We start from the raw sequence: 922,746 nt of genomic DNA on the forward strand, positions 1-922,746 counted from the left end.
GACTACGAATCTTTCGTCGCTGGCTCAGATCGAGCACTTTTGCGATCGGTGTTTTCAGCCTATTTTTCCCGGCCAGATTTAGAGGCGACATCTCTGGACATCACGAGGCCGTCTCCTGATTCTTAAGAATCGTAGAGCTCTCGAGTATCGATCCTCCGGAAGACGAGGGGACGGGAAGAAGAGGTTGGGATGAGGGTCTCTGGCGCCTGAACTGAAGAGCGCTCCGTCAGCTTGGACGGGGGCTTCTGAATTATCGCGCAGTACGAGTGGCGGCGATGAAGCGGCTGATGTATTCGCCGGCGGTGTTGCCGTCGGAGAAGGGGAGAATGGTGCTCGGTTCTGGTTCCGTGAAGAACGAGAAGGAGAGCCGCTCGCCAGATCGATACATCACGCGGTGACGCAGGCCGCCGACGCGATTGGGGTCCTTGGGTCCACCAGTCCAGTAGCGCAGCATGCCGCCGGCGATGAGGACGATGTCTCCGGCAGGATTCACGAGCTCAGCCCAAGAGCCTGCCTGGTCGATCTGAAGCCCGGGCTCTGCGCCGCCAACGAAGACGGTGACGAGCGAGAAATCCCGATGGGCGGGGAAAAGAATGTCGTCTGGCGGAGCGAGTGCGGCCGGGTAGTGCGTGGCTCGTAGACCATGCGAGCCTTTCAGCATGGCGGTGTAGAGTCCGCGACCTTGCGGTCCCAAGCCGTTTTCCATCCAGAAGAATACGTCGGCCATGACGAGAGATAGCTCGTGCGTCATGGCCTGCATCTTGCGGACGAGTTTCTCCGAGTGGAGACAGGTTTTCCGATCGGATTCGCGATCGAGGTGGACGTCCCAGAATTGCCGGCCGTAGTCGGCGCGGTTGCCGGCGACGCCCTCGATGCCGGTGGGCGTGAAGCCGGAACGCTCTCTGCCGCGATAGGCTCGCGGGTTGATCGCTCCGATATCGTGAAAGACACGGTAGGCCTCGTCGCGAATGGCGGAGACCTTTTCCGGGTCGATGACGTCGGGAATCCGCAAGAAGCCGGTTCTACGGAATTCCTGCCAAACCATGGGCTGTGCAAGACGTGCCAAGTCCATTAGCAACCTCCGCAGCAGGCATCTTGAGGGAAATAGCCGGCTTGTCAATCTTAGATGAATTTTGCCAAATCCAAGGTTTCGTTGAAGTTGATTTTGGCCAAGAAATCCGGAGCGTGGCTGACCATAATCAATGTACCCTGATAATTTTCAACAGCTTCCGCGATGACAGGCAGGTGGCGGAAATTGATGTGGTTGGTTGGCTCATCGAGGATGAGGAGGCCTGGCTCTTGCAGGACGAATCGAGCAAAACACAAGAGACCTTTCTGACCTTCGGAAAGAGAACCGACTTTATTTTTAAGCAAATCGGAAGTGAGCAAAAACTCGGCGGCAACAGCGCGCAGTTTTTCATTGTCAGGCATTTCCATGACTGACTCGAGCGATTGATAGGCGGTTTGGTCAAAATCGAGACCGGAAAAATCTTGGCGATAGTAGCCGACCTTTACACCCTCACCAATTTTGATGCCCTCGTCCGTTCCTTCTGCGATCGCGCGAAGCAAGGTGGTCTTACCGATACCGTTTGGTCCGCTAATCAAGAGGCGGCGCTTTTTGCGTAAAGAAAGATCGACTTCAACACGTTCCGCATGACCTTTGCGGATGATTTGGATCGACTTAAAAGTGATAACCGGCTCATTGTATTCTTGAGCGGGGATTTTGAAATCGCGGATGGTGCAGTCATCGCGTTTTACATCGACCATGTTTTCTTCTGCATCTTCAACCTGATCGCGAAGCTTACTGGCGAGCTTACGCATCTTACCTCCCTTGTTGGCAAAGAAGTTGATCTTGTCTTTACGATCTTGGATCTCTTTCAACATGCGGGCGTTCTGCATGCGGTCTCGTTCTACGCGAGCGGCAATTTCCTCGACCACGTTAAAATAGTTGCCGACATATTGCTCGACTTTGTGGGTGTAGACATCGAGGTGGAGCACGCCTTCCGTAAAGGCATTCAAGAAATCGGCATCGTGAGAAATAACCAAAACCGTTTTTGGATACATCATCAAGAAACCAGTGAGGTGCTCGATACCTTCTTTGTCGAGGTTGTTGGTTGGCTCGTCGAGTAAAAGAATATCCGGTTCCTGGATCAAAGCATAAGCGAGCAAAAGACGGGCCTGCTGGCCGCCGGAGAAGTCGCGGATTTTTTTATCGAGAGGCGTCTCAAGGTTTACGGTTTCCAAAACGTCCTTGATGAGTTTATCGAGGTTGTAAGGACGTTCTTCAAAGGCTTGTGCAAAATAGTCTTGCACGGTTTTCTCCATGTGCTCGCGAGCCATGACTTGTAAGCCGATGGCGACTTTGGCGCCCTTCTGAATATGGACTTCGCCTTCTTGTGGTTTATAAACTCCGGTGAGCAATTTAAAGATCGAGCTCTTACCGGCGCCGTTTTGACCCATCAGGGTGATTTTGGCGTTTTCGCGGACGGAAAAGTTGACCTCGTCCAAGATTGGATGGTCTTCATCGTAGGCAAAGCTTACGTTTCCGAAGCGGAGGATGACGTTTCCGTGGTCCATAGGCTAAAAAGGGCTCTAATATAACAGATTCCGGTCATTTTGACAAGTATTTGGCTGGTCTTGCATGGTTTGCCATCGGTTGGTATTATCACGACCGCTGAATACACCTATTCCGAGGTAGCTCAGCGGTAGAGCAGTGGACTGTTAATCCATTGGTCGTGGGTTCGAATCCCACCCTCGGAGCCATACAAAATCCCGCCATATGGCGGGATTTTGATTTCCATCTCGGGTCTAGTATTGACTTTATTATAAAAAAGAGTATCGTTGGCCAATTATGTACAACGATTTCAAGAAGAAGCGCTTTGGCGGCAGCGACCGCGGAGGCTATAAGGGCGGTCGCGGTGGCGATCGTGGAGGAGACCGTGGCGGCGATTGGAAGCCGATGTTTCCTGCTACCTGTGCCACTTGTGGCACGAATTGCGAAGTTCCGTTTAAACCAAATGGACGCAAGCCGGTTTTGTGCAGCAACTGCTTTAAGAAGGAAGGTCCTTCCGACCGACCAAGTTTTGGCGGAGACCGTGAGCGCCCGATGCGTTCCGAACGTCCGACCTACTCGGCTCCTGGTGAAGGCAATATCGCTGCTCAGCTCAAGGATATCAATGACAAGCTCGACGCGATTATCGATGCTTTGAACGACGAGTAAGATTTCAAAACTCCCGCCGATCGGCGGGAGTTTTGTTTTATCGCTTTCTCGTAAAAATAACCGTTGGTGCTGCATCGGCTTCTCTGGTTTTTGGATTGAAGTCGTGTAGGGCGTTCATGAGGACGGCGTATTTGTATCGATCTTTTGGACGGGCTGGATCGTTGACGATGAATTCTCCGGTGAGATCGTCATAGCCGGTGATGACGAAGACGTGATAGGAATCGCCGAGATCTTTTTCTTGGTAGAGCTTGTACATGTTTACATGCGCGATGACTGGGCGAGAGGCGGCAAGTTCACGCTTGATATCCTCGAGCAGCGGATTGCGTTTTACAGTTCCTGTGAATCCGGATTTTTTAGCGATGAGCTGGACGGTTTGGGCGGCGTCCGTATCGTGGTTTTTGTTGAAGGCCTCGTCTTCCCAAGCAAACATGTCTAGCATGTTTGCTTTCATCTTATCTTTATCGACGATGAGCTCGCCGCGATAGAAGGCGTCGATCATGGAGATCGTGGCTTCTTCGCAAGCTTCGTCCCAAGGAGCGACCCATTGGTCATCGGGGACTTGTGAGATATAGGGGACAGCTAGTTCAGCGCTTGGCTTGAGGATTTCTGGCGCTTGAGTCAGAAGTCCAAATACAACAAATCCGGAGACGGTTGCACCGGCAATGATGAGATTGGTGACCGTGGGGCGGGTGTGTTTCATCCCATTTACTTTATCCTATTATCCCGATTAGCTCGATAGGGGCGGGAGATGTTTTGCGATGAGGGAGAACCAGTCGGCGTAGCCGTTGTCGCTCGGATGGAATGAGTCGGCGGCGTAATATTTGGATGGATCTTTGGCAAATGGGTCGATGGCTGGTTCGCGGTAGAGATCGACATACGTCACATTCTTTTCTGCCGCAGTCTCTTGAAAGAGATCACGTACTTGTTTTGTACGGACCGTAAACATCCAGCGAGTTCCAAGCGGCAAGAGACGTGCGGTGCCGACATTTCCCGTCGAGACGATCACGATATTTTTGGAATGTTTTTTGGCTTCGTCAATAACAAGCGCGATGTCTTTTGTTAGTTCGTCAAGATTTGTGAATCGGACGGTGTCGTTGCCGCCGATATGGATCATGATGAGATCGTATTGATCCCCGCGCAAATCGTTGCGGATGAGCAGGTCTTTGGTTTTTGATCCGTTGATACCGCGGTTTTCTATTGACGCGGATGGATAGAATGAGCCGAGAAGTCCGGCGAGAGAGGCTGAGCTCGATGAAGCGCCGGTGCCGACGGCAGTGCTATCGCCGATAACAAGAATTTTTGGCGAGGAAGCGTTCCGTGAAAATGGAACCGCATTGTCGGCAAGTTTGAGGCCGATAGCGATCAAGCGGCGCGTCTCATAGATGTCCCAAGCAATAAAACCGGTTATCGCGATGATTACGGCAAAGAGGATGTACATATTAGTCGACGCTTTGAATTTCCACATAAGAGATTTGTCCGTCAGGATTTTTGTATTCAACGGTTTCTCCGGCTTGGTGGCCGATCAGAGCCGCTCCAAGCGGGGATTGATGAGAGATATTGCCTCGCAGCGGATTTGCTTCTTGCGGTCCGAGGATCCTGTACTCGCGGATTTTACCATTCATCTTGATCGTGACCGTTGATCCCATACGGATTTTTCCATTATCCGAACCTGTCGGAATCAGGATGGCTTGCTTGATGCGCTCTTTTAGTCCAAAAATCCTGCCATCGATACGCGAGAGACGGTGTTTGGCATCTTGGTATTCTGCATTTTCCGAAAAATCTCCCAGCGTGAGTGCGTGGCTCAGATCGACAACGATTCTTGGACGTTCAACTTTCTCAAGCGTATTTAACGTCCGTTTGAGACGCTCTAAGCTCTCAGGCGTGAGCTCGCGGCTTAGGCTTTCTGCGTCGCGAATGCGGTTGATTTGCGAGCGTCGCTGAGGAATTTGCATGGACAGAGTGTACATCGCCGGTTTTGCCCTTGCTACATCTGTCATATGTTGTTAATCTCGTATTTCTAATTCACTAATCGTAAACGTCTATGATGAATTTCGACGACACGATGAATCCGCCGGCCGAGCCGATGGAGGAAGAGAAGAAGCCGGAGGAAGGAATGTCCGAGGAAGCCGAGTCCACCGAGGCTCCTTCCGAGGAAGCTCCGCAAGCCTAGTTGAAAAGAGACCAGCCGCTATGGCTGGTCTCTTTTTTACGTCATGAGTTCTCTCGTAGCGTTGTAATCCATCTTTATGATGTTGGATTTTGAGGCAGCTATTTCTAGCGAACGTGAGAAATCCGTGGCTGTATCGGGAAAGAGGCGGAGTTTTACCATGGCGACAATGGCTTCATGGGTTGCCGGAGGGTTGTTTTCTAGGGCTTCATCGATCGCGACAATGGTTTCTGAAAGGGGACGGAACCACTGGAAAGAAGGTTCTTCAACAACAAGGCGGAATAAGGCGGCCGGACCAACAATAGGACCATGCGTTGATTCGTAGCTTTGTTTTGCCTGATCGATAAGAGTTTTATGGAGTGAGAGGAGTGCGGATCGCAAGAGGTCGGTCATAATTTCTCAGATAATGCCACAGCCCAGTGATGATTGACAGAGGCCATTATTCCTGTATGATCTCCGTCACTGCATTTGCAGTGAAAGGAGGCTACGTTGAAACAGTTAGCGAGATATTTGGATCCGCTCATCCAAGATGCATTCCACGAGCTGGACAAGCTCGAGGATACGGGAAGCCGAGAATCGGCTCTGACGGTCATTCTCCGGGTCCTGATCCACGGTGAACCCGAGGTGGTTCGCTCGCACATTCCAACCATCAGCCAGCCGTGGCCGCGCTACCTGCTGTGGAGTGAGCTTTGCGCTGCTCATGGCGAGGAGAGCGACATGAACAGTCTAAAGGCTGTCGTGCCGGATAAGGAGTTTCCTGATCAGCGCGAGATCGCGTCGCACATCGACGAGCTCCGCTTCAAGATCGGGACGGGGTGGCGATCGGAGCCCGATCGACCCGTGCTCACGAGCTCGCATCGCGTGAAGATGCTGGCGCGTTCCAGCAGGCGGGTCGTGGGGTTTCAGCGGCTGTCTGCTCCACCGTTTCTCTTGTTCGACGAGATGTGTCTGCGGATCACGTACGGAGATGCTGCCGCCGTGGCCAAGGCGCGCGGACTCGCGACGGATGCCGAGATGCGCGACATGATCGTCGCCTCGGTGGCCAAGGCGCATGCGCACAACGGCTCTCCGGTGCGGGCGCGTAAGACGCTCGGCCATGTTGCCATGCCGGAGAACCGGATCTCCGTGATGACGCTCATCGCCTGTGTCGAGTGCGAGCTGGGCATGCAGCAGCCCATCGCCGTCCAACACTGATCTGCAACCCGGTTCCGACAATCTGTCGGGACCGGGTCTTGCGTTTTATGCGTGATCGCGTACATTCAGGCGGCGTTCATTGTAGGAGAAGAAGATGACGGAAGAGATGGTGTATACGTGTAAGTTTGGAGGTTCATCGCTTGCGGATGGCCCGCGTGTGGCCAAGGCGGCCGAGATCATCAAGAGCGATCCGCGGAGGCGATATGTGGTTGTGTCAGCGCCGGGTCGTAAGACGTCGAGCGACCGCAAGGTCACGGACTTGCTCTACGCCGTTCACGAGAACAAGCGTCTCGGTCTCGATTCCCGCGAAGCGCTTGATGCGGCATTGCGGCCGCTCGAGTGGATTGCGCGGGATCTCAATCAGTGGGAAGGCTTCCACAAGCTCGTGAAAGATTTGCGGGACGTCGTGCATACGACTGGCGTGTCGGTGGATTTCATCGCGAGCCGCGGCGAGTACTTGATGGCGCGTTTGCTCGCGATGTATCTCGACTGGCCGTTCATCGACGCTAAGGACATTGTGCGGTTCACGTCGCAGGGACAGTTCTCGCCAGAGTTCACGCAGCGTATCGCTGCGGAGGAGCTCGCCAAGTATCCGCGTGCCGTGATCCCCGGATTCTACGGAGCCATTCCTGAGGGCGACATCAAGACGTTCAGCCGCGGAGGATCGGATCTCACGGGAGCGATCATTGCGCGTGCGACAAGCTCAGTTCTCTACGAGAATTGGACGGATGTCGACGGGATGATGAGCGCCGATCCGCGCATCGTTCCGGATGCCCGGCCGATCGACAAGGTGACGTATCGCGAGCTGCGTGAACTCTCCTACATGGGGGCGAGCGTGTTCCATGAGGAGGCGGTGATCCCCGCCAAGATCGCGGGGACGACGATTCACATCCGTAACTCGCTCAATCCGGAGTCTGCAGGAACGCGCGTGATGCACGAGTCGCATCGGGGATATCATCCGGTGGTCGTCGGCATTGCTGGTCTCAAGGGCTTTAGCACGATTCATGTGCGGAAGACGCTCATGAATGAAGAGATCGGGTTTGCGCGCAAGCTTCTTACCGTCCTTGCGGATGAGGGGATCAGTATCGAGCATATGCCCGGCGGTATCGATGCGCTTTCTGTGATCGTGCCGACGACGAGCGTGTTGAACCGCGAGGAGCTGATCATCGCGGAGATCAAGGATGTGTGCCGCACGGATGAGGTGGAGATCGAGCATGGTCTCGCACTCATCGCGACGGTCGGTCACGGCATGTGGCGTACGCCTGGCGTTGCCGCGCGGCTCACGGGAGCGCTTGCCAAACAGTCCATCAACATCAAGATGATCAATCAGGGCTCGAGCGAGCTCAACATCATCGTCGGCGTTGCTGCAGCAGACTATGAATTGGCGATCCGTGCCATTCATCAAGAGTTCTTTCCCTGAAACAGATTCGCCCCGGTCCAAAGACGTTGGACCGGGGCGTTGTCGTTAGGGCTGGTTGGCGAGGATTTGACCGTGGTGGATAAGATCCATCGCCTTGGTGAGGCAGAAACGGTACTGGCCGCGTGTGCGCTCGAACTCTTTGGAGCCAGTTGCTGCGCGTGCGAGCAGGATGACATCCGAGCAAGTGGCTTGCTCCGGTGCTTCACCGACACGCTTAGCTTCTGCGAGTGCGAGTTCCTGAAGAGCGGCGTAGCGCTGGGGGATTTTGGTCGGTTCGTAGGCGCCCATGAGGCTGTGACCGAGCAAGATGCCGGGTACGTTCTTGAAGTAGCGTGCGTACTCGAGACGCTCGTTCATGTGACGACAGAAGATTCCGCCGACGCGATGAAACGCGAGACCAAACGGCTTGGAGAAGCTGAAGACCACGGCTTCCACGTTGGAGTGGCGGTTGAGCTCGAGCCGCGTTGGCGTCTTGGTGCAGCCGAGGTAGGCGAGGTCGAGGATCACGGCGGTCGTCGGGAAGGCGGCGCGCATGTTCTCGAGCCACGTCTCGAGGTCGCTCCAGTGCTCGCCGTCGATCGCAGAAGGATAGGAGACGATGAAGACGTCCTTTTCTCCGGGCGACTGATGGATCGGAGCTTCCTTGCGGCGCTCATGCTCGACCAGTCCTCGGCGTCCGGCATCGGCGAGCTGCCGATAGCCTTCGTAATCGCCCTTGAAGACGTGAACGCTGTCGTAGCCGCGCATGATGATGTCGAGGGCTTCCGTACCGCCTGCTGTCGGGTAGGCAAAAGGGAAGGCGCGCTTGCGCACGCCGACTCCGCTCCACTCGCGCCAGCGCTCCAAGAACGGAATGTGCATCTCGATCTGCGAGCGCTCGTATGCCTTCATGAACTTGGCGTGCGGTCGTGACTTCCAGAGCTCGTCCTGAATAGCCATGACCTCGTCCCAGTAGAGGGTGTACACGGTACGAGTGACACGCGTGAGATTGAACGGCTGCTTGATCTTCACGGAAACCTCCGCTCAAATGAGCTTGCGCAGGTTACGAGATATAATGATATATGTCAATAATTGTGCTAATATAAGAGCATTATGGAACATCCTTTGGTTAAGGAGTTGTTGAAACATCGGAATAAAGAGAAGGCCGCTTTTTTCCCGCGGTTTTTTCGGACAGGAAAAGGCGAGTACGGTGAAGGTGATGTTTTTATCGGCGTGACGATTCCACATTTGCGATCCATTGCGAAGAATTACAGAACGATTTCTTTGAAAGAAGTTGAGGGTTTGTTGAAAGACAAGCGACATGAAGTACGCTGGTGTGCGCTTTATATTTTGGTGGAGCAGTTCAAGAAAGGAGATGAAGCAACCAAGAAAAAGATTTACGAGTTTTTTCTTGATCATTTGAAATGGGTGAATAATTGGGATTTGGTTGATTCATCGGCATATCATATTGTTGGAGAATATTTGATGGATAAAGATCGGAAGATTTTGCGTAAGATGGCAAAGTCGAAGCATCTTTGGACGGAACGTGTGGCGATGGTGTCGACCTTTGCTTTTATCAGAAAAGGGCAGTTGCAAGATACGTTTGAGATAGCCGAGATGTTTTTACCGCATAAGCATGATTTGATGCATAAGGCGGCGGGCTGGATGCTGCGAGAAGCTGGCAAGAGAAATGAAGTGGCTTTGATGCGTTTTCTTGATGAGAACGCTCCGGTCATGCCGAGGACAATGCTCCGGTATGCCATCGAGAAATTTGATGAAAAAGAGAGGAAGCGCTACCTTCTGATGAAACAACTATGAAAGCTTTGATTACAGCCGAGGAAGTGAAGACGCGTATTGAGGGGATGATCGCTCCGGCGATTGTGGATGTTCGGGATGCTGAGGAGTTGGAAGGTGGCTTTATCGAGGGTTCTATTCATATTCCGATGGAGCAGCTGGAAGCCAAGATTACGGAAGTTTTGCCAAACAAACAGCGAGAAGTCATTTTGTACTGTGCTCGTGGCCGACGTAGTGCTATCGCAATGGAGAAGCTCGATGCCATGGGATATACCAACGTGAAGAGCATGGTTGGTGGTTACGAGGAGTACAAGAACACGCTCTAGGCAAAAGTGAAGAGATCCGTTTAGATAGCGTCAGTCCTTTTTGGAGGTCACATGACGAATGTTCTTTCGGCACCCAGGTACAGGTGTTGGTATCGCTTTGAGACCGACGGCGAGCAGGTTACGGTCATTGCTGATGCGCAGAACATTCGTGCGTGGCAGCAGAGGCTCAATACCGAGCACGGTCACTTGATGCTGGAGGATTTCGAGGAGAACTTTGGCCTTCGGCCGTTCCTCGACGAGATGGATTGTTGGGGTTTTGGCGGGTGCTGTCGTTATGCCGGCGAGAGTCCCGATGGGACTGTCCGGCTCGTGATGCCCTTGCCCTCTCTGGATTTTGACGGCAAGAGCGACCGCGTTCCCGGGTATGAGGCCGCTTGCTCACTGGAGATCCTGCTTGATTATTTGAGCTATACGGAGTCAGACCCACCCAAATGGAAACAGGGTTTGACGGCTCAGGTCACCACCGTGAAGCGTGATTTCTACGGCGGGATTGTGTCTGCGAAGATTTCTCCGGACATGGCGCTCTGGTTCTCTAATGCTTTCGCGCATGCGGAGGGTGGAGACGCGATCACATTGGCTATGCGGAAAGCTGCGGCACGACTATGGGGTTCCGGGTTGGAGTCTCGTAACGATCTGTTCAATCGGACGAAGTTCTGTCTCTTGCGCGGAACGCCGTACTTTGACTCCGGGTTTGGAGGAACGCTCGGACTCGACGGAACGGCGCGTCCGGAACAGGACGGCTCCTACGAACTCTCGCCGCACAACACAGATGGCGCGCTCAGCCAGCTTACGATCCTCACGGGGCTCGCCAAGCTCGACCAGCTCTTTCATGAGTACATCCGCTGAATGAACTACGCCCCGGTTTCTGTGATGGAGACCGGGGCTCGTCTTTTTGATATGATGTTGACATGCGCAATCCGTTCCTTCCGCGGTTGGCGATACTCGCGTTTGATCATCGCGCGTTTTTCAAAAAGAATCTCACCAAGCAAGATGACGTGATCCGCGATTACAAGCGCGTGATTTATGATGGTTTGCTGCGTGCGATTGAACTTGGCGTACCGCGTGAGGACGCGGCGATGCTTGTTGATGAGGATTATGGAATGGAACTCCATGTTGATGCGCAGATGCGAGGTGTGACGAGAATTCTTACGACGGAACAAAGCGGACAAGAGGAATTTCTGTTTCAGTACGGGGATGAGTTTGGTGATCATATCGATAAACTGCGTCCCGCTTATGCTAAGGCGCTTGTCCGTTATCGCGCGGATGGCGATGGGGAGTTGAATCAGCGCCAGCTTTCTCGGCTGCGCATGTTAAGCGATTGGTGTCTCATGAATCGCGTTGGTTTTTTGGTGGAGCCGCTTGTAACGCCCACGGAAGATGAGCTCGCGCGTTATGGACAAGATCGATTTGATCGCACCGTGCGTCCGAGGCTGACGGTTGAGATGATTCGGCAATTTCATGTGGCGGGAGTGGAGCCGGCGATATGGAAAATCGAGGGAATGGAGTTAGCGGAGGATTATGATTTAGTCGCGAAGACGGCACGTTCTGATGGACGGGCGCATGTCGGGGTTGTTGTGCTTGGACGCGCCGAAGAAGTCGATCACGTGGAACGATGGCTGATCGCTGGTAAAAATGTCGATGGCGTTTGCGGCTTTGCGATCGGACGTACGATTTTTTGGGAGGCGTTGCAAGCGCTGTATGAAGGAAAGATTACACGAGAAGAAGCCGTCGAGCAGATCGCTAAGCTCTACGCGCATTTTTATCAAGTATTTTTTGGCTAGATCGAAAGCTCGAGGCCGACAGGGCAGTGATCTGATCCGAGGGTGTCGGCGGCGATCCAGGCTTTTTTGACGTTCTTTTTTAATTCATCACTGACAAAAAAGTAGTCGATTCTCCAGCCGACATTGCGGGCACGGCTATTGGTTTTCTGGTCCCACCAAGAATAGTGTCCGCCTTCTTTTTCAAACAGGCGGAAGGTGTCGATGTAGCCGGTTTTGATGAGTTTCTCGACCCAATCGCGTTCAATTTGCATGAAGCCGCTTGTGTTAACGTTTTCTTTTGGTCGAGCGAGGTCGATTTCCGTATGTGCCGTGTTTACATCGCCAGTAACGATGACGGGTTTCTTTTGCGATAGGATTCGATTAATGGGAGAAAGCGCTTGTAGAATTCGAGCTTGAATTCCAAGCGCTCGGGACGGGCGCCGCCATTGGGGAAGTAGACATTGAAGAGATGGAATTTCTCAAATTCCAAATGAACGATGCGGCCCTCGCCGTCCAAGAATGGATCGCCAAAAGTGGTCTCGGCAAAAATTGGCGAGACTTTCGTATAGATCGCGGTGCCGCTGTAGCCTTTTTTGATGGCGCTGTTCCAGTAGGACTCGTATCCATCAGGATGTACGAGTTTTGGAGAGAGTTGGCCGACCTCGGCTTTTGTCTCCTGGAGACAGACGATGTCGTATTTGGATTTGTGAAACCAGTCGAGAAAGCCTTTGCGTTCTGCGGCGCGGATTCCGTTGACGTTCCAAGAGACGAGGGAGAGGCGTTTGGGCATGTAGGCAGAATAGCAGATGGAAAATTTCTGAGGAATCGCGTATCCTCTTTACGATTATGACTATTGCTTTCGCATTGTTGTCGATTGTGTTCGGGCTAGGGTTGCTTACCTTTGCCTCTGATTGGCTGGTTGAGGGAGCGTCTTCACTCGCCAAGCGTTTGAGAATCTCTGATCTGGCGATTGGTTTGACGATTGTGGCGTTTGGAACATCGGCACCGGAGCTTGTCGTGAGTGTCGTCTCGGCGATACAGGGCAATGTTGATATTTCCGTTGCTAACGTGATTGGATCGAATATCTTTAATATACTGGCTATCTTAGGCGTTGCTGCAATTATTTATCCACTGCGCGTTACCAAATCGACTATTTGGCGTGAAATTCCTTTTGCGCTGCTAGCTGTCCTTGTCCTTGGGTTCATGGTAAACGCGTTTCGGTTAGATGGTGGTTCGGATCATTTAATTTCTCGATCGGACGCGGCAATTCTTTTGGGTTTCTTTGTTATTTTTTTAACGTATGTGTATGGCATGGCGAGACATGCGCCAAAGGATGAGGCGGATGGGTTACCTTCTGCCGAGCATATGCCGATCTGGAAGACAGTCATATGGATTATCGGTGGTCTCGCTGGACTCGTGATTGGAGGGAAGTTTACCGTTGATGGAGCCGTTACTGTCGCGACATGGTTTGGGGTAAGTCAGACCCTGATAGGTCTTACGATTATCGCAGCGGGTACTTCTTTGCCGGAACTGGCGACATCGGTGCAGGCAGCGCGCAAGAAAAAGGATGATATCGCCGTTGGAAATATCGTTGGTTCAAATATTTTTAATATTTTTCTTATTTTGGGGGTCGGAGGATTGGTTCGACCTTTGCCAATTAACCAAGGTTTACTTTTTGATGGCGCGATCGCGAGCGCCGCTACATTCTTGCTATTTGCCAGCATGTTTATTGGAAGAAAACACAAGATTGATCGATGGCAAGGTGTCGGTTATTTGCTGCTGTATGTTGCGTATGTTGGTTATCTGATCGTGAGAGGGTGACGTGTCGTGCTAGAATACGCGCGTGTTGGATCCCAAGGCCTCTTCTTTTGTACGTGAACGATTGCAGGGCGTATCGCTTATCGATACGCCTATGGATAAGCGTTGCCGTATTGTCGTTGTCGTTCCAGTTCATCGAGAACCCGTGCATCGCGTCGTGAATTTGCTCATGTCGATCGCGAGGCAGAGAGGCTTGAGCGAGGGGATGGTTGAGGTGCTGTGTGTTGTGAATAATGGTCCGGATGATGGAACGAAAATTTGGAAGGCGGCACAGCTAGCAAACCAACTTGTACTGGATCTTCCGCTTTGGCGGAATCGTGATGGGTTTGGTGCGCATATGCGATTTCCTGCCGAGGTATTGGATGCATGCCGCGAGATCAAGGAATCGATAAGCGTTTTTGCGATCGATGTTCCGTTACTGGCCAGTGGGACGGTTGGTGAGGCGTGTAATCGAGGACTTGCCGAAGCTGCGGTGCGATTTGATCGGGTAGGAAGGAATGGGGTTGTAGTATTTCTAGGAGCGGATTGTATTGTTGATGATCCGGACTATCTCTTTAAAGCGTTAAATCTTTTTGAATCGCATCCAAAACTCGTTGCCGTGTCTGCAGGAGTGCGGATGGTTTTTGATCCGGATACTCGTGATGAAGAGAAGCGTGCGGAAATTGCTCACGATATTGAGAATGTTTTGCGACGCAAGCGTATGGTGTTTTTGGAGCGCTTCCGACAAGGAGAGGATATTGGTTTGATGGCGGATGATGCGTTTATCAATATCATCGCACGATCGGCTGATGCGGCAGCGTGGAATGGTTTCCCGGATTGGAATCGAAATGAGGATTCTATGTTTGGTTATGCGGCAAAGCGTTATGCGGCGGAGAAAGGAAAAGAAGTAAAAAATGTGAAGGATCGATTGTCGATCGTTGCAGCACTGCGTGATTCTGATCGGACGGCGGCATCTTTAAAATCAAAATTGGAAGAAGAGAAAAATAGGACATCGGTTACGGTGGAAGCGTATGAGGCACTTGAGCGATTGGTCGGAGCTTCAAAGGAAGGACGGGAATTGATCGATTATTTGGAAGAGCCAGCCCATATCCTTTGGGAGAATTATCCGGAGAAGTAGCTATTTACCTTGTTCGTTTTTTGTTCTAATCTAACAAGGTATGGCTGATTTGTTTGATTTTGCAGCAGAAAAGCGCCGTTCCGGCATTCAGCCGATGGCGGATCGGATGCGTCCGAGAACGATTGAGGAGCTTGCCGGGCAAGTGCATATTGTCGGACCTGATAAGCCTTTGCGTCGGTTGATTGATGCTGACGAGGTTCCTTCAATGATTTTTTGGGGCCCGCCAGGAAGTGGCAAGACGACATTAGCTAAATTAATCGCCAGCAAGACGAAATCTGTTTTTATTGAGCTTTCTGCCGTGATGAGCGGTGTGAATGATATTCGGCAAGCGATGCGGGAGGCCGAGGCGAATTGGAAGTATCGTAATCAGAAAACGATTTTGTTTATTGATGAAATCCATCGTTTTAATAAAGCGCAGCAGGATTCGCTTTTGCCGTATGTTGAAAATCGAACGGTGACGCTGATCGGAGCGACGACGGAAAATCCGAGCTTTGAGGTGATCTCCGCCTTGCTCTCGCGTACGCGTGTTTTTGTTTTGAATAAATTGGAAGCTTCTGACATTGAAACGATTTTGAAGGCAGCTCTTGTTGATGAGCGTGGGTTAGGAAATAAGGTTGATGTTGCGGAAGGTGTTGTAGAGGCTTTATCCGGAATGGCTGATGGAGATGCGCGACATGCTCTGAATGCTCTTGAGCTTGCGGCGAAATCGTCCAAGGCGGAAAAAGGAAAGAAGTCTGTCGTTACGCTTGTTACGATAGAGGATGCGTTACAGCGGAGTCATTTGCTTTACGATAAGAATGGGGAAGAGCATTACAACATCATCTCGGCACTGCATAAGTCGATGCGCGGCTCGGATCCCGGGGCGGCTTTGTATTGGTTGGGTCGAATGTTGGAGGCGGGGGAAGATCCGCTCTACGTTGCTCGTAGATTGGTTCGATTTGCATCGGAGGATATCGGGATGGCTGATCCGCAGGCACTGGTGCAGGCGATAACGGCGTATCAGGCGAGCCATGCGATCGGCATGCCGGAGTGCAATGTGATTTTGGCGCAATGCGTTGTTTATTTATCGGAGGCTCCAAAGTCGAATGCGCTTTACACGGCTTATCACGAAGTTGCTGATGATATTCGGAATCTGCCAAATGAGCCGGTGCCGCTTCATATACGGAATGCGCCGACAAAATTGATGAAAAACTTGGGCTATGGAAAGGGTTATAAGTATAATCCTGATTTTGACGGTCCTGTGGATCAGTCGTATTTGCCGGAACGCTTGCAGGATCGACAGTATTGGAAGAGAAAGCCACAAGGTTGATATACTTTGTCGGTGTCGGCCAAGTATCGATATCGACCTACGGAGAAGCGCGACCCGTCCCCGGGACGGCGTCTTTGGGTGATCGGAGGGATTTTGATGCTTGCTCTCGGAAGTGTCGTTGTTAGGCTGTTTCAGCTACAGATTTTGGAATACTCGGCTTATAAGCTTTTGGCGTCGGATCAACATGAGGTTCAAGCGCAGCTTGTTCCAAAGCGCGGGACGATTTACCTGCGTGATCGATTTGATGGGAGCCTTCATCCCGTCGCCAAGGATCGCGAGACTTGGCAGGTGTATTCTGTCAGACGCGAAATCAAGGATGCGACGTCTACGGCTGTCGCCTTGGCCCCGATGTTGGAACTTCCGGCTGAGCAGATTTTGTTTCAGATGCTCTACGCCACGAGCTCTTTTCAAGTTTTGTCGAAAGACGTACCGATGGAGCATGCGGAGACGATTCGAGGGAATCGTTATCCGGGCATTGGTATAAGCAAGGGCCCGACGCGTTTTTATCCTGAGCAGGGGTTGGGAGGGCAAGTTTTTGGCTTCGTTGGTATGGATGATGATAATCATCGCGTGGGTCGATACGGTTTGGAAGGTTCATTTAATGACGAATTAGCAGGTACTTATGGGACTTTGTTGATTGAAAAGGATGCGGCCGGACGGCGTATGTCGATTGGAACAACGGAATTACAGCATGCACGAGATGGTTCTGATCTTGTTTTGACTCTGGATCGAGCGATGCAATATGAGGCCTGTCGTAAGGCCGCGGGGGCTGTTGCGGAGTTTCAAGCTGATTCCGCCTCGATTGTGGTTATGGATCCAGAGACGGGCGCTGTTTGGGCGATGTGCTCTGCTCCAGATTTTGATCCGGCTAATTACGGGAAGATCGATTCTATTTCTGTTCTCAATAATTCGGCGACTTTTGATCAAATTGAGCCGGGATCGATTTTTAAGCCATTGACCATGGCGGCAGGTATCGAGGAGGGGAAGATTGGACCGAACACAACATACGTTGATCCGGGTGAAGAGAAGATCGATGACTTTACGGTCCGTAATTCCGACAAGTTGGCGCATGGTGTCCAGACGATTAGCCGTTTCTTGTGAAGGAAGTTGTGCATCCTGATGGCCAACGCGTCGTTACCGAGCCCCGTGTCGTGCGAGAGGTGATTAGTAAGCGTACTTCACGTTTGGTTTCCGGAATGATGGTGACGGTGGTTGAGTCGGGACATGGAAAATTGGCGGCTGTGCCGGGGTATTACGTTGCCGGAAAAACGGGAACAGCTCAGGTCCCAAATCCTAATGGCCCGGGTTATTTGCCGGATGCGACGATCGGCTCTTTTGTTGGATACGCGCCATCGGATCATCCGCGATTTGTTATGCTGGTTACCGTTGTGAAACCAAGAACGGTTTCATTTGCAGAATCATCAGCGGCACCGGTTTTTGGTGATATGGCTAAGTTTATTTTATCGACATTACAGGTTCCGCCTGAACGACCGATTACGGCAAAACCCCAGGCGCCACTTCCGTCGGTTACGGCGAGTAGTAGTACTACCGCAACATCTACTGTCCGCTAATCTTGCGCATTATTTGCTCAAGTGGTCTTATGGAATTCTATGGCGATACAACAAATGTTTGAACGATATCTCGGGAAGGCGGCTAAGGCCGTGATCCGTCGAGAGCGGTTGTTTGTTGTTGCTGTGACGGGGTCGATTGGGAAATCGACGGCGAAGCAGGCTATTGCTGCCGTGCTCCGATCTGATCTTCCTGAGCAGAGAGTCCGTGTTACCTCCAAGAATTATAATAACGAATTGGGTTTGCCGCTGACGGTTTTTGGTAAGCCCGCACCTGGGAGAAATCCATTTGCTTGGGCTTCTTTATTGGCCACAGCATTTGCGTCACGCATCGGTTTTTGGCGATCGGGTTTGCGCATGCTTGTTTTGGAGATGGGAGCGGATAAACCTGGCGACATCACGTATCTCACCTCGATCGCTCAACCGGATGTGGCAGTTGTGACAGCTATTGCTTCAGAGGATTCAGGCGCGACGCCGGTGCACGCAGAGAATTATCCTAGTGTAGATGCGCTTATTGAGGAAAAGTCTCAACTCGTACGTAACTTACGAACAGGGGGTATTGCCGTTTTGAACGCTGATGACGCTCGCGTGTTTGGGATGCGTCATCTCACCCATGAACATGTGCTTACTTTTGGTGAGGCTGATGGATCGGATGTGCGGCTTGCAAAGACGTCTGTACGTATGGAAGAGACTTCAGAAGGCCGCAAACCGATAGGCTTGGAGATCTCGCTCGAGTGCTATCAACGAACATATGAATTGTTCATTCCTGGAGTTTATGGTCGGTCAATTGCCTATGCCGTTGCTGCCGGTGTAGCCGTGGGTCAGGCGATGGATATTCCTGAGGAGCAGGTTACGGCTATGGCTTTGGCCTTTACTCCTATGCCAGGCAGAACAAGGATTATTGAAGGTATTAAGCGGACGACGCTATTTGATGATTCTTATAACGCATCGCCTTCATCGACGTTGTCTTCTTTGAGAGATTTGGCTGCTTTGCAGTTAACGCCAGGGCAGCGGAAAGCTGCTTGTCTTGGAGAGATGCGGGAACTAGGGGATACGGCTCAGGCAATGCATCGCATGGTTGGTGCGGAAGCAGCACGTTTAGGGCTTGATCTTTTGGTTGTTTGTGGTATCTTTGCGCACGCAATGGCTGAAGGAGCCTTGGCAAATGGCATGAAACCAGAGGCGGTAAAAGTTATAGAAGATACGCCGGAAGCCGGCCTCTATCTTCAAGACTGGATCAAGCCTGGAGATGTCATCTTGGCAAAAGCTTCTGAAGGGACGCAAAAAACCAAAGGCGTTCGCATGGAGCGGGTTATCAAGGAATTGATGGCTGATCCGATGCGCGCTGAACAGCTATTGGTTCGCCAGGGCGCTGTCTGGCAAAGAAAATAGTTATAAGGCCCGTTCGTCTAAGGGCTAGGACACTACCCTCTCACGGTAGGAATGGGGGTTCGAATCCCCCACGGGTCACCAAGAAAAAATTTCGCCACAAGCGAAATTTTTTTGTTGTCTAAAACAAAACGCACCCAGTCGAGGAGACTAGGTGCGTCAGGATGTCAGCGTATGAGCTGTTCCACGATGAGCTTATTGAGTTCATCGTTATTGGAAGCGTGATAGATGTCGATGCGGGGACTACGAAGGCAAAGAGTGACCAGGCCAGAGCGTAGAATGCGGAAGTTCGTCATCGATTCCGGGATGGCGGCGATGAGACGCCTACCGCCCGCATTCCGGAATGATTCAAGCTGTTTGCCAAAGGCGCCGTGGGGGCTGCCCTCGAAGCTCGGGACATGAAGGAAGTCGAGGACCCACATAAGATCGGAGCCCTGCAGGATACCGGCCGTGGCGGCGCCAGCAGCTGCCACAAGCTTGTCCTCGAGTCTTCCTTTGAAGACGGTTATGACGGACTTGCCGTCTGCACGGAGTTTGGTTTGCTGGGTGCCTCGAGGATTAGGAGCGGCTGATGTGATCGCCTTGAAGTTCTGTGCCGAAGCAGATCGGCGTGGAGAACGGGGGTTCTCAGGTTCGCTCATCGGAGAAGCACTCCTTCCTTGCGTAGATTTTCCACGTAAGGCTGAACCTCTGCTTCCGAGCCGAGAATGTGCAGCTTCACACCGTTGCCGAAGCAAATGCCTCGAGCGAATAGGATGACGGCTGCTTGTCCGCTGGACTCGGTGTTGGTCGTGCTCTCGACGCGTAACAGAATCACATGCGGAGCGATGCGGTCGCGGATGATTCCAAGCAAATCGCTGCCGGGGTTACGGATTCCTTGCCCGTCGAAGCTGGTCACTTGCAAGGCATCGACGACCCAGATCGAGGGGCGAGATTCTTCCGGCATATCGATCGGCACTTCTCGACGGACGTCTTGAATGACTTGATCGGTGACCTTTATGGAAACATGTCCGGAAAACGTGGTGATGAGCAGGCGCTCGATCCGGTGGAGGCGGGTTGTTGCCCCGCTTTTTTTTGTTGTCGATATTGGGACAGGGGCTGGAGCACGGCTGCGTACGGTCACGTTTACCTCCTTGTGAATGAGCAGCTAGAACCTAACATAAAATGGGATTTTGTCAATATATTATGCCAAGTTTTTGAGCGGTTTATAACTCATTCGGTGAATGGGGGATGCGCCAAGTTTCTTTAAGGCAACTTGATGCTGTTTTGTTCCGTAGCCTTTATGATCACGGAAGCCGTATCCGGGATGTTTTTGGTCGAGGCGCTCCATTTCCAGGTCTCGTTCAACCTTGGCAATGATCGAGGCGGCTGCGATGGATTTTACGAGTCGATCGCCACCAATAACGCGTTGGCAAGGAATAGAAAGTCCGGGAATCGTGAAGCCGTCGGAAAGGACGGCTTGGGGGTGAATGGAGAGCGACTCTAGAGCGCGGCGCATCGCCAAAAAAGCGGCTTGGCGGATATTGAGTTCGTCGATTTCTTGATGGGAAGCTGTGCCGACTGCCCAGGCCGTCGCTTTATTTTTGATGTCGATGATCACACGCTCGCGCTGTTCGAGGCTGAGGCGTTTTGAGTCTCGGATGAGGCCGATGCGGGAATCGAGTGGAAGAATGACGGCAGCGGCGTAGACAGGGCCGGCCCAACAGCCACAGCCGGCTTCATCGACGCCAGCGAGAATTTGAAACCCCTTCGCCATGAATTGGCGCTCGAGTTTGAATGTAGGAACGGGAGCGGCGGCCATGGGCGGATTCTACTTGATTGACCGTCTGTATCAAATTGTTCAACATGGAGGTATGAGAATTCTTGGTGTCGATTACGGAGAGGCTCGTGTGGGCGTTGCGCTTGGCGATAGCGAGACGCGCGTGGCGAGTCCTTGGAGAATTATCGCCAATGAGAGCGATGAGGATGTTGTGGCGAGATTGGTCGATTTAGCTCGTGTTGAACAAGCGGAGCTTTTTGTTGTCGGAATTCCAAGACCGCTTGGAGATCGAGAGCGGGAGACGGATCAGGCTAAACGTATCCGTGAGTTTATCGACGTTCTTGCACAGTCGGGTATTAAGACGGTTGAGTCAGATGAGACGCTGACTTCAAAGATCGCGGCTGATCAGGTGAAAGAGCTGGGCGCAAAGGGGAAGCGCGATGATTTGGCGGCGGCTGCTATTTTGCAGCATTACTTGGATGGCTTACCTGCGTGATCGCGTTTTTGTTTTGAAGAGTGAACCGTATCGAGAGCAAGATACGCGTGTTGTTATGTATGGGCGGGAACATGGAAAGTTGGTGGCGGTTGCGAGGGGAATGCGAAAAATGGGCGCGAAGCATTTGGGGCATCTTGAACCATTGTCGCAAGCGGATGTTATGGTCGCGATCGGACAATCTTTTGATAAGTTGGCTGTAGCAAGAGCCGTAACGCCGCGCCCCGGAATGCGCGATGATTTGGGCGCGATGGCTGTCCTTGGTCCATTAATGCATCTCGTCGAGAGTTTGACGCGTCCGGGTGTAGCGGATGTATCGATCTATGAATTGTTGGAGGAGGCTGCGGACTTATGGGTATCGACAGAACGTTTGCCGAGTCCTGAACGAGGTCGGCTTATTTTGGCGGCGGCTTCATTACGTTTATTGGATGCATTGGGTGAGGCGCCAGATTTTGAGGCGATCGATCACGAGGATATGCCGGAAGGTGTGATGACGCTTTTGCGATTTATGCGGATTCGTCCTTTAAGAGATCTCTTGGCGATTACGGCACCATCGACGATTTTTGTGGCAACGAGTGCCGTGGTTGAAACAGCGGTTGAAAGAACACCGCTCGCCACAAAGCTGCATGGAGCGGCTACTATCTACGCTTTGCTTGCGTGAGTGGCGTCGGACTGGTTCAATCGACCTGGCCCTTTTCCACATATTGAGGTGTGCATGCTAAGAGCTAGTGTCCGTGAACGTCCGTCCCAGAGCTTTCGTCCGATTCCTGAGCGCGCGCCCAAGACGGTGCTGCGGGTGATCGACGGAGGATATGATGGCCTGCCGATCTGGCAGGAACTGCTGGGGATGCTGATCTTCCTTCTTCTGCATCGCAAGAAGAAGCTGGAGATGGTTCCGGTGCCTGAGAAGGCGGAGGAGCCGACGTTCTATGACGACGTCCCGAATACCGGGGTGCGGGAGATCCCTGCCTACCGTTCGGACGGAGTCGTTACGGATGACCGTCTCGACGAGATTCTCCGTGATGCGGAGCCGGTGCCGCGAGTCCGATTCCAGGTGTCGGGTGAAAAGTCCAAGTCCTCGGCTCGGAAGAAGTCCGCGCCGGAGGCCGAGACGGATCCGTTCCCCAGCAAGGTTTCTGCGTATGCGCTCGGACAGTTTGCGCGTGCCTATCTGAAGGGACGCGGAGGACTCGGTCAGTTCATCGATCGGCGCATCAAGGAGCGCCTCGGTGAGCGTGTGGTTGATGCACTCGACTACGATGAACGCTTGAAGCTGCGCAAGCTCGAGCGGCAGTCGATGCAGAGAGAGCTGCTCACGGTCTCGCGAAAGGACGGTCGAATCCTGCGTGACAAACAGGAACGGCTCGAGAGCGGTGTCGAGGTGCTTCACATCGCCCACGGACCGTACAAGTCGTACTTTCTGAGGTTCGATCCCAAGACGGGTGTCGTACTCAGCTTTCATAGCTCGCAGGGTTTCAATCGCCACAAGGCGTATCGACGCTCCCGCAAGAAGGCGTATCGGGAAGGCGGACGCCGCTTCAGCTGACTGCTACCCCCGTTATCTATCGACAGATAACGGGGGTTTCGCTATTGTGGCCGCTATCTATGAAGGCATTTATCAAGGATTTTTCCGGTCTCGTCGGACAAGAAGCGACGATCTCAGGCTGGGCTTACAATGTCCGTTCCAGCGGTTCTATTGCGTTTCTCCAGATTCGAGATGGATCGGGCTTTACGCAGGCTGTTATCGCAAAGAACGGCATTGATGAAGCGAGCTGGAATGCGGCCGTGGAAGCGACGATCGAGTCGTCGGTTATCGTGACGGGTAATGTTTCAAAACACCCAAAGCAGGAGGGTGTGTATGAGTTGCAGGCGACGAAGGTTGAGCTCGTTCAAAAGGCCGAGGAGTTTCCGATTGGAAAGAAAGAGCATGGTCCGGACTTTTTGCTTGACCAGCGCCATCTTTGGCTGCGTACGCCGACGCAGTGGGCGATTCAGCGCGTTCGCAATGAAATCATTAACGCAACGTACGGTTGGATGCACGACAACGGATACACAAAAATCGACTCACCGATTTTTACGCCCAGCGCTTGTGAAGGAACGACGGATCTCTTTGAAGTAGATTATTTTGGAGAACGCAAAGCGTATCTCTCGCAATCGGGGCAATTGTACTTGGAAGCGGCGATTGCGTCTGTCGGACGATGTTTTGATTTTGGTCCGGTGTTTCGTGCTGAAAAGTCCAAGACGCGCCGTCACCTTACCGAGTTTTGGATGATGGATGCAGAAGCGGCTTTTGTCGATCATGAAGGTAACTTGAAGATACAAGAGGCTTTGGTTTGCCATATTGTCGAAAGCGTTTTGAAAAACTGCCAACCCGAACTCAAGATCCTAGAACGCGACCAGGAACCATTGAAAAAAGTTCAGGCGCCGTTTATCCGCATGACACATGCAGAAGCAATCAAGTGGCTGCGCGAGCATGGATCGGATATCGGAGAGATGGATGATCTTGGAGCTGATGATGAGACGTTGATTACCAAGGCGCATGACAAGCCGATTTTCGTCGAGAAATATCCGACGGCGGTGAAAGCATTTTATATGAAGCGTGATCCGGCAGATCCTTCACGCGTATTGAACGCCGATTTGTTGGCGCCAGAGGGATACGGCGAGGTCATCGGAGGATCACAGCGTGAGGATAATTATGAAGCGTTGCTTGAACGCATTCGTGAACACAAACTTCCGGAAAAAGATTTTCAGTGGTATCTCGATCTTCGGAAATATGGAAGCGTGCCGCATTCCGGATTCGGTTACGGTCTCGAACGTCTGACGACGTGGATCTGTGGAATTCACCATGTACGAGAAACGATTCCGTTCCCAAGGTTGATGAATCGATTGGAACCGTAATTGGAAAGGCCCTCGGTCTCAGATGAGATCGAGGGCCTTTCAGTATCAGTGGATGGTCGGCTTGGCGTCGACCTCGAGCGTCAGCTTCTTGGACGGCATACGGTAGAGCTTGGCGAGATCGGTCAGGATCTCGTAGCGTTTTCCCGACTTCATCGCGAGGATGCGCGCGACGAACTGCTTGCGCCGATGGCCGTTCAGGTGGCCCCAGAAGGCACCCATGATGATCTCGCGCTTGGGGTGCTGGTCGATCTTGAAGCGCTTCATCAGCTCCTCGCGCTTGGCGACGAAAGCCTCGGGGCCGTCGTGGTACGCGCGCAGAAGCTCGAGGCGAGCGAGATCGCGATCCTCGACCGGAATGTGGTCGAGGTTGTTGGGCAAGCCGGGGTTGACCCACTTCTTGCCGCGACGCTCGATCGGTCCCGGCTCGCGGAGCCGGGGGCTCGGACCCTCCTTCTTGGGCGCCCTGCTCGACGTTGACTTGCTCTTGGATGAGCGTGTTCGAGGAGCCTTGGGCTTGTTGCGGTCGAGCCAGTCGAAGGCGCCGGCGCCGGCGAGCGCGTACTTGGCGATGCGGTCGAATGCATTGCGAAGGCCCGGCCGCAGGGCCTTGCGGATGGAACCGAGGTCCATGACGCTGTTCTGAACACGCTTGCGGTGAGTGACCTTTTTCTTTTGGGGCACCTTGAGAAACTCCTTGTGACGAGATGACCAATGGAAAGAGCGAACGTGTCAACCTAGCAAAAAACCAAAATATTGTCAACCCTGCTAGAATAGGTGCGTATGTCACGCCGACGGAGACATCGGGATGAAGACCATGGCCGGACGCCTCAGGCGACGCATTGGGTTTGGGCCGGGATTTTAGGTGTCTTGGCTGGCGGTATTTATTATTCCGTACAAGGCGGTGGGCCGATCTCTTTCGGTTCGAACGTCGGTGCGGCGACATCAACCGTTCAGGCATCCATCACAGAGACGATCGCCACGTCTACCATCGAGTTGGGAATCGCCGCGCCAAAAGGGGATCGTGATCAAGTGTATTCGCTCTCTTTTCCGGGCAAGACGGTGGAGCAGCAGAGTGTAGAGAAAGGGTGGAGGCTTGATACTTGGAAGCGACATGCCGAGCTCTATATTATTCCTGCGTCGCCTGATGGTAGTGCGCCGATTTTAACGGATGGTGGAGAGTGGAATATTCCGTTACGCAGTGGAAATGGCGAGGCCTACGGAGATGCTCGCTTGGCCGGTGCAGCGGATGAGACGCATGTTTTTGTGCTTGCATCGGCGGATGTGAGAAAGCTTTTGCTTGTATCGAGATCAGGTGAGATCCGATCGATTTATGATATGCCGGAATATGCTAACGCGTTACCAAGCGCGGATAATCACGCTTGGTTTGCGACGTTTGTACCTGGAGAAGGAATCGAGTCGCAGCCGACCGGACCGTCGCGATTGATTCGTGTTTCAGTTTCAGGAATTCAGGAAACGATGGCGGAAGAGTCGCGTCTCATTGCAAGCGTGATGCCAGGGCCTGAGGGAGCATTGGCTTATCGAACCGATGATGGAGATGTTGTTGCGGCTGCGGTTGGCAAACGATGGAGTGGAAGCGGGGTTCCGTTGCTTTGGTTGGATGAGAATCGACTTTTACTTGGCCAAGGACGTACGGTCTTTTTTGCTGGATATGAGGACATTGACTCTCGATCAGCTTCAGCAGCTTCCGGCTGCGCCTTCAGCGGCCCGTATGTTATAATTTAGCGGAATATGGCAACACCCTCGCAAAAACTCCCAACCGGATGGATTAAGGTTTGGATTAGCCTTGGATTGGTCGTAACTCTCGTTGGGTTATTTCTTCCGGCTGGCATGAAAAATCACGCTCGGGCTGAGGTTCAGCGCTATCAGGAGTGCGCGGCAGGTCGTCGTGATGATTGTAAGGCTAGCTTGGTTTGGGTTATTTATGAGCAGGCCTTGAAGCAAGAAGGCGGCTCAGGTTTGCTTTTAGAAAGTATTCAAGCCGAGGCAAGTCTCTATCAGTAGGTTGGTTTTTGCGTCATTTTAGCTTTTCTGGTGAGATATTGACCTATGCAAAGGACGATGATTCTGGACACGGTTTCCAAGGTTGGCGAGGAGGTCTGGCTCAAAGGCTGGGTACACACCCGACGCGACATGGGAAAGCTGGCGTTTATCGATATGCGCGACCGTAGCGGTCTTGCGCAGGTTGTTTTTGTGCCAGCTGAGCTCGATGACGCTTCAAAAGAACTGATGAAGCAGCTGCGACCGGAGTTTTGTATTGCGGTGCGCGGTATCGTGAACAAGCGCGGTGCAAAGCAGGTGAATGAAACCCTTCCAACAGGATCGGTTGAAGTGCTTGCAAAAGAGCTCGTCATTTTGAATGAAGCCAAAACGCCGCCATTTGAACTTGAAGACACGTCTAATATCAACGAGGAACTGCGATTGAAATATCGCTATCTTGATCTTCGCAGTCCGCGCATGCGTAATAATTTGATTTTGCGCGACAATGTCATTCGATTCTTCCGTGAGTTTCTTCACAAGGAAGGATTCTTGGAAATTGAAACGCCGATTTTGACCAAGGGTACGCCGGAGGGTTCGCGTGAATATCTTGTTCCATCACGTCTGCACGGCGGAGAGTTTTATGTGCTTCCGCAGTCGCCACAGCAGTTCAAACAATTATCAATGGTGGGTGGACTTGAGCGTTATTTCCAGATCGCGCGCTGCTTCCGCGATGAAGACCAGCGCGGAGATCGTCAGCCGGAGTTTACGCAACTCGATCTTGAGATGTCGTTTGTGAATCAGGAGGACGTACTCGCTTTGAATGAGCGCATGTTTATCGAGATGGTAAAGGCGGTTGCGCCGGAGAAACATATTACGCAGACGCCATTCCCGCGTATTACGTATGCCGAGTCGATGGAGAAGTACGGAAACGACAAGCCGGATCTTCGTAAAGACAAGAATGATCCGAATGAATTAGCATTCTGCTGGGTTGTTGATTTCCCGATGTTTGAAAAGTCTGATGATGGTATTCAGGCGGCGCATCATCCGTTCTGTATGCCAAATCCGGAAGATTTGCATCTTTTGGAATCCGATCCGCTTAAAGTCCGTGCTGCATCGTATGACTTGGTGTTGAATGGCTATGAGTTGTCGAGCGGGTCGATCCGTATCCATCAGCGCGAGCTTCAGAATAAGATTTTTGAAATGCTCGGTTTGCCGAAAGAATTGATCCAGGCTCGATTTGGTCACATGTTGGAAGCCTTTGAGTATGGAGCTCCGCCGCATGGAGGAATGGCTCCGGGCATTGATCGTGTTGTGATGATTTTGGCAAATGAGCCGAATATTCGAGAAGTGATTGCTTATCCAAAAACAGGTGACGCACGAGACCTGATGATGGGCGCGCCGAGTGAAATCGAAGAGAAACGTTTGGATGAAGCGCATATCAAAATCAAGAAGTAATCATGGCTTACGAAGTCCGCATCGAGAAATTTGAAGGTCCATTGGACCTGCTCTTGCAGCTTGTCGAGAAGCAGGAGATGGAGATTACGAATATTTCTCTTGTTGCGGTTACGGAGCCATTTGTTCAACACATTCGCGAGCATCAAGGAAAAATTGCGCCAGAAGATCTGGCGGATTTTTTGGTTGTTGCGGCAAAGCTCGTTTATTTGAAATCAAAAGCGTTGCTTCCTGATCTTTCGGAGGATTTGGACGAGGGTCCTGATTTGGAAACACAGCTACGCATGTATAAAGCGTTTGCAGAAGCAGCCAAGCAGATTGGAGAAATTTGGAATCAAGGACGTGAGGCTTATGCGAGGACACAGCGTGTCGTAAAGCAGACGGAGCCGATTTTCTCGCCACCACAAGGCGTGACGCCAGCTTTGCTTAAAGAATTGTATGAACGAGCGGCAAAGCGCTTGGAGCCGATTTTGAATCTTCCAAAGGCGGCTATCGAGCGCGCGATTACGATTGAGGAAAAGATCGAGCATTTACGCGCGCGCGTTTCATCGATGATGCAGGTTTCGTTCCACCGATTTTTAGCCGACTCGCACGATAAGAGCGAGATGGTTGTGGGTTTTTTGGCCTTGCTAGAACTTATCAAACAGCGCATTGTACGTATCGAACAAGGTGCTTTGTTTGAGGATATTCGACTACACAGAATCGAGACGCCAAATGTATGAACGACCTTTCTGCTATTATCGAAGCTTTGCTTTTTGCCTCGGCCCAGCCGATGAACGCCAAACGTTTGGCGGATATTACGAAATCAGGAAAGGAAGATGTGAAGCGCGCTTTTGGTGATCTCGCTGGAAGACTTGAGACAAGCGGATCCGGAATCATGCTCGTGGTTCATGGAGAAGAAGCCGAGTTGGTGACGCGTCCAGAGATGTCGGAAGTTGTACGAGGTGTTTTGAAAGCAGAGACACAGGGTGAGCTCTCTCGTCCTTCCATGGAGGCTTTGGCGATTCTTGCGTATCGCGGACCGATGACACGTCCGGAGTTGGAGCAGATACGCGGCGTTCAATCGGCCTTGATTTTACGTAATTTGATGTTGCGCGGCTTGGTGGAGATGAAAGAAGAAATGAAGATCGGGCAGCCGATGTATGCGGTTACGCTCGACTTTTATAAGCATCTCGGCATGGGTAAGGCGGATGAGCTGCCGGATTATGAGGCACTACGCGGTCACTCGGCCGTGACACAAGCCTTGGAAGAATTGGAGCCGGCTGAACCTAAGGATGTAAGCGACCAAACGGTTTAGTCTATGAATGCGGAAGCGATGATCATTTTGGTTGGCAGCCTGGCTCTACAGGCTGCGCGTCAGGCGCCGACAGGCGGCCTGAATGGTCTTCCGGTTGCAAAATATGTTGCGGTGACGAGCGAAGCACCTACCAAGAAGAATCAAGCGACACTTGGTATCGATGTTGATGCCCGGGCGGCTGTTGTGATGGATGTGGCGAGCGGACAGGTTCTGTACGAGAAAGATTCGCATGTTGCTGTGCCGATTGCGAGTTTATCGAAAATTATTACGGCGATGGTGTTTTTGGATGGTAAACCAAATTTGGATGATCGTGTGACGTTTACCGCTCAAGATGATGCGAGCGCAGGTAAAACCGTTTTTCCAACTGGTGAGAGTTTTACCAAGCGGGAAGTGCTCCAGTCGCTTTTAATCGGGTCCGTGAATGAATCGGCGAATGTTTTGGCGAGAAATAGCGGAGGACAGGAGGAATTTGTTGCCGCGATGAATCGTAAGGCAAGGGCGATTGGCATGGAGCATGCGGTGTTTTTTGATCCATCAGGACTCGATGCACGCAATAAAGCGAGCGCGAAAGATGTGGCTTTGGCGCTACGAGCTGCTTTGAGCTATCCGGATTTGAGACAGACAACAGAACAGTCGAGCGTGAACTTGGTAGGACGGGCTACGAATCGAAAGTACTTGATCAAGACAACCAATTTGCTTTTGGCTTCGGACTTGAATCGTAAACCGTATCATATCGTCGCCGCAAAGACGGGAACGTTACCTGAGGCTGGATTCTGTATGGCTCAAGCAACGCGCGATGCGGTGGGCCATGAGGTGATCGCTGTCGTTTTGGGAGGCGGAACGCACTTTACGCGTTTTCAGGATGTAAAGGCGCTTTCGTATTGGAGCTTCCAGAATTTTGAATGGAATGGCAGGCAAGCCCGGTTGAATCGAGAGAATTAACATGAAGCGTCTTGGTGTTGATTCGCGCGGAGTCGATACGGGTCTTGGAGCTGGGATTGCGCATGCGACTCGAGAATTGATTGAAGAATTAGAGAAGCGTGCTAGCGAATACGGAATCGCTCTGTTTGTTTATCGCGAGAGAATGGGTGGGCGAGATTTGGCAAAGAAGATGAAGGAGGATGGAGTCGATCATGTATTGGTTCCGAGCGGCGCGGTATCGCCTTTTGTAAGTGGTGCGATTTTTCCTTGGGTGCATGATCTTGCGATCTTTGACCATCCGGAATGGTTTCCGCAATCTTTCTTCAAACGATTCGTGACGACGAGACTTTTTTTGTATGGACTGAAAAGAGCCAGACATATTTTTTCAGTTAGCGAGGATACGAAAAAAGCCATAATCAATAAGACTGGGATCGAGGTAATGAATATCACTGTTACTTATCAGGGTATTAAACAAGGTGAATTTTTAGGCAAAGAGATGTATCAACGAGAACCGTATGCGTTGATTTTGGGAACCGTAGAACCAAGGAAGAATATTTCTTTTGTGACTGACTTATGGGACGAGGTGAGATCGGTTATTCCTGAGGCGCGTTTGGTTGTTGCAGGGAGAAGGGGTTGGGGAAATGTCCGATTAGGGAAGGCGGAGGTTGTCGATGTATTTGACGACGCAAGACGAGACGAACTTTTAAAAAACGCTTCGATGTTACTTTTACCTTCATTTCATGAGGGTTTTGGTCGTACAGCTTTGGAGGCGATGGCGCTGGGTATTCCGGTGATCGCGAGCAGGCGGGGCGCGATACCGGAAGTTGTGGGAGATGCTGGGGTATTGCTCGAACCAAGTGACAAGGCGAGCTGGATAGAGGCGATTGTCGAAGGGTTTCAGGGTCGGATTGATGGAGAGAGAGGGAAGATGCAGGCTGAGCGGTTTTCTTGGGAAAAGACGGCCAGGATCATGCTTGCCAAAATCGTTGAGTGTTGGTAGTCTTTTCGAGCTTTTACATGAGGCGGGGTAGCTCAGTTGGTTAGAGCGTGGGACTCATAAGCCCGAGGTCGGCGGTTCAACTCCGCCCCCCGCTACCATACAAAAATCGCGCTATTAAGCGCGATTTTTGCTTTTAAGGCGATTTATGCTAGAATTCTCGAGAATCAGTTATGTTCATCACGACCCACGCGGTCTTGGGGGCTTTGATCGCCCAACAGGTTCCAGAAAATGCATTTGCTGCTTTTGTACTAGGCATGGCATCGCATTTTATTAGCGATATCATCCCGCATGGGGATACGAACCTTTATAAGGATTACGTCTCTGGACGAAGGGTAAAATCATCCATTGCTTACGTGACGATTGATGGAATTCTTACAACATTGTTCGTTTTGTTTATTTTTAATCTTGGTTTGGGCGATGCAAAGCTCGCTATTACAATGGGAATTATTGGTGGAGTCTTGCCAGATCTTTTAGTAGGGGTTTACGAGGTTTTCCGTGTACCTGGCTTTAAGTGGTTTCATCGATTGCATTTCTTTTTTCACAACATGGTTAGCGAGCAGCATGACATGACATTTGCCTCCGGATTCGCGATGCAAGTCCTCTTCCTGGCGGGACTTCTTTCCCTCATTGTGTAACGAAAAAACAGCCCGTAAAGGCTGTTTTTCCTTGGTGCCGCGGGAGAGAATCGAACTCTCATGACCTTGCGATCGCGGGATTTTGAGTCCCGTGCGTCTACCAATTCCGCCACCGCGGCTGACGCGGCGGATAATGTATCCGATGCTTGACAGACGCGCAAGTTGGACGTATAGTCCGGCCACAGAGATTTGTCGCGGGGTAGAGCAGCCCGGCAGCTCGCATGGCTCATAACCATGAGGTCGTGGGTTCAAATCCCACCCCCGCAACCAAGTGCATCCCGCCCCAAAAGGGCGGGATTTGCTATACTGGTCATTGTGAATTTGTTCCTTGAGGTTGCCTTGCTGCTTTCATTGACGACGGTTGTTTCGCTTGTGCTCCATAAGCTTAAACAACCGCTGATTTTAGCGTACCTATTTAGCGGTATTCTTGCCGGACCACAGGTTTTTGGATTGATTCATTCAGAGGAAACGCTTTCGTTTTTATCCAAACTTGGAATCACGGCACTTTTGTTTATCGTTGGCCTAAGCTTATCGCCAAAAGTTGTGCGTGAGGTTGGAGGCGTTTCCTTTTTAGCGGGAAGCGGTCAGGTTATTTTGACAGCCGCTTTTGGTTTTGTGATTGCGTTTTTATTTGGATATAGCTGGATCAATGCGCTGTATATCAGTTTGGCGCTGACGTTTAGTAGCACGATTGTCGCTTTAAAATTTCTTCAGGATCGTCGGGAGTTGGGGACGATTTATGGAAAAATCTCTATCGGAATTTTGTTGGTTCAAGATGTTACAGCGACGTGTGCTCTCGTTGTTGTTACGGCGCTTAGTGCTGGTGCATCGGATTGGCAATCGTTTGCCATTGTCTTTTTGAAAGCGATATTACTTGGCCTCGGGGTAACGGCTGTTTCAAAATTAATCTTGCCGTCTCTCACGAAAGTTTTTGCGTCTTCGCAAGAGTTTTTGCTTCTTTTCTCAATCGCTTGGGGAACGGGCGTGGCAGCCCTTTTTCAATACACGGGATTCTCGATTGAAATCGGCGCGCTGGCTGCAGGCGTTGCCTTGTCAACCAGTGCCTATCATTTTGAGATTTCATCGAAAATGAAAGTATTGCGCGACTTTTTGGTAGCCATCTTTTTTATCGTACTTGGATCGGAGCTTCATTTTGGATCAATAGAGGCGTTGATTCTTCCTGCCATTATCCTTTCTCTTTTTGTCTTGATCGGCAAGCCGATTATTCTGATGAGTTTGATGGGAACGATCGGGTATGGTCGCAATGTCTCGTTTCGAACCGGTTTAACCATGGCGCAGATTAGTGAATTTTCGCTTGTGCTTATGGCTTTGGCGTATTCGCTCGGGCATGTTGGTGATGAGGTTGTTTTGCTCGTAACGATCATCGCCATGGCGACATTTGCTTTTTCAAGCTACATGTTGGCCGCTTCAGATTGGTTAACGGACAAGCTTTGGAATCGATTGGCATTTTTTGAGCGCCGTAAGCCCATCTTAGATAAGAAAAAGCTGGAACGTGTTGATGCGCTTTTGTTTGGATGTCATCGATTAGGGCATGATTTTTTACCGTTGTTAAAAGCTTCCTATAAAAAATATTTGGTTGTTGATTTTGATCCGGCGACGATTGAAGAATTAAAACGTCGTAAGATTCCCGCTGTCTACGGAGATGCTGATGACAATGAGTTTCTTGATGAGATCGATCTGTCCAAAGTGAAGCTCCTTATCTCGACACTGCCTGATGTTGAAACGAATCTCTTTTTGTTAAATAAGGTCAGAAAGCATCAAGAAGAGATGATTACCATCATGATGGCTCATTCTGCTGAGGAAGCGATTTTGCTTTACAACAATTCAGCGGATTATGTCATTCTGCCTCATTTCCTGGGCGGTAGTTATGCGACGTTGCTCTTGGATAAATATGGTTTAGATCCTGCTCAATTTGCCGAGGAGCGTGAGAAGCATCTCAAGCATTTGAAGGCCAGAATAGGGATGATGGATGGACGCTTGCCAGCTAGGATAACCGGAGCGTAAGATAAGCCCGTTCTTATGGCTCGGATTATTTCTATCGTCAACCAAAAAGGAGGGGTTGGAAAGACGACGACGGCCATCAATTTGGGCGCTTATCTTGCTGACCAAGGAAAGTTTGTTTTGATTGTGGACCTCGATCCGCAGGCTAATGCAACTTCCGGAATCGGTATCGACCATCGCGGTCTGGAGAAGGGCGTGTACGAGGCGATTCTTGGACAAGTGAAAATTCGCGATATCGTCCAGCCGACGGCGCATGTTGGATTGCACGTTGCGCCTGCGACGACGGCTTTGGCTGGTTTGAACGTTGAGCTCGTCGGAATGGAGAACCGCGAGTTCATGCTTCGCCATGCCATGCTCGAGATCCGCAACGATTACGATTTTATTTTAATCGACTGTCCGCCGACGCTTGGTCTTATTACATTGAACGGTATCGTTGCCGGCGATGAAATCCTGATTCCGGTGCAAGCAGAGTATTATGCGCTTGAAGGTTTGGGACAGCTGCTTGAGACCGTGCAGCTTGTGAAGCAGAATATTCGTCCGGATATCGACGTCCTTGGCGCAGTCATCACCATGTACGACCCGCGCACCAAATTGTCGGACGATGTTTTGCACGAGTTGTACAAATATTTTCCAAACAATATTTTCCGTTCTGTTATTCCTCGTAATGTCCGCTTGGCTGAAGCTCCGAGCTTTGGCCGTACCATTGTTCATTTTGATGCCGCTTCCAAGGGAGCGAAGGCCTATGAACGTCTCGCGCAAGAGATTATCGAGCGCGAGGCGATTGGGCTCGAAATTCCAACCGTATGATCATGCCACAACGTCAAACCGGTTTGGGTCGGGGATTAGGCGCGCTTATTCCGCCTAAACCAGCTCCTGTCCAACCGATGGCTAATCCTGAGCCGAGAATGTCGGAATCCGAGGAATTGCCAGGACAGAGAATTTTGGAAGCTCCGATCGACAAGATTTCTCGTAACCCGCATCAGCCGCGTTTAACGTTTGATCACGCGGATCTTGAAGATCTCATCTCCAGTATCCGCGAACATGGTGTTTTGCAACCCTTGATCGTTACGCCTGTTGCTGATGGAACGTATCAGCTGATTGCGGGTGAGCGCCGTTTGCGCGCATCGACGATTGCCGGATTAAAAACGGTTCCGGTTGTCGTACGTGATGCAACGGAATTGCAGAAGCTTGAATTGGCAATTATCGAGAACGTACAACGCTCTGATTTGAATCCGATTGAAGAGGCCAAAGCTTATCAGCGTTTAATCGACGAGTTTGGGATGACGCAGGACGATGTTGGCCGCAAGATGGGTAAGAGCCGTCCGCAAGTTGGAAATATTATCCGCTTGCTCCAGCTCCCGCAGGAGATTCAGCAGGCTTTGGTCGAGAAAAAGATTTCTTCTTCCAATGGCCGTACGCTTTTGTCTTTGCCGACGGATGCCGAGCGCATGGAGCTTTTCCATGCCATGATTGCGGGTAATTTCACGGTACGACAAACAGAGGAACGTGTTGGAGTGCGACGTTTGCCGCGTACACTTGATCCGAATATCTCTGCCGCTGAGGATCGCTTGCGTACAAAACTACACGCCAAGGTCTCAATCAAGAGAAATGCAAAGGGCGTCGGAGAAATCCGCGTGCATTTTGGATCTGATGAAGAGCTTGGCTCGTTGCTGGAGCGGTTGTAAACGCTTCTATCTTCCACCCGGCAGCATGCCCTTGATCCAGGACGAAATCCTGGATTTTGCGTATTGCTTCACTTTTTGTTTGGCTTGGCGCGTTTTTACGAAGTTTGCCCAATCGGGATTTGGGCCTTTGCGGGACTTGTCGACGATAATATCGACCATGTCTCCGTTTTGGATGTACAGGTGTTTCCGATATCCGTGTGAATGGCGTACGCGAAATCGACGCAGGTACTGTCCTCCGGAAGGTCGATGACGTCTCCTTTGGGTGTGAAGACAAAGATGCGGTCGCGGAAAACGTCGATCTTTAATTCTTCCAGAGACTGGAGATAGAGTTTTTTGTCTTCCATTTCTTTTTGGATATCAGCGAGCTCGCGAACCCATTCCGGTGCGCGCGATTTATTGCCGGTCAATTCAATTTTTCCGTGCTCGTCATAAGCCCAGTGTGCAGCAATACCGAATTCGTTCATGGCATGCATTTCTTTTGTGCGGATTTGGAATTCGACAATTTCACCGTCTTCGCAAAAAACCGTCGTATGCAGCGAGCGGTATCCGTTTGGTTTTGGCTGAGCAATATAATCCTTGATACGGCCTTTGAGCGGCGTCCATTTGCTATGGATAATACCGAGGGCGGCGTAACAGTCGGCGACGTTATCGACAATGATGCGGAGCGCGATCAGGTCGTAAATACGCGCGATATTGCGTTCATTTTTCAGGAGTTTGCGGTATAGCGAATAGAGATGTTTGGCGCGTCCTTGTACCAAAACATTCTGCATTCCAGCTTCTGACAGAAGCGCATCTGTATTGACGATCAATTTGTCGACGTATTCTTGCTTGCCTTCCCGACCGGAACGAGAAATTTCTTTCACCCATTCGTATTCTTTTGGATAGACATACTTGAAAGCGGCGTCTTCAAGACGTCCCTTCATTTCACCCATACCAAGCCGGTTGGCAATGGGAGCAAAGATTTCGAGTGATTCGAGGGCGATGCGGAATTGTTTTTTTGGCGGAATGCTCTCGAGCGTCTCCAAATTGTGCAGGCGGTCGGCAAATTTGATGAAGACAACACGTACATCAGCAGCCATGGTCAAGAACATTTTGCGCAGGTTCTCGATGTATCGCTCAATGCCGCGATATTTGATCTTACCAAGCTTCGTAATACCGCCGACCATGTCAGCGACATCCTCGCCAAATTCTTTCTGAATATCCTCGAGTGTCTTTTGCGTGTCTTCTGGAACATCATGAAGCAGGCCCGCAATGATAATCGGGGCGGGTAAACGCATCTCGGCGAGGTTGAGAGCGGCCGCAAGCGGGTGGATGATGTACGGCTCGCCGGAAGCGCGCTTTTGACCCTCGTGGGCTGCTTTGGCAAATTCGTATGCTCGGACGATATCCTCGCGGCGGGCTTTTGGATCATAAGCAGCCACGAGATCGCAGAGCGCCTCGACGGTTTGGGACTTGTTGGCTGATCCAGACATAGATTTACCCACATTGTAGCAAGTTTTTGAGACCGTCAATGCGTTGCTCCCTGCGAGCGAAACGGGTAACATGTGGTCGATATGAGCGACGCAACCGCCACCATCGTGGAAACGCCTGCCAAGACAGGGGAATTACGCGTCGAATCGCTCCATAACTCGGCAGAAGCGGCGATTGAATCGGGCGATGTTTCTGGTGTTTACCGCATTGCCCAGAACCAGGTTGATGAGACGGTGACGAGAGAGCTCGGTATTTCTAAGATCGATGATGCGCAAACAGCCGCGGTTGCGGGACCAGAAATTATCGCCCTTAAGCAAGCTGATGCCGAGCTTGGAAATCGTACACAGGCCGCATTGGGAAATTTGAAGACCGTTATCGGATCGTTCAACACGCCGACGACACTACCTTCGCGCGAGGCTCCAAAAGCCCCTGAGGTAACTCCAGCTGAAGCAGAAGAAGCTCGTTTGGCTGCGGTTGCCGAAAAAGCCATGCAAGAGGGTCCGCTCACGACAGAAGAAATGGCGGCCGATTTGGAAAAACATGAGGCAGAAGAGTCTCGTAAGGAGATGGCAAAAATTACTCCGGAGGAAGCCGCTACCGCAATACCACTCATTATTAAACGGGAAGATCCGGTTATTACTGTTGAGGAATTAAAACCTGAAGAACAGAAAGAAGTGCAGGAAGTAGCAGCATTGGCGGAACTTGATGAAGATATTGAGCGCGGTGTTCAAACGTTTGAGAAAGAGTTGGCGAAAATTGATGCGGAGCTTGTTGCTGAGAAAAAAGCCTTTGAAGATTTTAATGCATCGCATGGCATGGCTCACACAAAGCTTGAACAAGCTTATTTGGATGCACTCGCAAATAGAATTGCCGCGTTGGAATTTGAAAAGAAATCTCACGAAACAGGCGATGTTTCTTTAGAGGCAAAAGCAAAGGCGGCTGAACTTAAACAGCTGGCAGACAAGGCGGAGTCAAGTTATCAAGAGATGTATAATGCTTTTCTTCATCAGCCTGAAACCGCATCCAAAGAATCAAAGCTCGAGAAAATCGGATTACATCTGGATGAAGAGGATGAGAATTATGAGGCTCAGCAATATGAGCAATACCATCCAGGAAATACCTTTGGCCAAATAAAATCCAGTGGCTCAGCGCGCATGACGAGCGGTAACGGCACATTTGAAGGTGTTTCAGCGTCTCAGACGCAGAAGCCCAAAGGTCGATTTGGCAAGTTTATCGACGGACTTAAGTCCTGGAAGTACTTCACCAGCAAATCATCCTAAAAGAAAACACTCGCTATTCAGCGGGTGTTTTCTTTTTGCGCGGCGCACGTTTGGTTTTGGATTTGGCTGGGCCTTTAGCTGCACGCTCGGCGATGAGCTCGATGGCTTTCTCAAGCGTGACATCTTCCGGCTTCATGTCTTTTGGAATCGTGGCATTCACTTTTCCGTGTTTGACGTAGTTGCCGTATTTACCGCTGTGGAGCGTGATCGGTTTATTATCTTCCGGATGTTTACCGATTTCCTTGCCAACACCGCCGCCACGAGTGCCTTTAGGCTGAGCGAGCATTTCAAGGGCTCTTTCAAGCGTAATCGTTAAAACGTCGTCCGGCTCCTTAATCGATCTAAAGTCGCCGTCATGGACGATATAGGGCCCGAAACGGCCTAAGCCGGCGCGGATCTCTTTGCCAGTATCTTCCTTAACTCCGAGAAGTCGAGGAAGAGCGAGGATGGAGAGGGCTTTGTTGAAATCGAGCGTTTCGAGAGGGATCGTCTTTGGGATGCTGGCGCGTTTAGGTTTCTTTTTAGAATCCTCGACTTCTTCACCGAGCTGGAGATATGGGCCGTAAGAACCGGTGCGCAAGAAGATTGGCAAGCCAGACTCCGGGTCCATGCCAAGCGAGGTTGGTCCTTGCTGAGCGCTCTTCAAGACTGTGTCGACAGCTTCTTTTGTGGCTTCACCCGGAAACATATCGGGTGGGAGGGATGCTTTGATCGGCGCGCCCGTGTTAGGAAGTGTCGACTCGACGTATGGACCAAACTTACCAACCTTAACGGAGTAGCCTTCCAATTCCGGAATGATAATCTTCTTTGCTTCTTCCGGATTAATGTTCTCGAGCTCATCGTTAATGCGATTGCGTAAGCCTTTATCGCCGAGATAGAAGTTGCGGAGATAGGGAAGCCACTCTTCTTTTCCTTCTGCGATTTTGTCGAGTGATTTTTCCATCGTTGAGGTGAAGGTTACGTCGACGAGATCGGAAAGATGCTTCTCGAGCAATTGGGTTACGGCAAAAGCCGTGAAGCTCGGGATAAGGGCGCTGCCTTGTTTGGCGACATAGCCACGATCAAGCAGCGTCGAGATCGTTGCAGCGTAGGTACTTGGGCGGCCGATGCCTTCTTTTTCCATGAACTGAATGAGCGAAGCTTCCGTAAAGCGTGCCGGCGGCTTGGTTTCGTGGGCGAGCGGCTTGGTTTCAACGCAGCTTGGTTGATCGCCGGTTTTTAACTCAGGAAGTGCTTTTTCACGTTCTTCCAAAGCTTGCTCGACATCGTCGGCGCCTTCTACGTAGGCGCGCAAAAATCCAGGGAACAGGATTTTCATTCCTGAGGCACTAAATTCATTTTTGTCAGCAACGATGCGAGCGGAAATCTGCAGTTGCTCAGCATCTTTCATCTGCGATGCCATCGTACGCATCCAAATCAATTCGTAGACATCATGTTCGCTGCCGGAGAGACCGGTTTCGTGAGGTGCGGTAAAGGTCAAGCTCGGACGAATGGCCTCGTGAGCTTCTTGCGCGCCGGCTGCGGCCGCGTGATGTTTTGCCTCGCCAATAAACTCGGCGCCGAAACGCGAGGTGATGCCGCTCTTAATGCCTTTGACCGCTTCTGCCGACAAATTGACCGAGTCGGTACGCATGTAGGTGATGAAACCTTTTTCGTAGAGCGATTGCGCGACGCGCATCGTGTCGCGCGAAGACAGACCGATTTTACGGTTGGATTCTTGCTGGAGCGTAGAAGTTGTGAATGGAGCCGGTGCTTTGCGCTTGGTTTCTTTTTGTGTGACATCCGTTACGTTCCAATCGGCTTTGCGCGTGGAATCGGCGATGGCTTTGGAAGTTGCTTCGTCGAGCAATAAAATATCCTTGGCATCAGCTCTGAGTGTGCCGGTGTTTTCATCAAAGTCTTTTCCGTTGGCGACACGTTTTCCATCGACAAGAACGAGCTTGGCCTCAAACTTTGTTTTATCTTTCTCAAGTTCTGCGAGGACATCCCAGTAGGAGCCTTTGCGGAAAGCCATTCGCAGCCGTTCACGGTCGACAATTGCTTTGAGCGATGAAGATTGAACGCGGCCGGCGGATAGTCCAAAGGCGATTTTCTTCCAGAGAACAGGGGACACCGTGTAACCGACGAGACGGTCGAGAATACGGCGCGCTTCTTGCGCATGAACAAGATTTTCGTCGATGTCGCGCGGGTGTGCGAGAGCAGCATCGATAGCGGTCTTGGTGATTTCATGGAAGACCATGCGCTTCACCGGAACCTTGGGCTTCAAAAGCTGCAAGAGGTGCCAGGAGATGCTTTCTCCTTCTCTGTCCTCGTCAGTCGCCAGATAGATGTCATCGGCGTTTTTAAGCAGCCGCTTGATTTCTGCAACGGTTTTGGCTTTCTTTGGGCTGATGACGTAAAGCGGTGCAAAGTCGTTTTCAACATCGACGCCAAGCTTACCGAAATCGGTTTTTTTGTATTGTTCCGGAACTTCGTCTTGCGAAGACGGAAGGTCACGAACATGACCCATGGAGGCGATCACCTCGTAGTCCTTGCCCAAGAACTTGCGGATGGTTTTGGCTTTGGTCGGGGACTCAACGATTACTAAATGCATAGGGCAGGTTTCAGTGGTCAGGTTTCAGTTTTTAGTAGGGAGGAGATTAGTCCATTCATGATCTTGGAAATCTCGTTGATATCTTGTAGTAGAGCACTTACTTCCAGCGAATACAAATCCTTTATGATTAAGATTTGTGTTTCTATTTCTGCGAGTGAGCCGTGCGCTGTTCTTACAAAGTGCAGGAAATCCTTTCTTGTACCACGCTTTGAACCTTCCGCTATGTTAGAAGGAACTGATATAGCTGATCGTCTCAGTTGATTTTTTAAGCCGAATTCTTCTTTACTCGGTATTTTTTCAAGCAGTAAGTAGATGCTTTTTGTGAGCAGCATGCTTTTCTGCCAAACAATTAAGTCCTTGAAACTTTTGATTGTTTTGTTGCCAGTTGGTCGATTCGCTACTGAAACCTGACCACTGACACCTGAAAACTGTGTAGACATATATATAAGACAAAGGTCATTTATGCAAACGTGAGGACGTTCGAGACCAGAATTGTCCGCCAAGTTGAGCCACATATCCCTTCATCTCGAGTAGCGAGAGATGGGCGCTGGTTGTCGCCGAATCGAGGTTGGCTTGGGTTGCGAGATCATCGATATGGATATGACCGTTTACCAGGGCGAGAATATGACTTTCTTGGGCGGTCAGAGGCATGGAAGCTCGTACTTGCGAGACGAGTTCCGGCCGATCGAGTTTTAAGGAATCAAGAATATCTTGGGCATTTGTGCAGGCTTTGGCGCCGAGCGATAAGAGCCGATTGCAGCCCATAGAAACATCCGACCAAATTGATCCGGGGACAGCCAGGACTTCACGATTATATTCAAGCGCGAGCTTTGCCGTGATAAGAGAACCGCTGCTTTCATTAGCTTCGATCACTAGCGTTGCCGGAGTCCAGCCGGCGATGAGGCGATTTCTGCGCGGGAAGGCGTGCTTGAAGGAGGGCGATCCGGGTGGATTTTCCGAGATGATCGCTCCGCCGTTTTCTAAAATTCTATGCGCGAGCTTGAGATGTTCCCGTGGGTATATCGTGGGCTCGTCGATTCCGGTGCCGAGGATTGCGATCGTGTAGCCGCCTGCTTCAAGAGCTGTCGTGTGTGCTTCTCCGTCGATACCAAGCGCAAGTCCGGAAACGATTCCAATGCCGGCGCTTACAAGTCCGCGCACGATTTCTTGCGTTGCACGGCGACCGTAGGAAGTGCAACGACGTGTGCCGACAATCGAGACGCACGGAATATCTTGTAATATTCCACGCAAGTACAATCCGTTTGGCGGATTGCTTATTTGACGGAGCAACGGCGGATAACGCGCGTCGCTAATCGAGAGCATTTCAATGTTATTTGGAAGCACTCTCTACTCCGTTGTATCAAAATTAAAATTATGTCAAGGGGATATCCTTAAAACAAAACGCCCGCTGGTGGCGGGTGTTTTGTATTGGTTTGGCAACAATTGCAGACTTGGTACTCCTCTATCAGGATATTGTTTTCTGCTCACTGCGTCAAATTCCTTACGGAGCCGATGCGGGGAATCGAACCCCGAACCACAGAGTACCAAGTCTGCAGTTGCCCCAGGCCATCGGCTCGCCTTACACTCCGTTCCACGCATTCATCGTCTTTGTCAAGCCTTGGGAGATCCAATCGTTCATGGCTTGATTAAGTTTTTTTGTTTGCGCTTTCAGTAACTTCTTTTCTGCGGCAGAAAATTTACCTAAAACGTAATCTTCTTTTGCCATGTGACGATCTGGTTTACTAACGCCAATACGGAGACGTGCGATATCGCGTGAACCGAGGCTTTGCTGAATCGACAAAATACCGTTATGACCAGCAGGTCCGGAACCGGTTGAGAATTTGAATGATCCAACATCAAAATCCATTTCATCTTGAACGACGAGAATATCGGCGTTGTCCATTTTGAAATAGGATTTGAACATTTGTACCGAGTTGCCGGAAAGATTCATGAAGGTCAGCGGACGAGCGAATAGAATCTTTTTACCGTCGATATTGGCTTCTGCGACCTCGGCATGAAAGGCTGCTTTTTTGGAGAATGGCGTTGCGCCCACGCTTTCTGCGAACGCTGTAATAGCGTCCCAGCCAATGTTATGGCGGGTTCCGTCGTATTCCTTGCCAGGGTTCCCGAGACCGACGATGAGTTTCATGTGGGTAATGATATGCTATTCTGTCATAGATATGCAAAAGAATCATGATGCGGATCGATATTGGCTCGTGACTTTTGGTTACTGTTTCTCAGCTGCATTCATTTTTAATCTTGTTTTAGCTGTTATCTTTTCTCAATCGGGTTCATTTGATTTTGGAGGTGACTTATTATTAATTTTTGTTGGCATCCCTTTATTTATTGCAATTGCTACTGTGATGATTGATGAGGCGAGATCAAAGGTCCGACCTGCGAACGTGTCTAAAAAAAGACATTGGGTCAAAATACTTATTTTCATTCTCCTCTCACAGGTCATTTCGTATGTGCCCTACACACTTCTTCGCAATACTTTAGAATGGTACTCATACGATAGCCGGTCTCCTGAGGGGAACGCGAAGCGCTTGAACGCACAAGAGAATCGTAACCCTTATATACAAGGTGGATCTGTGTACATCAAATAACAAAATTCCCGCCAAAGCGGGAATTTTGTGCTTAGTAGCGGCGACCACCGTGCTTCTGACGGCGCATGGTCTGGTTGACGAGCTTTTTTCTTTGTGGCGGACTTTTCCGACGACGGCTTCCATACCTGGACCGTTTACGTTGCGTTTCTTTTCCGTCTTGGCCATCGGCAAGTGGCGGACTTTGACGCGGATCGGGGTACCGGTGAAGGAGAATTTATCGCGTAAGCGCTTTTGGAAGAACTTGAGCCAGTTATTGTGCAAGTTGTCCTTGTCACCGTGTACCGTGACCAGGAAGGTCGGCGGTGCGTGGCCAGTTTGGGCGACGTCGTAAATACGAGGGGATTTTGGACCGTAGCTGGCAAGCGGCTTCATCTTTTGAATACACCACTTGAGTACGCGGTTTACGGCGTTATAGTCGATGTGACGCATGCGTTCCTCTTGAACCTTTACAGCCATCTCGATGAGTTTTCCGGCGCGCAAATCTTCCTTAGCACTCACAAAGACCATCGGAGCCCAGGAAAGGAATGGGAAAAGCTGACGAATCAGCATTTCATATTCATTGGTAGAACCCGTGTCTTTGTTCTGAACTAAATCCCATTTGTTAGCGACCAGAATCAAACCTTTGCTCGATTCCTCCAACATGCCAGCCAAGTGGCGATCCTAAGCAGAAGGATCGACGGTTGCATCAAAGACGAGCAAGGCAACATCGGCGGCTTCAACAGCTTGGCGATTACGTTCGATCGCTGCTTCTTCAATTCCTTTTTCTACGCGCGAACGCTTGCGCATACCAGCGGTATCAACAATCACGACTTCCTGTCCGTTGTATTTCAAATGCGTGTCCTGAGGTTCACGCGTGGTGTGGGGGATCGGGGATACGATGGAGCGCTCCTCGCCAACGATGGCGTTTACGAGAGAGGACTTTCCGACGTTCGGGCGGCCGACAAGCGTGATGCGGAGCGGGCGGGCTTCCGGAATAACCTGCGGCGGCTTACCGATGCGGTTGAGTTCGATAAACAATTCGTCGAGCAAATCTCCAGAGCCGAGAGAAGTAGCTGCGCTGACGATGTGTGGGACGCCAAATCCGAGGGCTTGCCACTCTTTAGCCATGCCGTCGTTGAATTCACGAAGCGTATCGACCTTGTTGGCCACGAGCCAGACATTCTTGTGAAGCTTGCGTACGTGGCGAGCGAGATCGAGATCCTGCGGCATGATTCCGGTACGAGCATCGACCACAAAGAGAACGACGTCTGCTTCTTTGATGGCTTTCTCGGCTTGTTTGCGGATACCTTCGCCGATCACATCTTTCTCCGTATCCATTCCACCGGTGTCGACCATTTCAAAAGAAGCTCCGTTCCAAATAACGGGAGCGTAGTTGCGGTCGCGGGTTGTGTGCGGACTGGCGCTGACGATGGCACGGCCGGACTCAGTCAAGCGATTCCACAACGTGGATTTACCGACATTCGTACGTCCTACCAAGGCTACACGCGGCAAGTCACGGCCGAGTTTGTGTCGCATACGGATTGGCTACCAGCGCATAGGAGCTCTCGCCGAGAAGGACGAGGAAATCCGTATCTTCATTAATGATGACTTCCTGGGTGGAAGCGGCCGTGTAGACGGCGCGTCGCTTGATTCCGTCGGAACCGACCGTGGTCGTAACCGAGGAAAGCGATACATCAGCAGCGAGCTGGCGGCGCAATTTGGCTAGTTCATCGGATTTTTTGCCATCTGTCAAGTCTACCAGGAGGGTCCGGGTGTAGTTGCGTCGGTTGGCATTGCCCATGTTTTGGGCAGAAAAGCCCTCTAAGTTGAGGTTATTGCTGATTTGGAAGGCTAAACCAGTGTGTAGAGTACCGTTTTTCACCTCGACTTTGGAGAGCGCTGGGGCGTCTTTAGCGCGCTCTTCATCGCTAGCAAAGGGGTCTTTGACGAGGGATTTGATGCGGGTCCAGTCATTACCGCGAGGGAAGAGGAGGACGTTGCCGTTCAGGTTGGCAGCGACGAGTTCACCATCTTCCGCATCGGTAAGAACATGAAAGGTCATGTTCTCGGTAGAGAAGTCCTGGAGTAGCGGAGCTAATTTAATAGCGTCCCAAGGAGAGAGGTCGGATTGGAGATGGCTCGTGATCGCTTGGTAGAGCTTGGCGAGTTTGCCTGGATCGCCGAGTGTATTGAGTGACAAAAGCTTTTGACGAACGGCGATCATCACTAATTGCTGACGGCGAGCGCGAGCAAAGTCGCCGCCCTCGCCGTTGGAGCCGTGACGTGATCGAACGTAAATAAGCGCCGTCTTACCGTCCATGACTTGCGGACCCTTTCTAAACGAAACGGTTTGCCACTTTTCATCCGTTGTCGGGTACTCGCTATCCGTGAAGGAACGCTCTACATCGATATTGATACCGCCGATGGCGTCGATAAAGGCTGCGAAGCCGCGGAAATCGATACGGACAACGTGATCGATGTTAACACCGAGGAAATCAGAAAATTTGCGAGCGGTACGGATAGCGCCTTCACCTGGATGATCTTGTTCTTCCCAAGCGTGAACGGCGTTGATCTTTTCAAATGTTCCGTTGCCACGCGGATAAGCCATGTCGCGAGGGATAGAGACAATGCCGACTTCTTTACTGTCGAGATCGACGGTGGCGAGCATGATGCTGTCTGTCAAAAGCGAACCATCATGACCGGCGCCGCCGATGCCGAGCACGAGAACGCGCATGAGATTTGGCTCGTTGTCTGCTTGTCCGGTGATGGTGCCGACTTCTGCAGGGGAATCACCAAAGACGAGCTGACGGACATCGCTAATCACCGGAAGGTTGCCGAATTCCGTGAAGACCGACGTGCCGCGCTCAGCTGAGCGATAGGAAGCAGCGGCGCCAGCAAAAGAAATAAGCGCAACAAATAGCGTAAAAACGCCGGCCAGCGCAAGCGTTTTGCGGCGGGCAACGGCGTCATGATCGACGTTCAAAAAATTCACGGACGACATGTCGTGTAGAAAGCAAAATCGTTTTTGAGATTAACACAATTTATGACAGAGAGCAAAGAGCATGGAGCATCCAGCCTCTGGGGGTAAATACACTTCACCCGGGCATGTTCTGTGCTTAATGTTCTATGTTATACTGTTAGCGATTTATGTCTTTGCGTTCATTGGCCGCTTGGAAAAAGCCTCTTGTTGTTAGTTTGCTGTTTTTTCTGATCGGTACAAATCTCTTAACGATGTTTGCGCCCACCGCGCATGCGCAAGACGGGGGTCGAGCCGCAGATGCCGCTGCTGCATTAATCGGTTCTGAAGCAAGACCAAGTGACAGTGCAGCGATTCGGATGGCGAGCGAGGCTGCTGCTTCTTCATCGGCTGTAAGTACGAGCGATGCTTGTACCGGCAGCGGTGTATTTGGTCCATTTTTAGGGTTTATCTGTAGCGGCATGACACTGGTTCTTGGGCTTATTGTTGAACTACTTGGCAAGCTTGTTACATTGATTTTGTCCATTCTTCTCGCCTTCGCAAAATACAATGCATTCGCGAGCGCGGCTCCGGTACAAGTTGGTTGGCCGATCGTGAGAGACATCTGCAACATGTTTTTCATCATCGTCCTTTTGGTTTCCGCTTTTGCGACGATCATCGATCAAGCACAGAGTGATTTGCATTACACCAAGGTATTACCAAGGCTTCTGGCGATGGCTGTGTTGATCAACTTTTCAAAAACGCTCATCCAGCTGCTGATTGATTTTTCGCAGGTCGTGATGCTCACGTTTGTAAATGCGTTTGCCGCTTCGGCGAGCGGTAACTTTGTTAATGCTCTCGGATTGACGACGATCATGCAGCTCGACACATCAGTTCCAGCAGGCACGGCAAACATGGCAAATATCATCATCTCGTACATGCTGGCGATTTTCATGCTTGGCATCATGATCTCGGTTGTCAGTCTTCTGACGAGATTCCTTATTTTCCGTATTGTCGGCCTTTGGATCGCACTTATTTTTTCACCTCTTGCTTTCTTTGTTACGGCGGTTCCAGGACGTTTGGCAAAGGGTCTCGGCAGTATTGCGAGCGATTATTGGGGTCGATTGGGCAGCTTGTTGAGCGGAGGACCGATTATTGCTTTCTTTTTGTGGCTTACGCTCGCCATTGTTCAGCAGGCGAACTCTGGAGCAGCAGGACAAGGACTTTCTCAGGTTTTGGACTTTGAAGTTGAGGGACCCGTGCAAGTTTTTTTGACTTCTATCGGTAATGCGCAGTCGATCGCGTCGTTCGTTGTCGGTATCACCTTGTTGATGATGGGCTTGGATCAGGCCGTGAAAACATCCGGACAAATCAGCAGTACGTTGGGCGCTTTTGCTAGTAAGGCGAAGAGCGCAGGTACGTCGCTGGGTCGATTGGGTGCGTTGGCGCCGTTTTTGGCGGCTGGGTATGGAGCTCGTGCAGGAGCGCGAGCTGTTGATCAACGCTTTGATGTCACGAGACGTGCTTCAGCGCTTGGTCTTAAGACCGTTGGACGTGTTCCAGGTGTCGGGTCCGCTGTACGTCCGACGTTGGCGCGCGGTCTTACGATGCGAAGAGAAGAAGCTGCTGCTCAGGCTGCTCAGGAAGCCAAATTGGTTGGAAATGTTGCCAAGTTTGGTACTGATCAAGAACAGAAGATGGTCGGAAAGACTTACAGTATGAGCGGAAGCGCGTTCCGTACTCTTGGAGCTAGATCCGGCTCGATGAAAGTCGCCGAGATTTTGGCCACCGACAAGATTCGCGATCGCGAGATCAAGAAAAATGAAGAGAGCTATGTTGACCGCTTGAAGGCCTCCGGTATGTCGGAAGCTGAGGCGAAGAATGGCAGCAAGGTTTTGGCTGAGAAGGATGCTTATCGCGAACAGATGGGCTTTATTCAAAATCAGATCGAGTTGGCACGCGGACTTGGCGACTTGGACAAGGTCGAAGATCTTGAGAAGGCGATTCGTATCAATCCATACATGGCTTCCGATAAAGACCGCCAGTCGCAGATTGATAAGCTCGCTACCGATCCAGAGAAGTACAAGGATATTAATAAACAGGATGCGATGAGTGGAGATCTCTTAACTGGATTCATGCAGAAGCATGGATGGGAAACCAATGCAGCAGGGGAGCTCGCCATCAAAGACACGGCTGCTTATGACCGTTTGAAGGAATCTGTTCAGAAGTCTGGCAATAAGTCGCTTCTTGAAGGCTTGGAGGCACATGAGACGTTTGTTGTTAATTCACCAGGGCTTAAAACATCAGAAGCCACACAGTTACAGCATCGCAAGAATTCAGCAGATGGCATGATTCAATCATTCAGTGTAGCCAGAGAAAATGGAGAGTGGCAGAAGGATTCGTCTGGTAATTTGAAAGCTGGAACACGTGTTCAAACAAAAAACTATACAAAGTCCCTTGCAGATCTTGAATCAGCAACAGCAGCCCGTAAAAGCTCAGGTGATACTGTGCCTCGTGATGTTATACCGCAAAACAATATTGCAAATGCAAAGCTTGCCGATTCATTTATCTCAAACAATGGCACGCTGACGGACTATCTAGCTAAAGCAAAGAGTAGCGATGTCGATACTCTGCCTATTCAGACTATCCAGTATCAAGTTTTCAATGGAGCGGAATCTGGTATCGCTGCGCTGAATACCGGTGACTCAATCAAGGCAAATGAGACATTGAAACCCGTTAGTAGAATTCTCGCGCAGATTGATCAACAAGGTATTTCAGACACGATGCAATCGGATATTATCGAGTCGTTCTCGACTGGCCTTAGGGACGTTTCAGGAAAGATCAATACTTCATTTGTAAGAAATATCGATAAACTGACACCACAGATTCGAGATTCCTTGGTGAAAACATTAGAAACCGCTAAGAAACGTGCGGACGACATACTTCAGAATGTCGCTAAAGATAAGATGACGGAAGCACAGAAGGAAGTTGTTGCATTTTCAGATGCTGTTTCTAAGGAAATTGATATCAATCGCAAGAACATCAACTCACGCATTCTCAATGCCTATCGCCCAGGTCGCGATCGAGCTAGCGGAAATACATAATCATCTATGACTCATGATGAATGGCTGGAAGGCTTTAATGCCGCGCCGGATGCCGTTCAGGAGTACCTGCTCGGTCCCTCTTCTGGAACAGCTGAAGACGCAGCTCAGACGCGATTGGCTTACGATAATGATGCCTGGGACCGCTTGATGGATGCGGTTTGGGATCTGCTGTTCAAGAAAAGTTCACGCGGCGAGTTTGAAGCAAAATTAAAGATCGTTGCAGGGGATAGAAAACCGGAAGAAGTCGAGCGCGTGGTTTTGCGCTGGGTTGTATTACCTTTAGCGGATTTGGTTACTTGGGATGTCGAGGCGCGTTTACTCGAACTCGGGGTTCCGATTGGAGAAATTCAGGGTGCCGTGCGCGTTTCTTTGCGTCCGGTATCGTATGGCGCGGCTGTGCGACGTATTGCATCGACAGCAAAGATTAGCTTGTTGAATGAGGAGATCGTTAGAAAGATTCGTGACGTCATGGTCTCGGTTATTAAAGGCGTGAGATCAAAGGAACAAGCGCTTGAGATTTTGCAAAGGCAGCAGTCGGAGGGAGGTTTGGGATTCGCTCCTCAACAAGCACAAGCGTTTATTGCAGAAATGGAAACGTTTTTGGCGACAACGCAGGTCATGTCAGAGCAGGAATATGCCGAGTGGTATCGAAACTTTCAGCAGCAGTCGAATGCAGAGGAGGCGGAGGCTGCGAGCGCAAAACAGAAATCATCAGGCGACGAATTGAGTGGTGCAGGTATGCCAAAACCAGCCGTAAGCACGGATCCTGTTTTGGAAGCGGCTATCGATAGTGGGATGGCGCAGATCGGTGATTTGAAGTTGGATGAATATACAGCCAAACGCTTGAGGAATGTTGTGTCTACGCGTCTACGCGACGTGAGAAATGCCATGCAAACAAGAGCCATGCTGGAACGCGAGACGCATGTTGGCGGCGTGGGTCTGGCTCCGGACGTTGCGGCGCGGGTTGCTGCTATTATCGAGTCTACGTATCAGACCCAGCATTCTGCAATCGATGAAGAGCAGAGAAAGAGGATCGAGAGCATGCAGGATGAACAGCGTAAGAAGATTGATGAACGAAAACAGCGTGAGAGCGAGGAGCATGCGGCTTGGTACAAGCAGAAAGTTGCTGGTGCGAAGGGAGATATAGCCGTTGAGCAGTTGCGGGCAGCGATGCAGGGGCAGGTTTTAGTGGATAGTGGTCAGGTTTCAGTGCAAGCGAAGCCTTCCATGATTGATATCGTGCCTCCGATGCGTCTTTCTGGACTTGGTGATGAATTAAAGTCGATGGATATTGAAACATTCCGTAGACAAGCCAAGACGCCAGAGCAGGCGGCTGAGAAGATTTATCAGAAGCTGGAAACCCTAAAGCGCGAGAACTTTGAACGCTGGACGGATGGCGTTGCCGCTTGGAGATCATCGCCATTACAGCAACAGTATCTGCGTTTAGTAACTGAAAGTTTCTCAACGGCTAAGCCGGTTGCACAACTCGTAGAGGAGAAGCGTAAAATTGATCCAAATCTACCAACAGCAGAGGAATTGGGAGCGATTATTGCGCTGAATGCCAGGATTCAATTTTAGTTGTCATCCCCGTGAAAACGGGGATCCAGCTGAGTGAGATTGAATAAATGCTCGGATTTGTTAAGGCTGGATTCCTGCCTTCGCAGGAATGACAAGCATTGTGCTATAATTACATCAAATGCCAGAGAAATTCGTTGTACCTCAATTTATCGATAACGAAGATAAAATTCTCGGCCCGATTACGGTCAGACAATTTTTGCTGTCTCTAGGTGGTACATTTGCGATATTTATCGAGTATCGTATTTTTACTTTGCCATTTTTCATCATCTTGGCGATTTTGACTGCAGCTTTTGTCGGCGTGTTTGGATTCTTGAAGATTAATGGCCAACCATTCCATTTGTTTTTCGTGAATGTCCTGCAAACCATGTCTCGGCCTAGGCTTCGGGTATGGCATAAAGCGTTGAATGATGCCGAGTTGAAAGTTTTGGCGATTATGGCGCCTAAGGTGGAAGCGATCACGGCCTCCGTTACCAAGAGTCGTCCGGAATCGACACGTTTAAGGGATTTGGCTCTCACCGTAAATACGGGCGGGGTGTACAATCCTGATGAAGATCAGTCCTGATATGCAAAGCGCAAAACTAGCCGGACCTAAACCCGGAGTACCATCACAACGTTTCCTCGATGTCGCAGAGATCCGCGACAATATTGTCATTATGCGCGATGGAACATTACGTTCCATTTTGCTTGTTTCCAGCATCAACTTTTCGTTGAAGTCTGTTGATGAACAAAATGCCATCGTGCAAGCCTATATGCAGTTTTTGAATGGATTGGATTATCCGATTCAGGTCGTCATCCAGTCGCGTCGAATGAATATCGATAATTACATGCGCCAGTTGGATGAGAGCGAGAAAGTATTAACCAGCGATCTTTTAAAGCGCCAAATTCATGACTATAAAGATTTCGTTGTTCAGCTCGTAAAGCTTGGTGATATCATGCAGAAGCGATTTTACGTGGTTGTTCCGTTGAACCCGGCTACGGACAAGGGGACGGTGCAGAAGGGATTTGCCCAGCGTTTAGCAGAAATTTTTTCGCCAACCATTGTTGGAAAACTTACAGAGGAACGTTTTCAAAAATTGCAGTTCGATCTCAGCTTGCGTGTGAATCAAATTATCGGCAGATTGGCGAGTATGTCGCTTAATGCCGTGCAGCTTGATACGCAGAGTTTAATCGAGATGCTGTATACCGTTTATAATCCGGAATTGTTTGAAACGCAGCGCATGAGCGATATCAGTAAACTCCAACTCGAATAATATGGCCTTTACACCGGAACAAAAACCAGGCTTTGACCCTTCGCAGATCACGAAGGGCGGTGTTGGCTTGCAAAAAGGCCCAAATAAGGAAGAACGCGCCAAGGCCACAGAAGAACAAAAAATCGCTCTTGAGGAAGAGCGTATTTATCGTAAGGGTGTTGCATCGATCAAAGATTTGATTGCGCCAGCATCAATGGTCGTTGAACCGTCATTTGTGCGTCTGGGCGATGTTTATTGCCGTACGCTGTTCGTCGTCACGTATCCGCGTTATGTGACGGTTGGATGGGCCTCGCCGATTATTAACTTGTCGGCACAGTTGGATATCGCGATGTTCTTTTATCCGATTAAAGCGGATATCGTTTTGAAGCAGCTCAAGCGTAAAGTCGGTGTCCTTGAAGCGCAGATTTCTTCTGATGCCGAGTCCGGAAAGCCTCGCGATCCGATCAATGAGACGGCTTTGCGCGATATCGAGCAGCTGCGTGATGATTTGACGCAGGGTATTGAGCACTTTTTCCAATTTGCGTTTTATTGCACGTTCTATTCAAAAGATAAGGATGAGCTGGAGCGTGTAACATCAAGTGTAGAAAGCACATTTGCTGCGATGTTGATTTATACGCGTCGATCGTATTTCCAGGCTGAACAAGGCTTCAACTCGACATTGCCGGTTGGAAACGATGAGTTACAGATCACCTTTAACATGAGCACCTCGCCGATTGCGTCGTCTTTTCCGTTTACATCGGCGGAGCTTACGAGCGATAACGGTATTTTGTATGGCGTGAATCGCCATAATAACTCGCTCATCATTTTTGACCGTTTCTCGCTTCAGAACGCGAATGCGATTGTCTTTGCTACTTCTGGTGCCGGTAAATCGTATGCGGTTAAGCTCGAGATCATCCGATCGTTGATGCTTGGCGTGGATGTTATCGTTATCGATCCAGAATCGGAATATAAGCATTTGTCCGATGCCGTCGGAGGAACGTATATCAACATTTCTTTGGCCTCGCGCTCCAAGATCAATCCATTTGATTTGCCGAGACCGACAGGAGAAGCGTTTGCTGTCGAGGATATTATCCGAAGTGCTGTTATTACGATCAAAGGCTTGCTGCGCTTGATGTTGGGCAAGGTTACGACGACAGAAGACTCGATCTTGGACCGAGCATTGCTTGAAACGTACGCCAAGAAGGACATCATGCCGGGCGCTGATCTCTCATCGGTCGAGCCGCCAATTTTGCAGGACTTCCAGAGTATTCTTGAAGGCATGGAGGGGACGGCCGAGTTGATTGTCAAACTTAAAAAGTTTACGGAGGGCACATTCTCCGGTCTTTTGAACTCGCCGACCACCGTGCAGATGAATAATCAGCTCGTGGTTTTCTCGGTGCGTGATCTTGAAGATGAATTGCGATCCATGTCGATCTATACGATTATCAACTACATTTGGAATGTGGTGCGATCGGAACGTAAGAAGCGCATTTTGATTATTGATGAGGCTTGGTGGCTGATGCAGTCGGAAGATTCTGCCAAGTTTATCTTTGCTCTCGTGAAACGCTGCCGTAAGTACTTCTTGGGAATCACGACAATTACACAGGATGTGAATGACTTTTTGACTTCACCTTACGGACAGGCGATTGTAACCAACAGCTCGATGCAGCTTTTGTTAAAGCAATCGCCGGCTGCCATCGACCTTGTTGCCAGAACATTCTTGCTGACGCAGTCGGAAAAATATCTTTTGCTTGAGTCTGGCGTTGGTGAGGGTATTTTCTTTGCCGGAGCCAAGCATGCCGCTATTCAGATCGTTGCTTCTTACACGGAGGACCAGATCGTTACAACGAATCCGCAGCAACTGCTCAAGATCGAGGCCGCCAAGAAGGAGTTTGAAGAATCACAAAACCCTGGAGTCTAGAATTTAATCTATGAGAAATCGCATTCTACTTATCTTGCTCGTCATCGCCGCTCTTGCCGGCGTTATTGCCGTTGTCTGGTTCATCTTGCGACCGGTTCTTCCGGGAGGTTTAGCACCTCAGCCGCCTGGATCGACACAGAATCAAGCTGAGAAGCCGTTTAATCCGACGCCTGCCTTGCCGCAGCCAACGACGTCGACAGGAACGGTTGATGCAACGTCAGCCGCTGAGCGGGAGCGTCAGGCGCAGGAAGCCTTGAAGCGCACGTCGCTTGATATGGCAGCTCGCTTGAATACCTATTCAAATGCTGATGGATTTGATGCGTTGCGCGTGCTCCAGGCTAGCGTTGATCCGGCGATGGCATTAAAGCTGGAAGCGACGCGTATTGGCTTGCGTCGTGATCATCCAAGCTTTGGAAATTCCTGGGGCCAAACAGTTCAAGCTCTCTCGGCCGAGATCAACAGCCCGCCGCCAATTTTGACCGCAACCCAAGCTTCCGTGACTGTTCAGGCGCAAACGACGGTTGAGGATGCTGGGAAAGCAAATGTTGTTACGCAGAATGGTATCGATCTGACGTTTAAACGCAATGGCAATGCCTGGGTTGTCATCGACATGGGTATCCGCGCTGGCGAATAAGATACTCGATAGCTTATTTCCGCCCGTCTGTATCGGTTGTGGTACAGGCGGGTTTTGGTGTTGTGATGATTGTCTCGAATCGATCGATTTTGCCGTAGTGGCGCCTCACGTTGAAGGAATTGATCGATTAAAGATTATCGGATCTTATGCGCATCCGGTCCTTAGAAAATTGATGACGAATTATAAATATCGATCCGCAAGATGCTTTGAACCGACGCTACGCGAACTTGTCAGACGCTGGAGAGATCAGACAGCTTTCAGAATCGAAGGGGATTGGACGATTGTTCCAACACCAACGGATGAGAAGCACATTTTGGAGCGCGGGTTTGACCATACGGAACATCTGGCGATGATCGTGCGTGATGAGCTCATACCACAAGCGAAGGTCATGAAACTCATGAGGCGCAATCGCAAGACTGAAGCGAATGCAAATTTACATGATATAGAACTGCGTAAGGGAAATCTTCTGAATTCGATTGAGTGTATCGAGCAGGTGAGTCGGAATATCCTACTAATCGATGACATTGTTACAAGCGGAGCGACAATGGGGGAATGTGCCAAGGCTTTGCGTAACGCTGGGGCAGAAAAGATCGAGGGATTTGCTTTTGCTTTGGGTGGTTGAAATAAAAATCCGCATATTGAGCGGATTTTTATTTCAGAGCTACGCTGTCCTCTCTACGAATTCCTTAAACGCTACCAAATATTTCATGGATTGTTTTTTAAATGCTCCTGGCATCAAGAAGCCAATAATTTTCATAAATCCCTGAAATTGGAACTCCTGTTCCGTGATATACTTTGTTTTTGTCTCGGAAATGGGTATAAAAATATTTTTTACAATATTGAATACCCCCTTTGCCTCATACGTACCCGTAATTCTTTTGGAAGATTTCTCACGGTCACTGTTTCAATCATCTCCATCTCACCTCTGTCCGTCTTGAACTTTAGACGTGATTTTGCACCTACCTGGCCAGGCTCACCGCTTATTGGCTCAAACTGATAAGCCCCTCCATCCACTCTTTAAGTTGTCTTGGTTATCAAATAACTCAATCACCTTGCTCATTGGCCGGTCGATAACGATTTCTGAAGAGTATTTCATAAAATGATAGTCTAGGATTCTGTTGAAAACAACAGCCTGCGAATAGGGTATTAATGGGGAGGGCCAACCGTTTATTTTTTTGAGAAGAACCCTACAGTATTGCCTTCTGTATCAGAAAAGAAACCGAAGAAACCAAAGCCTTCTACCGGCACTTTTGCCATAAGCACCTTGCCGCCTGCGGCTTCAACACGGTCGAGCTCACTACAGTCTTCCGAATAGAAATAGACCATGGTTCCAGTGCCCCCTGGTTTGCTTTGATTGTTTTTTACCAATGCTCCGGCTGCACCCTCGCCATCATCAGTCCATGGGAAGGCATACATCGTCATCCCCATTTCTTCTGGCACAGGCATCTTATGAAGCTCTTTACCGATTACTGTCTCATAAAATTTTTTAGCTCGATCCATGTTATCGACAGAGATCTCAAACCATGTCACGACGTTCTTGTTTGTCATAGTATGTATATTATAGTTAATTACTTTTCAGTTTTATACCGTTTCTTCATCTCAGCGTAAGAGCGCTTTATAACAGCCCTAAGTACTTTGAGATCTATATCCTCAATGCTTTTTATCGCAAGACATGATTTGCCAGAGAATTTGTACTTGCCGAGATTTTCCATGTCTTTTTTGCCATTCTCCCAGCCAATCATATTGTATAAAGTAAAGCCGGCCGATGAGCTTGTGAAGCCCGTGATGAGATGGGTATGTTCACCGCCTTTGCTATCTAGGTAGTGATATTTTCCAAAGCCAAATATCTTGTTCCACATTACACAGGGCGAGCCTGTGACTTTTGTGTATAGGTCAATCAATGCAAGTGCTTCACGATGCTTTTTTTCTTTTCCCTTGAGGTTTTCTTTCAAAAACGTTTCAGGACTAATGGCTGTTGGTTGCGTTTTGTTGGTGTATGTTTTCATACGTTGAAATTAAAATGATTAACCGCAACTTCTTTGCCTCCTATTGCACGGTAAAAGGCGACCGCGCCCTCGTCTTCAGACTCAGCCTCGACAAAAATCGTCTCCACACCGCGTCCTCGTGCTTCTTGCTTCAATGCTTCCATAAGCTGTGCGCCTAGTCCTCGCTTTTGAAACTCAGGATGTACAGCAATGTCGTAGATATACATCTCCTTTGTCCCGTGAATCGGTGTCATTGCAAAAGCGACTAATCCACCGACAATACGCGCCTCTACGACCGCTCCCATGATCACACAAGCACTGTTTTGGAGCATTGAGGATAGATACGAGTCTGACGTGCTGTATTCAGACTCAAATGCAAGCGTAAAAACAGCAACAAGCTCTTTTAGCTCATCGAGATTTTCTAATTTTTTTATTGTTGAGTGATTATCCATACAGACTATTCTAAACTTTAACTTATTGTTTTCGAGTGTCCATGTACTTTTTAGCGACTTTGACGGCGATGCTTCCACCCGGAACAAACATGCCAACCGCATCGGCGCCGACATCAAAGAGGAAGTTCTGATCCAGAATTTTACCCATGTATTCTTTGAAGACACGGCTACCTGTACGGATTTCTCCGGTTAAGCCATCGACTTCCAAGATGGCTTCTTTTTGTTTGGATGCCCAGGCGTATTTGAAGGCGTAGACAGGGCGATAGTAGAGATCGACGCGGGCGACTTCTACTTCTTCCGCCAGAATCTTGTCGGCGTGGATGCCTTTGATCATTTTGGAGAGCGAGTCACGCATGATAGCCGAAACTCGCGCTTGAGGCGGAACAAGAATAGCGCCTTCCTCGACTTCATCTTTTAACTGACCCGTGACTTCGAACGGTGTCATCGAGATATATTTTTGAAGTTCTGCAGATGGTTTGGCCGTAATTCCATCGACAATAAGATCTTCATGCTCTTCTTGCAGACAATGCTCGGTGACGGGAACATGGATATGACCATTTTGAACATCGTATTCCACATCGTGAACCGTGACGCTTTTCACTTCTTTGCCGCTTGTCTGGATTTGGTAATTGGCGGAACGGAGATATTCGTAACGGGCATTGGTTACGACATGCCAAAAAGGCTCATAGCGATGTTCGCTATAAACGAGAGTGAAGTCTTCATCCTTTGGCTTACTTAAAAGACTCGTGACTTTGCTGAACGCATCAAAAGCCGTCACCTTTTTCTGCCAAGCGCGTTCTTTGGCGATCTCCGGAGTAATCTGGTCTCTGAGAAGGAGAATTCTTTGGGTAGCGATATTGATTTCCATAGACGTAGTGGAGAGTATCACGGAAAGCGGTTATTTCCGCAAAAGCGACCCTTGTGGGTCGCTTTTGTATGGCGGAGAGGGTGAGATTCGAACTCACGGTACCTTTTGGGTACGGCAGATTTCAAGTCTGCTGCTTTAGACCACTCAGCCACCTCTCCATTGGTCTAGCGGGGATAAAATACGTCATCAGAGGCCTTTTGTCGAATGTTATTCAGCTCTTATCAGAACGAGCTGCTTGCTCGACTCGGCGTCAATCGACATCTCTCCTTGATAATATCCGTACTCATGAAGCTTAAACACCAGTCTATCCTTGGAAGCACTGTCGATAACTCCCCAATATCTGAACTTTTCCGGCCGTCTACTGTTCAGTGCTGTTGCAAATGAAATCGTGTATGTGCCGTTAGGAAGCGGGCTGAGACCGACGGTCCCGGTGGTGTAGAACTGTTCATCGAGACCACGGTATAAAACCATACTCATTTGATGATCGGATGCTTCCACATTCTTGAGATCAAAGGTTAGCTGAGTACCAGCAAAATTTGTCTTCCATTTACCCTCCATTATTTCGCGGATAGCGGGTAATCCGCGAACCGCGCGCTCGGAAGATTGTTGCATGAAAAATTGACTCAAGAAAATCCGTCCAACGATAATTACTGGTATGAGGAATGCACAAACAAGATATATTGATATGGTCTTGACTCGGTTTTGACCCTTGGCGAGAAAAATGATCGGCGTCAGCAAGATCATGAGTATGATAAACGGCCCCCCATAAAGCAGCGCCAGAATAAACCATGGGACGGAGGCCGAGCCCCCATAGCCCAAAGCGCTTATCGCCAGGAATCCAATGTAAAGGTTTCCAAGAAAAAATGCGATAACTAGACAGATAATAGCCACGATAAGTCCCGTTTTGGTCGAGTGCGGTGTTTCATTCATACTGCAATGTTCGATAGGATGTTAACATAATGCCGTACTTATGTCGATTTTACGGCCTTGAACAGAAGTTATTTTTGATCTAAGCTAGCTCCGCTTCAGCATGGAGAGGTACCCAAGAGGCTGAAGGGGGGAGATTGCTAATCTCCTAGGGTCGAAAGGCCGCGAGGGTTCGAATCCCTCCCTCTCCGCCATAAAACCGCGTCTCAAACAGACGCGGTTTTATGAAAATATGCTCATTGGACTAATATTCACTTATGGACTCTCCTGTATTCATTCAATTGTTTCGACGTCTCTTGCCTGGAATGTTTATCTGCGCAGTGCTTTTTTCAAATATTACTATTGTGCAGGCTGCGCCTGTGACCGTTGCAGGCTTTGAATTAAATGGATTGCTTGGCTCTGAAGCAACTTTCAATGCGACAACCAATGACGTTGATCTTGAGACGGTCACTCTTTCCAGAGGGGCTGGGATTTCACCTTCAGCCTTAGGCAATGCCTTTTCAGCCAGCTCTTTTGTTGTCGGGGGGCTAAAGGCGAATGCAATTTCTAGTAATGAATTTTTTCAGGTGACGATACAGCCTCGCAACGGCATGAGTTTTTCACTACAGGCCATCAATTTTAATCTTCGGAGAAGCGGTACTGGTCCAAACGCATATCAGTGGCAATACAGTCTGGACGGTTTTGCTACAACTGGTACCGATGTTGGTGCTGAGGGCTCATATACCGGGACAGGCACGAATGGTGCTGCCATGACTCCAATAGACCTGTCATCCGTTACCGCATTGCAAAACATACCATCTGGATCTCCCGTCACGTTTCGACTTTACGCCTGGGGGGCCACGGGCGCACCAGGCACGATTGCTTTTGGGAGACTTGCGGGTAATGATCTAGAATTCATTGGCGAATCTGGACCTGGGAATATCGTGGCTTTTGAAGAGGCCGGACAGCCTGGAGATCAAGCGAGCCATGGGGCAACGACTCTGAACGCCTCCATTGCATCGGCCACCCTCACGAGAGGATCTGGTTTGAACCCATCTGGGCTGCTTAACGCATTTTCATCAAATGGCTATTTTGTCGCAGGCACAAAAACGAATGCGATACAAGAAAATGATTTCATCCAGATACATATTCCCGTTAAAGACGGTTTCCGCATGTCCCTTTCCGAGATGAATTATGTCATTCGAAGAAGCGCTCAGGGCCCCATGACGTTTCAGTGGCAATATAGCCTTGATGAGTTTTCCACTTCTGGAACTGATTTAGGATCTGAAATCACTTATAGCGGTACGGATGATTTAGGAGTCACTCAAACCGCCATTCCTCTAAGCGGATTGCTACCACTTCAAGGAGCAAGGATACTCACGTTGAGACTGTATGCTTGGGGTGCTACATCTTCTAACGGTACGTTTGCTCTTGGTAGAGAAAGTGGACCGGATTTTGAGCTATCTGGCACGGTTTCACCCAACATCATTTTAGGATTTGATGCGAACACCTTGTCCGGCAATGAGTCGCTTTTTCCAGCAACATTCTTGAATACACAGCTGCTATCCACTCAGGTGAGTAGAGGAGTCGGAATTGATCCGACTCTGGCAAGTAACTCGTATGCTTCTGTGAACTTCCTAACGGGTGCTACGAGCACAAATGCCGTAACAAATGATGAATACTATCAGTTTCATGTACAGTCGCAAACAGGCTATTACATTACCCTTACCAATCTTTTTCAAACTAATCTGCGTACGTTTTCCGGTCCGACCACCTATCAATGGCAGTATAGTTTAAACGAATTTGCCACGCCCGGGATTATTCTTGGAACACCCCAGGTTTATACGGGAACAGATGCGAACGGAAGAACCGCGACAACTACCGCTCCAGCAGATGTTCCCACGCTCCAAAACGTCACGAGCGTTTCATTGCGTATGTATGCGTGGGGTGCATCCGCCACCACAGGCACGTTTTCTTACGGAAGACTTACAGGTAATGATTTATCTCTCTCGGGCGAGGTGACTATCTTTAGAAATTTTGTCACCTATTCTGCTGGAGATGGCGGCGTGATATCCGGATCATCTACTCAATATATCGATTACAATTCTTCGACCATCGCTGTTACGGCAACGCCGTTTACCTTAAATCAATTCTCGCATTGGAGCGACGGGAGAACAGATAACCCAAGACAGGATTATAACGTCACCACAACGCAAACATACACCGCCTATTTCAAGGCTCGGCAGGCCACTTCAACAGGAGGCGGCGGCTCTTTTATACCGCCTAAAGGCATTGGCAGAGGGAAGCGTGATGTAACCGTTGAAATAGATAAGACCCAAACGATCGGCGAGGTTGATGAACAAGGTATTAATTTTCTTGCAAAAATACGTAGTACAGGCCTTTTCACCTTAGATGACGCTCCGTTAGCAGAACATGCTATTCAGCTGGTCAGTGTTGACTTGAATGTGCCTCGAGTCGTTCTCCGTTTCAATTCCATGGCTAATACTCAATCGTTTGCTCTCGGTGATTCGCGTACCATTGATTTGAATAGTGATGGTATTGCAGACATCTCGGCGACGTTTGCCCATGTCTATATCAATAGAATTGAAATCACATTAAAGAAGTTACATCAAAAGACTTTATTATCGGAAAGGGTTTCTCCGGGTTTTCGTTTTACTCGTGAGCTCAAAACTGGCTCGTTAGGTGATGATGTGAAGGCATTGCAGCTGTTCCTTAACTCCAACGGCTTTCTTGTGGCTGCAAGCGGTCCTGGTTCAAAAGGAAAGGAAACGACACGATTTGGAGCTGGAACCCGCGAGGCTCTCAGACGCTATCAAAAAACTCATGGGATACGGGCTACCGGTATCCTCGGACCGCTTTCACGTGCCCATATTCAGGCGAACTCGAGGTAGGGGCTTGACGATTTTTACCAAACGGCTATAGTACGCATCGTTCAGTTGTTATTCTTTTATTTCGAGACTAGATATGAGCAAAACTCCAAAATATAATCTTTCCAAACTTGCGGCCAAGATCAAGGGTCTTCGCGCCAAGCATGAATTGACTCGTGACGAGCTTTCCAAGAAAGCCAAGGTCAACTACAACACGATCATCAAGCTTGAGAGCGGCGCCAACAAGAACCCGACAATCAAGACCTTGATCGGAATCGCCATGGTGTTCAAGACTTCGGTCGAGGATATCATCGCCTAAGCCGTACAAAACCCCGCCTGATGGCGGGGTTTTGATTAGGGCGATATAATCGACTATATGCTTAAACAAGGAACCAAGGCACCGGAATTTACTCTGCCGGATCAGGAAGGAAAGATGCATTCGTTGAAAGACCAGAAAGGGAAGTGGACACTGATTTATTTCTATCCAAAGGACGATACACCAGGATGTACGGTTGAAGCGTGTACGATCCGCGATAACTACGGATCATTCAAGAAAATGGGGATCACGGTTTGGGGCATTAGCATTGATCCGGTCAAGAAACACGCCAAGTTTGTCGAGAAATACGATTTGCCATTCACGCTGCTTTCCGATGAAAAGAAGGAGGTTGTGGAGGCTTACAAGATCTGGGGCAAGAAAAAGTTCATGGGGCGCGAGTATATGGGTACAAATCGCGTGAGCTTTTTGATCGATGACAAAGGCAAGATCGCTAAAGTGTATGAAGAAGTGAAGCCAGCCAAGCACGCCGAGGAAGTGCTGGCAGATGCGAAGGAAATGAAATAGGAATAAAAAAAGCCACCCTCGACGGGTGGCTTTTTTATGGTGCGGCCGAAACGATTCGAACGTTTGACCTCTTCCTTCGCAGGGAAGCGCTCTATCCAGCTGAGCTACGGCCGCCAACAACCATTAAATCTTTAATAGCCGCCCGATTATATCAGAAAGATGCTCTCCTTGCAAGTCCAGATCCTCTTGAAGGTACTGGCGCAAATGGCTGCGTAGTTCCACGGGGTCTTGGTCGATCAGCTCCAAGCGCATGCGCTGGGCCAAGGTTGCTTTTGGCTCAATATAGAGGACTTTGGCCATTGGAGGCTGATACACGATGCCAAAGTTGCCGATATCCTGAAACAGGTGAAGTTTACCGTCTACAACGATGCCATTGTCGCCGATTTGAACGAGGATATGGCGAGGCTCTTGGCTGCCGACCAACAATATAATGATGGCGGAGAGAAAGATGATAAAAGCGAACAAGAAATTAGCCGTCCAAACAGCATAAGCGATTAGCAAAACCGACAGAACGGCTAGCCCGAAATACCAGGTTTTTCCGCGCTCATGCTTATCAAAAGCCGGCATTTCCCAGACAAAGCGGTCTTGGGATGAAATCATGGCGTCCTCGACTTCCGAGGGAAAAGATCGCATATATCGGCCATTGTAGCATAGAACATCAGGCATAGAACATTTATCGCACATGCTCTATGCTCTATGCCATATGCTGCGCTGGGAGGAACCCGTCTCATTCGTTAAAGGAGCGACAGCCCCGGTGCGTAAAGCCTGGGAGAGCTTAGGTATCCGGACGATCGGGGATCTCTTGCTGACACTTCCACGCCGATACGATGACTTCTCCCAAATCGCTAAGATTGCTAATGCGCAGAATGGCGATTTCGTGACGCTCGAGGGAACCGTTGTTAAATGCATCAAGCTCAATACCTTTCGTAAGCGTTTTGCCGTTTTCAGACTGATGTTTGAGGACGAGACCGGAAAGTTGAATGCGAACTTTTTTAATCAGCCTTGGGTTTTGGAAGAATTCAAACCAGGTCGAAAAATCTTTTTGTCTGGAAAGATTCAAATTAAAGCACCTTACGGAAAAACACTCGTAAGCAAGATTTGGGAACCAGCAGAAGCCCGAACATTAGCTGCAGGAAAGGTCGCGCCGGTTTATGGTTTGGCTGGAACATTGATACAGAAAACGTATCGACGTTTGATGCAGTATGTTTTAGAGAATGTCGAGTGGCCGGAAGACGCTGTTGATAAGGCTGAACTTGATCGATTAAAACTTTTGTCACTGCAAGAGGCTGTTCGAGCTGTCCATGAACCAAATTCTAGTGAGCATGCCGAGCAGGGACGGCGCCGATTGGCTTTTGATGAAGTTCTTGGCTATCAACTTGCGCTTGGCGCTGAAAGAAAGCGCGCGACAAAAGCAGGTGCGCCCGCGATTACCTTTGATCAAATTTTTGCCAAGAAATTTGTGGAGGGTTTGCCGTATCCATTGACCGGAGACCAGAAGAAATCGGTGTGGGCGGCTTTGCAGGATATGGAGCGCGATCAGCCGATGCGTCGGCTCATCCAAGGCGATGTTGGTTCAGGAAAAACGGTTGTCGCGGCTTTTTGGCTGCGCATGTGCATCGACAGGGACATTCAGCTGTCTTGCTCGCACCAACAGATATTTTGGCGAGACAGCACGCGCTTACATTCCAGCGCCTGTTTGCAACGCATAATATTCCATTTGCGTTGGTGACGAGAACGGAAAAGAGACTCTATCAAGGCAGAAATGAGGAACCGATGAAGGTAGGGCAGATTGAATCGCTGGCGGAGCAGGGGAATATCGTGATGGTCGGCACACATGCCTTGCTTGAGAATGGGCGTTTGCCTAAGGATTTGGCTCTGGCGATTGTGGATGAACAGCATCGATTTGGCGTAGGGCAGCGTGAAGCGTTATTACTCGGTTCGCGAGATGACGGGCATGTTCCGCATCTCTTATCGATGACAGCGACGCCGATTCCTCGGACATTGGCGCTGACTCTGTACGGGGATTTGGATATTTCACTCATCGTCGAAAAGCCAGCCGGACGTTTGCCGATTACGACGAAAGTTTGTCATGGAGAGCAACGCGAGAAGGCGTATCAGGCGATTCGTGATGCGATCGGACGTAAAGAGAAAGCGTATATTGTTTGTCCGCTGATTGATCCTTCGGATGCGCTTGGAGTTACATCGGTGACGGAGGCGTTGAAGAACTTATCGAAGGGACCGCTTGAAGGGATCAAGCTTGGTTTGCTGCATGGTCGATTGAAACCAAAAGAAAAAGAAGAAACGATGGAGGCGTTTAAAAATGGCGATGTCGATGTTTTGATCGCGACAAGCGTGATTGAAGTCGGCGTGGACGTTCCGCAGGCGACAGTGATCGCTATTGAAGGCGCTGAGCGATTTGGATTGGCACAGCTTCATCAATTACGCGGACGTGTCGGAAGATCAAGCCTGCCGAGCTCCTGTTACTTGCTGACGGATACCGAAGGGCCTGGATTGGAGCGCTTGATGACGATGGAACGCGTACAGGATGGCTTCCGATTAGCAGAAGAGGATTTGAAGCTGCGTGGAAGCGGACAATTGCTCGGAACGCAGCAGAGCGGCCATGAGGCGCTTACCATCGCCAGAATTACGGATGGTGAAATTATTTCCCAAGCGAGAGATGAAGCTCGGAAAATTCTTGATACGGATCCAGATTTATCAAAACATCCGCTTTGGAAACGTGCCGTCGAGGGGATGCGGGACTCGGCTCACTTGGAATAGAGCGCAATCGCATCTTTCAGATGCTTGCATTCAGCCGGAGTAATGAAACGTGTGAAGCCGAGGCGTTTTGCTTCTTTGAGGCGCATATCCATGCGGGCTACAGGTCGGATTTCACCGGTTAAACCCACTTCTCCCCAAACAGCGAGATCGTCCGGAAGAGGTTTATCGAGTTTGGCCGAAGCAGCGGCCAGACAAATAGCGAGGTCAACCGCGGTTTCTTTTGCCTCGATACCGCCAACAGCATTAGCAAAGACATCTTGATCGCCAAAACCTACGCCTGCACGACGGCCCATGACGGCGAGGAGCAAACTAAGTCGATTGAGATCGATACCGGAGGCGCGGCGAAGGGGAGTGCCGTAGCCGGCTGGGGTTACGAGAGCCTGTAATTCGACGAGAATCGGGCGCTGGCCTTCGAGAAGGCACGTGACGACGGTTCCTGGGGCTTGTTTTGGGCGGTCAGCGAGGAGGGCGGCGCTTGGATCCTCGACAACGGAGAGGCCGGACTCGTTCATCGTTAGGAGGGCGGAGGCGTCCGTGGTGCCAAAGCGGTGTTTGGTGACACGCATCAAGCGAAACGCGTGGCTGCGGTCGCCTTCCATCATGATGACGGTGTCGACGAGGTGCTCGAGTAGACGCGGTCCGGCGAGATCGCCTTCTTTGTTTACTTGTCCAACGAGAATGACTGGCACTCCGGATTTTTTAGCCGTTTCTGCAATCCAACCTGCGCTCGCGCGGACTTGGGACATGTTTCCTGGTTCACCTGGAACTTCTGGAGCACGCATCGACTGAATAGAGTCGACGATGGTGAGGCCGGGCTTTGTTTCAGAGATGGTTGAAGCGACAACGTCGGCAGAGGTCTCATCAAGAAAGAGCAGAGACGAGGGAAGTGTTTTAGAAAGACGTTTGAGACGTAATGAAACTTGCGAAGGGGATTCCTCACCTGTGACGTATAAAACCGTTTTTCCTTGCGCAGCAACGGAGAGTGCAAGCTGGGCGAGGAGTGTTGATTTACCGATGCCAGGCTCACCACCAAGAAGCGTGACTGATCCGGAGACAAGTCCGCCGGAGAGGAGCTCGTCCCAAACGGATAAGCCGGTTTTATTACGGGGGATTTCTCCTGCGGCGGCGAGGTCGACAAAGGAGGATGTTTTACCTGGCTTTGATGAAGCGTGTTGCGTGACGCGTGACGCGTGAACCTCCTCTTCTGCGACTGTTCCCCATTTTCCGCATTCTGAACAGCGCCCGGCCCATTTCTGGTACTGGGCGCCGCAATTTGTGCAAGTGAACAATGTCTGTGGAGGTTTCATGTCAGGTTACAGGACAGGCAGATCGTGGCACGGTCGGCGTGCTCACGCCATAGCCTACGGCTGTGTCTGCCACCCCGCGCGCAAACGACATGCGTGTGTCGTGGTTGGGCGGGAGAGATCGGCCTCGACGGGCGGAGTTTTCTTCCCAGAATGTCGTAGCCGCTTCATCGTATTGCTCATTTGTTGCATTGCAACCTACTCGACGAACAACAGATTGCAGCGCTCCACCTCCGGAGTTATGGGCGAAATAGAGCAACGTCACGTAACGGTGCGCATCGGTGAGGCCGGGACAAAGACGATTAATGAGTGAGGCGCCTTGGCGCAACTGGCCGACGGAGGCCGCGGCCGTGTTGATTTCCGGGTTGACCAAACGATTGCAATCTTCTGCACGACCGTGACTGCGCAGAGCGCATGTGTCCGGACGGACTTGAAACAATCCTGTGTAACCCCAGCGATTAGTGACACATTCTCGGAAACCAGACTCCTTGTAAGCGACGGCTTTTAAGATACGCCAGTCCAAGCCGGCGCAACCGGCATACCTCTGGAAGAGGGAGTCATAGGTAGAGTCACTTCTGGAACGGCGAGGGGCATCGCACGAGGAGGATGGTGTACCTGCCGGTGCTTCACCAAATTCTTCCACTCCACCGGCTTCTTCCAACGTTACTCCCGCAACATATCCAAGTTCTAGCGTCTTTAGCTGGGTTGTTGCGGGACTGATCGTGTTTAAAATCGCAAACGCAGCCAAAGTGATAATCATGCCCATGATCGCATCGGTGATAATGCGTTTTCCGTTTTGAATACTGCCTACGCCAGCCGAGCCTACGAGATAAAGAAAGCCTCCGTATACGACCATCACGATCGCGACCACGAGGATAATGCCGGTGAGATAACGATAGACAGCGTTGATGTAGCCGGCGAGAAACGCGACACGCACGACGCCGCCTTCACGCGTCGGGGCCTCGGGAGTAAAGCCGGGGATTGGGGTGCCAAGTTGGGGGGTGATAGGGACAAACTCCGGTTCAGGCGTCTCTTCTGCCGAGGAATCGGATGAGGAGGAGGGGAGTCCAACACCGCAGGTTCTTCCCGAAATTCTGTCGCCAACACATCTGATTCCTACATTACAGTCTGCATCGCTAGTACAGGCACCTCCCATTGGTTGGCGACACGTACCAGAGACACATGTCGTGTCGCCGGCACAAGGGCGTGATTCGTTACACGATAAGCGTGTGTCGATTGTTGATGGATCAAACGGACCGCCTGATGCTCCGGTGGTGACGACGCATACGTTACGGCTAAAACCTTCCGGAGTTGCGCACGATTCCGAGGCGTTACATTCCGTTGCGGAACCAAAAATATCTGCGGGCGGAGTGCATGTCTTAAAGCAAAAACGAGAACCTACAGCTCCGATACAAATTTGTCCGGAGGGGCATGCATCCGCGGCGCCGCACGGGCCTACTTGAGCCGCAGCGGGCATTACGGATGTAAAAAGTCCTACGACGCAAATAAAGAGTGTGAGAACGACGCGCATATTTGTATTTTACATTAAAAAACCCGATGGACCAATTGATACTAAGGGTTTCCCATTGGACGCCATGCCCAAATACAGATTTTTGGATTAGCACGATTGCGTGACGACGATACAAGATTCGACAGGTATGATCTGGCGCTGCTGTATGCCTGCATTCCACTCAATGTAACCTCCAGGCCTGCATTTTCAGAGGCTCTCCGGCCTCCACCGGAAGAAATATCCCCGCGTCCACCTGAACCCATCTCCATCATCTCATACCCAAGTCCTGCGCCGCCCGTGTACATGAAAACGTGTCCAGCATTTTCACCGATATACGAAATAACATCTCCAAAACGCAGACGCGAAATAACACCATCGATATGACCTTCTGTAATTGTTCCGCCTAAGTCATCACGCTCCAGTCGAAAAACGTAGAGTGACTCGTCTGAGGGACCTTGAGGTCTACAATTTCCCCCAACATTTGTAGGCCGATTTCCCATAACACGAGTGCGTCCTTCAGATCCGGCAAAACACATGTACAGATCACGTACAGTCGTCGCACAGTCTCCGCAAAGGAGTCCAGCCGTGTTTGCCCTTGAGGTCACCAGTCGATCGTATTCAGCCCTCCAGGCGCTTAAACACTGAGTGTCGTTAGATGCAACGAGTTGATTACAGGGGCTCGTCAATCGAACGTTTCCCTCAAAGCCTTCAAGGAGCCCGCGTAGGTAATTCGCCTGACCGTGATTACCACGACAGCTTGCGTCTCCACCTCTTATATAAATCGCACCTCCCTCATCTGCGCCAACCGTTTTCCAGACTCGTACAATTTCTTTTAGTTTCTCTACCTTTTGAGGGTAAGACAGCGACATGCCGTTGCGTGACCCACAGACTGCCAACATTCGCGCTCGCCAAGTCCCGGCTTCACCGCCGGCGGGAAGGTCTGAAGCAGATCTATAAGCTTCCTCATCTCCTAGCGAGCCTAAACTTTCCTGAAGTCTAAAATCGAGCTCCACACGTTTTACAAATGCTAATTCCAATACCTTTAGATTTGTTGTATCCGGATTAATAATGTTCAAGATTCCGAAAGAAGCTAAAATGAGGAGCATCCCCACGATCGCATCCGTAATAATTTTTTTCCCTCTTTTGATTTCTCCGATTCCTGCGGAACCGCCAAGATAGAGGAAGCCTCCGTAGACGCACATAACGATCGCGATGACGAGCGCGATGGTCGCAAGATATCGATACGCGGCATTAATGTACTCTGCTAAAAATGCGACTCGAACTAGACCACCCTCTTGTGACGCTGGGGTTAAGCTGCCACCAGGAATCGGCACCCCGAGTTGTGGGGTGATCGGCACAAAGGGTACCTCTGTTACAGCCTCTTCCGTAGATTCCGATGAGGAGCTTGGAGGAGCTGAGAGTTCACAGACATCTTGTCCGATTCCGGTTGGGCGTCCGCACGATTCTCCAGCAGGGCACGCATCGATTGCGCCGCTGGCGGCTGCTGGATTGCAGGTTCTATAGCAGAGACGGGAGCCTTCCGGACCTACGCAAACTTGGCCGGGCGCACAGGTATTTGTACCACTACACGGACCGACTTGCGCGTGTACGCCCAACGGCAAAACGATCGCTGTGATGCAGATCGCGATGCGAAGGAACCGCATAGGTTTAAAAAATACGCGCCTTTAGGATCGCCCACTGGAATTCTCCTGCTTTGACGTAGCCGGTCAGGCTTTCATCGCCAATAAAAAATGTTGGGGCTCCGGTCATTCCGTGGTCTTTGGCGAGCTGGATATCGTTTTGAATATCGATGATGTGGCGGCCGGACTGAACGCACGTGTTAAAGGAGGAGACGTCGAGGCGCAGTTCCGTGGCCTTTGCCTGCAGAGATGGGAGATCGATCGTGCTCATCTTGAGGAGCGCGTCATGCATGTCCCAGAATCTGCCTTGGTCGTTTGCGCAACGTCCGGCGGAGGCGGCGAGGATGGCGTCGGGTCTGTCGCTTGCGACGGGCATATCGCGCCAAACGTGGCGGATACCCGTGGGATAGGCTGCAAGAATTGCGACGAGCTCCGGTTCCGACGCTCGGCAGTAGGCGCAGGTATAGTCGGCAAATTCTACAATGACGATTGCGTCTGTCGACGTGGAGCCGCGAGCGGGATCGGTAGAACGGATCGGGGGGAGTTGCGGCGCACCGAGTTGCGAGTCGGGAGTGTAAGCGGGACGCGTACCTGCTTGGAACGTCGAGACAGCACGGAAGATCAGGCTCCACGCCAACAACAAGCTCAACACGCCAAAGATGCCGAGAAATAGCCAAAGGAGACGGTTCCGATCGTCCATAGATTACAAGTCAAAGCGAATCAGCCGTCCGCTGATTTGATCGGTGAAGATTGCGGAGCGGCCATCTGGCGTAACGCTCATGTTTTGCACGGCGGCACCGCCTTGTGGCTGACCAAGGTTGATCTTTTCTCCCGTAGCCAAATTGATTTTCCAAATTTCGTCTGGGTTGTTCTGAAATATTTCTCGCTGGAGTCCGGCACCCTGTCCCAATCGAGTTGGTACGCCACAAATAAGCGTTTGCTCGCCCTGCCACGTGCACTTGTCTGCCCACGTGTTGATCTGGAGGTTTATGCGGTTAGCATTAATAGAATCGCCGGCGGCGCCGCTGACCCAAAGTGTTGGAAGGTAGTTATTTGCGCTGGTATGCACGGAGTACAAGAGGTTTTGACCGGAAGGAGCCCAGTTGGGAATAAATCCGCGGCCTTCTACGACCAAGCCTTTGAAGTTTTCTTGATTTTGACCAAGCAAAATAATCTGCTGACGATCAAGACCGAGCGGTTCCCCTGTAAAGGAATAGGCGACAATTTGATTATTTGGCGACCAGCTGGAATGGACTTTGTTTTGATTCTCCCCAAGGCTTTCAATTGGACGAGCATTGGTTCCATCAGGATTTGAGACAACGAGAAAGCGATTATCCTCATTGTTGCCTACGCTTTTGGCGACGATACGGTCATCGTCTGGAGAAAATTGAAAATCTTCCCAGTGTTTTGGAAGCGTCACCTGACGATCGTTGGAGAAATCATAGAGAATGTTGGAACCGTCCGGATAGTTGATGATCGCTTTGTCCGAAGAGTTGCCCCAGGCGACGGTATCGACATTGAAAAATGTTTGATTGCTCATGGGAACAGACTCGCCGCTTGTTGAGATGCGATAAAAACGTCCGTCTTCCGGATTGTAGCCACGGATTTGGCCGTTTTGTGAAACCGAGACAGAGCGTGTCGGGGTCGAGCGGAGGACTTGGGTGCGGGGAGCGGTGGGGATTCCTGTTGGAATAGAAGGCACGAATGGCGTGCCTGGTTGAACCGGCAAACCACCGGGACCGGTCGGAGTCGTCGTAGCAACTTGGGGACCGCCCGTACCTGCCGAAGGCAAGGTACCGCCAGGCTGAATGGTACCCGTAGGCGGTGTCACGACCGCTCCTGGTGGACGGAAGAATACCCAATAAATACCGAAGGCGATTCCAATAACAACCAGAAAAAAGCCTACGATCAAAAGGACACGTTGCAAGCGTTCGTTCATAGAACGATTATAGCACGAATGGGCTTTGGATCAGAACAAATCGATCAGTTCAGATAAGCCAAAGGATACACTCGAAACAGCCCCTGTAACCGAGGCAATAAATATAATCACTCCCATGATCGCCGAAAGAACGGCTAAGCAGACCAGAATATCGAAACAAAGGATAACGCCGCACTCATAGGGATATCCGGCGCGTGGCGTAAACGGTAGGTCTCTTTTAAAAACCGTGAGTATGAGTCGGATATTCAAGTGCGCGACCGTGAGCAAAATACCAACAACATCCGCCGCACCGTGAACGGTGTCGAATGCGTCAACGAGGTTAGAAAACGTCTTTTTTGCCGTTTGAATTTTTTGCTTCTGACTCTCTGCTTGGTCAGCAGCGATTTGGCCGTTTTTCTGATTCTGCTGTTGTTGACCCTGCCGTTGGATGGCCTGAGCCGTGGCTTGCTGCAAAGCTGCGGCACGGGCTATTTCCTGTTGAGAGGGGCCCACGGGCGGACGAGGCCGCTCGGCTGGTGTCGAGATTGTTGCAGACTCACTTGAAGGCCTGTTTTCGATACCGGAATCAAAGCGCTCTGTCTGACGCGGCTCAGTCGACAAACTCTGATTGATCTCCGACATTCGTGAACGACCTTCTTCTTCACGAGCGCCGTAGATGTCAGCTGGCTCGTCTTCTTCATCATCAGCACCGGCGGCGTAGGTCTGGGTTTGGGCTTGCGGCGTGTCGAGTGGTCCGGAAAAGGGCGCAAGTCCTCCTTCTGTGGCAAGCGCTTCTTCAGACGAGTCGCTGAGCGTGCTGTCTTCATAAGCCTGTTGACCAGCGCCGCGATCATAGGCTTGATCGGCGTTGAAATCAGCTGCACGACGAGCTTGGCCGCCAAGCGTCGACAAGCTTCCGCCAAGCGGGCGGAGCGGTTTTGGCGAGCGAATGGCCGGATTTGCCGCGGATGCGGTTGGACGAGTCGGGATTCCGGGAGCGTAGGCTCTCGGTCGAGCAACTCTTGGGGGAGTAGGGAGCGCGGCTGAAGCGGCAGCGGCACCGCCTTGTTGCATTCGCGGAGCAACAGATGGCAGCCTCGGCAATAAACGCTGAACCGCAAGAACTTTTGCTTCTGGAATTTCACCGCTCTTATCAGGGACAAGTTCTTCGACGGCTTTTACAATCAATGCTGCCTTATTGTTTTCGTTAATGGCCGTGACTTGAATGTCGGTTTGCTGATCGAGCAAGGATCGGCGCTCGCTTTGCGCCTGAACCATCTGCTGCTCGTAGACTACGGCCTGACCGCCATCGCCACCTGCCAACGATTGACGAGATCGCTGCTGTAAATCGTTAATGCGATTGGAGACGTCGGAAATCTGATTAGATAATTCCTGGATTTGGTTTTGACGATTCGCCGCAGAATTTGCGTAAGTCGCCAATACATTTTGTGCAGCCGCGATGGCAGCGTTTGCTCCGGTATTTGTCGCCGGAATTGTTGCGGCGACGGCAGCTACAGCGGCGACGGCTCCCTGCGCGACTGCGCCCGATGCAGCACGGGACTGTTGAAGCGCCTCGCGCGTTGCACGAATTGAGGTCTGCGATGAGGAGGGGATGGTCGCTGTCGTTTCAATCGTGGCCTCGACATCCAGCGGAGCGGTAACCGCCGGAATCGCAACATCAACATCGGTTAGGGCGATGGATTGGCCACTCGATGATAGGTACTCGATTTGCGAAGGCTGTATGGACGAAAGCGTCGTTTCCAGCTGACGCAACACTTTTCCATCCGTATCGACGGACAAAGAAACCGTACGCTGACCAGGCGGATCCTGAATCGTAATACGACCCTGCTCAAACGCGCGCTGAATTTGAGCGGTTTTATCTTGATCGATTTCTCCGCCTTGATCCTGAATGATGCGCGGCTCTTTTGAAGCGGATCTTGATCTTGCGCGAGAGGTAGATGGGGTCGCGAGAGGATTTCTTGAAAGATTCTGCGTGCTGCGCAGCATCTCCCCGGATTTCATCCAGCGAGGACCCTCGGCGTCGCTAACGAGAACTTCATCGCTCTGTGCATCGTAGCCGATGACTTGAGCGGATTTTCCATCGAGAGCAACACTTTTACCAAAGTAGCCGCTTACGGCTTTGGAAAGATTCTTTTTGGTTTTGCGACCGGAAGCCAAATCACTTTCACGCTGGGCATCGAGAAGCGTTTTATATTGCTCGTAGGGGATTTGGATGTTTTCAACGGTATCGCCGGATCGACGGACAGCACGGACGGTATTTCGCAAGCTGTCGTAGCCGATAATGGTGACGTTGCGCGTGGCTTTTGGACCAACGGTTAAAAACGTCCCAAAAGAGACGTCCTTACCGGGTTGGTCTGCCTCTGATGAATCATCGCTTTGCGGCGTTTCATCGATTGGCTCCTCATCCGGAAGCGGCTGTACTTCTGCAGCATCCGCCATGTGCGGATTCTATCACGGGCGGGGGACATTGACATTTCGGGTTTCTCATGACAGTTTCCTTTGGCACATTTGGAGGCGATATGAAGACGCTCATACTTGTCCGACACTGTCAGAGCGACTGGAACGCAATCAAGCGTCTAAGCGGCCAGGACGACACGGCGCGACTAAACGAGGAGGGGAAAGGTCAGGCTATCAAGCTCGGGATGCAGTTGCTTGCAGCCACGTCGGAGTTCTCACACATTGTGTGTTCGGATCTCGAGCGTGCGCAGCAGACAGCGCATTTTCTCCGTGAAGCACTCAATGTACCGATCCTGACCGAACCCCGCTTCCGCGAGGTCCATCTCGGCAGTCTTGACGGCAAGACTCGCGAAGAGATTCTGTCGACAGATCGAGGCAGAGAGTTGCTCGACTCGCTACATAGGGCGTATGACTTCCGCGAATTCGGCGGCGAGTGTAGCGACACGGTGCTGGATCGGCACCTGAAAGCTGTCGAGGAGGCGCTAAAAAGCTGTCCGGATGGCTGCACAATGGTTGTGGTCGGACATGGCAGCTCGCTGCGGACACTGCTCCGACACTATCACCCCGATCGCGATCTACACGCACAAGGCGGTTACGACTCCGTTCTCATCTGAATAAGCCCGGTCCGATATATTTCGGACCGGGCTTGCTCGTTACGATACTTTTATTGTGTTCTTGGTTACCTTCAACGTTCCTTTTTTCTTGTTTGGATGCTCGATCAGCATTTCCGACAAAAGCGACATCACTTCACGCTCGACGATGCGCCGTGCGGCTCGAGCTCCTTCATCAGTCGAGAATTCGCGCTTCATGAGCCAGTCGAGGACGTCGTTGCCAGCGGAAAGCGCGACATCCTGAGCCTCTTTCACACGGCTCAAAATAATATCCAGTTCGCGTCGGACAATATTGCGCAAGGTTTCCGACTCAAGCGGTTTGAAGACAACGATGCGATCGAGACGATTCAAAAGCTCGGGGCGGAATCGCTCTTTGAGCTGGGTGCGGACGAGGGATTCAAATCCGTCGGTAGAATCGCCAAAGCCGAGGGAAGAACGATTTAAATACTCTGCGCCGACATTGGAAGTGAGCACGATGTAGGCATGGCGGAAGGGGATATGGCGGCCTGTTCCGTCCGTGATTTTTCCATCTTCAAGCGCCTGCAAGAGCAGATGCTGGACATCAGGATGAGCTTTTTCGAATTCATCGAACAAGAGAACCGCGTGCGGATGTTTGCGGATCGTATCGGCGAGGCGGTTGCCTTCACGGAAGCCAACATAACCAGCCGGAGAACCGAGTAACTTGGAAACAGAGTGACCTTCTGCAAATTCCGACATGTCGAGCTTCACTAAGGGCGTCTTCACGGCCAAACAACTCATGCGCGAGCGCTTTTGCGAGTTCGGTCTTACCGGTTCCGGAAGGACCGACGAACAAGAAGCTGGCACGCGGACGTTTTGGATCACTCAAACCGAGACGGGATTTGCGTACCGTTTCAGCCACTTCTTTTACAACATGATTCTGGCCAAAGATTTTTTTGGCGAGATTACCTTCCATTCCGCGCAGCTGCTCGCGCTCGGCCTTGATGACTGATTCGTATGGAACGCGGGCAAGACGAGCAACGATACGCGCTACGTGCTCAACGGTTACAGTCGGACGATCTTGTTTGCGCGTTTCTGCCATCGATTTTTCAATACGGCGCTTTTCTGCAAGCAAGCGCTCTTCATTCTCAAGCGCTTGGGAAGCATCCGGCAGAGAACCGTCGACAACGGCTGCTTCTTTGGATTCGCGAAGGACATCGAGGGCGATTTCCAATGCGCGAAGACGCTCAACGGATTCACGCGAGCGGCGGCGGGCATTTACGTAAGCGGCGGCTTCATCAAGAACATCGATAGCCTTGTCCGGGAAAAATCGATCTGTGAGATAACGCTCTGATAAACGGATGGCAGCTTCAAGGGCATCCGGCGCATAACGGACGCCATGATGCTCTTCATAACGTGTTTTCAGGCCTTGGAGCATCTTCCCTGCGAGTTCTGCTGTCGGTTCCGGGACATCGACGGGCTGGAAGCGGCGCTCAAGTGCCGCGTCTGGTTCCAAGTGCTTTTTGAATTCATTCCAGGTTGTTGCACCGATACAGCGGATCTCCCCACGAGCCAATGCAGGCTTTAGGATATTGGCCGCATCGAGAGAACCTGACGTTGATCCGGCACCAACTAGATTGTGGATTTCATCGATAAAAAGAATCGCTGTCGGATCAAGGCGCACTTCCTCAACAAGCTGCTTTAAGCGGGCTTCAAATTCACCACGATACATCGTACCGGCAACCATGAGAGCAAGGTCGATGGCGTAGACACGCTTACCCTGCAGAACATCCGGAACATCACCAGCTGCCAGGCGCTGTGCCAAGCCTTCGACAATCGCGGTCTTACCGACACCCGGCTCGCCGAGTAATATCGGATTATTTTTGGTGCGGCGGCAGAGAATTTCAATCACGCGGTCAGTTTCTGCATCGCGGCCGATCACAGGATCGAGATTTGCGACTGTGTCCGGAGCCGTGAGTTCCCGTGCAAAGATTTCAACCGCACGCGGACGTTTGTCGCGTGCGACGCGTCCATGCTGCGGTTGATTTGGAGCAGCATTCGGTGCCGAGTGAGCCGGAGGCGCCACCTCTGGATTCTCCCCAGAAGGGGGGAGACTCCCAACTTCTTCACGAGCAAGGAGGTCGGGGAAGCGCGAGGTGTTGCGCAAAATATGCACGAGCTGCTCTTTAGCCAAATCCAAATTCATGCCATGCGATTCTAAAAACGTATGGACATCCGGAAGTGAGCTTTCGAGAAGCGACAAGAGAAGATGCTCGGTACCGACATAGCGATGCTCGTGGACATGTGCCATCAGAACACATTTCTCCAGAATGCGGCGGACCGCAGGGGAAAGATCAGGAGCAATCGGACTACCTGGCTCATGCGGCTTTGGAAAGCCACGGAAGGCGGACTCGGCCTTCTTGGCGTCGACATTTGATTTATTCAAAAGTTCGGCAGCAATGGAACCATGCTGCTGGAGCAAGCCGACTAAAAGATCACCCGGGTCGACGGCGTCGCGACCGCTGCCGATCGCAAACGCGAGCGCGTGCTGTAATGCCTCGCGCAGATGTCCCGTAAAACGGGAGAGAAATTCATTGCCGAGCATAGGTTTAGCGGGCGTCCGCCATTAAACGCAGGCGGTTGATGCGGTCTTCAACAGGAGGATGGGTCGAAAATAGGGAAGCGAAGCGCTGGCGGGAACCGTAGGGATTTGCGATCCAGAGATGCGCTGTCGCATGGGAAGCGCGCTGCATTGGCTGGCTGTGAGCGGCAATTTTCTCGAGAGCGCGTGCGAGGCCTTCGGGATAGCGGGTGAGTAGGGCGCCGGAAGCGTCTGCCAAATATTCGCGCGAACGGCTGACGGCGAGTTTGATGATTTCTCCGATAATCGGCGACAAAATAAGAAAGGCGATACCAACGATAGCGAGAATTCCGCCTCCGCTATCGCGATTGCCGCGTCGACCAAGAAAACCAAAACGGAAGAATGAGTCGCCAAGAATCGTGAGCGCGCCAACGAGCACAGCAACAAGCATCATGAAACGCATGTCATAATTTTTTACATGCGAGAGTTCATGCGCTAACACGCCTTCCAGTTCTTCATTCTCGAGTAACGCGACAATACCTGTCGTCACGGCAACCGAGGCACGAGCCGGATCACGACCCGTGGCAAAGGCATTCGGCGATGGGTCATCGACGATGTAGAGCGCTGGCATTGGAACGCCGGCGGTGATTGAGAGGTTCTCCACCATGTTCCAGAGATACGTGTTTTGGTCGCGCGATTCAATGCGCTTGGCACCGGTCGATGCGAGAACGATTTTATCTCCCCAAAACCACGAGATCGCGGTCATGCCGAGGGAAACGATCAGCGCAAAACCTAGTCCGAAATATCCGGAGCCATTGAGATAGCCAAAAATGTAGCCTGCCGCCGCCAGGATTCCGATAAATACTGCGACGAGAAGGAAGCTTTTACGGCGATTGGAAGCGATGTGGGAGTACATTGAATGATTGTCATTGCGAGGAGTCCGACGACGAAGCAATCTTGATCGATCGGGCTCAGGCTCAAGATCGCTTCGTCACTGCTGTTCCTCGCAATGACAGAAGGGTTAAAACTTCACCTCAGGAACATTGCGCTCCGCTTCATTACCAATTTCGAAAAACTCACGCTTGATAAAGCCAAGCATGCCGGCGATCATGTTGGTTGGGAAAACCTGAAGTTTGGTGTTGAAGTCGCGGACATTGCCGTTGTAGAAGCGGCGGGAAGCCTGAACTTTGTTTTCCGTGTCGGAAAGTTCGTCCTGCAATTTCAAGAAGTTGGTGTTGGCTTTCAAGTCCGGATAAGCCTCGGAGAGAGCAAAGATCGACTTAAGCGTGCTTGAGAGGGCGTTTTCTGCAACAGCTTTGTCATGCGGACCCTGGGCTGACATGGCTGAATTGCGTGCTTGAATGACTTTTTCAAGCGTTCCGGATTCGTGCGTGGCGTAGCCCTTTACCGTAGCGACGAGGTTCGGAATCAAGTCGTAGCGGCGCTTCAACTGGACATCGATATCCGACCACGCTTCATCAACCTGGTTCTTGAGCGTAATAAGACCGTTATAAGTCGCGATGAGCCAGGCAGCAACAACGGCGATAATGACCAAGAGTATCAACAGATACATAGAAAAATGTCGATTGTTAAGCGGAATTATTTGCCCTTTTGGGCCTAGGTAAAGCATATCAGATGCTGAGGTTCGGTCAATTTCCTTGGTTTGACCGTTCTCGACGCTCGTCGCATGCTGTAGCTCATCTATGAATGCGACGATTTTCAAAGCCTATGATATTCGCGGCCTCTCACCAGGAGAATTGGGTCCGGCAGAGGCTGGACGCATTGGGGCGGCTTTAGCACGCATCCATCGACCTAAGACCGTCGTGGTTGGACATGACATGCGCATAACCTCGCCGGAACTTGAAGAAACGCTCATACAAGGACTGAATGCGCAGGGCGTGAATGTCGTACGTATCGGACTTTGTACAACGCCGATGTTTAATTTTGCGGTCGCAGAATCCAACGGCGAATATGATATGGGTGTCATGGTTACTGCATCACACAATCCGGCGAAATATAATGGATTAAAAATCACAAAAGGCGATAACACGGCGATTGGGCAGGGGAGCGGCATGGAGGAATTGCGCGATCTCGCTTGTGGAGGTGAGCCGATTCCACAATCGAACATGCGCGGGACTGTCGAGAATGATGACGATCTGCTTGAGCGATACATCGAGGCGATCTGGTCGCGAAGCAAACTCGAGGGTGATTTATCGAGCTGGAAAATTGCGATCGATGCGGGGAATGGGATGGAGGGGTTGGTGCTGCCAAAGCTATCGAAGAAACTTGGCGCCGATGTTCATGAACTGTATTGGAAGCTTGATGGAAATTTTCCCAATCATGAAGCAAATCCGGTGAAGATCGAGACTCTCGCTGACTTACAGGATGAAGTGAAGTCCAAAGGTTGCGTGTTAGGAGCGGCGTTTGATGGTGATGGCGATCGTGTTGGTTTTGTTGATGAGAAAGGCGAGGCGATTCCTGGAGATATTCTGACCGCGCTTTTTGCGAAAGCCATTCTCTCTGAACAAAAGGGCGCAAAGGTTTTATATGACTTGCGATCGTCTAAGAGCGTCAAAGAAGTGATCGAAGAAGCGGGGGGAACGGCGGAAATGTGCAAAGTCGGTCACGCGGGCATCAAACGACAGATGCGTGAGACGGGTGCGGTGTTTGCAGGCGAACTCTCGATGCATTTTTACTTTGCGGAGTTTGCAAATTGTGAAGCTTCCGACTATGCGATGTTACTTCTCATCCGCCTGATGCTGCGCGAGGGAAAGCCGTTGTCGGAAATCTGGAAACCGCTCGTGCGTTATGCGCATTCGGGCGAAATTAATTTCACGGTGAGCGACAGCAAAGCCGCGCTCGAAAAAGTCGCCTCACACTACACGCCTCACGCTACAAGTGTTTCCCATCTCGACGGCGTGCGCATCGACATGGGGGATTGGTGGTTTTCGTTGAGGGCGTCAAATACGGAGCCGTTGATTCGGTTGAATCTTGAGGCGAACACAAAAGAGATAATGGATAATAAACTTATTGAACTACGAACATGCTTGGCATCTTTGATTCAGGCGTAGGAGGCCTAACGGTTGTAAAAGAGTTACTGCGCAGGCATCCGTCTGCGGGGTTTGTGTATCTTGGCGATACGGCGCGTACTCCATACGGAAACAAGTCTGCGGAGATGATTCAACGGTATGCCATTGAGGATGCGCGGTTTTTGGTAGGAAAAGGGGCGACGACGATTCTTGTCGCCTGTAACTCGGTGAGCGCGGTTGCGATGAATGAGCTTAAAAGCGAGTTTCCGAGTATCAAGTTCTTTGAGGTGATCACACCGGCGGTTTTGTCTGCTTCCGGGAAAAAGATCGGTGTGATTGGCACACGAGCAACAATTGGATCGGGAGTTTATGAACGCCGCTTAAAGGAACGCGATTCTAACATCGAGGTTATTTCACAAGCGTGTCCGTTGTTTGTGCCGCTTGTAGAAGAGAATTGGATCAATAAACCGGAGTCAAAACGTATTGCTCGAACGTATCTGGAGCCGATCCGACGGGAGCAAGTCGACTCGCTGATTCTTGGTTGTACGCATTATCCTTTGCTCGCCGAGGTGATCCGTGCGTCGTTGCAGAAACGCGTAAAGATCATTGACTCACCGGCGGCATTAGTCGACGTGGTTGAGAAGGAAGCGGGGAGCGAGATCGTCAATGGAGCACAGGAATATTATTTTACGGATCCGTCAAAATCTACGGACGCGATTGCTACACGGTGGCTCGGAAAAACCGTGAAGGGATTAAGCGCGAATCTTTTATAGAAAAAGAAAAGCGCCCCGACGAAGTCTTGAAGACTTGTCGGGGCGCGAAGAGTAGCGATTCTTCGGATACGGTCATGCGGTTGGCGCTTCATGCGAGGGACTTCACGCACGTGGATCTCGCCTTTTTTCCGACGGGGGATTGCCGAATTTCGGATGATCCTTTCATCAGACCTTACTAGCATGGCTCGTGATCGCATCACTCGAGCAACCGGGGGAGGGTCGCGAGCGTCGCTGATCTTGGTCCATGCGTTCAGCCCTGAATCCAGAACGGTCCTTGATCCGGCATGGGGGTCCCCTCGAGGGGTTATGAGCCCAATCTCGACTTTATTCCCCATTTAACCGGCCAACACAGGAGGTGATCCTGATTTGGCTTTTCCCGTCTGCTGCACAAACGTATCCGAAGAACCAATATCGAGTTTACACAAAGCGTGAAAACCGTCAAGATATGACCCATGCTTCAAGTCCTCATCTTCTTGCTGGTTTTATCGGTACTCGTCCTTGTCCACGAGGCCGGACATTACATCGCCGCTCGCATTTTTGGGGTAAAAGCCGAGGAATTTGGTTATGGATTCCCTCCGCGCGCCATCGGTTTTGTCAAAACCGATAAAGGATGGAAGAAGGTAGCCGGCCGCGATCGATCTAGTTATAAAAACACGGTTTGGTCCCTTAACTGGCTGCCTTTGGGAGGTTTTGTGCGCTTGAAAGGCGAGGCTGGCGAGGGGACAGGAGACGCTGATTCATTTTTGACAAAGAAGGGCTGGCAGAAATTTATCATTCTGGCGGCTGGTGTTTGTATGAACTGGGTTTTAGCCATGTTCATTTTTACCATCGGCTTTGCTGTTGGCGTACCGGCCGAGGTTGATGCATTGCCACCTTCCGCGATTGTCAGCAATCAACATATTGAAATTGTCGAAGTTGTCTCCAAGAGTGCAGCTCAGAATGCCGGGCTTCAACAGGGCGACCAGATCGTCACGATTAATGGACAGGTTCCGAATAACGCAGAAGCTTCACGCGCGATACTGGCCGATCAAACGGAAAAAGGGTTTTGAATTAACATTGGAAATCAAACGCGATGGGACAATGCAGACGATTCAAGCCAAGCCTGAGTTTTTGGACGCGCTAGGAAAACCGGGTCTAGGAGTCGCGATTGCGAATATCGGGACGGTGCGTTTCCCATTACATCTTGCTGTTGTGCAAGGCGTGACTGTAACGGCGCAGTATACGTGGCTCATTATTAATGGATTCTTTAGCTTGATCGGATCTCTCTTTGGCGATCGCAAGCTTGCTGGTGAAGTTTCAGGTCCGATTGGCATTGCTGTATTAACAGGACATGTTGCGAGCCAGGGTTTTTGGGCACTGATGCAGTTTGCTGCATTGTTGTCGCTCAACTTAGCCGTCATTAACTTTTTGCCGATTCCAGCGCTGGATGGTGGACGTGCGCTTTTCGTCGTGGTGGAATCGTTACGACGGAAACGCAATAACCCGCGCTTTGAAGCAGCGATTCATCAGGCCGGATTTGTGGCGTTGATCATTCTTATCCTACTCGTCACCGCACAAGACATTGGTCGATACGGCGGCACGATCTGGAATGGCCTGAAGGGTATCATCGGTCTCTAATCTCAATCATATGGATCTCGAACCAACACTCCGTGCGATCGGCAATCAGGCGCGTGAAGCGATCGAATCGGCAAAGACACTTGAGCAGCTCGAGGAAATCGAGGTGCGTTTTCTTGGACGCAAAGGCGAGCTTGCCGGTCTCATGAAAGAGATGGCGAGCGTATCGGCCGAGGATCGTCCAAAGATCGGCGCTTTTGCTAATGAAGTGAAGATGGATATTGAAAAAGCGATGAATGAGAAACGCGCATCGCTTGGCAGCGCCGCTATCAATCAGAAACTTTCCAGCGAGCAGGAAGATGTGACGGAGCCTGGCACAAGACCGCCGGAAGGACATTTGCATATTGTCACACAAGCGATCCGTGAATTTACGGAAATTTTTGAACGCGCTGGTTTTCAGCGCGTGCGTCCGCCAGAAGTTGATTGGGATTGGTTTGCGTTTGAATCACTCAACATGCCAAAGGAGCACCCGGCACGCGATGATTGGGAGACATTTTTCATGAATGCGCCGATGAGCGACAAGAAACATGAAGGACGCATGCTACTCACGCCGCATACGACTAATGGAACGGCGCATCTCTTAAAAGACCAGACGCCGCCGATCCGAGCCGTCAGCATCGGTAAGACGTATCGCCGACAAATCGACCTGACACATTTACCGATGTTTCATCAGTTTGATGGCGTGTATGTCGACAAGGGAGTGAACCTGACGCATTTGCTCGGTATTATCGAGTACTTTGTTAAAGAGTTTTTTGGACCAGATCGTAAGGTGCGTATTCGTCCTTATCATTTCCGTTTTACGGAACCGTCATTTGAAATCGATATCTCGACAGACTCGCGCATGGGTAAAAATGGCTGGCTTGAACTTGGCGGCGCGGGAATGCTGCATCCAAACGTGATTAAAGCCGCCGGACTTGATCCGGAAGAGTATTCGGGCTTAGCTTTTGGTTGGGGAGTGGAGCGCACCTATATGATGAAAGAAGGCCTACAGCTGGATGATATTCGTACCTTGTATAAGAACGATTTGCGCTTTTTGCAGCAATTCTAATTCAGGTTAACGAAATTCTATGGATCTTCTTGAAAAGCAGCTTGCAGAAAAACAGACGACAACGGTACCGGTGCAGGCCGTGAAAAATGAAACGGCTGCTCTTGAACATGAGGTCGCGATGTTGAAGCAGCGTTTTAAGTGGGTCGCTGTCTTGTGGTGGATCTTGTTTATCATGATTGTGCTTGGAGCTTTTGCTCTCGTCTCGTGGAACATGTGGGACACTTGGAAACTGCGTGAAGAGTCGATGACGTATGGAGCGCGTGTCGAGAGACGCATCGACGAGACGGCCGTGAACTCGCAGCGTAATTTGCAGGATCGATCACTTACCGTTGAACAGCGCCTCGACAATTTGATGCGCGATTTCTCGGACTTGAAAGCGGAGATGAAGGCCCTTGAAATCAACTTTGAACGAGCGGAGCAGATCTGTACGAATGCTTGTAACGCAGCGCAGAAATAATCAATACATAAATCCAACGCAGCGCATCACTTCTTATGAACATCCTCGCATCGTACGACTGGCTGAAAGAATATGTCGATCTGGAAAAGATCGATCCGCAGTCTTTTGCGAGCCGTGTTTCATTGTCAGGACCCGGAGTCGAGCGACTCTATCCGCAAGGACAAGATCTCGATGGAATCGTGGTCGGACATGTGTTGGAAGTGAAGCCGCATCCCAATGCGGATAAGCTTCGTATCGCGAACGTTGATCTTGGCGCAAAGAAAGCGACGATTGTTTGTGGAGGATCGAATCTGGAAGTTGGACAGTGGGTTGCGGTGGCGAAGGTTGGATCCAAGGTGCGCTGGCATGGCGAGGGCGATCCGATTGAATTGAAGCCGATCGAGATCCGAGGCGAGAAGAGTGAAGGAATGATTTGTGCCGCAAATGAAATCGGTTTGTATGACGCGTTTCCGCATCAGGAGCGCGAGATTGTCGACCTTGGAAAGTCTTTACCGGAACTAAAAGTGAAAGCCGGTACCCCTCTGGCGGATGCGCTCGGACTTTCCGGCGACACGGTTTTGGATATTGAAATTACGACGAATCGTCCGGACGCAGCTGGAATGGTCGGTTTGGCGCGCGAGGCTGCATCGATTTTGAAACGTAAGCTTTTGTGGAAGGCGGCAAAGATGCCGAAAGGGAAAACGATTTCATCGATCAAAGTGGCTGAAAAGAAATTGTGTCCGCGCTATATCGGCGTGCGTATTGATGGAGTGAATGTCGGAGCTTCACCTTGGTGGTTGAAGCGACGTTTGCTTTCAGCAGGATTACGTCCGATTAATGCCGTCGTCGATATCACAAATTTTGTGATGCTTGAGCTTGGACAACCGATGCATGCGTTTGATGCGGCCAAACTTTCCGCTGATACGATTGTTGTCCGATCGGCAAAGAAAGGGGAAAAGATGCAGGCACTTGATGGCAAGACCTATAATCTTGAGGATGGAATGCTTGTGATTGCGGATGCGGATAAGCCGCAAGCTGTTGCAGGTGTGATGGGATCGGAGACATCGGCTGTCACGAGCGGGACAACGTCGATTGTTTTGGAAGCGGCAACCTTTGATTCTGTTTCCGTGCGACGTACAGCGCGCAAACTCAATCTCTACTCGGATGCGCAGCTTCGTTTTGAGAAAGGTTTGTCGATGATGGCGCCGCCTGAGGCGATGGCACGTGCTGTTGAACTTGTGCTCGAACTTTGTGGCGGAAAGGTTATAGGCATGAATGATATTCAAGCGCATGCTTACAAAACACCGAGCTACTCGATTACGTTTGCCAAGATCGATGAGTTGATCGGCATCCCGATGAAGAAGACGGATTGTATCGATACGTTGAAGAGACTTGGATTTACGGTGAAGGCGGATGCGAAGAAGCTGACAGCAACCTCACCGTGGTGGCGCGACCATGATATTGAGAGCGGACGTGATCTCGTGGAGGAAATCGCTCGTGTTTATGGATATGCGAATCTTCCTGCGGTATTTCCGCCTGGAATTGTTCCGGAAGCACCTGTCCGGACATTGAGCTTGGAGGATCGAACAAAGGAGCTCGCGAAACAAGCGGGCTACACGGAAACCTTTACCTACTCGTTTACATCTCGGGAGACGCAGGAAATGGCCGGATATAATTCCATCAAAATGCTCGCGATTGCGAATCCGCTTTCGGCAGACTTTGAATTGATGCGCACCTCGCTCCTTCCGTCTCTCTTGCAGGTAGCGATGCAGAACCAAGAGCGTTTCCGAAATCAAAAATTGTTTGAGATTGCGAATGTCTACTATCCAAAAGGCAGCGGCTGGAAAACACTCCCCGATGAACAACCCGAGTTAGGCGCCCTCGTTTTGGGCGATGAGAATGCGTGGCGCGAGGCAAAAGGCTTGGCTGAACATGTGTTGAGCGGACTTGGAATTTCAGGCGTTACGTGGAAGCGTTTGGCGAGCGACTCGTTCTGGCATCCGGGAAGAACCGTTCAGGCCATGGCTGGGAACGAGCTTGTAGCAACCGTTGGCGAATTACATCCGTCTTTGGCAGAGAAATATAAGTTTGAAGGACGCGTGGCTTTGGTTGATTTACCGCTACGCCATGTCTTTCATCGTGCAACGGATGCGAAGCGTTATCAGCCGATTCCGGTTTATCCTGTTTCCAAACGTGACTTGGCGATTATCGTTGACCAGAATATTGAAGTTCAGGATGTGATCGCTACTCTTTCCAAGATTGATCGATTAGTTCGCCAAGTCACTTGGTTTGATACGTATAAGGGGAAGGGCGTGGCAACCGGAAAGAAGTCGCTCGCATTTCATATCGAGATCGGTGCGGATGATCGAACACTCGAGACGGCCGATGTCGATGCGGTGATGGAGCAGGTGATTGACGAAACGAAAAACCGCTTTGCCGCAGAAATCCGTTCATAATCATTTATCCTATGAATACGCCTCCAACAAATACCGCTGTCCCGCATAAAAATGGTGTCAAGAATTTTTCTCTTACTCCCGTGCAAGGTTGCGTTTTACTGATCGTCTTGGTTGTGGGGTTTGGTGGGATTATTTATTGGATCTCCAACATGTATCCGCGATCGTTTACAGGTACGGTGAAAACATCCATCGGAACCTTGGCGCCCTATGGCTGCCATTCAGAAGGATCCCAACTCGTTGTCCCGTTGCGGCCGGATCCGCAGCCTGATGGATTTAACGAGGAAAATCGCGCACTGCTCTTTAAGCACAACATCACAGAACGCTCGACGAATTCCGCGATACCCGCCAAAGTTGCCACCGTATCTTGGCGAGATCAGGATAAAAATGTGAGCCAAATCTCTTGTTCCAAGCTGGAAGATGTATTTACTGTTTTCCGCAAGCGCCGCGGCGGTCAACGTTTAACCCGCCAAGATTACTGGAGCGGTACGGTTCAAGCGACCTGTGAAGTCCCGGGAGTTGGATCCGTGGAAGTCGATCTCGATGTCGAGAACTGCGGTCGATAAGAGCCGTTCATGCTATACTTGGAACATATGTTCCTCGAAACCTCATCCGATTTGTTCCTGCTTGTTGGATCGATTTGTCTTTTGCTCGTTACCGGCTTTGTCTGCTGGCTTTTGTATGAGGCCGCGAGACTCTTACATCAGACCAACGAGCTCGTAGAAGAAACGCGCGAGAAAATCAACGCCGTCGAGCTGCTCGTAAAGACGGTGGGGGAGAAAATCATGAACTTGTCGCAGTACGCGGGAATCCTGGCAGAAGGCGGCAAGAAAATGATGGGTTACTTTGAACACAGGGGCGATGGCAATGAAAAACCGGCAAAACGCAAAAGAGGAAAAGAGCCGACATTGGATGAGATAGAGGAAGAGGAGTAGGAAGGTTGACGGAATGATTGACCCGCCCTCGCCGGCGGGTTAATTTTTGTCCCATCACGATCGTACGCAGGCTTTAAGCCGACAGTGTCGATCTCCATTATGTCCGATCAAGCTCCGACAATCGCCAAATCGCCGTTCGTGCATCTGCACGTACATTCGATGTACTCGCTGTATGACGCGATCGGAAGTCCGGATGATATTGTCGAGAGAGCAAAAGAACTTGGTTATGACGCGATCGCTTTGACCGATCATGCCGCTTTATATGGCGCCATCGAATTTTATGAAGCGGCGCACAAAGCGGGCATCAAACCGATTATCGGAATCGATGCGTATCTTGCGACGAACAAGCACACCGATAAACGTGCAGGTATCGACAACAGGACTTCACGCTTAGTTTTGCTGGTTGAAAATAATGAGGGTTATCAGAATCTTCTTAAACTTGTTTCTATTTCTTTTCTAGACGGTTTTTATTATAAGCCACGTTTAGATAAAGATTTGCTTCGAGAACATCGAGCTGGATTGATTGCGCTATCAGGCGGGCTGAAGGGCGATATTCCGCAGGCGCTACAAGCGCATGATATGGAGCGGGCAGAGAAGCTCGTAGCCGAGTATAAAGATATTTTTGGACCAGATCATTTTTTTCTGGAAGCTGTATGGCATCCGGAATCGCCGACACAGAACGATGTTAATGAATTGATGTTTGAGCTAGCCAAGAAAACGGATACAAAAATTGTTGCGGCCAAGAATGTTCATTATTTACACGAAGAGGATCGTGAAGCTCAGGACGTGCTGGTTTGTATTCATGATGGAAAAACCGTGGATGATCAGGCGCGTGCGTCGATGACGGGTATCGATCTTTCTCTGACAGCTATCGAACCGATGGTTGAGGCCTTTAAGGATCATCCTGAGGCGATTGAGAATACGCGCATCATCGCTGATCGCTGCGAGGTGAAGTTTGAATTGGGAACAAATCATCTTCCGCGCTTTGATTTGCCGGAAGGGGAGACGGAGATGGGGTATTTGCGAACGCTATGTGAGCGCGGACTTCTTGATCGATACTCTGAACCTGAGAAGCAGAAAGAGGCAAAAGAACGGCTTGATTTTGAATTGGCGACGATTGAGCGCATGGGATTTGCCGCTTACTTTTTAATCGTGTCCGATTATATTAATTGGGCCAAGGATCATGGCGTGATCGTGGGACCGGGTCGCGGATCGGCGGCCGGATCGATCGTGGCTTACTCGCTCAAAATCACCAACCTTGATCCGCTGCGCTACGGTTTGCTTTTTGAGCGTTTTCTCAATCCTGACCGTATCTCGATGCCGGATATCGATACGGACTTTGATGATGTGAAACGTAAGGACGTGATCCAGTACGTCATGGATAAGTACGGGCACAATCGTGTTGCGGGAATTATTACATTTGGAACGATGGCGGCGCGTGCTGCGGTACGCGATGTGGGCCGTGCTTTGGGCATGAGTTACGCGGATGTTGATCGTATTTCAAAAGTGATTCCGCCGCCGGTGCAGGGGAGACATATTCCGCTTGAAAAATCGAAAGAAGAATCGCCGGAGCTCAAGGCGATGTATTACAGCGACCCGCGTGTCAAACGCTTGGTTGATTTGGCGATTCGATTGGAAGGGACAACGCGCCACGCGTCGCAGCATGCATGTGGAATCGTGATTTCACCAAAAGCGCTGGTTGAGTTTGCGCCGCTGCAAAAAGCCCAAGGCGGCGATGTGGAACAAGTTGTCCAATATTCACTGCTTTTGTAGAAGTAATGGGCTTGCTCAAGATGGACTTCTTGGGATTGTCCAACTTGAGCGTTATTCGCGACTGCTTGGAAATCGCTAAAGCCGTTCACGGAGCTGAGGTCGACATGGAGACATTGCCGCTGGATGACGCAAAGACGTTTGAATTGTTGGGTAAGGGTATTACGACCGGTGTATTCCAGCTTGAATCGGATGGAATGAAGAAGTATATCCGCGAGCTTAGGCCGACGGTTATCGAAGACATTATCGCTATGGTGGCGCTGTATCGACCTGGTCCGATGCAGTTTATCGAGTCGTTTATTGACCGTAAGCATGGGCGCGAGAAAATTACCTATATCCATCCGCTGACGGAGAATGCGCTCAAAACAACGTACGGTCTTCCGATTTATCAGGAGCAAGTGATGCAAGTCGCAAAAGACATGGCCGGCTTTACAGGCGGCCAAGCTGACACGTTGCGTAAAGCCATGGGTAAAAAAATCGCCAAGCTCATGGCAGAAATGCGCACCAAGTTTATTGATGGATCATTGGCAAATGGCGTTCCCCAAGAAAAAGCCGAGGCTATTTTTACGCAGTTTGAAGAATTTGCTGCGTACGGCTTCAACAAGTCGCATGCCGCTTGTTACGCATTGATCGCGTATCAGACGGCGTATTTGAAAGCGCATTTTCCGGATGCCTTCATGGCAGCACTGATGAACTCAGATATTTCCAACCTTGACCGCATCACGATTGAAGTTGAGGAGTGCCGTGATATCGGACTGGAAGTCACACCGCCAGATATTAATGAATCATTCCGCGGATTTGCTGTCGTGAAGGGGACAAACAAGATTCGCTTTGGACTATTGGCTATCAAAGGCATCGGAGAAGATGTGGTTGAAACGATTTATCAGGAGAGAAAAGCGAAGGGACCTTATAAGAATCTGGAGGACTTTGTTACACGCGTAACGGGAAAGCATATTAATCGACGTTCGCTTGAATCATTGATCAAATCTGGCGCGCTGGATCGCTTTGGAGATCGCAATCAGCTTTACTTTAATATCGAGGCGATTCTTGAATATCAGAAGCGCGTGACACAGGAAGCAAACTCCGGACAGTTTAATTTGTTTGCTTTGTCGAGCGTGAATCTTTCGCAGCCAGCTTTGACGTTAAAACCTGCACCGCCTGCAGCGACACGCGACATTCTGATTTGGGAAAAAGAATTGCTCGGACTGTATATTTCCGCGCATCCCTTTAAAGATTTCTCGCATCAGCTCGCGGGCCTGGTTACCGAGATCAAAGACCTGCCGCTCAAAACAAAGGAAAAGAGCGTCAGAACAGCGGGCTTTATCACGCAGGCGAAAAAAATCCTAACCAAAAATGGCGAGCCGATGGTGTTTACCAAGCTTCAGGATATGGGTGGTGAAATTGAAGCGGTTATTTTTCCGCGCGTGTACAAAGAAAAGCCGGAGCTCTGGGAATCGGATAAAGCCGTGGTCCTTTCTGGACGCGTACAGCTGAAGGACGGGGAGCCGAAGTTTTTGGTTGAGTCCGGATATGAGATTACGCAGGATAATATCGAGCAGGTGCGTCAGCAGTTTATGGGGAGCGGAGCTGTACACCAGCAGGTTGAAGAGTCTGTTCAGACGGAAGCACCTGCTAAAAAATCCGCTGATGCCGTGACCATTCACCTGCGCGCCCATCTCCCCGAAACGATCCTCTACAAACTTCGAGCGGTTCTCGACGCGCATCCGGGACGTTTCCGTGTTTACTTTGCTGTCGACAATGCCGGCGGACAACAAAAGATTCTCTCATCGTATAAAATTACATTTGATGAACTGATCGCCAAAGAGCTAGAGATGATTCTCGGACCGGATACGGTGAAAGTCGAAGCCTAACTGTCATTGCGAGGAGTTCGACGACGAAGCAAACCTGATCGAGGGTTCAGGATTGCTTCGCTGCTGCTCGCAATGACATATGGTATAATCTGAAACATGGTCAAAAAGGCCAAAAATAAAAACGTCCCTTTGTATCAGCACGACTCGCCGGACTTCTGGGCGTTTACGACGATTTTGGTTTTCCCTGTCGCCATGCTGGGCGCTTTATCGTTTGGCTTTTCATCGACGTCGGCGTTTTTCTAGGCATCTATGCTTCTCTTGGAGCGCTGGTGGCCAATGCGATCGTTGAAAAGCGCTTATGGATGTTTCATCACAAGTGGCGAGACCGATTAGAAGCACCGGATTTCTCTTTCCGTTTGGCAATCGTCACTGGTGCCATTCTGCTCATCGTTCAAACATCGCTCTTGGTTTTTATTTTCACTGAACCATCCTTTGATCGATCCATGCTGAGACTCGTTTTTGACAGGCAGTGCGCGGATGCAAAATACGGTTTTGATGAATTCTGTGCAGGGCTGGAACGAGCCTTGACCAACGCGCCGTAAGGCGCGTTTTGGTGCTATAATCCGATCATTATGCGCATTAGTTTTCTTGGTGCCGCGCGCGAAGTCACCGGCTCGCTGTACCTGATCGAAACCAAGACAACAAACATCCTGGTTGATTGCGGGATGCATCAGGGCTGCAATACATGCGATGTTAAAAATCTTGTTGATTTTCCATTTGACGTAAAAACCGTTCAAGCCGTTCTTTTGACGCATGCGCACCTTGATCATTGCGGAAGAATTCCCAAGTTGATTAAAGCGGGCTTCAAAGGAAAAATTTATGCAACGGCGCCTACTATGAAACTGGCGACGCTTGTTCTAGAAGATGCTCAGCACATCATGGAGGAGGATCATAAGCGCGAGGGGACTCCGATTCTCTATTCTCGCGAAGATGTTGCAATGGCCGTAGAGCAGTTTGAGATTGTCGATTATAGCCGGGAGGTGACCGTTGGCGATTTGGTTTGCTGACCTCGCGATGCCGGACATATTTTTGGATCGGCATTTTGGGAAGTGCGTCAGGTCAATGGACCGAGCGCAGCCTTTTCTGGTGATTTGGGAAATAGAGGCTCCCGAATTCTCCGACCTACCGCGCAGCTCTCGGCGGTTGATGCGCTCATTATTGAGTCGACGTACGGAAATCGTATTCATGAAGATGAGAGTACGCGCGAGTCCAAGCTACGCGAGATTCTTGATCGCGTTATCAAAACAAAAGGCGTGCTTGTGATTCCGGCATTTGCGATTGATCGGACGCAGCAGATTTTGTTTGAGATGAATCACTTGATCGAGAAGGGAATTGTGCCGCAGGTCGATATCTATCTGGATAGTCCGATGGCGATCAAGGCGACAGAGGTCATGAAGGAATATCCCCAGTACTATAATAATGAAGCGCGCGAATTAGCTGCTTCTGGAGACGACTTGTTTGATTTTCCCGGTTTGCAGCTCACCAAGACACGCGATGAATCCAAACTTATCAATGAAGCGCCGCGTCCAAAAGTGATTATCGCCGGATCAGGCATGATGAATGGCGGACGCATCCAGCATCACTTGGTGCGCTATTTGGCCGATAAAAATGCGACCGTGCTCATCGTCGGCTATCAGGCGGATGGGACGCTTGGACGCGAGCTGCATGATGGCAAGAAGGTTGTGCGCGTCTTGCAGGAAACGGTAAATGTGAAAGCGACCGTTACGAGTATCGGCGCTTATAGTGCCCACGCCGACCAATCCAAACTCGTGAAATGGGTGGAGGAAGCAGAAGCTTTGCCAAAGCAGATTTATTGCACGCATGGCGAGGAAGGGGCCGCCGTAGCGCTTGCAACGCGTTTTAAGCAGCATCTGAATATCGAAGCGATTGCACCGCATGTCGGTGATACGATCGAGGTATGAATGTCTGGCTCCCCATCGCCATCGTTGGACATCTTTTGAACGCTTGCGCGTTTCTTGTCGACAAGGCGCTGCTTTCAACAGCGTTTAAACGCAGCGGTACGTATGCCGCTTTGATCGGAGGGCTTTCTTGTTTGGTTTTTTTGGCGGCACCGTGGACGAATCTTCCATCGCTGCAAGCTTGGCCGGCTATTGCGTGTTTTGGCGGATTGTTTGTGCTTGCTGTTTGGACATTTTTTGAAGGATTGCGCCGTGCCGAGGCAACACGCGTCGTTCCAATCATCGGATCGCTTATTCCGATCTTTACACTTATTGATACAAGCCTGTTTTTGGGGGAGAGACTTTCGACAAATGGCTACATCGGTTTTGGCTTGCTGGTTGTTGCAACGGGCATTCTTGCGAGCGGACGCGGGAAGGATCGGTTATCGTTGGCAACGGTTGGCATTTGCGTGCTTTCAGCGTTTCTTTTTGCCGCTTCAAGCGCTTTTGGAAAATACGGATTCCAGACAACACCGTTTCTTGATGTTTTTGTTTGGTCGCGCGTGTCTGCCGGATTGGTGGCGCTCGGTATCGCTTTGTTTGCGCCTGGCGTACGCGGAGAGTTATCAAAATTGATTTTTGTGAAGAGTCGAGGCGCGGCCGTAGAGGAGAGCTTTGCGCTTGGGCTCATGTTCTTTGGACAAGCTTGCGGAGCCTTTGGCTTTCTTCTTGTTCAATTTGCGATCTCGCAGGGGAGCGCGGCTATCGTAAATGCCCTGCAGGCTGTCCAGTATGCGGCACTGGTTTTGGTCGCATGGTTTGGCGGTAAGAAGATCGCAGATTTGCTGCATGAGCGGCATAGCACATCGATCTACCTCACAAAAGGCAGCGCGATCGTTCTGGTCGCGATTGGCCTTTATCTCGTAACCTATGGCATCTAAAAAATCTCCCCTGGGTTTTGATTTGAATGCCGTCAAGAAATGGGCAAAGGGATTGCTTTTTGTCTCAAGCGCCATCATCGCTATTATTTTAGGTTTTTTCCTGATCGGTTGGCCAAAGGAATATCAAAAGGAATATGGCATCACCTGGAGCTCGCCCTACGCCTATGGTCTGGGGCTTAATCCGAATGATGGTTTGCGTCAGGTTTTGGATGATGTAGGCGTGAGACGTTTCCGTATTCCGGCTTATTGGACCGACATCGAACGCGAACAGGGGAAATACGATTTTACGATTTTACGCGAGCAACTCGACGCAATTGCGAGCCGCAATGGAAGCGTGATACTTGCCGTAGGTTCACGTCTTCCGCGTTGGCCGGAGTGCTGGGTTCCGGAATGGGTGACACAGGTCGATCTTGCAACGAGACGCTCCGTGCAGCTCGCTTATCTCCAGAAAACATATGCGATGTTTAAGGATCATCCCGCTGTTAAAGCTTGGCAAGTTGAGAATGAAGCGATGTTCACGTTCTATGTTGAGTGTCCGGGACTCACGAAGGAGCTTGTGGTTGAAGAGTTGCGTTATGTAAAAGGCGAGGAGGCCAAGCGCTCAAATCCTCGACCCGTCTACACAACGGATTCTGGCGAGCTTTCGCTTTGGATCGATTGGGCGGGTGAGGTCGATGGTCTTGGGGTAAGCCTGTATCGCACCGTAACGAATCCGTGGCTTGGAGTGATCCGATATTGGTTTATTCCGCCATGGGCTTATGTGCGTAAAGCTTGGCTAGCCCACTTTTTTGTCGGACCGATTTTTGTCAGTGAATTCCAGATGGAACCGTGGTCGGATTTTCCGCTGGAGAACACGAGCTTGGAAGACCAGTATCGAACGCTCTCGATTGATCAGATGCGCAAAAACTTTCTGTATGCCAAACGGCTTGATATGCCGGCCGTCGATTTTTGGGGAGCGGAGTGGTGGCTGTGGATGCGGGATAAGAAGGGGAATGCCGAGTTTTGGAATGAAGCAAAAGCATTTTTTCAGGCGTCGCGATAATGATCGCTAAACGAGTTATCCACAAGCGTCGTGCTATCATTAAAATACGAATAATTATTTCCTTTCATCGTTTCTATGATGAGTGCTTCTAAGGGCTGTACAGTACACATGGCCGCGTTCTGGCTTATGTGGATCGGTGCTGTTAACTGGGGCTTGGTCGGCGTAGGCGGCTTTCTCGGAAAGAACTGGAACGTCGTTGGTCTCTTGCTTGGCCGCTGGCCGCAGGTTGAATGGATCGTTTACATCCTTGTCGGTGTATCCGCTCTCGCGATGCTCATGAAGGACAGCTGTGCCATGTGTAAGACGGCTAAATAAGCCGCCCTCACGTCAAACACAAAACCCTCCATAGCGGAGGGTTTTGTGTTTACTTTTTCTTTTCCCTTCTTTGCACTTTCACCGACAAGTCCTGGCTTTTGAGAATGTATTGATGGAACTATTGACGAGATCGAGTAGATACGTCGTGATGTGCGCGGAGGATGCCATGGCGCGTGCAATCGTTCATTCACTCTTGTACGTCCTTTTCTTGGGCTGCGGGCATGCCGATGGTTTGCGTGTCGAGTGGAATGAGGTGCCGTCGACGAGTGCGTCACGCGCTTCATCAGAGCCGCTGGTCGAGGAAGAGTCGCTTGAGACGGAGGAGGATGTGTACGCGCTCATGATCGGGCCGCTGCGCGATCCGGTCATCGACGTAACCTTCTACGATCCATCCGACGGCCGCTTCACACTCACATCGTTCGAGTGCATGTGGCAGGGGAGACGCTGCGTCGGCCATATGCCGTATGAAGCGCGCCGCAGCCACTACTTTACGGTCGATACCGTCCGGCACTTGTGTCCGGATGTGAGGCTCTACCGTAATGGCCTCGAGATCGATTTGGAGCGCTATCGGCTCCGATCCTGCGCCTTTCTCATGGAGGCTGACCCGGATTGACAGGGTAGCCGGTCTGTGATATCAAAGAGCTCGCCAAGCCGGAGCTGTTCCGGTCAGGGTGTGCCAAAGGCTAGAAGTTTGCCGAGTAGCGCACGCTCCCCAAGCCGTGAACCAGAGACCCGAACCAGAGGTAGACATGCGCATGTGCAGCCTCGCTCGCGATCCCTTCACGTAGACTCGCTCCTGACGATCACGTGCCAACCCCGATCGCTGTAACCCCCGACACATAAAACTGGTGTCGGGGGTTTTCTTATTTTTAGGCAAAGACCGTCGGTTGACAGAAAAAAATAATATCGTACTCTCTCATTGCTCATTCATAGGAGGAGCGCATGCGAGAATATCTCAAGAAGTTGAGTCTGGTTTTTTCAGGTGTTTTCATGGCGACCGCACTTGCCATGTGCGCACCCGGTGGAATGGAGATGATGGGTGACGCCATGGTCGACGCCGGGCACATGCTGAGCGACGCAGCGGATGACGCGACGAGCGACGCAGCCGCCCAGGAGTCCTGTGCAACGAACTGCTCGACGGGAGGCGTTCTGCGAGTCATGACCGCTGATACCGATCCTGCGCAGCTAGTAACTGCTACCGTCATACATGATGGAACCGGCTCGTCCGAGTCGTTCGAGGTCGTAGCCGGTCCGTTGGTCCTGACGGATTTGGGCTTTGCCAGGGACGGCGTTCCGCATCTGGAGTTTCGTGTCTCTTCACTTCCTGATTGCCCATTCGGGCCGAGCGTGACGGACGCCCCTCCGTTTACAGTAATCGCACTGGATGACCAGAGCGCTACTTCTGTAAACACTCGCTACAACCATGAGATCCACGGAGGCCGGTATTACATACCGGAGGGTTCGCGCCTGTGCGCATACCTCGCCGGTGATACTACGTGGTATGTACGCTACGCTGGTTTCAGACCCTACAACTGACAACAACGACCCTCATGTCAAACATGAGGGTCGAACTTATATTTAAGATTAGTGAGGTTGACAGAAGGTCAAAATGGGGCTAAACTTCGCCCACTTATGTCCGCTATCCGCAATATCGCGATTATCGCCCACGTCGACCACGGCAAAACCACCTTGGCCGATGCGCTTTTGAAACAGAGCGAAACCTTCCAGGGTAAAGGCCTTGAAGGTGACACCATTCTCGACATGAACCCGCTTGAACGTGAGCGCGGTATCACGATTTTGGCTAAAAACGTGGCTGTCGCGTATGGCGGCAGCAAAATCAACATTGTCGACACTCCAGGTCACGCTGACTTTGGCGGAGAAGTTGAACGTGTTATGAGCTTGGTCGATGGAGCGCTTTTGCTCGTCGATGCCAAGGAAGGTCCGATGCCTCAGACGCGCTTTGTTCTTAAAAAGGCGATTCAGGCCGGACACCGCATCATTGTCGTTATCAATAAGATCGATAAACCGGATGCACGCCCAGACTGGGTTGTTGATCAGGTCTTTGATTTGTTCGTCACGCTTGGTGCAACGGATGCCCAGACGGATTTCCCGATCGTTTATGCCTCGGCTAAACAGGGTAAGGCTGGTTTGACGCCGAATCTCGAGGAGATGACGGATATCAAGCCTTTGTTTGAGACAATTATTAAAGAAATCCCGGTTCCGAAGAATGACCAGACCGGTCCGCTTCAGGTTTCTGTCGCGAACGTGTCTTACGACAACTATAAGGGTAAGACAGGTCTTGGACGTGTTGTGCGCGGCATTTTCCGCCCAGGCAACGTGATCTGGATCAACCGTGATGGCGTAAAGGCTCCTGCTAAGATTACGACCGTGTACTCGTTTATCGGTCTTGGAAAGATCGAGGTTCCGGAAGCTGTTGCCGGTGACATCGTTGCTTTTGCCGGTATTGAAAACTTGAACATTGGTGAAACGATCGCTGACGTGAACCAGCCAGAAGCTTTGCCGGTTATCAAGATCGAGGAACCGACGGTTAAGATGACATTCGCTGTTAACACCTCGCCGTTTGCCGGTCAGGAAGGCCAGTTCACCACCTCGCGTAACATTAAGGAGCGTTTGGATCGTGAATTGCAGAATGACGTTGCTTTGCGCGTTGATCCAGGATCTGGCGATGGCTCGTTCGTTGTCAGCGGTCGCGGTGAATTGCATTTGTCGATTTTGATCGAGCGCATGCGCCGTGAAGGATTTGAGCTTCAGGTTTCCCGTCCGCAGGTTATTTTCAAGGAAGAGAATGGCCAGAAGACGGAACCGTTTGAAGAAGTGACGCTCGAGTGTCCGGAAGGCGTGAGCGGATCGGTTATTGAAAAGATGGGACGCCGCAAGGGCGACATGAAGGACATGCGCGTCGAGAACGGTACGGCGTATCTCCAGTTTGAGATTCCGACTCGTGGTTTGATCGGCTACCGCACAGAATTCATGATGGACACGCGCGGTCAGGGTATTTTGAACACCTTGTTCCTCGGTTACCGCCCATTCGTCGGTTCAATCGACGGAACACCGCATGGCTCGCTTATCTCATTTGAAACGGGCGAGTCCAACAGCTACGGCCTCATGGCTGCCCAGGAACGCGGACAGATGTTTATCGGTCCTGGCGTCAAAGTCTACGAAGGTATGGTTGTCGGACAGAATGCCAAGGCGGAAGACTTGATGGTGAACATTTGTAAGGAAAAGAAACTTTCCAACATGCGCTCCAAGGGAGATGGTGTTGCCGAAGGTTTGACCACACCGCGCTCGATGTCTTTGGAAGAAGGTCTCGAGTATCTCGGTGAAGATGAGCTTCTCGAAGTCACGCCAGTCAGTCTGCGCATCCGTAAAACATTCTTGAAAGAATTTGAGCGCAAGCGCGCTGATCAGGCCAAGAACGCCTAATAAGGAACGAAGAAGCCCCACCGGAGTGATCCGGTGGGGCTTTTCTGTAGCGCCGAACTAGTCGGCGACGAGGATGTAGAGGATACCCTTCTCTTGGTCGATGAACTCGGGGAAGTTGCCACCCAGCCAGAGATCGAGGAGGGGCTGGCACTTTGCCGACTCTTCCGGAAGGCCCTCTTCGAGCATGGCGATCGGGTAAATCAGCGTATAGACGAGGCTGGACGTTCGGTCAACTTCGAGTATGCCGACCGACGAAGGCTTCTGGGGTGTTCGTAGCGGTTTTTCCTTCCTCGCCTTCAGAACATTCATCGCAGCCCGCCGGATTGATTGATGGAGCGAACGTTGGAACTGCAGTTCCAACTCTACCCGAATTCTTTCTTCGAAATCTTCGTGGATTGTTCCGTTGAAGACTTTGTCCATCGCTTCCTGTGCGCAGTTGACTGCGCAGTCGAACAGATGGCCCTTTACCGTGCTACGGAGCACCTTGTTGAGCTTGGCCGCGTAGCCTTCGTCGATGAAGACTTCTGCCCAGTCATACACAGCGTCCAAGACGGCGTCGCACTTCTTCCCGTGCTCCTCGTACTCAGCGTCTGTAGCCTCCACACCCGACTCCTTCTTGAGTCTAAGAGCTCGTGGGAGATAGTGCGGAGATGTGTACCCACGCTTCTCATAGTCGTCGTACCGATTCCGCTCATGATGACGCAGAACAACAACTTCTTTGATCTCGCACCAGAAGATGGCGCTCTTGGCTCGTGACTCGAGGTCTGGCATCGCCTTTTGAAGCTCCAGACACTTGCCTTTGAAAGGCCGGAGGATTTTCAGAATGGCGGCACCTTTGCCGGGGAAGTACTTATTCCAGTAAGCGACCTTCCAAACTTGGTGTTTCAAGGTCCGACTCCTTTTGACCGCATAGCGGGCCGCTTTTTAGCGACCCTGTTTCTTACAGGAAAAATGAGGTTCTGTCAATCCTCCCTGAACCCTATTTCCGGCTTGGGGGAGTCATCGGTTTCCAGTAACCGACGAAGGGCATCAAACACCATTTTGAATTGCTCATCATACTGCTTTTCCAGCACCTCGAGCTTGCGGCGAAGATGGTCGTTTTCGGAGATCATTTCTCGGAGTTTGGTGAAGGTTCGGATGATTTGGATGTTTACCATGACGGCACGCTCACTCTTTAATACGCTCGAGAGCATGGCGACGCCTTGTTCCGTGAAGACGAGAGGTAATTTACGTAGTCCCATCCGCTCCCGATTGGAAGTCACAAATTGTGACTTCCAATTTTTTAGCTCAACTTCGCTCAAGTTAAACATAAAGTCTTCCGGAAAGCGTTCAAGATTGCGTTTGACTGCCTGGTTCAAGACTTTGGTCTCAACCCCATATAGCTCCGCCAAATCTCTATCAAGCATGACCTTTTTGCCTCTTATCAAGAAAATTCTACCTTCTATTCGTTCAAATGGGACGATCGTTGTATCCATGCATATACTCCGTTCGCTTTTTTAAATCTTTTGTCAATCATAAGGCTCGAAACTTGACGAATTAGCGAAAAAACGGCGAAATAGGCGGATAGCCCATAGAGGAGCTATAGGAGGCGAGAATGCCGGAATTTCTCTTGGTTGCGATCGCCGCAACCCTGTTTTGCCTCATCAGGTATCAGAGCATCCGTCTCTGCTTCAACTACCTCAGACGTTCCTTCTTCCGAACAGAGCGGCCAAAACCCCGCTACAACCCCTACCGGGACAATCCGGAGGTCGAACGGGATCGCTACCGCGCAGAGGCGGAGCGACTGGCGCTCGAGCTGCAGCAAGCGCATGACGAGCTTCATGGGACACGTATGGAGCGCGACCTGGCCATCCAGGATCGTGATCTGCGGGCTCTCATGGCTCGTTTCCGGCTCGGTAGCGCTTTTGCGCTCGGTGCGCTCACTTGCTTCACCAGCGTGAACGTGGTGCCGCAGATCGCGAGCGACATGCTGGCGGAACGGCCGCCGCATGTGCGCCCGACTCGATCCGCACACACCGAGCACTCAGCACGGCGCGACGATCTCATGATCGGCCTGCTGACGATGTCGCAGCGCTACTATCCCTATGCGGCTTGCGTGCCGGAAACCTGCTGCCATCGGAGCCGTCTCAGGCTGGTGGATTTTGCAGGGATCACGCTCCGGCTTGAGCCAGCGCCGCTTCCCATCCAGTTCTTCTGGTTGCAGCCGCGTGAGGTCAACGAGGTGACCAGCACGAGCGGGGGAGAGGCCCCTCCCTCGAGGCCGCAAACTCCCCAGCCGACGTGGATCGAGCGCTACGCGCTCCCCCATGGCCGCGAGTATGCCAACTACGGTCCTTCCGGCATCACCATGATCGCACTCGACTGAAACGTAGAACCCCCGACACCAGCCTGGTGTCGGGGGTTCATGATTTCAGATGAACTCATAGCTACTTTGTCTTAGGAAGGATTGGCGGAGGGAGCTCAGTGATACGCTCCTCGCCCTCGTCCACTTTGATGCCCGCTTGCGCGAGATCTTCATCGGTGATGCGAGTCATGCTTCCGGTCGGGCGCTCGCCAAGCATGAACTGCTGCGTCGTGACCGAGTCCGCAGACTTGTCCGTAGAAGGTACGATCTTCTTGGGGAGAACGTACGCGACCATCATGCGCTGCGTGAGCTCGGAGTAACGCTCGCGCTGCTCGATAACGAGTACTTGATGCTCCGGAACCTCGAAGCATTCCACTCCCGGACGCACGCCCTGGTATCCTCTCCACTCAGCCGAACGCGCGAGTATGAACGTGTCGATGATAGCGAGGTAGGGGATGCGCTTGCGAATTTCGCGCAGCACGTCGAGGGTTTGATCCAGCGTCTCGTGCTTACCAGTCCCCATGACAATCGTCATACCCTGAACCGGTTCCAATTTGCGCAGACGGATCAGGATGGCGTTAGCCTGGGGAGCCTGGTGAAACGGGATCTCGAGGATGTTGTCCGTCTTCACCCGCGCATTGCGCAGAAGCGCAAGGAACGCCTGGCGAGCATTGAATGGTCGTTCGTGGTCGGAACGAAGCAGAACCAACATTGATACCTCCGTGCTGTGGATTAACACGCAAGATGTTTTTTTTCAAGGGTTTGACCCAGTTTCCGCTTTGACTTTCCTGTGGTATTCTCATCGACGTTTTCTATGCGCCACGAAGTTGTCCTCGATATCGAAACACGCAATACGTTTCAAGACGTTGGCGCCTACAACCCTTCTTTACTGCAAGTTTCGCTTGTTGGTTGTTATTTCTACGAAACCGACACGTATGAGGCCTTTCTTGAGGAGGATTTACCCAAGCTTTGGCCGCGACTTGAGCGAGCCGACCGCATCATCGGATACAATCTGATCGGCTTTGATTATCCCTGCTTGCAAACGTATTACTCGGGGGACATGATGCGTCTGCCTACGGTCGATCTTTTGGTGGAGATCGAGAAAAAACTCGGATTTCGCATCAAACTCGATGATGTGGCCCAAGCCACGCTGGGCGTCGGTAAAAGCGGACATGGACTCATGGCCGTCGAGTACTGGAAAAAAGGGGAGATCGAGAAGCTTAAGGAATATTGCTTGCAGGATGTACGCGTCACCAAGGATGTGTACGAATATGCCCTGCAAAATGGTCATGTGCGCTTCAATAATCGTCAGGGGCAAGTACAGCAAGTCCCAACGGAGATAGAGCCGCCAGAACCAAGTGCAAGACAGGCCATCAATCTCTCCTTTGGACTCTAAAGATATCCACAGAACGATCAGTTTCTTAGGAAATTCCGAGGTGAGCCGGCTACTAGATCTTGTGGTATAATCCTATTTGGACCACAAGATGTAGTGGTCGGGCCATCTCTCAGCCTCCCAACACACGCGAACGGCCGATCGTTATCATGATCGGACGGTGTGGGGGCCAAGCGGGTAGCCCATCGACAAATTCACTCGTGACCAATCCGGCCTTCCCGCCTGTTCCGGATCGGTGGTTTTCATTCTCTTTCTTTTATGACCACACCGATCACTACCGCCACTGGCGAGGCCTTTGTGCCGCGCCGCCGCCGTCTACCGGATGAGCGCAAAGCGATTACGCATAAATTCCAAATCGGTCCTTGCGAAGGCTATATTACGGTTGGCTTGTATGAAGATGGACAGCCGGGAGAAATTTTTATCACCTTATCAAAAGACGGCGCGCAGAATGGCGGCCTCGTCGACTCTTTTGCAACCGCGATCTCGCTCGGCCTCCAGTACGGAGTTCCGCTGAAGGTTTTGGTAAACAAGTTCTCGCATGCCCGTTATGAGCCATCGGGCCCGACGCAGAACCCGAATATCCCGAATGCCAAATCGGTGGTCGATTATATTTTTCGCTGGCTCGCCCTTAAGTTTTTGACACCGGAAGAGCGTCAGTCTGTTGGCTTGTATCAGGAACCAGGACAGACGGCGCAAGTACAACCGATGTATAACGCCATGCCGGGAATGATGAACAATCAGTCCTTCCTCTCGCGCATTGACCAACAGGGCTAATCTGGATCTCCTTTTATGAGTTCCCAGCTCTTTGGCGCAAGCCCCATCCTCACGTATCGACCGTTTTATCGACCGTTTGAATACCCGGTATTCTTTGAGTTTTTCCAGAAGCAAAACCAAGCGCACTGGCTACCGATTGAAGTGCCGATGGAATCGGATATTTCCGATTTCCGTTTCAAGCTGACACCAGAAGAAAAAAATCTTGTCATCCAGATTTTGCGCTTCTTTACGCAGGGCGATATCGAGGTCAACAATAATTACAACTCAAAATTGATTCCGAGCTTTCCAAAACCGGAAATCAAAATGATGCTGTCCGCGTTCGCAGCGATGGAGAGCGTTCATGTATGGGCCTATTCCTATCTGAATGATTCCCTCGGACTTCCCGAAAAGGAATACAGCGCTTTCCTCGAGTTTGAAGCGATGCGTAACAAATATCAGTACATTCAAACATTTAATGTACGGGATGTATCGGAACTCGCAGTAAATTTGGCCGTGTTTGGAGCCTTCATGGAAGGCGTGAGCTTGTTTTCAAGCTTTGCGATTTTGATGAATTTCCCACGGCTCGGAAAATTGAAAGGCGTCGGACAAATTGTCACCTGGAGCATTCGCGATGAAACGCTTCATAGCCAGGAAGTCTGCGATCCATTCCGCAAGCTCGTGAATGAAAACAAACATATTTGGACACAGGAATTGAAAAGTACGCTCTACAAAGCATGCGACGACATGGTGAAACTGGAAGATCATTTCATCGACACCTGCTTCTCCATGGGAGCAGTAGCCGGACTCAAGCCAGAGGATGTGAAGCAGTACATTCGTTACACGGCCGACAAGAAACTCAATGATCTTGGACTCGATAAGGTGTACAATGTGACGAATCCGCTCGCTTGGCTCGATGTCATGACCAATGCCAAGGAACACACCAACTTCTTTGAGAATCGAGCGACGGAATATGCCAAGGGTGCGGTCGTAGCAGATTGGTAGAGGATGTCATGAACACGCATCATCATCACGTATCATTACTGAAAACCGAAAACTAAAAACTACCCTCGAACCTTATGGCAACTTACGCCAGCGTCATCGACGCGCTTTCACAGAATGACCTCGCCGCTGCCCGCGATCTTTTGATGGCGGATATTGATAAAGACACTGCCGGCAAAGGCAGCTGGGATAGCCCGCATTACACGACGGATAAAACCATTCAGCAGGGGATCCGCGTTACTCGCGAGCATGAGCATCTCATGACCTACTTTGGTCTTGAAAACTTGCGCGACCGCTATTTCTTGCGCAATGGAGAGGGAAATATCGTTGAGAATTTGCAGATGTTTTACTCGCGCGTAGCGACCGGTCTTGCGCGTGGCGATGCAGGACTCGCTCAACGATTGTACGACTACATGTCGAAGGCTTGGTATGTACCGGCAACGCCGACGATGATGAATATCGGAACCAAGAAAGGTTTGCCGATTTCCTGCTTCCTCAACACGGTCCCGGATACGTTGGAAGGGATTTTTGATATCTATCGCGAGAACGCGTTCCTCGCCAAATACGGCGGTGGTATTGGAACGGACTGGTCGCAGCTGCGCGGACAGAATGCCCAGCTCCAGGCTTCCGGTCTCAAGTCTTCCGGCGTTATTCCGTTCTTGAAGATCATGGACTCGGAGACGCTCGCCATTTCACGCAACTCGCATCGACGCGGAGCTGCGGCGGCTTATCTGCGTATCGATCACCCGGATATCGAGGACTTTTTGGAAATTCGTAAGCCGACCGGAGGCGACATCGACCGTAAATGCCTTAACCTCAATAACGGCATCGTGATTACGGATGAATTCATGAAGGCCGTTGAGGAGAATCGTGATTATGATTTGGTTGATCCACACTACAAAGTTGTAACCAAAAAACTGAATGCGCTCGATATTTGGCGCAAAATTTTGATGATGCGCGCAGAGACAGGGGAGCCGTATCTCTTGTTTATCGATACGGTTAACAAAGCTGTTCCCCAGCATCACAAGGATTTGGGTCTTTGGGTGCGCCAAAGCAACCTGTGTACCGAGATTGTTTTGCCGACCAACTCAGAACGTACGGCCGTGTGCTGCTTGGGCAACCTCAATATCGAAAAGTACGATGAGTGGAAAGATCAGATCGCCCAGATCACGCAGGACTGTGTTACGGGGCTCGATAATAACCTTGAAGCGTTTATCGATCTTGCGGATCCGGTTGAGTTCAAGAAATCCATTAACTCCGTGAAACATGAACGTTCGATCGGTTTGGGCGCCATGGGTTATCACGGTTACTTGATGAGCAAGATGGTGCCGTTTGAAAGCTTGCTTGCGCGCCAGATGAACAAAGAGATTTTTGAGAATATCCAGAAGCATGCGCATGCCGCGTCCGAAAAACTCGGGAAAGACCGCGGATTACCTCTTGATGGAGGTGTGCGACGCAATACGTATGTTACGAGCGTGCAGCCGACAGCGTCGACGAGTTTTATCTGTAATGAAGCGACGCCGTCGATCGAACCGATCTCTGGTAACGCATTCTTGCAAAAAACACTCTCTGGAAGCTTTTTGTACAAGAACAAGTACTTGGAGCGCTTGCTTGAGACAAAAGGCAAGAACACGATCGAGGTTTGGAAGAAGGTTATCGCTGACAAGGGAAGCGTCATGAACTTGGACTGTCTCGATGAAGAAGAGAAGAAAGTCTTCCGCACGCCTTACGAGATGAACATGCGTGAACTCGTGCAGCAAGCCGCGGATCGCCAACCGTATATCGACCAGGCGCAGTCGCTCAACCTGTTCTTCCCGACACCGATTTCTGGCAAGTATTTGCACGAGGTGCACTTGCTCGCTTGGAAGCTGGGCGTGAAGTCTCTGTACTATGTTCGTTCTGCTGCTCCGATTCAGGCAGAATCGATCGATGTACAATCCGTGAAGCGCGATGTTGCGACAGAGGAGTGCGCCGTTTGCCAATAAGATAAATAAAAAAAGCTCCGATGCATCGGAGCTTTTTTTATTTATTGAACCTCGAATTCTACTTGAGCGATATTGGTCTTCTCCCCCTGAGCCTCGCCTTGGGCGTAGAGAGTGTATTTGCCAGGAGCGAGGTCCGTCAGGATTACTCCGCTTAAATATTCAGGAGCTACCTGATCAAGCGATTGATTATTCAAGCTATAGCGGAAGACGTACTCTCGCTGTTCAAACGTATTCCAAAATACCATGTATTGAACCTTGCCCGTATTTGGATCAATGAGGCGATTTGGAGCCGTAGGAATCGTCAGAGAGACGATCTCAAAAGGATATTCGATCGTAGCGCTTTCCTCGCCCTTGGAGTCAATATATTTTGCTTCAATCGTATGCTTTCCGAGAGGCAAGGAAACCATGACGTAGTAGTTGGGCAATGGCTCGCTTGAGCCAGGCATCATGATTCCGGAAGTTCCCGTGTCCTTGAACTCGCCCTGCTTGTCGATGCGATAGAAAAATTTCTTCACGAGCTCTGTGGGAGTAAAAGTGATCGTGGAAGATTTATTGCTGGTCGTTACAGAAATCTTGAGGGGAGCGTCGATCATCCCGCCCAGGATTCCTTCCATCAGCTTCAGCTCGCTCTTAACCCACTCTAATCCTTCCTCAGCTGTTTTTTTATCGACGTAGTACTTTGAGAAGCCTTCTGTTTTTTGACTCTCCTGGAGCGCTTGTAGCGCCTCACGCTCTTTGCGTCGATCATCATTCGTTTGAAGACCGGCTTCGCTGAACGCGTATTGTTTTGCGAGATAAAAATAGGCCGGAGCAAATTCTGGACGCGATTTGGTAAGAGCCGTGAGTAATGTGATGCGATCAGCACGATCTTCTTTTGCTATGATATATGCGAGAGAGGCTGCCGGATTATCCGGGTATGAATCCCGCAGTTCGCCCATGAGTACGCGGGCGGATGATGGGCCCTCCAGATTCTTCAGGATTAATGCGTAGGAGAAAAATGGATCAACGTAAGAAAGACCGGATTTAAAATAAGCTTCGTAAGATTTTTTTGCTTCTACTAAGTTTCCGTTCAGTTCATGGATGCGGGCATTGTGATAGTGGTCGTTGGATGTTTTGGGCGAGGCAATGAGTCCGGCGCTTCCGCTGTCGATCTGCTCAATCTTGCTGAGCACTGTATCGATTTTGGATTCGATACGGTCCAGTTTTCCAAAGAGACGCTCTTGCCAATCGCCAATACTGGGCACCGCAGACGCAGCTAAACCGCGCTCAGGAGTGAGTGCAAAAATTGGCAACATGATCAGCCAAAAAACACTGGCAAGAACACTGATCGCAAAGACCATGCCAGATCTTGTTTGTAGGATCTCATCGAGATTTCCATGGCGCGCTTGCTTTCGGACAACAAAGATCCATAAGCCAGCGGCGCAGAGTGCACAGAGAATGAAAAAGTAGGGGACTAGGTTGAGATATGGCTTTACGAAATCGGAGAAAAATCCGACAGCCGTTGCAAACAATCCAGCTGGTCCAGCGGCTGCGTATAGCGATTTCTTGATGACTATTTTATCCATATTGATATACATCCTACATGTGTAAGCAGAATAGAAAAAACCCCAAGGTTGTCCTTGGGGTTTCCCTCTACTCTTCCATGTCGTCGACCATGGTCGGAGACTCTTCTTCTTTCAGCTTTTCGGCGAGGAGTTCAAGCTCTTTGAGAGCGTCAACTTCTTCTTCCTCTTTTTTCTCGTCATCCGCGTCTTCGCCGTCAGCGGCGGCTACATCGAGAGCATCGCCTTTCACTTTAATATCCTCATCGTCTTCGTCCTCGTCTTCATCGTCCTTTTTCTTGTCATCGCCTGCAATGTGCATACCTAAAGCCGCGAGGTTTTCTGATTCCTCTTCATCCATGCCTGGCATGCCCTGCATATCGCGGTCCCAGCTGGATGGACCCGTGGAAAGATTCATACTCATAAGGTTTTAGCTTGTTTGCGTGAAGATAGCCGAGTTGATCGAGGTTTGCAAGAGGCGGACTGTGGGTTATGCTCTTACCCTATGGGAATCGACCCTACGCTGGTAGTTTTAGCTGTTATTGTCCTTGTCGGGTTTGGGCTTTTGGCCTGGCTCCTTTTACGGCAGGGGAAGGGACAAGCCGGGATTGACCCGCAGCTTTTGATCGTTCTTCAGCAACGTTTGGAGAACCTGGACCGTGATATGCGCGGCTCTTTAACGGAGAGCATGAAGCATCAGCAACAATCGAGCTATCAAATGACGAGTACGGTACGCGATGTCGCCGAGCGCTTGGTCAAAATCGAGGAAACAAACAAACAAGTGCTGAATTTTTCAGGTCAGCTTGAAAATTTACAGCGCATTCTTACCAATCCAAAACAGCGCGGTATTTTGGGCGAATATTATTTGGAAACGATTTTGAAAACCATTTTTGCGCCGGATCAGTACCAGATGCAGTACGCGTTTAAAGATGGGGAGATCGTCGACGCGGCGATTTTTATTCAGGACAAGATTGTTCCGGTTGATTCCAAATTCTCACTTGAAAATTATAATCGATTGGCGGCGGCGGAAGATCCGATCGATCGTGCTGCATACGAGAAGGCTTTCGTGAACGATTTGAAGATGCGTATCAAGGAAACGGGCAAATATATCCGTCCAGAGGAAGGGACGATGGACTTTGCTTTCATGTTTATTCCGCATGAAGCCATCTACTACGATTTGCTGATCAATAAAATTGGTGAAGTGGGGGAGGATACAGAGAGCTTGATCCAGCGTGCGGCTACGAAATATCATGTTATTATCGTTTCGCCGACCAGTTTTACGGCGTATCTGCAAACGGTGTTACAAGGTTTACGAGCCATGAAGATTGAAGAGCAGGCAAAAGAGATTCGCCAGCGTGTTGATGAGCTTGGGAAGCATTTGGCTGCGTATCAGGAAAAACATGACGCCGTTGGACGCGCCCTCGGTACAGCGGTGAACCAGTACAATCTTTCCGGTAAAGAGTTTTCGAAGCTCGATAAGGACGTTTTGCGTATCACGGGGGAGAGTGCTGGAGCAAATCCGCTCATGATCGATAAGCCGGAGGAAATGTAACCCATGAATACTTGGATTCGACGCTTTGGATACGGTTTACTTGCTCTGGTCCTGGGAGCGACACTTTTTATCGCTTCTGTTGTTACCTTTGTACAAGTGAGTCGGATCGGGGAAATTGATCGAGATCAGATGAAGGCTCCCTACGCCATCGTGCTCGGAGCGAGCGTTAAACAGGATGGGACACCGTCGGATGCGCTCTATGACCGCATCGTGACCGCTGTAGAGCTCTATAACGATAAGCAGGTCGAGAAGCTGCTCATGACAGGGGATGACGGAAAATTCCACACCAATGAAGTCGAGGTGATGAAAAAGGCGGCGATGGAGCTCGGAGTGCCGCAAGCAGCGATCGATGTTGATGGGGAGGGCTATCGTACGTATGAAAGCTGTAAGCGCGCGAAACAAGTTTTACATATCAATGAAGCTATCATCGTCACCCAGCGCTTTCATTTAGGGAGAGCGATGTATCTCTGTGATCGATTTGGTATTACTACGCAGGGCAGATCTGCGGATCGACAGTCATATCAGCGCATTCTGTTTTTTTGGGCGCGTGATCTGACGGCGAGTTTCAAGGCTTGGTGGGATATCAATGTTCAGGAGCCAAAGCCGCCAGTAGATGCGAGTGAACGCGATTAACAAGAACGCCCCGCCGGACAGAATGTCAGCGGGGCGTTTAGTTTCGTCAGGCTCATCGGACAGGCTTGAGCGAGTAGTAGACCTCGTAAAAGCGGTCGCAGATCAGCTTGGCGCGGTTGCGTACACGGATGAGAGTGCGTTTGATCTTGTGACGCAGCATGTCAGCACCGTGCCCAGGAGAACAGACGGGATAGGAGATCGAACAGCTCGAGCAGCGGAGCCGTGAGGATCGTGAGCCACATTTCCGTGGCAGGACCAAAAGTAGTGACCTCGTCTTCCATGTAGCACCTCAAAATCGAAGCTAACACTCTGTAGGCCGATTTTCAAGCTTAAGGCTGTGATGGGTAGCCGGAACGTTTCCAGAGCTCGAGATCGCGGAACGGCTCATCAAAGGTCCAGCCGAGGCGGGATAATCTGACACCGAGAATGCGGCCGTAGAAACAATCGACGTATTCCGAGCAGGTGACAATCAAAATTTTTCTATTTGGATTGAGGAGGGCGATTGAAGATGAGACGGCCGAGGTCGGCATGTATTTGATCGGGATATTGATCGCGCCTGGAAGATGGAATTTGTTAAACAATTCTGGATCACGCGTATCGACAATGGTTGCCCCTTGGTCAAATCGGCGCTTGGTCTCGGGGAAACTTACGTAATTAAAATTGGTGAAACGATCTGACCAGCGATCATCGCCATGCCAGGGGAGACCGGAATCGATCCAGCCTGGGTCGCCATTTGGGATACCTTGGATCGGCTCACCTTGAAGACCGCCTTTGATAGCAAAGGCACGTGGAAAGCCGTTCGCTCGTAGCAAAGTCGTGATTTCTTCTCCGCGCTTGGAAGTCCAGCAGAGCACAAGAATATCGCGGTCTTTTGGAAGGAGGTTGGGGAGATCGTGCAGGAGATCGCCGTAACGAATGTCCGTTGTTGTAGCAGCGACATAGCCGATTTCATGCTCTTCAGGCTCACGAACATCCAACACAAAAATACGATCTGACCAGCGAGGTTCAGCCACCACCTGTTTCAAAATCGCCGTAGGAACAAGTTTCGTGGAGGATGAGACGCGCGTAGAAATAAGATCGTGCGTGCCGACATCCACCGTTGGGGGAGGAATATTTATGAGCGGCTGCGTGAAGGTTGCGTTATTAATGCGGTCTTGGGCTTTCTTGGTATCAGCATCAAGTGCCGCGGCGATTTCTTTTTGCATCACATCATATTGCGACCAAGCGATGTAGCCGATACCGCAAACAAGTACGATGAATCCGAGGGTGAAGATGGAGAACGTGATACGTCGATCGCGCGGAGAAGCTGAGTCAACTTTGCGCTTGATCCAAGAGCCCATGATCGCGAATCCAGCTGATGCAAAACCGACCATCGTTGCAAACCAAGCAAGAGCAGGACCGAGAATATCTCCGGCAGGAATGGCAAAAGCCGGAAAAGGCAGGATCAGAGCCAAGAGGACAAGTGCGGGGATCGGGGATACCATGGTCTGCATGATACAGAACATCGGTTCCCTACCGCCAGGGAATAGGGCTGGCGGTAAAGCCTCTGGTCTCGATTTGCTGATAAAAAATGGCATACCTGTTCCAACGGCTTGGGTTCTTAGCCATGACGATATCGCTCACCTGAAATTGAAGCCGGGGAGATATGCTGTTCGTAGCTCGGCAGAGGCGGAAGATGGGTGCGAGACGAGCTTTGCCGGGCAATTTGAAAGTCGTATCCGTGTTGAAGCCAGAGATGTGCCCAAAGCCGTCGAGGAGCTCGTTAAGCACGCGGCTATGGTGATTGGAGCTGATCGATTCTCGATCATCGTTCAGGATTGGGTTGAGTCGAAGGTTTCTGGTGTAGCGTTCTCACAGCATCCAACAAAAGATATGCCAGGAGTAATGGTCATCGATGCTGTTACCGGGTCGAATGAAAAACTGATGTCTGGCGAGATAAATGCCGTTCGAGCTTATGCTTGGGAGGATGTTCAGCTTGTTCCGGATTCGTATCCATTACCAGAAAATGTTTTAACAGAGCTAAAAACATCTATTTTACAAATTGCGACACTTATCAACTCACCTGCTGACATTGAGTGGGCTTGGGATGGTCAAAAACTCTGGATTCTTCAGGCGAGACCCATCACAAGACTTCCTGCGGCAGATTCTCTCGATCATGAAGAGGCGCGAGTCATGCGACTCTTTGCTTACCGACCTGAACTTGTTCTTGATCGAAATGATTTTGCCGAGTCCGCTCCCCGGCCGGATGAAAAAACATTTCAAATGATTCGTGGCTTGTATCGCGAGCAAGGTGCGTTTCATCGTGCTGCTATCGAACTTGGTCTCGATTATAACGTCGAATATGCAGCTGAGTATTTTCAATTAGTGTTTGGTTGGCTGTATTCGGATGCTTCAAGACAACCTGTTCGGACTCCGCGTGGATTTTTTTCTGGCATCAAATCCGTATTTCGACTGTCTTCCGAGTTAGAACGCTTTGCTCGTGAGTATTATTCCACGTTGAATGATTCGGATCCGGAAAAGTCGTATGCCAAGGCCTCAATACTCGCTCAGTTTGCGCAGAAGCAATCATCGCGACCAATTCCGGCTGATATTTGGGCTTTGCGCTCAGCATCGAAACGCACTGCGTGGAAAGAACCAAAGACCGTAGGCGAGCTGTATGCCGTCTTACGTGAAGATACGAAATTTGCATCGTACACGCAGTCGTCAGGAGAAATGATCGAACTGCCAATCGTGATCACGAAGAGGGATGCGTTGGATCTCCGCTCCGCAGTTACCGTTTCTGACGGACTCAGAGGCCAGGGTGTATCGGAAGGCTTGGTTGAAGGTATCAGTATACCCCTCAAATCGTCCCAGAGGCTTATAGAGGCTCGCATTCTTATCGTATCAGCGCTTACACCAGAATGGTTTCCTTTTTTGGATAAAAACGTATTAGGGATCGTTTCTGAGACGGGCAGCTCCATGAGCCACGGAGCCATCCAGTGTCGAGAGAGGGGGATACCAGCGATTTTTGGCGTTCAAGGAGCTATGAAGCGTTTAAGCGATGGAACGAAAATCCGGATCGATGGAAAACGAGGAATGATAAAAATTTTGTCGTCGAATGAGTAGAGGAGTCTGTGTAGCAATTACGTGCAATATTTCGTTATTACGAGTGTCGGGAAATCGGATCGGAAAAATTATTTTGGACGCAGGGGAGGAGAGTGGATAAAAGCTCAATGTTTACCGAAGCTCTAAACCTATGCGTCGTACAATATATCTTATACGTCGCATGGGAGGATTCAATCAGCGTTCTAGCCAAATCGATTCTTAAGCTGATTTATTGTTCCTTCAGATAAACACGTCCTGGAACTCGTACATCTACGTAATCCAACGGCTTTAGTCCTGGCGGCTTTGTTTTAATAAATCCTAGGTATGTCTTTACCTGTAAATCTAACGGCGCGGTTATATCCATTAATACGTCGTAACCCTCATGGCTTAGGACCTTAAATAAGGTGCTAGAGGCTGTTGGAGGTTCAACTTCTCGGTATTGGAGCTTATAGGACTTCAGGTCTTCAGCCAGCTTAATCCATTCCTTGGCGCGTCTGGCGTCCGTTAAAATCGTTCCTTTGGCGATGTCGTAATCCAAATCGGTTTTAATGATTGGCGGATCGTCATTTGTCGCCAGTTGTTGGCCAAGCAGACGAGCTTGCGCATTCTTGCGCTCATCAATGGTTAACTCTTCTGTAGCGACACCTTGGATATCGACCCAGAAATATTGCTTGTGCGAATGGTAGATCACCTTCTTGGACCTCTCCTCTATCGAGAGTCGTAAAACGTTGTTATATGACTTATCCACAATCACATTCGCCACAAATAAACGATCCTTAAGTTCTTGTGACAAAGCTTTTTCATCGACAAACCAGGCATGTCTGGCTGGCCAAGGCCGCCACTCTCCCCTGTTATCGAGGCTTTGGAAGACTTCTCTTGTCACTTCTACCGGATCAATGGTCTTCACTCCCCTCACCTCGATCTCGTTGATCGTAAATGCGTCGCTCATGAAGAGGACATACGGCCAGCCGATACACGCAACAGATCCCAACATCAAAAAAACCGCATTGCGCTTGGAGAAACGCTGTTGGCGCAGGGCGCGGTTAATGTCAGACATAATTAATTATTTCATCGCCAACCGGATCATTTGGTCGAGAAGCTTGGGGAATGATAAGCCGAAGGTTTTAGCCGCCAATGGAAGCAGTGAGGTTTCCGTCATGCCTGGAAGCGTGTTGGTTTCAAGAACCTCAATCCCTTTTGAACCCCAGATCATGTCCGTACGCGAGTAACCCCGACATCCAAGTGCTTTATGAGCCTTTAAAGCCAGCTGCTGGGCTTTTTTGGTGACAGCCAAAGGAATTGGCGCGGGGCAGATTTCATCGCTCATTCCAGGCGTATATTTGGCCTCAAAGTCGAAGAAGGCTTTTTTGGGGATGATCTCGATGACAGGGAGCGCTTCATCGCCAAGAACACCTACCGTGAGCTCGCGTCCTTCACGAAACGCCTCGATCAAACAGGAACCTTCTTTTTTGATTCTTGCTTCAATAAGTTTCTTCCATTTAGCTTTGGCTGGATTAACGGTTACACCGACACTCGAACCATCAGCATTAGGCTTGATCACGATGTGCTTACCGAGCTTTTTCTGGATAAGCGAAATATCCGCACGCTCAACCATGAGCGATGGCGGAGTTGGGATCCCGTTTTCACGATAAATCATCTTGCTACGATCCTTATCCATGGCGAGTGCGGAAGCCATGACACCGGAGCCGGTACAAGGAATCTCCAACCACTCAAGCAAACCTTGAATAGCCCCGTCTTCACCACCGCGTCCGTGGAGCGCGTTGAAGGCTACGTCGATTTTTCCGGCTCTTGCATCTTTGATGAGACGCATTAGTTGGCTCTTGGGATCGTAGGTGGTTACACGGTAGCGTTTGCGGTCCAAATTCTTAACGATTTGCTGGCCGGATTTCAAAGAAATCTCCCGCTCATTGGAGATTCCACCGAGCAAAACTGCTACACGGATCATGACCCTATTTTACCACGATTCTGGGGATTTCCGGATTCAATCTCGCGACAATCTCGTAGTTAATCGTACCGGCCAAATCAGCCATTTCTTCTGCACTTATCGATTGCTTTCCTTGTGATCCGATCAAGACAGCTTCTGACTCAGGCCCGATAATCTTTAAGCCCGTTACATCGACCATCGCCATATTCATACAGACACGTCCCATGACTTTGCAGCGTTTACCGCAGATCAAAACCTGGCCCTGACGCGACATACCGACGCGGTCGAATCCGTCTGCGTAACCGATGGGTAATACGGCGACCTGACCATCTCGCGGCATCTTCTCGGTTAATCCGTAGCTGATCGGCGTTCCTTTTTTTACGGACTTCACTTGCGCGACAATTGATTTCCAGGATAGTGCCGGCCGTAATTCGAACCCACGACGCGTGACGCGTGACGCGTGACGCGTGGTCTCCGCTGGCCAGAGGCCGTACATAGCGATACCGACACGCAAAAGATTGAAATGTGTGTCTGAGTACAAAATGGATGCGGCGCTAGAAGCTGTGTGTTTGAATTTTGGATCAATTTTGTGTTCTTTTAAAATAGCTAATGCTTTTTGAAATACATCAAGTTGGTGATCGGCGTAGGCTCGGGATTTGGTATCTTCGATGTTGGCGAAGTGTAGGAATGTTCCCTCGATTTCAATATTGGGATACTTCCCTATCAATCGGATCAGTGACGAAAGATCTTCAAGGCGCACGCCATCGCGTGTCAGACCCGTTTCAATCGGTAAATGAATCTTGGCTGCTCCCCTCCCCTTTCCCAGCGCTCTGATTGTTTCCGCGTTATAAGCAACGACAGAGATGTTATTTTTTACTGCATCGATCAAGCGGTGATTGGGTGTGTAGCCGAGCACGAGAATCGGTTTACGAATTCCAGAATGCCGGAGTGTGAGGGCTTCATCGATATGATCGACAGCGAACCAGTGCACCCCGCTTTTCGACAGGATACGAGAGCTTTCAACCAAGCCGTGGCCGTAAGCATTCGACTTTACGACCGCCATCACTTTGGCTTTTCCAGCAAGGTTCAAAAAGGCCTGCGCATTGTGGCGCAGGGCCGATTCTGAGACTTCAATCCAAGTCTTAGGATTCATGCTTAACCGATTTTATCGAATCCAGTGAATGGCACCAATACCTCCGGAATCGTGATGGAGCCATCCTCGTTTTGATGGTTTTCAAGTACGGCGATGAGTGCGCGAGCTAATGAAATCGCGGTTCCGTTCAAGGTGTGAGCGTAGTCGAGCGTACCGTCTTTGCGGCGTAATCGAACGTTGAGACGGCGAGCTTGGTAGTCCGTACAGTTGGAAGTCGATGTAACTTCACCGTAACCACCCTTCCCCTCTCCGCGGCCCCACATCCAGGCTTCAAGGTCGAACTTTCGATAAGCAGGGCCTCCGAGGTCGCCCGTGCAAATATCGACGACTTGATATGGAATGCCGAGCTTTTGGAATAGACGCTCCTCCAGACGCCGTAATTCCGCGTGCACGGCTTCCGATTGCTCTGGAGCACAGAAGACGAATAACTCGACTTTGGAGAACTGGTGGACGCGGTAGAGGCCGTAGGACTCGCGGCCGTAGGCACCAGCCTCGGTGCGGTAGCAATGTGAGATCCCGGCGAATTTAATTGGGAGCGAAGCTTCATCCAGAATTTCGTCCTTATGATAGCCGCCGAGCGTAATCTCGGCTGTGCCAATCAACGAAAGGTCCGAGTTTTCAATCGAGTATATCTGCGCTTCCGGGCCGCGCGGATTAAAGCCAACGCCGACAAGTACATCGTCCTTGGCGAGATCCGGCGTGCTCATCGGCATGTATCCTTCCGCAGCCATTTCTCGAATGGCCCAAGTGATCATCGCCTGCTCAAGGATCGCAAGCTTGCCCTTTAAAAAATAAAATTTTGCACCAGTGGTTTTGGCAGCACGTTCAAAGTCGATCAAGTCATGCATTTCAGCAAGCTCGACATGGGAACGCGGTTTCTCGAGTTTGCGGATTTCACCGACGGTATCGATCACTTTGTTGTCATCATCCGTTTTACCGATAGGAGCGTCCGGATGCGTGATGTTTGGCAGCTTCAACGCCTCTTCTCGCCAAGCCTTCTCCACCATTTCCAAATCGGATTCTTTCGCAGAAACATCTTCTTTGAGTTTTTTTCCGCGCTCGATCAAAGCAGGACGCGTATCCGGCGTTGCCGATTTCATCGCATCAGCCACTTCATTACGCTCTTTGCGCATCGCCTCGACCTCGCGCAATAAAACAAGACGGCCGGCGTCGAGCTCAAGCAGAGCATCGAGGTCTACGGAAACGCCGCGATTGGCAATATTTTGACGGACCGCGTCGATATTCTCGCGGACAAAGCGTATGTCGAGCATATTATTCTTCGTTATCAATCTTTACTTTGGGTTTCTGCAGCTCAGCTCCAATCTTCAGACTTGGTGCTGAAACTTGCGTCACAGGTCTGAGTGTTGGGAATAAAATCACTTCTTTGAGCGATGGAGCTCCGGTCAAAATCGCGACGAGACGATCGATACCCATGCCCATACCAGAAGTTGGCGGCATGCCGTGTTCAAGAGCCGTCAAAAACTCTTCATCCTTAGGCTGAGCTTCCTCGCTCCCCTCCTCAGAAAGTTTTTGCTGCTCGTCGAAGCGTGAGCGCTGGTCAATTGGATCATTCAGCTCGTAATAGTAAGCGTTGATGATTTCTGCGCCGTCGACGACGAGCTGAGCTGTTGCGCTCTTATCCGGATCTTCCGGACTACGGCCTGCAAGCGGCTTCATCGCTACCGGATACTCCAATACCCAAACCGGACCAGCGAGTTTGGCACGTGCGGTTTTCTTGTAGAGTTCGTCCAAGTGCTCACCCATGCCGACCAAGCCCTTGAAATCGACTTTGACTTTGGCCGCCTTCACTGCGGCCTTGAGAGCCGGAATATCTTTAATCTCATCGATATCAATGGATGTGGCTTGTTTGATCGCTTCACGGAAGGTGACGCGTGGCCATGGGCCGGTGAAATCGAGATCTCCGCTTTCACGCTTGATGATCGTCGATCCGAAGGCTCCTTTGAGCATGGCCGCTACCATCGACTCGATAAAGGTGATGAAAGGTTCTTTGCCAGCATAAGCCCAGTAGAGCTCGATCTGCGTGAATTCTGGATTGTGGCTATGGTCGATGCCTTCATTACGGAAGCAGCGCGCGATTTCATACACCTTCTCCATTCCGCCGATGACGAGCCGCTTCAAGAAAAGTTCCGGAGCGATACGGAGATAAAGATCGATGCCGAGCGCATTATGATGCGTGGTGAATGGTCGAGCTGCGGCGCCGCCTGCCAACGCTTGGAGAACAGGCGTCTCGACTTCAAGAAAACCGCTCTCGTCGAGGAAGGAGCGCATGGATGAAACGAGGCGCGAGCGGATGACAAAACGCTGACGTACATCCGGATTAGAGATGAGGTCGAGTTCACGCTGGCGGAAACGGATCTCTACATCGGACAAGCCATGCCATTTCTCAGGCAATGGAAGAAGCGCTTTAGACAAGATGCGCCAGTCTGCAATCAGCAACGACTTTTCACCTCGCTTGGTTAGAAAGGCTGCGCCGTGAGCTTCTACAAAATCTCCCGGGTCGATGCTGTCACGAAAAAGATTGAAAGCCTCGTTTAACGAGTCTTCTTTAAAGACAAGCTGGAGCTGGCCGCTTTCATCGCGGATATCCGCAAACATCATGCCGCCGTGAACACGGATCGTCATGATGCGTCCGGCGAGAACGACTGGTTCTGCGGATTTTACGAATGTCTCAAAATCCGAGAGCAGCTCCCCTACTTCATGGGTGCGCTCTGCGGTCTTTGGATATGGATCCATCCCCGCTTGGCGGAGGGCCTCCAGCTTTGTGAGACGTACATCTCGTTCCTCTGGCATACGGCCAAGAGTTTAACCGATGTGCTTGACCTCGTACACCGTCGTTCCGGCCGGGGTCTCAACTTCCACCTGATCGCCGACCTTGGAACCAAGCAGCGAGCGGCCGATCGGCGACTCGTTAGAGATCTTACCTGTGAGCGGATCTGCCTCGTTGGAACCGACAATCGTAAAGTTTTTTTCTTTGCCGTTCACTGAAACAGTCACGGTTGATCCGACGCGAACATTACTCGCATTCGCTTCCTGCTCGACGACGATAGCGTTCTTGAGCAAGTCCTCGATTTCCAAAATGCGTCCCTCGACAAAACCGAGAGCATCTTTTGCCTCGTGGTATTCTGCGTTTTCTGAAAGATCACCAAGGGATTTGGCAGCTTCAATGCGGTTGGCGAGCTCGCGGCGCTTAACCGTTTTGAGGTCTTTCAACTCGGCATTGAGCTTGGTCAGAAACTCGGGTGAGACGTATTGGGCAGACATAGTCTTTCGTTATTCTAAGATGTGGGAGAATGAAAAGCGGGTCCGCCGCAGCGGACACGCCAATTTATTTGAGCGTACCTGAGGACACTTCTAGCTGTCAATCTCCTTAGAAGGCTCCTCCCCGACTACGTCTAAGGTCCCACCAAGCCTGGAGAATCTTCTTAGCGACCGGGACAGAGACTGCAGAACCTTCACCACCTTCCTCCAGCAGCACCGTTACGACAATCTCCGGATTTTCCGATGGCGCGTAAGAGGTAAACCAGGCATGGAAGTTCTTTTCCGAGTGCCACTGGGCCGTACCCGTTTTTCCGGAAACAGGAACCGGCATGTCTGCTAAAGCGCGACCGGAGCCATAGGTCACATTCTCGCGCATGCCTTGCTGGACAACAGTAACAATATCCGCGTCAGCCAAACGATCTCCGGTTAGCGTCGAGGTCGGAGCGGCGTTTGGGAACTCGAGGCGAGGCGTGACTTTAAATCCGCCATTCGCTATCGCTGATGTATAGGCAGCCACTTGAACCGGCGTAACAAGCAAATCACCTTGTCCGATCGATAGGTTGTAGGTATCTCCTACGAACCAACGTTCGCCTTTGGTTTCTTCTTTCCATTTCTGACTTGGAACAAAACCACTTCCCTCCCCAGGCAAGTCGATACCGGTTTTGGAGCCGAGGCCGAAGCGTCGATACCAATCCGTTAAACGATCGACGCCGAGACCGACGAGCGACTCATATCCCCCGCCGACCGTGTAGAAAAACGTGTTGACCGACCAGGCGATGGCGCCACGAACATTCACAGAGCCATGACCGCCCGCTTTCCAGTCAGGAAAAAACCAAGGCCCAACACGGATACCACCAGAAGAAAAGATCGTTGTCGCCGGAGTAATGACACGCTCTGCGAGCGCAGCTGCCGCGACGACAATTTTTACGGTCGATCCAGATGGATAGGTACCTGCCCATGCGCGCGGAAAAAGCGGCTGATCCGGATTCTCAATCAATGCCTTATAGGCCGTTGATGATACTCCTCCAGAAAAATGGTTGTCGTCATATGATGGCCATGAGACGAGAGCAAGGATGGAACCATCGCGAGGATCCATTGCTACCACAGCGCCTTTTGTTACTTTAGCGCTTGTCAGGGCATCACGAAGCGCCCGCTCTGAAGCACGCTGAAGATCGAGATCGAGTGAGAGACGGACATCCGTGCCATCGACAGGAGGATGTTCACCGACAAGCGCCTTGATGCGGCCGCGGGCATCGACCTCGCTGGTTCGGGATCCCTTTTGTCCACGCAAAAGACTTTCATAAGAACGCTCCAGTCCGGTTTTTCCGATTTCATCGGCTCGCACATAACCGTTGCCACGATTGGCTGCGAGCTCATCTTGTGAGAGCTTTCCGACATAGCCAAGGACATGAGAGAGACTTTGGATTTCTCCGGAAAATGGATAACGGCGGCGGGCGGCGACTTGCAGATCAAAACCGGGAAGCTCAGGGAGAGCGATCGCAAAAGCCATTGCCTGTTCATAGGAAACGTTTTCTGAGATGGCGTATGTTTCATCACGCGCGGTAGAGGTTGCGGCTGCGAGCGATTGCAGATCAACAATCGAAAGACCAAGAATACGCGCTGCACGACCGAGGGCGGAATCCATTTCTTCTTGCGCACGCGGGAGCTCCAACGGTGTCAGCGTCACTTGGAAACGCGGAATATTATCGGCGAGAATACGGCCTTGGCGATCGCGGATGATGCCGCGGCGAGGTAAGATCGACTGTTCACGCAATCGGTTAGCTTCTGCTTTGCTGCGATATTCTGCGCCTTGAACAACCTGCATCCAGCTAGCGCGGAAACCGAGTCCGGCCAGGACCAGGATCGGAATACAAGCGGCAACAAAGAAACGGCGACGATGAAACACCCGGCCAACAAAAAGAGACTGACCGCGCACGGTCGTTGTTGATTCTTCAAACAGCACCTCATGCTGAAAATCTCTTCCACGCATATTAAAATGTTGTCTCCCGCTGGCCGAGCGTCACGAATCGCCTCGTGAAGGAGGCGATGAGCAAGAAACCCATGCCTACGCTTATAGCATCCCAGACAAGAATCCACCATGGCTCAATCGGTAAATGCCATGGATAGCGCGATGGATCGAGCCAACTACCAACAGCAGACAGCATGAATGATCCCAGCCATTCCAACAGACGGCCTAGTAAGACAAGGGCAACCGATGCGTAAACCGAGCGATTCGTTAGAAAGCGATGCGAAGCGGCATCAAGGATCAAGAGAACCATGGATAAGCGTAGCGTTGCTACATCGAGATGAGCCCAGCCATAGGCGTCGAGGACGGAAGCTCCGGCGATCAGGGCAGCAAATGCTCGGCCACGCGCGCTCGAAACAAGAAGGAGCACCGCTAAAGGCAATAACGGATGAAAAGCAAATTCAGGCGGCAAGAATGGCAAAACAGCAACTTCCCAGAGACCGGCCAAAAGGCCGACAATGATCACGATCGACCAGCGCCAGATCATAGGCGTGGGCGCAGCGCTGTTGGGCGCAACACGGAAACAAAGACGACGCGGTCGAGGGAAATGATCGGCTCGATCGTTGCGTTCATAAACGGATCCGTTGGTTTACCTTCAACGGTATTCACGACGCCGATCGGAAGATTACCCGGAACCTTATCTTCCGTTCCTGCTGTGACAATCAGCTGATCGGCGACGAGTGACTCGGATGACGGGATGTAGGTCAATACTCCAGCTCCATTTCCCCGCCCCTCAATAATACCGGCCAACTGTCCATCGGTTTGTAGCGATGCTGCTACGCGGCTTCTTGGATCTGTGACGAGCTCGACGGTTGCGACGCGGTCCAGAATCTGGCTGATCTTGCCGATGAAGACGCCCTGATCCGTAATAACGGCTTGGCCGATTTCCAATGAATCATCCCCGCCGCGATCGATCGTTAATAGCGCGCGCTTTCCGCTGACATCACGGCCAATAACACGGGCGCCGACACTGTCGTAGCCGGATCGATCAAGAAAGCGGGCTTGTGCGCGCAATGTTTGGTTTTCTTCTTCCAATGCTTTCAGGCGCACATAATCGACAGCGAGCGTTGAAACACGGGCTTCCAATTCTTTGATACGGGAGTCGACATTGTCTGTTGCAGAGCTCGACCAGCCGCTCACAAGGCGGATCACGGGCAAACTTCCAAAGCGCGAGAGCTCGCCGATGGGACGGAATAAACCGGCCAACGCTAAAACCGCCACCACCACGACGGCGGCAAGAAGCCAGAGCCATCGCAAAGAACTGTTCATGTCATTAAATCGACTTTACGAGATCGGTGGCCGGGATGGCAACTTCTGCAAGCAGCGCACGGTTATCGATTAGGTGCGCCGTCCCGCGCACAACGCAATGCAGACAGTCATCGGCGACACGCACAGGCAAACCGGTACCGCGCGATAGAGCCTGATCCAATCCTCGGAGCAATGCTCCCCCGCCCGTGATCACAATGCCTCGCTGCTGAATGTCAGCGACGAGTTCCGGAGGCGTAATTTCCAAAATTGCTTTCGTTTGATCGATGATCGACTTAATGGAACGGCCAAGCGCTTCACGAATCTGGGCATCGTTGACCGAGATTTCGCGCGGAAGACCGGAGAGAAGATCGCGTCCGCGCATGGTTGCTTCCAAAGGTTCTGGCAGCTCGACAGCGGAACCGATGGCGACTTTGATTTGTTCTGCAACGCGCTCGCCTAGAAGAATGTTAAAAACGTCGCGAGCGTATTGGATAATATTTTTGTTCAATTCATCTCCAGCGATAGGAATGCTCTTGGAAGTGACAACGCCATTCAAAGAGATGACAGCGATTTCCGTGGAGCCGGCACCGAGGTTGATGATCATGTTGCCAAACGGCTCCCCGATCGCGAGACCGGCGCCAATGGCGGCAGCGATCGGTTCTTCAACGACAAGCACCTCACGTGCTCCGGCGGCGGTTGCCGCATCGCCGACAGCTTTGCGTTCTACTTCCGTTACATCGAGCGGTACGCAGATTACGACCGAAGGACGAGGAATCGCAAAAGCCTTGTCTTCGTGAACTTTTTCAAAAAAGTAACGCAGCATTTTTTCCGTGACTTCAAAGTCGGCGATGATACCGCGCTGAAGCGGACGCGTAACCTGAATATGCGCCGGTGTCTTTCCAACCATCGAGAGTGCATCCTCCCCGACCGCCATCACCTGATTGGTGCGGCGGTTAATAGCTACAACAGACGGTTCATTAATGACGACCCCGCGGCCTTTTACGAAAACGCGGGTATTTGCCGTGCCCAAGTCAATTCCCAACTGCTTGGTCAGCCGGCCAAAGATCGAAGGCCACTTCATAGTGGGCCTATCCTACCGTCCGGCTACCGAGTTTGCCACGCCCGTCAAGAGCTCAACCGCGCCTACTTTCCTGAATCGTTAAAAAGACGTATTCCAGAGTGCCTACGGCCGCCAATAAAAGCAGAAAATTCCACCAGGCGAGATAACCTAGCGATGACAGGATCAAGGCGGCTACGGCAACACCTGCGAGCAGCAACCCATGACGAAACGCGATTCGAACTTCGCGATAAGCCGTTTGCTTTCTCCCCCGGACATGGACTCGAAAAATGATTCCGCCAAAGCTTATGAGTCCCACGAGCGAGGCGTATAAGGCGATATAAAAGGCTGTGAGGCCCATGAGCCCTGCTTCATCAGGATTCACATTCACGATGACATAGACAAGCAAGGCGCAGGCCACAAGGGCCACGGCTGCCATGAGTCCAAGAAAAGACCGATATCCCATGGCAATAGGATACGTCAGCCGTGCATGATTCTCAATGTGTGTACGATTTTCCCTCCCAGTTGGCGATTAATTTCATTGCGCAGACGGACATCCCACATGCGAAGCTCTTGAACAGCTGCCGGTACATGCGATAAGAGGCGCAACTCCCCTCCGGCAAAAGAGACGGCGTCGACATGCGAAGCTTTTTCCTCGTCCCAAAGTCTTGCGAGACATTCTTTGGAGATCTCCAAAACGCGCGTCGCCTCAACTTGGCGCGAGATTCCGGCTTTTTGCACGGCTCCGGGGAGAATACGGCGGATGGGTTGGAATGCCATATCAAAGCTTCTTGAACTCGCAGATATTACGGAAGTCGCAATATTTACAGGTGAACGGTTCTGGCGTTGCAACAAAGTCGGAAGTAACGATGGCTTCCATGCGTTCCTGCAATTTACCGAGAAAGGCTTCGCGTTTCTCTTCCTTCAGAACATCGACGTCAGTTTCTACCCAATCGATAACGTAAATATACTTCATCGAGGAAACCTTGAGACCGCGTTCTTCAAGAGCAACCTGATAGAGGTGCAGCTGCTCTTTGTCTTCTGCGGATAATTCCTCTTTTGCTTTTCCTGTTTTGTAGTCGACGATGCAAACTGTGTCACCAGGGCCTTTATCGATGCGGTCAATTTTTCCTTTGAGCGAATGGAGGCCGAGAATGAGCGTGAACGGCTCTTCTACACCAACGGTATCCGGCGCTTTAACCGCGCAATGCTGCCAGAAGTTTTTAACGGCTTTTTTGCCATTCTCTTTATACTCGTCATGACGTTCACGTGACTCGTACCATTCATCGATCCAGTCTTCTTCAAACATCGCCATCGCCTCGGCGAGCGTGACACGAAAACCGCCTTCCGTTGTTTCAAAAGGTCCGGTCGTTTCACCAAAAAGTGAGCCCTGCGCGGCTTTTCCGCGCAGCTCATGTAATTGCATGATGTGCTGATAGGTATTGTGGACGCTTTGACCGAAGCTTTTTTGATACGTGCCAAATTTTGGAATGCGATAAATATGCTCGAGCTTGTACGAGTACGGGCACTTACGAAATGTCGCAAGCTGGGTGAAACTGAATTTCTTTTTGAGTTCGTAGTGAACTAAGTCGGCACGCGGGTCTTCTTCTGGTTCGTGAAGTTCGAGACGGCGGGCGTCGGCGGTGAGATCGCCAGCGATCACCGGAATCTCAAGCGAGGATTCATTGAGGAACGCGGACGGTTTTTTGGCGCGCGCTCCCCCGTAATGCGAGGCGCCGCTCAAGTAGAGAGCGTTTTTGGCGCGAGTCATCGCCACGTAAAAAAGACGGCGCTCTTCTTCCAGATGAACATCGCCTTCTGGCAAACGTTCCTTTACCAACCCATCTGGTAGCGGGATAGCGTCGGTACGGGCTCGTGTCGGGAAGCGTTGATCGACGAGAGATGCAATAAAGACGTATTTGAATTCCAAACCTTTGGACGCGTGAATCGTCATGACTTTTACGAGCTCAGGGCCGGCGTCGGGATCAAAGTCGAGACCGCCTTCTTCTCCGGAATCGATTTCTTGACGCAACTCCTCAAGAAAGCCGCGAAGCGATGGGCCGTGCGTTGAACGTTCGTAACGCTTGATGCGTTCGGCAAAACCATTCAAGTGCTGGATATATTCGCGTTTCTCGCGCTCAGGCAAACGCATGACCATGGCGAGGTAGCCGCTTTTATCGAGCGCAAGCTGGAGTACGCGCAGAGGCGTTTCACGTTTTGCTGTTTCCGCGAGGCCCTCTATATGTGAAACAAGTTTTTCTACAATGCGGGTACCGTCTTCCGAAATGTGCGCGTCTCGAACCTGTTTTAACGAAGCCCAAAGCGTCAGACCTTTACGGTTGGAGTATTGCAGCAGCTCGGCAATATCTTTTGCCGCCATCGGGTAACAGCCCAGATTGAGTGCGCGCCATACAGCTGGAGATTCATGATAGGCGTCGAGAAGAGACAAAATTGCCATGACGTCGAGTACGGCGGGCTTTCCGTATAAACCTCGAAGCGCCATGAATTGGAATGGAATGGCAGCCCGGTCGAATGTATGGATGAACGGCTCGGCGCCGTCATTGGATCGGACGAGAACGCAAAAATCGTTCCAGGTGGCTTCTGGATCTTTTTCTTTGAGCCTCTTGATCTCAGCGGCGACAGCCTCTGTTTCATCTTCGACCGTTTTCTTCCAGATCACCTCGACGGAACCGCCTTCACCGCGCATGGCTTTCAGTTCTTTGGAGAGCCCCGTACCAGCGAGTCGGACTTCCAAACGATTGGGATCGTTCTTTTTGATGAAGCGATAGGCGACATCAAGAATCTCTTTGTGTGAGCGATAATTCTCTACGAGCGCGACTGTTTTTGCTTCTGGGAAGTCGTCACGGAATTGGAGAATGTTGGCAAGCGATGCGCCGCGGAATTTATAGATCGCCTGATCATCATCGCCGACGACCGTCATGTTGCGTTCTTTGCCGCAGAGCAATTTCAACATTTCATACTGCGCCCAGTTGGTGTCCTGAAACTCATCGACCATGATGTAACGGAATTGCTTGCGATACTTTTCCAGAACGGCGGGGCGTTCGCGAAAGAGTCGAAGCGTCTCCATGATGAGATCATTCATGTCGAGACTCCCCTCCTCGCGCAGGATTTTGCGGTAGGCAAAATAAATATCAGCGAGCTCCTGCAAACGCTTGCGCTCGCCTGTGACGAATTCTGCGTCGCCGTCGAGCGTAACATCCTGGGCGAACTTGAGATACATTTCCGGAGTAACGTCCTCGTCTTTTGCACGTGAGAAATGCTGGAGCAAAGCGCGCAGAAACTTCACCGGATTTCCAAGTGGTCGATAGTGATCGAGCGGCAGCTCCATCATTCGGCGTTTGAGAAGCAGCCAAGCGTCTGTTGATGTGAGTAATCGAAACTTATTTGGTAAGCCGATTTCAAGTGCGTGTGCTTCTAGAATGCGCTGGCAAAAACCGTGAAAGGTCGAGATCCAAAAATCGTAGGTTCCGGTTTCCAGAAGTTTAAGGACACGATCTTCCATCTCCGTAGCCGACTTCTCGGTGAACGTGAGCGCGAGAATGTTCTCCGAGGAAATTCCCTCTTGCGAAAGAAGATGCGCGTAGCGGACAATCATCAAAGGTCCGTCCTTATGCATGACGGCCGAGGCTTGGGCTTCGTTCAGGCCTTCGAAGAGCGGGTCGGGGTTCATGATTACGCATCATAGTCACGCATCATGAAAAATGAAACCCCGCTCCAAAGTTTTGGAACGGGGTTCAGGCGGCTCCATGGGGACCGGATTCATCGGGGTCCTTGGACTTTTTCTGGAAGTTGCCGTGGATGACGCGGCCTTTTTTGGCTTGTCGTCGACGGATGCGAGTGAACGTTGGGCCTGGGCGTCACGCTGCTGGTTCTTGAGTTGACGCTCAAACTCGTTGCTCGTCAGATCGAGCAGCCGTTTGAACAGATACGCGACGACGATGCCGAGCGATACGGCGGTGCAGAACGCACCGAGGACAAACGCAACGAACACTTCCAAACCAAAATACATCTCAACCTCCGGCCAACCTTTTATACGCTTTTTCGAATTTTGTCCATCAGCTCGATATAGAACGCGACGTTGTTGATCGTCGCGAGGCGTTGGCCGAGCATTTCATCGACGGTGAAGAGATGGCGAAGATAGCCCATCGAGTAGCGGGCTAACTCCCCTGTTTTGCCGATTGGCTCGTGGCTGTTCTTCCATTTTTCGTTCGTAATTTGGACGGCTTCGTAGAAATCCGGCTTGGACAAGTCATCATGAACGAATCTGTAGAGTTGGCCGTGACGGGCGTTGCGTGTAGGCAAAACACAATCAAACATGTCGATGCCGCGTTTTACGTACTCGACGATTTCGTGCGGTTTTGCACCGCCCATGAAGTAGCGCGGTTTGTCTTTGGGGAGAATGTCGTCGAGCGCTTCCAAAACTTTGCAGGCTTCTTCGAACGGTTCGCCGACCGAGAGGCCGCCGATGGCGTAGCCGTCGAATCCGATTTCTACGAGCTCGCGAGCGCTTCGCATTCGCAGCTCAATATCCGTACCGCCTTGAACGATTCCAAAAAGCTTGGCACCCGGGTTTACGCTCCCCTCTCTCGTGCGTTCAAATTCTTCTTTCGATCGTTTGGCCCATTTCGTCGTCAGCTCCAATGACGCGAGAAGCGTGTCGCGTGTAGCGGGTAACGCCGTGCAGACATCAAGAACCATCACGATGTCCGAGCCGATCGTGCGCTGGATTTGCATGCAGAGCTCAGGCGTCAGCATGAGCTTGGCGCCGTCGATGTGGGATTGGAACTCGACACCGTTTTCCGAGAGCTTGCGAAGCCCGGAAAGCGAGAATACTTGGAAACCGCCCGAGTCGGTGAGAATCGCGCCCTTCCAGTCCATCAACTTATGAAGTCCGCCAAATTCTTTCATGACTTCCATGCCGGGGCGGAGCCACAAGTGGTAGGCGTTCGAAAGGATGATCGGCGAACCGATTTGTTCGATATCGAAAGACGACAGGGTTTTGACCGCGCCTTTGGTTGCGATCGGCATAAAAAAAGGCGTCTCGAGGGTGCCGTGAGGCGTCTCGAGAGAACCGCGTCGACCTTGGGGTGACGATGAAGCGAGCTTAAACATCCTTTTCAAAATCTTCCGGGCTCTTTTCCGGTTTGACCAAAATCAACTTTTTACCCCAATTGGATCGGCGGATAAAGAATGCGATGGCGAGAGAAATACAAAAGAGCACGGCAAATAGCCCCCATGTACGCGGCGAGGAAAGCGATTCGCCCAAAACAACAAAACTTACCGTCGCCGGTATGGAGCCAATGATGCTGGCAGCCATAAACTGTCGGAATGGCATGCGGGTAAGGCCAGCCGCGTATCCGATAAAATCGAATGGTAGCATGAGCAGACGCAAACCCAACACAGTCACAAAGCCCTGCTCGGACAGCAAATCGTCGTATTCTTTGACCCATCCACGCTCACTCTCGCTCACAAAGTGGCGCCCCAAATATCGGCTTAACCAGAAACTTACTGCCGCAGCGAGATTGAGCCCAAGTACCGCGAGCAACGCGCCCATCCATGGTCCAAAAAGGACTCCGGAAATCACAGAAACACCTGCGGAGGGAAATGGAATAATACTTGAAGAAGCTGCGAATGCCAGAAGCACAAGCGGCCCCCAAAACCCGGCAGCGCGCACGTTCATCTCGATAATTCCAGGGACAGTACGCAGTGGGATTTGATTCAGGTACAAGACGAGATAGATCGCGGCCACGATGGCGACGTATACGACAAGAATACCGATCTTGAGCCAATGCGCACGATCAAATGATTTCATAGGCCTATTGTAGCTGTTCCTTCTTCTCTTTCATAAAGGCCGACCATTCCTCGAGCAGATTCAAAAAGATTTTGAATGGCGCCTCGATAATGAAGTCAAAGAAGAAAATGAATACATTGAACCGCGAAAGGGTTTCTGAAAGCAAGCGTCCGACGCGTAAAACCGGAAGCGAGAAAAAATCAGCGATGATCGTGCCGATGTTATCCGGTCGCTCGACGGCGACGAACTCGCGGGAAGAGTTGCGTAGACGGAACGCAAAGAAGCTGACGACGCAAAGGAAAAATAGGAAGATAAGTGCACTCACCCAGGTAAAATGCAATACCATTAAGAACGTATACACCAAACCAAAGCTCACGAGAAAAGTAAAAAGATAAGCCAAGCTAAACATGAGCGCGCCAAACCAACCCCGTTTACGCGCAATACGGATTTCACGTCCTTTTGGCCCCTCTGAGGAAAGCAGTTCGTCGACACCACGCTTGATGCGCAGGATATTTTCCTTTGCCGGCGGACGGATCATCAGTCCTACAAAAAACATCAAAACCGGAGCAAAAAAGACATTGATCGCTAGAGGGATTTGGTGAACGGTCCCGTAAATAACTCGTTCAGAAGGTACTTCCATGATCAATGCAAATAGCATTTTTGTCGCAAAAAGATAGATCATGGCACGAATGGTGCCGCGACGAAGTTTTGACTTTGAATCTTTGATACGGCGGTCAGCAATACGCTCGACTGCCATATGCAGCTTCACAGGATCCGCAAGCAGCGCTGCGGCCTTCGGCGGGTCTTCATGTAATGCAGAGCGAAGAATATTTAAAGAAATGGACCATGGCTTTACCGCCGACAAAAATTTGTTGGAAAAACGATGCGTCAAAACACTGCGCACGCGTTTTTCTGTCTCAACGATGGTAAGCGCCATCTCTGTTGGCGAGTCTGCCCATTCTTCCGGCTTCATCCATTGCGGTTCAAAAGCACGAACGAGCTTGAAACCAACCATTTCATCATCTGCCTTTTCCAAAAGGCGATGACAGGCAACGTACACTTGAAGACGACGCTCGGTATCGTCCAGTAAATTATCGCGGACCGTGATGCGCTCACAGAGCTGCTCAAACAAAAAGTTTACAAAGGTCTTGGACTCGGAGTGATCATCTAGCAATTCTTCCAGTTCGGCAGAAATAATACCAAGCAACCATTCAGCATAAGCTTCGGAGCCTGCGTTTACACGACGGCACGCCAAATATTTACGGACGACACTACCGGCCTTGTCCCCCATCTCTTCATGAATTGCTCCGTTGGGGAGATAGCGGGCCGCAATCAATTCACGGATCAAATTACCGCCAATAATATTCGGGTCGGTTTCGAGCGAGAGCTGGCGTTTGAGGATGCGAAAAATCGCAGCCTTACGCAGTAGGTGATCATCTTTATAGTCGACCGCGTTGCGGATGCGCTCGTATAGAACAGAAAAACGGCTGACGGCCGCGTGCACGTTTACGCGAGAAGACTCCGGAACTTCCGGAGGTGTTGTCGGTTGTACGGCTTTTGCCAGAACCGAGGTTTTGGCCAACGCGTATTCAGCCATATGAAGCGTTGGTCAACATACCTTAAAATAGGCTTTTTGTCGAGACTCGGGGTCCAAAAAACCGCCTTTTGAGCGGTTTTTTGATGGTGGACGCTGTAGGATTCGAACCTACGACCCTCTCGGTGTAAGCGAGATGCTCTGAACCAGCTGAGCTAAGCGTCCCGTCTCGTTTCAGAACACGTGGTGCGGCGAGAGAGACTTGAACTCTCATAACCTTGCGGTTGCTACCACCTCAAGGTAGTGCGTCTGCCAATTTCGCCATCGCCGCCCCAAGTATTCTCAATGCTTGCGCGGGCAAGGTTATCAAAGGTTTCCCGATCCTGCAAGCATCCCCCTCCCCCTACGGCTCGTGATGATTTTAAGGGCTTTTGGTTTGATGGAAAGATCGAGGACTTCTCCTTCGATCGGAAGGCCATCGACCAAGCAAGAACCGGCTACAGAGCGTTTTAACTCGGCCTTGGTAAAGCAGAGATGGGTCTGCACAGCTTCGGATTCGTTTTTCCATGTAAAACGCCGTTTTTCTACATGAGGAATGATGAAGGCGTCGAGCTTTCCATCATGGGCGTCGCAAGCGTCACCGAGATTACGGATACATAGCGAACCATTTGGCGGAGGCTCGATTTTGAATTGATTGTCCACATGGAGCGAGATGCCGGGACCGTCGACGATGAGTTCGGATAAAAAAGCGCGGCCGCTCACCATCCCGAGATCGATGGTTTCATTGAAGCGGGCAGCGAGCGTGTCGATTGATGCAAGACCTTTTGGAAGACCGAGACTCTTGGAAACAGGGCCGCTTCCAAGTAGTGGAATAAAGCCGATCATTGGCGTCGAGTCACCGAGAGCGCTGATCGCCGTAAATAACGTTTTGTCATCGCCGACCACGACGAGGGTTTGGGCACCGGATCGAATCAAGTCGGCGACGATGTCGCGAGCATGGCGGAAGAGAGCAAATTTACCGACGCGTCCGTTTAATCCTCTGCGCGAAATCTCTGCTTCGAGCTGTGAAATCTCCCGGTCGTGCTTCCGGTCATTCAGCCGTTCATCGTAGAGATACGCGTAGCCGGATAACATGGGTCGTTTTCAGGTTTCAGTTTTTGCCGTTCTTTGACTTGTCCGACGGAAACTTTTCCATTCACTTTTGCGCCTGCTTCAACGGTAAGCGCTTCCGAAGTCAGGTCACCGGCGAGTTTGGCGGTCGACTTGAGGTCGACACGGCGCTCGACGATCACATTGCCTTGGATGTTTCCAGCGATAACAGCGTCCCCTGCTTTTACTTCTGCGTGAATAATCGCCTCAGGTCCGACGGTTAGTCGGCCTTTGGTAGCGAGAGAACCTTTTACTTCACCCTCGATTTGCACATCGCCGTCGCTGGCAAAATCGCCTTCGACTTTTACGCCTTTAGCGATAATGGTCGCAGTTGGGCGCGCGGCCGAGAGAGGTGGTTCCGGTTTTGGGTCTGCCGAGAGAATCGGCTTCAGATCCGGAACTTGAGGAGAAGAAAAGAGAGCCATAACTACATCTCATCAGGCACGCGGATCCCGAGCAAGCCCAGGCCAAGACTTAGTGTCTCACGCGCAACGGTTGCGAGGCGGATTCTTCCTTCACGCAACTCTCCTTCTGACTCAAGCACGGGGACATCGCGATAGAACGCGTTAATCGCTTGGGAAGCATCAAGACACCATTGCGCGATGATCGCCGGGCGCAATTCTGCAGCGGCTTGCTTGGTTTTTGATGGGAAGGCTGAGAGAACAAGCGCCAATGCTTTTTCTGATGCGTGGTCGAAGCTGGATGCGAGCTCGCCGTCGAATGGATTTTGCGGACCTGCTTTACGGAGAATCGAGGCGAGGCGGGCGGCGGCGTACAAACAATATGGGCCGGTGTCGCCGTCGAATGACAGCGCTTGCTCAAGATCGAATGTAAAAATTTTGTCCGAGTCCTGCTTAAGCATGCCAAACTTAATACCAGCCATGGCGATACACCAGGACACATGCGTGACTTTTCCCTCCGTCCAATCCTCGTGGCGCTTTAACACTTCTCCGCGAGCGTAATCGATAACGGAATCGCGGAAGTCTTGGAAGGCGACAATATTACCTTCACGAGAAGACATGGCGCCGCTCTTGAGCGTCACAAATTCGTAACCGATAAATTCATGCGGCACGGTAATACCCATGCGCTTCAAGGTTTCAAAGAGCTGCTTGAAATAGAATTGCTGGCGATTGTCGACAAGAATCAGCGAGCGCTCGGCTTTTGGATATTCTGCATGCTTCTTTTCTGCGAGCGCGAGGTCTTTGGTTCCGTAGAGAGAGGTTCCGTCAGATTTGCGGACGAGAAATACACCAAGCTTCACATCTTCCAAATCAACGATCATGGCGCCTTGCGATTCCTTAGCGATCCCCTTTTCCAACAACGTATCAACCATCTGCTGTCCGCGATCAGTTACTTCTGATTCCAGATATTGGCGCGTAACGTCGACGCCGAGATCGTCAAAAATTTCTGCCATCTCATCAAGAGACCAGCGGCGCGTTTCAAGCCACAACGATTCCCAGACAGGATCATGCGCTTCAAGTTTCTGTTGAACCGATGAAATTTCGTCTTTGTATTCCGGATGTTCGTCAAGCTGGCGGGTGGCCTCGGCGTAGAGTTGGCCGAGATATTTTCCGGTGCGTTGATCCATCGGCAAATCATCGACGGTCATGACGCCATTGCGGGACTTCACCATCCACCACAAACATTTGGCGACATGGGCGCCGACATCGCCGTGATAGGAAGCGGTCACGACTTCCCAGCCAGCTTTTTTCAGGAGCAAGTTTTCACTGACACCGAGCACAAGATTGCGCAGATGACCGACATGAATTTCCTTGTGTGTGTTTGGCTGGGCGTATTCCAAAACAAGCTGGCGATTGGCGCCGTCGGTTGAGTTGCCGTATTGGTCGCGGCTTACTTCAATATCGCGGATGACGCGGTGGACAGCAAAGCCTGTCGAAAGAAGGAAATTTACGTATGGACCGGCAGCAGCGACCGATTCAATATCCGTGTTTTTGATGTCGAATTTGGAGGCCAGGTCTTTGGCGATTTCTGCCGGACTTTTCCCCATCGATTTGGCGAGCTTAAAACAGCCAAAGGCGAGATCACCGAGTTTGGAATCAGGCGGAACGACAAGATCGCCCGGCTCGATGGTCGAGTCGGTTAACGCAGAGAGACGTTTTGCGATTTCTACCGTCCAGTAATTCCAAGCTGTCGTCATACGAGCTTTACGAAATGGCGTTTACCCTTCTGTACGATCGAGCCTTTGCCGATCATGGCTGCCGGATCTTTTACAACGACGTCATCGACCTTCACACCGCCTTGCTCAACTTGGCGTCGTGCGTCGGATTTGGAGGTGCAGAGTTTGGATTCGATAAGCGCATCAACGAGAGAAATTTCTTTTGAGACTTTTAGCTCGGCAATTTCTTCCGGCTTCTCCCCTTTTTGGTGGACGGTGGCGAAAGCGACGGCGGCACGCTCAGAAGCTTCTTCACCCGCGAGCCAGATGACGATCGAACGGGCGAGGTCTTTTTTGAAGGCCATCGGATTAGCCCCTTCTTTGATCGCTGTTTTGATGTCGTGAATTTCTGCGGCGGAGAGATCGGTACAGAGCTCAAAACCAGGGACAATCATTTCATCCGGCCAGCTCATGAGTTTGCCGTACATATCTTCTGGTGAATCCGTCATGGCAATCATGTTGCCTTCCGTTTTACCCATCTTTTTTCCTGATGGATCAGCCAGCAGCTTGTTGGTGATGACGAATTTTTCCTTGTTTTTTACTTCACGCAAAAGCGTACGGCCGGCGAGCATGTTGAAGGTCTGATCGTTACCGCCGATTTCCCCATCGACTTCCATCGCGACCGAGTCATAACCCTGCATCAACGGATACAAAAATTCATGAAGATGCACCGGCTTCCCCTCTTTGATGCGATTCTCAAACATGTCGCGCTCGACCATCTGCTGAACCGTGAAATGCGAGGCGAGCTCGACGACATCGGCAAAATTCATTTTGCCGAGCCAGTCATTGTTAAATTTGATCTCGACAGGGTTCGGGCCAGCAAAATCAAGAACGCGCGCCGCTTGCGATTTGTAGAGCTTGGCGTTTTCAATCACCTGCTCGCGCGTTAGCTGTTTGCGCGTAGCTGTCTTGTCCGTCGGATCGCCGATCATGGCGGTGAAATCGCCGATCAGCAAAATAACCTTGTGACCAAGCTCTTGTAGCTCCGAGAGCTTGCGCATCGTGATGAGATGGCCGAGGTGCAGCGTCGGGCCGGTTGGATCGATGCCGTAATACACGGTCAAGACCTCTCCCTTCATCAAACGCTCGCGTACGGCGTCCTTGTTGGGATAGACATTCTCGACGGCGTGGTTGAGCAACCAGTCGATTTTTTTTTGCTCCGTCGAGACCTTGGACATAATGTCCGTAGATTAGCGAAAATGAACGAAAAATACAATTACTCGCCGTGGAGATTCAGATCGGGCAGCGGAGCATTGTCGCGGACATAACGGTCGAACCATTCACGAGTCGCTCGGTTACGCTCCTCCGCATGTTCATAGATTGAATGGTCTCCGCCCTCAAATGACATAAGTCGATGAGGAACCTTCTCTTCGTACAATAGACGTGAAAGGTCTAATGAATCAAGATATGATACACGCCAATCTGCCGTTCCATGCATCATGAGGAGTGGGGTTTTCTTGTGGAATTTCTCCGGCCACTCAACCGCGGAACGCATCTTGAGATCCTGCTTGGTCAAACCGTAGCGTTTGAAGTGCTCGGCCATTTCCGGTCGGAGCTTAATTTGTCGCATCGAGTCTGCGGCACCGGCAACTGTAACGGCGCCCTTGATCCATTTTACGAGAGCCAAGCAACGATACGTCATCATCCCTCCACGACTCGCCCCATACATTCCGATACGATCGGTGTCCGCATGTGGCGTTTTTTCTAAAATGAATTTCAGATTCAAAACATCTGCTATGGTTTTTTGACCGCCAAGATCTTCTTTGCCTTCGCTACCTGCATTTCCGGAGTATTGGGAAGCAATCACGATGTAACCCCAATCTGCCATTCGCCCTAGCCAACGAAAAGCGGGCCCGATTTTGATTGAGCCAAAATCGCCAGAGCCGCCGCGGTTCCAAATAATACATGGCATCTTTCCCTTTAGACGGCGTGGCTCAGCCATGAAGCCTTTCACTTTATAGCCGTTAGACCAATATATAATACTGAAAAGACGCACCCGTTTGGCAACATCGATAATCAACCGCATGTGAGCCGGGTCATTAAATTTTGACAACCCTTTCTTCAACTCCGCATCCAGTTTGATCTCAACTTTCTCCAGCAAGGTACCGGCTTTAGGCATATCGATTAGATCCGCGACTTAATGGCTTTAACCTTCTCCTTTGCTTCCTCAAGTTTGTCCGACATCGTACGAACGACTTGCTGCGGAGCCTTACTCGAGAACTCCGCATTTGAAAGTTTAGCCTCCGTCGACTTGATGTACGTATTTAGTTGCTCCAGTTCTTTCTCGAGCTTCACGCGCTCCGCTTCCAAGTCGACGCCGTCTGCTTTGTTGAAACCGATGGTTGAAGTGCCGGATGTCGCCACAACCCAGTTATCAGGCATTGCGTTCATGACATCAATAGAAGATGTGTTGGTGAGACGCTTAATCCATTCCAAGTTATCGCCGATAAGTCCTTGCGCATCTTCATCAGCGACAAAGCCGAAGGCGATTTTTTTGGTCGCATCAACTCCTTGTTCAGCACGCAAACGGCGGATGTCGGTGACAAACAAACGGAGCTTTTCAAATTCTGCTGCGCGTCCCATTGAGTCATTAACGTACTCGGGCCATTCTGCGACCATCAAGTGACCTTCTGCGCCCATGAGCTTCCAAATATGCTCGGTCACGAAAGGCATGAACGGATGCCACATGCGGAGCATGGCGTTCAAGAGAGACTTCAAAATATCGGCCTTGCCTCCCTCGACTTTGGCGACTTCTAGATACCAGTCAGCCAAATCGTTCCAGGTGAAGTCGCGAAGCTCCTCCCCTGCCGAGGAAAACTGGAAGGCTTCGAGCTTGGAAGTAACGGAGGCGTTCACGTCGGCAAGACGGGAAAGGATCCAATCATCGGCCAATGTTCTTGTGCCGGGGGTTTTCTGCTTTTCATCCTCAAGCTGAAGCAGAATAAAGCGCGAGATATTCCAAAGCTTGTTCACGAGGTTGCGGCCAGCCTCGACTTTATCCATGTAGAAACGCGAGTCGTTTCCGGGTGTTGTGCCGCTCAAGATACTCATGCGCAGAGCATCTGTTCCATATTTTTGGATCACCTCGATTGGATCGATGCCGTTGCCTGAGGATTTGGAGAACTTGGCGCCGTGCTCATCGCGCACAATGCCGTGGATATAGACTTCCTTGAACGGGATTTCTCCGAGGGCGTACTCGCTCATCAGAATCATGCGCATCATCCAGAGATACAAAATCTCGTATCCCATTTGCATGAAGCTCGTAGGATGGAAGGTTTTGAGGTCTTCTGTTTTGTCTGGCCAGCCGAGAGTCGAGAATGTCCAAGAACCCGAGGAGAACCAGGTGTCGAGCGTATCCGGATCTTGTTCCCAACCTTCTCCTTCTGGCGTTTCTGTACCGACAAACATCTCCTCCCCGCGATACCAGACAGGAATGCGATGACCCCACCATAATTGGCGAGAAAGACACCAGTCGCGGAGATTATCGATACGGTCGAGATAGAGCTTGGCAAAGCGATCCGGGGAGATGCGGATGTGATTATCGAGGACGGCCGAGCGCATCAAATCGCGCAGGGTTTTGCCATGTGATGGGATCGGCTTATTCATGTCCAACCACCACTGCGTCATCGGGATTGCCTCGATAATATCGCCGTAACGGTCGGATGTGCCGATGCTTTGCACGATATCTTCTTCCTTTTCCAGCAAATCATTCTCCTTAAGCCAGGCCACGAACTTTTCACGAGCTTGCTCTGCGCTTAGTCCGACATAGTCCGCGCCTGCTTCTTGCGTCATCTTTCCGTCAGCGCCGATAACGGGGATCAAATTGATTGGCTCGCCTTTGGCTTTCTGCTTCTCAAACATCGCAAAGTCGATGGCGCTGTGGGCAGGCGTTACACCAAGAGCACCGGTTCCGAATTCCGGATCAACGCTTTCATCGGCGATGATTTTGATTTCGAGTGGCTTGGCGGCACCAACATCGACAGTAAATGTTTGGCCGATGAGTTTCTTGTAGCGCTTGTCGGACGGGTGGACGGCGACGGCTGTGTCGCCGAGCTTGGTTTCCGGGCGCGTGCTCGCGATGGTGATTGGAAAATCCTTGCTGTACTTGAAGGTGTAGAGCTTGGCAGGACGTTCGATGTGCTCGATTTCATCATCCGAAGCCGTTGATTGGCCTTTGACGGACCAGTTGACCACGCGATAGCCACGATAAATCAAACCGTCTTTGTACATGCGAACGAAAAGTTCACGTACAGCTCGGTTTCGATCTTCATCAAAGGTGTACGCCAAACGCGACCAGTCGGCCGAGGTTCCCATTTTTCTGATTTGCTTGATGATTGTGGCTTTGGACTCTTCTGCGAACTCGCGAATCTTCTCAACAAGTTTTTCGCGGCCGAGTTCACGACGCGGATCTTTCATGCCGTCAGCCATGAGCATTTTCTCGACTTTGGCTTGTGTTGCGATGGCCGCATGGTCGGTTCCAGGGACGAGAAGGGTCTTTTTGCCGCGCATGCGCTGGAAACGAATCGTCGTATCCATGATGGACTGCTCAAGGGAATGTCCAAGATGAAGAACGCCCGTCACATTTGGCGGCGGCATCATGATGCAGAAGGGCTCCCCTTTTTGATTGCGGTCAGGCAATTGATCGGGGTTAAAAGCGCCGGAGGCTTCCCAGGCGGCGTAGATCGCATCTTCCACGGCTGAGGCGTCGTAGGCCTTTGGCAGTTCGCGCAAATCGGACATAGATAATGCGCCCAGATTAACCGAGAATCAGCGAATGGTCGAGAGCCTGATTTTGTCAGAAAACATTGACATTTTTGTCTTGTCAGCACCTTGACACAATCGTAAAACGGTCATATATTAGATCATTAATTCAATCGACATGGCATTACTCCCTGAACAACAGGCGGTCGAGCTCATCGGCCGCAGCAAGAACATCCTCCTGACGACGCGTGAACACGCTTCGATGGATGCGATTTCCTCGGCCATTGCGATTGGTCTGGTCTTGAAGAAGCTCAATAAAACGTTTGATGTGGCGATTCCGGGCTTTGAAGCCAAGGATCTCCCCTCTTTTTTGCCTAAGGGCGTTGAGATCCGCTCGACGGTGGGTGCGATGCGCTCGTTTCATCTTTCTGTCGATGTGGCCAAGACACCACTCTCGGAACTAATGTATGACGTGAAGGATGGAAAGCTCAATATCACGATTGTTCCAAAGCAAGGCGAATGGTCAGAAGCTGATGTGAAATTGCGCGCCGGCTCTGATCGTTATGATCTTGTGATTGCGGTTGATGCACCGGATATGGCCTCGCTTGGAAATTTGTTCCGCGATAAGGCCGACTTTTTGTATCGCACGACGGTTATCAATATCGATTGCTCTGCAACAAATGAATCCTGGGGTCAGGTGAATTTGGTTGATTTGAATGCGGTTGCGACAAGTGAAGTCGTGTATGGATTTTTGTCGCGCTGGAATAAGCAGCATATTGATGCTGATGTTGCGACGGCGGTTTTGGCCGGCATGATCGCCCGTACACGCAGCTTTCGCTCGTCGAATGTGACTCCAAAGACCTTGAAGCTTTCTTCCGAGTTGGTCGCGATTGGTGCGCGCCGCGGCGATATCGTTCAGGGATTGTGGCGTAATCAGTCGATTCCGACCTTGAAGCTTTGGGGCCGTATTCTTTCTCGTCTCGAACAGGATCGCGAGAGCGGTTTGGTTTCAGCGATTATCTCTGACAGCGACTTTATCGAGTCTGGTGCTCGTAAGGAGGCGCTGGAGGGCGTGGTTGATGAATTGATCGCGTATGCGCCGGAAGCCAAGGTTGTGGTGTTGATCGAGCAGGCGCGTGATGGATTGCTCGTACATGTGCATGCGCAGTCGCCTTTGAATGCCCTCGAGTTAGTGCGTCCGTTTGGCGGAAATGGATCGCGTGACCGTGCGCATTTCAAGTATGAAGGGGCTAAAGATGTGCATGAGGCAAAGGCTGAGATTATTGGGAAGCTAGGATTGACATTGAAGGCGAAAAATGGCTAAGTGCTGGTAGGGGTTGGGACTCACTGCAACATGCCGTAAGGCTTATAGGTTGTTGTTCTTTCCCCGCACATTTTGGAAACTTGGTCGAAGACCGGACTCCTACTCTATAGTCGTAAGACTAAGCATCGAGTGTCCGGTCTTTTCTTTTGGCCTTTTGGCTAACTCTTGACAAAATATTATTTTTGTGATAACGTCACCCGTCCGTTTTTGTCGCAAGACTAGGCACGGATCGGTGCTGACACGTAGTCAGTAGCTCCTTTGAAAGGCTCCGCAATGACCGACTACATCGTGGTCCACGCTCCCAAGGGTATCTCGTTCCTGGTCGTCACGGATGCGGAGACGGGAAAGCCCGTCATCACGCGCCTCAAGAACGATCCTGCTGCTCCGGCCAAGAGCAAGGAGAAGCAGGCGTTCCTCGAGGGCATCGTGGAGGGCGATCGCGTCTTCCTCGAGCTCGGCGGAACAGCCGACCGGCTCGCACTTGCGGCCTACGCCCACGGCGCCGAGGTGCATCGCTACCCGAACTTCCTCCTCGACAAGGAGAAGACGACGGCGATCCTCGACGAGTACGGACTCGTCTGCAAGGACGAGAAGGCGACCTCGACGGAGACGTCGGAGGTGCTCACGTCGCGCAAGCGGCGTGCGCTCGCGCTCTTCGCGCTCGCCGGCCAGAGCACCGACAGCTTCTACGAGCTCTCGGACAAGGATCTCTCGCTGATGCGTCTCGCGATCGCGTGGCGCTCGTACGAGCGGTCCTACAAGGGCACGCAGCGCGCGTACCTCGGCATCCTCGGCGCGTACCGCGATCAGGCCTTCGTCGAGCTCGCGCTCAAGCGCCAGATGAAGGCCGATGCGAGCTCCGATGCGGTGCACAACCGCGTGCTCGAGCTCATGCTCGAGGACATGCTCGGCGGCCAGGTCAACGAGACCGAGCGCAAGGACTTCTTCTCGATGATCGGGAAGGAGTTCGAGGGCGGACAGTTGCCCAAGCGCGCGACCGAGGAGACCATCGCGGTCATCGTGAACGCGCTCCTCGAGAGCGACAGCTTCCGCTCGACCGTCTTCGATCGCCTCAAGGGGCAGAAGAAGGCCATCGAGAAGCTGCTCACGGGCAGCAAGAAGAAGGGCGATCCCCAGCCCGCTAACGAGATCTACAGCAAGGTCTTCGAGCCCATCCAGGGCTGCGGACCGCTCATCGCCGCGCGCCTCATCACGGCGATCGGCGACATCCGGCGCTTCCCGAGCTTCCCCAAGCTCAAGTCGTTCGCCGGGTACCACCACTTCGAGGACGGCTCGCGCGCTCGCCGCAAGGCGGGCACTGTCTCCAACTGGAGCCCGACGCTCAAGCAGGGCGTCTACCTCTTCTGCGACATCACGGTGAAGCAGAAGTCGGACAGCCCCTGGCGGCGCAAGCTCGACCAGCGGAAGGCGTACGAGCTCTACAAGCTCATGCGCGACCGCCAGCTCGAGGCGATGGGGCTCGACATCGACGTCGAGATCCTGCCGGCGAGCTACCAGGACCGCGTCATCAAGAGCGTGCTCGACGTGACGGTCGCGGACTTCATCGCGCTCTCCGCGCATCTCGAGCAGGTGCAGAAGAACGCCGGCGTCGCCTGGAAGGGTGACGAGGCGGATGACGGCGCGGAAGACGAGGAGGAGGTCGACGAGACCGACGCCAAGCCCAAGCGCGATCCGCGGCTCGGCAAGCTCGTGAAGGGCTTGAAGGGTCAGGCTCATCAGAAGGGGCTGCGCTGGCTCGGCCAGCAGTTCCTCAAGCACGTCTACCGGACGTGGCACGCGGCGGTCACGGTCAAGGCGCCGGAGGAGGCTCCCGCCCTTGCAGAGGCTGCGGAGTGATTGTTCCTTGAGGTGACTATGGGCGATTTGTCGAAAGACTACTCGAATCGTGTCACCTCTCTGTCCCGACTGTAATCGAAAGATGATGGTCGGGACTCCTATCGTTCAGCTCTCGAAAGAGGGAGGAAGAATAGGGGTAAAACAAACCTTCCCCGCAATTTGTGGCGTGACTCTCGAGTGAATGTCGAAAGACTGGTCTCCGCCTGTCACCCCTTCCCCACTGACTTACTGGTGGGGCTCCTATTCTTGGCCATGCTACACGCAACACGCGACACGCCTCATATAGAGCGTGAGGCGAGAAGCGGGAAGCGTGAGTAGGGATGGGAGGACTGCAGCTGAACTGTCGAAAGACTGGTAGTCGACTGTCCTCCCGCTATTTTCTCTGGTGAGGTGACTGACCGCCTGTTGTCAAAAGACTATCGCATCGGTGTCACCTCCCCTTTCTTGGTTCTGAAACGGTCGGAAATAGGAAAGGGGTTGGGACTTAAACGCATATGTCAAAAGACTCAATGACGTTTGTTCCATCCCCGCAATTTGTGGCGTGATTATTCGGCGAATGTTGAGAGACTGCTCCCACGTTGTCACGCCGCATTCAACTAAAAGAGGTGACTCTTGTCTTGCTGTCGAAAGACTAGTCGTCGAATGTCACCTCTTTGCCCCACTGACTTACTGGTGGGGCTCCTATTTCTCCAATCGAATAAGTCGATTTGAGGAATGGGAGGACTAAGTGAACTGTGTCGAAAGACTATGTAATGAATGTCCTCCCGCTCTTTTTCTCTGAGGTGACTACAAGACCCTTGTCGAAAGACTTGTCAGAGGGTGTCACCTCCCCTTTTCTGCTCGCGAGGAATCGTTAACAGAGAAGGGGTTGGGACTTCACATGAGCTGTCGCGAGACTCAATGGAGGTTGTCCCTTCCCCGCAATTTGTGGCGCTACTAGAGCTCACCTGTTGAAAAACTTGAAGTACGCTGTAGCGCCGCATTCAACTAAAAGAGGTGACTCTCGGTTGGCTGTCGAAAGACTATGCGCGTACTGTCACCTCTTTGCCCCACTGACTTACTGGTGGGGCTCCTATTTCTCCAATCGAACAAATCGATTTGAGGAATGGGAGGACTACCACAGTTCTGTCGAAAGACTACAACTGGACTGTCCTCCCGCTCTTTTTCTCTGGTGAGGTGACTCGTACGAGGGTGTCGAAAGACTAACGAACGTATGTCACCTCCCCTTTCTTGATTCTGAACCGGTCGGAAATAGGAAAGGGGTTGGAAACTCTACTCGCCTTGTCGAGAGACTGTTCGTTCCTTGTTTCCCTCCCCGCAATTTGTGGCGTGACTATATGACGAATGTCGATGACTAACAGGGTTCTGTCACGCCGCATTCAACTAAAAAGAGGTGACTAAACGGCTGCTGTCGAAAGACTACGAAAACATTGTCACCTCACTTATTCTGACATTCAGGGTGAAACCTGGTGTCGGAATCCCATTTTTCCAATCAAATAAGTTGATTTGAGGAATGGGAGGACTATACGTCTTGTGTCGAAAGACTACAGGCCGAGTGTCCTCCCGCTCTTTTTCTCTTGAGGCGACTATTGCACGCGTGTCGAAAGACTCCGTGAGCTATGTCACCTCCCCTTTTTTGCTCGCGATGAATCGTGATCAGGAAAGGGGTTAGGACTACAATCGAAATGTCGCAAGACTTTGGCGGTGTTGTCTTATCCCCGCAATTTGTGGCGTGACTATACGTGAATTGTCGAAAGACTAATCTGTTGCTGTCACACCGCATTCAGCTTTCGAGCTCAGCTAGAACCGAGGTGACTACAGTTCACATGTCGAAAGACTAGGCGTTGCATGCCACCTCTCTGCCCCACTGACTTACTGGTGGGGCTCCTATTTCTCAAATCAAATAAGTTGATTTGAGGAATGGGAGGACTATCGGTCGGCTGTCGAAAGACTTGGGTGCCCATGTCCTCCCGCTCTTTTTCTCTGAGGTGACTATTGCACGCGTGTCGAAAGACTCCGTGAGCTATGTCACCTCCCCTTTCTTGGTTCTGAAACGGTCGGAAATAGGAAAGGGGTTGGGACTCGCCACGAGTTGTCGAAAGACTCTTCTGACACTGTTCCATCCCCGTAATTTGTGGCGTGACTTATGAAGCTGTGTCGAAAGACTTCACCAGGAATGTCACGCCGCATTCAACTAAAAGAGGTGGCTTACGGCCAGTTGTCGAAAGACTTAGATTCACGTGCCACCTCTTTGCCCCACTGACTTACTGGTGGGGCTCCTATTCTTGGCCATGCTACACGCAACACGCGACACGCCTCATATGGAGCGTGAGGTGAGAAGCGGGAAGCGTGAGTAGGAATGGGAGGACTGCAGCTGAACTGTCGAAAGACTGGTAGTCGACTGTCCTCCCGCTATTTTCTCTGATGAGGTGACTTACCCGAGACTGTCGAAAGACTAACTGTTGGTTGTCACCTCTCCTTTCTATCTCATGAAGCGTGTCGCGAGATGCGTGAGGCGTGAGCTGGAAAGGGGTTTGGGACTGCTCGCAGGTTGTCGAAAGACTTGAGTGTCGATGTTCCTTCCCCGCAATTTATGGCGTGACTGTACGAACGCTGTCGTAAGACTCGCACACAACTGTTACGCCACATTCAACTAAAAAGAGGTGACTATCCAACTCGTGTCGAAAGACTTTATGGAGCATGTCACCTCACTTCCTCCCCACCACTCGTCCGAGCTTTGCTCTGCCGGGTGGTGTTTTCTTTTGTCTTTGTCGAGACGCCTCGTACAACAGCAACGCCGCGGCGACAGACACGTTAAAACTCTGAATAAATCCCACCATCGGAATTTTGAGATTGATCGTCGCTTTTTTAGCGAGCGCTTCACTTACGCCATCTTTTTCATTTCCGATCACGATAGCAACTGGTTTTTTGAGATCAACGGAAGCCGGGTCAACCGATTTGTCCGATAAACGCGTGACGGCAATCGCGAACTTTTTTCTTTTCAAATAGGCCGCGAGTTTGGCGACAGAATCCCATTTGGTAATTTTTAACCACTTTGCCGCAGAAGCAGCGGACTTGGATTTTAAATCGCGGTTTCTTGGCGGCTTGTTGATCGTGTAAAGCAAATGCACTTCTCCGACGCCGAAGGCATCACATGAACGCAAAATCGCGCCGACATTATGCGGATCATCGACGTTTTCCAAAACCACCGCCAATGTTGATTGGCGATGGGACATAACCTGTTCAATTTTTTTCTTACGTTCCGGCGTCATGCTTCAAAGGTAAATCCCTTGCGGCGGAATTTCTCCTTATCGTTGTCGAGCTCGAACAAAATCTTTAATGCCTCACTCTTCATCTCCTGCATGTGTTCTTTCACGGCACGATAGGTCTCGCTTGATTCCTTAGGGTCGAGCGGAGAGTCGAGCTCGATGCCAAGATCCTTGGTAATCGCATTGATCTCCGACCATTGCATGAGCGTATCTTGCTCCTGCGCTTTTAATTGTTCTACCGACTGCTCATCAACGCTCTTTGGGCGTTCCGGCGTCGGTGAAAATCCCATGCGTTCCATCGTAGGCATAATTAGTTGGACTGAAGTTGATTGTGTATCCAATCGATGCGGGACTGACCTTGTCCCGGAGCTTTTTCTGCCAAGTCCTTCATGCGCTTCACCTCGATTTTGAGGTGCTCGATGCGGGCCGTAACATCATGCGCCTTTTGGCTAATCGCAGAGAGCGTGCTCGCGCGATGTGTGATCGGCGACGAGGAAAGCTGTCTTGCGATTTTGTTGGACTTGGCTTGCATAACCGCGTGCATGGTAACGTAGAGGTATGTCCATGTCCATTGATGTCAATAGCTCCTATGTTGCAGCTGTGCACGATAGCGTCGGCAGCAAGATGTTCCGGCACTTGTATGCCGTTGACGAGCATGGTAGCCGGACGGATATCCTGCAAAATGGCCGATTATCCTGCGCGTATTTTGTTGCGTTTATTTTGTATCATTTCCAACTCATCAAAACTCCACATGCAACAGTTTCATCGACCGTAAAAGACCTGGAAGAGCATCACTGGACGGTTGTTGATTCGCCAGAAGTCGGCGATGTGTTGGTTTGGGAACCGTCGACCGCGCATGTGGAAGATTCACTGCATGAACATATCGGTTTTTACATGGGCGATGAGCGCGCGATCAGCAATAGCTCAGCAACCGGAGAGATTGTCGAGCATGATTGGACTTTTGGTGCTGATAACGAAGGCAATCCGAACCGGAAGATTATAAAGATTTTGCGGAGACCGTAGCCCTGTTTTTTTGTCATTGCGAGGAGTCCGACGACGAAGCAATCTTGAGCGCATGAATTGCTACTTTGTTTACATCATGACGAATTCAGGGCATACGACGCTGTATGTCGGCGTTACAAATAACTTGGAAAGAAGGGTGTCCGAGCATCGGGAAGGAAAAGCAGGCTCATTTACTACTAAGTACAAAATTTCCAAATTAGTCTGGTATATAGAAACGAGCGACGTGACCTCCGCAATACAAGAAGAAAAACGTATTAAGGGCGGCTCACGACAAAAGAAAATTCAACTCATAGAATCGCTTAATCCTAAATGGGAGGAGCTGCTTCCGACCTAGGCGCGGGATCAGGATTGCTTCGTCGCCTCTGCTCCTCGCAATGACAGTATGCGGGCTACAAAGATTTTGCGGAGACCGATTGTTTAAGCTCCTTCCATAGAGCTGTTTCTCCCATTTGTTGCCAGGAAAGGCGGAGTAGGAATGGTGCTTTTGCTTGCCGCATCAATAGACGACGATCCTCGGCCAAGGTATCCGAGGATTTTACGTTATCCGTAAGATCAGCAATTTTGATTGCCCAAGCATCTTTATCGTCCGCATCGATCAGGCCTGCCATCATCTTGATCCAGCGTCTGTCCCCTCCCTCGATCATGTCATCATGCGTGCAAAGCCGGACGAGCTCGATGATGCGTTCAGAAAAACCAAACCCACGCAGGTCGTCGAGCGACGTCGCTCCATCCTCGACAATGTCATGCAACATTCCAGCGATGACGACTTCTTCTGAAAATCCAAACCGCGCGAGCGCATCGCTCACGCGGGTGGAATGGATATAGGCGGGCTCATCGGAACCTTTGCGGGTTCCGGGGATTCGTTCCGCGACCAGAAGTCTGGCTTGTTCAAGCGTACCGGGCATTTACTGTTTTGGAGCAACTTCCGTGGCTGCTGGGTCGGCGACGCCTCTCATGTACATGATCGGCGTGTTGTTGGTCTGGAAAGCGGCGTCGGCGACAAGCGGGACAACCGTGTAGTACTTCTCTGGCTCGGTTTGATTTGGCGTACCGCGATCGATCGTGCCTTCTGCGAGCAAAGCTGGCAAGAAGTAGGTCTTCATCGTGTTGTTTTCCCAAGAGTCGTGGCGCATCCAACCGAGTTTTACCGCGGAGATAGTGGCGCGCACTTCTTTCACGCCGCTGCCGTCGTACCAGCCATAAATTGGATTGTTACCGCCAGCCATCAAGCGCTTCATCGCTTCTTCCGAGGAAATGAGCGGATAAGCCGAGGAGTCTTCATTGGACGGAAGCATAACGTTGCCGCCGACAATGCTGTTATTGGAAATATCGATCTGAATGCTGGCTTTGCGCGAGGCCCAACCGCCGGCATCAACTGTGCTCATATTGTCGCGGACGTCCGGATAGTAGACGGTGACTTGGATCGGGTAACCGCAAGGGCTCGGCCAAATCATCATTTTGGAATCGACGATTTTGTCGGCTTCCGGAGCGACCGGGTTCGCTGCTGCCTCGCGAGCTTCGGCCATCAACGGACATGGAGCTGACTCGCCGCGCAACAACGGCATGATCATGGGTGTTTCTTCAATAATTCCTTTGCCGACGAGATCGCTAAAGCCGTGGTCGCGCAAAAAATTATCGGCGGCGGTTTTTACGGCAGCCGCATCGAGCTTAGGATTGTTGTTTGCTTCTGGCTGGGTCTTGGAGTAGTCGACGTTCTTCCACCAGTTCAAGTTGCGGCCTGGCAAATCGACATTCCAGATGAAGCCGGCAGCATCACGCCAAGAGACGTTTGCACCCTGAATTTCCGTTGCGCCTCCGGAGACCTGTGACGGAACACCGGCGGCATCGGAGATTGAACGGGCAACCGATGTGCTCACAGCCGGCTGACGAACGCGATAGACCGTGCCATCGGCGCTCCAAGTTGGAAGTTCACCCTTGATGTCGTAAACGACTTTTGCTTCTTCAGGGAGCGTTGGTGCGCGGACAGCTACGGCTGGCTCGCTCATCGCAACACCGGCCATCATTGGAACAGGTGCGATGCTTGAGAGCGCGGCGTCAGCTGGTCTGAAGCTACGGGCTGCTTCTGTACCGAGGCTGCCGTAGCCCAGAACCGGAGGGAGCATTCCAAAGCCCTGGACGGCGGCTGGGCGGTCGGAAGACGTGTCAGATGGGGTTGGGGCTGGCGTCTGATTACAACCGGCACCTAAAAGAACTGAGGCGAGTAATATCGCCGAGAGTGGCATGCGTTTATTCATAGTATTTGTGATAACGCGACGTTTACGGAGTTATGACAGGCGCGGTCGACATGCGGACAAGGCGATCCTGGCGAAGGACCGGCAGAGCATTGCGAAGCTTCTTTACATAATCGATCGTTTCCGGCTGCAAGCGGGCACGTCGAAGAATTTCATGCGGCTTCAATACGCCATTGATTTGGTCTTCCCAAATCTGGATCGCTCTTCTGACGCGGCCATATCCGCCATTGTAGCCAGCGGCAATATATTCAAATGTTTTGAAATTCGTGTTCGCGGCACGTACATCCGCGGGAAATTGCGAGAGAATAATATCCATGTAGATTGCGGCGGCTTTCATGGCGTTCTCGTGATCACGCATCCCATCTTCAAAATTTTGTTTGAGGCCGTACCCTTGTTTGGCGAGCGAGTTGTACGTGGAAGGGATGAACTGAAACAAACCGAGCGCACCCGCAGATGAACGGGAATAGTTGTATGCAACGCCCGGATTCAAGCCGATGGTTGCATAAACACGCTCGACGGCCGCTGCTGGATCACGGCGCAAAGCAGAAGAGTCGGTATGCTCAATGACGGCGATCGAAGTTAATAGCTCCGTATCGATCACATCGGCAACCAGCTTATCTGGCTGGGCACGCGACTTAATGCCTCGCGTACGCAAATCGGTGAGTGCGTTGGCAATCAAATCGTCTACAACTTTCTTTCCGCGTGCGATAATCTCCGGCTGATGCAGCGTCGTTGAGTAGGGCGTGTAAACGACTTGCTCGGTTTCATACGCAATCACTTTTTTTCCTTCTTTGATCTCGTAGTGGATCGGATAACGGACCGCAACAACGAGATGCGTCGGATCCTCGCTCTGATAATCGGAATTGATCCAATTGGACCGCTTTATTGAGATATTGGAAGGGCTTGGGGAAGTAAGTACCAGCTCTTTCCCTTTTTTCACTCCCCGAACGAGATCGGTGTTGCCCGTTTCCTTGTCCCAAACGGCAAGCGTCACTTCACGCGGAGCATCTTGTCCGATGACTGGCCCGCGAATACGCCCTTGCAGACCTTGCGCAGCAATTTCATCGCGAAGCATGGCTTGGCCCTTATCAATAGCTGCGATGAGCGGCGGGAGCACCGGTTCTGGAGCTATGACAATCGGATCCGGAGTTACGAGCGTCGACGAAACAGAAGAAGCGCCCAGCATTTGAAGCAAAGCTTCTCGTGTAGGCGCTGCTTTTCCGCTCGTAGGGTTGTAAAAAGAACCGTCTTTCATTTGCAGAATTAGGACGTCTTGAGCAGAAGCTACGGACGCCAATCCGGCAAAAACGGAGACGCTGATAAACAGCAAGGATATCCAAGGTCGCATGAGGAACAGGATAGCATGCGAGCATCAAATGTGTCATTCCTGCGGGGGCAGGAATCCAGCACCAACTAATCCGAACTTTTGTCGATTTACTCAGCTGGATCCCCGTCTTCACGGGGATGACAGATAACTACGTAATGATTCTCGGACGGCGGGATCGGAAGGGCTGTGGATTGTTTTGCGGAGGACGTTGCTGCGGGCGTGATTGGATCTGCGGAGTAGCGCCAAAACTGGATGGATTTTTCGCAGAAAATCCGCGCGTCTTGCGCTCTTCGTACGAGATGATGCGCAGGGCTTTGGAAAGCAAGCGATCGAGGTTGCGATAGCCGTTGGCGTCGAAGACCTGATGCGCGCGCACCCACTTCCCTTCCCAGATACCGCCTTCACCCGTGAGTTTTTCTTTGGCCGTCAGCGGAGCTTCAAACAAGAAAAATAACACCGAGCGGTCGATGACGACGCCGTTGCGGCGGAAGCTGAATTTACTTTGACCTACTGGCGAGATGACGCGCAGGCCATCGAGACCGGTTTCTTCTTTTACTTCACGGATGGCGGTTTGGGTGAGATTTTCTCCGGCTTCGCGTCGACCTTTGGGAAAGGTCCAGCGCTGATACGGATCTTTGATAAAGAAAATCTCCACGTGCCCAGCGCGTTTGCGATAGATAATGCCGCCAGCCGCGAGTGCGGCGTGGTAGTGGCGATTACCGCCCTGTTGACGTTGGGACCCCTGGCGCCGATCCGGTCGCGGACCCATTGAGGATGCCGACGGCGCGGTCGAGTTGGGGGTCGAGGAGTTTTTCATAATCTTCGGGGGTGCGGTCGATGGAGATGTCCGGCTCAAGTCCTGTCTTGTTGATCGTGCGTTCTTGCGGGGTGAGCCACTCGGCGATGGTGATCTTGATGGCGGAACCGTCTTTCAAGTTGGTGTAGTCCTGTACCGAGCCTTTGCCGAAGGTTTTCTTGCCGACGATGGTTGCCGCTTTGTAGTCCTGCAATGCGCCGGACACGATTTCTGAGGCGGAAGCTGAACCCTCGTTCACGAGGACGACGGTCGGGATGCCGGCGAGACGGTTGCGGCCCGTGCCTGGCAATTGCTCGACGATTTGTCCTTGCCGACGTTCCTTTACGACGATCTGATTACCGACCCACTCGCCTGCCATGTAAGCCGCTGTGTCGAGGAAGCCGCCTGGGTTGTTGCGCAAGTCGAGGATGATGCCCTTCACGTCCTTGGCGAGCATGTCATCGATGGCTTTGTTCAGACCGTCGACGGTGTCGGTGTTGAAATTTGTGATTTCCAGATGCGCGATGCCCGGCTGACCCTCGACCCACTTGAGACGAACACTCTTCACTTGGATTTCATCGCGAGTGATCGTGAGATCAAATGGCTCGGTTTTGTTCTTGTCATTGGTGCGAACAATCGTGAGCACGACCTTGGTGCCTTTATCGCCACGGATTTTGCTGACGGCTTGCTCTACCGAGAAGCCGTTTGTTTCCGTACCATCGATTTTTGCGATGAAGTCTCCTGCCTTGATACCAGCGCGTTCTGCCGGCGTATCAGGCAATGGCGCGACGACCGTAATGATGCCCTCGCGCAAACCGATCTCGGCACCGATGCCGGAGAATTTTCCGGAAAGCGCTTGCTGGAATGCTTCTGCGCCCTTTGGTTCAAAAAAGGTTGTGTACGGATCGCCGACGGAATCGGCCAAGCCTTTCATGGCACCGTAGAACATTTGTTTGTCCTGAACATCTGGCGATAAATAATACTTATCTTTCAACAATTGCCACGCTTCCCAAAACAAGCGGAACTCGACATCTTGAGCCTCGATATTTGGCGGCGGGTTTTGGCCCTGGCCAAGAACAAAGCCGCTCGTCGTGCTGGAGGAGCTTCCACTGACTTGCGAGCTCGGTGATTCTGCGCGCGTCCAGCCGCGGCCGACCAATATGCCGATTACGAGACCAACCATTAAAAAGACGAGAACGGCGCGCTGGCTTTTCTCGTTATTTTGCGGGCGATACACCGTTTCATTGTCCATATTATTCATTAATACGCGTAATATCGGCGCCTAATTCACGGAGACGTCCATCCAGATCCTCGTAGCCGCGATACACCATCTCGGCATCGTGGATGATGGTCTCGCCTTGTGCGGCAAGTCCGGCGAGCACCATGGTTGCTCCGGCGCGCAAATCGAGAGAACGAATTTCTGTTCCTCGGAGCGGTGTCGGACCGGTGACGATCGCGCGATGCGGATCGGCGATGATGGCGTTGGCACCCATCTTGGTCAGCTCATTGATATAGCCCATGCGCGACTCAAACATCGGATCATGCAAAAGCGTTGTGCCGTGGCATTGCGTTGCAAGAAGACCAAAGATGGCTTGAAGATCTGTCGGGAAGCCGGGATAGATCATTGTTTGAAGTTTGAACGAGTCCATGCGGCCGATTCCTTGTACTCGGAACGTATCGCCGTCGATATCGTGACGGACGCCGACGCGAGTGAGCGCGTTGCGGATGGCATCGAGGTGCTCAGGAACAACTGGCGACATTTCAATGTCGCCCTTGGTGAGAGCGGCAGCAACGGCAAAGGTTCCAATCTCGAGCATGTCAGGAACGACGGGCCAGGCTGTTGTTGGTGCTTTCAGCGATTTTACACCGTCAATTTCAATGTCATGCGAACCGATGCCTTTGATTTTGGCGCCGCATTTTACGAGGAAACGGCAAAGATCCTGAACATGCGGCTCGGAAGCGGCGAGACGGATCGATGTGTGGCCCTCTGCCATGACCGCAGCCATGATCAGGTTTTCCGTGGCTGTAACCGAGAATTCCGGAAGCGCGATGTACGCGCCGCGCAATTCCTTGGCCTGCATGTAGAGCATGCCGTCGGCGTCGTCTGTCTCGATCTTGGCTCCAAGCGATGAGAGCGCAAACAAGTGCGTGTCGATCGGGCGATTGCCGATGGAGCAGCCGCCTGGTTCATTGACGGTGATCTTCTTGAAACGCGCGAGCATCGGACCGAGCAAGAGAATCGAGAAGCGCATGCGCTTCATTTTTTTCTTGTCGAGCTTGGCGGGATCGATGTTGGTCGTGTCGATCGTGAGCTCATGCTCCCCTGTCCAATCGACCTTAGCGCCCATGTCGCGGATGATTTCTAGCAATTGCAAAAGATCCGTGAGTTTTGGCACGTTCTTGAATCGAACTTTTCCCTTGAGAAGCAAGGAAGCGGCGGCCAAAGGCCCGATGGCGTTTTTGGCGCCCAAGATATGGATACGGCCCGTCAAACGACGGCCGCCCTGGATGTGCATCTTCATAGTGGCTGTGGAAGCCTGATGAGGCTGGCCTCCGAGTCCGAGCGAGTGTATCCTGTACGTTGATACATGCCAAGATCGGTATATGAGCCTCCTTTCCACAGGCGTATTGCGCCCGTGATTTTTGCGTTGATTTTCCTGATCAGCGCGCCGATTTTGATTTTTTATACTTCCGGCTATCGATTTAATCCAAACAAAGTCACTATCGAGAGAAATGGAACATTGATTGTAGACTCGGTGCCTCGGGGAGCAACGGTTTTTTTGAATGATCAGGATATTCGGGACGCGACGGCGGCAACGCTCCAGAACTTGGCGCCGGGGCCGTACAAAATCCGCGTGACGAGAAATGCGTATCTACCATGGGAGAAGACGCTTGATGTGCGTGCCGAACAAGTCACTTTTGCCAATAGCATCCATCTCTGGTTCTCGGCGCCAGCGACATTAATGCGCCAAGGCTTCTATAGCCGCATCACCGCTAGCGCTGATGGCGATACGATTGCCGCACTAGATGCGAGCTCGACCGAAATGCTCTTTCTTACAACAGACAATCGATTGATCTCGCGCGTACGTGCGCCTGAATCGGATTTGATTGCGCAAGCGCCGATTCGCTGGAGCTTGAATGGAACATCGCTTTTGATGGGTGGAACAAATGTAGGCGAGGAAGCTTGGTGGACAGCGCCGGATGCTCTTTCACGAGAAAGCGGCGTCCTGCCTCCAGGACAATTCTTCTGGAACGCCAATGAACTCACAGGCTATGACGGAGAACGACAATACACACTCAATCCCCGCTTGCGAACTCTCACGAGCGAACGCTTGCCCGCTTCACAGCTTGGCGCTTTGGATGGATTGACGCTGGAGGTGAATACATCGACCGGATTTTTGAATTTGCGCTCGCGATCGATCTTGCATCAATTATTCCAGCTTCCGCGCGGTGATTGGCAGTTTGCGGATCAACAAGGTGCGTATACGCTTTTGAAAGATGGGAATCGCTGGTTGGCGGTGCGTATCCGTGTCGATGGAAATCGCGCAGAAGAAGTAACGGGCGATTGGCCGCGCTGGCTCCCCTCCTCGGAAATTCCGACGGCGCTGTTTTTGAATCAGAATGAGATTTGGACTTGGGAACTTGGGAGCGCGCCCGTGCTGATTGCGCGTCAAAGCGAACCGTTTGTACAGGTCGCTTGGCATCCGGATGGACAGACGATTTTTGTCGCAGGCAAGAATGAGTTGTATGCGCTTGAACTTGATGATCGCGGCGGACGACAAAAGACTTCACTTGCCAGCTTCGACATGATTTACGACATGACGTATGCGGATGGGTCGATCTTTCTCAATGCGGAGATGGGTGGCGTGAGAGGGATGTATCGCAGAATTGTTGATTAACCACCTCACCCTTCATCCCTCTCCTTCGTAAGGAGAGGGAGATATGGATTAGATTTTTGGAGGACGCGGCTTTGCGATGCGGGCGAGGAAACGATAAAACCCGTTGCTCGATTGTTTATCGTAGCGGGTCGCGCAGCCTTTGCAGGCTTGCATGATTTCCGGTTTACGAAACTTTTCGCAGCAAACGGGTTTTACGGTTTGGATTCTTAACAAGACAAGCAAGTTAAAGAACCAGCGATGCGGGCGATCTTTGAAATCGGTGGGGAGATCGTTGTACATCGCGATATGGTACCACCTCACCTCTCCCTCGGTCCTACGCTCCACCTCACCCTCGGTCCGGGTAACACCTCACCCTCAATCCCTCTCCTTCGTAAGGAGAGGGAGGTTATGATTAACGGACTACGCTGCCTACGTTGATGAATGGCGTGGCGCCAGAACCCATGACGGATGGGAGTTTGCCGTCCCACTTTTCCAAAGCGCGAAGCTCGAGAATTTGCGGAGATGACTGAAGGGCGGCGGACTCGATGCGGAGAGCCTCGGCTTTACCGCGAGCTTCTGCGATCTGCTGCTCGGCCTCAAACTTGATCTGCTCAAGCTTGTTCTTGGCGGCGAGGGCGGATTGTTCTGCGGTTACTTTTAATTCAATGGCGGCGTCAAAGGAGGCGGAGAATTGGAAGTCGACGATGTTGAAGTCATCGATGAGAATGCCGCGCGGCTGAAGCTTCTCAACGAGATGGGCACGGATGGCGTCGCGGACTTCCTCGCGGCGCGTGATCAATTCTTCTGCGGTGTATTTGGCCGTTGTCGACTTAACGGATTCCTGGAGGGCTGGGTCGATCAAGCGAATATTATAGTTGATGCCGATCTCCTGATAGATGTTGGCGACGCGGGCCGGGTCGATGTGGTAGTTCAAGGCGACCTTGCTCTCGACGGTTTGCAAGTCCTTGGAAGCGGCGGTGGCGATGACCTCTTCTTTCTGGATTTTGACGTCCATGATCTCGATGCGGTCAGCAAACGGAATGCGGATATAAAGGCCTTCGTTAAGCACTTTTCCGGTCACAGCACCCCAGCGGAGCTGGATACCACGCTCACCGGCGCCGACGGTGCCGAAGGGCCAGACGAGGATGAATAGAATAGCGGCCAGGATGATCGCGACGATCAGGCCGATGGAGAGGTTTTTCATATGGAGGGGAGGTTAAACCAAGCCGAGGGGGAGGGCAAGCGAGCTATTCGCCGCTCCAATCCTTACAAAGCATCTCCGCCTGCTCAAGAACGGTCTTGGTTGCGAGCTCCTGCTTGTCAGGCGGATACTGATATTTCCTCAAAAGTTTCTTCACCATTACGCGCAACTTCGCCTGTACATTTGCCTTTAGCGTCCAATCGATAGATGTATTTTTACGGAGCATTTCTACTAGTTCTTGTGCGATCTTTTTGAGCGTATCATCGCCTAGCTCATTTGCCGCGCTCTCATTTTCATAAAGCGCATCATAAAATGCGATCTCTTCCGGTGAGAGCTTTAGGTCTACCTCTCTCGCCTGTTCTGCTTTAATCTTTTTGGCGAGTTCGACAAGTTCAGTAATGACTTGCGCTGCTTCGATTGTTTGATTTTGGTATTTACTAATTGTGTCCTCAAGCATCTTGGAGAATGTGCGCGACTTGACCAGGAACTTCTTCTGCATTGAACGAACCTCGTCGTTTAATAATTTCTTTAAGAGCTCTAATCCCAAATTCTTGTATTTCAAGTTCTTGACCTCCTCCAAAAATTCATCAGAGAGGACCGAGATATTTGGCGTTTTTAAGCCAGCGGCTTCAAAAACATTAACTACCTGATCGGAGACCACAGCGTTTGAGACGATTTGCCGAATAGCATGGTCGTAATCTTCTTCTGACGGTCCCCCGCCTCCACCTGCTTGCTCGAACTTCGCCAGAATCACGCGGACTTTTTGGAAAAATCCAACATCATCACGAATATCTATAGACTCTTTGCTGGGCACGGCTAATGAGAATGCAAACGATAAATCTGTTACCGCTTTCAGGTAACGATCTTTCCCCTGCTCTAAACCCAAGATGTAATCCATCGCACCGGACAAGATGCGCATCTTCCCCGTGGATTTATCCTCAAAATACGAGGAGTAGTCGAAACCGTGATACATCGCTTTCACGATCTCGTATTTTTCCATCATCACAGCAACAGCATCCTCCTGTTGGACCGTCGGATTCTCACGATCGGTTTCAGCGTATTGAGATAAGGCTTCTTTGAGAGCAGGTGCGATTCCAAGATAATCCACTACTAAGCCTCCTTGCTTGTCCTTGTAAACACGGTTTACGCGCGCAATAGCCTGCATAAGGCCATGACCCTTCATTGGTTTATCAAGATACATTGTATGCATCGAAGGCGCGTCAAAGCCGGTCAGCCACATATCGCGAACAATGACGAACTTTAGTTCGTCTTTTGGATCCTTCATTCGTTTGGCGAGGCTCTCGCGTTGTTTTTTGGTGTATAGATGCTTTCGCCAACTTTCCGGGTCGCTTGGCGAGGTCGTCATCACTATCTTTATAGAACCCCTGTCAAGATCATCGCTATGCCAATTCGGTCGGAGTTTAATGATTTCCTCGTAAAGCTCAACCGCAATACGACGACTCATCGCAACGAACATCCCCTTACCATCAATCGCTCCTAGACGAGCTTCAAAATGTTCAACAACATCTTTCGCAATAAGACTGAGACGCTTCTCTGAGCCTACCATTGCCTCTAAACGCGCCCACTTGCTCTTTAATTCCTCTTTTCTTGAAGTCTCCTCGCCTTCTGTTATCTCTTCAAACTCAGGATCGATCTTAGGTTTCTCGGCTTCTGAGAGTTGGATCTGAGCTAAACGCGCCTCGTAGTAGATAGGCACCGTCGCATGATCCTGAACCGCTCGGTTAATATCGTAAATATCGACGTACTCGCCAAAGACCGCGCGAGTGTTGGCATCGCGGAGTTCAACAGGTGTGCCAGTAAAACCAATGAATGATGCATTTGGCAATGCATCGCGCATGTGGCGAGCGAAACCATCGATAAAGTCGTATTGACTGCGATGCGCTTCATCAGCGATAACGACAATGTTCCGACGATCAGATAGTGGTCCGGCTCCAAAGGGATTCTCAAAGTTGAATTTCTGAATTGTTGTAAATATCACGCCACCCGCAGCAACGCTTAACAGTCGCTGAAGATCAGATCGGTCTTGCGCCTGGACTGGTGACTGACGTAGCAGCTCGGAGCAATGCGAGAAAACGCCGAACAGTTGATCGTCGAGATCGTTTCTATCCGTGAGAATAACGAGGGTTGGGTTATCCAATACCTGAATAATTTTGCCCGCATAGAATGTCATAGTCAGACTCTTGCCTGATCCCTGCGTATGCCAAACCACACCGCAACGGCGATCCCCTGTTTCTGACGTTGCGGCCAATGTGCGTTGAACAGATTTGTTTACTGCATGGTATTGATGATAGCCCGCAAGTTTTTTGATCGTGTTCTCCCCGTCCGTCTCAAATACCGTAAAGTTGGTGATAATATCCAGCAACCGTTCCTTGGCGAACATTCCTTTCAAGAGCACTTCCATCTCTGGAATTGAAGTAGGCGCTACATCGTCACCATCGATTGTTCGCCACTTCATGAAACGTTCAAAATCAGCCGTAAGCGAACCGACTCTTGTATCGATGCCGTCACTTATGATGCAGAGGCCGTTATAGGTAAAGAATGATGGAATTTCAGCCTTGTATGTTTGGAGCTGATTGAACGCATGGCGGACTGTCGCGTTTTGGTCTGCTGGATTTTTGAGTTCAAAAACTGCTAACGGGATACCGTTCACAAAGACAACGACGTCTGGTCGTCGGTTGTGATTATTTTCAATTACGGTGAACTGATTTACCGCTAACCAATCATTGTTGGTCAGATCTTCTAAGTCGAAGAGCTTGACCTTATCACCGGCAACCGAACCGTCGTCACGGCGATACTCAACATCAACGCCTTCAACCAACATTTTATGTAAAGCGTGGTTGGTCGTTAAAAGACTTGGGCTTGAATAGGCTACGTTGATGACTTTCTTGATCGCTTCCTCTCGAGCGTCTTGAGGGACACGGGAATTGATTTTAGCGACCACCGAGCGGAGTCGTCCGATCAATAGCACATCCTTATGCGAAAGACGTTCAGGCGCTTCGCCATCGGGAGCGATACTTGGACCGAAAACGACACTATAACCAAGCTCCTCGAGCCATTCGAGTGTTGCAATTTCGAGGTCTGATTCGGTGAATTTGGAGGGCATGTTTATGGATTGAGTATAATGCCGATCATCGCTTCGATCGAAGTTCGTAATTCTTGAGGCGAGAAATTAGACTGCTGCATAGACTTGTTTTCGGGATGATGAATCTTGTTCCGAATAAATATCTGGAGTGGAACATCCTTCTCTCCTAAAGCCTGTCCGCCCCTTTCTTGGTTCCACTTTTTGGTATTTGTTTGTTGTTTCGTATTCAAATAAGCAATCATGTCTGACTCTAGGTATTTTTGCTGCATTTCTTGTATATGTCCATAGAGCTCGTCATGAAATTCAACTGTAGCCAAATTGAAAGCTAGATAGTTTATTTCATTTGATGAGAAATATGGCAGTGTCGCAGTTGATATTGGCACGAGCTGCGGCGTCCCGCTGTTTTTACGGAGGATTTGTACGACTACACTTTTATTGGTCATCAACTGCTTAACAAGTAACGGTGAGTGAGTTGCTAGAACAACTTGTGCGACTTTTGAGAACGCTAATAATATCTCGATAAACTTTTCCTGTAGTGAAGGGTGCAGGTGTAATTCAGGTTCATCGATTAGACAGATTAATTGTTTCCCGCTCTGTTGCGAGAGGTAAAAAGCGATAAGAAATGAGAAGATCATCTCATATCCAGATCCCAACATACTAAGCGGTACCTGCTGATTATTTGGTTTTTTCACCGCAAGGAACCCTTTGCTAAATGGACGCCAATTATCAATTAAGTTCAAGCTGAGCTCATCTCCGCTTATTTCTTTGAATTTAGTGATTGCTTGTTTCAAGAATGCATTCTCTGCCGCGTCCCTAGTTGCGTCCAGGTGCTCGTGAACATTTGGGACGGAGTTCTCGTCACCAATGTGTTGAAAATCAAAATCCTCCATCAAACGATCAAATCTCGTCGGATTATAAGCTCCTAATCTCGTTTGAGAGGTACGACCCTTGTCCAAAATAAGCACATCATTTTCATCAAAGCGCCGGCCCTTAAAAGGGTTATTGACGCTCACCCTTAGATCAGGGCTTCCATCCTTCGGCTTGGCTGGATCAACTTTAATATATTGCTGATCGCTGACTACAATTGATGATAGGTATGCCTTAGTGGCCTTGGAGCGTACGTTCGCCTTAAATAAAAATCCATTTGCATTAAACTCGCCTTTTGGCATCGTGCCTGTGACTGAAAATTGCTCCCTTGATAGGAGCTTGATCTCAGCTTCTTTGGTAGGGTCATTAAAATCCTGAACGTCAAAGCTATCTGCTTTATAAGAAACTATCGGAAGCGCAATAGCTTCTAGTAAAGCCGATTTGCCACACCCATTCTCCCCGACGAAGACAGTTAATCCGCTACCATCATTCTGACCATCGGGTGCGTTCAGCTCAATCTGAAAATCGGTTTGAGCTGAAAATAATCGAAAATTTTTTATTTTTACAGTCTTGATGAACATAATGCGATATTTACGGCTCTAGAGCTTCGGGTCAGCCCTGCTTGCTCAGCTTATTCACAATCTTTTGGTTGAGCGCTACTTTCTTTTTCGTCTGCTTATCACTCAATACTCTCTTTCTCTGGATATCAAAATAGAAGTCTCGTTCCCATTGATTGATCCATGATTTATTATACGCGAATTCAATCGTTTCTTTGTTAAACGATTTATCAATATCCTTTTTTACCTTGGCAATAGATCTAAAAATCTTGTCTGATTTATCGATAAACTTCTTTACACAGCAATTACCTACTCGAGCTACGCTACTCGTCTTAATATTTCTTATGAGGCAGATCTCGATGATCGGAAAATGGCCGCACATGCAGGTTTCCGGTTCATCAGCACGAACAACATTATCAAGGTCCCACTCCTGTTGAGCTTCAGCCCACTTCTGTGACTGACTCAATTTTAGCAACTCGGTGATAAGTCTATATTCAGACATATCAAATCAAATCGCCCTTATTCTCCCGCTCATTAAACGCGGTAAAAGAGAATCGCGGATGGCCGACACCGTAGACATCTCCTGCTCATTACAAGATATCGCTTGTCTGATACCTGAACACACTCCACTGAACTTCTCCAAGACATGAGCATTCGGAACAATGACCTCAACGCCATACGCCTGGTCTCGGTTCAATCCCGGAACAACTGAATCCCCGTTCACAAAAGATTGCTGTTTCAAAAGATAGTAGCAGTAAACAAGTGGAAATCTTGATTCCACATAATACGTAGTGTCAATTGGGTAAAAGTCTCCGTCCACCCAGAAAACACTACCTACATTCCCCTTTCTGCCAAGAACTATGCCGGGTCCATCAACAAGCTTCATGTTATGCGTGCCCACATAGCCGCTGGATCCGTAAACTTTTATTACTCCCTCTGAGCGATCTTCGGCCTTAAGTGCCTTTCCATAATGTAATTTTAATACATTGCCAAGACTCTCGATTTTCCACCCTTCTGGCACCTCCCCTATCTCCGTCTCCACCATCTTCCCTCCACTCGATTTATAAGACCTCCCCTCCTCATCCGGAAACTCAAAATCTACAAACCAACGCTTGAACAACGTACTTGCCATCTTTTCAAGGTTGGTGTTGATCTGTCGGTTGAGTTCGATTTTGTCGTCGAGAGAGGAGAGAATGGAGGCAATGCGGTGCTGTTCTGACGCTGTTGGCAAGGGAAGTAGAATCGTTTTGACTTTTTCTCGCGACAATTCCGTCTGGCCCGTGCTTCCCTCAGCGAACGATTCGATCAGGGGCTGTATATTGCGGAGAAAATATCCGACAAAGACTGGATCAATCTCGCGATGATCCGGTCTTACAATTGTTAAGTGAGAATCAGCTGTTGTTTTTTGAAGTAGCTGTTTCACCTGACCAACTCTTCCCAGAGTGCCCTGACCAGTCGAATTGATAAGCACGTCGAATGGCTCCAGGTACTTATTCGATGGAATTTTTTGGGCTACTGGATCGGTGAGGCGCGCTTCTTCAAATCCCACTCTCCCATCTCTCACGCATTTTTGATTTAAGACGACGACGTCACTTTTTTCCGTATAACTCGGAGTCACACCCCTCGAAATAAAGCTTGTTACTTTCTCCAAATTCACAACCTCCCATTCTTCCGGAATGAGTCCGATCTCGGTTTCTTTAAAGTTTTGGGTATCCAAAATTTTCATAGGATGCTTAGAATCCAATTCGTTGGAAAACGGAGAATACTCTGTAAGCAAGGTATGCGAAAAGTATCTTTACCATATGCCATAAATATGGGAACGGATTTCCTGTCTTTAAAGTGATAAAAGTGTTTGGAAGTGTCCACCAAAGATTTATCAGCTTCTGGCTCCTTATTTGGCCTTTGTCATCGAACAATACCTCGTTGACATCCTTGAAAGTCAAAGTAAAATCGTGCTTGGGCAACGTGAATATGGAGCCGGCTTGTGCGGGCTTACGAGCCCGAACAAGGTCGTAAACGTGACTGCCAGTTAGACAGACACTAAATTTAATTATCAAATGCTTTCCTTCTTTTGGCTCGAAGAGTATGGGCAAAGACAGCTTCTTTTCGTTATCTGCAGCGGTAAAAATTTCCGCGCCCATCCCTTCAGCTAAAGTTCTCGTTCTTTTTTTGTTGCCCCAAATTACATAAAAGATCTCTGTGATCGAGTTTTGCTCGTTACTTTGATTTTTCACGTAGCCGTCAAATGCAATGTCGTAAAAATCTAGACCGTTTCTAGTTTTTACGCTACCAGCGGAGCCACGGAAATCGAACTTAAATTTTGAACGCTTTTTTATTTGCTCTTTCAACGTAAATAGTAAAGAAATGAATCCTGCGATTGATCCTGAATCCAAAAGGATTCGTCCCCAACCATATCCTGCCAGGATATCTAATGTGCTAGACACCATAGAGTTTGATGCGCTAATTCAAATCTTTTGCCTGTGCAAATAACTCCAACTTCAACACTCTCCATTCTTCCGGAATAAGTCCGATATCAGTTTCTTTGAATTTTGTTTTCTGGGTTTTCATGTAATCTTGCGAGTACTTTCACGTCTTGACCTGTGGATATTTTCTTGTTATATTCTATTTGTAGTGAGTAATCACTGCGATTCACGCGGTCCCGCTCTCAAGGCGGGATTTTCGCTTTTTGGAGGATCGCTGCGTTTATATAACTTACCAATATCGATGAATGCGTCCGCTATGCGGAATAATTCACGGGACACGGTACCACGAGCACCTACGACGTAGATCTTTCTTCCCCTGAGCTTGAGACGTTCCAGCGGTGCGTAAAAATCCGAATCGCCCGAGAAAATCATAAATCCGGAAGCTCGATCAGCGTCGTCCATGAGGTCCATCGTCATCTCAACGTCAAAATTGCATTTGGGTTCTTCGATGAGTGTGCCGGCGGATTGAACGGACTCCACAACACTTTTCATGAGTGTGGTCGTTCCAAGGTCTAATTGGTTCAATGTCATCTTTTTAAAAAAGATCCCCAAGTCTACCGTTTTGCGAATGAACTTAACGGGCTTTGTACGTAGAATGGCACCAGCTTCCATGACATCACTGTTAAATGCTTCTGATTGTGATAGCGATCGTTCATTCGTTCCGTAGTACGCCTTTACTTCTCGAACATTTTGCAACGCTCTTAGCTGTTCCACGAGACGAACGACACGGACCTTCCACCCGAGCCTCTTTTGCCAACCAATAATATTAGCCACGTCTAAATAAGCCATTATGGCTGTTTCTTTTTCAAGCATTGAGCGCCAGTCAGAGCTCCCACATATCGGCCTGGGGTCAGGACAAAGCCGTTCTTCTCCACCTCAGAGATCTTGGCCGCCTTGGAGAAACCTTTAACATCAGTATAGGTGCAATCTTTCTTTCTCCAGCAATGATATGCTTCGGAAATCTTCTCGATGTCTTCAGCCGTAAGCTCGCGGTTCTTACGACTGACCATGGTCCCCATTTTACGAGCGTCGATAAACAGAATTTCATCGTGACGATCACGAAACTTGTGATTATGGCGGTCACGCGAGACGAACCAGAGACAAACAGGGATCTGTGTCGTGTAAAAAAGCTGTGTCGGCATCGCAACAATACAATCGACCAGACCGTTCTTAATTAAATTCTTTCGAATTTCCCCTTCTCCGGAGGAATTAGACGAGAGCGAACCGTTAGCCAACACAAAACCAGCGATGCCTGCAGGCGAAAGATGATGAACCATGTGCTGGATCCAGCCATAGTTCGCATTTCCAGCAGGAGGAACGCCGTATTTCCATCGGACATCATCTTTCAAACGCTCCCCTCCCCAATCGCTAATGTTGAACGGTGGATTTGCGAGAATGTAATCAGCCTTCAAATCTTTATGAAGATCGTTGTGAAATGTGTCGGCGTGATGGGGGCCCAGATTTCCGTCGATTCCACGGATAGCAAGGTTCATCTTACAAAGTCGCCAGGTTGTTGGGTTTGATTCTTGCCCATAAACCGAAATGTCATGCTTGTTACCGCCATGAGCTTCGACGAATTTCTCACTCTGAACAAACATGCCACCACTACCACAGCAGGGATCGTAAATGCGTCCCTTGTAAGGCTCTAGCATCTGAACGAGAAGCTTCACTACGCATTGCGGAGTGAAAAATTCCCCACCTCCTTTGCCCTCGGCGGAAGCAAAGCGACCCAAAAAATATTCATAGACCCGTCCCAGAATATCTTTGCTGCGACTCTCCTTGTCTCCAAGACCAATCCCGCTAACCAGATCGATCAATTCTCCCAATCTCACCTTGTCGAGATCAGGACGCGCATAGTTCTTGGCTAGCACTCCTTTTAAGCTCGTATTGTCTTTCTCAATCGCAATCATCGCATCATCAACCAATTTTCCAATCTCGGCTTTCTTTGCATTGTCTTTAAGGAATTGCCATCGTGCATCAGAAGGCACCCAAAAGACATCTTCAGCGAGATAGGCGTCCTTATCCTCTTCTTGACCTTCGTAATAATCCTTGTCTTTAAGGATACCTTGATACACCTCGTCAAAGGAGTCGGAAATATATTTTAAAAAAATTAAACCGAGTACAACGTGCTTGTACTCGGAAGGATCCATGTTGTTGCGCATCTTATCGGCAGCAGCCCAAAGCTTTTCTTCAAAGCCGATATTTGCTCCGGAATTCTTTATGCTTTTTTTAGCCATAATCATAGACATTATCCCTTCCCCGCCTCCACTTTACAAGCTACCCTTCCCCTCATGCCCTCCCTCCTCCATTTAGGTTCCAAACGCGGCTTCCGCGATCACGACTGGCTCCAAACCGCCCACTCTTTTAGCTTCGGTAACTACTGGGACCCCAGCAAAATGGGCTTCGGCCTTTTGCGTGTCTTGAATGACGATACGATTCAAGGCGGCGTCGAGTACGAGGTTGGGAATGATAAACCGCAGCGATTAGGTTTTGGACTGCATCCGCATCGCGATATGGAGATTGTGACCATTCCCCTGTCGGGCCGAATCGAGCATAAGGATAACTTTGGCCATCACGGCATTATCGGTCCTGGCGATGTACAGGTCATGAGTGCGGGAACGGGAATTACGCACTCGGAATTTAATGCGTCGGAGACGGAGCCGGTATCTTTGATTCAGCTTTGGGTTGAGACGGATGCGCTCGATCATGAGCCGCGTTACGAGGATCGAACGTTTCCTAAGGCCGAGCGTAACGCGTGGCAGCTGCTCGTCTCCCCTGACGGACGCGAGGGGTCGCTTTGGATTCATCAGCAAGCCTTTTTCAATCTTGGCGAATTTGATGCGGATCAATCAACGAAATACGTACTGCGTGATGCCAAGCACGGCGTTTATGTTTTTGTGATCGAGGGCGAAGTTGAAGTCGATGGCAATACGCTTGGTAAACGCGATGCGATCGGGATTTGGGGCGAGAAGGAAATCGAACTCAAAATCAAACAGGACTCGAAAGTCCTGTTGATTGAGGTGCCGATGAGCTAGTTTATTTGACCGGGCCAAACATGTAGACGTTCAACGACTTTAATCCGGTAAGTACGAGCGACTCTTCATCCGCTCCAACGGCCATTCCATCGGACAAATCCGCGGCAAAAGCCGACTCCACCTCCCCTGGCAAACCTTCACAGAACATCAGCGTGGAAACAACTTGCGGGGCCGAGAGCTTACCATCGCTGATCGTGTAGCCGCCGCTCATGTTGTTACAAATTTTGGCTGCAAGATCGCCATCTTTACCAAGTCGGAGCGTAAAATTTAATGCTGAAAGATCCTGCTGCTTTTCTCCTTGTGCAGGCTTTTTGAATAGCATCATCTTCCATGTCCCTTGTCCGACCGTGGATGTCGTTGGTTGCGTGGGTTTGACTTGCGTACCGTCACCATATCCTGGAATCGGTGCGTTATTGGAAGGAAAGGAACAACCAGCTCCCAAGAGAGAAACAACCGCCAACAATCCGAGAGCGCGCTTATACATAGGGAAGAGAACGGATTAAACGATTAGTACATCTTGCCGTCCTCCGTGCCGGAAGCGCCGTCGCGCTCAAAAACGAAGACCGCTGCCCCTTGCATCACGAGATTCTCGCCTTGTTTTGAAATGGTGTAGTTGGTCGTGAAACCGGATGTAAAGGCACTCTCAACTTCTCCAGGCAAACCTTCGCAGAACATCTTGGTTTGCATGACGGCGCCAAACTTCACCAAATTATCCTCGACGGTGTACGGTCCATTCATCGTGTTACAAATCTTTCCATTCATCTTTTCACCATCAAATTTGGCCGTGAGCCCCAATGCAGAGACGTCTCGCGCCTGTCCGCCGACCATCTGAATCGATTTCATCTTCCAAGAACCGGTCATAAACTGACCCATCGACATCTTGCCTTCAGGAGCAGCCGGCTTTTCAGCGTTCGGCATTGGCGATGGGGTTGAAGCGGCACAGCCGGCGCCCATGAGCGCGACCATCGAGACGGCGATGAGAAGTTTTTTCATATGTGGAGGATTATAGCACTTGGCGAATTTTCTCACCGATCTGCTTTAGCGATTCTTGATCTTCCGATTTTCCATGCCAGAGCTGATAACCATCGTCAGCAAAACGCGGGATGACGTGGAAATGAAGATGGAAGACTTTTTGCCCGGCTGCCTCGCCATTGTTTTGGTGGAGGTTGATGCCATCGGCGCCTGTCGCCTCTTTCACGGCTTTGGCGACTTTTTGCACGGCCTTGATGACGTGAGCGAGAATCTCCGGATCCGTATCGAGCAAATTCTCTGACCAAACTTTTGGCACAACAAGCGTGTGGCCGAGATGCACCGGGGTAATGTCGAGAAAGGCAAAAGCGTAGTCGTCTTCATAAACTTTCTCGCAAGGAATTTCTCCGGCAATGATTTTTGAAAAAATAGTTTCCATAATGTTATCGCATAAATACTGAAGTCTCGTCGATTTCTATTCCGTCATCGGTGATGGTGATTATCTCCTCACTAATCACAACCTCCCTCTCCTTACGAAGGAGAGGGACCGAGGGTGAGGTGGTGACCAAGGCTATCGTCGCCCCCATCAATGCCATCGCTAGCGCTCCAAAAAGCATCAGTCCGGATGCCGATGTTCCAAACATAAACCAAGCGTAAGCGAGCAGCAACGCAAAAATCGGGATTAGCAAGATGATGCGTGTTCGGCTCTTCTCTTCAATCAATGGACTGATAATGGCGATGACGAGCGTCACGAGGACGAGAATATGCAGATTGAAATACGGGAGAATCGATGATGGCAGCAAAATCTCCGAGAGCAGCAAAAGCATGGTCACGAGCACGAGTGCGGTCGCGATTTGGCGGAATGCAAAGCGGAGCCAGGCGATTACCATAGTCTTGAGAGAATCGCGCTTGCTTCACGACGCAGCGTCACCATCAATTGTGGAATCGATAGGGCCGGACGGCGATAGGTGATGGTGGCAGCGCGAATATCAAAAGCGCCGCTACGCGATACAACACCCGGCAAAGCAAGCGAGAACTTTAAATCGTCCGGTGCTCTTGGGAGCGTAAAATCGGCTGAGACGCGCCACCAATCGCTTCCGAGATCCGTTGGCTTCTCATATGGCGTGAGGACGGCTGTGATGCCTTCTGCGACAGGATTTGTATCAGCGGTGAGACGGCGCGGGCGAGGGAGAAAGGCGGCGCTTTGGTCGAAGGCGAAGAAGCCATCGCCGATGACGCGCACATTCCCCTTCCCTGCCGACAATGTCTTCCAGCCGGATTGTTCCGATGCACTGCGGCTTAGCACGAATGGCGTATGTGTTTTGTCGATTTTCAACGATGCGTTGCCGAGCGATACGGTTTGCATTCCTTCATTGTGAAATGTGTCGACAACGGTATGAATCGAGTTGGTGTATACAGCGAGCGGCGTCGAAGTTGCACGGTAGCCGACGGTATCGCCAACGTAGAGACGCGGACCAATGACCCAGCGTTTGCTGCGCGTGGAGATTGAGCGGATAAAGAAGTCGTCGTCGGCGACAAAGGAGAGTTTGTAGACGCCGGGAGCGAGATCGCTGACGCGGATGGTTTTTTCTACCGGCTCGCTCATGCGTGTGTCGATGACGCCGCTCACGGAAACGGATTCTGTGTAGAGAATGTCATCGCCGTGGGTTAGGCGGAAGGCGGCGGTGTTTTTTGGATCACGGGAACGGTTTACGTCTTGGATCAGGAATTTGTATTCGATAACGCCGTCGGCAGGGACAACGTGAAAATCGTGGCCGCCGCGTAGGGAGATGTCGAAGCTTTTCCAAGTACCAGCGGAATCGCTTAAGATCGGCTCGCTTGTTGTTGCTTGCCAGACGAGGAGTTTTTCAAAATTGTTGGCGAGGAGTTCGCTGTCAGCTAGACCGTCTCGAACGAAACCTCGCTTATCGCCAAGAGCGACCGGATGCCAGCCGCGGGATAGCGCCTCGCTCCACAATGGTTTTACTTCAAAGGCGAAACTGGCTTCATCGCGGAGAATGCCGAGCTCGGCGAGCGGTTGGCGGGTGGTGCGGATATCAAAAGAGATACCGACCGTGTCATAAGCTCCTGGTACGCGAGCGCTGCCGTAAACCGGCTCTTGAAGGATGCGCTGACCGATCCAGCCTTCTGGCTGTTGTCCTGGCGAGGTTACGCGTTCTCCGGGTTGAAAGGGATTAAACCAAGGGCTCCGGCCGTCAAAGGCAAAATTGAATTTGGCGATACCGTCGAGAGGAAAGCGCTGCGACAAAATCCAGCCCGCGAATAAAAGCGCCGGGATCCAAATAAGGATGATCGCGATCAACCTCGACCAAATTGGAAGCTTCATGGTTTTACGGGTTGAAGACGGTAGAGTTTTTCGCGGCCAAATGAAGCGAGCTCAACTGGCTCTAGACCAACTTTGCGCCACAAATCTGCTTGCGCTTGGGCCATGGGACGCACATATAATCCAAGCCCCGTCCCCTGCGCTACGGCTGCGGAAAGAAGAGAGGCTTCATCGATTGGCGGCAGAGGCGAGACGGCGCGATAAACGGGAAAGAAAATCTTGTCTGAACGTTCGGAAAGAATGACGTCGCCCGGCTTAAACCATTGGCTCATGGCTTGGCGAATCTCGGTGTATCGGACCAGCTCTTTGCGGCCCGCGATCAAACCTTCTTCATCGGCAGCGTAGGCGCGCCAAATTCCCGTAAACGCGAGGAGAACGGCGATAGCGATAACAACAGGACGGCCGTACTTGGAGATCGATGCGAGTCGATAGATCCACGCGAGAGAAAGCGCGCTGATAAATCCGATCGGCATGAGGTAGCGAATATAGGAATTGCCGATGGTTGCATTGCCGTTGATATTATCGAGATAGCGGCCGTTTCCGTAATACAAGACGAGGAAAGAGAATGTCCAAAGCGCGGCGAGGAAATACTTGCCTCGCGTGCCTGAAACAAATTTCTTGAGTCTTGCCTGCCAACTTGGCTGGGAATCGTCTTTCACGATACCGATGGTTACGAGCGCAAACATGATGAGCAACGGCACCATCCACGGGAATAGTGTCATTCCGAGGAAGGAGTAGGCATTGGCCGCGATCGACTTAGGATGAATGCCGAATGGGAACAATTCTGGAGAGTAGATATTTTGTGGAATTGGGGCCGTGGTTGTGATGAGGCTATTCCCCTTCATCCAATAGCCCGCCTTCCAGAAACCGCCGTATGCGACTTGGGCTTCCCAGGCCAAGGGAGCCAACGCGAGAAAAAGACCAAGAACTATCCACAGAGACTGTTTTAGCGATGGGCGCCAATTCCAACCAAGGACGATAAACCAAGGAATGATCCAAACAGACTCGACGGGACGGATCGCGAGCATCAAACCAGATAAAAGACCAAAGAGTATAAATTTGATTCGATCTGGCCATGCATCGGACTTGGCCGGAACGACGAGATCGCGGAACATCCAGGCGCTCCAGATAGCCAATGCAATGATCGCAGCGTTTGGAAACAGCGAACGATTTCCATACAACAAGAATGCAGGCGAAGTTACGGCGATGATAGTGCCGATGAATGCTGGTGCTTTTCCGATGGGACGCATTAAGCGATACATCGGATAGATGCACGAGAGGATAATAAGCATCGCACCGATCGGAGCTGATGAAGTACCGAGAATTCTAATGAACCATGAAATGATCCATGGCCAGCCGAGGAAGCCGACGGGAACGATCGCCGCCTCATGCGAGATCCAGCTACGCGGATGTAGCCATGGGATCGAGGTCGCGAGATTCTCATCGATAATCGCCTTCCCCTGTTCTGCCCATTGTTTGGCTGCGACAAAGACGCCGGTTTCATCCGGAGAAAGGAAGACGTTTAGCCCAGAAAATGGCAGATATGACAGCAATAAACCCGTGACCGCAAAAAGGGCAGCGAGGCCTAGCCATTCGCGTTTTTCCAACCGTTCCATACATGCTAACCTTACCTCATGAGACGCTTTTCTTCCACGCTGGCAGTAAGCCTCGGCTTACTGGCCATGCTCGGCCAGCCCCTGGCCCTGTTTGCGCAGTCTGATGATGCTTATCAAATTCCGGCAGAAGATGCCGCCAATGGCTTTGATCCAAATGCTATTTTGGATGATCGCGATATCTTTGATCTCGGCACAATGGATCTCACGGCTCTTAGAAGCTTCCTTAATCAACGCGGTGCTTTAGGCCGCATGAAGATCGCCGATATTGATGGTGTAGAAAAAGAACCGGCCGAGATTATTTGGCGCGTCGCAACGAGCTACAAAGTTAACCCTAAGTATCTCCTCGCTCTTCTTCAAAAGGAACAGAGCCTTGTTGAAGATACGAGCCCGACGCAGCGTCAGCTTGATTGGGCCATGGGCTTTGGTGTTTGCGATAGCTGTTCCAAGGAAGATCCTCGCATTCAGGCTTATAAAGGTTTCGCCAACCAAATCGAGTACGCAGCCAAGCAGCATCGCGAACGCTATCTCTTCCAGCTGCTTGGCAAAGGCACGACAATTTCCGGATACGCGCCGGGAAAGCTTGCCGTTGTTGATGGGCAGAATATCAAGCCGGTAAATAATGCGACGGCGATGCTTTATACGTATACACCGCATATTCATGGCAACTTGAACTTGTGGCGTATTTGGCGCCGCTGGTTCTCCCTTTCTTTTCCAGATGGAACCGTTGCCCAAGGAAAGAGCTCCAAAGAAATTTACTTGATCCGCTTTAGCCAGAAGCGTTTGTTCAAGAGCAAGCTTGCGGCAGCGAGCATTATCGATCCGTCAAAGATTGTGCAGGTTGAGGATAGCCAGCTCACGGCTTATCCGGATGGAACCCCGATCAGTTTTCCTAATTACTCGATCGTCGAGACGGAAGATGGAAAGCGTTATCTGATCGATGGAAATGCCAAGCGTTTAATTGTTACCAAGGAAGCGTTCCGCCGACTGGGCTTTATTGAGGACGATGTGATCGAGGCAAAGGCAACGGAACTTGCAAGCTATGAGGATGGCAGGGATCTGACGGTTGCTTCCCAATTTCCGACAGGACAGCTGGCAACGGGACCGGATAAAAAATTGTGGTACGTGGAAGATGGCATCAAGCGCGAGATTCAGCATCCAGCTCTCATCAATTTGTATTTCAAGGGACGCAAGTCAAAGAGTCTAACAGAGAAACAGCTTGATACTTTCCGCACCATTGAACCGTATCTTTTGCGCGATGGTGAACTTGTGAGCGGAGATAAGGGAACGACGGTTTATGTCGTTGAGAATTCTCTTTTGCGTCCGATCCAGTCGGGAACGGTGTTTGAAGAGCTTGGCTGGCAGTGGCGCAATGTCATCAAGGTTCCGCAGGCTGTTATCGAATTGCATCAGGTTGGCGCTGTTGTGGAATTACGTTCTGCGCCAAAGCTGATTGAGGAACATGATCTAGCAACCGAACTATGATTGTCCTTGCCGCCATTGTCCCCCATTCCCCTTTGCTCGCGCCGACCATCGGCAAGGAGCATCGCGAGAAGTTGAGCGACACGCTCAATGCTTTTGAAGAGCTTTCGCAATCATTGTATTTGGCAAAACCTGACACGATCGTGATCCTCTCGCCGCATGCGCCAATGTATCCGGATGCGTTCAGCGGCAACATCGCGCCAACCTTCAAGGGCTCGCTAAAAGAATTTGGCGATCATGGCACCGAGCTTCCAATTAAGGCGGATTTTCTTTTGCTCGACCATATCCATCGCCATATGCGCGATCATGGGATGCCGTTCACTATGACAAGTGCTGAAGAACTCGATTACGCAACAACCATTCCTCTCCTCTTTCTCAATAAGAACCTGCCGAATGTAAAACTGATTCCGATCGGAATGTCGGGCTTGGATATTCAGAAGCACTATGCTTTTGGCGAGGAGCTCAAGAACGTTTTGCATGCCGAGTCGCGCCGAGTCGCAATTATTGCATCGGCTGATCTTTCCCATACCGCCAGCAACAGCTCGCCTGAAGGGCTTACGGAAGAAGGTATGCAGTTTGATAAGACGATGCGCGAGAAGTCGCTTAGTCTTGATGCCGCAGGAATGCTCTCGATGGATGCGGGCATGCTTGAGAAAGCCAAACAAAGCGGCCACAAGCCGATTGTCACGCTCATGGGCTGTTTGAAAGATATGAACTGCAAGGCCAAGGAACTTTCCTACGAGGCTCCTTTTGGCGTCGGAATGATGACGGTTCGCTACGATCTCGCTTAAGAATATGTATTGCAGGGTGGTGCCGCTCACCAGAACGCCGCCTGGTGTTGAGGTATTTGATTATCGAGTACCGCCGACCCTGAAACTTGAGGTCGGTGATTTAGTTTTGGTTCCCTTCCGTAGGAGCAAGATGCCAGCGATCGTTTTAGCCAAGATGCAAAGCTCACCCTTTGCGAGCAAGGCGCAGGATGTGATTGGCTCCTACGCCGACATTCGATTCCCCTTGTCGATTGTCGAGCTCTTGTCGCATGTCGCAACTACGACGTTTACGAGCAAACCAGCCGTGTTGAAAGCGTGGCTTCGAAGTTTGCCAAAGCGTATTCCCGATGTCATTCCAGCGAATGCTGGAATCCAGCGTAAGAAATCCAAACCAAGCGTAACGGCCAGCTGGTCCATCGATCACGAGTCCAAACTTATCGAGCGGGCTCGAGAGCTTTTAGCCGACGGGAAACAGGCTCTCGTACTCACACCTTGGAAAGCCCGTTTGACGATGTTCGTCGAAGAGATAGGCCAAGGCTCGATCTATTCCTCCGACTTGAATGATGGTGATGCTTTCCGAGCTTGGAGCCGGTTTTATTCAGGAGAGTCCCGACTTGTGGTCGCGACGAGGCTTGGGGGCTGGTTGTCCCCGCTCGCTGATGTCGTTTTGCTGGATGAGCCGGAGAATGATGATTATAAGCAGGATGAACTCGCTCCACGCTACGATGCGCGCAAGTTAGCCATTTGGAGTGCTGAGCATGCATCTACGGTGGTTGAAGCGTATGGCCTGACCCCTCCACTCCATTCCGATGAGGATGCGCCAGCCATCGAAGTTGATCTTGAGGTCGTGATTCGTCACCCACAGGGGCGCGGTGCTATCCCGATGATTCAAGGAGAGGCTTTGAACACGTTACGTGAACATGAAGGCGCGCGGATTATTATCCATCCAATCAAAGGAGATGTCGCTCGATTAACGTGCCGCGACTGCGGACATCAAGTCATCTGCCCAAAATGTGATTTTGTTTTGGCGGCTGATGGCATGCATGCGCGTTGTCGACGTTGCGGTTACAAGGGAGATCTACCTCTAGAATGTCCGTCATGTCATGGACCAGATCTGGGAAAATCATTGCCAGGTATCGAGCGGTTGAAATCCGCGTGGAAAAAACATGAGAGCGATATAGAGGTCGAGTGGCGAGGCGTATCCAATGCGGATTTTGAAATGCCGATTCCGGAGCATGCCTGCGTACTTGTGACTGATGCGTCTCTGATAAGCGGGGGCTCGGAAGATGTCCGACGACTTGAGAAGCTCGCCGTAACATTCCGACGATTAGCGCATGATGTCGCGCTCTCGAAAGGCAAGCTTCTTATACAGACGGAAGAACACATGGCTGATTTTTGGACGCGTGTTCTATCGACAGAAGGCTTCAAGGGATTCCGCGAGCAGGAGCGGGCAGCAAGACACATGTTTGGATATCCGCCAGCGAAACGGCTTATCAAGGTGATTGTCGAATTTGAGGATGAGAAGCCTCTTGCTCCCATTAAAGCCTTGGCCGAAGTACGCGGACCCTACCCTATTCCGTATCGGGTCAAAACCAAGAAAAACAGGTATATTTGGCATATCCTGCCTAAAACCAATACGGTTAGCCGGGAATTGCTGGATGCGCTCTCAAGCCTATCCAAACAGGCGCTGATAGATCTTGACCCAATCGCCTTTTTGCGCTAATATCAGCCTTCGATATGGAAACCTTTCCAATTGTGAAAGACCCAACCCCAAGCCTGCGCCAACGTTCGCAGGAGATTGAGGTATCCGAAATTCAAACCCCGGAATTCCAGGCTTATCTCGATAAGCTCACCGCCACGATGCTGGTTGAGGATGGCGTTGGAATCGCCTCGCCGCAGGTGGGACGGAATATCCGTGCCATCGTCGTAAACATGCCAAAGGGCCCGGAGTGTTTCATGAATCCGGAGATTACAAAGAAGTCCGAGGCGACGGTTGATAGCGATGAAGGCTGTCTCTCGGTTCCGGAAAAATACGGCGTTGTTCAGCGCCACAAAAAAATCACCTTGCGCGCCTTGAATCGCCATGGCCGTCGTATTGAATTTGAAGCAAAAGCTTTTCCGGCCATTATTTTCCAGCACGAGATCGACCATTTGGATGGCGTCTTGTTTATCGACAAGGCCAAGAACATTGTGAAGGCTTCAAACGGCAAACATATTTAACATGATCTCCATCGTCTTTTTTGGAACGTCCGAGTTTGCGGTGCCATCGCTCAAGGCTCTTTTGGGCGATCGCGAAGGCACGTTTGGTGCAGGGACTCCATTTAAAATCGTTTCCGTAGTCACGCAGCCGGATCGACCTGTTGGACGACATGCAAAATTAGAAAAGCCTCCAGTGAAAATCGCGGCTGAGCATTTTGGTATTCCTGTTCTCCAATTTGAACAAGTGAAATCTGATGAAGCGTTTGAAAAACTGAAGGCCTTAAAAGCGGATGTAGCAGTGGTTGCAAGCTTTGGTCAGATCATTCCGCAACGAGTACTAGATTTGTACAAATATGGAATGGTGAATGTCCACTCTTCCCTACTCCCAAAATATCGAGGCGCATCCCCCATCCAGGCAGCGATCGCCAAAGGCGACGAACAGACCGGAGTCTCTATTATGCTTATTGATGCCAAAATGGATCATGGGCCGGTTTTGGATAAATGGTCGACGAAGATTGAGCCAACAGACACGACAGCGACACTAACCACTCGATTGGCCGAGCTCGGTGCCGATTTACTCGTCCGTACACTTCCGGACTATATCGACGGTAAAATCGAGCCTGTTGAACAGGATCATTCTCAAGCAACGATGGTTAAGCTCTTGAAACGCGAGGATGGACGATTAGATCCGGTCACAAAGAGCTCTGCAGAACTTGAGCGACTCGTGCGCGCCAATGATCCTTGGCCTGGAACGTTTATCGAGATCGAGGGTGAACGCTTGAAGATTTTAAGCTGCGAGATCGATGGAGCAACGGATTTGGCTCCTGGCTCGCGTTATCGCGTTATTGATTTACCGGCTATCGCCTGTGCCGATGGCGTTGGCCTTGTTTTGACAACGGTTCAACCAGAAGGAAAACCGCCCCTTGAGGGAGCGGCTTTCTTGCGTGGAGCTCGGAACTGGTCTTAATCCTCGATTGTTTCTGCTTCCAAAAGGAAGGCGTTGGCTCCGGTGCCGCTTACAGATTTAACCAAACCAACATCTTTTACATACCAAGCTGTGCTGTTTGATGTGGTGTTGAATGGGCGGCCGGCGATCGTCGATTCAACCTGAATGGTTTGCTCGACTTTAAGGGCTGTGAACGTGCCTGCCGGGACTGTGACGCTTTCTTCAGCGGTTACCTTGTTTGTGATTTTGGTCGAGCTAATGCGGCCATTCATCATGCTGCCGATCGGACCCGTATCGGTGGTTGTTATCTTTACCTTGCTCGTGTTCACCCATTCTTTGCCGACGCGCATGTCTGCCGGAAGAATTTCACCGCTCATCTCAAGAACTTCGTAGCTGACATCGAATCCAAGGAAAGCACTCGCAAAGTCAAAATAACCCTTACCTTTGACCACGCCGCCAACACATTCAAGCTCGTTAGTGATTTTTGCGTTGCGGCCGCGTACTGTCATATCGTATTCCAACTTGATTCCGTTGGCATCATGCTCGATAACGCTGATCTTGAACGGAACTTCTGTTCCACCATTAACGCTTCTGTAGGCAATCGAGGAGCCCGCATCCAAGGGATAATAGGCGTTCAAACAGCGGCCAGCGACCGGACGCGACGGTGTCGGTGTTGGCGATGTACCTGTTGGCGATGACGGAGCAGCTCCACAACCAGCGCCTAAAAGAGCGATCATGGACGTGGCAGCAAAGAGGCGTTGGAGTTGTTTCATATGGCAAAATTCTATCAAGCACCCAGCAGGAGAACAAGCAAGCCAAGCGGATGGTTTAAATAGGGAGTAAAGACGTGAACAACGGCCAAGGTCAGAATAACAGGTGCCAGGAAAGGTCGTTTTTTGATTATCGACGCAAGCAGCCAGAGCATGACCAGCGGACCAAGAATACCGAACTTGATCCAAAGATCGATCCAGCCCCATTCAAAGGCGTACGTCGTGTAGCGTCCGCCGGTTTGAGCGACAACACGCGGATCAGCACTCTGGTATGTCACCGTCGCGCCAAAGCCATGACCCAGAATTGGCGATTCTAGCGCTTTATCGATCAGAATCGGTAGCAACTCCCAGCGGCTGGTTGCTGCGCTCTCCCCCGCCTCTACACGGGCTGTAAACCAATCAATGGGATTGCCTGCTGTCGATGACGGAAATGGAAACCAAGCGATACCAATAAGCGCGAGCACCGAAAGGATTCCGGCTACGAGCATCCCTTTTATCCAATGCCATGTCTTGCGTCGCAAAACGTAGGCGATACAAGAAAAAAAACCAAGGCCGAGAGCGATCCAGAAACTGCGAGAAAATGAAATGAGAATCACAAGCACACAAAGTGCGAGTGCCGACCATTGCTCCCTGCTTACGCGACGTCGTGCCGCATCCGAAGCAAGCCAAACGGCAGCAAGCAAGGGGTAGATTTGTGACTGGATAAAGACGCGCGCAATTCCACCCTCGCCCAACAATGTGATCTCCCCTACTCCGGTACGGCGAATCCAACGATGAACGGATTCCAAAAATGATGGGTCGAATGCATGTGAGAACAGATAGAATAACGCTATCGATTTTACGATCAGCCACGCCACACCAACCTTTGCGACGAGCCTCAGCGTCGACCAAAATTCTTGCGATTCATGCTTTGCTAGATCGATGATCGGCAAGATGAGCAGCAAAACACCCCAGGCATTTGCATCGGCAAAAACAAATGGTTGATTCATCGCAAAACCGAGCCAGACGGCGTAAGCAACCAAGGCTGATAGTGCGAGAATCGTATTAGGAATTTGGAAATGACTTTTTCTAATGCGAGCAACAAACCAGCCGAGCATGAAGGTCGCGAATAAAATGATGCGTAGCGAGATGCCGCCGTCATTAGCCATGTCTGCACCGTAGACGAGAAGACGACCTTTGGAACCGATGAGGAACTCGAGCGCGAGAATCCCAAAAGCCAACGTAGGCTTTTTGTAAGCCAGCATCAGCATCGCGATACCAGCGGCGAAGGCGAGGCGGAATTTAAATCAGGATTCCAGGCAGCAGGAATCGAGAGAGCCTCGACGAGAAGGACGAGGCCAGCCAGCTTTAAAATGCCATTCCCGCGGAGGCGAGAATCCAGCTGATGGAGATTATGCTTCTTTCGAATAATCGCTTCCGCGTCTTTGTATTTTTTAACAAGCTTGGGCATCCAACCAATCTTCTCCCATGGGAGCTTGTAGGCGAATGCAGGCAGCCATTGGCTCATGCCGGTTTTGCGCGGCTTAAGCGAGAACAGGACTTCATCGATCCAGAAACCAACACTCCCCTTTTCCACCATCGTCAAAAACAAATCCCAGTCCTGGAATTTCTTAAGTGATTCATCAAAGCCCGGAAATGCGTTGCGACGGATGAGGGCGCTTGTATGGATGTAATTCTGTTTTTTGAGTGCCTCGATATTGAAGGGCTGGCCGGTAAAAATCGTACGGCCGAATTTAAATGACGGATAGACAAAATCTACTTCCGTATGTTTTTCCATTGTCTCGACCATTCTTTGTAGCGCATGCGATTTGAGAATAGCATCAGCATCGAGAAAGATGACGAAGTCGCCTTTGGATCGCGCAAAGCCGGCATTACGGGCGGCGGGAGCGCCGAGGTTTTTATTGAACGTTATTAACTGGACTCCAGCGTTCTCTGGAATGACGGGGGCTACGTCTGAACCGTCGTCGACAATGATGACTTCAAAATCTTGTTCCGTCTGTGTTTGGAGGGATGCAAAACAGGCTGTGAGTTCGTCACCGTGATTGTAGACCGGGATGATGACGGAAATTTTTGGCATATTACTCATCGAGCCCCTCCAGGATCTGACGGAAACGCTGGGCGCGGTCTTCCCAACGGAAGTCGCGTTCTGCGCGGAGTTTTCCGGCGTCTCCGAATTGTCGGCCGATGTCAGGTCGATCGTACAACGCTTTCACAGCTTCTGCGATCTCGCGCGGATTGTGCGGATCAACAAGCAAACCGGTGACGCCGTCGACAACCGCCTCTGGCGTTCCCCCGCTCTTTCCGGCGATGACAGGTAATCCGGCGAGCGCTGCTTCCAAGAATACGATACCAAAACCTTCTACATCGGCCGGTTCTTCACGAACAGGAAGGATGAAGACATCGGCGGCGGCGTACCAGAGATTGCGCTCGAGATCGGTAGCGGCGGTGAGGAGGCGGACACGATCGCGGAAACGCCAAGACAAGGTTTCAATACGGCCGCGATCCGGACCATCGCCGATAATGACGAGACTGATTTCTTTTGGCAGAAAACCCATGGTCTCAACCAAACGATCCAAGCCTTTGCGTTGGACATGGCGCGAGACAGCAAGAAGAACAAACGCATTTTCCGGAAGTCCGATGACACGACGTGCGTCACTACGCGTCGGAAGCGTGAATGGCTCGGCGCCTGGCGTAACAACCTTGGGATAGATGGTCGGCTCAAAGGCATTAATTTCTGCGGCGATGGCACGCGAGTTGGCGATGACATTGGTTGCACCGCGCAGAATCTGGCGAGCAAGCCACGTTTTGCGACTATTACTTTGCGCGAGGCGGAGATCAAGACCGTGAACGATGATCGAGTACGGAAGACCGCCTAGTTTATTGGCGATCCAGGCAGCCGTACCAACCGGCAAAAGATGACTGATGAGCAATTGCGAGTATCCGGCTTTTCCGAGGCGGCGCATGAAGCCGATCATCGGACGCCAGGAGAATGGTCCGCGGGCCAACAATCGCACATGCTCAACGTGACCCGGACCTTCTGATGGGTGGCCTTGATTTACAAAGACGTCGATCAGGCCTTCCGAGCCCGCGACGAGATTCCCGAGATACCGCGCAACTCCACCGCGCTCTGGCGGATAATCGAGCGTTACGAGCGCAACCTTGATACTAGGGTTTGTCATGGAATTCTTCATCCTCCGTCGGCGGAGGCGAGATGCGGCGTCGGAGCCAGATGTAAGCCGTCTGTACATCATTCACGAGCAGCAGACGGAATAAGAATAAAGAGACGAGCGAGATCGCGCCGGCGAATAGGATCGCGAATATTGGCGTCATCACCGGCGTTAAGAAATAGACGGCGAGCCAAGTAAGTCCTGCGGCGCCTAGACCTTGTGCGAGCAGCTTGGATAACCAAGGCGAGTCGATGTCTGAGCGGGCAAACCACCAGCCGAGCGCAAAGAGTATCACAAAACTCACAACTCCGGCCCAGGCAGCACCAGCGGGCCCCATCGACGGAATAAGCAAAGCGTTGGCGACAACGTTCACGATCATCGTCACTCCCATCGCGAATGTTTTTTGCGCGGCGCGATGTGTTGCATTCAAAAGCGAGCCGATCGGGAAATCGAGGAAAATAGGAATCAACACCCAAGGCAAAACCATGAGCGGCGCGATGGAGCCTTCAAATTGTTTTCCGTAGAGTATCGGAACAATAATGTAAGCAAGAGACGACAAGAGCGCCGATAACGGAACAGCCGCGATCATCATCAAGCGAAGCGAGCCCTTGAGCAGGCTTGGCAAGGCGGCGCGATCATTTTGCGCCGCGTTACTCATGCCCGGATAGAGGGCTGCGACGAATGCCAGCGGGAGAAACTGGAGCGCGTATGTTAATTTGTACGCAACGGCATACTCCCCTACATCGACAGAACCATGCAGGCGCTGAAGCATGATGGAATCGACGTAAGAATAAATTTTTACGAAAATTCCGGCGAGACCAAAAGGAATTGCTGCCTGCAAAAGTTTTTGAAGCGGAGCAGAACCAGATTGCGGATAGAGTCCGAGCTTGAGTGCGCGTGAAATACTCCAACCGACATGCCAGGTACTGCCGACCATGAGTGAGAACACTAGGCCGAGAACGCCGTAGCCAAGATACGCGGCGCTAATACCAATGATCGCCGTCAGAATTTGGCCGACGAACATCCCCGCGGCTTCATAACGAAGCTCGCGCTTGCCGCGAATAGCTCCGTACCAAATCAGGTGGACGGAATCAGCGCTCATGACGTAACAAGCCATCGCCACAGCGAGGAATGTTGTTCCGGTGATGCCGGTGAAAAAAGCGTAGGCAAGCGTTGCGACGACGGTGACCGGGATCAACAATAATTTAAGTCGCAGCGCTTGGCCTAAGACATGGCGTCCGCGCGATTCGTCAGCAGCCATTTCTCGGATGACAACGGGGGTCAAACCGAGGTCTTGGAAGACAACGAAGATCGAGGTGATGGAAACGGCAAAGAAATAGACGCCCGTGATCTCCACGCCGACGAGGCGAGCGATAATCGTGAAGGCGATGAAGGAGACGGCTTTTTGAGCCGTATTGGCGATCACGAGCCAAGCCGCATTTTCAGCGATTTTTTTGGCGTGGGACATGGCGATATCCTACACAATTCTTGACAATTTAGCCAAATTCTGGTATTTTAATGCGTCGCTCTTTTCTGGGGCGATAAACCCAGGGCTAATGGCCCGTCCCGACGAAAGTCGAGATTAACCGTCATGAGGTGACAAGTGTTCGACGAATATACGGCTCGCACCAAGGCTCTTCGTATCCCCGTCGTGGCGAGCTATGCCTACGAGCTCGTCAATCAGATCATTCCGCTCAAGGGTCTCCCCCTCTCGGTACACACCGAGTCGGTAGGAGGCAGCGGCGATCGGACCGACTCGGCGCGCTATCAGGTGAATCGCGCGCATCTCAACTTCCATGACATCCGCGTCGTGGCAGAAGTGCGCTCGTGGGAACCGAAGACATGGGAAGGCAACAAGCGCCGTAAGACGCTTCAGGGACTCAAGATCGAGTTCAAGAAGCCCGGCAACGAAGCAGACGGGCTTCTCGCCAGACTTCAGGCAAAGTTTCCGCTCACGGTCATCATCAAGAGCGAGACTTCGCCCGGAGCAAGACAAGTGATTGAGCTCGATCTTCAATGGATGGTGGCAAACAGCCCTGAGCTTATCATCGCTTCCTAACCAGGGCGTGATGCCCGGTTCGACGCAAGTCGGACTTTTCCCCCACGTGAGGTGGTTCATGAGTACGTTGAAGATTCGGATTCCCAAGGACATCCGAGAGGCGCATCGCATCCTGGTCAAGAAGGTTTCCGACGTGCCGAGCGATCTTCCGCTCGACATCGAGGTCACACCGACCAACATCAGGATCGGCGATTTTGCGGGTGCTCCGTACACCCTCGAGCGGATCAAGTACGGATGGCCTGGCTTCCGTCTCGAAACGCACATCCGCAAGTACGAGGATGGCAAGCGCTCGATCGATGACATCACGGTGAAACGATCCAAGGATCGACCCAAGAGCTACAGCAACGCCGATCTCTCTGATCTGCCAAGCTGGGACTCCTGACCTACTGACTCCCCCGCCATTCCATTCTGGAGTGGCGGGGTTTGTCGTTTCTAGAAGGCTTGACGATAAGCAAGATAGCTGCTATTTTTTTAACCCGTTCTTTTTTCCAACAAAGGAGATGTCTTTGATGATCGAGCTGACCAATGGATCGCGTGCCAAGATCTCCCCTGCAACGAACATCGATCTCGAACAGGTCCTCGCCGTCATCAGAATTTTCCTGAACCTCGGGAATACCGCGATGCTCGAGCTGGGAAGTTCATGTGAGAGCGATGGGTGCGAACCTATTCTCGGACACCATCAAACCATCGCAATTTGGTACCGATTTCACGAGCTGCGCATTGACCTCCGCGTCCGTTCCTGGGAAAGGCCCATCGACTCTGAAGGCGCCTGCAAGAGACTCGACTTCATGAGAGTCACCTATGGTCCGGAAACGAGACCACAGGTGTACCGCGACCAGAAGCCTGCCGCGCTGGAACTCCTCAGCAAACAGCTCTTCCTCAAGTCCTCCCGTTCGCCCTCCTGACACGGAAGGATCAGGCCCTTGCACGCGCCACGCGTCATGGGCCTTTTACATACCCCGCTTTCTGGTACGAGAGATATGCGAGAAACATAAAACATGTAGCAAAAAAAACAAAACCCCTCCAATCGGAGGGGTTTTGTTTTGCGTTGATCGATAATTAACGCTTTGACCACTGCGGGCTGCGGCGAGCTTTCTTGAGACCTGGCTTCTTACGTTCCTTGGCACGCGGGTCGCGCATAAGGAAGCCGAGTTTCTTCAAAGTCTTGCGGTAGGTCGGGTTGAGCTCGATGAGAGCGCGGGAGATACCGAGACGGACCGCGTCGGCCTGGCCGAGCTGACCGCCGCCCTGAGCCTGAACGCTGACGTCGACCGAGCCTTCAAGACCAGCGGTCTTAATTGGCGAGTTGACCATGTCGCGGGACTCGTAGGTTGTGAAATACGATTCCATCGGCTTGCCGTTGACCGTGATCGTGCCTTTGCCGTTCTTGATCAAGTAGACCTTGGCGATCGCCGTCTTGCGGCGTCCGAGGGCGTAAATGTAGGAACCGCCGACCAAGACTGGGTTCTCCGCAACTTCCGTTGCAGCTTCCTTTTTCTTGGCAGGAGCTTTCTTGGCAGCCGTCTTTTTTGCCGGCTTCTTGATTTCCGTGGTTTCCATAATCAACTATTAGGCAATAATAAGGCGCTTCAAACGCTCGTTCTGGGTGCGGTTCTTTGGGAGCATGTACTTGACGGCGTGTACCAAAATTTCTCCTGGGTTCTCCTTCATCAAACGGCTCATCGGGGTGGCCTTCACACCGCTTGGGCGGTTAGAGGAGCGGAAGTGGACTTTCTGTTCCATCTTCTTACCCGTGAGGACGATCTTGTCGGCGTTCAAGACTTTAACGATCGCTCCGGCATCGATGTGCGGAACATACGTTGGCTTGTCTTTGCCGATGAGGATCTTGGCGATATGCGTTGCCAAACGGCCGACAACCTTGCCGGTTGCGTCGATGGTGACGGTTTCGCGCTTGATGTTCTTGATCGTGGACATAATTATTTTACAAGCTGGATCTGGGCGATTTCAGCACCATCTCCCTTGCGCGTACCAAGCTTCACGATGCGCGTGTAGCCGCCCGGACGGGTGGCGTAGCGCGGACCGAGTTCCTCGAGCACCTTGTTCACAGCCGACTCGCTCATAAGAACGGCGTTCAGCTGGCGGCGGGCGACGAGGCTCTTGGCCTTGCCTTTGGTAATCAAACGCTCGACAAACGGGCGGACGGCCTTGGCCTTGGCCAAAGTCGTGTTGACGTTCTCGTAGAGAACAATCGAAGTCGCCAAACCGCGCAGGAGGGCCCGGCGGGCACTCGCGTTGCGATCCAATGTCTTTCCTACGCGGTTATGTTTCATAAGATTGAGATTTAAGCGGTTTCTTCTGAGTAGGTCAAGTCCTTCAAGACGGAGATGTTATCCATCAAAATAACGATGGACTGATTGACGGCGTCGAGCGGGTCGAGGGTGCCGTCGGTTTCAACGCGCAAAACAAGCTTGTCAAAGTCGATTTTCTCTCCGACGCGGGCCATCTCGACCTTGTAGGAGACGTTCAAAACCGGGCTGTAGAGGGCGTCGATGGCAATCGTGCCCAACTCGGTCTTTTCCTTGTTGCGCTCTTCTGTGGAGCGGTAACCGCGGCCAGGGGCAACGGTGACTTCCATCTCAAGCGTCGCGGACGGGTCCGTGAGGGTCGCGATGTGAAGATCGGTGTTCACAACTTCAACCTGCGCGTCTTTGACAAAATCCTTGGCCGTGACGATTTTCTCGCCTTTGACGGACAAAGAGATCTTGATCGGCTCTTCCGAGAAGAGCTTTACGCGCAAAGCCTTGAGAGCAAGGATGATTTCCAAGACGTCTTCTTTGACATGCGGGATGGTCGAGAACTCGTGCTCGGCACCCTTGATGCGGACGGCTGTGACAGCGGCGCCCGGAAGGGAGGAGAGGAGAACGCGGCGCATGGCGTTGCCAAGCGTGGTGCCATAACCCTGTGCGCAAGGCTCAACGGTAAGGACGCCCTCATTAGGACGCTCACCGCGGTTAAACTTGATTTTGTTTGGGAGGAGGATCGATTCCATATGATGGCGCTATGGATTAAAAAGGACAGTTGGTTAGCGAGAGTAGAACTCGACGATCATCTTAGCGTCGAATGGCTGCTGCAACTCAACGCCGGTCGGGCGGCCAGTGACCTTGGCGGAGAGCGTCTTTGAGTCGATAGCCAACCAGGAAAGATTTTCCTTCTTTGCCAATACTTCCTCAGCACCCTTCAAGTTCCCCTTGGCCTTCTTGTTGTCGCGGATCGCGATCACGTCTCCCGAGCGGACACGGTAGGACGGGATGTTGAGCTTCTTGCCGTTCACGATGAAGTGGGCGTGCGAAACAGCCTGGCGAGCGGCCGGGCGTGTCTTTGCAAAACCAGCGCGGTACACGACGTTGTCGAGACGCGCTTCAAGTTCCTGCACAAGCATTTCTCCCGTGTTGCCCTTCTTCTTGGACACTTCGTCAAAGAGGTTGGCAAACTGGCGTTCATTCAAACCGTAGAGACGCTTGGCCTTTTGCTTCTCGCGGAGCTGCTTGCCGTAGTCGGTCAAGCGGGTACGGCTTTCTGGGCCGTGGGCGCCCGGAGCAAATGGGCGACGCGTAAGCGCACGGGCATGCTTGGCAGCATCCGTGAGCGGCACGCCTTCGCGGCGTGACATTTTGGCGGTGACTTGGAGTTTCTTCATAGCGTTGGGGACAATTCAGCCTAGTGGAAATTGGTGGCGATTAGACACGGCGCGGACGCGGCGGGCGGCATCCGTTGTGCGGAATCGGGGTAACGTCCTTGATCATGGCGATCGTGAGGCCGTTGGCGTTGAAAGCGCGGAGAGCACCTTCGCGACCCTGACCAACTCCGCTGATGAAGACGTTCACTTCTTTCAAGCCTGTGTCCGCTGCCTTCTCGCAAGCATCTTTCACGATGAGCGAAGCGGCGTACGGGGTGGCTTTCTTCGGGCCCTTGAAACCGTTCACACCGGCGCTCGACCAGGAGAGAACGTTGCCGTTCAAATCGGTCAAAGTGACGATCGTGTTGTTGTAGGTGGCCTGAATATGAGCATTACCGACCGGCACTTGCGTGCGGGCCTTCTTGTTTTTCTTTGGCTTGGCCTTGGCTGCCGGCTTAGCGGCTTCCTCGGTTCCAGCCTGCTGTTTCTTTTCTTCAGACATAGAGGAGATTACGTCTTTTCAAGCTTACGCTTACCCGAGCCCATCGTCTTACGAACGTTGCCGCGGATGGTGCGGGAGTTGGTCTTGGTGCGCTGACCGCGGACCGGCAAGGACTTAATGTGGCGGAGACCGCGATAGGCGCCGATTTCCTTCAAGCGCTTGATGTTGGTCAACACTTCACGGCGGAGGTCACCCTCGACCTTGTATTCTTTTTCAACCGCGTCACGAAGCTTGTTGGTGTCGGCTTCTGAAAGATCCTTTACGCGGATCGAAGCATCAACGCCCGTCTTCTTGACGATCGAGAGGGCGGTCGTACGGCCGATGCCGTAAATATATTGAAGCGCGATGTCGACGCGCTTGTTTGCAGGGAGGGTTACACCGGCGATACGTGCCATAAGATGGATAGAAAATTAACCTTGGCGCTGTTTATGCTTTGGGGTCGACGTGCAGATCACGACAACACGGCCCTTCCGGCGAAGGACTTGGCAGTTTCGGCACATGGCCTTGACGGAGGATCGTACTTTCATAGCAAGCGTTCGCAAAAAACCGTTACGTTTAGTGGGCTACAACCTATAGGTAATCCGACCCTTTGTCAAATCGTACGGGCTCACCTCGACCTGGACATCGTCGCCCGGGGTCAGACGAATGCGGTTCATGCGCATTTTTCCCCCAAGATAGCACAAAATTACCTGTCCATTTTCCAATTTTACCTTGAATGTGGCTGATGGCAGGTTCTCCTCAATCGTCCCCTTCATGACGAGAAATTCCTTGCTGGGAGACGTGTTTTTACCGGCCATAGGTTGTAGAAATCATGGCCGCATCATAACAAAGCCAAAAAATATGGTCAATTAAGCGGCCTTGGGAAGGGGCTTGGCTGACTTGGGGATGACGCGAATCTTTTCCGGTTTTTCCGGGTCGTAAGGGTGAGCGCGCTCAAAGTCGAGCGGGAAGACGGATTTGAGCTCTCGGCCATTGAAATTGAGGAGGAAGTCTTTGATATACCAAGGTTTGTCGATTTTGAGCGCTTTGCGGTAAGTCTCGGCGGTTTGCCTGATCAGGCGCTCGGCTTGGACTTGGGCTGCCTCGATCTCCCCTGCTGACCAGCCTTCATCGATAAGTTTGTCCCAGATGTCTTGGCCGGATCGGCCTGGGACATATTCCATCATGAGAAAGTCAGCATTGCCGGCATGCATCATCCCGAGCGGCTTGGGAGCCGGGAGTCCGAGCTGATGAGCTTTTTCCAGAATGTGCAACTCATGATCCGGGTGAGGCATTTTGCCTGGTTGATTAAGCTTGAGGACGAATGAGTAGCCGTCTTGGTCGGTCATTTTCCAGACGATTTCATTTACGCCCTCGCTACCTGTGTCCGTTTTGCTGGTGTGCTTAAGCTTTTTGCCGTTAGCAAGCGCAAACTCGTAGGCTTTGTCGATGAATTCCGGCGGAAGATCGTCCTTGGCACCCGGTAAAAGGCGGAGCGTGTAATTTTCACGTTCGATACGGGTCTTGTTCTCGACAGGTTGGGCAAATGGATTTACCTGCTCAAAGGACATACCTAAGCAGAATAGCAAATCGCCCCCGAAGGGGCGATTGTTTTACATTCCTGTCACTGTTGCTTTGATGCGGCGAACTCCGGCTGATACAGCTTCCTCTTTTTGAATCTTGAAGCTTCCAAGTTGCGCCGTGTGCTCGACATGAGGACCGCCGCAGATTTCTTTGGAGAAAAAGCCTTTTTCATCGTTACCGACAAAGTAGACATTGATCTTGCCGCCAAGCTGGGCGTACTTATCGTCAAACAAACCGATCGCTCCCCTGCTCTTGGCTTCATCGGTCGTGAGCTGCTCGCAGTGAATCGGGAGATCGCGCTTGATGGCGTCGTTCACAAGCTCTTCAGTTTTGGCGATTTCTTCCGGCGTCATCTTTTGACCGTGGCTGAAGTCGAATCGCAAACGTTCGGCGGTGATATTCGATCCCTTCTGCTCAACATGGTCGCCGAGGACGGTGCGCAGGGCTTGGTGAAGCAAGTGCGTTGCGGTGTGCAAGCGCGTTGTTTCTACAGAATGATCGGCGAGACCGCCTTTGAAGGTTCCAGCGGATGCCGAGCGCGAGAGTTCTTGGTGTTTCTTGAATTCCGCAGCAAATACGGAGCGATCAACAGACTCGCCTTTCTCACGCAAAATCTCTTCCGTGAGCTCGAGCGGGAAACCGTAAGAAGAGAAGAGCAAGAATGCGCCCTCGCCGGTGATCGGGCCTTTGGACAACATCTTCTCGAGTTCCTTCATTCCTTTCTCAAGAGTTTTTCCAAATTTCTCTTCTTCTTTCTTCAATTCATCGACGACCTTGTCCAAGTTCTGAGTTAGCTCGACGTAATGACCGCCGTACTCGCCGACATAAACTTGCGCGATGAGATGCGTGAACGACTCGAGGATTCCCAAGCGGCGGCCTTCGCGGATCGCGCGGCGGAGCAAACGGCGGACGATATAGCCTTGGCCGACGTTGGATGGAGAAACACCGCGCGGATCGCCAATGATAAATGTCGCGGCACGAAGGTGATCCGCGATAATGCGGAAGGCGCGCTCGTGATCTTTGTAGGATTTGCCGGACAGTGAAGCGATCTTATCGAGGGCTGGCGTAAAAGCGTCGGTTTCGAATACGGTCTCGACGTTTTGCATGACCGCGACGATACGCTCCAAACCCATGCCTGTATCGACGTTTTTCTGGGCGAGAGGCGCGAATGTGCCGTCGGCTTGCTTATCGAACTGCATGAAGACGTTGTTCCAGATTTCGACGAAGCGGCCGCAATCGCAGTTTTGATGACACTCTTCTCCAAAAGCCTTGTCATGGGCTTTTCCGGTGTCGTAGAAAATTTCCGTGTCCGGACCACAAGGACCCGTAAGTCCGGCGGGGCCCCACCAGTTCTTTTTCTTTGGGTAAGCGCGGATGCGATCGCCGAGCTCGGCTGTAATGCCGACGGTTTCGTAGAGCGCCTGCCAGATGCAGATCGACTCTTCATCGCGCGGAGCATCGGCATCGCCCTCGAATACCGTGACGTAAATCTTTTTTGGATCGATCGCGAGCCAATCTTTGCTGGTCAGGAACTCGAATGACCAAGTGATGGCTTCTTGTTTGAAATAATCGCCGAGCGACCAGTTACCGAGCATCTCAAAAAACGTGAGGTGGCGGTTGTCGCCGACTTCCTCGATATCATCGGTGCGGACGCACTTTTGCGAGTCAGCAAGACGCTTGCCACCTGGATGCGGCTGGCCCTGAAGATATGGGACAAGCGGATGCATGCCGGCGGTCGTAAAAAGAACCGTCGGGTCGTTTTCAGGTACGACAGAGGCGGAAGGGATGATGGTGTGGCCCTTCTCGCGGAAAAAATCCAGAAATTTCTGGCGGATTTCATTGGTCGTCATAGCGGATAGACTGCCTTTAAGCGGCGTTCTTGGCAAACTGGCGGGTCAGCATTTGGGCTTGGTTCACGAATACCTTGAGGAGCGAGACATCGATTTCCTGGATTTTTTCGGCACCATCCTCAAGATGCAGAAGAAGGAAGGCCTTGGTGTCGTCTGCATGATCAGCCGGGACCACAAGCAGCTCTTTTCCATCCTCTGATCGGATAAACGCGTGACTGGAACGATTTTCATGCAGATCGCGCAGATCTTTGTTTGGAATCTTGAAAACAAGATCTCGGCCGGTGTGATGAACGTACTCCCCTTCCGTTCGCATTTTAGAGACAGAGAGGACGCGCAGCATCGCGGATAAGGCTCCGGCGGATGCGCAGGCATTCATCGCAATTGCGGTATAGAGCTCTTTAGGAACTTTTGAGGACGGGTCGATTGTCAGCGATGTGTCATTGGCTACTTTTTTCAGCAATTCAATTTTACGATTGACCGATCCGATATACGCATAAGACTCGATGAGCTCTTGTTTGGCGCGTGCGTAACCCGTTTCTACGACTTCACGCTCTTTCTCGCGGCGCTCCATAATGCGTTCATAGGCGGCGAAGGTGGCGAGTCCGGCGATTCCGAAGGCAAAAATCGATAATTCCTCCAGACGCTCTTCTGGCAGTCCAAATCGATCTTTGCTGTGGATTGAGGGCGATAAGACGGCAAGGACGAAAAATAGGAGGTAAACAAGCGAAACCCACTCCAATTTAGGGACTTTCATCATGCGCCCGAGTCTAGCCTGTTGTCCGCAAGAAAGCCACCTCCGAGACACACTTCTCCGTGATAGAAGACGGCCGATTGGCCCGGAGCCATGGCCCAGACGGGCTTTTGGAACGTCATCGTGCCACTCGCATCACCCGTCATATTTATCGTCGCAGGAATCGCTTCTGAGTGATAACGGACAACAACGTTGATGTGACCGTCTGACGGGAGCTTGTTTAGTAGATGAATATTTTCTACCTGAGCCGAATGGGAATAGAGAAGCTCATGCTCGCGATCCGGGACAATAATAATACGATTCAGATCTCGATCTTTTGCCGCAACATACCAAGCCTTTCCGTCTTTTGAGACATGAATACCGTGTCTTTGGCCGATGGTGTAGCCGTCGAGGCCATCATGTTTGCCGATGATCTCTCCTTCCGGATTAACGATGTCGCCGGGCTTTGGCGGATTCCGCAAACGCAAGAATTGATGGAAGTCGAGCTTGCCGACGAAACAGATGCCTTGGGAATCGGGTTTGTGCGCGACAGGGAGATCACGTTCCGCGGCCATACGTCGAACTTCATCTTTATGGAATTCGCCAATTGGAAAATAGCTTTTGGACAATGATTCTTTGGAGATACGGTGCAGAAAATAGCTTTGGTCTTTTGCCGGATCGACGGCGACCAAGAGCTGATGATCATCGCCCTCATGGCGAACGCGTGCGTAGTGGCCGGTTGCGATACCGTCGAAGCCGAGTTTCATTGCAGCCTCGAAGAACAAACCGAATTTAATTTCTTCATTACAAAGCACATCCGGATTCGGTGTTACGCCTTGGCGATACTCGGCGAACATACGATCGAGTACGCGCTTGCGATACTCCTCTTCAAAATCGAAAGTAAGCAGCGGAATACCGAGACGTGCGGCAACACGCAGCGCATCGCGGCGCTCGCCGCGCCATTCACACTCCCCCGTCCACAAATCTTTGGAGTCAGACCAGTTCTTGATAAAACCACCGGTAACATCGTGGCCTTGCTCGACAAGGAACGAGGCGGCCACGCTCGAATCAACCCCGCCAGACATACCGACGAGGATTTTCAACTTCTCTTTTTTTACGAATGGATTATTTGGCATTTTGGCGGACGCGCTTGATGCGTACGGCCTCAAGTCCCTGTTTTACCTGGCCGTCTTCTTCCTGTACGGCGAGCTGGCCGCAAGCCGCATCGATATCTTCACCGAATGTCACGCGATGCGTTGCGGAGATGCCGCGCTCTTCCAACCAGTCGACAAAGGCAATGCGATTCTCGCGATCCGTCGGATCAAAAGCTTCGGTTGGATGGTATTTGATGACGTTTACATGCGAAAGACGATGATCATTTGCCAAGAGACGCGCGAGCGCGTTGGCATCGGACTTGTGATCATTAATGCCCTTGAGAAGCAGGTACTCGAACATGACTTTGCGGTTGGTCTTTGCCATGTAGACATGAACTGCGTCCATCAACTTGGCGAGCGGATAGGCTTTGTTTACCGGCATGAATTTGTCGCGCACTTCATCGGTACCTGCATGGATGGAAATCGCAAGGTTTACCTGGAGAGGTTCGTCAGCGAGTTTAAGAATTCCCGGAACAATACCGCATGTCGAGATACTCATGTGACGTGCGCCGAGATTGAGGCCGTCTTTATCGTTCAACTGCTTTAAAGCGGCGATGACGTTGTCGTAATTATGAAAAGGCTCTCCCATGCCCATCATCACAAGATTGGTGACGTATTCTCCTTTTGGTTTTAGCCAGCGAGAGAAGTAGATCACTTGCTCGACGATTTCCGGAATCGAGAGATTACGCTTCAAGCCCATCGTGCCCGTCGCACAAAAAGCGCAGGCCATGGCGCAGCCGACTTGGGAGGATGCGCAGACCGTGTTGCGGCCATCTTCATGACGCATCAATACCGCCTCGATCTTTTGGCCGTCGGCACATTCAAATAATGTTTTAACCGTGTCGCCTTTTGGGGAGACAATCGTTTTCACCTCTTTCAAGACATTCCACGGGATAGCTTCCTGACAGGCCTCACGCAATGGCTTGGAGTAGGTTGTGACACTTTCCCAGTCGTTTCCAAGTTCAACAAAAAATGCACGCTTGGCCTGAGCCAAGCGATACGCGGGCTCGCCACGTTCCGCGAGCAGAGCTTTTAGGGCTTTGATATCCATATTCTTATGGCGCGAGCTCGAGCAATTTTGAGCGCGTCGCCGGACCAACCACTCCATACCCCGAATTTCCGGCTTTGGCAATACCTTGATCCACCTGGAACTTCTGAATGGCCGCTCGGGTTACGGGGCCAAAATAGCCGCTTAATGGCTTGATATTAAGCGCTTCTTGTACCCAACGGACGTCTTCTCCTGTCATGCCTAGCACAAGGCTGCGAGCCGGTACCGGGTATTGGCTAGCCTTTTTGAAATGCTCTTCATCGGACCAAGCCCATTCCGCCAAGCGCTTCGCCGAGTCCATCGCAGCCTGCGTCGACTTGGAACCGAGTACAACGACAATCACGTCCCTTTTTTCTACTTTGGATTTTCCATCCGCAGCCAGTGGAGACATCTGAGCAGCGTAGTTGTACATCGACTCGGGCAGATACCCGGTTTTTCCGCCCACAAGATAGACATCCGGATCAGCGAGCAGCGGTGCATTCGTATTTTTAATCGTATGTGTATTCGTGCTTCCGGCAAGCGTGAACGTGTATGTTCCACTTTGTGATGCACTGACGACTTTTTTCTGCTTGAATGCATCGCGAGCGATCAGGGCCATGTCACGAGCTGTCGTCATGTTTTTTGGATTCATGCCGGACGGATCAAAAAACTTGGACGATACGGCCCCGATCGCTTTTGCCTTGGCATTCATCTTGGCAACGAAACTCGATACGCCCGGTCCGGCAAAACGCGCGATCGCGGTTGCGGCGTTGTTAGCACTCGAACCGATGGCGGATTGCCAGAGGTCGGCCAAGATGACGCGCGAACCGGCGGAAACGCGCAGACGCCCGCCGCCGACCTCGTCAGCCGAAGACATTTTTACTGCCGTGCCCCAATTCCAATTTTTATCGAGCATGACGAGCGCCATCATGAGCTTGGTCAAGCTTGCTGCCGTATGCGGTGCGTCAGGCTTGAAGCTATACAAAATCTTTCCATCCGGACGCATCACAACGGCAGAAGCGAACTCGTTGGGAACCGGGACATACTCGGATGCATAGGCAATAGATCCTGCTCCTTGGAGCAGGATTACCATAGCGCAAGCAAGCGCAAAAATATGTCGTTTCATTCTTTATTTTTCAATGATAATTCTTGTTCCTACTGGCGCCCAGTCATACATCTCCTTGGCAGCGCCTATGCCCATACGCACGCAGCCGTGGCTTGCTGGCTTTCCGAGATGACTTGCTCCCTCTTTTTTTCCGCCCGGCCACTCAGGCAGCTCGTGTAAGCCGTGGCCGCGCGTTGTGAAAGCCATCCAAAATGGCATCCAAAGTTTTGCGCTTTTTGACCAGGCGCGCGGGTACTTGTTCAGAACCTTAAATTCTCCTACCGGCGTCGGCGTGCTTGCAAGACCGCTCGAAACTTTAAATGCCTTGACCGCAACACCACCAACGCGCTTCTCCATCGTCTGTGTTTTAAGTTTAATAAAAATGGATTTTTCCAAACGGATCGGCTCAGAACTTGTTGGCGAGTAGGCCATCAAAATTTCGAGGCCATCTTCAAAACTGTCGCCATCCGTATCTTTATTATGAATATCGGTTCCAAACTTTCTCTCGTGTATATCCAAAAGACCATCACTATCCGTATCGAGCGTATCTGGCGTAGAAGTAGCCGCGTGCGTCGGTAGCGCAACAACAAGTAGCGTCGCGCTAAGCAAGAGCCAGAACCACGAGCGCCAAGACCAGGCGGTAGATGACGAAGCCGTCGTAACGGTGTTTGGCAACATAAGAGACAAGGAAACGAATGGCGAATAGGCCAAAGCCGAGCGCCGAGATAAAACCGACGACAAGCGCGATCACTTGATCCGCGGCGATCCCCTGCTTGGTCACACTGATGAGACCGTGAAGTCCGGCAGCAGCTGTGACCGGAATCGAAAGGAAGAATGAGAAGCGCGCGGCAGCCTGACGCGTCAAACCTGCAAGCAGCCCGGCGGTAATCGTGATACCCGAACGGCTGGTACCTGGGAACAAAGCGAGTGGCTGAGCAAAGCCGACAGCCAATGCCTGCGTCCATGATACCGATTCATACGCATCTAGGCGACTTTTCTTGCCCTCGCTCCATCGATCAGCACCAAACAAGATGAGACCAAAAAATACAAGATCAAAAGCGACAATCCAACCTTGGCGGACATTTGCCTCGATCCAATCGTTCGCAAAGAATGCGATGATGAGGGCTGGAAGCGTTGCGACGACGACTTTCAACATGAATCCCCAAGCTTTTTTTCGAAACAAGCCGACAATATCTTCACGGAAGAACCAAAGCAGAGCGACAAGCGTACCGAGATGCAAAACCGTATCAAACGCGAGACCCTGGTCTGGCCAGCGCAGTAATACCGGAACGAGAATCAAGTGACCGCTGGATGAAATCGGAAAAAACTCCGCCAAGCCTTGTACCGCTCCGAGCACGAAGCCGCGGACCACATCGAACAGCGTATTCATATCTACGTATCAAACATGATGCGCTCGCCCGGAGCAACGGAACGACTTGGCGACGAAGAAGGCTGCGGCGAAGGAGCGCTTGGTGCAGCTGAACCATTTTCTGGTTTTCCGCTACCAGAGCGTCGGCGTCGGCGTTTCTTTTTTTCACCTTCTGATGAAGAAGCGGCTACAGGAGCTAGCGCCGAAGTTGGACGCGGAGGAATGGTCCCAGCGCGTTTTTCCAGCGATTGTTTATGCATGTCTACAGCACCGCCTTTGGCTTTTAAGATTTCCGTCAGCAAATCTTCCTCTTCTGGTACTTGTGAAGCAGGGACGACTTGAATCTTGGAAGCTTGTGCCGGCTCTTGAACCAAGCGAGGACGATTTGGTGCGACATTGCGCGGCGCAAAACCAGATTCGCCGACTTCTGCCTCCCCTACTCCTTCAAGCGGGACTGGAGCGCGCTTGGCCGACTTGAAACCGCTCGACTTGTTCTTGCGTTCTTCTGCGATAATCGGACGGCACTCGGCGCAATAAACAGGACGTGATGTATCGAGCTGAATGGCGAGCTCGAATTTTTTGCCGCATCGATCACAGGTGTGAGCAAAGGCTGGGCGCTTCTTTTGCTGCTGAGGAATGCTTGCCTGAATAGCCGCCAAACGCTCGGGACGGATCGTCAGATATTCCGAAGCATCGCCCTGATGCTCGAGATCGGACATGGTTTCTTTCACGGTTTCTTTGGCTGCCTGCTCCTCTTCCGTCATGATCGCTGGATACTGGATGGTTGGCGCGGTTCCAAGCGGACCTTCCTGAGTGACAGGCGTTGAAGTTGTCGCTACAAGAGTTGCTGGTGAAAGAGTACCGCCGCCAGCAGGCGTCGTTTCCATGCCGGCCCATTTCAATACTTTTTCTTCAATCACCGGACGAGGCTCGGCGTAACGCTCGCGGCTTACCGCGACGACTTTAGCCTGGCTGTCCGTACGCGCCGCGATCGGCGGGAGTGTGTTGGCGGAGAAGGGCGGCGTCGCAACACCATCGACCATGAGCTTGAGGTAGATTTGGAATTTTGTGATGTTGACCAAATCTTCCGGCGTAAAGGTCGGAGCAAATTCCGTTTCCATGGCGAGCGCATCAGCTGCACCGACGCGCATCGCGATAATTGTTCCGACGTTACCGAAAATAGCAGCAGCAACTTCTTCCTCCAATTGCTCAATATATTGATGCGCGACGATCAAATTCAAACGGAACTTGCGCGCCTCAGACAGAATCGCGGCAAATGACTCGTTAGCGAAGTTTTGGAATTCGTCGACGTAGAAGTAGAAATCTTTACGCTCCTTCTCCGGCATGTTCTGACGCTCTTGGGCTGCAAGCTGAATCTTGGTGACGATCATTCCACCAAGCAAACGCATGTTATCTTCACCAATACGGCCCTTGGAGAGGTTGACGATAAGAATTTTTTCATCGTCCATGATGCGGCGCAGATTGATGGTCGACTTTACCTGCGCGACGATGTTACGAATGACAGAGGACGATAAAAATTGTCCAACTTTGTTTTGAACTGGCGCGATGGCTTCTGTCGCGTATTTCTCCGACCAAGAAGCAAATTCTGCAATCCAAAATGTTTTGACGATCGGATCGCGGATTTTGGCGACGACGCGTGCACGATAGTCCTTATCGACCAAGAGACGGTTGATGCCGAGCAAGGTAGCTCCCGGATAATCAAGAAGCGCGAGTACGCAGTTCATCAAAATGTACTCCATGCGAGCACTCCAAACGTCCGGCCAAATCTTTTTGAAAACGCCCATCAAACCGGAAGCGATCAATGGCTTCTGGTCATCGTTATCTGTTTCAAGAATGTTGAAACCGACAGGAAAATCCGTGTCAGCCGGGTTGAAGTAGATGAGATCGTTAATGCGGTTTGGCGGAATGAAGTCGAGGAGTTTCTCGGCCGTGTCTCCGTGAGGATCGATCAAACAGCAGCCATGACCCTTGATAATATCGGACAAGATAAGACTTTCGATGAGCGTCGTCTTACCCATACCGGTTTTACCGATGATGTACATGTGGCGACGACGGTCATCGGTCTTGATTCCAAAACGGCGCTTGGCATTTCTAAAATTCGTTTCCGCGAAGAACGTAATATGCTCAAGGTGATCCTGACAATTTGCTGATGCCATAGATTAGCCAAATGGGATATTGGCTGGGGCCTCGGACTTTTTGGCCTCGATGCGGCGCAAGCCAGGAGCTTTGACCTGGATCAAAATCGGGAAATGCCAAAGCGTCGCCAATTCTTCCGAAGACATGAAAAACTTTGGCAAGCCAGACCAGCCGCTGCGGCTGCGGTATGCACGAACCATTTTGCTCTTGCGTTCATTGTTGCGGCGGTCCTTGAACCACCAAAGCGTACCGTTCACGCCGACTTTGGAAGACGGTTTCAACGCCTGCATATTGAAGGTATTCACCTGCTTGATCGAACCGATGAACGGTTGAACAGCTTTGGATTTTTTCATGACCTCTTTCTTGGCGACATACAAGAAACGAATCTTGCAGTTGAATCCGATCTTGGACGCTTTGCGCTCAACTGCTTCAAGCACCAGACGCTCGCCTGGCGAGAGCTTGAGAATTTCCGGCGTACCGTCTTTCTTTTCTTCTTTACCTCCCCCTCCACCTAATGCTGAACCTAAAATCAAATTAGCGATCTCAAAAAACACATTTAACGGAACGCTCACTATTTGCTCCGCAAATGAAGGCTTGGGCGTTTCTTTAATACCCTTGATCTTCTTTACGAGAGATTCGGCGCGTTTACGGAAATCGCGCTGATCGGTTGGCTGGAGAATAATTTGATACCAAGCTTGCTCGCCAGGACCAAGACGGGAGAATGTTTCCAAAAATGCGGCCATCGGGCCTTTGAATTCACCCGAAACCTTATCCTCAAACTCCGTGTAGGTTTTGAGCGGGTACGGGTCTGGCATGACATTGGTCATTTCCGTACACCAGACATCCCACTCGTCATTAGGATATTCCGCCGGGACTTGGCGCGCGTAATCCTCGACTTCATCGATCTCTGCATCCGGATACTGTGCGTACACCGCCGCCTCAACAAGATCACGAAGGCCTTTTAGGCAAAAGATATAGTAACTAACCTGGCCGTCGATAGAGGCAATCTCAATCGACATGACGGCTTGCGACGCGCCCTGAAGCCAAGTCTCGGTCCAAGAAGGCGGACTGTGGGCCCCGGCGAGCAAAGCAAAAAGGTTTTCAACAGCCTTTACGGTTTGTTCACTCGCCTTTGGAACGCTGATGCGGAGAAGGATCCACTCGCGCTTGGCCGCTGCTTTGTTTTGTACGTATTCCAGCCATCCGTTCTTGATCATGAACCAGAGCACCGGAATCAGTATAAGCCAGCCTCCGCTCAGAAACAGATAAATCATGGCAGAAAATGGATCATTTCCGGCCACGTTTAAGAACGCGTCGACATTAAAATTGAGGAACGGCAAGTAGCCGATGTATTCCTCGAACATAAGACCATTATAGCACAACAAAAAATCCCCCGCATCCGGGGGATTTTTCTTATTTTTTGAAGCGTTGTCCGAGCTTATCAATGGTGATAAGCAGCGGGGATGCAATCAACATGGAGGCGAAGGTACCGACCGTGATACCCACGATCAATGGAAGCGTGAATTCATCCAACGTATCCCCACCGTAGAGGAAGATCGCGACCAAGGTGAGCAAGGTGGCCATCGAGTTAGTAATGGAACGGACGAATGTCTGACGAATGGACATTTCCACGATTTCCTTGAATGTTCCTTTGGCTTTTTGGAGGTTTTCACGGATGCGGTCCATGACAACGATGGTGTCCGTAATCGAGTAACCAATAATGGTCAGGATGGCGGCAACGAACGGCGTACCGATCTCGATACCGTACTGGTGACCCAAGAAGGCGTAGAGTCCGAGCGGAATCAAGACAACGAAACCGGAAGCCAAGATTGTGACGACACCGTACTTCCAAGATTCAACAGGGGCTGAGACTCCGCGGAAAGCGTAGGCAATGTAGATCAGAATCGCCAAAAGGGAGATTCCGAGACCGTTCAATGCTTTGGAGCGGATTTCATAACCGATCGAAGGACCAATGGCGTCGTAGCGGAGCTCGGTGACTTCACCGAAGCGTTCGCGGAGGCTGGTCAAAATCGCCTGATGCTTTTCTTCCGAGACGGTTTTCAAACGGAACTGGATATCTTTTTCACCAGCCGGCTGAATCACGATGGAACCGAGATCATCGGCGACATTGCGCAAAGCGGCGTCAGCATCGGCGATGGAAGGGCGCGTTTCAAAGCGAACAGCCATCAAGGTACCTCCGGTGAATTCAATCCCCTGCTTCAAGCCCCAGGCAAAAAGCATGACAAGCGATGCGAGTGCGAGGGCGCCGGCGATCGCGTACCAGGCTGGGCGAAGATTTACGAGCGTTGTTTTCATAAGATTATTTCTTTCCAGAAGCAAGGAATAGCCACGGCCATTTTGCGAGCGGCGTCTTGGCCAAGGCACGCAATACCGTACGCGTGGTAACCGTAGCCGTGAACAAAGAGATGACGGTACCGAGCGCGAGCGTGAGAGCGAAACCCTTGATCAATGACGAGGAGAACCAGAACAAGACGGCACAGGAGATCAGAATCGAGACGTGACCGTCGCGAATCGAGGTCCAGGCGCGCTTGAAGGCTTCTTCCAAGGCCGGCTCAAGCGCGAGTCCTGACTTCAATTCTTCCTTGAGACGCTCAAACACGAGCACGTTTGAGTCGATCGCCATACCGATCGAGAGAATGAAGCCGGCGATACCGGAAAGCGTGAGCGTAATCGGTACAAGCTTGAAGGTGGCGGCGTTCAAGGCGGCGTAGATCACAAGCACGACAACGGCAGCCATACCCGGCAAGCGGTAGATCAGGATAGCGAAGATCGCGATCAAGAGGAATGCCACGAGTCCGGCGTTAATCGACTTGGTTAGCGAGTCTGCACCGAGCGTCGGGCCGACGGATTGCTGGGCGACGAGCGTAATCGGCACTGGAAGCGCACCTGCCTGCAAACGGCGGGCAAGAAGCTTGGCTTCCTCGAGCGTGAAGTTACCTGTAATCACGGCGCGACCGCCGAGAATCTCCTGGTTCACAACCGGGGCCGAGAGCACGTTTCCGTCGAGGAAAATCGCGACCTGCTGGCCAACGTTTTTCTTCGTAAGTTCAGCAAACAACTTGCTACCCTCGTCATCAAATTGGAGCGAGACCTGGATGGAGCCGAGCTGTTGGTCAAAATCGACCTTCGCTGACTGCAGCTGCTTGCCGGTCAAAGCGGTGGCTTTCCACTCATCAACAGGAACGAAGTCGGTTGGAACGGAGCGGTTGATTTCAATCAAACGCAAGCGAGGTTCCTTGCTGATGCGCTCACCGAGTTTCCAGACGAGGTGATAACCGAATTCTGTTTCAATGACTTCGGAAATGGTTCCGGAAGCCTGGGCAAAGACTGGCGTCTCGAATTTTTCTACCATGTCGCCCGTTCCGAACCAGCCAAGGTCACCCTTTGTTGACGTGGCGTTTGGTTCATCGGAGTTGGCAGCGACGAGGCTGTCGAAGTTTTCAATCGTGGCCTGCTTTTTAATGTCTTCGATTTTTGCTTTAGCTTCTTCTTTGGTACGCGTTGAGAGACCGCCCTGAGCACCCTGATATCCGATCAGCATGTGGTGCGCGTTCACTTCTTTCGGACCGTCCTTCAATTCTTCCATCTTTACAACGAGATAGACATTGTCGGTTTCAACGACATTCGGGAACACGGCGCCTGGCGCGAGACCGCCGACGGTGTCGAGAAGATCCTGCAAATCCTTGCTACCAGCGATGGTCGCTGCAGACAAAGCACCCGTGTCTCCCCCGTCAATTTTACGAGCGGCGTTTTCTGTTTTGTTCTTGGCGAGTTCCGCAAAATCCGTTTCCGGCTTTCTTGCTTCATCCAAAATAGCCTTGGCACGGGCAAGAGCATCCGTATTGCGCTTATCCATCTCATCCTGCTCTTCTTTGGTGAGTGGACGCGGTTTTTCCGTGTTCTTTTCCTTGAACTCAAGGATCGGCGTTTCACCGATAAGTTTGATAGCCTGGTTGACGTCGCGGATACCGGCGAGCTCCACGTTTACGCGCCATGCATCACCAGCTTGCGTAACCTGGATAACCGGCTCGGAAACGCCAAGCGAGTTGACGCGGCGCTCGATCACATCGCGGACGCCATCCATGGCTTCACGCTGTTCTGACGGCGCAACCTTGGAAACATCAGCCTCATATTCAAGCGAGGTTCCGCCCTGAAGATCAAGGCCGAGGACGAATGGCTTGTTGATCGTCGGAATATTGAGACCCGTGAGTTCGTTGACTTGGCCAACGACCCAGTTAGCAGGACCCGGGTAGGAAAGAGACCCTGCGGCAAGCAGAAGCAAGGCGAGCCAACCGAGGCGCGACATGACTGTTTTGCGGGAGGGCGTGGTTTGTCGGTTCATTCGAGACATATCGGATCAGGGGAAAAATGCGGGGCAAGTGTAGAAGAATCGGGATCAAGGAGCAATGATTGTCAATTCCCGAGCTGCGGCTCCATCTTGGGAGGCGTGCGGCGCATGACAAGATATTGCTGGGCAACGGTGAGCAAGCTCATTACGAGCCAGTACAAGGTGAGACCACCAGGGAGTGAGAAACCGATGACAGCCGTCATGATCGGCATCATGTAAGTCATTTGTTTGTTCATGATGGCGGTCATGCTTTCATCCTGAGCGCCTTCTGTCTTGGCGACTTCCGGCGGAGGCGTTGCGACCGTGGCTGCCGGCGGCTTCAAAATCATCTTGGTCTGCCAGAACTGGACGAGGGCAGCAGCGATCGCCAAGACGTAGTTTGGTTTGGTGAGATCAAATAATCCGAGGAACATCGTTTGGATAGTCTGCGGATTTGGGACAAATGGGTAGAGCTGGTTCAAGCCCTGCGATGCAAGACCAACAGACAAGGCGTGATAGAGCGCGATAAAAACTGGAAGCTGGACCAAAAGCGGCAAACAGGAAGCGGCCGGATTCACTTTCTCGCGCTGATAAAGCGCCATGAGCTCCGAGGCCTGCTTTTCTTTATCGTCCTTCAAACGAGAACGAATCTCCTCGATCTTAGGCTGCAATTCCTGCATCGCGCGCTGCTGCTTGATCTGCAGATGCGTCAACGGATAGAGCACGATCTTGATGATGATCGTTAATACGATAATGGCGATACCAACATCCTGTCCCGGAATCGTGACATACAACCACACCAACAAATTGAGAATCGGCTGGAAGAAGATGGTGTTAAAGAGAGCTTGGATCGCTTGGAACATAGATTATTTTATTCTTTTGAATCGCTTCCCTGCTCGGCTGCAACGACCGGCGTCTGCTCGGAATAGCCTTCCATCTCTTTGGCTTCTGCCGGCTCGCCATCAAGCGGCTTGTCGGCTTCTGATTCCGACTTAGCATCGGCTTCTGCGGCAGATTCTGGCTTGTCGTCCTCGACTGGAGCGCCGAACTCCCCTTTTTCCGAATCGGCGACCGGTTTACCGCCCTGCTCGACGACCGTGATCTTCCAACCTGTCAGTTTAGCGGCGAGGCGAACGTTCTGACCGCCTTTACCGATCGCGAGCGAGAGCTGATCCGCCGGAACCGAGACAACAGCGAGGTGTTCATCTTCACGAAGCTCGACATCGATGACTTTGGCCGGCGAAAGAGCCGCTTTGATGTATTCGATCGGCTGTTCATTCCAGAGCACGACATCGACTTTTTCACCGCCGAGTTCACGGATAACCGACTGAATACGCGTACCGCGCTGACCGATACAAGAACCGATCGGGTCTACGGCGTCGTCATTGGAAGCGACGGCGACTTTGGCGCGGCTGCCAGCTTCACGGGAAATCGCTTTGATGTCGACCGTGCCGTTACCGATTTCCGGAATTTCTTGTGCGAACAATGCCGCAACAAGCTGCGGGCTCGTACGCGAGAGACGAATCTCTGGACCACGCGTCGTCATCTCGACGGAACGGAGCAAAGCCTTGATGCGCGTTCCCGGGAAGTAGCGTTCCGATTCAACCTGATCTTCCGGAAGCATGATGCCCGTTGCGCGGCCAAGGTCGATCAAAACGAGACGGCCTTCACGGCGTTGAACCGTGACATTCATAAGCTCGCCTTCGCGACCCTTGAAGTCGGAGAAGATGACGCCGCGTTCTGCCTCGCGGATCTTTTGCAAGATAACCTGCTTAGCGGTCTGGGCGGCCATACGGCCGAATGCGGCAGGAACGCCAAGCTCCACGCGGATCTCCTCGCCGACTTGGGCGTCAGGCTTGAGGTCGCGAGCGTCGCTCATCATGATCATCGTCTTTGGATTGAACTTGAATTCATCCGGAAGAACTTCTGTCGCGGCCGGATCAGGGCGTGGGGTCGACTTATCAAAAGGCTTGTCCTTTTTAGGCGCCGTCGCCGCTTCAAGACGCGTAAAGTAGTCCTCGTCGAGAACCATGTCTTCCACAACGGTCTTTACGTCGAATACGCGAATACCGCCGGTCATACCGTCGTACTTTTCCGGGTCAAACTCGACACGGAGGTTCTGGTTCTTGTTGCCGAAGTCCTTGCGATAAGCGGCGGCAAGGGCGTTTTCTACGGTTTCGAGCACTGATTCGAACGAAATATTCTTTTCGTCCGCAATCTGTTTCATCGCGGCGGAGATTGGGCTAGCCATATGTCTTAGTCACGCATCATGGTCATTGTAAATAATGACCAGTTAGGCGTGAACGTTAGGAAATAATTATGTTTATGATGCGTGTTTATGTATAAAACAAGCCCGATCATCCAGATCGAGCAATGGCAAGAGGATAGCAGAATGAACAGAGGTTGACAAGATTGGGTTTTTGGCTTAGGTTGGAGCACTGTCCTTCCCAAGGGCAAGCCGATCCGGCGGTAACCGGATGTACCTTTAAAGGAGAGAGAAGATCAAGATGAAGCCCGCACTCCCGACCCAGATCCCCCTCTGCGGCCGCCGTCCCCCCGTCATCGGAGCGCTCATCAACGCGATGCAGCTGCATCAGCGCCCCTTCGTCCTCATGATGCAGGAGGAGGATCGGCACGAGCTCGTCGGAACCATCAAGATGATGGCCGAGCGACTCGGACTCGTCCCCTTCCTCATCGCGGCGGATGACACCGCCACGCAGGAGCTGTACCTGCTCGACAAGGAGAGACATCTGCTCGTGATCGTGGAGACGCCCCAGTCGCGTATCCCGATCGGGATGCAGCAGTTCATCCTCGAGCGGTACGAGCCGCCGGCGCGGAACGAGCACAAGATCGCCAAGCGCATGCGCGATGGCGCATCGCAGCGAGAGATCCAGGACAGCATCCCCAAGGCGCATCCGCCGGCAGGACTGCTCGTCGTCACCGACACCGATCCGGGCGAGCTGCTCGTGCAGAATCTCTGGACGAAGCCGTTCACCGAGCTCAAGCAGTACACGGTGCTCTGGGACAAGATGCCGCAGCGTCCCGACGCCTACACCGGCATCTTCCGTGCCGGCCTCACGCTCGCGGCTCGCGAAGCCAAGATCACGCTCGACGGCCGCGTCGACGAGGAAGCGGTGGCGCGGTACGCCCGGGTGCAGAAGATCCTCGCGAGCCACGCCCGCAAGGCCAGGGAGCGCGGAATGAGCCTCCAGGCACATCAGAACGCCGCCGAGGTCCTCGACGCGGCGCGAGACTGCGTTCTCTACATCAGCCACAAGGCGGATCGGCGGATCGACACCAACGTGATCGAGGCGCTGGTCTTCAAGGGGGTCACGGAGTCCGCCATCAAGACGACCTTCGGGCTCGCGGAGCGCCACAGCGCGCGCAAGTCGCGGCCGAGCTTCGGTCCCGACGCGCCGTTCATCGGCAAGTCCATCGCCGTCGGCGAGTAGCAGCTCCCCTCTCTCTCTTTCCCTTACTCTTCCACCCGCCCCATACCGAAACTCGGTGTGGGGCGTTGTGTTTTTAACAACTTTTTATCTAAACTTTATCATTTATTTGACTTTAAATATAGAATTTGATAATTAAATATGTTGCCTGTGTTTAGGCAACATGTGTACAAGCGTGAGGCGCACCTTGGAAAATACGATACTCATACTCACACATGAGAAAGATGATTGCGCTAAGCTGGTCATTCAGCAACTTGAACGCATGAGCGCAGACTTCGTGCGCTTCAACACGGAGCGTTTTCACACCGAAGTCAAACTATCCCTGAGGCTCGACAAGGACGGACGCAGCGAAGGCAGTTTCCTCTTCCCTGATCGACGCGTACGCATGCCTCATGTAGGCGTCGTCTGGAACAGGCGCGTCCATCTACCTGAACTCCCGAAGCTATTTCCAGATGAGCCCGAGCTCCAGGAATGGATGCTCGAGGAAACCAAGTGGGCCTTCAGCATCGCGATCACGATGTTGAAATGTCCTGTGGTAAATCCCTGGGAAGACAACGAGCGTCTCAAGTTCAACAAGATGCTCCAGATGCGGAGAGCCGCCGAACTTGGATTCGAGATCCCCGCAAGTATCCTCACCGACGAGCCCGAGGCCATCCGGCAATTCTGGGACGAAGGCGGGGGCGAAATCATCATGAAAAAGATTCGTAAGGGCCTGATTCACATGAAGAGCGGGAGGCGCGTCCTCTTTCACACGAGTCGCATTCCTCCTGAGGTGCAGACGAACGCCGCTCTGGAACGCCTGCGATTCACACCGAATCTCATGCAGACGCACATTCCCAAAAAGTGATGCATTCTGTCAGTGGTCGTCGGTGACCAGGTCTTCACGGTCGCGATCCATTCACAAGACGTACCTGAAGGTAAGATCGACTACCGTACAGCCGGCCTGCTGGGCAAGGCGCGTGAAATGAAACACGAGATCATTGATCTCGGTCGCGAGGCCAACGAGCGCCCCTCACTTTATTTCCTTGAATCCAAGATGCTGGTATGCGGGTAGCTGCGAAATAACGTGGTTGAGTCCCTGCCAAACAAATAAATTTTTGTCCATTTCTTCAAAAATACGCAAAGCATTTTCCATCAAACCAAAATCTCTTGCGAGATTAATGCAGACAGCCGCTTCATTAGTTACATATGGACCGTTGGTCGGTTTCTGCGCTTCAACAATTCTCTCTATTTCAATATCGACCTCAAATATCTGATCAAAATTATTAAAATTAATTACACCAGCCTCCTGTAAATAGTCTCGAAGCACTTCAAAGCAAGCGAGGCCGCTCTCTGCAATCTGATATTGGCCACCGATTGAACCCAAGACTTTTATCAATAACTCTTTCTTTTCGATACCGATTCTTCCGTCTTTGGCGGCACCTGATAGGAAATTTAAAAACGCCCAACCTGCAAGTGCTTTTCGATCAGCGAATACCTCTATAGCCAATGAGTTAATTCTTGCAAACGATGGCTCGATATTAAAAAAATTAATTCTTTCTTTCATCGCGATATCAATGAGCACGGCCTGTTCCCCTATTCGGGATATAGAAGCGTCGAGCATCTCCTCATCATTGTTAAGCTTATCCCCCTCCAAGCAGAGGACGAATCCCCGCTCTGAGCTTTTCAAGCTGTTTTTGAATGCTATCCCTAAGTCTAAAATTTGCCGATCATCTGGGTTACGCGTGTGCTTAGTTCCAGCTAAGACGATTTCACGCCCTCCCTTTTCAAGTACAGACAATGAAAAATCAGACTTTGCTTCGCTGATTGCTTCGTAAATATTGCGTATGTATGGGGCGAGCTCCTTATGCTAAGCATACAATCCTTCGATTTGCCTTTATTTTAGCTTACTTTTTAAGCTCTGGCTACACCCAAATATCTGTCACCGACTATTGACATTTTATTAAAAATGTGGTTAGCTCCGGTTACCTGTGATACGATTTGTGCAGGCCCAGAGGGAATGGTTCCCGATGGAAACCTGTGCACCTTATCTCAAGTGGAGGTTCGTCATGGAGAAGCTGCGTTTCTTCCTTGCGGCCGCCTTCATGGCGGCTCTCACCGGGTGTCCCACGCCCAACCCCATGCCCGACAGCGACACGGGTACGCTGCCCACTGGAGACTCCGGGCCGGACGTCGACAGCGGAACGGATCCCGTCGATGCCTACGTTCCCCCCGGGGAAGACGGCGGCGTCGACTCGGGTACGATCCCGAACGTCTGCGAAGACGTCGACTACGTCGGCATCGAGTGCAACCTGCCGTTCGGCATGGAGTACAACCGCGACGGGTTCATCTGCGCCGACGCGATCAACAACGACCTCTGGGTCTGCGACACGTGCTCCTCGCCTGAGCGTGAGCTCACGCATGAGGAAGGCGGAATCCTGTACTCGTTCCTCCGGTTCGCTCGCGCAAACACCGGCATGTACATGCCGGCAGGAACGGCCATGGAGTTCACCTGCGGGCCGGAAGGCCGCTGCTGGCTGAACTGGCTCAACCCGGACTCCAGCTACTCGCACTGCCGCGTCAGTTTCCAGTCCGCCTCCGGCGGCATGGGATGCGACATGGCAACAACCGAATGCTGGATGCCTGGGTCTGCAACCCCGGTCGTCAGCACCGCCGCCTACGTCGGAGAGTGAGCTCACGCTCCTCCCCGCCCCTACCTGAAAGCCCCCGAGTCTTGCCTGACTCGGGGGCTATTCAGTTTCTGAGATTTGACTGCCTACGGAGCTGTACTTGTTGACACTACATTAGCTCGAAGCTGTAGCGAGCCCGGATAGACAATCCAAGGTCTACTTGTTCGGCTTGTAGAAGGTACGGGAACGGTTGGAATCGAATCCAATATATCACCCTTACACTCACTAACAGGTAGAACCAAGTTAGCTACGACGTTACTAAGTGATGAACTTGTATTGCTTCTGATGTTAGGATCTCCACCAAGAGTAGATCCCGCCCAGCAGCCACCATTTGGATGACGGACTGTTGAGGCGGTCGGGCCTACGGTGACGTCATCTGGCTGACCTCCTGTGAGACCGGCGCGGCATTCGCCAGTACACCAGCCGAAGTTGTCTTGAATCATGACACGTGGGCTAAAGCGGCAGGTGCGGATTTCTTCATCGAAACATCCGCCGACTGGAGCCAAGCCTTCGAGACAGATATCGCCAGGAGCACATTCTGAGGTAGAGCCTGGAGTGGTACAGGTGCGGTTGGTATCGCGGGAACAGCGAGGCGAGTTGGAACAGGCAGGCAAGCCAGAGCCATCGCGAGTCGTTTGCTGCGCGCCACATGTGTACAAGTGGGCGTAGTCAAAGTAGTCGGACTGACAGGCTTCCGTGCTGTTACCGAACATCGTACGGATGTTACAGGTGTCGCGTACACCGCCGACCGTACAGTCAGTATCCTGAGAACAGGAGAGGTTGGCATTCTGTGCACAGGTTCCGATCGCCACACAGGTACCAGCACCGGCAGGACAGTCAGCGTTGGTCTGACAGGTTAATCCTGGGGTCAAAGAACATTCGCGCTGGACTCCGCAGAATGGCTTGCGGTTCTTCATGCGTGTGTCGTCGACGCGCTGGGTTGAACCATCGCCCCAATCGATCACAACTTGGCGGAGCGGCATCTGGTTATGAGCAGACCAAGCGTAGAAGCGCATGGTCGACTTGTGCGAACCGCCGCCTACGTTGATGACGCCGTCGGTTTGACCGTTGAAGGCAAAGGCATCGACGCGTGAAACAGGACACTGACCCGGAACTGCGCAGTTACGCGTGTCCGGAGCGGCCAAACGAGGCGGACGAGGCGTGTAGTACGACATGTAGCGGAAGGTTGCTGCGCCGACACCAGATCCCGTGAAGCCGAGGAATGTCGGCGTGTACATACCGAGCGTGTGGTCGGTTGGTAACGGATGCGGACCGCTCGGATCAAGTGAACCATCCAAGCTGCGATCCGTGATGCGATAAGCGATCAAACCGCAGAATTCATCAGCCGGGTTAGGACAAATATCGATACGCGGCTGATAACCGCCGGAGTGCGTACAGATATTGTTGTCTGTATCCGGGTTGTCCGAACGATTTGGTCCGGTGTCGCTGCTGCCAGGGACGCGACAGACCGCGATCGGAGTAAAGTCTGGAGAAGGACCGGAGACTGGAATACAGGAGTTGCGGGCGGCCACTTCTTCACCGGCAGGAAGGTTCACTTCACAAGAACCATAGGTTCCGGCGCGCGGCATTTCTACACGGCCATCCGGGCTCGCGCGGTAGAAACAGACCTGCGTATCACGCAAACCTCCGACACAGCGACCGAGCCAGCCTGGATCCGGAGCCGCACACACCGTGGAGGCTGGGACCTCGGTGAAGTTACAGTCGCTATCCGCGCCACAGGTGTTGCGAGTTTCATCTGCTGTGAGTCCTGTTGTTGCAAACGCACTACACTTTTTGTCTGGCAAACACGTTCTTCCTTCAACACGAACCGGACAATCAAAGCTAGCGGCTTCCGGTGCGGCACAAGTTGTCGCTACGTTCGGCCCAATATTTGTCTGACATCCGAAAGCAAAGTGCGGAGCACGCCCTGCCAACTCGGTTGAAATCGGTGCTGGTAATGGGCTTGCCGTTCTGTTCCAGAATCCTGGAGAAACTTCCGTCCAGCCCACCGGGGCGCAGGCGTTAAGTAACGATGCGATTGTGCCATCTTCCTTGGTGAATGAAGGAGCCTTACAGACATCGACGCTCTCTGCACAGGAAAGCAAACGGCTGATTCCACCGCGACAGACTTTCTGCGCGATATTTTCATCTTCCGTAAGCGGCAAGGCACAGGCGCCATCGACAGAACAGGATGGCGATGCCGTCGATCCAGTAGCTTCTGGCGTACAGCGTGTTCCTTTGAACGGACCGTCGGTACAGGCACGATCAACCTTGGAGACTGGGAGGAACTGGAAGCGATAGACGCGATAGATACGCGCGAACAAGTTGGAGAGATATGCCCACTTGTCACCCGGGACCGTGTTTGGACGATAGTAGGTCTGTGATGGCGGGGCCAAGAATGTTGGCGGATTGAGCGGCGAGAATCCGGTAATTTCCGATCCGCTCTGGAACAGCGGCTCGATGCCGGCCGGGCCCGTGTTGATTGCGCTCGAGAATGGCGAGGCGCTATCAGAATACTGGAGACCGGTTCCTGGCTCGCGGAAATCGCCACGGCGCCAGACGCGATCCGTGAAGGCGGCGTCTTGGTTGGAATTCTTACTGCGAACTTCCGCCAATTCCTTACATACGCTCGCGGTTCCGACTTCCATGTTCATGTAGATGTAACGCTGATCGCCGCCAGTGTCGCCGCCACAAGCTGAGACCCAGAAACCAACGAAGCGCCACGGACCAGCCACATTGTCTTGGGTCAAATCAGATCCGGTAGCTGTCGTATTCTCTGAACGAGATTCGAAGACGGCACGTACAGCAAAGTATGGCTTGCTGTTTTCACAAACGCTCTGGATCGGATCGCGGCGGATATCGAGCAAACCGCGGACGATGATGTCGGTTGGCGTACCGTCTTGGCCAGCGCGCTGGAGACCAACGAATTTCTTTTGGTTGGTCGAGCGATAGTCGAGCTCCCAATACTTGATGTAACACTTAGCGTTTGGATCCGGATTTCCAACGCACGAGACCTGGAACGGACGACCGCCGCGCGAGGAGTAAATACCTTCCTGTCCGCGCGTAAGATACGGGTTGTAGTTCTCGTAGAATTTATCGCGCCATTCCGTGTCTTTTGGACGGTTTGATCCGGCATCATCGTAATTCACGCTGCCCAAGTTATCGACCCAGGCGGCCTGATATCCACATGCGATGCGGCCGTGAGGGCCCTTGATCGGATCGATCTTGAAGTACGAGATCGTGTTGTCGCTCAATCCTGATTCAAAGAACTGCGTGCGGCGTGCGCGGAATGCCGGATCGCTGCTCATATACTCACTCGTATCCTCTTCTGAGCCATCTACACTTCCGTCAACGTTGCCCGGTTTCGGTGCACCAAGCAACTGAAGCTGTTGAGCGAGGTTATCGTCATTGGTGCGCAGGAAGTATTCACCGTATCCAGCGCCGGCGTCGACAAGGCGGATGCCGTAAGAATCGTTTTCATTGGCGCCTCCGGAAATTTCATCAAAGGACCCATCATCGTCTTGGTCATCGTCAGCCAATTCACAATCGGTGGTTGCCGTGTAATACGACTCCGGCTTTGCTCCAAAGATAGAAGCAAAGTAGTTTTGATCTTCACCAAGAATACCGCTGTTGTCGGCCGAGACCCAGTCGTCACGATAATCAATTTTTGTCATCCAACCAGCAAAGAAGCGCAGGCGGCCACGACGATCTCCGCCAAAGATACTACCCGGACCGTGATCCCAATCATCATCACCCGCGTAATGCATATTTGCCGGTTTCACCTCTGCGTTTCCGTCACCAGGTCCGTTCTGCGGACTATTGAATTGCGAGAACGAGGTCCAGATGAAGCGGGCCTTGGTCGGCTTCTTCACCGGAGAAACACAGTAGTACTGACCGGAGTTTTGCGGCGGCAAGTAACCAGAAGTTGGTTGATAGTGGAACGAGTCTTTATCGCCAAAGAGAATTGGGGTTGGATTCCATGTCAAACATGGCTTGTTCGCCTGATCTTCACCGATAATGCGCGTTTCATCGCGCTCCAAACACTGGCCAAATACACCGCGGATGATTTCAAGCTTGTTGAATGCGACACAGCGACCGCCTCCTTCTGGCGCGCCACAAGTCTGCGCAGCATTGGAACCTTCCACGCCCTGCACAAGCTCTTGGGTTTCAGTTCCACCTGAGCTTGCAGCTGGAGCTGTGCGGCCGCCTTGCGTTTGAATCTGGAAGATGGTTGCCGGCAAGCAAGCTTGACCATCGCGAGGACCGCCCTGACAGATTCCTGGCGGAACATCTTGGGACAATGAACTGAAAAATTTGCTGAAGGCAGTTGAACCGTACTGAGCACGCTTATAGTTACAGACGCAGTCTTCTCCGAATTCACAAGTGTTGGCGCTGTTGAAACCTCCAAGCTTGCTGACTGGTTTTGGCGGATTCGTCGTGAGATCCCATTCTGTCACGTAGCTTTGACCAAATGGAGAATCTGCTTCCGGATTCACACGACACTCGGCCGGAGGGAAGGAGTTGGTCAGAGTCGGATCGACGCGCGGATCATCGAGAGAGAAACGCGTTGAGACATTCTGGAAATTAGTGTTGTCACCGCCTGATTTTACCGGGAGATAGCAGTTAACGACGGACTTGTTAGCAATTCCAGAGGCGAACAATTCCGTAGAGAGGTAATAACCAATGATACCTGTTCCAACATGCTGACAGAGATTCAGATCAGGATTTGCAAGCTGAACAGGCGTTCCCGTTAATGGACGGGCGTCATTAGGTCCGAAGGTAGCACGAACTCTGTACAAGCTTCCGAAACGATCAAGCGGAATTTGAACCGCTGCTGCAAGACGGTAATCAAGTGCAAAACGGTACTTGTTGTCATCGACATTGTTTGCACCTTCCGAACCTACGCGAGCTGTTACAAGCTCAGGAATCTGGAATGTGTCCGGAACAGCGTAACCGGAGTAGTCTTTTTCACCCAAACCAACTGGACGCTCCGTATAACTTGCGATGTCGAAGAATTTACCGCGCTGCATGACGACTTCGTCCTCGGAATCGCGATCGACGTAGTTAGCGCAGAAAATTTCACCTGGGCGGTTGGTGGATTTATCGCACAATGCCACATTGGTACAGATTTCCTTGTAGCGGCTTGTGGCAGGATCAAATACCGATTCACTTGAACGACAGCCGAGCCACTGAGCACAGTCACGGTCAACCTTCACTTTGAGTAACACGTTAGCATCGTTTTCCTCTGCGAGAACGGCTTCACAAGCCGGATCCGTCGGGTTGCGGAAACAGTCAACAGGAACCGTCGGTCGGAAGTCGTTGTTCTCGTACTTGTTATAGGAGGCAGCGACATTGTATTTGAGAATCGGATCCGTCATGTCGCGCATAAGCACACAGCCTTGGCCAACATCGACATTGCCCTGACAGGTCGTCTTATCGAGACGATCGTCGTTTACAAAGAAGTATGGTTTGCCCGTTCGATGAAGCGGGTCGCTTGTGTCGTTGATATCGCGGAATTCCGTACATTCCGAGGCAGAACCAGGACAGAGACCTGTCCAACCAGCCCAGATCGGATCGCCGCGCTTAGGCAACGGGAAATTACGGCCGCCTTCCAAGGCTTCCGGATAACATGGCTTGGCAGGACTTGAACCTTGTCGGAACCAGCCATCGTATTCCGCTTCCGGCAAGGTATCGAGCAGTGCGCCGTCTGCGGCGGTGAAGTCATCACCGGACAAGCGGACGCCTTGGCGGAATTCACAAACTTTGCGCTGCGGATCGCGGAAGTAGTCGTTGGCGCCGCCGTACTTATATTCTTCACAGAATTCCTCGGATGGCTTACAGAGCGCATCGCCGTACTTGGTGATGTCATCCTTATAATAGACGGTCTGATACGACTCGATGCTGGAGCGATCAACGGAATAGACCGGCTTTCCGAAAGCGCGACAAGAGGCGTTCTCGCGCTGACAGACCTTAGACTGGTCGTACACGACGTAAATCATGCGGTCGCCAGCTCGCGTTGTCGTTGCGGAGCCGTATGCCGTACTTGTGACATTGAAGATCGGGACTGGCGTTGCATCGCGCTGGCTGAAGCTTTCCGCATACGGGTTTTCCGAGTTACGCGTGTCGACGAAGGCGCGGCATCCAATACCCTCTGCGCGACACAAACGCGTGAAGCGGAAGGCGTTCACTTCACGATTGAAGCGATCGGTGTAAGCACGGCAGCCGAGCATCGCCTGCGGTTCTGCGGCACCCGTGAATGAGCGGTCACAGGAGATTGGCGTGTTCCAAGAATTCTGGATGACAAAGGCCGTGTCGCGAATGCGCTCGATGCGGACTTCATCGATAAAGGCGGCGCGGATTCCGGAGCCGGTGAGTGTCGTGATCAATGTCGAGGAAGATGCGAGGGAAGCTCCCGAGAACAAGCCGACCGTGTAACGCTGCCAATCCGTTGCTAGACGAACTTGTCCGACCTGGTTGGCGGTTGCGCCAGGCGTTGCAGAATCACGAATACCGAAGGTCAAGGACAAATCATTGCGGCCCGCAGCCTTGGCCCAGAAGCTGACGCGATAGAGACCGTCGGATTCAGATGCAAAGTTGACGTTGGTTGCAGGCTCGCTCTCGTTCAAACGTAAGCTCTGGTCGCCGACGAGCAAGGATTCTGGCGATGCCGTACCTGCGCTAAATGCACCGCGGCCTGAACGGAAGTTTTCACTCACGAGGACCTGGGTGTTCCCGGCAGCAGAACCGGCGTAAGCACGACAAGAAGCTGCGGTAGCCGGACAAGATCGGCTCTCGCCCAAGTTAGCGTTATAGAGACACTCGCCTGTTACGGTGCTGTAATCACCACCCGTCTTGGAACAGTCGTCGCGGCTTGTGGAGCGAGAGATGCGTAATGTAACACAATCTTCCGTCGAGAGAATCGTCTGCGAGTAATATCGGTAGTAAACATTTCCATCGCGATCGTAGAATTGGCGACAGTCTGGGTCGATACCGGTACGCCATAGACCTTCATTACAGGAAGAAGGCTCCTTGAAAGCGCCGTCTGGGCCACGCTTGGTCAAGACTTCTGGTCCCGGAGGCGTAACTCCCGATTGAGCGATGAGCGAGAATGTGCGCAATTGATAACCAGCTGTTTCCGAACCTTCCCATGTAAAGAATGTCTTACTAAGGGTAGCGCTCGGCAAGCGACAAGCGCGCAAATAGCTCCAATGTGAAGCCTGCTCCCCTCCTTCTGCGGCAGCCGCGACATTGGTGAACGCCTCACAACCAACCTGTTCTTGCGTACACTGGCGAGCTGTCGATGGAATAAAGTAGCTTGATGTAGCATCAGCAGGATCGCTAAAGCGGACATCCGGATCATTTACGAGGTCAAATGCAGCTGGCTGCTTGCGGAACTCGGCATAACCAACACATTCCTGAGGACAGACATCATTAGATGTGAGGATAGCTGGAACTTCCGGACCGCCGGCCTTGTCTGTGTAACCCTGACAACTTGCATCGACTTGGCGGCAGACCTTTGCAAACGCGTTACAAGCGGCTGGGTCAGACGCAGCACCAGTACAATTCAAATCGTCCGGAGCGATCTTCATGTGCAAGACCGGCAAGTCACGAGCGGTACCAGCTAGATAGTTGGTAGCAAATTGACCTTCTTCAAGCTGAATCGCGTCAACGAGAGCATTGTTACCCTCGACTTCAACCACCGCGTAACGCGTTGAAGATACGGCCAAGAAGGAACATTCAAAACGGCTCCAGTTATTGTCGAGTACACGACCGGCCGTCGAAAGTTGAGGCTGCTGCTCTGCAAGACTACAACCTGAGCTCTTGTAGGCAGTCGAGAGCTCGGCCACTGGAGATTCGACCGGGGCGGCGCCAGGCGCGCTCCGCATCTGACGGACCATGATCGTTGCGAGCGGCGCAGCGCCGTTAGCACGCACCCAAGCAGAAACCGTATACAAACGGAGCGGAATCACATCGACATCCTGACGGAGACGGTTAGCAGCATCCGTGGCTACGGTGCCATCGAGTGATGGGCTTCCGGTTCCGACCGTCGGAGCGGAGTAAGCTCCGGCAGCCAGCTTGCGCCAGTTGTCGAGTGCGACCGGATCGCCGCTCACGGTTTCAAATGACGGATTCTTAATAACATTCAATGCCGACTGTCCGACCTCGACACTTAAGAGACGCGTACAGCCTTCATCGGTAGCAGCACAAGGCTCAAGCGTTTTGTCGAAGTAGATCTTCTCCCCCACCGTCTGCCAGGCGCCGGTCGTGTCGCGAGTCGTCGCGTAGCCCAAACATCCGACATTTTCTGCACGGCAGACAGAGTAATCGATCGTGTTACGCAGATAAGAAACCGTTTGTCCGGCGCGATTGGAGAATGTGCGGCAGCTCGCGAAATCCTCCTGACATTCATTGGCGTTAAAACGATAGACCGTCTTATCAGCGACACAGTAGCCATATCCGCCAACACACTCGCCAGCATCGTTGCGGCGGAGACATGTCTGAATATCGCGGCACTCTTCACGTCGCTGTCCCAAACGGTTGGAGATAAGCGTGTCACCGTAACCAGTGAGCTGACATTGCTGCTGGAAGGAAGTCACGACCCAGTTTGGATCAACAAGCTTACACCATGGGTGCTCGGCATCGCGCTTGCCGTCCACATTACAGTTGGAAAAACCTTCAACAACTTCACGCAATGTCACACAGCCACCAGCACCCGCACAACGATCGATATTCTCAACAGAGTTGGCAGCGAATTCTAGACCTACAGGCAAAATACGCATCGCTCGGAGCTTCTGGAGGTTTCCAGCACAGTAGGCTTGGCGATAACAGTTTCGATCTTGGTTGTTGCGGACATCGCTGGTTGGAATGAGCTTCCAGTCGGCCTGGAGGAGCTTGTGCTCGTCGCTCATGGCGGCCTTGATCGTCAAACTTCCGCCAGCGGTCTTGCCTTGGATGAGCTGAGCGAGACGTTCATCAGCCGTACAGTTCCACAAGCCGCGATTATCAGGACATGCGATGAGCTCGGCAGAAATCTCGACATCGCTGACACGCAAGAGGCTGACATTTTTCAAATCGACGTTGGCTTTGCGTGCATCGGTCTTGCTGCGGACACTGATAGCATCCGGACTAATGCCAACTTGCGTTGCTCCGGAGAAATCAAAGGCGCCGATAATACCGCGCTCCATGACGCGAGACAGCAATTTATTGGCAAGCGTATTAATGAACATCGATGCCGTGTAAGACGCGAGCTGGGAAAAACCCTGCTCGAATGCCGTGGTCATCGTTGCTAAAAACGCATCAGACTCGCTCTTTGATGGCTTCTCGACGATTTCTTCCGTCGTCTGCTCTTTTACGAGATTTGCCGGAGTCTTGATCGAGCCATCGACTTTACCCGTAACCGCCTTGAATCCATCGCCCTCTTCACGCTCTGATGTTGCTTTTTTGATTTCATCGGCGACATTAAAAGTCGAGCGCCCAAGAATCGTGGCGCTTACACCGAGTTCACTCGCATTGGTATTAAAGCTTGCGCTGACAAAATCCGTAATTTCCGCATTCGATAAGGTGGTGTACAAGTTTTCGTAGTTGGAAACGATTTCTTGAAAATCACAACGCGGGCGCGGGCGATTATTACAGTCCTGGCCTTCCGGACAAAGCTGGTCAAGTCCCGGGATAGAGTTCGAGATTGAAATTTGCAAGTTGAGCAATTGACCTGGGTTAGGCGGACGACATAGATCGAAACCCGCATCCTGAAAAAATTCTTCTGACAAGGAGCCAATAAATTCTCCAGCCGCATCCTGACCAACATCCTCCAAATACGCACCAAAGCCTTTTTCAAAGGCAAGAGCCCCTTGACCGGTACCACCGCTCGCCAGATAGTTGGCAGCGTCATAGGCGATCTGTCCGGCAAAGGTGCGGGCGGCGTTGAAAAATGCCGTAACAGCGGCTTGTGAAAGCGCTTGGAAAATTTCATCAAGAACATCATTCGTCTTATCCGGAATGCTTTCCGTAACAACCACCGACAGCTGCGCATGCACCCTGTGCGTAACCAGCGGGCTTCCGACAACCACAACCGCGGCGAAAAAGCCGAGGATCGCGATGAGAATGCGCTGCGAGAAAGGTCGATGGTTCATACCGTAGTGTTAAGGAGAGGTTGTGGTGCTTTGATTTGCGCTTGCATTATTAATGGATGCTTCACGGATTTTCAGAACTCGGGCGTAGGTCGTTGTATACACGGCTCTCACCTCGTCGTCCGAGAGCGACTGCAAGTTTTCTGGCGAGACCAAACTGTACCGGGTCAGGACTTCACGAATTTGTACCGGCGACATTAGCGAAGGGTCCTTGGCTTCTGCGATAAACTGCTGCGCATTTTTAATTTCCGTTGGCAGATTTGGATCGGCATTAAATTGTGTCACATCGATCAAGTCGCTGAAGGTCGATGAAGCGGCGCCAGCTGGCTGCTGGTTGTCGAGCTGGATACAGGTTGTTCCGGCCGGACAATTTGGATCGCTCGACTGCGCGATTTCAATCGCGTCGGGAATTCCGTCCGAATCCGTGTCGCCAAGATACGGGGAGGTACGGTAGACGTACAGCTCGCTGTAGTCGCTCAAGCCGTCGCGGTCTGTGTCTTTGGTTTTGGAAGCTTCAAGTTCATTCGCCTTTTCCGATTGGCGAGCGAGAAGTTCTTGGGCCGGCTTGAGGACGTTATTTGAAATACGGAAAGGTGAAGTAATGTGCGCACGCAAGTAGACGGTTGAAAGAATCACGACAGCCATTCCGCAAATTCCTAAAATTGATACGGAAAAACGGGTGTCCGTCGGCAATGAACGCCACCAATCTTTGACACGCTGCATGGGCGCCAAAGGCATGGGGGTATCATAGCACATGACAAAACCGGAAACGAGGCTTACACTTGTGTAAAATATGGCTCTCGAAGAATATCGATTGATGAATACCGAATCCCCTGCCGCCGAATGGTTCCGAAGTGAAAACGAGGGACAGCTGTCGGTGGATGTATTCCGCGAGGGAAATACGCTTGTTGTGCGCTCGACCCTTGCTGGCGCCAAGCCCGAAGACCTTGATATCGCCGTGAATGGCGACTTGCTAACGATACGCGGAAGCCGCGAGGATAAGCGTGAAATCAATGAAGATGACTGGTTTCATCAGGAATGTCATTGGGGAACCTTTAGCCGCAGCCTTATTTTGCCGGTCGATGTTGTGGCTGATCAGGCTGATGCGACCCTTCGCGATGGTATTCTCGAGGTACGTATCCCGATAAGAGGCAGTCAGCGGCATATTCCGGTCAATTAACCATAGAGCCTAACGTAAAATATATGGGTTTTCTTCCGATGCCGGCCAAAGTAACACAGTTAGACGAACTATTCGTTTCCGTCGAAGTTGAAGGACAATCGGTACGCATCCCCCGCTCTGCCATTGCCGGAAATGCCGTAATGGGTGATACATTACAGATTGTAGCCATCGCGCCAGGCAAACAGCAGGACACGGATCAGGAAGTCGCCCGCGGCATGTTGAATCGTTTACTTGGAGAGGGAGCAACAAATGCATGAACCTCATTGAAGCAAAACAACGCGGAAGACAGATCGCTTCCGCCTCTTTGATCGGAATAGCACTTGCCGGCGGTCTTGTTGCCTCGATTTTAGCCGGGCTTGGGGCCGCGGCTTATGGATACGAGGTTGTTTTCCGCGACAAGTTTTTTCCAGGCGTACGAGTCGCCGGACTTACGCTAGATGGAATGACGCGCGCGCAAGCCGAGGCCGCCATTCAACGCCGTATTAACGATGCATTGGAGCCGGGTTTTATTTTCCGCTTGGAAGACAAACAAATCACGCTGCCGCGAAGCAATGTGCCTTTGGAAGATCCGGATCTCTCACATGATTTGATCTCTTATGATCCGGCTCCAGCTGTGGATCAAGCTTTCTTGATGGGCCGATCGTCATCGAATGCCCTTTGGAATGCTATTGATCGAATCCGAATGTATCTTCAACCGACGGAAATCGAGGTAAAAACGATGGTTAACCGCGATTTAGCAGAGCGTCTTTTGTTGGGTGAGGTTGATCAGGCTATGCCGCTTATGCGGAATGCCGAGCTCCATGTATCGATTTCTACATCGACGGAAAGTGGTTTTGTGACCGATATTAAAGCGGAGCAAATTGGTAAGTCGGCGGATATTGTTTCTGCTGTCGCGACGCTTGAGGCTCAAGCAAAGCAGATTGCTTTCCAGCCGATTCCGATCCGAATCATGAATGTCCTGCCTACGCTGACAACTGCGGATATTCGTCCTGTACTTTCCGGAATTCCCAGCTGGCTTTCCAAGGCACCGTTTACGATTACCAATGAGCTAAAGAGGCAAGCCGTAACGAGTTCAACGATCGCCGAATGGATTACCGCCAGCACGACACCAGCCGGCGTCGTTCTCGCGTTGGATCCCGAGCGCATCGAGAAGTCGATGGCAACGTTTACCAAGGATTTTTTGAAAGAGGCGCAGGATGGAAAATTGACGCTTGAAAGCGATGGAAAGATCAAGGAATTCATCGCTCCGGTTGAGGGTATGCGCGTTGATGGGTCGCTTACTGCGGAAGGCGTTCTTGCTGCTTGGGCCGCTGGATCATCGACGGCACCGATTGTTTTTGCCCGCGTCTCGCCAAAAATTGAAGGAGCAGATGCAGAACGGCTCGGAATCAAAGAATTGCTTGGCGTCGGACGGTCGTACTTTGATGGCTCTCCCTACAATCGACGTAGAAATATTGCCCTTGGTTCAAAAAAAATGAACGGGGTTTTGCTCGCGCCGGGTGAAATCTTTAGTCAGCTTGGGACTCTAGGTGAAATAGATGGAGCACATGGTTGGTTTCAAGAACTCGTTATCAAGGGCAATGAGACGACTCCCGAGTACGGAGGAGGGTTATGCCAAGTGGGCTCAACCAGCTTCCGTATGGCGCTTGCTTCCGGCTTAGAGATCGTTGAACGCCGCAATCACAGCTATCGCGTACGCTACTACGAGCCTGCTGGAACAGATGCCACAATTTACTCTCCGGCTCCTGATTTCCGCTTTAAGAACAATACGAATCATCACATCTTGATTACATCCGAGATTAAAGGCGATATGCTCGCGTTTTACGCTTGGGGCACGAGTGATGGCCGTAAAGCGGAGCAGACAAAGCCAAAAATCTACAACATTGTTGCACCTCCGCCGATGAAGCTTGTCCCGACAACAGAGCTTCCGGTTGGTAAGCGCCGCTGCACGGAATCAGCCCATGCCGGAGCCACTGCTAGCTTTGATTACACCGTCACTTTTCCGAATGGCGAGGTGAAGAAGGAGACATTTACAAGCTACTATCGACCATGGGGCGCCGTGTGCTTAGTGGGCGCAACAGCTGAGGATGTTGCCGCGTCCCAGAACCCTGCGGCACCGGTTGTCGACGAAACGGGCATTAATAATCCAAACTAAGGTCAAAATAGCTCGTTTCTAGCGCTTGACGGATTCTTTTAGATATGGTATACATAAGTTAGCACTTTGAGCCGCCATGGCAGTTCCCAGAGGCGGGCTCATTTTTTGTCTCTCTACAGCGCTTTTGTGCCGGATAGAGTTGTCAGACCTTTGACACTTATCCACAGGCCTGCTAGTTTCAGACAAAAACTCACAAATCAACCAACGTTGGAGCAATCCGCGTCCACGACAAGCATGGGATTTTTCAGCAGGGTGCCGCAGGTCTTCGGACTCGCTCTCCCCTATTGAAAAGTTTCTTGGATGCGGATTGCTCGAGCGCTGGTCGAAAGAAGCCCACTGACTATAAATCAGTGGGCTTTTCGTTTTATTTAATCGTTATACTGTTAAAGGAACTTGGTGAAGAGAGCCCCGAGAAAGGCACCCATACCAATCGTGAACAGTGTCCAGACACCGAAACCAATCTTCTTTCCAAAAATCCGGACATCTTCTTTCTCGACCTCGCGTACAATCACCTTTAGTGCATTCCGGGCTTCAACGTCAGTCGTCAGAATAGATCGGATTTGTTCCCATAGCACTTCTTTTACGGAAGTCTGTGTCTTGGCTGCTTGGCAGAATAACTCAGCAAATTTGTCGGGTCGATCGATTGCGTCATGGACGGTTTTCAAGTGCAGCTGATCTGTGACGCTAAAAGCGATGTTCTCGTCCTCACGACCAGAAGCGGCGGCGTCCGGTGCTCCATTTTTATCTTTTGCCATAGGTCGAGATAAAATTACTGGTTACGCAAAAGGTTTTGATTTGGTGATACGGATATCTGGTCGCCATTCTCTTCGATATATAACTTCTTACTATCCTTGGTCTTCAACATGATCGCCATCGCAAAACGTAACAAGCTAGCCTCATCTTGGAACCCCCAAGCGGCGGCGGCTTCCTTCAAGGCCGCCAAATATCCATTGTTCAATCCCAAAAATTGACCTTCAAAATCAGAGCCTGATACATCCTCTTTGCTGTTGAACTGACGAATGGGCATAGATTTTTTTATTATATCTTTACGATAAACTCATGTTGTCTCGTAGTCAATTAGATCAAGCTTAGTGACCCGAGAGAAACCGTTCTGCATCCAACGCTGCCATACATCCGGAACCTGCTGCCGTAATGGCTTGGCGATAGTGGGAGTCTTGGACATCGCCGCAAGCAAACAGGCCCGCGATATTAGTCTTGGACGAGCCTGGGATGGTTTTTACGTAACCTTTCTCATCCAGATCGACTAAGCCTTTTACAAGCGCGATATTTGGCTCGTGACCGATGGCGGCGAATACGCCGTCGATTTTCATTTCACGGATTTCTCCGGAAACCGTGTCGCGGAGTTTTACGCCTGTGACTTGACCGACATCGACACCGAGAATCTCGGCGACTTCCGTGTTGAGCACGAGTTCAATCTTGGGATTTGCTTTTACACGCTCCTGCATGATTTTGGAGGCGCGGAATTCATCCCGGCGATGTGTGAGATAAACCTTGTCTGCGAAGCGCGTCAGGAACGACGCCTCTTCCATAGCGCTGTCTCCCCCGCCGACCACGATCACGTTTTTTCCTTTGAAGAAGAAGCCGTCGCAGGTGGCGCAGGCGGACACGCCTTTTCCGTACAACCGCTTTTCATTGTCGAGTCCGAGGCGTCGGGCTGTGGCGCCGGTCGACAAAATAACCGTTTTGGCTTGATAGGTTTCTCCTTTGGAAACGACTTCGAAGCCGCCTTCGATTTGCTTGAGTGAATCGACCATGTTGGAAATAATTTCTGTGCCAAAGCGCTTGGCCTGCTTGCGCATGACGTCCATAAGCTCGGGGCCTTGGATGCCGTGCTCAAAGCCGGGGAAGTTTTCAACTTCCGTCGTGGTCATGAGCTGACCGCCTGGTTCGTGGCCTTCAAATACGAGCGGCTGCAAATCGGCGCGGGCGGCGTAGACCGCGGCCGTCCAACCGGCAGGACCGGAACCGATAATTATTACATTTCTCATAAGTCATTTGTCATTGCGAGGAACGAATGTAACGAAGCAATCTCGAGCGATGAGCGATCAAGATTGCTTCGTCGTCGGACTCCTCGCAATGACATTAGTTGATGTAAGGCTGGAATTTCTCGAGGAAGGCCTCCTTTGGCATCGCGCCGACGAGACGCTCGACTTCTTTTCCGTCCTTAAAAATAATTACGGTCGGAATCGAGAGGACGCGATACTCCGTCGACAAGTGCGAGTTCTCATCGACATTGAGTTTGCCGATTTTGAATTTGGACTCATCGATTTCTTGCGAGAGTTCGTCAATAATTGGACCGGTGATGCGGCAAGGCGGACACCAGACAGCCCAGAAGTCGACGGCAACGGGAGCCGAGGAGGAAAGGACTTCTGCCTGGAAATTTGCTTCAGTGAAAACGTGGGCCATAGGCTCAGATCATAAGTCCAAATCCCGTGGTCTGCAATGCCTAAAAACACCCCGCAATTGCGGGGTGTTTTGTTAACGGAATGACTCGACTTTGCGCGCCTTGGACTCTTCCGTGTAGGCCTCGATTCGATCGCCGACGAGGAGTTTGAGCTTGCCTTGGAACGAGAGGCCACACTCAGTACCTGCGCCGACTTCCTTCACGGCGGACTTACCGCTCTGAAGCGATTCAATCGTACCTTCTCCGATAATTTCATTGTTGCGGAACACGCGGAGCTTGGCAGCCGTAATGAGTTTGCCTTCTTTGACACGCAAACCAACAACCATGCGAGCGGTTTCCGTAAGGAAAATCGCGGCGACCTCGGCGGAACCGAGTTCTGTCACAATCTTTTCTTGCGGCAAAAGCTTGTTCAAGCGCTCGACAATGTCATCGAACAAATCGTAAACAACTTTGTAGATCAAGACATCAACTTCTTTCTCGCGAGCCTTGTGGACGAGAGCTGGCGGAAGCATGACGTTGAAACCGTAGACGACGGACGGCTTGGAGTTTGCAGCGCGCATAATGTCGCCTTCCGTGATGTTTCCGAGACCTTTCTGAATCACATCGACGCCAACGAGTTCATGCTTCACTTTTTCCGTCATGCCGAGCAAGGCTTCAAGCGAGCCGAGCACGTCCGTCTTGAGAACGACGTTGAGCATGGTCTTTTTCTGACCTTCCTCGCCTTCAACTGGCTGCGCCTTGGTAGCCGTGAGGGATTCCACGTTCTGACGTGAAACGTTCTTGGTTTTCTTTACCTCGAGGTCACTCGCGTTTTCCGGAACTTCGAGAATATCTCCGACAGCTGGAGCTGTCTTGAATCCGAGAATTTTCACCGGCATTCCAGGCGTCGCTTCATCCATGATCTTACCGGTCCAATCGCGCATCATGCGGACGCGGCCATAAGCAATGCCGGCGATACCGAGCGCGTCGTTACGATGAAGCGTGCCGTTCTGGATGATGGCGGTGGCGACTGGGCCTTCTCCTTTGTCGACACGGGATTCAATAATCGTTCCGGCGGCGCGTGTGTCCGGGTTGGACATGATGCGCTCCTTCTCAACCTCTGCGACGAGCAAAATCAAATCGAGAAGATCGTCGATACCGGTTCCGACTTTGGCCGAGATTTTGGCCATCGGTGTTTTTCCGCCCCATTCCTCGACAGTAACGCCGCATTCTGCCAATTGACCAAGCACGCGGTTTGGGTCGGCGTCGGGTTTATCAATCTTGTTCAAGGCGACAACGAATGGAAGCTTGGCGGCCGTGATGATGTTGATGGCTTCTTTAGTCTGAGGCTGTACGCCGTCGTCGGCAGCAACAACAAGAATAGCGATGTCGGCAACTTTAGCGCCACGCGAACGCATAACGGTAAACGCTTCGTGACCTGGCGTGTCGATGAAGGTCAACGGCTTACCCTTGTTCTCAACCATGTACGCACCGATGTGCTGGGTGATTCCACCAGACTCCCCTTCCATGACGTGGGTTTTGCGAATCGCGTCGAGCGTGCGTGTTTTACCGTGGTCAACGTGACCCATGACAACGACAACAGGCGGACGTTCTTTCAAATCGCCTTTTTCTTGTCCGCCCAAAATTTCCTTCAAGCGATCCTGACTTTCAACAGACGCCTGCATCTCGGCCTCGATCTTGGATTCCGGAAGCGGCTTGTAACCAAGTTCCTCGGCGATGATGGAGGCGGTGGTGTAGTCGATGCGCTCGTTTTGGGAAGCGAGAATACCGGCTTTCATGAGCTGCTGAATAACGCGCGTGACAGGCAAGTTGAGTTTGCCGGCAAAATCGCGGACAGCCACAACGGCCGGAAGCGTGACTTCACGGTTTTCAGGAGTCGATCCATCGGCGGTGACAACGGCCTGTTGTTTGACCAGCGTGTCGCGCAAACGCTCGCGGCGGGAGTTCTCCAGCCACTTCTTGTAGATCTGATCGGCGGTGCGATCATCGATCTTGATGGCACGGGCACCGACGTCAAAACCCAGCTCCGGCATTTTTGCGAGGAGCTGCTGCGGGGTGACGCGTAAGCGGCGCGCCAGTTCAGTAACGTTCATGCGTGCGAGTTTAGGCTTTACTAAGCGGAAAGTCAAGCGTATAAACGTGTCATGGACGGATTACTTCTGATCGATAAACCAGCTGGATGGACCTCGCATGACGTCGTGGCTAAGCTACGCGGGATTTTGAAGATGCGGGCGATTGGCCACGCTGGAACGCTTGATCCCTTTGCGACAGGGCTTTTGGTGCTCGGTCTCGGAAAAGGCACAAAACGGCTGACTGCGCTGGTTGGCGTCGATAAGGAGTATTTTGCAACGATTCGATTGGGCGCGACGAGCGATACGTTTGATAAAGAAGGAGTTCTCACGCCTCACGCGACACGCGACACGCCTCATCCGACGAACGAGGAAGTCGAGAAAGCGCTCGAGAAATTTCGAGGCGGATACGATCAGCTCGCTCCCCTGCACTCAGCCAAAAAGATTGGTGGAAAAAAATTGTATGACTTGGCGCGAGCGGGAAAAGCTACGGAAGAAATGCGACCGATGAAGCATGTGAGCATAAAGCATCTGAGCATCGAGCAGTATGCGTGGCCGGATTTGTCGATCAAAGTGAATTGCGGAAGCGGGACGTATATCCGATCGCTTGCAGATGATATTGGACGCGAGCTAGGTGTTGGCGGGTATTGCGTCGAACTACGAAGAACAAAAGTTGGAGATTTTGACGTGAAGAATGCGGTTACGATGGAGGGCTTGAACCAGGACATTGCGGCAAAACACGTCCTCTGATACGTTGGTCATACTGACAATTTTCTGCGCCGGAAGCGATAGATGTCGTGAAGTCGGTCAAATCATCACTTTTTAGCTAGCTTTGGAACAATTAAAGACGATGTAGGACTGGCCACCATCCGCGCCGGCGTTTATCCCTATTTATGGAAAGCGCTTTGATCGGACTCCTGTTTGCCGCGATCGGCATCGGGATTGGAACAGCCATCGGATATTACTTGAGAGATCGGAAATCGAAGGCGAATTTGGATGAAGCATCGCGTAAAGCAGAAACGATTCTGCGCGAAGCGGAAGCCAAGCAGGCAGAAGCAATCGCCAAGACAAAAGAGAAAGCGATCAAAATTTTGGAAGAAGCGCGCTTGGAAGAAAAGCGAGCTTTTGACGAACTCATGAAACAACAGACAGCTTTTGCGGAACGTGAAACGATGTTCGGCCAGAAGATGCTTGATGTTGATAAAATGAGGCAGGATGTTGAAGCTGCACAAAAGAAACTGGAAGAGGCTCACACTCATACCGAGACCCTCAAGGCCGATGTCATGAAAAAACTTGAGGAAGTAGCATCTCTCACACAACAGCAAGCCTTGGAGCGCCTGCTTGTCATGGCCGAGGAAGACAACAAGGAAATCTTGCTCGGACGCATTCGCAAGCTTGATGAGATGACGGCGGAGGAAATCGACAATAAGGTGAAGAATATTTTGGCGGTAGCGATACAGAAGCAAGCTTCGTCACATGTCGTCGAAACAACGACCACGCATGTTCAGCTGCCTTCCGAAGAAATGAAAGGCCGCATCATTGGTCGCGAAGGACGCAATATCAAGGCCCTCGAGCTTTTAACGGGTTGCGAACTGATTATCGATGATACGCCTGGCGCCGTAACGGTTTCCGGTTTCTCCCCTATTCGCCGTCAGGTTGCCCGCCGTGCGCTTGAGAAATTGATCACGGATGGACGTATTCATCCGGGCCGTATCGAGGAGTTTGTGGATGAAGCCAAGCGCGATCTTCAGATTGATATCCGTAAAGCAGGTGAAGACGCATTGTTTGAACTTGGCTTGCCGACGGCGACGTTGGATCCTAAGCTCGTGCAGATTCTTGGCCGATTGAAATTCCGAACGAGTTACGGCCAGAACGCATTGCTCCACTCGATGGAAGTTGCCCGACTATCTGCGATGCTTGCAGAAGAATTGAATGCAGATGTCCATGTCTGCAAGCTTGGCGGTTTACTTCACGATATCGGCAAGGCAGTTGATCACGATATGCAAGGCTCGCATCCGGAAATTGGCTATCAGATCATGCAAAAGTACGGCTTTCCGGAAGAGATTGCGTATCAGTCGATCGGACATCATGAAGATAAGCCAAAGACGCTTGAAGCGATTATCGTCAAAGCGGCAGACGCTATTTCTGGCGCGCGACCTGGCGCTCGTAAAGACTCGCTTGAATTCTATGTGAAGCGTTTGCAGGATCTTGAGAATGTCGCCATGAGCTTTGAGGGCGTCGACAAGGTGTATGCGATTCAGGCCGGACGTGAGATTCGCGTATTCGTGAATCCAAAAGTGATCGATGATTATACAGCGACAAAGTTGGCGCGCAATATCGCTAACAAGATTGAAAGTGAACTGAAGTTTCCGGGTGAGGTGAGGGTGACGTTGATCCGAGAGACGAGAGTGGTTGAGCACGCGAAATAACAAAGAGACCGCCGAAAGGCGGTCTTTGTTCTGCCCGTTGACGAACAGAGCAACATCTGGAATACTCGTCCAGCTTTACGTTCTTTTTTGCTTTAACACGACACACACAAGGAGCGACCAATGCCCCTGTTCCGTGCGCTAATCATCACGATCTCCTCCATTCTCCCCCTGACCCTGCTCGGCTGCGGCAACACACCGCCCCGAAGCTGCGCACCTGGAGAAACCCAGGAATGCTACTGCTCCGGCGGTGGGACCGGCGTCCAGACGTGCAGCTCGAGTGGGAGCGGTTGGGGCGCCTGCGTCGGCTGCTCATCCGTCGGATCGCCGGATGCGGGTAGCGGCACCATGTGTCGACCCAGCGGCGTATCTGTACTCGTCTGCGGCTGCTGGGGCTACGCTGTTGATGGACAGATCGTGTCTGCCGGCGGCTGTTGCTCTGGCTATGCCCGTCAAACGCTTTGCCCCGGAAGTCCACCTTGCCCGGCAGGCGGGTATCCTTGGGCGAACGTCTGTACACCCTAGCTTGCTGAAGCACTGCTAAAACGCGCTCCCTCTCTGGAGCGCGTTTTAATTTTTATAGGCTTTTACCATCAAAATGATCGAGCTTCATTCCGTGGGTATCCACGCCGTCTAGACAGCGTACGTTTACGGCGACGCTCTCATTCCCCTTTCCGTCGGAACCGCGGCCGAAGGAGCGTACTCCGCAGGTTTTACAGAAAAAATGATGGATCAGCTTTTTGTTGAATTGGTAATCGGTCAGATTGGCTTCACCGCTGGTCAATTTGAACTGATCGGCTGGAACAAAGGTCAGAACCCAGCCTGTTTTTGAGCAAATCGAGCAATTGCATGTCATGGAGCTGTCGAGATCGGCATCGACCTCATAACGCACGGCTCCGCAATGACATCCTCCTGTATAGTGTTGCATGGCCATAGATATTTTTTGGCTAAAAATAGGGTTTTATTGTTAATCGGTCCTTGTGAGCCTACGCGGATTCTTGACCTTCCACAAGTCATCTGTTGCGCAACTTAGCGAAAAAATGTAATGTAGTGCCATCAATCATTAATCATTCCTACCTATGAACAAGGCAGAACTCATCAACTACCTCTCGGAAAAGGTCGGTGTCACCAAAAAACAGGCTGAAGACATGGTCGAAGCGTTCGTCGATGTCGTCACATCAACCCTCAAGAGTGGTGGAGAAGTGAATATCGCCGGCTTTGGCGCTTTCATGGCCAAGACGCGCGCCGCCCGCATGGGGGTTAACCCGCAGAAGCCGACCGAGAAGATCCAGATCGGCGCTGTCACGGTTCCGAAGTTCAAGGCTGGCAAGGGCCTCAAGGATGCTCTCAAGCACGCTGGCATGGCTGCGAACGCCGCTCCTGCCGCTGCCCCGTCCGCTCCGGCCTCGATGTAAAACCGCCCGAGGGGGGCCGGCTTTTGGTTTTTCGTCGGCCGCCGCCCCGCGCCCCCGCCTTCCGCCTTCCCCAGCCCGCGCGGCCCCCCCCCCCCCGCGGGGGGTTTTTCTCCCCCCCCCGCTTTGTAAAAGAGGCGGGGGCCGCCCCCCCCCACAAAACGCCCGGCCCCGACCGGCGGGCCGGGGGGGGGGGGGCCCGCCCCCCCGCCCGCACCCCCCCCCCCCCCCCGCCGGGCCACCGCCCCCGCGGGGGCCTTTGCCGTTGGGGCCCCCGCCGGCCCCCTGGCCCCCGCCCCCCTTCGGGGGGGGGCGCGAAGAGTCTCCCCCCCCCCCGAAACCCGGTCCCCCCCGCCCCCGGCCCCCGGCGCGGGCGCGGCCCCCACGCCGCCCCCCCGCCCGGGCCGGTTTGTTCACCCGGGCCCGGCGGGGCGGGGGGACCGGAACGAAAGCCCCCCGGGGTCGTCCGTTCTTCCCCCCTTTTTTTCGCCCCTTCTTCCCCCCCCCCCCCCCCCGCCGGACCCCCCGGGGGGGCCCGCGGGGGGGCCCGTGAAGCGTTTTCTGTGTTTCCCCCGCGGCCCCGCGCCCCGCGGGGGTTCGGGGGGCCCCGGGGCGCTTACACAAGGCACAACCCCCCCCCCAAAAAAAACGGGGGCCCCCCCCCCCCCCCCCTCCCCCCCCCCCCCCCCCCCCCCCCCCCCCCCCCCCCCCCCCCCCCCCCCCCCCCCCCCCCCCCCCCCCCCCCCCCCCCCCCCCCCCCCCCCCCCCCCCCCCCCCCCCCCCCCCCCCCCCCCCTCCCCCCCCCCCCCCCCCCCCCCCCCCCCCCCCCCCCCCCCCCCCCCCCCCCCCCCCCCCCCCCCCCCCCCCCCCCCCCCCCCCCCCCCCTTTTTCCCTCCCCCCCCCCCCCCCCCCCCCCCCCCCCCCCCCCCCCCCCCCCCCCCCCCTTCCCCCCCCCCCCCCCCCCCGGCCCCCCCCCCCCCCCCCCCCCCCCCCCCCCCCCCCCCCCCCCCCCCCCCTTTTTTCCCCCCCCCCCCCCCTTTTTTTTCCTTTTCCCCCCCCCCCCCCCCCCCCCCCCCCCCCCTCCCCTTCCCCCCCCCCCCCCTCCCCCCCCCCCCCCCCTTCCCCTTTTCCCCTTCCCCCCCCCCCCCCCCCCCCCCCCCCCCCCCCCCCCCCCCCCCCCCCCCCCCCTTCCCTTTTTCCCCCCCCCCCCCCCCCCTTCCCCTTTTCCTTTTTTTCATCGGTCCTAACAAAAAGCCTCCCGATCGGGAGGCTGGGGGGGGGGGGGGGGGGGGGGGGGGGGGGGGGGGTTTTCTCATCATTCCTTTTACCGACTCGACTAAGTCCTCAATCTTCACGAGCTTGGCTTCAGAATCGCTGCGGCCTTTCCACTCTACAGAGTCTTCCTTGAGCGTCTTCTCAGAAACAACGAGGCGGAGCGGGAGACCGATGAGGTCGGCGTCGGCGAATTTCTCGCCCGGGGAGATGCCTTCGCGATCATCCCACAAAACTTCTACGCCTTCCGCCCACAACCCATCGTACATTTCTTTGGCGATGGAATTGATGCGCGTCTGCACGGCTTCATCTTTTGATTTCAATGCAACAAGATGAACGTGGAACGGCGCGACGGAAACGGGCCAAGTCATGCCTTTCTCGTCGTGATGCGTTTCTACGATAGAGCCGACCAAGCGCGTGGTACCGATTCCGTAGCAGCCCATGAGGACGCGCTTTTTCTCGCCGTTCTCATCCATGAAATCAAATTTGAAGGCGTCCGTATACTTGGTGCCGAGGTCAAAGATATTGCCGACTTCCACACCTTTCATCTGCGCAAGCGTTCCGTTGCACTTGGGACATTTTTCTCCGACTTTGAGCGTTGCCACCTCTTCATTTTGGCCAAACTCGCAGTTCTCACAGGCGATCAGCATGTCTTCACCGGCATCGGTTAACGCTTGGAACTCATGCGACATGTTCTCGGTAAAAATACCGCCGCTTGCCTGAACGACTTTTACCTTTAATCCGCAACGCGCATATGCCTTCACCTATGCCTGCAACGCCTTTTCATAAAACTCCGACAAGCTCTCTTGCGTCGTATGAAAGCTGTACATGTCCTTCATGCGGAATTCTCGACCGCGCAAGACACCGCTCTTGGCGCGTAGTTCATCGCGAAACTTGGTATTGATCTGATAGACCGCAAATGGAAGATCCTTATAGGAACCAACAGATTTTTGAATCAGCGGGGTGACAACCTCTTCATGCGTGCAGCCGAGCGCATACTCCTTTCCTGTCTGCGAGTTGAGTTTGAATAGAATATCGACACCCTCCCATCGATTCGTGGTTTCCCAATATTCCTTGGGTTGAAGCGAGGGCATGAAAATTTCTTGGGCGCCGAGCATGTCCATTTCTTCCCGAACAATTTGCTCGACCTTGCGTAACGTACGCAAACCGAGCGGTAACCAAGTGTAGACGCCGGCCATTTCTTGGTCGACGAAACCGGCTTGCGTCAGCAAGCGGGCGTTGGCGGAGTCGGTGTCATGCGGGACGTTTTTGGACGTGCGCGTGAAGAGGCGTGATTGGCGCATATGATTGGCAGAATGTAGCGAAAAAGGAACGATACGACAAGGGCAACAGACAAAGCAAAAACGACCGTGAGGTCGTTTTTTCTGTGGTGCAGCGGCTGGGAATCGAACCCAGAACCTTGGGCTTAAGAGGCCCCTGCTCTACCGATTGAGCTACCGCTGCGTACGGTAAAATGTGCCGAGATAATACCAGTTCTTTCTGGTTTGTCAAAGGGATTGAGCTAAGCTACGCTCCTTCCGCTCGCGCCCCTAGCTCAGCTGGATAGAGCGCTTCCCTCCGAAGGAAGAGGTCAGACGTTCGAATCGTCTGGGGCGCACCATATAAAAACTCCCCTAAGCGGGGAGTTTTTATATGAGCCGATTAAGACTTGGCGGCCTTGAATGCGGCTTGTGCCGCTTCTACGGCTTTCTTGTAAGTCTCGAGCGCTGACTTGAGTGCGGCTTGTCGCGTGTCTTGCGCGGACTTCATCGAGGCCTTGTGCGCCTCCTGAGCGGCGTTCACGGACTTGTAGAAGGTTTCGCGGGACGCCTTGACTGCGGCGCGGAATTTCTCGTTAGCAGCCTTGCGTTCATCAGCCGTTCCGTTGCAGCGAGTTTTCCATTCTGCATAAGCGGCGTCGACGGCTGACTTACGCGTGGCAACGGCGGTATCGACGGCGGTGCGGCGCGTCTTCAGCGAGGCGTCGTGCGCCGAGCGGAAAGCGGCGTTTGCGGCATCGACGGCGGCCTTACGTGCCACGATGGCGGCATCGACGGCGGCGCGATAAGCGGCAGCGGCGGCTTTCACTGCTTCACTGGCATTGCGCTCGATCATTTTGGAATCCTGTTTGGCGCGATTCTCGAGGCGCTTGGCTTCTGCATCATTGCGGTTGGAAAGAAGTTTTCCATTCCATTCGTCGCGATTCTTAGCGATGCGCGAGTCTTGATCGGCACGAAGTTTGGAAAGACGGTCACCTTCCTTTACTTGGCGTTCCGCATATTCCGCCTCCCACTTGATGGTGCGATCCGAACATACCGTTTCTGTCTTTACCATGATCGGCTCAGCCGTCATCGGGTCTTGAGCAAAAGCAGCGACCGGAGCAACAAGCGCCGAAGTCATGGACAAAGCCACGGCTAAAGAAAGGGATTTTTTCATAGGTAATTTCATTATACCAGTTCCATTTCAACTGTGGGCTCCCCTTCTCCGACAGAGATCGCGAGGCCTTCTGACTTCAAATCACGCATGACTTCTTCTTGTTTTTCTTGCACCGCCTCAACCATGTCTGCATCTGCCGTCACCGTGAGTCGGACGCGGTCGGAAGGCTGCATGCCTTTTTCTTTACGCGCATTCATGACCATGCGGACAAATTCACGACGTAAACCTTTGCGTTTCAATTCCGGCGTGATGACGGTATCGAGCGTAATCGTCCAAGCCTCTTCCTGCCCCGGAGCATGCTCGATGCGGACGGCTTCAACATTCAACTCTTCTGCGAGCAATGTGGCGAGATCACTCTGACGATTTAAGCGTGCAACTTCTTCAATATCGCTCAAGCGAACAATGGCGGCAGCGAGCGCTTGGCGAACTGGAAGTTTAGCGATGGAACGCTGCTCATGCGCTTTGGACGCGGCTTCACGCAGCCATTGCATGTCGGCGAGGAGACGTTCGTCGATGAGGCGCGGGTCGGCCTTGGGCCATTTGTCGAGGTGGACAGAGGCTTTTGGTCCGCCCATATCGAGATAGATTTTCTCGGCGAGGAATGGCGTGAAGGGAGCCATGAGACGCGTGAAATCGAGCATGACTTCAAGCAAGGTCTTCAAGGCATCAATTCGTTCATAAGCATTTTCCGATTTGATGCGGTCGCGTGAACGACGCAGCCACCAGGTGGAAAGGTCTTCTACGAATGAACGGAGCGGACGCGAGGCGCGTGCGATTTCGTAGTCGTCCATTTCTTTGGTGACTTCCTCGATGAGCTTGTGCAGGCGCGAGAACATCCAGCGATCGAGCACATGGGCGCTGCGCGGTTTATCGAGGCGGATCGTCTCCCCTTCTCCGTAGGTCGCGTAAAACGTTTTGACGTTCCAGAATAAGTTCAAGAAACCACGCACGATATTTTGTAGATCGCGGTCGGAGAAATTGAGCGGCTCGCCTTCCACCACGGCAGAAGAAAGCAAGTAGTAACGCATCGCGTCCGCACCGTAGGTCTGGAAGAGCTCCCATGGATCGGTGTAATTCTTTTGGCTCTTGGACATCTTGCGGCCGTCTTCCGCGAGAATAAGTCCGGTGCAAGTAACATTGGTAAATGCCGGCTTGTTGAAGAGCGCGGTTGAGAGCACGTGCAGGTTGTAAAACCAGCCGCGGGTTTGGTCGAGAGCTTCACCAATGAAGTCGGCCGGAAAGTTGGCATCGAACCATTTTTTATTCTCGAATGGATAATGCGGTGCGGCGTATGGCATCGATCCAGACTCGAACCAGCAGTCGAAGACGTCCGGAATGCGGCGCATTTCCTCGCCCTTGGCATTTTTGAATGTGACTTCGTCGATGTTTGGACGATGCATGGCCATCACGTCCTTTTCATCAAACTTATGACCTGTCGCTTTCTCGAGATCAGCAATGGAACCAAAGACTTGGACATCCGTTCCGTCTGCATTGGTCCAGACCGGAATTGGAGCGCCCCAGAAACGGCTGCGGGAAATACACCAGTCAGGTGCCGTTTCCAAACCTTTTCCAAAGCGGCCTTCCTTTAAGTGCGATGGATGCCAGTTGATCTTGGCAGCTGTTTTGAGAAGCTTTGGACGCATTTTTTTAATATCGACGTACCAAGCTGGCTGAGCCTTGTAGATCAGGCGCGTGTTGTTGCGCGCAAAGATCGCGACCGAGTGCTTTACGGTTTCCTTGCGATACATGAGGCCGCGCGACTCGAGATCAGCGATGAGCGTGTCGTTGGAAGCGAGATAGAACTTTCCTTCGACTAACGCAATGCCTGGGCGGTGATGACCGACGTGGTCGAGCGTGACGAGAACCGGAAGACCGTGCTCGCCGGCTGCGCGGAAGTCATCTTCACCAAAAGCCGGAGCCGTGTGAACGATACCGGTTCCGTCGTTCATCGTAACGTAGTCCATGCCGACGATTTCAAATGAAATACGGCCCTCGCGCTCCACGAGCGTATCCCAAACTTCTTTCTTGAGCGGATAGAGCGGTTCGTAATGCAGACCTACGAGCGCGGAACCCTGCATCTTTTGCACGATTTCAAAGTCGTCCTGCTCTTCTCCGAGCGGATAGAATTGTTGCAAGACTTGCGACTGGAGTTTTTCCGCAAAATAATATGTTTCACCCGATGAATTTACCCGTGCCTTCACATACATCTCTTCCGGGTGCACGGCGAGTGCGACGTTTGCCGGAAGCGTCCACGGTGTTGTTGTCCAGGCAAGGAAATAGGTTTTTTCTTCACCAACAGCTTTGAACTTCACCGTAACAGAAGGATCTTCCATGTCGACATAGGAATTTTCCATGGCGACTTCCGAGTTGGAGAGCGGCGTGCCGTTGACTGGCGAGTAAAAAGAAACACGCAAATCTTTATAGACGAGTTTCTTTTTCCAGAGCTCAGAAAAAACCCACCAGACCGACTCGATGTAGTCGCGGTCCATGGTTTTGTAGGCGCCGTCAAAATCGACCCAGCGGCCGAGACGTTCTACATAGCGCTTCCACTCATCCGAATAACGCATGACAGCATCAGCACAAGCACGGTTGAACTTGTCCATGCCGTACGCCTCGATGTCCGGCTTGCCTTGGAGCTTTAGTTCTTTTTGGATCAGGGCTTCCATCGGAAGGCCGTGACAGTCCCAACCCCAGACACGTGGGACGCGATAGCCTTTCATTGTCCAATAGCGCGGAACAGCGTCCTTGATGGCGGATTGGAGGAGGTGGCCCGGGTGCGGAAGACCGGTCGCAAATGGCGGACCATCGTAAAAGACATAGCCCTTGCCAGCCGGTCGTTCCTCGATCGAACGCTCAAAAATGCCTTGCTTTTTCCATAAAGCGGCCATTTCTTCCTCGATCTTGGGGAAGAGCGGTGCACGGTCCTCCCCTGTCTTGGCTGGTTCTGTCATAATAGGAGAAGAATGCGTCGGAATTGGTCCGAGGTCAAGCCATTTTTATGCCAACCAAACCCATGATTTATCTCGGAGCCGACCATGCGGGCTTCAAATTAAAGGAATCGCTCAAGGAAGCGTTAACCAAGGCCAAGCTTCCGGTCTGCGATTTGTCGCCCCGCCTCGTGAAAGAAGATGACTATCCCCTCGCTGCTATAAAAGTGACGTTGGCGGTTTTGCATGAAGTAGGCAGTTTGGGACTGCTCGTATGCGGAACGGGTCACGGTATGGATATTGCCGCCAATCGTTACAAAGGCGCGCGAGCGATCGTTGCGAGGACGGAACAAGACGCCAAACTGTCACGCGAACATAATCATGCAAATATTTTAGTATTAGGTGGATGGGTGACAAAGCCGGCTCTCGCGAAAAAGATTGTCATGAAGTTTTTGAAAACAAAGCCGAGTAAAGTCGAGCGGCATGTGCGGCGCGTGAATCAACTCGATACATGAACACGGAAATCATTCCGGCCATTCTCGTCCAAGATGAACAGACGTTCATCGAGCGGCTGCGTATGGTCGAGGGTTTGGTGACGAGCGTGCAGATCGATTGTATGGACGGACATTTTGTTGCAAATCGATCTTGGTATGAAGCGGGATCGATCGATACGACGCTGGGCATCGAATTACATTTGATGGTGAGCGATCCACGTCTCACGATTCAGGCTTGGCGACGCGTCCCGCAGCTTGAACGGGCGATTTGGCACATTGAAATTCCGATGGATCACACGGCCGCGATCGAAGACTGCCGTGAATTGGGCATCGAGTGCGGCTTAGCGATCTCTCCAGAGACGCCGGTTGAAAAACTCCTCCCCTATCTTGAGAGAATCGATGAGGTACTCGTGTTAGGCGTGACCCCTGGATGGAGCGGACAAAAACTTATCGCGTCGACGATTGAAAAGATTTCTGCGGTAAAGCATATCAACCCTGCGATCTTTGTCGGTTTTGACGGCGGGGTTACACTCGACAATTTGAAATCAATCGCCGAGGCAGGCGCCGACCGCATCAACCTTGCTTCCGCCCTCTTTAAAACCCCTGACCCGCGCGAGACCTTGCGTGCTATACTTTCCAGCATATGAAGAGAATTTCCCTGATCTTAGCATCTGCTGCCATGGCGCTGGTTCCACTCATGTCACATGCCGCAGCTCTCTCCCCTGGCGATCTGATTAAAGGATCGACGAGCTCGGTTTATTATTATGGCGTCGATAACAAGCGCTACGTTTTCCCGACAGAGAAAACATTCAAGACTTGGTATGCCGGATTTGATTCCGTTAAAACCATTTCGGATGCGGAACTTGGGGCGCTCATGATTGGCGGAAATGTGACGTATCGACCAGGATTGCGTTTGGTAAAAATTACGACTGATCCAAAAGTGTATGCCGTTGGAGCGAATGGCTCACTGCGCTGGGTGATGACCGAGGGTGTTGCCCGCGACTTGTACGGTACGGATTGGAGCACGAAGGTCGATGATATTCCGGATTCTTTTTTCATTAACTACCGGGTTGGCGCACCGATTGCATCCGCAACAGATTTTTCTCCAAATCAAGAAATGACAACGGCGAGCTCGATCGCTGTTGATCGCGGACTGACGACACCGACTCCTACGCCGACCCCGACTCCGACTCCGACCACCACGACTCCGATTCCGCCGGTCTATAGCGGCAGCATCGAACTCTCAAGCAATAATGCCGCCGTTAATACATCGATTAATGTTTTGGCGATTGCCAACCGTTCATCAGAGATCTCGGCCATTACCCTCTTCTTTGATGGAGTCTTTTATAAGCGCTGCGAATACAGCCCATGCAGCAGCGACGTGCAGATGAATGGGACTAAAGAAACCGCTGATACTGTTGCCAGGTTTGAATGGATTATGGGTCAGCGCGCCTATGCAACGAGCACGGTCAGCTTACAGAGCGGCGGCGTTCCAGGCATTTCGATCAACGTTACGCGACCTGAAGTACGCATGAATGGTCTACGTGAAGTCGTTGTTGACTCTGATGACCGCTTTATCGCCAGAACGATTGATATTTTTGTTGATGGAAACAGTGTTCGAGGATGTACCGACCAGCAACAGTGCCGCTACACAGGTGAAGAGCTCTCGCCGATTGGAACCGTACATTCTGTTTATGCGATTCTGCGTGACACGAATGGCACAGCGCAGCAGACGGAAACCAAACATATTACCGTCGTTGAGAATGAGCGGCCGCTTGTATCCGTCGAGCCTGGTAAGAATACTATTTTCCGCGGTGAAACGGTTGACGTAACCGTCCGCGCCACGGATGACAATGGTATTGCTTGGTCGGAAATTTGGATCGATGATACTTTGGTAAAACATTGCATGACTAGCATCTGTACAGCTGATATCGGACCGTGGAGCACCGCCAGACAGGTGCGCGCTATCGGTAAAGCGCAGGATAACTCCGGTTTCATCGGACAGGGCACCTCGACAACCGTCTTTGTGCAGTAATGGTTTGTGTGCCATTCTAGTATTGCTTAATTCTTTTCCCTCTATCCACACTTTATGAAGCATTTGCTTCGCCGCGGTTTGGCTACAGCCGGCACGCTCGCCATGATGGCCGCTCCGCTCGCTTCCCAGGCCCAATCTGTTACTAGCGCTTTTTCTGCTGGTGACTTGATCAAGGGCTCCGGTTCCACCGTTTACTACTTTGCCCCGACTGGAAAGCGCTTTGTTTTCCCGAACGACAAAACCTACTTCACCTGGTACACCAATTTTAACGGTGTGAAGCGCATTAGCGACGGCGCCCTCGCTTCCATCCCGCTGGGAGGAAACGTGACCTATCGCCCAGGAGTAAAGATGGTTAAGATCACGACCGATCCTAAAGTCTACGCTGTCGACCAGAACGGCGTGCTCCGCTGGGTCAAGACGGAACAGATCGCTGAATCGTTATTTGGTCTTGCTTGGAAGAGCCGCATCGACGACGTACCGGATGCATTTTTCACCAACTACCGCGTTGGTAACCCGATTGAACTTTCCGCCGAGTACAAGCCAGCTGACGTGATGACGCTCACTGCGACCATCGCTCAAGACAAGCAGATGGATGAAACCCTTGCCACGATTACCATTGGTAACGTCGACAACGGCTTTGTTCCAAAGACCGTCACGATCAAGCGCGGAACGACTGTCACTTGGACGAACCGCGACAACAATGTCCACAATGTAACCGGCTCCGGCTGGTCCTCTGGCGACATTGCTGCCAACGGCGAGTACAAGCGCAAGTTCGACACGAATGGTTCGTTCGAATACCGCGACACCATCAACCCGGCCAACACAGCCACCATCAACGTCGTGAACTAGTCAAGCGTTACAGCCGACAAACCCCGCCAATCCGGCGGGGTTTGTTTTTTCTCCGAAACGGCGTAGAATAGCGCCATATGTTGAAGAAAACCCTAGGACTCATTGCCCTCTTGCTGCTTGTCATTGTCGGTGAAGTTTTCTGGCTTAGCCAAAGCGACATCCAAGGCAAGTGGATGTCTCGAATGCAAAACGAGATCACAAGACCAACGGACTCGATGTTTGACGATGACACATCTGCATTAGACATGTTTGGTGACGATGGGTACGGAGATGAGATTGATTCAGAGTCATTGGTAACTGCGGGAACGGTTGCAACACTCGGAAATGCCAACGGTAGTGTTACCGTTACTCGTGAAGGCGAGATTCTTGCACTTTCCCCATTCATGCCACTTCTCGTCAATGACGAAATTCAGACCGGAGCTGATGGAAGAGCAGAGATCGGTTGGTCAGGGTATGGTCGCACGTTGATCGCCCCAAATACAAAGCTGACGATTACGGTAGCTCAGCAGGGTGAAACAGAAGAAGGGATCATGGCAAGCTAAAGCTTGAGAGCGGACGCATCTGGACGCGTCTTGAGAAACTTCTTTCTGCGGGATCCAGTTTTGAGGTGAAGGCTTCAAATGTTGTCGCTACGGTGCGCGGCACAAGCTTTGGTGTCGGTCTTGATCAGCCAGGCAAGGTCGAGGTGAAGGTCGCGGAGTCGAACGTGCAGATCGCACGTACGGTAGATGCGGATTCTGACGAGATCGTCGGCTTCCCTATCACGATGGGTGCTATGCAGCGCATGGAGATGGCTGAGAAGGAGACCTCCCTTCCAAAGCCAACGAGTATGACGGCAGGCGAAATGGAGAAGGACGTGTTCTTGATGGAAGGTAATATCAAGGTTCCTGAGGAATATCTTGATATGGAATGGATGGCCTTTGTTGAGCTTATTCTGAGCCAAATTCCAGCTGATCAGATGCCGGCAGACTTTGATCGCGAAGCCTTCATGGAATACATGCGCCAAGTCCAGGCACAGATTCCGGATGAGGTAAAAGAGCAGTACATGCAGGAATATAATTCAGGAATGTACTCGAACTAAAAACAACATAAAAACACCCCGTCAACGGGGTGTTTTTATGTTATGATGGTTTTATGATGCGGTCTAAATCGCAGCCAATGATGACGATCTCGGATCTCGAGAAAAAGGCGTATGCCATTCGCCAAGACATCATTACGGCGCTCGTCGCTGCCAAGAGCGGGCACTCGGCTGGACCGCTTGGGATGGCGGATATTTTTACCGCACTCTATTTCCGCGTATTGAATGTCACGCCGGAAACACGCAATGACGAGGATCGCGATCGCGTTGTCCTTTCCAATGCGCATATTTGCCCTGTGCTTTATGCAACGTTGGCACAGCGAGGATTTGCCAAGCGCGATGTTTTTTTAAAAACGCTGCGCAAGATGGGAAGCCCGTTCCAAGGACACTCCAATAACCATTTTGACATGGGTATTGAGACATGCGGCGGTCCGCTCGGCCAAGGACTGTCTCAGGCTGTCGGCATGGCTTTGGCGGCGCGTATGGATGATGCTAAATGGCGAACCTACTGCCTGATGAGCGATGGCGAGCTGGATGAAGGCCAAAGTTGGGAGGCTGTCATGTTGGCTGGAAAGGAACGTTTGAGGAATCTGACCGCGATCGTTGATCGCAATAACATCCAAATTGATGGCTACACGGAAAACATCATGCCACTTGAGCCTTTGGCTGATAAATGGCGATCCTTCAACTGGCACGTGATAGAAATCGACGGACACAATATTGGGCAGTTCCTGGATGCGGTCGGTGAAGCAAAGGCGGTTTATGAAAAGCCAACCGTGATCATCGCCCACACGATACCGGGTAAAGGCGTGAGCTTCATGGAAAATCGTTTTGAATGGCATGGGAAACCGCCAAACCAAGAAGAAGCCAAGGAAGCCATGATCGAACTAAGAACGCTGCAAGGACAGATAACAAGCGAACACCAATAACATTTTATGCCTCCATCCCCTATGCGCCCAGCGCGCCCATTCATCTACATCGTCGTAGCGTCAGTTGTTTTAACACTTTTGACCGTTGGTTTGATCTGGAAAGCTACAGAACAGGTTTTGCGTCTTAAGAACTCTAGTTTTGCCGAGCAGTCGCAGGGCACGGCGGGTGGCTTTGGCGGAGGCATGGCTGTTGGCTCGATTGCCCCCATGGCCATGGACGATGGTTATTTGGTGCAGCGAGAAGAGGCTGGCAAGGCCGCTGACATTGCCTACTATCCGTCACCGTCACCAATCATGCCGCCGACGACTCCAGGCGCCGGACCAGATGACCGCGATCGCGTTGGACAAAAGATTATCCGCAATGGATCGCTCACCTTGCGCGTTGATGATGCTTCCAAGCGTCTTGAAGAAGCGCGTTTGATCGCGGAGCAGAATGGCGGATTTGTCGCGAGTGCAAATTTGAATGATCGCGCCGGTGTAAAGACCGCGTATGCAACCTTGCGTATTCCGACGGATAAATTCCGTATCGTCGCCGACTCGTTAAAAATGCTCGCCTCGACGGTTTTTGATGAATCGGAAAATGGCCAAGATGTGACGGACCAGTATGTCGATTTGGAGGCGCGTCTCAAGGCAGCAAAAGCTGAGGAAGCGCAGTACATGGAAATCTTGAAAGATGCACGCACGATTGAAGACACGCTCAATGTGACATCGCGTCTCGGTGAAGTACGTAGCCGTATCGAGCAGATGGAAGGCCAGATGCGCGGCCTTGAGGATAGAACGAGCTACGCAACGTTGAGCGTCACCATGACGGAAGAAGCTCGCGTAGAAGCTCCTACACGCGTCTGGAAGCCAGGCGAGACGCTTAAAGAGGCTATGCGCGCCTTGGTCGAGAGTCTCCAGGGATTAGCCGATGCCTTGATCGCCTTTGCGGTATTCTTTGTCGGTCTTGTACTACCGATTCTCATTGTTCTTGGTTTGATTGCCTGGTTTGTACGCTGGATGCTGCGCCGTGTGATGGGTAAGAAATAATGACTATGCCAGCCGTTCCTCTTCATCCAAAACTGTTCCGCAAGGACGTCGAGCAAATCCCGACGCGTAATGGTTATGGGGACGGCTTGGTCGAGATCGGCAAGAAAGATAAACGCGTCGTCGTCCTGACGGGTGACTTGGCGGAGTCGACGCGTGCGCATCTTTTTCAGAAAGCGTATCCGGATCGATTTGTAGAATGCGGGGTTGCCGAACAAAACATGATGGGTGTTGCGGCCGGCATGGCGCTGGCTGGAAAAATTCCATTTGTGAGCTCGTACGCCGTATTTGTCCCGGGAAGAAATTGGGATCAGCTGCGCGTGTCGGTTTGTTATACCGGCGCGAATGTAAAAGTGGCCGGCGCGCATGCCGGGATTTCTGTTGGTCCCGACGGTGCAACCCATCAAGCGCTAGAGGATATCGCCATTACACGCGTACTCCCCAATCTCACCGTGGTCGTTCCTTGTGATTATCTCGAGACAAAGAAAGCAACGATTGCGCTCGCTAAAATGGTTGGTCCAGCGTATTTCCGATTTGCGAGAGAAAAAACACCAGTGATGACGATCGAGAAAACGCCATTCAAAATCGGTAAAGCAAATGTAATGCGCGAGGGAAAAGATGCGACGATCGCCGCTTGCGGACCGCTTGTCTATGAAGCGCTGGTAGCTGCCGAGCTACTCGCGAAAGATGGGATCGATGTTGAAGTCCTGAACTGTCATACGCTCAAACCTTTTGATGAAACGACTTTGGTGAAGAGCGTTAAGAAAACGGGCTGTTGTGTCACGGTTGAAGAGCATCAAGTCACCGGAGGTTTGGCCGGCGCTGTTGCCGAAACACTAGGCCGAAAGCAACCGGCGCCGATTGAAAATATCGGCATGCAGAATTCTTTTGGTGAATCCGGGGAAACCGAGGAGCTGCTCGCGAAATATGGAATGAAAGCGAGCGATATCGCTAAAGCCGTGAAGCGCGCGTACAAGCGTAAGCAAGGTTAATTTTTTGGTAATATTTAAACACAATTTGCTTGACAAAAGCCCCAAAAAGTGCTATAGTTAATCTGAGTGCTACAGCTTGTTTGTCTCAAGAAACGTCGCTAAGAACAGGGTTATTAGCAAAATTCTTGAGATGAGCCCTAGCTCACTCGTGCAGGTCAATACTTATTAAGATTCAGGACGGATTTGCCTCCGGCGGCCGTCGTTTTTAGACCCCTATACGGGTCTTATCATCGTCTATGGAACAGTTAGAAATTGTACATGCCCGTAACGGGCAACCGACCGGCCAGATCCTCCCGCGCAATGAAGCGATTGCCGCGGAAGCTTGGTGCCGTTCAACCAACATCTTTATTTTGAACTCGCGCGGCGAGATCCTTTGTCATAAGCGCTCCATGCAAAAAGAACGCATGCCTGGCGCTTGGTACACCCATCTCGGCGGCCACGTTGGTGTTGGCGAGACTTGTGACGAGAATGCCTTAAAGGAAGTGATGGAAGAGGCTGGCATCGAGATCACGGCAGACCAGCTCGTAAAGTGGCGCACGACCCGCGCCGATGGTCCCCGCTTGTGGATGCATGACTATGTCGCGCTTATTGATAAGCCGATTGAAGCGTTTACGCCTCAGCCGGGTGAAGTCGATGAATTCCGCTGGGTGAGCTTTGATGAAATCATGGCGAACCAAGAACTCTATCCAGATATCTGGTATCCGGGTTATCACGGTTTTAAGGCCGAGTATGAATGTATCCGTTCCGCCCTTGTCGCCGCCCATCACCTTGGAGCGATCGAAGTGCCGGAGGAACTTCATGGCTGGGCTCCGGGGCTACTCCTGCTCCCCGCCTAAGATCGACTAGATTGCGCACCGCAAATCCTTCGGATCAAAAACTGAAGGTTTTTGTTTTTTACCAGCGAGTATAGATGCAATTTTCTTACCGCCGTAAAGCGATGGAAGGATTCCGATTCCGTTACAACCAAGGTTGTACATCAAGACCGGGTTACAAGGCTCGGCGCCGATAATACGCAGACCTGTTTTGGTGTAGCCCATGAGCCCATGCCAGTAAAAATCAAATTCTTTTCCGACTTCCGGAGCGTTTTGATAGGTTCTACGAATAAACGTTTGGAGACTTTTTGCGATCTTAGGCGGAAAAGCCGCGTTTCTGTTATACGTTTTATTTTCCGGCAGCATTTCCTCGGGTCCGCCGAGACATACCAGGTTATGCTGTACGCGCTTCTCGGCCTCATGCGGACGCCGAGTCAAATAAAAATAGATATCTCCCTGCTCTGATTTTTTGGTGTCTTTTGGAAAATAGCTGATTGCCGTCGGCGGACGATCGACCGGTTCAAGACAGGCGCTCATGTAGCCGATCGTTCCTTGAATCTCGGCATGGAAACGGCTATCAATCTCTTGCCCATAGCGGTTGATGAGCGTGATCTGCTCAAAACCATTGGTACAAAGGACGATATGCTTAGCATCAATATGATGTCCATTTGAATGGAGGGAGGCGCCTTTTTCTTCCAGCTCTACAACACCGACCGGGCTGCGTTCAAAAAGCTGGAAACGATCCGGATAATTCTTCAGCAAGAATCCGGCGAGCTCCTCTGTGAATGTCGCCGAGTTGAGACAGCCTTTTTGCGCAGCAGCCGCCGCCTTGTATTGCGCATCGTCTGTCTCGAGCAGTGAGAGAATTTCCTTGTGCGAAACCACGCTAAAAAATTTGGAATAAGGCTTCAACTCTTCTGCCCAGGCTTCTGCGGCTTCATGCGAGACAAGATGGATATCTGTTTTCATTCCTGCCTTGGAAAGCCAGAGGGTATCCTCAAGAAAAGAGGCGAACTGCGCTCCTGTAGAACAGCCGAGATAGCCGGTGCATGCGTAAAGCGTTGACGACATACTTGTTTCACGGATCACCTCTTCCAAGTCTGTCCAAGCCGTATTGATAGCGTCTTGCGCATGCGCAGCGAGATCAAGGCCGTATTCTGCAACGATTTCTTTTACCGGCTTCTCAAAATATGTCACGACTTGGCCGGCATTGTGACCAGTTGCGCCATGAGCAACAAGATTCGCCTCGAGCAAGATCACGGATTTTTTTGTGTTCTTGAGCGTATAGTAGGCGGTCGATAATCCGGCGATTCCACCGCCGATGATCGCGATGTCGGCTTCTTTGTTGCCGTCTAGGCGATCTTCCGGGCGCGTGCGCTTGAGCTGCGCAATCCATGGCGAGTTATTCATGAGAGATAGTTTGACGCGTGCGCTTTCCCCTGCCAAGACGCTCCAAAAAAAACGACATCGCCCCCTCCCAAAGCTTTGGGAGGGGGGCGCAGTGTTATCCGGTTCTTTTCTTGCTCGGCCTAATGGGAGGATTTTGCAGGACGGCTTTGAGGCCGCGGAACGATTTGGTGACTTGCGAAAGCGACCAATCCAGCTGGTGTGCAACAGCCCGCGGATCGGTCATGACCAATGCGTAGAGCATCTCTGACTCGTTGATAACGCGATCGACGAGGAGTGGCAGCAATTTCTGGGGAACGAGGAGCACGATCTCCTCCCCTTCATATGCGAGCTTGGCTCCAAAGTCGCGATCATCCGGAAAACGCTCCGGAGTCGCGACCACGCGGTATCCGCGAGGCATGCGTTTATCTCCGGGTAAAATGGACCTGTTTTGGAGCTTGCCTTATTTTGAGGATTTTGGCAACGGTCCGACAGGCCGCATCGTTTTAGCCTCAGCATCGATCAAATAGCCGCAACCGATTTCTGTAATCGGCGGCTCTTCCTGCCCAAAAACACGGCTCCAGGAGCGTAGCCATCGACTTAGGACGGGCAGGTGGCTAATGAAGATAATGCCATTGGGCTCGGTGGGCGGAAGAAGGTCGGATAGATCGCCGTCCATGCCGATCCGTTCATCGGTAGTCATCGGGATATTCAGCAAGCCTGACAGGATTACAGCCGTTTCCTGGGTACGGGTGCTGGGCGAGCAGCGGAGCTCTGACCAAGGCCCAAGACCTTGTAAAACCGCTCCTAATTCATTAACCGCCTCGGCCCCGTCAGGGGTCAGGGATCCATTGCCGAGATGGTATCCGGCGTGGCGAATAAGGGCGAACATAAGGCTTAGAGGGCTTGCCAGACGGCGAGGGCTTTGGTAAAGTTTTCCGCGCCTAGATATCGTCATCGTTCACCTAACGCTTGGCGACGTCAAGAATCAGACCACGTGGGTGCGTGGTGTAGCCCGGTTAACACGTCTCCCTGTCACGGAGAAGATCGAGGGTTCGAATCCCTTCGCACCCGCCATATACAAAGCCTCCCGAAAGGGAGGCTTTTGTTTTCCATAAATGACAAACCCCGCCAGAAGTTTCTGGCGGGGTGGTCAGCAGGTCAGTCGAGTCGGCGACTGTTCAGGATGTGGGAGAAGCGGATCGTGCGACGATCGGGGTTGTCGCGGGGATGTCCGCGGAAGGTCAGCGCCGGGACGAGGACGAGCAAGTTCTCGTGCGGTGGGTCGCCTGGCGTCAGATGGGCCTCGACGACGTAGCCGCGGACGCATTCGGAATCGAGCTTGAACTCGAATGGCTTTTGCCGATGGTTCAGCCATTGATCGAGGAACTCGATCTCAAGGGTTTTGGGCAGCGATGAAGCGAGCACTCAGGAACCTCCTTGTGGGCTGCGATTAAATCACAGCCTGACGAGCGCGTCAATGGATCAAAGAGGCTTCATCCGAGCGAAGTCGGGCTCGAGGATCGTGATGTACCCGAACCGGACACGAAGCTCCTCGAACTTTTCCGCAAGGAAGTTGGCGTCGTGCCTGTTGGCAGGACGACGCGTGAGGTCGTACATCCCCTCGTAGAACGAGAGGATCTCGCTCAGAAAGACGCGCTCGGTTTTTTCACGACCGAGCATTCTCCAGACATGCAGCGAAGCACGGGAGAACAAGTCCAACTGAAAGCCGGTGGTCTCGGACCCCTCTTCCGAGAGATACAAGTTCACAAAGCTGTTGAGCGGACGCATCGCGGTTCCCTGATGTTTCGGGACCACGATCAGACGGTCCTGCCGCTTCCGCCAGAACACGGCCATCGTCTTGTCGCCTTCCGCAAAGAGGATGACTTCATCCGTCTCCTGTTTCACGAGCGGCTCGCCTTCAATGGTCAGAAAATGTTCCCACACTCGTTCTCCATCCATTACCCACACTCCTTTCAAAGGTACGGAAGACATAGATTAACCGACGCTCTGCGATCCGACAAGGTGACAATGTGCTACGCTTATCCCTATCTATGCATTGGGCAAAAATACGATTCTTCCTGCGCTATATTCTTGTCATTATAGGCATAACGGTAGCGATTTTTCTTATTTGGCAGGCAACCAAACAAGTTCCGACGGAAGGCAACTGGCAAACTCCCCTATCCCGCTTGTCGACGGCGGAGTTTCATGGCGATCTGGTTACGGTAAAAAATGTGCGGAACTTTCAATACAAAGGCAGCGAGGAAGAGGCGGATCTTGTTCCGGGGTATTACGATAAAACCTATGATCTCTCCAAGGTTTCCAAGGTCTGGTATGTGAGCGAGCCGTTTAAAGAGATCAGTGTTGCTGCGCATACCTTTCTTTCTTTTGAGTTCTCCAATGGCGATTATTTGAGCATCTCGATCGAGGCGCGAAAGGTTAAGGGTCAAAAATATCGCCTCTCGCTTGGGCTGCTGCGAACATATCCATTGATGTATATCGCGGCTGATGAACGAGATGCATTACTTGTGCGCGCCAATATCCGCAAAGATGATTTGTATGTTTATCCGGTACGGACAACGCCGGAAAAAGGACGATTGCTCTTGGCTGATATTTTGCAGGAAATGAATCGTTTGGCGGAAAAGCCGCAGTGGTACAACACGGTTACGGATAATTGCACCTCGCGCATTGCTTGGCATGTGAATCGCGTGACGCCGAACCGGATTCCAAATACGGCTTGGGAAGCTTATGTCACGGGTTATGCGGATGCCTTTGCGCTGAAGCACGGACTACTTGATACGGATCTACCACTTGATGAGGCACGCAAAAAATACCGTGTTACAGAACGATCGCAAGAAATTGGCGATCTACCAGATTATTCAAAACGGATTCGGGAATGGGATTAGATTTTACGCAGCTCGACCAAATTCACTGATCCGGATTCTCCGAGCGGCTCCCCTGCTACGATCACAACTTCATCGCCGGAGGCAGCGAGCTTATTTGTTTTGAGAATTTCCAGGCTCTCTTCAATCAGTTTTGGAACAGAATCTGCTTTTGCGACAACATAACCACGAACACCCCAGGAAACATTCAGCTGACGAACAACACGATCCGAGGTAGTCATGACGTAAATCGGTTGATCCGGACGCTCGCGAGAAACAAGGCGCGCAGAATCTCCTGTGAGCGAGGCGACGACAATCGCTTTTGCATTGCTTGCACGGCCAAGAATCGAGGCGATATTGGTCATCGCGACTTCTGATTCCTCGGTACGGCGCATTTCCGGCGTGATGTCGTCATACTTACTTTTCTCGGTTTCCATGATCGTTGCTGTCATGGTTTTTACCGCCTCAAGCGGATGGGCGCCGCTAGCGGTTTCTCCAGAAAGCATGGTTGCGTCGGCGTGGTCGATGACCGCGTTGGCGATATCGGAAATTTCTGCGCGCGTGGCTCGCGGATTCTTGATCATCGAATCGAGCATTTGTGTTGCGACGATGACGGGCTTGCCGGCTAATCGACATTTGGCAATCAGCTCTTTTTGAATGACAGGAACTTTTTCAGCCGGCATCTCAATACCAAGATCGCCGCGCGCAACCATGATACCGTCGACCTCTGCGATAATCGCATCCATGTTGGCGACGGCTTCTGGCTTCTCAATTTTGGCAATGACTTTAATTCCCGGATCTCCGATGAGCTTGCGCAACTCCTGAACATCTTCTGGTTTACGAACAAATGAAAGCGCGATCCAGTCGACGCCCTGCAAGACGCCAAAGGCGATGTCCTCTTCATCCTTGGTTGTGATGGCCGAGATTTGCGTATCGGTTTCCGGAAGGTTCAGGCCCTTGTGGGATTTGAGCGTGCCACCTGTAATTACTTCGCAGTTTACATCCTCCCCTTTTACGGATTTTACAACGACCTCAAGCAGACCGTCGTCGAGCAGTAGACGCTGACCTTTTTTTACGTCTTCGTGGAGGTTTGGGTATGTGACAGGAATCTTCTTTGGAATTTCGCCGTCTCCGGAAGTAAAGATAATCGGTTTTCCGGCGACGAGCTCGACACCAGCCTCTGGCAGTTCACCTACGCGAATTTTTGGCCCTTGGAGATCCTGAAGGATACAGAGTGGTTCACCTGTTTTCTCCGAGGCTTCACGGATGCGCTTGATGAGCTCCGCGTGCTGCTCATGCGTACCATGTGAAAAATTGAGACGGCAAACATTCATTCCCGCTTCAACCAGCTTCACGAGTGAGTCGACGGTGTCGGAAGCGGGACCGATCGTGCAAACAATTTTTGTATGTTTATTAACCATATTATTCAATACTTGCCCGATCGCCGAGCGTGAGCTGGATATTCAGGGTTTCTTCACCGCGCTCGACGACAAGCGTTACGACATCTCCTGGATTAAACTTGGCCATACGTCCTGCAAGCGGATGATCGACATCGAGTTTTTCTCCTGCAAAAGAAGTGATTAGATCACCTGGCTTTAAGCCGGCCTTTTCTGCAGGAGAGTCGACGAGCACAGCTGGCTCGCTGCGTGTTCCCTCGGCAATACGCGCACCCTCGACTTCCATATCATAACGAATGCCAATCCATGGACGGACAATACGGCCAAATTGGCGAACGGAATCAACGGCACGGCGGACAGCATTTGCCGGCAGGGCAAAACCAAGAGACTGCGCTTCGCCAACCGCTGTATTGATACCGATGACGCGGCCTTGGAGGTCGATCAATGGACCTCCGGAATTTCCGAGGTTAATCGGGGCATCGGTTTGAATAGCTTCTTCCAAAATTTCTGCCGTTGCTTCATCGTCACCCGCCCAGAGACGACGGTTCACTCCGGAAACAATTCCCATCGTTACAGAGTTCTGGAATTCTGCGAGCGTGTTGCCGATGGCGATGACGGATTGGCCAGGCCGGACCGTATCGCTATCGCCGAGCTCAAGCGCTGGAAAATTTGTACCTTCAACCTTCAGAACAGCAAGATCAAGTACAGAGTCGATTGCCAGAACTTCTGCGGGATATGTTCTTCCGTCGTTTGTGACGATTTCATACTCAACATCTTTTCCATCGAGTACATGACGATTGGTAACGATGAGGCCGTCCGTTGAAATAAAGAATCCCGATCCTCCGGCGATCTGCTCGCGGCCTCGCGCATTGATCCAGCGATCACCAAACGGATCTTCGCCTTCTTCCTTGGACAAGATATCGATGGAAACGACGGAGGGCATGACGCGATCCACGAGATCAGCAACCGGCTCCGAAGAAACAGATGGGATGCTAGATAGCGGGATCGGAATTCCCTCGCCACGCTCTCCGAGCTGCGTGATAACAAAATAGCCACCAGCCGCACCAGAGACAAAGCTAGTACAGATGGTAGCAACCAATAAAAGACCGGATAGCAAGCGAGGCTGCATATCCGGTATTATACCTGAATATTCTGTTTATTTCTTGCTACCGGATTTGCGCGACTTTCCTTTGCTTGCACGAAGTCGATCCAGCTCAGCCTGAAAGGTGTCTACGTCCTCAAAACTGCGATAAACCGAGGCAAAACGGATATAAGCGACTTTGTCGAAGGTTTTGAGATTATCCATCACCACCTCTCCGATGGACTGGCTGCGGATTTCCGTCGAGTCGATACGCTGGAGATCGCGCTCGATCGCGTGGACGAGTCCACGGAAGTCGGAGGCGGTGTGCGGACGCTTTTCCAAGGCGCGTCTTAGGCCGCGTTCCATCTTGTCGCGATCGTAGACTTCGCGCGAGCCGTCGCGTTTGACGATCGTGATATTCAATAATTCGATTTCTTCCAGCGTGGAGAATCGATATTCACAATGATCGCATTGGCGGCGACGGCGAATGGAAGTTCCGTCTTGCGAAAGACGCGTGTCTAAGACACGCGTTTCCGGATCGTTGCAGACAGGGCAATGCATAGCCCCATCCTACATCATCTTCTTGCGGATGAAAGCCGGGATTTCCAATTCATCATCCTCGCTGGCTGCTTTTTTAGGCGCCGGAGCTGACTGAGGCGCTTGTACCGGACGCGGATTCATCGGCGCGTAAACCGGTTGGCTTACATGCGGCTGCTGGGCAGCAGGAGCTGGGGCCGGAGCCATCTGGCGTGGCGCTGGTGCTGGTGCCGGGGCCGGAGCTTCTTCTGCGATTTCCGGCTGTCGCTGCGCCTCTGCTTCATTTGGCTGATTACCAAATGAGTTCAGCATGTTGGAGAAGAATCCTCCGCCCTGCTGATTTGCGGCTGGGCGCGGATTCTGGATCGGCATGCGGTTCAATGGCTCCGCTGGAGGCGCTTCATTAACGTAAGAGCGCGGCTGTTGCTGCGACATCGGCGCTGGGTTCGGTTTGGCCGGAGCGGGCGCTTGAGCTGGGGCCGGCGTTGGAGCAGGAGCGAAATTTACTTTGGCTGGTTTGGCAGAAACGGAATTCTTTTCAAAGCCAGTGGCGATGACCGTAATCTTGATTTCATCCTTCATGCTCTCATCAAGAATCGTGCCCCAGATCATGGCGACATTTGGATCTGCGGCCTGGCTGATAATCTTGGCCGCCTCCGTAACATCCTGCATTGCGAGGTTGGAACCGCCGGTGACAATGAAGAGCACGGCTTTGGCGCCGTCCATCGAGACTTCAAGAAGCGGCGATGCGACAGCAGCTTTGGCGGCGTCGATCGCGCGGTTATCGCCATGTCCGCGACCAATACCCATGAGAGCGGAGCCGCGACCAGCCATGACAGTGCGCACGTCGGCAAAGTCGACGTTAATCAAACCTGGAACGGTGATCGCCTCGGAAATACCCTGAACACCTTGACGAAGAACGTCGTCGACGGTTTCAAAGGCTTCAACCAAAGAAGTCTTCCGGTCGATGATCTGCAAAATGCGATCGTTCGGAATCGTAATGATGGCATCGACTTGTCCGACGAGTTTTTCAAAACCTTGCTCCGCAATTGCGCGGCGCTGAGCACCTTCAAAAGCAAATGGCTTGGTAACAACAGCAACCGTGAGCGCGCCTACTTCTTTTGCGATCGCGGCAACAACAGGGCCTGCGCCTGTTCCGGTTCCGCCTCCAAGTCCGCAAGTTACAAAAACCATGTCCGTGCCTTTGAGAAGCTCGCGAATTTCATCCGCGCTCTCCTCTGCGGCACGCTGCCCGACTTCGGGGTTCATGCCTGCCCCCAAACCGCGCGTGACCGTTTTACCAAGATGTACTTTTAACGTTGCTTGTGATTTGTGGAGTGCTTGAACATCCGTATTCATGGCGACAAACTCGACGCCGCGAATTTTGGAAGCGATCATGCGATCGACAGAAGAACCACCAGAGCCACCGACTCCGATGACTTTGATCTTCGCAAATGTTTCGATATCAGGTTTGACTTCAGCCATATATTTGAGTACATCGATGGTTCAATTTCCTCTACGTTGACACAAAAAATGTTCTTTACCCGATGACAATACGCTCTATGCATCATGAGGGCAAACCATTGTGTCAAGACTCCATAATCACGCAACATAATCATCAGCCGCAAAAGACTGGGCATTATGATGCGTGACTATGCTGCGTGACCATAGCCTCCCTACGGGATGAACGATTTGAAAATCTTCTTGAGAGGATTGGTTGCTTTCTTCAGCCATTGATCTCCCGCTTGCAAGCCACCCATGCGTCCGGAGCCTGCCGGGTCTCGCTCGTCTTCAAATCCGTATAAAAGCAAACCGATCGCTGTTGAAAAAGCCGGGTCATGCAACACCTCGCCGAGCGGCGATGAGATCTGTGGAGCCGGCGACAATGAAGCCGGTAGGCGCAGTGTCGTACGGGCCATCTCAACCATACCGCGGAGCTTGGAGCCGCCGCCGGTCAGAATCGCGCCAGCTGGAAGCAAACCTGAGCGCTCAATTTTACGAAGTTCTGCTTCTACTTTTTCAAATAATTCTTCTACACGAGCCTGTGCAATTTCCGACATGAAGCGCGGGCTTACCAATTCTGCTTCTGCAGCGCCGATCTCGCGGAGATCGACCATGTCATATTGATTTACCCCTTCTGGAATAGCGCTTACAAAAGAACGCTTAGCTGCTTCCGCGACATCAAGCGATGTACGCAAACCAATAGCAATATCGTTTGTAATATGATCTGCGCCGATTGGGATAACGGAAGCGTGGAGTAGTTCACCGTCCTCAAAAACAGCTACCGATGTCGTGGATGCACCGATGTTTACGAGAACAACACCTAGCTCGCGCTGACGCGAGGTCACGACAGCATCAGCGGCGGCGAGCGGCGAAAAAACAAGGCCGCTTACATCGACATTGGTGCGCATGACGGCTTGCGTCAGGTTTTTGACATGGCTTGATAGCCCCTGGATCAAACAGACTTCTGCTTCCAGACGCACGCCTTGCATGCCGACCGGGTTGCGGACCCCTGGCTGATCATCGACCGTAAAGCGTTGAGGGATACGATGAAGTATTTCAAAATTAGCCGGGTTCGCATTGGCTGATGCCATGTCGAGCACGCGTGCCTGGTCCTCTTCACGAATCTCAGAATCTGGTCGTGAAACACCAACAACGCCTTTAACTGTCTTCGCATGAACATGAACTCCCCCGATTCCGATATAGGCATCGTTGATCGGAACGCCGATTTGGCGCTCGACGCGATCGAGACAGGCGGAAACGGCGGCGGTTGCATCGTCCAAAGATTTGATAGCGCCTTTGGAGATACCGGCGGATGGAACTTCTACCGCACCAATCAAATTGATCGTCTCGCGCTTATCCTGACCAACAACAACTTGGCCAACCGCCAAACGAATGGCGGAGCTTCCTAGGTCGATGCCGGCGAGAATGCGGTCCTTCATAAGCGCATGGCGATATCAGCGAGTTTTGGACCAAGAATCAACAAACCAAGGACCAGGGCAAACATGGCGGCCAAGAGCACGCTTCCGGCCATCAAATCTTTGATGTCACCGGCATATTCATGCAACCGAGGTTTTGCGAGATCAACAAGACGCTCCAAGCTACTGTTGAGCAATTCTAGCACCAGGACGAACATCGTCACAAGCAAAAGAATTGCTCGTTCCCAAAGGTCAAGCGGAAGAACGAATAAGACCACCATAACCACAAAAGCAGCTACGACCTGGAGTCGAAAACTGCGCTCGCTACGGAAAGCGAGGGCGAGGCCACGGAAGGCATGGCCAAAACTACGGGCCAAAGACTTTAAGGCGCTCATACGGATATGATTGCGTCCACGACGCGCTCTTGCAAGCCAAACATTTTTTCCTCTTCTTTGGCTGTTGCATGGTCAAATCCTGACAAATGCAAAACTCCGTGAGCGATTAAACGCAGCAGCTCTTCACGAAGCGTCATTCCGCGGCGAGCGGCTTCGCGTTTTGCATACGGAACACACACGACGATGTCGCCGAGGTAGTGCTCCGTTTTCAGGTGTCGGTTTTCAGTAGGGGCAGGGGCTGGGGAAAACGAAAGAACATCCGTCGGCTTATTCATGTGACGGAATGTTTTGTTTAATTTTTGCATCGCCAATTCCGTGACGAACGACAAGCTTGCCACTTTTTTGGAACGCGTACGCAAAACACGCGCGAGTTCTTTTTCTAATTTGCGCATGTCTGCCGGTTTCAACATAGCCGGTAAACGATTGGCGAGTTCGATAACGATCATGGCGTCTGGGTCGTCGAAGTTGCCGACGAGGTTGTTGAAATAAAGTCACCTGGTCCTTGAAGTGCCGCGTTTACGATTTCCGGACTTAAAACCGGAGCACCGCTTAAGCGCAAGGAGTTCAGCATCATTTCAAAACTCGTTCGGAAGTTGATGAAAGGTTTGGTGCCGTTATCGTAGACGATCTTGAAGACTTTTCCGTCCCAGGCAAAGAACGCATCGAGACGATCTGCGCCAAGCAAACCTTCCAAACCTCCCTTTGTCGTAATCGCGCGCGGACCCGTGGATGGAACACCCGGATTGGCCGCCAAATACCATTCAAGCAGCGATTGACCCTGAGCATTGTCGACAAGCTCGATGCGATACGTTTCACCTTGACCGGAGCGAACCGTTGCCCTGGATCCGTCCGTTGCATCGAGACTTGAGGTCCAACCCTTTGGTACAAAGATCGACCAGCCAGCTGGAGAAACGAATGGCGTCACGAGGCCGGAGTCGACCAAACGGACAGGGGCGGTGGCACCTGGGTTATAGAGATGAAACACTTCGTTACCATCGAGGAAGCCGTCGCGGTCGGTGTCTGGAACGCGTGAGTCGGTGCCGAAGACCGTTTCTTCAATATCAGACAAACCATCCGAGTCGGAATCGAGGCCGCCAGGCGGCAAGCTTGGCACAACCGGGGCAGGGATCGTGGAGGCAACATCGACATTTGCTTCGTTTGATGGCGATGACTCTCCGCCTGCGCCGATCGCGATCACACGATAGGAATAGGATCGACCAGCTTGAACGCTTACGTCGAGGAAGCTCGTGCTATTAGAAGGAAGGTTGGTGACCGGAACATAGGTAGCAGCTGTTTCTCGGCGCTCTAATCGATAGCCCGTCTCATCGCCAGCTGTATCAATCCATGCCAAGGCCACGGCGGTTGTGCCGCTAGCGATCGACGCTGTGAGGTTAGAGGCGGCGTTAGGAGGCGTACGAACGACCACCGGAGGTGTAACAACTGGCTGTGTGGGCGGCTTGAACAACAGGTCGCGGTTGAACCAGACAAAGCCGCCTACAACCAAGAGCAAAAGGATGATGATGAGTACAACAAAAGGCCAGATCGGGCGCTTTGGCAGCGGACCAGGCATCGGGGCTTTGGCAGGCGGTGGAACAACCGGTTTTGGTAGGGCCGACTTTTCCATCTCGGCTTGCGTCTTTCCCTCCATCTTCAAAGCCATGCCATAGTATTTTTCTGGCATCACGACAATCTCCGGTCCTGCATTAGCAGGACCGGATGTTGGCGGCTGTTGAGCGGGAGCGCCTGGAGGCGGAGGGGGCAACATAGTTTAGAGTGTGCAGTCAGGCTTGGAGCATTTACCTTCTCCACGAGGATTGTAGCCGTTCTTGATTTCTGCTCCGTCATCGTAGGTATCGCGGTCGGTGTCGCGGTTTAGAGGATTCGTGCCATACTTCATGACCTCATCGCCATCACTCGCTCCGTCTACATCTGAATCTGGTTTTGCCGGATCGAGACCAAGCTCGGTTTCACGACGATCGGATAATCCGTCTCCATCCGCATCAGCTTCTGCCTGCATCGTGGTTGTGGGAACTTCATCGACTGGCGGCGGATCATTGGTAACACTGGTCGGAAGAGGGATACTGACGCCGTCTGGAGGAGTTGTGACTGGAGGAAGGATCGGCGTTGGTTCAGGTGTTGGTGTTACGGCTGGCGCAGATGCAGGTGCGGAAGGAACCGGCGTAGGTGTTGTTGGCTGTGGCGTCGGCGTTGTCGTTGTTGATGGTCGTGTTGGCGGCGTGATCACGGGCGGAGTTACCGGCGTACGAATCACGAACCACCAAAAGGCGAATCCCGCACCAGCGACAACAAGCAGAACAACGACGATGATTGCAAAAATTCTTCCGTAAGAAACATGGTGGACGATCTCTGGCGCAAGCGGTGCTGACGGACGTGCGCCCATACCAGAACTACCCGGCTTCTCCATGTTGGAGAAAATATCCTCTGGCTCTGCTACGCCCGGCTTGGGCGCAGGTACTGGAGCAGGAGCGGAAGGCACAATTGGCGGTGCTAAAGGCGGAGCCGTGGGCGGTGTTGGCGGGGGCGGCGGAACAGAAGAGCTAGCCCGAGCCGGAGGAGGCGTCAGCGGTTCAAATGGAAGATTTGCAGGAGGGTTCATAGGGCAGGTGTCAGTGATCGGTGGTCAGGGATCAGGGAATACATGTCTCGCGAGCGCAGCGGCCTGGACCAAGCGGATTATACCCTGATTGTACCTCGCTACCGTCTTTAAAGGTGTCATTGTCACTGTCGGCACGGAGCGGGTCGGTTTTATAGGTTTCAACTTCTTGGCGATCCGTGAGTCCGTCTCCATCCGTATCAGCATTGTTTGGATCCGTACCGACATTTCTTTCCTGTTCTATCGTGAGGCCATCGCCGTCGGCGTCGGGACTTGGAGTTGCTGCCGCTGGCGCCTCGGGCTGAGACGGTGTTGTTGGCGAGGAGGTCACGGATCTCGTTGATGAGACCGTAGAGAGACGGCGATTCGTTTCTTCAATTCTCTTTTCCACCGCCCCTGCATCCGCCTGCGTTGGATTTGATTTAAGAACGTTTACTTCTTCCGCGTCATTATACCCGTCGCCATCCGTATCCCCTTCTGCCGGGTTAGATCCAAGCTGCGCTTCTTGATCATCGCTCAAGCCGTCACCGTCGGTATCTTTTGGCATTGCTGCTATGCGCTCAAGCTCCTGTTCTGCCAACCGCGAACGCTCTGCATTCATTTGACCATTTCCAACCGGTACGAGGACCGCAGGACCAGAAGGCGTGTTGATCGTCGTGATCGGCTGCAGATCCGCGGTAGCTCGGATGCGAAGAAGCACGACAAGAATAATAAGACCGACAACGGCTATGCCGCTGAGGATCGAACCGATAATAATGAGTTGTTTTCGTTCCATACATTAGGATCCTGGGCTTTGAACCGGGCCAGGCAATGGTACGCCTTCCCCTGGGAAGGTGTCTCCGTATTGATGAGAACCATTACACAGCAGCAAGCCTCTGCCAGCGCCAGGGATCGTGATAGCTCCGCTACCGGCCTCCTGTGAGAACACGTGCCAATATTTACCCTTGCGGTCCAGCGGCTCATCCGAACATCCGGCATCGGTCGGAACACTTGTCGGAGGCTTCACAACGAAAAGGCGATCTTCCGTTACGATGCGCACCGTCGTCGAGACACTCTCAAAATATTGGTAGGAAGGAATGCTGGGCGTGATGGTCGGGGACCAATCGACCAAATAATATCCGTAGCGGCCGGTTAGCGCCCAAGTTCCACGTTTGTACTTAATGGTTTGAGGAGAGACATCAAAGCTGCCGCAGCCTACTGATCCATCACTGTGGAAACAGGCGAGGAAGCCATGTGGGTTTGCGCCATCAATATCCGGATTTCCTGGGCCGCCATAGTAGATGTCGCGCGTTGGTGCCATCGCCGTAGGCAATGTCACATGCGCATCGGTGAATCCGCCTGGCGGCAATTCACCGTTCCATGTCTGGATGACGAGCGTCTCATCGCGGCCAACGCGGGGGGCGAGATAGATTTTGCCCTCCGTGTCATTGATACCGCGCGACAAGAAGTTATTATATCCGAATGTCTGCGACTCAAATGGCCAGTAACCGCCGTTACGAGCCTCATCTGGAGCTGTCAAACCTGAGGGCCAAATCTGACCTCTACACTCTGGGCGACCTGATGCATTACCCGTACACGGATTATCCTGATAGTAGTCGACGACGATGCGGTACTGAGAACAGGCTGCGACACGGTTGATGTTGTTGAATCTGAATGTTCCGTCTGAGCCTGTATAGGTCTCACCGATGCGAACGCCTCGGCTGTAGAGCGTTACGCGAGCGTTTGGAACTGGCTGGTTGGAGTAGATGGCGTCGAAAACTTGGGCCGTAATTTCGCCGTCACCCTCTTCCTCGCTGCATCGAGCACAACCGTTGAATCCACAACCCGTATTACAACTTACTTGATCACCTCGCGGATCATGAGGTGTTGCGCACAAGGTGCCTGGAGCACAAGTGCTCGCGTTAGGCATACAAGCCGCTTCTGCGCCGATCGCAGGGAGCGCAGCGCGCGTCAAGCTTCCCGGAACCGATTCCGTATCCGTTGTGATGCTGAATCGACACAAACCGATATCAGAGATAGAGGTGGCATTACGGTTTACGCAGACAATTTCACCCGTTCGCGTGTCTCGAATATACGGATAGTGCGCGCAAGAGACCTCTCTCGCATAGTCGTAGCCGAGCTCGCGACAAGAAGGCGTCGGATCATTTGTCGTTGCCGGGTCTCCATCAAAGTCTGTGCGATCACACTGTTCAGGACCTTCTTTTACGGCGTTACCGCAGAATCCACCGGAACTAGCAACTTGGCGGCACGTTGCGGAACAAGAGAGACAGGTCGATCCGTAGTCGGCATCACATGAGAGCGTGCCGTTTCTTGGGCCATTATCACATTCTTCTGTTCCAACGTTTACAAAGTTGTCGCCGCAGATATTGCGCTTACACAAGCTCGTGCAAGAATCGGTGTTGTTGCGGTTACCATCATCACACTCCTCTGCCGGATCGACGCGGCCATCGCCACAGGAACCGATTGGCTGACATGCTGACCAGTCATTGAATGAACAGGCATCGGCTAGAGTGGTATCACTCTTACAGGAACGGACGCGCTGTGTTGGGTATTGAATACAGGACCCTTCATCGCGTGTCGGAACGGTGAGGAGACAGTCAGCGTTGGTCGTACAGCTGTCGTCGAGCAAGCTATTTCCATTCATGTCGTTGGAACAAAGTCCAAGTGTTCCGGTACAGGCAAGCAACGCTCCAGCACCAGAGCCGCCACAAGTGAAGCCGGCGCCACAGTCGGCGTTGGTGTCACATGGCGAGAAGCGATTTGGTCCGTCGATACAGAGGGCTTTATTGGAAGCCTGTGTGTTTCCATCACACTGTTCATTTGGAGCGGTGATCGAGCCATCGCCACAGTAGGGAGCTGGTCCGCGGCAGTCGATGCTGCACGTTGAAGCCGGCGAACAGGTTCCAGGGGCACAGTACTGGCCGTTGGAAGCACCTTGATCGCAGGATTCGCCTGGCGAGAGACGACCATCACCGCAGTAGGCATCAAAGCCGGTACAGGTGCGGTTGCAGCGGCCGTAGGTTCCGTTCAAAGCTCCATCGTCACAGGTTTCTGGGACAGCGAGCGCCGTACAAACGATACTGGAAGATGCGGCATCGCGAGGATCGCGACACTCCTCTGCTGAACCCGGCGTGTTACAAGCTTGGCCATAGCGGAAGCCGGCGCCACCCAAACACTGGTTGCGGTCGAGACGGCCGTTTCCACAGAGCGCGTTGGCGACACAGATACTTGAAGGCGAGTCGACGAAAGACGTACAGCGATCACAGACTTGGAGCTTGGTTCCGCTTGGAACAGCGGCTGTGGAACAAGCGGCCGGGCGCGTATCGCCTACTTCACAAATTTCACCAGGACCGATGACGCCGTTACCACAGATGGAATCGTTGCCGAATGAGCTGCCGTCACACAATCCGCCATATCTCCAGCTACCGCCTGTTGCGACACAGCTACCCGTTGAAAGCGGAGGGCCGCCAGGACCTGGGACCGTACAGTCGGAATCGACATTACAAACGGAATCGATGTTGGTACAGCGGCGGATTTCCGAAAGAAGGCGCGGTCGATAGCGGTCAGCAGACGGACCCTCCAATTCCGTGGAAAGCTCATAGCGCTGACCAGCGTTCAATGCGCGGTATTGATAGATGCGGGATACCGAGTGCTGGTTCAGATCTCCATACAAGGAGCACCGCCCGTTGCACAAATACCACAAGTTAAGAAACGGTTGACCGGATCTGCCGGAGGCGTTGTACCAAGCTCGGCGGTGAAGGCGCCCTGCCAGCTCGGCCAACGGCTGTTGCTCATGGTCTGCAAGAAGGAACCGGTCTGAAGATCAGGATATTTGCTTGTGCGTTCTTTGACGGACTCAAGCGAGTCGCTCATGCGCTGGAAGTCGGCGATGCGCTTGATGTCGCGCTGCATCTTGGTCTTGAAGCTGGCACAGCGGAGATTACGGTTCTGATTGAGACATTCCCAATCTGCCGTACAGGCAACAGAACGACCATCGGCACCGCGGAATGACTCACCGGCTACACGAGCGCCATCGGCCAAAGCGTAAACACAGGCGTTCTGCGAATCTTCTTGCAGGTTTACGTTCAGGACAAAATTCTTGACCATCTGATCAAAAATATCGATCGTTTCTGGCTGTGCGTCCGGATTGCGGGAGATAACGTAAATATTTGGATAAATATCGCCGGAAGCGAGACCTGTCGTGTTTACAGCGCCGATGTAGACCGTGTTGCCATCTTGAACCGCTTCGTAACCATCGACCGTGATCGCTTTTGGCGAACCGGAGAAACCCTTGGAGGCGTACCAAGCAGATGGCGACTGGTGAAGTGGGTTGGCAACGATACGGATACCGATACCATCGCCGCGGAGAGATGGTTCATTGAAGGTAAAGAGATATTGGCGAAGAATTCCGAGACCAGCGTCAACCGGAGACGGAGCCACACCCGCGACATCCATCGCTGGAAGATCATCCGCTGTACCGGCAGCGTTTTTGTCGCGGCAGTAGAGCGTCGAGAAGTTGTAGTAGACACCGCTTGCGGCAAATGTTGGTTCGTAGAGAGCAAGCGAATCGGAATCAAGACTGTCCGAGAATGGTGCGACGGTGCGTGCTGGCCACGGATTTTCACACAAAAGCACGGTCGCGAGTTCACTGCCGCGAATAATACGATTCGTTGACGACGGAACCGTGATTTCATCGTGCGTGATACGGATGCCTGTTGAGACATACGCCGTACCGTTTTTGTTACGGGCGGCACCGGTTGCGCGGACAGGATCAGCACCCGGGGTTACACCGAGAATCGTGTCATCGGATGTGTTCCAGAGATCCCAAGTCCAGTCATATTCTGCGACCGTTGAGAGCGGGACGTTGCGTCCATCCTGCAAAGAAACCGGAACAGCCGTGTATGGATGCTCTTCCGCTGGAGCGACGTACAAGTTTGGATGCTCCGTGCTTAGATCGCGGACATCGATAGAGGAAACGGTACAGATGTTTGCGCCTGTGCGGAAATTCCACTGGATCGGGCCGTTGGATACGACGCCACGGAAGGTGCGGACACCATCCCTAACGGCCGGATTATCGAGCAAGTCATTGTCGCCGCGGAAGGTGATGCGGTATTCCGTATTTGGCTTGAGTGCACGCTCAAGCGAGAACGTTACGATAGAACCCGTGCTCGTATTACTGGAATCGATGTTGAGGCGGCCGCGCACTTCTCCGACACAGAAGACATCGGCGTTGGCTGGCTGAGCGTTGAACATCGAGATGAAATTCACCCAAGCCTTCTGCCACCATGGCAGGCCGGTTGTATCGATCTGCATGACGGTCGTGGTTGTGCCTGCGGGACAGACCGCTGCTGCGCCAACGATACGTTCAGCCACGACAAAGTTGGCGCGTACCGAACCTTCGTCGAGACGTGTGTTGAAATTAGCGGTGATGAGCGCGTTGCGGCAGATACCCGTGCCGGTCGGAAGGGCTGGCGGATATTGCGAAACAACGGTGGGACGAGGGGCGCAGCAGCCGTGATCGTCGAGGCCGGTTCCGGCAGGACAAGATGATTCTTGTGTGAATCCACACTGCAAGCCGTACGTTGCATTGCCCGTCTTGTCATCGTAGACAGCGCGGACGGTGGAGAGCATGCGGCCATCGGTATCCGGTTCACGATCACCAACAATTTCTGCGAGCTGGAGCGCGTCCGGCAAACCATCGCCAGAAGCGACTTCACAAGAGTTGATTTCACCCGGACCCGTGACGCCGTCGCCGCAGAATGAAGGGGTTCCGTAGTCTGGAGACGAGCCTTCCGCGAGACAGGTTGCGCTACAGCCGTCACCCTGGTTGCGATTGCCGTCGTCACAATCCTCCCCTGCTCCGATAGAGCCGTTGCCACAGCAGTTACCAGCACCAGAACCCGAGCATGCTGACGTACCAGTTCTCAAACACGTTGTCGTGTCGCAGCCAGCCGGGAATACGCCGCCGACGCGGTCACAAGTTTCGCCTGGCTCAACCGTACCGTTACCACAAAGTGCGAGCACAGCTGAAGAACCCTCGTGGAGACAGATCGAGCTGCAGCCGTCGCCGTTTGCGGTGTTGCCGTCGTCACAAGCTTCACCATCGCCAATGGAATTGTTTCCACAGGTTGAGCCGCCTTCGCTTGAACCAAGAAGCTGACAGTCGCTGAAACAACCAGGCGTGGTTGAGGATGCCGCGCCAGGATCACATTGTTCACCGCGATCAAGAAGACCGTTGCCACAGCTTCCACCGACAAGAGGACGCCACAAACAGCTTGAGTTACAGCTTGCGGATGGCGAACCATCATCACACTCTTCTCCGCCTCGTGAACCCGGAGGCAGTAAACGACAGGCGTCGCCGTGAATCGTGCGGCAGCCTACAGCGCCAGCGCCCGAAGTCGCACATGCGCCGCTACCGGCTGCGTTGCGGCAGTAGTTGGCATCCGTTGTTTCAACAACGCGGTTTCCACAAGAAGCGACGCGGCCATCGAGACCAGCGGCTCCGCGCGGTGTGCAGCGATTTGAACAACCCGGACCAATCGCAGGATTTGTATCAACAAGACCATCGGCGACGGTAGAGCCATCGCCACCGTTTACGAATTTGGACACGGTTGGCGTCTGTTCAATCGACCAAGCAAAGGTGCGATCAACGATCAGGGGCTCGCCTTCTGCGTTACACGAGTTGGCGCCGGAACGAGGCGTGGCCGTGAATGACTGACGTTCACCAACGGTTGTCTCGATCTTTTCTCCTGGAACCATCACGACAGCCTCGACGGTACAGCGGGCATTGTCGCCATCCTTCACACGGAAAATCCATGAGAAGCCTTCCGGGTCATTCAAGCCGGTGAGCGGGAGACCGGAGCGAGAGCGGAAGGAACCCATGCCGCCCAAAACCGTCATCTTGTAGAATCGTCCGCGCTGCAAAAGCGTTTCCGGAACGCCACCCGCACCCGGACGTGTCGGCTCAATCACGAGATAACGAAGAGATGTATCGCCTGCCGGAGCGCCTGGGAGAGCAGTTAGACGGATCGGTGAAGCGCTCAAATCGACGGTATCTTCAAAGGTGCGACAATTTTCATTGGTACACAATCGCAAAATAACATTATCGGTGTCGACGCTAGCCGCATCCATCGGAACGTTGAAGCGAGCCCAAATTGCTGCGTTCAAACAAGCTTCATCACAATTTGGTCCGTATGACTCGATCTTTGGAGGAACGAGACGGATAAAGAGATCGCCGCGACCATTGACCGAGCGGCCGCCGGAGACCGTGGATGCGTTTACGCGGACCGGATCAGCGCCGGTTTCTGCGTTGGAAGTGACAACCTGATTTTCTGAGACACGGCCGGCGACGGAGTTATTCGTAACAGATGCGCGGCCATCGCTCGTGGTCCAAGACCAGTTGTAGACATCGCCACGCAAGACGATACAGGCATCATCTGCGGCTCGAGGGACGGCGTTGTAGTCTTGATCGATACCGACATCGTCCATGGTATGAGGTGATGGAACGACGTTGATCGAACCGACTTCACACAATGTTCCGGCCGTACGCGTTGTAAATGTGAAACAGTAAGCATTGCCGGAGCCACAATCATCCGCGTTCTCTCGCATCGGAACGTTGGTTGATGACTGGATGCCGGTCGTCAAAATAACTTGGTACGTCGCGACGCCATCCCAAAGAGCGGCGGAGCGGAAACGAATGAAGCCTTGGCCGTCGCTTTCACCGATTTGCGGATAACCGGCGGCTGGTGAAACAGGTACGGTCGTCGTACATGGCGTTGCACCACCAGCGGTACATTGACGAATGACGAGGCTGGCTGTCGCACCGGAAATCGTGACGGTTGAAGCATTGAGCGGCGTGTTGAAACGAATGTAGATATCCGAGTTCACACATGCATTGTCACCACCGGTGCGGCCGGACCATGGGGACGGAGATGGCGGTCTTAAATCACTACACTCTTCAATGACTCGCGGGTTAACCGGGAGAATACCGCTTGAAAGACGCCATGCGAACATCGCTGATGGCGAGGAGGCTGGACAAACACCGCTGCTATCCGAACAGGCACCGCTGCGGCAGCAAACCGATCCGGCGACGGAACAGATGGAAGCATCTTCATTACAGTTACGAACGGCAAAATTTACCGAGTTTGATGATTGGCCGGAGACACTCAAATTCACTTGTCCTGTGATCGCGGCTGTTGGTACGCGCGTGTCGACACGCGATGAGGTCCAATCCCCTGCGGTTACAACGGATGGGACGCGCGTAGCGCCAGAGCCCGCGAATGTGACGGTTCCATCACCTCCAAAACGCTCACCGATCAAAGCGACTTCCGTATCAACCGGGCCAGCGACCGGAACAATGGCACAAATACCTGGGCGAGGTGTTGCGGTGTTTACGACAAAAGGCAATGTATTGCTGCGAACCGTGTCCTGACGCTCAACCTCGACCTGATAGGTTCCAGGCGACATGGCTTCATCGCCAAGACCGGCACGGATGGTGCGTGGAACTTTGACCGTGATCGTCGTATCAGACCAGAACGCGACGGAACAGGCGGCAGGAAAATCCGTGTCAGCGATCGCGACATCGGATGCGCCACGACGCAAGTACACGCGACCAACGCGTGAACCGAAGTTGCGGCCTTGAATCGTTACGTACTCGCTAACAGGACCGTTATCTGGCGAGAGACTGACGATTTCCGGACCAGCCGTGACCGTGCGCTCATTAATACGATACGCAACGCTGTTGGAAAGGATTCCGCCAGAACGAGCTGTTACGGCGTAGCTTGCCGGAGAAATAACCGGAGCATTGAGGGCGATACGATCATCAGCCCATGACAAGAAGGAAGAAATTTCTCGGTCGTTGAAGAAAACGCGATCCGATGAAGCACCGAGACCTGTACCAACGAGATCGGTGCGCTCCCCCGCCAAACCATTATTAGGATCAGCGGCACACAAACCTGGGCGAGCAACATCGTTTACATCAAATGGATCGAGGCGCGGACCGCGATCATCGTTGGAAATATCATTTAAACCAGCTGCGTTGATGAGTTGGATTGGGCCGTCAACAGCACCATCTGGAACGGCGACAACAACCTGCGTACGGGACCAGGTCGGGATACCGGCGGCGACACAGGCGGCAGGAGCGGTTGCGACTTGGCCGTCGGCAAAGATGATCTGGCCGGTTGAGCTACCAAAGTTAGAACCGGAAATCGTTACCAAGGTGCCTGGACGTCCATCTGGAGGCGTGATGCGGGAAATGATCGGCTGCTCTACACAAACACCACCGGAGCAGACGCCGCTCGCACATTAGGAACCACTAGTACACGCGCCACCGGAACAGGCACCACAGCTTGCACCTCCGCAGTCGATATCGGTTTCATCTTCATCGCGTGCGCCGTTAAAACAATGGAGAGGGCGAACCATGACGGAAACCGTTGCACTGTCTCCCGTGTTGGAGTCGATATCATGCGCGGTGGCGCGGAGCGACATTGGACCTGGAGCAATTCCAGCCGTATCCCAGGCGACGTCGGCCGTCATATCGCGCACCGTTGAAGAGCCCGGAGCCGCACCGATGCCGATGGAATCGCTACCAACAAATGCTTCAATAAATGAAACGCCTGCGTCATCAGAAGCTTGGAGCGAAACGATTACGAGGTCGTCTGCCGGAACACTCTGTCCATTAAATGGCGAGGTGATTGCTGCTGTTGGGTCTGCCGTATCGACGAGGTTGCCGGTTGTAAAGCGTCCTTCACAAACAGGAGAAAAACCTCCACAAGAGATCGTTTGACCAGTTGATGAGCGGAGACCGGAAGCGATCTGTGTAATGAATTCCGTATCGCCATCAAAACAATTGCGCGTTTCATTTGGAGCGGGACATGCGGCACTAGGAACAAATGTCGCGATTTGACCTGTTACGGTAAGCGTTCCGGCAACAGGTGCCGAGTCGGAAGCGCGCAAAACACGAATGTTAGCGTTTGCTGTTGTGCTGTCGATGTTACGGGAAAGGATGAAGCGAACTTCAATATTGCGGATCGGTACCGAGCCTCCCGGAGAAATCGAAACAACCTGGAATGCCGAGGAACCGCCGCCGCCTGGCAAGACACCGCCGCCACCAGGTCCACCGCCGCCTCCTCCCCCACCACCACCGCCCGTTGCACTCAAAAGTGAATTGATAACGAAGCTTGCAATTGCCCAAGATGACAAAATCAGAACAACGCCGATGATGGCGTTACGAATCATGAGTTTGGCGCGCTCGACTTGCTCTGCATTACCGCCGCTCGTCATCCACAAAAAGCCTGCATACAAGATGAGGCAGAGCATGATGATCGCCAGCAAGCCAAGTGTCACGTTGATGATGCGTGCTGCGATGACACGCGGATCTGTTGCACTCAAACCAATGGTACCGCCGACCTCAGCCAAACCGGCGTCGACTTGGGCATGGACGACGGTTGGAACAAACGCCATCGACCCAGTCATGAGTGACAGGGTCGTCAGGAAGGCGAGGGCCAAGGAGCGGAGCTTGATCATGGTGTTGGGGTGAGGTCGGAACAGACGCCGCTTTGCGAGACGCCGTCACAGCAATTTGGTTCGCTTGAGTCGGCGGTGCAGCGGTCGGAAGCGGCTGGATTGAAGCAGTTCTGGTAAACGTTCTGGACGCCGGAGTGAACGATTGGCTGATAGGTCGGCTGAACGGCACCGGGAGCAGTGGAGGAAGCTGGCGAGTAGAGACGGTGGTCAATCGTGAGACGGCCTTTGGTGGCGATGTCGCCGACCCCTGCTAGCGCACCCGTTTCAGTCAGAGGATCTTGCGAAAGCGACCACCACCAGGTGTCGGCCATGCTTGAAGGTTCGTTGGTTTGAATCTCGACCGTGTCCGAGTTGACCGTGGATGATTGAAGGACGGAATCAAAGTCAGCTGTTGGATTGCGATCGAGCGGAAGATTGCTTGAATCGATGAGATCACCGGCAATTGGGTCTGTGGATTCAATACGGGGGGCGGAAAGATTTGGCGCGCCACGTGTACCAAAGGACCAGCCGTAGTTGTCGTTACCCGGGGTTGAGTCGGCGTCGGAGCCTTGGGCGTCGCCGTCGCCATTACCATCGAGCGCGTTTCCAACCATGTCGGTGATACCGTCGTAACCGGAGCCTGAGAGGAAGGCTTGCGGGGGCGTGTCGGACAATGTTGGCGCTCTCGCGATCACGGCGATCGAGGCGTCCGTTGGCAAACAATAAACCGTACTGCCGCAGGAGTTGGTTCCACAAGCGAGATCGGTTGTAAATTCTACGGTGCGGTAGCCATTGCTAATCCGGAATTCACCGGAAGGGCGCACCTCTGGACCGGATGCAGGAGTCGCGTTGACCTCGATATTGGTAAAGCCTGCGGTACCGTTCCATACACCGGCAGCGGCGGTTGGATCGACAGGTTCATTGAAATTGATTTGAACGACGATGTTTGGCGCAAATGTACCGCCATCGGAAGGAATAACAGCCGTGATACGCGGCGGAGTGTTATCGACAACGGTTGAGACCTGGAATTGCCAACGATAGCCGCCGGAGAAGGCACCGCCAAAAGCCTGCGTACCGTCAGCAAGAACGATGCCGGAGCTTCCGCCGAGCAACTCGACGGTGTAGTCGGTGTTGCTGGTTGGGTTGCCCAGCAACTCAACAGGACGAATGACAAACGTTTTGCGGTCTGGGGTAAAACGGACGCTTGCCTGAGCCGAGGTCAGAGCCGTGCTGCGATCACTCGTGGGATAGATCTTGATCGCGTCGTCGTTTAGGCCGTTGATTGTGCCGGAAGTCGCCTCGGTCCAGTCCTTGATGAAGGAGTCGACGCGAATCGGTTCCTTAAAAGTGACAACGATCGGCGTGTTACGCGGAACGCCGGTTGCATCGCGCTGTGGAAGATGTGTCTCGATGATGCCGCTACCAAGAGAACCAGCAGAACCCGGAAAGCCAAAGCCACCGCCGCCAAACGGACCGGTACCTGTACCGCCGAAACCGGTAACACCAGCGAGCTGAGCAAGAATAAAGTTTACGATTGCGAAGGAGGACGCAATAATGATCAACCCGATGATCGCATTACGGATGTAAGATTTTGCTTGTTCAATTTTTGCCGAATCGCCGCCAGACGTCATCCAAAGGTAACCTGCGTAGAGCAAGAGACCGAGGAGAATGATGCCGACAAAGCCGAGCGCGACATTAATGATGCGGCCGATGATGGTAAAAAGATCTGCTCCCCCACCGATACCGGCCTGGGTTCCGATGACTTCAAGATTCTCTTGCGAGGTTTGTGCAAAAACCGGAAGAACGAATGACAAGCCAAGCAGGGCGACAAACGTAAAAACCGCCATCGACAAAAGCGGTCGCACGGCAGTTAACCGTTGTTTCAAAGTCCTTACACGGGATCCGTTCTCAAGCATGGGAAAAGAATCGATCCAACATCATCATCTTACCCTGATAATTGACGCTGGACAATGGCACGCACTTCATTGCCGTCGGCACGACCTGCAACAGCCTTCATGGCAGCGCCCATTGCCTTGCCCATATCGGTTGCACCAGATGATTTCACTGCCTCGCTGACGATTTTCTCCAACTCTTCCGCCGGCAATGACGGAGGTAGGTACTGGGCGATGAGATCAATCTCTTTCTGCTGACGTTCAAGCAAGTCTTGGCGGCCGGCAGCCTGAAAATCCGTGAGCGCGTCTTGATATTGCTTGATCATCGTTTTTAAAACAGCGTGCGTATCCTCATCCTTGAGATCGCGACCTAATTCAATCTGCTTGTTTTTTAGCGCCGATCGCACAAGCCGCATAACCGAGAGGGCGAGCTCATCCTTGGATTTCATCGCGGTCTTGAAGTCCGTTTCCACGCGTTCGAGAACAGTCATAGATGTGGCCTATCATAGCAGAAAAACAAAACACTCCGCCATAGGCGGAGTGTTTTGAATTTTAGCGGCGGCCGTACTTGCGCTTAGGCTCTTCCTTCAACTGTCCGGTCTTGGAGAGATATTCGTATTTCTCGCCCATTGTGACGCGGCGGAGAGCGCTATCGCGACGCTGGTTCTTGTTCTTGCCACCGTCGTGAAAACGGCGCTTTTTGCTTTCGATTTGCTTGCCACTAGACTGGAACCGGCGCTGGAAGCGTCGGAGCAAGGCGTCGAACGTTTCATTCTTTTTTCGTTTAACTTCTACCATGAGGGTCGCTCCTTTCTATTGTAGGATTTGCGAAATCTACATGGTTGCAGCCGGAGTGTCAACCCCGCTGGTCCCGTTGGCCAACTTCTTCTTGATTTCATGCACCACCTTCTTCACGTCGACGATTTCCTGGCTTCCGGCGTCCATATCGCGGATTTGAACGGTACCGTCGAGCACTTCCTTTTGACCGATCACGATCGCCCATTTGGCCCCGCGCTTGTTGGCGATTTCCATCTGAGCCTTGATGTTAGCTTTGGAAAAGGCTTCGCCGACCGGGATTCCGGCTTCACGGAACTCCTCGTACAACGCGAGCGACTTCTTGCGGCCCATTTCACCGAGCTGAGCCAAGAAGACGTCGACATGCGGCAAGCGATGCTCGGCTGGCGGCGGGTTCTTTTCCTTTAAGCGCGAGACGATACGGTCGAGACCGAGACTCATGCCAGCTGCCGGTGTTGCCGCGCGGCCGCCAAGCGATTCCACGAGACCATCATAACGACCGCCTCCGCCAAGAGCCGTCTGGGCGAGTTCTTGATCATCGGAGTTGGCGTACCATTCAAAAACGGTTTTGGTGTAGTAGTCGAGACCGCGCACGAGATACGGATCGAGCTGATATGGAACACCGACTTCATCGAGGAATTCCAGTACGCGCATAAAGTGCGCTTTGGATTCTTCATCGAGCCAATCAACAATCTGCGGAGCTTCTGCCTTCAATTCCAAAATAGCCGGGTCTTTGGAGTCGAGAAGGCGCAGCGGGTTCTTGAGCAAGCGCTTTTTGTCATCTTCTGAAAGCTTGGCTTTTTTGGAACGGAAGTACGCAACGAGCGCGTTCTTGTAGTTCGTACGCGATTCCGGAGTGCCGAGCGAGTTGATGCGAACCGTGGTCTCAATTCCAAGACCCTTCAAAAAATTCCAACCAAGGATAATGAGTTGAGCATCGATTACCGGATCGGCATCGCCAATCACTTCATAGCCAGCCTGGTAGAACTGACGGAAACGACCGGACTGCGGTCGATCGTGACGGAACATCGGGCCCTTGTACCAAAGACGAACTGGCTGAGGCAGATTCAACATTCCATGCTGAATATAGGAGCGCACGACAGAGGCCGTGCCTTCTGGGCGCAACGACAAGCTCTCTCCCCCAGCGGTTTCCCACGAGTAGAGTTCTTTCTCAACAATATCCGTCGCACGGCCGACGCCTCGTACAAAAAGCGAAGTGTCTTCTACGATCGGCGTATCAATGCGTTCGTAGCCATAGCCTTGAGCCAATTTCTCGGCCATTTCCGATACCTGCTTCCAGTAGCCTTGGTCGATAGGCAGCAAGTCGCGCATGCCGCGCACCACCTGAAGTGGCTGGGCGGATTTTTTGGACGGTGCTGGCGCGGATTCCGAAGCTGCTGGTTTGGCAGCGGGTTTTTTGGCAGGCATTTTTTTGGTTGGCATAATTGGTGGTTTAAATTCCGTAGTCGTGAGAGTCAAAGTGTTTCCAGCGATCGATCGGATAGCCGCGGACCCAAACACGACCAACAATGTATTTTTCGTCCACCGGACCAAAGAAACGTGAATCGAGACTGCTCGAGCGATTATCGCCAAGCAAATAAAATTCTTTTGGTTTTAAGGTGACGGTCTGTGAGGCGGCGGTAAAGTCTTGGTCGAGGTAAGCCGTCTCGTCGAGAACGATGCCGTTTGGATGCGCATCGTTGTAAATCTTTACTTTGCCGTCAGCGACTTCTACCGTCTCGCCCGGCAAGCCGATAACGCGCTTGATAAAGAACTGCTTTGGATCATTCGGATAATGGAAGACGACGATGTCGCCGCGGGTTGGCGTGCGGAAGCGATAGGACAATTCATCGATGATGAGATACTCATGATCAAAGAAATTAGGCTCCATGCTTGCGCCTTGGACGTAAAAAGGCTGGATCAAGAACCAGCGGACCGGAATGATGATGGCGAGGGAGATCGCGAGAACCTGGACCATTTCCAAGACCAACGCAATAGCGCCAGAACCGCCTACTTTGGCGGTGTTTAAGGCGTCCTCTTTTGCTTTGCCAGTAAAGAATCGCATAACAAAGAGAATATCTTGAATTTTGCCGTTTGTCGAGGGTTTACTTTAAGCCATTTTTTGGCTGATAGACCGACGAAACATGAATCGATTCAGGCTTACGGCGGCAATAACGGTTAAGCCCGCGATGATCGACTCAACCGAGCCAAGCAAGGCTAAAACCCAGCCATTATGAACAATCTCAGGGAAGCCAACAAAAACCGTGGCGGCGGCTATAGGAGCCATGAAGGCGCCAAGAAACAGTCCGAGGCGGGCGGGGTTGCTAAAATCCTGAACCAAAGCCAGCTTCCAAAGACCACGCTTTTCCAGCGGAAGCTTATTTTCCATCTGCTGTTTGCGATAAGCCTGATGATACATACCGATCGATTGGATTGCGGTTGTCAGTGAAAGCGCGACGGCGGAGAAACCAAACACGGCACCCGCAAGAGCGATTCTTCCTTGTTCGATCAGTGTATCGACGGACAAAACACCCCAAGTCGCAAGGCAAAATACCGGAACAAGTACCCAGCCACGCTTGGCGAGCTCTTTCCATGAGAAACCGGAACCGTGCAATGCAAAGAGCTCTGCCGTTTCTGCAAGAATATCATCTGCGGATGCGGCGAATAACTTTCCGATACCGGAAGCGTAATGCTCGAGTCCGTGCGCAATCGGGCCGACGATTAATAATGCTTTAATAATGCTTTGCGCTACTTCTGTGCGTGTGTGCGCGTTGTCGAATACGACACGGTTCACGATATAGTCGATCGCGAACGGATAGAGATCCTCATTCAGTTCGCGCATAAATGCACGTTCGTCGGCACCGACTCCCCCATTGTGCAAATCGACCAGAACGATTTTCTTGAATTCGAAACGGCGCTCCATGATCAGCAACGCATCAGCATTTAAATTCACACCCTGCTTTTCCGCGTTTACGAGATCAGGCTCGCTAAAAACAGGAAGCTTTCCTTCTCTCAAAAGATTGGGTAGCCATGGAATAATCGTATTATGCTGGGAGTTGCGCGAAATGTTGTCGACGGCCTTGAGAACGGCTTCTGGCGTACGATCAACGGTACGGATTGCAATACCGAAGCCGCGCAAGAGCAGCTCAGCAAACATTGCGCGACGCTCGGGCTTGCGCGATAAAACAAAACGTAGCTCAAGGGGCAATTCATCTGCAAGCTCAAGCTCCTCAGGATGCGTAACAGTGAGAATGTGATAGCGATCGATATGGCGTTTTTCTTTTATACCAAAAAGCCGAGCAACAAGATTCATAGATGCCGAATCTTTACACGGTTTTGGTATATTTCAAAATCGCTTCCCATTGTGCCGGGGTTACGGACATGACGGACAAGCGCGGCTGCTCGACGAGAGGCATGATGGAGAGGCCAGCGGTATTTCGAATTTCATCGAGCGTGAGGGTGCGGCCGACAGGCTTGATCGCCTTCAAGCGCACGGATACCCACTTCCCTTCTTCATCGGTCGGGTCTTGCTTGGCTGTGGCGGCGACCTCTGCAATACCGACAATTTCCTTGTCGTCTTCCGTGTGATACACCAAGACCGGATCGCCGACGGCCATCTCGTTCAAAAATTTCCGAGCCTGAAAATTGCGGACACCGGTCCAATCAGCCTCGCCGTCTTGCACGAGCTGATCCCAGGAATATTCCGATGGATCGGATTTTACGAGCCAATATGCCATACAAATTCACTGTAAACCGGAATATCTATACTGTAAAATAAGATTATGAACCGATTTGAATGGACCTCGCTTGGATTGCAGCTTCTCACGCTCTGCCTAGCCTCATATTTTGCCTTAGTACAGAACCAAATCAATAATCGCCAAGCAGCGATCGCCGACTATGTATCCGTCTCCATCACGCCCGATCAGGGCGGGGTGCGCTTTCTGAATACGGGAGCGACAAACGTCTACCTCGACCGTATCACCGTAGATGGAGAAGCCACTGTTTACAGCCAGCCGAGACAGATTGCCGCCAAAGCCGGAGAGGCTTCCACCTATTTCTCGCCAATCAACTTTGAAACAGCAAACAAAAAAGAATTCACGATCGTCCTTGAGCTGACCGATGAATTTGGAACGCGTTGGGTTTCTCGCCACGCCGGCTCTGCGGCGGATGAAGATCCCAAAACCGGACTATTTAACGTTTGGACGTATCGGACTTCGCGCGCACCTTAAGCCATTTGGCGACGAGCTTCTCCGCTTCGTCTTCATCCTTTACCCAGTGGATGCGCTGATCGCGTTTGAACCACGTTAATTGGCGTTTGGCGTATTGCCAGGTCGCACGCTTAGTTTTTTCTATCGCCTGCTCCAATGTCGATTCCCCTCTTATATAGGCCCCTAGTTCGCGATAGCCGATCGAGGTCATTGCCGGAGCATCCCAACCGATGCCGGATCCATTCAGACGGCGGATTTCATCAATCCAACCCGCCTCGACATAGGCTTCAACAGCAAGGTTGATGCGTTCTTTTAATTCCTCCCGCTCCCGTTTCAGACCAATCATCAGCGGGTCGATCACGGGCTTGGCGGCGCCCTTTTGCTCCGTAAACGGTTTGCCGGTGAAGGTTGTGACTTCTAGCGCACGAAGCACGCGGCGGGGATTCTTCATGTCAACGAGTTTTTCTGCCGCAGGATCAAGACGCAATAATAATTTTACAAGCTCCGCAAGCGTCTTTTTTTCCATCGCTTTTCGGAACGAGTCCTGCGGAGGCACGGCGGGGATTTGATAGTTGTCGACCAATGCTTGAATATACAAACCCGTGCCGCCGACGACAAACGGGAGCTTTCCGCGTTCTCGGATACCCCGGATCGCCGTCATGGCTTTTTCTTGCCACTCAGCAACTGTGAGCAGCTCCGAAGGAGGAAGGTAATCCATCAAGTAGTGCGGGATATCACCAAATAAATACATGCTTCTTCCGCCTTTAGAGGTGCGCTTTCCGCCGATCGGTTTACCGGTTCCGATATCAAATTCCCGATAGACTTGCCGGGCATCAGCATTGATAATTTCTCCCCCGAATTTTTTAGCTAGATGTATTCCGAGCAGCGTTTTTCCGCTAGAAGTAGGACCAATAATACATAAAACGCGCGGAAGAGCGCGTTTCGTACCTACGCTCGTTTTTCTCGAGCGGGTCTTGGTCTTGGCCTTTTGTCTGATAGCGGCCATTACTAAAAAGCTTAGCGGAGATCGACCTAAACAGCAAGTTCGCACTCCAATACCCATGATTTTCCTTCTGTGACCTTGGCGTTGATGAGCGAGCCGATCGGCGTGGATTCCGTGGCGCGTAAACGAGCCAATTTCATTTCACGCGTACAGCCGTAAGCAAAGCCGTGGTCGAGACGATCAACCAGGATCTCGACCGTGCCGCCGACCATCGCCTGGTTTTTGGCGAGCGAGGTCTGCTCCATTAATGTTTGAAGGTCGTCCCAACGGTCGCGTTTTTCTTCTTTGGAGATATCGTCGGCAAACAATTTTACGCCGAGCGTTCCGGAACGCGGAGAGTACTGCGCATTGTAGGAGATATCGTAATCGACATCTTTATAGAGCGAGATCGTTTCTTCAAATTGCTCACGCGTCTCTCCCGGAAAACCAACAATGATATCCGAGCCAAGCGCGATTTGCGGTCGGCGTTCTTTAATCTTGCGAATGACCTCAAGATATTGTTCGCGTGTATATTTACGATTCATGCGACGCAATACTTCATTTGATCCGGCTTGTACCGGCAAATGAAGATAATTCACCTGTTTTGGCAGACCGAGTGCATCGATGACTTCATCCGTCATCGAGTTTGGATGGGCAGCCGTCCAGTGGAGGCGGCGAAGTCCTTCGATTTGATTGATTTCCCAGAGCAAGGCGGCGAAATGGTCTTTGTAGGGATTTGCTTTTGAAAATGTTTCCGTGTCCCCTGCTTTGTAAGAGTTCACGGTTTGGCCAAGAAGCGTAATTTCAATCACGCCATGAGCAACAAGCTCGCGACACTCGTCGAGAATATCTTTGGCTGGACGATTACGCTCGAGACCGCGCGCATATGGAACAACGCAGTAGGTGCAGAACTTGTTGCAGCCTGTTTGAATCGTTACATAGGCCTGCACCGATGGAGCGCGGAGCGGATGGATTTTGAGATAATCATCCTCGAGCGAGTCGGAGTTCACGAGATCGGGACGCAGCTCTGAAATCCAGCGTGGAAGATGGATCATTTCCGGCGTCGGGAAATACAGGTCCGTCGCTGGGAGCTGCTTCTTGAATGAGGACGCTTTATCGCGTCCCGGCATACAACCCGTGACCGCCACAATCATTTCGGGCTTGGTCTTTTTGTATTCCAGATACTTTTCCTGCGCACCAAACACACGATTTTCTGCAGATTGGCGGACGGAACACGTGTTAATGATAATGAGGTCCGCAATTGACTCATTTTCCGTAGACGAAAAGCCGAGCGAATCGAGGAGTCCCGCGATGCGCTCGGAATCGTTCTTGTTCATTTGGCACCCGTAGGTGGTGATGGAATAGGTCGGCACGGTGCGACGCTACCACAGCTTTACTTTCCTTTGAAGTCTCTGATCGCCTTTACGACCTTGGAGTCTTCTTTCAGATCTTGGATGAAGAGAATTTGCTCGCGATTGATCTCCAGCTTGTCTTCCGGTCCATGCGCTTCTTTTCCAAGCTTGATCAGTGTCATGTCACCAGAGCCGAGCATGGTCACATCGGGAATCAACCCGTCTTTAGCTTGGAAGTAGTAGACATCCGTTAGACGTACATATTTTGACCAAGGATTAGCCGCTTTTCCAAAGTAAACCTGACCGTCACTTAGGAATACGGCCTGAAACGCATTCGGTTTAATAAGGGCGTTCAGACAAAAAATGTAGCCAATATAACCAATGATTCCGAGCAGCAAAATAAAACCAGCAACGATCAATTGACGTTTGGTGGTTGAAGTAATTTTTAGAGTAAGGGTACCTGGGTCAACAATTCTTGGCATATGAGGATTCTAGCATGAATTACGGTGCAGGCTCAGGGGCTGGCTCTGGTGCTGGCTCCGGAGCAGGCTCCGGTTCAGGAGTCGGCTCTGGTTCCGGAGTTGGAGCAGATTCCGGGGCGGGCTCCGTGCTTGTCGGCGACGCAGGGACTTCTGGCGGCGGCTCGATACCGGTGTCTGTAGCTATGTCCGGAATGATCGGCCCACCAAGGATGATTTCGACGGTTGAAGTCGTCCCGTCGGAAATCGTCACAATGCCCTCTTCGGCTCCAAAAGCGGTCCAGTTAAATAAGACAGCCTCTGCTTGCTCCGGACGCATAGCGATATCAAACCCTTCCACGGTCACATTTTCCACACCGTAGTCGATCGACTTGAGGCCAATCGGGGTAATGCTTACGATTGGCTGCTTGTCATACGTATTTTCAAATCGTACGCGGAGCTGTGTTGCACCGCTCAGCATTTTGGCTTGGCCAACCGTATCCGATCCAAAGTTCACCCGCTCTTTGACAACAACCACGCCGCTAAAGGTCGATGTCGAAACAAAAACGTCCGTGGACTCGATCGGCGAATCCGTCACCGTAATCGAGCCGGTTGTTGTGGCGCCGATTCTGTTTTGCAGATCCGTAATGAGACCCTGCTGCTCTTTCACCGAGTTGATCAACGCATAGGTAAGTGCGTTGGGATCAAAAGTGAATACTTCGGTTTTTTCTACATCATCTTTATTAAGCTTCATTCGTGTAGAAGAAACCATATATGGCGCGATACCCTGAACATCCTGCGCGATAACGCCGATGTAACTCGTACCAGTCGCTATGCCTCCGAGACCGTTGTAACGGAAATGTACTGGGTTGATCTTTGTAATGACATTCAATCCATCAACAAACGAAGAGACGTCTTCTTTCAAACGCTGGTCTGAGAACGTCTGCCAGGTACCTCCTCCAATCTTTGAGGCATCTCCATTCACACTGAGTAGATTATCTGGCGCCAATGTTCCAATACCGACTTGACCTGACTCATCAATAGTAAATACGGATGCGGATCCTGGGCGATTGGGATACACCGAGAATGTACCGTTGATATTGGCACTTCTACCCACATGCAAGCCACCTTTGACCTCAAGCTCTCCTCCGATAGAAGCGTCCTCACGCGTCGCAAGCGTATCTGTCTCCAGGCCGCCAATTTCTGCTTGCTGAAATACGGAGCCGCCTAAGTCAAACACCTCTAATATCCGATCACTGGAGTTGGGAACAAAGATATATCGACCCTGTACAGCAGCGTATTGCGGGGAGCCACCCGTCCTGTTTGAACCTAAATAGATAGGACTTGCGCGATTTGTAATATCGATAAAATCAACCGTATCATTACCAGAAGCAGTCACATAAGCCATATCTCCTTGCACATTTACCGAGATTGGATCCCTATTCGTATTTTCCGTGCCTGACAACACTGGAGAAGCTGGGTTTGAAATATCAATTATCTCCAAGGTTCGATCTCGATTAGAAACAACGTATGCATAACGCCCCTGAACCTGAACATCCGTAGGTAAGCGATTCGTTGCAATAGTACCAACAATCGATGGTGCGCTCGGTAATCGAATGTCGACAATCTGCAGTTCTCCGGTTGAGCAAACCACGTATGCATATCGATCCTTTACCGTCATGCGCGCAGGATCGGCACAAATACCGAGACTCGTAACAGGTGTGGCTTGCGAAGGATCAGCAACATCGATTACTTCAAAGCGTCCACTATCACCCGCCGTGTATGCATAGCGACCTTGAACAGCAAGCGCCCTTGGACCAGCCGAAATCCCTTCTGCATCCGAGACACTAATATTTACCGGGTCCGTAATGTCATAAATATAGAGTAGAGCTGTGTCGTTTGCAATAACATAAACATAGTGGCCAAGAACAACGACGTCTACCGGTACCTTATCCACCGACACAGAACCTAGCACGGCCATATTTGCAGGTTCCGTCACATCGACAATATTCAATTCGAAAGAGTTGCGATTTATTACCGCTGCGTAACGACCCTGGATATCGACCGCGTATGTTCCTGCCGACAGCCCAATACTACTTATCGCAGGTTGATCAAAGCGCGCCGCTACTTGAAACTGGCTTACTGGTGTCGCTGTTCCAATGCCAACGTTTTGCGCTTCCGTCACTCGCATTACCTCAGTATTGTTTGTACCAAATACGATGGGAGTCGATATATCCGTGTTCAGCATCAATCCTGAAGGAGCATTGCTGCGAATAAAACTCCCTGTCGCAAGCGGGATATTGCCCAATGTACCCCCAACAGAAGCTCCGTATTGATAAAAGCCTAAAGTATTTCCTGCATTATCCGATGTCCCAATTCTTGCCGTACCACCAGCATTATTACTCTTCGCAACGATCGCTGCTTCGGATAACGAGTTCTCAACGGTCAACGCCCATTGTGGATTTGTCGAATCACCAAAACCAACGAATCCATTTGCATTATTTATCACCATGCGAGAAGCAGCGCCCGGACCAACAATTCCACCAGGACCATTCAAGATCTGGAATTGACGATCGCCATTTTGCGTCATGCTCCACGTCGAGGTTCCGAGGTTGATGGTATTGATCCAGGCGTTATTCCAACGTGAAGTGGAAGCGCCGAGGTCAAAGGCGAGGCCGGTTTGCGGGAGAATTGTTTGAAACGTGGAGGTATTTTGAACGTAGATAGGGAGTGTCGTTGTGTTTCCGCGAGCGGTAACGGTCTGGAAGGTGTCAGCGGAATTGGTACCAGTTGCAACAACAGCCCAACCCGTAAGCGTATTGGTACCCGTCTCCTTGATGTACATGCGGCCATTCGTTGAATCGATCGCAAGATCACCGATAGAACCGGTTGTGTTTCCGTTAGGCACGGCATCGACACGGAATAACTGGAAGTCACCCCCAGCATTAGCGACGGTCATGATTGCTTGTGTATTTGTTGCGCCGTTATTAAACCGCGCGGCGAGATTTGTGCCGCCGCTCAAGCCTGCAAGAGCAATGTCAAGACCAATGTTTAAACCCGTTGAATTTAGACCGCCGTCATCGGGATTAATAATGAGCTGAGTCGTATCCCCTGTTTGGTTACCAGAATTAGTCGCGCTCGCGATTCTTTGACCAAAACGAGCTGTTCCAGAACCCGTTAGTGCGTTGTTTACACGGAATTCGCGATTTGATTGGACAATGTTAGCGCTCGTGATCGAAAAATCCGCCTGCGTCGTTCCGCCATTGGCGCCAAGGTGCAGCTGCCTTCCGGTTAATGCATTGATGTACGTATCTCCGCTAGCCGTACGAATTGTAAAGACATCAGAGCTGTTGCCTTGTTGCGCATAAATCGTGTCCCCTGCGCCCGTTACTCTGAGCGCGTGACTTGAGGCGCTTGCACCTACATTCATCGTATAGTTACCGCCGCCGGTCGTCTCACCTGCAACCGTCACAATACCTGTTGTACCCACCGTGATGCGATTCGTGCCGTTTGTTTCAAGCGCTAAACTCTGCGTATCATTTGTTCCGAGCACCGCGGTTGCGCCAAACGAATTACCATTTTGCTGGAAGAAGTTGCTCGTCGAAGGGATCGTACCCGTCGCTATAGAAACCCATCCGGTATTTGTTCCAGCACCCGTCTCCTTGAGATAGAGCCGGCCATTCGTCGAGTCAACCGTCAGATCGCCCTGCGAACCCGCAATCAGACCCTCGGGCGTGGTTGAAGCATTGAAGATCTGGAAATTGCCGACAGGATTCTCTACCGTCAAAATACCGACCGCTTGGTTGGAAGTGCTCAATAAATGCAGCTTGGTCGCTGGGGTCGATGTACCAAAGCCGACATTGCCTTGGACAATGAGACCATTTGCCGGGGCGTTCACTGTTGAATACCCTGTTCCTCCGACCGCAAGCGAGCCATTTACACTCAGTCTATTTGAGGTATATGGAACCGTTCCGATTGCGACTCCGCCCGTGGAGCTGACCGCAATAAATGAAGCTCCATTATACATCAGATCAAAACGGTTAGGAGCTGTTCCGTCGCTCGCCAATTTCCATTCATTTGTATCAGATGTCCCGACTGCTAAATAAGCATTGTTTGTAGCACGAACCGTTATTCCGTCTCCATTACCAACATTTACATACAGCTTAGAAGTCGGGTTAACCGTGCCAATACCAACGTTTCCACTTGTTGCCGAGATCGAGAAGCGTTCATTTCCGGTTCCTGATCCACCGTCAAAAATCGAGAAACGTTGACCGGCGGATTGCGCTAACGACCAGGTCGATGTTCCAACATTCACGATGCCCGCAAATAATTGCGCCCAGCGTGTTGTCGTTGAACCAAGCGAGTAGGTATTGTGAGCTTCCGGGATAATGTCGCGGAAGGTTGAGGTGTTTTGTATGTAGATCGGGAGCGTGGTCGTATTTCCGCGAGCGGTGACCGTTTGAAGGGTGTCGGCGGTATTTGTACCCGTAGCCACACCGACCCATCCCGTGTTGGTGTTTGTTCCCGTTTCCTTAATGTACATGCGACCATTCGCCGAGTCGAAGGCGATATCGCCTAGCGAACCGGTAACCGCGCCTTCAGGGGAGGCTTGCGTAACAAATTGCTGTATATCACCCCCATTATTCTGATAGGTCGTGATCGCTGTTGTGGAAGCAGCGCCTGTACCGATATGCAATCGTGCGGTAGCGGTTGTTACGCCGACACCAAAGTTGCCCGTGTTATTAAAGACACCGACTTGTGAACCACCGAGGTTGAGACGCATGTGCGTGCCGCTCGCCATGACGATACCCGTGCCGGAGCGGTTGGCGATATTGAAGTAGTCAGCGCCAAAGGAGTTGCCTAAGTACTGGATCATGCCCGAATTTGTACCAGTCGGATTTGTAGCATCGGCTGAGAGATACATTCGCGCACCGTCGGAGTCGGTGTGGAAGCTATAGCCGTCACTCGTGCCGCCGGCAACGATGCGGAAGTGAGAAGGCGAGAGGCCGCCAGATACAGGGACGCTTAGCTCAACCGGGCCTGAATCAACGACAATAACTCGTCCGGCTCCAGCGCCGGTGTCATCATAAGCAGAATCGAGGGAGTTGCCCGTACTGCTCGCACTCGACAGCGCGAACCATCCTGTATTACCACCGTCTGTTGTCTTTACGTAGAGCTGTGATGCGCCGTCCGGACCATCGGTTCGCATGTATAAGCTACCGGAGTCGGCCGTATAGACACCTTCCGGACTACCCGTATTTACGAACATGTTAACGGATCCGCCGGTCTGTGAAAGTTGAAGCAGTGATACATCCCCAGAAGCTGCCGCGTTGAAATTAAAACCGTATGTCACGGCACTTTGGTTGGCGAAAAAATTGATTGAAGAACTGTTATGACTGATATCCATCGAGTCATAGTTCATCTCAATATTTGCCGTCTGCCCTCCAAGCACATCAAATAACGAATACGCCGCTACCGGATATACACCACCGGTGTTCGTAAAATACATCGATGCGTATGAGGAGTTATCAAAACGATCGACACCTTCACCTAGTTTTAAAAAGTCGATTCGATTTGGACCGGCATTTAATTTACCGACCGAGAAACCAGTCGATGTCGCATTACCGTCAATCCCGTCCCCTCCGATGACAAATGCCGGATTGTATCCGAGGAATGATTGTGACCTCGAGGGGGCAAAAATGGATACTGGTTGCCCCTCAAGAGCTGTGATCGTACGACCCGCGTCGTAAGCGCCCTGCAAGGATCGGTGCCTCCAACATAGCTCGCAAAGGTGGAAGATGTAACGATCGCATCCCAATCACTATTATCACCATCACAGGTTGTTTAACAAACAATTGATTTGTAGCTCCAACTGCATCCGTCTGAAAGTAAATTGACCCACTTTCAGCTACGATTACGCTCTCCGGGGACCCGACGCCAACGTACTGAATGATGGATGCTACATCGGTATCGTTCGACAAACGCAATAACGCCTGCTGATTTGCGTTTGCAGAATTGGAAATATTCATCGCTGCAAGTGAACTGATTTCCGTATTGTTCAGTGCAAAATTGGATTTCGTGCTACCGCCATTGCCTAACAAAGAAAAACCAAAGCTGTTTAGATCATGGTTGTAGTAAGCAAATGTTCCTGATGCCCCGGCTGGATTCAATACATCATCCGTCATGCCAAATGATGAAATATCATTTGCGAAATTTGATCGGCCAAATACGATTCCTCGGCTCGTGTTCAAATCGGTAGTGATGGCGAGACCTGGCACGCTTGAGAACGCGCCGGGTGTAGGCACCGAGATATAGACCGGGGTTGAAGTCGATGATGTCAAAATTGCATTGCCGCCGTCATAAGCAGTTTGAAGAGATACTGCCGTCGTTGTTGACGTTAGCGAGGAAACATCCGCAAGTGCAACCCATCCCGTCGTACCACCCCCATTAAAGACCTTTACATAAACCTGCGTTGACGAGCTGCCGCTTGAATCCGTGCGGTAGTACATAGAACCGAGCGTTGCAGAAACGACTCCTTCCGGATCACCCGTTCCTACGTATTGATTCATTGCAGCCACGTTGTTGGCTAAACGTAATACGCTCACTTCCGGGGCCGTCGAGTTATTGTAAATGAGCACGGCTCCATCCGTCCCAAATCCTGTCAGCGCAATCTGACCATCGCCGATAATATCAACGTCCGTAGCCTCCAAGAAAGCCGTGCCAGACTTGGATTGAAGGCAATACGCGCTCCGGAATTTAATAAACCGAGCTCAAATCATTTGTTTCTTTTGTATGCGAAAGATAGCCCGTGTAGGTGGTAGACCAGTTTGTTAAATCATTACCAAAAACAGCGACCGTGCCGCTCGAGAACCCAAAATCAAATGTTCCCACCGAGAAACCACCGGCTGTGTCGGTAGGACTCTGTATCTGGATAGCGGGATAGTAGTCGAGGCCGCCGCTAACAACTCCGCTGACATTAAGCTGAACCGGACCGCTGTCGAGTGAGATAGCACGTCCACTGCCGGCGCCAGATGCGCCGTCGTACGCTAAGTCGAGCGTTGGAAATGCCACAGACGTGCCCGTAGCTACTCCAACCCATCCGGTATTTGTATTTGTTCCTGACTCTTTGATGTAGAGTCGGCCGCTTGTGGAATCGACAGCTAAGTCGCCACGAGATCCAGTAATAGAACCATTTGGGTCCGCCTGAATAGTAAACAGCTGATAGTCGCCTGCCGTATTTCCGATCGTCATGATCGGCGTTGTGCTTGCGCTAGAGGCCAACAAATCGAGCTTTGTTGCCGGTGTCGATGTTCCAATACCAACAAACCCATTTGGCATGATGATTCTGGCTGCGTTGTCATCGACACGGATAAACGTATTGGAATTCCAGCCGATATAATCTCCAATAGAAACCGTATTTGCTACTGGATCAAGCAAAAAGATCTCTTCACCGCTATTGCCGCCCATCAAAACACTTCCTCCTAGCACATGCAGACGCGCAAGCGGTACCGTCGTTTGATCAGAAGTACCAATTCCAACATCTCCATTTGGATTGACACGGATCGAGTCATTTAAATTAGCGGTGTTTCTCAATGAGAATCCGGCATTTGATGCTTGTTCCAAGGCCCAGGTACTTGAACCGACATAGGTCGTAACCGCGTACAGCTCTTTCCATCGCGTTGTTGTTGTGCCGAGCGAGTACAGGTTGTGCGTTTCCGGAACAATGTCTCTGAACGTCGAGGTGTTTTGTACGTAGATCGGAAGCGTGGTCGTATTTCCGCGTGCGGTGACGGTTTGTAACGTATCGACTTCCGTCCCGGATCCTGTTCCCGTGGCAAACGGAGCCCAGCCCGTAACCGTGGCTGTGCCAGTTTCTTTAATGTAGAAACGCCCCCCGACAAGATCAACAGCAAGATCCCCTATCGATCCAGAGACAAATCCTTCTGGTGACCCCGTTGCGTTGAACATCTGAATGTCCCCATTCGTATTTTGCAAGGTGAAAATCGGAACGATGGTTGACGCGCCGGAATTTACTTGCAATCTCGATGTCGCCGTTGTGACGCCGATCCCCAAACTACCCTCCATCACGTTCAAGGAGTTTGATCCAGCCGAATACAGATTGTAATTGTTTACTCCAACACCTGCCTGATTTGCCAAAAAAAGACCGTAGTTATTCGTAATCGTTGCACCAGCGCCATTATTAAAGGTCTCGCCATAAAGCGCATAGGCACTCGTTACATTTCCCGCTCCAAACGAATAGGACTGTCCAAACACGCCAATCGAACTTCCGATCGTTCCTGTTCCACCAATGGCGGAAATACCGATTGAGCCATACGACGTTTGCAATAACCCGGTGCCAATATGTGAAACCTGGCCTCTGACACCTGAAATTTCGCTTGTAAAATTTGTCGCGCCAGCTGTTTCTACAGAAGATTCGTAGGCGCTTACAGATGCGGGTGTACTAGCTTCACCAGAATTCAGCCTCAAAAACGATGCGACACCGCGCGTATAATCGGCGAGAGGGCTTGTAAACTCTTCCTCTACATTCAGCACCACCGAGCCCGGTGTGCTCGCGAACACAGATCCTCCGTCAATAATTCCGGAGTTTCCTACGGTCATATGACCGAGAATCTGGAAATTGTCAGAGACCGTCGAGGTTCCTGCGCCGGTGATATTAAGGACACCGGTTGAGGTACCGCCCGCAAACTGAATCGTGTTCGTAGTTGAATTGCCGCGGTTCGTGACGGTTTGTAACGTGTCGACTTCTGTGGTTGATACATTAGAAATTGCGAGATCTAAATCATCCAATACATCCTGAATATTGGTCGCGTTAGAGAAGGTGAATTCATCAAAGACACCGATCAACCAGGCACCGGAGTTCGTGGAGGTTGTGCCTGTGGCATTGATGGCAATCGTGTTGATGTAGAGGGTGTTGGAGAGATTTAGGGAGACACCGGTCGCCGAATCAAAGTTGATATACGTCGCACCGACATTGGTCGCAAACAGATTGGTGCTCGTCGTATTGGTACCCGTCGCATTCACCCAGGTGATGTCTGTAAAGTTGGCTGCACCGAGAACGTTAAGATTTGTTGTTGTCACTGTTCCAAACTCGCCATTCCAGCGATTGGCGGCGCTTCCAAGGGAGTAGGCAAGGTCGAGAGCTGGAACAAGGTCGGTGTTGAAACGGCCATTCACCGAGATAAGATCGGCGGAAGAACTGCCCAAGGTCGTATTCCCCTGCACATCAAAATTGCCAGCGATCGTGGAAGTAACGGTTGAAGAGCTCATCGTGAAGTAGGCTCCGAGGAAGCCTCCGGTCAGGATGTTGAAATTCAGGTTCTGATCGAGAGCAAGAAGCGTGTTGGCAGCGGCCGTCGAGGAAGCGGAGAAGGTGTCGACCGCTTCTGCATTCAAAGCGTATGGAAAGGCCGAGAGCTGAACGCGGGGGTTGGCTTCTGCATCCGCGCCGATACGGACACCGAGGAAGAGCGTCTGGTTCCAATCGATGTAAGACGGGAAGACAGCACAGGCGGAACCGAGCTGAACAGCAAAGTAGCCATCAGCATCCGGGGTGATTTGGGGACAAGCACCGCCATCGTAGACACCCTTCCAGAGAAGCGGACCGGAGGAAGATGCGGTGTCGGTGTATGCACCCAACGTCTGGGACGAGTAGATGCTGAATTGAATGTCCGTCGGAACCGTAATAGGAGCAAGGGTCGATGAACGGAGGCGAGATTGGTAGTTAATTTCCCGAGGAACGGAAGCAAGCGCGGAATTTACTTGAAAGAAACCTAAGATAGCGAAAAAAACTACCGTGAATACGGCTATCAAAGAGCGGAAGGTGCTTTTCTTACCCGAAAGGGGCATTTTTGCTTTTGTATTCGGGATTTTTTGTCCCTATTACAGTAATTATTATAGCACATTCCTAAACTCTTTATAAACGAACACTCCCGCAGAGTAGCGGGAGTGTTCATAGCTATTTTTTTGGCTTAGAATACGAGTTTCCACTTCCCCTGCTCCATCATGAACGTGTAATTTGCGATTCCGCTTGAAGTGAAGACCTCAATGTTGATAACTTGTGGAAATATTTCGCCCGAAATTACGGACTGATACTTGTCGATTCGCTTGATACTTCCGATGTAAACCGGTCCAGAAGAAAGATCGACCGGGGTGAAGTTCGTCTTATACGAGTTCACGTACTGATCCTGAGAATAGCCTGCCTTGATTTTATCTGCGGTAACTTGCTTATAGAGATTGCGCTTGTCCCCTTTTGCTTCAAGCTCGGCTACCTCGACGAGCGACTGCATAAGTCCCGGATCAAAGATGAGATCAATCTTGCCCGGGCCCTGGACCTCTTTGTTGATAACGCGCTTTACTGCCGGATGTGAGATGCGGATTCCGGCCTCCGAGGATACCGATGGGAAGGCAAACATACCGCTCTCCCCTGTCACGATACTCGTATCTCCCGAGATCAGCGTTGCGCCTTGGACAGGCATGCCGTTTGCGTCGACTAATGCACCGCTTACATCTTTTACCATCATTTTTTGACCTGGAGCGATATAATTCATCGTTTTCTCAAGAATCGATGTACCCCAGTTCAGCGTGAGACCGACAATGAGCGACAAGACAACCATTACGACAGAGAAATACATTGCATGACGCAAATATTTCTTCTTTTTCTTGAGATCAGCGTTTTCGTCGGCGATTTTTCCAAGTCGGATGTTATTTGCAGCCAAAATCAGAATGATGACCAGAAAGAACAGGAAGGACAGACCAAAAACCGGAGGCATAACCTGCGTTAAACGGTCGACCATGCTGCGCTCAACGTAAAGCAGCGCATCATCCTGGGCCCCGTTATCGTCCTCAACAACGACTTTATGTAAGCCGGCCGGAACATTTGGCGGCACCTCGATCTGCCAGGTTCCGTTTGGCGCGATCTCGGCTGTGCCGGTCGCGATGATTGTTTGGTCGGCCATAGTTTTAGTAAATAATGATACGAATATTTCCAACTCCGCCGCTTCCAAACAAGTTCAATGTACCGCCAACCGGAGCAATATTCTCGATCTTAGGACCATTTCCTGTACCCGTGGGCTGAGTCGATACTGTTGGCGGACGCGTTGGGTTGACAGGTGTATTCACCTGCACAGGAACGACGCCGTTACGCGAAGGGCGGGTGGTCGTGCGCGATGGAGCCGGTGTCGGAGCTGGCGCTGGACAAATCAACTCCGTTGGAATCGGCGTACCTTCCTCGCTCAAAATACGCGTTGAAAAGACCGGCGTCATCAAGACTTCTTTACCGTAAACTTCTTGTCCGTTGGACTCCGTGATTGGACGGAAATAGTAGAGTTTTCCAGCTTCAAGGCCATCGATTACGACCGCATGATAGGTATCATTGTGATTGTATTCTGGCGTAGAATTATCGTAACCGTAATTTGGACGAAGCGTCATATCAACCGATGTTTGCTCGCCGTAAACAACGCGCCCTGTGCCGGGACGGTTAGACAGCCAAGAGACGAGTACAGAATCCCCGTCAATCTGGTCAACGCGTACCGTGGTAGCGTTGATTTCAATAACATAAGAGGTTCCGCCGCCGCCAGTCGTAGGACAGCTTGTGACCGTAGTTGAGCTAGCGGTTCCAACGCAAGATGAGCCGTTCCAGGTCGTATTTACGCCGCAGAATGTTGCACCGGAAGGACAGACGCCTGTACCGTTCGCTACCAACCCGTAGACAACACGCGGCATCAAATTGTTACTCGTATCACGTGAGTAAATAATAACCGGAATCGCTTCACCGTCTGCAAATGTTAGCGGACCAATGTTGAAATCGTATTGATTCGTCGAGGTTGAAACGTAGAACGGCGTGAAGTTCGTAGAGGTCGCAAAGGAGATGATTGTTCCTGAGAGCGTGACTGACCCTGCGCCACCGCCAGCCGAGTAGTAGATACCGTTAATGAAGATCACGGTATTGTTAATATCAACGCCCACACCGTCATCACGCAGACCGAACTGTATATTCGTGGATGTTGCTGCAATTTGATCGTTGTCAGGCAATTTGTTGATAACGTACGGCGGATCCGTATCTGAGGTATCAAAGAACCAGTTGTCGTCGGCCATTGTGTTAGCAACTAAGTCCTGACAAGCGTAAGCGCGCACCCAAACGCGTTCATTTTGTGCAAAATCGGTAGCCGGGTTGATGACGTACTGAAAACCGTAAGAGATCGGGTTGATCGTCACGAATGCACTCGGCAAAGCGTACGTTGTCGTAGCCTGAGACTCGGACCAGACATCAAAAGCACAGGTCGTTGTAGCAACACCGACACCGGACGGACCTGCTGGGTAGGTTTTACGATCTTCTACGTTAATCGTAATATTCGTCGCGATTGAATTTCCAGCGCTACTTGCAGCCGGTGTTTCACTCACGACTTGCGGTGCAACCGTGTCTGGCTCCGTGGTAAAGTCAAAGCACTTGGTTAGCATCGAGTTAGGACCATTTGGTTCACCGAGCTGGTTCTGAGACGCCGACGCCAAGTCCTGATAGTTAGCAATACAAAGCTGATAGGCTTGGTTATAGAGCCAGTTTCGCGTATCCCCTACAATTCCTAGCGGGCTTGGCGGGTCGATGGTGGTGTTACAGACATTCGTACCCCAGACACCGGAACAGGAATAAGCATCAAAACTTGTTGGAACAAAGTGCGTTGGAGTAAGTGTGAGCGTGCCAGGAGGTGTTGCCGTATTTACACCAGTTCCAACGCCGCCAGCATTGTTAGCTGTAGAGGTTGAAAAACCTTCACCGTCGCGAGTATCGAATAAGCGGAATAAGTAGTTCGCATCGATAACGACACCCGTGGTGCCCGAGGCGATGTTATTTGTTTCCGCGAATGGGCGGATCGTATCGGCCCAAAAGTGGACTTGAAAATCTTCTGCGCTGTCGAGCAAATCGACGCCGGCATTGGAAATATTTGATTCCGTTGTAGCCCCAATGACGCCGATGTTTATATCCAAAGTTGCCGGACTCGAGGTTGCGCGCGCTAACGAATTTGGACGGCTTACCGTCCAGTCGACATTTCCAAAAGTCCCTGTACCGGAAGAAACGGATACCGGAATGTTAGCACCCGTAGAGAAAACGCGACCAACGCCTGGAGAAACCGTCGAACTCACGTTCTGACCGCTCCACGTGTTAAAAAATGAGCCCGTTGTTAGGTTGGAGGCCGTCGTGGTTGTTGACGGATAATCGATCCAAATATTGGCAGCCGTTGCTCCTGGACCCGTTGATCGGATTTGGATCACTGACGTAAACGTCTGACCGACATAGTAGTAGTTCAGGTCAGAACCATTTCCCGTGTTTCCATCACCCGTATTATCAGAACCTGTTTGCTGGTTGGTTAGGAGCTGGAACCAGTCGGCTCCGGTTGGAGCGGCGGCTTGCGCCATGCCGGACATGCCAATCGCTAGCACAAGGCCGAGCGTGGCAAAACCTGCAAACCGTCGGAAGAGATGTTTCATAAGAAAATTATTGTTCACCGTTCAAGTCAAGATTTTTCAGCATAATACTCAAATCTACGGAGTTGATTACAATGTCCTGGTTAAGATTTGATCTATAGGCGTTACCCGTAACATCATCCAGGTCGAGCTCCGGCAAGATCAGGGACAAATCAACAGAATTCACAACATCGTCTCCAAGTGTAGATGTTGACGTCCCCAGATCATTGATATCACCACCAAGTAATCTCAAGTCACCGTAATAACCAGGGGTATTTGTGGCATTTGTGAAGTTCAGCACCGTTGTCGTACCCGTGTTCAACGTTACATCCTGTAAAATCTTGCGAAGGTGTTGATGTGTCTTGATACCTACATCATAAACACCTGCGGGTGCCGCGAATGAGACTGATGTCGTGTATGTACCGTCGACGGAAGTTGTCGCCAAATACGCCATGCTCTCGACAATGACGTTATCCGCATCTCCCGGGGTATGGAGACTCAGATAAAAGATGGCGTCATCATTCGTTGATGTTGCGCCTACACGAAGCTCAGGGACGGCCCATTGAATCGAAAGATTGATACCCGTCGCAGAAAAAAACCAAATGGTTCCGTGATCAAAAACAAAGTTTGTCGAGGTCGACTGACCAACGCCCGGGTGACCGATTTCCGCTTTGATGTCGTAGTTTGTTGAGCCGCCTGTATACTCCACAGGGCCTCCGCGTTCTTGATTTACATCAAAGTTGGTTGACGAAGCTGCAAAAACAAGGGCAGGAACTACAATCATGCCACTGGCAACGATGGCCAAGAAACCGTACAAAAATGAACGTCGCGAGGACATGTGACTACGCGTGCAGTATACTACATAAAGAATCTATGAACCAACCCCTGTCTGCTGAGGAAAAGCAAAAAATCCTCGATGCTTATAAACGTTTTCAGGGCGAGCTCCGGGATATCACCCATAACCATCGGGCAACGGTGGGTGAAATTCTGTCGACGATCGACAAAAAACAGATTGAGGCACTAGAACAACAAATAAAAAACGCCTGAATCAGGCGTTTTTCATCTCGATTTCTATCTCGAGCAGCCGGTTGTACTTTTCAACTCGCTCTGAACGGGAAAGCGAACCTGTTTTGATGTACTCGGAGCCGCATGCTACGGCAAGATCGGCAATAGTCGTATCCGATGTTTCACCCGAGCGATGTGAAATCGAGGTCTTGTAGCCGTTTTGATGTGCAAGATTAATTGCGGCGACCGTTTCTGATAGCGAGCCGATTTGATTGAGCTTGATAAGGATCGCGTTGGCGGCCTTTGACTCAATTCCTCGGCGCAGACGATCGATATTAGTGACAAAGAAGTCATCTCCGACAATGACTGACTTCTTTTTGAGTTCCGCCGTTGCCAGTTTCCATGCGGACCAGTCGTCTTCTGCAAAAGGATCTTCGATGGATTCGATCGGATAATCGTGCTGGAGCTTCTTATAGCGTGCGAGGAGCTCGTTTACCGAGTAATCACGACCTTCTGTACGGAATCGATAGAGCTTGGCTTTGGCGTCGTAGAATTCTGAAGCGGCGATGTCTGTAGCGATGGCGATATCGCGGCCGGGTTTGTAGCCAGCCATCTTGATCGCCTTTACCAATACATCAAATGCGTTTTCAATCGTTTTGAGCTTGGGAGCAAAGCCTCCTTCATCGCCAACGGTTGTTGCAAAACCTTCTGCTTTGAGAATTTTAGCGAGGACGTGGAACGTTTCGACGCCGGCACGTAAGCGATCAGCTTGTTTCTTTTGTTTTGGCACGAGCATGCACTCCTGAACATCGATCGACCAATCCGCATGCGCTCCCCCGTTCAGGACATTCATTGTCATGATCGGTAAACGGACCTCTCGATGGAAATTGAATGTCTTGCGCAAACTCTTCCAGAGCGGGAGTCGGCGGTGAACGGCGACGGCCTGAGCGCAGGCAAGCGAGACCGCGAGAATTGCGTTGGCGCCGAGCTTGGATTTGTTCTTTGTGCCGTCGAGATCGAGCATGATTTGGTCGATCTCCTGTTGTTTGGATGCGTCGAGACAATGCAAAACCTTGGCGATCTTTTTATTGACGTTGTCGACTGCCTTCAATACACCTTTGCCGCCATAGCGTTTGCCGCCATCGCGCAATTCCAAAGCCTCATGGGAACCGGTTGAGGCTCCTGATGGGACTTTCGCTTCAGACGAAGCCCCTGACTGCAGTGTCACACGACAAGCGACCGTAGGATTGCCGCGTGAATCAAGCACTTCTCTTGCAAAGACCGTTTTTATTTTTGTTCCTCCGAACATATTGAATGGCAGTGGTTAGTGGTTGGGTGTCAGTATCAGAAAGCAACTAAAACCTGACCACTGAAACCTGAAAACTATTTATCGGATTTCGTAGGTGACTGTTACGTTGGCGTTAACATCGAGTTCGCCAGGCTGAATCTCCGGAGCAACTGGGGCGGCTTGAGCTACAGCGTCGAGACGGCTGTAGTACATCGGGGGCACTGGCGTACCTGGAGTTGATTCACTAAAGCCGACAACGCGTACAAGATTTACACCAAGCGCTTGGGCAAGTTCGCGCGCTTTCTTTTCTGCGTCGGCAATCGCTTCTTTACGGGCGGCTTGTTGGATCACGGACGGCTCATCGATGGTAAAGGTGATGCCGTTTAACTGGTTGGAACCGAGCTCCCCTGCCTTGGCGACAACGGCGCCGACTTGCGAAAGATTACGAACTTTAACAGTGAGATTCTGGCTTACACTGTAGCCGATAATATTCTGTCGGCCATCGGTATACTCGTAGCGCGGGCTGATCGAGTAGTTGCTTGTTTGCAGATCCGCTTCTGCGATGCCGAGACCCTTCAACGCAGCAATAATGGCGTTTACCTTCTTGGAATTATCTTCCTGCGTCATAGGAATATCGCGGCCTTCCGAAAGCAAACCAAGGTTCACTTGCGCCAAGGTAGGCTGGGCCGAGATTTTACCTTCTCCGGAAATAGTAATTGTGTCGCGTCCTGCCGGCTCAAAGCCGACTTCGCGTGCCTCGAGGACTGTTTTCCAGGCCTGAACGCCAAGGAATACGACGAGGATGATCGCGACTCCGGTCCACGCGCCGGACAGCATGCTCTTATCTTTTAATTCAGATGGCATATTTTTTGGAGGCATAAAATTATTTTGCTCCAAGTATACCACTGATTCGACCCTTTATCGATTTATCGACGCTGAAGCACAACAATGCCAGGAAGCTTTCCTTTGAGACTTAGAAACTCGAGCATAGCTCCCCCACCAGTCGAGATGAAGTCAAACCACTTGGCGGTTTTGGTTTCTGCGAGAATTGGCAGCGTATCTCCGCCACCGGAAACACCAAAGGCAGAACCCTTTGCACGCGTCGCGATCATGCGCGCCAAAAAGCGCGAGCCATTTCCACAAGGCTTGCACTCGGTCCAGCCAACGGGACCATTCCAGAGAATGGTTTTAGACGCGCCGATGATTTTTGACCAAGCGGCGAGCGTCGATGGTCCAATGTCGACGACAATGTCCTTTTTACCGATTGCATCGACAGAAACGCGCTTAAGTTTTGGATTTGCGATGAGCTTATCTGCGACCATGACATCCGACGGGAGGACGAGGCCGGTTTTTTTGAGCAGTTTTGCGGCTTCTTTGATCGAGGCTTTCTCCAAATAGGATTTACCGACTTGGAGTTTTTTGGCTGCGAGGAATGGCGTCGCCATCGCTCCCCCAACGAGGACCTGGTCACAGCGCTCAAGCAGCTCCTTCATAACAGGAATCTTGCTCGATAGCTTTTTTCCACCGATCACAGCAATGAATGGCGATGATGGCTTTTCCAAAAGCCGACCAAGATGCACAACCTCCTGAGCGAGACTTGGGCCTGCATAGGACGGAAGCATTTTTGCGAGACCGACAACCGAGGCATGCGCGCGATGGCAGGAAGCGAATGCATCGTTCACAAAGAAATATCCGAGTGATGCCCATGCTTTTACCAGCGGCACGGCATTTTTCTCTTCTCCTTTTTCAAAGCGGACATTTTCAAGGAGATGGATAGAGCCTGGCTTGGCTTTTCCAAGACGATCCGCAAGACGTTTGCGTTCCTCGGGTTTGGAAACAGACTCTGGATGAAAAGCGATGTCGAGTCCGTAGCGCTTCATGCGTTTGGCGAGCGGGCGCGTTGAGTGAAGCTTGTCTTTACGTTTTGGGCGTCCAAAATGCGTAAGCAAAATCACGATAGCGCCGCGCTTTACAAGCTGCTTGATGAATGGAACTGAGCGCTCAAGCTTGAGCGAGCCCTCGAGACCGCGGGCTGCGGCTTCCGGAACATTCCAATCGACGCGTACCAAGATCGGTACGCCTTTTATTTTGTGTTTTGGGGTAGAGTCCGGAGATTTAGCTTCATTTATTTTTTATGTAACGATCGGCCAACCTGCAATGCCATCTCTGCCAAGCGATGGGAGTATGCCCACTCGTTATCGTACCAAGCGATGACTTTTACCAGATCGCCATCGACGACTTTTGTGAGGCCGAGGTCGGCAATCGCCGAGGCTGGGTTGCCGATGAAGTCGGATGAGACGAGCGGCTCTTCCGTAACTTCCAAAATTCCTTTCCAGCGGGCATTCTTGGATGCTTTTTTGAGCGCGTCATTTACCTGCTCAACCGTCACCTTCTTTTTAAGGACAAAGGTGAAGTCGGAAAGCGAGACAACTTGAACAGGAACGCGGATCGAGAGGCCGTCAAAGAGTCCTTTTAATTCCGGGATAACTTCTGTTGTCGCGATAGCAGCGCCCGTAGTCGTCGGGACGATATTCTCGGCAGCTGCACGGGCGCGGCGTAGATCTTTGTGCGGACCGTCTTGGAGATTTTGGTCGGCGGTGTAAGCGTGGATCGTTGTCATCATCGCTTTTTTGACTCCAAAGATTTCGTGCATGACAGCAGCAACAGGTGTTGTGCAATTGGTGGTACAGCTCGCATTATTAATGACCTGCGCGCCTTTGCCCGCTTCTTTTTCATTCACGCCGATCACGAATGTTGGCACGTCTCCCCCCTTGGCTGGCGCGCTGATGATCACGCGCTTGGCTCCAGCCTCAATATGTTTGGAGGCACCTGCCAAATCCGTAAAGTGTCCCGTACATTCAAGAACGATATCGACATTGAGTTTGGCCCAGGGCAAAACGGCTGGATCTTTTTCTGCGTAGACCGCGATGGTTTGCCCGCCAACCTTGAGCGACTTGGCATCAGCCGAGACTGTGCGATCCCAAGCGCGATACGCCGTGTCATGCTTTAAAAGGTGCGCGAGCGTTTTGGTGTCCGTGAGATCATTGATCGCCACGACTTCAAATCCAGGCTTGTCGAAACCGGCCTTGAAGACATTGCGGCCGATGCGGCCGAACCCGTTGATAGCGATGCGTGGCATAGAATGAATACAGTATAACAAAATCCCGCCGAACTTGCGTTGGCGGGATTTTCTTTTGGCGTTTTCTTAGCACGCATTCGTCGCGTGAGCGGCCATCTGCATGCGCTGGAAGCGCGTGACCACAATCTTTTCTCCGATCGTTCCGGACAAAGCCGTGATCATCTGCTCGATTGTTTTCTCATCATCCTTGATGAAGGACTGTTTGGTGAGACACACCTCGGTGTACCACTTAGCCAGCTTACCCTCGATGATTTTGAGCTTGATGTCTTCCGGCTTTTTGTCGTCGGCCATCTCGGCGAGAAATTCCTGCTTCTTTTTCTCGGCGATGTCAGCCGGGATTGTTTCCGGACTTACGAATGTTGGATCCATCGCTGCGACCTGGAGCGCGAGATCGTCGGCGAGAGCAATGAAGGATTCATTGCGTGCGACGAAGTCTGTTTCACAGGAGAGCTCGACGATAGCCGCCAGCTTTTTGTTGTGATGGACGTAGGCCGCGAGGATACCCTCGGAAGCCGTGCGCTCCGCCGACTTTTTTGCGGCCTTGATCGCACCCTTCTTTTTGAGAACCTCGATCGCCTTATCCATGTCGCCGCCAGCTTCTTCCAAAGCCTGTTTGCAGTCCACCATGCCGGCGGAGGTGCGGTTGCGAAGTTCGAGGACCATCTTGGCGTCGATTGCCATATATTTTTGAATGTAATGATTTTTTATGGTGCTGGGTTCCCGCCTTCGCGGGAATGACATTCGATCAAATGCTATTTGACGGGTTCGGCGAAGGCCTTGTTCATCGTCTGACCATTCGGGACAAGCGAACCTCCGAGGCGGGCGCGGTTGGATTCCCAGTCTTTCTTGCCGTCATTGATCGCCTGAGCCATCAAGTCGCCAGTCATGGCGATAGCTTTCACGGCGTCGTCGTTAGCCGGAATCGGAAAATCGATATCGGACGGATCGACGTTGGAGTCACAAACGGCGATGACTTTCACGCCGCGCTTGGTAGCTTCATCGAGAGCGGTCTTGTCCTTCTTAACGTCGAAGATGAAAAGCGCATCCGGGATGCGGGTCATGTCCTGAATACCACCGATCTTCTTTTCCAAAATCTTGATGAGTTCTGCGATCTTGAGCTGTTCAAACTTGGTGTATTTTCCGAGTTCACCCTTCTCCTGCTTGCGCTTCAAATCCTTGTACTTGCGGATCTGGGCAGCGATGGAGGAAAAGTTGGTAAGCGTACCACCGAGCCAGCGCTCGTTTACGTATGGCATACCACAAGCTTTGGCAGCTGCCTCAACGAGAGGGGCGGCCTGCTTTTTGGTACCAACGAAGAGCACGACACCGCCGCGACCAGCGGTCTTGCGAGCAAAACCAAAGGCTTCTTCCATCGCCTTTTGGGTCTCTTCAAGGTTAATGATGTGGATGCCTTGGCGGGAGCCAAAAATGAACTTTTTCATCTTTGGGTGCCATTTGGATGTCTGGTGGCCAAAGTGCATGCCGGCTTGCAGCATGTCAGCCAATTGCGGGATCTTTCCCATATCTTAGCTCCTTTTTTACGCGCGTCCTGGGACTCCGGATCCGCCGAGGCGGACAAGGGGCTGGAGTCTCCAATAGGTTGGACGAACGGTGTGATTTAGTGCCAAAAGAATAGCGGAACCCCTTGATTTTGGCAAGAGTTTGGGCTATTCATATGTAACGCTCTTTTTCCCAGGAGGTTTTCGTGAGTGAACGATATCGGACACAGAGGATCAAACGCTGGGGCTCCAAATCGGAACGGGTACAGAACCCCTACTGGTTGAACCCAAATCAGATCGAGCCTATCGACCTGGAGCATCTCTCCCGCCTGAACGAATCCGAGGATGTATCCAGGATGCGAAAGGCTGTCGAAGAGTTTGCTGCAGCCGATGGGGACATGCTCCTCGTCCGTGACTCGGCGAATCAGGTTCATAGCGAGCACAGCCGCATCGTCGGATTCCTCACGTTCGCGATCGTCCCTGTCCTCGATGGACGGAAGCTTATCGTGACCGGGGTTCGAATCGAACCGGAGTGCCGCGTCGACGAGGTTCACACTGTTCTCCAAGCAGAGCTTGCTGACATTGCGAAGCGTAACGACATCCGACACTTTGACCAGGTACCCAGGCCGACGAGCGAGCGGCGCGTCCGCAACTCCGGCTACAGCGCGGTCAAGATCGTCGAACGCTTTGACGATCTGGTCCCCGATGATCCCAAGATCGACGATACTGCAGATGGTACGCCGACGAGAAGAATGGGGATTCCCGGGCGTAAACACTGACTACAAGACCCCTGTACCAACACTCGGTACAGGGGTCGCTGCATTTTTTATAAAAAAGAAACGCGCCCCACCAGAATTGGTGGGGCGCGCGAGTTCATGAGGGCGTGATGCGGAGGACGATGATGGAGCCGAAAGCCGTCGGACGACTTTCCTGGCTCACATGACCATCCGCCGGTGCCGTGCTGCGCTCTACACCATCTTCCCACAGCCGATAGCCGGAGGAGTAGGCGGGGCAGCCGGTAGACGTGCACGCCGGACCCGACGCGTACGTCGGGTAGGCGTAGAAGGGACCGCTGCCAATGGTCGTTCGTCCAGGATCGGGAACGGTGATCTCGCACTCGGTCGTGCGAGCATCGATGCGGCGAAGGACGTCGCAGGCGGAAGCGAAGACCGTGAGGCCTTCTGGATCCCGGTTGTCCGGCATGCGGAAGACTCCGCCGCCGGTGACCGTCCAGTAGAACTGAATCCTCCATCCAGTCACCTCGGGCGAGCCCTCGGTGTTCTGGAAGCGGATACAGAATCCGCTCGTGGAGTCTTCGCAGCGGCGCGGAGGGCCGCCATCGATGGGGACGGGACCGGAGTCTCGTCCGGCGTCGGGAGGTGTTGCCGCATCCGTACCGGCGTCCGTGCCTGCATCGACTCCCCCGTCGGGGTCGATCCAGGCGTCGGGCAGAGGACCTGCGTCGCCGTCGGGAACCCAGGCATCGACTCCGCCATCGAGCGGCATGCTGCCATCGGGCAAGTCGGCGTCCGCGACGAGAGGCACGCACAGCGAGCCCCCCGGCTCGTACATCGTGCCTACGGGACATCCGAGGGCACTGCGATCGAGCATGCAACCCGGCAGAGCCAGGAGCGTCACACAGAACAGGAGCGATTTTTGAGTCATTCGCCCTCCTTTTTGGGGCTAGAGGTTAAAGAGCTATCCAGAATCTGAACATCGAAATATAGCATAAAATAGGGGTTTTGTCAATGGAATAAGAAGAGCCCTCCAATAGGCATTGGAGGGCTCAACAGAGCGATTATTCAGAACGCGTTTTATGGGGTGCGGAACTCCACAGCCATGATCATGCCATGAGGCGTGGGGCGGCGCGCGAGACTAACTGGGCCAGCACCAGGCATCGACGGGACGGATATTCCATCGATCCAGAACCAATAGCCTGTGAAGAAACCTGCGCACATCGTGCTGTCGCAGCGCGGGGTGGTTGCGAACGGGTAGAGGTAGATCACGCGCTCGGACGAGAGCGGAATCTCCGTGTACAGACAGTCGACCGTGTTGGGATCGATACGGCGGAGGCCGCCGACGCAGCTGTCGTACGTCCAGCCAGAATCGACAGTGACTCCCCCTTCCGTCCAGTAACGGATCGAGATAATGGCGGTCGTCGGCGAGACAGGCTCGGGGTCTGTGAAACGAATACAGAGTCCGAGCTCGTCGTCGCAGGGATCGGGCGGGACTGGAGCGTCTCCGTCGAACGAAGCGTCTGACGCCGCGTCATACGAACCATCGTACGAGCCATCTCGGTCGATGGCGGCATCGAGGAGCGAGCCGTCGGGTCGGACGCGTCCGGAATCAAACGAGCTATCGACCACATCGGTATCGGCAGACAGGCTGCTGTCGACGAGGATGTTGGCGTCGAGGTCGTAGCGACTCGCGTCGAAGGATGCATCGAGGGAGGCCGTCTCCGGCCGCGGATCGAAGTCGAGGATCAGGCCGCAGCCCGATACCGCAAACAATGAGAGTACGGAAATCAGGCGTGTCATCGCCAGCTCCTTTCAAGGTGCGTCAATCGACACTAGTATTTAAATGTGTTTTTGTCAATCGATTATGCCTGAAAACCACCACCGGCAGTTTCTGATTTTTTTGGGATAATAATCTTTGGCTGGAGCTTCATCTCCTGACGGATTTCCTCGCGCATTTTTCTGACGCTCTTGTTGGCTGGCTCGTCCTCGCGCGTCGCGCTACTCGCTACACGCTCCATCTTGTTTGCACGACCTGCGGCTCCGCGCATTCTGTCGAGCACGCTCATGTCCTCGCTTCCCGCTTCAGTCGTCTCGCCACCTTCTGCTTCTGCACGCTGCTCGACCGCAATACGTTTCAGTCGATTTTTAATGGCACCAGCGGTGAGACCGGGGTTGGCTTTCAGCTGCGCATCACGGCTAGCCGTTAACACCATCTCTCGCGCCGTCTTGGCCGTTCTTGCGAGTTTCACATCCTGCAACGCCTCCACAAGATTCTTCAGATCACTATGACGCCAGCCGGCACGATGCTCCCCCGTCAATACTTTGGCGATTTCTTTATGATCTTTTGCGCCGAGACCACGTCGGGATAGCGCTGACTTCATTTTTTCCTTATCGATTTTTCCAAGCGAGCGCTCAATGCGCTTGGCCGATTGACCGTGGAAAATCATTTTCCCGATACCGGAACCGATATCGACATTGGAGGCGCGTTGGGGCATAAAAATATATTACCTCGAATGTAGGCTCATAAAAAGCGAAGCGCCCGCCCAGAAGAATTCCGGGCGGGCGCGATCTCAGGCGGCGGGCTTCACTGCTTTCTCGCTAAGCGTCCTCATCATGCGGGTACCGCACTTTTCGCGCTGATTAAAGTACCACTCCGCCGATGGCTCGTTAGTGAAACGGCCGATCGGCTCAAGCCACTCGCTTGTACGAATGTTGACAAACATCGTTGTGGAGACGCGCCAAGGCGCAACGCCCGAAAGCTTTTCCGCCTCGATTTTGGCGCGCGCTTCTTCACCGATCACGACTTCATGGAATCCACGAAGCGTGCGGCCAGCGGTGAGATGCTCGAGTACACGGCCGCTCTGCAAGAGCAGACAGCCGTCGTCTGGAAGACGTACGGCGAACTTACGCCAGCCGCGCGTCCAAGCCCAGAGACCAGGGTAATTGGAACGGCCGTGCATGGTGATACACGAAAGGTCGTTGTGGAAACCGGCGGCGACTGTGCCCGGAGCACCATGCTTGGAGAGATCGAAGCCGGTCGGAGCTAGCTTACGTGTGCCCAGATGAAGCTTGCTTGTGAACAGATCCGGCGATTCGCCGAAGCCGATTGCGAGAAGCTCCATCACACTGTCGACGGTCGATCCCATCGCAAGACCCCAGGCATCACTAAGGGTCGTCCAACCGTCGATTTCCATCGGCGTAAAACGCGGCAGGAAGTCGAGGTCAGGGAACTCGCTTTCAGCAGGGCGATCACCCACGGGGTCCATGTAGCGCTCTTTGGGATCTTTTTCCGGGGGCTCAAGCGGCTTTGCATCGTCGGGAATGAGGTGCAAGACCTCGGTACGACGACGCGGCAGCTCCGTGAACGGAGGCCGCCAGCCGGTCTCGTAGATCTGCTTGCCGTTTGCGAGCGGCGGCTGGACGTATTGCTCCTTCACCTTCGGCGGAAGCCGGTAGAAGTCCTGCATCATGTTGCGGTATCGGACCGGTAGTCCGCGGTCGACACGGGGGTCGCGGAGGATGAGCACACCGAGCTCTTCCATCGCGGCCGCCACCTGCCTCGCTGCAACTTCGTCGTCGCCGGTCTTGAGGTACTGGGTCAGATCCACGATGGGAATCTCGATGTCCACGCTGTTCTCCTTTGAAAGTGCCGACTAAACGATATGGCGCGGGAAAAGCGTGGTCTAGCATTTTGGTCAAGGGTTTAACAAAACACGCCCGAGCGGGCGTGTGTTTATTCTTCCTCTTCCTCATTCCCCTTCTTACCGGATTTTACGGCCGCGATGAGCGGCTCGAGATCGCCATCAAGAATCTGCTCGATATTGTGCCAGGACTTTTTGATGCGGTGATCGGTAATGCGATCTTGCGGCGTGTTGTAGGTACGGATTTTTTCTGAGCGGTCGCCAGAACCGATTTGATTACGGCGGTCAGCCTCGAGTGAAGCGCGCTTTTTTTCTTCTTGTGCTTCCCAGATACGTGCGCGGAGAACGGTCATGGCGCGTTCACGATTTTGCAGCTGCGAACGTTCATCCTGACAAGACACGACAACGCCGGTTGGAATGTGCGTGATGCGCACGGCAGATTTGGTCGTGTTAACCGATTGACCGCCTTTACCTCCGGCACAGAAGGTGTCGATGCGGAGATCTTTTGTATCAATAACGACTTCCGTTTCTTCAATCTCTGGAAGCACGGCGACGGTCGCGGTTGAGGTGTGGATGCGGCCGGCTTTTTCCGTGACTGGAACGCGTTGGACGCGATGGACGCCGGATTCAAATTTAAGCGAGCCGTAAGCACCGGTTCCATCGATTGCCATCACCGCTTCTTTGTAGCCGCCGCTTTCATTGGTCGACTCGGAAACAAGCGAGGTCTTCCAGCCGCGACGTTCTGCGTAGCGCAAATACATGCGGAGCAAATCGCCCGCGAACAACGAGGCCTCGTCGCCGCCGGCACCAGCGCGGATTTCAATGATGACGTCGCTTGCATCATGCGGGTCTGGCGGAACCATCATTAATTCAAAACGCTCGAGCGAGGCGGCGAGCTCAGGCTCTAAACGGATAAGCTCGGAGGCTCCCATTTCTTTCATCTCCGCATCGTCCGAGGCTGCAGCTTCTTTTGCATCGCGGACAGCCTGGTCGAGATCGAGCAACTCCTTGGCGACCTCAGCTTTATCGCGCGCATGCGTGAAGGCGATGGAGGCGACCTTCAGTTTTTTTGGATCACCAAGAACTTCCGGTGTCGCGAGTGCGGCTTCGGCTTTAATAAGCTCTTCCATGGCCTGTTTGGCCTGTGTCAGAAGTTGTGACATATGAAAAACCGGCTCAGCGTTCCGGCGTCATGATAACACCGATAACGAAAAAGCCGGTTTAACTACCTAAGCCTTGCTCGCCTTTTTGGCAGCCTTGGTAGCGGCACGCTTGGCCGTCTTGATCTTCTTGGAACCGACGCCTGCGCGGTCTTCCTTGGCCTTGGCGAGGCGGGCGAACTTGTCGATACGGCCTGCGGTGTCGACGAGGTTCTGCTTGCCCGTGTAGAACGGGTGGCAAGCGGAACAAAGTTCTACGCTGATCTCAGGAACGGTAGAACCGACCGTGACAACATTGCCACAGACACACGAGATTTTTGCATCAGCGGTGTACGCTGGGTGGATTTCAGCCTTCATAGGATTGAGCCGTAGGTTAGCAGAAACCTTGGTAAATGGCAAGAGTTTGACTCTGCAGCACTTTTTGGCTTAGATAAGCTGGTTCTTTTATCAGGAGGCTCAATGACCAAAGAAGTGGAAGAGTCGACGTTCATCGAGTTCAGCCGGACGCTGACCGACGCAAAGGCAGGGTTCACGATCGCCGTCTTCATCAAGCTGGGCGAGGATGGCGTGACCATCGGGCACGACTTTGGGACAAGCGACGGGATGACCAATGCTACAGCTCAGGGGCAGATCAGTATCAAGAGTCTCAAGAATCTCCTCGAATTGTGCCGCGATACGAATACTGACGGAGTCGGTGTCGAGACCATGATGCGTGCGTACAACCAGGACACGCGCAGTATGGAGAGCGAGGTGGAGAGCCTCCAGATCTCGTTCGAAGAGCCGTTGAACTTCCGGCCGTTCCTCCTTCAATTTCTACCGATCATCATCAAGGCGGCAGAACTGCTCGACAAGAGCGTTCTTCCCCAGGCGACAAATCCATCGATCGCCAAGTGCTGACTGAAAACGCCCCGCCGATTCTCGTGCGGGGCGTTTCTGTTAGATGACGAGGCGCTTAATCACGAACCAATAGACACGCATCAAGGGATTGCCGATGTAGTCGAGTACGGGATTGCGGACGGCTTCTTCTTGGAATCGGATATCTGCGACAGCGAGCCGGAGTAATTCACGATCGCCAATGGAACGCGTCGCGCGAATTACCTTGCGACGAGCCCTGATCCAGCGCCAGAATTTTGGATCAAACCATTCTCGAATTTGTTTCCATTTCATGTCAGACCAACCGTTTTTGATCGAGAACGCCGTGAGCGCGAGGTCCATAACGAATGCCATTGGAGCGATCAGAAGAAGGGTCCAGAATCGATAATAGGAAAGAACGATCGCCCAGCGATTACGCTCCATCCAGTAGTAATTGATTTTGGCTTTTGCGAATTGATAGTGATGCCAGACAATAGAACGCGGCTCAAGCATGATTTTGTAGCCGCGTGATCGAAGACGCAGAGAAATATCCGTGTCCTCGTGATAGGAAAAGAATTTTTCGTCGAAGAGCGGCTCGCCGCTTAATGCGGAGATACGGACGAGCATGGCGGCACCGGAAGCGTAACCGATTTCTTCACGTGTCACGCGGCACGCTTCACGCGTCATACGGTAATCATTCGAATATCCGAACCCAAGAAAATGGTAGGCGTTTCCTGATGAGTTAATTCGATCACGATCTTGTCCGAGCAGCATGAGCGATTGCACGATGCCGATTTTTTCATCCGACTGTATGCGTTCTACGGCTGTTTTCAAGAACTCGGGATCGACATCGGTATCTTCATTCAAAAGGTAGATGAATTCACAGCCAAGTTCACGAGCTTTCTCGAGGCCGAGATTATTGTTGCCGGAGAAACCGATTTCTTGATCTCGAAAAATATAGGAAATGCGCGGGAGACTTGTTCCGGATTTTGGAAGCCATGTTTGATCAAACCAAGGTTTGATCGGTTCGCGGCTGCCTTTGGACTCGACACAAATAAGCTCTACGGATTCACGCGGATAATCGAGCTTCTCGAGCGAAGACAAGCATCGATCAATGTCCTCGCGGCCATTGCTCGTTGGAAATGTCAGATAGATAATGCCGACTTTTGGGAGACTCATACGAGCATGCGGCTATGCGGAAGACCGAGCTTTTCCAGCTCTTTGCGTCGCTTCCACATGCGAGGAAATGATTTGGCGAGAGAGAATACGGCGCTCACCCAAACGATTGGCGAGGTAATAAATACAAGGAGTGTTCGAGCCAACTCTTGCGTGAGCGATTTCCAAAAATCTGAAAAACCAAGAGAAAGCGCTGCGTGCAGGGTGTAGAGATGATGCTGGTTGATGTAGGCGTGACGACGCAGTAGCGCTGGGCGTTTTCTCTCTGCGATAAAGCGCGCGACAAAACCACTTCCCTCTTCTTTGATTCCGCGTTTGTGCCAGGCGATGGCGAGCGGCTCAAACCAAGCCATGAAACCGGCGCGCTTTAATCTGATCGCGAGATCGACGTCTTCCTTATACATGAACCAGACCGGATCAAAGAGACCGCCGGCTTTCTCGATCGCGGAACGGCGATATATACCGACAGCACCGGAGACACCAAAGACTTCCCCGGATTCTGGATTGGTTTGGCGGTCAACGACGCGCGCAAGACAACGATACTCGAGACCGGTTGTGTCGATCGTTACTCCGTCCATACGATAGACAAGTCCCGTGACGCTTGCGATGCGCTCGTCTGACTCGATGCGCCGCATCGCATGCTCGAGGTATTGCGCATCAAGCTTGGCATCATCGTTTAACAGCATCACAAATGGCGCGTCATGCTGGCGGTAAAGCGCTGCGTGTCCTCCGGCAAACCCGATATTTTCTTCTACGGCATTATCCCGATACCAAACCTCAAAATCACGAAATGTCTGTGCCTCGAGCGAGGCTTTGAGCGCATCAATCGTGTCTTTGCTGTGATACAAAATCACCTGTACGGCAAGTCTCGCCATATCAATACATCACCATGTCAGCGACTTGCGCCGCAATAAGAACAGCGGGACGAGCGGCGCGAATGACCCACACGCGCCAGCCAGGATGCCACTTCTCAAAGTACGAAAGCATCGAACGCATGAAATGCGTTTGCTTCCAAAAGAGATGACGCTGCTTGAAACTCTCCCCGACCAAGTCATGCGCGACAATCGATGGCACGTACATGACTTTCATATTGTGGAAATGCGCACGCTTGCAATAGTCGACTTCTTCAAACCAAATATAGTAACGCTCATCGAGTGTGCCGAGCTTGTCGAGAGCGGTGCGGTTGATCGCGAAGTAGGAACCGCGAACGGTGTCAACGGATTGTTCGTGGTCGGGATTTAGATCGAGAGCGTGGTACTTGTCGAGTAAGCGCGGGAACAGTTTACCGAGCTTGAACATGACAACGAGCTGGTCGCCGATGGTCGGGAAACGTCGGAAATGATGAATTGGTTTTCCGTGTTTGTTGAGAAGTTTGCCGGACACGACGGCGACATCAGGATGTGAATCGAGGTACGCGACCGTTTTGGCGAGCGCATCGGCCTCGACGAGCATGTCGGGATTAAGAAGCAGAATGTGTCGCGAGTTGGAAGCTTCTATTCCTTGGTTGCATGCCTTGGAGAAACCATGATTTTCCGTGTTGGCGATGACGGTGACGTCCGGATAGGAAGCGCGAAGGGCATCGACCGTGCCGTCCTTGGAGTGATTATCGACCACGATGATCTCAATATTGACTCCGACTGCTTTTGCGCAGTGAATCGATATTTTTGAGCAAGACATCGCGCACGTTCCAAGAAACGATGATGACCGCAAGATCTTTTTGGCTTATTTGGGCCATAAATCGTCAATAACCGTAGCATGCTTGGACAAGCCGTCAATCTTGATGAAAAATGCGGACATATGCACTTGCTTGTGACGGGAGGCGCTGGATTTATCGGCTCGAACTTTGTTCGATATTGGTTAGCGAATCATCCGGAAGACAAGGTCACTAATTTGGATGCGCTTACCTATGCAGGTAATCCGCGGAATCTTGATGGGATCGATGGGACCCGCCATACCTTTATTCATGGCGATATACGCGATGTCGCGACCGTTGAGCGAGCGATGGATGGCGTTGAGATGGTGGTGCATTTTGCCGCCGAGTCGCATGTTGACCGATCGATTGATGGTGCGCGCATCTTTTTGGAAACAAATGTACTGGGAACGCATACGCTTCTCGAAGAAGTTCGGCGACGCGGCGAACAGATCAAGCGTTTCCATCATATTTCTACCGATGAAGTTTTTGGGACATTGAATATCAACTCGACGGAAAAGTTTCACGAAGACACGCCTTACGATCCGCGTTCTCCGTATAGCGCATCGAAGGCAGCGAGCGATCATATTGTGCGGTCGTATTTCCATACGCATGGATTGCCCGTGACGATCTCGAACTGTTCGAACAATTACGGCCCGTATCATTTTCCAGAAAAACTGATTCCGCTCATGATCGTGAATGCGATGCGTGATATTCCCCTCCCCGTTTATGGCGATGGCATGAACATTCGCGACTGGATTCATGTTGAAGATCACTGTGCTGGAATCGAGGCGGTGTTATCGAATGGAAAAGTTGGTGAGACGTATTGTCTTGGTGGAAATGCGGAACGACACAATATTGATGTGGTGAAACAGATTCTTGAGCTGACGGGGAAACCGGAGTCGTTGATCAAATATGTGGAGGATCGAAAGGGACATGATCGACGGTATGCGATTGATTCAAGTAAAGCGAAGAAGGAATTGGGGTGGGTGCCGAAGAAGACGTTCGAACAAGGTTTGAAAGAGACGGTTGAGTGGTACAAGAATAATGAGAATTGGTGGAGGCCGTTGGTGAAATAAAATTCAGAACGCCCGCACGGAGTTATCCATGCGGGCGTTGTAGTTGTGGTCAGGGGACTGATCTCGCGGAAGGCGACGAAGCCACCGTCGAAATCACTCATGCCAGCGTAAAACAATGTACGTCTGACCACGATATTTCTGTAGTAGGCCACAAACGTATCTTCTCTGGCGGCTCTGCCATGCAGCTCGAGTGTTGGGTGCATGCGGTGGATTGAAACCCAAACACCCAAAGGCTGCTTTTGCAACAGCCACATGATGAAGGCCGCCGTATTACCCTGGAAGCCGAAGGTACGGAAGTACTCTTGGATCTCATCTTGGTCCACATAGCAACCCGGTGACCAAGTCATTGCCTCGTATCGCTTCCCGGGCTCGTCCCTCATGAAATCACACTGTCTCGTAAGGTCCTCAGGACTGGTGAGCTTGAGCTCTCGCTCAGCGAGCTTTGCCATGTCCTTGGCCGTGACATTCGTCGGAATCTGCACAAAATCCATCACGACTCTCCTTTTCTTCCCTAAATTAGGGACTTGATAAAATAGCTTATTTTTATCGCTTTGTCAACCGTTGACACCTGCTCGAAATGTCGGTGCTTTTGGTGTAAGACAAAGGCTGAAATCGTATGAAAATCCTTGTTTTTGGATCAAAAGGCTTTATCGGCGGGCGCATGCTCGAGACATGGCCGGAAGCCGTAGGGACGGATGCGCGTATCGATGATAAGGCGGCTGTTTTGAAAGCCATCGACGAGCATAAGCCGGATGCCGTCGTGAATGCCGCTGGTCGCACGGGACGGCCGAATGTGGATTGGTGCGAGACGCATCAGGTCGAGACGATGCATGACAACGTGATCGGTGCGTTGATTTTGGCGGAGGCGTGTCAGGAACGCGGAATCTACATGCTGCATCTTTCAAGCGGCTGTGTGTTTTATGGCGACTCCCCTGATCCACGCGGCTGGAAGGAAGATGATCATGCCAATCCGAGCGCGACGTATTCTCGCGCCAAGTACGCAGCCGAGCTTCCGCTCATGACGTATCCAAATGTTTCGATTGTGCGTTTGCGCATGCCGATCGATGAGCGTCCGGGTGAGCGCAATCTCATCGACAAGCTCGCGAAGTACAAACAAGTGATCGACGTGACAAATAGCGTGACCGTTATCAAAGATTTGGTCGATGTTTGCTATCAGCTCATTCAGCGCAAAGCGACGGGTATTTTCCACGCCGTGAATCCGGGCATCATGCGTCATCGTGATTTGATGAGCTTGTACCGAGAACTTGTCGACCCAAATCACCAGACCGAGTGGATTACGGAACAAGATTTGGTTGCGAAAGGATTGGCTACAAAGAAACGTTCCAACAACATCATGCAGAGCGATCGCTTGAAGGCGCTCGGGATTGAGATGCGTCCGATTGATATCGCTTTGCGCGATACGATGATGAAGTATGCGGCTACGAAACGCGCGAGTGAGAGACCGGCTGTGCCGAGTTTTCTCGCAAGTCCTCAACAGAATATGGATCGGAACAATGCACCATCAACAACGAAGCGGATGAAGGGCGTTATTCTTGCAGGCGGAAAAGGTACGCGACTCGCGCCGCTTACAAATATTACGAACAAGCATCTGCTCCCCGTTGCTGATAAGCAGATGGTGCTCTATCCCCTTCAGACGCTGCTTGATGCCGGGATTCGCGAGATCCTGATTGTAACCGGACCTGACCATGCAGGACATTTCATGAACTTGCTCGGAAGCGGTTCCAAACTTGGATGCCGACTTACGTATCGTGTTCAAGATGAGGCTGGAGGCATTCCACATGCACTCGCCTTGGCTGAAGACTTTGTCGGTGATGACCATGTGACCGTCATCCTTGGCGACAATATCTTTGAAGATAATTTCTCGGCTCCGATCAGCTCATTCCAGAGCGGCGCGGTTACTTTCTACAAAGCTGTACCTGATGCACACCGTTTTGGCGTGGTTGAAATCGATGCATACGGACATGTGATCTCGATCGAAGAAAAACCACAAAATCCTAAAACGAACTTCGCGCAGGCTGGCCTCTACATCTATGACAGCGGCGTCTTTGACATCATCCGCCATCTCCGACCATCGGGACGCGGCGAGCTTGAAATTGTCGATGTGAACAATGCGTATTTACAGAAGCGACAGCTCGTCGCTAAGCCGGTCCGTGGATTCTGGACGGATGCGGGAACGTTTGAGAGTCTCCAGCGCGCCAACGAGTATTTCTCAAAAAAGTAGTCTTGTCATTCCAGCGAAGGCTGGAATCCAGTCCAGCTCATCAGAACATTTATTCGATCTAGCTCAGCTGGATTCCCGTTTTCACGGGAATGACATAAGAGCTGATATACTCTCCCCATGTCCAAACGTATTGTCATTATCGGAGGCGGTTTTGCTGGATTACGTGCCGCGGGCTTGCTCGCTAAACGCGGTAACGATTTCAAGGTCATCTTGATTGACATGCGCCACGAGTTTACATTCTCGCCTTGGCTTATCGACGCATTAGCGGGTGAAAAATCAGCCAAAGAATACACGATCGACCTTGAAACGATTTCAAAACGCGATGGCTTTACCTTTATTCAGGGTGTTGCGAACCGTATCGATCGAGAGGCAAAAACGGTCGATGTCCAGGATGAGAAAGAGATGCGCAGCATCGGTTATGATTGCCTGATTAATTGCCCTGGCGCAAAGACGGCCTACTATAATATTCCAGGCGCTAAAGAGCATTCATTGCCGCTTAAAACGACTGATGATGTCAGTGTCATTCATCAGCGCATCGAGGATTTGGTTGCCAAAGGAACGGCTCTCAATATCGCTGTTGTAGGAGCGGGTCCAAGCGGCGTTGAAAGCCTGTTTGCGTTGCGATCCTTTGTGGATCAAGCCTGTGCAAAAGCCGGAAAGCCAGAAATAGCCAAGGCTTCCGCCTTTAGTCTCGTGCAGGGAGCTCCGCAAATCTTGCCCGGATTCCCAAATACGATTGTCGATGGATCGATGCGCGAGCTGGGCGCCAAGGGTTTTCGCGTGTATCTCGGTGAACCCGTGTCGGAAGTAACCAGTGAAGTTGTCAAAACGAGCAAGGGCTCCGTTATTCCAGCGAATCTTGTCTTGTGGTGTGCCGGCATTGAAGCGAATCTCGTTCCTGTTGAGCCGACCGTGATCGCGGATCGGGCTGGGTATGCCATCGATAGAAACTTAGCGATTGAACCAATGGTCTTTTCCGGCGGTGATGCCGCGAATTACAAGGAAACGAATGTCGTTATCCCCAAGAATGCACAGACCGCTATGCCGATGGGTCTGTGTTTGGCAGAAAATGCCGCTCGAGCTTGCCAGGATTTGCCACCCATCAACTTTACGTATGCCAATCGAGGTAACTTGATTCGTTTGGGTGAAACAGGTTTCTTGGATTTTCGCTTATTTTGCGTAAAAACATCACTTGCACCACGCATTCGTAATTGGTTTTATAAGATACGCTTCACACAAATGGATAGCTAAACTATCCACAGGGAAAAATTTATAGAATTTTTATGCTCGGCATGCTATTTTATCTGCATGAAATCGATCTTCTTAAGGTTGCTCTTGGTATTAGGTTCCCTCGTTTCTTGGCTAGCATTTCCACTACTCGCTTGGGCCATGTCAGCGACGAATGTCCAGCCGGCAAACCTTGTAAAAAGCAACCGTACGACGGTGACACTCACCTTCACGATTGCTGCATCTCTTCCGGCTGACGGAAAGGTAAAGACCATCTTCCCAGCAGGCTTTTCCGTTGCTTCGGCATCAAATGGAACATGCTCAACGATGAACGGCGGATTCTTCACATCTGTTTCCGGTCAAACCGTTACCATTACACGTGATGGGAGCGGAACATTGGAACCGGTAGGTGCGCAGACCTGCACAATCAGCAATATCTCCAATCCTTCATCAACGGGGAGTGCTGGGCTATACACCATCCAAATCACAAACTCCTCCGATACCGTGCTCGACCAGGATACCGCTGTCACCGCAGACACGATCGTTGCGACTGGAACAATCTCCGTTACAAACGTTATTCCGGAAAATCAAGTCGCGAATACCGTTAGCCGCTACACAGCAAACTTCACCACCGTTAACAATCTGAGCGCCGATGGGCGGATTAAACTCACATTTCCCCCTGGTTTTGATGTTTCCGGTGCTCATAGCCCTCACTGTTCCACAATGGATGGTGCTTTTTCAGTTTCAACATCCGGGCAAGACGTCTTGATTTCTCGTAGTGCGACGGGGACCTCGCAGCCTGGAGCCGCTGAATCGTGCTTTGTTCGCGGTATTAAAGCGCCAGCAGACCCCACAACGAACGCTGGCGCGTACGCCATCGAGACGCAAGACGGTTTAGGTAATCCGACCGACTCTACATCCACCATTCTTGGCGATTCCTTTTTTGCTTCAACAACGCTTACAACCACCAATGTTGCCCCTGCCTCACTTATCGCCGGCGCCGTTACCCTCAATACCATCACATTTACAACGGTAACAACGACGCCGATTGGCGCCAAAATTCGTATCACCTACCCGAGCGGCTTCACTCTTCAGTCCACATCAACAGCCGACTGTACAACGATCGCCGGAACGGAAACCACGAGCATTACTGGCAATATCATCACGATACAGACAAATATCACAGCCGGTGAAGCCGCTGGCGCCGAAAGCTGTACGCTCACTGGCGTCATGAATCCCACGGTAAGCGGTTCAACCGGCGTTTACTCAATCGAAGTACTCGATGAATCAACGGATAATAATGTTGTTGCAAGCAATCTTGCGGTAACAGCGGACACGATCACGCCGGGCACGCTTACCGCGACGGACATCGCACCGGAAAATCTTGTCACGAGCTCAACGCAGTTACATACGGTTCTTTTTACGACCGTAAACCCGATCCCAGCAGACGGAAAAATCATCATCTCGTATAACGCCGGATTCTCCACTACCTCATCCAATAGCGCTACTTGTTCCGGCCTCGATGGATCGATTACGACGACAACGAGCACAAACCAAATTATTCTTACACGATCCGGCGGAACAACGTCGACTGCTGGCGGCTCTGTGGAATGTCTGATTCGCGATGTCAGAAATCGACAAACGGCCGGCGCGAGCGGTTTTTACAATGTAACAACGACGAATGCAGCGATGACAGCGATTGATTGGGCGCCCGTAGCCGCCGATACCTATATCGCTCCGGTAGCGCTTACCGCTGGCAATGTTCAGCCTGTCAGCCTTGTACAAAGCGTGATCAATGACCACGATATCGAGTTCACTTCAAGCGTAAACATCCCGCAGGAAGCCGTGATCCGTATTACGTATGGCGCTGGTTTTAACCTTACAGGAGCCGCGAGCAGCTCCTGCGCCGGAATTGATGGCGACTTGAGTATGAGTACAAGCGGCCAAACACTTATTCTCACACGAAACGCCTCTGGAACAACTATTGGTGCGTCCGCGAGAACTTGCCGCGTGCTTGGTATTAGGAATCCGACTACAGCAGGTTCAACCGGCACTTATACCATCACCGTCTTTGATAAAAGCGGTGTCGTGATGGGTACGGTTGCGGCTACCGCAGATACCATCACTGTTCCAGGCACGCTCACCGCTCCCGATGTCAGTCCGGCGAGCCTTGTTTCGGCAACATTGATCCTGACACACTTCTTGTTGGTGCAACGGGGACAGCCAGCCTAACCTTGAGTGCAACGAACCGTATTCCGCAAGATGGAAAATTTGATATATCATTCCCTGCCGGCTACTACATCGGCGCCGTTGCAACGAGCACGATCTCTTGTAGCGGCTTAACTGGCACACTCACCTATTCTGTCTCGGGACAGACCATAACAGCGCTACGCGTTGGCGGCACCACATCGACGGAGAGCCCTTCCATCTCCTGCTTGATCCCAGATGTCCGAAACCCATTAATCAGCGGTTCTGCTGGAACTTACTCATTGCGCACCAAGTCTTTTGGCGATATCACCATCGACGAGAACACCGCCATCTCCGCGGACAGCTTCTCTTCTTCCGGGACACTTACTTCCACGAACGTTCAGCCGACAAGCCTTGCTGTTAACGCAACAACTAACAACACGATTAGCTTTACTCAAGCGCTTGGTATTCCAGCGAGCGGCACCATTCAAGTCACCTATCCTGCAAGCTTTGTATTGTCCTCCGTTTCAGGCGCCTCATGCTCAAGCTTGGACGGCACTATTACAGCCAGTGTAAGCAGCACAACTGTTATTCTCACCCGTTCCGGAGGCACAGCTGAACCTGCCGGACCCCAAACCTGTACGATCACGGGCGTGAAAAATCCATCAGGCGCAGGGTCTGCTGGTACTTACGGAATTGCTACCTATACATCTGACGACCTGCTGATCGAGCAAGATGCGTCCGTGTCAGCAGATACCTTTACTAGCGGCTCGACGAGCGGCGGTGGAGGCGGAGGCGGAGGTTATAGCGGCCCGATTACCACCACCTTCCAGACATCAGGCGATACGACTGCTATTCGCGCTCAAATCGAGGCGCGCCTCAAAACACTACCAGTTGCCGTACATACACTGATCAAGCTGCCAGACGACAAGAACCCTAAGACGCAAGAAGACAGCGCCGTCTACTACGTGGGCGCTGATGGACTTCGTCACGCCTTCTCAAATAGCAAAACGTATTTTTCTTGGTACTGCGACTTTGGGGGCGTGCAGGTCGTCAACGCCTCGACCATGGCCTCTATCGGACTGGGCAAGAATGTCCCCTATCGACCTGGCATGCGCTTGGTAAAATTTACGACTGACTCCAAGGTCTACATCGTAACCAAGGGAGGTATTCTCCGAGCGATTCCAAGCGAAGCCTTTGCTAAACAACTCCTTGGAGACACGTGGAACAAGCAGATCGATGATATCTCCGATGCCTTCTACACGGATTACATTTTTGGAGCAGAAGCGGTCACGGTGAGTGAATTTACGCCTTCTGCGCTAGCAAAAACCGTTACCTATCCAAGCGATAGTTTGCGTATCATCGGAAATACGGAGAGCGGGGTTCTTACGAGCTTACCGGTCTGCTCGACCAACTCCCCCGCCGCTTCCCAGCCGAGTACCTCAGCATTCAAGCGTCCGACCACCATTCCATCCGGCTTCACCTTCACGACAAATCTCTCAACCGCTTCACCCTCATCAACAGAGATCCGCTATCTCCAATACGTTCTTATCGCTCTGGGTAGCACGATCTATCCCGAGCAGCGGTCAACCGGGAACTTTGGTCCAGCTACGGAAGCTGCCCTCAAAAACTTCCAGCGAGCAAATGGGATTGAAGCTAGTGGTCAAACAGATGCGGCGACACGCAACAAACTCAATGCATTAATCAAATAACAAAAACTCCCGCCTAGGCGGGAGTTTTTGTTTGCAGGAGACGATCGACGGCTTTGCAGGCTTGATCAAATCGCTGCTGCCAGTTGCCAGAAATTTTTACGAATGGGCGGCCTCGGCGGATCAATTCCATTTCCAGCCACTTATGATGCGCTTCGCGCTTTTCTTGCTCGGGCATCGCGCGTTGATGATCATCGACCCAAGGCGTGTCGGGCGATAAGAGGATGTAGAGATCATATTTGCGGCGCTCGGCTTCTGTCGCAATCCAGTCAGGGCATTTACCGAAGAAGAAATCGGACCAGTAAACCGTTGTAATGAGATCGGTGTCGCAGAATAGGAGACGGTTGGCTCGGCGGGCCATCGCGTCTTCCGTAACGATTTGCCCGCGGGCAATGGTTGCGATGTCTTCTTCACGAACTTCACCTGGTTTATATCCGCGATTTGCTACATATTCATCGAGGAGACGGCGGGCGTATTCATCGACAAAAGGCGTTTCGTATTTCTCTGCCAAGAGTTTGGCCATGGTTGATTTTCCGACCGATTCCGGACCAACGAGACAGACACGTTTTACAAAGTAAGGCCGAACAACGGAAGGAATATATTTCCAGTTCTCCATCGGATCGGTGCGTACGGCGGTTCCGGAAACAGGTACCAGGTCGCGCAAGCGGTTTACCGGGATATATTGGATTCCCATTTTTTCTGCCATCTTCCAGCCGTAGTCCTCGGAACCAAAGAGGGCGTCGAATTCTTCATCGGGGCAATGGCGCTTGATGCTGCCGTTCCAAATCGACCAAAAGTTTGGGTCCTCGGAAGGATCTTGCGGAATATCGATGTAGTGGTGGACGACATTGGCCGCGGGAAACATTTCTTTCACCCATTGGAAGCGCACCTCGCCCGGGATCGGCTCTGTCGGGAGCGAGCAGACGAGGATCGTAAGACGCTGGCACGATTGCTGTGCAAAACGAAGGAGATGGATGTGGCCGTCATGCAACGGCATGAATTTTCCAAAGACGAGGCCGGAGCCAAGCTTTTTTCCCGGGATCATTTTTTCCATATTAGGTGGTAGGATAGGCGACTTCAGGAGCTTTGGCGTGACGATCGAGGGCGCGTTTCCAGGCGATAAGGCCCGAGACAGCCAAAACGAGGAAAACAACGTATTCAAGGGCGATAAACTTCACATCTTTCACGTAATAGAGCCCGATGCCGATGATGTCGACGAGGATCCAGAGATACCAGCATTCAAGTTTTTTCTGAGCCATCAATATGGTAGCTGCAAAGCTCATGACGGTTGTGAAGGAATCGAGGTATGGGTAATCCGCTGGGACTGTGAAAAGCGAAGGGAGGAGCGTATGGATCTGAGCCATCAATGAGCCGAGGACCAAGGTTCCAATCGCGATAGCCGCAACATAGATTACGTTCTCGCGAGTTGAAGCTCGTAGCACCTTTAAGCCCTTGCCCGTCTCCCCTGCTTTTACCTGCGTCCACGCCCACCAGCCGTAGAATCCAGTAACGAAGAAGTACGCTTGTTCCACCATGTCTGAGTAGAGCTGGATTTGATAGAACAAGATGAAAAAGAGAATTACGGCGACGATGCCGACTGGCCAGCTGAGCACCTTGCGCTTGGCTGTCAGATAGACCGACCAAATATTGAGGATGGTTCCGAAGAACTCCAGATAGCTCATCGGGTAGCCCATGAAGGTGAAGAGCGTGGTGTCGATCGAGAAAAGATTTATCATATGTGTATAAATTACACTAAGTATATTTCCATGTCAAACACTCTCCCTTGGGTTGACTCCCCGACCGCTTTTCCGTATCATCTTGGCACCGTTCCGAGATCGTCTAACGGTAGGACTAATGCCTCTGGAGCATTGTATCTTGGTTCGAATCCAAGTCTCGGAGCCATCAAAAACCCCGCCTAATGGCGGGGTTTTTGATTGTAGGTTTTTAGTTGCTAGGAAGTGTGTTGGTCGGAATGGCGGAACCTTCTACTGGCATGATCTTTTTCATCATCGCTTCAGCGGAAGGAGATTCTTGGGAGCCAAGTACTTTGTCGAGCTTGCCGTCGATGCGGCGCATGAGCTCTTTGAGCTCGGCGACGTCAGCGCGGGTGGCGTTCTGTCTGGACAAGGCTTCTGCCTGAGCGCTTTGCTGCGCTTCCACGGACTGGAACGCTACGGCACCCGTCACAACAAGGGCAAGCGAGGTGATGAGCGCAGCGGCCCACATGTGGGTAGAGCCGCGGGAAGCGATGAATGCGTGATGGTCGCCGAGGCTCGAGACCGGACCAACGTATTTTACGCGGCAGGTCGGACCAGAGCAGCCTTCATGACTGCAGGTAGAGCCGGGTCCACAAGGAGCCGGAGAGGCGGCGGCCTTCATAGAGCGGCGGCGGGGCTTGGTAACAGGAGCGTCGGACATACACGCGAAAGGACTTTGATTTTGATGATTTAGTTATGGCTGTATTATACCATTCCAAACTTCCCCATGCAAAAACCCGCCTTATGGGCGGGTTCAAGCATGGTGCGCGCACGTAGATTCGAACTACGGACCTTCACAATGTCAATGTGACGCTCTAACCAACTGAGCTATGCGCGCAAAACAACGTGCCGAGATATTAGCGAACGGCTGCAATATCGTCAACGGAAAAGACAAACCCCGGTCCAATGCACTCGGGCCGGGGTGTCAGGAGCCTCTAGGCGAGGCTGGTGATGAAGGTGTAGAGGTAGGACTCGAGGTCCTTCTTGTGGACGGGCTTCTCGTCGACGAAGGCCTGTTTGGCCTCGATCTCAGCCTTGCGAGCATCGTCGAGCGCTCCGGTGAGGACGAGGCGCCAGATGAGCTTGGTTCCGAGCCTCTCGTCGAGCCTGTCGATGAGCACGGCGCCGGTCATGAGGGGCATGTCGTAGTCGGTGAGCAATCCCCACTCGGCCTCTGGCTCGATAGCCAAGATGAGCTCGACGCTCTTGATGGCTTCCGGACCACTGTGCACGACGATCGTCTCGATGCTGCGGCCGCACTCGAGGAAATATCTACCGACGATGCGCATGTAGCTCCTGGTTACGAGCGCGTCATCATCCACGATCAGAAAGTACGCTTTTCCCATTTCTAGAACCTCCAGGTTTGCGGGACGTGTTTGTTTACCACTTCTTGAAGCTTTTGTCAATCGGACGATGCAACGCAAAAACCGCCCGGAGGCGGCTTCTTACTGCGGCTTAGGCAATAGAAGAGTGATTGGAGGATACTGGTCTCTGTAATTGAATCTACTTATTCATGACACCTTCGAGGATGTCACGAATAGTTTAGAATCGACCTTCGGTTGTTGAAGTCAGCACATGGCTGAACTTAAAACTCCCTAGAAAGGAGGTGATCCATCCACAGCTTCCGCTACGGATGCCTTGTTACGACTTCGTCCCTATCGCTGACTCTACCTTCGTCCCCTCATCGGGGCCTTCGGGCATATCCAACTCTCTTGACTTGACGGGCGGTGAGTACAAGACCCGAGAACGTATTCAACGCCCCGTGGCTGATAGGCGTTTACTAGCAAATCCGGCTTCATGGGGGCGAATTGCAGCCCCCAATCCGAACTGGGGCCAGGTTTGGTGGGATTAGCTCCGCCTTGCGGCTTGGCAACCCATTGTCCTGGCCATTGTAGCACGTGTGTAGCCCTAGGTGTAAGAGCCATGCTGATTTGACGTCATCCCCACCTTCCTCCCCGTTATCCGAGGCAGTCTCTCGTGAAAAAGCAACACGAAATGGGGGTTGCGCTCGTTACCCGACTTAACGGTACATCTCACGACACGAGCTGACGGCAACCATGCAGCACCTGTACAGCACCCTCGAAGGCGGCCGATGTTTCCACCAGCTTGCAGCTGTATGTCAAACCTAGGTGAGGTTCCTCGCTTACCATCGAATTAAACCACATGCTCCTCTGCTTGTGCGGGTCCCCGTCTATTCCTTTGAGTTTTAGTCTTGCGACCGTACTCCCCAGGCGGGATGCTTAATGCGTTAGCTATTTTAACCGACTCCGGGAGGGTCGATACTCCCGAAATCTAGCATCCATCGTTTAGGGCGTGGACTACAGGGGTATCTAATCCCTTTCGCTCCCCACGCTTTCGTCCCTGAGTGTCAGCAATGTTCCAGTACGCTGCCTTCGCATTTGGTGTTCTTACAGATATTAACGCATTTTACTACTACACCTGTAATTCCGCGTACCTCTCCCATGCTCGAGCTGATCCGTATCGTTGGCGGTGTTAGAGTTGAGCCCCAACATTTAACCAACGACGTGAAAAGCCACCTGCGGACCCTTTACGCCCAATAAATCCGGATAATGCTTGAGGTCTCTGTATTACCGCTGCTGCTGGCACAGAGTTAGCAACCTCTTATTCTTCAGGTACCGTCATGATTCGTCCCTGACAAAAGCAGTTTACGGACCGAAGCCCTTATTCCTGCACGCGGCGTCGCTCGGTCAGGCTTTCGCCCATTGCCGAATATTCCAGACTGCAGCCACCCGTAGGTGTCTGGGCAGTGTCTCAGTCCCAGTGAGGGGGGTCGTGCTCTCACACCCCCTACCCGTCATAGCCTTGGTGAGCCATTACCTCACCAACTAGCTGATAGGCCATAGGCTCCTCTCGTAGCGTCTTGCGACTTTACTCTTGCGAGACCATCGTGGAATTAGCGTCCCTTTCGGAACGTTATGCCCGACTACGAGGCAGATACCAATGTGTTACGCACCCGTTTGCCACTAACCATTCAAAGTATTGCTACCGTAAATGATTCGTTCGACTTGCATGCCTTAGGCACGCCGCCAGCATTCATCCTGAGCCAGGATCAAACTCTCAGTTAAAACCCACAACGTCCCTGGCGGAACGTTGGGATCAAAGGATAGACCAGATCTTTCCAATCACTCTTCTATTGTCAAAGCGTCGCAGGAGAGTCCACAGGTTATCCGCGGAGTTCTCAAGATGTGCGGGAAGTTTAGAGAAATGCGCCGTAGCTGTCAAGGGTTTGAAATCTCTTTATTTTTCCGCTTGGCTTAGGGCCAAAGTTAGATCACGCCATTGGTCTGGGGAAAGGTCCTCTGCGCGAATCTTGGCGGAAATGCCTAATTCCTCTAGCTGATTGCCCTTGATTCCCAGGTTGGAAGCCAAGAGTTTGCGAGGATGGGCAAAGCCTTTCTTGGCCAGAGCCATGATGTACTCAGGGTCGATGCCCCAAATCGCCACGCGCTCCTCAATGGACATAGGACTTACTCTTAGGACGGCTGACTCGACTTTAGGTGGCGGAAAAAATGCTCCTTGCGCAACACGTCTTACAAGACGCGTTTCATGCGATGCATACGCGACCATCAGCGAGAGCAGCGACTGTTTTTTATTCCGTGCAACAATTCTCTCCGCGACTTCACGCTGGATTAATACTACTAAATTATTAGGCGGATTTTTTGCGTAGAGTGCTTTGCGGATCGCGAGTGATGTTATCGAGTACGGAAGGTTGGAAACAAATTTCCACTCCCCTTCTCCGACTACAGCATCCCAATCGAGTTTTTCGGCATCGCCTTGCGTGATGTTCAAGTGTGCCGGGCATTTGTTTTCAAGATAGCCGATGAAGCGGCGGTCGCGTTCAATCGCCCTTACCTCTGCACCGACCTCAATTAAGGCACCTGTCAGTACACCGAGTCCTGGGCCGATCTCAAGCACCTGATCTCCTGGCTCGATTTCTGCCTCCTCGACGATCGAGGCGAGCGTGGTTTTATCGATCAAAAAATGCTGGCCGAGACCTTTATTGGCCCCGCCGCCGAATTGGGCTAGAACAGCCTTGATTTCCGTAGGATTCATTCTAAAATCGGGAGAGTGCCTCTAAGGCTCGGGCATTGCTCATGGTCCATTGGCGGGCATCGGATAAAGCACTCTTCAATCCCGCCTGATAAAATACACGGATTCCGGAATTTAAATCCGTTAAATAGCATTCCGTGGGAGCTGGTCTGAACCAATCCGTCATATACTCAGCCGTCTCATTGTTGTATTCGTCGTACTGGGCTGGGCTGACAGAAAGCTTGTAACGATTTCTGGTGGCTTCGTTGAATGCATCGAGTTGTGTTTTTGCCTGTTCGTATTTTTTGGCCGAAGCTCTCAGGAACAGAATTAGCTGCGTATTCATGCGACCGCAATCGATTTTCTCATCCGCCGACTGACTTTTCAACCAGGCGAGATAGGCGGGCATCGCGTCCGACGAGAGCGTAGCTGGGTAGAAGTAGTCAGCCTGGACAAGCTCGGTAGCTGAGCGATTCGCATTCCAATTGACGACCACGGATTCATAGTTGAGCAACAACATGGCTGAAAACGCATACAGACAGCCGAGGGCAAGGAATTTTAAAACCGATTCAAATGAAGCTTTGGCCGCAATCCAAGCACCAAAAACAAGCAAGCCAACTGCCGCAAGAATCAATCCTGTGAATGCCCAGAAACGGAGAACGCTCATGCCGTAGGCGTCGATGTAGAGCGTGAAGCGCTTCATCGCAGAAGCGATTACGATCAAGGATTGGAGGATGAGTCCAAGGGAGAGCAGACGGACCGCGAGAGATTTAAATCGGGTGAGATGGCCAATTCCGCAAATAATCGCAAAGACAAATACTGAGACGGTGAAGAGCTGGAAGAATCCTTCGCGTGCATAACTTGCATACGTGATTCCGTACGACTCAATTATTTCTTTTCCTCCAAAGAAATAGACAAACTGGAAGGCGATGAATCCAAGAAAAAGCAGGTTCAAAGCCGAGAGAAAAGACGTGCTTGCAATCGAATAGCCTTCCGGTTTTTGCTCCAACCATCGAGGTTCTCGTTTATGCTCGATGCGAGTGATGTTACTCCAGAGAAATCTAAGTAGATAGTAACCGATGATGATATCGGCCATGACTTGAACGTAAAGTTTTGCCGGATTCTGAATATCGATGATTTCACGCAATACTTTGCCCAGTAACGCGTCAGCCGAGATAAACAGGGCCAGGAAGATCAGCAGGAACGGGACAGCGATTGCCGCCCCGATCAACACTTGGCGCCCCTGCGTAGAGAAAGACAGCTTGGAGGCAGGACCTGCTCCTTCAATCGGAACGAGCGTCTCCATAAATAAACGACTCGGCCAAAACGATGGCAGCGTTTTTAGAGATGTCTTGGGCGCAAATAGCCAATAGGAAAAGAGAGCCAGGCTTACAACCGTAAGCAGCTGGCCAAGCGACTGAACAACGTCATTTGAGTAGAGCAGGTCCGAGATCAGCCCGAGCACCAACGGACCGAGAAAGGCGTAGGCCCAGAGATTCTGCGACTCTGCATGCACTTGCCTGACGATAATAAGCAGGAGCGTGATCAATGTGATAAAAAGCGCAAAAGGCCATCCAAACGGATACTCATAGACGAGCGCATGAAAGACGCCCGTTAATACGATCGCAGAGGCAATCACGAGATAAGCGAACCGCATTTCTCTGTTCATATATTCCATCAATATCCCACTGTCGCTACATTGGCAACATTTTATTCCTCCTCATTCAATTCCGCACGCAAATCTCTCCCCTCTGCCTGCGCGCGAAGATAGCCTTCCACAAAGCGGTCGAGATCACCGCCAAGCACGGCATCGGTATCAGCCGTTTCAACGCCTGTGCGATGGTCTTTCACCATATGATACGGGTGAATGACATAGGAACGGATCTGGCTCCCCCACTCAGCGCTTTGATATTCTCCGCGAAGCTTGAGTTTTTCTTTCTGTAATTCTTCTTCTTTGAGTTTCAGGAGCTTGGACTTCAAGATCTTCATCGCGGTTTCGCGATTTTGGGTTTGGGAACGCTCGTTCTGGCATGTAACCGTGATCTTGGTCGGGATATGGACAATACGGACGGCGGAATAGGTCGTGTTTACCGACTGACCGCCTTTGCCGCCGCTCATAAAGGTATCGATGCGGAGATCTTTAGGATCAATCTCGATATCAATGCTTTCGTCGATTTCCGGAACGACTTCGACAAGCGCGAAAGAGGTCTGACGGAGAGCATCGGAGTTAAAGGGCGATTGGCGGACGAGGCGATGAACGCCGTGCTCCGACTTCAAGTGGCCGTAGGCGTAGCGACCGGTAATTTCAAACGTAGCCGATTTGATACCGGCTTCTCCGCCGCGGGATTCATCAAGCAGACGGACATGCCAGCCTTTGTTCTCGGCGTATCGGAAGAACATGCGCATGAGCATCTCGGCCCAGTCCTGAGCATCGGTACCGCCGGCGCCAGCGTGGATCGAAAGGATGGCGTTTTTCTCGTCGTAATTACCAGAGAAAAGCAGGGTGAATTCCAGATCGATGTAATGCTTCTCAAGTTCACCGAGACGCTTCTCGACATCTGCAGAGACAGACTCATCCTTATCGGCGATCGCCATGCCGAGCAATTCCTGATTATCCATGATCGCCATCCGGATATTGTTCCAAGAATCGTATTCCTTTTTGAGCTCAGCAAGCTCTTGGGATTCGCGCTTGGCGCGGTCCTGGTCGCTCCAAAAATCCGGAGCATTACTCTCGGCTTCCAGGGCAGCCATTTCTTTCTTTACGGCATCCAATTGCAAGATGCGCCAAGCCTCGTCAATCTTGGAGCGCAGTGCGTCGGCACGGGCAAGCAAATCACCTAACATGGGGCTTACTATCGCAAAAAACCGGTCTTTCGACAACCCTTGACAAAACGCGTATTTTGTTATTAGCTACTCTCTCGTCCAAGCGGCGAGCTGCCCTTTCAAGGAGACTACCGTGTCAGAACGCCTGGTGCGTGAACTCTTGAGTGCGACCTACCCGCGGATTCGTCAGGCGGGCAAGGGATGGGCGCTTGAGAGCGCGCCCGATGTTCTTACGCCGGTACCCAATCCGGAGGACAAGCTCGCTTACGTGCTCCTACAGGCGGGTATGAGCAAGGAGCAGATCCGGAACGTGCAGATCGCGCTGCAGAAGCTCGTGCCGGTTCCGCCGGATCCGGCGACGATCTTCTACCTCGAGCATCTTCTCTGAAACAAAGGCCCCGAACGTCTGACGTTCGGGGCCTTTCTTGTTTTGGTGATTACTCGGCAGCTTCAGCGCCCATATCATCTTGCAATTGGATGAAGTCTTGTGTGAGGCGGGTTTTATCGACCATGGCTTGTTCAGAACGTGTAAGCGGTTGATTGGCCCAAGCGGCCCAAATCGTCGGCAGGACTTCCGATAAGGCTTTGGCGGCGTAAGTCCGATCGTTCATCTCAGGAGAACCGGATTTCATCAGTCGATTCAGCTCGTGAAGCACCTGGCTGCGCGTTGGGCGGTTCACGGTGGAGCGGATGCCGCCGGCGCGATCAAGACGGACGCCGCCCGTAAGCAGCAACGCTTCAAGCTCAAGCTGCCAACGCTGCTGGTCGATAGCCATCGCTCCGACGCGCTTCAAGGCCTCGCCAGCTTTTCTTGAGTCAGATGAGGGAGAAACAAAGGCGTCGGCGAGTTCACCTGGAACGTAGACCGTGGTGTTAAGCGCGCGCACTTTCCCCTCGCCTGGCGCATCAAAGGCTTCTCCAGCTTCTTCCGCACGCGTGTCATACCAATACAATCGGGAAAGGTTGAGATTGTCGCCAACGAGACGCTGCATGTCGCGCATCTGTTTTACTTTGGCTTCATCCGGATTCAGGGTTACGTCGACAGCAACGGGATAGACGATGCGCTCATTCTCTTCATCAAGACCCGTGTACATCACGAGCGCGTCGGTACCGCGGAGAATGTCGTCGAGATCTGAAGGTTCATACGCAAAGGCGCGACCTTCCGTGACAGAGTTTTTGCCACCGAGCACGCCGTCGGCGTCCAAGGTCTCCAAGACCATGTACTCGGCAAAGGCGGCGCCTTCCGAGCCATACATGCCTGCGCCCTGATGGCCGCGGCGGCGCTTCAAATACTCCTCAACATCGTTCTTGTCCGGTCGTAAGCGATTCCCATTGTCATTTGGGTTCCAAAGAACCTGATGTTTGCGCCATCGACGAACCAGCTCAAGTTGCTCCGTGCGCAGCTCGCTCTCTGTTTTCAGTTTTTTGACGTTAAACTTCTTGGCGACCGCGCCCCCTCCCATTCCGCCATCAGCTGGAGCCATCAGCGGGCCGCGTTCGAAGGGATTTTTCATAGCAATATCTTAATAATAACAAAAAATCCGCCAGTTGTCCAGCGGATCTTTTTCTCTAAAGACGGAATTAGATGTTGATGTTCTTGCGGAGCGCGCCAAGAACCGGCACTTCCCAGAATTCACCCATCAAACACTTGATGATGGCGATGAGGTTCAAGATCACGAGGACGAGCCAAGCCAACCAACCAATCAACGGAATCCAGAAGATAAACATTCCTACCAAGCCGATGATGAACATGACCAAGCCTTGCTTGGCGTGTTCCTGGGCAAACTTGGAATCCTTTTTAAGGAAAAGCGGAATGAAAACGAGAATCCAGAGATAGGACAAAGCGGCAAGCACTTTGTTGTCATCAATGTCCTTTTTGTCGAAGTGCGGCATAGCGGTAGCGGGTTTCGGAGCTTCGCTGTGAGCGTGCTCGGAACCAGGCGTGTTGTTTTCCATACGGCAGTAGTATACAGGAAATCAAAGTCTCGATCAAGTAAAAACGGGCTATTAGCCCGTTTTTAGCCTAAAACCCCATCCCTCCGCCCATGCCTCCCATGCCACCGCCGTGGTCATGTCCAACCTCTTCCTTCTTTGGCTTATCCGCAATCACGCATTCCGTTGTGAGGAATAATGCGGCTACGGAAGTAGCGTTCTGAAGGGCAAAGCGCGTGACTTTGGCCGGGTCGATGATGCCAGCTTCCACCATGTCTTCGTAACGATCCGCATCGGCATTATAGCCCATGTTGCCGGAAAGCTTTTTTACCTCCTCGACGACCACGGAGCCGTCTTTACCGGCGTTATTAGCGATCGTCTTCAATGGTTCCTCGATGGCGCGGCGCAAAATGCCGACACCGATCTTTTCTTCACCTTCAACTTGAAGCGTGTCGAGTACCTTGATGGCGCGGATCAATGCGACACCGCCACCTGGAACAATCCCTTCTTCAATCGCGGCTTTGGTGGCAGCAATTGCGTCCTCGATGCGATGCTTCTTTTCTTTCATTTCAACTTCCGTTGCAGCACCCACTTTGATCACACCAACGCCGCCCATGAGCTTGGCTTGGCGCTCGACCAACTTTTCTTTGTCGAACGATGAGTCCGTATTTTCGATTTGATTGCGGATAGCGGAAGCGCGGGCTTCAATGGCGGTTTTATCGCCTTTGCCATCGACAAGCGTGGTTGAATCTTTTGTCGAAATAACTTTGCGTGCAGAACCAAGATCCTCAACTTCAACCGAGTCGAGCTTGCGGCCGACATCTTCCGTGATAAACGTGGCGCCTGTGACAATCGCGATATCCTGAAGCATTTCCTTGCGGCGATCGCCAAAGCCCGGAGCCTTGATGACGAGCGCATTAAACATTCCACGGAGCTTGTTCAAGACAAGAGCGGCAAGAGCTTCATTATCGATATCATCGGAAATAATGACGAGTTCTTTGCGTCCCAACTTGAGAAGCTTTTCCAAGAGCGGAAGAAGATCATTGAAAGAAACAATTTTCTTATCCGTCACGAGAACGTAAGGATCAGCGTACTCTGCTTCCATGCGGTCCTGATTGGTGACCATGTAATGTGAAGCGTAGCCGCGGTCGATGCGCATGCCTTTTACAACTTCTTTGGTGATGCCAAACGCCTGACCTTCCTCGACCGTGATCACGCCCTCCTCCCCCATCTCAGCCACAATCTCGGCGATGGTTTTGCCGATTTCCTTGTCGTTGGCAGAGATCGAGGCGACATTCTCGATCATATCACCCTTAACCGGCTGTGCGACTTTGTCGCGGAGCTCGGTGACGAGCGCTTCAACGGCTTTTTCCATGCCGCGCTTTACTGCCAATGGCGAGGCGCCGGCCGTGATGTTCTTGATACCTTCCGCGATCATCGCCTGAGCGAGAACGGTGGCTGTGGTTGTACCGTCGCCAGCGACATCGTTGGTTTTGGAAGCGACTTCTTTTACGAGTTCCGCGCCCATGTTTTCAAGCTCGTCCTCAAGCTCGATTTCTTTTGCGACAGTTACGCCGTCTTTGGTAATCATCGGCGATCCCTAACCGCGATCGATCACAACATTGCGGCCCTTGGGGCCGAGCGTGACTTTGACGGCGTTGGCGAGTTTGTCGACGCCACGCTTCAAGGCCTGGCGAGCTTCCTCGTTGAAGTAAATGATTTTTGCCATAGTATTATTTTACGATTACCGCGAGTACATCAGATTCTGAGATGACGAGATATTCCTTGTTATCGACCTCGACTTCATCCGGTGCGTATTTCTTGAACACAACCGTGTCGCCGACTTTGACGGACATCGGCATGCGTTCTCCGTCTTCATCAAGACGGCCGGGACCAACGGCGATCACTTCTCCTTGTTCCGGGCGTTCTTTGGAGGTGGTGTCGGGCAAAACCAAGCCCGAAGCGGTGACTTCTTCTTTTTTACCGGCGGCGATAATCAGCCGGTCTGCAAGAGGGCGTAAGTTCATATAAGTAACGTAGTTTTATACTAAAAAATGGCTAACGGTCAAGATTTCGAAAGCCCCGCACCAGATGGGTGCGGGGCTTCAGATAGCTACTCTTCGTCGTCGATGCAGAAGAGCCGGGGCTCTCCGCGCTTAGCCGACTGTTTGCAGGCGTACATGCGGCGGTCGGCCTGCTCGAGTAGTGCCTTGGCGTCGGGAATGTCGCCACCCCTGCGCCAGCAGATGCCGATATCTGCGCGGATGGTGATCACCTCCATCTCGCCAGTCTTGGGATCGACGAGGTCGATCTTGAAGGTCATGGCCTCGGCCAGCCGATTGGCGGGCTTGAGTACCTTGGTGCGGTCGATATCGCGAAGAAGGATGGCGAATTCATCGCCGTGGAGCCTCGAGAGGAAGTCGGTCTTGAAGGCCGTTTCGTCGAGGATCTTGCCGACCTTCTTGAGCACGCGATCGCCCTCGGCGTGACCAAAGCGGTCGTTGACCGGCTTGAAGTCACGGAGGTCAAAATAGACCATGGCGATCGGAAGGTCCTTCTTGCGCGCGAAGCGGATCTGCTCCTCGACACGCTGCAGGAAGGCACGCTCGTTCAAGAGGCCCGTCTTCTCGTCGATCTGCACGAGCTGCTCGAGCTCGGTTCTATCGCGGAAGATGCCGAAGGCGCGGACGATGGTTCCATTCTCGATGAGCGGTCTCGCGCACAGCGTGCACGAGCGGCGCGTACCATCGGGGCGCTTCACATAGACGTGACGTCCGTTCACGTATTTGAAGCGCGAAATCTCGCGGCCGATGAGCTCGTCGAGATGCATGCCGTACTCGTCCTCGAGATACATGAAGATCGGCTGACCTTCCAGTTCCTCGGCCGAGCGGCCAAAGATCTCGAGTGCGGCCGGATTGGCCTCGGTGATGATGCCCGACGGGTCCGTGCCGACGACGCCGTCCGGCACATGCTCGAAGAGCATGCGGAGCAGCTGGAGCTGCCCCTGCTCGTACATCGGTACGAGGCTCGGGTCCGACGGCCGTCGGCTGGGAAAGCGTGCAAGCACCTCGGGATCCGCCTTGGGCGGATAAGAAGAACCGAACGTTTCTTGTCTGTTTCGTTTGGGATCTTCCAAGCAGACACCTCCTGAAAAGGGGTAAAAGAGCTCAACAGCTTTATCAGGATTTTAACACCTTGTCAATGTCCTGACCCTCTAATGCATACCAAATAACGCAGAATGAAGCCAAGACCTGACCCGACCAATAGGACCAAAGATAATGGTCTAGCAAAGCGATCATTACGATGGGTGTAGCGATAAGCAAAAACCGGCGTTTATCGAATGGGATAGCTCGGAAAACAAAGACGAGTAGCAGCACGATTCCAGAAATCCCGATCAAGCCTGTTTCCGCGAGAATCAGGAGCGGAATCTGATGCGGGATCGGTCCCTGATTATCGACTCCGATAAACGCGTTGTGACCGATTCCAAAAAGCGGATGATTTTTGAAAGCCGCTATGCCTGCCTCTATTCCGGAAACACGCTCGGTGATGGATCGCGCTTCCAATCTCCCCTCTCCGGTGACGCGCGTCGTCAACATCGGCCATTGCCAAGTGAGAGCAAAAACCAGCGCAATGACAGAGAGGATCGCCGGAATTTTTAATCGATACAACGATTGCGTTTTATAAAGATGATAGCCTAGCAAGACAATTATTAAGACGATCGCGAGCCATGCAGAACGGGAATGCGATAAGACGAGCGCGACGATAAAGAGCGCCGCCACGCAAGACCAAATGATATTTTTCTGACGATGTTTGGCCGTGACAGCGAGCCAAATAGCTGCGGGAAATCCAAATGCAAGCCAGCCGCCGAGAATGTTTGGATACGGTAGGCCACCGTATGCACGGAGATGGCGAATGCCATTTACATCGACGACAGCGACGCCGCGCGTTTCCGGAAGTTGAGGCGAAATACCTAACCACTTACTTCCAATCACTTCCTGCGTCATCCCCTGCTGAACCGCGAGCAATGCATGCGGGATGATCGCCATCACGCTCCAGACGAAAAATTCGCGTGCATCAACTTTTGAAATAATGAGCGACCAGACAAAGAATCCAAGCAATAAAACCTGAACCCACCATTGCCAGGTTCCGGCCGGGAATATCGTAAATACCGATGCGAGGATTAGAGCGAAAACCGTTACTCCAATCCAAGTGCCATATCGATGCTTGTTTGATGGAGCTGCGCGATGAACTTGGAATGCGAGCCCGATCGATAGAATCATTAAGAACCAGGTGGCGTAGATTGAGCCATCGGAAAACATGAAACGCGTCTGCCAGGGTAGAGCGAGAATCGTCAGGCGCCATGACCAATTACGAAACCACTCCATACTTGCGAGAAGTTTCTTGCGCTTTGGATCGGAAGCGTTCGCGGGCGTCGTCGGCGTGGAATTTGAGGACATGCTCGTTGATGATGACGCGCGTATCGAGATTGCGCATGCTCTTTAGTTTAGGCGAGATCAGAAATTCGTGCAGGCGTGCGGCGAGCGCATCGAGAGCCGGAATAGTCGGCAAGCGCCACCAGGGACGCGTAACACGCAGGTCCTCCGAAACAATCCAGGGACGGGCATTCGGATGCTGCGAAAGAATTGCGGTATTAGCTTTCCAAAGCTCAGCCGAGACGCCGTCATCATAGAGCGGCAGCAGCGAGAGGAACCAGAATCGGAAATATGGATCGTCGTGGGCAGTCTTCAGTTGCCCGTTGTCAGGTTTCAGTTGATGAGGGGACAAATCCAAGGCGGAGTCGTCGACAAAATAGGAAAGGCAGACGGCGTCACGGTCAGAGGCGCGGGTACCTGGGCGGGAGAATGCGAAGCGGAGCGTGGACCAGCCGCGCGTCTGCATAATCGTGTTTTTATGAGTGATCACGAAAAAATCGAGATCGCCATCCTCGCTTGCGTGGGCGAGCGCCGTTGTATTGCAAAGCGCGACAAATCGAACGCCGGATAAGCCTGCAAGGAATTTTGCAACTTGGCGTGCACGTTTTACTTTTGCCGGAAACAAGGCTTCACGACGCTCGTGCTCTTCAATTAACGCTTCACGACCTTCAAAAACAACGCGACCGCGAATGAGCTTGAAAGGTGCTTCAATCGCCGCTGGGGCAGATGCGGCGTCGAGTTCGGGGACGGTTGGCGGATAAGCCATGGCGTCGTAGAGAGCCATGGCTTTGATCCGCAAAGCGCGCGCGTCCATATCAAGCGGTGGCAGCTACGGAGCTACCCTCAGGTACGACAGCGTCGGCAACAATGATCTTTTCAGCCGTCACCTCGATCACTTCTTTCCATGAAACGAGAAGCTCGCTTGAAAGAAGATCCTTCATGAGACCAGAGCTGACATGCAGAGAAACAAGATGACCGGTTGCTGCATCAAAATCCAAACTTGCGAGCTTGCCGAGCATGCGGCCTGAACGCGTGTAGATAGGTACTCCTACAGACTGCTTGGAATTGAGATTCATATTATGACTCGACCACGCTTCCACCAAACGCCTTCAAGATGTTTCCAACAATATCCTGACTACGTTCCTCTGCTACAGCTGCATCCTCGCCGACAACGCCGTCCAAAAGCAGCGTGTCATTAGCCATAACGCTACGGATCGCCTCCTCAACGATCTTTCGATTGCGCGGATCGGTGATAATTTTGTCGCGATGGAATCCGTATTGGAATCGGATGACGACGGTATTGCCTTGAATGGCTTCCGGGCGACTGATTTTGAGAATAAAGGGCAAGGAATGGTTGATTTCATCGACAGCACGGACAATGGCTGCCCATTTCATACGGACTTGGTTGAGCTCGATAGCAGCAGGCGCCGAAGATTCAACGGGAAGGGGCGGATTTGTTTCAGTTTCCTCTTTTGGGACAGGTGCGGGTTCTGGTTTTGATTCAGGTATTTCTTCTTTCGGCTGGATTCCTGCCTTCGCTGGAATGACAGGCGTAGGGGCTGGACTCAAGATTGCTTCGCTTCTGCTCGCAATGACAGGCGGTGATGAAGCGTGATGCGTGTCGCGTGACGCGTGACGTAACAATCCTCCGGCGGCGATGGTTCCGGCGAGTTGGAGCGCAAAGAGGGCGTCGATGCCGGACTTGGCGTCTTTACGGCGCTCGAACAATAAAAGCGCCATGTCATTTAATTCTCCGGGTTCAAATTTACCGATGAGCGGGACCATGGCGCGCTCGTCTTCTGTTCCTTTGGACCATTTTTCTGCAAGCGACGCGTCAGCTGACGCGACGAGGAGCTTGCGGACGATCGTAATGAGGTCGTCGAACAATGGAAGAAGCGGCAAGCCTTCGTCGGCGAGGCGTTGAGCTTCATTGATGGCACCGACGTGGTCACGACGGGACCAGAAACCGACGAGACCAGCGGCAGCGGGAAGATGGCCGGGAGGAATGACGAGCTGGGCGACGTCGAGCGTTAAATTCTTTTCTCCGAGACCGCCGAGTTGACCGAGAAGCGTCTCTGCATCGCGCACACAGCCGTCAGCACGCGAGACGATGAGCTTGGCGACTTCTTCATCGATCTTCCAGCCTTCTTGTTTGGCAATAAATTCTACGCGGTCACGCATCACATCGTCCTGAACACGCTTGAACTCAAAGCGCTGGCAGCGGGAAACGATGGTGGCGGGAACCTTGTGCCATTCTGTCGTCGCGAGGATGAAGAAGGCGTAAGCGGGTGGCTCTTCCAATGTTTTCAAAAGCGCATTCCATGAAGCTGATGAAAGCATGTGCGCTTCATCGAGAACGTAGACCTTACGAGCGCCGCCCATCGGAGCAAATCGGACATGCTCGATTATAGATTCGCGGACGGTTTCAACACCGGTATGGGTGGCGGCGTCCATTTCAATCAGATCGATTTGGCGACCTTCATTGGCAGCAACGCATCGCTCGCAAGAATTGTCGGGTTCCCCGTCCTTTGGATTCAAACAGTTAAGGGCTTTGGCAAAAATGCGAGCGGTCGTGGTTTTACCTACGCCGCGAGGACCGCAAAAAAGAAAGGCGTGGCCAAGTTTACCGGTAGCGACCTCTTTGGCGAGGGTGTCCGTAACATGCGCTTGGCCGGTGACGTCGGCAAAGGTTTGGGGACGGTATTTTTGGGACAGCGAGGGCATAGAATCGATCACATCTAAACACAAAGGCGCCCCTTACGGAACGCCTACCACTCGGACCCGTCTTTCTTGATCATGTTCTCGACCGCTGCCCAGCGAGAAGGAGCGTTTTTTGGTACCAGAATCACGACTTCATCGCCCACATCGCCCTTATGGAAAGAGATGGCTGCAGCGAGCACACGATAACCATTGCCTCCGGCGACCACCTTCCAATCCCCACTTAATTCATCCTGTACAAGCGAGCCAACGAGACGCTGACGCTCGATCGGACCTTTTTGCTTAAAGAGGAAGCGGCCGTTCTCGCTGATGGTCAGACGGAGAAGATCGCCTTCTACGAGTTTGGATTTAGAAGCGTAGTTTGGTGGAACAGAATACTGGCGGCCGTCTTCACCAACCATGTGCTCGCCGTCGAATACGCCCTCGATGGAACGGCCTTCAAAAGAACCAAAGGAGGTGTCATCAACCGAGGACATGATGTAGGCCTCAGGGTCGGCTGTTTCCGAGCGGCTTTCAAGCAAACGCTCCAGGTTATCCAAACGAGACTTTAAATCTCGAACGACGCGCAAAGCGAGCGCAAGCTTGGTCTCGGCCCCCGATAATGCGGGAGCCTCCCCTTCTTCTATAACAGCCTCTTCATCGAGGATGTCATTTTGTTCGTCCATAGATTGTTTTTTTGTTTTTTATCGCCCACCTGTATCACCTATAGGATACCACATTATATTTTAAAGTCATCCACATCCGAGACTTCTGCCATGGCATCGCGGCGCTCAAGAATTTCTGCCTCGACCAATTCACGTTTGCGGCCAAATTTGTAACGCGAAAGTTCTTTGATCATGCGCGAGAGCTCCTTGTCTTGCGGGCGCTTAGGCATGACCGGCTTCATGTTGAAGGGGCGTGAAGCCGTGTTGTCGATCAACATCTTAATATTGCAGGTGAATGCCTCGACGTTCACGAGATCGTACTCGCTGAAGACCGGTGCAAATTCTTTCGCGAGGAATTCTGCGTCTTCTACACCGATACGGAAGGCGACCATGGTACCGACGTTTCCAAAGATGGCGTCGCGGATAACGGTGTCCCCTCCTTTGCCTTCCAATTGACCAATAAACTGGTGCGCGATGATGAGGTTTAGACCGTATTTACGGGCTTCGGACAAAATGGCGGAAATGGAATCAGTGAGGAAGTTTTGGAATTCGTCGATGTAGAGATAGAAATCTTTACGCTCGGAAGCTTCCATGTCGCCGCGAGCGAGTGCAGCCATCAAGATTTTACCGACAAGCACCATACCGATGAGGTAGGCATTAAGATCTCCAATTTTTCCCTTGGACAACTTGAGCAAAAGAATTTTTCTGCCATCCATCACATCACGCAGATTGAAGGCGCTCTTTTGTTGGCCGATAATCGGCCGCATGTAGTCGTTATAGATGAAGTGCGTCAGCTTGGAAGTAATGTACGGAACCATGTTGGCGAGCGAGGCTTCACCGCCGGCTTTGAGCGCTTCTTTTTGCCAGAAATCTTTTACGTCTTGCGACTTACACTTGCTCAATTTGTAGTTGCGATACTCTTCATCGGCCAGAACTTTTGGAATTTCCATCAAAGTCGATCCGGACTCGACATCTTCCATGAGCAGCAAGATGGCGTTGCGCATGTAGAGCTCAAACATCGGGCCGCCCGTGGATTTGAGATCGTAGAGCTTGTCGAATATCTTGAGCATCTCGTTGATGACGAAGGTTTTTTGCTGCGGTTGCGTCTCATCAAACTCGAGCATGTTCAAACCCATCGGACGGGTGTAGTCGGCGGGGTCAAAGAAGATGACGTCGTCGGCGCGTTCTTTTGGAACGTATTCGAGAACTTCATCGCACAAATCTCCGTGCGGATCGATAACACAGACGCCGTGACCAGCCTCGATATCCTGCTTGATCAAAGAAGCCTGATAGACCGATTTACCGGAACCGGATTTACCAATCACATACATGTGACGGCGGCGATCCGGCTGCTTCATGCGGATCTGATAGGAATGACCGCGATACTCGGAGACGCCAAGCTGAATACCTTCACTTGGAAGATTGGATGGCGGGAGCGCGCGGCGAGACAAGAGCCAGTTGATTTTTGGTGTTTCCGTTGATGGGAGCGGAAAATGATAGACCGTCGCCATTTCCTGCGAGTTCAAGACGACGCGCTGATTCTCGTCAAAATGGCGGTAGATGAACGACTCGACGATTTTTGCCTGCTTGCGCGGCATCTCGCTCTTGAAGCTGTTGCCGTATTCGTAAATATTGAATTGGCCGTAGGCATTCAAAATATCGTTCAGGTAGCGCTGGGCGCGTTCCGGAATCTTTCCGCAGACGACGACGCGAATGTTTACGTCCAAACCAGCATACGAGGCTTTTTCTTCCAAACCCTTTACCATCTCTTCTTCCAAAGGCGACAAACGATAGCCTTCGTCGGGCTTTTTATCTTTGGACTTGGTTGAGCCGAGACTCGTGAGCTCCTTAGAGATCTGCTTGCCAAATGATTTTCGCTCGACATCCTTTAGCTTCTTTCCCTGCTGCATCGCGCGAGCAATACGGAGACCTTCTTGGCGCCATTCTTTTTTAGCGCTTCTCACAACGTATTGAATCGCGACTCCATCCCCTGCCTCAATCTTGGACAAGGCGTTGGTAATGGAATTCATCGAGTCGGCTTCCAGCTTGGTGTAGAGCTTGATCGGGAAATAGCTTGGGCGGCGCATCTTGAGATAGCTGCCCATGATAACGCCGTTGGGCGAGAAAATATTGTAGTCAGGAACCTCGTCGATTTGTGCATTCGGATATTGCGCGAGAATCTGCTGCTCCATGAAATCGCGGAGCTTTTCTGGAACGGTTACAAAGAAACTGATTTTGTCGCGATGGCAGACGATTTCAAATGTGAAAAGATCGCTGCGTCCGGAGAACCAGGAACCAAAGCCGCGCTGGGCTTTCAAGGCGCCAACGGTTGAGAATACCGTTTCCATTGCGCCGATTAATTCTTGGATCTGCTGCTGCGATTTGTCTTTGCCGGCTTCATCGCCGCTTAATTCTTTTGGAACGCGGACCATCAAGACTTTTAATCCAAAGGCGACTTTAGCGCGATTGCGGCGGACATTAACGGCACGCAGGATCTGGATCAAAAGATACAAGCCAAAACAGAGACCAATGATGGCGTAGATTCCGTATGCCAAGGGGCTGGTCAGAAGAACAACAGGATCGAGCAAATCCGGCGCCTGGGCAATTGGCGTCGTGAGATCGAGCTGGAGAAGGAACAGGGGCATGTGTTTGTTTTAAACTTGGCGCTCGGCGTCTTCTTTACGGACGCGAGCCAGGGCGATGATGCGGTCGGTTTTGATTTTGGCTTCTTGTTCCAAGAAATAACGATTGATTCCAGGGATCGTGAGCAGCCAATCACGAATCAAGGAGACAACGCGCCGCAGCTCGACTTTGAGCCCGCGCACCATGATGGTGATCTGGGTTGAAACCTCGTGGCCTTTGGAGAGAAAACGCTGGCGCGCTTCTTCTGGCATCGTCTCAACATAATCACCGAGACCGTCTTCCAGAATTTTCTCAACCTCGACCATGACTTCATCGACAGGAGCGGCGGGTTCAGGTTCAGCCGGCGCAGCAGAGCCTGGGTCTGCCGCAACTTGGGTGGTTGGGGCGTCTTCTGCAGGCGCTTCCAAGAACTCGTCTTTGCGCTCGACGGATTGTTCAAAGGCGGCGCGGTCAGCGGCAAGCGGCGCATCTTCAAGCGCTTCTCCGGACTCGATGACGGGAGCTTCAACTGGCTCTGGCGTTATTTCCGGAGCTGTTTCATTACCCTGTAAAAACCCGTCAGACATGTCAGAATTATAGCAGGTTTCAGGTTTTAGGTGTTAGGTTTCAGCTAGGAAGCAGATCGTATCCGCCGTCTTTGCCGTCCTCCACAATCCAGCCTTTTACCTTGATGGCGTCGCGCAATTCATCGGACTTGCTCCAGTCTTTGGATTGGCGGGCGAGCTGGCGCTCTTCTGCGATCGCTACGATATTTGCCGGAGCTTTTACCGGTTTTCCGATGATGTCGGCGAGACCGAGACCGAGGACTTCATCCATCGCCAAGAGGTTGGAAGCTTTTTCCTTGTCATCAGCTTTGGATTTCAACATTTCCCAGACAACGGCGAGAGCTTCTGACGTGTTCAGATCATCCGACAATGCTTTGGTAAATTTTTCTAGCCATTCGCCTTTGGTCGCCGCTTTGGCGGAAGGCAGGCGGCGGGTTTCTGCCTGTAATTTTCTCAATGCGTTCTGCGCACCTTCCATTCCCTCCCAAGTGAAATTCAATTTGGAGCGATAATGGGCGCCCAAGCAGTAGAAACGATACGCGAGCGGATCAAATCCCTTGGTAATCAGGTCGTCGAGGAGATAGGCATTGCCTTCTGACTTACCCATGCGGCCGCCATCGACCAAAAGAAATTCTCCGTGCATCCAATAATTGGCGAGCGGTTTTCCATAAGCGGCTTCCGATTGCGCGATTTCATTTTCATGATGAACAGCGATGTGATCGACGCCGCCGCAGTGAATGTCAAAGGGTTGACCGAGTAAATCCTCGGCCATCGCGGAACACTCGATATGCCAGCCCGGGAAACCACGGCCCCAAGGGGAATTCCATTCCATTTGGCGGACGGAATCGGCGGGAGAAAATTTCCAGAGAGCAAAATCTGTCGGGTGTTTTTTCTCGCGATTGAGCTCGATGCGTACGCCGGACTGTTTATCGCCGATTCTTTGGCCGGAAAGCTTGCCGTAGCCGTCGAATTTGGTGGTATCAAAATAAATACCGTCGCTAATGCGATAGGTGTAGCCTTTGTCTTCCAATTTTTCTACGAGCGCGATTTGTTCCTTAATGTAATCCGTTGCATGCGGGCGATCTTTGCCTGTAGGAGCCATGACGTTCAAGCGAGACAAGTCTTTGTCGAATAGCTTCTCGTATTGCTTGGCGATTTCCCATGCGTCTCTCCCCTGCTTGGCTGCTTCTTTCTCGACTTTATCGTCTCCGGTGTCGCCATCACCAACCAAATGGCCGACATCGGTGATGTTCATGACGTGATGAACTTTGTAGCCAAGCAGAATCAAGGTGCGCTTCAAGATGTCCTCAAATACATAGGTACGGAGGTTGCCGATGGTCGCTGGGTTGTAGACAGTTGGGCCACAAGTATAGAGGCCGACGTTCTTGCCCTTGATAGGTTTGAACTCTTCCAAAGCCCGATGCAGCGTATTCCAGAGCGTGAGCATGCCCAAAAGAGTAGCGGAAACAGGCTATTTTGTCACTAACGGACAATAAGTTCGCCAACATGAGGACGGAACTGTTTAGCCAACATCTCTAAATGCGACGGATCTGGAGCCGCATACTCGCCAAAGAGCGGATCTAACGTAATCGCCGGCCGATAGGCTTGTAATACATAGCGCCGAGAACCACGAACTAATTCAAGGATTCCAGCTATTTCTTTTTTGCCGTGAATTTTTGGAATGATCGTCGTCCTGAATTCATATTCAGGTGCATATGTCTTTATCAGAGCGATACTCTCCTTGATTGCTTCCGTTCTCACGCAAGCGCTCACTAATTCAGGGTAACGTTCGAGCGAGGTCTTTACATCCATCGCAACATAGTCCAGCAAACCATCGCGAAGCAGCGGACCAAGAACTTCCGGAAGACTCCCGTTGGTATCCAGCTTCACCTGAAAGCCCCTATCACGAATATCTTGAATAAAGTCTGGCAACCCTGCATGCAGGGTCGGTTCGCCGCCGGAGATGACGACACCGTCCAGCAATCCGCGCCGTTGATCGAGAAATGAAAGAAAGACCTCTCCTTCAATCCAACTATCCGCCGTTTTTACCAATCGCTCCGTCAAAACAAATTCCGGATTATGACAGAATCCACATCGAAAATTACACCCAGGAAAAAAAGCGATGCACGCTAATCGGCCCGGAAAATCGAGCTGGGTAAACGGCTGAACGCCGCTAAGCCGTATTTGCTTGTTGTTTTGCATAGGCGTCTCGGAAATGGTGATTTGCCGCCACGCACTCTGTGAAGTGTTTGCGCGAGTAATGCTCGCTCTTTTTTCCCGTATTAAATTGGGAAACGGGTCGGTGATAGCCCATGACGCGGGTCCAGACTTCACAAGGGGTACGCTGTGCTTGCAAATCGGTATTGTTCATATATTTTTGTTATTTTGTTGGTTGAATTGATTCATACTTGCGACGCACCTCCTCGTTGAAGCGCGGTGCCTCGATGCCGAGTGCTTGATCGCAAGTCGGGCAGTAGTCCCACTCGCCTTGGAGATAACCGTGTTTGGGGCAGATAGAAAACGTTGGCGTGAGCGTGACGTACGGCATGCGATAGCGCATCAGGATGCGACGCAAGAGTTCACGGCAAGCTTCCGGGGAACTGATGCGCTCCGAGAGATACGCATGCAGGACGGTACCGCCGGTGTATCGAGTTTGGAGATCGTCTTGAAGGTCCATTGCCTCAAATACGTCATCGGTGTAGCCGACCGGGAGCTGGGTGGAGTTGGTGTAGTACGGCGCTTCAGGCGTGCCTGCTTGGAGAATTTCGGGGAATCGTTTCTGGTCTTCTTTTGCGAATCGGTATGTCGCCCCTTCCGCCGGCGAGGCTTCTAAGTTGTAGAGATGTCCGGTTTCTTCCTGATATTGTTTCAGTCGCGTGCGCATAAACTCGAGGACTTCTCCCGCAAACGCGAGGCCGTGCGGAGTCGCGATGTTGTCACGGTCGTCGGTCAGGTTGCGTATCGCTTCATTCACTCCGTTGATGCCGATGGTGGAGAAATGATTGCGTAACGTACCCAGGAAATGTTTGGTGTATGGGAATAATCCCCGATCCATCCACTTTTGAATTTCTTTTCGTTTGATTTCCAATGAGGTGCGGGACAAGTCCATCAGATGACCAAGTCTTTCAAAAAACTGTTCGCGATTTCCGCGTGCGAGATAGCCGAGACGTGCGGCATTGATCGTCACAACGCCGATAGAACCCGTCATCTCTGCGGACCCAAACAGACCCCCGCCTCGCTTTCGCAACTCATTCAGGTCGAGCTGGAGCCGGCAGCACATCGAGCGGACATCGCCCGGCTTCAAATCGGAATTGATGAAGTTCTGGAAATACGGCGTACCGTATTTTGCCGTCATCTCGAACAAGGGAAGTGTTTTTGGATCGTTCCAGTCAAAATCTTTGCCAACATTGTAGGTTGGAATCGGAAAGGTGAAGGCACGACCATGCGCATCGCCATCGGTCATCACCTCGATGAAGGCGCGGTTCAAGATGTCCATCTCGTTCTGAAGCTCGCCGTAGGTGAATTGATACGGCGTACCGCCGAGGAGGAGGCGCTTTTCTTTTAAGTCATCGGGGCAAACCCAGTCGAGGGTGATATTGGTGAATGGCGTCTGCGTTCCCCAGCGCGAAGGCGTGTTCAAATTGAACACGAATGATTGGATATTCTGTTTCACGTACTTGGCGACGCGATCCCTCACGTATTTTTCACGCGACTCATGATCGGGAAACGAGGCGCTGCCTGCTTCAAGCTCGGCTCGCGTTTCCAACTCGTATTTTTTTACGAACGGGGCAAGAAACGTATCAAAACTTGAGAACGCCTGCGCTCCGGCCCACTCGTTCTGCAATGTACCGAGAAAGTTCACCATTTGAGCTACCGCGGAGTTCAAATGCCTTGGCGGAGCCGATTCCGTTTTGCCTGGTACGCCGTTAAACCCCTGCTCGAGGAGCATGCGGAGACTCCAGCCGGCGCAGTAGCCGGAGAACATGTCGAGGTCGTGGATATGGACATCGCCATTGCGATGCGCCTCTCCTGCCTCACGCGGCAGAACATGGGAAAGCCAGTAGTTGGCCGTGACTTTTCCGGCCGTATTCAAAATCAAACCGCCGAGCGAGAAGCCTTGGTTGGAGTTGGCATGTACGCGCCAGTCGCTTTTCTCCAAGTATTCGTCGATGGTTTTTCCTACTTCTACAACGACATCGCGCGTCTCACGGGACTCGCGGCGTTTTTCCCTGTAGAGAATGTAAGCTTTGGCGATATCGGCGTAGTCGTAGCGGATGAGGACACGCTCGACGACGTCTTGCGTCTGCTCGACGGATGGGATGGCGCCTCCATACGCTTCCTCGAGTTCAAACGCTACTTCTTTTGCCACCAAGGCGGATAAGCCCTCTTGCTCAGTACCGACAGCGGCCGCCGCTTTGCTGATGGCGAGGCGGATTTTCTCTGGTTCAAAATCGACGATAGCGCCGTTGCGTTTTTGTATTTTGTAAATCGGCATAAGGTACGGATGAGGCTCCGTACCAGTACAAACACCGCAGACCGTCAAAAGGTGTCACGCAAGCGCTTGCGGCTTCTTGAGAGGACGAGTTTCACGGCATTCTCCGATTTACCGACGCGTTCCGCGATCTCGGCGACAGGCCGGTCCTCAACATAAAACGCTCGCAGAATCTCCTGCTCCCCTGCCCCGAGGCCTGCGACGGCGCGCTCCAAAGCGTCGCGGTCTTCCATGCGGTCGATCCTGGATGCGGGGCGGAATTGCTCGGTGAATCGGCGCTCGGCCGCCTTGGATCGATAGCGATTCAAGAGCTCATGATGCGCGATGCGGAGGAGATAGGTTTTGTAGGAGGCGTTGCGAGGCTGGAATCGGGAGAGGCCATTCATCGCCTTGATAAAAACGTCTTGCGCGAGATCCTCGGCTTCCAACACGTCATCTATACGGCGACGCAAATAGCCCAAGATCGCAGGATGATAGCGTGAGAAAATTTCCGCGTACCGCCTGACATCGAGCTTAGCGGCGGCAATAGCCGCCTGATCGGTTTCTCGATCGAGGAAACGCTCGCGCGTAGGATGCAAGAAGGCGCGCTCGATGAATGCCGCCACTGATTCATGGGGAGATGCCTCTTCTTTTGTACCGATCCAGTGGTCGATCCATGCGGCGAGCGCTCGCGGATCGCGGGAGAGACGCGGCCACTCGCGAGCAAAGGCGGCTTCAAAGGCGCCCCATGCTTCCGGAGCGGGCTGCATCGCAAAAAAATATTTTGCCGCCCCGCTTTCCATTACCGGAAACACCGTGAGTAATGATGGAAGCTCTTTTCCGCTTTTGGACCGATTGCCAAGACGCGAGGAGAAGGATTTTTTCTCAACGGCGATGGTCTTCCACATCGATTCATAGAACGAACGGTCCATGTTTCCGCCCCAGAGCGCCCCTGGTTTGGCGCCGACTGCCTCGGCTACGGAAAATCCCGACCAGTTCTCTACGGATCGGGATGCATGGACCACTTGGCCGACAGGATCGGTCACGATCAAGACGCCGCGTTCCTCCATCATGGCGCTATCTAAGCACTTGGGAAGTGACTCGACAAACCGCTATTCATCCTCGTCATCCTCAAAGACTTCTCTGCCGATCACGTAAAGGAGCGGGATTGGGGCAATCAACCAAAAGGAGCGGCCGATCTCGCCGAGAAATGCCTGCTGGAAAAATGGCGAGAGATTTTGAGTCGCTTCTGGAGGCAAGAGAAAAAGCGCGATGGAAACGAGCAGGCCGACTTGGGTAATACTGAACAATGCCGTCTCCCACCAGACTCCCCGCTCTTGCGCGAGATTCTTGAGGAGATGGCTGCGCCAGAGCAATCCAAAAATCAGGAAAAATAATCCGAGAAACCAGACAAGTTGAAAGGCGGAACTTTTACCGGCATTCAACGCTTGCGACAAGCGCGAGAGAATCGGTGCGTTGGTGACGACGGCAAGAGCGAGATAGGTCGAAAGGAGAACCGTAACAGCTCGATCGCGGCCGACGGCAAAGCCATAGCCGAGTCCGGCGAGAGCGAGCATGCAAAAAACAATGATGTCCCAGGTAAAAGACATCCCGCCGACAACAAACCCGGCCTCGGGAGGCATAAAGAGCATAATAACACGTGCTTTTGTATTTTCCTCAGACGTGGAATAATTGTGTAAATATTATGACGAAGAAAGAACTAGTTGGAACAAGCTCCCCCGAACAAGCTGTCGCCAAGGCACCGACTAAACCGGTCACCGCGGATAGCGCCTTGCGCAAGTATCGATTAACCCAAGAACGTATTGATTTTCTCAATAGAGGCATCTCTTATTTAAAAAGTCCGCCTGGCGCATATTCGGACAAGGATGAGCACGAACTTAGTGAAGAGTATGGCCAGTATGAAGATGTAGACGACATCAAAAAAGAACTTGCGGAAGTCCAACGAGAAGCCGCGTCCCAAAGGGAGGAGCTGTTGAAAGCCTCGAAAGAATACCTTGCCCAAAATAACAACGTAACAACAGAACGTTTTGCAACTGCTGAATCGAAATATAATGATCTAAAGAATAAAGCAAAGGAAGCACAATCTGAGCTTGAGACAAGCAGGAACCATGCCAAGGATTACCCTTCCTCAGTGGGTCTTGATTATATTTTCTCAGTAGGTATTAAAGACAAACAGCTGAGTCCAGAGCAAATTACCCAGTCCTTAGAACAAGCGGTCGAGAGCGCCGTGCGTACTATTGAGATGAGAAAAGGGGAACTCAAAAACGTGAATACTCTCTTTAAGGAGCTGAAAGAGCTTAAGGGAGGATTTCTTTCACGCATGATGAACCGGCAAAAAATTTCAGAGCTACAGAATGATCATGACACTATTGCCTACAGCTTTGGCAGCAAAGAAACAGATGAGGACTGTCTTGCTCGTTTGAGCGGGTGGGTAGAGAGTTCTAAGGCTGACCTTGTGATGGCACAGGAAAGGTTAGCCGAGCACAAAGAACGTATAGCAAATGGAAAATTTGCCGGCATAAACGAACAACACATCGCCCAACAGACCGCCTTAACAAAGCAAGTTGAAGAGCTTTCCGCGCAAGCCGCTGAATTCAAAAAAGAATTTGACCGACTAAAAGATTTCAAAAATCTTATAAAGAAGATTTCTACCGAATTAGACCTCCCGCTTACCGAGGATTTGGATGAACAAAAACGACTTCTTGAAGCAGAGGTATCGTCAGAACAATAAAGAATAATAACACGGGCCTAGAGGCCCGTGTTTTATTTACCTGTAAGCATGACCGTTTCAAACCATGCATCGGATGATTCTTTAAATGTTTTCTCATTAAGTTTCATCGAACCATCCGATTGCTTTTCCATATGTTGGGCAGGATTTGGGTGCTTAGGCATGGATCGGCCGGGTGCCATTGTCCATGCTGTTTTTTGTCCCGGACGTTTTTCGTCAGGACCAAACACCATGAAGAGCTTGGTCGTTGGCTGTTTGGGCGCATTTACGATCGGAAGCACAACAACATCGCGTAATACTTGAAATTGGATTTTACTGTCTGGGTATGACGCTTTGAACGATTCCACAAATACTTTCTTCTCGTCTACCGATCCGGACATATTGAGTTGTGCGACCTCCGAACGCGCCGAGAGCGCGGCCTTGATATCCTCGTCTCCAATAAAACCTTGCTGCTTGAGTTCATCAAAGGAAGAAATACCTTCCTTACCCATGCCACGCTTCATATCCACGGAAAAGGCTGATGGACCGGGACCTTCTAGCATTTCCGGTTTAAGCTTATGTGAAACATCTTCCATCAGAGCATCTATGCTTTGGTAATCAAAATGGCTACCGGGTTCCATACCTTTGATGTGCAGGCTATCGATATGACCGGCTGCGGCTGCAGAAACGGTTGTATTTATTTTTCCGTCTGCAGATCGAAGCGTGAAAAACGGAGTGGCCGCATCCAGGCCTTCTTTTTTTGAACCATCTTGCAGGGTGACTGCGACCTCAACCGGTGGCTTCCAGGGCTTGGTGTCATCTACCTTTGTGACTTCGACTTTCTGGAAGCCGATGAATGCCGGATCTGACTCAAGACTGAACGCCTGTTTTTCCTGCTCGACCGTTGTGCCCACAGCTGGCTGTTTTGCCTGTTTTTCAATAGACATAAATAGGTTTTTGAAAGCATAGCTCAAAAAATAACACGGGCCTAGAGGCCCGTGTTACGTAGCTGCTCGAGCAGCTCTTTTTGTTCTTTGGATAGCTTGCGGGGAATGTCGGCGATGAGGCGGACGACGTGATTGCCGCGGGTGCCGGATCGGCTATAGGGAATGCCTTTGCCGCGGATGGTGACGAGCGTACCGTCTTGCGTACCTTCTGCGATGCGGACAGATTCATCGCCGTCGATGGTTGGGACGTGGATGGTGCCGCCGAGGGCCAGAATTGAGAACGGAATCGCCATCTCGGACACAATGTCGTTGCCGTCGCGCTCAAATGTCGGATGCTTTTCTACATGGATGCGGACAAAGAGATCTCCCGAACGGCCGCCGCCGGCAGGCGCCTCCCCTTCTCCAGAGACTTGGAGCATCGCTCCGTTGTCGACGCCGGCAGGAATGCGGATGGAAAGATTTTGCTCTCGTCGATGGACGCCGTGACCGGCACAGACCGTACATTCTTTTTCCGGCTTCTTGCCGCGGCCGCGACAATCCTTACATTCCGCGAGCGTCTGCATCGTTCCAAACATCGTGCGCGTTGCTTGGCTGACTTGTCCTTTTCCTCCACAGGTTTTGCACTCGTTTACTTTGGTTCCGGGCTCTGCTCCTTCACCTTTACAGCGCTCACAAGCAAGCTGACGATAGAGCTTGAGCGTTTTGTCGACGCCAAAGACGGAATCGCGAAAGGAAAGCTCGACATCGACTTCAATATTTTGTCCGCGCTTCTCGCGACGACCGCCGCGGCCTCCGCCAAAGCCGAACATTTCTCCGAGGACGTCGTTTAAATCGCCAAAGTCTTGGCCTTGGAAATTGAAATCGAATCCGCCGCCAGGGAAACCGCCAAAGCCTCCACCGAAACCGCCTTGGCCTGCGCCGCCGTTCTCGAATGCAGCCGAGCCGTATTGGTCGTAGGTCGCGCGCTTCTGTTTATCGCCCAAAATTTGGTACGCCTCGTTGATGTCTTTGAATTTAGAAGCATCACCGCCTTTGTCGGGGTGATGTTCATGCGCAAGACGACGAAATGATTTCTTGATTTCGTCGTCGGATGCGCTCTTTGAGACGCCGAGAATGGCGTAATAATCTTTCCCGATCATCTAAAACAATATAACTAGAACCACGATGACAATTAAACCCACGATAAACGGTAGCCACCACACACCCTTTTCGAAACCTAATTGACCCACTACATCATCAAGTCCTTTATCCAACTCCTCATCACTCATCTCTTTTAGCATGCTCCAATCATCATCAATCGGGTTCTTCCAGCGTCGCTGGAGTTCATTCATCTTAAGAATGTAAAGTGCTTCTTTTTCAGGTCTAGTAAGATTCTTTGGTGTCATATTTTATTTCTTTGGTACCTCGTAGCGTAGCTTCTCGTATTCCGTAAGCGTCTTTTGAATTACCTCAGCTAATTCCTTTGCCGTGAAGTGATTCAGGAAGATGCGGGAAACCAACTGTGCCTGCTGTTGATCTCCAACACGCGTATGCGCGAGGAAGTCGATAACAACGTCACGCTCTTGGCTCGTAACGGCTACGATATTTGCGTAATGGCCCTTCATGTCCTCCTGGCATGGCATTCACCTTCAGGCGGGGTTGGGAGAGCCAAAGTTGAGCGAAACAAGAAACTTTGGGAGAGCATCCCACCACAGAAAGGCGAACCCCCGAAGAATCAGGTTGAACAAACACAACCACAAACACCCGAGACAAAACCCATATTCTTCAAAGAATTCACCTGATTGGACAAGCCTCCTAGGTGTTTTTGGGCGAAAGGTAGGACACGCGTTCATAATGATCGGATTGGTATTTATTAGGTATATTCGGTTTTGGCTCTTCTGGCTTTGGCTCTTCCGACGGTGCGGCTGTCGCTTCTGTCTCTGGACGCGTCTGATAAAGCGCGGCGCCGACTTTTTGTGCCTCGGTGGCGAGTTCGTCAGCGGCTTTCTTGATGGCTTCGATGTCTTCTCCGTCTTTGACGGCCTTGAGCGCTTCCATCTTGGCTTCGACAGCTGTCTTGTCTTCCGCCTTCACTTTCTCGGCGTTTTCTTTGAGCATCTTTTCCGTGGTGTAGAGCATGGTATCAGCCATGTTCTTATCTCGATAGACTCGCGGCGCTTTTTATCGACCTCGGCGTTGGCCTCGGCGTCCTTTTTCATGCGCTCGATCTCTTCCTTGGAAAGATTGGTTGAGGCGGTGATGGTGATGGTCTGCTCTTTGCCGGAAGCTTTGTCTTTAGCCTTCACGTTCAGGATGCCGTTGGCGTCGATGTCGAAGGAGACCTCGATCTGAGGGACGCCGCGCGGGGCTGGAGGAATTCCGGAGAGGGTGAAGCGGCCAAGCGACTTGTTATCGGCAGCCATTTCACGCTCGCCTTGAAGCACATGCACTTCCACGGAAGGCTGGCTGTCGGCGGCGGTGGAGAAGGTTTGCGACTTGCTTGTCGGGATCGTGGTGTTGCGGTCGATGACCTTGGTCATGACACCGCCGAGCGTCTCGATACCGAAAGACAATGGCGTGACATCGAGGAGCAAAAGCTCGCCCTTGATATCGCCCTGTAAGTTACCAGCCTGAATCGCGGCGCCGATGGCGACCACTTCATCCGGATTTACGGAAGCATTTGGCTTCTTGCCGAAGAACTTTTCAACAGTCGCGATGACGAGCGGCATGCGCGTCATGCCACCGACGAGAATCACTTCCTGAATATCGCTGGTCGAGAGCTTGGCGTCTGCCAAAGCCTTCTTACACGGCTCGAGAGATTTCTCGATGAGATCGCCAACAAGCTGTTCAAGCTTGGCGCGCGTGAGCTTCAAAAGAAGATGCTTGGGACCGCTCGCATCGCTCGTGATGAATGGCTGGTTGATTTCCGTTTCCATCGCGGAAGACAACTCGATCTTGGCTTTTTCTGCTGCATCCTTGATGCGCTGGAGGGCGAGATTATCCTTGGACAAGTCGACGCCTTCTGCCTTTTTAAATTCATCGACAATCCAGCTGATGATGCGCTGGTCAAAGTCGTCACCGCCGAGGTGCGTGTCGCCGTTGGTGGCGCGAACCTCAATGGTGTTCTGCGAGGTTGTGGCGTCGTAAGCGACTTCAAGGACGGAGACGTCAAAGGTTCCGCCGCCCAAGTCGTAGACGACGATCTTTTCATCCTTCTTGTTGTCGAAACCGTAGGCCAAAGCGGCCGCGGTTGGCTCGTTGATCACGCGGCGGACATTGAGTCCTGCGATTTCACCGGCCGTCTTGGTGGCTTGGCGCTGGGCGTCGTCAAAATAGGCCGGAACCGTGATGACGGCTTCGGTAATCTTCTCGCCGATCTTTGCTTCAGCATCGGTTTTGATCTTTTGGAGAATCATCGCGGAGATTTCTTCCGGCGAGTATTCCTTGCCGCCCATGATTACTCGAATAGCATCGCCATTTGGGACGACTTTGTACGGGAGCCACTTAATATCGCGCTGAACTTCCGCGTCAGAAGCGCGGCGACCAATGAGACGCTTTACCGAGAACAAGGTGTTCTCTGGGTTTACAACGCCTTGGCGTTTGGCGATTTGGCCAGCGAGACGTTCGCCGGATTTGGTAACAGCAACAACGGAAGGCGTTGTGCGTGCACCTTCTGCGTTTTCCAACACTTTTGGCTGACCACCTTCTACGACGGCAAAGCAGGAGTTGGTGGTTCCAAGATCGATTCCAAGAATTTTAGGCATAAAATTTATTGTTATGAGGTGATGATGACTCGGGCGGGGCGGAGAACTTTTCCATGAAGCGACCAGCCATCCTGTACAACGCGGACAATGGAACCAGGCTCTTTGCCTTCAACGGCTTCCGTGCCGGCGGCGTCGTGGAGCTGCGGGTCAAAGGCTCCATCGACAGAGATGCGGGAGAGGCCGGCGTTCTGTGCTGCTTGATCCCAAAGCGATTTCACCGCCTTGATTCCGACCAGCCAGTTGTCCCATTTCTTTTTGTCATCCGGCGACATGGTTGCCGTGTCTGGTATGAATGCGAGCGCGAGAGCAAATTGGTCGATCGCGGGTAAAAGATCGGAGAGCAGACGCTCGTTGGCAAATTTGGCAAACTCGGCTTTCTCGCGTTCCGATTCTTTCTTTAAATTTTGGTAGTCGGCTTGAGCGCGCTTCCAGCCGGCGAGATACTCATCAGCTTTCAGTTGCCAGTTTTCAGGTTTCAGCTCTTCATTGATTTGTTCTTCCATAATTTTATGTGTTGAGTACTTCCAGAGCGGAGATAAGATGCGACATGGCTTGCTGATAGTCCATACGGACAGGTCCGAGAACGCCGATCATTGTGTTACCGGGTCCTTTCGCGACGATGGCTCCGCAGGCGGGGCCAAAGGGACAGTCCTCGCCGAGGAGAACGATGGGTTCGTCGAATGAGATGCGTTTTAATCCGGCGAGCGTGTCATCCAAGTGCTCAAGCAGCGCTGTCAGATGAATCGCGTTTTCCCAATTGCGGAATTCCGGTTGAGCGAGAAGCTGAGACAGTCCGGTGAAATAGGTATCGGTTCCATCCGCGGCGACGATCGAGGCGAGACCGGTGAGCGAGGCGAGCTCGCGGGCAATCGCCTTGATCTTGTGCTCCTCACCTTCTCGTAGCGCGGCTTCCAGACGTTCTCTGGCGCGCTTAGGAGCGGGTTTAACCGACATCTCGTCGACCAACTGCTTGAACGCCGCTTCTGTTGGGATACGTCCGCCGGATGTGTGAGGCTGTTCCAGGAAGCCGAGCTTGTCGAGTTCTGCGAACCAGTTGCGGACGGTCGCAGGACTGACTTCCAGCGTGTAACGGTCGACAAGGTACTGCGAGCCGACCGGCTCAGCCGAGGCCACATATTCCTGCAGAACGAGGCGTAAAAGTTGTTGGAGACGTGGGTCCATGTAATTTAGCAGTCAAACTGTCTAAGTGCTAATTTAAGACGCCCTCGACTTATCGTCAAGGGCGTCCAGAATTGTTAGAGATGATGCTTCAGAAAGAACCGCACATCTTCCGGCATGTCGTACTTGCGGAGCTCGGTCTTGTCGATCCAGACGGCCTCGATCCCCTCCTTCACGGGAAGCGGCTCCGGGATGTAGATCAGGTAGCCCATGTCGATCATGTAGTGCTCGGGGTCGCCCGGGTTGGGCTTGCCGGCAGGAATCTTGATCGAGGTCAGATGTGCGGGCAGCCGCAGCACATCGACGTTACCGAAGGTTGAGAGTGGACGCAGATACGGCTCGACGTCGATGCCGACCTCGACTTCGCACTCCTCGATCAATGCCATGATCGGGTCCTGGTCGCTCTCAACGTGACCGCCGGGCTGTAGCCAACAACCGAGCTTGGCATGCTTGAGGAGAAGGGCGCGGGGCCGGGGAACTTCCTTGGTGATCAGGAAGGCGGAGACGGTGAGGACACGGTCGCCCTCGCGGAGCTCTCGTCGCATGACTACCTCCAAAAATGACCTTACGATGGAATCGATAAAACGAGAAGACCCCGAGGCATCAAGCCGTCGGGGTCTCGTTAGTTAGCGGCTCATGAAGCCGTACAGCATCATTTGGCAGGCTTTGCCAAAGCAGATGTTCGCCGTGTAGTCACTCATGGCGTAGCGGTGGCCCTCGATCGCAAGATCCATGCTCTTGCAGAGGCGGTGCATTTCATTGGTCGACGAGCTCAGGTGAAACTGCTGAGCTCGCCAGTCAGCCGTATTTGAGCGGCGCAGAACCCGGACAAGCGGCGAACGGAAACCGAGACCTGTCTGGATGAGTGTAAAGCCCGTCTCCGTATTTGATGAGCGCATACGCATCTCAAGACGAAGGACGTAACCGCAACCAGCCTCAAGGCCGACGACGACGCGATGTTCGCTATTCATGTCGTGCTCATGTACGAGCTCGTCGCAGTGATCGTAGTGATCATGGACAGCGCAGTACATATCCATGAAGCGGCGCACAGCAAGTAAACGCGGGTCGTCGAGATTCGACGACATATCTGGCAGTCCAAATAGCATGCCGTCCTCCTTTTTGGACTATTCAGCGATATCAAATTATAAGCTTTGCGTCAAGATATGAAGAGGCCCCCGTACCAAGCTTGGTACGGGGGCCGTGTCAGTCAGCACTTGCGGCGGAGACCGTTGGAAGCGCGCAGGTCCGCGAGGTACTTCGCCGTGTCCGTCGTGCTGTCGAACGGCACGGGCGCCGGGTAGCGGCCGGCGTTCTCGGGAAGACCAGAGTCCATGTCCAGCCCCACGCACTGCGCGTAGGGCGGATGCGGCGTTGGATCCTTGAAGTCCTCGGGGACACTCGGACGGAGCACCATTGGGATGCTGGCATCTTCGTCGATGCAGTTCTGGCAGGGCTGGCCCGGTTGCTTGTCGCAGCCCCGATCGACGCAGATCTCGTCCGCCTGGCAGCGCTTCTCCGGGGAACGCATCAGAAGCCTCCGGAACGGCTGCCGTTGTCGGAGGCGCTGAATGCACGCCTCACGACCTCGCCGAAGTTGGTCTTGGGGGAGGGCGGCGGCGGGTTGGAGTACCGATGTTCGAAGTAGGGCTCGTCCTCGTCCATCCTCTCGCACATCGCGCGCACCTCGTCGGTGGTTGACGGTTCGGCTGGAGGAACGCTGCCGCGCCCGATCTCCACGATCACGCCGTCGGCGACCTCGACCTCATTCAGATTGACTCCCTGCGGCACGGGCTTTCTCGCCATCTGTGAACTCACTTTCTCCTCAAAAGAGGTTCGCGCAGGATAGCGGAATTTTGGCCTTATGTCAAGGCTCAAGGAATCAGAAAAGCCCGCCGATCCAGAACAGATCGGCGGGCCTTGTCAGTCTTCCGTGTGGCGCTCTTGGCGCTTGTGGAAGTATTCGATGAGGTCTCGTTTGACGAGGATGTAGCGATCCTTTTTGAGGAGGATGCTGCCTTCTCCGCCCTCGATGCCATGCGTCTCGAGCAGCTTGATGAGCTTGCCGCTCTCGGTGACCGAGGCACGCAGCCACCACTTGTTGTTCTCGAGATCGTGCATGAGAGCGACCATGTCCCTGTGGCGCTCGAGCAAGAGCGAAGACCCGAGCGAGATCCCATGCTTCTTGTACTCGAAGACGAAACCCCAACTGAGTTTGAGCTCACCCTTGGAAGTACTGGTCTTGGCGCGGTATGTGACCGCGCAGATCGCGTGATCTGAACCGCTTCCCGACTGGCAGATGCGTTCGTACTCGACCCCGTAGACGTCCGCGAAGCGGCAGAGGGACGCGATATCTTGGTTCGCGTCCTCGGCCTGATCGAGCAGGGGGTCTCGATACTCGCGCAGTTCTTTCTTGGAAAGCGACTTCATCGGGGGCCTTTCGCGATCAGGAACGCTTGCGCGTGGAACTCGACGATGTCAGCAAGACGGTCTTCCTTGACCGGGTACTCGATACCGACGGCGTAGTCGGTTGCAAGGAGCATGTTGATGGCGTGCAGAAACTGCACCCCACGCTCACAGATACGCCGCTCGTCCTCCAATCCCATCATCGAGTAGTTCCAACTCTTGCCCGAGACCCAGGTCAGACGGCTGAACGACTTACCGTCGATGCCGGCTTCCAGTACGGCACGAGGCGTCTGGTCGACCAAGTCATAGAACCACAGCAGCTCGAGGCCGCCAGCCTTGGGAATGATGAAATAGTTGGTGTTGTCGATGAATTGGTGCTGACCGATGAGGCCGTGCTTGGCGAGGGGCATATCGAATGTCTCGTGCGCGAGCTTCTCGACATGCCTGAGCCTTGCCGGGACCAGGGAACGAACATTGTTCCTACCCACAAAAACCTCCTTTACAAGGTGCCTGCACTCGCATGAATGCGGCCGGAACATATCAAAATATTGCCGGCTTGTCAATCGTCGTCGGAATGCAAAACGCCGACCCGAGTGAACGGATCGGCGTAGAATTACTCTCCATTCAGGAGAATCACAAAGTGCTGGAGCGTGAGATTGATGAGGTCATCATTCTCGAGTCTGATCTCCGGCTCATTGCGCGGAAACCATTCCCGGATTAGATGATCGATCTGCTGATCCGGAATCATGCCTACGCTCCATGAGCGCAGCCACATCCGCTCGGCTTCCCGAAAGTGCAGGCGGATGATGGATGACGAATCGTGATGTTCGTCGACTGCTTGGATGGCGATCCATGAGGTGTGGCCGCGGAACGGTTCCCGCGATACGCCCATGGAGAGCGTGTAGGCGCTCCGACCCATGTACTGCACGCGCGGAAAATGCTCGTCCCCCTTGGACCGCCACTTGCGCGTGACCATGGGGATGCCGATCACCTCGAGTGTTGCCGCAATGCGAGCGAGTCCTTTGTGAGGAATGCTCGGGTCGCGCTCGAACACGGTGAGTACGTTGATATCGATTTCCTCGTCCATGTCAGCTCCCTACGTAGAGATCAGCATACTGCTGACGCGTTGGCGCGTGCTTGCAGGCGATTTCGAGCATCGCAGCGATACCTTCCATCGCCCTCCCGGCGCTCATGCCCTCGGCGAGCTCTCCGAGCTGGTCGAGCTTGGCTTCCTCGAGCAGCTTGGTCCACGCTTCCGGACGCTTGTACGGCGTGTGCTTGTCCTCGCCGTGGCGGATTCTGGCCGTCCCCCTCCAGCGATTGGAGACCGCTTCGAGGAAGATTGTTACCGGAAAGCCAAACTCCATGTGCGTGTGGTCGAGGCGATACGCGACGATGATCATCCCCGGACCGGTGTCGTCCTCGCCCTCAAAGCCGAGGTCGTAGTCAAAGAAGATGTGCGAGTCGCAGAGGAGGAAGACGTCACGGGTGAAGATGATGCGCATCGGCTGATCCGAGCGCCTGCGCGGCACGATCTCGTCCGAGTAGCCCCAACGGAATCCGCCGTCGCCATCACCTTTGGACGAGGCGACCTGCAGACGAAGTTCCTTGGCGAGCGCGTCGGTGCGGAGACATTCCGCGTGAATCTTGTCCAGACTTTTCAGAACCGGATGCATGCTTACTCCTTGTGAATGAGCGCCTCAGGTGTAATAGAAAAACGCGATTTTGTCAACGCTCGTAGCGCATCGCAATCCCCTTTTCCTCGACGGACTTCCAGCCCGGGATCGCAAAGGCAAAGGAGATGATTTTTGTGCCGGGACGACATTCTTCTCTTAGCTTTTTCGCGATCAGCGGCATGATCGAGGTAATACCGAATATATAAATGACGGTGGCTTGCGAAAGGTCGGCGGATTAAGCAAGTTTTGCTGATATACTTTGCACGTTCTCCAAAGACCGATAATTTGCGGCGCGACCACCAAACGAGAAATGGATTTAGTTCGTAACCGATGACCGTTGCTCCCCTTTTGGCGGCTTCGACAAGAATGCGGCCGTCGCCGGAGCCGAGATCGATGACGGTATCTTTCGAGTTGATATCGACCAAAGAGAATCCGTCGGGAATATCGCGGCGGCGGAGCGGGAGCCAAGGCGCGCCGATGCCGACGCCGAGGAAGTAGCGAGCAAAAAATACGAGGACTGCGATGAGTAGAAGGAGAAGAAAAAAATCCATAGAAAACAAACGCCGCTGGGAGTATACCAGCGGCGTTGAGCGACGTGTCAGCCGAGGATGAGCTTCTCGACTTCCTTCCAACTCTCGACGCGCTTTACGCGTGGGAGATGGTGGCGGAACTTGCTCACCTCGTCCTCACCTGCTCGGAAGAGAAAGAGGTGCTCGACGTGCGGGATGAGATATCCCAGCACCTCCAGACGATCATCGATGAAGTGCGTGATGTCGAGCTCCTTGCAGATCCCGGCCTTCTCCTCCCGCTTGCGGCAGAAGTGCACTCGCTCGGGCTTGAGCCCCGTCCGCTCGTAGAAGCGGTGATGCTCGAGCCAGCGCAGCGTCTTGTCTTGGATCTTCTTCCCGCACTTGGAGACGATGTACGCGTGCTCGCCGAACTTGAGATCGATGAGCCGCTTCACGGTCTCGACGGTGTCGGGCGTCGAGGTGGTGTTGAGGAAGTTCTCTGTGAAGAACGAGGTGTCCGTATCGTCGTTGACGCGATCCATGATCACGCCCCCGACATCGATACCGATGGTGTCCAACTCAACCTACCTTTCTGTATTTGTTTGTTTGGAAACTAGATTAATTTTACCTTTTTGTCAACCCCCGCGGGTGCGATGAATCGCGCCTCTACTCGTATCGCAACGCCTCAATCGGCGAGAGCTTAGAGGCTCGGCGCGCTGGTGCAAAACCAAAGCCGATACCGAGAAAGTAGCGCGTAAAAAGGACGAGGATGGCAATAGAAATGCGAACGCCGTCCCGTAGAGCGCGGGACGGCGTTGAGCGATGTGTCAGACCCCGGTCGAACGGGGTACGTTGCCGAGGTCGTCGAAGAGCGTGTCAGAGAGGAAGCGCGCGAAGCGCTGATCGTCCTGCGGGCTGCAGGCGCCGTTGTACAGATACTCGCGATACTCGGCGTTGGTGATTGCCCATGCCGCCGCGTGAGCGAAGGCATCGAGCAGGGTTCGCCACTTGTGCACGAACTGCATGAACTCGGGGCTGAACTCCGTGTGCAGGTCGACTTTGCGCTTGAAGATGAAGTGGCGGAGGCCGAGCTCCAGCTGATCGATGAGTGCCATACGCCCATCGGTCTGCTTGAAGGTGACCGTGAAGTCGTGCTGTGCACGCGGCTCGTCCGCGTTCCAGTCGATGTTCACCATCCAGCCAAAGTTGATCCAGCCGAGGAGCTGGTCCTTGTTCTTCAGCTCGATGTCGGCGACGTGAAGGAACGAGTGCGCCTTGTGCTTCTGACCTTGCGGCTCCTGCACGCGCCAGTTGGGCAGACGACCGCCCCAGAGCTTCTCCTCCATGAAGCGAATGTGCTCGATCGCTTCCGCAATGTCCTCGATATGCTTGTACATCTGCGCCTCCGGCGATACTTGATCGCAGATTTAATAAATTGTCAATCCCTCGGAAATACAAAACCCTAGCGCAACCAAAAGCGCATTCCAGTGTTGTTGGTGTTTGTTATTTCTTTTCCGCGGCCTTAAGCGCTGGCGTGATGAAGCGCATTTTTGGGCCGTACTGCTTCCCGATTTCAGCTAGATTGCCGGACCGCATCAATTCAATAATACGTTCTTTATCTTCAATCCCGATCTGCCCCGAGCTCACGACATCTTGTAGCGCTTCGGACAACGCTTCGAGATTATATTCCGTTTTTTTGCATTCCTTTTTTATGCTTTCCAAAAGTTGCGCAGAATCCTTCTCAGGAAACGCGCGGTCCGCTTTGCGCAATTCTGCCATTTTCTTTTCGAGCTTCCCCTTGTCCAAGCCTGCCACGTCAGGGAGACCCGCCTCCACGGCGAGCAACAATTCGTCGTTTCTCTTTGAAGCGGTAAGCGCGAGGAAGTTTGAAATATCCGGTTCACCCGTTATTCCGATTGAAGCCGTCGTGTCGATGAAACTTGCCGTAAGAGCCATGGCCTTTTCTTCTTCGGACATAGTCCCGAAGTATTCGCGATACGTTTTTGCGCTCGGTTTCGAGAACGAATATGCAACCTCGTGGTTTTCGATGGCGACAAGGACGGACGGGTCCACCTCAACCTCGAGTCTGCGAGCTTCTTCCGCTCCTGCATCGCCATGTTTCTTTCCTACATTTGTCTTGTCGGACGGATGATAATACGAAATACCCTCGATACCCGAGTTTTTCAACCATGCGCGCATAGCAACCGGATCGCCCTGCGCTTCTGCGGGAATGCGGGCCTGCCAGTCTTCCCACGCCACCTTCTCGCTCACCGCTTTTCCATCCGGACCCTTTGATTTGATCAACAGGGTATCCATCTTAGAAATGTCGTGGAGAAAAACATATTTTTCCAAAACATCCTCCTTTGCAATGGACGTTTCTTGCATGGTCGAGCGAACCTCGGCTGGAACCGATTCCGACATCTCGCCGGAACGCACTTCGCCCAAGCGCTGCAGAATCAAATCCAAATGCGTGTCCATGAACAAACCTTCGTTATGATACTCGCCCCATTGCGGAACATTGAACGAAGCTTTGATCTTGGCACGAACGGCTTCCGCCTTCTCACCGGGAAACAGTCGATCTACTGTGGCATTCAAGCGAGCAAGACGCTCCGGACGAGAATCGCGTTCTTTGATTGCACGCGCATCCCATTCCGTATCAGGGATGGGTGGTTTTTGTGAAGGGCGTTCAGAAGGCCGTTCAGAGATCATATTCTGTTACCTATTTTAACATTTTTTTGACTCTCCGTAAAATTTCGCTCATGTGAGCGCATTACCATGCGCCCCTACTCGTACCTTAACGCCTCAATCGGCGAGAGCTTAGAGGCTCGGCGCGCTGGTGCAAAACCAAAGACAATACCGATCACGGCGGAGACACTGAAAGCTAGGACAATGGAGTCGATAGAAAGCATGAATGTCCATCCGGGCTGGAATTGGTTCAGGATTTGGATTGTTAGCCAGGACATCGCAATACCAAAAATAATCCCGATGATGCCACCTACCGATGTTACCGCGACGGCCTCAGCCATGAATTGACCGAGCACATCTACGCTTTTAGCGCCGAGCGCTTTGCGCAATCCGATTTCTGAAGTGCGCTCGGTTACCGTCACATACATAATGTTCATGATACCGATGCCACCAACGACAAGAGAGATGGCTGCAATCGAACCAAGCAAGATCGATAATACTTGGCCGATGGTGCCGGCATTTTTCTGCGCGTCTTCTTGGGTACCGACACGGAAATCGTCTTTGGAGAGCTCTGCGTTTGGATTATCCAGCTTATGCGTTTCGCGAAGCAGATACCGTACTTCTTCTTTCGCTTCATCCGGCGACATATCACGAGGCTTGATACTCAAAAAATTGAGGCGATCCTTGTTGAACAAGTCCATCGCCGAGGTCAGCGGGATATAGATAAGATCATCCAGCTTCGTAAAGAAGCGCGTGCCGGCTTTTTCCATAACACCGACGACGCGATAGTTCACGCGGCGGATTTTGATGAGCTTCCCAACCGCCGATTCGTCGCCAAATAATTCACGCGCCACATTGCTCCCAATCACGGCGACCTTGGCGCGGCCATCGATGTCATCGTCGAGGAGAAAGCGCCTTCGGCGAGATCGGCGGGGTAGATTTCAATTTCTCCGGGCGTAGATCCCCAGAGTGAAACGTTCATATTCTCCGGACCATCGGACGCTACGGCCGTACTCACGATCGTCCCAAGTACCGACTCGACCCAGGACTGACGCTTGAGTTCTCGATAATCCTTGTAGGTGAGCGTCAACTTTTGAAGCGGGCTTGGTCCCCCGCCGCTTTGGTCGCCGGAGCCGTTAGAGATAATAACGACATCCGGTCCAAACGATGCGACGTTGGCGAGGAGAAAATTTTCGGCAGCTTTTCCAACCGAGAGCATCAAAATCACGGATCCGATACCGATCACGATTCCGAGCATCGTTAAAACCGCACGCGCCTTGTTGCGGATAAGGCTCTTGAAGGAGATGGAGACGAGATCGCGTACGTGCATATTAGTCTTTGCGGAGCGCCTCGATCGGATTAAGTAGCGACGCCTTACGCGCAGGAGCAAAACCAAAGATCACGCCGATGGTTGTTGAAACAAAAAATCCCAGCGCCATACCAGTCGTCGAGACGGCAAAAGACCAGCCGGATTGGAAGGACGAGATCGCGAGAATAGCGATATACGATAATCCGATACCCAAGAGAATCCCAATGATGCCTCCGACGCCCGTCAGGACAATCGCCTCGATCAAGAACTGCGACAAGACATCCCGGCTACGCGCGCCAAGCGACTTACGCAGACCGATTTCACGGGTGCGCTCCGTAACCGAGACGTACATGATGTTCATGATGCCTATGCCGCCTACAAGCAGCGAGATAGCGGCGATGGCCGTCAGCAAGATCCCGAGAATATCGGTAATCTGGGTCGCGGTCTTTACAAGCTCTTCTTGTGAGAGCACGTTAAAATCATCCTCTTCCCCGAGATCAATATTGTGGCGGTCGCGAAGGACATCCTGGATACGTCGCATGCCGTCGGTGATGGAGAGCAGGTTGGTACGGAGGACAAATGCCTGAACGTACTTCTTATTATAGAGATCGAGTCCTGCTGTTACGGGTATATAGATATTCCGATCCACATTATCAAAGCCGCGCGTGCCGACTTTTTCCATCACGCCAACGACGCGGAAGTTTTGCCGGCTCACACGCACGGTTTTTCCCACGGCACTTTCATCGCCAAATAATTCTCGGGCTATTTCCGCTCCAAGAACCGTAACGCGCGCACGGGAGTCGATGTCATCTTCCGTGAGAAAGAGTCCTTGTGCGGGCTTGATATCGTAAAACTTGATTTCATCCGGCATCGTGGCCGTGACTTTTCCCTCGCGCTCGACGCCATTGGCAATGATTTTGTCATTCTGTTCAACACTCGCAATAGCCAAATCAATCCAGGACTTTTGCTTGATCGCTTTCAAGTCGTCGAATGTCAAAACCTCTTCTGCAAAGGCGTTGGTAAAACTACCGGAGCTTGGCGGACCATTAGCGACAATGATGAGCCCCGAGCCAAATGAGTTGACCGTGCTTACGATATAACGCTCGGCCGCTTCTGCTATCGATAAAACCAGAATCACGGAAGTGATTCCAATAATGATACCGAGCATGGTCAGCGCTGTGCGCCCCTTGGTGCGCCCTAGGCTGTCGAATGCCGATTTGATCAGGTCGCGGATATGCATGGGGCAGTGGTTAGTTTTCAGTGGTCAGGGATTACTTCTTCAACTCGCGCTCGCCGAGTTTGTGGCGCTCGCCGTCTAGACGACGGTCACTTACGAGGAGGCCATCACGCAAGGTGAGAATGCGCTCGGCGTAAGCAGCGGTGTCGGTCTCGTGGGTGACAAGAATGATGGTGTGACCTTTCTTCAGGTTGAGCTCTAACAATGTATCCATGACAGCTTGGCCGTTTTTGGAATCGAGGTTTCCCGTCGGTTCATCGGCGAAGATCACCGAAGGTTTGCGAACAAGGGCGCGGGCGATCGCGACACGCTGACGCTCACCGCCAGAGAGCTGGTTAGAAAGGTTCTTCACACGATGACGGAGACCGACAATATCGATGGCTTCCATAGCAAGTTTTTCCCGGTCTCTCAGCGGCACGTCCGAGTACAGAAGCGGGAGCATGACGTTCTCGAGCACGGTGGTCTTTGGAAGCAAGTTGAAGGACTGAAAAATGAAACCGACCTTCTCTCCGCGCATGGCGGCGAGTTCATCGTCTTCCATTTTTGAGACGTCGCGACCTTCAAACAAATATTTTCCACCCGTGAGCGTGTCGAGGAAGCCGAGAATCTGCATCAAGGTCGACTTGCCGGAGCCGGACGGGCCCATGATGGCCACGAATTCTCCTTTGGGAATTTCAAAGTCAATGCCATGCAGGACATGCGTCGGCACTCCGTCGTTGTAGTAGGCTTTTTTCAAGCCCTCAACGCGGATGACAGCCGGATTCTTAGACATAATTTAGTTTCCTACTTTGGCTTCAGCCTCCAATTTACCGAATTCGTCAGCAGAGACCTCGCTAATGACAACGATCTGCTCCTCACTCAAACCTTTCACGACTTCCGCGCGGCCTTCATCACCGCGGAGACCGAGTTCAATGTCCGCATCTTTCACGCTTCCACCCGCAATGACACGTACATAGCGCTGGCCATCGCGCTCGCGGATCGAACGAGTCGGAATGACGAGAACATTCTCACGATTGCCGGTTTTCACGGTGAGGTTGGCGGTCATACCAGGCTTGATGTCGCGGCCGGCGGCGTCGATAGCGACGTAGACCTTGTAGTAGATAGCGTCCGAGACTTTTGTTTGGTCGGGGTTTTCCGAAATGACTTTGCCGACAAATTTTACATCGTCTCCAAAAGCGTCGAGCGTGATCTCAACGGTTTGGTCTGGTGAAACTTTGACGATGTCTGCTTCCGGAACAAGTGCTTCCACAGAATAACCCTCCGTCGAGACCATTTTCACAGCTGTGACATTAGCGCCGACTTGCTCGCCAATGCTCGGGATGATGTCGGTGACGACGCCGTCGACCGGAGCAATGATTTGTACGTCCGCAAGGCGTTCGCGGGCTTGCTGATAGGCGGTTTGTGCATCGAGGACTTGGGCGCGGAGACCGGCGACATCGACAGAGCGCGGGGCGGCTTGGCGCAAGTCGAGCGTTGCTTGCTGGATCGCAAGATTTGTTTCTGCCGTTTTGACCTTCGTCACCAAATTTTTCTGCGCGATATCGTAATTTGCCTTGGCGGTGTCATACGCGATCTGCAAGGTTTCTTTGGAACCGCTTTGCGAGATGGAGCTTGAGCGCGCCGTCTCGATGTAGTTGGTGATGCTCGTGAGATTTGTGCTCACGCTTGCACGATCTGCATCGATGCCGGCTTTTTTGGAAGCAAGCGACGTCTCGCTCAAGTTGATATTGGTAATAGAACCGGCGAGCACCTTCTGAACTTCATCGAGGTAGAGCTGGGTTTTTCGGAGCGCATCCTGCATCTGCTCGCCTACCGCGAGAACGGTTTCATTTGGTGTCGAGGATGTGAGGTTGCGCGCCGCTGTGTCGACGGCATTCACGGCATTCTTGGCGATCGGGTACGCCTGCTTGGCACGCTCAAATGCGTCGCGCGCGTAAATACCGAGCACGCCTTCATACAAGTCATTGGCCGAGGTGTTGTCGACGCCGATTTCCGCGTCGCCATCGATAAGACCGGAACGCATCGGGCCGAGTGCGCCTTGGAGTGCCGAGCGGAGATTGGCGTAGGAGGCGGAGACGGTCTGCTCGGAGGTGTTGCCACTTGTTTCAAAATCGACGCGTGCTTTTTCCAAGGCAAGTTCAGAAACGCGTAACTCATTTTGGACGTTCAAGCGCGTGGCCTCGAGATCGGCCTTAGCTTGGTCGACTTGGGCTTGGGCGATCGCAATTGTCTCTTTTGTTTCTCCGGCGAGACGCGCATCCAAGTTGGCTTGCGCGATGGCGAGCGCGGCACGGGCGCGCTCTGAGGCAAAACGGAGATCGCGGCTCTGGAGCTCAGCGATCACATCACCTCGTTTTACGATCGAACCAACCTTTTTATAAATACTTTCGAATGGGGCTGTACTGGAAAAAGCGAGGTTCAACCGTGCATCCGGCTTAATTTCGCCGGTGACTTCTACTGTTTGGACAACATTCCCCTTCTCCACTTTGCGGGTTTCATAAAATGGGCCTTCATTGCCGCCGCGACCAAATGCAAACCAGGCGCCACCGAGGACGATGATGGAGATAATCCAAAACCACTTGTTCTTTAAAAATCGGAAGCGAGACTTCTTGGGTACCATTGTCTGTTCTTGGGTGTTTTCCATAAATAGTCGGCTTCCTCCAAAACCGGATTGTTAGTAATGATGGCTTATTTACCTAGAACCGAATTAATCTTATCGTACATACCTTTAACAAATTCCTTCATTTCATCGGCCTTGATGAGACAGATGGGGCCGTCGCCATGCTGCATGACAACGAGACGAGCTCCTGCTTCAAGGCCCATTTTATCACGAAACTCCTTAGGAACGACTACTTGGCCGCGTTCACCCATGACGGTGGAGCCGAGGAGATGGTCGTCGGGATTGAAGCTAGATTTCATAGGATATGAACGGTATGAATAGTATGAAATTGAACGACAAAAGTCAAGGTTGGGGCTAGACAGGAAGCGAAAAATTAGCTATACCTAGCGCCAATGGAAACTTCCCTGTTTGACTATCCCCTCCCGCCTGAGCGGATTGCACAGAAATCAATGGAACCGCGTGAAGCGGCAAAGCTTTTGGTTTTGGATCGAAAGACAGGAATGGTTCAGGATAAGCATGTACGCGACTTGCCCGGACTTTTGCGCAAAGGCGATCTTTTGATTTTTAATGATTCCAAAGTTTTTAAGGCGAGACTCAAGGCGGTGATCTACGGAAAGAATACGCGCGAGGCGGGAAAGGAAGTTGAGATTTTCTTACTTCGTCCGGATGGTGACATGTGGATCGCTCTTGCTCGACCGGGAAAAAAACTGCATTCAGGATGCCGCGTCATGTTTGAGGATGGAAGCAAAGCGCGCGTGATGGGGAAACGCGAAGACGGGACGGTCGACATTGATTTTGGAATTCATCCGGATCAAGTATTTGAACTTGCCGATCAATATGGCGAGGTTCCGGTTCCGCCGTATGTGGAGGCGACAAAGGAAAATACTTCCGCGTATCAGACCGCGTATGCCAAGCACGTCGGATCGGTTGCGGCTCCGACGGCAGGGTTTCATTTTACGAATGCGTTGCTCGACGAGTTGAAAAATAAAGGAATAGAGACGGCGTTCGTCACCCTACACGTCGGCATCGGAACATTTCGTCCTATGAAGAGTGAGACGCTTGGCGAGCATGTGATGCACGAGGAGTGGGCGCACGTCTCAAAAGAGACAATTTCAATGGTTCAAAAAGCGAAACAAGAAGGAAGACGCGTGATTGTTGTTGGTACGACGGCGATGCGCGCTCTTGAAAGTTGGGCCGTAAAATCGGAAAAACGCGAGGAATGGAGCGGGTTCACGGATTTGTTCATTACTCCGGGTTTTGATTTCAAGATTGCTGACGGATTGATGACGAATTTCCATCTTCCAAAGTCGACGCTGATCGTGCTTGTTTCCTCTTTTGCCGGACGCGAGAACGTGATGAGCGCGTACAAACACGCGATCGACAATCATTACCGCTTCTATTCTTTTGGCGATGCAATGCTGATTATTTAATTACTGAACGATTCCTTTTCCGTTGGCGCGCACATCTTCTGGAAGCGAGGCGTCCAATCCACCCGAGAGGGATTCTAGTTTGATTCCGGAAACAACTTCTACTGCTTCACCCGAAATCGACTGGATAAGCACCGGTATTGTTCCGCGCATGTTCTCCGTTGGCGTCAGAGCGATTTCAAATCGGACGGTAGCGCCCTCGCTGTTGGCAGCAAGATATGGGAGCGTCCAGATCACATCGCCTTCTGCTTCTGACAGACCACCGCCAGAAGGAAGTGCGTCGCGGCCGGTGAGCATGACGCCGGCGGGTAATCGCATACGCAGAACGATATTGGAGAGATCCTTGGTTGTTGCGCCGACCATCGCCTGGAACCAGTAACGTGTTTCCTCGCCGACACGAGGCGGGAGAGGCCCGATACCTATTTGATCGCCGGTTGTGGCGTAGTAGCGAATGGCGGATGTGACATTAAAAGGCGTGGTTACGCGCGATTCTGCGATAGGACCGTATCCTTTTGGCGTTGAAGCGACGGCGTACCAAGCCGCATCATCGGCCGGACGGTCGAGCGGAATATTGAGCGATGTATTTCCGGCAGGAACATCAAATGTTTTGGTATGCGGATGCGCGAGACCCGGGTGATAGACCTCGACTTTGCCAACAGAAGGCATGCTGACATCGAGGCGTGCCGTGTCCCCCGTTGATGGACGGAGCGTGACAATGGCCGTTGGATCCGAGAGGCCGGCAACGAACTCACGCTCAACAAGAGGGAAAGCACGCATGAGCGCGGAAGCGTGACCCGGCTCTGCAAAAATAATTTCATCCTGATCCGGTTCAAGCGTCTCGATGAATGATTGATCAAAACCAACAAGCGTTATGTCGTCGAGACGCCTGTTGCTGCGATTGGATATTCGGGTCGGGATACGGCCATCGATCAGTGTTGCGCCGTTAAACAACGGCTCGAGCAATAGGGCAGAACTTTCTATCGTTCTATTTTCATAACCCGTCAGAATGCGCTGTCCATCGTTTACTTGAAAACCAAAACGCAATGCTCCGGGAGGCGCAAAGAAACGTACGACGAGACGAGAGATCGCGTTTTCACCTGATTTTATTGAGCCTAAGCTTGCTTCTCCGAGAGCGTTAAGCGGCGGATCTGCCTCGATAATTTCCGTGCCAGCGGGCAAGCTCCATCGCAACGTGACGAGGCCTTTTGAATCGGAACCGCGAGCATCGACCTCTGCAATCAAGGCTTGAGGTGCGGCGCTTTTAAGCGGGGCGGTTGTAAAAATAAGACCGAGTGAAGGAGTCGGAGCCGGAACAGCCATGTAAATAACGATGTTGATCGCGACAAGCGTGGCGGCGATACCAAAGATCGTAAGATCAAAAGCGAATACGAGCGGAGCAAATCTGTATCGTCCGTGATACTTCTCATGATATCGGCGACGCAAATGCGACGTGACCGCGCGGGCGGGCGTGAGAGCGACCGTCGCACCGTGAAGTGCGAGGCCGGAACTTTTGCGAGGAGAAGTCGACATATTAGAAAGCGCTACCTGGGATGAGAATCTCACGTTTGCCGTCGCCGTCGATATCACTCAGCACGGGACGGACGCCTTGGGATGCTGTTACGCCGGATGGTACGAATTCCGAGCGGAGTCTTCCATCGGCATCATACACCCGAACCTTGGGCGGAGCGCCGACGCCGGAACCGGTCACGAGATCGTCGCGTCCGTCGCCGTCGATATCGCCGATCGCTACACGGACACCAGCACGCTCGGAAGAAGCGAAGGCAAAAAAGCCGCCGCGCCAAGCGACGCCGTCTGTTTTAAAGCTACGGACATGCGGGCCTCCGCCAGTACCGGTTCCGGTAAAAATTTCGCGAAGATTATCGCCGTTTAAGTCGCCTATTGCGATAGAAACACCTCCGCGGAACCTGGCTTCATACGCGAGCCATGACTTGCGGACACCGCCCTTTAAATCGGTTATCTGAACGGTGGGGGCGGAGTTGCCGTCTGGTGCGAGGATGAGCTCCCAAGCCGTGTCGCGGTCGGTTTGTCCGGCGGTGATGGAAATCGCTCCACGATAGTTGTTGCCGAAGGGGCGGAAGCGGTTATCGGATGCGCCGGAGAGACGCACGGTCACTTCCCCACCATTGGCAAAGACAAGATCTTCCGAGCCGTTGCGATCGAGATCGACAGCAAGAAAGTTGGCGCCGCCAGGGATGTCATCGCGCTGCGCAAAAAATCCGTTGCGGATACGGCGGCCGGTTGCATCAAAGACTTGCAAGAAAGATCCGTTCGGAACACTTGCGCCGACAACTTGCGTCGCCTCTGAACGACGGATGAGAACGACACCGTCTTCTGGCGGAACTGTGACGCGCGTGACGATGGAGCCGTCATTCGTACGAGGATCTTGCGAGCCGCGCAGTTTTTCAAATTCGCCAGGCAAGGTGATGTCCTCTGCTTTCTTTGTCGCATTCACGATGGCGATGCCGCGCTGATACTCGCGAGACCAAACGTCTGTTTTAATATTACGCGGCGCGGAGCGCGCATTGCCGATCGGAGCCTCGTACTCGTCATACCACCACGTGCGATGATGGCCGGAATCACCCGCGTCGAATGAGTAAAAACTGTCGGCAACAAGAGCGCTGGCCAAGCCGTAGCGCATCAGCCTGAAATCATTAGGGTTTTCGCGATTATTCGTATTGGTGTTGATGGCGCTTACTTTGGGCTCCGGGTTCTTTCCGAGGGTGGTTCGGAGCTCGGCAAAGGGGCCGGTGAAGCCGTAGCGCGGAAAATTTTCATATAAAACACCGTTGCTGATATCGCCATACACCGCGCTCGAATTATTTATTATTATTTTGTCATTCCCGATCGCGCGTCGCACATTGGAAATAAGCTCGCGCATGCCATTACGATAGGTGGAGTTTATTTCTGCCGGTGTATTGGCTTTGCCGTTGCGATCCGGATCGAGATCGTTTCCAAAAAAACCGGTGACGTTATCGTACGCTGCGTCGAGGAAGACGCCGTCCCACAAACCCGTCGACATGATTTCATCGCGGATGAATGGGCCGAGGAATGTGCGCCACGTTTGTCCGCCAACGGATGGTGAAAGCGTTGAAGCATTCAAAAGATAGGCACCCGGCCACCAGCTTGCGCGCGAACCATTTGCACGCGGAAGAAACCAGGCTTCCGGAATTCTGCTCGCGAGCTTTCCGCCGGGTGAACGCGAGTCGCCGTTGTAGCGAGATTGGGAGATTTCGCTCGAACTTACATAGGCAAGCAGTTTTATGTTTGGGTTGATGCGCTTAATTTCACGGACGCGATCAGGAAATTGAAACGATTGGTCCATGTCGAGGACGACAATGTCCCATCTGGCGAGTTTTGCTGGGTCTTCTGGCTTGATTTCGTAGCCTAAAAAGAAGTTGATGAGCTTGGGAGACTGGTCGTTGCCGATGGCGGCGGCTGTCGGAGACGGAAAAACGGCCGTAACTAGGGCCGCAATGGCGAGTATCGATAGGATGCTACGCCGCATAAGAACAGCGTAGCATAGCGGAATTTTTAATTAAAGAGAAGGATAGAAATGAAGAACGCCGCCACTCGAGGAGAGTGACGGCGTTTTGAGAGTTACTTCACCTTGCCGAGGAAGTGGGGCCAGGACTTCCACTCGGAAGTGTAGAACTGGTCAGGGTGCGAAGGCAGGCGAGAGCATTTGTGACGGAGGCGATTGTAGGACTCTTTTGAATCAATTCCTTTGATCCGCTTCACCGCCTCCATCGCTTCCTTCATGGTTGGGTAGAACTCGACCTTGGCGACTCCTGTGAGGAAGTAGGTCCAGCTCTTCCATTCAGATTTGTAGGTCCTCTCAGGCTGTGACGGAAGTCGTGGGTCTTTGTGACGGAGGCGAAGATAGGATTTCGGAGAATCAATTCCCCGGATCCTCCTCACCGCCTCCATCGCTTCCTTCATGGTTGGGTAGAACTCGACCTTGGCGACTCCTGTGAGGAAGTAGGTCCAGCTCTTCCATTCCGATCGGTATGCTATGTGTGGCCTAGACGTGAGACGGGGGTCTTCTCGATAGCGCTCATAGTATTCGCGCTGACCCTTGATCCCCAGCCTCTTCACCGCCTCCATCGCTTCCTTCATGGTTGGGTAGAACCAGCCTTCACCTCCCGTGAGGAAGTAGGTCCAACCTTTCCATTCGGATTTGTAGATCTTCTCAGGATTTGAAGGGAGACGAGGGTCTTTGCGATAGCGGAGGTTGTAGGAAGGACGGGAATCAATTCCCCGGATCCTCCTCACCGCCTCCATCGCTTCCTTCATGGTTGGGTAGAACTCGACGTCGATCCGACTCATGATGTCGCGGATGTCGCGAGCTTCTTCATCGAGTTCGAAGATGATGCTGGAGACATCGATTTCTCGATTGATCCGTGGGCCGCGCTTGGGGCCCTTTCCTTTGGGACCGAAGTCGTCGATCTTGCCCATGAAGTCCGAGACCATCTTGATACGGTCGCAGTTGCCGACGAAGTCGAGAACCGTGACCTTGGTCTTTCCGGGCGACTTACGAAGCCCGCGCCCAAGCTGCTGCAGGTACACCGTCCGGGACTCAGTCGAACGAAGGAAGACGACGAGCTCCGTGTCCGGAACGTCGATACCTTCATTGAACATGTTCACCGTGAGTAGGTACTTGATGCGGCCACGACGGAATCCCTCGAGATCAGCATCGAGCTCATTGCGATCAAGCTTGCTGTGGTACGGCCGCGCCTTTTTGAGGAGCTTAGCCATACCTTCTGCCTGCTTGATGTCGGTGCAGAAGATGATCCCCTGCGCCTTGTAGCTCAGGATGTCATCAGCGATGTCGCTGTCGAGCCGCTCGATGAAGATGTTGTCGTTGAGCTCGCGGAGCGTGATGCGCTCCCCTGCCTGCACGCGGCGCTTGAGCTCATTGATTGCGTCACGCGATGCGGTACCGACGGTCATCAACTTGTAGTCGATGTCCGAGAGATACTTGCGTGCGATCGCTTCCTCGAGTGAGAGCGTGACCGATGGAGTCCCGAAGAGGTCTCGGATGTTCTTACCGTCCTCGCGATCGGGAGTCGCTGTCTTGCCAAGCAGGAACTTGGGACGGAAATACTCGATCGTCGGACGATAGGTCTCGGCCTGAGCATGGTGACTTTCGTCGACCACAATCATGTCGAAGGCCTTGGGATCGAACTTGGACTTCCAGCCGTTCATCGTCTGGAAAGACGCAAACAGGAACTGGACGGTCTTTGGGTCGACCTTCTCCTCGCCTGTGAACATGCCCATGGAACGGCTGCCGTTGAAGACTTTGCCGTATGCGAGCATGGACTGGCGGAGGATGTCGTTGGTGTGACAGAGAAAAAGCATCCGCTCCTTGGAGCGAAGGATCTTCTGGACGACGAGCGCTCCCGTGATGGTCTTGCCGGTACCGGTAGCCATCACCATGAGCGTCTTGCCGTCGCGCTTGAGCGCCTTGGCCACGTCCCTGATGATCGGAACCTGGTACGCGTGGGGCTGGATCACAGAAACCTCGATGTAAAAGAGCGCACGGGCATATCCCCGTGCGCTCTAATTAGCAATATTTTGATGTTATGTCAACCCTTCGCCCCTGCATCGCGATAAGCATCCAATACGCTATCAACATGATTCTTCCAGAGATGACGAGCCTGGATGCGTTCGCGGCCTTTGAGGCCCATTTGGTCGCGGACTTCCGTAGGGGTGGCGAGAAAACGGCGGAGAATGCGTAGCCAATCTTCGGCGTCGCCGGGTTTTACGAGGAAGCCATTTTCTCCATCGGCGACGAGTTCTGGATTTCCACCGGTGCGCGTGACGAGACATGGCAAGCCGCTCGACATCGCTTCAAGAACGGAGCCGCTCGCGTTTTCGTAGCTTAATGTCGGGAGTACGAGCGCCTCGGCGCGATCGCGAAGCTTCTTTAATTCTGCGGGTGCGACAAAGCCGAGGAACTCGATATGATGCGCGCCTTTTTCTTTCACAAGTGTTTTCAATTTTTCTTCCAGCGGACCGCGGCCTGCGATCTTAATCGGAAGCTCGGGAACTTTGGAAGCGGCTTCGATAAAACTTTCCAAACCTTTTTCTTGTGAAAGACGTCCGGCGAAAATCAGGTATCCCCCGCCGCGAACAGCGGGCTCTTCAATCCAATCGGTTGGGTTTGGAACGTAGCGGAGTTTTCCGGCTGGCTCGCCCCAGTCTTCCATCTTTTCTTTCATGAAACGTGATGGACAGAGAAAGATCGAGACCGTCCGCTCATAGGCTTGGCGGAATTTGGTGAAATACATCTCAATCGCCGCGAGTGCGTTGTAGATGAACTTGTCCGATAGGCAACGATGCAGGATTACGTTGTAGTATTTGCCGCCTTTGCTGCGCTCGCAAGGTGCGCCGTGATCAAACATCGGATAGTTTGGTGCGGCGAGCTTATAGTCGTGCAGGGTTTGCACGCATGGGATGCCGCGCTTGGTGATTTCCGGGAGTAGCGAGGATGAAAGATGATGGTAGAGATTGTGAAGATGGATGACGTCCGGTTTTACATCATCAAGCATGCGGGCAAAGGCGCGCTTAGCCTCGCTATTCCATAAAAAGTTTCTGGCTTTTTTGAGATCGGTCCAAAGTCCGTCGGAGCGGTCGAGGTGATAGCGCGTAACAAAATAGCTTTCGTCGCGTGACGGAAGATTTTTCACGCCAAGCGTCGAGAAGGCGTGGACGACATGGCCGCGGCTCTCGAGCTCATCGATGAGGCCGTGCATGTAGACCTCGGCACCGCCTTGGAGATCAAAAAATTTGTTTACCTGAAGAATGCGCATCTGGGCTATTGTACACCAAGTAGCTTGCGATAGAGCTGATCGTACGATGTTTTCATCGCCTCAAGTGAGTAGGACTGTTGCACGATGTGGCGGCTGGCCAGGGATTGCTGGAGGGCTTTTCCGTATTGGTTCAGGATATCGGAAATGGCTTTGGACCAGGCGCGCACGTCATCGACTGGAGCAAAATTCAGGACGTCTGGCGGGAAGGTTTCGTGAAAGACCGGAAGATCGCTTACAAGAATAGGAACCTGGCAAGCCGCAGCTTCGAGAACAGCAATAGCTTGTCCCTCGTGGCGGGAAGCGAGCAAAAAAAGATCAGCTCGTCGCAGACGCTCGGGAACATCAGCGACGGAACCGGCGAAATTTATACGAGGCATGATGCCAAGCATCTCGGCTTTACGCTGGAGAGAGATACGCTCGGGTCCATCGCCAATGATCTCCAGCGTCCAGGGACGACGGATATCCGCGAGAGCGTCGAGGAGCAAGCTTTGGCCCTTGTCTTCCAATAGACGTCCGACGGTAACGAGATGCGGCATGTCGCTTGCCTGATACGCGTCACGCGGAATGAAGCGCGCTAGATCGATACCGATGCGGATGACGGATTGGCGCGTCGTCGATACGCCGTACTGCCTAGCGACCATGCGAGCGACTGAGTCGGAAACAGCCACAACGTGCTTGGCTCCGCGATAGGCCTGGAGTCTAAGCAGACGGACAGGAAGCGCGAGGCCAGGTTCATGGCTATGTGCGGTGATGATTTGCGGGATGCGAAGTTTGCGGCATGCGAAACCAGCCCAGACATCAGCACCAAGATGCGTGTGGACCAAATCAGGACGATGTTCTGACCAGCGCGAGATGAGCCAGTCGATGAGTTTACGTCGATTCAAACCGGTTCTTGTAGATGGCGCGATCGTGACATCGATTCCGGCGGCCTTGAAGTCGGCTTCCATGTCGCCTCCCCCGCCGAGGGCGATAATTTCTATGCGATAGTCGCTAGAGAGAGAGCGGCACAAATCCAAAACCATGCGCTCGGCTCCGGCGCGGCCCAAAGTCCACATTACTTGGACGAGTAAAGGTTTAGCCATTGAATCCTCTTAAAAAATCCGGGTCGCGTCCGGCCTCACGCTCGAGGAAGACGCGTCCGGCAGCCAACAGCAAACCAATCGGGAGCCACAGACGAGGCGTCCAATAGGTCGTGCTCGTCAGCTCGTACGCAAACATGCCGATAACGCCGACCAGCAGATACATGTAGGCGATGGTTTCCGGCTTTCCGGGACTTAATCTGTGAAGTACGAAATTGATTTCACGCGCGAGGGCGATAAAAATCAACGCCAATGCAACGAGACCGACGAGACCGGTTTCTGCCATGACTTTCCAGATCAAGCCGTGCGCATCAAAAGCCGGACCAAACTCGAGTGTGAAGGCATAGGTATGGGCGACGCGATCGACAAAGGTTCCAGCTCCAACACCGATGAAGGGAGAGTCTTTGAATAACTCGACGGCGATTTGCGTGAGAGCGGCCCGGGAATCGATCGAACTAATAGCTCCGCGTGAGAGCGAGTAGGTTAGCTGGATTCCGGCGAGCGGAAGCACAATCAAAACGAGAGCGATGAGTTCTTTTCGATAGGTCTTCCAAGAGTCTCGCCAGATCGTTGCAAAAAGGATGGCGAGCTGGATCGGTACAACAATCCAAGCCGTGCGGGAGAAGGTAAGGATGACAATGGCGGACATGAAGGCGCAGGCGGCGTAGATGTAGCGGCGCGTCGGACCTGGTTTGAGCAAGGCGGCGAGGGCAAGACCGCAAGCAATGGCGATCAACTCGACTTCTGCGAGCGAGTGCTGGTTTCCGCCGAGCGGATTTACTTCCAGAATCGGGCCTGGCATCGCGCGGTTGAGCGAGAAGCCGCCGTCGAAGGAGATCATGTTGCGCAGACCATCGAGCGCAAAGGCGATGCCGACGAGAAACAGAATGAGTAGTGCATCGCGCAGACGTTTTTTGGAGCGAACAAAGTTCACGACGAGGGCGATCGATGTCAGATAAACAAAAACAAGATAGCGGCCGACGAATTTCACCACCTCTCCCCAAGCCGGCTCCCCTTCTGAAAAGCCGGAGAGAATATGTGCGCCGATCAAAGCAAGAAATGGCAGGAGCAAGGGCAGCCACGGTTCCCAGTTGCGATCGTTACGGCCGCGCCAGAGCGTCAAAATGCGAAAAGCCCAGGCTGCCAAGATTCCAAGCGCGATTACTTCTCCGACCGCGAGCTCAACATAAGCCGAGAATACACGTTCACCAATACGAACCTCTCCCGTATAGATGCCGACGAGGATACCGAGCAGCATCGAGAGCGCGATCCAGATATTGAAAACAGGAAAAGGAAAGCGCCAAGCGATGAGAGCGGTGACAGATGAGGCTAGACCAAAGGTAATCGCGACCGGTGCACCCGCAGCAACGCCCATGCCGACGAGAAAGCATAACAAAAAAAGTCCCCAGCCGATGCGCGGCCAAATCGACTGGGCTTGGGTTTCCGGAAGGACCAAAGACGACATTGATCGAATTATAGCAAAAATACGGGAAATAAGATGACCCCCGCATCGCTTGCGCAATGCGGGGGTCAGAGTGTGGGTGCGGAATCAATCCGCACCCGATGCGGGAAGGAGCGAGCTCAGGGCGCCGGGCAGGAGACCGCGAGGCCCGTGGGGCTGGCAGGGAACGTCGGGAGCAGGATGCCTCCAGGCGCGCCCGGGCAGACCGCGCCGTCCACCGTGCGGTTGACCCCCTGCGTGACGAAGCTCGTCACGCAGATGGGATCGACGTTGCGCGGGGCCGGCCAGATGCGGCGATCGGTACCATCGTTGCACCAGAGACCGGTGCGGTACTCGCCGCCGGAGACGGAGGCGAGATCGACGGTCACCGTGTTCACGCCCGGATCGGACGGAACGCCGCAGCCGAGATGGTCGTAGATGACCACGGACCAGCCGACACCGCAGGTGCCGAACTGACTCGTGATGCAAGCGAGGTCGTAGGTCGTCGAGACGACGCCCGTGAACCCGCTCGCGACGCGTGCCGCGCGGCACAAGTTGCGCTGCGTGGCGGCGAAGCCCGAGGGCGGACCGCTGTCGACCGGCGGAGGGCCGGCGTCGACCGGAGGCGGACCTGCGTCCATCCCCGCGTCCGTCATCGGAACACCAGCGTCGACCGGCGGGGGCGGGCCGGCATCACTGCCGCCGCACACGAGGCCTTCGTTGGTTCCACCGTCGCAGTCGTTGTCGAGGCTGTCGCAGACTTCCGTCGCAGGACCGACCGAGCCCACGCAGGCACCGAAGGCGCCGGCCGAGCAGGTCTGGGTTCCGTTCCGGCAGATGCCGAGCCCACTCGTGCCAGACCCGTACGGGAAGCACGACTGGGTCAGCGACCCACCTGCGAGCACGTCGTTGTCGACGATGCCATCGCAGTTGTCGTCGATCGCGTTGCAGGTCTCGGCGATCGGCATGAGGGGGGTCGTCGTCGGAACGCACTGAATCGAGCCACCGACGCCGCCGACGCACTGAAAGGTGCCGGGTGCAGCGCAGCGTCCGCGTCCGAAGGTGCAAGCACCGCCGGTCGGAGAACCGCCGCAGCCAGGCGAGCAAGCGAGATCACTCCCGTTGCAGTCCTGGTCGATCGTGTCGCCGCAGATCTCGGCCGCCGGACCGACCTCGCCGGTGCAGGAGCCCCAGACGGGCGATCCTTCACTGAAGGCGATGCAGGCCTGCGTGCCGGGCATACAGATGCCGCGACCCGCGAGCGTCATCGAGTAGCTGGTGCAGGTGCGAACGACGTCTTCGTCGACCACGCCGTCGCAGTCGTCGTCGATGCCGTTGCAGGTCTCGTCGACCGCGGCACCAGCCGTCACGTTGCAGGAGACCACGCCTTCAGAGCAGGTGTGGAGACCGTCACGTCGGCAAGCGCCGATGCCCTCGCTACACGCCGTCGGCGTGGGAACGATGCGCGGATCGGATCCGCAGACCACGCAGGCATCGCTGATGCCGTTGCAGTCCTCGTCCTCGAAGTCGCCGCACTGCTCGAGTGCGGGAACGACCTCGCCGACGCAGGCGCTGAAGACGCCAGCGGTGCAGACGCGCGTGCCGGATCGGCACTCGCCGATGCCAGCCGAGCCGGGTCGACCCGAGTAGCAGCTCTCGACGTTGCCGTCGGTCGAGCCATCGCAGTCGTTGTCCAGGTTGTCGCAGGTCTCGGGTGCCGGGAGGCCGGCGGTGGCGGAGCAGACGAGCTCCATTCCCGCGCAGCTGTACGTGCCCATGCCCATGCAGGCGCCGATGCCGGCGCTGCAAGGATCATCGACACGCGGATCCGCGCCACACGCGACAGAGAGCAGAAGACCGCCGTTGCAGTCCTCGTCGACCTCGTTGTCGGCGACCTCGGTCGAAGGACCGATGGCTCCGACGCAGTCGCCCCAGGTCATCGTTCCCGGGTTGTAGTCTCGCGAGCCGTAGCGACAGATGCCGACGCCGGGGTTGCCGGAGCCGAACGGGAAGCACGACTGCGAGATGTTGTTGTCGACCACGCCGTCGCAGTCGTTGTCGAGACCGTCGGGCACGGTGCCCTCGGATCCGCGAGCGGCTTCGTTGGCCATGGCCGAGCAGTACTTGGCATCGGAGGGATCGCACATCCAGACGCCGTCGACTGCGCAGACGCCGAGGCCGGCGGTGCAGGACACCGCTCCGACGACGTCGGGATCGGTGCTGCAGGCCGTGCTCATGCCGCCGTCGCCGGGAGTTCCGGCGTCGTAGGACATGCCCGCGTACGGGATGCACTCGCCCCAGTTGTTGCCCGCATCACAGTACTGGAAGCCTGGACGCAGGCTTCCGTCGGTGGTGGTGCAGCTCGGGTTGACCGAGCCGGGCGGATCACACTCCCCCATGCCCGTGGGCGTGCCCGGGACGGGCGACGGCACGGTGGCGGGGCAGGTGACCTGCCAGCAGACGCTCGCGACGTTGGTCACGAGATCGCAGGTCTGGAAGGCGCAGACGGACGTACCGTCGGAGCCGAGGCAGGCCTGCCACGTTCCCCGCTGTACTGCCGAGCACGTGGTGCCGGGTTCGACGAGGGGCTGGATGTTGCCTCCGGTGAGGGGGCTACACCCGGCGATGGCGATGCTGGCAGCCAAGCTGACCAGCAGGATGAGGCGATTCTGGAGCGGGGGCGGACGAACCATGATGAACGGACCCTTTCTTCCGTGAAACTAGCTGAAAGCGCCCACGGAGGCGCATCGAACTCGGTTTGTGACAGAGCCGGATGAACTTCGCACAAAAATAAAGAAATGTCAATACCTTGGGGCGAGATTCAAACCGGGACCGGAGTGTATCAGATCGCGAAAAAATTGTCTTGGTTAAGCAACAAAGCTACCAATAAGGCAAGCAAAAACCGGGGCACTCGATTCCGACAGATGTCGGAAGAGTGCGCCCGGTTGGAGCAGTGCTCAGAATCGATGCCTGGGGGCACCACCTGAGGTAGAGGTGTCGCAGGACAACCCCGAGGTGATGAGATTGGCTCCCGTGGCTTCGTCATGGACGCGCCAGAGGATGCCGCTCGCCATGGCACAGGCGCCGAGCGAGGTGTCGAAGGTCGAGAGGTCGGAGGATGTGCCTGCTGCGCGATAGGAGCCGATGAAGGGATTCACCGGACCATTGGTCACGCAGACATGCCAGCCGCCAGCCATCGACTGCATCTCCTGCGAACCCGTGTTCAGGCAGGTGACGATGTTCTCGTCGCCCCACCAGGAACCGTTGCGCAGGCGGAACGAGCGCGGGTCCCAGGAATCGCCCGGAACGTAGAGCTCGTAGACCGTGCGGCGGCCCGTCGAGGTGCATGCGAGATCGCTCCCGTTGCAGTCCTCGTCGATGCCGTTGCCGCAGACCTCGGTACGAACCGTGCACCCGGAGGGGCAGGCCATATCGAGACCGTTGCAGTCCTGGTCGATGCCATCGCCACACACTTCCGTGCGCGGCGTGCAGGCAGACGAACAGGAGATGTCCGAGCCGTTGCAATCCTGGTCGAGACCGTCGCCGCAAACCTCGGTGGAGGCGACGGGAACGGTGAGCGCGCACATGAGCGTGCCATCGACACAGGACCAAACGCCGGCCATCGCGCAGCGCGACGAAGTTGCGGGAAGCACGCAGGGCGTGTGGTAGCGGGCGTCGCGTTCACACGCGGAGCCCGTAACGCAGCCGTCGTCGGCGATGCCATCGCAGTCTTCGTCGACGCCGTTGCCGCAGACTTCTGCGGTAGGCGTGCAGGCGGCGGCGCAATCGAGATCGCGTCCGCTGCAGTCCTGATCGATACCATCGCCACAGCGGTCGTAACCGCCGGGGCGCGACGAACGATCGGAGTCGTTGCAGTCGGGATCGAAGGCGAGGACGTAGCCCGCGGGGACAGGGTCGCAGTCCGGTCGGACGATGAAGTCCGTCGGATTACCGTAGCCGTCGCCGTCTGCGTCACGCCAGTAGACGGCGTCATCGCAGTCGGGATCGGGAGTCGGATCGGGATCCGGCTCGGGCGTCTCGCAGCGGAGGGGGTTCAGCACCATGCACTCCCAGACCCTGGTGGGCCGGCAGACATAGTACGAGTTGTCCGCGCCGCACTCGGTGCGGCAGACCTCATCGCGGATCTCGCCGGGCGTGCAGTCCATCTGGGGCTGCATCGCGTCCGGCAGCCCGGCGTCCGTGTCCCCTGCGGGATCGGACGGGAGCGGCGAGGTGTCGAGATTGCAGCCGATGAGGCACGTTGCCGAGACGAGAAGTGCGAAGATGTTCTTCATTCAATCACCGTGTTGGTTTGAGGTTGTCGAGCTGTGAAAGACCGGCGTTCCAATCCGGCCAGAATCATTCATTGGAACTAACCACTCTAGCACTTTTTGGGCCTTTTGTCAATCAAAATGCTTGTTTTTTATGGCTAATATCAGCCAAATTATTGCAGTATTTCTTGGCTAAGAACCTCGACTTTTATAAAAATTCGCTTGATTGACATGGTTTTTGTTAAACGAGAGAATAGACACACGGACAATATCGTCCGCGATCATCGCAACGGAGAACTCGCCATGGATCATCCCCTGGCCCCGGGCGCCGGGAAGGGCGCACCGTGACTCGTCGAGCGCACTGGGTGAGTCAGCACAGAACTCAGTGTGTCTCGGCACGTGTCTGGTACATTCGGCCTGTCGCCAACTGTGGCTGCGGAGGCAGGCCTTAGGCCGATCAAGAACTATGAGGATATTGATCGGCCTTTAACCCAAAATCCAGACACCTCATCTTCTGTCTGATTGATACTCGGGGAGACTGCCATCCCTTAAGGCCGCGCTGCCGGCCTGCTAGCTATCGGTGGTGGATCGATCTATTTTGCGGACCAACCGTCTGCCGTTCCGTCGAGTTGCAGCGAATTCCGGGGCACGCTCACATAGGCCCGCGACACGTTCTCCGTGTGTCGCGGGCCGCTTTTATTTATCCGATCCGAACCCAGCAGGGTTGACAGAATTCATTATTTCTGATTAGGTAACTCGTCCGCTTGAAACGCGGATTGTCCGCCTCGCCGGACCTATTGGCAGGTCGCCGAACGATATTGTTTGCGGCCGCCATCAGGGACCGGACGTAAGCCCCAACGTGGGCGGATCGCATCTCCGGGGCAGGGAGATGGCTGTTATGCACGCAGAAACCAGACTTACTCGAGCTACTTCAGAGATTCCCTCTGCGGACATGGCTCGACGGAAGCTCATCAAGACGGACATCGCTATTCGGTGTCGACCGAACGCAGCGCCTCCTACCCTCGTGCATTACTACGTCGTGTTCTGGACCGGCCCCGGAGGCCTCCGTGCTCCGACTTGGCCGCTGCCCGCCCTCTGCCCCGGGGCGTTCTGGAAGAAATCGGACTTGCCACCCGAGAAGATCAACAAGACCAACTGATATACAAGCGCCCCGCCTAGATCTAGGACGGGGCGCGCTTTTGTTCTTATTGCTTCTTTCCCCAATCGGCTGGCGGCGTCCATGGAATCGCACAGCTCCAAGCCATCTCGTACAGCGCCTTAATAATATCGGCGATATCTGCGCTATCAATAATCACACCTAAGCCGCGCGATCGATGGGAAAGAATATAGACGCGCGATCCAACAATCCCAAGATCGCCTGTGAAGGGTATTTTGGAATAATCTATTTCACGGACCTCCATTCCCTCTATATCAAAATACGGAACCTGGAATCCTGGCTTTATGGTTACAAGCGCGCGGCCATGCAACTTCTTTGAGCGCTCGATGCGCATTTCCGGCTCAATGTTCACCAAGTCCATGAGCATGTCATCGACTGCATAGAGCTCCCAAATTGGTTCATTGCTCGAGGCGATTTCCTCTCGGATACTCACCAAGCCTGCATCGCCTTCAAAGAAACGGACACGTGGCTTGTCTTCTACGGCGTTAAAAATCGCCAGGAGTCGCGGGAGGGTTTGCGAGAGACGATCGCGCTTGGCTTCCAAGAGCCCCATATGCTCGCTCACAATCGCCATGAGCTTTTGAGGATTCTCGGCAGCAAAGACCACCTTCTTTCCTTTCTCAAACATCGAGACAAGACTGTGCTTTTTCAAGCCCTCAATCATGACATAGGTCGTTGAACGGTTCACGCCGGCACGTTTTGCAATGTCTTGGACGCTGCTTGGACCAAGCTCAAGCATCGCCAAATAGACTTCCGCCTCTTTGTCGGTTAGCCCAAGGTCGATGAGGCCGGTTTTAATATCTTCCAGCATATGGCGGGATTCTACCACGTTGTCAGCGTTTGCAAGGTTTGACGGGCTGTCTTATCCCAGCGGAAACGAGGAGCCCAGGCGAGGCCATGTTCACGCAACAGAGAACGTGTTTCCTGATTTTCGAGCATGGTTTGGATGTGCGCTTGCAGCGTTTCTACATCGAGCGGATCAAAGAATAGCGCATTCCCTTCTCCAATGACCTCTGGAAGCGAGGCGGCGCTGGATGAAATAACGGGAGAGCCGCAAGCCATGGCTTCAAGCGGAGGCAAACCAAAGCCTTCGTAAAAAGACGGCTGAACGTATGCGAGTGAACCCGAGAGCAGGGCGACTTTGTCCGCTTCCGAGATGTAGCCCGTGATATGGAAATATTCGGCGAAGCCGGAATCGGCGATGGCTTTATGAATGGCATCGAAGCCTTCACCCGGGAGACCGGCGAGGACGAGATGCAGCGGATCGCCAAGACCGCGGGACTGTTTGTGGCGTTTGAAAGCCTCGACAAGTGCGAGAACATTCTTCTTGGCTTCAAGCCGACCAACAAACAAGATGTACGGTTCGGGAATTTGAAGACGTACGCGCATCGCGGCAATTGTTTCCGCGGAAGACGGCTTGTACGTTTCATGATCGACTCCAAGCGGCGTGACCGTGATCCGTTCTGCTGGGACATTGTATCCTTCCATGATTTCTTGTTTGCAAAACTCGGAAACCGTGATGATTTTTGAGCCGGATTTTACGATGTCTTTGGTTGACCACTCGTGATAGGAAACTTGGCGCGGCTTATAAAGTTCCGGATGCTTATGAAAGCCGACATCGTGCACAGTAACAACGGAGCGCTTGGGAGCGAAACGCGGAAGAACATGCGCGGGAACAAATAATACTTCCGGCGGCTTGGAGAGCATCTCGAGCGAGAGACGGATTTGGGTCCAGAGATATTTTGGCGGCCAAGCGAGACGTCGCTCATGCCAGTTGGATGGCGTGCGCTCGAGCCCCATCGATAGCGCCGTGTTGGAATACATCATCCAGGCATGGGGATCCTGCATAGGATCCTGTTTCATCGCCTGAATAAGGCGATAGGCGTACCACTCGACACCGGTTTTTTGGAGTCGATTAGCACGCGAAGCTTCAATACCGATGAGCATTGTGTCATTTTACATTGAGCATAGAACATTGAACATGGTTGACAAAACCCTTGATTCTCGGTTTGATAGAGGCTCGTTTTGGGGGTTCTGATGAGTGACGCACTTTATCAAAAGCTGTTTCAAGACAACCGCGGCGTCCGGTACACGTTCTCAACGCCGGATGACCTGATCCCGACTATTCTGATGGCACTAGACATCTGCCTCTTTCCAGCGGAACAAGTCGACAAGCTCGTCTTGAGCACCATTGCGCCCGGCACATATCCCTTGGTCTACACGCATCACCACATCGAGGCAGCGTTGCCCGTGGCATGCGAGCATGTGCCGGAGTGGATCGAGTCTTTTCGTACACATGTATCCAGGTCGGATACGTCGGTCGCGTTTCTCAAGTACGAGGACTTCAGACGCTTCCCGCATATGATGAAGGTCATCTTCCCAACAAGGAAGCTGATCTCGCGCACCTTGAATAGCCGGATGCTCGAGTACGTGCTCGACTTCCACGACGGCGAAAGCTGGATGCAGGTCGATATCTGCCAGCGTCCGATGGCCAACAACCGTTTTGCAGCCTGACTGCCTACTGAGTGTTTCCGCCTCCGGTGGAAATAAAAGCCGCCCCGTTGCTCGGAGGCGGCTTTTCTGTTTTCTTAGTTGGAGAAAATACTGCGCTTGTAGAGCTCGAGGTTTTCGAGCGCGATACCCGTACCTTTAGCCACGCATTGCTGCGGGTTGTCGGCGACGAAGGCTGGGACGCCTGTAGCTTCTGAAAAAAGTCGATCAAGATTGCGTAGCTGGGAGGAGCCGCCGGAGAGAACCATCCCCTTTTGCATGACGTCTGCCGAGAGTTCTGGCGGAGTGGCGCGCAACACGTCTTTGATGGCATCGACGATGCCTTGGAGCTCATGCTGAATGGCGTCGGTGACGTCGTCTGAGGTGACGTTTACGATGCGAGGCAAGCCAGAAATCATGTCGCGGCCTTTTACTTCGAGTTCAAGCTTGTCCTCGAGATAAAGTGCAGAGCCGATTTTAATCTTGATCTCTTCTGCGGTACGTTCACCAACGGCGAGCCCGTGTTTGCGGCGGACATGTTCTTGGATCGCGCTGTCTAGTTTATTTCCACCGATGCGAACAGATGAGGATGCAACAATGCCGCCCAAAGAAATAACAGCGATTTCCGATGTTCCTCCGCCAATATCGATAATCATGTGACCGGAAGCTGAGCCGATCGGAATGTCGGCACCGATGGCGGCGACGACGGGTTCCTTGATGATGTAGGCGGCGCGGGCGCCGGCGGAGATGGTGGCGTCGATGACGGCGCGGCGTTCCGTGGAAGTAATTCCACCGGGAACGGCGACCATGACTTCCGGACGGAACAAGCGGACGCCGCCGAGAGCCTTATTAATAAAATATCGGAGCATGGCTTCCGTTGTGCGATAGTCGGCGATGACGCCGTCTTTGAGCGGACGCTTGGCGACGATCGAGTCTGGCGTACGGCCGATCATGTCCTTTGCTTCTTTGCCAACAGCTAGCACTTTTTTATCGGCAATCGAAATGGCGACCACGGAAGGCTCATTAATGATAATGCCTTTCTTGGGAATATAGACGAGTACCGTGGTCGTACCAAGGTCGATGCCAATTTTTTTTCCAAACATATCAGAACGTAATTTGAAAAGGCTGCGATTCAATCCAAGCACCTTCGTACCGATAGCGGGTGTCGCCAAAGTCGGATTCATCTTCCGGAGGCGCGGCTCGTTGTACGTTCTTACCGAACAAGAGGTCCAGGGTCAATGTCCGTTCTGCGCCAGGCTGTTTTTGGGCCAAAAATCGATAGGAATCTCCTCCTGCCATGGTGGCGATGCGAGCCGGTAATCGATACTTGAAGACCATCTCTCCTGTTTTGCCCGGTTCGATCACCCAGAAGGCGCCGAAGACCTGTTTGCCGAGTTCGCGGAAAACGTCGGGGTTTTTGGAGATGCCGGCCCATGAGAGAAGCTCGCTCCCTTCCGGAACGTAGACGCGGGTGTAAGCGCGGTAGCGCGTATAGCGCCAATCAAAAATGCGGTTCGTATTTGTGTAGCGCAGCCGGACGGTGGCGACGGGGCCCGAGGGATCGGTGAAATCGACGGAATAGAAGATGCGCTTGTCCATGACGCCGTCGGTTTTTAGCGCGGCGAGGTTGGCATCGATAACCCAGAGATAATCATCCTCTGTACCGATGGTGCGGCCGCTCCAGCCGCGCAGATCAAGAATCTCTTGCACGGCTTCATCCTTTGCATAGACGAGCATGTCGCCTTGCGCGAGTGAAACGGTTGCGACATCGAGGACATCTGGCCATCGATTGGCCGGCAAACTGAGCAATGTCGCAATCAAGACATCGCCAAGCTTGCGCACGATATCTTTACGCTGTTCTGTTGGACGGCCTTCTTGGTGAAAACCGACTTGCGTTTCAAATTGCAGCTGGTCAAAGAAATCATTGGCGGTGAATGTCTGATCCTCGACGGTCAGCGGGCCGGTGAGTATCAAAAGTCGACGGAAAAATTCTGGCTGAAGGGCGATGACACCATCGAGACGGACATCGATATTTCTCCCCTGCTTGCTCATGCGCTGATAGACATCAATCAAACGCGCCGCTGATTGCGGATAGTCCGGGGACCAGTTGGAGTCGCGCAAAAACCAAGCACGTACGCCGAGTTCACGCGTCATGAGGGCGGGTGGAACGTCGCGCCAGGTATCGGTGACGAGATTGTCCAAGGCGTAAACGTCCTCGAATTCAATGCTCTTGATATCGCCAGCATCAACCGTTACAAGTCCGATATTGCCGATGAAACCACCTGTTGGGCGGAGTTCGTCGGCGTTTTGGAGAAGGACGAGATAGGTTTTTGCCTCTGGAAAGCCGGACAAAGGAACAATCCACTCGAGCAAACTCAAACCTTGTCCGAGCGATTCATCGAGCTCAGGCAAGCGGTCAGCAAGCGGGACGATGGCGGAACGGATCGGTGAAAATAACTCGTCTTGCGGAACATTCTTCCAGGCATCGGCGGCGATGGTGATTTTTTCACGTGCTAATCGCAGACGCGGAAGAGCGGCGTTCAGATTTTCAAAGAGGGCGCGTTTTTCTTCACGAGAAAGATCTTGATAGGAACGGCCGGGATCGACAGAGACACCGGAAACAATACCAGCTGTATCGACAGCTTCTTGAATATCGGCAACGACGCTCAGCATTTCACGAAAGCCGGAGATCGCGGATGAGCCGGAACGCTCGACCTGCTCCAAGGCTTTAAGCCGCGTGCCGATCCAAGGTGCTTCACGCCAATTCCCCATCGCGCGCAAGCCGCCGCGGATATTGGACAGGTCATTCTCAGCAGCAATGAGTCCGCTCTCGGCAGCAGAAAAATCACGGACGCCTGCATCGGCGACAGCGCCACGCAGATGACTCTGTAAACTTACGGCTGCACCACCCGCGACGAGAGATCCATAGATCACTGGCGAGACGATAATCAGGAGTGCGATCGTTAGAGCGATGCCCACGCCTAAAGCCACGCGTTTCCACGGCAAATCAGCTACATTGAAGTCCATGGGTTGATTATACCGCTTTTGAGCGAGGATCGGGGGAACCGAGATGTTTCAAGAAATATTTGACTCCGCTCGCGAGGTGCACGCGCGCCAATTTATTGGTGATGAATTCCCATGGGAAACGGATGCGGCTCTCGCGTCCGTGATAGTGCATGAAGCGTGAAACCGGGGCGTAGGTAACGCGATGACCGGCGGACCAAGCGCGGCGGCAGATATCCGCTTCTTCAAAATACATAAAGAAGCGCGGATCAAAATGACCGATGTTATTGAGGACGTTTTTACGGATGAGCATGGCGGCGCCGAGTACCCAGTCGACATCCTGCTCGAGAGCGCGGTCCATATCTTTCATGACATAGCGGTCGAGGGATTTGCGGGCGGTTGGGAATCGACCCAAAAATGTGCGGCGGAGAACCGGGGTGAGCAAGTTCGGGAAACGATAACAGGATTCCTGATCGGAGCCGTCGGGATTCAAAATGCGCGGACCGCTAATGCCGACATCAGGACGAACATGCATCCATTCAAGCCAAGCTTCTACCTCGCCCGGAAATACGGTGACATCAGGATTAAAAAGGAGGATGTACTCGCCACGCGCTTCTGCGAGAGCAAGATTGTTGCCAGCTCCGTATCCGATATTGGCCGGACTCTCAACGATGCGTACCCAAGGGAAACGCTCGCGAACCATCTCGATCGTGCCGTCGCCGGAGGCGTTGTCGACCAGAATGTATTCAAAAGGAAATCGAAAACCCGCCTCCTCAACACCCTTAAACAACTGACGGATGTGGTGAGGAGTCTTATAGTTCACCGTAACGAAGGTTACGAGCGGGGTGCGCGCCTGGTCCATACCCACGTCCAATACCGCAAAAAGCCCGGGCTGGCAAGCGTTGCGCCGGGCTGTAGCCATGCTATCGCTTCTTCAATCTGACGACCTTTGGCCCCTGTTTGCGAGAACTTCCAGAGAAAATCCTGTATCGCCAAGTCCTTGCCGTGACGCGGATCAGGGCGGAGCGAACCGATATCCTGAGCACGGATCATGACGCAGGCAGCGGAGAGATCTTCTGGCCGAGTTGGCATCACGCGGTCATCGCTGAGCAGGAGCTCTCCTTCTGTTGAATCCGGATCATACGAGGCGCGAGCCAAGGAAGGCCAGGCAAAAATAAGCGATTCGTCTTTTTGAAATGCATCAAGCATTGCTTGAAGCATGTTGGGCGCAAAGACGAGATCGCCGCGGGACATGATGAAAAATTCCGCACCAGATGCCAGCTCCATCGCCTGCGACATGGAACGGGACAAACTTTGCGGACGCAGATTACGTAATACGTAAACCGGAGGCTCGGTCGGCGTGGAGCGGGTGCCGCTGTTATCAACGACTACAGCTTGCCAGTCATGGAAGGTCTGGGCAGATAGACTTTCTAAAAAGGCAGGCAAACGCGTTCCGAGGTCGTCGGAAGCCACGTGTACGGACACGCGTTTGGTGGTGCTCATAGGATTAATCGACTTTACGCTTTTGTGAAACGTTGAAACCAAGATACTTTCCAAACATGAGACGCGTCTGCGCATCGAGAGCTGGTAGGGCACCGAAGATGACGAATGTCACAGGCGAAAGAAGCCACTGAGCCGTGAAGATCAATGCAGCGTATGGGCGCGAGTAGTGCTTTGGACGAGGCGGGAGCAGTGTCAGCGCGAGACCGGCCGATACAAACAAGCCGACCATCGAGAGACGCATAAGCCACTCGAGCGTGAATGGCGTGTTTTGGAAGACGGCAAATGATCGGAGCTGTTCCGGTGCTGCCCAGAATGGAAGGTAGCCGAGAATCAATACGATGAATGGAGCTGTCGCCCAGGTGTACATGCCTTCCACTTGTTTGAAGAGCCACCAAAACTTGGTACGAAACGGCATTTCCTTGTCTTTGCTGAAAGCCTCCACCATGTAGGGAAAATTTTCCACGCCCCAAGCCCAGCGACGCAGCTGTTTATAGAGCGCGCCGAGAGCGGGAACGTATTTTCCGGTCATCACGGTATCCATCGAGACAGGCAAATGTACCGGAGTCACGCGATAACGTCCGTGATAGTGTACGAGACCCTGAAGAAAGATGTGCGAATCTTCCGAGACCATATCCTTTACCCAGTAGCCAACATCCATCAGCATGCGGAGCGACATCGAGTGCGAAGAAAAGGTCATCATGCCCTCTGGACGTGCGAGCTCGGTCATCAGCCAAAAGGTTGTACCGAACATAGCAACGCGGACCGCGGCCGGAGATTCCCAAAGATTGTTATTGTAGAGCGCAACAGGCTGATAGGAGCTGCGCGTCGGTTCTGGAACCGTAAGATAATGCCATGTCAGCGCCGAGAAGTACTGCGGGTGAACGATGGTGTCGACATCAAAAGACGAGACAATCGTTTTTTCCGGATCAAGACCTTCGGCAACAAGCTTAGGAACAACCTGATTTGCCGACCAATTCAAGTTTGAGCCCTTGCCCGGGATTTCATCGGGTAGGTTTTTGGGATGAATGGTCGTCAGAAGACCGCCAAAATGCTCGGCAAATTGCGGTACGAGGTCATTGGCGATGAACTGGAAATTTTCTGCGTCACGCTCTTCACCTGCGAGCACGATAATCATGCGCTTGGCTGGGTAGGAACAGCGCATGAGCGAGTGAAGGGTTTCACGAATCACGCCCTTCTCTTCTTTATACGTCGGAAGAAAGACAAGATGACGGATGCCGTCGTAGCCCGGAAGGAATGAGGCGTCGTGCTGCCAATCGCGCTTCAAGGCTAAGCGATACAACCACCAAGACCAGAGGAGGAATGGAATAAAATAGATGATGCGGAGCAGCCAGTACAGATCAAAGATAATAATGATATACACCATCCAAAGCGGCTTCGCGAAAGACAGAACCACGGACAAGATGAGCGTGGTCCAGACCAGGGCTCCTGGGATGATTTCCAGGAAGCGTTGGTAGCGAGTGCGTGTCATGGTTTCTTGGGAATGGTGATGTTGGGCTCTTTGTCGTAAATGGGTGCGACGTAGGAGGATGCTTTCTGTTTCCAGATTCCAGCCGTGAGCTGATGCGAGAGAACTGGAAGATCATGAGCTTCATCGACTGTGATACCGATCAGTGGGATATCCAGCAGGCGCGCGATCATGTTGGCATCAAGGACTCCGGCGCGGACGGATGAGAATGACCCGGGTCCGGCAACGACACAGACTCCCTCGATCTTCTTTAAGCCCTTGTTACCCATGGTTTTAGCGAGTTTAGGCAGAAGACCAACCGTTCTCCCTTGGATTGAGGTGATTTGTGGGAGCTTTCCGTCTTCCAGGATCGCAAAACGCGCTTCTCCAGGCGCGTGCGTATCGAGAAAGAGCCAGGCCATACCGATTAAGCCGTGTGATCGCGTTCGTTCAAGCGATCGACGACGACATTTTTGGCCGACTCGAGAATTCCGTACAAGAATTTATCTGTCATGTCTTTACGGTAACGGAATTCTTCCGGCGACATGACGGTGAAGTTGATTTCGTAGCCGAGCGATTTCTCGGAAGCGGCGACAAGCGCTTTCAATTTATTCTGGTCGACCGTGCCAACGATAAAGAGATCGACCGGGGCTTTGGCTTTTCCGAGGAAGACACCAAGGAAGGCGAGGTAGCGGACATCGCCCAAACGGAGGATCTCCTGGTCGAGACGGCCCTCGAGCAAAATCTGCGCACGCATGATGAGTGCGGAAATTTCCGGCAGGAGCTTGAAGGTCGGATTGATCTTATAATATTTCTTCTTGAGACCTGGCTGGCGTTTGCCTTTGGATTCTTCTCCCTCGACAACTTCCATGATCAAACCAAGCTTCACGAGGTTGGAAAGCTCGCGACGCACAGCGTTGATTTGGGTGCCGACGCGGCGGGTGATCTCGCGCACAAAAAGCGGCTCATCCTGGTGGCGGAGAAACAGGCTCAATAACTTGACCCGAGTCCGTGATCCAAATAGGTGTTCAAGCATACAGACCCCATAAGCATGCCCGAGTACTCACCGCTTGACAAGGCAAGGAATTGTCCGGAAAGGCGTCTGGACGAGCCGGAACTATTGCCCGTATACTCGACCTATTCCCGTTCGATTTTGCGAGGAAATACCATGGAATATCCCCTACGCATCGCCGAGATAGAGGTAAGCCAAGCGGCCGCTGATGAGCGGATCGTTGGATTGTTCCGTTATGACTCGGAATCTGGAGGTCGCAAGGGTCCGACCCTGCTTATCTTGGCGGACATTTCATCGACCTTGTACGCCTATGAACAACTCCTTGACGCGCTGAACGCGGCAGCGGAGCAGACTCGTACTCTTCTCTCCGGAACCGGTATCGACTCCATGGCGCGTTTTGAGAAGCTGGTCGAGCGCTTGAATGAAGCGGTGGCCGAGTTTGTGGAACGAGAACCGAGCGAGCTCGCTTGGCATCGCGTAAACTTGTTTATCGTCGAGGTGTTTGAGGGTCGCGTATGCGTTGCCGGCATCGGACAGCTCTCGAATATCTTTTTGCAGAAGCAGGCTGATGGCACATTCCGCAGTTTTGATTTGCTTGGCTCACTCGACATGCCGGCGGAGATCGATCCAAGAAAACCGTTTGCATCGATCTTGTGCGGCGATCTACGCAATGGCGATGTGATGTTCCTTGGAACCAATAACTTTGAACGTCTGCGCGGCGAGCTCGGCATGGTTGCGAAGCTGAAAGAATTGCCGCCGATTACGGCCGCCCTTGAGATCAAGCAGGAGTTGGAACGCCGTGGCATTCCGGATGACTTTGCTGCCGTCGTGGTTGCGCAGGTGGCGACATCCACTCGTCCGGTCGAGGCCGTGGTTACGAATGAACCAAAGAGCACGAACTCGGTAGAAAAGATGCGTTCTGAAGAGAAAAAGACGGAAGAGATCCTCTCCCCTTCTATTTCACCGCCAAAACCAGCCATGACCTTGGTTGGTTTGTGGGCACGCGCTCGGGACACGGTTAGCCGGAGATCGCAGGCGGCTAAATCGCCAAGAACAAAGAATCCGGTTTCCATGGCGAGTATGCGCGGAATGAATGCCGGACATGGCAGCATTTTGAGCGCGGATCGAAAGCGCACGTTACTTATTGCGATTGCGATCCTGCTTGTTTTGGGTGGTATTGGTGCTTGGTTCTATTCACGCCAGAAATTTACAGCCGAGCAGCAGCTTTGGAATGCTGTCTTTGATCAGGCAACGGATAAAAAGACACGTGCTGAGAGCGATCTCGTCTATGGAAATGAAGAGCGTACGCGATCGTTGATGGCGGAGGCACAGAACCTACTTGGTACATTGGATGATAAGACGGCGGATCGAAAAGCAGCGAAGGAAGGCTTGAGCAACGAATTACAGGAATTGGCTCTTAAACTTAAGCGCGAGCAGAAGGTTGCGCCGATCGAACTTGCAACCGCATCGCTTGGAGCGCCGGATGGCTCGTTCATCTCCCCCGCTTTCAAAGACGGCAAGATTTATGTGATGGATTTGGCAGGAGAAAGCTTGGTCGAGGTTAATCCTCTTAATAAAGAGAATAAGCGCTATCGACTTCCCGATGGAACGGCGCGTATTACATCGGTGGCAGCGGGTGCGAGCGGTCTCTACTTGATTACGGAAGCTAAAACCATGCTTTCGTTTGATACGGCCGCTGGTACCTACCTCTCGACCAGTTGGACGAATAAGGCCTCGAGCACACAAGGACTCGTTCTTTACGGACGCCGCTTCTACGTTCTCGATACGCTCGCCAATATGATCTGGCGTTATGCGCCGGTTGGAGGAGGCGTTGCCCAGGAGCAGGCGTACCTCAAGCAGAATTCCTCGCCGCTGTCGGATGCAGCAGGCATGGCCATCGACTCAAATGTCTACGTCGCCTGGAAGAATGGTTCAATCCGACGATACCTCTCGGGTGCCGAGGAGAGCTGGAGCGTTGTCACGGTTGATCCTCCGCTGCAGAGCGCATCCGGTATCTGGACGGCGGCGGAAACGGATCGCGTCGTTGTCTCGGATCCGGCAGGTAAGCGCGTCCTCGTCTACAGAAAAGATGGACGATTGGTAGCGCAGCTCGTCTCGGACAGTTGGACATCGCCGACAGCGGTTTACGGCGATGAGGTCGGGAAAAAGCTCTACGTTGTTGATGGAAACAAGCTTTGGCAGGTGGAGCTTCCATAATCACGCAACAGAGTCACACATCATACAAAAACGACCCCACCCAGGGCCGTTCTTGTTTATGAGTATGATTATGATGCGTGACTATGATATACTCCCCGAAGCTATGCAAAAGAAAATAAAAAGCTCTTTAAAGAAAGCGAGTCCAGCCAAGCCGACTCTCTCGCTGACGATGTGGATCGGATTTTGGTCGCTCGTGTTTTGTACCATGATCATGATCGTCGCGACGTTTACATCGGCTATTCAGCCTTTGCTGAACTTGCCAGCTTATGATGCTGCTGCTGATATCGCCGAGATCAAACAAGATTTGGATCAGGCAGTGACGGCACTGGAAGCGGCCGAATAATCAGATAAGAAATGAAAAAACTCGCTTCGGCGAGTTTTTTCGTGTATTATAGTGACAATAAACAATATGGCCGTCACAACAAAAAGAAAAGTTACTGCAAAGAAAGAAACAACAACCGTGAGACGCGAGCGATTGCGATTACGCGATTGGATGCTTTTCTGGATTTTGGTACTCGCGAATGTCGCACTTGTGTGTGCGATTTTTGGGAATATCGATGTGAATACGTTGAAGCCAGCTGGTATGGGAAATGAGGACGGGCAATCGAACCAGACGATGAGAGAGAGCGAGCTTGAAGCACAAGTCGCTGTACTTGAAGGAGATCTGAGCCGACTGCAGAAAGATTTAGAGACGCGGCCTATTAGCAGTACTGGGTACACTCAATCCGGTAATTATGACTTTGACCAGGAGTGCTACGCTCCCGACTCTGAAGCTGCGCCGGGTGCAGCCGAGACGTATATTCCTTACAGAGATCCGAAGACCTCGGTTTTATTTAATGTCCCATATAACTTTTCTTGGGGAACAACGAATTGTCCTCCGGTTCAAATTCAGTTTGATGGAGAACAGGATGTGATCTCGTTTGGCCCATCTGTGGGGGGCGAAGGTGGTGAGGCGCGTGACTCAGGTCTTCGAATCTCTGCCGCGACAACGACCGCTGCTGCACTTGCAGGCGCTCGTATAGAGCTTACCGGATCTGAAACCTCCGATTCATCTATCAGACAGCGCACGATAAATGGATTAGCCGTATATAGTTATAGAATTGAATATGGACTTGGTGGCGGGCTTAACATCTGGCTAGCGGTGGGTAGAAACTATACGTATCGATTGAGTTCTAACTCTTGGCTCACGGACGCAGAAGCCATCAAAATCATTCAAAGCCTGCGCGTAACGAAGTAAAACAAAAACGCTCCCTCTCGGGAGCGTTTTTATGTCGATTATTTCAGGTTGACCTTTCCACCTGCTTCCTCGATCTTCTTCTTCATCTCCTCGGCTTCCGCCTTGGCGACGTTTTCCTTGATGACCTTTGGGGCGCCGTCGACCATGTCCTTGGCTTCCTTCAAGCCAAGACCAGTGATTTCACGAACGACCTTGATCACGGCGATCTTGTTTCCACCGGCTTCAGCGAGCTCGATGTTAAAGACAGACTTCTCTTCTGCAGCGGCGGCACCAGCGCCAGCGGCCATCATGACCGGAGCGGCGGCGGAGACACCGAATTTGTCCTCGAGGAGCTTCACGAGTTCAGCGAGCTCGATGACCGTCAACTTCTCGATGGAATCGACGAGTCCCTGGAACTTGGCCGGGACTTCGACCTGTTTCATTTCAGACATAATAAGTGGATACGTTGTTGGGATTAGGCGGCAGGGGCATCGGTAGCAGGCGCGGCTTCTGGAGCCGGAGCTTCAGGAGCTGGGGCTTCTGCGGCAGGAGCTTCTTCTGCTTTTGGAGCTTCCGCAGGGGCGGCAGCTTCCTCGGCTTTTGGAGCTTCGGCGACAGGAGCGGGAGTCGGGGCGGGCGTACCAGCTTCTTTCTGTTCGCGGTAAGCGTTCAGAAGGCGGGCAAACGCACCAGCAGGACCATTGAGGACGTAGAGAAGCTGGGTGAGCAACTGGGCCTTGGATGGCAGCTTGGAGAGCTGCGTGATGTAGGCCTGGTCGACTACCTGTCCGTCAAAGATACCGCCAACCAATTTGATCGGCTGATCTTTTCCGGCGTCTCCGATGAGCTTGGACGGAGCCATCTCATCTTTCGTCGCCACGGCAACGCCGAGCATACCTGGGAGGGACTTGAAGTTGACGTCGAAGCCAGCTTCTTTGGCGGCAATCGTCAGCAAGGTTTTCTTGGCGACAATATATTCCACGCCCTCGGCATGCATCTTTTTGCGCAACGCCGTGATGTTCTGCACCGACATTCCCTGGTAATCCGAGAAGGCAGCGGACTTGGCGCCTTTGAGGGCGGAGACAAGACCGGCTACGGCCTCAGACTTTTGAGAACGTGTTTTGGGCATAACCGAATAAAAAGACTTGAATTACTTGGTTAACGGACTGCCGTTAAACAAAACGACCACAGAGACTATGTCCTGTGGTCGTGCTTCAAACCCTAAAATTAGGCTTTGTTGCGCGGGCCTCGGCAGGGCCGTGGGCGATTTCTCGCGACACGATTTAGGTCTTGGTGACCCCTGCTTTCTCAGGACTCAGCGATCGTTGGCCCAAGATTAGCCAAAGCCGCCGAGTCCGTCAAGGCTTAGGCTCCGTCGGTAATAAGGACGTTTACGAGCCAGCCGTAGATCGATAAGGCCAAGGCTCCCCAGAAGGCCGGACCAAAGCCAGCAACCGTGAAACCAGGTACCAACCAAGCAGCGAGACCAAAGCAGGCAGCGTTCACAATGAGCGAGAACAAGCCGAGTGTCAGGATCGTGATCGGAAGGGCGAGGACTTGCAGGACCGGACGCACCAAAGCGTTCACGAGACCGATAATCAAAGCGGCGATGAGCGCTACCCAAAAGCTGGCGACAGCGACACCGGGAACCAAGTACGCGACGAGCATGACGCCGAGCGCGGTCAGGACCAAACGGGCAATGAGTTGAATCATATGTTTGTATGGTTAAGAATTTTTAATTTCTTTAATGCGGTTTTCTGCTTCATCGAGTTTTGCCTTGAGTTCTTTGGCGAGCTCTGAGGCGCGCTCATAGCGCTTCATTCCTTCATCGAGATCGGGCTCCCCTTCTTCAAACCAGGAAGCAATCTGTTCCAGCTCGGCGAAGGCTTTGGCAAAGTCGATATCTGATTTCTTTTTAGCCATAATTTAGATGAGTTTTCCTTGCTTCCCTTCAATCATGGCACCAGTCTCGCCATCGCGCAAACCGATCGTAATGGGCATACCTGGCTTCAATTGGGCGACGGCGGAGAGAATATTTCCCTGCGTATCGCGCACGATGGCAAAGCCGCGCTTGAGAATTGCTTCCGGATTAAATGAAGAGACGAGTCGCAAGAGCGAGGCAACGCGCTGACGGAATATCTCGAGCCATCGCTCGGCTCCTAACGTCGCACGCTCGATGATTTCACGGCCGTCGTCGATCTTTTGCAAAAGCGATTCACCAATCCCCTGCTCGAGTGTGGCGATCTCGTAGAGAACGTCGCGGCGGTCGGGAACGAGGCGGCGGGCGGCGTCGGTTGGCGTTGAGCCGCGGACATCGGCAGCTTCTTCTACCAACGTCGTATCACGCTCGTGACCAATGGCAGCGAGAACGGGGAATTTTGATGCGTAGACGGCGCGGACGACACGTTCATCGTTAAAAGCCATCAGCTCTTCGAGCGAACCGCCGCCACGTGTAATGACAATAGCATCGTATGGTCCGTTCTTTTGTGCGCGTTCGATGCAGTTCACGACGGAGTCCGGCGCTTTCTCGCCTTGGACGACCGCGTGATAGAGATCGATCTCGAGACCGCGCCAGCGTTCTTCCACGATGCGTACGAAGTCGCCGTATGCAGCGCTTTCTCGCGAAGCAACGAGGGCGATACGTTGCGGGAAGCGAGCAAGTTGGCGTTTTCGAGACGGATCAAACAAGCCTTCAGCCTCGAGTTTAGCGCGTAGCATCGCCAAGGCTTTTTGGAGGGCGCCTTCACCGACGAGCTCGACACGATCGGCGCTGAAGGAGAATTTTCCGTACTTGGGATAGATACGCGGGAAACCGTAGAGGCGGACGCGCATGCCGTCGGCGAGCGGGAGGTTGAGTTTTCCGAGAACCATAAAGACGGAGACGAGGGCATCGGCGTCTTTCACGTTAAAATTCACCCATTGTCCTTGCGAGACACGGAACTCACTTACTTCTCCTTCCAATGCGACGAGGGTCGGGTCCCAAATCGCTTTGAAGGTATCGTTGGCATAGGTGACGAATTGGCTAACGGTCAGTACTTGCATGCGAAAAGGTTAGCACACCAGATCGGATTTGTTCTGCCAGCTCTTTATCGGAAATTTTTACCAAAGCCTCGAGTCTCTTAGCCCGTTCCTCCCCTTCAACGATGCGCGGCTGGCTTGCATCGATCTGTAATGGGATTGGCTTGATGATGACGCGTTCTCCGAGCTCGATCTCAACGGCCATCCCTTGTCGCGTTCCAATCGACCAGTCTTGATCGAAAACAAAATTGCCCAGCGACCAGACAATCGGCTTGCCTTTGTAGCTCGAGATTCCCTGAACCCAATGCGGGTGTGCGCCGATCACGATATCGACACCGTTATCGATAAACCAATGGGCGAGCTCGACATTTGAGACGTCCGGTTTGTCGCGATACTCGTTGCCCCAATGCATGTAGACGATCACGGTATCGGCCTGTTGCTTGGCGAGCTCGATCGACTGAAGCGCGGCCGTGCGATCGACGGGGTTATCCGTGTTGTTAAACCCAAGAAACGCGAGGCGTGTCGCGTGAAGCGTGGTTGTCGCGAGAGAAATCGCATCATCTTTTACTTGGTGGCCAAAAACAAGGAAGCCGGCGCCACGGAGACGATGGACGGAATCTTCATAGCCGAGATTGCCTTGGTCGAGGGCGTGATTGTTGGCTTGAGAGAACGCGTCGAGGCCTTGTTCTTTCAAAACAGGGATCACCGACGGATCAAATTGGAAATCGATCGTTTTTTCCGGTGGACGGCGCAGATCCGTGACTGGTCCTTCCAAGTTTGCGACGGCGTAATCAAATGATTCAAACCAAGCTGATGGTAATTTTTGAAATGGGTAGGCAGGATCTTTGGAAACGCGCATGCGATCCCTCACCGTGCGGTCGAGCATGATATCGCCAACAAAAATGAGACGGATATTTCTTTGTTCTGGCGTGTCCAAGCCACCATGGGTGACGGGGGCGGTGGAAGTCGAGAGGCCGGGAATGTGAATAACATTGATCCAATCGACAACGGGACAAATTGGTGTGAAGCGGGCGATCAAGATACCAAATACGCCCCCGAGCGCGAGTCCGAGGGCGATGCAAAACACCAAACGCCAAGGCTTCATGCGACCATCCATAAGCCAACCAGACCAAAGTAGATGAAGCCCCAAAAAATATTCGTCAGGATGACGTCGACCATGAACCAATTGTCATGCTTGCGGCCAAAGAGGCCGTGACCCTCGATCGGCATGATGACGAGACCGGTAAATATGGCGAGGGCAAGCGAGTAAAACAGGATTGGGATAAAACCAAAGCCGGAAACGATTTGCTTATCGACTAAGTGAGCAAAGAGTAAGCCAAAAATCAGCGACAAACAGAGATGAACCAAGATACCCAGAAGATGCGCTTCCCGACGACTGATTTCGCGGCCAAATAATTGCGGTTGGTCAATGTCGCGGATGAAGTTTCCGGCCCCTAATCGCGGAGCAATATGCGAAAGAAATGTCATGATGGCTCCGGCTGACATTCCGGCAACGGCACCAACGAGAAGGAGGCTATCCATAGGTTATGGCTGAAGAGATTCTTCCGGTGTTTTGCCCTCTTGTGAGATGACAACGTTACGGACGGATGGGAATTGCTTCAAGGTCTGCTCGATTTGCGCGCGGATCGCGGCGACATTGCAAGAACCGCCGCCGTAGTTACCAAGTTCCGAGCTTAGGACGACCGTTGCCGTACCTCCTGAAACTTTTAATGTAACAAGTTTGGTGTCCGGCGGAATAGCGGAACGCTTGGAGCTCATGGTCGGACCGACAGAGAGGAGCGTACGTAAAGCTGTTTCAACGGGAAGCACGGAACGCGTGACGTCGAGCTCAACTGGCGACATTTCCGAACAGTCGGTTGTTGATCCGGATGGCATGAAAAACTTGGTTTTCATCGAAAGCGTCGGCAGACGGACTGGAATCTTGACGACGTGAATCGGCGAGCCGTTTTCCGCCGAGTACTCGAGAACCTCGAGCGTGCCCGTGCTTGTTTTTGGAACCTGCAAGAGAAATGGACGGATCTCAAATGGTCCGGCTTGTCCGACTTCTTGTGCATTAGCTGTGACAAAACCCTGCTGAAGCACTCCCCCGTTTCCGTCGAGCAAACGCCAGTTAATGGTGTTCTCAAAAGCGATGCCCGTGCCTTGTACAACGAATGGGCTCGTGAGCTGTTGGGACGCAAAAGCAGGATCGACACAGATGAAGTTACGATCGTCACAGGTCATGCCTGTTGGGCGTTCGCGAATTGGCGTTGTTTGTTCTGGCTGAGGCTGAACAATCGGCTCCGACTTTGCCAAACATTGCGGTACACAGACTTGATCGCAAGGTTCACCGAGCTTACAGCCTGCCGGCAAACCGCAATCAATCCAAGTACCACCCGACTCATTGCAGGAGATCTTGGCCGGATTTGTCGTTTCCGAAGGCTGGACGACGGGCGGGCGCGGAGCCGGCTGCTCGCTGCGCTTTGGTAATTGCAACCAGAGCCAAACAAGGCCGAATGAGGCAAAGAGAACAATAATCAGAAAACCGGAGAGACGAAAACCAGCTCCGTTGTCTTCAATCCTTTTTTTGGATGTGGTTTTGGCTTTTGGCATAGGGATTATGGCTTGATGACGATGACGATTTTGCGGCCGAGTTTCATGTCCGTTGCGTTGAAGTCGTGGATGGCGTCGAGCAGGCGTTGTTTTGGATAGAGATAGTCGGGGCCGTTGCGCGTTCCAGGGTCGTTGGTGATCCATTGGCCGTCTTTGGTGTAACCCTTGATGACGAGCATGTGATATTCCGGTCCGCCGTTACGGAAGTTGGGGTTCAAGAGCGCTTTGCCGTGTGCTGGTGCAATGACCGGATAGCCCTTAGCAAGCGCGGCTTTGATATCGGCTTCTGTCGCCTCGATGATTTCTATATTTGGACGGTTGAAGAAATTCTTGGCGGTGTTCATCACGTCTTCCGAGGTTGTGTCTTTGTTATAACCGTAGGTCTCGTCTTCGTAGGCAACGACATCGAGAATGGCTTTGACGCCTTCATCGGGACCAAAGGTTGTTTTGCGTCCATCGTAGTAGGCATCGACCATGATGAGGGAGGCTTCTTCGCAGGCGTCCTCAAATGGTTGAACCCAGTTTTGTTTTGGCGCTTGGAGCAAGAATGGAACAGACAAATTAATTTCTGCCGGGCTGGTTGGATTCGTTGTTGGGGCGGGTGTCGGTGCTGCCGGTTTCGTCGCAGGCTTTGTTGCCGGCTTAGTTGATGGAGTTGTTGTCGTAGCTTGCGCAGTGCTGGTCGGAGGAATGTACGGGATCGCGGCAGGCAGATTTGGGCGGGAATAGTGATACGCTAAATCGCGCAGATTTCCGCGCCAGAGATAGGCCATTCCAGCGAGTGCGATTACGGCGAGAATCGCGACAGAAACACCGATTTGAACACGTTTATTCATGGGGCGATCGTACCTTGAAACAGGGGTTTGATCAACGATTCCGTATAAAAATGAAGGCCCCGGTCCGAAGTACTTCGGACCGGGGCTTCAGATGTTCGCGGATTCAGGGGGCGAGGAGCTTGGCCAGAGTCTTCTCGATGGCCTTGCGTTGGCCGGAGTACTGCTGGAGCTTGAGGCCCGCGATGATGATGTTGTCGAGATCGGGACCCCAGCACGGACCGATGAGCGCGATGCCATCGTCCTCGATGGACTCTCCCTTGGGGAGGGCAAAGAGCATTGGATCGAGCACTCGGCGCGCGCGCTCGTATTCACGCTCGAGCTGTTCGTCGATGCGATGGCGCCGCTCCTGCTCCACCGCCTTGGACCGCATCTCTTGAGCGACACGCTCCGTGCGCTCGCGCTCGATGCGATCCTCGAGCCGCTGGAGAGCGCTCTTCATCTGCGAGAGCTGTCCTTCCATCTGCTCGACGCCTGCCTTGAGACTCGAGATGCCGCTCTGAAGGGTGCGGATGGTCGGGATGACCATGTCGAGCGCGGCGAAGGTCTGCTCGTGGCCCTTGGGCGCGCGCAGCGGGAGGTCGCTCGAGGAGGCGACATGCCGCTCGAAGCTGTAGTAGCCGACCGGAGCGAGCGCGTAGACAGAGAAGCGGGACGCGAGCGAGCTATCGAATGCCCTGATCGCATTCTTGGTGACGGCGGGCTCGTCCCGGTACGCAGCCGGATCGAGATACTCGAAGGGCATGAGGACGAAGCCGAGGTTGTCGGCGAGCGCACGCATGGTGCGGAGGTTCGCCTTGGGCGTCTCGAGGATGAGCGTGCTCAGGTGCGCCACCTGCTTGATCGAAGGCGCATCCATACCATCCGCCAGACCTGGAAGCGATTCTCCCGTCGAGAGCGCGTACTCGATCGCGATGTCCCCGAGCTCTTGCGTGTGCTGCTCGGACTCGCGCATCACTTGAGCGCGAGCCACATCATTCTTGAGACTGCGCTGCGTGATGTAGAAGCTGAGGCTCTTGATGAGCGCATCAGATCCCTTGCTCACGAAGTCCTTGCGCGCGAGCGTCTTGCGCTCACTCGTGCGGAACCGATCCTTGGCGAGCGGCTTGCGATCCGACTCGAGCTTGACCACACTGTGCATGTTCAAACCACTACTCATAGACGCCTTCCTTTCCTCACTCAACCATCAAAGGGACTGTCGTTCTTTATAAGAAAATACTGGTCTTGTCAAGGGTTACCGTCTTCTACAAAAGCCCTCACTCGCGACCGTTTTCACGGGTACGAGATGAGGGCTCTCAGCTATTCAGAAGGGTTGACGGACCAGCAGGATGCGCATCATCGAGCTACGACAATCTCCGATGTCGATGTACGAACTACCTATCGACATTTGGTCTGTGCGGCTAGACAGTGCGTAGCAGATACTCATCGCCTCGACGCGACCAAAAGCCCTCAACGTGCCGACAACGTAGGCTTGATTGTCGGAAGGCAACCTGACTGCGCGGGCGAAATCGACACCCTCTAGATCGATGGCAAATCGGTAGCCTAGCGAGCCGTAATACACCGCAAGGTCGTCCAGATTTGTCCAAAGGGTTTGACGCTGGAATCGACTAGGGATCTTTGCCAGACAGAAGGTGAGTTCCCGTGGCCTTTGATGAAGGTTCACACAGGAGCGATGGAACGTTCTCCTCACTTCTACGATGTGGAAGTTCTCGAACCTGCTTTTCAGCACCTCGGGACTTGGAAGCTTGTAGGTCACGTGAACGCGGTGATGCTCCTCGTCCATCACGCCTGACTCTGACGACAGCGGCAAACGTGCCGCAAGTTCCGCCATTGCATGGATGAGAGTCGGGCTCGTCATGCGACCTCCTTGCACTGTGTGCCTGTCGTGTTTATATCAAAATATACGTTTTGTCAATGCTCTCCTTGAGACTGAAAAGAGCTCCGTACGGAGCTCTTTTTGCTGTTTGTTTTGATTACTCAATCGTCACGCTCACCATCTTTACTTCCGTATTTGGACGATCGTTTCCGTTGCGCGGCGTCATGGAGATTTTGTCGGCGACGTCTTGACCTTCAACGACGCGACCGAAGACAGAATAGTCTGGCGGAAGACCGACGCTATCGACCATGATGAAGAATTGCGAGCCATTGGTGTCGCGGCCAGCGTTGGCCATAGCGACGATACCTTTGCTATACGGAGATTTTACCGGATCGTTCTTGAACTGATAGCCAGGACCGCTCATGCCCGTACCGGTCGGGTCGCCGCCTTGGATCATGAAGCCCGGGATGACGCGGTGGAAAATCGTGCCGTTGTAGAAACCTTTCTTTACGAGATAGACGAAGTTGGAAGCGGCATTTGGACCTTGATCAGGATCGACCTGGACAACGATGTCGCCGAGCGTGGTTTTGATACGGACTTTCTTGTTTACTTCTTGAGCGTCCATGACGCCAGGAAAAGCGAGAGCTTCAGGCATAGGTGTTGGTGTTACAGGAGTAGTTGGAGTTGGTGCATCTGATGGTGACGGGGCTTGGCCGGACTCGGCGGGTGGATCGACTTTGGTATTTGCTGGCGGCTGGCCTTGGCTGGCCGCGTACTGCATGGCGACGGTGTCGCCGTTCATTCCTTGCGTCTCAGGCTCTGCCTGTCCGCAACCGGCTCCGAGAAGCGTTGTTGCGAGTAACGCTGGGAGAATCATTTTTGAGGCGTTCTTCATAGTTTGACGAGTCTATCACAACTCCCACGGCAATCGGAGCGTACTGTCAAAGGAGACGCGTATCGACTCGACGAGAAGTTTTGGCGAGTCCCAGCCGATCGGCGGATGCTCGAGATCAAATCGCGCGAGGTCGAGATGGGAACGGAGGTCCTCCCCTTTTTCATTTCGGACACGCATCGCCGAGGGCTTGGATTCATGCGGCGTGTAATCGAGTTCTGCGAGAACCGCTTTTCCAAATCCTCCCGCCACGAGTTCACGGGCCGCAGCTCGCGCATACCATGCACCAAGATTTGAAGGATGCGCGAGATGATGGCCGTTGCCGGATGGCGTTGGCGGGAGTTTGCGTCCGTATGGAGAAAGCCTGCGGCCGGATGAACCAATGCGGCTAGCGAGACCGCCATTAGCTTTTGCGTGGGCGACGACAACGCGTAAATCATTTGCATCGACTTCCGGCAGAACGCGCAGGAGACGCGATTTAATTTCTTCTGGCGATGCCACATCGGCATGACCGAGACGAATAACGACTTCTTTCCCGCGAATGCCGCCGGCAAAGACGGCGTAGTCGGAGCCGAGCCAGTACCAGTCAGCGTCCATGAGGCGGCGGACTTCTATCGCCTGAAGAATGTGCCGAGCGCGCTCGACCTCGCGAGGAAGTCTTGAATCTGTCTCAGATGTTGCGTAGCCAAAGACGGTAAGCGGATCGCGGTCGCCAAAGAGCGGCGGATCAATCATCGGTTCGATGGCGATGAATGGCTCGGCAGAGAGGCCGGCGTCGATTTGGCCGAGCGTGCGGCGAACAACGGCGGCGACGTCGAAATCGGCTTGGGATTTGGCTTCACCAGCCACAAAAAGCACGCCATGACCGCCGGAAACACGGATATTTAAAAGAGACGCAGGATCGCGCCGGAGATATTCATCGGCGATGGCAGCGGTAACCAGGTCGCAGGCCGTGTCGGGTGCGCCCGGGCCTTCCAAATGCGCCCAAGCCATAGATTGGGCAGACCTTATCGGGCTAGTGGGATTGGGGCAAGTCGGCTTGTCATTGCGAGGAATCGAAGCAATCTTGGTCCGGACCGCACGCTCAGGATTGCTTCGTCGTCGCTACTCCTCGCAATGACAGCTAAAGGTCCTCGATCTCTCGCAGGTAGGAACCGGGCTTAAGTGGCTTCTTTGGCTTTTCGTCTTTTTTCCAAACGGTTGTGGGTGCGATTTGGATCGCCGGCTCTTCATAACCATCACTCCCCTCGCTATCGTCCCAAGACCATGCACCGGCTTTTTTGGATTGTTGCCACTTTGTCGTTCCGGAACCAGCCTCGCGCAGTTCTACTCTTTCGAATAGATGCGGATCGACTTCTTCGATGAATGTCGATGGCTGATTCAAAACCAATGACTCTTGGCCGAGGGTGAGCGGGTAACTTAAGAACAGTTGGCGGCGGGCGCGTGTAACAGCAACGTAAAACAAGCGTCTCTCCTCTTCCATTCCGTCTTCTTCTGCGAGCGCGCGGCGATTTGGGAAGCTTTGGTCGGCTAAATGGATAATAAAAACTGTATCCCATTCCAAGCCTTTGGCTTGGTGGATGGTCGAGAGGATCATTTTCTCCTCACGCTCCACACCTCTCGCTTCACGCGTCGCTGATTGGGCGACAACATCATCGTAGAGCGAGATGTCGGCGAGGAAGGCGGCGAGATCATCATAGCCTTCTGCAAAGAGGGCGAGCTGTTCCAAATCTTCCAAGCGTTCACGCCAGTTTGGATATTCGCGCTCCAAATAATCCTGATATGCGGACGATGTGACGGCGCGGATAAGCTGAGCCGGGAATCTTCCCTTCTCCAAAAAGTTTTTGAGAATCAGCATCATGTCATTCCAACCAGTTTGTCCGCGGGCAGGGATACGCAGACCAGCGGAACCATCGACGATCATGTCGACGCTTTCTATCACGCGCATCTGCGAAGCGATGTCTCCCGCGGTTGTTGCGCCGATACCTGTTTGCAATCCAAGCGTGCGCAGCCAAGCGACTTCATCTTTTGGATTTTCATACACGCGTAAAAAAGACACGACATCTTTTATGTGTGCGCGTTCAAAAAACTTTTGGCCGCCGCGATACTCGTACGGAATATCGCGCTTCATCAACTCAAATTCCAGCGTTTGGGAATGAGCACTCGAACGGAACAACACCGCCATGTTGGCAAGAGCGACTCCCCCATCGCGCAAAGCCAAGACCTGTTCTGCGATATATCGCGCTTCCTGCGAGGCTGATGAACAGGCGATCAAACGAGGCTTATCCCCTTTTTCCCTCAGTCCAATTAGCTCTTTTTTGAATTGATGGCGGTTGTGCGAGAGCGATTCATTGGCGAGATCGAGGATTTGAGGCGTTGAGCGGTAGTTTGTAAGCAATTTAAAAATCTTTGCATCCGCAAATTGTTCAGGAAAAGAAAGAATGTTTTTTACATCTGCGCCTCGGAACGCATAGATCGACTGCGCGTCGTCGCCAACGGCGATAATATTACGATGGATTTTGGAAAATCCAGCGACGATACGCGCCTGCACGGCGTTCGTATCTTGATACTCGTCGACGAGCACGTAGCGGAAGCGCTCGGAAATTCTTTTGCCGTCCGGGCTATCGAGCAGCATGGCGAGATTGGTGAGCAAGTCATCAAAGTCCATGGCGTTCGCCTGCTTTTTTCTCTGATGATATTGCTTGGCGATTTCCTCGATGTCCGTGATGAAGGCTTGGAAGTTGGGATATTTTATTTCAAGCACGTCATCGATGGAGTGCTGGGTGTTGCGGGCGTAGGACAAAATATCGCCTACGACAGATGCGGTCGGGAAACGCCGGGCCTTTGGATCGATGGCCAAGTCTTTCATGACGGCTTTGATTAGATTGCGACTGTCTTCTTGGTCGAGAATGGAAAAATTGGATTGATAGCCGAGGTCTTCTGCGAATGAGCGCAATAAGCGTGCGCCGATTGAATGGAAGGTACCGCCCCAAATACCGCGAGCCGAGGGTCCGAGCACGCTTTCTACGCGGCCAGACATCTCTTTTGCCGCCTTATTGGTAAATGTGAGTAGCAAAATCGAGGACGGATCAACGCCGTGCTCGATGAGATAGGCTACGCGATAGGTTAACGTGCGGGTTTTGCCGGAACCGGCTCCAGCTAACACAAGACAAGGGCCATCACCCTCCAGAACGACAGCCAATTGCTCCTGATTGAGCGCTTGGACGTAGTCGATTTTTTTGACCGAGCCACCCGGATCGGAAGAAAGCGTAAAGGTGGACATGGGCAGATGATAACGAAGAAGCCCGACCATGTGAACATGGCCGGGCTTCAGAGATCGAGTCTTTGGTTGTTTAGCGGATTTGCTTCCAGAGTAGGTCCTCCTGGTTGGGTTTGCCTGCCTTTTCTCGCGACTGACGCTCTTTGGAGCGCTTTTGCACCTTGCCGCGGATCCAGTCGCGCCGCACTTCCGAGAGCATCTCCAGCATCGTCTCGCCCTTGAGATAGGTGCTGAGACATTCGTCCTGATTGAGGGCGAGGACTTCCAGCTGGTTGATGCGGTTGATGCGGTTCACGATGAGCTCGGTTCTGTGGCCCAGACCAAGACGGTTCCAGATGCGCAGCGGATCGGTTTCGAAACCGACCAGGTACATCTCGTCACGGCCGTGGCGCCAGAGAAAGTAGTTGAACTCCTCCTCAAGTACCAGCCGCGCCAAGCGATCGCGCAAGCTCATGCGCTGACGCTCATCCGGGCTGAGGGTCGGAATCACCAGGTCTTCGTCGTCGTCCGACTCGACGGGTTCGGGTTCTTGTACCGGGTACTCGCCTGATTCGTCGCGTATGAGCGATATCACCAGCTCGACATCAGAACGAGCTGCAAAGCTCCCGTCCATGATGAACTCCTTGAACGTTGTTAGTATCTCCCTGCCTTTATGAGCAGAGAACGAATCAATATACTACAAAATTGCGGTTTTGTCAATCTTCTATTATTTCCTGTTTTACTGGCTATATCCGGCTTTTTGGCGATTGGCTATATGCTCATCCAGGGTTCTGGCGTAATAGGTTTTTCCGGCTTCATCGGTCAAAAAATAGCGATATTCGCTTGGTTCTGGATTCAAAACAGCCTTGATCGCCGCCTCTCCCGGGTTGCCGATGGGTGATGGCGGCAGACCCCGATACTTGTAGGTATTCCACGGAGAGTCGATGGAAAGATCGCGCGAGGTGGCGCGGGCGCGGCCCGAGCCCGTCATGTAATTCAATGTTGCATCGGATTGAAGGGCCATCCCGTCGCGTAAACGGTTCAGGAACAAGCCGGCGACCAAACGCATGTCTTCTTCGGAACGGACTTCATCCTGAACAATCGAGGCAAGAATAATGACGTCGTCGAGATCGGTGAGCGGAGCACTTGCGGCACCAGGCTTAGCAGCGGAAAAACGCTTACTGAATTCATCGAGCTGTTTGGCGATCAGGCCTTCCGGCAATTGATCGGCCCAAACGCGATAGGTATTTGGGAAAAGATAGCCTTCCAATGAGCGGTCGCGGGGCAAGCTTCCGAGAAAGGGATAGGTGTCGCGTAGCGCGAGATCAAAAGGAACGCGATCGAGCGAGCGGCCGATAACACGCACGGCATCTGCGGGGTCGATTTGCTGCTCGTCCTGCAATTGATCAATAAGCGCATCGACCGTTTCACCTTCTATGATCGTGATTTGTACTTCTGTTCTGGCAGGTCCGAGAGCGAGCTGTCGGGCAATTTCACGATAATTTGTTCCCGGGCGGATTTGATAGGAGCCAGGGCGTGCGCGGTTTAGCGCGCTGTCAAAACGGCCATACATTCTATAACGAGCTGCGGACTCGATGATGCCGTTCTCTTCCAAAATCTGCGCGACCTTGGCGCCATCAGCACCTTCCGGGATTTCTACCGCCTTTACCGCTCCGACAGGTACGGCCCAATAGGCTTCATTGGCCCATTGCCAGCCAAACCAGATACCGAACAACAAGACGAGAACGACCAACAGCTTAACCATGTTTCGCATAGGATTCCGGAGCTTGTTTTTTTATGGTCTGACGAAGCTTCACGTAATGAACAATGACGCCGACGAGACTGCCGAGCAATGCACCGGCGAGTACATCCGTCGGATAATGGACACCCGTTGCCATGCGGCCAAAGCCGATAAGCGTTGCAGCCAAAAGCGCAAGCATACCGATGCCCGGACTTCCGTAGACGAGAACGACGGCGGCAGCAAAAGACGTAGCCGTGTGGCCCGACGGAAACGAGTAGATCGTAAGCGGCGGAGGAATGAGCACCTGCACGGAAGCATCAGCGATAAATGGACGGATGCGTCCAATGAATTGACCGGATACCGTCGCTACCACCATTGCGATCAATGCAGCCCAAGTAGCCTCGTAAACAATCTTGCGGAGATGACGGCGCTTGCGCCAAAAACCAAGAATCGCCACAAGGAAGGCGAAGACAAAAACAAGGTAGCGGGAAAAAAAGACAGACAAGGCTTGGCCGGCTTCACCGGACATTGCTTGCTGTATTCCCTGCAGAATCAAGATTTCACCAGACATGGATAGAGGGTATCAGACTTTTGTCTTATTTGGGTATGCACACCACTTTGCGACGGGGCAACGATAACATTGCGGCTTTCCCGGCTTACAGATATCACGGCCAAATTGAACCATCGATCGGTTGATGTCGATCCACTCTTTTTCCGGAACAAGCTTACGCAACTCCATTTCAACCTGTTCAGCGGTCTTTCCCTTGGCCCAGCCGAGACGATGCACGACGCGATAGACATGCGTGTCGACAGCGATAGCGGGGATCTTGAATGCGTAGGCAAGAACGCAGCTTGCGGTTTTGCGGCCAACTCCGGGTAAGCGCACGAGCTCATCCATCGTGCGGGGTACTTGGCCGTCAAAATCATCCATCAACATCCATGCCAATGCTTTGATGGCTTTTGCCTTGTTGCGATAGAGCCCGATGGAAGCAATTTTGGATGCGATGCTTGCGACGGGAGCTTTGGCTAAATCTGCCAAGGTCGGATAAGCGCGGCGGAGCCCCGGATAAACACGGAGCACTTGCACATCTGTGCTGCGCGCTGATAGGAGAGTCGCGATGAGCGTGTCTTCCGCTTTCCCCATGTCGACCATCCCCTTTTCCGGATAGCGCTTGGATAAAACCTGTACGACTTTGGCCGCGGTTTTTGAATTCGTCACACTAAATCAGCGGTTGGCCCGTCATGATTGGCGGAGGTGTGATCTCGAGAAGCTTGAGCACGGTTGGAGCGACATCAGCCAACATGCCGACGGGAGCGTTTAGAGAAAGATCGCCGCCAATGACATCGCCGGAAGGGGCGCGGATACCTTCCAGTTCTTTGCTCGCAATAATAAAGGGCACGGGATTGGTGGAATGCTCTTTATCCATGTCGCTGGTCACTAGATTTTTTACTTCTTCTGCATTCCCATGGTCAGCGGTTATAAGAACCGCTCCGCCGACAGCAAGCGCTGCGTCAACAATAGAGCCGATCGCTTTATCAACGGCTTCACAAGCTTTTACCGTTGCTTCGTAATTACCCGTATGACCAACCATGTCAGGGTTGGCGAAGTTGAGAACAATAAAATCGTAAGAACTGGCAGCGATTTCCTTTACAACGCGTTCCGCGATCAAAAAGGCGGACATTTCCGGAACCTGATCATAACTGGAGACGCGCGGACTTGGGATAATGACGCGATCCTCGCCAGGGAACTCGTCCTCGCGCATGCCGTTCAAGAAAAATGTGACATGCGCATACTTTTCCGTCTCGGCGATGTGCAGCTGACGCAAGCCAGCGTCGGAAACGACTTTTGCCAAGGACGTTTCAATCGGCTGAGGAGGAAAGGCGACTTCTACCGGAAGATCTTTTTCAAACTCCGTCATCGTGACAAATAATACATTCTTGAGATACTCGCGCGGGAATTTATCAAAAGCCGGGAGGGCAAATGCCTTGGTCATTTCTCTTGCGCGGTCCGGACGAAAGTTAAAAAAGATCACAGCATCCCCTTCTTTCACCGGAGCTCCGACACCAATCACGGTCGGAATGAATTCTTCATCAAACACTTGTTTTGCATAGGAAGCTTCCAGTGCGGCGACGGCAGAATCTGCGCGCTCGCCCTCGGCACGGACAATCGTGTTGTAGGCTTTTTCTACGCGGTCCCAACGGCTGTCGCGATCCATCGCAAAATAGCGTCCGGCGAGCGTGGCGATTTTTCCCGTACCGAGCTCGGCCATCTTGGCTTCCAATTCTCCGACAAAACCAAGACCGGAATTATAAATCGCGTCGCGGCCATCGAGGAAACAGTGGACGGGAACATCTTTTAGACCTTCGCGCTTACAGAATTCAAGCAAAGCGTTCAGGTGTTCTTGCGAGGCATGAACATTGCCTTGCGACAATAAGCCCATGAGATGCAATCTCCCGCCATTTGCCTTGCTATGAGCGACGGCTTTTTTCAACGCGTTGTTACTATAGAATTCTTCGGTTTCAATCGAGAGATTGATGCGGGGCAGACTTTGGTAAAAAATGCGGCCGGCTCCAATCGTGAGGTGGCCGACTTCAGAATTACCCATTTCTCCCCATGAAAGACCGACAGCGCCCCCGGATCCATGCACGGTCATTGCCGGATAAGACTCGATCAAGCGTTTGAAAACGGGCATTTTTGCATCGTAAATCGCGTTCCCGTCTGCCTGAGGGGCAATACCGAATCCATCGATGATGATCAGAACAACGGGTTTTGGTCGCGACATAGCCCTTATTTTAGCCATTTTTTTGGTATTACCGCAATGATGTTAGAAATCATTGACATTTTGGCTAATTTATGGTATTTTATCACGTTCCCCGGAAGGCCGTGGGAATGCGAGCGGCCGCGTTGCCGCAACGATTTTGGATCTTCAAAACACGAGAAGGAGAACAGACATGGCCAACGAGAAGAAGGGTTTCAGCTTCGACGACATCGAGGATGCGGTGCTTCCGAGCACGGTATCCAGCATCGCCGCGGCCTCCGCGACGGACACGCTCAGCGAGTCCTCCGAGGACGAGGCGGGCGACGAGAGCGACGACAACAACAACGGCGACGACGGCGACGAGGATCTCCGGGAGACCGGGGTCCACGAGAACGAGGTCGACGCGCTGCTCATCGACACCGGCACGCCGGGCGGCGAGATCGAGGACCTGAACGAGACCGAGAAGTTCACGCTTCAGGTCAAGGCCGCCTTCGACAAGACGGTCGGCCTCGGCGAGGAGCTCCTGCGCGACAGCACGCTCTCACTGCGCGAGCGTGCCGCCGCCATCGAGGTCGTCATCAGCGATCTCGACATGCAGCTCGACAAGGACGCCATCAAGGCGGACAACGAGCTCGTGATCGCGGGCCGTGCCACCAAGGCATCTCTCCAGCGCACGCTCGAGTACACGCTCCAGCGCTTGTGCCTCGAGGCCGCCAACGCGACCCCGAGCACGCTGCCGGAACGGATCCAAGGCGTGAGCGACACCGATCTCGAGCGCATGGCGCTCGGTCTCGGCGAGCTCGAGCTCAAGGCCGTGACGGAGGAGGGCAAGAAAGAGGCCCTTCGACTGCACGCGATCGTCGCGGCAGACAAGGCGCGTCGCACGGCCACTGGTCCCACCATCGCGGTGAGCCTCACGCCGCCGCCTCCTCCGCCTCCGGTGGAAGAGCGGCAGCCGCTCATCGTCCCGCCCGCGTCCGCGGCTCCCGTGATCGAGACTGTCTGGCAGTCGGGTCCGGAATCCGTTCGTCCGGCCGATGAGGCCGTGACGCACGACGCTCCGCTCAAGACGGTGGCACCCGCCGCTGTCTCGCCCGCCTCGCCGGCCCCTTCCGAGGAGCCGTCCGTGCACGTCTCCATCAGTATGGAGAAGGAAATGAACCAGCACCCGCAGCAGCAGCCGCCGGCAGAGACCGAGGTCCCGCCGGTCTTGGAGCCTCCGGCTCCGTCCAACAGCGAGCCCGTGGAGGTCCGCACGCGCATGCGTGTGGGTCGAGCACTGAACAACGACTGGGTGATCGAACAGCCGCACATCAGCGCCCACCACGCCGTCCTCACGATCAATGAGGGCAGCCTCCAGATCGAGGATCTGGGCAGCACCCATGGCACGTTCGTGCTCGACGAGCTCGCCAACTGGGTGCGCATCACTCAGGGCAGCCCCGCGGTCGTCAAGATCGGGCAGCGCTTCCGCTTCGCCAACATCGAGGCGGTCTCGTCGCATGATAAGAGCAAGCGGACCAACGTCCACTTCGTGAAGCCGGACGGCAAGATCTCGCACTCGATCGGCTTCTTCTGGGCCGGCGAGCAGCAGAGCGAGTTGCACCGTCTCGAGCAGGCGCGGCTGAACGCCGAGGATGCCGCGAGGCAGCCCAAGCAGACACCGCTCAAGACGCCCGACGAGCTCGACAAGAAGAGCCCCACGCAGATGCAGCAGGCCATCGCCAAGAGTAACTCGACCGGCAACGGTCTGAGCAGGGCTCTCGGCGTCGGTGTGCTGATCCTCGGAGCCCTCGCGCTCCTCGCCGTGCTCTTCATGTGGGGCAGCGGCGGCTTCAACCGCCACCACACGGTCGCGACCACCGAGACGGAAACGTCCACGGAGTCGGAGACCGAGACGGTGAGCGAGACCGAGACGACGGCCGAGACGGAAACGTCCACGCCGACCGACACGGTCACCACCGAGACCGGCTACAGCCGCCGACCCGGTCGCGACGTCGCGAGCTGCGAGCACGTAACGAGCTTCCTGCTCGCGCGAGCCGATGGTGAGGCCTACTGGGACTGCTCGGGTATCACTCCCGACCAGTACCGAGATCTGTACAGGATCGAGGATCCCATGGGCGCGCGCCACGTCATCGCCAACACCTGCGCGTGTCAGCGATGTGAACCGACCGTGCACTGACGCACCTTTGCCCTAACGGGCACCTACGTAAAAGCGCCTCTACCAATCTGGTATGAGGCGCTTTTCTTTTTCTGCTTTTAGTAGATGCGGTATGGATAGCGACTGCCGGGCGCAGAAGGGGTTGATGCATCTGGCGTTACCGTGATTGTTGCCGAGCTTGTTTTGGTTACACCCTGCTCCGTGTAACGAGCCGTTACCGAGCCGGAAGCTTGTTGGCCGGAGCAGAAGGTCAAGATTTTTCCGTCGCCTGGAAACAGAAGCTTGGAATCGCTGACGGTAACTGTCGAAGAGATCGAGACGTCTTTGCTGGTCTTGTCGCCGTAGATCGCGAAGACCTTGTACGGAAGGCTTGCGCTACAGGTGACGGTGGTCGGACCGGTAAAGCGGATTTCAATCGACTGAAGGCCTGTGAGCTTGGCTGCGGAGTGAACAATATTCGCAGACACCGTGCGTGAACCGACCGTGTCGCTAAAGGAAGCATTGATTGTAATTGTTCCGATGAAGACTGGCGTAAGGACATTGCCCTGCAAAGATCCGTCACTTGATCGTGCGAGTGAGAAGGAAGCTTTGGAGGTTAGCTCATCTGCCCGACCATCGGACTTGATGCCAAAGAGTTTAAGGGTGACCGGTTGCCCACTGATCGGCGCGGATGGTGAGGCGAGCAAGGTCAGACTCTGATAGACACGGCCGGTTTGAGTCGTTGGCTGGTTTGTTGGAGGTTTGATAACCGGATTGCGGAGCGTTGGTTCATTGATGCGGATTTCCGGCTTGTCCTCTGGCTCAACCGGGACGGTGATATCCGGAATACCGAGCGCGACAGACAAGCGTGCGCGGATCGCTTCTGACTTGTTCTTCAAACGATCATCGCCTGCTTCACCGAGCGCAGCGTCGACCGCATCGAGACGGGACATAAGATCGGCGACGACGCGCGTGCGGCCATCGGTCAGATCAACACCTTCCAAAACATCATCGACGCCTTCATCAATACGAACGAGTTCACGATAACGCGTGTCGGTTTCATCGCCATTCACGATGGCATCGCGAAGCAAGCGCAACTCACTGAGCGAGGAGCTTTCCGTGAGAGCCTGCGGCAAAGCTAGATCACTGATATTTTCACGGAGACCTGCGTAACGCGCACGAGACAAGAGCGTCGTTGCGATATGGAGCTCGCCGCGCAGCAAGCCGGCCTTAGGACCCATGGCTGGCAAAAGGCCGCGGATATTTGCGAGCGAAACCTTGATATTGGATGGATTTGCTACAGCTGCCGCAAGCTCACGCTTAGCGTAGGCGGCTGCGAGATCTTCACGCGCATCACCGGAAGCGAGAGCGAGATGCAAGCGCTCGGAAGCGCTGCGTACAAAAGACGGGGCTGCAGGGATGGAATCAGCACGCGCATCAAGGCGCTTGCGCAGCTCGCCCATGTAGTCGCGGTCAAATTTTGTGTCTTTTACTTTTTGCTCAGCCGGCCAGATGTCGGCTTCCGTTAGATTGCGGACGGGCTTTTTGCAGTCATTCGGACCAAAGCTCCCCCACTGATCATCCGTGAGAAGGGTTTCGTCGGTGCCGCCGTTAGCAAGAATACCGACAACGGATTCCGTGACCGCTGCTTCCGTACAGTTCGGCTGCTTGATGATGCCGTAAGAAGTTCCGCGTACGGTTGCAACCACATCGCTTGTACGAACTTCCATGGCGCTATCGACGTCGAGCAATTTGAGCATGCGATTCCAGACGCGGCCGGCATTGAGCTTGAGACTGATCACGGAGCTCGCAGCGCCCGAGCCGTCGGCTGGCGCATCAGCGATTTCAAGCTCGGTGCTTTGGTCGAGACGGGTTACACCTTGATCACCCCAAAGAATTTCCGCTTCGGAATCGGCGCTGGTCTTTACCATGTCACCGGCGTGGATTTCTTGGACGTCTTTTACAACTGACCAAACATCGCCTGTCTTATATTCCACATTGCCCTTCACGACTTGCACGCGAATGGCAGGCAATTTTTCTGCCGCGACAGAACCAACGGACCAAAACCATGTTCCTCCGATAACGAGGAGCAGGATGGCGAGAGCACCGCCGGACAATGCGAGAATACGAGACTTGTTCATAGGATGATTATAGGCGGTGAATATAGCTTAAAACGATAGAGATATCAACCCATGGCAAATACTTGATTCTCTCTCCAAGTCCTGCTATTCTCGTCCCGCTTAGGTAAGAGAGGTTACGGGCTATATCTTCGCTAAAGAGCTTGATATAGTCCTCCTACGCTCGCACACAGACAAGTTTACTTGTCTGTGTACTCGCTCCGTCGGGCTATAGCGCAGTTGGTAGCGCGCTTCGTTCGGGACGAAGAGGCCGAGGGTTCGAGTCCCTCTAGCCCGACCATATAAAACACCCGCCATGAGGCGGGTGTTTTGTTTAGTGGCGATGACTCTTGCTTTCTGGCGGCATGCGGACCGTCGCCCAGGCGGCGAGGAGAGCGGTGATCGGAACGGTGAACACGAGGCCAATGGTGCCGGCGAGCGAACGAACAACTTCATCGGTGACGGAATCAAAGTTGATGAATTTGAGCCAGGAACCGCCAAACTGTTCGTAGAGAAGCAGCGTTGAAAGCGAGGCACCGACATAAGCAAACACAAGCGTGTTGGCGAGCGCTCCCATGTGGTCGCGTCCGATGACCATGCCAGCGGTGAACAAATCCTTGAAACCTATTTTTGGATTAGCGCGACGCACCTCGGAAACTCCGGAAGCGATGGAAACGGCAACATCTTCCAAAACACCAACTGCCGCGATAATGATTCCGGCAAACAAGAGACCGCGCGGATCGAGTAAGGGATTTTTATTGAAGAATAGACGATCATCTTCCGTGGAAAGTCCGGAGAGACGGGTTGCATCGACAAAGATCAGCGAGATCAAATATGCGACGAGTGCGCCGCCCATCGTACCAACAGAAATGACGACGGTTTTACGATTCCAGCCGATGGTTAGTCCGCTTGAAATCAAAGTGAAAAGACCGGCGAGGACAATCGCGAGCGGTACGGCATTGACTCCGCGTAAATAGAGCGGAATGAGAATGTAGCCAATCATCGCAATCGAGAGCGCGATACCGAGTGCCACCTTTACGCCCTGCCAACCAGAGAGCAGTACCAATGTGAGGACGAATAGTCCGATCAGCCAAAGCATGGCGCCGCGTCGATCAAAACCTTCGATGTACAGACTCCAACCTGTTTCAGCTGGCTGCATAAAGATCACAACCTTGTCTCCTGCATGTGGGTCGAGATTGTAAGGATTTGAACCGACATCAGAATGGATTTCTCGAATCTGGTTGATCATCGGACCGGAGAGGAAACGGACACGGAAAAGCTTGATCTGCTCTGCACCTCCTGGGATGGAGCTTGAACCGACCGAAACCGACTCAACCACCGCGCGCTCATATTGACCCTCGCGATCGCTTACACTGTTTTCCGGAGCACCGGAGCCATCGGTGCCGTTGGAAGAGCCGTTGTCTACGGGAGCCGTGGAAGTGACGGCTTCCAAAGTAGAGCTCGTTGAGGTTGCTTGCGCAAAAGCGAATTGCGGGATCAACAACAAAGCCACGATGAGTAGCGTGTAGCGGTTCATGAGAGATCGGATCATAGGTTTATTGGAACCAAGGAAATGGTTTGGTGAAGCGCTGGATGTCTTTGGCAAAGCGGCGCATCCAGGAAAGGACATGGGCTGTTGCCTGCACGTCTTCTCGATTGTACTGGATAATCGCATCGAGGATGGAGCGGTCACCGCTTTCCATCCATTGTTCATAAGCAAGAACGGATGCTGCTCCCCCTTTCACATCGCCTTCCCAAGCAAAGCCGAGGAATTTAGCGATCGCTTTCAAGCTGTAAAAATGGAGCGGAAATACAATATGTTCGCGTGCGATTTCTTTCAAATCGACCATCGAGTTACGGAAGCGTTCAAGATCCTGATTCTCGAGATCGCCATAGCGCTTAGCCAGAACCGAGAGACGCGCGACTTCATGGTTGGCGTAATGGTAGACGGTGTAGCGCTCGGGCAAGGTTGAAGTCCATTTAAGAAAGTCTTTCCACATTTGCCCCTCGTCTTCCGGTCTTTCTGCAACAAATGCTTTGTATTCTTTTCCGAGCCAGAAACCAAAAAGATAATCGCGATCAAGCGGCGGATAGCTTTCAATATCAAAATGGATTTCCAGGCCCATGGTCGGATCGAGGAATGGTTTCCGGATCATCACGGAGCCATGAACCAAGGATTCGGCTTGGCGGCGGACAGCCTCGAGCGCATTTCTCGTGAGCCCAGGGAAACGTCCTTCCAAACTGTCGATATCGAGAATGGCGGCATCGTCGATGGTGAGTACGCCGAGCGAGCGGAGTGCTTTCAATTTTTTTACATCGACATTGAAGAGCAGGGCGATATCACGACGGGACTCGGCCAAGCGCAAACAAGCTGCACCCCAAGGCGATGTATCATTACAGCTTTTGCGATAGACGGGGGCCGGCATTTCTCCGGAGCGGATGCGCTCAAGCTGCTCGACGATCGTTGCAAATTCACTCTGGAATGCTGAAGCGTTGAAAGCGAGGCGCTCCCCATCGCCGTTGATGATGGCCGGGTGGGATGGGAAGTGGCCTTGTACGCGCTCGAGCAAGGTCGCGTAAAACGAAAGCTGACACATGTGCTCTTTTTTGAGTTCATGCGCGCGCTTCACATCAACCGGAACATAAAAATAATCACCGAGCAGACTTTTGCCTGGTTGACGCTCAAGCAAATCAGGTCGGCCGCTCCAGTCGCCATCGACGAGCCAGCCTTGATAGATGATGGGGACTCCGGCACGCATGAGCTCGAGCGTACGGGCCGAGCCTTCTTCCATGTTTTTGATGACGCTCAGATCATCCGGCGTACCGTATTGGCTCGCGATAATCTCGCGCTCGTGAGCCAAACCGTCGGCGAGGCGCTTTTCCTCTTCTTTGGTGAGCGGGCGTCGATCGGCTTTATCGCCAAAACGCTCCCAATACGGCCAATGCGGGCATTGGAAAAAGCGGTAGAAATCGCTTCCGGTGAGCGGGGCAGATCGTTCCATGGCCAACATCACACCCGATTTTTCCATTCTTGTATAGCGATGGCCAGGATACGCATCGTCATGATGTGGCCGATCACTAAAGCAGCCATTAAGGCGAGCAGATGCCAGAGCAGCCAATAGGAGGGACGGAGGAAGTCGGCGAGGATGGCGAGCGGCTGCAAGATCAAGATCCAAAAGAATACGCCGATGCGATAGACGCGCTTGGAACCGGGTGGCCACGCTTCCGCGAGCAGCGGGTTGATCGGTTTATCAGTAGGCGTCTCGGAAGACGGGGGCGAGGTAACGGTCGAGCGGGGCATAGTCATCAGTAAGAATGGAAGCATCTTTGTGCTGCGCGAGGAACTCCTCTACCACCATTGGATCGAGACGTTTGGCGGAAGCTTCAATCGCTTGATCATCGGCTTCAAGGCGATCAAAGGAGGGAGGGCGAGCACGCTGCCAGCGATCGGAATCGATCGGTTCATCGGAAGCAATGAGAACGATGGTGTTGCGACCTGGTTCAAGCGTATCGGCGAGCGGTGCGATTTCTACATGCTTCCAGACTTGGCGTAGCGTGAGCGTCATCGCTGCAAGAAAATTGCCGTAGCGGCTATCGTCGATCAAGTTGAGGGCGTAGATGCCGTCGGATTTCATGCGTGACTTGAGCAGCTGATGGAATTCGAGCGTCGTGAGGTGAACAGGGACTCCGAAATCATTGAAAGCATCGCCGAAGACGAGGTCGTAGGGTTCATCGACGTTACGCATGAGGTGGCGACGAGCATCGCCCGAGGCCATAACGATGGTGGTCGTTGTCGACAGTTCCATGAAGCGATGATTAGCCTCAATGACAGCCGGATCGATCTCGGAAACGGTGGAGGTGGCGTTGGGGTAATAGGCTTCAAGATAGCGAGGCAGAACAAAGCCGCCGCCGCCGATGAAGTAGGCATGAAAAGAATCGCGTGTTGCGTAGCGCGACGCGATCAAACGTGCGTAGACCTGCTCATACCCGTAGCCGAGATCGGATGGATCACGCGGCGAGACATAGGAATGCACCAAGTGGTCGAGGCGGAGCGTGTAGCGAGGCGTGTTTTCCAATCCATCGACCTTGATGCGGATACAAAAATAGTTGGACTCGATCTTGCAGATGCCGGGCAAGAGCACATTACCTGCACTGACCACGAGCAGAAATCCGATGATGCGATAATTTAATACGTTCTCCCCTATTGCGATGTATACGCCTATCAAAAGGAGTGCGATCGCGACGGCTGACATCAGATATTGCGCGCCGAGGGCGGCGATCAACACATAACCGCCAAGTCCGACGCCGAGCAAGCTGCCGACGGCACCAGCAGCCGAGAGCTTACCGATAATAGAACCCGTGTGACCGAGATCATCGACGGCGAGCTTGGCGAGCTGGGGGCTGACCATCGAGAGAAAGAAAGCGACCGGACCAAAAACCACAAGCGCGAGCATGATAGAACGAAAGGCGAGGTCCATCGGGTAGGCGGAAAGGCGGGTTGAGAAAAATGAGAGAGCAAAGTTGGCTGCGAGAGCAGCCGTACCGCTCAAGAGGAATGTCTGCGCCAAAGCACGGCGGCCTGATTTGCGATCCGCGAGATAGCCACCGGCTGCTTGACCGAATGTTAAGCCGATGAGCGTTGCTCCGATGACGGAAGTCCAGGTGAAAACGGATGTACCAAGATATGGCGCGAGGGCGCGGCCGAATAAAACCTGGATCAGCATCAAACAAAAACTCGCGAGTCCATTCAAAATCCAAACCGGAGGCAGACGGAGCGATTTCATACGCGGCGAATACGCATCAAGTACACACAACCGACGATCATGAGAAGGATCGCGAGCAAGAACCAGACTTGGCGTGTCGAGAAATACGCCTGGAACACAAAGCCAGTCAGATACGTTCCGAGAATACTTCCAGCCGAGTTCCAAGCGCCGAGCATACCGTAGACGCGGCCGGTGCGATCAAGGGAGTCGAGGCCGACGCGGACGGCGGCAGGAGTGATCGAGGCGGAAATGGCGGCCGGAGGAAAGAAGACGGAGACGCAAAAGATGAGCGTGAGTAACGGAAGCGGCAGCGTTGAAGCGGAAAGAATCGGTCCGATGGTGAAAGCGATGAGGTAGGCCAGGGCTGCAAATAGACCGCTGAATGCAAGCAGCCATCCAAGGAGACGAGCGTGGTGGAAACGATCGGCCAGATATCCGCCGAGACGGGATCCGGCAACAATACCGAGAAGCACGGCAGCGATCACAGCTGTCCAAGTCTGTAGCGAAGAACCGAGGAAGGGCGAGACAAGACGAGCGGCCATGATCTCAAAGGCCATCATCGTAAAACCTCCCAGAAATACAAACGCCCCGAGAATCATCGGGGAGTTTGGTGAAAATCGGGAGGACGTGGCCATGGCAACAGTCTACCTTATTTGGTCTCCTTGTGCGGAGAACGTCCTTTGCAGGTTTTACAAAATTTGGCGATCTCAAGGCGGGCCTTGATCGTCTTTTTGTTCTTGCTCGAGTGGTAGTTGACCTTACGGCACTGGGTGCACTCGAGTTTAATGAGGTTGTCTTGAGACATAGGTAGGTAGTGGTTAGTTTTCAGTGGTCAGGGGTCAGGGCTGAAAACTCACAACTGACAACTGAAAACTGTTTTATGGAGCCGCCTCGCGGATTTGAACCGCGGACCTTCACTTTACAAAAGTGTTGCTCTACCAGCTGAGCTAAGGCGGCGCGGGCGCGGGTGGAACGAACGGGCCTGAATATGCCATACGCCTTCAAAAAAGGCAAGCCCCGCACAGAGAGGTGCGGGGCTGTTCTCAGGAAGGGAGGTTTGGCCGTGGTTATTGGCTAACCAGTAACCACATAGAGCGTTCTTTTTGCGCAGAGCCCGGCCGGCATGAATCCGTTCTCGTAGAGCATGAGCACAGACTCGATCTCGCGATAGTCGGCTTCACGATCCGTATTTTTGAAACACGTACCGTAGAAAAGAAGGAGGCGCACGCACTCTGAAAGCGTGCTCTTCAGCGTAATCAACGCGGGAGCAAACACAAGCGTGTCCCACAGAGCCTGCGTATGAGCTCCTTGATACAAGCCCATGATCGAGCATCGAAGCAGCGCACTGTCGCCCGACAAGGACGTATCGAGACGCCTCGAGAAATGCTCGTGAAGAAGGCAGTCCATGCCGACCCACTGTTTTTGCGCGAGCCCAACAGCGTCCGCATGACGCACGAACTCGATTCGGGACGGGTTCAGCCATGCAAAGGCTGTCATCGTGTTTTCGGCGAGCACTTCTGCATCGCCTGGTGCGAGAAGATGCGGCACCCAATCACTCCATCGCTCCAATGGAAGAAGTGCCGGTACCATCGCGCCCGCGCGCGCTTGTCTCGATTGCGAGAACGTCTCCATGTTTACCCCACATCACGTGCCGATGTTGATACAAAAAGAGCGACATCTATCGAATCGTATTTTCTTCATATTGTCCAGACTCTCCAAATCAGAAAATGTGGGTAACTGGACGGAATGAACCGATCCAGCGATGATATCTCCATATGCAACGCATGCTTTGGGCCGTGGTCGGTGTTCTCGTCGCCTTGTTGGGCGGCATTCTGCTTGGACGATTCGCTTTCTCTCCGGGAAGCGGGATGCAGACGGTCGTGAACAGCCAAGCGATTCTGACTGCGCTGCGCGATCAAGGATTTTTAGTCACGCAGACGTATGTATTTGATCAGCCGGTGACCATCAAGAAGACAACCGGCAGCGCTTTCAAAGATTTCTTTGTTGGGCAGACGATCGAGGCGCGCGGGAGCATGGAGGCAAATCTTGGAATCGACCTTGCAAAACTTTCCGAGAGCGATGTGAAAGTCGATGGAAACAAGGTGACGATTCGAGCGACGGGACCGAATGTGTTTAATACGCGTTTGATCGGACCGATTGAAGTCAGAAATACGCAGGGACTTTTGAAACGTGTGCTGGAACCGGATGATGGATATAATCAGGCGCTCGCGGAGCTCGAGCGGGCCGCGAATGAGGCGGCGACGAGAGCAGAGATTACGGCGAGAGCTAAAACGACGTCGGAAACGGAGCTTGGGAGACTGGTGAGATTGATTGCGAGGGATGCGGAAGTGACCGTTGAATGGAAATAATCCAATATTGACTTTTTACCTAAAATCCGGTATACTAAATCGTTATGAATAACCCTGAATCTGCACACAGTTACGACGACGTTTCCAGTGCGGAGCGCGTCTCGCTTGATGCAAAACTCAAGAAAAATAATGTGGTCGCTTTTGATGCCAAGGAAATCCAGCGACGGATCGAGCGCATGCAAGCCCTGGAGACCAAGATCGTTCCGGATCAAACCAATATTCTGGTTGGACTCAGACGTGAATTAGAAACCCTGAACAAAGAGTATCTTAGCCTGAAGGAAGTCGTGGACATGGGTATGGCTAAGTTTTCCGACCTGCAGCGACTTGAAGCTGTACAAGGAGAACTGCAGACCTTGCAATCTGAAGTCGTAGAAGCCGAGGGGATCCGCGCGGAATTGCGTCGGGAATTGGCTTTATTGAATCCTGATGAATACGGCGATCTCTATCAGCTTGAACGGGCGCAAGCCGAGGCCTCCAAAAACGCACTCAATAACGCCGTCGCTGCAATGGATGAATCGATGCTCGATGAGATCCACCAGCAAATCAAAAAGAAGAAAAACTAGTGAAACGTGAGAACGCCCCGATCCGTGTGGATCGGGGCGTTTCTGTATCAGGAGAATGGACCGAGAACTCGGCCCCACCACTTGCGGGGCGAGAGGCCTCGCACCGCGAGTAGCGTCTGCGGGCGGAAGCTCGGAGGCAGAAGCGTGGCAAACGGGATGCGCTTGTCCGCCTGCTCGTCCATGATCGCGATGAGCGGGAGGACTCGGCTTCCATAGCCGCGGCGGCGGAGGAGGATGGCCACGCTCTCGAGGATCTCGCGCGCGAGCGCGAGGAGGATGAGGTCGTTGATCGGCCACTTGCGAGCTTCGAGGACGTCGAGCTCGGTGACGAGGCTCAGGGCCTCGAGCTCGGCGAGATGGGCGACTTCCTTCATGTCCTCCGGCGTCTGCGCCATGAGCCATGCTTGCGTGCGCTTCTCGAACTCCTTGTCGTAGTTGCTTTCGACGAAGGCTTCGAGCTCTGCATTGGTCACGGGCAGGAAGCGGTTGGTGACAAGACCCATCGCCGCAAAGCGGTTGTAGATCTTGTCGCTCTTACCGAGCTCCTCGTACTGGGCCTTGAGCCAGGACGGGATGGTCCAAGGACCAATGAGCTCGTCGAGGCGGGGCAGTGCGTAGGAAGGGGGTAGGATTTCCGTCATCATCGCCTATCTCCGGGTTGAAGGAGCGAACGGCTTATCTAACCAAAAAAACGCGGTTTTGTCAACCCACTGACCAGGGGGTAGCATCTCTCGCATGCCGGACTTTTCCTTATCTTCTGACCAAGCCCAGGCCCTGGAGCGATTACTTGCTTGGATCAAAAAACCCGTAGGTCCTGCCATCACGCTTGGAGGCTATGCCGGAACCGGTAAAACGACCGTGGCGGCCGCTTTGCGTGCCATCTTAGCCAATAAGAATGCCGGCCATACAATCGCGTTTTGCGCCTTTACGGGCAAGGCAAGCCAGGTACTGCGAAACACCTTGGAATTACATGGAGCGATCCGCGAGGGTGATACCTGCGGCACGATTCACTCGCTCCTCTACTCTCCCATGGTCGATAAGAAAGGGAATATTACAGGCTGGCAGCGGACCAAAGAAGTCGAGGCGGATTTGATCGTGGTGGATGAGGCATCGATGGTGAATCAACGCTTGTGGCTCGATCTCCTTGGGACGGGCCGTCCTGTCATCGCTATTGGCGATCATGGACAGCTACCGCCGATTGAAGGGAGTTTTAATTTGATGGAAAAGCCGGACATGACGCTTGAGCGCGTGCATCGACAGGCGGAGGGAAATCCGATCATTCAGCTCGCACATGAAGTGAGATACACGGGAAAAATTGATGCGGGATCGTATGGAAAAGGCGTGCATAAATACTCGTGGGCCAAGGATGAGCCTTCCGATATGCAGACCGTGATCGACGAGCTGATGGATGAGGCGTCGGATGATCGACTTTTGCTCTGCGGCCGCAACAAAACACGCATCGAATTGAATCGAACCATTCGGCGAAAGCTGGGGCGCGAGTCGGATGAGCCGGAAGCTGGCGACCGCGTCGTGTGCTTGAAGAATGATTACAATCAAAGCGAGCCGATCTACAACGGCATGACTGGCTACGTGGAATCGTGCGAACCGGATGGCGCACACTGGTATCAAATGAGCATCGACTTTGCAGAAGATGGCCGACGTTTTGATGGACGCGTATCAAAACACGGATTTATGTCGGAGAAAGGCGCGGAAACGGTGGAGGGATTGGGTCCGAAAGAAATCGGAGCGCGTTTTGATTTTGGTTATGCACTTACGGTGCACAAAGCGCAGGGCTCGCAGGCCAAGCGCGTTGTGCTTTTTGAAGAACGCTTCCAGAAAATGGATGATGAACAATGGAAGCGCTGGCTGTATACGGCGATTACGCGAGCGCGCGAGGAATTGATCGTGATTGGGAACGACTAGTTACTTTTTAGCGAGGTCAATCGACGTGGAGTTGATACAGAAGCGTTTGCCGCCATGTTCGGATGGGCCGTCGTCGAAGATATGACCGAGGTGGGAGCCGCAGCGTGCGCAGGTTACCTCGATGCGCTGCATGCCGAGTGTTGAGTCGTCGTGGAATTTGACGCGGTCGCCGCCGGCGGCTGCGAAGAAGGCCGGCCAGCCGCAGCCGGAATCGTATTTAGCCTTGGAATCGAAGAGCTCGGCCCCGCAAGCGGCGCACTTGTACGTGCCGTCGCCAAATTCATGATCGTATTTATTGGCAAAAGGACGGTCTGTCCCCTTTTCCCGGAGCACGTGATACTCCTCGGGCGTCAGAATTTTCTTCCACTCTTCTTCCGTCTTTGGAAGATCCTTGTCGTCTTTAATGATAGGCATATTAGAACGTAACGGGAATCTCAAATGAGTCAGAATTTTCTTCCAAGCCGGATGGGTTGTCATTCATCATGATAATAGTGCCACGGCTTCCGGCTGGCTGTTCCGGGAACGTGAATTGAACTTCAAACGGGACCCATTCTTCCGTCATCCAATCGGACTTGGCTTGAGCAGGACCGAGTCCGAGCATGCGGTCAGCAGAGTCGCGGAGCTCGACCGGGAAAACAGCTTCAAAATACCAGAGACGGGCTTCGCCGGTGATTTTGAGCGGGTCGGAAAGCTTGCCGCCGGAGCTATCGACCTTGATGTTGCGCAGGCTGTCTGTTTTTCCTTTTTTGGTGGTGACGGTTTTGAATTCCAAAACGGTTGAGCCCGCGGGCTGGGTAATCGTTGTTGGTTCTGGCTGAGTATTTGGCATGCAACCGCCGCCAAGCAAGGCAGCAGCGACACCAAAGGCCGCGAGAAAGCGAGGTGAAGACTTCATAGATTATTTCTGAGCCATTCTTATTAACTTTCCTTTACGCTTAACGATGTTCTTGTAGTCCCACTGAATGTCTTTGGCTTTTTTCAACCAGCGAGCCAAGTCGTTTGCTCGAATCTTGTCTGCGGACGCGTAGGTCACGGATGCGTCTTTGAATTTGCCGGTTCCGGGGATGAGTTCTTTGACGCCAAACGAGGCGCCGCTCCAAAACATTAATCGGACACCGTCCTTTAGCTTGGAATATCCGACGATTGGATTGCCGTCCAAGAACCAAACAGGATGCGCGTGCCAGATTTTACGCTCGGCCTTGGATAAGCCTCGGTCGATTTCTTTGGCGAGCTTGTCGCAGATCAATTTATCTCCCTTGGACTGGCGATTGTTGTAGGCGAGAATTTCTTTGGGAATTCCGGTCTGCTTAGGTTGATTTCCTACTGCATTAAACTTCACCATTTTCTCGATGAGCGCCAACGGGATTGGTTGATCGATCGGGAACTGTACGGAACCTTTCCCCTGCTTGTATTTAGCGAGCTCTTTTTTGAAAGCCGTATGCGCGTTTGGCGTCGCGTAAAATCCGATGTGATGCTCGAATACCGCAAAATACGCGAGCGGCTTTCCATTCAGCTTGTAGGCGGGCATGCCGTAAGCGATGCCTTCTACTGCTTCCGGAGAAGCTTTGCGTACGGTTGCTTGAATTTGTTTCAAGGTTTTTTGAACAGCCTTTGGAGCCGAGGCGATGTAGCTGGCAACGTCTTTGAATTTGTTGGCGCTTGAATTCATATTTTTGATTACATCTTTCCCTCGTAAGCTGCTTGGAGCTTGGCGATGTCGAATTTTTTCATCTTCATAAAAGCCGCCGTGACACGCTTCACTTTTTCTTGATCAGGATCAGTCATATAGTCGACGAGAACGTGCGGCGCGACCTGCCACGATACCCCGTATTTATCCTTGAGCCAGCCACACATGCTTTCCTCGCCCTCTTCCGTGAGCTTGTTCCAGAAATAATCGACCTCGGCTTGGTCAGCGCAATCAATAGAAAGCGAGACGCCTTCATTGAAGGAAAAATCATGCATTCGTGCGCTGTCCATGGCGACAAGCCACTCCCCGGAAAGAGATGCCTCTGCGAACATGGCGGTACCAGCCTTATCCGGTTCCATGCCGGCTGGATAGTGCGCGACCGTTCCCATACGCGAGTTCTTGAAAAGTGAAGCGTAGAAGTTAAGCGCTTCCTCGGCTTTGCCGCAGACATCGCCAACAAACAACATCGACGGAATAATGTTAGGGCGCGGTTCGCCTTCCGGATTTGTCAGGATGAGCTGCCAAGAAACGCCAAAGCGGTCTTGAATCCAACCGTAGCGCTTAGAGAAAGGATATTCTCCGATCGGCATCAGTGCGCTGCCACCTTCTGAAAGTTTGGCCCAAAGATCGTCGAGATGGGCTGCGGCATCCGCGTCACGCGACGGATCAAAGTTCACCATGAAATTGATGGATGGGTTGATTTTGAACAACGGACCACCGTCGAGCGCCTGGAAGGCAAGGCCGTTCAGTTCAAAAACTGCCGTCAGGACTTTGCCAGCCATATCGGTCATCGGGCCGACCTGCATATCGCTTGGGTAGCGCAGAATCGATGAAATCTTGGAATTTGGAAAGACGCTCGTATAAAAATTGATCGCTTCTTCGCAGTTCTTATCAAACCAGAGGCAGGGGGTGATTTTTTGCATATCGATATTGATTCTAATGGAAAACCCCGTCTGAAGACAGACGGGGTTTTTCCGTGGTGGGTGGGGAAGGATTCGAACCTTCGAAGGCGCAAGGCCAGCAGATTTACAGTCTGCCCCCGTTGACCGCTTGGGTACCCACCCGCGCGAGCTTAGCTCGGTTCCACAAACCAATGCTGACGGAAGCTAAGCTTCCGACCTATGATTCGCGAAATCGAGCTAAGCTCGATGGAGCCACAGACCGGGATTGAACCGGTGACCTTGTCCTTACCATGGACACGCTCTACCAACTGAGCTACTGCGGCGTATTTTATTTTTCGATTGCCTCGATCTTGTCTTTGAAGACCTGGAAACGGGCTGGATCGTCGGAGAGCAGGCGCAGGCGGTTATAGCGGGCGCGGGCCTCTTTTCGATCGCCGAGGAGTATAGCAGTCTCCAAAGATAGTTCAAGGTATTTGGCCGAACCCGGTTCAAGCTCGCTGGCACGCTTGGCATAGGGCCAGGCCTTGGCCGGTGCCGAGCGTTCAATATAGAAGCTAGCGAGCTCGGCGTGGCGATGTGGTTGGCGGGGGCTCGCATCGACCGCTTTGACCAACATGGCCTCGGCGATTTGGAAATTACCCTCCGCTTTGGCGATCTCGGCCAAGCCGGCATACGTACTATCGTCGGCTTTACGGGTCTTTACGAGAAACTCAAATGTCTCGCGAGCCTGCGGGTAGAGCTTTTGACGGAGGTAGAGCGTGCCGAGCAATTTATAGGCGTCGAGCTGGCGCTGATCGAGGGATAGCACTTCAAGAAGGCGGCGCTCAGCATCGGCCCATTTGAGATCACGAATCAGGGAACGTGCTTCCGAGAGCAATGTCTTGATACGTTCACGCTGGCTTGGAGCCATGGCGGAAAATGGGCTTTTGACTTTGCGGTAGAGATTATCAAAAGACTGCAAACGCTCTTCCGTGCGCTTGTAGGACTCCTTGGTTTTGCGGGCGACGGTGCGGCCGATGCGTTGCAAGGCAGCGAGACGGTCGGCGCTGACGCGTTCAAAGCGGCGCGTGATGAGTTTCTCGCGCTCTTCTTTTTGACGCTCTTCTTTAATCGAGCGCGGATCGAGCAGACGGATCTCTTTCCAGTGACGCACGATGAAATACACCATCACAGCAAAGGCGAGGGCGGCAACGATATACGCAATCAATGCGACGTACATGGAAACAGTTTAGGCCGGAAGCGATGCGCGGCACAACATGCCAAAAGCGCGGGGGTCGAGAGAAGCGGAACCGACAAGCACGCCGTCGATGTGGGTGGTCGACATGTATTCCGCAACATTGCGGGCATCAACAGAGCCGCCGTAGAGCACCGGAATCTCGTTGGCAGACTTGCCGAACTTTTTGACGAGCGCTTCATGGATCGCCTCGTGAACACCTTTGGCGTCCTGAGCAGAACAAGCCTTGCCGCTGCCAATTGCCCAGACGGGTTCATAGGCGATCATCGGAGAACCGGCGCCATCGACTTTAAGACCAGCGGAAAGGACGGCGGCAAGTTGGGCGCGGACGACTTTCAGCGTCTCCCCTTTTTTGCGCTGAGCATCGGTTTCTCCGACGCAGATCACCGGACGGATTCCGTTCTTTTGGAGAGCGATCGCTTTCTTGGCAACCATGTCGTCCGTCTCACCAAGATGCTGGCGGCGCTCACTGTGGCCTACCAAACAGAATGACAAGGCAAACTCCTTGAGCATGGCTGGACCGATCTCACCGGTGAAAGCGCCCTCATTGGCCCAGAACGCGTCCTGAGCGCCCAAATAAGGCACTCCAGCACGTCCTAGCGAGGCACGAGCGGCAGCAAGAGAGACAAATGGGACGGCAACGCCGATCTCCAAATCCTTGGGTAGACGTTCGCGGCGAAAGGCGCGAATCCAGGCTCCGGCTTTTACCGGACCATAATGCATCTTCCAATTGGCAATGACAGTCTTGCGCATAAGCGGGTTATTCCTACCGCAAATCGCAAAAACAATCAAGAGACGGTAAAGAGCTTTTTCACCTTGTCTTTACTCTCAAAAGGTCCGATGACAGCCGAGGCCATTTTGTCCGGATTAAAAATCGACTTGGCGACGCGGCGAATATCGGCCGCGGTGACTTTTTCCAGCTTCGCCAAACGCTGTTCCGGCGTCTCGATACTTTTTTGGAAAATCCATTGCTTGCCGTACCAGTCAGCTTGGGTCGCAGAGTCCTCAAAAGCGAGCATGAGCTTTCCGCGGACATGATCTTTGGCGCGGCGGAGCTCTTCCGGCTTCACCAGTTCCTTGGTTGTTTTCTTTAACTCGCTCCAAATAACTTTCACTGCTTCATCGACACGAGTCTTGTCGAGACCGCTCATGACACCAAAGATACCGATGTCTTCCAATGGCTGATGCGATGCGTTTACCGAGTAGCACAGACCGCGGCGCTCGCGCACCTGGATAAACAAGCGCGATGACATGGTGCCACCGAGAATCGTTGCAAGAAGCGATGCGGCCGGCAGATCCTTGTGACCGAGCGGAAGCGCATGGAATGCCATCGCGAGCTGGACTTGCTCCGTATTCTTTTGCTGGAACGCGACCGGGTCTTTTAACTTGGCTGGCGAGTGGAAGCGTTCGAAGTCGTGATCGACGCGGGTCTTGGGGGCTTTGACGGAACCAAATGTTTTATCGAGAATCTTCCAGATGTTTTTATCAATCTTGCCGGCAACACAAACCGCCATACGTTCCGGGATGTAGTACGCGTCGCGGTACTTGATGAGCTTCTCGCGCGGGACGGTGCGGATCGTTTCGCGAGGACCGGCGATATTCCAACCGAGTGTCGAATCGGGAAACAAAACTTCCTCAAGCAAATCCTCGATGTGCATACGCGGATTGTCCTCGTACATGTTGATCTCTTCCACGATAACGCCGCGCTCGCGATCCAATTCTTTCTGGTCGTAATGCGAATGGAAAATCATGTCATGCAAAATGTCGGCGGCAAGACCGGTTTTGGCTGCATCCATCTTTACGTAATAGGCCGTAAGATCTTTTGATGTGAACGCATTGTACTCGGCGCCGTAGCGGTCGAGTTCTTTAGAGATCGTAAGCGTATCCGGACGGCGCTTGGTGCCTTTGAACATCAAGTGTTCAATGAAATGCGAGGCTCCGTTAATATCACGCGACTCGTAACGGGAACCAACGCGACAAAAGGCCATGAAGGTCATGGACGTGGCGCCTTTTTGCGGGACGACAATAGCTGTCATGCCGTTCTTCAGCTTTTTTACGATGGGTTTCATAGATAAAAGAAAAGGGACGATTCAACCGAATCGTCCCTTACCTTACCTGCGTCTACTTATTTCGACAATTTCTCCTGGATCCAAGCAACGACTTCATCGATCTTGATGCGATCTTGGGTCATGGCATCGCGGTCGCGGACGGTGACCGTATTGTTTTCCTTGGTGTCGTAGTCGACGGTGAAACACCATGGCGTACCAATTTCATCCTGACGGCGATAGCGCTTGCCGATCGAACCGCTTTCATCATACTCGACGACGAGGCCGGCGGCGCGGATTTTGGCGGCGAGCTCGCGACCGATATCAGCCAAACCATCTTTTTTCTGGAGCGGCAGGACGGCGGCTTTGACCGGAGCGAGGCGAGGCGGCAGGCGGAGCACCATGCGCGGCTCGGTGTCCCCTTCCGTGGTTTCCGCTTCATCGACATCAAGGTGTTCTGCGAGGACGGCGAGGACGGTGCGGGACAAGCCCCACGTTGGCTCGACGACATGCGGCAAAATCTTTTCATTGGTTTCCGGATCCAGCCAGCGCAGATCTTCACCGGAGAATTCCTGATGGCGCGACAAATCGTAGTCTGTGCGATTGGCGAGGCCGTAAAGTTCTTTCTGACCGAATGGATACAGGTACTCGATATCGACGGTGCGCTTGGAATAGAAGGCGCGTTCCTCGGCCGAGATCTCTTTGTAGACGAGGTGCTTGGGATCGATCTTCAAGACATCTTCCGTCCATGACTTCATCTCTTTCAACCATTCTTCAAAGGCGCGCTCGGAGTCATCCGGTTTTACGAAGTACTCGATTTCCATTTGCTCAAATTCACGCGTGCGGAAAATGAAGTTGCCAGGCGTGATTTCATTGCGGAACGCTTTGCCAACTTGGGCGATACCGAATGGGAGACGCTTGCGCATGGTGTCGCGGACATTTTTCCAAGCGGTAAACATACCGGCGGCAGTCTCCGGACGGAGATAGGCGACGTTGGCGGTATCTTCCGTGACGCCGACGAAGGTTTTGAACATCAAGTTAAAATTCTTGATGTCAGTGAGCTCGCCGCCGCATTCAGGGCAGTCGATATCTTTGATCGAGAAAGGGTTTTCTTTGTCGTAACCAGGCTCGGCTTGCTTGGCTTCAAGCAAGTGGTCGGCGCGGAAGCGGCGCTTACATTTTTTGCAGTCGACGAGCGGATCACTGAAGGTCGCCAAGTGACCGGAAGCTTCCCAAACCTTGGGGTGCTGGATGATTGGCGTGTCGACACCGACGACATCTTCACGAGCATGCACAAAACGCTTCCACCAAGCATCGCGGATATTATTTTTTAGCTCGATACCATTCGGGCCGTAGTCCCAGGCATTGGCAAAGCCGCCGTAAATATCGGAGTCGGGATAAACAAAGCCGCGTCGCTTGCAGAGCGACATCAGCAAATCCATTTTTTTCTCGGGTGAGATCATACGGTCATGATTTCTTTTTCTTTATCGGCGGTTAGCGCATCGATTTTGGCGTTCCACTCGGCCACCATCTTATCCAGCTTCTCGAGCTCGCGCGTGCGCTCGTCCTGCGAGATGACTTTTTCTTTTTCATCGGCCTGAATAGCGGTCTTGATCTTTTCACGAATGTTACGAATCGTGATCTTGGCTTGCTCCTCGCGCTGATTGACGAGCTTCACCATGTTCTTGCGATTCTCTTCCGTCATCGGAGGCATGACGAGGCGGATGGTTGTTCCGGCCGTGTTTGGCTGCATGCCGATGTTGGCATCGATCAACGCCTTCTCAATATCTTTCACGATGGACTTGTCCCATGGCTCGATCTGGAGCGTCTTGTTGTCAGGAATCGTAATAGAAGCGTTGGACTTGAGATCCATGCTTTGGCCGTAGACTTCTACGCGGATACCTTCTACCAAGGCTGCGCTCGCGCGACCGGTGCGCATGCCGTGAAGTTCTTTCTGATAATGCTCGAGAGCGGCCTGGAATTCCGCTTTGTGTTCATCGATTCGATTGGGCATAGAATAACGCCGAGAGTGCCATGATAAGCGGTAAACGTAAAGACTGGGCTTGCGCCCAGTCTTTGTTCTTTCCTAGCTCTTTGGAGGCAATGTGCCGAGGTAAATCGTGGCTGCGGCAGCGGTGGAAGAAGGATCGTAGAGGATGATGGAAGCGCCGCGGGAGGTTGGAAGCTTCTTGGGTGTCCAGGTCTGTCCGCCATCACCGCTCCAGATGACGGCTTTATCGGTGGCGTAGACGAGCTCACGCGAGTCTTTTGGATTGACGGCGAAGGCCTTCATGTCGACTGTGCCTGCCGGCGTTGGAAGCTTGAGCGCGGTCCAGGTCGTGCCGCCGTCATTAGACTGAAGGATGCCGTACTTGGAAACCGTGTAGACACGATTAGCGACGGACGGATCAGGCAAGACGATGTTGGCGCGGTTGGCGCTGTCGAATTCTTGAAGCTCTTTGCGGATCTGCGTCCAGGTTGCGCCTGCGTCCGTGGTCTTCATGATGCCGTAGCGATCGGTGGCGGCGTAGACAATGCGTGAGTCGCGCGGGTCCATGGCGATCTGGTTGATCTTGTATCCATCAACACGGTTCGCGACACGCCAGGTGGCGCCGCCATTTTCCGATTTCACGATATCGCCATCGCTTGTACCTGCGTACAAAACATTTGAGTTAAACCAATCGACGACAAGCGAGGTGAACTTGATGCTGCGCGGATCAAAGTAGACAGCCGACCAATCGCGCGAGCAGTTGGTGGTCTTGAATACCTGGTTTTCACGCGTGGCGTAAATCGTGCACTTGTCTTTTGGATCAACGGCGACCGCTGGAACACGGCCGCTCGAGAGCCCTTGAGCCGGCTCCCATGATTCTCCGCCGTCGAGAGAATAGATGACGCCGTTTTGTTCTGTACCCGCATAAACTGCCTTCACATCCTGCGGATCAATCGCGAGCGTTGCGATACCAACGTTCGCAATGCTCCCCTGCTTGGCTCCGACATTGAGCGTCTTCAACTGCGACCAAGCGACGCCTTTGTCCTTGCTGCGAAAAATACCGCCGTCAGGACCGGCTGCAGGCTGGGAACTACCACAACCCTGACCCATAAGCGCAAGCGCAAGAATCGGTGCAGCAACGAGAAGCGTGTAGCGTGAGGCGTGAGGCGTACGAAGGTTCATAGATATCGAGGGTGGAGGAAATCGGGTAAAGGACGTTTGCCTATAATATACGGCTCAATGGCCGACCATTCAAGCGCGAGATGCGGCGAGAGCGAGGAACCGATCATATTCCAGGCCCGCGCGAGCCCTCGACCGATGCGGGAAAAGGCTACGGGATCGGCTGCAATGCGCTCCGGCATGACCTGCATCAGCTCGACGAGAATCGCGCGCCAGGCGAGCTCGGCGTCTTCTTCTGATTGAAGGCGCTTGTATAAGCGTTCAATTTCTCCGAGTTCTTTTCCAAGCGGCTGGGTTGCCCAGATATCGATCAGAGCAGCCGCATCGCGCTTGCGCGACTCCCATGCTTCCGGGTCGGCTTGGAGGCGGCTGGCGATTCCGGGACAGCCGCGGCTCGCGCGAATGAACTCGGCTGAAAATTTTCCGGAAAGTTCTGCCAATGGAACAGGAGAGAATGCGATCGATGCAAGACGGGAACGTAACGTTGCCGGTAAACGGTCGGGCTGTTCGGTTACAAAGATAAAAACGGAATCGCCGGAAGGCTCTTCTACGGACTTGAGAAGAGCGTTGGCAGATTCTTCATTGAGACGATCCGCTTCCGGAATGAGCGCGACTTTGAAACCGCCGCGTGCGGAGGTCATGGTCATACGCGAGACAAACTCACGTGTTTGTTTGATCTTTAATTCTTTACTCCCCTCTTCCCTTTCAAGCGCGATGAAATCCGGATGGGCGGGCAAGTGATCGATGTTGTCGACGTGTAAAATTTTACTCGCAAAGGAACGAGCGGCGAGACGCTTTCCGAGACCATCAGCGCCATGAAATAGATAGGCGTGACCGGGGTGATCGGCCAGGGATTCAAGCATGCGGATGATCGGGGCATTTCCGAGGAAATGGTCAAAGGGAATCGGCATGGCGGAATCCTAGCACAAACGAAAGCGGCCCTCCCCAGAGTTGGGAAGGGCCGCGATCAGGAGTGATACTTCAGATCTCGAGACCCAGAAGGACCTGGACGAGACCGTCGGCTGCTGTTGCTGTTGCCGGTCGGAACGAGGCACCGCCCGCACCACGAATGGTGAAGACGATCGCTGGATCGTTGACGTCGGGCGATGAGGCGATCCTTCCATCCACGACGCGCAAGCGCCCGTGAATGGCGAGTTCGAGGTAGGCGCCGTGAAAGGAGTGGGCACTTTGCATGGTCGGCCGGAAGCGATCCGAGCCCAGGTAGCCAAAGCCGATCGAGAGCTCCTGAATCACGTAGTACGAGAGTCCTCCGTGATACCAGATACGCGCCGGCGTGGCATATGGGCTGAAGTCGGGTCCGTCGTAGGTGACGCCGACGCCGCCCTCCATGTAGAAACCGCGATAGAGCGGAAGCAGTACCGTCGCTTCGAAACCGATACCGGCCGGCGTCGAGGCGAGTCCGCCGCGCATCTGCGCGAGCGTCGGGTGGAGCGGCGTGAAGCCGACCCAACCGAGCAGCGAGAGCCGCAAGCGCGGGCGCCACCCGTCACCAAAGAGCGTAGGGTGCTCGTCGGGACGGCGCGTGGGCATCGGAGATGAATCCGACGACGTACGCGAGGACGAGCCGACGGGCTCGATGCCCGAGCGGGCATCGGCTCCTGGGCACTCGTAATCGACACGTCGCATTCCCTCGTAGACCCAGCGGCCTTCATGGCCAGGCGCGATCTCCGGATGGAATGTCGGGGCGCTCGAGGTGTACGTGACGCGTTCGGCGCCGAGCTCGAGGCAGCGTAGACGCGCGGACTGCCGCTCCAAGCTCGCGAGCATCTGGCTGACCAGATCCTCCTGCAAGAAGTAACGCTCGCGCGTTCGCTCGTCCAAAAGACGGATGGCCTCGATGCGCTCATCGCGCTCCGACGTGATGCGACGATCGAGACCCTCGTCTGCTTCCGTGCGAGCGTCATACTCGTCGCGGATCATCCGAGCGAGTTCGGCACCTTCTGGCGTTCGGCAGATGCCGAGTCGTAGCGTGCCGTCCGGCATGAGGATCACGGACTCCGCGTCCCAGATGCCACGCTGACGCGCGCAGATGCCACGGGCTCGTGCCTGTGCTTCACGCTCGCGCTCCTCGGCTGTGGGCCGAGGAGCACGAGGTTCGGGGTCTGCGTCGGCCGTTGCGGCTGCGACGACCGGAGCTGCCGGAGCTTCGCAGCCGACGGCCGCACGGCCGCAAGCGTCGCAGAACGCCGCCATGATCTCGGTGGTGCGCGGCTCGAGTCCGTGACACTCCTCGACGTTGGCAATGCACTGCGGGATGGTTGCATCGGTGACGCAGAGCTCGTACCGACGCGCGCATGCGTCCATGCATGCGGCGAGCGGATCGAGCGACTCGAGAAGTCCCGAGTCGGTGCCGGCGTCGTCCTGGGCGGAAACCCCGGAGACGACGGCGAGCTGGCAAATCACGAGAAACAGGAACTGGGTGAAACGCATGTCGCCTCCTTGGCTCTGTGCAAGGTCCGACTTCCGGACCCTGAGGCCGCCTGATCGATCGCCACCGGAGGAGGTAGACGAGGATCAGGCGAACTCAAGGCCGGAAGGATTACCCGGGTGGTAACGGCTTTAATTACGATAAAATAATGGTTTTGTCAACCCCACCGCAGAGCTTAGCGAAAACGAAAGCGCCCACCCCAGTAAGTCAGGGTGGGCGCGATCAGAGATGCCCTTGCGGGCGAAGGAGCTAGAGGAGCGAGGAGCAGAGCGGCAGACGCAGGACGTACCCGCCACCAGGCGAGACGGCCGTCGTCACGATGCTCGAGACGTCCTCGGGGGCGCCGGTCGCGTCGGGGTCGTACCAGACCTCGATGCGGACGTTGCGCGACATGGCGGTCGAACCCGCCGGGATGGCCGCGTAGTCGCCGGAGGAGCAGCGGAACCCGAGATCGACCTCGGCGCCGACCCACTCGGGACGGACGCGCTGGTCGATGTCCGAGCCCGGCGTGTAGACCGTGCCGGTGACCGGCAGGCTGTACGCCGTCGGATCCCAGCCGCTGGCGCAGGAGCCGAGCGGGCCGTTGGCGGCGTCGAGCACCGTCACGCGGAAGCGCGTCGGGCTCATGCCGTCGGCGCCGCAGTGGCGCCAGGGGGTCGGAGGCGACGTGGTCGTGGCCGCGTCGGCGAGGACCGTCGGGCCGCTGTCACCCACGGGGGTGACGCCGGCATCCGTGCCGTACGTGGGGCCGTCGGGGCTGGTGTTGCAGCCGGAGACGAGCGCGACGAGGACGAACGAGACGATGGTGAGGGTGTTCTTCATGATCTTCTGGATCCCTTCTTCATGCCCGATGCGTCGGAGCCGCGTTGATTGTTTTCGGTTTTGAACTGGAACGTTTGGTTTGAACAAATCTCGCGATTTGTACTCCCCTCGAAGGCCATCAGGTTGATGATGAACTTTGAGGGAAGGAGCACCGGTAGAAACCAGTGCTCACTTTCCAGAGTGTGCTTGCCCTCAGAGCGGGCAGGCGAAGGTGCTGCATTCGTCGAGCGGGACGTGCGGCTTGGAGAAGCTCGATGAGGAGCCCTCGCGGCAGACGTAGCCCGCATCGGAGAGGTCGCGACCGTCGATGTCGACGATGAAACCTGCCGAACGCAGCGTGTTGCCGACGCGCGGGTTCCAGTCGGTGACCGTGCCGGCCCAGTAGCCGATCTCCGATCCACGCGACGCGTCATCCGGGCAGAAGGCCTGGAGACGAACCCATCCGCGCCAGCTTCCGCTCATGACGATCGAGTAGCTCGTGGCACCGGCGATGGAGCGAAGCTCCGTTCCACCAGGACCCCAGGCCACCGTCACGAGACCGCGAGCACAGGTCGCGCGGAGCGCGGCCGTGGGCTGCACGCGGAGCGTGCCGCCGAGGTTGTCCTCGCAGACCGCACAGACACCACCTTCGTCGGTGAAGCCGTTGCAGTTGTTGTCGCGGCCGTCGCAGATCTCGACACCACCGTTGGTGATCGTGCAGGTCGGGCCGCAGGCGAGGTCACTGCCGTTGCAGTCCTCGTCGATGCCGTTGCCGCAGATCTCGGTCGCGCTCGGGCAACGCCCGGCGTTGGTGTCGTCGCAGTCGTCGCCGACCGTACGACCCGGCGGGGTGCGCGGGCAGTGAACCGAGCCGCTCGGACCCATCGACATGCCACCGTCACAGTGGTCGTCGTTGTCGTCGTCGCAGCCTTCGTCGATCTGTCCGTCGCAGTCGTTGTCGAGGTTGTCGCAGATCTCCACGCCGGTGGGCGTGCAGGTGGAGCAACCGTCGTCGACCGAGCCGTCGCAGTCGTTGTCGATCGCGTCGCCGCAGATCTCGGACACCGGCGAACCGGGGACCGCACTGCAGATGGACGCGGTCGACGAACCTGCGGGGCAGGACGTCGTGCCGAAGCGCTGGCAGGCGCCGAGACCGAGCGAGCAGCTCGCACCACCGCCCGGGCAGTCCGGGGTGGTGTCGCAGACGCTGCCGTTCAGCCGGCAATCCCAGGCGCGGCCATCCGCGGCGCAGAAGAGCGCCGTCTGGTTGCTGTCGCAACCGGGGATGTCGCAGCCTTCGGAGCCCGGCATGATCGAGCCCGGCTCGCAATTGCGACCGTGCTCGTCCGGCGGGACGTAGTTGGCACAGGCGGCGAGGCCCATGCAGATCGTGATGGAAAGGAACGAACCGTTGATCTTCATCATCTGGACCTCAGCCTTTCTCCCGCTCACGCGAGAGCGAGAATCGAGCAGTTCTGGTAAGTCACATGACCCACCATCTGGATCTATTAGCCGATACTGGATTCCCGTCTTCACGGGAATGACAGCTACTAAAGCCGGATGGTGTGGGGGCCCGCTCGATCTACAGATGTAGAGAGCGGGCCCCCGAGCAGTTGTTCAGAACGAGACGCCGCCGCCCAGTGAGAGGACGTAGCCGACTCCATCGACACCGACGAAGTGATCGACGTTGGGACGTCGGACCTCGGTGTGGGTGTAGTCGAGGCCGGCCGTGCCCTCGATGTGCAGCCACGGAAGCGGGTTCACCCGAAGGCGAACTTCCCCACCGAGCTGGAACACGGGCCAGGTGTGCAGGCTGCGACCGATCTGGCCGCCGGGGTTGAACACGGCGGAGGCCGCGAGACCGACGTCGAGGGCGAACATCTCGTCGAAGCGGAAGGTTGCGCCTGCCGATCCGCCAAAGATGCCCTCGTCACCGATCGTGCCGTCCGGGTTGAACTGGCCGATTCGATCGAGGAGGTTGCCCGCCCCGACGTATCCGCGCAGGAAGAACCCGAAGTGCTCGACCGGAAGGGCCTCGATCTCGGCGTACACCACTCCGTGAGGAGCGAGGATGCCGGCCGGAGCCGTGATGCCGAGACCATGGAAGGCCAGGCCGAGGTGGAAGCGGAGATGCCAGCCATTGCCGGAACCGACGCTGTCACGCAGGTAGTCCTCGCGAGCTGCGAGACATGCCTGCATCACCTGGTCGCGCGTCATCGTCGGATAGTCGTCCGGGTCGATGTCGCAGATGACCGAGAGGCCACCTTCGAGAGCGCCTAGCCGCGTCAGGATCGAGGTGATCTGTCCACGCATGGTGTTCAGATCGCCGCGGAACTCGTCGAGGTCACGACGGAACTCGTCGAAGCTGTTGCAGAAGCCGGCCCATGCCGCATCCCGGACCACGCCTTCCGGCAGGGTCGGGCTGCAGTAGTAGGTGAGGAACGCGTAGTTGCGTCCCACATCCTCAAGGTCGTCTTCTGCTTCCTCGCGAGCGATCGGAGGAGCTGCCGGATTGGAGTAGTCGACACAGTGAATGATCACCAGCGTGACTCCGGGCTCGGCGCGCCGTCGGCTCTCGCCTTCGGAACGCGCACGATTCCAGGGAACCTCCACGGGCTCCGTGCCGTCCTCGCAGATGACCTGTCGATTCCACCCGCGACCTTCCATGTGATGGGGGCCACGAGCTTCCACGACGAGTCGGCGACGAGTACGCGGAGCGCTGGGCGCTTCCGGATCACGGGGGCAGACCTCGACCTCGCGGCACATGGTGAAGGCCTCGCGGACTTCGCCCATATTGGTGAAGTGCGGCCGGCCGCCCGTGCCGTTCAGGCGATCGTAGAGCGTCTCGTAGAACGTCATGACAGTTCGATCTGCATCGACACAGGTGTTGGTGAGGGCCGCTGCATCGTCGAGGCTGATCGTGCCGTCCTCGTACAGCTCGTTGAAGTGCTGGAGACAGGGCGGGGACGCTCCCTCGGGGGGAACGATACGATCCTGAGCGTCCGCGATGGACGCGAGGCCGAGGGTGAGCACGAAGCCGATCGCGAACGAGACGAGGAACAGGTTGGTGGTCTTCATGGGAACTCCTCTCCGAACCTTCCGGCCCGGTGGTCTGTGACCCCGGGTGGAGGTCGGGTTGATCGTTCTGAATCTGAAACTTGGAAATAGCGAGAACCTGTCATTATTGACCGGTCCTTGAGCCGTCCCGCCAGGAGACGGAACGGCTCAAATACCTGTCTTAGGCACGATTAGCCATTGAAAGAACGTATTACAATATCACTTTTTAAGCTTTTTGTCAAGGCTTATAAACAATGACTTTGTCGAAGGTTTAACAGCCTCAGACCTTAGCCTTTTTCTCGTAAAATCGGGTATTTCCAGCGCTAATTAACAACATAATATAACACGTTTTTGGCTTTTTGTCAATAAAACATTCATTAAACGCAAGTTAGCCAAAATCGCTAAAAACAGAACACGACCCCTCCGCCAGCGTGGCAAAGGGGTCGTGCAGAGATAGTTGCTAGTCGCCGCGGCCGACTAGCCTGAGATGGGACGGAGTCGCCCTCATCCGCTTGGTGGGACGGGTGTTGCGAACGGCTTCCCCGAGGGAAGCGGGCTTGGCCGGCTTATGGTCGCGGATCCAGCCCTCGGCAGAGGGATGGCGCTGCGCGACGAAGAGAACGATCTCCTCGATGCGCTCGAGCGCCTCCAGATGAGCCTCTTCCTGCTTGCTGCCCGCGGCGCAGGCATCGACATTGCGCTTGAGACGCATCATCAGACGGATGAGACCGCCCTCGGGGCAGTTGTGGAAGTCGACGATGTGGAGCGCGTTGGCGAGGAGTGCCTCGCGGACGCGTGTGTCGGCGAGCTTGATGTCGGGCCGGAAGCCCTTGAGAACCTCCTCGGGGAACCATCGGCTCAGGCAGACGATGGCCCAGACGAAGTCGCCGCACTCCTCGAGCGGGAGATGCTCGACGAAGGGGGCCGAAACGCCGTTGACGACGTTGATTTCCGGCATCACGAGGTCGCGCAGCGCGGGCGAAATTACCTTGGTCCAAAAGGAACGATCCCGATTTTCCATGATTCTCCTCTTCTCGGGGACCAAAAAATATATCAAAATATTGCGATTTTGTCAATGGATACAAAAGAACCCCGGAGGGGTTCTTAGGCGGCTTTCTTAACTAACTTTGGACGTGCTTTCTTTGGACTAACTTCCTCGATACCCATGATTTTGTCGGCTTCTGCTATGCGGGCCTTGGCCTCTTGGTCGCCATCCATGTCGTAGAAGGCGCGGTCGAGGACATAAGCGGTGGCGAGATCGCGCGTGCCAAAGACCTCTTGCAAGGCGTCGAGCTGATCCTGTTCCATCCCCTGCATGCGAGCGGCAATGCTGTTCCAGAGTTCGGCGGCACGCGGGTATTCTTTGCGAACCGTGTTGATGTCTGCCGCGCGTTCCTTTTGGAACTCGAGCGTGACGCTTTCTTCTTCCTTCACATCCTTAGGCATCGAGGGCGATTCTGCCTCCGGTTGATAGAGTCGGACCGGCTCGGCACGCGACATGGCGTCGCTGATGCTACCGGTACCCATCGAGACTTTGCGGGATGGGACGCGGCTCATCGGACGTTTGGCACGAATCTCTTTTTCATCTTGGATGACACCACCTTCTGCGTTGCGGACAACGCCGCTCTTATAGTCTTGATCGATAGCGGCGACTTCCGGATTCTCAGCGATGAACTCGCGATCCGTAGCCTGCTGCGCTGCTTCTTCCACATCGATTCTCTGGCGCTTACCTTTGGCCGATAAGCTCTGCATCAAGTCGGGCTTCACACCCATGACTTCACGGTCTACTTCTTCCAGTTTTTTCCCGGACTCGATCCAACTGTCCAGTAAATCATACGTTGGAACATTGGCGAGCTTCGCCAAACCGCGGCGGATGCGCGTCATGAAACCGCCATTCAATACGAGCTTCTCGTATGCATCCTCCGGCTCCATGCCCGTAAGATCGCGTAAACGATTGCCGGTTGCGGCGTGCTCGGCTTCCAACTTCTTTAGCTTGGCAAGAGAGCGTTTGCGGGCTGGGTCCGTCTCTGCAGACGCGCGCTCGGCGCTGACATTGGCTTGGATGCGCTTGCCAGCTTCCGCGCGTTCCTGCTTGGACTGGACTTCCTTTTGGTATTTTTCCAAGGCTTCACGGCTGACTTCACGAGCTTTTTGCATGCTCTCGGCTTTCGCCGATGGCTGTTTCAGAAGCTCGGAAGTCTTGGCTTCCGTTTCCTCGATATCGCGCTTGATGCGCTCGGCCCATTCTTTATCCAGCTCCTCCATCTCCTTGCGAGCGATTTCCTGCTTTTGATTCTCGTTCTCAAGGTCAACCAATTCCTTCACCATTTCTTGGCGAGGATTCATGGAGACCGTCTCCTGCTTTTTCGCGCGCTTCTTGGGCTTCTCAACATAACCAAGAACCTCTTCTTCCATCATGCGCTTGCTCTCAATATCCTGGAGCTCCGAGACAAGGGCCATGGTGTCAACCTTCTCTGGCTTAGGCTCTGCATCGATCGCATCGGCCATTTTGGAAATCGTTTCCTTCACGGATTTACGCTCGTCTTCTTTCAATAAGTCATTGATCACTTTCTCTTGAGCAACTTCACGCGAAACGCGCTCGCGACGTTTGGCGGGCTCGAGAGCTGCACGGGCATTCTCAAAATCGCTTTTGCCTGTCATTTTCAAAAATTGCTTCTTTTTCTCTTCTTTCAACATGCTTTCTGCAGCCTCATGCGCTGTAAAAGCCTGCTCTTCATTCATAGCGCCAAGACGCTCGCGTAAAGCCGCTTCCTCCATCTCCTCTTTCATTGCGGAAGAGGTCTCGGCTTGGAATCGTTCGGCTTTTTGCCCTCGACTCTCTTTTCGTTTTTTGGGAGATTGTTCCGCACCGGGCAAATCTTGCCGGCTTGGCATTTTAGGCACATCTTCAAACTTCTTCATTTTGCGTGGCATAGGAGAATGCCGCCAGTATAACACAAATCCCGCCGATCGGCGGGATTTGTGTGGATGATTGCTTAGGCTTTGACAAGCTTAGCAAAGACTTCCGGGTGTTTCATGGCAATCTCAGCGAGAACCTTGCGGTCGAGCTCAATGTTGCGCTTTTTCAAGCTGTCCATGAATTTGGAATAGATTGTTCCGTTCAAACGGGCGGCGGCGTTGATACGCATCTGCTGAAGACCGCGATTGTCGCGCTTCTTGAGTTTGCGTCCGACGTAGGCGTTGCGGCCACTCTTTGTGGCAGCTGTCTTGGCGAGCGTGATCTTGGATTTGCGGCCCCACATCATGCCCTTTGTACGGGCAAGAATATTCTTGCGGCGCTTGATGCGGTGTGTACCGCGCTTAACACGAGGCATAGGAGTTAGGAGGCGTTAATAAGTGACTTGATCGTGCGGACGTAGACCTTGGCGACGGAGATGTCGCGGCGCTTGTTGCGGGTCGTGGTGCCGGATTCACGGCTGTTGAAGTGACCCTGACCGCCCTTGCGCTTGAGCAGCTTGCCCGTCTTGGTGATGACCACGCGTTTGCGGAGGGTCTTGGATGTTTTCTGTTTCATATGAATAGGTTTAGGATTTGCGTCCGACAATCGCCGTGACATTACCGCCCGTGCGGGTGATCTGCTGCTCGATGAAGAGTTCGTACTCTTTGGTGAGTTCTGCAAGGTATTCCTGGATTTTCTTTCTGGCGATGTCGCCATGTTCTTTCTCGCGACCACGCAGGCGGATCTCGATATTGAGCTTGTGACCGTCGGCAAGGAAACCCTTACCTTGGTTGATGCGAGTATCGAAGTCCCCCTGTCCCATCTTTACGGAGAGTCGGATGCCTTTCACGTCAACCTTTTTGGCGTGGGCCTTTTGGGCCTTGATCTCCTTCTCCTTATGATATTTGAATTGCCCGTAATCGAGGAGTTTGCAGACCGGCGGATTGGCCTTGGGTGAAACCTCGACGAGGTCATACCCGCGTTCAACCGCGGTTGCGAGTGCTTTCTCGACGGTCATCGGACCCAAGAAGGCTCCGTTTTCGTCGATCACACTCACCTCGGGCGACTTGATCTGATCATTGACCAAGTAGTTTACGAGTTCTTCTTTTTTTTGATAGCCGCCGCGGCGGCGATGGTGAATTCTCATTAGAAAATGGGTGGTGGAGATGCCGGGTATCGCACCCGGGTCCGAACATAAGACCAAGACGTTTCATTCACAAGCTTGGACGACTCATCCCAACGCACGTCGGGTGTCATTCCTGCGGCATGGAGCCGACGAGAGCGCAGGAACCAAGTTTCCGGGGCCTGTCGTCATGAGCGGGAAACCGCGCTCGCGACCAAGTTCCCATTTATGACAGTCGATCTCTACCTCGGGAACAGAGGAAGAGGGACTGGCCGGCCACAGTCGCGGTTAGGCGAGGACCGGAGCGAAGGACGGGGCGCGGAAAGCCGAAGCGATCGCGTCCTGAACCTTTGAAATGACGTTGGCAGTTGTCATTGTACCTACGTGGATTACGGACTCGTAGGCGCGTCCGGCTTGCAACGAAATGGAACGAACGTCGTCGATGCTGATTCATCCCCGTTTACTCGTCGTAACGACGGGCATGGCGCATACGGTCGCGTTCCTTGATGGAATCCCGCTTGTCATGGGCTTTTTTCCCACGACCGAGGGCAAACGAGACTTTGATGCGTCGGCGGAGAGGATAGAATGAAATGGGCACAAGTGTCAAGCCTTTTTGCTCCAATTTTTCCGTTAACTTGCGCAATTCCTTGGCTGTAACCAGAACCTTGCGATTCCGTTCTATCTCGTAGGTATCCCGGTTGGCCATCTTGGAATAGGGCCGAATTTGGGCTCCGACCAGCCATAATTCACCACGGATGAGGCGGATGTAGGCCCCCTCGAGCTTCGCTCCGCCCTCACGGATCGATTTCACCTCCGGACCGCTCAAAACCAGGCCTCCTTCAAAGGATTCCAGGAACTGATAGTCGTGCCGGGCTTTCCGGTTTTCTGCGTAGGGCTTCATGGGTCTTTGGCCGTACGGTATAACACGTATAACGATATGGAAACTCCCCGCGTCATTGCCATCAGTACCGGAACCATTCTCAAGGTGCTCGGAATCGTCCTTGCCTTGGGCTTGGCCTGGGTCTTGAGAGATATTCTCCTCTACACATTTACCGCGATCCTGATTGCGGGCGTGATGTATCCACTCGCGACATGGGCGGAGCGTCATCGCATTCCAAAAGGATTGACCGTGGCCGTTGTGTACATCCTGCTGATCGGAGTTTTGATTACAGCGATCAGTTTCTTGGTTCCGGCGCTCCTTGAACAAACACGCTTGGCTGCCGGAGCCTTTGGCAACACGCTTGGCTGGCTGCAGGATGCAACAAGTCTTTTGAAAGACGTGGCTGCGCGCATGGGCATCCAGACCGGAACCGCGCCGACGATCGCCGGTGTTGCCGGACAAGCACAAGATGTTGCGCTTGGATTTTTAGGAACATTGAATACTGTCGCTGGCGGTGTCGCAGGCGCACTCGTCGTCATCGTGCTATCTTTTTATATTATTATTGAAGATGAAGCAGCACGGAAAGCGTTCCGCAGTCTTGTGCCGGAGCGTTATCAGGAATTTGCCATCCGGCTCGTGTGGCAGGTCGTGGAAAAACTTGGTGCGTGGATGCGCGGACAGCTCGCATTGTCAGCCAGTATCTGTACAACCTATTTTATTCTTTTCACGATTCTCGGGCTTCCCTATCCCCTGCTCCTTGCACTCGTCGCCGGATTGTTTGAGTTCATTCCGTACATTGGTCCGATTATTGCTGCATCGATTGCCACGTTCATTGCGTTTACGGTTGCACCTTGGATGGCGCTGGTTGTCGCCATCGCTACCATCGTGATTCAACAGCTGCAAAATAATATCGTCGCGCCGATGGTGATGCGCCGAGCGGTTGGCATGAATCCGGTCATTAGCATTCTTGCGTTTTTGGTTGGGGCAAAACTATTTGGAGCCGTCGGTGCCATCTTTGCGATTCCGGTTGCAACCGCCTGTTCCGTGGCAGCTGCGGAGTATGTACGATTCAGGAACGGAACATGATTTTCCTCCTCGTCCGCGGGCTTCCGCTTTTCATCGGACTCGCTGTCTTTGCCGCTTGCCAGTGGCAATGGCGCGACGCCTCGATTTATCCGTGGCCGCTCGTCGCCGCTCTTATCGCCTATGCGGTTGGCGCAGGTTTTATCAGCTATCGCCGATTACCGATTGAAGAACTGGGTTCCAAAATGGTACCCGGGGTCATTGTTCTCCTTTCCATGGGTTTTGCTTTTCTCCTGGTCGAGGCTCCCGAGAGCCGTGTAGCCCTTTCCTTGCTGATGGCCGGTTCAGCCGGAGTCTCTCTTGAGATGCTTTGGCTTTTGGCATTTGATCCAGCTCGATATCCCGTACACGGGCTCTCACGGCTCAATGTTGCGTTCATGCCACTCGCCGCTTTCTTTGCCTGCCTTGGATTAACCGGACTTGGTTACTTTATCCGAACGCCGGAATGGATCACACCTCTTACGATGGCGGCTTTGGGAGCGCTGGCATTTGTTTTAACCTCTCCACATACGCATGGAAGAACACACCGTACTCGATGGGGCATTCTTGGCGCTGCGATCGGATTACAAGTTGGGATTCTGGCGTTGATTTTACCTGTTTCCATCGTCGTACAAGGCTCTTTGGCGGCGATTCTGATCGCGATTCCTCTACGTATCCGCCGCTACAGCACGGGCGCTATTCCGCGACGAGTGACAGCCTGGAGCGAGGGCGTGAGTGTCACGGTCCTGTTTTTAACGGTTTTGCTGGTTTCCCGTTGGGCATAACGTGGTAGAATTGCCGGTATGAAAAATCCGGTTTTGTTGTGGTTACCCACGATGGCAGGCGTTGTCGCAGGAACCGCTACCGCGGTGGTCGTGACCCTGGCCTATGTACAGCCTCAATTTCAGGCTATTCGGGACCAGATCGACACTTTAACAGTGACAACAAGTACGCCGGATATCATTCCGCCTGTTCAAATAGTTCCGATTGAACCTCGTCCCCTTGTCCCTGCCTACCCGCCAGCATTTTTGGAACGACGCATTTCTTCTGTTGTCACGGTTGTCCGCCGCGGACGCGCGGATGGTTTGCCTGTTGCTGCGGAGCGAGAGCTTGGTGCCGCAGTCGCGATCACGAGCGACGGCTGGCTTGCCACAAGCTGGTCTGCCGTAAACGGATTGCGCTTGAATGAGTTGGGCGTTGCTTGGTCTGGCCGTGTCTACCCTGTGCTGCGTGCCGTTCGCGATACAGCGACTGACATTGTTTACTTGAATATTAACGTACAGGGATTGCCGGCCGCTGCTTTTGCACGCGCTTCCGATGTCGAGAGCGGTGCTGCGGTTTGGTACGAGCCGCGTCCGGGCCAGCTGCGAGCGGATTTAGTCATTGATGATTCATCAATGCTGACCAGTGAAGCTCTCTCGAGTGAACGAGCGGGACGACGATTCTTGGTCGAGGGTCTCGCTGGAGCAAATGCCGGAGCTGCCGTGTGGGATGGCGGAGGAAAATTGGTCGGCATCGCGGAAGAGAATGCGGTGAATGGCGCTGCTGTTATTCCTGCCGAAGGACTTGGGACAACCCTTGCACAACTGATCAGCACGAATACAATTACGCGCCCGCTCTTGGGAATTCGCGGTATCGATTTGGCGGATATTGCCCTTGATACGACAAGCTCGACGCTTCCACAGCTTGGCGCATGGGTGCGCGCGGTACCTGCAGGGACGCCAGCGTATCGAAATTTGGCAGAGAATGATGTGATCGAACGCGTGGAACGTGATATTCTTGATGGGTCAGCGGATTTGGGCGAGCGCTTGCTCGAGTATCGACCTGGCGTAACGATCACTTTGTACGGACGACGCAACGGGCAATCGTTTCAAGCGCGTGTGACGCTCGGATCACACAACACCGCAGAGGCCATCAAATAAAAAAAATAAATTATGACCATTAAAGATCAGCCGATTCGCAGCTTGCTCGCCTCGTGGCGTGCGCTTGTCGGACTCGGTATCGCCGGAGCGCTCCTTGCTCTCGCCGTTTCCTTTTTGCAGCCATTGCAATACAACTCGACTGTACGTTTATTGATTACTCAGCCAGGCTCGGTCAACGTTGATGCGTTTACGGTGTTGAAATCCAATGAGCGCATTGCGCAGAACCTTTCACAATTGCTGCGTACCTCGACCTTTTTTGAAAATATTTTGGCACAAGCGCAGGGCGTCGATGTTGATTATTTCCCTGCAGCAGAATATGAACGCCGCGCTGCATGGAATCGCGCGATCTCGACCAGCGTCGATACCGGTAGCGGACTCATGACGGTTAGCGTTTACCATCGCGACGTTGCGCAGGCACGAAGCCTCGTGGTGGCGGCATCCAACGAGATCGCCAAGCAAGCTCCGAATTACTTTGGCTCGGCCATCCGCGTGCAGGTGATCGACTCCCCGCTTGATTCTCGCTGGTATGCGCGTCCAAACTTCATGAATAACGCGGTGTACGGATTGTTTACGGGAATTATGCTCGGCGTTCTCTGGAGCCTTCTCCGAAAGCCCGAACGAAGCGAGTAACAAACAAAAATCCCTCCGAGCGGAGGGATTTTTGTTTTAGGCAAGACGTTCTTTGATCGATTTGATGGCATCGGCGATGAAGTCTGCCTTGTCCATGGATTTTTGGTCGGCTTCTCCGCGTACACGGACGGTGAGCGGACCGCCTTCTGCTTCCTTATCGCCGACAACGAGCATGCGTGGAAGCTTCATCTTCTCCGCGTTGCGGATTTTCTTGCCGACGGATTCCGTTGAAGCGTCTACCTCGACTCGCAAGCCTTGGGCACGGAGCTCTTTGGCGAGTTCGTTTGCGAAATCGATGTGACGATCAGCAACGGGAAGGATTCCGACTTGAACCGGAGCGAGCCAGAGCGGGAAGGCGCCAGCGTAGTGCTCGATCATAATACCCATGAAGCGTTCTACAGAGCCGAGAATGGCGCGGTGAACCATCACAGGGCGCTGATGGGTGCCGTCGGTGGCGACGTACTCGAGGCCAAAGCGTTCTGGTTGGACAAAGTCGAGCTGAATCGTGGCCAATTGCCACTCGCGGCCGATCGCGTCTTTGGTCATGAAGTCGAGCTTGGGGCCGTAGAAGGCTGCCTCCCCTTCTCCGATCTCCACATCACGGCCGACAGACTGCATGACTTCTGCAAGCGCTTTTTCTGCAGCATCCCAAACATGTCCTTCACCAAGATATTTCTCCGGGTGGGCCGGGTCGCGGACGGAAAGGCGTACGCGGTGGAAACTCATGCCAAAACCCGCGTAAAAGGCTTCAGCGATGCGATAGATGGCAAGCGCCTCATCCTTTACTTGGTCGGCGCGGCAGAAAACGTGAGCATCGTCCTGCGTAATGGAGCGGACGCGGGTGAGACCTTGGAGCTGGCCGGTATTTTCATCGCGATAAACGGTCGTGACTTCACTCATGCGGATCGGGAGATCGCGATAGGAACGGGGCTTGGAAGCAAAGATCTGCGTGTGATGGGGGCAGTTCATTGGCTTCAAGACGAATGCTTCATCGGTTTTCTTGCTAGAGACGTGAAAGAGGTCATCCTCGAACTTGTCCCAGTGGCCAGATGTCTTGTAGAGGTCGGTTTTGGCGATATGCGGGATCATGACGCGCTCGTAACCGTATGGCTGCATCAATTCCCAGATGAAGTCAGTGAGATTTTGGCGGAGAATGGTTCCGCGCGAGGTGAAGAGTGGCAAGCCGGAGCCGACGAGCGGTGAGAAGGTGAAGAGATCAAGCTCGGCACCAAGTTTACGATGGTCGCGCTTCTCGGCTTCCGCCATCATCGTCTCATATTCCTTGAGTTGGTCTTTGGTTTCAAAGCAGAGTCCGTAAATGCGCTGCATTTGTGCGTTCTCCTGATTGCCGCGCCAATAGGCGCCGGCGACCTTGTTCAATTTCCAGGCGCCAATTTCTCTGGCTTCCGTGACATGAGGGCCGCGGCAAAGATCGATGAAATCGCCGGTGCGATAAATCGTAATGACGCCGACATTCTGTGGGTCAACGTCTTGAGCTTCCTCGGCAGAAACTTTTGTGGTGCCTTTGGTCTTCAAATCGTTCAACAATTCTACTTTGTAGGTCTGGTCGAGTTCTGAAAAAAGTTTGATCGCGTCATCGAGCGAGACTTCCTCGCGGGTGAAGGCGGGGTTTTCTTTTTGGATGCGCTGCATTTCTTTCTCGATCAATTTCAAATCTTCCGGAGTAACCGGGCGACCGATATCGATATCGTAATAAAAACCGCTCTCGATGGCCGGGCCAACGCCGAGCTTGGCTTCTGGGAAGGCGCGTTTGATCGCAGCGGCCATAACATGGGCCGCGGAGTGGCGGCGAGTCATTATCGGATAGTCCATAGTGAAGGGATTATTCATGAAACAAAAAACGAAACAGCCTATGTGTTTCGTCGGGCCCCGACGTTCGTCGGGGGGTTCCACCCGAATTGCCTGACCGAGGTCAGACCGCTCTTGGTATCGATTGTTTTTTGCGCCGGTTGGTGAGGCCGGGGATGTCACCATGAAACCAAAATGCTTGACCGAGGTCAAGCATTCTATTGGTTATTCCACTTTTAGATCGATGCGGTCTTTGAGACTTGGCACGGAATCGATCCACGCTGGTTGGATTTTTACTTCTACGGATTCCACCCCTTCTACGGCTCGCAGCAGGCTCTCCGCTTCTGATTTACTCTTCCCCGCAATGACAGACTTCTGCAGCAAAGGACTGGCTGGGCTCAAGCGATAGGCAGCGTCGGCGGAAACGCGGATGGAGGCGATTTCCTGCGCAATATCGGATGACTCGAGCGAGTAGGTAATGGCGCCGCTATCGAACGGTAAGAATTCTCGGCCGGTCGGGACACGCTCGCGGAGACGGGATCGAACCAAGGTCTGCATATCCTCTTTTCCGTAGTAGACGGCGGTGACATCGAGCTTGATGGAGGCGAGGAAGTTCTCAGCGACGTCGCCTGGGCGAACCATGAACTTGCGATCAACGACTTTCACGACGTACACGACTTCCAAGTTGGTGGTGCTTCCGACTTCACCGGCGAGAGATTTCATTGCTTGGTTGAGGACGGTGTCGGTCAGGGATTTTTCTGCGCGGTCGAGATCGCTCTGCATGACCGGTTTACCAGCTTTTGGCTTTGTCGTTGTCGCGGCAGAAGAAGCTGGAGGCGTGACCGGCTTGGTTGCAGCGGCAGAATCCTGAGCTACCGCTTGGAAAGCAGCGTCGGACTCGGCGTAGATGTATTGTTGAATGTCGACAAAGAGTCCTGGAATCGTGAATTTCTGCGGACCGGTGAGCACGAATTGGCTTCCTGGCTTATCGGCGTATACACCGACCGACACTTCCCCACCTGGCGGGACAACGACCTGTGCGTCGATGCGGTAGAGCTTGTTATCGCTTGTGAGCAGACGCGTTGTCTTTACCAAGGTTTGGGACTTTGAGTATTTGTTAACGATGCGTACCGTACCTTTAGCAATCACGTTCTCGTTTACGACAGGTACCGGAGTCACGACAGGCGCAGGAGTGGTCGTCGGAGCCTTTGTGGGATCGACTGGCTCGCCGGCGGCACCGAGAACCGGGAACTCTTGGACCTTTTCAAATACGCCCTGAACAACGCGGCCAGGAATTTGTCCCGTTTTTGGTTCTTTGGCGACCTCAACGACGCCATCGAGACGCACGCGGTCGCGTTTCACCTTTACCAACACTTCCGCTTTGACCGATGTCAGCCACAAAACAGCCAACACGATCACCACGGTCAGCGCGATGAATGTGTAAGCGATACGGCGATAGACGCTTGGCTGAGAAATCGTCGGAAAAGACGGGGCATTGATATGCACGGAACCGGGTCGGCGTCGGGACAAATTCATAAACTGTTAATTCCCTGAGTATACCACAATTCTTTATTGGTAAAGCCCTAGGATGCAAGGATGCGCTGCTTCAAATTGGAGACGTTTTGGACTTCCTGCTCCAATTCCGCGACTTTTTGCTTCAGACTGATGTTTTCTACCTTGGTATGCGATAGTTCCCCCTCCAAAATCGAGATCTTATGCTTCAAGCCATTGATCTGCTGGTCAAAATAGAGCTCACGGACTCGCGCATCAATGACTTTATCGATCGAATCCTCGTAATTTTCCTTGGTGGCACCCTTTTTCTTGATTTGATCGATGACAAATTTGAGGACTTCCTCGCCTTCCACCTCGCCTTTGGTCGACAACTGTTTAATCAGCAACTCGCCTTCCGCACCAAAAATAGCTTTCTGCGAGTACTTCAGGAGCTGTTCGTAACGCATCATGTCCCCCGACTTCTCCCCTGCCCACTTTTCCTCGACGAGTAGCTTGATGCGGTTGAAGCCTTTTTGAATTTCCAGCTGCTTGTCGGCAAAGCGGAGCGCGTACTCGGCGAGTTCGTTGCGCTCTTCTTTTGATCCCGGCTCGGAATTCATCGGCAAACCATTGTCGGCGACGAGCTTGCGCATCCCCTCTAGATCCAAAGGACCGAGCGAACCAAAGTTGAACGACAATTTTTGCTTGTAAAACTTCCCAAGAGCCGCATCGCCCTGAAGCGGGATTGCCGCAGCCTCATGCTGGCGGGCCAGTATCATTTCTTTAATGCGTTCCGCGGCATCATCGCCACCGCCCGTGATGCCAAAGGCGAATTCATCGCCACCGACGCGATACGCCTCCACGAGTATTCCTTCTTTGGATGCTTCCGCGGCGATTCCGTCGAGAAGTTCCGCGGCTTTTTTAATCGCGATGTTTCCGGTCTTATCGTTTCCTTCCTTATCGAAATACTTCAGGAACGCGAGGTCGATGTAGACGACGCCGACGGGCTTCCCACTCTCTAAACCGCTTTCCATCTGCTTGAACATGCGGCCGCGTTCCGCAAGACCCGTGGCCGGATTGCGGTCGGCGGCTTCAATTTCCGCATCGAGTACGGCGAGCTCGATATCGTCGGCGTCTGCGCCGGCGGCTTTGAGTTCATCGACCTTGGCGCGCTTCTTGGCGATCTCGGCAAAGCCGCGTGTTGGCTTGGGAGGTTCAAATCCATTCTCCGTACGCTCCGCCGCCGACGCCTCGCCCTTCAAGATCACATCAGGAAAGCCCGGGATACCGAGCTTCTGCTGGGCGGCAAACTCGCCGAGCGTTCTATCGATGCCGCGCTGGGTGTCACGACGGCTTGCGTACTGCCGGCGGGCTTCACTCTCCGCGAGGCGGTGTCTGGCGTCGATATCGGCCGCGGCAAATCGCTGTTGGAATGTTTCAAAATCGGGCGGGTCCTTTTCATCCGCATTTCGAAATAATTCTGCGAGCACCTTTTGATACTTCAAATAAAACTCCTCGGCCTTTGCCGGTTGCGTATCGATCATTTCCTGCATGCGCTTCATGCGGCTTTCCACTTTTTGGCGATCGTTCTGTTGCTGCAACAGTTCCTTCACGACGCCGATAGCAGGACCTTCCGGCTTTTCCGCAGAAAATAATGCCTTACGTTCTTCCGGCTTCAGCGCATTGATGATTCCAACCATGTCGGACTGGCTCGCCAAACTTGCTTCCATTGGAGCGTCGGGACCGATGGCAGCTAGGGCGTCTTTTGCATCGCTGAGAGCGTGCGTAATTTTCTCCGCCGTTGCGCGATCGGCATTTTTGAGACGGACACTGAAGTCATTTCCGGATGTTCGATAGACGTCAAACTGGGAGGGCTTGAGGACAGTCGCGAGCGTCTTTCTAATACGAGCCGCGGCAGCTTCAAGCGCCTTGTCTCCACTTGAGTGATCTCCTTCCGCATTCACGCGATCAAGCTCACCCATGTTTACGAGGAGGTAATGTGTTTTGAGATCTTCCGGACGGGGGGCAAGTATTTGCTCTTCCCCCTCCCCTTCAAAGCCACGCTTGGTTAAGTCCTCGACCATGTCGCGGCCAAAGTAGTCACCTTTCCATGAACCCGTATTATCATGTTGGGCATCAAAAAGCTCGAGGCGCCCATCCATAATCTTCCGCTTCTTGCTCTCCGGCGGAAGCTCATCCCTAAGCCGAACAAGCTCGGAACGCGAGCGGTCACGCTGCCTCAGAGCGGCGGGTTTTTCTTGGCGAATTTCTCCGTCCATACTGGCCAAAGAATAGCATAAAAACGACGAGCCCCGGACCAACCTATGTTGGACCGGGGCGTAGAGACGGAAAGCGCGAGCGCTCAGAGTATGGAAGCGATGTCCCCCACGGAGGGCGTGGGAGTCTGCTTCATGGTGGGCATGACAGCGATGGCGGCGATGGCGGCGGCCTCGGGTAGCGTCTTCAGGTCGTGAGCGCTCTCGAGACGGATGAAGTCGGAACCTCGGTAGCCGAGGTGGTCGTTCATCTTGTTCTGCAGAGATGCGAGCTGCGTCTCCGGAAGGGTAAGCCCCCTCGGAAGATCCATGAAGAGCCTGTATGCCTGTTCGCCGTACGACATCGTGTCACCCATATCCGCACCTCATCACAATAATAATGTTTTGTCAATCTTACGGCTTTTTTACCACACCCTTACCTTCTGCGGATTCGTCGCTGATCAAATCTGTTGTGAGAGCGGGCTTGGCGCGTACCAAAGGCTCGGTGGTTGCGGCGTCGGTAGCCGTTAAACGCGTCTCGCCGAGCAAGCGGGCAAAGCGGCCGATATCGAGGTCAGAAGGTGTGAGGGAGATATCAAAGCGGGCGGTTAAATCACGGATATCCTCTGGCATGCGGTTTAATTTCCAGCGAACGGTGCGCGTCGCTTCTTCATAGACGATATCACCTGCATCAACGAGCGACTGCTCGCTCCAAGCAACATTGGGCGGCAAGGCTGCGGAGACCTCGAGATTATCGAGACCGTGGAGTTTTTTCTCGATCGACCATTCAATACGATAGACCGTGGTTTTTCCGGCGACTGGCGGCAATGGACCGGTTCCGAGCGGTGCGCCTTCTTCCGTAAAATAGCGGGCGATGGCTTTTACGTCGGCGTCGGTGCGATAGCGGACGCGGATCGGGTTGGCGCGGAGAACGCGGTTCACTTTATCCTTGCCGACGGTCGCGAGCGTACCTGTGAGGTCGAGGCTGATCAGCGCGTCCTTGGTTCCGCTGGTCACGCCGAGCGAGGGTAGCGTGACTTCAATGGTCCCCTCTTCTCCGGGGGCCAGCTCGGCAAAATCCGGAATGGTATTTTTGTCGTAGCGGATGGTCTGGATGCGGGGTTTAGTACTTGTTGTGCCGCGCGCGGAGGCTTCAAGCTCGGTCCAATCGACGAGAGTTGTACCTGTGGCCGATACGCCGTTCACGAGAGACTCGACGCCTAATGTTACGGTTACATTTCCGAGCGTTTCCGGGCTGACATTTTTATAGGCGATAGCGATACGCAGAGAATCGCCCGGCTGCATGGTGCGGTCGGAGTCGGAACCGTTGGCGACCATGCGTAAACTTAGGTCGCCAGCCAAGACCGGGACCATCGATTCCTGGCTATAGAGCGTGAGGAACTCTGTGCCGCGCAATCGACCGACGCGAACTTTAAAAACGGATTCACCGGAGCTACCGGAGACAAAGGAGCCCGCGAAATTCCATGTGCTTGTAGCACTGGGGGCGAGCGTCGAGAGCGTCTGTTCCCATTCATGACCATCAGCTGTCGGCAAAAGTGTGGTACCTGTTGAAGCTGTTGGGATGAAGCCTGTTGGAAATGCGTAGCGGACGATCAAGCCGGATAATTCTTGGCTGCCGCGATTGGCGAGTTCAAAGGTAAAAGGCACTTGGTCGCCAGCAATGGTTTTGGCGGGCAAGAGAACGCGTCCATCAAAAACCGAAGCGCCGTAATCAAGCGATTGCGTGGCGAGGGATTCACGTGAACGAGTTTGACCGGAGGGTCGATAGGTGGCGATGGCTTGAAATGCGCTTTTAGCGCCGAGTGATCCAAGGAAAATACCCCGTACCGTGATCTGACCTTCTGCCGCCGGAGCGAGCATGCCAAGTTTCCAGGCCGTGTTCTGGGTTTCCGTTGGCCATGGGTCGGTGTAGGTCACTTGGAAATCGGCGGGCCAGGCGAGACGGAGCTCGGCATCGGAAACAGGCTGGAAGGCACGGTTGCGATACTTCACGACGAACGATTGTTCTTGGCCGAGCGTGATCGATGAAGGACCTTCAATCGCTACCTCAAGACCGAGATCATCGATTTCCGTATTTGGCTGGAGCCAGACAAGACCGAGCCAAGCAACGGCGCTCGTCATCGCACACAAAACAAGCAGCCAGGTGAAAAATCGGCGGATGCGATGCGGCTTGGAGTGCTCGAGCGTAGCAAGATCTTTTTTGCCGCCTTCTGCGAGATAGATTTTTTCCAATCCCCTGGCGACTTCATCGCCTTTCTTTTTTCTGTCATCGGTTTCATCCTCGGAATAGGAAAAAAACGCCTTCTTCCATGGGCGTGGAGGCGGAGGCGGAAGGCGTTTTTTTGAATGTCCTGAGGAGGGCGTCGTCATGGCGTTTGTAATAATCCGGCGACAACCGTATCGCGGTTCCAGAGCCCATCATAACCGATCGTTGGCTGATTGTTGTTAGCCCAAGAAACTTGCCACTCGGCCGGTAAGGCAACGGAAGACTTAATAACACGCTCAGGCTTACCCGATTGACTCGTGAGCTGGAGAACGTAAGCCGGTCTGCGGGCGCTGGAAGCTCGACCAACACCCTCTTGTAATCGGTTGGCGATTTCCGTGACTTCTGTCTCGCCCGGCTCGAGCTGAATCCATCCGCCAAATGCCGTGCGGCCAAATTCATCGGTGATGCGGACATTGCCAGGGCCAATGCGGGGACGCGATTCATTTGCGACCACATCTTGGTCTTCCGGATCGGTTGGCAGCGGGGTTTCAAACAGGTTTTGTGCAGGCGGATTGAAACCTGAAGCGGCGATGAGCTCGCTTCCCTGCGGAACATACACGCGCAGATAGGTGACATTGTTAGCGCCATGGAAAATCTGTCCTTTTTGTCCGCGATGCGTGCGCGTGATGGTGACTTTATCGGTGATGGAGCCGTCCGGAGCGATGGTTGCGGCGTGCTCGACTTTTTCATCGATCAATAGATCGGATTTTTGTCCGCCGATGTTGGTATTTACGACGGCAAGACTATCGCCAGGAACCGTTTTGAGACGGCTCGACCAGCCAAAGCGGTCGGAGAGCTCTTGCTCATTGTCGCGCGTGAACCAAGCTTGAATATCTTTTTCAACCAAGGCATCCGTTCCGAGTTTTGCAATATCGATCCATTGCTCATTGGACGCTTTGCTGATGCGCTCGAGCAATTTTGCCATCAAATCGCCAATGAATTTTTTTGGTTTATTTTCCTCGCGATCATACTCGACCTCAACGGCGAGCTGGGCTTCCTGCATGAAGTTTTCCGAGGTGATGACTTTGCCGTATTCCGGCATTTCAATCGGACCCGTAATTTTGAGCAGGTTTACAACAAGGCGAGCGTTGACCGTGAGAATGCCATCGAGCGTCGGCTGGCCGGCTTGGCTCCAGAACCAGTTGATTTTTTGGGCCGAGGCGGCGAAATCCGGAAACCAGTTGGCGTCTTGGAATTCCCAGTGATCGGCAATGAGGCGCATCGGGCCTGGCGCACGGACACGAGCTTTGAGCTGACCTTGAAGGTCGTAAGGGCCGCCACCTGGTACGGAAAGCGATTTGATTTCTCCGCGATCAAACACGACTTCTGCGTACGAACCCATGAAACCGCCGGTTGGACGGAGCTCAGCTGGGTTTTGAAAGACAATGAGGTATCGGCGCTGCGATTCTTCTCCGACTGCGGCGGCAGCGAAAGCCGAGAGAACGCGTAATTCACGCAAACCGGTTTGTACTTTGGAAAGCAGTTCCTGCGCTTCTTCTGCTTGCGGACGAACATCGGCCGGCAACGATTCCAACTTCACGCGCGACATCGAGCTAACCGCGTCTTCCAAAAGCGGAGCGGCGGCTTCGATATACGTCTGCATGAGACGGATGCGTTCTACCGGGTAGCGGATCATTCCGTCTTTTGCCTTGTCCGCGCCTTTGGCGAGCATGCCGGCGGCTTCTGCAGCTTTTTGTCCGGAGGCAACGAGCGCGCGGGCTGAAGCGTAGGCATCGCGTGTTTGCGGGAGCGCTTGAGAAACAGCAACCGCGAGTACGTTAACGCGATTCAATGCGCGGTCGCTTTCAGCGAGAGAAGCAGCGGCATTCCCCCATTCCATCGCTTTTGCTTCATCGATAGCGGCGCGGCTATTGCCTTCAATCGATGTCCAAGATGCAGAAAGCGAACGTCCGAGAGAGACGGCTCCGGCTGGCAATGAAACAAAGAGTGCGAGACCCAGAAAACCGGCAACGACACGCAAAGGCGCCAAACGCGGCACCAAAACAGGTGCACCCCAAGCTTGCTCGGTGTTGGTAATGACCTGCTCGACGTCTTCACGGATTTCTTCAACAGCATCCTCGACCTTATGTTCAAAAGCGACGATTTCTTGAGCGATGGAAGGCTTTTTCTCCGCGACTTGGACTGGTCGAGGCTTAGCTTCACCCAAATCCGCATGTTCCCAGGTAATGAAAGGCGCGCGAATTCTGTTCCACCAGCGATAGCGTTCCTGAAAAGCTGTCTCGGCCTCGCCTGGCGTGTATTGCTCGACGTACCAGTGCGGGTCGGGCTGAACCAAAGACAAGTCGGATGCGGCGGCGGCGAGCGCGTCGAGGGAGACGGGTGCGTCGTAGGGAGCGCTCCACTTGTGAATCTCTGCCATGACTGGCTGATGCAGTTCCGGCTTGTGAGCGCGAGCCGGGCGGACAACCGGCAAAACATGTGCGCTTGCGCTGTGATCCCCTTGTCGGACTTCCAAACGCTTGGCGTGCGAGACACGTACAATTTTTTGGACAAGCGCGATGTCCAAATCGAGAATCGGATTTTGCAGTGGCGCTGTTTCCTGGACGCTGGATTTAATTATTTCCGTTTCTACCGACATTGAAACCGATGCCGAATCAACCTCGACATGCTCGACCACGTTGGCGAGCTGACTCTCCAGACGCGAGCGCTCGTTCATGACGCGCCACTCGGGTCTTTGGTTTTTAGGTTGTCGCTTGGAGCGCGGCATGGGGAATGATCAATGATGGTGTGCGATGGAGCGGAGTGCGGCGAGCGTCTTGCCTGCCGCGTCTTCCCAGCGATGGCGACGGCGTACTTCCTGGCCTCCTTGGTGGGCTTCCGACTTGGCTTTTGGGAGGTCGGCTAGGCAGCTTTCGATCGCCGTAATCATACCATCTTTATCGCCAGACTTGAAGAAGAAAACGCCTTCCGAGGGTAGGACTTCCCGCAGCACCGGAATATCCGAGGCGATGACTGGCGTTCCGGCTGAAAGCGCCTCGATTGGCGGTAGGCCAAAACCTTCAAACGAGGTCGGGAAGACAAAGGCGGAAGCGTTGGAATAGAGCGTTGCGAGCTCTTGGTCGTCAGGCGAACCGACAAAGAGTACATTCTTGACGCCATTATTTTGGACCTGGGATTTGATACGTGAGAGAAATACATCGTCCTTGCCGGTGATGACAAGCGAGAGCTGCGGATGTTTTTTTGAAATGATCGACCAGCTATCAATGAGCAGATCGAGACGTTTGTGCGGATATGCGGAACCGACGTAGAGAAGATAGTTTTCAGTTTTTAGTGGCCAGTGGTCAGTACTGACACCTGACACCTGATCACTGACCACTGCACTTAGTCCTTCCCCTGTTACAACAACGTTCTTGTATGCTGATGGGTAATATTTTTTTATATCATCGGCAACCGCTTGCGTGGGGACGAGGATGATTGAAGCGCGATGAATCGCGTTTGATAGAACGATGCGATGACCGAGCCGCTTTAACCAAGAAATGATCGGACCACGCGTGGAAGCTTTGGCGCTCGCGGGTTGATGCCGCAAAAGAAGATCATGGATGGTGATGGCGAGCGGGCCTCGATAGAGAAGCGGGACATTCCAGTGCGGAACCCAGAGGAGGTCGGGTTTGGCGGCGCGGATAACTGAAGGAAAACGGAGCTGTTCGGCTAAGCCGTACCAAGTAATTGAGGATTCCAGCAGCACGAGTTCATCGTTTTGTGTCAGTTTTGGGCGGATGTGGTCGGTTATCTCCTTTATATAACGTCCAATACCGCGGGTTTTCCCGGCTCCCATCATTCTGGCGTCGACAACGAGTCGCATAGATACAAGCACCTTAACCCGTTGACGAAAAACACGGAATATGTGAGATTCTGACCTACGTACAGGAATTTGGAAGGCGAGCTTATCCCCGACCAGCGGACGCGGTGGCTCACCGCGCGAGCTGTATAAGGATCCGTCCAAATCGCGTCCGCAAGGGCGAAATCCTAGGGCAGGTGATGTTGTGTCCCGACCTCCGGAAGCGCGACATCAAGACGCATGAAGAGCTAAAGCTGCCAGAGTCCAGGCTGGCAACTGATAGTGCGGCGCCCTGCCCGGCGCTATTCTGACCCCGATCCGACGTACTGGATCGGGGTCTTCTCTTTTTTGATGATTTCGTCTAGGATGCTGGGACTCATCGGGCTGTAGCGCAGTTGGCTAGCGCATCTGCTTTGGGAGCAGAGGGTCGTGGGTTCGAGTCCCACCAGCCCGACCATCAATAAATCCGCCGAAAGGCGGATTTGTTTTACCCTTTCGTTATTGACGAAAACAGTTGGTTGTGGCATTAATTCCAACCCACGCACCTTTAACGGGGGTATCCATGGAGCTCCAGTCCTCGCTCACAGACGAGTCGCCGGTCGTCACGCTCAAGTCCGGCCATAGGGTCTCGAGCTTCCTCGTGAAGCAGGTCATGTCCAAGGTCAAGGAAATGCAGGAAGACATGAAGAACGGAGCGATTCTCTTGAACGACCTCGTTATGAGGTGTCGGGACGAGAATCACGAGTTCTTCATCGGCTGCCAGTGGAAACTCGCAGAGCTCGGGTTCCTCGACACGAACGACAATGTCATACCTTCCATGCGGGAGATCATCCTCTCCTCCGCCACAGAGCATGGCAACGGATTCTCCTTTCACTCCCCGATCGCCAGCTAGTACAGGCCTACCGCTATAACGGCCCGACATCTGTCGGGCCGTTTATTGTTTTATAAGAACCCTCGACAGAATCGAAAAATCGTGCTACACATCGCGTGATTTATGAACTACCCCATCGCCACATTATTGCCGGGCCGAGACACGCCAGTACGCGCGGGTCATCCTTGGATTTTTTCCAAAGCGATTGCCAAAGAACCAAAGCCATCTCCGGCTAATGGCGAGCTTGTTTTAGTGCAGTCGGCCAAAGGTGATTCGATCGGCCTTGGAACATGGGGCGCGGGTGCGTCGATCCGTATCCGCATGCTGACGACCGATAGCAAAGCTGTGATCGATACGGATTGGTTTATCGAGAAGTTGCGTGCCATCGATACCTGGAAAAAGACACATCTTCCTGCGGATACGGATGGGTATCGCGTTGTGTATGCCGAGTCGGATGGCATTCCAGGATTGATTGTGGATCGCTATGCGGATGTGATCGTCATGCAGATTCATACGGCCGGTATGGATCGTTTGCGTACGGAGATTCTCCAGGCGTTACAGGAAGTATTTGAGCCACGCGCGATCGTGGAGCGCTCCGACATCGAGTCGCGTTTGCGCGATGGTTTGCAGATGATTGAGCCGATTGTTCGTCACGGTGAGATCGATAAGCCGGTCGCATTTAAGGAACATGGTCTGACATTTTTGGCCGATGTTCTTGGCGGACAGAAAACGGGATTCTTTCTTGATCAGCGCGAGACGCCGTCACTTGCGTTGGAACGCTATCGAAGGACAAACATGTATTGAATCTCTTTGGATATACGGGCGGATTTAGCGTGCATGCCGGCCAAAGGCGGTGCGAGTTTTGTGACGACGGTTGATTTGTCAGAATCGGCGTTGGAACTTGCGCAGCAAAACTTGAAAGCGAATGGATTTGATCCAGAAGATGAAAGCCAATTCCTTTTGCTCGAGGCCGATGTGATGGATTTGATTCGCGAACGCGAACTTGCTGGCGCACCCTATGATTTGATCGTGTGTGATCCGCCGGCTTTTGCAAAAACGGGCACGCAATCCGAGAACGCGCTCGATGCGTACACAAAACTCAATATGGAATGCTTGATGCGTCTTGGCCAAGGCGGCATTCTCGTGACGAGCTCTTGTTCCGGACGCGTGACTCCTGATGAATTCAAGTCGATGCTGCGTATTGCCGCAGGACGGGCTGGCCGCGATGTGCGATTGATTGCGGAACTTGGACATGACATCGATCATGCCGAGCGCATCGCGTTTCCGGAGGGTCGCTATCTGAAGACATTGGTTGTCGAGGTGACGAACATCATCAAATAAATAAACAAAAAAGCTCCCGCGTCGGGAGCTTTTTTGTTGGAGCGGGTGAGGGGAATCGATCGAACCCCTGTCAACAGGTTGGAAACCTGTGGTAATAGCCATTATACGACACCCGCGAACGGGAGAAATCTACTTGAAATGCTTTTTTTAGGCAAGACGCTCCTGTGCTATGCTTCATGAGCGGAGGTTTCTATGCGACAGATATTGCTGATCGCGCGTCAGCTGACGGTTGCAGGGGCGATGATCGACCCGCAAACAGCCAAGTTCATCGACACGCAGAAAGATCTCCACGAAGAAATTTCTGCGGAACTCTCTACCTTTGGCCAAGTTCTCAAGAAGAGCACGAGCGGTGTCTTTCCCCGCGCTCAGACGCCAGCACCCGACACAAAGTCGGTCGAGCTCGCGCCCACGTTCTTTGCCGAGATTTTGCCACTCGTTATCAAGTCAGACTGTGTCGTCGTTGTCCGCGACGGCCAAAATGATTTGCGAGGCGCCATCGTCATGTTTGCATCCATGGAGAGACGTCCGGTCCTTGCCCTTCTGCAGGAACCGAAAGGCGTTCACCTCCCCGGCGACCCCCTCTACCATCTACCCAACATCACCAACGTCCGTTTCCATCATTTCCCAGAAGCCAAAAATGGCATCGCGAGATTCATGAACGGAATCCCGCTACGACAAGCGGCCGGCTGACTAGAGGGAGGCTGATATAGCCTCCCTCTTCACATTTCTAGCGACATTTGGTACTGTCTGCGAGCAAAAATACCACGCGCCGAGGTAGCTCAGTGGTAGAGCGAAGGACTGAAAATCCTTGCGTCGCCAGTTCGATCCTGGCTCTCGGCACCATGAGGGACGACCCTACTCACAGGGTCGTTCTTCTTTTTTCCAAACAAAAAAAGACCGGCATGAGGTATTCGGCTCAGTCAAATGGGGCCAAGGCCGTACCTGTAGCCCGCTACGCCAGAATGAACCGACGCTGCCGCTACAGAGGTGGTAAGCCGCCCGGGATCGTCGCCCTTTTGCCTCAGCAAATACGCAGACCGGATCCCACGAGTCGAACATTAGCCCGAATCCTCACACCAGCCTGTTTCAAATATTCCATGCTTCGCATCGGATGTAAAGCAGAAGCCCCCCGAAGTACTTCGGGGGGCTCGAGTTCAGAACTTGCCTTTGTTGTCGTGGGCGCGCACGTGGGCGACGAATTGGTGCCAGATGTCGGCGTTGGTGCGCGGCAACGTCACGTCGTCGACGGTGACAAAGTCGGCGGGCCACGGGACGTCGGTCAACGCCTCCGGAAACAAGATGAAGAAGATGTCCCGGATGTACTGCAGGAGCTTGTAGCAGCCGTGATGCGCGTCATCGTGACGGCATCTGCTGTCGATGAAGTCGCGAATCGACATGAACTGCACTTCGACGACGCGGTCGGCGACGAGCGCGTTGTACTTCATCGCCTTGAAGCGCTTGCTTGATGAACCGTTGCGCTCATCGAGCTTGCGGCCTTCTCGGTGGCCGAGATTGGAGTCTTGATCGCAGACCGATCCGGGGCACGGCACGAGGACCTGACGCACGGCCGAGACCACCGCATCGACATCGGCTTCCGAGTCGATGACAAAGGTCATGGCGACGCCGTCGCCGATGTTGGCGAGCTGCGGGAAGCGGATGTCCTTGATCAGGCCTTTCAGCACCGGAAAGCGCTTGGGGCGGATGAAGAACAGGGTCGGAATGTCTTCCCCGCGCAGCTTGTATCGATTGGTCTCGACGGTGAACTGCGTATCGGACGGAAGCGACGACTCGCGCGGTGCGGCGTAGCGGTATTCCTTGCAGGCAAACGCATGCTCCGGATCGAGCGTTGCGACGATCTTCACCTTTTCCTTGGAACCGCGCTGGAACAGGGTCTGCTCCAAGATGCGCTTGATCTGCACGGTCTCATCCTCGAGCGTCGCCTGCGCGTAACCGGCGCGACGATACTCAAAGAACGATTGCGCGAGGACGAGTTTGGTCTGCGCGGAGCGCTTGACCCATGCCCAGTCCGACCATTCACGCCCCGGCGGCAAAGGCGCTCGCGCGATATCGAGAAGCTTGATCGGATTGTGCGTCGAGCGGACTTCTTCCGGACGACGCAGCATGTGATGCAGATCGCGATTCTGGCCATTCACCTCCAGCAGACGCGGAAGATACGACAGCAGGTAGTCGTACATTTCCTCGACGTCACGGCAGGAGTCGCGCCAGATCGCATAGTTGCGGTCAAAGTCTGCCGGTAGCCCACGGTACATCGGAACGGTCTTGCGACCGCTTGCACGACGAAGGCTGCCGACAAAGTGATCGTGGAAGGTTTGGAGCAGGGTCTCCATCTTGATCTTGTCCGACCAGCCGAGGCGATCGGCCTTGGCAGAGACGGAGTCGAGCTTGGCGAACAGCATGCGCCAGCGGATGATCTCTCCATACATGACGGAGTGGCGGTCGGAAGCCATGGCACCGAGCTCGCTGCCACGCAGGTGGATCAGGCTCGGAAACTTACGCGCAAGTCTCTCTCGAGACATCTTCCTATCCCTTTCATGGAAAGAACGAGCTTCGACATTTCCACAAAAGCCCGATTTTGGCTAGACCCGAATGCTTTGGACGATAAGGGCGACAGTCGCCAGCCCGAGTCCGATCACCGTCAAACCATTCCACATATTAGACCAAAGTCCGTTTTTCCAGACTCCCATGCGTTTTTTATCATTTGCGATCAGGAGAATTGCCATGAGCAATGGAGCTGCGATAGCTCCATTTAAGGCAGCAGAAGCAACCAGTAGATCAATTGGCGCAAAACCCATCAGGGCAAAAAGGAGACCGAGCAAGGTTGAGCACGCGATTACCGCGTAGAAGCCACGGGCACGGAACCAGGGCTTATCCAAGCCAAGTTTCCAACCAAAGCCTTCAGAAACAGCATAAGCGGTGGAACCAGCAAGAACCGGAACAGCGAGTAATCCAACGCCAATAATACCGAGGGCAAATACGAGCCCTGCTGCGTGACCAGCGACAGGAACCAAGAGGCGTGCAATATCAGCGGCGGAATGGATTTCACCGACTCCTCCGGCGTGGAGCATGCCGGCTGCCGTCAGCAAGATGAACCAGGCGACGATATTAGACAGCAGCATTCCGAGCGCCGTGTCGATACGCATGATACGGAGCTCGCCCACAAGCTTACGATCGGTTCCATTTTTTTTATGCTGGTGACGTTTTTGACGCTCCTCTTCCCACTCTTGTCCGCCTTGCCAGAAAAAAAGATAAGGCGAGATGGTTGTACCAAGAATCGCGAGTAGTAAATAAATAAAATCGCGGCTCGGTACGAAGGTGGGAACAACGGTTGCGGTTGCGGCCATGTTCCAATCGATCGGCCAGACAAAGGCGACAGCGATGTAAGCGAGCAAAGCGAGTGTCAGCCACTTCAAATACTTTGCGTATGTTTTGTAGGAAAGAAAAATCTCGAGACACAGACCGATCAGCGTAAAAACAACCAGCAGTGATGTTGTCGGAACCGGAATAATGAGGCGAGCTGCTTCCGCCATCATCAACAAATCTGCGGCGATATTTACGACATTTGCAATGAACAACAATAGGACTACCGGCACGACCAATGATTTGGAATACTCGCGAATATTGCTTCCTAGCCCCTTTCCCGTAACGAGTACGATGCGTGCACACATCTCCTGTACGGCAAACATCAATGGGAAACTGAATAACAGCGTCCAAAGAGGCGCATAACCAAAACGCGCGCCTGCTTGCGCATAGGTCGCGACCCCTGACGGGTCGTCATCTGCGGCGCCGGTTGTGACTCCGGGGCCGATTATTTTTCCAAAACGCTTCAAACGAGCGAACATGATTTCATTGTAGCAAAAACACCGACAGCTTGCGCTATCGGTGTTTGTTTGGACTGAATATTTATTTACTCTGCTGGCAAGAACCACTTGGCATCGTACTGCACGCGATCGTTCACATGCTCGTACTTGTGCAACTCGACTTCCGAGAACCAGATCGGAATTTCGTTGTTGGCTTCCTGAACATTGCCAGAGGCGTGGATCAAGTTGCGGAGCGGACGGTTCTGCGCGTTGGAGAGCGCATAGGTGTCGTGCGAGAGATCTCCGCGGATTGTTCCGGCCGGAGAGGAGGCAGGCTCCGTTGCACCAACGAGTTTGCGGACCAAGGAAACAGCCATCTCGCCTTCAAGCACCATGGCGACAATCGGCGAGGAGCGGAGGAAGTCGACTAGGCCAGCCTTGATCTCGCCGCCATAGGCTTTGTGATCGGCGTACGGGAAGACTTTTCCTTCTGCCTCGTACTTGGTTTTAGCCTTGGTAAAGACGGCCATCATCCATTCTTCCGTCAGAGCATAGTGCTTATCGACGTCTTCCTGCTCAGCGTGAACCATTTTCATGGCCACGATCTTAAGTCCAACCTGCTCAAAACGGCTAAGAATAGTGCCAATTAAGCCGCGCTGAACGCCATCCGGTTTGATCAATACAAGTGTTTGTTCCATATGATGTGGCAGAGTATACACATATTTCTCCAAACCTTGCAAAATAATCGGCTTTTTGTTAGACTTGAGGCAACTATTTACTGATTTATCTGATATGGGACTTCCTGGCCATCGCCGAACTAGCTCACACAAGCGCCGCCGCGCCTCACATTTTGCGTTAACTAAGCCTTCAATTACGACTGACAAGGCCGGTCGTACGCATCGCATGCACCGTGCCGCCCCTGGCGCCACGGAGTACAATGGTATTGCCATTCACGTAAAAGGCCGCGAGCGCAAGCTTGCCAAGGCCTTGGCCAAGACCAAGCCTCAGCACGATCACAAGCACGACGAGAAGGAGCACGATCACGAAACCAAGAAAGCCGCTCCTCCGAAGGCTAAGACACGTGCCAAGAAAGCGTAAGACTTCCTCAAACCGATCGTTCGCACCTTTGCTCCTATGTCCAATCGTCATCTTGCCCGAGCTCTCGCCATGCAATCCTTGTATGAGTGGGATTTTTATGGCGGAGAACGAGATGCGCATAAGCTGATCGAGCGAAATATTGAGGAGTTTGTTAAAGAATTTGATGAGACGGAGTTTGCGACCAAGATTGTCGATGGCGTTATCAAGCATCAGGCTGATATCGATGCCACGATTACCAAGTTTGCCCCGGATTGGCCTTTAGCCAAGATTACGACGGTTGACCGCAATGTCCTGCGTATCGGTGCATTTGAGCTCTTGTTCAATCACGATATCCCGAGCAAGGTGGCGATTAACGAGGCGATCGAGCTTGCTAAGACATTTGGCGGAGAATCGAGCGGAAAGTTTGTGAACGGTGTTCTCGGAGCCGTGTATCGCGATCAAGTCGCACAAGGCATTACCAAGGACTCGGATAAACCAAAAGAGAAAAAAGATACGCCTGACAAGATCCAGGCTAAACATGAAGGCTCACAGATTAACAACATGTAATTATGCCAACACTTCCGGACCTCGGCCCGCTGGAAGAACGACTGGGGCACGCCTTCCGTGACCGCTCGATCCTCCTGCAGGCACTCACGCATCGATCGTTCTTGAACGAGAACGCCGACCATCCTTACCCGCACAATGAGCGTCTCGAATTTTTGGGAGATGCTGTTCTTGAATTGATCGTTACCGAATATCTTTTTAAGAATTACGCCAATGATGAAGGCGATCTTACCAACTGGCGTGCAGCTCTCGTGAATGCGATTACGCTGGCTGGTATTGCCCGCAACCTTCAATTTGAAGAATTCATTTTGATGAGCAAGGGCGAGGCTAAAGACAAGAATTCAAAAGCCCGTTTGTATATTTTGGCGAATGCGATTGAAGCGATTATCGGTGCGATTTATCTTGATGGCGGAACGCAGGCTGCTGAGAAATTCATTACGTCGCATATTCTTTCCCATTTGAAAAAGATTTTGGAAGATGAGCTGTACGTTGATGCGAAGAGTAAGTTTCAAGAGACGGCACAGGAACTTCTTGGAACGACACCGACATACAAAGTCCTTGAGGAGAGCGGTCCGGATCATGCAAAAGAATTTACGATCGGCGTATATCTTGGGAAGGAATTGGTGGCCGTAGGAAAAGGCACGAGCAAGCAGGAAGCGCAGGTATCGGCGGCGGATGCAGGGTTGGATGCTAAGGGATGGAGAACGACGCCGGCGAAGAAGGATAAATAACGAATCGAGCCACCCAGTTTGGGTGGCTCGTGCTTTTGCCTATCGGTCTATGGCCGACGTGCGCCGAAGGCAACTTTGAGAGGCTCACTTGAGCCGTCGAGACGGGATCGCAGCAGATCCAGAAACTCGTTGTCGAGATGACCGTCGAGATGCTTCAGCAAGCCCGTCATCGCTTGCGTCATGCCAAACGGGCTAAGCGAGAGCCAAGACCCGACCGTTGCGGGGGAGCTCTCCATGAGAGAAAGCCCTTTTTCCAGGTCACCGCGACAATGACCCTCTTGAAGAACTTGGAAAAGAGCGCTCGGTACCTCGAGCGTCCCGTTCACGACTCGCGCACCAAAATCCGTGGCATCGAACTTGAGTGAAGGGTTCTCTACGTAGCGCATTGTCATCCTCCTATGAAACTTTGTCATTATTATTTAATACTGTCTAGACAAATAGAAAGACCCCAAATGCCTATTTTTTAGACACGGGGTCTTGGGATGGCAGCGTCAGGAAGGACCGATCTACCCACTTGCTGTTGCCTACCGAGCCCAGCTCGGCCTCCAGGTGACGAGAGCCCTCATCCAGCAAGCCTGAATGGAATATAGCTTGAATAAGAAAATAGTCAATAGTCGGAACATAACGAAAAACAACTCGAGGTTGCGAGTTGTTTTTCCATGGTGTCCCGAGAGGGAATCGAACCCCCATCCCGTGGTTCGAAGCCACGTATTCTATCCGTTGAACTATCAGGACATTTTTTAGGTAGCGACGTGAGATTAGCCTAGAAAGACATTTGCGACAAGCGTTAGGCTGGGCTAAGGTTTGGCTGCACCTTTAGGAGGATTCATGCCCAAGTCGGAGCTGCCGATCGATATCCTGATAGAGAAGAAGTGCATCATGCAGGGGCACTTTGTGCTCAAGAGCGGAAAGCACTCCTCGGTGTACATCAACAAGATCCGGATGTACCCGGACTCGATCTTGCTCAGCACGCTGTGCATCGAACTCGCGACGCCATTCATAAGCGATCCGGTCGACATCGTCGTCGGTCCGGCGCTCGGAGTGATTGCGCTTGCGCTTTGTACCGCCAAGTCGCTCTCAATCTGGCGCAATACCGTCGTGCCGTGGGCGTTTGCGGAGAAGGATGGCGAGAACTTCACGTTCCGAGATCCGTATCCCGAGTATCTCCACAACATGCAGGTCCTCGTCGTGGATGACATCCTGACGACGGGCGGCTCGATCAAGCGTACGATCGAGGCGGTACGACGCGCGGGAGGGATTCCTGTGGGCGTCGGGGCGATCTGCAATCGCGGACGCGTGACCGCAGAGACGCTAGGCGTCTCCAAGCTGCGCTCCCTCATCGAGATGTCCGTGGAGGACACTTGGGAGGCTGCCGATTGTCCGCTTTGCGCGAGCGGCGTACCGATCAGCATCGATGTTGGCCACGGCAAGCAGTTCTTGACTGACAAGAGCTGACCCCCCCCATTCCTGAATCAACCTCTCCTGCAGCCGCCCCCAACGCACTCGCGCTGGGGGCGGCCTTCGTTTATACTCTTGTGCATGTCAAAAGCTCCGATTGCGATTTTGGGTGCTGGGAATATGGCCTCGGCGCTGGCACTGAACCTAGCTCGTCATAAACGACCCGTCAGGTTGTATTGCATCGAGGCGGATGTGGAAGCGGACATGCGGGCAAATCGATGTAATGCCAAATATTTGGCCGGTCATCGATTTCCAAAACATGTCACCGCATCCCCCGATATCGCCGAAGTGCTAAAAGGTGCCGAGGATATCTTTATTGCCGTTCCATCATTTGCCGTAGCCGAGGTTATGACACTTGCCAAACCGTTTCTCGGACGCAAGATTAAATCGATCGCCAGCATCACCAAGGGACTCGATGAAGTGACATTGAAACCGCTCGTGATGAGCGAGGCAAATATCCTTTCATCGGAATTACGGAACCGCGTCTGTACATTGGGCGGACCTGCTATTGCCAAAGAAATGGCCGCAGGCTCCCCCACCGGATTTGTCATCGCCGGACGCGAGAAATCAGTACTTCAGCGCGTCAAAAAACTTTTAGAGACGCAGACGGTCAAATGCGCAACCTCGACGGACTTGATCGGCGTTGGTATGGCTTCTGCGCTCAAGAATCCCTATGCGATTGCACTCGGCTTTTGTGACGGTCTACAGTATCCGACCAATGCAAAAGCCATGATGCTCGCGATCGCAGTCGAAGAAATGGAACATGTTATTCTTAATGCCGGCGGGCATATTGATACAGCGGCCGGATTGGCGGGTTTGGGAGACTTGATCGTCACCGGCATGAGTCCGCATGGAAGGAATCGTACCTACGGCGAGCGCTTGGTCGGGGCCAAGAGCAAGGTACCGAGCGATTTAGGACTTGGGACCGTAGAAGGGATTGCAGCGACAGGTTTAGCGGTTAAACTTGCGCGAAGACTCAAGATCAAGACCCCTTTACTCGACACGATTGACCGCTGTCTGCGCAGCAAGCACCATTTTGAACAACCGTTTGTCCACTATCTGAAACATTTACAACTCCCCTAGCTATGCAACTTCCTCAAGAACTCCAGCACTTTGAAAATCCTTCACTTATCCTGGTTGCCGATCATGTGCATGCTCAGTTTTGGCTCGCTCATGGAGAGACCTTGGAAGAGGTCGATGTGGTCGCACTCCCCAAAGATACGCATTCCGATAATGAGGGACTTGTGATTGGACAAGAGCTCTCCGATGACAACCGCCTGCACGAGTATATCCATTTGCTCGTTGATCGCTTGGAGCAAATTATGGGTGAAGGCGTGGCCGATTCCCTCCATCTCGTTATGAGCGCCGACTTGGCCAATGCCGTGCTTGATCACTCAAATACAGAGGTTCAAGAACAGGTTGGAAAACAATTGCACCTTGATTTGATGAAGGAAGAGCCGCTGGAAGTCGTGAAGCGTTTGTTGGCGGCCTAATACCAAAAGCCAACGAGATAGGTCGTTGTGAAGCCACTCGAGCCTGCGTAGTCGTTGGAGATCGCTTGGTCGATCAGGAGCCAGCGCTTGGGGCGTAAAGCCCCGATGGTGGCGGCTATGGCGGGTCCGTTATCGGTGAAAGCGTCTTTGGCCGAGGAGAAAAAATTGATATCAGAATCGACGAGGGCCTGTTTGGTAGCCTCGTCGTTTTTGATTGCGACGGAATCGTCCAGATAATGCGACATGTCCGAAGATACGAGGATGAAATTTCCGCGCTTGGATTCACCTTCGAGCCACTTGGCGAGCTCTGCTCGTTGAGCATTGGTGATCGAGGACTTTATGACGACAGGAACGATCGAAGCATCAGGTAGAACGCGGTGCAAAAACGGTATCAGTACGCCGACTCCATGCTCGCGATCAAAAAGTACCGTACTCTCCCCTGCCGTTGGGACTGCTTCGAGGAGTCGGTCTACGGATTTTTCATCGACAGTGACGATGGCGCCAGCTGTTGCATAGGATTTGCGATGCGTTGTAACGGGCGCGCTACCTGCGTTGAAATGATCAGGTGACAAGATGATGACGGTTCCTGTTTGGGGTCGACAGCGAGCCAACTCGCGCATGACTTTTACAATGAGATCGGAAGCTAATGCGTGATGGTTTACGATGGCTCCACGATAGGACTCGCAAGCACGTGTTTCAAACCGGGTTGACCAAGCCGATTCATACAGTTCCGGCACGAGAAATTTATCTGCGTCGATTGGGTAGGTGTCAGGTTTCAGGTTTCGGTTTTCAGTGAAGCCAGAGACCGGCTCCGTTTTTTCTGCCACTGACACCTGAAAACTGACACCTGAAAACTGCCCTCGGTATGCCAAAAGCCCCGCGAGAGCGAGGCTTAAGGCAATCAATGGAATGATGAGGCGCTTCATTTCACGATAACAATTTCATCTTGGCCGACCGAGGCGATGGATGGATATTGGCTGTGCTGGATAAGAGGCGCTTCTGCAGTGAATGTTCCGCGCGTGACGACGCGTGCCGTATAGCGGATTTCATCAGCCCGCTTACCACAGTGCATGAAGGAGACCGCGCCGTTCAAAGATTCATACGGATACCAGTCGGTGGTGTATTCATACGGATTTCCGAGTACGGCCTGCCAGCCACCCGGGAGATTATCCGTGACTTGGTAGCAGCCATCGATGGCTTTGGCTGTGAATTCCGGGCGGAGCGTGATGGTGACGGTATCGCCTTCACGCAAGTCGGAAAGGTTACGGTTGTCACTCGGGCGATAGGTGCGGCCGATGGCGACTTCTGGCTTGATTCCGGCTTGCCTGGCGTGCGGCGCAAGAAGCTGACTGTGACTGGTCCATCGACCGAGGTCACACGGAAATTGCGGGCTTCCGCTGCCGTAAGCGTCAGACGCTGTACCGGCTCGTCCTTGAAGAGGAGCGTTCTGTCGTCAGAACCTAGGGTGTAGGTGAGTTTAATCTCTCGATCAAGGACGGTAGGAAGGACGGACTTGATATAGCGAGCTTTGGCGAGCACCGGGAAAGCATCGCTGCTCCAGATGGAATCGACGTAGCGGCGGAGAGCAGCGGATTTTGGATGCGCGAGTGCTGCCGCGAGAGCGGCGGCGTCAGCGGAAGCCTCGATGTTGTCTAGCTCCGCGTTGGAGACTTCGAGCCATGTGAGATTATCACGATCGACAGAGCGGGCTAGCAAGCTTTCAAGCAAACCGCGAGCGCGTTCACGGTCGCCAGCAGCGTTCAGGCCGCGGGCAATCGCCAATTGTTCACGCCAGGAGAGATCTTTAATGTCAGCGGCGGTTTGCAAGCTTGGCAAGACAGGTTCACCGAGAGCTGCGAGACCAGAAAGTGACTGTAGTTGAATTTCACGGCTTGAGGATTTGTCATCGAGACGATTCCAGAGCGAGGCGGCCATGATTTTGGCGTCGATAAGCTCTGGAAGTGAAGCGGCAACCTCTGCTGTCAGCTCGATGTCCGTGCTGCCGTATGGCAAGAGATACATTTGTCCGTCTTCACTCTGATATTTGGCGGCGTCGGCGGACAACTCTTGATCTGTTGGCATCATGTCCAATTTTTCTCCATAGGTTTCGCGCAAGGTACGCAAGGCATAGCGCTGAGCGAGCTTGGCATCGGAACGGCTGGAGCCGGACCAGATCAGATCGTACAAATACGGGAGAAGCATGGCACGATTTTTGGCTGTAAGAATGATTTCTGCCTCCGCTTGTCCAAGTTCAAAGATCGCTGATCCTGGAGCTGCGTCGGCGGAGACAAACTCGTCTTTCAGGAAGCGCGACGAATCAATGGTGAGCTCACGTTCAACGGCATCATTTCCTTGGGCTGACTCGACGCCGATCACGACCTTGTGACGACCAGGAACGAGCGTATCGATCGCGACATAGGACGGTTCAAGAGCCTTGCCAGTTACGCGTGCCGAGCGCAGACCAAGGGAAGGTGCATCAACGATAAAGGTCACGGCTGCGCCTTCTGGAAGACCAGCGCCATACGCACGGAGTTTGAGAACAGGCTTATCCGAGATGAGGAGGCGCGGAGGAAGAACCGCTTCCACGAATACCGGTTTGGAGACGTTCACGTCGAGGCGGCCGGAACCGGCTTCAAGCGCGCCGGACAAACCGACGAGCTCCAAACGCCAGCCCGTAATATTGTCAGGAGCTTGGAAGGAGAAGCGACCTGTTCCATTGCTATCGGATTCGACGACTCCAAAGGCGGCTGTGTCTTTAAAGTTTTTGCGTGCCGATGATTGAAGCGCTCCGTTACCGCCGCCACCTTTTTCTGCACCTCCAAAACCGTCATAGATTTCCTCGTGAGAACGGGCCGAGAAGATGAAGCCGTCTTGGACAAAGCCATAGAGAGCATCAAGCGGACGCGCTGGATCATCGTATGAGAGAGCGAGAAGAGCTTTGTCGACTGCCGAGTAGACGAATTTCAAATCACGAACTGGCTGACCTGTTGATTTGAGATTTGCCGTGACCGTGACATTCACATTTTCACCCGGCATGTAGCGTTCTTTATCGGTTTTGGCCGTGACTTCCAGCTCGCGATCCGCGGCGCGGAAGAACGCGGTGTTGCGTACCTCGACAAATCTTCCGTTCTGCCAAGTTACGCCGTAGACCTCAACGTTTGGGATCATGCCCATCTCCATACGGAATGGGTAGCGGTTGGAACTTAGAACTTTCACGTCTTTCAGGCCGCGGCTGGCGAGCAGGTACAAGACACCCGGAGTTTTGGAGACATCCAGAGGATCGTTTCCAATGCGGAACTCGGCGGACAAATCTTGATCGAGCGGGTAGCCTATGACGGTTGCATCGCCCTTGGATTCTGGAAGCAGGGCGAGAGATGGCTCTTTGTTTTCATCCGGGGTGTAGCGCGCATAGGTACCGTAACCACCTGGCCAGACATAACGAATCTCACGCAGGAGGCGGCCCGCGTCATCGCGAGCTTCTGCGAGCAAGATATAGTCCTTAGCCGGATCCATCGTGAAACTATAGGAGGCTTGGCCGCGGGCGTCCGTCGTTACCGTAGCGCGGGTCGCTGCCTCATAACGCGCCTCGTAGCGGAATTGCTCAATGTTCTTCTTCTCGATTGTATCGTAGTAGAAGCCGGTAGAGATACGCTCCCAGCGCCAAGGAATAACCGTGATGTCAGCCGGATGATTGGCCCAGACATTAGAGCGACCGGCGTCGTTAGCTTCAAATGCATTATGCCAAAGCTCGATGACTGCATTCGCCTGTCTATCCTTTACCGAGAGGTTCATGTTCATGCCGATTTCACTGCGGCGCACGTTCACACTCGCGCTGCCGCGAATATCCCCTTCTTCACCCGTGGTCGGACGAACTTCGATCGAGAGGCGGTCCTCCGGATAACAAGAGAGGTAGTAAGGGTCGCGCATCTGTGTCGTATCTGGAATGACGGTGCCGCATGGCACGTTCGTCGGCTTCACTTCAAAACGGGCGGTGCCGTTGGCATCGGTTTCTAGATCGAGAACCGTGTCCCCGCTCGGGATACGGGCTGACAACTCAAGCTTCTGACGTGGTACAGGAGTGCCGTCAAAAAAACGGACGCGGACTGTTCCAGTCAGAGTTTCGCCAGAGTAGATCGACAAACGGTCTGGTACGACTTCAATACTGTAAGCCGGCTTGATGAACTCACGCACTTCAATGCTGCGCGAGGAAATCGTGCGGTTGTTGCGGCGCAATTCAATCGTGTAGTAGCCCTGCGAGAGCTCGTCCCAAGCGAGACGGCCTTCAAAGCGACCGGCAGCATCGACGTTAATGTCCTGCTCTTGATAGACTTTCTCGTTTCCGGTGCCAAAATCGATCCAGTAATTTGATTTGCGCAGGCGGATGCTCAAACGATCGGAAGGGGCGCGGCGGCTTTCACGATCTTGGGCGAGTCCGAAGAAGCGGAGCTCATCGCTTACGCGATAGAGAGGTCGATCGGCGTACAAGTAGCTGACGGTGTCAGAAATAAATTGATCCGGGTTACCAAAATCAAAGGCGTAGATGTCATATGACTTGCGAAGCACCATGAGCGCGGAGATAGCCCCGTCGCCGACTTCCAAAATCGTAAATGGATAGACATCGCCAGGCTTGGTCGTCGTGCTCGTGAGTGCCGATGGGGTCTCAAGACGACCCAAACCGTTACCATCGGTGTTGGTGGTCTTGCCGTTCAAGCGGAGCGGCAAATTGGAGAGCGGACGATTGGTTGCCGGATTTACCGCCCAGACCAAAAGCGTATCTTTGTCGGCCTTGAGATAAGCAGCGGCGTTGTTGACCTGGATAAAGGTCCATGAGGCGCGGACGCTACGCGAGGCAACCGGATCAAGCCGGACGGCGTAGTAACCAGGTTCCTGGATCGGAGGGAGAGCGATGGATTTTTGATAGTCTTCGTCGATCAATTTGGCATCGGCTTTGAAAGCTTCTGTTTTGGCGGCCTGCTCAAAATCGGCGTAGCGCTGCTTCTCGGCGACAGTCCATGATGGGATCGTTAAGCGCTTTTCAAGAAGAGCCTTAGCTTCCTCGCGCGACAAGCGATATCCGGTGACGCGCATGCCCTGAAGGGCGGTCGATACGCCGTATGGGAGGCTGATGGAAATGTCTTTTCCTGGTTCAAACTGATAGCGCTCGCTTACTGGAACAAATACAACATCCGACGCATTGGCGAGTGATGGAGCATCGGTTTCAAAACGGAGACGGATATCATCATTCAATGCCAGTTCGCTGCCGGCGATATTGAAACCTTTTTTCAGGACGACTTCGTAGCGCGTTCCATCGGCCAAGGGACGCTTGGGAACAAAGGTGAGCGTACGGCCTTGGGTGCGGAACTCGCCCTCGACAGAAGGAGAGATGGAAAAATGGGCGGCCGGGTCGACCCAACCGTCGCGGGAGAGCTTGAATTCGATACCGGTATTCGTCGGGACGCGGCTAGCTCCGTCGCGCGGGATCGAAGAGAGAAGACGGAAGTCGTTTTTGGTCTGGAGAGCCCAGGAAAACTCGCGCGCTTGGGACTCGCCGTTCTCGGAGATAGCGGTGGCGATGGTGACGCGATAAATCTCACCCGGAGCGAAGGATTCTTCCGGAGTAACCTTGAAGGTGTTGTTGCCCGTCGACTCGATAGCGACATCTACCGGAGGGACAATGCGCAGAGCTTGGCGAAGCTCGTCGGTTGTGACATCGACTTTGGAGGTGACGGTGAGCGCCGAGTTAGCATCCATGCCTGCGGCGTCAGATTTGTCGGCCAAGACCGTGAAGGCATCAGCAGCGTGGGCGGCCGGGATCGATAAGGCGCGGACAATCGAGACTGGGCGGACGCCAGAGAGGCCGCCTGGGCGATTGGTGACCATGATCGCCAAAATAAGGACGGCAGCAAGGCCGGCAACGGCGAATGTTGGCCAAACGGGCAGGCGGAAGCGCGTTTTAGCTGCTTTGGCTGGCGCTTCTTTTTTGGATGGGGCGGGCATAGCGAGTTTTTTGGTGGCTGAGACAAGAATTTGATCGCGAATCGAGGCTTTTTTAACGGGATCGAGCGTTTCTGATGGTTTTTTGGCCAAATCCGAAACCGCCCGTGACGTTTCTTGGAACGGACGGGACTCTAGGTCATGACGACGGTTAAGGGGTTCGGACATAAGTGGCTAGATATTTGGTGCGCAATCGACCCAAGGCGCGATAGACGAGAACGGATGCGTGATTGGGCGTGATGTCCATCGTCTTGGCAATTTCTTCCGGTTCCATGCCGGCAAAGAACTTGAGGTCGAGGATTTCCTGATCGCGCGGCGACATCGATTTTATTATTTCCACTATTTTGTCGCGCTCAAGGGAAAGCTCGGCATGCCAAGCAGGTTGATCGATCGGAGAGGGCGGGTCCCAGTCTTCCTCGACTTCTACATCGAGACGGACTTTGGCGCTGCGCCAGTGATCCGTGAGTGCGTTGGTGGCGGCGCGGAAGAGATAAGCGGAAAGCGAGACGCCTTGCCATTCGATACCAGGAAGATTCTCGATGAATTTCATGAAGACCTTGGAGACGAGGTCTTCTGCTGTTTCTTTGTGACCGCAGCGCTTTAACAGGAAACCGTAGACGCGATCTGCGTAGCGGTCATAAATAATGGCGACGGCCTGCGGGTCAGATTTTGCGCGCATCAAAAGCGCCTCTTCCGATTGAACACTTTCATTGTGCGATGCGCTATCTGACATAACGATCCGTCTTGCGGATGATGACGCCAGCATAGCAGATAGGCTATGATCCGGTCATATGATCCATCTCGACACCTTGAATCGGGGCGAACTGTTCAATGAAATTGCGGAATTGGCGCGGGCGCAGGGAGTGAACACAAAAGATGTCTGGTCGCAGCTCGTGAACGAAGTTTTGGATAGCCACTTGTCCGATGCGGAGCTTGATCCGGATAGCGATTTGATCGGACTCAAAACGACACTTACCGATATGTGGGAGGTCTACGAGTCAACGGCTGGAGAAGAGACATCTGACGCGATCGCCGAAGATCCGGAGAAGCCGCATGCGTAAGCACACGCCCCAACTGTACCGCCCCCTAGCCCCCTCCTGTGCTCAGGAGGGGGAATCGTATCCTTCGATACATTGTATTACGTGCTTAAGGTTTGTTTTTAGTTCTTCGTTTGTGAAACGAAGAACATGGATGTTGTGCGCTTGGAGAAATGCGTCGCGCTCCTTGTCGTAGCACTCTGTATCCCTTTCTTCATGGATTGGTCCATCGATCTCGATAGCGAGACGGGTCTTTGGGCAGTAGAAGTCCAAAACATAACGATCGACTCCGTATTGTCTCCGGAATTTCATTCCTCCTAAACGCCTGTCTCTGAGATATTCCCACAACGCTCTTTCGAATATCGTCGACTCTCTGCGAAGTTGCCGTCTTAGTTCTTTGTGAGAAGGATCGTTATAGAGTTTTTGCATATTGTTTTGTTTTTAGAACATCCCCCTCCTGAGCACAGGAGGGGGAATGAGGGGGCGGTACAGCTGTTAAATCAAGCACATCACAACTGCAGCTCCTAACGCCATCGAGACGATGCTAATCGAGACGTAGATCGCCCATGGCTCTGGCGGATTGTCTTGCCAGAAGTTCATGGGGAGATCAGGTCTGCGGGGCAATGCGCAAATGAGTCATGCGTCATTGCAAAGGCAACGGGTGCGAGGGCGCGGAGACGGGCTTCACGGATCATGAGAGCGTCTTCCGGGTGATAGCCGGCCTCGGCGGCGAGTTCCGGCGGCGTGAAGATGTAGGAGCGGCCGCGAGAGACGATGTAGAGTGCGGACTCGGTTTGCACGAGTGTACCGTCGCGCAGGTTGAAGTCGGGATCGATGTCTCGGAATGATGACCACTCCGTGGTAACAAAGTCGTACCAGTCGATCCAGTCGGGATCACGGCCCCAAGAGCGCATGGCTTCCGGGGACGTAAGCCGTCGCTCCATCAAAGACCAGTTCAGGACGTAGAGATTCTCGTCTTCACCGGCGCCGTAGTAAGGAGCCCAGTCGAGGATATCGGGGATCCAGAGCTCGTCTTCATCGCCAGGGAGACAGCGCTCTTCCTCGGCAGTCATGGGGATGGCGTCGCCGTCATCGAGACCGGCCTCTCCGAGGAGATCGTCACCCGGAACAAAGACACGGCGGCCGCCGACCGCGACCATCCAGAGATCGCCGCGGTGGTCGGCGAGGAGGGTGCCGACGGGGTGGGTGCGGGGCCAGCCGTGGGAAGGATCATGGATTTCGAATGGCGTATGAAGAGTATGAGAGGCGTCGGGCATGAATCCCCCGTCTGCGGGCTGTGCGGACGCTCCATTCTCCAATACGCATGCATTCAGAAACAGGAACGCAATCAAACAGCCGATGGTGCGCATCGATTTCTCCTTGAAGGTAGCAATACTTGCTACCTTCTACTCCGTTGGAATAATTTTATTGTTTTGTCAAGCCCTCATCATTAAGAATCTTGTTCCCAATCCAGCATCTCTTGTTTTCGCTTCAATCCCCAGCCAAACCCGCCGAGGCTGCCGTCGCTGGCGAGGACGCGGTGGCATGGGATGAGCACACCGATGGGATTTTTACCGCAGGCAGAGCCGACGGCGCGGAACGCGTAAGGCGCACCGACCGCTTTTGCGACATCTTTATACGATTTTGTTTTGCCGAATGGGATCGACATCATCGCTTTCCAGACTTTGATCTGAAAATCCGTGCCCTGGATTACAAATGGGACATTCTTTTTAGCTTTTGATTTTGTAAAAATCTTGGCCACGAATGGCTTTACCGCTTTATCGTCGCGGATGAGCTCGGCTTGAGGCCAAGCGCGTCGTAGCTCGTTCATTACCTTGCTCTGGTTATCGACAAAAGAGAGTTTGCAGAGCTTTTTATCGAGCGTCGCGATCAAACAAGAGCCAAATGGTGACGGGACGATGCCGTATGCGATTTTCAATGCGGATTTCATGCGGGAACCTTAAAGCATTTGCCTAAATCGTCCAAATTACATAGATTATTCTTATGAAGAAAGAGATCCGGCGCTAATACCAACACTGATTCACTCAGCGCCGGAATTGAAATAGACCCGCTTGGGTCTTTATTTTTACACTGGATTCCAGCGTTCGCTGGAATGACAATATATGCCTATTATTCCAAATAAACCGAGAGCCATCCTGATTGATGTCATTCCCCCATCGATGGATGAGAAGACGGCTAAGCGCCGTATTGAAGAGTTGGAATTGCTCACAAAAACGTATGGCGGAATGATCATCATTAAATTGATGCAGAAAAAAGGAACACCGGATTATCGTACCTATCTTGGCGGAGGAAAGATGGAGGAAATCATCGAGCTTGCGAATAAAGAGAAGGCGGAAGCGTTGATCATTAATAATCTCCTCAAGCCGGGGCAGATGTTTAATGTGAATGAGGCGTTGCGGAAAGCAAAATTGAACATGCAGGCTTGGGATCGAGTCGATTTGATTTTGAAAATTTTTGATCGCCACGCAAAAACGGCGGAAGCAAAACTACAGATCAAACTGGCAGCCATCCATCACATGGGACCGCGTATTTACGGTATGGGTATGGAGCTCATGCAGCAGAAAGGCGGAACCAGTACGCGCGGCGGACAGGGTGAAACCAATACCGAGTTAATGAAGCGCCACTTGTTTGAGCAAGAGCAAAAAATTAAGCGCGACTTGGAGCGCGTAAACGTGGCGCGCAAAGGTCATCGTGCACGACGCGACCGCGTGGGCTTGAAAACGGTGTCCGTTGTCGGATATACGAATGCCGGAAAGTCATCACTGTTGAATGCGCTGACAAAAAAAGGCGCGTATGTGGCCAATGCCTTGTTTGCGACACTTGATACGCATGTCGGAAAGATCTGGATTCCGACGAAGGATGGTCGCGGGAAAGAAATCCTTATTTCAGACACAATCGGATTCATTCAAGACTTGCCGCCGCAGCTGATTGACGCGTTTCGATCGACCTTGGATGAAACGATTGATGCCGATTTGCTTTTGCATGTGATCGACGTGAGTGACAAACACGTGCATGAGAAAATTAAAGAAGTCGAGCAGGTACTAAAGCAGATTGGTGCGGATGCGATTCCCAAAATCTATGTATTTAACAAGATGGATTTGGTCAAGCGTAAGCCGGCAAAGATTGTGAAAGATGAATACAAGGCATTCCAGCCCGCGTTTGTCTCAGCGCATAGCGGAGTAGGTCTTGCCGAGCTTAAGACACTCATTGCCGAGACCCTTGGCTTGGATTGACCGTTGGTCGGATTCCATTACACTTAGCTGCATATGGAACTCCTCACGATCCTCTTCCCGTTTGCCCTCGTTGCCCTCATTTTTGGAGCCATGATTTTTATGGCTGTTCAAAGAGGCTTTGAGATGAAAGAGCTTGTTGAACAAGGCGTTGAAACACAGGGTACAATTATCAGTAAGCGTTCGGTTTCAGCATCTCGCGCCTCTTCACGCCGGCAAAAACTCGCCTATCGCTATACGGATCGCCAAGGCAGCTCGCATGAACACACTTCAATTGTCACATACGATGCCTATGACCAATACGAAGTCGGACAACCGATCGAGATCGTCTATTCCGCCAAGCGTCCGGGAGTAAGCGCGGCAAAGTACATGGTCGATCTGGCGCGTGAGACGATGCAGAAGAAATAATCGACATGGAGCTCGCACAAGCCATCGATCTTATTAAGCGCTCGATACCGAGCGCTTATCTTGTCGGTGGTTTTGTGCGGGATGAATTACTCGGGATTACATCGAAGGATGCGGATATTGAGGTGTTTGGGATGGCGTCGGAAGAGCTGGAGAAGAGGCTGCATGAGCTTTTTGATGGAAATGTCGTAACGGTTGGACGGTCGTTTGGCGTTTTCAAGGTTATGCTCGGTGGAGGTGTCGACGTTGATGTGGCGATTCCGCGTCGCGAGTCAAAATCAGGAAAAGGCCATAAGGATTTTGTGGTTGAAGGTGATCCGACAATGACCATTGAAGAGGCGGCGCGACGTCGAGACTTCACGATCAACGCCATGTATCGCGATTTGGCGAGCGGAGCGCTTGTTGATCCGTACGGAGGCGCGGATGATCTTAAAAACAAGGTCTTGAAGGCGGTGGAGGTGAAGACGTTTGGGGAAGATCCGTTGCGCGTGTATCGCGCGGTGCAGTTTGTGGCGCGTTTTGGGCTAACGGTTGAAGAAGAAACGTTTGAACTCATGAAAGGCATGGTCGAGGACGGCGAGCTTGATCATTTGCCGGCGGAACGCGTGACGGGCGAGATCAAAAAACTCTTGCTACAAGCCGAGCGACCCTCGATAGGATTTGAGGCGATGCGCGCCCTCGGGATTATCGAGATGTATTATCCGGAATTACTGGTTTTGGAGGATACGCCGCAAGAACCGGACTGGCATCCTGAGGGAGATGTTTGGATTCATACGATGATGGTGGTGGATCAAGCGTCACGCATCGCGCGTCACGCGTCTTCAAATCCGTTTGAACAATTCACGGATGAGGAGAGGCTTCAGATCGTACTAGGTGCGCTTTGCCATGATTTGGGAAAGCCATCGACCACGGCGATTGGAGAGAAAGATGGCGTACAGAGAATCCGCTCGCTCGGACATGAAGAAGCGGGGGTTGAGCCGACAAAATTGCTTTTGGCCAAGTGGACATTTGGTCAGGCGGCATTGGAAGCGGCGCTTGCATCGGCTAAAGAGCATTTGAAACCGGGAATGTTATCGATGACCGTCGACAAAGGACAGATGAATGAGGAGCAATACGTAAATTCCGTGCGCAAGCTTTTGAAACGGATTCATCCGATCTCTTGGCGCATTTTATTGGCGATTGCCGAAAGCGATTATCGCGGCAGAACCATTCCCGGAGTCGACACGGAGCCCTATCTTGCCGGCGAGCGCATGCGCCAAACGATCCGCACGTTCAAACTCGATGAAGCGCCGACGAAGCCGCTCATTTCCGGCAGCGATTTGATTCCGCTTGGCGTGAAACCGGGTCCGGGGATGGGTGAAATTATTAAAAAGGTCGAGACGGCACGCGATGCGGGAGAAATCAAGACACGGGAGGAAGCGCTGGAGATGGCAACAAACATTTTAAAAAGCCCGGCCGAGTGATGGCGGGGCTTTTCAGATCAGAGATCGGGATGAATTTCAGGAACGCGCGAATGTCGCGGGCGCTTGGCGAGCAAGACGGCGACGAGGCCGCGCATGTAATCCCTCCCTTTGAATCGGTAGGTGGATGCGCTCCCGTCGATCAGGACGAGGCTGCGCCGTTTGTAGATGAGGAGGCCGGGCTTGCCGAGCATCACCGCCGTTTCAAGCGGGTTGTACAGCTTGGAACGCGCTTTCAAGCCATCCGCGACTCCGCAGGTGTAGTGCTCGGGAGCACGCGTCTCGCAGCCGATAAGTCCGATCAGGTCGATGGCGGTTGCACCGTTCACCGATGCGTTGGCGTCAAAGGCGTGATAGAGATAGTCGTCACTGACGAGACCGTTCTTGCGGAGCGATTCACGGAACAGCGCCACGAGCTTGCGGCGCTCCCATTCATCACCGATGTCGACACGGATGAGACGGAAATCTTCCATCACTCCTCCAAAGGTGCACTCCGACGAATCGGAGGACAACTATTGCATCACCCTGATTTGGACGTGTCAATCCCATTTGACCCTTGGACAAGCACAGGGCATGCTGTCGTCGTATGAAACAATCCTATACCGCAAAAACCTTTGCGCTCGGAGCTCTTGAAGGACTCTCGGAGACGCAAATCGCCGAGCATTTGAAACTCTATGCCGGCTATGTGAAGAACACGAACGCGCTCATGGAGAAAGTCGCGGCTCACAAGCAGAACTCGGAGGCGATGGCTATCGAACTTTCAGAACTCACGCGCCGATTTGGTTTTGAATTCAACGGCATGCGCTTGCACGAGTATTACTTTGCGCAATTTGAGAAGTCGGAAGGCTCTGCTGATAAGCTAAAGATGACGCTTGAGGCTCAATACGGTTCATTCGACGCTTGGAAGAGCGAGGTATCCGCGATGGCTGTCATGCGCGGTATCGGCTGGGTGCTTACCGTCGTCGACGAAACAAATGGCAACCTCTTGAATGTCTGGGTAAGCGATCATGAACTTGGTCAGCTCGGCGGACAGAAGATCGTGTTTGCGCTCGATGTTTGGGAGCATGCGTACACGGTCGACTATAAGCCGACGGAGCGTGCAAAATATGTGGAGGCGTTTTGGAAGAATGTAAATTGGCAAAAAGTGGAGGAACGGTACGCGTAACAATGCGCAAAAACCCTTGACCATGTCGAGGGTTTTTGCTATACAAGCGATCCGGAGGTGAATGTGAATCTTTTGTTTGTTTGCCGCGGCAACACTTGCCGTAGCGTGCTCGCGCACTACATCGCGGAGGTGCTGGTTCGCAGCCATCCGGTCAAGCAGAAACCATTGATCCGCTCTGCGGGTGTCGAGGCTTGGCCTGGGATGACGGCGTCGTCCCACACCCTACAGGTTCTCGCCAAGGACTATGACTACGATGCGAGCTCGCACCGAGCGAGCAAGCTCACGCCTGAGCACATCAAATGGGCGGACGTGATCTATACGATGACGACCGCCCGCCGCGACCAGATCACGACCCAATTTCCCCAAGCCGTCGCCAAGCTCAAGCTCCTGTCTGCCAAGATTCCAATCGAGGATCCGATCGGTGGTGATGAGACCGTGTACCGCGAGCTTGCAAAAGACATCGAGCAGGCTCTCAAGGTGCGCTACCTCGAGCTCGGCATCTTCTGACGAAATAGCCCCGACACGCATCTGCGTCGTCGGGGCGTTGTGTTTTTTTTAGTAATGCTCCGGCTTATGCTCGGCTTCATCCAAAGTTTTGTGAATCGTGCCAATCTTGTGACGAGGCGGGGCGTAGATGGTGACGATTTTAAGATCTTCCGAGCCGGTATTGATGAAGTTGTGACTTGTGCCACGCGGAACCATGACGAGGGTGCCGGCGTTAATCGGACTTTCTTCACCGTTCAAGACGGCTTTTCCTGTGCCGGCGACGAACAGCAGGTTCTGATCGACGTCATCATGGACTTCTTCCCCCACTTCACTTCCGACGGGGATGCTCATGACCACGACTTGGGAGTCTTGCGCTGTTGCGACCTCGCGGCGATAGAAGGCGTTGTCTTTGGCTATGGCGACGATGTCGCCGGAAAAGGGTTTGAACATATGTAAGCATGGTAGCACTAACGGAAGTGCCCTGGCTCTCGCCTTCTTTCTAACGCAAAACACCTACTCAAAAGGAGTTGACCGATGATGGAGAACTCCTCATTATAGAGATGTTCTTTTCCAACTCATTATCAAGAGCGCAGACGAGGGTTTCTGGCCCAATGACTCTGCCGGCAACGTATCCATATGGACAACGTGCCAATTCCAGCCCTTATCGGGACAGATAACGAGTTCGAAATGGAATTTCATCGACTCTTCCGTCCACGGGAGAGCGTTTTTTTAATCTTGTTTTTTCCTTTATGCCTTTATTGCCATCGACCTACACCGCCGAAAGCGTTACTTCCGGACATCCTGATAAAGTTTGCGATCAAATCTCGGATGCGATTCTTGATACGTGTCTCGCGCAAGATCCCACGAGCCGTGTGGCTGTCGAGTGTCTTGGCTCGCATGGGCTACTCGTCATCGCCGGAGAAGTTACAACGCGTGCGGATTTTGATGCGGAAAAAATCGCGCGAAACGTCTACCGTAAAATTGGTTATGAGGATGATTTGGAGGTACGGGTCCATCTCACCAAGCAATCGCCGGATATTGCGCAGGGCGTTGATCCGGGAGGCGCGGGCGATCAAGGAATTATGTACGGTTTTGCCACAGACGAAACGGCGGAATATCTGCCGATAGCTAGCGTGGAGGCGCATCGCCTTGCAAGGACACTGGAGCAGCTCCGCAAGAACGACGCCGCTTATCACTGGTTACGACCCGACGGAAAAACGCAGATCACCATTCAGGATGGGAAGATCACAGACGTCTTGATCAGCACACAACATGCGATCGAAATAACGCAGGAAGAGATCGCGCGAGCGCTTGAGCCGTTGATCGATCCGATTTTGGAGAAAGGACATAGACCGCGTTTCCTTGTGAATCCTACGGGGCGATTTGTCCTTGGTGGATTTACCGCCGATGCCGGATTAACCGGACGTAAAATCATGGTTGATACGTATGGCGGTGTCATACCGCATGGCGGGGGCGCGTTTTCCGGAAAAGATGCGACCAAGGTTGATCGCTCAGCGGCGTACATGTGCCGGTTTGTGGCAAAAAATCTTGTGGCAAATGGTCACGCCAAGGAGTGCCTGGTTTCTGTTGCTTACGCCATCGGTATGGTTGATCCGCTGATGGTGTATGCCATAGACCAAGACCGAAGACCTATCGACAAGCACTTACTTGATTCCTTTGATTTTCGGCCGACAGCTATCATGGAGCGGCTTGGGTTACGACAGCCAATTTTCCAACAAACTGCCGCGTATGGGCACTTTGGTAAGGCCGGATTGCCGTGGGAAGATGTCGTGGTATGCTGATAGAATTATGTCTCCTCTAACAATAAGCAGACAGCTAACAGCGACCCGTTTTGTGCTCATCGCCTCGATGCTTCTTGTCGCGCCGATCGCCCATGCGGGAGATTGCGGTGCCGACCCTGTTTACGAGCGCAATATGACCGGCACGCCGACCGTCGGACTGCGTGTGCGCGATATTGCTTGTATGGAAGGCTCCAAAGTTTTGACGACGGTATCTGCCGGCACCTCGGTGAAGATCATCGGTGAGACGGATGGTTGGTATAAGGTGAAAATTGGCGATACGGTTGGTTGGATGGGAGCGTCGCTTATCAAAGTGACAAATGGCAACGCAAATTCTTCCGATAAAGTCGTGAAGGAGGTAAAGGCGGAATCGAAGCCGACGGAAATTGGAAAGAAGACGATTGTCGGAATTTTGGAGAAGGACTACAAGAGCGTTGAAGCTGGCAATAAGACGCTCGTGAATCGATTGAAGGATAAAGTGCTGCTCCGCGTGCAGAAAGGCGGAGAAACTTGGTATGTTGAAAAAGATGGCAAGCTCTCCCGCGTGAAGATGTATGACAAGAACATGTTCAAGCGTTCGACTGACGTTAAGAAAGAAGTAAAAAAAGAAGAGGTGAAAAAGGAGTCGCTGCTGGGCGCGGCAGGGAGCATCGTCCTCCGTGGCGAAATATTGCCGGGTGGCGTGAAACTTATGTGGAATATTACGGGTGACAGTTCCAAGGGTTTTAAGATAGTGAAGTCGGAGAAAGCGCTACCGGAATATCCGGGTGATGCGGCAGAATATGTCGATGGAAACACGCGCTCCATCACGCGCTACGGGCTCTCGGCTAAGACGTATCACTTCCGTGTGTGCCGATATACGGGAAATGGCTGTGACGCATACAGCAATGATCTTGAACTGACGATTCCGGCGGGCGAGAAGAGTGAAACATCGAACAAGTATGAGAAAGTTGAAGGAGAGTTGAAGCTCGAGGCGGCGGTTTTGCCGGGCGCGGTTGCGCTCTCGTGGACCAAGCGCACATCGGACTCGTTTGAGGGGTATAAAGTTGTACGATCGACGTCGAATGCCGATCCGAGCTACCCAAGCGATAGCTATATCGAGTATCTCCCCAATCGTGAGAGCCTCACATACATCGATGGCGAGGCAATTCCGGGCAAAACGTATTACTATCGAATTTGCTCAATCGAAAGCGGCGAGCCGGTTGCGTGCGGAAATGTCGTGAAGGTTTTAGCAAAGCAGCGCTAGTCAAAAATACCCCCGCAGTGCTGCGGGGGTATTTTTTATTTGTCATCTTTGCCCCAGCGCCAACGCGGTGGCTCGCCTGTTTTGTAACTGATATAGATTAATACCGCTGTCATCACAAGAGTCTCGGCTACGAACTCGATCGTGTTTTCAACCGGAGGCATGTCTGTCGACATCAATCGCCAAGCATTAAGACCGAGAAGTACTACCCATAACAGGATCATCAACCAACCCTGCCATGTGGCGGGATACCAGCCGTAGCCGTAGGTTTTGGCCTTGAACCAGATGGGTCGCTTCATACAAATCCACGTTACTCCTTTCTCTTGAAACGTCGAACCCGTTGACATGCAGCACGCTTCGTGCACAATGCAAATGCACGATGAAAAAGGGAGCGTGCCATGAAAAAACCGTTGAAGATCCTGTTTGTTTGTCGAGCGAACCTCTGTCGTAGCGTCATGGCTGAAGGCATCGCGAAGAAACTCGCGAAGTGGGACAAGGCTGAAATCAAGTCGGCTGGGACAGAGGCTGAAAATGGTCTGCGAGCCGCGGATATCGCTATCAAGGTGGCAGAAGCAGATATTGATGGCGTGTACCTACGTGACCATCGATCACGCCGCCTCAACGCTGAACTCGTCGATTGGGCAGACATCATCTACCTCCCGACCACACGCCGCCGAAGGCAGGTCGAACACATGTTCCCCGCTGCCGTCGAGAAGGTCCGCATGATCGATGAGCAGCGTGATTTCCCCGATCCGATCCACGCTCAAGACCGCGTGTTTTACGAGCTGTACGCGCAGCTCAAAGTCGCGATCAAAGAGCGTTTTACCGAGCTAGACATCCTCTGAACGCAAGAGCCCCCGAACAACTCTGTTCGGGGGCTTTTCAGTGGCGCATCAGGCGCGATAGGTTCTTCGCAGCTCGATCTCGGCGAGCTGCTGTCGGAGTTTGTAGAGCTCGACTTGATCGGGCTTTCGCTCGATCTCGGCGATGCGGGTGCGGATCTCTTGTTCGCGCGGATGTATCAGGCGGAACGGAGGGAGCTCGAGGTAGCGCTGGCGCAGCATCTGCAGAGCAACGAAGGCGATAACGCCAGCGATATTGCTCATCTTCAGCGGCACTCCGCACAGATACAGCAGCCCCGAGATACTGACTGAGGCTACGACAATAGCCAGATTCACGATTGCTCGGTCGTACTTGTCCATGTGTCTCCGCTCTTTATGTAGCCAAAATATCGAGTTTTGTCAATCATTGACCCTGAAGCCAAAACAGCCCAATATACGCAGAAATGGCTACGATTTTGTCGACGGAAGCGCTTTCAAAGGCTCATGGGCCGTTGATGCTTTTTGAGAATGCGACACTTTCTTTTGATGAAACAGACAAGATCGGATTTATCGGGAGGAATGGTGCGGGCAAATCGACCTTGTTGAATATCATCACCGGACAGGAGGAGGCGGATAGCGGGAGCGTGTCGAGGCATCCGAATTTGCGCATGGGCTATTTGAAACAGCTCGATGATTTTACTGAAGGTGAGAGCGTGATCGGATTTATGCAGCGCATGAGCGGGAAGCCGGATTGGTTTTGTGGAAAGATTGGCGCGCAGTTTGAATTGAAGAAGGAGAAGCTGGAAACAACAATCGCTTCGCTCTCCGGCGGCTGGCAGATGCGCGTGAAGCTCGCGGCGCTTTTGTGTCAGGAACCGAATTTTTTATTGCTCGATGAGCCGACAAACTTTCTTGATCTTAATACTCAATTATTGTTGGAAGCATTCTTGCGCGATTGGCATGGCGGATTTTTGATCGTGTCGCATGATCGAGAATTTCTTACAAACACCTGTACGCACACGCTCGAGCTTGAACACGGATCGTTTACATTGTTTCCGGGCGATATCGAGACCTATCTTGCCTACAAAGAAGAACAGCTTGCTTTCAAGATCAAATACAATCAAAAGATCGATACGGAAAAGAAGAAACTCCTGTCATTTGTGGAGCGTTTTGGCGCGAAAGCCTCCAAAGCGACGCAAGCACAGTCCAAATTAAAGCAGATGCGGAAGCTGAAGACGATTGAGATCAAGCATCGACTCAAAACGGTGCGCATCGTGATTCCCAAGGTTGATCCTCGGAAAACGTTTGCCGTGAAGGCGGCGCATTTGTCTATTGGCTACGGCGACAAAACGATCGCGAAAGATATTCAGTTTGAAATTGATCGCGGACAGAAAGTAGCATTGCTCGGACAGAATGGCGCAGGTAAATCGACATTACTCAAAACGCTAGCCGGACTGCTTGAGAAAAAAGACGGAACATTTGCGTGGAATAATCGGACTGTATTTGCTTATTATGATCAGCACACGGCCGAGCAGCTACACCCGCAAGATACGATCTCGAGTTATTTGACTCGGCAGATGGCGATCGATCTTGAACCGGAAGTGTTGATGCGTATGGCGGGAAACTTTTTGTTCACGAAAGAAGATTTGGATAAAACGATTTCCCTTTTGTCCGGAGGAGAACGTTCACGCTTGGCGATGGCCGGGATTCTTTTGCGCAGACCCGACGTGTTGCTGCTCGATGAACCGACGAACCACCTTGATCTTGAGACGGTAGAGGCGCTCGGTGCCGCCCTTAAGGCTTGGAATGGGACGGTGATCTTTGTGTCGCATAGCCGTACGTTTGTGAACTGATTGCTACACGCATTCTTGAGGTTCGCGATGGCTCTTTGCGAGTTTTCCCTGGCACTTACGAGGAATACGTCTATCAGCTCCAGCAGGAAGAGGGCTTAGCCAAGGAAAAGGAAGAGATCGTTGAAGAAGAGCCGCAAACGCTGTCCAAAGCTGAACGACATGAAAAGATAAAAGAGCTTAAACGAGCGATTATCAAGGTAGAGAAGGAGCTGGATAAGCTTGAAGAAGAGCGGGCGGGCTTGATGAAGCTTTTCACCCAAGATCCCCTGACGTTTGATCTGGAGCGAACGAGGACGCTTACGAGGCTGGAAACGATGATCCCTCATGCAGAATCGGAATGGACGAGATTAACAACGGAATTGGAACAGCTTGGATAAACAATGGCCCCGCACCGAGAATCGGAGCGGGGCCTTGCTAGTCAGAGCCGGAAAAGAATAGAACCTTGATGAAGAGGAGCCCGAGCAGGAAGAAGGCGATCTTCCATTCCCAGGGAACGAATGGGCGCTTCTTATCTTCCATGAATAAACCTCCGGACGCGATTATGCCTATTTTAGGGACATGGTCAATGCTCTAAACATAAAAGCCCCGTTTAACGGGGCTTTTATTGATGGTGGGACGGGATGGAATCGAACCATCGACCACCGAGGTATAAGCTCGGCGCTCTAACCAACTGAGCTACCGTCCCGGATACCGCGCGCAGGCAGGGTAAGGCGGAACAAGGGCTACGTCAACGGATTGACAAAGTGGATCGATCATGCTCAAATTGCCGCGGTCTCTCACAATGGAGAAACACCATGAGCTTGTTCGCGACGCCGGCACTACCGCCGGTACCGACCGCTCCCCATTCACGGGTTCAGCACATCTTCTACACGGCACCGTACATTCGATACATGCTCGAGAGTTTTCTCGAGGGAAACCTGGAGAGCAACCTCCTCGAGACGGACGCGATCGTGGAGACCTTGTCCCGCATCTACCTGATCGGGCTCGCATTCTCGACGGACTTCTGGAAAGAAGACGACCGAGAGACGCTGGAGGTCGAGAAGGAGCGGCTCCTCGCGGAGCTTGCCCTTCTCCGAAAGGCGCAGGTCAAGATCGGCGGCAACCGTCAGTGGAACCACTTCCGAGCGTTCTTCCGCACCCTCACAGGCCTGCGGCTCCCATCGCGCAAATCGCCAGAGCAGCTCAGCCTCTCCGACGAGCGAGCTGAGATGAAGCTCTGCACTGCCTTCGCGATCATGGCGATGAATATCCGCGAGGTCGAGGCCAGGCCCGCGCCAGCACCGCCTGTGATCGAGCCGCTACCCAAGCGGATCGCGGACCGCGTCACCCGTCATAACAAGAAGACGGTCTTCTGAACGCCATGGCCCGCCACCGATGTCTATCGTGTGGCGGGTCAATTAAATTCTCATCATCGTTTGAATCGGTTAAACTCCCTGTCATGAAACACCCTGGTCTTGAAGCGCAGCACTGGATCGTCACGGAGGAATCCGCTGGCGACCGTTTGGATGTCTTTTTGACAGCCAACCTTTTGGATATCACGCGCTCGGCGATCAAGAACGGCATCAAAAATGGCCATGTGATGGTGAATGGTAAAAAGCCGACGGTTCATCGATTTTTAAAAGAAGGAGACCGCATCGACTACGTGCCATTGGAAGAAGTGAAAAAGAATCCCTTTGTTCCAAAAGACGGCGGGCCGATGCCGGAGTTGGAAGATTTGATTATTGAAGAAACCAAAGACTGGATCGTGATCGATAAGCCGACGGGGCTTTTGGTGCATCCTGATGCCAAACATAAGACGGGAACATTGGTTGATTTGCTCATGAAGCATGATCCAAAGATCGCCAAGGTTGGCGAGGATCCGTCGCGTCCGGGTATTGTGCATCGCTTGGACCGCGAGGTGAGCGGACTTATGGTGATCGCCAAGACGCAGGAAGCTTTTGACTCGTTCAAGACGCAGTTTTCATCGCGTAAATCGCAGAAGCATTATTTGGCTTTTGTGTACGGAGAAATGCCGGCGGAAGAGGGTGATATCAAATTCCGCATTGCACGATCGAGCAGCAAGCCGCGTATGGCCGCGCGACCGGTGAATGAAGAGGAAGGCAAGGCCGCATGGACGCATTACACGGTTCGCGAGCGATTTACGAATGCGACATTGGTGGATGTCGAGATTCTTTCCGGACGTACCCATCAAATCCGTGCCCACTTACAAGCGATGCGCTGTCCGATTATCGGCGACTCGCTGTATGCGCTGAAGAAAGTCGATCGTAACTTGAAGGCACCGCGACTTATGCTGCAGAGTGTCGATCTCTCCTTTACAGATCCATCGACAGGAGACGCCAAGCGTTTTACTCTGGAGCCAGATCCTGCCTTTGAGCAGGTACGACAAATGCTTATCGCGTAACACTATGATCATTACCATCTCTGGAGTACCCGGTTCCGGCAAGACAAGCGTCGCCAAGATCTTGTCCGAGAAACTCAGTATGCCGTATTACTCCATGGGTGGTTTGCGCGCCAAGTTAGCCGAGGAACGCAAAATCAGTATTGATGAATTGAACGCGATCGGCGAGATTGATCCGACAACGGATACGAGCGTTGACGAGTATCAGCGCACACTTGGAAAAACAACCGATAATTTTATCGTCGAAGGACGCTTGAGCTGGCATTTTATCCCGCATTCGATCAAGATTTTCTTGTCATGCGATTTGGATGAAGCCGCCAAGCGTATTTTTGATGCCCGACAACATACCAAGAGCCGAGAGGACGAGGCTTTGTACCGGAATGTTGAGGAAACGAGACGCGCGATCGAGGAAAGGACGGCTTCTGATGTACGCCGCTATGCCTCGATTTATGGCGTCGATTATCGCGATCAGAGCCATTACGATCTTGTCATCGATACAACCAAATTAAGCAGTCCTGAGGAGACGGCAAATGTGATCCTGGAGCAAATCAAGGCAAAGCGCTAAACTGTCGGGATTATGAAGTCGACATTACGCGCGCTGCTTTCCGTCTTCGCTGTCGGATTGAGTTTTTGGGTGGGTAGTATGGTCGTTCACGCGGCTCCGGCCGTGGAGCCGAGCTTGTCGACGATCAGCGTTGATAAGGTATCTGCGAAGGCTGACGGCATCGATCAGATCCGCGTGAATGTCACGATCAAAAATGCGAATTTCATCGGCGTTGAGAATGCCGATGTTGCGCTCGTATCATCTCGCGGAGCCTTGGATGAAATCTCCCCTGCTACAGCCAAGACATCGATTACCGGACGCGCCTCGTTTTACGTGAAGTCGTTAAAGAATGGCAGCGCGACCTTGTCTGTCATGCTTAATGGAGCAGCGTTTCCCAAGAGCGTGAATATTACTTTTGCCGATGGGATCGCTTTAGCCTTGAGTGTTGGCGACTTGATCAAGATTCCGGATGATAATGATGCGAGCACGCAGCCGGATAGTGCGGTTTACTACTACGCATCCAATGGAAAGCGCTATGTGTTTCCAAATGAAAAGGTTTACTTGAGCTGGTATCCGGATTTTGGAACCGTGAAGTCGATTCCGATTGATCAAATGTCATTGATTCCGATTGGCGGGAATATCACGTATCGACCTGGCGCCAAGATGGTGAAGTTTCAAACGGATACCAAGACTTACTTACCGACAAAAGGCGGAATTTTGCGCTGGGTGCAGACAGAAGAAGTAGCCCGCGGATACTTTGGCACCAACTGGAATCAGCACGTGGATGATATTTCTGAAGCGTTCTACGTGAATTACAAATTTGGCGAGCCGATCGGTAGCCCACTCGATCTCTCGCTGCCGATTGTTCAGAGCTCGGTTAACTCGATCAATGTCCACCTTGGGCTTGGAGCTCCATAGTCACGCATCATAATCATAAAACGCTCCCGGTCCGGGAGCGTTTTATGATTACTCTGATTATGTTTTATGTTGCGTGACTATGCCGTCTTGAGCTTCACCTCTTTGATTTCCTTCATGCGCTTGGAGCTCTTGCGGACGTACTCAATGCTCTTCTTGCGAGCCTTTACCTTTTTGACGAGTTCGATGCGAGAGATCGATGGGAGCAACATCGGGAAGATCTTTTCTACGCCGACGCCGGAAGCGATCTTGCGGACCGTCATGGTTTTGGCGTGGGCGCCGCCACCGAGGTTGATGACAAGGCCTTCGTAAACCTGAACACGCTCCTTCTCTTCTCCGGAAGGGCTGACGTCCTTAATTTTCTGGTGCACGCGGATGGTCATGCCGGACTCGACTTGCGAGGGCTTGATATCGACGGGCAGGGTTACGAGTTCAGACATAAAAATGAGGGTTAGGAATGGCCCAAAGATTAGCCAAAAGCCGTTAAAACGTCAAGGCCCCCGCTCCGAGTGATCGGGGCGGGGGCTGAGAGAACTACTTCACTTCGCGGAAGGCGACGTAGGCGCAGTCAGCGTCCCACGCACGGCGGACCTCGCGGTGGAGGCCGAGTTCGCGACGGTTCCCCTTGCGGATGTAGTGGGGTGCGTAGCGATGGAAACCGTCTCTGTCGGCGAGCCTGTCATCTGACTCAGTGATGAATAGTCTCAAATCTTCAGGGATCGTCGCGTGATCGCCTTCGGGGTTTTGCTGGATCACCCAGGCGATGAAGGCAGCTGTGTTGCCGATGAAGCCATCCTCGAAGAGACCTCGTACATCGGTAGCTGGTACGAGCTGGCGGCCAGGCTTCCAGATTTGGACCTCGTAGGTCTTGCCGCGCTCGTCACGAATGAAGCTCCACTTAAGGAGATAGGAACCGAGAGCCCGAGGAGCATCCAGCTGGAGCATCGCCTTCGCCATATTGATTAGAACGGTGGCGGAGGATACATCGGGAACCGTGATCAGGTCACGTACTTCTTGCTTCCGGCTCTTCTTCGAAGATGCCTTCTTGTACCTGTTGATGAAGCCTTGCGCGTCCTCGAAGGGCACCTTGCCGGCGACGAGGAGGGCGACGATGGAACCGATCTGTTCTTTGGTGACTTGCTTGTCCATGGAACGCTCCTTGGAATCCGTCTGTTTCCGCTGCTGCGACAAATCGCTTCTGCGGGTTGTTCGGATTTGTGGGAGAGCCGTGATCCGCACGGCGCGGTGAGAATTTAATACATGAATAATTGGGTTTTGTCAACGGATACAGCAAGCCCCCGCTCCGAGTGATCGGGGCGGGGGCTGGCGAGGGTTACTTGCGGATGAGGAGGATGCGGCTGTTGTTGTCGAGCTCGAGGCCGGCCCAACTACAACACAATACGCGTTCAAGGCTTTCTTCACCCAGTGACGTAACAAACGACTGACCGCTACGATCCCTGTACGAGCCGAGCGTCGACGAGCCGAGAGCGTAGATCCAGTTCTTACGCTGGAGTTCCGGCTCAGCATTTGCGAACTCGACGGCTTCGACATGGATCGCGAAGCGGTAACCGAGGCGATCGTAGTGCTCGAAGAGATCGTCCTCGATCGTGTGGATCCGCTTACCGAGGAAGTCGGCTGGGATCTCCGCGACCAAGAACTCGCGCTCGCCCGGGGTCTCGTCGATCGTGGCGCAGGACTTGTGACGGGTCCACGCGCGACCGTCGAATAGATTGTGGTAGACCTTTGAGAACATCTTCTTGAGCGTGGCGACATCCGGGAGCGGAGTGTATGTGACGAGGAGGCGGTAGTGGTTGGGTTCGAGGTTGTCGCTGTTTTGCAAGCTGGGTTTGCGCACGGCGAGGAAACGGCAGCTCGCAGTCCACGGGTCTGGACCGCCGAAACAGCCCATGAGGAGGTTGCGACCACCATCCAAGTACGGCAAGTAGAGGTAGTCGGCGTCGTCCCGGCAGACCGAACCGAAAGCAGCGATCGGGTAGTTGCGCCGCTCATCGGGGTACTGCTTGGCTAAGGCCAGCAGCTCCTCGTAGAGAGCGGGGCGCAGTCCCTGACGGTCGAGCTCGGCGAGGATCGCGTCTGTGTCCAACCTCTTGTCCAGATGCACGAGCTCGAACTCAATCTCGCGGGTCTCCGTCGATACTTCCTTGCAGACGTCGATCGGCTTGAACTCCGCGTTCTCGTAGCCTTCGTACACATAGTTGAAATCCTTCTTGAGGTCGGCGTATGAGGGCTGATTGTAGATGACCTCGGCGCGGAAGCCTGGGGCATAGCTCGGCTCGCGGGACTTCTCCATGATCTCCACCCCTCCTTCGATGATCGCCTGCGCATGGTTGTGAACGATCGCACCTTTGGCGAGCATGTTCACGATCTCTGCTGTCTGGTGACTTGCTTGTCCATGGAACGCTCCTTGGAATCCGTCTGTTTCCGCTGCTGCGACGAATCGCTTCTGCGGGTTATTCGGATTTGTTGGAGAGCCGTGATCCGCACGGCGCGGTGAAGATTTCTTATATCAAAATATGCATTTTGTCAACGGATACAGCGAGCCCCCGCACCGAAGGAATCGGGGCGGGGCTGTAGGGGCTAGTTGCGGACGAGGAGGAGGCGATCCATCTCGTCCAGTTTGCTCTCGTACATCTCACTGCTGATTGCAACGGAATACATGCGGGCAGGAGGTGTCGGGTCCGGGAAGAAGCTGAGTTCCATCACGTGGATTCCTCCGACGCCGTGCGAGTACGTGGAGGGGTCGACTTCCACCGAGGAACCGAGGGTGAGAATTCTTCTGTAGTGATGGAGAAGCGTCGAGCGCTTTTTGATGAATTCGAATGCCTCTGTCTCGATCGCAAAGCGATAGCCCTCACGATCGAAGTGGGCAGCGAGCTCATTCCAAGCTTGTTGGATGCTCTGTCCGTGAAACACCTCGGGAAGCTTTGCCAAGCGGAGCACGCGCTCACCGGGAGTCGTGTCGACAGCTGAGCAAGAGCTGTGACGCTCCCACCTGCATCCATCAAACGCAGGCGAAACGACGGGATTATCCTCGTCGAAAGAGTCTTCGGAAAGTCTCAGCAACGCCGATTCTAGTTCGCCGATTCCCGGGAGCGGTTCATAGCCGAGCTGCATCCGGTAATGCATCGACGGCGCCGCTCCGATTCTGAGCGCGAGATCGGCATCCGTCATACGGACGAGCAGCACGCTTTCGACGCCCACTTCCTCACTCCACTCATCGACCAAGTAGCGACCATCTCCATTCTCGCCAATGCTCGCTACGTAACAATAGGTGCCATGAATGAATGACGAGCCGAGTGCGGTGACGTGCTCTACCCACGCCGTACTTGGGCAAGTCACTGCAAACTCAATTAGCTCTCCAACGACAGCAAAGCGGAAACCGAGCTTCTCGTAATACGACGAAAGCCAGCTCCACTCCATGCGCTCATCGTCCGCTTGCTCCGAGAACTCCTTGGGGACATCCGCGATCCAGAAATCGCGCTCACCCGGCGTTTCATCGACTCGCTCGCAGGAGTTGTGCCGCTCCCACAGCCGAAAGTCGTCCTCGGAAAACCATTCCGAGATCGCCTCTTCGGGAAGCAGCTTCTTGAGCTCTGCCAACGCTGGGAGCGGATTGTAGCTCACGAAGATCCGAAAGCGCTTTTCTTCTGTTGTCACAGAACACCTCGTGCTTTATTTATATCAAAATAGGCATTTTGTCAACGGATACAGCAAGCCCCCGCTCCAAGTAATCAGGGCGGGGGCTGGAGAGGTCAGACTGGCTCATGGATAAGTAGAAGGGCGTAATTCCACTTTCGCATACTAATTGCACGCAGAGAACGATCTCTGAAGGGTTCGTGCGCATACGTAACGCGCAAAGCGCGATCGTACCCCTTGTTCCGCATCGTCAGGTACATGAAACTACGTTGGCCGTTGCCGTCACAAACAGAAGTTCCAAGAGGAAAAATTCTGTGGGCGCGCTGGAGATGAGGCTGGGCTTGCGAGAACTTGATCGCTTCTACCAAGTTCGCAAACCGGTATCCCTTACATTCGAAGCACTTTCTCAGCCCCTCTTCTCTTTCCTGATAGATATCCGCCTCTCTCAGGAGCGGCGTGTTATCGATCACATCCCTCGTTACGATGAACTCACTTGGAACTTGCACGACCAAGAAGTCACGTTCACCAGGTGTCTCATCGATCGTCTCATGATCGATCCAGTCAAGCCGCTTGAGCACCCTTGAGACGCTGTGCTTTCCAGAAAACATCTGCTCTAGAGCTTCGAAATCCGTTGGCTTGCTGTAGTCGACATGAATTCGATAGTGCTTGCCCTCGAGAAGCGGCGGGCTCTCTCGTGTGGGTAGCTCGCCTCCCTCGATCAGAGCTTGCAAGCCCTTAAGCGCGACATCGATAGGAACCGATCCTTCGCGCACTCGGCGGAAGAGGTCGTGGTATCGGCGGGCTAATTGACCGAGCTGTTCGTCGGAGACATCGCGAGACGTCATGACAAACCTCCTTGTGATGGAACAAGTCCTTCTGTGACACAGAATGCGTCTTGATGGACGGCGTTTATTTATATCAAAATAGGCGTCTTGTCAACGGATACAGCAAGCCCCCGCGCCGAAGGAATCGGGCGGGGGCGGTTGATCAGATCTTCACGAAAAGATATCGGTGATTGGGACGGCATGCCGAGTCGGCCCCAGTATAGACCAATCCACGGAATGGGGTCTTGAGCCCTTCGTGCTGCTTCACTGTGAAGTAGAGATGAATTGTCTTGTCCGCGGTGTCTCGATGGTTCCGGAAGGTACCTAGATCGACGATGCGATCATAGTCCTCCGTGATAGGGATATCGGGTCGCGCGAGAAAGAAGGCATTTCGCTCCGATGGGAATGCTACTCGGCAACCGTTGGACATTGCCCACTCGAGGACTTCTGCATCGGTACTCCGCATGGGTTCATCCTTCGCGAACTCCTTGAGAACGAAGTCGATCTCCCCTTTCTTCGGACGAAAATCCTTAAGTGACTCATGAAGCTCCCAGCCTTCTGTCAACGACATGCCTTCCGACACATAGATCTTCAGTGACTCGAGCATCACCTCCCCCAACAAGGACATATCGACACGGAAATACTGTTCTGACTGGTTCTTGCTCACGTTACCTCCAAAACAAAACTGGCATATAAAGCCAGTTTTGTCAATCCCTTACATCAGCTCCTTCAGATACTTTCCGGTCCACCTCTTCTTTATACTCAGGGCACAAAGTTTTTTGATACATACAGAAGTTCCATGCCTGGCTCTATTAGATCATCAATATCGATTCTGTTTAACGTCCACCCGTTTGCACCCTCACCTTCATTTTCATCTTCATATAATTCAGCTATGCAACGCGCTCCACCCTTCCAGACCGTCGATGAGCCCATAACGAGAATATCTCGATCTATGATCATGCGATCAGAATATACTCTCGCGAAACTCACCGCCTCATCAATTACTGCAAAACGATAACCTAGCTTATCCAAAAAACTCGCCAGTTCGTCCCACACTTCTTTGATTTTTTTATTGTGAAACTTCTCCGGGATATTTCCAATAAAGAATTCGCGTAATTTGGTAAACTCATCAACCCCCTCACAGGAGGGATGATTCACCCACGTAAGTAAAACGCGTAGGTTAAGCGGGTCATCTATCCAATCTCCTGTCTTACGAACTTCTTCAGGAGTACGATGATCGTAATTCACTTCGACTAAATAACTCCGAAGCACTTTTTGTTCAGACGACTGGTCTTGGTTAAGTGGCATACGGTAAATTACAGACATTATATCAGCTCCTTCAAGTACTTCCCAGTCCAAGATTTCTTATTCTTAGCAATCACTTCCGGTGTTCCTTCTGCGACGAGAGTACCGCCGCGCAATCCTCCCTCTGGTCCCATGTCGATGACCCAGTCGGCGAGACTGACGACGTCGAGATTGTGCTCGATGACGAGGACGGTGTTTCCTTTATCGACCAAAGCGTTCAGAACGACCATGAGGCGCTTAATATCGTCAAAATGGAGACCTGTGGTCGGTTCATCCAGAATATAGAGCGTACGGCCTGTAGCGCGTCTGGAGAGCTCGGTAGCGAGTTTAACGCGCTGAGCTTCACCGCCAGAGAGCGTGGTGGCCGGCTGACCTAATCGAACATAGCCGAGACCAACCTCATGCAGGACGGAACGCTTCTCGTAGATCGCGGGTTGGTCAACGAAGAAACGTCGACCTTCTTCAACGGTCATGTCGAGAACGTCGGCGATGGTTTTGCCGCGGTAGTGAATCTCGAGCGCTTCCGAGTTGTAGCGCTTGCCGTGACACTCGTGACACTCGACGTAGACGTCGGGCAAAAATTGCATGGCGATCTGGATGTAGCCGTCTCCGCCACACGGTTCACAGCGTCCGCCGCCTTTGACGTTGAACGAGAATTTGCCGGCATCAAAGCCGCGCATCTTGGCTTCCGGGATTTCCGTGTAGAGATCGCGGATCGCGGTGAAGACACCGGTGTAGGTGGCTGGGTTGGAGCGAGGCGTGCGGCCGATTGGCGATTGGTCGACTGAGACAACTTTATCCAAATGCTCCATGCCCTCGATCTTTTTATGTTCTGCGACCGGATCTTTGGCGCCAAAGAAGTGGCTCGAGAGAGCACGGCCGAGAATATCGAGGACGAGCGTTGATTTACCGGAACCCGAAACACCCGTGACACAGACGAGCTGAGCCAATGGGAATTTCACATCGACATTCTTGAGGTTGAAGGCTGTGGCACCGCGCACGGTGATGGCTTTGCCACTCCCCTTGCGACGCGTCTTGGGCTTGTCGAGCTTCATCTTGCCGGAGAGATATTGTCCGGTGACGGATTCCTTGTCCTTTTTAATTTCCGCGAGCGTACCTTCGGAAATAATGTGGCCGCCGTATTCACCAGCACCTGGGCCGACGTCGACAATCCAGTCGGCGGCTTTCATGACGGCGTCGTCATGCTCAACAACGATGACGGTGTTGCCGAGATCGCGAAGACGCTTGATGGTGTGGATCAGCTTATCGTTGTCGCGCGGATGCAAGCCGATGGAAGGCTCATCGAGAATATAGATGACGCCGGACAATTCCGAGCCGAGCTGGGCTGCCAGACGCACGCGCTGGGCTTCTCCGCCGGAAAGCGACATAGCTGAACGGTCAAGCGTCAGATAATCCAAACCGACGTCCATCAAATTTTGAAGGCGGCGGCGGATTTCTCCGGAGACTTGGTCGACAACGAGACGCTCACGCTCGGTGAATCCGTTGGCGTCCGGCTTTTTATCGCCCTTGAGTTTGGCGATTTTGGAACCTTTGAACGCGGCGGAATCTTTTGCCTTGCCCGTACCCTTTCCTAAGCCTTGGAAGAAGGCGAGAACTTCATCGAGCGGCAAAAAGACGAGGTCGGCGAGCGATTTGCTGGCAACCGTGACAGCGAGCGACTCTTTGCGCAGACGGCGACCCTGACAATCGGGACAGGTGAGGACGCGCATGTAGGCCTCGATTTCTTTTTGGACGTATTCCGAATCGGTTTCTTTGTGCTTGGCCTCGAGCATCGCCAAAATACCTTCGAACTCGCCATCGCCCTCAAATAAAGCCTTCAATGCTTTTGGCGAGAACTCTCCGACAGGTTGATTGATGGTGAAACCGTGCTTGGCACCGACTTCTTCCAGCTTTTTTACATGGGCCGTTTGATTTCCAGCGATGCGCGTCCACGGCTTGATCGCTCCTTGGGCGATGGTGAGCTTTTTGTTTGGAATCACGAGCTCCGGTTCAAGCACGAGCTTGGTTCCGAGACCGGTACAGGCGGGACAAGCGCCATGCGGCGAGTTGAAGGAGAAAAGACGCGGCTCGAGCGTTGGTAAGGAAATATTACAGTTGGCGCAGAACAAGGATTGCGAGAAGAGTTTTTCATCGCCCGTGTCCTCGTTGATGGTCATGACCAAGCCGTTTCCAAAATCGAGCGTCTGTTTTACAAACTCGAGCATGGAATCGATGACGACGCCCGAACCTTTGGTGAGGCGCTGAACCACAACCTCAATGGTGTGCTCGGCTGTTTTGTCGATGCGGGAGTGAAGGATCTCGTCCAAGTCGACAATGGTGCCGTCAAAACGAACTTCACGGAAACCAGCGTTCTTCACGCTCTGCATCGCGACTTTGTGCTCGCCTTTTTGGGCGCGGACAATCGGCGCCATCAATAGAATGGTTGATTTGTTGGCGAGTTCCAAAACTTTGTCCGCGATTTCACGCGTCGTCTGCTCGATCACGGCTGAACCGCATTGCACGCAGTGGGCGCGGCCGGCGCGGGCGTAGAGGAGGCGTAGGAAATCGTAAACTTCCGTCACGGTACCGACGGTGGAGCGCGGATTGTGGGAAGTGGTCTTTTGATCGATAGCGATGGTCGGTGAAAGACCCGTGATCTCATCGACATCAGGCTTGTCCTGCAGCTCCATGAATTGTCGTGCGTATGACGACATCGATTCCATGTAGCGGCGCTGGCCCTCAGCGTGGATGGTATCGAAGGCGAGAGAAGATTTTCCCGATCCAGAGAGACCTGTCACAACAATAAAGTTGTTTTTTGGCAGGTCGATCGAAACATTCTTCAAGTTATGGACGCGGGCTCCTTTAATGGAGATCGTGTCATGCAACTTCTTGGATGGCATGTTGGCGGCGAGGCTACCACCGATAGACATATATGACAAGAGCCACCCCCTGGCGGCTCTGTCGATTATCGAGTCTTCAGGATTGTTACGGGGTACAGGTGCCGATACCGGCCGTCATATCCATTGGACGATCAAAGCTTGCAAAGACGCCGCCGCTCGCCCCTGGTTCAAAGCGGCACGTGCCTGATTGGCATTGGCCGTTGAAGTCACACTTAGAACCGTTCACGCGAACTGGGTAACAAGCCGCTTTTTCTACACGAACCGGATTTACCGCATCGAGACCATCGATGGGTGTACCGAGATATGAACCCGTGAAGTTGATGGCGAATTCTGTTGCTGACCAAGTTGATGCGCTGCAGCCAGTCGTACACGCGCCTTCAAGCTGATCGCGCGGCGGAGAGGCTCCTGTTGGAGGACGAGGAATGCCGCTCTCGGCACGGATGGCGCAGAATCCCGTACAGACACCGCCGACACACATCGAGGAACATTCGCTATCGGAAGAGCAGGATGCGCCGATTGGTTTGCGGCAGCCAAAGCGTGCGTAGCTCCATGGACGGAGATTTTCTGGGGCGTTTTCAAAGTTCCATGAGTAGGCGACGCCGGTATTCCCAAAGAGTGTCGCATATTCCTCTTCCGAGCATCGATTTGGATTTGCGGCCGAGGTTGAACATCGATAGCGATGGCTCATGCAGAAGCTGTCGACACCGCTGCCGGAAACACGATTACATCCGCCTTCCCAATTGCTGATGATATTGGTTTCTTGGTAGTAACGCTCACCCCCTCCTGGACCATAGAACAAGCTTGAACATACGGGGCGCGGGTCAAGCTCGTAGTCGCGATAGTCGCCGGTAACGCAGCGCCCGACTTGTTCTTCATTACCCTGCTGACAGGTGAAGCCGGCAGCACATGGAATCTGCGGATCTGCGGCCATGTTGCACACGCTGCCTGTTTCTCCGGTCAAACAGCGCCAGAGACCCTCGATCTGCTGACAGGTCCCCTCCTGACACGCGACCTGCATCGTTCCATTGTTATTTGTCGGACTTCCGTCTTCCGATGTGCGCACATCGCAACCGCCGGAGCATCGGCAGAGCTCATTGGCACGACCTTGCGTACATTGTCCGCTGGAAAGACCTTCCGTATTTGACGTGCGTAGACAGACGCGGCCTTCACGGCATTGAGAATCTCTTACACATGCAGGAATCGCCCCGCCCTCATCGGCATTTGGGTCCCGAGCGGTCGAGGAGGCGCTGATCCCGACGCATTCAATACTCTCCGGATTAAGGCGGAATTGCGTTGTGCTTGGATTGATTGTTTGGAGAATCGAGTACGCCGCGAGGACCACGACCATGCCGATCAGAGCATCGCGAATAATCTGTTTGCCGCGCTGAATAGATCCGATGCCCGCTGCACCCGTCAGGTAGAGGAATCCTCCATAAACAACCATGACGATCGCGACCACGAGAATGATCGAGACAAGGTAGCGGTAGACCGTATTAATATATTCCGGCAAACCGGTGACTTGTTGAATGCCGCCGATATTAACCCCAAGCGTGATCGGAACTGGTGCATCGTCCGATGGATCGCAGGCTGCCGAATAACCTGCACTGCTGTCGGCTACCGCGGCACTTGGAGAATCAACGTCAGCGACGGCGTCTGGGAAGACTTGGTCTGCTTCAGAACCTGTTGGACAACTAGAAGGCGTGCCGCCACCAGCGATTCCAGGAGCGAGGGCGCAGGCCCAGGCGCGGTATCCTTCTCCGGTGAGGTGGGAGTTGCGGCTACGGATCTGAGATTCGCCGTTGCCCGGGTTTGTTTCTTGCTGGAATGGGCCAGCCGCGCTTCCGGGACGGCCGTCGATCCAGCGGGCGCCGAGACTCGGTACATACGATGATTGAACCGTTGCGGTGCGGTCATGTCTTTCCTGTACGCCTTCATCGCGGCTTGTAGCGGGACCGATCCAGACGACGTCGGCGCCGCGGGCGTGGGCATCGTTATAGGCTTGGCGGAGTTTGGTTTCGTAGGCTGTACGGCTTGCTCCGGAGGTTTGGACATCGTCATTGCCGCCGATAATCAGGATGACGAGCTGCGGGTTACGAGAATTCACCATGCTTGAGATGGTGTTGTTATCTAGGAACCAGCGCAGACCCTTACCTGCATGCGAGGACTGACCCGTGACCTCGACATCGTACCCTGCGAGCGCTGTTGTAAGCGGGCGATGCAGACCCTGAGCCTGGCTATCGCCGATGATGACGGCTGTGCGCGCGTCTGCCGCAACCGGGAAAGCGATCGCGATCGCAAATACAAAAGAAGCGGTCAGCGAAAGGAGCGGGCGGAAAAAACGCATAGGTTATTTTTTTGAACGATCAACGAATTCGTCGACGAGCAGCTTGAGCGTTTCGCGATCGACGGCGCCTTCAATTTTTACACCGTTCAAAAAAAAGGTTGGCGTTCCCTCTACACCGGCATTGAGACCCGCTTGAAGATCAGCTTCCACTCGCTTTCGAGCGTCGCCGTCATCGAGACATGCGCGGAAATCACCCTCATCCATTCCCACTTCACGCGCGAGACGGAGAAGTTCTGCATCTTGGAATTGATCTTGTTTTAAAAGAAAGAGTTTATCGTGATAAGCCCAGAAACGGCCTTGGTCGGTGGCGCAGCGGGCGGCGGTGGCTGCGCGGGTTGCTCCCGGGTGGAGCGAGTCGACAGGAAAATCACGGATGACGAGGCGGACGTCTTCTTTACGTTCTGTGACAAGCTCGCGGATTGGTTCAAAAGAGGCTTGGCAAAATGGGCAACCATAGTCGAGAAATTCCACGATTGTGACGATCGGTCGTTCTGAACCCGTATACGGAGCGCGCGGATCATCAAGAACAGGGGCGCGGTTTTGAGACTCGCGCAATGCACGGTCGGCCAAGGCTCGGTCGATCGAGAAACGGATGCGATCGCGCTTGATTGGATTTGGCTCGCCGGAGCGAATCGACTGATAATAGACAGAGACCTGCCAGACAAAGGCTCCGATCAATACCGTGAGGACAGCGGCGAGGCCGAGTCCGAGAGTTTTTCCAAGTGACATCGGGGTTGATTTTACCATGCCGGAACGGTTGACGAAACGTGGGGCTAGGGCTAACCTACGGCCGTTATGAGATCAACCATTCTTGCCATCGCCATGATCGCCTTTTCGGTGCTCTTGAGCGCGACCATCCTGTTGCAGCAGCGCGGGACGGGATTGGGTGGAGCTTTTGGCGGCGAAGGCAATGTCTTCCGCACCAAGCGCGGCCTTGAAAAAGGCTTGTTCTACGCGACGATTGCGGTCGGATGTCTGTTTGTCGCAACAGCCGTCTTGAACCTGATCCTCGTCTAAAATCCAGGATTCCAGCGCCCCGCTTTTGTAGCTGGTCGCTCTGGGGTAGGATTGAATGTACATGAATATTTGGCTTGAAAAGCTGCGAAAGATCTGGCAACGGGTCTTTTTCTGGCAAAAGCCGGTAGGCGAATCGCATGAGGTACGGCCGCATTCCCATGCGGACCATGCCTTGGTTTTGTCTGTGACCAAACCCTCAACGGTTCCGAGCTTCCGACAGTTACGATTTATGAACCGCGTTCTCGATGCGGGAGAGCGACGTATCTTTTGGGGGGCGTTTTTTCTCTTTTTGGCGGCGCTCTTGCTTGGAACAGCAGATCTCGCTGCGACACAGCTTGTAACGGTTCCAAGCATAGGCGGAACTTATACAGAAGGCTTGGTTGGTACGCCTAAATTAATCAATCCCCTGTTTGCACCGGTCAACGACGTTGACCGCGATTTGGTCGGTCTGATTTTTTCCGGATTATTCCGACCAAATGAAAACTTGGAACCGGTCCCGGATTTAGCTGAGCGCTATCAGTGGAGCGAGGATGGAAAAACGCTGGAAGTCACTCTGCGTAAAGACGTGCGTTTTCATGATGGCGTGCCGCTGACAGCGGATGACGTCCTGTTTACCTATCAAGCCGTGAAAAATCCGGCCTCGTATAGTCCGCTCGCCGGCCAGTTTCAGGGCGTGACGATTATCCGCGTGGACGATGCCACGGTACAGTTCCAACTTCCTGCTGCCGACCCGAGCTTTCTTACCTCGCTCACGCTCGGCATTTTGCCAGCACATATTTGGGAGGAAATCCCGGATGCAAATGCCCATCTTGCCGATGCCAACTTGAAACCGATCGGCTCTGGTCCGTATCAGGTGTCGACCTATACGCGTGATAGCCGCGGGCAGATCCTGCATTTTAATTTGAAGCGCTTTCCCTCTTTTTATGGCATCAAGCCGCTGATCGAGGAAGTGCGCATGCGTTTCTTTACCGATCGTCCGCAAGCAGTAACAGCATTGCGAAATGGCCAAATCGATGCGCTCGCCTTTTTGCCATGGGCCGAAGCCTCGACATTGGCCAGCGAAAGCTACACCTTGCACCGTATTGAATTGCCCCAGGAAACCGTCGCCTTTTTTAATGTTAAGGAGCCGCTCCTGAAAGATGTGCGCATGCGTGAAGCGCTCGCGATGGCCGTTGATAAATCAGAACTCGCCACACTTTTAGGCGAGCAGATCTCCCCTGTTACATCGCCCTATCCGTTTCTTGAGTATTCCACCGGTACCAAGCCCGATTTAGAAGCAGCCCGTACCAAGCTGGAAACACTTGGCTGGAAACTACCGGAAGGCGGCACTGTCCGCCAATTCGTCGGTGCCGGTACAGCACGTGCGACCACATCTACGACGAGCTCTACCAATTTAGCGCTAACGATTCTGGTACCAAATCAACCAGATCTCCAGAAAGTGGCGGAACTATTGAAGCGCCGCTGGTCGTTACTCGGAGCCGAAGTCACGATCATTTCCAATGAGCCCGAGTCATTGCTACGCGAGGCTTTAGAGAAGAGAAACTACCAGGTGATTGTCACAAATATCCTTCTCCCTCCTAATCAAGATCTGACGGCCTTTTGGGCAAGTAAAAATGCCACTGGAAATGGATTGAACCTGTCGGGTCTGGCTGATCGCGATGTTGATCTTGCCTTGGAACGAGTCATGAATGCGACAAATACCGAGCAGCTTTTGCAGGCTCGAATCGCTTTTTCCGATGAGATAGCTGAACGAACACCGGCGCTTTTCTTGTTGCGCCCCGTTTATGCTTACATCCAGTCTCGGCGTATTCATGGCACGAATGACATGCGCTTACTTAAGCCAGCGGATCGATTTTTACGTATTAGCGACTGGTATATAAGGACAGGCTGGGGATGGCGCTAAACCCTTGACATTTTGGCTAAAATCTGGTAATAAATTACTGTTCCTTCCAAGGAGGATAGCGTGCAAAAGCGTAGCAGTTCGCAGCCCGAACGCATCGACTCGATCATCTCGAGAATGACCATCGGTGGGCGGCGGATCGCCCCCGACAGCCCGCAGGGGCCCTGCTCCCTGTGCGGCCACGAGACCACGCACGCGACCAGCATCAAGGTCGACGAGGAGCGCGCGCATTTCAGCTGCCGCGAGAAGGCGCGTGCAAGTGCGATCTCCAAGCTCATGCTCGAGCGCGACTTCCTGTCCGTGTCGGAAGCTCTCGGCAAGGAGGGCGTACTCTTCCGCCGCCTCGAGGAGCGGCTCATGCCGTACATCAACAAGCCCTCGGGCGAGTCGCTGTGCCGCATGATCACGTTCTGCCTCAAGGAGATCGGCAACGATCCCTCGATCCGCGCCGAGCGCAAGACCTACCTGCGCCTCTGGCTCGAGGACATCCGCGGACGCTATCTCCCGACCACCAACTGACGTCGACGAACTCGTCGACGAAACGACCCCGATCGCTTTCCAGCGTCGGGGTCGTTTACGTTTTTCTTTATTTTTATTGATGTTTAGCCTTCAAGACGGCGCACCATACCGAGATTTAACTCGATATCGCGAATTTGCTCGCTGGTTTTTCTTAACACCTTGTAGAGCTCGCCCATATGACTTTCCGCAATCTTGCGGGACTCTGTCGTCAAGAAATGCTCACTTGCTGCGTCCTTGCCGCTAAAAAATGGTTTCGCGTGGGTTTCCTCGATGAGTTCGTCGATCATTTTCTCGGTTTGCGCTGCTTCTTCTCGTAATTGAGCTTCTTTCGTTTGAAGCTCGATCGAGGATTTGCGCTTTTGCATAGCAGGGCCGAGCTCAAGGACATACTCATCATCTGACATGAGCGCATCCCACTCTTCCGGCTTGGGTACAAGAATCTCTTCTCCGCGTCCAATCGCAACAAAGTTTTCTTTAAATAACGGTTCCAGCGTCTTTTTATGCAAGGCTAGCAACGATTTTTGCTTTTCATCGAGCGCGCGGATTTTTTCACGCGTCGAATTATTTACTTCTGCGCCCATTTTATGGATATCGCGTGCAATGGATTCTTCCTCAGCGATCTTGCGTGAAAGATCGTTCATTTTGGCGAGCATTTGTTCTCGCATTTCATCAGCGGTAAGAACTTCCATTTCCGGGAGCATGGATTCTTCCAAACGCGCATCGATTTGTTTTCTATCGAGCTCTTCACGCGTGCGACGGCCGCTTACATCCAATTGGACATCGGATTTTGAACGCGACATCGCGGCGTCGAACATGTCTTCATCACGTTCGCCGGTCTTTGGTTTTTGCTTACTAAGATATTTTGAAGCAAGTTCCCCATGCTTCATCATCTGTTCCCGCGTGCCAAAGGACTCGTTTTTCATACAATAACATAATACCATTTTTTGACCCTCTCGTCAAAAAGACCGCAACACAAATAAAAAAATCCTGTTCACATGGTGGGCGGGGAGAGAATCGAACTCTCATGACCTTGCGATCGCTGGTACCTGAAACCAGTGCGTCTACCAATTCCGCCACTCGCCCCCCATGTACTCAAGATTTTTTGCGACACCCTGCAAAAATTGTCTGGCAAGCTTGCCGTGTTTTTAACGAGAGGTCAAGCTAAGGCTATGCCTAGCGGTTTTCCCGAGTTTTCAGCGATTATTCCGGCTTTTAATGAAGCTGGAAGAATTGCGACGGCCGTCTTGGATACAAAACGTGTTCTTGGAGAGAGCGCGCAAATCATTGTTGTTGATGATGGATCGACGGACTCGACCTCGGATGAAGCGCGTGGTGCGGGAGCGAGCGTGATTCGACATGAATCGAATCGCGGGAAAGGCGCAGCGGTAAAAACGGGAGCGCTCGCATCAACAAGTAAATGGATTCTTGTTTTAGACGCCGATCTCTCGACACATCCGCGTGAACTGCAATCTTTTCATCGCGCCATCGAACAAAGCGATCTTATTTTTGGCTCGCGTCGAGCAACTGGCGCACATATCACTACACAGCAACCTTGGTATCGCGTGAAAGCCGGGCAACTCTTTAATTGGATGATGCGCCAAGCTAGCGGACTTCCCTATCACGATACGCAATGCGGTTTCAAAGTATTCCGCATGGAGACTTGCCGGATCCTTTTTGAAACGATGACGACGGAAGGCTGGAGCTTTGATGTTGAGCTCTTGATGCGAGCAAAACAAGCTGACTTGCGATTGATGGAGCTCCCCGTCACTTGGAGCCATGTTGAAGGAAGTAAGGTTAAATTTAGCCATGCTCCGCGAATCTTGCTGGATTTGTGGTATTTACGGCGGGCTATCGGCCCAAAAAGTTGGCTTGACGGTACAGCCAAAAACTGATATTATGCTTGTTGTAACGCATTTCGGAGGCAATCGGACATCGGTCGGATTCCCGCGAAAGTCGTGACGCCAATTTAAGAGTTACAGACCTGCAAAACGCGTTTTTTGGGCGTTTTGCCTAATCGTTTCGTATCAATTCCAACATGGAAAACAATCAAACACCGCAGAGCAAGCCACCTGCCGGACGCCCATTTAGCGGCGGCGGCCGAGGCGGCAGCCGTGGCGGATCCAGGGGCGGTCGATCACTTTTCGACAAGCCTATCCCAACCCGCACCCAAGCCAAACCGCTTGGTGCTCAGTTTAAAGCTACCGAAAGCCAAAGCCTAAAACAGGGCTTTGCTAAAGAAGAAGGTCCGGTCGGTCCATCTGACAAGCATGAGGTCAAGAAACATGGCGGCGGAAAGAATCGCCGCATGGGCGGTGCTTTTGAAGCCATGCCGCGCATGTCGACCTTCAAGAACAAGCCACATCTTAAGACAGGAACGGACACCGATATTCTTGAACCTGGCAGTGATCGCTTGAAGGTCGCTGTTCTCGGTGGAAATGAAGAGGTCGGCCGTAACTGTACGATGCTGGAATACGGCAATGACATTATTCTCATCGACCTTGGTCTTCAGTTTCCGGATGACGATATGCCGGGCGTCGATTACATCGTTCCGAACATCTCTAGCTTGAAAGGCAAGGAAAAGAATGTTCGCGGCATCATCATTACGCATGCGCACTATGACCACATCGGCGGTATTCCGCATTTGGCTCCGAAGCTCAATAATCCTCCGATTTTTGGAACCGATTTGACCTGCGGCATTATTGCCAAGCGTCAGGAAGATCATAAGGACAAGCCGCGCTTGAATTTATTCTCCGTAAAATCGGATGACGTAATTCAACTTGGGCAGTTCAAGATCGAATTCTTTGGCGTTGCGCACTCGATCCCCTCTTCTATGGGTGTGATCGTGACGACTCCGGCCGGTATCATCGTCCACCCGGCTCCGTTTACTATAGAAGAAAGGCCGGGCGCACAGTCCAAGCAGGATACGGAAAAAATCAAAGCGCTTGGTGAACGCGGAGTGCTCGCACTTATGTGTGACTCGACCAATGCCTCCAAGCCCGGTCGTCAGATTGCGGAACAGGTTATTCAGACTAACATCGACGAGATCATCAAGAATGCCAAAGGCCGCGTTATTATTGGTACGTTTGCGTCGATGATCGCGCGTGTTCAGCAGATTATCAAAGCTTGTGAACGCCAAGGACGCAAAGTTGCGATCGAAGGCTTCTCGATGCGTTCCAACATCCTGATCGCCCAGCAGTTGGGTTACATGGATATTCAGAAAGGTACGCTGATCGATACAAAGGACATCAGCAAGTATCCGCGCGAGAAAACGGCCGTCGTTTGTACCGGAGCACAAGGCGAGGAACGTGCCGTGCTTATGCGCATCGCGAATCACGAGCATCCGATTCTCTCGATTGAACCAGGAGATTCCATTGTGTTCTCAAGCTCGATTATTCCGGGCAATGAACGCTCGGTGCAGCGCGTGAAAGATACCTTGTATCGTGAAGGTGCGGATGTCATTCACTACAAGATGATGGACGTTCACGCCGGTGGACACGCCCAGCAGGATGACTTGAAGGAAATCCACGATTGGATCAAGCCAAAATATCTTATTCCGATCGAGGGTCACTACTCGTTCTTGTGCGATCACGCCAAGGTCGCGATTGAAAACGGATTTAATCCGAAAAATATCTTCATCGCTGACAACGGTCAGATCATGGAGTTCGACAAACAAGGCAACGGAATGTTGACCAACAAGAAGCTTGAGACGGGCTATGTGTTCGTCGATGGTCTCGGCGTTGGAAACACCAACCAGATTGTTCTGCGCGATCGTCAGCAGCTTGCCGGAGATGGCGTCGTCGTCCTTGTTGCGGTCGTTGATGGACGCACGGGTCAGCCAGTCGCGAGTCCGGATATTATTTCCCGCGGTTTCGTCTATATGAAAGAGCATCTTGAACTTATCCAGGCTAGCCGCGTGAAAGCGACGGCTATCCTGAAGAGCATGGATGCCAAAGGACCGCCGGATATGGCCTACGTGAAAGACAAGCTGCGCGATGAAATGGGAGAATTCCTGTTCGTCAAAACAGAGCTTCGTCCGATGGTGATTCCGGTGATTATTGAGGTTTAAGACCACCTCACCCCCTCTCCTTCGTAAGGAGAGGGGGTTTTGGTTTTAATATAAAAATAAACGCAAAACTAGCCTTTTTGTCAATCAAATAAAACACCTAAAACTAGCCCCGTTATGCGGGGCTAGTTTCTATGAAAAACGCTGCTTCTGCTAGCTTAAGGCTTTTTCAATACGTTTATCCGTATGTGCAATAATTTTGGAGTATTGATCAGCCAATTTGTCGTCTAGATAGTCTTTGGTGACCATGCGCGATTCCACGCGGTTAATACGAAACTCCATCTTATCTGACTGATCGGCCAACTCGCGAATAGCCTCCATAGTTTCCATATGTACCCCATCAATCTTCCCATCCAGGCTCGCAACCTTCCCATCCAAGTTCGCTATCTTCCCATCCAGGCTCGCAACCTTCCCATCCAAGTTCGCTATCTTCCCATCCAGGCTCGCAACCTTCCCATCCAACCCTTCAATTTTCCCGTCGATCTTCGAAAAACCCGTATCCATCTTTTCATTAAGACGGTTTAACTCTTTAAGGATCTCTCGGTTGGAAACATCGTTCGGCGAGGTTTTCATTTTCATATGATACACTCCGTTCCACTTTTTGCCTGCCCAGTCAAGTGGATAACCAAAAGAAGAAGCGCCCCTGCACAGTTGTGCGGGGGCGCTTTCTTAGTCTTGCGGCACAATGCCAAGGAGGAAGACCTCGCGGTCGGTGACGAGGTCGAGGCTGAGGACGTGCTCGGGGGCGCCGCTTGGGTACCAGGTGCGGTAGCTGGGGAAGCACCAGCTAAAACCCTCCATGTCCGTGCTCACGGTGCCGGGAGCCAGGATGATGAAATGCTCGCTGATGTCGCGATAGGCGGTCACGAAACCGAGCAGTTGCTCGAGCGTCCCGGAGCCGAGTCCTTCCGCGTGAAGACGGGCAACGATCTCTGGACCATTGAACGTATTCAGAGATGCTGGCAAAAGTCTGCCACGGACATTCTTCTTGATGTGCGCCGTGCGCTCCGTATTGGGCGCGAGCCTCATTACACGTTCCGGATACCAACCCTCGGTGACCGTAGCCTTACGGTAAAGGCGGCTACCGAGATGCTCGGGGACATCAAAGACGAATTCCTTGCCGACCGGACGCTCAGGCTTGGAGCGATTTGATTTGTGCAAAGATTTCATCGCGTTGATGGCCGCCACGCTCAGGCTCTTGTTGCTAAGCATGGCGTCGACGAGATCCTTGTCCAGCCCGCTATCGACCAACAAGTCCAACCAATCGATGATCCAGTCGAGTGTCAGGCGCTTGCGTAGGGCAATCCGATCCGTCGTTCCCATTTGGTCCCCTTTGAATGAACCGCCGTTTACGTTTCCGTATTTCCCTTGTTTTGTCAATCGTTCGCTTGAGTTTGGCTATTCCTCCGCCTTTCGTTACCATACCCGCATATGAAAGACTTGGTGTTTTCCGGAGTTCAGCCGACGAGCCAGCTGCATCTCGGCAACTACATTGGCGCGCTGAAGCAGTGGGCTCCGATACAGCATGATCATAAGTGCCTGTTCTGTATTGTCGACCTGCATGCAATTACGGTTCCGCAGGAGCCAAAGGAATTGCGCCAGAATATTCTTGATGTAGCCGCCGCATATCTTGCGAGCGGCATCGATCCAAAACGCTCAACGATTTTTGTACAGAGCGAAGTTCCGGAACATGCGGAGCTTGGTTGGATTTTGGGTACACTTACCAAGATGGGAGAACTGGAACGCATGACGCAGTTCAAAGATAAATCAGCGAAGGGCGGTGCGGAACGAGCGGGAGCAGGATTGTTTACGTATCCGGCACTCATGGCGGCTGATATTCTTTTGTACGATACGAGCGCGGTTCCGGTTGGCGAGGATCAGATGCAGCATTTGGAGCTGGCTCGCGTGCTTGCTCGCCGCTTTAATGAGCGTTTTGGTGACACATTCCAGATTCCTCAGGCTTGGATTCAAAAGCATGGCGCTCGCATCATGAGTTTGCAGGATGCGACCAAGAAGATGAGCAAGAGCGATCCTTCAGATACATCCAAAATTTTGCTTTCCGACAGTGCCGACATCATCCGCAAGAAAATCATGCGTGCTGTGACGGATACAGCTGGCGGAATTACGTATGACATCGACAAAAAACCGGCGGTTTCGAATTTGATGACGATTTATCATCATGTGACCGGTGCCACGATGAAGCAGATTGAGTCGGAGTTTGAAGGCAAGGGGTATGGCGACTTCAAGAAAGCTTTGGCAGAGGCGGTTGTTGCCCATCTTGAGCCCGTGACCAAGCGCATGCAGGAATTCCAGAGTGATCCGCATGAGCTCATGCGCATTCTCGATGCAGGCCGTGAAACAGCACAGGGCTTGGCAGCTGAAAAAATAAAACTGGTGCGCAACCGTGTCGGATTAGGCAGATAGCAAGAAAAAAAATACCCCGACGTATCGGGGTATTTTTTTATTTCTTTGTCATGACCCAGGCGCCGTTCCAGTCAGCCGGAGGAGGCGTTTCTTGATAGATATGACAACGCTCAAGGAGATGCTGCGTCGTGAGATCGTCCGGCTTGATCTGGAGAAGATTCTCGCATTCTGCGGCGGCTTCTGTGAAGTTGCGGCCGTAATAATGGTTCAGAGCTGTTTCAAATTGTTTGGCGAATTTGATGTGGCTATCCTCGACTTCACCAGCCATGCCAAGCACTTGGAAGATACGTACCGGTTCTTTTTTGCCTTTGACGGCTACGGAATCGAGCTCGCGCGTAATGTAGCTTTCATCAAGCATGTCGAGCGTGTTTTTGGTGATGATGATTTGCACGCCGTACTCCTTACACAAGCTTTCTGTGCGGCTCGCAAGGTTTACGCTGTCGCCGATAACGGTGTAGTCATAGCGGACATCGGCACCGATGTTGCCGACGACCATATCGCCCGTATTTACACCGACACCCACCTTGAGCTCAATGCCTTTTGGAAACGCGCCCTCCTTATTCATCTGTTCAAGTTTATCGCGCATACGGATGGCGGTACGGACGGAGCGTGCGGCGTGGTCGGCTTGGTCGAGCGGGGCGTTCCAGAAAGCCATGACGGCGTCACCGATGTATTTGTCGAGCACTCCCCCTTCTTCAAAGACGATATTGGTCATCTCATTCAGGTAGGTATTGAGAACGTCGACCAACTGCTCCGGAGTAAGTCCTTCCGACAAGGTTGTGAAGCCGCGCAGGTCGGAGAAAAGTACAGACATGCGGCGGCGATCGCCGCCGAGCTTCAAGCGCTCTGGCTCACGAACGAGCTGCTCGACGACGGAAGGTGAAACATAGCGCGTAAAGGCAGCGCGAATTTGCTTGCGCTGAGCATCGGTTTCCAGCCAGCGCTCGAGCAAGAGACCCATGTAGCCAAAGAAGACAACGAGGGAAATCCAGACGATGTCGAGAACGTAGCCGCGATCAAAGAGAACAAAAGATGTGATGATCCAGCCAAGCCAAATCACGAGCGCAACGATGGCGCTTGCGCGAGCTTTTACACGAGGGACGAGCAGACCAAGCAAGAGACCGACGAGCAGCAACAACAATCCCTGAATCCAGAGCGAGACCGGGACAAGCCATTTGCGCTGTACGAGCGTGTCATAAACCGAGGCATGAATTTCTACGCCGCTCATCGGGTCGCCAAAGGAGGTGGCGACGTTTTGTTGGTCATGCAAGTCGCGCGCCGTTGCGCCGATGAATACAACCTTATCTTTTAAGCGAGCGGCATCAACACGACCTTGGATAACATCCGCAGCAGAGACAATTGGAAAAGCTTTGCGAGGGCTAGCCGGGAAGTTGATCAGCATTCTTCCGCTGCGGTCGAGCGGGATGGAAGCGATTTCTGGAGCGCGTCCGGCAAGACGGGCGGTTTCATAGGCAAAAGGTACGACTTGAGAGCCATCGAGACCTTGAGACTGCGTTGGAAGACGGCGGGCAACGCCATCCGTATCGAGCGGGATATTACTGAAACCCGCGGCTTTGCTTTCTGCCTGAATCAGAGCGATTGGCTGGACGGTATTCTTGGAATCAAAGACGAGCGTATTACCGCGTACGACAAAGTCGAGCTCAACCGGGAGAACGACGTTCCTTGCAGATTTCAACGATGTTGCGAGTGCCGTGTCAGCGGCGGTGTCGGATGGTTCCGGAAAATTTACGTCGAGAGCAATGACTTTCGCGCCTGCTTCACGCAAACGATCGATAAGCTGGGCGTGCACGGAACGCGGCCATGGCCATCGACCAATGCGGCCAAGCGAAGCGTCGTCGATCGCCACAATAATGGCAGATGGGTCAGCGGTGCGCGGAAGAAAGAAGCGGTCGGTGACGCGCGAGCCGACGGTATCAAAGAGCCCGGCCAAAAGGCCGAGCATCCCGACAAAGCCGACGCTTAGTCCGACGATAACTGGTAAAGCGATGCGAAAGCGTTTCATAGATTAAAGAGGTTTGCCGTTGATCAGGAATTGAACCTTGGTATCGACTTGCATGTTGGTGGAAGTCGCCTCTATTGGCAAGACAACGGGTGTCTCAACAGAGCGGCTTCTTAGGGCTGCAGCTCTGGCGGCGAGGGCGCGCATTTTTGCTTTTACGACTGGCGTCCCCTTCTCTCCTTCCGGCAGCTGCTGTAATTCACGGCCAAGATTTACAAGGGATTGTTCAGCGATGCCGGCCATACGTCCTGCCAGATCTTTGTCGCCGCTTTCAAGGGCCATCAAACCTTCATCGAGCCGATCTCCGATAGAAAGCAGGCGGAGGAAGATGCGTTCGGCGGCATTTTTTGCGACACGCTCGCGCAGATCTTCCAATGCCTGTTTGTAACGATAGGCCGGTGTTTCCGGAAGCACGTCCTCGAACAGTCGTCGGCTGCTGACGAGAGCGCGGCGCAGAGCGAGCATGACGGCTGGTTTACCAGATTCAAGCTGGGCGCGAATGTCGCGCTCAAGACGCGTGAAGTCTTCTGCCGCTCTCCCCTCTGCACCCGTTTCTGCCTCATCGCGGATGATGGCGAGACGACGGAGAATCATGCGCGCACCAACCGAAGGACCGCGCAGACGCTCGGAGGCATCACTGAGCAAGCGGAGCACACCTGGGCGCGGCAATCGACCAAGACCGAGCGAGGTACGAAAGGCACTGCGGACACGTTCATTGAATTTTTTATCCAATACGCTGTTCTCGGTGAACCAAGCGCTTGCCGTACCTGATGCGCTAATCGGCATGGTGGATGTTGTGCGATACGCGCCGCCAAATTTTGCCATCGAACCCTCTACCACAAGGAGTCCTTCTGCTGTTGATGCAACGGTTGGACCCGAAGCCTCAACGACGGAATCGGAAACCCAGAGCGTTGTTGGTTCATTGCCGTGTTTTTCCAAATCAAAAGCGGTTCCGCGTACGGTCGCGATCACATCATTTGTATGAACTACGGCTTGCGCGTCGATATCGAGCAATGTCTGCATGCGCGACCAGATGCGTCCGGCTTCAAGACGTAAGTCCAATATTACATTACCGTCTTCTGTTTGACCGAGCTTCTCGATCAGGATTTCTGTCGAGGTCGAGATGCGGCTCTCGCCTTGGCCAAACCAATCGAGAGATGCGCTGCCCTCGCTGCTCGTGCGGATACGATCGCCTTGCATAAGCGTATCGTCGACATTGATAGCGACGGGGGCTGCACCGTCACGAAGACGCTCGAGCGTTCCGGTTTTCTCACTGACGCGTGCGAGGGTAATACCCTCTTCCGGCAATGAGCCGAGCGACCAGAACCAAATTCCGCCTAAAGCCGCGATAAACAACAGAACAACAGGAATCCATTTGCGCATAGAGTGTTATTCCGAGTCTATCGTCTTGTCTCGGGCGCGTAAAATCCAAACAAAAATCCCACCTTGCGGTGGGGTTTTTGTGCCGGGCGAAACGGTAAGCCGAGTTTTGTCGTGCCTGCTTTGCAGCAGACAGGATGACCATCTCTCTGGGCCGCGCATTACTGCACGGCTCTAGCGAGCGACCATTGCCAGCAATCTTGCGATCACCGACTCTTGCTCTTGCACCAGAAAGGGTTTGCCGCAAACTGCCGTTACCGGCAGCCGAGCGGACTCGCAGAACGGCTTGCGCCGCACCACCTGTCCGCACTTTTCACGTTTCACCCCGTAAAACGCTTGCGCGTCACGGGGCTAGTATAGTCTCTGTGGCACTTTCCCTGGGTTTCCGTAAATGGAGAGACACGTGTTCCTTCCATTTGCTTTATATCCCGGCGGTCGTTAACCGCTTTCGCTTTCCTCCGCCTTGCGACGGATTCGGAGCTCGGACTTTCCTCCCCTGTTCTTGCGAACAAAGGCGATCATCTGTTTTGCCAGGCGGGCCCAAGATAACAGAAAAAATGGGTTTTGGCAAGGGTTACAGCCCGATCGATCCTATATAAGGACGATTGACAAAAGGACGATTTTTTGCTAAAGCTACGTCGCACCTTGTGAAGTTATCGCATGCAAAACATGCGAAGAAAGGCCAGCAATGCAGACGAAGGACCTCCCGATTCCGCAGAAGTTCCAGTCGTTCGCCCTCAACCGCGTGCGCGCCCATCAGCTCGTGGCACCGAAGGGCATGCTCTCGCACTTTGGTCTCGAGACGCTCATCACGAGCGTGGCGGTCGAGCGTACGCGTCTGCTCGACATCGTCGAGCGCGTGACGCGCACGCATCGCAAGATCCTCGAGCGCAAGTTCTCGCCGGAGCTCGATCTCGACCGGACGCACATGATGGCGCTCGAGCTCATCCACGACGCGATCGAGGCCGAGGCCGCGACGGCCGAGGATCTCTTCGACGAGAACGGTACGCCGAACGGCATCTCGACGGACGAGATCGCTCACTTCTTCCCGGGCGACAAGGTCTTCGAGCTGTGGTTCTACTCGGGCTGGCACAGCGGTGACGAGTTCGACAAGAAGTTCATGGCGGATGTGTGGGACTTCGTGATCGAGCACAAGATGTTCGGTCCGATGACCCATCTCGACCTCGTGACCAAGCTCGGCGTCGGACTGTTCATGTCGGACAAGATCCCGCACGCGGTGCGTACCGCAGTGCTCGAGGCCGTTCTCCAGAACGGCGAGCCCCTGCTCCGCAAGACGGATCCGGGCCGCGACAGCTCGAGCATGAACGCAACAGGAAGCAAGGCCTTCACGGCCGCCAAGCTGCTCGAGGTCATGACGCCGACGGTGCTCACGCAGCACATCGAGATCAGCCAGCTGGGCCGCCCGATCATCGAGCTCGCCAAGCAGCTTGGGTGGATCAAGGTACCGGCAGTGAACGTCGAGGTGCCCAAGCCGGAAATCTCGGCGCTTCCGCCCGAGGCGCTCGACTCCGTCGTGCCGCCCGCTCCCAGCACAACCTCCGATGGCGACCCCGAAGTCGTGGTCGGTGCGACCGACGGCAGCGGCATGGACGTCGAGCTCGACGAGATGCTCGCGAACGACAAGGCCGCCAGCGAGCACCCCGCGCTCGTCGACGACGACTCCGACGAACCCACCATGGTGGTGACCGCCGACGATGCCGAGCGCGGCAGCAAGAAGAACAAGCGGGACAAGAGCGGTCCGCCGCCGATCCAGAAGCGGTGAACCGTGGACCCCAAGCAGAATCGTGCTCCCGAGCCGGAAGAGCCCGAGACCGTCGACGATGAAGATGTCGTCATGGTCGACGAGGATTCTCCGGATCGGGACACGATTCCGCCGGATGAGCCACTCGTCACAACCGAATCGATCCCTCCTGGAGACGCAGAGGTCGAGGACGCTCTCCTCGACGAAGAGCTGGGAGACGTGTTCTCCCGCATCCGCACGGTGTCGGTAGCACCTCCGCCGCCTACCGCCCTTTCCGAAGATGAGCTCGAAGCTCAACGTGAAGCCGAGTTCGAGGCACTTCTCGAACGAAGCAAGAAACCAACCTAACTGACAAGGCCCCGACCAGCAATGGATCGGGGCCTCGTTTTTTTCTTACCAACTTCCTCCCCCGCCGCCGCCCCCGCCGCCACCGGAACCTCCGCCCGAGAATCCGGAACCGCCGGAACCGGATGAAGAAGGCGCAGAGTACATCGAGGATGATGAGGATTGATGGAATGATTCCATCGCGTGAGCGTAACTTACGGCTGACCAGGCATTTGTCGATCCAGTCACGTATGAAGGCTTGGGTAATTGAATGTTGGCAAACTGTCCGGCCCACTTTTCTTCTACTCCGAAGGCAACAGCGGCGGGCAGGAAGCGGGCAAATTCTTCTGGCCGTTTGGCTGGAGCGTCCGTGAATTCTAGACGGGCTTTTTCCGTAACAGACAAAAATTTCTTGAAGCCCTCAACACGCTCGACAATCACAGCACCTTCCTTTGTGACTCGCGGCATGTGCCAACCAAATAGCATCACGATCAAACCGGATGCGATGCCGGAGAAAATAAACATTTCTCCAAAAGCCCCGATCAAAAAGAAACCGAGTGCAACACAGCCGATCGCGACGGCCGTCCAAAGGAATCGAATGACTGATGGATCTTTTCCAAAGTACCCGCGCTTTTGCAGATCATCGAATATTTCTTTGCGGGCTTTTTGCAGATCTTGCCAGAAAGAGTCGTGCCGCTCGGAAAGATCGACGGAATCGCCCTCAGAGAATACTCCGTCAAAAAGCGTGCGCTCGTATGGTGCCAATCCAACCGGCTCTTTTACTTTTTCGTAATACACTTTGGCCTTTGGCTTGAACCAACCGTCTTCATTTGGATCGCCTTCAAAGCGGATCTTGGCGTAGCCGCGGCGAGCGAGATCGAGCAGTGTTGCGGTGATGGCTTTGGACGGGACTTGCTGATCGACCAAAGAAATTTGCAGGCCAGGCGGAAGCTGTTCCGGCTCCTCGTACTCGGCGATGATGGTTCCGCGGCCCTTTGGATCGCGTCCGTATTTCCACCAGAAGATGATCATCGCGATCAAGACAAGTAATGGCGAAAAAAGCGGAAGGTTGTCTTGAATAAAGAAGAGTATATGCTCCGATAAACCGATGTCGCGCATCGCTACATCCGGAAGACGGACGGCGAACGTCAGGCCCTCGCCAGGCGCGAGTTCACGGCGCGCGGAAACCGTTAGCGTGGTTCCCTGAACGTTGATATCGCACTCTTGCTCGGTTGAGCCATAGGCGCCGGTGAAACAGATGGTATTGGTCGGAGCAGCGGGAAGCTCGACGCGCATGCTGGCTTTGGCGATCGAGACTTGCCACTCGTTTCCGGTGACATTCCAATAGAGTTCACGCTCTTTGTCATCCGGGAAATCGTTAATGGAACGAACGGTGGAATAGTTAAACGTATACTGGTGCTTTCCGGTGATGGTGATGTCTTCATCGCCCAAACGAATTTTGCGATGCTCGCCCTCGCGTGTAATTTTGCGTGGCAAATTTCCCATCCTGTAATGAATCTCCGATATTAAAGTGGAGATCAAAGTTGGTCCCGCTACGGGAATAGCGTTCCGGAATTGAACGATAGATCCCATGCTTTTGGAGATCGCCGAAGTCGTAGTCGATCGACTCGGTGATCGTGAGACGGCGGTCAGCGTCTAGCTTGGCTTCTACATGGAAATCCGTGATGGACTCGGCGGCGTGGGCCGCATGCGTCGCCTGAAAAGCGCAAAGCGTAAAGACAAGCGAGAAGAGAAGGCGTTTCATGCAGATATGGTGGCCTAGCTGGGGCCAGAGGGCAAGGTATCCCGTGAAATGAGAAACGCCGCCCCGACAGAGTCGGGACGGCGTTTCAGAGGGTGCCCGTTAGGGCGCGATGGCGATGGTGCGCAGCGAGAGATCTCCGAGTCCGTACTCGTTGATCCAGTCGCGCGAACCGCCAGTCGTTGCGGTGAGCGTGTTGTGCGGGGAATCGGTCACATCGGACCAGGCGACGACGAACGAAGCGCTCGCGCCGCCAGGACCGGAGTCCGTTCCCTGGTCGATGGACGCGGATGGACGCGGGCCGACAGAACCGACGATATCATCGGCCAGGTAGCCGGTGGCAGTGTCGGTTGCGGTCGAGGCAGCGATGCCGATGGACAGGACGTCCGTTCCGAGGATGTCGCCCTGAAGCGCCATCTGTACCTCGATCACGGCCGTACCGTCGACGGCGAGGCCTCCCGGGAAGGAGAGCCACGCGCGTGCGACATCCGGCGCAGGGAAGAGGTAGACGGCGCTACGGAGATCGGTTCCGTCTTCTGCGAAGATCGTGGCCGAGTCTACCGGTCCGCCGTCCCGAAGGACGTTCATGCCGTAGAACGAGTACGACGGCGTGGTCGTCGCGTAGTCGGGCGTCATGGTGCGATCGAACTCGAGCAGGATGCGTCCGAGCTCGCCGCGGCCGGTGACGGTCATGCGCAGGAAGGTGAAGGAGCGGCCCCGGAAGAGCATCGCATCCGTCACTTCCTCGAGCGCGATCGAGAGCGAGCTTCCGCGTGCCACGAGCGTGTTGCCCGTGGTCGGCGCGGAAGACGAGGTGCAGGGCGCGGCCGAAGTCGCGCCAGTACCACTGACGCTCTCGAAGCCGAGGGCGATGCGGTTGCCGGACACCGGAGTGCCAGCAGCCGAACCGACCGACGAGCGAGGCACGAGCGTCGCGAGACGCGCGCGCAGCTCGAGCGGCTGCTCGACGTCGCGATTCAGGATGGACATGCCACCCGTCAGCGTGATGTCGATGCTCGTGTCTGCGCCGGCGACCGCCGTTCCGACTTCCTCGCCGCCGATGAAGACGGCAATGTCGTCGTAGGAGGCGGGATCACCTGCGAGGGTGATGCTCGCCTGCTCGAGAACGATGTTCTCGCCGGTGGCGGTGATCGTTCCGCTCGCGATGAGCTGGAGCGTGCCGTCGGGAACGATCATGCCGGTGGGACTGGCGGGATCGAACTCGACGACGATGTCGCCGGCTGGAGCAACGGGAACGCCGAGCATGGGATCTTCTCCCGTTGCACCGGCTTCACGCATGGCTTCCGCGGTGACGTTCACGGGCACGGCGCCCATGTCCATACCGAGAGCCTCGATGTCGACGACGTCCGCGATGCCGACCGTGACGAGCTCGCCCGACGGATTGTCGAGCGCGCTGTCGAAGTCACAGCGGACGCCGAGACGCAGCTCCCCCATCGCAGGAACGAGCACCGAAAGACCGGTGAACGCCATGCGACCGGAAGCATCCGGGATGACCGCCGACGAGATGAGGTTGTCCGCATCGTCGTACAGCGAGCAGTTCTCCACCACACGTGCGAAGTCGCTCGCGCGGAAGGAGCCCGTGATATTGGCCTGACCGGTGAGGGTCAGCGTGGGAACACTCGTGTCCGGATCACCAGGGTCCGAGGTGAGAATGACATCGTTGACGGGAACGAGCTCCCCGCCGGCGACGCCACCGCTCGAACCCGACGACTCGATGTCCGCCGTGAGAGCGGCGTTGGTCGAGCTGACCGGAAGGGTCGACGGATTGGTGCTGCAGGCAATGAGCAGCACGATGCTGCTCAGGGTGTAAAGGAGCTTTCGTACCTGTACCATTACTTCCTCCATGTAAAATATTACACCTTTCAGGGGTTTATGCAACGCGCATAAGCCTCTGAAGGAGTGCGGGAACCGGCTCAACTCCGATGTATTTCTACATTGGATGAGCAGGTTCCCGATGGCTCAGAATGAGCCAGAAACGGTGAGGGTCGCGTGATCGGTCGAGACCGAAGGCGAGACCAGGACACCGGTTGCAGGAGCGTGGCGCCCGCACCAGCCGAGGCCAGTCCGAGCGCGAGGAAGACGTACTGCAGCGCCTCGAGCGTTGCACCCTCGGAGCAAAGGCCGCGTACGTGACCGACCTGCTGCATGGCGTCGGGGACGCTGAGGCCATCCACCGGGAGGATGTTGCCGTCGCTCGCGTTGGAGCAGGCGTCACCGCCGGAACCGAACGTGAGGCGATGACGATAGTCGATCAGCGACGGGTCGCTGTTCAGATCGTTGAGACGTATCCAGACCGGGATGTCGGCGAGGAGCAGCGCCGCACCGAGACCGATGAGCGACCAGCCTGCCCACTCGTGGTTGTACGAGGCAGGAGCCGGATGCGGATCGAGGATGACGTCGGACGAAGGCGGAATGACGTCGGCGACCGCCGGAACCGGATTGGGCGAGACGTGCAGGCAGTCGATGAGCGATGGTCCTGCCACAGACGCCATGCTGTCGATCTGCTCTTGCGAAGGCATCAGCGGAAGACGGCCCGTGTAGTGCGAGACGACGCGATGCTGGTGAAGGTCGAAGTAGTTGAGCTCGACCTCGAGCTCTTCTGCGATGTCGGTGTTGACCCTGTGGGTCGTACCGAAGACGAGCGTGCCGACAGACATCGCGTTCGCGATCCGATCGAGACACTCGATGTTCGTCGAGGCGCAATCGTGAACGAGCACCATCTGCGCGAGCGAGATGTCGCGATCCGACACATCGCAACCGCGAGCCTCGAGGGCCGTGCGGAGCGAATGCGTCAGGCGACGCGCCTGATCATCATCCCCTTCCATCGAGTTGATGCCGAGAACGAGGACGGACTGCGCGGAAGCCATTGCGGGTTGCGTGATGATGAACAGAAGGAACAGGTACGAGAGCATTTGAATGTGCATTGCACACCTCCATCTGAGATTCACGACCTTCGCCACCATGGCGGGGTTATGAATCCAAGAGGAGCCTCCTGCCGCTGGTTTCACCCAGACGGAAGAAGCAGAGAAACGGTCAGAATGATGGTGTTGTCGTCACATGTACGAAGCACACGTCACGAGACATGCCGTCGATGCGCAGCGATGTGCTGACGAGTTCGGCCTCGACCGGCAAGCAGCGCGCAACCGGATCACAACGCTGAACCGAGAGATGCAAGAGCGCATCGTCCGGACAGGATGCCGTGGAATCGCTTCCGATCCCTGCCGTGTGTCCGGCAAATCCGTCACCGGAACGCTCGGCGAAGTCGCCTTCTAGGATGAAGCCGAAGGATTCTTCCGCCCTCACCCGGAAGGCAAAGACAATCGGGAGCTCCTGTTCCGGAATTCCTTCATCCCACTCGGCGCTTCTGCGGCACTCGAGCCAGTCGAGAACGCATTCGTGATCGAGCACGTCCGAGACTGCCCCATCCACGACACGGATGTTGCCACCCGTGCCGAAGTAGGATCGGATGCGGCCGCCATAGGCGACCATGCCATCCATCGCTGAGGTGATGCGCACCTTGTAGACGACCTCGTTTGGAGGCAGCACGTCTACAGGATCATGCCAGTAGTGGAAGTAGTTGGCGGGACCGTCCGGATGCGGACCGCAGGAAGCGGGGTTGTACTCCCGCGTGCAGGCGCTGACCGGAAGCGGAACGGGATTCTCCTCGCGCTGATGCGAGAGATAGCAACCCGAGATCCACGATGCGAACAACGTGATGATTGTGATGCGAATGTACATGTGTCCTCCAGCTTCGGCCTCCGACGGAAATCGTCAGAAGGCGGAGAGGAGAGCCGATCGACCGCGAGTGAGCGCGGGATCGGCTTCCAGTCTGGTTCTGGATTCCCGCCTTCGCGGGAATGACAGATGAGAAGGTGCTAGAGAATCTCGAAGCGGTTGCTCCAGAGCGTCTCGATGTCGACGCTGTAACGCATGTCGTCGAGGATCTGGTCTGCACCGGTGATGCCGATGCGGAACGAGCTACCCGACGAGAGTGGCGCCGTGCGCACGAGAACGAGCATGTTCACGCGCGAGTCGGTCAGCGGGAGCGTGCGGATGTGCTCGTCGAGCTCCACGCAGACATGCGTGCTGCCCGAGAAGCCACCCATGTGCACTCCGTGCATGAACGTCGTGCGCGAGATCGGCCCGAGAGACGCGATGGCGACATCTGCGATGTCCGCGGGATCACCATCGAGCTCGAGGCAGATCGCGGACAGGTCCTGGCTGTGACCGATCCAGGCTCGCGCGACCTCGTGCCACTCGCCGTCGCCTGCGATGAGATCACCTCCCATGGGCGTGTCGCCCGGAGTGATGTCGACGGTCGGCACAGGGCCGGCGTCGGTGAGGACGGGGCCCGAGTCGCCGATCGTGGGACCGGCGTCAGCCATCGGCATCGCCATGTGGGACGAGTTGCAGCCGAGAGTGACGAAGCAAGCGAACGAGACGAACAGAACCATCAACGTGTTGCGAATGTGCACTTGGCACCTCCATCTTCGGCCTCCGTCCCGTAAAGTCTGCACTATGCAGATCACGGGACAGAAGGCGGAGAGGAGGCCCGATCGACCGCGAGTGAACGCGGGATCAGAGCCAGTTTAACAGAGTAAAAGAACTACTTCTTGGGCGGACCCAGGTGTTCGCGGACGAAGCGCGTGGCGGCCTCGAGCTCCTTGAAGGAGCTGGCTTTCACGAACTGGCGCGAGCCGTGCACGGGGCCGCTCATCGGACGTCCCTCCGCGTCCTTGCGATCGGAGAACGGGAAGTTCTCGAGACCGAGGGACGGGCGGAACGTGCCGATGAAGAAGATGCCGTAGACCTCGTTGTACTGGACGCCCCAGTCGTAGCCGCTGATGTAGGCGCCCTGTAGTCCGCCGTCGCGGATGACGAAGGGGATGCCGTCGACGAGGGTGAAGTTCTTGCGCATCGAGAGCAGCGTGTCGTACGCGGCGGCGATGCGCATGGGCGGATTCTGCGCGAGCGCGCGGAACGCGTGGAGCTGGCGGGCGAACGACTCGTTGTCGATACCGCCCTCCTTGCAGATGGAGCAGGCGGCGAGCCACCAGCAGGTCTCGGACTCGGCATCCATCTTGATGGACGCCTCGCTGCCGAGGCCCAGGTAGAACTCGCTGCGCACTTGCTCGACCGCCGCCTCGGTGTAGGCGGCGTGGAGCGTGGCGGAGAGCGTCTGCTTCTCGGCCGGGATCATGTTGAGCGCGCAGGCGATGCCGGCGTCGAAGCCGGGGGCCGTGTCCAACATGGTGGGCACACGCGAGACGAGCGAGCGCTCGCCGTCGATGTATACGGGCCAGCCGCCGAGTCCCGCGATGCGGGGAACGGACAGGCGGACTTGCTCGCGCAGGAAGTCGAGATCGGTGACCGTGAATTGCTTCATGCCATCGATCATGAGAAGGAACATGTCGGTTGCGACCAATTGATTCATCTAGAACCTCCAGCTTGGAATCCCGATTTCTCGCAGTAGCGCGAGTTTGATCGGGAGTCCGAGAAGAGGGCGGCAGCGTCGAGACGAGTGACGGGGCCGCGCTTATGGGGAAGTGAAGGGGCGGAAGGGAAGGTGCTACACGCGGACGAACAGGAAGCGGCGGTCAGCGTCCCACTCGAGCTCGAACCAGCGGTTGCCGAGGCCACGCTCGTCGCCGCGGCCGCTCAGGACCGGGACGTACCGACGGTTGCCGCCGCTGTCGATGAAGGAGCCGAGATCGACGATCCAGAACTTGCGCTGAAGACCAGGGTTGGCCTTGGAGAAGGCTTCGCGCTCGGCTGGGAAGGCTAAGCGGTAGCCGTTGCCCTTGGCCCACTCGATCGCCTGCTCACTCGTGGAGGCGCGATCGAACTTCTTGAGGAAAACAACCTTGTCACCAACGGAAGGCGTGATCTCACGTAGCGACTTGTGGAGCTCGAGCATGTACTCGCTCTCGTTCCACACATCGCTCACCCAGTCGTAGGCCAACTTGAGGTCGGCGAAGGCTGGGTTCGTGGTCGAGGTGACCGTGATGCGGTAGTGATCCGCGGGAAGATCGGTCTGAACACTCTGAAGACTTGTCATCTCTACCTCCAGCTTGGAGTCACCATCCCGTAAAATTCGCACGATGCGAATCACGGGATGATGAGTCCGAGAAGAGGGCGGCAGCGTCGAGACGAGTGACGGGGCCGCGCTTTCAGAAAGGTAAGGAGGAACAGAAACTACTTGATCTCACGGAAAGCCATGCAACGATGGCCTGCTACACGCCTATCTTCGATCCAGGCGCCACGAAGCTCACGATCCTGACCTTGACGAGAAAAGAATGGATAGTCGAGGCGGCCATCAGACCATCGGAAGAGCCTGCTGTCCTCGAATGGGATCGTCGAAGAGTGACCCTCGGGATCATTCTCCATGATCCAGCAGAGGTAAGCCGGGACGTTCCCATCAACACTAAGCCCCTTGAAGTGCTTACGCGCTTCTTCTGTGGTCGTAACCTGATCGGTACCCCACTCGATGGCTTCGTATGACCTGCCGACTTCGCCGCGCATGAAGTCCCATTCGAAGGTATGGAACCTGTGCAAGCTGATGCGGCGGAATCTACTTTCGAACTTCGCCATGAACTCGGCTGTAGTCAGATCAGGTATGATTATTTTTTGAGAGCTTGTCATCTCAATCCTCCAGCTTGGAGTCACCACACGTTGTGATGAGTCCGAGAAGAGGGCGGCAGCGTCGAGACGAGTGACGGGGCCGCGCTTATGGGGAAGTGAAGGGGCGGGAAGGAAGTGCTACTCGCGGACGAACAGGAAGCGGACGTCGGCATGCCACTCGTTGCCGAACAAGTAGCGGCCGAGGTCGCGCCCGCCATCGGAGCCGCACAGAACCGGGACATACCGGCCGCCGTCGTCGACGAGGAAGGAGCCGAGGTCCACGATCCAGAACTTCCGCTGGATGTCGGGGTTGGCCTTGGAGAAGGCCTCGCGCTCGCAGGGGAAGGCCGGGCGATAGCCGTGGCTCTTGCCCCACTCGATCGCTTCCTCACTCGAGGTGTGACGGTCGAACTTCTTGATGAAGACGACCTTGTCACCAGTGGTGGGCTCGAGCTCGCGCAGAGACTCGTGGAGCTCGAGCTTGTAGTCGCCCTCGCACCACACCCGACTCACGCCGTCGCCGTAGTTGGCAATGAGACCGGCGTAGGCAGGGATCGCGGTCGAGGTGACCGTGATGCGGTAGTGATCCGCGGGAAGCGCGTTCTGTACACTCTGAAGACTTGTCATCTCTATTTTTAGCTTGGAGTCACCACACTGCGTGATGAGTCCGAGAAGAGGGCGGCAGCGTCGAGACGAGTGACGGGGCCGCGCTTAGGATGAAGAAGGGAAGGTGCTACTTGCGGACGGCTAGGAAGATGTAGCCACGAACCCACCGGAACGGATATTCGATCCAGTACATGCCGAGGTAGCGACCGGCGTCGCCCCCGTTCGCGCACGGCGAGCCGAGACCGCCGCCTTGCCAGCAGACAGAGCCGAGAGCGACGATCGGGAACTTGCGCTGCTCGTCGGGGTACTGCTTGGTAAAGCCGAGCAGCTCCTCATAGAGAGCGGGGCGGAACCCGAGGCGGTCGAGCTCGGCGAGGATCGCGTCCGTGTGCATCTCCTTGTCGAGATGCACGAACTCGAACTCGATCTCTCGACTCTCGGTCGAAACGTCCTTGCAGATGTCGATCGCCTTGAAAACCGCGCCGTTGAGGGGGACGTCCACCCAGTCGTACGCCTTTTTGAGGTCAGTGTACGAGGGCTGACGGTACTCGACGTGGGCATTGAAGGAACTGGTCATCATTTACCTCCACCTTGGACCTCCGACCTCTCGCGATCTTGCGAGGTTGGTCAGAAGTCCGAGAAGAGATGCTTCCGGCCGCTAGTTTCATCTAGGCGGTAGAAGCGAGAAGAGAAAGGGCGGTTGGTGCGCATCATGAGATCGCTACCGATACGACGATGACCACGATCGCGAGGATGGTGGCGATGGTCATGGTGAGCGCGTAGAACGGGGTGCGCGTGAGCTCGCCGGGGCGGAAGTTGTGGAAGCCAAAGGCGATGCCGAGCGCGATGATGCCGGCTTGGCCCGAGCGGAACAGAATCTCACCGACGACGAGCGCGATGAGAAAGAGCAAGACGACGAGCGTGATCGCGATGATCATGAATGTCTCCATCATCGGCCACCGAACTCGACACTGCGTCGGGTTGCGGGGGCCAGTGAGGAGAGCCGACCGTTGAGTGAACAACGGTGCGGCTCGATCCAGCGATTGGAAGGTGCTAGCTGCCGCAGTAGTGGTCGATCTCGTATTGGATCGTGGCTTCGCGGTAGAGGCGGTCGCCGTCGAACAGTTCAGCGTTGATGATCGTCTCGCCGACGCAGAACGTGACGAAGAACCCATCCATCATCATGATGTCGCGTCCGCGCAGCCACGGCTCGGCGAGATAGTACGTGACGGTCGGGTCGGCGATCCTTCGGAGGACATTGCCGTGGTCGACGACGTAGCTCGCGGGATCCGTGATGATCGCGACGGTTACGACACCGGGACGCATCGGCACATTGCCGTTGATTCGGATGGAGGCGAGCAGCTCATCTGGAATCTGCGTCACCTGTCCGCAGGCGTAGTCGTCACGACCGAACCGCACGTCGCGGGATGGATCGAGATACCAGCTCGTGAGGAACTGGGTTGTCGGGAAGACGTATCGGTTACCATCGTTGGCGATGTAGTAGATCTGGCTTCCAGATCCCTTCACCAGCATTCCCGGCTCGACATGGTCTGCCGTCGGGAAGACGCCCTCGATCGCACAGCAGCCGCGGAATCCTCCGCGATGCTCGACGTCGGGCGTCCAAGGATCGCAGAACGCATATCGACCGAGCGGTGCGACATGCGCATCAGGCGCGGCGAAGGCGTCTGGCTCGACATGGGCGTCGGTGCCCGCATCGGATCCTGCATCCGGCGTCGGCATGGGGGCCGCGTCGGCAAGGACCGTGGCGGCGTCGCTCAGCGGCAGACCTGCATCGGACGCGGGTGCCGGGCAGGCGTAGTTGATGCTGGTACAGCCGTTCATCGCCATGAAGGAGATGAGGGCGAGTGCGATCTTGCTGATGTTCATGCGAACCTCCATCTTGGAGCCACCACACATTGTGATGGGTCCGAGAGGAGAGCCGACCGTTGAGTGAACAACGGTGCGGCTCGATCCAGAGTATGTCGCGCGATGCGTGTCGCGTGACGCGTGAAAGAACTAGCGCGACAGCGTCTGCGTCTGAGTGAGGTCCTCGATGTAGAGGCCGTCGGTCCAGTCGCGGGAGCCGCCGCAGCAGCCGTAGAAGTCGGAGTGCGGGACCTCCGAGAGATCGGACCAGATGAATCCGGCAGCGATCGGAGGAACCGTGCCGGCCGAACCCCACGGGCTCACGTCGAGCGCCGAGTGGATCGGATCGTCGAGCAGGTAGCCCGTCGAGCCGTTCAACGTGCGGTGGAACGTGAGAGAGATTGTGTCACCCGCGTGCACATCGCTCGGCACAGCCTGCAGGGTGTAGGAGCTGCCACTCCCAGTCACCGTCTCACCGTCGTCGTGGAAGACGATGATGAGGCGGTGTGAGACGCCGCTCGAGAACGAGATGGCGCCGGCCTCGAGGTTGTTGGCGTACTCGTCGACGATGTCGTAGTCCGCGGTGTTCATCAGGGTCGAGCCCCGACGGAGACCGAAGCCCGAGAACGTCAGGTCGCCGCTCGAGATCGCGGTGAACGCGATCGAGTGGAACGAGACCGAACCCGCTGAGTCGGCAGAGACCTGGAACCGGTAGAGGTCCTGGCTCGAGCCGTCGGCGAGCGTCGTCGTTGAGAGCGACTGACGCGTGACCGTTGGCTTGGTGCGTCGGACCACGAACTCGTTCCCGTACATGGGATCGAAGTGCGTACTCTCGACGGTGCTTCCGATGCGATACTCGATGCCGTAGGCACCGAGGCGGAAACGGTCGCCAGAGTTGCACACGCCGACCGTTGCTCCGCTCACGGATGCCGACGACTGGACGTTTGCAACCCGCACCCAGATCTGGAAGTAGCCGTAACCGTCTGTGCCGACACTGATCGGTGAGCCGGTGATGTCGATGCGCGTGTACGAGGAGCCAGCACCGGACGGGAACGTTCCCGATCCGCGAATGACTCCTTCGGAAGCGATCGACACCTGGGTCAGGTCGCCGTAGTCGCCATCGAGCATGACGTTGACGCCTTCGAGCGAAGCGATGGAACCATCACTCGCGCGGAAGCGGTAGCTCGCGACGTTTTGCCAGACATCGGGTCCGGCGACGAGGATCGTCGACTGCCGCATGGTGTGCGGCTCGATGATGATCGCGGGGCCGATCGCTGCGTCGGCCTCGACGATGACGGCGCTGTCGCTGCCCGCGTCGGGCGTGGGCAGCGGTGCCGCGTCGCTTGCGACGTACATGCCCGCATCCCCCATCGGGATACCGGCGTCGCCCATCAGCATCGGCCTTGCGCCGGAATCGAGCTCAGCTCGACTGCTGTCGCTTCCGCCGAAGATGATGTTGATGGTGGTGCAGCCGTTCATCGCCATGAGGGCGACGAGGGCGAGCGCGATCTGCTTGATGCTGTTCAAGGAGCCTCCGAATTTGTTGTGAGTTGTTGCTGTTCTTTCATCGTTGATCCACGACCGAGTCGCGGATCCAAGAGAAAGCCCATGAGAAGATTTTGTTTCGGTCCATGGGTAGACCGTCGGATGCATCACTGCATCCTGTCGTGGAATGGGAGCGGGAGCTTGCGCTCGACGGGGCGGATGACGCTGGCGAGCGATTCCCGCTGGCGCTCGAGCTTGTCGTCGAACGAATCGCACTCCTTCCACGCGGCGCGGGCCTTGTAGATGAAGCGGATGCCGATCGACGTGAACATCACCCCAAAGGTGAAGACCACGCCGACAGGAAGGAAGTCGGGCACGCGCGGCGCGATCACGTAGACCGCGTTGACGCAGAGGGCGAGTCCGATCGAGCTCACGACGACCGCGAGCAGCAAGTACGCGATCACCGCGTCGAGCTGGCGTCCGCGGAGCACCACGAGCTTTTCGTTGCGCTTCTGCGGCTCGGGCTCGGGGACGTGGCGGACCACGCGACGGTTGCGGTAGACGGCGAGGTCGATGGGGCGACGAGCGAGCGGGCTGTTGTTCAAATGATTGCCTCCGGCTTAGGTCCGCGACGAGAGTGTCGTGGAGCCAAGGGGAGGTTCGTGCCGCTGGTTTCACCCAGACGGTCGAACGGGAGAGGGAAGGTGCAGCTATCGTCTCTTCTTGTAGATCTCACAGAGGCTGCGGGTGCTGTAGTACAGGATCTGGCAGCTCACCGCCGCGATGTGTACGGCCACATACGCTACCGCGAGATAGAGAGGTATCTCCGGATTGATTCCGTCGACCTTGAAGCCCAGGAAGAAGAACCAAAGGCCGCATGCACCCATCCCCGCTCGCAACAGATGTGCGACGTGAGCCGTTTCCGTCGCGTTCCGATCGTACTTCTGCTCGTGGCGGAAGTACTTGCGAAGACCATCGATGTTCATGAACAGTCCGAGGATCGCGCAGACGGTGAGCAGTGCGTAGAAGATCACCTGGTTCATTCTGTGCCTCCGGCTTAGGTCCACCACAATGTGTGATGGAGCCAAGAAGAGGGCGGCCTGCGTCAAGACGAGTGACGGGGACCGCGGCTTCAGAGGTTAAGAAGGGAAGGAGCTAGCGATAGCGTGAAGTGCTCGGTGGAGAATAGTCGATGCTGATGAAGTTCTTGGCGCCGGTGTTGAACCAGCGCAAGTTCTTGCTCTGATAGTCCTCCGGGACCCCGCAGTTTTCTCGGGTGACACGGAGACAGATCATGCTCTCGTTGACCTCCATGAGCTCACCGCGAATATGCGAGGCTCTAACTTCTTCGTTTCGCAACTGGGCGACAGTCACGATCTTTCCGATCAAATCTTTGAGCATCGTATGCCTCCAGCTTTGGCCTCCGACCTCTCGCGATGTTGCGAGGTTGGTCAGAAGTCCAAGAAGAGTCCCCTGAGAAGTTTTTGTTTGGTGCAGGGGCACACCGTGAAAGGAGCTAGAGGATCACGCGAAGCGGGAGGTTGGCCTCCTTCACGCGCTCGGCGACTCCCGGGTAGGAGTACTGGCCTCCGTCGGAGAAGCTCTCGAGCTGTAGCCCGAGCGGCTTCAGGTCGTGAGCGACGAGCATCGTGTTCAGACGCTCGAAGGACTGCTCGCCGTCGTCGGCGTCTCGCCAGAGCGCGCGGCCATCGGCCTCGGCCTTGGTCAGCGCGTCGACGATCTTGCCGTGGACCGCTTGGCCTTCGGCGTCGTTCTTGTAGAACCACTTCACCTCGTTGTACTTGCCCGAGGGATCGAAGGCGTGCTGGCGCCGACAGCCGAAGTAGAACAGGCCGGTCGCGAGATCGCTCTCGGTGACGATGCCATCGCGGAGCGCACGCAGAAGCGCAGTGAACGAAACGAAGAGTGCGGTCATGAGAACCTCCACCTTTGACCTCCGACCTCTCGCGATGTTGCGAGGTTGGTCAGAAGTCCAAGAAGAGTCCCCTGAGAAGTTTTTTGTTTGGTGCAGGGGCACACCGTTGAAGATCAGTTGTAGAGGACGAGCACGCCGGGCTCGACGGTGATGGTGACGCCGTCTTCCACGTAGCTCGAGGCCTCGCCGATCAGGTAGACCTCGGGGGCGCGGACGGTCTTGTCCGTGTCGGCGAGGGCGGTGCTGGTGCAGCCGGAGATGTTGGCGGTGATGGGGGCGAAGGCGATGAGGGCGAGGATGAGGCGGATGGTCTGGTTCACAGGGAGCTCCTTGGTTTTCAGCCACGACCGAAATGGTCATGGACAGACTAAAACCAGCCCGTGGTCGCGGACTGGCTTGAGTCTTTTATTGTGAAATGGCGACCAACCCATTCCTTTACTGACCATATAATATAGCACAATAAGTCCTTTTTGTCAAGCAAAGTGAACATTATTATTGGCTAAGGTTAGCGGATATTACTAACGATTGTTAGCGGTTTTTTACAGAATATTCTGTTAAAGAACTGACATCGCTAATATTAGCCAATGGCTAGGGTTAGCCATAATCACGCAACATGGTCATAGTCATCAAGCTTTAGATTCGTGTCTGAAGTGCGCTGCCTTTTTCATGTTGCGTGACTATGTTGCGTGATCATGAATTGCAAACGTGATAACATAGCCACAAATGCCACATTTCGATGTGATAACCATCGGCTCGGCGACGCAGGATGTTTTTGTTAAAAGCGCTGGCTGGAAGGAACGACCTGATGGGTCGGCTCCGGATGGGATTGATGCCTGTATTCCCCTTGGCTCCAAGCTCGGGATTGATGAGCTGGTTTTTGCGACTGGGGGCGGGGCGACAAATGCGGCTGTTACCTTTTCCCGCTTTGGGTTGAAGACCGCTTGCTTCTCACGCGTCGGGGTTGATGAAGTCGGAGACAGTATCGTGAGGCAGCTGAAGGCCGAGCGTATCGATACAACAGGAATCCAGCGCGACAAAGAACGGACAACGGCATATTCAATTATTCTTGTTTCTGGCGAGGGGTATCGCGGTATTTTGACGCATCGTGGAGCAGCAAGTCATTTGGATGTAAAACAATTTCCTTGGAATCGATCCGGGAAAATCGTGAATCGTCCGTACAAAGCCAAATGGATTTATCTGACATCGATCGGCGGAGATGTGAAGTCGCTCAAATCGATTTTTGATCATGCAAAAAAGATGGGCGCGCGCGTTGCGTGGAATCCGGGGAATGCGGAATTGGAACTTGGTCGTAAAAAATTATTACCGTTCTTGAAAGCGACGGATGTTTTACTCGTGAATCGCGAGGAGGCGGCGATGCTTGCGCATGTGGCGCCAAGATTTTTGGATGATGCGATGAAAAAACTCGGAGAACTTCCGCGGCAAGCGCTCGTTATTACCGACGGAAAGAACGGCGCGTATGTCCGCGCGCATGGTGCAACTTTGTACTCACCAGCACTGCGCGGCAAGCGATTGAATACAACCGGAGCCGGAGATGCGTTTGGAAGCGGCTTGGTTGGCGCTTTGGCCAAGGGATATTACCTGGATGATGCGCTGCGTGCCGGACTCTTGAATGCGATCGGGGTGGTGACGCATATGGGGGCAAAAGCCGGTATCTTAAAGAAATTTCCGCTGTAGCATGTTGAACATCAAGAATCTGAAACGCCTTTTGACGGAGAACCAGATCCTCGTGATCTTGATCGGCATCATTCTTGGGTTGGTCTTTCCGTCCCAGCTGACCGTGTTGAACACGTACTCGACACAGCTCCTCATTCTCGTTTTTTTCTTTTCCAGTCTTAGACTCTCTCTTGGTGAAGTTGTTTCCTACGCAAGAGACTGGCGCATGCTCGTCATCACAACGCTGTACATGCTTGTGATCATGCCGTTTGCGCTCTTCATTCCAACATCGTTTCTTTCACAAGAGTGGTCTGTCGCGCTTTTAATTCTTGGCGCGATGCCGACGGGAATGACGATTGCGCTGATGGCGGAATTTTTTGGAGGTAAAACATCGCTCGCGCTCGTGATCACAACAGTGACTTCCCTTCTCGCTCCATTCACGATTCCGCTCGTTACAAAAATCGCGATTGGTCAGAGCGTTGAGATCGATACGCTTGGCATGTTCTGGTCATTGTCGCTCACGATTGTTGCGCCTTTTGTTTTGGCGATGCTTGTGAAGAGAGCGGTACCAAAACAGGTTGAGAAGCTGGATGGCTTGTGGCGCAATCTTTCTGTTGCGGCATTTGGTGTTTTGATTACGGGTATTGTCGCGAGCACGCAAGGTGGCGGAGGGATTACGTTTACGATGCGCGATGCTTGGATGATGGTTATTTCCATGGTTTTGCTTGGAGCGATGACTTGGGGTGGTTATTACATCGTTCAATGGCGTTCTTCTGCGGATCGGATGACGATTGCCCTGTGCATGCTGTACATGAATAACACGCTGGCGCTGTTCGTTGGCGAACGGTTTTTTAGAGATTTGGGTGTGGTTCCGAAGCAGGTTTTGCTGCTTTTGGTGGTGAATGCGTTGTTGCCGGTGCTAAAGTTAGCGACGATAAGGGTGTTGGGAACTAAGCGGGCCTGATCGTTCTCCCCTGACAAGGGGAGAAGACAGCCAGAAGGCTGGCGGAGGGGTCCGGACCCCCTGACCCACGCGTAGCGTGAGTCTGTCCCCCTTAGCAGGGTGACACGTGCTAAAATACCGCTATGCCTCGCATCTTTGTCACCCGTCCTTTTGCCGATGAGGGTATTTTGATGCTTAAGGCCAAGAAATATCAGGTCGATGTCTACGAACATGACGAGATAATCCCCCGCCAAGAACTCCTGAAGCGCGTGGTTGGCTGTGATGCCCTACTCTCACTTTTGACGGACAAGGTCGATGCGGAGGTGATGGATGCGGCGGGAGGATCGCTCAAGGTGATAGCTAATTACGCGGTTGGTTTTGATAATATCGATCTTGCGGCGGCGAGAGAACGTAATATCGTGGTGACAAATACGCCTTCAGATGAAGTGAATCGATCTGTGGCTGAGCATGCTTTTTCATTAATTCTTGCGCTCGCGCATCGCGTTCCGGAATCTGATGTTTATGCGAAGGCGGGAAAATATAAGGGTTGGTCGCCAAATAACTTGATTGGAACCGATGTAGAAGGAAAAACGATTGGCGTGGTTGGACTTGGGCGTATCGGCATGTCGCTTGCTAGAAAGGCCGTGCACGGATTTGGAATGAAATGCGTGTATGCCGATATGCGCCGCAATCCGGAATTTGAAAAAGAGTTTGATGCGAAGCAATTGCCGCTCGAGAAATTACTTCAGGTTTCTGATTTTGTGTCTTTGCACGTTCCCCTGCTGCCATCGACCAAACATTTGATTTCAACGGAAGAATTTTCTTTGATGAAGAAGACGGCGTTTCTCGTGAATACAGCGCGCGGACCTGTGGTCGATGAGAAAGCGTTGCTGCGAGCTTTGCGAACCAAGCGTATCGCCGGAGCCGCGCTTGATGTGTTTGAATGCGAACCTGCGATTGATTGTGATTTGACCGACAAACTCGAACTGAAACAGTTTGCGAATGTCGTCCTTACGCCGCATACGGCAAGCGCAACGATTGAAGCGCGACAATCGATGAGCCGAGGGGCGGCGGAAAATCTGATTGCCGTTCTTTCTGGAAAGACACCGCTTAATCCTGCCAAATAAAACAAATAGAGAAGCGCCCCGATCCAGAGATGGACGGGGCGCTTTTCAGAAGGGCATGTCGGGGTCGGAAGGATCGGGCTTGGGGACCTCGAGGACGCCGAATGTGTAGACCGGAATCCTGAGCTTGATGTTGGGATTCCGGACGGACTGGAGAAGGAGCGGGGCGGAACGCTTGAAGCGCTCGAGATAGCTGGGAGCACCGCTCACCAGGAAGGTGATGGTCGATTCCATGACCGACATCTGCCTCACAAAGAAGGGGCGCTCGCACTCCTCAAAGCCAAAGCGCAGTCGCTTGAGCAGGGAGAAGCCGCTGACGTGCTGGTTGTAGAGCGAGGCCGTCACGTTAATCGTGATCATGAAGCGGTTCAGGCGCACCCAGTGGGTTACCCGCACTTCACGCACGACGTACTCGCCGAGCCTCTCGGGAGAGAAGGCCGGGAAATTCCAGACCTTCCTCCCAAACAGACTCCTCCGAGAGCGAGGTCTCACGGAGAAGCCGCCTCCTGCAGCGGGGCCGGGGGCGGACGTACCGACTCGGGTCGGAGCGAAGCAGAGATGTCGCTCGGCCCCCTGAACGGGAACGTGCGCAGCGATCGCCCGAACGAGATCTCGCAGTTGTCGATCCAGTCCTCGGGCAACGCGTCACGCTTGAGCCGCATACCGAGGCGCGAGACGCAGACGTCCGGCCGCTTGGGCAGGATGTGCGTGTCGAGGCGCTCCGGTTCGAGGATCCGCTTCTCCTCGCCCTTGATGGCGACGATGAGCAGGCCCTCGGCCGGGAGCTGGATGTTGCCGAGGGGCTTGGCGAGCCAGAAACTGATACACATGTAGTCGAGCTTGGGATCACGGAGCGCGATCTGGTAGTAGCCCGCCAGATGCTCGAGAACTTCCTGCTGACGATTACGTGATGACAAAGGACACCTCCGCGCCGGAGTGAAACATAATATTGGCGGATTGTAAAGGGATTGGACGTAAACAAAAATCCCCCGATTGGGGGATTTCTGTATGGTGGACCGTGTCGGATTCGAACCGACGACCCCTGCCTTGCAAAGGCAGTGCTCTAGCCAACTGAGCTAACGGCCCAAAGACTTCAGCGGGCTGAATCTTGCCAAAAAACACCATTTAACGCAAGCGGTCCGACATTAGGTCGGACCGCTTTTTCATTTTCTTACTCGTGGCGATAGGTGGCAACGATTTGTTCCAAATGAGCACGGTAGAGCGCTTCATCGAAAAGGATACAGGTTGTACCTGAGGAAATGACTGTTTTTCCATGACACGACTCGTCATCAAACAAGTCACCGTTCGCTAAACGCTTGCTAAAGGTAATCAGGATGAACTTGTCGCCACGCGGTGCGGTGAATGAATCCGTAAAGTAGCGCTGACCTGCACCGGCATCAACTTCACGCACGACGCAGAACGATGTGTCTCCAATGACAAATGGTCCGGATGTTGAGCGCAAGTTTGCCTCCGGCTTTTTACACCCGTCTTCCAAACGCGCATCACCCTGAGAGAGAATGGTTACATTCCATTCCGGAGCATAGCGGCCCTTGGTCGGATACTGGAATGAAAACTTATTAGCCACGTTGTTATAGATCTTCCAGGTGCCATCGATAACCGGGAGCTCTTTTTCATCGACAGCGCGGTCTGGGTCTGTTCCGGTTGTTGGAGTGGTCGGTGTGGCGGGAGTCGACGTTGCCGCATCAGCTGGCTTGGTGCCCGTGTCTGTCGGCTTGGTATCGGTTGGCTGCGTGGCTACTGGTGGTGCCTTGGTGTCCGGAGCATTTGTGGTTGGAGCCGGCTCCGAGCCCATGCAGCCGGCGCCCAAAAGGGCCAAAATCGAACCCGCGGCAACGAATTTGGTGAGGTTGGTATTCATAGATATATGGTTCGTATCATGAGAACGGCCGCGAGGCAAAAACCTGACAACTCGTGGTACGATATCCCGTATGAACCATGACTTTTTGCCTCATAAGCAGATGGAGTTCTCTCAGATCGAGGCGCAGATTTTTATCGGGACAAATACTTGCTGTACACATCATTTTAAAAGCGAATTGCTCGACAAAGGGATTACTTGCGATATTTCTCTTGAAGGAGAAATGATCGACCAGCCGATAGGCGTCGACTGCTATCTGTGGCTACCGACACCGGATCATCAGCCGCCAACCATGCACTCCATTCGTATCGGATGCGAAGCCTTGGAAGAGATGTTGCGGGAAGGACGAAGCGTTTATATTCACTGCAAGAATGGTCATGGACGCGCACCATCCTTTTATGTGGCTTTTTTAATCATGAAACGAGGGCGTACTTTTGAAGATGCTTGGAATATCGTTAAAACTTCTCGGCCCGAGGCCCATTTGGATGCGAGCCAAGAGGCTCTGCTGAGATCCTTGACGAGAGGGGCGTAATCGTAGGCTTTTTGGTATCCTGTAGATGCTATGAAAACACTTTTGTGCAAGACGGATTGCGTCGGAAATGAGATGCGTATCGACAAGGCATTGCTCATTATCCGTATCGTGGCTGGTATCATTTTCTTGGTACACGGCTGGGGTAAATTGACCGGTAATCCGAGTATTGAAATGTTCTCGGGTATGGTCGGAAATCTCGGCTTTCCAATGCCGATGTTCTTTGCTTGGGTTGTTGCTTTGACCGAGTTCTTGGGCGGTATTGCCCTCATCCTCGGCATCTTTGTGCGACCGGCTGCTATCCTTCTTTCCATTGTCATGTTGGTTGCGTTCGGCATGGTTAAGAAGTTCGGCTTCCCTGCTGGCGAGCTTGATTTTGCTTTGCTCGGTATCTCCGTTGCTTTGGCAATGACAGGTCCGGGACATTGGTCTGTCTCGCACAAAATGGTAGGCAAGGACTGCTGCCAGGGTGAAGACGAGGAGTGCTGCGGCGGACATGGCCACGATCACAAGCACTAGTCCATCTTTAGTCCGTATCCTTAAGAAAACCCTCCGTTTGGAGGGTTTTCAAATTCTGCGGATGGATTTTGCAAGGTTGTAGAGCGAGGGCTTGAGCGGAAAATCGTAAGTGCCCGGGAGCTCAATCACCGCTCCTCCCCAACCAGCTTTAAAGCGCGAGATGCCATCCCAGGCTTTTTTGAAATCCGGATGATTTTTGTCGACAGGATTGATGCCCCAAAAATCGTAGTAGTGAAATCCTTGGCGTTTGGCCCAGAGCATCGACTCCCAGTGCACGAGATATGGCGCCATCAACTGACGATTGGAAGATGAGGACGCTCCGTAAAGATATGTTGCCGTATCGCCAAAGGTCAGCATGAAGTTGGCGGCGAGGGCTTGGCCGTCTTTTTCTGCAAGGAGAATCGTCGCCGTGCCGCTTTGCTTCAAAAGATCGAATTGCTTGCGGATGTAGGAATCGCTTTGCGCAAAGAAGCGGTCGCGCTTGGCGGTATCGCGCTGGAGGGAAAGAAATTCATCGACCGTATCTGCTTCACGCAGCATGACTTCATGTTTTTGGGAGACGCGGATGTTGTAGCGCGTTTTGTGATGCATCTGCGCAAGGATTTCTTCGTCCGTTACCGAGAGATCAAGCAGGCGTGTGACGCTTGGATCATGCGAGGGACGTCGCAGCAGGCTTGGCGGAAGCGAGTAGCTCGTGGCATGTATCGATGTGACGGGCTCGAAGCGGATGAACCAGGCAGAACCTGGGAGAAGGGCTGCGATCTGGGTTACAAAATTGCCGGAAGATTCTCCGACTGGACCGCGTTGAGCGAGCCAATAGGAACCGATGGTCTTTTTGATGAGTGCGAGCTGACAGTATGCATCGCCGTTGCTCACGCGAATGACTTGGCGGCCGAGAGACTCCTGAAAGGTTTTCCATGCGGAAGACTGCGCGAACTGCGCATACGGAAAAGCGGAGACGCGCTCGTCCCATTCCTGATCGCTCCCCTGCCAAAGCTTCCAATCCATACTTATGCTTTGGATAAATATTTTAATGCTTCACGAATCTTCTCGGAAGGCTCGGTGGCTTTAACCATCTTTAACACATCGCGCGACTGTTGTGTTGAGTAACCGAGACCGACGAGCGCATCGACGACATCCGTATCCGGACCGGACGCTGTATCCGCATCGACGAGCTGGCCTTTCAACTCCAGAATGATTTTTTGGGCCGTCTTTTTTCCGACACCCGGGACGGAAGTCATCATCGCGAGGTCGCCGGACATGATGGCTTTTTTTACCTGGTCGGCGGTTCCGACGGACATGATCGTCATGGCCGATTTTGGACCAACGCCGGAAATGGTGAGGAGGCGTTCAAAGAGTTCGAGATCGGCGAGGGACAGGAAACCGAATAAATCATGGGCGTCTTCACGAATATGGTCATGGGTGTACAGGAAGGCGTGTTCGAGCCTAAAGCTGATAGGACGGCCGGGCTCGCCTTAATACGGTAGCCGATACCGGCAACCTCGAGCAGGAGCCATGTTGGGCCTTTTTCCAGTATTTGGCCGCGCAACGAACCGATCATAGATTGACATGAGCATAACTGATCGGGGGCGGACGTGCTAGGCTGGGCAAGGCCCTTTAACAGAGGTAAACGTGAATGGCTGGTAGTTTGACGATGTTCGCCGGATGCATGGCTTCCGGCAAATCGGCGCTCCTGCTCAACCGGGTGGCATTCCTGCGTACCATGAACCTCTCGGCCGTCGTCAGCTTGCCTGTCGGCAGGTACGGGAACGAGATGCGCGCATTCTCACGCGCCGGCCCATCGGAGTACGCACTACGTTTCAAAGAAGCCAATGACCTCCGGCGCTGGACTCACAGCGACAAGGTGCTAGCGATCGATGAAATCCAGGATCAGGAACTCTGGGTGAGCGATGTGCTCGAGGAGCTCAAGCGTAGCGGATGCAAGATTATCGTGGCTGGACGGGACACCAATTTCCGCGGTGAACCGTACCCGATCATGGAGGCCTTGCGCACGATCGCTGACGAGTACACGCAGCTCACGGCCGTGTGTACGGTCTGCCAGCTCCAGGCAGAACGTTCGCAACGCCTCGTCCTCGGCGAGCCGGCGCACTGGGACTCTCCGATTCTCGAGCAAGGTCCGCCACGCGAGACCTACGAGCCGCGCTGCCTCGCACATCACGTCGTACCACGCTGAACAAATGAACCCCGCTCTCCAAACTGGAGTGCGGGGTTCTGTGTTTTTTATCTTAGAGGATCTCGATTTCTTGAACCGTGTCTGATTTGAAGGCGTAGAGCTTGGCGGGACGATGGCGCGCGCCGCTTTTCATGCGCGGTAGTTCATTCAAGAGTCCGAGCTTGAGCAGTTTTTTACGGAAATTGCGTTTGTCGATTTCTTTTCCGGTAATAATCTCAAAGGCTTGCTCCAATTCTGTGAGCGTAATTTCTTTGGGAAGAAGTTTGCTGATCAATGTTGTGTAGGTAACGCGCGATGCGAGACGTTTGCGTGCAAGCTGCATTATTTCTTTATGATCGTAGGCGAGTTTTGGCAGGCGATGAGCCTCGATCCACTTGGCGCTCTCAGAATCTTCTTGCTCTTGCGCGCTCAGCTGGGCCCATGGAACAAAACCAAGGTGTGCGACCGCGACGACACGCCCGCGCGGATCGCGATCAACGGCATCAAAGGTAAAAAGCTGCTCTAAGTGCACGTGATTAGAACGAATGCCGGTTTTTGTTTGGAGAAGGCGCTTGGCGGCCTGTAATGCGGTTTCGTCCGGATGAACTAATCCACCAGGCAAGCCGGGAATATGAACAAAATGCGGCGGACGATCCACATCGATCACCCTGACCAGGAGCTCGCCGTCCTTCAAACTAAAAAGAGCGACATCTGTCGCGAGAATCGCAAACTTGATGTGATCGTTTTTTCCCTTATCCATAGTGTTACTGTAATTAGTACAATAACTTAGATCCCCCGTCAACAAGTAAAAGCCCCGCCCTCCAGACCGGAGTGCGGGGTTCTTGCTGCCTCCTGACCAAGCTTCCCCTCCTCATCATCCCGAGAAGGGCTAGTGAAGGAGGCGCCGTTGGAGGGCTTTCTCGACGGCGACGCTAATGCCGGCGGAGAGCGAGTGGACGTACGGGATGTCGTAGCAAAGAGCGTCGTTGTACATTCCGCGCATGCCGGGAGCCTTAAGAGGATAAGCCAGCACGAGCCGTTCCGGATCGCGGGCGGTCCAATAGCCCCAATCGGTATTGGTGCGGAAGCCAGGCATGGCATCGATCTTACGATCGACCCAAAAGAGAATGACCGTGGAGCGCATCATCGCGTTGCGGCGCCAGTTGAGATGCGCGTCGTCGTCCGGACTCCACTTGTCCGCGGCCTCTGGTTCAGGGTAGTAGACGACGGGGTCTTGGCGATAGCGCCGGATCATCTGAAGCGCCCGCGGACGCCATGACTTGGTGTACGACTTGCGCGGGGTAGGCCCCGCAAGAAAGATCGAGGGAATTTTTGGATCCGGAAATTCTTGGAGAGCGTAGACGACGCGGACCTGGTCCATGAGCTACCTCCGGCCGAGACCTTAGCAAGGATTGACAAAATAAAAAATACCATCATACTTACCCAGCTCTTTCCAAGGGAAACACCATGCATCCCTATATCGGCGTCACTGGATTCATGCACCGCTCAGAAGTAAAAAAGACACTCGCCGCATTGAATGCCATCGAGCAAACCAACGGAGGCGTCAAACGAAAACTGATGATTGGTGTCCTCGCCTGCGCCCCTGGAATCTCACGCAAGCCCAATCACTGGCTTCAGCGCCACCCCAATGAGCACGATATCTCCGATCTCTTTTTTCCGGATCGACGCGTACTGAATATCCTCCACTATCACGCGGATGATGCCGATTCACTCGCGGAGCGACTCAAGTATCTGACCAATGCCGTCGGGCCTCATCTCGATGGAATCCAGCTCAACATGACATGGCCTCCACCGAGCCGAGTCTACGCATACGGAAAACCGATTACGCTCGAACTTGGGAAGCATGCGCTCGGAGCCTGCAACCATCATCCTCAGGAAATCTGCTCACGCTTGCAGGCGTACAAGAATGACATTGCGCGCGTGCTCGTCGATATGAGCGCCGGCCATGGCATTCCCCTGTCTGTCCCCTACATGATGCGACTTCTCGTCCCCATTGCCGAACGCTTCCCGAATCTCGGGATCGGCGTGGCAGGCGGTTTGTCGCTCGAGCTCCTGGACCAGATTGAGCCGCTCATCAAGGCCATTCCCCACCTCAGCATCGATGCTGAAGGTGCGCTGCGGGATGCAGCCGACCATCTCGATCTTGAACGTGTACAGCGCTATCTGGAACGAGCTTATACCCTCTTTTGCTGATATCAGCCCCTCCTTATCTCCAAGGAGGGGTTTTCCATTCTCGCTACGAAACGCCATACCAAAACCGCCCTGGCCTTCTTAGCCTAGGGCGGGATTGTGAATTATACGATGGTGACGCTTGAGACTTTGTCGCCGTCTTCTTTGAAGCGCATCAGGCGGACACCTTGGGTGTCGCGTCCGAGGGACGGAACACTCTTGAAAGGCGTGCGGACCACGATGCCTTTTTTGGAGATCATGACGAGGTCCTGCTCATCGTCCTTGCCGGAGATGAAGGCGCCAATCACTCCGCCTGTTTTGTCCGTGACTTTCATTGTACGGATACCGGAGCCGCCGCGGCCTTGCTGCTTGTATTCCGAAAGCGAGGTGCGCTTACCGAGACCGTTTTCCGTGAGGACGAAGAGTTCGAGTAGGCCTTTATCAGCGAGCTTTGGATTGATGACGTCCATGCCCACGACTTCATCGTTCTTTTTCTTGAGGAGAATACCGCGGACACCGGCAGCTGAACGGCCCATGGCGCGGACGTCCTCTTCTGAGAAACGGATGGACTGGCCTTCACGCGTGACAAGCGAGATGTCGTCGCCGCCATTGGAAGGTTTAACCCAGATGAGCTCGTCGCCGTCATGGAGCGAGATCGCGATCAAGCCGGAGCGGCGGACATTGGCGAATTCATCGAGAGATGATTTTTTGATTGTGCCTTGGCTCGTAACCATCACAAGGAATTTTGCGCCTTCCATATTTTCCATCGGAAGCGTGATGGAGATTTTCTCGCCTGGAGCGAGCTGGAGGAAGTTCACGATGGCTTGGCCCTTGCTGGTACGGCTGCCGACCGGAAGTTCATAGGCTTTGAGACGGAACACGCGGCCACGGTTGGTGAAGAACATGATTTCCGTGTGCGTGTTGGTGGTGAACATGCTCATCACTTGGTCTTCATCCTTGGTTTCCAAGCCGATGACGCCCTTTCCGCCGCGGCCTTGGCTCTTGAAGGTGTCTGGCGGTAAACGCTTGATGTAACCGTCGGCGGTCAGCATCACGAGCGTTTCTTCCGAAGGAACCAAATCCTCCATCGCGAGCTCCCCGACCGGACCGGAGATGATCTTGGTGCGGCGTTCATCGCCAAACTTCTCTTTCAAGTCGGAAACTTCTCCCTTGATGATGGCGAGAATCTTTTTGGCGGAGGCGAGAATGCTCTCGAGCTCCTCGATGAGCTTCTTTTTCTCTTCCCACTCCTGCTCGACCTTCAAACGATCGAGGTTAGTGAGCTGCTGCAAGCGCATGTCGAGAATGGCTTGAGCCTGGATTTCCGACAATTTGAACTTGGTCATCAAACCGATGCGGGCCTCGTCCTTGTCTTTGGACTTTTTGATGAGCGCAATGATTTCATCAATCTTCAAAAGAGCGATGCGCAAGCCTTCCAAGATGTGCATGCGCTCCTTGGCGCGGTCCAACTCGTATTGTGTACGGCGACGGACAACTTCTTTGCGATGCTTGAGGTATTCCTCGAGCAAATCCTTGAGCGTGAGGATGCGCGGCTGGATGCCGTCGATCAAACAGAGCGAGTTTACGTGGAAGGTTTCCTGAAGCTGGGTCATCTTGAAGAGCTGGTTCAAGACTTTCTTTGGGTAGGCGTCCTTTTTGAGCTCGACGACCATGCGGATGCCGTCTTTGTTGGATTCGTCGCGCAAGTCGCGGATGCCCTCGATTTTTTTCTCGGTGACGAGCTCGGCGATCTTTTCCAAAAGCTGGGCCTTGTTTACCTGGTACGGCAATTCATCGACGATGATGCGGAAAGCGCCGGCTTTCTCCTCAACAATTTCCGTTTTGGCGCGGATAACGATACCGCCTTTTCCGGTGGCATACGCCTGCTTAATGTCGTTCTTGTTGTAGATGATTCCGCCGGTTGGGAAATCCGGGCCCGGAATGATTTTTACGAGGTCGTCGATTTCAATGTCAGGATTTTCGATCAATGCGGCGATACCGTCACAAACCTCGGTGAGGTTGTGAGGCGGCATATTGGTCGCCATACCGACGGCGATACCGAGGGTACCGTTCAAGAGCAGGTTCGGAAGCTTGGCCGGAAGAACTTTTGGTTCATCGTGGGAGCCGTCATAGTTGGGGCGGAAGTCGACGGTTTCACGATCGATATCAAAAATGAGTTCTTCCGCGATTCCGGAGAGCTTGGCTTCTGTATAACGCATGGCGGCAGCGCCGTCACCGTCGACAGAACCGAAGTTTCCTTGGCCGCGGACCAACGGATAGCGCATGGCAAATTCTTGAGCCATGCGAACCATGGAATCGTAAACAGCCGTGTCGCCGTGCGGGTGATATTTACCAAGCACTTCACCGACCACGGTGGCGGATTTGCGGAACTTGGCGTTGGCACGCAGGCCGAGCGTCCACATCGCGTACAAAATACGGCGGTGAACCGGCTTCAAACCGTCGCGGACATCCGGGAGAGCGCGGTCGACGATAACGCTCATGGCGTAATCGAGGAACGCGACCTGCATCTCATCGACGAAGGGGGCGGAAACGGTGTTTACGGGATTCGGGAGAATCTTTTCCTGTTCAGACATAATAGGCAGTGGTTGGTGGTCAGTGGTCAGTGGTCAGTGAGCGCCTACTTGGTGCTTGAAGCGGTTGCGGCTTGGAATTGTTTTCTGGCCTGCTCGAGTTTGATGTTGGTTTGGTCGATTTCCTGTTTGATCTTTTCTGCGTTTCTCGTGAATTCTTCCATTGCTTGATCCGGTTCTCGTGCCGGCTGCCAAAGTCCGCGGTCGAGCGTCATGACCCAGCCGGTGGCGACGATCAGACACGAGGCGGCCACGGCGATGTAGTAGCCCAGACCGTATCCGCGCGGACGCTTATGACGCGTCGCCGCATGCGCACGGATCAACTCGTGCTTTTCCTCATGCGAAAGGATTCGCTCATGGTCACGCATCATATATCCCGCATCATGTGCGGACTGACGCTTGGGAGGAGAACGGTGAGAATGAGCTTTCATATTTTTTATTATGATGCGTGACTTTGTTGTGTGATCATGCCCTCTCCAACACCGTGACCACGAGGTCTTCTGCCGGCAGATCCTTTTTGCTGATCTTGAGCTTGTTGCCGTCCTCACGCTTGCAGACCAGTTCTTTGCAAAAGGCATCGGCGGTTCCGAGTTTTTCTTTTACGCCTTCCGTGTGATACGCGAGCGGAACAACCATGCGTGGCTCAACCGCCTTGATGATGTCGACGGCCTGCTTAGCCGAGAGCAGATCTCCGCCCCCGACTGGCAGTAAAAGAATATCGATACTGCCGAGCGCGGAGACTTCATCGTCTGTGAGAACGCGGTTCAATCCTCCGAGAAAACCGATGGACATACCCTCCACTTGAAAACGGTACATCAGATTGAATGGATATTTGTCTTCCGGCGTACGTAACGGAATCGCGTAAGCAAAGATTCCGTTAACCTCATACTCGCCAGGGGTGCGAATAATGAAAGGCTCACCTGTGAAAGCGTCGGTTGGGAAGCGCTTGTCGTCCTCATGGGTAAGCGCGACGACGTCTGGTGCGAGCGTGCGCGGAAAGCGCAAACCGGATTCATTGCTGTAAGGATCGGTCACTAAACTCGCTTGTTGGTCGCCGTGGGTGGCCTCGATGCGGATACAGGAGAAACCGTGCCAGAAAATTTGCATAATAGAGCGGAAATTTGGAAGTCCTTGGACAGGCTTATTCTAGCCTTTTTCGGCACAACCTACAAGAGAAATCAAGCCCTGTGTCACCCCCGCGAAGGCGGGGGTCCAGCTGATCGAATTAACGAGGTTATTTAGTCCTGGATTCCCGCCTTCGCGGGAATGACAAAGTGTTTAGCGAACGGAATTTGAGAGGGTGCAGCCGACGATGGCGATCGCGAGGGCGTCGGCGGCGTCATCGGGCTTGGGAATGGCGTCTAGTTTAAGGAGGCGTTTTACCATCTCCTGGACCTGACGTTTGTCTGCTGATCCGTGACCAGCTGTCCCCTGCTTTACCTGGTTGGGCGTTGGTTCTACGAGCTTGATTCCGGCATCGGCGATCACGAGCAGTACGACGCCGCGCGCCATTCCGACATTAATGGCGGTTTTGGCGTTGGTTTGGAAAAAGAGCTTTTCTACGGCTACGCAATCGGGCTTGTATTGCTCGATGAGGCCTGCGACATTATCGCGCACTTGGCGCAGGCGGGTCATGAAAGAATCGTCTTTGGAGGTTTGGAGAACGCCGTGCGCGATATGCACGAGTTTGCCGCCATTATCATCGACGACGCCAAAACCGTTTCTGTCGAAGCCGGGGTCGATGCCGAGAACTCTCATAGGAAGCATTGTAGCTGTTTTGTCATTCCTGCGCAGGCAGGAATCCAGAACCAGAAAATCCGAACATTTACCGATTTACTCAGCTGGATCCCCGCCTGCGCGGGGATGACAGGAACAAGCCGGTTGACGCTTGAGAATGCTTCTGCGAAAGTCCTCGCGCAGAGGAGGTGGAAACATGATTCGTTATGGACTTTTGCAGCATGTGACTGATGCGGATGTGGTCGATATCGGGATCTTGGTGGAGACGCTCTCCCCCGGCACCCGGAAGCCGACACATGGAGAGGTGAGGCGCATCGTCGAGGCGCATCAGGTGATCATCGCGCGCGATATCACCGTCGAGCGCGAGCCAATCATCGGGATGGCGACGCTCGTCATCATTCCGCAGATGATCGGTTTGCGGGGACGCGTCGAGGACGTGTCCCGACATCCGGACTATCGCGGACGCGGCATCGGGCAGGGGCTCATGAAGAAGCTGCACGACGTGGCCCGCCAGCACGCGATCGACAAGCTGGCTCTCACTTGCCAGCCGTATCGCAAGGAGGGCAACCATCTCTATCCCAAGATGGGCTACAAAACCGTCGAGACCAACGTGTACCGCATCGATCTTTCCATACTCTGAACAGATTGACAGATCGATCAAAATCTTGTTTACTGTCCGTCCACCTAGGAGGTACGGATGCTGGCAGAACAGTTGCGTGCAGTGGTACAGGCGGGACTCAGGCCGATTCCGATGCAGAGCACCGAGGAGGTGCACTTCCGGAACATGCTGTATCGAGCCTTCGAGGCCATGAAGGTCTCGGCGCTCGAGCAGAAGCGTGAGGCGCTCGTCCTCGAGGTCTATCCCTATCAGGTGAAGTGGATCGAGCTCGGGTCCGAAGGCGATCTCACGCAGGTGCCCGTGGATCGCCTCATCGGGATGGCGGCCATGCTCCGCGACAAGCTCGCGGCGCAGAACCTCAAGATGTCTCTGCGACATCGCGTCCGCGGCGACGCTACCAACTCGCGCAACAACGTCTACGAACTCATCGCTTCTTGGTGAGACTCTTACGCCCTCGATCCGTCTGGATCGGGGGCGTTGACATTTTGATATTTTTTTGCTTTACTGAGGTCACTATGCAAACGTTGTACATTCGTCAGACAGGTCCGAATCCGCATGATGGTGAGGCGGAGCTCAATGGCAAACGCTATCGATGTGCCATCGGTAGAACCGGCGTTCTTGCCGACAAGAAAGAAGGAGATGGCGGTACTCCGCACGGAACATTTCCGTTGCGTGAGGTCTTCTTTCGTGAGGACCGACTCGAGAAGCCGGTCACTGGCCTCCCGATTCGCGCAACCGCCAGTAATGACGGGTGGGCGGATGATAGTGCTCTCCCGGAGTACAACACTCATGTCTCGCTCCCCTATCCAGGTTCTCACGAGAATCTGTGGCGTGAGGATCATGTCTACGACGTGATCCTGGTCGTCGGCTACAACGATGCCCCTCCGGTACCCGGTAAAGGCAGTGCGATCTTCATCCACCTGGCCCGCGAAGGATACACGCCGACCGCAGGCTGCCCCGTCTTCTCCAAGCCCGACCTACTCGAGATTCTCGCACAGCTCCGCGCCGGAGATCAGGTCGAGATCAACTAACAACCAGAAATCAATCACGCCCCCGACCGGACTGGTCGGGGGCGTTGACATTTTGGATTGCATTTGCTTACCTAATCGCATGGCTCGTTCATGGAGGTAAGCCATGCAGAAAGAAGCAACGGAGTTCGTTCAGAGCCTGAGGAAGCAGTCCATCGAGGCTGCAGACAAGATGAAGGAAGCTGCGGAGCAGGAGAAGCTGGAGGCGCCCGCAAGACAGAAGGCACAGATCCGTGCGTGGGTGGACGACCACATGGACATGCTTCGTCGGAGCTTCCGGAAGGTATCGGAAGCGGGCCGTCGTAGCATGGTCGTCGGATGCGTCTTCATCCTCGACAACCGCCAGATCGAGCGACACGCCGACAAGGGCAGCTCGTGCGATCCGGCTGGTTACATGCTCAAGGATCTCGCGAAGGACCTCGCTGATCAGCTTCGAAGCGAGGGGTTCGGCTTCAGGTTGGAGATCACGAGCCACCACGGCTCCATGGAGCTGAACGCTCATGAGCGAGAAGCCATCAGAAACTTCTGCGCCGGAACGGGTTGGGCGACCATCACACTGCTTCAGCTTCTTTCTCATCGCCCCTGGTGAGTCTCGCGCCCCCGACCGGACTGGTCGGGGGCGTTGACATTTTAGCAATTTTTCGTTATATTATTCCGTCGGTACTACTGCCGATGGTTGTTCTTTTCAGAAAGGCGAGCGTGATGACGCGTAGACACACGATCATTGACCGGCTCGATCACGACACCAGGAATGAGCGTCGAGTGACGGTCATGTTTCCCCGGTTCATTCTCTGTATCGACCCGCGGGCCGAGGTTGAGATGATGACCCTGACGGCCATGCGGGATCGGACCGGCTGCGTGCTCAGCTTGGCCGATGGCATCAAGGATGGTAGCGGTCAGCCCGTGCTGATCCGTAATCATCATGGCGGCGTCCGTCAACAATCTTGGCATGAGAATCCCCATGCCACGATCCCCGTGTACTGGTTCCTTGGGTACATGCTCGTACAGAATCGGTGGGGCCACATCAAGCGCGTCCTCCAGCTCCTGCCCACGCAGGATCGCTACCGCATCTACGAGCAGAGTGCTCTCGAGTACATGGGTCCTCGACGCGGCCAGCTGGCAGATCTCATCGCCCCGCTTAGCCTTGTTCTTCCGCCTTACTGATCGATCTTTTCTTTCATTATTTCTCTACGCGGATTGTCTGATCACATATGGATCATTCATCTGCAATACAAAAAACCCTCAATGCAATCTGCATGAGGGCTTTTTGATTCCGACTAGGCCTTGGCGGCGGCGTCGGAGGCGGCGTTTTCTTTTTCCAACTCGGCGGGGTTCACTCCAAAGCCGGTTCCGGCTGGGGTGAGGCGACCGATGATGACGTTTTCCTTCAAGCCTTCCAAGCGATCGATCTTTCCTGTGACCGCGGCGTTGATAAGCACGCGGGCCGTTTCCATAAAGGAAGCGGCGGACAAGAACGATTCGGTGGAGAGAGCGACCTTGGTGATGCCCATGAAGAGCGCCTGGAGATCGGCGGGCGTTGCTTTGCCTTTGGATTCCAACTGTTCGTTTTCTTCCTCTGCGCGGTAGCGATCAACGATCTGGCCTGGCAAGAGCTCGGTTTCACCGGCGTCCTTCACGTACACACGCGAGAACATCTGGCGAACGATGACTTCAATGTGTTTGGCATTGAGTTTCTGACCCTGCGAGGCGTAGATGGCGAGCACTTCACGCAAGAGGTAGCGCATGACGGCATCGGTGCCGCGCAACCGGAAGAGTTCCTGAAGATCAAACTGACCTTCTGTGAGCACATCGCCCATGGTGACTTCCTGACCATCCTTGATGAGGATCGAGTAGCCGGCCGGGACTTCCTGCTCAAGCACGGAAGCACCTTCAAAGATATGCGTGAGCTTGTTTTTCTCGATGCGGATCGTACCTGGATGCGAGGCGATGACTTCCTCCCCTGTTGAGCGGATGATAAGCATCTGACCTTCCTTCACCTTGCTGCCGTCCTCGACTTTGAGCTGATCCTTCTTGATGAAGGTGTGCGTCTCTTCGCGGACTGCCGTGTGGTGAATCATGATCGTGCGCGTACCCGAGGTCGTATCGACAAGCTTCTCTCCCTTGGCGGTCTGGAGAATGCGGCGTTCGCCTTCCACGATCTTGGCCATACCGGAGACTTCTGCGAACAAGGCTTTACGCTTAGGCGTGCGGGCTTCAAAGAGTTCTTCAACGCGCGGCAAACCTTGCGTAATGTCGGCTGCGGCCACACCACCGGAGTGGAACGTACGCATCGTGAGCTGAGTACCTGGTTCACCGATCGACTGGGCGGCGATGATACCAACGGCGGTACCGAGTTTCACGAGCTGGTTGTAGGCCAAGTCCGTGCCGTAGCACTTCTGACACAAGCCGCGCTTGAGCTTACAGGTGAGCAACGAGCGCACGTGTGCGGACTCGATCTGCTTGCCCTGAAGGGCGCGGATATCGTTTTCATCAACGAGCTTCCCTTTCTTGACGAGCGTTTCCTTGGATTCCGGATCCTTAATGTCTTTCATGAGGACGCGGCCGTGGAGACGCGTAAGGATCGGTTCTCCGATTTCTTCACACTCGGCAGCCGTGAGAACCACGCCATCGGTGTCACCACAGTCTTCCGACATGATGATGACGTCTTGCGAGACATCGACGAGACGGCGCGTGAGATAACCGGCGTTGGCCGTACGGAGAGCCGTGTCGGTCAAACCTTTGCGCGTACCGTGAGAGGAAATAAAGTATTCCAACACGTCGAGACCTTCACGGAACGATGACTTGATCGGAAGTTCGATAATTTCACCAGACGGCGAGGACACAAGGCCCTTCATACCGACGACGTTGGTCAGCTGACCGACGGAACCACGGGCTCCGGAGTCGATCATCGAGAATACGGCGCCTTCCTTGTCGAGCGACTCCTTGGAAGTCTTCTGCAATTGGTCTTTGACGTCGGACCAAACACGGATGATGGAGTTGTAGCGCTCTTTCTTGGTGAGCAAACCTTCCTTGTACTGGTCTTCAATCTCGAGCGTCTTGCGGTCGCCTTCCGTCATGATGGTGTCCTTATCGAGAACCGGAAGGTCACCCATGCCGTAGCTGAAGCCGGAGCGCGTGATGTAGAAGAAACCCATGTTCTTCACTTCATCCAAGAAGCGGGCCGTACGGTCAAAGCCGCGGAGCTCAATCGTGGTACGCACGATTTCACCGAGCTGCTTGGTTCCGATGACTTCATTGCGGAATCCGATTTCCTTCGGGAAGAGCTGGTTCAAGATGAGACGGCCGACGTTGGTCTCGATCGCTGGCTGATCGTGCTTCACTTTTACCTTGATCTTCTCGCGAATATAGAGACGACCACTGTTGAAGAGATAGAGAGCCTCTGCCGGAGAACCAAAGGTTTTTTGTTTACCATCAACCGGATCGATCAAGGTCGTCATGTAGTAACAACCCCAGGCAATGTCCTTATCTGGTTTGGCGATTGGCTGACCGGTAGCAGGCTTCAAGAGGTTCTTGGTCGAGAGCATCAAGTTCTTTGCCTCCCAACGCGCCTCTTCCGTCAACGGAATGTGGACGGCCATCTGGTCTCCGTCGAAGTCGGCGTTGAAACCCGGACAGACCATCGGATGGATCTGGATTGCTTTACCTTCAATCAGCTTTGGCTGGAAGCCGAGAATACCAAGGCGGTGAAGCGTCGGAGCGCGGTTCAAGAGAACAACGGCGTCCTCTGCGATGCGTTCCAAGATGTCCCAAACTTCCGCGTGGTCGGCCTCGATGTAACGGTTGGCCGAGCGGATGTTGTGAACGAGTTCACGCTTGATGAGTTCCGAGATGATGAATGGCTTGAAAAGTTCCAAAGCCATGGTCTTTGGAAGACCGCACTGATGAAGCTCAAGTGTCGGACCGACGACGATCACGGAACGACCAGAGTAGTCGATACGCTTACCGAGCAAGTTCTGACGGAAGCGGCCCTGCTTACCCTTCAAAATGTCGGCGAGCGATTTGAGCTGGCGCTTCTTGCCGGTGGCAGCGATCACGGTCTTGGAAGAACGTGCGCTGTTGTCGATCAAGGAGTCGACGGCTTCCTGAAGCATGCGCTTTTCATTGCGTACGATGACTTCCGGAGCATTCAATTCCATCAAACGCTTCAAGCGGTTGTTGCGGTTGATGACGCGGCGATAGAGGTCGTTCAGGTCCGAAGTGGCAAAGCGGCCACCATCGAGCGCAACCATCGGACGCAAATCCGGAGGGATGACAGGAAGCGCTTTCAAAATCATCCAGCTTGGATCGATCTTGTTGGCGTGGAGCGACTTCAAGAGCTTCACACGGCGCACGAGACGATCGTGTTTGGCCTCGGAAGCGTCGACCATGTCGTCCTGAAGACCTTTCATCGTGGCTTCGACATCGATTTTCTTGAGCAATTCCTCGACAGCCTCGGAACCGATCTTGGCTTCAAAGACGTGACCGTACTTGAGCGAGAGCTCGTGATAGTCGGTTTCCGTAAGAATCTTCATGACCTTGAGGTCCTTCAATTCTTTGTCGGCGATGTCAAAGTCAGCTTCCAATTCATCAAGACGATGGGTCTTGTTGGCCTGGGCTTTGTCCATTTCTTTAGCGAGCTGGTCGGCGGACCAACCCTTTTCCTCGCCCTGCTTTTGGACGCGCTCGATTTCACGGTCGGATTCCGATTCGATCGACTTGCGCTTGCCCTTGTACTCGGCGCGGACTTGTTCCACGGCCTGCACTCGGAGATCCTCATCGACATGCGTAACGATAAAGGCGGTGAAGTAAATCACCTTTTCAAGCGACTGGATGCTCATGTCGAGCACCGTACCGATCTTGGACGGAACAGAACGCAAGAACCAAATGTGCGTCACCGGAGCGGCGAGCTCGATGTGGCCCATGCGCTCGCGGCGGACGAGCGAGTGCGTTACTTGAACGCCACACTTGTCACAAATAATGTCCTTGTAGCGGATCTTTTTGTACTTACCGCAGTAACACTCCCAGTCCTTGGACGGACCGAAAATTTCTTCAGCGAAGAGATCGGACTTTTCCGGTTTCTGCGTGCGGTAGTTGATCGTTTCCGGCTTGGTGACTTCACCGTACGACCAGGAACGAATGACTTCCGGGGAAGCCACTTTGAGGCGGATGGAGTCGAAGTCTGTGGACTTGATGTTCTCCGTTTGGAAAAACGCCATAGAGATATGTGTCGTTACGGTGAATTAGAAATCCGTCGGAGCCGGACCCCACTCGGAATCTTCCGGAGCGGCGGCGACAGCTGGACGAGCGCGGAAGTGCTCCGGCTTTGGACCGGCATCGGAATCGATGCGGCGGTTGTCCTTGAGCAATTCAACGTCGAGACCAAGACCCTTTAATTCACGCACAAGCACGTTAAATGATTCCGGTACGTTGACCTTGCGGATCGGCTCACCCTTGATGATGGCTTCGTACGCTTTGGAACGGCCAGGAACGTCGTCCGACTTGATGGTAAGAATTTCCTGCAATGTGTGAGCGGCGCCGTAGGCTTCAAGGGCCCAGACTTCCATTTCACCAAAGCGCTGACCACCAAACTGCGCCTTACCACCGAGCGGCTGCTGGGTGATGAGCGAGTACGGACCAATGGAGCGCTGGTGGATCTTGTCCTCAACCATGTGGTTCAGCTTCAACATATAGATGTAGCCGATCGTCGGGTTGTGATCGTAGCGGTCGCCGGTGCGGCCGTCGTAGAGGGCGATCTTTCCGTCCTCCGGGAAGCCGGCTTTCTTTAATTCCTCGCGGATCGTGTCTTCCGGGACGCCATCGAATACAGGCGTTGCGACAACATAACCAAGCGCGTTGGCAGCAAGACCCAAGTGGGTTTCCAGAATCTGACCCAAGTTCATACGCGACACGACGCCGAGCGGCGAGAGAATCACGTCGACCGGAGTACCGTCCTCAAGGAATGGCATGTCGGCAACTTTGACGATGCGCGAGATAACACCCTTGTTACCGTGGCGGCCGGCGAGCTTGTCACCTACCTGAATCTTGCGGAGGTCGGCAACGGAGACAACGATCTGCTTCAACACACCAGGCTGGAGCTTGTCGCCGTTGTCGCGCGAGAATACTTTAATATCAACAACCTTGCCCTTTTCACCATGCTCGAGGTAGAGCGAGGAGTCGCGGACATCGCGAGCTTTCTCACCGAAGATGGCGCGGAGCAATTTTTCTTCTGCCGACAAATCGGTTTCACCCTTTGGCGTGATCTTACCGACAAGAATGTCACCGGACTTTACTTCTGCACCCGTGCGCACGACACCGTGCTCATCGAGGTTGCGGAGTTTTTCTTCCGAGACGTTTGGAATATCGGCTGTGACGGCTTCCGGACCAAGCTTGGTGTCGCGGACGTCAATGACGTGATGCTCGATGTGAATCGAGGTGAAGCGGTCCGTGTGCACGAGACGCTCGGACAAAATAATGGCGTCTTCGTAGTTGTAACCATCCCATGACAAGAAGGCACACATCAGGTTCTGACCAAGAGCGAGTTCACCGCGCTGAACGGATGTACCGTCGGCAAGGACTTCTCCGGAGTAAACCTTTTGGCCTTTCTGAACACTCGGACGGTAGTTGATACAGGTCGAGTGGTTGGAGCGCTGGAACTTGATGAGTTCGTAGCGGCGCATCGTGCCGTCCTGACCCTGGAACTCGATGTGCTTACCGGAAACGGAAACAATGACGCCGTCATCCGGAGCGATCAAGGCGTGACCCGAGTCGATAGCGACGCGGCGCTCAACACCGGTTCCGACAATCGGCGCATCCGGCTTGATACATGGAACAGCCTGACGTTGCATGTTGGTTCCCATGAGCGCGCGGTGACCGTCGTCGTGTTCCACGAACGGAATCAACGAGGTGCCGATGGAAAGAATGTGTTTGGAAGAAACGTCGACGTAGTCGATTTCATGCACATCAACGACGGTTGGTTCACCGTTCTTACGTGCAGCGGCACGCTCGACGAGGAATTTACCGTCCTTGCCGATGGCGGTTGTCGCAGGAGCCGTCGTACCGCGCTCTTCCGTAAAGGCGTTCAGGTAAACGATTTCCTTGGTGACCGTCGGGATGACGGGCAATTTATCGACAGAAACTTTGGCAAGCTTTTCTGCGAGCTTTTTGTCGACTTCCGTGTTGGCTTCCGCGACGAGTTTCCCCTCGCCATCGCGAACGTCTACACGAAGGACTTCACCGATCGCGTCTTTGCCATCGTTTTGCGCCCAGCTCTTTACCAAACGATACGGAGCTTCAATGAAGCCGTACTCGTTGATGCGGGCGTAACAAGACAAGTGACCGACGAGACCGATGTTTGGACCTTCCGGAGAAGCAATCGGACAAATGCGGCCGTAGTGCGTGCGGTGTACGTCGCGGACATCGAAGCCGGCACGTTCACGCGTCAAACCACCAGGACCCATCGCCGAGAGACGGCGCTTGTGTTCAAGCTCCGAAAGCGGATTGGTCTGATCCATGAACTGCGAAAGCTGCGAGCTCATGAAGAATTCGCGGATCGCGCCGATGACCGGACGAGCGTTGATAAGCTTGGCCGGGTTGATCATGGTGATGTCCATCGTGGACATACGGTCCTTCACGATACGCTCCATGCGAGCGAGACCGATGCGGAAACGGCTCTGCACCAATTCACCGACAGCGCGGACGCGGCGGTTACCCAAGTGGTCGACGTCATCCGGTTCTTCCTGCGAGACGTTCAAGCGGATGATTTCGCTCAAAATATTTACGAGATCTTCCTTGGTGAGAATGCGGTTCTCTTCCTTCACCATTTCCGAGTGCTCGGTCGGGAAACCAAAGCGCTTGTTGAACTTGTAGCGACCGACTGGACCCAAGTCGTAACGGTCAAAGTTGAAGAACATCGAGTGGATCAACGATTTGGCGTTGTCGGATGTTGCAAGATCTCCCGGGCGGATACGCTTGTAGACTTCAATGTAACCTTCTTCCTCGTTGGACGAGACGTCCTTGGCGAGTGTGGACTCGATGTAGTGGTTGAGCGGATGAACATCGACTTCCTCAAAGAGTTTTGTGATGGCCTCGTTGGAACCAATGCCAAAGGCGCGCAGAAGTGCCGTGGCGGCGACTTTGCGCTTACGATCGATCTTGACCCAGATGACGTTGTTGCTGTCTGTTTCAAATTCCAACCAAGCTCCGCGGTTTGGAATAATTTTTGCTCCGTAGTAGCGGCGGTTGTGCATGACCTCAGCGGCAAAGAAGGCACCGGCCGAGCGCACAAGCTGCGTCACAACGACACGCTCGATACCGTTCACGATGAAGGTACCGCGGTCCGTCATGAGCGGAACGTCACCGAGATAGACTTCGGAATCCTTTTCCGAATTCTGGCGGCGGTTTACGAGCTTAAGCTTCACGCGAAGCGGAGCCTCGTAGTTGACGTTCTTGGCTTTGGACGTTTTCTCGTCGAACTTAGGCTCATCAAAGTAGTAGTCTACGAACGAGAGTTCGAGATCACGACCGATGAAGTCTTTGATCGGGGAAATTTCATTAAAGAGTTCACGGATTCCTTCTTCAAGGAACCAGCGGTAAGACGCTTTCTGAATCTCGATGAGATCCGGAAGGGCCATGGCATCACGGGCAGCCGTGAAGTAGCGTCGCTCGGCTTCCTTAGGAGCCTGGCGGCGGAATTGCATCGCTTGCATGTGGCGATCAAAAAAATGTTCGGAGTGACTTTGTCCGCGTGGGACCGTCAAAAGCTGGACATGGCAGCCGGAGAAAGACGGTGACCTTGCAGGCAAAGGTCCGATTAAATAAGGGTCAAAAACACGCGATTGAGCATCAAAATGCGTCCCGAAGGGGATATCGGGACGAACTTCGATTAACGGATGTGGGAGCTCATGAAGTGAGGTAGATCACTTTTTCCTGACAGAGTGGTTGCGCAATTCCCTGTCAAGCCGCGTGTTTTCGCGCGAAATTTAACATGGCGTCATCGAGGCGTCAAGGAAATTGGCTAAAAGCTGTTTTTCGTCAAATTTGGCTAATTTTAGATGAATATCGTCTTTTCCTGTTTTGGCTAATCTTAGCTTATCCACATTTGGAGCTAATTTTAGCCTATTTTTTGTTATCTATTTATAACATTCATTATATATATGACTATATTTACTTTTATATTAGCCAATTTGGCTAATATTCGTTTTGTTAGGCTTACTTGACAAAATTTTGGCTTTGTGCTATAGTATCTCGTTACGATGATCAACCTGAAAAGGCCAAGATCGTCGGAAACGACTTCCCAACAACACATAGCGAGGTGCGCATGCGCAACGAGGTCCAGATCGAGGTTCTGCTTCACAAGAGCTCTGGCACCGCCTTGGTGCGGACCGTCGACTACTCCGATCGGGAGTACCTGCTACTCCGCGCCACCGCCGAGCGTGAGCTCTGCTACCACGTCTTCGACGACGATCCCCTGCGCGACTTCGACAGCGGTCCGCGCTTCCAGGCGGTGGCGGCGCGTCACAGCAAGGACAAGGGCAGCCGCTTGCAGCGCATCGGCCGCAAGCCCCGCACGTTCCGCGACATGAACTAGTCGCACTTCCCACGGTTGGCGGTCCCGACCTGATGCGAGCGATTGGTAGATCGCTTACACAAAAGATGGCCGACGTTCCTTTTCTCTTGAGCCGCAGTGGTTAACACTCGGCTCCGCTCTCAGGTTTCCGACTCGATCGGAACTCTGATCTGCGGTAACGCATTTCACAAAAAAATATTCGTCTTGGAAGGAGAGCCAGGATACGTGTTCACGCATCATAGTCATAACCATACCGAACGGTCGGTTTGGATGACGGTGAGTATGTTGCGTGACCATGTTTTAGCTCCCCAACCGAGACTCCCAAGTCTCGATTTTTTGTTCTTGGGAACGCTTTGGAGGAGGAGCCCCCGTCGCAAGGCGGGAAAGATGCTCATGCGCGGTGTGGACTCGGATTCGTCTGGGACCACTCCATGTATGACTTCTCGGATCTGTCGGTCTTCGGACCTGAATGGACCACCCGCCTCCAATGCGTTCCCAACAACATCGACTTATCAGACCTGAAGGAGATCCTCGCTTAGGACCGAACACGGACCTCTAAGCGAGCGGCGAGGGAAACAGACTCGGCGGATTCGTCTGCCACATCTGCATGTACCAAACCATTAAAGATGAAACGGCTTCGGTCGTTCTCATCCCATCTCCGTCAGATCTGATCCGTCGAAAGATGGATTGAACTTTCAAATCGGTGTGGAACTCACGTTCCATGCCCAGGATCCAGCTCATCATCACGCAACATAATCATGACCATGATGCGTGACCATGACGTGGAACCCGGGTGTGGCGCGGGATAATTTCACCCCCGAGCCAACAAGAGACAGATGACCAACGACAACAGCTTCTCGTCCGTTCTCGACCTGTGTCGTACCGAGATCCGCGTGATCGAGGCCTGCGACCGGGTCCTCGAGATCCGGACGCCGCTCCCCGCCAAGCCGCGGGACGAGCGCGAGGCCAAGCGGGTCCTCCGGGATCTCCGCTACGTCGCGTGGCTCCTCGAGGGACGTCGCAAGACGCTCCTCGACGGGCAGGCCTTCGAGCGTGACTACTACGCCGAGATGGCTGCCCTCGAGAAGGCCAAGGCCAAGATGGCCATGGCCGCCTGATCAACAGAAGTTGATCGACCGCGGTACCGACGGAATCGGACATCTACGCAACGAAAGAGATAGGTGTCGCCATGGTGTAATCGCACGGCTTGCGGCCGTTTCGCCGATCTGCGTTTGTCCCCGTTTAGTCGCTACGCGAAAACAATGGGGAGCCTGGGAAAGCAGTGTCCTGACCTGGCCGGAGGAAGTAACTACTTCCTCCGGCGCCGATCCCGACTGTTGAACGCAAGTTCGACAAGCGAGATCGGGTGCAACCAGAGAACGATCTTGTTCTTCCGTTCGCACCGAAGGAGGTTCCTTCACATGCAGACCGTTCACGAAGAAGTCGAGCGCAACGGATACGAGCCGTACTCCCACGAGGAGGCCAGCTACGACCGCGAGCACGACCGCTTCTACAACATGAGGCGGCACACCGCCATCGGCGAGATCATCCGGCTCCAGGGTGAGCTCTGGAAGATCGAGCAGGCGCTCAACCTGCTGTTCGATGAGCGCATCCGGCTCGAGAAGGGCTGGGCGAGCGGCGATCGCAATACGATCGCGAGGCTCGGTGCCGAGGTCTTCCTCGCTCATCACAAGCGCGGCATCGAGCTGCGCATGATGGAAGACGCGTACGGCAAGGCCGACGATGTCCGCAACGAGATCGAGGCCTTGAGCAACGAGTGCACGGCGTTCTGCCGGGAAGCGAAGGTGAACAACGCCTTCTTCTTCCCCAAGGGCTTCCGGTACATGAACTCGTACGAGCTGCAGAGCGTCCTCGCCCGCGCCAAGCAGGCGCGGGACACGATGCATCTGCTCGTTCTCGAGCGTGCCGCGGAGGCCAAGCGCAAGGAGCACGAAGCCGAGATCCGCGCGGCGCATGAGCAAGAGCTCAAGCGCATCGACGCCGAGCTCGCTGCTCGCCGCGACGAGCGCAAGGCGGAGCTCGAGGGCATCGTCTCGGGTTACACCGAGATGGTGGCCAAGATCCTCGAGCATCCGGTCTTCCGGAGCGCGAGCATCAAGCTCCCCAAGCTCCAGCTCGATCGCTACATGATCGAGTTCAAGCTCGGAACGCTCGGCGACGAGGGCTACCAGGTCCTCGTGCGCAAGACGCGCGACGGGATCGCGGACGCGAAGCGCAAGCTGCGCGAGCCGCTCCGCCGCGCTCATCAGAGCGCACACTCGCGAGGCATCACGAAGCTCGGCTTCGAGGAGTGCCTCAAGGAAGGGGGTTTCGAAAGCCTTCTCGCCTAACCGCGGTTCCGACGGATTCGGAATAAGTCTTCGCGCAAGCGGAGCCGCTGACCGGCCATGGTCACATAGCGAACTACTACATAGCTGAGATGAGCCCTCAGCGCCCCAAATCGGCTGACGAATTATTCGTCCATCGATTTGGTGCGATACACGGCAAGTCGCTGTGACTCGACGCCAACCCCGGAGGCTCCTTTGACCACCACGAACTTCCTCGCGTCGCTCCTCGCCAAGCTCGTCGGCATCCGTGTCTTCGTGAAGAACGAGGTCGCGAACCCGAACCAGCACCCGCGTCCGATGATGCGGGCGCAGCTCGAGGGCTTCCTCCGCCTCACGCAGGCGGAGATGCTCGAGGCGCTGGGCGAGAAGTCGCCCAAGAAGCTGACCGTGAAGCTCCGCAAGAGCATCGCGGTCGTGGCCCGCATCCACAAGGGGTGCGACTCGTACAAGACGGTCGCGGAGAAGGCGGAGGTTCTGATCAAGAAGCTCCACCCGATCTACGTGACCGAGCTCGAGCGCATCAAGCTCGAGGCCGACAAGCGTGCGATGCGGCTCTCGCTCGAGAAGCGCTTCCACGCGCTCTCCGGCGGCAAGGCGCTCCCCGACGGGACCCTGAGCTCGACGCTCGAGGTCATCGTCGGCGAGCTGCGCTGCGAACTCGAGGAGACGACGCGCAAGAAGATGGATGAGGTGAAGGACAGCGCGTTCTTCCACCCCAACATCTCGCGCGTCAACGACGCGAACCTGGTCGCCTTCTCGGCCCGACTCGACGAGCGCCTCAACGTGCTGCGTCGCGTCCGGCCCGTCACGCAGAAGCCCTTCACTTCGCACCTCGCGCAGCGGATGGTCATGCACTGACACCCTGGCCGATCGGAGATAACTCTCCGATCGGCGCCCACCCCGATTATCGAGACACTCGATGAACGAGGCGGGCGCAAGAAAACAATTTGTTTTTACGCGACCCATCAACGGAGGCTCCTTCCATGCAGCAGAACACCAACTTCGACACCGATCTCCCCCGCGTTCAGACGATCGTGGGCTCCAACCCGACGACGAGCATCGCGGACCTCCTCCACGAGGAGCTCGTCCGACACTTCGGCATCGGGGGCTGCGCTCCCGAGGGTTCCGAGCCGCTGTGTGATCCGGACGTCTTCCTCTTCCCCAAGATCGAGGAGGCGCCGATCTCCGGCGATGACATCTGGCTCCTCGAGCGGTATCTGACCGCAGAGGCTGCCTGATGAAAGGCGCAGGGTTCTGGGTCGCCGCCGCTGCCCTCGTGATCGTCTCGATCGCGTGGCACACGGGCTTCGACTACTTTGATCCTGTCGCCAACGTGTACCTGACGCTCGATGAGCACGCGACCGAAGAGCATTGCTTTGAGGGAACGACGCGCATCGACTGCGAACGGGCACGTACCGGCTACGAGCTTCGAGGCGGAACGCTTCGTGCGCGTGTGACCGGGATCTCCGATCTCGGACACGAGCGAGGAGTGCATCGCGCCATCGCGAACGTCGACATCAGTTTCGACATCGATGGGCGGTATCGAGGATGGGGTTGGTCGGATCTCGATCGACCTATTCTCTACGGCTTTGTCACGGGTGCTCAGAGCGTCGGCGAGGGAATGCGCCGTCACACGCAAGACGTGGGTGAGATTGCTCTCCTCAGTCCGATTGCTCCGCCCCCGCGTACGCGCTACGCACCCATCGTCAGCGGAGCCTGTTCCACGGATTATCGGCATGACCTGTGCCGCTTCCGTGCCATGGTTCCCATCACTGGAGATACCTCGTATCTCCGAATCCACCTGCGGGAACGCTTCCGCTAGTGGACACTGCGCCCGACTCTCCATACTGGATCGAGTCGGGCAGCCAATTGAAGGCTGGAAATCCCTTCCAACCTTCACAGGCTGAATGTCATCCATCATTGACAGAATCCTGAAAAAGACGTATCTTTTGGTGTTCGTTTTCCTTCGATCCGGAAGTTCTTGGAGGCGGATAAGCTTGTCGGTTTGCTGGTCTCCGACTGCGGTTGGACACTGTGCGACCTTAGCCCCTCTCCCTGCGTTAAGCCTTTTTTGGACTTGATGCAGGCCTCCAGGAACTTCCGGGTCGGAATTGGGCGATTCCGCCCGGAACAAACGAACAACAATATTACGGAGGTCCCGTGGCAAAACGAGGTTTCATTCTCACGACGTTCCAAGATTGGGACGCCGCAAATCAGTCCGAGAACGTGCGCGAGCATGGTCCGGACATGGACCTCGTTGCGCGCGACCTCACTTCGCAAGAAGTGAATGATCTGTTCCTCCAGGCACGGTCCGACGACTCCGTCGGATTGGAGAGCGAGCAAGACGACAACGGATACTCGGAGATGGCCATTCACGCCATCGACGAGTTCCTCGCCCGAGAGAATCGGCGCGAGCTCGAGGCGCGCCTTGCGCGTCGTCTCGAAGAAAAGGTGGCCGGCGAGATGGTGCTCGTGTATGCGGGGCTTTCCCCCAAAGCACATGCGCTCCACATCACGACATTGAATGACCAGCTCGACGGCATCCCCGCCGATCTGGCCAGGCAGCGGGCCGAGCTGCGGCGCAAAGCCGCAGAACTCGCTCCCCACAACCTGACCGAGGTGATCGGCAGCGATTCCCCTTCACGGGGCCGCAGCTAATCAACTCCTCACACTTCTGATGATGCGTGCTTGTCCGCGCTCATCAGAAACCCTGTGGCCGAGGCCAGACAAAACAGCTTGTCTGTCTCGGCCTCCCACTCCGGATCGCGATCTATCGCGCATCGGAGCGGGAGCCACATCGGTTCCTAGGAGGTTTTTCACAAGTGCAGACAACGATCGATACGGTCTATCGAGTCACGTCGCGCTTTGCACCCTTCGTCATGAGTGACGATGGTTGCGAGGGCAGCGAAAGCACGTGGATCGGGTATCACTGCCTGATCTTCTCGCTCAAGGATGCGCTCGACGAGCTGCATCACATGGATACCTATCGGCGGGAGCTCAAGCAGCTTCTCGTCGAGACGGGGTTCCACGTCATCGCCCGTCTGCGCAAGCAGACGGACCTGACGAGCATCACGGACGACGAGTTCTACGAGATGCTCCATCGGCTTGCCAGTGCCGATCTACACGAGATCGCGCTGCAGGCCGAGGTGACCCGCGAGGAACAGTTCAAGATGGCGAGCGTGCAGACGCCCAGGACCTCCACAGAGGCCAAGCGCAAGCTGCTCGCCAAGCTCGAAGCTCTGGCGTCGACGGAGAAGAACTCCTCGACGCTCGAGGTCGAGAGCGCCAAACGGCGCATCGAGGAGATCAAGTCGACGTACGAAATCGCTTCGTCGGATCCGTTCGACATCGATCTCGAAATGCTGGATGCACCGCTCAAGCCCACGGCATCGTCGCAGCTCATGAAGCTGCTCGATGAAGCCTGGAGCAAACGGAGGAACGTCGGCGACATCTACTACGGGATCGAAGAAGACCCGGACAAGATGCGCCAGCACCTGCGCGATCGCGTGCAGACACTCGAGAAACTGGTGCGCGAGCATCGGGATCTCAAGCAGACCGCGGAGCCGATCGTCCAACGACGGCGCCGCTGAACCTTCAACCTCTAACCTGAGAGGATCTCGTTTCCACAACGAGATCTTCCACCCAATATATTTATCAGACTGGATTCCCGCCTTCGCGGGAATGACAGGATGAATGTATCGGGGGGAATCCGTTTACGCGGACTCTGAAACGCCCTGCGAGGTTACATAACCCTCGGACAATGATGCGTCTCAACCCCAAACAAAAACCTTGCGCCGGTGAAATGGTGGCGAGGCTGTAACTTCACAACAAAACCACAACGTTCAGTTTTCCCATCCGCTTAGGCGGAGAAAGGCAATTATGACCAGCCAGAACGATCAGCGTGCGAACATCGTCTCCTTCCGCTTCCCGGTACCCAGCAAGGGCGCTGCGGCGCGCTTCTCCACGAAGCGCTTCCTCTACGAGGTGCAGAACGTGGAGGAGAAGCCGCTCGTCGAGGTCGATGACGCGCCCGCGATGGTGCTCCGTGCCTCGGTCACGCTGCGCGTGTTCCACGAGGACTACGTCGACAGCGACGAGAAGCTCGCGGAGTTCGACAAGCTCACGCCCGGTCTCAACGAGACCATTCGCGAGTTGACCCACGGCGTCTACACGAGCCGTGAGGAGAAGCTCAAGATCATGGTGAAGGGCCGCGGCGGCAAGCTCGAGGAGGGCAAGATGTCCGCCTACATCGTCGATCCGGCACGGAAGGACGGACGCAATGCTCTGGTGAACACGTTCTTCATGAACGAGATGCTCCAGGCCGCTTCCGGCGACGACCGCATGGACCGCATCATGCGCCGACACAAGCTGGCACTGCGTGGTCAGCGCGTCGACAAGCGCGTCGTCAGCGGTGCGAGCGAGGATGCGGTCAACGCGAGCTTCCTGGGCTGGGTCTACATGGCCGAGCCTCGGGTGCCCACCGTCGACTACGAGCAGAAGACCGCAATCTTCAACTCGTACGAGGACATCGGGTTCGCGGTCTACATGCCGCTCTCGATGATCCGCGTGATCGCCAACCTCTACTACAAGATCCTCGAGTCGCGCTGGCGCAAGACGATCGAGGAGGATCACGAGATCGTCGCCGGTAGCAGCAAGGAGATCGGCGGCAAGAGCCGGCTCCTGCTCCCCGCGGGCCGCCAGGTCCAGAAGGAACGGAAGGCCGAGGCTCAGCAGCCCGCTGCCGACCAGACCTCGAAGCCGAAGCGCGACCGCAAGCCGCGCGGCAGCCGCAAGGACACTTCCGAGGTGAAGACCGAGGGCGAGACCGCGGCGGAGGCCAAGACCGACAGCAGCGAGCCCAGCTCGCCGCCGACGGCCGAGGCCTGAACTGAACGCGAGGCGGATGCAGATCCGCCCACACTCTGGACAGCCCCCGTTCCACTATCTGTGGAGCGGGGGCTTGTTCGTTTCTTGAATATACTTACTCTGGACAATCTTCCTGTTTTCTGATAGCGTATCAACCCCGGAGGTTAACAGAATGAATGATGATCGAAAGACGCCTGTCAGTACGTGGCCACCACCTGGCCACAACGAGGAACGAGGAAACAGCGACCAGACGGTCGTTGCACCCATTCCGAAAGACCTCCTCAAGCGGATGATGGATTCCGGATCCGCGGCGATCGACGAGCCTGATGAGGACGTGCGTTCATGATGGGTTTCATGGCAACGCTCGTATTCATCTACCTCGTCGCCGACGATATCCACTCCGTCCTCAACCGTCGTACAAGGCGCTGACCTCCTATTGGTCGCACCTTATCTCTCCATCGCCCCGTCTGACACTCTTGTCGGAACGGGGCGTTTGCGTTACGTTCAAAGAACCGTATCGTCCTTCAAAACCTGCGGAGCTCCGTACGCTATCGGCTCCTCTTGTCTCGTCTACCCATGCGTTTGCCGATCTGGCGAACTCGCGGATCTCTCTCCTGACGACACAAAAGGCGCCACACTCGGCGTGGCGCTGCTTTGCAGGTTTTGGTGGATGATTTTTTATTCTGCCTCTTCTGAAACGGGAAACGAGGTAACGGGAGCTCGGTCGTAGATCACGCGGCGGACTTCTACGGACTCCGCACCGTGACGGCGGCGCGAAACAATACGAATCAGTGTTGTTCCACGTGGAACGTTTAGATCATGTGAAAAGCGGCCGTCTGGACGAACGGTTGCCTCAACGCCGTTGATGGATACGATGGAACCGGAGAGCGTTTTTCCATCGATGACGACATGCGGATCATCAACACGAAGGCCATCGATCGGAGCAACAACTTCCAAATCAGGAGGAAGCGACATGGAGCGGGCTTGGGCGTAGACATAGCCGCCGAGCAAAAAAACGAAACAGAGAAAACCGGCGGCGGCGATGATGCGCGGCGTGACAACGAGCGCGGTGGCACCAAGCTTTACGGGACGCGGTAAAAAGTCGGCCGGGTTGCGTTTGATCTCGCGTGTGCGGAGACCCTCGCGGAATTTGTGGAGATAATAAGATTCGTTGACGCCAAAGAAAGAGACGTAGGATTTCAACAACTTTTCTGCGTAGACGGGGTCAGGCAGTCCGCTCCAATCTTCATTTTCCAATGCTCGCAAAAAAGATGGCGTGAGTTTAGCGACACGGGCTGCTTGTTCCAGAGAAAGTCCGGCACGCTCGCGTAACTCAATCAGGTCGGGACCTAGTTTCCCGGTACCATTCACGCGTTTTAAGACGAAGGCCATACCTACCGTGCAGTTTCTTCGTCCGACCCTTCTTCGTCAACCTCCTCTTCCTCTGGAAGCTCTGGCGGCATCTCGTCTTTCAAGAAATCCGCTTTGAGAATTTCACGCGGCTTAGCTCCGTCACCCGGACCAATAAAGCCTTCTTGTTCCAAAAGGTCGAGCAGACGCGCGGCGCGGGCGTAGCCAACTTTCAAACGACGCTGCAAGAGAGAAGCGGAAGCTTTTCCGGCACGGAGAATCTCTTCTTTGGCAGCAGGGATCAGTTCATCGGAATCTTCTGCGGCCAAACCATCGTCACCGAAAATCGTCGGGCCCGCGGAAGGACGATTGGTTACAGACAGGTCGTAATCAGCAGGTTCGTATTTGGATTTTACAAATTCTACAACGCGGGCGATTTCTGTTTCCGATACAAAGGCACCTTGAACGCGCTTTGGAACAGAGAGGTCCGCCGTGGAATAAAGCATGTCACCACGACCAAGAAGTTTTTCTGCACCTTGCTGGTCGAGAATGGTGCGCGAGTCTGTTGCGGACGCGACAGCGAAAGCGATGCGGCCAGGGATGTTGGCTTTGATTAAACCTGTAATGACATCGACGGAAGGACGCTGCGTTGCAAGGACCAAGTGGATACCGACAGCGCGAGACATTTGCGCGAGTCGCACGATCGGACCTTCTACGTCGGAGGCGGAAGTAGCCATCAAGTCGGCCAACTCGTCGATCAAGATAACGAGATACGGAATCTTGTCTTGGACTTTTGCGTTATAGGTCAAAAGATCGCGTACGCCGTGCTTGGCGAGCAAATCATAACGACGATCCATCTCACGCAAAGCCCACTTGAGCGAGTTTACGGTTTCAGGAACTTTGGTGATGACAGGCGTGAGCAAATGCGGAATGCCATTGTAGACCTGCAATTCCACGCGCTTTGGATCGACCATGATGAACTTCACGTCGTCAGGACCGAGCGCATACAGATACGACATGATGATGATATTCAAACAAACCGACTTACCAGAACCCGTAGCGCCGGCGACAAGCAAGTGCGGCATCTTGGCGAGATCGCCCATCCAAGGCTTGCCGGATACATCACGACCGAGGACAAATGAGAGCAGAGTCTTGCGATCGCGGAATTCTTTGGACTCGAGCATTTCACGGAGGCCAACGGTTGCGACGCTTTGGTTTGGAACTTCAACACCAACCAACGACTTACCTGGGATTGGAGCTTCAATACGGATTGGGTGAGCAGCAAGCGCGAGTGCCAAGTCGTTGTGCAAACCCGTGATGCGCGAAAGCTTAACGCCATCGGATGGCTTGAAAGCGAATTGTGTAACGGTAGGGCCGACCGCGACTTCTGCCATCTCAACAGGAATACCAAAGGTCTCGAGCGTGCGGCGAATAACTTCACGATTGTGAACGATGTCGCCGGAAGTTGGACGTTGGTCGCGGCGCTCGAGCAATTCAAATGGAATCTCGATGCGTGCTTGGCGGCGCTTTGGTTTGGCGGTCTTCATGACGCCTTCTTCCTCTTCATCCTCCTCATCCTCATCGGATTCCTCTGACCCTTCTTCCTCTTCTTCAGAACCATCACTCTCCACCTCTTCATCCGTTTCTTCCTTCTCTTCTTCTTTGGCGATCATCGGAGCTTGGCCTTGGCGGAGAAGGGCGGCTTCTGAGGCGCGGGCTCGGGAATCGCTCCAGGCTCGGAACGGCGACATGATCGCGCGAACCAACCTCATCACGCTCTTTAAAATAAGATCGACAAAAAACAAGATCTGTTTTAGCGAGGCATTAAAAGAGAGCAGCAAGGAAATAACAAAGAGCGCTACGAGCACGGCGATGGCTCCGGCGAGGCCCATCATGTTTGTGAGCGGAAGCGCAACGATTTCCCCGAGCTTACCGCCAGCTGCCATGAGCGCCGCATCGGCTACGGGCTTGGCGTCAGGGAATGTGACAGCGTGAACAAGCGGATTAAGTGTAATGAAGAAAAGCAAAAAACCCACTACGTTGCTGAATCGGATCGGCAAACGATCCGGGGCGAGAATGTGATAAGCCCAAGCCATGAGCAAGAACGGAACGATGAGCTTGTCCCAGCCAAAAACATAGGAGACGCCATCGTTCAAAGCACGACCAAAGGCGCCGGCCAGGTCGAACATGGAAAGCAAAAGGAAAAACGACAAGAAGAATAGCAGGACTACTGCTACTCCCTTGCCGGTTTCCGAATCCAAGGCTAGATCGAGCGCGGGCTTCCTCCGTCGGGCCATAACCGCCTTATTCTATCAGGTTAATGCTTAAACGTTTACTCGGCAGGCGGAACCTCCTCGGATTCATCCTCGGGAGCGTCGGCCTTTGTCGTAGATAAGCCACTTTGTTCACGTTCCTGCCAGGTCGCGATGGCTTTTTCACGCATTTCTTTCATAAGGGCTGGGCGCTCCTTAAGTGCGAGCTTGGCATTCTCGCGGCCGACACCGAGCTTCTCGCCTCCAAAGGAGTAGGAGTTGCCGGACTTGTTCACGACGCCGAGTTCTACACCCGCGTCGAGCAAGTCGCCCGGAACAGAGATGCCCTCGTTGTACATGATGTCGAATTCCGTGGTGCGGAACGGAGCGGCGACCTTGTTTTTCACGATTTTTACTTTCACACGGTTACCGATGATCTTCTCCCCCATCTTAATCTGGGCCGAGCGGCGAACCTCGATACGCATCGAAGAGTAAAACTTGAGAGCGGTGCCGCCCGTCGTTGTTTCCGGGTTTCCGAATACAACGCCAATTTTCATACGGATCTGGTTGATAAAAATGACCGTGGTCTTGGAGCGCGAGATGATACTCGTGAGCTTACGCAAGGCTTGCGACATGAGGCGCGCCTGCAAACCCATGTGGTGATCGCCCATTTCACCTTCAATTTCTGCGCGCGGCGTCAAAGCGGCAACGGAGTCGACGACGATGACGTCGATGGCGTTTGAACGAACCAGCGTTTCTACAATGTCGAGCGCTTGTTCTCCCGTGTCTGGCTGAGAGATGAGCATTTCATCGACATTTACTCCGATTTTGCGAGCGTAGTCTGGATCGAGAGCGTGTTCTGCGTCGACGAAAGCGGCGATGCCGCCCATCTTTTGTGCTTCCGCGATGATGTGCTGGGCGAGCGTTGTCTTACCAGAAGCTTCTGGACCGTAAATTTCTATGATGCGGCCGCGCGGGACACCGAATACGCCGAGGGCGAGGTCGAGAGAGAGACAACCAGTTGGAATGGCGTCGACTTCCATCTTGCGGGCTTCCCCAAGACGCATGATGGAACCGTCTCCGAACTTTTCTTTGATCTGATCGATTGCGGTTTGGGCTGCGGCTGATCGGCCTTTTTGTTCGTCGCTAACTTTTTTTGCCATATATGGGTGTTCGATTTATGTTCTATACGTTATATCTCCGACATGAGCATGTGAAGTGTGGATAAGTCTTATTCGCGCTACACGCTTCACGCTGCACGCGACATTGCAGTCTTATCAGCAGCTTTATCGAGCTTCGCCTCACTCTTTATAGAACGCGCTAGGATTCCCCAGAGCATACGACCTACCTCGTCTAAATTTTCCAAAAGACCTTTTACATCCGCATCGGTCGACCAACCTTGTCGCACAGCAAAGCTTACGATGTACTTTGATTCCTGAACGGAACCGTAAGCAATGTCGGCAAAGTTGCGATTTACTGCACGGCTCTTCCTTGCGAATCCTTCGGTATAGTTCAGAGCTACTGAGAGCGCGGCGCGTCTGAGCTGGCTTACCGCGCCATGGATCTCATCCTTGGGAAATCGAAGGCTTAGTGAATATGCATCGTCCACCATTTTATCAATTGAATTTTTTAGCTTGGAATGAAATGCGGTTGGCATAAATATGTAGCGAGACGCGTGTTGCGCGCCGCGTGAAATGATTAGAAAAGGGACCCCACAGATCATGGGGCCCCTCGTGATCAGTAGGAACGTCCGGGACATGCGGGCAGTCCGCATTGAACTGGAACGAGAGGACGAATGATGTCTCCGCCGGGGTCGTAGCAGACTTGGACAGGAACGGTGTGGCCATCGATCGTGACGGTGACCCCGGCATCTGTAGCGCGAGATCCTTCGAGGGAATCCCAGCGACGAACGCCGTCCCAGTCACCGCAGAAGGCGGTGAAGGCGGCCCAGCCGAGCCAGTCGTCACGGATTGCGACATCGAGCGTATCGCCGGGCGTTGAACGATACTCTTCCGAGGCGCCACCTGCTCCCCAAAGGACGAGCGTCCAACCTTCGGCGCAAACTCCTAGGCGCGTGTTGGGCTCGAGATGAATACGGGTCATCGCCTCTTCACAGACCCAGCTGGTTGCGGGGTTAGTGCTACAGCTTTCGTCGACGAGACCGTTGCAGTCGTTGTCGAGCGTGTCGCCGCAGATCTCGTCGAAGGTGTGGCAGGAGGTGCTCCAGGAGCAGGTTGGCGCTTCGCATTCGCGATAGCCGTTGACGCCGCAGCTCGTGACACAGATCTCCCCCATTCTGCCGAGCGGACAGAGGAAATCTTCGTCGACACGAGTGTCGAGGTCATCGTCTGTGCCGTTGCAGGACTCGCGCATCGGCGTGCGCGGGACGAATGCGTCGACAGGACGCGTGGCTGCATCGACAGAGACCGCGATGTCCGATGGACGGAAAGCGTCCGTGGCACTCGGCGGCGAGCGGGCATCGAGCGTGTCGAATGTCCTCGTACTTCCGCCGTCGCGACGACGACTGAAGCTCTCGCCGCCTTTGGCGCATCCGGCGATTGCGGGCCAAAGAAAGATGAAGTTGAAACTGACCAAGAGATAGATGAACCATCGACGCATGGGAACCTCCCGACCGCACCCAACACTCATTGTAGGCACGGCCGGGGATTACCCGGCGCAGAATCTCGACCGGAACAGGAGGTAGTTGGTCGTCCTACCAGCATCGAGTCAGGCGCGGCACGACCACTGATGAGTCAGAGTCATTTTGCCCGCCCAACCCAACACTCCCCGTCCGGCAACGCACATTGTCCAACCAGCCTTTCGGCATGACCTAGAACCGCAAGCATGGAACGGTCCGGATCATGGACACCACTCGGGCCGGTTATTTCCCGAGCGCATCCCTCAACCAGCAATGCACTGTTCTTGTTCCGACGTTCGGAACTTGTGAATGTCCGCGACACATACGGGCTTTTGACTCCCTCGTGTCTGATTCCAGAATAGGAATTGACGATAGGCGCGTCAAAAAAGTTGTTTGTCTTTTTTGACATAACATTTCTTCATGTAAAAATCTTGCAGACATTAAGAGCCGGTCTCTCTATTGATATTGTTTATCGATTAAAACATCCCGCATGCGCTGACAGAATTGAAATTTGGGTTGTGGATTGTTTTATTTTAACGACGCGTGGATAACTTTTTCCATGCCCACCAAATAACGATGTAACAACCGATCATGAACCATGGAGTTACACCTAAACCCGACCAAGAACCCCAACCGATATTCTCGGCGGTCGTTGCGATCCATAGCAGTGCGGATAAAAATCCTTGGGCTGGGAGCGTGAATGGCGAGGATGGTATTGCGAGCGCGATGAGACCGCTGCCCATCGCCCACGGGATGAGAGGGATGGCAAAAAGATTGGTGATGATGCCAACGACGGTCGCTTGTCCAAAAGCCCAAGCGGCGTATGGCGTCGTCATTAACGTAGCAGCGAGCGTGGTTGAGACGCCCTCGCGAATACCATCCCAAGGAATCTTCTTTTCAAAATACTCGTCAAAGCGTTGGCCCCAAGTCATGAGGCCAAGGGTTGCCAGGAATGAAAGTGCGAAAGAGGGATCGTAAACGAGCGACCACGGCTTCCATGCAGCAAAGATCGAAGCAGCTACGAGTAACAGACGTTTCGTTGATGGTAGTCGGCCAACGACGGGGGCAAGTGCTACCAGCCAACCCATAATTGCCGCGCGTACTACGGGTGCTTGAGGCGCGACGAGCCAGACAAAGGCGATCAGAACACCCGTTAAAAGTAAAAAGGCTTTTCTGCGTGAAAGATGAAATAGATTAAAGAGCTGCATCGCGGCCATGACAACAATCATTACGTTGGAACCCGAGACAGCGACGAGATGCGTCATGCCGGCCGTGCGGAATGCATCGCGTGATTCTTTGGTGAGACTTCTTTCTCCGTAGAGAATTCCCGCGAGGAGAGCGCCTTCATCGCCGGGCAAGCCTTGGCGAATGCGGCCTGAGAGATAGTCACGGTAGGGATTTGGGGCATTGCGCGTGTAAGCAAAGCCGCTTGGATCGAGGAAGCGGAGGTTGGGCGGAATTGATGAAGATTCAAAACGCCAAAGACCTAACAAGAAAGCGAGCGTGACGAGAAAGACGTAACGAAAAATGGATTTTGATAAAAGGAGAGCGATGAATAACGCTAGAGCAGAAGCGATCGAGAGATATTGCATGCCGATGGATGCGTAGGGCCATGGGCTATGGATAGCGATGCCTAAAAGAAATGCGGCAAAAAGCCACCCGGAGAATTTCCAGAATGAAATCGGCTTGATCGCGCTCACTCTCTACTCCGTTCCACGGAACGTTCGGCTCTGTCAATCCTTATGCTCCGATTCTGAAATAGCAAACATCGCCATCCTGCATGATGTAGTCTTTTCCTTCGATGCGCGTCTTTCCCTTTTCACGGCAACCGGCTTCTCCACCAAATTCCACGTAGTCCGTATACGGCGTGATTTCTGCGCGGATGAAATTCTTTTCAAAGTCGGTGTGAATGACGCCAGCGGCTTGAGGAGCGGTTGATCCTTTTTTGGTGGTCCAGGCGCGTGTTTCAACTTCACCTGTGGTCAGGAATGTGATGAGACCGAGGACATCGTAGGCTTCTTGGATCAGTTTGTTCAAGCCGCTCTGGGTTTGGCCGGCCATTTCCAAATATTCTTTTTTCTCGTCGTCGGACATGGTGGAGAGGTCTGCTTCCATCTTGATACAGACAGGAACGATGCGGCCTTTCAGGTCTTTGACGCGTTCTTTCCAAGAACCATCGCCAAGCTGAGCTTCACTGACGTTTACGACGTACAACATCGGTTTCATCGTGAGAAGCTGAAGGACACGCAAAGAGAAGCGCTCGTCATCGGTCCACTCGACATCGCGGAGCATGGTGCCGGCGTTCAAGTTCTGGATCGCTTTGGCGACAGCAGTGCCTTCTGCTTCCAACTCTTTGGTTTTGCCGCTCTTCATCTGCTTCTCGATGGTACCGGAGCGTTTGGTGAGAACATCCAAGTCAGCGAGGGCGAGCTCGGTATTGATCGTGTCGGCATCGCGCAGAGGGTTGATGGAGCCGTCGACGTGAAGAATATTAGAATCTTCAAATGCGCGGACAACCTGGGCGATGGCGTCGGTCTCGCGAATGTTGGCGAGGAATTTGTTGCCGAGGCCTTGGCCTTCGGAAGCTCCCTTTACGAGACCGGCGATATCGACGAATTCGATCACGGTCGGAATCAGTTTGGCGCTGCCGCTCATCTTGGACAGGACAGCGAGGCGTTCATCCGGAACTTCAACGACGCCGACGTTTGGATCGATCGTGCAGAACGGATAGTTGGCGCAGTCGACCTGCTTTTTGGTGATCGCAGAAAACAGCGTGGATTTGCCCACGTTTGGAAGACCGACGATGCCGATTTGGAGAGCCATATTTGCGCGGAGAATAAAGGAGAACAGGGAAATGTGCAAGGGTTGACTTGTCCTTAATATAATGTAGGTTGGAGGCGCACCTTAGGAGGTCGCTATGAGCGATGTTCCGCTGCTACTCCCGCAAGTGACGGTTCACCGAGGGATGTTCTGGTTTCGAGATAACGAGAGCGTCTGCTACTCGATCTCGCCCGAAACAGCGCATGAGATCGTCTTTCATTGGCCGCTTCTACCCAACTCCATGAGGGAAGGCCAGCTCACGTTTACCGTCGGACCGTATCGCGTAACCAAGCGTCTCACGGCCAGCGTCGAGCTGCCACTGCGTACGTCCTATCAAGGAACGCGCGGCGTGATGGTCTCGATCGAGTGGATTGCACGCATGCAGCCGCTACTCGAGTACGCCTACCGAATTCATCAGCATGATCCGAACGACTCGTTCACGATCGTGTTTGGCGAAGAGGGTCGGTCTACGCGCGTCGAGCCTGATCGACAATCCATTCCACCGCAGAAGGAGTAGAAGATGCCGGCTCTGCTTTCAATTGATGCCTGCATCGTGGTTCGCGGCGTCAAGCCTATCGGATTCCACGGCGCGTATCGAGATCCGTCGAGCGTATGCGAAGTCTGGATTCGCGACAGCTACGCGGGTGTCGAGAATTGCTGGCACCAGTATTACGCCGATCAGACCATCGACCTTCTCAACGATCTTGCGAAGATCAACTTCTCGATCGACGAGCGCGATGAGATGATTGGCGCGGTCAGACATACGAGCCAACGCGAGCACTCTGTGACTCTGACCGGGCATTCGGTTCCGCAAATCGGCGTGGATTGGGAGATTAGCCTCGGGAGTTTTTGGGACAATTTCCCTTTTCTCGAGGCGGCAGAGAATCTCAAGCGGCTCTCCAAGAGCATCGAGCCGAACCAAATCATACCGATTCACCCGGTGAACAATCCGCCCGCTCTTGCCCAGCAGCTTCAGGAGTACCGCGCGCGCTGGCAGGACAACCTCAATCGTCCAACCCACACGTATCTCCCGATCCACATCAACCGACCGGAGGAGAAATGACTCGTACCGTGATCTTTGTTGCCGTCCTGCTCATGCTCGCACCGACCGAGATCAAGGAGCGCGCAGCCGACATACGCCGCAAGTCCGCGGAGATGCGTGAGCGCTTCTGGCGTAAGTACGACGCCGCCGCGAATCACGCGATCGATCGCCTCGAAGACTTGGGCGTCATTCGCACCAAGGACTACGGGACTAGCAAGTCCTAAAACTGCCTGCGCCGACCCGGAATCACCGGGTCGGCGTTTCGTATTTACGAGGGTTGACGTGATCGACGAAAACGCGTAGGTTCGAGGCCTATATATATGTATACGGTAACCAAACTCCCTAAGTCGGAGGCCAAAATCGAATTTGAAGTTACGTGGGAAGAGTCTGCCCCCTATCGCGAAGAAGCGGTGGTCGAGATTTCCACGGCCAAACCAATGCCGGGATTCCGTCCAGGCAAAGCTACCTATGCCGATGTTTCACGCATGGTTGGCGAGATGAAGATTCTTGAGATGGCGCTCGAGCGTATCGTGCGCGCTTATTACGTGAAGGCTGTTATCGCCGAGAAGCTTGAGACGGTTGGTTCCCCGGCTGTTTCTGTTGATCAGCTCACGGCTGGCCAGTCCATCAAATTTACGACGATCTCTCCTGTTGCACCGGAAGTCACCAAAATGCCGGTCATCAAAGACTGCGCTGTTGAGAAGAAGACCAAGCAGGCCACGGACAAGGAAGTTGAGGATGCGGTCGATGAAATGCGCAAAATGCGCCGCACCGAGGTTCTCGTAGACCGCGCTGCGACCATGGATGACTTGGTGATCGTTGATATGGAGATGTCGCGTGATCATGTTGCGCTTGAGGGCGGCACGGGACGTGATTACCGTGTTTACTTGTCGGAACCGCAATATATCCCTGGGTTGACGCAAAAACTCGAGGGTATCAAGGCTGGCGAGGAGCGTACGTTTGCTCTCCCTTTCCCTGAGGAATATTTCCAGAAGCATTTGGCAGGCAAGGATGTCGACTTCAAGGTGAAGGCCAATTCCGTGCATGAGTTGAAGATGCCGGAAGTGAATGACGAGTTTGCCAAGGGTATCGGTATCGAGACCATGGATGAGCTGCGCAAGAAACTTCAGGAGAACATGCAGAAGGAAATGGATCAGCGAAGTTCCGACGCGGCCGAGATCGAGATGTTGGAAAAACTTGTTGCACAAGCGAGCTTCTCGGAAGTTCCGGAAATTTTGATCAATGAGGAAGTGCGCCGCATGCAGCATGAGCTGCAGCACAGCATCGAGGAGCAAGGAATGAAATGGGATGATTATCTTTCGTCCATCAAAAAGACGGAAGCTGATCTCAAACTCGACTTTGTGAAGCAGGCGATCCGCCGCATTCAAACGGCTGTGCTCATCAAAGCGTTTGCCAAGAAGAATGATATCGATGTCGCGGATGAAGAAGTGGATGCCGAGATCGACCGCATTCTTGAAAACTTGCCAGCAGAGCAAGAAGAATCGCGCGCGCATGTCTCAAGTCCGGACTATCGCGACTACGTAAAAGTCACGATGCGCAACCGCCGAACCTTGGAATGGCTGCGAACGGAGTGTATTAAATAAACGAGAAACGCCCCCGTGAGAAACGGGGGCGTTCTTGTAGTCAGCCGCGGTTCAGCCGGTCTGCCAGCGAGATGATGTTCGGATGCTTGCGTCGATTCTTCTCGGCCTTGTACATGCGAATGAGCTCGTCCTTTGCACCGTTGAGACAGTGCTCGCTGTAGCAAAGCTTTCCTTCGCTATCGTGCGAGAACATGTAGACCCCACTCTGGGCGGACCACTGGTTGTAGCCACCGAGGCGAGGCGCATCGACTTGATACGGGGACTCCATGCGGAGCGCGTAGTAGCGTCCGTCCCCGCTGAGGATCTTGCCTCGCAGGATCTGACCATCGTGCTCCACGGTGACCTCGACGTTCGAGTTCTCACAGAAGCGATCGTGTTCGTCGATCTGCTTCTTGATGGGGTCGAGTTTCGCGTTCTTGCGTGCTTCGACGTGAAGCTTGATCGCTTCCTCGCCCTGCTTCTGGACATCCGTGGGGATCCTCCCGATGTAACCCCACTTACGACCGCGGTACTCGGACTTGAACCAGAAGTAGAGTCGACCGTCGTGCTCCGCGAAGGCGGGGTTCCTCTCGAGCGAGTCAATGTCGCCTTGAGAGCCCTTGCCTTTTTCACGGATGCCACGGCAGGCCTCCCACCTGAGTTTATTTTCGACCTCGTCGAGATCGACATCCGACGTGAATTCATCCGTGTGGTAGTGATCCACGAGATCCTGCTCCAGATCGATCGGCTGCGGGTTGTCCATCATCGTCTCCTTTCAAAGTACAATGTGGCTTTACCAGAATAATATTGTTTTGTCAATGGTCTAGTGAAGTGATCGCTTGTAAAAATACTGACAAATGAAAACGCCGTTCGCAGATGCGAACGGCGTCAGCTTCTCCTCGGCGGAGTCACTTGATCGAGGGAGCTGCGCAACCCCGACGCGGAAAGGGAGGGTCATCGACATCCAAAAGAGTAGTGCCGTCGGATGAATGGTGGTCTACGACCGGAGCATAGTTTCTCGGACGCAGATACTCAGGCAGGCTTTGATCGCTTTCCTCGCGCACAGGACTCATCACGTATCCCGCGAGGTAGAACGGATACAGCGTCTTGCGGTCGATGGCGCGGATCCGTTCAGGAACCAGCCAAGAGAGCACAAGACCTTCGTCCGCAATGGACTTCGGGCCGCACAGGTTCTCGAAGGAGAAGGCACGGATCGATTCGTCCCTCAGAGGCGACGACAGGTTAGGGATCACGACCCACTCAATGATGGGCTCGTGGGTTCCGTCACCGTTCAGAAGACGAAATCTATCGATGTGTCCCCCGCGCTTGTCCGTCCGTGCGCCCAGCCTACGGTCGAACTTGGGTCCATGAACCCGCTTCATGGCCTCGGCATGCGCTTCGAAGGTCTGGATCATGCCCTCGCGGCCCTTGCCGAAGCGGACACGAAACGATCGGAAAGCGTCACGTCCCCGGGGCCAGTTGGGAGCGGTTGCAGCGAGGCGCTCGAAGACATCGGAGTGGATACCCCAATTCCCAAGCTCGCACTGTTCTCGCAAGCGCTTGATTTGAATCTCAAGAGACTGCTTGAACGGGTTCCTGCTCTTTGCGTGCTCAGCACTCATTACCACATCCTTTCAAGGAACATTTGTAGGCTATATCAGAATATTGCGATTCTGTCAACGGTCGTCGGTAGAGCGATATTAAAAAACTCCTGTTTTTGCTATCATTCATTTATGTACACACTAAGTGTTCTTGTTGTGCCGAATGCTTCCGTGACGGAAATTGTCGGGATGCATGATGGGGCTTTGAAGATCCGTTTGGCTGCGCCGCCTGTTGATGGGAAGGCGAATGAAGAGCTGTTGCGTTTTTTGGCGAAATATTTTGATCTTGCTCCATCGGAAATCGACATTGCAAAGGGCGCGAGTGGAAAACGCAAACGAATTTCTATTCCCCTGCCAGAGGAAGATGTGAAAGCGATGCTTAAAATTTACGAAACGTGATCGATGCCGCCGTGGCTCCAGGGATTGCATCGTAATATTCTTTTCCAGCCGATCCAAGAGCCTTTGATCAGTCCGTACTTTCCGATGGCGTCGTATGTGTACTGCGAACAAGTCGGGTGAAATTTACAAACACGGTACGGAAATAAATCCCGGAAGGGGCCGTGGTCGGGTGAGAGCGTTTTTTGATAGAGACGGATCATGAGCTGACCCGAGCGTCGTGGAAGATGCGTGATCTTCATGTTTCATTTTTGAAAACGACGGAAGATTTTTTACGCGCTTTTGGTTTGCGAGGAGCGGGAGGCTTTTGCATGGCTTCCGGAATTTTTTCAAATGATCGACGGACCATCGTTTCAAGTTCTTTGAAGTCGGCCTTGAGGAGTTCCAATTTCAGGATGAAAAGGAGGTCCATGTTTTTGGGCCACTCGGATTTGAGGAGGCGGAGCACCTCGCGCATGCGGCGTTTCCCACGATTGCGTGCGACGGCTGTCTTAAAAACCTTGGATGAAGTGACAAAACCGACCTTGGTTGGTGTTTGGCTCGCGCGGATGCGCAATGCGTAGAAAGGACTATAAACAACCCGCCCTTTTTGCGAGAGCAGAGCGAAATCTTTGGCTCGGCGGAGGCGTTCGTTTTTGGGCAACATATGAAAAGACGAGGGTTTCCCCTCGCCTATTCTACCGCTCTTTAGCGGCGGGAGCGCTTAACGACGGTTTTGATCGCCGAGACGCGGCGGCCCTTTTTGCGGCGGCGCGAGAGGACTTCACGGCCGTTCTTGGTGCTCATACGAGCACGAAAACCGTGCACCTTTGCTCTGCGGCGCTTTTTGGGCTGATAGGTTCGCTTGGTTGCCATATAATTGGTGACCCGCCAAAGATACAGGATTCCGCAGAAATTGGCAAGTATTCACCCCTTTGCTCACTTTTTCTCCACAGGTTTGACATAGTTATGCACAGTTGGAATGATCGTCGTAATTTCTATGGACCAGCAAGCACTTTGGCAGGCGGCACTCGGTGAGCTCGAACTCACTTTGTCGAAAGCGAATTTTACGACCTGGTTTAAAAACACCTATCTCATTCAAGCCGAGGGAACAAAGGCAATTGTCGCGGTTCCAAACACGTTTACCAAGGCGTGGATGGAAAAAAAATATAACGATCAGATCATAAAAGCCTTGCGAAATGCCTCGAATCTACCGATTCGTGAGGTGACGTATCGCATCGAAGTAAAGAACACGACGGTTTTGCCGATGGAAGTTACACAGCAGACAGCGGAGCCATCGACTTCAACGTCGGAAGCATCTCGTTATGAAGCTCCGATGAAATCTGAAGGATCGAATAGCGATGTTGGTTTGAATCCGCGTTATACCTTTGGTTCGTTTATTGTTGGAAAGAGCAATGAGCTGGCGCATGCTGCGAGTCAGGCCGTCGCTTCCAAGACAGGCGATGTTTATAACCCGCTATTCATTCATGGCGGCGCTGGAATGGGTAAGACGCATCTTTTGCAGGCTATCGGCCATCATGTGCAGGCAAGGACTCCGGAAGCCAAAATCCGCTATGTCACGTGTGAACGTTTTACCAATGAGTTCATTCAGTCGGTGCGCGGAGGCAGGATTAATGATTTTAAAGATAAATATCGCTTGGTTGACGTTCTTTTGATCGATGATATTCAGTTTTTGACGGGGAAAGAGGGTACTCAGGAAGAGTTTTTCCACACATTTAACGCGCTTCATCAGAACAATAAGCAGATCGTTATCACTTCGGATCGACCGCCGAAAGATATTCAAACCTTGGAAAGCCGTCTTCAGTCCCGTTTTGAGTGGGGCATGATGGTCGATATTTCCAAACCGGATTTTGAAACGCGCGTTGCTATTCTTCAGGCTAAGGGTCGAGACAAAAATTACGCTCTATCTACAGAAATTTTCCATGCGATTGCCGGCGCGATTCAGTCGAATGTACGTGAGTTGGAGGGCGCGATGAATAAGATTATCGCTTATCACCAGTTCAAGAACATTCAGCCAACGCTTGATTCCGTACAGCCGCTGCTTCAGAGCTTCACGCCGACGATTACCAAGCGAAATGTCACGCCGCGCTTGCTGATCGAGACCGTTATCTCCTACTACGACATCTCGATGGAAGATATTCTTGGTAAAAGCCGCGAGCGCCGCCTCGCTTTCCCAAGACAAGTCGCGATGTACTTACTGCGTGAGGAAGCTAAATGCTCCTATCCTTCCATTGGCGACCAAATTGGAGGAAGAGACCATACGACAGCGATGCATGCTTGCGACAAGATCAATACGCTCTTGAAAGATGACGAGCAATTGAGGCGAGATCTCACAACTCTGCGCGAACGCCTCTACAGCCAAAGCGCTTAGGTTAGCGCAATCATCTGTGGACAAAACTGTGGATAGGTGGGGATAAAACTAGGGACAACTGAGGGATAAAAGATCGGACATAATTAGAACGGGGTGTTTGTGCACGTATTAGACGGATGATGTCCCCGTCAATGGTGGATGAATGAGGACGATAACATGGCTAAGACAAGCCATGTTTTTGATTATCCCCGCTGTCCACATAGCCTATTACTACTACTGTTTATATATATACTTGATTAACACAACACGGAGTGCGAACATCGGCATGAACATATGCATTTCGCTTGTACTCAGGAGAACCTTCTTCAAGGCCTTTCTCTGGTAAGTCATATCTCCGGGAAGAATGCCAATCTCCCTATCTTGGGAAATGTTCTTCTTAAGACAGACTCCGGAGGTTTAAAACTCTCGACGACCAATCTTGAGATGGCGGTTTCAGCCCAGGTCAGAGGACGTGTCGAGGCTCAGGGTGAGTTTACGGTTCCTGCCAAGCTTTTGCAGGATTACATTTCATTGCTTCCAGCCGGAAAGGTTGAATTGGTTTTGGCGGATGATGTATTGGAAGTTCGAGCGGATGGATCATCCACATCTATTAAGGGAATGCCGTCTTCCGAGTTCCCGCTTATCCCCAAGTTAGCCAAAGACGGTGGATATCATTTGAAGGCTGATGTTTTGCGAAATGCGATCGGACAGGTGGCGTTTGCCGTGTCGGGTTCCGAGTCGCGTCCGGAGCTTTCGGGTGTCGCTTGTTATTTCCATGGTCAGATCAATGGGAGTTTGGTGATGGCAGCTACGGACTCATACCGCCTCTCGGAGCGCGTTTTGCCCCTTGAGGGCACGGGGACGCAGAAAGAGGGTAAGTGTATCGTTCCGGCCCGCGCGATGCAGGAGGCGGCCAGAATCCTGACGGCTTACAAGGATGATGTTGGGATGCCGGAACAGGTTGAGTGGTCGGTGACGGATAGCCAGATGGTCATGACTTATGGAAACGTGGAATTGATCTCGCGCTTGATTGAAGCTTCTTTCCCGGATTATCGACAGCTTATTCCGGCACAGTTCAAGACAACGATGGTTTTGTCACGATCAGAACTTCAGAAAGCGATTCGCGCCGCTTCATTGTTCTCACGCCAAGGATTGTTTGATATTCACTTCGAAGTTGTTCCAGGAGAAGGTTTGAAGGTTTCTTCTGCGGATACGGGAACGGGTGCACATAAGACGACATTGAAAGCCGAGATTGATGGTGATGCGAACAAAGTTATTTTGAACTTCCGTTATATTTCTGATGGATTGTCAGCGATGGGAACGGATAAGATCGTGCTGCGCATGATTGATGCGATGAATCCGGTCGTCGTTACTCCAAAAGATCAGGAAGGTTTCCGCTACATCGTGATGCCGATCAGACAGTAGGAACTATGCAGCAAGAAAAACGCCCCGGTTAACGGGGCGTTTTTTTTTATTCTGTAATGTTTACACTGATTTGCACGCGGTCGAATTGATCGACATTGGCCTTTTTGGCTTTGACGACGAGATCGTAGCGGCCGATTGGAGGACCGGCTGGGACGGAGATGGTGATCTCGTTGGCGTTGGGCAGGAGCTGCGTTCCTACGAGACGATCAACGCTGTCGCTGCCGATGAAGCTGACGTCTACGCGATCATATTGCGATGGGTTTTCCAGACGGACGCGGATGATTTTTGGGAATGTCGTGCGTGCCCAGGTTTCTCCGTTGGAAGGCGCGATGATCGAGATGGTTGGTTCGTTTGGATCGGCATCGGCTTCAAGGTTGAAGGTTGTGCTCGACTCGCCCCATTGGCCCATGTTGTCGTAAGCGCGGACGATGAGTGTGCGGAAGCCTTTGCCGATGCTGTTTGGAATTCTTACGCGGAAATCCCAGGGAGCATTGAAACCAGATCCAACAGGCGTGCCGTCGACGAATGCTTCTACGCGCGTGATTGGGCGCGAGGAGTTGATCGAGAGACTGACCTGCATCTGACGTGTAAAGATCGATCCATTTGCTTGCGGCGAGAGCACGGAGATTTGCGGTCGAGTTTCTTCCGTGAAGGCGTCATCCGTTTCTGTCGGGATCGTGCTCGTTGCATTCCAGCTTGTTTTTGAGACCCAGGTTTGAACGCCGGTTTCCCAGTTGGAGAATTGTGGATCATCGGCCGGGTTGGATGGAGGTGGTCCGGTTGGATCGTCTTTATCGACGTAGTAAAGAATGTCATGCGCTTCTCTGCCGATGCGTTCTTCTACGAGTTCCGGCGGCGTCTGATCGGTGGCGAGTTTGCCGGTCAATTTGTTGACTTTGATTTTTTGTTCAAAGACTTTGCCGAGCAGGATTGGGCGTGTTGTTTCCGGAGGGGCGGGCTTGGTGAAGCGTTCAATTGGTTTGCCGGTGAGCGCGCGCTTCATGAAGGCCTGCCAGATCGGTGCGGCGACGATGGAGCCGTCCGCGCCGCGTTTCATTTCCGAGTTATCGTTGTTGCCGACCCAGACAACCGAGACGAGGTTGGGCGTGTAGCCCGCCGTCCATGCATCGTGGTTGTTGTTGGTGGTTCCGGTTTTGGCAGCTACCGGACGATCCGGAAGCGTGAGCGAGTTACGGCCGCCAAAAATGTAGGCGCGCGCATTGTTGTCGGAGAGAACGTCGTTGGTGAGGCGGGCGATCTGCTGATCCATGACGCGGCGAGCTTCCGGCTCCTTCCACTCTTCAAGGATTTTTCCGTCAGCATCTTCCACACGGAGAACGGCAGAGGTTGGACGCCATTCACCGTCGGTGGCAAAGGCTGCGAAGGCGGCAGCGTGCTCGATTGGTTTCACTTCTGCGCCTCCGAGTACAAGTGATAATCCAAAGCGACTGCGGTCTTCTAACGTTGAATAGCCGAGTGTTTCGGCAAAATCGAGCACTCGTCCGACACCGACGAGGTAGAGAACTTTCACGGCCGGAATATTCAGAGAGCCGGCCAATGCCTGACGCAAAGAGACGGGACCGTTTTCTTTCAGACTGTAGTTTTTTGGTTCGTATTTTCCGATCTCGGTTTTGAAAACCGTGTTGACGTCCCAGACTTGGGTTTCTGGTAAGTAGCCGCGCATGAAGGCGGCCGCATAAACAATCGGCTTAAAGCTGGAGCCAGGCTGACGCTCCGACAAGGTTACGTTGAATTGACCGTCGTTCTCTTCATCAAAGAAATCCTTGGATCCGACCATTGTCAGGACTTGCCCAGTCTTTGGTTCCAAAGCAACGAGGGCGGCGTTGGTAAATTGGTATTGTTTTCCAAGTGTTTCAACGCCTTTTTTTATTTCCTCTTCTGCTGCCTGCTGCATGCTCCAGTCCAAGGTTGTAATGACTTTCAATCCGCCTTGTGCGACAGCGCGATCACCATAGGTTGTTTCAAGAAGATCGCGGACATACATGACAAAGTGCGGCGCATCGATATTGCCGATGCGGCGCGGTTTAATTTTTTCAAGCGTCTTTACTTCTTTAGCGGCATCGACTTCTTCACGAGAAAAAAATCCTTCATCAGCCATTTTTGTGAGGACGAGATGCTGACGTTGTACGAGTTGTTCGCGATGATCACCGCTCAAGCCGGTGCCGTACGGAGAAAAATAATCTGGACGCTGAATGATGGCTGCAAGTAATGCCGATTCATCAAGCGTTAATTCTTTTGCAGGTTTTCCAAAATAGGTTTGCGAGGCCGACTCGACGCCATACAAGTTTGAGCCGAATGGAATCTCGTTCAAATACAGCTGCAAGATCTCTTCTTTGGAATACTTCTGTTCAATCTGCAGTGACAAAATAATTTCACGCAGCTTACGCGTGTAGGAGCGCTCTGTTGTGAGAATGGCATTGCGGACGAGCTGCTGAGTTAGTGTTGAAGTTCCTTGCAAACGCTGGCCGCGCAAAACGCTCATGACGCCGGCGCGTAGGAAGCCGCGCCAGTAGACGCCGTTGTGTTCGTAAAATAAACGGTCCTCGATCGCGATGGCGGCTTTCTGCATCGAGTTTGGAATCTCATCGATCTTTACGAGTGTGCGACGTTCATCGCCGTGGATCTCATAAAGGAGATGTTCTCCGGTACGATCAAAGATTTTGGTCGATTGCTGGACGCTTCTGGTGATCAGGGAGTTTGGATCAGGCAAATCGCGGCTGACCCAAGCGGCAAACAAGGTAAAGACAAAAAGACCGATTACAGAGATCGCTAAACCTCCTAAAACGGCTATTTTTAGCGCAATCCAAGCCTTTGGGCCGAGTTTTCGGCTCAATGGACGTAGTTTGTAGCTCAAGTCTCTAAATATTTTGCTAATATTAGCCATTTTATTGGGCAAAACCCTTGACAAAAGGGCTTTATTATGTTATGATTTTCCGTTAATTATTCAAGCCTGACTATGACTATCTATACCATCAACAAGTATAACGTAGCCAAAAAGACGTGTCTTGCCATTATGGCTGTCGTCCTCGTTGGCGTACAGGCTGCTGCTCCGGTTGCCAAGGCTGCGGATTTTATCCCAAGCTTGCTTTGGTCTAAAACGGAGACGGATTCTGCTAATGACAAAGTCATTGTTCTCCCGCAAAAGTCTCGCCCGACTACGATTAAGACCATTCGTATGGACTCAACGGCTTATACGTCTCGTGCTAATGAAACGGATGGTAGTCCGTTTATCACGGCTGACGGTTCTGTTGTTCGCGACGGTTATGTTGCAACGAATGTCTTGCCGATTGGTACCAAGATCCGTATTCCTTCCGTATTCGGTGACAAGATTTTTGAGGTTCGTGATCGCATGAATCCGCGCTATCGCTATCGCGTCGACATCTGGATGGGTGATCTTGCGTCTGCCAAGGCTTATGGATTGAAGCGCAATATCGAGGTTGAAGTTATCGAGATGGGTACGGGTAAAAAGAATTGGGAGCAGTGGAATGGCCGCACGGCTGACCTTAATAAGGTTGGTAAGTATGGTCCGGCCGCTGAACCGATCCCGCAGCCTTATATCATCGCGAAGATTGACGACCAGAGTTAAAAACAAAAAGACTCCCGATGGGAGTCTTTTTGTTTGGAGGCGTGAGTGGGAATCGAACCCACGAATAAGGGTTTTGCAGACCCCTGCCTTACCACTTGGCTACCACGCCGCAGTCGTTTCTGTGTGCGAGGATATTAGCCATAGGTGTTGATTTTCGCAAGCGATGAACCAACTCTTTACGAGACTTTCTATCTGTAGTATCCTGCGGGCCCGTTTGTCTTTCAAGTGGGCGGGCAACGCACTTTTTCAAGAGGAGTTTCATGGAGCCTATGTCTCATCGATACGATACACCCGTACCGATCCCGAATGTCGAGGTGAAACGCGTTTCTCTCAACGAGCTGGCAACAGCTCACGCCAAGACGGGAGAGCGGTCGGTGCTGCTCGCCATCGACATGAAGCAGGAGGTACATGAGGGGGTGATTGGTTTGATGCCGCTTTTGCCGGTGACGCGGTTCATTCCGTACAAGCCGGAGTATGCACTGGTGCGAGGATACTACTCGATCGGACGCGTGGTGTTTCTGACGGGTAATGTGCGATTGCGCGCATTGCTTTCGGAGCCTGAGTCGCTCGATCTGGTGGTCGATGCGATCAGGCGTCGGCGCAATCCGCAAACGGGCGTGACTCCCATGGAGGCGCGCTTCGTCGGACCGCTCGAGACTTGTCTCATGCGGCGCGAGGGCCGATGGACCGAGCTCACGCAGCGCGGTGAAGGTCCTGCCGTGACGGGCGTCGATGCGCAGAGCGACATGGCTTACGCCATTCAGCTGCGTGGATCGGAGCGCTCGCTGTCCATCGTTCGCGGACGACCGACGCTCGAGGGCGTCATCAACTGGGAGCTTGTGACCACGGCGCCGGATGGCGTTTCTATCCTGGATGCGAGCCGAATGGTGCGCGATCGGGATGGTGCGCTACTCAGCTTGGTCTCGCTCGAGGGCGAGTGCGTGAAGCTTCTCTCGCTGACCAAAGGTAAGGTGTATTGGGGTGAAGACATCCGGCTGCCTGGCTCTGCCATCGAGGGAAATGGCGTGGGTGCGGAGCCGGGATCGATCCTGACCCAGCGATGGGCAGAGGACGGTTACCTCGTCACCCAGTACAGTCGTTTCTACAATCTTCCGCTCTTGGCCTATCTGAAGTCGAGCGGCTGATCGGCATTTCTGAGGACCTCGGACATTCTGTCCGAGGTCCTCTTCTTTTTGTTCTCCGATATGTCATGCTGTGGCCATGAAACGCCTTTATATCTTGGATGCCAATGCTTTGCTTCATCGTGCTTGGCATGCGATTAGACCGCTGACTAATCCAAAGGGTCAGGTGGTTAATTGTGTGTATGGAATGATGATGTCGGTCATGAAGCTGATCGAGGATGAGAAGCCGGATGCTTTTGTCGCTTGTTGGGATACAGAGGCTCCGACATTTAGACATGAGGCATATGAGGCTTATAAGGCTAATCGCGTTCAAAAGGAGGATGAGCTCTATGCTCAGATCCCTTGGGTAAAGGAGGGTTTGGAATTGATTGGCGTGCCATCTTTTGAATTGGATGGATATGAGGCTGATGATTTACTCGGAACTTTTGCAGAACGAGCTAAAAAAGCTGGCTGGGAAGTCGTTATTGTTACTGGAGATCGTGATGCTTTGCAGCTGGTGAAGCCGGGTATTTCCGTTATGGCGTTTAAGAAAGGCGTTACGGAGACCAAGCGTTATGATGTTGAGGCGATTAAAGAAGAATATGGGCTAACGCCAGAGCAATTTCTTGAATATAAGGCAATGCGAGGCGATACGTCAGATAATATTCCGGGTATTCGAGGTATTGGAGACAAGGGTGCGACGGATTTGTTGCAGAAATTTGGCTCTATCAAAGCTATTTTGAAGGCTGCGCATGATGCAAAGTCAGATATTTCTGCATCGACTAGAGAGAAGTTACTTGGAGCAGAGAAAGAGATTCCGGCGATTATGGCTTTGGTCACTATCGAGAAAAATGTTCCGATTGATTGGAAGCCGGCTTTAGGAGTTTTTCCGAAAGATAAAGAAGGGCTGCTCGCCTTCTTGCATGCGAATGGTTTTAAATCTTTGCTTGGAAAAATTCCTGGTGAAGTTGTCGTGAAGGAGAAGAAGGTGAAGGGAGAGAAAAAACAGAAAGGAGAAAAAGCGAAACCAGAAATTTCTGTTTCACTTAAAAATATTCTTTTGCAAGAAGTGCGCGTTGAGAAAAAGACGGAGATCAAGAACGTGCTAGAAGCTTTACGAAAATCGAAAGACGTTGTTGTGCGAGCCGTGCGAAATTCGCAAGGATCATTATTTGGAAATGAAGCAGGAGGTTTTGTCTTGGCGGATGATCGGACAGCGTATGTTTTTTCTGCGGCACTGATCGAGTCGAGCAAGAACGAGTTGCAGGATTTTTTGGCAGACGACGATGTGAAGTTTGTCGCACATGATGCAAAGCAGGACATGAAGCTTTTGGAATCGCATGCGTTGGAAATTCCTCGCTGGAATTTTGATACGATGCTTGCCGGATATGTGTTGGGCGCCGGAGAACGCAATCATGATTTGGGCGCGATCGCGGCAAAGTATGCGAGCGTGCAGCTTGAACAAGAAAGCGGACCATTGGCGGAAGCGAGTGTTATCAGGGCTTGCGTGAAGACGTTAAAAAAGTTGCTGGAGGAAGAATCGCTCTTGCCGATCCTTGAACGTTTTGAACTTCCGCTTGTTCCGATTTTGCGCGCGATGGAGCGTGAAGGTATTTTGGTGGATCGAAATTATCTACGCGGACTCTCAAAAGAGATGTCGAAATCAAAACAAGAGATTGAAAAGAAGATGATCAAGGCTGCGGGAGTGGATTTTAATCCAGGATCCCCTACCCAGCTCGCGGAAGTGCTTTTTGGGAAACTTGGCTTGGAGACGAAAGGTGTGAAGCGCGGCAAGACGGGTTTCTCGACAGCTGCTCAAGAGTTGGAAAAATTACGCGGCTCACATCCTATTATTGATATGATCGAAGATTATCGAGAGGTGTCAAAATTACTCTCGACGTATGTTGATGTCCTTCCGGATCTCGCGGATGCGAATGGACGTATCCATACTTCTTTTGATCAAGCGGTCGCGGCGACGGGAAGACTTTCTTCATCGGATCCGAACATGCAAAATATTCCGATCCGAACCGAGCTTGGCAGAAAAATTCGCCGAGCATTTATTGCGAAGGAGGGATTTGTTTTGTTGTCCTGTGACTACTCGCAGATTGAATTGAGATTGGTGGCGGCGCTCGCCAAAGACAAAGCGATGCTTCAGGCATTTGAAAATGGAGAGGATGTGCATACGGCTACAGCATCGTCTATTTGGGAGATTCCGTTGAAGGAGGTGACCAAGGATCAGCGCCGCATCGCTAAAGCCATTAACTTTGGATTGATTTTTGGCCAAGGTCCGCAGGGTTTGGCTCAATCGGCGGGCATTTCATTTAAGGAGGCAAGAGCGTTTATCGACAAATACTTCCAGGTTTACAAAGGAATCAAGAATTATATGGTGGAGACCAAGCTTTCTGCGCATAAACTTGGCTATGTTGAAACGTTTTTTGGAAGAAAGCGTTATTTGCCAGAGATTCATTCTTCTATGCCGATGGTAAGGGCCCAGGCTGAAAGAATGGCTATCAATATGCCCGTACAAGGCTCTGAGGCCGATTTAATCAAGCTGGCGATGATCGAAATAGCCAAAAAATTAGAGGATGTGTCCCCTGCTAGCCGTATGCTTTTGCAGGTTCATGATGAATTGTTGTTTGAAGTGCCACCGAATGATGTTGAAAAAGTCTCGGCTTTTGCAAAAGACTTGATGGAGAATGTTGAGAAGGTTGGTGTACGGGTTGTCGTTGAGTCGAAGGTAGGAAAAAATTGGGAAGAGATGAAGCCTGTCGAATAGACAGGCTTTTTTTGACAGGCGGCTTCCCTATCGCCACGATATCAGGGTGCTGATTTTGTGTTGCGGGCCGGATAGCTATCGAGCTTTAGCCAGAGCTAAGGAGCTTGAGTTAGCGTTCAAACAGAAGCACGATCCTGAGGGTCGCGCGATTGAACGATTATCATCAGGGAAAGATGGTGTTGAAGAACTCATTAGTAAAGCGGCGGGCGCAAGCCTTTTTTCTCCTAGACGTTTTTTGCGGGTTGATGGAATCGTTTCTAGTTGTCCCAAGACAAAACAAAAAGCGTTGTTAGAAGCACTAGCTCGCGATACAGATGCGATGATTGTTGTTAGCGTAGAGGAAGAGCGGCCTGTATCGAGCGTGATGAAGCCTTTTGAAGCGCTACCGAAAATCGTGGTGAATGACTATCCCCTTTTGTCGGGAAGATCGTTTACAGATTGGGCGAGAGAAATTGCAAAAACCCTTGGTAACATTGATGATAATCAAGTTGTGAAGCTTGCAGATTTTTGCGAGGGAGATAGCTGGAAATTTATTAACGAGGCTATTAAGTTGGCGGCGGGCGCCTCACTTGAGCTCGATCGCTCTTCCTCGGAAGCCAGTGCTTATGATTTAGCAGATCAGATTTTGAAAAAAGATTTACGAAGACGAGGGAATGCAGAGAAGATTGAATTTTCTTATGCGGAAACTTCCGTGTTAGTGCAGCAAGGCGTCGCGGCATTACGAGTGAAGGATCAAGATGTTGCCGGATTGCCTCCGTTTGTTTTAAAAAAATTGCAGAGCATGAACATGATTGAGCCTTCTTTGATTTTTGCTTCAAGTCTTGAGATGTTGTTTTTGCAAAGAGCTGGGTTTTGTAATGAGGCTGAGTCGATTAGCTTAATCCCCTAGAAATAAAAAAGACTCGCGATTATCGCGAGTCTTTTTGTTTTATTTGATGGCGGCGATCATCTTGCTGGAAGCTGATGCCATGCGGCGTGTTTTGTTGAAATGAAGAACGTGGTTCTTTGCAGCCTTGTCGGAAGCTTGCTGAAGTTTGCGTGAAACTTCAATAGCCTCAGCCTTTTTTCCGGCTTTCACCGTTTCCTTCAATTGCTTGGTGAGAGCCTTTACGTGCATCTTAAGACGGGCATTGCGAGCGGCGCGGCGCTCGTTTTTGCGGAGGTCTTTGATTGCTGCATGCTTGTTTGGCATAGGAAGATGCCTAAGATTAGTCGTGTATGCGTTTTTCGTCAAGGTTCTGGGTAAATGCGTTGACGGTAGGAGCAGAAAAAAATATACTAGCCCCGCTTCCCTTCTGAAATTAGGTTAAAAGTACTTTATATATTTTACGACACTAAGCTTCCATAGTTCAACGGATAGAACGAGGGACTCCTAAGCCCTAGACCGAGGTTCAATTCCTCGTGGAGGCACCAGGTGAAACAATTAAATGAATTGTTTCACGTGAAACATTTTTGAATCGCTCGGTAATGTTTCACGTGAAACCATCTTAGAACTTGTTTCTTTATAATGTTAGTTTTGTTTGCCATCGCAGTAAGAATGTTTCACGTGAAACATTGTTTAATGCCTTTGGGCCAATAGCTCAGTTGGTAGAGCGCTGCATTCGCATTGCAGAGGTCAGGAGTTCGAATCTCCTTTGGTCCACCATAATGAAAACCGCCAATTGGCGGTTTTTGTTTTTATAATTGTTTCACGTGAAACATTATTGAATCGCTCGGTAATGTTTCACGTGAAACCATCTTAGAACTTGTTTCTTTTTTAAATGTTAGTTATGTAAACCATCGCAGTAAGAATGTTTTACGTGAAACATATGGTTTATTGCTCTGGTTAGTTTCAATCATTTTCTACAAGCTACTATACTTATTGGTTAGTCACATTGGTTGCTTATCTACCCTCAGTTGTCTACTTATATTGATGTTATTAATACGTTGTTTCACGTGAAACATATGTTTATTCTTACTAGCTTCGCTATTTATCTTTATACAGTCTAATGATGTTTCAAATGACTTAATTTCAATGCAGATAGATACTATTTAATAGTAATACGGTTCTATATGTGAATGTTTCACGTGAAACATATAGTTAGTTAGTTAGTTAGTTAGTTAGTTAGTTAGTTAGTTAGAGTTAGAAGTTAGTTAGTTAGTTAGTTAGTTAGTTAGTTAGAAGTAGTTAGTTAGTTAGTTAGTTAGAAGAAGAAGAAGAAGTAGTTAGATGAAGTTAGAAGTTAGTTGAAGTTAGTTAGTTAGTTAGTTAGTTAGAAGAAGAAGAAGAGTTAGTTAGTTAGTTAGTTAGTTAGTTAGTTAGTTAGTTAGTTAGTTAGTTAGTTAGTTAGTTAGTTAGTTAGTTAGTTAGTTAGTTAGTTAGTTAGTTAGTTAGAGATGTGTTTGTTTCACGTGAAACATTGTTATTACTTGTTCAATTAAATTGATTTATTCTGCAATTACGCATTTACTTCATGACTATTTAATTTATCAATGCGATTTAATTAATTTTTTTTGGCTAATATTAAACATTAAATATTAATATATATCTTTTACGACTCTTATTTATACCGGTTGAAGAAACATTGATTTTTTGCTAAAATAGATGTGTGCGAATGAACAAAGGATTGCTCCTTATATTGTGTTGCTCCCTCTTGATGGTTGGGAGTAGGGCTTTGGCGATGTCGAGTACGAATTTTCTCATTCAATGGGATAATGTGAATTCGGGAGGTTTGGATAATTCAAGCAGCACAAACTTTTCTTCTCGAGACACACTTGGCGATAATGCTTCTGGTACAAGTACGAGTGCCAACTTTCAACTTTCGGCTGGTTATCGAGCGCCTGAGGGGGCAGATACTCTGACTTATCAGGTTCGCGCCCGTTCTACGTCAGTGAATTCGGCTTATACGGCGTTTAACGATGGTGCGAATACCGTTACCTTATCTTCGGTTGCTGGTTTTGCTATCGGAGACTTGATTTCGGTCGTAGAAAATAATGATTTTTCGCAGCTTGTTGCTGTTGGAAGAATCACAAATATTGCCGGGCTTGTCGTAACTGTCGATGATTTTGAAGGGGATGGTGGAAGTATGAGTGCTTTGCCTGCCGGTGGTGATGACTTGGTATATCTTTTGAATTCGAACTCTATTAACTTTGGTTCTATTTCATCCGGTTTTCCGTATACGTCGGTTGTAGGGACGTCCGTGCTGACGAATGTTGCTACGGGTTACAGTCTTTATGTTCTAGCTAACCAAGAATTGCAGAATGGTTCAGCTCAAGTTATTGCGGCGGTGAGTGATGGCACGGTATCGCTGGGAGTAGAGGAGTATGGCGCAGAAACGACCGGTGCTTCTGCATTTTCCGCAGGTGTCGACATCGGTGTTACGACATCGCAGCGTGTCGTGCAGACGTCGGTGGCGACCACGGGGCCGATCTCTGACAAGATTGGGATGATTTTTAAACTTTCCATTACATCGTCTACGAATGTAGGAACTTACTCGCAGAACGTGTATTACACGTTAACGGCGAACTACTAGTATGCGATTTCGTTCTTTGTGCTTTATCGCCGTCATGATGTTCTCGCTCGTTATCGGAACTTCCGTGCAGGCGATTAGTGTTAGCCCAGCGATTATCGATGTTGGTGCTGATGCCGGCAAACAAGTGGATTTTTCTATCTTGGTTACGAATGAAGAAGCGGAGACGCTTTCTTTTGCTTTAACGATTCAGAAGTTTATTCCGCAAGGGGATGGCGGCGGTACGCAGTTTTTACCGCAAGAAGATACGAGTGGTTTGCCGGATTGGCTTTACCTTGAAGCGCCGACGCTAACCTTACGTGCTGGTGAAAGCCGACGCATGCCCGTTTCTTTACGTGTTCCCAATGATGCGACTCCTGGCGGTCACTACGCAGCGATTTTCTTAACGCAGACAAGTTTGGATACGGCTGCTGGGCAAAACGTATCGGCGATTCCGCGTATCGGGGTTTTAGTTTTTGCCACGGTTAATGGGACGATGGTTGAGCGATTGGCTTTGCGTAACGCTCGTACTGAGCAAGTAAATGGCAGTCATTTGCCGGTTCGATTTATTGCCGATGTTGAGAATCAGGGAAATATCCATGTTCAGCCTGAAGTGAAGATCGATATTACCAATATGTTTGGCCAGACGGTTGCTACGATCGATGGAAACAGTGTAGATGCCAGAGTCCTTCCTGGTTCAAAGCGTATTTTTGCTAGTGAGTGGAGCAAGAGCGATGTGAAAATCGGAACGGGTTTTTGGGATGAGCTGAAGCAAGAGTGGGAGAATGGCGCGATTGGCTGGTACGAAGCTCGTGTTCAGGTTTCCAGCCGCGCTGGTTCTGCGGGGGAATCAAGAATTGGTTTCCAGGTTTGGCCGTGGAGAAGTTTGTCGATCGGTGCAGGTTTGTTGGTGTTGGTTGGGTTTGTGCTTTGGATGATTCGTAGGATATTCCGCCGATAGGCTCGGCCATCGACCTTGTTTCCTTTGTAAGAAGGAATGACAGGGCCGGCTGCTGAGGATTACGAACCTTTATGACAAAGCGTTTTCAACGTATTTTTGCCACGGTGTTATCCGTGTTGTTTGTTGTTGCGCCGCTTGCGCAGACGCACGCTGCAACGCTCACTGGTCGCCGTGACATCATGTCGCGTCAGGAACCTTCTACGCTTTCCAATCACGAGATCCGTTTTATTACACCGAGCGGAGTTGACGCGCCGTCTGATACGATAACGATTAATTTTCCTATTGGATTCAATGTTGCGCCGATAACGGCGGGGGATGTCGATCTTTATCATGGTGCTGTCACGGGTTTTGAAACGAATGAAACCGTTGCAGCAACGGCAGCGGCTGGTGTTTGGGGTGCTGCTGTATCAGGTAGAACGCTTACGCTGACAGCCCCGACCGATGCAGCGGGTGGTGAGATCGCTGTTAACGATGTTGTGCAGGTGCGAATCGGTACAAATGCAGCAGGCGGAACAAATCAGATTACTAATCCGACAGGTGGCGGAGGCGCGGTCACGATTTCTGTCGGCGGCACGTTTGGGGATGCGGGTGGTATTGATGTTTTTATTGAAACTGGGGATACGATCGGTATCTCAGCGTCTATTGCCGCGACTTCAACGCCTGGTGGTGGTGGCGGGGGTGGTGGGTCGAGCGGGGATTTAACTCCGCCATCGATTTTGAATATTCAGGTTTTGAATATTACGACGTCGACCTCGCTTATTACTTGGGATACGAGTGAGGCAGCGACGACTTATATTGTTTGGGGAACAGATATTTTCTATACGTTAGGTACTTTTTCAAATCCTACCTATACGATTGGGCACTCGGTGCCTTTGAGTGGATTGCCGCCCGGGACTGTCATCCATTTCCGTATTACAGCGGTTGATCCGGGAGGGAATACGACGCATAGTACGGATCAGACGTTTACGACGCTATCGATTCCTGCGGCGCCTATCATTACCAATGTTCAGGCGGTTGCCATTACGGATACGAGTGCGTTGATTACTTGGAATACCAATATTCCTGCTTCGAGTATCGTTGATTTTGGCCTGACTGCGGGTTATGGATCTGTTGCGACAGCGCCGGGAGATGTAACAAGTCATGCGGTATTTTTGAGCGGGCTTTCTCCGGTAACTCCTTATCACTTCCGCGTTCAATCAACAGAGCCGAGTGCATTGTTAACGGCGGTGTCTGGTGATTTTGTTTTTACAACGACTGGCGATATTACAGGTCCAGCGAATGTGTTTGGTTTTACCGCAACACCCGGCAATTCTCAGAACTCACTTAATTGGAATAATCCATCTGACCCAGATTTTTCCTTTGTACGTATTCGCGCGAGAACGGATGGATATCCATCGGGGCCGGATGATGGACGATTTGTTTATCAGGGTAATGCGAGCTCGTTTATCGATGCAGGCTTGGTAAACGGTGTTACCTATTTTTACGCGAACTATGCTTTTGATGGATCGGGGAATCGCTCTAGTGGCGCGTTTGCACAAGCGACTCCTTTTGGATTGCCTTTGCCTCCGCCGACCTCCACGCCGCCAACTCCTCCAACACCGCCAACGCCGCCAGTCGTCACACCTCCTGTTGGCGGAGGAGGCACGACGACTCCGCCTCTTCCACCTATCGGTGCAGCTACTCCGACACCTCCGATCATTTTGCCGCCTACATCGACTCCTCCGGAAGAGCTGAGCGCACCGGCTATTTCCATCAGACCTACCTATTATGCTGGCGGTGGATCGATTTTGCTTGAACCGGATATTAGCGGTGCCGTTGGTACCGCGCCTGGTGCTCCGGTGCTGGTGCGAGTTCCTGTTACGAGCCTACCATCACAACCCACGAGTGCCGTGATCCGTGTCGGCGGATCTGTTTATGCGCTCTCGCCATTGCCCGGTGGTACTGAGTGGGGTGCAACATTTGTGCCTTCTCGCGGTGTTGAGCGTGTTCCTGCAACCGTCCAGTTTCAATTAGAGGATGGGAGAACGGCGGCTGCATCTACCGTTATTGAAACGAGACCATCGGGACGCGTTTTGGAAAGAAAGGGAGTTACTGCTGATTTAACTCCAGTACCAGGAGCCATCGTGCGTTTGTACGAGTCTGTGAATGGGCAGTGGCAAGAATGGCAGGGTGCTCGATATGGACAGTCGAATCCTGTAGAAACCGGTGCTCCAGGCGCCTATGGATTTGTTGTAAGGAATGGCCAATATCGTGTTGTTGTTGAGAAAGATGGATATGTTACACAAGAAAAGAGTTTAACTGTTACCAGAAACTACGCATCGATTGATGTTATTTTACCTAGCGAGGTAGATGTTCCAGTTGTCGGTCCGATTTTGGAGTTCCTTCAGTCGGAAACAGCTCGTGATACGGCGAATATCGCGGCACCAATCGCTGTTGCGCTTGCGCTCGCCAACTTGGCGGCCGCGGCTTCCTTGTTTAGCCTGCTTAACTACATTTGGTTCTTGCTTACGCAGCCGATTTTGCTCGTCGGACGTAAGAAACGTGACAAATGGGGTATTGTTTACAATTCTTTGTCTAAACACCCGCTTGATTTAGCTGTTGTTCGTCTTATTCAAGCGCAAACTCGTACGGTTGTTCAGACTCGTGTTACCGATGCTAAGGGCCGATTTGCGTTCCGAGTAAGGCCTGGTTTGTATCGTATTGAGGTCGTGAAGCCGGGATTTGTTTTTCCTACGGTGTTTTTGAAGGAGGAAAAGGAAGATGTTGATTTTGTTGATCTTTATCATGGTGAGAATATCGAGGTTAAAGAGGAGGCGAATATCGCGGTGAACATTCCTTTGGATCCTGCTAAGGCTGAAGAAACGCCGTTTGCCATCCGCGCCAAGCGATTTTTGAGACATGCACAGCACGCATTCAGCCTTTTGAGTGTCATTGTAACGATTATTGCGCTTATCATAGCTCCAAGTTGGTTATTAGTTGGTCTGTTGGCGTTGCAAGTGCTCACGTATTTCTTGTTTAGACGCCTTGCTTTGCCTAAGAAGCCTAAAGAGTGGGGTATTATCTACGATCAGAAAACTCGACGTCCTTTGGGAACGGTTATTGTTAGAATCTTTGATAAGAAGTTCAATAAGCTTTTGGAAACTCAGATCACGGATTCCAAGGGGCGATATGGATTCTTTGCCTCTAAGAACTTTTATTTTGTGACGGCGGATAAAACAGGCTTTGAAAAGTACCGATCAGAGGACATTGATCTCGTGAATGCGAAGGAAGCTGTGATTGATAAACACATTTCTCTTAAAAAACTTACTAACAATTTATCCACAGAAAAAAAGAAAGTTTAAAACTAATTTAATTAGCTAATATTAGCACCGTATGAACGGTGCTTTTATAAAACCTTATACTTGATGTGAGCTTAAAAAACCGCTTAGTCCACAACTAAACGGGGATTGGTTCCTAGGTCTACGCTGCGAGTAGGAGAGTTTCCTTCGCTATCGATTGGGGAATCGAAAGCACTTATAAGGAAAAATGGTCTGCTCTTCTGCGAGTAACACGTAGTCATGTTGTGACTGGCGTTAAATGCGCCTGTCGATTCTGACGTGCAAACTCATCGTACTTTTATCGAATCTGTAATCGCATCCCCATGCGAGTTATTTGCGTTTATAAAGCGATTTTTCAGCTCCCAAGACCAGGGACGCGGAACAAGAATCGCAACGTTGGTAGCAGGTATCGTGATGACATTCGGAATATTTGGCGCGCAAAGTGCGAGTGCGGCTATTCCGAAGGTTATTAACTATCAATCGCGATTAAGAAATAGTGGTTTATCAGCCATTACGGCTTCAACAACGATTCAGTTTACGATTTATAACGATTTGTCGGCTGGATCGTATACAGATCCTGCGACTGCTGGTGGTCCGTTGCTTTGGAAAGAAATTCACGACGGAGGTGCTTGTGCCAAGGCTCAGCCTGATGCGGATGGTTATTTCTCTGTTCAGCTCGGTGCTTGTACGGCTTTCCCGTCCTATATTGATTGGAATCAGCCGCTTTACTTAGGTGTGCAGATCGAATCTGATCCGGAAGCATCTCCTCGCGTGCTTTTGGCGGCATTTCAATATGCTTTGAACTCGGATGCGGTTGATACGTTCAGCGCATCGTCGACGGCTGCTGCAGATACCTTGCTCGCGCTCGACTCGAATCTCAATTTCAACATTCTAACCGGGGGCTTCTTGGGCGGTTACTTCACGATGAGCTCGACCACCGCTAATAACGGTATTGCGGGCAACCTCTCTATCGCTGGAAACTCCATTATTGGTGATAGCTCAGCGGATTTGGTCACGGTTAACGGTCGATTTAACTCTGATCTGATTCCTTCGCTTGATCTTACGTATAGCCTTGGATCGGCATCGAATCGATGGAATGCGTTCCTTGGTAACGTGACGAGCGTGAATGTTACGAGTAGTAACTTCTTTACTGACACGCTTGTCGCGACTAATGGCACGGTAACTAACAATTTTGGTGTTACAAACATTGTTTGGACGAATGCGACGGGCACCAATACCACCTCGACCAATCTTTTCTCGACAAATTTTGGTGCGACAACGGCAACTATTCAGAATTTGGTGTTGGGATCGCCGCTTAATCTCACAAACCTTACTTGGGTAAATGGAACGGGCACCAATACAACGTCGACGTATTTCTTTGCGAATACATCGACGATTGTCAGTTTGAACTCGACCTATGGATCGTTTACGGAATTGACGATTGTTAATGCAACCGCAGGAACATTGAACGCAACAACGGTTACGACCACAAATTTGTTTGTCGGTGGGCGAGCCGTCTGTCTTGAGGATGGGACGAATTGTCTTACCTCTCCTGAGACGGACAGCTTGCTTACGGTTACAAACAGGGGATCGGTTGCAACAGCAACGGTTACGCTTTTTGGTGGACTAGTTAGTGCAAATCTTACGGTTACAGGGACGAGCAACTTACAGGGAACAACGTTTACCAATGCAACGGGAACAAATTTAGTGGTGACGAATGTCACATCGACGAATGCAAGCTCGTCGAATCTGCAAGCCAATATCGCCACCTTCGCCACGGCCACTGTCTCAGGCCAGGCTATCTGTCTCTCCAATGGCGTTGGCTGTCCTTCGACTTCGGCTGAAGCCGACACCCTCGCCTCGGTGACGAACCGTGGAGCCTTTGCGACTTCAAGCGTCACCTTGTTTGGCGGCCTCACGGTTTCCAACCTCACGGCCACGGGTACCACTTCTCTCCAGAACACCACCATCAGCAATGGCACAACCACCAACTTCGCGGTTACGGGTGCCGTCAATTCCAACCTCATCCCGGCCGCTGATCTTGCATTCTCGCTTGGAAACGCTACCAATCGCTGGAATGCGAATCTTGGGAACGTGACGAGTACTTCGGTCACGACCACCAATCTCTTTGCGACCAATGCCTTCGTCGATACCCTCGGCGTCACCACCTTCAGCGCCTCTTCGGGCACGATCACGAACTTCCTGTTTGCCAATGCCACGGGTACCAATCTCTTTGTTACGAACTTCAATGCCGGTACTGGATCGATCAACAATTTCACCAGCAACTCTTCGACGATTACGAACCTCTTCTCGCCCGCGGCCACGTTCACGTCTTCCTCGATCGTGAACCTCACCGCCACGACCGCGACCATCACGAACTTGGTCCTTGGTTCACCTCTCAATCTCACCAATATCACCTGGGTGAATGCGACGGGTACCAATACGACTTCAACGAATCTCTTTGCCACCACCTTCGGCTTTACCAATGCGACGGGCGACTCGCTCACTTCGAACATCGCCAACATCAACACCCTCACTTCGGTGAATGGTTCGATCACGACGCTCACTTCCACTTCCGGCACCATCGCCACCTTCAACTTTGAGAATGCCACCGGTTCCTCCCTCTACGCCTCTACGATCCAGGCGACGACGGTGTCTTCGACGGCCGTGTTCGTCAACGGCGTTGCTGTGTGTCTCGCTTCCGGCACCAACTGTCCGACAGGAACCACGCCAAATCTCCAGACCGTGACGAATGCCGGCAATACGACGACGCGTGCCATCCAGTTTGCTGGCGGTACTTCGACTGCCGACTTTGTCTTCAATACCTCGGCCACGGTCAACGGTATCTTCACGGCCAACGGTCAGAGCAATCTCCAGAACGTTTCGTTCTTGAATGCCACTGGTTCGTCCCTCTTCGTCTCCTCCTTACGGCCACCAACGGCACCATCGATACCTTGGTCTCGACCAATGGCACGATCACTTCCTTGTCGGCAGTCTCCGTCACGACCACGAACCTGCTCGCTGCCTCCACCACGGTCACGGGCACGCTCACGGCAAACAATGCGACGGCGACCACACTGCAAGCCAATATCGCCACCTTCGCTACGGCCACTGTTTCAGGCCAGGCTATCTGTCTCTCCAATGGCGTTGGCTGTCCTTCGACTTCGGCTGAAGCCGACACCCTCGCCTCGGTGACGAACCGTGGAGCCTTTGCGACTTCAAGCGTCACCTTGTTTGGCGGCCTCACGGTTTCTGACCTCACGGCCACGGGTACCACTTCTCTCCAGAACACGACCATCAGCAATGGCACAACCACCAACTTCGCGGTCACAGGCCTCGTCAATTCCAATCTCATCCCAGCCGCTGATCTTGCGTTCTCGCTTGGAAACGCTACCAATCGCTGGAATGCGAATCTTGGGAACGTGACGAGTACTTCGGTCACGACCACCAATCTCTTTGCGACCAATGCCTTCGTCGATACCCTCGGCGTCACCACCTTCAGCGCCTCTTCGGGCACGATCACGAACTTCCTGTTTGCCAATGCCACGGGTACCAATCTCTTTGTCACGAACTTCAATGCCGGTACTGGATCGATCAACAATTTCACCAGCAACTCTTCGACGATTACGAACCTCTTCTCGCCCGCGGCCACGTTCACGTCTTCCTCGATCGTGAACCTCACCGCCACGACCGCGACCATCACGAACTTGGTCCTTGGTTCACCGCTCAATCTCACCAATATCACCTGGGTGAATGCGACGGGTACCAATACGACTTCAACGAATCTCTTTGCCACCACCTTCGGCTTCACGAATGCCACGGGCGACTCGCTCACCTCGAACATCGCCACCATCAACACCCTCACCTCGGTGAATGGTTCGATTACGACGCTCACTTCCACTTCCGGCACCATCGCCACCTTCAACTTTGAGAATGCCACCGGTTCCTCCCTCTACGCCTCTACGATCCAGGCGACGACGGTGTCTTCGACGGCCGTGTTCGTCAACGGCGTTGCGGTGTGTCTCGCTTCCGGCACCAACTGCCCGACAGGAACCACGCCAAATCTCCAGACCGTCACGAATGCCGGCAATACGACGACGAATGCCATCCAGTTTGCGGGCGGTACTTCCACGGCCGACTTTGTCTTCAATACCTCGGCCACGGTCAACGGTATCTTCACGGCCAACGGTCAGAGCAATCTCCAGAACGTTCTGTTTACGAATGCGACGGGCATCCTTGTTCGTCTCCTCCTTACGGCCACCAACGGCACCATCGATACCTTGGTCTCGACCAATGGCACGATCACTTCCTTGTCGGCAGTCTCCGTCACGACCACGAACCTGCTCGCTGCCTCCACCACGGTCACGGGCACGCTCACGGCAAACAATGCGACGGCGACCACACTGCAAGCCAATATCGCCACCTTCGCTACGGCCACTGTTTCAGGCCAGGCTATCTGTCTCTCCAATGGCGTTGGCTGTCCTTCGACTTCGGCTGAAGCCGACACCCTCGCCTCGGTGACGAACCGTGGAGCCTTTGCGACTTCAAGCGTCACCTTGTTTGGCGGCCTCACGGTTTCTGACCTCACGGCCACGGGTACCACTTCTCTCCAGAACACGACCATCAGCAATGGCACAACCACCAACTTCGCGGTCACAGGCCTCGTCAATTCCAATCTCATCCCAGCCGCTGATCTTGCGTTCTCGCTTGGAAACGCTACCAATCGCTGGAATGCGAATCTTGGGAACGTGACGAGTACTTCGGTCACGACCACCAATCTCTTTGCGACCAATGCCTTCGTCGATACCCTTGGCGTCACCACCTTCAGCGCCTCTTCCGGCACGATCACGAACTTCCTGTTTGCCAATGCCACGGGTACCAATCTCTTTGTCACGAACTTCAATGCCGGTACTGGATCGATCAACAATTTCACCAGCAACTCTTCGACGATTACGAACCTCTTCTCGCCCGCGGCCACGTTCACGTCTTCCTCGATCGTGAACCTCACCGCCACGACCGCGACCATCACGAACTTGGTCCTTGGTTCACCGCTCAATCTCACCAATATCACCTGGGTGAATGCGACGGGTACCAATACGACTTCAACGAATCTCTTTGCCACCACCTTCGGCTTCACGAATGCCACGGGCGACTCGCTCACCTCGAACATCGCCACCATCAACACCCTCACCTCGGTGAATGGTTCGATTACGACGCTCACTTCCACTTCCGGCACCATCGCCACCTTCAACTTTGAGAATGCCACCGGTTCCTCCCTCTACGCCAACACGATCCAGGCGACGACGGTGTCTTCGACGGCCGTGTTCGTCAACGGCGTTGCTGTGTGTCTCGCTTCCGGCACCAACTGTCCGACAGGAACCACGCCAAATCTCCAGACCGTGACGAATGCCGGCAATACGACGACGCGTGCCATCCAGTTTGCTGGCGGTACTTCCACGGCGGACTTTGTCTTCAATACCTCGGCCACGGTCAACGGTATCTTCACGGCCAACGGTCAGAGCAATCTCCAGAACGTTCTGTTTACGAATGCGACGGGTCGTCCCTGTTCGTCTCCCTCCTTACGGCCACCAACGGCACCATCGATACCTTGGTCTCGACCAATGGCACGATCACTTCCTTGTCGGCAGTCTCCGTCACGACCACGAACCTGCTCGCTGCCTCCACCACGGTCACGGGCACGCTCACGGCAAACAATGCGACGGCGACCACACTGCAAGCCAATATCGCCACCTTCGCTACGGCCACTGTTTCAGGCCAGGCTATCTGTCTCTCCAATGGCGTTGGCTGTCCTTCGACTTCGGCTGAAGCCGACACCCTCGCCTCGGTGACGAACCGTGGAGCCTTTGCGACTTCAAGCGTCACCTTGTTTGGCGGCCTCACGGTTTCTGACCTCACGGCCACGGGTACCACTTCTCTCCAGAACACGACCATCAGCAATGGCACAACCACCAACTTCGCGGTTACGGGTGCCGTCAATTCCAATCTCATCCCAGCCGCTGATCTTGCGTTCTCGCTTGGAAACGCCACCAATCGCTGGAATGCGAATCTTGGGAACGTGACTTCGACTTCGGTCACGACCACCAATCTCTTTGCGACCAATGCCTTCGTCGATACCCTTGGCGTCACCACCTTCAGCGCCTCTTCCGGCACGATCACGAACTTCCTGTTTGCCAATGCCACGGGTACCAATCTCTTTGTCACGAACTTCAATGCCGGTACTGGATCGATCAACAATTTCACCAGCAACTCTTCGACGATTACGAACCTCTTCTCGCCCGCGGCCACGTTCACGTCTTCCTCGATCGTGAACCTCACCGCCACGACCGCGACCATCACGAACTTGGTCCTTGGTTCACCGCTCAATCTCACCAATATCACCTGGGTGAATGCGACGGGTACCAATACGACTTCAACGAATCTCTTTGCCACCACCTTCGGCTTCACGAATGCCACGGGCGACTCGCTCACCTCGAACATCGCCACCATCAACACCCTCACCTCGGTGAATGGTTCGATTACGACGCTCACTTCCACTTCCGGCACCATCGCCACCTTCAACTTTGAGAATGCCACCGGTTCCTCCCTCTACGCCAACACGATCCAGGCGACGACGGTGTCTTCGACGGCCGTGTTCGTCAACGGCGTTGCTGTGTGTCTCGCTTCCGGCACCAACTGTCCGACAGGAACCACGCCAAATCTCCAGACCGTCACGAATGCCGGCAATACGACGACGCGTGCCATCCAGTTTGCTGGCGGTACTTCCACGGCCGACTTTGTCTTCAATACCTCGGCCACGGTCAACGGTATCTTCACGGCCAACGGTCAGAGCAATCTCCAGAACGTTCTGTTTACGAATGCGACGGGCAATTCCTTGTTCGTCTCCCTCCTTACGGCCACCAACGGCACCATCGATACCTTGGTCTCGACCAATGGCACGATCACTTCCTTGTCGGCAGTCTCCGTCACGACCACGAACCTGCTCGCTGCCTCCACCACGGTCACGGGCACGCTCACGGCAAACAATGCGACGGCGACCACACTGCAAGCCAATATCGCCACCTTCGCTACGGCCACTGTTTCAGGCCAGGCTATCTGTCTCTCCAATGGCGTTGGCTGTCCTTCGACTTCGGCTGAAGCCGACACCCTCGCCTCGGTGACGAACCGTGGAGCCTTTGCGACTTCAAGCGTCACCTTGTTTGGCGGCCTCACGGTTTCTGACCTCACGGCCACGGGTACCACTTCTCTCCAGAACACGACCATCAGCAATGGCACCACGACCAACTTTGCCGTCACAGGCCTCGTCAATTCCAATCTCATCCCAGCCGCTGATCTTGCGTTCTCGCTTGGAAACGCTACCAATCGCTGGAATGCGAATCTTGGGAACGTGACGAGTACTTCGGTCACGACCACCAATCTCTTTGCGACCAATGCCTTCGTCGATACCCTCGGCGTCACCACCTTCAGCGCCTCTTCGGGCACGATCACGAACTTCCTGTTTGCCAATGCCACGGGTACCAATCTCTTTGTCACGAACTTCAATGCCGGTACTGGATCGATCAACAATTTCACCAGCAACTCTTCGACGATTACGAACCTCTTCTCGCCCGCGGCCACGTTCACGTCTTCCTCGATCGTGAACCTCACCGCCACGACCGCGACCATCACGAACTTGGTCCTTGGTTCACCGCTCAATCTCACCAATATCACCTGGGTGAATGCGACGGGTACCAATACGACTTCAACGAATCTCTTTGCCACCACCTTCGGCTTCACGAATGCCACGGGCGACTCGCTCACCTCGAACATCGCCACCATCAACACCTCACCTCGGTGAATGGTTCGATTACGACGCTCACTTCCACTTCCGGCACCATCGCCACCTTCAACTTTGAGAATGCCACCGGTTCCTCCCTCTACGCCAACACGATCCAGGCGACGACGGTGTCTTCGACGGCCGTGTTCGTCAACGGCGTTGCGGTGTGTCTCGCTTCCGGCACCAACTGTCCGACAGGAACCACGCCAAATCTCCAGACCGTGACGAATGCCGGCAATACGACGACGCGTGCCATCCAGTTTGCTGGCGGTACTTCCACGGCGGACTTTGTCTTCAATACCTCGGCCACGGTCAACGGTATCTTCACGGCCAACGGTCAGAGCAATCTCCAGAACGTTTCGTTCTTGAATGCCACTGGTTCGTCCCTCTTCGTCTCCCTCCTTACGGCCACCAACGGCACCATCGATACCTTGGTCTCGACCAATGGCACGATCACTTCCTTGTCGGCAGTCTCCGTCACGACCACGAACCTGCTCGCTGCCTCCACCACGGTCACGGGCACGCTCACGGCAAACAATGCGACGGCGACCACACTGCAAGCCAATATCGCCACCTTTGCCACGGCCACTGTCTCAGGCCAGGCTATCTGTCTCTCCAATGGCGTTGGCTGTCCTTCGACTTCGGCTGAAGCCGACACCCTCGCCTCGGTGACCAACCGTGGAGCCTTTGCGACTTCAAGCGTCACCCTGTTTGGCGGCCTCACCACTTCCGACCTCACGGCCACGGGTACCACTTCTCTCCAGAACACGACGATCACCAATGGCACCACGACCAACTTTGCCGTCACAGGCCTCGTCAATTCCAACCTCATCCCAGCCGCTGATCTTGCGTTCTCGCTTGGAAACGCCACCAATCGCTGGAATGCGAATCTTGGGAACGTGACTTCGACTTCGGTCACGACCACCAATCTCTTTGCGACCAATGCCTTCGTCGATACCCTCGGCGTTACCACCTTCAGCGCCTCTTCCGGCACGATCACGAACTTCCTGTTTGCCAATGCCACGGGTACCAATCTCTTTGTCACGAACTTCAATGCCGGTACTGGATCGATCAACAATTTCACCAGCAACTCTTCGACGATTACGAACCTCTTCTCGCCCGCGGCCACGTTCACGTCTTCCTCGATCGTGAACCTCACCGCCACGACCGCGACCATCACGAACTTGGTCCTTGGTTCACCGCTCAATCTCACCAATATCACCTGGGTGAATGCGACGGGTACCAATACGACTTCAACGAATCTCTTTGCCACCACCTTCGGCTTCACGAATGCCACGGGCGACTCGCTCACCTCGAACATCGCCACCATCAACACCCTCACCTCGGTGAATGGTTCGATTACGACGCTCACTTCCACTTCCGGCACCATCGCCACCTTCAACTTTGAGAATGCCACCGGTTCCTCCCTCTACGCCTCTACGATCCAGGCGACGACGGTGTCTTCGACGGCCGTGTTCGTCAACGGCGTTGCGGTGTGTCTCGCTTCCGGCACCAACTGTCCGACAGGAACCACGCCAAATCTCCAGACCGTGACGAATGCCGGCAATACGACGACGCGTGCCATCCAGTTTGCTGGCGGTACTTCCACGGCGGACTTTGTCTTCAATACCTCGGCCACGGTCAACGGTATCTTCACGGCCAACGGTCAGAGCAATCTCCAGAACGTTCTGTTTACGAATGCGACGGGCAATTCCTTGTTCGTCTCCCTCCTTACGGCCACCAACGGCACCATCGATACCTTGGTCTCGACCAATGGCACGATTACTTCCTTGTCGGCAGTCTCCGTCACGACCACCAACCTTTTGGCCGCTTCCACCACGGTCACGGGCACGCTCACGGCAAACAATGCGACGGCGACCACGCTTCAGGCCAACATCGCCACCTTCGCTACGGCCACTGTCTCAGGCCAGGCTATCTGTCTCTCCAATGGCGTTGGCTGTCCTTCGACTTCGGCTGAAGCCGACACCCTCGCCTCGGTGACCAACCGTGGAGCCTTTGCGACTTCAAGCGTCACCCTGTTTGGCGGCCTCACCACTTCCGACCTCACGGCCACGGGTACCACTTCTCTCCAGAACACGACGATCACCAATGGCACCACCACCAACTTCGCCGTCACAGGCCTCGTCAATTCCAACCTCATCCCAGCCGCTGATCTTGCGTTCTCGCTTGGAAACGCTACCAATCGCTGGAATGCGAATCTTGGGAACGTGACGAGTACTTCGGTCACGACCACCAATCTCTTTGCGACCAATGCCTTCGTCGATACCCTTGGCGTCACCACCTTCAGCGCCTCTTCCGGCACGATCACGAACTTCCTGTTTGCCAATGCCACGGGTACCAATCTCTTTGTCACGAACTTCAATGCCGGTACTGGATCGATCAACAATTTCACCAGCAACTCTTCGACGATTACGAACCTCTTCTCGCCCGCGGCCACGTTCACGTCTTCCTCGATCGTGAACCTCACCGCCACGACCGCGACCATCACGAACTTGGTCCTTGGTTCACCGCTCAATCTCACCAATATCACCTGGGTGAATGCGACGGGTACCAATACGACTTCAACGAATCTCTTTGCCACCACCTTCGGCTTTACCAATGCGACGGGCGACTCGCTCACTTCGAACATCGCCACCATCAACACCCTCACTTCGGTGAATGGTTCGATCACGACGCTCACTTCCACTTCCGGCACCATCGCCACCTTCAACTTTGAGAATGCCACCGGTTCCTCCCTCTACGCCAACACGATCCAGGCGACGACGGTGTCTTCGACGGCCGTGTTCGTCAACGGCGTTGCCGTGTGTCTCGCCTCCGGCACCAACTGTCCGGCTGCTTCCGGCCTCGACACCCTCCAGTCGGTCACCGCACGCGGCAGCTTCACGACCACCACCGCCCAGTTCTTTGGCGGCTTTGTGGCAGCTTCCTCTTCTGTCACAGGAACCTTTGCTGTTGCCGGAACAAGCACCCTTTTGCGCGATGTCTATGTCGGTACCTCTACCTACGATGTTTTCCTCAACTCCGACTTTGTCCTCGATGGCAATGATCTCTTTGCCGCTGACAATATTGGTTCGGTTTCCTCGATCTTCTCCAATGGCATGCTCGTTACCGGAGAAACCGGTCCTACCTTGTTTGGAGACGGATTCATCAATCAGACCGATGGTGCACTCGTTATTTCGGCCAACAGCTCATTCTTGACCCAACCATCCATCAGCATCATTGCCGGTGATTTTACATCCGGTCTTGCCGGTGACGTGAATATCCTGGCTGGCAACGGTCTTGGCGGAAACCCGGCTGGAAATATCTACCTCACGCCAGGCGACTCCCTTGGACAGCCGGGACATCTCTATCTCAATGCTGCAGGCACTTCCAATCAACCGCAATTCCGCTTTGAATCCATCGGTGGAGGCATGGTGAGCTTAGAGGCTCCGAATACCGCTAACACCGAGAGCTTTGTCCTTCCATTTGCGGATGGAGCTTCTTCTACTGTCATTGGTACCAATGGCACTGGAATTCTTACCTTTGTCTCTGTTTGTTTGACGGATGGTACCAACTGTCCGGCTTCTTCTGGCCTCGACACCCTCCAGTCGGTCACTGCGCGCGGCAGCTTCACGACCACCACTGCCCAGTTCTTTGGCGGGTTTGTGGCCGCAAGTTCGAGTGTGACGGGGACGTTTGTCGTGGTTGGCTCTACCTCGCTCCGCAATGTCGACTTCACAACGGCTACCGGTACCTCGGTCACCACGACTAATCTCTTTGCGACTTTGGGTAGCTTTACGACTGCTACCGCAACTAATGCGAATATCAACATTCTTACTGCCGCAACCGGTACTGTCTCTAGCCTCAACTTCCGCAATGCGACTGGTACGTTCTTGTTTGCCTCAACAGGTACGTTCGCAACGGTCACTTCATCGTTCTTGTATGCCAATACGGCTAACTTTGCGACGGCTACCGTTTCCGGTGTCGGTATCTGTTTGAGCAATGGCGTTGGTTGTCCGGCTGCTGGTTCGGTAGCAGTGTCTTTGGACTCGGCTTATGATGGTCCGTCGGGTAGTGGTTCTGGTCGTACCATCTTTGCAGATAATGGTGCAGTTAACATTATTGTTCCAACAACGGGTACTTCACCCGGCCTTGTGATTAATCATCAGGAGGATTCTAGTTTTGTGAATGCGGTTGAAATCTACTCAACTGGTACAAATCTCGCTCTTTTTGTTCAACGTAATAACAGTAACTTTGATACGAATTCTGCACGTTTTATTAACACGAATCCAGGCGGTTCCTCTATTACGGTCGAATCTAGCGATACATATCTTTCTTTCTTGGCAAACCGCACACTTTCTGGAGGTACAAGTGTCATCTCTTCACTGTCATCAACTGGTGTTGCTCAAGGACTTAATTTTAATGCGCGTTCATTTGATTTCCGTACAGCACCTGACGGAATTACACAGTTTAGCGCGTTGTCCATGCTTCAGAGCGGAGCTACCACATTTAATACCTCAAGTACTGAGAGCGCTACGGCTTGGAAAGTTAATAATTTTGGGTCCGGTCCATCGCTTGAGGTATTTGATGGTGGTAATGCGCTTTCGGATAATACGTCCTTCATGATTGATGATAATGGAGACGTCGGAATTGGTTTAAACCCGGGTGAAGTCAAGTTAAGCGTCCTTTCGAGCCGCGCTACAACTACAGCTGTTGCTCGATTTAGCAGCACAAGTTCTGCTGATTTTGATCTTTTTGTTGCAACCGGTACTCCTGAAGGTAATACATCCGGTTCTCCTGGTGACTTGGCTGTAGATACCAGAGATGGTCGACTATTTGTTAAAACAACAGGCGGCTCAACGGGATGGCTTTCAGTCTGTCTCTCCGACGGCACCAACTGTCCGGCTGCTTCCGGCCTCGACACCCTCCAGTCGGTCACCGCACGCGGCAGCTTCACGACCACCACCGCCCAGTTCTTTGGCGGCTTTGTGGCAGCTTCCTCTTCTGTCACAGGAACCTTTGCTGTTGCCGGAACAAGCACCCTTTTGCGCGATGTCTATGTCGGTACCTCTACCTACAGCGTTACCCTCAACTCCGACTTTGTCCTCGATGGCAATGATCTCTTTGCCGCTGACAATATTGGTTCGGTTTCCTCGATCTTCTCCAATGGCATGCTCGTTACCGGAGAAACCGGTCCTACCTTGTTTGGAGACGGATTCATCAATCAGACCGATGGTGCACTCGTTATTTCGGCCAACAGCTCATTCTTGACCCAACCATCCATCAGCATCATTGCCGGTGATTTTACATCCGGTCTTGCCGGTGACGTGAATATCCTGGCTGGCAACGGTCTTGGCGGAAACCCGGCTGGAAATATCTACCTCACGCCAGGCGACTCCCTTGGACAGCCGGGACATCTCTATCTCAATGCTGCAGGCACTTCCAATCAACCCCAATTCCGCTTTGAATCCATCGGTGGAGGCATGGTGAGCTTAGAGGCTCCGAATACCGCTAACACCGAGAGCTTTGTCCTTCCATTTGCGGATGGAGCTTCTTCTACTGTCATTGGTACCAATGGCACTGGAATTCTTACCTTTGTCTCTGTTTGTTTGACGGATGGTACCAACTGTCCGGCTTCTTCTGGTCTCGACACCCTTCAGTCCGTTACGGCTCGAGGCTCCTTCACGACCACCACCGCCCAGTTCTTTGGCGGGTTTGTGGCAGCTTCATCCTCGGTCACAGGTACCTTTGTCGTCGTCGGTTCTACCTCGCTCCGCAATGTCGACTTCACAACGGCTACCGGTACTTCGGTCACCACCACCAACCTCTTTGCGACGTTGGGTAGCTTTACGACCGCTACGGCAACCAATGCGAATATCAACATTCTCTCTGCGGCAACCGGTACGGTTTCTAATCTCAACTTCCGCAATGCGACTGGTACGTTCTTGTTTGCCTCAACAGGTACATTCGCAACAGTCACTTCATCGTTCTTGTATGCCAATACGGCTAACTTTGCCACAGCTACCGTTTCCGGTGTCGGTATCTGTTTGAGCAATGGCGTTGGCTGTCCGGCAAGCGGTTCCTCTAATGACACGCTGTTAACGATTACGAATCGCGGTGCGATCGCCACGAGCACGTTTACACTTTACGGCGGTTTTGTCGCGGCAAGCTCGAGTGTGACGGGCACTTTGAATGTCGTGGGTAGTTTGAATGTGTTTGGAGGAACTTCTAGCCGTATCGCTTTTGAAGCGCCCCTCGAACAGTACGTGACGGCTACTACCCCGTTTACAACCATGGCAACTACGTACGTTGGTAATGATCCGAGAGTTGTTGTCGTTCAGGGTAACTATGCATATATCATGAGCAACACTCCACAGCTGCATATTGTGGATGTCTCTAATCCGAGCGCACCAATCCTGATGTCGACCACGACACTTTCTGGTGGTAGTTCTTGGAGTGATTTGGTTGTTTCCGGTGATTATGTCTACACGGTTGATTTTGGAGGCACCATGAACGTTGTTGACGTTTCAAATCCACGAAGACCGTTGGTTACGGATACGCTTTCCTTAAGTGGCCCTGGCGAGATTGAAGTTGCAGGGAGATATGCTTATGTCGCTGAATGGAGCAGCAGCCGCATTGCCGTTATCGATATCTCGGATCCTTATAATATTTCCGTTCTTTCACAGACAGCGTCTGACCTCGAGGCTTGGGGGATGGAGGTTCAGGGCGATTATGTGTATACCTCTGCTTACGGTAGCGGGCCGTTCAATGTCTATAACGTATCAGATCCTAATACGGTACGCCGCGTTGGTACCACCGGTGCACTCTCTAGCTTAAGTAATGAGGTGCCGCTTCGTGTGCAGGGAAGCTATGCGTATCTTGGAAGTGCCGCCTCTAACTATTTCTACGTAATCGATATCTCTAATGCGACAGGACCAACCGTGATTTTTCAAGGTGCGGTCACGAGCACGTCGATATCTAATTATAAGTACTTTTCCGTCAACGGAGATTACGTGTATGTCTCTGAGGATGGCACTGGAGAAATGCATGTTATCGATATTTCCAACCCTCGTTACCCACGATACGTAAAGACCCACACCTATTCTCCAACGACTAACTTCGGTATTGATGTTGCTGGTCGATATGCTTACGTCTTACATCAGGGCGCCAGTGACTCGATGTCGATCATTAAGGTTGGTGGTTCAGAAACAAATGCTTTGCTCGCGCATAGCTTTGAGGCAGGCACGTTGAATGTTCTCGGAATTGCTGATTTTCAGAATTTTGTCTCTATCCGTACAGGTCTTTCTGTCGGTTCGGCTGGCATCAATAGTTTTGGTTCGTTAAATGTTTACGCAACAAATACAACGAGTACGTTTTATGGCGCGGTCTCTACGAGTCGTTTGATGGTCGGAGGGTATGCTGTTTGTCTTTCTAACGGTACCAACTGTCCAGCTGCATCTGGTCTCGACACCCTTCAGTCTGTTACGGCTCGCGGCAGCTTTACGACTACCACCGCCCAGTTCTTTGGCGGTTTTGTGGCCGCATCCTCTTCCGTTACAGGTACGTTCCGCGTCATTGGTTCTTCGATAGTGAACGGTACGTCGACTGTTACGGGTTCGTCATCGTTTAACGGTGTCGACTTTGTCCGGGCTACCGGTACCTCGGTCACCACCACCAACCTCTTTGCGACGAATGCTTTGTTTACCGGTGCCACAGGAACAACCGTTACTTCTAGCCAGGTCTTCTGGAATAATGCCACGGGCGCAAGACTCTTTGTTTATGGAGCAACGTTTAATGATGCGACGTCAAGCAACTTCTTTGTCAATACCATGCTCGGATTTACGAGTGCGACCGGTGTTTCTTTGAACGTAAATGGCTTTACAGCTGCAACGGCATCCATTGCTGGTCTCAACTTCCGTAATGCTACGGGTGTAAATCTTTTTACGACCAATGTCACAACGACCAATTTGTCGGTTCTTGGAACATTCTCCGCGACAAATCTTGCATGGACAAATGCAACCGGTACGTTTTTGACTGTCACAACGAGTACCCAGACCTTCTCGAGTATTCGATACGTTTCTTCATCTCAGCTAAATGTAAATACAGCGGTTCTCATGCGCATGGGTCAGGCGTCATCCGTCGGTTCACCTACCGAGGTGTTTGTTTCCGGCCGCTACGCGTATGTCAATTCAGCTGCTTTTGCTGACATCAACATCTACGATATCTCTGATCCGAATGCACCAACCTCGGTTTCATCGATTCAGATGCCTGGCGGAAACTCGGGTAATGCCTATGTTGTTGGAGATTATCTGTACACGGGCGATCAAGGCACGCAGCTTCGTATTTACGATATTAGCAATCGAAGAGATCCTCGGTTGTGAGCCAGCTTACCGGACCTACTTGCGAAGATTGTATTGTTTCAGGCCGTTATCTTTATAGCGTAGATACAAACTCCTTTGACATTGTTGACATAACAAATGCAACGGCTCCTCGAAGAGTATTCTCAACTACCACTTCGAACGGTGAGAAAGTGAGAGTCCAGGGTAGCTATGCCTATGCGATTCTGGGTGGAAATAGTGTCCGCGTTTTTGATGTAACAAACGCTACCAGCCCGATACAGATTGCTTCCATTGCCCTTACTTCGCCGTCAGCATTGGCTGTTTCGGGGCGGTTCCTCTATGTAAATAACAGTACCGCTGTTCGTGTGTACGATATCGCTGATCCGAATAATCCGACATTATTGGGCTCAGTTGCTATCGGCAATACTCCGGGCGAGATTGATGTAGCAGGAAAATATCTTTATATAACGCATAATGATTTGTCTGTAGTTGATGTTTCGAGTTCGACGAATCCACGCATCGTGATTCAGGATTTATCGCTCGGTAGTAACGGTATCGATGTGTATGGCCGCTATGGTGTCGTTGGTATTAGTGGAGGTATTCAAATAATTGATTTTGGAGGTCTTGAAACGCATGCGGCACGCATTGGGGCCCTGGAAGTCGGTTCAATTACGGGTTGGAACGATGCTGATTTTGGAGGCACGCTTCGTGTAGGGACATCGCTTCAAGTTGGTCGCCAGGGCATTTTTACATTAGGTTCGCTTGCTGTAGGTGCGACAAATACCACATCAACTATTGAGTACGCGGTCTCATCCACGCGCGGTGAGTTTTCGGGAGGATTGAGTGTTGGCGGTGTGTCTGTCTGTTTATCAAATGGAACAAACTGCCCTGCTGGCAGCGGAACAGACACCCTCCAGTCGGTCACCGCACGCGGCAGCTTCACGACCACCACCGCCCAGTTCTTTGGCGGCTTTGTGGCAGCTTCCTCTTCTGTCACAGGAACCTTTGCTGTTGCCGGAACAAGCACCTTTTGCGCGATGTCTATGTCGGTACCTCTACCTACGATGTTTTCCTCAACTCCGACTTTGTCCTCGATGGCAATGATCTCTTTGCCGCTGACAATATTGGTTCGGTTTCTTCGATCTTCTCCAATGGCATGCTTGTTACCGGAGAAACCGGTCCTACCTTGTTTGGAGACGGATTCATCAATCAGACCGATGGTGCACTCGTTATTTCGGCCAACAGCTCATTCTTGACCCAACCATCCATCAGCATCATTGCCGGTGATTTTACATCCGGTCTTGCCGGTGACGTGAATATCCTGGCTGGCAACGGTCTTGGCGGAAACCCGGCTGGAAATATCTACCTCACGCCAGGCGACTCCTTGGACAGCCGGGACATCTCTATCTCAATGCTGCAGGCACTTCCAATCAACCGCAATTCCGCTTTGAATCCATCGGTGGAGGCATGGTGAGCTTAGAGGCTCCGAATACCGCTAACACCGAGAGCTTTGTCCTTCCATTTGCGGATGGAGCTTCTTCTACTGTCATTGGTACCAATGGCACTGGAATTCTTACCTTTGTCTCTGTTTGTTTGACGGATGGTACCAACTGTCCGGCTTCTTCTGGCGGAGCCGACCTTAACTGGACCTTCAACCTCGCTGGAGACTTTGTGCGCAATGCGACCGGAACAACTGACATCGCCATTGGTTCTTCCACCCTCGGCAATGCTCCGTTTGTTTTCCTTAACAACACAACCACTTCACGCTTCCTGATCGGCCAGAACTCCTCGACCGGAGCTGGAGCTGATCTCGTGATTGGAGCCACAACCTCAAGCGGCATGAATACGCTCTTCCAGCTCACTGGCGATGATCTCTTTGTGGCTGGCAATATCGGGTCTGCTTCCAGCGTGTATACCAATGGCGCGTTTATTGCTGGACCTGGATCTACGTACTATGGCAATGGTTACATCAACAAGAATGATGGATCGCTGAGGCTCTCAGCAAGCCTTGGCATTGTTGCTTCAAGTCGCCTTGATGCTCGATACCTAAATCGCTGGTTTCTTTCGCCGCTCTTGAAGACGGCTGTGAATGGCGGCAAGAGTGTTCGTGTTCCTGTCGGCAACTCTCCTACAAGCGCTGCTTTTGATGGCAGTCATATGTGGGTTGTGAATGCTGCTTCTAACAACGTTTCCAAGATTGATATTACGACCAATACCGTTGTTGCGACGACGACGGTTGGAACAAATCCTGTTGATATTGCTTTTGACGGTACGTACATGTGGGTGGTCAACCAATCTTTTGGCAACGTTTCCAAGATTGATATTACGACCAATACCGTTGTTGCGACGACGACGGTTGGAACAGGTCCTAATGCTGTTGCCTTTGACGGAACACACATGTGGGTAGCTAACACAGGCTCTAACAACGTTTCCAAGATTGATATTACGACCAATACCGTTGTTGCGACGACGACGGTTGGAGCAGGTCCTAGCGGCATCGCGTTTGATGGCAGTCACATGTGGGTTGCGAATACTACTTCCGCTAATGCGAACAAGATTGAGATCGTAAATAATACCGTTGTTGCGACGACGACGGTTGGAACAGGTGCTCTAGGCATCGCGTTTGATGGCAGTCACATGTGGGTTGCGAATCAAACACAAGATACCATCTCTAAAATTGATATCTCAACCAATACCGTTGTTGCGACGACGACCGGAGCGTCTCCTAATAGTCTCGCGTTTGATGGCACCCATATGTGGGTGACGAAGGGTATCGCAGCTGATGTTATAAAGATTGATGTTAATACCAACGCTGCTGTTGTCGTTACATCAACAGGTTCATTAGCTCCAAATGGCATTGCGTTTGATGGCACCCATATGTGGGTGACGAACGGTGGTAACAATAATGTCATCAAGCTTCCTGTTGGTGGTGGGAATGGAGCGAATATGAACTTTGGCGTGAATCTTGTTCCTACGTCTAATGACACTTTTGATCTTGGTACGTCTGCGCTTGAATTTAGAAATGGTTTCTTTAGCGGAACCGTCTCTACGACCAATGTTACCGTCGGAGGATTCAATGTTTGTCTCTCTAACGGTACCAACTGTCCTGCGTCTTCCGGCACCGAAACCCTCCAGTCGGTCACCGCACGCGGTAGCTTTACGACAACAACTGCCCAGTTCTTTGGAGGCTTTGTAGCTGCTTCATCGAGTGTGACCGGCACGTTGAATGTTGTTGGAAGTTTGAATGTCCTCGGCCGGTCGACGAATCGAGTGGTGTTTGAAACGCCTCTTGAACAGTACGTCACCGCAACAACAATGTTTACGACCATGTCGACATCAACGCTTGGAGACGATCCAAACAAGGTCATTGTTCAGGGTAACTATGCCTATATTCTTGCAAGCATCGGCACACCTCGTTTGTTGATCGCGGATGTGACCAATCCTTCTGTCGTTCAGAATATTTCTACAACAACTTTGACTGGCGGTTCTAGCTGGGTAGATCTCGCGGTATCCGGTGACTATGCGTATACCGTTGACTATGCTGGAAACTTTAACGTCATTGATGTTTCGAACCGTAAAACTCCGCGACAGGTTTCTAACATTAATACGCTTTCAGGCCCGGGTGAGGTGGAAGTGGTCGGTAGCTATGCGTATATCACTGAGTGGAATGGTGGGCGTATTGCCATCATTGATATTTCAAGCTCGACAAATCCCGTAATCGTCGGTCAGGGCCCAGCTGATATTTTTCCTTGGGGTATCGAGATTCAAGGCAAGTATGCTTATACGATCGGTTACTATGCCTCTGAGCCATTTAGCATCTATGACGTATCAAGTTCTACGAATCCTGTTCGTCTTGCAAGCACGGCAGCTTTAAGCAATTTGGGCGGTAATGGCCAAGACCCGTTGCGAGTTCAGGGTCGATACGCTTATGTTGGCAGCTCTGCGTCCAATAATTTTTACGTGATTGATATCGTTAGCTCAACGAATCCGATCATTGTGTTCCAGGGTGCCGTTACGAGTACGGCCATCTCTAATTTCCGCGGCATGTCCGTGAACGGTGACTACGCCTATGTTTCAGAAGATGGTGCGGGAGAGATGCATGTCATTGACCTCTCCAATCCGCGCTACCCGCGTTATGCAAAGACACATGCATACGCTCCGCATACTTCTAACAAGGGCATCGATGTTGCGGGCCGCTATGCCTATGTCTTGCATGATGGATCTTCCGATGCCATGTCGGTTATCCGTATTGGCGGCATGGAGACGAATGCCTTGCTTGCCCATAGCATGGAAGTTGGAACGTTGAATGTCCTTAGTACTGCTGACTTCCAGAACTTTGTCACGATTGGAACGGGTTTGTATGTCGGAAATTCTGGTATTCGCAGCGAAGGCGCTATCACGGTTGGTGGTGTAAAGGTCTGTCTTGAGGACGGAACAAATTGTCCTGGTGGTTCATCTGGTGGTTCTGACACGCTTCAGTCTGTTACCGCTCGCGGTTCGTTTACAACGACAACGGTTCAACTGTATGGCGGTTTCACAGCCTCTTCCGGTACGGTCACGAGCACGCTCCAGGTTGGCGGACTTCTTACTTTCACGACGGCTTGGAGCCCATCGGGAACCATTGCTGTTGTCGGTAGCACGAGCACGCCGAGTGGTGCGTTTGAGGCTGTGATGCAGGGCAAGTATGTCTATACAACGACGAATAGTGCAACGAATGGTTTATATGTTACGGACGTATCCAATCCATATAAACCGCGCACCGTTGGCCATTTAAGTCTGTTTGATGATTCGAATGATTTTGATGTTTCTGGACGTTATGCCTATGTGGCTGATTCTGCGTCCAATATTTTGACTATTGATATCTCTAATCCGGCCCGACCGTTTGTTGCTGCAACGACAACGCTCTCTGCCGCTGCAATAACGGATATCGATGTTGTTGGCCCTTATCTCTATGAGCTTCAAGTCAGCTCCAACTTTCTCGATATCTATGACATCTCCAATCCGCTTGATATGCGATTGGTTGGCCGTGTCGACCATGGCTCGATTGGTGCGGATGAACTGCGTGTTGTTGATGGCTATGCATATATCCATACGCAAGTAAATGGTATCGAGATCATTGATGTTAAGGATCCTTCGAAGCCAGTAATTGTCGATACGCTCGATTACACAGCGAATGCGTTCCGCGGCTTTGACGTATCTGGTGCTTACCTCTACGCACTCGCTAACGACACCTTGCATATTCTTGATATTTCTAACCCCACGAATGCCCGGGTAGTTTCAACCTCGACCGGTTTTAGCGCGTCCGGAAATGGCGCGGTGCGTATTGCAGGTAATACGCTTTACGTTGGAAATGACAATAACTTCCACATCGTTGATGTCTCAAGTTCAACCAGACCGATTGTTCGAAACAGTGGGGCCGTGGGTACAGGTAGCGGTATCGTCTCGATCATTCCAAGCGGCCGCTTTGTCATCGTTCAGGCGGAAGAGCTCAATGTTGTCGATGTTGGTGGAATCGATGTGAGCGGAGCAAGGATTGGCGGAGCGTATATCGGCCAGGCGTATATCGCGGAGAACGTCACGGTTGGCCAGAACGCATCTATTCAAGGTGGTTTGAATGTAGGCATGAATGGCATCATGTCGCTTGGCGCGATTGGCGTGATGGCAACCAATACGACATCGACCTTCTGGGGCACGGTATCCACTACCCGTCTCTTTGTAAGCGGACGCGAGGTCTGTTTGGCTGACGGTACGAGCTGTTCATTCTCTGGCGGTTATGGAGCTGACGTAAACTGGATTTACAGTGCTTCTGGTGACTTCATGCGCACAACAACCGGCTCTACCGATGTCATCATTGGTAACACCACTATTGCGACCGCTCCATTCCGCTTTGACGTTCAGACAACATCCAGTCGTCTCATTATCGGTCAGAATTCCAACGACCAAACCCGCGCCGACCTCGTGATCGGTGCCACGACTTCAAGCGGCATGAACACCGCGTTCCAGCTCACGGGTGATGATCTCTTTGTGGCTGGCAATATCGGTTCGGCATCGAGCGTGTATACCAATGGCGCCTTTATTGCAGGCAGCGGATCGACTTTGTATGGAGATGGATATATTGCCCGTACCACTGGCGACATCGTCGTGAGTGCTTCATCGAATGTCTTTAGACCAAGTGCAAACAACACATTGAACCTCGGATCGGTCACAAGCTCATTCCGCAATATCTACGCGTCAGGAACTATTGCGTTTGGAACAGCAAGCGGATCGGCTCTCAACCTTGTTAACCCTGTCTTTACTCTTGCGACCAGCTCCAATTTCACCACGTTCCCGACCGGAGTCGCTGTCCGCAACAATATCGCCTATCTCGCCGACAGCAACTTTGTTGCACTCGACGTATCCAATCCTTCTAATCCGACCCTCATCTCAACCCTCGCTTCCGTGAATGCTAGCGACCTCACGCTTGCCGGGGACTATGCCTATGTGGCTGCTGATGGTCTCAAGATTATCGACATTTCCCGACCGGGCCGTCCGGTTCAGGTCGGCTATTACGCTAACGGTCTCGGCAGCACCAAACCTGTTATCTCCGGCCAGTATGCCTATATGGGAGGCCAGGATTTCCAGATCGTTGATATCTCAAGTCCGACAGCTCCGACGTCTACGGCGATTGTTACCCTTACAGGTTCTGTCGGAGGCGTTGATGTACAGGGCAAGTTTGCTTACGTTGCTAATGATACGACCTTCCGTATCTACGACATCACGGACCCTTCCAATCCAACGGCAACTGGTACGCTCGGCGGCTTTAACAACCTTGGAACGGTGATCGTGTCTGGCCAATATGCCTACGTGGTTAATGATGGAGCCGATGTTGTTTCCATCGATATTTCGAACCCGGCTGCTCCGGTGTCACTCGATACCTATTCACCTGTCATTTCGCTTCAATTGAATGACATTACTCTTTCTGGCCGCTATCTCTACCTCTCCAAGCATGTTGATGGCATTGAAGTCCTTGATATTACTGATCCAAATGGCCTCATCAAGATCGCTGAATACAATACTCCGGGTGCCGCTTTTGGCATGATGATTTCTGGCAAGTACCTCTATGTGGCCGACTTTGGAAGCGGTCTCGCTATTCTTGATCTTGGTGGCGCCGATATCTCGAGTGCCAAGATCGGATCGCTTGAGATGGGCTCGGGTCAGGTTCTTAACAACCTCGATATCGGCGGACGTCTCAATGTGGCTGGAGGTATTCTTGCCGGTATTGAAGGCGTGTTCTCACGAGGTCCGCTGGTTGGGTCATCGGTTATTGTGGGGGCGACAAGCTTTGCTACTTCGTCACGAACATCCCTTCTCGGCACGACGGCTAACCTGTCCGTTCACAATGAGGTTGCCGTTATCTCACAAGGATTTGTTACTCCTGAGCTTCGCCTGTATGACGTTTCTCAACCTAAAAATCCGACTTTGCTCTCATCAATTCTTGCCTCAACTGCAGGTAGTGAAGTGATTATCAAGGGAGATTATGTGTACGAAGTCGATACCACGATCCGAGCCATCGATGTTTCCAGTCCTTCGTATCCGGTTGTCGTTGCCTCAACTACCCTTTTAGCTCCTTATTCAGCATTCATCAGCGGACCTTACTTGTATGCCGCGCAAGATGCTGGTTTAGCCATCTTTGATATTTCAGATTCTCAATCTATCGAGTATCTCGATACGGCACCACTTCCGAACGTAGGACTTGTTGGCAGCAACCAGCGCAATGGTCTCTATGTCCGCGAACGCTTTGCCTATGTCACTGATATTGGTGCTGATAACTTCCACATTGTCGACATTCACGATCCGTATAATGCGACTTCCGTTGGTTATATCACTGGTTTTAGCAATCCGCAGGAAGTAGTTGTAAGCGAGGGCTATGCCTATGTGGTCGAGAGCTCGAGTAGTGAACTTAATGTAATTAATATTTCATCTTCTACCGGGCCGTTTATTGCTCGAACCATCTCTTCCGTGCAAGCTGGACCAACCGATCTTGCTTTGGCAGGTAACTATCTGTTTGTTGGAGGTTCGAGCGGCGTAACCGTCTTTGACGTTTCAAGCTCCACCAATCCACTTCAGGTCGCTACGGTACGCGCCGGAAGTGTTGTTGATCTTCAAATTGAAGGTAAGACATTGCATGTTACGACGGCTAGCAACTATCTCATGTACGATATTCCGGGTCTTGTTGCCCCCGCCATGCTCGTCGGTTCCGTCCAGGCAGGCACAGGTTTGATTGAAAATGACTTCACGATCGGCAATCAGCTGTATGTCGGTGGAGGCATTCATGCCGGAGGCAGCATCATGGCACGCGGTTCCATCAGTGCCTCTGATATCGATGTTTCCGGATTTGGTTCCGCAACAGCCGTACGTACCGTCCGTGTTGCCAGCCAATCAGTATATGCCGCCGGCGACTATGTCTATACGACGAATGATGCGAGTACGCGCGTCCATCAGATTTCTATTGCCAACCCAGAGTTCGCAACCAATACGGCGGCTGGCGTGCTTTCCTCTGCAAGCGGACGCGACTTGTTTGTGGCTGGCGGCTATCTCTATGTCGCTCAAGGCACCAACGGCCTTGCGATCTTCAGTACGGAGAATGCTACCGGCGTTCTCAGACAGATCAGTACAACCACCGGTCTTGGAACGGCTCATGAGGTATTTGTCTCCGGCCGCTATGCATATATTGCTGCGCTTGGTACGGGTGTGGAAGTGGTTGATGTCGGCAATCCGTATACTCCTGTCCTGAAGGAGACCTTTGATGGCAGCGGTACGAATTCCTCCCAAGGCGTTTATCTCCAGGACCGCTATCTCTATGTCGGTGATGGTGCTGACGGTTTGCGTATTCTTGATGCCTCGGATCCGGTCGATCTCCGCCAGATCGGTATTCTTAATACGGCCGGTTCTGCAGAAAAGGTGTTCGTGTCAGAAGGCATCGCTTATGTCACGGATGATACCAACGGTCTTGTGATCGTCGATGTCTCCAACCCGGCAAGCCCTCGACTGCTCTCAACGGTTCCCCCGATTTCTAGTGGAAATATTTCCAATGTCACGAAAGCAGGTGACTATCTGTATGTGACATCGGATACGGGTTTGGGCAGCGTTGATAACTTCCGTGTCTTTGATGTTTCGAGTTCCACGCGTCCGGTTCTTGTGTGGGGCTTCAATGGTCCGGGGTCTCCGGCTGGGGTGGATGTGAAGGGACGCTATGCGTATGTCGGTGATGGCGAGCTCTTGCATGTGATCCGTTTACCGGGTGTTGACGCTCCTTCTGCGAATATCGGCTCTTTGTTTACGGGTCAATTGAATGTGGCCGAAGGTGCTGATATCGGCAGCTATCTCAATGTGAAGACGGGGCTCAGTGTCGGCAATGGCGGTATTCAGGTTCAGGGTCCTTCCACGATCACTGGTTCTTCCACGGATGCTATCCTCCGCGTTCGCAATGCCTACAACTCAAGTACCACGCCATATACGGCATGGGGTATCTTGGTTGATTCGATTGCTGTTTCACCTTCTTTCAACGTTCCTCCAGCTAACCGTGATTCTTGGTCGATGTATATCGATTATTCTTCTTCATCCAACCGTGGCGGTCTCTGTGTTGATGATGCAATCACTGGCGGCGGTTGTCCGATTTCCAACATTGGCGGCCGCTCGATCATGACGGATGCAGGTATCACGGCGAATGCCTTTGACTTGGCTGAGCGTTACTCGGTATCTGGTACGGCTGAAGGCGGAGATCTCCTTGTTCTTGAAACATCGACATCTACGATGGTTACGAAGCATTCGGGCACGATGTATGATCCGAAACTCATCGGTATCGTCTCCTTGAATCCTGGATTTGAACTCGGCTGGTTCAATCCTTCCAGTACCGATGTCGCTGTTGCCCTTACGGGCCGCGTTCCGACCAAGATCTCGATGAACAATGGTCCGGTTCAGATTGGCGATCCTCTTACGTCTTCCGATGTCCCTGGCTATGCCATGAAGGCGACGAAGCCGGGTATGATTATTGGTCACGCGCTTCAGAGCGCCTCTGCGACGGGTACGGCTGAGGTATTCGTTGCTGTCGGGTATTGGGCGGGATCCATCTTTAATACGGATGGTACGGTTGCTCTCCAGACCGATGACCTTACGATCGATGCCGTGTCGATCGCTAGCTCAACTAATATCGCTGTTGATTCGTGGGGTCTCTCGTTCCGCGGTGCCGCATGGGATGAAGCTTCTTCAACGGTTGTCACGAGCAGCTTTACCCTTTTGAACGATGTCATTACTGCTTCTAGCTCGATGTTCACGATTCAGAATACGAGTGGGACCTCGGTCTTCTCCATCGATGAGTTTGGTAAGGCGACGATTAACGGCGACCTCTCGATTGCCGGCAAGCTCTATCCTTCTGCCCGCGGCACGGTCCAGAGTGAGTACTACATCTTCTTGGATGACATGCTTGGTCCGACATCGACCTACATGTCTACCAATGCTGATGGTTGGCAGTCGGAAGGTTCGTATGACTTGGCTGAACGTTATGTGTCTGAGCAGCCGCTGATTGAAGGTGAATTGGTGACGGTAAGCAGCGAGGGCGGACTCGCTATTGAGCGCGCTAGCGGCAACCAGAAGCCGTTCATGGGAATTGTCTCGACCAAGCCGGGCTTTGTTCTTGGCAAGCACTCGACGAGCACGTATCCGGTGGCGTTGGCTGGACGTGTTCCGACCAAGGTTTCGGATGCCAATGGTCCGATTGCTATCGGTGATCAGCTTACGGCTTCTGCTGACAATGCCGGTATCGCGGTTAAGGCTACGGGTGCCGGATATGTGGTCGGTATGGCTCTTGAGGCTTATCCGGGCGGCGACGATGACATGATCGAGGTGTTTGTACAGCCGGGTTGGACCAATGGTGATGGTTCAGTGATGCCGTCAGCTCCTTCATCGGGTGGCGGATCGAGCGCTCCGGCTGGAGTCACGACGGTTAAGCGCGGATTCGGTGATATCGCTGCCGGCGGAACTAAAGTGACCATCGAGTTTGATTCCATCGGTGCTTATCCGAATATCCAGGTAACGCAGTATGCCGGAGTTGAGGGCGGCTGGTATCTCAACAATGTGACGGACCATGGATTCGAGATCGTCTTGAATCAGGTTCAGTCCCATGATGTCCGCTTCGCCTGGAGAGTCGAGCCGACTCAAGCAGGGGAACAGGTCTACTATTCGGACAATACGCATGGCGCTATCGACTACCTGACCGGCATTGGTCCGGGTACAGGAGTCGGGACCACGAGCTCGGATCCAGGTACTGATCCTGGGACCAGCTCGGGAACTGACCCGGGTACAGATCCAGGCTCCGGCAGCTCGACTGACCCCGGCACCGACCCAGGATCAGGCAGCTCAACAGACCCAGGCGCCCCTTAAACCATAAATAGCTCTCTCATATATATAAGCATATGTAGTACATCAATAATCCGGTCTTTCCCCAAAGACTTTTAATGAAAAGCCTGCCCCAAGACCACAGGGCAGGCTTTTTGCTTAAGTACACTTCTTAACAGTTTATCCACAGCTTTTTATACTTATTATTTTAACTTTAGCTTAGCCATTTTTTACTATATATAGAGCATAAATTCACATAATCGCTTTCTATAAAGCGAAATTTATAGAATAGTAGAGGCTTTTGTTTTCGCACTAGAAAGCAGATTCCACAGCGTTGACATGCCCCGTTCCCTTCGTCCTTTTTTGATCGCTTTCACCCTCCTTCTTGGTGGGTTGTTTCTGTCTTCCTCGGCTGTCTTGGCTGCTCCTCAGATCAACAATCAGATCAACTACCAAGCCCGCCTCATGGATAGCTCTGGCTTCCCGGTGGCTGATGGAAACTACTCCGTCTATCTTTCGTTATACGACGCATCGACTGCAGGTACTCGTCTTTGGACAGCGACCGGTACCTTGGCGACTCCAACGCCGCTCACCGTGAATGTCCAGAATGGTCTCTTCACCGTTCTTCTTGGCGATACGTCTGCTGCAGGGGGAAGTCAGAACACGCTCGATACCGTGAACTGGAACTCCGACCAGCTCTACCTTGGCGTCACTATCAACGCTGATGCTGAAATGAGCCCTCGAAAGCGCTTTGCTTCTGCTCCTCAGGCTTTCAATGCCAGACAATTGCAGGGGATGTATGCCTCGAGTACGGCATCCGGGGGGCAAACACTCTTCACCCTCAATCAAACCCAGAACGATGCCGCTACGGGAACCCGTTCCACTCTCGATGTTCGATCCAATGGAACCTCTAACTCCAATGACTTCTTGATTCGAGGCATCAATGATGCAAACGCGGTCGTCTTTTCCATCAATCGCCAAGGATCAGTCACGTCTACCAATGTTTTTGTCAGTGGCCTGACAAGTTCCACCAACCTGAACGCCAACATCGCTTCCTTTGCGACCGCAACCGTTGCCGGACAGGGGATTTGTCTCTCCAATGGACAGTTCTGTTCCACGGGATCAGTCGCTGAAGCCGATACGCTTCAGACCGTATCCAATCGCGGAAGCTTTACCACCACCACCCTTACCTTGTTTGGCGGGCTTACAACTTCCAACATCACAGCGACGGGTACTCTTAACGTGACGGGTGCTTCAACGCTTGCCGGAGTTACGTTTACGAATGCGACGGGCATCAATGCAACGACAACCAATTTGTTTGCAGCGAATCTTCTTTACACGGCGTCGACGGGTACTTCTGCCTTTGTTTCCTCTTTTGGCTTTACGACGGCTTCCGGTACCAGCTTCACGGCAAATATCGGTACGTTTGCAACGGCGACCGTGGCAGGACGAGGCGTCTGTCTTTCTGATGGTACTTTCTGTCCCGCATCGACAACGATTGAGTCTGACACGCTGCTTACTGTATCCAACCGCGGTTCCATTGCTACTTCAACATTGACGCTTTTTGGCGGGTTTGTGGCTGCGAGCTCGAGTGTGACGGGGACGTTGAATATTTCCGGGTCACTTTCTGTTACTGGAACCTCCAATCTTCAATCCGTTCACTTCACTCATGCGACGGGTACGAGCGTGACATCGACGAACGTTACGGCCAACATCGCTTCCTTTGCGACAGCGACCGTGGCGGGTCAGGGGATTTGTCTCTCCAATGGCGTGGGTTGTGTGCCGGCGGCAGGTGAAACCGATACACTTGCCATAGTTACCAACCGTGGTTCATTTGCGACAACTACGGTTACACTTTTTGGTGGACTTACAGTCTCAAACATTATTGCGACTGGTACCTTGAACGTGAGCGGGGTGTCTTCTTTAGCTGGTCTTACATTTACGAATGCGACGGGTGTAAACGCTACGACGACGGGATACCTCTCTTTCAATGTCGCAAGCGGCACAACGTTACTAGCTAATGCACTTAATTTTGGTTCAGGTGCGGGAGGCTCGCTCAATATCACGACAGCGCTTACGGTTAACGGTGTTAACGTGTGTTTGCAGGACAATACGAACTGTCCGGTATCGGGAGGGAGTGCTAGCGATGGCAACTGGGTATTCAACTCGAGTACGCAGCAGCTCTATCAGGTTACGACGACGCTTGATGTCCTGATTGGCGGTTCAAGCCAGCCAAGCTCGCCATTTGTTTTCCTGAATAACACTACTGATTCCCGTTTGGTGGTCGGTGGCGGAACAGCCTTGGCCGATGTGGTTATTGGCGCGGCGACATCAAGCGGTTTGAATACGGCTTTCCAGTTAACGGGGGACGACTTATTTGTTCAGGGAAATATTGGATCTGTTTCTTCCGTGTATACAAATGGCGCCTTTATTGCCGGAAGCGGATCAACAGTTTTTGGCAACGGCTATATCAACAAGAATGATGGCAATCTCACGATTGATGCTTCTGGAGGTTTCATAACGCCTTCTGTCGATCTAGCCGTAAGTCTTGGATCGGTGACGAACCGTTATAATGGCGTGTTTGGTAATACAACAAGTACTCACACGACAACGACTAGCTCATTTGTATCGACAATGGGTTTTCAGTCGGCGACAGGTCTAACGCTCATTGCTAATACGGCCACGTTTGCCACGGCCACTGTTTCAGGCCAGGCGATCTGTCTATTTAATGGTGTTGGTTGTCCCGTCAACAACGCGCTAACAGAAACCCTTCAGTCTGTTACGGCCCGCGGCAGCTTCACGACCACCACAGCTCAGTTCTTTGGCGGTTTTGTCGCTGCTTCCTCGAGTGTTACTGGTACGTTTGGGGTTGCAGGATTTTTGAATGTAACTGGTTCTATGGACGTTGCTCTTACGGCAACTTCAAATCCTGTCTCGATTAAAGTTTCTTTTCCGAATGCAAATGATCGATCGAGCGGCTTGTCTATTTCTACTGTCGGGTCTTCAACGGGCTTAATTGCTCAAAAGATTCGAGCTTTTGGTCAGGATTTAAGCGCATTCGCGTTCACTGACGACATTACTGATCCTGTTTCAGCGAGTGGCGCATTGGCGTATTACAGTCATACTAGCAATGCCTTTGCTCTTAGTTTGTTGGAGGCTGGTTTATCGATGTCTGATCTCACTCTCTACAATACGAACAATGGTGGAACCCAAAGTCGTGCCGCGGTAGAGATTAAGAATAATGCCGGTGTTTCATCTACGGCTGCTCTCAGACTGGCTAATGACATCGATTCGGCCGGAATCGTACAACATGTCGGCGTTGGTTGTCCTGAGGGCCTTGTGTATGCAGAGCCTGGAAGTATTTTCTTCAACAATGGAGGCACGACCGCGGGTACTCAAGCATATCTTAAAACTGCTGACGCTGGTTCGAATGGTTGGGTGGGTATCGTGACTTTGGACATGCTTGCATCTGGCCTCGACACCCTCCAGTCGGTCACCGCACGCGGCAGCTTCACGACCACTACGGCCCAGTTCTTTGGAGGGTTTGTAGCTGCTTCCTCCTCCGTCACGGGTACGTTTGCCGTTGTTGGTACAAGCACCCTTTTGCGCGATGTCTATGTCGGTACCTCTACCTACGATGTTTTCCTGAACTCCGACTTTGTCCTTGATGGCAATGATCTGTTTGCCGCCGACAATATTGGTTCGGTTTCCTCGATCTTCTCCAATGGCATGCTCGTTACCGGAGAAACTGATCCAACTTTATTTGGAAATGGATTTATTAAGGATATTGGCGCTTTGGTTATCTCGACTCAATACGATTTCTTTAATCAACCATCCATTACTCTTCGAGCTAGTGATACCGTCTCTGCTCCCGCTGGTGATATCAATATTCGAGCGGGTGACGCGAGCGGTGGCCCTCCGGCGGGTAATATCTATTTAACTCCTGGAGATGCTGATTTTGGTAACCCTGGTCATCTATATTTCCAGCCAGTCACAGGATCTTCTAATACTCCTCAGTTCCGCTTTACTTCTGTTGGCGGCGGCTTTATCAGTCTTGAATCTCCAAGTACTTCCAACTCTGTCAATTTTGTCTTGCCGTTTGCCGATGGAGCTTCTTCTACCGTTATCGGAACAAATGGTTCTGGTGCGCTTACCTTTGTCTCTGTCTGTCTGACGGATGGGACGAATTGTCCGGCAGGGATCGGATCTGATCTTAATTGGACCTTTAATCTTGCCAGTGATTTTGTACGTAATGCGACGGCTACAACGGATATTGCCATCGGTTCATCGACGATCGGCAATGCGCCATTCGCCTTCTTGAATAACACGACGACTTCACGTTTGCTGATCGGACAGAATACGACAACCGGAGCCCGCGCCGACCTCGTGATCGGTGCCACGACTTCAAGCGGCATGAACACCGCGTTCCAGCTCACGGGTGATGATCTCTTTGTGGCTGGCAATATCGGTTCGGCATCGAGCGTGTATACCAATGGCGCCTTTATTGCAGGCAGCGGATCGACTTTGTATGGAGATGGATATATTGCCCGTACCACTGGCGACATCGTCGTGAGTGCTTCATCGAATGTCTTTAGACCAAGTGCAAACAACACATTGAACCTCGGATCGGTCACAAGCTCATTCCGCAATATCTACGCGTCAGGAACTATTGCGTTTGGAACAGCAAGCGGATCGGCTCTCAACCTTGTTAACCCTGTCTTTACTCTTGCGACCAGCTCCAATTTCACCACGTTCCCGACCGGAGTCGCTGTCCGCAACAATATCGCCTATCTCGCCGACAGCAACTTTGTTGCACTCGACGTATCCAATCCTTCTAATCCGACCCTCATCTCAACCCTCGCTTCCGTGAATGCTAGCGACCTCACGCTTGCCGGGGACTATGCCTATGTGGCTGCTGATGGTCTCAAGATTATCGACATTTCCCGACCGGGCCGTCCGGTTCAGGTCGGCTATTACGCTAACGGTCTCGGCAGCACCAAACCTGTTATCTCCGGCCAGTATGCCTATATGGGAGGCCAGGATTTCCAGATCGTTGATATCTCAAGTCCGACAGCTCCGACGTCTACGGCGATTGTTACCCTTACAGGTTCTGTCGGAGGCGTTGATGTACAGGGCAAGTTTGCTTACGTTGCTAATGATACGACCTTCCGTATCTACGACATCACGGACCCTTCCAATCCAACGGCAACTGGTACGCTCGGCGGCTTTAACAACCTTGGAACGGTGATCGTGTCTGGCCAATATGCCTACGTGGTTAATGATGGAGCCGATGTTGTTTCCATCGATATTTCGAACCCGGCTGCTCCGGTGTCACTCGATACCTATTCACCTGTCATTTCGCTTCAATTGAATGACATTACTCTTTCTGGCCGCTATCTCTACCTCTCCAAGCATGTTGATGGCATTGAAGTCCTTGATATTACTGATCCAAATGGCCTCATCAAGATCGCTGAATACAATACTCCGGGTGCCGCTTTTGGCATGATGATTTCTGGCAAGTACCTCTATGTGGCCGACTTTGGAAGCGGTCTCGCTATTCTTGATCTTGGTGGCGCCGATATCTCGAGTGCCAAGATCGGATCGCTTGAGATGGGCTCGGGTCAGGTTCTTAACAACCTCGATATCGGCGGACGTCTCAATGTGGCTGGAGGTATTCTTGCCGGTATTGAAGGCGTGTTCTCACGAGGTCCGCTGGTTGGGTCATCGGTTATTGTGGGGGCGACAAGCTTTGCTACTTCGTCACGTACAGGTATCTCGAGTAACGGCAAGCAGATCGCCGTACATAATGGGATTACAGCCATTTATGACGGTGAACTTATTACCTCGTCTCAGCTTGTCTATAATATTTCTGACCCGGTGGTTCCGGTAAATATTGCAAATATTCTTGCTGCAAATGATGTAGGAGATCTTGTATTTAAAAATGATTACCTTTACCAGGTTGGCGCAACGATTAACGTGTACGACATATCAAGTCCATCAAGTCTTGAGCTCGTTGCGACATCTACTGGTAATGCGCCTTATGCCGCTTTTCTCTCAGGTGGTTATCTCTATGTTACTCGAGATGCGAGATTGGCTATTTATGATATTTCTGATGCTACGCGTCTAACTGAACTAGGGACCGCGCAGCTCCCGTGTACTCTTTGTCTTGTTGGCAGCAACCAGACGAATGGCTTGTATGTGAAAGAGCGCTATGCATACATGACGGATATTGGAACCGATAATTTTTATATTATCGATGTAAGTGATCCGTATTCACCGACGCATACTTCCTATATTTCGGGTTTTAGTAATCCTCAAGGTGTCGTTGCAGAAGGGAACTATGCTTATATGGTTGAAAGCGGCTCCAATGAACTTACTATCATTAACATCGCCTCTTCAACGGAGCCTTTTGTTGCTCGTTCCGTGCCATCGAGTCAGTCTGCACCTACTGAGGTCGCACTTTCAGGCAACTATCTCTATGTCGGAGGCTCGACAGGAGTAGCGGTTTTTGATGTTTCAAGCTCCACTAATCCATTCTTAGTGACAACGCTTGCATCGGGTAGTGTTCAAGATATGCAGGTTGAGGGCAATCAGTTACATGTTGGTACAGCAAGCGCCTATTTCATCTATGAGATGCCAAGTATTACTGCCCCCGCCATGCTCGTCGGTTCCGTCCAGGCAGGCACAGGTTTGATTGAAAATGACTTCACGATCGGCAATCAGCTGTATGTCGGTGGAGGCATTCATGCCGGAGGCAGCATCATGGCACGCGGTTCCATCAGTGCCTCTGATATCGATGTTTCCGGATTTGGTTCCGCAACAGCCGTACGTACCGTCCGTGTTGCCAGCCAATCAGTATATGCCGCCGGCGACTATGTCTATACGACGAATGATGCGAGTACGCGCGTCCATCAGATTTCTATTGCCAACCCAGAGTTCGCAACCAATACGGCGGCTGGCGTGCTTTCCTCTGCAAGCGGACGCGACTTGTTTGTGGCTGGCGGCTATCTCTATGTCGCTCAAGGCACCAACGGCCTTGCGATCTTCAGTACGGAGAATGCTACCGGCGTTCTCAGACAGATCAGTACAACCACCGGTCTTGGAACGGCTCATGAGGTATTTGTCTCCGGCCGCTATGCATATATTGCTGCGCTTGGTACGGGTGTGGAAGTGGTTGATGTCGGCAATCCGTATACTCCTGTCCTGAAGGAGACCTTTGATGGCAGCGGTACGAATTCCTCCCAAGGCGTTTATCTCCAGGACCGCTATCTCTATGTCGGTGATGGTGCTGACGGTTTGCGTATTCTTGATGCCTCGGATCCGGTCGATCTCCGCCAGATCGGTATTCTTAATACGGCCGGTTCTGCAGAAAAGGTGTTCGTGTCAGAAGGCATCGCTTATGTCACGGATGATACCAACGGTCTTGTGATCGTCGATGTCTCCAACCCGGCAAGCCCTCGACTGCTCTCAACGGTTCCCCCGATTTCTAGTGGAAATATTTCCAATGTCACGAAAGCAGGTGACTATCTGTATGTGACATCGGATACGGGTTTGGGCAGCGTTGATAACTTCCGTGTCTTTGATGTTTCGAGTTCCACGCGTCCGGTTCTTGTGTGGGGCTTCAATGGTCCGGGGTCTCCGGCTGGGGTGGATGTGAAGGGACGCTATGCGTATGTCGGTGATGGCGAGCTCTTGCATGTGATCCGTTTACCGGGTGTTGACGCTCCTTCTGCGAATATCGGCTCTTTGTTTACGGGTCAATTGAATGTGGCCGAAGGTGCTGATATCGGCAGCTATCTCAATGTGAAGACGGGGCTCAGTGTCGGCAATGGCGGTATTCAGGTTCAGGGTCCTTCCACGATCACTGGTTCTTCCACGGATGCTATCCTCCGCGTTCGCAATGCCTACAACTCAAGTACCACGCCATATACGGCATGGGGTATCTTGGTTGATTCGATTGCTGTTTCACCTTCTTTCAACGTTCCTCCAGCTAACCGTGATTCTTGGTCGATGTATATCGATTATTCTTCTTCATCCAACCGTGGCGGTCTCTGTGTTGATGATGCAATCACTGGCGGCGGTTGTCCGATTTCCAACATTGGCGGCCGCTCGATCATGACGGATGCAGGTATCACGGCGAATGCCTTTGACTTGGCTGAGCGTTACTCGGTATCTGGTACGGCTGAAGGCGGAGATCTCCTTGTTCTTGAAACATCGACATCTACGATGGTTACGAAGCATTCGGGCACGATGTATGATCCGAAACTCATCGGTATCGTCTCCTTGAATCCTGGATTTGAACTCGGCTGGTTCAATCCTTCCAGTACCGATGTCGCTGTTGCCCTTACGGGCCGCGTTCCGACCAAGATCTCGATGAACAATGGTCCGGTTCAGATTGGCGATCCTCTTACGTCTTCCGATGTCCCTGGCTATGCCATGAAGGCGACGAAGCCGGGTATGATTATTGGTCACGCGCTTCAGAGCGTGTCTGCTACGGGTACGGCTGAAGTATTTGTTGCTGTCGGGTATTGGGCGGGATCTATTTTAGCAACGGATGGCACAATTACCACGATTCATGACGATCTCACGATCACCGCTTCCGTATCTGCTACTGATTTAAACCCGACTTCCGATTCATGGGGCCTTACTTTCCGTGGTGAGGCTTGGGATGCATCTTCAACATCGGTTGTAGCCTCATCTTTTACGCTGTTGACGGATATTCTTTCTGCAACAACTTCGCGCTTTAGTATTCGGTCAACATCAGGAACGGATTTGCTTTCGATCGACCAGGTAGGAAATGCCTCTGTTGCAGGTAGTTTGTCAGTTGCAGGTAAGTTTTATCCTTCCTCTAAAGGCGGGGGGCTACAAGATGATTGGTATGTATTTGTCGATGATACATCATCGACGGCTGCATATATTTCAACCAATGCAGAAGGTTGGCAGAGTATGGATACGTATGATTTTGCGGAGCGCTATTACTCACCGGATTCACTTGAGCCGGGTGATGTGGTCATCGTTTCCGATTCAGGACGCATGCATGTACAGCGCTCAATGAACGATAAGGCTATGGTATTGGGTATCGTATCGACTCGTCCTGCGTTTATTGCGGGACGTCCGGCAACATCGACATATCCAATCGCGCTTTCTGGCCGTGTACCGACCAAGGTTTCTGGTATGAACGGTGCTGTTAAGGCAGGTGATCCGTTGGCTCCGACATCGATTCCTGGAGTTGTTGCTAAGGCAATTCATACAGGACCGATCGTTGGTTTGGCCTTGGAAGATTACGATCAGACGAATGTCGGTAGTATTGAGGTGTTTGTGAATCCGGGTTGGTGGACCAATCAAGCCGAGACAAATCAGGAAACGATTATCAATAATACGGTTATTAATAACGTTACTTCAGGTGTGACGCGTCGCGGTGTCGGTATGATCGTTGCTGGCTCAAAGCGCGTACATATCAGCTTTGACTCGATCGGCGCCTATCCGTTTGTACAGGTCACACCGCGTGGCTTGATTCAGGGTAATTGGGGTACGGATGGATATAGCGATACGGGTTTCGATATCTTGATGTCAGCTGAACAGACATTCGATGCTTACTTCTCATGGCAGGTGGAGCCGTTACAGGGAAGTGATCGATTGAATTTATCGGACGGCACATCTGCAGACATTGATCCTGTGACGGGTTTACCTTTTGGTTTTACGACACCAACAACGACGGAATCGATTATTGAGGAGTCTCCGATGACGACTTCGACTGAAGCTTTGTCGGGAAGCGAATCGACCTCCACTGATTCTGTTACTGGGTCAACAGATTCAGAGGCATCCGCAACATCAAGTGAAGCGATCTAGTCTGGGTAGTTTGAAATTGCGTGTACACAGTTGGACACAGGTTATCCACATAGTGAAGATAATATAGGTAACGTAGAAAATTATCGTTTACCTTTTGTTTTAGCTAACTTTCGTCTCATTGATTAATTAATCATACAATTGAAGTAGGCTAAGAGTTCACACTTTTGGTCATCGACATGCCCCGTTCCCTTCGTCCTTTTTTGATCGCTCTCACCCTCCTTCTCGGTGGGTTGTTTCTGTCTTCCTCGGCTGTCTTGGCTGCTCCTCAAATCAACAATCAGATCAACTATCAAGCTCGCCTCATGGATAGCTCGGGCTTCCCAGTGGCTGATGGAAACTACTCCGTCTATCTTTCGTTATACGACGCATCGACAGCAGGTACTCGTCTTTGGACAGCGACCGGTACCTTGGCGACTCCAACGCCGCTCACCGTGAATGTCCAGAATGGTCTCTTCACCGTTCTTCTTGGCGATACGTCTGCTGCAGGGGGAAGTCAGAACACGCTCGATACCGTGAACTGGAACTCCGACCAGCTCTACCTTGGCGTCACTATCAACGCTGATGCTGAAATGAGCCCTCGAAAGCGCTTTGCTTCTGCTCCTCAGGCTTTCAATGCCAGACAATTGCAGGGGATGTATGCCTCGAGTACGGCATCGGGGGGGCAAACACTCTTCACCCTCAATCAAACCCAGAACGATGCCGCTACGGGAACCCGTTCCACTCTCGATGTTCGATCCAATGGAACCTCTAACTCCAATGACTTCTTGATTCGAGGCATCAATGATGCAAACGCGGTCGTCTTTTCCATCAATCGCCAAGGATCAGTCACGTCTACCAATGTTTTTGTCAGTGGCCTGACAAGTTCCACCAACCTGAACGCCAACATCGCTTCCTTTGCGACCGCAACCGTTGCCGGACAGGGGATTTGTCTCTCCAATGGACTGTTCTGTTCCACGGGATCAGTCGCTGAAGCCGATACGCTTCAGACCGTATCCAATCGCGGAAGCTTTACCACCACCACCCTTACCTTGTTTGGCGGGCTTACAGCTTCCAACATCACAGCGACGGGTACTCTTAACGTGACGGGAGTCTCTACTCTTGCTGGAGTTACGTTTACGAATGCGACGGCGACAAGCGTTACAAGTACCAATGTGTTTGGTGTAAATGGTGCCTTTACAAATCTGACAGTGGATAGTCTGGGTGTCGTTGGCATCACATGGACGAACGCGACAGGTACGAACACCACTTCAACAAATCTTTTTGCTTCGAATCTTTTGTTTTCGAATGCCGCTGGTGGAACACTGCTTGCGACGACGGTTTCTACAACCAACCTTACTGTTACCGGTCAGCTCGTCTGTTTGGCTGATGGAACGAATTGTCCGTCAGGAACCTCGCCGAATCTCCAGACGGTGACGAATGCCGGCAATACGACCACCAACGCGATCCAGTTTGCTGGAGGCACCTCGACGGGAAGCTTTGTTTTTAATGCGACCGCGACCGTCAGCGGAACGCTTGTCTCATTGTCGGTTACTACAACTGATCTTTTCGCGAATAACGCTTTTTTTGCAACAGCAACCGTTTCCGGTCAGGCCGTTTGTCTTGCAAATGGTGTTGGTTGTCCAATCGGTACCGTGCTTAACGATACGCTTCAATCTGTCACGGCTCGCGGTTCCTTTACGACCACCACCGCCCAGTTCTTTGGCGGGTTTGTGGCTGCAAGCTCGAGTGTGACGGGGACGTTGAATGTTGCGGGAAGCGCTAACCTGCTTCAGAACGCCTATGTTGGTACTTCTACATATTCTGGAGGTCTAAACTCGCTGTTTGCTGCAGACGGCAATGATTTATTTGTTGCAGGAAGCATTGGTTCGGTTTCATCGATCTATACGAATGGGTCGTTTGTCGCCGGTAGCTCGTCAACTATCTATGCCGATGGTTCAATTACAAAGACAAACGGAATACTTGAAATTCAAGCTTTTAGCTCGCTTACAGGAGATTATGGTGATCTAGGTTTGCGAGCTGGCGATGGGATCGTTGGTTTAGAGGATGGTGGCGCTGCATTTATGACGGCTGGCGACGGCGCTTCTGGTGGTGATGGTGGTTGGGCGCAGGTTTTTGCTGGAAATAGCGGTACATCGAGCGGTGATCTCGCGGGAACGGCCGCCTTGGTAGGTGGCAGCGGTGTTGGTCTTGGTGATGGCGGAGATGTGTTGCTTCAATCTGGCGGTGCAAATAATGGTGTTGCAGGGGACATTCAGCTTAATGCTGGAAGTGATAGTACTGGCTTTGATCAATCAGGGTCTATCTATCTTCGCCCGGGCATTTCTTCTGCTGCCAGTTCCTTGAATGATGCTGCTACGTTTGTGATGATTCAAGATGCAAATAATACAGACATCACGGCACAGTTGCGTTTTGGTGAGCTTGCAGGTTCTAACGATGATTTTGTTGGTTTTAGAGCTGCAAATACTCTTGCATCAAGTACGATTTGGATTCTGCCGCAGTTTACCGGTGCATCCGGTACTGTGATTGCGACGGATGGAAATAATCAACTCTATTTCTCAAGCGTCTGTCTCACGGATGGCACCAATTGTCCGGCTTCTTCTGGCCTCGACACCCTCCAATCGGTCACGGCTCGCGGCAGCTTCACGACCACTACGGCCCAGTTCTTTGGTGGATTCGTCGCAGCTTCATCCTCGGTCACAGGTACCTTTGTCGTCGTCGGTTCTACCTCGCTCCGCAATGTCGACTTCACAACGGCTACCGGTACTTCGGTCACCACGACTAACCTCTTTGCGACATTGGGTGGCTTTACGACCGCTACGGCAACCAATGCGAATATCAACATTCTCTCTGCGGCAACCGGTACGGTTTCTAACCTCAACTTCCGCAATGCGACTGGTACGTTCCTGTTTGCCTCAACAGGTACGTTCGCAACAGTCACTTCATCGTTCTTGTATGCCAATACGGCTAACTTTGCCACAGCTACCGTTTCCGGTGTCGGTATCTGTTTGAGCAATGGCGTTGGCTGTCCGGCAAGCGGTTCCTCTAATGACACCCTCCAGTCGGTCACCGCACGCGGCAGCTTCACGACTACCACGGCCCAGTTCTTTGGCGGCTTTGTGGCAGCTTCCTCTTCTGTCACAGGAACCTTTGCTGTTGCCGGAACAAGCACCCTTTTGCGCGATGTCTATGTCGGTACCTCTACCTACGATGTTTTCCTGAACTCCGACTTTGTCCTCGATGGCAATGATCTGTTTGCCGCCGACAATATTGGTTCGGTTTCCTCGATCTTCTCCAATGGCATGCTTGTTACCGGAGAAACCGGTCCTACCTTGTTTGGAGACGGATTCATCAATCAGACCGATGGCGCGCTCGTTATTTCGGCTGACAGCGCATTCCTGACCCAGCCTTCCATCAGCATTATCGCCGGTGATGTTACTTCTGGTCTTGCCGGTGACGTGAATATCCTGGCTGGCAACGGTCTTGGCGGAAACCCAGCTGGAAATATCTATCTCACGCCTGGTGACTCCCTTGGACAGCCGGGACATCTCTATCTCAATGCTGCAGGCACTTCCAATCAACCGCAATTCCGCTTTGAATCCATCGGTGGAGGCATGGTGAGCTTAGAGGCTCCGAATACCGCTAACACCGAGAACTTTGTCCTTCCATTTGCGGATGGCGCTTCTTCTACCGTCATTGGTACCAATGGCTTCGGAGGTCTCACCTTTGTCTCTGTTTGTTTGACGGATGGCACCAACTGTCCGGCTTCTTCTGGTGTAGCTGACCTTAACTGGACCTTCAACCTCGCTGGAGATTTTGCGCGAAACGCGACTGCAACGACCGATATCGCTATCGGCTCTTCTACCCTAGGCAATGCTCCGTTTGTTTTCCTTAACAATACAACCACTTCACGCTTCCTGATCGGTCAGAACTCCTCGACCGGAGCCGGAGCTGATCTCGTGATTGGGGCCACGACGGCTAGCGGCATGAACACCGCCTTCCAGCTCACGGGCGATGATCTCTTTGTGGCTGGCAATATCGGGTCTGCTTCCAGCGTGTATACCAATGGCGCTTTTATTGCTGGACCTGGATCGACCCATTACGGCAATGGTTATATCAACAAGAATGATGGATCGCTGACGCTCTCAGCAAGCCTTGGTATTGTTGCTTCAAGTCGCCTTGATGCTCGCTATCTAAATCGCTGGTTTCTTTCGCCGCTCTTGAAGACGGCTGTGAATGGCGGCAAGAGTGTTCGTGTTCCTGTCGGTAACTCTCCTACAAACGCTGCTTTTGATGGCAGCCATATGTGGGTTGTGAATGCTGCTTCTAACAACGTTTCCAAGATTGATATTACGACCAATACCGTTGTTGCGACGACGACGGTTGGAACAAATCCTGTTGATATTGCTTTTGACGGTACGTACATGTGGGTGGTCAACCAATCTTTTGGCAACGTTTCCAAGATTGATATTACGACCAATACCGTTGTTGCGACGACGACGGTAGGAGCAGGTCCTAATGCTGTTGCCTTTGATGGAACACACATGTGGGTAGCTAACACAGGCTCTAACAACGTTTCCAAGATTGATATTACGACCAATACCGTTGTTGCGACGACGACGGTTGGAACAGGTCCTAGCGGCATTGCGTTTGATGGCACCCATATGTGGGTTGCTAATACTACTTCCGCTAATGCTAACAAGATTGAGATCGTAAGTAATACCGTTGTTGCGACGACGACGGTAGGAACTGGTGCTTTAGGTATCGCGTTTGATGGCAGCCATATGTGGGTTGCGAATCAAACACAAGATACCATCTCTAAAATTGATATCACGGCTAATACCGTTGTTGCGACGATGACTGGAACGTCTCCTAATAGTCTCGCGTTTGATGGCACCCATATGTGGGTGACGAAGGGTATCGCAGCTGATGTTATAAAGATTGATGTTAATACCAACGCTGCTGTTGTCGTTACATCAACAAATGGAGTAGCTGCAAACGGCATTGCGTTTGATGGCACCCATATGTGGGTGACGAACGGTGGTAACAATAATGTCATCAAGCTTCCTGTTGGTGGTGGGAATGGAGCAGATATGAACTTTGGCGTGAACCTCGTTCCTACGTCAAATGACACTTTCGATCTTGGTACGTCTGCGCTTGAATTTAGAAATGGTTTCTTTAGCGGAACCGTCTCTACGACCAATGTTACCGTCGGAGGATTCAATGTTTGTCTCTCTAACGGTACGAATTGTCCAGCTTCAGGTACAGAGACGCTGCTTACGGTGTCGAATCGAGGCGCATTAGCGACAAGTACTCTTACGCTCTTTGGCGGGTTTGTAGCCGCAAGCTCAAGCGTAACCGGGACGTTGAGTGTGGGAGGGGCGCTCAATGTGACAGGAACCGTGAATATCTTGTTACCATCGACTTCAACGCCATTTTATATTGACGCTCCTGCTCCAACCGATTTTGAACTGTCACAGTTATTGTCGATTTCTACGACGGGATCGGAAGGATTTTTAATCGGTAATTTCAATCTCTTTGGTTCGGTTAATGCTACGCTGTTAAATTTTACGAAAGATTTGAATGATCCGGTCAATGCTGCCGGTTCGAGAATCTCCTATTATAACGAGTTCAATCAGATGTCTTTTGGAGTGAATGCCTCTGGTTCAAACGCAACGGTCTTAGAGTTAACTGATAATGATGCCATGTTAAACGGCTTCGGAGCGGAAGCAGCCATGACGATCCGTAAATATACGGATACAAGAACGTCCTCGATGATTCATTTGTGGAACTTGGGTTCAAATTCCGGAGAAGTCACGGTTAATGTTGGTTCTAGTGATCCAAATGATGTCGTGAATGCACAAATTGGAAGTATTTATTTCCGTCAAAACAGTACCGCTTCCGGCACGCAGGCTTATCTCAATAAGGGGTCGGCGACAAGTTGGTATGGCATCGCAACATTAGACATGCTTCCTTCGTCATCGACATTCTCACAAACGCGGACATTCCTCGCGAACCGCACCACGAGCACCCTTGCTGAACCAAGTAATTTTACGATGACGATCGGTTACTCTTCTGCCACGACTTTTGGAGGTTTGTGTATCGATGATACGTTTAGCGGTACAGGCTGTCCTACGACAAATATTAATGGGGCTTCGATTATGGCGGACGGACCCATCTTGGCAAATGCGTTTGATATTGCTGAATTTTATTCCGTTACAGGTACGGCTGATGCGGGGGACGTGCTTGTTCTTGATGCATCAAGCACAGCTACTGTTAAGCAGAGCGGCGGTGTTGCCTATGATTCCAAGGTCATCGGTGTTGTCTCTACCGCTCCGGGATTTGTTCTAGGCTGGTCTGGTGGAACGCGCGTTGCCCTTGCTGGTCGAGTGCCAGTAAAAGTTTCGATGAACAATGGACCGATTCAAGTTGGGGACGCATTGGTTTCATCGGATGTTCCTGGATATGCCATGAAGGCCACGCGGCCAGGAATGGTGCTTGGCTATGCGCTGGAAAGCGCGTCTGCGACCGGAACGGCTGAGTTGTTTGTTAATGTAGGTTATTGGGCTGGCATGGCTCTTGCGTCAGATGGATCGATACAGGTTGATGATAGCGGTAATGTATCTGTGATGAATGATCTTCATGTTGGAGGAAGATTGTTTCCGAGTTTGCGAGGAGGGGGAATACAAAATCAGTGGTATTTGTTTGTGAATGCCGATGATCCTACCTCGACTTATATTTCCACAAATGCCGATGGTTTCCAGAGCATGGATACCTATGACTTTGCCGAACGTTATTATTCACCGGATGAGCTTGGAACCAGGTGATTTGGTCGTTGTCTCTGATCATGGCCGCACCCATGTACAGCGCTCGTTGAATGAAGATGATATGTTGCTCGGTATTGTATCGACACGCCCGGCATTTATTGCGGGACGTCCGGCGACATCGACGTATCCTATTGCTCTTTCTGGCCGTGTTCCGACCAAGGTTTCCAGCATGAACGGCGCGATTAAGGCTGGTGATCCGTTGGCTCCGACATCGATTCCGGGTGTCGCGGCTAAGGCGGTCCGTTCTGGTCCTGTTGTCGGTTTGGCGCTTGAGGATTTTGATGGTGCGGAGATCAGCAAGATTGAAGTGTTTGTGAATCCGAATTATTGGGTGAATGAGCAGGAAGTCGCGGAGCAAGAGGATCCAGAGGTCTCTTCTGAGATCGTTGTCAGCCAGGGTAAGCAGGGATTTGCGACGATTAGCGCAGGCGCCAAGAAGGTTCGTATCGAGTTCCCGACACTTAACGCCTATCCGAATGTGCAAGTTACGCCGCGTGGGTCTACGGGCGGGGCTTGGTGGACGGATGGATATTCTGACTCGGGTTTTGAGATCATTATGCAAGAAACCCAGGATCATGACGTCGTGTTTGCCTGGCGCGTAGAAGCTACGACGGGAAGGGATGTTATGCGAATGTCGGACGGTACGTATGCGACGGTTGATCCGTTAACCGGTATGCCGACCGATTGGGTTACGACGAGTACCGAACCGATCGTAGATGAGCCGGAGCCACCTGCATCGCCGACCACGACCGAGCCGATCATCGAAACTCCCGAGGAAATGCCAGAAGTAGAGGAAGAATTTATCTCTGAGGGAGAAATACCTGTTGTTAGCCCCACATCGACAGAGGCTTCTTAGCTGCGTGAGCGTGCTATACTTGTTGAACATTATGCACATGCGTATTACACGTGTGTTATACTCCAATCCAAATAGCACATTATGAGCACTATTTTTTCTCGTTTCGAAGGCTCGCCTAGCGCGAGCAACCCGGAGCCCCTTAAATCAATGCCGGGTGTTTCAAAAGTTCTTAATACGATCATCGACGTTTGTCTTCATGGCGCCGTCTTTTTGATCCCGTTGTTTTTTAGCTCGCTTACGATCGACGTACTTGAGTTGAACAAGCAGACCATCCTCGTCATTTTGGCGACGGTAGCCGGTGTGGCTTGGTTGGGTAAGGCTTTGGCCGACAAGCAGTTTACGATTGTCCGAAGCTGGATTCACTTGGTAGCCGTCCTCTTTGGTCTTGGTTACCTGCTCGTCTCCCTTCTTTCCGGTGACCGCTATCTCTCGATGGTTGGTACGCTTGGACAGATGCCGTGGGCTTTTTCTACGGTTGCAGCTTTGGTGGTGTTTTACGTCGTTTCCGTTCACCGCATCCGCCAGACCTCGCAGGTTTACGACTTTGTTTTCAGCTTCCTGCTTAGCTCGCTTATCGCTGGTGTTTACGGATTGCTGCAGATGTTCGGTATCTTCTTGATTCCGGTCGCTGCTTCCCAGGTAAAGACCTTTACGAGCGTTGGTAGCGTCTTCAGCTTTGCCGTTTACATGACGATTCCGCTTATCATTGCTTCTAGCCTTGCTTTCCATGGCTGCCGAAACAATGTCTGCTTGCTCGGCTCTCAGAAAATGAGCGGGCAGGTTGCTCGTGGAATGGTATGGGCCACGATCGCTGTTTCCTTGATCTCTTTGATCATTGTCGACTACTGGGTCGCTTGGGCTGCATTGCTTTTTGGAACCTTGCTCACGGTTGTTATCGGCTACTTGCGTACGCGTCAGATTGGTTCTCCGGCCAAGCTCGCTATTCCGGGTGTCTTGATCGCGGTTTCGGTTTTGCTCTTGTTCTTCCGCACGCCGATCAACTTGAACTTGCCGTCTGAAGTCTCGCCGTCCGCCATGGCTTCCATGAACATTGCCAAGGAGGCGTTGCGTGAGATGCCGGTGTTTGGTTCTGGTCCGGGTACGTGGATTTACGACTATGCCAAGTATCGCGTACAGATGGTGAACCTTTCACCGTTCTGGAATGTCCGCTTTGATCGTGGTTTCTCGTTCTTCCTTACCTTGCTCGCTACGACGGGTATCGTTGGTGCCGCCCTTTGGCTCCTCCTTATCATCTCGGCCATCGTAAAGAGCGCTGGTCACTTGATGAGCGAGCGTAATGATGATGTTTGGTATGCCTACCTTATCGTCTTCACGGGTTGGTTGACCTTGGTGTTTGTTTCCTTCTTCTACAACTACAACATGGCGCATGTGTTTGCGCTGTGGCTCTTGTTCTCCTTGCTTGGTTCGTTGGTTGGCCGCAACACGATGACTTGGGATGCACGTAAGAGCACGTATGCTTACGGTATTCTCTCGGTCGTGTTCGTGGTCGCTTTGATCGGCGGTATCTCGGTCACTTGGATCTCTGGTCAGCGCTATGTTGCGGATGCTGCATTCACGGGTGCTGTGAATGACTTCCGCGCCGGAAAGCCAGTGGATGAGATCATCGTCAAGATTCAGAAGGCGAGCTCGCTTAACCCGATGCTCGACATGTACATGCGTAACTTGTCGCAGGCTCACTTGATCAAGGCGGCTAACTTGATTCAGGCTGGTGCGTCTGCAGAACAGGTTCCGGCCATTCAGAATGAAATCAAGATGGCTGTCGACATGGGTTTGAACGCCACCAAGCTTGCCCCGGCAAACGTCGACAACTGGTCTAACCTCGGTTTGATCTACCAGAGTGTCGCGAGCTTTACCCGTGGTGCTGATGAATTTGCGATCAAGAACTACGAGGAAGCTACGATGCGTGAACCGCAGAACCCGGTCTTCTTGAACGAAGTCGGTAAGCTTTACTTGCTCCGCTCGGATGCCTATCGCACACAGTTGAATGCTGGTGATGCTGCCGCCCGCGCCGAGACTCAGAAGAACGTGAATGACAACTTGGCTCTTGGCGAGCAGAAGCTTAAGGCTGCTATTGCAGCCAAGCCTGACTATCTTCCAGCCCGCTATCACCTCGGTATTGTTTACGAGCGCCAGGGACGCGTGAAGGATGCGATCACGGAGCTTGAGAATGTCTTGCGTATCAACAATAAGGATCTCGGAGTCGCTTTTGAACTCTCGATTCTTTACTACCGCAACAATCAAAAGAACGAATCGCTTGAGCTCATGCAGCAAGTCTCGACGATCGAACCTTCCAACGTGAATGCCCGCTGGTATCTCTCGGCAATGCTCGAGGAACGCGGCCAGTATCAGGATGCTTTGAATCAGATCAAGCCGTTGGCAGAACAGTATCCGGGTAATGCCGCGATCCAGCAGCGTTTGAACGCTTTGACGACAGCCGTCAACGCCAACTTGCGCCCGGAGACGCGTAACTTGCCAGAGCCGATCCGTGAAGAAATCAACAGCCAGTCCGACATCAACCCGGTTCGTCAGTAAAAAAAACCATGTTTGACCCCCGCAATCTTCTCAAGCGCCTCAATCGCTTGATTGAATCCTTCGTTCCCGAATCGTGGACGCAGGGCGGGCATGAGCAACGCCGGCCGTCTCCGCAGGAGATGCGCCGGCTTCTGCTTTCCGAAGCGAAAACAATCAGCAAGCTTCTTGACTCCGCTTTTAGCGGACATGGTTCTTTGTTGAAAGAGTTGATTGAGGATTTATCTAAAAAGCCAGACGGAATACTTGCAGAACGTTGGGACGTTGTTTGTCAGGAGCTCCTTTCAGTTAGACGAGCACTTTATCGCCTCATTTTGGCCCGTCAGAGTCGTTCTGAATTGTTAAATGAGTGGAATGACTGGGAGAGGCATGCGCAAGTTTCTAAGGGCGATAAAAGTCTCGTACGTTTTGAGCGGCAAGAAATGCTCGCTTCGGAATTACGTTTGAGAGGCATCGAGTTGCCTCGAGCTACCTCACTCAAGGAAGAAAACGAGTCTGCACCAACTCCAGTTGCGAGCGTTGAAATTTCAACGGTATCTGTTGAACCTCCTATCGTTGAAAAAGATGAAGCCGTGAGTTTGGCGGATGATTGGGAGCCGATGTGGCTTTCGCAGGCTGATGAGGCAGCGGATTTTTGGGAGAGCGTGGTTACAGGTGCAGATGCTCCGCATTTGTCTGCTGGGCAATCGATGCGTTTGGCAAAAGGATTCCGGATGGCACAAGGGAATCGTAAGCAGGCAGATCGGGTACGGGGGATTCGTCGTTATCGACTTTCCGCGTTTGGTGCCTAGGGATTGACGGAAGGAGCGCGTTTTGGCATTATTTTCCTGCTCCTGGGCCCGTATCGTTATCACGATCCGGTCCCTCGTCACTCGGTAACAAGAAGATTACTTCTTGTTACACTCGTTTCCTCGGGCCCTTAGCTCAGCTGGTAGAGCGCTTCCATGGCATGGAAGAGGTCAACGGTTCGATCCCGTTAGGGTCCACCACACAAAACTCCCACCGAAAGGTGGGAGTTTTGTTGTTTTAGTGTTTTGACATGGCTTCTTTTAGCTCTTCTTCGGAGGCTTCAGGGCCACTCAGAATTGGGATGTTTTGGTTTTTCCAATAGGGGAGCGTGTTCAATGTTTTTCGGGCGAGGCGAGTCGCAAGATCGAGGTCGACCGTAACGGGTAGTCCCGAGAAATAAGTGACGTTTTGTTTGAAGATTTCTTCTGGGCTTTTCACTTTTCCGTGCAGGATGTCATAGCCGCAGATCCAGCCATCTTTGGTTTTCAGACCGACGTCACCGGAATAGGAAACGCTGATCGGTAAGCCGCAGGTGATGCAGATGTCCATGGGACGCTACAGAATTGCCTCCATCTTATCGAGCGATTGCATCCAACCAGCGCTTGTTTGTTCCTGCATATCGCCCTCTGGCAGGCCTTCATGCGTAAGGGTCATTTTTGTCTTACCGTCCATATCTTCCAGCTTGATCGTCACAATACCTTCACCCCAGTCGCCACCGCTCATTCCGTAGGCTGATGCTGGGACGACATTTCCTTCTGCGTCTGAGAAGTTATCCGTGTAAACGAGTTTTTCCAGTGGAATAATTTCCTTCAATTCTCCGGTGGTCCAGAAATCGCCGATCTTACCGTCTGGTCCTGCGCCACGCATACACCAGTGATATTTACCTCCAACTTTGAAATCCATTTTGATAATAGGTGCCGTGAAATCCTTTGGACCCCACCATTTTTTGAGCATCTCGACATCGGTCCAGGCTTTCCAAACGAGTTCACGCGGGGCATCAAAAATGCGGGTTATGACGAGCGGTTTAGCCATATGTTTTTTGTTGCTAGGATCAAGAATTATTGAATGAGATTAGGAGCATTCCAAGTATTCTCCGAGGTGCTTAAGCATCAAGCCCCAGCCCTCGCGCTGTTGTTCTGCGCTGTTCTCGTCTTCCAGAGTGAGTGTAAGTGAGACCTTGGTTTTACCGCCTTCATCACTGAGAACAATCGTGACAGGTCGGCCATCTGCGATGGTGTAGACGATGCGTTCTGGCTCAACGAGCTCGTTGTAGACACCCTCAAAATCAAAGTCGTTTTTTCCATCAGGGGATTTGAAGCCGATTTTGAATTTTCCACCGTTGCGTGCATCGGACTCGGCATAAGGCGTAGTCCGATTCATCGGCGTGATGCCAATGAACCAGGTCTTTTGGATCGAGCATCGCCTTGTAGACGCGTTCGCGCGGAGCATGGATGACGCGTTCAATGAGAATGGTTTGGGGCATATTATTTTTTGCGAGAGGAGACGTAGTTCTTTTGTTCCTTAAGTAAATAAGCTTCTAATCGGTCAAAGCGATCATTCCAGATGCGTTCGTAGTCCTGGAGATGATGTGTTGCCTGCAGAATGGTTGTTGGTGCGAGCTGTACGACCTGCTGTTTGCCGCGACGATGCTTGAGAATAAGTTTGGCTTTCTCTAGTACGCCGAGATGCTTGGAAATTGCGGCAAATGTCAGGTCGTATGCTTTGGCGATCTCACCGATGGATAGCTCTTTTTTGGCGACTCGACGCAAAATATCCCGTCGCGTTGGATCGGCGAGAGAGCTGAAGATCGAGTCGAGTAGGAGAGCTTGTTCAACCATGTAGTTGAATGATAGTAAAGCGAGGAGATGACGTCATAGGTATAGAAAAACCCGCGTGAAGGCGGGTTTTTCTTGATCGATTAACGGATGTAGGGGAGCGGGTTCACGCGCTTGTTTGCGATGTAGATTTCGTAGTGCAAGTGCGTACCAGTTGAGCGGCCTGTTGTGCCGACCATGGCGATGACTTCTCCGCGCTTTACGGTGTCGCCGACCTTCACGTACATCTTTGAAGCGTGGGCGTAACGCGTTTTATTGCCGTTACCGTGATTGACGATGATCTGGAGACCGTAGCCGCCGCTATTCCAGCCAGCTGTTTCTACGACTCCGTCAGCCGAGGCGTAAATCGGATCGACGTAATCACCTTCAAGGTCGAGACCTGTGTGTTTCCAGCCGTAATATTGGTTAATGATGCGCTGCTTGGTTGGCCAGAGGAATTTCGTTTTTGCTTTTGAATCTTCCTCTTCGGCATCGGCTATGTCGGTTGGTTTCGTGCGTGAGTCCTGTTGGCCGGTCAGTTCCTGATAAACGTCGACAGCTTTGTTTGCGATACGGGCGATCGGTACATCGGGACGGATATTGTTGGCTGCTGGTTTGCGGATTGCGATCGGTGTGTTGATTTCCGGAGGTGTTCCATCAGGAATCATGATTTCTTCACCGATGGCGAGCGTTGCGCCTTCTGAAAGCTTGTTAAAGGCATTGATTTCTTCCTCGCTTGCATCGTATGTGCTGGCGATTTTCTTGAGGGTGTCGCCTTTCTTAATGGTATGAAGAACACCTGAAACCGGAGGGATCTTCAAGCTTGATCCTGGGCGAATGGTTGAGCGAACGGTTAAATTATTGGCCCAAAGAATGGTTCCAACGTTCACGCCAAAGCGTCGGGCGATCGTACTGATGGTGTCGCCGTCCTGAACGGAGTACTGCTCAGTTTTGGTGCGGGCAACGATGACTTCCGATGGCTCGCCCGGATGCTCGGATCCTGGTAAAGCGGCAATAGAGCCTGGGACGGTCAAATCGGCGATAGGTTCATCTCCAATGTCGCCGTAGTCAAAGTCGATCGAAGGAAGAGCTTCAATGGTTTCTGCGCCCAAATAGCGGGCGTCCTTGGCTGCTAATTCCGGATGGACGTCTTCCTCTACGAGGGTTTCACGGCCATCGCTAACGATGGAGTAGAGCAAGCTGCGCTGTCCCGCATCGAGGGCGGTGGCGCTCTTGGTTTGGAATTGGGTGGCAATGGTTACGATACCGACGCCGGCTACAACGATATGGAAGACGTAGCGGTTAGAGACAAAGACAAACGCGACACCACGCACGGAAGAAAAGATTTTTCCGAAGCGCAAACGCAGCACGGTGACCACGCGATAAGCGGGAAGAAAGAGGTAACGCGTTCCAATACGGCCAAGAGCCGTCGCGAATGGTTGAGCGGGCTTCCAAAGGCGTCCGATCAGGCGACGAAATGCAGACAACCCACGCAAGGTTGCGAGGGCAGTTTTGGCCAGGACGAGCTTTATTTTTTGTGTCAACACAGCTAAATAAAATCTTTACTGGAGTCTACGTACTTTAGCAGAATCGGGGGTGGGAGTCAATCAAGATGGCATGTTTTGAAATGAGCGGTTCGGAAGCTGTCAAGTGGATGGATCGTGGCGATAATTGAGTGATTCGGCGACGTGCAAAGAGCGGATTTTGTCTTCGCCGGCGAGGTCGGCGATGGTGCGGGAGACTTTGAGGAGTCGGAAGTAGGAACGGGCACTTAAACGATGAGCATCGACGGCATGACGGAGGAGGGTTTTGGCTTCCGGCTCGAGATCAATGTAACGACGGACATGATCAGAGCCTAGCTCGGCATTGGTTTTGCAGCCGATGGATTTCCAGCGGGCTGTTTGGAGGTCGCGGGCCGCCTGTACTCTGCTACGTACGCTTGCGCTGTCTTCTTGCGCGGCGATATCCGTGAGCTCGGTTGTTGGGACTTTGGGAACTTCAAGGAAGAGATCAATGCGATCTAGCAAGGGTCCGCTGAGTTTTTTCTGATAGCGGGAAAGCTGCATAGCCGAGCATGTGCAGGCACGATCAGGGTCGGTGGCGTAGCCGCAGGGGCAGGGGTTCATCGCTCCGACAAGGGCGACACGCGCCGGAAAAGAGAGCGTACCGTGGGCGCGGCTGACGGTGATCGTCCCATCCTCTAACGGTTGACGGAGGCTTTCTAATACAGCTCGAGGAAATTCCAGAAATTCATCAAGAAAAAGCACGCCTCGATGCGCGAGCGAGATTTCACCTGGTTTAGGAATGGAGCCGCCACCTACGAGTGAGGCAGTGCTCGCGGTGTGGTGCGGGGAACGAAAAGGCCGATTACAGATAATGCCGTCATTGGGTAAGAGTCCGGCTACGGAATGAATACGTGTTACTTCAAGCGCTTCTTCTACTGTTAAGCCTGGAAGAATGCCTGGAAATGCGCGGGCGAGCAGTGTTTTTCCAGAGCCGGGCGGGCCTTGCATGAGAATGTTGTGACCACCGGCTGCAGCGATTTCTAATGCGCGACGAGCCTGCGCCTGTCCGCGGATGGCTGAAAAATCAGGTCCTTGAAATGGGAGGCCGATGGAATCGGAAACATTTCTTGGTGGGGTGACGGGAAGGGTGTCTCCTTTGAGATGGTTTATAACTTCCGAGAGATATCGCGCGGAATAGACGTTTAGCCCATGAATTAAAGCGGCTTCATTCGCATTTTCTGATGGCAAGATTATTGAATGAAATCCGGAGCTTTTAGCGAGTATGGCAAAAGAGAGGGCACCGGAGATTGGACGGATTGAGCCATCGAGACCGAGCTCTCCTGCAAAAAGAATGCCTTTTAGCAGTTCTTCATTGAGCAATCCTTCTGCTGCAATGATCGAGATGGCGATGGGTAGATCAAAAGGTGTCCCGGTTTTACGTAAGTCGGCGGGAGCAAGATTAATTATGACTCGGGTGCGTGGGAAGCTTACGCCAGCGTGCTTGAGGGCGCTTTTGACTCGTTCGCGCGCTTCCTGCACGGCGGTGTCTGGTAAGCCGACGATAAGGAAAGCTCCCAATCCTGGTGAAATATCGGTTTCTGCTTGTACGGGATGAGCTTCAAGACCGAGGACAGATGCCGTGTGTATGAGCGAGGCCATATATACCCCGTTCCAGTTTTTTCTGAGATTGTCAAGCCTTAGGCTTCCAAAAAAGATAACGGATCAGTCCGAGAAGAATCGCGCCATCAGCAAGATTTACCGCGGATCGGCCCCAGAGGAGTAACCAGTCGCGGACAAAGCCAAGCGCTACACGATCGAACAAGTTTCCAATTACTCCACCAATGAAGATGCCTAGAAAAATAGCGTGTCGCGTGTCGCGTGCTGCGTGTCGCGTGAGTAGCTCGTAAATAGCCCAGATCAATGCTCCGATCGCGATAACGAGCATCAACCAATAGGGGACGGGGAGATTAAAACTGATGCCAAAATTCCGATGATCTGTAAAACGGATCAGGCCCAAAAGCCATGATCCGTTCATCAATGCTTCATTTGCAAACAGGGTCGACTTGAGCCATTGGTCGAGAACAAATGTAGAACCTGCGGCCAAGAGGGCGAAACCTAGATCTCTTGGGTGAGCGTTTTCTTGCATTCGATACAGGATGAAGAGGTCGGGCGGGCAATCAGGCGTTTTTCGTCGATTGGTTTGCCGCAGTATTTACAGATGCCGTATTTACCGGCTTCGATGGCTTTTAAGGCTTTGATGGTGTCGTTTAGTTCATCTTCCAACTTTTCACCAAGCGAGATTTCATCAGCGAGAGTGGTGACTTCCGAGGCATTGTCGTCATCGGAGTTGCCGCCAGATTCCGGGAAATCAGGGGTTTTTGGATTTTTTGAGTCTGGATGAAAACCCATTTCTTTTAAGTCTTGCTCAAGACGAGTCTTGGCCTCCATCAGCTGTGTTTTGATCTCCTCGAGAGTCGCGGCATTCATATGGGAACAGTCTAGCAAAAATAGAGAAAAACGTAAAGAAAAAGGCACTTTTATGAAACTTTATTAATAATCGTCAATTATTTTAGGAATTTTAAAAGGACCGCAGTGGCACCCTTAATGCATAAGCAATGTGGTGATGCGGTCCTTGGACCGTGATTCGCAGGTCGTTCCCGCGGCGTAAGGAGCTCGGAGAGCTCAACTTATTTGTCGCAGCAAGTCTGACACAGCATGTGGATCTCGGTCCGGAGACTACTCCCTCTACCTGGTCCTGGCAGAGCCCTAGATGCACCGAAGTGCAAAAAATTAAGGTTGCCGATAAAGGACATTTGATTTGGTTTTTGATTTCCATGAGCCACGAAGTGGCCGATGGACCAAGTGGAGGAATGGAATCGACATTCGTACGAGACGAAGGTCGGTCCTGAGGGTAGTTTGAAGGTGCGAGGTTTTAACTGACGCTGATGGGAGTGGTTACCCTGGTGATCATCCGCATTTGGCGGAATCCGTAAAAAGAAAGAGCGAAACCGGATCGCGACGAGGCGTTTAGCCTGGATGTGACGTTCCGGTAAAAGAACGGGAAAGAGAAGGTGCGAGACTCGCGGTGAGTCACTACTAGTATACCACAAAGGCGGAATAATTCTTGTGCTGGGGAAGAAATGTAAAATTTCTTATAAAAATGCAGCTTTTTTTGCTTGAATCGGGTTTGATTTTGGATGGGGATTTATCCTTCAAACTGTGTATTGCTTGTGGATAACCTATTATTCGAAGCAAATTGCGAGGCGGCCGTTCTGGGAGAAGGCTTGAAGACTCGGTAGAGAGATTCCGAGCATGTCGTGCAAGGCGTTTTTAGAGAGTCGGAGCCATGGATAGCCCATGCTGCAGGGCGCAACATTGCTTTGATCCAAGGTGGTGCTCGCGTTGGATACGAGAATGAACCGCGGAGAAAGATCGATCCATTGGCCGCGGTCATTTTGTCTGCGTCCAAACAGATCGGTGCTGGTTGAGGCGGTTGGGAGGAGGCGTTCGTAGGAGACGGTTCCGTCAGGGAGGGTGAGGGCGCGGCGTTCTGTTACGCCCATGAGTCCGAGGACGCGAGCGGCGAGCTCTTGATCGAGAGGATCGCTGAAGCCGATGTATCGACCTTCGATGAGACGGTCTTTATCAAGCCAGACGGCATAGCGTTCAATAGGCGGGAGGGGTTTCCATTGGCTGCGGTCGGGTAAATTGGCGGCATCAAGAAAAAGATCGCCGGGGAGCGTGTCCCAAGCAACTCGTCCGAGAGATAGGGCGATGTCACCGGCGGGTAGCGGCGTTGTTTGCGGGGGAAGGGTAAGATCGCTATCGAAACCACGTCCATTCCAGCGGAAAAGGATTTTGGTCGAGGTTGAGGCGACTTCCAAGCCGAGCCATTTCTCGATAGCTGAGCTCTCTACTTCCATGACTGGCTGCTTGGCGAGACCGCGCCAGGAGAGGGCGCTTGAGTAGCGGAAGGTCTTGGTTTCATTTCCGATTTCTCCATTTCTTGCGACGAGTCCGGCTGTGTATCGTTGATTGCTTTTACGATCGAGCCAACGAGGTTGTATGGTGAAAGCAGCGCCTGAAGTTGTGATACCGCAGATAATTGGCCAGTCGGAATCGCTGGAGAGAGCGTCTTGGCAGATGGCAGGGATTTTCTCTTGAAAAGCTGCAGGGAGCATCTGTTTGGATGCTTTAGGTGAAATGACGCCGATGATGGCTGTATCGATAGGGATCGGAATAGGTCTGGAAAGCAGGTACCACATGCCTCCAAAAAAGAGGGCGAGTCCGAGCAGGATACCGAGTGCCGAGAGATTCCAGAAATTCCAACGACGGCCATGGCCTTCTGCCATGATGATATTGCTTTCGCGATTCAGGATGATTTCTACGGACATGCAGTTGCGGAAAGGGTATCGGAAAACGGGCGGATATGGAAACCCCGCCGGTTTGGCGGGGTTTTTCTGCGGATGTTTTATTTACGAGGGCCTTTGCCATCGCGCAGCGGTTTATTGTCTTTTTCCGACGGGACGTAGTCTGGATCGAGGCGTTTCATTGAGAGATTGATGCGGCCTTGGCCATCGATTTCATACACGACGACTTTGACCGTGTCTCCGATGTTTACGACGTCTTCCACTTTTTCCGTGCGGCCTTGGGCGAGCTCGGAGATGTGTACGAGGCCATCGACTTTGGGGAGGATGTTTACGAATGCGCCAAATGGCATGATGCGGACAACCTCTCCTTCAAAAGTTTCACCAACGGCGACTTCACGTGTCAGTTCTTTGATCCACTCGACGGCGCGGCGCATGGAATCGGCGTTGTTGGATGTGACCATGACAAGACCGTCGTCCTCAATATCGATTTCTACTTTGAGGGCATCGATAATGCCGTTGATCATTTTGCCGCCTGGGCCGATGACATCGCGGATTTTGTCCGGATTGATGCGGAAGGACTCGATACGCGGGGCGAATGGCGACATTTCCGAGCGGGGAGCGGCGATCGCCTTTTTCATCTCATCGAGAATTTGGATACGTGCGGTTTTGGCGCGTTCAAGGGTTTCTGTCACGACATTCCAGGGGAGGCCGGACGTTTTTGTGTCGAGCTGAATAGCGGTAATGCCATTACGGGTTCCGGCGATTTTGAAATCCATGCCGCCGTTTCCATCTTCCAAATCCTGAAGGTCGGTGATGACTTGGTAGCGTCCGGCTTTTTCATCGGAAGCCATACCCATAGCGATACCAGCGACAGGTTCTTTGATCGGAACGCCAGCGTCGAGAAGAGCGAGGGTGGAGCCACAGGTTGCGCCCATTGAAGAAGATCCGTTGGAGCCGAGAACTTCTGATACAACGCGGACGGTGTATGGGAAGTCTTCTTTTGCCGGGAGAACCGGCATGATGGCGCGCTCGGCGAGGGCACCGTGACCGATTTCACGACGGCCAGGGCCGCGGCTGCCCTTGGTTTCTCCGACGGCGTAGCTTGGGAAATTGTAGTGGTGGAAGTAGCGCTTGGTACCTTGGAATTCCATGGTGTCGAGCGTCTGCTCCATGCCCGGGGAGCCGAGCGTTACGCTCGAGAGCACCTGGGTAGAACCGCGTTCAAACAAGCCGGATCCATGCGTGCGCGGAATCAAGCCGACGATAGCTCCGAGTGAGCGGATTTCATCGAGCGCGCGGCCATCGGCGCGGCGCTTTTCATCCAGGATCATTTTGGTGACTTCGGAATCGACGAATTCTTCCAAAATAGACTCGGCCTTTTTACGATCGTCCTTGGAGATGCCGAGCGCGCTCAAGTTTTCTGCGAGCTCTTTCTTTAAGCGAGCAACACCGGCTTTGCGGTCGGCTTTGGTTGCGAGCGGTTCAGAAAAGAGAATGCCGCGCTTGGTCTCAAGGAAAGTCCAAGCGTTCTTTTGAATTTCAGCGATGGCTGCTTTTTTGGCAGCGTCTTCTTCATTTTTTGGCTTGGTTGGATCGAGCTTGGTTTTTCCGACTTCCTTGGCAACTCTGTTGATCAAATCGATGACGGGGCTCAATTGCTCGCTGGCGATTTTCATCGCTTCAAGCATTTCGGATTCTGTGAGTTGGCTTGCGGCAGCTTCAACCATGATTGTCTTGTCCGAGGTACCGGCAACGACCAAGTCGAGATCGCCAAGATTGGTTTCTGCGTAGCTTGGCTGGACGATGAATTTTCCTTCTACGCGTCCGATGCGGACCGCGGCGATCGGGCCATGCCATGGGATGTCGGAGATGGCGAGTGCGCAGGCGGCACCGATTAAACCTGGGACGTCGGCGTCATTGGTTCCGTCATGGGAAAAGACGGTCGTGACGATGGCGACTTCATTGTAGAGATGATCCGGAAAGAGGGGGCGGACAGCGCGGTCGATGAGGCGGCCGGAAAGAATGGCTTCGTCGGTAGCGCGGCCTTCACGCTTGATGAAGCGCGAGCCTTTGATGCGGCCGGCGGCGTACATGCGCTCCTCGTAGTCGACCATGAGCGGGAAGTGGCTCATGTCTTCTTTGGCTTCACCGAGAACGGCGGTACATAAGACGACCGTGTCGCCGTAGCGGACGGTACAAGAGCCATTGGCTTGTTTGGCGAGCTGGCCGACGCCGATCGTGAGGTGCGCCCGGCCCAATCGATGGAGAATTCTTTGGCTGGTTTGATGGCCATAAATGAAAGAGGGTTTGGGTAGTTAGTGCGGCTGCGCGATCATGGAATTGATGAATCCCTTCAATGTGGGGATCGACAATTTCACGATACAAACGCGAGACTCTCTGTATCATAAAGTCTCGCGTTTGCCTAGTATTTTCAGGGTTTTAGTGCGTGATGCGGATTCTGGACGAGGCATTGTCTTCTGGAGGCGATTCACGGCGGGCGCCTTTGCGTCGCGATGGTTTTTCCGTCTCTTCTTTCTCTGCTTTTCGGCGGCCGCGATATCCGATGAGGAATCGATCCGGTTCCGAGGAAAGATCCATGAAAGCGTCGGCGACTTCACGCAGACGGGCATTGGTGGATTCGGCAAAAGCGGCGACCTCGCAGATGACGCCATGCGCTTTTAAATATTCGACGAGGGGCACAAAGTCGCCGTCGCCTGTCGCAAGAACAATGACATCGACTTTGCTGGCGATGGAGATGGCGTCGACAGCCATGCCGACGTCCCAGTCGGCTTTTTTAGCGCCGCTTGAAAATTCTTGGACATCTTTGATTTTGAGCTCGATGCCGCTGGATAGGAGGGCTTCAAAGAAAGCGGATTCATCACCACCCTTGGATTTGGCGACATAGGCGATGGCGCGGCTCATCATGCGCGAGCCGACAACGGCTTCTACAAGTGCAGAAAAAGAAACTTTGGAGTTAAAAACATGTTTGGCGCTGTGATACATGTTTTGCGTGTCGATAAAAACAGCGACACGCTGGTCTGGGCGTTGGATCATCATAAGGGCAGTGGTCAGTTTTCAGTGGTCAGTTGTTAGTGACCAGCAAAACCAAGAAAGGGAAGTAAAAAAGAGAAACGTCAGAAAAAGGCTGGGACTGACGTGTTAAATTAGCTGTAACACCAGTATATCAAAATATTGAGGCTCTGTAAAATTTGGCTTGGATAAAACAAAACGCCCCTTTCGGGGCGTTTATGTTAGACTTTGAGCTTGGCCATCAAATCGTCGTAGGCTTTGGCGTCCTCGCGCTTGAGGTATTTCATCAGGCGGCGGCGCTCGCCAACTTTCTTGATCAAACCACGGCGGGACGAGTTGTCCTTCTTGTGGCTCTTCAAGTGCTCCGTGAGCTCTTTGACCTCCTCGGTCAAAATGGCGATCTGGACTTGCGGGGAGCCGGTGTCGGTCGCATGGGTCTTAAATTTTTCAATAATCCGCTTCTTCTTGTCTGGGTTCAACATAGCTTGTCGGCGTCTTTCGGCCCCAAGCGATCCTTGCGAATCAACTTCGGGCCGGAAGGGCCGGGTTCACGTTTCCGTTAGCAAAGCCAACGGGACGCAGTAAGTTAGTGGTGAAAGGCTAGCAAACGAAGTAAAAAAAGTCAATAAAACGGCTCTTCTATTGACAAAATGTCATTTTTTAGGTATATTTCTTCGTTAGTTGTTCCTTATAACTTGGCCTTAATTTGTTGGAAGTGGTCCTAGGTAGCTGGTTGATGAGCGCGGATGGTCCGCGAGCGCAACGAGTATTTCTGACGGAACACGGTTCACGGCGCCAATGCTGTGACGGGAGGGTGTCACTATGGCACAGAAGAAGTTGGCGAGTCGCTCCGTGCGTAAGGAGGTGTCTGCAAAGGTGGAGGAGCCGAAAATTGTCGGCACGACCTTCACGGTCTTGGTTACTTACGCCAAGCTCCCCGGGATCGAAGCGCTGCACGAGAAGTTCCCGGGCAGGGAGGTCCCGCTCCTCTACGACGGTCGCACGTGGACCCGTCACGCGTCCTGCGCCACGATCGATGAAACCCCTGGCGAGCGCGAGTTCATCGTAGCGGATATCCCCGCTGAGTTCCGCAAGCAGCGGGTCTGCTCGATCGAGAATACGCTTGCCGAGTACTTGGATCGCCTCGGCTACCGGTACGCGATCGAGACGGAAGCCGTCGAGTTCGCCGACGCTCAGTCCGACGTCCTGCGCGAGAATTGGATCTTCGCTCTTGGCTCGTCGGCGTCCTATCGCGTCGACCGGCAGGTGGCTGAGCTGGACGCGCTTCCTGGCGGCAGCGTTCTGGGGGGCTATTATGTCGTCAACTTTGTGTACAGCGCTCGCTTGCTCCTCGTCCGCAAGTCCGCCTAAGGCTCACAGGTAAGATTTAACTCTCATTCGGCCCCTGATGTTACTGTCAGGGGTCGTTTGAATTTATTGAGAGAAAACAGTAAGGTTTAGTCCTATATATATGTCTAAACGTCCCGTTCACGAGATTGAAAAGAAATGGCAGGAGCGCTGGGAACAAGACGGCGTTTATCGAGCTGATGATACGGGTAAGGCCGAGAAGTTTTACGGGCTTATCGAGTTTCCGTACCCGTCCGGTGAGGGATTGCATGTAGGTCATCCGCGCTCCTATACGGCTATTGATGCAGTAACCAGAAAACAGCGAATGTTGGGCAAAAATGTTCTTTATCCGATTGGTTGGGATGCTTTTGGATTACCGACGGAAAATTTTGCCATCAAGAACAAGATCAAGCCGCAGGAGGCGACCAAGAAGAATATCGGTAACTTTACTCGCCAGCTGAAGTCGATTGGTTTTGGATTTGATTGGTCTCGCGAGGTCGATACAACGGATCCGAAATACTACAAATGGACACAGTGGCAGTTTTTGAAGTTTTTCAATTCTTTTTACGATGAGGTTGAGCAGCGTGCGCGTCCTATCGAGGAATTGCCGCCGCATTTGAATAAGGACGAACATCGCATGGCTTTCAAGATGGCATCGACTATCAACTGGTGCCCGCGCTGCAAGATCGGCTTGGCCAATGAAGAGGCCCAAGGGGGAGTTTGCGAGCGTTGCGGGAATCCGGTCGAGAAACGCGAGAAGGCGCAGTGGATGATTCGCATTACAAAATATGCGGAACGTCTCTTGAAAGATTTGGATACGGTCGACTACTTGGAGAAAATTAAAGCGCAGCAGATTAATTGGATTGGGAAGAGTGAAGGAGCGTATGTAGATTTTAATATTTCTGGCTCCAAAAATCCATTCGATAAGGTTACGGTGTTCACGACGCGCCCCGATACATTGTTTGGTGCGACGTATTTGGTGATGGCACCGGAGCATCCACTGGTTGCGACGTGGTTGAAGGAGGGGGATATAAAGAATCAAGATGAGGTTCAGGCATATCAATCAACAACGGCAGGCAAAAGCGAGATGGAGCGTACAGCAGAGGGCAAGGAAAAAACTGGATGTGTACTCAAGGGAATCGAGGCGGTGAACCCGGCAAATGGGGAGAAAATTTCCATTTGGATTTCCGATTATGTGTTGGCCGGATATGGAACCGGAGCGATCATGGCCGTGCCGGCGCATGATGAACGTGATCATGAGTTCGCTAAAAAGTTTGGATTGCCGATCAAGTATGTCGTAGCGCCTATCGTGGTTGATAAGGAAAATGCGCATCGTGAAGGAAAGAAGACTGTGACACGACCGACCGTTCACGCGGTTATTCGAAATCCAAGAACCGGTGAAATTCTTTGCATGCGCTGGAAGCATCGTCCGGTAACAACATTTGTGATTGGCGGAATGGAAGCGGGTGAGGATTTAATCGAGGCGGCAAAACGAGAAGTGAAAGAAGAGACCGGTTATACGGATTTGAAATTCGTCGGCGTTCTTGGCGGACCAATGCGTGCCGATTATTTTGCTGGGCACAAAGATGAAAATCGTATCGCTTATGTCACGGCTGTGATGTTTGACTTGGTAAGCGATGACAAGGGGGTTGTGCCATCGTCGGAAACAGATACGCATGAGCCGGTTTGGATCCCGCTCGACAAGATCTCAGCTGAGCCTTTGCCGCCATTGGAACGCGACTATCTCTTGCCGCGCATCAAGGATGAAAATGCTTCACTTTTTTCTGGTGAGGGAGAGGCGATCAACTCCGGTTTCCTCGATGGATTACCGACATGGAAGGCAAAAGATGACATGACTTCTTGGCTTAATGAACAGAAGAAAGGCCAGAAAGCGATAACCTACAAATTGCGTGATTGGGTGTTTTCTCGCCAGCGTTATTGGGGTGAGCCGATTCCGATCGTGATCTGTAAAAAGTGCGGCTATGTTCCGGTTCCAGAAAAAGAGCTGCCGTTGATGCTGCCGGATGTCGAGGCATATGAGCCGTCTGATTCTGGCGAGTCACCGCTTGCGGCTATTCGTGATTGGGTTGAGGTTGATTGTCCATCGTGCGGAGAAAAGGCTGAACGTGAAACCGATACGATGCCTAACTGGGCTGGTTCCAGTTGGTACTTTTTGCGCTATTGCGATCCGCATAATGATACGGAGTTCGCATCGGCAGAGAAGTTGAAATATTGGATGCCGGTGAATTTGTACAACGGCGGCATGGAGCATACGACGCTTCACCTGTTGTATTCCCGATTCTGGTACAAGTTTTTGTGGGATTTGAGAGTTATTCCGGAAGAGTGTGGAAGCGAGCCGTATGCCAAGCGTCGATCGCATGGACTGATTCTTGCGCAAGGCGGGGAGAAGATGTCCAAGTCCAAAGGGAATGTGGTGAATCCGGATGATGTTGTCGGTGAATACGGCGCCGATGTGTTCCGTGTGTACGAAATGTTCATGGGGCCTTTTGATCAGCCGGTACCTTGGGATACGAATGGTATTGAAGGCGTACGTAAATTCCTCGAGAAAGTCTGGGGTTTATTGGTTGAGGGTAAATCTATCGAGGCGAGTGATGAGCTAGAAACGATTTATCATCAGAGTGTAAAGAAAGTCACCGATGGAATCGATCAATTGCATTTCAACACCTGTGTTTCGCAGATGATGATTTTGACGAATGCTTTTGCGGATGCGGGCGGTGTACCGGTATCGATGAAGCATGGCTATCTGCAGATCCTCGCTCCGTTTGCGCCGCATATGACGGAGGAGCTTTGGTCGATTATGGGGGAGAAGGGATCGATTCATCGATCTGGTTGGCCGGCTTATGATTCTTCCAAATTAACGGCTGCTACTTTTGAACTTGTTGTTCAAGTGAATGGTAAGGTGCGCGGTAAGATCATCGTTGATTCATCTATTGATGAAGCTGGAGCCAAGGCTGCGGCATTATCGGATGAGAATGTGAAGAAGTATTTGGAAGGTAAAGAACCTAAGCAGGTGAGATATATTGCCGGTAAATTGTTAAGTATTGTTGTATGAAGCCGGTAAGAAAAGTCGTGATTCCGGTGGCAGGCTTTGGCACGCGGTTTTTGCCGGCGACCAAGGCGATGCCCAAGGAAATGTTGCCGATTATCGATAAGCCGGTGATTCAATATATTGTTGAAGAAGCGGTAGCATCAGGAATTACCGATGTTATTTTGGTGACAAGCCATACCAAGCGCCCTGTCGAGGATCACTTTGATGAGAGCCCGATGCTGGAGAGTTGGCTTACGAGTCAGGGTAAGCAGCGCGCATTGGAGGAGATCAAAGAGATTTCTAAGCTTGCGAATTTTGTGTACGTGCGTCAGAAAGGCCCGTATGGAAATGCGACGCCGATCATGAATGCACGGCATGTGATCGGAGATGAGCCGTTTGCCGTATTGTTTGGTGATGATGTATTTGATTCTGAGCGTCCGCGCTTGCGACAATTGCTGGATGTTTACGAAAAGTATGGCGATCCAGTGTTAACGGCGATCAAAACGGATGATGAAGGAACAAAGAAGTATGGAGTGATTGATCCAGGCTCGAATGTCGGAGAACGTGTTTGTCAGATTAAGGGGGTGGTTGAGAAGCCAGGGCCTGAAAAGGCGCCATCGAGACTGGCGAGTGTTGGCGGATATATTCTGACGCCGGATATCTTTGAGCAGATCGAGCAATTGAAGCCTGGCGTTGGGGGAGAGTATGTTTTATTGGATGCGATCTCGCTTCTTATGAAAAAACGGGCGGTGTATGCGTGTGAAATCGAGGGAGAATATCATGATACAGGTACCAAGATCGGATGGTTGAAAGCCAATTTGGCCTATGCGCTGAAACGTGATGATTTAGGCAAAGAGACGCGCGACATGCTAAAATCGATTCGTTAACGCGAATCGATTTTATGAATCACAAAATCAAAAAGCTCATTGCCGTCGTGGCGCTTGTCGCTCTTTCCGGCCAAGGCTGCACCAGAGCGCCTTCTGCCGATGCTGTCCGCGCGTCACAGCCAGTGACTTTGAAGGTCTGGGGAGTTGTTGATGATGTTGATGTCTATCAGGATTTGCTGGCGGCTTATCGTGTGACGCATCCGAATGTTCAGGTCGAGTATCGCCGTTTTCGCTTGGAAGAATATAAAGATCAATTGTTGAATGCCCTAGCAGAGGATCGCGGACCTGATGTCTTTTTGATTCATAACACATGGACGAGCGAGTATCTGACAAAGATTGTTCCGATGCCGCGCACCACGAGAACCGCCTATCGCACCGTTACGGGAACTATTAAGAAGGAGCTGACATGGGAATTGCGTACAGAGCCGACGCTCGCGCTTATCGATTTCAAGAATCAGTACGCCGATGTCGTTCAGCATGATTTACTGCGTACGATTGATGTTTCCACGGATACCAACGTGAAGGACTTTCAAGAGAAGATCATGGGCGTACCAGTTGGTGTTGATACGATGGCTCTCTACTACAATAAGGATTTGTTGAATGCGGCCGGTATTCCGACGCCGCCGGAGAACTGGGCCCAATTTTCTGATCAGGTGAAGCGATTGACCAAGCTCGACAGCCAGGGAAATGTTACGCAATCGGCGGCGGGTATTGGTACAGCAAACAATGTCGAGCGGGCAACCGACTTGGTGTCTTTGCTCATGATCCAGAATGGTCAGACGATGGAGGATGATGCGGGCTATCCGATTTTCCATAAGATTCCTGCGGCATTGAGCCGTGATAATCCGCCTTCCTTTCAAGCGCTGGAGTTTTATACGGACTTCGCTAACCCTAATAAGGACGTTTATACCTGGAATGACACGATGCCTAACTCGCTTGAGGCATTTGTATCTGGTCGCGCTGCATTCTTCTTTGGCTACGCGTATCAATATGACTTGATCCGTGCACGGGCTCCAAAGATCAATCTTGGTTTGGCTAAAGCTCCTCAGATTGAAGGTAATCCGCAGAAAAATTACGCCAATTATTGGAACTGGGTGGTTGCCAAGAAATCGACGAATCAGGATTTGGCTTGGAATTTCTTGATGCAGCTCACCCAGCCAGATGTTTTGCAAAAAGTTTTGGATAAGGCCAAGCGTCCGAGTGCGCGTAAGTCTTTGCTGACGGCGCAGCTGCAGGATGAGCGTGTTGGCGTGTTTGCGGCGCAGGTTTTGACGGCCACGAGCTGGTATCGCGGTAAGGATTCTGCGGCGATGGAACGATCATTCCGCGAGATGATCACGTCCGTAGTGAATGGTGTGACCGCTCTGAAGGCCGTACGGTTTGCCGCAGACCAAATCGCGTTAACGATTCAGTAAGTGGTATGATGGGGACTATGAACAGTAAGCAAAGAACAAAGAGTATCTGGTCGGTGCTTGCCCTCCTGCTCTCTGTTTTCTTGTTCTCCGTTCCTTCCGGCGTGCTTGCTATTGAATGCCCGCCACAAGCGTCTGACTTGAACTCAGCGCAAATTGCGGCTTTTGGCGATCTCACGCTGATGAGTTGTCAGAATTTATCAGCTGAAGTATCTGGGCCTGATCGGTCGCGGCGCTGTGTTTCCGGCGCTTGTCCCGGCGGAACTGATACGATGTGCTGCATGCCAGGCACGGGTGCCTCGCGCGGATTGGGCGGGGAGGAACCGTCAGCACCAGCTGGTGGAGGCGGTGGTGGGGGTGTGCTCCGACTTCAGCTGCCGGCGTGCGTCGCGGATGGAAATTGCGGATTGGATGACATTGTTGAGACGGGTGTGAACTTTGCCAACTTCTTGTTTGGTATTTCCGGCGCGATTTTTCTTGCGATCTTTGTTTACGCCGGATTCAAGTATATTTTCTTTGCTTCTCAATCGAGCGAGGTTTCGGCAGCCAAAGGCATGCTCGTGAATGCAACGATTGGTATTATCTTGATGTTTGGTGCAAGCGCGCTTGTGACAACCGTTTACAACGCATTCCGCGCCGGTGGTTCCGGTGGGGATGCCCGCTGTACCGCGTCGTTTCCCGCAAATTCTTGTCAGCCGCTTTCTGCTAACTGGGAAGATGTGACGGCTCGCAACGCGGAAATCCGTGACAGAAGCTGTCAGCCGGGATTGTGCGGGGATGATAATCGTTTGGTCTGTTGTCCGACGGAAGCTGCTCGCTAATATGACTCGATTACACTCTCTTTCCCAGCTTATCAAGATTCTATCGATGGCGATCGTATTATTACTTGTTTTTCCGACAAATTCTTTTGCTGCAATTGGGGCCGCTTGCGATGTAAGCGGTGAATGTGGTGCGGGAGAAAATTGTGATAATGAAGCGGGTGGCTCGAGAACCTGTCGGCTGCCCATCGGAGCAGCTTGTACATCAAGTGCACAGTGTAGATTGGAAAGTCCTTGTACAGCAGGTACGTGTACACCCTCATCAGGTGCCCCTCCCTCGGCCCCTGTTCCAGCACCGTCCGCTGGAGGAAGTTGTCCATGCACATGTACGATTCAAACGGGTACCGGCCCGCAAAGTGTTTCTATTAGCGGAGGGATAACCGGCGTAGGTACTCCGACCGGTCCGGCGACGCGTGCGGAAGCGCAGACGGCTTGTCAGACAGCGTGTCAGGCACAGGCAGCAACGAGGACTGGAACGCTAACGACCGCGGCGCTTGAGGGGTGTCCGGCCTCTTTGTTTGGAGCGGGCGGAGCCGGTACCGGTGCGTCAGGGACGGGAGACGGCTCAGGGAGTGGGGATGCCGGCTCCATTGCTCTGTATAATCCTCTGGACGCCGAGGTCGGCGTTGCGGAATTTATTAGCCGTGGTTTGCGCGGGGTTATTGGTTTTGTGGGTGCGCTCGCCTTGCTCATGTTTGTGTACGGCGGTGTGATGTGGATGACGGCGGGGGATAGCAAGCGTATCGATACCGCCAAGGAGATTTTGAAAAACTCGACCATTGGGCTTGTGCTGATCTTTTTCTCGTATAGCATCGTTTCCGTTGTCTTCAGTCTTTTGGGGAGCTCGTAATATGACTATCGTATCGCGTAAGCCGCAACTTGCTAGTCTATGGATGGTCGGTGTATTTCTTTTTTCGTTTTTGGTATCTGCGATGCCGACGAGCGTATCCGCGCAGCCATTTTGCTGGTGTAAAATTGCAGATGGAACGTGTTCACAGCACGGAGCGCGTGTTGGCGAATCGCCGCGTCAGGTGACGCAGTGCGGTGATGCTCCTGCAGGAGCATCTGATACGGATCGACTTACGTACTGTAATACGTATTGTTCGAGCCGCGGTTGGCGTGCCGTTCACTGTGAGACGGGGTATAATAATTATTATCAATCGGATAGCACTCCTGATGAGGCAAATCGCTGTACGCCTCGCGAGGCACCGGCTCCGGCCGATTCTGGGAGCGTAGAGACGCCCGGTATGGGCGATGGCGGAGAAGATCGCACAAGTCCCAGCGACTTTGGTTTGCGTAATCCTATCGGTTCCACGGATTTGCGCGTGATTATTAGTCGGCTTATCCGCGCGGTCCTTGGTATTGTCGGCGCGCTTTTTCTTGTGATGTTTGTGTATGGCGGAGTGCTTTGGATGACGGCTGGGGAGAGTAAGCGGATTGATTCTGCCAAGAAAACATTGATCAATGCGGTCGTCGGAATGATCATTGTCGCCTTTTCGTACTCGATGGTTTCTTTGGTGTTTAACCTCGCTGGACAGGTTGCGGGCGGCGCGTAAGTCCTTGTGGTATACTTCCCTCGTCGTTCCGCGCGTTAATTGCAGAACGAAGACATATCTTTGACTATGAGAAAGGAGGTGACATACGCATGACTTTACGTATGAAAAAGCTTGTTGGTTTTGCCGCTACGGCCGGTATTCTTGCCGCCACAGCGCTGCCAGCTGTCACCTTTGCTCAGGGGGGTTTGAATGCCAACGATCTTGGTGTTGGAGCCATCCAAAACGATATTAAGCTCGGTTCCGGCGACGTTCGCCAGACTGCAGCTCGTATCATCAACGTTGCTCTCGGTTTCCTCGGTATCATTGCCGTGGTAATTGTGCTCGTCGGTGGTTTCAAATATATGATCTCGGGTGGTAACGAAGAGAAGACATCGGAAGCCAAGAACTTGATCGTGTCCGGTATTATCGGTCTCGCCATCATTCTCTCGGCTTGGGCAATCACGAGTTTCGTGATCGGCCAGCTTCTCACCGCAACCTCTGAATAATCTTGCACCGGCATAGCGCCGGTACTCACTACATGTCTCGTCACTCATTCATTACCGCTTGTCTCACCGCATCACTCGTGTTGATGCCGGTTATGGCATCGGCGCAACTCACGGCGGATAACACCGGACTTTCCGGCGCGGCTGCCGGAACGGGCTTGTCTACTTCTTGTGAAGGGACGGAGTGTTTGCTCTCGATCATCGGGAACGTGATCAACCTCGTGCTCGGTTTCCTCGGTGTCGTTCTCTTGGTCATGCTGCTCTATGCCGGCTTTCTCTGGATGACTTCTGGAGGAGACACAAAGGGCGTGCAGGCGGCCAAGACCATGATTACCAATGCCGTTGCCGGCGTGGTCATCGTCGCCATTTCCTACGCTCTCACCGCTTTTGTTCTTGGCCAGTTGGCTACGATTACGGGCGATGCGGGAGGTGCAGGCAGTGAAGCACCTGGTGCGGGAGGGAGAGGAGCGGCTTGTTCTGCTCCAGCCGACTGTCCCGAGGTTACATGTCCTGCTGGCGGCAGTTCTCCGGTCGGACCTCATGAGGGCAGGTGTGTTCTTGGTGAATGCAGTGCTTACGTCTGCTCGCCGTAATGACCGGACGTGTATCGAGTATCGGTGCTGTGCCTTGTAAGACTTAATTCCCAGATTGATCTATGAACTTGAAAAAGCTTTATTACGCCGCCGGAGCCGGTCTGAGCGTGATGGCGGGTTCCATCCCGTTTATCGCTCAGGCTCAACCCGGTCGCAACCCGTTTGATCCAAGTGGAACTGCGGCGCAAAATGTTGGTAAGATAGGTACTCAGATTGGACAAACAGGTGACCAGTCAACAAGATTGCCAATCATTATTGGCAATATCATCAACGTTGTTCTTGGATTCATGGGCATCGTGCTCTTGTTCTATTTACTCTACGGCGGATTCCTTTGGATGACTTCCGGAGGTGATTCCAAGGGTGTTGATGCAGCCAAGACGATGATTCGCAACGCTATTATCGGTCTTGTCATCATTGTTTCTTCCTACGCGATTTCCAGCTTTGTGCTTGCACAGCTGTTGATCGTTACATCGTAATTTTGCTGGCCCCCAAACACATAGCCCGCTACTGCGGGTTTTGTGTTTTCTTGTCATTCCTGCGGTGGTAGGAGTCCATCTGACTAAGGTTACGAATCGTCCGACCTCTAGCTGGATCCCAGCGTTCGTTGGGATGACAATGAAGTTATGAGATATCGAAAACGACCGTCGGAGCTTCTCTTGCGAGATGCTCACGACGGTCGTGATCAGAGTAGGGGCACATGGCAATGTGCCCAAGTTGCGTCAGGGCGTTCCGGCCTGTCCGCAGTCGCCATTGGTGATCTGCCACTGCAGACCGCCAGCCATGTGGAATGGGTGAGTGCCGCGATATGCGGGAGCAGAGGCGAGCCGTCCACCTGCTGTGCGGTAGCAGAAGTAGGTGATCTCGTGACGGGGACGATCCGCGCCGTCGACGAGCGGGATGCTCATCGAAGTCGGAGACATGGGGCCCGCGCGCCGCGGGATCGCGGGCATCGCGCACATGCCGGACGTGTCGCTCACCATGAGGGGCGTTCCACCTGCAAAGGTGTGGACGACACGGCCATCGATCGCGATGGCGACATCGAAGATGGAGTTGTTCTGGACCAAGTAGTCCATGCCGTCCATCGTGTATGCTCCCCACGGCTCGGAGCCGGTGGAGAAGGCCATTGTGGAGGTCAGCATGCCCGAGGTGAGCATGCCGGCACCGTCGACGCCGTCGCACATCTGGAGAACGCCAGGCATGCCGGTCGACGTCGTTCCGATGGGCGTCATGAGCGGGGCGCCCACGATGGGTGCGACGGGAGCGGATGCCACGACCGGAGCCGTGTCACCACCGCTGGTCTCGGAAGCGGGCTCGCGGCCGGCCATGAGGTCGGCGCGATCACGCTCGAGACGAGCGTTCTCCTCTTCCGCTTCCGTGGCACGTGCCTCGGCGCGGTCGAGACGCTCCATGATGGAGCGCATGTCGACGCTGCCGCCGCAGCCGATGAGGGTGAAGCAGGCGAGCGCGAACACGAACGAGAGGTGCTTGATCATCTGGGCCTCGTAGGGTTTTGGGTTGTTGTTTTGAGGAACGTTGGTCGTCTCAGGTTTGAGACTTCCCTCCAAGTCATGAAGCTTGTTCATGATCATGTTCATGAATCGGAGGGAAGGAGCTCCAGGTGTAATCCCGGAGCTCACTTGCCAGAGTGATGTGTGTCAGCGAGAGCGAGGTGCGTGGTCGGCGCGGAGCTGGTCCTCGACGGCCTCGATGCGCGCCTCGAGCTCGGGGTCGGAAGTGACCTCGGCTTCGGGGAGCGGGCAGCTCCCGTCTGCGCAGGGCGACGATGTCATCGGCACGGAGGGAACGGCGGCCGAAGCTGCCATCCACTCGGCACGCCGAGAGGCTGCCATCATCGTGAGCTCCGGGTTGGTGTACCCGGTGCCGTAGTAGGCCGATCCGCCGTAGGGCGAGATGCGGCCGCGCGCGCCCACGGGGAGCGCGCCTGCGGTGGAAACCGGGGACGCCGACCATGGGGCCGGCTGCCATCGGACCGCCGACGCCGCCGCCTGCGGATCCGTAGGGACCCGAGCCGTAGCCGACGCCGCCGTAGGCGCCCATTCTGCCGCGGCCGTAGAGACCGCCGCAGCCGGACGCCATCGCGAGGAGCATGAGACCGAGGATCATCATGAGGTTCTTCATCATCTTCTCCTTGTTCATCGAATTCATCGAAGTCCGGGGGTGATCGAGAGGGTGGGAGAGGCGCCCCAGGCGTAGCCGAAGCCCATGCCTGGGGAAGCCGTTCATGTTCCAGCCCGCCATGCCGAATCCGCTCGTCTGCTGAAAGCAGGTCTGCTGGATGTCGGTCATCTCGGCCCAGTTGAGAACTCGGCCGGAGCGGTAGACGGGCATGAGTTGAGTGCGAACAGCGAGACAGCGCTCGTAGTCCGCGTCGGCCTCAAAATCCTCGTTGTACTCGGTGACGAGACCGCCGGCGTAGCTTGCGCTACGCATGGTGGTGTCGCCGCCCGGCCGCGTCGCGTGACGCTGGCCGTGTGGCTGCACCCCGAGATGCTATAGATGGCTACACCGATCAAGATGATCGGAAGCCACGAGATCACGATCCAGAGACATCCTTCACGGTTGGGCATTTTCGCCCTCCTTTCTGTTAGACACACATGTTGTCCAAAGAACTTGTTGAGCTGTTTTGGCACCATGCCTACTCCAACTCCAACGTAGTAATATAACATAAATAATGCCTTTTGTCAAGCTCATTATACTGTAAGGTTAGCCAAATAATCATGGCTAACCTTAGCAAAAATAAACGTGTTCACCTTTATTGACAAAGGGGGCAATTTGTGCTATATTATTGTGTTCATTCTGGAGGATTGTCTCTTCCGGAATGGCGCTGTTTCACAGCATGAGTTTGTAACAATCAACAGTTCCTCCGCCAAAAGCGGCGGAGAAAGGTGTCCCATGCCCCCAACGTGCCCCGTGTCGCCTCCTCGGGTCTCAGCAAGCTGTACCTCACTGAAGCATCCGGCTTCATTTCTGGACGGCTCGGCGAGCTCATCTTCAAGGCGGCTCCTCCTGCGCTCATCAGCAAGGCCGCGGGAATGGTCCCCGATGGCATCCTCGATACGCCGGACCGTCAGAAGAGCTTCGCGTTCGCGCTCGGAATGTTTGCGCTTACGCTCTCCCAATCGGCGGCAGTCGCACAGGTCACGGAGAAGTTCTTGATTGAGTCGCTCGAGGAGCTCGCCCTGCGTAAGGGTGAGCTCGTCGGCAACGACGCCAAGAAAACGGCGATCATCAAGGATGTCTTCAACAAGCACGCTGCTCCGATCGACGCGTTGCGAGCAAGCATGTCCCGGGCGACGGCTCCTGGCCGGAACTTGTGGGACACGCTGGCCGTGCTCTCGGCGGACAAGCAGACCGCTTTCTGGGACTGGTTTCAGCTTCAGGAAGATGCCTTCCGCAAGGAGGTGCACGAGTCTGGTGCCGGAATCGTGGTGAGCGAAGAGCGTCTGCTCTCGTTCATCAGCGCGCCCGACAAGGTCAAGGCGGAATCGATGGAGCATCTGCTCAGGAAGAGCCCCAAGCTCGGACCGGGCAAGAGCGCTCTCGAGCGCTTCTTCGGAGACATCCGTGGCAAGGGGAAAAGTACCTCGAGCCGGATGGACCCGAGATGGTCGACTTCGCGACCAAGGCCACGGCCCGCGCCACCGATCGTAAGGATCGGGTGAAGGCTCGCAGCCGCATGTTCTGATCCATTGGCGTCCGCGCATCCTTTGTCCATGTTGGACGGGGATTGAGCGCGGACGTCATCCAACGATAAAGCGGGACATTGTCCCGAGAAGAGGGTTCATGGACAAGCTCAAGGAAAGATCGTCGAGTGGGGAGAGGCTCTGCTCGCCCCGTTCATCCTGTTTCTCTACCGAGACCAGGTCTCGGCGCTCGCCAGCGATGTCTCGTCCTTCATGGTCGAGCATGTGCAGCTGGCGCGGATCTGGTGGAACTACAATCTGCCGGGCCGCGTTCGTCCGCTGCTGCTTCCCGTCCTCCTGATGACGATGCTCAGCTGGTTCGCCGGCTCGCTCGTCTTCTGGGGCATGCATGTTCCGGAGGCGGGCTTCATCACCTACGTGTGCTGGACGGTTTGGAGCCTCGTGCTCGGAATCGTCATCCAGCGCGAGCGAGTGAAGCTCGGAAAGGTCAAGCCGATCACGCGTGCCGATCTCGAAAAGCTCGAGGCCGACACCGTGAACATGACCGATGCGGAAGCGCGTGCCGAGCGTGAGCAGCGCTTTGGTCCGATGCGAGTCCTTGGACTTCGAGCCTTCGCGCTCGTGATCCTCGGATACTTGCTCATCGGCATCGGTCTCGCGCTCATGGGTAGCTTCTCCAACCTGGAGGGCAATCCCTGGCCCGTGACCGCACAGTTCATCCTGTTCGCGATCCTCGCGGCTTTCATCTCGCTCTTTGCAGCGATGCTGACGGCCGTGATCCTCGGTACGGCGTTCCGCGTGGTCGGATCGATCGTGGTCGCCCTGTTCAAGGGCGGCTGGGACTCGGTTCTGACCATGCTGCCCAATGTCGAGGGGAAGAGGCCAAGGAGCTTCTGCCCAAGGATCTCGACAAGCAGCTCGCGCAGACGTGGAAGCTCTTCAAGGAATTCCTACTCAGCGCTCCCGGTGTCCTCATTCTTGGCGTGTTTGCGCTCGGGATTGTGTGGCATCACCCGCTCATCGTCTCGCTCCTGCTTCTGGCCTTCATCGGCCTCATGAGCACGACGACGTTTTCCATCGCGATGGGGAACGACGAGGCTCCGGCGCGCAAGCGTGCGGGCAAGATCGTCGCCTGGTTTTTCACCGGCGGCTTTCTCTACCGCTGTGCGGAGATGTGGTACTTCGGCCTCCCTGGAGGAACGTGGTACTGGAACTACGACAGCGTCGATTCGCCGCTCGCTCAGACGTGGAACCGAATCGTTCCTTGGTGGAATGGTTTCATGAACATGAGCTGGTGGCAGGCGCTGCTCGTGGTCGCGGTTCTCGTGATCGCGATCATGTGCATCCTCAAGATGCCGGGTGGCAAGTGGTTCGAGCGTCTCAAGTACGGACTGGTTGGCGTTTGCGGTGCTCTCATCGCGGCGACCATGATCGGCTTCATCGCGAACCGCGCTTCCGTGGATGCTTCGATCTCGACCATCGAGATCCCTGCGACTACGGAGAGCACTGACGCTACGACCGAAACGGCCGAGGCTCCGGCACATGTGCCCGACGCGATCGAACGGATGACGGGAACGGCGGAAGCGCCCACCCGGATTCCGCCGACCGCCCCGGTCGTGCCTGCAGCCGTGCCGGCGACTCACGTCGTCGAGCGCCGCTCTACGGAACGTGCAAGCGCTCCGTCTGCGGCCTCCGCCGATCCGTGCGAGAGCCTCGAGCGCTCGACCGGACTCACGGACCTGTTCCGTGAGAGCATGCGGCGCCGCTTCCACTGCGGCGGCTGAAACAACGCACCTTCGTCCGCAAGGACACAATCTGATGAGCGCCCGTTCCAATTCTGGAGCGGGCGCTTTTCGTTTCTGCTAAGATCTCGGACATGTTCAAGTGGCTCCGTTTTCCAGTTGCATTCTTTCTTGGCTCGGCCTGGTTCTCTTTGTTCCAGATCTGGGGTTCTTTTCCTGATCCGGATGCGTTTTATCATGCAAAAATAGCCTCCTTGATGCTGGAGCGTGGGCCATTGCTGTCATTCCCGTGGCTGGATTTAACGGTGCTTCATTCTGGATTCAACGATCAGCATCTCTTGTTCCATTATTTCTTGATGCCGTTTGTGAAATGGCTGGGGTTTTGCCGGGGCGCAGATTGCCGCTGTTGTGGCTGGAGGTCTATTTACGATGCTTGCCTTATGGGTGATTGAGAAGCTCTCGATACGTCATGCTTGGTTTTGGACCATCGTGATGATTGCCATGCCACCGATGATGACGAGGCTTTCTCTGGGTAAAGCATCGCCATTTGCGATCGGGCTGTTTCTTTTGGGGATACTCGCCTGGAAAAAGAATACGCGCGTTTGGGCATTTTTAATCGGCGCTATTTATGCGTTCACGCATGGCGGCTGGCCATTGCTGATCGGTGCACAGATCGTTCTTTCAATGGGAATGTGGGTGTATGCGCGCTTTGTTAATGAAGAGCATGTTTGGCCTGATATGCGTATCGCGATCGCGACATTGGGCGGGGGATTGTTTGGATCGTTTATTCATCCGAATTTTCCGGAGACCATTCCGTATCTTTGGGTTCAGATTTTTCAGATTGGTGTTGCGACGCCGATCGGACGGGTGATCATGGGAACGGAATGGTACCCATATGCGCCAATGGAGCTGCTTATGCATCTGTCATTGCTGATTGTGATCGGATGTATTGCCGTTATTGGTTTTGTCAGGGCTCGTAAAAGCCAACTGGATGTTGTGCAGGCTTCATTTACGATTGGCTTGGGGTTACTTTCTGCGATTTTTTTGGCGCTTACGTTTAAGAGTGCGCGTTTTGTGGAGTATCTCGTTCCTGTTTCTGTTTTGTGGTTTGCAAGTTTGTTTCAGCAGATCGATGAGATGCAGCTCATTGCTTCATTACGAAAATTGTTTCGGTATCTGCCGCATATTTTTGTGGTTGCGATGTTGTTTATCGTCGGTAAAGGCGCGATTGCGACGCGGCAGCAGCTGCGAGCGTCGGCTAAATCATTTACACGCTTTGAAAAATCGATACAGATTGTTTCTGATGAATTAAAACCAGGCGAACGATTGTTTCATTCCTGATTGGGGCCAGTTTCCTTTGCTGTGGAACAAGAATGATTCTTTGCGTTATGTCGCGGGACTTGATCCGGTGTTTTTATTGCAGGCTTCATCGACCTTATCTGATGCGTATACCGATTTGACTCTTGGAAAAAATACATCGACCGCCTTTGAAGTCATTTCCGGACTATTTGATTCGCGCATGGTTCTTGTTGAACGGAAGCCTGGTCAGAAGCTGGAGGAGATTTTGAAAAATGATCTGCGCTTCCAACAAGTGTATGCCGATGAAGAGGCCGTGATCTTTCGTTTGAAGTAACTTATCCACCGAGGGCATTTGACTCGGTCGGACGGTATGATAAGAAGTTTGGGTCAGTTCAGCACTTCACTCTCGCGAGAAACGTAATCATTCGTTTGTCGCGAGCGAGGGCCGAGCTCCTCGCGTTCGTCGGTTCCATGCTTGCCGACGAATATAAAAACATCCCTTCATTGGGATGTTTTTAATTTGTCATTGCGAGGAGTCCGACGACGAAGCAATCTTGAGCGTAGGAGCGGGATCAAGATTGCTTCACCCGTTGCTACGGGTTCGCAATGACATCATCAGGTTCATCATCTTTGAGGAGATCTTCCAGCGTCGGTTCACCCCAGAGATTGAATTCGCGTAGGGATTTGTCGATCAGATCTTCTGATTCATCGATGTCCATCATTTCATCGAGAATGCATTTATTAATCATCTCGGCGCGGACCTCGGCTTTGGGGCGGACGGTTCCTGCCTCGTCAAAACACATGGCGCGGAGTTGCTCTTTAGTGATCATAGAGTAGGCTATGGCTAGTATGAAGTCGTGGACAGCGTATTACAAGCAGGCGGCGACTTGGATGATTTGGGGACTGCCTTTGGCGCTTCCGTTGTATTTGGTTCGATTCAAGATTGGACCGTTGCCGACGACGGTACTTGAAGCGTATTTATTGGTTTTGTTTGTTGCTGCGACATTGGGATTTGGAATTGGTATTTGGAAAAAGGGATGGAAGGAAATAGGGGAGTGGAAATGGCCTGTCGCGTTATGGTCGATTGCGACGTTGGCGGCGGTGTTTTGGTCGCCATCGATCGTGACCGGGCTTGGATTGTGGCGGGCGTATGTTTTGGAACCGGTGCTCGTTTTTATTTTGTTGTTTGGATTGCGCGAGGTTGTTGATCGGAAGCGGATCGAGCAAGCGATGAGGCTGGTGATCACGATCGTTGGCTTTTGGGCGATTTATCAGTTCATTACGGGGCAAGGGATTCCGAGTCCTTGGAATGTTTCGATCGCGGAAGGCAGGCGCGCGACGGGACCGTTTCCGTATCCGAATGCGCTCGCGTTATTTGTGGTGCCGATGGGAGCGTATCTCTTTGCTCGAGCCACCTCTCCCTCGGTCCCTCTCCTTCGTAAGGAGAGGGAGGATTGGTTGGGGTTAATTAGTTGGGCGATGGCGGGGCTCTCGGCGTTTCTTGCGAAGAGTGATGGGGGAATGTTGGCGCTCGCGTCTGCGACTTGGTTCGTTCTTTTTGCGCGAAAGGAGACGCGACGGGTGGCGATCGCTCTAGCTGTTGTTGGAGTTGTCTTGATCGCGCTTGTCGCGCCGCTTCGAAATGCTTTTATCGAACAGGCGACGTTCTCTGGGTGGTCGGGGAGAGTTCGGACTTGGACTTGGACGGAGACTTGGAACATGTTGAAGGATAGGCCGGTTTTGGGTGCAGGATTTGGCGGGTATCCGACGGTGTTTAAGCCGTATCATGAGAAGACGTTTATCGAGATATTCCAGTATCCACATACGATCGTTTTTAATGTGTGGAGCGAAGCGGGATTGGTCGGTTTGTTTGTCTTTGGATGGATTGTCGTGACGTGGGTGCGTCGAAGGGTTTCTTGGATAGCGATGGCGCCTCTTATCGCCATCTTGATTCATGGCTTGGTGGACGTCCCGTACTTCAAGAATGATCTTGCGATTGCGTTTTGGTTGTTGGCTTTTTTAGCGACCATTCAGCTTGACCGAGAGGCCATTCGTCGATAGTATCCTGCTGCCTATCGACCAAATGGAGAGGTGGCAGAGTGGTCGAACGCGCTGGACTCGAAATCCAGTATAGCTTCACGGCTATCGAGGGTTCGAATCCCTCCCTCTCCGCCACGTAAAAACGACAGCCTCACGCTGTCGTTTTTACGTGCCCCGTGATCCGAGTAGCAACGAGGATTTTACGGGGCTCCGTTGTGCTGTCGTTCACGTGGCGCAGCCAGCCGTCAATCGTGTTAGGATTGAATGAATATGAAAGTAGTCGTCGATTTATTGGGGCTTAAGACCGAAAGGGACGTGCTTCTTAAGTTCGGAGAGGTTTTTGAGTTCGGAGGTCCTGACGGAAATATTCCGGCAAGAGGTAATGTGCATGGGATAGGATGGGGGTGCAATTGGGACGCGATGAATGATTCTCTATACTCACTTGAAGAAGGTGGTATTTGGGCAACGAGTAAGAAATTTAGTTTTCCATTGGAAATTGAGGTGACTAATTTTAAAGAATTTGAAGAGAATGATCCTAGGCGCTTTCAAACTCTTAAGGAAATCCTCGACGCTCATATCAATGAATATCAAAAGGAAGGAAAAGTCATGTCAGTTACGTTTATTTAAAAATTTTTATGTAACAAATCGCCCGAAAGGTCGGTTTTCTTTTTTGTTATCGTCGTATTATGCTATCGATTGATATGACCCATACACTTCAAGGTAGCTGCGAAAGCTGCCTCATGCCTTTTTCCAAGGATCCAAAGGGCGCAAACCGTGAGCATGAAAAGTATTGCTCTTATTGCTATCGCGACGGCAAACTCGTTTACGACGGTAATGATCTCGCTGAGTTCAAGCGCGCGATGATTGACGCGATCGTTGCGAGAGGCGAACCGCGTTGGAAGGCAAGATTTTTTGCCTTTATGGCTGGCTTCGCACCTCGTTGGAAAAAATAAATATTATTTTTACTTCTATTTGATTTGAAGCGCCGTGGCTTACGGCGGTTTCAAAGCGATCGTACAGCGTTAAATGAAAAACCGCCCATGAGGGCGGTTTTTTGTATTCTCGTGTACGATATCGCCATTGATATGGCCTCACTTGTTTTGGTTCGTCATGGGGAGTCCCGTTGGAATCTTTCGAATCGTTTCACAGGCTGGATCGATGTTCCGTTGAGTGAAAACGGTATTCGCGAGGCTCGCGCTTGTGCCAAGCATTGCGATGCATATGATTTTTCTGCGGCTTACACGTCCAAGCTTGAACGTGCTCACCTTACATTGTTTCTTTTGCTTGCGAATCAGAATCGCACAGGGATTGTTCAGCACGAGCATGATGCGAAGTATTATCGCTGGACCAAGCATTCCAATGGGTATGGTACGAGCGAAATCCCGGTCTTTGAGAGTACGTCTTTGAATGAACGTTATTATGGAGCGTTGCAGGGACTCGACAAGCAGCAGGCGGTAGAGCGATATGGCGCGGCAAAAGTTCTCGCGTGGCGCCGCGGGTATCATGCACGTCCGCCGGGAGGGGGAGAAAGTCTTGAAGACACGTTAAATCGCGCACAGCCGTTTTTGGTGAAGCAGATTCTTCCTCGCGTGCGTAAAGGAGAGGATGTGCTTGTGGTCGGGCATGGGAATACGCTTCGAACGGCCATCAAATATCTGGAGGGAATTAGTGACGATGACATCGCTTTTCTTGATCTGCCTAAGGCACATCCGCTTGTTTATACGTTTGTGCGCGGAAAGTGGAAGCGTACTTCCGGGGAATTTACGTTTCATCGACCGTTGCGATAGGGAGTGAAAGGGGTATCATGACTGAATCTATGAATGCTGTTTGTGAAGTTCCAAAACAACGTTCGTTTTGGCTGCGTTTCTGGCAGGCGCTGCTCGCCGTGGCGTTGGTTTGGTTTGTTTGGAAATGGATGATTTCGCCGTTTCTATTTTTGCTTCCGAGCGCGTCCGTTGGGCCGTCGTATGCCGCTATGTTTATTCTCGGTTTGGTGGCGAGTGTTTCCACGTGCCTCGCATCGACCGGTGCATTCCTCATCGCGTTTAGCGGAAAGGATTCGATGAGCGTGGCTCTTACTCATACCGGACGATTGGTTGCGTTTGTCGTTGGAGGTGCGTTACTCGGCGGTATCGGCCAGGGGATTGCGCTGTCTGTGGGCGCATACGGTATTGTCGGTATCATTCTTGGTTTCGTGCTTGCGGGGGTTGCTTTGTATCTCCTCGATCTTTTGCCGCGCAGTCTTGTGTCTCTTCCGATGGCCTTTGGCCGCTTTGCGCATGGCGTTGCGGGCAAGCACGGTAAGGCGATTCCGCCATTGGTTGGAGCCGTGACATTTTTGCTTCCTTGCGGATTCACGCAGGCCGCACAAACTATGGCTTTGGCTTCCGGTTCCGCTCAAGTCGGAGCGACGATGATGGGCGTTTTCGCTCTCGGTACGTTTCCCGTTTTGGTCGGGTTGAGTTTGTTTGGATCGATGGCATCGATGAAGAGTCGGGCGATTCAGCTTGCGACCGGAGGTATGCTCGCCTTGTTTGCGGTGGCGCAAATTGACGGCGGGCTAACCGTGCTTGGATCGCCAGTGACGCTAGAAGGTGCGATCGTTTCCGTGGGCGGTGCATTGACGGTTGCGCCGGTACAAGCGGAAGAGCAAATCGTGAGTATGCGGGTTGCGTATGGGACCTTTAGTCCGAGCCGTTTTGTTTTGAAACGGGGAGTACCCGTACGTTGGGATATTGAAGGTGTCGACGTCAGTGGCTGTGCGGAGTTCGATTGTCGCGCCGACCATCGGAGTAAATCAGAGCCTTGTTCTTGGGATGAATACGGTTCGATTTACGCCGTCTCGTACTGGTACAATTCCGTTTTCCTGCGCGATGGGTATGATTCGCGGTTCATTCCAAGTTGTCGATTAATGCTATGAAAACTCAATTAAAGATTCTTGGGATGCATTGCGCTTCATGCGCGCTTACGACCGAGCAGGCTTTGAAGAAGGTTCCGGGAGTCATCGAGGCAAGGGTTAACTACGCGAGTGAGCGTGCCTCTATTGAGCATGGCGAGCACGTCCACTTGGAAACTCTCGTGAATGCCGTGCGGGATAATGGATATGATGCGGTTGATGAGCATGCAAAACATGGAGAGAGCCATCTGACGCATGGCGGATACATCGATATGCGCGGGCTTGTGATCGCCGGAGTCCTTGCCTTGCCTTTGATCGCCAGTATGTTTGTGATGTTACCGACGCCTGTCCTTGCGATCAGTGCTTGGATTTTAGTTCTCGTGCTTGGTTGGAAATTTCATGTTGGAACTTGGAATGATGTTCGGCATTTCCGAGCGGGAATGGATGCCTTAGTGACGGTCGGAACGGGTTCCGCGCTTTGTGGAGTACGTATGCGATGCTGATTGGTTCTGCCGATGTGTATTTTGAGGTTGCTGGCATTGTCGTATTCTTCTTACTGCTTGGGAAATGGTTGGAGGCGCGTCAGCGTATGCAGGCAGGTACCGCGATCGAGGTTTTGCTTTCTTTGCATGCCAAGGAGGCGCATTGTTTGAAGCCGGATGGAACAACGGAGGATGTAGACGCGGCTTTGCTCCGGCCGGATGATCGATGTCTTGTGAAAAGCGGTGAACGCATTCCGATGGATGGCGTGATCGAAAAGGGCCATTCATCCATCGACGAGTCTATGCTGACGGGGGAGTCGATTCCTGTTGAAAAGCATGCCGGCGACTTGGTGTACGGTGCGACGGTGAACGGTACGGGATCGTTTACGATGAAGGTGACGGTTAAACCGGGTGAGTCGGCGTTGGATGCGATTGTGGCAACGGTTCAGCATGCGCTTGCGACTAAGTCGCCTGTCGAAAAGCTTGTCGACAAGATCTCCGGTGTTTTTGTTCCGATCGTTATTGTCTTGGCGATCGTGACGTTTGGTGTTTGGTTATGGGTTATGGGTACTGGGTTGGGTGAAGCGATTAAGCATGCCGTAACCGTTCTTATCGTTGCCTGTCCTTGTGCGCTCGGATTGGCGACACCGGCTGCCATTATGGTCGGGACGGGTGCGGGGGCTAAGCGCGGGATTCTTGTGAAGGAAGGATCGGCGCTTGAGGCGGCGCGGCGTGTGAATCTTGTGATGTTTGATAAGACGGGGACGCTTACGGAAGGGAAGCCGACGGTTACGGACATTATTCCTGCGGAAGGTGTATCGGAGAAGGAGTTGCTTTCCCTTGCCGCCGGTCTCGAGCTTGCCTCGGAACATCCGCTTGCGAGTGCCGTGCTTGCGGTGGCGACGGAGCGCGGTGTATCGGTCGCGCACATCGAGGAGTTTAAGGCGATGACAGGTAAGGGCGTACAAGCGATGCATGAGGGTCACGAAGTTCGTTTGGGAACGGAAGCATTTTTGAAGGAGGTGGGAGCAATATTGTCCTCAACGGATGCAAATCAGCTCACGGTTCTCCGTCATGAAGCCAAGACGGTGATTCTTGTCGCAAAGGATGGGAAATATCTTGGAGCGATTGCGGCGCGTGACAGATTAAAGAGCGATGCGGCGGGAGCGATTAAGAAGCTTCGTGAACATGGCATTGAAACGGGGCTCATCACGGGCGATCATCGCATGACGGCGGATGCTGTCGCCAAGGAACTCGGTATCGATATGGTTTTGTCTGAAATTTCACCGTCGGGAAAGTCGGAGGAGGTGAAGCGGCTTCAGGAGGCTGGAAAAAAAGTCGCGTTTGTTGGCGATGGGATGAATGATGCGCCGGCACTTGCGCAGGCCGACCTTGGAATCGCCATGGGAACGGGAACGGATGTGGCGATTGCGACCGGACAGATCGTACTCATGAATGGTTCGCCGTCCAAAGCGGCTGACGCGCTCTGGCTTGCACGTAGAACCTTCCAGACGATACGCCAGAATTTGTTTTGGGCGTTTGCGTATAACGTTGTGTTGATTCCGCTTGCGATGACTGGCGTTGTGAATCCGATTTTTGCCGGACTTGCCATGGCGTTCTCGAGTGTTAGTGTACTGGCCAATAGCTTACGCATTTCGCGAAGTCTACACGCTTAAGTTCTATGATGAATAACATGCGCCCATATCTTTATCCCGTCGCATTTCTACAAGCGGTTGTGGCCATGACGGGGAGCTTGTACTTCAGCGAGGTGATGCACTTGGTGCCGTGCGTCTTGTGTTGGTACCAGCGCATCACGATGTATCCGCTGGTCGCGATCCTGTTTGTTGGAATGTATTTTAAGGATTCGAAAGTGTATCGATACGTTTTGCCGCTCGCGATTATCGGTCTTTTAATTGCGACTTACCACGTTGTTTTGTACTACGCCGTGAATTGGGGGATTCGTCCGGATTGGGTGGGGCCGTGTGTTGCGGGCGTTTCTTGTACGACGCGGTATATTGAGTGGCTTGGGTTTATCACGATTCCACTTTTGTCTTGGGTAGCGCACTTGGTTATTGCGGTTTTGATGGGGTTGGCTTGGAAATCGGAGAAGCGGGTGGGTTGACAATTTGCTTATTTTCTGTAATATCTTATTGCTCGTTGAAACTTATCGTTTCATCTTTGCTTACGGATAGGCAGGCCTCAAGTTCTGCACACGTTGTGTGGAATAGGGAGGTAAGCCGAGCGTGATCGGAGGTGCCGCATGGCACGCAAGAAGAGTGAGTTTCTGTCTGCGTACGGAGTCGCGTTTCAGGTTCTGAAGTCCATCACCGACGCGGTGCTGGCGGAGGGAGGATCGGATGAGGATCTGCGGTCGCTGCTGAGCGATTCTGAGAAGTGTAGGCGCGTGGCGATGGAGATCGTGGGTCATAAGCCGCGCGAGCAGAAGGGTACGTCCTACCGCGGTGACGTATCTCCTGCTGCTACCGGCTTCCGCGCCGAGGTCATCTACGTCCAGCCCTCCTACGCCGATCTCAAGAAGGTGTTCGACTGTGTGTACGACGGCTACAAGAACGCCGAGTTCAAGCCGATCGACATCTGCAAGGATGTCTCGGTTGAGAACCGTGAGATCGAGTTCGAGCTCGTGCATCTGAACAAGGATGTGAGCACGGACAAGGCTCTCGCGGAGCTCGACAAGCAGGGCCTGTGCCCCGCTCTCTACGAGGAGCTGCTTGCCTTCGCGGCGAAGTATCCGGAGCTGCAGAAGCAGTTCCCGATCGTGGCCTTGGGCTCGGTGTGTCGCTACGACGACGACCTCTACTCTCCGTACGTCCTCTGGAACGACGTTGAGCGGGGCCTCGACTTCTACTGGATCGACGACGACTGGGACGGCCGCTACCGGTTCCTCGCCGTGCGCAAGCAGCCCAGCGCTTAGCGCTCGGTCCCTTAGCTCTTTCCCACAGCACTTACTCATTCGGCCCTTAACACTTCTGTTAGGGGCCGTTTGAATTTCTTTGAGCAATCATTGCTTGACAAATACCTTTCATAAACGTAAATTCCCAGCTACTAACTGGGTATTTCCGCCTGAGGCGGATCCTTGATATGAATTCGCTTTTCCGCGTGTCTGAACGCAACCATTTTGGCCTTATTTTTATGACCCAGCTGGCAAGTTTGCCGGCTGATGGGTTCTTGAGTGTGAAAGATGCCGCCAAGGCCATGAACATGGCGGAAGGGTATTTGGAGGAGGTGGCGGGGAGTTTGAAGAAGGCGGGGCTTGTGGCCGGTCGTCAGGGGCCGGGAGGGGGTTACAAGCTCGCTAAGCCTGCTACGGAGATCACGGCGGAGGAGATCGTGGTTGCGCTGGAGGGACCGGTTTCCCTCGTGCCTTGTCTTGAGTCGCATGGATGCCCGGTGGAATCAAAGTGCCAGAGTAAAAAGTTGTGGGGGTTTTTGCAGAAGGATGTTCTTGCGACACTACGGAAAACCAAGCTTCAGGAAATTGCCGTATGAAATCGACCAAAATAATTTATCTTGACTGTGCCGCAACCACGCCGCTTGATAGCCGTGTGCTTGAGGCGATGAATCCGTATTTTTCGGATGATTTTGGGAATCCGTCTTCATTTCATAGCGTTGGCATGCAGGCCAAGGATGCGGTGTCCGATGCGCGTGGAACGATTGCGCGTTTGATTGGTGCGCATGAAGAAGAGATTATTTTTACTTCCGGTGGAACCGAGTCGGATAACTTGGCCGTGATTGGCGTGCCTCGATATCACACAAAAGCTTTGATGGAAAAGTTGCAGGCATTGCCGCACGTCATCACGAGTGCCATCGAACATCATGCTGTGCTTGAGCCGTTGATTGCTATGGATCGTAAGAAGGAAATTGAGCTGACGATCGTTGGCGTGAATCGTGAGGGGCAGGTTTCTGTCGATGAAGTTGTTGCGGCTTTGAAGCCGAACACGGTTTTGATTTCCATCATGACGGCCAACAATGAAATCGGAACGATTCAGCCGATTGGCGACATCGGTCGCGAGATTTTGAAGTGGCGTAAGGCAAAGGAAACGGTGTTTCCTTATCTGCACACCGATGCGTGTCAGGCGACGGGGTATCTTGACCTCAATGTCGAGAAATCTCATGTCGATTTGCTCACGCTTAACGGATCGAAAATGTATGGACCGAAAGGAATCGGCGCTTTGTATGTTCGGAAGGGCGTGAAGCTGCAGCCGTTCTTCATCGGGGGAGGGCAGGAGCGGAATATTCGATCGGGGACGGAGAATGTACCTGGAATTGTTGGGTTGGCTAAGGCGCTGGCGCTTGTGCAGGCGGATCGAGAAGTTGAAAGCGCGCGACTGACGGCGTTACGTGATCGACTCGCCGACGGATTAATGAAAATCCCAAAAACCATTCTGAACGGCCATGCGACGGAGCGTTTGCCGAATAGCGTGAATGTCTCGTTTATCGATATTGAGGGAGAAGCGGCTGTTCTGTATCTCGATGCGGTTGGGATTATGGCGTCGACGGGGTCGGCTTGTGCATCGACCTCGCTTGATCCATCACATGTGATTCTTGCGACGGGGCTTTCTTATGAAGCGGCGCATGGATCGATTCGATTCACTCTTGGGCACTCGACCATGCAAGAAGATGTCGACTATGTGATCAAGGAAATGCCGGCCATTGTCGAGAGACTGCGCATGATGAGTCCCGTTAACATGGATATGAAATATTTTACATAGAGCATTGACCATAGAACATTAAGCATATGAATAATTCAGTTACACCGGCCACCAATGACGCTCGTAAGGGTGATGTTGTTGCACCTACAAAGGAAAAGGGCTGGTTCTACACGGATACCGTGAAGGATCACTTTTTTCATCCGAAGAATTTTCTTGAGGATGAGGCAGGATATGGCGATGCGTATCTTGGAATGGTGGGATCGCCGGCCTGTGGTGATGCGATGAAGGTTTGGTTGAAGATCGAAAAGGAGGCGGATGGGACGGAGCGCATCAAGGATTTCAAATGGAAGACATTTGGATGTGCTTCCGCGATTGCATCGACCTCGATGTTGTCTGTCATGGTTACGGAAAATGGTGGAATGCCGATTGAAGCGGCCTTGGCGTTGCGTCCGCAGGATATTATGGAGCGACTTGGAGGACTGCCGGCGAGAAAAGTTCATTGCTCGGTGCTTGGCGACAAAGCGTTGCGTAGCGCGGTGATGGATTACTATCGCAAGAGCGGGCAGATCGACAAAGTCGAGGTGGAGGCGGGGCGTTTGATCGACAAAGTATTGAAAATTACGGATCACGATATTGAAGAGGCGGTGTTGGAGGGTGCGGATACGCTGGAGAAAGTGCAGGCTCGTACAAAAGTTGGAACGGGGGATCCGTCTTGTATTCCTGAGGTCGAGAACTTGATCCGGTTTTACAAAGAGAAGTACTTTGGGGCATAATCGCCGCACTGTATGAAGATTTCCAAGATCGTCGTTGATCGCGACCTCTGTATCGGGGCTGCTCCGTGCGTGACGGTTGCTCCGGGGGTGTTTCAGCTCGATGAAGAAAATAAGGCTTACGTCGTTGACCCAAAGGCAGCGGATGACGAGACGATTTTGCTCGCGGCCCAGGCATGTCCCGTGCAAGCCATCATCTTGTTTGATGAAGAAGGTAAGCAGATTTATCCGTAAATGACGAGCGCCCCGTATCAGATCGATACGGGGCGCTTTCAGTCAGAGCTGGATGCCGGTGGTGATGCGCAGTGTGTGCAGGAAGGAGAGGAGCTTGAAGCCAGTGGTGGCGACGAGCGGATCCTCCGAGTTCTGCATGTCCTCGAACAGATGTCCGTACGAGGCGATCGCCTTGGTGAGTTCGAGATAGTCGTCCTTGTACATCCCGGTGATGCTCAAGGCGCTTTCGAGTTCCGCGACGCGGTGGCTGAGCGTGAGCTCGAGATGCTTGATAACCTCGCGCTGACGTAGGATCTCGTGGGAGAGCAGGCGGCCGTTCTCGCGATGATCGCTGTTCTGCTGCTTGATTCGAGCGAGCGTGCTCCGGATGCCATCGAGCGCGGTCATCTCCTTGCGGAGTTCGCCGAGCTCTTCTGATGCACGGACGAGCCGGTCGCGGGACTGGCTGCCGTAGCTGATGGCGGCTTCACGAACCAGCTGGTTGGCAAAGCGCGTGAGCATCGGGTTGTGCTCGTGCTCGATGGAGGCGAAGTCGATGACGCGGACGGTGACGTCCGTTTTGGCGACGACGCGCGAGCATTGGCTGAGCCCGATGATGTCGGTGGCGTTCAGACTGCGCTCGTCTGCCTCGGGGAGGCCCCGAGAGGTGAGCACGGATTCAGAGGCGCGACCGCTCTCGATGAAGTAGAAGATCTTGGAGATCTTTTCCTCGCTCACGATGATCTCACCGCGGGCAAAGCGCTTCTCCGGGAGCGCGAGGAGCAGGGTCTCCTCGTTGTCCGGTTTGCTCGGAGCGCCCGTGATCGGGATCTCCATGCGTACGGTTGGCGGTCCCTCGGTTTCGAAGGACACCGTTTCATCCCTACGCGGGGACCTCACGCGAGGTACCAACGCGAGATGCGTGGGCTTGGGCGTGTTGCTGTTACCCATTAACGTCCTCCTTAAAGGTGGGGCGTTCCCGGAATCATATCCGGAGAACAAAAGAACTTACAGGAAAACGGGGCTTTTGTCAATCCATGACGCCCTTATTTTTTCATCAAAATCACGATTTTTCTGCGAACATGCTGGTCAGGACGCGCGTAGGTTAGCGGTTTTCCGATGAGGGTGTAGCCGGCTTCTTCTGCGGCCTGAATTGGGTTTACGGAGAAGGTCCCATGCGAGGCGATGAGATCTGGCCAAACAGCCACAAGCCGGCCGCCAGAGGGCTGAAGGTCGGCTAAAACAGGCAGGGCTTCACTCCAGAGTTCCTCGATCTCCCGCTGTTCTTTTTCAAGCGTTGAGCGGCTTTCGTTTCCGGAGAGCGGTGTACCCAAATAACCTTCCGTCACGATGGCATCAAATTGTTTGCCGGTGAGATGTTTGCCAATTTCTTGAACCGGAGCGATGTTCCAGCTGATGCGGTCGGCGTCTGCGCGGCGGATAAGCTCTTTGCTCATGAGCCATTCGGTATTTTCTTGGGCGCCGGCGATTTGGCGCGCATCAATATCGGAACCGACGAGTTGGAGATCTTTATGTAAAAGCGCGGCTTCCATGATGACGGTACCGCTGCCGCAGAATGGATCGAGCAAAGCCTGTTTTGGCGCGGCCAAATTAACCATCATGCGTGCGAGCTTGGGCGGGAGCATGCCGGTTTTTGCATCGCGGAATGGACGGCCAAAATCGCGTAAGCTCCAGGCATCGATGTTCTGAACTTGGGTTGTGAGACCGATGGAAACGGTTTTGCCGTGAATCGCAATAACAAAATCGTAGCCATCGGTGGTGAGGCCCATTTTGGAAATGGCGGCAGGGGAGAGGATGCCGTTGTCGCCCGTGACCCAGCGCACGGAGCGCCCACGTTCTTGGAGTTCGCGCTTTAATCGGATGGGGAGATGTTTGAGTGCTTGTCGATCTTTATTGGTACCGCCGATGATGGTGATGCCAAAAAGGACACGTTCACCGCGCGGGCGGGCATCGATATGGTCGGCGAGAACCTTTCCGTCATCGAGTACATCTAGGGTTCGTTCATCGATAATATCGCCGAGCTTCACGGTGCCGGCTAAACGGTTTTGGAGATCGGCGCTGTCCCAGGTGGCGGCTTCAAAGATGGCGACGGAATCGACCATAACGGGCTTGAGATCGCCAAGGACGGCCCGAGTCTCCGCAAGGGAGATTTCAGGATGAGTTCCGTATACAAGAAAACGCTTCATTAAGCCGTATTTTAGCCATAGAATGGCGGAGAATGCAACCTTGACATTTCTCCTAATGTATGATGAGCTGAACCGTCGCTTTCCGGGTCTGCCGGAGGCGATCGGTCCGCTCCTTCGAACCGAATAAAGAAGAAGGAAGAGAAAGGGAGTCCGTCATGCCGCGTTTCCTCACCGCTCTCGTTGCGGTCTGTATCCTCGTTCTTGGGTCGACGACAGCGTCGGCGCAGGATCAGCCCATGCCGGGCCGGGGAGAGATCCTCGAGCTACGGCGTGATGACCCGCGTAACACGGACGGCTACCGAAGCTTCATCTTCGGCAGCTGGACGTCTGGCATGGGAGGTCTCCGCGACATCCTCGACCGCGTGAATGCGGATCTCGAGGGTGACTCGCGCGTGACCTGGGAGCAGCTCGACGCTGCCAACCCCTGCATCATCATCTATCGCCGCAACGGCCACCGCTTTGGCCACAACGGAAGCTGCAGTACCAACTCGACGGAAGAGCGCGTCACGTACGCCTCGTACTGCGAGGGGGATCCTACCTGTGCCCGCTGGCCGATGGCTGGCCGTGTGTACCGCATCCCGGCTCGTTCTCGGCTCACGCCGGGAGAACGCGCCGAGGAGATGGTACGGACGCTCGACGAGACGACGGTGACCGAGACGGTCCCGGCGCCTGCCGAGATGGGCGGTTGGCTTACCGAGCTCTCTGACCTCATGGGTGAAGAGCAAGGTCCGACCTATGATCAGGTGCGTAGTGTCCTCGGAGCTGTTGGTCGTACGCTTACGCGTGCGGAGACGGCATCAGCTGGAACGGGTGCTCACGAGGCATCTGAACCTGCTGCCACGGCGGACACGCACGCGGATATGACGTTCACCGATGAGAGTCTCCCGGGAACGTCTGAAGATGAAGCTGCTCTGCGCCCGACGAGCGCAGAAGACGGTACACTTACCTCGTCAACATCCGATGGAGCTGCCACCTCCATTCTGATGAACCCTCAACTCCTGTGGCTCATCATCGCGATCATGTCCGTCGCGTTGATTCTCCTTCTTCTTAAGGACAAAATCCGAGCATGGTACAGGCCCACGCTTTCGGATCACGATCATGATTTGCCTGAAACGGGACCTGTCCCCCCGGCTCTCACCAAAGAGCAAGAGCAGGACATCAGGCTGGCCACCGGCCTCAAGCGCCGTTGGAAGCAATACTTCCGAGATCTCAAGCGCAACGACCAGTTGACGCTCGAGACTCTCTTCCTCTTCTTTGATACGGCTGCGACCAATCACGCGTTGGTCGACGATCGTGAGAAGAAGATCAAGGAGCTGGAAGAGCTCAAGGAGAAGGTTGATCGGCTCAGCGTCGCTCAGACGGCATTGCCGATCGAGGATCCCCGGATCCCCGAGCTCGAGCGTCAGCTGCGTGAAGCGACTGACGCCAAGGATCGCGCCGAGTCGGCCAAGAGCACCGCGGAAGCCATGGCGCTTCGTCTTGGTCTCGAGCATCCCACGGCCCTTCGTAAGAAGGACGAGGAACATGCGGTCACCAAGGCCGCGCTCGAGTCGCTCCAGAACGAGTTCAAGGCTTTCAAGGCCAATGGGCTCAAGCTGCTCGAGTTGTTTTACCAGGATGGCGCTGCCAACCTGGAACTCGCTCTCGACCATGCGTCGCGTAGCGGCGAGATCTCCACTCCGTCCTTCGTGACGATCATCGAGCGCGTCTCGTCTGCACGAGATCTCTTCAAGGGGATGGTTCGCGGGGTCCTGAACGACCTCATGATCCTCTTCGAGTCGGATCTCGCGATGGTTCCGGCACCGGCGGCGAATGCTCCTTTCGCGGGAGCGTCTGCTCAGACCCCTGGGTTTGGTGGTAGCACTGATTCCTGGGAACGCTCGCTCGATGAGAGCGGGTCGGATCTGGCAACCGATCCGACGCAGCATGGTGTACGGGTGCCGGGATTTGGCGGATATGCTCCCGCTCATGAACCGGCGTCGGTACCTCCCGAAGAGCCGGCTGTGATTCCGCCCGTGGAGTCGCTTTCACTCAAGGGGGAGGCGACCAATCCCGGGATTCCGGCTCCTGATAACGTCACGTTCCGCATGAGCCAGCACGCGCCTCCGCCGCCCGAGCGACCGAATGGCAAGAAGCGCAACCGTGATCGCAAGACCACGGACAGCTTCGAGCGTCAACCGGTCGCCAAGGCGCTCGAGGAGCGCCGAGACGAGAAGACGGCAGTGATCGATCCGAAGGATCTCGAGCACAAGAAGCTCGAGGCCCGTACCGGGAAGACCATCTCGCCGGGCATGACTGCCGCCGCTCGCGACGACAGTCCGATCCCCGGATCGCTCGTTCCGCCGCCTCCGCCGATCGTCACGCTCGACGCCAGCAATGGTGAAGAGCCGGACGTATCGCGGCCTGCATCACTGAGTATCTTCGATGACCTTACTGGGTCGGGTGGAGAGACGGGTGTCACGGTCAAGCGCGCGATCGGCAAGGACTGATCCCACAACTGAAGGCCCCGTATCGCATTTCTGCGGTACGGGGCCTTGACTTTTTCTTTAAATATTGTCCAAATGAGGCTGGGTCTTTCATACCCAGAGGGAGTCATTCATGAACGGATACCGGCTGACGCTCGGCTGCATGATTGCGGTCGTTTGCGCGACCGCCTTCATGACCTTTTCCACGACCGCCGAAGCCCAGGTGCGCGTCATCGAACGCGATACCGATGGCTTCACTGTTCGCATCGAGTCTGGTGCCCGTTTGCGGCATCTTGCGCACGCGATCGGCATGGAGCCGGACATGGATCAGATCGCCCGGAGCAATCCGGGCCACATCATCTATGTCTGCCGCGACAATATGCCTGGTGAGCGGCCCTACATGAGCCGTGATCCGGAATCGTGGAATGCTTGCCAGCATTTTTCGCGGGAACGGTGGCTGTTGGCCGGTGTCACGTATTACGTGCCCCTGCGGTTCGAGTCGGCGCCTGTTGCCTCGGATGCTCCGCCTGCCGAATCGCTTTGGCGGGAGGAGGGGCTGCGTTCACACAACCGTCTGCTCGAGCGTCGCATCACTGAACTCGAGACGGATCTCGAGACGGCGCATAATGCTTTGATCGAAGCAGATGACCGGGCCGACGAAGCTGCAGCGTCTACGGCGTTGCTCCGCGACAGCAATGCCCGCCTCGAGAGCGACATGACGGGAATGGGCTGGCTCGCCGCCTTGTTCTCCCTGCTGTTTCTGCTCATGGGGTTCGGAGCGCTGTATGTGCTCTGGCGAACGCGTCTCATGTTGCGGCGTATCATGGATTCTGCACGGCGCGAACGTGTCGCTTGGAGCCAGTATGCCGACAAGATGCGCCGCAATCGCGACGAGATCATTGGAACGCTAACCAGCAAGGTTAGCAGCCTGAACAGTCAGATCGAGATGCTTAAGCGCAACATCTCGGAGACTTCGAACGAACTAGCGCAAACGCAAACGCAGCAAGGACGGCTGCGGCGGCGTACCAATCTTCTTCTCGTCCAATTGGCCAAGTACCGGAAGTTGCTTCGCCAATGCTATTCAGCCATTCAACACTTCCAGCGGCGTCTGTCAGAGGAGACAGCACACCGTGAACGCCTTCCAACACTCCTCAAGTCAGTGGATGATGCGCGTCTCCAACTGATCTACGCAAATAATGCGCGCGCCCGCGTCGACATGGTTCGTCGATGGCTCATGTATGTCTACTCACGACGACGTACGATGGCTCCGACCATGCGCAAGATCACGGTGCTTGCGTACTTGGGTGTCATTGCCCAGTATCGCAAGCAGCAAAGGGAGTTCGAGCAAAAGGCTCGCGAGTTGGAGCCTGCCAAGCTTGAAGCGATCGAGACGATCTACAAGCTGACAGGTATTCGCGCCGATCACCTCGATCCGGAAAGCCGATTGAAGCGCTCCATGGAGGCGGCGGATAAAAACGCCGAGCTGCTCGACTCGCAGACGCAAGCTCTCAACGAGCTCATTCAGATCCAGATCCGCCTGCAAGGCGAGTTTGATGCCCGTGAAAAGGGGATCGAGTCGCGTGAAGAGCAGCTTGGAAAAGCGGAAGCTGAATACGTCGAGCGTCTTCACAAGCAAGGCCTACGCGAACGCGAGCATGCGGCACAGGTCGATGCTTGGAACAAGGAGCTCGAGCTCAAGAAGGAGATCGACGCTTGGTCGGGCGCTGCTCTCAAGGCAGAGACCACCGGCAAGCTCTCGGATGTCGAGAGGCGCATGAGCGAGATGGAAGGCCGCATGAACGGGTATGAGCGTCGTGCGATTTCCGCTGAGAAGGATCTCGACGAAACCAACGATTTCCTCGAAGTGGCCCGCAAGGAGTTCAAGGCGGCCAAGGAATTGATCGAAGGGATCAAGAAGGGTCCCAATTTCCTGGAAGCCAGAACGGCGCAGATGGCCGAGTACATTTCCCAGCTGGAGGAGAAGCTCGGGATCGAGCGTAAGTCCATCTGGGCTGGCTTGCCCGACTTGGCCTACGGCTCGGTTCCGCCCAAGGCAAAGGCCTAATCATCGCACTTTTTCTACTCTTTGCCGCCCGGTCCGTCAGCCTCTCAGGGTTGACAGGCCGGGCGGTTTTGGTTAAGGTTTGGCCACTAAAAAACCTAGCGTGACTGGCCAATCTGCTTTACAGCAGAGCCCCAAATAGGGGACATGTCACAACAACTATGTCTGACGTATTATCGTCATCCAAGTACGAGCTCATGTACATCATTCCGGCCACTCTTTCTGAAGAAGAGGCAGGAGCGGTGGAGACCAAGATCTCGGCACTTATTACCAAGTACGGTGCGACGGTTGAATCGACCAAGCGCCTCGGCAAGTTTCGTCTTGCTTACATCATCCAGAATCAGCGCCATGGTTACTACATGCTTGTCCGTTTCTCGGCCGAGCGTACGGCCATGAACAAGATCGATGAGAACCTTCGTATCTCGACCGACATCACCCGCCACATGATTTTGCGTGCGGAGGAAGCTGGCGAGGGCAAGTACAACTTGGTGGAATACAAGGAGATCAACCTTGATAACAAGGAGGATCGTCCGCGCCGCCGTACCGATACGGCCAAGGCTGAAGACGCCAAGCCTGCTGAGGGCGAGAAGACCGAAGCCAAGGCCGAGACCGCTCCTGAAGCGGCCTTGCCGGAAGCCGGCACCAATGCCTAAACTGGTTCTATATGGATTTGAACCGCGCCATGATCATCGGTAACGTGACCCGCGACCCGGAACTCCGGACAACGGCCACGGGACAAAATGTTTGTTCTTTTGGCATCGCTACCAACCAGCAATGGACGGATGCGCAAGGCCAAAAGCAGCAGCGCGCGGAGTATCACAATATTGTCGCTTGGGGAAAGCTCGCAGAAATCTGCGGCCAGTATCTCGGCAAAGGCCGCAAGGTCTATATCGAGGGACGTCTGCAGACACGCGAGTGGGAAACCCAGGATGCACAAAAGCGTCAACGCACCGAGATCGTCGCAGATAACATGATCTTGCTCGATCGTAAGGACGTTGGTTCCCAGGCTCCGAGCCGTACGCCCTCGCCGGCATCGATTCCGGCCGGTGAATCTCCTGAGCCGACGGTTGCGCCCATGGACAAGTCCATCGGTGACAATGAAATCCGCCTTGAAGATATTCCATTCTAAACTCAACATTATTTATTTCATCCCGCGCGTTTCCGGCTGATTCGTTCCCAACGCGCCCACACTTATGCAACACAAGAAAAGCACTCCGCGAACCTGTTTCTTCTGCCAACAGAACGTAACTGAAATCAACTACAAGGATACCGATACGCTTCGCCGCTACCTTTCCTCGTTTGGAAAGATCGTGCCGCGCAAGCGCTCCGGTGTCTGCGCCTGGCATCAGCGCAAGCTGGCTAACGCGATCAAGCGCGCCCGCTTCATGGCCTTGGTTCCGTACTTGGTTCGCTAAACACAAATCCCCCGGAAACGGGGGATTTTGTTATACTTGGAATATATGAACGAGCAACGGAATATGCCGGCAACGGATTGGGAAGGGGAGGGAGTACAGATTTTCCGACCGGAAGATTTGGTGCGCAATGATCTCGCTAAAAAGTTTGAGATGTTATTACCAGTGGGCACGTCCAAAGAGCGAGTTATGGATTTGGTCGATATGGTGCAAAAAGCCAAGACGCCGGATTTTTCTTGGGTGCCTGAAGGAGCGCGCGGACCGGTTTTGCATGAAGCGCGTTTAGCCGCGGATGCCTTTGATCGCATCGCTGTCCAAAAAGTTGAGGCGGAGATGCAGCGCGCGGAGCGGGCGAAGACGATTCCGGAGATGCAACAAGCGGATGAGACCGAGCGTCAGGAAGTTATTGAGAAGTTTCGAGATGAGTTTGCCGGCGAGAAGAAAGTCGCTTCTGATCAGGCTGAGTTAGAGCGCTTGGCGCGAACATTTGAGTTGCCGCCCGAGGACCAGGGTCGGGTTTCACAGAGACAGATTCCAACGATGATCGTGAAGCGGAAGGACTTGAGAAAATAAGGGATTTCTGCTTGGATAGCACGCATGAAGAAGGAGTTGGTTCAGGCGCGCTCACGCGTGGTGAAGCTTGTTCGTCGATATTTTGATGAGCAGGGCTTTTTGGAATTGCAGACGCCGCGACTTGTCGGACTTCCGGGTCAGGAGCCGTATCTTGAACCGATGTGGACTGAGGTCAGTGGTCAGGTGTCAGTGGTCAGTGATCAGTCAGGTGAACTGACAACTGAAAACAAAAAACTGAAAACCGCCCTCATTACGAGTCCGGAATATGCTATGAAGCGCATGCTTGCTGCTGGCTTCGACAAAATTTATGATTTGGGTCCGTGTTTTCGGAATAGCGAACCGTGGGATGGGACGCATGATCAGGAGTTTCTGATGTGTGAATGGTATGAAAAGGGGATCGGACTTTCCGAGCTCATGGATCGGACCGAGGCGATGGTTAAGTTTGTTGCTCAAGAATATGGTAAGCCGTTTACGGGCGATTTTCGCCGACTCACCGTGAAAGAGGCGATGAAGTTGTACGCAGGTATTGATTTGGAAACGCTGCATGATGATCGTGAGGCTATGGCAAAGGTTGCGATCGAGCATGGCCAGACAGTGACGGAAACGGACACTTGGGACGACTTGTTTTTCAAAGTGTTTTTGAGCGAGGTCGAGCCAAAGCTTGGGGAGACGCCGACGTTTTTAACGCATTATCCTGCTTCGATGGCGGCGCTTGCACAGAAAGATTCTGCTGATCCGCGTTTTGCCTTGCGTACCGAGCTATATATCGGGGAGTTGGAGCTAGCGAATGGATTTGTGGAACTGGCGGATCCGATCGAGCAGCGTAAACGGTTTGAGGAGGAGCAGGTGTTGCGAAAATCTCTTGGAAAAGAAGTTTGGCCGATCGACGAACGCTTCATGGAGGCGCTGCCAAAGATGGGGCAGGCAGCGGGAATCGCATTTGGAGTGGATCGATTGGTGATGCTTTTGACTGGAACCAAATCGATTAGCGACTTGATGCCGATTCCGATTCGAGAACGGTTTTAAAAATCCCCGCTTGAGCGGGGATTTTTATTATGGTGTGACCGGGAGGCTGAGGACTTCTGCGTCGCCGCAATATTCTCCGTTTGGATAAGGTGTGACTCCGTAGCCGCAGCGGGCGCTTCCGTCCGGGTTGTTGGTCGTGACGCGGATCCAGAAGGTTGATGGCTTATCGACTTTTGGATAGGTGAGGGTGCAGCGGTTTTGCGGCCAGAAATCGACTTTGCCCCAGACACGGCACTCTTGGATTTCCATCCATTCTTTTGGCTGATCCTTTTCACTATCCGTGACGGCTACGTAGACGCTGCGGAATTGTGAGCTGAAAGGGCTGCCGGTTGCTTTGTAACTGATGTCGATGGTTCGGGAGGGGATGCCGCTTAAGTCGAGGGTTTGGATTCTTTCTTTGATGGTGACCCAATCGATAGAGGCGCGCGTTGAAGAGTAGACGTTTTGGCTAATGAACATGACGCTGGTTACCACGACGAGCGCGAGAATCGTCGACATGATCGCCGCATTCTTTTTGTATTGGTCGTGCATAGGATTGCTCGCAGTATAGCATTTTGCTTGGACCGTTGACGAAATGACGGCTTTTAGCCATACTTCCGGCCATCTATGGCATCTACATCCGACATCAAGAAAGGCGTTGTTATCCAGGATCCGCAAGGGTTGTGGGTCGTCAACGAATTCCAGCACATCAACCCAGGTAAGGGTGCGGCTTTTGTGCGTACGCGCATCAAGAATTTGCAGACCGGCAAGACGTTGGAAACGACGTATAAGACATCGGAAACCATTACGTTGGTCGATGTAGAGCATCGCCGTATGCAGTACTTGTTCCACGATGCGACGGGTTATACCTTCATGGATAAGGATACCTATGACCAGGTGTCGATGTCGGATGCGGATGTTGGTGCTGATGGTAAGTATCTCCGCGATGGTATGGATATCAACGTGACGACGTATGAAGGCCAGCCGATCGCCCTTGAGCTTCCGCGCAAGATGACGTTCAAGGTTACGGAAGCGATGGATGCTTCATCTGGTAACACGGTGTCTGGTGGAAACATGACCAAGGAGGTTACCGTGGATGGCGGAATCAAGGTTCATGTACCGCTCTTCATTAAGCAGGGCGAGGACATTATCATCAATACGGAAAACGGTGAGTACGTAGAACGAGCGTAAGAAAGCCATATACACGCAACTTAATCATAATCATAAAAACGCTCCCGGTTTGGGAGCGCTTTTTATTAATGATGCGTGACGATGATGCGTGAATATGGCTTAAAAGTTCTGATCGACCTGGAGGACGGCTCCGGCTTCTGCGGCTGGGTTGAAGTCGCTGGTGGTGTTGATGTCGGTACCGAATCGATAGTTGGTGTAGAAGGCGTCGGAGATGTCATCGATCTGACGATTCCAGAGGGAGCCATAGAGTGCGCGGGCGGCGGTTTCTGAGGTGATCCATCGGAGGAGACCGTTTCTGCCGACGGCGTAGACTCGGTCGAGGGTGGTGAATTTTACGAGGCGGATTCCCGGGCGATAGGTGACGTTGGCGCCGAGCGGGAAGGTGGAGAGGGAGTCGAGCTCGTAGACGGTGTTGAAGTCGGCGTACCAGGTGAAGTAGGCGCGTTCATTTGGGAAGGCGTGGCGCTTGCCGTCGGAGCTGACGTAGTAGATCGCTTTGCATGCGTGGTTGGAATCGACGACGGTTGGCGGACAGCGGAGTTTTACAAGCTGGCGATAGTAAGAGCCGCCGGGAGGAGTGGTTGGGGTCACGGAGGTTGTACTTACCGTGATGCTCGTAACAGGTCCTGTTCCGACGTTGCCGCGTTCATCGGTGCAGGTTGCGTACATGTTGTAGTTGCCAGGTGTGACGGAGGTAAAGAAGGTGTATTGATGCGATGCGTAGCCGACGCTTGCACCTGTTCTCGACAAAACGTATGGAACGTAGCGGGAGCCTTGTTGAACGTATAGAGTGCAGTTGGTGATATAGCTCGCGTCCGCAAAGGAAACGCTATAGGTTTGGGTTGTTCCTCGTGTGGCGGTGTTTGGGGAAACGGGTCCGACTGTCGGTGCCGTCGTATCTGTTCCTGACGGAGCCGGTGTGGATGCTGCCGTAACGGAAATGCTAGTGACACCGTTGCCAAAATTGCCGGCAGCATCGCGACAACGGACTTCCATAGCAATGGAGCCACTGCCTGAGAATGTATGGTTACGGCTTACGGTTCCGCCCGTGCTTGCTCCAAGCGTCATGCCTCCGATCAAGGAGCCGCCGATGTAGAGGTCACATGCTGTGACGCCCACAGCATCGGAATAGACGGCGGTGACGGCGTAGGAGGTGCCTGCAACGGCGTTTACGGGAGCAAGGGAGGAGACGCTTGGAGCGATTGAGTCTGATGGGGCTGTCGTGCTCGCGGTTACGATTTGAGAACGTGTTCCGCTGTTTCCAGCGGCATCATAGCAACGAACCTCAACAGTGTAGCTTCCGGCAAATTCAAATGTTTCGTTACGTGTAGCGGTACCGTTGGTGGATCCGCTTAGAGACATGCTTCCCGTGTTTACACCGTTCAGGAAATATTGGCATGTTGTAACGCCGACGGCATCCGAGTAGTTGGCGGAAATGGTGACGGAGGAGCCAACGGTGGCTGTTGATGGAGACAGCGTTGAAATGACGGGGGCTACTGCATCTCCGGCTGGAGCTGCGGAGAACACGATGTCGACAAGCGAGCTCTGCTGCTCTCCGCCTGAGGCGCTATAACAGACGGCTCGCACTTGATGCGTGCCAGCGGGATAGTGCGCGGCCGTGGGCGAGAATGTGACGCTCGCCGAAGTTCCCGATAGGGTCATCGGGACATCTTCACCAAACGGGATGCCGCCGCTGTTGAAGCGGAGGCTGCAAGCTGTTGCGGCTCCAATGAAGGAGGCTGAAAATGTGGTTGAGTTACCCAGGGTTACGCTTGTTGGGCCCGCATACGTCACGCTTGTGACGACACTGGCGGCGGATACTGTCACGCTGTGATTACGTACCCCAATATTTCCTGCGGCATCGCGACAGCGGATTTCTACAAATGCGGTACCGGCGCTGGAAAACGTGTGCAAGCGAGACGCGGTACCAGATGTTCCTGCACCGATGCTCATAGAGCCTTGAAGCACGCTATTTACATAGAGGTCGCAGCTCGTGACACCGACGGCATCAGAGTAGGCGGCCGTTACAGATATGGCTGTACCTGCTGTTGCGGTTGTTGGACCGGAAGAAGTGATAGTAGGAGCAGTAGAGTCGGCCCCTCCGGATGACGAAGCGTTTATAAATACCGTTGGGCTGATTCGAGCGATTCCCGAGGAATCGGAGCATTGTACCTCTAGGCTATAGATTCCTGCGGGTTGACCTCCTAAGTTGTAGCCGATGGTTGCCGGTGACCCTGGAGTTGAGATGACCATCGTAACGGGACTGATGCCCTCTCCGGAAGGTTTGGTAATGAAGAGGCTGCAAGTCGTCGGCACTTCACCGGAGTACGCGGCGGAAACTGTGAAGGCGTTTCCGATGGTTACAGAGGCTGGCGCTGTTACGGTAACGCTTGTGACGGCGCTTTCAGCCGCAAGTGCGATGGGGGAGGTGGGAAGGAGTATCGAGATTCCAAGCAGGAAGCCGGCGACTCGTATCGAGAGATGTTTCATAGTTGAGTTTAGTTTAACAATGAACGCGCGTACAAACAAAAAACCCTCCGAGCGGAGGGTTTTTTGTTTGTTCTGGTTAGAACGTTGCGAGCGGGATGCGGGCGGTCTCGATGGTGTTGCCGAGCGAGCTGTTGCTGGCGACGCCGTAGACGCGCGTGTTTACGCCGCTGTTGCTGATGGTGTACGGGACCGAGCAGCTGACTGAACCCGTGCAGGTGCCGACCGGAGTCGATGACTGTTCCGTGTACAAGCGGATAACGGTGTTAGCCGAGGCGTACGGAAGGTTGGTGAAGCTGGCGGTGAGATACACCGTGCCGCCGGCACGAACGTTCGTAGAAGGCGCGATGTAAATGTCCGTGTTAGGGATCTGGCCGACGGAACCCGACGAGCCGTTGGTCGTTACGTAGATACCCGGTTGCACATAGGCAATCAGGTTACCGTTCGTATCGTAGGCAAACGTTTGGAATGTCACGTTGTTATACGTTTGACCAGCGATGTACGTGTACGAGCACGGGTTGCTGTAGCAGGTTTGGACAACGGTTGCGACCGAGCCTGCGTTGGCTGTACCGATCGTGATGCGACCATTGGAAGGAAGCGATCCCGAGTAGTTAGCCGTAATGGTAACGGACTGGCCATGAGTCGGATTCATGGTGTTGGCGTTGATCGAGAGCAGTCCGTTATTGGATGTGCCTGTCGAGCCTGTGGAGGTACCGTTCACGTAGATCACCGGACCAAACTGGCTCATGACGAAGTTTCCGTTGCGGTCATAGATGCGAGCCTCGTACTGAGCGGTACCGTTGTTGCCCTGAACGGACACATCGGCGACACACCAGGACTGGTCATAGCAGGTGCGAACGATGGAACCGGTGCGGACATCGCGGATCTCGATGCGATTACCGACGTAGCTCCAGTTGCCGGCGTTGTAGGCATTAGCCGTGAGCTTCACCATGCCGCCGTTATCGACGGAGGTGCGGTCGGACTGGAGGGTCAAGCCGTTGATGTAGTTCGTCCCGTCGTTTGAGGAGCCGTTGTTGTTACCGTTGATGTAGATCGTCGGGCCGTACTGGGTAGCGACGATTGAGCCGGAGTTGTTGAAGACCGTTGCAACGTACTGCGTGGAGGCGTTTTGGTTTGGGTACACCGTAACACTGCAGTAGGCCGTGTCGTAACAAGCTTATACGATGTTGCTCGAGCTGACTTCCTTGATCTCGATGCGGCCACCGTTAAGGCTGTTGTTGTAGCTAGCCGAGAGCATGACGCTCTGACCAGAGGTGATCGAGGTGCGGTCAGCGGTAAGCGTGAGCGTACCGGTCTGGCTGGAGCCATCGAAGTAAATCGTGGAGCTATTCTGGGTAGCGATTTGCGAACCAGAGTTGTTGAAGACCGTGGCGACGTACTGGGTCGAGGAGTAGCCCGTCTGGTACGGATAGACTGTGACCGTGCAGTAGGTCGTGTCGTAACAGGACTTAACAATGGTGTTGGTGCGAACTTCCTTGATCTCGATACGACCTCCATTGAGGCTATTGTTGTAATTCGCATTGAGAGTCACAGACTGACCGCTCGTGATATTGGTGCGGTCGGATGTGATGGTGAGCGTACCGGTCTGGCCGTTGGAACCATCAAAGTAAATGGTCGGGCCGTACTGGGTGGCGATCTGGTTGCCGTTGGTATCGATCACGACGACGAAATATTGCGTCGAAGAATAACCGGTTTGATACGGGTAGATCGCGGTGGAACAGGAAGCGACGTTGTAGCAGGACTTCACAACGTTATTGGTGCGGACTTCCTTGATCTCCATGCGCGCGCCACTCGGAATGTTGGCGTTGTAGTTGGCGTAGAGATTTACTTGCTGACCGTTCGTGACGTTTGTGCGGTCGGAAGTGAGGGTGAGCGTACCGTTTTGCGAAGAACCATTGGTGTAGATCACCGGACCGTATTGGGTTCCGATGTGCGTACCGTTGCTGTTCTTGGCGACGATGTAGTACTGCACCGAGTTCTGTGAAGAATCGGTGGTCGGGTAGACCGTGACGCTACATGTACTCGTGTTGTAGCAGGTCTTGAGCGTGTTGCTTGTGCGAACATCCTTGATCTCGAGGTAACCGCTCGTTGGCAATGTGCCGAAGTAGGTACCCGTGAGATACACAGCCTGACCGCTTGTGATCGACGTGCGATCAGCGGTGAGGGTCAATGATCCGGACTGGCCATTGTTGTTTTGGCCTTGGGTGCGGAGCGAGTCATTTGGGTTGAAGACGCCGTTGTACTCGTTGCTGACGTTGTAGTCAGATGTGTTGTAGATCGGCGAGCCAACCGTGTAGTTCACGAAAAATTCATCCGGTACGTCCTGAACCTGGGAGGCCCAGTTAGAACCAAAGAATTGCGTCGCGAGGTACTCACTCGTGACATGGCGCAAGACGCCGCCGCGTGCGACAGCGTATACCTTAGGGTCCGTCGTAACTTTTACGAGCTTGGCGCCCGGGCGATAGGTCACGTTTCCGGCGAGCGGAATCGCAAACAGTTCCGAGTCGGAAATGTTTTGGACATTGTCGAATGACGGGAACCACGTGAAGTACGTGGCAGCATTCGGGAATACATAGCGCTTGCCGTCATTGGCGTACCAATAAACGGTTTGCTGGGACTGTCCGCGGATCGCGGTGTTGGTCGAGGCAGCGAATACCGTGGCGACGTTACCGAAAGCGGTAAGCGGCGCGGCGATGAGCGCAACCAAGATCAGACTCAAGAGTGTCTTATTCATAGGATGATATCGCATTAGCGATGGGCTAACCTTAGCAGAATTTTAATAAAATGTCAATGGTCTTACCCTCCGATCTTTGTTCAAGTTCTAACGATTGGCAAGAGCATCTGCTATGCTGTGTATACGTATGAAAAAAATGGCCATGACAAGCCTTGTTTTGACCCTCGCCTTGGCTGGCGCCGGGTGCCAAAACGGACCCAAGTACGTGCTTGGCGACTTACCAAACGAGCAACAGCTCGCTCTTATGGATGATCAGGATAAGGTCAAGGCGATCGAGGCGGTCATGGAAAAGGCCCCCATGCCAGAGCTTTCCGAGGATGAAAAACGTCAGGAATTGCGAGAATCCATCGATACGATGATGGGTGGGACGGCGGAGCGGTTGGCCGATTTTTCCGGCAAGAATTTTCATGAAGGCGGTGGAACAGTGCGTATTGTGAAAGTCGGGAATATTTATCGTATCGTGCTATCGGAAGAGTTTTTTGTGACGCCTGGGCCTTATCTGGTCGTGAAAGCAGGGGAGGTTGAGATTGCGCCGCTTAAGAATTCACGCGGGGCGCAGACATACGATTTGCCACAGGACTTTGATTTGTCTAAGGCGCCGTATATTTCGATTTACTGCAAACCGTTCCGGGTCGAGTTTGCGCGAGCGACGTTCAATTGATTTTCCTCAAGGACTCGCGTAGCCTGAGGGCGCCAGCCGAGATGGTGGAACTGGTAGACACACCAGCCTTAGGAGCTGGCCCTCGAAAGAGGATGAGAGTTCGAGTCTCTCTCTCGGCACCATAAAAAAATCCCCGCATAATGCGGGGATTTTTTATCTGGCTTGACCCATTGACAGAATAAGCGTTTTCCGATTGTCTGTCAGTGTCCTTTGGAGATTGAAGATCCATGTCGTCGAACCGGATTGGAGGGGACTATGGCCGCACAAAAGCCTCGCAGCAGAGAGAAGCCGACCAAGGGAATGCTCGAAGTAACGGTGCACGATGCCGACGGCCAGCCGCGTCGGCGGCTGCGCGTCCAGCTCTCGAGCGGCCGCACCGATCTCGGCGAGATCCTGACCGACGACGATGGAGTCGTGGAATTCCCTGATCTCTCGCTTGGCGAGAAGTACTTCGTACGCGTCAACGGTGATGAGGTCTACGAGGAGCTCGTGATGGAGCGGGCCAAGGAGTCGCTCGAGATCGAGTACGATGGCGAGGCTGTCCGCAGCACGGACGACGAAGACGAGGACACGGATGCGGAAGACGACGAGGATCTCGATTCTCCTGACGAGTCTCTGGAAGATCTCGGCTGAGCGGCGCTATCGGCGAAACTGAAAGCCCCCGGTTCACGGGGGCTTTTTTTATTGTGTCGGCGCCTTTGCGCTTGGATTCATCGCTGGGCAGACAGCGCGGCAGGCATTATCTTTCTTCACAACGCAATCGGTTAACTCGTTAAAGTACGCTTGCGGTGGAGGGACCTTTGGATCGACCACGTTGTATTTGATCTTGGCTGCTTTGAAGCAGAGTGACATTTCCGTACGGCAGTTCAGGAGACATGTTTGAGCGCCTGACTCGATTGGCGGTACGGGTGGTTTCGTTGGTGCTGGGTAGAAGTACCAGTCGCTACAAAGTCCTTTGCATTCTTTCTCGTTATTTTCTACACAGAGAAAGTCATTTCCAGGGCTTGGTACGAGCGGCGTTTCTTTGGTTGCGGCGAGGCACTTATTGAACGCGCTCTCGCATTGCTGCATACACGTATTCAGATTTTTTTCTTTCTGAGGATCTGGCTGTGGGGGAGCAGGTGGAGGTGGTGTTGGTTCCGACGGGGGAGTTGGTTGTGTTGGCGGAGGAATCGACTCTGATGGTTGAGGAGGCGGCAGGGGTTCTGCTTGCGGTGCCGTTTCTCCTGTCCTTGATGGAAGATTTGATGAACCTAGAAGCTGCGTGGGCGTTGTTTGTGTTGTTGTACGGATTAGGCCTCGGCTTCTCATTTTTGTTTCTATTCCGAGTATTCGTACGCCAATATCGCGTATTTCTTTGCGTAGGTCGTTGAGTGCGATCAGAATGCCTCCGCTATCTTTTGCGTATCCTCGCGTCGTTCCTTGGCCCAGGGCAGCGAGCGATATTGTTGAAAAAGAAAAAACCGTCACGATCAGTGCGATCCAGGTAACGATATACCAGGGAGCTTTCCGTGGGGTTTTTTTAGGTGAGCCGAGCGGCATAGTCTTACTCGGCTAGACTGTTTTCAATACGCATGACGCGAGCACCAATTTCACGGACGTCTTTTCTGATGTCGGAAATAGATTGGAGGATGCCTGTGGCATTTTTTTGGTAGCCAGACGATGTGCCTTGAGCCATAGCAGCCAAGGAGATGGTCGAGACCGAGAAGGTGATCGCGATGGCAGCAATCCAGAGGACGGCGTGCCAGTGAGCGCCGTGACCATCACGACCCTTGGTCGGGTGTGATTTTGCTGGCATTGGTTTTACGGCTGAAGTTTTTTTGGATTTTACAGATGGCATAAAAGGGGCGCAAAGATCGATATATTTTGATAGCTAGAAGTATATCATAGTTTGGCTCGACCGTTGACAAAATCGCTAAAATCCTGTATCAAGCACGTGTCCGATGGATTGAGGTGGTTATGGACCCCGCTCCCGTGCTCGACCTGTTTCGTGACAAGCATCGCGAATTCCTGAATTGCATCAAGATGGTGTGGGTGGGTTATGACAGGCGTCGTGATCGGCTCCGCATCCGTTTCCGCATCAACGAGAAGCTGCCGCCCGTCTGGCTCGGCCAACTCTCGATCATCGTCCGTCACGACGAATTCCTCGGCGAGGAAGAGCTCGAGAAGATCGAGTGGATCGATACGGAAGGCTCACTCATCACCATGACTTGCGCGCGACCACGCAAACTCTTGCCCGATGCCGATCTCCGCGGCATGAGCGATGAGATCCTGCCCATTGGCGATGTCATCCTGTTCTCTGGTAACGGAGATCTTGTTCACGAGCATCCGCTCTACAACGGGCTGAGCATGCACGTGATGAGCCGCGCCATCGCCGATCTCCCGCGGACCTACCCGAGGCATCGCGAGGACAAAATCCTCTGAAGAAACGCCCCCGCGACCATGACTGGTCTGCGGGGGCGAATTGTTTTATGCCGTTTCTTCTTTCTTTTTCTTCTTATATTTTCTGACGATGACCGTGATGTCATCTGGCTTGCCTCGGACGTGATTTGTCTGGGATCGAGCTGCTGCCGCTTGCTCGAGCTCTTGGGCTGCTTTGAGGGGTTCGTCGATATGCCTGATCAGAATGGCCTGGATTTCATTGTCGGTGAGAACGTCGGAGAGGCCATCGGAACAATCGAGGTATACATCGCCATTCTCTAATTCATCGGTACGGATATAAGGTTTCAATTCCGCGCCGTAATAATCCTTGTTGGTATTTTTATTGCCCAACGATTGCAGGAGGTAGTGGCGAATATCGTCCAATGTAAATGTTTCGGCTTTCTTTCTTTTCATTAGGCTCGCGATGGATGCGATCTCCCTGCTCTGTGTTGCATATTTTTCCAGTGTCGCGAGAGAAAATTTTCTTGTGATGTCTTGGTCGTTTTCGATGGGCTCACCGTTCACGTCCGGTATGCGTAGATCGGCAATGGCTTGAGCGAGGGAGTGATCCGGAGTCATGCGTTCCAATCGATCTTGGCGCAAGCGATAAATGCGGCTGTCGCCAACATGGCCGATCGTGTTCCAATCTTTACCCTCGATATCACGCCAGATTTTGGAAAGGGAGGCTGTGCAGCTCATCGACCGGGCTATCGACATCACAAGTTGGCGGTCCATCGGATCATTCGGATCGAGTTTGCGTTTATATTCTTTTCCGCCCGTTTGACGGCCATTGTAATCACATGAGACTCGTTATGGAGTTTGCCAATAGCTTGTTGCATGTTGCGCAATGTTTGGTCGACCGCGTTTTCTACCAAGGCAGCGATAGCGATCGGCTCTTCACGGCCTGCTTCCATGACAAGGCGCGTCATCGGGTCGCGTGTTGCGAGGCGCTCCAACGTGAGTTCTTCTGCGGCTTTTGCGCTTGCAAGATTACCCGCTAAACCACCGCCGACTCCGTCAGCAACAAAATCAATGCCGCGTTCTTCTGAAACGTAGTAGCTGTCTTCATTGCGTTCCGGATGATCGGGCGAGGCTTCCGTTGCAATACCGATTTGCAGCTGCGTTTCATTTTCTTGCGACTCAACTAAACGGAACTCCGCTTTGCGGATTTCTTTTTTGGGAGTCTCGGCCGGTGCTGGAGCCGGTGTCCATCGTTCAAAGGCATTCATCGCTACTTATGATACTCCTTTTTTCGGATGATCGTCTCGGCACGATACAGTTGCTCTAATAATACGATGCGTGCGAGCTGGTGGGGGAGCGTTTGTTTGCCGAGCGAGATGACGGCTTCTGCTTGCGAGCGAAGCGCGGGATCAAGCCCCCAAGATCCACCGATTAAAAAGACGAGTGGACGACCGGACTCGGACCAGGTCTCGAGTTTGCGTGCGAATGAGGGTGAATCAAGATTGGTTCCAGTTTCATCGAGGGCAATAACGAATGAACCCTTAGGTTGTCCTTTGGCGAGTGACTCGGCTTCTCGAGCCCGGGTTTTATTGGTGTCGGGTTTAGCCGAGCCTTGGTGGCCTTCCGCGACCTCGGTCAATTCCACCTTGGTAAAAGGCTTAAGACGCTCGAGATACATGGAAATAGCCTCGGATTGCCAGTCTTCCGTAGGGGAGCCGACGGCTCGAATGTGGATGCTCTTCATAAGGCTCATTTTCCTTTGAATCCGAGCCCTTGACAAGGGTTTAGGGGTTCTATAAACTAACGGCACTTCAAAACCCATGTCCCCCAGAATTACGGAAGATTACGGGGACCTCTGGAGATTTCTCATGAGCGACCTCACGCAACACGCATCACGCTTCACGCGTCATGTTTGCGGCTAAGACTCACGGAAGCCTCTCCAGGTTTCGCGAGCTTGGCCGACGACGGTCAAGCTCGCTTTCGTTCTCTCTACACTTTCGCTCGAGTCGGACAGGAACGGTATCCCATCAATGATCGGGTCCCATTCCTGTCCGTGTCGCCCCGCTTATGCGGAGGACGCGGATATGCCTTTTGCACAACCCGAGATAGGTACGTATAACGATTCAAACGTGATACGTGCAAGGCATAGAAACAACATTTGCAATCGAGCATAACGTAATTGAAGTAGTTGCAAGACCATTCCAGAGACCGACTTGTTCGGACGCCTGGATGGTTGAAGCACATAAGGGCATACGGTGGATGACTTGGCAGTGAGAGCCGACGAAAGACGTTGGAGCCTGCGATAAGCTTCGGGGAGGTGGCAACCGACCTTTGATCCGGAGATCTCTGAATGGGGAAACCCCTTCGCGTGAAGCGCGATGATCTGACCACTGAATACATAGGTGGCAGAAGGGCACCTAGGGAAGTGAAACATCTCAGTACCTAGAGGAAAAGAAACTAAATAAAGGATTCCCTTAGTAGTGGCGAGCGAAATGGGAACAGTCCAAACTTTCATATTCAAATTCTGCACCGAGCAATACGCAAGTATTACCGCGGACAGGATGGCGGACGTGGGTCATCGATATGAGAGGGTTGCGGGACGGACATGTGCTTCCCCACGGAACACGCGGATAGTGCTGATGAATAGTTGAATCCACTGGAAAGTGGAACCAAAGACGGTGATAGTCCGGTAAACGAAATTCATACGCACATCTGGTCCAGATCCAAAGTACGACGAGGAACGAGAAACCTCGTTGGAAGCAGGCACGACGATGTGCCAAGACTAAATACTCTTCCTGACCGATAGTGAACCAGTACAGTGATGGAACGTTGAAAAGCAGCCCGGGAGGGCGATGAAATAGTATCTGAAACCGTATGCTTACAAGGAGGTGGAGCGGCGCAAGCCGTCACACCGTTCCTATTGAAGAATGAGCCGACGAGTATGCCGTACGTCGCTTGGTTAAGTCCCCGTGGGGACGAAGCCGTAGTGAAAGCGAGCCTGAATAGGGCGTTGGTGGCGTACGCATGACCCGAAACCCGGCGAGCTAGCCATGGTCAGGATGAAGCTTCGAGAAATCGAAGTGGAGGTCCGAACTCACGAGCCGTGCAACACTCGGAGATGAACTGTGGCTAGGGGTGAAATTCCAATCGAGCTGGGTGATAGCTGGTTCTCCCTGAAATAGATTTTGGTCTAGCGCTGATTAATAACGTAACGGAGGTAGAGCACTGAATGGGACCTGGGGCGCAAGCTTACAGTTTCCAACCAAACTCCGAATGCCGTTACGTGTTCCCAGCAGTCAGTCCGTGGGGGCTAAGCTCCACAGGACAAGAGGGAAACAGCCCTGACCGCAGACTAAGGTCCCTAAATTCGTACTCAGTGTAAAAGGTGGTCGGACGGCTTATACAACCAGGAGGTTGGCTTAGAAGCAGCCATCCTTTAAAGAAAGCGTAACAGCTCACTGGTCAAGCTGTCCGGCGCCGAAAACTTATCGGGGCTTAAGTACGATACCGAAGTCGCGGACTATCGATGATCTTTGGATCATCATATTGGTAAGGGAGCATTCCGATCTGCGCCGAAGCGGAAGCCGTGAGGCACCGTGGAGCGTTCGGAAGAGAGAATGTCGGCATAAGTAGCAAAAAGACAGGTGAAAATCCTGTCCACCGTAAACTCAAGGTTTCCAGGGCAACGCGAATCGTCCCTGGGTTAGTCGGTCCTAAGGCGAGGCCGAAAGGCGTAGTCGATGGACAGCAGGTTAATATTCCTGCACTTGCGTAGTGTTTCAATGGAGTGACGCATCCTTCAACTGATCGAGATTCCCGGAATGAATCTTCGGGCACTCAGGGGTGACTGGTAGGCAAATCCGCCAGTCATAAGCCTCGGGGTGAGCGCAAGCCTATCGAAGGATAGGCAAGGGTCGGGACTGGGGTGCCTAGAAAAACTTCTAGGGCTAATGTTACGGAAACCGTACCGGAAACCGACACAGGTGAGTGGGCATAAGTGTGCCAAGGTGTACGAGAGAAACCAAGTTTAGGAACTCGGCAATACAACGGCCGTAACCTAGGGATAAGGCCTGCCAGCGCAAGCTGGCCGCAGCTAAAGACGCTTTCCGACTGTTTACCAAAAACACAGCTTCCTGCTAAACCGCAAGGTGACGTATAGGAAGTGATGCCTGGCCAGTGTCAGAACGTTAAGGGGAGAGGTCATGGGGTAACCCGGCAGCCTTGAGCCGAAGCGCTGATGAACGCCGGCGATAACTATAATCGTCCTAAGGTAGCGAAATTCCTTGACGGGTGAGTTCCGTCCCGCACGAATGGCATAACGAGAGAGCGACTGTCTCAACTTGGTACTCGGCGAAATTGCAAGTGGGGTGAAGATGCCCTGTACGCGCAGTCAGACGAAAAGACCCCGTGAAGCTTTACTACAATTTGCTATTGGGTATCGATCTTTCATGTTCAGTGTAGGTGGGAGCCTTCGGGCGCCGATGAGACACCACCCTTGGACTATCGATATTCTTACTATGATCCGTATAACCGGATTGTGGAACAGTAGCTGATGGGTAGTTTAACTGGGGCGGTTGCCTCCCAAATGGTAACGGAGGCGTTCACAAAGGTAAGCTAGGCGCGGATGGAAATCGCGCTGGTTCCGCAATGGGATAAGCTTGCTTAACTGCAAGACCAACAAGTCGAGCAGATACGAAAGTAGGACATAGTGATCCGACCGTACGAAATCGGACGGCGGAAGCTCAACGGATAAAAGCTACTCCGGGGATAACAGGCTGATCTGGTCCAAGAGTCCACATCGACGACCAGGTTTGGCACCTCGATGTCGGCCCATCGCATCCTGGGGCTGGAGAAGGTCCCAAGGGTTAGGCTGTTCGCCTATTAAAGCGGTACGCGAGCTGGGTTCAGAACGTCGTGAGACAGTTCGGTCTCCTGTCTACTGTGCGCGTGGAAAGTTGCGGAAACTGTTCTCTAGTACGAGAGGACCGAGAACAACGAACCTCTAGTGTGCCGGCTGTCCTACCAAGGGCACCGCCGGGTAGCTACGTTCGGCACGGATAAACGCTGAAAGCATCTAAGCGTGAAACCGTTTCCAAGATTAACTTTCGTCATAGGACCCTCCGAGACTAGGAGGTTGATAGGTGGTAGGTGTACGGACCGAGAGGTCTTTAGCCGAGCCATACTAATCGTCCAATGCTTCCACCATCCAGATGTAAAACTCTGTCGATGGTCGAGCAAGTGCTACATTACGTAGCGCGTAGCAAGTGTTTTCCTACTGCCTTGCACGTATCACTTTTGAATCCGCAGTTTGAGTCATCGATTTTGTTTTTCGAATAATCGAAAGCCAAGACCGGTGGCCCAAGCGAAGAGGTCACACCCGTTCCCATCTCGAACACGGAAGTTAAGCTCTTCAGCAGCGATGGTACTTGGACCCAACCCGGTCCTGGAAGAGTAGCCCGCCGCCGGACAGAGAAGCTCAGCTGAAAGGCTGGGCTTTTGTGTTTGGTAAAAATAGTAAGAACGCACCTTGTTGGGTGCGTTCTGTTGATCAGGTACCGAGGATGGTGAGCATCTCGAGGATCGCGTGCTTGTTTGCAGCAACTCGTCTCTCTTTCTCCGCCTCGATTGTGAGCATATTTTTCACGTGTTGCATGCCGGCGGCCCATGAGCGGATGGTGGTGGTTGTGTCACCTCCGTCCTCCTCCCATACGACCGTTCCATCCGGATAGAATCGCAGGGTCCAGATCACCCCACGCTCGTCGCGAAGCGTCAAATACTGATGCCGTTCATCGCGATGATAGTCGCAGGAGAACTCTTTGTGCCAGCCGCAGAAACTGAGTTCTTTGATGAACTTGTTGAGTGCTTCCTCGAGGGCATTGAATCGGTCGGAGTAGAGTGATTGCTCCTGCTCTGTTGACTTATCGTTGAGATGGAATCCCGGAGCTTCGGGAATGTTGAGGATGAGTCGTGGAGTGATCTCAGGGTCCAGCGGCGGATCGTTGAAGTTGCCGCTCATTTTGTTTTCACCACCCATAACTACCTCTTGGAGTCTGAGAACTCGGAAAGGACCTAACTTTTATAGATGAGATAAGCCAAAAAGTCAAGAGTAGTACTTGGCTTTTGTGTTTGTGCTAATATTTCTTCATGAAAAAGTGCCTGGAACCATCTCCGGAAGATTCGGAATTGAAAGCATTAAAAACGCAGGCGGTACAGGATTATATAGCAAGTCGTCCAGAGCGGCCGATACAGTTTGACCTTGACTCGCCTGAATATGATCAAGCTCGGGAGGAGGCATTAGCTTTGAGCGAATTTATTAAATCTAAACAAGAATTAGTTGAGCCAATAAGAAGTTCGGTCTCCCATCCGTACCTCAATAGAGCCGAATCTTGGTTTAGAGGCATTCAGCGAGACTTAGAGAATCCGCGCTCCAGGTCTCTTGATGCTATTCGTAAAGATATTCATGACATAAAAACGGAACTAAATCGTAAAGAGCAGGAGTATCATTTAAAGAAACTTCAAGAGGCAAAGAACCCTTTTTCAAAGGAGTCTTGGGAGGAGCAGGTTCGTTTGAGACAGGATGCGGAGATGGCTTTGGAATTATTGGATGTAATTTCCCGAGCTAAGAAGCCCAAGGATCTTTCTACACGCGAAGAGTCTTTATGGCAGAAGATTATTGTCCAGGCAAAAGGCCTCAAAAATCAGTACGGGCTCGACAACAAAAGTTTTATACAGGAAGCCCGTGAGGTAATTGAGCGTTCGGCTGAGCTCCAAAGAGTTTCTGCCAATTATCTGGAACGTTTTTTAGCTATTCGTAGTCGTTTGGAAAAGCGCGCCAAGACTTTGGGTGAGCAGGTAACGAATGAATTGTTTAAACGGTTAAAACCGGAGTTGGTTGAGTTGGCTAAGAAGGAATTAGCATCTATGGAATTGGATGAAGCTTTAGATGAAATTTTGGTAAGTGCTTTTTAGATTCAACCCTTTACAAAATTCCTCTTTTTTGCGATGGTTTCCTCGGTTCTTTATTAATCGGAGGTTCCCATGGGTCACAGGGAGTGGTTGAAGGCGGCAGAGACGGTCGAGGCGCAGAAGCGTCAGCCCGAGGTCGAGGCCAGGGAGATCGAGGAAGAGGCGCGCAAGCTCGAGAGCTTCTTGAGCAGCGTCGAGGGTAATGCCGCACGGCGGCTCCTCAAGGCGACGGCCAAGCACATCATCGTCGGCGAGCTCGAGGCTTCCCCGGGGCATGCGATGGTCTGCTTCTTGGATGGCGAAGGACTGCGGCAGTCCATCGAAGGTAAGGGGCTCTCGGGCGCTTACGCGGGCAACAAGCCCGACATTTCCTCGACAACGCCGGAGCTGGCGACCAAGGCTTTCACGCATCCTGATCGTGGGAAGCGCAAGCCGTCTGAGCTCCTGAACTACATTCGCGGTGAGCTCGACAAGATCGCCGAGGCGGTCAAGAAGGGATAGATCTGCTGCTGAGTCCGACGCATTGCTTTGCGTCGGACTCTTGCGTTTTGTATCTCTATTTACAGGAAAGGAGTACGCTGTATTGATATGAATCAAAAATCTCTCGCGATGTGGTCTTTCTGGATTGGTGCCGTGATCGTGCTTGTGACGCATGTCTATATGTTGGTGGCGGGATTGCCTGCGTCGCAGATGATGGGACACTCGATATTGAACTTGGTTGCTGGGGCGCTTGTCATCTTTGGTTGGATGAAGCGCTAGAGAATGCGAAAGGCCGTCCAGAGAGGGCGGCCTTTTTTAGTGTTTACGTTTTTGGCTCGCGCGGATCTTTCGCGCGATGTAGATCCCTTCCGGTGTAAGACGGTAGAAAAGTCTCGCTGCCGGCTTTTTTGCGCCAGGTGGCAGGATCGGAGGTGGGGCAGAAATGCACTCGATGTGACCGTACAGAATGAGGAGATTCAACATCTTTCTTCCGGCGCTTGGGTCTTTTCCGTAGTGAATCTCCGTGTAATGGCCCGGATGTGTGTCCTCGATCAGGAGCAGTACTTGCATGATTTCCACGCGGATCGTCTGCTCCGATTGCTTGATCGATAGCCAGAGCGCGATGAATGCGATGGCGGCTAGTACCGCGAGAAGGGCGTAGACCATTCAAGCCTCCGGTGACTATTTGAATCTGAATATCGCTCTTTGTCAATGGTCGATTCTGCGTTGACATCGCTTCCGTAAAATGATGAGCTTGCGGCGGTTCCTTGAAAGGAAAACCTATGCTGAACGGACTCGAATCGTTCGTGCCTCGATTGCTCGAGCTCACTCGTCAGGCCGGGATCGACGTCTCGGAATATCTCATGGACCATGTGTGCTATCGCGTGGCGGACATGAAGCGTTATGAAGAGCTTGCGCATGTTTGGCGACTCTTTGCCGAGAAGACGCACGAGAGTATGGTGAACGGCCGGCCGATCACCGTGTTCACGCTTTACACGCCGATCAAGATCGCGGGACGTATCATCCGCGTGATCGAGTTGCCGGCGCCGAAAGAGGGTGCCCCGTATCCTGAAGGTTGGGAGCATGCAGAGTTCGTCATCGACGAGCCGTTTGCGCACTTCATGTCGCGCTACGACGAGCATGTCTTTGATACGAGAGGTCTCGCCAAAGAGTTCAATCCCGAACTCGGATACAAGCTGCCCGAAGGTCTGCAGATCAAGTTTCATCAGATGCCGCTCGAGTGCGTCATCGAGATCGAGGCGGATCGTGGATTGCCTCTACCTAGCGAAGAATAGTTGAGGAGGATGTATGCCTGCCGTGCGATTTCCCGTGATCAAGCCAGAGTACGAAGTCAACAATGGGAATGATTTCCAGGTCCCCGTGTTGCGCGAGATCAGCCCGCGAATTGGTTGGACACTGCGCTTGTTCATCGATACGGACGTGCAAGTGCATCAGGTCTGGTATCCGATGGTCGAGAATGGCGATGCGGATATCGCCGAATGCAAGAAGCGATTTCGTGCGCTCAAGAACGAGCTTCCTCGACTGTTCCCTCCGATGTACAAGACAGAACGTGAAGAGGACACGGATCTGCATTCCGCGCTGACGGATATCGGCGCCGAGCATTTCTATGGCGGATGGATGCGTAAGTTTGACGACACGGCCAAGCTCGCGGGACCAATCTGGGTCGGTAGGCACGTGAGTTTCCGATCATCGTGCAAGGTGCTCGGTCCCTCGCTCATCGAGTCGAATGTAACGATCGGAACTTCTGCGATCGTGAATCGCTCGATCGTGTGTCGGCGTACGGAGATTGACGCGGGCGCGCAGGTCGCGGATTCGATCATCGGGCGCGATGTGTACATCGGGCCGACGGCACTTCTTCTGCATAAGCCGCTTACGGGTAAACTCGAACCGCTTCACGAAGGAGTGAGGCTCACGAATCGCAAGAAGTGCGGAGTCATCGTTGGCGACGGATGCCGTATCGGTGCCGGAGCCACGATTGAGCCGGGGACAATCCTCATGCCCAAGTGCGTTGTGCCCATCGGCCAACATGTGAAGACCGGGTTTTATTGCCCAGAAGACTTCCGAGACTGAAACTGAAATCCTCCGCTTATACTAGCGGAGGATTTGACGTTTTGGCTTTGAGAATGTCTTGAAGCGTCTCTTTTTTTATACCGCCCATGGCGTAGAGGACGAGAGCATAGACGATTGCGCCGACAAGGATCGGAATCGCAACGAATTGATCGCGTAGGAACCAGACAAAAATCGACATGAGTATTGATGCGCCGATTGCGGCGAGGAGAACGCGCGGCTTGAATTCTGTCGGTATGGCTTTGTGCGAGACGATGATGGAACCAAGTCCGACGAGAACTTCGGAAGCGACGGTGAGCCAGGCAGCTGCCCACATGCCGTACGTTGGAATGAAGAGGAGGTAGCCGATCACGGCGCCGATCGCAACCGCAATATAAACCGGAATCATTTTACGCTGGCCATCGATTGCGACCACGATATGCGAGAAGACGGTATTTAAATAAATGGCGGCGACGGCGACGATCAAAATTGAAAGGATGCGACCGGAGTCCGCAAACTCCGGACCGGCGACTAATATCATAATACGTTCGCCGAGGATCCAGGTGCCGGCCATCATCGGTAAACAAAAGACGAGCATGACATCGATCGAGTTGGTGACGAGGTTTTTGAATTTTGGAAGATCTTTTTTTGCAAAGGCGTTGGAGAGGATTGGAAGAAGTACGCCGGCATACATGAAGGGGACAGTGATGAGTATTTCAAGTACTCGGTAAGCAGCTCCGTAGATTCCGACCTCGGTTTGAGGACGAACAAACGAGAGAATAAGCGTGTCCGCTTTGAAATACGCGAGCCCGAAAGCAATAGAAAGTCCGACCGGCCAGGATCTGTGTAGAGCCATTTTCCAGAACACTGGGTCCCAATTCCAGTGGAAATCGGCGTATTTGCGGGCAGAGAGGAAGTTGAGGATGAAGTTGCCAAACCCGGCGAGCGAGATGAACCACATGATCGGCACGAGGCCCCAGCCCTGCGATTGTGCAATGAGTAATCCGGCGAGTGCGATCACGCGGCCGACATTTTCTGCAATGGCGGCCATCGACATTCTAAGGTGACGCTGTTGCGCGCCTACGACGACTTGATTCAAGCTCGGGAAAATAAATGAACCGGTGAGAGCGATGATCGCGAGTTTGAGTGCAAGCGGATAAGGAGAAGCGAGTGCGACCGCTGGCGCGACAAGACCAAGAATCAAAAACGCCATGACGATGCGCAATGTGAAAAGCGCGCTCGTACAGCGCCTCTCATATTTTTCATCACCGGCATGCTCGCCGAGAAGTGCGACGAGCGTTACGTTCAAGCCGAGGTCGAGAAGTAGTGCGAAGACTTGGAGAAAGGCGTTTGCTGTCGAGTAGGCACCAAAGCCTTCCGTGCCGAGCTGGCGCGTCATGAGCCCGATGATGACGATGCCGAGAACGGTGGATACGCCTTTACCGAGTATTTGTACGCCTGTATTGAGGGCTAGGGAGCGGGCGAGCGACATGCGGGCTAGTGTACATTGAACGAATGGGGTTGAACATTTACTATGATGGCATGTTTCTGCGTGGGTTTGCGATCTTTTTGTTGATTTGCGGTTTACTGCCGATTCATTTGGTATTGGCCCAGAATGCTTCAAGTACAAATTTTCAGAATACAGACTCCTCGATCTTACCTTTGATTGTTAATACCCAGTCCGGAAATTTTCAAATTGATGGATCGGTGCAATCGATTGTTGGCAGCGTGCAGAGTCCTTCTTTCCTGGTGGAAAGCGGAGCACAATCAACGAGCGGAACAACGCCGACCGTTGTCGTCATACCGCCTCCTAGCGGAGGGGGAGGTGGCGGAGGAGGGCTTCCGTTGCCTCAAACGGGACCGAGACTTGAGCCCGCGCCTACAATTGATCCTCGGGATTGGACCTATAAAACTACGGCTATTGTTCAGGGTTCACGCGGTGTTGATGGTGCGGCTATTTTGCTGAATAGCTCCGATATTGGCGTGATTTATCCGAATGAACAGCGCTGGGAACGGAGTTTGCCTCTTGGACTGGGGGATAATTTGATCCAGATTCAAGCAAAACTCGGAGATCGCGTTTCTATCGTTGTTATAGGTATGGTGCATCGTCGTTTGATCGGGGATGTGAATGATGATCGGGTGGTTGATGATGTCGATCTTTCTTTGTTCACCAGGCACTGGCGTCGTTATGATCGCCAGTCTGATTTTAATGAAGATGGTATGATTGATGATATCGATCTATCGTTGCTCGCCAGTCATTGGGGTCGACGATATTGATTATGAAGCGTTTCTTTTTTCTTTTTGCTCTCCTCCTGCTCGTGCCGCGAGATGTTTTTGCCGCATCTGCCGGTTTGACGGGGCCAGCTGAGGTTCAGGTTGGGAGAACGTTCCAGGTACGTATGACGGTTGGGGGAGCTGTTGATGTTGATACGGTGCGTTTTGTGGGCTCGTTTCCTACGGATTTGCTCGAGTTTCAAGGGATGGCGAATGGATCGTCTTTGCCGACGCGCTCGCCTGGATCAGGTGCAACGGGTGGAACGTTTAATTTTGGCGGTTTCTCTTTAGGGAATCCGGTGAATGGTGGAACGCAGGCCGGTGTCCTGACATTTCGTGCGAAAAAAATTGGAGAGGCGACGATTTCTCTGCAAGGAGGAACGCGTATTTTGTCCGCAGGAGAAGATCAGACGACAGGACGGGGGAGTTTGAAGATCAAGATCGTGGAAGCTCCGGCACCCGGCGAGATTCCGGTGACGCCGCCGGTTCAGACGACGATCGATCTTTTGAGTAAGACGCATCCTGATCAGAATGTCTGGTATCCAAAGCGAGGCCTTGGTCTTGAGTGGAAATTCAGCGGAAGACAGCCGATTTCTTACACGGTTGGTTTTGATCAGGCGCCGGAAGGTCCTGCGGAGATGAGAGCTGTTGCTACAAGCTCGGCTTCATTTGATGCTCCAAACGATGGCGTTTGGTATGGTCATTTGGTTGTCCGTTACTCTGCGAGCGAGATTGTCCGTAAAGACTTCCGTTTCTTGGTTGATTCAACAGCTCCACGTCCGTTGGCGGTGTCTGTTGACCAGAACGATGTTCGTCCGCAAACGCCGAATTTTCTTAGATTTACAGCTTTGGATGATGCTTCTGGTGTCGCGCGTTACGACGTTAGTATCAATGAAACATTCGTCACTTCTACAGCATTGCCTTACTTGTCTTTGGCTGAGCTCGGTGCTGGGGACTATCGTGCTCGAGTGCGCGCTGTTGACTATGCAGGTAATGCCTCGGAAGGGGTTACCGAGTTCCGCCTTACGGACAAGATCACAGGTGTTGATGCGGATCTCGTACGAGCTGAGCGATGGCAAGATTCTATTTTGCGCTTAGTTCTGGCATTTTTTGCCATTCTTCTCTTGTTTATTTTTGGGATTTTGGTGGGGCGACGTACATTGGAAAAGAAGCGACGTAAAAAATAAGTTGGATCTTGATTAGTTACCCACAGTTTTAGCTAATTTTTGCAGAAAAAGGAGTATAATTGATTTGGCCGTTGAACCCTTGTTCCACGGTAATATTCAAATAAAAAATGGAGCCAAAGCGGGTGGTTAAAATCAAGCGTACGTTTCGGAAAACAATTGCCACGATCCTTTCCTTGATTCAATTGTCAGGAATGGGGCTTTTTCCGAATGCTCCAACATTTTTCTTGGATTTTTTCCGTGCATTACCTGCGTACGCAGCCACTCCGACAACACTCGGTTATCAGGGGCGACTTAAAAATTCTTCCAGTGTCGCATTAAGCGGTAGTTATAATTTTACTTTTCGATTGTATTCGGCTGCTTCCGGAGGCGTATCGCTTTGGACGGAGACACAGACAGGTGTAAGTGTTAGTGATGGATATTTTGCGGTTCGGCTTGGTTCTGTCACCCCGTTTCCATCGACGTTTGATTTTAATCAGCCGCTGTATCTCACCACAGAAGTGAATAGCGATGGTGAAATGTCGCCGCGTGTTGCTGTTAATAATGTTGCGTACGCGTATACGGCTGGCGGCATCAACTCCCTCGACAGTGATCCAGTTTCCGCGACAGGTGGAAGAATGTATTATAATACAACCGATGGCAGTTTGCGTTACTATGATGGCCAAGCGGCTCTTTGGACGATTTTAGGCTCATCCGGTTCCTCGACGAGCTTGCAGGCAGTAACGAATGTTGGGAATAGCACGACAAATGCGTTGATTTTTGCCGGCGGAACATCGACAGCGAATTTTGTCTTTCAATCAAACGTGACGGTTGGTGGGTCAGCAACGCTTCAGAATTTTACGTTTAGCGCTGGTTCAGGAACGAGCATGGTAACGACTAACTCGACCTCAACGAATCTCTTTGCGTCCAATGCCGTGTTCACAAGTCTTTCTGTCGGCACCTTTAATCCGACCAATATTACTTGGACGAATGCAACGGGTACGAATACGACTACGACAAATTTGGGAGTGCTTGGACCCGCATCGATCGCCGGTCTTTTGACGTTTGGCTCGGCGACCGGATCGACATTGAATGCGAATAGTACGAATATCGGGAGCGGTACGATCGGTACGCTTTCATCGGCGACGGGTACGATTGCTGTTTTGAATTCCGGGAGTGCGAATATCGCCACGCTCTTGTTTGGAAATGCGACGGGATCGACTCTAAATGCTGTTACTATTTCTGGAACGACTGTTACGACGACGGCGCTTTTTGTGAATGGTCGAGCGGTGTGTCTTGTTGACGGTACGAATTGTCCGGCCTCCGGAACCGAGAGTGATACGCTTGCTTCCGTTACCAATCGAGGCGCTTTTGCTACCTCGAGCGTCACGCTCTTTGGCGGCCTCACCACTTCCAACCTCACCGCGACTGGAACCACCTCGCTTCAGAACACCACCGCAACCAATCTCGCCTCAACGGGATTGCTCTCGTTTGTTGCTGCAACCGGCTCTACGCTTAACGCCAACTTCGCCTCCTTCGCCTCGGCTACCATTGCCGGACAGGGGATTTGTTTGCAGAACGGCGTTGGTTGTCCGAGTACTGCTACCGAAGCCGATACCCTGGCCTCGGTTACGAACCGTGGAGCCTTTGCGACTTCAAGTGTCACGCTCTTCGGCGGCCTCACCACTTCCAACCTTACCGCCACCGGAACGCTCTCGGTTACAGGCGTTTCCTCCCTTGCCGGCGTTACCTTCACGAATGCGACGGGCACTAATGCCACGACGACGAATTTCTTTGCGACGAATGGAGTCTTCACAAATCTCATCGCTTCTACCTTCACGGTTGCAACTCTTAACACCACGAATCTCACATGGACGAATGCAACGGGTACGAATACGACTTCCACCAATCTTTTTGGTTCGAACCTCGGTTTCTCAAGCGCTACAGGAACCTCTTTGAACACAAACACGCTTAATGCCGGTTCTGTCACTCTTGGCACGGCAACGGTTTCAGGTCTGACGTCTCTCCAGAACACGGCTCTTACGAACGGAACCTCAACGAACTTTGCCTCTACCGGACTTCTCTCATTCTCGACAGCAACGGGTACCCAGATCCTCGCGAATATCGGTACATTCTCTACGGCGACGGTTTCTGGTGTCGCTGTCTGTCTTGCGAATGGCGTCGGTTGTCCAAGTGGAACCGTGCTTTCCGATACCCTCCAGTCCGTTACAGCTCGCGGAAGCTTTACGACGACCACGGTTCAGTTCTTTGGAGGTCTCACGACGAGTGATTTAACAGTTACCGGTACGGCTTCACTTCAAAATACGACGGCAACGAATCTCGCCTCGACTGGATTGCTTTCGTTTACTTCAGCGACTGGAACTTCGTTGAATTCAAATAATGCCGCGATTGGAATTTTGTCTTTTGGTAGCGCAACCGGCTCTACGCTTAACGCAAACTTCGCTTCATTCGCCTCGGCTACCGTTGCAGGGCAGGGGATTTGTTTGCAGAACGGTGTTGGTTGTCCTTCCACCGCGACTGAAGCCGATACGCTCGCGAGCGTTACGAATCGCGGTTCCTTTGCTACATCATCAGTTACGCTGTTTGGTGGACTTACAACATCGAACGTAACAGCAACCGGTACGCTTACTGTTGGTGGGGTATCCTCGTTGGGAGGAGTGACATTCACGGATGCGACTGGAACGAATGCTACGGCTACAAATATTTTTGCTTCAAACTTAGGATTTACGAATGCGACGGGTTCAATATTGAATGCGAATACGGTTGCCGCGGGTCTGCTCGTGTTCGGAAATGCTACTGGTGCAACATTAAATGCTGGAGTTCTTTCCGCTTCTATTGTTACGTCGACCGCAGTGCTCGTAAACGGTATCGCTGTTTGTTTGGCGAATGGAACCAACTGTCCTTCTAGCACAAGTCCGAATTTCCAGACGGTGACGAATGCCGGTAACACGACGACGAATGCGATCCAGTTTGGAGGAGGTACTTCAACCGGAGACTTTGTCTTTAGTTCATCGGCTAGCGTTAATGGTTTACTGACTTTTGTAAGTGCCACTGGGTCGATTTTGAACGCCAACTTTGCTTCCTTCGCCTCCGCTACCGTTGCCGGACAGGGGATTTGTCTTCAGAACGGTGTCGGCTGTCCGTCTGCCTCAGCTGAAGCCGATACCCTGGCCTCGGTCACGAGTCGCGGAGCCTTTGCGACTTCAAGTGTGACGTTGTTTGGAGGGCTCACCACTTCCAACCTTACCGCCACCGGCACGCTCTCGGTTACAGGCGTTTCCTCCCTTGCCGGAGTTACCTTCACCAATGCCACCGGCACCAATACGACTTCCACCAATCTTTTTGGTTCGAACCTCGGTTTCTCAAACGCTACAGGAACCTCTTTGAACACAAACACGCTTAATGCCGGTTCTGTCACCCTCGGCACGGCAACGGTTTCAGGTCTGACGTCGCTTCAGAACACGGCTCTTACGAACGGAACCTCAACGAACTTTGCCTCGACAGGGCTTCTCTCGTTCTCAACCGCGACTGGTACCCAGATCCTCGCGAATATCGGTACATTCTCTACGGCGACGGTTTCTGGTGTCGCTGTCTGTCTTGCGAATGGCGTCGGTTGTCCGAGCGGTACGGTTCTTTCCGATACGCTTCAGTCGGTCACGGCTCGCGGAAGCTTTACGACGACCACGGTTCAGTTCTTTGGAGGATTGAGTGCGTCGAATATTACCGCGACCGGAACCACATCGCTCCAGAACACCACTGCAACGAATCTTGCTGCTACTGGATTGCTTTCGTTTACTTCAGCCACGGGAACTTCGTTGAATTCAAATAATGCCGCGATTGGAATTTTGTCTTTTGGTAGCGCGACCGGTTCTACGCTTAATACGAATTTCGCATCCTTCGCTTCTGCAACGGTCGCGGGACAGGGGATCTGTCTCCAGAACGGTGTTGGCTGTCCTTCGGCTGCCGCTGAAGCCGATACCCTCGCTTCGGTCACGAACCGTGGAGCCTTTGCGACCACAACCCTCACGCTCTTCGGCGGCCTCACCACTTCCAACCTTACCGCCACCGGCACGCTCTCGGTTACAGGCGTTTCCTCCCTTGCCGGAGTTACCTTCACCAATGCCACCGGCACCAATACGACTTCCACCAATCTTTTTGGTTCGAACCTCGGTTTCTCAAACGCTACAGGAACCTCTTTGAACACAAACACGCTTAATGCCGGTTCTGTCACCTTCGGCACGGCAACGGTTTCAGGCCTGACGTCTCTCCAGAACACGACGCTAACAAATGGAACCTCGACGAACTTTGCTTCAACTGGATTGCTTTCGTTCTCGACGGCAACGGGTACCCAGATTCTTGCGAATATTGGTACGTTCTCGACGGCAACCGTCATGGGCGTCGCTGTGTGTTTGCAGAACGGTGTTGGTTGTCCGAGCGGTACGGTTCTTTCCGATACGCTTCAGTCGGTCACGGCTCGCGGATCATTTACAACAACGACGGTTCAGTTCTTTGGCGGCCTCACCACTTCCAACCTCACCGCCACCGGAACGACCTCACTTCAGAACACCACGGCCACCAATCTCGCTTCGACTGGATTGCTCTCGTTTGTTTCAGCGACTGGCTCTACGCTTAACGCCAACTTCGCTTCCTTCGCTTCTGCAACGGTCGCGGGACAGGGGATCTGTCTCCAGAACGGTGTTGGCTGTCCTTCGGCTGCCGCTGAAGCCGATACCCTCGCTTCGGTCACGAACCGTGGAGCCTTTGCGACCACAACCCTCACGCTCTTCGGCGGCCTCACCACTTCCAACCTTACCGCCACCGGAACGCTCTCGGTTACAGGCGTTTCCTCCCTTGCCGGCGTTACCTTCACCAATGCCACCGGCACCAATGCCACGACGACGAATTTCTTTGCGACTAATCTCGGCTTCTCAAATGCTACGGGCACTTCTCTGAACGTGAACGCGTTGTCTGCTGGCTCGGCTGTGCTTGGCACGGTGACCGTTTCCGGCTCTACCTCGCTTCAGAACACAACTCTCACGAACGGAACCTCAACGAACTTTGCTTCGACAGGACTTCTCTCGTTCTCAACCGCGACTGGTACCCAGATCCTCGCGAATATCGGTACATTCTCGACTGCCACGGTTTCTGGTATCGCGGTCTGTCTCGCGAATGGCGTTGGTTGTCCGAGTGGAACGGTACTTTCCGATACCCTCCAATCCGTCACGGCTCGCGGCAGCTTCACGACGACCACGGTTCAGTTCTTTGGAGGATTGAGTGCGTCGAATATTACCGCGACCGGAACCACATCGCTCCAGAACACCACTGCAACGAATCTTGCTGCTACTGGATTGCTTTCGTTTACTTCAGCCACGGGAACTTCGTTGAATTCAAATAATGCCGCGATTGGAATTTTGTCTTTTGGTAGCGCGACCGGTTCTACGCTTAATACGAATTTCGCATCCTTCGCTTCTGCAACGGTCGCGGGACAGGGGATCTGTCTCCAGAACGGTGTTGGCTGTCCTTCGGCTGCCGCTGAAGCCGATACCCTCGCTTCGGTCACGAACCGTGGAGCCTTTGCGACCACAACCCTCACGCTCTTCGGCGGCCTCACCACTTCCAACCTTACCGCCACCGGCACGCTCTCGGTTACAGGCGTTTCCTCCCTTGCCGGAGTTACCTTCACCAATGCCACCGGCACCAATACGACTTCCACCAATCTTTTGGTTCGAACCTCGGTTTCTCAAACGCTACAGGAACCTCTTTGAACACAAACACGCTTAATGCCGGTTCTGTCACCTTCGGCACGGCAACGGTTTCAGGCCTGACGTCTCTCCAGAACACGACGCTAACAAATGGAACCTCGACGAACTTTGCTTCAACTGGATTGCTTTCGTTCTCGACGGCAACGGGTACCCAGATCCTCGCGAATATCGGTACGTTCTCGACTGCCACGGTTTCTGGTATCGCGGTCTGTCTCGCGAATGGCGTTGGTTGTCCGAGTGGAACGGTACTTTCCGATACCCTCCAATCCGTCACGGCTCGCGGATCATTTACAACAACGACAGTTCAGTTCTTTGGCGGCCTCACCACTTCCAACCTCACCGCCACCGGAACGACCTCACTTCAGAACACCACGGCCACCAATCTCGCTTCGACTGGATTGCTCTCGTTTGTTTCAGCGACTGGCTCTACGCTTAACGCCAACTTCGCTTCCTTCGCTTCTGCAACGGTCGCGGGACAGGGGATCTGTCTCCAGAACGGTGTTGGCTGTCCTTCGGCTGCCGCTGAAGCCGATACCCTCGCTTCGGTCACGAACCGTGGAGCCTTTGCGACCACAACCCTCACGCTCTTCGGCGGCCTCACCACTTCCAACCTTACCGCCACCGGAACGCTCTCGGTTACAGGCGTTTCCTCCCTTGCCGGCGTTACCTTCACCAATGCCACCGGCACCAATGCCACGACGACGAATTTCTTTGCGACTAATCTCGGCTTCTCAAATGCTACGGGCACTTCTCTGAACGTGAACGCGTTGTCTGCTGGCTCGGCTGTGCTTGGCACGGTGACCGTTTCCGGCTCTACCTCGCTTCAGAACACAACTCTCACGAACGGAACCTCAACGAACTTTGCTTCGACAGGACTTCTCTCGTTCTCAACCGCGACTGGTACCCAGATCCTCGCGAATATCGGTACGTTCTCGACTGCCACGGTTTCTGGTATCGCGGTCTGTCTCGCGAATGGCGTTGGTTGTCCGAGTGGAACGGTACTTTCCGATACCCTCCAATCCGTCACGGCTCGCGGATCATTTACAACAACGACAGTTCAGTTCTTTGGCGGCCTCACCACTTCCAACCTCACCGCCACCGGAACGACCTCACTTCAGAACACCACGGCCACCAATCTCGCTTCGACTGGATTGCTCTCGTTTGTTTCAGCGACTGGCTCTACGCTTAACGCCAACTTCGCTTCCTTCGCTTCTGCAACGGTCGCGGGACAGGGATCTGTCTCCAGAACGGTGTTGGCTGTCCTTCGGCTGCCGCTGAAGCCGATACCCTCGCTTCGGTCACGAACCGTGGAGCCTTTGCGACCACAACCCTCACGCTCTTCGGCGGCCTCACCACTTCCAACCTTACCGCCACCGGCACGCTCTCGGTTACAGGCGTTTCCTCCCTTGCCGGAGTTACCTTCACCAATGCCACCGGCACCAATACGACTTCCACCAATCTTTTTGGTTCGAACCTCGGTTTCTCAAACGCTACAGGAACCTCTTTGAACACAAACACGCTTAATGCCGGTTCTGTCACCTTCGGCACGGCAACGGTTTCAGGCCTGACGTCTCTCCAGAACACGACGCTAACAAATGGAACCTCGACGAACTTTGCTTCAACTGGATTGCTTTCGTTCTCGACGGCAACGGGTACCCAGATTCTTGCGAATATTGGTACGTTCTCGACGGCAACCGTCATGGGCGTCGCTGTGTGTTTGCAGAACGGTGTTGGTTGTCCGAGCGGTACGGTTCTTTCCGATACGCTTCAGTCGGTCACGGCTCGCGGATCATTTACAACAACGACGGTTCAGTTCTTTGGCGGCCTCACCACTTCCAACCTCACCGCCACCGGAACGACCTCACTTCAGAACACCACGGCCACCAATCTCGCTTCGACTGGATTGCTCTCGTTTGTTTCAGCGACTGGCTCTACGCTTAACGCCAACTTCGCTTCCTTCGCTTCTGCAACGGTCGCGGGACAGGGGATCTGTCTCCAGAACGGTGTTGGCTGTCCTTCGGCTGCCGCTGAAGCCGATACCCTCGCTTCGGTCACGAACCGTGGAGCCTTTGCGACCACAACCCTCACGCTCTTCGGCGGCCTCACCACTTCCAACCTTACCGCCACCGGAACGCTCTCGGTTACAGGCGTTTCCTCCCTTGCCGGCGTTACCTTCACCAATGCCACCGGCACCAATGCCACGACGACGAATTTCTTTGCGACTAATCTCGGCTTCTCAAATGCTACGGGCACTTCTCTGAACGTGAACGCGTTGTCTGCTGGCTCGGCTGTGCTTGGCACGGTGACCGTTTCCGGCTCTACCTCGCTTCAGAACACAACTCTCACGAACGGAACCTCAACGAACTTTGCTTCGACAGGACTTCTCTCGTTCTCAACCGCGACTGGTACCCAGATCCTCGCGAATATCGGTACGTTCTCGACTGCCACGGTTTCTGGTATCGCGGTCTGTCTCGCGAATGGCGTTGGTTGTCCGAGTGGAACGGTACTTTCCGATACCCTCCAATCCGTCACGGCTCGCGGATCATTTACAACAACGACAGTTCAGTTCTTTGGCGGCCTCACCACTTCCAACCTCACCGCCACCGGAACGACCTCACTTCAGAACACCACGGCCACCAATCTCGCTTCGACTGGATTGCTCTCGTTTGTTTCAGCGACTGGCTCTACGCTTAACGCCAACTTCGCTTCCTTCGCTTCTGCAACGGTCGCGGGACAGGGGATCTGTCTCCAGAACGGTGTTGGCTGTCCTTCGGCTGCCGCTGAAGCCGATACCCTCGCTTCGGTCACGAACCGTGGAGCCTTTGCGACCTCAAGTGTCACGTTGTTTGGAGGGTTAACGGCTTCGAATTTCACTGCCACAGGAACTGCCTCGCTCCAGAGCACGACGGCTACAAATTTGGCAGCAACGGGACTCCTCTCATTCACTTCAGCGACAGGGACGACTCTTCGTGCGAATACTGCCGTCATCGGACTCCTGACTTACGGCAACGCCACAGGCGCCACACTTAACGCTAATGTGCTTTCTGCAACGACCGTTACTTCAACGGCGATGTTCGTGAACGGAGTTGCTGTTTGTCTTGCTAACGGCACGAATTGTTCGACGGCAGGTCTTGATACCCTCCAATCCGTCACGGCTCGCGGCTCCTTCACGACGACGACGGTTCAGTTCTTTGGCGGATTTGTTGCGGCCTCATCTAGTGTTACCGGAACGTTTGTCGTCGTCGGATCTTCTTCCTTGCGTAATGTCGACTTTACGGTTGCGACGGGTACAAGTGTTACAACCACCAACCTTTTTGGCACGAATCTTTTCTTCACTGGTTCGACGGGTACAACGCTCGCAGTCACTCGTGGAACGTTGGGCAGCTCTACAGCGACCAATTTGTTTGTTGTCAATCTTGGCTTTATTGGATCTACGGGAACCAATCTTCTGGCTACTGGATCCGTATCTACTACTAATCTTTTTTCAAATGCAGCCACCTTTGCAACGGCGACTGTTGCGGGACAGGGGATTTGTCTTTCCAATGGCGTTGGCTGCCAATTTACGAGTACGGTTGGTCTCGATACGCTCCAGTCGGTCGTGGCTCGCGGAGCTTTCACCACCACGACGGCACAGTTCTTTGGCGGTCTTTCGACGAGCGATCTCACCGTAACATCGACCCTTTTGGTTACAGGCGTTTCCTCCCTTGCCGGCGTTACCTTCACCAATGCCACCGGCACCAATGCGACGACGACGAATTTCTTTGCGACTAATCTTGGCTTCTCGAGTGCTACCGGTGTTACCTTGATTTCCAACAACCTTACGGCAAACACCGCTTCTTTTACGACGGCTACGGTTGCAGGAATCGCGGTATGTCTTGCTAACGGATCATTCTGTCCTCCGTCCGTTACGCCGAATTTACAAGCCGTAACTAATGTCGGAAATGTTACGACAAATACGATTCAGTTTGCTGGAGGTACATCGACTGCTAATTTCTTTGTTCAGCGAAACATGGGTGTTGGTACATCAACTGGTTCGTTGACGACGCGTCTTGCTCTTCAGTCATCTTCTACAAATTCAGAAGTGTTTCGTGTCTACAATACGTCTTATCGACCGATTCTCGCACTTGCAGAGGATATTTCCGGAAATGGACAGTTTATTTTGCGAGACTCGTCGGGTAATACGAGGGCAGAAATTTATGGTGCTCCAAATGGCTTCATGAATTTGTATGATTCGACCGGTGGTACGGATTTCTCCTTCTTTTCTGGAAATGATAGTTATATCAACACAGGAGCATTCTTTGGTATTGGTACAAGCGTACCGAGCAGTACGCTGCATGTTGTCGGAGGAACGATTTTGCAGGGGAATACGACGGGTACCAATGTTACGTCAACAAACCTTTTTGCTACAAATATTGGATTTATAACAGCAACGGGTACCCAGATCCTCGCAAACATCGGTACATTCTCTACGGCGACGGTTTCTGGTGTCGCTGTCTGTCTTGCGAACGGTGTTGGTTGTCCGAGCGGAACGGTGCTCTCCGATACCCTCCAGTCCGTTACAGCTCGCGGAAGCTTTACGACGACCACGGTTCAGTTCTTTGGAGGATTGAGTGCATCGAACCTCACCGCCACAGGTACGACCTCACTTCAGAACACGACGGCAACCAATCTCGCTTCGACTGGATTGCTCTCGTTTGTCTCGGCGACCGGCTCTACGCTTAACGCCAACTTTGCTTCCTTCGCTTCGGCTACCGTTGCCGGACAGGGGATCTGTCTTCAGAACGGCGTTGGTTGTCCTTCTGCCTCAGCTGAAGCTGATACCCTCGCTTCGGTCACGAACCGTGGAGCCTTCGCGACTTCATCTGTCACCTTGTTTGGAGGGCTAACGGCTTCGAATCTCACTGCCACAGGAACCACATCGCTTCAGAGTACGACGGCTACAAATTTGGCAGCAACGGGACTCCTCTCATTCACTTCAGCGACAGGGACGACTCTTCGTGCGAATACTGCGGTTATCGGACTCCTGACTTACGGCAATGCTACAGGTGCAACGCTTAACGCTAATGTACTTTCTGCGACGACCGTTACTTCAACGGCGATGTTTGTGAACGGTGTCGCTGTCTGTCTTGCGAATGGAACGAATTGTTCGACGGCAGGTCTCGATACCCTCCAATCCGTCACGGCCCGCGGAAGCTTTACGACGACCACGGTTCAGTTCTTTGGAGGATTGAGCGCGTCGAACATCACCGCCACCGGAACGACATCTCTCCAGAACACCACCGCTACGAATTTCGCTTCGACTGGATTGCTCTCGTTTGTTTCAGCGACTGGCTCTACGCTTAACGCCAACTTTGCTTCCTTCGCTTCGGCTACCGTTGCCGGACAGGGGATCTGTCTTCAGAACGGCGTTGGTTGTCCTTCTGCCTCAGCTGAAGCTGATACCCTCGCTTCGGTCACGAACCGTGGAGCCTTCGCGACTTCATCTGTCACCTTGTTTGGAGGGCTAACGGCTTCGAATCTCACTGCCACAGGAACCACATCGCTTCAGAGTACGACGGCTACAAATTTGGCAGCAACGGGACTCCTCTCATTCACTTCAGCGACAGGGACGACTCTTCGTGCGAATACTGCGGTTATCGGACTCCTGACTTACGGCAATGCTACAGGTGCAACGCTTAACGCTAATGTACTTTCTGCGACGACCGTTACTTCAACGGCGATGTTTGTGAACGGTGTCGCTGTCTGTCTTGCGAATGGTATTAATTGTACAAATGTTGGCCTAGACACCCTACAGTCCGTGACGGCCCGAGGATCGTTTACGACAACGACCGCACAATTCTTTGGCGGTTTTGTTGCCGCTTCTTCATCCGTAACGGGAACATTTTCCATCTTTGGAGGTGACGGTACCACCGCTGCTGCACCAACGGCATTCCAAGCGCACGGAGGTACCGGAGGTATTTTAGGGACGACGGGATTCGCGGGAGGCGCGCTGACGTTGACAGGTGGCACAGGTGCCAGTACGACCTTACTCACTGCGGGTGGACAAGGTGGATCACTCAATTTTATTGCTGGAAACGGTGGAGGAGCAGGGGCTGCACTTGGTATCGGAGCTACAGGAGGCGGAATCAATTTAACGGCTGGCAACGGATCTTTAGGTGGTCTTGGAGGAGCAAATGGTAACGGTGGCAATATTACATTAAATCCTGGAGCGGGTTTTGGAACAGGTGCAGTAAATGGAAATATTATTCTTGCGAATTTGAGAGGAAGTGTCGGAATTGGAACGACGAATCCGTTAGCAAAACTTGAGGTCCAAGGTGTTGTCTCATCGACCGGATTACTTGTTGCTTCGGATGCTGCTATTAATATTCCATCTGTTATTAAGGGTTTTGAGGGGCAAACGGCTAATTTGACTGAATGGAGGAATGCATCAGGCACACCATTGCTTGCCGTTACTGCGAGTGGCAGCTTGTCGTTTCTTACACCTACCGGAACGATTGTGATGGTATCGACAGGTACGCTGAATATTTTAGCCGGTACGAGCACGGCGCTCTCGATGAGATATTTGAATGATAAATTCGGAGCGGCGTTGAATGCCGGTGCTTTCATGGACCGCAACTCGGCACTCCAAGAAGAATTTAATAAGCAGCGAACGGCTATTGCCGCTGATACCACAGGTGCTGCAGGCGCTGCATTTGGTGATGGAGGCGGTTGGGGTGTTTATGAAAATGGAACCTGTAATGTCACGGCTTTGGCAGATACGGTGAATGGCATTATGCGCTTGGCGAAGTCTACCTTTGGCGGTGACGGCTGTTTGGTGATGATGGATGAAGCTTTGAATAACCCAAGAAGCATTTTTGATGCGGACAATTTGCCGGTGCTTCTCATGAAGATTCGGCCGAGTGCTATTGGAACAAATACGGATTATATTTACTCCGGTTTAGGTGACTCGACGGATGCTTTGCTTGCCGCCCCGACCAACTTTATCGGATTCGGAAACAGCGGTTCTACGACATGGGTCGGTTTGACCCGAAGCGCTGGAGCCCAGACGCAAGTCACTTGTACGGGCCAAACAATTTCTACGGCGAACTTCGCCCTGCTTATGGTCGAGGTCCGTTCAGCTACGGATGTCCGTTTCTTTGTTGATAACGATGTGACGAACGGGGTTGACTTCGTTGAATGTGGAACGGGAAGCCAGACAAATATCCCGACCATTGCTCTTGCGCCGCAAATTCACTGGAATGATGGTGCTGGCGATGCGACGACCAACTTGGATGTCGACTTTTTCCGTGCTTGGCAGGACGACGCTCCGGAAGAAGGTGGTAGTACGACAACGACTCCGAATTTCTACAGCATGTCGACTTTGGCGCAGTATTTCCCTGCGGATGACGTGAATTTGGTGCCAGGAACCGTGGTTTCCATTGACACGACTGCTACAAGTATCAAAGCCATCCCGACATTTGCCCCTTATGATCCAAATTTCTTGGGTGTTGTTGTGAACGATCCTGGTTTGATTCTTTCCAACGGAACGTTTGATGGTGTTCGTGTGGCTTCCCAGGGTCGTGCGCTCGTTATTGCGTCTAATGAGAATGGCGATATCGTGACGGGAGATGTTTTGACTACGGCATCGACAACTGGCGCTCTTATGAAGGCTACGGGTCCTGGATTCGTTGTGGGTCGAGCGTTGCAACCACTTACAAGCTCCACGGGAACGATCGTTGTTCAGCTACAGCCGAATCACTACACGCCTTCTGCTAATGGTGTTTACAGTATTCTGAGTGCGACGGGTTATTTGGCGGTTGGTGATCATGAGCTTCCGGCGGTTGGGTCTTCTGCTATCGCGCAGTTTGCTGCAACTACGGATACGTATCTTCAAGTGAATTTGCAGAACTTCTCAACCGGTACGAGTGCGTCATCGGATTATGTGGCGACTGCGGATAATGGAGATGACTCGAGCTATTATGTTGACTTTGGTATCAATGGATCTGGCTATGATAATCCGGATTTTTCGATCGTTGGGGCGAATGACGGGTATCTGTATGTTCATGGAGGCGACCTCGCTCTTGGTACTGCTAGCTCGGCAGATATTCTCTTTCATACGGGCGGTACGCTCGCAGAGAATGAGCGCATGCGCGTAACAACGGATGGTTTGGTTGGTATCGGTACAAGCGTACCTTCATCGACCTTGCATGTGGTTGGTGACACGATTTTGGGGGTACTTACGTTTTCTCATGCGACGGGATTAGGCTTAATGACAACGAACCTTGTCTTTACCGATGCTACAGGAACAAATCTTGCGTTTACGGGAACGTTTAGCGGTGCGAATGCCGTCTTTACGGCGGTTACAAGTACGTCGATCGCGACAACGAATCTCTTGGTTGATGGCAAGCGCGTGTGTTTGGAGGATGGAACCAATTGTTCCGTTGGATCAGCTTACAGCGCCTCGTCTTCCGCATCGGTTTCTGTTGGTGCGGAAACGGAATTGCTTGTCGTAACAACCACGCCAGCCTTTGCATCCAATGCGGTTTGGATTTCTGCTGATGCGCGTGCCGTGAACGCGAGTGGAGCTGATGGAACAACGGTGACATTGCGTATCCGCCGTGGCGATACGTGTGCGGCCGGAGTGCAGGTTGGCGTTGATCGTACGGTTGATGTTGGTGTATCCGATTCCGATACGATTTCGACCAGCTTTGTCGATATGCCTGGGACGGCCAATGCGACGGCCTATCGTTTGTGCGCGCTTGGTAGCGGAGGAACACCTTCTGTGACCAATCGTTCAATGACCGTGCAGTTGATTAAGCAAGGCGCTGACTTGGGTGAAGTCTATTATTCTATTGATCGTACGATTGATCCGGGTACGGTTGTCTCTATTGATGAGAACGGTGAGGCTTTGGTGAAGAAGTCAGGAGTGCCTTACGACGACCAGATGATCGGTGTTATTTCTACGCGTCCAGGTCTTTTGCTTGCCGAGCATCCGCGTACGGATGGTGCGCCGGTTATCGTTGCTCTTTCCGGCCGTATTCCGGTGCGAGTGACAAAAATGAATGGCGTGATTCGTGCCGGGGATTACCTTACGAGTTCACCGATTCCTGGTGTGGCCATGAAGGCGACCAAGGCCGGTCATATCTTGGGTCAGGCTTTAACCTCGTTTGACGGTGACGACGAGGGCGAGGTCATGGCATTTATCAAGAACGGTTTCTGGAATGGCCAGAGTGTTGCTGCGGATCGTGCGCAAACAGGCCGTTCGGTTCTCATGAACACGCTCGCCTCGATCGACGTATCGACGATTGACGTTTCTTCAACGGTATCCATGCTGAATGCTGATCGTATCGTGGCCTCCGAGGATGTGGTTGCTAAATCATTGATCGGCGAGAGTTTAGCTGTCCGCATGATCGATAGCTTGAGCGGCGATTTGCGTTTGCAGATTGGCACAACCGGTACCCTTGGTCTCTATGTTGAAGGACAAGAGAATCCGGTGTTGAGCGTGGATGGAAGCGGTGTGTTGATCTTGCGTTCATTGGCGGCTGAGTATGTGAGTTCAACGCGCGTGACAACGGATCAATTGATTGCCGTTGATATCCAGTCGCCGACGATTGATTCCTTGCGCATGACGCTCGGAATGGCGACTACGTCATTAACGGATTTAACCAATCGTGCCACTGAGGTCACGGGTGTTTTGGAGGAACTTGAGCGTCGAATGAGCGAACTCGCTTCATCCGTGAGCGCTACAGGCACATCGGATTCCGGCCTTGATGTTGATCAGCTGCGCGTGCAGGAGGGGATGGAGGTAGTGGGTGAGATTCGTGCTCCTGGTGGATTGCGCGTTGATACGCTTACGAGTATTGGTGATTTGATGACGATTGCCGGAAACGTTGAGTTTACTGGTCCTATTATGGTTAATCGTGATACGGCTGGATTTGCGGTGATTACGACTGGTATGAAGCGTGTGCGTATCGCCTTTGATCGACCGTATCTCGTGAAACCGGTTGTGCAGGCGACGGTAACTTTTGAGACGCTTGAAGAAGAGGATCCAGGTCAGGAGGAGCTTCGCATCCAGAGTTACTTTGATCAGAACATGCGTTATGTTGTGACACGTGTCACAAAGGAGGGCTTTGAGATCTGGTTTGATAAGCCGGTGCAGCAGGATGTTCGGTTTAGCTGGCTCGCATTGGCTCCGAAGAATGCCGAGGAGGTTTTGTCTACGGATATGAACGATGCGCCAGTCCCAGAACCTGAACCGATCCCTGAGCCTGCTCCAGAGGTGACGCCGGAACCAGAGCCGGAAGTTGTAACGGAACCTGCTCCAGAGCCGATCCCTGAGCCGGAACCAGAAACACAGCCAGAACCAGAAACAGCGCCTGAGCCCGAACCGATTCCCGAGCCTGTTCCAGAGGTAACGCCGGAACCAGAGCCGGAAGTTGTAACGGAGCCTGCTCCAGAGCCGACTCCTGAGCCGGAACCAGCTCCAGAAGCACCAGTCTCCAATCCTTCTTAATCACGTGATATACTCTTCCTAACCTATGATCAAGCGTACTTCCGCGGTAAAAACTCCATCGTCCAGAGCCAAGGCTTCTCAAGCTCCAATCGCTTTGGAAACAGCTCCGATGACACCGGCTCCATCTAATGGATCTGGATACTCTCGCGTTATTCCCATTGTTATTGCTCTTGTGCTTGTGATTGGTGGCGGTGCTTATTTTGTGAGTGCAGCCATGAACGGCAAGTCGGGTAGCGACATGTCGAATATCGAGGTTCGTGATGGAGTTGATCCAAAGGAAGTCGCAAATATTATTGAACGAGTCCGTGAGCTCGTCGTGGCGGATTCTGATGAAATGCCAACCGTTGCGACGGTTCAGGATATCTCAGTTCTGCGTCCTCAGAATCCGACACTTTATCGAGACGCCCAGAATGGAGACAAGCTCTTGGTGTGGTCGGATAAAGTCGTTGTTTACTCGGCTACCAAGGATCGATTGTTGGTCGTTATGCCGATTAACGTGACTCCTGATACGACAACGCAGAATACGCCGCCTGATGCACGAGTTGCCGCAGCAACAGCAGCAGAGGAGCCAAGCGTTACCATCGAGGTCCGCAATGGATCGGCGACGCCTGGAGCTGCCCGTGTATTGAACGATAAATTGAAAGCGGAAGGATTTCAGACGCTTGCTCCCGCCGATGCCAAGAATAAAGCGTATCCTGCCACGATTATCTATAATGCTACCGGCAAGGCGATTCCAAAGACGCTTGAGAAGCTGATTGCTTCAACTGGTGGAACGGTGGTTACGGCAGCAGAAGGGGAGGGAAGAACGAGCGCGGACCTGTTGATAATTATTGGCGCAAAATAATAGGTACAATTCGTGTTCAAAACAAAATCTCCCTGAGTAAAGGGAGATTTTGTTTTCCTGTATCCGAATCGTGTTCAATCGATAAAAACGCCATTGAAAGAAGCTGCAAAAAATGATATTATAGTAAGCATCAAGGAGGAAGCAGACGGAAAAAATACAAATATGAAACGCGCCTTCCCACTTTTACTTGCCATGATCATTGCCACGCCGTGGCCGCTTTTGGCGCAGGCTGCTGTTTCTCGTTCCTCTTATAATATTTCTATTGTTTCCATCAATGCGCCCAAGAGTCTTGCGCCTGGTGCGCGCGGAGAGGTGACGATTGAGGTGAAAAATACCGGTAGCGCCACCTGGACTCGCACGGGGACAAACTTTGTTTCCATCTATTCTTACGATCCTATCAAGAAACAGGAAGTAGGCAGCGTCTTTTATACGAGCGGATGGGATGCTCCTACGCGTCCAGCTCGCTTGCCCGTTGAACAGGTTAAGCCGGGAGAAACGACGACGTATCGTTTTCCTATCGTTGCGCCGTCTAAACTCGGTTCATATACCGCGGAGTTTGTCGTAGTGGTTGAAGGTTTGGTGCGATTGAGCAACGGTCGATTTAACATCACGGTTAACTCCACCAATTCTGCGGTGTCCGTGCCTGCGTCGTCCTCCGTAGCTACCTCGGTAACGACATCAGCTCCGGCTCCGGTATCGACTGGCATGCAGACGGGTTCGACAAAATATGCGGCGCAGTATGTTTCCGGTGTAGCTTCAAGCTGGCAGATTGAGCTTGATCAAAATGTTATTGCGGAAATCGCCTACAAGAATACAGGTACGGAGACTTGGAAGCGCGATGGAGATGCTTTTGTTTCCCTCTATGCCGTTGAAGGGGGAGCAAGCGGTAGTAAAGAACGAACGAGCTCGTTCCAAGATGCGAGCTGGTCGGGTGCACGTGCTGCTAAGATGGTTGAGCCGGAGGTGAAACCGGGTGCAATCGGGCGTTTTAAGGTCGAGCTGCGCGCCAAGACGCCGGGGGATTATCGCGAGGAATTTTTACTTGCTGCGGAGAAAGTAGCTTGGATGGCGGATAGCAGAATCTTTTTGAATATTAAAGTGCCGACCAATGGTTCGTATATCGCACGAAATATCACGGCCCCTCCGAATTCTATTTCTGCTTCGGATGCTGCCAAGAATGCCGGTTACAGCGCTTTGCTGATGCTGCGTTCAACGCAGAGCGTGTCTGCTTCTGGAAATGGACGCACACAATTAACGGTTGGTTTCAAGAACACGGGTACCAAAGCTTGGGGGAATCGGAGTTTGCAGGTGCGCGGGGTCACGGCTGCGACAACAGCAACTGCCAAGTACGCGAGTGTTCGTGATGATTCTTGGCGCGAGGGATCGACGCCTGTAAAAGTTGAGGGGGCAACAAAGCCAGGTGAGCTTGGTTTGCTTACGTTTACGATTAAAGCACCGGCTAAGAAGGGTGAGTATAAGGCGAGTTTTCAGATGTATGCCGATAATCAGCCGATTGACGGCGGTATTATCGATATTCCGATTACCGTGACGGCAGACGGTTATATCGAGCCTGAGCCGGTTCCTGCCAAACCGATTCCGACCGTAAAGACGCCGACGCCCGCACCTTCTCAGCCGACGCCGAATGCGATTCCGAGTTTGAATCCGCAGCCTTTGAATGGCGATGTCAATAGTTTGCCAAATGAGCCTTTGATGCGCGTCGGTATCTTTGCGACGACGGACGACAAGATGACGATTCGTGCCAAGTACGCGCCGCTTGAGGTGCGTAATGGTACGTCGGTTGTCTGTACTCTCCCCGTGAACGCCTCTGTTATTGTTTCCTATGATCGTGGCGCTTCTCTTTATCGTATCGCTGGCGATTGTCCGGTTGCTCAGTCATCGACCTACTACGTGGTGAAGGCACAGGATGGAATCTCTCCGATGGAAATGAGCGATTTTAGCCGTCCTGTCGCTTGGCTACCCGGTGCTAACGACAATACGTTCCGTGCGCATTTGGAATTGCGCTGGTCGCCGACCGTGAGCCAGGCTTGGGTGATTAATGAGTTGCCGATCGAATGGTATTTGAAGGGGATCGCGGAAACGTCCAATGTGAGTCCGATGCAGTATCAGCGCGCTTTGCTTACGGCAGCTCGAACGTATGCGATGTATCACGTTCAGCGTCAGACTAAGCATGCGTCTAAGTTCTTTATCGTCGATGCGACGTATGACCAGGTGTATCGTGGATATGGTCAGGAAGCTCGTAGTCCGACGATTGTCGCGGCTGTTGATGCCACGCGTGGTCAGATCGTTACGTACCAAGGGAAGTTAGCTCTTACGCCGTATTTCTCACGTTCTGACGGTCGTACACGTTCTTGGGGTGAAGTTTGGTACGGTCAGTCGAATTATCCGTGGCTCGTGTCGGTGCCCGTGCCGGATGATGTCGGAAAGACATTGTGGGGTCATGGAGTCGGTATGTCGGCTACGGGTGCATTGCAGATGGATGCCAAGTGGGGGAAGACATACGATCAAATTTTGAGCCACTTCTACACGGGAACTGAGCTTCGTAGAATTTATAAATAAAAACACCTCGCAATACTGCGGGGTGTTTTTATTTACGAGACGCTATTGTCTTGCTCGAGTTATACTGATGAGCGATACTTATTAATAATATGTCCAAAGAAAATCCATTTTCTGGAAAACCTGAGGCGAGAGTTGAAAAGCGAGCTTCTAAGCTTACCGAGCAAAAAACAAATCTTTTGAAGCGTTCCAAGTGGGGCGGCTTGTTTGCTGGGATGATGGCTGTTGTAGGCGCTGCTAATGCAGCAGAAGCGCAGCAGCATCCTCGAGAGGGTGAGTTTCATATGGACTTTGACTGGCGTTCTGTTTCTATGGCGGAGCTTAATCAAGAATGGACGCAAGCGATGCAGATGCTTCGTTCGACTGATGATTTGCTTGAAGCGGATGTAAACCGCCGTATGGTGTACGAGGGCTCGGTCGAGGAGCAAATTGACACGGTTAACTTTAGACGGCGAGAACCCCAGGAGGAGGTGCATCTTGGTGACACGCAGGCGTTACGCGGTTTGGAAGGACATGTTATTGAGATTTCCTCCGTGAGAGGTTCAGTTTATCGTACGTTGAGAGAAGGTGACCGAGCCCAGAGTTCCGCGGTTAATCATCTTGGATTCCGCGTCTTTGATGTCTCTCCTGCGGCTTCTCGGCGTTTAGAGGCTACGGGGCGTCATCTCATCGAGGATTATGAAGCGGAAACCGCTGATCAGGCGCTTGCTTTGGTGATGGAAGAGGTGGGAAGAGCTGGGGCGGAAGAAGGCCATGTTCGGGAACTGTACCAAGCGAGAGAAGGAGCCCGTGTCGACCAGCTCTCGGTTAACACATATCTCGAGCATAGTTATTTGTCTAATGTACACATCGGTGAAATGCAGCAGCTTCCAAATGGGCACTTCCGAGTACATGTAGAGGCTGACTTGCTTCGAGAGGCTCCTCCGGAACCAGTGTCAGCACCCGCCCCTACGCCTGAGCCGCTTCAATGGTAGTAACAAAAAAGATCCCCTCGTGGGGATCTTTTTTGTTACGAGATGATCTTGTCGACCAGTCCGTATTTCACGGCAGCTGATGCTTCCATGAAGTTGTCGCGTTCCGTGTCTTCCTCGACCTTCTTTAGATTTTGGCCTGTGTGCTTGGCGAGAATCTTGTTCAGGTTGGATTTGGTTTGCAAAATGCGTTCTGCGTGGATCTTGATGTCTGTTGCTTGGCCTTGGAATCCGCCGAGCACCTGGTGGATCATGACTTCCGAGTTTGGAAGAACGAATCGCTTTCCTTTTGCGCCGCCGGCGAGGAGGACGGCGCCCATCGAGGCGGCCATGCCGATACAGATGGTTGAGACATCGGGCTTGATCAACTGCATCGTGTCGTAGATGGCGAGGCCGGCTGTGACCGAGCCGCCAGGAGAGTTGATGTAGAGCTTAATGTCTTTTTCCTTGTCCTGGCTTTCCAAAAAGAGAAGCTGGGCGACGATGATGTTTGCAACATCATCGTTAATTTCTGTGCCGAGCATGATGATGCGGTCCTTCAAGAGGCGCGAGTAAATGTCGTAGGCGCGTTCTCCTTGAGGAGTTTTTTCAATAACCGTTGGGATGAGATAGTTCTTCATGGCAGTAAGGTTATCAGACAGGATTTAGCAGTCAAGTGGATAGAGTGCTAGATCGATTAACTGGCGATAATGCGGGGTATTCCGTCGATGACTTTGATTTTTCCTTTGACGGCAAAACCGGAAGCGCGCTTGTGGCCACCGCCGCCGAGCTGTTGGGCTAGGCGTGAGATATCTCGTTTCATGCTGCGCATGGAGCCTTTGATTAGGCCATCGCTTTTCTCGCGTAGGACGAGCATGGTGTCGGCGCCGGAGCAGGCGGAGCTGAGAAAATTGGAAACGCCTTCTACGGCTTCATCGCTGCCTGGGACTTCCAAATCATCGGCTTTGAACCAGGTGATTGCCATGTCGTATTCCGGAACGTGGCGGAGACGCTCGAGGGCTTTGCCCCAAATTTTGAGTGAAGCGACGCTTTTGTTGCGTACGAGATTTTTTAGAATATCCATGTGACGCGCGCCGGATGCAAAACAGGTGCTGGCTGCTTCCATCGCTTTTGAGTTCGTGGCGCTGTTGGAAAAGTGTGAAGTATCCGTACAGAGACCGGTGAGCAGGGAGGTGGCCATTCGATCGTCGAGGATGACGTTGTTGGCTTCAAAAAAGCGGTAGACCATCTCACAGGTAGAGCTGGCTTTGGTATCGACCAAGTTAATAGCGCCAAAGAGTTCATTGGTGGCGTGATGGTCGATATCGACGATCAGGGGCTTGGTTGGGATGCGGGGGATGAGTTCGAGAATGCCGCAGTGTTTTAAGCTGCCCGTATCAAAAGTGATGACGATGTCCCAGGGCTGATCAAAGACACTCGGATCATTGGTTTGATCGTGAATGCCGTCGAGGAAGCGGAAGTTTTTTGGGATCGGGGCAACGCAAAAGAGGGCCGTTTGTTTACCTTCACGCTGGAGCCAGAGATAGAAAGCCGAGCTTGAGCCGAGGGAATCGCCGTCGGGTTTTCCATCGCCCACGACTAAAATTCGTTGGCTTTTAGCCACGGCGTCAAAGAGTTCCTTGAAGGGCAGGCCATTCATAGGTAATAGGCCAACCTAAAGGTTTTTTGACGAATTGTCAAGCTTCTAGACTTCTCCCTTCTTACGCAGTTCAAGTAGTTCGTTTTCGATCACGGCTGCATGTGCCTCGGTTTCATCAAACGCATAGTGGATGCGCGGCATGCGGCGGAGGCGAAGACGCTTGGCCAGGCCGTCTTTGATTTCATGGTCGTAGTCCTCAAGGGTGCGGATGGCCTCGTCTTTCATGTTTTCCGGAAATACGGACATGACAAATTTGGCGTGGCCGGTGCTGGCGGTGATTTTAGCCGAGAGCACCGTCACCATCATTCCCAATGGAAACTCAACATCCTCTGCCAAGACTCGGGCAAAGGCGTCTTTTAGGTGTTCAAATCCAGCTTCTACGCGGAGTGACATATAATAGCAGGTTTCAGTGGTCAGTGGTCAGGTTAGGGGAGATTTGGGGTTTGGACAAGGGCTACTGACCACTGTAAACTGACCCCTGACACCTGCTCATCTATGTATTTGAAACGGCTGGAAATCCAAGGATTCAAGACCTTTGCCCAGAAGACGGTTCTTGAGTTCAAGCCCGTCGCTTCCGGTCGTCGAGGTGTTACGGCGATTGTCGGGCCAAATGGCTCGGGTAAATCCAATGCCGCTGATGCTATCCGTTGGGTTATGGGCGAGCAGAGCTTGAAGCTGCTGCGCGGCAAGAAATCGGAAGATGTGATTTTTTCTGGTTCCGATAAACGCAGCCGCAGCGGTTTTGCCGAGGCGACCATGGTGCTTGAGAATGAGGGCGAGGACCGCACCGGACTTGATGTGGGAGAAATTGCGGTCACACGCCGTTTGTATCGCGATGGTCAGTCGGAATATGAAGTGAATCGACAGAGCGCGCGTTTGCAGGACGTGGCACTTTTGCTTGCGCAAGCAGGAATCGGCCAGCGCACATATTCCGTTATCGGTCAGGGTATGATCGACCATGTACTGGTCGCAAGTCCGACGGAGCGCAAGGAATTTTTTGATGAAGCTTTTGGTTTAAAACCATTCCAGCTCAAGCGACAGAGCGCTTTGAATAAGATCGATGAGAGTAAAAAGAATTTAGGGCAGACGGAATCGCTTTTGAATGAGATTGGTCCGCGGCTTGCGACATTGGAACGTCAGATCAAGCGCCTCGCAGAACGCGATACGCTGCAGGCTGAGTTACAGAGTCTTGAACGAGCTTATTACGGTTCCGAGTGGCATCAGATCGATGGCGGAATCAAAGCGGCAACATCCAAGCTTGAGCAAGCGCGTGTTGAGCAGGCAAAGCTGGTTGAAGTTGCCAATAAACTTGAAGCGGAATTATCCGAGATGGAAAAGGCGACGCCGCGCGGAGATGGTTTTAAAGAGCTGCGCGCCAAGCTGGATGCGGTGGCAGCCGAGAAGGCGGCTTTGCGTGAACGTGAATTGAAATTGGAGACGCAGAAGGCTGTTGCTGCCGTGCGCGCGGAGAAGCCATGGGCGCCGCTTCCATTATCGAAGATCATTGAGGCGATTGAGAGCTTGCGAGAAGCGCATGAAGATTTGGTGAATGAGCTTGGTAAAGCGAGTCCTGATATCGCCAAAGCCAAAAAGTTGGCGGAATCGTTGCGTCTTACGAGTGTTGATTTGGCCGGCAAATTACAGCGTCCAGCACCGGAGCCGGAGCAGAGTAAGTCAGAGATGGATCCTGAGGTTGAGAAGGAATTGAAAGAAATCGCCAAGGCTTATGCGGATTTGGCCGAGCAGACAATGAAAGCCAATGCCGAGCTTGAGTCTTGGAATCGCGGAGAAGATGAAAAGCGTTCGCATATTTTTAAGACGCAGCATGAGCTTTCTCAAAAACGTGCAGAAGCCCAGAGTTCGGAGCGGAGAGCTGGCGATGTATCGATTGAACTCGCGCGTTTGGAAACGCGACGCGATGGATTGCTCGCGGATCTGCGTTTGCATGCGCCGACGCTTGAACAAGAATTAGCCGCTCTTGCTGTTAAGGCTGATAAGCCGGAGGCTGACGCGGCTGCACGCATGCAAAAGCTGCGTTCCCAGCTGGAGTGGATTGGCGGTATTGATCCGGAAACGATCAAGGATCATGGAGAAACCAAAGAGCGTTTTGAGTTTTTATCCAAACAGATCGAGGATTTGCGACAGGGAATTCAGGCGCTTGATTTGGTTGTCGCAGAATTGGACTCAACGATTCGTGATCGGAGTGCGACAGCGTTCACAAAGTTGAATCGCGAGTTTTCGAGTTACTTCAAGAAATTGTTCAATGGCGGTGAAGCATCTCTTGTTGAGATGCAGCCTGAGCCGGAGACAGATGAAGAAGGAAATATTATTTCCGAGCCCGCAGAAGGAGAAGTGGCTGGTGTTGATATTCAAGCCACGCCGCCTGGGAAACGTTTCAAGTCGATTGCGCTTCTGTCTGGCGGTGAACGTGCGCTGACTTCCATCGCCCTTATTTGTGCGATCATGGCGACCAATCCATCGCCGTTTGTGGTGCTTGATGAAGTGGATGCGGCGCTTGATGAAAGTAACTCACGCAAGTTTGCGGAGATTATTGGAACACTTGCCGATAAGACGCAGTTTGTTGTTGTGACGCATAACCGCGCGACGATGATGCAAGCATCCGTCCTATACGGCGTAACGATGGGGGATGATGGGGTTTCGCAATTGCTGTCTGTGGACTTTGCGGATGTGGAAAAGCTCCGTAAGAATTAGCTGATAAAAAAATCCCCCAATCGGGGGATTTTTTTATTTGGCTGCTGCCTTTTCTTTCTCGAGCTTTGCCTTGCGGCGGATCGAGAGGCCGGCGAGCTTTTTCTTATCGCCTTTGAGGATACCCTGGTCGATGAAGAGGTTGCGGACCGTGTCCGAAGTCTGTGCACCTTTGCTGATCCAGTACTCCACGCGCTCCTTCTCAATATTGAGAGTGGCTGGATTGGTAAGCGGGTTGTAGGTGCCGAGAATCTCGAGGGCTTTACCCCACGGGTCGCGGGCTTTTTCAGACACGATAAAGCGGTAGGAAGGTTGTTTCTTCTTTCCGATACGGGTCAAACGGATGGTTAACATGAGGAAATTTAACTTGGGATAATAGGGAATCTCTGTCGCCAGACAGGACTCCTGAGCACGGGCAAAAGCTTATAGGAAAGCCTTAAAATGGTCAAGATTGGCCCTTGTTTGGGGGTTATGATACGCTTTTTCCAGCCCAGTTCACGGGCAAACTCATATTTTATCTTGCCGATATGGACGAAATGCAAAAGGACCAGCAGTTTCTCGAATACGTGTTAAGTCCCTGGTGAATCACCCGGAAGACGTTAAAACCACCCGTGAAATCGACGATCGCGGCGTGAAAATCACGCTGCACGTTAACCCCGAGGATATGGGGTATATCATTGGACGCCAGGGTCAGACGGCCCGTGCGCTCCGCATCTTGCTCAAGATCGTTGGCGCCAAGGATGATGCCCGCGTCAGCATGGTGATCTACGAGCCAGAAGAAATGCGCCGTCAGCATCAGGAAAAGAAGGGCGCTATGATGGGAGAATCGATGGGAGCTCCGATGGCAGGCGATCGACCTAAGCCGCGCGTTCACGGGGACGCTGGATTGGTTTCGGATGACGACTTGGCAGATCTCGGAATCTAATTTCCACAAAACCCCTCTCCATACCGAGAGGGGTTTTGGTTTGTGATTTCAGGCGAGACGTGGCAATCTTCTTTTATGAAAAAGCCTCTGCGTATCGATATTGTGACGATTTTCCCGGAGATGGTTGATCCGTATATGCACGGGTCGATTTTAGGGCGCGGGGAAAAGGCTAAGGCTTTGTCGATTCATACGCATCAGCTTCGGAAGTGGACGCATGACAATCATAAGACCGTCGATGATAAGCCGTTTGGCGGAGGGCCTGGAATGTTGATGAAGGTGGCGCCGTTTCATGAAGCGCTCGTGTCACTCAAGCTACGAACCAAAGATGGGAAGAAGACGGCGGGTTCAAAAAAGACGCGGGTTATTGTGACGAGTGCAAAGGGGAGGCCATTCACACAGAGTGATGCGGTTCGATTATCGAAATATAATCAACTGGTTTTTTTGTGCGGCCGATATGAAGGGATTGATGAGCGCGTCATCGAGCATCTGTGCGATGAAGAGTTTTCCATTGGTCCGTATGTGCTGACGGGTGGGGAGTTGCCGGCGATGGTGATGGCGGATGCGGTAGCAAGGCTTCGTCCGGGAGTTCTTGGAAAGGCAGAATCCCTTGCTCGTGAATCGCACACGATTGAAGGAGAGCTGGAACATGCGCAATATACTCGACCAGATAAATATCCTTTGAATAAAAAGAAAAGTTGGGATGTGCCGGAGGTTCTTCTATCAGGTGATCATAAAAAGATTGAAGAGTGGAGATCAAAACGGAAATGAAAAAACCCCGTCTCGCAGATGCGAGGCGGGGTTTTTCTATCAGGCATATTTGTCCATGAGGCGTGTACCGAGATCGATGAGGTATGGCGCGCCGGTGTGCGGGTTGCCGCGCTCGAGATCGCGCTCCAAGAAGTCGGGGAGCGTCTCGTCCTGGTATCTCGCCGAGGCGATGCCCCAGGAGATGGCCGCCGTCGAGTCGACATCGCCGCCCCAGCGGATCGCCTTGAGGAGAATCTCTTTTAGCGAGCGCTCCTGCGAGACGAGATGCGCGACCGACCACACGGAGGTGAGGCCGATGGAGCCGTAGGGACCGCTCACGACGGGAACGCCGGGCCAGGGCTTGTTGAAGATCTTGAGGAATTCCGCATCTTCTCTGGGGAGATGGCTTGTGCAGTAGACTCCGATCTTGCTGAGCGGTCCGTCCTCGTAAAGCGCGTAGTGGCTCATGAGGGCGACGGCGCGGGCGCTGAAGCGTCCGACGGGCGTGTCATGCGTGATCGTGGCCTGCAAGGTCGCGATCTCGAGCAGAGGCCCGATCTCACGAATCACGCCGAATGGTACTGCACGCATGGCCGCGCCGTTCTTGTCGGAATCCGGACGCAGGCGTTCCAAGAGTTCTGCGCCGGAGTCGATCTCCTCGAGCAGGGCTTGGAAGCCGCGCGAGTAGCCCTTACGCCGGCCGCCGCGAGCGAACTCGGCCACGTAGGCGTCCGCGAACTGGAGCTTGGTGTAGGGGGCGTCGTGCGCGATGAGGACGCGGGCGTTGGCCGCGGACATCTCGGTGTCGTCGGTGTAGAGACCGGGATGATCCTGATGCGTCGGATGCTTGATGTAGCGCTGGAATGCGAGACATTGAGCGCGAATGTCGTTGTCGCGCGGAAACTTGATGTACTCGGTAGCCATGCCGTACGCATCGCCCATTCCGATGCGGAGGAGAAGGTTGTTGTTTCGGAAGCGCATGTCGCCGACCTCTCTTTGTCATGAAAGTCCTGGCGCGACCCTAAGAGATTTTTAGTATTTCGTCAATCCTTGGAGGGTAGGAATCGTTTGGCGATTTCAAGTGGACCAACGGTCAAAATACCAGTACCGACAGCTAGTAAGAACCAGACGAGCGGTAACGGTTGCGTGCTGAGAGCTTCATTACCAATCGGGAGATAAACGCCAAAGATGGTCATGGCGATACCGAGACCTACGCCGATAGCCATCGGAGGATTTTCTAACGGATTCATTTTCCAGATCGGCTTATGGAGACTACGAAGAGCGAGAGCCATGAAGAGTGTTGATAGCGAGAGAGCTGCGTAGGTCATGGTGCGGGCGATTTCCGGATCAGTGATACGCAGGAATATCAGGTGCGTTACAAAAAGGATGATACTGCCGCCGAGTCCGCCGGCGATCACGAGAGAGCGGATTTGTTTGGTCAGAATTCCGCCGTGATGTTGTTTGCCGTCACCGCCCTTTTTTTCAAAAGCGTAGGCAATCGCGGGGAGCGAGTCGGTAAACACATTGATGAACAAGATTTGAAGGGCGTTTACCGGAAGCGGTAGACCGATGAGAAATGCTCCTACAACCAAAATGAATTCACCAAAGGCATTGGTGAGCGCGTAAGCGACGGCTTTGCGGATGTTTTCAACAATGCGGCGGCCTTCATGAATGGCTGTGACAATGGTCGCATAGTTGTCGTCAAGAACAACAAGATCGGCAGCGTCTTTAGAGACGTCAGTGCCGGACCCCATCGCGACGCCGATATCTGCTGCCCGAAGAGCTGGTGCGTCGTTGACGCCGTCACCTGTGACCGCCACGATTTCTCCCATGGATTGATAGCGTTCCACGAGCTGGAGTTTTTGGGCCGGAGTAACGCGCGCAAAGATGCGGGTGGCACGCAGATCCATGTCGCTCATACTATCGATATCTTTTCCGTGGACGGCGGTTTCTCCCGGACCAATCAAGCCGATTTCACGTCCAACAGCAGCGGCGGTACCTGGATGATCGCCCGTCAGGATGCGGGTGCGGACACCGGATTGGCCGATGTCGCGTATGGCATCGATGACGCTTGGACGCAATGGATCGCGGAAGCCGAGGAGACCGGCAAAGGCAAAGCCGCCTTTGATTTTTGTGGGATGGGGGAGCTGGTCTCCGCCATCGAGATCCATACTTACGACTCCAAGGAGACGTACGCCTTCGTTTGCACGATCAGCTATTTGTTTTTCTAGCGCTTGGCGCTTTTGATCTGGCCAATCGATCAAAGCAACGAGAATATCCGGTGCGCCAACAAGGACAGCGCGGCGTTTTTTGTCCTGTTCTACGACAACGCCCGAGAATTTGTAGCTGGAGTCAAAAGGGATACGCTGGATGATTTTGGGTTTGGACAAAACTTCCGGTAGGAGGACGGAAGACTTGGCGGCACCGTTGACGAGTGCGACTTCCATTGGCCGGCCAACGAGATTCCAGGTGGCGGGTTTGTCTTCTGGGTTTTCTAGAACGACTTGCGATGTGAGGACGGCGTTTGAGAGTAGGGAAGTATTATCGTAGCCGGTTTCCGGATACAGCTCTTCGAGCGACATCTTGGCTTGGGTGAGGGTGCCGGTTTTGTCGGTCAGGATGAGAGTGGTTGATCCCAGGGCTTCAGCGGCGACCATGCGTCGGACAACGCCTTGGCGGGCGGCTAAGCGTTCTACGCCGATAGCCAAGATGACGGTGAGAGCGATCGGCATGCCTTCTGGGACCGTTGAAACGCCGACAGCGACGGAAAGGAGGAGCATGTCGAGCCAGCCGCGGCCGGTCCAAATACCGAGAGCGAATAATCCAATAACAGCTACAATGACACCGATGCCAATCCAGCGAGAAAGTCGCGAGACTTCCAGTTGAAGCGGTGTTGGAGCTTCTTGTCCACGCGTGGTCATCTCGGCGATGGATCCGAATTCCGTATGTTGGCCGGTAGCTGTAATGAGGGCTTCTCCCAGTCCTTCTACAGCAACGGTTCCGCCGTGAAGCATGTTATGTCTATCGGCAAGCGAGGTTTCTGTGGCGACTTTATCGACGTTTTTTTCTGCGGCTTGGGATTCTCCGGTCAGGATGCTTTCATCGACGGATAAGCCTTGGGAGGCGATGAGGCGTGCGTCGGCCGGGATGCGATCGCCTTGGGAAAGAATGATGATGTCGCCTGGAACAAGGTTGGTAGCGTCGATTTCATGTTCATGCCCATCGCGGCGGACGCGGGCCTGCGTACGTAAATAGTTTTCCAGTCGATCGAGGACATGCTGGGCTTTCCATTCCTGCCAAAAGCCAAGAGCCGTATTGGCGATGATTGAAATAATGATAACGGCTGTCTCGATCCATTCCTGCAAGGCAAAGGTGATGACGCCGGAGGCAACAAGAATGAGCAGGAGAGGGTTGTAGAGTTGTCGTAAGAAAAGACGAATCGCCGTATCAGGGCGACGTCGGGGAAGGACATTTTTACCGGCAGCGAGACGTTGGACGACCTCTTTATCGGAAAGACCTTGCGATGAGCTTCCAAGAGCCTTCAAAGCGTCTTCTGGTGTCAGGCTCCAAGGTGCTACGACGTGTGAAGGGTGCGACATAGCTCCATGATATCGCGAATGCTTGACTTTAGCCCAGAAAAGCCCTAATCTACTCCGCGCAAGGCTCCATCGTCTATCGGTTAGGACAGCGGCTTTTCAAGCCGTTAAGAGGGGTTCGACTCCCCTTGGGGCTACCATCGAGCTTAGCTCGACTCTGCGGATGGGATCACGAAGCTTAGCTTCGCCCAACCGACGGGTTAAGAGGTGAACTCGACAACAAAAACCAGTCTTCAGTGACTGGTTTTTGTATTGACAAAATTCTAAAAATAGGGAACGGACTAGAAGGTATGCATTATGTTTACGTACTTTTTAGCGAGATTGATCGAATGCTGTATGTCGGCTCGACAAAGGACCTGCGAAAACGATGGAAAGATCATTGTGCGGGTCGAGCTGATGCCACGAAGGATCGTCGTCCGTTACGAGTGATTTATTATGAAGCGTATTTGACACAATACGAGGCAGAGCGTCGCGAGAAGTATCTAAAGGGTGGAAATGGCCGAGGGCAGTTGAAAAAGCAGCTCTCTGTAACCTTGGAAAAAGTTAACTATCGATTTAAGGATTCATGCCAAGCATAACAAAACACCCGCTGTAAGGCGGGTGTTTTGTTTTTCTGTTTAGGCGTTCTGTTCTTTGAGGTAGTTCAGCATTGTCTGCGCATCCGAGACTTCAAATGGATCGGTCGGACAGTCATCCATGAAGCCTGGTTCTACAAAGAGCTGTTTGATGACGCCGTCGTCGACAAACATGCTGTAGCGCCAGGAGCGGTCTCCAAAGCCGAGGTTGTTCTTTTTGACGAGCATGCCCATCTTTTCTGTGAAATCGCCGTTGCCGTCCGGGAGCATGAAGACTTTTTCCAGCTTCAAATCCTTGGCCCACTTGAACATGACAAAGGCATCGTTCACCGAGAGACAAATGACTTCATCGACGCCGAGCTTTTTGAAGTCGTCGTAGAACGCTTCGTAGCCTGGAGCGTGGACCGAGGAACAGGTTGGTGTGAAGGCGCCTGGCAAGGAAAAGAGGACAATCTTTTTGCCGGCAAAGATGTCGGCGGTTGAGCGGTCCTGCCAGCGGTATGGGTTTTCACCTGGGACGGACTCGTCGCGGACACGGGTTTTAAAGACGACGTCTGGGACGCGGTCGCCTGCTTGCAAATGGGCCATAATAGATAAAAGAAAAGATATTAACGAATCAACCGTTCATCGATCGTACTCACTTGTTTTTTTCTAGGCAAGGGCTACCAGGATTGCGCCGATGGTCACCATGATGCCACCGACGACTAACTGCCAAGAGATTTTCTCGGCCAAGAAAATGACAGAGAAGAGGATGATCATGGGCAGGCTCAAACGGTCGAGAGCTGCGAGTTTGGAGGCGCTGGTTGCTTTGAGGCCAAGAAAATAGAAGAGCCAGGATGCCGCTCCAAAGATGCCGGCTAAAGCGATGACACCCCAGTCTTTTGTTTGTAATTTAGAAATTGTTTGAAATTTGCCCGATGCAGCCACGGTCGCGACCATAAAGAGGAACATGAACATGCTGCGAATAGCTGTCGCGAGCGTCGGATCGACCGTTTTTAGGCCGATTTTCCCCGTGATCGTCATGAGGGCGGCGGTGATGGCGGCGAGGAGACCGTAGACAATCCACATAATTTGCCCCATTCTACCGTCTATGAAGCCTTTGCGCATCTTGGGAATCGAGACGAGCTGTGATGAGACGGCTGTGTCGATTTTGTATGCGTCCAAAACCAAGGTTGAGGTGGAGCAGGATTTTGTTTCTTCGCAGGTACCGATTCATCAAAAGTATGGCGGTGTTGTGCCGGAAGTGGCCGCAAGATCGCATGTGCCGGAGACGGTTTCTTTGATAACACAGGCTTTAGGAAAGAAAGGCTTGAAGGCTTTTGATGCGATTGCCGTGACGAGCGGGCCAGGGCTTGCGACGGCTTTGCGCGTTGGAATCGAGGCGGCGCGTGTTTTGGCTTGGCTGTCTGGTAAGCCGATTGTTGGTGTGAATCATTTGGAGGGACATCTTGCGTCTGCTTGGCTGAATGCCGAGAATCGCAAGCGTTGGAAATTTTCGTTGCTCGCGCTTATCGTCTCCGGAGGGCATACGGAATTAGTTTTAATGAAAGATTTTGGGAAATATCGGATTGTCGGGCAGACGCGTGATGATGCGGCGGGGGAGGCTTTTGATAAGACGGCCAAACTTATGGGGCTTCCGTATCCGGGAGGGCCACAGATCGCCAAGCTTGCCCTTGAAGGCGATGTCACGGCTTTTGATTTGCCGAGACCGATGATGAAAGATCCTTCTTTGGATTTTAGTTTTAGCGGATTGAAGACCGCCGTGCGTATTGCTTGGGAACCTTGGATGAAGGGACCCGTGGAACGACAAGAACAAGCGAAGAGGGATTTGGCTGCTTCGCTTCAGCAGGCAATTGTGGATGTATTGATTGAGAAGACATTACGAGCAGCGAAGAAATATAAGGTGAAGGGCGTGTTATTGGTGGGCGGTGTATCAGCTAATCAATTACTGCGCGAATCTTTGGATAAAGGTTTGGCTGAGCATTTGCTCGGCGTTGCTTTTTTACCTTCTGATCGGAAGTATATTACAGACAATGCAGCGATGATTGCGGCGGCTGGCGCTTGGAATTTGTGGAGACGCAAGAAGGACGATTGGCGTAAAATGGATGCAAATCCAGAATGGAATGTATGAAGTTTATTGTCTCGCGCATTGAAGATTGGGACGTGGTCGCTCAAGCGATTGCCGAGCAATTGAAGCCTGGGATGGCCATCAGGCTCACAGGACCGCTTGGAGCGGGTAAAACAACGCTGGTGCAGGCTTTGGCAAAGACCCTGGGCGCTAAGGGGGTACCGCGTAGCCCGACGTTTTCTTTGATGCGTACCTATCAGGCAAGTAAACGTATTGGTATCAAGCGATTGATTCATATTGATGCGTATCGATTGGAATCGGCGTCGGATGCGCATGCGCTTGGATTGGATGAGGAGATGGCGGAAGGGGATACAGTGCTGGCTGTTGAGTGGGCAGAAAAGCTGGGAAGTTTGTTGAGCGCGATTCCATCGATTGACGTGAAAATTGAAACGGACCCCAATAATGGGGCCCGTCGCGTGTCGGTTGTTTGATTATTTTGTCTCCTCTGCGGTTCCTGGTTCTGCGACCTCTGAATCGCTATTTGCGACGGCGAGGACTTCATCGACGCTGGTGAGGCCATCCAGGGCTTTGAGGAGGCCATCTTGAGCCATATTGATCATTCCGGCGGCTGTTGCCATCTCTGCGATGCGGGCTTCTGAAACGTCTTTTTTCAGGACTTCTTCTTCAATCTCATTGGTCATCGTGAAGATTTCATAGATACCGACACGGCCTTTGTAGCCATCATCTGTAGGTGTGATTTTGTCCGGATCCGGCTCCATAAAGTTGAGCTTGTCCAAATCGACAGAGTAGCCGGAGTTTTTGGAATGGCGCCGAGAATTCTTTTTACTTGATTCAATTTTGCGGAAGAGAGTTTTGCGGGGCGGGACATCTCGGGCTTCAGGCGTCGGACGAGGCGCTGACCGATAACGGCGTTCAAGGCAGGCGCAAGCAAGAATGGCTTTACGCCCATCGACATAAAGCGCGGAATGGCGCCGGCAGCGGAGTTAGTGTGGATGGTTGAGACGACGAGGTGACCGGTGAGAGCGGCCTGAATTGCGATTTCTGCCGTTTCCGCATCGCGGATTTCACCGACCATGACAATGTCAGGGTCTTGGCGCAGAATCGAGCGCAAGCCTTTGGCGAAGTCGTAATTGCGGCTGTGATCGATTTGGCTTTGGTTGATGCCTTGGAGCTTGTATTCAATCGGATCTTCAAGCGTGATAATTTTTTCTGTCGGCTGATTGAGTTTTTTGAGGATGGCGTAGAGCGTGGTTGTTTTACCGGAACCGGTCGGACCGGTGGTGATGATCATGCCGTTTGGCTTCTCGATTTCACGTTCCAAGTCTTCGAGAGCTTTGCCGCGGATACCGAGGTTATCGAATTCAAGAGCGATGGCTTTAGGGCGCAAGATACGCATGACGACGGACTCGCCAAAAGCCGTCGGCAAAAAGCTGACACGGATATCGATCTTTTCATTGGTGAGATAGATGGTGATGCGGCCATCTTGCGGAACATCCTCGACGTTGATTTTAACGCCGGCCAAAAGTTTGAGACGTCCGATGATTTGTTTCCAGGCGACGCGAGGGAGGCTGGCGGCGTCGCGCAGTTTTCCGTCGATACGGAAACGGATTTTTACGTCTTCTTCCTCGGCTTCTACGTGAACGTCCGAGGTTCCGATCTTGAGCGCTGCACCAAAGATAAGCGTGATGATGTCGGTCGTGTTTACTTCTCCGATTTTCTTTTGGAGATCGGTAAAGTTGGAAATTTCTTTTTCGTATTTTACCAAGTCGGCTTCCTCAATGCGGTAGCCGTAGATGACTTCTTTTGGAGTAGGGAGCTTGTCGTAGAGTTTGAGGGCGTATTCAAAACTGTCTTCCGATACAAGATAAATCTGGATGTTGGCGCTGCGGTCTTTTTTGATGCGTTCCGCAAGCTTATCGATTTCCGGACTTGGTGTTGGTGTTGCGAGACGGACCTCATCGCCGACAAGAAAAAAAGGCAGCACGCGCATAGTGGCGGCGATATCTTTTGTGATCAGCGAAAGTGCTTCCGGTGCAATCGGGAAGCCGCGGAGCGTGATGTAGGGGAGACTGAGCTGAGCGGCCTTTTCTTGAACAAGTTTTTCTTTTTCTCCCTGTTTGATCTCGCCCATGCGTTCCTCGAGTTTGGCGGCAACGCTTGGGGGAGTTTTAGGTGCAGCTCCAGCTCCAGGTTTGGCTGGAGCTGGAGTGGCGGAAGCGCCTCCTGCGGGCTTAGCCTGCTTCAGGAGGTCTTCAATGGAAGAGGCTTTTGGAGGCATAGCTTATGCGCGGGCAGAGCGGGAAAGCGATAACCACCAGCGATGGATTTTTGGAAGAGCTCCGCCTTCACCGAGGCGAATAAACAATCGATGCCAGGCGGCGTATTGGAAGGTGATCGCAAGCATTCCGGCGATGAATGTCGTGATGAAGAATAGCGAGACAAAAAGCACGAAGCCAAGGTAGACGATGACGGTCGAGTTCATGAGAGCGGCGGCGGCCATCAAGAGGAAAATCGGCAAGGCCATCAAGACAAAGGCGAGGGCTCCGGCGGCGAGAATGCCTGCGCCGATGAGAAAGAGAATCGTTCCAATCTCCAAGGCGTTCAACCAGCCCTGACGAAGTAGGTGCCAGGCGCGCTGCAATGACTCGGTGACGTGCGCGTCCTGAAGAACGATGGCATTAAGTGCAAAAAGATGAATGGCGGCTAAGGCGACGACAGATACGGCATAAAGGAATGCGCCAAGCGCCGCGAGAACACCCAGACCTGTTACAGGATTGGTTTGCGATAAGCCGTAAGGGACGAGGAAAAAGAATTTTGCGAGCCAGCCCAAGAAGAGTGTAACGATGTTGAGGGCGAGTACGCGCCAAGCATAACGAGCGCCAACGGTGACGCTTTCACCAAAGAGCGGAGCGCGTCCGCGGATTAATCCGCCAAGTCCAAAAGCGAGAGCGCCTTGGCTGATCACGGAAAGTCCGATGATCGTAGCAATAATCACGATCGCGACAGCGATGCTTTGGACGAGACCGAGTGCGGCGACGGCATTTGGTGCGGCGGCAAATCCTTGATAGAGAATCGTTAGAGCAGGCGGTATGCCACCAGTTGTAATACCGAGGCTGGTACGTCCGGCTTCACGGAACGTCGTTAAAAGAACATCGTAGATACCGCCTGTGTAAAGCAGTCCGGCAAATAAGGCCAGCGGCCAAATATAGCGGCGCGCCCATGCATCACGGAAGGCGTCTGGAATGATGACGCGGTAAAGGTGCGGATGCGGATTTGTTTTATTTTTGCGGATCATACGTTGGGTACAGAATATCATACGGAAACGCCCCCGACGAGTGAGGTCGGGGGCGTGTCGTCAGATGGTGTCGAGATGCTCCTCGTAGAGGAAATCGAGAAAATGTCCATAGGTCCAGTCCTCGCCGATCAGGTTGAGGTGACCCTTCACGAGTGTCCCGTACCGTTGCTTCGGATCGAAGCGCCGACGAGAGATGCGACCCAGCTCCTCGAGTTTCGTGATCACTTCGTCGGTGATACCGAGCGACTCCAGCGTCGCTTCTTCTTGGAGAGCGATGTTCGGTGTTGCACCTTGCTTCGCGAACCACTTCTCGAAGTTCTTTTTGATCTCGTCGCGAGACAGGATGCCAAGATCTTCTGCACGTACCGGCATTATCTACCTCAGGCCTAAAAATGTTGCATGAACTATCTTTTTTGTCAATACGAAAAGGGCGGGCACAAGGCCCGCCCTTACGATCTTAACTGGTGATTTCGGTTCCTTCTTTTTTCAGCTTGGCTTTGGGATTTGCTGGCGGGAATCCTACGACTTTTTCAAAGTCATCGCGTTCGATGATTTCGTGTTTGACCAAGTGATCGGCGATGCGGTCCATGGCGGCGCGGTTGTCGGTGATGATCTTGGTGGCGGTTTCAAGACCCTGCTTGATTAAGGCGTCGATTTCTTTGTCGATGAGGACGGCCTTGTCTTCCGAGTAGTCGCGGGTTTCCTGGATTTCGCGGCCGAGGAAAATCATTTCCTCGCGATGGCCGTAAGCGCGTGGGCCGAGGACGTCGCTCATGCCCCATTGGGTGACCATGTTACGAGCAAGACGCGTGGCTTGCTGCATGTCATTGGAGGCTCCGGTGGTCAGATCGCCAAAGATGACTTTTTCTGCGGCGTATCCACCGAGCGTCATGGCGATGTCTTCTACGTATTCCTGGCGGCGGCGCATCATGCGGTCTTCTGTCGGAAGCTTGATCGTGTAACCGGCGGCACGGCCGCGGGAGATGATCGAGACTTTTTGGACAGGGTCCGCAAAGGGGGAGACGTGGGCGACGAGAGCGTGGCCGGCCTCGTGATACGCCGTCACTTTGCGCTCTTCCTCGTTCATCAAGTGGCTGCGGCGTTCCGGACCAAGCATGACTTTCTCAATCGATTCGATGAGGTCGGTCATGTTCACCTCGGTTTGGTTGCGGCGGGCGGCCAAGATAGCGGCTTCGTTCATGAGGTTCATGAGGTCGGCACCGGAGAAGCCTGGAGTGCGCTCGGCTAAACGTTTGATGTTTACGTCTTTGGCGAGCGGCTTGTTTTTGCCGTGGATGTTCAGGATTTCTTCACGGTCGCGGATGTCCGGCGGGTCGAGGACGACGCGGCGGTCAAAGCGGCCTGGACGGAGCAATGCTGGATCGAGAACGTCAGGACGGTTTGTAGCAGCGATGACGATAACTCCCAAGTTTGGTTCAAAGCCGTCCATCTCGACGAGAATCTGGTTCAAGGTTTGTTCGCGTTCATCGTGGGAACCACCGACGCCGGAGCCGCGCTGGCGGCCGACGGCATCGATTTCATCGATGAAGACAATACACGGTGCTGTCTTTTTTGCTTTTGCAAACAAGTCGCGGACGCGCGAGGCACCGACACCGACGAACATTTCTACGAATTCAGAACCAGAGATGTGCAAGAAGGGGACACCGGCTTCACCAGCGACGGCGCGGGCGAGAAGCGTCTTACCGGTACCAGGAGAACCCATGAGCAAAACGCCTTTTGGAATTTTGGCTCCGAGCTTGGAGAATTTGTCCGGGCTCTTCAAGAACTCAACGACTTCCGACAATTCTTGTTTTGCTTCGCGTACACCGGCGACATTCGCAAAGGTTACTTTTTCCTGATCTTTGGAAGTCTCGCGCGCGGTTGATTGTCCAAAAGACATGGCGCGATTGTTCTGGCCTTGGACTTGGCGGAAGAAGAACATCATGAGCGCGAACACGAGAATCAACGGGATCAAGGACTGCAGCAAGATGCCGCCCCAGTAGGCAAAGCCAGAAGGTTCTTTGACGGTTGTCTTGATGTTGCGGGCCTTCTCCGGATCGACGCCGTAGCTTGCGAGAAGTTCCGGAACGGAAGCTTGGGCTTCTTTATCGACAAAGACCTTGGAGGAGTCGGACAAAGTGACTTCCATGCGGTTGCCGCGGATGACGATTTCCGTGACTTCTCCCTTGTCGAGGCGGTTGGCAAATGTGGCCTGGTCGAGGGTTTTGTCGGATTCGAGATTAATGCTGGCCAGGGCGACGATGATGAGTACCAAAGCGCCACCAATTAGCAATACATTGCGGAGAGTCGGATTCATAAGGATTTGCTGAGATTAAAGGAAAACCGCCCCGATGTCCATGGGGCGGTTTCCGTCTGAATTTGGCCAATATTACGCCTTCACTTCTTCCTTCTCTTTCTCTTCCTCCTTCAATTTGCGAAGCGAGAGACCAAGGCGGTGAGCGTCTGCGTCGATGGTGATGATGCGGAAGTCGAATTCATCGCCGACGCGAGCAACTTCGTTCACATCCTTAACGGGCTTAGCAGCCAATTCGCTGATGTGGGCGAGACCGTGAATGTCCGGGTCGAGCTCGACGAACAATCCGAACGGATTGATCTTGAGCACGCGTCCCTTGACCCATTGGTTGAGCGAGTACTTTTTGGCGACGGACTTCCATGGATCGTCGACGAGCTTCTTCATCGAGAGGAAAATCTTGGAACCTTCAATGTTGATGATCTCGGCGCGGACATGGTCACCGATCTTGAGAACATCGCGCGGGTGGTCAATGCGCTGCCAGGCGATTTCCGAGATGTGTACCAGACCCTCGAGGTTTGCCTCAAAGCGGACAAAGGCGCCGAAGTCGGTGACGGCGGTGACGTCGCCCTCGACGGTGTCGCCAACCTTGTATTTGGAGAGAATCGATTCCTGCTTGGTTTCCCAAACGGCCTTCTCGGAAACGACAACCTTTTCTTCTTCCTCGTTTACATCGAGAATTTTGACATCGATCATCTGACCGACGAGCTGCTTCAACTTTTCCTGAATCTTGTTCTTTTCACCGCCAGCTACGCGAGGGTAGTTGGTCGGGGAGAGCTGGGAGACAGGGACGAAAGCCGGAACGCCTTCTACGCGAGTGATAAGACCGCCCTTGTTGGCGTCCAGCACTTTGACGTTGAGCACGGTGCCAGCGGTGAGCAACTCTTTGATCTTGTCCCACGAGCGCTTGCGGCCAGCGCCCTTGAGCGAGAGCTCGAGTTCACCAAACTCGTTGTCGAGTTCAATGACAGAAGCTTCAACCTCATCGCCGACGCGGAGGTCCATGTGCTTGTCCATCTCAGGACCGCGGATCAAACCGATGGCGAGACCGCCGACATCGATACGAACTTCATTGCGGCCGACGGCGACGACCGTACCTTTTACGGTTTCACCGACCTGCGGGTAGGCGATCGGCTGTGACTCGAGGAGTTCCCCGAGAGCGGATGTAACTTTGGTTTCCATAGTTGAATGAAAAAACGACAGACGGTAACTGAACACCGAAGCCTGTCGTTATTTGGCTTGGTTATGAGCCCAGGAAGTCTTCCTCCTGAGCTTGTCCGCCGCGGCTAAGTGGCCCGGACCGGACATTGAATGATGGTGTCAGTCGGGCGGAAGTGTATGTTTTTTAGGGAAAAAGGTCAAGAGCTAGCCTTCAATTCTGGTTTTGAATTTGTTGTAGAGGAAGCCGGAAATCATGAGTACGCCACCAAGAGAGATGAAGGTGACAAAGCGGGCAAAGTTATCGAGCTCGGCGGTATCGATTAAAACAACTTTGGCGATGACCAGGGCAAACAGGGCGACGGCTGATCCGCGCGAGAGAATCGATTTACCAACAATGCCGTAGATGACGAGGATGATTCCGTAGATGAGCCAAGTAACGGAGAGAGCAACTTGTCCTGTTTGCGATGTTCCGCCAAGAATTCTTGCGGCGTTCACGGCTTCCATCGATGCCAAGAAGAGTAAGAAGCTATTGGCGACGAGCCAGGTTGCGGGTTTCAGGAATCCGCTTTCATCTTTACTCAATCCGTTATCGGCGGAGCGCAGATAGATGCGGACGGTTCCGACAACGGCGGCACAAATAAGCAGCGCGAGTACGCGTGGCGAGAAAAGAATGTGCTCCGCGTTGCTTGTGAGCGCGATGACGATAGCGATCAGTCCGGCGATACCGATGGTGGCCGTGCCTGCGATGCGTAAAGCAAAGCTTCCGATCCAGAGACCGCCCATGAGGGCAAAAGAACCGAGAACAACACAGGCTGTGGAAATCCAAAGCGATTCATCCGGTTGATAGAAGACGGCGATCTCGGAAGTTACGGCGACCAAGATCAATGCGTAAGTCACGATCAGGTGCGCGCTTGAGAGCCATGGACGTTTTGCCTGATGCTCGTTCATGCGTTTGCGCTCGTCATACCAGACCATGACGAGGAATGCGCCGATGGCAATCGCAAACAAGAACATGCGCAGATTGATCCAAGGCATGTTTCCAGCGGCCGTGCCGAGCGCATCGATGAGTCCGACGGCGGCAAAACCAAAAAGCGCATGCGAGAGCAGGTCGAGTCCGCGGGATTTGAGTTTGTCGGCAACAATGCCGAGGATGAGCGCTTCAAATGTCCAGGCGAGCAGGAACCAGCGGCTATCGTTGAAATAGAGTGGAGCGGCCATGGCCAGAAAGAGACTTCCGATACCGATGAAAGCGACGCGCTCACGCCAAGCAGCAACAGCGAAATGGATTAAGGCAAAGGCGATGGCGAGACCGGCGGCCCAATATCGACCTTCAATGTTTGCTGGATGGAGATCGGAGAGAATTGCAAAGAAGAAGACGGGGTTGCTGCAGAGCAGGGTGTAATCGGCGGGATCGAGTTTGCCTTTGAGGACTCGTAAAAGACTGCGGCCAAAGAAGCAGAGGAAAAGAATGGCGAGGTAGGTGAAGGGGATGAACCAGGCGACTTCTCCGTTTCCGTAGGACCAGGCGGCGTAGGATAAGACGGTTCCAACAAACGAGAGTCCAGGGAGAATGCGCCATGGTTTGTACCAAGAGACGGCGAGCATGACGGCATTCAAGAGCAGGAGATAGATGAAGAAGGCATGCGGCGAGGCTGTGCGTGCGTCGAGGAGGAATGGGGTGAGGAAGCCACCGACCATCGCGAATGCGGCGAGTGATTGTGTGTTGAATCGTAGAGCGAGGGCGATGCCAGCAACAGTGACTGCGCAGACAAGAGCAAATCCGATGGTTGCTGGAATTAGGCTGTATGTCATCGTGGCGGCGTACAGGCTCAGGTACCAGGCGCCGAGACCGGTGCCGAGCAAGATGTGTGCGAAATTGCGCATGCGTGTTTCAAGCCAGTAACCGAGACCGGCCAAGATTCCACCGAGAGCAAGTCCGAGTGCTACGCGTAGTACCGGGGAGATGAGATTGTTTTCAATCGCAAAACGCAGCAAGAAGCCGAGACCAAGAAGCAGAGCGATACCGCCGACGGCCGTGTAAACCCAAGCCCCCATTTTGAATTCCCAAGCTGGCTTGGCGGGGACCGTCTCTTTTTGTTTTTCTTCTATCTTTGTGACGTGCGGCTTTGGCGCTTCACGCATCACTTTATTGACTACCTCGGTTTTTTGGGGAGACACGTTATCCAAACGCTCTTCCAGGTTTTTTACCTTCCAGAGCAGATAGGCGACGCCAAAACACAGCAGCAAAACAATGAAATCCATATATGGCCTATATGCTATCCTATACTGATATGGAGCGCTATTTGAACCTGCATGACACAACGGCGGTCGCGGATTTCATGGAATCCGTTATCGATTTTTTGCCGGAGAAAGATCGGAAGCCGTATCAGCAGCTGATAGACGCGGCTCATGGTAAAGAGCATGTTTCGCGTGAGCGATTGGCAGAAGCGGCTAAAAATATTGGTGCGGTTACTTGGAGTGCGCGTCGTGCGTTGGAGCATTTTATTGCGACCGTGGGCGCCGAGCTGGAATGGGAAGCGATTTTGGAACAGGCGCGTCCGGCCACAGCTTTGCTTTTGAAGCGATTACGCCGCTCGGCGGGAACATCAACGTTGGATGAGACGTTAAAGACTACGGATGCCAGCTATGCCATTGGTCCGGATCAGGAGGTCGAGATTTCCATGCTGCGCGATGAAGTGCGCTATCACATTTGGGAAACGCATCATGAGGCGCTTGAGCCCATGATCGAGGAAACAGCGGTTGAACTCGAAGCTATCAAGAAGCGGCTTAAGCAACTACGGGAACAGGCGACCAAGAGCGATGCGGCAACGCGCGATCGATTGCTCGATACGCTCGAGCGATTTGAGGATAAATTATATTATGGAGGTGAAGTTATCCCGCTTGAAGCGCTTGATGCGGAAATCAGATTTGATGCGGAGGATTCGGAAGGCGCGCGAGGTGATGAATAATTATTTGCGCCGCTTGGTCCCAACCATTGATTCCTGTTTTGGTTCGATGCGATAAAGGATGATTCAGAATTGTGTGCACCGCTTCAATCCATTGTTGCGGTTTTGATGGTGAGGCAAATATCGTTCCTTCGGGCGCGGTTTCCGGAAGAGCGCCCGCGGTTGAGGCGATGCAAGGGGTGCCGTGACGTGCCGCTTCATGAAGCGGAAGACCAAAGCCTTCATACCAGCTTGGATAGAGGAAGGCGGTTGCTTGTGCGTAGAGCTGATCGAGTTCTTCGTCGCTTACGCGTATAGGCGAGTCGCCGATGAGTTTGAGCTCGAGCCCTGTTTCTTTTGCGACTGTTCTCGACAGAGCGGCGTTTTTTCGCGGATCATTTGCTCCGAGTGCAAGCAAGAATTTTCTTTGAATGAATGAAGGGGAAGTCGGAGGCTGGAATGTCGAGTCGAGACCGAGCGGAATAACGACGATGTGGTCGGCGGGGATACGAAGAAGCCGTACGAGATCTCGCTTTGTACATTCGGAAACAGCAAAGATGATACGCGCGTTTTTTATTTGGTGTACGGCGCCGATCATCTGATGCCAGAGACGGGATTTCCACGAGAACCAGCGAGGTTCTATTAAAAACGATAGATCGTGAACAACGAGAGCGTATGGGGTTTTTGGCGTGCCTAACCAGCCGATATTTGGAAGAAATAAAAGATCGCTTTTCTTTTTGAAGAGGCGATCAAAACTGGTGAGATGTAGCCAGATTACTAATGAAAGTAGTTTGTTGGGGAGCTGAATATGCTCATCGGAAATCGGTGGTCTTGTTGCGCCAGATGTTGCAACCGTAATCGCGGCACCTTGTTTACGCAGAGCTTCTAGAAGTCCAGTGGCAACGCGTTTTACTCCGCCGGAATTTGGGTCGGCGAGCGAGCGGCCGTCAAACAGGATGTTCATACCGCGCGCGAGGCCCACGCTGTGCTGAGACGTTCTTTGAGACGTTTTTGAAAAGCCGCTTTTCCAAATGTTTCTGCGTGAGCGCGGATTTTTCTCGGATCGTAGCGCGAGGGGTCAAAACGAATGGCGGCGTTACCGATGTCTTCCCATGTCTGCATTTCAAAAAATGTTCCGGTAACTCCATCCATCACGGTTTCTGCGGCGCCGCCTTGTCCAAAGGCGATGATAGGGCGACCGGCCGCCATGGCTTCTACAGCGGTGATGCCAAAGTCTTCAATTTGCGGATGGAGGAAAGCAACGGCTTCACGGAAGAGTTGGATCTTGGCTTCATCGGTGATGTGGCCGAGGAATTCTGTTTTGGAGCCAGCCATTCTGCGGAGCTTGTCCATTTCCGGACCTACGCCAAAAATTTTCAGCGGAAGATTGAGTTTGGCAAAAGCGCGTACGACAAGATCAAAACGTTTGTATGCGACAAGACGTCCGCCAGTGAGCCAGTAGGTTCCAGGTTTGGTGGAAAGAGGGATGCGGTCGACGTCGACCGGCGGAGCCATAACCTCTGACTCACGCGAGTAGAATCGGCGGATACGCATCTGTGATGTGCGGCTATTGGTAAGCAATAGATCCGGTCGCATCGCTGCGAGTTGGTCCCATTGTCGCAAGTGATGGAGATAGGCGGGGAGTAAGCGCTTGATGAGACGCGGCTGGGGGATGTCGTTTACATATCCTAAACGCTCCTGCCAGAGGAAGCGTGTCGGCGTGTGGAGATAGCAGACGTGGAGGGACTCCGGTGTCGCGATGATGCCTTTAGCAAAATTTGATGAAGAAGAAAGGACGAGGTCGTAACCAGAAAGATCGATGGACTCTACCGCCTCGGGCATGAGCGGCAGGTACCACTGATAGTGGCGGCGGGCGAATGGAAGTTTGTTGAGTTTACTTGGACGGATATCGGCATGCTTGAAACCCACATGTGTGCGCTCCGGATCGTGAAACAGGGTAAAGATTGGGGCACGAGAGAACAATTCATGGAAAGCGAGGAGTACGCGTTCTGCTCCGCCGTCTTGCACGAGATAGTCATGGACGAGCGCAATGCGGCGCGGTTCATTCCGCGCTTCCATGCGAATCGGCTCCGGGACCACAGTCATATCAAAAGTGTAACCATGGAGCGCACGGCTGTCGCAGGATGTCCGTCAAGGGTTAATACGCGCCCTTTTTGTTGATAACCGCCATCGGTGTCTTGATCAGGATGTATAGGTCCAAAGCAGGGGACCAATTCTCGATATACCAAGCGTCTAGACGTACTTCATCTTCAAAGTCGAGGTCGGAGCGGCCGCTGATTTGGGCGAGACCGGTGATGCCTGGTTTGATCGCCAGAACACGGCGATGATGCGGGAGATAGTTTGCGACTTCACGCGGCTGATGCGGACGAGGACCGACCAAAGACATATCCCCCTTAAAAACGTTGATGAATTGCGGAAGTTCATCGATAGACCAGCGGCGGATAAAATGACCGACCGGTGTGACGCGCGGATCATCGGCAATTTTGTAGACCGGACCTTCCTTGATGCTTTTCTCTTTAATCAATTCTTGTTCAATTTTGAGGGCGGCTTTTTGTTTCTTGAATTGCGGGCCGATTGAGTAGCGGCGCCACATCGATCGCAGCTTCATCAGACGGAAGAGATTGCCACGCTCGCCAACACGTTCATTGAGGAAAAAGACTGGCAAACCATCTTCAATCCAAAGCGCGATCGTGGAAAAGATGATGAGAGGGCTGGTGATCAAGATGAGGATTGATGAAGCAACGATATCAAATAATCGTTTGAAAATACGGCCCCAGCCATCGAGTTTGGTGCGTTTGACGCTGATGACAGGAACGCCGCCAAACGTATCCATCTCTACGTTGGTGAAGGTGGCTGAGAAGAGATCGGCTAAATAACGGAAGCCGAGATGGAATTCTTCTGCGAGGCCGATGAGCTCGAGCGCGTCTGTGCGGTTGAGTTCTGGTTCAGCCAAGAGCACGGTGTCGATTTTGTGTTTGGATGCCAAGTCGCGCAGGTCTTTTTTGGTCGCTTCATTCCAGGTTTTATATTGTTTGACGATGGTCCAGCCGAGTTCCGGATGCTGCTTGTAGAGCATGGCGATATCCATTGCTGCGCGCGAAGATCCGACGAGCGCGATTTGCTCATGGCCGATACGTCCGCGGAACAAGATGCGTCGGAAGGCGCGTAAAGCGAGACGTGCGAGTGAAACATAGATAACGGCAAAACCAAAGACCGCAGCGATGACAAAACGTGAGGTATCAAGAGCACGCGAGAAAAAGACGATAGCGATCAAGAGCATGATGCCGGCCAAGCAGGAGATGAATACACGGCCGAGCGTGTTCCAAGCGCGGCGCTGGCGCATGGAGTACAGGCCGGCCATCGCAAAGAGCAGCATCCAGAGCAAGGCAAAGCCGGTGGCTGAGGCCAGATACTGCGGGAAAGGAATTTCTGTAATGATCGGACGGATACCGATGAAGTATGGGGAGAAACGAAGTGCGTATGCAGAAACCGCCGCACCCAAGAGGGCGAGGAAGTCGAGCGGCAACAAAAGTGCTGCAAAGGCCAAGTCGAGGCGACGCATTATTCTTATTGTATCACGCATGACGCGTATAACTGCAGAACCCCTCCGCCCGAGATCGGGGGAGGGGTTCAGGGTCAGATGAGCCGGTTGCCTTGCAGCTGCGAACGGTAGAGCCGGACTTTCTGCTTGTGGGTCGCGTCGGGGTGGAAGTGGATCTCCTCGCCTCCGCCAAAGAAGTCGAGACGATCCTCGACGCCCTCGTCGTATTTCAGGCTGCCGGGAAGTCCGCCGCGCGCGACCGGTGCCGGCTCGCTCCAGGCGGGGACATTGAAGAGACTGTACTTCCGCTTCTGCGCGATGTTGGCCTTCGTGCGCGCGAAGCCGTTCATGCGCGCGTTCTGAAGTGCGCGCAGGACGTCGGTGTAGACCAGGGCGTTCCGCGCGATGGCTTCCATGTCGAACGTCGAGATCACGTTCATCTTGAAGATGGGATGGGCTCGGCTGTCGGTGTAGACCAAGATGTCGACGTTCGAGCACTGCGCGGTGCCGGCGATGAGCTCCAGGTACTTCAAGCCGTCCTTCTTCAGGCCGCGTCGGACCAGTCCTTGGACTACGTGGAATTCCGATGTTTTGATCGATCGCTCGAACATCTCGGTCATGCAGTCGATGAGAAAGAGCGTGAGGGTCTTGTCGTCGATTTCCATCGAAATACCTCATGCCTTTCTTGGCATGGCGCGGCGATTTTGTCAACCGTTTCACGACGCAAGAAAACGTGGCATACTGCGCCCATGGCCAAGCTTTCAACGCATCTGCGTGTTTATCTCGAGCATCTTGAAATTGAGAAAGGCCGATCGCCGTTGACGATTAGGAATTACGATTTTTATCTCCGTCGTTTTATCGATTAAAAAAAGGATCCGGATACCGATACGGTGAATCAAGATTTGATTCATGAGTATCAACTGTTTCTGAATCGCTCCGCCGGCCGCGGGGAATCGGGGATGCGCAAGTCGACGCAGAATTATCATTTGATTGCGCTCCGATCGTTTTTGAAGTTTTTGAATAAGCGCGATATTGAAACGCTGTCTGCGGAAAAAATCGATTTAGCCAAACAAGGGAGCCGCGATGTTTCTTTTTTGGATGCCGGTGATTTGCCGCGTTTGCTGGAAGCGCCAGATAAAACGGATGCACTGCCTATCGTGAAGGCGCACGACAAGGCGATTTTGGAATTATTTTTTTCAACCGGTATGCGCGTGTCTGAGCTCGCGAATCTTAAAATTAGCCAGATCAATTTGGATCGCGAGGAGTTCACGGTGCGCGGAAAGGGCGATAAAAATCGTATTGTGTTTTTATCGCAGCAGGCGAGATTTGCGCTCAAGAATTATCTTGGCATGAGAAAAGATGAGGCTCCTTATCTTTTTATCAGGCATGACCGCGCCAAGAGCGGCGTTAAAGAAATTGGTGCGCTGACGCCGAGGTCGATCGAGCGATTGGTGCATCATTATTCCGTGGTCGCCGGAATTCCGAAGCATGTTTCTCCGCACACATTGCGTCACTCGTTTGCAACGGATTTGCTGATGAACGGTGCGGATTTGCGCAGCGTGCAAACCATGCTCGGACATTCATCGATCACGACTACACAGATCTATACGCATATCACCAACCAGCAGCTCAAAGACGTGCACAAAGCATTCCATGGGAAGCAGAGAGATGGAGATGATGGGGTTGAAAAGGAAGAGAAAACGTGATAGCTTCGCGGACGTTCCACTCAGCCCTTGTAGCTCAACGGATAGAGCGCCGGACTTCTAAGCCGTGATATGTTGGTTCGATTCCAACCGAGGGCACCATGCATCAAACCCGCCAGATAGGCGGGTTTGTGCTTTTTGGAGAAACTGCTAGGCTTTTTGCATATGCGCACACTTCTCTCGTTTTCCTTCCTGTTTTGGCCGCTTCTTATCCTTCTTCTTGTCTGTGTCCGTCAGGTTAACCAGTATGAGCGCGGCGTAAAGTTCATGTTTGGTAAATTTCACAAACTTGTAGAACCGGGCTGGCGTTTGGTGGTGCCTATTGTCCAGTCGATGACGAAGGTGGATGTTCGTACCAAAGCCGTTGAAGTTCCGTATCAGGATGCGATTACGCGCGACAACGTTTCTTGTAAGGTTAACGCTGTTGTTTACTATCGTGTTGTTGATGCCGGCCGCGCCGTTATCGTTGTCGAGAATTTTTGGAATGCGGTTTCGCAGCTTGCGCAGACAACGATGCGCAACGTTGTTGGTGAATTGACGCTCGATGAATTGCTTTCGGATCGCGATCAGGCCTCTGCACGTATCAAGGAGCTGGTTGCAACGCATACAGCTGATTGGGGTATTGAGGTGCAGACGGTTGAATTGAAGGACATTTCTCTTCCGGAAGACATGCAGCGCACGATTGCCAAGCAGGCTGAGGCAGAGCGTGAGCGCCGTGCCGTTATCATCAATTCCGAAGGTGAAGTGATTGCAGCTGATAACTTAAAAAAGGCTGCCGAGATCCTGTCTTCAAATCCTGCCGCTCTTCATTTGCGCACGCTTAACTCGATCAATGATATTTCAAGCGATGCGAGCAACACGATCGTGTTCGCTGTACCGATGGAAGTATTGCGGGCTTTTGAAGCCGTAGCAAAGAAGTAAAAGAAAAAAACATCCCGCCGGAAGCGGGATGTTTTTTATTCGGAGGAATTTGCGAGCTCTGCTTCTGGGTTGTAGTCGCTTGTGAGATTGATCTCGCTACCGAAGCTGTAATTGGTGTAGAAGCTGTCGGAGATGTCGTCGATTTTTTTATTCCATTCATTTCCGTAGTAGGCTCGTGCGAGTTCTTCTGTTTTTATCCAGCGCAGCACGCCACCTCGAGCAACGGCATAGACTTTTGGATCGGTTGTAAATTTCACCATGCGGACACCAGCGCGGTAGAGGACATTGGCGCCGAGCTGGTAATTGCTCAGAGTCGCGAGAGGTACTTCCGTCACTGAATCAAAGTTTCCATACCAGGTGAAAAACACACGGCTATTTGGAAATGCGTGACGTTTGCCATCCCTGCCGATGTAGTAGACCGCGCGGCAAGCGTGATCGATGCCTGCGCTTTCTGGGCAGATTGCTTTGAGCAGTTTGCCAGCGTCCGGTGAGATTGGAGGTTGAGCGATGATGGGGACGGCGACTGGAGCAGGTGCTGGGGTTGGGGCTGGAGTTGGACTAGGAGCGGGAGTTGGAGTTGGTGTTGGCGTTGGTGCCGGGGTTGGTGACGAGAGCGGTGGAGAGGTGATTGTGGCGCCGCTGACACTGATTGCGGTTGTGGCTCCGGCGCTCATGCCGCCATTTACATCGCGGCAGAAGACGAACGCAATACGCGAGCCTCCGCTTGGAAACGTGTAGACGCGCGTCGCATTGCCGCCGCTTACGTTCATATCGCCAATTTCCGCTAAGTCGACCCAAAGCGAGCAGCGCTGTATTGCTGCGCTTGAGCTTACGGTCGCCGAGAGATTTACGGCCACGCCCGCTGATGCGGTGACTGGTGTTACGGGGCCGATTACCGGTTTTGCAAAGACGATCATCGGAGCAAGAGCTGCGAGTATCGGGAGAGCGAGCAAAGAACGTTTCATAGAGTTATAGAATAACGACTTCTAGATTTTACGGCTATCGTAGGCCCAGTGGAGGACGGCTTGTCGTTGGCGCGGACGGCATGCGGCGTCACCGACTCGGCAATTCTTTTTGATCTGCGTGATGTGGCGCGCGATGGCGCGCCAGCGGCGTATTTGGCGCTGGTCTTCTTTGGGCAGGCGTCGCCCCATGTAGTAACGGCAATACCATTGGAACCAGCCACGTGGATCTTGATGATGTATCCAGCCCATGCGGCGCCAGACAGTAAGAGACTGGCTTGCATTTACCCCAAAGTAATTTATTTTGGGATCGTGCTTGTTTGGATTTAGCTCGGCTTTGTCGAACCAGCTTTTTGGAAATTCCTTGCGGCAGTCGGTCATGTATTTGCCGCCAAAAACACCGAGAGCAAGCATCTCCTTTGGTGTTAGTTCCGGTTTGAATGCGGGGTCAAAGTTTTTTCCTTCCGGTTCCACTAATTCGTATCGATAGTTTTTTTGCATCAAGTCGTTTACCACGACGAGTTTTGGTTTGCGACGCATAGCGCCGACTATGGGCGTACTTCACCAACGATAACCGTGCCCTTCATGCTCGAGTGGCTTGCGCAGTAATATTCGTATTTTCCTGTTGCTGGAAATTTGTGGCTATAGGTTGCGCCGGGCACAAGGTTGCCGGAATCCCAAAGAACGGAAGCTCCGGCGCTGTGTACCGTGTGGTTATTTTTTCCAACGTTTTTCCAGATAACCGTATCTCCGGCATTGATGGCGATCATCTGCGGAGCAAAGGCGTTGTCTTTAATTTCTACCGTGATGGTTTTTGTGGCTGGCTTAGGTGCAGGCTTGGTCGCTGCTGGTTTTGGCGTCGGGGCCGGAGTTGGCGTGGAGGTAGGTGTCGGCGTCTGAGGTGTTTCTGCTACGGGTGCCGGGGTTGGCTCCGGTGATGGTGTCGGCGTTGCTGCCGGAGCGCAGCCGGCTCCGAGCAGGGAGAGTGTGATGGCGAGCGAAAGGAATTTTTTCATAGATCTAATCTATCATATTTTAATGAATAAGATCGAGGTTTCCATCAATGACGATCGGACCCATCGCTTTTAGCTCGTCCGTGAAGGTGTTTTGCGGGAGGGGATTGTAAAGAAAGATTTTTCGGTTATTGTCGAAGGCTTGATAGATTTCCAAAAATGTTGCGCCGCCGATGTAATTTGGCTGGCCGTTTTTTTCAAAATTGAGAACGAGAATACCGTCATTGGCGAGGATTTTTTCGCGCTGCAATCGGATCATGCCGGCTTTCCATTCACGATGGGCATCAGCACCAAGCTTTTTCATCTCTTCTTCTTTCATCGGATCGTCAAAACAGTTTGGTACCGTTATGACGTGGCCGCGTGCTTCCAGCTCTTTTTTAATAGCGGGGACTTTATCGTAGAGATATTTGCTGGTGCAGAGAAAGAGGTTCATAGGTCCAAGTGTTTTTGTTGGTATATGGGTGGACTTTAAACCAAATGGCAACCCTTGCCAAAGCTAAAAAAATGCGGTATAACTTGCACGCCAATTCGCATGGTGGCTATGGTGAAGAGGTTATCACAGCGGGTTGTGGTCCCGTTATCGAGGGTTCGATTCCCTCTAGCCACCCCATCAAAACTCCCTCGGAATCCCGAGGGAGTTTTGATTAAAAAACCCATTTACCTGCAACGTACGCTATCAATCCCAAGCTGAATGGATAAACCAGGAATAGCCAAATATATCCAAGGGCATTTGTTTCTTTCGGATTTACAAGGAACGAATACCACGTTGGTAATCCAAGAAGAGAAGCAACCCCGTTTAAGATGAGTGCGCCAATCAAGACGCTCGCACCAAGGAGAAAAATAAGGAAGACGTGCACTCCATTAGTATACAGGTGTTTCTCGCAAGATGAGCCTATATTGCGCCCTTCGCTCTTTACGAGATGAAGTACGGTCCAAATAGGGATCGGGGCAATGCGCAATTTGGTTTAAGGATGTTTCACTATCTGCTAAGCTACGTTCAACTTTTCATTTGATTTTTTATGCAATATCCAAGATCCGTTGCTGCTTTCGCGCTTCTCTTTTTACCAGTTTTTCTTGGCGCCGGTTGTCGTTCATCGTCCAGCGTAGACGCGTCTCGTGAAGCTCGGACCATTTCAGAATCACCGACCAGTCCAACGTCTCAGCCCTCTCCATCAAATGGGCAAAATGCCAACGATGTCCTGACACCGCTTCCCTCGAATTTTCCGTCGGATATTCCGACGGCTCCAAATAGCATGGTTATCAACACGAGTGTTGATTCGGAGCGAAAAATGGTGAAGGCTTTATTGAGCAGCCAAGATTCTTCGGATCATGTTTTCGAGTCTTTATCCGGACAGTTAACAAGAAATGGGTTTTCGAAGACGGTTGATTCTACGATTGGAAATACCCGACAGGTCATCTTCAAAAAAGGTTCTTTGACCATGGGCATTACTTTGATCCAGGAGCTCGACGTGACGAATTATGAGATAAGTCGCGAGGAATAACGGAAATCGATTGCCTCGTTTGACTCGCATAACTTTCCCAACGGGGTTATGCTCGCTGCATATGTTTGGCACTGCATGCTGGCGTTTCTTTTATACGGCTGGTTTGAAACCATATCTGTTTCAAAAGGATCCGGAAGACGTGCATCAGCGAATGACGCTTCTTGGGGAGCTACTTGGTCGATCACGCCTGGGGCGGTGGTTCGTAGGTTTTTTCTTTCGGTTCTCACATCCTTCGCTTGAACAGACCGTGGTCGGGATTCGGTTTTCAAACCCCATAGGGCTAGCGGCAGGATTTGATAAAGATGGTCGTCTCGTAGATATCTTACCTGAGGTTGGCTTTGGGTTTGCGGAAGTTGGTTCGATTACGGGCGAGTCTTGTCTTGGGAATCCGAAGCCTCGGTTATGGCGTTTACCAAAAAGTCGTGGATTGGTTGTGAATTATGGTTTGAAGAACGATGGATGCGAGGTTGTCTCGCGTCGCTTAGCGAAACGTGTATTTCGTTTTCCCATCGGGATAAGCGTTGCCAAAACGAATGCGCCTGGGACAGTTGATGTAGAAGCGGGGATCGCTGACTATGTGAAAGCGTTTCGGGCGTTTGCGGAGATCGGTGATTATCTGACGGTGAACATTAGTTGTCCGAATGCGTTTGGCGGTGAGCCGTTTACAGATCCGCAACGGCTGGAGCTGTTGTTGGTTGCGTTGGATGCTATTCCGACGCTGCATCCCGTTTTTTTGAAGATGCCTGCAGATCTTACCGAAGCCGCTTTACAGGCTTTGCTTGAAGTAGCAAGGCGCCATCGTATTCACGGCATTATTTTTGTTAATCTCACGAAACGCTATGACCGATCAACGATTGATCAAGAAGAGAGATCGTCTATCATGATCGGCGGCGTTAGTGGGAAACCCGTGACGGAAGATGCGAATCGCTTGGTGGCATGGGCCTATCGTCTTTATGGTTCGCGTTTTGTCTATATCGGGTGTGGAGGCGTTTTTTCAGCGAAGGATGCTTATGAGAAGATTCTTCAAGGAGCGTCATTGGTTCAGCTCATCACGGGAATGATTTATGAAGGGCCTCAGCTGATCGGTGAAATTAATCGTGAGCTTGCGCGGTTGATTGAGCGCGATGGGTTTAAGTCCGTTGCAGATGCGGTTGGTGCGGCGCATCGTGCAATATAAAAATACGACCCTTTCGGGTCGTATTTTTGTTTGGAGTATTACTCCGCAGCGAGAATGATCGGAGCGTTCTGGGTGACCGCAAGCGGCTGATTCCAGAATTGCTTCGCGTAGCGCTGAACCTTGTTCACGTAGCCATTGTTGGCATTACAGCCATTATGACACTGAACAGCGTAGTTCACGTACTTTGGATAGCTATTGCGTTCCAAGTAGTTAATCGTCCAGTTGGCAGAACATGCGAGGTCTTCCGCACAAGCGGCCGTAATCTTGTGAAGCTTATAGTGAATTTGGAAGTAGCCGCGAGCCTTACCGTTATCGCCGATAACGTCGAAGCGGTTTGAGGACTCCGTCCAGAGCATACCCAAGAGCGTCTTGGCACATGCCTCGCCATAGCCATTCTCTTCACAGACGTGAAGCAAGACTTCCTGAACCGTAGGCGCAGGCGTCGGAACCGCGAGGGTTTCCGTCTGTACAACAGCTTCAGGCTGCGTGATCGACTTTTCCGCATGAGCGGAGGTCGTTACGGCAGGGTTCGTAAAGGTGGTAGCCAACATAACAGCAGCCAAAACCTTGCGTTGGTTCACCGTTAACATGAGGACGTTTTTAAGTGATTTCATAATGGGTTTGCCGTGATTCGGTTTGCGAATCAGACCAGCCATTACATCACATTTTGGGGGTTTTGTCAATGATACGAGGCTCTCTTTTGTCGCTAAAATAAGCCAAAACTGTTTAAGTTAGCCATTTAAAAATGGCTTAGATTACATAAGGTTATTTTGGGATAATTCCAAACAAAAAATCCCTCGATTGTTTCGAGGGATTTTTTGTTGCCGCTTTTTATTTGGCCGTCTTTTCCTCCATGCTGTCTTCAATTTGTTCACGGATATTCTCCCACTGTTCCATGAGTCGATCCTTTATGTCTGCAAGCTGATCCGCGGCCATATCTTTGGTATCACGGTATTGTTCGATGAGATCGTTAACAATCTCCTCATATTTTTCCTTGCTCAACTCCTTCATGTTCTTTACTTTCTTTGCCAATTCTTTTTGCAGCGCTTTTGCGCGCTTCTTGGCTTCATCGGTCATTTCGTGACCTTTCTTGGAGTTGAGAAATAGTCCGGCTGCAAGGCCTGCCGCGAGTCCGGCTAACAATGCGCCGCCGACGACCAAGCCTTTATTCTCATTGTTTGCGTGTGTCATATTGCGTGGGGTTAAGACGAATAAGACTTCTGCGGGTTTATGTGTTGCGTTTCACCAGCGATGCGATGAAGAGGAACACGAGCGCTCCGGTGACGGCCATAACAAGGTCGCCGATCAGTCCGTAGGTTGCGATTCCAAAGAGGCTAAAGATGTAACCTCCAAGAACGGCACCGATAATACCGACCACGATGTTTCCAAGGAGACCAAAGCCTGAACCCTTGGTTAGCTCGCCCGCAATCCAGCCTGCGAGCGCACCGATAATAAGAAACCACAGTATGCTCATAAAGAATTATCGCGTTAGCGAGTTAGACTTTCAGTATAGGCTTCATGGACCATCTGGCAAGCAAAAAAAAACGGATTATTGCCTAAGCAGAGGCGTTTGTTGCTTAAAGGGTTCGCATTTGCTCGACGCTTCGTTTATGCTTTTGGGCATATGAAAATCTGCATCACTTGCGGTATGCCGCTTGAAGGAGATCACGCGAATGACTTGGGAATGGAGACATCAGAGGGGCCGGTATGTAAATTCGACACAAAGAATGGACAGATGAAGAGTGCCGATGAGATCTTTGATGGAGGAGTCGCGTTTTTCTTGGACGCAGTCGCCGACGGTGATCGTGCCCTTGCCGAGCGCCTCACTCGTAAGAATATGAAGTCGCTTTCGTATTGGCAGACCCATCCGTTTGATGCGTTGAATGGCGAGGAAGCGACGGAGGAGGAGTTTGGAGCGGCGATGGCTAAATTGTAGTGGCTTATGTTTGCCTGGACGGATGCCTGCCTTGACAGGGCTGTTTATCCATGGAACGGAGTAGATGCTGGTTATGCTTGAACTTCTTAAAAAACATTTTGGATATGAATCATTCCGTCCGCTTCAGGAGGAAGTGATTTCGTATTGCATCTCCGGCAAGGATTCTTTGGTTTTGATGCCGACTGGCGGAGGCAAATCACTTTGTTTTCAAATCCCCGCATTGTTTTTTCCCGGTTTGACGATTGTCATCTCGCCGCTTGTTGCGCTCATGAAGGATCAGGTCGATGCGTTAAAGGCAAATGGCATTCCTGCTGCTTTTTTGAATAGCACTCTTTCACCGCGCGAGAGCGCCGAGGTTGAGTCGCTGGCACGTTCTGGGCGGCTTAAACTTTTGTATCTTGCTCCGGAGCGATTTGCCATGCCTTCTGTGCGGCGATTTTTACAATCGCTTACGATCAGTCTATTTGCTGTAGATGAAGCGCATTGTATTTCCGAGTGGGGACATGATTTTAGACCCGATTATCGCAGTCTTGATTTGTTGCGCCAGTATTTTCCCCGAATTCCCATCATGGCGCTAACCGCAACAGCTAATGCGCGTGTACGCGATGATATTGTCAGCCAGTTGGGATTGGGGAACGGGCGCGTGTTTCAGTCGAGTTTCAATCGTCCAAATCTTACGTACCGCGTGCTGCCCAAGAAGCGCGCTTTTGACCAGCTGCTCGCGGAAATTAAACAGCGTCCGGAACAAGCGATTATTATTTATTGTTTTTCCCGCAAATCAACAGAAAAGACGGCGGCGGATTTACGAGCGAATGGTGTAAAGGCGGCCGCGTATCATGCGGGGTTAACGCCGGCAGAACGCACGCGCGTTCAAGATCGTTTTATTCGGGATGAGGTTCCGGTGATTGCGGCGACGATTGCGTTTGGCATGGGTATCGATAAGCCTGATGTCCGTTTGGTTGCGCATATGGATCTGCCTAAGTCTGTCGAGGGTTACTATCAAGAAACTGGTCGCGCGGGCCGTGACGGTTTGCCGAGCGAGTGTCTGCTTTTTTACTCGGCTGGCGATCGCGTCAAGCACGAGTATTTTATCCGCGGGATGGAGGATCCCGAGGTGAAGGCGCGTACACGTCATCAACTGCAAGAGATGATGAATTACAGCGAACTGCGTACCTGTCGCCGTGCGTTTCTCCTACGATATTTTGGCGAGGCATGGCAAGCGCAGAATTGCGGCGCCTGTGATATTTGTGTGCCGCGCGCTGTTGCGCAATTACATACGGGGGAATTGTCCGAGTTTGATCAGGCGTTATTTGAGAAGCTTCGTTTACTGCGTACTCGGCTTGCGAATGCGCGTCGCCTTCCGCCGTATATGATCTTTGGCGATAAAACACTGCAGGATATGGCGCGTGTGTATCCATCGAGTATGGAGCGCTTAGCAAAAGTATTTGGGGTCGGTAAGGTGAAGCTTACGCAGTTTGGAGAAGCTTTTCTTGAAGTGATCCGTTCCTACATGAGTGAAAAGGGGATCGTGGAACAAGTGATGGTGTCCGAAGATGTTCCTAAGAGAGTTTCTGCTCCTGTTTCTGCCCGTGCTTTAACGCCGACGATTCTTGAGTCGATTCGTTTGCTTGAGCAGCAGGAATCGCTTGAGGCTATTGCTAAACAGAGGAAGATTAGTGTGGGGACGGTCATTCAGCATTTGGAGCAAGCGATCGAGCAAGGGGAGACGCTTAACACATCGCATTTGGTGTTTTCTTCTGATAAGCGTTTTGCGCTCATCGCAAATGCTTTTGCGGAAATCGGAGATGATTTTTTGGCTCCTGTAAAAAATTATCTGGGCGAGGCTTATAGTTACGATGAACTTCGCTTTGCGCGTTTCTTGCTCAAGACTCGAGCCGGTAAATAGCAGCCACTCGCCTGAGGGCTGATTATCGTTTATGCTTGAAGTCTATGAAACGTTTCATTTCTCAAATTAGTTTACTCGCGTTTTTTTCTGCATTGATTCCAAACATGGCTTTGGCTGGCGGCTGCTATGTTGACCCAGTGCAGCAATATTCTGGAACCGGCACGATTAAATCCGGCGTGTATCTCCGTAGCGAAGCTTGTACATCGGGAACGATGGTTTTGAGAACGTTGAAAGCAGGGACAAATGTTTCTGTTATCGCATATACGGATGGTTGGTATGCGGTGATCGCCGGAGGCAAGCATGGCTGGATCGGTGAACAGTTTATCAATAACAATGCTGAGCCGACTGGTCTTGTTTGGCAAACCTATGAAGAGTATCAGGTGAGTGCTGGCGGTTTAGTCGGTGCGCCTGAGCCGGTGGCGATACAGATAAAGGCGACGGTTGAGACGCCGTATACTGGTACGATTGGCGCTCGTTCATTGGTGAAGCTTGTTTGTCCTTCTGTTGCACCGGCTGATCATCCGTGTAAGGCAGTGTATTACATTGGTGCCGATGCCAAGCGCCATGCGTTTCCAAATGGCCGCGTGTTTGCGACATGGTATGCAAATTTTGATGAGGTAAAGCCTGTGGCTGCTGAAACGCTCGGTCAGTATGCGCTTGGAATGAACGTGACGTATCGACCCGGAGCACGCATGGTGAAATTTACGACGGATCCCAAGGTCTATGCCGTTGGTCGCGGAGGAGAATTGCGTTGGGTGAAAACCGAGGCGCTGGCCACGGCTTACTATGGTGTCGATTGGAACAAAAAGATCGATGATATTCCGGATGCTTTCTACTCGAACTATGCTTTTGGGTCCGAGATTGGCGCAGAAAGCGAGTACAGCCCGGCGGCGGAGCTAAGCGCTACTCCGGCCTTTGATTAGGCTATGGGCTTTACAAAATGCCTATTTTAGGCTATTATATATAGCGAACCAATGAATCGGCCGAATAATGCTCATCTGAAGCAAAAAACAGCCTGCAATTAACATTTACATTACTCATTGGTAACAACACTATGAACGGTATCATCAAGACGCTTAAGGAGAAGGGTTTCGGCTTTATCACCCCGGAAGGCGGCGATAAGGATGTATTCTTCCACTCTGATTCACTCGTCGGCGTTATGTTTGACGAGTTGAAGGAGGGCGAAGCTGTGACTTTTGAGACGGAGGCTTCGGACAAGGGTCCTCGCGCCGTCAACGTCCAGCGCGTTGCCTAATAAGCGCCGCCAATGCAAAACCCGGTCTCGCAAGAGATCGGGTTTTCGTTTAGGCTAGTTGTATCTTATGGTCTCATTTTCTTGGGAGTACGTTTTTAAGCCGCGGGAAGCGCAGTGGTGGGTAAGCGTTATTTTTATTTTGGTCGGTATCGGGCTTGGACTTGTTTTGCCTGCATTCCTCGCGCCCTCATGGAAAGGCGTTGAGCTTATGGCTACGGTTTCGCGTATCGAAACAAATGAGGAAGGTTTGGTCAGACCTGTTTTTCAGGTTGATGGCCAAGCCAGAGATTACTCGACATCGCTTTGGTCGAGTCGATCGACTTATGCTGAAGGCGAGTCGGTGACGATTGTGACGGATTCCAACACGCAGGATTGGTATATTAAAGCCGATCAGGATATGAAGGTTGCGATCTGGATTTTGCGTCTTATCGCTATTATCTTTTTTCTCATTGGAGTTACCGTGCTTTTGCTTACCGTTTTTTGTTTTCCGGACTATCTTGTACATACGATTGGGGGTTCTATCGGTGCATTGTCATTTGGATTGCCGGCAACGTTTGCGCTTCCAGGGCTGCTATTTGCGCATCGCACGCGCCCCAATGTTTTCTTTGGCGCGAATGATCCCCTTGGTTCTGACACGTGGCTCATCGGAGGGATTTTTACAGCGCTTGGCGTCCTAACAACGATTGCGACTATTATTCTTGCGCGATATCAACTCAAGAATAGATCGCTTGGCTGGAGCTGGTCCTATGATTCTGATGATAAGAAAACGGAACAAGAAAAAATCGGCCTATAGGCCGATGTTTTTTATGCCGCATCTTTTTCTTTTCGGAATAAACGAGATGAGTTTGCGAGCGGAAGAAAATCCGTAATGAAGTTGTATGCGGCGGCGAGTGCCGGTCCAAAAATACCGGTAAAGACAAAAATAAATCCGATGAGATTGGAAAGCGCCCAAATCCAGATATTCCCATTGATGACGTTCTTGGTTTGTTTGGCTAATAGGACGAGTTCAGGTAGTCGGTCGAGATTGTCTGCCAATAGAACGATGTCCGCCGCTTCAATCGCTACAGCGGTACCCGTTGTACCCATTGCGATACCGACGGTTGAACGAGCCAGGGCGGGCGCGTCATTAATACCGTCGCCAATCATGACCGTTGTCCCTTTTAATGCAAGTTGTCCGACTTCGCGTTCTTTGTCTTCTGGAGACATTGTCGGACGGTAGTCCTCGATACCGACGGATTTGGCTACGGCGGCCGCCGTGCGGAGCTGATCACCCGTAAACATGACGATATTCCCGACGCCGAGCGCATACAGTTTTTCAATGCTCGCTTTGGCTGACGGTCGCGGTATATCAGCGATACGGATGCGTCCGACGCAGCGTCCATTGACCGCTATATAGAAGTCGCTCGTAAGACCGGGATCGAGAGCGTCGTCCTCGCGAGTAGCCCAGCTTTCAGGGATGGTGACGCTTGAATCGGTGAGCAGCGCAGGCGTGCCAACGAGGATGTCGCGGCCCTTGGCATTTACCCAAATACCTCGTCCTCGATACACTTGGAAACGTTCTGGGTCGGCGACGGCGCCAATACGCTTTACTGCTTCACGGAAGACCGCACGTCCAATGACATGCTCAGAGTATTTCTCTGCGATCGCCAAACATTCCCAGATGAAAAATTCGGTAACGGATGGATCGCGGTCCAATCGTTCTACGCGCAGATCGCCAAAGGTGAGCGTGCCTGTTTTATCGAGGACGAGCGTGTCTATGTGTGCGAGCGGTAATAGTCTTGCACCGCCTTTGATGATGATGCCGCGTTTGGCGGCGCGTCCGAGGGATGCAGTAATGGCGAGCGGAATGGCGACCGCGATATCATCGGCGCAGGCAACAAGGAAGAACGCGGCAACCATTCCCGGATTTTGGGTAAGGAAATACAGCCCGATTCCAGAGATGCCGATCAGCGGAAGAAAATAGCCGGCAAATTTGTCTGCAGCCTTTTCTTCTTTGGACTTATGACGCGAGGCTTCCTGAATCAATGTAGCCATGCGCTCGAGTGTCGAGTCTTTACCAACATGTGTTGCGCGGATTTTGATGCCGCCGGCTTCGACGATGGTTGAGGCGAGCACGCGGTCGCCGATGAGCTTTTCTTCTGGAAGCGATTCTCCGGTTACCGAGGCTTCATTAATAAGCGCCGTACCATGTACAAGAAGACCGTCGCAAGGTACCCGTTCACCCGTACCGATAAGCAAAATATCACCCACGCGAATATCTTGTACGGGAATTTCATCGACGTGTCCGCGAGATTCGCGTCTTGCCTTGTGAGGTTTGAGTGCTAAGAGTTCTGCGACCGCTTTGTGCGAGCGGGCTTCCGTACGCGCTTCCAATATTCTGGCGCAGGCGAGCATCAGGGCGATAAAGGCACCTGAGGATGTTTCTTGCAGGACGAGGGCAATGGCGAGGGCAAGTAAATTATAGAGATCGATGGTGATTTTGAATTGACCGAGACCTTTGGCGCCAGCGATTAATGTTGGTAGGGCGCTGATCGCGACCATGATCGTTGCGATGATCCAGGCTGACGGCCAAATTAAAACAAGGACAAGTGCAAGGCTTGGCAAGGCAAGAGAGGCGGCTTCGTTTCGAGTGACGAGCATACTCTTCAGTATAAAACACGCGCTCTCGACATGCTATGCTAGCCAGGACTATGGCGCGAATGCATTTTTTGCCTGATTGGAAAGGTATTTGGCGATTCCTGAGAGATGGATCAAGCGATTGGAAGCCAAAAGTGCTCGCTTTGCTCGCGATTGGTTATTTGTTGTGGCCGATTGATTTTTTGCCGGATCTCGCACCCATTATCGGCTGGTTGGATGATCTTGGTTTTGTCGGACTAGCAACTTGGTACTTGGTGAATGCGAGCGCGCAGCACAGCAAACGAATCGGGAAGGGCGATTAGCCTTTGTCTTTTTTCACGGCCATCATCCAATGCGTTGTTGGCGCTCCAGAGGCGCCGCCCTTGTCTTTCCAGAAAAGCTCAAAAGCCTCGATCGTTAAAATGCGGATGCCGCTTTCTGTTGCCGGATCCATCATGAAGATTTTCATCTTGCCGACATCGTAGACGACGGAGTAGTGATCCTTGCCTTCCAGTTGCCAACCGACGATGACAGGGAAATCGTCATCAACAAAACGGCGGATATCGTCGATCGTGGCGTTTTCTACCGGAGTTGGCTTGAGTCCTGCTGCGGTTGCGCCAGAAATCATTTTGGCATGCAAAGCATGTTCATCCGGCGTGACTTCACACAGCTTGGCGATTTCATCGTGCGTATAATCTTTCTTGAAATAGGTAAGCACGACTTTTAACGCAGCAGGTCCACAGAGACCGGGGAGCATGCGGACAGGTGTCATTGGTCTCATACTTATTTGGCGTGTTGGTTTGGTTTATCAGGCATTTGAAATTCTGAAACGGCTTCATCGAGCTGTTCTCGGCGTTCAATTTCCGCGAGCTCGAGAATTGATTTGCTCACACGGTTCGGGTGAGGGATTTCTTCAAAGATGAAACGGGTCTTTTCTCCAGCAGTCTGGATTTCTACGTCGCCAAAGTCGAACAATGTTTCTACGACGCCTTTTACTGTGCTTGTAACGTCTTGAACACGGTAGAGACGTAACTCTGAAACGGTGCGCGCAAAGAGGCCGGTTTGCTCGATGTTCAGGACGCGTTTGTTGGTAACGATCCAGACATCGAGATAATAATCCATGAAGTTCTGGAACAGGAAGAGCCAGGCAAAAAGGAAGAACGCTGACGCTCCAAGGACGACGAGCGGCATGAGTACCGGATCAGCGATCAGCTCGGCTTGGTAGAACGGGAGGTACCAGAAGAGGAACGGTACGCAGCCGAGCAAAAGGAGATAGCCGAGGACGAGCCAGAAAATGGTCAGCGGATGGCGATGCAAAACATGCACGATCTTTTCATCGGGAATAGCGTTTGGAAGATGATTGAGATGCAGCATGTGATTATTGTGTGAGGCCAGGAAGCGTTGTCGGGATGACGGAGATGGTCTGAGACCAATCGACGCCCATGAGATAGAGGCCGGTAGCTCCAAGAACGAGTAATGCAACGATAACGAATGCGCTATTGCTTGCGACGGTCATGAAACCAGAGATACCAAAGCGTAAGCTCATAGCGCTCGTGATGAGCGCTAAAAGGCCAAAGCCCAGGATCAGGATGGCCCAAACGGCCAAGAAGAGAATCAGGGGAACCATGTTATTGAAGGATTGTACCTTGGCGTTCCGGAGGCGTGAAGCCGAGATGCTTGTATGCCAGGTCGGTGGCCATACGTCCGCGGAGTGTGCGTGCTAACAAGCCTTGCTGGAGCAAGAACGGTTCAATGACTTCTTCCAGTGTTTCCATTTCTTCTGAAGTCGCAGCAGCCAAGGTCGAGAGTCCGACGGGACCGCCTTGGAATTTATCGACCAGGGCTTTGAGGACACGACGGTCGGCTTCATCGAGGCCGAGCGTATCGATTTCAAGTGCGGCTAAGGCTTTGTCGACAACAGTTTCATCGAGTATCCCGCCGGCCATGACTTGTCCGTAGTCGCGTACGCGTTTTAACAGGCGATTGCCGATACGCGGCGTGCGGCGGCTACGATTAGCGATGAGCTCGAGCGATGGTTCTTCTATCGTGAGGTTGAGGAGGCCGGAGCTGCGGCGCATGATCTCTTTCATCTCATCAGGACCGTAGAAGTCTAGGTGGAAGTGCATGCCAAAGCGGTCGCGGAGCGGAGCGGAGAGCATCGAGAGGCGAGTGGTAGCGCCGATGATCGTGAAACGTTTCAGATCAAGACGCAGCGTGCGGGCGGTCGGGCCTTTGCCGATGACGAGGTCGAGAGCGAAGTCTTCCATGGCAGGATAGAGGACTTCTTCAATCGAACGGTTCATGCGGTGGATTTCATCGATGAAGAGAATGTCGCCTTCCTCGAGGTTGGTGAGAATGGCCGCTAGATCGCCGACGCGCTCTAAAGCCGGGCCGCTGGTGATGCGGACATTGGATCCCATTTCATTTCCGATGACATGGGCGAGGGTTGTTTTGCCGAGACCTGGCGGACCGTAGAGAAGAACGTGATCGCATGGTTCGCTGCGGCCTTTGGCAGCCTCTATAAAGATGCGCAGGTTTTCTTTTACGACAGGCTGACCGATGAAGTCACCAAGGGTTTTGGGGCGTAGCGCGGCATCAAAACCAACTTCCCGTTCTTGGACTTCCGGGGAGACGACGCGTTCTTCTACGACTTCCGTGAATTGTTCATCATTCTGTTCCATATCTGTTCGGCTCAAGACTAGCACGGTATCGAGAAAGTCAAAACTTCGTGTAGAATGCGCCCATGCTACAAATTATCGATTTTTTCATCCACTTGGACAAATATTTGTCGCAATTGGTGGCCATGGCTGGAAATTGGACGTATGTCGTACTTTTTCTGATTATCTTTTGTGAAACTGGGTTGGTTGTCATGCCAATTCTTCCTGGCGACTCGCTTTTGTTTGCCGCTGGTTCTCTTGCTGCATTGAGTGCGCTTAATTTTTGGGGGCTGCTCGTTATCTTGTTTCTTGCGGCGGTTGCCGGAGATGCATTGAATTACTGGATCGGCCGCGAGATCGGACTTAAATTACTTGAAGGACCTTTGGCAAGATTTATTGACCGGAAGCATTTGGAGAAGGCGAATCATTTTTACGAGAAACACGGTGCTAAAGCGATTGTGTTTGCACGCTTTGTTCCGATCATGCGTACGATTGCTCCGTTTACTGCTGGCGTTGCCCGAATGGATTATCCGCGCTTTTTTCACTACAACGTTATTGGTGCATTGGTATGGGTTAGCTTGTTTACGACCGCCGGTTATTTGTTTGGGAATATTCCGGCCGTGAAACATAATTTTAGTTTGGTGGTTATCGGTATTATCGCCGTTTCGCTTTTGCCGACGGTGGTTGAGTGGTGGCGGACTCGTAAATACGTGACGCCTACTGACAAAACAATGGCGTCGTGATAGAACGACGCTGGCTTGCCCGGGTGGCGGAATTGGTATACGCGGAGGACTTAAAATCCTTAACCCGTAAGGGTGTGCGGGTTCGACTCCCGCCCTGGGCACCATGACAAGAACCGCCGAAAGGCGGTTTTGTGATAACGTGAAGCAATTATGAAGCAACCAGACGCCAAGACTCTGAAACGGGTCTATGCCTATAGCTTTGCCAGTATCTATCCGCTTTATCTTACAAAGGCGGAAAACAAAGGGCGTACAAAATCTGAAGTCGATGAAGTGCTACGTTGGCTGACGGGATACACGCAGAAGCAGCTAGAAGCGCAGGTGAAAAAGGAAGTAGATCTTGAAACGTTTTTTGCAAATGCTCCTAAATTAAATCCGGCGCGATCCCTGATTCAGGGCGTGGTCTGCGGTGTCCGAGTGGAAGACATTAAAGAGCCAACGATGCGGGAAATTCGTTATATGGATAAGTTGATTGACGAATTGGCAAAAGGAAGGGCCATGGAGAAAATTTTGCGGAAATAATTTTATGCCAAAGACTGTACAAAAAATCGCGACGGGTGTCGTGCATACGGTACCGGCGGATTTGCGGAAAGCGTTGACGGCTGATCCCAAGGTGCTTGCAAAATGGAATGATCTTACGCCGCTCGCACGTAACGAGTGGATTTGTTGGGTGACGTACGTCAAATTGGCGGAAACGAGACGCGAGCATGTTGAAAGAACGATCTCGCAATTAAACGAGGGCGAGCGTCGGCCGTGTTGCTGGCCGGGTTGTCCTCATCGCAATCCAAATGCGAAGAAGTGGTTTGGAAAGTTGAAGATGAAGGTGAAGTAATGCGCCAACAAAAAATCTCCGAAGTATTTTCGGAGATTTTTTAAATATATAAAATTTTAATAAATCAATTAGGCGAATTCTGTTTTCATCTGTGGTAGTGTGCGTAAGATTAAAATTTTATATTATGCACACGTCCCGAGGTTGCGTATACCTATGACCATTGTGCGTATGGTATTGGCAGTTTGTGCACGGCGAGTTCTACGGCTTTAAGTATCACCAATGCTTATAATCCGCTGCGCTTACTTGCTTCTGAAACAAAGACAATTGACGGCACGGGTTATACAACTGCGTATACGTATGATCGGCAGGGGAATCTGTTAACGATTACTAATCCGGATAGTTCACAGATTAAATATACGTATGTCGATGGCCACTATTTGCAAAACGTTTCCAAGAAGGAAACAACGGATGCGGATTATGTTTCGATCGTGAATAGTATTGAATATGCTCCGAATGCGCAGGTTTCGAGGATGAGGTTTTCAAACGGGGTCACGGTGACAAATACATATGATCCAGCCAAGCTTTATCGTTTGACGAATAAAGTTAGCGTTCTTCCGAATGCGAGCAATGCCCAGAATTTGAGCTATACCTATGATGCTGTAGGAAATATCACTCAGCTTGTTGAAGGTGCTTCCAGTACACAGCGGACCGTGAATTATGGATACGACGATCTCTATCGTCTTACATCTGCCGTGGCCACGGGTACTCCTTCCGGCGTCTCAGGCTACAATCAGACGTTTAGCTACGATGCGCTAGGCAATATTCTGACTTCAGATCAAGGGAGCTATACATATGCTGGTACCGCGTATGCGAATCCGCATGCGGCAACGGCTATCGGTGGACTTAGCCTTGCGTACGATAATAATGGAAACCTGACGGGAACCAACGGTCCATCCACGAGCACCCTCTCTTGGGACTATCTCAACCGTCTCACGCAGTATGTGACTTCCAGCACAACCTCGACATATGCCTATGACATGTCGAATATCAGAATTAAGGAAGCGGTTGCCGCAAGCACGAGTACCGTTACAACCCACTACCCAACCAAGTACTACAACATCACATCCGGTAATCCGACAAAGCACGTTTTTGCCAATGGTGCCGTGATTGCAACGATCATGGGCTCTGGAGCATCTTCTACCGTCTCTTCGGTTCTTACAGACCATTTAACAGGCTCTAGCGTGGTCACGAATGCGTCAGGAACGATTATTGAAGCCACAGACTATTATCCGTATGGAGGGATCAGGGTTGATGAGCAGACAGGCTTCAATGAGCAGAGGAAGTTTGCGGGGCATGAGTATGATGAACCGACGGGACTAAGTTACATGCATGCGAGATATTACAATTCGAATGCTGGAAAGTTCCAGTCCCAAGATCCAGTATTCCTTTCGCTTGGCGATGCGGGAAAACTGAAGCAACTCTCCGGTCGCGATACGGTGATGTTCCTCGCTAATCCGCAGCTCCTTAATTCGTACTCGTATGCGATGAACAGTCCGCTCATGTTGCGTGACGAATCAGGTAATTGCCCAATTTGTATCGCGCCATTTGCCTATGCTACGGCATATGCGCCTGTGTGGGTGCCTGCGGCAATCACGTGGACTGCGGCTGCGGCGATAGCCATCACAGCTCCATTGGTCGGTGGGCAAGCTTACTCTTACGCGCACGGCGACCAGGTAACGGGCGACAGGATGGGGGCCGCGGCGATGACGATTAACGGCTTTGCCGCTGCCGGTGCCGCTGGTATAATGTCAGTCGACACTACGATAAAGGCAACTAATCAGGTTCAAGTCAACAAGGCGGCGGGTGATGCCTTTGAAGCCGAACGGGGACAGGCGTTGCGAACCCAGTATTCAAACGTACAGCCTCAAATCACTATTAAATCGGGGGACGGAACCAAAACTCGGGTAGATTTTCTTGGCACAGACGCCATGGGGAATATATGCTTATTCGAGTGTAAATCATCAGCAACCGCACCTTTGACCCAAAATCAGTCACAAGCGTTCCCTCAGATACAGCAATCGGGAGGTTCTGTGGTCGGACAAGGTAAGCCGGGATATCCCGGTGGCACACAGATACCGCCTACACCCGTGAATATTATTAGACCCTAAAATAACCCATATGTCTGTCGAACAGGAAAAAATAGTCGATTTTATCGGGGATAACGAGGCTGCGAACGAAGTCGTGCTCTTTATTACGGATCATCTACCCTGGGACGATTCGGCTAATGAGCATTTGAATTTGCTTCAAAAAAAAATTAATAAATATATTGCGTTCATCGAAAGCGGTGAGCTCGTACAACTACGGCCATCCGCTGTCTCGAAAAAGAAGGTCATTGAGGTACAGACAAAATATGAGAATAGTGACATCGCGAATAGCTTCTATAAGCACGCGAAAGAACGAATGGATGGTAGCGGAATCGAACTGAGATTTAGTTACCAAGGCAATTAGTGGAACCGAGGTTGCATATACCTACGACAATTGTGCCTATGGTATTGGCAGTTTGTGCACGGCGAGTTCTACGGCTTTAAGTATCACCAATGCTTATAATCCGCTGCGCTTACTTGCTTCTGAAACAAAGACAATTGACGGCACGGGTTATACAACTGCGTATACGTATGATCGGCAGGGGAATCTGTTAACGATTACTAATCCGGATAGTTCGCAGATTAAATACACATACGTCGATGGCCAATTCTTGCGGAATGTTTCCAAGAAAGAAACAACAGATGCGGATTATGTTTCGATCGTGAACAGCATTGAATATGCTCCGAATGCGTAGGTTTCGAGGATGTTGTTTGCAAATGGGGTCACGGTGACAAATACGTATGATCCAGCCAAGCTTTATCGTTTAACGAATAAAGTTAGCGTTCTTCCAAATGCGAGCAATGCCCAGAATTTGAGCTATGCGTACGATGCTGTAGGAAACATCACCCAGCTTGTTGAAGGCGCTTCCAGTACTCAGCGGACCGTGAATTATGGATATGATGATCTGTACCGTCTCACGTCTGCCGTGGCGACGGGTACTCCTTCCGGTGTCTCAGGTTATAATCAGACGTTCAGCTATGACGCGCTTGGTAATATCTTGAGTTCTGATCAGGGAAGTTATACATATGCCGGCACTTCATATGCTAATCCGCATGCAGCAACGGCTATCGGTGGACTTAGCCTTGCGTACGACAACAATGGAAATCTTACGGGGATGGACGGTTCGACTACAAGCACGCTTGCTTGGGATTATCTCAACCGTCTCACGCAATACGTGACCTCCAGCACAACCTCGACCTATGCCTATGACATGTCGAATATCAGAGTCAAAGAAACGGTCGTCGCTAGCACGAGTACTGTCACAACGTTCTATCCTACAAAGTACTACAACATCACATCAGGCATTCCGATAAAGCATGTCTTTGCCAATGGTGCCGTGATTGCAACGATCATGGGCTCTGGAGCATCTTCTACCGTTTCCACGGTTCTCACAGACCATTTAACAGGCTCTGGCGTGGTTACTGATGCTTCAGGAACGATTATTGAGGCGACGGACTATTATCCGTATGGAGGGATCAGGGTTGATGAGCAGACAGGCTTCAATGAGCAGAGGAAGTTTGCGGGGCATGAGTATGATGGGGATACGGGTTTGAGTTACATGCAGGCGAGGTATTACAATGGAAGCGTAGGGAGGGAGTGCTTTATCGAATATTTATTTTCAGAATCGTTCAGGAGTTATGAAAGATCAAGCGATGTCCAGAAAGACGATCATCGGTGCGCTTCTCGCTCTCGTCGTTCTTGTTGGCGGTTATATGGTTTGGCAGGGCTTGTATAAGAATAGTCAATTGTATGAGGGGGATGTCGTTGTTCAGAAGGTCGAGCAATTCCGACTAAAGAATGGTCGTCTACCGAAGGATCTTCGTGAAATAGGGATTTTGGAAACCAATGATGGATATTTGTCCTATGAGAAGCGGGGAGATGTGCATTACGCCGTATTTTTAACGGAGGGCTTTGATGATGTTTGGGGCTATTACTCGGACACAAAGCAGTGGGAAAATAGCTATCGAAAATAAATCTTTGTTCGGTGTCATTTAAAAACACTCCCGATCGGGAGTGTTTTTATTCGGTGAATGTGACTTCTATGCCTTCGATGCTTCCAGAAGCGACTTGTAGCTCGCGCGATGTTTCCACAAGTAGTAGGCGTTGAGCACGAGCAGGATGTTGCCCATGATAGCGCCGGGTGTGAAGAGTCCGCCGTCGAGGACGAGGTGGAAGCCGATGATGTTGAGCGTGATCGGCAAAATAAGAAGCATGGCGAGTGGCATGCGCTTGGTCCACATGCAGACCAACGCGATGGCAAAAACGACGGACATCATGAAGGTGACGTACTTGGCATCCATCAATACACGAATGTACTCGTATGCTTGAGGCGTGTTGTAGAGGTCTGGTGTTGGCGGAGGGAAGATGCCGGTTGCGCCAAGAATCGGCATGACGAGCATGAGGCTGAGCAGGACTTTGAGAACGATATCAATGACTTTTTTCATAGGTTGCATGAAACGTTATAATACTTTCTTGTTTTTGTGAAGGCTGTAAACACCTATTGACATTTTATTAATTTTGTGGTAATTCCGATGCGGAGGCAGTCATGAGTTCTGATCATGTTCTTTCCATCCGGTTTGATGAGCCTGGACCGAGGTCGTTTTCGTTCAAGATGCATGGCATCCGGCTCTTGGTGCGAACCGAGGGAGAGGCCATTCTGATCGAAACGAATGCAGCGAGCGTCGAGCACCAAGAAGGTGAGCTTCGTTCAATGCTTACGCTTCGAGGCGTGAAGATCGTCCCCGAAGTCGCTGCGACCCAGCCTAGTGAGGGTATGAAGATCATTCTCGACCGCTTGGTCGGAACGATCAAGCCCAGTACGAGGGCGGCAAATGCTCTCCAAAACAATGGCATCAAGTATATCGGACAGCTTGTACAGCTGACTGGTCGCGACTTGACGCGGATGAAGAACTTCGGTGCGACCAGTGTCGGTGAGCTTGAACGCAAACTGTCTCAACTCGGCTTGCGCTTTGGCATGAAGTTGGATGGTTGGACGGAGCCAACCGGGTATACCGATGCCCAAAAGTCGCTTTTCAATCTACCATTGGCCTCTCTCGAGTTGTCAGAGAAGACTCAGAAGAAGCTCAAGAAGGCCGAGCTGAGCACCGTGATCCAAGTCATCGAGACGTGTAAGCTTAAGCGTTCGGAGCTTGATTATGCTACGTACTTGGACCTCGCGAGCGCTCTTAATAAACTGGGCATTGACTTGTGGAACTTGCCGGACTGACTACTTGGATGAACTTAAAAAAAACTATGACCCCGCTCCTCGTGAGGAGCGGGGCTTTCATTTACCTAGACACAAATTCATCCTTTCCCAATCGTTTTTCCGGCGGAGGAGTTTTGAGACCTAGTAATCGGTAGATATCGTCTTCCGTGTGAACGGGGACGAGTTTTCCTTTTTTGGTTAATCCGTACTCGTTCAATTTGTAACCTTGTTTGATCGCGCGTTCACGCAGCAAGATATTGTGACGACGATCGCCGGTGAAATATTGGAGCGTGGAGCCAAAGACTTTGTCGGGGACGACGCGCAGATCGCAGTCGATGCCCATTTTGAGACGGACGGATGAGCCGGTTTTTCCAAAGGTATGCACCGTTTCTACTTCTGGCATCGAGGTGAAGGCTTCCATGACGGATTTTGGATTGGAGGAAGTCGCGATTAAATCGATATCGCCAATATCTTTTTTCTTGCGGCGCAGTGAGCCGGCGTAGGTGCAATGTTTCACGCCTTTTACCTTTTTGAGATACGCTACAATTTTGTCGGCGATCGGTAGAACTTTTTTGAGCGAGTGACGGCCGGTTGAGGAGCGCATGAGCGCAATACCGTGCGCGAGTTTTTCTTCCGACTTTGGACCCCAGCCTTTGAGTTTGCGAAGTTTTTGATGTTCGATCGCAAATTCAAGATCGTCGATATTGGCGACCTTTAATTTCTTCCATAATTCGCCGATATGTTTTGGACCCAAGCCCTCGATGCGCGAGAGGCCCCAGATATCGACAGGAAATCTTCTTTTTAATTGTTCGTACTCTTTTACATGTCCGGTGCGGAAATATTCGTCGATTTTGTAGGCGATGGCCGGACCGATACCTGTTAGCTTATCGAGCGCTTTCATCCCACCGTCTTTCCAGGTTTTTTTGATGTCGTCTCCAAGGCCTAAGACCGATTCGCTTGCGAGTTCGTACACCTGCGGACGGAATGGATGTCCTTTGATGGCATGCCAATACGAAAATTCAAAGAGCATTCTTGAGAGAAATTCATAGTCCTTCATACTAAGCTGCCATGACTGGTTTTGATGTGACTTTTACCTTGGCGAATTTTTTGAGAGTAGCGCGCATTTTGGTTGTGTTGAGCAGGCCTTTTTGCGGACCGATATGTTGGACAACGCTCCAGCCATTTGCGGTTCCAGCGCGCATCGCGTCCGGAATGCTCCAGCCGAGATGGCGTGCGCAGGTGAAGGCTGTGGCATACGAGTCGCCGGCACCGGTGCGTTCAATGACCGGGCCCGGGTAAACGCTCATGCTCCAGATGGTTTTTCCGTCGGTTGCGTGCGAGCCGTTTGGCCCGTCCGTGATCACGACGATTTTTGGACCGAGATGCTTGAAGCTCATGAGGAGATTCACAACAGGGCGCTCGCCATCGCCAAGGAGAAGTTCTGCTTCTTGTTTGTTGACGATGAAAATATCGGAGCGCGCGACGACGGGTTTGATCGACTCGAGTCCGCGTCGTAATTGTTTAGTGCCTGGGTTGAAGCAAAGCTGCTGTTCCGGACGCTGTTTCAAATGCGCGAGCAATTGTTTTTCCATGCGTTCATGCCCAGGCCCGAGGGAGGTGTAGTAGATCCATTTTGCTCCGTCCAGTTTTGGGAGAATGTACGTGCGCTTTTCCGCGTGAACGAGAATCGTGCGCTCGCCTTTGAAATTGAGCACCGTGGAGTAGTTGGTGCCGTGTTTGGCATCGATCGTTACATATTTTGTTGCGACCTTTTCTTTTTTCCAGCCCATGATGATTTCTTTGCCGATGTCGTCTTTACCAAGAATGCTGACGATCGCGCTGCGCAAACCCATGCGGCTTGCACCGACGGCAGCGTTGGAAGCGTTACCGGCTCCAGGAATTTGCGTGACTTTGTCGACAGGGATTTTTTCCGCGTATTCAAGACAAAGCAAGCATTGTTCTTTGTTGATTTGGCAGGAAAGCGAGGCTTCGCTTAGTTGTAAAAAGACATCAAGGGTCGAGTCTCCGATGGCGATGAAATCGTACATAGTATTGCGACGATCCTAGCATGCCGTTACAATGCAGGCATTAACTCCTACGATAAATAACTCTATGGCTGATATTAAGAAACCGTCCTCATCACATCTCGGTGCAGGTTTGGCCGCCGGCGCCGCTCTTGGTTTGGCCGCTGGCTTGTTCCTCCAGTCTCGCAAGGGAAAGGAATTGACTCGCGATGCCATGAAGAAAGCTCAGTTGCTTCAAAAACAGGTACAGAAGAAGATCAAAGCTTCCGGTATTTTGAGCAAGGAGAAGTACGAAGAAATTGTCGATTATATGGTCGGCTACTACTCCAAGACCAAGGAGATCGCCGCTAAAGAGATTCCGGTTGTCCGCAAGTTTCTCATGGACCAGTGGAAGGGTATCGAAGGCGAGATGAAGAAAAAATAGTTTTCAGGTTTTAGTTGTCAGGTTTTAGTCTTGACCACTGTGCGTATCCATCGATTTATCGGTCCATACGATCTCCGTTTTTCGGAGAATCGTTTTGGAAGACGAGGCGGCACGCCAGATGTCGCTCGTCTTAAAGCTGCGTACGGGTGAACAGGTCGTGTTGTGTGATGGTCAAGGAATGCAGGCGACCTTTACGATCGCGGAGATTTCCAAAGGCCGCGTCGGACTCGCACGGATGAATGAGCCCGATGTTGTGCCTACGGAGCCGCGCCATGTCGTGACTTTGTATGCCGCCATCCTGAAGCGCGAAAATTTTGAGTGGCTGGTCCAGAAAGCGACGGAGTGCGGCATTTATCGAATTGTTCCGATTTTGACGCGCCGTACCGTGAAGCAGGGGCTTAAGATCGAGCGCCTGCGGGAAATTGCGCGCGAGGCAGCCGAGCAGAGCGGGCGGGGTCGATTACCGGAAATTGTTGAGCCGATGCCGTTTATCTCTGCGCTTGAAGCGGCGACGCAAGCCGGATCAACGTATTTTTTTGATATCGGCGGCAAGCGTTATACCGGCGGGGGAGAGAAATGTTCGATTTTCATCGGACCGGAAGGCGGTTGGGATCCGGAGGAGCGCGCGATGGCGATTGAGTCGCGAGCGATGATTGCGGATCTCGGTGCTCGCGTCCTGCGAGCGGAGACGGCGGCGACGGTAGCCGTGTTTCTCTCAAATCAGTAATCAAATAAAAACGATCCGCCTGCGCGGATCGTTTTTATTTATTTGATGATAATTTTGTCTTTGCTGGCATCCACCTTCACTTTGTCGCCTTCTTTGACGGTACCGTCGACAATCTTGAGGGCGAGTTCATCGAGGATCAGGTCTTGGATCGCGCGCTTTAACGGTCGTGCGCCATAGCTTGGGTCGTAGCCTTTTTCAGCAACGAGAGCTTTGGCTTTTTCGGTGAACTCAATGTCGATTTTCTTCGCACGCAATCGCTTCAAGACTTCTGCGAGCTGGAGATCGACGATCTGTGTCAGATCCTTTTTGCCGAGCGATTGGAACATGACGATTTCATCGACGCGGTTCAAAAACTCAGGTCGGAAATAGTCACGCAACATATTCATCACCTGACTCTTTACGTGCTCGGCGGTTGATTCTTTTTCATTCTCGCCATCGTTGAATCCGATTTCTCCTCGTTTTTTACCAAAGTCGAGAATGACGTCGGAGCCGACGTTTGAGGTCATGATGATAACCGTGTTTTTGAAGTTGACCGTGCGGCCCTTGCCATCTGTGAGGCGGCCGTCGTCGAGGACTTGGAGCAAGGTGTTGAAGACGTCTGGGTGGGCTTTTTCGACTTCGTCGAGCAAGACGACGGAATAAGGACGGCGGCGGATTTTTTCCGTGAGTTGTCCGCCTTCATCGTGGCCGATGTAGCCCGGAGGCGAGCCGATCATGCGCGAGACGGAATGTTTTTCCATGTACTCAGACATATCGACGCGGACCATGGCTTCTTCATCGTCGAACATGATTTCTGCGAGAGCTTTTGCCAGCTCCGTCTTGCCGACACCTGTCGGGCCGAGGAAGAGGAACGAGCCGATTGGACGTTTGTCTTCACTGATACCTGCGCGAGAACGGCGCAATGCGTTCGACACCGCTTTCACGGCTTGGTCTTGTCCGATGACACGCTTATGCAATTCGTCTTCGAGTTTTGTGAGCTTGGCGGCTTCTGACTCGAGCATGCGGGCAACAGGAATGCCGGTCCAGCGGGCGACAACGTTGGCGATATCTTCATCTGTTACGGCATTTTTCAAGAGCCCGCGTTTACCTTGGAAGTCTTTTAATTTTACTTCTGCGTCAGCGAGCTTCTTTTCAAGGCCAGGGATTTTTCCGTAGCGGATTTCTGAAACTTTTTCCAAATCGCCGCGGCGCTCTGCGATATCGGCCTCGGCTTTCATGGATTCTTGTTCTTTTTTGGCAACCTGAATTTCCTGGATTAATTCTTTCTCAGCTTTCCATGAGATTTCCATGCCTTGCGATTTCTCGCGTACCTCGGCCATGCGCTTCTCGACTTCCGAGAGGCGTTCTTTGGAATCCGTATCATCTTCCTTTGATAACGCGCGCTTTTCAATATCAAGTTTCACGAGCTCGCGTTTCATCTTGTCGAGTTCTTCCGGAAGGGAATCGATCTGCATGCGCAAAGCGGCGGCGGATTCATCGACCAAGTCGACGGCTTTGTCCGGAAGGAAACGGTCGGTGATATAGCGGGCGGAAAGTTTTACGGCGGCGACAAGAGCGCCGTCGGTGATGCGGACGCCGTTATGCACTTCGTATTTATCTTTGATGCCACGCAGCATCGCGAGCGTGTCTTCCTCGCTTGGTTCATCAACAAAGACGGGCTGGAAACGGCGGGAGAGAGCCGGGTCTTTCTCGATATGCTTTCGATATTCCTGAAGCGTGGTTGCACCAAGCGCGCGCAATTCTCCGCGAGCAAGAGCCGGCTTCAGCATGTTGGACGCATCAAGCGAACCGCCTTCACCGGAAGCACCGGCGCCGACGAGAGTATGAAGCTCATCGATGAACAAAATAATTTTGCCGGAAGACTTCTCGACTTCACGGACGACGGCTTTCAAACGTTCTTCAAATTCACCGCGAAATTTTGTTCCGGCGACGAGGGAGCCGACATCAAGCGCCATGACTTCTTTGTCTTTGAGCGATTCAGGAACATCGCCAGCAACAATGCGCTGAGCAAGACCCTCAACGATGGCTGTCTTACCCGTACCGGCTTCACCGATAAGAACAGGATTGTTTTTTGAACGACGCAGCAAGATTTGCATCACGCGGCGGATTTCTTCATCGCGTCCGACAACCGGATCAAGTTTTTCTTGGCGGGCGAGTGCCGTCAGATTGCGCGCGTATTTTTCCAGGGCTTGATACGCGTTCTCTGGTTCCGGTGAATCGATCTTCACGTTTCCGCGAACGTCTTTCAACGCTTTTAAAATTTCATCAACAGTCACTTTGTAGCGCTTGAGAAGGCTAGAAGTATCGTCTCCGCCATCAGCGAGCGCGATAAGCAAATGCTCGGTTGAAATGTAGGCGTCTTTAAATTGGTTTGCAGCGCGTTCTGCGGACTGAAGTGTCTTGGCAATTTCTGGAGTCAAATACAATTGTCCGAGTCCGCCCATGCCTTGGGTTTTTGGAAGCTTGATCAGCAAATCATCGAGGTCGCCTTTGAGGGAGGGGACATCGATCGCTAGTTTTTTGAGGATGGCCGGAACAACACCGTCTTCTTGTTCAAGCAAGGCGGCGAGTAAATGAATGGGCTCCAGGGCTTGCTGGCCGTTCCCGAGGGCGAGCTGTTGAGCGAGCTGAAGCGCTTCTTGTGATTTGGTGGTGAAGTTTTGCGGAAGCATAGCGTTATTAGCACTCTAACATATCGACTGCTAATTTTGCAATATTGCTTTTAGGTATCAAAAAACCGTCTGTTCAGGTGGTTTTTTACGATTATTGCGGACGCTGTACAACGACGGGTCCGTTGATATCGGTATAGGTAACCGTTAGGACGCCGGCCGTTGTCTGAAGCGAGAGGTAGCTGGGGAGATCGTTACGGAGACAGATTTTGTAGGGAACGCGTTTACCTGCTGCGTTGACTTGGTTCAAGGTGTAAAGCGTGCAGCCGGTTGCATCTTCCTTGGTTTCTACGGTGCGCGTGTTGTCACTGACGATGCGGGAGACATCGGTGCCGTCTGGGGCGAGGGCGTTTTGGAAGAGGGTTGTGAACTGTCTGCCCTCGTTTGTATTGGAGATGTTGGACCAGGTTGTTGTGTTTTGTCTGAAGAAAACCGTTTCACCTGCGATGTAGATTTCTGATGAGAGCGTGCCTTGTGCGCTCGGAACCTCCAATTTACCGAGAATGCCTTGATCGCGATTGACATCGGCAGAAGCTTTGACGGTGCCCGAGGCCGTCGGAATGATCATGGTTGTGCGATAGGTTTTGGCGACGGAAAGATTTTTCAGCGCTTGGCGTGCAAGTATACCTTCAGGCGACGGCCCTTCTTGGTCGACGGGACGCGGTGCGTTTGGATCAAATGGCGTGGCGGTTTCTGTTTTTGTCGGAATGACCTGCGTGTTTGCCGGGTTGATATTGGTTCCAGGTCTACGGCAGCCTAGTCCTAACAACGCTAGAGAAATCGCGAGCATTGCGATCGAAAAAGTGCGGTGGCGGACATTCATATGTTGGCATGATACGATTTTTCAGGTAAATCATCCACCCATGGCCGGAATTCTCTACATCGTGGCAACTCCAATCGGTAATCTCGAAGATATTACGCTTCGGGCTTTGCGTACCTTGAAAGAGGCGGATGCTATCGCTTGTGAGGACACGCGCGTATCCGGCAAGCTTTTGAAGCATTACGAGATCAAGAAGACGCTGATCGCGCTCCATGAGCATTCGGCCGATAAAATTGTTGAACGGATTGCTGGTGAAATTAAACAGGGTCGATCTATTGCGTATATCTCAGATGCCGGGACTCCGGGGGTGAATGACCCTGGCGGCAAGCTTGTGGCTGCTTGCGTGCAGCATGGGATCAAGATCGAACCGATTCCAGGGCCGTCGGCTTTGACGACAGCGATCTCGGTTTGTGGTTTCGCGATGGATGATTTTGTTTATCTTGGTTTTGCGCCGCACAAAAAGGGAAGACAGACGTTTTTTCAAGAAGTGGCTGCCCGTGAAATTCCGACGGTCTTTTTTGAGTCAACACACCGTATCGGCAAGGCGATGGAGTCTTTGGCTGCGACTTTGCCTAAGGATCGCCAGATTTTTATTGGTCGAGAGCTTACCAAGATGCATGAGACGCTCTATCGCGGCACCGTTGACGAGGCAGCGAAACAGCTTCAAGCTACCAGTTCTAAGGGGGAATTTGTGATTATTGTCGGTCCTGCCTGATATGTCCAAGTATTATCTGACTACAACCTTGCCGTATGTGAACGCTGATCCGCATATCGGCTTTGCTTTAGAAATTATCCAGGCAGATATTTTGGCGCGTGCTGAGCGTTTGCGTGGAAATGAGGTTGTCTTCAATACCGGTACGGATGAGCACGGCTTGAAGATTTGGCAGAAGGCGCAGGAGGCTGGGGTTGAGCCAAAAGCGTATTGCGATGAGTACGCTGCCAAGTTTGATGGATTGAAAGATGCGCTGAATCTTACCTATACGAATTTTATTCGTACGACGGATGCGCATCATGTTGCGGCTGCGCAGGAATTTTGGAAGCGATGCGATGCGAGCGGAGATATTTATAAGAAAGCGTACAAGGTGAAGTACTGTGTCGGTTGTGAATTGGAAAAGACGGACTCGGATTTGGTTGATGGCCGCTGCCCGATCCATCCAAAGTTGGAAATTGAAATTATCGATGAAGAAAATTATTTCTTCCGTTTTTCAAAATACGGCGAGGCGCTGCTTGCGCATTATGAGTCCCATCCGGATTTTGTGGTGCCTGATACGCGTTTGAACGAGATTCGCAGCTTCGTTGCTGGAGGTTTGCAGGATTTTAGTATTTCGCGTCTTGCATCCAAGCTTCCGTGGGGTGTTCCGGTGCCAAATGATCCTGAGCAGGTGATGTATGTTTGGTTTGATGCGTTGGTGAACTACGTCTCGACTCTGGGTTGGCCAGAGAATCAAAAGAACTTTGAAGATTATTGGCCGGGCGTGCAGGTGGCCGGAAAAGATAATTTGCGTCAGCAGTCGGCGATGTGGCAGGCGATGCTGCTTTCCGCCAAATTGCCGTTGTCCAAACAGATTTTTATCCACGGCTTTATCACAGCGGAGGGACAGAAGATGTCCAAGTCGCTGGGAAATGTCGTGAATCCTTACGATCTTGTCGCGCGATACGGAACGGATGCTGTCCGTCATTATCTCGTGGGAGCGCTGCCGGCTTATGCGGATGGCGATTTCTCACAGAAACTGTTTGAAGAGCATTACGGTTCCAAGCTTGTGAACGGTATCGGAAATTTGTCTTCACGCGTCGGCACGATGGTTGGGAAATATTGTGAGGGGAAGGCGCCGGCTATTGCTCCGGATATTTTTGATGTCGATGGTTTCTGGAAGCGATATGACGATGCGCTTGCGCGATTCCATTTTGACGATGCATTGAAGGCGATCGATGAATTGGTTGCGTCTTGCAATAAGGAGATTGATATTCAGGCTCCATTTAAGAAAGCGAAGGAAGGAATTGATGTGAGTCCGTTTATGTATCAGTTGTCGGAAGCGCTCCGTCATATTGGATTGGCTTTGCTTCCGGTTATTCCGGAAGGCGCAACCAAGGTGCTCGCTAATCTTTCTGTTGATGCCGAGAAAGCGAGCTGGAGCGATCGGAGCTGGGGAGGTTTGAAGCCGGGAGCATCGATCATGAAGGGTGATATATTATTTCCCCGCCTTGAGGTAGAATCCAAAACATGATCTTGGTCGACATTATTCTTCTCCTTATTATCTTGTCCTTTGTTGGGCGAGGTTGGAGAAATGGCTTTGTTGAGATGTTGGGGGAGTTGGTTGGAGCTGTTTTAGCTTTTATTGCCGCCAGGTTTTTAGCGCCAGGCCTCGGACAGATCTTGGTGCTTTTGATGCCTGGAAGGCTCGGTCTCGCGCAGTTTATCGGTTTTGTGATCGTGTTTGTGATTGTCATCCGATTGGTCGGATGGTTGTTTACGCTGGCTGATAAGCTTTTGAAGATTGTTACAGCTCTTCCGATTATTTCGTCTGTCGATAAAATTATTGGCGCGATTCTTGGATTGCTGACCGGTGTCGTTCTTGTTGGATCGAGTGTTTACGTTGTTTTGACTTTGCGTTTGGATCCGACGTTGATCTCCTGGCTTGGAGGATCGACCGTTGCGCGTTGGAGCATGTCGGCGTTTACGAGCGTGCTGAGATTTTTGTTGTGAAGCCTTTTCTCATCGACACGCACTGCCATATTCATTTTCCTGCCTACGATACCGATCGTGAGGAAGTTTTAGCGCGAATGAAAGAGAAGAATATTTGGGCGATGACGATTGGAACGGCGACAGAGAATGGAAAGAAGGCGATTGCGCTTGCGGATGCGACGGAAGGGGTTTGGGCTACGGTCGGATTGCATCCTTCCCATACGACTTCCGACCACATCGATACGGATGAAGGAGAGGTTGATGAGCATGATGTGACGGTTGAAGGCTTGGTTTCCCTTGCGCGAACTTCCAAGAAAGTTGTGGCGATTGGGGAGGCGGGTTTGGATTTCTTTCGACTTCCTGAAGATCGGGAACCGGCGATTGAGAAGCAGGAAAAGGTTTTTCGAACGCATATCGAGGCGGCAAAGGAATTGGATTTGCCGCTTGTGATTCATTGTCGTGATGCGCTGACGAGACTCGCGGAAATTTTGAAGGAGACCGGTTATGCAAAAGGGGTCGTGCATTCATTTACCGGAACTTGGGAGGAAGCAAAGCCGTTGATTGATCTCGGGATGTATATCGCTGTAAATGGCATTGCGACGTTTGGTTTGAGAAAAGGGCAGGATCCGGCGAATGCCATAGACATAACCATCAAACATATGCCTTTGGATAGGCTGCTTTTGGAAACAGATGCGCCTTGGCTCGCGCCGACGATGCATCGAGGCAAGAGAAATGAACCGGCGTATGTTGAGGAGGTTGCGAAGCATGTCGCTAACGTTCGCGGGATGACTTTGGAGGAAGTCGCAAAACAAACGACAGAGAATGCGATCAATTTGTTCCGGTTAGGGTAGGGAAATTTTCTTTCCGTTTATTTTGAGCAAACCGTCTTTCACGAGACGATCGACCATGGCTGTTATCCAGCTTTGGTCGATTTTTGAAAATGCTGGATCGACCATCGGGCCTATCTTTGAAAGGATGATGGGGGAATCGGATTGTCTGATGACAGCGAGGATACGGCCGCGGAAGATGCGGTCGGGCCAGCGTTTTCCCTCGCGGATTTTTTCGACAGACTTTTTTACCATGCGCTTTGGTGTCGCGACTTTTCCGGAAAGAAATTTTGGTGCGGCGAGGCAGTCGTTTTTCAGCGGACAAATTGCGCAGGCGGGAGTTTTGGTGCAGAGGGACGTTGCGAGATCAAAGGGCCGCTTGAGGGATATCAAAATAGCGTCCGGTTTTTGGGAGCCAAGCGTCGGCGTGTTTGCGGATGCGTTCGTCGTCGGTTGGTTGCGGGTAGGGTTTGCCGAGCCATAATCGACCACCAACGCGGCGGAGATTGGTGTCGACTGGCCAGCGGCGTTCATGGAGAGAGAAGGTGGCGAGTGCATCAGCGGTGTAAGGACCGATGCCTTTGAGCGCGAGCCATTCGTCGCGTGTTTTTGGTATTCCTTTGGATCTAACGCTTTTAGCGATATCGCGCAGGGCGAGTCCGCGGCGGTTGTAGCCGAGTCCGGCCCAAGCGTGAATGATGTCTGCGTTGGATGCTTTGGCGAGTGCGCTCCACGTCGGGAAGCGTTTCATCCAGGCGCGGTAAAAATCGATCACGCGAGAGACTTGGGTCTGCTGCAACATGATTTCCGAAACGAGAATTCGATATGGGTCACGCGTATTCCTCCAAGGAAGCTTGCGGCCTTCTTGGTCAAACCAGGTTAAAATTTTCTGCCAGGGTTTCATTCGCGGAAGGTGAGCGTCGATAGCGTTTCCAAAAAGTTTTTTTCCGCTTGTACGTTCGCTGGTTTGGCCCAAATGAGGATGGTCGAGGAGCCGCCGCTTTGATCGCGCAGAATCCATTCACTTCCGCGCGTTCCGACGAGGAGGTGGCCGTCGACAAAATAGACGAGATCTCCGGTTGTGGTGGCTTGTCCGCGCCACATCGCTTCGCGGCCTGGATCGTAAGGTTGAATGCGCAGCCAGCCAAAATCAAAAAACATTTCATTTCCGCTGTTGGCGTTGTTAGGTGGAAGTCGGAGCGTGTAGCCAAGAGGGAGGTTGATCCATTCTTTCCACGTTGTTGATACGCGCGTTTTGATCAGGGGTTCGGCTTTGGCGAGCAGATCGCGTTCCTCATTGTATTTACGGATGAGCTCTTGCGCACTACGAATCTCGTTGGAGGCTGTGTCGAGCTTTTGATTGGCTTCATCGGCGAGTTTTTTACTGGCAGTCGCCAGCTCCTCCGACTGTTTACGAGCCTGTTCTGTGGCGGTGGCGAGTCGTGCACGGTCGCTATTTGCCTGAAAAAGGAAATATCCCGTGCCGATAGCGGTTGCGAGCGCTCCCAAGAGGATCCACCCAAAAATAGACCAGGATTTTGCCATAACGATTGTGATCGTAGCGTAAAAGACGAAAGCATGGTACCCTCCCGCCTTAATCATGCCTGGTCAACCAAAGCCTCGGCTTCACGCCCTCGACACTATCCGTATCCGCATTTCTTTTGCGGATGGCGGGGCTTTGCGTGTGGAGGCGATTGTCGACTACGGAACGCTGCATGTTCCGCTTATGTCGCTTGCCGGAGCCATGGATTCCAAGACGGATAAGGACGGACGGGTGCATGAAGCGGATCGTGATTGGGATGTGGAAGGGGAGGCACGTGTTTTTTTGGCCCATGCCTATCCGATGATCCCGACCGATGAGGCGCATGTGTTCCGTGTTCCTGCGGATGAGATGTACGCGTTTTCAAAAGATGTTCTTCCGGAGCTTGAGTATCAATATACGGTAGAGGCTGACTCCGGGGTCTTGGAAAAACTCGCTGTACGCCGTTTGGCGATTTCGCCTGAGATCGGTATCTCATCTTCGCGTACGGGTTGGTTTGATTTTTCCGTGGCGTGGCATTGCAAGGAAGCGGATATCGATACAAAGGAATTGCTTGAGGCCGTGAGCAGCGGACGGCCGTTTGTTCGCACGAGCGATGGCACGTTGATCGAGTATGAGAATACGGAAGAGCTGGAACGCCTCGCGGATTTTTTGAATCGCGCTGAACAAAAAGATGACGGTTCATTTTCTGGCCGATTATTTGATGCGCCAGAAATGCAGGCGCTGCTTGAGCGTATCCAGACAGCCCGAATGGAAACGACGGATGCAGCATTCCGCCAATTTTTAACGGAAGCCCAAGCCGGTAAACCGATTGAGCCGATTGATGCACCAAAACATCTGGATCCGATTTTGCGTCCTTATCAGAAAGATGGAATGTCTTGGATTGCGTTCTTGCGTAAATACGGTTTTGGCGGAATTTTGGCTGATGACATGGGTTTGGGTAAGACGTTGCAGGTATTGGCTTTTCTAGCAGCCACGCGCAAGAAAGGTGATGCGCCTGACCTCGTTGTTTGTCCAAAGACGTTGACGCTGACTTGGTCGGAGGAGACGGCTAAATATGTTCCAGAGCTGAAGGTGCTGGTTATTGAAGGCACGGCCGAGGAGCGCGAGCAGACGATCCGCACGATCGATAGCTACGATCTTGTGATCACGACGTACCCTTCTCTTCAACGTGATCTGCCGCATTATTTGGATCGCGGTAAGGCGTTCCGCACGTGTATTATCGATGAAGCTCAGTACATCAAGAACTCTGCTACGGCGACGGCCAAATCGGTTAAATTGGTTCCGGCGGATTTTCGTTTGGCACTAACCGGTACGCCGCTCGAGAATGGTGTGCATGAATTGTGGTCGATCTATGATTTTTTGATGCCGGGCTTTTTGGGAACGACGGCGGATTTCCGAAAGCGTTATGAGCGGCCGATCAAAGATCGACAGGATCAAGGTGCGCTCGATCGTCTGCGTACGCGCATCCGTCCGTTTATGCTACGCCGTACCAAGGTAGCTTTGTTGAAAGATTTGCCGCCTAAAGTCGAGCAGACCATGCATGCGCCGCTTACGCCTGAGCAGTTGGTTGTTTATACCCGTACGCTCGAGGAAGTGCGCGAGAATGTCATGAAGGCCGTGGCGGAGAAAGGTTTTGCCCAATCGCGTATCGAGATTTTGACGGCATTGATGAAGCTGCGTCGTATTTGCGATCATCCGGCGCTTGTCGACCCTCGTCTCCCAAGAACGGAAGAGATGTCAGGAAAGATGAGTTTGGCGCTCGAGCTGGTGCGGCAAGCGGTTGAGGGAGGGCATAAAGTATTATTGTTCTCGCAATTTACAGGCATGCTCGACCTGCTGCGCGATTCACTTGATGAGCTGGATATCGGACATGCGACGATTGAAGGTAAAACACGGGATCGTGAAGGGGAGATCAAGAAGTTTAGTAAGGATCCAAAGATCCCGGTATTTCTTTTGTCATTGCGCGCCGGCGGTACTGGGTTGACGCTTACGGAAGCTGATACGGTTATCCTGTTTGATCCGTGGTGGAATCCAATGGTTGAGGCTCAGGCCATGGACCGTGCGCATCGTATCGGCCAAACAAAATCGGTGAACGTGTACAAGCTTGTGACGAAGGGTTCTGTTGAGGAGAAAGTCATGGAATTACAGATACGCAAGCGCCAGTTATTTGATGCGCTCGTTCAGGAGTCGGAGGCGGACTTGGGTGCGCTGACTTGGGAGGATGTGCAGGGCTTGTTGGCGTAACATATGTCTATTGAGCGACCCGAAGTGATGCAGGTAACCGAACGTCTTGAGAGTCGGGCACTTGCGCATTTTCCTGCGAATCGGCTCACATGGACGGATGCTGATTTTGAGAAGGCGCATAAAAAAATGCGGGAGTTGCCACACGTAGGAGAGCGAACGGCGCTTGAGACGCTTAAGGTACTAGAGACATTATCAGAATCCCTCAGCGACTCTGAAGGCGAGGCATGGAAAACGAGTATTGAGACATTTGCTCCAGAACAAGTATTGATGCGTTACGGGTACGGTGCTGATTGGTCGTATGCATTTCATGAGCAGAGGAGATATATGGAGGGAGAGACGGTGCACGAAAAGGATCATGCGACTGAGTCTTCTGTGACGGGAATCGGTAAAAAAGTCGTCCGTGGTCTTGGAAAAATTGTGAAAGAGGCAAAGCGGGAATTGGATGAGACGACGGAAGCAGAAGATCGAAAACGCATCGAGAAAAGTCTTGTTGATGATGCCGGACGTTTGTTTGATGCTGTTTATCAGAATGAGACAGGGAGAGATCGTATTCAAGTTATACGTTTGGATGGTCCGAGGGGTCCGGTGTATCTTTGCGTCCAAAATGGAAACCATCGCCTCGCCGCCGCGAGATTGATCGGGTTGCGAAGGGTGAGAGGAGAGGTCCAGTCATGTAAGGATGGAAAGGGCCTAGAGCATTGGTATGATTTTCTTGCCGCGCTTCCGCCTGGCGATCGACAGATATGGCAGGTGCGTTATAACGAGCTCTATCCGGCAACAGAAGCGGATTGGGTTAAAGATGATCGTGAACTAGAGGCGGCAGCTCAGCGGCACGTGATTGACGGCGCGAGCGCAAGTTTGTACCGTAAAGACCTATGAAAGGTATCAATCTCTATCACGAGGTCCCGTGCGGCACACCGGATGAATTCAATGTTGTCATTGATCTTCCAAAGGGCTCGTCCAACAAAGTCGAGTACGATGAGGAGGGCGGTTATTTCAAGCTCGACCGCGCTCTGCATCAGTCGACCTTTTATCCGTTTGACTATGGATTTATTCCACAGACGCATGCTGGGGACGGCGATGCGACGGATGTCTGTCTGCTTCTTACGCATCCGACATTCTCGGGCTGTGTCGTGAAGGCGCGCGCCATCGGTATGATCAAGACCTCGGATCAGGATGGTGATGATGCCAAAATTATTGCCGTGCCGGTTTCCAAGGTTGATCCACGTTTTGACGAGATGCAGTCGATCGATGATTTGCCGAAGCATGTGCAAGAAGAGTTTTTGATCTTCTTTAAGGAGTATAAGAAACTTGAAAAGAAAAAGTACGACAAGATCACGATTGGCGGATTTGGCGATGTCGAGGAAGCCAAGGCGGAGATTCAGTCATCGATGGAGGCGTACAAGGCCAAGCACTAACCCATGGCCATCAATCCCGTCCTCATCGTTCGTCGTTTCCGCATTCAGGAAGTGAAATGGGAAACAGCCGAGACGTATACGCTCGTTCTTGCGCCGGAAGACGCAAATGACATGCCTGCCTTTAAGCCGGGGCAATGGGTGTATTTGCATTTGTTCCATGAGGACGGAACGATGTGGGCAAAAGCTGCTTACTCGATTTCGCTTGCGCCGGAAGAATGTTCGCAGCGGTTGGAGCTTGGGATTAAATTGCATGGCGATTTCACCAAGCGCGCTTCTAAGCTGATGCCGGATGACTTGGTTGGCGTGCAGGGACCGTTTGGCGTGTTTGTTTTACCGCCAGGAGACTCGCCGCTCGTTATGTTTGCCGGCGGAATCGGTGTTACGCCGCTACGCAGCATGCTGCGTTCGTTGATTGCTACGGGTGCGACTCGACCTGTAACGTTATTTTATTCCAACAAGTACGTAGAGGAGTCGCCTTATCTGGAAGAATTTCTTGCGTTAGCAGATAAGGCTCCGTGGTTCCGTTTTATTCCAATCCTGACACAGCAAGCGCCGATCGATTGGAAAGGCGAGCGCGGACGTCTTGATTTGGCAATGCTTCAGCGTCACTCCGTTATCGATCCGAGCTTCACCTATCTCATGTGCGGTCCAAAGCCGTTTATGGAGAGCATCAAAGCTTTTCTTAAAGAGGCCGGAATTGACACGAAGAAGCAGTTGAAAGAGGAGCTGTTTGGCTAGGGCGTGTGTTTTGGGGTAGCATATGCCCCATATGAATAAAATGTCCGCTGCGATCTTTGCGCCGTTGTTAGCCGTGAGTTTGATGGGTGCGGGATGCAATCCATTCTCCGGTGTCCAAGATAAGATCAATCAAAAAATTGGCGAGTCGATCGCGGAAAAGATCATTGAGACGGGTTCCGGCGGCAAGGTCGATGTGGATGCGGACGGCGGAAGTTTTTCATTCAAAGATCCAAAGACAGGGGAGACGGTTGCTCTTGGAACCAATGTAAAGATTCCGGCAGGCTTTCCCACGGATATTCCTCGCTACGATGGCGCGCTGCCGAGTATCGCTTCTCTCACCAAAGATCAGAAGCGTGCCGTCCTCGCTGTGACCATTTTTGATGTCGAGCCTCGCATCCTTGCCGAGTGGTATGAGAAGCAGATTATTGCTAACGGCTTTGAGCGCAAGACATCGGCACCTGTGTCGGAATCATTATTTAGCGAGTATCGTAAAGGAAACACAAAAATGATCATGACGGTCCTGGGTCAGAAAGATGATAGCGGTAAGTGGGCTGTTTCTGTTCAAATCAGTCGTGAAGAAACGGAATAGAAAAAATCCCCCGATCGGGGGATTTTTTTCTATGGTGGGCGTGGATGGAGTCGAACCATCGACCTTTACATTATCAGTGTAACGCTCTAACCAACTGAGCTACACGCCCTAAATACGATTGTTGCGGGCTTAGATTAGCCGATTCTTTTGGATCGTGCAAGACCCTAGGATTTGGCCTCTTTCGCCGCCTTGGAGAGGCGGTCGTCCATCAGAAGGGCGCCCGCAAAGGCTGAGACTAGCAAAAGAACATAGAGAGCCATGTATCCCGTGATGGTTACGGTTTGAAAGCGCGAGATGGCCAAAAAGAAGGCGTAATACCACGAGACAATGGAGATGCCGCCTGAGATGAAGGCGCGCTGCCGAATCTCCCGGAATCGCTTGGCTTGAGGATGAGGGTCCTCATGAAAAGCGATACGGCGTAGTGAAGGTGTTACCGCAAAATGTAGGAACCAGCCGTTTAAGAGGAGGACGAGAACGACACCCATCTTGGAAAGAAATTTTGCCGATGTCAGCAGTCTGGCTGGATCATGCAAAAATAATCCCAGACCAGTTAACGCTAGAATAACGACACCGATCCAGAGAATGCGTGACAAGGTCTGCATGAAATCGGCTTCCGTGCGCGAGATGCGGAAATCCTTCAGAAATTTCATGAAGAAAATATCCGTCACGGTTGCGCCGCCAACACCGATCGCGAAGCCGAATAGATGAAGCGCAAGAAGGAGGCGTTGGGTATCCATGGAAATATTATATCACTGATGATCGATCAAAGATTTTTTCTGCGGAAATCAATTCATGGCCGTTAAACTCCAGCTTCCAGCAGCAGCCCGGAGGAAAATCGATGAGCGGAATATGGCTCCAGTCATTTGCGTCTTGGAGCTTCAAAATGGCGGAGACCATGGATTCACGGTGACTGACGGCAACAGCACAAGTATTTTCATCGATAGAATCCAAGAGATCGTGCAGAGCACTGATGACGCGTGTGGAGAGTTCTTCAAATTGTTCAATGTCTTTTAACTTGAGTTGGAACGGTGTTTGATCGTAACCGGCGGCGACACGGAATGCGTCGAGCGGTTTGCCGAACCAATCGCCAACCTGCCACTCGATGAGACGTTCATCGGTTTCTACCTCGCGGCTGCCAAGTGTTTGGGCGATAATTTCTGCCGTCTCGCGCGTACGCAGATAGGTTGAGGCGACGATACGCATCGGATTGCAGCCGGCGTCCAAGATATCTTTGGCGAGCGCTTGCGCTTGATGTATGCCTTGGCTGCCGAGCGGAAAGTCGGCGGTATAAAAAACACGGGTTGGATTCTCGACTTTGCCGTGACGTGCCAGATAGATCGTTTTCATGCGTGGGAGCTTAACAAAAGCTGCTTGATAAGGATAGGATGTGCGCATGCGCAAATATTTGCCGTTTGAAGTATTGGCTTTTTTGTCGGCCTGCGTTTGCATTGGTGTTTTGTTTTATCGATGGTATGTATTGGGTTTTGGCTCTTGGGTTTTAACCCCGCTTGCGGCGATTGCCGGTTTGCTTGCCGCGGATGTGACATCGGGATTTGTTCACTGGTGGATGGATACTTGGGGAACACCGGAAACACCATTTTTTGGAGAGATGTTTATCCGCGATTTTCGCGTGCATCATACAGACCAACAAGAAATGACCCGTCATGGATTTTTTGAGACAAATGGCAATAACGCGATTGCCGCCTTGCTTGTGCTCGTTCCGTCCGTTATCTGGACTTCGGATCGGCCAGAAGTTTTGGTATTTTTGATTTTATGGATGCTGGGTATTCTTTTCACAAATCAAATCCATAAGTGGGCGCATCAAGCACAGCCGCCGGTTCTTGTTATGAAGCTGCAATCGTGGGATCTCATCCTCTCGCCATCGTTACACGCAAGACATCATGCCTGGCCGTATACGACTTACTATAATATTACGACAGGCTGGCTTAATTTTTTGATCGAGAAGCTTCGGATGTATTCTGCATTGGAGCGCGGGATCGTTTTTGTCACTGGTTGGAAGCCGCGCCCATAAAAATGTAAACGCCCCGCATCCAGTAAGAATGCGGGGCGTTGTTCAGAGGGGTTTGCGCGCGAGTAGAACGAGGACCTCGTTGTTCAACTCCTGTCCTTGGGGACCGCGCTGTGCGCAGGAGCGCATCTCGACGCTCTTGGTGATGATCTCCCACTTGGCGTAGGCCTTGAGGGTCTCGTCGACCTTGGGAAAGAAGCGCTGGTGGCCTGCGCGCGCCAGGTCGCCGTTCTCGGTGAACTGCAGGATGGCGTGGTATCCGCCCCGCTTGAGCGAGGTCCGGATGTGGTAGAGGCGTTCGATTGCATCCTCGGGCCTCAGGTAGTGGAGGCTGAACGAGTTGATGATCGCGTCGCGGTTGTTGTAGCCGATACGGAAGTCGCGCATGTCGCAGACCTCGGTATGGATCTCGAGATTCTCCTTGGCGGCCATCGCCTTCAGAGTATCGATCTCTTTGGCGTTCTTGTCCCAGGCCTCGACCTTGATGCCTTGGCGAGCGAGATAGAGGGCGTTGCGGCCTTCGCCTGAGCCCATGTCGAGCGTCATGCTGCCGCGGGGCAGTTTCTCTGCCAATTGAACGATGATGTTCTCCGGTTCGCCTTTGCCGTATACGGCCATGATCGACCCCCGTGAAAAAGGTGCCGACGCATTGTAATGAAATATCGTGCTTTGTCAACCCGTCAGCCAATACAAAAACGCCCCGATTTCTCGGAGCGTTGTTGTTGGAGCGGGTAGAGGGAGTCGAACCCTCATCTCTACCTTGGCAAGGTAGCATAATAGCCGCTATACGATACCCGCTCGGTCACCGTATTATTTCCGGCGACCCATACGTTATCAAGGCTCGATTTATTGTGCAAGGGCAGCGAGTTTCTTGAGTTTTCGGTCCTTGGCTAGGCGTCTGAGGCGTTTATAGCCCTCTGTAACGGCGATGGTAACTCCAGCGGCGCCAAAGGGCGTCCAAGCGGGCCAGGTCGTTTTAGGTTCTCCGACAGGGGCTAGCTTGGCATGGGCGATAATCTCGATTTCCGGAGTTTGGCGGGGGTAGAGGATCGGTTCTTCAGCGCGGGTGTCGATGATACCCGTGATGCGTACGAGGTCGCCTTTGGAGAGGCGTTCTGCCCGGTAGCCGGTTACCGGACGGATTTTGACCGTGATCGGGACACCGCCAAGCTCCAGGTTTACGCGGCCGCTACCGGTTTCAAGCACGGTGCCTGTTACCTGGATCAGACTCCAGGCATCTTCTTGTGATGGAGCGAGGAGATCGACGACGCGGGGTTCAATCGATTCTGTTCCTTCCAGCTTTACCCATTTATCTTTGGAGAGCATCTTTAGCGATAGACCGTCATCGTTCAAGCTTAATGTTCCGGTGAGACGGATTTTGCTGCCGAATTCCGGCGAGAGCTGTTTGCTAGTGCCCCGCACGAGTAGTCCGCGTCCGTCGGGTGTATGGAGCGTGAATTGGTTTTTAGAAAGGATGCCGGGAATGGTTCCGACGGTTCCTTCCAGCGTGACTCGGATTTCCGGTTCTAATTGCGTGAGCATATCGATAGTGACGAGAGGCGGGACTGGATCGACTTTTGGTGTCGTTACTTTTTTAACGGTTGTGGTTTTTGGTTTAGCGGTGCTTGTTGTTTTGGTTGTTGCCTTTGGTTTTGCTGTAGTTGTTTTCTTTTCTTCAGTGGTAACTTGAGTTTGTGTTGTGGTAGCAACGACAATCGGTAGCTCGACTGTTGGAGCTGGTGGGGTGACGGCTGGGATTGGAGCGGGAGCGGAGGTTGTTACTGGGCTTGGAGCGGGTGCCACTTGAACGATTGGCGGCGGATCTTGAATCCAGGCCGTATTGTTTGCGTTTTTTCTCCAGCCGGTTCCGCGCGTTGTTTCAGGAAAAGACATTCGTTCTGCGATGCTTCCGTCGGGACGAGCGAGCTCGACTGAGTCTCCGCTATTATTGAGACGCGCTGAAGCAAGTGAGATGCGCCAGATGTTTCCGTTGATTGAGATACGTTCATTTGCGCCAGCGAATCGATAGATAGAGGCGGAAGCATCATGCAGGCTCCAGTTTTCTGCTTGGGCGAGCGTTGTTCCTGTTGGAACGATTAGCTCAATCCATTCATCGCCGGATTCTGGAGCGGGGAATATCGCATGCAAATGAAGAATGAGTGGAGCGGTTGATGTTGTGATCGCTGTCGGAGTTAGTGCGGGTTCGGGGTTATTTGTTGCGATGGGTGCAGGCTCCGGTTGTTCAATCGTTGGAAGTTCTATCGTCGTTGTTGGAACTTCAGTGATTGGCTCCGTTGATGTCGTGTCTGTTATTTCAAGGGTACTGGATGTCCCGACAAGCGGTTCCAGCACGGGATCTGTTGAAGTAGGCGTTTCCAGTTCGACGACAGGCTCGGTTGATGTAGGGATTTCAATGATGGGTTCTGTCGTTGTTGGTGTTTCGATGATCGGTTCTGGTTCGGGCGATGCTTCTGGTTCTGTGCATGCATCGCAAAAACCTGGAGTTGCGAGATCGTTGATGTCTGGGTCGAGATTTATTGAGGATGTAGCGCTTTGCCAGAGGTTGTCTGCCGTACGGATCATCGATATTTTATTTGGAAGTGATGAGCCTGCCGGAGGTGCGCTGCCATCGCCGGCAGAATCAATAAGCGTGCCGTCGGATGTGAGAAGTTCTATCTTTAATGCGCTATTGGAGAGTGAGATAGCCGTGGTTACAAGCTGTACGGAGGTTGCACTGATGGATTTTTCATCATCGTGGGCGTAGTTGGCGACGAGAAAGGCGCCGTGAGCGGGGATGATGTGTGTTTCGTTGAAGGTGATATCCGATGGGCTTGCGCCGCGCAGAATGTATCCGGTGAGGACAAGTGGTTCATCGGAATTGTTCCAAAGTTCGAGCCACTCATCGGCGGAGGAGAGCGACGAGCCGGCCCACATGACTTCACCGATGATCGGTGTTTGCGCAGCATGCACGGTGTTGGGCGCATGGAAAAAGGGGAGAGGGGAAAGTAGTGCGGAATAAAATAGCGTGCGGAAAAACCTGCCCACGGAGCGTGGGATCATACGCGATTTGGTTACCGGTCCAAGCGCTTATTCGACAAGCATCAAATCAAGCGTTGTTCCCGGGCCTTGATCTACTCCGTTGGAATAATTTAAGTGAAATGTCAAGAGTAGATGTGTGTATAAAACAAAACACCGCCGCTATGCGGAGGTGTTTTGTTTGCAAGCATGGAGCTCGTCGAGACTTGGTAATCTGAGTCTATTGTATGGACGCTATGGCTACCTGTCAATAGCTATTTGTTGCGAGCCGGAGAGGGGAATCGAACCCCTTTGCATAAGATTACCAAGTCTCTGCAAGCTCCAAACCTCCGGCCCGCGTTCTACTCCGTTGGAATAATTTGATCGGATTGTCAAGGGGATGAAGGTGAGCGTATTGACAAAATCGTATTTTAATGGTTATTTCCGTATCGTCCTTTTGATCAATTCGCGGGAGAACCATCGCATGACCCAGGCAGAATCAACGCATGAGCTCGCGACCCGATATTCGGCTCTTGTCGACTATCAGTCGCTCCCTCTCAGTAAGCTCGAGACGTTGTTCGATTACGTCTATGAGAGGTATCTCGAGACCGCGCTTCAGCCGATCGATGCCTGCAAGGGTGTCTCCAAGGAGCCTCGCGAGATCGCGTTCGAGTTCGTGCACCTGAACCGCTTCATCAGTACCGAGGAAGCTCTCAGTGAGCTCAAGCGCCTCGGTTTCCGTCCTGCGCTTCACGAGGAGGCAATCACGGTGGCGCCGCATCTCGCAAAGCAGCATGCGGCAACAATGTCGCCGCAGTGCGCCATGTCCGTGAAGACGTATCCGATCGCGGTGCTGGGCTCCACGCATGTCCAGCGCCATCGGGTTTGCTCGCTGTATCTCTACTGGACCAAGGATGATGAGTGGACTCTTTGCGACTATCCCATCGACGCGGGTTGGGTAAGCACGGTCCGTTTCCTCGTCGTTCGTGAATGATTTTTTCTCTGACCGCTCATCTGAAAAGGTGAGCGGTCTTTCGTTTTAATAGAGTGGGGGATGTGGATAAGTTTTATTTTAATTGATTTTATAGGCGTTTGACTTTTGTTCTAGTGCGTTCTATTCTTGTTCTATATGCCAGCCCCTCTCACGCCAAAACAAAAAGAAGTTCTCGATTACATCGTGAATTTCATCAACGAGCACGGTTATCCTCCGTCGTATCGTGAGATTGCCGGCGGATTGGAGCTCGCGTCCCCTTCTACGGTTCACACGCATGTTCAAGCTTTGCGTACGCGCGGATTTTTGCGCGGCGCAGAATCAACAGGAGGCAATCGTGAACTTGAGCCGACCGACAAAGCCGTGCGTTGGGGCCGCAGTGTTATCTTGCCGCTTAAAGGTTTGATTACAGCCGGACAGCCGATTGAAGCGGTGGAAGAGCGCGAGACATTCGCCGTTCCGGTGGACCTAGTCCCCGACTCCGCCAATTCTTATGTTTTGCGCGTGAAGGGAGAATCCATGATCGATGAAGGAATTTTTGATGGCGATTATGTGATCGTGGAAAGAAACCCGTCTCCCAAGAATGGTGAAGTTGTCGTTGCGCTTCTTGAGAATGCTTATGCGACGCTGAAGAAGTTTTATCGGGAGAAAGATCGTATCCGTTTGCAACCAGCCAATAAAACCATGCAGCCGATTTATTGTTACGATCCGTTAATTCAAGGCGTGGTACGTGCTGTTATCCGTTCGTACAGACAGGTTTAGCCACTATCGAGCGTCCGGAGTCGCCAAAATCCAGGCAAGGACGAGTTGCGTCGCGCAGCTCGTGATTTTGACGACTCCGGATCCTTGATCCATTCATTGTCGCCTATGTCTTATGAAGCCGTGCGCGAGCCTGTAGAAGTGCTCGTTGCATTCCGTCAAAATCGTCCAGAACCCATGATGTTTAAGTGGGGCAAACAGCATTATCAAGTGAAAGCCGTGAACTTGGTACACGCTGAGCGCGTTGGTCGTGAAAAAGTGTATTACTTTTCCGTGTCCGATGACGCGAATGCCTATCGCCTATCGTTTCATACAGAATCTTTAGGCTGGCAGTTGGAAGAGATGTGCGTTCTATGATGAATCATTATGCCCGAACGGATTATTATCCATGTCGACATGAATTCGTATTTTGCTTCTGTAGAACAGCAAGCGAATCCGTCTTTGCGTGGGCGTCCGGTCGGGGTATGTGCGTATTTGCATCCAGGTGGATGTATTATTGCTGCTTCGGTTGAGGCAAAACAACGCGGCGTAAAGGTTGGAATGACGGTCGATCAAGCACGAGAAGTCTGTGCTCAGACGATTTTTGTACAGAATGATCCGACAAAATATCGAGCCGTCACATCTCGTTTTTTTAAAATTCTTCACGACTTATCCGACACGATCGAACATTATTCTATTGATGAGGCTTTTGTAGATTTAACCGGCTGGGTGCGTGATGAGGCTGAGGCGGCTTTTTTGGCGAGTCGAGTGAAATATCGCTTAACAACAGAGGTGGGCGATTGGCTCAGATGTTCTATTGGGATTGCGCCTACGCGTTTTTTAGCCAAGTTTGCGTCTGAAAGAAAAAAACCGGATGGTCTGACATTTGTGAATGCATCCAACATTGACGACCATCTTTCGCGAGTGGATCTTGAGGATTTGTGCGGCATTGGCCCGCGGCTTCGTCGGCGTTTGCATCGATATGGAATACGGACGCCGCTTGAGCTGAAATATCATCCGATCGGAAATTTGATGCGTTTGCTTGGAAAGAATGGTTTTTATTGGTGGAGCCGTTTGCATGCTATGGAATGCGAGAAGCTGTCTTCTGGTGATACGCTTCCTAAATCCGTCGGGCATTCTTACTGCGTTCCTAATCGTGTTAATCGCGAAGGTAATGTCGAAGCTGTATTAACCAAGCTGACTGAGCGCGCAGGGCGACGCTTGCGTGCTTATGGGCTTTTGGCTCAGAGTGTCTCTATTTCCGTCGGACTGCGATCAGGCGAGTATGTCGGTGATTGGGTACGGTTTGAAGAATCGGCAGATGATTCATTTTCTATTGTGCGTCAGGTATCACGTCTTCTGCATCGCGTGTGGCACGGTGAAGCGGTGAGTTTTTTAGCGGTGACCCTCGGCGAGCTTTCGCTGCCGGATGGTCAAATGCGCTTCGGAGATTTGCTTGAGCCGGCTCAGGGCGTTCATGATGCGCCTGGTTTGCGAGATCCTGGGATTTTACGGGTCTCTAAATCTGTTGATTTGATCCGGGATCGCTATGGAGATAGCTCTATTGTCTTTGGGCGGATGTTTCGTCTGGGTGATGAGGCTCCGGATCGTATTGGATTCCGTAAGATTGTCGGCGCGGGATATGAGAGGTAAGATCGCTTTATGCCTATTTGGAGGATCTATGTTTTTGTTCTCGTTGTGATTGCCATGGGGGTTAGTTTTGTTTATTTACGGCTTAATAATTCATCGATTCCCATTGAGGAGCCTGTGGAGGTTGTTATTGAGCGTACGGTAATCACTGAGGCCGAAATTGTAGAAAGAACCAATCCGGCTTTTTATCGAGGGGTGAAGAATGGCGATGTGGTTCTGCGTTATCAGAATCGTCTTGAACTTTATCGACCGGATGAGAAGCGGGTTATTCAGAGTGTTCCGCTCAACAGGTGATATGCGCGTGATTACGGATTTTCATCTCCACTCCAAATGGTCGCGGGCTTGTTCCAAGGATCTGACTTTGCCGAATATCGCGCATACGTGCGAACGGAAAGGTATCGATTTTGTCGGAACTTCTGATTTTACGCATCCAGCTTGGCGGCAAGAGATTGTTCGGGATTTGGTCGATGATGGCGGCGGTACGTTTCGATTGCAGGATGGATCGTCCAAGACGCGTTTTCTTCTTTCAACGGAACTCTCCTGTATTTACAAACGGGGCGGGAAAGTCCGCCGTGTACATTTGTGTATTTTGTGTTCCTCGCTAGAAGGCGTTGATCGGTTTACGAAAGCGCTTGTTAATCGCGGATGCAACTTAAAAGCCGATGGCAGGCCTATTCTTGGTATTGATTCGGAAGAACTGTTGAAGATGCTTTTGGATGCTGATCCTGGCGCCTTGATGATTCCGGCGCATGCTTGGACTCCTTGGTTTGCGGTTTTTGGTTCCCAATCCGGATTTGATTCGCTTGAAGAATGTTTTGGCGAGATGACGCCTCATATCCATGCGATCGAGACGGGTCTCTCTTCTGATCCAAAGATGAATTGGCGTTTGCCTTCACTTGATCAAGTATTTTTGGTTTCAAATTCCGATGCGCATTCACTTGATAAGCTCGGACGCGAGGCAAATGTTTTTGAGATGAAGGAGCCGAGCTTTGCGGAGCTGCGTCGTATCTTGGTAGAGAAAGATGTGAAGAAATTTATCGAGACGATTGAATTTTTTCCTGAAGAGGGGAAATACCATGTGGACGGACATCGTCTTTGCGATTTCTCTTGCACGCCGCAAGAAACAAAACGCTTGAAAGGCTTGTGTCCAAAATGTGGAAAGCCGCTTACGGTCGGTGTGTTACATCGTATCGATGATTTGGCGGAGCGGGCAGAAGGCGAGCGCGGGAAACTAGCTGTGCCATTCCGCTCGATTGTTCCGCTCGCAGAATTAATCGGTAGCGTTCTGGATGTTGGACCATCTTCAAAGAAAGTTGCGAGAGAGGTTGAGCGATTGGTGAAGGATGGGCGAACGGAGTTTGGCGTTTTGCTTGATGAGCCAGCCCAAGTGCTATCGCAGCATGTATCACCGGAAATCGTTGAGGCTATTTTGCATATGCGTAAAGGGGAGATGGATATTAGGCCTGGTTTTGATGGGGAATATGGCGTGATCCGTGTCGCGCAAGATACGCCCAAGCAAAAACAGCAGAATCTTTTGTAATGAAAATCCCTCAGCGTATCGCTGAGGGATTCTCCTCCGTTCGGAAAAGTGTGACTATGCACGCTTCTTCGACTTCTTCGCGGCCTTGCGCTTCGGCGCGGCCTTACGCTTGGTCGTCTTTTTTACGGCCTTGCGCTTTGTTGCTTTCTTTTTTGCTGCCATGTTTATCAGCTCCTTTCTTGTTTCACCGTCGGATTTAATTTCCAATCGGTGCTCGTGTTACGCGTCTAAAAAGATCACGTTAACGATAGCACTAAAAGTATAACACAGATTTTCTATTTTGTGTGTCAAGAAGCAGATGTGGATAGTCGATGTGCGAACATTGTGACGCCGCTGATCGTGATTGGAACTTTTTCAAAGCGGAATTTTTTATTCTTTACCAACTTGCGCGCAGCACTCGTTAAAAGAATTTCTCCGCGCTCCGCAACATCTTCTCCAAGTTTGGAAGCAAGATTCAATTCATTGCCGTACATGTCTTCACAGAACAATAACACTGGTCCATGACCGATGCCGATGGAAACGTGTACATCGCTCATATCGTCCGTCATCAAGTTAGCGATTTCCAAATCGTGATGGATTTGTTCGGATGCAAGCAGGGCTTTTTCCGGTGTTGGGAAAACGGCAAAGCAGTTATCGGCCTCGAATTTAATCACGATGCCGTCATATCTGCTTACGATCGGTCTAACGATACGTAGCATGCGCTGGATCATGGCGAGGTAGTGGATGATGCCATAGCGCTGGACGGTCTTGGAGAAGCCGGACATGTCTAAAATAAAGATCGTGCGGAGCTGTTTAAAGCTCTTTTTGATCTTGGCGTCCAGCTTTTTGGTGTGCTCTGGATGTTCAATGCGCTCGTCGAGCAAAGCGTGTAAAAGCTCGCAAGAAGGCAGGGTTTTGGCTTTTTTAGGCATACGCGACCATCTTGACAGTTAGCCAAAATCTTGTCATGCTGTGGATGGATATCAACGTGCGAAGGTCCGTCCTATGGTCGGGGAAGTGGTCGCGCAGACGTGAATCCGTATTCATTCGTTAACGCACGGTCGTGTCTCTTACAGGATACGACTAACCCACATGCCCACGAAATTGTTCGTCGGAGGCATCCCGTACCGCACGTCGGACGAGGAGCTTCGACAGCATTTCTCCCAGGCTGGTGAGGTGCTCTCCGTTTACATCCCGATGGATCGTGAAACGCAGCGCCCGCGTGGTTTCGCCTTCGTTGAGATGGCGGAAGACGCCGCTGCCGACAACGCAATCTCCATGTTTGATGGTACGGACATGGGCGGTCGCCGCATTGCGGTGAACAAGGCCCGTCCGATGGAAGCCCGCGCCCCTCGCGCCTAATCGCGCACGGAGAAAACAAAAATCCATCCTTCACCGGATGGATTTTTGTTTCTAGACTCCGATTTGTTTCTTGATTTCCGTTTCCGCGGCTTCCGGATTTGCGCGGCCTTCTGTTGATTTCATCACGACACCGACAAACCATTTTACGAGCGGAAGTTTTCCGGCTTTGATCTCGGCAACTTTTTCCGGATTCTGTGCTACGAGATCGGTGATGAGTTTTGCGAGTGCCTCCGGATCGTTCATTTGACCGAGATGATGCTCTTCCATGATTTGTGACGGATCGGCTCCGGTGTCGACCATGAGTTGAAGTAATTTTTGTGCATTGGCGGAATTGATTTTTCCGGATTCGATCAAGTGGAGGAATTCGGCAAAGTTTTCCGGGGTGATATTTGCTTGAGTGATCGATTTTCCATGGGCGGAAAGAATGCCGGCGAGTTTGCTGCTCAGCCATCCGGAGACGAGTTTAGCGTATTTTGTTTTGTGATTTGCGAGTAGCTCGCCGCCGCTGACATCGTTTCTTTGGTCTGAAGATTCAAGCCAACCGCCAAGCTCTCCGAGGGTTGCTTCAGCAAAATCTGCCCAGCCTTCATTTGCAACGAGGACGCGCGCGTCTTCCGAGGCAAAACTCCATTCTTCCATCAATCTTGTGCGGCGTGCGGCCGGGAGTTCTGGTAGGCGTGATTTTTCCTGTTCGCGTACCGCTTTCAAGTCGAGCGGACGCAGATCCGGTTCCGGGAAATAGCGATAGTCGGCAAAGGTTTCTTTGAGACGCTGCTCAAACGTAACGTTTTTGTTCTCATCAAAGCCGCGCGTTGCGCCTTGTGGCACGCCGCCGGAGTTGTAGACTTCAAGCTGACGCTCAATCTCATACGTAAGCGCACGCTCGACGGAACGGAATGAGTTCAAGTTCTTGATTTCAATTTTTGGGTTGTAGCCGGCTTTGAGCGGTTTATTGTCGTCATCGACTTCAAGAAGCGAGACGTTGGCGTCGCAGCGCATGAAGCCTTTTTCCATGTCGGCATCGGATGCGCCTACGGCACGGAGAACGGCTTGAAGTTCCTGCAAGAATGCACGAGCTTCATTTGGCGTGCGGATATCCGGCTCTGTGACGATTTCAAGCAATGGCTGACCGGCGCGGTTGAAATCGACGAGCGTGGCGTTGCTGGCACCATCGTGAATGTTTTTTGCGGCGTCTTCTTCCAGGTGGGCGCGAGTGATTCCGACGCGGATACGATCGCGCGGAGGAACGTTGCCGGGAACTTCTACATCAAAATAGCCCTCGATGCAGATCGGATGATCAAATTGGGAGATTTGGTAGCCTTTTGGCAGGTCGGGATAGAAATAGTTTTTGCGGTCAAAGTGAGCTTCATCCGGAATACGGCAGCCAAGCGCGAGGCCTGTGCGTACGCCTAAGCGAACCGCTTCCATGTTGACGGCCGGTAGAGCTCCGGGTTGGCCAGTACAAACATGGCAAATCGCCGTATTTGGCGGTTCGCTGTCGTCGACGTTTGCGCAGCCGCAAAACATCTTGCTTTTGGTTTTGAGTCGGACGTGGATTTCCAGGCCGATAATCGGAAGCAGGCGCATACCATCACACCCTACGCCTTAGCGCGTCTTTTTCAAGGAGTGATAAATCTTCACTTGGTAGATGATTCCAAGAGGAAGGAAAATCGCTTGAACGATGCCGGAAAGGACTCCCTGCAAACCGTCCGTAAGCGAAACTTGGAGGCCCATCGATGAGCTGTTGGCGGCCAAGGCTAGCGACTTATCAAAGCCGACAAAGAGGCCGATGATCATCACGAGGAGGAACATGGAGAGCATCATCAATAATCCGACCATGAAGCCGCTGATAAGCGTGCGGCCAAAGGTCTGCCACCAGCGTCCTTTTACGAGTTCATGCGAGACGGCTAGAGCCTGAGTCCCGCGAGCGCCGCCATCCAAAAGAATAATCGGGGCAAAAGCAAAAGCGATGCTCATCCAGATGCCTGGTAAAACAAAAGCGATTAAGCCGCCAGCGACCGCAAGCGAGCGCAGCACCATGATCCAGATAAAAGGCCAGAAAAGTGCGCGGCCGCGGGTGTCATCGTTTTTTGCTTTGAGATCGCCTGTATCGCGTTTGCGAACAACATCGGTCAAGACAATGGTTGTGTGCGCGATGATAGCGGTGCCAGCCAAGACGGCGATCAAGCGTAAAACCATGGCTCCTCCCGGCGGCAGCGGGCTCGAGAGCAGGGTGGCGATGAAGCCGAGGAGCGAGGCTCCTAGGAAGCGAATCGACAATTCCAAGTTTGGTTTCCAATCACGAATGAATTGGTCCCAACCCGAGCCTAGAAGTTCGCCGTATGGAAGGAGCGGTTTCATAGGATGTTATTTTGAAGCGGTTTCGGACAACGATTTGTAGATGTTTACGAAGACCGATGTTTGCGCAAGCGTGAGCAAGATATTGGCGATGATGGCGACGGCAATGAAGACAAGAAGACCGATCGGTAATCCGATCATGGCGATTGGGCCAAGCGCAGCCAAAGCCTGTGATTGATCGGCGCCTTGTTCAAGGGCGTAGATGAAGGCGCTGATCGGGACGCTGGCGATCGCGATGAACGCAACCATGATGATTCCGAAGATTACCGACACGCCGATTCCGTAGACAATGTTTGGCACAACAAAACGCACCAAGGTTGCCCACCAGCGTCCTTTGACCAGAGCATACGAAGCTTTTAATGCCGCCCAGCCTTTTGTACCTTCATTCAGATAAATCGGAACGGCCATGCTGAACATGAGCGAGAGCCAGATACCTGGAATGATGAAAAGCAAGAATGCTGGAATAAGCAGGAGGCCCATAATCAAACCAATCAAAGCCAGAGAAAGAACATCCTGAACGGAAACGTTTACTTCTTTTTTTGGACTGAGGAAATATTTGAAAAGACCAGCCATGAAATAGAGCGATGCGGCCCAGACGAGAATCGGGCTAAGCGTCTGGTAAGCGACATTCTGTGATAACTCCGGTATCGCGATCATCGGCAAAGCAAAAGCGATGTTGATGAGCAGGGGAACAAAGACCATTCCGAGCGTCCAGCCGAGCGTCGGCTTCCATTCTTTAAACATCGCGTTCCAGGAATCAGCGAGGAGCTTATCGATTCCAATCAGGGGTTGGTTCATATGGCTCATAGGATAGCGAAAAACCTCGCTGACGGGAAGCGTTCCCTAATTCGTATTGACTTCCGGCCTTCCACTCGCGACCATACGGTCACTTACCCCCACCTTTTCCTATGATGAAGCCCCTTACCGAGCGGACGCCGGATGCACAGTATCAGCGTTTATTGCGCGATATTTTGGAGCGTGGGGAGCGTACCAATAGCCAGCAGGGCGTTGATGCGATCACGCTCATGGGGCCAAATCCGATGCATTTTAAGTTTGAGAACGGGTTTCCGATCATCAACGAGCGCAACATGGCTCCGAATGAGTCTGAACGGCTACCTGTGACGATTTGGCGCCAAGCCATCGCTGAGATGTGTGCGTTTGTGAATGGGGTGCGGACACAGCAAGGTCTTGTCGAGTTTGGCTGCCACTGGTGGGAATCTTGGGTGACCCCGGAGAAATGTGCCAAACGCGGTTTGGAAGCCGGCGATCTTGGACCCGGTTCCTATGGCGCCGCGTTTCATGATTTTCCAACGGCAGAGGGGGAGACTTACAATCAATTCAAAAATATTATCGAGCAGATCCGTGAGTTTCCGCATTTGCGAACGCATTTTATTTCACCGTGGATTCCGCAGTACACGATTCGTGGTGAGGGGAAGCAGCAAAAAGTCGTTGTCGCTCCGTGTCACGGCTGGATTCATTTGCGCGTGATCGATAATAAGCTGACGCTTCATATGTTTCAGCGTTCGGCGGATGTTCCTGTTGGTGTTCCTGCAAACATGGTGCAGTATGGCGCTTTACTCATGATGATCGCGCATGCGACGGGAACGATTCCGTACGAATTTGTCCACAGTTTTTCGGACGCGCATATTTATGTCGATCAGGTTCCGGCTGTTGAAATAATGTTGGCGCGTGAACCAAAATCGTTGGCGACATTGAAGATGGATACTTCTGTGAAAGATTTCTTTGACTTCCGAAAAGAACACTTCACGCTTGAGGATTACACACCACATCCGGGTATTAAGGGTATTCCCGTTGCGATTTAGTTACATGATCTCGATTATTGTTGCGGCATCTGATAATGATGTGATTGGGCAAGCGAATGCTTTGCCATGGCGTTTGTCGCGTGACTTGAAAAACTTCAAAGAATTAACGACGGGAAATACTGTCGTAATGGGAAGAAAGACATTTGAGTCGATTATCGCTAGACTCGGACATCCGCTTCCAAATCGTAAAAATGTTGTGATTACCCGTCAGCAGGATTTTGTAGCTTCTTCGGAGGTAGTAGTTGTAAGTTCGTGGGAGGAGGCGATCGAAAAGACGAAGGGTGAAAATATATTTGTAAGTGGCGGTGAGGCAATCTATAGAATTGCGCACGCATATGCAGACAAGCTATATCTCACGCGGGTGCATACGAATATTGAGGGTGGAGATGTTGAAATGCCGATAAAAGATATTTCGAGTACTTGGAATTTAGTGAAGGAAGAACACTGGCCCAAGGATGAGAAGAACGAGTTTGATGCGACATTTCAACTCTATGAGCGCAAGCGATAATCGATTTATCAATCTTTCATCTGTACGTCGCGACGATCAGCGTGATGTGATGGTTGAGATTGCCAAACAGGGGCATTGCCCGTTCTGTGTCGAGAATTTGAAGAAGTATCACAAGAATCCCATTTTGAAAGAAGGGAAGTTTTGGTTTTTGACTGAGAATCAGTGGCCGTATGAGAAAGTAAAGGAACAGCTACTCGCTATTTATAAAACGCATATCGAACATATTTCCGAGATGCATCCGGAGGCGGGGGGCGAGCTTCTCCAAATGTTTAGCGACGAGGCTAAGAAACGGAATATTGGCGGCGGAGTTGTCGCGATCCGTTTTGGTTCTTCCGAGTTGGGGGACTATGGCTCAAGCGTAAAACATATTCACGCGCATCTCATCGAGCCCGATTTGGAGCAGCTCGGAGAAACTGAGGCGTTGAAGTTTACGTATGCGAAGCCGAAGAATTATCGGAAGAAGTAGGTTCATCCATTGACAGGTTGGCCTATTTTGTCTAGCCTTTTATGGCTCGTTGTTTTAGTCTAGGAGGTTGTGATGAGGCTCTCTGATAGCTACCGCGCCAGCTTTGAAGAATATCTGAAGGCGGCCCGACTCGACGTGGTCGATCCCAGGATCACCCCAGAGGAGTTCCCGAACGAAATCTTCACGGATGTCGACATGGGGATCCGCATTGTCCAGCCGTCGCCGCGTTGGTTCGACGGCAAGACCACGATCCTCGTGGATCAGATCGACGCGTGGTTCGCTTCCAGTGAGATGTCGCATTGCCAGCCGGCTGGTCTGGTCGAAGGGCTCTTTCTGTGCGCGCATAGCGATCTCAGTTTCCGGTTCTTCGAATGGCACACGGTGGTTGCGTGGGGGTCCCGTTCTAGGAGTAAGTCGCTCATGCCGTCGTTCCGACAGTTGACAACCGGCCGTGCTGTAGAGTTGGGCATGACCTACAATCCGGCGCTTGCTGCGCACCGCCAGGATCGCTTTGGCCTCGACCTCGCATTTCTTGTGCGGTCTCGGCGCTGACTGAGAAGGCCTGACATGGTTATGTGTCAGGCCTTCTTCATTTCATGAAAATATTTTTTCACCGTGGAAATTCAAGTTTAAACAGCCAAAGAATTATAGAAAGTCGTAGCGTTGACTGAACTACCGGTGTCTGGTAAGTCTTTTGCCGGAGGTTGTCATGCACTTTCAAGCGGTAGGCACGCGATGTGCCGCACACCTTCCTTCTCTTGAGTTGCCGATCGGTGACCGTGAAGCGCTTGAGATTCTCGAGCGCTTGGGCTATCGACGCGTTTCCGTCGACATCGTGGCTTTGGCACGGGCGCAAGTCGGTGTCGGAGTGTATCGGCGCGGGGCGCGTATGCGCGAAGTGCCGAGCACGTTTGACTGCTCGAGCTTCACGAAGTGGCTGTATGGTCAGCGCGGCGTGCGGCTTCCAAGGAAGAGCATCCAGCAGTACGAGGCATGTTCCTTTCTGTCTTCCGGCCGCTTTCTTGCAGGCGATCTCGCCTTCAGCACCGGGGCCTTCTCCTGGTATCGTCATAACCCGGCTTTGGGAATCGGTCATGTCGGACTCGTGACGGATGAACAGACCGTGATTCATGCGGCTAACCCGGACCTCGGGGTCGTCGAGGAACGGTTGGAGGTCTGGCAGGGATGGCAAGGATTCCGCGGTGTGCGCCGATTCATCCCGTCGGATGTGGAGCTCGTCACCCTCGAGTGTCCGCCGGATGCCGAGATCGAATGGTCGGACGATATCCGCTGGAAAATCCTCCAGCGTTTGCCGCGCTAATGAAGAACAAAACAAACTGGCCGCCGTGGAACTCCACGGCGGCCTTGTGTTTTATTTTACAAAGATGATTTGTACGCCTTGGGATTTGAGGATGCGGTCGCCGTCCAATACGCTGTAGCCGTTTCTGTAATAGACTCGACGGATCCCGGAATAGGCGAGCTGTTTGGCGCAAGGCGGACAGGGGAATGTGTCGCAGTAAATGTCGGCGCCTTCAAGAGAAATGCCTTTTTTGGCGGCCTGTGCGACGATATTGGCTTCTGCGTGTATCGCGAGGGATGATTCAAAGTGCTTGCCTCCCGTAAAGTTACTGCGCGGATCGCCTTCATCGTAGGGTGTTTGATCGGCAGGAACGTAGAGATTGTGTGCTTTCAGGATGATCTTGCTGTCCTTGATTGCGAGTGCACCGATGCGACGCCACCAGTCTTTGGCTTTTGTTCCTTCTTTGAGCGCGAGCTCGATCATTTGGCGGTCAAAGTCAGATTCGCTTACTTCCGTGTCGGCAATGACGTCGACGGGGTCGATGGATTTTTTAATGCCCCAACGCAGGAAGATTGTATCTTTCTCGACAGGATTTTTGGAAAAATATTTTTCTACCAAGGATTCCGTCAGTTCATCATCAGAAACAATGAGCGGAGTTTTATCGTTCTGTAATTTTTTTATCGTGTTGTCATCGAGAATATTCACGTGATCAAGCACGCCCCAAGCTTCGATCGACTTTTTTATGAGCTCCGGGTCGAGTTTTCGAATGTCTTTGATGAGGTGTTCGTAGGACGCGATGACATCGTTTCCAAAGATGTATAGTTCTTTGGCGTCCGAATGGCGCTCAAAGAGTCGACGGTACCCTTCATGCAGTACCGGAATATAGCAGACAATCGCTTTGCTCATACCTATTCTTCTTGGGCTCCCAATGTTTCTTGCAAGACTTTGAGTAGCTTCGGTGTCAGTACTTCTTCGAGCTTCTTAGCGGTCTTAAGCTGCATCAAGCGGATCTTGGCGCTTGTGGATGTTGTTGCTTGGCGGTCGAGTACAACGACTTTGCCGCAGAATTCCTCGAGCGCTTTGATTTCTTCCGGGCTGTATGTGTCTTCTACGGCGATTAGGACATCAGGCCGCACGGTTTTAATGAGATCCCATTTTGGATCGTCATGCTTTTTTAGGTAGACAAAATCGACCGGACGCAGATGTAAGACCATTTCCAAGCGTTCTTCTTCTGGAACGACTGGGCGGTCGGCGCCTTTACGGATGCGGATTTTTTCATCGTTATCAATACCGACGATCAGCACATCGCCTTCTTTTTTTGCCGTATCAAGATAGCGCGCGTGGCCGATATGAACCAAATCATATGAACCTTGCGTGAGAACAATTTTGGACCCGAGTGCACGCAGGGCTTCGACGACCGTTTTTAGCTCTGTCTGGTCTCTGAAAGCTCGGCCTTTTTTATACATAAGGTTATGAGTTACGTTATCCGTTCCGGGAGCGTCTATGTCAAGCTTTATGCTCCAGTCGAGCCCCAGCCGCCGCGTGAAGGGCCTGCCGCTGCGCCTTCGTCCCAGTTTGTGCGTGTGACGGGAATGAACATTCCTTGGGCCAAGCGCATACCTTTTTCAATCGTGATCGGTTCGGTCCCTGGATTCCAAAAGAAAAGAAGAATTTCATCTTCCGGACCGCAGAAATCGCGATCAACGATACCGATTGTATTGCCAATACGCAGACCCATTTTTTTGAAGGTCGATGAACGCGGAGCAATCATGAGCATGTGGCCTTCCGGAGCTTGAATCACGAGACCGGTTGGAAGCATCAAGCTTCCGCCTGGCGGGACAATGCCTCCTTCGCAAACAGCGAGATCAAAGGCTGCTGCTTCTGCCGTCTTATATTCCGGAAGCTCGATGCCTTCACGGATTCTGGTAATGCGTGCGTTCATTTTTTTGGAGTGAAGCCGAGTTCGTTCATTGTTGCGTGTACGGCTGTTTCAAATTCTTCACGCGTTCCGGCATTTTGAATCGTCTTCCACGCGCGTTCCATGACAGCGGGAATAGTGATTTCGGTCGGGAAATGTTCTTCTTTTTGGAATTGTTCCCATGTCATCGAGGATTCCGTGGATTTTTCTCCGCGCTTTTTCATGCGTTCAAAACGGAGTTCTGCCGGAGCGTCGATCGAAAGAAGTTTGAAGTGGGGGAGCGGTTCAAGCGCGACAATATCTTCCGGACGGCGGATGCCGTCGATAACAACAATTTCTTCCGGTGCGGATAACGCAATTTTTTCTACGGCGTAGGAGAGAGCGTCTTCTCCGTAGGCATCGCGTAGACCGTTGGAGAGTTTGGTGAAATTTTCACGGGATTTATCGATTCCAAGCGTTTCAAGGACGGTGCCGAGGATTCCGCTGAAGCGGATATAGCCGGCGCCGTATTCATTGCGGAGTAAATCGGCGGCTGTGCCTTTTCCGCAGCCGGCCTGGCCGACGAGTCCGATGATGAGCTTGGGCATAATGGGCGTAAGCGTAACAGACGAGGGGGTAACGCAAAACCCACCGTCAAGCGGTGGGTTTTGGATCGCGGATTAGGCGAGTTCTGCGGTGTCGATTTTGACGCCCGGGCCCATCGTCGAGGTCAAGGTGACCGAAGCGAGGTAAACGCCCTTGGCGGAGGCTGGCTTCACTTTCTTCAAGGCATCGATGAGAACGTTGAAGTTCTCGAGGAGGTTCTTGGCATCAAGCGAGGACTTGCCGATTGCTTGGTGAACGTTGCCGGTGACATCGTTCTTGAAAGCAACCTTACCCTTCTTCACGTCTTCGATGAGCTTCTTGATGTTGGCGCCTACGGTGTCTGTCTTCGGGTTTGGCATGAGACCGGACGGACCAAGGATTTTAGCGACCTTGGCGAGTTTAGGCATCATGTCTGGCGTTGCAACAGCGACTTCAAAGTCGACTTTGCCGGTCTTGGCGAGTTCGTCGATCAATTCCTGGCCGCCGACGATATCAGCACCAGCGTCCTTCGCTTCCTTTTCCTTATCAGCAGCAACGAAAGCGATCACTTTCTTTGCCTTACCGATCGAGTGCGGGAAAATGATGGTTGAGCGGACCTGCTGATCACCCTTTTTGACGTCGATACCGAGATTCACGTGAACCTCGACCGAGCCGTCGAATTTGGTGGTGGCCGTCTTTTTAACGAGCTCCATAGCCTCGGCCGGCTTGTAGAGCTTTTTTGGGTCAACGAGCTTTTTGAGCTCGGTATAACGCTTGGAATGCGCCATACGTGGTTCGGTCGGCCGCTTATTTAGCTAGCCTCCCACATAGGATTTAGTGAGCGAACTCTAGCCAAAACCCTCGGAAATGTCAAACCCCGCCGGGTGGCGGGGTTTTTGGACCGAATTACTTTTTAATCGCTTTTAGACGCAGCGTGAGATAGGAGTACAGACCGCCCAATGCGAGCAGGAATACAACGCTTCCAATAAGCCAACCAATGAAAGGAATGACAGACAAGATTTCTAAAGCGATGACGCCGAGTGTTACAGGCTTCCAGTCGATAGCAACTTCTTTTTTAGAAGACAAGCGCATAATCCAAACACCAAATACGATGCCGGCGAGAACTTTTGCGAGAGCGATCGATAGGAAGTAAACCGGAGCGACAACCATCGCCACTCCCGATCCGATGATAGAGGCGAGTAAGATGATGAATAGCAACGGAACGAGGAAGAACCAAGCGGTTCCACGGGTCAGCTTCACTATTGGGTCGGAAAGCGACTCGTCCACCAGTCGCGAGACAAGGGGCTGCATGAAGGTTACTGCAAGCAGGGCGACGACAATCAGTGAGATCAGTTGAATGATGAAGAAGATTCCAAAGATTCCGGCAAAAATACCGGCGACCGTTGAGCTGTCGATGTTTTTGGATTGCTCACGCGGATCTTCTATTTTTGTGAAATCGATTTTTCCAACGCGCGCACCTTCTGCAACGACGGCTTCAACCATGCCTTGATGTTTGATTGGTTGGAGTACGGTTGCCGTTGGTCCGAAGTTTAGGTTGGTGCCCGAGTAAATCTCTACCTCGCCTTCCAGAGATCCGTTGATCGTTATGGAGTCGGCGCTGATGAGTGATTTTCCTTTGACGGTGCCGTCGATCACGATCGATCCGCCGGCCAACGCAATATCGCCGCTGATGATGGCGTCTTTCAAGATGTAGAGCGTGCCACCGGCAAAGAGAATGTCGCCTTTTACGTTTTTGCCGATAACAGCGCTACCAGCTCCCATTCGCACGTCATCGCCAACTTCTCCTAGCAAGGAGACGTTGCCACCGCCGATGTTTGCATCATTGGAGATATTTCCATTGATCGTGACATTACCGCCTCCACCGAGGAGATCGCCAATAATGTTTCCATTAATGATGACGGTTCCACCGCCAACATAGAGGTCATCGCTAATAGCTTCTGAGGCGGGGAGAATGAACTGATCGCCTCCGCGTACGGTCATGGCCTGAGCGTGCGAAAATGGGGAGAGAAGCGAGCACAAAAGCAGTGTTGCAAACAGGGATTTTTTCATAATTTATTTTAGTATAGCAAAATCCCCGCCGGAGCGGGGACTTGCTTGTCGATATTACTCGATGACCGTGATGCCCATGTTACGTGCTGTGCCTTCGATCTGCTTCATGGCAGCTTCGATGGTGGAGCAGTTCAAGTCTGGCATTTTTGCTTCCGCGATTTCGCGGACCTGAGCTTTGGTGACCTTGCCGACCTTATCGATGTGCGGTTTGGCCGAGCCCTTCTCGATCTTGGCGGCTTTCATGAGGAAAGCGGAGACCGGAGCGGTTTTGAGGATGAAGTCGTAGGTACGATCTTCATACAAGCTGATGACGGCCGGAACAACGTCGCCGAGACGATCCTGGGTCGCATCGTTGATGCGCTTGCAGAATTCGGCGATGTTCATACCGTGCTGACCGAGGGCAGGACCGAGCGGAGGAGCCGGAGTGGCGCGGCCGCCGATGACCTGAACCTTGATCAGGGTTTTGATTTTCTTAGCCATAAATGTGGTTATGTGAGTGGCGGGGAAGCATCCGCCGACCGCGTAACAGTGGCCTGTTTATAGCAAAACCCTTGCCGTTTGGCAAGGGTTATGCGGTTTAGATCTTTTTGACTTGTGTGAAGTCGAGTTCCAGCGGGGTTTCGCGTCCAAACATCGAGACGAGAACTTTGACCTTACCGCGGGCGCCATCGATTTCATTGACCTTGCCTTCAAAGCCTTTGAACGGACCATCGCCGATTTTGACAGCCATTCCGACCTGGAGGTCGATCGTAATTTCCGGTTCGCTCTGGGTTGAGCCGGCACGTTTCAGAATGTTGTCGACTTCTGATTGGGAAAGCGGGGAAGGGGTTGTGCCTGTACCGATGAAACCCGTGACGTTTGGGGTGTTTCGTACGACATACCAGGAGTCGTCCGTTACGTTCATGTCGACGAGGACATATCCCGGATAGATTTTTTCTTCTACGACGCGTCGTTTGCCGTTTTTGATCTTGATCTTCTTTTCCTTTGGGACGAGGACATTGAAGATGTGATCCTTCATGTTGAGCGCCTCGATACGCTGGTTCAAGCTGTCGGCGACGTTTTCCTCGTATCCGCTATACGTGTGGATCGCGTACCAGCGACGGCCGTATTCCGCGGTTTGCTTAGGCATACGTGTGTTTTTTTTAATTTTTTTATTGCGGAGTGATTTGAACGTCGACCGGATTGCCATTGGCATCAACAGCTTCAATTCCGGACTGAAGGTCTGGGACGATCGGTACGGTGGCTGGAGCCTGGGTCGTGCCTTGGCGGTTTTCCAGCAAGGCGGTGACACCACGGCTCAGACCGATGTCGAGGGCGGCAAAAAAGGCAGCCAAGACGACACAGCTCACGATGACGAGAGCGCTGTAGCGGGCGACTTCTTCACGCGAAGGCCAGGTGACTTTTTCAAGTTCGGCTTTTGCGGAGCGGAGATAGTTGAACGCGTAGGAGATAGGGTTGGCCATAAATGCTTTTTTAAAAGGCCCTCGAGGGGCCAATGACTGCAGATTAGCAGGTTCCGGGCCGTCTGGCAAGGGTTGACAAATTCGTAAAAGACCGTAGTATCGCGAGCAGACGCTTGTTAGGCGTTTGTACCTTCGCAAGAGTCATGGAGGCTGCCGTATGTCGGCTGTCGATATGTATGAGGGCGTGCGACCGATTGCTAGGTGGGATCGGGAGCCAAGCGAGTTTTGGGAAGCGTTGACGCGCATCGTGGCGGAGCTGCGGTACAATCCGCGGTCGCAGGCGTGCCGACTACCCAAGCCCAATGGTCCCGTGCGGCGCGCGGTGACAGAGTCGGGTTTTTCCGGCGCGACCAAAGAGCGGTTGTGCCAGCTCGTGTCCCAGCTCCCTTGGCTGCTGCCAACGCTCGAACGCTCCCGTGACGAGAGCCTGGACAGGATCAATCACTATCGGAGTATTTTCCGAGACGCGTGCGATCTGATCGATCTCAAGCAGTTCTCTGTCGACAAAAGTGCTGATCTGGAGACGCGTATCCAGCAGATCGATGCACTCTCTCGAGCGATGCTTCTCAAGAGCGAGCTATTGCTCATCATCGCGCAGTTCGACTTCTTGCGCGAAGACGCTCTCGCGCGGGAGCACGCTGCTCGGAGCCATCCATCCAATTTCAAAGCTGTCGCCTGACGAGAACGCCCCACTGCTACACAAGCGGTGGGGCGATTTGATTTTCTCAAGCGTCTTGTCGGGCTAGTGGGATTTGAACCCACGACCTCTTGCACCCCATGCAAGCGCGCTACCAACTGCGCTATAGCCCGGCATGAAGCTCGAGAAAATGCGGGGAGAGCATACGTGCGAGCTTGGCATTTTTCAAGGGGTTTGAGGGGTACCCCTTGACGGATAGCCTGCTTTTCTTGCGTTCTCGTTGAGGTCGGTTCATAATTCCCTTGCAAACCCGAACTTTTATTCATCACGGGTTCAAAACTTTTTAGACTACTATGGCCAAGATGACCAAATCCCAGCTCATGAGCGAGCTCGCCGCTAAGACCAACCTCAGCAAGAAGGACGCGACGATGTTTGTCGAAACGCTTGTGAACATGGCCCTCAAGCATGTGAAGACGAATGGTGAATTTGTCATTCCGGGTTTGGGTAAACTCGTGAAGGTCAAGCGCGCTGCACGCATGGGCCGCAACCCGGCCACGGGCGCTGAAATCAAGATCGCTGCCAAGACGGTCGTGAAGTTCCGCGTCGCCAAGGCAGCTAAGGACGCCGTTCTCTAGTTCACGCGACTCGCGTCACGCTACACGCGACATAAAAAGAGCCCGATCGGGCTCTTTTGTGTTACGATTTCTGCATGAAGCCGATCATGATTCGCGCCACACCGATTTCACTTGGCGGTTCCGTGCTGCTTGGATTATTGGTGTTTGTCGGCTTGCTGCTTTGGATCGCTTTTCAGCCTCATGAACCCTCGACGGCATTGCGCATTATGCTTTCTATCGTTTGGATCGGGCTGCTGGCTTATCTTGTCGATGCCTGGAGCGAGAAAATTGTATACGAGGATGGAGTGATTACTTTTGATTCGCTTTTCAAACGGCGCGTGAATATCGTTTTGAATGATACGAATGATATTTTGGTCGTGCATGAAGGGTTGAATCAGGAACGCGGGATTATTTCTGCCAGATTCCGCGAGCGCGATGGAAGTCTTATTGACTGGCCGCTTGGGCCGCTTTGGAATCGGCATGATCTCGAACCGTTTTTTTCTTCACTTGAACAGCAGGCCGGAAAGAAAAAGTTGTTTCAACATGTCCGCTGACGATCTGCTACAATCGATCCATGCCAAAATCAAAAGCGGTCAAAAAAAAGAAAGCGGGCAAGTCCAAGTCGGCATCTGCGTCCAAGACGCAGTTTTTTCCGCAGCCGAGCTGGACGGGGCCGCATCCGGGAGCCGGAACTCCGGCAACGCATCGCTTTAAGCACTGGGTGTGCAGCGATAACAACACTTGCGTTCCTTGGGAGGCGGAGAATTTTACCGACAATATCAATTGGCGAATCTTCCGTATCATGGCGGAGTTCGTGGAAGGATTTGAGTTTCTTTCCAGTTTGCATCGCGAGGTGACGTTTTTTGGATCGGCGCGAGCTTTGCCTGATCATCCGTATTATAAATTTGCGCGCGAGCTCGGAAGTCGTTTGGCAAAAGAAGGCTTCACGATTATTACGGGAGGCGGGCCGGGTATTATGGAGGCCGGAAATCGGGGTGCGTTTGAGGCGGGCGGGGAGTCTGTCGGGCTCGATATTGTTCTGCCGATGGAACAGCGCCGCAACCAATATGTGAAAAAGTCCAAAGGTTTCCATTATTTTTTCACGCGCAAGGTCATGCTATCTGCCTCGGCTCAAGCGTATGTGTTTTTTCCGGGAGGATTTGGAACGCTTGATGAGCTGTTTGAAGTTGTTACCTTGATCCAGACCGGCAAGATGTCGGATTTGGTTCCGGTGATTTTAGTCGGAAAAGATTATTGGACCGGAATGCTCGAGTGGATCAAGAAAACGATGCTTGAGAAAAACCGATTTATTGAGCCATTTGAGATGGATATTATGCATCTGGTCGATACGGTTGATGACGCGGTGAAGCTGATTAGTAAAACTCCTGAGCGTTTGCTCTAAATAAAAAACCTCCGCTCGATGCGGAGGTTTTTTTTATTGCTTACTTTTTGGCGGCAAAGGCAGCCTTTTTGGCGGCCTTCTTTTGCTTTCGGGTCGGGATCTCGCCGTGAGCGATGGCGGCTGCACGCTTCAATGAGCGGACCGTGCGCGTGGAAACGCGAATACGCTTACCATCGACGCGGATGGTCTGGAGATTCACGTTCTGTTTGCGCTTGGTCGCAATATTGGAGTGGCTGCGCGAGTTGACGACTTTGGCGCGCTTGCCGGAGAGTTGGTCGATGCGGGACATAGGAATGGCCGAAAGATTAGCCGAGTCCCGGGGTTTTGTAAAGAGGGGAGGAGCATGCCATTATATGGGACATGAATCTGCTGTCTTTGCTCTTTCAGGAGCCGCTGGTTTTCCTTGTAATCGTGGGTGCTCTGGTTTTTACCTTGTCTATCCATGAATTTTTCCATGCTTGGGTGGGGAAGCTGCTCGGAGACCGCACAGCTGAGCGTGAAGGCCGATTGACCCTCAACCCATTGGCTCATCTGGATCCGTTTGGTTTTTTGATGATCCTGATTGCCGGTTTTGGTTATGCTAAGCCGGTTCCTTATAATCCCTACAACCTCAAGTATCCGGTATGGGGCCCAGCGATTATCGCGGCAGCGGGACCGGGTTCTAACCTGATTTTTGGGTTTTTATTTGCGTTTTTGTACGGAATTGCCGCTCCGGCTCTGGGTGGAAACAACTTACTGGTCGCCGCGCTTTGGTTCTTGGGCCGCATCAATTTTGCCTTGATGCTCTTTAATTTGATCCCTTTGCCGCCGTTGGATGGTTCAAAAGCGCTACTTTCTGCCTTGGCTGGCCCTAAATATCAGGGCGCACGGGTTTGGCTTGAGACGCAGGGGCCGTTTTTGCTTTTGGCACTCATCGTTCTTGATGCGGTGCTAGGATTAGGTATTTTTTCTTGGATTTCCGTTTTGTCTGACTGGCTTTTTCGGCTTGTTTCCTGAAACGCTTGACGGATTGGGCTAAACGCTGATAGATTTGCGCCCATCATGCCAACTATCAACCAGCTCATCCGAGGTCCTCGTAAGGCCACTCGGGTCAAGTCCAAGAGCCCTGCTTTGCAGTATGCTACGGACACCTTGCATCGCAAGCGCACCATGTTGCGCCGCGGCGCCGCTTTCAAGCGCGGCGTATGCGTCAAGGTAACAACGATGACGCCTAAAAAGCCGAACTCGGCCATTCGTAAGATTGCCCGTGTGCGTCTTTCCAACGGAACGGAAGTCACCGCTTACATTCCGGGTGAAGGTCATAACCTTCAGGAACACTCGATCGTCATGATTCGTGGCGGACGCGTGAAGGACCTTCCGGGTGTGCGCTATCACATCGTTCGCGGTGTGTACGATACACAGGGCGTTCAGGGTCGCCGCCGCAGCCGTTCCCTCTATGGAGCCCGCCGTCCTAAGGAAGAAAAGAAGTAACGATTGAACTGAATTATTTATGCGAGGAAAACAAGCTCCGAAGCGCGCTGCGCCTATCGACCCAAAGTTTCAGAACCCATTGATCGGAAAACTGATCAACTATTTGATGATCGGCGGTAAAAAGACCACGGCTCAGAAAATCGTCTACGAGGCTCTTGATCAGGTCGAGGCCAAGATGAAGAAGCCAGCCATGGAAATTTTTGACGAAGCCATGAAGAACATCTCGCCGCTTTTGGAAGTCAAAGCCAAGCGCGTCGGTGGTGCGAACTACCAGGTTCCGATGCAGGTGCGCGCCGAGCGCCGTGTGCAGCTTGCGTATCGCTGGTTGCTCACCGCGGCCCGTTCCCGCAAGGGCAAACCGATGGCCGAGAAGCTCGCTTTCGAAATCATGGAAGCCGCACAGAACCAAGGTGATGCCGTTAAGAAAAAGATGGACGTGCAACGCATGGCCGAGGCCAACCGCGCATTTGCCCACTTTGCGAAATAAAAAATATGAGACCGCAGACAAGGTCTGCGGTCTCTTTCTAACACTATATGCCCCGCGAATATTCTCTCCTCGACACCCGTAACTTTGGTATCATCGCCCACATCGACGCCGGTAAGACGACGGTCTCCGAGCGCGTGCTTTTCTATACCGGTAAGAAGCACAAGATCGGTGAAGTGCACGAGGGTGAAGCTACGATGGACTGGATGGAGCAGGAGCAGGAGCGCGGTATTACGATTACGTCCGCTGCCACGACCTGTTTTTGGAAGGGCAAGCGCATGAACTTGATCGATACGCCAGGACACATCGACTTTACGATTGAAGTTCAGCGTTCGCTCCGCGTACTCGACGGTGCCGTTACGGTATTTGACGGTGTTGCCGGTGTAGAGCCTCAGTCAGAAACGGTTTGGCGCCAGGCTGACAAGCATAAGGTTCCGCGTTTGTGTTTCGTGAACAAGCTCGACCGCATGGGTGCCGACTTCTACAAGGACGTCGCTTCCATTCACGAGAAGCTCACCAAGAACGCGTATCCGATCCAGCTGCCGATCGGTGCTGAGGCTGGTTTCTCCGGTATTATCGACCTTTTGCGAATGAAAGCAGAAGTGTATTTGGATGAAATGGGCCAGAAGTTTGAGGAGCGCGAAGTTCCGGCTGATATGCTTGAGAAGGCCAAGGAGTATCGCGCCAAGGTTGTAGAAGCGATTGCTGAAACGGATGAGAACTTGATGAACAAGTACCTCGCCGGCGAAGAGCTTTCGCTCGAGGAATTGAAGACGGGTTTGCGCAAGGCGGTTATCGCGAGCCAGATTTATCCGATTTTGTGCGGTTCCGCTTTGAAGAACAAGGGCGTCCAGTTCTTGCTTGACGCGGTTGTCGATTATCTCCCAAGCCCGCTCGACATTAAGGAAATCATCGCGCATGACGTTGATGATGAGAACAAGGAGGTTATTATTCACGCGGATGACAGTGAACCTTTTGCTGCCTTGGCTTTCAAGGTCATGTCGGATCCGTTCGTCGGACGTTTGGTGTTCTTCCGTGTTTACTCTGGTAAATTGTCTTCCGGTTCTTACGTGATCAACGCCAAGACGGGTGAGCGTGAACGTATCTCGCGTATCGTGCGCATGCACGCCAACGAGCGTGAAGAAGTGAGCGACGTGTACTCCGGAGAAATCGCCGCCGCTGTCGGTTTGAAAGCAACCTTTACAGGTCACACCTTGTACGAGGAGTCTCGTCCGCTTGTGCTTGAATCGATTGTGATTCCGGAACCGGTTATCTCGATTGCTATCGAACCAAAGACCAAGGGCGACCAGGAAAAGATGGGCTTTGCTCTTCAGAAGCTTGCAGAAGAAGATCCTTCCTTCCGTGTGCGTACCGATGAAGAAACCCTTCAGACGATTATCGCCGGTATGGGTGAGCTTCACTTGGAAATCATCGTTGACCGCATGAAGCGCGAGTTCCAGGTCGACGCTACGGTTGGCAAGCCTCAGGTTGCGTATCGCGAAGCTATCCGCAACAAGGTTGAGAACGTTGAAGGCAAGTATGTCCGTCAGTCTGGTGGTCGCGGTCAGTATGGTCACGCGGTGATTAATCTTGAACCGAATGAACCGGGCAAGGGCTACGAGTTTATCGATGAGATCAAGGGCGGAGTTGTTCCGCGCGAATTTATCCAGCCAATCAACAAGGGTATTCAGGAAGCGACCACGCGCGGCGTGCTCGCTGGTTACCAGGTGATCGATGTGAAGGTTACGCTCGTCGATGGTTCGTACCACGACGTTGACTCTTCGGAAGCTGCCTTTAAGGTCGCTGGTTCGCTCGCTTTCAAAGAGGCTGCGATGAAGGCTGGTGTCTTCTTGCTTGAGCCGATTATGAAGGTGGAAGTCGTGATGCCGGAACAGTTCATGGGAGATGTTATCGGTGACCTCAACTCCAAGCGCGGACAGATCCAGGACATGACGGAGCGCTCGGGTGCTCGTGTCGCTAACGCCTTGGTACCGCTGTCTGAAATGTTCGGCTACTCGACGGATCTCCGTTCGATGACGCAGGGCCGTGCTAGCTACTCGATGGAATTTGCCCACTACGGTGAAGTTCCAAACAACGTGGCGCAGACGGTGATCGAAGGCCGCAACAAGAAATAAGAGATACAAAACACCTCGCGAAAGCGAGGTGTTTTTTTTCGTCAAAACGGTGAAGTCGTAGTCAGGCTAACTGTTGAAAACTATTTCCTGTCGAACCTTCTGTTGTTTTTGTGCGTTTGTCCGGAAAGCATCTACCAGATGGACGTGACGCGTGTTTCAGCCGGTAAAAACCAATTGATATTTCGCGTAGCACTCGCTGTTACTATAGCATATTTTAATACTTTTGTCAATGAAATAGTTATTTATTAGGCTAAGGTTAGCCTTATGGTATAATTCGGATCATGAGTCGATTGGATGCTTCTGGAATTCCCCGTGTTCCTTGGCGCGATCTCGGAAGGTCGTATGTTCGTTTTTTGGTTTTGCAGTGGCGGGCGAATCGGGGGCTAACAGCGCTGCGCATTTTTCTCCAGTTGCTCTCGGCGACGATGCAGCCGCTGCAGATTTTCTTTTTTGGTCTCTTGGTTGCCGCGATTACCACAGGTAATGCCGACCGCGTGTATTCCATCGTAATTGGTTCCGCGCTTACGTATGGATTGCAGAAACTGGCTGACAATCTCTTGCAGTCAAAGTTGGCAGATTGGGGAGAGCGCTCCGTGACATTGGCGGCGCATGAAGCGGTGTATGCGCATCTCGCTAAGATTGCGCCGGAACGTTTGCTCGCGCCCGATATTCGCCGCGATCTTGATTACGTACGTGAAGATTTGTGGCGCATTCATAGCTTGCCTGCATACACCGAGCAATTATTACGATCGATTATCCAGCTTGTTGGTGCGATTAGTTTGGCGACAACGGCACCTTGGTGGGTGATGGCGCTGGTGTTTGGCGTCGCGGTTTTCCAGATGCTCGATGCTTCATTTGAAGCTAAGAATGATTTGTGGGCCTCATCATGGAATTCTTTGGATGGGCGGCGCATTGAATACACAAAGTATGTCTTCATGATGGGCGAGGATTTTCGCGAGCTGCGCTTGCTTGATGCAGCGCCGCGTTTGCTTGCTCGATATCGAGAGGCGGCTGGTCGTGTGCTCGAGCGTTTCAAGAAAACCGGTTTGAGCAGCGCGATGGCGCGATTTATTTTAGCGTTCGCTCAGGGTGTTGCTTATGCGGTTATTATCTTTTTGTTTGCGCCGCAAGCGTTTAAAAATCCTGCGCTTCTCGGAACGCTTTATGTTTCTTTGAATTTGTTTGGATTGGTTGGAGAGGGTTTGGGCGGAATGACGACGGCGATCGCGAGACTTGCAGCGAATGCAGGGATTCTTGCGCGTGTTGATCACGTGTTCCGTATTCCGGTGGAATCAAATGAAGGAAGCCAGATTCCTCGAGAAAAATTAGTGATTGAGTTTAAAAACGTTGGCTATCATTATCCTGGTACGCAGCGATTCGCATTGCGAAATCTTTCCCTTACGTTGCGAGAGAATGAGCATGTCGCGATTGTGGGGGAGAATGGCGCAGGAAAGTCGACGTTTCTCCGTTTACTCGCGGCGCTTGATAAACCGAGTGAAGGAGAGATTTTGTTGAATGGTAGGCCGCTCGATGCTTATAAGCCGACCGAATGGCGCCGGGCATTTCATTTGCTGATGCAGAGCGGAAAGCTGTATCAAGATTTTGTGGAGGATAATTTGTTATTTGGCGAGCCGGATGCACGTTGGGCCAAGCATGGGCTTTCGGTAAATCGCGCACTGAAAATTTCTGGCGCGGATGCGGTGGTGCGGGAATTGAAGGATGGTATGAAAACATTTATCGGCGATTGGGTTGCGCCGCCTGGAATCGAGCCGCGCAGTGTTTCTGGCGGACAAGCGCAGCGTTTATTGATTGCGCGAACACTCGTGCATGGCGGACGATTGATTGCGCTCGATGAGCCGACTTCTGCTATGGACGCCTTGGCTGAAACGGCCTTTTTTGAGCAGCTGCACGAAAATTTGAAAGGAAAGGGGATTATCTATATTTCCCATCGATTCTCTACGGTACGTCGGGCTAATCGTATTATTGTGTTTGAGAATGGAACGATGATGGAGGATGGTTCGCATGAGGAGCTGCTCGCTAAAGGAGGAACGTATGCCAAGCTCTATGAGGAGCAGGCTAAGTGGTATAACTAAAACGTGAACACCCCGTCCGACAGAGAGTCGGGCGGGGTGTGAGGATGTTTACTCCGGAAGGAGGAGAAAGCGTGTATAGCGTTTGGGGTCGTAGATCGCGCGCACAATGTCGCGTAGACCGTCGTCGTGCAGAGAGCGGATTGCGGCAACGCCATCAGGGTTTTTTCCGAGGTTGCCGTAGAGCCAGTCTTCTTCTAGCTCGCCGAATGACGGCTTGCTTGGTTTTGCCAGCTTTTTCAGGAGCTGGTCCGTACGGGCGTATTCGATGGCTGTCGCATCGAATCCGTTGTCTGCGTGTCCCTGCAGGATGTCGCAGATACAGGACTCTGCTTCATCCGCGCGAGCAGGATCGATTCCCCTAAGAGTCACTTCGAATGTACTCAAGGGAAGCGGGCAGGTTGTTCCCGATGTCATGTAGGCGAGCTTGCGATTCACACGCAGCTCTTTGAACAAGCTGCCCCTGGTTGGTCCGAAGAGCAGATCAACGAAGAACGAGAAACGGATTCTTGTGATCAAGTCTTCTACGTGTGTTCCATCGAACACCAGCGAGAGCTGGGTAGAATTGAAGAAGGGTCGCTTGTATTCGTACCTGCCGTTGTCGACCTTGTTCCAGCATCGAGTAACGGTACGTACGGATCCACGCGGAAGCTCGCATGAGAGACGTTCCACCTCTTCTACGAGCTCGGCATGATTGACTTTGCCGTATGCGAGCACGAGCAGGTTTGCAGCGGTATATGTATCCGCGTGTCGTGCTTTCAGTCCTTCCGGCTGGATGCGGGCGATGCTTTCTTCGTCGCCCGTGCCTCGGTGATTCCACGTACGGCATTCGGGAATCAACAGGCGCTCGGTCTCCAGGAAAAATTCATGGAAGCGGTTCTGACGATATTCCGAGATGATGATCGGTCTCTCGTTTTCCACTTCCGTATTTCCGAATTCTGGTCGAGTGACGATCTGGAACAGCCGCGTTAGCAGCTCCGGTGCATGCTCGACGTATGTTGTTGCACCATAACGTGTGAAGTTACGACCTGTTTCCGCGACGAGCCCCGTCATTCCACGGGATTCGAAGTCAAGGAGGACAGGATGGATACCGCCGCGAGACGGACCTTCCATCACCATGTGCTCGAGGTAGTGAGCGTCACCCGGAATGGTGTCGTGCATTGATCCAGTCGCAAAGGTGAGTAGAAAGCTCGTGACTTGTAGCTTTTTCTGCTCAAACGAGATGACGGTCGTGCCGTTGTCGAGCGTCGTCATCGTGACTGGCTTGCCATACCCATCCAGTGCCCTGGTTTCCAAGGAGCTCCTCGTGTCGGCTACTGGTCCGACGTGACTAGTTAGCCATTTTTTGGAGTTTTGTCAATAGGTTTGACGTTTTATCTCCCATCGTCCAAGATCGTTTTTATATGTCATTTCAGCGCATTTTGGAGTCGGCTCGCCGTATGGGGGCGCCGCTTATTGTTACGGACGCCGCCGGGCGTGAGCCGATGGTGGTTATGTCGCTTCAGACTTATGAACGCTTGAGCGAGGTCGCCCCGGCCTTGGCCCCAAAGCCGGCGGCTTCACCGATGGCTGAACCGACGGTTACGGAGTTTATCCAGACCCCAGTTACAGCCCCATCCAAGCCAGAATCGGCCCCAGTTCTTCAGGAAATTGCTATTCAGGTCATGGAATCTCCAGAAATGGCTCAAGATAGCGAAATTTCTATGGAGGAACGCTTCTATTTGGAGCCCTCTGATGAGGAGTCGAAATAGGGGAAAACCCCGCCTCTTGCGCGTTTTTTTAGGCTCTGGTATCCTCGTGTCACTCGCTTTTAACAGCGAACCTTATTCTATCGGCTAAATTTAACGTCACGTACTTCTATGGCGGACAAGTTTCTGCGCTCAAAGCCGCACGTCAACATCGGCACAATTGGCCACGTTGACCACGGCAAGACGACGACGACTGCGGCAATCGTCACGGTTTTGTCCCACAAGGGACTTGCCAAGGCTGCCGGTGTCGACTCATTCGACAAGGCTCCCGAGTCCAAGGCTCGTGGTATTACGATTGCTACGGCTCACACCGAGTACGAGTCTGAGACTCGTCACTACGCGCACGTAGACTGTCCGGGCCACGCCGACTACATCAAGAACATGATCACGGGTGCCGCCCAGATGGACGGAGCTATTCTCGTGGTTGCTGCAACCGACGGTCCTATGCCGCAGACGCGCGAGCACATCTTGCTTGCCCGTCAGGTCGGCGTTCCGGCTATTGTTGTCTTCTTGAACAAAGTCGACCTCGTTGAGGACGCTGAACTTATCGACCTCGTTGAGGAAGAGGTTCGCGAACTTCTCACCAAGTACGAATTTGACGGTAAGAACACCCCGATTATCCGCGGTTCCGCCACCAAGGCCCTTGCGAACCCGACGGATGAGGTCGCTTCCAAGCCGATCCTTGATTTGATCGCCGCTTGTGACACCTGGATCCCGGAGCCTGTCCGTGAAACCGACAAGCCGTTCCTCATGCCAGTTGAAGACGTGTTCTCGATTGAAGGTCGCGGTACGGTCGTCACGGGACGTATCGAGCGCGGCATGATCAAGATCAACGAAGAAATTGAAATCGTCGGTCTCGGTGAAACCACGCAAGTCGGTTGTCACGGGTATCGAAATGTTCAACAAGCAGCTTGATGAGGGTTTGGCCGGAGACAACGCGGGTCTCTTGCTCCGCGGTGTGAAGAAGGAAGATATCGAGCGCGGTATGGTTCTCGCTAAGCCGGGTTCCATCACTCCTCACTCCGAGTTCGAAGGTGAAATCTACGCCTTGACCAAGGAAGAAGGTGGCCGCCACAAGCCGTTCGTCACTGGTTACAAGCCTCAGTTCTACATCCGTACAACGGACGTGACGGGTGAAGTCAACCTTCCTGCCGACGTCGCCATGGTTCAGCCAGGTGACACCGTCAAGATCATCGTTAAGCTCATCACTCCGGTTGCCGTTGAAGACAAGATGCGCTTCTCCATCCGCGAGGGTGGCAAGACGGTCGGTGCCGGTGTTGTTACCAAGATCATCAAATAAATTTAACCGAGAGAGGATTTCCTCCTCTCCGCCGATCAGCCGAAGCGTTCGGAAGATCAGCGGATAGGAGGAATGCCATGGTCCTCTCCGACTCCACATGTCCGACACCAAATCCAAGTCGGCCGCTTCCAAGGAAGCCGCCGGCGGCCACCGAGTCCGAATCAAGATTCGTGCGTACGACCACAAGATCATCGATCAGGCCACGCGTACGATCATTGAGACAGCCGAGCGCTCCGGCGCAAAAGTTGTCGGTCCGGTGCCTCTTCCGACCGAGAAGAAAAAGTGGACGGTTAACCGTTCCACCTTCGTTCACAAGAACGCTCGTGAACAATTCGAAATGCGAATCCACAAGCGTATCGTGGACATCCTCGACCCGAACGCAAAGACGATCGACGCTCTGACGTCGCTCAACTTGCCAGCCGGTGTCGATGTGGAGATCAAGATGTAGTTTGAAAACAAAGGTTCCCAAGGAGAAAGTTTCCGACGTTCGTCGGAATAACCTCCCTGCAGCGAATCGCGAAAACCCATCAATCATGGACTTACAGAAGCCCGTAATTTGAAGGCGATTCCCGATCGTCCGCAGATTACGGGCTTTTGTTATGCACTCGTTTGTAAAAAGATTTTAACGCGACCAATCCGACCTATGAAATTCATTCTGGGCGAAAAACTCGAGATGTCGCAGGTCTATGCGGCGGACGGCACGGTTGTACCCGTGACGCTCGTGAAAGCTGGACCGTGCATCGTGACGCAAGTCAAAACTGCCGAAAAGCACGGTGTTACAGCCGTGCAGATCGGTTTTCAAAATCATAAGAACGCAACCAAGCCGGAAGCAGGTCACTTGAAGGACTTGCCCCCGATGCGCGTCTTGCGCGATTTCCGTGTCGAGAGCGATTCCTCGCTCAAGCGCGGCGACGCGATCGAGGCGGGTATCTTTCAGCCGGGCGAAACCGTTCATGTCGTTGGCCAGTCCAAGGGCAAAGGTTTCCAGGGTGTCGTGAAGCGTCATGGCTTTCACGGTCATCCAAAGTCTCACGGTCACAAGGACCAGGAGCGTATGCCAGGTTCGATCGGTGCCGGTGGTCCGCAGCACGTATTCAAGGGACGCCGCATGGCTGGTCACATGGGTGACGAGCGCGTGACGATCAAGAACCTTGAAGTCGTCGAGATCCGTGAGGGCGGCATTATCGCTCTCAAGGGTGCGGTACCAGGTGCGCGCCACGCCATTATTGAAATCCACTCCGCCTAATATGACGAGCATTTCTATCTACAACCAGGACGGCAAGGCCGTTGGTGAACTCGCTCTCAACGAGGCGTTGTTTGGTATCAAGCCTAACAAGGCATTGGTACACGAGGTCATGGTTGCCCAGCGCAACAATGCCCGCCGCGCGATTGCTAACACCAAGACCAAGGGTGAAGTACGCGGTGGTGGTAAGAAGCCGTGGAAGCAGAAGGGTACGGGCCGCGCTCGTCAGGGTTCCATCCGCAACCCGCAGTGGATTGGCGGTGGTATCGCTTTTGGTCCAACTTCCGAACGCAATTTTTCCCAGAAAGTAAACAAGAAGGCCAAGCGCACAGCGCTCCTCATGGCTTTGTCTGACAAGGTTCTCGACAAGAAGATGATTGCTATTGAAGCGATCAAGACCGACGCGCCTAAGACCAAGGTCATGGCCGAGATGATCAAGAAGTTGCCGCTTGATCGCAACACGCTTTTGGTTGCATCCGCTTCCAATCCGTCCTTGCTCCGCATGGTCCGCAACATTCCTAACGTTAAACTCGTGACCGCTAACAGCGTGAACTTGAATGACGTTCTTACCTATCGCTCGGTCGCCTTCCTCAAGGACGCGGTCGCTGCGTTTGAGAAGATTTACGCCTAATCCTATGCCACTTCTCGACCGTTTCCTCAAAAAGGACGACGCTCCGGCTAAAAAGCCGGCTGCCAAGAAGGCTCCAGCCAAAAAGGTTGCAGCCAAAAAGGCAGAAGCGACATCGGATAAGCCGGCCGTCACAGGCAAGGCCGACGCGATGGCGATCCGTCTTCTTACCAAGCCGCATGTCAGTGAAAAGGCTGCTCGCCTTGCTGACACTGGTACGTATGTCTTTGATGTTCCGATGAGCGCCGAAAAGGTGTCCATCCGCAAGGCTGTTGAATCGCTTTACAACGTTCATGTTGAAGGCGTCCGCATTATCCGCGTCGCCGGTAAACCGATGCGCCGCGGTAAGCGCGTCAGCTTCCGCCGCGATGTTAAAAAGGCTCTTGTCACCTTGAAGAAGGGTGAGACGCTTAGCCTGTACGAAGGAGTCTAATCCTATGCCTATCAAGAAAATCCGCCCGAATCACGCCGGGTCGCGAAATCTCTCGGTGCAGAGCTTTGCCGACGTCACCTCGACGGAACCGGACAAGTCTCTCATCTCATTCCGCAAATCCAATGCGGGTCGTTCGCTTGGAAAAATCGCTGTCCGTCATCAAGGCGGCGGTGCTCGTCGCTATCTTCGTGATGTCGACTTCAAGCGCACCCGTTTTGATATTCCGGCTACGGTGAAGACCATCGAGTACGATCCGAACCGCGGAGCGCGTATTGCGTTGATCAACTACAAGGATGGTGTGAAGAGCTATATCCTTGCTCCGGAGAATTTGAAGGTGGGGGATGTTGTCGTCTCCTCGATGAACGAGGCAGAAATCAACGTTGGCAACCGTTTGCCGCTTTCCAAGATTCCGCTGGGTGCCTTAGTGCACTCCGTTGAACTCGCTCCAGGTAAGGGCGGTCAGCTTGGACATGGTGCCGGTTCACGTATTGAGTTCATGGCCCTTGAAGACGATTGGGCTGCATTGAAACTTCCATCCGGTGAAGTGCGCCGCGTTCCTAAGACCTGTATGGCCACGATCGGTACGGTATCCAACCCGGACTGGCACTTGGTCCGATGGGGTAAGGCCGGCCGCATGCGCCATCGCGGCATTAAGCCGACGGTTCGCGGTAAGGTCATGAACCCGGTTGATCACCCGCACGGTGGTGGTGAAGGTAAGCATCCGATCGGTATGAAGTACGCCAAGACCAAGTGGGGCAAGCACGCCCTCGGCGTCAAGACACGCAAGCGCAATCTCTCCAGCAATAAACTCATTATCTCGCGCCGTAAGGGTAAGACCCTCTAATCCACGCCTATGTCACGAAGTCTCAAAAAGGGCCCGTTCACCGACGAGAAGCTTCTCGCCAAGGTGAAGAAAGCCGGCCCCGGATCCAAGACCGTCATCAAGACCTGGTCGCGCGCATCCACGATTACCCCAGAAATGGTCGGTATGACGTTTGGCGTACACAATGGCAAATTGCACATCCCGGTGCATGTCGTTGAGAACATGGTCGGCCATAAGCTGGGTGAGTTTTCCCTGACGCGCAAGTTTACCCGCCACGGAGGCAAGTTGGCCAAGACCGACGCTGCCGCTCCGGCTGCTGCCGCTGCTCCGGCTCCGGCTGCCAAGAAATAAACGAATATGGATGTACACGCTTCCCTCCGTTTTCTCCGCATGTCGCCCCGCAAGGTCCGACTCGTGGTTGATGCTGTCCGCGGCATGTCTGTTATGGCTGCCGAGACCAAGCTCACATTCTTGCCAAAGCTCGCTGCTACTCCGGTACACAAGCTTTTGCGCTCCGCTATCGCTAACGCCGAGCACAATTTTCATCTTAAGCCAGAGGATCTCTTCATTAAGACCATCGTCGCTGACGGCGGTCCGACTTTGAAGCGCTCCCGCGCCCGCGCCTTTGGCCGTGCGGCTCCGATCCGCAAGCGCACGACGCACATCACGCTCGTGCTCTCTAACGATGCACGCGAAGTAAAGGCAAAGAAGAAGGCACCGGCCAAGGCTAAGAAGGCCCCGGTTAAGACGGAAACCAAATAATCCTATGGGACATAAAGTAAATCCTAAAGTTTTCCGCCTCGGCACTACGGTCACTTGGCCGTCGCGCTGGATGGCTCGTGACGATGCGTATCGCGCCAACTTGCGCCAGGATTTGGCGATCCGCGACTTCCTCAAGAAGGATCTCAAGGATGCAGCGATTAGCCGTATTGAAATCGAGCGCTCGCGCGGCACGATGGCTGTAACGGTGCACTCGGCTAAGCCGGGTCTCGTGATCGGCCGTTCCGGTGAAGGCGCTGACGGACTCAAGAAGAAGCTTCTCAAGAAGTTTTTCCCGAGCAAGGCCAAGAGCGTCCAGCTCGCCGTTAACGTCGTCGAGATCGGACGTCCGTCTCTTGATGCCGCTCTCGTCGTCCAGGGCGTGATTGCCGACCTTGAGCGCCGCATGCCATTCCGCCGCGTCCTCAAGATGTCGATCGAACGCGTGAAAAAGGGCGGAGCCCTTGGCGTGAAGGTTGCCGTCTCCGGCCGTTTGAACGGTGCAGAAATTGCCCGCCGCGAATGGTTGGCTTGGGGCAAGATTCCGCTCACGAACCTCCGCGCTGATATCGACTACGCTGCTGATGCCGCCCGCACGATGGCTGGTGCTATCGGTGTAAAAGTCTGGATCTATCGCGGCGACGTGTTTGCCCAGGATCGTTTGAACCAGTATCAGCCGACAACTCCTTCCCGTGGCCGCGGTGGTCGCGATGGAGATCGCGGACCTCGCTCCGCCCCGCGCGCTCCGCGTGGTGAAGCCGCTTCATTCGCCCCAACGGATAAGCCGGAAACGGCTCCCGCTGCCTAATTAACCCACTCGTATGTTGATTCCAAAAAAAGTCAAACACCGCAAGTGGCACAAGGGCCGCGCGCGTAACATCCGCACAGCGACAACCAAGCTTGAACTCTCGTTTGGAAGCTTCGGCCTCAAGGCGATGACGCCAGCCTGGCTCTCGAGTCAGGAGATCGAAGCAGGCCGCCGTGTTCTCACTCGCTACATCAAGAAGGGTGGAAAGGTCTGGATCCGCGTTTTCCCGGACAAGCCGATCACCAAGAAGGGTAACGAAGTGCCGATGGGATCCGGTAAAGGTGCGGTTGACCACTATGTCGCCGTCGTCCGACCGGGCACCGTGATTTACGAAATGGATGGTATTCCGGCCGATCAGGCTAAGATTGCACTTCAAAGTGCGGCCTATAAGCTCTCGCCGGTGTGCAAGTTCATTAGCAACTAGTCTATGTCTAAAGAACTTCAGCAGAAGTCCGCCGCCGAGCTTAGCCGCGACGCCGCCGACCTGCGCAGCTCGATCCGTGAACTCCGGTTCAAGATCGCGACCCGTCAGCACGGAAAAGTCCGCGACATGCGCCTCAAGAAGCGCGACCTCGCACGACTCCTCACCGCTCTCGCCACAAAGCCAAAGTCCGAGATCACTCTTGCCTAACGTATGAAATCCACTAACACACAACCTTCCGCGAAAGCCGAAGGCCAACCACGCCGCCTCCAAGGTGTTGTCGTTTCCACGGCAATGCAGAAGACGGCTGTGGTCCGCGTGGATCGCCGCGTGGCTCATGCGAAGTACGGCAAGTACTTCACGATTTCCAATAAGTTCAAGATCCATGACCCGGAGAGCGCTTGCAAACTGGGTGATGTCGTCGAGTTCCAGGAAACGCGTCCGATCTCCAAGGACAAGCATTTCAAGTATTTGTCCACGGTTTCCGCTGCCTAATATGGTTCAACATCGCTCTATGCTCGCCGTGGCAGACAACACGGGAGCCAAACTCCTCCAGGTGATCCAGGTCACTGGCGGTTACAAGAAGCGCTACGCCGTACTCGGTGACGTTGTGACGTGTGTCGTCAAAATTGCCGACCCGCGTGGCACCGTAAAGAAGTCGGATGTCGTTAAGGCGGTTCTCGTGCGTACGCGCAAAGAGACGCGCCGCCCGGACGGCACATATATTCGTTTCGATGAAAACGCCGGTGTTATCGTCGATCTCAAGAACAAGGAACCCAAGGGTACGCGTATCTTTGGACCTGTTGCGCGTGAATTGCGCGGTCGTGGCTATGCCAAGATCGTGTCGCTTGCGCCGGAAGTCCTCTAAGCCTTTATGATCAAACTCCAACTCAAAACGGGTGACGAAGTCATCGTCATTGCCGGAAAGAACAAGGGGAAGAAGGGGAAAGTCGTGCAAACGCTTCCCAAGCTTAACCGTGTCGTGATCGAAGGCGTGAACATGACCAAGCGCCACATGCGCTCGCGTCGTTCCGAGGACAAAGGCCAGGTGATCGAGTTTGCCATGCCGATCCACGCTTCAAACGTGCAGCCCGTTGGTTCCAACGGTAAACCGATGCGCCACTCCAAGGCGCGTAAGACTGCCTAACCTATGACACTTCAAGAACGCTACAATAAGGAGATCGTTCCGGCTCTTACCAAGGAGTTCGGAATCGAGAACCGCATGGCCGTCCCGAAGGTCACGTCGGTTACGGTTTCTGTCGGCTTGTCGCAAGGCATCAAGGATCCGAAGGTGCTTGAGATGGTTGAGGCAACGCTCCGCCGCATCACCGGACAGAAGCCGGTGAAGACCAAGGCAAAAAAGTCCATCGCGAGCTTTAAAATCCGTGAAGGTATGATCGTCGGTATGATGGTCACGATTCGCGGCAAGCGCATGTGGGATTTTCTCACCCGCTTCACCCAGTTCACATTCCCTCGCATCCGCGACTTCCGCGGTATTTCAAAGCAGGGCATTGATGGCCGCGGCAACTTCTCGATCGGCTTCCGTGAGAACCTCGCGTTCCCGGAAATCCGCCCGGATGAAGTCGAACGCGTGCATGGCCTCCAAGTCACCGTGTCCACCACGGCCGGAACCCGCGAGCGCGGCGAAGCGCTCCTGCGCGCTCTCGGTTTCCCATTCAACAACTAGTCTATGGCTACTCAAGCGCAAATCGCCAAGTCACTTCGTAAACCGAAGTTCTCTACACGTGAGGTCCGCCGTTGCTGGCGCTGCGGCCGTAAGCACGCTTTCATGCGCGACTTCGGCATCTGCCGCATCTGCTTCCGCGAACTGGCCAACCGTGGCGAGCTTCCGGGTGTGACCAAATCGAGCTGGTAATCCTATGTATACCGATCCAATTAGCGACTTTCTGACCCGCATTCGCAACGCGTATGCGGCCGGACTCGACACGATGAGCGTGCCGGGTTCGCGTATCAAACTTTCGATCGCCAAAGTGCTCGAGCGCGAAGGTTTTATCGCCAGCGTCAAAGAATCTTCCGAAGGACCAAAGAAATCCTTGGAAGTGACCTTGAAGTATGACGGTAAGGTTCCAGCACTCCGATCGATCGACCGTATCTCCACGCCAGGTCGCCGCGTGTATTCCAAATCGATTGAACTGCGTCCGGTTTTGTCCGGCCAGGGTATTGCGATTCTGTCGACGTCGGCAGGTATCATGACCAACCGCGAGGCTCGCCGCCGCAAGCTCGGTGGAGAAGTTCTCTGCGAAGTTTCCTAATCTCTATTCTATGTCTCGTATTGGCAAAAAACCGATTCTCCTGCCCTCGGGCATCGACCTCACGGTCGAGGCTGGGAAGGTGATCGTGAAGGGCCCCAAGGCTTCACTCACGGTTCCGCTTCCTCCGCACTCTTCTGTTTCTCTTGAAGCAGAACCCCGAAGCGCCGTCGTGAATGTTGAACAGCCGGATAACGTCTATCAGCGCGCCATCTGGGGTCTTACTCGCCAGCTCATCGCGAACGCGGTGGAAGGTTTGCAAAAGCCTTACGAGAAGTCTTTGGAATTTGTCGGCGTCGGTTACAAGGTCGCGCTTGAAGGCAAGACCGTTGTGATGGACGTTGGTTTTTCTCACAGCATTAAATTTCCGCTTCCGGAAGGTATCGAGGGCAAAGTTGAAAAACAGGTGCTCACGATCTCCGGTGCCGATAAGCACATGGTTGGCGAAATTGCAGCCCAGATCCGCCGCAAGCGTCCGCCAGAACCTTATAAGGGCAAGGGTGTGAAATACACCGACGAAACGATTCGCCGCAAAGCCGGTAAGACGGCTAAGACTGCCTAATCCACTCCTATGTCTCTCAACACTTCCAACGCCCGAGCCCGCCGCATCGCACGCGTGCGCGCCAAGGTCACCGGCTCGAACGAGCGTCCGCGTCTCGCGGTTGCCCGTACGCTCGCGCATATCTATGCGCAGGTTATCGATGACCGTGCTGGCAAGACGATCGCCGCTGCAAGCGACGCCGATCTTTCCGACGCCGACCGCAAGGGTAAAACCAAGTCCGAGATCTCGACATTGGTGGGCAAGCTCGTCGCCGAGCGCGCCAAGGCCAAGGGCATTTCGTCGGTCGTTTTTGACCGCCGCGACAAGCGTTATCATGGCCGCGTAAAAGCCGTCGCTGACGGTGCGCGTGAAGCCGGATTGACTTTCTAATCTATGAACGAAGAAACAAACAAGCCGAACCCAGAAGTCGCCGCTCCAGCACCTGCTCCGAGCGCTGCTGCTCCTGCTGGTCGCGGAGGTTTCCGTGGTCAGGGTGGCCGCGGTGGTGATCGCCGTGGCGGTCCGGGCGGCCAAGGCGGCCGCGGTGGACGTGCCGGAGGCGGTCGCGACCGTCGTCCGCGTATGGATGTCCCGGCTGAAGCCGACTACGAAGAAAAGAACATTGAAGTCGCCCGTGTTACGCGTGTGACCAAGGGTGGTAAGCGCATGCGCTTCCGCGTCTTGACCGTTATCGGTAACCGCAAGGGCCGTGCCGGATTTGGCTTGGCCAAGGGCGTGGACGTTGCCGGTGCTACTGCCAAGGCAACGACTCAGGCTCGTAAAGCTCTCTTCACTGTTCCGCTTGTCAAAGGAACGATTCCGCATGCCGTAGAAGCCAAGTTTGGCGCCGCGTATGTGATCTTGAAGCCAGCTCCGGAAGGTACGGGTGTGAAGGCCGGTGGCGCTGTGCGCATCGTGCTTGAACTCGCTGGTGTTCCGAACGTCGTATCCAAGATTCTTGGTTCCAAGAACAAGACCAACAACGTCAAAGCGACGTTTGCTGCCCTCCGCAAATTGCGTTTGTCCACTCGCACGGCAGCCGCTCAGGCTCCTGTAGAGAAGACCGCCTAATCCTATGTCTCTTACTCTCAACAACCTCGCGCCCAAGTTTGGCTCGCGCTCCAAGCGTTTCCGCATTGGTCGCGGTGCTGGTAGTGGTCGCGGCAAGACCGCAGGTAAAGGTACGAAGGGTCAGAAGTCCCGTACTGGCGGTACGCACAAACTCAAGCTCAAGGGCTTGAAGCAGATGCTGCTGTCCTTCCCAAAGAGCCGCGGTTTCCTTAGCCGCTACGCAAAAGTCGCTTCCATTCCGCTCAAGCGTCTTTCTGTCTATGCTAGTGGAGATACGGTTTCTATCGAGACGCTGCGCGAGAAGGGACTGATCAACCGTATCGATCTTGAGGCCAAGATTGTCGGCAACGGATCGTTCGACAAAAAGCTTACCGTTAGCGGCGTTGCTGTGACGGCAGGTTCCAAGGCAGCGATTGAAGCAGCAGGCGGTTCGGTCAAATAAATCTTCCTTCCTTTTCGTCTTATGTGGGAAAAGCTCATGCAAGCTTGGCGTGTGAAAGAGGTGCGCAATGGCCTCCTCTTTGTGCTCGGAATGATGATCATCTTCCGCGTCATGGCCAATATCCCGCTGCCGGGAGTCGATCTTATCGCGCTCAAGCGTTTCTTTGAGGCGAACCAGGTTCTCGGTCTCCTGAACTTGTTCTCGGGCGGTACCATTGAAAACTTCAGTATCGTGGCACTGGGTGTCGCTCCGTATATTACGGCGTCGATTATTTTCCAGTTGTTGGCGATGATTTTTCCTCGTCTCGAGGAAATCCAGAAAGATGGAGAGGCCGGACAGCGCCGTATCAACCAGTGGACGCGCATGCTAACGATTCCGCTCGCCATCATCCAGTCATTCAGCTTGCTGCAATTGCTCGGTCAGTCGGCGACCCCGATTTTGACCAATGCCGATCCGCTGCACATCGTGATGATTATCGCGACCGTGACCGGTGGAACCATGTTGCTCATGTGGATGGGTGAATTGATGAGCGAGAAGAAAGTCGGCAACGGCATCTCGATGCTTATCTTTGCCGGTATTATTGCCGGATTGCCGAGCTCGCTTTCGCAGCTTTTGGCAACGACGGACACCTCGCAGTGGTTGACCTATGTGCTGTACGCCGCCGTGGCGATCGGTATGGTTGCCGGTGTCGTGTTTGTGTCTGAAGGCCAGCGCAATGTGCCGGTGCAGTATGCCCGTCAGTCGCGCGGTTCTAGCGGTTCGATTGGCGGCGTCGGTTCATCGCTTCCGTTGCGCGTGAACTTGACCGGTGTTATTCCGATCATTTTTGCCATCTCGCTCTTGCTCTTCCCGTCGGTGATTGCCCAATTCTTTACGCAGGCGCGTACGGTTTGGATCTCACAGGCTGCGACATGGGTGATCGTGACCTTGCAGAATCAGACGGTATACGCCGTGCTCTACTTCTCGTTGGTCGTGATCTTCACGTACTTCTACACGTCGATTGTGTTCCACCCGGACCGTATCGCCGAGAACATTCAAAAGCAGGGCGGATTTATTCCGGGTATTCGCCCGGGTAAGCCGACGGCCGAGTATCTCCAGAGCGTTGTGAATCGCATCACGCTTGGCGGAGCTCTCTTCCTTGGTCTTATTGCCGTCGCCCCGTTGATTGCGGAGGCGGCACTTGGTACGCAGTTGATCGCCCTTGGCGGTACATCGATTTTGATCGTTGTTTCCGTCGTCGTTGAATCGATTAAGCAGATCCAGTCACAGATCACGATGCGCGAGTACGACGTGTACTAAAGCATCAAGCAGTAAACATGGAACATAGAGCATCTGAGCGGTATAATGCTCCAGGCTCTATGTTCCATGTTTTATAGCTATGGCACGTGTACGCTTACGAGCCCTTTTGTTTGGTCCCAATGGGGCCGGCAAGACCACGCAAGGCCAACTTTTGGCCGAGCGTTATAGCGTTCCATTTGTGTCTGCCGGAAATGTTTTGCGGGCAGAGATCGCTGAGAAAACGGCGATTGGAAAAATGGTTGAGTCGTATGTGGAAGCGGGTATGCTTGCGCCGGATGAATTAGTTGATGCGATCGTGCTTAAGCGGCTCAAAGGGTTGGCCATGGAACGCGGTTATGTACTTGATGGATTTCCGCGTAATGTGGAGCAAGCTGTGGCGCTCGATAAACTATTAAAACCGAATCTTGCCATCCAGTTAAAGCTGTCGGATGCCAGCGCGCTCAAACGGCTGAAGGGGAGATTTGTTTGCGAAGGATGCCGAAGTGTTTTTCATCGGGAATTTGGGTTGGAGGATATGTTGTGTACGGTTTGCGGAGGAAAGCTTGTAACACGTAAAGATGATGCCGAGGATGCGGTGCGGCGCCGGCTCGCGGTTTATCATTTTATGACCGAGCCATTGGCGGCGCATTATCGACAGAGAGGAATTTTGCTTGCCGTTAATGCGGATCAGTCGATTGCGGATTTACATGAAGAGTTGTGCAAGAAAACACAGAAGCTCGGATTCGCCTGATCTATGTCCATGATTAAAACGCCGGAAGAAATTGAGGCGCTACGCGAAGGCGGAGCGCTGCTTTCACGTACGCTCGCGGAAATCCGTAAGGCGTGTGTGGCCGGTGTTACAAGTGAAGAGCTTGATGCGATTGCGATCAAGCGTTTTGCGGAAGCCGGAGGGGAGCCGAGTTTTCTTGGGTATAAAATCGACAAAGACGGCTCGGCGTTTCCGGGGGCGCTTTGTGTTTCGATCAATGATGAAGTCGTGCACGGACTGCCGATTCCGGCGCGTGTGATTAAAGAAGGAGATATTGTCGGACTTGATATCGGGGTTTGGTATAAGGGTTTGTGTACGGATATGGCGACGACGGTTATTGTCGGGAAGACGGATGAGAAGACGCGGAAGCTTGTCGAGGATACACGCGAGTCGCTTGTCCGTGCGCTTCAGGAGGTGCGTGCTGGAAAATTTGTGCACGATATCAGTAATGCAATCGACGATTATTTGACGCCAAAGGGGTACGGTATTGTCAAAGATTTGGTTGGCCATGGCGTTGGACATGCGGTTCATGAAGAGCCTCAGATTCCGCATTATCGTGAACGCCGTGCGCCGCGGATTAAGTTGGAGAAGGGTATGGTTCTTGCGATTGAACCAATGGTGACGCTTGGCGATTGGCGCGTGTACATGAAGGATGATCAGTGGACTATCGCAACGGAGGATGGGAGTACGTCGGCGCATTTTGAGGTGACAGTGGCGGTCACGGATACGGGATATGAGCTCATTACCCCTTGGCCGGATCAAGGGTAACGGTTGACAAAACGTCAAAAATTTGCTAAGTTGAGCCTACGGAATTTACGGAGGTACTTTTCATGTCGGCAGTGGCGTTTTTCGATTCCCGTCTCCAGCGTCCGATTTCTCTGCGCGTTTCTGGTGAGGTGATTCGTCGTCAGGCGTATCCCTTTCCCGATCCCAAGCTCGTCGTCATCGCCGAGTCGGCGGGGGATGGGCGTACAGGCAAGGCGATTCTGCACTCGAAGGAGCTCAAGACGCGCACCAAGGGTGCGACCGAGCATCTCGAGATCTCCAACTCGTTCCGACTGCAGTCCATGCTCGAGCACATCGATCAGGGCGGCGTCTCGGAAGAGGAGCGGCTCAAGCGCCGTATCGACGAGCTCAGGACCGCGAGCGACTACCTCATGCGCTCCGGTAAGCTCAAGGATGGCGATGCCAAGGAGATCACGCATCTCCTGCGTGCCATCGAGAACGATTTGGCGGCGCCCAAGCGCAATCCGCACAAGCTTGCGGCGAGCCGCAATGTCGGTAGCGGGCTTGGGTATCGGTCCCCGAAGGCGGGGAATCCGGTCGGGCCTGTGATCGCCATCGCGAGCCGCGGAGCGATCAAGCGTCTCGAGTCCCGCATCGCCGAAATTCTCGGTGTTCGGAGCTTTGCGAATCTGCGCCTTGCGCTTGTCACGGCCTTCAATCGCGAGGCCGAACAACTCTTCAAGGCTCTCAAGGAAGAGAAGGACATGCGTAACGGGGAGTTCCCGAAGCTGGTCGAGGAGCTCCGCTACATGCGCCTTCAGCCTTTCGAGGCTCCGTCGCGGCGCATCGAGCAGCTGTATGAGGAGTTTCGCTACGGCGATGCCAGCGAGATCGATACGTTTGCGGCCATCCGCCGCGAGCTGCACGCCGTGCTCCTCGTGTGCGTGGTCGAGCGGCAGGTCATTCGACGGCTCTCGTACATGACGCATCGCTCGCTCGAGGAGAGCAAGATGAAGGAGCATCGCGAGGCCGCGATCCACTCGATCGTCAAGATCGCCAAGCATGTTGCGGCCTGCAGCTCGTTCAGCCAGGATGCGCGGAGCATCGCGGCGACCAAGCTCGAGCATGCGCGCAACATCCTCGCTCAGGAAGACCTGTTCGAGACCCCCAAGAAGCGCCTCAAGAGCGCCGACAAGATTCTCAAAGAGCTGACGGCGATTCTGCCCGTCTGACACCTGCGACCCTCGATGCTAACTGGCGTCGGGGGTCGCTTCTTGTTAAGGTCGTTTTTATGCCGGAATTACCAGAAGTCGAGACTGTAAGACGTCAATTACATGCCGGTTTGGCGGGCAAAATGATTGTATCGGTGACGCTTTTGAAGTCGGGGAGGGAGAAGCCGGTTGGGAAGCGATTTGTTGAGGTTGTTGTCGGGAAAACAATCGAGGGTGTTGAGCGGCGTGCGAAGCTGCTTGTTTATCGATTTACCGATGGAACGGCGATGACGGCGCATTTGAAAATGACGGGGAAGTTCGTTTTTGTTGATGACGAGTATGTATCGACCAAAACATGATCGAATGATTTTTGAATTAGGAGATACGCGATTGGTTTGGAATGATGTAAGGCGATTTGGTTTTGTGCATTTTGTTTCCGGAAAAGAGCTGGAGGAGATTTTATCGAAATATGGACCGGAGCCGCTGGAGTCGCATGTCACGCTACTCGCGACACGCTTCATCAAGCCAAAGACGAGAATGGTGAAGGCGGCGCTTTTGAATCAGGCGGTGATTGCAGGAGTTGGGAATATTTATGCGGATGAAGCGTGCCATCGAGCGGGGATTTTGCCGACGAGACGATTGGGAAAGATGAAAGAAGCGGATCGAATAAATTTAATAAAGCATTTGAAAGAGTTGCTGGATGAAGCGGTGAAGCAGCGGGGGACGAGTGCGAATGATTATGTGGATACGGAGGGGAAAAAGGGAGGGTTTTTATCGCTGTTGCGGGTGTATGGGAGGGAAGGAGAGAAGTGTTTGAATTGCGGAGGTGCGATCAAGAGAATAGTTGTGGCGCAGAGAGGGACGCATTATTGCGGAGGGTGTCAGAAATAAAAATGTAAAAACCCTCCGACTCAGTTGTCGGAGGGTTTTTAAGAGCAAGACCGAGCTTCAGCGCAGGAGGCTCATTGCTAGGAAGTAGAATCCGAGGAAGAAGCCGAGCATCAGTAGACCGGCGATCGTGAAAGCGATCCAGCCGAGCGCTGTCTTGGGCTCCGTATCTGCGGGTTTGGGTGGTTCGATGCCCTGGGCACGTAGCTCGGCTTCCTTGCGCTTGCGCTCTTCACGTTCGAGCTTGGCGTCGATCTCTGCATCGGCACGGGTGATTCTGGTCATCAGCTTCCTCCGAAGGAGCGGGTTTTTTGCTATCGAAATCTTGGCTTTTATCGAGGGTTTTTGTCAATAAATGTTGGTTTTTTGGCTAAGATCGATCTCCGTCTAAAAACCTTATAAAAACTTTGTTTTTGCTTATTTACTTTATCTGTAAAAACGCTACTCTTGGCCTGTATGCGATTACTTGTCGTAGAAGATGATCGCCAGGTTTCACAAGCGTTAAAGGATGTTCTTACGAAACAGTCTTTTAGCGTTGATACGACGGCGACGGGGGAGGATGCTTTGCGTTTAGCGAACGATGTTGCTTACGATGTCATTCTACTTGATTATGTCTTGCCTGGTATTGATGGAAAGCAAGTTTGCAAGATATTGCGCGAGCGCGGATTTCATACGCCGATCTTGATGTTGACTGTCCGATGCGAGACATCGGACAAAGTCTGCGCTTTGGATGAAGGTGCGGATGATTATTTGACCAAGCCGTTTTCAACGGATGAATTGGTTGCGCGCGTGCGTGCATTGCTGCGACGTTCGAAGGCGTTCCAGTCGGATACGTTTCAGTTGGATGATTTGGTTATCGACGGCAAACGTCAGCGTGTTGTTCGTGGTCAGCGCGAGATTTATTTGACTCGAAAAGAATTTGGTTTGTTGGAGTATCTCATGCGCAATCAGGGCGTTGTGCTTTCCCGTACGGATATCATGGAGCATGTTTGGGATAAGTCGGCTGACCCTGGATCGAATACGATCGAGACGCACATGATGACGCTTCGTAAGAAGGTCGATGAGGCGGGGAAGTCAAAACTTATCCACACGGTACAAGGGCGTGGTTACAAGATAGAAGTGCAGTAGAAGATAAAGTCTTTATATAGATTTTATACTTGTTAAGATTTGAATGTTGTACTGTAGAGTTGATTCGGGGTCGACGAATCAACATATTTTTTTATCCACGCACTATTATATTATGAACAAGCTCATCGAGAAGGTTCTCTCGGACGCATCTGTGCGTACGAATGGATCAGCTGGCTCTGTAGCCATCGCACTCGCTTCTGAAGAGTTCGCACCTTGGGGCCACTAGTATAAAAGAGACGATCCTTGCGGAAATCATGTTTTTTACATACGTTAGTTTCACCGCATGAAGATCGTCTCTTTTTTGTACCGATTTTTCATCTCGCCTGTCAGCGAAGATGAGGATGGTAAGCGCCAAGAGTATATTCTAAATATTCTCCTGGTAAGTGCTTCGGCGCTATTGTTTTGCTTGTTTTTGATCGTTTGTTTGCAGCAAGCCTTCATCAAAGGCTATCAAGGTATTTCACCTGTCATAGCGTTTTTAGCTACAGTATTTTTTTCTAGCTTGTTGCTTCTTTCGCGGAAGGGGTTTTCTCGTATAGCCTCGTATTCCATTGTTGGGATTTTATTTCTTTATATTTTTTATGCGAATTATTCCTGGGGGCCAGATTTGCCTATTACGTGGATCCTGTATTGCTTTCTTATCACTATTTCTGGAATTTTGATCTCATCGCGTTTTGCTTTTTTTGTCACCACTGCGATCGCTTCTGCTTTGATCTGGCTTACTTGGATGTTGAATGGCGGATACCTCGTACTTGCTCGAGATTGGAAGCAAACAAGTTTTTTATCTGGAGACGCCGTGGCAGCTTCTATCGCGTTTGCTTTGATCGCTATTTTTTCTTGGTTAGCAAATCGCGATCTTCGCGCTTCACTTCAGAGAGCACGTGTTTCGGAAGCGGCATTACAAGTAGAACGTGATCAGCTTGAAATTAAAGTAGAAGAACGCACCAAACAGTTAAAGGAAGCTCAGGAAATCCAGTTGGAGCAGATGACGCGTTTTGCCGAGTTTGGCCAGCTTGCGAGCGGCATCATGCATGATTTGGCTAATCCGCTTACATCAATGTCGATCAATTTGCAGATGGTGAAGGATCAGGTGCCAGAGGATGTGCGGGATACAAATACATATATGGACCAGGCGCTACAAGCGACGAAGCGCATGGAGGAACTGGTGCAGGTTGCGCGACAGCAGTTTCAAAAGAAGCCGGATACGATTCCGTTTTCTTGGTGATGAGATTGAGCAAGCGGTGCAATTGCTGCAATCCAAAGCTCGGCCAGCGCATGTTTCCTTTGATTTGATGGATATTGAACGGATCGAGTCTGTCGGAAGTCCGTTGAAGTTCCATCGGGTTGTCATGAATCTTTTGGCGAACGCCATTGAAGCCTATGCCGAATCCGATGTCGCTTATGAAGATCGTCTTATTCGGGTAACCTGCCACGAGAACCAGGGTGATGCGGTTATTGAGATTATTGATAAAGCCGGAGGAATTTCAAGCGAGCATTTGGAAAAGATTTTTAATCCGTTTTTTACAACCAAGAAAACCGGTAGTGGAATCGGATTGCCGACCGTGAAAGAGATTCTTCAGAAAGATTTTTCTGCGACGATCGATGCCACAAGTACCAAAGATCAGACGGTATTTGAAATTCGTCTGCCGATACGCAAGAATCTAACTTGATATGGATATCGGCATCCGTGAACGGCTATTGAGCACGGTTCGAAATTCACAGGATGTTGACGGCGGATTTACCAGCCTGAGCTCGCCGGACCCGGTTCATTTTTTGTCGTCGAGCCAGGCTTATCGGACGAGTTTTGTGGCGGCGCATGTTTTGATAGCGCTTGCATCGTCGCGGGTTGAGGGTGCGGAAGATATCAAGGAAAAGATTGCCAGCTTTCTCTTGCGGCAAATTTCTGAAACGGGTGCCGTGAATTATTGGGCGAGAGATTCAATCGAGGCAAAAACGAAACCGTATCCTGATGATCTTGATGATACGGCTTGCGTGATTGCCGGCTTAGCTTTGCATGATAAGAAGATTTTGGACGGCGAGTTACTTGGAAAAATTGTCGCTGCTTTACTCGCTTGCGAAGTCCAGCCGGGCGGGCCTTATCGAACATGGCTTATTTCTGCTGATGCGAATCCTGTTTGGCGAGATATTGATCCGACTGTGAACGCACATCTGGCTTTTGCTTTGGGGAGTATTGAGATTGATTTGCCTGGTTTGGATGATTATTTGAGTAGCGTTTTGAACGATCAACAACTCCAATCGCCTTATTATCCAAATGAACTTTCCGCACTGTCTGCTTTATCGAGACGGCCTCAGGGGCGTGAATCTGCGATTGTCGGACGTGTTCTCGCGTTACGGAATGGATTGACATGGGGAAATCCTGTGGCTGACGCGCTGGCTTTGGGGATATTGTTGCGTTTGGGGGATGTGAGCGGTTCATGGGGGTCTGAGATTGAACAATTGGCTCGAGCGGAACAGAGCCCTGCGCCCTACGCTTTTTGTATTGATCCATCGCAGAAAGGCGTGAAGCATTTTTGAGGAGCATCGGCTTTGACGGCGGCGCTTCTTCTCGAGGCGCTATCGCTGGTCAGCGTGGATACTGTTGTGCAGCCAAGTTATTCAAGGGCAGATGAAATACATGAGCGCATTGTTGAACAAGCGTATGTTTTTATACAGAGTCTTGCGCCTGAGTTTTCAAAAGCGGCTCGCGTAGCAATCGAGTTGGCTATAATAAAAGATACGAAACGCCAGATTACGCTTACGCCGTTTATGGCAGCTGGCTTACTCGGTGAGCGTGGAGAAAAGGTATCGGAGCGTGCGATTGAATCGCTTGGGCTTGCGAGTCTGTTTGGCTGGCTTTCGTATACGCTTTTGGATGATGTGATGGATGGAGATCGTGATGCGAGCGCATTGCCTTTAGCTTCGACCTTTTTGCGAAAGATGCAGAGCGTTTTTGATGAAGTGCTTCCGGAGAATACGCATTTTCATCGATGGGTGATGCGGATGATGAATCGCGTTGATGCTTCCAATGCTTGGGAATTATCTTATTGTCGTTTTCAAGTTAAAGACGGTCGGATTTTTTTGCCAGAAACCATTCCTTCATTTCGCGAGGACTGGATGCTGTTTGGGCGATCGATCGGACATGCGATTGGTCCGGTTGGTATTTTGTGCGAGCTTGGAGAGTCGCCGGAGAATGTTGTTGGCCAAGAGATGCTTGCTCGTTATTGTGAATTAATTCTCGTCAAACAGATGCATGATGATGCGCATGATTGGGAGTCGGATTTGATGCGCGGTCAGATGAATTCTGCAGGCGCTCGCGTGCTTGAGCGATGGTATCGATTGCATCCGGAGAAACGAGGGAGCCAAGTTCTTATCGATGAAGTCAGGGAAGAGTGGCGGACGATTTTTTGGATGGAGATTCTGCCAGTGTATTCCCAAGAAATTGTGCAGCGATGTGAGCGTTCTATTGAAAAGCTGCGAAGGTCAGAGCATCTTGTTACGCCGGAGAATCTGATTCATGGCTTTGAACGAGTCGCTAAAGGTGCGCAGGAAGCGCTTTCAGGGCGCGAAGAAATGCTGAAGTTTCTGAAGACTTTGAAGTAGCTGTTATGGAGTGTACTTTGCAGGTTCGTAGACGTTGCGTGCATTCCACAAGATCCAGCCGGAAGCTTTTGCATCGCGAGAAGCTTTAATCTGCGCTTCGATACGTGCGGCCGTGTAGACAGCACCGAGATCAAAGTCTTGGATCCAGGGACGGAATTTTGCACGGGACTCTGCCTCATCGATGAAGTGATCGGTTTTGAGGATTTCCGCACCTTTATCGAGAGAATATTTTACAACTTCATATGGATGCTCGGCTGGATTTTTGAAGCCTTGGAATCCTGTCCAATAATGCGAGGGGTATACCATCGGAGAAATGTAGTCGGCGTTGGGATAGACGTCTTCCAAACGTTGGCCGATGCCAAAGTCTTCCGCTGTTAAAAAGGTCATGCCAAAAAGGTCAAAGGAAACGGGGATATCTTCTTTTTTCAGTGTGCCGCCGAGCGTATCAAAAAAAGCACGCATAATCTCTCCTTTGGTTCTGGTTTTTTCTGCTTCGGTTTTAGCGATTGCAGAGAGGACGCCGTCGGAAGCGTAGCGGATATAATCGAATTGAATTTCATCGAAACCCATTTTGTAAGCTTCACGTGCGAGGTTGAGTGCTGATTCAGCGACTCCCGGGTGTGCAGGATCGAGCCAGGCGGCTCCGGTTTTATCGAGCCAGAGTTTTCCGCTGGTTGATTTGATGGCCTGTTCCGGGTGGGCGCGGGCGTAGACAGAGTCGCGCATGACAGGAAGACGAGCGATGCGATAGATGCCGTCTTGGCCGAGTTTATCGATGATTGCCTGCGGTGGCATTACGACTTCTCCATTATCCATTTTGACATCGATCACGACGGTATTTAATCCTGTTTTGAGCATGTAGGTACGGAGTTCCTCGGCACGTTTATTGCGAGCGGTTTCCGCGGTCCAGTAGATGCCTCGGACCTCCTTTGGTACGGGTACATGGGCAATGACTGGTTCTGGTGCCTCGACTTCACGCAGGGTGTTTGTTGTTACGTCGGCTGGTTCTTGCGCTGGTTGCGGGGTGCTTACTTGGGCCAATTGTGCGGATTGTAGCGCTTTAAATTGCTGAAGGATTTCAAATCCTCCTAAACCGGCAGCTACAAGAATCAAGGATACCGGTATGCCGATATAAAACACCCCACGCTTTGGAAGCATGGGGTGAGTATAGCCCTTCTATTATTTCTTGGCGACAAAATCGATTTGAAGGGGGACTTCATCGGCGACATCGGCCAAGAAGGGGAAATCCGGGATAACGAGGCTGTAGTCACTACGCTTGACGGTTGTTTTTACGGTTGCGGATAGTTCCGTGTCGGAAGTGAATTTGCCGACACCCTCCCATATTGCGGGTTTTGTCGTTCCGGAGATGGTGAGATCACCGGTGATGCGGAATGCGAATTCCGCATTCAGGTCAATGGATTGCTTATCCGTTGTGATCGTTATCGGTTTGAAGATAATGAACTCGTTTGCGTCGTCTTCCGTTTTGAGGATCATGCGGCGCGTGGCGTTGTCACGTTTTTCGTCGTCGGTTTTAAACGTGCGCGCGTTTACGCGGATTTCACCGATCGAGGCTTTGGAAAGGTCTGTGCGATCGACCTCAAAGGTTCCCATGACTTCACTTGTTGCACCGATCACGGTTACCGGTTTACCGCGGAGCATCTCAAAAATAGAATAGGTGGCTTTGGAGGATTCAGGGATAATGCGATAGGTGCCAGTTGGGACGACGGCAGTAGGAGTAGCGGGCTCGACTGAAGGGGTCGGTGCAGGACGTTCGTCCGTGACTGTTGGCAGGGTACTAGGGGCCTTTGTTGGGGCTGTGAGAGCGTTGTAGGTGATGAAACCGCCGATGATAAGAACAAGGACGGAAATGATGGCAATAAGCGATTTTTTCATAGGTTTGCCCGTATTACGCCGTCTGCGCCGATATCTTTCAACCCCGCTGGACAAGATGAATGGATTTCGTGTTTGATGCGTACTAAACATAGGCCTGCATGACGAACCATAACGTCACACGTGCCGACGAGGATATCGTCGGCGATGCCTTAGTGCATAAAGAGGTTTTTGCGCTTTTGGTCCTTCGCTATCAAGAACGGTTGGCGCGCTATTTGCGTCGCCTTGGCGTGATGCGGCGCGAGGATATGGAGGATGTGCTGCAAAACGTGTTTTTGAAAACGTATCGGAACTTGAACGAGTTTGATCGTCAGTTAAAATTTTCTTCGTGGATTTATCGCATTACGCATAATGAGGCAATGAGTTTTTTTCGTTCGACATCCTCGCGTCCCGAGGGTCATCCTGTTGACGATGCGGAGCTTGTCCTCGAGCAGTTGAGCGGGTCGGCAGATACATCGATGGAGACGGAGCTCGGTTTGAATGCGTCGCAATTGACGGAGGCGCTAAAAAAGCTGGAATCAAAGTATCGCGATGTCATCGTTCTAAGATATTTTGAAGAGCGCGAGTACGCCGAGATCTCGGATATTTTGCGGATTCCGACCGGAACGGTTGCTACACTCTTGAATCGAGCCAAGAAACGTCTGCGCGATACGCTATCCCATCTTGTCTAATATGAACGAAATCGAACTCAAACCCAACGGTTCTTCAGAAGACCTTGCCCACAAGGTTCTTGATCGGATTGAGGAAGAGCATGTGGTTCCACGACCCAAGTGGCAATTTACGGTAAAAGACCGTTTGTTCTGGGCGTTCTGGATTGTGTCTATCGTGCTCGGTTCATTACTCGCTGCCGTGCTGGTTTATTCGATTGTGAATGCCGGCTGGGAATATCGCTCGCTGACGCATAAGAATTTGTTTGGATTTGTTTGGCAGGTATTGCCGCTCTTTTGGATTATCGCTTTGCTCGGTGCGCTTTTGCTTGCGTATGATAATGTTCGCCACACGTCGAGAGGTTACCGATTTCCTTTAACGGCGATTGTCAGTTTGAGTCTGCTCGTAACCGTTATCGGAGGATTTATTTTTTACGTCGCGGGTGCCGGCCGTGTTGTCGATGAGGAGGTTGGGGGACGAATCCCGGCGTATCGACCCGTGATGAAGCGTCAGCAGCAGATGTGGTCTAAGCCGGAACAGGGGCTGTTGGCTGGAGAGGTGCTCGCATTTGATCGAGATCAGGCTTTGATGCGCTTGAAAGGATTCGATGGAAATCTGTATCTCATGGATACTCAGGATCTTGCGGACGACAGCCGAGATGTTTTGGTCGAGCGGGAATCGGTGCGCGTGATCGGGGTGTTCGCTAAGCCGTCAGATGGGCCTGATAAGCCTTATTTCCGCCCTTGCTACGTATTTCCTTGGGACCCTCAAAGCAAAAATTTGTTGAAAGTAAAATGCGACCCCGAAAGAACATTTGATGAGCCGCGTAGTACTGAATGTAAGGGTTTGATTCCTTACGAGATTCTCAAGACGCTCCGCCGCGGTGCGTGCCGCTAATCCCTTGTCTTGCTTTTTACCTATGAAGTATCGTGCGTTATTTTATTCAACCGCCGTCGCTCTTCCGCTCGCCGCTCTCGCGTTAACCGGCGCACATGCTGCGACCATGGATACTACCGCTGGAATTTCCGATGCCCCTAAATGGGGGATGTTCCAGAAGGCGAATCTCACCGATGCGCAGAAGGCCGCTGTAGAACAGGCAAAAGCTCTGCATGAGCAAGCGCGCGCTCTGCATGAACAGGCCGACGCGATACTCGAGAAAGCCGGTTTACCGGTTCATCGACCGGGGAAGATGAAACGTATCCAGTTAACGGATGAGCAGAAGTTGATACTCGAGCAGGCGAAGACTCTGCGTGAGCAGGGAAAGAATGATGAAGCGAGGGTTCTTCTTGAAACGTCGGGAATCCCAAAACCGTCTAGGGGTTTCATGCATCAAGTAAAGTAAGCCTCGGCCCAGTCAAAAACGCACCATGCATGGAATGGTGCGTTTTTATTTTGAGTAGATGTAGAGACCGTTACGTTTTTCTTTCAGCGTCCAATTTGGGAATTGGAAGCCGAGGGAAATGACTTGCGATCCTGGTTTTAATTCGCGCTGCAATTTTTCTTCCAATCTTCCCATGATGTAGATGACGCCAAAGACGATGATGACGTCGAAATCGGAAAGATCGGCTTTCCAGAGGTCTTTCCAATGTGTTTTCGCGAGATGATCGAGATGTAGTTGTTTACTTTTTCTACGTGACCACCAGACGAGTACGGGATTGATTTCAAAACCGTGCGCCTCGATTCCTTGTTTGGCGAGCGCGATGAGAATGCGGCCGTCTCCGGAGCCGATGTCGGCAATTTTAAGATTTGGACGCTTATCGATGAGCTCGAGAATCTTTTCCACGCCTTCATGTTTTGTAGGGATAAAGGGCGCGCCCCTGTAGAGCAACCAGACGGCGCCCACATCGACCAAGATGAGGAGGGCGGCGATCCAGACCAATGGTTCTTGCAACATCGCGTATCAGGTTATACTCTCCGTCGGAATATGGCCAAGAAATCGAGTACAAGTGCATTGACCAAGGAACAGCATGCCGCGCAAGACGCGCGCTATGCGGAAGGGCATTCCTACGATTATGTGATTATCGGGACGGGGAGTTCCGCGCTTACCGTCGGTGCTTTGCTTGCGAATGCCGGGCACAAGGTCTGCCTGATTGAGGCGCATGATATCCCCGGAGGTTATGCGCAGACGTTCCACACGGGCGATTATCATTTTTGTGCGCAGGTGCATTACATTTGGGGATGTGCGCCGGGTGGAAAGATTTACGAGTTTTTGAAGCGTGTCGGTTTGGAGAAGGATATTACGTTTGAACTTCTCGATAAAAATGGGTATGACCACATGGTGATGCCGGATGGAAAACGTGTTCCTATTCCGTATGGTTGGGACAAGCTGATTGAGAACGTGGTTGCGGCGTATCCGGACCAGAAATCTACGATGGAAAAATTTGTCGCTGTTCTACGGAAGGTGCGCGAGGAATTCCGGACGTTTCCCGAGACGATCAAGCCGATTGACTATCTCAAGGCGTACAAATATCCGACGATTATCAAGTATCGAAACGCAACGGTGCAAGATTTATTTGATGAATGTGGTTTGAGCAAGGAAGCGCAAGCTGTTTTGTGCGCCAATGCGGGCGACTACATGCTTCCGCCGGAGAAGCTCTCGTTGTTTATGTATATCGCTTTGTTTGGCGGGTACAATACGGGCGCCTATTATCCGACAAAGCACTTTAAGTATTATATTCAGCGCTTGGCCGACTTTATTACGAGTCACGAGGGCTGCCATATTTATTACGAAACGCCTGTCGATAAGATTAACGTTGAGAACGGCATTGTAACGAGTGTTGGAACGGCAAATGGCAAAACGTTTACGGCAAAGAACTTTATTTGTAACGGCGATCCGCAGACGATGGCAAAGAAAATCGGTTTGGAGAAGTTTTCTGCCGACGACAAAAAGAAACTATCGTATCAGTACTCGCAAGCCGGTGTTGTTGTGTATCTTGGATTGAAGGGAATCGATCTGCGTGATTACGGTTTTGGCTCCTTCAATATCTGGCATCTTGAGGATTGGGATATGAATGAAATGTGGCGCCAGATGGGCGCAACCAATTTTGAAAAGCCATGGCTTTTCATGTCGACGCCAACGCTGCATACGGATGCGGGCGGTACGACGCCGGGACCTGATTGCCAGATTCTCGAGCTCGCATCGTACACAGAATACCAGCCATTCAAGGATGCGCAGGACAAGAGTTACGCGGAATATATGAAGTTGAAGTTGAAGACGGCGGAAAAGATGATCGATCTAGTCGAGAAAAAATATGTGCCGGATATCCGGAAGCATATAGTCGTGAAAACGATTGGGACATCGGTGACGAATGAGGATTTCTGTTTGGCTCCAAAGGGGAATGCGTATGGTTCGGATATGACTCCGGAGCAAGTCAGCAAGAATCGTCTCAAAGCAAAAACACCGTTTCCAAATTTTTGGTGGTGTAACGCGTCGAGCGGATGGGCGGGGATGTACGGAACTGTGTCGACAGGAATGGGGCTTTATATGGATTTAACCGGAGATCGGTTCTACGAGGGTCCAAAAGCACCGAGCGATGACGAGTTTATCCGAGCGCTTTAATCACTTGCTCCGCGACGCGTTCTCCATTACGGAGCGCGCCTTCCGTCCACGGGCCGTTCAGATAGTCGCCGGAGAAGAAGACGTTGTTTGCGCCTTGACCGTCATGCATGAAGTTGCTGACGCGCTGCAGATGGCCGTGGGAGAATTTGGGCATCGCTTCTACCCAGCGTTCCAAATCATGGTTTTGTAGTTGATCGATCGAATCGAACCATGGGCATACCTTGATCAGTTCGGGTTTTACGGCTGAGAAAATTTCTTCGTCTGTGTTTCCGATCAGTGTTTTTGCAAAATCTTCATGCAGCCATGCGCAGATCAATGTTTTTTCGCCAATGACCAGCTCTTCACCTTTCATCGCCTCGTTAACATATCCGGAAATTTTTGAGCTTTCCACAAACGGGACCCAGACGACGGCGGTGTCGGGGAGAAGGTTGCGATCGACGCGGAAGGCGATGCTGATCGACGAGGCGTATTGGGTATTCGTCAGTACATCGGATTGTTGTTCCGTCGGGTTTATATAGATCTTGCTGCTAACCGTGGCTTGAGAGGCGAGGACAACCGCGTCGAATGTTTGTGTCGTGCCTTTTGAGTCGACCAGGTTCACGTTCTCGCCGCCGACAATTTCTTTGACGGGGGAGTTGAGATGTATGTTGAGGCGTTCAGCAAATGCATTTGGCAACGCCTGCATGCCTCCTTTGGTGCGGTGAAGATGCCATCGACCCGGTTCTGTCTCAATGGATTTCATGATGCCTTTCAATGCGGCGACGCTGATTTCTTCCGCGCGGTGGAATTGATACGTTGAGGTAAATGCGTCGACGTAATAATCTGCGACGTCTTTTCCGGCCCAGCGGCGCATGTAGTCGTAAGCGTTGTCGGTGTCTTGTCCAGCGAGTTCGTCGAGATCCAAGAAATTGCCAATATTTTTTGCAAGGAAAAATTGCCACGTGAAACGCAGCTTGGAGAGCATGCCAACGGCGTCCGCAAACGGAACGAGTTCTCCCTTTTGGAAAATGGCGTATTTGAGAAAGCGCATCTTTTCCCATTCGATGCCAAATTCCTTACAGTAATATTTAATTCGATCGTAGAGGTCGCACAAATGGTCGGCGCCGAGGTCAAAGACGAATCCGTCTTTGGTGCGCGAGCTCATGCGCCCGCCGACGTAGGCGTTTTTTTCATAGACCGTCACCTCATAACCGTTTTGTTTTAACGTATAGGCGCAGGCGAGTCCGGCGATTCCGGCGCCGATGACGGCAATGCGTTTTTTCTCAGACATAGATGAGGCGCAGAGTATGATCCGACGGGTTGCTTGTCAATTGATAGGAGTTTGATACAACTAGGATATATGAAGATGATCAAACTGACGGCTTTATTTGGAATCTTGGCTTTGCTTGGCGGCGGTTGCGTGATGCCTGGTACGCCGGTTGTTACTGCACCTACCGTCGATGGAAAGCCGGTGACGACGAAGTCTGCCATGTGCGCGCAGACGCCACAGGTATTCTTTTTCAATCGATTGGCTTTTCGTGCCGCTGAGATCGATCAGATCAAGACAAACATTGTAGCGCCTTTGGTCGAGTACTATCGCACGACTCCACCGGATGGCGAGTATCAAGTTGTCTCGATTACGATCGAGCGTACGGCTACCGGTATTTTGGTTGAAGCGATTGTCGATCAGCCGGATTCTGATGAACCGATTTCGCATGGATTCGTGCACAATCGCGCAAAGGACGGCAGTTATCCGATGTGGTATCCCGATGAGGTTCCGCCAGAGTATCGCGGGTAATAAAAAAAACAGCGACCGCCCCAAGAATAGAAATTCTGGGGCGGTTTTGTAGTTAGGAATGGGGCTCGTGGGTGCGGAGCGCTTCCTCGGCTTGGTCGCATAGGGTTTCCAGTCTTCGTGCGTACACGGGGCAGGTGTTGCGGGCGATCGGGATGATGTATTCCCGTGTCTCGATGATGTAATTGCGCTTGCGCGGGATCTCGAATCCGTTCATGTCCGAGAGGTTGTCCTCGCGATCCGCGCACTTGCTTACGCGGACTTTGAAGTCGGCGGCAGCGAGTTTGGCAAAGTATTCCTCCGTCGACTTGGCGACGCGGTCGACAAGCTCGCCGGTGACAGGGTCAAACTTGGGGATCTTCTTGGAGATCGTCATCATGTCATCGCAGGTGCTTGCTCCAAAGAGGTTGAGGACGACTTTGTCGGGAGTCGTTGTATCCTCAAAGATGTCGTGGAGCAGGATCAGGATGATCGTTTGCGTATCGTGATAGCCGTTCTTGATGAGGCTGATCGCCGCTCGCCGCGGATGCTCAAAGACGCGCTGGCCGTCGTCGCGGAACTGGTCGCGGTGCGCGGTTTTGCACAGCCAGTAGGCGAACTGGATAAGCTCGAGCTCCTGCGCTGTACGCGGAGGCAGCATGTGAAAGAACTGGTCGCGGTTCATGCAGCCCAACCTTTCTTGCATCTAAGTTGTAACAATGTTTGCCGCACATCGTCAATCGACCATAACCTCTTGCATTTTATGATGGTTTCGACTATATTTATGCAGCAATTATTTGAATAGGGGCGTCGTATAATGGTAGTACAACGGTCTCCAAAACCGTTAGCGTGGGTTCGATTCCCCCCGCCCCTGCCAACAAAAATCACCGCTGAAAGGCGGTGGTTTTTTGTGACGCGCCTGGATGGCTTTTCTCTCGGTCATCTTATACAGACAAGCGAATTTTTTTTATCCATTTCTCTTTTTGTGTTTCGTTTAAAAAACGAACCCTTGAAATTTTTGTCACTTTCACTGTTTCTAGTCCGCAAAATTCCAGGACAGCGTGCTTCATCATATTGATGTCGCTATTTTTGTATTTCCACCAAATCCATGATTGCGGAGCATCGGATGTTCGAATGATCTCTGCTTTTTTGCCGCTCAAGAGCTTGTCCCAAAACGGGTCGTTTTCATGGTATTTAAATGCAAAACCAGGATGCAGGGCGCGATCCAAGAATCCCTTTAGTATCGCTGGAATCGATCCCCACCACATTGGGTAAATAATAACCCATTTTTCACACCACAAAATATACTCTTGAGCCTTTTTTAGGTCGGGTTCCAGTTCCTGAATCGTTTTGTAACCCTTCCAGAGAACGGGATCAAACTTCATATCGCCTATACGCTGGATGCGTACTTCATCGCCCTTTGCGATGGCGGCATCATGGTACGCCTCAGCGATCTGACCATTGAATGTATCTTTATCAGGATGTGCAAGTAAAATATATATTTTCATAACGATAAAAATATTATTTCTTTGATTAGAATTCTTTATTGCCCCAAGTTGATAGGCGAATCTTCTATTTCCCGAGATTTTGGATTGTGCATCGTACGTATATAGAGTTCCTCGACCTTCTCGCGTGCCCAAGGGGTCTTCCTTAGAAATACAAGGCTCGATTTGATGCTTGGATCTTTTTTAAAGCAGTTTATATTGATTTTTTGTGCGAGCCCTTCCCAACCGTGCTTTTCCAATAACTTTTCAAGAATCGCTTGAAGTGTTTTTCCGTACAGCGGGTCTTTTGGATGTTCGATCATGAGAAGGAGTATACGTGAATGAACCATTGCAAGCGAGCTATTATAGTACAAAACCTGCCGAATGGCGGGTTTTGTGTTAGGGTCAATGGATGAAAATATATCTCGCAGCATTGCTTGTCGTTGCGACTCTCGGTGCAGGCTGTTCTACAGCGCCGGCTGTTCCTACAAGGCCTTTGCAAGCTCCGCCTGTGGCACAGGAGCCATCGGGCACGACGACGCTTGATCTGAGCGGAAAGGGTCTGACGTCGATCCCTGCGGACGTCTTTACGAGAACGGATCTTGAGCGGCTTGATGTTTCCGAAAATCGTTTGACGGGTGCTCCGCAGTCGCAGATTGGACAGCTTGAAAATTTGAAGTTTCTTGATTTGAGCAACAATTCGTTAACAGGTTTACCCGCCGAGCTCGGACGGTTAAGCAAGCTGGAGACGCTCGACGCATCAAATAACAAATTGACCGGTCTTCCGATGGAGCTTGGTAATCTCAAGCAGCTGCGTGTTCTTGATGTTTCCGGCAACAACTACTCAAAACAGGATCTTGATCAGATCGCGGCGAAATTACCGAATACGGAAATTCGCAGGTAGAATAGGTGTGTCTATGAATGAATCAACAAAGGTCGCTGTGTTGGCCGGCGGATGCTTCTGGGGGATGGAGGATTTGTTTCGGAAGCAAAAAGGTGTGATTGATACCGAGACGGGGTATACGGGAGGTTCAAATGAGCATCCGACGTATCAGAGTCATCCGGGTCATGCCGAGGCTTTAAAGATTACGTACGATCCCAAGCTTACGAGCTACCCTGAATTGTTGGATTTCTTTTTCCGTATCCATGATCCGACGACGATGAATCGACAGGGGAATGATGTTGGAAGCGCGTATCGATCGGCGATTTTCTATGGGTCGGAAGAGGAGAAGAAAGATGCGGAGCGTTTGATCGATCTTGTGAACAAGTCTAAAAATTGGCCTGATCCGGTCGTGACGACGCTAGAGCCGCTTGGGAAATTTACACCGGCGGAACCGGAGCATCAGGATTATCTTCAGCAGAATCCCGGAGGCTATACGTGTCATTTTGTGAGAAGCGTACAAAGCTATCTTTCTTGAGGAGATACACAGTTAAATATAAAAGACCTTCTGAAGAAGGTCTTTTATATTTAAAAACTTTATTAGTAATTTATTTATTGTGCACATTCGTTAGAGGATGGTCCGTGGTAGAGTATTGAAAGTAGAAAGTATTTAATTAATATTCTTTTCATAAGCTATGAAAGAACAAACACTTGTTGCTTCTTCTGCGCTGATTCTTATTTTTTCCGTTGTTGTTTTTGCCGGTATTCAGCATGTCAATGCCGTTACTGAAACAAGAACAAGCCGAGCCGTTGAGATGAAGCGTATTCGTATGAATGCTGCAGATCTTTCCGGCGCATCCAATGTTTCAGATCCGGATGGATCGTGTAGCGGCTTTGCCAAGCGCGTTGTGCTCGACACGATCCCGGCTGCCGGCCAAGTCACTTCTATCGTCACAAAGGTGCGTAATGTGTTTTCTGGTGCTGGTATTTCCCAGATTGGCGTTGTTGCCGTACGTGCCGAGCAGGGCGGTGTTCAGCTTTCCAGTGGGAACATAGCTGTTCCGCATACGGATTTGAAGGACACGTCTTACGTTGAGAACCGCATGCCTACGGTAGGCGAGTATGCTTTTTACGATGAGGATGCCTCTTGGCAAGTTGTGGCGTACATCTGTGGACGCGATGTGCTTGCTGATCCGATGAATATTTCAACGGTTACGACAGGTACTGCGGATTTCTATATCATGGAAACGAGAAATTAGTCTGACCCTTATGACCTTTTCCAAAGTGAATCGTCATAGTCTCGTCGCTTCTTTTCTTCTTTTGCTTTCAGCATCGGTCATTATTCTTTCCGGCATACGTTCGGCTTCTGCCGTGACCGTATCGACGAATAATCGTACGACCGAGATGAAAAGACTGCGCATGAGTTATCTCGATGTGATTAACGCTTCGAATATTAAAGATCCGAATGGTACATGCGGCGGACTTGCGAAACGCGTTGTGCTCGACACGATCCCGGACGGCGGTCAGGTCAACTCTATCGTTACAAAAGTTCGTACGGCATTTAATGGACCGCTTGTTTCCCAGATTGGCGTTATTGCCGTTCGTGCCGAGCAGGGCGGTGTTCAGGTCTCTAACGGCGATATCGCGACACCTCACACCAATTTGCAGGATACGATTTATATCGAGAACCGTATCCCTACGGTAGGCGAGTATGCTTTTTACGATGAGGATGCTTCTTGGCAAGTTGTGGCGTACATCTGTGGAAGCAACACTCTCGCAGAGCCACTCGACATTTCTAGCCTGACGCAAGGTTCCGTGGATTTTTACGCGATTGAAACGAATAACTAGTTGCGTTTATATAGCAAAAGACCGGTATTGAAACCGGTCTTTTGCTTATCCAGTCTTTTTGAATGTGATCCGGAATACCGGTTCGTATTTCACGTCATTATCATCGGTGAGATCGAGTGGTTGGCCTTTCATCAGCATCGTGAGTGAAAGATCGGTCAAGAGGATCTCGTCGGTCTTTACGTCGAGGGTGAGACGCTCTAATTGTTCCATTTCTTTACCAAAGTCGGCCCGGACCTCGCTCTCGATTTGAATTTTTTTTGCCTTGAGTTTTTTGAGTTCGTCGAGCACATCCTGATATGGCTTGGATTGGGCGAGAACGTCTTTGAAAATCGTATTCACTTTCTTTTTCTCGTCTTTTTTGGCTCTGATTCGGGAGTGGATTTCTTTCAGGTCAGGCATAGGTCGGGTTAGGTCTCGGGAGTATAGCATCTCGCACCAGATCGTGCGGGCTGATAGTCTTGTGTGTATGTTCGGCTTGACCACAGAAGAATTAAGGTTGCTTCGCCGGTTAAATTCTCCGCGCAAGGTTCAGGATTTTTTAAATACTCTTGAACAGAATCATGAGCCTGAAGGCGATACATGTCTTTCGCCGCGCCGAGTGATACGGGAAAAGCGTGCGCACTGCATTGAGGGAGCGATGCTGGCTGCGTTGGCTTTTCGTCTTCAGGGTCAGAAGCCGCTTATTCTTGATCTTGAAAGTGCTTTTCATGATGTTGACCATGTCGTCGCGCTTTTTAAGCAGCATGGATACTGGGGAGCGGTATCCAAAACAAATCATGCGGTACTGCGATATCGCGAGCCTGTTTATCGTACGATACGGGAGCTGGTTCTATCGTACTTCCATGAATATTTTGATAAGAATGGCTTCAAAACATTGAGGCGCTATTCACAACCTGTCGACCTTTCGCGTTTTGATAAGCAAGGGTGGATGACGAGCGAGGGGGACGTCTGGTTTGTTGCGCAATATCTTGTGGATGTAAGCCATGAAGCTTTATTAACCCGGTCGCAGATCGCGACGTTAAGGCGGGCCGATTCGATCGAGATCAAGATCGGGGAGATCGTTGAGTGGAAAAATGGGAGGCGCGTTTCGTGATAACATTGGGTTGATGTCTGAAAATCCTTTTTCACGTATTGAGCAGGATCGCGAGCGTATGCTTCGCAGCGTGGAGTATTTACGCAGCAAGTCCAAGATTTTATTTTTGACGACTTCCAATCGTTGGCTTGGGGAGAAGCAGGACTTACCAAAAAGTACGATGCTCGCCAATAAGATGGCGGAGATGCTGGGTGATAAAGTGACGGTTATTGATGTTACGACGCTCAAAGTCTACCCGTGTGAAGGCAATGTTTCTACGGGGCGTGGAAATACTTGTGGGGAAAAAGGCGCGCTCCTCGATGATAAGGAAAAGAATCCTTCTGGCTGTCATCGATGTTATGCGAGCATGAATAATCCGGACGATGAACTGTGGGAAATCAGCAAACCGCTTTTAGAATCAGATGCCGTGGTATTTTTTGGATCCGTGCGATGGGGCCAGATGAATGCGTTTTATCAGAAACTCATCGAGCGATTAACCTGGCTCGAGAATCGTCACTCGACATTAGGTGAGAGTAATGTGCTGGCGAATATTGATGCTGGGCTGATTGCTGTCGGTCATAACTTGCGCGGGAAAGAGGTCGTGGATGCGCAAAAGAGGTTCACGGATTTTTTGGATTCAGAACACCGGGTGAACTTTATTGGAATTGGTCTTTTACGACGCCCGAGGATGAGACGAATGTTTCGTATCAGGATGCGACTAAGGCATTTCGTGAGACGTTTATTGAGAGTTGATCTCTTATTTTTTCTTGATATTTGTGATATAGTCAGGCCATGAACCTTGTGTTTCAATTCTTTTTACGTTTGCGAAAGAATAGCGTATTTTTTCTTGTCGTATTCGCTTCTTTTTTAGGGATCGGCGTTTCAATGCCGGTTTTGGCGGCTACGTATACCGTCTGTCCTTCTGGTTGTGATTTTGACACGATTACGAATGCGGTCGCTGTTGCTACTTCACCGGATATCATCAATGTAGAAGCTGATTACGCTTCCACGACTGAGACATTCTCATTCAATTTGCCTAACGGGGTCACGCTCGACTGTCAAAATAGCGGGGCGGTGATCGGGGTGGATGATGAATCGGCTCCGGTCTTTATCAATTCCCAGTCGGATAATATTTTTCGTAATTGTACGTTTTCTAACGTCGTTCTTCAGAATACGAATCAATCGAATGTACAGATTATCGATAATGTTTGGAGAGGTAATTCCCGCATCGATGCAAATACAGCAACCAACATTACGATTTCTGGTAATACGGCTACCGGCGAGAAAGGTCTGCGTCAAATTGCCGCGATCGATGCATCCAATGTGACGATCTCTTCAAATACGATCATGTCGTACGCCGGCCAAGGATTTGCTGGGCTTCGTATCGATTCTTCGACCAGTGTTCAGGTGACGAGTAATATCATTCAAGATAATACGACCACGACGAACGTCAATTATGACCTGATCGGTATTATTAACGGTAGTTATGATGTGTATTTTGCATCTAATACTGTTTCCGAGCCGTATCTTACGAGTTTTGGTATGGGGATGAGCATGCTTCAGATGTCGGCAAGAAATTTGACGATCGCGGACAACACGTTTCAAATGAACGGTTCAGGTGGCGGAATCGGTATCAATTTGAATGCAAATGACCGGCCGGTTTCCGCTGTTGTGCGGCATAATACGTTTGTACTCTGGCCGCTCTGTAGTGTTTGCAATGTGATTCAGCCTGGTGCATTTACTTCTTACACGATTCACGTTACTTCTACGTACAATTTAATCGTGAGTTTTGCTTCCAGTTCAGCAAACAACACCGGGCATTACGTTTCTGGAGCCGGACCTTCATCCAATTTGTTTGCGTTTACGGAGTATGATGGTTTTGTCAATTTGAATGCAGCTAACGATCCTGCGAATTTTCCGGCTGGAACGGGCTCGGTTTATCGAGTGTACAATCCGCTCAAGACGGATGATGCGACGACGACCAACGATTACGAACAGGCTCCTTGGAGTGCGTTTCTTGACGTGAATGGTGCGTTGGATATTGGTGCGCGTCCGGGTGTTCGCGAGAATGTTTTTCAGGTCGATGCCGCCGGTACCATCGACTACGCGACCGTCGATGCGACAAATACGACGGCGATTATTTCTCATTTGCGCAGTAACGATACCGTGAATTTGGCTGCCGGGACGTATTCACCGATCGTACTTGTATCGACCACAACGAATGTTGCGCTTTCTTCCGGTGTTTCGATTTTGGGCGCAGGGGTCAATACAATTATCCACGCATCAGCTTCAGGGAATGCGCTGCTTATCGACGGGATAACTGACTCTGTTTTTCGCGACTTCCGTCTTACGGGAGCTTCCTCTACGGCAACATCGACTTATAGAATTACGCGCTCCCAATTCACTCAGGGTGGAACCGATTATGACGATGGCTCTGGTATCGGATTTCCAGATGCCGTTATTATTGCCGGCGGAGTACCTTCCGGCGGTGCTTGTAATGCATCGCTTTACGATGCGGATAATTTTAATGTCACGACACTTGTTGGTGGAGCTACGGATGATTGGAATCTTTTTCTTATCGATTATCTTGGCAATAAACTTACATTGCTAGCTCCTGACCGATTTGTTCCTGATGCTGTCACGGCTTTAGGGTGTGGAAGTCCGGGAGCTGTCACTGTTGAACACGAGGTGAGTAGTATCTATACCGTTTCTTCAGGGTCGTATACGTACAATGCTGCGGCTGCGTCTTTAGCGGGCGTGTCGCCTAAATTCGGCGAAACGAATCCGCCTCGTTTAGATAGGACGGTTGTTGGTGCTACCGAGGCAGGGGTTGCGATTAACGATTCGAGTGGTAACACGTTTACAAACGTGACTTCAACAGGGAATTCTGTTGGCGTATTTTTAAGCGGAACGTCCACGAACAATGTGCTTACCGATGTTGTTATGGATGCCAACAGTCAATTTGATATTCGCAGCAGCGCTTCAGGTGATAATACATTTATCGATTCCACGTTTGGCATCGGATCTGTCTCGATTACGGGTAATGGATTGGTGCTCGGAAAGTTTTCCGCTCGTGTTCGCACTCAGGACTCGTCATTAGCGGGTATTTCTGGAATGACGGTGAATGGTACTTCCGCCAATAGTGCCAGCTCGACTTCTCTTGTCAGCGGTGGAGCGGGATACTCGTCTTTCAGTAATGCTCTGCCTGCGTTCTCGCTTAGTTCCTCCTCCGCAATCGCCACAACGGGAGGTTTTAATCCGTACACATGGACTTCCGTTGCAAACGCTTCCTACAATTCCGCAACGCTTTCCGCATCGTTATTGCAGCCGAGACAAACGATTACGCTTACGCTTACAGCGGCAAGTGCTGGTGGCGGTAGTCGTGGCGGTGGGAGTATCTTGATACCTCAAGGGAGTCTCACTCCGGTTGATGGCGGTTTAGCCGAGAGGCTTGCGGTATTTGCGGAAGCCGGTTTGGCGCCCGGAGATCTCGTGAAGTTGCCGAGTGACGGCGATCTGCTCACGCAGCATGATAGTACTGTTTATGAGCTTGGTACTGATGGGCGTCGTCACGCGTTTCCAAATCCATCGGTCTTTTTTTCACGGTATTGCACGTTTGCCAATGTCCGTATCGTCGATGGGGTTCTGGCGCGGATTCCGCTCGGTACGAACATGGCCTATGCTCCCGGTTTGAGGCTTATCAAGTTTGTCTCTGCACCAACGGTTTACCTTGTGCAATCTCCGAATGCTTTACGTGCAGTTCCGGATGAAGCAACCGCCGTACAGTTAGCCGGTTCCGATTGGGCCAAGCTTGTCTCCGATGTTTCGGATGCATTTTATAATGATTATGTCGTCGCGAACCCGATCATGTCTGCAGCAGAGACTTTGGATCGCACGCCACCGCTTTCTTGCGGGAAAAAAGCATCTTTCTTTAGCGCCATTTTGAATAAGGCCTTCAATCCCTACCGTTAAGCGCTTGTCTCTGCTAGAGTCCCGTCATGATCAAGAGTGCTACATTTGTTAAGAGTTACGCTGATCCTGAGCTTGTGCCCAAGGATGGGTTTCCGCAGATCGCGATGCTTGGCCGATCGAATGCCGGAAAGTCGTCGCTTATCAACTCGATTACGGGTGTAGCGGGTTTGGCTAAGACGAGCGCGGCTCCAGGTCGTACGCGTTTGATTAACGTGTTTTCCATCGATAAGCAGTATGAGCTCGTCGATCTACCGGGCTATGGATATGCCAAAGCTTCCAAGAACGAGCGCGATCGTTTGTTGGATTTGCTATCTGGATTTTTGTCTTCGGCCGCTCGCTTGAAGCTCGTTGTCATTATTCTCGATTCACGTTTGGGCGTAACCACTGTCGACAAAGAAGTAATTGAACAAGTACAGCGTTCCGGATTGCCGCTCCTCTTTGTCGCTAATAAAGCCGATAAGCCTTCACGCATGGAGCTGAGACAGGTTATCCAGTCCATAGAGCGAGTTTATCCAAATGTACCCGTCATTGCGCATTCGACGGTTTCCGGAGATGGTAGAGGATTGCTGGTTGATGCGTTTATGCGCGCGGCCAAAGCGTAGTTAGGCAAGATCAGAATAGAGTGGAAAGGCGTCGGCAAGTCTGCGGACGTCTTTTTTGATCTGCTCGACGACCGTCGAATCGTTTTTGGATTTCAGGAGTTGGGCGATGAGACGTGCAACTTCAATCGTTGCGTTTTCATCAAAGCCGCGCGTGGTGATCGCCGGCGTGCCAAGGCGTACTCCGGATGGATCGGCTGGTTTGCGTGGATCAAATGGGATCATGTTTTTGTTGGCTGAGATACCGACTTGTTCCAGCCATTGTTCCGCTTCTTTTCCGCCAACGCCCCATGGAGTTACATCGAGCAAGAGCAGGTGGTTATCCGTTCCGCCGGAGACGAGACGCGCGCCTTCTTCGAGAAAGGTTTTTGCCATCGCTTGAGCGTTGGCGAGGACTTGTTTCTGATAATCGATGAACGATGGCTGCAGCGCTTCATGAAAAGCAACGGCTTTGGCCGCGATGATGTGTTCGAGCGGGCCGCCTTGCGAGCCGGGGAACACTCCGGAATCGATTTTTTGGGCGAGATTTTTCTTTCCGCCGACATCAAGCCTGTCTTCGACTTTGGAGAGAATCATGGCGCCGCGCGGTCCGCGTAACGTTTTATGCGTGGTTGTGGTTACAACGTCGGCATGAGGAATCGGATCCGGATACAGCTTGGCGGCGACGAGGCCTGCGACATGAGCCATATCGACAAAAAGATAGGCTCCGACTTCTTTTGCGATATCTGCGAACGCCGCGAAATCTAGCTTGCGTGGATATGCGCTGAAGCCCGCGATAATCATTTTAGGCTTGTGCTCGATTGCGAGACGCCGGACTTCATCCATGTCGACGAGGTGATCGGATTCGCGAACACCGTAGGGGATGATGTTAAACCATTTGCCGGAGAAGTTGACGGGGGAGCCGTGCGTGAGATGTCCACCGTGCGAGAGATTCATGGCGAGAACCGTGTCGCCCGGATTTAGTAGGGCGAGGTAGACAGCAAAATTCGCTTGCGCTCCAGCGTGCGATTGGACGTTCGCGTGTTCGGCGCCAAAGAGTCGCTTCGCACGATCAATGGCGAGTGTCTCGATCTTGTCGATGATTTCATTGCCCCCGTAGTAGCGCTTTCCTGGGTATCCTTCCGAGTATTTATTGGTCAATGCCGAGCCCATCGCCTCAAGGACGGCTTGTGAAACGTAGTTTTCAGAAGCAATAAGCTCGAGGCCATGGCGTTGGCGGGCGAGTTCTTCATCGATCAGGCCGGCAATTTCTGTATCCGTATTTTTTAGGAAAGACATGGGTAGACTATAGACAGGAAGTAAAAAAACGGCTAGGGTCTCGTTTGCGTTCTTTGGGAGGAGCTATGGACCAGCTTGGCGAATATCCGCTGAACGGTATCGAGGGAGCACGACGCAAGCTCGAACCGATCATCGCCCAGATGGTCGACGACGAGCGTACGGGTGCGGACCTGATGCGCGCCTACTTTCATGTTTATTTGAATGTCCGATTCATTGGGCAATCAAATGTCCTCATCGCCGCGTTCCAGGATCTTCTTGAGGCCGGCTGTGATTATCGAGATGTGCATAGCGGGATGGTCGAGGCGCACAAGGCGCTGAATCGATCGCCTCGCTGGATCAATGTGCTGAAGGACCTGTGTCCCGATCATGTCATGGTTCATGATCGAGAAGATGCGGATGGTCGGAAGACGGCTTGGGCGATTGTGCGCCCTCCGCGTACGTTTACTCCGTTGCGATTGAAGCCGGCAACGGAAATTTCCAAGACGCCACCTGAAGAAACGTCCGAGGCCGATGCGTCTATTTCTAATGGCTCGTCTGCTCAGGATGTTCTGCCTGAATAGCCCCGGAAGGCCTGCCTTCCGGGGCTTTCCAATTTTGTTCTGACGTCGTAGCCTATAGGTCATGGATTTGTCTCAGATTCGCCGTGCCCATCTCGTTGGGATTGGGGGTATCAATATGTCGGGCGTTGCCAAATTGTTGGCACGTGCCGGCGTTCGCGTCACAGGATCGGATGTTGTTTCATCGGAAGCGACGGATGAACTGATCAAGCTCGGAATTCCGGTTATTATTGGACATGAAGCAAGTAATCTTCCGACCGATACGGAGTTATTGATTTATACCTCTGCCGCTCCGGAGAAAAATCCGGAACGATTAGCCGCTGCTGCAAGAGCGATTCCTCAGGTAACGAATTTTGCTTTTTTGGGGGCGTGGCTCGCGCATAAGCGCTGTCTCCTTGTATGCGGAACGCATGGTAAAAGTACGACGACGGCCTTAGCAGGCCTTCTTTTAGAGGGCGCAAATCAAGATCCGATGGTCATTGTCGGAAGCCGCGTGCCGTCTTTTCCGGATGGGAATGTGCGGTTTGGCATGTCGGATATGGTGGTGATTGAAGGTGATGAATACGCGCGTCATTTTTTGGAGTTTGAGCCGTATGCGGTGATTTTGAATAATCTTGAGCTGGATCACACGGATATTTTTCCGGATCTTCAGAATTTACTGCAAGCGTTTCGTGAGCTGCTTGAGAAGGTCCGCAATGGCGGAATCGTGATTGCGAATGCGGATGATCCGAATGTCCAGACGTTGGTCGGACAGGAACGTGCCGCTCTGCTTGAGCGCGGCGTCCGCATCCGTACGTTTGGTTTTGGAACGCATGCTGATCATCAAATCGTTGATCACGCCGTGAAGGCCGGGGAGCAGACATTTGGTTTGCGCGATGTGAGCAGCCGCGTGTATCGATTCAAGCTATCGATCCCTGGACGCATGAATGTCATGAATAGTGCGGCTGCGCTCAGTCTCGTTTCTTCTATGGGTATTCCATGGACGGGTCTTGAGAATGTTTTGGCAGCCTTTAAAGGCATTTGGCGTCGTTTTGAGCGTATTGCTGATCGTGATGGTATTTTGGTTATTTCTGACTATGGTCATCACCCGACCGCTGTTGCTGCGACGCTCGAGGCCGCCAAGGCATTTTATCCTGGCCGACGTATCGTGCTGGCGTTTCAACCGCATCAACGGCGTCGCACGCGTGACTTCTTTTTGGATTTTGTTCCGAGCTTTGATCGAGCGGATGCCTTGTTGTTGGTGGAGATTTATGATGTGGCTGGCCGGGAATCGCCAGAGGATGAATCCGTAAGCTCTCGCGATTTGCAGGATGCGATTGTGCGGCATGATGCGGATCGTGCAACGGTGCGCTCCGTCGACTTTGCGCCAAACTCGGATGAAGCGCTGGCGATCTTGCGTCGATGGAAACGTCAGGGGGATGTAATTATTGTTATGGGTGCCGGAGATATTTATAAAATGGCCGATAAAATCATGGATGTATGATGCCGCTTACGGAAGAAAAGATTGCTGCGTTTTATGCGCGTATTCCATCGGTACAGCGGGATGAGCCGATGGCAAAACGGACGAGCTTTCGTGTTGGAGGAAATGCCAAATTGCACGTCACAGCCAATTCATCTGAATCGTTGATTGAAGCGGTGACGGCCGCCTTGGATTTTGATATCCCGTTTTATGTCTATGGCGGGGGATCGAATTTGCTGGTGTCTGACGATGGTTATGAGGGTGTGATGATTCAGGCGGGGAATCGTATGATCACGCTTCACGCTTCACGCGTCACGGTTGAGGCTGGGGCAATCACGGGAATGGTAGCGAGGCAGTCAGTCGACGCAGGGCTGACGGGGTTTGAGTGGGCGATTGGGGTGTTAGGGACGATTGGTGGCGCCGTGTATGGAAATGCGGGTTGTTACGGTGGGGAGATGAAGGATTCGGTGCTATCGGTGGAAGTTTTTGATTTGAATACGCATGAGAGAAAAATGCTATCGAATAGCGAGTGCGAGTTTGTGTATCGCGGGAGCATGTTTAAGCATCGTCCGTATCTTATTTTGTCGACAACATTGCAGTTGAAACCTACGAGCGATATCGTCGCGGGAAAAACGCGCATGGAAGAAATTATGAAGATGCGGAAAGAGAAGCAGCCTTTAGATGCATCGAGTGCTGGTTGCGCGTTCAAGAATTTTGAATTTAGCGATGAATCGGCGCTGGATATTTTGAAACGTTCGGTAGAAGTTCCGGAATCGATGATCAAAAATAAATCCGTGTCAGCGGGTTGGTTGATCGACCAAGCGGGAATGATGGGCGAGTCTGTCGGCGATGCGCAAGTGAGTACAAAGCATGGAAATTTTTTCTTGAACAAGGGGCAGGCTCGTGCGCAGGATATTTTGGCGTTGATTTCTCGAGTAAAAATGAAGGTTCGGGACGAGTTCGGTATCGAGATGCAGGAGGAGGTGCAATTGGTTGGGTTTTAGACTTGCGAGTCAGGCGACCGAGGTTTACGATTTTAGAGTATGACTATCAATATTCTTGCAAAGGACATCGAGCTTACGCCGGCTATCAGAGAATACGCCGAGGAAAAGATGCAGAGCTTGGAAAAATATCTAGAATCCATCCGACATACCGATGTTGAGGTTGGTATGGCGGAAGGTCATCAGCATTCCGGAAAAATCTTCATGTGCAAGGCGAATGTACAGATTGGCGGCGAAACGATTTTGGTTGAGCGCGAGGCGGATGATCTCTATAAGGCGATTGATAAGGTAAAAGATCATTTGCGCGAGACAATTACGCAATGGAAAAAGAAAATGGAGGAGCGCGATAAGTCCTAAGATTAGGTTAAAAAGACGCCTTGTAAGAGGCGTCTTTTTAGGCTAAGATCGGCCAACTATGAAGTTTCTTACCAAGCTGTTTGGTGACCCGAATGCGCGTGAAGTGGCGCGATTGCGGGCTATCGTCGAGCAGGCCAAAACGCATGAAGCTGCCATGCAGGCTCTTGCAGATAGTGATTTTGGCTCCAAGACGGCTGAGTTTAAGGAACGTTTGGCAAAAGGCGAGTCGAGCGATGCGTTTTTGCCAGAAGCTTTTGCCTTGGTACGCGAGGTTTCACGCCGCAAGCTTGGTCAGCGTCAGTATGACGCGCAGTTGATCGGTGGATTAGCGCTGCATCGCGGAATGATTGCGGAAATGCGTACGGGTGAAGGAAAGACGCTTACCGCTACGGCGCCGGTGTATTTGAATGCGCTTTCCGGAAAGGGTGTGCACGTTATTACGGTGAACGATTATCTTGCACGACGCGACGCGGTTTGGATGGGTCAGGTGTATCACGCGCTTGGACTTTCTGTTGCGTGTATCCAGCATGCGGGAAGTTTTGTGTATGACCCGGAATTCAAAGCCGAGGAAAAACATGACGAGAATCGCGACGCGACCGGATCATTCCGTGTCGACATGGATTATTTGCGTCCGGTTTCGCGTCGCGAGGCTTATGCGGCTGATATCACCTACGGAACCAACAATGAATTTGGTTTCGACTTTTTGCGTGACAACATGGTTCAGCGCGCAGAAGAAATGGTTCAGCGTGAATTGCATTATGCGGTAGTCGATGAAGTCGACTCGATTTTGATCGATGAAGCGCGCACGCCTCTTATCATCAGTGCTCCGGCGGAAGAAGCGACGGAAGAATATTTCCGTTTTGCCGATGTGGTCGGAAAGTTGGTGCAGGAAGAAGATTATAAGCTCGATGAAAAACAGCGTGCATCGACATTGACCGAGGCAGGTGTTGCCAAGCTTGAGCGCTTGTTGAATATCGAGAATTTGTATGTTCAGGGCGGCATGCGCACGGTGCATCATATTGAGCAGGCTTTGCGCGCCAAGGCTTTGTTTAAACTTGATCGCGATTATGTGGTGCGTGACGGAGAAGTGATGATTGTGGATGAATTTACGGGCCGTTTGATGCCGGGACGCCGTTATTCAGAAGGTTTGCATCAGGCTATCGAGGCCAAGGAACGCGTGAAAGTTCAGCGCGAGTCGATTACGCTGGCGACGATTACGTTCCAAAACTATTTCCGTTTGTACGAGAAGCTTTCTGGAATGACGGGTACCGCTGCAACGGAAGCAGAAGAATTCCACAAGATTTACAAGTTGGAGGTTTTGTCGATTCCGACGAATAAAGATAATCAGCGTATCGATCTGCCGGATCGTGTTTATAAGAACGAGATCGGTAAGTTTCGTGCCGCTGTGCGCGAGATCAAGATGCGTCATGAAACGGGTCAGCCGGTGCTGGTTGGTACCGTGTCGATCGAGAAGAACGAATTGCTTTCGGAATTGCTTCGCCAGGAAGGCGTGCCGCATGAAGTGTTGAATGCCAAGAACCATGCGCGTGAAGCCGAGATTATCGCTCAGGCAGGTCGTAAGGGTGCGGTAACCGTGGCAACGAACATGGCTGGCCGTGGTGTCGATATTTTGCTTGGTGGAAATCCTCCGACGCAGGAAGAGGCAGATGAGGTGCGCAAACTTGGCGGTTTGCATGTGCTTGGTACGGAGCGTCATGAGTCGCGTCGTATCGATAATCAGCTGCGAGGACGTTCTGGCCGTCAGGGTGATCCTGGTTCAACGCAGTTTTACGTCTCGATGGAGGATGATTTGATGCGCATCTTTGGATCGGATCGCATGAAGTCGATGATGGAGCGCTTGGGTGTGCCGGAAGATGAAGCGATCGAAAATAAAGTATTAACAAGCTCGCTTGCTGCGGCCCAGCGCAAAGTGGAAGGTCATAACTTTGATATCCGTAAGCACTTGCTTGAGTATGATGACGTGCTTAATAAGCATCGCATGGTGATCTACAAGAAGCGCCGCGATTTATTGAAGGCGAGCATGGAGCGCACGGAAAACAATGAAAGCCCGCTCAAGCCGCTTATTATGGAGATGGTGGAGGGAGAAGTTGAACAGATGGTTTCCTTCCATACGTCGGCCGAGAATGCGGCGGATTGGGATTTGGATCAGCTTGCAGAAGCTGCGTCCGCGATTTTGCCTAAAGGCGTTGATGTCCGAGGACAATTACAAGCGGCGAGCGAGAATAAGGATGGCCGCGAGAATCTTGTCTTGATGCGTACGGCTTTGGTCGAGACGCTGCTTAAGCTTGCTCGTGAAGCCTATGAAGCCTTGAGCAAGCAGGCGGGTGATCCTGGTTTGCAGGCGGAAGTTGAAAAAGCGGTTGCGGTGCGTGCGCTTGATGATCTTTGGATTGCGCATTTGGAGAACATGGATTATCTCCGTCATGGTGTTGGTTTGCAGGGTTATGGCCAACGTGATCCGCTCGTTGAGTATAAGCGCGAGGCGTATCGCATGTTCCATGGATTGCTTGGCACATTGAATCAGCGCGTTGCGTCGACTATTTTTAAGGTGCAAATTGCCCGCGAGACGGCTGAAGAGGAATTGCGCCGATTGCAGTCGCAGGCCAAGCCGATTGAGTTATCGGGCCCGCAGAAAGAGACAGAGAGCGTTTCTGTGCCATCATCGGAGGAAAAGAAAGCGATGGGGGATGTTGGGAGAAATGATCCGTGTCCTTGCGGAAGTGGAAAGAAGTATAAGAAGTGTCACGGGGTGTAGAATAATTGCATGATCTATTTCATCACTGGTAATGACAAGAAGTTTGCCGAGATGAAGGCGGTGTTGCCGGAGATCGAGCGAATGGATATTGATTTGCCTGAAATCCAAGCAATGGATTCTCAAGCGATTATTCGAGCAAAGCTGCAAGAGGCATTACGACATACGGATGGAGAATGCATCGTGGAGGATACTTCCGTTTCTTTGGAGTGTTTGAATGGGCTTCCCGGACCGTTGATTAAGTGGTTTTTGTTGAAGATGGGTATTGAGGGATTAGCATCGATGGCGGAAAAGCTCGGAAATGATCGTGCGATAGCGACTGTTGTTATTGGTTACGCAAAGAATGCTGATGAAGTGATGTTCTTTGAGGGCTCGATTCCTGGGAGAATTGTTCAGCCGAGAGGTGATCGTTCTTTTGGTTGGGATCCGATTTTTTTACCGGATGGATTTGATCAGACGTTTGCCGAGATGGGAGTCGAGGAAAAGAGTGCTGTTAGTATGCGCAGGATAGCCGCGGAAAAGCTCGCCAAGCATTTACAGCAGTAAATTCTTTATCTTATTAAAGGTGGTGGGTTTTCTGCCGTGTAAGAATATGAATGAAACTTCCAAGACGTTGACCCTTGTTTATCTCCGTAGAGGTGATGAGATTCTTTTAGGTTACAAGAAGCGGGGATTTGGAATGGGGCAGTGGAATGGGCTGGGTGGAAAAGTTGAAGAAGGGGAGGATATTGGTTTGGGTGCGCGACGTGAAGTGAAAGAAGAAGTTGGGATCGAGGTTGGGGCAATGCGGAAGTTTGCGGTGATTGAATGTGATTATCGGAATGTGGAGAAGCCGGGTGTTATTGAAATCCATATGTTCGAGTCTTTTGATTTCAAGGGCGAGGCTGTCGAGACAGAGGAAATTGAGCCAAAGTGGTTCAAGGTTTCCGAGTATCCTTTTGATAAGTCGTGGCCGGATGATCGGTATTGGTTTCCGTTTTATATCGAAGGCAAAACATTCCGGGGAAGTTTCTTATTCGATGGGTACGATAAAATCACCTCGTACGAGATTATCGAGGAGCTGATCGATTAGTTTATTTTGCGAGCGCGTAATCCGAGGAACAGCGGGATTTCTTTACGTGCGACATTTTCTGCTTTTGCTTTTGGACCGGAGTCGCTGGTTTTGTTGGAGACCCATTCTTCGAGCGCATCGACGACAAAGCCGTGTTTGGCGAGTTCGGTGACGTACATCGAGAGCGGACGGTGATAAGAGTAGGTTTTGACGTCCGGAGCGGAACCCGGGTGCGCGATGATCGGCATTTCGTAGTCGCTCATGTATTTATCGACACGGCGATATTGGAGTTTACGCTCTTCATCCCAGCCCCAGCCGCTTTGTCGCGGTTGGCGGAATGCCGGGTGATTCATTGTAAGGATGAGTACGCCGTTGGGTTTAAGAACGCGGCTCGCATCAGAAAAGACAGGACCGAGCGGATCGATATTTTGAATGGCGAGATTACAGACAATGCCATCAAGCGATGATGGCTGGAATTGATGAGCAAAGTTTGTGGCGTCGTCGACAGCAAAGCGGATATTTTTAGGCGCGTTCTTTTTGGCCTGGAGAATCAAGGTCGGGGAGGCGTCGAGTCCATCGACCATCGCGGCTTTGGGTGCAAGGAGTTTGCTGAAGGCGCCTTGTCCGCAAGCGAGGTCCAAGTAGCGGCCGTCTTTTTTTGGGGTGAGCAAACGCATGGCACCCGGGAAGATTAGGTCGCGTTGGAAGTCGCCGCCTTCTTTGCCCATGTAGCCGGAATACCAGCCGGCGACGGACTCCCAGCTTGATTTGGGGTTTTGGATTGGTTTGCGGACGCGTCCGCGGATAGATCGCATATGGACGGTATGCTACACTGTCACCATATTCCTACCAATATGGGATTCATTCTTCGCGTACTTCTTGGGCTGGTGATTGTGGCGGTTGGAGCATTCTTTGTGATCAGAACGCGCTCTATCGTTGACTTCTTTGGCGGAGTTGATTTTGCCGAGCGTTATCTGGGCGGCGGCGGTACCAATTTGTTTTATAAGCTGCTCGGTATTGTTTTCTGTCTTTTGGGTTTCTTGGTAGCCACCAATCTTTGGAATGCGTTCTTGCAGGCTACTCTTGGCTCGTTGTTCCCGTCCGCTTCTCCATAAAAACATGCATCATAGCGGTAATGAGCTGATTAATCCGTTCAAAGCCTTAGAACGCGCCGGTTTGCGCAAAGGCTCGCATATTGCTGATCTTGGTTGCGGAGCTCTTGGTCATTTTGTGTTTCCGGCAGCGCAGATGACAGGCGGTGAAGGGCGCGTGTATGCGGTTGATATCGATAAAGCAGCTTTGAAAGCGGTAGAGCGTGCAGCAAGACATGATCAGTATTGGAATGTGATTCCAGTTTGGTCGGATATTGACGTGGTTCATGCGGCGCGTATTCAAAGCGGTACCATCGACTTGACGATACTGGCTAATAACCTCTACCTTTCCGCCAACCGATCAGGCATGGTTGAGGAGGCTTTGCGCCTTACCAAGCCCGGCGGACGCATCTTGGTGATCGAGTGGAAGCCCATTCGGACAACGATTGGCCCACCGGTTGAAAATCGTATGTCGGCAGAGGAAGCCAAACGCTACTTTGCGGTAGACGAGCTCGACTTGATCGATGAATATGATGCGGGAGATTCCCATTTTGCGCTTGTTTATGCCAAGCATGAGCCGATGCGTGAAACGGAAGTCGTCTCGACACATATTCCCGAAGAGATGGAAGCAGCTGAAGAATAATTTCATTACTTGTTTATGGATCTGATCAAACCCTTGTTGACCTTCCAGTATTGGTTCGGTACCGGTGTTATTCCATTTGTCCCAGCCGTGAGCCGTGTCATTTTGATTTTGATGACGGCACTCGTATTGGCTGGTATCGCTATCGCTGTTTATCTTAAACTGCAGAAGAAAATAAATAAGGCGATTCGCCGTGTTTGGAAGCGCGTTGCGACGCTGTGTGCCACCATGGGTGTCATCGGACTCCTTTTGTACGGATTTTACTACGAGGGAATTCCGGTGCTCTCGATGCGTTTTTGGTGGATTGTATGGTTTGGCATTCTTGGTTGGTGGAAATACGATATCTGGATGGAATATCGTAAGACGATGGCATCACGTATTGTTGACAAAGATCGTGCGAATTACGAAAAGTGGTTGCCAAAGCCAAAGCACTAAGAATCAAAGCCCCTCTTTATGGAGGGGCTTTTGTATTGACGGCTGAGGAAATCCATGGAACGGGGTAGATATGGACTTCCGAAAAATACGCGGACAAAGCGGGGAGTCGATCGCCTTGGCTTATCTGGAGGAGCGGGGATTCCGGCTTATCGAGCGCAATTGGAATTGCCGGCTTGGCGAGATTGATTTGATTGTCGAGCGGGGCGGGGAGACAAGGTTTATCGAAGTAAAATTACGAAGGACGATGGAATATGGCTACCCAGAGGCGTCGATTACGAGGACGAAATTAAGGCATTTAAGTCGGGCTATTGAGTGCTGGATGAAAGCGCAGGCTAACCCGCCAATTTGCTATCAGGCCGACGCTATCGCTATATTTGCGCCTCTAGGTGAGACGCCTACGATTACTTGGATTGAGGGTATATATTGAAAGTAGCTAATATTAGCCAAATACTAGTTTGTACTGATTGACAAAATCTCATTTTTTTGTTATGCTACGACGTTCGATTACCCATATATCCTTATTACTATGACTATCGTCATGATCGGCCAAAAGGGCTTGCCGGCTCGTTCCGGCGGTATCGAGCGCCACGTAGAAGTACTGGCGCGCGGACTTGTATCACGCGGACATCGCGTGGTCGTTTTTGGACGTGCTTGGTATGTGGGTGGAAGCCGCGCCCCGGCTGGCGTTGAGCAGATTATTACCTCCGGAATTCGCACCAAGCATTTGGATGCCATTACCCATGGAATCACCGCGCTTTGGCGCGCTCGTTCACTGAAGGCTGAGATCGTGCATTTGCATGGCACGGGTATTGCTTTGCTTACCCCGCTCGCGCGTTTGATGATGCCAAAGAGCAAGGTTGTTGTGACCTTTCACTGTATCGACCGCGTGCTCGCCAAGTGGAATGGTTTTGCCAAACTCGCTTTCCGTGTTGGTGAATGGCTTGCTTGTCAGGCTAGCCATCGCACGATTGCCGTTTCTGAAACGCTTGCGCGTTACTGTTTGGATACGTATGGCACGCAAACGGCTTACGTCTCTCATCCGATTCCAGAACCGGAGCCTATCGGCGATGAAGGAGCTTTGTCTGCCAATGGTTTGCAAAAGGATCGTTATTTCTTGTTTGTTGGCCGATTGATTCCCGATAAGCAGGCGCATGTGTTGGTTGAGGCTTATAATCGCGCACGCAAAATCCGTCCTGATTTGTTGGTGGAACGCCCGCTTGTCCTTGTTGGCGGTGCTTCTTGGACCGATCGTTACGCGACTTGGTTGTGTGGTCTCGCTGCTCGTGCGCCGGGTGTCATGATGCTTGGTGAAAAGAGCGGCCGTGAATTGACGGCGCTTCAGGCAAATGCGCTGGCCCACGTTTTTCCGACGGCTAGCGAAGGCTTGTCACTCGCGGTTGTTGAAGCCTGTCAGCATCGCCGCGCGATTATCGCCACGGATATTCCGGGAAATCGTGAAGCGACTGGCGGTCATATGAAGGCGGTTCCATCACGCGATGTAGAAGCTTTGGCTGATGCGCTGATTGAGCTTGCAGGGCAGAGTGCTGCGCAGCGCATGGAAATGGGTTCGCGCGCGCACGCCTATGTGGCACGCGTTCACAGCGTTGAAGATCGCATGGATGATTTGATCCGCGTCTATCAAACGACGTTGAATGGCCATACGGAACTTGTTAGCCAGCCGCTTCTCGGAGCGAGTTTCTAACAAAATAAAAACGACCCGATTTATTCCGGGTCGTTTTTATTTTCCGGTGGGCGGGGAGAGTATTTCAGATTTTTCATACGCCATTGATCGACCCATTGGCCGATGCCTTGTTCGTCGCGTTTATTCCTTACTTTGGTTTGAGCTTGCGACCAAGTGACCAGAGATGGAAAGGAGATTTTATAACGCCCCCGAACAACGATGTATCGAAGCTCTTGGGCAGTGATGGCTCGGCGGATGGTGCGTGGATTTACGCCAAAGAGTCTTGCCGCCTCGCTGACGGTGACACGAACGATATTTTCTTTGTTTTGGGACAGCTCAGGCATGGCTTGAAGTTAGCGCTTTTTTCTATTTCTGTCTAGTATATTGTGGACTTAACTATATAAAAATGCTTTGTTTTTGCGAATTTTCTAATAAAAATAAGCCTTTTCAGCTTGCGAAAAAGCCCTTTTAGAGCTAATATCCCTAAACTCCTTGCAGTGGTTTTTGGAGGGGAAATCGCATGAGCCAGCTCATCGACCAATACCAACTGTATCGCGTGCGCACACGGCGTGACGCGGACGCATTTGCTAGCCTATACGACCGGTATATCACATCGATATACCGGTTCGTTTACTTAAAATTACCGTCTCGTGAAGCCGCGGAAGATGTCACGTCCGAGACGTTTCTTCGTTTTTGGAATGCGATTCTTCAGAATACGGAAATCCGCAATGTTAGAGCCTTTCTCTACCAGATTGCTCGTAACTTGGTTGTCGACTTTTATCGCAAAGAAGAGGCTCAAAAGCAGGCGGTTGTAACAACTGATGAGGAATATACGTCTACTGTTAATGAAGGGTTGGTATCGGATCGAGGGCGTGATCAGAGGCTGATCGAGGCTCGCGTCGATTTACGCATTGTTCTTGAGAGAATCGAGAAATTGAAAGAAGACTATCGCGATGTGTTGACCTTGCGGTTAATCGACGGACTCGGGTTTGCGGATATCGCACTCGTCCTCGATAAAACGCCGGGACATGTCAGAGTCATCTATCACCGAGCGATTAAAGCGCTCGACAAACTTTCCCCCTAACATGACCAAGCGCGACTTACTCCGTAAATTGCAATCCGTCCGATCGGCGGAGCGCGGCATCGTGCCTGATGCGGAGTTTGTGTTGCGTACGCGCGAGAATTTATTGATGCAGGTTCGCAACACATTGCCGACGCGCCCTGTGGCGATGCCGGCTCGTGCCAAGCTTGCTCTCAATCATTTGGTTCCGGAGCGTTTGATGAATTTGGTTCGTGCTCCGGCCTTGGCTACGCTTTCCGTCATCGTCACGGTTTTCGGCGGATCGATTTTTAGCGTGTCGGCTTCGGATCGTTCTCTGCCTGGTGACTTTTTGTATCCGATCAAGATCGCGACAGAACAAACTCGTTTGGTGTTTACCTCAGGCAAACTTGAAAAGCTTAAGCTTAAGTCTGAGTTCGTAGATCGTCGTGTGGATGAAATTAAGACATTGGCTACTGCTACCGACCCAGAGCAGCCGGTGCGTTTGAAGCAGGCTGCGGAAGTTTTGAAGCGGGATTTGAATACGGTAAAAAACCAGCTCTCGGAGGTGAAGTCGGATACGACTCCGGAAACAGCTGATGCTGTTAAGCTTGTTGATAAACAGAGTGAGCAAATCATTGAGGATTTGAAACTTGTCAGGGATGAAGCACCGGAAGAGGTGAAGAGTAGCTTGGCTGAGGCAGAAGTTGCTGCTGTGCACACAGGTGTTACGGCTTTTGAGGTTTTACTTGAGGCGAGCAATGATCCAGATAGCCAGTGGGTGGTGAGCGAGTCGGATATCCTTGATTCGATCAACAAGAAGGTTGATAGCATCTCTGCTACTTTGTCCGGTTCTGCTGATAAGTTGCGCTTGGTTAGTGCTTCTAGTACTATCCTACCGATTAATACACAGGCAACTGGGACAGGGGATAACCTATTGCTGGGAATGACGAGCACCACTGTCGGACAACTGAATGCCGCTAGCAGCACGTTGCAAGAAGCTCGTGTGCTTTTGAGCGAAAATAAATTAAGTGAGGTGTCCGGTAAGCTTTTGGAAGCTGCCAAGGCTGTCGCTGAAGCGGAGGTGTCGACGAACAACCTTGTTGCTTCCAGCACGCAAGCGATTCCATCTCCAGTCACTCCTTCGTCCGAGGGAATGGGAGATGCTTCTACTTCTACGACGCCTGTCACGAGCACCGCGTCTTCTTCTGCATCGTCGACAATGACGAGCCCACCATAAAGGCAGCGAACCCTGTTCTCTCGCGAACAGGGCGACCCTGCCCCAAAAAGGTAGAGCCGTCCTGACGAGCGGGAGAACTCTCGAGCAATCGGGAATTACCCCTTTCGCTCGCGCTCGAAAAAACAACCACTTTGGCGTCAAGGTCGACACCTCGTTATGCGAGGCTGGCCAGAGTCGCAATTATTAACCACGCCCCACTAGGATTCGCACGGATCCTCCGGGCCTAGAATCCCGTAAGGGATTCACACTATGAATTTTCTCAAAAAACTTTTCTCCAGCTTCGTCGCTTTGACGACCATCGCATGGTCTGTCGGCGTTGGCAGCCTTGCTCTCCCCAGCATGGCCTCCGCAGCTGTTGCCGGTGAGCTTATTAAGGCTTCTGGTCCTGCTGTTTACTACTACGCTAGCGATGCTAAGCGCTATGTCTTCCCTAACGAGAAGACATACTTCTCTTGGTACATGAACTTCAATTCCGTACGGACCATTACGGACTCGGAGCTCGCCTCGATCATGATTGGTGGCAACGTCACCATTCGTCCGGGCACGAACCTCGTGAAGATCACGACTGATCCGAAGGTCTACGCCGTTGCCCCTAATGGCGTTCTCCGCTGGATCGAATCCGAAGCGATCGCCATCACGCTTTACGGAGCCTCCTGGGCTTCCCGTGTTGTCGACGTTCCGGATGGCTTCTTTGTCAACTACTCCGTTGGTTCGTCGATCTCGACGGCCCAGCATCCGGACGGCATGGTCATCACCTACGCTGGTGATTCCAACCGCTATGTCGTTTGGGGTGGCATGAAGCGCAAGCTTGTTGACCCGGCCTTCGCCGCCAACAACTTCAACCCGATGTACGTCATCACCACCGCGGTTTCATACCCGAATGGTACGGACGTCACCGGTCGCGAGTCAGCTTTGGCTGATGTCGTCGCCCCTGGTGCAACCACGGTCGGTGGCTCGGTTTCCGCTGCTCTCGCTTCGGACACTCCGGCAGGACAGAACGTCCCGCAGGGTGCTTCGAGCATTCAGCTCGCTAAGTACAACTTGACCGCCGGTTCCGCTGGTGTCTTGATCACGGGTCTCTCCCTCCGCCGCGTTGGCGTTGGTGCTTCCGGTGACTTCGCTAACGTCTACCTCTACAAGGGCGACGGTACGCGCTTGACCACGGGCCGCACGATCAACAGCTCCACCAACTTGGTGCAGTTCAACGGTTTGAACCTCTCCATCGGAGCTGGTCAGACCTACTCGGTTGTGCTTGTCGGTGACACCAACTCATCTCTTACGGCTGGTGGCCAGCACTCGTTCGAAATTTCGGACGCTGCTTCCGTCGTCGTGAGCGGTACGGGTTCCTCGGTCTCGGGTTCCTTCCCGATCCGCGGTAACGTCTTCACCATCGGTACGACCTCGGCTTCCCGCCTTGATGTACAGAAGGGTACGACGCCAACCAACCCACAGATTGGTTCCACAGAAGCTGAAATCTCCAACTTCAAGCTCGTTGCCCAGGGCAATGACATTGAAGTCCGCCGCGTTACCCTTCTTCAGACGGGTGACATCTCCAACGCTGATCTCACCAACCTCAAGCTCTACCAGGGCTCGACCCAGGTTGCGATGACCCCGTCTCTTGCGGGTGACAAGATCGTGTTGAACTTCAGCCCGGCTTACCTCGTGACCGACGGTACGACCCGCGTCTTCTCGCTTAAGGCGAACGTCGCTGGCCGCTCTGGTCGCACGATCAAGACCTACGTCGAGTACTCGACGGACGTCTACGCCATCGACACGGAATTTGGTACGGGTGCTCGCGTCTGTATTGACTCGACCTCGCCATGTGCCGGTACGTTTGATGGTACGAGCTCGAACTTCATCACTGTGACGACCGAAGGCGGTCAGTTCACGACGACCTACAATGGACCGGCTACGTCGGACATTGCCAAGGGTTCGCAGGATGTTCAGCTCTTCAAGTTCGCTGTCACCGCTTCCGACAGCATGCTCGAAGTCCGCAAGATGTACTTCACTCTTACGGGTCTTACTTCCAACGACAAGGTCAAGGGTAACTTGGCCACGGAGTACTTCCGCGATTTGAAGATCAAGAACCTCGACACGGGCGCGACTCTTATGGGTCCGATCTCCTTGCCGACGGGCTTGGCCAACGCCTCGCAGTCCTCTGGTGTCATGACCTTCACCGACTCCTTCAACGTTAACGCCGGTCAGACTTTGAACCTCGCGTTCACGGCTGACTTGACGAACAGCGCTGACGACGTCTCTGGTGAATTTGCCGATGACGGCAACAACCAGTATCGCGCGATCATGGGTTCCGGCGGCACATTGTTTGGTGCTTCCGATATCCGTATCGTCGACACGGGTGAATTCCTCCCGGTCACCGAAATCGTCCCGAACACCACCATCAACGGTAACCCGATGACGGTGAAGGCCTCCTCGCTCTCGATCTCTCTCGCTGCTTCTCCGACGGCCGGCACGGCTGTTAAGAAGGAAGCGATGATCCCGACGGCTGGCTTTGTGTTCACGGCCGGTTCCCAGAGCCAGATCTTGATTCGCTCGGTCAAGCTCACGGGCCGCGCTGACGTTACCGCCACCGGTACGTACGCCCTCGCCGACTTGAACGACGCCATCACCTCCTGTGCTCTCTTCGACGGATCGACCCAGGTCGGTAACGCCGAATCCCCGGATGGCACCACTGGCGCCATGAACATCACGAACGTGAATGTCACGGTTCCTCAGGGTTCCTCCAAGACGCTCGTTGCCAAGTGTACGGCTGACTCAGTCGTCGCTTCGCAGTGGGACAAATTTGCCGTCGGTATCGCCGCAGCTGGCGACGTCACGGCTGATGACCAGGACTCCAACACGGTAACCCCGACGTTGAGCGCCTCGGTCAGCGGTAACGCAGGCGCCACCCCTTCATTGGTCCAGACGGTCATGAACGGCGGTACGCTTACGATTGCTACGGACAACCTTCGCCAGTCGACGATTCTCGTTGCTGGTGGTGATGTCTGGCAGAACCTTGCTCAGTTCAAGGCCACGGCTCAGTTTGAAGCTATGAAGCTTGAACGTGTTGCTGTCACCTCTACGGGTGATGCCGCCAACTTCTCGATGATTGCCATCGCTAAGGACGGCGTGGTTGCTGGCTCGGACATTCTTCCGTCGGGCGTCGCTGCGACGCGCGACATTGACCTGACGGCTTCGCCGATCATGGTTCCGAAGGATGGCTCGGTCACCTTCCAGCTTTGGGGTAAGATCGGAAATGTGCAGTCTTCCTCGTCGGTCTCCGGCGCCACCACGGGTGTCGTCCGCTCCGGCAACCAGGTCACGCTCGGCTTGAACGCCGGTCTTGTGACGGGTAACTGGGATGCTTCATACTCCGGTATGTTCAACGTCCGCACGGTTGGTCTCGCTTCCGGAGACCTTGTTTACTCGGCCGGTTCGGCTACGGTTGGCAACGCATTTGTCATCCGCAAGTCCAAGCCGACGGTAACCCGCCAGACGCTCTCAACCACGACGCTTGCCAACGGTTCCTCGCAGGACCTCTACCGCATGCAAGTCTCGGCTGACAGCGCTGGTTCCGTGGCTGTCAAGAAGATCAGCTTCGACTTCTCGAAGACTGGCTCCACGACTCTCACGAACTTCCGCGTTCGTAAGGGTTCGACAGACATGAACCTTGCTGACTACGCGATCGTCGATGCCAACGGCACCGATCTTGAGGCTGGTTCCCTCGTTGCCGGTACCTCCACGGGCCGCATCGTTGTGACCTTCACCAACGAAGAAACCATCACGGGCTCCGGTAACGTGTACACCTTGTACGCCACCCCGGCTGGCGCGGTTGCCAGCGACACGGTCAGCATTGCCCCGACGCGTAACCTCGCTGGTACGATCTTGACGGGCTACATCGATGAAGAAGTGATTGCTGGTACTGGTTTGACCAATGCCACCTTCAACATGCCGGGTGCAAACCTTGACACGGCATCTTCACCGGATGGTACGGCCGACGCGGCTGGTACCTTCGTGTGGTCCGACCTCTCCGAAGTTCCGCACTCGTTTGCGGCCTCCGGTGCTGGTTCCTACGACTGGACGAACGACGTCTTCGTAGAAGACCTCACGCAGACCCAGACCTTGACTCGCTAATCGTTAGCGCCGTCATCAGTCAAACAAACACCGCCTTCGGGCGGTGTTTGTTTTGTGTTTGTGCTATGCTGGGGCGGATTCTATGAACCGATCACAAGCCATCAAGTTCTTCAAAGCTATCTGCTTTTTGGGGATTTACGGGGGATTGCTCCTGCCGCTCGTCTTTATTCCGGTCGTTATTTTTCCCTTTGTTTTCTCCAAGCTGATTTTCTTTCAGGTGCTTGTCGGTCTGACATTTCCTGCCTATTTGGCATTAGTCTGGATGGAGCCGAGCTATCGACCGAAGAAGCACGTGCTGTTTTTTGCTATCCTGGCCTACTTTGTTGCAATCGGGTTATCGGTGGTTTTTGCTGTAGATCCGTATCGTGCTTGGTGGGGAAATCAGGAGCGCATGAACGGTTTGTTTACGTTGCTGCACTTTTTGGCTTGGTTAACGATGACTGTCGGTATCGTTAAAACATGGGAACAGTGGAAAACGCTGCTTCATTATCAGGTTGGGCTTTCTGCGATCATGGCTATTGTCGCTATTTTGCAGAAAATGAATCCTAATCTTCTGTTGTTTCCGGCTGGTCCGCGTGTCGGAGGACTGCTTGATAATCCGATCTACATGGCGGCATATCAGATCTTTAACTTTTTCTTTTTGGCGCTGTTGTTTTGGAAAAATCCAAATAGAAATTGGCGCGTTGCTTATGGCCTTATTCTGGTCGTGGATATCATCGCGTTTATTCTTGCCCAGTCGCGCGGAGCGTTGATGGGATTGGCAGCTGGTATTGTGGCATTTGCTTTTTATACGGCGTTGTTTACAACGAATAAAAAGCTTCGTTATGGCGTGTTTGGATTGTTGCTCGCCATGTTTGCAGGATATGGAGCGCTTTATCTTGCAAAGGATACTACGGTGGTACGAGAGTCGCCTCTGCATCGTTATGTCGATTTTCAAGGCGCGGTACGTACGCGTTTAATTGCGTGGGATATCGCTTGGCAGGGATTTGTCGAGCGTCCGCTTACTGGTTGGGGATTTGATAATTTTCACGTTCTTTTCAATCTTAAGTACAATCCGATTTCGTTGCGTTTCGGATCTTACGAAACTTGGTTTGATCGCGCGCATAACACAGTGATGGACGTGCTTTCAATGACTGGTATCTTTGGCTTTGTCACGTTCTTTGGAATCTACGGCGCTATTTTTTACAGTACTTGGCGCGCTTTCCGTAAAAAGTGGATTGATCTGCCGATTGCCGCGATTTTGTTTTCACTTCCTGTTGCTTACTTTGTCCAGAACTTGTTCGTGTTTGATCATCCGGCAGGATTCTCGATGAGTTATTTGTTGTTTGCGCTGATCATCGCCGCAACGAAAGGCGGGTTTATCGGGGAGAAAGAGGCGATGGCTGAGAAGCATAAGGAAACGGGGATCATGCAAGCGCCATGGACGGCATTTGTCGTATTAATGGTCGTCATGGGTCTCCTTGTTCTTAGAACGTCTGTGAATCCATTTCAGGTTTCAAGAAAGGCATTGCAAGCGAATGCGATTTTTAGTGCTAATCCACAGATGTCGTATCAGATTGCATTGGAGGCATCTAAAACATGGACGCCTTACTTGGATGAGCAATCATTTTTGCTTTCGCGTAATATGATCTCTTTGCTTGGATCTGGTGCAGCGGCGCGAACGCCGAATTGGAAAGAGATGTATGAATTAGCCAAGACCCTCTCACTTGAAGAGATCGCGCGTCATCCTCGCAATACGCATCCGCGATTTATCTTTGCGCGTCTCGCTCAGGAGGTTATGGGACTCATTCCTGCAGAAGCTCCTGTCTCTGAAAGGATGTATCAAGAGGCGATTGCAACCAGTCCAAAGCGCCAGCAACTGCATTATGGTTTGGCTCGTTTGTATCTTATGACTGGCAATCTTGAGCCTGCGCTGAACGTGTTCCGAAATGTCATTAGCTTTGATACGGAATTTGGAGAAGGTTATTGGAATCTGGGTATTACTCTCATGTATGACAAGCGCGAGCTTGAGGCGGGTGCGGAGAATGTACAAAAGGCTTTGTCGGCACTTTATCCTTATCGCTTACAGAGTCCGCGCGAGCTGGTTGTTGTCGCTGACTCGCTCATGATTCGACAAGACGACGAAGGGATGAAAACTTTTATATCAAAACTTGGTACGGATTATCCGCTAGGAACCGCCGATGTGTATGCTCAGCTTGTTTATAAGCTGCAGGTTGTAAAGAAGGATGAGTTGGCTCAAGCGATGCTCGCTGCGACGAGCGCCTTGGATCCAGCTACGCCTAAAGCGCTTCAGGCGCTGATCAATCAGGCGAATGGTCAAACAACCCCGACTCCTGCTCCAGCCCCGACTTCCGCGGCAACCGGAACCGCTCCGATTGCAACGGCTACGTATAACGGATTGCGACGTTAATCGAGGAGAGCTGAAGCGTTGCCTGACAGCGTTTTCTCAAGCGGGAAGCGGTTTTGTACCGCTTCCTTTGCGTTTTGGCCGAGTTGAATGCGTTTTGATTCGTTGTTGGCTAACTCGAGAATGGCTCGGGTGAGCGCTTGTGTATCGGAAGGTGGAACGATGATTCCGTCGGCATCGCCGAGCATCCATTTTGCGGCGCCGACATCGGTGGCGACGCAGGGGAGCGAGGCCGCCATCGCTTCAAGAAGAGCAAAGGCCATGCCTTCTTTGGTTGAGGGAAGTGTAAAGACGTCGAAGGCACGGAGCAGAGACGATGCGTTGTTTAGTTCACCTGCAAGCGTGATTGATTCCGTAAGATTGAGATCGGTGATTTTTTGCTCGATGCGTTTGCGTTCCGGACCATCGCCAATCAAGACAAAGTGAGGAGAAGGATTTTGGTCGATGACATTACGGATCGTGTCGATGTAGGCCGGAATATTTTTTGGAGCGTAAAAGTTAGATACACTGCCGATGACAATACTATCTTGTTTCAAGCCGAGTTTGGCCCGTGCTTCATTTTTGGAGAGCAGGTTGGATTCAAATCGAACAAAATCAATTCCATTAGGAATCGTGATGACTTTGCTTTTTGGTTTGATGGAATGTTTTGCGGCCTCGATTTCATCGGAAGGATTTACGCAGATGATCGTGTCCTTGAAGTGGGCGGTGAAACGTTCTGCGTAGATATAGATTTGGCGTTTCCAGCTCGGCAAGTTTTCCAGGAAAACCCAGCCGCCGATGCGATAGACGACCCGATCGACTTTTGCGATGTTACTCGCGATGGATCCGAGTACGCCCATTTTTGTGCTATTCAAATGCACAACCTCAAAATGATGTTGGCGGAAAAGTTGATTGAGCTCGCGAATCGCAAGAATATCTTGAATCGGATGAATGTCGCGGCGCATGTGGTTGAGCCGTATGAAGCGGATTCCATGGGATTTTGCTTGTTCTGCAAGCCAGTTGCCTGTGCCTGCGAGGATCGTCACATCATGACCCATTTCTTTAAGGTATTGGGCGAATTCAAGCAAAAAAACCTGGACACCTCCGATCTCAGCGAGGGTCACGGCCAAGGCGATGCGTTTTTTTGCCTCATTCATGGCATTACGATAGGCTGGAGTCTGGTAAATCGTCAACATTTTTTGGCTAAGCTATGTGTGGAATTGCCGGATTAATCGCTAAGAATGGACGGTCCTTGGATCAGGGCCGCTTGGTTGCGATGGCCGGTAAAATCGCACATCGAGGTCCGGATGGTGATGGGATGTGGGTTGAGGGTCAGGCTGGGCTCGCGCATCGCCGTTTGGCATTGGTCGATCTGTCACCGAGCGGAGCGCAGCCGATGATCTCTGACGACGGAAGATATGTCATCACGTTTAACGGAGAAATATATAATTATAAAGAGTTACGTGAAGAGTATTTGGCAAAAGGTGGAATGCTTCGTTCAACGAGCGATACGGAAATTTTACTGACCTTGTTTGCGCAGGAAGGCGAGGCGATGCTTGCCAAGCTGCGCGGGATGTTTGCGTTTGCGATTTGGGATAAGCAGGAATCGTGTCTCTTTTTTGCGAGAGATCGTATCGGAAAGAAGCCGTTTTTTTATCGACACAATGAAGATGAATTTGCATTTGCATCGGAAGTTAAATCGTTGATCGATGCTGAGGCGCGGATTGATGAGCAGGCGGTCCGATTGTTTTTGGGTTTGCAGTATGTTCCAAGTCCATTAACTGGCTTCAAGAATATTTTTTCTCTTGAGCCTGGAATGTGCGGTACCTGGAAAGATGGTGTTCTTGCGACGCGTTCTTATATTGAGCCAGTTACCAGGTCGGACGTTTCTTTTGATGATGCTGTGCATGAGGTGCGGCGCATTCTGGATGAGAGCGTGCGTTTGCGTTTGATCGCCGATGTTCCGGTTGGTATTTTTCTTTCCGGCGGAATTGACTCTTCGTCGATTGCAGCGCTTGCGCATAAACAGGGCGTGAAACTTTCCTCTTTTACACTTGGTTTTGATGAGGCGGCTTTTGATGAGCGTGATCAGGCAGCGGAACTCGCCAAGGAATTTGGATTTGAACATCATTCTTTTTTGGCAAAGCCGGAAGACTTGCTAGCGATCGCTGATGAAGTGATCGAGCATTATGATGTGCCGTATGCCGATTCTTCATCGCTGAATACGTGGATTTTGGCTAGGGAAACCAAGAAGCATGTGAAAGCTGCTCTTACTGGAGACGGTGGTGATGAGCTGTTTGGCGGGTATCGACGTTATCGATATTTTGAACAGGCGTTAGGATTTAAACAGATGGGGGTTGGACCGATCGCTGGCCAGATGTCACGAGTAGTGGGACAGGTAATGGGAGATCCAAAGTTCCAGCGTTTTGCTGACACGATCGATGGAGGATATGCGTCACTATTTTGCGGGGCTTATTTTCAGCAGCCGGAAGCGCTCGCGTTTATCGATAGTCACTTGAAAAAAGATTTGGATCCGATTGGCGCGGCAATGGATTTTGATTTGCATTCATATCTGTCCGATGATTTGAATGTGAAGATGGACCGCGCGTCCATGCGCCATGGACTTGAAGCTCGATGTCCTTTACTTGATCAAGAGCTTGTTTCTTATGTGACGAGTTTGCCGACCGAGTATCGATACAAGAAGGGCCAGACAAAGCGGCTACTTGTCGAGGCTGTGAAAGATTTATTGCCTATCGAGATCGGTAAGCGAGCAAAGCGCGGTTTTCAGGTACCGCTAGCTATATGGTTCCGTGGTGCTTTGCGAAACGCTTTTGTAGAGCGTTGCGTGAATTCGACGAAGCTTCATACTTATGTCGCGAAAGAACGTGTCGAGAAGCTTTTGAGCGAGAATGACCGCGGAAGCGATCATGGAAATCGTTTGTGGATGCTTTACTCGCTTGCGACCTGGTTAGAAAAATATGGATAAACGTATTTTGATTTTTTCCACAGCGTTTTATCCGGTTGTCGGAGGAGCGGAAGTGGCTTTGAAAGAATTGACGGATCGCATGCCCGGTTCGATTTATTTTGATTTGGTGTGTGCGCGCTTGAAAAAAGGATTGCCGGATACAGAGCGGATGGGAAATGTTGAAGTGCATCGTGTTGGATTTGGATATTCTTTTGATAAATATCTGCTGCCTTTCATCGGTGTTGCGCGAGCGATGAAGCTTGTGCCAAAAGGCACGCCGGTTTGGTCGATGATGGCGAGTTATGCCGGATTTGCGAGTTTGTTTTATTGCTGGATGCGCCCATCGACGAAGTTATTGCTTACGCTTCAGGAGGGCGATCCGTTGGAGAAGTATGCCAAGCGCTTGGGTCCTTTGGGTTTTTTACAGGGCTTTTTATTCCGTCGAGCTGATCGCGTACAAGCCATTAGCCGATTTCTTGGGGAATGGGCCGTGAAGAATGGTTTTCGTGGATCTGTCGATGTTATTCCAAACGGTGTTGATATTGAGAGTTTTTCCAAATCTATCGATGCATCGCGCCGCAAACATCTCCGTGAGATGTTTGGTTTTGGCGATGACGATATTGTTTTGGTGACGGCATCGCGCTTGTCTTTAAAGAATGCGGTAGATGATGTTGTGCGTGCTATGCCTGTGCTACCGGCTCGATGTAAGTTTCTTGTTATCGGTGTTGGGGAAGATGACGGGATGTTGCATTCGCTTGTGGATGAGCTGGGTGTAAAAGATCGTGTTGTTTTTGCCGGCTATCGTACGCATGCAGAATTGCCAGAGCTGCTGCGCGCTTCAGAAATTTTTATCCGACCTTCTTTATCTGAGGGATTGGGTAATTCATTTTTGGAGGCGATGGCAGCGGAGATTCCGATTATCGGTACGCAAGTTGGCGGGATTCCTGACTTTTTGATCGATGGAGAGACGGGTGTGTTTTGTGAGCCGAGAAATCCGGAATCGATTGTGAAAGCGGTCGATCGCTTACTCGTAGAACCGGGGCTAAGAGAGCGTGTTGTTACCAATGGTGCAAAGCTTGTGCGCGAGGGTTATGATTGGGCATCGATCAGCGTAAGAATGCAGAAGCTTTTGGAGACTCTATGACGATTTATACTTCCGGGAATGCTGCAAAACAGTGGATTTTAACCGAACTGCATACGCGATTTGGTGAAGCGGCTTTTAAGATTTTGGATCTCGGCTGCGGTGCAGCTGGATCATGGAAGACTTTTTTAGAGATGCATCCGCAAGCGGCGTATTTTGGATTTGATTATGACCGAGCCGCTGTGGAAAAGGGGCGGCGTGATTTTTCTGGAATAACGAATGCTGTTTTGAAGGTGGGGGATGCGCAGACATTGTCAACGGGTGAGGCGTTTGATGTTGTGACCGCGTTTAGTGCTATCGAACATGTGGTTGATAAAGAAGCGTTTTTAAAAACGGTTTTTTCTGCATTAAAATCCGGTGGTGTGGCGTATTTGAATTATGACGATGGGGCATTTCCGATCGACGGATATCAAGGAGCGCATCATGGTTCCGGTGAGCCAGTTATTGGCGATGATTGGTATTCAGGGTCCGTATATGAAGCATGTTGTTGATACGGAATTTTCTAAGCAGGCGGAGCAAGCGGGATTTAAGGTCATCGCTCTTCGCAAGCACAATCTCTATCCTATTAAAGGGTTTATGCGTGGAGCGTCTGAGGAGGCTGTTAAAGCCTGGTATGAATTTGAAGAGAGATTGAACGAGCTCTATACGCCTGAGCAGTTGGATAAGGTTAAATGGTCTACGACACTGGTTATAGAAAAGCCATGAGAATTTTAATTGCCTCGGGTATTTACCCGCCAGAAGGAGGAGGGCCTTCCATTTATAGCCATGCGATGGCCCGTGCTTTGATTTCCATGGGCCACAGCGTTTCTGTTGTTGCTTACGGAGAAGAAGCGAGCTCAACGTCCGATGGTTGGCGCGTTGAGCGTGTTTCTCGTCGTGGCGGACCGATGGTCCGTTACTTCCGTTTCTTTGTTCGTGCATGGAAAGCGATGAAGTCTGCGGATGTTGTTTACTTGCAGGGCGCGGTATCGGAAGGATTGCCGACGACGATTGCGGCGGGATTGCGTCGTATCCCGACGGTGTATCGCATTCCCGGAGATTACGCCTGGGAGATGTCGCAGCAGCGCGGCGATACGGATTTGCTCGATGCGTTTTTGGAAAAGCGGCATCGAGGTGTTATTGGTTTGTATGAACGTATTGAGCGATTTGTTGCCAAGCGCGCGAGTCGGATTATTGCGCCAAGCAATTATTTGAAATCGGTTGCGATCCGATGGGGAATTGCATCGCCGTTTATTACGGTGATTAGAAATGCGGAAGTTGCTTTGCCCACTGGTTTATCGCGAGAGCAAAAGCGTCGCGTTGAGCATATGGAGGGAAAGACGGTTTGTTTTACGGTTGTGCGCGCTGTGCCTTGGAAGGGCGTTGCGGAATTGATCGAGTGGTGGAGCGGTTTGCCGGATACACATCAATTAGTAATGGCTGGAGACGGACCTGAGCTTGAGAAATGGAAAATGCTTGCAGAGAAGTCTCCGGCTGCAAATCGTATTCGGTTTGTTGGGAGGTTGAATCGTGAAGAGATTGGAAACTGGATGCGTGCATCGGATGTCTTTTTGTTACATTCCGGTTATGAGGGTTATCCGCATGTTGTCGCGGAAGCGGCATCGATGGGTGTTCCGTGCTTGGTGAGCGATCAAGGGGGGCAATCCCGAGACCAAAGAAGTTTTTGGCGATTTGATCCAGGTTTTGCCGTATCGAAATCAGCAGGCTTGGGTTCAGGCGCTGAAAGAAGTTTCTGTTAGAACAAAGGAAGAGATTCCTGCGGCTACATGGTCGCATCGCGCGATGAGCGAGCGTGTTGAAGGCGTGTTGGTCGAGGCCGAACGAAAAGAAGGGCCGATGCAAACCCTGATGTTTTCTTTTGATCGAGCGTTGCTAGATACGGAGTCGGCATCGATGCGGCGTATTCAGGATTTGGCGGGCGAGGGGATGGTTCAGGCGGTTGTTTTGTCGCATTTCAAAACGGATGAGATTGCGCAGGTTGATCATGTAACGGCGTATGGTTTTTCTGGATCGGGATTTATTCGTTTTTATCGTGCGATTGTGCAGGGGATTCGTATTGTTAACGCTGTACCGAAACGAACGCTGGTTACCGCGCAAGATCCTTTTATTGCGGGGGCGGCTGCTTATCTCGTATCGAGAATCAAAAATGTTCCATTGGAAGTGCAGGAGCATGGTGATTTTTATTCTGGATATTGGAAAAAAGAATCTTGGAAGAATCGATGCTTGTCTCTTGTTGGAAGATTTGTTCTTGGGCAGGCCGAGCGCGTACGTGTTGTTAGTGATCGTGTGAAGGAGTATTTGATTGCTGTAGGAATCAAAGCGGAGAAGATCGAGGTTATTCCGGTCGCTGTTGAGCTACCTTCCGGGATTGTTAGGGGAGGAGGCAGTGATGTTTTTCGTTTCGTTGTTCCGTGCCGTTTTGTCGAGCAAAAAGGTTTGGATGTGTTGTTGAAAGCAGCGGCCTTGCTGAAACAGGAGAATGTTTCATTCCATCTTTCGATAATAGGCCGAGGTCCGCTGCTGAGTTCTTTGCATGGCATGATCGAGAGCAAGGGGCTGGTAAAAGAAGTTGATATTCAGGATTGGAAGGAGGGGAATGATGTTTGGAGAGATGCGGATGGCTTTGTGATGTCGTCGCGTTATGAGGGGTTTGGCCGCACGGTTCTCGAGGCGATGGCTTCCAAGGTCGCTGTTGTTGCTACGGATGTCGGTTGTGTGGGAAGTGTTTTACGACCTGGTGTTGATGGGCGAGTTGTGTCGATTGGTAATGCGGAAGAACTAGCGGTTGCGATGAAGGCGACTATTGTCGATAAAGAATCTACAGATCGCATGATTGCGTCTGCGTATGAGCGTGCCAAGGATTTTCATCGACCAAGGCTCTTCATGAAAAACAACGCGCTGGCTGGCGTTTGATATTGAATCAGATTCTGGAAGTGCGTCCGCGATTTGATTTGTGGGTGCTTGCTTTTGTTTTGTTTGCTCTAGCAACGCGTCTTGCTTCTGCCTTCTTATTCCACAACGGATTGGTGAATCGTGAGTGGGGATTTTATACGCTGGTTGAACATTGGTTTCAGGGATACGGATACTCCTATGCAACGGAGCTCGGATGTCCGTCCGCGTACCGTTCTCCTGGCTTTCTGTTCTTTTTGACAGCTTTGTATAGCGTGATTCGACCGGAGAATACGCTTGCACAGGCATTGATCCAGAACTTGATTGCGTGGCTTGCGTTGATTTTGGTTTATGTTGTCGGTAAGCGATTTGTTGGAAAAAAGGCTGCGCTGCTCGGGGGGGTGATGATGGCTTGTTATCCGTATACGTTTTATCATTTCACTCAGTACTATCACACGTTTCTATCGACGTTTTTTATTCTGTTTCTTGTTTGGACGCTGCTGCGTTTGAAGGAGAATAAAAAATTATCAACTGCCGTGCTCGCCGGAGCGTCGATCGGTGCTCTGGCTTATATCCAAGGCACCATTTTGCCGGCGGCACCGTTTATCGTTGCTTGGCTTTTGTGGATGTGGTGGCCGGATTGGAAGAGAACGGTGATCGTGGCGGTGATTATGGCCGTTGTTTCCGCGGGCATGATTGCGCCGTGGACGTATCGCAATTGGCAGGCGTTCCATGCGTTCGTGCCTCTGACGACGGATTTGGGGCATGGATTTTTTAAGGCGAATAATGAATATATTTACGAGATTACGAAGCGCGGATATCCGATGGAAATTGTGGATGATCCGGTTGTGTCGTCGACCAATCCGAACTACATCATGTTCACGATCCAGCCGTGGCTGCGGGAGGAATTGGAAAAAGATGGCGTATATCGCGAATCCATTTATTGGACGGAATGGCATACGAAGTATCCGGTAGGAAAAATGGAAACCTGTTCTGAGCGCGGATTGATGAATGAAAAGCAGTTTGCGGATTATTGGGCCGGTCGATCCAAGGAATGGATGAGCAAACATTTTTGGACGGATGCCTGGAAATTGCCACTGCAGAAATTCAAAACATTTTGGCAGCCAGGATTATTTCCAAGCGTAAAAACAGGAGCGCCGTGGTCGTTTGCGAATGATCCGACCAAGGTTTTCTTGGCGCGTTTTGCCGTCTGGTTTTCAACGCTCGTTGTCGTGTTGCTTGGTTGGCTTGGGCTTATCATCGCGATACGGCGTAAGAAATACGAGGCGGTGCTCGTCGTGATTCTCGTCCTCGTTTACAGCTTGATGCACAGCCTGTTTGCCGGATATACCAAGTACCGCATGCCGCTCGACCATTTATTGGCACCGTTTGCCGCCTATGTAATCGTTCTCTTGTATGAAGCTCGTCTACGTCGCAAATAGCCGATTTCCTTCGGAAAAGGCGCAGAGCGATCAGGTGATGGCGATGTGCCGTTCTTTTGCGTTGCTTGGACATGAGGTGACGTTGCTTGTTCCTGATCGTAAGCCGGTGCAGCATGAGGACCCGTTTATTTATTATGGCGTCGAGCCTTCATTTTCTTTTAAGCGCCTTCCTTGCATCGATGGTATCCGTTGGATGTGGCTTGGACGTATCGGTCTTTGGATTCAGACATCGACGTTTCTTTGGTCGCTACGCAAAGAATTGCGCCGCTTGAAGCCGGATGTCGTGTTTAGTCGAGAGCTGTATGTGTTTGGTGTTCCAGGGATTCCGGGGAAACGTGTCTGGGAATCACATGCACTGCATCATTCTTGGTGGGCTACGAAGATCGCGAAGAGTTTGGACACGATTGTGACGTTGACGAAGGCGAGTAAAGATCGTTTGGTGGAGTCTGGCGTTGATGCCGCGCGTATCGCTGTTGAGTCGGATGCTGTTGATCCCAAGATGTTTGAACGGAAATATGATCGTTCGGAAGTTCGTCGAGAGCTGGGTATCGATGCAGATACGTATGTTTGTCTTTACACAGGCAAATTTACGACGATGAACATGTCCAAAGGTTTGGATGAGTCGATTGAGGCGATCGACCGGCTTGCGAAGAAGGGAAAAAAGATTCTCTTGCTTGCCGTTGGAGGAACGCCGCAAGAATTGGAACGCTATTCCGTGAAAGCGGATACGAGTGTGCGGTTATTGGGGCACCAGCCGCAGGCGACGCTAGGAAAGTTTTACGCGGCTGCAGACCTCTTGTTGATGCCGTTTCCGTATACGGAGCATTACGCCTATTACATGTCGCCGCTTAAATTGTTTGAGTATCTCATGAGTGGCGTGCCGATGGTGGCGACGGATTTGCCGAGCGTGCGCGAGATTGTCTCGGAGGCGAGTGCGTTTATTGCCAAGCCTGGCGATATCGATTCATTGGAAACGGAGATCCAAAAAGCGATCGACAGACCGGACGAGGCTAGACAAAAGGCGCTTGAAGCAAAGCGGATTTCAGCCCACTATACTTGGATTGAGCGTGCCAAACGCATTTGCGCTATCTTATGGCCATGATTTCATTCATTTTTCCGGCTTATAATGAGGCCGAGAATTTGAAGCGGATCCCGAAGGAGGTGATTCCTGTTTTTGATGCTTTGGGAATGCCGTATGAGATCGTTGTGATCGACGATGGCAGCCGCGATGAAACGGCGGCTGTTGCAGAATCGCTTGGAGGTCCGGTGCGTCTTGTGAAGCATGAAAAAAATGCCGGACTCGGTTCTGCGGTGCGCACTGGTATTCGCGAGTCCAAGGGGGATTTGGTTGTGACGATGGATAGCGATTTAACTTTTGCCCCGGAACTCGTCAAAGAGCTGCTCGCACGTTATCAGCAAGGGGATGTGGATGTTGTTTCCGGATCGCCAAAGCTTGCAGGATATGGAAAAGATATTCCTTCCTACCGCATTTTTATTTCGCATATCGCGACAATGATTTACAAAGTTGTCGTCGGTGCAAATGTGACAGCGGTCAGTCCGATCTTTCGATTGTATCAGCGCGAGCATTTGATCGAGCTGCCGATTAAGGCTACGGGTTTTGATATTAACGCGGAGATCTTGTTCCATCTCGTGCGACGCGGACGTCGTGTTGCGGAAATTCCGGCGCCGCTAACGGTTCGAATTCATGGCGAGAGCAATCTGGATTACCGCAAAGAAATGAGGCGTCATCTCCGTTTGATTGCGAGCATGCTCAAAATGCGTTTACTTGGGACGGATCGCGTATGAAATTGACGCGTCAAACAGCGCTGAAGATCCATTTTATTTTGGATCAGCTTTTGCCGCCGCTTTTACGTGATGCGCAATGGTTCATGTCAATTCCGATGCGTCTGCTTTATAAAGATCGTGCACATGTTTTTTTGAACTTTAAAGAAAAGGCTTGGTCGATGACCGAGGAAGAGTTTGCTCAGGCGTATCGCGATGTCGAGCCGGTGCTGATGGAGCGCGATACGGATTTAACGGATGAAGCGATTCATGCGGTGATGGGCGAGATTGTCGGATCTGATGTTTTGGAAGCAGGGTGCGGGAAAGGGGTATTGGTCGGAAAATTATCAGAGCAGGCGCGTGTCACGGCAACGGATATTATTATAAGCGATGAAGCAAAACGACGGGCGCCGAGTGCGACGTTTTTGGAGGCGAATGTGGAAGCGTTGCCGTTTCCTGATCGGCAATTTGATACGGTTGTATGCACGCATACGCTCGAGCATGTCCGTGATTTGGCCAAGTCTTTATCCGAGCTTAGGCGCCTCGCAAAAAAGAAGCTGGTGATCGTTGTTCCAAAGCAAAGACCGTATCGATATACGTTTGATTTGCATCTGCATTTTTTCCCGTATCGATCATCGTTGTTAGGTGCTTTTGGGAGGCCTTTGGGTACGGTTTCTTTGCGTGAAGTTGGCGGAGATTGGCTGTATACGGAGACGCTTGCAACAGAGGCCTAAGCGCCGTAAGATGCGATACGCATGAAATCGGTGTTTTTAGTGGCGGGCGCAAGGCCGAATTTTATCAAGATTGCGCCAATTTATGAGGCTTTGCGTAAGCAAGGCCTGGGTGTCGTATTGGTCCATACGGGCCAGCATTATGACGCCAACATGTCGGATGTTTTTTTAAAGAGTTGGGAATTCCTGATCCGGACATTCATTTGGGCGTTGGAGCTGGTGACCGCATCGCCCAATCACAAAGAATTACCGCTGCACTTATTCCTCTTTTGCAGGAGCGCAAGCCAAACGCGATTATTGTTGTTGGAGATGTGACTTCGAGCGCTGCCGGTGCGATGGCTGGTGTTGCTGCAAACATTCCTGTCGTGCACGTGGAGGCTGGATTACGTTCCCATAACTGGCGCATGCCGGAAGAATTGAACCGCATGATCGCTGATCATCACTCGGATTATTTGTTTGTGTCGGATGAAGCGGGGCTCGAGCATCTTGAGAGCGAACGTATTCCAAAAGAAAAATCCATTACGTCGGCAATGTCATGATCGATTCGCTGCGTAAGGCGGAACCGATTGCGGAATCATCGACGATTCTTGAACAGCATTCGATCACGCCTCAATCGTACGGTGTTTTGACTCTGCATCGTCCTGAGACGGTTGATAGTCCGGAGACGCTTCGAGTGGTTTGGGAATCGCTTAAGAAGATTTCTGAAACGCTGCCGCTGATTTTTCCGGTGCATCCGCGCACTAAGTCGCGCATGCAGGAGCTTGCCGGCGAAAATTCCCGTATCAAGATCGTTGATCCGATTGGTTACATGGACATGATTAAGCTGGTGAAAAATTCCAAGCTTGTCCTGACGGATTCCGGCGGTTTGCAGGAAGAGACGACGGCGATGTCTGTTCCATGCATTACATTGCGCGATGAGACCGAACGTCCATCAACGGTTGTTTATGGTACGAGTGAAGTGGTCGGTCGTGATCCCGAGAAAATTATCGAGGCGTTTGAACGTGCGATGCGAGGCGACTGGAAAAACGGCGGCTTGCCTCCAAATTGGGATGGGAAGACGGCGGAGCGCATCGCGGAAATTTTAGCGAAACTTTTGTAACGTATGTCCAAACGTCTCTTGTTTATCACGCCCAAGATCAACGACAAGGACGATGATGTAGCGTTTGCTGCTTTGTGGGCCAAGGGTTTCACGGATGCCGGTTTTGACGTGACGATTATTTGCGGCGAGAAAGGAGAGACGAGTTTGCCGAATGTGTACTCGGTCGAGCACAAGCAGGGCGGATCGCGCTTGGGATCGCTCATGCGTTTTTGGAAGCTGATGTTTACGCTCAAATACGATCGGGTATTTGTGCACATGAACACGCGCTGGCTTGCGGCAGGTGCGTTGTATTGGAAGTTGAAAGGTATTCCGACGTATTTATGGTTCACGCATTACACGCGTACCGCGACGTTGAAGTTTGGCGAGATTGCGGTTACGCGATTTTTTTGCGCGACCAAGGAATCGCTTCCGCACTATGAAGGCGATCCACGTAAGATCGTGACCGGTCATGGTATCGATACGGAATATTGGAATGTGCCGGAATTACCGGAGAGCGAGCGCAAAGATGCAAAGCATTTGTTGGCCGTGCATCGTATCTCGCGATCCAAACGGCTTGATATTGTGCTGCGTGCGCTTGCGTTGCTTCCGCCTGAATACACGCTGACGCATTATGGTCGTCCGCTTGATCCGTCGGCGGATAATAATTATCAGGGCGAGATCGAGTCGCTTGTGAAAGATTTAGGTTTGACCGAGCGCGTGCGGTTTATGGGTTCGGTGCCGATGCCCTCGCTGCGTGAGATTTATCCGCGTTTCCGCGTGTTTATCAATTTGGTTCCAAAGACGATCGACAAGTCGGCGCTTGAAGCGATGTATTGCGGTTTGACGCCTGTCATTATTCAGGGGTCATGCAGATGCGATTGGGTATCCGGATTTTCCTAAGGATGAAACACCAGAAGCGATTGCCGAGTTTATTCTCGGGATGCGTATTCACTCGCGCGAGGATTTGCGTTCGATTGTCGAGCGCGGGCATAGCATGAAATCGCTGATCGCCAAGATGTCGTCGTACATCATGCCGGGAAAATAATATGTGTGGCATTAATGGTTTTACATGGCGTGATCCCGGGCTCTTGCGAAAAATGCATGAGCTGACGAGTCATCGCGGTCCGGATGATCAGGGGTTATGGGAAACCGAGTCCGTGTCTTTTGCGCACAATCGGCTTTCGATTATTGATTTGTCGCCAGGCGGGCATCAGCCGATGGCCTCGCCGGACGGACGATTTACGATTGTTTTTAATGGGGAGATCTATAATTATCGCGAGCTTCGGTCGCAGTTGTCAGGGGTCAGGTTTCAGTCGGGGTCGGATACGGAGGTTTTGTTGGCTGCATGGGAGGCTTGGGGAGAGAAGTGTTTGGAAAAATTGAATGGGATTTTTGCGTTTGCGCTTTGGGATCGTGATGAAAAGAGTTTGCGGCTCGTGCGCGATCAGATCGGCGTAAAGCCATTGTATTATTTTTATGACGGCAAGCATCTTGCGTTTTCATCTGAGATGAAGGCGCTTTTGCCGATTTTGTCTGAGCGCAAGATCGACCGTGAAGCGCTGAATGCGTATTTCCGATTGTTGTATGTTCCCGGCGAGAAGACGATGGTGGAGGGTCTCAAGCGTTTGATGCCAGGACATGTCGCGACATTTAAAGATGGAGCGTTTGACATTAAGCCGTTTTGGAAATTACAGGAAGGTGCCAGTATCGGTAGTTATGAAGAAGCGGTAGCCGGTGTGCGCGAGCGCTTGAAGGCGTCGGTTGCAAGGCAACTGGTTTCAGATCGACCTGTGGGCGTGTTTTTGTCCGGAGGCATCGATTCATCGGCTATTCTTGGGTTAGCGAGCGAAGCGGCTAGTGGACCGCTGAAGGCGTTTACGGTTTCTTACGCCTCGGATTTTCAACAAGAAAAATACAACGCCGATGCAGAGCTTGCTGCAAAGACCGCAAAACATTTTGGCGCAGAACATCATGTGATTAGATTGGATGCGATGATGGCGCGTGATTTATTTGAGACAACGGCTTGGCACATGGATGAGCCGGTCGCAAATCATATCCAAACATCGACGTATGCGCTCGCGCAATTTGCCAAGCCGGAAATTACGGTGGCGCTCGGAGGCGACGGCGGTGATGAATTGTTTGGAGGGTATCCGCGCTATTGGTATGCGGCGCAATTGAATCGATTGCATCGTTTGCCTTTCCCTTGGAGTATTTTTCAATTTGCGCCCAAGGATTCTTGGAAAAAATTGGCAGCCAAGTCTGGGTTGGAACGGCATCTTTCTTTTGTAGCGCAAAAAGAGGCGGATATTTCATCTGTCTTGAAACGAGAGATGAATGATCCGTTTGCAACATCAATGATTCTCTCGCCATATTTTTCTGGTTCTTGGAAAGACCAGACGAACTGGTTGCCGGATGAATCGCTTATCAGAACGGACCGTCTGACGATGGCTCATGGATTGGAGCAGCGCGTCCCTATTTTGGATGTTGATTTGGTCGAGTACGCGTTCCGTATTCCTTCGAAATATAAATTAGGCGACCGTAAACAGGGGAAGCGCGTGCTGATCGATGCGATGAAGCCGTGGATTGCTCCGCATCTTTTGAATGAGGAGAAACGAGCTTGGAATTCACCGATGGCCAAGTGGATTCGAGGTCCGCTTTTGCCTTTTATGAAGGAGATTCTCTCACCAGGATATGCTCCGGGCAGTGAAGCGTATCTCGATTTTGATGGTCTTCAGGCTATGCTTAAAGATCATGTCGATGTGCGTAAATATGCTCTGGCTCCGCTATGGTCAGCGGTTTCTTTTCAGCTCTGGTATAAGCAGGTTTTTTCTGGTAAATAAGCGCTATGTTAGCTGTCATTTTGGGGACTCGACCCGAGATCATTAAGACGGCTCCGGTGGTGCTTGAGGCCCAGCGGCGCGGTATTCCTGTTGTTATTATCCACACCGGCCAGCATTACGATGATGCCTTAGACGGGATTTTTTTTCGTGAGTTAGGGTTGCCGCAACCGGTCATGAATTTGGGTGTGGGATCGATGCCTGTGTTGAAACAGTTGGGAGCGATGATTGATCGTTTGCATGATGCGTTTCAATCGCTTCAGCCAAAAGTCGTCATGGTGCAAGGCGATACGAATTCTGTTTTAGCGGGTGCATTGGCTGCGCATAAAGTCGGAATCAAGGTTGCGCATTTAGAAGCGGGTTTGCGCAGTGATGATTGGGAGATGCCCGAGGAGGCGAATCGTGTCTTGGCCGGTTTTGTAGCTGACTTCCATTTTTGTCCGACGGAGGTGCAGCGTGACCGATTGAAAGGCGAGACGGTGATGGATGATGTGCATGTTGTTGGGAATACGGTTGTTGATGCGGCGTTACATTATCGGGAGATAGCAAAATCATCTGATGTTTTGATGCGCTTCAAGATTGATGGACCGTATGCATTGTTAACGATGCATCGGCCGTCGAATGTCGATGATTCAGAGCGATTGCGCTCGATGATTGAGATGCTTTCACGTCTTGCTGAGCGACGTGCATGGAAAATGGTGTTCCCTGTACATCCACGTACCAAGTCTCGTCTTGTAGCCAGCGGCTTGTGGGATGAGCTCTTGGTACGCATTTTGGGGCTGGCAGAGGGCGCTTTTTACGAGTGCCTTGTGTCTTTGCTCCAATACGGAACGTCCTGAAACGATTGCTGCTGGCGGAAATATTTTGTATGCCGGAAATGATACAGAAGAGCTCAATCGTATTGTAGATATCATGTTAGCCAAGCCGCGTGATTGGAATTGCCCTTTTGGTGATGGAGCGACGGCTGGCCGTGTCCTTGATATCCTGCACAAGTATCTATGAAGCTCGCTTCTTGGGAATCATTCTTCAATGAGTCGGTGCAAGCCGGATTGCAGCCGGGATGCTGGCTTGATATTGCAGGCGGATAGGCGCTGATGCTTAAGGATGCTGATCCCGTGTGATCAAACCGTTGCCGAGAAGGTGGAGTACCGAGTCATGGATCCAGTCGACCTACCACCGGAGTTGGCGATGCATGAACAGCCTTTGAGCTTGGGACGGCGTTTTTTGCTTAGCTGTATTGGAGCATGTTCCTAGACCTTGGGATGCCGTGCGAGAAATCCATCGTGTTCTCAAGCCTGGGGGAATCGCGTTTTTTTATGTTCCGTTTCTCTCTCCTTATCATGCGATGCCGGGATATTATGGAGATTATTTCCGTTTTACCGAAGACGCTGTCCGATCGCTTTGCGCAGATTTTTCAACTCTGGATTTCCGGCCGATCCGTGGTCCGGTTGAAACGATTATTCATCTTTTGCCAGGCGTACTGAGTCATTCATGGGTGCGCTTGTTGGGTAGAAGGATTGATTCGTTGCGTAAATCTTCTGGGAAGCAAGTTTCTGGATATAGTTTTTTTGTACGAAAATAATATTATGAAAATCCTTGTTGTCGGTGTTGGGTATTGGGGTCCAAATGTCGTCCGTAACCTCGTGGAGTTTCCAGAGGTCGAGTCGATTGGCATTTCCGATCTTGATACGGCTAAGGCGGCTAAAATGGTTGCGAAATTTCCTAAGACGCATGTAGCCAAGCCGGCACCGGATGCATTTGCTGACGGATACGATGCGGCGATTATTGTGACGCCGGTTGATACGCATGCCTCCCTTGCGGAAGCGGCTTTAGCAAATGGGTTGCATGTCCTGGTCGAGAAGCCGCTTACTCGTACGATTGATGAGGCAAAACAGTTGATCGCGAAAGCGGATGCTGCCGACAAGCGATTGATGGTCGGCCATGTATTTCATTATAAACCGGAAGTTCGTGCGTTGGTCGATCTTGTGAAGTCTGGAGAGCTTGGAACGGTGAAATATTTGGATTCCGTGCGTGTGAATTTGGGATTGTTCCGCAGCGATGTGAATGTTCTTTGGGATTTAGCTCCGCATGACCTTACAATTTTTGAGGCATTGCTCGAGAAACAGCCTCAGCGTGTCTCTGCGATTGGGGCGAAACATGTTTTGCACCCAACGAGTCCGCAAGAAACGATGGTGTATATGACGCTGGATTATGGCGATGGAACGCTTGGTCATGTACACGTCAATTGGTACTCTCCAGTGAAGCAGCGCTTGATGATGGTTGGCGGTGACAAGAAGATGGCTGTTTATGACGATATCAATACCGCGGAACCGATTCGCGTGTATGACCGTGGAACTTATGATCCGACGGGTGATAGCCCGGCTTATCCTGCGTTAAGAACCGGAGCTGTCGAGATTCCGCATATCAAGCAAGAGGAGCCGCTTCGTGCGCAGCTACGAGAGTTTTTCGCATCCATTACCGAGGGTCGTGCTCCGATGACAGATGGTCACGCCGGTTTGCGCGTTGTGAAGGTTTTGGAAGCGGCGATGCGATCGTTGAAACAGGATGGAGTTTTTGTTTCGTTGGACTAAAGCTAACCCTTGATTTTGAGGGCTGTTTTTGCTAGGTTTGACCTGCCATGCAACAGGAAAAGCCCGCGTTTGGTTACACGAGCAAGGACTATGTCCTTCAAGGTAGCCTTATCATCCTCTCCGACGAGTCGACGGTTTGGGACGCGCTTTCCAAGCGTGTTCGTACGAGTATTCGTAAGGCCGAGCGATCGGGTGTGCGTATCCGTGAGTTTGCTCCGGAGCGTGATCTCGAGACGGTCAAGCCGTTTACTCCAAACGATGATGATATCCCGCCGGTTTTTGAGTCCCGTCATCATGGATTTGTTGCCGAGGCGGAAGATACGGGCGAGGTGCTGGGCTGGGTGTTGACGGCTGGTGTCGGACGCAAGAACTTCTTGCTCTGCCATGCTTCAACTCAAACGGCAAAAAGTGCGAGACTCCCAACTTGCTGATGTGGCAGGCGATCAAGCACTCGTTTGGGAATTTCCAGTACTTCGATGTCGGCGTTTCGTATCGGCCTTCTTTGCAGTTCTATTTCTCCGGCCATCGCCAAAAGAGTTATCCGATGGTGATGCGTCCGACGGATTTGCCGATTGATCTTCGTATTACGCCGTTTGATACGGCTGCGTACGGAATCGATCCTGGTCCTGCGGCGGATGGCAAGAAGCTGCTGGATGAAGTGCTTGGTACGGACGTCTGGACGTTCTTTCCACGTGCGATGTTTGCGATCGCTGGGTGTTTGATGGAGTACCGCGATCAAGGCCGACTGACGGCAGATGATGAAGTACTGATCTCGACGACAACGGGCACGCCTTACATCTCGTCCTGCGTTACACGGGCGATCGAGAGCGTGTGCAAGTGGTCGCAGATTCCGTCGGACAAGACCAAGGCGGTGTTCCTGATCCATGAGTTTGGTTTTCCGAATCCCCATGCTGCGGAGATGCGAGCCTTCTGCGACCAGCGAGGAATTCCGCTCATCGAAGACTTGGCGTATGGCTGGGGCTCGGAAGGGACTGGGAATTGGGGTGATGTAAAAATCGTTTCATTCACCAAGCTTTTTCCGGTACAGTTTGGCGGTGCCCTCGTGGGTATGTCGATTCCGCCGGAACGTCATTGGAAGGTCTTGCGCAGCTCTGATCCTGCAAAAGGTGAAGAGGTGCTTGGACTTTTGCCTAAGGTTTGGCAGCCGATGGCCGAGATTCGTGCCAAGCGCCAAGAGATCTGGAATCTTTATGCCGACCGACTCGCGCAGGTAATTGATCCTTGGATGGCGATCGAACCGGGTGTGATGCCTGGTGCGTTCATCGCCAAACTCAAGGACGAAGAAGAGATGAAGCGCGTTCAAGCCTTTGTTCTACCGTTCGGTATCGAGGTTGGGAACTGGTATCATCACGCGTCGATCTTTGTTCCGTGTCACCAACGGATGACTAGCCGTCACGTTGACTATGTTTCCGGAGCGATCCTCGCAAATTTCCGCGAGAATTGCGGGATTCCCGGAGTGCGCTGCTGAACCAAGGGGCCTTGTCAAAGGCCCCTTTTCATGCTCAAATCGATTTGCACATTTGTCAGGAGAAGCCATGAAACGCGGTGGGTACAAGGCTGGTGTCGAACTCGATCTTTCGGAAGATGTCCATCCCAACTTCGCGAAGCTTGGCGATCGTGTGCGGATTCGGACGGGAACTATCCTGTTCGGTTCGGAGCGTGAGCCTCTCGTCATCGGTGACGACGTGTACATCAACGCGCGTTGCGTGATCCATGGCGGCAGCGCTCAGATCAAGATCGGTAGCCGCGTGACGCTGGCCGTTGGCGTCGTGATCCACAGCGATTCGGGTCCCAATACTTCGCCGCTGCTCCAGAAGAGTTATCCGATCATCGCCAAGCCGGTGACGATCGAGGACGATGTCTGGATCGGCGATTACGCCGTGATCCTGCCCGGTGTGAGAATCGGGAAGGGGAGCGTGGTCGGCACGCACAGCGTCGTGAAGAGTGATGTGGCTCCGGGGACGGTTGTCGCCGGTCAGCCAGCGCGGCTGACCAAGAAGCTCTGAATCAAAAACACCCCGTCTGCGAACTGCAGACGGGGTGTTTTTTTATTATTTTGTTGCGTAGACGATCAGGCCCCATGCGTAACGATCTCCTAGCCACTTACGAATTCCTTGTGGAAGATATCGGAAGATCGGGAATTTTCCGGCAGGCCAACCCTCAACTTCACCCGGAAGACAGAGGACCTCGACACGAACGTCGCGGAAGCCGACGGCTTCATGCATCGCTTTTAGTTCCTTTGGTGAGAATACTTTTGTTAATGCATTTCCTCCTTTTGCTGATCCATCCGTGTAACGGCTCACGAGGCGTGTCGTGTTAAAACGGTATTTGATCAATTTCCCGAGGAGAACTCCACGCAAGAACATGAAGTTGAACCAGTAAGTCCACGAGCGCTTGTTGTACCAGTAGGAGCATGTTTTTCCGCCTGGTTTCAATACTCGGTAAACTTGCTTGAGAGCGCCTGGCGTATCGGGCATATGCATGAAGCAGCCCCAGCCAAGAACGTAATCGAATGAGGCATCCGGAAATTCAAGATTTTGCGCGTCCATGCGCATGAGCTTTGCGTGCTGATTTTTCAATCGGAGATGCTCGGTTGTCATCTTGATAGCTTCGTCGGTGAGATCGATTCCAGTGACGTTTGCACCGGCTTTTGCGAAGTCGACCACGGACCAACCGCTGCCTATCGCGATATCCAAAACGTCCTTTCCGTTCAATTCTGCGTATGGAACCATTTTAGAAATGAGCGGGTCCTCTGGTTTTTCATAAGTGGCACCTTTCCACCATTTTCGCATACGACGCTCGATGTTGTTGAAGGTGTTCAGGTCGAGTGTTGAAACTCGTCCCGTTAAATCATTAGCTTCAGAAGTACCGACTCCGGCGGTAAATGGGTGGTTATCCCACCAGTCGCGAACTTTCTCCGTGTGCTTTGGGTCTGGTTGGTTCATAGAAATCAGAAGAAGACTAACATGGTGAAATCAAGCTTGAAAGGGCGTTGATAGGCTAGGGATAAAGTTCTTGCATAAAGCTGTTTTTACCTGCTAAGGTGCGGGCAATTGTATGGGTGCTCCCCTGATCGATACCAAGCGGGATGCGCAGGCGCATCGGGACGAGTATTTGGCCGCAGCGGCGCGTGTTATCGACTCTGGGGCATATTCTTTAGGGCCAGAAGTGGAGGCGTTTGAGAAGGAGTTTGCGGCGTTTTTGGGGGTGAAGCATGTCGTTGGGGTTAATGGAGGAACCGAGGCATTGTATGGGTCGTTTTTGGCGCTCGGTATCGGGCCGGGCGATGAAGTGATTCTTCCGACGAATTCATTTATCGCGACAGCAGAAGCGGTGATGATGGCCGGAGCCAAGCCCGTGTTTTGCGATGTTGATCAAGCGACGCATCTCCTTGATTTGGGAACATGCGAACGTTTGGTGAATAAAAAAACAAAAGCCATTGTCCCTGTCCATCTGTACGGTTTGGCTTGTGACATGGATGCGGTGATGGCGTTTGCCGAGAAGTATAAACTCGCCGTTGTTGAGGATGCGTGTCAGGCGCACGGCGCCTATTGGAGCGGGAAACGCGTCGGGTCGTTTGGTGTTACGGGCTGTTTTAGTTTCTATCCGACAAAAAATCTTGGTGCGATCGGAGAAGGCGGAGCGATCTCAACGAACGATGATTCCATAGCGGAGAAACTGCGTGCGATCCGTTTGCATGGAATCATGAAAGAAAAATATCGCCATGATATTTTTGGGACCAATTTGAAGATGGAAGCGCTGCAAGCGGCATTTTTACGTTTGCGGCTAGGCCGATTGGATGCGGCTAATGCACGCCGTCGGGAAATCGCGCGGGCGTATCGCGCGGGTTTTGCCGGACTGCCGGTTTCATTTCCCGGTGATTTTGGTGATCGACATGTCTATCATTGGTTTATTTTGGATACGGGACACCGCGAGGCTTTGATGAAATTTTTGTCGGAGCGAGGGATTGGAAACGGGATCCATTATCCGCTACCAATCCATCTCCAGCCTTCCATGTTGCGTTGGGGCGGCAAGAAGGGCGATTGTCCGGAGGCGGAAGCGGTGACATCGAGAATTGTTTCTCTGCCGATTTTTCCAGAGTTGACGGATGATGAAGTGGCGCAGGTTATTTCCGCGGTACGTGATTTTTTTGCCGATAAGCCGCGTATCAGGGCATCAGTACCAATATTGACTTTGAATTCTCGTTCTACGATCGAGAGACTGTTACCAAGATTAATACAGAATTTTGACGATGTATTTATAATGGATGGCAATAGTACGGATGGGACGCAAGACTATGTGCGTTCTCTTGGTGTACGTGTCGAAAAACAATTTGATCACGATATTCCAAGTTCACGAATTCAAGAT

General features: G+C 52.6%; 879 protein-coding genes, 40 tRNA genes, 3 rRNA genes, 2 other RNA genes, 8 pseudogenes and 1 riboswitch (1 of these 933 running past the window's edge). Of the genes and pseudogenes, 431 read left to right on the top strand and 501 right to left on the bottom strand.

The features are described from left to right. Window positions 1-250: 250 nt before the first annotated feature. A complete protein-coding gene (locus tag IPH19_00310) occupies window positions 251-1,072 on the bottom strand; it encodes an isopenicillin N synthase family oxygenase (protein ID QQR60904.1) in 822 nt (273 codons plus the stop codon). Window positions 1,073-1,122: 50 nt separating this feature from the next. Next, window positions 1,123-2,577 (bottom strand): ABC-F family ATP-binding cassette domain-containing protein, encoded by a 1,455-nt coding sequence (locus IPH19_00315; GenBank protein QQR60905.1) that lies wholly within the window; start codon window positions 2,575-2,577, stop codon window positions 1,123-1,125. A gap of 111 nt (window positions 2,578-2,688) precedes the next feature. Between IPH19_00315 and IPH19_00320 the strand changes: the two genes are divergently transcribed. Together IPH19_00320 and IPH19_00325 are read left to right on the top strand one after the other, a co-directional pair. Beyond that, window positions 2,689-2,763: transfer RNA gene (locus tag IPH19_00320), tRNA-Asn, on the top strand. An 88-nt stretch (window positions 2,764-2,851) separates the two neighbouring features. Continuing rightward, window positions 2,852-3,220, top strand: a complete 369-nt coding sequence (locus IPH19_00325) for a hypothetical protein (protein ID QQR60906.1) — start codon at window positions 2,852-2,854, stop codon at window positions 3,218-3,220. A 37-nt stretch (window positions 3,221-3,257) separates the two neighbouring features. On the opposite strand, the gene IPH19_00330 is transcribed toward IPH19_00325, so the two are convergent. The 4 genes from IPH19_00330 to IPH19_00345 form a co-directional block, all read right to left on the bottom strand. Further along, window positions 3,258-3,920: a C39 family peptidase gene (locus IPH19_00330; protein QQR60907.1), complete on the bottom strand. Its 663-nt coding sequence runs from the start codon at window positions 3,918-3,920 to the stop codon at window positions 3,258-3,260. A 27-nt stretch (window positions 3,921-3,947) separates the two neighbouring features. Then, the gene (locus tag IPH19_00335) at window positions 3,948-4,658 is read right to left on the bottom strand and encodes an SGNH/GDSL hydrolase family protein (protein ID QQR60908.1); all 711 of its coding nucleotides are present in this window, start codon (window positions 4,656-4,658) and stop codon (window positions 3,948-3,950) included. Between the two features lies 1 nt (window position 4,659). Then, a complete protein-coding gene (locus IPH19_00340; GenBank protein ID QQR60909.1) occupies window positions 4,660-5,172 on the bottom strand; it encodes a transcription elongation factor GreA in 513 nt (170 codons plus the stop codon). A gap of 254 nt (window positions 5,173-5,426) precedes the next feature. Further along, window positions 5,427-5,780: a hypothetical protein gene (locus IPH19_00345; protein QQR60910.1), complete on the bottom strand. Its 354-nt coding sequence runs from the start codon at window positions 5,778-5,780 to the stop codon at window positions 5,427-5,429. Between the two features lie 117 nt (window positions 5,781-5,897). Here IPH19_00345 and IPH19_00350 point away from each other — a divergent pair, with 117 nt between their 5' ends. Further along, window positions 5,898-6,581: a hypothetical protein gene (locus IPH19_00350; GenBank protein QQR60911.1), complete on the top strand. Its 684-nt coding sequence runs from the start codon at window positions 5,898-5,900 to the stop codon at window positions 6,579-6,581. Window positions 6,582-6,675: 94 nt separating this feature from the next. Further along, window positions 6,676-8,001 carry an aspartate kinase gene (locus IPH19_00355; GenBank protein ID QQR60912.1) on the top strand — a complete coding sequence of 442 codons (1,326 nt, stop codon included), beginning with the start codon at window positions 6,676-6,678 and terminating at the stop codon, window positions 7,999-8,001. 45 nt (window positions 8,002-8,046) lie between these two features. Here IPH19_00355 and IPH19_00360 read toward each other — a convergent pair whose 3' ends face one another. Continuing rightward, window positions 8,047-9,012, bottom strand: coding sequence for a hypothetical protein (locus IPH19_00360; GenBank protein ID QQR60913.1), 966 nt, complete (start codon window positions 9,010-9,012; stop codon window positions 8,047-8,049). An 81-nt stretch (window positions 9,013-9,093) separates the two neighbouring features. Between IPH19_00360 and IPH19_00365 the strand changes: the two genes are divergently transcribed. The 4 genes from IPH19_00365 to IPH19_00380 all read left to right on the top strand — a co-directional run bounded on the left by IPH19_00365 (window position 9,094) and on the right by IPH19_00380 (window position 11,881). Further along, on the top strand, window positions 9,094-9,798 hold the full coding sequence (locus IPH19_00365; protein ID QQR60914.1) for a DNA alkylation repair protein: 705 nt from the start codon (window positions 9,094-9,096) through the stop codon (window positions 9,796-9,798). Next, window positions 9,795-10,100: a hypothetical protein gene (locus IPH19_00370; GenBank protein ID QQR60915.1), complete on the top strand. Its 306-nt coding sequence runs from the start codon at window positions 9,795-9,797 to the stop codon at window positions 10,098-10,100. Before IPH19_00365 ends, IPH19_00370 begins: the two co-directional genes overlap by 4 nt. 51 nt (window positions 10,101-10,151) lie before the next feature. Continuing rightward, window positions 10,152-10,946 (top strand): hypothetical protein, encoded by a 795-nt coding sequence (locus tag IPH19_00375; GenBank protein ID QQR60916.1) that lies wholly within the window; start codon window positions 10,152-10,154, stop codon window positions 10,944-10,946. Between the two features lie 62 nt (window positions 10,947-11,008). Further along, a complete protein-coding gene (locus IPH19_00380) occupies window positions 11,009-11,881 on the top strand; it encodes a DUF2090 domain-containing protein (GenBank protein QQR60917.1) in 873 nt (290 codons plus the stop codon). On the opposite strand, the pseudogene xth reads toward IPH19_00380, so the two are convergent. Continuing rightward, window positions 11,878-12,650, bottom strand: a pseudogene (xth, locus tag IPH19_00385) (exodeoxyribonuclease III). The gene IPH19_00380 and the pseudogene xth sit on opposite strands and share 4 nt — an antisense overlap. Before the next feature lie 56 nt (window positions 12,651-12,706). On the opposite strand from xth, the gene IPH19_00390 reads away from it, so the two are divergent. The 7 genes from IPH19_00390 to IPH19_00420 all read left to right on the top strand — a co-directional run bounded on the left by IPH19_00390 (window position 12,707) and on the right by IPH19_00420 (window position 19,145). Next, window positions 12,707-13,681 (top strand): calcium/sodium antiporter, encoded by a 975-nt coding sequence (locus tag IPH19_00390; protein ID QQR60918.1) that lies wholly within the window; start codon window positions 12,707-12,709, stop codon window positions 13,679-13,681. Between the two features lie 22 nt (window positions 13,682-13,703). Beyond that, window positions 13,704-14,795, top strand: coding sequence for a glycosyltransferase family 2 protein (locus IPH19_00395; GenBank protein ID QQR60919.1), 1,092 nt, complete (start codon window positions 13,704-13,706; stop codon window positions 14,793-14,795). A 40-nt stretch (window positions 14,796-14,835) separates the two neighbouring features. Beyond that, complete coding sequence (locus IPH19_00400; protein QQR60920.1) at window positions 14,836-16,104, top strand: replication-associated recombination protein A; 1,269 nt, start codon at window positions 14,836-14,838, stop codon at window positions 16,102-16,104. A gap of 6 nt (window positions 16,105-16,110) precedes the next feature. Continuing rightward, the gene (locus IPH19_00405) at window positions 16,111-17,205 is read left to right on the top strand and encodes a hypothetical protein (GenBank protein QQR60921.1); all 1,095 of its coding nucleotides are present in this window, start codon (window positions 16,111-16,113) and stop codon (window positions 17,203-17,205) included. After that, complete coding sequence (locus IPH19_00410) at window positions 17,202-17,675, top strand: hypothetical protein (GenBank protein QQR60922.1); 474 nt, start codon at window positions 17,202-17,204, stop codon at window positions 17,673-17,675. The genes IPH19_00405 and IPH19_00410 overlap by 4 nt, the downstream gene beginning before the upstream one ends. A 39-nt stretch (window positions 17,676-17,714) precedes the next feature. Next, window positions 17,715-19,064, top strand: a complete 1,350-nt coding sequence (locus tag IPH19_00415) for a UDP-N-acetylmuramoyl-tripeptide--D-alanyl-D-alanine ligase (protein ID QQR60923.1) — start codon at window positions 17,715-17,717, stop codon at window positions 19,062-19,064. 6 nt (window positions 19,065-19,070) lie between these two features. Then, window positions 19,071-19,145, top strand: a tRNA-Glu gene (locus IPH19_00420). 83 nt (window positions 19,146-19,228) lie between these two features. Here the strand turns inward: IPH19_00420 and IPH19_00425 are convergent. Genes IPH19_00425 through IPH19_00435 form a run of 3 tightly spaced genes read right to left on the bottom strand, consistent with a single transcriptional unit; the run spans window position 19,229 to window position 20,817 of the window. Further along, a complete protein-coding gene (locus tag IPH19_00425; protein QQR60924.1) occupies window positions 19,229-19,702 on the bottom strand; it encodes a hypothetical protein in 474 nt (157 codons plus the stop codon). Then, window positions 19,699-20,184, bottom strand: coding sequence for a hypothetical protein (locus IPH19_00430; GenBank protein ID QQR60925.1), 486 nt, complete (start codon window positions 20,182-20,184; stop codon window positions 19,699-19,701). The genes IPH19_00425 and IPH19_00430 overlap by 4 nt, the downstream gene beginning before the upstream one ends. A 60-nt stretch (window positions 20,185-20,244) precedes the next feature. Further along, entirely contained in the window at window positions 20,245-20,817 is a 573-nt protein-coding gene (locus tag IPH19_00435) for a ribonuclease HII (protein QQR61348.1), read from the bottom strand. A gap of 97 nt (window positions 20,818-20,914) precedes the next feature. Here IPH19_00435 and ruvX point away from each other — a divergent pair, with 97 nt between their 5' ends. From ruvX to asnS, 4 genes are read left to right on the top strand one after another with little or no spacing between them, the layout of a single operon-like run. Next, window positions 20,915-21,316, top strand: coding sequence for a Holliday junction resolvase RuvX (gene ruvX, locus IPH19_00440; protein ID QQR60926.1), 402 nt, complete (start codon window positions 20,915-20,917; stop codon window positions 21,314-21,316). Further along, window positions 21,300-21,974, top strand: coding sequence for a recombination protein O N-terminal domain-containing protein (locus IPH19_00445; protein QQR60927.1), 675 nt, complete (start codon window positions 21,300-21,302; stop codon window positions 21,972-21,974). The genes ruvX and IPH19_00445 overlap by 17 nt, the downstream gene beginning before the upstream one ends. A 54-nt stretch (window positions 21,975-22,028) precedes the next feature. Then, window positions 22,029-22,859 carry a hypothetical protein gene (locus IPH19_00450; GenBank protein ID QQR60928.1) on the top strand — a complete coding sequence of 277 codons (831 nt, stop codon included), beginning with the start codon at window positions 22,029-22,031 and terminating at the stop codon, window positions 22,857-22,859. Between the two features lie 59 nt (window positions 22,860-22,918). Beyond that, window positions 22,919-24,211: an asparagine--tRNA ligase gene (gene asnS / locus IPH19_00455; protein ID QQR60929.1), complete on the top strand. Its 1,293-nt coding sequence runs from the start codon at window positions 22,919-22,921 to the stop codon at window positions 24,209-24,211. A gap of 45 nt (window positions 24,212-24,256) precedes the next feature. Here the strand turns inward: asnS and IPH19_00460 are convergent, their stop codons facing one another. Continuing rightward, the gene (locus IPH19_00460; protein ID QQR60930.1) at window positions 24,257-24,841 is read right to left on the bottom strand and encodes a hypothetical protein; all 585 of its coding nucleotides are present in this window, start codon (window positions 24,839-24,841) and stop codon (window positions 24,257-24,259) included. 150 nt (window positions 24,842-24,991) lie between these two features. Here IPH19_00460 and IPH19_00465 point away from each other — a divergent pair, with 150 nt between their 5' ends. From IPH19_00465 to IPH19_00505, 9 genes are all read left to right on the top strand, one after another. Then, on the top strand, window positions 24,992-25,954 hold the full coding sequence (locus IPH19_00465) for a hypothetical protein (protein ID QQR60931.1): 963 nt from the start codon (window positions 24,992-24,994) through the stop codon (window positions 25,952-25,954). Window positions 25,955-25,960: 6 nt separating this feature from the next. After that, entirely contained in the window at window positions 25,961-26,233 is a 273-nt protein-coding gene (locus tag IPH19_00470; protein QQR60932.1) for a hypothetical protein, read from the top strand. A gap of 45 nt (window positions 26,234-26,278) precedes the next feature. Continuing rightward, entirely contained in the window at window positions 26,279-27,664 is a 1,386-nt protein-coding gene (aspS, locus tag IPH19_00475) for an aspartate--tRNA ligase (protein QQR60933.1), read from the top strand. Between the two features lie 2 nt (window positions 27,665-27,666). After that, window positions 27,667-28,383, top strand: coding sequence for a segregation/condensation protein A (locus IPH19_00480; GenBank protein ID QQR60934.1), 717 nt, complete (start codon window positions 27,667-27,669; stop codon window positions 28,381-28,383). Continuing rightward, window positions 28,380-28,958 carry an SMC-Scp complex subunit ScpB gene (gene scpB / locus IPH19_00485; GenBank protein ID QQR60935.1) on the top strand — a complete coding sequence of 193 codons (579 nt, stop codon included), beginning with the start codon at window positions 28,380-28,382 and terminating at the stop codon, window positions 28,956-28,958. The genes IPH19_00480 and scpB overlap by 4 nt, the downstream gene beginning before the upstream one ends. Before the next feature lie 3 nt (window positions 28,959-28,961). Then, window positions 28,962-29,900: a D-alanyl-D-alanine carboxypeptidase gene (locus tag IPH19_00490; GenBank protein QQR60936.1), complete on the top strand. Its 939-nt coding sequence runs from the start codon at window positions 28,962-28,964 to the stop codon at window positions 29,898-29,900. Between the two features lies 1 nt (window position 29,901). Next, window positions 29,902-30,879, top strand: a complete 978-nt coding sequence (locus tag IPH19_00495; GenBank protein QQR60937.1) for a glycosyltransferase family 4 protein — start codon at window positions 29,902-29,904, stop codon at window positions 30,877-30,879. A gap of 21 nt (window positions 30,880-30,900) precedes the next feature. Next, window positions 30,901-30,977, top strand: a tRNA-Met gene (locus IPH19_00500). 72 nt (window positions 30,978-31,049) lie between these two features. Continuing rightward, window positions 31,050-31,514 carry a hypothetical protein gene (locus IPH19_00505; GenBank protein ID QQR60938.1) on the top strand — a complete coding sequence of 155 codons (465 nt, stop codon included), beginning with the start codon at window positions 31,050-31,052 and terminating at the stop codon, window positions 31,512-31,514. Window positions 31,515-31,546: 32 nt separating this feature from the next. On the opposite strand, the gene IPH19_00510 is transcribed toward IPH19_00505, so the two are convergent. Then, a tRNA-Leu gene (locus tag IPH19_00510) sits at window positions 31,547-31,633 on the bottom strand. Between the two features lie 74 nt (window positions 31,634-31,707). Between IPH19_00510 and IPH19_00515 the strand changes: the two genes are divergently transcribed. The 4 genes from IPH19_00515 (at window position 31,708) to IPH19_00530 (ending at window position 35,221) form a co-directional block, all read left to right on the top strand. After that, a tRNA-Met gene (locus tag IPH19_00515) sits at window positions 31,708-31,784 on the top strand. Between the two features lie 45 nt (window positions 31,785-31,829). After that, window positions 31,830-33,539: a cation:proton antiporter gene (locus IPH19_00520; GenBank protein ID QQR60939.1), complete on the top strand. Its 1,710-nt coding sequence runs from the start codon at window positions 31,830-31,832 to the stop codon at window positions 33,537-33,539. A gap of 15 nt (window positions 33,540-33,554) precedes the next feature. Then, window positions 33,555-34,343, top strand: a complete 789-nt coding sequence (locus IPH19_00525; GenBank protein QQR60940.1) for a ParA family protein — start codon at window positions 33,555-33,557, stop codon at window positions 34,341-34,343. Then, window positions 34,340-35,221: a ParB/RepB/Spo0J family partition protein gene (locus tag IPH19_00530; GenBank protein ID QQR60941.1), complete on the top strand. Its 882-nt coding sequence runs from the start codon at window positions 34,340-34,342 to the stop codon at window positions 35,219-35,221. The genes IPH19_00525 and IPH19_00530 overlap by 4 nt, the downstream gene beginning before the upstream one ends. A gap of 6 nt (window positions 35,222-35,227) precedes the next feature. Here the strand turns inward: IPH19_00530 and IPH19_00535 are convergent. Further along, window positions 35,228-36,693: pseudogene (locus IPH19_00535) on the bottom strand (bifunctional (p)ppGpp synthetase/guanosine-3',5'-bis(diphosphate) 3'-pyrophosphohydrolase). An 81-nt stretch (window positions 36,694-36,774) separates the two neighbouring features. Here IPH19_00535 and IPH19_00540 point away from each other — a divergent pair. Then, window positions 36,775-37,971 carry a hypothetical protein gene (locus tag IPH19_00540; protein QQR60942.1) on the top strand — a complete coding sequence of 399 codons (1,197 nt, stop codon included), beginning with the start codon at window positions 36,775-36,777 and terminating at the stop codon, window positions 37,969-37,971. A 13-nt stretch (window positions 37,972-37,984) separates the two neighbouring features. On the opposite strand, the gene topA is transcribed toward IPH19_00540, so the two are convergent. The 7 genes from topA to IPH19_00575 form a co-directional block, all read right to left on the bottom strand. Then, on the bottom strand, window positions 37,985-40,564 hold the full coding sequence (topA, locus tag IPH19_00545) for a type I DNA topoisomerase (protein ID QQR60943.1): 2,580 nt from the start codon (window positions 40,562-40,564) through the stop codon (window positions 37,985-37,987). A gap of 17 nt (window positions 40,565-40,581) precedes the next feature. Beyond that, on the bottom strand, window positions 40,582-40,935 hold the full coding sequence (locus tag IPH19_00550; protein QQR61349.1) for a four helix bundle protein: 354 nt from the start codon (window positions 40,933-40,935) through the stop codon (window positions 40,582-40,584). Window positions 40,936-41,020: 85 nt separating this feature from the next. After that, a complete protein-coding gene (dprA, locus tag IPH19_00555; GenBank protein ID QQR60944.1) occupies window positions 41,021-41,908 on the bottom strand; it encodes a DNA-protecting protein DprA in 888 nt (295 codons plus the stop codon). Window positions 41,909-42,143: 235 nt separating this feature from the next. Beyond that, window positions 42,144-42,713, bottom strand: coding sequence for an aminoacyl-tRNA hydrolase (locus tag IPH19_00560; GenBank protein QQR60945.1), 570 nt, complete (start codon window positions 42,711-42,713; stop codon window positions 42,144-42,146). A gap of 358 nt (window positions 42,714-43,071) precedes the next feature. Further along, a complete protein-coding gene (locus IPH19_00565; GenBank protein ID QQR60946.1) occupies window positions 43,072-43,821 on the bottom strand; it encodes a hypothetical protein in 750 nt (249 codons plus the stop codon). 9 nt (window positions 43,822-43,830) lie between these two features. Beyond that, window positions 43,831-44,685, bottom strand: coding sequence for a ribosome biogenesis GTPase Der (der, locus tag IPH19_00570; protein QQR60947.1), 855 nt, complete (start codon window positions 44,683-44,685; stop codon window positions 43,831-43,833). Next, complete coding sequence (locus tag IPH19_00575) at window positions 44,663-46,150, bottom strand: LCP family protein (GenBank protein ID QQR60948.1); 1,488 nt, start codon at window positions 46,148-46,150, stop codon at window positions 44,663-44,665. Before IPH19_00575 ends, der begins: the two co-directional genes overlap by 23 nt. Before the next feature lie 146 nt (window positions 46,151-46,296). Between IPH19_00575 and IPH19_00580 the strand changes: the two genes are divergently transcribed. The 7 genes from IPH19_00580 (at window position 46,297) to IPH19_00610 (ending at window position 55,193) form a co-directional block, all read left to right on the top strand. Beyond that, window positions 46,297-49,209: a hypothetical protein gene (locus tag IPH19_00580; protein ID QQR60949.1), complete on the top strand. Its 2,913-nt coding sequence runs from the start codon at window positions 46,297-46,299 to the stop codon at window positions 49,207-49,209. 6 nt (window positions 49,210-49,215) lie between these two features. Then, window positions 49,216-50,787 carry a hypothetical protein gene (locus IPH19_00585; protein QQR60950.1) on the top strand — a complete coding sequence of 524 codons (1,572 nt, stop codon included), beginning with the start codon at window positions 49,216-49,218 and terminating at the stop codon, window positions 50,785-50,787. A 118-nt stretch (window positions 50,788-50,905) separates the two neighbouring features. Further along, entirely contained in the window at window positions 50,906-51,349 is a 444-nt protein-coding gene (locus IPH19_00590; protein ID QQR60951.1) for a PrgI family protein, read from the top strand. A gap of 1 nt (window position 51,350) precedes the next feature. Further along, window positions 51,351-52,037, top strand: a complete 687-nt coding sequence (locus IPH19_00595; GenBank protein QQR60952.1) for a hypothetical protein — start codon at window positions 51,351-51,353, stop codon at window positions 52,035-52,037. Window position 52,038: 1 nt separating this feature from the next. Beyond that, complete coding sequence (locus IPH19_00600) at window positions 52,039-53,937, top strand: ATP-binding protein (protein QQR60953.1); 1,899 nt, start codon at window positions 52,039-52,041, stop codon at window positions 53,935-53,937. Window positions 53,938-53,947: 10 nt separating this feature from the next. Beyond that, on the top strand, window positions 53,948-54,571 hold the full coding sequence (locus IPH19_00605; protein ID QQR60954.1) for a hypothetical protein: 624 nt from the start codon (window positions 53,948-53,950) through the stop codon (window positions 54,569-54,571). Next, window positions 54,522-55,193 (top strand): ComF family protein, encoded by a 672-nt coding sequence (locus IPH19_00610; GenBank protein QQR60955.1) that lies wholly within the window; start codon window positions 54,522-54,524, stop codon window positions 55,191-55,193. The genes IPH19_00605 and IPH19_00610 overlap by 50 nt, the downstream gene beginning before the upstream one ends. 545 nt (window positions 55,194-55,738) lie before the next feature. Here the strand turns inward: IPH19_00610 and IPH19_00615 are convergent. The 6 genes from IPH19_00615 to IPH19_00640 form a co-directional block, all read right to left on the bottom strand. After that, window positions 55,739-56,119, bottom strand: coding sequence for a VOC family protein (locus tag IPH19_00615; protein ID QQR60956.1), 381 nt, complete (start codon window positions 56,117-56,119; stop codon window positions 55,739-55,741). 20 nt (window positions 56,120-56,139) lie between these two features. Continuing rightward, window positions 56,140-56,577 carry a DUF1801 domain-containing protein gene (locus tag IPH19_00620; GenBank protein ID QQR60957.1) on the bottom strand — a complete coding sequence of 146 codons (438 nt, stop codon included), beginning with the start codon at window positions 56,575-56,577 and terminating at the stop codon, window positions 56,140-56,142. After that, entirely contained in the window at window positions 56,574-57,008 is a 435-nt protein-coding gene (locus IPH19_00625) for a GNAT family N-acetyltransferase (GenBank protein QQR60958.1), read from the bottom strand. The genes IPH19_00620 and IPH19_00625 overlap by 4 nt, the downstream gene beginning before the upstream one ends. Window positions 57,009-57,030: 22 nt before the next feature. After that, the gene (locus IPH19_00630; protein QQR60959.1) at window positions 57,031-57,876 is read right to left on the bottom strand and encodes a hypothetical protein; all 846 of its coding nucleotides are present in this window, start codon (window positions 57,874-57,876) and stop codon (window positions 57,031-57,033) included. Window positions 57,877-57,945: 69 nt separating this feature from the next. After that, a tRNA-Ser gene (locus IPH19_00635) sits at window positions 57,946-58,034 on the bottom strand. Window positions 58,035-58,083: 49 nt separating this feature from the next. Continuing rightward, window positions 58,084-58,806, bottom strand: a complete 723-nt coding sequence (locus IPH19_00640) for a hypothetical protein (GenBank protein ID QQR60960.1) — start codon at window positions 58,804-58,806, stop codon at window positions 58,084-58,086. A gap of 102 nt (window positions 58,807-58,908) precedes the next feature. Between IPH19_00640 and IPH19_00645 the strand changes: the two genes are divergently transcribed. From IPH19_00645 to bcp, 4 genes are all read left to right on the top strand, one after another. Continuing rightward, window positions 58,909-58,997 (top strand) — tRNA-Ser (locus IPH19_00645). 63 nt (window positions 58,998-59,060) lie between these two features. Further along, window positions 59,061-61,694, top strand: a complete 2,634-nt coding sequence (locus IPH19_00650) for a peptidoglycan-binding protein (GenBank protein QQR60961.1) — start codon at window positions 59,061-59,063, stop codon at window positions 61,692-61,694. Between the two features lie 73 nt (window positions 61,695-61,767). Continuing rightward, window positions 61,768-61,989, top strand: coding sequence for a helix-turn-helix domain-containing protein (locus tag IPH19_00655; GenBank protein QQR60962.1), 222 nt, complete (start codon window positions 61,768-61,770; stop codon window positions 61,987-61,989). A gap of 57 nt (window positions 61,990-62,046) precedes the next feature. Further along, window positions 62,047-62,511 (top strand): thioredoxin-dependent thiol peroxidase, encoded by a 465-nt coding sequence (gene bcp, locus IPH19_00660; GenBank protein QQR60963.1) that lies wholly within the window; start codon window positions 62,047-62,049, stop codon window positions 62,509-62,511. 37 nt (window positions 62,512-62,548) lie between these two features. On the opposite strand, the gene IPH19_00665 is transcribed toward bcp, so the two are convergent. Further along, a tRNA-Arg gene (locus IPH19_00665) sits at window positions 62,549-62,625 on the bottom strand. Window positions 62,626-62,634: 9 nt separating this feature from the next. Further along, a complete protein-coding gene (locus tag IPH19_00670) occupies window positions 62,635-63,144 on the bottom strand; it encodes a hypothetical protein (GenBank protein ID QQR60964.1) in 510 nt (169 codons plus the stop codon). A gap of 70 nt (window positions 63,145-63,214) precedes the next feature. Between IPH19_00670 and IPH19_00675 the strand changes: the two genes are divergently transcribed. Together IPH19_00675 and IPH19_00680 are read left to right on the top strand one after the other, a co-directional pair. Then, window positions 63,215-64,240, top strand: coding sequence for a hypothetical protein (locus tag IPH19_00675; GenBank protein ID QQR60965.1), 1,026 nt, complete (start codon window positions 63,215-63,217; stop codon window positions 64,238-64,240). Beyond that, window positions 64,150-65,289 (top strand): hypothetical protein, encoded by a 1,140-nt coding sequence (locus IPH19_00680; protein ID QQR60966.1) that lies wholly within the window; start codon window positions 64,150-64,152, stop codon window positions 65,287-65,289. The genes IPH19_00675 and IPH19_00680 overlap by 91 nt, the downstream gene beginning before the upstream one ends. Here the strand turns inward: IPH19_00680 and radA are convergent. The 6 genes from radA to IPH19_00710 are packed head-to-tail and all read right to left on the bottom strand — an operon-like array spanning window position 65,277 to window position 74,121. Then, complete coding sequence (radA, locus tag IPH19_00685; protein QQR60967.1) at window positions 65,277-66,596, bottom strand: DNA repair protein RadA; 1,320 nt, start codon at window positions 66,594-66,596, stop codon at window positions 65,277-65,279. The two genes, IPH19_00680 and radA, sit on opposite strands and share 13 nt — an antisense overlap. Window position 66,597: 1 nt before the next feature. Beyond that, on the bottom strand, window positions 66,598-68,124 hold the full coding sequence (locus IPH19_00690) for a transglycosylase SLT domain-containing protein (protein QQR60968.1): 1,527 nt from the start codon (window positions 68,122-68,124) through the stop codon (window positions 66,598-66,600). Window positions 68,125-68,165: 41 nt separating this feature from the next. Beyond that, entirely contained in the window at window positions 68,166-69,767 is a 1,602-nt protein-coding gene (locus IPH19_00695; GenBank protein ID QQR60969.1) for a hypothetical protein, read from the bottom strand. A 4-nt stretch (window positions 69,768-69,771) separates the two neighbouring features. After that, entirely contained in the window at window positions 69,772-70,443 is a 672-nt protein-coding gene (locus IPH19_00700) for a DsbA family protein (protein QQR60970.1), read from the bottom strand. A gap of 3 nt (window positions 70,444-70,446) precedes the next feature. Continuing rightward, on the bottom strand, window positions 70,447-71,682 hold the full coding sequence (locus tag IPH19_00705; GenBank protein QQR60971.1) for a hypothetical protein: 1,236 nt from the start codon (window positions 71,680-71,682) through the stop codon (window positions 70,447-70,449). 30 nt (window positions 71,683-71,712) lie between these two features. Further along, window positions 71,713-74,121 carry a hypothetical protein gene (locus tag IPH19_00710; GenBank protein QQR60972.1) on the bottom strand — a complete coding sequence of 803 codons (2,409 nt, stop codon included), beginning with the start codon at window positions 74,119-74,121 and terminating at the stop codon, window positions 71,713-71,715. Between the two features lie 80 nt (window positions 74,122-74,201). Here IPH19_00710 and IPH19_00715 point away from each other — a divergent pair, with 80 nt between their 5' ends. Next, a complete protein-coding gene (locus tag IPH19_00715; GenBank protein QQR60973.1) occupies window positions 74,202-74,753 on the top strand; it encodes a histidine phosphatase family protein in 552 nt (183 codons plus the stop codon). 39 nt (window positions 74,754-74,792) lie between these two features. Here the strand turns inward: IPH19_00715 and IPH19_00720 are convergent, their stop codons facing one another. The 4 genes from IPH19_00720 to IPH19_00735 form a co-directional block, all read right to left on the bottom strand. After that, window positions 74,793-75,494, bottom strand: coding sequence for an ATP-dependent Clp protease ATP-binding subunit (locus IPH19_00720; protein ID QQR60974.1), 702 nt, complete (start codon window positions 75,492-75,494; stop codon window positions 74,793-74,795). Next, window positions 75,394-77,313 carry an ATP-dependent Clp protease ATP-binding subunit gene (locus IPH19_00725; protein QQR60975.1) on the bottom strand — a complete coding sequence of 640 codons (1,920 nt, stop codon included), beginning with the start codon at window positions 77,311-77,313 and terminating at the stop codon, window positions 75,394-75,396. The genes IPH19_00720 and IPH19_00725 overlap by 101 nt, the downstream gene beginning before the upstream one ends. A gap of 4 nt (window positions 77,314-77,317) precedes the next feature. Then, a complete protein-coding gene (locus IPH19_00730) occupies window positions 77,318-78,205 on the bottom strand; it encodes a M48 family metalloprotease (GenBank protein ID QQR60976.1) in 888 nt (295 codons plus the stop codon). A gap of 105 nt (window positions 78,206-78,310) precedes the next feature. Beyond that, complete coding sequence (locus tag IPH19_00735) at window positions 78,311-78,862, bottom strand: LemA family protein (protein ID QQR60977.1); 552 nt, start codon at window positions 78,860-78,862, stop codon at window positions 78,311-78,313. Window positions 78,863-78,992: 130 nt separating this feature from the next. On the opposite strand from IPH19_00735, the gene IPH19_00740 reads away from it, so the two are divergent. The 20 genes from IPH19_00740 (at window position 78,993) to typA (ending at window position 98,858) form a co-directional block, all read left to right on the top strand. Further along, the gene (locus tag IPH19_00740; GenBank protein QQR60978.1) at window positions 78,993-80,360 is read left to right on the top strand and encodes a phosphomannomutase/phosphoglucomutase; all 1,368 of its coding nucleotides are present in this window, start codon (window positions 78,993-78,995) and stop codon (window positions 80,358-80,360) included. Then, window positions 80,333-81,091, top strand: coding sequence for a glutamate racemase (gene murI / locus IPH19_00745; protein ID QQR60979.1), 759 nt, complete (start codon window positions 80,333-80,335; stop codon window positions 81,089-81,091). Before IPH19_00740 ends, murI begins: the two co-directional genes overlap by 28 nt. Before the next feature lie 452 nt (window positions 81,092-81,543). Continuing rightward, entirely contained in the window at window positions 81,544-82,140 is a 597-nt protein-coding gene (locus tag IPH19_00750) for a site-2 protease family protein (protein ID QQR60980.1), read from the top strand. A gap of 7 nt (window positions 82,141-82,147) precedes the next feature. Then, window positions 82,148-82,708 (top strand): site-2 protease family protein, encoded by a 561-nt coding sequence (locus IPH19_00755; protein ID QQR60981.1) that lies wholly within the window; start codon window positions 82,148-82,150, stop codon window positions 82,706-82,708. A 10-nt stretch (window positions 82,709-82,718) separates the two neighbouring features. Next, entirely contained in the window at window positions 82,719-83,753 is a 1,035-nt protein-coding gene (pheS, locus tag IPH19_00760) for a phenylalanine--tRNA ligase subunit alpha (GenBank protein ID QQR60982.1), read from the top strand. A gap of 19 nt (window positions 83,754-83,772) precedes the next feature. Beyond that, window positions 83,773-84,210: a hypothetical protein gene (locus IPH19_00765; GenBank protein QQR60983.1), complete on the top strand. Its 438-nt coding sequence runs from the start codon at window positions 83,773-83,775 to the stop codon at window positions 84,208-84,210. 35 nt (window positions 84,211-84,245) lie between these two features. Then, the gene (locus tag IPH19_00770; protein QQR60984.1) at window positions 84,246-86,645 is read left to right on the top strand and encodes a phenylalanine--tRNA ligase subunit beta; all 2,400 of its coding nucleotides are present in this window, start codon (window positions 84,246-84,248) and stop codon (window positions 86,643-86,645) included. Between the two features lie 11 nt (window positions 86,646-86,656). Further along, entirely contained in the window at window positions 86,657-87,208 is a 552-nt protein-coding gene (locus IPH19_00775) for a hypothetical protein (GenBank protein ID QQR60985.1), read from the top strand. 27 nt (window positions 87,209-87,235) lie between these two features. Further along, window positions 87,236-87,577, top strand: a complete 342-nt coding sequence (locus tag IPH19_00780; protein ID QQR60986.1) for a hypothetical protein — start codon at window positions 87,236-87,238, stop codon at window positions 87,575-87,577. 99 nt (window positions 87,578-87,676) lie between these two features. Next, window positions 87,677-89,350, top strand: coding sequence for a DNA polymerase III subunit alpha (gene dnaE / locus IPH19_00785; GenBank protein QQR60987.1), 1,674 nt, complete (start codon window positions 87,677-87,679; stop codon window positions 89,348-89,350). A 5-nt stretch (window positions 89,351-89,355) separates the two neighbouring features. Further along, window positions 89,356-91,218 (top strand): DNA polymerase III subunit alpha, encoded by a 1,863-nt coding sequence (dnaE, locus tag IPH19_00790; protein ID QQR60988.1) that lies wholly within the window; start codon window positions 89,356-89,358, stop codon window positions 91,216-91,218. 269 nt (window positions 91,219-91,487) lie between these two features. Beyond that, on the top strand, window positions 91,488-91,760 hold the full coding sequence (locus IPH19_00795) for a hypothetical protein (GenBank protein ID QQR60989.1): 273 nt from the start codon (window positions 91,488-91,490) through the stop codon (window positions 91,758-91,760). 30 nt (window positions 91,761-91,790) lie between these two features. Beyond that, window positions 91,791-92,225 (top strand): MBL fold metallo-hydrolase, encoded by a 435-nt coding sequence (locus tag IPH19_00800; GenBank protein ID QQR60990.1) that lies wholly within the window; start codon window positions 91,791-91,793, stop codon window positions 92,223-92,225. A gap of 42 nt (window positions 92,226-92,267) precedes the next feature. Continuing rightward, window positions 92,268-93,140, top strand: a complete 873-nt coding sequence (locus tag IPH19_00805) for a hypothetical protein (protein ID QQR60991.1) — start codon at window positions 92,268-92,270, stop codon at window positions 93,138-93,140. Then, window positions 93,137-94,057 carry an EamA family transporter gene (locus IPH19_00810; GenBank protein QQR60992.1) on the top strand — a complete coding sequence of 307 codons (921 nt, stop codon included), beginning with the start codon at window positions 93,137-93,139 and terminating at the stop codon, window positions 94,055-94,057. The genes IPH19_00805 and IPH19_00810 overlap by 4 nt, the downstream gene beginning before the upstream one ends. Continuing rightward, on the top strand, window positions 94,047-95,099 hold the full coding sequence (locus IPH19_00815; GenBank protein QQR60993.1) for a beta-galactosidase: 1,053 nt from the start codon (window positions 94,047-94,049) through the stop codon (window positions 95,097-95,099). Before IPH19_00810 ends, IPH19_00815 begins: the two co-directional genes overlap by 11 nt. Window positions 95,100-95,207: 108 nt before the next feature. Further along, a complete protein-coding gene (locus tag IPH19_00820) occupies window positions 95,208-95,414 on the top strand; it encodes a DUF378 domain-containing protein (protein ID QQR61350.1) in 207 nt (68 codons plus the stop codon). Window positions 95,415-95,580: 166 nt separating this feature from the next. Continuing rightward, a complete protein-coding gene (locus IPH19_00825; GenBank protein ID QQR60994.1) occupies window positions 95,581-96,027 on the top strand; it encodes a hypothetical protein in 447 nt (148 codons plus the stop codon). Between the two features lie 377 nt (window positions 96,028-96,404). Then, on the top strand, window positions 96,405-96,950 hold the full coding sequence (locus IPH19_00830; protein ID QQR60995.1) for a hypothetical protein: 546 nt from the start codon (window positions 96,405-96,407) through the stop codon (window positions 96,948-96,950). Window positions 96,951-97,046: 96 nt separating this feature from the next. Continuing rightward, entirely contained in the window at window positions 97,047-98,858 is a 1,812-nt protein-coding gene (gene typA, locus IPH19_00835) for a translational GTPase TypA (protein QQR60996.1), read from the top strand. A gap of 57 nt (window positions 98,859-98,915) precedes the next feature. On the opposite strand, the gene IPH19_00840 is transcribed toward typA, so the two are convergent. Then, window positions 98,916-99,746, bottom strand: a complete 831-nt coding sequence (locus IPH19_00840) for a hypothetical protein (protein ID QQR60997.1) — start codon at window positions 99,744-99,746, stop codon at window positions 98,916-98,918. A gap of 74 nt (window positions 99,747-99,820) precedes the next feature. Then, window positions 99,821-100,333 carry an ORF6N domain-containing protein gene (locus tag IPH19_00845; GenBank protein QQR60998.1) on the bottom strand — a complete coding sequence of 171 codons (513 nt, stop codon included), beginning with the start codon at window positions 100,331-100,333 and terminating at the stop codon, window positions 99,821-99,823. Between the two features lie 119 nt (window positions 100,334-100,452). Between IPH19_00845 and IPH19_00850 the strand changes: the two genes are divergently transcribed. Then, entirely contained in the window at window positions 100,453-101,223 is a 771-nt protein-coding gene (locus tag IPH19_00850; GenBank protein QQR60999.1) for a hypothetical protein, read from the top strand. A gap of 61 nt (window positions 101,224-101,284) precedes the next feature. Here the strand turns inward: IPH19_00850 and IPH19_00855 are convergent, their stop codons facing one another. After that, window positions 101,285-101,914, bottom strand: a complete 630-nt coding sequence (locus IPH19_00855; protein ID QQR61000.1) for a hypothetical protein — start codon at window positions 101,912-101,914, stop codon at window positions 101,285-101,287. 102 nt (window positions 101,915-102,016) lie between these two features. On the opposite strand from IPH19_00855, the gene IPH19_00860 reads away from it, so the two are divergent. The 4 genes and pseudogenes from IPH19_00860 (at window position 102,017) to IPH19_00875 (ending at window position 106,332) form a co-directional block, all read left to right on the top strand. Beyond that, the gene (locus tag IPH19_00860) at window positions 102,017-102,598 is read left to right on the top strand and encodes a ribonuclease H-like domain-containing protein (GenBank protein QQR61001.1); all 582 of its coding nucleotides are present in this window, start codon (window positions 102,017-102,019) and stop codon (window positions 102,596-102,598) included. Between the two features lie 285 nt (window positions 102,599-102,883). Further along, window positions 102,884-103,246: pseudogene (locus IPH19_00865) on the top strand (vitamin B12-dependent ribonucleotide reductase). A 138-nt stretch (window positions 103,247-103,384) separates the two neighbouring features. Then, window positions 103,385-104,350: a ribonucleotide-diphosphate reductase subunit beta gene (locus IPH19_00870; protein ID QQR61002.1), complete on the top strand. Its 966-nt coding sequence runs from the start codon at window positions 103,385-103,387 to the stop codon at window positions 104,348-104,350. A 74-nt stretch (window positions 104,351-104,424) separates the two neighbouring features. After that, complete coding sequence (locus IPH19_00875) at window positions 104,425-106,332, top strand: ribonucleoside-diphosphate reductase subunit alpha (protein QQR61003.1); 1,908 nt, start codon at window positions 104,425-104,427, stop codon at window positions 106,330-106,332. 41 nt (window positions 106,333-106,373) lie between these two features. On the opposite strand, the gene IPH19_00880 is transcribed toward IPH19_00875, so the two are convergent. Both IPH19_00880 and IPH19_00885 read right to left on the bottom strand, forming a co-directional pair. After that, entirely contained in the window at window positions 106,374-107,897 is a 1,524-nt protein-coding gene (locus tag IPH19_00880) for a hypothetical protein (GenBank protein ID QQR61004.1), read from the bottom strand. 67 nt (window positions 107,898-107,964) lie between these two features. Continuing rightward, entirely contained in the window at window positions 107,965-108,291 is a 327-nt protein-coding gene (locus IPH19_00885; protein QQR61005.1) for a hypothetical protein, read from the bottom strand. An 87-nt stretch (window positions 108,292-108,378) separates the two neighbouring features. On the opposite strand from IPH19_00885, the gene IPH19_00890 reads away from it, so the two are divergent. Continuing rightward, window positions 108,379-109,425: a DNA recombination protein RmuC gene (locus IPH19_00890; protein ID QQR61006.1), complete on the top strand. Its 1,047-nt coding sequence runs from the start codon at window positions 108,379-108,381 to the stop codon at window positions 109,423-109,425. A gap of 3 nt (window positions 109,426-109,428) precedes the next feature. Further along, complete coding sequence (locus IPH19_00895) at window positions 109,429-110,058, top strand: YdcF family protein (GenBank protein QQR61007.1); 630 nt, start codon at window positions 109,429-109,431, stop codon at window positions 110,056-110,058. Window positions 110,059-110,387: 329 nt separating this feature from the next. On the opposite strand, the gene IPH19_00900 is transcribed toward IPH19_00895, so the two are convergent. After that, complete coding sequence (locus IPH19_00900) at window positions 110,388-111,542, bottom strand: rhodanese-like domain-containing protein (GenBank protein QQR61008.1); 1,155 nt, start codon at window positions 111,540-111,542, stop codon at window positions 110,388-110,390. Between the two features lie 7 nt (window positions 111,543-111,549). Between IPH19_00900 and IPH19_00905 the strand changes: the two genes are divergently transcribed. Beyond that, window positions 111,550-113,163: a hypothetical protein gene (locus IPH19_00905; GenBank protein QQR61009.1), complete on the top strand. Its 1,614-nt coding sequence runs from the start codon at window positions 111,550-111,552 to the stop codon at window positions 113,161-113,163. A 208-nt stretch (window positions 113,164-113,371) separates the two neighbouring features. On the opposite strand, the gene IPH19_00910 is transcribed toward IPH19_00905, so the two are convergent. The 25 genes from IPH19_00910 to IPH19_01030 all read right to left on the bottom strand — a co-directional run bounded on the left by IPH19_00910 (window position 113,372) and on the right by IPH19_01030 (window position 139,261). Beyond that, complete coding sequence (locus IPH19_00910; protein ID QQR61010.1) at window positions 113,372-114,199, bottom strand: hypothetical protein; 828 nt, start codon at window positions 114,197-114,199, stop codon at window positions 113,372-113,374. Between the two features lie 6 nt (window positions 114,200-114,205). Beyond that, window positions 114,206-115,108, bottom strand: a complete 903-nt coding sequence (locus tag IPH19_00915; GenBank protein ID QQR61011.1) for a D-alanine--D-alanine ligase — start codon at window positions 115,106-115,108, stop codon at window positions 114,206-114,208. A 4-nt stretch (window positions 115,109-115,112) separates the two neighbouring features. Beyond that, window positions 115,113-116,240, bottom strand: a complete 1,128-nt coding sequence (gene alr / locus IPH19_00920) for an alanine racemase (protein ID QQR61012.1) — start codon at window positions 116,238-116,240, stop codon at window positions 115,113-115,115. Window positions 116,241-116,242: 2 nt separating this feature from the next. Next, the gene (serS, locus tag IPH19_00925) at window positions 116,243-117,511 is read right to left on the bottom strand and encodes a serine--tRNA ligase (GenBank protein QQR61013.1); all 1,269 of its coding nucleotides are present in this window, start codon (window positions 117,509-117,511) and stop codon (window positions 116,243-116,245) included. Between the two features lies 1 nt (window position 117,512). Beyond that, on the bottom strand, window positions 117,513-119,051 hold the full coding sequence (gene lysS, locus IPH19_00930; protein QQR61014.1) for a lysine--tRNA ligase: 1,539 nt from the start codon (window positions 119,049-119,051) through the stop codon (window positions 117,513-117,515). Window positions 119,052-119,063: 12 nt separating this feature from the next. Beyond that, the gene (greA, locus tag IPH19_00935) at window positions 119,064-119,522 is read right to left on the bottom strand and encodes a transcription elongation factor GreA (protein QQR61015.1); all 459 of its coding nucleotides are present in this window, start codon (window positions 119,520-119,522) and stop codon (window positions 119,064-119,066) included. Window positions 119,523-119,628: 106 nt separating this feature from the next. Continuing rightward, window positions 119,629-121,509 carry a penicillin-binding protein 2 gene (mrdA, locus tag IPH19_00940; GenBank protein ID QQR61016.1) on the bottom strand — a complete coding sequence of 627 codons (1,881 nt, stop codon included), beginning with the start codon at window positions 121,507-121,509 and terminating at the stop codon, window positions 119,629-119,631. Between the two features lies 1 nt (window position 121,510). Then, entirely contained in the window at window positions 121,511-122,032 is a 522-nt protein-coding gene (locus tag IPH19_00945) for a hypothetical protein (GenBank protein ID QQR61017.1), read from the bottom strand. Next, window positions 122,029-122,814 (bottom strand): rod shape-determining protein MreC, encoded by a 786-nt coding sequence (locus tag IPH19_00950; protein QQR61018.1) that lies wholly within the window; start codon window positions 122,812-122,814, stop codon window positions 122,029-122,031. The genes IPH19_00945 and IPH19_00950 overlap by 4 nt, the downstream gene beginning before the upstream one ends. A gap of 4 nt (window positions 122,815-122,818) precedes the next feature. Then, window positions 122,819-123,874, bottom strand: a complete 1,056-nt coding sequence (locus IPH19_00955; protein QQR61019.1) for a rod shape-determining protein — start codon at window positions 123,872-123,874, stop codon at window positions 122,819-122,821. Between the two features lie 52 nt (window positions 123,875-123,926). Next, on the bottom strand, window positions 123,927-124,316 hold the full coding sequence (locus IPH19_00960) for a hypothetical protein (protein QQR61020.1): 390 nt from the start codon (window positions 124,314-124,316) through the stop codon (window positions 123,927-123,929). A gap of 14 nt (window positions 124,317-124,330) precedes the next feature. Further along, a complete protein-coding gene (locus tag IPH19_00965) occupies window positions 124,331-124,630 on the bottom strand; it encodes a DUF721 domain-containing protein (GenBank protein QQR61021.1) in 300 nt (99 codons plus the stop codon). A 1-nt stretch (window position 124,631) separates the two neighbouring features. After that, window positions 124,632-127,541, bottom strand: coding sequence for a UvrD-helicase domain-containing protein (locus IPH19_00970; protein ID QQR61022.1), 2,910 nt, complete (start codon window positions 127,539-127,541; stop codon window positions 124,632-124,634). A 15-nt stretch (window positions 127,542-127,556) separates the two neighbouring features. Further along, the gene (locus tag IPH19_00975) at window positions 127,557-127,880 is read right to left on the bottom strand and encodes a hypothetical protein (GenBank protein QQR61023.1); all 324 of its coding nucleotides are present in this window, start codon (window positions 127,878-127,880) and stop codon (window positions 127,557-127,559) included. 20 nt (window positions 127,881-127,900) lie between these two features. Beyond that, window positions 127,901-128,992, bottom strand: coding sequence for a tRNA guanosine(34) transglycosylase Tgt (gene tgt, locus IPH19_00980; GenBank protein QQR61024.1), 1,092 nt, complete (start codon window positions 128,990-128,992; stop codon window positions 127,901-127,903). Further along, on the bottom strand, window positions 128,976-129,683 hold the full coding sequence (locus IPH19_00985) for a TVP38/TMEM64 family protein (GenBank protein ID QQR61025.1): 708 nt from the start codon (window positions 129,681-129,683) through the stop codon (window positions 128,976-128,978). Before IPH19_00985 ends, tgt begins: the two co-directional genes overlap by 17 nt. Window positions 129,684-129,687: 4 nt before the next feature. Continuing rightward, on the bottom strand, window positions 129,688-131,259 hold the full coding sequence (locus IPH19_00990; protein QQR61026.1) for a hypothetical protein: 1,572 nt from the start codon (window positions 131,257-131,259) through the stop codon (window positions 129,688-129,690). Window positions 131,260-131,343: 84 nt separating this feature from the next. Next, window positions 131,344-131,421: transfer RNA gene (locus IPH19_00995), tRNA-Val, on the bottom strand. Between the two features lie 19 nt (window positions 131,422-131,440). Further along, window positions 131,441-131,527, bottom strand: a tRNA-Leu gene (locus IPH19_01000). 35 nt (window positions 131,528-131,562) lie between these two features. Further along, the gene (locus tag IPH19_01005; protein ID QQR61027.1) at window positions 131,563-132,330 is read right to left on the bottom strand and encodes a hypothetical protein; all 768 of its coding nucleotides are present in this window, start codon (window positions 132,328-132,330) and stop codon (window positions 131,563-131,565) included. Then, window positions 132,291-132,770 carry a polymer-forming cytoskeletal protein gene (locus tag IPH19_01010; GenBank protein ID QQR61028.1) on the bottom strand — a complete coding sequence of 160 codons (480 nt, stop codon included), beginning with the start codon at window positions 132,768-132,770 and terminating at the stop codon, window positions 132,291-132,293. The genes IPH19_01005 and IPH19_01010 overlap by 40 nt, the downstream gene beginning before the upstream one ends. Window positions 132,771-132,772: 2 nt before the next feature. Next, complete coding sequence (gene argS, locus IPH19_01015; protein QQR61029.1) at window positions 132,773-134,503, bottom strand: arginine--tRNA ligase; 1,731 nt, start codon at window positions 134,501-134,503, stop codon at window positions 132,773-132,775. Then, window positions 134,500-135,699 carry a tyrosine--tRNA ligase gene (locus IPH19_01020; protein QQR61030.1) on the bottom strand — a complete coding sequence of 400 codons (1,200 nt, stop codon included), beginning with the start codon at window positions 135,697-135,699 and terminating at the stop codon, window positions 134,500-134,502. Before IPH19_01020 ends, argS begins: the two co-directional genes overlap by 4 nt. 38 nt (window positions 135,700-135,737) lie before the next feature. Continuing rightward, window positions 135,738-136,640, bottom strand: a complete 903-nt coding sequence (locus tag IPH19_01025; GenBank protein ID QQR61031.1) for a prolyl oligopeptidase family serine peptidase — start codon at window positions 136,638-136,640, stop codon at window positions 135,738-135,740. Between the two features lie 5 nt (window positions 136,641-136,645). Then, window positions 136,646-139,261, bottom strand: a complete 2,616-nt coding sequence (locus tag IPH19_01030) for a valine--tRNA ligase (GenBank protein ID QQR61032.1) — start codon at window positions 139,259-139,261, stop codon at window positions 136,646-136,648. A gap of 139 nt (window positions 139,262-139,400) precedes the next feature. Between IPH19_01030 and IPH19_01035 the strand changes: the two genes are divergently transcribed. Beyond that, entirely contained in the window at window positions 139,401-140,546 is a 1,146-nt protein-coding gene (locus IPH19_01035) for a hypothetical protein (protein ID QQR61033.1), read from the top strand. 273 nt (window positions 140,547-140,819) lie between these two features. Continuing rightward, window positions 140,820-142,403, top strand: a complete 1,584-nt coding sequence (locus IPH19_01040; protein ID QQR61034.1) for a transposase — start codon at window positions 140,820-140,822, stop codon at window positions 142,401-142,403. Between the two features lie 2,708 nt (window positions 142,404-145,111). On the opposite strand, the gene IPH19_01045 is transcribed toward IPH19_01040, so the two are convergent. Genes IPH19_01045 through IPH19_01055 form a run of 3 tightly spaced genes read right to left on the bottom strand, consistent with a single transcriptional unit; the run spans window position 145,112 to window position 146,216 of the window. Next, complete coding sequence (locus IPH19_01045; protein QQR61035.1) at window positions 145,112-145,675, bottom strand: RNA methyltransferase; 564 nt, start codon at window positions 145,673-145,675, stop codon at window positions 145,112-145,114. Beyond that, window positions 145,672-145,980 carry a hypothetical protein gene (locus IPH19_01050; protein QQR61036.1) on the bottom strand — a complete coding sequence of 103 codons (309 nt, stop codon included), beginning with the start codon at window positions 145,978-145,980 and terminating at the stop codon, window positions 145,672-145,674. Before IPH19_01050 ends, IPH19_01045 begins: the two co-directional genes overlap by 4 nt. Window positions 145,981-145,982: 2 nt before the next feature. Continuing rightward, window positions 145,983-146,216 (bottom strand): hypothetical protein, encoded by a 234-nt coding sequence (locus IPH19_01055; GenBank protein QQR61037.1) that lies wholly within the window; start codon window positions 146,214-146,216, stop codon window positions 145,983-145,985. A 14-nt stretch (window positions 146,217-146,230) separates the two neighbouring features. On the opposite strand from IPH19_01055, the gene IPH19_01060 reads away from it, so the two are divergent. Both IPH19_01060 and IPH19_01065 read left to right on the top strand, forming a co-directional pair. Next, entirely contained in the window at window positions 146,231-146,695 is a 465-nt protein-coding gene (locus IPH19_01060) for a hypothetical protein (protein QQR61038.1), read from the top strand. Between the two features lie 52 nt (window positions 146,696-146,747). Next, complete coding sequence (locus IPH19_01065; GenBank protein QQR61039.1) at window positions 146,748-147,029, top strand: GIY-YIG nuclease family protein; 282 nt, start codon at window positions 146,748-146,750, stop codon at window positions 147,027-147,029. Between the two features lie 55 nt (window positions 147,030-147,084). On the opposite strand, the gene IPH19_01070 is transcribed toward IPH19_01065, so the two are convergent. The 6 genes from IPH19_01070 to murA form a co-directional block, all read right to left on the bottom strand. Then, entirely contained in the window at window positions 147,085-147,600 is a 516-nt protein-coding gene (locus IPH19_01070) for a bifunctional (p)ppGpp synthetase/guanosine-3',5'-bis(diphosphate) 3'-pyrophosphohydrolase (protein QQR61040.1), read from the bottom strand. Next, window positions 147,601-148,950 carry a hypothetical protein gene (locus IPH19_01075; GenBank protein ID QQR61041.1) on the bottom strand — a complete coding sequence of 450 codons (1,350 nt, stop codon included), beginning with the start codon at window positions 148,948-148,950 and terminating at the stop codon, window positions 147,601-147,603. A 22-nt stretch (window positions 148,951-148,972) separates the two neighbouring features. Further along, window positions 148,973-150,295, bottom strand: a complete 1,323-nt coding sequence (locus tag IPH19_01080; protein QQR61042.1) for a transglycosylase SLT domain-containing protein — start codon at window positions 150,293-150,295, stop codon at window positions 148,973-148,975. Between the two features lie 127 nt (window positions 150,296-150,422). Beyond that, entirely contained in the window at window positions 150,423-150,929 is a 507-nt protein-coding gene (locus tag IPH19_01085; protein QQR61043.1) for an NUDIX domain-containing protein, read from the bottom strand. Window positions 150,930-150,990: 61 nt separating this feature from the next. Then, window positions 150,991-152,322 carry a S41 family peptidase gene (locus IPH19_01090; protein ID QQR61044.1) on the bottom strand — a complete coding sequence of 444 codons (1,332 nt, stop codon included), beginning with the start codon at window positions 152,320-152,322 and terminating at the stop codon, window positions 150,991-150,993. Between the two features lies 1 nt (window position 152,323). Then, window positions 152,324-153,592: a UDP-N-acetylglucosamine 1-carboxyvinyltransferase gene (murA, locus tag IPH19_01095; GenBank protein ID QQR61045.1), complete on the bottom strand. Its 1,269-nt coding sequence runs from the start codon at window positions 153,590-153,592 to the stop codon at window positions 152,324-152,326. A gap of 66 nt (window positions 153,593-153,658) precedes the next feature. On the opposite strand from murA, the gene IPH19_01100 reads away from it, so the two are divergent. After that, window positions 153,659-154,969, top strand: a complete 1,311-nt coding sequence (locus IPH19_01100; GenBank protein ID QQR61046.1) for a PEGA domain-containing protein — start codon at window positions 153,659-153,661, stop codon at window positions 154,967-154,969. 48 nt (window positions 154,970-155,017) lie between these two features. Here IPH19_01100 and IPH19_01105 read toward each other — a convergent pair whose 3' ends face one another. From IPH19_01105 to IPH19_01145, 9 genes are all read right to left on the bottom strand, one after another. After that, window positions 155,018-155,248 carry a hypothetical protein gene (locus IPH19_01105; protein ID QQR61047.1) on the bottom strand — a complete coding sequence of 77 codons (231 nt, stop codon included), beginning with the start codon at window positions 155,246-155,248 and terminating at the stop codon, window positions 155,018-155,020. A 112-nt stretch (window positions 155,249-155,360) separates the two neighbouring features. Further along, window positions 155,361-156,152 (bottom strand): prohibitin family protein, encoded by a 792-nt coding sequence (locus IPH19_01110; GenBank protein ID QQR61048.1) that lies wholly within the window; start codon window positions 156,150-156,152, stop codon window positions 155,361-155,363. Between the two features lie 43 nt (window positions 156,153-156,195). Next, complete coding sequence (locus IPH19_01115; protein QQR61049.1) at window positions 156,196-159,273, bottom strand: type I restriction endonuclease subunit R; 3,078 nt, start codon at window positions 159,271-159,273, stop codon at window positions 156,196-156,198. Between the two features lie 2 nt (window positions 159,274-159,275). Next, on the bottom strand, window positions 159,276-160,700 hold the full coding sequence (locus tag IPH19_01120) for an AAA family ATPase (protein ID QQR61050.1): 1,425 nt from the start codon (window positions 160,698-160,700) through the stop codon (window positions 159,276-159,278). 31 nt (window positions 160,701-160,731) lie between these two features. Next, window positions 160,732-161,178 (bottom strand): hypothetical protein, encoded by a 447-nt coding sequence (locus IPH19_01125; protein ID QQR61051.1) that lies wholly within the window; start codon window positions 161,176-161,178, stop codon window positions 160,732-160,734. Between the two features lie 6 nt (window positions 161,179-161,184). Beyond that, entirely contained in the window at window positions 161,185-162,402 is a 1,218-nt protein-coding gene (locus IPH19_01130; protein ID QQR61052.1) for a restriction endonuclease subunit S, read from the bottom strand. Window positions 162,403-162,409: 7 nt separating this feature from the next. Further along, window positions 162,410-163,123, bottom strand: coding sequence for a hypothetical protein (locus tag IPH19_01135; GenBank protein ID QQR61053.1), 714 nt, complete (start codon window positions 163,121-163,123; stop codon window positions 162,410-162,412). A gap of 192 nt (window positions 163,124-163,315) precedes the next feature. After that, window positions 163,316-163,972: an NYN domain-containing protein gene (locus tag IPH19_01140; protein ID QQR61054.1), complete on the bottom strand. Its 657-nt coding sequence runs from the start codon at window positions 163,970-163,972 to the stop codon at window positions 163,316-163,318. Next, complete coding sequence (locus IPH19_01145) at window positions 163,948-165,396, bottom strand: SAM-dependent DNA methyltransferase (GenBank protein QQR61055.1); 1,449 nt, start codon at window positions 165,394-165,396, stop codon at window positions 163,948-163,950. Before IPH19_01145 ends, IPH19_01140 begins: the two co-directional genes overlap by 25 nt. Window positions 165,397-165,450: 54 nt before the next feature. On the opposite strand from IPH19_01145, the gene IPH19_01150 reads away from it, so the two are divergent. Then, window positions 165,451-166,194, top strand: coding sequence for a pirin family protein (locus IPH19_01150; protein QQR61056.1), 744 nt, complete (start codon window positions 165,451-165,453; stop codon window positions 166,192-166,194). A gap of 1 nt (window position 166,195) precedes the next feature. Here IPH19_01150 and IPH19_01155 read toward each other — a convergent pair whose 3' ends face one another. The 6 genes from IPH19_01155 to IPH19_01180 are packed head-to-tail and all read right to left on the bottom strand — an operon-like array spanning window position 166,196 to window position 171,123. Beyond that, window positions 166,196-166,678, bottom strand: coding sequence for an META domain-containing protein (locus IPH19_01155; protein QQR61057.1), 483 nt, complete (start codon window positions 166,676-166,678; stop codon window positions 166,196-166,198). A gap of 23 nt (window positions 166,679-166,701) precedes the next feature. After that, window positions 166,702-167,187, bottom strand: a complete 486-nt coding sequence (locus IPH19_01160) for an META domain-containing protein (protein ID QQR61058.1) — start codon at window positions 167,185-167,187, stop codon at window positions 166,702-166,704. Window positions 167,188-167,197: 10 nt separating this feature from the next. Further along, complete coding sequence (locus tag IPH19_01165; GenBank protein ID QQR61351.1) at window positions 167,198-167,605, bottom strand: HIT family protein; 408 nt, start codon at window positions 167,603-167,605, stop codon at window positions 167,198-167,200. 1 nt (window position 167,606) lies between these two features. Further along, the gene (locus IPH19_01170; protein ID QQR61059.1) at window positions 167,607-168,053 is read right to left on the bottom strand and encodes a hypothetical protein; all 447 of its coding nucleotides are present in this window, start codon (window positions 168,051-168,053) and stop codon (window positions 167,607-167,609) included. After that, the gene (locus IPH19_01175; protein QQR61060.1) at window positions 168,047-169,510 is read right to left on the bottom strand and encodes a hypothetical protein; all 1,464 of its coding nucleotides are present in this window, start codon (window positions 169,508-169,510) and stop codon (window positions 168,047-168,049) included. Before IPH19_01175 ends, IPH19_01170 begins: the two co-directional genes overlap by 7 nt. Further along, on the bottom strand, window positions 169,507-171,123 hold the full coding sequence (locus tag IPH19_01180; GenBank protein ID QQR61061.1) for a hypothetical protein: 1,617 nt from the start codon (window positions 171,121-171,123) through the stop codon (window positions 169,507-169,509). Before IPH19_01180 ends, IPH19_01175 begins: the two co-directional genes overlap by 4 nt. A gap of 18 nt (window positions 171,124-171,141) precedes the next feature. On the opposite strand from IPH19_01180, the gene IPH19_01185 reads away from it, so the two are divergent. Genes IPH19_01185 through IPH19_01205 form a run of 5 tightly spaced genes read left to right on the top strand, consistent with a single transcriptional unit; the run spans window position 171,142 to window position 176,538 of the window. After that, on the top strand, window positions 171,142-172,605 hold the full coding sequence (locus IPH19_01185; GenBank protein QQR61062.1) for a hypothetical protein: 1,464 nt from the start codon (window positions 171,142-171,144) through the stop codon (window positions 172,603-172,605). Continuing rightward, window positions 172,602-173,393 (top strand): AmmeMemoRadiSam system protein B, encoded by a 792-nt coding sequence (amrB, locus tag IPH19_01190; protein ID QQR61063.1) that lies wholly within the window; start codon window positions 172,602-172,604, stop codon window positions 173,391-173,393. Before IPH19_01185 ends, amrB (IPH19_01190) begins: the two co-directional genes overlap by 4 nt. Before the next feature lie 4 nt (window positions 173,394-173,397). Then, on the top strand, window positions 173,398-175,095 hold the full coding sequence (locus IPH19_01195) for a hypothetical protein (protein ID QQR61064.1): 1,698 nt from the start codon (window positions 173,398-173,400) through the stop codon (window positions 175,093-175,095). Window positions 175,096-175,109: 14 nt separating this feature from the next. Then, complete coding sequence (gene def / locus IPH19_01200; GenBank protein QQR61065.1) at window positions 175,110-175,592, top strand: peptide deformylase; 483 nt, start codon at window positions 175,110-175,112, stop codon at window positions 175,590-175,592. A gap of 1 nt (window position 175,593) precedes the next feature. Continuing rightward, window positions 175,594-176,538, top strand: coding sequence for a methionyl-tRNA formyltransferase (locus IPH19_01205; protein ID QQR61066.1), 945 nt, complete (start codon window positions 175,594-175,596; stop codon window positions 176,536-176,538). Here the strand turns inward: IPH19_01205 and IPH19_01210 are convergent. Genes IPH19_01210 through IPH19_01230 form a run of 5 tightly spaced genes read right to left on the bottom strand, consistent with a single transcriptional unit; the run spans window position 176,535 to window position 181,922 of the window. Continuing rightward, on the bottom strand, window positions 176,535-177,290 hold the full coding sequence (locus tag IPH19_01210; GenBank protein ID QQR61067.1) for a hypothetical protein: 756 nt from the start codon (window positions 177,288-177,290) through the stop codon (window positions 176,535-176,537). The two genes, IPH19_01205 and IPH19_01210, sit on opposite strands and share 4 nt — an antisense overlap. Window positions 177,291-177,304: 14 nt before the next feature. Then, a complete protein-coding gene (locus IPH19_01215; GenBank protein ID QQR61068.1) occupies window positions 177,305-178,537 on the bottom strand; it encodes an O-antigen ligase family protein in 1,233 nt (410 codons plus the stop codon). Then, on the bottom strand, window positions 178,531-179,364 hold the full coding sequence (locus IPH19_01220; protein ID QQR61069.1) for a glycosyltransferase family 2 protein: 834 nt from the start codon (window positions 179,362-179,364) through the stop codon (window positions 178,531-178,533). The genes IPH19_01215 and IPH19_01220 overlap by 7 nt, the downstream gene beginning before the upstream one ends. A 1-nt stretch (window position 179,365) precedes the next feature. After that, on the bottom strand, window positions 179,366-180,466 hold the full coding sequence (locus IPH19_01225) for a glycosyltransferase family 4 protein (protein ID QQR61070.1): 1,101 nt from the start codon (window positions 180,464-180,466) through the stop codon (window positions 179,366-179,368). Continuing rightward, window positions 180,453-181,922 carry a flippase gene (locus IPH19_01230; protein ID QQR61071.1) on the bottom strand — a complete coding sequence of 490 codons (1,470 nt, stop codon included), beginning with the start codon at window positions 181,920-181,922 and terminating at the stop codon, window positions 180,453-180,455. The genes IPH19_01225 and IPH19_01230 overlap by 14 nt, the downstream gene beginning before the upstream one ends. A gap of 135 nt (window positions 181,923-182,057) precedes the next feature. Here IPH19_01230 and IPH19_01235 point away from each other — a divergent pair, with 135 nt between their 5' ends. From IPH19_01235 to IPH19_01245, 3 genes are all read left to right on the top strand, one after another. After that, window positions 182,058-182,513 carry a hypothetical protein gene (locus IPH19_01235; protein ID QQR61072.1) on the top strand — a complete coding sequence of 152 codons (456 nt, stop codon included), beginning with the start codon at window positions 182,058-182,060 and terminating at the stop codon, window positions 182,511-182,513. 67 nt (window positions 182,514-182,580) lie between these two features. Further along, window positions 182,581-182,895, top strand: a complete 315-nt coding sequence (locus tag IPH19_01240) for a hypothetical protein (protein ID QQR61073.1) — start codon at window positions 182,581-182,583, stop codon at window positions 182,893-182,895. A 118-nt stretch (window positions 182,896-183,013) separates the two neighbouring features. Beyond that, window positions 183,014-183,418 carry a hypothetical protein gene (locus IPH19_01245; GenBank protein ID QQR61074.1) on the top strand — a complete coding sequence of 135 codons (405 nt, stop codon included), beginning with the start codon at window positions 183,014-183,016 and terminating at the stop codon, window positions 183,416-183,418. 154 nt (window positions 183,419-183,572) lie between these two features. Here IPH19_01245 and rpsI read toward each other — a convergent pair whose 3' ends face one another. The 23 genes from rpsI to nusA all read right to left on the bottom strand — a co-directional run bounded on the left by rpsI (window position 183,573) and on the right by nusA (window position 204,206). Beyond that, window positions 183,573-184,073, bottom strand: coding sequence for a 30S ribosomal protein S9 (gene rpsI / locus IPH19_01250; GenBank protein ID QQR61075.1), 501 nt, complete (start codon window positions 184,071-184,073; stop codon window positions 183,573-183,575). A 9-nt stretch (window positions 184,074-184,082) separates the two neighbouring features. Continuing rightward, window positions 184,083-184,448 (bottom strand): 50S ribosomal protein L13, encoded by a 366-nt coding sequence (gene rplM, locus IPH19_01255; protein QQR61076.1) that lies wholly within the window; start codon window positions 184,446-184,448, stop codon window positions 184,083-184,085. Window positions 184,449-184,450: 2 nt separating this feature from the next. Further along, window positions 184,451-184,804, bottom strand: a complete 354-nt coding sequence (gene rplQ / locus IPH19_01260) for a 50S ribosomal protein L17 (GenBank protein ID QQR61077.1) — start codon at window positions 184,802-184,804, stop codon at window positions 184,451-184,453. 11 nt (window positions 184,805-184,815) lie between these two features. After that, a complete protein-coding gene (locus tag IPH19_01265; GenBank protein ID QQR61078.1) occupies window positions 184,816-185,523 on the bottom strand; it encodes a DNA-directed RNA polymerase subunit alpha in 708 nt (235 codons plus the stop codon). A 33-nt stretch (window positions 185,524-185,556) separates the two neighbouring features. Continuing rightward, window positions 185,557-186,171 carry a 30S ribosomal protein S4 gene (gene rpsD / locus IPH19_01270; protein QQR61079.1) on the bottom strand — a complete coding sequence of 205 codons (615 nt, stop codon included), beginning with the start codon at window positions 186,169-186,171 and terminating at the stop codon, window positions 185,557-185,559. Window positions 186,172-186,211: 40 nt separating this feature from the next. Continuing rightward, window positions 186,212-186,652 carry a 30S ribosomal protein S11 gene (gene rpsK, locus IPH19_01275; GenBank protein QQR61080.1) on the bottom strand — a complete coding sequence of 147 codons (441 nt, stop codon included), beginning with the start codon at window positions 186,650-186,652 and terminating at the stop codon, window positions 186,212-186,214. A gap of 8 nt (window positions 186,653-186,660) precedes the next feature. Further along, the gene (gene rpsM / locus IPH19_01280; GenBank protein ID QQR61081.1) at window positions 186,661-187,047 is read right to left on the bottom strand and encodes a 30S ribosomal protein S13; all 387 of its coding nucleotides are present in this window, start codon (window positions 187,045-187,047) and stop codon (window positions 186,661-186,663) included. Window positions 187,048-187,062: 15 nt separating this feature from the next. Next, window positions 187,063-187,179 carry a 50S ribosomal protein L36 gene (gene rpmJ, locus IPH19_01285; GenBank protein QQR61082.1) on the bottom strand — a complete coding sequence of 39 codons (117 nt, stop codon included), beginning with the start codon at window positions 187,177-187,179 and terminating at the stop codon, window positions 187,063-187,065. A gap of 36 nt (window positions 187,180-187,215) precedes the next feature. Then, the gene (infA, locus tag IPH19_01290) at window positions 187,216-187,449 is read right to left on the bottom strand and encodes a translation initiation factor IF-1 (protein QQR61083.1); all 234 of its coding nucleotides are present in this window, start codon (window positions 187,447-187,449) and stop codon (window positions 187,216-187,218) included. 51 nt (window positions 187,450-187,500) lie between these two features. Further along, window positions 187,501-188,202 (bottom strand): phosphotransferase, encoded by a 702-nt coding sequence (locus IPH19_01295; GenBank protein ID QQR61084.1) that lies wholly within the window; start codon window positions 188,200-188,202, stop codon window positions 187,501-187,503. Between the two features lie 42 nt (window positions 188,203-188,244). Then, entirely contained in the window at window positions 188,245-190,065 is a 1,821-nt protein-coding gene (locus IPH19_01300; protein QQR61085.1) for an alanine--tRNA ligase, read from the bottom strand. Window positions 190,066-190,081: 16 nt separating this feature from the next. Beyond that, window positions 190,082-190,822 carry a hypothetical protein gene (locus IPH19_01305; GenBank protein QQR61086.1) on the bottom strand — a complete coding sequence of 247 codons (741 nt, stop codon included), beginning with the start codon at window positions 190,820-190,822 and terminating at the stop codon, window positions 190,082-190,084. Continuing rightward, the gene (gene mnmA / locus IPH19_01310; protein ID QQR61087.1) at window positions 190,819-191,880 is read right to left on the bottom strand and encodes a tRNA 2-thiouridine(34) synthase MnmA; all 1,062 of its coding nucleotides are present in this window, start codon (window positions 191,878-191,880) and stop codon (window positions 190,819-190,821) included. The genes IPH19_01305 and mnmA overlap by 4 nt, the downstream gene beginning before the upstream one ends. Window positions 191,881-191,920: 40 nt before the next feature. Next, window positions 191,921-193,000 (bottom strand): 23S rRNA (adenine(2503)-C(2))-methyltransferase RlmN, encoded by a 1,080-nt coding sequence (rlmN, locus tag IPH19_01315; protein QQR61088.1) that lies wholly within the window; start codon window positions 192,998-193,000, stop codon window positions 191,921-191,923. Window positions 193,001-193,004: 4 nt separating this feature from the next. Next, window positions 193,005-194,069, bottom strand: coding sequence for a serine hydrolase (locus tag IPH19_01320; protein ID QQR61089.1), 1,065 nt, complete (start codon window positions 194,067-194,069; stop codon window positions 193,005-193,007). A gap of 36 nt (window positions 194,070-194,105) precedes the next feature. Continuing rightward, window positions 194,106-194,759 carry a L,D-transpeptidase gene (locus IPH19_01325; protein ID QQR61090.1) on the bottom strand — a complete coding sequence of 218 codons (654 nt, stop codon included), beginning with the start codon at window positions 194,757-194,759 and terminating at the stop codon, window positions 194,106-194,108. Then, the gene (locus IPH19_01330) at window positions 194,683-195,471 is read right to left on the bottom strand and encodes an undecaprenyl-diphosphate phosphatase (protein QQR61091.1); all 789 of its coding nucleotides are present in this window, start codon (window positions 195,469-195,471) and stop codon (window positions 194,683-194,685) included. Before IPH19_01330 ends, IPH19_01325 begins: the two co-directional genes overlap by 77 nt. Window positions 195,472-195,473: 2 nt before the next feature. Beyond that, window positions 195,474-197,627 carry a type IV secretion system DNA-binding domain-containing protein gene (locus tag IPH19_01335; protein QQR61092.1) on the bottom strand — a complete coding sequence of 718 codons (2,154 nt, stop codon included), beginning with the start codon at window positions 197,625-197,627 and terminating at the stop codon, window positions 195,474-195,476. Between the two features lie 3 nt (window positions 197,628-197,630). Continuing rightward, window positions 197,631-198,971 (bottom strand): hypothetical protein, encoded by a 1,341-nt coding sequence (locus IPH19_01340; GenBank protein QQR61093.1) that lies wholly within the window; start codon window positions 198,969-198,971, stop codon window positions 197,631-197,633. A 49-nt stretch (window positions 198,972-199,020) separates the two neighbouring features. After that, window positions 199,021-199,923 carry a protein translocase subunit SecF gene (secF, locus tag IPH19_01345; GenBank protein ID QQR61094.1) on the bottom strand — a complete coding sequence of 301 codons (903 nt, stop codon included), beginning with the start codon at window positions 199,921-199,923 and terminating at the stop codon, window positions 199,021-199,023. A gap of 4 nt (window positions 199,924-199,927) precedes the next feature. After that, window positions 199,928-201,979 (bottom strand): protein translocase subunit SecD, encoded by a 2,052-nt coding sequence (secD, locus tag IPH19_01350; GenBank protein ID QQR61095.1) that lies wholly within the window; start codon window positions 201,977-201,979, stop codon window positions 199,928-199,930. 62 nt (window positions 201,980-202,041) lie between these two features. Next, a complete protein-coding gene (locus tag IPH19_01355; GenBank protein QQR61096.1) occupies window positions 202,042-202,818 on the bottom strand; it encodes a membrane protein insertase YidC in 777 nt (258 codons plus the stop codon). Window positions 202,819-202,826: 8 nt separating this feature from the next. Continuing rightward, window positions 202,827-204,206: a transcription termination/antitermination protein NusA gene (nusA, locus tag IPH19_01360; protein QQR61097.1), complete on the bottom strand. Its 1,380-nt coding sequence runs from the start codon at window positions 204,204-204,206 to the stop codon at window positions 202,827-202,829. A gap of 256 nt (window positions 204,207-204,462) precedes the next feature. Between nusA and IPH19_01365 the strand changes: the two genes are divergently transcribed. After that, entirely contained in the window at window positions 204,463-205,407 is a 945-nt protein-coding gene (locus tag IPH19_01365) for a hypothetical protein (GenBank protein ID QQR61098.1), read from the top strand. Between the two features lie 259 nt (window positions 205,408-205,666). Continuing rightward, window positions 205,667-206,251 carry a hypothetical protein gene (locus IPH19_01370; GenBank protein QQR61099.1) on the top strand — a complete coding sequence of 195 codons (585 nt, stop codon included), beginning with the start codon at window positions 205,667-205,669 and terminating at the stop codon, window positions 206,249-206,251. A 165-nt stretch (window positions 206,252-206,416) separates the two neighbouring features. Here the strand turns inward: IPH19_01370 and IPH19_01375 are convergent, their stop codons facing one another. Beyond that, entirely contained in the window at window positions 206,417-207,184 is a 768-nt protein-coding gene (locus IPH19_01375; protein ID QQR61100.1) for a hypothetical protein, read from the bottom strand. A gap of 268 nt (window positions 207,185-207,452) precedes the next feature. On the opposite strand from IPH19_01375, the gene IPH19_01380 reads away from it, so the two are divergent. Continuing rightward, window positions 207,453-208,076: a hypothetical protein gene (locus IPH19_01380; GenBank protein ID QQR61101.1), complete on the top strand. Its 624-nt coding sequence runs from the start codon at window positions 207,453-207,455 to the stop codon at window positions 208,074-208,076. 83 nt (window positions 208,077-208,159) lie between these two features. Here IPH19_01380 and IPH19_01385 read toward each other — a convergent pair whose 3' ends face one another. After that, window positions 208,160-218,203, bottom strand: coding sequence for a hypothetical protein (locus IPH19_01385; GenBank protein ID QQR61102.1), 10,044 nt, complete (start codon window positions 218,201-218,203; stop codon window positions 208,160-208,162). A gap of 9 nt (window positions 218,204-218,212) precedes the next feature. Continuing rightward, window positions 218,213-218,938 carry a hypothetical protein gene (locus tag IPH19_01390; protein ID QQR61103.1) on the bottom strand — a complete coding sequence of 242 codons (726 nt, stop codon included), beginning with the start codon at window positions 218,936-218,938 and terminating at the stop codon, window positions 218,213-218,215. 55 nt (window positions 218,939-218,993) lie between these two features. Between IPH19_01390 and IPH19_01395 the strand changes: the two genes are divergently transcribed. Genes IPH19_01395 through IPH19_01405 form a run of 3 tightly spaced genes read left to right on the top strand, consistent with a single transcriptional unit; the run spans window position 218,994 to window position 221,535 of the window. After that, window positions 218,994-219,380 carry an Hsp20/alpha crystallin family protein gene (locus tag IPH19_01395; protein ID QQR61104.1) on the top strand — a complete coding sequence of 129 codons (387 nt, stop codon included), beginning with the start codon at window positions 218,994-218,996 and terminating at the stop codon, window positions 219,378-219,380. Between the two features lie 23 nt (window positions 219,381-219,403). After that, window positions 219,404-219,637 (top strand): hypothetical protein, encoded by a 234-nt coding sequence (locus IPH19_01400; protein QQR61105.1) that lies wholly within the window; start codon window positions 219,404-219,406, stop codon window positions 219,635-219,637. Continuing rightward, on the top strand, window positions 219,634-221,535 hold the full coding sequence (locus IPH19_01405) for a VanW family protein (protein ID QQR61106.1): 1,902 nt from the start codon (window positions 219,634-219,636) through the stop codon (window positions 221,533-221,535). The genes IPH19_01400 and IPH19_01405 overlap by 4 nt, the downstream gene beginning before the upstream one ends. A 383-nt stretch (window positions 221,536-221,918) precedes the next feature. Here IPH19_01405 and IPH19_01410 read toward each other — a convergent pair whose 3' ends face one another. From IPH19_01410 to IPH19_01430, 5 genes are all read right to left on the bottom strand, one after another. Continuing rightward, the gene (locus tag IPH19_01410; GenBank protein ID QQR61107.1) at window positions 221,919-222,290 is read right to left on the bottom strand and encodes a hypothetical protein; all 372 of its coding nucleotides are present in this window, start codon (window positions 222,288-222,290) and stop codon (window positions 221,919-221,921) included. A gap of 14 nt (window positions 222,291-222,304) precedes the next feature. Beyond that, the gene (locus tag IPH19_01415) at window positions 222,305-222,562 is read right to left on the bottom strand and encodes a hypothetical protein (protein QQR61108.1); all 258 of its coding nucleotides are present in this window, start codon (window positions 222,560-222,562) and stop codon (window positions 222,305-222,307) included. Window positions 222,563-222,623: 61 nt separating this feature from the next. Continuing rightward, window positions 222,624-223,544, bottom strand: coding sequence for a thioredoxin-disulfide reductase (gene trxB, locus IPH19_01420; protein ID QQR61109.1), 921 nt, complete (start codon window positions 223,542-223,544; stop codon window positions 222,624-222,626). A gap of 94 nt (window positions 223,545-223,638) precedes the next feature. Continuing rightward, a complete protein-coding gene (trxA, locus tag IPH19_01425) occupies window positions 223,639-223,962 on the bottom strand; it encodes a thioredoxin (protein QQR61110.1) in 324 nt (107 codons plus the stop codon). 72 nt (window positions 223,963-224,034) lie between these two features. After that, complete coding sequence (locus IPH19_01430; GenBank protein QQR61111.1) at window positions 224,035-226,053, bottom strand: translation initiation factor IF-2; 2,019 nt, start codon at window positions 226,051-226,053, stop codon at window positions 224,035-224,037. Between the two features lie 51 nt (window positions 226,054-226,104). Between IPH19_01430 and truB the strand changes: the two genes are divergently transcribed. Together truB and rny are read left to right on the top strand one after the other, a co-directional pair. After that, a complete protein-coding gene (gene truB / locus IPH19_01435) occupies window positions 226,105-226,779 on the top strand; it encodes a tRNA pseudouridine(55) synthase TruB (GenBank protein ID QQR61112.1) in 675 nt (224 codons plus the stop codon). A 143-nt stretch (window positions 226,780-226,922) separates the two neighbouring features. Beyond that, complete coding sequence (gene rny / locus IPH19_01440) at window positions 226,923-228,458, top strand: ribonuclease Y (GenBank protein QQR61113.1); 1,536 nt, start codon at window positions 226,923-226,925, stop codon at window positions 228,456-228,458. 574 nt (window positions 228,459-229,032) lie between these two features. On the opposite strand, the gene IPH19_01445 is transcribed toward rny, so the two are convergent. Further along, complete coding sequence (locus tag IPH19_01445) at window positions 229,033-229,389, bottom strand: GFA family protein (protein QQR61114.1); 357 nt, start codon at window positions 229,387-229,389, stop codon at window positions 229,033-229,035. Between the two features lie 145 nt (window positions 229,390-229,534). Between IPH19_01445 and IPH19_01450 the strand changes: the two genes are divergently transcribed. Continuing rightward, on the top strand, window positions 229,535-229,870 hold the full coding sequence (locus IPH19_01450; GenBank protein ID QQR61115.1) for an HU family DNA-binding protein: 336 nt from the start codon (window positions 229,535-229,537) through the stop codon (window positions 229,868-229,870). Window positions 229,871-231,189: 1,319 nt separating this feature from the next. Here the strand turns inward: IPH19_01450 and IPH19_01455 are convergent. The 3 genes and pseudogenes from IPH19_01455 to IPH19_01465 all read right to left on the bottom strand — a co-directional run bounded on the left by IPH19_01455 (window position 231,190) and on the right by IPH19_01465 (window position 232,603). After that, window positions 231,190-231,615, bottom strand: a pseudogene (locus IPH19_01455) (hypothetical protein). Window positions 231,616-231,903: 288 nt separating this feature from the next. Then, window positions 231,904-232,443, bottom strand: coding sequence for a hypothetical protein (locus IPH19_01460; protein QQR61116.1), 540 nt, complete (start codon window positions 232,441-232,443; stop codon window positions 231,904-231,906). 84 nt (window positions 232,444-232,527) lie between these two features. Then, a tRNA-Lys gene (locus IPH19_01465) sits at window positions 232,528-232,603 on the bottom strand. Between the two features lie 80 nt (window positions 232,604-232,683). Here IPH19_01465 and IPH19_01470 point away from each other — a divergent pair. Next, window positions 232,684-232,760: transfer RNA gene (locus tag IPH19_01470), tRNA-Arg, on the top strand. Window positions 232,761-232,801: 41 nt separating this feature from the next. Here the strand turns inward: IPH19_01470 and IPH19_01475 are convergent. Together IPH19_01475 and IPH19_01480 are read right to left on the bottom strand one after the other, a co-directional pair. Then, entirely contained in the window at window positions 232,802-233,575 is a 774-nt protein-coding gene (locus tag IPH19_01475; GenBank protein QQR61117.1) for a hypothetical protein, read from the bottom strand. A gap of 11 nt (window positions 233,576-233,586) precedes the next feature. Next, window positions 233,587-236,526, bottom strand: coding sequence for an isoleucine--tRNA ligase (locus IPH19_01480; protein ID QQR61118.1), 2,940 nt, complete (start codon window positions 236,524-236,526; stop codon window positions 233,587-233,589). Window positions 236,527-236,573: 47 nt separating this feature from the next. Between IPH19_01480 and IPH19_01485 the strand changes: the two genes are divergently transcribed. From IPH19_01485 to IPH19_01530, 10 genes are all read left to right on the top strand, one after another. Then, window positions 236,574-237,017, top strand: a complete 444-nt coding sequence (locus IPH19_01485; GenBank protein ID QQR61119.1) for an RpiB/LacA/LacB family sugar-phosphate isomerase — start codon at window positions 236,574-236,576, stop codon at window positions 237,015-237,017. Then, the gene (locus IPH19_01490) at window positions 237,014-237,643 is read left to right on the top strand and encodes a hypothetical protein (protein QQR61120.1); all 630 of its coding nucleotides are present in this window, start codon (window positions 237,014-237,016) and stop codon (window positions 237,641-237,643) included. The genes IPH19_01485 and IPH19_01490 overlap by 4 nt, the downstream gene beginning before the upstream one ends. Then, window positions 237,640-239,031: a hypothetical protein gene (locus IPH19_01495; protein QQR61121.1), complete on the top strand. Its 1,392-nt coding sequence runs from the start codon at window positions 237,640-237,642 to the stop codon at window positions 239,029-239,031. Before IPH19_01490 ends, IPH19_01495 begins: the two co-directional genes overlap by 4 nt. A 54-nt stretch (window positions 239,032-239,085) precedes the next feature. Further along, window positions 239,086-239,880, top strand: coding sequence for a hypothetical protein (locus tag IPH19_01500; GenBank protein ID QQR61122.1), 795 nt, complete (start codon window positions 239,086-239,088; stop codon window positions 239,878-239,880). 77 nt (window positions 239,881-239,957) lie between these two features. After that, entirely contained in the window at window positions 239,958-240,422 is a 465-nt protein-coding gene (locus IPH19_01505; protein QQR61123.1) for a hypothetical protein, read from the top strand. Window positions 240,423-240,439: 17 nt separating this feature from the next. Beyond that, window positions 240,440-240,961 carry a hypothetical protein gene (locus tag IPH19_01510; protein ID QQR61352.1) on the top strand — a complete coding sequence of 174 codons (522 nt, stop codon included), beginning with the start codon at window positions 240,440-240,442 and terminating at the stop codon, window positions 240,959-240,961. Between the two features lie 77 nt (window positions 240,962-241,038). After that, window positions 241,039-241,887, top strand: coding sequence for a transketolase (locus IPH19_01515; protein QQR61353.1), 849 nt, complete (start codon window positions 241,039-241,041; stop codon window positions 241,885-241,887). A 6-nt stretch (window positions 241,888-241,893) separates the two neighbouring features. Beyond that, a complete protein-coding gene (locus IPH19_01520; GenBank protein ID QQR61124.1) occupies window positions 241,894-242,916 on the top strand; it encodes a DUF4349 domain-containing protein in 1,023 nt (340 codons plus the stop codon). A gap of 5 nt (window positions 242,917-242,921) precedes the next feature. Continuing rightward, complete coding sequence (locus IPH19_01525) at window positions 242,922-243,905, top strand: transketolase family protein (GenBank protein ID QQR61125.1); 984 nt, start codon at window positions 242,922-242,924, stop codon at window positions 243,903-243,905. Window positions 243,906-244,141: 236 nt separating this feature from the next. Further along, on the top strand, window positions 244,142-244,741 hold the full coding sequence (locus tag IPH19_01530; protein QQR61126.1) for an NUDIX domain-containing protein: 600 nt from the start codon (window positions 244,142-244,144) through the stop codon (window positions 244,739-244,741). Window positions 244,742-244,747: 6 nt separating this feature from the next. Here the strand turns inward: IPH19_01530 and IPH19_01535 are convergent, their stop codons facing one another. From IPH19_01535 to IPH19_01545, 3 genes are all read right to left on the bottom strand, one after another. Beyond that, window positions 244,748-246,127: an FAD-binding oxidoreductase gene (locus IPH19_01535; GenBank protein QQR61127.1), complete on the bottom strand. Its 1,380-nt coding sequence runs from the start codon at window positions 246,125-246,127 to the stop codon at window positions 244,748-244,750. A gap of 94 nt (window positions 246,128-246,221) precedes the next feature. Next, window positions 246,222-246,524: a hypothetical protein gene (locus IPH19_01540; protein ID QQR61128.1), complete on the bottom strand. Its 303-nt coding sequence runs from the start codon at window positions 246,522-246,524 to the stop codon at window positions 246,222-246,224. 42 nt (window positions 246,525-246,566) lie between these two features. Beyond that, a complete protein-coding gene (locus tag IPH19_01545) occupies window positions 246,567-246,995 on the bottom strand; it encodes a histidine phosphatase family protein (GenBank protein QQR61129.1) in 429 nt (142 codons plus the stop codon). Window positions 246,996-247,102: 107 nt separating this feature from the next. Between IPH19_01545 and IPH19_01550 the strand changes: the two genes are divergently transcribed. Together IPH19_01550 and IPH19_01555 are read left to right on the top strand one after the other, a co-directional pair. Next, a tRNA-Asp gene (locus tag IPH19_01550) sits at window positions 247,103-247,180 on the top strand. Window positions 247,181-247,291: 111 nt separating this feature from the next. Continuing rightward, window positions 247,292-247,522 carry a hypothetical protein gene (locus IPH19_01555; protein ID QQR61130.1) on the top strand — a complete coding sequence of 77 codons (231 nt, stop codon included), beginning with the start codon at window positions 247,292-247,294 and terminating at the stop codon, window positions 247,520-247,522. 66 nt (window positions 247,523-247,588) lie between these two features. Here the strand turns inward: IPH19_01555 and IPH19_01560 are convergent, their stop codons facing one another. Then, the gene (locus tag IPH19_01560) at window positions 247,589-248,098 is read right to left on the bottom strand and encodes a hypothetical protein (protein ID QQR61131.1); all 510 of its coding nucleotides are present in this window, start codon (window positions 248,096-248,098) and stop codon (window positions 247,589-247,591) included. Window positions 248,099-248,157: 59 nt separating this feature from the next. On the opposite strand from IPH19_01560, the gene IPH19_01565 reads away from it, so the two are divergent. Next, window positions 248,158-249,009 carry a DUF4105 domain-containing protein gene (locus IPH19_01565; protein ID QQR61132.1) on the top strand — a complete coding sequence of 284 codons (852 nt, stop codon included), beginning with the start codon at window positions 248,158-248,160 and terminating at the stop codon, window positions 249,007-249,009. Here the strand turns inward: IPH19_01565 and pyk are convergent. The 20 genes from pyk to IPH19_01665 form a co-directional block, all read right to left on the bottom strand. Next, complete coding sequence (pyk, locus tag IPH19_01570) at window positions 249,006-250,406, bottom strand: pyruvate kinase (GenBank protein ID QQR61133.1); 1,401 nt, start codon at window positions 250,404-250,406, stop codon at window positions 249,006-249,008. The two genes, IPH19_01565 and pyk, sit on opposite strands and share 4 nt — an antisense overlap. A gap of 1 nt (window position 250,407) precedes the next feature. Next, on the bottom strand, window positions 250,408-251,511 hold the full coding sequence (locus tag IPH19_01575) for a trypsin-like peptidase domain-containing protein (GenBank protein ID QQR61134.1): 1,104 nt from the start codon (window positions 251,509-251,511) through the stop codon (window positions 250,408-250,410). 27 nt (window positions 251,512-251,538) lie between these two features. Continuing rightward, on the bottom strand, window positions 251,539-252,024 hold the full coding sequence (gene nrdR, locus IPH19_01580; GenBank protein QQR61135.1) for a transcriptional repressor NrdR: 486 nt from the start codon (window positions 252,022-252,024) through the stop codon (window positions 251,539-251,541). 9 nt (window positions 252,025-252,033) lie between these two features. Further along, a complete protein-coding gene (gene ftsZ / locus IPH19_01585) occupies window positions 252,034-253,485 on the bottom strand; it encodes a cell division protein FtsZ (GenBank protein QQR61136.1) in 1,452 nt (483 codons plus the stop codon). 191 nt (window positions 253,486-253,676) lie between these two features. Then, entirely contained in the window at window positions 253,677-254,942 is a 1,266-nt protein-coding gene (ftsA, locus tag IPH19_01590; protein QQR61137.1) for a cell division protein FtsA, read from the bottom strand. Beyond that, a complete protein-coding gene (locus tag IPH19_01595) occupies window positions 254,939-255,313 on the bottom strand; it encodes a diacylglycerol kinase (protein QQR61138.1) in 375 nt (124 codons plus the stop codon). Before IPH19_01595 ends, ftsA begins: the two co-directional genes overlap by 4 nt. Next, window positions 255,310-255,759 carry an rRNA maturation RNase YbeY gene (gene ybeY / locus IPH19_01600; GenBank protein ID QQR61139.1) on the bottom strand — a complete coding sequence of 150 codons (450 nt, stop codon included), beginning with the start codon at window positions 255,757-255,759 and terminating at the stop codon, window positions 255,310-255,312. Before ybeY ends, IPH19_01595 begins: the two co-directional genes overlap by 4 nt. Further along, window positions 255,756-257,078, bottom strand: coding sequence for a fibronectin type III domain-containing protein (locus tag IPH19_01605; GenBank protein ID QQR61140.1), 1,323 nt, complete (start codon window positions 257,076-257,078; stop codon window positions 255,756-255,758). Before IPH19_01605 ends, ybeY begins: the two co-directional genes overlap by 4 nt. Window positions 257,079-257,081: 3 nt before the next feature. After that, complete coding sequence (locus tag IPH19_01610) at window positions 257,082-257,930, bottom strand: hypothetical protein (protein ID QQR61141.1); 849 nt, start codon at window positions 257,928-257,930, stop codon at window positions 257,082-257,084. A gap of 31 nt (window positions 257,931-257,961) precedes the next feature. Next, entirely contained in the window at window positions 257,962-258,702 is a 741-nt protein-coding gene (locus IPH19_01615; GenBank protein ID QQR61142.1) for a hypothetical protein, read from the bottom strand. Window positions 258,703-258,705: 3 nt separating this feature from the next. Then, complete coding sequence (locus IPH19_01620) at window positions 258,706-261,621, bottom strand: hypothetical protein (GenBank protein ID QQR61143.1); 2,916 nt, start codon at window positions 261,619-261,621, stop codon at window positions 258,706-258,708. Continuing rightward, the gene (locus IPH19_01625; GenBank protein QQR61144.1) at window positions 261,585-267,143 is read right to left on the bottom strand and encodes an IPT/TIG domain-containing protein; all 5,559 of its coding nucleotides are present in this window, start codon (window positions 267,141-267,143) and stop codon (window positions 261,585-261,587) included. The genes IPH19_01620 and IPH19_01625 overlap by 37 nt, the downstream gene beginning before the upstream one ends. An 87-nt stretch (window positions 267,144-267,230) precedes the next feature. Then, window positions 267,231-268,451, bottom strand: a complete 1,221-nt coding sequence (locus IPH19_01630) for a hypothetical protein (GenBank protein QQR61145.1) — start codon at window positions 268,449-268,451, stop codon at window positions 267,231-267,233. Beyond that, window positions 268,448-270,316 (bottom strand): Ig-like domain-containing protein, encoded by a 1,869-nt coding sequence (locus IPH19_01635; protein QQR61146.1) that lies wholly within the window; start codon window positions 270,314-270,316, stop codon window positions 268,448-268,450. The genes IPH19_01630 and IPH19_01635 overlap by 4 nt, the downstream gene beginning before the upstream one ends. Before the next feature lie 59 nt (window positions 270,317-270,375). Next, the gene (locus IPH19_01640; protein QQR61147.1) at window positions 270,376-270,813 is read right to left on the bottom strand and encodes a GatB/YqeY domain-containing protein; all 438 of its coding nucleotides are present in this window, start codon (window positions 270,811-270,813) and stop codon (window positions 270,376-270,378) included. Between the two features lie 61 nt (window positions 270,814-270,874). Next, complete coding sequence (locus tag IPH19_01645; GenBank protein ID QQR61148.1) at window positions 270,875-271,120, bottom strand: 30S ribosomal protein S21; 246 nt, start codon at window positions 271,118-271,120, stop codon at window positions 270,875-270,877. A 36-nt stretch (window positions 271,121-271,156) separates the two neighbouring features. Beyond that, window positions 271,157-272,560, bottom strand: coding sequence for a histidine--tRNA ligase (hisS, locus tag IPH19_01650; protein ID QQR61149.1), 1,404 nt, complete (start codon window positions 272,558-272,560; stop codon window positions 271,157-271,159). 10 nt (window positions 272,561-272,570) lie between these two features. Next, window positions 272,571-273,182 carry a signal peptidase I gene (gene lepB / locus IPH19_01655; protein QQR61150.1) on the bottom strand — a complete coding sequence of 204 codons (612 nt, stop codon included), beginning with the start codon at window positions 273,180-273,182 and terminating at the stop codon, window positions 272,571-272,573. A 45-nt stretch (window positions 273,183-273,227) separates the two neighbouring features. Then, window positions 273,228-274,430, bottom strand: coding sequence for a hypothetical protein (locus IPH19_01660; protein ID QQR61151.1), 1,203 nt, complete (start codon window positions 274,428-274,430; stop codon window positions 273,228-273,230). Window positions 274,431-274,443: 13 nt separating this feature from the next. Further along, window positions 274,444-274,854, bottom strand: coding sequence for an EVE domain-containing protein (locus IPH19_01665; protein ID QQR61152.1), 411 nt, complete (start codon window positions 274,852-274,854; stop codon window positions 274,444-274,446). Window positions 274,855-274,899: 45 nt separating this feature from the next. On the opposite strand from IPH19_01665, the gene IPH19_01670 reads away from it, so the two are divergent. Beyond that, window positions 274,900-275,346: a hypothetical protein gene (locus tag IPH19_01670; protein QQR61153.1), complete on the top strand. Its 447-nt coding sequence runs from the start codon at window positions 274,900-274,902 to the stop codon at window positions 275,344-275,346. On the opposite strand, the gene miaA is transcribed toward IPH19_01670, so the two are convergent. The 9 genes from miaA to IPH19_01715 all read right to left on the bottom strand — a co-directional run bounded on the left by miaA (window position 275,309) and on the right by IPH19_01715 (window position 292,434). After that, window positions 275,309-276,331, bottom strand: a complete 1,023-nt coding sequence (gene miaA / locus IPH19_01675; protein QQR61154.1) for a tRNA (adenosine(37)-N6)-dimethylallyltransferase MiaA — start codon at window positions 276,329-276,331, stop codon at window positions 275,309-275,311. The genes IPH19_01670 and miaA overlap by 38 nt on opposite strands. Before the next feature lie 26 nt (window positions 276,332-276,357). Next, window positions 276,358-277,644, bottom strand: a complete 1,287-nt coding sequence (miaB, locus tag IPH19_01680; protein ID QQR61155.1) for a tRNA (N6-isopentenyl adenosine(37)-C2)-methylthiotransferase MiaB — start codon at window positions 277,642-277,644, stop codon at window positions 276,358-276,360. A gap of 56 nt (window positions 277,645-277,700) precedes the next feature. Then, window positions 277,701-278,141 (bottom strand): hypothetical protein, encoded by a 441-nt coding sequence (locus IPH19_01685; GenBank protein QQR61156.1) that lies wholly within the window; start codon window positions 278,139-278,141, stop codon window positions 277,701-277,703. Between the two features lie 19 nt (window positions 278,142-278,160). Further along, the gene (locus IPH19_01690) at window positions 278,161-283,878 is read right to left on the bottom strand and encodes a tail fiber domain-containing protein (GenBank protein ID QQR61157.1); all 5,718 of its coding nucleotides are present in this window, start codon (window positions 283,876-283,878) and stop codon (window positions 278,161-278,163) included. Beyond that, the gene (locus IPH19_01695; GenBank protein QQR61158.1) at window positions 283,835-284,827 is read right to left on the bottom strand and encodes a hypothetical protein; all 993 of its coding nucleotides are present in this window, start codon (window positions 284,825-284,827) and stop codon (window positions 283,835-283,837) included. The genes IPH19_01690 and IPH19_01695 overlap by 44 nt, the downstream gene beginning before the upstream one ends. A gap of 46 nt (window positions 284,828-284,873) precedes the next feature. Further along, window positions 284,874-287,948, bottom strand: a complete 3,075-nt coding sequence (locus IPH19_01700) for a hypothetical protein (protein QQR61159.1) — start codon at window positions 287,946-287,948, stop codon at window positions 284,874-284,876. A 158-nt stretch (window positions 287,949-288,106) separates the two neighbouring features. Beyond that, the gene (locus IPH19_01705) at window positions 288,107-289,093 is read right to left on the bottom strand and encodes a hypothetical protein (GenBank protein QQR61160.1); all 987 of its coding nucleotides are present in this window, start codon (window positions 289,091-289,093) and stop codon (window positions 288,107-288,109) included. 4 nt (window positions 289,094-289,097) lie between these two features. Then, window positions 289,098-291,620 (bottom strand): hypothetical protein, encoded by a 2,523-nt coding sequence (locus tag IPH19_01710; protein ID QQR61161.1) that lies wholly within the window; start codon window positions 291,618-291,620, stop codon window positions 289,098-289,100. A 7-nt stretch (window positions 291,621-291,627) separates the two neighbouring features. Further along, window positions 291,628-292,434, bottom strand: coding sequence for a hypothetical protein (locus IPH19_01715; protein QQR61162.1), 807 nt, complete (start codon window positions 292,432-292,434; stop codon window positions 291,628-291,630). A 35-nt stretch (window positions 292,435-292,469) separates the two neighbouring features. Here IPH19_01715 and IPH19_01720 point away from each other — a divergent pair, with 35 nt between their 5' ends. Then, on the top strand, window positions 292,470-292,643 hold the full coding sequence (locus tag IPH19_01720; protein QQR61163.1) for a hypothetical protein: 174 nt from the start codon (window positions 292,470-292,472) through the stop codon (window positions 292,641-292,643). Between the two features lies 1 nt (window position 292,644). On the opposite strand, the gene eno is transcribed toward IPH19_01720, so the two are convergent. The 6 genes from eno to rpsB all read right to left on the bottom strand — a co-directional run bounded on the left by eno (window position 292,645) and on the right by rpsB (window position 298,551). Then, window positions 292,645-293,910: a phosphopyruvate hydratase gene (gene eno, locus IPH19_01725; GenBank protein ID QQR61164.1), complete on the bottom strand. Its 1,266-nt coding sequence runs from the start codon at window positions 293,908-293,910 to the stop codon at window positions 292,645-292,647. A gap of 78 nt (window positions 293,911-293,988) precedes the next feature. Beyond that, window positions 293,989-294,753 carry an SIMPL domain-containing protein gene (locus IPH19_01730; GenBank protein QQR61165.1) on the bottom strand — a complete coding sequence of 255 codons (765 nt, stop codon included), beginning with the start codon at window positions 294,751-294,753 and terminating at the stop codon, window positions 293,989-293,991. Between the two features lie 62 nt (window positions 294,754-294,815). Further along, complete coding sequence (locus IPH19_01735) at window positions 294,816-295,958, bottom strand: phosphoglycerate kinase (GenBank protein ID QQR61166.1); 1,143 nt, start codon at window positions 295,956-295,958, stop codon at window positions 294,816-294,818. A gap of 56 nt (window positions 295,959-296,014) precedes the next feature. Continuing rightward, window positions 296,015-297,028 (bottom strand): type I glyceraldehyde-3-phosphate dehydrogenase, encoded by a 1,014-nt coding sequence (gene gap / locus IPH19_01740; GenBank protein QQR61167.1) that lies wholly within the window; start codon window positions 297,026-297,028, stop codon window positions 296,015-296,017. Between the two features lie 66 nt (window positions 297,029-297,094). Beyond that, window positions 297,095-297,709 carry a translation elongation factor Ts gene (tsf, locus tag IPH19_01745; protein QQR61168.1) on the bottom strand — a complete coding sequence of 205 codons (615 nt, stop codon included), beginning with the start codon at window positions 297,707-297,709 and terminating at the stop codon, window positions 297,095-297,097. 71 nt (window positions 297,710-297,780) lie between these two features. Continuing rightward, a complete protein-coding gene (gene rpsB / locus IPH19_01750) occupies window positions 297,781-298,551 on the bottom strand; it encodes a 30S ribosomal protein S2 (protein QQR61169.1) in 771 nt (256 codons plus the stop codon). 332 nt (window positions 298,552-298,883) lie between these two features. Here rpsB and IPH19_01755 point away from each other — a divergent pair, with 332 nt between their 5' ends. Beyond that, window positions 298,884-299,306, top strand: coding sequence for a hypothetical protein (locus tag IPH19_01755; protein QQR61170.1), 423 nt, complete (start codon window positions 298,884-298,886; stop codon window positions 299,304-299,306). Window positions 299,307-299,400: 94 nt separating this feature from the next. Here the strand turns inward: IPH19_01755 and IPH19_01760 are convergent, their stop codons facing one another. From IPH19_01760 to rpmE, 6 genes are all read right to left on the bottom strand, one after another. Further along, window positions 299,401-300,138, bottom strand: a complete 738-nt coding sequence (locus IPH19_01760; protein QQR61171.1) for a hypothetical protein — start codon at window positions 300,136-300,138, stop codon at window positions 299,401-299,403. 203 nt (window positions 300,139-300,341) lie between these two features. Further along, on the bottom strand, window positions 300,342-301,064 hold the full coding sequence (locus tag IPH19_01765; GenBank protein QQR61172.1) for a hypothetical protein: 723 nt from the start codon (window positions 301,062-301,064) through the stop codon (window positions 300,342-300,344). Between the two features lie 62 nt (window positions 301,065-301,126). After that, window positions 301,127-301,759, bottom strand: a complete 633-nt coding sequence (locus IPH19_01770; protein ID QQR61173.1) for a hypothetical protein — start codon at window positions 301,757-301,759, stop codon at window positions 301,127-301,129. Between the two features lie 75 nt (window positions 301,760-301,834). Further along, on the bottom strand, window positions 301,835-302,893 hold the full coding sequence (locus IPH19_01775) for a hypothetical protein (GenBank protein ID QQR61174.1): 1,059 nt from the start codon (window positions 302,891-302,893) through the stop codon (window positions 301,835-301,837). Between the two features lie 104 nt (window positions 302,894-302,997). Further along, a complete protein-coding gene (gene prfA / locus IPH19_01780; GenBank protein QQR61175.1) occupies window positions 302,998-304,068 on the bottom strand; it encodes a peptide chain release factor 1 in 1,071 nt (356 codons plus the stop codon). Between the two features lie 66 nt (window positions 304,069-304,134). After that, a complete protein-coding gene (rpmE, locus tag IPH19_01785) occupies window positions 304,135-304,422 on the bottom strand; it encodes a 50S ribosomal protein L31 (protein QQR61176.1) in 288 nt (95 codons plus the stop codon). Window positions 304,423-304,524: 102 nt separating this feature from the next. On the opposite strand from rpmE, the gene IPH19_01790 reads away from it, so the two are divergent. Then, a complete protein-coding gene (locus IPH19_01790) occupies window positions 304,525-304,962 on the top strand; it encodes a hypothetical protein (protein ID QQR61177.1) in 438 nt (145 codons plus the stop codon). Between the two features lie 39 nt (window positions 304,963-305,001). Here IPH19_01790 and IPH19_01795 read toward each other — a convergent pair whose 3' ends face one another. The 3 genes from IPH19_01795 to IPH19_01805 are packed head-to-tail and all read right to left on the bottom strand — an operon-like array spanning window position 305,002 to window position 307,770. Next, window positions 305,002-306,096 carry a glycosyltransferase family 2 protein gene (locus IPH19_01795; GenBank protein QQR61178.1) on the bottom strand — a complete coding sequence of 365 codons (1,095 nt, stop codon included), beginning with the start codon at window positions 306,094-306,096 and terminating at the stop codon, window positions 305,002-305,004. Next, window positions 306,093-306,968 carry a hypothetical protein gene (locus IPH19_01800; GenBank protein ID QQR61179.1) on the bottom strand — a complete coding sequence of 292 codons (876 nt, stop codon included), beginning with the start codon at window positions 306,966-306,968 and terminating at the stop codon, window positions 306,093-306,095. The genes IPH19_01795 and IPH19_01800 overlap by 4 nt, the downstream gene beginning before the upstream one ends. Window position 306,969: 1 nt before the next feature. After that, entirely contained in the window at window positions 306,970-307,770 is an 801-nt protein-coding gene (locus tag IPH19_01805; protein ID QQR61180.1) for a glycosyltransferase family 2 protein, read from the bottom strand. 120 nt (window positions 307,771-307,890) lie between these two features. On the opposite strand from IPH19_01805, the gene rfbB reads away from it, so the two are divergent. The 5 genes from rfbB to IPH19_01830 all read left to right on the top strand — a co-directional run bounded on the left by rfbB (window position 307,891) and on the right by IPH19_01830 (window position 316,230). Then, complete coding sequence (gene rfbB, locus IPH19_01810; protein QQR61354.1) at window positions 307,891-308,862, top strand: dTDP-glucose 4,6-dehydratase; 972 nt, start codon at window positions 307,891-307,893, stop codon at window positions 308,860-308,862. 616 nt (window positions 308,863-309,478) lie between these two features. Then, complete coding sequence (locus tag IPH19_01815) at window positions 309,479-311,104, top strand: sugar nucleotide-binding protein (GenBank protein QQR61181.1); 1,626 nt, start codon at window positions 309,479-309,481, stop codon at window positions 311,102-311,104. Window positions 311,105-311,221: 117 nt separating this feature from the next. After that, on the top strand, window positions 311,222-312,355 hold the full coding sequence (locus IPH19_01820; GenBank protein QQR61182.1) for an FAD-dependent oxidoreductase: 1,134 nt from the start codon (window positions 311,222-311,224) through the stop codon (window positions 312,353-312,355). Window positions 312,356-312,412: 57 nt separating this feature from the next. Then, complete coding sequence (locus IPH19_01825; protein ID QQR61183.1) at window positions 312,413-314,563, top strand: hypothetical protein; 2,151 nt, start codon at window positions 312,413-312,415, stop codon at window positions 314,561-314,563. Window positions 314,564-314,565: 2 nt separating this feature from the next. Continuing rightward, on the top strand, window positions 314,566-316,230 hold the full coding sequence (locus IPH19_01830; protein QQR61184.1) for a peptidoglycan-binding protein: 1,665 nt from the start codon (window positions 314,566-314,568) through the stop codon (window positions 316,228-316,230). Window positions 316,231-316,243: 13 nt separating this feature from the next. On the opposite strand, the gene IPH19_01835 is transcribed toward IPH19_01830, so the two are convergent. Both IPH19_01835 and IPH19_01840 read right to left on the bottom strand, forming a co-directional pair. Next, window positions 316,244-317,281 (bottom strand): AAA family ATPase, encoded by a 1,038-nt coding sequence (locus IPH19_01835; protein QQR61185.1) that lies wholly within the window; start codon window positions 317,279-317,281, stop codon window positions 316,244-316,246. Between the two features lies 1 nt (window position 317,282). Further along, window positions 317,283-317,963, bottom strand: a complete 681-nt coding sequence (locus IPH19_01840) for a nicotinamide mononucleotide transporter (GenBank protein ID QQR61186.1) — start codon at window positions 317,961-317,963, stop codon at window positions 317,283-317,285. A 92-nt stretch (window positions 317,964-318,055) separates the two neighbouring features. On the opposite strand from IPH19_01840, the gene IPH19_01845 reads away from it, so the two are divergent. Beyond that, window positions 318,056-318,129, top strand: a tRNA-Gln gene (locus IPH19_01845). 42 nt (window positions 318,130-318,171) lie between these two features. Here IPH19_01845 and IPH19_01850 read toward each other — a convergent pair. The 7 genes from IPH19_01850 to prfB all read right to left on the bottom strand — a co-directional run bounded on the left by IPH19_01850 (window position 318,172) and on the right by prfB (window position 324,878). Then, window positions 318,172-318,645, bottom strand: a complete 474-nt coding sequence (locus IPH19_01850; protein QQR61187.1) for a hypothetical protein — start codon at window positions 318,643-318,645, stop codon at window positions 318,172-318,174. A gap of 100 nt (window positions 318,646-318,745) precedes the next feature. Further along, window positions 318,746-318,822, bottom strand: a tRNA-Val gene (locus tag IPH19_01855). A 97-nt stretch (window positions 318,823-318,919) separates the two neighbouring features. After that, window positions 318,920-319,390 (bottom strand): hypothetical protein, encoded by a 471-nt coding sequence (locus tag IPH19_01860; GenBank protein ID QQR61188.1) that lies wholly within the window; start codon window positions 319,388-319,390, stop codon window positions 318,920-318,922. 193 nt (window positions 319,391-319,583) lie between these two features. Then, a 16S ribosomal RNA gene (locus IPH19_01865) occupies window positions 319,584-321,070 on the bottom strand. 172 nt (window positions 321,071-321,242) lie between these two features. Next, the gene (rsmA, locus tag IPH19_01870; protein ID QQR61189.1) at window positions 321,243-322,058 is read right to left on the bottom strand and encodes a ribosomal RNA small subunit methyltransferase A; all 816 of its coding nucleotides are present in this window, start codon (window positions 322,056-322,058) and stop codon (window positions 321,243-321,245) included. Between the two features lies 1 nt (window position 322,059). Continuing rightward, a complete protein-coding gene (locus IPH19_01875; protein ID QQR61190.1) occupies window positions 322,060-323,703 on the bottom strand; it encodes a DUF4173 domain-containing protein in 1,644 nt (547 codons plus the stop codon). Window positions 323,704-323,744: 41 nt separating this feature from the next. Beyond that, a complete protein-coding gene (prfB, locus tag IPH19_01880) occupies window positions 323,745-324,878 on the bottom strand; it encodes a peptide chain release factor 2 (protein ID QQR61191.1) in 1,134 nt (377 codons plus the stop codon). A 112-nt stretch (window positions 324,879-324,990) separates the two neighbouring features. Here prfB and IPH19_01885 point away from each other — a divergent pair, with 112 nt between their 5' ends. Next, window positions 324,991-325,245: a hypothetical protein gene (locus IPH19_01885; GenBank protein ID QQR61192.1), complete on the top strand. Its 255-nt coding sequence runs from the start codon at window positions 324,991-324,993 to the stop codon at window positions 325,243-325,245. Window positions 325,246-325,294: 49 nt separating this feature from the next. On the opposite strand, the gene IPH19_01890 is transcribed toward IPH19_01885, so the two are convergent. The 18 genes and pseudogenes from IPH19_01890 to IPH19_01975 all read right to left on the bottom strand — a co-directional run bounded on the left by IPH19_01890 (window position 325,295) and on the right by IPH19_01975 (window position 343,886). Continuing rightward, window positions 325,295-326,371: a hypothetical protein gene (locus tag IPH19_01890; GenBank protein ID QQR61193.1), complete on the bottom strand. Its 1,077-nt coding sequence runs from the start codon at window positions 326,369-326,371 to the stop codon at window positions 325,295-325,297. Between the two features lie 67 nt (window positions 326,372-326,438). Continuing rightward, window positions 326,439-326,750 (bottom strand): hypothetical protein, encoded by a 312-nt coding sequence (locus IPH19_01895; GenBank protein QQR61355.1) that lies wholly within the window; start codon window positions 326,748-326,750, stop codon window positions 326,439-326,441. Between the two features lie 130 nt (window positions 326,751-326,880). Further along, a pseudogene (gene groL / locus IPH19_01900) lies at window positions 326,881-328,518 on the bottom strand (chaperonin GroEL). A gap of 4 nt (window positions 328,519-328,522) precedes the next feature. Next, the gene (locus tag IPH19_01905) at window positions 328,523-328,816 is read right to left on the bottom strand and encodes a co-chaperone GroES (protein QQR61194.1); all 294 of its coding nucleotides are present in this window, start codon (window positions 328,814-328,816) and stop codon (window positions 328,523-328,525) included. A gap of 86 nt (window positions 328,817-328,902) precedes the next feature. Continuing rightward, a complete protein-coding gene (locus IPH19_01910) occupies window positions 328,903-329,925 on the bottom strand; it encodes a diguanylate cyclase (GenBank protein ID QQR61195.1) in 1,023 nt (340 codons plus the stop codon). Window positions 329,926-329,968: 43 nt separating this feature from the next. After that, complete coding sequence (locus IPH19_01915; protein ID QQR61196.1) at window positions 329,969-331,246, bottom strand: O-antigen ligase family protein; 1,278 nt, start codon at window positions 331,244-331,246, stop codon at window positions 329,969-329,971. Beyond that, window positions 331,158-332,036 (bottom strand): hypothetical protein, encoded by an 879-nt coding sequence (locus tag IPH19_01920; protein QQR61197.1) that lies wholly within the window; start codon window positions 332,034-332,036, stop codon window positions 331,158-331,160. The genes IPH19_01915 and IPH19_01920 overlap by 89 nt, the downstream gene beginning before the upstream one ends. 1 nt (window position 332,037) lies before the next feature. Beyond that, window positions 332,038-332,298, bottom strand: a complete 261-nt coding sequence (locus tag IPH19_01925; protein QQR61198.1) for a PRC-barrel domain-containing protein — start codon at window positions 332,296-332,298, stop codon at window positions 332,038-332,040. A 1-nt stretch (window position 332,299) separates the two neighbouring features. Further along, window positions 332,300-333,946 carry a DNA polymerase III subunit gamma/tau gene (dnaX, locus tag IPH19_01930; GenBank protein QQR61199.1) on the bottom strand — a complete coding sequence of 549 codons (1,647 nt, stop codon included), beginning with the start codon at window positions 333,944-333,946 and terminating at the stop codon, window positions 332,300-332,302. A gap of 44 nt (window positions 333,947-333,990) precedes the next feature. Then, window positions 333,991-334,605, bottom strand: coding sequence for a hypothetical protein (locus IPH19_01935; protein QQR61200.1), 615 nt, complete (start codon window positions 334,603-334,605; stop codon window positions 333,991-333,993). A 53-nt stretch (window positions 334,606-334,658) separates the two neighbouring features. Next, entirely contained in the window at window positions 334,659-337,229 is a 2,571-nt protein-coding gene (locus IPH19_01940; GenBank protein QQR61201.1) for a type IV secretory system conjugative DNA transfer family protein, read from the bottom strand. Window positions 337,230-337,238: 9 nt separating this feature from the next. After that, complete coding sequence (locus tag IPH19_01945; GenBank protein ID QQR61202.1) at window positions 337,239-337,793, bottom strand: hypothetical protein; 555 nt, start codon at window positions 337,791-337,793, stop codon at window positions 337,239-337,241. Between the two features lie 40 nt (window positions 337,794-337,833). After that, on the bottom strand, window positions 337,834-339,219 hold the full coding sequence (locus tag IPH19_01950) for a cysteine--tRNA ligase (protein QQR61203.1): 1,386 nt from the start codon (window positions 339,217-339,219) through the stop codon (window positions 337,834-337,836). Window positions 339,220-339,254: 35 nt separating this feature from the next. Then, a complete protein-coding gene (locus IPH19_01955; protein ID QQR61204.1) occupies window positions 339,255-339,974 on the bottom strand; it encodes an anaerobic ribonucleoside-triphosphate reductase activating protein in 720 nt (239 codons plus the stop codon). Beyond that, window positions 339,946-340,143, bottom strand: coding sequence for an oxidoreductase (locus IPH19_01960; GenBank protein QQR61205.1), 198 nt, complete (start codon window positions 340,141-340,143; stop codon window positions 339,946-339,948). Before IPH19_01960 ends, IPH19_01955 begins: the two co-directional genes overlap by 29 nt. A 9-nt stretch (window positions 340,144-340,152) precedes the next feature. Beyond that, complete coding sequence (locus tag IPH19_01965; GenBank protein ID QQR61206.1) at window positions 340,153-342,267, bottom strand: ribonucleoside triphosphate reductase; 2,115 nt, start codon at window positions 342,265-342,267, stop codon at window positions 340,153-340,155. Between the two features lie 44 nt (window positions 342,268-342,311). After that, on the bottom strand, window positions 342,312-343,316 hold the full coding sequence (locus tag IPH19_01970; protein QQR61207.1) for a sigma-70 family RNA polymerase sigma factor: 1,005 nt from the start codon (window positions 343,314-343,316) through the stop codon (window positions 342,312-342,314). A 39-nt stretch (window positions 343,317-343,355) separates the two neighbouring features. Beyond that, a complete protein-coding gene (locus IPH19_01975; protein ID QQR61208.1) occupies window positions 343,356-343,886 on the bottom strand; it encodes a hypothetical protein in 531 nt (176 codons plus the stop codon). Window positions 343,887-343,948: 62 nt separating this feature from the next. On the opposite strand from IPH19_01975, the gene IPH19_01980 reads away from it, so the two are divergent. Next, window positions 343,949-344,995 (top strand): hypothetical protein, encoded by a 1,047-nt coding sequence (locus tag IPH19_01980; GenBank protein QQR61209.1) that lies wholly within the window; start codon window positions 343,949-343,951, stop codon window positions 344,993-344,995. Window positions 344,996-345,027: 32 nt separating this feature from the next. On the opposite strand, the gene IPH19_01985 is transcribed toward IPH19_01980, so the two are convergent. The 25 genes and pseudogenes from IPH19_01985 to IPH19_02105 form a co-directional block, all read right to left on the bottom strand. Next, the gene (locus tag IPH19_01985) at window positions 345,028-345,918 is read right to left on the bottom strand and encodes a hypothetical protein (GenBank protein QQR61210.1); all 891 of its coding nucleotides are present in this window, start codon (window positions 345,916-345,918) and stop codon (window positions 345,028-345,030) included. Window positions 345,919-345,959: 41 nt separating this feature from the next. Next, window positions 345,960-347,057, bottom strand: coding sequence for a molecular chaperone DnaJ (gene dnaJ / locus IPH19_01990; GenBank protein QQR61211.1), 1,098 nt, complete (start codon window positions 347,055-347,057; stop codon window positions 345,960-345,962). Next, window positions 347,058-347,303 carry a hypothetical protein gene (locus IPH19_01995; protein QQR61212.1) on the bottom strand — a complete coding sequence of 82 codons (246 nt, stop codon included), beginning with the start codon at window positions 347,301-347,303 and terminating at the stop codon, window positions 347,058-347,060. A gap of 3 nt (window positions 347,304-347,306) precedes the next feature. Next, window positions 347,307-347,522: a DUF3467 domain-containing protein gene (locus tag IPH19_02000; GenBank protein ID QQR61213.1), complete on the bottom strand. Its 216-nt coding sequence runs from the start codon at window positions 347,520-347,522 to the stop codon at window positions 347,307-347,309. A 190-nt stretch (window positions 347,523-347,712) separates the two neighbouring features. After that, window positions 347,713-349,661: pseudogene (dnaK, locus tag IPH19_02005) on the bottom strand (molecular chaperone DnaK). An 11-nt stretch (window positions 349,662-349,672) separates the two neighbouring features. After that, window positions 349,673-350,164, bottom strand: coding sequence for a nucleotide exchange factor GrpE (locus IPH19_02010; GenBank protein QQR61214.1), 492 nt, complete (start codon window positions 350,162-350,164; stop codon window positions 349,673-349,675). A gap of 4 nt (window positions 350,165-350,168) precedes the next feature. Then, window positions 350,169-350,843: a hypothetical protein gene (locus tag IPH19_02015; GenBank protein ID QQR61215.1), complete on the bottom strand. Its 675-nt coding sequence runs from the start codon at window positions 350,841-350,843 to the stop codon at window positions 350,169-350,171. Window positions 350,844-350,917: 74 nt separating this feature from the next. Continuing rightward, the gene (locus IPH19_02020) at window positions 350,918-351,385 is read right to left on the bottom strand and encodes an NUDIX domain-containing protein (GenBank protein ID QQR61216.1); all 468 of its coding nucleotides are present in this window, start codon (window positions 351,383-351,385) and stop codon (window positions 350,918-350,920) included. A gap of 81 nt (window positions 351,386-351,466) precedes the next feature. After that, window positions 351,467-351,925 (bottom strand): hypothetical protein, encoded by a 459-nt coding sequence (locus IPH19_02025; GenBank protein ID QQR61217.1) that lies wholly within the window; start codon window positions 351,923-351,925, stop codon window positions 351,467-351,469. A gap of 122 nt (window positions 351,926-352,047) precedes the next feature. Then, complete coding sequence (locus IPH19_02030; protein QQR61218.1) at window positions 352,048-352,368, bottom strand: hypothetical protein; 321 nt, start codon at window positions 352,366-352,368, stop codon at window positions 352,048-352,050. Continuing rightward, window positions 352,368-352,643, bottom strand: coding sequence for a hypothetical protein (locus IPH19_02035; protein ID QQR61219.1), 276 nt, complete (start codon window positions 352,641-352,643; stop codon window positions 352,368-352,370). The genes IPH19_02030 and IPH19_02035 overlap by 1 nt, the downstream gene beginning before the upstream one ends. A 117-nt stretch (window positions 352,644-352,760) precedes the next feature. Beyond that, complete coding sequence (locus IPH19_02040; protein QQR61220.1) at window positions 352,761-353,267, bottom strand: hypothetical protein; 507 nt, start codon at window positions 353,265-353,267, stop codon at window positions 352,761-352,763. Further along, window positions 353,264-353,653, bottom strand: a complete 390-nt coding sequence (locus tag IPH19_02045; GenBank protein ID QQR61221.1) for a hypothetical protein — start codon at window positions 353,651-353,653, stop codon at window positions 353,264-353,266. Before IPH19_02045 ends, IPH19_02040 begins: the two co-directional genes overlap by 4 nt. A 203-nt stretch (window positions 353,654-353,856) precedes the next feature. Further along, window positions 353,857-354,330: a hypothetical protein gene (locus IPH19_02050; protein QQR61222.1), complete on the bottom strand. Its 474-nt coding sequence runs from the start codon at window positions 354,328-354,330 to the stop codon at window positions 353,857-353,859. A 1-nt stretch (window position 354,331) separates the two neighbouring features. Further along, complete coding sequence (locus tag IPH19_02055; protein QQR61223.1) at window positions 354,332-354,919, bottom strand: hypothetical protein; 588 nt, start codon at window positions 354,917-354,919, stop codon at window positions 354,332-354,334. A gap of 2 nt (window positions 354,920-354,921) precedes the next feature. Then, a complete protein-coding gene (locus tag IPH19_02060; GenBank protein QQR61224.1) occupies window positions 354,922-355,470 on the bottom strand; it encodes a class I SAM-dependent methyltransferase in 549 nt (182 codons plus the stop codon). A 47-nt stretch (window positions 355,471-355,517) separates the two neighbouring features. Continuing rightward, complete coding sequence (locus IPH19_02065) at window positions 355,518-356,006, bottom strand: hypothetical protein (GenBank protein ID QQR61225.1); 489 nt, start codon at window positions 356,004-356,006, stop codon at window positions 355,518-355,520. 249 nt (window positions 356,007-356,255) lie between these two features. Beyond that, entirely contained in the window at window positions 356,256-356,825 is a 570-nt protein-coding gene (locus IPH19_02070) for a hypothetical protein (GenBank protein QQR61226.1), read from the bottom strand. A gap of 106 nt (window positions 356,826-356,931) precedes the next feature. After that, on the bottom strand, window positions 356,932-358,137 hold the full coding sequence (locus IPH19_02075) for a hypothetical protein (GenBank protein ID QQR61227.1): 1,206 nt from the start codon (window positions 358,135-358,137) through the stop codon (window positions 356,932-356,934). Window positions 358,138-358,211: 74 nt separating this feature from the next. After that, window positions 358,212-358,967, bottom strand: a complete 756-nt coding sequence (locus IPH19_02080; GenBank protein ID QQR61228.1) for an FtsX-like permease family protein — start codon at window positions 358,965-358,967, stop codon at window positions 358,212-358,214. Window positions 358,968-358,978: 11 nt separating this feature from the next. Beyond that, the gene (locus IPH19_02085) at window positions 358,979-359,443 is read right to left on the bottom strand and encodes an ABC transporter permease (protein ID QQR61229.1); all 465 of its coding nucleotides are present in this window, start codon (window positions 359,441-359,443) and stop codon (window positions 358,979-358,981) included. Window position 359,444: 1 nt separating this feature from the next. After that, on the bottom strand, window positions 359,445-360,662 hold the full coding sequence (locus tag IPH19_02090) for an ABC transporter permease (protein ID QQR61230.1): 1,218 nt from the start codon (window positions 360,660-360,662) through the stop codon (window positions 359,445-359,447). Window positions 360,663-360,693: 31 nt separating this feature from the next. Beyond that, complete coding sequence (locus IPH19_02095) at window positions 360,694-361,431, bottom strand: ABC transporter ATP-binding protein (GenBank protein ID QQR61231.1); 738 nt, start codon at window positions 361,429-361,431, stop codon at window positions 360,694-360,696. Window positions 361,432-361,434: 3 nt separating this feature from the next. Beyond that, window positions 361,435-363,303 (bottom strand): efflux RND transporter periplasmic adaptor subunit, encoded by a 1,869-nt coding sequence (locus IPH19_02100; GenBank protein QQR61232.1) that lies wholly within the window; start codon window positions 363,301-363,303, stop codon window positions 361,435-361,437. A gap of 44 nt (window positions 363,304-363,347) precedes the next feature. Further along, a complete protein-coding gene (locus tag IPH19_02105; GenBank protein QQR61233.1) occupies window positions 363,348-363,578 on the bottom strand; it encodes an AbrB/MazE/SpoVT family DNA-binding domain-containing protein in 231 nt (76 codons plus the stop codon). Window positions 363,579-363,671: 93 nt separating this feature from the next. Here IPH19_02105 and queA point away from each other — a divergent pair, with 93 nt between their 5' ends. After that, window positions 363,672-364,709 carry a tRNA preQ1(34) S-adenosylmethionine ribosyltransferase-isomerase QueA gene (queA, locus tag IPH19_02110; protein ID QQR61234.1) on the top strand — a complete coding sequence of 346 codons (1,038 nt, stop codon included), beginning with the start codon at window positions 363,672-363,674 and terminating at the stop codon, window positions 364,707-364,709. Here queA and IPH19_02115 read toward each other — a convergent pair whose 3' ends face one another. The 10 genes from IPH19_02115 to IPH19_02160 form a co-directional block, all read right to left on the bottom strand. Further along, window positions 364,710-366,236, bottom strand: a complete 1,527-nt coding sequence (locus IPH19_02115) for a hypothetical protein (GenBank protein QQR61235.1) — start codon at window positions 366,234-366,236, stop codon at window positions 364,710-364,712. 1 nt (window position 366,237) lies between these two features. Then, window positions 366,238-368,232, bottom strand: coding sequence for a VCBS repeat-containing protein (locus tag IPH19_02120; protein ID QQR61236.1), 1,995 nt, complete (start codon window positions 368,230-368,232; stop codon window positions 366,238-366,240). 92 nt (window positions 368,233-368,324) lie between these two features. Next, a complete protein-coding gene (locus IPH19_02125) occupies window positions 368,325-370,241 on the bottom strand; it encodes a DEAD/DEAH box helicase family protein (protein ID QQR61237.1) in 1,917 nt (638 codons plus the stop codon). A gap of 71 nt (window positions 370,242-370,312) precedes the next feature. After that, window positions 370,313-371,539 carry a glycosyltransferase family 4 protein gene (locus IPH19_02130; GenBank protein QQR61238.1) on the bottom strand — a complete coding sequence of 409 codons (1,227 nt, stop codon included), beginning with the start codon at window positions 371,537-371,539 and terminating at the stop codon, window positions 370,313-370,315. 5 nt (window positions 371,540-371,544) lie between these two features. Next, a complete protein-coding gene (locus IPH19_02135; GenBank protein ID QQR61239.1) occupies window positions 371,545-372,621 on the bottom strand; it encodes a glycosyltransferase in 1,077 nt (358 codons plus the stop codon). Then, a complete protein-coding gene (locus IPH19_02140) occupies window positions 372,614-374,083 on the bottom strand; it encodes an O-antigen ligase family protein (GenBank protein QQR61240.1) in 1,470 nt (489 codons plus the stop codon). Before IPH19_02140 ends, IPH19_02135 begins: the two co-directional genes overlap by 8 nt. A gap of 116 nt (window positions 374,084-374,199) precedes the next feature. Further along, window positions 374,200-376,752, bottom strand: coding sequence for a hypothetical protein (locus IPH19_02145; GenBank protein QQR61241.1), 2,553 nt, complete (start codon window positions 376,750-376,752; stop codon window positions 374,200-374,202). 264 nt (window positions 376,753-377,016) lie between these two features. Further along, entirely contained in the window at window positions 377,017-378,354 is a 1,338-nt protein-coding gene (locus tag IPH19_02150; GenBank protein ID QQR61242.1) for a putative metal-binding motif-containing protein, read from the bottom strand. Between the two features lie 1,181 nt (window positions 378,355-379,535). Next, window positions 379,536-380,318: a hypothetical protein gene (locus IPH19_02155; protein QQR61243.1), complete on the bottom strand. Its 783-nt coding sequence runs from the start codon at window positions 380,316-380,318 to the stop codon at window positions 379,536-379,538. A gap of 11 nt (window positions 380,319-380,329) precedes the next feature. Further along, complete coding sequence (locus IPH19_02160; protein QQR61244.1) at window positions 380,330-381,454, bottom strand: glycosyltransferase family 4 protein; 1,125 nt, start codon at window positions 381,452-381,454, stop codon at window positions 380,330-380,332. Window positions 381,455-381,544: 90 nt separating this feature from the next. Between IPH19_02160 and IPH19_02165 the strand changes: the two genes are divergently transcribed. Then, the gene (locus IPH19_02165) at window positions 381,545-382,021 is read left to right on the top strand and encodes a hypothetical protein (GenBank protein QQR61245.1); all 477 of its coding nucleotides are present in this window, start codon (window positions 381,545-381,547) and stop codon (window positions 382,019-382,021) included. Window positions 382,022-382,095: 74 nt separating this feature from the next. On the opposite strand, the gene IPH19_02170 is transcribed toward IPH19_02165, so the two are convergent. From IPH19_02170 to IPH19_02200, 7 genes are read right to left on the bottom strand one after another with little or no spacing between them, the layout of a single operon-like run. Beyond that, a complete protein-coding gene (locus IPH19_02170) occupies window positions 382,096-383,100 on the bottom strand; it encodes a rod shape-determining protein (protein QQR61246.1) in 1,005 nt (334 codons plus the stop codon). A 1-nt stretch (window position 383,101) separates the two neighbouring features. After that, window positions 383,102-385,024: a DUF4012 domain-containing protein gene (locus tag IPH19_02175; GenBank protein ID QQR61247.1), complete on the bottom strand. Its 1,923-nt coding sequence runs from the start codon at window positions 385,022-385,024 to the stop codon at window positions 383,102-383,104. Window positions 385,025-385,031: 7 nt separating this feature from the next. Next, complete coding sequence (locus tag IPH19_02180; GenBank protein ID QQR61248.1) at window positions 385,032-385,862, bottom strand: glycosyltransferase family 2 protein; 831 nt, start codon at window positions 385,860-385,862, stop codon at window positions 385,032-385,034. Next, window positions 385,835-386,503 (bottom strand): glycosyltransferase family 2 protein, encoded by a 669-nt coding sequence (locus IPH19_02185; GenBank protein ID QQR61249.1) that lies wholly within the window; start codon window positions 386,501-386,503, stop codon window positions 385,835-385,837. Before IPH19_02185 ends, IPH19_02180 begins: the two co-directional genes overlap by 28 nt. 4 nt (window positions 386,504-386,507) lie before the next feature. Beyond that, complete coding sequence (locus IPH19_02190; GenBank protein QQR61250.1) at window positions 386,508-387,992, bottom strand: glycosyltransferase family 2 protein; 1,485 nt, start codon at window positions 387,990-387,992, stop codon at window positions 386,508-386,510. After that, window positions 387,989-388,390, bottom strand: coding sequence for a hypothetical protein (locus IPH19_02195; protein QQR61251.1), 402 nt, complete (start codon window positions 388,388-388,390; stop codon window positions 387,989-387,991). Before IPH19_02195 ends, IPH19_02190 begins: the two co-directional genes overlap by 4 nt. Window positions 388,391-388,395: 5 nt before the next feature. After that, complete coding sequence (locus tag IPH19_02200) at window positions 388,396-389,004, bottom strand: winged helix-turn-helix transcriptional regulator (GenBank protein QQR61252.1); 609 nt, start codon at window positions 389,002-389,004, stop codon at window positions 388,396-388,398. 132 nt (window positions 389,005-389,136) lie between these two features. On the opposite strand from IPH19_02200, the gene IPH19_02205 reads away from it, so the two are divergent. The 3 genes from IPH19_02205 to IPH19_02215 all read left to right on the top strand — a co-directional run bounded on the left by IPH19_02205 (window position 389,137) and on the right by IPH19_02215 (window position 392,434). After that, window positions 389,137-391,197 (top strand): hypothetical protein, encoded by a 2,061-nt coding sequence (locus IPH19_02205; GenBank protein QQR61253.1) that lies wholly within the window; start codon window positions 389,137-389,139, stop codon window positions 391,195-391,197. 103 nt (window positions 391,198-391,300) lie between these two features. After that, complete coding sequence (locus IPH19_02210) at window positions 391,301-391,540, top strand: hypothetical protein (GenBank protein QQR61254.1); 240 nt, start codon at window positions 391,301-391,303, stop codon at window positions 391,538-391,540. Window positions 391,541-391,606: 66 nt separating this feature from the next. After that, a complete protein-coding gene (locus IPH19_02215) occupies window positions 391,607-392,434 on the top strand; it encodes a hypothetical protein (GenBank protein ID QQR61255.1) in 828 nt (275 codons plus the stop codon). Window positions 392,435-392,472: 38 nt separating this feature from the next. Here the strand turns inward: IPH19_02215 and rplL are convergent, their stop codons facing one another. The 19 genes from rplL to IPH19_02310 all read right to left on the bottom strand — a co-directional run bounded on the left by rplL (window position 392,473) and on the right by IPH19_02310 (window position 409,368). Then, a complete protein-coding gene (gene rplL / locus IPH19_02220) occupies window positions 392,473-392,865 on the bottom strand; it encodes a 50S ribosomal protein L7/L12 (protein ID QQR61256.1) in 393 nt (130 codons plus the stop codon). A gap of 23 nt (window positions 392,866-392,888) precedes the next feature. After that, window positions 392,889-393,542, bottom strand: a complete 654-nt coding sequence (locus IPH19_02225) for a 50S ribosomal protein L10 (protein ID QQR61257.1) — start codon at window positions 393,540-393,542, stop codon at window positions 392,889-392,891. 236 nt (window positions 393,543-393,778) lie between these two features. Further along, window positions 393,779-394,126, bottom strand: coding sequence for a phage holin family protein (locus tag IPH19_02230; GenBank protein ID QQR61258.1), 348 nt, complete (start codon window positions 394,124-394,126; stop codon window positions 393,779-393,781). Between the two features lie 12 nt (window positions 394,127-394,138). After that, the gene (gene xseB / locus IPH19_02235; GenBank protein ID QQR61259.1) at window positions 394,139-394,336 is read right to left on the bottom strand and encodes an exodeoxyribonuclease VII small subunit; all 198 of its coding nucleotides are present in this window, start codon (window positions 394,334-394,336) and stop codon (window positions 394,139-394,141) included. A 3-nt stretch (window positions 394,337-394,339) separates the two neighbouring features. Further along, window positions 394,340-395,455, bottom strand: a complete 1,116-nt coding sequence (xseA, locus tag IPH19_02240) for an exodeoxyribonuclease VII large subunit (GenBank protein ID QQR61260.1) — start codon at window positions 395,453-395,455, stop codon at window positions 394,340-394,342. After that, entirely contained in the window at window positions 395,436-396,548 is a 1,113-nt protein-coding gene (locus IPH19_02245; protein QQR61261.1) for a CapA family protein, read from the bottom strand. Before IPH19_02245 ends, xseA begins: the two co-directional genes overlap by 20 nt. Beyond that, window positions 396,533-396,973, bottom strand: coding sequence for a hypothetical protein (locus tag IPH19_02250; GenBank protein QQR61262.1), 441 nt, complete (start codon window positions 396,971-396,973; stop codon window positions 396,533-396,535). Before IPH19_02250 ends, IPH19_02245 begins: the two co-directional genes overlap by 16 nt. Before the next feature lie 3 nt (window positions 396,974-396,976). Next, window positions 396,977-398,044 carry a GerMN domain-containing protein gene (locus tag IPH19_02255; GenBank protein ID QQR61263.1) on the bottom strand — a complete coding sequence of 356 codons (1,068 nt, stop codon included), beginning with the start codon at window positions 398,042-398,044 and terminating at the stop codon, window positions 396,977-396,979. 5 nt (window positions 398,045-398,049) lie between these two features. Then, complete coding sequence (locus IPH19_02260) at window positions 398,050-398,880, bottom strand: C39 family peptidase (protein ID QQR61264.1); 831 nt, start codon at window positions 398,878-398,880, stop codon at window positions 398,050-398,052. A 103-nt stretch (window positions 398,881-398,983) separates the two neighbouring features. Then, the gene (locus IPH19_02265; GenBank protein ID QQR61265.1) at window positions 398,984-400,024 is read right to left on the bottom strand and encodes a hypothetical protein; all 1,041 of its coding nucleotides are present in this window, start codon (window positions 400,022-400,024) and stop codon (window positions 398,984-398,986) included. 156 nt (window positions 400,025-400,180) lie between these two features. Further along, entirely contained in the window at window positions 400,181-400,708 is a 528-nt protein-coding gene (locus IPH19_02270) for a hypothetical protein (protein QQR61266.1), read from the bottom strand. Window positions 400,709-400,850: 142 nt separating this feature from the next. Then, window positions 400,851-401,318 (bottom strand): peptidylprolyl isomerase, encoded by a 468-nt coding sequence (locus tag IPH19_02275; protein ID QQR61356.1) that lies wholly within the window; start codon window positions 401,316-401,318, stop codon window positions 400,851-400,853. Between the two features lie 285 nt (window positions 401,319-401,603). Then, window positions 401,604-402,578, bottom strand: coding sequence for a hypothetical protein (locus IPH19_02280; protein QQR61267.1), 975 nt, complete (start codon window positions 402,576-402,578; stop codon window positions 401,604-401,606). A gap of 130 nt (window positions 402,579-402,708) precedes the next feature. Next, on the bottom strand, window positions 402,709-404,868 hold the full coding sequence (locus tag IPH19_02285; GenBank protein ID QQR61268.1) for a UvrD-helicase domain-containing protein: 2,160 nt from the start codon (window positions 404,866-404,868) through the stop codon (window positions 402,709-402,711). Between the two features lie 70 nt (window positions 404,869-404,938). Next, window positions 404,939-405,478 carry a hypothetical protein gene (locus IPH19_02290; protein ID QQR61269.1) on the bottom strand — a complete coding sequence of 180 codons (540 nt, stop codon included), beginning with the start codon at window positions 405,476-405,478 and terminating at the stop codon, window positions 404,939-404,941. A 105-nt stretch (window positions 405,479-405,583) separates the two neighbouring features. Next, complete coding sequence (gene mltG, locus IPH19_02295) at window positions 405,584-406,618, bottom strand: endolytic transglycosylase MltG (protein QQR61270.1); 1,035 nt, start codon at window positions 406,616-406,618, stop codon at window positions 405,584-405,586. Next, entirely contained in the window at window positions 406,602-407,156 is a 555-nt protein-coding gene (locus tag IPH19_02300; GenBank protein QQR61271.1) for a phosphatase PAP2 family protein, read from the bottom strand. The genes mltG and IPH19_02300 overlap by 17 nt, the downstream gene beginning before the upstream one ends. A 12-nt stretch (window positions 407,157-407,168) precedes the next feature. Continuing rightward, on the bottom strand, window positions 407,169-407,804 hold the full coding sequence (locus IPH19_02305; GenBank protein ID QQR61272.1) for an endonuclease III: 636 nt from the start codon (window positions 407,802-407,804) through the stop codon (window positions 407,169-407,171). A gap of 1 nt (window position 407,805) precedes the next feature. Next, on the bottom strand, window positions 407,806-409,368 hold the full coding sequence (locus IPH19_02310) for a 2,3-bisphosphoglycerate-independent phosphoglycerate mutase (protein ID QQR61273.1): 1,563 nt from the start codon (window positions 409,366-409,368) through the stop codon (window positions 407,806-407,808). A 169-nt stretch (window positions 409,369-409,537) separates the two neighbouring features. Here IPH19_02310 and IPH19_02315 point away from each other — a divergent pair, with 169 nt between their 5' ends. Continuing rightward, window positions 409,538-411,523 carry an FHA domain-containing protein gene (locus IPH19_02315; protein QQR61274.1) on the top strand — a complete coding sequence of 662 codons (1,986 nt, stop codon included), beginning with the start codon at window positions 409,538-409,540 and terminating at the stop codon, window positions 411,521-411,523. A 77-nt stretch (window positions 411,524-411,600) separates the two neighbouring features. Here IPH19_02315 and IPH19_02320 read toward each other — a convergent pair whose 3' ends face one another. Continuing rightward, window positions 411,601-413,622, bottom strand: a complete 2,022-nt coding sequence (locus IPH19_02320) for a FecR domain-containing protein (GenBank protein ID QQR61275.1) — start codon at window positions 413,620-413,622, stop codon at window positions 411,601-411,603. Between the two features lie 201 nt (window positions 413,623-413,823). Between IPH19_02320 and IPH19_02325 the strand changes: the two genes are divergently transcribed. Continuing rightward, window positions 413,824-413,899: transfer RNA gene (locus IPH19_02325), tRNA-Pro, on the top strand. 33 nt (window positions 413,900-413,932) lie between these two features. Here IPH19_02325 and IPH19_02330 read toward each other — a convergent pair. The 8 genes from IPH19_02330 to IPH19_02365 all read right to left on the bottom strand — a co-directional run bounded on the left by IPH19_02330 (window position 413,933) and on the right by IPH19_02365 (window position 419,993). Then, a complete protein-coding gene (locus IPH19_02330; protein QQR61276.1) occupies window positions 413,933-415,150 on the bottom strand; it encodes a YibE/F family protein in 1,218 nt (405 codons plus the stop codon). A 4-nt stretch (window positions 415,151-415,154) separates the two neighbouring features. Next, a complete protein-coding gene (locus IPH19_02335) occupies window positions 415,155-416,600 on the bottom strand; it encodes a TM0106 family RecB-like putative nuclease (GenBank protein ID QQR61277.1) in 1,446 nt (481 codons plus the stop codon). Window positions 416,601-416,608: 8 nt separating this feature from the next. Beyond that, on the bottom strand, window positions 416,609-416,899 hold the full coding sequence (locus IPH19_02340) for a hypothetical protein (protein QQR61278.1): 291 nt from the start codon (window positions 416,897-416,899) through the stop codon (window positions 416,609-416,611). After that, the gene (locus IPH19_02345) at window positions 416,850-418,382 is read right to left on the bottom strand and encodes a fused MFS/spermidine synthase (GenBank protein ID QQR61279.1); all 1,533 of its coding nucleotides are present in this window, start codon (window positions 418,380-418,382) and stop codon (window positions 416,850-416,852) included. The genes IPH19_02340 and IPH19_02345 overlap by 50 nt, the downstream gene beginning before the upstream one ends. Further along, window positions 418,379-418,996: a fused MFS/spermidine synthase gene (locus IPH19_02350; GenBank protein QQR61280.1), complete on the bottom strand. Its 618-nt coding sequence runs from the start codon at window positions 418,994-418,996 to the stop codon at window positions 418,379-418,381. Before IPH19_02350 ends, IPH19_02345 begins: the two co-directional genes overlap by 4 nt. A gap of 14 nt (window positions 418,997-419,010) precedes the next feature. Next, window positions 419,011-419,166, bottom strand: coding sequence for a 50S ribosomal protein L33 (gene rpmG / locus IPH19_02355; protein ID QQR61281.1), 156 nt, complete (start codon window positions 419,164-419,166; stop codon window positions 419,011-419,013). Between the two features lie 76 nt (window positions 419,167-419,242). Then, window positions 419,243-419,318, bottom strand: a tRNA-Thr gene (locus IPH19_02360). A 117-nt stretch (window positions 419,319-419,435) separates the two neighbouring features. Next, entirely contained in the window at window positions 419,436-419,993 is a 558-nt protein-coding gene (locus IPH19_02365; GenBank protein ID QQR61282.1) for a hypothetical protein, read from the bottom strand. A gap of 143 nt (window positions 419,994-420,136) precedes the next feature. On the opposite strand from IPH19_02365, the gene IPH19_02370 reads away from it, so the two are divergent. Both IPH19_02370 and IPH19_02375 read left to right on the top strand, forming a co-directional pair. Further along, on the top strand, window positions 420,137-420,730 hold the full coding sequence (locus IPH19_02370) for a DUF4230 domain-containing protein (protein QQR61283.1): 594 nt from the start codon (window positions 420,137-420,139) through the stop codon (window positions 420,728-420,730). A 44-nt stretch (window positions 420,731-420,774) separates the two neighbouring features. Next, window positions 420,775-421,293, top strand: coding sequence for a hypothetical protein (locus tag IPH19_02375; protein ID QQR61284.1), 519 nt, complete (start codon window positions 420,775-420,777; stop codon window positions 421,291-421,293). A gap of 47 nt (window positions 421,294-421,340) precedes the next feature. Here the strand turns inward: IPH19_02375 and IPH19_02380 are convergent, their stop codons facing one another. Next, entirely contained in the window at window positions 421,341-421,937 is a 597-nt protein-coding gene (locus IPH19_02380) for a hypothetical protein (GenBank protein ID QQR61285.1), read from the bottom strand. A 91-nt stretch (window positions 421,938-422,028) separates the two neighbouring features. On the opposite strand from IPH19_02380, the gene IPH19_02385 reads away from it, so the two are divergent. Beyond that, window positions 422,029-423,216: an AAA family ATPase gene (locus IPH19_02385; GenBank protein QQR61286.1), complete on the top strand. Its 1,188-nt coding sequence runs from the start codon at window positions 422,029-422,031 to the stop codon at window positions 423,214-423,216. Here IPH19_02385 and msrB read toward each other — a convergent pair whose 3' ends face one another. The 25 genes and pseudogenes from msrB to smpB all read right to left on the bottom strand — a co-directional run bounded on the left by msrB (window position 423,217) and on the right by smpB (window position 443,543). Then, entirely contained in the window at window positions 423,217-423,630 is a 414-nt protein-coding gene (gene msrB, locus IPH19_02390; GenBank protein ID QQR61287.1) for a peptide-methionine (R)-S-oxide reductase MsrB, read from the bottom strand. Window position 423,631: 1 nt separating this feature from the next. Further along, complete coding sequence (locus IPH19_02395) at window positions 423,632-424,111, bottom strand: hypothetical protein (GenBank protein ID QQR61288.1); 480 nt, start codon at window positions 424,109-424,111, stop codon at window positions 423,632-423,634. A 3-nt stretch (window positions 424,112-424,114) separates the two neighbouring features. Then, the gene (locus IPH19_02400; GenBank protein QQR61357.1) at window positions 424,115-424,513 is read right to left on the bottom strand and encodes a DUF1801 domain-containing protein; all 399 of its coding nucleotides are present in this window, start codon (window positions 424,511-424,513) and stop codon (window positions 424,115-424,117) included. Between the two features lie 33 nt (window positions 424,514-424,546). Then, a pseudogene (locus IPH19_02405) lies at window positions 424,547-424,885 on the bottom strand (DUF1801 domain-containing protein). Window positions 424,886-424,893: 8 nt separating this feature from the next. Then, window positions 424,894-425,826, bottom strand: a complete 933-nt coding sequence (locus tag IPH19_02410; protein ID QQR61289.1) for a VOC family protein — start codon at window positions 425,824-425,826, stop codon at window positions 424,894-424,896. Window positions 425,827-425,880: 54 nt separating this feature from the next. Continuing rightward, window positions 425,881-425,967, bottom strand: a tRNA-Tyr gene (locus tag IPH19_02415). An 85-nt stretch (window positions 425,968-426,052) separates the two neighbouring features. Continuing rightward, window positions 426,053-426,128 (bottom strand) — tRNA-Thr (locus IPH19_02420). Window positions 426,129-426,133: 5 nt separating this feature from the next. Next, window positions 426,134-427,024: a hypothetical protein gene (locus IPH19_02425; protein ID QQR61290.1), complete on the bottom strand. Its 891-nt coding sequence runs from the start codon at window positions 427,022-427,024 to the stop codon at window positions 426,134-426,136. A gap of 9 nt (window positions 427,025-427,033) precedes the next feature. Next, window positions 427,034-427,792: a triose-phosphate isomerase gene (locus IPH19_02430; GenBank protein QQR61291.1), complete on the bottom strand. Its 759-nt coding sequence runs from the start codon at window positions 427,790-427,792 to the stop codon at window positions 427,034-427,036. A 35-nt stretch (window positions 427,793-427,827) separates the two neighbouring features. Then, window positions 427,828-429,108 (bottom strand): insulinase family protein, encoded by a 1,281-nt coding sequence (locus IPH19_02435; GenBank protein ID QQR61292.1) that lies wholly within the window; start codon window positions 429,106-429,108, stop codon window positions 427,828-427,830. 56 nt (window positions 429,109-429,164) lie between these two features. Beyond that, window positions 429,165-430,544: a glycine--tRNA ligase gene (locus tag IPH19_02440; protein QQR61358.1), complete on the bottom strand. Its 1,380-nt coding sequence runs from the start codon at window positions 430,542-430,544 to the stop codon at window positions 429,165-429,167. Further along, window positions 430,544-431,098: a ribosome recycling factor gene (gene frr, locus IPH19_02445; protein QQR61293.1), complete on the bottom strand. Its 555-nt coding sequence runs from the start codon at window positions 431,096-431,098 to the stop codon at window positions 430,544-430,546. Before frr ends, IPH19_02440 begins: the two co-directional genes overlap by 1 nt. A 72-nt stretch (window positions 431,099-431,170) precedes the next feature. Next, complete coding sequence (locus tag IPH19_02450; GenBank protein ID QQR61294.1) at window positions 431,171-432,256, bottom strand: hypothetical protein; 1,086 nt, start codon at window positions 432,254-432,256, stop codon at window positions 431,171-431,173. Next, window positions 432,253-433,164, bottom strand: a complete 912-nt coding sequence (locus IPH19_02455; protein QQR61295.1) for an AAA family ATPase — start codon at window positions 433,162-433,164, stop codon at window positions 432,253-432,255. The genes IPH19_02450 and IPH19_02455 overlap by 4 nt, the downstream gene beginning before the upstream one ends. 70 nt (window positions 433,165-433,234) lie before the next feature. Beyond that, entirely contained in the window at window positions 433,235-434,704 is a 1,470-nt protein-coding gene (locus tag IPH19_02460; GenBank protein QQR61296.1) for a hypothetical protein, read from the bottom strand. A gap of 247 nt (window positions 434,705-434,951) precedes the next feature. After that, complete coding sequence (locus IPH19_02465) at window positions 434,952-435,611, bottom strand: hypothetical protein (protein ID QQR61297.1); 660 nt, start codon at window positions 435,609-435,611, stop codon at window positions 434,952-434,954. Between the two features lie 105 nt (window positions 435,612-435,716). Then, the gene (locus tag IPH19_02470) at window positions 435,717-436,928 is read right to left on the bottom strand and encodes a putative metal-binding motif-containing protein (GenBank protein QQR61298.1); all 1,212 of its coding nucleotides are present in this window, start codon (window positions 436,926-436,928) and stop codon (window positions 435,717-435,719) included. Between the two features lie 192 nt (window positions 436,929-437,120). After that, on the bottom strand, window positions 437,121-438,581 hold the full coding sequence (locus tag IPH19_02475) for a hypothetical protein (GenBank protein ID QQR61299.1): 1,461 nt from the start codon (window positions 438,579-438,581) through the stop codon (window positions 437,121-437,123). Window positions 438,582-439,020: 439 nt separating this feature from the next. Further along, window positions 439,021-439,581, bottom strand: a complete 561-nt coding sequence (locus IPH19_02480) for a hypothetical protein (protein ID QQR61300.1) — start codon at window positions 439,579-439,581, stop codon at window positions 439,021-439,023. Window positions 439,582-439,664: 83 nt separating this feature from the next. Then, entirely contained in the window at window positions 439,665-441,494 is a 1,830-nt protein-coding gene (locus tag IPH19_02485) for a hypothetical protein (protein ID QQR61301.1), read from the bottom strand. Between the two features lie 62 nt (window positions 441,495-441,556). Continuing rightward, window positions 441,557-441,895: a 50S ribosomal protein L20 gene (gene rplT, locus IPH19_02490; GenBank protein ID QQR61302.1), complete on the bottom strand. Its 339-nt coding sequence runs from the start codon at window positions 441,893-441,895 to the stop codon at window positions 441,557-441,559. A gap of 5 nt (window positions 441,896-441,900) precedes the next feature. Next, window positions 441,901-442,095 carry a 50S ribosomal protein L35 gene (locus IPH19_02495; GenBank protein ID QQR61303.1) on the bottom strand — a complete coding sequence of 65 codons (195 nt, stop codon included), beginning with the start codon at window positions 442,093-442,095 and terminating at the stop codon, window positions 441,901-441,903. 10 nt (window positions 442,096-442,105) lie between these two features. Further along, entirely contained in the window at window positions 442,106-442,666 is a 561-nt protein-coding gene (gene infC, locus IPH19_02500; protein QQR61304.1) for a translation initiation factor IF-3, read from the bottom strand. Window positions 442,667-442,677: 11 nt separating this feature from the next. Beyond that, window positions 442,678-443,100: a transfer-messenger RNA gene (gene ssrA / locus IPH19_02505) on the bottom strand. A 2-nt stretch (window positions 443,101-443,102) separates the two neighbouring features. Next, window positions 443,103-443,543 carry an SsrA-binding protein SmpB gene (gene smpB / locus IPH19_02510; protein ID QQR61305.1) on the bottom strand — a complete coding sequence of 147 codons (441 nt, stop codon included), beginning with the start codon at window positions 443,541-443,543 and terminating at the stop codon, window positions 443,103-443,105. Window positions 443,544-443,579: 36 nt separating this feature from the next. On the opposite strand from smpB, the gene IPH19_02515 reads away from it, so the two are divergent. From IPH19_02515 to IPH19_02530, 4 genes are read left to right on the top strand one after another with little or no spacing between them, the layout of a single operon-like run. After that, a complete protein-coding gene (locus IPH19_02515; GenBank protein QQR61306.1) occupies window positions 443,580-444,608 on the top strand; it encodes an AI-2E family transporter in 1,029 nt (342 codons plus the stop codon). Then, window positions 444,605-445,369 (top strand): hypothetical protein, encoded by a 765-nt coding sequence (locus IPH19_02520; protein QQR61307.1) that lies wholly within the window; start codon window positions 444,605-444,607, stop codon window positions 445,367-445,369. Before IPH19_02515 ends, IPH19_02520 begins: the two co-directional genes overlap by 4 nt. 18 nt (window positions 445,370-445,387) lie before the next feature. Further along, the gene (locus IPH19_02525; protein ID QQR61308.1) at window positions 445,388-446,506 is read left to right on the top strand and encodes a serine protease; all 1,119 of its coding nucleotides are present in this window, start codon (window positions 445,388-445,390) and stop codon (window positions 446,504-446,506) included. Between the two features lie 12 nt (window positions 446,507-446,518). After that, on the top strand, window positions 446,519-447,136 hold the full coding sequence (locus tag IPH19_02530) for a hypothetical protein (protein QQR61309.1): 618 nt from the start codon (window positions 446,519-446,521) through the stop codon (window positions 447,134-447,136). 36 nt (window positions 447,137-447,172) lie between these two features. Here IPH19_02530 and thrS read toward each other — a convergent pair whose 3' ends face one another. The 7 genes from thrS to IPH19_02565 form a co-directional block, all read right to left on the bottom strand. After that, complete coding sequence (thrS, locus tag IPH19_02535; GenBank protein ID QQR61310.1) at window positions 447,173-448,969, bottom strand: threonine--tRNA ligase; 1,797 nt, start codon at window positions 448,967-448,969, stop codon at window positions 447,173-447,175. Between the two features lie 201 nt (window positions 448,970-449,170). Continuing rightward, entirely contained in the window at window positions 449,171-450,481 is a 1,311-nt protein-coding gene (locus IPH19_02540; protein QQR61311.1) for a hypothetical protein, read from the bottom strand. A gap of 47 nt (window positions 450,482-450,528) precedes the next feature. Further along, window positions 450,529-452,715: a diguanylate cyclase gene (locus IPH19_02545; protein ID QQR61312.1), complete on the bottom strand. Its 2,187-nt coding sequence runs from the start codon at window positions 452,713-452,715 to the stop codon at window positions 450,529-450,531. Window positions 452,716-452,798: 83 nt separating this feature from the next. Beyond that, window positions 452,799-453,023 (bottom strand): hypothetical protein, encoded by a 225-nt coding sequence (locus IPH19_02550; GenBank protein QQR61313.1) that lies wholly within the window; start codon window positions 453,021-453,023, stop codon window positions 452,799-452,801. Between the two features lie 82 nt (window positions 453,024-453,105). Beyond that, the gene (locus IPH19_02555) at window positions 453,106-455,082 is read right to left on the bottom strand and encodes a hypothetical protein (GenBank protein QQR61314.1); all 1,977 of its coding nucleotides are present in this window, start codon (window positions 455,080-455,082) and stop codon (window positions 453,106-453,108) included. Continuing rightward, window positions 455,079-457,706, bottom strand: a complete 2,628-nt coding sequence (locus tag IPH19_02560) for a DUF4012 domain-containing protein (protein QQR61315.1) — start codon at window positions 457,704-457,706, stop codon at window positions 455,079-455,081. The genes IPH19_02555 and IPH19_02560 overlap by 4 nt, the downstream gene beginning before the upstream one ends. A 9-nt stretch (window positions 457,707-457,715) precedes the next feature. Continuing rightward, a complete protein-coding gene (locus IPH19_02565) occupies window positions 457,716-458,801 on the bottom strand; it encodes a glycosyltransferase family 4 protein (protein ID QQR61316.1) in 1,086 nt (361 codons plus the stop codon). 356 nt (window positions 458,802-459,157) lie between these two features. Between IPH19_02565 and IPH19_02570 the strand changes: the two genes are divergently transcribed. The 4 genes from IPH19_02570 to IPH19_02585 all read left to right on the top strand — a co-directional run bounded on the left by IPH19_02570 (window position 459,158) and on the right by IPH19_02585 (window position 460,989). Next, window positions 459,158-459,234, top strand: a tRNA-Pro gene (locus IPH19_02570). A gap of 105 nt (window positions 459,235-459,339) precedes the next feature. Next, a complete protein-coding gene (locus tag IPH19_02575) occupies window positions 459,340-459,669 on the top strand; it encodes a hypothetical protein (protein ID QQR61317.1) in 330 nt (109 codons plus the stop codon). 102 nt (window positions 459,670-459,771) lie between these two features. Beyond that, window positions 459,772-460,452, top strand: a complete 681-nt coding sequence (locus tag IPH19_02580) for a hypothetical protein (GenBank protein QQR61318.1) — start codon at window positions 459,772-459,774, stop codon at window positions 460,450-460,452. Window positions 460,453-460,485: 33 nt separating this feature from the next. Next, complete coding sequence (locus IPH19_02585; GenBank protein ID QQR61319.1) at window positions 460,486-460,989, top strand: methyltransferase domain-containing protein; 504 nt, start codon at window positions 460,486-460,488, stop codon at window positions 460,987-460,989. Between the two features lie 37 nt (window positions 460,990-461,026). Here IPH19_02585 and IPH19_02590 read toward each other — a convergent pair. Further along, window positions 461,027-461,105, bottom strand: a tRNA-Gly gene (locus IPH19_02590). Window positions 461,106-461,181: 76 nt separating this feature from the next. On the opposite strand from IPH19_02590, the gene IPH19_02595 reads away from it, so the two are divergent. Together IPH19_02595 and IPH19_02600 are read left to right on the top strand one after the other, a co-directional pair. Beyond that, complete coding sequence (locus IPH19_02595) at window positions 461,182-461,679, top strand: hypothetical protein (protein QQR61320.1); 498 nt, start codon at window positions 461,182-461,184, stop codon at window positions 461,677-461,679. A gap of 78 nt (window positions 461,680-461,757) precedes the next feature. Beyond that, a tRNA-Phe gene (locus IPH19_02600) sits at window positions 461,758-461,832 on the top strand. 311 nt (window positions 461,833-462,143) lie between these two features. On the opposite strand, the gene IPH19_02605 is transcribed toward IPH19_02600, so the two are convergent. The 3 genes from IPH19_02605 to IPH19_02615 all read right to left on the bottom strand — a co-directional run bounded on the left by IPH19_02605 (window position 462,144) and on the right by IPH19_02615 (window position 465,505). Continuing rightward, entirely contained in the window at window positions 462,144-463,433 is a 1,290-nt protein-coding gene (locus tag IPH19_02605; protein QQR61321.1) for a hypothetical protein, read from the bottom strand. A 153-nt stretch (window positions 463,434-463,586) separates the two neighbouring features. Next, window positions 463,587-464,849: a divalent metal cation transporter gene (locus IPH19_02610; GenBank protein QQR61322.1), complete on the bottom strand. Its 1,263-nt coding sequence runs from the start codon at window positions 464,847-464,849 to the stop codon at window positions 463,587-463,589. Between the two features lie 65 nt (window positions 464,850-464,914). Further along, window positions 464,915-465,505, bottom strand: a complete 591-nt coding sequence (locus IPH19_02615) for a nucleoside-diphosphate kinase (GenBank protein QQR61323.1) — start codon at window positions 465,503-465,505, stop codon at window positions 464,915-464,917. Between the two features lie 94 nt (window positions 465,506-465,599). Here IPH19_02615 and IPH19_02620 point away from each other — a divergent pair, with 94 nt between their 5' ends. Genes IPH19_02620 through rnc form a run of 3 tightly spaced genes read left to right on the top strand, consistent with a single transcriptional unit; the run spans window position 465,600 to window position 467,179 of the window. After that, window positions 465,600-465,905 (top strand): 50S ribosomal protein L32, encoded by a 306-nt coding sequence (locus IPH19_02620; protein QQR61324.1) that lies wholly within the window; start codon window positions 465,600-465,602, stop codon window positions 465,903-465,905. A gap of 36 nt (window positions 465,906-465,941) precedes the next feature. Beyond that, window positions 465,942-466,451 carry a transcription antitermination factor NusB gene (gene nusB, locus IPH19_02625; protein QQR61325.1) on the top strand — a complete coding sequence of 170 codons (510 nt, stop codon included), beginning with the start codon at window positions 465,942-465,944 and terminating at the stop codon, window positions 466,449-466,451. A 2-nt stretch (window positions 466,452-466,453) separates the two neighbouring features. After that, on the top strand, window positions 466,454-467,179 hold the full coding sequence (gene rnc / locus IPH19_02630; GenBank protein ID QQR61326.1) for a ribonuclease III: 726 nt from the start codon (window positions 466,454-466,456) through the stop codon (window positions 467,177-467,179). 47 nt (window positions 467,180-467,226) lie between these two features. Here rnc and IPH19_02635 read toward each other — a convergent pair whose 3' ends face one another. Together IPH19_02635 and IPH19_02640 are read right to left on the bottom strand one after the other, a co-directional pair. Further along, complete coding sequence (locus IPH19_02635) at window positions 467,227-467,571, bottom strand: hypothetical protein (GenBank protein QQR61327.1); 345 nt, start codon at window positions 467,569-467,571, stop codon at window positions 467,227-467,229. Between the two features lie 268 nt (window positions 467,572-467,839). Then, a tRNA-Arg gene (locus IPH19_02640) sits at window positions 467,840-467,914 on the bottom strand. A 69-nt stretch (window positions 467,915-467,983) separates the two neighbouring features. Between IPH19_02640 and IPH19_02645 the strand changes: the two genes are divergently transcribed. The 3 genes from IPH19_02645 (at window position 467,984) to IPH19_02655 (ending at window position 470,130) form a co-directional block, all read left to right on the top strand. Then, window positions 467,984-468,634 carry a phosphoribosyltransferase gene (locus tag IPH19_02645; protein QQR61328.1) on the top strand — a complete coding sequence of 217 codons (651 nt, stop codon included), beginning with the start codon at window positions 467,984-467,986 and terminating at the stop codon, window positions 468,632-468,634. Window positions 468,635-468,718: 84 nt separating this feature from the next. Beyond that, the gene (locus IPH19_02650; protein QQR61329.1) at window positions 468,719-469,720 is read left to right on the top strand and encodes an NAD(P)H-dependent glycerol-3-phosphate dehydrogenase; all 1,002 of its coding nucleotides are present in this window, start codon (window positions 468,719-468,721) and stop codon (window positions 469,718-469,720) included. A gap of 2 nt (window positions 469,721-469,722) precedes the next feature. Next, entirely contained in the window at window positions 469,723-470,130 is a 408-nt protein-coding gene (locus IPH19_02655; protein QQR61330.1) for a hypothetical protein, read from the top strand. On the opposite strand, the gene amrB (IPH19_02660) is transcribed toward IPH19_02655, so the two are convergent. The 4 genes from amrB (IPH19_02660) to IPH19_02675 are packed head-to-tail and all read right to left on the bottom strand — an operon-like array spanning window position 470,127 to window position 476,857. Continuing rightward, window positions 470,127-471,056: an AmmeMemoRadiSam system protein B gene (gene amrB, locus IPH19_02660; protein QQR61331.1), complete on the bottom strand. Its 930-nt coding sequence runs from the start codon at window positions 471,054-471,056 to the stop codon at window positions 470,127-470,129. The two genes, IPH19_02655 and amrB (IPH19_02660), sit on opposite strands and share 4 nt — an antisense overlap. Further along, window positions 471,053-471,223, bottom strand: a complete 171-nt coding sequence (locus IPH19_02665) for a hypothetical protein (protein QQR61332.1) — start codon at window positions 471,221-471,223, stop codon at window positions 471,053-471,055. Before IPH19_02665 ends, amrB (IPH19_02660) begins: the two co-directional genes overlap by 4 nt. Next, window positions 471,220-476,292, bottom strand: coding sequence for an Ig-like domain-containing protein (locus IPH19_02670; protein ID QQR61333.1), 5,073 nt, complete (start codon window positions 476,290-476,292; stop codon window positions 471,220-471,222). The genes IPH19_02665 and IPH19_02670 overlap by 4 nt, the downstream gene beginning before the upstream one ends. Next, a complete protein-coding gene (locus IPH19_02675; protein QQR61334.1) occupies window positions 476,276-476,857 on the bottom strand; it encodes a sigma-70 family RNA polymerase sigma factor in 582 nt (193 codons plus the stop codon). Before IPH19_02675 ends, IPH19_02670 begins: the two co-directional genes overlap by 17 nt. Window positions 476,858-476,915: 58 nt before the next feature. Between IPH19_02675 and IPH19_02680 the strand changes: the two genes are divergently transcribed. Further along, the gene (locus tag IPH19_02680) at window positions 476,916-477,185 is read left to right on the top strand and encodes a hypothetical protein (protein ID QQR61335.1); all 270 of its coding nucleotides are present in this window, start codon (window positions 476,916-476,918) and stop codon (window positions 477,183-477,185) included. Window positions 477,186-477,227: 42 nt separating this feature from the next. Here IPH19_02680 and IPH19_02685 read toward each other — a convergent pair whose 3' ends face one another. The 3 genes from IPH19_02685 to IPH19_02695 all read right to left on the bottom strand — a co-directional run bounded on the left by IPH19_02685 (window position 477,228) and on the right by IPH19_02695 (window position 479,112). Continuing rightward, complete coding sequence (locus IPH19_02685) at window positions 477,228-477,590, bottom strand: DUF559 domain-containing protein (protein QQR61336.1); 363 nt, start codon at window positions 477,588-477,590, stop codon at window positions 477,228-477,230. 167 nt (window positions 477,591-477,757) lie between these two features. Further along, entirely contained in the window at window positions 477,758-478,531 is a 774-nt protein-coding gene (locus IPH19_02690) for a hypothetical protein (GenBank protein ID QQR61337.1), read from the bottom strand. 80 nt (window positions 478,532-478,611) lie between these two features. Next, window positions 478,612-479,112, bottom strand: a complete 501-nt coding sequence (locus tag IPH19_02695) for a methylated-DNA--[protein]-cysteine S-methyltransferase (GenBank protein QQR61338.1) — start codon at window positions 479,110-479,112, stop codon at window positions 478,612-478,614. 172 nt (window positions 479,113-479,284) lie between these two features. Between IPH19_02695 and hflX the strand changes: the two genes are divergently transcribed. Genes hflX through IPH19_02710 form a run of 3 tightly spaced genes read left to right on the top strand, consistent with a single transcriptional unit; the run spans window position 479,285 to window position 482,280 of the window. Then, on the top strand, window positions 479,285-480,415 hold the full coding sequence (gene hflX / locus IPH19_02700) for a GTPase HflX (protein ID QQR61339.1): 1,131 nt from the start codon (window positions 479,285-479,287) through the stop codon (window positions 480,413-480,415). Between the two features lie 33 nt (window positions 480,416-480,448). Beyond that, on the top strand, window positions 480,449-480,820 hold the full coding sequence (locus IPH19_02705) for a DUF3592 domain-containing protein (protein ID QQR61340.1): 372 nt from the start codon (window positions 480,449-480,451) through the stop codon (window positions 480,818-480,820). Between the two features lie 5 nt (window positions 480,821-480,825). Next, window positions 480,826-482,280: an HD domain-containing protein gene (locus IPH19_02710; GenBank protein QQR61341.1), complete on the top strand. Its 1,455-nt coding sequence runs from the start codon at window positions 480,826-480,828 to the stop codon at window positions 482,278-482,280. Between the two features lie 17 nt (window positions 482,281-482,297). Here IPH19_02710 and IPH19_02715 read toward each other — a convergent pair whose 3' ends face one another. Further along, a complete protein-coding gene (locus IPH19_02715) occupies window positions 482,298-482,750 on the bottom strand; it encodes a hypothetical protein (GenBank protein QQR61342.1) in 453 nt (150 codons plus the stop codon). A gap of 113 nt (window positions 482,751-482,863) precedes the next feature. Here IPH19_02715 and IPH19_02720 point away from each other — a divergent pair, with 113 nt between their 5' ends. Continuing rightward, window positions 482,864-483,442, top strand: coding sequence for a superoxide dismutase (locus tag IPH19_02720; protein ID QQR61343.1), 579 nt, complete (start codon window positions 482,864-482,866; stop codon window positions 483,440-483,442). A 63-nt stretch (window positions 483,443-483,505) separates the two neighbouring features. Further along, a complete protein-coding gene (locus IPH19_02725; protein QQR61344.1) occupies window positions 483,506-483,949 on the top strand; it encodes a low molecular weight protein arginine phosphatase in 444 nt (147 codons plus the stop codon). Between the two features lie 48 nt (window positions 483,950-483,997). On the opposite strand, the gene IPH19_02730 is transcribed toward IPH19_02725, so the two are convergent. Continuing rightward, complete coding sequence (locus IPH19_02730) at window positions 483,998-484,378, bottom strand: cupin domain-containing protein (protein QQR61345.1); 381 nt, start codon at window positions 484,376-484,378, stop codon at window positions 483,998-484,000. A 125-nt stretch (window positions 484,379-484,503) separates the two neighbouring features. Further along, window positions 484,504-484,608: riboswitch (SAM riboswitch) on the top strand. A 69-nt stretch (window positions 484,609-484,677) separates the two neighbouring features. Here IPH19_02730 and IPH19_02735 point away from each other — a divergent pair. Continuing rightward, window positions 484,678-485,730 (top strand): methionine adenosyltransferase, encoded by a 1,053-nt coding sequence (locus IPH19_02735; protein QQR61346.1) that lies wholly within the window; start codon window positions 484,678-484,680, stop codon window positions 485,728-485,730. A 7-nt stretch (window positions 485,731-485,737) separates the two neighbouring features. After that, the gene (locus IPH19_02740) at window positions 485,738-486,973 is read left to right on the top strand and encodes an SH3 domain-containing protein (GenBank protein QQR60312.1); all 1,236 of its coding nucleotides are present in this window, start codon (window positions 485,738-485,740) and stop codon (window positions 486,971-486,973) included. A 35-nt stretch (window positions 486,974-487,008) separates the two neighbouring features. Here the strand turns inward: IPH19_02740 and IPH19_02745 are convergent, their stop codons facing one another. Continuing rightward, the gene (locus tag IPH19_02745) at window positions 487,009-487,269 is read right to left on the bottom strand and encodes a hypothetical protein (protein QQR60313.1); all 261 of its coding nucleotides are present in this window, start codon (window positions 487,267-487,269) and stop codon (window positions 487,009-487,011) included. A gap of 99 nt (window positions 487,270-487,368) precedes the next feature. On the opposite strand from IPH19_02745, the gene IPH19_02750 reads away from it, so the two are divergent. Beyond that, entirely contained in the window at window positions 487,369-487,815 is a 447-nt protein-coding gene (locus tag IPH19_02750; GenBank protein ID QQR60314.1) for a hypothetical protein, read from the top strand. 48 nt (window positions 487,816-487,863) lie between these two features. Here the strand turns inward: IPH19_02750 and IPH19_02755 are convergent, their stop codons facing one another. Continuing rightward, window positions 487,864-488,172, bottom strand: a complete 309-nt coding sequence (locus IPH19_02755; GenBank protein ID QQR60315.1) for a hypothetical protein — start codon at window positions 488,170-488,172, stop codon at window positions 487,864-487,866. A gap of 83 nt (window positions 488,173-488,255) precedes the next feature. Between IPH19_02755 and IPH19_02760 the strand changes: the two genes are divergently transcribed. Further along, window positions 488,256-489,644, top strand: a complete 1,389-nt coding sequence (locus IPH19_02760) for an ABC-F family ATP-binding cassette domain-containing protein (protein ID QQR60316.1) — start codon at window positions 488,256-488,258, stop codon at window positions 489,642-489,644. A gap of 35 nt (window positions 489,645-489,679) precedes the next feature. Beyond that, complete coding sequence (locus tag IPH19_02765; GenBank protein ID QQR60317.1) at window positions 489,680-490,021, top strand: hypothetical protein; 342 nt, start codon at window positions 489,680-489,682, stop codon at window positions 490,019-490,021. A 231-nt stretch (window positions 490,022-490,252) separates the two neighbouring features. Here the strand turns inward: IPH19_02765 and IPH19_02770 are convergent. Next, window positions 490,253-490,329, bottom strand: a tRNA-Ile gene (locus tag IPH19_02770). Window positions 490,330-490,534: 205 nt separating this feature from the next. Here IPH19_02770 and IPH19_02775 point away from each other — a divergent pair. The 4 genes from IPH19_02775 to IPH19_02790 all read left to right on the top strand — a co-directional run bounded on the left by IPH19_02775 (window position 490,535) and on the right by IPH19_02790 (window position 493,504). Continuing rightward, entirely contained in the window at window positions 490,535-490,999 is a 465-nt protein-coding gene (locus IPH19_02775; GenBank protein ID QQR60318.1) for a hypothetical protein, read from the top strand. 83 nt (window positions 491,000-491,082) lie between these two features. Beyond that, window positions 491,083-492,045 carry an RluA family pseudouridine synthase gene (locus IPH19_02780; GenBank protein ID QQR60319.1) on the top strand — a complete coding sequence of 321 codons (963 nt, stop codon included), beginning with the start codon at window positions 491,083-491,085 and terminating at the stop codon, window positions 492,043-492,045. Between the two features lie 4 nt (window positions 492,046-492,049). Further along, a complete protein-coding gene (locus IPH19_02785; GenBank protein ID QQR60320.1) occupies window positions 492,050-492,607 on the top strand; it encodes a cytidylate kinase family protein in 558 nt (185 codons plus the stop codon). A 12-nt stretch (window positions 492,608-492,619) separates the two neighbouring features. Further along, a complete protein-coding gene (locus IPH19_02790; GenBank protein ID QQR60321.1) occupies window positions 492,620-493,504 on the top strand; it encodes an Ig-like domain-containing protein in 885 nt (294 codons plus the stop codon). 77 nt (window positions 493,505-493,581) lie between these two features. Here the strand turns inward: IPH19_02790 and IPH19_02795 are convergent, their stop codons facing one another. From IPH19_02795 to IPH19_02840, 10 genes are all read right to left on the bottom strand, one after another. After that, window positions 493,582-493,941 carry a 50S ribosomal protein L19 gene (locus IPH19_02795; protein ID QQR60322.1) on the bottom strand — a complete coding sequence of 120 codons (360 nt, stop codon included), beginning with the start codon at window positions 493,939-493,941 and terminating at the stop codon, window positions 493,582-493,584. 94 nt (window positions 493,942-494,035) lie between these two features. Continuing rightward, complete coding sequence (locus IPH19_02800) at window positions 494,036-494,650, bottom strand: hypothetical protein (GenBank protein ID QQR60323.1); 615 nt, start codon at window positions 494,648-494,650, stop codon at window positions 494,036-494,038. Window positions 494,651-494,834: 184 nt separating this feature from the next. Beyond that, a complete protein-coding gene (locus tag IPH19_02805) occupies window positions 494,835-495,878 on the bottom strand; it encodes a hypothetical protein (GenBank protein ID QQR60324.1) in 1,044 nt (347 codons plus the stop codon). 221 nt (window positions 495,879-496,099) lie between these two features. Next, on the bottom strand, window positions 496,100-497,179 hold the full coding sequence (locus tag IPH19_02810; protein ID QQR60325.1) for a hypothetical protein: 1,080 nt from the start codon (window positions 497,177-497,179) through the stop codon (window positions 496,100-496,102). Between the two features lie 95 nt (window positions 497,180-497,274). Continuing rightward, on the bottom strand, window positions 497,275-498,003 hold the full coding sequence (locus IPH19_02815) for a hypothetical protein (GenBank protein QQR60326.1): 729 nt from the start codon (window positions 498,001-498,003) through the stop codon (window positions 497,275-497,277). 142 nt (window positions 498,004-498,145) lie between these two features. After that, the gene (locus tag IPH19_02820; GenBank protein QQR60327.1) at window positions 498,146-498,649 is read right to left on the bottom strand and encodes a hypothetical protein; all 504 of its coding nucleotides are present in this window, start codon (window positions 498,647-498,649) and stop codon (window positions 498,146-498,148) included. A 95-nt stretch (window positions 498,650-498,744) separates the two neighbouring features. After that, the gene (locus IPH19_02825) at window positions 498,745-499,341 is read right to left on the bottom strand and encodes a hypothetical protein (protein ID QQR60328.1); all 597 of its coding nucleotides are present in this window, start codon (window positions 499,339-499,341) and stop codon (window positions 498,745-498,747) included. Further along, on the bottom strand, window positions 499,308-502,187 hold the full coding sequence (uvrA, locus tag IPH19_02830) for an excinuclease ABC subunit UvrA (GenBank protein ID QQR61359.1): 2,880 nt from the start codon (window positions 502,185-502,187) through the stop codon (window positions 499,308-499,310). The genes IPH19_02825 and uvrA overlap by 34 nt, the downstream gene beginning before the upstream one ends. A gap of 85 nt (window positions 502,188-502,272) precedes the next feature. Then, window positions 502,273-504,531, bottom strand: a complete 2,259-nt coding sequence (locus IPH19_02835) for a hypothetical protein (protein ID QQR60329.1) — start codon at window positions 504,529-504,531, stop codon at window positions 502,273-502,275. A gap of 3 nt (window positions 504,532-504,534) precedes the next feature. Further along, a complete protein-coding gene (locus IPH19_02840) occupies window positions 504,535-505,278 on the bottom strand; it encodes a thioredoxin domain-containing protein (GenBank protein QQR60330.1) in 744 nt (247 codons plus the stop codon). 48 nt (window positions 505,279-505,326) lie between these two features. Here IPH19_02840 and secG point away from each other — a divergent pair, with 48 nt between their 5' ends. The 3 genes from secG to IPH19_02855 all read left to right on the top strand — a co-directional run bounded on the left by secG (window position 505,327) and on the right by IPH19_02855 (window position 507,967). Next, window positions 505,327-505,548 carry a preprotein translocase subunit SecG gene (gene secG, locus IPH19_02845; GenBank protein ID QQR60331.1) on the top strand — a complete coding sequence of 74 codons (222 nt, stop codon included), beginning with the start codon at window positions 505,327-505,329 and terminating at the stop codon, window positions 505,546-505,548. 61 nt (window positions 505,549-505,609) lie between these two features. Continuing rightward, window positions 505,610-507,451 carry a peptide ABC transporter substrate-binding protein gene (locus IPH19_02850; GenBank protein QQR60332.1) on the top strand — a complete coding sequence of 614 codons (1,842 nt, stop codon included), beginning with the start codon at window positions 505,610-505,612 and terminating at the stop codon, window positions 507,449-507,451. 60 nt (window positions 507,452-507,511) lie between these two features. Then, window positions 507,512-507,967, top strand: a complete 456-nt coding sequence (locus tag IPH19_02855) for a hypothetical protein (protein ID QQR60333.1) — start codon at window positions 507,512-507,514, stop codon at window positions 507,965-507,967. Window positions 507,968-508,050: 83 nt separating this feature from the next. On the opposite strand, the gene IPH19_02860 is transcribed toward IPH19_02855, so the two are convergent. Together IPH19_02860 and IPH19_02865 are read right to left on the bottom strand one after the other, a co-directional pair. Next, complete coding sequence (locus IPH19_02860) at window positions 508,051-508,890, bottom strand: hypothetical protein (GenBank protein QQR60334.1); 840 nt, start codon at window positions 508,888-508,890, stop codon at window positions 508,051-508,053. Between the two features lie 73 nt (window positions 508,891-508,963). Next, window positions 508,964-509,050: transfer RNA gene (locus tag IPH19_02865), tRNA-Leu, on the bottom strand. Window positions 509,051-509,136: 86 nt separating this feature from the next. Here IPH19_02865 and IPH19_02870 point away from each other — a divergent pair. Both IPH19_02870 and IPH19_02875 read left to right on the top strand, forming a co-directional pair. Then, entirely contained in the window at window positions 509,137-509,859 is a 723-nt protein-coding gene (locus IPH19_02870) for a glycosyltransferase family 2 protein (protein QQR60335.1), read from the top strand. A gap of 143 nt (window positions 509,860-510,002) precedes the next feature. After that, window positions 510,003-512,033 (top strand): ribonuclease J, encoded by a 2,031-nt coding sequence (locus IPH19_02875; GenBank protein QQR60336.1) that lies wholly within the window; start codon window positions 510,003-510,005, stop codon window positions 512,031-512,033. Window positions 512,034-512,183: 150 nt separating this feature from the next. Here the strand turns inward: IPH19_02875 and IPH19_02880 are convergent, their stop codons facing one another. Together IPH19_02880 and IPH19_02885 are read right to left on the bottom strand one after the other, a co-directional pair. Then, window positions 512,184-512,609 (bottom strand): hypothetical protein, encoded by a 426-nt coding sequence (locus IPH19_02880; protein QQR60337.1) that lies wholly within the window; start codon window positions 512,607-512,609, stop codon window positions 512,184-512,186. 90 nt (window positions 512,610-512,699) lie between these two features. Further along, a complete protein-coding gene (locus IPH19_02885) occupies window positions 512,700-513,410 on the bottom strand; it encodes a hypothetical protein (protein QQR60338.1) in 711 nt (236 codons plus the stop codon). Window positions 513,411-513,461: 51 nt separating this feature from the next. Between IPH19_02885 and trpS the strand changes: the two genes are divergently transcribed. Next, window positions 513,462-514,454, top strand: a complete 993-nt coding sequence (trpS, locus tag IPH19_02890) for a tryptophan--tRNA ligase (GenBank protein QQR60339.1) — start codon at window positions 513,462-513,464, stop codon at window positions 514,452-514,454. Window positions 514,455-514,491: 37 nt separating this feature from the next. Here trpS and IPH19_02895 read toward each other — a convergent pair whose 3' ends face one another. From IPH19_02895 to rnpB, 3 genes are all read right to left on the bottom strand, one after another. Next, a complete protein-coding gene (locus IPH19_02895) occupies window positions 514,492-516,477 on the bottom strand; it encodes an adenylate/guanylate cyclase domain-containing protein (protein ID QQR60340.1) in 1,986 nt (661 codons plus the stop codon). Between the two features lie 3 nt (window positions 516,478-516,480). After that, window positions 516,481-517,857 carry a FecR domain-containing protein gene (locus IPH19_02900; GenBank protein ID QQR60341.1) on the bottom strand — a complete coding sequence of 459 codons (1,377 nt, stop codon included), beginning with the start codon at window positions 517,855-517,857 and terminating at the stop codon, window positions 516,481-516,483. Between the two features lie 79 nt (window positions 517,858-517,936). Continuing rightward, window positions 517,937-518,388, bottom strand: an RNA gene (gene rnpB, locus IPH19_02905) — RNase P RNA component class A. A 154-nt stretch (window positions 518,389-518,542) separates the two neighbouring features. Between rnpB and IPH19_02910 the strand changes: the two genes are divergently transcribed. Together IPH19_02910 and IPH19_02915 are read left to right on the top strand one after the other, a co-directional pair. Then, a complete protein-coding gene (locus tag IPH19_02910) occupies window positions 518,543-519,637 on the top strand; it encodes a hypothetical protein (GenBank protein QQR60342.1) in 1,095 nt (364 codons plus the stop codon). 3 nt (window positions 519,638-519,640) lie between these two features. Beyond that, a complete protein-coding gene (locus tag IPH19_02915) occupies window positions 519,641-519,964 on the top strand; it encodes a hypothetical protein (GenBank protein QQR60343.1) in 324 nt (107 codons plus the stop codon). Window positions 519,965-520,009: 45 nt separating this feature from the next. On the opposite strand, the gene IPH19_02920 is transcribed toward IPH19_02915, so the two are convergent. From IPH19_02920 to IPH19_03010, 19 genes are all read right to left on the bottom strand, one after another. Further along, window positions 520,010-521,437 carry a DUF2207 domain-containing protein gene (locus tag IPH19_02920; protein QQR60344.1) on the bottom strand — a complete coding sequence of 476 codons (1,428 nt, stop codon included), beginning with the start codon at window positions 521,435-521,437 and terminating at the stop codon, window positions 520,010-520,012. After that, window positions 521,382-521,705, bottom strand: a complete 324-nt coding sequence (locus IPH19_02925; GenBank protein QQR60345.1) for a DUF2207 domain-containing protein — start codon at window positions 521,703-521,705, stop codon at window positions 521,382-521,384. Before IPH19_02925 ends, IPH19_02920 begins: the two co-directional genes overlap by 56 nt. Window positions 521,706-521,804: 99 nt before the next feature. Beyond that, complete coding sequence (locus IPH19_02930; GenBank protein QQR60346.1) at window positions 521,805-523,556, bottom strand: hypothetical protein; 1,752 nt, start codon at window positions 523,554-523,556, stop codon at window positions 521,805-521,807. Window positions 523,557-523,636: 80 nt separating this feature from the next. Next, window positions 523,637-524,647: a hypothetical protein gene (locus tag IPH19_02935; GenBank protein ID QQR60347.1), complete on the bottom strand. Its 1,011-nt coding sequence runs from the start codon at window positions 524,645-524,647 to the stop codon at window positions 523,637-523,639. Between the two features lie 109 nt (window positions 524,648-524,756). Continuing rightward, window positions 524,757-525,461, bottom strand: coding sequence for a hypothetical protein (locus IPH19_02940; protein QQR60348.1), 705 nt, complete (start codon window positions 525,459-525,461; stop codon window positions 524,757-524,759). A 137-nt stretch (window positions 525,462-525,598) separates the two neighbouring features. Beyond that, window positions 525,599-526,198 carry a hypothetical protein gene (locus IPH19_02945; protein ID QQR60349.1) on the bottom strand — a complete coding sequence of 200 codons (600 nt, stop codon included), beginning with the start codon at window positions 526,196-526,198 and terminating at the stop codon, window positions 525,599-525,601. A gap of 131 nt (window positions 526,199-526,329) precedes the next feature. Next, the gene (locus IPH19_02950; GenBank protein QQR60350.1) at window positions 526,330-527,157 is read right to left on the bottom strand and encodes a hypothetical protein; all 828 of its coding nucleotides are present in this window, start codon (window positions 527,155-527,157) and stop codon (window positions 526,330-526,332) included. Window positions 527,158-527,292: 135 nt separating this feature from the next. Next, complete coding sequence (locus tag IPH19_02955) at window positions 527,293-527,781, bottom strand: hypothetical protein (protein ID QQR60351.1); 489 nt, start codon at window positions 527,779-527,781, stop codon at window positions 527,293-527,295. Between the two features lie 137 nt (window positions 527,782-527,918). Further along, the gene (locus tag IPH19_02960) at window positions 527,919-528,314 is read right to left on the bottom strand and encodes a hypothetical protein (protein QQR60352.1); all 396 of its coding nucleotides are present in this window, start codon (window positions 528,312-528,314) and stop codon (window positions 527,919-527,921) included. Between the two features lie 168 nt (window positions 528,315-528,482). Next, on the bottom strand, window positions 528,483-528,971 hold the full coding sequence (locus IPH19_02965) for a hypothetical protein (protein QQR60353.1): 489 nt from the start codon (window positions 528,969-528,971) through the stop codon (window positions 528,483-528,485). A 106-nt stretch (window positions 528,972-529,077) separates the two neighbouring features. Further along, complete coding sequence (locus tag IPH19_02970) at window positions 529,078-529,527, bottom strand: hypothetical protein (GenBank protein QQR60354.1); 450 nt, start codon at window positions 529,525-529,527, stop codon at window positions 529,078-529,080. 133 nt (window positions 529,528-529,660) lie between these two features. Next, a complete protein-coding gene (locus IPH19_02975; GenBank protein QQR60355.1) occupies window positions 529,661-529,888 on the bottom strand; it encodes a hypothetical protein in 228 nt (75 codons plus the stop codon). 115 nt (window positions 529,889-530,003) lie between these two features. Continuing rightward, the gene (locus IPH19_02980) at window positions 530,004-530,837 is read right to left on the bottom strand and encodes a hypothetical protein (GenBank protein QQR60356.1); all 834 of its coding nucleotides are present in this window, start codon (window positions 530,835-530,837) and stop codon (window positions 530,004-530,006) included. 129 nt (window positions 530,838-530,966) lie between these two features. Continuing rightward, window positions 530,967-532,343, bottom strand: a complete 1,377-nt coding sequence (locus IPH19_02985; GenBank protein ID QQR60357.1) for a hypothetical protein — start codon at window positions 532,341-532,343, stop codon at window positions 530,967-530,969. 125 nt (window positions 532,344-532,468) lie between these two features. Next, window positions 532,469-532,906 carry a hypothetical protein gene (locus IPH19_02990; protein ID QQR60358.1) on the bottom strand — a complete coding sequence of 146 codons (438 nt, stop codon included), beginning with the start codon at window positions 532,904-532,906 and terminating at the stop codon, window positions 532,469-532,471. Between the two features lie 105 nt (window positions 532,907-533,011). Next, a complete protein-coding gene (locus tag IPH19_02995) occupies window positions 533,012-533,344 on the bottom strand; it encodes a hypothetical protein (protein ID QQR60359.1) in 333 nt (110 codons plus the stop codon). Between the two features lie 112 nt (window positions 533,345-533,456). Next, window positions 533,457-533,702, bottom strand: a complete 246-nt coding sequence (locus IPH19_03000; GenBank protein ID QQR60360.1) for a hypothetical protein — start codon at window positions 533,700-533,702, stop codon at window positions 533,457-533,459. A 115-nt stretch (window positions 533,703-533,817) separates the two neighbouring features. Further along, window positions 533,818-534,237: a hypothetical protein gene (locus IPH19_03005; GenBank protein QQR60361.1), complete on the bottom strand. Its 420-nt coding sequence runs from the start codon at window positions 534,235-534,237 to the stop codon at window positions 533,818-533,820. A gap of 113 nt (window positions 534,238-534,350) precedes the next feature. Then, window positions 534,351-534,557, bottom strand: a complete 207-nt coding sequence (locus tag IPH19_03010) for a hypothetical protein (GenBank protein ID QQR60362.1) — start codon at window positions 534,555-534,557, stop codon at window positions 534,351-534,353. 403 nt (window positions 534,558-534,960) lie between these two features. Here IPH19_03010 and IPH19_03015 point away from each other — a divergent pair, with 403 nt between their 5' ends. The 3 genes from IPH19_03015 (at window position 534,961) to IPH19_03025 (ending at window position 537,981) form a co-directional block, all read left to right on the top strand. Continuing rightward, on the top strand, window positions 534,961-535,932 hold the full coding sequence (locus IPH19_03015; protein ID QQR60363.1) for a carbohydrate kinase family protein: 972 nt from the start codon (window positions 534,961-534,963) through the stop codon (window positions 535,930-535,932). A gap of 1 nt (window position 535,933) precedes the next feature. Continuing rightward, a complete protein-coding gene (locus IPH19_03020) occupies window positions 535,934-536,875 on the top strand; it encodes a bile acid:sodium symporter (protein ID QQR60364.1) in 942 nt (313 codons plus the stop codon). Between the two features lie 122 nt (window positions 536,876-536,997). After that, window positions 536,998-537,981: a D-glycerate dehydrogenase gene (locus IPH19_03025; GenBank protein QQR60365.1), complete on the top strand. Its 984-nt coding sequence runs from the start codon at window positions 536,998-537,000 to the stop codon at window positions 537,979-537,981. Between the two features lie 45 nt (window positions 537,982-538,026). Here the strand turns inward: IPH19_03025 and IPH19_03030 are convergent, their stop codons facing one another. The 4 genes from IPH19_03030 to IPH19_03045 form a co-directional block, all read right to left on the bottom strand. Beyond that, window positions 538,027-538,338, bottom strand: coding sequence for a hypothetical protein (locus tag IPH19_03030; protein ID QQR60366.1), 312 nt, complete (start codon window positions 538,336-538,338; stop codon window positions 538,027-538,029). Between the two features lie 128 nt (window positions 538,339-538,466). Continuing rightward, window positions 538,467-538,895, bottom strand: coding sequence for a hypothetical protein (locus tag IPH19_03035; protein ID QQR60367.1), 429 nt, complete (start codon window positions 538,893-538,895; stop codon window positions 538,467-538,469). Window positions 538,896-538,987: 92 nt separating this feature from the next. Then, window positions 538,988-539,064 (bottom strand) — tRNA-Ala (locus IPH19_03040). A gap of 85 nt (window positions 539,065-539,149) precedes the next feature. Then, entirely contained in the window at window positions 539,150-539,857 is a 708-nt protein-coding gene (locus IPH19_03045; GenBank protein ID QQR60368.1) for a hypothetical protein, read from the bottom strand. 70 nt (window positions 539,858-539,927) lie between these two features. On the opposite strand from IPH19_03045, the gene IPH19_03050 reads away from it, so the two are divergent. Both IPH19_03050 and IPH19_03055 read left to right on the top strand, forming a co-directional pair. Continuing rightward, entirely contained in the window at window positions 539,928-540,386 is a 459-nt protein-coding gene (locus IPH19_03050) for a dual specificity protein phosphatase family protein (protein ID QQR60369.1), read from the top strand. 30 nt (window positions 540,387-540,416) lie between these two features. Next, complete coding sequence (locus IPH19_03055) at window positions 540,417-540,902, top strand: DoxX family protein (GenBank protein QQR60370.1); 486 nt, start codon at window positions 540,417-540,419, stop codon at window positions 540,900-540,902. Window positions 540,903-540,950: 48 nt separating this feature from the next. On the opposite strand, the gene IPH19_03060 is transcribed toward IPH19_03055, so the two are convergent. Genes IPH19_03060 through IPH19_03070 form a run of 3 tightly spaced genes read right to left on the bottom strand, consistent with a single transcriptional unit; the run spans window position 540,951 to window position 542,463 of the window. Beyond that, complete coding sequence (locus IPH19_03060) at window positions 540,951-541,910, bottom strand: peptidoglycan bridge formation glycyltransferase FemA/FemB family protein (GenBank protein QQR60371.1); 960 nt, start codon at window positions 541,908-541,910, stop codon at window positions 540,951-540,953. A 2-nt stretch (window positions 541,911-541,912) separates the two neighbouring features. After that, the gene (locus IPH19_03065; protein ID QQR60372.1) at window positions 541,913-542,212 is read right to left on the bottom strand and encodes a hypothetical protein; all 300 of its coding nucleotides are present in this window, start codon (window positions 542,210-542,212) and stop codon (window positions 541,913-541,915) included. Then, a complete protein-coding gene (locus IPH19_03070) occupies window positions 542,209-542,463 on the bottom strand; it encodes a hypothetical protein (protein ID QQR60373.1) in 255 nt (84 codons plus the stop codon). The genes IPH19_03065 and IPH19_03070 overlap by 4 nt, the downstream gene beginning before the upstream one ends. Before the next feature lie 75 nt (window positions 542,464-542,538). Here IPH19_03070 and IPH19_03075 point away from each other — a divergent pair, with 75 nt between their 5' ends. After that, on the top strand, window positions 542,539-543,096 hold the full coding sequence (locus IPH19_03075) for a thymidine kinase (protein ID QQR60374.1): 558 nt from the start codon (window positions 542,539-542,541) through the stop codon (window positions 543,094-543,096). 52 nt (window positions 543,097-543,148) lie between these two features. Here the strand turns inward: IPH19_03075 and IPH19_03080 are convergent, their stop codons facing one another. Then, window positions 543,149-543,835 carry an NUDIX hydrolase gene (locus IPH19_03080; GenBank protein QQR60375.1) on the bottom strand — a complete coding sequence of 229 codons (687 nt, stop codon included), beginning with the start codon at window positions 543,833-543,835 and terminating at the stop codon, window positions 543,149-543,151. A gap of 129 nt (window positions 543,836-543,964) precedes the next feature. After that, entirely contained in the window at window positions 543,965-544,456 is a 492-nt protein-coding gene (locus IPH19_03085) for a hypothetical protein (protein QQR60376.1), read from the bottom strand. A gap of 86 nt (window positions 544,457-544,542) precedes the next feature. On the opposite strand from IPH19_03085, the gene IPH19_03090 reads away from it, so the two are divergent. Next, on the top strand, window positions 544,543-545,289 hold the full coding sequence (locus IPH19_03090; GenBank protein ID QQR60377.1) for a hypothetical protein: 747 nt from the start codon (window positions 544,543-544,545) through the stop codon (window positions 545,287-545,289). A 101-nt stretch (window positions 545,290-545,390) separates the two neighbouring features. Here the strand turns inward: IPH19_03090 and gyrA are convergent, their stop codons facing one another. From gyrA to ruvC, 4 genes are all read right to left on the bottom strand, one after another. Next, complete coding sequence (gyrA, locus tag IPH19_03095) at window positions 545,391-547,859, bottom strand: DNA gyrase subunit A (GenBank protein QQR60378.1); 2,469 nt, start codon at window positions 547,857-547,859, stop codon at window positions 545,391-545,393. A gap of 44 nt (window positions 547,860-547,903) precedes the next feature. Next, window positions 547,904-548,287, bottom strand: coding sequence for a hypothetical protein (locus IPH19_03100; GenBank protein QQR60379.1), 384 nt, complete (start codon window positions 548,285-548,287; stop codon window positions 547,904-547,906). Between the two features lie 34 nt (window positions 548,288-548,321). Further along, window positions 548,322-548,963, bottom strand: coding sequence for an MBL fold metallo-hydrolase (locus IPH19_03105; protein ID QQR60380.1), 642 nt, complete (start codon window positions 548,961-548,963; stop codon window positions 548,322-548,324). A gap of 171 nt (window positions 548,964-549,134) precedes the next feature. Then, window positions 549,135-549,614, bottom strand: coding sequence for a crossover junction endodeoxyribonuclease RuvC (gene ruvC / locus IPH19_03110; GenBank protein ID QQR60381.1), 480 nt, complete (start codon window positions 549,612-549,614; stop codon window positions 549,135-549,137). 136 nt (window positions 549,615-549,750) lie between these two features. On the opposite strand from ruvC, the gene IPH19_03115 reads away from it, so the two are divergent. From IPH19_03115 to IPH19_03135, 5 genes are all read left to right on the top strand, one after another. Next, window positions 549,751-550,233: a GNAT family N-acetyltransferase gene (locus tag IPH19_03115; protein ID QQR60382.1), complete on the top strand. Its 483-nt coding sequence runs from the start codon at window positions 549,751-549,753 to the stop codon at window positions 550,231-550,233. A 72-nt stretch (window positions 550,234-550,305) separates the two neighbouring features. Continuing rightward, entirely contained in the window at window positions 550,306-550,653 is a 348-nt protein-coding gene (locus tag IPH19_03120; protein ID QQR60383.1) for a hypothetical protein, read from the top strand. Between the two features lie 74 nt (window positions 550,654-550,727). Further along, window positions 550,728-551,243 (top strand): L,D-transpeptidase family protein, encoded by a 516-nt coding sequence (locus IPH19_03125; protein QQR60384.1) that lies wholly within the window; start codon window positions 550,728-550,730, stop codon window positions 551,241-551,243. 103 nt (window positions 551,244-551,346) lie between these two features. Further along, complete coding sequence (locus tag IPH19_03130; GenBank protein QQR60385.1) at window positions 551,347-551,829, top strand: hypothetical protein; 483 nt, start codon at window positions 551,347-551,349, stop codon at window positions 551,827-551,829. Between the two features lie 113 nt (window positions 551,830-551,942). Beyond that, window positions 551,943-552,404, top strand: coding sequence for a hypothetical protein (locus IPH19_03135; GenBank protein QQR60386.1), 462 nt, complete (start codon window positions 551,943-551,945; stop codon window positions 552,402-552,404). 113 nt (window positions 552,405-552,517) lie between these two features. Here the strand turns inward: IPH19_03135 and rpoC are convergent, their stop codons facing one another. Both rpoC and IPH19_03145 read right to left on the bottom strand, forming a co-directional pair. After that, window positions 552,518-556,456: a DNA-directed RNA polymerase subunit beta' gene (rpoC, locus tag IPH19_03140; GenBank protein ID QQR60387.1), complete on the bottom strand. Its 3,939-nt coding sequence runs from the start codon at window positions 556,454-556,456 to the stop codon at window positions 552,518-552,520. Between the two features lie 24 nt (window positions 556,457-556,480). After that, window positions 556,481-559,870: a DNA-directed RNA polymerase subunit beta gene (locus IPH19_03145; GenBank protein QQR61360.1), complete on the bottom strand. Its 3,390-nt coding sequence runs from the start codon at window positions 559,868-559,870 to the stop codon at window positions 556,481-556,483. A 686-nt stretch (window positions 559,871-560,556) separates the two neighbouring features. On the opposite strand from IPH19_03145, the gene IPH19_03150 reads away from it, so the two are divergent. The 9 genes from IPH19_03150 (at window position 560,557) to IPH19_03190 (ending at window position 568,040) form a co-directional block, all read left to right on the top strand. Next, entirely contained in the window at window positions 560,557-560,826 is a 270-nt protein-coding gene (locus tag IPH19_03150; protein ID QQR60388.1) for a hypothetical protein, read from the top strand. An 815-nt stretch (window positions 560,827-561,641) separates the two neighbouring features. Further along, window positions 561,642-561,923 (top strand): hypothetical protein, encoded by a 282-nt coding sequence (locus tag IPH19_03155; GenBank protein ID QQR60389.1) that lies wholly within the window; start codon window positions 561,642-561,644, stop codon window positions 561,921-561,923. Window positions 561,924-562,226: 303 nt separating this feature from the next. Beyond that, window positions 562,227-563,156 (top strand): hypothetical protein, encoded by a 930-nt coding sequence (locus IPH19_03160; protein QQR60390.1) that lies wholly within the window; start codon window positions 562,227-562,229, stop codon window positions 563,154-563,156. A 192-nt stretch (window positions 563,157-563,348) separates the two neighbouring features. Then, complete coding sequence (locus tag IPH19_03165) at window positions 563,349-564,011, top strand: hypothetical protein (GenBank protein ID QQR60391.1); 663 nt, start codon at window positions 563,349-563,351, stop codon at window positions 564,009-564,011. Between the two features lie 89 nt (window positions 564,012-564,100). Then, on the top strand, window positions 564,101-564,391 hold the full coding sequence (locus IPH19_03170; GenBank protein QQR60392.1) for a hypothetical protein: 291 nt from the start codon (window positions 564,101-564,103) through the stop codon (window positions 564,389-564,391). Next, window positions 564,391-564,975 (top strand): hypothetical protein, encoded by a 585-nt coding sequence (locus IPH19_03175; GenBank protein QQR60393.1) that lies wholly within the window; start codon window positions 564,391-564,393, stop codon window positions 564,973-564,975. The genes IPH19_03170 and IPH19_03175 overlap by 1 nt, the downstream gene beginning before the upstream one ends. Before the next feature lie 338 nt (window positions 564,976-565,313). Further along, window positions 565,314-565,811, top strand: coding sequence for a hypothetical protein (locus IPH19_03180; protein QQR60394.1), 498 nt, complete (start codon window positions 565,314-565,316; stop codon window positions 565,809-565,811). Window positions 565,812-566,032: 221 nt separating this feature from the next. Then, window positions 566,033-566,743 (top strand): hypothetical protein, encoded by a 711-nt coding sequence (locus IPH19_03185; GenBank protein QQR60395.1) that lies wholly within the window; start codon window positions 566,033-566,035, stop codon window positions 566,741-566,743. Between the two features lie 289 nt (window positions 566,744-567,032). Next, complete coding sequence (locus IPH19_03190) at window positions 567,033-568,040, top strand: hypothetical protein (GenBank protein QQR60396.1); 1,008 nt, start codon at window positions 567,033-567,035, stop codon at window positions 568,038-568,040. A gap of 657 nt (window positions 568,041-568,697) precedes the next feature. On the opposite strand, the gene IPH19_03195 is transcribed toward IPH19_03190, so the two are convergent. From IPH19_03195 to ychF, 7 genes are all read right to left on the bottom strand, one after another. Continuing rightward, on the bottom strand, window positions 568,698-569,411 hold the full coding sequence (locus IPH19_03195) for a helix-turn-helix domain-containing protein (protein ID QQR60397.1): 714 nt from the start codon (window positions 569,409-569,411) through the stop codon (window positions 568,698-568,700). Window positions 569,412-569,413: 2 nt separating this feature from the next. Continuing rightward, entirely contained in the window at window positions 569,414-571,666 is a 2,253-nt protein-coding gene (locus tag IPH19_03200; protein QQR60398.1) for a DNA translocase FtsK 4TM domain-containing protein, read from the bottom strand. A 35-nt stretch (window positions 571,667-571,701) separates the two neighbouring features. Next, window positions 571,702-572,784 (bottom strand): recombinase RecA, encoded by a 1,083-nt coding sequence (recA, locus tag IPH19_03205; protein QQR60399.1) that lies wholly within the window; start codon window positions 572,782-572,784, stop codon window positions 571,702-571,704. 86 nt (window positions 572,785-572,870) lie between these two features. Further along, window positions 572,871-573,278, bottom strand: a complete 408-nt coding sequence (locus IPH19_03210; protein QQR60400.1) for a four helix bundle protein — start codon at window positions 573,276-573,278, stop codon at window positions 572,871-572,873. An 80-nt stretch (window positions 573,279-573,358) separates the two neighbouring features. After that, window positions 573,359-574,240 carry a hypothetical protein gene (locus tag IPH19_03215; protein QQR60401.1) on the bottom strand — a complete coding sequence of 294 codons (882 nt, stop codon included), beginning with the start codon at window positions 574,238-574,240 and terminating at the stop codon, window positions 573,359-573,361. 552 nt (window positions 574,241-574,792) lie between these two features. After that, window positions 574,793-575,959 carry a ComEC/Rec2 family competence protein gene (locus IPH19_03220; GenBank protein ID QQR60402.1) on the bottom strand — a complete coding sequence of 389 codons (1,167 nt, stop codon included), beginning with the start codon at window positions 575,957-575,959 and terminating at the stop codon, window positions 574,793-574,795. 40 nt (window positions 575,960-575,999) lie between these two features. Next, entirely contained in the window at window positions 576,000-577,082 is a 1,083-nt protein-coding gene (ychF, locus tag IPH19_03225; GenBank protein QQR60403.1) for a redox-regulated ATPase YchF, read from the bottom strand. Between the two features lie 94 nt (window positions 577,083-577,176). Here ychF and IPH19_03230 point away from each other — a divergent pair, with 94 nt between their 5' ends. From IPH19_03230 to tig, 4 genes are all read left to right on the top strand, one after another. Then, complete coding sequence (locus IPH19_03230) at window positions 577,177-577,596, top strand: hypothetical protein (GenBank protein QQR60404.1); 420 nt, start codon at window positions 577,177-577,179, stop codon at window positions 577,594-577,596. A 3-nt stretch (window positions 577,597-577,599) separates the two neighbouring features. Next, window positions 577,600-578,142: a hypothetical protein gene (locus IPH19_03235; protein QQR60405.1), complete on the top strand. Its 543-nt coding sequence runs from the start codon at window positions 577,600-577,602 to the stop codon at window positions 578,140-578,142. Then, window positions 578,139-578,345, top strand: coding sequence for a hypothetical protein (locus IPH19_03240; GenBank protein QQR60406.1), 207 nt, complete (start codon window positions 578,139-578,141; stop codon window positions 578,343-578,345). The genes IPH19_03235 and IPH19_03240 overlap by 4 nt, the downstream gene beginning before the upstream one ends. Before the next feature lie 96 nt (window positions 578,346-578,441). Then, on the top strand, window positions 578,442-579,725 hold the full coding sequence (gene tig / locus IPH19_03245; protein ID QQR60407.1) for a trigger factor: 1,284 nt from the start codon (window positions 578,442-578,444) through the stop codon (window positions 579,723-579,725). 40 nt (window positions 579,726-579,765) lie between these two features. On the opposite strand, the gene IPH19_03250 is transcribed toward tig, so the two are convergent. Then, a complete protein-coding gene (locus tag IPH19_03250; GenBank protein ID QQR60408.1) occupies window positions 579,766-580,467 on the bottom strand; it encodes a hypothetical protein in 702 nt (233 codons plus the stop codon). A gap of 145 nt (window positions 580,468-580,612) precedes the next feature. Then, complete coding sequence (locus tag IPH19_03255; protein ID QQR60409.1) at window positions 580,613-581,326, bottom strand: hypothetical protein; 714 nt, start codon at window positions 581,324-581,326, stop codon at window positions 580,613-580,615. A gap of 111 nt (window positions 581,327-581,437) precedes the next feature. Here IPH19_03255 and IPH19_03260 point away from each other — a divergent pair, with 111 nt between their 5' ends. Next, complete coding sequence (locus IPH19_03260; GenBank protein QQR60410.1) at window positions 581,438-581,704, top strand: DUF167 domain-containing protein; 267 nt, start codon at window positions 581,438-581,440, stop codon at window positions 581,702-581,704. On the opposite strand, the gene yidD is transcribed toward IPH19_03260, so the two are convergent. From yidD to rpmH, 3 genes are read right to left on the bottom strand one after another with little or no spacing between them, the layout of a single operon-like run. Beyond that, entirely contained in the window at window positions 581,692-581,943 is a 252-nt protein-coding gene (yidD, locus tag IPH19_03265; protein ID QQR60411.1) for a membrane protein insertion efficiency factor YidD, read from the bottom strand. The two genes, IPH19_03260 and yidD, sit on opposite strands and share 13 nt — an antisense overlap. After that, the gene (gene rnpA, locus IPH19_03270; protein ID QQR60412.1) at window positions 581,940-582,347 is read right to left on the bottom strand and encodes a ribonuclease P protein component; all 408 of its coding nucleotides are present in this window, start codon (window positions 582,345-582,347) and stop codon (window positions 581,940-581,942) included. The genes yidD and rnpA overlap by 4 nt, the downstream gene beginning before the upstream one ends. A 41-nt stretch (window positions 582,348-582,388) precedes the next feature. Beyond that, the gene (gene rpmH, locus IPH19_03275; GenBank protein QQR60413.1) at window positions 582,389-582,556 is read right to left on the bottom strand and encodes a 50S ribosomal protein L34; all 168 of its coding nucleotides are present in this window, start codon (window positions 582,554-582,556) and stop codon (window positions 582,389-582,391) included. 124 nt (window positions 582,557-582,680) lie between these two features. Between rpmH and dnaA the strand changes: the two genes are divergently transcribed. Both dnaA and dnaN read left to right on the top strand, forming a co-directional pair. Further along, a complete protein-coding gene (dnaA, locus tag IPH19_03280; GenBank protein QQR60414.1) occupies window positions 582,681-584,072 on the top strand; it encodes a chromosomal replication initiator protein DnaA in 1,392 nt (463 codons plus the stop codon). A 273-nt stretch (window positions 584,073-584,345) separates the two neighbouring features. Continuing rightward, entirely contained in the window at window positions 584,346-585,476 is a 1,131-nt protein-coding gene (gene dnaN, locus IPH19_03285; GenBank protein ID QQR60415.1) for a DNA polymerase III subunit beta, read from the top strand. Between the two features lie 46 nt (window positions 585,477-585,522). Here the strand turns inward: dnaN and IPH19_03290 are convergent, their stop codons facing one another. Further along, complete coding sequence (locus IPH19_03290; protein ID QQR60416.1) at window positions 585,523-588,330, bottom strand: transglycosylase domain-containing protein; 2,808 nt, start codon at window positions 588,328-588,330, stop codon at window positions 585,523-585,525. Between the two features lie 123 nt (window positions 588,331-588,453). On the opposite strand from IPH19_03290, the gene IPH19_03295 reads away from it, so the two are divergent. Further along, window positions 588,454-589,083, top strand: a complete 630-nt coding sequence (locus IPH19_03295; protein QQR60417.1) for a 3D domain-containing protein — start codon at window positions 588,454-588,456, stop codon at window positions 589,081-589,083. 34 nt (window positions 589,084-589,117) lie between these two features. Here the strand turns inward: IPH19_03295 and IPH19_03300 are convergent. Next, window positions 589,118-589,192, bottom strand: a tRNA-Cys gene (locus tag IPH19_03300). Between the two features lie 160 nt (window positions 589,193-589,352). On the opposite strand from IPH19_03300, the gene IPH19_03305 reads away from it, so the two are divergent. The 3 genes from IPH19_03305 (at window position 589,353) to IPH19_03315 (ending at window position 593,869) form a co-directional block, all read left to right on the top strand. Next, entirely contained in the window at window positions 589,353-590,228 is an 876-nt protein-coding gene (locus IPH19_03305; GenBank protein QQR60418.1) for a hypothetical protein, read from the top strand. A 76-nt stretch (window positions 590,229-590,304) separates the two neighbouring features. Continuing rightward, a complete protein-coding gene (polA, locus tag IPH19_03310; protein QQR60419.1) occupies window positions 590,305-592,980 on the top strand; it encodes a DNA polymerase I in 2,676 nt (891 codons plus the stop codon). A gap of 46 nt (window positions 592,981-593,026) precedes the next feature. Beyond that, entirely contained in the window at window positions 593,027-593,869 is an 843-nt protein-coding gene (locus IPH19_03315) for a hypothetical protein (protein ID QQR60420.1), read from the top strand. A 39-nt stretch (window positions 593,870-593,908) separates the two neighbouring features. Here IPH19_03315 and IPH19_03320 read toward each other — a convergent pair whose 3' ends face one another. Then, the gene (locus IPH19_03320) at window positions 593,909-594,172 is read right to left on the bottom strand and encodes a 30S ribosomal protein S20 (GenBank protein ID QQR60421.1); all 264 of its coding nucleotides are present in this window, start codon (window positions 594,170-594,172) and stop codon (window positions 593,909-593,911) included. A gap of 146 nt (window positions 594,173-594,318) precedes the next feature. Between IPH19_03320 and IPH19_03325 the strand changes: the two genes are divergently transcribed. The 17 genes from IPH19_03325 to IPH19_03405 all read left to right on the top strand — a co-directional run bounded on the left by IPH19_03325 (window position 594,319) and on the right by IPH19_03405 (window position 649,360). Beyond that, a tRNA-Arg gene (locus IPH19_03325) sits at window positions 594,319-594,393 on the top strand. A 156-nt stretch (window positions 594,394-594,549) separates the two neighbouring features. Beyond that, window positions 594,550-594,625: transfer RNA gene (locus IPH19_03330), tRNA-Ala, on the top strand. Window positions 594,626-595,616: 991 nt separating this feature from the next. Continuing rightward, a complete protein-coding gene (locus IPH19_03335) occupies window positions 595,617-596,492 on the top strand; it encodes a hypothetical protein (protein ID QQR60422.1) in 876 nt (291 codons plus the stop codon). A 1-nt stretch (window position 596,493) separates the two neighbouring features. After that, a complete protein-coding gene (locus IPH19_03340; GenBank protein QQR60423.1) occupies window positions 596,494-597,429 on the top strand; it encodes a hypothetical protein in 936 nt (311 codons plus the stop codon). 71 nt (window positions 597,430-597,500) lie between these two features. Then, window positions 597,501-600,770, top strand: a complete 3,270-nt coding sequence (locus IPH19_03345) for a hypothetical protein (GenBank protein QQR60424.1) — start codon at window positions 597,501-597,503, stop codon at window positions 600,768-600,770. A 390-nt stretch (window positions 600,771-601,160) separates the two neighbouring features. Next, the gene (locus IPH19_03350; GenBank protein ID QQR60425.1) at window positions 601,161-603,941 is read left to right on the top strand and encodes a hypothetical protein; all 2,781 of its coding nucleotides are present in this window, start codon (window positions 601,161-601,163) and stop codon (window positions 603,939-603,941) included. A gap of 2,443 nt (window positions 603,942-606,384) precedes the next feature. Further along, the gene (locus IPH19_03355; protein QQR60426.1) at window positions 606,385-608,601 is read left to right on the top strand and encodes a hypothetical protein; all 2,217 of its coding nucleotides are present in this window, start codon (window positions 606,385-606,387) and stop codon (window positions 608,599-608,601) included. Continuing rightward, a complete protein-coding gene (locus tag IPH19_03360; GenBank protein ID QQR60427.1) occupies window positions 608,598-616,961 on the top strand; it encodes a hypothetical protein in 8,364 nt (2,787 codons plus the stop codon). The genes IPH19_03355 and IPH19_03360 overlap by 4 nt, the downstream gene beginning before the upstream one ends. Then, on the top strand, window positions 616,958-618,175 hold the full coding sequence (locus tag IPH19_03365; protein ID QQR60428.1) for a beta-propeller domain-containing protein: 1,218 nt from the start codon (window positions 616,958-616,960) through the stop codon (window positions 618,173-618,175). Before IPH19_03360 ends, IPH19_03365 begins: the two co-directional genes overlap by 4 nt. Next, entirely contained in the window at window positions 618,172-618,393 is a 222-nt protein-coding gene (locus IPH19_03370; GenBank protein ID QQR60429.1) for a hypothetical protein, read from the top strand. Before IPH19_03365 ends, IPH19_03370 begins: the two co-directional genes overlap by 4 nt. Further along, window positions 618,387-628,337, top strand: a complete 9,951-nt coding sequence (locus IPH19_03375; protein ID QQR60430.1) for a hypothetical protein — start codon at window positions 618,387-618,389, stop codon at window positions 628,335-628,337. The genes IPH19_03370 and IPH19_03375 overlap by 7 nt, the downstream gene beginning before the upstream one ends. 294 nt (window positions 628,338-628,631) lie before the next feature. Continuing rightward, window positions 628,632-638,141 (top strand): hypothetical protein, encoded by a 9,510-nt coding sequence (locus tag IPH19_03380; protein QQR60431.1) that lies wholly within the window; start codon window positions 628,632-628,634, stop codon window positions 638,139-638,141. A 176-nt stretch (window positions 638,142-638,317) separates the two neighbouring features. After that, window positions 638,318-644,965, top strand: coding sequence for a hypothetical protein (locus tag IPH19_03385; GenBank protein ID QQR60432.1), 6,648 nt, complete (start codon window positions 638,318-638,320; stop codon window positions 644,963-644,965). After that, a complete protein-coding gene (locus IPH19_03390) occupies window positions 644,916-645,821 on the top strand; it encodes a hypothetical protein (GenBank protein QQR60433.1) in 906 nt (301 codons plus the stop codon). The genes IPH19_03385 and IPH19_03390 overlap by 50 nt, the downstream gene beginning before the upstream one ends. 147 nt (window positions 645,822-645,968) lie before the next feature. After that, a complete protein-coding gene (locus IPH19_03395) occupies window positions 645,969-648,374 on the top strand; it encodes a tetratricopeptide repeat protein (GenBank protein ID QQR60434.1) in 2,406 nt (801 codons plus the stop codon). 8 nt (window positions 648,375-648,382) lie between these two features. Next, window positions 648,383-649,162, top strand: coding sequence for a hypothetical protein (locus IPH19_03400; protein ID QQR60435.1), 780 nt, complete (start codon window positions 648,383-648,385; stop codon window positions 649,160-649,162). Window positions 649,163-649,284: 122 nt separating this feature from the next. Then, a tRNA-Ala gene (locus IPH19_03405) sits at window positions 649,285-649,360 on the top strand. A gap of 37 nt (window positions 649,361-649,397) precedes the next feature. Here IPH19_03405 and IPH19_03410 read toward each other — a convergent pair. From IPH19_03410 to rpsO, 12 genes are all read right to left on the bottom strand, one after another. After that, the gene (locus IPH19_03410; GenBank protein ID QQR60436.1) at window positions 649,398-649,709 is read right to left on the bottom strand and encodes a hypothetical protein; all 312 of its coding nucleotides are present in this window, start codon (window positions 649,707-649,709) and stop codon (window positions 649,398-649,400) included. Window positions 649,710-649,715: 6 nt separating this feature from the next. Then, window positions 649,716-650,192 carry an SRPBCC domain-containing protein gene (locus tag IPH19_03415; GenBank protein ID QQR60437.1) on the bottom strand — a complete coding sequence of 159 codons (477 nt, stop codon included), beginning with the start codon at window positions 650,190-650,192 and terminating at the stop codon, window positions 649,716-649,718. A 39-nt stretch (window positions 650,193-650,231) separates the two neighbouring features. Then, complete coding sequence (locus IPH19_03420; GenBank protein ID QQR60438.1) at window positions 650,232-650,540, bottom strand: SRPBCC domain-containing protein; 309 nt, start codon at window positions 650,538-650,540, stop codon at window positions 650,232-650,234. Window positions 650,541-650,644: 104 nt separating this feature from the next. Then, window positions 650,645-650,998, bottom strand: coding sequence for a winged helix-turn-helix transcriptional regulator (locus tag IPH19_03425; GenBank protein QQR60439.1), 354 nt, complete (start codon window positions 650,996-650,998; stop codon window positions 650,645-650,647). Between the two features lie 80 nt (window positions 650,999-651,078). Then, entirely contained in the window at window positions 651,079-652,521 is a 1,443-nt protein-coding gene (locus IPH19_03430; protein QQR60440.1) for a LysM peptidoglycan-binding domain-containing M23 family metallopeptidase, read from the bottom strand. 99 nt (window positions 652,522-652,620) lie between these two features. Next, window positions 652,621-654,138 (bottom strand): YifB family Mg chelatase-like AAA ATPase, encoded by a 1,518-nt coding sequence (locus tag IPH19_03435; GenBank protein QQR60441.1) that lies wholly within the window; start codon window positions 654,136-654,138, stop codon window positions 652,621-652,623. 31 nt (window positions 654,139-654,169) lie between these two features. Next, window positions 654,170-654,625: a signal peptidase II gene (locus tag IPH19_03440; GenBank protein QQR60442.1), complete on the bottom strand. Its 456-nt coding sequence runs from the start codon at window positions 654,623-654,625 to the stop codon at window positions 654,170-654,172. Further along, complete coding sequence (locus IPH19_03445; GenBank protein QQR60443.1) at window positions 654,595-654,966, bottom strand: TraR/DksA C4-type zinc finger protein; 372 nt, start codon at window positions 654,964-654,966, stop codon at window positions 654,595-654,597. The genes IPH19_03440 and IPH19_03445 overlap by 31 nt, the downstream gene beginning before the upstream one ends. 755 nt (window positions 654,967-655,721) lie before the next feature. After that, window positions 655,722-656,873 carry a hypothetical protein gene (locus IPH19_03450; protein ID QQR60444.1) on the bottom strand — a complete coding sequence of 384 codons (1,152 nt, stop codon included), beginning with the start codon at window positions 656,871-656,873 and terminating at the stop codon, window positions 655,722-655,724. A gap of 77 nt (window positions 656,874-656,950) precedes the next feature. Beyond that, window positions 656,951-659,119: a polyribonucleotide nucleotidyltransferase gene (gene pnp / locus IPH19_03455; GenBank protein QQR61361.1), complete on the bottom strand. Its 2,169-nt coding sequence runs from the start codon at window positions 659,117-659,119 to the stop codon at window positions 656,951-656,953. Window positions 659,120-659,288: 169 nt separating this feature from the next. Further along, window positions 659,289-659,906, bottom strand: a complete 618-nt coding sequence (locus tag IPH19_03460) for an NYN domain-containing protein (protein QQR60445.1) — start codon at window positions 659,904-659,906, stop codon at window positions 659,289-659,291. Between the two features lie 194 nt (window positions 659,907-660,100). Next, the gene (gene rpsO, locus IPH19_03465; GenBank protein ID QQR60446.1) at window positions 660,101-660,361 is read right to left on the bottom strand and encodes a 30S ribosomal protein S15; all 261 of its coding nucleotides are present in this window, start codon (window positions 660,359-660,361) and stop codon (window positions 660,101-660,103) included. Window positions 660,362-660,701: 340 nt separating this feature from the next. Between rpsO and IPH19_03470 the strand changes: the two genes are divergently transcribed. From IPH19_03470 to IPH19_03515, 10 genes are all read left to right on the top strand, one after another. After that, on the top strand, window positions 660,702-661,250 hold the full coding sequence (locus IPH19_03470) for a hypothetical protein (GenBank protein QQR60447.1): 549 nt from the start codon (window positions 660,702-660,704) through the stop codon (window positions 661,248-661,250). 100 nt (window positions 661,251-661,350) lie between these two features. Next, on the top strand, window positions 661,351-664,299 hold the full coding sequence (locus IPH19_03475) for a class I tRNA ligase family protein (GenBank protein ID QQR60448.1): 2,949 nt from the start codon (window positions 661,351-661,353) through the stop codon (window positions 664,297-664,299). After that, window positions 664,296-665,162 carry a UTP--glucose-1-phosphate uridylyltransferase gene (locus tag IPH19_03480; protein ID QQR60449.1) on the top strand — a complete coding sequence of 289 codons (867 nt, stop codon included), beginning with the start codon at window positions 664,296-664,298 and terminating at the stop codon, window positions 665,160-665,162. Before IPH19_03475 ends, IPH19_03480 begins: the two co-directional genes overlap by 4 nt. Before the next feature lie 14 nt (window positions 665,163-665,176). After that, window positions 665,177-666,577 carry an extracellular solute-binding protein gene (locus tag IPH19_03485; GenBank protein QQR60450.1) on the top strand — a complete coding sequence of 467 codons (1,401 nt, stop codon included), beginning with the start codon at window positions 665,177-665,179 and terminating at the stop codon, window positions 666,575-666,577. A 17-nt stretch (window positions 666,578-666,594) separates the two neighbouring features. Beyond that, window positions 666,595-667,395 (top strand): hypothetical protein, encoded by an 801-nt coding sequence (locus IPH19_03490; protein QQR60451.1) that lies wholly within the window; start codon window positions 666,595-666,597, stop codon window positions 667,393-667,395. A gap of 1 nt (window position 667,396) precedes the next feature. Beyond that, window positions 667,397-668,242: a hypothetical protein gene (locus tag IPH19_03495; protein QQR60452.1), complete on the top strand. Its 846-nt coding sequence runs from the start codon at window positions 667,397-667,399 to the stop codon at window positions 668,240-668,242. Between the two features lie 82 nt (window positions 668,243-668,324). Further along, window positions 668,325-668,948, top strand: coding sequence for a hypothetical protein (locus IPH19_03500; GenBank protein ID QQR60453.1), 624 nt, complete (start codon window positions 668,325-668,327; stop codon window positions 668,946-668,948). A gap of 101 nt (window positions 668,949-669,049) precedes the next feature. Continuing rightward, window positions 669,050-669,433 carry a hypothetical protein gene (locus tag IPH19_03505; GenBank protein ID QQR60454.1) on the top strand — a complete coding sequence of 128 codons (384 nt, stop codon included), beginning with the start codon at window positions 669,050-669,052 and terminating at the stop codon, window positions 669,431-669,433. A 32-nt stretch (window positions 669,434-669,465) separates the two neighbouring features. Then, complete coding sequence (locus IPH19_03510; GenBank protein QQR60455.1) at window positions 669,466-670,023, top strand: hypothetical protein; 558 nt, start codon at window positions 669,466-669,468, stop codon at window positions 670,021-670,023. A gap of 62 nt (window positions 670,024-670,085) precedes the next feature. Further along, window positions 670,086-670,499: a hypothetical protein gene (locus tag IPH19_03515; GenBank protein QQR60456.1), complete on the top strand. Its 414-nt coding sequence runs from the start codon at window positions 670,086-670,088 to the stop codon at window positions 670,497-670,499. Window positions 670,500-670,742: 243 nt separating this feature from the next. Here IPH19_03515 and IPH19_03520 read toward each other — a convergent pair whose 3' ends face one another. Beyond that, window positions 670,743-671,660, bottom strand: coding sequence for a hypothetical protein (locus tag IPH19_03520; protein QQR60457.1), 918 nt, complete (start codon window positions 671,658-671,660; stop codon window positions 670,743-670,745). A 13-nt stretch (window positions 671,661-671,673) separates the two neighbouring features. On the opposite strand from IPH19_03520, the gene IPH19_03525 reads away from it, so the two are divergent. The 8 genes from IPH19_03525 to IPH19_03560 all read left to right on the top strand — a co-directional run bounded on the left by IPH19_03525 (window position 671,674) and on the right by IPH19_03560 (window position 677,063). Continuing rightward, on the top strand, window positions 671,674-671,910 hold the full coding sequence (locus IPH19_03525; protein QQR60458.1) for a hypothetical protein: 237 nt from the start codon (window positions 671,674-671,676) through the stop codon (window positions 671,908-671,910). Window positions 671,911-672,246: 336 nt separating this feature from the next. Further along, window positions 672,247-672,540: a hypothetical protein gene (locus IPH19_03530; GenBank protein QQR60459.1), complete on the top strand. Its 294-nt coding sequence runs from the start codon at window positions 672,247-672,249 to the stop codon at window positions 672,538-672,540. Between the two features lie 407 nt (window positions 672,541-672,947). Beyond that, window positions 672,948-673,706 (top strand): hypothetical protein, encoded by a 759-nt coding sequence (locus tag IPH19_03535; GenBank protein ID QQR60460.1) that lies wholly within the window; start codon window positions 672,948-672,950, stop codon window positions 673,704-673,706. 246 nt (window positions 673,707-673,952) lie between these two features. Continuing rightward, a complete protein-coding gene (locus IPH19_03540) occupies window positions 673,953-674,747 on the top strand; it encodes a hypothetical protein (protein ID QQR60461.1) in 795 nt (264 codons plus the stop codon). Further along, window positions 674,744-675,472: a hypothetical protein gene (locus tag IPH19_03545; protein QQR60462.1), complete on the top strand. Its 729-nt coding sequence runs from the start codon at window positions 674,744-674,746 to the stop codon at window positions 675,470-675,472. Before IPH19_03540 ends, IPH19_03545 begins: the two co-directional genes overlap by 4 nt. A 92-nt stretch (window positions 675,473-675,564) precedes the next feature. Next, window positions 675,565-675,882, top strand: coding sequence for a hypothetical protein (locus IPH19_03550; GenBank protein ID QQR60463.1), 318 nt, complete (start codon window positions 675,565-675,567; stop codon window positions 675,880-675,882). Then, window positions 675,860-676,771, top strand: coding sequence for a hypothetical protein (locus IPH19_03555; protein ID QQR60464.1), 912 nt, complete (start codon window positions 675,860-675,862; stop codon window positions 676,769-676,771). Before IPH19_03550 ends, IPH19_03555 begins: the two co-directional genes overlap by 23 nt. A 16-nt stretch (window positions 676,772-676,787) precedes the next feature. Further along, window positions 676,788-677,063 carry a hypothetical protein gene (locus IPH19_03560; protein ID QQR60465.1) on the top strand — a complete coding sequence of 92 codons (276 nt, stop codon included), beginning with the start codon at window positions 676,788-676,790 and terminating at the stop codon, window positions 677,061-677,063. Window positions 677,064-677,322: 259 nt separating this feature from the next. Here the strand turns inward: IPH19_03560 and IPH19_03565 are convergent, their stop codons facing one another. After that, window positions 677,323-677,559, bottom strand: coding sequence for a hypothetical protein (locus tag IPH19_03565; GenBank protein QQR60466.1), 237 nt, complete (start codon window positions 677,557-677,559; stop codon window positions 677,323-677,325). A gap of 19 nt (window positions 677,560-677,578) precedes the next feature. Between IPH19_03565 and IPH19_03570 the strand changes: the two genes are divergently transcribed. From IPH19_03570 to IPH19_03635, 14 genes are all read left to right on the top strand, one after another. Next, window positions 677,579-678,790 (top strand): O-antigen ligase family protein, encoded by a 1,212-nt coding sequence (locus IPH19_03570; GenBank protein QQR60467.1) that lies wholly within the window; start codon window positions 677,579-677,581, stop codon window positions 678,788-678,790. A 24-nt stretch (window positions 678,791-678,814) separates the two neighbouring features. Further along, window positions 678,815-678,904, top strand: a tRNA-Ser gene (locus IPH19_03575). Between the two features lie 129 nt (window positions 678,905-679,033). Then, complete coding sequence (locus IPH19_03580) at window positions 679,034-679,396, top strand: barstar family protein (protein ID QQR60468.1); 363 nt, start codon at window positions 679,034-679,036, stop codon at window positions 679,394-679,396. 113 nt (window positions 679,397-679,509) lie between these two features. After that, window positions 679,510-679,722, top strand: a complete 213-nt coding sequence (locus IPH19_03585; GenBank protein ID QQR60469.1) for a hypothetical protein — start codon at window positions 679,510-679,512, stop codon at window positions 679,720-679,722. Window positions 679,723-679,854: 132 nt separating this feature from the next. Next, the gene (locus IPH19_03590; GenBank protein ID QQR60470.1) at window positions 679,855-680,556 is read left to right on the top strand and encodes a 2,3-diphosphoglycerate-dependent phosphoglycerate mutase; all 702 of its coding nucleotides are present in this window, start codon (window positions 679,855-679,857) and stop codon (window positions 680,554-680,556) included. Window positions 680,557-680,585: 29 nt separating this feature from the next. Next, window positions 680,586-681,689, top strand: coding sequence for a sulfite exporter TauE/SafE family protein (locus IPH19_03595; protein QQR60471.1), 1,104 nt, complete (start codon window positions 680,586-680,588; stop codon window positions 681,687-681,689). After that, the gene (locus IPH19_03600) at window positions 681,686-682,168 is read left to right on the top strand and encodes a cation-translocating P-type ATPase (GenBank protein QQR60472.1); all 483 of its coding nucleotides are present in this window, start codon (window positions 681,686-681,688) and stop codon (window positions 682,166-682,168) included. Before IPH19_03595 ends, IPH19_03600 begins: the two co-directional genes overlap by 4 nt. Continuing rightward, window positions 682,162-683,823 (top strand): copper-translocating P-type ATPase, encoded by a 1,662-nt coding sequence (locus IPH19_03605; protein ID QQR60473.1) that lies wholly within the window; start codon window positions 682,162-682,164, stop codon window positions 683,821-683,823. The genes IPH19_03600 and IPH19_03605 overlap by 7 nt, the downstream gene beginning before the upstream one ends. An 8-nt stretch (window positions 683,824-683,831) precedes the next feature. Continuing rightward, window positions 683,832-684,269, top strand: a complete 438-nt coding sequence (locus tag IPH19_03610) for a disulfide bond formation protein B (protein ID QQR61362.1) — start codon at window positions 683,832-683,834, stop codon at window positions 684,267-684,269. Window positions 684,270-684,407: 138 nt separating this feature from the next. Beyond that, window positions 684,408-685,079, top strand: a complete 672-nt coding sequence (locus IPH19_03615; GenBank protein QQR60474.1) for a hypothetical protein — start codon at window positions 684,408-684,410, stop codon at window positions 685,077-685,079. A 167-nt stretch (window positions 685,080-685,246) separates the two neighbouring features. Further along, window positions 685,247-685,654, top strand: a complete 408-nt coding sequence (locus tag IPH19_03620; GenBank protein ID QQR60475.1) for an Rrf2 family transcriptional regulator — start codon at window positions 685,247-685,249, stop codon at window positions 685,652-685,654. After that, window positions 685,651-686,877 carry an aminotransferase class V-fold PLP-dependent enzyme gene (locus IPH19_03625; protein QQR60476.1) on the top strand — a complete coding sequence of 409 codons (1,227 nt, stop codon included), beginning with the start codon at window positions 685,651-685,653 and terminating at the stop codon, window positions 686,875-686,877. Before IPH19_03620 ends, IPH19_03625 begins: the two co-directional genes overlap by 4 nt. Window positions 686,878-686,903: 26 nt before the next feature. Further along, window positions 686,904-687,590 carry an iron-sulfur cluster assembly scaffold protein gene (locus IPH19_03630; GenBank protein ID QQR60477.1) on the top strand — a complete coding sequence of 229 codons (687 nt, stop codon included), beginning with the start codon at window positions 686,904-686,906 and terminating at the stop codon, window positions 687,588-687,590. Window positions 687,591-687,602: 12 nt separating this feature from the next. Then, complete coding sequence (locus IPH19_03635) at window positions 687,603-687,821, top strand: ferredoxin (GenBank protein QQR60478.1); 219 nt, start codon at window positions 687,603-687,605, stop codon at window positions 687,819-687,821. Window positions 687,822-687,863: 42 nt separating this feature from the next. Here the strand turns inward: IPH19_03635 and IPH19_03640 are convergent, their stop codons facing one another. Together IPH19_03640 and IPH19_03645 are read right to left on the bottom strand one after the other, a co-directional pair. Next, on the bottom strand, window positions 687,864-688,637 hold the full coding sequence (locus IPH19_03640) for a cyclic nucleotide-binding domain-containing protein (GenBank protein QQR60479.1): 774 nt from the start codon (window positions 688,635-688,637) through the stop codon (window positions 687,864-687,866). A 209-nt stretch (window positions 688,638-688,846) separates the two neighbouring features. Next, a complete protein-coding gene (locus IPH19_03645) occupies window positions 688,847-690,007 on the bottom strand; it encodes a methyltransferase domain-containing protein (protein QQR60480.1) in 1,161 nt (386 codons plus the stop codon). 155 nt (window positions 690,008-690,162) lie between these two features. On the opposite strand from IPH19_03645, the gene IPH19_03650 reads away from it, so the two are divergent. From IPH19_03650 to genX, 7 genes are all read left to right on the top strand, one after another. Beyond that, a complete protein-coding gene (locus IPH19_03650; GenBank protein ID QQR60481.1) occupies window positions 690,163-692,496 on the top strand; it encodes a hypothetical protein in 2,334 nt (777 codons plus the stop codon). A 109-nt stretch (window positions 692,497-692,605) separates the two neighbouring features. Continuing rightward, window positions 692,606-694,537 carry a hypothetical protein gene (locus IPH19_03655; GenBank protein ID QQR60482.1) on the top strand — a complete coding sequence of 644 codons (1,932 nt, stop codon included), beginning with the start codon at window positions 692,606-692,608 and terminating at the stop codon, window positions 694,535-694,537. 158 nt (window positions 694,538-694,695) lie between these two features. After that, window positions 694,696-695,187 carry a 30S ribosomal protein S6 gene (gene rpsF / locus IPH19_03660; GenBank protein ID QQR60483.1) on the top strand — a complete coding sequence of 164 codons (492 nt, stop codon included), beginning with the start codon at window positions 694,696-694,698 and terminating at the stop codon, window positions 695,185-695,187. Between the two features lie 11 nt (window positions 695,188-695,198). Beyond that, entirely contained in the window at window positions 695,199-695,663 is a 465-nt protein-coding gene (locus IPH19_03665; GenBank protein ID QQR60484.1) for a single-stranded DNA-binding protein, read from the top strand. Window positions 695,664-695,727: 64 nt separating this feature from the next. Next, window positions 695,728-695,949 carry a 30S ribosomal protein S18 gene (locus IPH19_03670; GenBank protein QQR60485.1) on the top strand — a complete coding sequence of 74 codons (222 nt, stop codon included), beginning with the start codon at window positions 695,728-695,730 and terminating at the stop codon, window positions 695,947-695,949. Window positions 695,950-695,994: 45 nt separating this feature from the next. Continuing rightward, window positions 695,995-696,519, top strand: a complete 525-nt coding sequence (locus IPH19_03675) for a hypothetical protein (protein ID QQR60486.1) — start codon at window positions 695,995-695,997, stop codon at window positions 696,517-696,519. A 24-nt stretch (window positions 696,520-696,543) separates the two neighbouring features. Beyond that, window positions 696,544-697,545, top strand: coding sequence for an EF-P lysine aminoacylase GenX (gene genX, locus IPH19_03680; GenBank protein ID QQR60487.1), 1,002 nt, complete (start codon window positions 696,544-696,546; stop codon window positions 697,543-697,545). A gap of 27 nt (window positions 697,546-697,572) precedes the next feature. Here genX and IPH19_03685 read toward each other — a convergent pair whose 3' ends face one another. Then, window positions 697,573-698,076, bottom strand: a complete 504-nt coding sequence (locus IPH19_03685; protein ID QQR60488.1) for a hypothetical protein — start codon at window positions 698,074-698,076, stop codon at window positions 697,573-697,575. 75 nt (window positions 698,077-698,151) lie between these two features. On the opposite strand from IPH19_03685, the gene efp reads away from it, so the two are divergent. Then, window positions 698,152-698,715, top strand: coding sequence for an elongation factor P (efp, locus tag IPH19_03690; GenBank protein QQR60489.1), 564 nt, complete (start codon window positions 698,152-698,154; stop codon window positions 698,713-698,715). 99 nt (window positions 698,716-698,814) lie between these two features. On the opposite strand, the gene IPH19_03695 is transcribed toward efp, so the two are convergent. The 3 genes from IPH19_03695 to IPH19_03705 form a co-directional block, all read right to left on the bottom strand. Beyond that, a complete protein-coding gene (locus IPH19_03695) occupies window positions 698,815-701,205 on the bottom strand; it encodes a hypothetical protein (GenBank protein QQR60490.1) in 2,391 nt (796 codons plus the stop codon). Window positions 701,206-701,281: 76 nt separating this feature from the next. Next, the gene (locus IPH19_03700; protein ID QQR60491.1) at window positions 701,282-702,346 is read right to left on the bottom strand and encodes a hypothetical protein; all 1,065 of its coding nucleotides are present in this window, start codon (window positions 702,344-702,346) and stop codon (window positions 701,282-701,284) included. A 33-nt stretch (window positions 702,347-702,379) separates the two neighbouring features. Next, the gene (locus IPH19_03705) at window positions 702,380-703,957 is read right to left on the bottom strand and encodes a hypothetical protein (protein QQR60492.1); all 1,578 of its coding nucleotides are present in this window, start codon (window positions 703,955-703,957) and stop codon (window positions 702,380-702,382) included. A 127-nt stretch (window positions 703,958-704,084) separates the two neighbouring features. Here IPH19_03705 and IPH19_03710 point away from each other — a divergent pair, with 127 nt between their 5' ends. The 3 genes from IPH19_03710 to IPH19_03720 all read left to right on the top strand — a co-directional run bounded on the left by IPH19_03710 (window position 704,085) and on the right by IPH19_03720 (window position 705,251). Then, entirely contained in the window at window positions 704,085-704,618 is a 534-nt protein-coding gene (locus tag IPH19_03710; GenBank protein QQR60493.1) for a DM13 domain-containing protein, read from the top strand. A 35-nt stretch (window positions 704,619-704,653) separates the two neighbouring features. Further along, a tRNA-Leu gene (locus IPH19_03715) sits at window positions 704,654-704,740 on the top strand. 133 nt (window positions 704,741-704,873) lie between these two features. Further along, window positions 704,874-705,251: a hypothetical protein gene (locus IPH19_03720; GenBank protein ID QQR60494.1), complete on the top strand. Its 378-nt coding sequence runs from the start codon at window positions 704,874-704,876 to the stop codon at window positions 705,249-705,251. A 48-nt stretch (window positions 705,252-705,299) separates the two neighbouring features. Here the strand turns inward: IPH19_03720 and IPH19_03725 are convergent, their stop codons facing one another. After that, window positions 705,300-705,689, bottom strand: a complete 390-nt coding sequence (locus tag IPH19_03725; GenBank protein QQR60495.1) for a hypothetical protein — start codon at window positions 705,687-705,689, stop codon at window positions 705,300-705,302. A gap of 38 nt (window positions 705,690-705,727) precedes the next feature. On the opposite strand from IPH19_03725, the gene IPH19_03730 reads away from it, so the two are divergent. Beyond that, window positions 705,728-705,991, top strand: a complete 264-nt coding sequence (locus IPH19_03730) for a hypothetical protein (GenBank protein QQR60496.1) — start codon at window positions 705,728-705,730, stop codon at window positions 705,989-705,991. A 173-nt stretch (window positions 705,992-706,164) separates the two neighbouring features. Here the strand turns inward: IPH19_03730 and IPH19_03735 are convergent, their stop codons facing one another. After that, on the bottom strand, window positions 706,165-706,458 hold the full coding sequence (locus IPH19_03735) for a hypothetical protein (GenBank protein ID QQR60497.1): 294 nt from the start codon (window positions 706,456-706,458) through the stop codon (window positions 706,165-706,167). Between the two features lie 119 nt (window positions 706,459-706,577). Between IPH19_03735 and IPH19_03740 the strand changes: the two genes are divergently transcribed. Then, window positions 706,578-707,042 (top strand): hypothetical protein, encoded by a 465-nt coding sequence (locus tag IPH19_03740; GenBank protein QQR60498.1) that lies wholly within the window; start codon window positions 706,578-706,580, stop codon window positions 707,040-707,042. 45 nt (window positions 707,043-707,087) lie between these two features. Here the strand turns inward: IPH19_03740 and IPH19_03745 are convergent, their stop codons facing one another. From IPH19_03745 to IPH19_03755, 3 genes are read right to left on the bottom strand one after another with little or no spacing between them, the layout of a single operon-like run. Next, window positions 707,088-707,774 carry a hypothetical protein gene (locus tag IPH19_03745; protein QQR60499.1) on the bottom strand — a complete coding sequence of 229 codons (687 nt, stop codon included), beginning with the start codon at window positions 707,772-707,774 and terminating at the stop codon, window positions 707,088-707,090. Next, window positions 707,756-708,268 carry a hypothetical protein gene (locus IPH19_03750; protein QQR60500.1) on the bottom strand — a complete coding sequence of 171 codons (513 nt, stop codon included), beginning with the start codon at window positions 708,266-708,268 and terminating at the stop codon, window positions 707,756-707,758. The genes IPH19_03745 and IPH19_03750 overlap by 19 nt, the downstream gene beginning before the upstream one ends. Before the next feature lie 2 nt (window positions 708,269-708,270). After that, the gene (locus IPH19_03755; protein QQR60501.1) at window positions 708,271-708,744 is read right to left on the bottom strand and encodes a 23S rRNA (pseudouridine(1915)-N(3))-methyltransferase RlmH; all 474 of its coding nucleotides are present in this window, start codon (window positions 708,742-708,744) and stop codon (window positions 708,271-708,273) included. Window positions 708,745-709,231: 487 nt separating this feature from the next. Here IPH19_03755 and IPH19_03760 point away from each other — a divergent pair. Next, window positions 709,232-712,206, top strand: a 23S ribosomal RNA gene (locus IPH19_03760). Between the two features lie 143 nt (window positions 712,207-712,349). Then, window positions 712,350-712,468: ribosomal RNA gene (rrf, locus tag IPH19_03765) — 5S ribosomal RNA — on the top strand. An 80-nt stretch (window positions 712,469-712,548) separates the two neighbouring features. Here the strand turns inward: rrf and IPH19_03770 are convergent. Further along, window positions 712,549-713,034 (bottom strand): hypothetical protein, encoded by a 486-nt coding sequence (locus tag IPH19_03770; GenBank protein ID QQR60502.1) that lies wholly within the window; start codon window positions 713,032-713,034, stop codon window positions 712,549-712,551. Between the two features lie 110 nt (window positions 713,035-713,144). Here IPH19_03770 and IPH19_03775 point away from each other — a divergent pair, with 110 nt between their 5' ends. The 3 genes from IPH19_03775 to IPH19_03785 all read left to right on the top strand — a co-directional run bounded on the left by IPH19_03775 (window position 713,145) and on the right by IPH19_03785 (window position 714,725). Further along, window positions 713,145-713,969 (top strand): hypothetical protein, encoded by an 825-nt coding sequence (locus tag IPH19_03775; protein QQR60503.1) that lies wholly within the window; start codon window positions 713,145-713,147, stop codon window positions 713,967-713,969. Window positions 713,970-714,038: 69 nt separating this feature from the next. Further along, a complete protein-coding gene (locus IPH19_03780; GenBank protein ID QQR60504.1) occupies window positions 714,039-714,467 on the top strand; it encodes a hypothetical protein in 429 nt (142 codons plus the stop codon). 87 nt (window positions 714,468-714,554) lie between these two features. Continuing rightward, window positions 714,555-714,725: a hypothetical protein gene (locus IPH19_03785; GenBank protein QQR60505.1), complete on the top strand. Its 171-nt coding sequence runs from the start codon at window positions 714,555-714,557 to the stop codon at window positions 714,723-714,725. A 36-nt stretch (window positions 714,726-714,761) separates the two neighbouring features. On the opposite strand, the gene IPH19_03790 is transcribed toward IPH19_03785, so the two are convergent. Beyond that, window positions 714,762-715,112 carry a hypothetical protein gene (locus IPH19_03790; GenBank protein QQR60506.1) on the bottom strand — a complete coding sequence of 117 codons (351 nt, stop codon included), beginning with the start codon at window positions 715,110-715,112 and terminating at the stop codon, window positions 714,762-714,764. Window positions 715,113-715,228: 116 nt separating this feature from the next. Between IPH19_03790 and IPH19_03795 the strand changes: the two genes are divergently transcribed. Then, window positions 715,229-715,741, top strand: a complete 513-nt coding sequence (locus IPH19_03795; protein QQR60507.1) for a VOC family protein — start codon at window positions 715,229-715,231, stop codon at window positions 715,739-715,741. A 13-nt stretch (window positions 715,742-715,754) separates the two neighbouring features. Continuing rightward, entirely contained in the window at window positions 715,755-716,537 is a 783-nt protein-coding gene (locus IPH19_03800) for a hypothetical protein (protein QQR60508.1), read from the top strand. Between the two features lie 16 nt (window positions 716,538-716,553). On the opposite strand, the gene IPH19_03805 is transcribed toward IPH19_03800, so the two are convergent. After that, a complete protein-coding gene (locus tag IPH19_03805; GenBank protein ID QQR60509.1) occupies window positions 716,554-718,005 on the bottom strand; it encodes a flippase in 1,452 nt (483 codons plus the stop codon). A gap of 23 nt (window positions 718,006-718,028) precedes the next feature. On the opposite strand from IPH19_03805, the gene IPH19_03810 reads away from it, so the two are divergent. From IPH19_03810 to IPH19_03845, 8 genes are all read left to right on the top strand, one after another. Then, entirely contained in the window at window positions 718,029-718,790 is a 762-nt protein-coding gene (locus tag IPH19_03810; protein QQR60510.1) for a hypothetical protein, read from the top strand. Window positions 718,791-718,792: 2 nt separating this feature from the next. Then, window positions 718,793-719,974 (top strand): hypothetical protein, encoded by a 1,182-nt coding sequence (locus tag IPH19_03815; GenBank protein ID QQR60511.1) that lies wholly within the window; start codon window positions 718,793-718,795, stop codon window positions 719,972-719,974. Between the two features lie 191 nt (window positions 719,975-720,165). Next, window positions 720,166-725,736: a hypothetical protein gene (locus IPH19_03820; protein ID QQR60512.1), complete on the top strand. Its 5,571-nt coding sequence runs from the start codon at window positions 720,166-720,168 to the stop codon at window positions 725,734-725,736. Beyond that, complete coding sequence (locus tag IPH19_03825) at window positions 725,733-727,241, top strand: hypothetical protein (protein ID QQR60513.1); 1,509 nt, start codon at window positions 725,733-725,735, stop codon at window positions 727,239-727,241. The genes IPH19_03820 and IPH19_03825 overlap by 4 nt, the downstream gene beginning before the upstream one ends. Further along, window positions 727,238-736,225: a hypothetical protein gene (locus IPH19_03830; GenBank protein QQR60514.1), complete on the top strand. Its 8,988-nt coding sequence runs from the start codon at window positions 727,238-727,240 to the stop codon at window positions 736,223-736,225. Before IPH19_03825 ends, IPH19_03830 begins: the two co-directional genes overlap by 4 nt. Window positions 736,226-736,250: 25 nt before the next feature. Continuing rightward, window positions 736,251-737,069 (top strand): LytR C-terminal domain-containing protein, encoded by an 819-nt coding sequence (locus IPH19_03835; GenBank protein QQR60515.1) that lies wholly within the window; start codon window positions 736,251-736,253, stop codon window positions 737,067-737,069. 162 nt (window positions 737,070-737,231) lie between these two features. Further along, the gene (locus IPH19_03840; GenBank protein QQR60516.1) at window positions 737,232-739,646 is read left to right on the top strand and encodes a hypothetical protein; all 2,415 of its coding nucleotides are present in this window, start codon (window positions 737,232-737,234) and stop codon (window positions 739,644-739,646) included. Between the two features lie 89 nt (window positions 739,647-739,735). Further along, a complete protein-coding gene (locus IPH19_03845) occupies window positions 739,736-740,617 on the top strand; it encodes a hypothetical protein (protein ID QQR60517.1) in 882 nt (293 codons plus the stop codon). 35 nt (window positions 740,618-740,652) lie between these two features. Here the strand turns inward: IPH19_03845 and clpP are convergent, their stop codons facing one another. Genes clpP through IPH19_03860 form a run of 3 tightly spaced genes read right to left on the bottom strand, consistent with a single transcriptional unit; the run spans window position 740,653 to window position 742,646 of the window. Continuing rightward, on the bottom strand, window positions 740,653-741,234 hold the full coding sequence (gene clpP, locus IPH19_03850; GenBank protein ID QQR60518.1) for an ATP-dependent Clp endopeptidase proteolytic subunit ClpP: 582 nt from the start codon (window positions 741,232-741,234) through the stop codon (window positions 740,653-740,655). Window positions 741,235-741,290: 56 nt separating this feature from the next. Next, entirely contained in the window at window positions 741,291-742,253 is a 963-nt protein-coding gene (locus tag IPH19_03855; protein ID QQR60519.1) for a bifunctional oligoribonuclease/PAP phosphatase NrnA, read from the bottom strand. A gap of 45 nt (window positions 742,254-742,298) precedes the next feature. Further along, window positions 742,299-742,646, bottom strand: coding sequence for a ribosome-binding factor A (locus tag IPH19_03860; protein ID QQR60520.1), 348 nt, complete (start codon window positions 742,644-742,646; stop codon window positions 742,299-742,301). A 102-nt stretch (window positions 742,647-742,748) separates the two neighbouring features. Here IPH19_03860 and IPH19_03865 point away from each other — a divergent pair, with 102 nt between their 5' ends. Further along, window positions 742,749-744,965 (top strand): AAA family ATPase, encoded by a 2,217-nt coding sequence (locus IPH19_03865; protein ID QQR60521.1) that lies wholly within the window; start codon window positions 742,749-742,751, stop codon window positions 744,963-744,965. Between the two features lie 33 nt (window positions 744,966-744,998). Here the strand turns inward: IPH19_03865 and rpsP are convergent, their stop codons facing one another. Continuing rightward, entirely contained in the window at window positions 744,999-745,316 is a 318-nt protein-coding gene (rpsP, locus tag IPH19_03870; GenBank protein ID QQR60522.1) for a 30S ribosomal protein S16, read from the bottom strand. Between the two features lie 208 nt (window positions 745,317-745,524). On the opposite strand from rpsP, the gene IPH19_03875 reads away from it, so the two are divergent. Both IPH19_03875 and trmD read left to right on the top strand, forming a co-directional pair. After that, entirely contained in the window at window positions 745,525-745,887 is a 363-nt protein-coding gene (locus tag IPH19_03875) for a KH domain-containing protein (GenBank protein QQR61363.1), read from the top strand. A 75-nt stretch (window positions 745,888-745,962) separates the two neighbouring features. Then, window positions 745,963-746,655 (top strand): tRNA (guanosine(37)-N1)-methyltransferase TrmD, encoded by a 693-nt coding sequence (trmD, locus tag IPH19_03880; GenBank protein ID QQR60523.1) that lies wholly within the window; start codon window positions 745,963-745,965, stop codon window positions 746,653-746,655. Window positions 746,656-746,694: 39 nt separating this feature from the next. Here trmD and IPH19_03885 read toward each other — a convergent pair whose 3' ends face one another. Continuing rightward, window positions 746,695-747,615 carry an ADP-ribosylglycohydrolase family protein gene (locus IPH19_03885; GenBank protein QQR60524.1) on the bottom strand — a complete coding sequence of 307 codons (921 nt, stop codon included), beginning with the start codon at window positions 747,613-747,615 and terminating at the stop codon, window positions 746,695-746,697. A 62-nt stretch (window positions 747,616-747,677) separates the two neighbouring features. Further along, window positions 747,678-750,233, bottom strand: coding sequence for a cation-transporting P-type ATPase (locus IPH19_03890; GenBank protein ID QQR60525.1), 2,556 nt, complete (start codon window positions 750,231-750,233; stop codon window positions 747,678-747,680). A 62-nt stretch (window positions 750,234-750,295) separates the two neighbouring features. On the opposite strand from IPH19_03890, the gene IPH19_03895 reads away from it, so the two are divergent. Then, a tRNA-Glu gene (locus IPH19_03895) sits at window positions 750,296-750,370 on the top strand. A gap of 150 nt (window positions 750,371-750,520) precedes the next feature. Next, on the top strand, window positions 750,521-750,808 hold the full coding sequence (locus tag IPH19_03900; GenBank protein ID QQR60526.1) for a GIY-YIG nuclease family protein: 288 nt from the start codon (window positions 750,521-750,523) through the stop codon (window positions 750,806-750,808). Window positions 750,809-750,847: 39 nt separating this feature from the next. On the opposite strand, the gene IPH19_03905 is transcribed toward IPH19_03900, so the two are convergent. After that, window positions 750,848-751,393 carry a peroxiredoxin gene (locus IPH19_03905; GenBank protein QQR60527.1) on the bottom strand — a complete coding sequence of 182 codons (546 nt, stop codon included), beginning with the start codon at window positions 751,391-751,393 and terminating at the stop codon, window positions 750,848-750,850. A 63-nt stretch (window positions 751,394-751,456) separates the two neighbouring features. Next, complete coding sequence (locus tag IPH19_03910) at window positions 751,457-751,885, bottom strand: EamA family transporter (protein QQR60528.1); 429 nt, start codon at window positions 751,883-751,885, stop codon at window positions 751,457-751,459. A 10-nt stretch (window positions 751,886-751,895) separates the two neighbouring features. Between IPH19_03910 and tsaD the strand changes: the two genes are divergently transcribed. Next, complete coding sequence (tsaD, locus tag IPH19_03915) at window positions 751,896-752,936, top strand: tRNA (adenosine(37)-N6)-threonylcarbamoyltransferase complex transferase subunit TsaD (protein QQR60529.1); 1,041 nt, start codon at window positions 751,896-751,898, stop codon at window positions 752,934-752,936. Continuing rightward, window positions 752,933-753,364 (top strand): tRNA (adenosine(37)-N6)-threonylcarbamoyltransferase complex ATPase subunit type 1 TsaE, encoded by a 432-nt coding sequence (gene tsaE, locus IPH19_03920; GenBank protein QQR60530.1) that lies wholly within the window; start codon window positions 752,933-752,935, stop codon window positions 753,362-753,364. Before tsaD ends, tsaE begins: the two co-directional genes overlap by 4 nt. Here tsaE and IPH19_03925 read toward each other — a convergent pair whose 3' ends face one another. The 7 genes from IPH19_03925 to IPH19_03955 all read right to left on the bottom strand — a co-directional run bounded on the left by IPH19_03925 (window position 753,365) and on the right by IPH19_03955 (window position 761,923). After that, a complete protein-coding gene (locus IPH19_03925; GenBank protein ID QQR60531.1) occupies window positions 753,365-753,574 on the bottom strand; it encodes a hypothetical protein in 210 nt (69 codons plus the stop codon). It lies immediately after the preceding gene. Continuing rightward, on the bottom strand, window positions 753,571-755,172 hold the full coding sequence (locus tag IPH19_03930; GenBank protein ID QQR60532.1) for a type II/IV secretion system protein: 1,602 nt from the start codon (window positions 755,170-755,172) through the stop codon (window positions 753,571-753,573). Before IPH19_03930 ends, IPH19_03925 begins: the two co-directional genes overlap by 4 nt. A gap of 3 nt (window positions 755,173-755,175) precedes the next feature. Beyond that, on the bottom strand, window positions 755,176-756,189 hold the full coding sequence (locus tag IPH19_03935) for a hypothetical protein (protein QQR60533.1): 1,014 nt from the start codon (window positions 756,187-756,189) through the stop codon (window positions 755,176-755,178). A 60-nt stretch (window positions 756,190-756,249) separates the two neighbouring features. After that, window positions 756,250-756,561 (bottom strand): hypothetical protein, encoded by a 312-nt coding sequence (locus IPH19_03940; protein ID QQR60534.1) that lies wholly within the window; start codon window positions 756,559-756,561, stop codon window positions 756,250-756,252. 85 nt (window positions 756,562-756,646) lie between these two features. Then, window positions 756,647-758,506 (bottom strand): ATP-dependent zinc metalloprotease FtsH, encoded by a 1,860-nt coding sequence (ftsH, locus tag IPH19_03945; protein QQR60535.1) that lies wholly within the window; start codon window positions 758,504-758,506, stop codon window positions 756,647-756,649. Window positions 758,507-758,578: 72 nt separating this feature from the next. Beyond that, window positions 758,579-759,682: a S1 RNA-binding domain-containing protein gene (locus IPH19_03950; GenBank protein ID QQR60536.1), complete on the bottom strand. Its 1,104-nt coding sequence runs from the start codon at window positions 759,680-759,682 to the stop codon at window positions 758,579-758,581. A gap of 183 nt (window positions 759,683-759,865) precedes the next feature. Then, complete coding sequence (locus IPH19_03955) at window positions 759,866-761,923, bottom strand: DUF2339 domain-containing protein (protein QQR60537.1); 2,058 nt, start codon at window positions 761,921-761,923, stop codon at window positions 759,866-759,868. Window positions 761,924-761,934: 11 nt separating this feature from the next. Between IPH19_03955 and IPH19_03960 the strand changes: the two genes are divergently transcribed. Continuing rightward, the gene (locus IPH19_03960) at window positions 761,935-762,630 is read left to right on the top strand and encodes a hypothetical protein (protein ID QQR60538.1); all 696 of its coding nucleotides are present in this window, start codon (window positions 761,935-761,937) and stop codon (window positions 762,628-762,630) included. On the opposite strand, the gene IPH19_03965 is transcribed toward IPH19_03960, so the two are convergent. The 4 genes from IPH19_03965 to IPH19_03980 form a co-directional block, all read right to left on the bottom strand. After that, the gene (locus IPH19_03965) at window positions 762,584-763,570 is read right to left on the bottom strand and encodes a glycosyltransferase family 4 protein (protein QQR60539.1); all 987 of its coding nucleotides are present in this window, start codon (window positions 763,568-763,570) and stop codon (window positions 762,584-762,586) included. The genes IPH19_03960 and IPH19_03965 overlap by 47 nt on opposite strands. Then, window positions 763,567-764,712, bottom strand: a complete 1,146-nt coding sequence (locus IPH19_03970; GenBank protein QQR60540.1) for a glycosyltransferase — start codon at window positions 764,710-764,712, stop codon at window positions 763,567-763,569. The genes IPH19_03965 and IPH19_03970 overlap by 4 nt, the downstream gene beginning before the upstream one ends. Window positions 764,713-764,764: 52 nt before the next feature. Continuing rightward, window positions 764,765-766,189: a sugar transferase gene (locus IPH19_03975; GenBank protein QQR60541.1), complete on the bottom strand. Its 1,425-nt coding sequence runs from the start codon at window positions 766,187-766,189 to the stop codon at window positions 764,765-764,767. 74 nt (window positions 766,190-766,263) lie between these two features. Beyond that, complete coding sequence (locus IPH19_03980) at window positions 766,264-766,833, bottom strand: hypothetical protein (protein ID QQR60542.1); 570 nt, start codon at window positions 766,831-766,833, stop codon at window positions 766,264-766,266. Window positions 766,834-766,917: 84 nt separating this feature from the next. On the opposite strand from IPH19_03980, the gene IPH19_03985 reads away from it, so the two are divergent. From IPH19_03985 to IPH19_04000, 4 genes are all read left to right on the top strand, one after another. Next, entirely contained in the window at window positions 766,918-767,034 is a 117-nt protein-coding gene (locus IPH19_03985) for a site-specific integrase (GenBank protein ID QQR60543.1), read from the top strand. 24 nt (window positions 767,035-767,058) lie between these two features. After that, on the top strand, window positions 767,059-767,874 hold the full coding sequence (locus IPH19_03990) for a tyrosine-type recombinase/integrase (protein QQR60544.1): 816 nt from the start codon (window positions 767,059-767,061) through the stop codon (window positions 767,872-767,874). A gap of 23 nt (window positions 767,875-767,897) precedes the next feature. After that, window positions 767,898-767,973, top strand: a tRNA-Arg gene (locus IPH19_03995). Between the two features lie 63 nt (window positions 767,974-768,036). Further along, on the top strand, window positions 768,037-768,792 hold the full coding sequence (locus IPH19_04000; protein QQR60545.1) for a slipin family protein: 756 nt from the start codon (window positions 768,037-768,039) through the stop codon (window positions 768,790-768,792). Window positions 768,793-768,827: 35 nt separating this feature from the next. Here the strand turns inward: IPH19_04000 and IPH19_04005 are convergent, their stop codons facing one another. The 4 genes from IPH19_04005 to IPH19_04020 are packed head-to-tail and all read right to left on the bottom strand — an operon-like array spanning window position 768,828 to window position 771,200. Further along, entirely contained in the window at window positions 768,828-769,757 is a 930-nt protein-coding gene (locus tag IPH19_04005; protein QQR60546.1) for a hypothetical protein, read from the bottom strand. Between the two features lie 21 nt (window positions 769,758-769,778). Further along, window positions 769,779-770,294, bottom strand: coding sequence for a hypothetical protein (locus IPH19_04010; protein ID QQR60547.1), 516 nt, complete (start codon window positions 770,292-770,294; stop codon window positions 769,779-769,781). An 8-nt stretch (window positions 770,295-770,302) separates the two neighbouring features. Next, on the bottom strand, window positions 770,303-770,770 hold the full coding sequence (locus IPH19_04015) for a cupredoxin domain-containing protein (GenBank protein QQR60548.1): 468 nt from the start codon (window positions 770,768-770,770) through the stop codon (window positions 770,303-770,305). 19 nt (window positions 770,771-770,789) lie between these two features. Next, complete coding sequence (locus IPH19_04020) at window positions 770,790-771,200, bottom strand: hypothetical protein (protein QQR60549.1); 411 nt, start codon at window positions 771,198-771,200, stop codon at window positions 770,790-770,792. A 102-nt stretch (window positions 771,201-771,302) separates the two neighbouring features. On the opposite strand from IPH19_04020, the gene IPH19_04025 reads away from it, so the two are divergent. The 3 genes from IPH19_04025 to IPH19_04035 all read left to right on the top strand — a co-directional run bounded on the left by IPH19_04025 (window position 771,303) and on the right by IPH19_04035 (window position 773,446). Next, a tRNA-His gene (locus IPH19_04025) sits at window positions 771,303-771,377 on the top strand. 409 nt (window positions 771,378-771,786) lie between these two features. Then, window positions 771,787-772,269 carry a hypothetical protein gene (locus tag IPH19_04030; protein ID QQR60550.1) on the top strand — a complete coding sequence of 161 codons (483 nt, stop codon included), beginning with the start codon at window positions 771,787-771,789 and terminating at the stop codon, window positions 772,267-772,269. A 61-nt stretch (window positions 772,270-772,330) separates the two neighbouring features. Continuing rightward, the gene (locus tag IPH19_04035; protein QQR60551.1) at window positions 772,331-773,446 is read left to right on the top strand and encodes a quinone-dependent dihydroorotate dehydrogenase; all 1,116 of its coding nucleotides are present in this window, start codon (window positions 772,331-772,333) and stop codon (window positions 773,444-773,446) included. A 38-nt stretch (window positions 773,447-773,484) separates the two neighbouring features. Here IPH19_04035 and IPH19_04040 read toward each other — a convergent pair whose 3' ends face one another. From IPH19_04040 to IPH19_04050, 3 genes are all read right to left on the bottom strand, one after another. Next, window positions 773,485-774,060: a hypothetical protein gene (locus IPH19_04040; GenBank protein ID QQR60552.1), complete on the bottom strand. Its 576-nt coding sequence runs from the start codon at window positions 774,058-774,060 to the stop codon at window positions 773,485-773,487. Between the two features lie 217 nt (window positions 774,061-774,277). Further along, window positions 774,278-774,637, bottom strand: a complete 360-nt coding sequence (locus IPH19_04045) for a YtxH domain-containing protein (GenBank protein QQR60553.1) — start codon at window positions 774,635-774,637, stop codon at window positions 774,278-774,280. A gap of 37 nt (window positions 774,638-774,674) precedes the next feature. Then, a complete protein-coding gene (locus IPH19_04050; protein ID QQR60554.1) occupies window positions 774,675-774,920 on the bottom strand; it encodes a GlsB/YeaQ/YmgE family stress response membrane protein in 246 nt (81 codons plus the stop codon). A 150-nt stretch (window positions 774,921-775,070) separates the two neighbouring features. Between IPH19_04050 and IPH19_04055 the strand changes: the two genes are divergently transcribed. From IPH19_04055 to IPH19_04075, 5 genes are all read left to right on the top strand, one after another. Further along, complete coding sequence (locus IPH19_04055) at window positions 775,071-775,382, top strand: hypothetical protein (protein QQR60555.1); 312 nt, start codon at window positions 775,071-775,073, stop codon at window positions 775,380-775,382. Between the two features lie 64 nt (window positions 775,383-775,446). Beyond that, a complete protein-coding gene (locus IPH19_04060) occupies window positions 775,447-777,288 on the top strand; it encodes a RecQ family ATP-dependent DNA helicase (protein ID QQR60556.1) in 1,842 nt (613 codons plus the stop codon). Between the two features lie 44 nt (window positions 777,289-777,332). After that, window positions 777,333-778,211 (top strand): SH3 domain-containing protein, encoded by an 879-nt coding sequence (locus IPH19_04065; GenBank protein QQR60557.1) that lies wholly within the window; start codon window positions 777,333-777,335, stop codon window positions 778,209-778,211. Between the two features lie 131 nt (window positions 778,212-778,342). Beyond that, on the top strand, window positions 778,343-778,543 hold the full coding sequence (locus tag IPH19_04070) for a cold shock domain-containing protein (GenBank protein ID QQR60558.1): 201 nt from the start codon (window positions 778,343-778,345) through the stop codon (window positions 778,541-778,543). Between the two features lie 67 nt (window positions 778,544-778,610). After that, on the top strand, window positions 778,611-779,336 hold the full coding sequence (locus IPH19_04075; GenBank protein QQR60559.1) for a hypothetical protein: 726 nt from the start codon (window positions 778,611-778,613) through the stop codon (window positions 779,334-779,336). Window positions 779,337-779,347: 11 nt separating this feature from the next. Here IPH19_04075 and IPH19_04080 read toward each other — a convergent pair whose 3' ends face one another. Further along, on the bottom strand, window positions 779,348-781,183 hold the full coding sequence (locus IPH19_04080; protein ID QQR60560.1) for a cation-translocating P-type ATPase: 1,836 nt from the start codon (window positions 781,181-781,183) through the stop codon (window positions 779,348-779,350). A gap of 50 nt (window positions 781,184-781,233) precedes the next feature. Here IPH19_04080 and IPH19_04085 point away from each other — a divergent pair, with 50 nt between their 5' ends. Next, window positions 781,234-781,482 carry a DUF1232 domain-containing protein gene (locus tag IPH19_04085; GenBank protein ID QQR60561.1) on the top strand — a complete coding sequence of 83 codons (249 nt, stop codon included), beginning with the start codon at window positions 781,234-781,236 and terminating at the stop codon, window positions 781,480-781,482. Here IPH19_04085 and IPH19_04090 read toward each other — a convergent pair. Genes IPH19_04090 through ruvB form a run of 4 tightly spaced genes read right to left on the bottom strand, consistent with a single transcriptional unit; the run spans window position 781,479 to window position 783,840 of the window. Then, window positions 781,479-781,940, bottom strand: coding sequence for a C39 family peptidase (locus IPH19_04090; protein ID QQR60562.1), 462 nt, complete (start codon window positions 781,938-781,940; stop codon window positions 781,479-781,481). The genes IPH19_04085 and IPH19_04090 overlap by 4 nt on opposite strands. A 2-nt stretch (window positions 781,941-781,942) precedes the next feature. Continuing rightward, the gene (locus IPH19_04095; protein QQR60563.1) at window positions 781,943-782,533 is read right to left on the bottom strand and encodes a PH domain-containing protein; all 591 of its coding nucleotides are present in this window, start codon (window positions 782,531-782,533) and stop codon (window positions 781,943-781,945) included. A gap of 4 nt (window positions 782,534-782,537) precedes the next feature. Then, window positions 782,538-782,786, bottom strand: coding sequence for a hypothetical protein (locus tag IPH19_04100; GenBank protein QQR60564.1), 249 nt, complete (start codon window positions 782,784-782,786; stop codon window positions 782,538-782,540). Window position 782,787: 1 nt separating this feature from the next. Continuing rightward, window positions 782,788-783,840, bottom strand: coding sequence for a Holliday junction branch migration DNA helicase RuvB (gene ruvB / locus IPH19_04105; protein ID QQR60565.1), 1,053 nt, complete (start codon window positions 783,838-783,840; stop codon window positions 782,788-782,790). A gap of 62 nt (window positions 783,841-783,902) precedes the next feature. Here ruvB and IPH19_04110 point away from each other — a divergent pair, with 62 nt between their 5' ends. From IPH19_04110 to IPH19_04150, 9 genes are all read left to right on the top strand, one after another. Beyond that, window positions 783,903-784,559: a DedA family protein gene (locus tag IPH19_04110; GenBank protein QQR60566.1), complete on the top strand. Its 657-nt coding sequence runs from the start codon at window positions 783,903-783,905 to the stop codon at window positions 784,557-784,559. Between the two features lie 17 nt (window positions 784,560-784,576). After that, window positions 784,577-784,663 (top strand) — tRNA-Leu (locus IPH19_04115). 46 nt (window positions 784,664-784,709) lie between these two features. Continuing rightward, window positions 784,710-785,078, top strand: a complete 369-nt coding sequence (locus tag IPH19_04120) for a DUF2200 domain-containing protein (GenBank protein ID QQR60567.1) — start codon at window positions 784,710-784,712, stop codon at window positions 785,076-785,078. Between the two features lie 4 nt (window positions 785,079-785,082). Further along, on the top strand, window positions 785,083-785,388 hold the full coding sequence (locus IPH19_04125; GenBank protein QQR60568.1) for a YdeI/OmpD-associated family protein: 306 nt from the start codon (window positions 785,083-785,085) through the stop codon (window positions 785,386-785,388). A 182-nt stretch (window positions 785,389-785,570) separates the two neighbouring features. Further along, complete coding sequence (locus tag IPH19_04130) at window positions 785,571-787,496, top strand: RHS repeat-associated core domain-containing protein (GenBank protein ID QQR60569.1); 1,926 nt, start codon at window positions 785,571-785,573, stop codon at window positions 787,494-787,496. A 10-nt stretch (window positions 787,497-787,506) separates the two neighbouring features. Continuing rightward, a complete protein-coding gene (locus IPH19_04135; GenBank protein QQR60570.1) occupies window positions 787,507-787,836 on the top strand; it encodes a hypothetical protein in 330 nt (109 codons plus the stop codon). A gap of 52 nt (window positions 787,837-787,888) precedes the next feature. Beyond that, window positions 787,889-788,167, top strand: coding sequence for an RHS repeat protein (locus IPH19_04140; GenBank protein ID QQR60571.1), 279 nt, complete (start codon window positions 787,889-787,891; stop codon window positions 788,165-788,167). 9 nt (window positions 788,168-788,176) lie between these two features. After that, entirely contained in the window at window positions 788,177-789,208 is a 1,032-nt protein-coding gene (locus IPH19_04145; GenBank protein ID QQR60572.1) for a hypothetical protein, read from the top strand. Then, a complete protein-coding gene (locus IPH19_04150) occupies window positions 789,126-789,446 on the top strand; it encodes a hypothetical protein (protein QQR60573.1) in 321 nt (106 codons plus the stop codon). Before IPH19_04145 ends, IPH19_04150 begins: the two co-directional genes overlap by 83 nt. 66 nt (window positions 789,447-789,512) lie before the next feature. Here IPH19_04150 and IPH19_04155 read toward each other — a convergent pair whose 3' ends face one another. After that, window positions 789,513-789,917, bottom strand: a complete 405-nt coding sequence (locus IPH19_04155; protein QQR60574.1) for a hypothetical protein — start codon at window positions 789,915-789,917, stop codon at window positions 789,513-789,515. Between the two features lie 101 nt (window positions 789,918-790,018). Between IPH19_04155 and IPH19_04160 the strand changes: the two genes are divergently transcribed. Beyond that, window positions 790,019-790,699, top strand: a complete 681-nt coding sequence (locus IPH19_04160; GenBank protein QQR60575.1) for a hypothetical protein — start codon at window positions 790,019-790,021, stop codon at window positions 790,697-790,699. A 61-nt stretch (window positions 790,700-790,760) separates the two neighbouring features. On the opposite strand, the gene IPH19_04165 is transcribed toward IPH19_04160, so the two are convergent. Beyond that, window positions 790,761-791,735, bottom strand: a complete 975-nt coding sequence (locus tag IPH19_04165) for a hypothetical protein (protein QQR60576.1) — start codon at window positions 791,733-791,735, stop codon at window positions 790,761-790,763. Between the two features lies 1 nt (window position 791,736). Then, complete coding sequence (locus IPH19_04170) at window positions 791,737-792,726, bottom strand: carbohydrate kinase family protein (GenBank protein ID QQR60577.1); 990 nt, start codon at window positions 792,724-792,726, stop codon at window positions 791,737-791,739. 64 nt (window positions 792,727-792,790) lie between these two features. Here IPH19_04170 and IPH19_04175 point away from each other — a divergent pair, with 64 nt between their 5' ends. Further along, the gene (locus IPH19_04175) at window positions 792,791-793,126 is read left to right on the top strand and encodes a YtxH domain-containing protein (protein ID QQR60578.1); all 336 of its coding nucleotides are present in this window, start codon (window positions 792,791-792,793) and stop codon (window positions 793,124-793,126) included. Window positions 793,127-793,220: 94 nt separating this feature from the next. Beyond that, a complete protein-coding gene (locus IPH19_04180) occupies window positions 793,221-793,853 on the top strand; it encodes a 16S rRNA (uracil(1498)-N(3))-methyltransferase (GenBank protein QQR60579.1) in 633 nt (210 codons plus the stop codon). Between the two features lie 38 nt (window positions 793,854-793,891). On the opposite strand, the gene clpB is transcribed toward IPH19_04180, so the two are convergent. Together clpB and IPH19_04190 are read right to left on the bottom strand one after the other, a co-directional pair. Further along, complete coding sequence (gene clpB / locus IPH19_04185) at window positions 793,892-796,525, bottom strand: ATP-dependent chaperone ClpB (protein QQR60580.1); 2,634 nt, start codon at window positions 796,523-796,525, stop codon at window positions 793,892-793,894. Window positions 796,526-796,616: 91 nt separating this feature from the next. Next, complete coding sequence (locus tag IPH19_04190; protein QQR60581.1) at window positions 796,617-797,345, bottom strand: hypothetical protein; 729 nt, start codon at window positions 797,343-797,345, stop codon at window positions 796,617-796,619. 40 nt (window positions 797,346-797,385) lie between these two features. On the opposite strand from IPH19_04190, the gene rsmI reads away from it, so the two are divergent. The 4 genes from rsmI to IPH19_04210 are packed head-to-tail and all read left to right on the top strand — an operon-like array spanning window position 797,386 to window position 800,876. Continuing rightward, on the top strand, window positions 797,386-798,057 hold the full coding sequence (gene rsmI, locus IPH19_04195; GenBank protein QQR60582.1) for a 16S rRNA (cytidine(1402)-2'-O)-methyltransferase: 672 nt from the start codon (window positions 797,386-797,388) through the stop codon (window positions 798,055-798,057). Window position 798,058: 1 nt separating this feature from the next. After that, window positions 798,059-799,567, top strand: coding sequence for a methionine--tRNA ligase (locus IPH19_04200; GenBank protein ID QQR60583.1), 1,509 nt, complete (start codon window positions 798,059-798,061; stop codon window positions 799,565-799,567). After that, window positions 799,564-800,046, top strand: coding sequence for a CvpA family protein (locus IPH19_04205; GenBank protein ID QQR60584.1), 483 nt, complete (start codon window positions 799,564-799,566; stop codon window positions 800,044-800,046). The genes IPH19_04200 and IPH19_04205 overlap by 4 nt, the downstream gene beginning before the upstream one ends. Next, window positions 800,043-800,876, top strand: a complete 834-nt coding sequence (locus tag IPH19_04210; protein ID QQR60585.1) for a TatD family hydrolase — start codon at window positions 800,043-800,045, stop codon at window positions 800,874-800,876. The genes IPH19_04205 and IPH19_04210 overlap by 4 nt, the downstream gene beginning before the upstream one ends. Here the strand turns inward: IPH19_04210 and IPH19_04215 are convergent. The 3 genes from IPH19_04215 to IPH19_04225 are packed head-to-tail and all read right to left on the bottom strand — an operon-like array spanning window position 800,868 to window position 802,397. Continuing rightward, complete coding sequence (locus IPH19_04215; protein ID QQR60586.1) at window positions 800,868-801,245, bottom strand: hypothetical protein; 378 nt, start codon at window positions 801,243-801,245, stop codon at window positions 800,868-800,870. The two genes, IPH19_04210 and IPH19_04215, sit on opposite strands and share 9 nt — an antisense overlap. Beyond that, window positions 801,220-801,756 (bottom strand): hypothetical protein, encoded by a 537-nt coding sequence (locus IPH19_04220; protein QQR60587.1) that lies wholly within the window; start codon window positions 801,754-801,756, stop codon window positions 801,220-801,222. Before IPH19_04220 ends, IPH19_04215 begins: the two co-directional genes overlap by 26 nt. After that, window positions 801,753-802,397, bottom strand: coding sequence for a hypothetical protein (locus IPH19_04225; protein QQR60588.1), 645 nt, complete (start codon window positions 802,395-802,397; stop codon window positions 801,753-801,755). Before IPH19_04225 ends, IPH19_04220 begins: the two co-directional genes overlap by 4 nt. A gap of 55 nt (window positions 802,398-802,452) precedes the next feature. Between IPH19_04225 and IPH19_04230 the strand changes: the two genes are divergently transcribed. The 5 genes from IPH19_04230 to IPH19_04250 are packed head-to-tail and all read left to right on the top strand — an operon-like array spanning window position 802,453 to window position 807,384. Next, complete coding sequence (locus tag IPH19_04230; protein QQR60589.1) at window positions 802,453-804,639, top strand: DEAD/DEAH box helicase; 2,187 nt, start codon at window positions 802,453-802,455, stop codon at window positions 804,637-804,639. A gap of 3 nt (window positions 804,640-804,642) precedes the next feature. Then, window positions 804,643-805,518, top strand: coding sequence for a hypothetical protein (locus tag IPH19_04235; protein QQR60590.1), 876 nt, complete (start codon window positions 804,643-804,645; stop codon window positions 805,516-805,518). Continuing rightward, complete coding sequence (locus tag IPH19_04240; GenBank protein QQR60591.1) at window positions 805,515-806,057, top strand: inorganic diphosphatase; 543 nt, start codon at window positions 805,515-805,517, stop codon at window positions 806,055-806,057. Before IPH19_04235 ends, IPH19_04240 begins: the two co-directional genes overlap by 4 nt. A 3-nt stretch (window positions 806,058-806,060) precedes the next feature. Beyond that, window positions 806,061-806,795 carry a hypothetical protein gene (locus IPH19_04245; protein ID QQR60592.1) on the top strand — a complete coding sequence of 245 codons (735 nt, stop codon included), beginning with the start codon at window positions 806,061-806,063 and terminating at the stop codon, window positions 806,793-806,795. A 31-nt stretch (window positions 806,796-806,826) separates the two neighbouring features. Continuing rightward, on the top strand, window positions 806,827-807,384 hold the full coding sequence (locus tag IPH19_04250) for a hypothetical protein (GenBank protein ID QQR60593.1): 558 nt from the start codon (window positions 806,827-806,829) through the stop codon (window positions 807,382-807,384). 32 nt (window positions 807,385-807,416) lie between these two features. On the opposite strand, the gene IPH19_04255 is transcribed toward IPH19_04250, so the two are convergent. The 3 genes from IPH19_04255 to IPH19_04265 form a co-directional block, all read right to left on the bottom strand. After that, window positions 807,417-807,493: transfer RNA gene (locus IPH19_04255), tRNA-Ile, on the bottom strand. 55 nt (window positions 807,494-807,548) lie between these two features. After that, entirely contained in the window at window positions 807,549-808,121 is a 573-nt protein-coding gene (locus IPH19_04260) for a hypothetical protein (protein ID QQR60594.1), read from the bottom strand. A gap of 7 nt (window positions 808,122-808,128) precedes the next feature. Continuing rightward, window positions 808,129-808,731 carry a histidine phosphatase family protein gene (locus IPH19_04265; GenBank protein QQR60595.1) on the bottom strand — a complete coding sequence of 201 codons (603 nt, stop codon included), beginning with the start codon at window positions 808,729-808,731 and terminating at the stop codon, window positions 808,129-808,131. A gap of 46 nt (window positions 808,732-808,777) precedes the next feature. Between IPH19_04265 and IPH19_04270 the strand changes: the two genes are divergently transcribed. Next, on the top strand, window positions 808,778-809,416 hold the full coding sequence (locus IPH19_04270; GenBank protein QQR60596.1) for a kua-ubiquitin conjugating enzyme hybrid localization domain protein: 639 nt from the start codon (window positions 808,778-808,780) through the stop codon (window positions 809,414-809,416). 42 nt (window positions 809,417-809,458) lie between these two features. Here IPH19_04270 and IPH19_04275 read toward each other — a convergent pair whose 3' ends face one another. The 3 genes from IPH19_04275 to IPH19_04285 form a co-directional block, all read right to left on the bottom strand. After that, on the bottom strand, window positions 809,459-810,031 hold the full coding sequence (locus IPH19_04275; protein QQR60597.1) for a methyltransferase domain-containing protein: 573 nt from the start codon (window positions 810,029-810,031) through the stop codon (window positions 809,459-809,461). Between the two features lie 105 nt (window positions 810,032-810,136). Beyond that, a tRNA-Gly gene (locus IPH19_04280) sits at window positions 810,137-810,211 on the bottom strand. A gap of 48 nt (window positions 810,212-810,259) precedes the next feature. Further along, window positions 810,260-812,473, bottom strand: coding sequence for a lamin tail domain-containing protein (locus IPH19_04285; protein QQR60598.1), 2,214 nt, complete (start codon window positions 812,471-812,473; stop codon window positions 810,260-810,262). A gap of 439 nt (window positions 812,474-812,912) precedes the next feature. On the opposite strand from IPH19_04285, the gene IPH19_04290 reads away from it, so the two are divergent. The 6 genes from IPH19_04290 to IPH19_04315 all read left to right on the top strand — a co-directional run bounded on the left by IPH19_04290 (window position 812,913) and on the right by IPH19_04315 (window position 817,347). Next, window positions 812,913-813,422: a hypothetical protein gene (locus tag IPH19_04290; GenBank protein QQR60599.1), complete on the top strand. Its 510-nt coding sequence runs from the start codon at window positions 812,913-812,915 to the stop codon at window positions 813,420-813,422. 135 nt (window positions 813,423-813,557) lie between these two features. Then, window positions 813,558-814,181, top strand: coding sequence for a transcriptional repressor LexA (gene lexA / locus IPH19_04295; GenBank protein ID QQR60600.1), 624 nt, complete (start codon window positions 813,558-813,560; stop codon window positions 814,179-814,181). A 105-nt stretch (window positions 814,182-814,286) separates the two neighbouring features. Further along, a complete protein-coding gene (locus IPH19_04300) occupies window positions 814,287-814,535 on the top strand; it encodes a hypothetical protein (protein ID QQR60601.1) in 249 nt (82 codons plus the stop codon). Window positions 814,536-814,544: 9 nt separating this feature from the next. Then, the gene (locus IPH19_04305; protein ID QQR60602.1) at window positions 814,545-815,810 is read left to right on the top strand and encodes a DNA polymerase IV; all 1,266 of its coding nucleotides are present in this window, start codon (window positions 814,545-814,547) and stop codon (window positions 815,808-815,810) included. 9 nt (window positions 815,811-815,819) lie between these two features. After that, the gene (locus IPH19_04310; GenBank protein ID QQR60603.1) at window positions 815,820-816,101 is read left to right on the top strand and encodes a hypothetical protein; all 282 of its coding nucleotides are present in this window, start codon (window positions 815,820-815,822) and stop codon (window positions 816,099-816,101) included. Between the two features lies 1 nt (window position 816,102). Beyond that, on the top strand, window positions 816,103-817,347 hold the full coding sequence (locus tag IPH19_04315; GenBank protein QQR60604.1) for a DNA helicase UvrD: 1,245 nt from the start codon (window positions 816,103-816,105) through the stop codon (window positions 817,345-817,347). A 287-nt stretch (window positions 817,348-817,634) separates the two neighbouring features. Here the strand turns inward: IPH19_04315 and IPH19_04320 are convergent, their stop codons facing one another. After that, window positions 817,635-818,258, bottom strand: coding sequence for an adenylate/guanylate cyclase domain-containing protein (locus tag IPH19_04320; protein QQR60605.1), 624 nt, complete (start codon window positions 818,256-818,258; stop codon window positions 817,635-817,637). 160 nt (window positions 818,259-818,418) lie between these two features. Here IPH19_04320 and IPH19_04325 point away from each other — a divergent pair, with 160 nt between their 5' ends. Beyond that, on the top strand, window positions 818,419-818,688 hold the full coding sequence (locus tag IPH19_04325) for an RNA-binding protein (protein ID QQR60606.1): 270 nt from the start codon (window positions 818,419-818,421) through the stop codon (window positions 818,686-818,688). Window positions 818,689-818,739: 51 nt separating this feature from the next. Here IPH19_04325 and gatB read toward each other — a convergent pair whose 3' ends face one another. Genes gatB through IPH19_04340 form a run of 3 tightly spaced genes read right to left on the bottom strand, consistent with a single transcriptional unit; the run spans window position 818,740 to window position 821,844 of the window. Beyond that, window positions 818,740-820,275 (bottom strand): Asp-tRNA(Asn)/Glu-tRNA(Gln) amidotransferase subunit GatB, encoded by a 1,536-nt coding sequence (gene gatB / locus IPH19_04330; protein ID QQR60607.1) that lies wholly within the window; start codon window positions 820,273-820,275, stop codon window positions 818,740-818,742. 18 nt (window positions 820,276-820,293) lie between these two features. Continuing rightward, on the bottom strand, window positions 820,294-821,049 hold the full coding sequence (locus IPH19_04335) for a hypothetical protein (GenBank protein ID QQR60608.1): 756 nt from the start codon (window positions 821,047-821,049) through the stop codon (window positions 820,294-820,296). Between the two features lie 6 nt (window positions 821,050-821,055). Further along, a complete protein-coding gene (locus IPH19_04340; GenBank protein QQR60609.1) occupies window positions 821,056-821,844 on the bottom strand; it encodes a hypothetical protein in 789 nt (262 codons plus the stop codon). A gap of 110 nt (window positions 821,845-821,954) precedes the next feature. On the opposite strand from IPH19_04340, the gene thyA reads away from it, so the two are divergent. The 5 genes from thyA to IPH19_04365 all read left to right on the top strand — a co-directional run bounded on the left by thyA (window position 821,955) and on the right by IPH19_04365 (window position 825,164). Beyond that, window positions 821,955-822,869, top strand: a complete 915-nt coding sequence (gene thyA / locus IPH19_04345) for a thymidylate synthase (protein ID QQR60610.1) — start codon at window positions 821,955-821,957, stop codon at window positions 822,867-822,869. Window positions 822,870-822,873: 4 nt separating this feature from the next. Continuing rightward, window positions 822,874-823,377, top strand: coding sequence for a dihydrofolate reductase (locus IPH19_04350; GenBank protein QQR60611.1), 504 nt, complete (start codon window positions 822,874-822,876; stop codon window positions 823,375-823,377). After that, window positions 823,361-823,843: a hypothetical protein gene (locus tag IPH19_04355; protein ID QQR60612.1), complete on the top strand. Its 483-nt coding sequence runs from the start codon at window positions 823,361-823,363 to the stop codon at window positions 823,841-823,843. The genes IPH19_04350 and IPH19_04355 overlap by 17 nt, the downstream gene beginning before the upstream one ends. 72 nt (window positions 823,844-823,915) lie before the next feature. After that, entirely contained in the window at window positions 823,916-824,395 is a 480-nt protein-coding gene (locus IPH19_04360; GenBank protein QQR60613.1) for a hypothetical protein, read from the top strand. 157 nt (window positions 824,396-824,552) lie between these two features. After that, entirely contained in the window at window positions 824,553-825,164 is a 612-nt protein-coding gene (locus IPH19_04365) for a C40 family peptidase (GenBank protein QQR60614.1), read from the top strand. Between the two features lie 51 nt (window positions 825,165-825,215). Here the strand turns inward: IPH19_04365 and IPH19_04370 are convergent, their stop codons facing one another. The 9 genes from IPH19_04370 to secE form a co-directional block, all read right to left on the bottom strand. Further along, the gene (locus IPH19_04370; GenBank protein ID QQR60615.1) at window positions 825,216-826,049 is read right to left on the bottom strand and encodes a hypothetical protein; all 834 of its coding nucleotides are present in this window, start codon (window positions 826,047-826,049) and stop codon (window positions 825,216-825,218) included. A 2-nt stretch (window positions 826,050-826,051) separates the two neighbouring features. Further along, window positions 826,052-826,609: an adenylyltransferase/cytidyltransferase family protein gene (locus IPH19_04375; GenBank protein ID QQR60616.1), complete on the bottom strand. Its 558-nt coding sequence runs from the start codon at window positions 826,607-826,609 to the stop codon at window positions 826,052-826,054. Window positions 826,610-826,656: 47 nt separating this feature from the next. Then, on the bottom strand, window positions 826,657-827,085 hold the full coding sequence (locus tag IPH19_04380; GenBank protein ID QQR60617.1) for a dUTP diphosphatase: 429 nt from the start codon (window positions 827,083-827,085) through the stop codon (window positions 826,657-826,659). Continuing rightward, on the bottom strand, window positions 827,082-827,648 hold the full coding sequence (locus tag IPH19_04385; GenBank protein ID QQR60618.1) for an AAA family ATPase: 567 nt from the start codon (window positions 827,646-827,648) through the stop codon (window positions 827,082-827,084). The genes IPH19_04380 and IPH19_04385 overlap by 4 nt, the downstream gene beginning before the upstream one ends. Window positions 827,649-827,720: 72 nt before the next feature. Beyond that, complete coding sequence (locus IPH19_04390) at window positions 827,721-828,413, bottom strand: 50S ribosomal protein L1 (GenBank protein ID QQR60619.1); 693 nt, start codon at window positions 828,411-828,413, stop codon at window positions 827,721-827,723. Between the two features lie 118 nt (window positions 828,414-828,531). Then, window positions 828,532-829,695 carry a hypothetical protein gene (locus IPH19_04395; GenBank protein ID QQR60620.1) on the bottom strand — a complete coding sequence of 388 codons (1,164 nt, stop codon included), beginning with the start codon at window positions 829,693-829,695 and terminating at the stop codon, window positions 828,532-828,534. A 54-nt stretch (window positions 829,696-829,749) separates the two neighbouring features. Then, entirely contained in the window at window positions 829,750-830,175 is a 426-nt protein-coding gene (gene rplK / locus IPH19_04400; protein ID QQR60621.1) for a 50S ribosomal protein L11, read from the bottom strand. A gap of 97 nt (window positions 830,176-830,272) precedes the next feature. Then, on the bottom strand, window positions 830,273-830,884 hold the full coding sequence (nusG, locus tag IPH19_04405; GenBank protein ID QQR61364.1) for a transcription termination/antitermination protein NusG: 612 nt from the start codon (window positions 830,882-830,884) through the stop codon (window positions 830,273-830,275). Next, on the bottom strand, window positions 830,847-831,158 hold the full coding sequence (secE, locus tag IPH19_04410; GenBank protein QQR60622.1) for a preprotein translocase subunit SecE: 312 nt from the start codon (window positions 831,156-831,158) through the stop codon (window positions 830,847-830,849). Before secE ends, nusG begins: the two co-directional genes overlap by 38 nt. A 157-nt stretch (window positions 831,159-831,315) precedes the next feature. Here secE and IPH19_04415 point away from each other — a divergent pair, with 157 nt between their 5' ends. Then, window positions 831,316-831,837: a hypothetical protein gene (locus IPH19_04415; GenBank protein QQR60623.1), complete on the top strand. Its 522-nt coding sequence runs from the start codon at window positions 831,316-831,318 to the stop codon at window positions 831,835-831,837. Window positions 831,838-831,895: 58 nt separating this feature from the next. Here the strand turns inward: IPH19_04415 and IPH19_04420 are convergent. Beyond that, window positions 831,896-831,968: transfer RNA gene (locus IPH19_04420), tRNA-Pro, on the bottom strand. A gap of 180 nt (window positions 831,969-832,148) precedes the next feature. Between IPH19_04420 and IPH19_04425 the strand changes: the two genes are divergently transcribed. From IPH19_04425 to IPH19_04435, 3 genes are all read left to right on the top strand, one after another. Then, the gene (locus IPH19_04425; GenBank protein QQR60624.1) at window positions 832,149-832,430 is read left to right on the top strand and encodes an HU family DNA-binding protein; all 282 of its coding nucleotides are present in this window, start codon (window positions 832,149-832,151) and stop codon (window positions 832,428-832,430) included. A 74-nt stretch (window positions 832,431-832,504) separates the two neighbouring features. Continuing rightward, window positions 832,505-832,963, top strand: coding sequence for a hypothetical protein (locus tag IPH19_04430; protein ID QQR60625.1), 459 nt, complete (start codon window positions 832,505-832,507; stop codon window positions 832,961-832,963). Window positions 832,964-833,211: 248 nt separating this feature from the next. Continuing rightward, window positions 833,212-833,811 carry a TIGR00730 family Rossman fold protein gene (locus IPH19_04435; GenBank protein QQR61365.1) on the top strand — a complete coding sequence of 200 codons (600 nt, stop codon included), beginning with the start codon at window positions 833,212-833,214 and terminating at the stop codon, window positions 833,809-833,811. Window positions 833,812-833,851: 40 nt separating this feature from the next. On the opposite strand, the gene rpmB is transcribed toward IPH19_04435, so the two are convergent. Next, the gene (gene rpmB, locus IPH19_04440) at window positions 833,852-834,100 is read right to left on the bottom strand and encodes a 50S ribosomal protein L28 (GenBank protein ID QQR60626.1); all 249 of its coding nucleotides are present in this window, start codon (window positions 834,098-834,100) and stop codon (window positions 833,852-833,854) included. 71 nt (window positions 834,101-834,171) lie between these two features. Between rpmB and IPH19_04445 the strand changes: the two genes are divergently transcribed. The 5 genes from IPH19_04445 to IPH19_04465 all read left to right on the top strand — a co-directional run bounded on the left by IPH19_04445 (window position 834,172) and on the right by IPH19_04465 (window position 839,993). Continuing rightward, complete coding sequence (locus IPH19_04445; protein ID QQR60627.1) at window positions 834,172-834,807, top strand: site-2 protease family protein; 636 nt, start codon at window positions 834,172-834,174, stop codon at window positions 834,805-834,807. Window positions 834,808-834,852: 45 nt separating this feature from the next. After that, window positions 834,853-835,281, top strand: coding sequence for a 30S ribosomal protein S12 (rpsL, locus tag IPH19_04450; GenBank protein QQR60628.1), 429 nt, complete (start codon window positions 834,853-834,855; stop codon window positions 835,279-835,281). 19 nt (window positions 835,282-835,300) lie between these two features. Beyond that, window positions 835,301-835,768 (top strand): 30S ribosomal protein S7, encoded by a 468-nt coding sequence (rpsG, locus tag IPH19_04455; GenBank protein ID QQR60629.1) that lies wholly within the window; start codon window positions 835,301-835,303, stop codon window positions 835,766-835,768. Window positions 835,769-835,815: 47 nt separating this feature from the next. After that, a complete protein-coding gene (gene fusA, locus IPH19_04460; GenBank protein ID QQR60630.1) occupies window positions 835,816-837,900 on the top strand; it encodes an elongation factor G in 2,085 nt (694 codons plus the stop codon). Window positions 837,901-838,181: 281 nt separating this feature from the next. Beyond that, window positions 838,182-839,993, top strand: coding sequence for an ABC transporter ATP-binding protein (locus IPH19_04465; protein QQR60631.1), 1,812 nt, complete (start codon window positions 838,182-838,184; stop codon window positions 839,991-839,993). Window positions 839,994-840,041: 48 nt separating this feature from the next. Here IPH19_04465 and IPH19_04470 read toward each other — a convergent pair whose 3' ends face one another. Then, window positions 840,042-841,286 carry an insulinase family protein gene (locus IPH19_04470; GenBank protein ID QQR60632.1) on the bottom strand — a complete coding sequence of 415 codons (1,245 nt, stop codon included), beginning with the start codon at window positions 841,284-841,286 and terminating at the stop codon, window positions 840,042-840,044. Between the two features lie 107 nt (window positions 841,287-841,393). Between IPH19_04470 and IPH19_04475 the strand changes: the two genes are divergently transcribed. From IPH19_04475 to IPH19_04610, 28 genes and pseudogenes are all read left to right on the top strand, one after another. Then, window positions 841,394-841,741 (top strand): hypothetical protein, encoded by a 348-nt coding sequence (locus IPH19_04475; protein ID QQR60633.1) that lies wholly within the window; start codon window positions 841,394-841,396, stop codon window positions 841,739-841,741. 108 nt (window positions 841,742-841,849) lie between these two features. Further along, window positions 841,850-843,038: pseudogene (gene tuf, locus IPH19_04480) on the top strand (elongation factor Tu). A 97-nt stretch (window positions 843,039-843,135) separates the two neighbouring features. Next, a complete protein-coding gene (gene rpsJ, locus IPH19_04485) occupies window positions 843,136-843,486 on the top strand; it encodes a 30S ribosomal protein S10 (GenBank protein QQR60634.1) in 351 nt (116 codons plus the stop codon). A gap of 195 nt (window positions 843,487-843,681) precedes the next feature. Further along, complete coding sequence (rplC, locus tag IPH19_04490; protein QQR60635.1) at window positions 843,682-844,284, top strand: 50S ribosomal protein L3; 603 nt, start codon at window positions 843,682-843,684, stop codon at window positions 844,282-844,284. Window position 844,285: 1 nt separating this feature from the next. Beyond that, window positions 844,286-844,912, top strand: a complete 627-nt coding sequence (rplD, locus tag IPH19_04495; protein ID QQR60636.1) for a 50S ribosomal protein L4 — start codon at window positions 844,286-844,288, stop codon at window positions 844,910-844,912. A gap of 148 nt (window positions 844,913-845,060) precedes the next feature. Further along, window positions 845,061-845,342, top strand: coding sequence for a 50S ribosomal protein L23 (gene rplW, locus IPH19_04500; GenBank protein ID QQR61366.1), 282 nt, complete (start codon window positions 845,061-845,063; stop codon window positions 845,340-845,342). Window positions 845,343-845,346: 4 nt separating this feature from the next. After that, window positions 845,347-846,186 (top strand): 50S ribosomal protein L2, encoded by an 840-nt coding sequence (rplB, locus tag IPH19_04505; GenBank protein ID QQR60637.1) that lies wholly within the window; start codon window positions 845,347-845,349, stop codon window positions 846,184-846,186. 9 nt (window positions 846,187-846,195) lie between these two features. After that, window positions 846,196-846,516, top strand: a complete 321-nt coding sequence (gene rpsS, locus IPH19_04510; GenBank protein QQR60638.1) for a 30S ribosomal protein S19 — start codon at window positions 846,196-846,198, stop codon at window positions 846,514-846,516. Between the two features lie 6 nt (window positions 846,517-846,522). Further along, the gene (gene rplV / locus IPH19_04515) at window positions 846,523-846,927 is read left to right on the top strand and encodes a 50S ribosomal protein L22 (protein ID QQR60639.1); all 405 of its coding nucleotides are present in this window, start codon (window positions 846,523-846,525) and stop codon (window positions 846,925-846,927) included. A gap of 4 nt (window positions 846,928-846,931) precedes the next feature. Further along, entirely contained in the window at window positions 846,932-847,732 is an 801-nt protein-coding gene (gene rpsC, locus IPH19_04520; protein ID QQR60640.1) for a 30S ribosomal protein S3, read from the top strand. A 13-nt stretch (window positions 847,733-847,745) separates the two neighbouring features. Further along, the gene (gene rplP, locus IPH19_04525; protein ID QQR60641.1) at window positions 847,746-848,156 is read left to right on the top strand and encodes a 50S ribosomal protein L16; all 411 of its coding nucleotides are present in this window, start codon (window positions 847,746-847,748) and stop codon (window positions 848,154-848,156) included. A gap of 3 nt (window positions 848,157-848,159) precedes the next feature. Continuing rightward, entirely contained in the window at window positions 848,160-848,363 is a 204-nt protein-coding gene (gene rpmC, locus IPH19_04530; GenBank protein QQR60642.1) for a 50S ribosomal protein L29, read from the top strand. Between the two features lie 3 nt (window positions 848,364-848,366). Continuing rightward, on the top strand, window positions 848,367-848,648 hold the full coding sequence (rpsQ, locus tag IPH19_04535) for a 30S ribosomal protein S17 (protein ID QQR60643.1): 282 nt from the start codon (window positions 848,367-848,369) through the stop codon (window positions 848,646-848,648). Window position 848,649: 1 nt separating this feature from the next. Further along, window positions 848,650-849,021, top strand: a complete 372-nt coding sequence (gene rplN / locus IPH19_04540) for a 50S ribosomal protein L14 (GenBank protein ID QQR60644.1) — start codon at window positions 848,650-848,652, stop codon at window positions 849,019-849,021. A 6-nt stretch (window positions 849,022-849,027) separates the two neighbouring features. Next, window positions 849,028-849,300 (top strand): 50S ribosomal protein L24, encoded by a 273-nt coding sequence (locus IPH19_04545; GenBank protein QQR60645.1) that lies wholly within the window; start codon window positions 849,028-849,030, stop codon window positions 849,298-849,300. A 3-nt stretch (window positions 849,301-849,303) separates the two neighbouring features. Beyond that, window positions 849,304-849,840, top strand: a complete 537-nt coding sequence (gene rplE, locus IPH19_04550) for a 50S ribosomal protein L5 (GenBank protein QQR60646.1) — start codon at window positions 849,304-849,306, stop codon at window positions 849,838-849,840. A gap of 3 nt (window positions 849,841-849,843) precedes the next feature. Further along, window positions 849,844-850,029, top strand: coding sequence for a type Z 30S ribosomal protein S14 (locus IPH19_04555; protein ID QQR60647.1), 186 nt, complete (start codon window positions 849,844-849,846; stop codon window positions 850,027-850,029). A 4-nt stretch (window positions 850,030-850,033) separates the two neighbouring features. Continuing rightward, entirely contained in the window at window positions 850,034-850,426 is a 393-nt protein-coding gene (rpsH, locus tag IPH19_04560) for a 30S ribosomal protein S8 (protein QQR60648.1), read from the top strand. A 10-nt stretch (window positions 850,427-850,436) separates the two neighbouring features. Further along, a complete protein-coding gene (rplF, locus tag IPH19_04565; protein ID QQR60649.1) occupies window positions 850,437-850,985 on the top strand; it encodes a 50S ribosomal protein L6 in 549 nt (182 codons plus the stop codon). 9 nt (window positions 850,986-850,994) lie between these two features. After that, window positions 850,995-851,354, top strand: a complete 360-nt coding sequence (locus IPH19_04570; GenBank protein QQR60650.1) for a 50S ribosomal protein L18 — start codon at window positions 850,995-850,997, stop codon at window positions 851,352-851,354. Window positions 851,355-851,546: 192 nt separating this feature from the next. Then, entirely contained in the window at window positions 851,547-852,035 is a 489-nt protein-coding gene (rpsE, locus tag IPH19_04575; protein ID QQR61367.1) for a 30S ribosomal protein S5, read from the top strand. A gap of 4 nt (window positions 852,036-852,039) precedes the next feature. Next, the gene (gene rplO, locus IPH19_04580) at window positions 852,040-852,477 is read left to right on the top strand and encodes a 50S ribosomal protein L15 (protein ID QQR60651.1); all 438 of its coding nucleotides are present in this window, start codon (window positions 852,040-852,042) and stop codon (window positions 852,475-852,477) included. A gap of 21 nt (window positions 852,478-852,498) precedes the next feature. Beyond that, window positions 852,499-853,776: a preprotein translocase subunit SecY gene (gene secY, locus IPH19_04585; protein QQR60652.1), complete on the top strand. Its 1,278-nt coding sequence runs from the start codon at window positions 852,499-852,501 to the stop codon at window positions 853,774-853,776. Between the two features lie 79 nt (window positions 853,777-853,855). Next, window positions 853,856-854,506, top strand: a complete 651-nt coding sequence (locus IPH19_04590; protein QQR60653.1) for a nucleoside monophosphate kinase — start codon at window positions 853,856-853,858, stop codon at window positions 854,504-854,506. Between the two features lie 3 nt (window positions 854,507-854,509). Then, the gene (map, locus tag IPH19_04595) at window positions 854,510-855,292 is read left to right on the top strand and encodes a type I methionyl aminopeptidase (protein ID QQR60654.1); all 783 of its coding nucleotides are present in this window, start codon (window positions 854,510-854,512) and stop codon (window positions 855,290-855,292) included. Window positions 855,293-855,354: 62 nt separating this feature from the next. Then, window positions 855,355-856,482 (top strand): hypothetical protein, encoded by a 1,128-nt coding sequence (locus IPH19_04600; protein ID QQR60655.1) that lies wholly within the window; start codon window positions 855,355-855,357, stop codon window positions 856,480-856,482. Window positions 856,483-856,541: 59 nt separating this feature from the next. Continuing rightward, window positions 856,542-856,820, top strand: coding sequence for a hypothetical protein (locus IPH19_04605; GenBank protein ID QQR60656.1), 279 nt, complete (start codon window positions 856,542-856,544; stop codon window positions 856,818-856,820). Then, window positions 856,801-857,352 carry a hypothetical protein gene (locus tag IPH19_04610; protein QQR60657.1) on the top strand — a complete coding sequence of 184 codons (552 nt, stop codon included), beginning with the start codon at window positions 856,801-856,803 and terminating at the stop codon, window positions 857,350-857,352. The genes IPH19_04605 and IPH19_04610 overlap by 20 nt, the downstream gene beginning before the upstream one ends. A gap of 57 nt (window positions 857,353-857,409) precedes the next feature. On the opposite strand, the gene IPH19_04615 is transcribed toward IPH19_04610, so the two are convergent. Then, a complete protein-coding gene (locus IPH19_04615) occupies window positions 857,410-857,634 on the bottom strand; it encodes a hypothetical protein (GenBank protein QQR60658.1) in 225 nt (74 codons plus the stop codon). A 171-nt stretch (window positions 857,635-857,805) separates the two neighbouring features. Here IPH19_04615 and IPH19_04620 point away from each other — a divergent pair, with 171 nt between their 5' ends. From IPH19_04620 to IPH19_04640, 5 genes are all read left to right on the top strand, one after another. Next, a complete protein-coding gene (locus tag IPH19_04620) occupies window positions 857,806-858,477 on the top strand; it encodes a response regulator transcription factor (protein ID QQR60659.1) in 672 nt (223 codons plus the stop codon). A gap of 658 nt (window positions 858,478-859,135) precedes the next feature. Beyond that, window positions 859,136-859,702: a HAMP domain-containing histidine kinase gene (locus IPH19_04625; GenBank protein ID QQR60660.1), complete on the top strand. Its 567-nt coding sequence runs from the start codon at window positions 859,136-859,138 to the stop codon at window positions 859,700-859,702. A gap of 16 nt (window positions 859,703-859,718) precedes the next feature. After that, window positions 859,719-860,147, top strand: a complete 429-nt coding sequence (locus IPH19_04630) for a GHKL domain-containing protein (protein ID QQR60661.1) — start codon at window positions 859,719-859,721, stop codon at window positions 860,145-860,147. Window position 860,148: 1 nt separating this feature from the next. After that, window positions 860,149-861,012 (top strand): hypothetical protein, encoded by an 864-nt coding sequence (locus IPH19_04635; protein QQR60662.1) that lies wholly within the window; start codon window positions 860,149-860,151, stop codon window positions 861,010-861,012. 12 nt (window positions 861,013-861,024) lie between these two features. Then, a complete protein-coding gene (locus IPH19_04640; protein ID QQR60663.1) occupies window positions 861,025-862,077 on the top strand; it encodes a hypothetical protein in 1,053 nt (350 codons plus the stop codon). A 3-nt stretch (window positions 862,078-862,080) separates the two neighbouring features. Here IPH19_04640 and IPH19_04645 read toward each other — a convergent pair whose 3' ends face one another. Next, window positions 862,081-863,235, bottom strand: a complete 1,155-nt coding sequence (locus IPH19_04645) for a hypothetical protein (protein QQR60664.1) — start codon at window positions 863,233-863,235, stop codon at window positions 862,081-862,083. Window positions 863,236-863,256: 21 nt separating this feature from the next. Next, complete coding sequence (locus tag IPH19_04650; protein QQR60665.1) at window positions 863,257-863,970, bottom strand: YceI family protein; 714 nt, start codon at window positions 863,968-863,970, stop codon at window positions 863,257-863,259. Between the two features lie 98 nt (window positions 863,971-864,068). Here IPH19_04650 and IPH19_04655 point away from each other — a divergent pair, with 98 nt between their 5' ends. The 3 genes from IPH19_04655 to IPH19_04665 are packed head-to-tail and all read left to right on the top strand — an operon-like array spanning window position 864,069 to window position 865,957. Then, a complete protein-coding gene (locus IPH19_04655; GenBank protein ID QQR60666.1) occupies window positions 864,069-864,638 on the top strand; it encodes a sigma-70 family RNA polymerase sigma factor in 570 nt (189 codons plus the stop codon). Between the two features lies 1 nt (window position 864,639). Continuing rightward, complete coding sequence (locus IPH19_04660; protein ID QQR60667.1) at window positions 864,640-865,512, top strand: hypothetical protein; 873 nt, start codon at window positions 864,640-864,642, stop codon at window positions 865,510-865,512. Between the two features lie 22 nt (window positions 865,513-865,534). Next, on the top strand, window positions 865,535-865,957 hold the full coding sequence (locus IPH19_04665; GenBank protein ID QQR60668.1) for a hypothetical protein: 423 nt from the start codon (window positions 865,535-865,537) through the stop codon (window positions 865,955-865,957). A gap of 45 nt (window positions 865,958-866,002) precedes the next feature. Here the strand turns inward: IPH19_04665 and IPH19_04670 are convergent, their stop codons facing one another. Continuing rightward, window positions 866,003-866,509 (bottom strand): class I SAM-dependent methyltransferase, encoded by a 507-nt coding sequence (locus IPH19_04670; GenBank protein QQR60669.1) that lies wholly within the window; start codon window positions 866,507-866,509, stop codon window positions 866,003-866,005. 30 nt (window positions 866,510-866,539) lie between these two features. Here IPH19_04670 and IPH19_04675 point away from each other — a divergent pair, with 30 nt between their 5' ends. After that, entirely contained in the window at window positions 866,540-868,174 is a 1,635-nt protein-coding gene (locus IPH19_04675; GenBank protein QQR60670.1) for an NAD(P)/FAD-dependent oxidoreductase, read from the top strand. Here IPH19_04675 and IPH19_04680 read toward each other — a convergent pair. Continuing rightward, the gene (locus IPH19_04680) at window positions 868,158-869,444 is read right to left on the bottom strand and encodes an FAD-dependent oxidoreductase (GenBank protein ID QQR60671.1); all 1,287 of its coding nucleotides are present in this window, start codon (window positions 869,442-869,444) and stop codon (window positions 868,158-868,160) included. The two genes, IPH19_04675 and IPH19_04680, sit on opposite strands and share 17 nt — an antisense overlap. 69 nt (window positions 869,445-869,513) lie before the next feature. Here IPH19_04680 and IPH19_04685 point away from each other — a divergent pair, with 69 nt between their 5' ends. Beyond that, window positions 869,514-869,951 carry a hypothetical protein gene (locus IPH19_04685; GenBank protein ID QQR60672.1) on the top strand — a complete coding sequence of 146 codons (438 nt, stop codon included), beginning with the start codon at window positions 869,514-869,516 and terminating at the stop codon, window positions 869,949-869,951. Window positions 869,952-870,003: 52 nt separating this feature from the next. Here IPH19_04685 and IPH19_04690 read toward each other — a convergent pair whose 3' ends face one another. Continuing rightward, window positions 870,004-870,612 carry a bifunctional (p)ppGpp synthetase/guanosine-3',5'-bis(diphosphate) 3'-pyrophosphohydrolase gene (locus tag IPH19_04690; GenBank protein QQR60673.1) on the bottom strand — a complete coding sequence of 203 codons (609 nt, stop codon included), beginning with the start codon at window positions 870,610-870,612 and terminating at the stop codon, window positions 870,004-870,006. A 118-nt stretch (window positions 870,613-870,730) separates the two neighbouring features. On the opposite strand from IPH19_04690, the gene IPH19_04695 reads away from it, so the two are divergent. After that, window positions 870,731-870,804 (top strand) — tRNA-Trp (locus IPH19_04695). Window positions 870,805-870,871: 67 nt separating this feature from the next. Here the strand turns inward: IPH19_04695 and IPH19_04700 are convergent. Together IPH19_04700 and IPH19_04705 are read right to left on the bottom strand one after the other, a co-directional pair. Further along, window positions 870,872-871,435 (bottom strand): NAD(P)H-dependent oxidoreductase, encoded by a 564-nt coding sequence (locus tag IPH19_04700; GenBank protein QQR60674.1) that lies wholly within the window; start codon window positions 871,433-871,435, stop codon window positions 870,872-870,874. Between the two features lie 35 nt (window positions 871,436-871,470). Continuing rightward, window positions 871,471-871,734, bottom strand: coding sequence for a DUF2132 domain-containing protein (locus IPH19_04705; protein ID QQR60675.1), 264 nt, complete (start codon window positions 871,732-871,734; stop codon window positions 871,471-871,473). Window positions 871,735-871,823: 89 nt separating this feature from the next. On the opposite strand from IPH19_04705, the gene IPH19_04710 reads away from it, so the two are divergent. The 4 genes from IPH19_04710 to IPH19_04725 all read left to right on the top strand — a co-directional run bounded on the left by IPH19_04710 (window position 871,824) and on the right by IPH19_04725 (window position 874,139). After that, entirely contained in the window at window positions 871,824-872,315 is a 492-nt protein-coding gene (locus IPH19_04710; protein ID QQR60676.1) for a leucine-rich repeat domain-containing protein, read from the top strand. A 13-nt stretch (window positions 872,316-872,328) separates the two neighbouring features. After that, on the top strand, window positions 872,329-872,829 hold the full coding sequence (msrA, locus tag IPH19_04715; protein QQR60677.1) for a peptide-methionine (S)-S-oxide reductase MsrA: 501 nt from the start codon (window positions 872,329-872,331) through the stop codon (window positions 872,827-872,829). A 157-nt stretch (window positions 872,830-872,986) separates the two neighbouring features. Further along, window positions 872,987-873,550: a hypothetical protein gene (locus IPH19_04720; GenBank protein QQR60678.1), complete on the top strand. Its 564-nt coding sequence runs from the start codon at window positions 872,987-872,989 to the stop codon at window positions 873,548-873,550. 10 nt (window positions 873,551-873,560) lie between these two features. After that, complete coding sequence (locus IPH19_04725) at window positions 873,561-874,139, top strand: hypothetical protein (GenBank protein QQR60679.1); 579 nt, start codon at window positions 873,561-873,563, stop codon at window positions 874,137-874,139. Window positions 874,140-874,184: 45 nt separating this feature from the next. Here IPH19_04725 and IPH19_04730 read toward each other — a convergent pair whose 3' ends face one another. After that, on the bottom strand, window positions 874,185-874,538 hold the full coding sequence (locus tag IPH19_04730) for a hypothetical protein (protein ID QQR60680.1): 354 nt from the start codon (window positions 874,536-874,538) through the stop codon (window positions 874,185-874,187). Window positions 874,539-874,605: 67 nt separating this feature from the next. Between IPH19_04730 and IPH19_04735 the strand changes: the two genes are divergently transcribed. From IPH19_04735 to ysxC, 4 genes are read left to right on the top strand one after another with little or no spacing between them, the layout of a single operon-like run. After that, window positions 874,606-875,232: a hypothetical protein gene (locus tag IPH19_04735; GenBank protein ID QQR60681.1), complete on the top strand. Its 627-nt coding sequence runs from the start codon at window positions 874,606-874,608 to the stop codon at window positions 875,230-875,232. Window positions 875,233-875,245: 13 nt separating this feature from the next. Further along, complete coding sequence (locus IPH19_04740) at window positions 875,246-876,007, top strand: flavodoxin family protein (protein ID QQR60682.1); 762 nt, start codon at window positions 875,246-875,248, stop codon at window positions 876,005-876,007. Further along, a complete protein-coding gene (locus IPH19_04745) occupies window positions 876,004-879,183 on the top strand; it encodes a right-handed parallel beta-helix repeat-containing protein (protein ID QQR60683.1) in 3,180 nt (1,059 codons plus the stop codon). The genes IPH19_04740 and IPH19_04745 overlap by 4 nt, the downstream gene beginning before the upstream one ends. Before the next feature lie 26 nt (window positions 879,184-879,209). After that, a complete protein-coding gene (gene ysxC / locus IPH19_04750) occupies window positions 879,210-879,785 on the top strand; it encodes a ribosome biogenesis GTP-binding protein YsxC (protein QQR60684.1) in 576 nt (191 codons plus the stop codon). On the opposite strand, the gene IPH19_04755 is transcribed toward ysxC, so the two are convergent. Next, window positions 879,786-881,060: a serine hydroxymethyltransferase gene (locus tag IPH19_04755; protein QQR60685.1), complete on the bottom strand. Its 1,275-nt coding sequence runs from the start codon at window positions 881,058-881,060 to the stop codon at window positions 879,786-879,788. It abuts the gene before it with no gap. Between the two features lie 65 nt (window positions 881,061-881,125). Between IPH19_04755 and IPH19_04760 the strand changes: the two genes are divergently transcribed. From IPH19_04760 to IPH19_04790, 7 genes are all read left to right on the top strand, one after another. After that, window positions 881,126-881,620 (top strand): hypothetical protein, encoded by a 495-nt coding sequence (locus tag IPH19_04760; protein ID QQR60686.1) that lies wholly within the window; start codon window positions 881,126-881,128, stop codon window positions 881,618-881,620. A gap of 61 nt (window positions 881,621-881,681) precedes the next feature. Beyond that, window positions 881,682-883,100 (top strand): UDP-N-acetylmuramate--L-alanine ligase, encoded by a 1,419-nt coding sequence (gene murC / locus IPH19_04765; protein ID QQR60687.1) that lies wholly within the window; start codon window positions 881,682-881,684, stop codon window positions 883,098-883,100. Next, the gene (gene murB, locus IPH19_04770) at window positions 883,097-884,080 is read left to right on the top strand and encodes a UDP-N-acetylmuramate dehydrogenase (GenBank protein ID QQR60688.1); all 984 of its coding nucleotides are present in this window, start codon (window positions 883,097-883,099) and stop codon (window positions 884,078-884,080) included. The genes murC and murB overlap by 4 nt, the downstream gene beginning before the upstream one ends. A gap of 39 nt (window positions 884,081-884,119) precedes the next feature. After that, window positions 884,120-884,434 (top strand): ribosome-associated translation inhibitor RaiA, encoded by a 315-nt coding sequence (gene raiA, locus IPH19_04775; GenBank protein QQR60689.1) that lies wholly within the window; start codon window positions 884,120-884,122, stop codon window positions 884,432-884,434. Window positions 884,435-884,492: 58 nt separating this feature from the next. Then, on the top strand, window positions 884,493-887,210 hold the full coding sequence (gene secA / locus IPH19_04780; protein ID QQR60690.1) for a preprotein translocase subunit SecA: 2,718 nt from the start codon (window positions 884,493-884,495) through the stop codon (window positions 887,208-887,210). A gap of 9 nt (window positions 887,211-887,219) precedes the next feature. Beyond that, a complete protein-coding gene (locus IPH19_04785) occupies window positions 887,220-887,753 on the top strand; it encodes a non-canonical purine NTP pyrophosphatase (GenBank protein ID QQR60691.1) in 534 nt (177 codons plus the stop codon). 46 nt (window positions 887,754-887,799) lie between these two features. Then, the gene (locus IPH19_04790; GenBank protein QQR60692.1) at window positions 887,800-888,279 is read left to right on the top strand and encodes an 8-oxo-dGTP diphosphatase; all 480 of its coding nucleotides are present in this window, start codon (window positions 887,800-887,802) and stop codon (window positions 888,277-888,279) included. On the opposite strand, the gene IPH19_04795 is transcribed toward IPH19_04790, so the two are convergent. Continuing rightward, entirely contained in the window at window positions 888,276-889,073 is a 798-nt protein-coding gene (locus IPH19_04795; GenBank protein QQR60693.1) for a class I SAM-dependent methyltransferase, read from the bottom strand. The two genes, IPH19_04790 and IPH19_04795, sit on opposite strands and share 4 nt — an antisense overlap. 39 nt (window positions 889,074-889,112) lie before the next feature. Here IPH19_04795 and IPH19_04800 point away from each other — a divergent pair, with 39 nt between their 5' ends. From IPH19_04800 to IPH19_04820, 5 genes are all read left to right on the top strand, one after another. Beyond that, complete coding sequence (locus IPH19_04800) at window positions 889,113-889,373, top strand: hypothetical protein (protein ID QQR60694.1); 261 nt, start codon at window positions 889,113-889,115, stop codon at window positions 889,371-889,373. A 4-nt stretch (window positions 889,374-889,377) separates the two neighbouring features. Continuing rightward, complete coding sequence (locus IPH19_04805; GenBank protein ID QQR60695.1) at window positions 889,378-889,992, top strand: methyltransferase domain-containing protein; 615 nt, start codon at window positions 889,378-889,380, stop codon at window positions 889,990-889,992. 15 nt (window positions 889,993-890,007) lie between these two features. After that, entirely contained in the window at window positions 890,008-890,424 is a 417-nt protein-coding gene (locus IPH19_04810; GenBank protein QQR60696.1) for a hypothetical protein, read from the top strand. Between the two features lie 70 nt (window positions 890,425-890,494). Beyond that, window positions 890,495-890,851, top strand: a complete 357-nt coding sequence (locus IPH19_04815; GenBank protein ID QQR60697.1) for a YraN family protein — start codon at window positions 890,495-890,497, stop codon at window positions 890,849-890,851. Window positions 890,852-890,950: 99 nt separating this feature from the next. Next, window positions 890,951-892,126 carry a glycosyltransferase family 4 protein gene (locus IPH19_04820; protein ID QQR60698.1) on the top strand — a complete coding sequence of 392 codons (1,176 nt, stop codon included), beginning with the start codon at window positions 890,951-890,953 and terminating at the stop codon, window positions 892,124-892,126. 20 nt (window positions 892,127-892,146) lie between these two features. Here the strand turns inward: IPH19_04820 and IPH19_04825 are convergent, their stop codons facing one another. Next, entirely contained in the window at window positions 892,147-892,449 is a 303-nt protein-coding gene (locus IPH19_04825) for a helix-turn-helix domain-containing protein (protein QQR60699.1), read from the bottom strand. Window positions 892,450-892,625: 176 nt separating this feature from the next. On the opposite strand from IPH19_04825, the gene IPH19_04830 reads away from it, so the two are divergent. The 4 genes from IPH19_04830 (at window position 892,626) to IPH19_04845 (ending at window position 900,925) form a co-directional block, all read left to right on the top strand. After that, the gene (locus IPH19_04830; protein QQR60700.1) at window positions 892,626-893,189 is read left to right on the top strand and encodes an RNA polymerase sigma factor; all 564 of its coding nucleotides are present in this window, start codon (window positions 892,626-892,628) and stop codon (window positions 893,187-893,189) included. A gap of 1 nt (window position 893,190) precedes the next feature. Continuing rightward, window positions 893,191-894,384, top strand: coding sequence for a hypothetical protein (locus IPH19_04835; protein QQR60701.1), 1,194 nt, complete (start codon window positions 893,191-893,193; stop codon window positions 894,382-894,384). A gap of 249 nt (window positions 894,385-894,633) precedes the next feature. Then, the gene (locus IPH19_04840; protein QQR60702.1) at window positions 894,634-898,515 is read left to right on the top strand and encodes a hypothetical protein; all 3,882 of its coding nucleotides are present in this window, start codon (window positions 894,634-894,636) and stop codon (window positions 898,513-898,515) included. Between the two features lie 82 nt (window positions 898,516-898,597). Further along, window positions 898,598-900,925: an O-antigen ligase family protein gene (locus IPH19_04845; protein QQR60703.1), complete on the top strand. Its 2,328-nt coding sequence runs from the start codon at window positions 898,598-898,600 to the stop codon at window positions 900,923-900,925. On the opposite strand, the gene IPH19_04850 is transcribed toward IPH19_04845, so the two are convergent. Beyond that, window positions 900,922-902,058, bottom strand: a complete 1,137-nt coding sequence (locus IPH19_04850) for a glycosyltransferase family 4 protein (GenBank protein ID QQR60704.1) — start codon at window positions 902,056-902,058, stop codon at window positions 900,922-900,924. The two genes, IPH19_04845 and IPH19_04850, sit on opposite strands and share 4 nt — an antisense overlap. A gap of 53 nt (window positions 902,059-902,111) precedes the next feature. On the opposite strand from IPH19_04850, the gene asnB (IPH19_04855) reads away from it, so the two are divergent. The 21 genes from asnB (IPH19_04855) to IPH19_04955 all read left to right on the top strand — a co-directional run bounded on the left by asnB (IPH19_04855) (window position 902,112) and on the right by IPH19_04955 (window position 920,384). Continuing rightward, a complete protein-coding gene (gene asnB / locus IPH19_04855; GenBank protein QQR60705.1) occupies window positions 902,112-903,887 on the top strand; it encodes an asparagine synthase (glutamine-hydrolyzing) in 1,776 nt (591 codons plus the stop codon). After that, the gene (locus tag IPH19_04860; GenBank protein ID QQR60706.1) at window positions 903,880-905,010 is read left to right on the top strand and encodes a glycosyltransferase family 4 protein; all 1,131 of its coding nucleotides are present in this window, start codon (window positions 903,880-903,882) and stop codon (window positions 905,008-905,010) included. Before asnB (IPH19_04855) ends, IPH19_04860 begins: the two co-directional genes overlap by 8 nt. After that, on the top strand, window positions 904,962-905,498 hold the full coding sequence (locus IPH19_04865) for a class I SAM-dependent methyltransferase (GenBank protein ID QQR60707.1): 537 nt from the start codon (window positions 904,962-904,964) through the stop codon (window positions 905,496-905,498). The genes IPH19_04860 and IPH19_04865 overlap by 49 nt, the downstream gene beginning before the upstream one ends. Then, on the top strand, window positions 905,482-905,712 hold the full coding sequence (locus IPH19_04870; GenBank protein ID QQR60708.1) for a hypothetical protein: 231 nt from the start codon (window positions 905,482-905,484) through the stop codon (window positions 905,710-905,712). Before IPH19_04865 ends, IPH19_04870 begins: the two co-directional genes overlap by 17 nt. Further along, on the top strand, window positions 905,709-906,746 hold the full coding sequence (locus IPH19_04875) for a glycosyltransferase family 4 protein (protein QQR60709.1): 1,038 nt from the start codon (window positions 905,709-905,711) through the stop codon (window positions 906,744-906,746). Before IPH19_04870 ends, IPH19_04875 begins: the two co-directional genes overlap by 4 nt. Then, the gene (locus IPH19_04880; GenBank protein ID QQR60710.1) at window positions 906,679-907,920 is read left to right on the top strand and encodes a glycosyltransferase family 4 protein; all 1,242 of its coding nucleotides are present in this window, start codon (window positions 906,679-906,681) and stop codon (window positions 907,918-907,920) included. The genes IPH19_04875 and IPH19_04880 overlap by 68 nt, the downstream gene beginning before the upstream one ends. Further along, the gene (locus IPH19_04885; GenBank protein QQR60711.1) at window positions 907,917-909,338 is read left to right on the top strand and encodes a glycosyltransferase family 39 protein; all 1,422 of its coding nucleotides are present in this window, start codon (window positions 907,917-907,919) and stop codon (window positions 909,336-909,338) included. The genes IPH19_04880 and IPH19_04885 overlap by 4 nt, the downstream gene beginning before the upstream one ends. Further along, a complete protein-coding gene (locus IPH19_04890) occupies window positions 909,313-910,440 on the top strand; it encodes a glycosyltransferase family 4 protein (GenBank protein QQR60712.1) in 1,128 nt (375 codons plus the stop codon). The genes IPH19_04885 and IPH19_04890 overlap by 26 nt, the downstream gene beginning before the upstream one ends. Continuing rightward, window positions 910,437-911,144 carry a glycosyltransferase gene (locus tag IPH19_04895; GenBank protein QQR60713.1) on the top strand — a complete coding sequence of 236 codons (708 nt, stop codon included), beginning with the start codon at window positions 910,437-910,439 and terminating at the stop codon, window positions 911,142-911,144. The genes IPH19_04890 and IPH19_04895 overlap by 4 nt, the downstream gene beginning before the upstream one ends. Then, a complete protein-coding gene (locus IPH19_04900) occupies window positions 911,141-911,854 on the top strand; it encodes a class I SAM-dependent methyltransferase (GenBank protein QQR60714.1) in 714 nt (237 codons plus the stop codon). The genes IPH19_04895 and IPH19_04900 overlap by 4 nt, the downstream gene beginning before the upstream one ends. Window positions 911,855-912,027: 173 nt before the next feature. Next, on the top strand, window positions 912,028-912,390 hold the full coding sequence (locus tag IPH19_04905) for a UDP-N-acetylglucosamine 2-epimerase (protein ID QQR60715.1): 363 nt from the start codon (window positions 912,028-912,030) through the stop codon (window positions 912,388-912,390). Continuing rightward, entirely contained in the window at window positions 912,387-912,950 is a 564-nt protein-coding gene (locus IPH19_04910) for a UDP-N-acetylglucosamine 2-epimerase (protein ID QQR60716.1), read from the top strand. The genes IPH19_04905 and IPH19_04910 overlap by 4 nt, the downstream gene beginning before the upstream one ends. Window positions 912,951-912,953: 3 nt before the next feature. Beyond that, on the top strand, window positions 912,954-913,829 hold the full coding sequence (locus IPH19_04915) for a glycosyltransferase family 4 protein (protein ID QQR60717.1): 876 nt from the start codon (window positions 912,954-912,956) through the stop codon (window positions 913,827-913,829). Between the two features lie 146 nt (window positions 913,830-913,975). Continuing rightward, a complete protein-coding gene (asnB, locus tag IPH19_04920) occupies window positions 913,976-915,769 on the top strand; it encodes an asparagine synthase (glutamine-hydrolyzing) (protein QQR60718.1) in 1,794 nt (597 codons plus the stop codon). 5 nt (window positions 915,770-915,774) lie between these two features. Further along, window positions 915,775-916,605: a UDP-N-acetylglucosamine 2-epimerase (non-hydrolyzing) gene (gene wecB, locus IPH19_04925; protein ID QQR60719.1), complete on the top strand. Its 831-nt coding sequence runs from the start codon at window positions 915,775-915,777 to the stop codon at window positions 916,603-916,605. After that, complete coding sequence (locus tag IPH19_04930) at window positions 916,574-916,768, top strand: hypothetical protein (GenBank protein QQR60720.1); 195 nt, start codon at window positions 916,574-916,576, stop codon at window positions 916,766-916,768. Before wecB ends, IPH19_04930 begins: the two co-directional genes overlap by 32 nt. A 235-nt stretch (window positions 916,769-917,003) precedes the next feature. Beyond that, window positions 917,004-917,348, top strand: a complete 345-nt coding sequence (locus IPH19_04935) for a methyltransferase domain-containing protein (protein ID QQR60721.1) — start codon at window positions 917,004-917,006, stop codon at window positions 917,346-917,348. A 4-nt stretch (window positions 917,349-917,352) separates the two neighbouring features. Beyond that, window positions 917,353-918,357 (top strand): Gfo/Idh/MocA family oxidoreductase, encoded by a 1,005-nt coding sequence (locus IPH19_04940; protein QQR60722.1) that lies wholly within the window; start codon window positions 917,353-917,355, stop codon window positions 918,355-918,357. 47 nt (window positions 918,358-918,404) lie between these two features. Further along, the gene (locus IPH19_04945; protein ID QQR60723.1) at window positions 918,405-918,788 is read left to right on the top strand and encodes a hypothetical protein; all 384 of its coding nucleotides are present in this window, start codon (window positions 918,405-918,407) and stop codon (window positions 918,786-918,788) included. A gap of 113 nt (window positions 918,789-918,901) precedes the next feature. Then, window positions 918,902-919,846 carry a DegT/DnrJ/EryC1/StrS aminotransferase family protein gene (locus tag IPH19_04950; protein ID QQR61368.1) on the top strand — a complete coding sequence of 315 codons (945 nt, stop codon included), beginning with the start codon at window positions 918,902-918,904 and terminating at the stop codon, window positions 919,844-919,846. Between the two features lie 67 nt (window positions 919,847-919,913). Further along, a complete protein-coding gene (locus tag IPH19_04955; GenBank protein ID QQR60724.1) occupies window positions 919,914-920,384 on the top strand; it encodes an acyltransferase in 471 nt (156 codons plus the stop codon). A gap of 45 nt (window positions 920,385-920,429) precedes the next feature. Here IPH19_04955 and IPH19_04960 read toward each other — a convergent pair whose 3' ends face one another. After that, complete coding sequence (locus tag IPH19_04960; protein QQR60725.1) at window positions 920,430-921,323, bottom strand: class I SAM-dependent methyltransferase; 894 nt, start codon at window positions 921,321-921,323, stop codon at window positions 920,430-920,432. A 112-nt stretch (window positions 921,324-921,435) separates the two neighbouring features. Between IPH19_04960 and IPH19_04965 the strand changes: the two genes are divergently transcribed. After that, on the top strand, window positions 921,436-922,746 hold the 5' portion of the coding sequence (locus IPH19_04965) for an aminotransferase class I/II-fold pyridoxal phosphate-dependent enzyme (GenBank protein QQR60726.1). It continues 480 nt past the right edge of the window; only the first 1,311 of its 1,791 coding nucleotides appear in the window; its start codon is at window positions 921,436-921,438; its stop codon lies off the right edge, out of view.

The sequence above is a fragment of the Candidatus Uhrbacteria bacterium genome (genome assembly GCA_016699205.1).
In the GTDB taxonomy this organism is placed as follows: Bacteria; Patescibacteriota; Patescibacteriia; order 2-12-FULL-60-25; family 2-12-FULL-60-25; genus CAIXDN01.

Excerpts from the sequence above, each read along its gene's own strand:
- IPH19_00310 (QQR60904.1), bottom strand. The coding sequence starts at position 1,072 with ATGGACTTGGCACGTCTTGCACAGCCCATGGTTTGGCAGGAATTCCGT.
- IPH19_00315 (QQR60905.1), bottom strand. The coding sequence starts at position 2,577 with ATGGACCACGGAAACGTCATCCTCCGCTTCGGAAACGTAAGCTTTGCC.
- IPH19_00325 (QQR60906.1), top strand. The coding sequence starts at position 2,852 with ATGTACAACGATTTCAAGAAGAAGCGCTTTGGCGGCAGCGACCGCGGA.
- IPH19_00330 (QQR60907.1), bottom strand. The coding sequence starts at position 3,920 with ATGAAACACACCCGCCCCACGGTCACCAATCTCATCATTGCCGGTGCA.
- IPH19_00335 (QQR60908.1), bottom strand. The coding sequence starts at position 4,658 with ATGTACATCCTCTTTGCCGTAATCATCGCGATAACCGGTTTTATTGCT.
- IPH19_00340 (QQR60909.1), bottom strand. The coding sequence starts at position 5,172 with ATGCAAATTCCTCAGCGACGCTCGCAAATCAACCGCATTCGCGACGCA.
- IPH19_00345 (QQR60910.1), bottom strand. The coding sequence starts at position 5,780 with ATGACCGACCTCTTGCGATCCGCACTCCTCTCACTCCATAAAACTCTT.
- IPH19_00355 (QQR60912.1), top strand. The coding sequence starts at position 6,676 with ATGACGGAAGAGATGGTGTATACGTGTAAGTTTGGAGGTTCATCGCTT.
- IPH19_00365 (QQR60914.1), top strand. The coding sequence starts at position 9,094 with ATGGAACATCCTTTGGTTAAGGAGTTGTTGAAACATCGGAATAAAGAG.
- IPH19_00370 (QQR60915.1), top strand. The coding sequence starts at position 9,795 with ATGAAAGCTTTGATTACAGCCGAGGAAGTGAAGACGCGTATTGAGGGG.
- IPH19_00375 (QQR60916.1), top strand. The coding sequence starts at position 10,152 with ATGACGAATGTTCTTTCGGCACCCAGGTACAGGTGTTGGTATCGCTTT.
- IPH19_00380 (QQR60917.1), top strand. The coding sequence starts at position 11,009 with ATGCGCAATCCGTTCCTTCCGCGGTTGGCGATACTCGCGTTTGATCAT.
- IPH19_00390 (QQR60918.1), top strand. The coding sequence starts at position 12,707 with ATGACTATTGCTTTCGCATTGTTGTCGATTGTGTTCGGGCTAGGGTTG.
- IPH19_00400 (QQR60920.1), top strand. The coding sequence starts at position 14,836 with ATGGCTGATTTGTTTGATTTTGCAGCAGAAAAGCGCCGTTCCGGCATT.
- IPH19_00415 (QQR60923.1), top strand. The coding sequence starts at position 17,715 with ATGGCGATACAACAAATGTTTGAACGATATCTCGGGAAGGCGGCTAAG.
- IPH19_00425 (QQR60924.1), bottom strand. The coding sequence starts at position 19,702 with ATGAGCGAACCTGAGAACCCCCGTTCTCCACGCCGATCTGCTTCGGCA.
- IPH19_00435 (QQR61348.1), bottom strand. The coding sequence starts at position 20,817 with ATGGCGAAGGGGTTTCAAATTCTCGCTGGCGTCGATGAAGCCGGCTGT.
- ruvX (QQR60926.1), top strand. The coding sequence starts at position 20,915 with ATGAGAATTCTTGGTGTCGATTACGGAGAGGCTCGTGTGGGCGTTGCG.
- IPH19_00445 (QQR60927.1), top strand. The coding sequence starts at position 21,300 with ATGGCTTACCTGCGTGATCGCGTTTTTGTTTTGAAGAGTGAACCGTAT.
- IPH19_00450 (QQR60928.1), top strand. The coding sequence starts at position 22,029 with ATGCTAAGAGCTAGTGTCCGTGAACGTCCGTCCCAGAGCTTTCGTCCG.
- asnS (QQR60929.1), top strand. The coding sequence starts at position 22,919 with ATGAAGGCATTTATCAAGGATTTTTCCGGTCTCGTCGGACAAGAAGCG.
- IPH19_00460 (QQR60930.1), bottom strand. The coding sequence starts at position 24,841 with ATGGACCTCGGTTCCATCCGCAAGGCCCTGCGGCCGGGCCTTCGCAAT.
- IPH19_00465 (QQR60931.1), top strand. The coding sequence starts at position 24,992 with ATGTCACGCCGACGGAGACATCGGGATGAAGACCATGGCCGGACGCCT.
- IPH19_00470 (QQR60932.1), top strand. The coding sequence starts at position 25,961 with ATGGCAACACCCTCGCAAAAACTCCCAACCGGATGGATTAAGGTTTGG.
- aspS (QQR60933.1), top strand. The coding sequence starts at position 26,279 with ATGCAAAGGACGATGATTCTGGACACGGTTTCCAAGGTTGGCGAGGAG.
- IPH19_00480 (QQR60934.1), top strand. The coding sequence starts at position 27,667 with ATGGCTTACGAAGTCCGCATCGAGAAATTTGAAGGTCCATTGGACCTG.
- scpB (QQR60935.1), top strand. The coding sequence starts at position 28,380 with ATGAACGACCTTTCTGCTATTATCGAAGCTTTGCTTTTTGCCTCGGCC.
- IPH19_00490 (QQR60936.1), top strand. The coding sequence starts at position 28,962 with ATGAATGCGGAAGCGATGATCATTTTGGTTGGCAGCCTGGCTCTACAG.
- IPH19_00495 (QQR60937.1), top strand. The coding sequence starts at position 29,902 with ATGAAGCGTCTTGGTGTTGATTCGCGCGGAGTCGATACGGGTCTTGGA.
- IPH19_00505 (QQR60938.1), top strand. The coding sequence starts at position 31,050 with ATGTTCATCACGACCCACGCGGTCTTGGGGGCTTTGATCGCCCAACAG.
- IPH19_00525 (QQR60940.1), top strand. The coding sequence starts at position 33,555 with ATGGCTCGGATTATTTCTATCGTCAACCAAAAAGGAGGGGTTGGAAAG.
- IPH19_00530 (QQR60941.1), top strand. The coding sequence starts at position 34,340 with ATGATCATGCCACAACGTCAAACCGGTTTGGGTCGGGGATTAGGCGCG.
- IPH19_00540 (QQR60942.1), top strand. The coding sequence starts at position 36,775 with ATGAGCGACGCAACCGCCACCATCGTGGAAACGCCTGCCAAGACAGGG.
- topA (QQR60943.1), bottom strand. The coding sequence starts at position 40,564 with ATGCATTTAGTAATCGTTGAGTCCCCGACCAAAGCCAAAACCATCCGC.
- IPH19_00560 (QQR60945.1), bottom strand. The coding sequence starts at position 42,713 with ATGAAACTCATCGTCGGTCTCGGGAACCCTGGCAAGGAATACGACGGA.
- der (QQR60947.1), bottom strand. The coding sequence starts at position 44,685 with ATGCGACACAAACTCGGCCGTGACTTGCCGCGTGTAGCCTTGGTAGGA.
- IPH19_00575 (QQR60948.1), bottom strand. The coding sequence starts at position 46,150 with ATGTCGTCCGTGAATTTTTTGAACGTCGATCATGACGCCGTTGCCCGC.
- IPH19_00580 (QQR60949.1), top strand. The coding sequence starts at position 46,297 with ATGTCTTTGCGTTCATTGGCCGCTTGGAAAAAGCCTCTTGTTGTTAGT.
- IPH19_00585 (QQR60950.1), top strand. The coding sequence starts at position 49,216 with ATGACTCATGATGAATGGCTGGAAGGCTTTAATGCCGCGCCGGATGCC.
- IPH19_00590 (QQR60951.1), top strand. The coding sequence starts at position 50,906 with ATGCCAGAGAAATTCGTTGTACCTCAATTTATCGATAACGAAGATAAA.
- IPH19_00595 (QQR60952.1), top strand. The coding sequence starts at position 51,351 with ATGCAAAGCGCAAAACTAGCCGGACCTAAACCCGGAGTACCATCACAA.
- IPH19_00600 (QQR60953.1), top strand. The coding sequence starts at position 52,039 with ATGGCCTTTACACCGGAACAAAAACCAGGCTTTGACCCTTCGCAGATC.
- IPH19_00605 (QQR60954.1), top strand. The coding sequence starts at position 53,948 with ATGAGAAATCGCATTCTACTTATCTTGCTCGTCATCGCCGCTCTTGCC.
- IPH19_00610 (QQR60955.1), top strand. The coding sequence starts at position 54,522 with ATGGCAATGCCTGGGTTGTCATCGACATGGGTATCCGCGCTGGCGAAT.
- IPH19_00615 (QQR60956.1), bottom strand. The coding sequence starts at position 56,119 with ATGACAAACAAGAACGTCGTGACATGGTTTGAGATCTCTGTCGATAAC.
- IPH19_00620 (QQR60957.1), bottom strand. The coding sequence starts at position 56,577 with ATGAAAACATACACCAACAAAACGCAACCAACAGCCATTAGTCCTGAA.
- IPH19_00625 (QQR60958.1), bottom strand. The coding sequence starts at position 57,008 with ATGGATAATCACTCAACAATAAAAAAATTAGAAAATCTCGATGAGCTA.
- IPH19_00630 (QQR60959.1), bottom strand. The coding sequence starts at position 57,876 with ATGGAAATCAATATCGCTACCCAAAGAATTCTCCTTCTCAGAGACCAG.
- IPH19_00640 (QQR60960.1), bottom strand. The coding sequence starts at position 58,806 with ATGAATGAAACACCGCACTCGACCAAAACGGGACTTATCGTGGCTATT.
- IPH19_00650 (QQR60961.1), top strand. The coding sequence starts at position 59,061 with ATGGACTCTCCTGTATTCATTCAATTGTTTCGACGTCTCTTGCCTGGA.
- IPH19_00655 (QQR60962.1), top strand. The coding sequence starts at position 61,768 with ATGAGCAAAACTCCAAAATATAATCTTTCCAAACTTGCGGCCAAGATC.
- bcp (QQR60963.1), top strand. The coding sequence starts at position 62,047 with ATGCTTAAACAAGGAACCAAGGCACCGGAATTTACTCTGCCGGATCAG.
- IPH19_00670 (QQR60964.1), bottom strand. The coding sequence starts at position 63,144 with ATGCGATCTTTTCCCTCGGAAGTCGAGGACGCCATGATTTCATCCCAA.
- IPH19_00675 (QQR60965.1), top strand. The coding sequence starts at position 63,215 with ATGCTGCGCTGGGAGGAACCCGTCTCATTCGTTAAAGGAGCGACAGCC.
- radA (QQR60967.1), bottom strand. The coding sequence starts at position 66,596 with ATGAAACCTCCACAGACATTGTTCACTTGCACAAATTGCGGCGCCCAG.
- IPH19_00690 (QQR60968.1), bottom strand. The coding sequence starts at position 68,124 with ATGCGCGTCGTTCTCACACTCTTTATTTGCGTCGTAGGACTTTTTACA.
- IPH19_00695 (QQR60969.1), bottom strand. The coding sequence starts at position 69,767 with ATGCGGTTCCTTCGCATCGCGATCTGCATCACAGCGATCGTTTTGCCG.
- IPH19_00700 (QQR60970.1), bottom strand. The coding sequence starts at position 70,443 with ATGGACGATCGGAACCGTCTCCTTTGGCTATTTCTCGGCATCTTTGGC.
- IPH19_00705 (QQR60971.1), bottom strand. The coding sequence starts at position 71,682 with ATGAACGAACGCTTGCAACGTGTCCTTTTGATCGTAGGCTTTTTTCTG.
- IPH19_00710 (QQR60972.1), bottom strand. The coding sequence starts at position 74,121 with ATGGCGGATGCTGCAGAAGTACAGCCGCTTCCGGATGAGGAGCCAATC.
- IPH19_00715 (QQR60973.1), top strand. The coding sequence starts at position 74,202 with ATGAAGACGCTCATACTTGTCCGACACTGTCAGAGCGACTGGAACGCA.
- IPH19_00725 (QQR60975.1), bottom strand. The coding sequence starts at position 77,313 with ATGCTCGGCAATGAATTTCTCTCCCGTTTTACGGGACATCTGCGCGAG.
- IPH19_00730 (QQR60976.1), bottom strand. The coding sequence starts at position 78,205 with ATGTACTCCCACATCGCTTCCAATCGCCGTAAAAGCTTCCTTCTCGTC.
- IPH19_00735 (QQR60977.1), bottom strand. The coding sequence starts at position 78,862 with ATGTATCTGTTGATACTCTTGGTCATTATCGCCGTTGTTGCTGCCTGG.
- IPH19_00740 (QQR60978.1), top strand. The coding sequence starts at position 78,993 with ATGAATGCGACGATTTTCAAAGCCTATGATATTCGCGGCCTCTCACCA.
- murI (QQR60979.1), top strand. The coding sequence starts at position 80,333 with ATGCTTGGCATCTTTGATTCAGGCGTAGGAGGCCTAACGGTTGTAAAA.
- IPH19_00750 (QQR60980.1), top strand. The coding sequence starts at position 81,544 with ATGCTTCAAGTCCTCATCTTCTTGCTGGTTTTATCGGTACTCGTCCTT.
- pheS (QQR60982.1), top strand. The coding sequence starts at position 82,719 with ATGGATCTCGAACCAACACTCCGTGCGATCGGCAATCAGGCGCGTGAA.
- IPH19_00765 (QQR60983.1), top strand. The coding sequence starts at position 83,773 with ATGGATCTTCTTGAAAAGCAGCTTGCAGAAAAACAGACGACAACGGTA.
- IPH19_00770 (QQR60984.1), top strand. The coding sequence starts at position 84,246 with ATGAACATCCTCGCATCGTACGACTGGCTGAAAGAATATGTCGATCTG.
- IPH19_00775 (QQR60985.1), top strand. The coding sequence starts at position 86,657 with ATGAATACGCCTCCAACAAATACCGCTGTCCCGCATAAAAATGGTGTC.
- IPH19_00780 (QQR60986.1), top strand. The coding sequence starts at position 87,236 with ATGTTCCTCGAAACCTCATCCGATTTGTTCCTGCTTGTTGGATCGATT.
- dnaE (QQR60987.1), top strand. The coding sequence starts at position 87,677 with ATGTCCGATCAAGCTCCGACAATCGCCAAATCGCCGTTCGTGCATCTG.
- dnaE (QQR60988.1), top strand. The coding sequence starts at position 89,356 with ATGGGCTTGCTCAAGATGGACTTCTTGGGATTGTCCAACTTGAGCGTT.
- IPH19_00800 (QQR60990.1), top strand. The coding sequence starts at position 91,791 with ATGCGCATTAGTTTTCTTGGTGCCGCGCGCGAAGTCACCGGCTCGCTG.
- IPH19_00810 (QQR60992.1), top strand. The coding sequence starts at position 93,137 with ATGAATGTCTGGCTCCCCATCGCCATCGTTGGACATCTTTTGAACGCT.
- IPH19_00815 (QQR60993.1), top strand. The coding sequence starts at position 94,047 with ATGGCATCTAAAAAATCTCCCCTGGGTTTTGATTTGAATGCCGTCAAG.
- IPH19_00820 (QQR61350.1), top strand. The coding sequence starts at position 95,208 with ATGGCCGCGTTCTGGCTTATGTGGATCGGTGCTGTTAACTGGGGCTTG.
- IPH19_00825 (QQR60994.1), top strand. The coding sequence starts at position 95,581 with ATGGCGCGTGCAATCGTTCATTCACTCTTGTACGTCCTTTTCTTGGGC.
- IPH19_00830 (QQR60995.1), top strand. The coding sequence starts at position 96,405 with ATGGCGACCGCACTTGCCATGTGCGCACCCGGTGGAATGGAGATGATG.
- typA (QQR60996.1), top strand. The coding sequence starts at position 97,047 with ATGTCCGCTATCCGCAATATCGCGATTATCGCCCACGTCGACCACGGC.
- IPH19_00845 (QQR60998.1), bottom strand. The coding sequence starts at position 100,333 with ATGGATACAACGATCGTCCCATTTGAACGAATAGAAGGTAGAATTTTC.
- IPH19_00850 (QQR60999.1), top strand. The coding sequence starts at position 100,453 with ATGCCGGAATTTCTCTTGGTTGCGATCGCCGCAACCCTGTTTTGCCTC.
- IPH19_00855 (QQR61000.1), bottom strand. The coding sequence starts at position 101,914 with ATGTTGGTTCTGCTTCGTTCCGACCACGAACGACCATTCAATGCTCGC.
- IPH19_00860 (QQR61001.1), top strand. The coding sequence starts at position 102,017 with ATGCGCCACGAAGTTGTCCTCGATATCGAAACACGCAATACGTTTCAA.
- IPH19_00870 (QQR61002.1), top strand. The coding sequence starts at position 103,385 with ATGAGTTCCCAGCTCTTTGGCGCAAGCCCCATCCTCACGTATCGACCG.
- IPH19_00875 (QQR61003.1), top strand. The coding sequence starts at position 104,425 with ATGGCAACTTACGCCAGCGTCATCGACGCGCTTTCACAGAATGACCTC.
- IPH19_00880 (QQR61004.1), bottom strand. The coding sequence starts at position 107,897 with ATGGATAAAATAGTCATCAAGAAATCGCTATACGCAGCCGCTGGACCA.
- IPH19_00885 (QQR61005.1), bottom strand. The coding sequence starts at position 108,291 with ATGAATCTTTCCACGGGTCCATCCAGCTGGGACCGCGATATGCAGGGC.
- IPH19_00890 (QQR61006.1), top strand. The coding sequence starts at position 108,379 with ATGGGAATCGACCCTACGCTGGTAGTTTTAGCTGTTATTGTCCTTGTC.
- IPH19_00895 (QQR61007.1), top strand. The coding sequence starts at position 109,429 with ATGAATACTTGGATTCGACGCTTTGGATACGGTTTACTTGCTCTGGTC.
- IPH19_00900 (QQR61008.1), bottom strand. The coding sequence starts at position 111,542 with ATGGTATCCCCGATCCCCGCACTTGTCCTCTTGGCTCTGATCCTGCCT.
- IPH19_00905 (QQR61009.1), top strand. The coding sequence starts at position 111,550 with ATGATACAGAACATCGGTTCCCTACCGCCAGGGAATAGGGCTGGCGGT.
- IPH19_00910 (QQR61010.1), bottom strand. The coding sequence starts at position 114,199 with ATGTCTGACATTAACCGCGCCCTGCGCCAACAGCGTTTCTCCAAGCGC.
- IPH19_00915 (QQR61011.1), bottom strand. The coding sequence starts at position 115,108 with ATGATCCGTGTAGCAGTTTTGCTCGGTGGAATCTCCAATGAGCGGGAG.
- alr (QQR61012.1), bottom strand. The coding sequence starts at position 116,240 with ATGAATCCTAAGACTTGGATTGAAGTCTCAGAATCGGCCCTGCGCCAC.
- serS (QQR61013.1), bottom strand. The coding sequence starts at position 117,511 with ATGCTCGACATACGCTTTGTCCGCGAGAATATCGACGCGGTCCGTCAA.
- lysS (QQR61014.1), bottom strand. The coding sequence starts at position 119,051 with ATGCCAGAGGAACGAGATGTACGTCTCACAAAGCTGGAGGCCCTCCGC.
- greA (QQR61015.1), bottom strand. The coding sequence starts at position 119,522 with ATGTCTGCCCAATACGTCTCACCCGAGTTTCTGACCAAGCTCAATGCC.
- mrdA (QQR61016.1), bottom strand. The coding sequence starts at position 121,509 with ATGCGTGGAAGAGATTTTCAGCATGAGGTGCTGTTTGAAGAATCAACA.
- IPH19_00945 (QQR61017.1), bottom strand. The coding sequence starts at position 122,032 with ATGATCTGGCGCTGGTCGATCGTGATCATTGTCGGCCTTTTGGCCGGT.
- IPH19_00950 (QQR61018.1), bottom strand. The coding sequence starts at position 122,814 with ATGAACAGTTCTTTGCGATGGCTCTGGCTTCTTGCCGCCGTCGTGGTG.
- IPH19_00955 (QQR61019.1), bottom strand. The coding sequence starts at position 123,874 with ATGAAGTGGCCTTCGATCTTTGGCCGGCTGACCAAGCAGTTGGGAATT.
- IPH19_00960 (QQR61020.1), bottom strand. The coding sequence starts at position 124,316 with ATGGGATATCGGTCTTTTCTTGGACTCATGGCAGCCGTGGCCCTTGTG.
- IPH19_00965 (QQR61021.1), bottom strand. The coding sequence starts at position 124,630 with ATGGCATTCCAACCCATCCGCCGTATTCTCCCCGGAGCCGTGCAAAAA.
- IPH19_00970 (QQR61022.1), bottom strand. The coding sequence starts at position 127,541 with ATGAACCCCGACCCGCTCTTCGAAGGCCTGAACGAAGCCCAAGCCTCG.
- IPH19_00975 (QQR61023.1), bottom strand. The coding sequence starts at position 127,880 with ATGTATTTTGGTTTGGAAGTGTTCGTTGCGTTTGTCCTCGGTGCGTTC.
- IPH19_00985 (QQR61025.1), bottom strand. The coding sequence starts at position 129,683 with ATGAAATCATTTGATCGTGCGCATTGGCTCAAGATCGGTATTCTTGTC.
- IPH19_00990 (QQR61026.1), bottom strand. The coding sequence starts at position 131,259 with ATGGCTGAATACGCGTTGGCCAAAACCTCGGTTCTGGCAAAAGCCGTA.
- IPH19_01005 (QQR61027.1), bottom strand. The coding sequence starts at position 132,330 with ATGTTATCCGGCTACGCGTATCTCTACGATGAACGGCTGAATGACCGG.
- IPH19_01010 (QQR61028.1), bottom strand. The coding sequence starts at position 132,770 with ATGGCTCTCTTTTCTTCTCCTCAAGTTCCGGATCTGAAGCCGATTCTC.
- argS (QQR61029.1), bottom strand. The coding sequence starts at position 134,503 with ATGACGACAGCTTGGAATTACTGGACGGTAGAAATCGCAAAACGTCTC.
- IPH19_01020 (QQR61030.1), bottom strand. The coding sequence starts at position 135,699 with ATGTCCAAGGTCTCGACGGAGCAAAAAAAAATCGACTGGTTGCTCAAC.
- IPH19_01025 (QQR61031.1), bottom strand. The coding sequence starts at position 136,640 with ATGCCTAAAGCCGGTACCTTGCTGGAGAAAGTTGAGATCAAACTGGAT.
- IPH19_01030 (QQR61032.1), bottom strand. The coding sequence starts at position 139,261 with ATGTCCGATTTGCGCGAACTGCCAAAGGCCTACGACGCCTCAGCCGTG.
- IPH19_01035 (QQR61033.1), top strand. The coding sequence starts at position 139,401 with ATGGCATTACTCCCTGAACAACAGGCGGTCGAGCTCATCGGCCGCAGC.
- IPH19_01040 (QQR61034.1), top strand. The coding sequence starts at position 140,820 with ATGACCGACTACATCGTGGTCCACGCTCCCAAGGGTATCTCGTTCCTG.
- IPH19_01045 (QQR61035.1), bottom strand. The coding sequence starts at position 145,675 with ATGACGCCGGAACGTAAGAAAAAAATTGAACAGGTTATGTCCCATCGC.
- IPH19_01050 (QQR61036.1), bottom strand. The coding sequence starts at position 145,980 with ATGCCTACGATGGAACGCATGGGATTTTCACCGACGCCGGAACGCCCA.
- IPH19_01055 (QQR61037.1), bottom strand. The coding sequence starts at position 146,216 with ATGCACGCGGTTATGCAAGCCAAGTCCAACAAAATCGCAAGACAGCTT.
- IPH19_01060 (QQR61038.1), top strand. The coding sequence starts at position 146,231 with ATGTCCATGTCCATTGATGTCAATAGCTCCTATGTTGCAGCTGTGCAC.
- IPH19_01065 (QQR61039.1), top strand. The coding sequence starts at position 146,748 with ATGAATTGCTACTTTGTTTACATCATGACGAATTCAGGGCATACGACG.
- IPH19_01070 (QQR61040.1), bottom strand. The coding sequence starts at position 147,600 with ATGCCCGGTACGCTTGAACAAGCCAGACTTCTGGTCGCGGAACGAATC.
- IPH19_01075 (QQR61041.1), bottom strand. The coding sequence starts at position 148,950 with ATGAATAAACGCATGCCACTCTCGGCGATATTACTCGCCTCAGTTCTT.
- IPH19_01080 (QQR61042.1), bottom strand. The coding sequence starts at position 150,295 with ATGCGACCTTGGATATCCTTGCTGTTTATCAGCGTCTCCGTTTTTGCC.
- IPH19_01090 (QQR61044.1), bottom strand. The coding sequence starts at position 152,322 with ATGGACAATGAAACGGTGTATCGCCCGCAAAATAACGAGAAAAGCCAG.
- murA (QQR61045.1), bottom strand. The coding sequence starts at position 153,592 with ATGAAGATGCACATCCAGGGCGGCCGTCGTTTGACGGGCCGTATCCAT.
- IPH19_01100 (QQR61046.1), top strand. The coding sequence starts at position 153,659 with ATGCCAAGATCGGTATATGAGCCTCCTTTCCACAGGCGTATTGCGCCC.
- IPH19_01105 (QQR61047.1), bottom strand. The coding sequence starts at position 155,248 with ATGTACAACGATCTCCCCACCGATTTCAAAGATCGCCCGCATCGCTGG.
- IPH19_01110 (QQR61048.1), bottom strand. The coding sequence starts at position 156,152 with ATGAAAAACCTCTCCATCGGCCTGATCGTCGCGATCATCCTGGCCGCT.
- IPH19_01115 (QQR61049.1), bottom strand. The coding sequence starts at position 159,273 with ATGCCCTCCAAATTCACCGAATCAGACCTCGAAATTGCAACACTCGAA.
- IPH19_01120 (QQR61050.1), bottom strand. The coding sequence starts at position 160,700 with ATGTTCATCAAGACTGTAAAAATAAAAAATTTTCGATTATTTTCAGCT.
- IPH19_01125 (QQR61051.1), bottom strand. The coding sequence starts at position 161,178 with ATGTCTGAATATAGACTTATCACCGAGTTGCTAAAATTGAGTCAGTCA.
- IPH19_01130 (QQR61052.1), bottom strand. The coding sequence starts at position 162,402 with ATGAAAATTTTGGATACCCAAAACTTTAAAGAAACCGAGATCGGACTC.
- IPH19_01135 (QQR61053.1), bottom strand. The coding sequence starts at position 163,123 with ATGGTGTCTAGCACATTAGATATCCTGGCAGGATATGGTTGGGGACGA.
- IPH19_01140 (QQR61054.1), bottom strand. The coding sequence starts at position 163,972 with ATGCTTGAAAAAGAAACAGCCATAATGGCTTATTTAGACGTGGCTAAT.
- IPH19_01145 (QQR61055.1), bottom strand. The coding sequence starts at position 165,396 with ATGGCTAAAAAAAGCATAAAGAATTCCGGAGCAAATATCGGCTTTGAA.
- IPH19_01150 (QQR61056.1), top strand. The coding sequence starts at position 165,451 with ATGCCCTCCCTCCTCCATTTAGGTTCCAAACGCGGCTTCCGCGATCAC.
- IPH19_01155 (QQR61057.1), bottom strand. The coding sequence starts at position 166,678 with ATGTATAAGCGCGCTCTCGGATTGTTGGCGGTTGTTTCTCTCTTGGGA.
- IPH19_01160 (QQR61058.1), bottom strand. The coding sequence starts at position 167,187 with ATGAAAAAACTTCTCATCGCCGTCTCGATGGTCGCGCTCATGGGCGCC.
- IPH19_01170 (QQR61059.1), bottom strand. The coding sequence starts at position 168,053 with ATGGTAATCGCCTGGCTCCGCTTTGCATTCCGCCAAATCGCGACCGCA.
- IPH19_01175 (QQR61060.1), bottom strand. The coding sequence starts at position 169,510 with ATGAAGCTTCCAATTTGGTCGAGGTTGATCGCGATCATCCTTATTTGG.
- IPH19_01180 (QQR61061.1), bottom strand. The coding sequence starts at position 171,123 with ATGGAACGGTTGGAAAAACGCGAATGGCTAGGCCTCGCTGCCCTTTTT.
- IPH19_01185 (QQR61062.1), top strand. The coding sequence starts at position 171,142 with ATGAGACGCTTTTCTTCCACGCTGGCAGTAAGCCTCGGCTTACTGGCC.
- amrB (QQR61063.1), top strand. The coding sequence starts at position 172,602 with ATGATTGTCCTTGCCGCCATTGTCCCCCATTCCCCTTTGCTCGCGCCG.
- IPH19_01195 (QQR61064.1), top strand. The coding sequence starts at position 173,398 with ATGTATTGCAGGGTGGTGCCGCTCACCAGAACGCCGCCTGGTGTTGAG.
- def (QQR61065.1), top strand. The coding sequence starts at position 175,110 with ATGGAAACCTTTCCAATTGTGAAAGACCCAACCCCAAGCCTGCGCCAA.
- IPH19_01205 (QQR61066.1), top strand. The coding sequence starts at position 175,594 with ATGATCTCCATCGTCTTTTTTGGAACGTCCGAGTTTGCGGTGCCATCG.
- IPH19_01210 (QQR61067.1), bottom strand. The coding sequence starts at position 177,290 with ATGAAACAACTCCAACGCCTCTTTGCTGCCACGTCCATGATCGCTCTT.
- IPH19_01215 (QQR61068.1), bottom strand. The coding sequence starts at position 178,537 with ATGCTGATGCTGGCTTACAAAAAGCCTACGTTGGCTTTTGGGATTCTC.
- IPH19_01220 (QQR61069.1), bottom strand. The coding sequence starts at position 179,364 with ATGCCAAAAATTTCCGTCATCATCCCGGTCTACAATCACGGTGACGAA.
- IPH19_01225 (QQR61070.1), bottom strand. The coding sequence starts at position 180,466 with ATGACAAACCCTAGTATCAAGGTTGCGCTCGTAACGCTCGATTATCCG.
- IPH19_01230 (QQR61071.1), bottom strand. The coding sequence starts at position 181,922 with ATGTCCCACGCCAAAAAAATCGCTGAAAATGCGGCTTGGCTCGTGATC.
- IPH19_01245 (QQR61074.1), top strand. The coding sequence starts at position 183,014 with ATGTCTTTGATGATCGAGCTGACCAATGGATCGCGTGCCAAGATCTCC.
- rpsI (QQR61075.1), bottom strand. The coding sequence starts at position 184,073 with ATGGAAACCACGGAAATCAAGAAGCCGGCAAAAAAGACGGCTGCCAAG.
- rplM (QQR61076.1), bottom strand. The coding sequence starts at position 184,448 with ATGTCCACGATCAAGAACATCAAGCGCGAAACCGTCACCATCGACGCA.
- rplQ (QQR61077.1), bottom strand. The coding sequence starts at position 184,804 with ATGAAACATAACCGCGTAGGAAAGACATTGGATCGCAACGCGAGTGCC.
- IPH19_01265 (QQR61078.1), bottom strand. The coding sequence starts at position 185,523 with ATGGAATCGATCCTCCTCCCAAACAAAATCAAGTTTAACCGCGGTGAG.
- rpsD (QQR61079.1), bottom strand. The coding sequence starts at position 186,171 with ATGAAGAAACTCCAAGTCACCGCCAAAATGTCACGCCGCGAAGGCGTG.
- rpsK (QQR61080.1), bottom strand. The coding sequence starts at position 186,652 with ATGTCTGAAGAAAAGAAACAGCAGGCTGGAACCGAGGAAGCCGCTAAG.
- rpsM (QQR61081.1), bottom strand. The coding sequence starts at position 187,047 with ATGGCACGTATCGCCGGTGTAACCCTCCCTGCAAACAAGCGCGTCGAC.
- rpmJ (QQR61082.1), bottom strand. The coding sequence starts at position 187,179 with ATGAAAGTACGATCCTCCGTCAAGGCCATGTGCCGAAACTGCCAAGTC.
- infA (QQR61083.1), bottom strand. The coding sequence starts at position 187,449 with ATGGCCGGTAAAAACACGTCTCCCAGCAAGGAATTTCTCGTCATGAAG.
- IPH19_01295 (QQR61084.1), bottom strand. The coding sequence starts at position 188,202 with ATGTCCTTTGAGCAGGTAAATCCATTTGCCCAACCTGTCGAGAACAAG.
- IPH19_01300 (QQR61085.1), bottom strand. The coding sequence starts at position 190,065 with ATGACGACCAATGAAATCCGCCAGAAATTTCTGGATTTTTTCCGCGAG.
- IPH19_01305 (QQR61086.1), bottom strand. The coding sequence starts at position 190,822 with ATGATGAAAGTCCCTAAATTGGAGTGGGTTTCGCTTGTTTACCTCCTA.
- mnmA (QQR61087.1), bottom strand. The coding sequence starts at position 191,880 with ATGTCTGGCGGGGTTGATTCGAGCGTGGCCGCCTCGTTCCTTGTCGAG.
- rlmN (QQR61088.1), bottom strand. The coding sequence starts at position 193,000 with ATGGATATCAAAGCCCTAAAAGCTCTGCTCGCGGAACGTGGCGAGCCC.
- IPH19_01320 (QQR61089.1), bottom strand. The coding sequence starts at position 194,069 with ATGGTAATCCTGCTCCAAGGAGCAGGATCTATTGCCTATGCATCCGAG.
- IPH19_01325 (QQR61090.1), bottom strand. The coding sequence starts at position 194,759 with ATGTTGCCAAACACCGTTACGACGGCTTCGTCATCTACCGCCTGGTCT.
- IPH19_01330 (QQR61091.1), bottom strand. The coding sequence starts at position 195,471 with ATGAATACGCTGTTCGATGTGGTCCGCGGCTTCGTGCTCGGAGCGGTA.
- IPH19_01335 (QQR61092.1), bottom strand. The coding sequence starts at position 197,627 with ATGGCATCAGCAAATTGTCAGGATCACCTTGAGCATATTACGTTCTTC.
- IPH19_01340 (QQR61093.1), bottom strand. The coding sequence starts at position 198,971 with ATGTTCGAGGAATACATCGGCTACTTGCCGTTCCTCAATTTTAATGTC.
- secF (QQR61094.1), bottom strand. The coding sequence starts at position 199,923 with ATGAAAACAACGCTCGTAAATCTTCGCCCAGCCTGGTACGCGATCGCC.
- secD (QQR61095.1), bottom strand. The coding sequence starts at position 201,979 with ATGTCTCGAATGAACCGACAAACCACGCCCTCCCGCAAAACAGTCATG.
- IPH19_01355 (QQR61096.1), bottom strand. The coding sequence starts at position 202,818 with ATGTTCCAAGCGATCCAAGCTCTCTTTAACACCATCTTCTTCCAGCCG.
- nusA (QQR61097.1), bottom strand. The coding sequence starts at position 204,206 with ATGGCTAGCCCAATCTCCGCCGCGATGAAACAGATTGCGGACGAAAAG.
- IPH19_01365 (QQR61098.1), top strand. The coding sequence starts at position 204,463 with ATGAAGCCCGCACTCCCGACCCAGATCCCCCTCTGCGGCCGCCGTCCC.
- IPH19_01370 (QQR61099.1), top strand. The coding sequence starts at position 205,667 with ATGAGCGCAGACTTCGTGCGCTTCAACACGGAGCGTTTTCACACCGAA.
- IPH19_01380 (QQR61101.1), top strand. The coding sequence starts at position 207,453 with ATGGAGAAGCTGCGTTTCTTCCTTGCGGCCGCCTTCATGGCGGCTCTC.
- IPH19_01385 (QQR61102.1), bottom strand. The coding sequence starts at position 218,203 with ATGAACCATCGACCTTTCTCGCAGCGCATTCTCATCGCGATCCTCGGC.
- IPH19_01390 (QQR61103.1), bottom strand. The coding sequence starts at position 218,938 with ATGCCTTTGGCGCCCATGCAGCGTGTCAAAGATTGGTGGCGTTCATTG.
- IPH19_01395 (QQR61104.1), top strand. The coding sequence starts at position 218,994 with ATGGCTCTCGAAGAATATCGATTGATGAATACCGAATCCCCTGCCGCC.
- IPH19_01400 (QQR61105.1), top strand. The coding sequence starts at position 219,404 with ATGGGTTTTCTTCCGATGCCGGCCAAAGTAACACAGTTAGACGAACTA.
- IPH19_01405 (QQR61106.1), top strand. The coding sequence starts at position 219,634 with ATGAACCTCATTGAAGCAAAACAACGCGGAAGACAGATCGCTTCCGCC.
- IPH19_01410 (QQR61107.1), bottom strand. The coding sequence starts at position 222,290 with ATGGCAAAAGATAAAAATGGAGCACCGGACGCCGCCGCTTCTGGTCGT.
- IPH19_01415 (QQR61108.1), bottom strand. The coding sequence starts at position 222,562 with ATGCCCATTCGTCAGTTCAACAGCAAAGAGGATGTATCAGGCTCTGAT.
- trxB (QQR61109.1), bottom strand. The coding sequence starts at position 223,544 with ATGAGAAATGTAATAATTATCGGTTCCGGTCCTGCCGGTTGGACGGCC.
- trxA (QQR61110.1), bottom strand. The coding sequence starts at position 223,962 with ATGGCCCACGTTTTCACTGAAGCAAATTTCCAGGCAGAAGTCCTTTCC.
- IPH19_01430 (QQR61111.1), bottom strand. The coding sequence starts at position 226,053 with ATGAACGTTACTGAACTGGCGCGCCGCTTACGCGTCACCCCGCAGCAG.
- truB (QQR61112.1), top strand. The coding sequence starts at position 226,105 with ATGGACGGATTACTTCTGATCGATAAACCAGCTGGATGGACCTCGCAT.
- rny (QQR61113.1), top strand. The coding sequence starts at position 226,923 with ATGGAAAGCGCTTTGATCGGACTCCTGTTTGCCGCGATCGGCATCGGG.
- IPH19_01445 (QQR61114.1), bottom strand. The coding sequence starts at position 229,389 with ATGGCCATGCAACACTATACAGGAGGATGTCATTGCGGAGCCGTGCGT.
- IPH19_01450 (QQR61115.1), top strand. The coding sequence starts at position 229,535 with ATGAACAAGGCAGAACTCATCAACTACCTCTCGGAAAAGGTCGGTGTC.
- IPH19_01460 (QQR61116.1), bottom strand. The coding sequence starts at position 232,443 with ATGCGCCAATCACGCCTCTTCACGCGCACGTCCAAAAACGTCCCGCAT.
- IPH19_01475 (QQR61117.1), bottom strand. The coding sequence starts at position 233,575 with ATGAAAAAATCCCTTTCTTTAGCCGTGGCTTTGTCCATGACTTCGGCG.
- IPH19_01480 (QQR61118.1), bottom strand. The coding sequence starts at position 236,526 with ATGACAGAACCAGCCAAGACAGGGGAGGACCGTGCACCGCTCTTCCCC.
- IPH19_01485 (QQR61119.1), top strand. The coding sequence starts at position 236,574 with ATGCCAACCAAACCCATGATTTATCTCGGAGCCGACCATGCGGGCTTC.
- IPH19_01490 (QQR61120.1), top strand. The coding sequence starts at position 237,014 with ATGAACACGGAAATCATTCCGGCCATTCTCGTCCAAGATGAACAGACG.
- IPH19_01495 (QQR61121.1), top strand. The coding sequence starts at position 237,640 with ATGAAGAGAATTTCCCTGATCTTAGCATCTGCTGCCATGGCGCTGGTT.
- IPH19_01500 (QQR61122.1), top strand. The coding sequence starts at position 239,086 with ATGAAGCATTTGCTTCGCCGCGGTTTGGCTACAGCCGGCACGCTCGCC.
- IPH19_01505 (QQR61123.1), top strand. The coding sequence starts at position 239,958 with ATGTTGAAGAAAACCCTAGGACTCATTGCCCTCTTGCTGCTTGTCATT.
- IPH19_01515 (QQR61353.1), top strand. The coding sequence starts at position 241,039 with ATGATGACGATCTCGGATCTCGAGAAAAAGGCGTATGCCATTCGCCAA.
- IPH19_01520 (QQR61124.1), top strand. The coding sequence starts at position 241,894 with ATGCCTCCATCCCCTATGCGCCCAGCGCGCCCATTCATCTACATCGTC.
- IPH19_01525 (QQR61125.1), top strand. The coding sequence starts at position 242,922 with ATGCCAGCCGTTCCTCTTCATCCAAAACTGTTCCGCAAGGACGTCGAG.
- IPH19_01530 (QQR61126.1), top strand. The coding sequence starts at position 244,142 with ATGGAACAGTTAGAAATTGTACATGCCCGTAACGGGCAACCGACCGGC.
- IPH19_01535 (QQR61127.1), bottom strand. The coding sequence starts at position 246,127 with ATGAATAACTCGCCATGGATTGCGCAGCTCAAGCGCACGCGCCCGGAA.
- IPH19_01540 (QQR61128.1), bottom strand. The coding sequence starts at position 246,524 with ATGCCTCGCGGATACCGCGTGGTCGCGACTCCGGAGCGTTTTCCGGAT.
- IPH19_01545 (QQR61129.1), bottom strand. The coding sequence starts at position 246,995 with ATGTTCGCCCTTATTCGCCACGCCGGATACCATCTCGGCAATGGATCC.
- IPH19_01560 (QQR61131.1), bottom strand. The coding sequence starts at position 248,098 with ATGTCTTCCGTACCTTTGAAAGGAGTGTGGGTAATGGATGGAGAACGA.
- IPH19_01565 (QQR61132.1), top strand. The coding sequence starts at position 248,158 with ATGCATTGGGCAAAAATACGATTCTTCCTGCGCTATATTCTTGTCATT.
- pyk (QQR61133.1), bottom strand. The coding sequence starts at position 250,406 with ATGGTTAATAAACATACAAAAATTGTTTGCACGATCGGTCCCGCTTCC.
- IPH19_01575 (QQR61134.1), bottom strand. The coding sequence starts at position 251,511 with ATGCAGCCTCGCTTGCTATCCGGTCTTTTATTGGTTGCTACCATCTGT.
- nrdR (QQR61135.1), bottom strand. The coding sequence starts at position 252,024 with ATGCATTGCCCTGTCTGCAACGATCCGGAAACGCGTGTCTTAGACACG.
- ftsZ (QQR61136.1), bottom strand. The coding sequence starts at position 253,485 with ATGGCTGAAGTCAAACCTGATATCGAAACATTTGCGAAGATCAAAGTC.
- ftsA (QQR61137.1), bottom strand. The coding sequence starts at position 254,942 with ATGAAGGACCGCATTCTCGCCGGCATCGACCTAGGAAGCTCCGCCATT.
- IPH19_01595 (QQR61138.1), bottom strand. The coding sequence starts at position 255,313 with ATGAGCGCCTTAAAGTCTTTGGCCCGTAGTTTTGGCCATGCCTTCCGT.
- ybeY (QQR61139.1), bottom strand. The coding sequence starts at position 255,759 with ATGATCGTTATCGAACTCGCCAATCGTTTACCGGCTATGTTGAAACCG.
- IPH19_01605 (QQR61140.1), bottom strand. The coding sequence starts at position 257,078 with ATGTTGCCCCCTCCGCCTCCAGGCGCTCCCGCTCAACAGCCGCCAACA.
- IPH19_01610 (QQR61141.1), bottom strand. The coding sequence starts at position 257,930 with ATGAACCCTCCTGCAAATCTTCCATTTGAACCGCTGACGCCTCCTCCG.
- IPH19_01615 (QQR61142.1), bottom strand. The coding sequence starts at position 258,702 with ATGGAACGAAAACAACTCATTATTATCGGTTCGATCCTCAGCGGCATA.
- IPH19_01630 (QQR61145.1), bottom strand. The coding sequence starts at position 268,451 with ATGATCAAGCTCCGCTCCTTGGCCCTCGCCTTCCTGACGACCCTGTCA.
- IPH19_01640 (QQR61147.1), bottom strand. The coding sequence starts at position 270,813 with ATGACTGTTCTCGAACGCGTGGAAACGGACTTCAAGACCGCGATGAAA.
- IPH19_01645 (QQR61148.1), bottom strand. The coding sequence starts at position 271,120 with ATGGTAGAAGTTAAACGAAAAAAGAATGAAACGTTCGACGCCTTGCTC.
- hisS (QQR61149.1), bottom strand. The coding sequence starts at position 272,560 with ATGCCAACCAAAAAAATGCCTGCCAAAAAACCCGCTGCCAAACCAGCA.
- lepB (QQR61150.1), bottom strand. The coding sequence starts at position 273,182 with ATGCGATTCTTTACTGGCAAAGCAAAAGAGGACGCCTTAAACACCGCC.
- IPH19_01660 (QQR61151.1), bottom strand. The coding sequence starts at position 274,430 with ATGAATCTTGTTGCTCGGCTTTTTGGTATAAAAGAAAAACGCCATATC.
- IPH19_01665 (QQR61152.1), bottom strand. The coding sequence starts at position 274,854 with ATGGCATATTGGCTCGTAAAATCCGATCCATCGGAATATTCCTGGGAT.
- IPH19_01670 (QQR61153.1), top strand. The coding sequence starts at position 274,900 with ATGAACCGATTTGAATGGACCTCGCTTGGATTGCAGCTTCTCACGCTC.
- miaA (QQR61154.1), bottom strand. The coding sequence starts at position 276,331 with ATGGCCGCTATCAGACAAAAGGCCAAGACCAAGACCCGCTCGAGAAAA.
- miaB (QQR61155.1), bottom strand. The coding sequence starts at position 277,644 with ATGAACAAGAACGATTCCGAGCGCATCGCGGGACTCCTCGATTCGCTC.
- IPH19_01685 (QQR61156.1), bottom strand. The coding sequence starts at position 278,141 with ATGCCAAGAATTGTTGACCCAGGTACCCTTACTCTAAAAATTACTTCA.
- IPH19_01705 (QQR61160.1), bottom strand. The coding sequence starts at position 289,093 with ATGGCCGACCAAACAATCATCGCGACCGGCACAGCCGAGATCGCGCCA.
- IPH19_01710 (QQR61161.1), bottom strand. The coding sequence starts at position 291,620 with ATGAAACATCTCTTCCGACGGTTTGCAGGTTTTGCCACGCTCGGCCTT.
- IPH19_01715 (QQR61162.1), bottom strand. The coding sequence starts at position 292,434 with ATGTCCTCGCGACGTTCATTTTTGTACGGTTTCTTGGCCATCGTTGCC.
- IPH19_01720 (QQR61163.1), top strand. The coding sequence starts at position 292,470 with ATGAACCAACCCCTGTCTGCTGAGGAAAAGCAAAAAATCCTCGATGCT.
- eno (QQR61164.1), bottom strand. The coding sequence starts at position 293,910 with ATGTTCGGAGGAACAAAAATAAAAACGGTCTTTGCAAGAGAAGTGCTT.
- IPH19_01730 (QQR61165.1), bottom strand. The coding sequence starts at position 294,753 with ATGCCATCTGAATTAAAAGATAAGAGCATGCTGTCCGGCGCGTGGACC.
- gap (QQR61167.1), bottom strand. The coding sequence starts at position 297,028 with ATGCCACGCATCGCTATCAACGGGTTCGGCCGCATCGGCCGCAATGTC.
- tsf (QQR61168.1), bottom strand. The coding sequence starts at position 297,709 with ATGGCAATCGACGCCAAGATGGTCCTCGAACTTCGCAACCGCACCTCC.
- rpsB (QQR61169.1), bottom strand. The coding sequence starts at position 298,551 with ATGGGAAAGATCCCGCAATTGGCTGACATGCTGCAAGCCGGCATGCAC.
- IPH19_01755 (QQR61170.1), top strand. The coding sequence starts at position 298,884 with ATGCGAAAGGCTGTCGAAGAGTTTGCTGCAGCCGATGGGGACATGCTC.
- IPH19_01760 (QQR61171.1), bottom strand. The coding sequence starts at position 300,138 with ATGCTCGATCGCAGTGCCCTCGGATGTCCCGTAGGCACGATGTACGAG.
- IPH19_01765 (QQR61172.1), bottom strand. The coding sequence starts at position 301,064 with ATGACACGCCTGATTTCCGTACTCTCATTGTTTGCGGTATCGGGCTGC.
- IPH19_01770 (QQR61173.1), bottom strand. The coding sequence starts at position 301,759 with ATGCCCCAACGCGCCTCCAATGTCGATATCGGTTCCGGTATCGGGAAA.
- prfA (QQR61175.1), bottom strand. The coding sequence starts at position 304,068 with ATGTCACAACTTCTGACACAGGCCAAACAGGCCATGGAAGAGCTTATT.
- rpmE (QQR61176.1), bottom strand. The coding sequence starts at position 304,422 with ATGAAGGCTGAAATCCACCCAGCGTACACCGCTGATGCAAAAATCTCG.
- IPH19_01790 (QQR61177.1), top strand. The coding sequence starts at position 304,525 with ATGACCAAAGAAGTGGAAGAGTCGACGTTCATCGAGTTCAGCCGGACG.
- IPH19_01795 (QQR61178.1), bottom strand. The coding sequence starts at position 306,096 with ATGAGTCTCCCAAAAGTCGGCATTATCTATCTGACATTTCCAACGAGC.
- IPH19_01800 (QQR61179.1), bottom strand. The coding sequence starts at position 306,968 with ATGGCGAGACTTGCCGTACAGGTGATTTTGTATCACAGCAAAGACACG.
- IPH19_01805 (QQR61180.1), bottom strand. The coding sequence starts at position 307,770 with ATGTCTTGCTCAAAAATATCGATTCACTGCGCAAAAGCAGTCGGAGTC.
- rfbB (QQR61354.1), top strand. The coding sequence starts at position 307,891 with ATGCACTTGCTTGTGACGGGAGGCGCTGGATTTATCGGCTCGAACTTT.
- IPH19_01815 (QQR61181.1), top strand. The coding sequence starts at position 309,479 with ATGAAAATCCTTGTTTTTGGATCAAAAGGCTTTATCGGCGGGCGCATG.
- IPH19_01820 (QQR61182.1), top strand. The coding sequence starts at position 311,222 with ATGTCCAAACGTATTGTCATTATCGGAGGCGGTTTTGCTGGATTACGT.
- IPH19_01825 (QQR61183.1), top strand. The coding sequence starts at position 312,413 with ATGAAATCGATCTTCTTAAGGTTGCTCTTGGTATTAGGTTCCCTCGTT.
- IPH19_01835 (QQR61185.1), bottom strand. The coding sequence starts at position 317,281 with ATGGAAAAAATGATCCCGGGAAAAAAGCTTGGCTCCGGCCTCGTCTTT.
- IPH19_01840 (QQR61186.1), bottom strand. The coding sequence starts at position 317,963 with ATGATAAATCTTTTCTCGATCGACACCACGCTCTTCACCTTCATGGGC.
- IPH19_01850 (QQR61187.1), bottom strand. The coding sequence starts at position 318,645 with ATGTCCGACGCTCCTGTTACCAAGCCCCGCCGCCGCTCTATGAAGGCC.
- rsmA (QQR61189.1), bottom strand. The coding sequence starts at position 322,058 with ATGAATCCTACGGAAATCAAGGCTGTTCTAGCCCAATTCGGCGGCGGG.
- IPH19_01875 (QQR61190.1), bottom strand. The coding sequence starts at position 323,703 with ATGAACAGAGAAATGCGGTTCGCTTATCTCGTGATTGCCTCTGCGATC.
- prfB (QQR61191.1), bottom strand. The coding sequence starts at position 324,878 with ATGTTAGGTGATTTGCTTGCCCGTGCCGACGCACTGCGCTCCAAGATT.
- IPH19_01890 (QQR61193.1), bottom strand. The coding sequence starts at position 326,371 with ATGAAAAATCCCTTCGAACGCGGCCCGCTGATGGCTCCAGCTGATGGC.
- IPH19_01895 (QQR61355.1), bottom strand. The coding sequence starts at position 326,750 with ATGCCGCACTTCGACAAAAAGGACATTGATGACAACAAAGTGCTTGCC.
- IPH19_01905 (QQR61194.1), bottom strand. The coding sequence starts at position 328,816 with ATGAACTTACGCCCTCTTGCAGACCGGCTGATTATCGCCGCCGGTAAA.
- IPH19_01915 (QQR61196.1), bottom strand. The coding sequence starts at position 331,246 with ATGTCCTCAAATTCCACGCCGACGACGCCCGCGAACGCTTCCGATCCA.
- IPH19_01920 (QQR61197.1), bottom strand. The coding sequence starts at position 332,036 with ATGGACGCGCGCGCTTTGCGGATCAAAGCCATGGCTCTCTACGACGCC.
- IPH19_01925 (QQR61198.1), bottom strand. The coding sequence starts at position 332,298 with ATGAATCTCAATTCCAAGCAGTCTGTAGGAGTACCTATCTACACGCGT.
- dnaX (QQR61199.1), bottom strand. The coding sequence starts at position 333,946 with ATGCCCTCGCTGTCCCAAAAATACCGTCCCCAAACCTTTGCCGACGTC.
- IPH19_01935 (QQR61200.1), bottom strand. The coding sequence starts at position 334,605 with ATGGACGAACAAAATGACATCCTCGATGAAGAGGCTGTTATAGAAGAA.
- IPH19_01940 (QQR61201.1), bottom strand. The coding sequence starts at position 337,229 with ATGCCCCTGTTCCTTCTCCAGCTCGATCTCACGACGCCAATTGCCCAG.
- IPH19_01945 (QQR61202.1), bottom strand. The coding sequence starts at position 337,793 with ATGTCTGACGGGTTTTTACAGGGTAATGAAACAGCTCCGGAAATAACG.
- IPH19_01950 (QQR61203.1), bottom strand. The coding sequence starts at position 339,219 with ATGCTCACGCTCTGGAATACGCTGCATCGGGCTTTGGAAGAGTTCAAA.
- IPH19_01955 (QQR61204.1), bottom strand. The coding sequence starts at position 339,974 with ATGCAAAACAACAAGCAAATACGGCTTAGCGGCGTTCAGCCGTTTACC.
- IPH19_01960 (QQR61205.1), bottom strand. The coding sequence starts at position 340,143 with ATGAACAATACCGATTTGCAAGCACAGCGTACCCCTTGTGAAGTCTGG.
- IPH19_01965 (QQR61206.1), bottom strand. The coding sequence starts at position 342,267 with ATGCCGATTTACAAAATACAAAAACGCAACGGCGCTATCGTCGATTTT.
- IPH19_01970 (QQR61207.1), bottom strand. The coding sequence starts at position 343,316 with ATGATGGAGGAACGCGGCGTCTTGATCGTGACCGATCCTGTCGGCCAA.
- IPH19_01975 (QQR61208.1), bottom strand. The coding sequence starts at position 343,886 with ATGCCTCCCGAGGCCGGGTTTGTTGTCGGCGGGATGTCTTTTACCTGG.
- IPH19_01980 (QQR61209.1), top strand. The coding sequence starts at position 343,949 with ATGACGAAGAAAGAACTAGTTGGAACAAGCTCCCCCGAACAAGCTGTC.
- IPH19_01985 (QQR61210.1), bottom strand. The coding sequence starts at position 345,918 with ATGTCTATTGAAAAACAGGCAAAACAGCCAGCTGTGGGCACAACGGTC.
- dnaJ (QQR61211.1), bottom strand. The coding sequence starts at position 347,057 with ATGATCGGGAAAGATTATTACGCCATTCTCGGCGTCTCAAAGAGCGCA.
- IPH19_01995 (QQR61212.1), bottom strand. The coding sequence starts at position 347,303 with ATGACACCAAAGAATCTTACTAGACCTGAAAAAGAAGCACTTTACATT.
- IPH19_02000 (QQR61213.1), bottom strand. The coding sequence starts at position 347,522 with ATGAAGGGCCATTACGCAAATATCGTAGCCGTTACGAGCCAAGAGCGT.
- IPH19_02010 (QQR61214.1), bottom strand. The coding sequence starts at position 350,164 with ATGGAAGAACAAATCAATGAAGAGCTGAAACCTGAAAACTGGCAACTG.
- IPH19_02015 (QQR61215.1), bottom strand. The coding sequence starts at position 350,843 with ATGGACCCACGTCTCCAACAACTTTTACGCCTCGTTCTGCAGGAATAT.
- IPH19_02020 (QQR61216.1), bottom strand. The coding sequence starts at position 351,385 with ATGCGACGAGAGCTCCGCGAGGGCGACCGTGTCCTCACCGTCTCCGCC.
- IPH19_02025 (QQR61217.1), bottom strand. The coding sequence starts at position 351,925 with ATGTCGTCGAATCTCGACGACCCGCGTTTACTTGCTGTGCGCCGCTTC.
- IPH19_02030 (QQR61218.1), bottom strand. The coding sequence starts at position 352,368 with ATGCGTTCCCCGGAGAAGCGCTGCCAGGCGGACGAGATCTGCGTCGAT.
- IPH19_02035 (QQR61219.1), bottom strand. The coding sequence starts at position 352,643 with ATGGCGAGAAAGCCCGTGCCGCAGGGAGTCAATCTGAATGAGGTCGAG.
- IPH19_02040 (QQR61220.1), bottom strand. The coding sequence starts at position 353,267 with ATGAAGTCGCTTTCCAAGAAAGAACTGCGCGAGTATCGAGACCCCCTG.
- IPH19_02045 (QQR61221.1), bottom strand. The coding sequence starts at position 353,653 with ATGCCCCTCGCCAAGCACGGCCTCATCGGTCAGCACCAATTCATCGAC.
- IPH19_02050 (QQR61222.1), bottom strand. The coding sequence starts at position 354,330 with ATGGACGAGGAAATCGATATCAACGTACTCACCGTGTTCGAGCGCGAC.
- IPH19_02055 (QQR61223.1), bottom strand. The coding sequence starts at position 354,919 with ATGCATCCGGTTCTGAAAAGTCTGGACAAGATTCACGCGGAATGTCTC.
- IPH19_02060 (QQR61224.1), bottom strand. The coding sequence starts at position 355,470 with ATGGATTTTTTTCTTCTCCTTCTACTCATCGCAGTCCTCGTATTTTTT.
- IPH19_02070 (QQR61226.1), bottom strand. The coding sequence starts at position 356,825 with ATGTACAAGCATATCGAGGACATTGCGGAAGCGATCGAGCACATTCGC.
- IPH19_02075 (QQR61227.1), bottom strand. The coding sequence starts at position 358,137 with ATGATCTCTGAACGGCCTTCTGAACGCCCTTCACAAAAACCACCCATC.
- IPH19_02085 (QQR61229.1), bottom strand. The coding sequence starts at position 359,443 with ATGCACGTACGCGATCTCGTCTCCATCTCCTTCAAGAGCCTTATCCGC.
- IPH19_02090 (QQR61230.1), bottom strand. The coding sequence starts at position 360,662 with ATGCATATCCGCGACCTGATCAAATCGGCATTCGACAGCCTAGGGCGC.
- IPH19_02095 (QQR61231.1), bottom strand. The coding sequence starts at position 361,431 with ATGTCTAAGAATCCGGCTGTCATCCGCGTTGAGGGCTTGAAAAAAGCC.
- IPH19_02100 (QQR61232.1), bottom strand. The coding sequence starts at position 363,303 with ATGGAAAACACCCAAGAACAGACAATGGTACCCAAGAAGTCTCGCTTC.
- IPH19_02105 (QQR61233.1), bottom strand. The coding sequence starts at position 363,578 with ATGAAATCTAGCTTCAATCCCGACGACCATCTCCTCGGCTCCACCGTC.
- queA (QQR61234.1), top strand. The coding sequence starts at position 363,672 with ATGGAAACTTCCCTGTTTGACTATCCCCTCCCGCCTGAGCGGATTGCA.
- IPH19_02115 (QQR61235.1), bottom strand. The coding sequence starts at position 366,236 with ATGTCGACTTCTCCTCGCAAAAGTTCCGGCCTCGCACTTCACGGTGCG.
- IPH19_02120 (QQR61236.1), bottom strand. The coding sequence starts at position 368,232 with ATGCGGCGTAGCATCCTATCGATACTCGCCATTGCGGCCCTAGTTACG.
- IPH19_02130 (QQR61238.1), bottom strand. The coding sequence starts at position 371,539 with ATGCGCATTCTTCAGGTAAACAAATTTTTTGATCTCCAAGGCGGTGCC.
- IPH19_02135 (QQR61239.1), bottom strand. The coding sequence starts at position 372,621 with ATGGCTAAACCTTTACTCGTCCAAGTAATGTGGACTTTGGGCCGCGCC.
- IPH19_02140 (QQR61240.1), bottom strand. The coding sequence starts at position 374,083 with ATGTCGTCTTTGGTCCTTCCGGAAACCCAAGCCCAGTCGATTTGGCCG.
- IPH19_02145 (QQR61241.1), bottom strand. The coding sequence starts at position 376,752 with ATGGTTCGTCCGCCCCCGCTCCAGAATCGCCTCATCCTGCTGGTCAGC.
- IPH19_02150 (QQR61242.1), bottom strand. The coding sequence starts at position 378,354 with ATGAAGAACATCTTCGCACTTCTCGTCTCGGCAACGTGCCTCATCGGC.
- IPH19_02155 (QQR61243.1), bottom strand. The coding sequence starts at position 380,318 with ATGCTGGAAGATATTAAAACCGGCCTCATCGACCTTGGGCTAACCGAC.
- IPH19_02160 (QQR61244.1), bottom strand. The coding sequence starts at position 381,454 with ATGCTCATCGGTATTGAAGCTTCGCGTGCTAATCGACTCCAAAAAACC.
- IPH19_02165 (QQR61245.1), top strand. The coding sequence starts at position 381,545 with ATGAGTGACGCACTTTATCAAAAGCTGTTTCAAGACAACCGCGGCGTC.
- IPH19_02170 (QQR61246.1), bottom strand. The coding sequence starts at position 383,100 with ATGTTTGGAAAAAAAATTGGCATCGACCTTGGTACGACCACGGTACTC.
- IPH19_02175 (QQR61247.1), bottom strand. The coding sequence starts at position 385,024 with ATGGACTTCAATGTAGCTGATTTGCCGTGGAAACGCGTGGCTTTAGGC.
- IPH19_02180 (QQR61248.1), bottom strand. The coding sequence starts at position 385,862 with ATGGACCAGGCGCGCACCCCGCTCGTAACCTTCGTTACGGTGAACTAT.
- IPH19_02185 (QQR61249.1), bottom strand. The coding sequence starts at position 386,503 with ATGAGCACCACCAAACGCGTGTCCGTACACGTGGCTTCCGACGACCTC.
- IPH19_02190 (QQR61250.1), bottom strand. The coding sequence starts at position 387,992 with ATGACACGCACTCGCTACCAACGCTTCCTGGAAATCATCCCAGGAGCC.
- IPH19_02195 (QQR61251.1), bottom strand. The coding sequence starts at position 388,390 with ATGGCCTGGCTCTTTCTCGATACGCACGCGCCTGGAGAAGCGCGTTTT.
- IPH19_02200 (QQR61252.1), bottom strand. The coding sequence starts at position 389,004 with ATGCTTGAACACCTATTTGGATCACGGACTCGGGTCAAGTTATTGAGC.
- IPH19_02205 (QQR61253.1), top strand. The coding sequence starts at position 389,137 with ATGGAATATCCCCTACGCATCGCCGAGATAGAGGTAAGCCAAGCGGCC.
- IPH19_02210 (QQR61254.1), top strand. The coding sequence starts at position 391,301 with ATGCAAAAGAAAATAAAAAGCTCTTTAAAGAAAGCGAGTCCAGCCAAG.
- IPH19_02215 (QQR61255.1), top strand. The coding sequence starts at position 391,607 with ATGGCCGTCACAACAAAAAGAAAAGTTACTGCAAAGAAAGAAACAACA.
- rplL (QQR61256.1), bottom strand. The coding sequence starts at position 392,865 with ATGTCTGAAATGAAACAGGTCGAAGTCCCGGCCAAGTTCCAGGGACTC.
- IPH19_02225 (QQR61257.1), bottom strand. The coding sequence starts at position 393,542 with ATGCCCAAAACACGTTCTCAAAAGTCTGAGGCCGTAGCCGGTCTTGTC.
- IPH19_02230 (QQR61258.1), bottom strand. The coding sequence starts at position 394,126 with ATGATTCAACTCATTGCCCGTTTGGTCCTGACCGCGCTCGGCGTCATG.
- xseB (QQR61259.1), bottom strand. The coding sequence starts at position 394,336 with ATGGCTAAAAAGAAATCAGATATCGACTTTGCCAAAGCCTTCGCCGAG.
- xseA (QQR61260.1), bottom strand. The coding sequence starts at position 395,455 with ATGCAAGTACTGACCGTTAGCCAATTCGTCACCTATGCCAACGATACC.
- IPH19_02245 (QQR61261.1), bottom strand. The coding sequence starts at position 396,548 with ATGGATGGTCGCATGAAGCCTTGGCGTTTGGTGTTTTGCATCGCCCTC.
- IPH19_02250 (QQR61262.1), bottom strand. The coding sequence starts at position 396,973 with ATGGATAGCCTCCTTCTCGTTGGTGCCGTTGCCGGAATGTCAGCCGGA.
- IPH19_02255 (QQR61263.1), bottom strand. The coding sequence starts at position 398,044 with ATGCCAAAAGCCAAAACCACATCCAAAAAAAGGATTGAAGACAACGGA.
- IPH19_02260 (QQR61264.1), bottom strand. The coding sequence starts at position 398,880 with ATGAATAAACGTGTTCAAATCGGTGTTTCTGTCGCGATTCTCGCCGTA.
- IPH19_02270 (QQR61266.1), bottom strand. The coding sequence starts at position 400,708 with ATGGCGGAACTTGCGGCACGTTTGCCGCTGTCGTCAGAGTCAGGCGTG.
- IPH19_02275 (QQR61356.1), bottom strand. The coding sequence starts at position 401,318 with ATGGACGCTCAAGAAGTAAACAAGAAAGTCCGTATCAAAACCACGCTC.
- IPH19_02280 (QQR61267.1), bottom strand. The coding sequence starts at position 402,578 with ATGGCTTGGGCGCATTTGGAAGGCCCGGGCGCACCCGACACGGCCTGC.
- IPH19_02285 (QQR61268.1), bottom strand. The coding sequence starts at position 404,868 with ATGTCCACCTTTACGCTTTCTTCCGATCCGGGTGGCTCGGTCAAAAAA.
- IPH19_02290 (QQR61269.1), bottom strand. The coding sequence starts at position 405,478 with ATGGACGGGAGCTTTGCAGCTCGTTCTGATGTCGAGCTGGTGATATCG.
- mltG (QQR61270.1), bottom strand. The coding sequence starts at position 406,618 with ATGCGAAACATGGTTAAGCTGTTGGTCGTTCTCGTCTTGTTGTTCGGT.
- IPH19_02300 (QQR61271.1), bottom strand. The coding sequence starts at position 407,156 with ATGTCTGGTGAAATCTTGATTCTGCAGGGAATACAGCAAGCAATGTCC.
- IPH19_02310 (QQR61273.1), bottom strand. The coding sequence starts at position 409,368 with ATGTCGCGACCAAAACCCGTTGTTCTGATCATCATCGATGGATTCGGT.
- IPH19_02315 (QQR61274.1), top strand. The coding sequence starts at position 409,538 with ATGGCCAACGAGAAGAAGGGTTTCAGCTTCGACGACATCGAGGATGCG.
- IPH19_02320 (QQR61275.1), bottom strand. The coding sequence starts at position 413,622 with ATGAACAAGTCTCGTATTCTCGCATTGTCCGGCGGTGCTCTCGCCATC.
- IPH19_02330 (QQR61276.1), bottom strand. The coding sequence starts at position 415,150 with ATGATCCGATCTCTCATGAACCGCTACACGCTACTCATCGTGGCTTTG.
- IPH19_02335 (QQR61277.1), bottom strand. The coding sequence starts at position 416,600 with ATGGAACGATCTGCCCCGCTCACCGGAAGCGATTTCTACCGCTTTTTC.
- IPH19_02340 (QQR61278.1), bottom strand. The coding sequence starts at position 416,899 with ATGCCCCGCTCGACCGTTACCTCGCCCCCGTCTTCCGAGACGCCTACT.
- IPH19_02345 (QQR61279.1), bottom strand. The coding sequence starts at position 418,382 with ATGAAATCGCTCCGTCTGCCTCCGGTTTGGATTTTGAATGGACTCGCG.
- IPH19_02350 (QQR61280.1), bottom strand. The coding sequence starts at position 418,996 with ATGGCCACGTCCTCCCGATTTTCACCAAACTCCCCGATGATTCTCGGG.
- rpmG (QQR61281.1), bottom strand. The coding sequence starts at position 419,166 with ATGTCTCAAGACAACCTCATTAAACTCGAGTGCACCCAGTGCCGTAAG.
- IPH19_02365 (QQR61282.1), bottom strand. The coding sequence starts at position 419,993 with ATGGAGACGTTCTCGCAATCGAGACAAGCGCGCGCGGGCGCGATGGTA.
- IPH19_02370 (QQR61283.1), top strand. The coding sequence starts at position 420,137 with ATGCAACGCATGCTTTGGGCCGTGGTCGGTGTTCTCGTCGCCTTGTTG.
- IPH19_02375 (QQR61284.1), top strand. The coding sequence starts at position 420,775 with ATGAATAACCCTGAATCTGCACACAGTTACGACGACGTTTCCAGTGCG.
- IPH19_02380 (QQR61285.1), bottom strand. The coding sequence starts at position 421,937 with ATGATGACGGAAATCCTACCCCCTTCCTACGCACTGCCCCGCCTCGAC.
- IPH19_02385 (QQR61286.1), top strand. The coding sequence starts at position 422,029 with ATGCCGGACTTTTCCTTATCTTCTGACCAAGCCCAGGCCCTGGAGCGA.
- msrB (QQR61287.1), bottom strand. The coding sequence starts at position 423,630 with ATGCCTATCATTAAAGACGACAAGGATCTTCCAAAGACGGAAGAAGAG.
- IPH19_02395 (QQR61288.1), bottom strand. The coding sequence starts at position 424,111 with ATGAAGTCTTCACCTCGCTTTCTCGCGGCCTTTGGTGTCGCTGCTGCC.
- IPH19_02410 (QQR61289.1), bottom strand. The coding sequence starts at position 425,826 with ATGCAAAAAATCACCCCCTGCCTCTGGTTTGATAAGAACTGCGAAGAA.
- IPH19_02425 (QQR61290.1), bottom strand. The coding sequence starts at position 427,024 with ATGTACGTCGCATTGATTGCGTATATCGTTGCCGCCCTCGCCTTTGCT.
- IPH19_02430 (QQR61291.1), bottom strand. The coding sequence starts at position 427,792 with ATGCGCAAGACTGTCATTGCCAATTGGAAGATGCATTATGGTCCGGTA.
- IPH19_02435 (QQR61292.1), bottom strand. The coding sequence starts at position 429,108 with ATGAAACCCATCGTAAAAAAGCTGAAGAACGGCATGACAGCTATTGTC.
- frr (QQR61293.1), bottom strand. The coding sequence starts at position 431,098 with ATGCCCAATCGAATCGATGAACACAAAGCGGAATTCCAGGCCGCTCTC.
- IPH19_02450 (QQR61294.1), bottom strand. The coding sequence starts at position 432,256 with ATGAACCTTCGTACGCCTCACGCCTCACGCTACACGCTTCTCGTTGCT.
- IPH19_02455 (QQR61295.1), bottom strand. The coding sequence starts at position 433,164 with ATGCCGATTCCCTTTGACCATTTCCTCGGAAATGCCCCGATCATCCGC.
- IPH19_02460 (QQR61296.1), bottom strand. The coding sequence starts at position 434,704 with ATGCGTTTCACCCAGTTCCTGTTTCTCGTGATTTGCCAGCTCGCCGTC.
- IPH19_02470 (QQR61298.1), bottom strand. The coding sequence starts at position 436,928 with ATGATGAAGATCAACGGTTCGTTCCTTTCCATCACGATCTGCATGGGC.
- IPH19_02475 (QQR61299.1), bottom strand. The coding sequence starts at position 438,581 with ATGAAGACCACCAACCTGTTCCTCGTCTCGTTCGCGATCGGCTTCGTG.
- IPH19_02480 (QQR61300.1), bottom strand. The coding sequence starts at position 439,581 with ATGGAAAATCGGGATCGTTCCTTTTGGACCAAGGTAATTTCGCCCGCG.
- IPH19_02485 (QQR61301.1), bottom strand. The coding sequence starts at position 441,494 with ATGCCACGCAAAATGAAGAAGTTTGAAGATGTGCCTAAAATGCCAAGC.
- rplT (QQR61302.1), bottom strand. The coding sequence starts at position 441,895 with ATGCCTCGTGTTAAGCGCGGTACACACCGCATCAAGCGCCGCAAGAAT.
- IPH19_02495 (QQR61303.1), bottom strand. The coding sequence starts at position 442,095 with ATGAAACAGAAAACATCCAAGACCCTCCGCAAACGCGTGGTCATCACC.
- infC (QQR61304.1), bottom strand. The coding sequence starts at position 442,666 with ATGAGAATTCACCATCGCCGCCGCGGCGGCTATCAAAAAAAAGAAGAA.
- smpB (QQR61305.1), bottom strand. The coding sequence starts at position 443,543 with ATGAAGCCCTACGCAGAAAACCGGAAAGCCCGGCACGACTATCAGTTC.
- IPH19_02515 (QQR61306.1), top strand. The coding sequence starts at position 443,580 with ATGGAAACTCCCCGCGTCATTGCCATCAGTACCGGAACCATTCTCAAG.
- IPH19_02520 (QQR61307.1), top strand. The coding sequence starts at position 444,605 with ATGATTTTCCTCCTCGTCCGCGGGCTTCCGCTTTTCATCGGACTCGCT.
- IPH19_02525 (QQR61308.1), top strand. The coding sequence starts at position 445,388 with ATGAAAAATCCGGTTTTGTTGTGGTTACCCACGATGGCAGGCGTTGTC.
- IPH19_02530 (QQR61309.1), top strand. The coding sequence starts at position 446,519 with ATGACCATTAAAGATCAGCCGATTCGCAGCTTGCTCGCCTCGTGGCGT.
- thrS (QQR61310.1), bottom strand. The coding sequence starts at position 448,969 with ATGGACTATCCGATAATGACTCGCCGCCACTCCGCGGCCCATGTTATG.
- IPH19_02540 (QQR61311.1), bottom strand. The coding sequence starts at position 450,481 with ATGAATTTGTCCCGACGCCGACCCGGTTCCGTGCATATCAATGCCCCG.
- IPH19_02545 (QQR61312.1), bottom strand. The coding sequence starts at position 452,715 with ATGGACGGAGAAATTCGCCAAGAAAAACCCGCCGCTCTGAGGCAGCGT.
- IPH19_02550 (QQR61313.1), bottom strand. The coding sequence starts at position 453,023 with ATGGATCTTCCGAGGGGGCTTACCCTTCCGGAGACGCAGCTCGCATCT.
- IPH19_02555 (QQR61314.1), bottom strand. The coding sequence starts at position 455,082 with ATGACGACGCCCTCCTCAGGACATTCAAAAAAACGCCTTCCGCCTCCG.
- IPH19_02560 (QQR61315.1), bottom strand. The coding sequence starts at position 457,706 with ATGCCGCGCTCCAAGCGACAACCTAAAAACCAAAGACCCGAGTGGCGC.
- IPH19_02565 (QQR61316.1), bottom strand. The coding sequence starts at position 458,801 with ATGCGACTCGTTGTCGACGCCAGAATGATGGGAGCCGGGAAAACCCGC.
- IPH19_02575 (QQR61317.1), top strand. The coding sequence starts at position 459,340 with ATGGAGCTCCAGTCCTCGCTCACAGACGAGTCGCCGGTCGTCACGCTC.
- IPH19_02580 (QQR61318.1), top strand. The coding sequence starts at position 459,772 with ATGAACTACCCCATCGCCACATTATTGCCGGGCCGAGACACGCCAGTA.
- IPH19_02585 (QQR61319.1), top strand. The coding sequence starts at position 460,486 with ATGCCGGCCAAAGGCGGTGCGAGTTTTGTGACGACGGTTGATTTGTCA.
- IPH19_02595 (QQR61320.1), top strand. The coding sequence starts at position 461,182 with ATGCGACAGATATTGCTGATCGCGCGTCAGCTGACGGTTGCAGGGGCG.
- IPH19_02605 (QQR61321.1), bottom strand. The coding sequence starts at position 463,433 with ATGTATGGAGAGATCATCCGCTGGCGCATGCTGTTCGCCAAGCTCGAC.
- IPH19_02610 (QQR61322.1), bottom strand. The coding sequence starts at position 464,849 with ATGTTCGCTCGTTTGAAGCGTTTTGGAAAAATAATCGGCCCCGGAGTC.
- IPH19_02615 (QQR61323.1), bottom strand. The coding sequence starts at position 465,505 with ATGGAACAAACACTTGTATTGATCAAACCGGATGGCGTTCAGCGCGGC.
- IPH19_02620 (QQR61324.1), top strand. The coding sequence starts at position 465,600 with ATGGGACTTCCTGGCCATCGCCGAACTAGCTCACACAAGCGCCGCCGC.
- nusB (QQR61325.1), top strand. The coding sequence starts at position 465,942 with ATGTCCAATCGTCATCTTGCCCGAGCTCTCGCCATGCAATCCTTGTAT.
- rnc (QQR61326.1), top strand. The coding sequence starts at position 466,454 with ATGCCAACACTTCCGGACCTCGGCCCGCTGGAAGAACGACTGGGGCAC.
- IPH19_02635 (QQR61327.1), bottom strand. The coding sequence starts at position 467,571 with ATGACAATGCGCTACGTAGAGAACCCTTCACTCAAGTTCGATGCCACG.
- IPH19_02650 (QQR61329.1), top strand. The coding sequence starts at position 468,719 with ATGTCAAAAGCTCCGATTGCGATTTTGGGTGCTGGGAATATGGCCTCG.
- IPH19_02655 (QQR61330.1), top strand. The coding sequence starts at position 469,723 with ATGCAACTTCCTCAAGAACTCCAGCACTTTGAAAATCCTTCACTTATC.
- amrB (QQR61331.1), bottom strand. The coding sequence starts at position 471,056 with ATGAAGCGCCTCATCATTCCATTGATTGCCTTAAGCCTCGCTCTCGCG.
- IPH19_02670 (QQR61333.1), bottom strand. The coding sequence starts at position 476,292 with ATGTCCGAACCCCTTAACCGTCGTCATGACCTAGAGTCCCGTCCGTTC.
- IPH19_02675 (QQR61334.1), bottom strand. The coding sequence starts at position 476,857 with ATGTCAGATAGCGCATCGCACAATGAAAGTGTTCAATCGGAAGAGGCG.
- IPH19_02680 (QQR61335.1), top strand. The coding sequence starts at position 476,916 with ATGATCCATCTCGACACCTTGAATCGGGGCGAACTGTTCAATGAAATT.
- IPH19_02685 (QQR61336.1), bottom strand. The coding sequence starts at position 477,590 with ATGCAAAAACTCTATAACGATCCTTCTCACAAAGAACTAAGACGGCAA.
- IPH19_02690 (QQR61337.1), bottom strand. The coding sequence starts at position 478,531 with ATGCGCACCATCGGCTGTTTGATTGCGTTCCTGTTTCTGAATGCATGC.
- IPH19_02695 (QQR61338.1), bottom strand. The coding sequence starts at position 479,112 with ATGAAATCCGCATTGAAAATCGCATACGGCATCGTCCCGTCACCATTT.
- hflX (QQR61339.1), top strand. The coding sequence starts at position 479,285 with ATGCCTATTATTCCAAATAAACCGAGAGCCATCCTGATTGATGTCATT.
- IPH19_02705 (QQR61340.1), top strand. The coding sequence starts at position 480,449 with ATGGAACTCCTCACGATCCTCTTCCCGTTTGCCCTCGTTGCCCTCATT.
- IPH19_02710 (QQR61341.1), top strand. The coding sequence starts at position 480,826 with ATGGAGCTCGCACAAGCCATCGATCTTATTAAGCGCTCGATACCGAGC.
- IPH19_02715 (QQR61342.1), bottom strand. The coding sequence starts at position 482,750 with ATGGAAGATTTCCGTCTCATCCGTGTCGACATCGGTGATGAATGGGAG.
- IPH19_02720 (QQR61343.1), top strand. The coding sequence starts at position 482,864 with ATGAAACAATCCTATACCGCAAAAACCTTTGCGCTCGGAGCTCTTGAA.
- IPH19_02730 (QQR61345.1), bottom strand. The coding sequence starts at position 484,378 with ATGTTCAAACCCTTTTCCGGCGACATCGTCGCCATAGCCAAAGACAAC.
- IPH19_02735 (QQR61346.1), top strand. The coding sequence starts at position 484,678 with ATGCCTTTATTGCCATCGACCTACACCGCCGAAAGCGTTACTTCCGGA.
- IPH19_02740 (QQR60312.1), top strand. The coding sequence starts at position 485,738 with ATGTCTCCTCTAACAATAAGCAGACAGCTAACAGCGACCCGTTTTGTG.
- IPH19_02745 (QQR60313.1), bottom strand. The coding sequence starts at position 487,269 with ATGAAGCGACCCATCTGGTTCAAGGCCAAAACCTACGGCTACGGCTGG.
- IPH19_02750 (QQR60314.1), top strand. The coding sequence starts at position 487,369 with ATGAAAAAACCGTTGAAGATCCTGTTTGTTTGTCGAGCGAACCTCTGT.
- IPH19_02755 (QQR60315.1), bottom strand. The coding sequence starts at position 488,172 with ATGGACAAGTACGACCGAGCAATCGTGAATCTGGCTATTGTCGTAGCC.
- IPH19_02760 (QQR60316.1), top strand. The coding sequence starts at position 488,256 with ATGGCTACGATTTTGTCGACGGAAGCGCTTTCAAAGGCTCATGGGCCG.
- IPH19_02775 (QQR60318.1), top strand. The coding sequence starts at position 490,535 with ATGCTCGAGAGTTTTCTCGAGGGAAACCTGGAGAGCAACCTCCTCGAG.
- IPH19_02780 (QQR60319.1), top strand. The coding sequence starts at position 491,083 with ATGAAACACCCTGGTCTTGAAGCGCAGCACTGGATCGTCACGGAGGAA.
- IPH19_02785 (QQR60320.1), top strand. The coding sequence starts at position 492,050 with ATGATCATTACCATCTCTGGAGTACCCGGTTCCGGCAAGACAAGCGTC.
- IPH19_02790 (QQR60321.1), top strand. The coding sequence starts at position 492,620 with ATGAAGTCGACATTACGCGCGCTGCTTTCCGTCTTCGCTGTCGGATTG.
- IPH19_02795 (QQR60322.1), bottom strand. The coding sequence starts at position 493,941 with ATGTCTGAACTCGTAACCCTGCCCGTCGATATCAAGCCCTCGCAAGTC.
- IPH19_02800 (QQR60323.1), bottom strand. The coding sequence starts at position 494,650 with ATGGACAAGCAAGTCACCAAAGAACAGATCGGTTCCATCGTCGCCCTC.
- IPH19_02805 (QQR60324.1), bottom strand. The coding sequence starts at position 495,878 with ATGCTCGCCAAAGGTGCGATCGTTCACAACCATGCGCAGGCGATCATC.
- IPH19_02815 (QQR60326.1), bottom strand. The coding sequence starts at position 498,003 with ATGACGTCTCGCGATGTCTCCGACGAACAGCTCGGTCAATTAGCCCGC.
- uvrA (QQR61359.1), bottom strand. The coding sequence starts at position 502,187 with ATGCCATCCAAGAAGTTGCATGACACGATCTCCATTAAAGGAGCCCGC.
- IPH19_02835 (QQR60329.1), bottom strand. The coding sequence starts at position 504,531 with ATGCGTTTTTTCCGCCCGCTCCTTTCGCTGACCGCTTCTTTTGTATTT.
- IPH19_02840 (QQR60330.1), bottom strand. The coding sequence starts at position 505,278 with ATGGTAAAATCAACCCCGATGTCACTTGGAAAAACTCTCGGACTCGGC.
- secG (QQR60331.1), top strand. The coding sequence starts at position 505,327 with ATGAGATCAACCATTCTTGCCATCGCCATGATCGCCTTTTCGGTGCTC.
- IPH19_02850 (QQR60332.1), top strand. The coding sequence starts at position 505,610 with ATGAATATTTGGCTTGAAAAGCTGCGAAAGATCTGGCAACGGGTCTTT.
- IPH19_02860 (QQR60334.1), bottom strand. The coding sequence starts at position 508,890 with ATGAAAAACGAGTCCTTTGGCACGCGGGAACAGATGATGAAGCATGGG.
- IPH19_02870 (QQR60335.1), top strand. The coding sequence starts at position 509,137 with ATGCCTAGCGGTTTTCCCGAGTTTTCAGCGATTATTCCGGCTTTTAAT.
- IPH19_02875 (QQR60336.1), top strand. The coding sequence starts at position 510,003 with ATGGAAAACAATCAAACACCGCAGAGCAAGCCACCTGCCGGACGCCCA.
- IPH19_02880 (QQR60337.1), bottom strand. The coding sequence starts at position 512,609 with ATGAAAATGAAAACCTCGCCGAACGATGTTTCCAACCGAGAGATCCTT.
- trpS (QQR60339.1), top strand. The coding sequence starts at position 513,462 with ATGAAAGACTTGGTGTTTTCCGGAGTTCAGCCGACGAGCCAGCTGCAT.
- IPH19_02895 (QQR60340.1), bottom strand. The coding sequence starts at position 516,477 with ATGAAACGCTTTCGCATCGCTTTACCAGTTATCGTCGGACTAAGCGTC.
- IPH19_02900 (QQR60341.1), bottom strand. The coding sequence starts at position 517,857 with ATGCGCAAATGGATTCCTGTTGTTCTGTTGTTTATCGCGGCTTTAGGC.
- IPH19_02910 (QQR60342.1), top strand. The coding sequence starts at position 518,543 with ATGCAGACGAAGGACCTCCCGATTCCGCAGAAGTTCCAGTCGTTCGCC.
- IPH19_02925 (QQR60345.1), bottom strand. The coding sequence starts at position 521,705 with ATGAAACGCCTTCTCTTCTCGCTTGTCTTTACGCTTTGCGCTTTTCAG.
- IPH19_02930 (QQR60346.1), bottom strand. The coding sequence starts at position 523,556 with ATGGTACAGGTACGAAAGCTCCTTTACACCCTGAGCAGCATCGTGCTG.
- IPH19_02935 (QQR60347.1), bottom strand. The coding sequence starts at position 524,647 with ATGCACATTCAAATGCTCTCGTACCTGTTCCTTCTGTTCATCATCACG.
- IPH19_02940 (QQR60348.1), bottom strand. The coding sequence starts at position 525,461 with ATGTACATTCGCATCACAATCATCACGTTGTTCGCATCGTGGATCTCG.
- IPH19_02950 (QQR60350.1), bottom strand. The coding sequence starts at position 527,157 with ATGAATCAATTGGTCGCAACCGACATGTTCCTTCTCATGATCGATGGC.
- IPH19_02955 (QQR60351.1), bottom strand. The coding sequence starts at position 527,781 with ATGACAAGTCTTCAGAGTGTTCAGACCGATCTTCCCGCGGATCACTAC.
- IPH19_02960 (QQR60352.1), bottom strand. The coding sequence starts at position 528,314 with ATGGCGAAGTTCGAAAGTAGATTCCGCCGCATCAGCTTGCACAGGTTC.
- IPH19_02965 (QQR60353.1), bottom strand. The coding sequence starts at position 528,971 with ATGACAAGTCTTCAGAGTGTACAGAACGCGCTTCCCGCGGATCACTAC.
- IPH19_02970 (QQR60354.1), bottom strand. The coding sequence starts at position 529,527 with ATGACCAGTTCCTTCAATGCCCACGTCGAGTACCGTCAGCCCTCGTAC.
- IPH19_02975 (QQR60355.1), bottom strand. The coding sequence starts at position 529,888 with ATGATCATCGCGATCACGCTCGTCGTCTTGCTCTTTCTCATCGCGCTC.
- IPH19_02980 (QQR60356.1), bottom strand. The coding sequence starts at position 530,837 with ATGAACATCAGCAAGATCGCACTCGCCCTCATCTCCTTCATGGCGATG.
- IPH19_02995 (QQR60359.1), bottom strand. The coding sequence starts at position 533,344 with ATGAACCAGGTGATCTTCTACGCACTGCTCACCGTCTGCGCGATCCTC.
- IPH19_03000 (QQR60360.1), bottom strand. The coding sequence starts at position 533,702 with ATGCTCAAAGATTTGATCGGAAAGATCGTGACTGTCGCCCAGTTGCGA.
- IPH19_03005 (QQR60361.1), bottom strand. The coding sequence starts at position 534,237 with ATGACCGCACTCTTCGTTTCGTTCACTGCGCTTCTGCGTGCGCTCCGC.
- IPH19_03015 (QQR60363.1), top strand. The coding sequence starts at position 534,961 with ATGCCACATTTCGATGTGATAACCATCGGCTCGGCGACGCAGGATGTT.
- IPH19_03020 (QQR60364.1), top strand. The coding sequence starts at position 535,934 with ATGTTGAACATCAAGAATCTGAAACGCCTTTTGACGGAGAACCAGATC.
- IPH19_03025 (QQR60365.1), top strand. The coding sequence starts at position 536,998 with ATGCCTCGCATCTTTGTCACCCGTCCTTTTGCCGATGAGGGTATTTTG.
- IPH19_03030 (QQR60366.1), bottom strand. The coding sequence starts at position 538,338 with ATGATCACGATTAACGTGACGGCCTCGCTCTACAACCAGCACGTCAGC.
- IPH19_03045 (QQR60368.1), bottom strand. The coding sequence starts at position 539,857 with ATGAATACCAACCTCACCAAATTCGTTGCCGCGGGTTCGATTTTGGCC.
- IPH19_03050 (QQR60369.1), top strand. The coding sequence starts at position 539,928 with ATGAACCATGACTTTTTGCCTCATAAGCAGATGGAGTTCTCTCAGATC.
- IPH19_03055 (QQR60370.1), top strand. The coding sequence starts at position 540,417 with ATGAAAACACTTTTGTGCAAGACGGATTGCGTCGGAAATGAGATGCGT.
- IPH19_03060 (QQR60371.1), bottom strand. The coding sequence starts at position 541,910 with ATGGATTGGAAGCTTTGGCAGGGGAGCGATCAGGAATGGGACGAGCGC.
- IPH19_03065 (QQR60372.1), bottom strand. The coding sequence starts at position 542,212 with ATGACGATCATGTCCGTCGGAACCGCCGACCAGGTAAAAAAAGCCATC.
- IPH19_03070 (QQR60373.1), bottom strand. The coding sequence starts at position 542,463 with ATGATCGGTTCGTTGCGCGGCCAAATACTGGAAAAAGGCCCAACATGG.
- IPH19_03075 (QQR60374.1), top strand. The coding sequence starts at position 542,539 with ATGGCTGGTAGTTTGACGATGTTCGCCGGATGCATGGCTTCCGGCAAA.
- IPH19_03080 (QQR60375.1), bottom strand. The coding sequence starts at position 543,835 with ATGGATAAGGGAAAAAACGATCACATCAAGTTTGCGATTCTCGCGACA.
- IPH19_03085 (QQR60376.1), bottom strand. The coding sequence starts at position 544,456 with ATGGACCAGGTCCGCGTCGTCTACGCTCTCCAAGAATTTCCGGATCCA.
- IPH19_03090 (QQR60377.1), top strand. The coding sequence starts at position 544,543 with ATGCATCCCTATATCGGCGTCACTGGATTCATGCACCGCTCAGAAGTA.
- gyrA (QQR60378.1), bottom strand. The coding sequence starts at position 547,859 with ATGTCTGAACAGGAAAAGATTCTCCCGAATCCCGTAAACACCGTTTCC.
- IPH19_03100 (QQR60379.1), bottom strand. The coding sequence starts at position 548,287 with ATGAAAGCTCATTCTCACCGTTCTCCTCCCAAGCGTCAGTCCGCACAT.
- IPH19_03105 (QQR60380.1), bottom strand. The coding sequence starts at position 548,963 with ATGCAAATTTTCTGGCACGGTTTCTCCTGTATCCGCATCGAGGCCACC.
- ruvC (QQR60381.1), bottom strand. The coding sequence starts at position 549,614 with ATGAGAGTTCTCGGCATCGACCCCGGCTTCGACAGAAACGGTTTTGGC.
- IPH19_03115 (QQR60382.1), top strand. The coding sequence starts at position 549,751 with ATGCTTCTGCGAAAGTCCTCGCGCAGAGGAGGTGGAAACATGATTCGT.
- IPH19_03125 (QQR60384.1), top strand. The coding sequence starts at position 550,728 with ATGCAAACGTTGTACATTCGTCAGACAGGTCCGAATCCGCATGATGGT.
- IPH19_03130 (QQR60385.1), top strand. The coding sequence starts at position 551,347 with ATGCAGAAAGAAGCAACGGAGTTCGTTCAGAGCCTGAGGAAGCAGTCC.
- IPH19_03135 (QQR60386.1), top strand. The coding sequence starts at position 551,943 with ATGACGCGTAGACACACGATCATTGACCGGCTCGATCACGACACCAGG.
- rpoC (QQR60387.1), bottom strand. The coding sequence starts at position 556,456 with ATGGCGTTTTTCCAAACGGAGAACATCAAGTCCACAGACTTCGACTCC.
- IPH19_03145 (QQR61360.1), bottom strand. The coding sequence starts at position 559,870 with ATGGCCCTTCCGGATCTCATCGAGATTCAGAAAGCGTCTTACCGCTGG.
- IPH19_03150 (QQR60388.1), top strand. The coding sequence starts at position 560,557 with ATGCGCAACGAGGTCCAGATCGAGGTTCTGCTTCACAAGAGCTCTGGC.
- IPH19_03155 (QQR60389.1), top strand. The coding sequence starts at position 561,642 with ATGACCAACGACAACAGCTTCTCGTCCGTTCTCGACCTGTGTCGTACC.
- IPH19_03160 (QQR60390.1), top strand. The coding sequence starts at position 562,227 with ATGCAGACCGTTCACGAAGAAGTCGAGCGCAACGGATACGAGCCGTAC.
- IPH19_03175 (QQR60393.1), top strand. The coding sequence starts at position 564,391 with ATGAAAGGCGCAGGGTTCTGGGTCGCCGCCGCTGCCCTCGTGATCGTC.
- IPH19_03185 (QQR60395.1), top strand. The coding sequence starts at position 566,033 with ATGAGTGACGATGGTTGCGAGGGCAGCGAAAGCACGTGGATCGGGTAT.
- IPH19_03190 (QQR60396.1), top strand. The coding sequence starts at position 567,033 with ATGACCAGCCAGAACGATCAGCGTGCGAACATCGTCTCCTTCCGCTTC.
- IPH19_03195 (QQR60397.1), bottom strand. The coding sequence starts at position 569,411 with ATGGCCTTCGTCTTAAAACGCGTGAATGGTACCGGGAAACTAGGTCCC.
- IPH19_03200 (QQR60398.1), bottom strand. The coding sequence starts at position 571,666 with ATGGCCCGACGGAGGAAGCCCGCGCTCGATCTAGCCTTGGATTCGGAA.
- recA (QQR60399.1), bottom strand. The coding sequence starts at position 572,784 with ATGGCAAAAAAAGTTAGCGACGAACAAAAAGGCCGATCAGCCGCAGCC.
- IPH19_03210 (QQR60400.1), bottom strand. The coding sequence starts at position 573,278 with ATGCCAACCGCATTTCATTCCAAGCTAAAAAATTCAATTGATAAAATG.
- IPH19_03215 (QQR60401.1), bottom strand. The coding sequence starts at position 574,240 with ATGCGTCGATGGTTCATCTATCTCTTGGTCAGTTTCAACTTCATCTTT.
- ychF (QQR60403.1), bottom strand. The coding sequence starts at position 577,082 with ATGGCTCTCCAAATCGGCATCGTCGGTCTTCCAAACGTGGGCAAATCC.
- IPH19_03230 (QQR60404.1), top strand. The coding sequence starts at position 577,177 with ATGAGCGATGTTCCGCTGCTACTCCCGCAAGTGACGGTTCACCGAGGG.
- IPH19_03235 (QQR60405.1), top strand. The coding sequence starts at position 577,600 with ATGCCGGCTCTGCTTTCAATTGATGCCTGCATCGTGGTTCGCGGCGTC.
- IPH19_03240 (QQR60406.1), top strand. The coding sequence starts at position 578,139 with ATGACTCGTACCGTGATCTTTGTTGCCGTCCTGCTCATGCTCGCACCG.
- tig (QQR60407.1), top strand. The coding sequence starts at position 578,442 with ATGTATACGGTAACCAAACTCCCTAAGTCGGAGGCCAAAATCGAATTT.
- IPH19_03250 (QQR60408.1), bottom strand. The coding sequence starts at position 580,467 with ATGGACAACCCGCAGCCGATCGATCTGGAGCAGGATCTCGTGGATCAC.
- IPH19_03255 (QQR60409.1), bottom strand. The coding sequence starts at position 581,326 with ATGAGTGCTGAGCACGCAAAGAGCAGGAACCCGTTCAAGCAGTCTCTT.
- IPH19_03260 (QQR60410.1), top strand. The coding sequence starts at position 581,438 with ATGTACACACTAAGTGTTCTTGTTGTGCCGAATGCTTCCGTGACGGAA.
- yidD (QQR60411.1), bottom strand. The coding sequence starts at position 581,943 with ATGAAGATCACGCATCTTCCACGACGCTCGGGTCAGCTCATGATCCGT.
- rnpA (QQR60412.1), bottom strand. The coding sequence starts at position 582,347 with ATGTTGCCCAAAAACGAACGCCTCCGCCGAGCCAAAGATTTCGCTCTG.
- rpmH (QQR60413.1), bottom strand. The coding sequence starts at position 582,556 with ATGGCAACCAAGCGAACCTATCAGCCCAAAAAGCGCCGCAGAGCAAAG.
- dnaA (QQR60414.1), top strand. The coding sequence starts at position 582,681 with ATGGACCAGCAAGCACTTTGGCAGGCGGCACTCGGTGAGCTCGAACTC.
- dnaN (QQR60415.1), top strand. The coding sequence starts at position 584,346 with ATGCATTTCGCTTGTACTCAGGAGAACCTTCTTCAAGGCCTTTCTCTG.
- IPH19_03295 (QQR60417.1), top strand. The coding sequence starts at position 588,454 with ATGACTATCTATACCATCAACAAGTATAACGTAGCCAAAAAGACGTGT.
- IPH19_03305 (QQR60418.1), top strand. The coding sequence starts at position 589,353 with ATGTCTCATCGATACGATACACCCGTACCGATCCCGAATGTCGAGGTG.
- polA (QQR60419.1), top strand. The coding sequence starts at position 590,305 with ATGAAACGCCTTTATATCTTGGATGCCAATGCTTTGCTTCATCGTGCT.
- IPH19_03320 (QQR60421.1), bottom strand. The coding sequence starts at position 594,172 with ATGCCAAACAAGCATGCAGCAATCAAAGACCTCCGCAAAAACGAGCGC.
- IPH19_03335 (QQR60422.1), top strand. The coding sequence starts at position 595,617 with ATGGTTGGGAGTAGGGCTTTGGCGATGTCGAGTACGAATTTTCTCATT.
- IPH19_03340 (QQR60423.1), top strand. The coding sequence starts at position 596,494 with ATGCGATTTCGTTCTTTGTGCTTTATCGCCGTCATGATGTTCTCGCTC.
- IPH19_03345 (QQR60424.1), top strand. The coding sequence starts at position 597,501 with ATGACAAAGCGTTTTCAACGTATTTTTGCCACGGTGTTATCCGTGTTG.
- IPH19_03350 (QQR60425.1), top strand. The coding sequence starts at position 601,161 with ATGACATTCGGAATATTTGGCGCGCAAAGTGCGAGTGCGGCTATTCCG.
- IPH19_03375 (QQR60430.1), top strand. The coding sequence starts at position 618,387 with ATGGTGAGCTTAGAGGCTCCGAATACCGCTAACACCGAGAGCTTTGTC.
- IPH19_03380 (QQR60431.1), top strand. The coding sequence starts at position 628,632 with ATGCCCCGTTCCCTTCGTCCTTTTTTGATCGCTTTCACCCTCCTTCTT.
- IPH19_03385 (QQR60432.1), top strand. The coding sequence starts at position 638,318 with ATGCCCCGTTCCCTTCGTCCTTTTTTGATCGCTCTCACCCTCCTTCTC.
- IPH19_03390 (QQR60433.1), top strand. The coding sequence starts at position 644,916 with ATGACTTTGCCGAACGTTATTATTCACCGGATGAGCTTGGAACCAGGT.
- IPH19_03395 (QQR60434.1), top strand. The coding sequence starts at position 645,969 with ATGCCGGGTGTTTCAAAAGTTCTTAATACGATCATCGACGTTTGTCTT.
- IPH19_03400 (QQR60435.1), top strand. The coding sequence starts at position 648,383 with ATGTTTGACCCCCGCAATCTTCTCAAGCGCCTCAATCGCTTGATTGAA.
- IPH19_03410 (QQR60436.1), bottom strand. The coding sequence starts at position 649,709 with ATGGACATCTGCATCACCTGCGGCTTACCGATCAGCGTTTCCTATTCC.
- IPH19_03415 (QQR60437.1), bottom strand. The coding sequence starts at position 650,192 with ATGGCTAAACCGCTCGTCATAACCCGCATTTTTGATGCCCCGCGTGAA.
- IPH19_03420 (QQR60438.1), bottom strand. The coding sequence starts at position 650,540 with ATGAATCGGACTACGCCTTATGCCGAGTCCGATGCACGCAACGGTGGA.
- IPH19_03425 (QQR60439.1), bottom strand. The coding sequence starts at position 650,998 with ATGGTTGAACAAGCTCTCCTACTCGACTCGATCTTCAGCTCTCTCGCC.
- IPH19_03435 (QQR60441.1), bottom strand. The coding sequence starts at position 654,138 with ATGGCCTCGCTCATACACACGGCATCTGTCCTCGGTCTTGAAGCTCAT.
- IPH19_03440 (QQR60442.1), bottom strand. The coding sequence starts at position 654,625 with ATGCAAGAAAACGCTCACCCAAGAGATCTAGGTTTCGCCCTCTTGGCC.
- IPH19_03445 (QQR60443.1), bottom strand. The coding sequence starts at position 654,966 with ATGAATGCCGCGACTCTCGAGGAGATCAAAACACAGCTGATGGAGGCC.
- IPH19_03450 (QQR60444.1), bottom strand. The coding sequence starts at position 656,873 with ATGTCCGTAGAAATCATCCTGAATCGCGAAAGCAATATCATCATGGCA.
- IPH19_03460 (QQR60445.1), bottom strand. The coding sequence starts at position 659,906 with ATGATGATCCAACGCCCAGACCAGCGTGTCGCTGTTTTTATCGACACG.
- rpsO (QQR60446.1), bottom strand. The coding sequence starts at position 660,361 with ATGTTGAACCCAGACAAGAAGAAGCGGATTATTGAAAAATTTAAGACC.
- IPH19_03470 (QQR60447.1), top strand. The coding sequence starts at position 660,702 with ATGGCACAGAAGAAGTTGGCGAGTCGCTCCGTGCGTAAGGAGGTGTCT.
- IPH19_03475 (QQR60448.1), top strand. The coding sequence starts at position 661,351 with ATGTCTAAACGTCCCGTTCACGAGATTGAAAAGAAATGGCAGGAGCGC.
- IPH19_03480 (QQR60449.1), top strand. The coding sequence starts at position 664,296 with ATGAAGCCGGTAAGAAAAGTCGTGATTCCGGTGGCAGGCTTTGGCACG.
- IPH19_03485 (QQR60450.1), top strand. The coding sequence starts at position 665,177 with ATGAATCACAAAATCAAAAAGCTCATTGCCGTCGTGGCGCTTGTCGCT.
- IPH19_03490 (QQR60451.1), top strand. The coding sequence starts at position 666,595 with ATGAACAGTAAGCAAAGAACAAAGAGTATCTGGTCGGTGCTTGCCCTC.
- IPH19_03495 (QQR60452.1), top strand. The coding sequence starts at position 667,397 with ATGACTCGATTACACTCTCTTTCCCAGCTTATCAAGATTCTATCGATG.
- IPH19_03500 (QQR60453.1), top strand. The coding sequence starts at position 668,325 with ATGCCGACGAGCGTATCCGCGCAGCCATTTTGCTGGTGTAAAATTGCA.
- IPH19_03505 (QQR60454.1), top strand. The coding sequence starts at position 669,050 with ATGAAAAAGCTTGTTGGTTTTGCCGCTACGGCCGGTATTCTTGCCGCC.
- IPH19_03510 (QQR60455.1), top strand. The coding sequence starts at position 669,466 with ATGTCTCGTCACTCATTCATTACCGCTTGTCTCACCGCATCACTCGTG.
- IPH19_03515 (QQR60456.1), top strand. The coding sequence starts at position 670,086 with ATGAACTTGAAAAAGCTTTATTACGCCGCCGGAGCCGGTCTGAGCGTG.
- IPH19_03530 (QQR60459.1), top strand. The coding sequence starts at position 672,247 with ATGCCTGGGGAAGCCGTTCATGTTCCAGCCCGCCATGCCGAATCCGCT.
- IPH19_03545 (QQR60462.1), top strand. The coding sequence starts at position 674,744 with ATGAGCACGACGACGTTTTCCATCGCGATGGGGAACGACGAGGCTCCG.
- IPH19_03550 (QQR60463.1), top strand. The coding sequence starts at position 675,565 with ATGTTCAAGTGGCTCCGTTTTCCAGTTGCATTCTTTCTTGGCTCGGCC.
- IPH19_03555 (QQR60464.1), top strand. The coding sequence starts at position 675,860 with ATGCTTGCCTTATGGGTGATTGAGAAGCTCTCGATACGTCATGCTTGG.
- IPH19_03565 (QQR60466.1), bottom strand. The coding sequence starts at position 677,559 with ATGATCACTAAAGAGCAACTCCGCGCCATGTGTTTTGACGAGGCAGGA.
- IPH19_03570 (QQR60467.1), top strand. The coding sequence starts at position 677,579 with ATGAAGTCGTGGACAGCGTATTACAAGCAGGCGGCGACTTGGATGATT.
- IPH19_03580 (QQR60468.1), top strand. The coding sequence starts at position 679,034 with ATGAATATGAAAGTAGTCGTCGATTTATTGGGGCTTAAGACCGAAAGG.
- IPH19_03585 (QQR60469.1), top strand. The coding sequence starts at position 679,510 with ATGCCTTTTTCCAAGGATCCAAAGGGCGCAAACCGTGAGCATGAAAAG.
- IPH19_03590 (QQR60470.1), top strand. The coding sequence starts at position 679,855 with ATGGCCTCACTTGTTTTGGTTCGTCATGGGGAGTCCCGTTGGAATCTT.
- IPH19_03595 (QQR60471.1), top strand. The coding sequence starts at position 680,586 with ATGAATGCTGTTTGTGAAGTTCCAAAACAACGTTCGTTTTGGCTGCGT.
- IPH19_03600 (QQR60472.1), top strand. The coding sequence starts at position 681,686 with ATGAAAACTCAATTAAAGATTCTTGGGATGCATTGCGCTTCATGCGCG.
- IPH19_03605 (QQR60473.1), top strand. The coding sequence starts at position 682,162 with ATGCTGATTGGTTCTGCCGATGTGTATTTTGAGGTTGCTGGCATTGTC.
- IPH19_03610 (QQR61362.1), top strand. The coding sequence starts at position 683,832 with ATGAATAACATGCGCCCATATCTTTATCCCGTCGCATTTCTACAAGCG.
- IPH19_03615 (QQR60474.1), top strand. The coding sequence starts at position 684,408 with ATGGCACGCAAGAAGAGTGAGTTTCTGTCTGCGTACGGAGTCGCGTTT.
- IPH19_03620 (QQR60475.1), top strand. The coding sequence starts at position 685,247 with ATGAATTCGCTTTTCCGCGTGTCTGAACGCAACCATTTTGGCCTTATT.
- IPH19_03625 (QQR60476.1), top strand. The coding sequence starts at position 685,651 with ATGAAATCGACCAAAATAATTTATCTTGACTGTGCCGCAACCACGCCG.
- IPH19_03630 (QQR60477.1), top strand. The coding sequence starts at position 686,904 with ATGAATAATTCAGTTACACCGGCCACCAATGACGCTCGTAAGGGTGAT.
- IPH19_03635 (QQR60478.1), top strand. The coding sequence starts at position 687,603 with ATGAAGATTTCCAAGATCGTCGTTGATCGCGACCTCTGTATCGGGGCT.
- IPH19_03640 (QQR60479.1), bottom strand. The coding sequence starts at position 688,637 with ATGGAGATCCCGATCACGGGCGCTCCGAGCAAACCGGACAACGAGGAG.
- IPH19_03645 (QQR60480.1), bottom strand. The coding sequence starts at position 690,007 with ATGAAGCGTTTTCTTGTATACGGAACTCATCCTGAAATCTCCCTTGCG.
- IPH19_03650 (QQR60481.1), top strand. The coding sequence starts at position 690,163 with ATGCCGCGTTTCCTCACCGCTCTCGTTGCGGTCTGTATCCTCGTTCTT.
- IPH19_03655 (QQR60482.1), top strand. The coding sequence starts at position 692,606 with ATGAACGGATACCGGCTGACGCTCGGCTGCATGATTGCGGTCGTTTGC.
- rpsF (QQR60483.1), top strand. The coding sequence starts at position 694,696 with ATGTCTGACGTATTATCGTCATCCAAGTACGAGCTCATGTACATCATT.
- IPH19_03665 (QQR60484.1), top strand. The coding sequence starts at position 695,199 with ATGGATTTGAACCGCGCCATGATCATCGGTAACGTGACCCGCGACCCG.
- IPH19_03670 (QQR60485.1), top strand. The coding sequence starts at position 695,728 with ATGCAACACAAGAAAAGCACTCCGCGAACCTGTTTCTTCTGCCAACAG.
- IPH19_03675 (QQR60486.1), top strand. The coding sequence starts at position 695,995 with ATGAACGAGCAACGGAATATGCCGGCAACGGATTGGGAAGGGGAGGGA.
- genX (QQR60487.1), top strand. The coding sequence starts at position 696,544 with ATGAAGAAGGAGTTGGTTCAGGCGCGCTCACGCGTGGTGAAGCTTGTT.
- IPH19_03685 (QQR60488.1), bottom strand. The coding sequence starts at position 698,076 with ATGCACGACCAATACAAAAAGAATGCGGCGATCATGTCGACGATTCTC.
- efp (QQR60489.1), top strand. The coding sequence starts at position 698,152 with ATGGCATCTACATCCGACATCAAGAAAGGCGTTGTTATCCAGGATCCG.
- IPH19_03695 (QQR60490.1), bottom strand. The coding sequence starts at position 701,205 with ATGAAACATCTCTCGATACGAGTCGCCGGCTTCCTGCTTGGAATCTCG.
- IPH19_03705 (QQR60492.1), bottom strand. The coding sequence starts at position 703,957 with ATGAATAAGACACTCTTGAGTCTGATCTTGGTTGCGCTCATCGCCGCG.
- IPH19_03710 (QQR60493.1), top strand. The coding sequence starts at position 704,085 with ATGAAAAAAATGGCCATGACAAGCCTTGTTTTGACCCTCGCCTTGGCT.
- IPH19_03720 (QQR60494.1), top strand. The coding sequence starts at position 704,874 with ATGGCCGCACAAAAGCCTCGCAGCAGAGAGAAGCCGACCAAGGGAATG.
- IPH19_03725 (QQR60495.1), bottom strand. The coding sequence starts at position 705,689 with ATGCAGCAATGCGAGAGCGCGTTCAATAAGTGCCTCGCCGCAACCAAA.
- IPH19_03735 (QQR60497.1), bottom strand. The coding sequence starts at position 706,458 with ATGCCATCTGTAAAATCCAAAAAAACTTCAGCCGTAAAACCAATGCCA.
- IPH19_03740 (QQR60498.1), top strand. The coding sequence starts at position 706,578 with ATGGACCCCGCTCCCGTGCTCGACCTGTTTCGTGACAAGCATCGCGAA.
- IPH19_03745 (QQR60499.1), bottom strand. The coding sequence starts at position 707,774 with ATGGACCGCCAACTTGTGATGTCGATAGCCCGGTCGATGAGCTGCACA.
- IPH19_03750 (QQR60500.1), bottom strand. The coding sequence starts at position 708,268 with ATGAATGCCTTTGAACGATGGACACCGGCTCCAGCACCGGCCGAGACT.
- IPH19_03755 (QQR60501.1), bottom strand. The coding sequence starts at position 708,744 with ATGAAGAGCATCCACATTCGAGCCGTCGGCTCCCCTACGGAAGACTGG.
- IPH19_03770 (QQR60502.1), bottom strand. The coding sequence starts at position 713,034 with ATGGGTGGTGAAAACAAAATGAGCGGCAACTTCAACGATCCGCCGCTG.
- IPH19_03775 (QQR60503.1), top strand. The coding sequence starts at position 713,145 with ATGAAAAAGTGCCTGGAACCATCTCCGGAAGATTCGGAATTGAAAGCA.
- IPH19_03780 (QQR60504.1), top strand. The coding sequence starts at position 714,039 with ATGGGTCACAGGGAGTGGTTGAAGGCGGCAGAGACGGTCGAGGCGCAG.
- IPH19_03785 (QQR60505.1), top strand. The coding sequence starts at position 714,555 with ATGAATCAAAAATCTCTCGCGATGTGGTCTTTCTGGATTGGTGCCGTG.
- IPH19_03790 (QQR60506.1), bottom strand. The coding sequence starts at position 715,112 with ATGGTCTACGCCCTTCTCGCGGTACTAGCCGCCATCGCATTCATCGCG.
- IPH19_03795 (QQR60507.1), top strand. The coding sequence starts at position 715,229 with ATGCTGAACGGACTCGAATCGTTCGTGCCTCGATTGCTCGAGCTCACT.
- IPH19_03800 (QQR60508.1), top strand. The coding sequence starts at position 715,755 with ATGCCTGCCGTGCGATTTCCCGTGATCAAGCCAGAGTACGAAGTCAAC.
- IPH19_03805 (QQR60509.1), bottom strand. The coding sequence starts at position 718,005 with ATGTCGCTCGCCCGCTCCCTAGCCCTCAATACAGGCGTACAAATACTC.
- IPH19_03810 (QQR60510.1), top strand. The coding sequence starts at position 718,029 with ATGGGGTTGAACATTTACTATGATGGCATGTTTCTGCGTGGGTTTGCG.
- IPH19_03815 (QQR60511.1), top strand. The coding sequence starts at position 718,793 with ATGAAGCGTTTCTTTTTTCTTTTTGCTCTCCTCCTGCTCGTGCCGCGA.
- IPH19_03820 (QQR60512.1), top strand. The coding sequence starts at position 720,166 with ATGGGGCTTTTTCCGAATGCTCCAACATTTTTCTTGGATTTTTTCCGT.
- IPH19_03835 (QQR60515.1), top strand. The coding sequence starts at position 736,251 with ATGATCAAGCGTACTTCCGCGGTAAAAACTCCATCGTCCAGAGCCAAG.
- IPH19_03840 (QQR60516.1), top strand. The coding sequence starts at position 737,232 with ATGAAACGCGCCTTCCCACTTTTACTTGCCATGATCATTGCCACGCCG.
- IPH19_03845 (QQR60517.1), top strand. The coding sequence starts at position 739,736 with ATGTCCAAAGAAAATCCATTTTCTGGAAAACCTGAGGCGAGAGTTGAA.
- clpP (QQR60518.1), bottom strand. The coding sequence starts at position 741,234 with ATGAAGAACTATCTCATCCCAACGGTTATTGAAAAAACTCCTCAAGGA.
- IPH19_03855 (QQR60519.1), bottom strand. The coding sequence starts at position 742,253 with ATGAATGGCCTGCCCTTCAAGGAACTCTTTGACGCCGTGGCTAAAAGC.
- IPH19_03860 (QQR60520.1), bottom strand. The coding sequence starts at position 742,646 with ATGTCACTCCGCGTAGAAGCTGGATTTGAACACCTAAAAGACGCCTTT.
- IPH19_03865 (QQR60521.1), top strand. The coding sequence starts at position 742,749 with ATGTATTTGAAACGGCTGGAAATCCAAGGATTCAAGACCTTTGCCCAG.
- rpsP (QQR60522.1), bottom strand. The coding sequence starts at position 745,316 with ATGTTAACCATCCGTTTGACCCGTATCGGAAAGAAGAAACAACCTTCC.
- trmD (QQR60523.1), top strand. The coding sequence starts at position 745,963 with ATGAAAAAGCCTCTGCGTATCGATATTGTGACGATTTTCCCGGAGATG.
- IPH19_03885 (QQR60524.1), bottom strand. The coding sequence starts at position 747,615 with ATGCGCTTCCGAAACAACAACCTTCTCCTCCGCATCGGAATGGGCGAT.
- IPH19_03890 (QQR60525.1), bottom strand. The coding sequence starts at position 750,233 with ATGTCGCACCCTTCACACGTCGTAGCACCTTGGAGCCTGACACCAGAA.
- IPH19_03900 (QQR60526.1), top strand. The coding sequence starts at position 750,521 with ATGCATTATGTTTACGTACTTTTTAGCGAGATTGATCGAATGCTGTAT.
- IPH19_03905 (QQR60527.1), bottom strand. The coding sequence starts at position 751,393 with ATGGCCCATTTGCAAGCAGGCGACCGCGTCCCAGACGTCGTCTTTAAA.
- IPH19_03910 (QQR60528.1), bottom strand. The coding sequence starts at position 751,885 with ATGGGGCAAATTATGTGGATTGTCTACGGTCTCCTCGCCGCCATCACC.
- tsaD (QQR60529.1), top strand. The coding sequence starts at position 751,896 with ATGAAGCCTTTGCGCATCTTGGGAATCGAGACGAGCTGTGATGAGACG.
- tsaE (QQR60530.1), top strand. The coding sequence starts at position 752,933 with ATGAAGTTTATTGTCTCGCGCATTGAAGATTGGGACGTGGTCGCTCAA.
- IPH19_03925 (QQR60531.1), bottom strand. The coding sequence starts at position 753,574 with ATGACCAATGAGATTGAAGAAGAAGTCCTGAAAAAAGACGTTTCAGAA.
- IPH19_03930 (QQR60532.1), bottom strand. The coding sequence starts at position 755,172 with ATGCCTCCAAAAGCCTCTTCCATTGAAGACCTCCTGAAGCAGGCTAAG.
- IPH19_03935 (QQR60533.1), bottom strand. The coding sequence starts at position 756,189 with ATGATCCGCAAAAATAAAACAAATCCGCATCCGCACCTTTACCGCGTC.
- IPH19_03940 (QQR60534.1), bottom strand. The coding sequence starts at position 756,561 with ATGCCGGTACGTGCAGAAGATCTTGGCATCCTGTCTCGCGACGAGATC.
- ftsH (QQR60535.1), bottom strand. The coding sequence starts at position 758,506 with ATGAATCCGACTCTCCGCAATGTATTGCTAATTGGTGGCGCTTTGGTA.
- IPH19_03950 (QQR60536.1), bottom strand. The coding sequence starts at position 759,682 with ATGGAAACCAAAGTTACATCCGCTCTCGGGGAACTCCTCGAGTCACAG.
- IPH19_03955 (QQR60537.1), bottom strand. The coding sequence starts at position 761,923 with ATGGATTTCATTGTTTTGCTGCTGTGTTTTGGCGTCGCCTATCTGCTC.
- IPH19_03960 (QQR60538.1), top strand. The coding sequence starts at position 761,935 with ATGCTATCCTATACTGATATGGAGCGCTATTTGAACCTGCATGACACA.
- IPH19_03965 (QQR60539.1), bottom strand. The coding sequence starts at position 763,570 with ATGAACATCCTGTTTGACGGCCGCTCGCTCGCCGACCCAAATTCCGGC.
- IPH19_03970 (QQR60540.1), bottom strand. The coding sequence starts at position 764,712 with ATGACTGTGGTCCCGGAGCCGATTCGCATGGAAGCGCGGAATGAACCG.
- IPH19_03975 (QQR60541.1), bottom strand. The coding sequence starts at position 766,189 with ATGCGTCGCCTCGACTTGGCCTTTGCAGCACTTTTGTTGCCGCTCGAC.
- IPH19_03980 (QQR60542.1), bottom strand. The coding sequence starts at position 766,833 with ATGGAAATCGACGACAAGACCCTCACGCTCTTTCTCATCGACTGCATG.
- IPH19_03985 (QQR60543.1), top strand. The coding sequence starts at position 766,918 with ATGGCCAAGCTTTCAACGCATCTGCGTGTTTATCTCGAGCATCTTGAA.
- IPH19_04000 (QQR60545.1), top strand. The coding sequence starts at position 768,037 with ATGCGCACACTTCTCTCGTTTTCCTTCCTGTTTTGGCCGCTTCTTATC.
- IPH19_04005 (QQR60546.1), bottom strand. The coding sequence starts at position 769,757 with ATGAAACGTTCTTTGCTCGCTCTCCCGATACTCGCAGCTCTTGCTCCG.
- IPH19_04010 (QQR60547.1), bottom strand. The coding sequence starts at position 770,294 with ATGCGTCGCAAACCAAAACTCGTCGTGGTAAACGACTTGATGCAAAAA.
- IPH19_04015 (QQR60548.1), bottom strand. The coding sequence starts at position 770,770 with ATGAAAAAATTCCTTTCGCTCGCCATCACACTCTCCCTGCTCGGAGCC.
- IPH19_04020 (QQR60549.1), bottom strand. The coding sequence starts at position 771,200 with ATGAACCTCTTTCTCTGCACCAGCAAATATCTCTACGATAAAGTCCCC.
- IPH19_04030 (QQR60550.1), top strand. The coding sequence starts at position 771,787 with ATGCAATATCCAAGATCCGTTGCTGCTTTCGCGCTTCTCTTTTTACCA.
- IPH19_04035 (QQR60551.1), top strand. The coding sequence starts at position 772,331 with ATGTTTGGCACTGCATGCTGGCGTTTCTTTTATACGGCTGGTTTGAAA.
- IPH19_04040 (QQR60552.1), bottom strand. The coding sequence starts at position 774,060 with ATGAAATCACTTAAAAACGTCCTCATGTTAACGGTGAACCAACGCAAG.
- IPH19_04045 (QQR60553.1), bottom strand. The coding sequence starts at position 774,637 with ATGACACACGCAAACAATGAGAATAAAGGCTTGGTCGTCGGCGGCGCA.
- IPH19_04050 (QQR60554.1), bottom strand. The coding sequence starts at position 774,920 with ATGAGCATACTGTGGTTTCTTATTATCGGTGCGCTCGCAGGCTGGATT.
- IPH19_04055 (QQR60555.1), top strand. The coding sequence starts at position 775,071 with ATGAAAATCTGCATCACTTGCGGTATGCCGCTTGAAGGAGATCACGCG.
- IPH19_04060 (QQR60556.1), top strand. The coding sequence starts at position 775,447 with ATGCTGGTTATGCTTGAACTTCTTAAAAAACATTTTGGATATGAATCA.
- IPH19_04065 (QQR60557.1), top strand. The coding sequence starts at position 777,333 with ATGAAACGTTTCATTTCTCAAATTAGTTTACTCGCGTTTTTTTCTGCA.
- IPH19_04070 (QQR60558.1), top strand. The coding sequence starts at position 778,343 with ATGAACGGTATCATCAAGACGCTTAAGGAGAAGGGTTTCGGCTTTATC.
- IPH19_04075 (QQR60559.1), top strand. The coding sequence starts at position 778,611 with ATGGTCTCATTTTCTTGGGAGTACGTTTTTAAGCCGCGGGAAGCGCAG.
- IPH19_04080 (QQR60560.1), bottom strand. The coding sequence starts at position 781,183 with ATGCTCGTCACTCGAAACGAAGCCGCCTCTCTTGCCTTGCCAAGCCTT.
- IPH19_04085 (QQR60561.1), top strand. The coding sequence starts at position 781,234 with ATGGCGCGAATGCATTTTTTGCCTGATTGGAAAGGTATTTGGCGATTC.
- IPH19_04090 (QQR60562.1), bottom strand. The coding sequence starts at position 781,940 with ATGAGACCAATGACACCTGTCCGCATGCTCCCCGGTCTCTGTGGACCT.
- IPH19_04095 (QQR60563.1), bottom strand. The coding sequence starts at position 782,533 with ATGCTGCATCTCAATCATCTTCCAAACGCTATTCCCGATGAAAAGATC.
- IPH19_04100 (QQR60564.1), bottom strand. The coding sequence starts at position 782,786 with ATGGTTCCCCTGATTCTCTTCTTGGCCGTTTGGGCCATCCTGATCCTG.
- ruvB (QQR60565.1), bottom strand. The coding sequence starts at position 783,840 with ATGGAACAGAATGATGAACAATTCACGGAAGTCGTAGAAGAACGCGTC.
- IPH19_04110 (QQR60566.1), top strand. The coding sequence starts at position 783,903 with ATGCTACAAATTATCGATTTTTTCATCCACTTGGACAAATATTTGTCG.
- IPH19_04120 (QQR60567.1), top strand. The coding sequence starts at position 784,710 with ATGAAGCAACCAGACGCCAAGACTCTGAAACGGGTCTATGCCTATAGC.
- IPH19_04125 (QQR60568.1), top strand. The coding sequence starts at position 785,083 with ATGCCAAAGACTGTACAAAAAATCGCGACGGGTGTCGTGCATACGGTA.
- IPH19_04135 (QQR60570.1), top strand. The coding sequence starts at position 787,507 with ATGTCTGTCGAACAGGAAAAAATAGTCGATTTTATCGGGGATAACGAG.
- IPH19_04145 (QQR60572.1), top strand. The coding sequence starts at position 788,177 with ATGTTGTTTGCAAATGGGGTCACGGTGACAAATACGTATGATCCAGCC.
- IPH19_04150 (QQR60573.1), top strand. The coding sequence starts at position 789,126 with ATGTCCAGAAAGACGATCATCGGTGCGCTTCTCGCTCTCGTCGTTCTT.
- IPH19_04155 (QQR60574.1), bottom strand. The coding sequence starts at position 789,917 with ATGAAAAAAGTCATTGATATCGTTCTCAAAGTCCTGCTCAGCCTCATG.
- IPH19_04160 (QQR60575.1), top strand. The coding sequence starts at position 790,019 with ATGAGTTCTGATCATGTTCTTTCCATCCGGTTTGATGAGCCTGGACCG.
- IPH19_04165 (QQR60576.1), bottom strand. The coding sequence starts at position 791,735 with ATGAAGGACTATGAATTTCTCTCAAGAATGCTCTTTGAATTTTCGTAT.
- IPH19_04170 (QQR60577.1), bottom strand. The coding sequence starts at position 792,726 with ATGTACGATTTCATCGCCATCGGAGACTCGACCCTTGATGTCTTTTTA.
- IPH19_04175 (QQR60578.1), top strand. The coding sequence starts at position 792,791 with ATGGCTGATATTAAGAAACCGTCCTCATCACATCTCGGTGCAGGTTTG.
- clpB (QQR60580.1), bottom strand. The coding sequence starts at position 796,525 with ATGCTTCCGCAAAACTTCACCACCAAATCACAAGAAGCGCTTCAGCTC.
- IPH19_04190 (QQR60581.1), bottom strand. The coding sequence starts at position 797,345 with ATGAATGTCCGCCACCGCACTTTTTCGATCGCAATGCTCGCGATTTCT.
- rsmI (QQR60582.1), top strand. The coding sequence starts at position 797,386 with ATGGCCGGAATTCTCTACATCGTGGCAACTCCAATCGGTAATCTCGAA.
- IPH19_04200 (QQR60583.1), top strand. The coding sequence starts at position 798,059 with ATGTCCAAGTATTATCTGACTACAACCTTGCCGTATGTGAACGCTGAT.
- IPH19_04205 (QQR60584.1), top strand. The coding sequence starts at position 799,564 with ATGATCTTGGTCGACATTATTCTTCTCCTTATTATCTTGTCCTTTGTT.
- IPH19_04220 (QQR60587.1), bottom strand. The coding sequence starts at position 801,756 with ATGAAACCCTGGCAGAAAATTTTAACCTGGTTTGACCAAGAAGGCCGC.
- IPH19_04225 (QQR60588.1), bottom strand. The coding sequence starts at position 802,397 with ATGGCAAAATCCTGGTCTATTTTTGGGTGGATCCTCTTGGGAGCGCTC.
- IPH19_04230 (QQR60589.1), top strand. The coding sequence starts at position 802,453 with ATGCCTGGTCAACCAAAGCCTCGGCTTCACGCCCTCGACACTATCCGT.
- IPH19_04235 (QQR60590.1), top strand. The coding sequence starts at position 804,643 with ATGTCTATTGAGCGACCCGAAGTGATGCAGGTAACCGAACGTCTTGAG.
- IPH19_04240 (QQR60591.1), top strand. The coding sequence starts at position 805,515 with ATGAAAGGTATCAATCTCTATCACGAGGTCCCGTGCGGCACACCGGAT.
- IPH19_04245 (QQR60592.1), top strand. The coding sequence starts at position 806,061 with ATGGCCATCAATCCCGTCCTCATCGTTCGTCGTTTCCGCATTCAGGAA.
- IPH19_04250 (QQR60593.1), top strand. The coding sequence starts at position 806,827 with ATGAATAAAATGTCCGCTGCGATCTTTGCGCCGTTGTTAGCCGTGAGT.
- IPH19_04260 (QQR60594.1), bottom strand. The coding sequence starts at position 808,121 with ATGGATACCCAACGCCTCCTTCTTGCGCTTCATCTATTCGGCTTCGCG.
- IPH19_04265 (QQR60595.1), bottom strand. The coding sequence starts at position 808,731 with ATGAAAACGATCTATCTGGCACGTCACGGCAAAGTCGAGAATCCAACC.
- IPH19_04270 (QQR60596.1), top strand. The coding sequence starts at position 808,778 with ATGCGCAAATATTTGCCGTTTGAAGTATTGGCTTTTTTGTCGGCCTGC.
- IPH19_04275 (QQR60597.1), bottom strand. The coding sequence starts at position 810,031 with ATGGCCGTATACGGCAAAGGCGAACCGGAGAACATCATCGTTCAATTG.
- IPH19_04285 (QQR60598.1), bottom strand. The coding sequence starts at position 812,473 with ATGATCCCACGCTCCGTGGGCAGGTTTTTCCGCACGCTATTTTATTCC.
- IPH19_04290 (QQR60599.1), top strand. The coding sequence starts at position 812,913 with ATGACCCAGGCAGAATCAACGCATGAGCTCGCGACCCGATATTCGGCT.
- lexA (QQR60600.1), top strand. The coding sequence starts at position 813,558 with ATGCCAGCCCCTCTCACGCCAAAACAAAAAGAAGTTCTCGATTACATC.
- IPH19_04300 (QQR60601.1), top strand. The coding sequence starts at position 814,287 with ATGTCTTATGAAGCCGTGCGCGAGCCTGTAGAAGTGCTCGTTGCATTC.
- IPH19_04305 (QQR60602.1), top strand. The coding sequence starts at position 814,545 with ATGCCCGAACGGATTATTATCCATGTCGACATGAATTCGTATTTTGCT.
- IPH19_04310 (QQR60603.1), top strand. The coding sequence starts at position 815,820 with ATGCCTATTTGGAGGATCTATGTTTTTGTTCTCGTTGTGATTGCCATG.
- IPH19_04315 (QQR60604.1), top strand. The coding sequence starts at position 816,103 with ATGCGCGTGATTACGGATTTTCATCTCCACTCCAAATGGTCGCGGGCT.
- IPH19_04320 (QQR60605.1), bottom strand. The coding sequence starts at position 818,258 with ATGCCTAAAAAAGCCAAAACCCTGCCTTCTTGCGAGCTTTTACACGCT.
- IPH19_04325 (QQR60606.1), top strand. The coding sequence starts at position 818,419 with ATGCCCACGAAATTGTTCGTCGGAGGCATCCCGTACCGCACGTCGGAC.
- gatB (QQR60607.1), bottom strand. The coding sequence starts at position 820,275 with ATGCGCCTGCTTCCGATTATCGGCCTGGAAATCCACGTCCGACTCAAA.
- IPH19_04335 (QQR60608.1), bottom strand. The coding sequence starts at position 821,049 with ATGAAACCGCTCCTTCCATACGGCGAACTTCTAGGCTCGGGTTGGGAC.
- IPH19_04340 (QQR60609.1), bottom strand. The coding sequence starts at position 821,844 with ATGAACCAACCCCTGATTGGAATCGATAAGCTCCTCGCTGATTCCTGG.
- thyA (QQR60610.1), top strand. The coding sequence starts at position 821,955 with ATGATGAAGCCCCTTACCGAGCGGACGCCGGATGCACAGTATCAGCGT.
- IPH19_04350 (QQR60611.1), top strand. The coding sequence starts at position 822,874 with ATGATCTCGATTATTGTTGCGGCATCTGATAATGATGTGATTGGGCAA.
- IPH19_04355 (QQR60612.1), top strand. The coding sequence starts at position 823,361 with ATGAGCGCAAGCGATAATCGATTTATCAATCTTTCATCTGTACGTCGC.
- IPH19_04360 (QQR60613.1), top strand. The coding sequence starts at position 823,916 with ATGAGGCTCTCTGATAGCTACCGCGCCAGCTTTGAAGAATATCTGAAG.
- IPH19_04365 (QQR60614.1), top strand. The coding sequence starts at position 824,553 with ATGCACTTTCAAGCGGTAGGCACGCGATGTGCCGCACACCTTCCTTCT.
- IPH19_04370 (QQR60615.1), bottom strand. The coding sequence starts at position 826,049 with ATGAGCAAAGCGATTGTCTGCTATATTCCGGTACTGCATGAAGGGTAC.
- IPH19_04375 (QQR60616.1), bottom strand. The coding sequence starts at position 826,609 with ATGTATAAAAAAGGCCGAGCTTTCAGAGACCAGACAGAGCTAAAAACG.
- IPH19_04380 (QQR60617.1), bottom strand. The coding sequence starts at position 827,085 with ATGAACGCACGCATTACCAGAATCCGTGAAGGCATCGAGCTTCCGGAA.
- IPH19_04385 (QQR60618.1), bottom strand. The coding sequence starts at position 827,648 with ATGCCCAAGCTCATCATCGGACTCGTCGGCCAGGCCGGCTGCGGAAAA.
- IPH19_04390 (QQR60619.1), bottom strand. The coding sequence starts at position 828,413 with ATGGCGCATTCCAAGCGTTATACCGAGCTCAAAAAGCTCGTTGACCCA.
- IPH19_04395 (QQR60620.1), bottom strand. The coding sequence starts at position 829,695 with ATGAAAAAATCCCTGTTTGCAACACTGCTTTTGTGCTCGCTTCTCTCC.
- rplK (QQR60621.1), bottom strand. The coding sequence starts at position 830,175 with ATGGCTAAGAAAATCAAAACCCTGATCAAGGTTCAGGTCATCGGCGGC.
- nusG (QQR61364.1), bottom strand. The coding sequence starts at position 830,884 with ATGGCAATCCGGTCGACGTTCAAATCACTCCGCAATAAAAAAATTAAA.
- secE (QQR60622.1), bottom strand. The coding sequence starts at position 831,158 with ATGGCCAACCCTATCTCCTACGCGTTCAACTATCTCCGCTCCGCAAAA.
- IPH19_04415 (QQR60623.1), top strand. The coding sequence starts at position 831,316 with ATGTCGGCTGTCGATATGTATGAGGGCGTGCGACCGATTGCTAGGTGG.
- IPH19_04425 (QQR60624.1), top strand. The coding sequence starts at position 832,149 with ATGGCCAAGATGACCAAATCCCAGCTCATGAGCGAGCTCGCCGCTAAG.
- IPH19_04430 (QQR60625.1), top strand. The coding sequence starts at position 832,505 with ATGAAGCCGATCATGATTCGCGCCACACCGATTTCACTTGGCGGTTCC.
- IPH19_04435 (QQR61365.1), top strand. The coding sequence starts at position 833,212 with ATGGCGGAGTTCGTGGAAGGATTTGAGTTTCTTTCCAGTTTGCATCGC.
- rpmB (QQR60626.1), bottom strand. The coding sequence starts at position 834,100 with ATGTCCCGCATCGACCAACTCTCCGGCAAGCGCGCCAAAGTCGTCAAC.
- IPH19_04445 (QQR60627.1), top strand. The coding sequence starts at position 834,172 with ATGAATCTGCTGTCTTTGCTCTTTCAGGAGCCGCTGGTTTTCCTTGTA.
- rpsL (QQR60628.1), top strand. The coding sequence starts at position 834,853 with ATGCCAACTATCAACCAGCTCATCCGAGGTCCTCGTAAGGCCACTCGG.
- rpsG (QQR60629.1), top strand. The coding sequence starts at position 835,301 with ATGCGAGGAAAACAAGCTCCGAAGCGCGCTGCGCCTATCGACCCAAAG.
- fusA (QQR60630.1), top strand. The coding sequence starts at position 835,816 with ATGCCCCGCGAATATTCTCTCCTCGACACCCGTAACTTTGGTATCATC.
- IPH19_04465 (QQR60631.1), top strand. The coding sequence starts at position 838,182 with ATGAGTCGATTGGATGCTTCTGGAATTCCCCGTGTTCCTTGGCGCGAT.
- IPH19_04475 (QQR60633.1), top strand. The coding sequence starts at position 841,394 with ATGTCATTTCAGCGCATTTTGGAGTCGGCTCGCCGTATGGGGGCGCCG.
- rpsJ (QQR60634.1), top strand. The coding sequence starts at position 843,136 with ATGTCCGACACCAAATCCAAGTCGGCCGCTTCCAAGGAAGCCGCCGGC.
- rplC (QQR60635.1), top strand. The coding sequence starts at position 843,682 with ATGAAATTCATTCTGGGCGAAAAACTCGAGATGTCGCAGGTCTATGCG.
- rplD (QQR60636.1), top strand. The coding sequence starts at position 844,286 with ATGACGAGCATTTCTATCTACAACCAGGACGGCAAGGCCGTTGGTGAA.
- rplW (QQR61366.1), top strand. The coding sequence starts at position 845,061 with ATGGCGATCCGTCTTCTTACCAAGCCGCATGTCAGTGAAAAGGCTGCT.
- rplB (QQR60637.1), top strand. The coding sequence starts at position 845,347 with ATGCCTATCAAGAAAATCCGCCCGAATCACGCCGGGTCGCGAAATCTC.
- rpsS (QQR60638.1), top strand. The coding sequence starts at position 846,196 with ATGTCACGAAGTCTCAAAAAGGGCCCGTTCACCGACGAGAAGCTTCTC.
- rplV (QQR60639.1), top strand. The coding sequence starts at position 846,523 with ATGGATGTACACGCTTCCCTCCGTTTTCTCCGCATGTCGCCCCGCAAG.
- rpsC (QQR60640.1), top strand. The coding sequence starts at position 846,932 with ATGGGACATAAAGTAAATCCTAAAGTTTTCCGCCTCGGCACTACGGTC.
- rplP (QQR60641.1), top strand. The coding sequence starts at position 847,746 with ATGTTGATTCCAAAAAAAGTCAAACACCGCAAGTGGCACAAGGGCCGC.
- rpmC (QQR60642.1), top strand. The coding sequence starts at position 848,160 with ATGTCTAAAGAACTTCAGCAGAAGTCCGCCGCCGAGCTTAGCCGCGAC.
- rpsQ (QQR60643.1), top strand. The coding sequence starts at position 848,367 with ATGAAATCCACTAACACACAACCTTCCGCGAAAGCCGAAGGCCAACCA.
- rplN (QQR60644.1), top strand. The coding sequence starts at position 848,650 with ATGGTTCAACATCGCTCTATGCTCGCCGTGGCAGACAACACGGGAGCC.
- IPH19_04545 (QQR60645.1), top strand. The coding sequence starts at position 849,028 with ATGATCAAACTCCAACTCAAAACGGGTGACGAAGTCATCGTCATTGCC.
- rplE (QQR60646.1), top strand. The coding sequence starts at position 849,304 with ATGACACTTCAAGAACGCTACAATAAGGAGATCGTTCCGGCTCTTACC.
- IPH19_04555 (QQR60647.1), top strand. The coding sequence starts at position 849,844 with ATGGCTACTCAAGCGCAAATCGCCAAGTCACTTCGTAAACCGAAGTTC.
- rpsH (QQR60648.1), top strand. The coding sequence starts at position 850,034 with ATGTATACCGATCCAATTAGCGACTTTCTGACCCGCATTCGCAACGCG.
- rplF (QQR60649.1), top strand. The coding sequence starts at position 850,437 with ATGTCTCGTATTGGCAAAAAACCGATTCTCCTGCCCTCGGGCATCGAC.
- IPH19_04570 (QQR60650.1), top strand. The coding sequence starts at position 850,995 with ATGTCTCTCAACACTTCCAACGCCCGAGCCCGCCGCATCGCACGCGTG.
- rpsE (QQR61367.1), top strand. The coding sequence starts at position 851,547 with ATGGATGTCCCGGCTGAAGCCGACTACGAAGAAAAGAACATTGAAGTC.
- rplO (QQR60651.1), top strand. The coding sequence starts at position 852,040 with ATGTCTCTTACTCTCAACAACCTCGCGCCCAAGTTTGGCTCGCGCTCC.
- secY (QQR60652.1), top strand. The coding sequence starts at position 852,499 with ATGTGGGAAAAGCTCATGCAAGCTTGGCGTGTGAAAGAGGTGCGCAAT.
- IPH19_04590 (QQR60653.1), top strand. The coding sequence starts at position 853,856 with ATGGCACGTGTACGCTTACGAGCCCTTTTGTTTGGTCCCAATGGGGCC.
- map (QQR60654.1), top strand. The coding sequence starts at position 854,510 with ATGTCCATGATTAAAACGCCGGAAGAAATTGAGGCGCTACGCGAAGGC.
- IPH19_04600 (QQR60655.1), top strand. The coding sequence starts at position 855,355 with ATGTCGGCAGTGGCGTTTTTCGATTCCCGTCTCCAGCGTCCGATTTCT.
- IPH19_04605 (QQR60656.1), top strand. The coding sequence starts at position 856,542 with ATGCCGGAATTACCAGAAGTCGAGACTGTAAGACGTCAATTACATGCC.
- IPH19_04610 (QQR60657.1), top strand. The coding sequence starts at position 856,801 with ATGTATCGACCAAAACATGATCGAATGATTTTTGAATTAGGAGATACG.
- IPH19_04615 (QQR60658.1), bottom strand. The coding sequence starts at position 857,634 with ATGACCAGAATCACCCGTGCCGATGCAGAGATCGACGCCAAGCTCGAA.
- IPH19_04620 (QQR60659.1), top strand. The coding sequence starts at position 857,806 with ATGCGATTACTTGTCGTAGAAGATGATCGCCAGGTTTCACAAGCGTTA.
- IPH19_04635 (QQR60662.1), top strand. The coding sequence starts at position 860,149 with ATGGATATCGGCATCCGTGAACGGCTATTGAGCACGGTTCGAAATTCA.
- IPH19_04645 (QQR60664.1), bottom strand. The coding sequence starts at position 863,235 with ATGCTTCCAAAGCGTGGGGTGTTTTATATCGGCATACCGGTATCCTTG.
- IPH19_04650 (QQR60665.1), bottom strand. The coding sequence starts at position 863,970 with ATGAAAAAATCGCTTATTGCCATCATTTCCGTCCTTGTTCTTATCATC.
- IPH19_04655 (QQR60666.1), top strand. The coding sequence starts at position 864,069 with ATGACGAACCATAACGTCACACGTGCCGACGAGGATATCGTCGGCGAT.
- IPH19_04660 (QQR60667.1), top strand. The coding sequence starts at position 864,640 with ATGAACGAAATCGAACTCAAACCCAACGGTTCTTCAGAAGACCTTGCC.
- IPH19_04665 (QQR60668.1), top strand. The coding sequence starts at position 865,535 with ATGAAGTATCGTGCGTTATTTTATTCAACCGCCGTCGCTCTTCCGCTC.
- IPH19_04670 (QQR60669.1), bottom strand. The coding sequence starts at position 866,509 with ATGTTGCAAGAACCATTGGTCTGGATCGCCGCCCTCCTCATCTTGGTC.
- IPH19_04675 (QQR60670.1), top strand. The coding sequence starts at position 866,540 with ATGGCCAAGAAATCGAGTACAAGTGCATTGACCAAGGAACAGCATGCC.
- IPH19_04680 (QQR60671.1), bottom strand. The coding sequence starts at position 869,444 with ATGTCTGAGAAAAAACGCATTGCCGTCATCGGCGCCGGAATCGCCGGA.
- IPH19_04685 (QQR60672.1), top strand. The coding sequence starts at position 869,514 with ATGAAGATGATCAAACTGACGGCTTTATTTGGAATCTTGGCTTTGCTT.
- IPH19_04690 (QQR60673.1), bottom strand. The coding sequence starts at position 870,612 with ATGAACCGCGACCAGTTCTTTCACATGCTGCCTCCGCGTACAGCGCAG.
- IPH19_04700 (QQR60674.1), bottom strand. The coding sequence starts at position 871,435 with ATGAAAATATATATTTTACTTGCACATCCTGATAAAGATACATTCAAT.
- IPH19_04705 (QQR60675.1), bottom strand. The coding sequence starts at position 871,734 with ATGATCGAACATCCAAAAGACCCGCTGTACGGAAAAACACTTCAAGCG.
- IPH19_04710 (QQR60676.1), top strand. The coding sequence starts at position 871,824 with ATGAAAATATATCTCGCAGCATTGCTTGTCGTTGCGACTCTCGGTGCA.
- msrA (QQR60677.1), top strand. The coding sequence starts at position 872,329 with ATGAATGAATCAACAAAGGTCGCTGTGTTGGCCGGCGGATGCTTCTGG.
- IPH19_04720 (QQR60678.1), top strand. The coding sequence starts at position 872,987 with ATGAAAGAACAAACACTTGTTGCTTCTTCTGCGCTGATTCTTATTTTT.
- IPH19_04725 (QQR60679.1), top strand. The coding sequence starts at position 873,561 with ATGACCTTTTCCAAAGTGAATCGTCATAGTCTCGTCGCTTCTTTTCTT.
- IPH19_04730 (QQR60680.1), bottom strand. The coding sequence starts at position 874,538 with ATGCCTGACCTGAAAGAAATCCACTCCCGAATCAGAGCCAAAAAAGAC.
- IPH19_04735 (QQR60681.1), top strand. The coding sequence starts at position 874,606 with ATGTTCGGCTTGACCACAGAAGAATTAAGGTTGCTTCGCCGGTTAAAT.
- IPH19_04740 (QQR60682.1), top strand. The coding sequence starts at position 875,246 with ATGTCTGAAAATCCTTTTTCACGTATTGAGCAGGATCGCGAGCGTATG.
- IPH19_04745 (QQR60683.1), top strand. The coding sequence starts at position 876,004 with ATGAACCTTGTGTTTCAATTCTTTTTACGTTTGCGAAAGAATAGCGTA.
- ysxC (QQR60684.1), top strand. The coding sequence starts at position 879,210 with ATGATCAAGAGTGCTACATTTGTTAAGAGTTACGCTGATCCTGAGCTT.
- IPH19_04755 (QQR60685.1), bottom strand. The coding sequence starts at position 881,060 with ATGTCTTTCCTAAAAAATACGGATACAGAAATTGCCGGCCTGATCGAT.
- IPH19_04760 (QQR60686.1), top strand. The coding sequence starts at position 881,126 with ATGGACCAGCTTGGCGAATATCCGCTGAACGGTATCGAGGGAGCACGA.
- murC (QQR60687.1), top strand. The coding sequence starts at position 881,682 with ATGGATTTGTCTCAGATTCGCCGTGCCCATCTCGTTGGGATTGGGGGT.
- murB (QQR60688.1), top strand. The coding sequence starts at position 883,097 with ATGATGCCGCTTACGGAAGAAAAGATTGCTGCGTTTTATGCGCGTATT.
- raiA (QQR60689.1), top strand. The coding sequence starts at position 884,120 with ATGACTATCAATATTCTTGCAAAGGACATCGAGCTTACGCCGGCTATC.
- secA (QQR60690.1), top strand. The coding sequence starts at position 884,493 with ATGAAGTTTCTTACCAAGCTGTTTGGTGACCCGAATGCGCGTGAAGTG.
- IPH19_04785 (QQR60691.1), top strand. The coding sequence starts at position 887,220 with ATGATCTATTTCATCACTGGTAATGACAAGAAGTTTGCCGAGATGAAG.
- IPH19_04790 (QQR60692.1), top strand. The coding sequence starts at position 887,800 with ATGAATGAAACTTCCAAGACGTTGACCCTTGTTTATCTCCGTAGAGGT.
- IPH19_04795 (QQR60693.1), bottom strand. The coding sequence starts at position 889,073 with ATGCGATCTATCCGCGGACGCGTCCGCAAACCAATCCAAAACCCCAAA.
- IPH19_04800 (QQR60694.1), top strand. The coding sequence starts at position 889,113 with ATGGGATTCATTCTTCGCGTACTTCTTGGGCTGGTGATTGTGGCGGTT.
- IPH19_04805 (QQR60695.1), top strand. The coding sequence starts at position 889,378 with ATGCATCATAGCGGTAATGAGCTGATTAATCCGTTCAAAGCCTTAGAA.
- IPH19_04810 (QQR60696.1), top strand. The coding sequence starts at position 890,008 with ATGGATCTGATCAAACCCTTGTTGACCTTCCAGTATTGGTTCGGTACC.
- IPH19_04815 (QQR60697.1), top strand. The coding sequence starts at position 890,495 with ATGGACTTCCGAAAAATACGCGGACAAAGCGGGGAGTCGATCGCCTTG.
- IPH19_04820 (QQR60698.1), top strand. The coding sequence starts at position 890,951 with ATGACTATCGTCATGATCGGCCAAAAGGGCTTGCCGGCTCGTTCCGGC.
- IPH19_04825 (QQR60699.1), bottom strand. The coding sequence starts at position 892,449 with ATGCCTGAGCTGTCCCAAAACAAAGAAAATATCGTTCGTGTCACCGTC.
- IPH19_04830 (QQR60700.1), top strand. The coding sequence starts at position 892,626 with ATGAGCCAGCTCATCGACCAATACCAACTGTATCGCGTGCGCACACGG.
- IPH19_04835 (QQR60701.1), top strand. The coding sequence starts at position 893,191 with ATGACCAAGCGCGACTTACTCCGTAAATTGCAATCCGTCCGATCGGCG.
- IPH19_04840 (QQR60702.1), top strand. The coding sequence starts at position 894,634 with ATGAATTTTCTCAAAAAACTTTTCTCCAGCTTCGTCGCTTTGACGACC.
- IPH19_04845 (QQR60703.1), top strand. The coding sequence starts at position 898,598 with ATGAACCGATCACAAGCCATCAAGTTCTTCAAAGCTATCTGCTTTTTG.
- IPH19_04850 (QQR60704.1), bottom strand. The coding sequence starts at position 902,058 with ATGAATGAGGCAAAAAAACGCATCGCCTTGGCCGTGACCCTCGCTGAG.
- asnB (QQR60705.1), top strand. The coding sequence starts at position 902,112 with ATGTGTGGAATTGCCGGATTAATCGCTAAGAATGGACGGTCCTTGGAT.
- IPH19_04860 (QQR60706.1), top strand. The coding sequence starts at position 903,880 with ATGGATAAACGTATTTTGATTTTTTCCACAGCGTTTTATCCGGTTGTC.
- IPH19_04870 (QQR60708.1), top strand. The coding sequence starts at position 905,482 with ATGAAGCATGTTGTTGATACGGAATTTTCTAAGCAGGCGGAGCAAGCG.
- IPH19_04875 (QQR60709.1), top strand. The coding sequence starts at position 905,709 with ATGAGAATTTTAATTGCCTCGGGTATTTACCCGCCAGAAGGAGGAGGG.
- IPH19_04890 (QQR60712.1), top strand. The coding sequence starts at position 909,313 with ATGAAGCTCGTCTACGTCGCAAATAGCCGATTTCCTTCGGAAAAGGCG.
- IPH19_04895 (QQR60713.1), top strand. The coding sequence starts at position 910,437 with ATGATTTCATTCATTTTTCCGGCTTATAATGAGGCCGAGAATTTGAAG.
- IPH19_04900 (QQR60714.1), top strand. The coding sequence starts at position 911,141 with ATGAAATTGACGCGTCAAACAGCGCTGAAGATCCATTTTATTTTGGAT.
- IPH19_04910 (QQR60716.1), top strand. The coding sequence starts at position 912,387 with ATGATCGATTCGCTGCGTAAGGCGGAACCGATTGCGGAATCATCGACG.
- IPH19_04915 (QQR60717.1), top strand. The coding sequence starts at position 912,954 with ATGTCCAAACGTCTCTTGTTTATCACGCCCAAGATCAACGACAAGGAC.
- asnB (QQR60718.1), top strand. The coding sequence starts at position 913,976 with ATGTGTGGCATTAATGGTTTTACATGGCGTGATCCCGGGCTCTTGCGA.
- wecB (QQR60719.1), top strand. The coding sequence starts at position 915,775 with ATGTTAGCTGTCATTTTGGGGACTCGACCCGAGATCATTAAGACGGCT.
- IPH19_04940 (QQR60722.1), top strand. The coding sequence starts at position 917,353 with ATGAAAATCCTTGTTGTCGGTGTTGGGTATTGGGGTCCAAATGTCGTC.
- IPH19_04945 (QQR60723.1), top strand. The coding sequence starts at position 918,405 with ATGCAACAGGAAAAGCCCGCGTTTGGTTACACGAGCAAGGACTATGTC.
- IPH19_04950 (QQR61368.1), top strand. The coding sequence starts at position 918,902 with ATGGTGATGCGTCCGACGGATTTGCCGATTGATCTTCGTATTACGCCG.
- IPH19_04955 (QQR60724.1), top strand. The coding sequence starts at position 919,914 with ATGAAACGCGGTGGGTACAAGGCTGGTGTCGAACTCGATCTTTCGGAA.
- IPH19_04960 (QQR60725.1), bottom strand. The coding sequence starts at position 921,323 with ATGAACCAACCAGACCCAAAGCACACGGAGAAAGTTCGCGACTGGTGG.